Source organism: Glaciimonas sp. OK215 (genome assembly GCF_057787885.1).
Genome location: NZ_CM173544.1, coordinates 2303139 through 3225884 on the forward strand (window position 1 = coordinate 2303139; position 922746 = coordinate 3225884).

Annotated in this window: 829 protein-coding genes, 4 tRNA genes and 26 pseudogenes (2 of these 859 running past the window's edge); 352 read left to right on the forward strand and 507 right to left on the reverse strand. The window is 57.2% G+C overall.

The window, feature by feature from the left end; all coding sequences use genetic code 11:
- On the forward strand, positions 1 to 76 hold the 3' end of the coding sequence (locus tag AC3CHX_RS10330) for a family 1 encapsulin nanocompartment shell protein (RefSeq protein ID WP_488643924.1). Its footprint begins 743 nt before the window's first position; only the last 76 of its 819 coding nucleotides appear in the window; the start codon falls outside the window, past its left edge; its stop codon occupies positions 74 to 76.
- Here AC3CHX_RS10330 and gndA read toward each other — a convergent pair.
- Positions 73 to 1482, reverse strand: coding sequence for an NADP-dependent phosphogluconate dehydrogenase (gene gndA / locus AC3CHX_RS10335; RefSeq protein WP_488643925.1), 1410 nt, complete (start codon positions 1480 to 1482; stop codon positions 73 to 75). The two genes, AC3CHX_RS10330 and gndA, sit on opposite strands and share 4 nt — an antisense overlap.
- 76 nt (positions 1483 to 1558) lie before the next feature.
- Complete coding sequence (locus AC3CHX_RS10340) at positions 1559 to 2359, reverse strand: MipA/OmpV family protein (protein WP_488643926.1); 801 nt, start codon at positions 2357 to 2359, stop codon at positions 1559 to 1561.
- A 211-nt stretch (positions 2360 to 2570) separates the two neighbouring features.
- On the opposite strand from AC3CHX_RS10340, the gene AC3CHX_RS10345 reads away from it, so the two are divergent.
- The 3 genes from AC3CHX_RS10345 (at position 2571) to AC3CHX_RS10355 (ending at position 4008) form a co-directional block, all read left to right on the forward strand.
- Entirely contained in the window at positions 2571 to 3278 is a 708-nt protein-coding gene (locus AC3CHX_RS10345) for a hypothetical protein (protein WP_488643927.1), read from the forward strand.
- A 178-nt stretch (positions 3279 to 3456) separates the two neighbouring features.
- Entirely contained in the window at positions 3457 to 3687 is a 231-nt protein-coding gene (locus AC3CHX_RS10350; RefSeq protein ID WP_488643928.1) for a hypothetical protein, read from the forward strand.
- Between the two features lie 78 nt (positions 3688 to 3765).
- The gene (locus tag AC3CHX_RS10355; RefSeq protein WP_488643929.1) at positions 3766 to 4008 is read left to right on the forward strand and encodes a hypothetical protein; all 243 of its coding nucleotides are present in this window, start codon (positions 3766 to 3768) and stop codon (positions 4006 to 4008) included.
- Between the two features lie 83 nt (positions 4009 to 4091).
- Here AC3CHX_RS10355 and AC3CHX_RS10360 read toward each other — a convergent pair whose 3' ends face one another.
- From AC3CHX_RS10360 to xylB, 7 genes are all read right to left on the reverse strand, one after another.
- A complete protein-coding gene (locus tag AC3CHX_RS10360; protein WP_488643930.1) occupies positions 4092 to 4523 on the reverse strand; it encodes a universal stress protein in 432 nt (143 codons plus the stop codon).
- Positions 4524 to 4637: 114 nt separating this feature from the next.
- Positions 4638 to 5354 (reverse strand): ABC transporter ATP-binding protein, encoded by a 717-nt coding sequence (locus tag AC3CHX_RS10365; RefSeq protein WP_488643931.1) that lies wholly within the window; start codon positions 5352 to 5354, stop codon positions 4638 to 4640.
- The gene (locus AC3CHX_RS10370; RefSeq protein WP_488643932.1) at positions 5351 to 6133 is read right to left on the reverse strand and encodes an ABC transporter ATP-binding protein; all 783 of its coding nucleotides are present in this window, start codon (positions 6131 to 6133) and stop codon (positions 5351 to 5353) included. The genes AC3CHX_RS10365 and AC3CHX_RS10370 overlap by 4 nt, the downstream gene beginning before the upstream one ends.
- A complete protein-coding gene (locus AC3CHX_RS10375) occupies positions 6130 to 7080 on the reverse strand; it encodes a branched-chain amino acid ABC transporter permease (protein WP_488643933.1) in 951 nt (316 codons plus the stop codon). The genes AC3CHX_RS10370 and AC3CHX_RS10375 overlap by 4 nt, the downstream gene beginning before the upstream one ends.
- Positions 7077 to 7940: a branched-chain amino acid ABC transporter permease gene (locus tag AC3CHX_RS10380; RefSeq protein WP_488643934.1), complete on the reverse strand. Its 864-nt coding sequence runs from the start codon at positions 7938 to 7940 to the stop codon at positions 7077 to 7079. The genes AC3CHX_RS10375 and AC3CHX_RS10380 overlap by 4 nt, the downstream gene beginning before the upstream one ends.
- Positions 7941 to 8025: 85 nt before the next feature.
- On the reverse strand, positions 8026 to 9225 hold the full coding sequence (locus AC3CHX_RS10385) for an amino acid ABC transporter substrate-binding protein (RefSeq protein ID WP_488643935.1): 1200 nt from the start codon (positions 9223 to 9225) through the stop codon (positions 8026 to 8028).
- Positions 9226 to 9314: 89 nt separating this feature from the next.
- Positions 9315 to 10781: a xylulokinase gene (gene xylB / locus AC3CHX_RS10390; RefSeq protein ID WP_488643936.1), complete on the reverse strand. Its 1467-nt coding sequence runs from the start codon at positions 10779 to 10781 to the stop codon at positions 9315 to 9317.
- A gap of 489 nt (positions 10782 to 11270) precedes the next feature.
- Between xylB and AC3CHX_RS10395 the strand changes: the two genes are divergently transcribed.
- The 17 genes from AC3CHX_RS10395 to AC3CHX_RS10475 all read left to right on the forward strand — a co-directional run bounded on the left by AC3CHX_RS10395 (position 11271) and on the right by AC3CHX_RS10475 (position 30555).
- Positions 11271 to 12215 carry a cytochrome-c peroxidase gene (locus tag AC3CHX_RS10395; RefSeq protein WP_488643937.1) on the forward strand — a complete coding sequence of 315 codons (945 nt, stop codon included), beginning with the start codon at positions 11271 to 11273 and terminating at the stop codon, positions 12213 to 12215.
- Positions 12212 to 14041, forward strand: coding sequence for a DAHL domain-containing protein (locus AC3CHX_RS10400; RefSeq protein ID WP_488643938.1), 1830 nt, complete (start codon positions 12212 to 12214; stop codon positions 14039 to 14041). The genes AC3CHX_RS10395 and AC3CHX_RS10400 overlap by 4 nt, the downstream gene beginning before the upstream one ends.
- Positions 14038 to 16335 (forward strand): two-component system response regulator, encoded by a 2298-nt coding sequence (locus tag AC3CHX_RS10405; protein ID WP_488643939.1) that lies wholly within the window; start codon positions 14038 to 14040, stop codon positions 16333 to 16335. Before AC3CHX_RS10400 ends, AC3CHX_RS10405 begins: the two co-directional genes overlap by 4 nt.
- A 277-nt stretch (positions 16336 to 16612) precedes the next feature.
- Positions 16613 to 17485, forward strand: coding sequence for an intradiol ring-cleavage dioxygenase (locus AC3CHX_RS10410; RefSeq protein ID WP_488643940.1), 873 nt, complete (start codon positions 16613 to 16615; stop codon positions 17483 to 17485).
- A 12-nt stretch (positions 17486 to 17497) separates the two neighbouring features.
- Positions 17498 to 18442: a LysR family transcriptional regulator gene (locus tag AC3CHX_RS10415; protein WP_488643941.1), complete on the forward strand. Its 945-nt coding sequence runs from the start codon at positions 17498 to 17500 to the stop codon at positions 18440 to 18442.
- A gap of 145 nt (positions 18443 to 18587) precedes the next feature.
- Positions 18588 to 19091, forward strand: coding sequence for a cupin domain-containing protein (locus AC3CHX_RS10420; protein ID WP_488643942.1), 504 nt, complete (start codon positions 18588 to 18590; stop codon positions 19089 to 19091).
- 26 nt (positions 19092 to 19117) lie between these two features.
- A complete protein-coding gene (locus AC3CHX_RS10425) occupies positions 19118 to 20122 on the forward strand; it encodes a hydroxyquinol 1,2-dioxygenase (RefSeq protein WP_488643943.1) in 1005 nt (334 codons plus the stop codon).
- Positions 20123 to 20217: 95 nt separating this feature from the next.
- Positions 20218 to 21681, forward strand: a complete 1464-nt coding sequence (locus AC3CHX_RS10430) for an aldehyde dehydrogenase family protein (protein WP_488643944.1) — start codon at positions 20218 to 20220, stop codon at positions 21679 to 21681.
- Positions 21682 to 21707: 26 nt separating this feature from the next.
- Positions 21708 to 22781: a maleylacetate reductase gene (locus AC3CHX_RS10435; protein WP_488643945.1), complete on the forward strand. Its 1074-nt coding sequence runs from the start codon at positions 21708 to 21710 to the stop codon at positions 22779 to 22781.
- A gap of 73 nt (positions 22782 to 22854) precedes the next feature.
- The gene (locus tag AC3CHX_RS10440; RefSeq protein ID WP_488643946.1) at positions 22855 to 24132 is read left to right on the forward strand and encodes an ABC transporter substrate-binding protein; all 1278 of its coding nucleotides are present in this window, start codon (positions 22855 to 22857) and stop codon (positions 24130 to 24132) included.
- Between the two features lie 225 nt (positions 24133 to 24357).
- On the forward strand, positions 24358 to 25080 hold the full coding sequence (locus AC3CHX_RS10445; RefSeq protein WP_488643947.1) for an ABC transporter ATP-binding protein: 723 nt from the start codon (positions 24358 to 24360) through the stop codon (positions 25078 to 25080).
- Positions 25077 to 25778: an ABC transporter ATP-binding protein gene (locus tag AC3CHX_RS10450; protein WP_488643948.1), complete on the forward strand. Its 702-nt coding sequence runs from the start codon at positions 25077 to 25079 to the stop codon at positions 25776 to 25778. The genes AC3CHX_RS10445 and AC3CHX_RS10450 overlap by 4 nt, the downstream gene beginning before the upstream one ends.
- An 18-nt stretch (positions 25779 to 25796) precedes the next feature.
- Positions 25797 to 26675, forward strand: coding sequence for a branched-chain amino acid ABC transporter permease (locus AC3CHX_RS10455; protein ID WP_488643949.1), 879 nt, complete (start codon positions 25797 to 25799; stop codon positions 26673 to 26675).
- Between the two features lie 43 nt (positions 26676 to 26718).
- Positions 26719 to 27720 carry a branched-chain amino acid ABC transporter permease gene (locus AC3CHX_RS10460; RefSeq protein ID WP_488643950.1) on the forward strand — a complete coding sequence of 334 codons (1002 nt, stop codon included), beginning with the start codon at positions 26719 to 26721 and terminating at the stop codon, positions 27718 to 27720.
- Positions 27721 to 27908: 188 nt separating this feature from the next.
- Positions 27909 to 28802, forward strand: coding sequence for a SphA family protein (locus tag AC3CHX_RS10465; protein ID WP_488643951.1), 894 nt, complete (start codon positions 27909 to 27911; stop codon positions 28800 to 28802).
- A 295-nt stretch (positions 28803 to 29097) separates the two neighbouring features.
- Entirely contained in the window at positions 29098 to 29940 is an 843-nt protein-coding gene (locus AC3CHX_RS10470) for a DMT family transporter (protein ID WP_488643952.1), read from the forward strand.
- Positions 29941 to 30096: 156 nt separating this feature from the next.
- On the forward strand, positions 30097 to 30555 hold the full coding sequence (locus AC3CHX_RS10475; RefSeq protein ID WP_488643953.1) for an Imm51 family immunity protein: 459 nt from the start codon (positions 30097 to 30099) through the stop codon (positions 30553 to 30555).
- Between the two features lie 109 nt (positions 30556 to 30664).
- Here the strand turns inward: AC3CHX_RS10475 and AC3CHX_RS10480 are convergent, their stop codons facing one another.
- Positions 30665 to 30955: a PXPV repeat protein gene (locus AC3CHX_RS10480; protein WP_488643954.1), complete on the reverse strand. Its 291-nt coding sequence runs from the start codon at positions 30953 to 30955 to the stop codon at positions 30665 to 30667.
- A gap of 159 nt (positions 30956 to 31114) precedes the next feature.
- Entirely contained in the window at positions 31115 to 33835 is a 2721-nt protein-coding gene (locus AC3CHX_RS10485) for a bifunctional diguanylate cyclase/phosphodiesterase (RefSeq protein WP_488643955.1), read from the reverse strand.
- 660 nt (positions 33836 to 34495) lie between these two features.
- On the opposite strand from AC3CHX_RS10485, the gene AC3CHX_RS10490 reads away from it, so the two are divergent.
- Entirely contained in the window at positions 34496 to 35182 is a 687-nt protein-coding gene (locus AC3CHX_RS10490; RefSeq protein WP_488643956.1) for an HAD family hydrolase, read from the forward strand.
- Between the two features lie 31 nt (positions 35183 to 35213).
- On the opposite strand, the gene AC3CHX_RS10495 is transcribed toward AC3CHX_RS10490, so the two are convergent.
- The 9 genes from AC3CHX_RS10495 to AC3CHX_RS10535 form a co-directional block, all read right to left on the reverse strand.
- Positions 35214 to 36098, reverse strand: coding sequence for an AraC family transcriptional regulator (locus AC3CHX_RS10495; RefSeq protein WP_488643957.1), 885 nt, complete (start codon positions 36096 to 36098; stop codon positions 35214 to 35216).
- Between the two features lie 16 nt (positions 36099 to 36114).
- Positions 36115 to 36906: an L-iditol 2-dehydrogenase gene (locus tag AC3CHX_RS10500; RefSeq protein WP_488643958.1), complete on the reverse strand. Its 792-nt coding sequence runs from the start codon at positions 36904 to 36906 to the stop codon at positions 36115 to 36117.
- Positions 36903 to 38300 (reverse strand): D-arabinitol 4-dehydrogenase, encoded by a 1398-nt coding sequence (gene dalD / locus AC3CHX_RS10505; RefSeq protein WP_488643959.1) that lies wholly within the window; start codon positions 38298 to 38300, stop codon positions 36903 to 36905. The genes AC3CHX_RS10500 and dalD overlap by 4 nt, the downstream gene beginning before the upstream one ends.
- A 10-nt stretch (positions 38301 to 38310) precedes the next feature.
- Positions 38311 to 39348: an ABC transporter ATP-binding protein gene (locus AC3CHX_RS10510; protein ID WP_488643960.1), complete on the reverse strand. Its 1038-nt coding sequence runs from the start codon at positions 39346 to 39348 to the stop codon at positions 38311 to 38313.
- 36 nt (positions 39349 to 39384) lie between these two features.
- Complete coding sequence (locus tag AC3CHX_RS10515; protein ID WP_488643961.1) at positions 39385 to 40260, reverse strand: carbohydrate ABC transporter permease; 876 nt, start codon at positions 40258 to 40260, stop codon at positions 39385 to 39387.
- A 9-nt stretch (positions 40261 to 40269) separates the two neighbouring features.
- Positions 40270 to 41130, reverse strand: coding sequence for a carbohydrate ABC transporter permease (locus AC3CHX_RS10520; protein ID WP_488643962.1), 861 nt, complete (start codon positions 41128 to 41130; stop codon positions 40270 to 40272).
- Between the two features lie 84 nt (positions 41131 to 41214).
- Positions 41215 to 42522, reverse strand: coding sequence for an ABC transporter substrate-binding protein (locus AC3CHX_RS10525; protein WP_488643963.1), 1308 nt, complete (start codon positions 42520 to 42522; stop codon positions 41215 to 41217).
- Positions 42523 to 42792: 270 nt separating this feature from the next.
- On the reverse strand, positions 42793 to 44016 hold the full coding sequence (locus tag AC3CHX_RS10530) for a CaiB/BaiF CoA transferase family protein (RefSeq protein ID WP_488643964.1): 1224 nt from the start codon (positions 44014 to 44016) through the stop codon (positions 42793 to 42795).
- A gap of 18 nt (positions 44017 to 44034) precedes the next feature.
- Positions 44035 to 45222 carry an acyl-CoA dehydrogenase gene (locus tag AC3CHX_RS10535; protein ID WP_488643965.1) on the reverse strand — a complete coding sequence of 396 codons (1188 nt, stop codon included), beginning with the start codon at positions 45220 to 45222 and terminating at the stop codon, positions 44035 to 44037.
- Positions 45223 to 45453: 231 nt separating this feature from the next.
- On the opposite strand from AC3CHX_RS10535, the gene AC3CHX_RS10540 reads away from it, so the two are divergent.
- From AC3CHX_RS10540 to AC3CHX_RS10555, 4 genes are all read left to right on the forward strand, one after another.
- Positions 45454 to 46362: a LysR family transcriptional regulator gene (locus AC3CHX_RS10540; protein WP_488643966.1), complete on the forward strand. Its 909-nt coding sequence runs from the start codon at positions 45454 to 45456 to the stop codon at positions 46360 to 46362.
- Positions 46363 to 46465: 103 nt separating this feature from the next.
- On the forward strand, positions 46466 to 47263 hold the full coding sequence (locus tag AC3CHX_RS10545) for an aspartyl/asparaginyl beta-hydroxylase domain-containing protein (RefSeq protein ID WP_488643967.1): 798 nt from the start codon (positions 46466 to 46468) through the stop codon (positions 47261 to 47263).
- Positions 47251 to 48249, forward strand: a complete 999-nt coding sequence (locus tag AC3CHX_RS10550) for a hypothetical protein (protein ID WP_488643968.1) — start codon at positions 47251 to 47253, stop codon at positions 48247 to 48249. Before AC3CHX_RS10545 ends, AC3CHX_RS10550 begins: the two co-directional genes overlap by 13 nt.
- A 196-nt stretch (positions 48250 to 48445) precedes the next feature.
- Positions 48446 to 49741, forward strand: coding sequence for an NRAMP family divalent metal transporter (locus AC3CHX_RS10555; protein ID WP_488643969.1), 1296 nt, complete (start codon positions 48446 to 48448; stop codon positions 49739 to 49741).
- A gap of 14 nt (positions 49742 to 49755) precedes the next feature.
- Here AC3CHX_RS10555 and AC3CHX_RS10560 read toward each other — a convergent pair whose 3' ends face one another.
- Genes AC3CHX_RS10560 through AC3CHX_RS10580 form a run of 5 tightly spaced genes read right to left on the reverse strand, consistent with a single transcriptional unit; the run spans position 49756 to position 58037 of the window.
- Complete coding sequence (locus tag AC3CHX_RS10560) at positions 49756 to 52497, reverse strand: molybdopterin-dependent oxidoreductase (protein WP_488643970.1); 2742 nt, start codon at positions 52495 to 52497, stop codon at positions 49756 to 49758.
- Between the two features lie 13 nt (positions 52498 to 52510).
- Positions 52511 to 53740 carry an NAD(P)/FAD-dependent oxidoreductase gene (locus AC3CHX_RS10565; RefSeq protein ID WP_488643971.1) on the reverse strand — a complete coding sequence of 410 codons (1230 nt, stop codon included), beginning with the start codon at positions 53738 to 53740 and terminating at the stop codon, positions 52511 to 52513.
- On the reverse strand, positions 53740 to 54087 hold the full coding sequence (gene nirD / locus AC3CHX_RS10570; protein WP_488643972.1) for a nitrite reductase small subunit NirD: 348 nt from the start codon (positions 54085 to 54087) through the stop codon (positions 53740 to 53742). The genes AC3CHX_RS10565 and nirD overlap by 1 nt, the downstream gene beginning before the upstream one ends.
- Before the next feature lie 52 nt (positions 54088 to 54139).
- A complete protein-coding gene (nirB, locus tag AC3CHX_RS10575; protein WP_488643973.1) occupies positions 54140 to 56713 on the reverse strand; it encodes a nitrite reductase large subunit NirB in 2574 nt (857 codons plus the stop codon).
- Between the two features lie 13 nt (positions 56714 to 56726).
- Positions 56727 to 58037, reverse strand: coding sequence for an MFS transporter (locus tag AC3CHX_RS10580; protein WP_488643974.1), 1311 nt, complete (start codon positions 58035 to 58037; stop codon positions 56727 to 56729).
- 489 nt (positions 58038 to 58526) lie between these two features.
- On the opposite strand from AC3CHX_RS10580, the gene AC3CHX_RS10585 reads away from it, so the two are divergent.
- From AC3CHX_RS10585 to AC3CHX_RS10605, 5 genes are all read left to right on the forward strand, one after another.
- Positions 58527 to 59282 (forward strand): COG4705 family protein, encoded by a 756-nt coding sequence (locus AC3CHX_RS10585; protein ID WP_488644791.1) that lies wholly within the window; start codon positions 58527 to 58529, stop codon positions 59280 to 59282.
- Between the two features lie 126 nt (positions 59283 to 59408).
- On the forward strand, positions 59409 to 60803 hold the full coding sequence (zwf, locus tag AC3CHX_RS10590; protein WP_488643975.1) for a glucose-6-phosphate dehydrogenase: 1395 nt from the start codon (positions 59409 to 59411) through the stop codon (positions 60801 to 60803).
- On the forward strand, positions 60800 to 61507 hold the full coding sequence (locus tag AC3CHX_RS10595) for an HAD family hydrolase (protein ID WP_488643976.1): 708 nt from the start codon (positions 60800 to 60802) through the stop codon (positions 61505 to 61507). Before zwf ends, AC3CHX_RS10595 begins: the two co-directional genes overlap by 4 nt.
- Complete coding sequence (tal, locus tag AC3CHX_RS10600) at positions 61504 to 62607, forward strand: transaldolase (protein WP_488643977.1); 1104 nt, start codon at positions 61504 to 61506, stop codon at positions 62605 to 62607. Before AC3CHX_RS10595 ends, tal begins: the two co-directional genes overlap by 4 nt.
- A 19-nt stretch (positions 62608 to 62626) precedes the next feature.
- Positions 62627 to 63925: a glucoamylase family protein gene (locus AC3CHX_RS10605; protein ID WP_488643978.1), complete on the forward strand. Its 1299-nt coding sequence runs from the start codon at positions 62627 to 62629 to the stop codon at positions 63923 to 63925.
- On the opposite strand, the gene tkt (AC3CHX_RS10610) is transcribed toward AC3CHX_RS10605, so the two are convergent.
- On the reverse strand, positions 63848 to 65986 hold the full coding sequence (gene tkt / locus AC3CHX_RS10610) for a transketolase (RefSeq protein ID WP_488644792.1): 2139 nt from the start codon (positions 65984 to 65986) through the stop codon (positions 63848 to 63850). The genes AC3CHX_RS10605 and tkt (AC3CHX_RS10610) overlap by 78 nt on opposite strands.
- Positions 65987 to 66419: 433 nt before the next feature.
- Here tkt (AC3CHX_RS10610) and AC3CHX_RS10615 point away from each other — a divergent pair, with 433 nt between their 5' ends.
- The gene (locus tag AC3CHX_RS10615) at positions 66420 to 67769 is read left to right on the forward strand and encodes an IS4 family transposase (RefSeq protein WP_488644793.1); all 1350 of its coding nucleotides are present in this window, start codon (positions 66420 to 66422) and stop codon (positions 67767 to 67769) included.
- Here AC3CHX_RS10615 and AC3CHX_RS10620 read toward each other — a convergent pair.
- The gene (locus AC3CHX_RS10620; RefSeq protein ID WP_488643979.1) at positions 67717 to 68643 is read right to left on the reverse strand and encodes a POTRA domain-containing protein; all 927 of its coding nucleotides are present in this window, start codon (positions 68641 to 68643) and stop codon (positions 67717 to 67719) included. The two genes, AC3CHX_RS10615 and AC3CHX_RS10620, sit on opposite strands and share 53 nt — an antisense overlap.
- Positions 68644 to 68887: 244 nt before the next feature.
- On the opposite strand from AC3CHX_RS10620, the gene fdnG reads away from it, so the two are divergent.
- The 8 genes from fdnG to AC3CHX_RS10660 all read left to right on the forward strand — a co-directional run bounded on the left by fdnG (position 68888) and on the right by AC3CHX_RS10660 (position 78858).
- Positions 68888 to 71959, forward strand: a complete 3072-nt coding sequence (fdnG, locus tag AC3CHX_RS10625; RefSeq protein ID WP_488643980.1) for a formate dehydrogenase-N subunit alpha — start codon at positions 68888 to 68890, stop codon at positions 71957 to 71959.
- Positions 71960 to 71988: 29 nt separating this feature from the next.
- Entirely contained in the window at positions 71989 to 72915 is a 927-nt protein-coding gene (gene fdxH / locus AC3CHX_RS10630) for a formate dehydrogenase subunit beta (protein WP_488643981.1), read from the forward strand.
- Positions 72912 to 73601: a formate dehydrogenase subunit gamma gene (locus tag AC3CHX_RS10635; RefSeq protein WP_488643982.1), complete on the forward strand. Its 690-nt coding sequence runs from the start codon at positions 72912 to 72914 to the stop codon at positions 73599 to 73601. The genes fdxH and AC3CHX_RS10635 overlap by 4 nt, the downstream gene beginning before the upstream one ends.
- 40 nt (positions 73602 to 73641) lie before the next feature.
- Positions 73642 to 74652 (forward strand): formate dehydrogenase accessory protein FdhE, encoded by a 1011-nt coding sequence (gene fdhE, locus AC3CHX_RS10640; RefSeq protein WP_488643983.1) that lies wholly within the window; start codon positions 73642 to 73644, stop codon positions 74650 to 74652.
- A complete protein-coding gene (selA, locus tag AC3CHX_RS10645; RefSeq protein ID WP_488643984.1) occupies positions 74649 to 76100 on the forward strand; it encodes an L-seryl-tRNA(Sec) selenium transferase in 1452 nt (483 codons plus the stop codon). The genes fdhE and selA overlap by 4 nt, the downstream gene beginning before the upstream one ends.
- The gene (selB, locus tag AC3CHX_RS10650; protein WP_488643985.1) at positions 76097 to 78031 is read left to right on the forward strand and encodes a selenocysteine-specific translation elongation factor; all 1935 of its coding nucleotides are present in this window, start codon (positions 76097 to 76099) and stop codon (positions 78029 to 78031) included. Before selA ends, selB begins: the two co-directional genes overlap by 4 nt.
- Before the next feature lie 13 nt (positions 78032 to 78044).
- Positions 78045 to 78137 (forward strand) — tRNA-Sec (locus AC3CHX_RS10655).
- A 91-nt stretch (positions 78138 to 78228) separates the two neighbouring features.
- The gene (locus AC3CHX_RS10660; RefSeq protein ID WP_488643986.1) at positions 78229 to 78858 is read left to right on the forward strand and encodes a GNAT family N-acetyltransferase; all 630 of its coding nucleotides are present in this window, start codon (positions 78229 to 78231) and stop codon (positions 78856 to 78858) included.
- A gap of 236 nt (positions 78859 to 79094) precedes the next feature.
- Here AC3CHX_RS10660 and AC3CHX_RS10665 read toward each other — a convergent pair whose 3' ends face one another.
- A complete protein-coding gene (locus AC3CHX_RS10665) occupies positions 79095 to 79895 on the reverse strand; it encodes a Fic family protein (RefSeq protein WP_488643987.1) in 801 nt (266 codons plus the stop codon).
- Between the two features lie 151 nt (positions 79896 to 80046).
- Here AC3CHX_RS10665 and galE point away from each other — a divergent pair, with 151 nt between their 5' ends.
- Entirely contained in the window at positions 80047 to 81078 is a 1032-nt protein-coding gene (galE, locus tag AC3CHX_RS10670; RefSeq protein ID WP_488643988.1) for a UDP-glucose 4-epimerase GalE, read from the forward strand.
- A 40-nt stretch (positions 81079 to 81118) separates the two neighbouring features.
- Here the strand turns inward: galE and AC3CHX_RS10675 are convergent, their stop codons facing one another.
- Complete coding sequence (locus AC3CHX_RS10675) at positions 81119 to 81706, reverse strand: acyl-homoserine-lactone synthase (protein WP_488643989.1); 588 nt, start codon at positions 81704 to 81706, stop codon at positions 81119 to 81121.
- Positions 81707 to 81882: 176 nt separating this feature from the next.
- Here AC3CHX_RS10675 and AC3CHX_RS10680 point away from each other — a divergent pair, with 176 nt between their 5' ends.
- Positions 81883 to 82170 (forward strand): helix-turn-helix domain-containing protein, encoded by a 288-nt coding sequence (locus AC3CHX_RS10680; protein WP_488643990.1) that lies wholly within the window; start codon positions 81883 to 81885, stop codon positions 82168 to 82170.
- On the opposite strand, the gene AC3CHX_RS10685 is transcribed toward AC3CHX_RS10680, so the two are convergent.
- Positions 82167 to 82889, reverse strand: a complete 723-nt coding sequence (locus tag AC3CHX_RS10685) for a helix-turn-helix transcriptional regulator (RefSeq protein WP_488643991.1) — start codon at positions 82887 to 82889, stop codon at positions 82167 to 82169. The two genes, AC3CHX_RS10680 and AC3CHX_RS10685, sit on opposite strands and share 4 nt — an antisense overlap.
- 372 nt (positions 82890 to 83261) lie before the next feature.
- Between AC3CHX_RS10685 and AC3CHX_RS10690 the strand changes: the two genes are divergently transcribed.
- The 24 genes from AC3CHX_RS10690 (at position 83262) to AC3CHX_RS10805 (ending at position 108103) form a co-directional block, all read left to right on the forward strand.
- Positions 83262 to 84242, forward strand: coding sequence for a GlxA family transcriptional regulator (locus tag AC3CHX_RS10690; protein ID WP_488643992.1), 981 nt, complete (start codon positions 83262 to 83264; stop codon positions 84240 to 84242).
- Positions 84243 to 84346: 104 nt separating this feature from the next.
- Positions 84347 to 85606 (forward strand): acetylornithine/succinyldiaminopimelate transaminase, encoded by a 1260-nt coding sequence (locus AC3CHX_RS10695; protein WP_488643993.1) that lies wholly within the window; start codon positions 84347 to 84349, stop codon positions 85604 to 85606.
- Between the two features lie 36 nt (positions 85607 to 85642).
- A complete protein-coding gene (locus tag AC3CHX_RS10700) occupies positions 85643 to 86674 on the forward strand; it encodes an arginine N-succinyltransferase (protein WP_488643994.1) in 1032 nt (343 codons plus the stop codon).
- 8 nt (positions 86675 to 86682) lie between these two features.
- Complete coding sequence (gene astA, locus AC3CHX_RS10705; RefSeq protein ID WP_488643995.1) at positions 86683 to 87729, forward strand: arginine N-succinyltransferase; 1047 nt, start codon at positions 86683 to 86685, stop codon at positions 87727 to 87729.
- On the forward strand, positions 87722 to 89185 hold the full coding sequence (gene astD, locus AC3CHX_RS10710) for a succinylglutamate-semialdehyde dehydrogenase (protein WP_488643996.1): 1464 nt from the start codon (positions 87722 to 87724) through the stop codon (positions 89183 to 89185). Before astA ends, astD begins: the two co-directional genes overlap by 8 nt.
- A gap of 14 nt (positions 89186 to 89199) precedes the next feature.
- Positions 89200 to 90540 carry an N-succinylarginine dihydrolase gene (gene astB / locus AC3CHX_RS10715; protein ID WP_488643997.1) on the forward strand — a complete coding sequence of 447 codons (1341 nt, stop codon included), beginning with the start codon at positions 89200 to 89202 and terminating at the stop codon, positions 90538 to 90540.
- A gap of 176 nt (positions 90541 to 90716) precedes the next feature.
- The gene (locus tag AC3CHX_RS10720; RefSeq protein ID WP_488643998.1) at positions 90717 to 91490 is read left to right on the forward strand and encodes an ABC transporter substrate-binding protein; all 774 of its coding nucleotides are present in this window, start codon (positions 90717 to 90719) and stop codon (positions 91488 to 91490) included.
- 7 nt (positions 91491 to 91497) lie between these two features.
- Positions 91498 to 91629 (forward strand): hypothetical protein, encoded by a 132-nt coding sequence (locus AC3CHX_RS10725; RefSeq protein WP_488643999.1) that lies wholly within the window; start codon positions 91498 to 91500, stop codon positions 91627 to 91629.
- Between the two features lie 28 nt (positions 91630 to 91657).
- Complete coding sequence (locus AC3CHX_RS10730; protein ID WP_488644000.1) at positions 91658 to 92350, forward strand: ABC transporter permease; 693 nt, start codon at positions 91658 to 91660, stop codon at positions 92348 to 92350.
- Entirely contained in the window at positions 92347 to 93048 is a 702-nt protein-coding gene (locus AC3CHX_RS10735; RefSeq protein WP_488644001.1) for an ABC transporter permease, read from the forward strand. Before AC3CHX_RS10730 ends, AC3CHX_RS10735 begins: the two co-directional genes overlap by 4 nt.
- Entirely contained in the window at positions 93048 to 94172 is a 1125-nt protein-coding gene (locus AC3CHX_RS10740) for a succinylglutamate desuccinylase/aspartoacylase family protein (RefSeq protein ID WP_488644002.1), read from the forward strand. Before AC3CHX_RS10735 ends, AC3CHX_RS10740 begins: the two co-directional genes overlap by 1 nt.
- Positions 94173 to 94240: 68 nt before the next feature.
- Positions 94241 to 94993 (forward strand): ABC transporter ATP-binding protein, encoded by a 753-nt coding sequence (locus AC3CHX_RS10745; protein ID WP_488644003.1) that lies wholly within the window; start codon positions 94241 to 94243, stop codon positions 94991 to 94993.
- Positions 94994 to 95336: 343 nt separating this feature from the next.
- Positions 95337 to 98600, forward strand: coding sequence for an NAD-glutamate dehydrogenase domain-containing protein (locus AC3CHX_RS10750; RefSeq protein WP_488644004.1), 3264 nt, complete (start codon positions 95337 to 95339; stop codon positions 98598 to 98600).
- Positions 98597 to 99607: a succinylglutamate desuccinylase gene (locus AC3CHX_RS10755; RefSeq protein WP_488644005.1), complete on the forward strand. Its 1011-nt coding sequence runs from the start codon at positions 98597 to 98599 to the stop codon at positions 99605 to 99607. The genes AC3CHX_RS10750 and AC3CHX_RS10755 overlap by 4 nt, the downstream gene beginning before the upstream one ends.
- Positions 99608 to 99713: 106 nt before the next feature.
- Positions 99714 to 99959: a type II toxin-antitoxin system Phd/YefM family antitoxin gene (locus AC3CHX_RS10760; RefSeq protein WP_488644006.1), complete on the forward strand. Its 246-nt coding sequence runs from the start codon at positions 99714 to 99716 to the stop codon at positions 99957 to 99959.
- Positions 99956 to 100342, forward strand: a complete 387-nt coding sequence (locus AC3CHX_RS10765; protein ID WP_488644007.1) for a type II toxin-antitoxin system VapC family toxin — start codon at positions 99956 to 99958, stop codon at positions 100340 to 100342. The genes AC3CHX_RS10760 and AC3CHX_RS10765 overlap by 4 nt, the downstream gene beginning before the upstream one ends.
- 43 nt (positions 100343 to 100385) lie before the next feature.
- Positions 100386 to 101078, forward strand: coding sequence for a hypothetical protein (locus tag AC3CHX_RS10770; protein ID WP_488644008.1), 693 nt, complete (start codon positions 100386 to 100388; stop codon positions 101076 to 101078).
- Between the two features lie 369 nt (positions 101079 to 101447).
- Positions 101448 to 102110, forward strand: a complete 663-nt coding sequence (locus tag AC3CHX_RS10775; RefSeq protein WP_488644794.1) for a dihydrofolate reductase family protein — start codon at positions 101448 to 101450, stop codon at positions 102108 to 102110.
- 156 nt (positions 102111 to 102266) lie between these two features.
- Positions 102267 to 103103: a hypothetical protein gene (locus tag AC3CHX_RS10780; protein ID WP_488644009.1), complete on the forward strand. Its 837-nt coding sequence runs from the start codon at positions 102267 to 102269 to the stop codon at positions 103101 to 103103.
- A gap of 83 nt (positions 103104 to 103186) precedes the next feature.
- Positions 103187 to 103729, forward strand: a complete 543-nt coding sequence (locus tag AC3CHX_RS10785; protein ID WP_488644010.1) for a GNAT family N-acetyltransferase — start codon at positions 103187 to 103189, stop codon at positions 103727 to 103729.
- A gap of 139 nt (positions 103730 to 103868) precedes the next feature.
- Positions 103869 to 104888, forward strand: a complete 1020-nt coding sequence (gene dctP / locus AC3CHX_RS10790) for a TRAP transporter substrate-binding protein DctP (RefSeq protein WP_488644011.1) — start codon at positions 103869 to 103871, stop codon at positions 104886 to 104888.
- Positions 104885 to 105454, forward strand: coding sequence for a TRAP transporter small permease (locus tag AC3CHX_RS10795; RefSeq protein WP_488644012.1), 570 nt, complete (start codon positions 104885 to 104887; stop codon positions 105452 to 105454). The genes dctP (AC3CHX_RS10790) and AC3CHX_RS10795 overlap by 4 nt, the downstream gene beginning before the upstream one ends.
- On the forward strand, positions 105454 to 106803 hold the full coding sequence (locus tag AC3CHX_RS10800) for a TRAP transporter large permease (RefSeq protein WP_488644013.1): 1350 nt from the start codon (positions 105454 to 105456) through the stop codon (positions 106801 to 106803). Before AC3CHX_RS10795 ends, AC3CHX_RS10800 begins: the two co-directional genes overlap by 1 nt.
- Before the next feature lie 148 nt (positions 106804 to 106951).
- On the forward strand, positions 106952 to 108103 hold the full coding sequence (locus tag AC3CHX_RS10805; protein ID WP_488644014.1) for an ABC transporter substrate-binding protein: 1152 nt from the start codon (positions 106952 to 106954) through the stop codon (positions 108101 to 108103).
- 44 nt (positions 108104 to 108147) lie between these two features.
- Here the strand turns inward: AC3CHX_RS10805 and AC3CHX_RS10810 are convergent, their stop codons facing one another.
- From AC3CHX_RS10810 to AC3CHX_RS10820, 3 genes are read right to left on the reverse strand one after another with little or no spacing between them, the layout of a single operon-like run.
- Positions 108148 to 109077 carry an MlaD family protein gene (locus AC3CHX_RS10810; protein ID WP_488644015.1) on the reverse strand — a complete coding sequence of 310 codons (930 nt, stop codon included), beginning with the start codon at positions 109075 to 109077 and terminating at the stop codon, positions 108148 to 108150.
- 18 nt (positions 109078 to 109095) lie between these two features.
- A complete protein-coding gene (locus tag AC3CHX_RS10815) occupies positions 109096 to 109893 on the reverse strand; it encodes an ABC transporter ATP-binding protein (protein WP_488644016.1) in 798 nt (265 codons plus the stop codon).
- Between the two features lies 1 nt (position 109894).
- A complete protein-coding gene (locus tag AC3CHX_RS10820; protein WP_488644017.1) occupies positions 109895 to 111031 on the reverse strand; it encodes an MlaE family ABC transporter permease in 1137 nt (378 codons plus the stop codon).
- Positions 111032 to 111346: 315 nt separating this feature from the next.
- Here AC3CHX_RS10820 and AC3CHX_RS10825 point away from each other — a divergent pair, with 315 nt between their 5' ends.
- Complete coding sequence (locus tag AC3CHX_RS10825) at positions 111347 to 112303, forward strand: DedA family protein/thiosulfate sulfurtransferase GlpE (protein ID WP_488644018.1); 957 nt, start codon at positions 111347 to 111349, stop codon at positions 112301 to 112303.
- A 40-nt stretch (positions 112304 to 112343) separates the two neighbouring features.
- Here the strand turns inward: AC3CHX_RS10825 and AC3CHX_RS10830 are convergent, their stop codons facing one another.
- The 4 genes from AC3CHX_RS10830 to AC3CHX_RS10845 all read right to left on the reverse strand — a co-directional run bounded on the left by AC3CHX_RS10830 (position 112344) and on the right by AC3CHX_RS10845 (position 115033).
- Positions 112344 to 113105, reverse strand: coding sequence for an alpha/beta hydrolase family protein (locus AC3CHX_RS10830; RefSeq protein WP_488644019.1), 762 nt, complete (start codon positions 113103 to 113105; stop codon positions 112344 to 112346).
- A 320-nt stretch (positions 113106 to 113425) separates the two neighbouring features.
- Complete coding sequence (locus AC3CHX_RS10835) at positions 113426 to 113755, reverse strand: type II toxin-antitoxin system RelE/ParE family toxin (RefSeq protein WP_488644020.1); 330 nt, start codon at positions 113753 to 113755, stop codon at positions 113426 to 113428.
- Positions 113755 to 114024 (reverse strand): type II toxin-antitoxin system Phd/YefM family antitoxin, encoded by a 270-nt coding sequence (locus tag AC3CHX_RS10840; RefSeq protein WP_488644021.1) that lies wholly within the window; start codon positions 114022 to 114024, stop codon positions 113755 to 113757. The genes AC3CHX_RS10835 and AC3CHX_RS10840 overlap by 1 nt, the downstream gene beginning before the upstream one ends.
- 97 nt (positions 114025 to 114121) lie before the next feature.
- Positions 114122 to 115033, reverse strand: a complete 912-nt coding sequence (locus tag AC3CHX_RS10845; protein WP_488644022.1) for a LysR family transcriptional regulator — start codon at positions 115031 to 115033, stop codon at positions 114122 to 114124.
- Positions 115034 to 115210: 177 nt separating this feature from the next.
- Between AC3CHX_RS10845 and AC3CHX_RS10850 the strand changes: the two genes are divergently transcribed.
- Positions 115211 to 115975 (forward strand): SDR family oxidoreductase, encoded by a 765-nt coding sequence (locus AC3CHX_RS10850; RefSeq protein WP_488644023.1) that lies wholly within the window; start codon positions 115211 to 115213, stop codon positions 115973 to 115975.
- A gap of 116 nt (positions 115976 to 116091) precedes the next feature.
- Positions 116092 to 116841 carry an SDR family oxidoreductase gene (locus AC3CHX_RS10855; RefSeq protein ID WP_488644024.1) on the forward strand — a complete coding sequence of 250 codons (750 nt, stop codon included), beginning with the start codon at positions 116092 to 116094 and terminating at the stop codon, positions 116839 to 116841.
- A gap of 69 nt (positions 116842 to 116910) precedes the next feature.
- On the opposite strand, the gene AC3CHX_RS10860 is transcribed toward AC3CHX_RS10855, so the two are convergent.
- On the reverse strand, positions 116911 to 117369 hold the full coding sequence (locus AC3CHX_RS10860; protein ID WP_488644025.1) for an SgcJ/EcaC family oxidoreductase: 459 nt from the start codon (positions 117367 to 117369) through the stop codon (positions 116911 to 116913).
- 186 nt (positions 117370 to 117555) lie between these two features.
- Between AC3CHX_RS10860 and AC3CHX_RS10865 the strand changes: the two genes are divergently transcribed.
- From AC3CHX_RS10865 to AC3CHX_RS10875, 3 genes are all read left to right on the forward strand, one after another.
- Positions 117556 to 117711, forward strand: coding sequence for a hypothetical protein (locus AC3CHX_RS10865; RefSeq protein ID WP_488644026.1), 156 nt, complete (start codon positions 117556 to 117558; stop codon positions 117709 to 117711).
- Between the two features lie 143 nt (positions 117712 to 117854).
- Positions 117855 to 118637, forward strand: a complete 783-nt coding sequence (locus AC3CHX_RS10870; protein ID WP_488644027.1) for a DeoR/GlpR family DNA-binding transcription regulator — start codon at positions 117855 to 117857, stop codon at positions 118635 to 118637.
- A gap of 28 nt (positions 118638 to 118665) precedes the next feature.
- Entirely contained in the window at positions 118666 to 119814 is a 1149-nt protein-coding gene (locus tag AC3CHX_RS10875; protein ID WP_488644028.1) for an MFS transporter, read from the forward strand.
- 6 nt (positions 119815 to 119820) lie between these two features.
- Here the strand turns inward: AC3CHX_RS10875 and AC3CHX_RS10880 are convergent, their stop codons facing one another.
- Complete coding sequence (locus AC3CHX_RS10880; RefSeq protein ID WP_488644029.1) at positions 119821 to 120756, reverse strand: LysR family transcriptional regulator; 936 nt, start codon at positions 120754 to 120756, stop codon at positions 119821 to 119823.
- 153 nt (positions 120757 to 120909) lie between these two features.
- Between AC3CHX_RS10880 and AC3CHX_RS10885 the strand changes: the two genes are divergently transcribed.
- The 3 genes from AC3CHX_RS10885 (at position 120910) to AC3CHX_RS10895 (ending at position 126726) form a co-directional block, all read left to right on the forward strand.
- Positions 120910 to 121683, forward strand: a complete 774-nt coding sequence (locus AC3CHX_RS10885; RefSeq protein ID WP_488644030.1) for a putative hydro-lyase — start codon at positions 120910 to 120912, stop codon at positions 121681 to 121683.
- Between the two features lie 103 nt (positions 121684 to 121786).
- Positions 121787 to 123073: an MFS transporter gene (locus tag AC3CHX_RS10890; protein ID WP_488644031.1), complete on the forward strand. Its 1287-nt coding sequence runs from the start codon at positions 121787 to 121789 to the stop codon at positions 123071 to 123073.
- A 23-nt stretch (positions 123074 to 123096) separates the two neighbouring features.
- Positions 123097 to 126726 carry a hydantoinase B/oxoprolinase family protein gene (locus tag AC3CHX_RS10895; protein WP_488644032.1) on the forward strand — a complete coding sequence of 1210 codons (3630 nt, stop codon included), beginning with the start codon at positions 123097 to 123099 and terminating at the stop codon, positions 126724 to 126726.
- 89 nt (positions 126727 to 126815) lie between these two features.
- Here AC3CHX_RS10895 and AC3CHX_RS10900 read toward each other — a convergent pair whose 3' ends face one another.
- Positions 126816 to 127610 (reverse strand): SDR family NAD(P)-dependent oxidoreductase, encoded by a 795-nt coding sequence (locus tag AC3CHX_RS10900; RefSeq protein WP_488644033.1) that lies wholly within the window; start codon positions 127608 to 127610, stop codon positions 126816 to 126818.
- A gap of 128 nt (positions 127611 to 127738) precedes the next feature.
- Between AC3CHX_RS10900 and AC3CHX_RS10905 the strand changes: the two genes are divergently transcribed.
- Positions 127739 to 128686 carry a GlxA family transcriptional regulator gene (locus AC3CHX_RS10905; RefSeq protein ID WP_488644034.1) on the forward strand — a complete coding sequence of 316 codons (948 nt, stop codon included), beginning with the start codon at positions 127739 to 127741 and terminating at the stop codon, positions 128684 to 128686.
- A gap of 9 nt (positions 128687 to 128695) precedes the next feature.
- Here the strand turns inward: AC3CHX_RS10905 and AC3CHX_RS10910 are convergent, their stop codons facing one another.
- Complete coding sequence (locus tag AC3CHX_RS10910; RefSeq protein WP_488644035.1) at positions 128696 to 129169, reverse strand: VOC family protein; 474 nt, start codon at positions 129167 to 129169, stop codon at positions 128696 to 128698.
- Positions 129170 to 129349: 180 nt separating this feature from the next.
- Between AC3CHX_RS10910 and AC3CHX_RS10915 the strand changes: the two genes are divergently transcribed.
- Positions 129350 to 130240, forward strand: coding sequence for a M90 family metallopeptidase (locus tag AC3CHX_RS10915; protein ID WP_488644036.1), 891 nt, complete (start codon positions 129350 to 129352; stop codon positions 130238 to 130240).
- 8 nt (positions 130241 to 130248) lie between these two features.
- Here the strand turns inward: AC3CHX_RS10915 and AC3CHX_RS10920 are convergent, their stop codons facing one another.
- Complete coding sequence (locus AC3CHX_RS10920; RefSeq protein WP_488644037.1) at positions 130249 to 130464, reverse strand: hypothetical protein; 216 nt, start codon at positions 130462 to 130464, stop codon at positions 130249 to 130251.
- A gap of 93 nt (positions 130465 to 130557) precedes the next feature.
- On the opposite strand from AC3CHX_RS10920, the gene AC3CHX_RS10925 reads away from it, so the two are divergent.
- Positions 130558 to 130884 carry a cupin domain-containing protein gene (locus AC3CHX_RS10925; RefSeq protein ID WP_488644038.1) on the forward strand — a complete coding sequence of 109 codons (327 nt, stop codon included), beginning with the start codon at positions 130558 to 130560 and terminating at the stop codon, positions 130882 to 130884.
- A 36-nt stretch (positions 130885 to 130920) separates the two neighbouring features.
- On the opposite strand, the pseudogene AC3CHX_RS10930 reads toward AC3CHX_RS10925, so the two are convergent.
- Positions 130921 to 131116, reverse strand: a pseudogene (locus AC3CHX_RS10930) (c-type cytochrome); the annotation flags it as partial.
- A gap of 526 nt (positions 131117 to 131642) precedes the next feature.
- Between AC3CHX_RS10930 and AC3CHX_RS10935 the strand changes: the two are divergent.
- The 10 genes from AC3CHX_RS10935 (at position 131643) to AC3CHX_RS10980 (ending at position 140755) form a co-directional block, all read left to right on the forward strand.
- On the forward strand, positions 131643 to 132122 hold the full coding sequence (locus tag AC3CHX_RS10935; RefSeq protein WP_488644039.1) for a hypothetical protein: 480 nt from the start codon (positions 131643 to 131645) through the stop codon (positions 132120 to 132122).
- Between the two features lie 19 nt (positions 132123 to 132141).
- Positions 132142 to 132738, forward strand: coding sequence for a hemerythrin domain-containing protein (locus AC3CHX_RS10940; RefSeq protein ID WP_488644040.1), 597 nt, complete (start codon positions 132142 to 132144; stop codon positions 132736 to 132738).
- A gap of 162 nt (positions 132739 to 132900) precedes the next feature.
- Complete coding sequence (locus AC3CHX_RS10945) at positions 132901 to 134235, forward strand: cytochrome C (RefSeq protein ID WP_488644041.1); 1335 nt, start codon at positions 132901 to 132903, stop codon at positions 134233 to 134235.
- Positions 134236 to 134949, forward strand: a complete 714-nt coding sequence (locus AC3CHX_RS10950; RefSeq protein ID WP_488644042.1) for a c-type cytochrome — start codon at positions 134236 to 134238, stop codon at positions 134947 to 134949.
- Positions 134950 to 135148: 199 nt separating this feature from the next.
- Positions 135149 to 136393: a GTP cyclohydrolase II gene (locus AC3CHX_RS10955; RefSeq protein WP_488644043.1), complete on the forward strand. Its 1245-nt coding sequence runs from the start codon at positions 135149 to 135151 to the stop codon at positions 136391 to 136393.
- Positions 136390 to 137640, forward strand: a complete 1251-nt coding sequence (locus AC3CHX_RS10960; protein WP_488644044.1) for a DUF1688 family protein — start codon at positions 136390 to 136392, stop codon at positions 137638 to 137640. The genes AC3CHX_RS10955 and AC3CHX_RS10960 overlap by 4 nt, the downstream gene beginning before the upstream one ends.
- A 28-nt stretch (positions 137641 to 137668) precedes the next feature.
- Complete coding sequence (gene upp / locus AC3CHX_RS10965) at positions 137669 to 138301, forward strand: uracil phosphoribosyltransferase (RefSeq protein ID WP_488644045.1); 633 nt, start codon at positions 137669 to 137671, stop codon at positions 138299 to 138301.
- 9 nt (positions 138302 to 138310) lie between these two features.
- Positions 138311 to 138952, forward strand: coding sequence for a TetR family transcriptional regulator C-terminal domain-containing protein (locus AC3CHX_RS10970; RefSeq protein WP_488644046.1), 642 nt, complete (start codon positions 138311 to 138313; stop codon positions 138950 to 138952).
- 204 nt (positions 138953 to 139156) lie between these two features.
- Complete coding sequence (locus tag AC3CHX_RS10975; protein ID WP_488644047.1) at positions 139157 to 139570, forward strand: CopG family transcriptional regulator; 414 nt, start codon at positions 139157 to 139159, stop codon at positions 139568 to 139570.
- A 21-nt stretch (positions 139571 to 139591) separates the two neighbouring features.
- Complete coding sequence (locus AC3CHX_RS10980) at positions 139592 to 140755, forward strand: extracellular catalytic domain type 1 short-chain-length polyhydroxyalkanoate depolymerase (RefSeq protein ID WP_488644048.1); 1164 nt, start codon at positions 139592 to 139594, stop codon at positions 140753 to 140755.
- A 36-nt stretch (positions 140756 to 140791) separates the two neighbouring features.
- Here AC3CHX_RS10980 and AC3CHX_RS10985 read toward each other — a convergent pair whose 3' ends face one another.
- Both AC3CHX_RS10985 and AC3CHX_RS10990 read right to left on the reverse strand, forming a co-directional pair.
- Positions 140792 to 141064 carry a DUF3460 family protein gene (locus AC3CHX_RS10985; RefSeq protein WP_488644049.1) on the reverse strand — a complete coding sequence of 91 codons (273 nt, stop codon included), beginning with the start codon at positions 141062 to 141064 and terminating at the stop codon, positions 140792 to 140794.
- Positions 141065 to 141076: 12 nt separating this feature from the next.
- Positions 141077 to 141718, reverse strand: a complete 642-nt coding sequence (locus AC3CHX_RS10990; protein ID WP_488644050.1) for a dienelactone hydrolase family protein — start codon at positions 141716 to 141718, stop codon at positions 141077 to 141079.
- A gap of 444 nt (positions 141719 to 142162) precedes the next feature.
- Here AC3CHX_RS10990 and AC3CHX_RS10995 point away from each other — a divergent pair, with 444 nt between their 5' ends.
- Together AC3CHX_RS10995 and AC3CHX_RS11000 are read left to right on the forward strand one after the other, a co-directional pair.
- Complete coding sequence (locus AC3CHX_RS10995; protein WP_488644795.1) at positions 142163 to 142426, forward strand: RcnB family protein; 264 nt, start codon at positions 142163 to 142165, stop codon at positions 142424 to 142426.
- Positions 142427 to 142620: 194 nt separating this feature from the next.
- On the forward strand, positions 142621 to 144495 hold the full coding sequence (locus AC3CHX_RS11000; RefSeq protein WP_488644051.1) for a potassium transporter Kup: 1875 nt from the start codon (positions 142621 to 142623) through the stop codon (positions 144493 to 144495).
- A 31-nt stretch (positions 144496 to 144526) separates the two neighbouring features.
- Here AC3CHX_RS11000 and AC3CHX_RS11005 read toward each other — a convergent pair whose 3' ends face one another.
- From AC3CHX_RS11005 to AC3CHX_RS11020, 4 genes are all read right to left on the reverse strand, one after another.
- Positions 144527 to 144886, reverse strand: a complete 360-nt coding sequence (locus AC3CHX_RS11005; RefSeq protein ID WP_488644052.1) for a VOC family protein — start codon at positions 144884 to 144886, stop codon at positions 144527 to 144529.
- A gap of 278 nt (positions 144887 to 145164) precedes the next feature.
- On the reverse strand, positions 145165 to 146151 hold the full coding sequence (locus tag AC3CHX_RS11010) for a serine hydrolase (protein WP_488644053.1): 987 nt from the start codon (positions 146149 to 146151) through the stop codon (positions 145165 to 145167).
- 407 nt (positions 146152 to 146558) lie between these two features.
- The gene (locus tag AC3CHX_RS11015) at positions 146559 to 147866 is read right to left on the reverse strand and encodes an MFS transporter (protein ID WP_488644054.1); all 1308 of its coding nucleotides are present in this window, start codon (positions 147864 to 147866) and stop codon (positions 146559 to 146561) included.
- A gap of 2 nt (positions 147867 to 147868) precedes the next feature.
- Positions 147869 to 148312 (reverse strand): MarR family winged helix-turn-helix transcriptional regulator, encoded by a 444-nt coding sequence (locus AC3CHX_RS11020; protein WP_488644055.1) that lies wholly within the window; start codon positions 148310 to 148312, stop codon positions 147869 to 147871.
- An 85-nt stretch (positions 148313 to 148397) separates the two neighbouring features.
- On the opposite strand from AC3CHX_RS11020, the pseudogene AC3CHX_RS11025 reads away from it, so the two are divergent.
- The 7 genes and pseudogenes from AC3CHX_RS11025 to AC3CHX_RS11055 form a co-directional block, all read left to right on the forward strand.
- Positions 148398 to 148493, forward strand: a pseudogene (locus tag AC3CHX_RS11025) (NAD(P)H-dependent oxidoreductase); the annotation flags it as partial.
- Positions 148494 to 148605: 112 nt separating this feature from the next.
- A complete protein-coding gene (locus AC3CHX_RS11030; protein ID WP_488644056.1) occupies positions 148606 to 149046 on the forward strand; it encodes a CBS domain-containing protein in 441 nt (146 codons plus the stop codon).
- 484 nt (positions 149047 to 149530) lie between these two features.
- A complete protein-coding gene (locus AC3CHX_RS11035) occupies positions 149531 to 150106 on the forward strand; it encodes a TetR/AcrR family transcriptional regulator (protein WP_488644057.1) in 576 nt (191 codons plus the stop codon).
- 76 nt (positions 150107 to 150182) lie between these two features.
- A complete protein-coding gene (locus tag AC3CHX_RS11040; protein ID WP_488644058.1) occupies positions 150183 to 151394 on the forward strand; it encodes an MFS transporter in 1212 nt (403 codons plus the stop codon).
- A 173-nt stretch (positions 151395 to 151567) separates the two neighbouring features.
- Positions 151568 to 152320: an SDR family oxidoreductase gene (locus AC3CHX_RS11045; protein WP_488644059.1), complete on the forward strand. Its 753-nt coding sequence runs from the start codon at positions 151568 to 151570 to the stop codon at positions 152318 to 152320.
- Positions 152321 to 152508: 188 nt separating this feature from the next.
- On the forward strand, positions 152509 to 152916 hold the full coding sequence (locus AC3CHX_RS11050) for a nuclear transport factor 2 family protein (protein WP_488644060.1): 408 nt from the start codon (positions 152509 to 152511) through the stop codon (positions 152914 to 152916).
- 54 nt (positions 152917 to 152970) lie between these two features.
- Positions 152971 to 154368: an MFS transporter gene (locus AC3CHX_RS11055; protein ID WP_488644061.1), complete on the forward strand. Its 1398-nt coding sequence runs from the start codon at positions 152971 to 152973 to the stop codon at positions 154366 to 154368.
- 166 nt (positions 154369 to 154534) lie between these two features.
- Here the strand turns inward: AC3CHX_RS11055 and AC3CHX_RS11060 are convergent, their stop codons facing one another.
- The 3 genes from AC3CHX_RS11060 to AC3CHX_RS11070 form a co-directional block, all read right to left on the reverse strand.
- Positions 154535 to 155977, reverse strand: coding sequence for an aldehyde dehydrogenase family protein (locus AC3CHX_RS11060; RefSeq protein WP_488644062.1), 1443 nt, complete (start codon positions 155975 to 155977; stop codon positions 154535 to 154537).
- Positions 155978 to 156084: 107 nt separating this feature from the next.
- A complete protein-coding gene (locus AC3CHX_RS11065; protein ID WP_488644796.1) occupies positions 156085 to 156816 on the reverse strand; it encodes an SDR family NAD(P)-dependent oxidoreductase in 732 nt (243 codons plus the stop codon).
- Between the two features lie 11 nt (positions 156817 to 156827).
- Positions 156828 to 157556, reverse strand: a complete 729-nt coding sequence (locus AC3CHX_RS11070; protein ID WP_488644063.1) for an SDR family NAD(P)-dependent oxidoreductase — start codon at positions 157554 to 157556, stop codon at positions 156828 to 156830.
- Positions 157557 to 157639: 83 nt separating this feature from the next.
- Here AC3CHX_RS11070 and AC3CHX_RS11075 point away from each other — a divergent pair, with 83 nt between their 5' ends.
- Positions 157640 to 158077 carry a VOC family protein gene (locus tag AC3CHX_RS11075; protein WP_488644064.1) on the forward strand — a complete coding sequence of 146 codons (438 nt, stop codon included), beginning with the start codon at positions 157640 to 157642 and terminating at the stop codon, positions 158075 to 158077.
- A gap of 175 nt (positions 158078 to 158252) precedes the next feature.
- Here the strand turns inward: AC3CHX_RS11075 and AC3CHX_RS11080 are convergent, their stop codons facing one another.
- Complete coding sequence (locus AC3CHX_RS11080; protein WP_488644065.1) at positions 158253 to 158852, reverse strand: TetR/AcrR family transcriptional regulator; 600 nt, start codon at positions 158850 to 158852, stop codon at positions 158253 to 158255.
- Between the two features lie 362 nt (positions 158853 to 159214).
- On the opposite strand from AC3CHX_RS11080, the gene AC3CHX_RS11085 reads away from it, so the two are divergent.
- Together AC3CHX_RS11085 and AC3CHX_RS11090 are read left to right on the forward strand one after the other, a co-directional pair.
- The gene (locus tag AC3CHX_RS11085; RefSeq protein ID WP_488644066.1) at positions 159215 to 160183 is read left to right on the forward strand and encodes an NAD-dependent epimerase/dehydratase family protein; all 969 of its coding nucleotides are present in this window, start codon (positions 159215 to 159217) and stop codon (positions 160181 to 160183) included.
- On the forward strand, positions 160173 to 161516 hold the full coding sequence (locus AC3CHX_RS11090) for an NADH:flavin oxidoreductase/NADH oxidase family protein (protein ID WP_488644067.1): 1344 nt from the start codon (positions 160173 to 160175) through the stop codon (positions 161514 to 161516). Before AC3CHX_RS11085 ends, AC3CHX_RS11090 begins: the two co-directional genes overlap by 11 nt.
- 85 nt (positions 161517 to 161601) lie before the next feature.
- Here AC3CHX_RS11090 and AC3CHX_RS11095 read toward each other — a convergent pair whose 3' ends face one another.
- On the reverse strand, positions 161602 to 162492 hold the full coding sequence (locus tag AC3CHX_RS11095; RefSeq protein WP_488644068.1) for a LysR family transcriptional regulator: 891 nt from the start codon (positions 162490 to 162492) through the stop codon (positions 161602 to 161604).
- Between the two features lie 311 nt (positions 162493 to 162803).
- Here AC3CHX_RS11095 and AC3CHX_RS11100 point away from each other — a divergent pair, with 311 nt between their 5' ends.
- Entirely contained in the window at positions 162804 to 163805 is a 1002-nt protein-coding gene (locus AC3CHX_RS11100; RefSeq protein WP_488644069.1) for a zinc-dependent alcohol dehydrogenase family protein, read from the forward strand.
- A 44-nt stretch (positions 163806 to 163849) separates the two neighbouring features.
- Here the strand turns inward: AC3CHX_RS11100 and AC3CHX_RS11105 are convergent, their stop codons facing one another.
- Positions 163850 to 164944 (reverse strand): alkene reductase, encoded by a 1095-nt coding sequence (locus AC3CHX_RS11105; protein ID WP_488644070.1) that lies wholly within the window; start codon positions 164942 to 164944, stop codon positions 163850 to 163852.
- Between the two features lie 201 nt (positions 164945 to 165145).
- Here AC3CHX_RS11105 and AC3CHX_RS11110 point away from each other — a divergent pair, with 201 nt between their 5' ends.
- From AC3CHX_RS11110 to AC3CHX_RS11130, 5 genes are all read left to right on the forward strand, one after another.
- On the forward strand, positions 165146 to 166033 hold the full coding sequence (locus AC3CHX_RS11110) for a LysR family transcriptional regulator (RefSeq protein WP_488644071.1): 888 nt from the start codon (positions 165146 to 165148) through the stop codon (positions 166031 to 166033).
- Positions 166034 to 166302: 269 nt separating this feature from the next.
- Positions 166303 to 166971, forward strand: a complete 669-nt coding sequence (locus tag AC3CHX_RS11115) for a TetR/AcrR family transcriptional regulator (RefSeq protein ID WP_488644072.1) — start codon at positions 166303 to 166305, stop codon at positions 166969 to 166971.
- Positions 166972 to 167350: 379 nt separating this feature from the next.
- On the forward strand, positions 167351 to 168142 hold the full coding sequence (locus tag AC3CHX_RS11120) for a glucose 1-dehydrogenase (RefSeq protein ID WP_488644073.1): 792 nt from the start codon (positions 167351 to 167353) through the stop codon (positions 168140 to 168142).
- A 151-nt stretch (positions 168143 to 168293) separates the two neighbouring features.
- Positions 168294 to 170330 (forward strand): efflux RND transporter permease subunit, encoded by a 2037-nt coding sequence (locus tag AC3CHX_RS11125; protein WP_488644074.1) that lies wholly within the window; start codon positions 168294 to 168296, stop codon positions 170328 to 170330.
- A gap of 61 nt (positions 170331 to 170391) precedes the next feature.
- Positions 170392 to 171066 carry a TetR family transcriptional regulator gene (locus AC3CHX_RS11130; RefSeq protein WP_488644075.1) on the forward strand — a complete coding sequence of 225 codons (675 nt, stop codon included), beginning with the start codon at positions 170392 to 170394 and terminating at the stop codon, positions 171064 to 171066.
- A gap of 64 nt (positions 171067 to 171130) precedes the next feature.
- On the opposite strand, the gene AC3CHX_RS11135 is transcribed toward AC3CHX_RS11130, so the two are convergent.
- From AC3CHX_RS11135 to AC3CHX_RS11145, 3 genes and pseudogenes are all read right to left on the reverse strand, one after another.
- Positions 171131 to 171922: an SDR family NAD(P)-dependent oxidoreductase gene (locus AC3CHX_RS11135; protein ID WP_488644076.1), complete on the reverse strand. Its 792-nt coding sequence runs from the start codon at positions 171920 to 171922 to the stop codon at positions 171131 to 171133.
- A gap of 49 nt (positions 171923 to 171971) precedes the next feature.
- Positions 171972 to 172178, reverse strand: a pseudogene (locus AC3CHX_RS11140) (MFS transporter); the annotation flags it as partial.
- Positions 172179 to 172271: 93 nt separating this feature from the next.
- Entirely contained in the window at positions 172272 to 172658 is a 387-nt protein-coding gene (locus AC3CHX_RS11145) for a VOC family protein (RefSeq protein WP_488644077.1), read from the reverse strand.
- A 165-nt stretch (positions 172659 to 172823) separates the two neighbouring features.
- Between AC3CHX_RS11145 and AC3CHX_RS11150 the strand changes: the two genes are divergently transcribed.
- Positions 172824 to 173747: a LysR family transcriptional regulator gene (locus tag AC3CHX_RS11150; RefSeq protein ID WP_488644078.1), complete on the forward strand. Its 924-nt coding sequence runs from the start codon at positions 172824 to 172826 to the stop codon at positions 173745 to 173747.
- Positions 173748 to 173821: 74 nt separating this feature from the next.
- Here AC3CHX_RS11150 and AC3CHX_RS11155 read toward each other — a convergent pair whose 3' ends face one another.
- Both AC3CHX_RS11155 and AC3CHX_RS11160 read right to left on the reverse strand, forming a co-directional pair.
- Positions 173822 to 174265 carry a DUF3293 domain-containing protein gene (locus AC3CHX_RS11155; RefSeq protein ID WP_488644079.1) on the reverse strand — a complete coding sequence of 148 codons (444 nt, stop codon included), beginning with the start codon at positions 174263 to 174265 and terminating at the stop codon, positions 173822 to 173824.
- 201 nt (positions 174266 to 174466) lie between these two features.
- Entirely contained in the window at positions 174467 to 174796 is a 330-nt protein-coding gene (locus AC3CHX_RS11160; RefSeq protein WP_488644080.1) for a nuclear transport factor 2 family protein, read from the reverse strand.
- Between the two features lie 106 nt (positions 174797 to 174902).
- Between AC3CHX_RS11160 and AC3CHX_RS11165 the strand changes: the two genes are divergently transcribed.
- Positions 174903 to 175832, forward strand: a complete 930-nt coding sequence (locus tag AC3CHX_RS11165; RefSeq protein ID WP_488644081.1) for a LysR family transcriptional regulator — start codon at positions 174903 to 174905, stop codon at positions 175830 to 175832.
- A 467-nt stretch (positions 175833 to 176299) separates the two neighbouring features.
- Here AC3CHX_RS11165 and AC3CHX_RS11170 read toward each other — a convergent pair whose 3' ends face one another.
- Entirely contained in the window at positions 176300 to 176944 is a 645-nt protein-coding gene (locus AC3CHX_RS11170) for a TetR/AcrR family transcriptional regulator (protein ID WP_488644082.1), read from the reverse strand.
- Between the two features lie 118 nt (positions 176945 to 177062).
- Between AC3CHX_RS11170 and AC3CHX_RS11175 the strand changes: the two genes are divergently transcribed.
- On the forward strand, positions 177063 to 177488 hold the full coding sequence (locus tag AC3CHX_RS11175) for a DUF6130 family protein (protein WP_488644083.1): 426 nt from the start codon (positions 177063 to 177065) through the stop codon (positions 177486 to 177488).
- A 433-nt stretch (positions 177489 to 177921) separates the two neighbouring features.
- On the opposite strand, the gene AC3CHX_RS11180 is transcribed toward AC3CHX_RS11175, so the two are convergent.
- Positions 177922 to 178839, reverse strand: coding sequence for a LysR family transcriptional regulator (locus AC3CHX_RS11180; RefSeq protein ID WP_488644084.1), 918 nt, complete (start codon positions 178837 to 178839; stop codon positions 177922 to 177924).
- A 211-nt stretch (positions 178840 to 179050) separates the two neighbouring features.
- Between AC3CHX_RS11180 and AC3CHX_RS11185 the strand changes: the two genes are divergently transcribed.
- Both AC3CHX_RS11185 and AC3CHX_RS11190 read left to right on the forward strand, forming a co-directional pair.
- On the forward strand, positions 179051 to 179695 hold the full coding sequence (locus tag AC3CHX_RS11185) for a glutathione S-transferase family protein (protein WP_488644085.1): 645 nt from the start codon (positions 179051 to 179053) through the stop codon (positions 179693 to 179695).
- 31 nt (positions 179696 to 179726) lie between these two features.
- Complete coding sequence (locus AC3CHX_RS11190; RefSeq protein ID WP_488644086.1) at positions 179727 to 181853, forward strand: 2Fe-2S iron-sulfur cluster-binding protein; 2127 nt, start codon at positions 179727 to 179729, stop codon at positions 181851 to 181853.
- 13 nt (positions 181854 to 181866) lie between these two features.
- Here the strand turns inward: AC3CHX_RS11190 and AC3CHX_RS11195 are convergent, their stop codons facing one another.
- Positions 181867 to 182346 carry a nuclear transport factor 2 family protein gene (locus tag AC3CHX_RS11195; protein ID WP_488644087.1) on the reverse strand — a complete coding sequence of 160 codons (480 nt, stop codon included), beginning with the start codon at positions 182344 to 182346 and terminating at the stop codon, positions 181867 to 181869.
- A 59-nt stretch (positions 182347 to 182405) separates the two neighbouring features.
- On the opposite strand from AC3CHX_RS11195, the gene AC3CHX_RS11200 reads away from it, so the two are divergent.
- The 12 genes and pseudogenes from AC3CHX_RS11200 to AC3CHX_RS11255 all read left to right on the forward strand — a co-directional run bounded on the left by AC3CHX_RS11200 (position 182406) and on the right by AC3CHX_RS11255 (position 192140).
- Entirely contained in the window at positions 182406 to 182777 is a 372-nt protein-coding gene (locus tag AC3CHX_RS11200) for a hypothetical protein (RefSeq protein WP_488644088.1), read from the forward strand.
- Positions 182778 to 182981: 204 nt separating this feature from the next.
- Positions 182982 to 184211, forward strand: a complete 1230-nt coding sequence (locus AC3CHX_RS11205) for an MFS transporter (protein ID WP_488644089.1) — start codon at positions 182982 to 182984, stop codon at positions 184209 to 184211.
- A 584-nt stretch (positions 184212 to 184795) separates the two neighbouring features.
- The gene (locus AC3CHX_RS11210; RefSeq protein WP_488644090.1) at positions 184796 to 185785 is read left to right on the forward strand and encodes an SLAC1 anion channel family protein; all 990 of its coding nucleotides are present in this window, start codon (positions 184796 to 184798) and stop codon (positions 185783 to 185785) included.
- Positions 185786 to 185802: 17 nt separating this feature from the next.
- Positions 185803 to 185982: an HIT family protein gene (locus AC3CHX_RS11215; RefSeq protein ID WP_488644091.1), complete on the forward strand. Its 180-nt coding sequence runs from the start codon at positions 185803 to 185805 to the stop codon at positions 185980 to 185982.
- A 100-nt stretch (positions 185983 to 186082) separates the two neighbouring features.
- A complete protein-coding gene (locus AC3CHX_RS11220) occupies positions 186083 to 186298 on the forward strand; it encodes a DUF3311 domain-containing protein (protein WP_488644092.1) in 216 nt (71 codons plus the stop codon).
- A gap of 203 nt (positions 186299 to 186501) precedes the next feature.
- Positions 186502 to 187239 (forward strand): SDR family NAD(P)-dependent oxidoreductase, encoded by a 738-nt coding sequence (locus AC3CHX_RS11225; protein WP_488644093.1) that lies wholly within the window; start codon positions 186502 to 186504, stop codon positions 187237 to 187239.
- 90 nt (positions 187240 to 187329) lie between these two features.
- A complete protein-coding gene (locus AC3CHX_RS11230; protein WP_488644094.1) occupies positions 187330 to 188196 on the forward strand; it encodes an ABC transporter substrate-binding protein in 867 nt (288 codons plus the stop codon).
- Positions 188197 to 188330: 134 nt separating this feature from the next.
- Positions 188331 to 188921: a malonic semialdehyde reductase gene (locus tag AC3CHX_RS11235; protein ID WP_488644095.1), complete on the forward strand. Its 591-nt coding sequence runs from the start codon at positions 188331 to 188333 to the stop codon at positions 188919 to 188921.
- 36 nt (positions 188922 to 188957) lie between these two features.
- Positions 188958 to 189845 carry an FAD synthetase family protein gene (locus AC3CHX_RS11240; protein WP_488644096.1) on the forward strand — a complete coding sequence of 296 codons (888 nt, stop codon included), beginning with the start codon at positions 188958 to 188960 and terminating at the stop codon, positions 189843 to 189845.
- Between the two features lie 22 nt (positions 189846 to 189867).
- The gene (locus AC3CHX_RS11245; protein WP_488644097.1) at positions 189868 to 190938 is read left to right on the forward strand and encodes a maleylacetate reductase; all 1071 of its coding nucleotides are present in this window, start codon (positions 189868 to 189870) and stop codon (positions 190936 to 190938) included.
- An 85-nt stretch (positions 190939 to 191023) separates the two neighbouring features.
- Positions 191024 to 191146, forward strand: a pseudogene (locus tag AC3CHX_RS11250) (TetR/AcrR family transcriptional regulator); the annotation flags it as partial.
- A 13-nt stretch (positions 191147 to 191159) separates the two neighbouring features.
- Positions 191160 to 192140, forward strand: a complete 981-nt coding sequence (locus tag AC3CHX_RS11255) for a GlxA family transcriptional regulator (protein WP_488644098.1) — start codon at positions 191160 to 191162, stop codon at positions 192138 to 192140.
- A 116-nt stretch (positions 192141 to 192256) separates the two neighbouring features.
- On the opposite strand, the gene AC3CHX_RS11260 is transcribed toward AC3CHX_RS11255, so the two are convergent.
- The 3 genes from AC3CHX_RS11260 to AC3CHX_RS11270 all read right to left on the reverse strand — a co-directional run bounded on the left by AC3CHX_RS11260 (position 192257) and on the right by AC3CHX_RS11270 (position 196785).
- Positions 192257 to 192577, reverse strand: coding sequence for a hypothetical protein (locus AC3CHX_RS11260; RefSeq protein WP_488644099.1), 321 nt, complete (start codon positions 192575 to 192577; stop codon positions 192257 to 192259).
- 95 nt (positions 192578 to 192672) lie between these two features.
- On the reverse strand, positions 192673 to 195483 hold the full coding sequence (locus AC3CHX_RS11265) for a 2-oxoglutarate dehydrogenase E1 component (protein ID WP_488644100.1): 2811 nt from the start codon (positions 195481 to 195483) through the stop codon (positions 192673 to 192675).
- A gap of 591 nt (positions 195484 to 196074) precedes the next feature.
- Positions 196075 to 196785, reverse strand: a complete 711-nt coding sequence (locus AC3CHX_RS11270; RefSeq protein WP_488644101.1) for an SDR family NAD(P)-dependent oxidoreductase — start codon at positions 196783 to 196785, stop codon at positions 196075 to 196077.
- Positions 196786 to 197273: 488 nt separating this feature from the next.
- On the opposite strand from AC3CHX_RS11270, the gene AC3CHX_RS11275 reads away from it, so the two are divergent.
- The 3 genes from AC3CHX_RS11275 to AC3CHX_RS11285 all read left to right on the forward strand — a co-directional run bounded on the left by AC3CHX_RS11275 (position 197274) and on the right by AC3CHX_RS11285 (position 199876).
- Positions 197274 to 198083, forward strand: a complete 810-nt coding sequence (locus tag AC3CHX_RS11275; protein ID WP_488644102.1) for an alpha/beta fold hydrolase — start codon at positions 197274 to 197276, stop codon at positions 198081 to 198083.
- Between the two features lie 398 nt (positions 198084 to 198481).
- Positions 198482 to 198703 carry a hypothetical protein gene (locus tag AC3CHX_RS11280; RefSeq protein ID WP_488644103.1) on the forward strand — a complete coding sequence of 74 codons (222 nt, stop codon included), beginning with the start codon at positions 198482 to 198484 and terminating at the stop codon, positions 198701 to 198703.
- A gap of 246 nt (positions 198704 to 198949) precedes the next feature.
- The gene (locus AC3CHX_RS11285) at positions 198950 to 199876 is read left to right on the forward strand and encodes a SphA family protein (RefSeq protein WP_488644104.1); all 927 of its coding nucleotides are present in this window, start codon (positions 198950 to 198952) and stop codon (positions 199874 to 199876) included.
- A gap of 99 nt (positions 199877 to 199975) precedes the next feature.
- Here AC3CHX_RS11285 and gmtX read toward each other — a convergent pair whose 3' ends face one another.
- Positions 199976 to 200260: a gamma-mobile-trio protein GmtX gene (gene gmtX / locus AC3CHX_RS11290; RefSeq protein WP_488644105.1), complete on the reverse strand. Its 285-nt coding sequence runs from the start codon at positions 200258 to 200260 to the stop codon at positions 199976 to 199978.
- Here gmtX and AC3CHX_RS11295 point away from each other — a divergent pair.
- The 10 genes and pseudogenes from AC3CHX_RS11295 (at position 200252) to AC3CHX_RS11340 (ending at position 209773) form a co-directional block, all read left to right on the forward strand.
- Complete coding sequence (locus tag AC3CHX_RS11295; protein ID WP_488644797.1) at positions 200252 to 200455, forward strand: hypothetical protein; 204 nt, start codon at positions 200252 to 200254, stop codon at positions 200453 to 200455. The two genes, gmtX and AC3CHX_RS11295, sit on opposite strands and share 9 nt — an antisense overlap.
- A 362-nt stretch (positions 200456 to 200817) precedes the next feature.
- Positions 200818 to 201399 (forward strand): flavin reductase, encoded by a 582-nt coding sequence (locus tag AC3CHX_RS11300; protein WP_488644106.1) that lies wholly within the window; start codon positions 200818 to 200820, stop codon positions 201397 to 201399.
- Positions 201400 to 201434: 35 nt separating this feature from the next.
- Positions 201435 to 202988 carry a 4-hydroxyphenylacetate 3-hydroxylase family protein gene (locus AC3CHX_RS11305; protein ID WP_488644107.1) on the forward strand — a complete coding sequence of 518 codons (1554 nt, stop codon included), beginning with the start codon at positions 201435 to 201437 and terminating at the stop codon, positions 202986 to 202988.
- Positions 202989 to 203117: 129 nt separating this feature from the next.
- Positions 203118 to 203303 (forward strand): annotated as a pseudogene (locus AC3CHX_RS11310) (malonic semialdehyde reductase); the annotation flags it as partial.
- A 207-nt stretch (positions 203304 to 203510) separates the two neighbouring features.
- Positions 203511 to 204608, forward strand: a complete 1098-nt coding sequence (locus AC3CHX_RS11315) for a maleylacetate reductase (RefSeq protein ID WP_488644108.1) — start codon at positions 203511 to 203513, stop codon at positions 204606 to 204608.
- Positions 204609 to 204671: 63 nt separating this feature from the next.
- On the forward strand, positions 204672 to 205370 hold the full coding sequence (locus tag AC3CHX_RS11320) for a pirin family protein (protein ID WP_488644109.1): 699 nt from the start codon (positions 204672 to 204674) through the stop codon (positions 205368 to 205370).
- A gap of 205 nt (positions 205371 to 205575) precedes the next feature.
- Positions 205576 to 206406: an intradiol ring-cleavage dioxygenase gene (locus tag AC3CHX_RS11325; RefSeq protein ID WP_488644110.1), complete on the forward strand. Its 831-nt coding sequence runs from the start codon at positions 205576 to 205578 to the stop codon at positions 206404 to 206406.
- Positions 206407 to 206567: 161 nt separating this feature from the next.
- Positions 206568 to 207551, forward strand: a complete 984-nt coding sequence (locus AC3CHX_RS11330; protein WP_488644111.1) for a SphA family protein — start codon at positions 206568 to 206570, stop codon at positions 207549 to 207551.
- Between the two features lie 17 nt (positions 207552 to 207568).
- The gene (locus AC3CHX_RS11335; protein WP_488644112.1) at positions 207569 to 208726 is read left to right on the forward strand and encodes an HPP family protein; all 1158 of its coding nucleotides are present in this window, start codon (positions 207569 to 207571) and stop codon (positions 208724 to 208726) included.
- A 93-nt stretch (positions 208727 to 208819) separates the two neighbouring features.
- Entirely contained in the window at positions 208820 to 209773 is a 954-nt protein-coding gene (locus tag AC3CHX_RS11340; protein WP_488644113.1) for a LysR family transcriptional regulator, read from the forward strand.
- 23 nt (positions 209774 to 209796) lie between these two features.
- Here AC3CHX_RS11340 and AC3CHX_RS11345 read toward each other — a convergent pair whose 3' ends face one another.
- From AC3CHX_RS11345 to AC3CHX_RS11365, 5 genes are all read right to left on the reverse strand, one after another.
- Positions 209797 to 211131 carry an MFS transporter gene (locus tag AC3CHX_RS11345; RefSeq protein ID WP_488644114.1) on the reverse strand — a complete coding sequence of 445 codons (1335 nt, stop codon included), beginning with the start codon at positions 211129 to 211131 and terminating at the stop codon, positions 209797 to 209799.
- A gap of 294 nt (positions 211132 to 211425) precedes the next feature.
- Positions 211426 to 212958: an MFS transporter gene (locus AC3CHX_RS11350; protein WP_488644115.1), complete on the reverse strand. Its 1533-nt coding sequence runs from the start codon at positions 212956 to 212958 to the stop codon at positions 211426 to 211428.
- Positions 212959 to 212993: 35 nt separating this feature from the next.
- Positions 212994 to 214196, reverse strand: coding sequence for an EmrA/EmrK family multidrug efflux transporter periplasmic adaptor subunit (locus AC3CHX_RS11355; RefSeq protein WP_488644116.1), 1203 nt, complete (start codon positions 214194 to 214196; stop codon positions 212994 to 212996).
- Between the two features lie 3 nt (positions 214197 to 214199).
- On the reverse strand, positions 214200 to 215636 hold the full coding sequence (locus tag AC3CHX_RS11360) for an efflux transporter outer membrane subunit (protein ID WP_488644117.1): 1437 nt from the start codon (positions 215634 to 215636) through the stop codon (positions 214200 to 214202).
- A 256-nt stretch (positions 215637 to 215892) separates the two neighbouring features.
- Positions 215893 to 216345: a MarR family winged helix-turn-helix transcriptional regulator gene (locus tag AC3CHX_RS11365; protein WP_488644118.1), complete on the reverse strand. Its 453-nt coding sequence runs from the start codon at positions 216343 to 216345 to the stop codon at positions 215893 to 215895.
- 150 nt (positions 216346 to 216495) lie between these two features.
- On the opposite strand from AC3CHX_RS11365, the gene AC3CHX_RS11370 reads away from it, so the two are divergent.
- From AC3CHX_RS11370 to AC3CHX_RS11390, 5 genes and pseudogenes are all read left to right on the forward strand, one after another.
- Positions 216496 to 217452, forward strand: a complete 957-nt coding sequence (locus AC3CHX_RS11370; protein WP_488644119.1) for a LysR family transcriptional regulator — start codon at positions 216496 to 216498, stop codon at positions 217450 to 217452.
- A 283-nt stretch (positions 217453 to 217735) separates the two neighbouring features.
- Positions 217736 to 218626, forward strand: a complete 891-nt coding sequence (locus tag AC3CHX_RS11375; RefSeq protein WP_488644120.1) for a pirin family protein — start codon at positions 217736 to 217738, stop codon at positions 218624 to 218626.
- A gap of 101 nt (positions 218627 to 218727) precedes the next feature.
- Positions 218728 to 219591 (forward strand): annotated as a pseudogene (locus AC3CHX_RS11380) (MFS transporter); the annotation flags it as partial.
- Between the two features lie 17 nt (positions 219592 to 219608).
- The gene (locus AC3CHX_RS11385; RefSeq protein ID WP_488644121.1) at positions 219609 to 220523 is read left to right on the forward strand and encodes a helix-turn-helix domain-containing protein; all 915 of its coding nucleotides are present in this window, start codon (positions 219609 to 219611) and stop codon (positions 220521 to 220523) included.
- 223 nt (positions 220524 to 220746) lie between these two features.
- On the forward strand, positions 220747 to 221163 hold the full coding sequence (locus tag AC3CHX_RS11390; RefSeq protein ID WP_488644122.1) for a hypothetical protein: 417 nt from the start codon (positions 220747 to 220749) through the stop codon (positions 221161 to 221163).
- A 268-nt stretch (positions 221164 to 221431) separates the two neighbouring features.
- Here AC3CHX_RS11390 and AC3CHX_RS11395 read toward each other — a convergent pair whose 3' ends face one another.
- The 10 genes from AC3CHX_RS11395 to AC3CHX_RS11440 all read right to left on the reverse strand — a co-directional run bounded on the left by AC3CHX_RS11395 (position 221432) and on the right by AC3CHX_RS11440 (position 228043).
- Entirely contained in the window at positions 221432 to 222316 is an 885-nt protein-coding gene (locus AC3CHX_RS11395) for a rolling circle replication-associated protein (protein WP_488644123.1), read from the reverse strand.
- A 76-nt stretch (positions 222317 to 222392) separates the two neighbouring features.
- Positions 222393 to 222596 carry a hypothetical protein gene (locus tag AC3CHX_RS11400; RefSeq protein ID WP_488644124.1) on the reverse strand — a complete coding sequence of 68 codons (204 nt, stop codon included), beginning with the start codon at positions 222594 to 222596 and terminating at the stop codon, positions 222393 to 222395.
- A 357-nt stretch (positions 222597 to 222953) separates the two neighbouring features.
- Positions 222954 to 223532, reverse strand: a complete 579-nt coding sequence (locus AC3CHX_RS11405) for a hypothetical protein (protein WP_488644125.1) — start codon at positions 223530 to 223532, stop codon at positions 222954 to 222956.
- Positions 223529 to 224677: a zonular occludens toxin domain-containing protein gene (locus tag AC3CHX_RS11410; protein ID WP_488644126.1), complete on the reverse strand. Its 1149-nt coding sequence runs from the start codon at positions 224675 to 224677 to the stop codon at positions 223529 to 223531. Before AC3CHX_RS11410 ends, AC3CHX_RS11405 begins: the two co-directional genes overlap by 4 nt.
- Positions 224674 to 224973 carry a DUF2523 family protein gene (locus tag AC3CHX_RS11415; RefSeq protein ID WP_488644127.1) on the reverse strand — a complete coding sequence of 100 codons (300 nt, stop codon included), beginning with the start codon at positions 224971 to 224973 and terminating at the stop codon, positions 224674 to 224676. The genes AC3CHX_RS11410 and AC3CHX_RS11415 overlap by 4 nt, the downstream gene beginning before the upstream one ends.
- A gap of 5 nt (positions 224974 to 224978) precedes the next feature.
- Entirely contained in the window at positions 224979 to 225434 is a 456-nt protein-coding gene (locus AC3CHX_RS11420; protein ID WP_488644128.1) for a virulence factor TspB C-terminal domain-related protein, read from the reverse strand.
- A gap of 1236 nt (positions 225435 to 226670) precedes the next feature.
- On the reverse strand, positions 226671 to 226889 hold the full coding sequence (locus tag AC3CHX_RS11425) for a hypothetical protein (protein ID WP_488629077.1): 219 nt from the start codon (positions 226887 to 226889) through the stop codon (positions 226671 to 226673).
- A 364-nt stretch (positions 226890 to 227253) separates the two neighbouring features.
- Positions 227254 to 227517 carry a hypothetical protein gene (locus AC3CHX_RS11430; RefSeq protein WP_488629078.1) on the reverse strand — a complete coding sequence of 88 codons (264 nt, stop codon included), beginning with the start codon at positions 227515 to 227517 and terminating at the stop codon, positions 227254 to 227256.
- A complete protein-coding gene (locus tag AC3CHX_RS11435) occupies positions 227517 to 227711 on the reverse strand; it encodes a hypothetical protein (RefSeq protein WP_488629079.1) in 195 nt (64 codons plus the stop codon). The genes AC3CHX_RS11430 and AC3CHX_RS11435 overlap by 1 nt, the downstream gene beginning before the upstream one ends.
- Positions 227712 to 227713: 2 nt before the next feature.
- Positions 227714 to 228043 carry a hypothetical protein gene (locus AC3CHX_RS11440; RefSeq protein ID WP_488629080.1) on the reverse strand — a complete coding sequence of 110 codons (330 nt, stop codon included), beginning with the start codon at positions 228041 to 228043 and terminating at the stop codon, positions 227714 to 227716.
- A gap of 133 nt (positions 228044 to 228176) precedes the next feature.
- On the opposite strand from AC3CHX_RS11440, the gene AC3CHX_RS11445 reads away from it, so the two are divergent.
- The gene (locus tag AC3CHX_RS11445; protein WP_488644129.1) at positions 228177 to 228491 is read left to right on the forward strand and encodes a hypothetical protein; all 315 of its coding nucleotides are present in this window, start codon (positions 228177 to 228179) and stop codon (positions 228489 to 228491) included.
- 165 nt (positions 228492 to 228656) lie between these two features.
- On the opposite strand, the gene AC3CHX_RS11450 is transcribed toward AC3CHX_RS11445, so the two are convergent.
- Entirely contained in the window at positions 228657 to 229127 is a 471-nt protein-coding gene (locus tag AC3CHX_RS11450) for a ferritin-like domain-containing protein (protein ID WP_488644130.1), read from the reverse strand.
- 95 nt (positions 229128 to 229222) lie between these two features.
- Positions 229223 to 229636: a hypothetical protein gene (locus AC3CHX_RS11455; protein ID WP_488644131.1), complete on the reverse strand. Its 414-nt coding sequence runs from the start codon at positions 229634 to 229636 to the stop codon at positions 229223 to 229225.
- A gap of 199 nt (positions 229637 to 229835) precedes the next feature.
- Here AC3CHX_RS11455 and AC3CHX_RS11460 point away from each other — a divergent pair, with 199 nt between their 5' ends.
- The gene (locus AC3CHX_RS11460; protein WP_488644798.1) at positions 229836 to 230312 is read left to right on the forward strand and encodes a YbhB/YbcL family Raf kinase inhibitor-like protein; all 477 of its coding nucleotides are present in this window, start codon (positions 229836 to 229838) and stop codon (positions 230310 to 230312) included.
- Between the two features lie 37 nt (positions 230313 to 230349).
- Here AC3CHX_RS11460 and AC3CHX_RS11465 read toward each other — a convergent pair whose 3' ends face one another.
- Complete coding sequence (locus tag AC3CHX_RS11465; protein ID WP_488644799.1) at positions 230350 to 230700, reverse strand: VOC family protein; 351 nt, start codon at positions 230698 to 230700, stop codon at positions 230350 to 230352.
- Between the two features lie 112 nt (positions 230701 to 230812).
- The gene (locus AC3CHX_RS11470; RefSeq protein WP_488644132.1) at positions 230813 to 231298 is read right to left on the reverse strand and encodes an adenosine-specific kinase; all 486 of its coding nucleotides are present in this window, start codon (positions 231296 to 231298) and stop codon (positions 230813 to 230815) included.
- A gap of 280 nt (positions 231299 to 231578) precedes the next feature.
- Here AC3CHX_RS11470 and AC3CHX_RS11475 point away from each other — a divergent pair, with 280 nt between their 5' ends.
- From AC3CHX_RS11475 to AC3CHX_RS11495, 5 genes are read left to right on the forward strand one after another with little or no spacing between them, the layout of a single operon-like run.
- Positions 231579 to 231788 carry a DUF3311 domain-containing protein gene (locus AC3CHX_RS11475; protein ID WP_488644133.1) on the forward strand — a complete coding sequence of 70 codons (210 nt, stop codon included), beginning with the start codon at positions 231579 to 231581 and terminating at the stop codon, positions 231786 to 231788.
- Between the two features lie 11 nt (positions 231789 to 231799).
- A complete protein-coding gene (locus AC3CHX_RS11480; protein WP_488644134.1) occupies positions 231800 to 233215 on the forward strand; it encodes a sodium:solute symporter family protein in 1416 nt (471 codons plus the stop codon).
- A complete protein-coding gene (locus AC3CHX_RS11485; RefSeq protein ID WP_488644135.1) occupies positions 233212 to 234873 on the forward strand; it encodes an amidohydrolase in 1662 nt (553 codons plus the stop codon). The genes AC3CHX_RS11480 and AC3CHX_RS11485 overlap by 4 nt, the downstream gene beginning before the upstream one ends.
- Positions 234870 to 235844, forward strand: coding sequence for a CobW family GTP-binding protein (locus tag AC3CHX_RS11490; protein WP_488644136.1), 975 nt, complete (start codon positions 234870 to 234872; stop codon positions 235842 to 235844). Before AC3CHX_RS11485 ends, AC3CHX_RS11490 begins: the two co-directional genes overlap by 4 nt.
- Positions 235845 to 235885: 41 nt before the next feature.
- Positions 235886 to 236785, forward strand: coding sequence for a LysR family transcriptional regulator (locus AC3CHX_RS11495; RefSeq protein WP_488644137.1), 900 nt, complete (start codon positions 235886 to 235888; stop codon positions 236783 to 236785).
- 73 nt (positions 236786 to 236858) lie between these two features.
- On the opposite strand, the gene cysC is transcribed toward AC3CHX_RS11495, so the two are convergent.
- The gene (gene cysC, locus AC3CHX_RS11500; RefSeq protein WP_488644138.1) at positions 236859 to 237458 is read right to left on the reverse strand and encodes an adenylyl-sulfate kinase; all 600 of its coding nucleotides are present in this window, start codon (positions 237456 to 237458) and stop codon (positions 236859 to 236861) included.
- Positions 237459 to 237503: 45 nt separating this feature from the next.
- Here cysC and AC3CHX_RS11505 point away from each other — a divergent pair, with 45 nt between their 5' ends.
- Both AC3CHX_RS11505 and AC3CHX_RS11510 read left to right on the forward strand, forming a co-directional pair.
- Positions 237504 to 237839, forward strand: coding sequence for a hypothetical protein (locus tag AC3CHX_RS11505; protein WP_488644978.1), 336 nt, complete (start codon positions 237504 to 237506; stop codon positions 237837 to 237839).
- Positions 237736 to 238557 carry a sulfotransferase family protein gene (locus tag AC3CHX_RS11510; protein WP_488644139.1) on the forward strand — a complete coding sequence of 274 codons (822 nt, stop codon included), beginning with the start codon at positions 237736 to 237738 and terminating at the stop codon, positions 238555 to 238557. The genes AC3CHX_RS11505 and AC3CHX_RS11510 overlap by 104 nt, the downstream gene beginning before the upstream one ends.
- A gap of 13 nt (positions 238558 to 238570) precedes the next feature.
- On the opposite strand, the gene AC3CHX_RS11515 is transcribed toward AC3CHX_RS11510, so the two are convergent.
- The 8 genes from AC3CHX_RS11515 to AC3CHX_RS11550 form a co-directional block, all read right to left on the reverse strand.
- Positions 238571 to 240241, reverse strand: a complete 1671-nt coding sequence (locus AC3CHX_RS11515) for a ShlB/FhaC/HecB family hemolysin secretion/activation protein (RefSeq protein WP_488644140.1) — start codon at positions 240239 to 240241, stop codon at positions 238571 to 238573.
- Positions 240242 to 240281: 40 nt separating this feature from the next.
- The gene (locus AC3CHX_RS11520) at positions 240282 to 249218 is read right to left on the reverse strand and encodes a YDG domain-containing protein (protein ID WP_488644141.1); all 8937 of its coding nucleotides are present in this window, start codon (positions 249216 to 249218) and stop codon (positions 240282 to 240284) included.
- 714 nt (positions 249219 to 249932) lie between these two features.
- Positions 249933 to 251543 (reverse strand): ABC transporter substrate-binding protein, encoded by a 1611-nt coding sequence (locus tag AC3CHX_RS11525; RefSeq protein ID WP_488644142.1) that lies wholly within the window; start codon positions 251541 to 251543, stop codon positions 249933 to 249935.
- Positions 251544 to 251701: 158 nt separating this feature from the next.
- Positions 251702 to 252316 carry a hypothetical protein gene (locus AC3CHX_RS11530; protein ID WP_488644143.1) on the reverse strand — a complete coding sequence of 205 codons (615 nt, stop codon included), beginning with the start codon at positions 252314 to 252316 and terminating at the stop codon, positions 251702 to 251704.
- 151 nt (positions 252317 to 252467) lie between these two features.
- On the reverse strand, positions 252468 to 253172 hold the full coding sequence (locus AC3CHX_RS11535) for a phosphonate utilization associated transcriptional regulator (RefSeq protein WP_488644144.1): 705 nt from the start codon (positions 253170 to 253172) through the stop codon (positions 252468 to 252470).
- Positions 253173 to 253274: 102 nt separating this feature from the next.
- Complete coding sequence (locus AC3CHX_RS11540) at positions 253275 to 254996, reverse strand: cobaltochelatase CobT-related protein (RefSeq protein ID WP_488644145.1); 1722 nt, start codon at positions 254994 to 254996, stop codon at positions 253275 to 253277.
- On the reverse strand, positions 254996 to 255976 hold the full coding sequence (locus AC3CHX_RS11545) for an AAA family ATPase (protein ID WP_488644146.1): 981 nt from the start codon (positions 255974 to 255976) through the stop codon (positions 254996 to 254998). Before AC3CHX_RS11545 ends, AC3CHX_RS11540 begins: the two co-directional genes overlap by 1 nt.
- 16 nt (positions 255977 to 255992) lie before the next feature.
- Positions 255993 to 256811: an IclR family transcriptional regulator gene (locus AC3CHX_RS11550; protein ID WP_488644147.1), complete on the reverse strand. Its 819-nt coding sequence runs from the start codon at positions 256809 to 256811 to the stop codon at positions 255993 to 255995.
- Between the two features lie 165 nt (positions 256812 to 256976).
- Between AC3CHX_RS11550 and xsc (AC3CHX_RS11555) the strand changes: the two genes are divergently transcribed.
- From xsc (AC3CHX_RS11555) to AC3CHX_RS11585, 7 genes are all read left to right on the forward strand, one after another.
- A complete protein-coding gene (gene xsc / locus AC3CHX_RS11555) occupies positions 256977 to 258785 on the forward strand; it encodes a sulfoacetaldehyde acetyltransferase (protein ID WP_488644148.1) in 1809 nt (602 codons plus the stop codon).
- Positions 258786 to 259086: 301 nt separating this feature from the next.
- Entirely contained in the window at positions 259087 to 260739 is a 1653-nt protein-coding gene (locus AC3CHX_RS11560) for a GMC family oxidoreductase (RefSeq protein WP_488644149.1), read from the forward strand.
- Between the two features lie 39 nt (positions 260740 to 260778).
- Entirely contained in the window at positions 260779 to 261708 is a 930-nt protein-coding gene (locus tag AC3CHX_RS11565) for a bifunctional enoyl-CoA hydratase/phosphate acetyltransferase (protein WP_488644150.1), read from the forward strand.
- Positions 261705 to 262712 carry a YeiH family protein gene (locus AC3CHX_RS11570; protein ID WP_488644151.1) on the forward strand — a complete coding sequence of 336 codons (1008 nt, stop codon included), beginning with the start codon at positions 261705 to 261707 and terminating at the stop codon, positions 262710 to 262712. Before AC3CHX_RS11565 ends, AC3CHX_RS11570 begins: the two co-directional genes overlap by 4 nt.
- Positions 262713 to 262814: 102 nt before the next feature.
- A complete protein-coding gene (gene sorA / locus AC3CHX_RS11575) occupies positions 262815 to 264035 on the forward strand; it encodes a SorA family sulfite dehydrogenase catalytic subunit (RefSeq protein ID WP_488644152.1) in 1221 nt (406 codons plus the stop codon).
- 10 nt (positions 264036 to 264045) lie between these two features.
- Entirely contained in the window at positions 264046 to 264690 is a 645-nt protein-coding gene (gene sorB, locus AC3CHX_RS11580) for a SorB family sulfite dehydrogenase c-type cytochrome subunit (protein WP_488644153.1), read from the forward strand.
- Positions 264691 to 264791: 101 nt separating this feature from the next.
- The gene (locus AC3CHX_RS11585) at positions 264792 to 265604 is read left to right on the forward strand and encodes a thiazole synthase (protein ID WP_488644154.1); all 813 of its coding nucleotides are present in this window, start codon (positions 264792 to 264794) and stop codon (positions 265602 to 265604) included.
- A 60-nt stretch (positions 265605 to 265664) separates the two neighbouring features.
- Here the strand turns inward: AC3CHX_RS11585 and AC3CHX_RS11590 are convergent, their stop codons facing one another.
- The gene (locus tag AC3CHX_RS11590) at positions 265665 to 266561 is read right to left on the reverse strand and encodes a LysR family transcriptional regulator (RefSeq protein WP_488644155.1); all 897 of its coding nucleotides are present in this window, start codon (positions 266559 to 266561) and stop codon (positions 265665 to 265667) included.
- A 151-nt stretch (positions 266562 to 266712) separates the two neighbouring features.
- Here AC3CHX_RS11590 and AC3CHX_RS11595 point away from each other — a divergent pair, with 151 nt between their 5' ends.
- Positions 266713 to 268200: an MFS transporter gene (locus AC3CHX_RS11595; RefSeq protein ID WP_488644800.1), complete on the forward strand. Its 1488-nt coding sequence runs from the start codon at positions 266713 to 266715 to the stop codon at positions 268198 to 268200.
- 29 nt (positions 268201 to 268229) lie between these two features.
- On the opposite strand, the gene AC3CHX_RS11600 is transcribed toward AC3CHX_RS11595, so the two are convergent.
- The 4 genes from AC3CHX_RS11600 to AC3CHX_RS11615 form a co-directional block, all read right to left on the reverse strand.
- The gene (locus AC3CHX_RS11600) at positions 268230 to 269816 is read right to left on the reverse strand and encodes an aldehyde dehydrogenase (NADP(+)) (protein ID WP_488644156.1); all 1587 of its coding nucleotides are present in this window, start codon (positions 269814 to 269816) and stop codon (positions 268230 to 268232) included.
- 69 nt (positions 269817 to 269885) lie between these two features.
- Positions 269886 to 271460 (reverse strand): UxaA family hydrolase, encoded by a 1575-nt coding sequence (locus AC3CHX_RS11605; protein ID WP_488644801.1) that lies wholly within the window; start codon positions 271458 to 271460, stop codon positions 269886 to 269888.
- A 25-nt stretch (positions 271461 to 271485) separates the two neighbouring features.
- On the reverse strand, positions 271486 to 272817 hold the full coding sequence (locus tag AC3CHX_RS11610; protein ID WP_488644157.1) for an MFS transporter: 1332 nt from the start codon (positions 272815 to 272817) through the stop codon (positions 271486 to 271488).
- A gap of 52 nt (positions 272818 to 272869) precedes the next feature.
- Positions 272870 to 274078 carry a fumarylacetoacetate hydrolase family protein gene (locus AC3CHX_RS11615; protein WP_488644158.1) on the reverse strand — a complete coding sequence of 403 codons (1209 nt, stop codon included), beginning with the start codon at positions 274076 to 274078 and terminating at the stop codon, positions 272870 to 272872.
- A gap of 154 nt (positions 274079 to 274232) precedes the next feature.
- Between AC3CHX_RS11615 and AC3CHX_RS11620 the strand changes: the two genes are divergently transcribed.
- Positions 274233 to 275183: a LysR family transcriptional regulator gene (locus AC3CHX_RS11620; RefSeq protein WP_488644159.1), complete on the forward strand. Its 951-nt coding sequence runs from the start codon at positions 274233 to 274235 to the stop codon at positions 275181 to 275183.
- 67 nt (positions 275184 to 275250) lie between these two features.
- Here AC3CHX_RS11620 and AC3CHX_RS11625 read toward each other — a convergent pair whose 3' ends face one another.
- The 6 genes from AC3CHX_RS11625 to xsc (AC3CHX_RS11650) form a co-directional block, all read right to left on the reverse strand.
- On the reverse strand, positions 275251 to 276117 hold the full coding sequence (locus AC3CHX_RS11625) for an ABC transporter permease subunit (RefSeq protein WP_488644160.1): 867 nt from the start codon (positions 276115 to 276117) through the stop codon (positions 275251 to 275253).
- A 64-nt stretch (positions 276118 to 276181) separates the two neighbouring features.
- On the reverse strand, positions 276182 to 276997 hold the full coding sequence (locus AC3CHX_RS11630; RefSeq protein WP_488644161.1) for a taurine ABC transporter ATP-binding protein: 816 nt from the start codon (positions 276995 to 276997) through the stop codon (positions 276182 to 276184).
- A 103-nt stretch (positions 276998 to 277100) separates the two neighbouring features.
- Entirely contained in the window at positions 277101 to 278120 is a 1020-nt protein-coding gene (tauA, locus tag AC3CHX_RS11635) for a taurine ABC transporter substrate-binding protein (protein ID WP_488644802.1), read from the reverse strand.
- A 179-nt stretch (positions 278121 to 278299) separates the two neighbouring features.
- Complete coding sequence (locus tag AC3CHX_RS11640; RefSeq protein ID WP_488644162.1) at positions 278300 to 279739, reverse strand: NAD(P)/FAD-dependent oxidoreductase; 1440 nt, start codon at positions 279737 to 279739, stop codon at positions 278300 to 278302.
- A 36-nt stretch (positions 279740 to 279775) separates the two neighbouring features.
- On the reverse strand, positions 279776 to 280195 hold the full coding sequence (locus tag AC3CHX_RS11645; protein WP_488644163.1) for a nuclear transport factor 2 family protein: 420 nt from the start codon (positions 280193 to 280195) through the stop codon (positions 279776 to 279778).
- A 186-nt stretch (positions 280196 to 280381) separates the two neighbouring features.
- Positions 280382 to 282190: a sulfoacetaldehyde acetyltransferase gene (gene xsc / locus AC3CHX_RS11650; RefSeq protein ID WP_488644164.1), complete on the reverse strand. Its 1809-nt coding sequence runs from the start codon at positions 282188 to 282190 to the stop codon at positions 280382 to 280384.
- A gap of 542 nt (positions 282191 to 282732) precedes the next feature.
- Here xsc (AC3CHX_RS11650) and AC3CHX_RS11655 point away from each other — a divergent pair.
- Entirely contained in the window at positions 282733 to 285024 is a 2292-nt protein-coding gene (locus AC3CHX_RS11655) for a penicillin-binding protein 1A (protein WP_488644803.1), read from the forward strand.
- Between the two features lie 42 nt (positions 285025 to 285066).
- Here AC3CHX_RS11655 and AC3CHX_RS11660 read toward each other — a convergent pair whose 3' ends face one another.
- The 8 genes from AC3CHX_RS11660 to AC3CHX_RS11695 all read right to left on the reverse strand — a co-directional run bounded on the left by AC3CHX_RS11660 (position 285067) and on the right by AC3CHX_RS11695 (position 292566).
- Positions 285067 to 285978: an NAD(P)-dependent oxidoreductase gene (locus AC3CHX_RS11660; RefSeq protein ID WP_488644804.1), complete on the reverse strand. Its 912-nt coding sequence runs from the start codon at positions 285976 to 285978 to the stop codon at positions 285067 to 285069.
- A gap of 79 nt (positions 285979 to 286057) precedes the next feature.
- A complete protein-coding gene (locus AC3CHX_RS11665) occupies positions 286058 to 286681 on the reverse strand; it encodes a nucleoside/nucleotide kinase family protein (RefSeq protein ID WP_488644805.1) in 624 nt (207 codons plus the stop codon).
- Positions 286682 to 286756: 75 nt separating this feature from the next.
- Complete coding sequence (locus AC3CHX_RS11670; protein ID WP_488644165.1) at positions 286757 to 287704, reverse strand: carbohydrate kinase family protein; 948 nt, start codon at positions 287702 to 287704, stop codon at positions 286757 to 286759.
- 113 nt (positions 287705 to 287817) lie between these two features.
- Positions 287818 to 289071 carry an ROK family transcriptional regulator gene (locus tag AC3CHX_RS11675; protein WP_488644166.1) on the reverse strand — a complete coding sequence of 418 codons (1254 nt, stop codon included), beginning with the start codon at positions 289069 to 289071 and terminating at the stop codon, positions 287818 to 287820.
- Positions 289072 to 289285: 214 nt separating this feature from the next.
- The gene (locus AC3CHX_RS11680) at positions 289286 to 289726 is read right to left on the reverse strand and encodes an RbsD/FucU family protein (RefSeq protein WP_488644167.1); all 441 of its coding nucleotides are present in this window, start codon (positions 289724 to 289726) and stop codon (positions 289286 to 289288) included.
- The gene (locus AC3CHX_RS11685; protein ID WP_488644168.1) at positions 289719 to 290513 is read right to left on the reverse strand and encodes an ATP-binding cassette domain-containing protein; all 795 of its coding nucleotides are present in this window, start codon (positions 290511 to 290513) and stop codon (positions 289719 to 289721) included. The genes AC3CHX_RS11680 and AC3CHX_RS11685 overlap by 8 nt, the downstream gene beginning before the upstream one ends.
- Before the next feature lie 3 nt (positions 290514 to 290516).
- Positions 290517 to 291473, reverse strand: coding sequence for an ABC transporter permease (locus AC3CHX_RS11690; protein WP_488644169.1), 957 nt, complete (start codon positions 291471 to 291473; stop codon positions 290517 to 290519).
- A 121-nt stretch (positions 291474 to 291594) separates the two neighbouring features.
- Positions 291595 to 292566, reverse strand: coding sequence for a substrate-binding domain-containing protein (locus AC3CHX_RS11695; RefSeq protein WP_488644170.1), 972 nt, complete (start codon positions 292564 to 292566; stop codon positions 291595 to 291597).
- Between the two features lie 333 nt (positions 292567 to 292899).
- On the opposite strand from AC3CHX_RS11695, the gene AC3CHX_RS11700 reads away from it, so the two are divergent.
- Entirely contained in the window at positions 292900 to 293997 is a 1098-nt protein-coding gene (locus tag AC3CHX_RS11700) for a porin (RefSeq protein WP_488644171.1), read from the forward strand.
- 108 nt (positions 293998 to 294105) lie between these two features.
- Here the strand turns inward: AC3CHX_RS11700 and AC3CHX_RS11705 are convergent, their stop codons facing one another.
- The 5 genes from AC3CHX_RS11705 to AC3CHX_RS11725 form a co-directional block, all read right to left on the reverse strand.
- Entirely contained in the window at positions 294106 to 294612 is a 507-nt protein-coding gene (locus AC3CHX_RS11705) for a MaoC family dehydratase (RefSeq protein WP_488644172.1), read from the reverse strand.
- Positions 294613 to 294653: 41 nt separating this feature from the next.
- The gene (gene ribA / locus AC3CHX_RS11710; protein ID WP_488644173.1) at positions 294654 to 295325 is read right to left on the reverse strand and encodes a GTP cyclohydrolase II; all 672 of its coding nucleotides are present in this window, start codon (positions 295323 to 295325) and stop codon (positions 294654 to 294656) included.
- A 75-nt stretch (positions 295326 to 295400) separates the two neighbouring features.
- Positions 295401 to 296015: an FMN-dependent NADH-azoreductase gene (locus tag AC3CHX_RS11715; protein WP_488644174.1), complete on the reverse strand. Its 615-nt coding sequence runs from the start codon at positions 296013 to 296015 to the stop codon at positions 295401 to 295403.
- A gap of 102 nt (positions 296016 to 296117) precedes the next feature.
- Positions 296118 to 296531: a DoxX family protein gene (locus tag AC3CHX_RS11720; RefSeq protein ID WP_488644175.1), complete on the reverse strand. Its 414-nt coding sequence runs from the start codon at positions 296529 to 296531 to the stop codon at positions 296118 to 296120.
- A gap of 20 nt (positions 296532 to 296551) precedes the next feature.
- A complete protein-coding gene (locus AC3CHX_RS11725) occupies positions 296552 to 297253 on the reverse strand; it encodes a pirin family protein (protein WP_488644176.1) in 702 nt (233 codons plus the stop codon).
- Positions 297254 to 297627: 374 nt separating this feature from the next.
- Between AC3CHX_RS11725 and dbpA the strand changes: the two genes are divergently transcribed.
- Positions 297628 to 299016, forward strand: coding sequence for an ATP-dependent RNA helicase DbpA (gene dbpA / locus AC3CHX_RS11730; protein WP_488644177.1), 1389 nt, complete (start codon positions 297628 to 297630; stop codon positions 299014 to 299016).
- Between the two features lie 23 nt (positions 299017 to 299039).
- On the opposite strand, the gene AC3CHX_RS11735 is transcribed toward dbpA, so the two are convergent.
- From AC3CHX_RS11735 to AC3CHX_RS11750, 4 genes are all read right to left on the reverse strand, one after another.
- A complete protein-coding gene (locus tag AC3CHX_RS11735; RefSeq protein WP_488644178.1) occupies positions 299040 to 299672 on the reverse strand; it encodes a 3'-5' exonuclease in 633 nt (210 codons plus the stop codon).
- Between the two features lie 43 nt (positions 299673 to 299715).
- A complete protein-coding gene (locus tag AC3CHX_RS11740) occupies positions 299716 to 300771 on the reverse strand; it encodes an NAD(P)-dependent alcohol dehydrogenase (protein WP_488644179.1) in 1056 nt (351 codons plus the stop codon).
- 134 nt (positions 300772 to 300905) lie between these two features.
- Positions 300906 to 301757, reverse strand: a complete 852-nt coding sequence (locus tag AC3CHX_RS11745; protein ID WP_488644180.1) for a universal stress protein — start codon at positions 301755 to 301757, stop codon at positions 300906 to 300908.
- 61 nt (positions 301758 to 301818) lie between these two features.
- Positions 301819 to 302262, reverse strand: coding sequence for a universal stress protein (locus AC3CHX_RS11750; RefSeq protein WP_488644181.1), 444 nt, complete (start codon positions 302260 to 302262; stop codon positions 301819 to 301821).
- Positions 302263 to 302455: 193 nt separating this feature from the next.
- Between AC3CHX_RS11750 and fnr the strand changes: the two genes are divergently transcribed.
- Positions 302456 to 303220 (forward strand): fumarate/nitrate reduction transcriptional regulator Fnr, encoded by a 765-nt coding sequence (gene fnr / locus AC3CHX_RS11755; RefSeq protein WP_488644182.1) that lies wholly within the window; start codon positions 302456 to 302458, stop codon positions 303218 to 303220.
- A gap of 10 nt (positions 303221 to 303230) precedes the next feature.
- Here fnr and AC3CHX_RS11760 read toward each other — a convergent pair whose 3' ends face one another.
- The 11 genes from AC3CHX_RS11760 to hemN (AC3CHX_RS11810) form a co-directional block, all read right to left on the reverse strand.
- Complete coding sequence (locus tag AC3CHX_RS11760; RefSeq protein WP_488644183.1) at positions 303231 to 303455, reverse strand: hypothetical protein; 225 nt, start codon at positions 303453 to 303455, stop codon at positions 303231 to 303233.
- Positions 303456 to 303483: 28 nt separating this feature from the next.
- Positions 303484 to 304023 carry a FixH family protein gene (locus AC3CHX_RS11765; protein ID WP_488644184.1) on the reverse strand — a complete coding sequence of 180 codons (540 nt, stop codon included), beginning with the start codon at positions 304021 to 304023 and terminating at the stop codon, positions 303484 to 303486.
- A 17-nt stretch (positions 304024 to 304040) separates the two neighbouring features.
- Positions 304041 to 305441, reverse strand: a complete 1401-nt coding sequence (gene ccoG, locus AC3CHX_RS11770) for a cytochrome c oxidase accessory protein CcoG (protein WP_488644185.1) — start codon at positions 305439 to 305441, stop codon at positions 304041 to 304043.
- A 32-nt stretch (positions 305442 to 305473) separates the two neighbouring features.
- The gene (gene ccoP, locus AC3CHX_RS11775) at positions 305474 to 306430 is read right to left on the reverse strand and encodes a cytochrome-c oxidase, cbb3-type subunit III (RefSeq protein WP_488644186.1); all 957 of its coding nucleotides are present in this window, start codon (positions 306428 to 306430) and stop codon (positions 305474 to 305476) included.
- The gene (locus AC3CHX_RS11780; protein ID WP_488644187.1) at positions 306423 to 306614 is read right to left on the reverse strand and encodes a cbb3-type cytochrome oxidase subunit 3; all 192 of its coding nucleotides are present in this window, start codon (positions 306612 to 306614) and stop codon (positions 306423 to 306425) included. Before AC3CHX_RS11780 ends, ccoP begins: the two co-directional genes overlap by 8 nt.
- A gap of 2 nt (positions 306615 to 306616) precedes the next feature.
- Positions 306617 to 307231, reverse strand: coding sequence for a cytochrome-c oxidase, cbb3-type subunit II (gene ccoO, locus AC3CHX_RS11785; RefSeq protein WP_488644188.1), 615 nt, complete (start codon positions 307229 to 307231; stop codon positions 306617 to 306619).
- Positions 307232 to 307246: 15 nt separating this feature from the next.
- A complete protein-coding gene (gene ccoN, locus AC3CHX_RS11790) occupies positions 307247 to 308674 on the reverse strand; it encodes a cytochrome-c oxidase, cbb3-type subunit I (RefSeq protein ID WP_488644189.1) in 1428 nt (475 codons plus the stop codon).
- Between the two features lie 93 nt (positions 308675 to 308767).
- Entirely contained in the window at positions 308768 to 308941 is a 174-nt protein-coding gene (ccoS, locus tag AC3CHX_RS11795; protein ID WP_488644190.1) for a cbb3-type cytochrome oxidase assembly protein CcoS, read from the reverse strand.
- An 11-nt stretch (positions 308942 to 308952) separates the two neighbouring features.
- On the reverse strand, positions 308953 to 311550 hold the full coding sequence (locus AC3CHX_RS11800; RefSeq protein WP_488644191.1) for a heavy metal translocating P-type ATPase: 2598 nt from the start codon (positions 311548 to 311550) through the stop codon (positions 308953 to 308955).
- On the reverse strand, positions 311514 to 312287 hold the full coding sequence (locus AC3CHX_RS11805) for a sulfite exporter TauE/SafE family protein (RefSeq protein WP_488644192.1): 774 nt from the start codon (positions 312285 to 312287) through the stop codon (positions 311514 to 311516). Before AC3CHX_RS11805 ends, AC3CHX_RS11800 begins: the two co-directional genes overlap by 37 nt.
- A gap of 12 nt (positions 312288 to 312299) precedes the next feature.
- Entirely contained in the window at positions 312300 to 313718 is a 1419-nt protein-coding gene (gene hemN / locus AC3CHX_RS11810; protein ID WP_488644193.1) for an oxygen-independent coproporphyrinogen III oxidase, read from the reverse strand.
- A 371-nt stretch (positions 313719 to 314089) separates the two neighbouring features.
- Here hemN (AC3CHX_RS11810) and AC3CHX_RS11815 point away from each other — a divergent pair, with 371 nt between their 5' ends.
- Positions 314090 to 314929 carry a universal stress protein gene (locus tag AC3CHX_RS11815; RefSeq protein ID WP_488644194.1) on the forward strand — a complete coding sequence of 280 codons (840 nt, stop codon included), beginning with the start codon at positions 314090 to 314092 and terminating at the stop codon, positions 314927 to 314929.
- A gap of 105 nt (positions 314930 to 315034) precedes the next feature.
- On the opposite strand, the gene AC3CHX_RS11820 is transcribed toward AC3CHX_RS11815, so the two are convergent.
- Positions 315035 to 315517 (reverse strand): hypothetical protein, encoded by a 483-nt coding sequence (locus AC3CHX_RS11820; protein ID WP_488644195.1) that lies wholly within the window; start codon positions 315515 to 315517, stop codon positions 315035 to 315037.
- A gap of 158 nt (positions 315518 to 315675) precedes the next feature.
- Here AC3CHX_RS11820 and AC3CHX_RS11825 point away from each other — a divergent pair, with 158 nt between their 5' ends.
- Positions 315676 to 316815, forward strand: coding sequence for an ABC transporter substrate-binding protein (locus AC3CHX_RS11825; RefSeq protein WP_488644196.1), 1140 nt, complete (start codon positions 315676 to 315678; stop codon positions 316813 to 316815).
- Between the two features lie 135 nt (positions 316816 to 316950).
- On the opposite strand, the gene AC3CHX_RS11830 is transcribed toward AC3CHX_RS11825, so the two are convergent.
- The 3 genes from AC3CHX_RS11830 to AC3CHX_RS11840 form a co-directional block, all read right to left on the reverse strand.
- A complete protein-coding gene (locus AC3CHX_RS11830) occupies positions 316951 to 318405 on the reverse strand; it encodes a Ppx/GppA phosphatase family protein (protein ID WP_488644197.1) in 1455 nt (484 codons plus the stop codon).
- A gap of 244 nt (positions 318406 to 318649) precedes the next feature.
- Complete coding sequence (gene yoaA / locus AC3CHX_RS11835; protein ID WP_488644198.1) at positions 318650 to 320692, reverse strand: DNA repair helicase YoaA; 2043 nt, start codon at positions 320690 to 320692, stop codon at positions 318650 to 318652.
- Positions 320693 to 320801: 109 nt separating this feature from the next.
- Positions 320802 to 321002, reverse strand: a complete 201-nt coding sequence (locus tag AC3CHX_RS11840) for a YdcH family protein (protein ID WP_488644199.1) — start codon at positions 321000 to 321002, stop codon at positions 320802 to 320804.
- A 207-nt stretch (positions 321003 to 321209) separates the two neighbouring features.
- Between AC3CHX_RS11840 and AC3CHX_RS11845 the strand changes: the two genes are divergently transcribed.
- Positions 321210 to 322016 carry a PP2C family protein-serine/threonine phosphatase gene (locus AC3CHX_RS11845; RefSeq protein ID WP_488644200.1) on the forward strand — a complete coding sequence of 269 codons (807 nt, stop codon included), beginning with the start codon at positions 321210 to 321212 and terminating at the stop codon, positions 322014 to 322016.
- 4 nt (positions 322017 to 322020) lie between these two features.
- Here the strand turns inward: AC3CHX_RS11845 and AC3CHX_RS11850 are convergent, their stop codons facing one another.
- From AC3CHX_RS11850 to AC3CHX_RS11910, 13 genes are all read right to left on the reverse strand, one after another.
- Complete coding sequence (locus AC3CHX_RS11850; protein WP_488644201.1) at positions 322021 to 322845, reverse strand: hypothetical protein; 825 nt, start codon at positions 322843 to 322845, stop codon at positions 322021 to 322023.
- Positions 322846 to 322948: 103 nt separating this feature from the next.
- A complete protein-coding gene (gene zapE / locus AC3CHX_RS11855) occupies positions 322949 to 324046 on the reverse strand; it encodes a cell division protein ZapE (RefSeq protein WP_488644202.1) in 1098 nt (365 codons plus the stop codon).
- A gap of 167 nt (positions 324047 to 324213) precedes the next feature.
- Entirely contained in the window at positions 324214 to 324615 is a 402-nt protein-coding gene (locus tag AC3CHX_RS11860; RefSeq protein ID WP_488644203.1) for a hypothetical protein, read from the reverse strand.
- An 11-nt stretch (positions 324616 to 324626) separates the two neighbouring features.
- On the reverse strand, positions 324627 to 326054 hold the full coding sequence (gene lpdA, locus AC3CHX_RS11865; protein ID WP_488644204.1) for a dihydrolipoyl dehydrogenase: 1428 nt from the start codon (positions 326052 to 326054) through the stop codon (positions 324627 to 324629).
- Between the two features lie 231 nt (positions 326055 to 326285).
- Positions 326286 to 327548 carry a 2-oxoglutarate dehydrogenase complex dihydrolipoyllysine-residue succinyltransferase gene (gene odhB, locus AC3CHX_RS11870; RefSeq protein ID WP_488644205.1) on the reverse strand — a complete coding sequence of 421 codons (1263 nt, stop codon included), beginning with the start codon at positions 327546 to 327548 and terminating at the stop codon, positions 326286 to 326288.
- 72 nt (positions 327549 to 327620) lie between these two features.
- The gene (locus AC3CHX_RS11875; protein ID WP_488644206.1) at positions 327621 to 330476 is read right to left on the reverse strand and encodes a 2-oxoglutarate dehydrogenase E1 component; all 2856 of its coding nucleotides are present in this window, start codon (positions 330474 to 330476) and stop codon (positions 327621 to 327623) included.
- Between the two features lie 330 nt (positions 330477 to 330806).
- Positions 330807 to 332123, reverse strand: coding sequence for a citrate synthase (gltA, locus tag AC3CHX_RS11880; RefSeq protein WP_488644207.1), 1317 nt, complete (start codon positions 332121 to 332123; stop codon positions 330807 to 330809).
- Positions 332124 to 332248: 125 nt separating this feature from the next.
- A complete protein-coding gene (locus tag AC3CHX_RS11885) occupies positions 332249 to 332518 on the reverse strand; it encodes an FAD assembly factor SdhE (RefSeq protein ID WP_488644208.1) in 270 nt (89 codons plus the stop codon).
- Positions 332519 to 332777: 259 nt separating this feature from the next.
- Entirely contained in the window at positions 332778 to 333488 is a 711-nt protein-coding gene (locus AC3CHX_RS11890) for a succinate dehydrogenase iron-sulfur subunit (protein ID WP_488644209.1), read from the reverse strand.
- A 12-nt stretch (positions 333489 to 333500) separates the two neighbouring features.
- Positions 333501 to 335279: a succinate dehydrogenase flavoprotein subunit gene (sdhA, locus tag AC3CHX_RS11895; protein WP_488644210.1), complete on the reverse strand. Its 1779-nt coding sequence runs from the start codon at positions 335277 to 335279 to the stop codon at positions 333501 to 333503.
- Between the two features lie 2 nt (positions 335280 to 335281).
- Entirely contained in the window at positions 335282 to 335647 is a 366-nt protein-coding gene (sdhD, locus tag AC3CHX_RS11900) for a succinate dehydrogenase, hydrophobic membrane anchor protein (protein ID WP_488644211.1), read from the reverse strand.
- A complete protein-coding gene (gene sdhC, locus AC3CHX_RS11905) occupies positions 335648 to 336064 on the reverse strand; it encodes a succinate dehydrogenase, cytochrome b556 subunit (protein ID WP_488644212.1) in 417 nt (138 codons plus the stop codon). It lies immediately after the preceding gene.
- Between the two features lie 204 nt (positions 336065 to 336268).
- Positions 336269 to 337057, reverse strand: a complete 789-nt coding sequence (locus AC3CHX_RS11910; RefSeq protein ID WP_488644213.1) for a GntR family transcriptional regulator — start codon at positions 337055 to 337057, stop codon at positions 336269 to 336271.
- Between the two features lie 355 nt (positions 337058 to 337412).
- On the opposite strand from AC3CHX_RS11910, the gene AC3CHX_RS11915 reads away from it, so the two are divergent.
- The 5 genes from AC3CHX_RS11915 (at position 337413) to AC3CHX_RS11935 (ending at position 344595) form a co-directional block, all read left to right on the forward strand.
- Positions 337413 to 338402, forward strand: a complete 990-nt coding sequence (locus tag AC3CHX_RS11915; protein WP_488644214.1) for a malate dehydrogenase — start codon at positions 337413 to 337415, stop codon at positions 338400 to 338402.
- 155 nt (positions 338403 to 338557) lie between these two features.
- Positions 338558 to 339535 (forward strand): HpcH/HpaI aldolase/citrate lyase family protein, encoded by a 978-nt coding sequence (locus AC3CHX_RS11920; RefSeq protein WP_488644215.1) that lies wholly within the window; start codon positions 338558 to 338560, stop codon positions 339533 to 339535.
- Between the two features lie 82 nt (positions 339536 to 339617).
- A complete protein-coding gene (locus AC3CHX_RS11925) occupies positions 339618 to 340145 on the forward strand; it encodes a hypothetical protein (RefSeq protein WP_488644216.1) in 528 nt (175 codons plus the stop codon).
- Positions 340146 to 340421: 276 nt separating this feature from the next.
- Entirely contained in the window at positions 340422 to 343145 is a 2724-nt protein-coding gene (gene acnA / locus AC3CHX_RS11930) for an aconitate hydratase AcnA (RefSeq protein ID WP_488644217.1), read from the forward strand.
- A 199-nt stretch (positions 343146 to 343344) separates the two neighbouring features.
- Positions 343345 to 344595 (forward strand): DUF2863 family protein, encoded by a 1251-nt coding sequence (locus AC3CHX_RS11935; protein ID WP_488644218.1) that lies wholly within the window; start codon positions 343345 to 343347, stop codon positions 344593 to 344595.
- A 129-nt stretch (positions 344596 to 344724) separates the two neighbouring features.
- Here the strand turns inward: AC3CHX_RS11935 and AC3CHX_RS11940 are convergent, their stop codons facing one another.
- Positions 344725 to 345846 (reverse strand): M14 family metallopeptidase, encoded by a 1122-nt coding sequence (locus AC3CHX_RS11940; protein WP_488644219.1) that lies wholly within the window; start codon positions 345844 to 345846, stop codon positions 344725 to 344727.
- 135 nt (positions 345847 to 345981) lie between these two features.
- Here AC3CHX_RS11940 and AC3CHX_RS11945 point away from each other — a divergent pair.
- A tRNA-Pro gene (locus tag AC3CHX_RS11945) sits at positions 345982 to 346058 on the forward strand.
- Between the two features lie 127 nt (positions 346059 to 346185).
- On the opposite strand, the gene AC3CHX_RS11950 is transcribed toward AC3CHX_RS11945, so the two are convergent.
- The 8 genes from AC3CHX_RS11950 to AC3CHX_RS11985 all read right to left on the reverse strand — a co-directional run bounded on the left by AC3CHX_RS11950 (position 346186) and on the right by AC3CHX_RS11985 (position 354805).
- Positions 346186 to 347436 (reverse strand): IS256 family transposase, encoded by a 1251-nt coding sequence (locus AC3CHX_RS11950; protein ID WP_488644220.1) that lies wholly within the window; start codon positions 347434 to 347436, stop codon positions 346186 to 346188.
- A gap of 168 nt (positions 347437 to 347604) precedes the next feature.
- Entirely contained in the window at positions 347605 to 348711 is a 1107-nt protein-coding gene (locus AC3CHX_RS11955) for an S-(hydroxymethyl)glutathione dehydrogenase/class III alcohol dehydrogenase (protein ID WP_488644221.1), read from the reverse strand.
- 296 nt (positions 348712 to 349007) lie between these two features.
- Positions 349008 to 350030: an IS110 family RNA-guided transposase gene (locus AC3CHX_RS11960; protein ID WP_488644222.1), complete on the reverse strand. Its 1023-nt coding sequence runs from the start codon at positions 350028 to 350030 to the stop codon at positions 349008 to 349010.
- 247 nt (positions 350031 to 350277) lie between these two features.
- Positions 350278 to 350907, reverse strand: a complete 630-nt coding sequence (locus tag AC3CHX_RS11965; protein ID WP_488644223.1) for a glutathione S-transferase family protein — start codon at positions 350905 to 350907, stop codon at positions 350278 to 350280.
- 71 nt (positions 350908 to 350978) lie between these two features.
- Positions 350979 to 351848: a Rieske 2Fe-2S domain-containing protein gene (locus tag AC3CHX_RS11970; RefSeq protein WP_488644224.1), complete on the reverse strand. Its 870-nt coding sequence runs from the start codon at positions 351846 to 351848 to the stop codon at positions 350979 to 350981.
- Between the two features lie 33 nt (positions 351849 to 351881).
- Positions 351882 to 352595 carry a Rieske 2Fe-2S domain-containing protein gene (locus AC3CHX_RS11975; protein WP_488644806.1) on the reverse strand — a complete coding sequence of 238 codons (714 nt, stop codon included), beginning with the start codon at positions 352593 to 352595 and terminating at the stop codon, positions 351882 to 351884.
- 72 nt (positions 352596 to 352667) lie between these two features.
- Positions 352668 to 353627: a PDR/VanB family oxidoreductase gene (locus AC3CHX_RS11980; RefSeq protein WP_488644807.1), complete on the reverse strand. Its 960-nt coding sequence runs from the start codon at positions 353625 to 353627 to the stop codon at positions 352668 to 352670.
- A gap of 77 nt (positions 353628 to 353704) precedes the next feature.
- The gene (locus AC3CHX_RS11985; RefSeq protein ID WP_488644225.1) at positions 353705 to 354805 is read right to left on the reverse strand and encodes a BMP family ABC transporter substrate-binding protein; all 1101 of its coding nucleotides are present in this window, start codon (positions 354803 to 354805) and stop codon (positions 353705 to 353707) included.
- Positions 354806 to 355631: 826 nt separating this feature from the next.
- Between AC3CHX_RS11985 and AC3CHX_RS11990 the strand changes: the two genes are divergently transcribed.
- The 5 genes and pseudogenes from AC3CHX_RS11990 (at position 355632) to AC3CHX_RS12010 (ending at position 359372) form a co-directional block, all read left to right on the forward strand.
- The gene (locus AC3CHX_RS11990; RefSeq protein ID WP_488644226.1) at positions 355632 to 356294 is read left to right on the forward strand and encodes a GntR family transcriptional regulator; all 663 of its coding nucleotides are present in this window, start codon (positions 355632 to 355634) and stop codon (positions 356292 to 356294) included.
- A gap of 116 nt (positions 356295 to 356410) precedes the next feature.
- Positions 356411 to 357101 (forward strand): annotated as a pseudogene (locus AC3CHX_RS11995) (IS6 family transposase).
- 190 nt (positions 357102 to 357291) lie between these two features.
- Positions 357292 to 357675: a hypothetical protein gene (locus AC3CHX_RS12000; protein ID WP_488644227.1), complete on the forward strand. Its 384-nt coding sequence runs from the start codon at positions 357292 to 357294 to the stop codon at positions 357673 to 357675.
- Positions 357668 to 358087, forward strand: coding sequence for a GIY-YIG nuclease family protein (locus AC3CHX_RS12005; RefSeq protein ID WP_488644228.1), 420 nt, complete (start codon positions 357668 to 357670; stop codon positions 358085 to 358087). The genes AC3CHX_RS12000 and AC3CHX_RS12005 overlap by 8 nt, the downstream gene beginning before the upstream one ends.
- A complete protein-coding gene (locus AC3CHX_RS12010) occupies positions 358047 to 359372 on the forward strand; it encodes a DEAD/DEAH box helicase family protein (RefSeq protein ID WP_488644229.1) in 1326 nt (441 codons plus the stop codon). The genes AC3CHX_RS12005 and AC3CHX_RS12010 overlap by 41 nt, the downstream gene beginning before the upstream one ends.
- On the opposite strand, the gene AC3CHX_RS12015 is transcribed toward AC3CHX_RS12010, so the two are convergent.
- From AC3CHX_RS12015 to AC3CHX_RS12070, 12 genes are all read right to left on the reverse strand, one after another.
- Positions 359369 to 360367: an XdhC family protein gene (locus AC3CHX_RS12015; protein ID WP_488644230.1), complete on the reverse strand. Its 999-nt coding sequence runs from the start codon at positions 360365 to 360367 to the stop codon at positions 359369 to 359371. The genes AC3CHX_RS12010 and AC3CHX_RS12015 overlap by 4 nt on opposite strands.
- Before the next feature lie 363 nt (positions 360368 to 360730).
- Positions 360731 to 361957, reverse strand: a complete 1227-nt coding sequence (locus AC3CHX_RS12020; protein WP_488644231.1) for an ABC transporter substrate-binding protein — start codon at positions 361955 to 361957, stop codon at positions 360731 to 360733.
- A gap of 133 nt (positions 361958 to 362090) precedes the next feature.
- Positions 362091 to 363128 carry a porin gene (locus tag AC3CHX_RS12025; protein WP_488644232.1) on the reverse strand — a complete coding sequence of 346 codons (1038 nt, stop codon included), beginning with the start codon at positions 363126 to 363128 and terminating at the stop codon, positions 362091 to 362093.
- Positions 363129 to 363387: 259 nt separating this feature from the next.
- A complete protein-coding gene (locus AC3CHX_RS12030) occupies positions 363388 to 365004 on the reverse strand; it encodes an MFS transporter (RefSeq protein ID WP_488644233.1) in 1617 nt (538 codons plus the stop codon).
- A 214-nt stretch (positions 365005 to 365218) separates the two neighbouring features.
- The gene (locus tag AC3CHX_RS12035; protein ID WP_488644234.1) at positions 365219 to 366424 is read right to left on the reverse strand and encodes an ABC transporter substrate-binding protein; all 1206 of its coding nucleotides are present in this window, start codon (positions 366422 to 366424) and stop codon (positions 365219 to 365221) included.
- A 79-nt stretch (positions 366425 to 366503) separates the two neighbouring features.
- Complete coding sequence (locus tag AC3CHX_RS12040) at positions 366504 to 367685, reverse strand: xanthine dehydrogenase family Fe-S subunit (protein ID WP_488644808.1); 1182 nt, start codon at positions 367683 to 367685, stop codon at positions 366504 to 366506.
- Positions 367686 to 367722: 37 nt separating this feature from the next.
- Entirely contained in the window at positions 367723 to 368574 is an 852-nt protein-coding gene (locus AC3CHX_RS12045) for an FAD binding domain-containing protein (protein WP_488644235.1), read from the reverse strand.
- Complete coding sequence (locus AC3CHX_RS12050) at positions 368571 to 370952, reverse strand: xanthine dehydrogenase family protein molybdopterin-binding subunit (RefSeq protein ID WP_488644236.1); 2382 nt, start codon at positions 370950 to 370952, stop codon at positions 368571 to 368573. Before AC3CHX_RS12050 ends, AC3CHX_RS12045 begins: the two co-directional genes overlap by 4 nt.
- Complete coding sequence (locus tag AC3CHX_RS12055) at positions 370949 to 371932, reverse strand: branched-chain amino acid ABC transporter permease (protein WP_488644237.1); 984 nt, start codon at positions 371930 to 371932, stop codon at positions 370949 to 370951. The genes AC3CHX_RS12050 and AC3CHX_RS12055 overlap by 4 nt, the downstream gene beginning before the upstream one ends.
- Positions 371929 to 372816 carry a branched-chain amino acid ABC transporter permease gene (locus AC3CHX_RS12060; protein ID WP_488644238.1) on the reverse strand — a complete coding sequence of 296 codons (888 nt, stop codon included), beginning with the start codon at positions 372814 to 372816 and terminating at the stop codon, positions 371929 to 371931. The genes AC3CHX_RS12055 and AC3CHX_RS12060 overlap by 4 nt, the downstream gene beginning before the upstream one ends.
- 24 nt (positions 372817 to 372840) lie before the next feature.
- On the reverse strand, positions 372841 to 373545 hold the full coding sequence (locus tag AC3CHX_RS12065) for an ABC transporter ATP-binding protein (RefSeq protein WP_488644239.1): 705 nt from the start codon (positions 373543 to 373545) through the stop codon (positions 372841 to 372843).
- Complete coding sequence (locus AC3CHX_RS12070) at positions 373538 to 374293, reverse strand: ABC transporter ATP-binding protein (RefSeq protein ID WP_488644240.1); 756 nt, start codon at positions 374291 to 374293, stop codon at positions 373538 to 373540. Before AC3CHX_RS12070 ends, AC3CHX_RS12065 begins: the two co-directional genes overlap by 8 nt.
- Before the next feature lie 72 nt (positions 374294 to 374365).
- Between AC3CHX_RS12070 and AC3CHX_RS12075 the strand changes: the two genes are divergently transcribed.
- A complete protein-coding gene (locus AC3CHX_RS12075) occupies positions 374366 to 375073 on the forward strand; it encodes a MarR family winged helix-turn-helix transcriptional regulator (RefSeq protein ID WP_488644241.1) in 708 nt (235 codons plus the stop codon).
- A gap of 11 nt (positions 375074 to 375084) precedes the next feature.
- Here the strand turns inward: AC3CHX_RS12075 and AC3CHX_RS12080 are convergent, their stop codons facing one another.
- The 9 genes from AC3CHX_RS12080 to AC3CHX_RS12120 all read right to left on the reverse strand — a co-directional run bounded on the left by AC3CHX_RS12080 (position 375085) and on the right by AC3CHX_RS12120 (position 382919).
- Positions 375085 to 375540, reverse strand: a complete 456-nt coding sequence (locus AC3CHX_RS12080; protein ID WP_488644809.1) for an aromatic-ring-hydroxylating dioxygenase subunit beta — start codon at positions 375538 to 375540, stop codon at positions 375085 to 375087.
- Positions 375541 to 375613: 73 nt separating this feature from the next.
- On the reverse strand, positions 375614 to 376906 hold the full coding sequence (locus AC3CHX_RS12085; protein WP_488644242.1) for a Rieske 2Fe-2S domain-containing protein: 1293 nt from the start codon (positions 376904 to 376906) through the stop codon (positions 375614 to 375616).
- A gap of 40 nt (positions 376907 to 376946) precedes the next feature.
- A complete protein-coding gene (locus tag AC3CHX_RS12090; RefSeq protein WP_488644243.1) occupies positions 376947 to 378182 on the reverse strand; it encodes an NAD(P)/FAD-dependent oxidoreductase in 1236 nt (411 codons plus the stop codon).
- 16 nt (positions 378183 to 378198) lie between these two features.
- Positions 378199 to 378504, reverse strand: a complete 306-nt coding sequence (locus AC3CHX_RS12095; protein WP_488644244.1) for a non-heme iron oxygenase ferredoxin subunit — start codon at positions 378502 to 378504, stop codon at positions 378199 to 378201.
- Positions 378505 to 378643: 139 nt separating this feature from the next.
- Positions 378644 to 379267, reverse strand: a complete 624-nt coding sequence (locus tag AC3CHX_RS12100; protein WP_488644245.1) for an isochorismatase family protein — start codon at positions 379265 to 379267, stop codon at positions 378644 to 378646.
- Positions 379264 to 380304: a 2,5-dihydroxypyridine 5,6-dioxygenase NicX family protein gene (locus AC3CHX_RS12105; protein WP_488644246.1), complete on the reverse strand. Its 1041-nt coding sequence runs from the start codon at positions 380302 to 380304 to the stop codon at positions 379264 to 379266. Before AC3CHX_RS12105 ends, AC3CHX_RS12100 begins: the two co-directional genes overlap by 4 nt.
- Positions 380305 to 380339: 35 nt before the next feature.
- Positions 380340 to 381167, reverse strand: a complete 828-nt coding sequence (locus AC3CHX_RS12110) for an alpha/beta fold hydrolase (protein ID WP_488644247.1) — start codon at positions 381165 to 381167, stop codon at positions 380340 to 380342.
- A 13-nt stretch (positions 381168 to 381180) separates the two neighbouring features.
- On the reverse strand, positions 381181 to 381933 hold the full coding sequence (locus tag AC3CHX_RS12115) for a maleate cis-trans isomerase family protein (protein ID WP_488644248.1): 753 nt from the start codon (positions 381931 to 381933) through the stop codon (positions 381181 to 381183).
- Between the two features lie 23 nt (positions 381934 to 381956).
- Positions 381957 to 382919, reverse strand: a complete 963-nt coding sequence (locus AC3CHX_RS12120) for an amidohydrolase family protein (protein ID WP_488644249.1) — start codon at positions 382917 to 382919, stop codon at positions 381957 to 381959.
- Positions 382920 to 383462: 543 nt separating this feature from the next.
- On the opposite strand from AC3CHX_RS12120, the gene parS reads away from it, so the two are divergent.
- Together parS and AC3CHX_RS12130 are read left to right on the forward strand one after the other, a co-directional pair.
- Positions 383463 to 383987, forward strand: coding sequence for a type II RES/Xre toxin-antitoxin system antitoxin (parS, locus tag AC3CHX_RS12125; protein WP_488644250.1), 525 nt, complete (start codon positions 383463 to 383465; stop codon positions 383985 to 383987).
- Complete coding sequence (locus tag AC3CHX_RS12130) at positions 383984 to 384460, forward strand: RES family NAD+ phosphorylase (RefSeq protein ID WP_488644251.1); 477 nt, start codon at positions 383984 to 383986, stop codon at positions 384458 to 384460. The genes parS and AC3CHX_RS12130 overlap by 4 nt, the downstream gene beginning before the upstream one ends.
- A gap of 96 nt (positions 384461 to 384556) precedes the next feature.
- Here AC3CHX_RS12130 and AC3CHX_RS12135 read toward each other — a convergent pair whose 3' ends face one another.
- A complete protein-coding gene (locus AC3CHX_RS12135) occupies positions 384557 to 385468 on the reverse strand; it encodes a LysR family transcriptional regulator (RefSeq protein WP_488644252.1) in 912 nt (303 codons plus the stop codon).
- A 127-nt stretch (positions 385469 to 385595) separates the two neighbouring features.
- Here AC3CHX_RS12135 and AC3CHX_RS12140 point away from each other — a divergent pair, with 127 nt between their 5' ends.
- From AC3CHX_RS12140 to fba, 12 genes are all read left to right on the forward strand, one after another.
- Complete coding sequence (locus AC3CHX_RS12140) at positions 385596 to 387059, forward strand: form I ribulose bisphosphate carboxylase large subunit (RefSeq protein ID WP_488644253.1); 1464 nt, start codon at positions 385596 to 385598, stop codon at positions 387057 to 387059.
- Positions 387060 to 387100: 41 nt separating this feature from the next.
- Positions 387101 to 387520, forward strand: a complete 420-nt coding sequence (locus tag AC3CHX_RS12145; protein ID WP_488644254.1) for a RuBisCO small subunit-like domain-containing protein — start codon at positions 387101 to 387103, stop codon at positions 387518 to 387520.
- A gap of 35 nt (positions 387521 to 387555) precedes the next feature.
- Positions 387556 to 388488 (forward strand): CbbX protein, encoded by a 933-nt coding sequence (gene cbbX / locus AC3CHX_RS12150; RefSeq protein WP_488644255.1) that lies wholly within the window; start codon positions 387556 to 387558, stop codon positions 388486 to 388488.
- A complete protein-coding gene (locus AC3CHX_RS12155; protein ID WP_488644256.1) occupies positions 388482 to 389249 on the forward strand; it encodes an HAD-IA family hydrolase in 768 nt (255 codons plus the stop codon). Before cbbX ends, AC3CHX_RS12155 begins: the two co-directional genes overlap by 7 nt.
- Position 389250: 1 nt before the next feature.
- A complete protein-coding gene (rpe, locus tag AC3CHX_RS12160; RefSeq protein ID WP_488644257.1) occupies positions 389251 to 389946 on the forward strand; it encodes a ribulose-phosphate 3-epimerase in 696 nt (231 codons plus the stop codon).
- A 19-nt stretch (positions 389947 to 389965) separates the two neighbouring features.
- Entirely contained in the window at positions 389966 to 391054 is a 1089-nt protein-coding gene (locus tag AC3CHX_RS12165; protein WP_488644258.1) for a class 1 fructose-bisphosphatase, read from the forward strand.
- Positions 391055 to 391072: 18 nt separating this feature from the next.
- Positions 391073 to 391957 carry a phosphoribulokinase gene (locus AC3CHX_RS12170; protein ID WP_488644259.1) on the forward strand — a complete coding sequence of 295 codons (885 nt, stop codon included), beginning with the start codon at positions 391073 to 391075 and terminating at the stop codon, positions 391955 to 391957.
- Between the two features lie 12 nt (positions 391958 to 391969).
- The gene (gene tkt / locus AC3CHX_RS12175; RefSeq protein ID WP_488644260.1) at positions 391970 to 393985 is read left to right on the forward strand and encodes a transketolase; all 2016 of its coding nucleotides are present in this window, start codon (positions 391970 to 391972) and stop codon (positions 393983 to 393985) included.
- Positions 393985 to 394692: a phosphoglycolate phosphatase gene (gph, locus tag AC3CHX_RS12180; RefSeq protein ID WP_488644261.1), complete on the forward strand. Its 708-nt coding sequence runs from the start codon at positions 393985 to 393987 to the stop codon at positions 394690 to 394692. The genes tkt (AC3CHX_RS12175) and gph overlap by 1 nt, the downstream gene beginning before the upstream one ends.
- Positions 394689 to 395702, forward strand: a complete 1014-nt coding sequence (gene gap, locus AC3CHX_RS12185; RefSeq protein WP_488644262.1) for a type I glyceraldehyde-3-phosphate dehydrogenase — start codon at positions 394689 to 394691, stop codon at positions 395700 to 395702. Before gph ends, gap begins: the two co-directional genes overlap by 4 nt.
- Before the next feature lie 5 nt (positions 395703 to 395707).
- Positions 395708 to 396910: a phosphoglycerate kinase gene (locus AC3CHX_RS12190; protein ID WP_488644263.1), complete on the forward strand. Its 1203-nt coding sequence runs from the start codon at positions 395708 to 395710 to the stop codon at positions 396908 to 396910.
- 67 nt (positions 396911 to 396977) lie between these two features.
- A complete protein-coding gene (fba, locus tag AC3CHX_RS12195; protein WP_488644264.1) occupies positions 396978 to 398042 on the forward strand; it encodes a class II fructose-bisphosphate aldolase in 1065 nt (354 codons plus the stop codon).
- 147 nt (positions 398043 to 398189) lie between these two features.
- On the opposite strand, the gene AC3CHX_RS12200 is transcribed toward fba, so the two are convergent.
- The 4 genes from AC3CHX_RS12200 to AC3CHX_RS12215 all read right to left on the reverse strand — a co-directional run bounded on the left by AC3CHX_RS12200 (position 398190) and on the right by AC3CHX_RS12215 (position 401906).
- The gene (locus tag AC3CHX_RS12200; RefSeq protein WP_488644265.1) at positions 398190 to 399587 is read right to left on the reverse strand and encodes an aminotransferase-like domain-containing protein; all 1398 of its coding nucleotides are present in this window, start codon (positions 399585 to 399587) and stop codon (positions 398190 to 398192) included.
- A gap of 61 nt (positions 399588 to 399648) precedes the next feature.
- On the reverse strand, positions 399649 to 400194 hold the full coding sequence (locus AC3CHX_RS12205; RefSeq protein ID WP_488644266.1) for a lecithin retinol acyltransferase family protein: 546 nt from the start codon (positions 400192 to 400194) through the stop codon (positions 399649 to 399651).
- A 144-nt stretch (positions 400195 to 400338) separates the two neighbouring features.
- Positions 400339 to 401379, reverse strand: a complete 1041-nt coding sequence (locus AC3CHX_RS12210) for a carbon-nitrogen hydrolase family protein (protein WP_488644267.1) — start codon at positions 401377 to 401379, stop codon at positions 400339 to 400341.
- A 362-nt stretch (positions 401380 to 401741) separates the two neighbouring features.
- A complete protein-coding gene (locus AC3CHX_RS12215) occupies positions 401742 to 401906 on the reverse strand; it encodes a hypothetical protein (RefSeq protein WP_488644268.1) in 165 nt (54 codons plus the stop codon).
- A gap of 181 nt (positions 401907 to 402087) precedes the next feature.
- Between AC3CHX_RS12215 and AC3CHX_RS12220 the strand changes: the two genes are divergently transcribed.
- Positions 402088 to 402294 (forward strand): DUF6494 family protein, encoded by a 207-nt coding sequence (locus AC3CHX_RS12220; RefSeq protein ID WP_488644269.1) that lies wholly within the window; start codon positions 402088 to 402090, stop codon positions 402292 to 402294.
- Positions 402295 to 402375: 81 nt separating this feature from the next.
- Here AC3CHX_RS12220 and AC3CHX_RS12225 read toward each other — a convergent pair whose 3' ends face one another.
- The 3 genes from AC3CHX_RS12225 to AC3CHX_RS12235 form a co-directional block, all read right to left on the reverse strand.
- The gene (locus tag AC3CHX_RS12225; RefSeq protein ID WP_488644270.1) at positions 402376 to 402882 is read right to left on the reverse strand and encodes a DUF934 domain-containing protein; all 507 of its coding nucleotides are present in this window, start codon (positions 402880 to 402882) and stop codon (positions 402376 to 402378) included.
- A gap of 11 nt (positions 402883 to 402893) precedes the next feature.
- Positions 402894 to 404564 (reverse strand): nitrite/sulfite reductase, encoded by a 1671-nt coding sequence (locus AC3CHX_RS12230; RefSeq protein ID WP_488644271.1) that lies wholly within the window; start codon positions 404562 to 404564, stop codon positions 402894 to 402896.
- 325 nt (positions 404565 to 404889) lie between these two features.
- Positions 404890 to 405144 carry an acylphosphatase gene (locus AC3CHX_RS12235; protein WP_488644272.1) on the reverse strand — a complete coding sequence of 85 codons (255 nt, stop codon included), beginning with the start codon at positions 405142 to 405144 and terminating at the stop codon, positions 404890 to 404892.
- 126 nt (positions 405145 to 405270) lie between these two features.
- Between AC3CHX_RS12235 and AC3CHX_RS12240 the strand changes: the two genes are divergently transcribed.
- Positions 405271 to 406122 (forward strand): tetratricopeptide repeat protein, encoded by an 852-nt coding sequence (locus tag AC3CHX_RS12240; RefSeq protein WP_488644273.1) that lies wholly within the window; start codon positions 405271 to 405273, stop codon positions 406120 to 406122.
- Between the two features lie 9 nt (positions 406123 to 406131).
- A complete protein-coding gene (locus AC3CHX_RS12245) occupies positions 406132 to 406350 on the forward strand; it encodes a hypothetical protein (RefSeq protein WP_488644274.1) in 219 nt (72 codons plus the stop codon).
- A gap of 73 nt (positions 406351 to 406423) precedes the next feature.
- On the opposite strand, the gene AC3CHX_RS12250 is transcribed toward AC3CHX_RS12245, so the two are convergent.
- Together AC3CHX_RS12250 and AC3CHX_RS12255 are read right to left on the reverse strand one after the other, a co-directional pair.
- Positions 406424 to 407227 carry a uroporphyrinogen-III synthase gene (locus AC3CHX_RS12250; protein WP_488644275.1) on the reverse strand — a complete coding sequence of 268 codons (804 nt, stop codon included), beginning with the start codon at positions 407225 to 407227 and terminating at the stop codon, positions 406424 to 406426.
- 112 nt (positions 407228 to 407339) lie between these two features.
- Complete coding sequence (locus AC3CHX_RS12255; protein ID WP_488644276.1) at positions 407340 to 407642, reverse strand: putative quinol monooxygenase; 303 nt, start codon at positions 407640 to 407642, stop codon at positions 407340 to 407342.
- Between the two features lie 321 nt (positions 407643 to 407963).
- Here AC3CHX_RS12255 and AC3CHX_RS12260 point away from each other — a divergent pair, with 321 nt between their 5' ends.
- Positions 407964 to 408143, forward strand: coding sequence for a DUF2970 domain-containing protein (locus tag AC3CHX_RS12260; RefSeq protein ID WP_488644277.1), 180 nt, complete (start codon positions 407964 to 407966; stop codon positions 408141 to 408143).
- A gap of 8 nt (positions 408144 to 408151) precedes the next feature.
- On the opposite strand, the gene AC3CHX_RS12265 is transcribed toward AC3CHX_RS12260, so the two are convergent.
- Complete coding sequence (locus AC3CHX_RS12265) at positions 408152 to 409591, reverse strand: aminotransferase-like domain-containing protein (RefSeq protein ID WP_488644278.1); 1440 nt, start codon at positions 409589 to 409591, stop codon at positions 408152 to 408154.
- Here AC3CHX_RS12265 and AC3CHX_RS12270 point away from each other — a divergent pair.
- From AC3CHX_RS12270 to AC3CHX_RS12290, 5 genes are all read left to right on the forward strand, one after another.
- Positions 409533 to 409811 (forward strand): hypothetical protein, encoded by a 279-nt coding sequence (locus AC3CHX_RS12270; RefSeq protein WP_488644979.1) that lies wholly within the window; start codon positions 409533 to 409535, stop codon positions 409809 to 409811. The genes AC3CHX_RS12265 and AC3CHX_RS12270 overlap by 59 nt on opposite strands.
- Before the next feature lie 389 nt (positions 409812 to 410200).
- The gene (locus tag AC3CHX_RS12275) at positions 410201 to 410839 is read left to right on the forward strand and encodes a c-type cytochrome (protein WP_488644810.1); all 639 of its coding nucleotides are present in this window, start codon (positions 410201 to 410203) and stop codon (positions 410837 to 410839) included.
- Between the two features lie 12 nt (positions 410840 to 410851).
- Entirely contained in the window at positions 410852 to 412138 is a 1287-nt protein-coding gene (locus tag AC3CHX_RS12280) for a c-type cytochrome (RefSeq protein WP_488644279.1), read from the forward strand.
- A 370-nt stretch (positions 412139 to 412508) separates the two neighbouring features.
- Positions 412509 to 413483, forward strand: a complete 975-nt coding sequence (locus AC3CHX_RS12285) for a cation diffusion facilitator family transporter (protein WP_488644280.1) — start codon at positions 412509 to 412511, stop codon at positions 413481 to 413483.
- A 2-nt stretch (positions 413484 to 413485) separates the two neighbouring features.
- Positions 413486 to 414679, forward strand: coding sequence for an MFS transporter (locus tag AC3CHX_RS12290; RefSeq protein ID WP_488644281.1), 1194 nt, complete (start codon positions 413486 to 413488; stop codon positions 414677 to 414679).
- Positions 414680 to 414795: 116 nt separating this feature from the next.
- On the opposite strand, the gene AC3CHX_RS12295 is transcribed toward AC3CHX_RS12290, so the two are convergent.
- The 19 genes and pseudogenes from AC3CHX_RS12295 to speB form a co-directional block, all read right to left on the reverse strand.
- The gene (locus tag AC3CHX_RS12295) at positions 414796 to 415335 is read right to left on the reverse strand and encodes an arsenate reductase/protein-tyrosine-phosphatase family protein (protein ID WP_488644282.1); all 540 of its coding nucleotides are present in this window, start codon (positions 415333 to 415335) and stop codon (positions 414796 to 414798) included.
- A 256-nt stretch (positions 415336 to 415591) separates the two neighbouring features.
- The gene (locus AC3CHX_RS12300) at positions 415592 to 416500 is read right to left on the reverse strand and encodes a polysaccharide deacetylase family protein (RefSeq protein ID WP_488644283.1); all 909 of its coding nucleotides are present in this window, start codon (positions 416498 to 416500) and stop codon (positions 415592 to 415594) included.
- The gene (locus AC3CHX_RS12305; protein ID WP_488644284.1) at positions 416481 to 417050 is read right to left on the reverse strand and encodes a hypothetical protein; all 570 of its coding nucleotides are present in this window, start codon (positions 417048 to 417050) and stop codon (positions 416481 to 416483) included. The genes AC3CHX_RS12300 and AC3CHX_RS12305 overlap by 20 nt, the downstream gene beginning before the upstream one ends.
- A 236-nt stretch (positions 417051 to 417286) precedes the next feature.
- Complete coding sequence (locus tag AC3CHX_RS12310; RefSeq protein WP_488644285.1) at positions 417287 to 418069, reverse strand: creatininase; 783 nt, start codon at positions 418067 to 418069, stop codon at positions 417287 to 417289.
- 25 nt (positions 418070 to 418094) lie between these two features.
- Positions 418095 to 419003: an NAD-dependent epimerase/dehydratase family protein gene (locus AC3CHX_RS12315; RefSeq protein ID WP_488644286.1), complete on the reverse strand. Its 909-nt coding sequence runs from the start codon at positions 419001 to 419003 to the stop codon at positions 418095 to 418097.
- Between the two features lie 92 nt (positions 419004 to 419095).
- Positions 419096 to 419887: an IclR family transcriptional regulator gene (locus tag AC3CHX_RS12320; RefSeq protein WP_488644287.1), complete on the reverse strand. Its 792-nt coding sequence runs from the start codon at positions 419885 to 419887 to the stop codon at positions 419096 to 419098.
- Positions 419888 to 419924: 37 nt separating this feature from the next.
- Positions 419925 to 420662 (reverse strand): SDR family NAD(P)-dependent oxidoreductase, encoded by a 738-nt coding sequence (locus AC3CHX_RS12325; RefSeq protein ID WP_488644288.1) that lies wholly within the window; start codon positions 420660 to 420662, stop codon positions 419925 to 419927.
- A gap of 9 nt (positions 420663 to 420671) precedes the next feature.
- Positions 420672 to 422111, reverse strand: coding sequence for an APC family permease (locus AC3CHX_RS12330; protein WP_488644289.1), 1440 nt, complete (start codon positions 422109 to 422111; stop codon positions 420672 to 420674).
- Between the two features lie 238 nt (positions 422112 to 422349).
- Positions 422350 to 423267, reverse strand: a pseudogene (gene lipA / locus AC3CHX_RS12335) (lipoyl synthase); the annotation flags it as partial.
- Between the two features lie 125 nt (positions 423268 to 423392).
- Positions 423393 to 424517 carry a glycine cleavage system aminomethyltransferase GcvT gene (gene gcvT, locus AC3CHX_RS12340; protein ID WP_488644290.1) on the reverse strand — a complete coding sequence of 375 codons (1125 nt, stop codon included), beginning with the start codon at positions 424515 to 424517 and terminating at the stop codon, positions 423393 to 423395.
- A gap of 51 nt (positions 424518 to 424568) precedes the next feature.
- Entirely contained in the window at positions 424569 to 425948 is a 1380-nt protein-coding gene (locus tag AC3CHX_RS12345) for an L-serine ammonia-lyase (protein ID WP_488644291.1), read from the reverse strand.
- Positions 425949 to 426007: 59 nt separating this feature from the next.
- Positions 426008 to 427261, reverse strand: a complete 1254-nt coding sequence (glyA, locus tag AC3CHX_RS12350) for a serine hydroxymethyltransferase (RefSeq protein WP_488644292.1) — start codon at positions 427259 to 427261, stop codon at positions 426008 to 426010.
- A gap of 99 nt (positions 427262 to 427360) precedes the next feature.
- Positions 427361 to 430228, reverse strand: coding sequence for an aminomethyl-transferring glycine dehydrogenase (gene gcvP / locus AC3CHX_RS12355; protein ID WP_488644293.1), 2868 nt, complete (start codon positions 430226 to 430228; stop codon positions 427361 to 427363).
- 49 nt (positions 430229 to 430277) lie between these two features.
- Entirely contained in the window at positions 430278 to 430658 is a 381-nt protein-coding gene (gene gcvH / locus AC3CHX_RS12360) for a glycine cleavage system protein GcvH (RefSeq protein WP_488644294.1), read from the reverse strand.
- 33 nt (positions 430659 to 430691) lie between these two features.
- Positions 430692 to 431597, reverse strand: a complete 906-nt coding sequence (locus AC3CHX_RS12365) for an amino acid ABC transporter ATP-binding protein (protein ID WP_488644295.1) — start codon at positions 431595 to 431597, stop codon at positions 430692 to 430694.
- A complete protein-coding gene (locus tag AC3CHX_RS12370; RefSeq protein ID WP_488644296.1) occupies positions 431594 to 432256 on the reverse strand; it encodes an amino acid ABC transporter permease in 663 nt (220 codons plus the stop codon). Before AC3CHX_RS12370 ends, AC3CHX_RS12365 begins: the two co-directional genes overlap by 4 nt.
- The gene (locus AC3CHX_RS12375; RefSeq protein ID WP_488644297.1) at positions 432253 to 432924 is read right to left on the reverse strand and encodes an amino acid ABC transporter permease; all 672 of its coding nucleotides are present in this window, start codon (positions 432922 to 432924) and stop codon (positions 432253 to 432255) included. The genes AC3CHX_RS12370 and AC3CHX_RS12375 overlap by 4 nt, the downstream gene beginning before the upstream one ends.
- A gap of 13 nt (positions 432925 to 432937) precedes the next feature.
- Positions 432938 to 433798, reverse strand: a complete 861-nt coding sequence (locus tag AC3CHX_RS12380) for a transporter substrate-binding domain-containing protein (protein ID WP_488644298.1) — start codon at positions 433796 to 433798, stop codon at positions 432938 to 432940.
- Positions 433799 to 433870: 72 nt separating this feature from the next.
- A complete protein-coding gene (gene speB, locus AC3CHX_RS12385; protein WP_488644299.1) occupies positions 433871 to 434854 on the reverse strand; it encodes an agmatinase in 984 nt (327 codons plus the stop codon).
- A gap of 225 nt (positions 434855 to 435079) precedes the next feature.
- Here speB and AC3CHX_RS12390 point away from each other — a divergent pair, with 225 nt between their 5' ends.
- Positions 435080 to 435988 (forward strand): LysR family transcriptional regulator, encoded by a 909-nt coding sequence (locus AC3CHX_RS12390; protein ID WP_488644300.1) that lies wholly within the window; start codon positions 435080 to 435082, stop codon positions 435986 to 435988.
- Between the two features lie 146 nt (positions 435989 to 436134).
- On the opposite strand, the gene AC3CHX_RS12395 is transcribed toward AC3CHX_RS12390, so the two are convergent.
- From AC3CHX_RS12395 to dsdA, 6 genes and pseudogenes are all read right to left on the reverse strand, one after another.
- Complete coding sequence (locus AC3CHX_RS12395; RefSeq protein WP_488644301.1) at positions 436135 to 437283, reverse strand: porin; 1149 nt, start codon at positions 437281 to 437283, stop codon at positions 436135 to 436137.
- Positions 437284 to 437389: 106 nt separating this feature from the next.
- Positions 437390 to 439078 carry a choline dehydrogenase gene (gene betA / locus AC3CHX_RS12400; protein WP_488644302.1) on the reverse strand — a complete coding sequence of 563 codons (1689 nt, stop codon included), beginning with the start codon at positions 439076 to 439078 and terminating at the stop codon, positions 437390 to 437392.
- A gap of 42 nt (positions 439079 to 439120) precedes the next feature.
- A complete protein-coding gene (locus AC3CHX_RS12405) occupies positions 439121 to 440638 on the reverse strand; it encodes a purine-cytosine permease family protein (RefSeq protein ID WP_488644303.1) in 1518 nt (505 codons plus the stop codon).
- A gap of 257 nt (positions 440639 to 440895) precedes the next feature.
- A complete protein-coding gene (locus tag AC3CHX_RS12410) occupies positions 440896 to 442404 on the reverse strand; it encodes an aldehyde dehydrogenase family protein (protein WP_488644304.1) in 1509 nt (502 codons plus the stop codon).
- 2 nt (positions 442405 to 442406) lie between these two features.
- Positions 442407 to 442544 (reverse strand): hypothetical protein, encoded by a 138-nt coding sequence (locus AC3CHX_RS12415; RefSeq protein WP_488644305.1) that lies wholly within the window; start codon positions 442542 to 442544, stop codon positions 442407 to 442409.
- 130 nt (positions 442545 to 442674) lie between these two features.
- Positions 442675 to 443797: pseudogene (dsdA, locus tag AC3CHX_RS12420) on the reverse strand (D-serine ammonia-lyase).
- On the opposite strand from dsdA, the gene AC3CHX_RS12425 reads away from it, so the two are divergent.
- Positions 443682 to 444005 carry a sensor histidine kinase gene (locus AC3CHX_RS12425; RefSeq protein ID WP_488644306.1) on the forward strand — a complete coding sequence of 108 codons (324 nt, stop codon included), beginning with the start codon at positions 443682 to 443684 and terminating at the stop codon, positions 444003 to 444005. The pseudogene dsdA and the gene AC3CHX_RS12425 sit on opposite strands and share 116 nt — an antisense overlap.
- Positions 444002 to 444475, forward strand: a complete 474-nt coding sequence (locus AC3CHX_RS12430) for a response regulator (RefSeq protein WP_488644307.1) — start codon at positions 444002 to 444004, stop codon at positions 444473 to 444475. The genes AC3CHX_RS12425 and AC3CHX_RS12430 overlap by 4 nt, the downstream gene beginning before the upstream one ends.
- A 73-nt stretch (positions 444476 to 444548) precedes the next feature.
- On the opposite strand, the gene AC3CHX_RS12435 is transcribed toward AC3CHX_RS12430, so the two are convergent.
- The 22 genes from AC3CHX_RS12435 to AC3CHX_RS12540 form a co-directional block, all read right to left on the reverse strand.
- Positions 444549 to 445664 carry an acyltransferase family protein gene (locus AC3CHX_RS12435; protein WP_488644308.1) on the reverse strand — a complete coding sequence of 372 codons (1116 nt, stop codon included), beginning with the start codon at positions 445662 to 445664 and terminating at the stop codon, positions 444549 to 444551.
- A gap of 6 nt (positions 445665 to 445670) precedes the next feature.
- Positions 445671 to 446732 carry an acyltransferase family protein gene (locus tag AC3CHX_RS12440; protein WP_488644309.1) on the reverse strand — a complete coding sequence of 354 codons (1062 nt, stop codon included), beginning with the start codon at positions 446730 to 446732 and terminating at the stop codon, positions 445671 to 445673.
- Complete coding sequence (locus tag AC3CHX_RS12445; RefSeq protein WP_488644310.1) at positions 446733 to 447659, reverse strand: DUF535 family protein; 927 nt, start codon at positions 447657 to 447659, stop codon at positions 446733 to 446735.
- Between the two features lie 287 nt (positions 447660 to 447946).
- On the reverse strand, positions 447947 to 448321 hold the full coding sequence (locus tag AC3CHX_RS12450; RefSeq protein ID WP_488644311.1) for a hypothetical protein: 375 nt from the start codon (positions 448319 to 448321) through the stop codon (positions 447947 to 447949).
- A gap of 203 nt (positions 448322 to 448524) precedes the next feature.
- A complete protein-coding gene (locus tag AC3CHX_RS12455) occupies positions 448525 to 449913 on the reverse strand; it encodes a phosphomannomutase/phosphoglucomutase (protein WP_488644312.1) in 1389 nt (462 codons plus the stop codon).
- A 4-nt stretch (positions 449914 to 449917) separates the two neighbouring features.
- Entirely contained in the window at positions 449918 to 451336 is a 1419-nt protein-coding gene (locus AC3CHX_RS12460; protein ID WP_488644313.1) for a mannose-1-phosphate guanylyltransferase/mannose-6-phosphate isomerase, read from the reverse strand.
- Positions 451333 to 452487, reverse strand: a complete 1155-nt coding sequence (locus tag AC3CHX_RS12465) for a nucleotidyltransferase family protein (RefSeq protein WP_488644314.1) — start codon at positions 452485 to 452487, stop codon at positions 451333 to 451335. Before AC3CHX_RS12465 ends, AC3CHX_RS12460 begins: the two co-directional genes overlap by 4 nt.
- A 94-nt stretch (positions 452488 to 452581) precedes the next feature.
- Positions 452582 to 453328, reverse strand: coding sequence for a WecB/TagA/CpsF family glycosyltransferase (locus tag AC3CHX_RS12470; protein ID WP_488644315.1), 747 nt, complete (start codon positions 453326 to 453328; stop codon positions 452582 to 452584).
- An 83-nt stretch (positions 453329 to 453411) separates the two neighbouring features.
- Positions 453412 to 454893 (reverse strand): lipopolysaccharide biosynthesis protein, encoded by a 1482-nt coding sequence (locus tag AC3CHX_RS12475; RefSeq protein WP_488644316.1) that lies wholly within the window; start codon positions 454891 to 454893, stop codon positions 453412 to 453414.
- A complete protein-coding gene (locus tag AC3CHX_RS12480) occupies positions 454890 to 455723 on the reverse strand; it encodes a glycosyltransferase family 2 protein (protein ID WP_488644317.1) in 834 nt (277 codons plus the stop codon). The genes AC3CHX_RS12475 and AC3CHX_RS12480 overlap by 4 nt, the downstream gene beginning before the upstream one ends.
- Before the next feature lie 19 nt (positions 455724 to 455742).
- Positions 455743 to 456810: a glycoside hydrolase family 5 protein gene (locus AC3CHX_RS12485; protein WP_488644318.1), complete on the reverse strand. Its 1068-nt coding sequence runs from the start codon at positions 456808 to 456810 to the stop codon at positions 455743 to 455745.
- A complete protein-coding gene (locus tag AC3CHX_RS12490) occupies positions 456807 to 457919 on the reverse strand; it encodes an acyltransferase family protein (RefSeq protein ID WP_488644811.1) in 1113 nt (370 codons plus the stop codon). Before AC3CHX_RS12490 ends, AC3CHX_RS12485 begins: the two co-directional genes overlap by 4 nt.
- A 36-nt stretch (positions 457920 to 457955) precedes the next feature.
- Positions 457956 to 459086, reverse strand: coding sequence for a glycosyltransferase family 4 protein (locus tag AC3CHX_RS12495; protein WP_488644319.1), 1131 nt, complete (start codon positions 459084 to 459086; stop codon positions 457956 to 457958).
- Entirely contained in the window at positions 459076 to 460317 is a 1242-nt protein-coding gene (locus AC3CHX_RS12500) for a polysaccharide polymerase (RefSeq protein WP_488644320.1), read from the reverse strand. The genes AC3CHX_RS12495 and AC3CHX_RS12500 overlap by 11 nt, the downstream gene beginning before the upstream one ends.
- Before the next feature lie 152 nt (positions 460318 to 460469).
- On the reverse strand, positions 460470 to 461345 hold the full coding sequence (gene epsG, locus AC3CHX_RS12505) for a chain length determinant protein tyrosine kinase EpsG (protein ID WP_488644812.1): 876 nt from the start codon (positions 461343 to 461345) through the stop codon (positions 460470 to 460472).
- The gene (epsF, locus tag AC3CHX_RS12510; protein ID WP_488644321.1) at positions 461345 to 462769 is read right to left on the reverse strand and encodes a chain length determinant protein EpsF; all 1425 of its coding nucleotides are present in this window, start codon (positions 462767 to 462769) and stop codon (positions 461345 to 461347) included. The genes epsG and epsF overlap by 1 nt, the downstream gene beginning before the upstream one ends.
- Before the next feature lie 61 nt (positions 462770 to 462830).
- The gene (epsE, locus tag AC3CHX_RS12515; RefSeq protein WP_488644813.1) at positions 462831 to 463619 is read right to left on the reverse strand and encodes a polysaccharide export protein EpsE; all 789 of its coding nucleotides are present in this window, start codon (positions 463617 to 463619) and stop codon (positions 462831 to 462833) included.
- A 44-nt stretch (positions 463620 to 463663) separates the two neighbouring features.
- Positions 463664 to 464626 carry an EpsD family peptidyl-prolyl cis-trans isomerase gene (locus tag AC3CHX_RS12520; protein WP_488644322.1) on the reverse strand — a complete coding sequence of 321 codons (963 nt, stop codon included), beginning with the start codon at positions 464624 to 464626 and terminating at the stop codon, positions 463664 to 463666.
- Between the two features lie 110 nt (positions 464627 to 464736).
- Positions 464737 to 465252: a hypothetical protein gene (locus AC3CHX_RS12525; protein ID WP_488644323.1), complete on the reverse strand. Its 516-nt coding sequence runs from the start codon at positions 465250 to 465252 to the stop codon at positions 464737 to 464739.
- Between the two features lie 128 nt (positions 465253 to 465380).
- Complete coding sequence (locus AC3CHX_RS12530) at positions 465381 to 466763, reverse strand: undecaprenyl-phosphate glucose phosphotransferase (protein ID WP_488644324.1); 1383 nt, start codon at positions 466761 to 466763, stop codon at positions 465381 to 465383.
- 11 nt (positions 466764 to 466774) lie between these two features.
- A complete protein-coding gene (gene epsL, locus AC3CHX_RS12535) occupies positions 466775 to 468058 on the reverse strand; it encodes an XrtB/PEP-CTERM-associated polysaccharide biosynthesis outer membrane protein EpsL (protein ID WP_488644325.1) in 1284 nt (427 codons plus the stop codon).
- A 1063-nt stretch (positions 468059 to 469121) separates the two neighbouring features.
- Positions 469122 to 469256 carry a hypothetical protein gene (locus AC3CHX_RS12540; RefSeq protein WP_488644326.1) on the reverse strand — a complete coding sequence of 45 codons (135 nt, stop codon included), beginning with the start codon at positions 469254 to 469256 and terminating at the stop codon, positions 469122 to 469124.
- Between the two features lie 217 nt (positions 469257 to 469473).
- On the opposite strand from AC3CHX_RS12540, the gene AC3CHX_RS12545 reads away from it, so the two are divergent.
- The 4 genes from AC3CHX_RS12545 to AC3CHX_RS12560 all read left to right on the forward strand — a co-directional run bounded on the left by AC3CHX_RS12545 (position 469474) and on the right by AC3CHX_RS12560 (position 473090).
- The gene (locus tag AC3CHX_RS12545) at positions 469474 to 470205 is read left to right on the forward strand and encodes a phosphatase PAP2 family protein (RefSeq protein WP_488644327.1); all 732 of its coding nucleotides are present in this window, start codon (positions 469474 to 469476) and stop codon (positions 470203 to 470205) included.
- 133 nt (positions 470206 to 470338) lie between these two features.
- Positions 470339 to 471274, forward strand: a complete 936-nt coding sequence (locus AC3CHX_RS12550; RefSeq protein WP_488644328.1) for a chromate resistance protein ChrB domain-containing protein — start codon at positions 470339 to 470341, stop codon at positions 471272 to 471274.
- Positions 471271 to 472455, forward strand: a complete 1185-nt coding sequence (locus AC3CHX_RS12555) for a chromate transporter (protein ID WP_488644329.1) — start codon at positions 471271 to 471273, stop codon at positions 472453 to 472455. The genes AC3CHX_RS12550 and AC3CHX_RS12555 overlap by 4 nt, the downstream gene beginning before the upstream one ends.
- Positions 472456 to 472532: 77 nt before the next feature.
- On the forward strand, positions 472533 to 473090 hold the full coding sequence (locus AC3CHX_RS12560; protein ID WP_488644330.1) for a hypothetical protein: 558 nt from the start codon (positions 472533 to 472535) through the stop codon (positions 473088 to 473090).
- A 51-nt stretch (positions 473091 to 473141) separates the two neighbouring features.
- Here the strand turns inward: AC3CHX_RS12560 and AC3CHX_RS12565 are convergent, their stop codons facing one another.
- From AC3CHX_RS12565 to AC3CHX_RS12590, 6 genes are all read right to left on the reverse strand, one after another.
- On the reverse strand, positions 473142 to 474488 hold the full coding sequence (locus AC3CHX_RS12565; protein ID WP_488644331.1) for an MFS transporter: 1347 nt from the start codon (positions 474486 to 474488) through the stop codon (positions 473142 to 473144).
- Between the two features lie 82 nt (positions 474489 to 474570).
- Positions 474571 to 475692, reverse strand: a complete 1122-nt coding sequence (locus tag AC3CHX_RS12570) for a porin (protein ID WP_488644332.1) — start codon at positions 475690 to 475692, stop codon at positions 474571 to 474573.
- Between the two features lie 117 nt (positions 475693 to 475809).
- On the reverse strand, positions 475810 to 476283 hold the full coding sequence (gene aroQ, locus AC3CHX_RS12575) for a type II 3-dehydroquinate dehydratase (protein ID WP_488644333.1): 474 nt from the start codon (positions 476281 to 476283) through the stop codon (positions 475810 to 475812).
- A 66-nt stretch (positions 476284 to 476349) separates the two neighbouring features.
- Complete coding sequence (locus AC3CHX_RS12580) at positions 476350 to 477237, reverse strand: sugar phosphate isomerase/epimerase family protein (protein ID WP_488644334.1); 888 nt, start codon at positions 477235 to 477237, stop codon at positions 476350 to 476352.
- Complete coding sequence (locus tag AC3CHX_RS12585) at positions 477234 to 478094, reverse strand: shikimate dehydrogenase family protein (RefSeq protein ID WP_488644335.1); 861 nt, start codon at positions 478092 to 478094, stop codon at positions 477234 to 477236. The genes AC3CHX_RS12580 and AC3CHX_RS12585 overlap by 4 nt, the downstream gene beginning before the upstream one ends.
- Positions 478087 to 478971, reverse strand: a complete 885-nt coding sequence (locus AC3CHX_RS12590) for a 4-hydroxyphenylpyruvate dioxygenase (RefSeq protein ID WP_488644336.1) — start codon at positions 478969 to 478971, stop codon at positions 478087 to 478089. Before AC3CHX_RS12590 ends, AC3CHX_RS12585 begins: the two co-directional genes overlap by 8 nt.
- A gap of 132 nt (positions 478972 to 479103) precedes the next feature.
- On the opposite strand from AC3CHX_RS12590, the gene AC3CHX_RS12595 reads away from it, so the two are divergent.
- From AC3CHX_RS12595 to msrA, 9 genes are all read left to right on the forward strand, one after another.
- Positions 479104 to 479886, forward strand: coding sequence for an IclR family transcriptional regulator domain-containing protein (locus AC3CHX_RS12595; RefSeq protein ID WP_488644337.1), 783 nt, complete (start codon positions 479104 to 479106; stop codon positions 479884 to 479886).
- 247 nt (positions 479887 to 480133) lie between these two features.
- On the forward strand, positions 480134 to 481366 hold the full coding sequence (locus AC3CHX_RS12600) for a thiamine pyrophosphate-dependent enzyme (protein ID WP_488644338.1): 1233 nt from the start codon (positions 480134 to 480136) through the stop codon (positions 481364 to 481366).
- Between the two features lie 20 nt (positions 481367 to 481386).
- Positions 481387 to 482412 carry an alpha-ketoacid dehydrogenase subunit beta gene (locus AC3CHX_RS12605; protein WP_488644339.1) on the forward strand — a complete coding sequence of 342 codons (1026 nt, stop codon included), beginning with the start codon at positions 481387 to 481389 and terminating at the stop codon, positions 482410 to 482412.
- 1 nt (position 482413) lies between these two features.
- A complete protein-coding gene (locus AC3CHX_RS12610) occupies positions 482414 to 483703 on the forward strand; it encodes a dihydrolipoamide acetyltransferase family protein (RefSeq protein ID WP_488644340.1) in 1290 nt (429 codons plus the stop codon).
- A 289-nt stretch (positions 483704 to 483992) separates the two neighbouring features.
- The gene (locus tag AC3CHX_RS12615; RefSeq protein WP_488644341.1) at positions 483993 to 484577 is read left to right on the forward strand and encodes a BPSL1445 family SYLF domain-containing lipoprotein; all 585 of its coding nucleotides are present in this window, start codon (positions 483993 to 483995) and stop codon (positions 484575 to 484577) included.
- A gap of 72 nt (positions 484578 to 484649) precedes the next feature.
- Complete coding sequence (locus AC3CHX_RS12620) at positions 484650 to 484871, forward strand: hypothetical protein (protein WP_488644342.1); 222 nt, start codon at positions 484650 to 484652, stop codon at positions 484869 to 484871.
- Between the two features lie 103 nt (positions 484872 to 484974).
- Positions 484975 to 485514 (forward strand): hypothetical protein, encoded by a 540-nt coding sequence (locus AC3CHX_RS12625; protein WP_488644343.1) that lies wholly within the window; start codon positions 484975 to 484977, stop codon positions 485512 to 485514.
- A gap of 311 nt (positions 485515 to 485825) precedes the next feature.
- Positions 485826 to 486320, forward strand: a complete 495-nt coding sequence (gene msrB / locus AC3CHX_RS12630; protein WP_488644344.1) for a peptide-methionine (R)-S-oxide reductase MsrB — start codon at positions 485826 to 485828, stop codon at positions 486318 to 486320.
- Positions 486321 to 486475: 155 nt separating this feature from the next.
- Positions 486476 to 487147, forward strand: coding sequence for a peptide-methionine (S)-S-oxide reductase MsrA (gene msrA / locus AC3CHX_RS12635; protein ID WP_488644814.1), 672 nt, complete (start codon positions 486476 to 486478; stop codon positions 487145 to 487147).
- 186 nt (positions 487148 to 487333) lie between these two features.
- Here the strand turns inward: msrA and AC3CHX_RS12640 are convergent, their stop codons facing one another.
- Positions 487334 to 487714, reverse strand: a complete 381-nt coding sequence (locus AC3CHX_RS12640) for an SPW repeat protein (RefSeq protein ID WP_488644345.1) — start codon at positions 487712 to 487714, stop codon at positions 487334 to 487336.
- 359 nt (positions 487715 to 488073) lie between these two features.
- On the opposite strand from AC3CHX_RS12640, the gene AC3CHX_RS12645 reads away from it, so the two are divergent.
- From AC3CHX_RS12645 to AC3CHX_RS12660, 4 genes are all read left to right on the forward strand, one after another.
- Positions 488074 to 488685 (forward strand): hypothetical protein, encoded by a 612-nt coding sequence (locus tag AC3CHX_RS12645; protein WP_488644346.1) that lies wholly within the window; start codon positions 488074 to 488076, stop codon positions 488683 to 488685.
- Positions 488686 to 488776: 91 nt separating this feature from the next.
- Positions 488777 to 489343, forward strand: a complete 567-nt coding sequence (locus AC3CHX_RS12650; protein WP_488644347.1) for a phasin family protein — start codon at positions 488777 to 488779, stop codon at positions 489341 to 489343.
- 224 nt (positions 489344 to 489567) lie between these two features.
- Positions 489568 to 490044: a helix-turn-helix domain-containing protein gene (locus AC3CHX_RS12655; protein ID WP_488644348.1), complete on the forward strand. Its 477-nt coding sequence runs from the start codon at positions 489568 to 489570 to the stop codon at positions 490042 to 490044.
- A 130-nt stretch (positions 490045 to 490174) separates the two neighbouring features.
- Positions 490175 to 490720, forward strand: a complete 546-nt coding sequence (locus AC3CHX_RS12660) for a nucleotidyl transferase AbiEii/AbiGii toxin family protein (protein WP_488644815.1) — start codon at positions 490175 to 490177, stop codon at positions 490718 to 490720.
- Positions 490721 to 490927: 207 nt separating this feature from the next.
- On the opposite strand, the gene AC3CHX_RS12665 is transcribed toward AC3CHX_RS12660, so the two are convergent.
- From AC3CHX_RS12665 to AC3CHX_RS12675, 3 genes are all read right to left on the reverse strand, one after another.
- Positions 490928 to 491539, reverse strand: a complete 612-nt coding sequence (locus AC3CHX_RS12665) for an RES family NAD+ phosphorylase (protein WP_488644349.1) — start codon at positions 491537 to 491539, stop codon at positions 490928 to 490930.
- 1 nt (position 491540) lies between these two features.
- On the reverse strand, positions 491541 to 492221 hold the full coding sequence (locus AC3CHX_RS12670; protein WP_488644350.1) for a hypothetical protein: 681 nt from the start codon (positions 492219 to 492221) through the stop codon (positions 491541 to 491543).
- 435 nt (positions 492222 to 492656) lie between these two features.
- The gene (locus AC3CHX_RS12675; RefSeq protein WP_488644351.1) at positions 492657 to 496454 is read right to left on the reverse strand and encodes an Ig-like domain-containing protein; all 3798 of its coding nucleotides are present in this window, start codon (positions 496452 to 496454) and stop codon (positions 492657 to 492659) included.
- 537 nt (positions 496455 to 496991) lie between these two features.
- Here AC3CHX_RS12675 and AC3CHX_RS12680 point away from each other — a divergent pair.
- The 3 genes from AC3CHX_RS12680 to AC3CHX_RS12690 all read left to right on the forward strand — a co-directional run bounded on the left by AC3CHX_RS12680 (position 496992) and on the right by AC3CHX_RS12690 (position 499228).
- Positions 496992 to 497192, forward strand: coding sequence for a hypothetical protein (locus AC3CHX_RS12680; protein WP_488644352.1), 201 nt, complete (start codon positions 496992 to 496994; stop codon positions 497190 to 497192).
- Positions 497193 to 497466: 274 nt separating this feature from the next.
- A complete protein-coding gene (locus AC3CHX_RS12685) occupies positions 497467 to 497904 on the forward strand; it encodes a universal stress protein (RefSeq protein WP_488644353.1) in 438 nt (145 codons plus the stop codon).
- Between the two features lie 325 nt (positions 497905 to 498229).
- Positions 498230 to 499228 carry a fused MFS/spermidine synthase gene (locus AC3CHX_RS12690; protein ID WP_488644354.1) on the forward strand — a complete coding sequence of 333 codons (999 nt, stop codon included), beginning with the start codon at positions 498230 to 498232 and terminating at the stop codon, positions 499226 to 499228.
- 31 nt (positions 499229 to 499259) lie between these two features.
- On the opposite strand, the gene AC3CHX_RS12695 is transcribed toward AC3CHX_RS12690, so the two are convergent.
- From AC3CHX_RS12695 to AC3CHX_RS12705, 3 genes are all read right to left on the reverse strand, one after another.
- Complete coding sequence (locus AC3CHX_RS12695; protein WP_488644355.1) at positions 499260 to 499910, reverse strand: HugZ family pyridoxamine 5'-phosphate oxidase; 651 nt, start codon at positions 499908 to 499910, stop codon at positions 499260 to 499262.
- A complete protein-coding gene (locus AC3CHX_RS12700; protein WP_488644356.1) occupies positions 499870 to 500121 on the reverse strand; it encodes a hypothetical protein in 252 nt (83 codons plus the stop codon). Before AC3CHX_RS12700 ends, AC3CHX_RS12695 begins: the two co-directional genes overlap by 41 nt.
- A gap of 64 nt (positions 500122 to 500185) precedes the next feature.
- A complete protein-coding gene (locus tag AC3CHX_RS12705) occupies positions 500186 to 502177 on the reverse strand; it encodes an autotransporter outer membrane beta-barrel domain-containing protein (protein ID WP_488644357.1) in 1992 nt (663 codons plus the stop codon).
- Positions 502178 to 502475: 298 nt separating this feature from the next.
- On the opposite strand from AC3CHX_RS12705, the gene AC3CHX_RS12710 reads away from it, so the two are divergent.
- On the forward strand, positions 502476 to 502943 hold the full coding sequence (locus AC3CHX_RS12710) for an Lrp/AsnC family transcriptional regulator (RefSeq protein WP_488644358.1): 468 nt from the start codon (positions 502476 to 502478) through the stop codon (positions 502941 to 502943).
- Positions 502944 to 502964: 21 nt separating this feature from the next.
- Here AC3CHX_RS12710 and metC read toward each other — a convergent pair whose 3' ends face one another.
- Complete coding sequence (gene metC / locus AC3CHX_RS12715) at positions 502965 to 504215, reverse strand: cystathionine beta-lyase (protein WP_488644359.1); 1251 nt, start codon at positions 504213 to 504215, stop codon at positions 502965 to 502967.
- A 325-nt stretch (positions 504216 to 504540) separates the two neighbouring features.
- Between metC and ilvD the strand changes: the two genes are divergently transcribed.
- A complete protein-coding gene (gene ilvD, locus AC3CHX_RS12720; protein ID WP_488644360.1) occupies positions 504541 to 506418 on the forward strand; it encodes a dihydroxy-acid dehydratase in 1878 nt (625 codons plus the stop codon).
- A 60-nt stretch (positions 506419 to 506478) separates the two neighbouring features.
- On the opposite strand, the gene hutH is transcribed toward ilvD, so the two are convergent.
- Both hutH and AC3CHX_RS12730 read right to left on the reverse strand, forming a co-directional pair.
- Positions 506479 to 508023: a histidine ammonia-lyase gene (gene hutH / locus AC3CHX_RS12725; protein WP_488644361.1), complete on the reverse strand. Its 1545-nt coding sequence runs from the start codon at positions 508021 to 508023 to the stop codon at positions 506479 to 506481.
- A 109-nt stretch (positions 508024 to 508132) separates the two neighbouring features.
- Positions 508133 to 508309 (reverse strand): hypothetical protein, encoded by a 177-nt coding sequence (locus AC3CHX_RS12730; RefSeq protein WP_488644362.1) that lies wholly within the window; start codon positions 508307 to 508309, stop codon positions 508133 to 508135.
- Between AC3CHX_RS12730 and AC3CHX_RS12735 the strand changes: the two genes are divergently transcribed.
- On the forward strand, positions 508299 to 509579 hold the full coding sequence (locus AC3CHX_RS12735) for a TIGR03862 family flavoprotein (protein WP_488644363.1): 1281 nt from the start codon (positions 508299 to 508301) through the stop codon (positions 509577 to 509579). The two genes, AC3CHX_RS12730 and AC3CHX_RS12735, sit on opposite strands and share 11 nt — an antisense overlap.
- A 39-nt stretch (positions 509580 to 509618) precedes the next feature.
- On the opposite strand, the gene AC3CHX_RS12740 is transcribed toward AC3CHX_RS12735, so the two are convergent.
- Both AC3CHX_RS12740 and AC3CHX_RS12745 read right to left on the reverse strand, forming a co-directional pair.
- Positions 509619 to 510836 (reverse strand): RNA-guided endonuclease InsQ/TnpB family protein, encoded by a 1218-nt coding sequence (locus AC3CHX_RS12740; RefSeq protein ID WP_488644816.1) that lies wholly within the window; start codon positions 510834 to 510836, stop codon positions 509619 to 509621.
- 201 nt (positions 510837 to 511037) lie between these two features.
- Positions 511038 to 511307: a hypothetical protein gene (locus tag AC3CHX_RS12745; protein WP_488644364.1), complete on the reverse strand. Its 270-nt coding sequence runs from the start codon at positions 511305 to 511307 to the stop codon at positions 511038 to 511040.
- Here AC3CHX_RS12745 and AC3CHX_RS12750 point away from each other — a divergent pair.
- The 5 genes from AC3CHX_RS12750 to AC3CHX_RS12770 all read left to right on the forward strand — a co-directional run bounded on the left by AC3CHX_RS12750 (position 511298) and on the right by AC3CHX_RS12770 (position 517347).
- Positions 511298 to 511705 (forward strand): LysR substrate-binding domain-containing protein, encoded by a 408-nt coding sequence (locus tag AC3CHX_RS12750; protein ID WP_488644365.1) that lies wholly within the window; start codon positions 511298 to 511300, stop codon positions 511703 to 511705. The two genes, AC3CHX_RS12745 and AC3CHX_RS12750, sit on opposite strands and share 10 nt — an antisense overlap.
- Before the next feature lie 110 nt (positions 511706 to 511815).
- On the forward strand, positions 511816 to 512400 hold the full coding sequence (locus AC3CHX_RS12755; protein WP_488644366.1) for a YbhB/YbcL family Raf kinase inhibitor-like protein: 585 nt from the start codon (positions 511816 to 511818) through the stop codon (positions 512398 to 512400).
- Between the two features lie 3 nt (positions 512401 to 512403).
- On the forward strand, positions 512404 to 513276 hold the full coding sequence (locus tag AC3CHX_RS12760; protein ID WP_488644367.1) for a helix-turn-helix transcriptional regulator: 873 nt from the start codon (positions 512404 to 512406) through the stop codon (positions 513274 to 513276).
- Positions 513277 to 513604: 328 nt separating this feature from the next.
- The gene (mutS, locus tag AC3CHX_RS12765) at positions 513605 to 516310 is read left to right on the forward strand and encodes a DNA mismatch repair protein MutS (RefSeq protein ID WP_488644368.1); all 2706 of its coding nucleotides are present in this window, start codon (positions 513605 to 513607) and stop codon (positions 516308 to 516310) included.
- Between the two features lie 65 nt (positions 516311 to 516375).
- Positions 516376 to 517347: a hypothetical protein gene (locus AC3CHX_RS12770; protein WP_488644369.1), complete on the forward strand. Its 972-nt coding sequence runs from the start codon at positions 516376 to 516378 to the stop codon at positions 517345 to 517347.
- Positions 517348 to 517462: 115 nt separating this feature from the next.
- On the opposite strand, the gene AC3CHX_RS12775 is transcribed toward AC3CHX_RS12770, so the two are convergent.
- The gene (locus AC3CHX_RS12775; protein WP_488644370.1) at positions 517463 to 518002 is read right to left on the reverse strand and encodes an FKBP-type peptidyl-prolyl cis-trans isomerase; all 540 of its coding nucleotides are present in this window, start codon (positions 518000 to 518002) and stop codon (positions 517463 to 517465) included.
- Between the two features lie 151 nt (positions 518003 to 518153).
- On the opposite strand from AC3CHX_RS12775, the gene AC3CHX_RS12780 reads away from it, so the two are divergent.
- Both AC3CHX_RS12780 and AC3CHX_RS12785 read left to right on the forward strand, forming a co-directional pair.
- Positions 518154 to 519275, forward strand: coding sequence for a JmjC domain-containing protein (locus tag AC3CHX_RS12780; RefSeq protein WP_488644371.1), 1122 nt, complete (start codon positions 518154 to 518156; stop codon positions 519273 to 519275).
- A gap of 352 nt (positions 519276 to 519627) precedes the next feature.
- Positions 519628 to 519876 (forward strand): hypothetical protein, encoded by a 249-nt coding sequence (locus AC3CHX_RS12785; RefSeq protein WP_488644372.1) that lies wholly within the window; start codon positions 519628 to 519630, stop codon positions 519874 to 519876.
- A gap of 175 nt (positions 519877 to 520051) precedes the next feature.
- Here the strand turns inward: AC3CHX_RS12785 and AC3CHX_RS12790 are convergent, their stop codons facing one another.
- From AC3CHX_RS12790 to AC3CHX_RS12840, 11 genes are all read right to left on the reverse strand, one after another.
- Entirely contained in the window at positions 520052 to 520852 is an 801-nt protein-coding gene (locus AC3CHX_RS12790) for an MBL fold metallo-hydrolase (RefSeq protein ID WP_488644373.1), read from the reverse strand.
- Positions 520853 to 520927: 75 nt separating this feature from the next.
- Positions 520928 to 522106: an NlpB/DapX family lipoprotein gene (gene bamC, locus AC3CHX_RS12795; RefSeq protein ID WP_488644374.1), complete on the reverse strand. Its 1179-nt coding sequence runs from the start codon at positions 522104 to 522106 to the stop codon at positions 520928 to 520930.
- 58 nt (positions 522107 to 522164) lie between these two features.
- On the reverse strand, positions 522165 to 523043 hold the full coding sequence (gene dapA / locus AC3CHX_RS12800; protein WP_488644375.1) for a 4-hydroxy-tetrahydrodipicolinate synthase: 879 nt from the start codon (positions 523041 to 523043) through the stop codon (positions 522165 to 522167).
- Positions 523044 to 523243: 200 nt separating this feature from the next.
- The gene (locus AC3CHX_RS12805) at positions 523244 to 523840 is read right to left on the reverse strand and encodes a class I SAM-dependent methyltransferase (RefSeq protein WP_488644376.1); all 597 of its coding nucleotides are present in this window, start codon (positions 523838 to 523840) and stop codon (positions 523244 to 523246) included.
- 20 nt (positions 523841 to 523860) lie between these two features.
- Positions 523861 to 525063 (reverse strand): tryptophan--tRNA ligase, encoded by a 1203-nt coding sequence (locus tag AC3CHX_RS12810; protein WP_488644377.1) that lies wholly within the window; start codon positions 525061 to 525063, stop codon positions 523861 to 523863.
- A 48-nt stretch (positions 525064 to 525111) separates the two neighbouring features.
- Complete coding sequence (locus AC3CHX_RS12815; RefSeq protein ID WP_488644378.1) at positions 525112 to 525801, reverse strand: site-2 protease family protein; 690 nt, start codon at positions 525799 to 525801, stop codon at positions 525112 to 525114.
- Between the two features lie 102 nt (positions 525802 to 525903).
- Complete coding sequence (locus tag AC3CHX_RS12820) at positions 525904 to 526527, reverse strand: L-threonylcarbamoyladenylate synthase (RefSeq protein WP_488644379.1); 624 nt, start codon at positions 526525 to 526527, stop codon at positions 525904 to 525906.
- Between the two features lie 217 nt (positions 526528 to 526744).
- Positions 526745 to 527629, reverse strand: a complete 885-nt coding sequence (htpX, locus tag AC3CHX_RS12825) for a protease HtpX (protein ID WP_488644380.1) — start codon at positions 527627 to 527629, stop codon at positions 526745 to 526747.
- Positions 527630 to 527742: 113 nt separating this feature from the next.
- On the reverse strand, positions 527743 to 528579 hold the full coding sequence (locus tag AC3CHX_RS12830) for a 3',5'-nucleoside bisphosphate phosphatase (RefSeq protein WP_488644381.1): 837 nt from the start codon (positions 528577 to 528579) through the stop codon (positions 527743 to 527745).
- 147 nt (positions 528580 to 528726) lie between these two features.
- Positions 528727 to 529605: an alpha/beta fold hydrolase gene (locus AC3CHX_RS12835; RefSeq protein ID WP_488644382.1), complete on the reverse strand. Its 879-nt coding sequence runs from the start codon at positions 529603 to 529605 to the stop codon at positions 528727 to 528729.
- A gap of 37 nt (positions 529606 to 529642) precedes the next feature.
- The gene (locus tag AC3CHX_RS12840) at positions 529643 to 530668 is read right to left on the reverse strand and encodes a patatin-like phospholipase family protein (protein WP_488644383.1); all 1026 of its coding nucleotides are present in this window, start codon (positions 530666 to 530668) and stop codon (positions 529643 to 529645) included.
- A 117-nt stretch (positions 530669 to 530785) separates the two neighbouring features.
- Here AC3CHX_RS12840 and AC3CHX_RS12845 point away from each other — a divergent pair, with 117 nt between their 5' ends.
- Positions 530786 to 531472 carry a TetR/AcrR family transcriptional regulator gene (locus AC3CHX_RS12845; RefSeq protein WP_488644384.1) on the forward strand — a complete coding sequence of 229 codons (687 nt, stop codon included), beginning with the start codon at positions 530786 to 530788 and terminating at the stop codon, positions 531470 to 531472.
- 35 nt (positions 531473 to 531507) lie between these two features.
- Positions 531508 to 532089, forward strand: coding sequence for an LOG family protein (locus tag AC3CHX_RS12850; RefSeq protein ID WP_488644385.1), 582 nt, complete (start codon positions 531508 to 531510; stop codon positions 532087 to 532089).
- Between the two features lie 84 nt (positions 532090 to 532173).
- Here AC3CHX_RS12850 and AC3CHX_RS12855 read toward each other — a convergent pair whose 3' ends face one another.
- The 18 genes from AC3CHX_RS12855 to AC3CHX_RS12940 form a co-directional block, all read right to left on the reverse strand.
- Positions 532174 to 533427, reverse strand: a complete 1254-nt coding sequence (locus tag AC3CHX_RS12855) for a cystathionine gamma-synthase family protein (RefSeq protein WP_488644386.1) — start codon at positions 533425 to 533427, stop codon at positions 532174 to 532176.
- 103 nt (positions 533428 to 533530) lie between these two features.
- Entirely contained in the window at positions 533531 to 535042 is a 1512-nt protein-coding gene (purF, locus tag AC3CHX_RS12860; protein WP_488644387.1) for an amidophosphoribosyltransferase, read from the reverse strand.
- A gap of 83 nt (positions 535043 to 535125) precedes the next feature.
- Positions 535126 to 535614, reverse strand: a complete 489-nt coding sequence (locus AC3CHX_RS12865; RefSeq protein WP_488644388.1) for a CvpA family protein — start codon at positions 535612 to 535614, stop codon at positions 535126 to 535128.
- Positions 535615 to 535714: 100 nt separating this feature from the next.
- On the reverse strand, positions 535715 to 536677 hold the full coding sequence (locus AC3CHX_RS12870; protein WP_488644389.1) for an SPOR domain-containing protein: 963 nt from the start codon (positions 536675 to 536677) through the stop codon (positions 535715 to 535717).
- Positions 536678 to 536750: 73 nt separating this feature from the next.
- Positions 536751 to 538073 carry a bifunctional tetrahydrofolate synthase/dihydrofolate synthase gene (folC, locus tag AC3CHX_RS12875; protein WP_488644390.1) on the reverse strand — a complete coding sequence of 441 codons (1323 nt, stop codon included), beginning with the start codon at positions 538071 to 538073 and terminating at the stop codon, positions 536751 to 536753.
- A gap of 68 nt (positions 538074 to 538141) precedes the next feature.
- A complete protein-coding gene (gene accD / locus AC3CHX_RS12880) occupies positions 538142 to 539014 on the reverse strand; it encodes an acetyl-CoA carboxylase, carboxyltransferase subunit beta (protein ID WP_488644391.1) in 873 nt (290 codons plus the stop codon).
- A 149-nt stretch (positions 539015 to 539163) separates the two neighbouring features.
- The gene (gene trpA / locus AC3CHX_RS12885) at positions 539164 to 539961 is read right to left on the reverse strand and encodes a tryptophan synthase subunit alpha (RefSeq protein WP_488644392.1); all 798 of its coding nucleotides are present in this window, start codon (positions 539959 to 539961) and stop codon (positions 539164 to 539166) included.
- 140 nt (positions 539962 to 540101) lie between these two features.
- Positions 540102 to 541358, reverse strand: coding sequence for a tryptophan synthase subunit beta (gene trpB / locus AC3CHX_RS12890; RefSeq protein ID WP_488644393.1), 1257 nt, complete (start codon positions 541356 to 541358; stop codon positions 540102 to 540104).
- Positions 541359 to 541429: 71 nt separating this feature from the next.
- Positions 541430 to 542098 carry a phosphoribosylanthranilate isomerase gene (locus AC3CHX_RS12895; protein WP_488644394.1) on the reverse strand — a complete coding sequence of 223 codons (669 nt, stop codon included), beginning with the start codon at positions 542096 to 542098 and terminating at the stop codon, positions 541430 to 541432.
- A 98-nt stretch (positions 542099 to 542196) separates the two neighbouring features.
- Positions 542197 to 543015 carry a tRNA pseudouridine(38-40) synthase TruA gene (truA, locus tag AC3CHX_RS12900; RefSeq protein ID WP_488644395.1) on the reverse strand — a complete coding sequence of 273 codons (819 nt, stop codon included), beginning with the start codon at positions 543013 to 543015 and terminating at the stop codon, positions 542197 to 542199.
- Positions 543016 to 543173: 158 nt separating this feature from the next.
- Entirely contained in the window at positions 543174 to 546071 is a 2898-nt protein-coding gene (locus tag AC3CHX_RS12905) for a motility hub landmark protein FimV (protein ID WP_488644396.1), read from the reverse strand.
- Positions 546072 to 546366: 295 nt separating this feature from the next.
- A complete protein-coding gene (asd, locus tag AC3CHX_RS12910; RefSeq protein WP_488644817.1) occupies positions 546367 to 547500 on the reverse strand; it encodes an aspartate-semialdehyde dehydrogenase in 1134 nt (377 codons plus the stop codon).
- Positions 547501 to 547600: 100 nt separating this feature from the next.
- Positions 547601 to 548671 (reverse strand): 3-isopropylmalate dehydrogenase, encoded by a 1071-nt coding sequence (leuB, locus tag AC3CHX_RS12915; RefSeq protein ID WP_488644397.1) that lies wholly within the window; start codon positions 548669 to 548671, stop codon positions 547601 to 547603.
- Between the two features lie 90 nt (positions 548672 to 548761).
- Positions 548762 to 549409: a 3-isopropylmalate dehydratase small subunit gene (leuD, locus tag AC3CHX_RS12920; RefSeq protein WP_488644398.1), complete on the reverse strand. Its 648-nt coding sequence runs from the start codon at positions 549407 to 549409 to the stop codon at positions 548762 to 548764.
- A gap of 52 nt (positions 549410 to 549461) precedes the next feature.
- Positions 549462 to 549584 carry an entericidin A/B family lipoprotein gene (locus tag AC3CHX_RS12925; protein WP_488644399.1) on the reverse strand — a complete coding sequence of 41 codons (123 nt, stop codon included), beginning with the start codon at positions 549582 to 549584 and terminating at the stop codon, positions 549462 to 549464.
- Between the two features lie 24 nt (positions 549585 to 549608).
- Positions 549609 to 551009, reverse strand: a complete 1401-nt coding sequence (gene leuC / locus AC3CHX_RS12930) for a 3-isopropylmalate dehydratase large subunit (RefSeq protein WP_488644400.1) — start codon at positions 551007 to 551009, stop codon at positions 549609 to 549611.
- Positions 551010 to 551214: 205 nt separating this feature from the next.
- The gene (locus AC3CHX_RS12935; RefSeq protein ID WP_488644401.1) at positions 551215 to 552087 is read right to left on the reverse strand and encodes a DMT family transporter; all 873 of its coding nucleotides are present in this window, start codon (positions 552085 to 552087) and stop codon (positions 551215 to 551217) included.
- 178 nt (positions 552088 to 552265) lie between these two features.
- Positions 552266 to 553339, reverse strand: a complete 1074-nt coding sequence (locus AC3CHX_RS12940; protein ID WP_488644402.1) for a site-specific integrase — start codon at positions 553337 to 553339, stop codon at positions 552266 to 552268.
- 186 nt (positions 553340 to 553525) lie between these two features.
- On the opposite strand from AC3CHX_RS12940, the gene AC3CHX_RS12945 reads away from it, so the two are divergent.
- A complete protein-coding gene (locus AC3CHX_RS12945; RefSeq protein WP_488644403.1) occupies positions 553526 to 554572 on the forward strand; it encodes a DNA-binding protein in 1047 nt (348 codons plus the stop codon).
- A 32-nt stretch (positions 554573 to 554604) separates the two neighbouring features.
- Here AC3CHX_RS12945 and AC3CHX_RS12950 read toward each other — a convergent pair whose 3' ends face one another.
- From AC3CHX_RS12950 to AC3CHX_RS13070, 25 genes are all read right to left on the reverse strand, one after another.
- On the reverse strand, positions 554605 to 560550 hold the full coding sequence (locus AC3CHX_RS12950; protein ID WP_488644404.1) for a hypothetical protein: 5946 nt from the start codon (positions 560548 to 560550) through the stop codon (positions 554605 to 554607).
- A 108-nt stretch (positions 560551 to 560658) separates the two neighbouring features.
- A complete protein-coding gene (locus AC3CHX_RS12955) occupies positions 560659 to 566424 on the reverse strand; it encodes an F-box protein (protein ID WP_488644405.1) in 5766 nt (1921 codons plus the stop codon).
- Positions 566425 to 566644: 220 nt separating this feature from the next.
- The gene (locus AC3CHX_RS12960) at positions 566645 to 572080 is read right to left on the reverse strand and encodes an F-box protein (protein ID WP_488644406.1); all 5436 of its coding nucleotides are present in this window, start codon (positions 572078 to 572080) and stop codon (positions 566645 to 566647) included.
- 43 nt (positions 572081 to 572123) lie between these two features.
- Entirely contained in the window at positions 572124 to 577085 is a 4962-nt protein-coding gene (locus tag AC3CHX_RS12965) for a hypothetical protein (RefSeq protein ID WP_488644407.1), read from the reverse strand.
- Between the two features lie 109 nt (positions 577086 to 577194).
- The gene (locus AC3CHX_RS12970; protein ID WP_488644408.1) at positions 577195 to 578415 is read right to left on the reverse strand and encodes an F-box protein; all 1221 of its coding nucleotides are present in this window, start codon (positions 578413 to 578415) and stop codon (positions 577195 to 577197) included.
- A gap of 114 nt (positions 578416 to 578529) precedes the next feature.
- Positions 578530 to 580407, reverse strand: a complete 1878-nt coding sequence (locus AC3CHX_RS12975; protein ID WP_488644409.1) for a hypothetical protein — start codon at positions 580405 to 580407, stop codon at positions 578530 to 578532.
- Between the two features lie 195 nt (positions 580408 to 580602).
- Positions 580603 to 581472: a hypothetical protein gene (locus AC3CHX_RS12980; protein WP_488644410.1), complete on the reverse strand. Its 870-nt coding sequence runs from the start codon at positions 581470 to 581472 to the stop codon at positions 580603 to 580605.
- A gap of 263 nt (positions 581473 to 581735) precedes the next feature.
- Positions 581736 to 586418, reverse strand: coding sequence for an F-box protein (locus tag AC3CHX_RS12985; protein ID WP_488644411.1), 4683 nt, complete (start codon positions 586416 to 586418; stop codon positions 581736 to 581738).
- Between the two features lie 300 nt (positions 586419 to 586718).
- Positions 586719 to 588218: a hypothetical protein gene (locus AC3CHX_RS12990; protein ID WP_488644412.1), complete on the reverse strand. Its 1500-nt coding sequence runs from the start codon at positions 588216 to 588218 to the stop codon at positions 586719 to 586721.
- Between the two features lie 122 nt (positions 588219 to 588340).
- Positions 588341 to 589849, reverse strand: coding sequence for an F-box protein (locus AC3CHX_RS12995; protein ID WP_488644413.1), 1509 nt, complete (start codon positions 589847 to 589849; stop codon positions 588341 to 588343).
- A gap of 13 nt (positions 589850 to 589862) precedes the next feature.
- Positions 589863 to 590120: a hypothetical protein gene (locus AC3CHX_RS13000; RefSeq protein WP_488644414.1), complete on the reverse strand. Its 258-nt coding sequence runs from the start codon at positions 590118 to 590120 to the stop codon at positions 589863 to 589865.
- Positions 590095 to 591057, reverse strand: coding sequence for a hypothetical protein (locus tag AC3CHX_RS13005; protein ID WP_488644415.1), 963 nt, complete (start codon positions 591055 to 591057; stop codon positions 590095 to 590097). Before AC3CHX_RS13005 ends, AC3CHX_RS13000 begins: the two co-directional genes overlap by 26 nt.
- 42 nt (positions 591058 to 591099) lie before the next feature.
- A complete protein-coding gene (locus AC3CHX_RS13010; protein WP_488644416.1) occupies positions 591100 to 592815 on the reverse strand; it encodes an F-box protein in 1716 nt (571 codons plus the stop codon).
- A gap of 37 nt (positions 592816 to 592852) precedes the next feature.
- The gene (locus AC3CHX_RS13015; RefSeq protein WP_488644417.1) at positions 592853 to 593974 is read right to left on the reverse strand and encodes a hypothetical protein; all 1122 of its coding nucleotides are present in this window, start codon (positions 593972 to 593974) and stop codon (positions 592853 to 592855) included.
- Between the two features lie 95 nt (positions 593975 to 594069).
- Complete coding sequence (locus AC3CHX_RS13020) at positions 594070 to 597012, reverse strand: hypothetical protein (protein WP_488644418.1); 2943 nt, start codon at positions 597010 to 597012, stop codon at positions 594070 to 594072.
- A gap of 106 nt (positions 597013 to 597118) precedes the next feature.
- Positions 597119 to 599050 carry a hypothetical protein gene (locus AC3CHX_RS13025; protein WP_488644419.1) on the reverse strand — a complete coding sequence of 644 codons (1932 nt, stop codon included), beginning with the start codon at positions 599048 to 599050 and terminating at the stop codon, positions 597119 to 597121.
- Positions 599051 to 599211: 161 nt separating this feature from the next.
- Complete coding sequence (locus tag AC3CHX_RS13030; protein WP_488644420.1) at positions 599212 to 602382, reverse strand: hypothetical protein; 3171 nt, start codon at positions 602380 to 602382, stop codon at positions 599212 to 599214.
- Between the two features lie 31 nt (positions 602383 to 602413).
- Positions 602414 to 602566: a hypothetical protein gene (locus AC3CHX_RS13035; protein ID WP_488644421.1), complete on the reverse strand. Its 153-nt coding sequence runs from the start codon at positions 602564 to 602566 to the stop codon at positions 602414 to 602416.
- Between the two features lie 60 nt (positions 602567 to 602626).
- The gene (locus AC3CHX_RS13040) at positions 602627 to 605041 is read right to left on the reverse strand and encodes a hypothetical protein (RefSeq protein ID WP_488644422.1); all 2415 of its coding nucleotides are present in this window, start codon (positions 605039 to 605041) and stop codon (positions 602627 to 602629) included.
- Between the two features lie 31 nt (positions 605042 to 605072).
- Positions 605073 to 605651, reverse strand: a complete 579-nt coding sequence (gene sseD, locus AC3CHX_RS13045; protein ID WP_488644423.1) for a type III secretion system translocon protein SseD — start codon at positions 605649 to 605651, stop codon at positions 605073 to 605075.
- Between the two features lie 55 nt (positions 605652 to 605706).
- A complete protein-coding gene (locus tag AC3CHX_RS13050; protein WP_488644424.1) occupies positions 605707 to 606477 on the reverse strand; it encodes a hypothetical protein in 771 nt (256 codons plus the stop codon).
- Between the two features lie 30 nt (positions 606478 to 606507).
- Positions 606508 to 608001, reverse strand: a complete 1494-nt coding sequence (sctE, locus tag AC3CHX_RS13055) for a type III secretion system translocon subunit SseC family protein (RefSeq protein ID WP_488644425.1) — start codon at positions 607999 to 608001, stop codon at positions 606508 to 606510.
- 2 nt (positions 608002 to 608003) lie between these two features.
- Complete coding sequence (sseB, locus tag AC3CHX_RS13060) at positions 608004 to 608555, reverse strand: type III secretion system translocon protein SseB (protein ID WP_488644426.1); 552 nt, start codon at positions 608553 to 608555, stop codon at positions 608004 to 608006.
- Between the two features lie 19 nt (positions 608556 to 608574).
- On the reverse strand, positions 608575 to 608934 hold the full coding sequence (locus tag AC3CHX_RS13065; RefSeq protein ID WP_488644427.1) for a hypothetical protein: 360 nt from the start codon (positions 608932 to 608934) through the stop codon (positions 608575 to 608577).
- Between the two features lie 112 nt (positions 608935 to 609046).
- Complete coding sequence (locus tag AC3CHX_RS13070; protein ID WP_488644428.1) at positions 609047 to 609841, reverse strand: secretion protein EspA; 795 nt, start codon at positions 609839 to 609841, stop codon at positions 609047 to 609049.
- Between the two features lie 263 nt (positions 609842 to 610104).
- Between AC3CHX_RS13070 and AC3CHX_RS13075 the strand changes: the two genes are divergently transcribed.
- From AC3CHX_RS13075 to AC3CHX_RS13120, 10 genes are all read left to right on the forward strand, one after another.
- The gene (locus AC3CHX_RS13075; RefSeq protein ID WP_488644429.1) at positions 610105 to 610827 is read left to right on the forward strand and encodes a helix-turn-helix transcriptional regulator; all 723 of its coding nucleotides are present in this window, start codon (positions 610105 to 610107) and stop codon (positions 610825 to 610827) included.
- A gap of 19 nt (positions 610828 to 610846) precedes the next feature.
- On the forward strand, positions 610847 to 611062 hold the full coding sequence (sctF, locus tag AC3CHX_RS13080; protein WP_488644430.1) for a type III secretion system needle filament subunit SctF: 216 nt from the start codon (positions 610847 to 610849) through the stop codon (positions 611060 to 611062).
- A complete protein-coding gene (locus tag AC3CHX_RS13085) occupies positions 611059 to 611460 on the forward strand; it encodes an EscG/YscG/SsaH family type III secretion system needle protein co-chaperone (protein WP_488644431.1) in 402 nt (133 codons plus the stop codon). The genes sctF and AC3CHX_RS13085 overlap by 4 nt, the downstream gene beginning before the upstream one ends.
- Entirely contained in the window at positions 611387 to 611722 is a 336-nt protein-coding gene (gene sctI, locus AC3CHX_RS13090; protein WP_488644432.1) for a type III secretion system inner rod subunit SctI, read from the forward strand. Before AC3CHX_RS13085 ends, sctI begins: the two co-directional genes overlap by 74 nt.
- A 235-nt stretch (positions 611723 to 611957) precedes the next feature.
- Positions 611958 to 612686, forward strand: a complete 729-nt coding sequence (gene sctJ / locus AC3CHX_RS13095; RefSeq protein WP_488644433.1) for a type III secretion system inner membrane ring lipoprotein SctJ — start codon at positions 611958 to 611960, stop codon at positions 612684 to 612686.
- On the forward strand, positions 612683 to 613273 hold the full coding sequence (locus AC3CHX_RS13100) for a type III secretion system domain-containing protein (RefSeq protein WP_488644434.1): 591 nt from the start codon (positions 612683 to 612685) through the stop codon (positions 613271 to 613273). The genes sctJ and AC3CHX_RS13100 overlap by 4 nt, the downstream gene beginning before the upstream one ends.
- The gene (locus AC3CHX_RS13105; RefSeq protein ID WP_488644435.1) at positions 613270 to 613938 is read left to right on the forward strand and encodes a FliH/SctL family protein; all 669 of its coding nucleotides are present in this window, start codon (positions 613270 to 613272) and stop codon (positions 613936 to 613938) included. Before AC3CHX_RS13100 ends, AC3CHX_RS13105 begins: the two co-directional genes overlap by 4 nt.
- Positions 613928 to 615037 carry a type III secretion system gatekeeper subunit SctW gene (gene sctW / locus AC3CHX_RS13110; protein WP_488644436.1) on the forward strand — a complete coding sequence of 370 codons (1110 nt, stop codon included), beginning with the start codon at positions 613928 to 613930 and terminating at the stop codon, positions 615035 to 615037. The genes AC3CHX_RS13105 and sctW overlap by 11 nt, the downstream gene beginning before the upstream one ends.
- Positions 615038 to 615304: 267 nt before the next feature.
- Complete coding sequence (locus tag AC3CHX_RS13115) at positions 615305 to 615559, forward strand: FitA-like ribbon-helix-helix domain-containing protein (RefSeq protein WP_488644437.1); 255 nt, start codon at positions 615305 to 615307, stop codon at positions 615557 to 615559.
- On the forward strand, positions 615556 to 615972 hold the full coding sequence (locus tag AC3CHX_RS13120) for a PIN domain-containing protein (protein WP_488644438.1): 417 nt from the start codon (positions 615556 to 615558) through the stop codon (positions 615970 to 615972). Before AC3CHX_RS13115 ends, AC3CHX_RS13120 begins: the two co-directional genes overlap by 4 nt.
- 239 nt (positions 615973 to 616211) lie before the next feature.
- Here the strand turns inward: AC3CHX_RS13120 and AC3CHX_RS13125 are convergent, their stop codons facing one another.
- The 4 genes from AC3CHX_RS13125 to AC3CHX_RS13140 are packed head-to-tail and all read right to left on the reverse strand — an operon-like array spanning position 616212 to position 619561.
- Positions 616212 to 616436, reverse strand: a complete 225-nt coding sequence (locus tag AC3CHX_RS13125) for an EscE/YscE/SsaE family type III secretion system needle protein co-chaperone (protein WP_488644439.1) — start codon at positions 616434 to 616436, stop codon at positions 616212 to 616214.
- 17 nt (positions 616437 to 616453) lie between these two features.
- On the reverse strand, positions 616454 to 617674 hold the full coding sequence (gene sctD, locus AC3CHX_RS13130; protein ID WP_488644440.1) for a type III secretion system inner membrane ring subunit SctD: 1221 nt from the start codon (positions 617672 to 617674) through the stop codon (positions 616454 to 616456).
- A gap of 10 nt (positions 617675 to 617684) precedes the next feature.
- The gene (locus AC3CHX_RS13135; RefSeq protein WP_488644441.1) at positions 617685 to 619169 is read right to left on the reverse strand and encodes an EscC/YscC/HrcC family type III secretion system outer membrane ring protein; all 1485 of its coding nucleotides are present in this window, start codon (positions 619167 to 619169) and stop codon (positions 617685 to 617687) included.
- Positions 619166 to 619561: a hypothetical protein gene (locus AC3CHX_RS13140; RefSeq protein WP_488644442.1), complete on the reverse strand. Its 396-nt coding sequence runs from the start codon at positions 619559 to 619561 to the stop codon at positions 619166 to 619168. Before AC3CHX_RS13140 ends, AC3CHX_RS13135 begins: the two co-directional genes overlap by 4 nt.
- A 136-nt stretch (positions 619562 to 619697) precedes the next feature.
- Between AC3CHX_RS13140 and AC3CHX_RS13145 the strand changes: the two genes are divergently transcribed.
- Positions 619698 to 620348 (forward strand): two component system response regulator, encoded by a 651-nt coding sequence (locus AC3CHX_RS13145; protein ID WP_488644443.1) that lies wholly within the window; start codon positions 619698 to 619700, stop codon positions 620346 to 620348.
- Between the two features lie 9 nt (positions 620349 to 620357).
- Here AC3CHX_RS13145 and AC3CHX_RS13150 read toward each other — a convergent pair whose 3' ends face one another.
- The gene (locus AC3CHX_RS13150; protein WP_488644444.1) at positions 620358 to 623111 is read right to left on the reverse strand and encodes a two component system sensor kinase; all 2754 of its coding nucleotides are present in this window, start codon (positions 623109 to 623111) and stop codon (positions 620358 to 620360) included.
- 188 nt (positions 623112 to 623299) lie between these two features.
- Here AC3CHX_RS13150 and AC3CHX_RS13155 point away from each other — a divergent pair, with 188 nt between their 5' ends.
- The 10 genes from AC3CHX_RS13155 (at position 623300) to AC3CHX_RS13200 (ending at position 631733) form a co-directional block, all read left to right on the forward strand.
- A complete protein-coding gene (locus tag AC3CHX_RS13155) occupies positions 623300 to 623668 on the forward strand; it encodes a secretion protein (protein WP_488644445.1) in 369 nt (122 codons plus the stop codon).
- Complete coding sequence (locus tag AC3CHX_RS13160) at positions 623665 to 625713, forward strand: EscV/YscV/HrcV family type III secretion system export apparatus protein (RefSeq protein ID WP_488644446.1); 2049 nt, start codon at positions 623665 to 623667, stop codon at positions 625711 to 625713. The genes AC3CHX_RS13155 and AC3CHX_RS13160 overlap by 4 nt, the downstream gene beginning before the upstream one ends.
- Before the next feature lies 1 nt (position 625714).
- Positions 625715 to 627064: an EscN/YscN/HrcN family type III secretion system ATPase gene (locus AC3CHX_RS13165; RefSeq protein ID WP_488644447.1), complete on the forward strand. Its 1350-nt coding sequence runs from the start codon at positions 625715 to 625717 to the stop codon at positions 627062 to 627064.
- Positions 627031 to 627420 carry a hypothetical protein gene (locus AC3CHX_RS13170; RefSeq protein WP_488644448.1) on the forward strand — a complete coding sequence of 130 codons (390 nt, stop codon included), beginning with the start codon at positions 627031 to 627033 and terminating at the stop codon, positions 627418 to 627420. The genes AC3CHX_RS13165 and AC3CHX_RS13170 overlap by 34 nt, the downstream gene beginning before the upstream one ends.
- A 3-nt stretch (positions 627421 to 627423) precedes the next feature.
- A complete protein-coding gene (locus AC3CHX_RS13175; protein WP_488644449.1) occupies positions 627424 to 627933 on the forward strand; it encodes a hypothetical protein in 510 nt (169 codons plus the stop codon).
- Entirely contained in the window at positions 627911 to 628879 is a 969-nt protein-coding gene (sctQ, locus tag AC3CHX_RS13180; protein WP_488644450.1) for a type III secretion system cytoplasmic ring protein SctQ, read from the forward strand. The genes AC3CHX_RS13175 and sctQ overlap by 23 nt, the downstream gene beginning before the upstream one ends.
- Positions 628880 to 628960: 81 nt before the next feature.
- Positions 628961 to 629611 carry a type III secretion system export apparatus subunit SctR gene (sctR, locus tag AC3CHX_RS13185; protein ID WP_488644451.1) on the forward strand — a complete coding sequence of 217 codons (651 nt, stop codon included), beginning with the start codon at positions 628961 to 628963 and terminating at the stop codon, positions 629609 to 629611.
- Positions 629612 to 629633: 22 nt separating this feature from the next.
- Complete coding sequence (locus AC3CHX_RS13190) at positions 629634 to 629903, forward strand: EscS/YscS/HrcS family type III secretion system export apparatus protein (protein ID WP_488644452.1); 270 nt, start codon at positions 629634 to 629636, stop codon at positions 629901 to 629903.
- 13 nt (positions 629904 to 629916) lie between these two features.
- The gene (gene sctT / locus AC3CHX_RS13195) at positions 629917 to 630684 is read left to right on the forward strand and encodes a type III secretion system export apparatus subunit SctT (RefSeq protein WP_488644453.1); all 768 of its coding nucleotides are present in this window, start codon (positions 629917 to 629919) and stop codon (positions 630682 to 630684) included.
- Positions 630681 to 631733 carry an EscU/YscU/HrcU family type III secretion system export apparatus switch protein gene (locus tag AC3CHX_RS13200; RefSeq protein WP_488644454.1) on the forward strand — a complete coding sequence of 351 codons (1053 nt, stop codon included), beginning with the start codon at positions 630681 to 630683 and terminating at the stop codon, positions 631731 to 631733. Before sctT ends, AC3CHX_RS13200 begins: the two co-directional genes overlap by 4 nt.
- Before the next feature lie 117 nt (positions 631734 to 631850).
- Here AC3CHX_RS13200 and AC3CHX_RS13205 read toward each other — a convergent pair whose 3' ends face one another.
- The 22 genes from AC3CHX_RS13205 to AC3CHX_RS13310 form a co-directional block, all read right to left on the reverse strand.
- Positions 631851 to 632510, reverse strand: a complete 660-nt coding sequence (locus AC3CHX_RS13205) for a c-type cytochrome (protein WP_488644455.1) — start codon at positions 632508 to 632510, stop codon at positions 631851 to 631853.
- A gap of 8 nt (positions 632511 to 632518) precedes the next feature.
- On the reverse strand, positions 632519 to 633799 hold the full coding sequence (gene sorA, locus AC3CHX_RS13210) for a SorA family sulfite dehydrogenase catalytic subunit (protein ID WP_488644456.1): 1281 nt from the start codon (positions 633797 to 633799) through the stop codon (positions 632519 to 632521).
- Positions 633800 to 633930: 131 nt separating this feature from the next.
- Positions 633931 to 634830: a LysR family transcriptional regulator gene (locus AC3CHX_RS13215; RefSeq protein ID WP_488644457.1), complete on the reverse strand. Its 900-nt coding sequence runs from the start codon at positions 634828 to 634830 to the stop codon at positions 633931 to 633933.
- Between the two features lie 177 nt (positions 634831 to 635007).
- Complete coding sequence (locus AC3CHX_RS13220; protein ID WP_488644458.1) at positions 635008 to 635997, reverse strand: beta-propeller fold lactonase family protein; 990 nt, start codon at positions 635995 to 635997, stop codon at positions 635008 to 635010.
- A gap of 77 nt (positions 635998 to 636074) precedes the next feature.
- A complete protein-coding gene (locus tag AC3CHX_RS13225) occupies positions 636075 to 637205 on the reverse strand; it encodes a YeiH family protein (RefSeq protein ID WP_488644459.1) in 1131 nt (376 codons plus the stop codon).
- 137 nt (positions 637206 to 637342) lie between these two features.
- The gene (locus AC3CHX_RS13230) at positions 637343 to 638134 is read right to left on the reverse strand and encodes a DeoR/GlpR family DNA-binding transcription regulator (protein WP_488644460.1); all 792 of its coding nucleotides are present in this window, start codon (positions 638132 to 638134) and stop codon (positions 637343 to 637345) included.
- 85 nt (positions 638135 to 638219) lie between these two features.
- On the reverse strand, positions 638220 to 638816 hold the full coding sequence (gene aroQ / locus AC3CHX_RS13235; RefSeq protein ID WP_488644461.1) for a gamma subclass chorismate mutase AroQ: 597 nt from the start codon (positions 638814 to 638816) through the stop codon (positions 638220 to 638222).
- Between the two features lie 131 nt (positions 638817 to 638947).
- Positions 638948 to 639475 (reverse strand): type II secretion system protein N, encoded by a 528-nt coding sequence (locus tag AC3CHX_RS13240; protein ID WP_488644462.1) that lies wholly within the window; start codon positions 639473 to 639475, stop codon positions 638948 to 638950.
- A 5-nt stretch (positions 639476 to 639480) separates the two neighbouring features.
- Entirely contained in the window at positions 639481 to 640701 is a 1221-nt protein-coding gene (gspF, locus tag AC3CHX_RS13245) for a type II secretion system inner membrane protein GspF (RefSeq protein WP_488644463.1), read from the reverse strand.
- An 11-nt stretch (positions 640702 to 640712) separates the two neighbouring features.
- Positions 640713 to 642149 carry a type II secretion system ATPase GspE gene (gene gspE, locus AC3CHX_RS13250; protein WP_488629164.1) on the reverse strand — a complete coding sequence of 479 codons (1437 nt, stop codon included), beginning with the start codon at positions 642147 to 642149 and terminating at the stop codon, positions 640713 to 640715.
- Positions 642146 to 644413, reverse strand: coding sequence for a type II secretion system secretin GspD (gspD, locus tag AC3CHX_RS13255; protein WP_488644464.1), 2268 nt, complete (start codon positions 644411 to 644413; stop codon positions 642146 to 642148). Before gspD ends, gspE begins: the two co-directional genes overlap by 4 nt.
- Before the next feature lie 11 nt (positions 644414 to 644424).
- Positions 644425 to 644952, reverse strand: coding sequence for a type II secretion system protein M (locus tag AC3CHX_RS13260; RefSeq protein ID WP_488644465.1), 528 nt, complete (start codon positions 644950 to 644952; stop codon positions 644425 to 644427).
- Positions 644949 to 646193 (reverse strand): type II secretion system protein GspL, encoded by a 1245-nt coding sequence (gspL, locus tag AC3CHX_RS13265; RefSeq protein WP_488644466.1) that lies wholly within the window; start codon positions 646191 to 646193, stop codon positions 644949 to 644951. Before gspL ends, AC3CHX_RS13260 begins: the two co-directional genes overlap by 4 nt.
- Positions 646194 to 646207: 14 nt before the next feature.
- Complete coding sequence (gene gspK, locus AC3CHX_RS13270; RefSeq protein ID WP_488644467.1) at positions 646208 to 647140, reverse strand: type II secretion system minor pseudopilin GspK; 933 nt, start codon at positions 647138 to 647140, stop codon at positions 646208 to 646210.
- The gene (locus AC3CHX_RS13275; RefSeq protein WP_488644468.1) at positions 647137 to 647784 is read right to left on the reverse strand and encodes a PulJ/GspJ family protein; all 648 of its coding nucleotides are present in this window, start codon (positions 647782 to 647784) and stop codon (positions 647137 to 647139) included. The genes gspK and AC3CHX_RS13275 overlap by 4 nt, the downstream gene beginning before the upstream one ends.
- Before the next feature lie 139 nt (positions 647785 to 647923).
- Positions 647924 to 648316, reverse strand: a complete 393-nt coding sequence (gspI, locus tag AC3CHX_RS13280) for a type II secretion system minor pseudopilin GspI (RefSeq protein ID WP_488644469.1) — start codon at positions 648314 to 648316, stop codon at positions 647924 to 647926.
- 1 nt (position 648317) lies between these two features.
- Complete coding sequence (locus AC3CHX_RS13285; protein ID WP_488644470.1) at positions 648318 to 648836, reverse strand: GspH/FimT family pseudopilin; 519 nt, start codon at positions 648834 to 648836, stop codon at positions 648318 to 648320.
- Complete coding sequence (gspG, locus tag AC3CHX_RS13290) at positions 648824 to 649288, reverse strand: type II secretion system major pseudopilin GspG (protein ID WP_488644471.1); 465 nt, start codon at positions 649286 to 649288, stop codon at positions 648824 to 648826. Before gspG ends, AC3CHX_RS13285 begins: the two co-directional genes overlap by 13 nt.
- Before the next feature lie 169 nt (positions 649289 to 649457).
- Positions 649458 to 650924 carry a glycoside hydrolase family 18 protein gene (locus AC3CHX_RS13295; RefSeq protein ID WP_488644472.1) on the reverse strand — a complete coding sequence of 489 codons (1467 nt, stop codon included), beginning with the start codon at positions 650922 to 650924 and terminating at the stop codon, positions 649458 to 649460.
- A 259-nt stretch (positions 650925 to 651183) separates the two neighbouring features.
- A complete protein-coding gene (locus tag AC3CHX_RS13300) occupies positions 651184 to 652530 on the reverse strand; it encodes a 3-oxoacyl-ACP reductase (RefSeq protein WP_488644473.1) in 1347 nt (448 codons plus the stop codon).
- A gap of 126 nt (positions 652531 to 652656) precedes the next feature.
- The gene (locus tag AC3CHX_RS13305) at positions 652657 to 653577 is read right to left on the reverse strand and encodes a lipase secretion chaperone (RefSeq protein ID WP_488644474.1); all 921 of its coding nucleotides are present in this window, start codon (positions 653575 to 653577) and stop codon (positions 652657 to 652659) included.
- Positions 653578 to 653580: 3 nt separating this feature from the next.
- Positions 653581 to 654510: a lipase family alpha/beta hydrolase gene (locus AC3CHX_RS13310; RefSeq protein WP_488644475.1), complete on the reverse strand. Its 930-nt coding sequence runs from the start codon at positions 654508 to 654510 to the stop codon at positions 653581 to 653583.
- 517 nt (positions 654511 to 655027) lie between these two features.
- Between AC3CHX_RS13310 and AC3CHX_RS13315 the strand changes: the two genes are divergently transcribed.
- The 5 genes from AC3CHX_RS13315 to cls all read left to right on the forward strand — a co-directional run bounded on the left by AC3CHX_RS13315 (position 655028) and on the right by cls (position 666157).
- Entirely contained in the window at positions 655028 to 657226 is a 2199-nt protein-coding gene (locus AC3CHX_RS13315) for a site-specific recombinase (RefSeq protein WP_488644476.1), read from the forward strand.
- 524 nt (positions 657227 to 657750) lie between these two features.
- Positions 657751 to 658134, forward strand: a complete 384-nt coding sequence (locus tag AC3CHX_RS13320) for a hypothetical protein (protein WP_488644477.1) — start codon at positions 657751 to 657753, stop codon at positions 658132 to 658134.
- Between the two features lie 36 nt (positions 658135 to 658170).
- Positions 658171 to 664572, forward strand: a complete 6402-nt coding sequence (locus tag AC3CHX_RS13325) for a two-partner secretion domain-containing protein (RefSeq protein ID WP_488644478.1) — start codon at positions 658171 to 658173, stop codon at positions 664570 to 664572.
- A 27-nt stretch (positions 664573 to 664599) separates the two neighbouring features.
- Complete coding sequence (locus AC3CHX_RS13330; RefSeq protein WP_488644479.1) at positions 664600 to 664734, forward strand: hypothetical protein; 135 nt, start codon at positions 664600 to 664602, stop codon at positions 664732 to 664734.
- A 49-nt stretch (positions 664735 to 664783) separates the two neighbouring features.
- Positions 664784 to 666157 carry a cardiolipin synthase gene (gene cls / locus AC3CHX_RS13335; RefSeq protein ID WP_488644480.1) on the forward strand — a complete coding sequence of 458 codons (1374 nt, stop codon included), beginning with the start codon at positions 664784 to 664786 and terminating at the stop codon, positions 666155 to 666157.
- Positions 666158 to 666189: 32 nt separating this feature from the next.
- On the opposite strand, the gene hutG is transcribed toward cls, so the two are convergent.
- From hutG to AC3CHX_RS13355, 4 genes are read right to left on the reverse strand one after another with little or no spacing between them, the layout of a single operon-like run.
- On the reverse strand, positions 666190 to 667014 hold the full coding sequence (gene hutG, locus AC3CHX_RS13340; protein WP_488644481.1) for an N-formylglutamate deformylase: 825 nt from the start codon (positions 667012 to 667014) through the stop codon (positions 666190 to 666192).
- 53 nt (positions 667015 to 667067) lie between these two features.
- Positions 667068 to 668459 (reverse strand): formimidoylglutamate deiminase, encoded by a 1392-nt coding sequence (locus tag AC3CHX_RS13345; RefSeq protein WP_488644482.1) that lies wholly within the window; start codon positions 668457 to 668459, stop codon positions 667068 to 667070.
- Positions 668460 to 668485: 26 nt separating this feature from the next.
- Positions 668486 to 669718: an imidazolonepropionase gene (gene hutI, locus AC3CHX_RS13350; protein WP_488644483.1), complete on the reverse strand. Its 1233-nt coding sequence runs from the start codon at positions 669716 to 669718 to the stop codon at positions 668486 to 668488.
- Between the two features lie 33 nt (positions 669719 to 669751).
- A complete protein-coding gene (locus tag AC3CHX_RS13355; RefSeq protein ID WP_488644484.1) occupies positions 669752 to 670348 on the reverse strand; it encodes a HutD/Ves family protein in 597 nt (198 codons plus the stop codon).
- Between the two features lie 213 nt (positions 670349 to 670561).
- Here AC3CHX_RS13355 and AC3CHX_RS13360 point away from each other — a divergent pair, with 213 nt between their 5' ends.
- Positions 670562 to 671356, forward strand: coding sequence for a ferredoxin--NADP reductase (locus AC3CHX_RS13360; protein ID WP_488644485.1), 795 nt, complete (start codon positions 670562 to 670564; stop codon positions 671354 to 671356).
- Positions 671357 to 671384: 28 nt separating this feature from the next.
- On the opposite strand, the gene AC3CHX_RS13365 is transcribed toward AC3CHX_RS13360, so the two are convergent.
- The 4 genes from AC3CHX_RS13365 to AC3CHX_RS13380 are packed head-to-tail and all read right to left on the reverse strand — an operon-like array spanning position 671385 to position 675088.
- Complete coding sequence (locus tag AC3CHX_RS13365) at positions 671385 to 672113, reverse strand: ABC transporter ATP-binding protein (RefSeq protein ID WP_488644486.1); 729 nt, start codon at positions 672111 to 672113, stop codon at positions 671385 to 671387.
- The gene (locus AC3CHX_RS13370) at positions 672110 to 672901 is read right to left on the reverse strand and encodes an ABC transporter ATP-binding protein (RefSeq protein WP_488644487.1); all 792 of its coding nucleotides are present in this window, start codon (positions 672899 to 672901) and stop codon (positions 672110 to 672112) included. Before AC3CHX_RS13370 ends, AC3CHX_RS13365 begins: the two co-directional genes overlap by 4 nt.
- Entirely contained in the window at positions 672898 to 674136 is a 1239-nt protein-coding gene (locus tag AC3CHX_RS13375) for a branched-chain amino acid ABC transporter permease (RefSeq protein WP_488644488.1), read from the reverse strand. The genes AC3CHX_RS13370 and AC3CHX_RS13375 overlap by 4 nt, the downstream gene beginning before the upstream one ends.
- A 4-nt stretch (positions 674137 to 674140) precedes the next feature.
- Entirely contained in the window at positions 674141 to 675088 is a 948-nt protein-coding gene (locus AC3CHX_RS13380; protein ID WP_488644489.1) for a branched-chain amino acid ABC transporter permease, read from the reverse strand.
- 283 nt (positions 675089 to 675371) lie between these two features.
- On the opposite strand from AC3CHX_RS13380, the gene AC3CHX_RS13385 reads away from it, so the two are divergent.
- The 5 genes from AC3CHX_RS13385 (at position 675372) to AC3CHX_RS13405 (ending at position 679205) form a co-directional block, all read left to right on the forward strand.
- Positions 675372 to 676874, forward strand: coding sequence for a protein adenylyltransferase SelO (locus AC3CHX_RS13385; RefSeq protein ID WP_488644490.1), 1503 nt, complete (start codon positions 675372 to 675374; stop codon positions 676872 to 676874).
- 45 nt (positions 676875 to 676919) lie between these two features.
- Positions 676920 to 677318 (forward strand): peptide-methionine (R)-S-oxide reductase MsrB, encoded by a 399-nt coding sequence (msrB, locus tag AC3CHX_RS13390; protein WP_488644491.1) that lies wholly within the window; start codon positions 676920 to 676922, stop codon positions 677316 to 677318.
- Between the two features lie 90 nt (positions 677319 to 677408).
- Complete coding sequence (locus AC3CHX_RS13395) at positions 677409 to 678029, forward strand: septation protein A (protein WP_488644492.1); 621 nt, start codon at positions 677409 to 677411, stop codon at positions 678027 to 678029.
- Complete coding sequence (locus tag AC3CHX_RS13400) at positions 678026 to 678304, forward strand: BolA family protein (protein WP_488644493.1); 279 nt, start codon at positions 678026 to 678028, stop codon at positions 678302 to 678304. The genes AC3CHX_RS13395 and AC3CHX_RS13400 overlap by 4 nt, the downstream gene beginning before the upstream one ends.
- A gap of 121 nt (positions 678305 to 678425) precedes the next feature.
- Positions 678426 to 679205, forward strand: a complete 780-nt coding sequence (locus tag AC3CHX_RS13405) for a peptidylprolyl isomerase (protein ID WP_488644818.1) — start codon at positions 678426 to 678428, stop codon at positions 679203 to 679205.
- Between the two features lie 128 nt (positions 679206 to 679333).
- Here AC3CHX_RS13405 and AC3CHX_RS13410 read toward each other — a convergent pair whose 3' ends face one another.
- Positions 679334 to 680176 (reverse strand): hypothetical protein, encoded by an 843-nt coding sequence (locus tag AC3CHX_RS13410; RefSeq protein WP_488644494.1) that lies wholly within the window; start codon positions 680174 to 680176, stop codon positions 679334 to 679336.
- A gap of 107 nt (positions 680177 to 680283) precedes the next feature.
- Entirely contained in the window at positions 680284 to 681501 is a 1218-nt protein-coding gene (locus AC3CHX_RS13415) for a patatin-like phospholipase family protein (RefSeq protein WP_488644495.1), read from the reverse strand.
- A gap of 274 nt (positions 681502 to 681775) precedes the next feature.
- Between AC3CHX_RS13415 and AC3CHX_RS13420 the strand changes: the two genes are divergently transcribed.
- Complete coding sequence (locus AC3CHX_RS13420) at positions 681776 to 682468, forward strand: HAD family hydrolase (protein ID WP_488644496.1); 693 nt, start codon at positions 681776 to 681778, stop codon at positions 682466 to 682468.
- Positions 682469 to 682510: 42 nt separating this feature from the next.
- On the opposite strand, the gene AC3CHX_RS13425 is transcribed toward AC3CHX_RS13420, so the two are convergent.
- Together AC3CHX_RS13425 and AC3CHX_RS13430 are read right to left on the reverse strand one after the other, a co-directional pair.
- Positions 682511 to 683068, reverse strand: coding sequence for a hypothetical protein (locus AC3CHX_RS13425; protein ID WP_488644497.1), 558 nt, complete (start codon positions 683066 to 683068; stop codon positions 682511 to 682513).
- Positions 683069 to 683115: 47 nt separating this feature from the next.
- On the reverse strand, positions 683116 to 683760 hold the full coding sequence (locus tag AC3CHX_RS13430; protein WP_488644498.1) for a class I SAM-dependent rRNA methyltransferase: 645 nt from the start codon (positions 683758 to 683760) through the stop codon (positions 683116 to 683118).
- Between AC3CHX_RS13430 and AC3CHX_RS13435 the strand changes: the two genes are divergently transcribed.
- On the forward strand, positions 683759 to 684001 hold the full coding sequence (locus AC3CHX_RS13435; protein WP_488644499.1) for a hypothetical protein: 243 nt from the start codon (positions 683759 to 683761) through the stop codon (positions 683999 to 684001). The genes AC3CHX_RS13430 and AC3CHX_RS13435 overlap by 2 nt on opposite strands.
- A gap of 46 nt (positions 684002 to 684047) precedes the next feature.
- Here the strand turns inward: AC3CHX_RS13435 and AC3CHX_RS13440 are convergent, their stop codons facing one another.
- The 3 genes from AC3CHX_RS13440 to AC3CHX_RS13450 form a co-directional block, all read right to left on the reverse strand.
- Positions 684048 to 684608, reverse strand: coding sequence for a phasin family protein (locus AC3CHX_RS13440; RefSeq protein WP_488644500.1), 561 nt, complete (start codon positions 684606 to 684608; stop codon positions 684048 to 684050).
- 169 nt (positions 684609 to 684777) lie between these two features.
- Complete coding sequence (locus AC3CHX_RS13445) at positions 684778 to 685956, reverse strand: acetyl-CoA C-acetyltransferase (RefSeq protein WP_488644501.1); 1179 nt, start codon at positions 685954 to 685956, stop codon at positions 684778 to 684780.
- 328 nt (positions 685957 to 686284) lie between these two features.
- Entirely contained in the window at positions 686285 to 687874 is a 1590-nt protein-coding gene (locus AC3CHX_RS13450) for an MFS transporter (RefSeq protein ID WP_488644502.1), read from the reverse strand.
- 183 nt (positions 687875 to 688057) lie between these two features.
- Between AC3CHX_RS13450 and AC3CHX_RS13455 the strand changes: the two genes are divergently transcribed.
- A complete protein-coding gene (locus AC3CHX_RS13455) occupies positions 688058 to 688918 on the forward strand; it encodes a DHHA1 domain-containing protein (protein ID WP_488644503.1) in 861 nt (286 codons plus the stop codon).
- A gap of 3 nt (positions 688919 to 688921) precedes the next feature.
- On the opposite strand, the gene AC3CHX_RS13460 is transcribed toward AC3CHX_RS13455, so the two are convergent.
- Positions 688922 to 690994 (reverse strand): sensor domain-containing diguanylate cyclase, encoded by a 2073-nt coding sequence (locus tag AC3CHX_RS13460; protein WP_488644504.1) that lies wholly within the window; start codon positions 690992 to 690994, stop codon positions 688922 to 688924.
- A 485-nt stretch (positions 690995 to 691479) separates the two neighbouring features.
- Between AC3CHX_RS13460 and AC3CHX_RS13465 the strand changes: the two genes are divergently transcribed.
- Positions 691480 to 692046, forward strand: a complete 567-nt coding sequence (locus AC3CHX_RS13465; RefSeq protein ID WP_488644505.1) for a phasin family protein — start codon at positions 691480 to 691482, stop codon at positions 692044 to 692046.
- Between the two features lie 255 nt (positions 692047 to 692301).
- Here AC3CHX_RS13465 and AC3CHX_RS13470 read toward each other — a convergent pair whose 3' ends face one another.
- The 7 genes from AC3CHX_RS13470 to AC3CHX_RS13500 form a co-directional block, all read right to left on the reverse strand.
- The gene (locus AC3CHX_RS13470; protein ID WP_488644506.1) at positions 692302 to 692931 is read right to left on the reverse strand and encodes a malonic semialdehyde reductase; all 630 of its coding nucleotides are present in this window, start codon (positions 692929 to 692931) and stop codon (positions 692302 to 692304) included.
- Positions 692932 to 693168: 237 nt separating this feature from the next.
- Positions 693169 to 693765 (reverse strand): short chain dehydrogenase, encoded by a 597-nt coding sequence (locus AC3CHX_RS13475; RefSeq protein ID WP_488644507.1) that lies wholly within the window; start codon positions 693763 to 693765, stop codon positions 693169 to 693171.
- Positions 693766 to 694058: 293 nt separating this feature from the next.
- A complete protein-coding gene (locus tag AC3CHX_RS13480; RefSeq protein WP_488644508.1) occupies positions 694059 to 694271 on the reverse strand; it encodes a GDCCVxC domain-containing (seleno)protein in 213 nt (70 codons plus the stop codon).
- A 127-nt stretch (positions 694272 to 694398) separates the two neighbouring features.
- Positions 694399 to 694474 (reverse strand) — tRNA-Thr (locus AC3CHX_RS13485).
- Positions 694475 to 694774: 300 nt separating this feature from the next.
- Positions 694775 to 695683, reverse strand: coding sequence for an NAD-dependent epimerase/dehydratase family protein (locus AC3CHX_RS13490; protein ID WP_488644509.1), 909 nt, complete (start codon positions 695681 to 695683; stop codon positions 694775 to 694777).
- Between the two features lie 31 nt (positions 695684 to 695714).
- Complete coding sequence (locus tag AC3CHX_RS13495; protein WP_488644510.1) at positions 695715 to 695996, reverse strand: hypothetical protein; 282 nt, start codon at positions 695994 to 695996, stop codon at positions 695715 to 695717.
- Positions 695989 to 696885, reverse strand: coding sequence for a LysR substrate-binding domain-containing protein (locus AC3CHX_RS13500; protein ID WP_488644511.1), 897 nt, complete (start codon positions 696883 to 696885; stop codon positions 695989 to 695991). Before AC3CHX_RS13500 ends, AC3CHX_RS13495 begins: the two co-directional genes overlap by 8 nt.
- A 102-nt stretch (positions 696886 to 696987) precedes the next feature.
- On the opposite strand from AC3CHX_RS13500, the gene AC3CHX_RS13505 reads away from it, so the two are divergent.
- Entirely contained in the window at positions 696988 to 698193 is a 1206-nt protein-coding gene (locus AC3CHX_RS13505; protein WP_488644512.1) for an MFS transporter, read from the forward strand.
- A gap of 115 nt (positions 698194 to 698308) precedes the next feature.
- Here the strand turns inward: AC3CHX_RS13505 and AC3CHX_RS13510 are convergent, their stop codons facing one another.
- The 17 genes from AC3CHX_RS13510 to nosZ all read right to left on the reverse strand — a co-directional run bounded on the left by AC3CHX_RS13510 (position 698309) and on the right by nosZ (position 720236).
- Positions 698309 to 698992: a response regulator gene (locus AC3CHX_RS13510; RefSeq protein WP_488644513.1), complete on the reverse strand. Its 684-nt coding sequence runs from the start codon at positions 698990 to 698992 to the stop codon at positions 698309 to 698311.
- A gap of 26 nt (positions 698993 to 699018) precedes the next feature.
- A complete protein-coding gene (locus AC3CHX_RS13515) occupies positions 699019 to 700962 on the reverse strand; it encodes a type IV pili methyl-accepting chemotaxis transducer N-terminal domain-containing protein (RefSeq protein ID WP_488644514.1) in 1944 nt (647 codons plus the stop codon).
- A 219-nt stretch (positions 700963 to 701181) separates the two neighbouring features.
- Complete coding sequence (gene moaA / locus AC3CHX_RS13520) at positions 701182 to 702156, reverse strand: GTP 3',8-cyclase MoaA (protein WP_488644515.1); 975 nt, start codon at positions 702154 to 702156, stop codon at positions 701182 to 701184.
- Between the two features lie 40 nt (positions 702157 to 702196).
- Positions 702197 to 702943 carry a peptidylprolyl isomerase gene (locus AC3CHX_RS13525; RefSeq protein ID WP_488644516.1) on the reverse strand — a complete coding sequence of 249 codons (747 nt, stop codon included), beginning with the start codon at positions 702941 to 702943 and terminating at the stop codon, positions 702197 to 702199.
- Positions 702944 to 702969: 26 nt separating this feature from the next.
- Entirely contained in the window at positions 702970 to 703653 is a 684-nt protein-coding gene (narI, locus tag AC3CHX_RS13530) for a respiratory nitrate reductase subunit gamma (protein WP_488644517.1), read from the reverse strand.
- A 319-nt stretch (positions 703654 to 703972) separates the two neighbouring features.
- Positions 703973 to 704647, reverse strand: a complete 675-nt coding sequence (narJ, locus tag AC3CHX_RS13535; protein ID WP_488644518.1) for a nitrate reductase molybdenum cofactor assembly chaperone — start codon at positions 704645 to 704647, stop codon at positions 703973 to 703975.
- A 39-nt stretch (positions 704648 to 704686) separates the two neighbouring features.
- Entirely contained in the window at positions 704687 to 706243 is a 1557-nt protein-coding gene (narH, locus tag AC3CHX_RS13540; RefSeq protein WP_488644519.1) for a nitrate reductase subunit beta, read from the reverse strand.
- 26 nt (positions 706244 to 706269) lie between these two features.
- Positions 706270 to 709965, reverse strand: coding sequence for a nitrate reductase subunit alpha (locus AC3CHX_RS13545; RefSeq protein ID WP_488644520.1), 3696 nt, complete (start codon positions 709963 to 709965; stop codon positions 706270 to 706272).
- Positions 709966 to 710185: 220 nt separating this feature from the next.
- A complete protein-coding gene (locus tag AC3CHX_RS13550) occupies positions 710186 to 711223 on the reverse strand; it encodes an FAD:protein FMN transferase (protein ID WP_488644521.1) in 1038 nt (345 codons plus the stop codon).
- Positions 711224 to 711351: 128 nt separating this feature from the next.
- Positions 711352 to 711798, reverse strand: a complete 447-nt coding sequence (locus AC3CHX_RS13555; protein WP_488644522.1) for a c-type cytochrome — start codon at positions 711796 to 711798, stop codon at positions 711352 to 711354.
- An 83-nt stretch (positions 711799 to 711881) separates the two neighbouring features.
- The gene (locus tag AC3CHX_RS13560; protein ID WP_488644523.1) at positions 711882 to 712529 is read right to left on the reverse strand and encodes a toxin-antitoxin system TumE family protein; all 648 of its coding nucleotides are present in this window, start codon (positions 712527 to 712529) and stop codon (positions 711882 to 711884) included.
- A 10-nt stretch (positions 712530 to 712539) separates the two neighbouring features.
- The gene (locus tag AC3CHX_RS13565; RefSeq protein ID WP_488644524.1) at positions 712540 to 713058 is read right to left on the reverse strand and encodes a nitrous oxide reductase accessory protein NosL; all 519 of its coding nucleotides are present in this window, start codon (positions 713056 to 713058) and stop codon (positions 712540 to 712542) included.
- Positions 713055 to 713879 (reverse strand): ABC transporter permease, encoded by an 825-nt coding sequence (locus tag AC3CHX_RS13570; RefSeq protein ID WP_488644525.1) that lies wholly within the window; start codon positions 713877 to 713879, stop codon positions 713055 to 713057. Before AC3CHX_RS13570 ends, AC3CHX_RS13565 begins: the two co-directional genes overlap by 4 nt.
- Positions 713863 to 714783 carry an ABC transporter ATP-binding protein gene (locus AC3CHX_RS13575; protein WP_488644526.1) on the reverse strand — a complete coding sequence of 307 codons (921 nt, stop codon included), beginning with the start codon at positions 714781 to 714783 and terminating at the stop codon, positions 713863 to 713865. The genes AC3CHX_RS13570 and AC3CHX_RS13575 overlap by 17 nt, the downstream gene beginning before the upstream one ends.
- Positions 714764 to 716074: a nitrous oxide reductase family maturation protein NosD gene (locus AC3CHX_RS13580; protein WP_488644527.1), complete on the reverse strand. Its 1311-nt coding sequence runs from the start codon at positions 716072 to 716074 to the stop codon at positions 714764 to 714766. Before AC3CHX_RS13580 ends, AC3CHX_RS13575 begins: the two co-directional genes overlap by 20 nt.
- Complete coding sequence (locus tag AC3CHX_RS13585; RefSeq protein WP_488644528.1) at positions 716074 to 718245, reverse strand: 4Fe-4S binding protein; 2172 nt, start codon at positions 718243 to 718245, stop codon at positions 716074 to 716076. The genes AC3CHX_RS13580 and AC3CHX_RS13585 overlap by 1 nt, the downstream gene beginning before the upstream one ends.
- 59 nt (positions 718246 to 718304) lie before the next feature.
- Entirely contained in the window at positions 718305 to 720236 is a 1932-nt protein-coding gene (nosZ, locus tag AC3CHX_RS13590; protein ID WP_488644529.1) for a TAT-dependent nitrous-oxide reductase, read from the reverse strand.
- Positions 720237 to 720614: 378 nt separating this feature from the next.
- Here nosZ and AC3CHX_RS13595 point away from each other — a divergent pair, with 378 nt between their 5' ends.
- Positions 720615 to 721019, forward strand: coding sequence for a ribonucleotide reductase subunit alpha (locus AC3CHX_RS13595; RefSeq protein ID WP_488644530.1), 405 nt, complete (start codon positions 720615 to 720617; stop codon positions 721017 to 721019).
- Here AC3CHX_RS13595 and ubiT read toward each other — a convergent pair.
- From ubiT to AC3CHX_RS13625, 6 genes are all read right to left on the reverse strand, one after another.
- A complete protein-coding gene (ubiT, locus tag AC3CHX_RS13600; RefSeq protein ID WP_488644531.1) occupies positions 720985 to 721497 on the reverse strand; it encodes a ubiquinone anaerobic biosynthesis accessory factor UbiT in 513 nt (170 codons plus the stop codon). The genes AC3CHX_RS13595 and ubiT overlap by 35 nt on opposite strands.
- A 266-nt stretch (positions 721498 to 721763) precedes the next feature.
- Positions 721764 to 722444, reverse strand: a complete 681-nt coding sequence (locus tag AC3CHX_RS13605; protein WP_488644532.1) for a Crp/Fnr family transcriptional regulator — start codon at positions 722442 to 722444, stop codon at positions 721764 to 721766.
- Positions 722445 to 722452: 8 nt separating this feature from the next.
- Positions 722453 to 723874 carry an oxygen-independent coproporphyrinogen III oxidase gene (gene hemN / locus AC3CHX_RS13610; RefSeq protein ID WP_488644533.1) on the reverse strand — a complete coding sequence of 474 codons (1422 nt, stop codon included), beginning with the start codon at positions 723872 to 723874 and terminating at the stop codon, positions 722453 to 722455.
- A gap of 10 nt (positions 723875 to 723884) precedes the next feature.
- Complete coding sequence (locus tag AC3CHX_RS13615) at positions 723885 to 725270, reverse strand: NarK family nitrate/nitrite MFS transporter (RefSeq protein ID WP_488644534.1); 1386 nt, start codon at positions 725268 to 725270, stop codon at positions 723885 to 723887.
- Between the two features lie 15 nt (positions 725271 to 725285).
- Complete coding sequence (locus AC3CHX_RS13620) at positions 725286 to 726578, reverse strand: MFS transporter (protein ID WP_488644535.1); 1293 nt, start codon at positions 726576 to 726578, stop codon at positions 725286 to 725288.
- Between the two features lie 259 nt (positions 726579 to 726837).
- Positions 726838 to 727338, reverse strand: coding sequence for an RrF2 family transcriptional regulator (locus tag AC3CHX_RS13625; protein ID WP_488644536.1), 501 nt, complete (start codon positions 727336 to 727338; stop codon positions 726838 to 726840).
- A 231-nt stretch (positions 727339 to 727569) separates the two neighbouring features.
- Between AC3CHX_RS13625 and AC3CHX_RS13630 the strand changes: the two genes are divergently transcribed.
- From AC3CHX_RS13630 to AC3CHX_RS13670, 9 genes are all read left to right on the forward strand, one after another.
- A complete protein-coding gene (locus AC3CHX_RS13630; protein WP_488644537.1) occupies positions 727570 to 729843 on the forward strand; it encodes a nitric-oxide reductase large subunit in 2274 nt (757 codons plus the stop codon).
- A gap of 80 nt (positions 729844 to 729923) precedes the next feature.
- The gene (locus AC3CHX_RS13635; protein WP_488644538.1) at positions 729924 to 730187 is read left to right on the forward strand and encodes a DUF2249 domain-containing protein; all 264 of its coding nucleotides are present in this window, start codon (positions 729924 to 729926) and stop codon (positions 730185 to 730187) included.
- 15 nt (positions 730188 to 730202) lie between these two features.
- On the forward strand, positions 730203 to 730583 hold the full coding sequence (locus AC3CHX_RS13640) for a SirB2 family protein (RefSeq protein ID WP_488644539.1): 381 nt from the start codon (positions 730203 to 730205) through the stop codon (positions 730581 to 730583).
- 95 nt (positions 730584 to 730678) lie between these two features.
- Positions 730679 to 732094, forward strand: coding sequence for a copper-containing nitrite reductase (gene nirK, locus AC3CHX_RS13645; protein ID WP_488644540.1), 1416 nt, complete (start codon positions 730679 to 730681; stop codon positions 732092 to 732094).
- Complete coding sequence (locus tag AC3CHX_RS13650) at positions 732091 to 732900, forward strand: formylglycine-generating enzyme family protein (RefSeq protein WP_488644541.1); 810 nt, start codon at positions 732091 to 732093, stop codon at positions 732898 to 732900. The genes nirK and AC3CHX_RS13650 overlap by 4 nt, the downstream gene beginning before the upstream one ends.
- Before the next feature lie 11 nt (positions 732901 to 732911).
- Complete coding sequence (locus tag AC3CHX_RS13655) at positions 732912 to 733529, forward strand: SCO family protein (protein WP_488644542.1); 618 nt, start codon at positions 732912 to 732914, stop codon at positions 733527 to 733529.
- Between the two features lie 115 nt (positions 733530 to 733644).
- A complete protein-coding gene (locus AC3CHX_RS13660) occupies positions 733645 to 735660 on the forward strand; it encodes a ribonucleoside triphosphate reductase (RefSeq protein WP_488644543.1) in 2016 nt (671 codons plus the stop codon).
- Positions 735661 to 735683: 23 nt separating this feature from the next.
- Positions 735684 to 735875, forward strand: a complete 192-nt coding sequence (gene nrdD, locus AC3CHX_RS13665; RefSeq protein ID WP_488644544.1) for an anaerobic ribonucleoside-triphosphate reductase — start codon at positions 735684 to 735686, stop codon at positions 735873 to 735875.
- 25 nt (positions 735876 to 735900) lie between these two features.
- Entirely contained in the window at positions 735901 to 736584 is a 684-nt protein-coding gene (locus AC3CHX_RS13670; RefSeq protein ID WP_488644819.1) for an anaerobic ribonucleoside-triphosphate reductase activating protein, read from the forward strand.
- On the opposite strand, the gene AC3CHX_RS13675 is transcribed toward AC3CHX_RS13670, so the two are convergent.
- The 5 genes from AC3CHX_RS13675 to AC3CHX_RS13695 are packed head-to-tail and all read right to left on the reverse strand — an operon-like array spanning position 736570 to position 740809.
- Entirely contained in the window at positions 736570 to 736983 is a 414-nt protein-coding gene (locus tag AC3CHX_RS13675; protein ID WP_488644545.1) for a putative zinc-binding protein, read from the reverse strand. The two genes, AC3CHX_RS13670 and AC3CHX_RS13675, sit on opposite strands and share 15 nt — an antisense overlap.
- Positions 736984 to 737006: 23 nt before the next feature.
- Positions 737007 to 737624: a PAQR family membrane homeostasis protein TrhA gene (gene trhA, locus AC3CHX_RS13680; protein WP_488644546.1), complete on the reverse strand. Its 618-nt coding sequence runs from the start codon at positions 737622 to 737624 to the stop codon at positions 737007 to 737009.
- Between the two features lie 26 nt (positions 737625 to 737650).
- Complete coding sequence (locus tag AC3CHX_RS13685) at positions 737651 to 738544, reverse strand: U32 family peptidase (RefSeq protein ID WP_488644547.1); 894 nt, start codon at positions 738542 to 738544, stop codon at positions 737651 to 737653.
- A 37-nt stretch (positions 738545 to 738581) separates the two neighbouring features.
- Complete coding sequence (gene ubiU / locus AC3CHX_RS13690) at positions 738582 to 739619, reverse strand: ubiquinone anaerobic biosynthesis protein UbiU (protein ID WP_488644820.1); 1038 nt, start codon at positions 739617 to 739619, stop codon at positions 738582 to 738584.
- Positions 739620 to 739636: 17 nt separating this feature from the next.
- Complete coding sequence (locus AC3CHX_RS13695) at positions 739637 to 740809, reverse strand: NAD(P)H-dependent flavin oxidoreductase (RefSeq protein WP_488644548.1); 1173 nt, start codon at positions 740807 to 740809, stop codon at positions 739637 to 739639.
- Between the two features lie 166 nt (positions 740810 to 740975).
- Here AC3CHX_RS13695 and AC3CHX_RS13700 point away from each other — a divergent pair, with 166 nt between their 5' ends.
- Genes AC3CHX_RS13700 through AC3CHX_RS13710 form a run of 3 tightly spaced genes read left to right on the forward strand, consistent with a single transcriptional unit; the run spans position 740976 to position 742973 of the window.
- A complete protein-coding gene (locus tag AC3CHX_RS13700; RefSeq protein WP_488644549.1) occupies positions 740976 to 741440 on the forward strand; it encodes a hemerythrin domain-containing protein in 465 nt (154 codons plus the stop codon).
- Positions 741441 to 741444: 4 nt separating this feature from the next.
- The gene (locus tag AC3CHX_RS13705) at positions 741445 to 741669 is read left to right on the forward strand and encodes a DUF2249 domain-containing protein (RefSeq protein ID WP_488644550.1); all 225 of its coding nucleotides are present in this window, start codon (positions 741445 to 741447) and stop codon (positions 741667 to 741669) included.
- Complete coding sequence (locus AC3CHX_RS13710) at positions 741669 to 742973, forward strand: hypothetical protein (protein WP_488644551.1); 1305 nt, start codon at positions 741669 to 741671, stop codon at positions 742971 to 742973. Before AC3CHX_RS13705 ends, AC3CHX_RS13710 begins: the two co-directional genes overlap by 1 nt.
- Before the next feature lie 356 nt (positions 742974 to 743329).
- Here AC3CHX_RS13710 and AC3CHX_RS13715 read toward each other — a convergent pair whose 3' ends face one another.
- The gene (locus AC3CHX_RS13715) at positions 743330 to 744526 is read right to left on the reverse strand and encodes an NnrS family protein (protein ID WP_488644552.1); all 1197 of its coding nucleotides are present in this window, start codon (positions 744524 to 744526) and stop codon (positions 743330 to 743332) included.
- Positions 744527 to 744804: 278 nt separating this feature from the next.
- Here AC3CHX_RS13715 and AC3CHX_RS13720 point away from each other — a divergent pair, with 278 nt between their 5' ends.
- Together AC3CHX_RS13720 and fabI are read left to right on the forward strand one after the other, a co-directional pair.
- A complete protein-coding gene (locus AC3CHX_RS13720) occupies positions 744805 to 745065 on the forward strand; it encodes a heavy-metal-associated domain-containing protein (RefSeq protein WP_488644553.1) in 261 nt (86 codons plus the stop codon).
- A 35-nt stretch (positions 745066 to 745100) separates the two neighbouring features.
- Positions 745101 to 745886 carry an enoyl-ACP reductase FabI gene (gene fabI, locus AC3CHX_RS13725; protein WP_488644554.1) on the forward strand — a complete coding sequence of 262 codons (786 nt, stop codon included), beginning with the start codon at positions 745101 to 745103 and terminating at the stop codon, positions 745884 to 745886.
- Positions 745887 to 746073: 187 nt separating this feature from the next.
- Here the strand turns inward: fabI and gorA are convergent, their stop codons facing one another.
- The 13 genes from gorA to AC3CHX_RS13790 form a co-directional block, all read right to left on the reverse strand.
- Positions 746074 to 747420, reverse strand: coding sequence for a glutathione-disulfide reductase (gene gorA / locus AC3CHX_RS13730; protein ID WP_488644555.1), 1347 nt, complete (start codon positions 747418 to 747420; stop codon positions 746074 to 746076).
- A gap of 3 nt (positions 747421 to 747423) precedes the next feature.
- Positions 747424 to 748089, reverse strand: a complete 666-nt coding sequence (locus AC3CHX_RS13735) for an OmpW/AlkL family protein (RefSeq protein WP_488644556.1) — start codon at positions 748087 to 748089, stop codon at positions 747424 to 747426.
- A 54-nt stretch (positions 748090 to 748143) separates the two neighbouring features.
- Positions 748144 to 749178, reverse strand: a complete 1035-nt coding sequence (locus AC3CHX_RS13740) for a 2Fe-2S iron-sulfur cluster-binding protein (protein WP_488644557.1) — start codon at positions 749176 to 749178, stop codon at positions 748144 to 748146.
- Positions 749179 to 749197: 19 nt separating this feature from the next.
- Positions 749198 to 750229, reverse strand: coding sequence for a ferritin family protein (locus AC3CHX_RS13745; RefSeq protein WP_488644558.1), 1032 nt, complete (start codon positions 750227 to 750229; stop codon positions 749198 to 749200).
- A 47-nt stretch (positions 750230 to 750276) separates the two neighbouring features.
- Positions 750277 to 750591, reverse strand: coding sequence for an MmoB/DmpM family protein (locus AC3CHX_RS13750; RefSeq protein WP_488644559.1), 315 nt, complete (start codon positions 750589 to 750591; stop codon positions 750277 to 750279).
- Positions 750592 to 750613: 22 nt separating this feature from the next.
- Entirely contained in the window at positions 750614 to 750952 is a 339-nt protein-coding gene (locus AC3CHX_RS13755) for a Rieske 2Fe-2S domain-containing protein (RefSeq protein ID WP_488644560.1), read from the reverse strand.
- A gap of 8 nt (positions 750953 to 750960) precedes the next feature.
- Positions 750961 to 751227, reverse strand: a complete 267-nt coding sequence (locus AC3CHX_RS13760; RefSeq protein ID WP_488644821.1) for a toluene-4-monooxygenase system B family protein — start codon at positions 751225 to 751227, stop codon at positions 750961 to 750963.
- A gap of 27 nt (positions 751228 to 751254) precedes the next feature.
- Complete coding sequence (locus tag AC3CHX_RS13765) at positions 751255 to 752748, reverse strand: YHS domain-containing protein (RefSeq protein WP_488644561.1); 1494 nt, start codon at positions 752746 to 752748, stop codon at positions 751255 to 751257.
- Positions 752749 to 752924: 176 nt separating this feature from the next.
- Positions 752925 to 754349 (reverse strand): aldehyde dehydrogenase family protein, encoded by a 1425-nt coding sequence (locus AC3CHX_RS13770; protein WP_488644562.1) that lies wholly within the window; start codon positions 754347 to 754349, stop codon positions 752925 to 752927.
- A gap of 33 nt (positions 754350 to 754382) precedes the next feature.
- Complete coding sequence (locus tag AC3CHX_RS13775) at positions 754383 to 755105, reverse strand: glutathione S-transferase family protein (protein WP_488644563.1); 723 nt, start codon at positions 755103 to 755105, stop codon at positions 754383 to 754385.
- Between the two features lie 37 nt (positions 755106 to 755142).
- Positions 755143 to 755859, reverse strand: a complete 717-nt coding sequence (gene isoI, locus AC3CHX_RS13780) for an iIsoprene-epoxide--glutathione S-transferase (protein ID WP_488644564.1) — start codon at positions 755857 to 755859, stop codon at positions 755143 to 755145.
- 53 nt (positions 755860 to 755912) lie between these two features.
- A complete protein-coding gene (gene isoH / locus AC3CHX_RS13785; protein ID WP_488644565.1) occupies positions 755913 to 756593 on the reverse strand; it encodes a 1-hydroxy-2-glutathionyl-2-methyl-3-butene dehydrogenase in 681 nt (226 codons plus the stop codon).
- A gap of 22 nt (positions 756594 to 756615) precedes the next feature.
- Positions 756616 to 757824, reverse strand: a complete 1209-nt coding sequence (locus tag AC3CHX_RS13790; RefSeq protein ID WP_488644566.1) for a CaiB/BaiF CoA transferase family protein — start codon at positions 757822 to 757824, stop codon at positions 756616 to 756618.
- Positions 757825 to 757985: 161 nt separating this feature from the next.
- Here AC3CHX_RS13790 and AC3CHX_RS13795 point away from each other — a divergent pair, with 161 nt between their 5' ends.
- Positions 757986 to 758960 carry a LysR family transcriptional regulator gene (locus AC3CHX_RS13795; protein ID WP_488644567.1) on the forward strand — a complete coding sequence of 325 codons (975 nt, stop codon included), beginning with the start codon at positions 757986 to 757988 and terminating at the stop codon, positions 758958 to 758960.
- 39 nt (positions 758961 to 758999) lie between these two features.
- Here AC3CHX_RS13795 and AC3CHX_RS13800 read toward each other — a convergent pair whose 3' ends face one another.
- Positions 759000 to 759563 carry a lecithin retinol acyltransferase family protein gene (locus AC3CHX_RS13800; protein WP_488644568.1) on the reverse strand — a complete coding sequence of 188 codons (564 nt, stop codon included), beginning with the start codon at positions 759561 to 759563 and terminating at the stop codon, positions 759000 to 759002.
- 496 nt (positions 759564 to 760059) lie between these two features.
- Entirely contained in the window at positions 760060 to 760788 is a 729-nt protein-coding gene (dmpG, locus tag AC3CHX_RS13805) for a 4-hydroxy-2-oxovalerate aldolase (RefSeq protein WP_488644822.1), read from the reverse strand.
- Between the two features lie 87 nt (positions 760789 to 760875).
- On the opposite strand from dmpG, the gene AC3CHX_RS13810 reads away from it, so the two are divergent.
- On the forward strand, positions 760876 to 762264 hold the full coding sequence (locus AC3CHX_RS13810; protein ID WP_488644569.1) for an IS4 family transposase: 1389 nt from the start codon (positions 760876 to 760878) through the stop codon (positions 762262 to 762264).
- 271 nt (positions 762265 to 762535) lie between these two features.
- Here the strand turns inward: AC3CHX_RS13810 and AC3CHX_RS13815 are convergent, their stop codons facing one another.
- From AC3CHX_RS13815 to AC3CHX_RS13845, 7 genes are all read right to left on the reverse strand, one after another.
- Complete coding sequence (locus tag AC3CHX_RS13815) at positions 762536 to 763129, reverse strand: YdeI/OmpD-associated family protein (RefSeq protein WP_488644570.1); 594 nt, start codon at positions 763127 to 763129, stop codon at positions 762536 to 762538.
- Positions 763130 to 763754: 625 nt separating this feature from the next.
- Positions 763755 to 763844, reverse strand: a tRNA-Ser gene (locus AC3CHX_RS13820).
- Between the two features lie 102 nt (positions 763845 to 763946).
- A complete protein-coding gene (hemW, locus tag AC3CHX_RS13825) occupies positions 763947 to 765209 on the reverse strand; it encodes a radical SAM family heme chaperone HemW (RefSeq protein WP_488644571.1) in 1263 nt (420 codons plus the stop codon).
- Positions 765206 to 765790: an RdgB/HAM1 family non-canonical purine NTP pyrophosphatase gene (gene rdgB / locus AC3CHX_RS13830; protein WP_488644572.1), complete on the reverse strand. Its 585-nt coding sequence runs from the start codon at positions 765788 to 765790 to the stop codon at positions 765206 to 765208. The genes hemW and rdgB overlap by 4 nt, the downstream gene beginning before the upstream one ends.
- Positions 765791 to 766038: 248 nt before the next feature.
- Entirely contained in the window at positions 766039 to 766785 is a 747-nt protein-coding gene (rph, locus tag AC3CHX_RS13835; protein ID WP_488644573.1) for a ribonuclease PH, read from the reverse strand.
- Between the two features lie 2 nt (positions 766786 to 766787).
- A complete protein-coding gene (locus AC3CHX_RS13840) occupies positions 766788 to 767744 on the reverse strand; it encodes a PP2C family protein-serine/threonine phosphatase (protein WP_488644574.1) in 957 nt (318 codons plus the stop codon).
- Between the two features lie 120 nt (positions 767745 to 767864).
- Positions 767865 to 768887 carry a serine/threonine protein kinase gene (locus AC3CHX_RS13845; RefSeq protein ID WP_488644575.1) on the reverse strand — a complete coding sequence of 341 codons (1023 nt, stop codon included), beginning with the start codon at positions 768885 to 768887 and terminating at the stop codon, positions 767865 to 767867.
- A 106-nt stretch (positions 768888 to 768993) separates the two neighbouring features.
- On the opposite strand from AC3CHX_RS13845, the gene AC3CHX_RS13850 reads away from it, so the two are divergent.
- The 3 genes from AC3CHX_RS13850 (at position 768994) to AC3CHX_RS13860 (ending at position 771798) form a co-directional block, all read left to right on the forward strand.
- Positions 768994 to 769902 carry a YicC/YloC family endoribonuclease gene (locus tag AC3CHX_RS13850; protein WP_488644823.1) on the forward strand — a complete coding sequence of 303 codons (909 nt, stop codon included), beginning with the start codon at positions 768994 to 768996 and terminating at the stop codon, positions 769900 to 769902.
- 196 nt (positions 769903 to 770098) lie between these two features.
- Positions 770099 to 771373, forward strand: coding sequence for a tyrosine-type recombinase/integrase (locus tag AC3CHX_RS13855; RefSeq protein WP_488644576.1), 1275 nt, complete (start codon positions 770099 to 770101; stop codon positions 771371 to 771373).
- Positions 771374 to 771669: 296 nt separating this feature from the next.
- On the forward strand, positions 771670 to 771798 hold the full coding sequence (locus AC3CHX_RS13860; protein ID WP_488644577.1) for an AAA family ATPase: 129 nt from the start codon (positions 771670 to 771672) through the stop codon (positions 771796 to 771798).
- Here AC3CHX_RS13860 and AC3CHX_RS13865 read toward each other — a convergent pair.
- The 4 genes from AC3CHX_RS13865 to AC3CHX_RS13880 are packed head-to-tail and all read right to left on the reverse strand — an operon-like array spanning position 771795 to position 774338.
- Positions 771795 to 772346: a PD-(D/E)XK nuclease family protein gene (locus tag AC3CHX_RS13865; RefSeq protein WP_488644578.1), complete on the reverse strand. Its 552-nt coding sequence runs from the start codon at positions 772344 to 772346 to the stop codon at positions 771795 to 771797. The two genes, AC3CHX_RS13860 and AC3CHX_RS13865, sit on opposite strands and share 4 nt — an antisense overlap.
- Positions 772336 to 772863: a CFI-box-CTERM domain-containing protein gene (locus AC3CHX_RS13870; RefSeq protein WP_488644579.1), complete on the reverse strand. Its 528-nt coding sequence runs from the start codon at positions 772861 to 772863 to the stop codon at positions 772336 to 772338. The genes AC3CHX_RS13865 and AC3CHX_RS13870 overlap by 11 nt, the downstream gene beginning before the upstream one ends.
- A 3-nt stretch (positions 772864 to 772866) precedes the next feature.
- Positions 772867 to 773145 (reverse strand): hypothetical protein, encoded by a 279-nt coding sequence (locus tag AC3CHX_RS13875; RefSeq protein WP_488644580.1) that lies wholly within the window; start codon positions 773143 to 773145, stop codon positions 772867 to 772869.
- Positions 773142 to 774338 carry a PRTRC system protein D gene (locus tag AC3CHX_RS13880; protein ID WP_488644581.1) on the reverse strand — a complete coding sequence of 399 codons (1197 nt, stop codon included), beginning with the start codon at positions 774336 to 774338 and terminating at the stop codon, positions 773142 to 773144. Before AC3CHX_RS13880 ends, AC3CHX_RS13875 begins: the two co-directional genes overlap by 4 nt.
- 997 nt (positions 774339 to 775335) lie before the next feature.
- Between AC3CHX_RS13880 and AC3CHX_RS13885 the strand changes: the two genes are divergently transcribed.
- On the forward strand, positions 775336 to 776427 hold the full coding sequence (locus AC3CHX_RS13885; protein ID WP_488644582.1) for an integrase domain-containing protein: 1092 nt from the start codon (positions 775336 to 775338) through the stop codon (positions 776425 to 776427).
- A 122-nt stretch (positions 776428 to 776549) separates the two neighbouring features.
- Here the strand turns inward: AC3CHX_RS13885 and AC3CHX_RS13890 are convergent, their stop codons facing one another.
- From AC3CHX_RS13890 to AC3CHX_RS13930, 9 genes are all read right to left on the reverse strand, one after another.
- Entirely contained in the window at positions 776550 to 777557 is a 1008-nt protein-coding gene (locus tag AC3CHX_RS13890; protein WP_488644583.1) for a tyrosine-type recombinase/integrase, read from the reverse strand.
- Complete coding sequence (locus tag AC3CHX_RS13895) at positions 777554 to 778540, reverse strand: tyrosine-type recombinase/integrase (RefSeq protein ID WP_488644584.1); 987 nt, start codon at positions 778538 to 778540, stop codon at positions 777554 to 777556. The genes AC3CHX_RS13890 and AC3CHX_RS13895 overlap by 4 nt, the downstream gene beginning before the upstream one ends.
- On the reverse strand, positions 778530 to 779795 hold the full coding sequence (locus tag AC3CHX_RS13900; protein WP_488644585.1) for a site-specific integrase: 1266 nt from the start codon (positions 779793 to 779795) through the stop codon (positions 778530 to 778532). The genes AC3CHX_RS13895 and AC3CHX_RS13900 overlap by 11 nt, the downstream gene beginning before the upstream one ends.
- A 535-nt stretch (positions 779796 to 780330) precedes the next feature.
- Complete coding sequence (locus tag AC3CHX_RS13905; protein ID WP_488644824.1) at positions 780331 to 781776, reverse strand: NAD(P)(+) transhydrogenase (Re/Si-specific) subunit beta; 1446 nt, start codon at positions 781774 to 781776, stop codon at positions 780331 to 780333.
- 2 nt (positions 781777 to 781778) lie between these two features.
- On the reverse strand, positions 781779 to 782120 hold the full coding sequence (locus AC3CHX_RS13910) for an NAD(P) transhydrogenase subunit alpha part 2 (protein WP_488644586.1): 342 nt from the start codon (positions 782118 to 782120) through the stop codon (positions 781779 to 781781).
- A 12-nt stretch (positions 782121 to 782132) separates the two neighbouring features.
- On the reverse strand, positions 782133 to 783248 hold the full coding sequence (locus tag AC3CHX_RS13915; RefSeq protein WP_488644587.1) for a Re/Si-specific NAD(P)(+) transhydrogenase subunit alpha: 1116 nt from the start codon (positions 783246 to 783248) through the stop codon (positions 782133 to 782135).
- 147 nt (positions 783249 to 783395) lie between these two features.
- Positions 783396 to 784454 (reverse strand): Ldh family oxidoreductase, encoded by a 1059-nt coding sequence (locus AC3CHX_RS13920; RefSeq protein WP_488644588.1) that lies wholly within the window; start codon positions 784452 to 784454, stop codon positions 783396 to 783398.
- 139 nt (positions 784455 to 784593) lie between these two features.
- The gene (locus AC3CHX_RS13925) at positions 784594 to 785622 is read right to left on the reverse strand and encodes a Zn-dependent oxidoreductase (RefSeq protein ID WP_488644589.1); all 1029 of its coding nucleotides are present in this window, start codon (positions 785620 to 785622) and stop codon (positions 784594 to 784596) included.
- A 159-nt stretch (positions 785623 to 785781) separates the two neighbouring features.
- Positions 785782 to 786540 carry a GntR family transcriptional regulator gene (locus AC3CHX_RS13930; RefSeq protein ID WP_488644590.1) on the reverse strand — a complete coding sequence of 253 codons (759 nt, stop codon included), beginning with the start codon at positions 786538 to 786540 and terminating at the stop codon, positions 785782 to 785784.
- A 347-nt stretch (positions 786541 to 786887) separates the two neighbouring features.
- Between AC3CHX_RS13930 and AC3CHX_RS13935 the strand changes: the two genes are divergently transcribed.
- The gene (locus tag AC3CHX_RS13935; RefSeq protein ID WP_488644591.1) at positions 786888 to 787640 is read left to right on the forward strand and encodes a sugar phosphate isomerase/epimerase family protein; all 753 of its coding nucleotides are present in this window, start codon (positions 786888 to 786890) and stop codon (positions 787638 to 787640) included.
- 226 nt (positions 787641 to 787866) lie between these two features.
- Here the strand turns inward: AC3CHX_RS13935 and AC3CHX_RS13940 are convergent, their stop codons facing one another.
- From AC3CHX_RS13940 to manD, 6 genes are all read right to left on the reverse strand, one after another.
- Positions 787867 to 788877, reverse strand: a complete 1011-nt coding sequence (locus tag AC3CHX_RS13940) for a porin (protein WP_488644592.1) — start codon at positions 788875 to 788877, stop codon at positions 787867 to 787869.
- Positions 788878 to 789219: 342 nt separating this feature from the next.
- Complete coding sequence (locus AC3CHX_RS13945) at positions 789220 to 790011, reverse strand: transporter substrate-binding domain-containing protein (protein ID WP_488644593.1); 792 nt, start codon at positions 790009 to 790011, stop codon at positions 789220 to 789222.
- Between the two features lie 60 nt (positions 790012 to 790071).
- Positions 790072 to 790800, reverse strand: coding sequence for an amino acid ABC transporter ATP-binding protein (locus AC3CHX_RS13950; RefSeq protein WP_488644594.1), 729 nt, complete (start codon positions 790798 to 790800; stop codon positions 790072 to 790074).
- Positions 790784 to 791437: an amino acid ABC transporter permease gene (locus AC3CHX_RS13955; protein WP_488644595.1), complete on the reverse strand. Its 654-nt coding sequence runs from the start codon at positions 791435 to 791437 to the stop codon at positions 790784 to 790786. The genes AC3CHX_RS13950 and AC3CHX_RS13955 overlap by 17 nt, the downstream gene beginning before the upstream one ends.
- A gap of 13 nt (positions 791438 to 791450) precedes the next feature.
- Positions 791451 to 792134 carry an amino acid ABC transporter permease gene (locus AC3CHX_RS13960; protein ID WP_488644596.1) on the reverse strand — a complete coding sequence of 228 codons (684 nt, stop codon included), beginning with the start codon at positions 792132 to 792134 and terminating at the stop codon, positions 791451 to 791453.
- A gap of 192 nt (positions 792135 to 792326) precedes the next feature.
- Positions 792327 to 793538 carry a D-mannonate dehydratase ManD gene (manD, locus tag AC3CHX_RS13965; protein ID WP_488644597.1) on the reverse strand — a complete coding sequence of 404 codons (1212 nt, stop codon included), beginning with the start codon at positions 793536 to 793538 and terminating at the stop codon, positions 792327 to 792329.
- Positions 793539 to 793705: 167 nt separating this feature from the next.
- On the opposite strand from manD, the gene AC3CHX_RS13970 reads away from it, so the two are divergent.
- From AC3CHX_RS13970 to AC3CHX_RS14000, 7 genes and pseudogenes are all read left to right on the forward strand, one after another.
- Complete coding sequence (locus tag AC3CHX_RS13970; protein WP_488644825.1) at positions 793706 to 794461, forward strand: FadR/GntR family transcriptional regulator; 756 nt, start codon at positions 793706 to 793708, stop codon at positions 794459 to 794461.
- Between the two features lie 121 nt (positions 794462 to 794582).
- Positions 794583 to 796043 (forward strand): mannitol dehydrogenase family protein, encoded by a 1461-nt coding sequence (locus AC3CHX_RS13975; protein WP_488644598.1) that lies wholly within the window; start codon positions 794583 to 794585, stop codon positions 796041 to 796043.
- A gap of 154 nt (positions 796044 to 796197) precedes the next feature.
- Positions 796198 to 797145 (forward strand): sugar kinase, encoded by a 948-nt coding sequence (locus tag AC3CHX_RS13980; RefSeq protein ID WP_488644599.1) that lies wholly within the window; start codon positions 796198 to 796200, stop codon positions 797143 to 797145.
- A 127-nt stretch (positions 797146 to 797272) separates the two neighbouring features.
- Positions 797273 to 797782, forward strand: a pseudogene (locus AC3CHX_RS13985) (IS6 family transposase).
- Between the two features lie 59 nt (positions 797783 to 797841).
- Positions 797842 to 798027, forward strand: coding sequence for a hypothetical protein (locus AC3CHX_RS13990; RefSeq protein WP_488644600.1), 186 nt, complete (start codon positions 797842 to 797844; stop codon positions 798025 to 798027).
- Between the two features lie 30 nt (positions 798028 to 798057).
- Positions 798058 to 799108 (forward strand): annotated as a pseudogene (locus AC3CHX_RS13995) (IS110 family RNA-guided transposase).
- A 35-nt stretch (positions 799109 to 799143) separates the two neighbouring features.
- On the forward strand, positions 799144 to 800175 hold the full coding sequence (locus AC3CHX_RS14000; RefSeq protein ID WP_488644601.1) for an IS5 family transposase: 1032 nt from the start codon (positions 799144 to 799146) through the stop codon (positions 800173 to 800175).
- A 359-nt stretch (positions 800176 to 800534) separates the two neighbouring features.
- Here the strand turns inward: AC3CHX_RS14000 and AC3CHX_RS14005 are convergent, their stop codons facing one another.
- A complete protein-coding gene (locus tag AC3CHX_RS14005; protein WP_488644602.1) occupies positions 800535 to 802025 on the reverse strand; it encodes a hypothetical protein in 1491 nt (496 codons plus the stop codon).
- A 1336-nt stretch (positions 802026 to 803361) separates the two neighbouring features.
- On the opposite strand from AC3CHX_RS14005, the gene AC3CHX_RS14010 reads away from it, so the two are divergent.
- Positions 803362 to 803646 (forward strand): hypothetical protein, encoded by a 285-nt coding sequence (locus AC3CHX_RS14010; RefSeq protein WP_488644603.1) that lies wholly within the window; start codon positions 803362 to 803364, stop codon positions 803644 to 803646.
- A 148-nt stretch (positions 803647 to 803794) separates the two neighbouring features.
- Positions 803795 to 804280 carry a hypothetical protein gene (locus AC3CHX_RS14015; protein ID WP_488644604.1) on the forward strand — a complete coding sequence of 162 codons (486 nt, stop codon included), beginning with the start codon at positions 803795 to 803797 and terminating at the stop codon, positions 804278 to 804280.
- Positions 804281 to 804464: 184 nt separating this feature from the next.
- Here AC3CHX_RS14015 and AC3CHX_RS14020 read toward each other — a convergent pair whose 3' ends face one another.
- Together AC3CHX_RS14020 and AC3CHX_RS14025 are read right to left on the reverse strand one after the other, a co-directional pair.
- The gene (locus AC3CHX_RS14020; RefSeq protein WP_488644605.1) at positions 804465 to 804686 is read right to left on the reverse strand and encodes a hypothetical protein; all 222 of its coding nucleotides are present in this window, start codon (positions 804684 to 804686) and stop codon (positions 804465 to 804467) included.
- Positions 804687 to 805126: 440 nt separating this feature from the next.
- Positions 805127 to 806050, reverse strand: coding sequence for a LysR family transcriptional regulator (locus tag AC3CHX_RS14025; RefSeq protein ID WP_488644606.1), 924 nt, complete (start codon positions 806048 to 806050; stop codon positions 805127 to 805129).
- Positions 806051 to 806225: 175 nt separating this feature from the next.
- Here AC3CHX_RS14025 and AC3CHX_RS14030 point away from each other — a divergent pair, with 175 nt between their 5' ends.
- The 4 genes from AC3CHX_RS14030 to AC3CHX_RS14045 all read left to right on the forward strand — a co-directional run bounded on the left by AC3CHX_RS14030 (position 806226) and on the right by AC3CHX_RS14045 (position 809424).
- On the forward strand, positions 806226 to 806648 hold the full coding sequence (locus AC3CHX_RS14030) for a VOC family protein (protein WP_488644607.1): 423 nt from the start codon (positions 806226 to 806228) through the stop codon (positions 806646 to 806648).
- A 26-nt stretch (positions 806649 to 806674) separates the two neighbouring features.
- Positions 806675 to 807628: an amino acid ABC transporter substrate-binding protein gene (locus AC3CHX_RS14035; protein WP_488644608.1), complete on the forward strand. Its 954-nt coding sequence runs from the start codon at positions 806675 to 806677 to the stop codon at positions 807626 to 807628.
- A 320-nt stretch (positions 807629 to 807948) separates the two neighbouring features.
- On the forward strand, positions 807949 to 808086 hold the full coding sequence (locus tag AC3CHX_RS14040) for a hypothetical protein (RefSeq protein WP_488644609.1): 138 nt from the start codon (positions 807949 to 807951) through the stop codon (positions 808084 to 808086).
- Between the two features lie 9 nt (positions 808087 to 808095).
- Positions 808096 to 809424: a cation:dicarboxylate symporter family transporter gene (locus AC3CHX_RS14045; RefSeq protein ID WP_488644610.1), complete on the forward strand. Its 1329-nt coding sequence runs from the start codon at positions 808096 to 808098 to the stop codon at positions 809422 to 809424.
- Positions 809425 to 809478: 54 nt separating this feature from the next.
- Here the strand turns inward: AC3CHX_RS14045 and AC3CHX_RS14050 are convergent, their stop codons facing one another.
- From AC3CHX_RS14050 to AC3CHX_RS14100, 11 genes and pseudogenes are all read right to left on the reverse strand, one after another.
- Positions 809479 to 810231 (reverse strand): LrgB family protein, encoded by a 753-nt coding sequence (locus AC3CHX_RS14050; RefSeq protein ID WP_488644611.1) that lies wholly within the window; start codon positions 810229 to 810231, stop codon positions 809479 to 809481.
- Positions 810224 to 810595, reverse strand: a complete 372-nt coding sequence (locus AC3CHX_RS14055; protein ID WP_488644612.1) for a CidA/LrgA family protein — start codon at positions 810593 to 810595, stop codon at positions 810224 to 810226. The genes AC3CHX_RS14050 and AC3CHX_RS14055 overlap by 8 nt, the downstream gene beginning before the upstream one ends.
- A gap of 208 nt (positions 810596 to 810803) precedes the next feature.
- Entirely contained in the window at positions 810804 to 811799 is a 996-nt protein-coding gene (gene dctP / locus AC3CHX_RS14060; protein ID WP_488644613.1) for a TRAP transporter substrate-binding protein DctP, read from the reverse strand.
- Between the two features lie 60 nt (positions 811800 to 811859).
- Entirely contained in the window at positions 811860 to 813146 is a 1287-nt protein-coding gene (gene fahA, locus AC3CHX_RS14065; RefSeq protein ID WP_488644614.1) for a fumarylacetoacetase, read from the reverse strand.
- 15 nt (positions 813147 to 813161) lie between these two features.
- Positions 813162 to 813703, reverse strand: a pseudogene (locus AC3CHX_RS14070) (VOC family protein).
- Between the two features lie 103 nt (positions 813704 to 813806).
- Positions 813807 to 814883, reverse strand: coding sequence for a 4-hydroxyphenylpyruvate dioxygenase (hppD, locus tag AC3CHX_RS14075; protein ID WP_488644615.1), 1077 nt, complete (start codon positions 814881 to 814883; stop codon positions 813807 to 813809).
- A gap of 54 nt (positions 814884 to 814937) precedes the next feature.
- Positions 814938 to 816338, reverse strand: coding sequence for an MFS transporter (locus AC3CHX_RS14080; protein ID WP_488644616.1), 1401 nt, complete (start codon positions 816336 to 816338; stop codon positions 814938 to 814940).
- A gap of 207 nt (positions 816339 to 816545) precedes the next feature.
- Positions 816546 to 817709 (reverse strand): CaiB/BaiF CoA transferase family protein, encoded by a 1164-nt coding sequence (locus AC3CHX_RS14085; protein WP_488644617.1) that lies wholly within the window; start codon positions 817707 to 817709, stop codon positions 816546 to 816548.
- 17 nt (positions 817710 to 817726) lie between these two features.
- Positions 817727 to 818668 (reverse strand): hydroxymethylglutaryl-CoA lyase, encoded by a 942-nt coding sequence (locus AC3CHX_RS14090; protein WP_488644618.1) that lies wholly within the window; start codon positions 818666 to 818668, stop codon positions 817727 to 817729.
- Between the two features lie 2 nt (positions 818669 to 818670).
- Positions 818671 to 819195: a gamma carbonic anhydrase family protein gene (locus tag AC3CHX_RS14095; protein ID WP_488644619.1), complete on the reverse strand. Its 525-nt coding sequence runs from the start codon at positions 819193 to 819195 to the stop codon at positions 818671 to 818673.
- Between the two features lie 488 nt (positions 819196 to 819683).
- Positions 819684 to 820835 carry a porin gene (locus AC3CHX_RS14100; protein WP_488644620.1) on the reverse strand — a complete coding sequence of 384 codons (1152 nt, stop codon included), beginning with the start codon at positions 820833 to 820835 and terminating at the stop codon, positions 819684 to 819686.
- Between the two features lie 674 nt (positions 820836 to 821509).
- On the opposite strand from AC3CHX_RS14100, the gene AC3CHX_RS14105 reads away from it, so the two are divergent.
- The 4 genes from AC3CHX_RS14105 to AC3CHX_RS14120 all read left to right on the forward strand — a co-directional run bounded on the left by AC3CHX_RS14105 (position 821510) and on the right by AC3CHX_RS14120 (position 825449).
- Positions 821510 to 822427 carry a LysR family transcriptional regulator gene (locus tag AC3CHX_RS14105; RefSeq protein ID WP_488644621.1) on the forward strand — a complete coding sequence of 306 codons (918 nt, stop codon included), beginning with the start codon at positions 821510 to 821512 and terminating at the stop codon, positions 822425 to 822427.
- Between the two features lie 964 nt (positions 822428 to 823391).
- Positions 823392 to 823976 (forward strand): RadC family protein, encoded by a 585-nt coding sequence (gene radC, locus AC3CHX_RS14110; RefSeq protein ID WP_488644622.1) that lies wholly within the window; start codon positions 823392 to 823394, stop codon positions 823974 to 823976.
- Between the two features lie 229 nt (positions 823977 to 824205).
- Positions 824206 to 824916 (forward strand): hypothetical protein, encoded by a 711-nt coding sequence (locus AC3CHX_RS14115; protein ID WP_488644623.1) that lies wholly within the window; start codon positions 824206 to 824208, stop codon positions 824914 to 824916.
- Positions 824913 to 825449, forward strand: a complete 537-nt coding sequence (locus tag AC3CHX_RS14120) for a hypothetical protein (protein ID WP_488644624.1) — start codon at positions 824913 to 824915, stop codon at positions 825447 to 825449. The genes AC3CHX_RS14115 and AC3CHX_RS14120 overlap by 4 nt, the downstream gene beginning before the upstream one ends.
- A 52-nt stretch (positions 825450 to 825501) precedes the next feature.
- Here AC3CHX_RS14120 and AC3CHX_RS14125 read toward each other — a convergent pair whose 3' ends face one another.
- The 16 genes from AC3CHX_RS14125 to AC3CHX_RS14200 all read right to left on the reverse strand — a co-directional run bounded on the left by AC3CHX_RS14125 (position 825502) and on the right by AC3CHX_RS14200 (position 840595).
- A complete protein-coding gene (locus AC3CHX_RS14125) occupies positions 825502 to 825951 on the reverse strand; it encodes a hypothetical protein (RefSeq protein ID WP_488644625.1) in 450 nt (149 codons plus the stop codon).
- A gap of 24 nt (positions 825952 to 825975) precedes the next feature.
- Entirely contained in the window at positions 825976 to 826881 is a 906-nt protein-coding gene (locus AC3CHX_RS14130; protein WP_488644626.1) for a Fic family protein, read from the reverse strand.
- 236 nt (positions 826882 to 827117) lie between these two features.
- A complete protein-coding gene (locus tag AC3CHX_RS14135; RefSeq protein WP_488644627.1) occupies positions 827118 to 828062 on the reverse strand; it encodes a nucleotidyl transferase AbiEii/AbiGii toxin family protein in 945 nt (314 codons plus the stop codon).
- The gene (locus AC3CHX_RS14140; RefSeq protein WP_488644628.1) at positions 828055 to 828666 is read right to left on the reverse strand and encodes a hypothetical protein; all 612 of its coding nucleotides are present in this window, start codon (positions 828664 to 828666) and stop codon (positions 828055 to 828057) included. The genes AC3CHX_RS14135 and AC3CHX_RS14140 overlap by 8 nt, the downstream gene beginning before the upstream one ends.
- A gap of 155 nt (positions 828667 to 828821) precedes the next feature.
- A complete protein-coding gene (locus AC3CHX_RS14145) occupies positions 828822 to 831269 on the reverse strand; it encodes a sbcc family protein (RefSeq protein WP_488644629.1) in 2448 nt (815 codons plus the stop codon).
- A gap of 151 nt (positions 831270 to 831420) precedes the next feature.
- Positions 831421 to 832731: a metallophosphoesterase family protein gene (locus tag AC3CHX_RS14150; protein WP_488644630.1), complete on the reverse strand. Its 1311-nt coding sequence runs from the start codon at positions 832729 to 832731 to the stop codon at positions 831421 to 831423.
- Between the two features lie 139 nt (positions 832732 to 832870).
- Entirely contained in the window at positions 832871 to 834262 is a 1392-nt protein-coding gene (locus tag AC3CHX_RS14155; RefSeq protein ID WP_488644631.1) for a recombination directionality factor, read from the reverse strand.
- A gap of 100 nt (positions 834263 to 834362) precedes the next feature.
- Positions 834363 to 834635: a hypothetical protein gene (locus AC3CHX_RS14160; RefSeq protein ID WP_488644632.1), complete on the reverse strand. Its 273-nt coding sequence runs from the start codon at positions 834633 to 834635 to the stop codon at positions 834363 to 834365.
- A 148-nt stretch (positions 834636 to 834783) separates the two neighbouring features.
- Entirely contained in the window at positions 834784 to 835374 is a 591-nt protein-coding gene (locus tag AC3CHX_RS14165) for a VapC50 family PIN domain-containing toxin (RefSeq protein ID WP_488644633.1), read from the reverse strand.
- Entirely contained in the window at positions 835371 to 835688 is a 318-nt protein-coding gene (locus tag AC3CHX_RS14170) for an excisionase family DNA-binding protein (protein ID WP_488644634.1), read from the reverse strand. The genes AC3CHX_RS14165 and AC3CHX_RS14170 overlap by 4 nt, the downstream gene beginning before the upstream one ends.
- A 362-nt stretch (positions 835689 to 836050) precedes the next feature.
- Positions 836051 to 837247 carry a DUF1173 domain-containing protein gene (locus AC3CHX_RS14175; protein WP_488644635.1) on the reverse strand — a complete coding sequence of 399 codons (1197 nt, stop codon included), beginning with the start codon at positions 837245 to 837247 and terminating at the stop codon, positions 836051 to 836053.
- Positions 837248 to 837255: 8 nt separating this feature from the next.
- Positions 837256 to 838173 carry a site-specific integrase gene (locus AC3CHX_RS14180; protein ID WP_488644636.1) on the reverse strand — a complete coding sequence of 306 codons (918 nt, stop codon included), beginning with the start codon at positions 838171 to 838173 and terminating at the stop codon, positions 837256 to 837258.
- Between the two features lie 134 nt (positions 838174 to 838307).
- Positions 838308 to 838517, reverse strand: a complete 210-nt coding sequence (locus AC3CHX_RS14185; protein ID WP_488644637.1) for a helix-turn-helix transcriptional regulator — start codon at positions 838515 to 838517, stop codon at positions 838308 to 838310.
- A gap of 309 nt (positions 838518 to 838826) precedes the next feature.
- Positions 838827 to 839027, reverse strand: coding sequence for a hypothetical protein (locus tag AC3CHX_RS14190; protein ID WP_488644638.1), 201 nt, complete (start codon positions 839025 to 839027; stop codon positions 838827 to 838829).
- A 316-nt stretch (positions 839028 to 839343) separates the two neighbouring features.
- The gene (locus tag AC3CHX_RS14195) at positions 839344 to 839571 is read right to left on the reverse strand and encodes a hypothetical protein (RefSeq protein WP_488644639.1); all 228 of its coding nucleotides are present in this window, start codon (positions 839569 to 839571) and stop codon (positions 839344 to 839346) included.
- A gap of 292 nt (positions 839572 to 839863) precedes the next feature.
- Positions 839864 to 840595 (reverse strand): DUF1845 domain-containing protein, encoded by a 732-nt coding sequence (locus AC3CHX_RS14200; protein ID WP_488644640.1) that lies wholly within the window; start codon positions 840593 to 840595, stop codon positions 839864 to 839866.
- Positions 840596 to 841161: 566 nt separating this feature from the next.
- On the opposite strand from AC3CHX_RS14200, the gene AC3CHX_RS14205 reads away from it, so the two are divergent.
- The 3 genes from AC3CHX_RS14205 (at position 841162) to AC3CHX_RS14215 (ending at position 844120) form a co-directional block, all read left to right on the forward strand.
- Entirely contained in the window at positions 841162 to 841647 is a 486-nt protein-coding gene (locus AC3CHX_RS14205; protein WP_488644641.1) for a hypothetical protein, read from the forward strand.
- Between the two features lie 120 nt (positions 841648 to 841767).
- A complete protein-coding gene (locus tag AC3CHX_RS14210; protein WP_488644642.1) occupies positions 841768 to 842775 on the forward strand; it encodes a DUF7146 domain-containing protein in 1008 nt (335 codons plus the stop codon).
- A gap of 280 nt (positions 842776 to 843055) precedes the next feature.
- Positions 843056 to 844120, forward strand: a complete 1065-nt coding sequence (locus AC3CHX_RS14215; RefSeq protein WP_488644643.1) for a DUF932 domain-containing protein — start codon at positions 843056 to 843058, stop codon at positions 844118 to 844120.
- A 184-nt stretch (positions 844121 to 844304) separates the two neighbouring features.
- Here the strand turns inward: AC3CHX_RS14215 and AC3CHX_RS14220 are convergent, their stop codons facing one another.
- Complete coding sequence (locus tag AC3CHX_RS14220; RefSeq protein ID WP_488644644.1) at positions 844305 to 845063, reverse strand: S24 family peptidase; 759 nt, start codon at positions 845061 to 845063, stop codon at positions 844305 to 844307.
- A 297-nt stretch (positions 845064 to 845360) separates the two neighbouring features.
- Between AC3CHX_RS14220 and AC3CHX_RS14225 the strand changes: the two genes are divergently transcribed.
- From AC3CHX_RS14225 to AC3CHX_RS14250, 6 genes and pseudogenes are all read left to right on the forward strand, one after another.
- Positions 845361 to 845696, forward strand: a complete 336-nt coding sequence (locus tag AC3CHX_RS14225) for a hypothetical protein (protein WP_488644645.1) — start codon at positions 845361 to 845363, stop codon at positions 845694 to 845696.
- Positions 845697 to 845715: 19 nt separating this feature from the next.
- Positions 845716 to 846330 (forward strand): FlhC family transcriptional regulator, encoded by a 615-nt coding sequence (locus AC3CHX_RS14230; protein WP_488644646.1) that lies wholly within the window; start codon positions 845716 to 845718, stop codon positions 846328 to 846330.
- A 101-nt stretch (positions 846331 to 846431) separates the two neighbouring features.
- A complete protein-coding gene (gene mobH / locus AC3CHX_RS14235; protein ID WP_488644647.1) occupies positions 846432 to 848252 on the forward strand; it encodes a MobH family relaxase in 1821 nt (606 codons plus the stop codon).
- Complete coding sequence (gene traD, locus AC3CHX_RS14240; protein WP_488644648.1) at positions 848246 to 850147, forward strand: conjugative transfer system coupling protein TraD; 1902 nt, start codon at positions 848246 to 848248, stop codon at positions 850145 to 850147. Before mobH ends, traD begins: the two co-directional genes overlap by 7 nt.
- Positions 850144 to 850767 carry an IncC plasmid conjugative DNA transfer DtrJ family protein gene (locus AC3CHX_RS14245; RefSeq protein WP_488644649.1) on the forward strand — a complete coding sequence of 208 codons (624 nt, stop codon included), beginning with the start codon at positions 850144 to 850146 and terminating at the stop codon, positions 850765 to 850767. The genes traD and AC3CHX_RS14245 overlap by 4 nt, the downstream gene beginning before the upstream one ends.
- A 676-nt stretch (positions 850768 to 851443) precedes the next feature.
- Positions 851444 to 851947: pseudogene (locus AC3CHX_RS14250) on the forward strand (double zinc ribbon domain-containing protein); the annotation flags it as partial.
- Between the two features lie 333 nt (positions 851948 to 852280).
- On the opposite strand, the gene can reads toward AC3CHX_RS14250, so the two are convergent.
- The 7 genes and pseudogenes from can to AC3CHX_RS14285 form a co-directional block, all read right to left on the reverse strand.
- Positions 852281 to 852934, reverse strand: coding sequence for a carbonate dehydratase (gene can / locus AC3CHX_RS14255; protein WP_488644650.1), 654 nt, complete (start codon positions 852932 to 852934; stop codon positions 852281 to 852283).
- Between the two features lie 2 nt (positions 852935 to 852936).
- Positions 852937 to 853266 carry a hypothetical protein gene (locus AC3CHX_RS14260; RefSeq protein ID WP_488644651.1) on the reverse strand — a complete coding sequence of 110 codons (330 nt, stop codon included), beginning with the start codon at positions 853264 to 853266 and terminating at the stop codon, positions 852937 to 852939.
- A complete protein-coding gene (locus tag AC3CHX_RS14265) occupies positions 853259 to 854521 on the reverse strand; it encodes a cytochrome P450 (RefSeq protein WP_488644652.1) in 1263 nt (420 codons plus the stop codon). Before AC3CHX_RS14265 ends, AC3CHX_RS14260 begins: the two co-directional genes overlap by 8 nt.
- Positions 854522 to 854746: 225 nt before the next feature.
- A pseudogene (gene bioB, locus AC3CHX_RS14270) lies at positions 854747 to 855766 on the reverse strand (biotin synthase BioB).
- 168 nt (positions 855767 to 855934) lie between these two features.
- A complete protein-coding gene (locus tag AC3CHX_RS14275) occupies positions 855935 to 856609 on the reverse strand; it encodes a glutathione S-transferase family protein (RefSeq protein ID WP_488644653.1) in 675 nt (224 codons plus the stop codon).
- Positions 856610 to 856676: 67 nt separating this feature from the next.
- On the reverse strand, positions 856677 to 857453 hold the full coding sequence (locus AC3CHX_RS14280; protein WP_488644654.1) for an enoyl-CoA hydratase: 777 nt from the start codon (positions 857451 to 857453) through the stop codon (positions 856677 to 856679).
- 93 nt (positions 857454 to 857546) lie between these two features.
- Positions 857547 to 858767 (reverse strand): ABC transporter substrate-binding protein, encoded by a 1221-nt coding sequence (locus tag AC3CHX_RS14285; RefSeq protein WP_488644655.1) that lies wholly within the window; start codon positions 858765 to 858767, stop codon positions 857547 to 857549.
- Between the two features lie 268 nt (positions 858768 to 859035).
- Here AC3CHX_RS14285 and AC3CHX_RS14290 point away from each other — a divergent pair, with 268 nt between their 5' ends.
- Positions 859036 to 860667: an acyl-CoA synthetase gene (locus tag AC3CHX_RS14290; RefSeq protein WP_488644826.1), complete on the forward strand. Its 1632-nt coding sequence runs from the start codon at positions 859036 to 859038 to the stop codon at positions 860665 to 860667.
- A gap of 117 nt (positions 860668 to 860784) precedes the next feature.
- On the opposite strand, the gene AC3CHX_RS14295 is transcribed toward AC3CHX_RS14290, so the two are convergent.
- The 7 genes from AC3CHX_RS14295 to AC3CHX_RS14325 all read right to left on the reverse strand — a co-directional run bounded on the left by AC3CHX_RS14295 (position 860785) and on the right by AC3CHX_RS14325 (position 868116).
- Positions 860785 to 861834, reverse strand: a complete 1050-nt coding sequence (locus tag AC3CHX_RS14295; protein ID WP_488644656.1) for an XdhC family protein — start codon at positions 861832 to 861834, stop codon at positions 860785 to 860787.
- 20 nt (positions 861835 to 861854) lie between these two features.
- On the reverse strand, positions 861855 to 864101 hold the full coding sequence (locus tag AC3CHX_RS14300) for a xanthine dehydrogenase family protein molybdopterin-binding subunit (RefSeq protein WP_488644657.1): 2247 nt from the start codon (positions 864099 to 864101) through the stop codon (positions 861855 to 861857).
- A 10-nt stretch (positions 864102 to 864111) separates the two neighbouring features.
- Entirely contained in the window at positions 864112 to 864585 is a 474-nt protein-coding gene (locus AC3CHX_RS14305; RefSeq protein ID WP_488644658.1) for a (2Fe-2S)-binding protein, read from the reverse strand.
- Between the two features lie 115 nt (positions 864586 to 864700).
- Positions 864701 to 865690, reverse strand: a complete 990-nt coding sequence (locus tag AC3CHX_RS14310; protein ID WP_488644659.1) for an aldo/keto reductase — start codon at positions 865688 to 865690, stop codon at positions 864701 to 864703.
- 10 nt (positions 865691 to 865700) lie between these two features.
- Positions 865701 to 865859 carry a hypothetical protein gene (locus AC3CHX_RS14315; RefSeq protein ID WP_488644660.1) on the reverse strand — a complete coding sequence of 53 codons (159 nt, stop codon included), beginning with the start codon at positions 865857 to 865859 and terminating at the stop codon, positions 865701 to 865703.
- A 47-nt stretch (positions 865860 to 865906) separates the two neighbouring features.
- Positions 865907 to 866890 carry an aldo/keto reductase gene (locus AC3CHX_RS14320; protein WP_488644661.1) on the reverse strand — a complete coding sequence of 328 codons (984 nt, stop codon included), beginning with the start codon at positions 866888 to 866890 and terminating at the stop codon, positions 865907 to 865909.
- Positions 866891 to 867039: 149 nt separating this feature from the next.
- Positions 867040 to 868116, reverse strand: a complete 1077-nt coding sequence (locus AC3CHX_RS14325) for an SMP-30/gluconolactonase/LRE family protein (protein ID WP_488644662.1) — start codon at positions 868114 to 868116, stop codon at positions 867040 to 867042.
- 115 nt (positions 868117 to 868231) lie between these two features.
- On the opposite strand from AC3CHX_RS14325, the gene AC3CHX_RS14330 reads away from it, so the two are divergent.
- Positions 868232 to 869122 carry a LysR family transcriptional regulator gene (locus tag AC3CHX_RS14330; protein WP_488644663.1) on the forward strand — a complete coding sequence of 297 codons (891 nt, stop codon included), beginning with the start codon at positions 868232 to 868234 and terminating at the stop codon, positions 869120 to 869122.
- Positions 869123 to 869181: 59 nt separating this feature from the next.
- Here the strand turns inward: AC3CHX_RS14330 and AC3CHX_RS14335 are convergent.
- Positions 869182 to 869479 (reverse strand): annotated as a pseudogene (locus AC3CHX_RS14335) (DUF3363 domain-containing protein); the annotation flags it as partial.
- Positions 869480 to 869515: 36 nt separating this feature from the next.
- On the opposite strand from AC3CHX_RS14335, the gene AC3CHX_RS14340 reads away from it, so the two are divergent.
- Positions 869516 to 870196: a hypothetical protein gene (locus AC3CHX_RS14340; protein WP_488644664.1), complete on the forward strand. Its 681-nt coding sequence runs from the start codon at positions 869516 to 869518 to the stop codon at positions 870194 to 870196.
- Here the strand turns inward: AC3CHX_RS14340 and AC3CHX_RS14345 are convergent.
- Complete coding sequence (locus AC3CHX_RS14345; RefSeq protein ID WP_488644665.1) at positions 870193 to 870555, reverse strand: hypothetical protein; 363 nt, start codon at positions 870553 to 870555, stop codon at positions 870193 to 870195. The genes AC3CHX_RS14340 and AC3CHX_RS14345 overlap by 4 nt on opposite strands.
- 9 nt (positions 870556 to 870564) lie before the next feature.
- Between AC3CHX_RS14345 and AC3CHX_RS14350 the strand changes: the two genes are divergently transcribed.
- On the forward strand, positions 870565 to 870900 hold the full coding sequence (locus AC3CHX_RS14350; protein ID WP_488644666.1) for a hypothetical protein: 336 nt from the start codon (positions 870565 to 870567) through the stop codon (positions 870898 to 870900).
- Between the two features lie 630 nt (positions 870901 to 871530).
- Here the strand turns inward: AC3CHX_RS14350 and AC3CHX_RS14355 are convergent.
- From AC3CHX_RS14355 to AC3CHX_RS14365, 3 genes are all read right to left on the reverse strand, one after another.
- Positions 871531 to 871887, reverse strand: a complete 357-nt coding sequence (locus AC3CHX_RS14355) for a hypothetical protein (protein WP_488644667.1) — start codon at positions 871885 to 871887, stop codon at positions 871531 to 871533.
- A gap of 419 nt (positions 871888 to 872306) precedes the next feature.
- Positions 872307 to 872651, reverse strand: coding sequence for a CzcE family metal-binding protein (locus AC3CHX_RS14360; protein WP_488644668.1), 345 nt, complete (start codon positions 872649 to 872651; stop codon positions 872307 to 872309).
- A gap of 259 nt (positions 872652 to 872910) precedes the next feature.
- On the reverse strand, positions 872911 to 873192 hold the full coding sequence (locus AC3CHX_RS14365) for a tripartite tricarboxylate transporter substrate-binding protein (RefSeq protein ID WP_488644669.1): 282 nt from the start codon (positions 873190 to 873192) through the stop codon (positions 872911 to 872913).
- 399 nt (positions 873193 to 873591) lie between these two features.
- Here AC3CHX_RS14365 and AC3CHX_RS14370 point away from each other — a divergent pair, with 399 nt between their 5' ends.
- Positions 873592 to 875016 carry a DHA2 family efflux MFS transporter permease subunit gene (locus AC3CHX_RS14370; protein WP_488644670.1) on the forward strand — a complete coding sequence of 475 codons (1425 nt, stop codon included), beginning with the start codon at positions 873592 to 873594 and terminating at the stop codon, positions 875014 to 875016.
- Between the two features lie 1117 nt (positions 875017 to 876133).
- On the opposite strand, the pseudogene AC3CHX_RS14375 reads toward AC3CHX_RS14370, so the two are convergent.
- Both AC3CHX_RS14375 and AC3CHX_RS14380 read right to left on the reverse strand, forming a co-directional pair.
- Positions 876134 to 877383: pseudogene (locus AC3CHX_RS14375) on the reverse strand (IS256 family transposase).
- A gap of 83 nt (positions 877384 to 877466) precedes the next feature.
- Positions 877467 to 877865: pseudogene (locus AC3CHX_RS14380) on the reverse strand (DDE-type integrase/transposase/recombinase); the annotation flags it as partial.
- Positions 877866 to 878076: 211 nt separating this feature from the next.
- Here AC3CHX_RS14380 and AC3CHX_RS14385 point away from each other — a divergent pair.
- Positions 878077 to 878277: a hypothetical protein gene (locus AC3CHX_RS14385; RefSeq protein ID WP_488644671.1), complete on the forward strand. Its 201-nt coding sequence runs from the start codon at positions 878077 to 878079 to the stop codon at positions 878275 to 878277.
- 397 nt (positions 878278 to 878674) lie between these two features.
- Here AC3CHX_RS14385 and AC3CHX_RS14390 read toward each other — a convergent pair.
- From AC3CHX_RS14390 to AC3CHX_RS14410, 5 genes and pseudogenes are all read right to left on the reverse strand, one after another.
- Positions 878675 to 878938: pseudogene (locus AC3CHX_RS14390) on the reverse strand (IS110 family RNA-guided transposase); the annotation flags it as partial.
- Between the two features lie 15 nt (positions 878939 to 878953).
- Positions 878954 to 879802, reverse strand: coding sequence for a 3-hydroxybutyryl-CoA dehydrogenase (locus AC3CHX_RS14395; protein WP_488644672.1), 849 nt, complete (start codon positions 879800 to 879802; stop codon positions 878954 to 878956).
- A gap of 29 nt (positions 879803 to 879831) precedes the next feature.
- Positions 879832 to 881013: an acetyl-CoA C-acyltransferase family protein gene (locus AC3CHX_RS14400; RefSeq protein ID WP_488644673.1), complete on the reverse strand. Its 1182-nt coding sequence runs from the start codon at positions 881011 to 881013 to the stop codon at positions 879832 to 879834.
- Between the two features lie 38 nt (positions 881014 to 881051).
- A complete protein-coding gene (locus tag AC3CHX_RS14405; protein ID WP_488644674.1) occupies positions 881052 to 882842 on the reverse strand; it encodes an acyl-CoA dehydrogenase in 1791 nt (596 codons plus the stop codon).
- 122 nt (positions 882843 to 882964) lie between these two features.
- Positions 882965 to 883684 (reverse strand): annotated as a pseudogene (locus tag AC3CHX_RS14410) (methylmalonyl-CoA mutase family protein); the annotation flags it as partial.
- A 317-nt stretch (positions 883685 to 884001) separates the two neighbouring features.
- Here AC3CHX_RS14410 and AC3CHX_RS14415 point away from each other — a divergent pair.
- The 7 genes from AC3CHX_RS14415 (at position 884002) to AC3CHX_RS14445 (ending at position 886547) form a co-directional block, all read left to right on the forward strand.
- Positions 884002 to 884160: a transposase family protein gene (locus tag AC3CHX_RS14415; RefSeq protein WP_488644827.1), complete on the forward strand. Its 159-nt coding sequence runs from the start codon at positions 884002 to 884004 to the stop codon at positions 884158 to 884160.
- On the forward strand, positions 884153 to 884323 hold the full coding sequence (locus tag AC3CHX_RS14420; protein ID WP_488628763.1) for a hypothetical protein: 171 nt from the start codon (positions 884153 to 884155) through the stop codon (positions 884321 to 884323). Before AC3CHX_RS14415 ends, AC3CHX_RS14420 begins: the two co-directional genes overlap by 8 nt.
- Positions 884308 to 884676 (forward strand): LysR substrate-binding domain-containing protein, encoded by a 369-nt coding sequence (locus tag AC3CHX_RS14425; RefSeq protein ID WP_488628764.1) that lies wholly within the window; start codon positions 884308 to 884310, stop codon positions 884674 to 884676. Before AC3CHX_RS14420 ends, AC3CHX_RS14425 begins: the two co-directional genes overlap by 16 nt.
- A gap of 224 nt (positions 884677 to 884900) precedes the next feature.
- Complete coding sequence (locus tag AC3CHX_RS14430; protein ID WP_488628765.1) at positions 884901 to 885482, forward strand: hypothetical protein; 582 nt, start codon at positions 884901 to 884903, stop codon at positions 885480 to 885482.
- Positions 885479 to 885718 (forward strand): phage integrase N-terminal SAM-like domain-containing protein, encoded by a 240-nt coding sequence (locus tag AC3CHX_RS14435; protein WP_488628766.1) that lies wholly within the window; start codon positions 885479 to 885481, stop codon positions 885716 to 885718. The genes AC3CHX_RS14430 and AC3CHX_RS14435 overlap by 4 nt, the downstream gene beginning before the upstream one ends.
- A complete protein-coding gene (locus AC3CHX_RS14440) occupies positions 885711 to 886040 on the forward strand; it encodes a site-specific integrase (protein WP_488628767.1) in 330 nt (109 codons plus the stop codon). Before AC3CHX_RS14435 ends, AC3CHX_RS14440 begins: the two co-directional genes overlap by 8 nt.
- Positions 886041 to 886547 (forward strand): tyrosine-type recombinase/integrase, encoded by a 507-nt coding sequence (locus tag AC3CHX_RS14445; protein ID WP_488628768.1) that lies wholly within the window; start codon positions 886041 to 886043, stop codon positions 886545 to 886547.
- A gap of 599 nt (positions 886548 to 887146) precedes the next feature.
- Here AC3CHX_RS14445 and AC3CHX_RS14450 read toward each other — a convergent pair.
- Positions 887147 to 888217, reverse strand: coding sequence for an MBL fold metallo-hydrolase (locus AC3CHX_RS14450; protein ID WP_488628769.1), 1071 nt, complete (start codon positions 888215 to 888217; stop codon positions 887147 to 887149).
- A gap of 450 nt (positions 888218 to 888667) precedes the next feature.
- The gene (locus AC3CHX_RS14455) at positions 888668 to 889120 is read right to left on the reverse strand and encodes a hypothetical protein (protein ID WP_488628770.1); all 453 of its coding nucleotides are present in this window, start codon (positions 889118 to 889120) and stop codon (positions 888668 to 888670) included.
- Positions 889121 to 889539: 419 nt separating this feature from the next.
- Here AC3CHX_RS14455 and AC3CHX_RS14460 point away from each other — a divergent pair.
- Positions 889540 to 889806: pseudogene (locus AC3CHX_RS14460) on the forward strand (XdhC family protein); the annotation flags it as partial.
- A 96-nt stretch (positions 889807 to 889902) separates the two neighbouring features.
- On the opposite strand, the pseudogene AC3CHX_RS14465 reads toward AC3CHX_RS14460, so the two are convergent.
- Positions 889903 to 890690, reverse strand: a pseudogene (locus AC3CHX_RS14465) (LysR family transcriptional regulator).
- Between the two features lie 113 nt (positions 890691 to 890803).
- Between AC3CHX_RS14465 and AC3CHX_RS14470 the strand changes: the two are divergent.
- The 4 genes from AC3CHX_RS14470 (at position 890804) to AC3CHX_RS14485 (ending at position 895658) form a co-directional block, all read left to right on the forward strand.
- A complete protein-coding gene (locus tag AC3CHX_RS14470; RefSeq protein ID WP_488628771.1) occupies positions 890804 to 891787 on the forward strand; it encodes an aldo/keto reductase in 984 nt (327 codons plus the stop codon).
- Between the two features lie 121 nt (positions 891788 to 891908).
- Complete coding sequence (locus AC3CHX_RS14475; RefSeq protein WP_488628772.1) at positions 891909 to 892382, forward strand: (2Fe-2S)-binding protein; 474 nt, start codon at positions 891909 to 891911, stop codon at positions 892380 to 892382.
- A 10-nt stretch (positions 892383 to 892392) separates the two neighbouring features.
- On the forward strand, positions 892393 to 894651 hold the full coding sequence (locus AC3CHX_RS14480; RefSeq protein ID WP_488628773.1) for a xanthine dehydrogenase family protein molybdopterin-binding subunit: 2259 nt from the start codon (positions 892393 to 892395) through the stop codon (positions 894649 to 894651).
- Positions 894652 to 894653: 2 nt separating this feature from the next.
- On the forward strand, positions 894654 to 895658 hold the full coding sequence (locus tag AC3CHX_RS14485) for an XdhC family protein (protein ID WP_488628774.1): 1005 nt from the start codon (positions 894654 to 894656) through the stop codon (positions 895656 to 895658).
- A gap of 220 nt (positions 895659 to 895878) precedes the next feature.
- On the opposite strand, the pseudogene AC3CHX_RS14490 reads toward AC3CHX_RS14485, so the two are convergent.
- A pseudogene (locus AC3CHX_RS14490) lies at positions 895879 to 896029 on the reverse strand (mercuric transporter MerT family protein); the annotation flags it as partial.
- Between AC3CHX_RS14490 and AC3CHX_RS14495 the strand changes: the two are divergent.
- Positions 896027 to 896152: pseudogene (locus AC3CHX_RS14495) on the forward strand (Tn3 family transposase); the annotation flags it as partial. The pseudogenes AC3CHX_RS14490 and AC3CHX_RS14495 sit on opposite strands and share 3 nt — an antisense overlap.
- 278 nt (positions 896153 to 896430) lie before the next feature.
- Positions 896431 to 897195 (forward strand): IclR family transcriptional regulator, encoded by a 765-nt coding sequence (locus AC3CHX_RS14500; RefSeq protein WP_488628775.1) that lies wholly within the window; start codon positions 896431 to 896433, stop codon positions 897193 to 897195.
- A 1958-nt stretch (positions 897196 to 899153) separates the two neighbouring features.
- Here AC3CHX_RS14500 and AC3CHX_RS14505 read toward each other — a convergent pair.
- Positions 899154 to 902567 carry an adenylate/guanylate cyclase domain-containing protein gene (locus AC3CHX_RS14505; RefSeq protein WP_488628776.1) on the reverse strand — a complete coding sequence of 1138 codons (3414 nt, stop codon included), beginning with the start codon at positions 902565 to 902567 and terminating at the stop codon, positions 899154 to 899156.
- 441 nt (positions 902568 to 903008) lie between these two features.
- Between AC3CHX_RS14505 and AC3CHX_RS14510 the strand changes: the two genes are divergently transcribed.
- From AC3CHX_RS14510 to AC3CHX_RS14540, 7 genes and pseudogenes are all read left to right on the forward strand, one after another.
- Complete coding sequence (locus tag AC3CHX_RS14510) at positions 903009 to 903164, forward strand: hypothetical protein (protein ID WP_488628777.1); 156 nt, start codon at positions 903009 to 903011, stop codon at positions 903162 to 903164.
- A pseudogene (locus tag AC3CHX_RS14515) lies at positions 903149 to 903265 on the forward strand (enoyl-CoA hydratase); the annotation flags it as partial. The gene AC3CHX_RS14510 and the pseudogene AC3CHX_RS14515, both read left to right, overlap by 16 nt.
- A 17-nt stretch (positions 903266 to 903282) precedes the next feature.
- Positions 903283 to 904683: an MFS transporter gene (locus tag AC3CHX_RS14520; RefSeq protein WP_488628778.1), complete on the forward strand. Its 1401-nt coding sequence runs from the start codon at positions 903283 to 903285 to the stop codon at positions 904681 to 904683.
- A gap of 323 nt (positions 904684 to 905006) precedes the next feature.
- Positions 905007 to 905471 (forward strand): tripartite tricarboxylate transporter TctB family protein, encoded by a 465-nt coding sequence (locus AC3CHX_RS14525; RefSeq protein ID WP_488628779.1) that lies wholly within the window; start codon positions 905007 to 905009, stop codon positions 905469 to 905471.
- Between the two features lie 2 nt (positions 905472 to 905473).
- Positions 905474 to 907030 carry a tripartite tricarboxylate transporter permease gene (locus AC3CHX_RS14530; RefSeq protein WP_488628780.1) on the forward strand — a complete coding sequence of 519 codons (1557 nt, stop codon included), beginning with the start codon at positions 905474 to 905476 and terminating at the stop codon, positions 907028 to 907030.
- Between the two features lie 314 nt (positions 907031 to 907344).
- The gene (locus AC3CHX_RS14535) at positions 907345 to 907602 is read left to right on the forward strand and encodes an NYN domain-containing protein (protein WP_488644828.1); all 258 of its coding nucleotides are present in this window, start codon (positions 907345 to 907347) and stop codon (positions 907600 to 907602) included.
- A gap of 49 nt (positions 907603 to 907651) precedes the next feature.
- Entirely contained in the window at positions 907652 to 907789 is a 138-nt protein-coding gene (locus tag AC3CHX_RS14540) for a hypothetical protein (RefSeq protein WP_488628781.1), read from the forward strand.
- A 475-nt stretch (positions 907790 to 908264) separates the two neighbouring features.
- Here the strand turns inward: AC3CHX_RS14540 and AC3CHX_RS14545 are convergent, their stop codons facing one another.
- Positions 908265 to 909215, reverse strand: coding sequence for a LysR family transcriptional regulator (locus tag AC3CHX_RS14545; protein ID WP_488628782.1), 951 nt, complete (start codon positions 909213 to 909215; stop codon positions 908265 to 908267).
- A 40-nt stretch (positions 909216 to 909255) separates the two neighbouring features.
- A pseudogene (locus AC3CHX_RS14550) lies at positions 909256 to 910234 on the reverse strand (MFS transporter); the annotation flags it as partial.
- A 255-nt stretch (positions 910235 to 910489) separates the two neighbouring features.
- On the opposite strand from AC3CHX_RS14550, the pseudogene AC3CHX_RS14555 reads away from it, so the two are divergent.
- A pseudogene (locus AC3CHX_RS14555) lies at positions 910490 to 910746 on the forward strand (fumarylacetoacetate hydrolase family protein); the annotation flags it as partial.
- Between the two features lie 108 nt (positions 910747 to 910854).
- Here the strand turns inward: AC3CHX_RS14555 and AC3CHX_RS14560 are convergent.
- The 3 genes from AC3CHX_RS14560 to AC3CHX_RS14570 all read right to left on the reverse strand — a co-directional run bounded on the left by AC3CHX_RS14560 (position 910855) and on the right by AC3CHX_RS14570 (position 912499).
- Positions 910855 to 911136, reverse strand: a complete 282-nt coding sequence (locus AC3CHX_RS14560; RefSeq protein ID WP_488628783.1) for a hypothetical protein — start codon at positions 911134 to 911136, stop codon at positions 910855 to 910857.
- Between the two features lie 135 nt (positions 911137 to 911271).
- On the reverse strand, positions 911272 to 912036 hold the full coding sequence (locus AC3CHX_RS14565) for an IclR family transcriptional regulator (RefSeq protein ID WP_488628775.1): 765 nt from the start codon (positions 912034 to 912036) through the stop codon (positions 911272 to 911274).
- A 67-nt stretch (positions 912037 to 912103) separates the two neighbouring features.
- On the reverse strand, positions 912104 to 912499 hold the full coding sequence (locus tag AC3CHX_RS14570; RefSeq protein ID WP_488628784.1) for a hypothetical protein: 396 nt from the start codon (positions 912497 to 912499) through the stop codon (positions 912104 to 912106).
- Positions 912500 to 912583: 84 nt separating this feature from the next.
- On the opposite strand from AC3CHX_RS14570, the gene AC3CHX_RS14575 reads away from it, so the two are divergent.
- Complete coding sequence (locus AC3CHX_RS14575; RefSeq protein WP_488628785.1) at positions 912584 to 913672, forward strand: IS630 family transposase; 1089 nt, start codon at positions 912584 to 912586, stop codon at positions 913670 to 913672.
- Positions 913673 to 913684: 12 nt separating this feature from the next.
- Here the strand turns inward: AC3CHX_RS14575 and AC3CHX_RS14580 are convergent, their stop codons facing one another.
- The 3 genes from AC3CHX_RS14580 to AC3CHX_RS14590 form a co-directional block, all read right to left on the reverse strand.
- Positions 913685 to 914278, reverse strand: coding sequence for a DUF2889 domain-containing protein (locus tag AC3CHX_RS14580; RefSeq protein ID WP_488628786.1), 594 nt, complete (start codon positions 914276 to 914278; stop codon positions 913685 to 913687).
- A 195-nt stretch (positions 914279 to 914473) separates the two neighbouring features.
- Positions 914474 to 915265 carry a crotonase/enoyl-CoA hydratase family protein gene (locus tag AC3CHX_RS14585; protein ID WP_488628787.1) on the reverse strand — a complete coding sequence of 264 codons (792 nt, stop codon included), beginning with the start codon at positions 915263 to 915265 and terminating at the stop codon, positions 914474 to 914476.
- Positions 915266 to 915305: 40 nt separating this feature from the next.
- Entirely contained in the window at positions 915306 to 915806 is a 501-nt protein-coding gene (locus tag AC3CHX_RS14590) for an FAS1-like dehydratase domain-containing protein (RefSeq protein WP_488628788.1), read from the reverse strand.
- 1182 nt (positions 915807 to 916988) lie between these two features.
- Here AC3CHX_RS14590 and AC3CHX_RS14595 point away from each other — a divergent pair.
- A complete protein-coding gene (locus tag AC3CHX_RS14595; protein ID WP_488628789.1) occupies positions 916989 to 918248 on the forward strand; it encodes an IS256 family transposase in 1260 nt (419 codons plus the stop codon).
- A gap of 581 nt (positions 918249 to 918829) precedes the next feature.
- Here the strand turns inward: AC3CHX_RS14595 and AC3CHX_RS14600 are convergent.
- The 5 genes from AC3CHX_RS14600 to AC3CHX_RS14620 form a co-directional block, all read right to left on the reverse strand.
- Positions 918830 to 919969: an alcohol dehydrogenase catalytic domain-containing protein gene (locus AC3CHX_RS14600; protein WP_488628790.1), complete on the reverse strand. Its 1140-nt coding sequence runs from the start codon at positions 919967 to 919969 to the stop codon at positions 918830 to 918832.
- A gap of 52 nt (positions 919970 to 920021) precedes the next feature.
- Positions 920022 to 920873, reverse strand: a complete 852-nt coding sequence (locus AC3CHX_RS14605) for an SDR family NAD(P)-dependent oxidoreductase (RefSeq protein ID WP_488628791.1) — start codon at positions 920871 to 920873, stop codon at positions 920022 to 920024.
- Between the two features lie 180 nt (positions 920874 to 921053).
- A complete protein-coding gene (locus tag AC3CHX_RS14610) occupies positions 921054 to 921368 on the reverse strand; it encodes a putative quinol monooxygenase (RefSeq protein WP_488628792.1) in 315 nt (104 codons plus the stop codon).
- A gap of 125 nt (positions 921369 to 921493) precedes the next feature.
- On the reverse strand, positions 921494 to 922477 hold the full coding sequence (locus tag AC3CHX_RS14615; RefSeq protein WP_488628793.1) for an SMP-30/gluconolactonase/LRE family protein: 984 nt from the start codon (positions 922475 to 922477) through the stop codon (positions 921494 to 921496).
- A gap of 15 nt (positions 922478 to 922492) precedes the next feature.
- Positions 922493 to 922746 carry the final stretch of an aldehyde dehydrogenase family protein gene (locus AC3CHX_RS14620; RefSeq protein ID WP_488628794.1) on the reverse strand. It continues 1204 nt past the right edge of the window, so the window shows 254 of its 1458 coding nt (coding positions 1205-1458); its start codon lies off the right edge, out of view; the stop codon is at positions 922493 to 922495.

A 922746-nucleotide genomic window follows, 5' to 3' on the forward strand; every position in this document is an offset into this window, starting at 1 on the left:
AAGCTTCATCTTCCTGTTGCTCACCGCCGAAGCCGCGGTTGCGCTGGCGCAGGCAGAAATACTGCCGACGCCCTAGGGCCAGTTGGCATGGAAGCTGCCCGCTTTGTCGGTGCGCTCAAAAGTATGCGCACCAAAAAAGTCGCGTTGCGCCTGGATCAGATTCGCCGGTAGCTGCGCGCTGCGATACCCGTCAAAATAGGCGATTGCCGAGGAAAATGCCGGTACCGGAATGCCTGCATTGATCGCCGCGACCACGACCTGCCGCAGCGCCGCTTGATATTTCTCAGCGATCCCGGAAAAGTAATCGTCCAGCAACAGGTTGGCCAATTGCTTGTCGGCCGCATACGCTTCCATGATTTTTTGTAAAAAGCCCGCCCGGATGATGCAGCCCGCACGGAAAATTTTTGCGATGTTGCCGTAGTCGAGATCCCATTTGTATTCATCGGAAGCCGCACGTAACTGCGCAAAACCCTGCGCATACGAAATGATCTTGCTGAAATACAGGGCACGCTGCACCGCATCAATCAAGCCATTGCGATCAGCGTCGAATGCTTTGCGAGGCGGGCCGGACAACTTCTTGCTGGCCGCAATCCGCTGATCTTTCAGCGACGACAAGACCCGCGCAAACACGGCTTCGGTAATCAACGGCAGCGCAATTCCGAGATCCAGCGCATTCTGGCTGGTCCATTTTCCGGTGCCTTTTTGCGCAGCGCGGTCGAGGATGACGTCAACCAGATCCTGATCGGTTTCGGTATCTTTCTTGCAGAAAATCCGGGCCGTGATTTCGATCAGGTAACTGTTCAGTTCGCCGGCGTTCCAGTCGGCATATACCTTGCTCAATTCGCCGTTCGACAGGCCTGCCACATGCTTCAGCACGGCGTAGCTTTCCGCGATAAGCTGCATGTCGCCATACTCGATGCCGTTGTGCACCATCTTCACAAAATGTCCGGCGCCATTCGGGCCAATGTAGGCGACGCACGGTGCGCCATCGGCTGCCTTGGCCGCGATTTCGGTCAGGATAGGCGCCACCAGATCGTAGGCTGCGCGCGGCCCGCCGGGCATGATTGCCGGACCTTTCAGCGCACCTTCTTCGCCGCCGGAAATGCCGGTGCCGATAAAATGGATGCCTGATTTGGCCAGATCGTCATTGCGGCGCATGGTGTCGGTAAAATGGGTATTCCCGCCATCGATCAGGATGTCGCCCTGGTCCAGCAGCGGTTTGATGGCGGCAATCGTATCGTCGGTTGCCGCGCCGGCTTTTACCATCAGCAGTATCCGGCGCGGCTTCTCCAGCGAATCGATAAACTCTTCCAGAGAATATGCGGCGACCAGTTTGCGCTCGGGAAATGCGGCAATCAGTTCGTCGGTTTTGGCACGACTGCGGTTATATACCGAGACCGCGTGGCCTCGGCTTTCGATATTCAGGGCAAGATTGCGGCCCATGACGGCCAATCCAACCACGCCGATTAATTGCTTAGCCATATTCGATCTCCAGGAAATGCGACCTGTTGACAGGCCGGCAACTGACATTGTTTTTTTCGTGAGTCGGTTTAACAGCCTACTTAAAGCGATAGGCAAGCGCAACAAAGTAATTTGCCGCCGCCTTTCTATCAACAATAGGACTGTTTTTAATGCCATCTCCAAGCCACTTATAGCGTCCGTACAAATTCAGCGCCCATGATTCGCTCAAGGGGATTTCGATTTGCAGGGCGACCAGCGGATTGGTCGTGGCGCGGCCCTGGTAGGCCTTGTAGATGCCGCTGGCGGCAGATTCCGTGGGTGTGATGCCGTAGTAATAGTTGACATAATTCGCACTGCGGTACTCGGCGCCGGCTTGAGGATAGATGTTAACGGAACCGGCTTTTATTTCTCCCACGTAGATCGCTTCCAGCAATGTGCCGCGGGATTTATTGACGTCGTAAAAAGCGTTGACCGCAAAAGCGCCGATCGGTGTTTCCTGAAAAGTTCCGACGCCCAAAGGGATCGAGTTCTTTCTATCGTTCAGGCCGCGCAGCGTCGCGTTCGAGGTGGTGAAGCCATCAACATTGACTCTGCCAGCCAATTCGAAATAACCGTACCCCATCTTGAATGTCTTTATGCCCAGCGTATCGATACGCGAAAAAAACCTGCCGTAGTCGATATAGGCATAGGGCAAGGGGAGAGTTGAACTATTCTTGCCACGAATCACGCTGGGCGTCACATACACAGCGGCGCCTAAATCACCTGTCAGGCGATCTGGAAATTCTTCATTGGCGGGCGTATTGACCTGTTGCGCCAGGGCGCCGCTCACAAAAACCAGGCCCGTTGCACAGCGCAGGATTACGCTCAGGATTGTTTTAATCCGGCAGATCGCTTTCATACATTTCCATTAATGATTAGTTGGTCGTTTTGCGCGGTAGTTTAACCCAGGTTTGGCGCTACGGATTGCACATGTTTTCGGCATGTCCGCAGCCGGTAGTTGTCTTGTGGAAAGTTGCAGGGTGACGCCATCGGGTCTCCTTGATCTGTGCGAGAATATTCATGCCCGCCATCAGCATATCCGCAACGCCACTTGCAACAACGGAGGCATCATGCGTCATCAAATCTTCAGGCAGCTTGCGATGATTGCCCTGAGTACCGGCTTGCCGGCACCGGCCATGGCCGCGTCGGTGACCGCTGTGATTCCTATCGATCCCAATCGTAGCGCCGACGCATCGACCGGATTTCTGGTGACGATCAGCCAACCCGGCAGTTACCGCTTGACCGGGAATCTGAATGTGCCCGACGCCAACACGACTGCGATCGAGATCAACGCCGATAACGTCAGCATAGATCTCAACGGCTTTTCGATCCAGGGGCCGACACATTGCTCGGCGCGCCCAGTGGCCTGCGCCCCGACCGGGCCGGGCAATGGGGTGCATGCGGTGCTGCGGAAGAATATCGTGGTCAGAAATGGGAATATCCGCGGCATGGGCAATCTGGGAATCTATCTGGAGACGAATTCGGTTCGGATTGACAAGGTGAAGCTGGTCGGCAATGGAACCGGGGCTGCCGCTTTGTTCGGTGGGTCGATCAGCAACAGCGTCGCGCAATCCAACGGCGGCGCCGGCGTTTTTGGTCTCGACATCAAGCTGCGCGGGAACGTGATCCGCGACAATCGGCTCTTTGGTCTCGAAGCCTACGGCCATTCCGTGTATGCAAACAACAAATTCAGCGGCAACAATAACAACGCCGCTCAGGTCAACCGGCAGCCGACGCAGGCCGGGAGCAATGTGTGCAATGCGAGAAATTGCCCCTAGTCAAGCTACAGGAAGATCCCAATCAGGCCCCAGGCGGCGTATGAAAAAAGTAACGCGCTTTCCCATTTAAATTGAGCGTATTTCAGCGTATTCTGCAAGTGTGTAGAAAATGTTATTGAAACGCGCCCGAAGCTGCCATGCACAGGACGGACCAAGAATTTTTCTGGAGGAGATCAACATGAGCGCCGTCGTGACCACTATCTATGAAGGTTATGAAATTCATTCCCGTGCCGTGCCGATCGGCGATGTCTGGGCGGCAGAATATTCCGTCAGCAAAGATGGCGAAACCAAGATTCCCTGGACCAGGGCGAATATTGCCGAGGGACTCCCGACGCACGGTACGGCTAACCACGCGGCTCTCGATAACGCCCGGGCCGACATAGACGACAAGCTATTAAAGTTCAGCTAACGTACACGAGCGTTGGACTCAAGCAGCAAATCGGAATTCCTATGGCATAGTAAGAACTCCTCAAGATGCAGAGGCCATATGCAAGTCAACGAATTGAATACCAAAATTACGTTCGATCTCCCTTTTGACGGCGCCACGGTGACCTGCACGGTGCTAGCGGAAGCGCTGCGACACTTGACCAAAAATGTGGCATACAAACTCACGCGTGACGAGTTGGTCGGCGCATTTCTTGAAAACAAGCCGGTGATCAGAGCGGCTGCCATGAAACAACTGGAAATGGGCGTGGATGAAGTTATCCTGACGGCCTCATGTTTTAGCTGAGACGCCACACTGGCGGCATTTTGCCAAAGCAGGAAAGGCCGATGCATGCGCCGCGATTGGCGTGAAATCCATGTTCCCGCAGGTCAAGTATGGACGGCCACCAGGATGCTGCACTTGACCCTCTCGATCAGCATCGCATCCATGGATCCCCGCCACCAGCGCGCTGCGAATGTCTTGTGGCGAGAGTGTCCGACGATGACGAGCTCGATCCCTAGCCGGTCTGCCAGCGCACCGATGACATCGACCGGTTCACCGATTTTAAGATGGGTCGTCACCTTCAGCCCGGCAGCGGCCATCAGCGCCTGGCCCGCCGCCAGTTCCTGTTCCATGCTTTGTGTCTTGGCGCTGCACTCAACTTCCGGCGCATAGCCTCCCGCCATTCCGTATGGGGAAAGCTGAATCACAGCCAGCAGATGAATCTCTGTCGAGGAAGGCGGATCGAGGTGAATGCATTCGTGCAAGGCGGAACGACTCTCCGGAGTGCCGTTATAGGCAACCAAAATTTTCTGGTACATGCGCGCCTCCTGCCATTTCCTGTTAGTCGCACCCGACTCAGTCGCCGAATAGGGATATTGTGCTCTCTTTATAACCCGGTGGTGACAGTGTTCGGGGATGCGCGGTGGAATAGGTCACACGCCCAGATATGCCTTTTGCACATCCTGATTGTCCAGCAAGTCCCGGGCCGGGCCGCTCAAGACGATGTGCCCGGTTTCCATCACATAGCCGCGGTCGGCATGTTCCAGCGCCAGATGGATATCCTGCTCGACCAGTAGCACGGTGACGCCCATGGCGCGTATCTGCAGCAGGGTGTCCATCAGCTGTTGTACCACCACCGGCGCCAGGCCCAGGCTCATCTCGTCCACCATCAGCAACTTCGGGGCCGCCATCAGCGCGCGCGCCATTGCGCATATCTGCTGCTCGCCGCCGGACATGCTGCCGGCGATCTGGCGGCGCCGCTCGGCCATGCGGGGCAGCAGGGTATACATGCGTTCCAGATCGGCCCGCACGGCAGAGCGGTCGGAACGCTGCTGCGCCCCCATCAGCAGATTGTCTTCTACCGTCATGCGGTCGAACAGTTGGCGGCCCTCGGGCAGTTGTACCAGGCCGCGCCGAAAGATCGCGTCGGCACGGCCCCGGGTAATGTCCGCGCCGGCGAAGCTGACCTGCCCGGAACTGGCTGCGATCAGGCCCGACAGGGTGCGTAGCAGGGTCGTTTTGCCGGCGCCGTTACTGCCCACCAGCGCCACGATTTCGGCCGTGCGGACCTGCAGCGACACCGCGTGCAGCACCGGCGCCTCGCCATAGCCGGCGACCAGTTCCGAGACATCTAGCAGGATCTCATTCACGTTCTGCGCTTTCCGAGATACGCCTCGATCACCGCCGGGCTGGCGAGCACCTGGCCGGGGAGGCCGTCGGCGATTATTTCGCCCTGATGCAGCACTATCAGTCGGTCCGACAGTTGTTGAATGGCCTTGATTACATGCTCAATCACCAGAATGCTGATGCCGTCGGCGCGCAATTGCCGGATCACGCCGATCACTTCCTCGACTTCTACCAGATTCAACCCGGCCATGACCTCGTCCAGCAGCAATAGCCGTGGCTGCATTGCCAGTGCTTTTGCCAGTTCCAGCCGCTTCCGGTCCGCGCTGCTCAGGCTATCCGCCAGCGCCGTGGCCCGGTGCGCCAGGCCGACCCGCTCCAGGCAGTCGAATGCCTGCTTGCGCGCCAGCGGCAACTGGCGCTGGCGGCCGCTGCCGAATAGCGCGCCCAGCGCCACATTCTCCAACACCGTCAGACCCGGAAATGGCCGCATGACCTGAAAGGTACGGGCAATGCCGCTTTGCGCACGCCGAAACGCCGGGGTGCGCAGCACTGACAAACCGTCCAGGAATATGTCGCCGCCGCTCGGCTCCAGCGCGCCGGCGATCAGGCTGACCAAGGTGGTCTTACCCGCACCGTTGGGACCGATCAGTCCGAGGATTTCGCCGTGCCGCAGGGTGAAGCTGACGGCGTTGACCGCCAGCAGTCCGGCAAAGCGCTTGGTCAGCGCCTGCACCTGCAAAATCGGGGCGGCAGACGATGCGCCGGCAGCGGCGTGAAGGGTGGGGGAGGCGTTGCTGTTCACAGCCGGTTCCTGCGCATGTTTTCGCTAAAATGGCGCCAGCCGCGTTGCGGCCACTGGCGCAGAACGTCAGCCAGACCGCGCGGCATGAACATCACCGCCGCCACGATGACCACGCCGAAGAACAGCGCCGCAGCGCTGGTGACCTGCGCCGACAGCACTTCGGAGATGGCCGACAGCAGCAACGCACCGACCACCGGTCCGAGTACCGTCCCCGGCCCGCCAAACACGGCCATGATGATCATTTTCACGTTCAGGGTCAGGTCGAACGCACCGCTGGGGTCGAGGAACGTGATCCAGTACGCGTGGATGCCGCCCGCCAGCGCCGCGAACAGCGCCGACAGCGCATACGCCGTGACCTTGTAGCGTGTGGTGTCTACCCCCATAGCCGCGGCGCCCTCCTCATTTTCGCGGATCGCGATCAGTCCGTAGCCAAAGCGGCTATGGGCAATCCACCAGACCACCAGAGTGACGGCTAGCACCAGCCCGAACGACAGTTCATAGAACAGCAGGTTGTTGTTAATCAGAGGAAACACCAATCCGATGTTGCTGCCGGCCAGCGGCAGATTGGCCACCAGCGCGCCCATCACCTGCGAAATACCGAGCGTGGCGATGGCGAAGTAATGTCCCTTGAGCCGCAACACCGGCACCCCCAGCAGCAGCGCAAATAGCACCGCCAGCCCGCCACCCAGCAGCATGCCGGCTGCGAACGGCCAGTGAAACTGGACCATTGCCACGGCCACGCCGTAGGCGCCCAGACCGAAGAATACCGAGTTGCCGAACGAGGCGTAGCCGGTGTAGCCGCCGATGATGTTCCAGCTCTGCGCCAGCGCCGCAAGCAGCAGGGCGTTGATGCCGAATTGCATCAGCACGTCCGAGCCCCACCAGGGCAGCGCCGCCAGGCCCGCGCCTGCAGTCGCCAACATGCCGCATAGCAGCGCGCGCTTCATGTCGTGCGCCCGAGCAAGCCGGTGGGCCGCACAATCAGTACCAGCACCAGAATGCCGAAGCTCACCGCGTCCACAAAGGTCGGGCCGATATACAGCGCCGTCAATGCCTCCACCATGCCCAGAATCAAGCCGCCGAGAATGACTCCCAGCGGCGAGTCCAGCCCGCCGATGATGGAAATCGCGAAGCATTTTGCGGTCAGCGTTGCGCCGATATACGGATTGAGTTGGGACACCTGGCCGTACAGTCCGCCCGCGACCCCGGCCAGCGCCGTGCCCAGGCCGAAGGTCATCGCGTACAGGTGGCGCGGTTCCACGCCGTACAGCCGTGCGGCGGTCAGGTTCTGTGCCGTCGCGCGAATCGAGCGCCCCATCCGGCTGTGCAACAGAAACAGCCACATGCCTACGGTCAGGACCAGCGCCAGAGAGAACACCGCCAGATTCACCAGCGGCAAGGTCAGGCCGAAACGGCTGATGCTCGCGCCCGAATACGACGGATTGATGGTACGGAAATCGGCGCTGAACACCAGCTGCACCAGGTAAGTGAAGATCACCTCCAGCCCGAAAGTAAGCAACAGCGTGTTGAACATCGGTCCGCGCACGACGGCGTTAAGGATCAGGCGCTGCACGCCGTAACCCAGCACGAACAGTAACCCGGCAGCGGGAACCAGGGCGAGAAACGGATCAAGGTGCAGATAGTTGAACAGCGTCCAGCAGGCATAGCCGCCTAACATGATGAACGCGCCGTGCGCCAGGTTGACGATATTCAGGACGCCCCACACCAGCGCCAGGCCGAGCGCCATCAGCGCGTACAGTCCGCCGTGCAGTAAGCCGTTGAGCAGGACCTGGAGGAGAAGTTGCATGGGCGGCTGGCGTGTCTTGGGTTCGATCCGTGGTGGTAAGAACCTGTTAATGATCTTACTTTATGGCAGTCACCAACTCTCCGGTTTAACGCTTTTCCCAACCCGGCATTGGGTATTTAGATGCGGCCAGCCGCTTGTCGCTGAACACTGCCACAACGTTCCCATCCTGTATCTGAATCACGGTTTGCGGCAGGCTGATCTGACCGCTGGCGGCGAAACGGATCGGGCCATACAGGCTGTCGAAACCGGTCTTGCCGAGCGCGTCGCGTACCTGTTGCGGATTCAGCGAATTCGCGGCCTCGATCGCATGTACATAGGTCTCGACGTCGGCTGCGGCGCTGGCGACGTGATAGTCCGGGTCATAACCGAATTTGGCCTTGTAGGCCCGGGCAAACTCGGCGGCATCGCCGAACCACCGGTCCTTCAACGCGGGCGAAGGCAGCCAGGGCGTCATGCCGAAGGCGTAGTTGGCGTCCTTGTCGAGCGCGTGGCGGAAGTCGGCGCTGGGTACGCCGACGGTGAAGGAATACATCAGCGCATCGAAGTTCAGGCTCTTGGCCTGGCGAATGAAATTCAGGATTTCGGTTTCATGCCCGGCCACCAGCACCGCTTGCACGCCGCTCGACTTGAGCTCGGCGATGACAGAGCCGAAATCTGCGCTGTTGCTGGCGTATTTCTGATTCATCACCAGCTCCAGCGCGGCAGCCTTGATCTTCGGCATGGTGCCTTGCGCCACCGAGGTATCGAAGGCATCATCGGCGTACAGCAACGCCACTTTCGTGGGTTGCGGCTTGAGCTGCGCCATGAATTGCAGGGTGCTGCCGAAATAGTCGCTGGCCGCAGGCAAAGTGCCGAACACATACTTGAAGCCGCGGCTGAAAATCTGGTTGGACGCGCCGCCGCCCTGGACCATAGGCACCTGATACTTCTCGGCAATCGCCGAATCCGCCAGCACAAAGCTGCTGTCAAACGGACCGAGCAGGAAGTTGACCTTATCCTGGCTCAGCAATTGCACATACTGGCGTACCGACAAGTTGATGTCCGACTGGTTGTCGTAGAGCTTGAGTACCAGTTTTTCCTTCTTGCCGCCGACGCTGACGCCGCCTGCGGCATTGATCTTGTCCACTGCGAATTGATAAGCATCGCCGTAATAGCGGCCGGTGTTGGCCGACGGGCCGGTTTCCTGTATCGAGGCCCCGAGGGTGATGTCGGCGCAGGCCGACTGGCTAGTCGCGAAGGAGGCAAGCAAAGCCAGCAGCAGGGCGGGGCGGAAGAATGGTCGCATGGCATCTCCTGTGATGGGTTTGCTTTTTACCATTCTAGGCGCGTCGCAGGAATCCGTGGTTAATTTGTTCAGAATGCCGCAGAACACAACTACTGCATCGCAAATTCGGACTTGAGCGTCGTGTACAAACGCCGGTAACGCGCAAGCCGCTCCGGCAAGATTGCGCACAATGCGGGCGTCGGCGGGATTTCTTCGGCGACCGGCGGCATGCTGCAAACGCTTTCAACAGATTCCCCCGTGACGGCAAGCCTGGCCAGCCGTGCCGCACCGTAAGCAGCGCCGAAATCGCCATCCTTGTGGCGCAGCAAGGTGATGCCGGTGGCCGACGCAATCAATTCAGCCCAATAGCGGCTGCGCGAACCGCCGCCGACGAAGGAGGCCTGTGCAATGACGCTGCCGGTCGAACGCAATGCTTCATAGCCATCCGCCATTGCGAAAGCGACCGCTTCCATGACGCTATACGCCAGGGCGGCGCGATCGGTGCTGCCGCGCAAGCCGAAGAAAACGCCTGCCGCCTGCGCATTATTGTGCGGGGTGCGCTCGCCGCTCAGGTAGGGCAGGAAGATGGGGGCCTGGTCCGGGTCGACAGTCTCGGCGAGTTGCGCCAGCTCACCGGCTTCCTGCGTCTGGGTCACGCGCGCGGCCCATGCAAGGCTCGACGCTGCCGACAAAATCACGCTCATCTGGTGCCAGCGCTGCGGCAGGCAATGGCAAAACGCATGCACCGCCTGTTCCGGGTTCGGCATAAAGCGGTCGTTGCAGACAAACAATACGCCAGAGGTCCCCAGCGACAGGAACGCATTGCCGGCGGCAATTGCCCCGATCCCGATTGCGGTGGCGGCATTGTCGCCGGCGCCGCCGGCGACCATCACCGGCTGCTGCAGGCCCCACTCGCGGCACAAACTGCTGCGCAACTGTCCGCCAGCCTGATTGCCCTCTATCAGCCGCGGCATATGGCCGCGATTGAGGCCGGTGGCGGCCAGCATGCGATCGGACCAGTCGCGCTTTGCCACATCCAGCCATAACGTGCCAGCGGCATCCGACATGTCGGAGACGAACTCGCCGGTCAAACGGAACGCGAGGTAATCCTTCGGCAGCAGCACCTTGTCCAGCCGTTCGCAGAGAGCCGCTTCATGCTTCTGCAGCCATAGCAGCTTCGGCGCGGTAAAGCCCGGCATCGCCAGGTTGCCGGTAATGGCACGGCTGTCCGGCACCAGCGCTTCCAGTTCGGCACACTCGGCATGGGCGCGGGTGTCGTTCCATAAAATCGCCGGGCGCAGCACACGGTGCCGGGCATCCAGCAGCGTTGCGCCATGCATCTGGCCCGACAAGCCGATACCCCGCAAAGCGGAAAATGCACTGCCTGCGGACGCGCGCACCTGTTCGATGGCCTGCAGCGTCGCCTGCCACCAATCTTCCGGGTTTTGCTCAAACCAATGCTGCTGCGGATTCGACAGGCTTAGCTTGACGCTCCCCGTCGCCAGAATGCGCTGGTTCTGGTCGGCCAGCGTGACCTTCACCTCGGATGTGCCCAGATCAATTCCCAAATACGTCATTAGGTTCAACTCCTGCAGATCACGAAAGAGTCATTGCAATGCCGGCTACTCGGCGCATCAGGTTTTGCGCGCGGATGCGCAGTCTCATTCGGCAATCGCATTGACATTGTTAGCGCGACTCAGTCTAGATGCTCGTCCCATACCGCACAACTGCGAAACTGCACGATAACCGATACTTTTTTACTTGTTCAGGGGGAGGTGCTCATGCCCAAATTACCGGTAAATGCAAGCAGGTATACGCGCAACCAACCTTCCGCCTGGGTGCAGAGGAAAACGGTGACCTGTTCACGATGCTCTGGGTCAGAGTTGCGTCAGCGCCAACAAATCCTCAACACAATGTGCATTTACTGCCCATTCTCATGTAGTATATTTCCCCAATGCAATACTTGTTTTGCTAACATCCTGTTAGGACAACAGGGCATTGACCGTGTCGCGACGCAGCAAAGGTGCAACTCTCATGAGGCTGGCAATAAAGGTAAAGGAGGGTGGATGCCGTCCGCTCAACTGAAAGTTGCTCTGGTATTTATGCTGGGAGGCTCATCCCCGGCGTTTGCAGTCCCTCTCGATGAGCCGATCAAACCTATCCCCACCTCGCTGAATCAAGATCCGGCCCGGGCCGACATCGGCCGTCAGCTGTTTAGCGATGGTCGTCTCTCCGCCAATAATCGTATGTCCTGCGCAAGCTGTCATGACCTTGGGAAAGGCGGAGTCGATGGCCGGGCCCATGCGGTCGGCTTCAACGGCCAACTGACCGATGTCAACGCACCGACCGTATTTAATGCCGCGCTGAATTTCAAGCAATTCTGGAACGGTCGCGCCGATTCACTGGAAGCGCAAATCGACTTCGTGATCCAGAGTCCCGTCGAGATGGGATCGAAGTGGGCCGACGTCGTCGCCAAAGTCGCTCAGGACGTCAGGTACAAGCGTGCCTTTGCTGCCGCCTATCGGGATGGGGTCACGAAACCGAACATCCAGAACGCGATCGCGACCTTCGAGCGTACGCTGATCACGCCCAATTCACGCTTCGACAGGTATCTGCGCGGCGATCCGAATGCGATCTCCGACGCAGAAAAAGCGGGCTATGCGAAGTTCAAGCAGTATGGCTGCGTCGCCTGTCACCAAGGCGTGAACGTCGGTGGCAACATGTTCCAGAAGTTTGGCGTCATGGACGACTATTTCGCGAAACGCGGCAACCCGACGAACGCCGATCTGGGACGCTACCTCGTCACCGGGGATGAAAACGACAAGCACGTCTTCAAGGTGCCAAGTCTGCGCAACGTCGCACTTACCGCCCCCTACTTCCACGATGGTTCGGCCAAGACGCTCGAAAATGCCGTTGACATCATGTTCAGGTATCAACTCGGTCGTGTCGGATCCAGGGAGGACAAGGTGTCCATCGTCAAATTCCTCAACACGCTGACTGGCGCGCCGTGAGGAAAGCAGCGTTCATCCTGCCGAAGCGACTGGCCTGGCTCCCCATGACCGCGCTGGGCGTGCTGCTCGTCTCTGCCCTGGTGTTTCTGTACGACAAGACGCGGGACTACGATCCTTCCAATTACTTCGAGAACGTCGCGTTGTTGCGTCAGATCAAGCAACTGGATGCGCGCTGGGAATTGGATGCGATGAAGTCCAAAATCGGCATCAACAAGACTTACGACCCTTTGGTCGACCCCTTGCTCGACCTGAACAAGTTGCAGCAGCAACTGGATGCGGTCGGGTCCAGCCAGAAAGGCGGCAACGCCCGTGCCCTGGCAAACGGCATCAAGGCGTTCGAGAGCGCGCTCCGGAAAAAGGCCGGCCTGATCGAACATTTCAAGTCCCACAATGCGGTGCTGCGCAATTCCCTGGCGTTTCTTCCTACCGCTGCCGAAGACGTCCAGAATCTGGCGAACCAAGGCAAGCGACAAGATCAGAGCGCGCTGAAAAGCGTGGCGGCGGGCGTGAACAAGGTGCTACTGGCAAGTCTGGAGTACGACCAGGCAGCGTCGGACGACAAGGCCGTCGACATCGCGCTGGAACTGGGCCGTCTTGTCGCCCAGACGAGGAATCTGCCGACCGGCATTGGCGACACGGTGGGCATTTTCGTCGCGCATGTCCGTACCGTCTTGCGCGAGCACAACGTGGTTAACGGCCTCCTGAGCAGTATCTCGGTCGCGCCGACGGCAGCGCGCATCGACGCTATCAACAATATCCTCAACAGCGAACAGCGACGGACCGCCGAGCAGGCGCAGAAATATCGCCAGTACCTGTTGATTTTTGCGGCGGCACTGATCGGCCTGCTCTTGTATGCGGCTGCCCGCCTGATCCGCAGTCACGCTGTGATCAACCGGGTCAACGCGGAACTTCAGCATGCCAACGATCATCTGGAGCAAAGGGTGAAACAGCGCACGCACGAACTGAAAGAGGTGCAGGCCGAACTGGTCACAACGGCCCGTCAGGCCGGTATGGCCGAAATCGCCACCAACGTGCTGCATAACGTCGGCAATGTGCTCAACAGCGTGAACGTGTCGGCCGGACTGGTCAGCAGCCAGGTGCATGCCTCCAAAGCGCTGGGGCTGGGCAAGGTGGCCCAGTTGATGAACGAACACGCCGAGGACCTGGGCGATTTTTTCACCACAGACCAGAAAGGAAGGATGCTGCCGGACTACCTGAACAAGCTGGCAAAGGTAGTGGCCGCAGAGCAACAGAGCATCATCGAAGAGCTTGCGCATCTTACCAAGAGCGTTGACCACATCAAGGACATCGTTGCCACCCAGCAATCATATGCGGGAGGATCCTGCGTCTTCGAGCAGTTTCGGATAGGCGATCTGGTTGAGGATGCTGTGCGCATTAGCGCCGCTTCACTCGCGCGTCATCAGGTGACGGTGGTGAAGGAGTTTGCCGACGTGCCTCTGCTGCTGCTGGACAAGCATCGGGTGCTGCAGATACTGATCAACCTCATCAGTAACGCCAAGCATGCGATGAATGACGTGTCTGACCGGCAACGCCAGATCACATTGCGCCTGCACACGGCGCAAGGAAAAGCGATACAGATTCAGATCGCGGACAACGGCGAGGGTATTCCATCCGAAAACCTGACACGTATCTTTGCGCATGGATTCACGACGCGCAAAGATGGCCACGGTTTCGGCCTGCACAGCTGCGTGCTGGCGGCCCGTGAGATGGGCGGCAGCTTGACGGTGCATAGCGAGGGATCCGGCAAAGGCGCGACCTTCATGCTCGAACTCCCGATCAAAATAAAAGAAGAGGAACTCCAATGACCCGGCCGCAGAACCGACGCATCTTGCTGATAGACGATCTGCTCACCATCCATCAGGATTTCCGCAAGATCCTGGCCGGTACGACTTCCGGCTCCGAACTGAATGACGTCGAGGCGGCCCTTTTCGGTACGGCTGCACCGGCCTCCGCCGCCAATTTCGAACTGGATTCGGCCTATCAAGGGCAGGAGGGAGTGGCGAAGGTGAGCGCGTCGCTGCAAACCGGTCTGCCCTACGCCATGGCGTTTGTCGACATGCGCATGCCGCCCGGATGGGATGGCGTCGAGACCGTCAAACGTCTGTGGCAGGCAGACCCCCGGCTGCAGATTGTGATCTGCACGGCCTATTCCGATTACTCCTGGGAGGAGATATTGGCGCAACTTGAGGTGTGCGACCGGCTGCTGATCCTCAAGAAGCCATTCGATAATGTCGAGGTTTTTCAGCTGGCCAATACGCTGACGATGAAGTGGGAAATGACGCAGCAGGCCGAGTCGCAAATGGACCGGCTGGAGGATGAGGTGCGCGCGCGCACGCTGGAACTCAAAACGGCCAATGAAGCCTTGCTGGAACACATCATCGAGCGCAAATTGGTCGAGCAGGCGCTGCGCCTCAAACACCAGGCAATCGAAGCTTCAATCAACGCCATATTCCTCACTGACAACAGCCTGCCCGACAACCCGATCGAGTATGTCAATCCTGCCTTTCAACGCATGACCGGCTATACGGCGGCCGAAGTAGCGGGTAGAAATATTCGATTCCTGCTAGGTGAAGATCAGGATCAGCCAGGCATCCAGGTCATTCTGGACGTCATGCAGCACGATGGCGAAGGACATGCCGTACTGCGCAATTACCGCAAAGACGGGACGTTGTTCTGGACCGAGTGCTATGTCGCCGGTGTCCGCGATAATGCGGCGACCACCACCCACTTCGTCGTGGTCCTGAACGACATTACCGAGACCAAGCAACTGGAAGAGCAGTTGCATCATCGCGCGAACTACGACGTCCTGACAAAACTGCCGACGCGCGTGCTGTTTATGGACCGTATCGTGCAGGCCATCGCCGTTGCCGAGCGCCAGCAGCGACAGATGGTTGTGGCCTTCGTCGATCTCGATCGCTTCAAGTTCATCAATGACAGCCTGGGGCACGATGCGGGCGACACGTTGTTGCAGGAAATTGCCGAGCGCCTGCGCGCGTGCATGCGGACGTCTGATACCGTGGCACGCCTTGGCGGCGATGAATTCGTGATCCTCCTGTACCCTGATTCGGAGGACTGCGATCCACAGTCGGTCATGCAACGCATCGTCGAGCGCATCGCACAGCCCGTGACCCTGTTGGGCAAAGAGCACAGCGTGACGTGCAGTATTGGCGTCAGTATTTTCCCGCACGATGGACAGGATGCCGAAACCCTGCTGACGCATGCCGACATGGCCATGTACCGCGCCAAGGAACTGGGGCGCAATAGTTGCCAGTTCTATGCGAGCGAAATGAATACCAAGATTCAGGAAAGAAACTGGATGCAGGAAGGTTTGCTGCGTGCCATCGCCCGCAACGAATTCCTGTTGCTGTACCAGCCGCAAGTCGATCTGCGGTCGGGCCGCATCATCGGAGCAGAGGCACTGATCCGCTGGCAGCATCCGGAACTGGGAATGATTTCGCCTGCCAGGTTCATTCCGCAGGCGGAGGAAACCGGCTTGATTGTGCCAATCGGCGATTGGGTGTTGTGCACCGCCTGCAAGCAAAATAAGGCATGGCAGGATGCGGGCATGCCGTTCATCCGCATATCGGTCAACGTGTCCGCGCGCCAATTCAAGGAAAAGGACTTGATCAACCGTGTGGCGAAGGCGTTGCAGAACAGCGGGTTGGAAGCCCGCTATCTTGAACTGGAACTGACCGAAAGCGTGATCATGCAGGATGTCGGGCAAGCTATTCTGACAATGCAGCAATTGAAGGCGATGGGGGTCCAGATCTCGATTGACGATTTCGGCACCGGTTACTCCAGCCTGAGCGCGCTGAAGCACTTTCCGGTGGGGCGACTGAAGATTGACCAGTCCTTCATACGCGACATCCCGCAAGATCAAGATGACAAGGCCATCGCCATGGCCGTCATTTCATTGGGGCACAAACTGAATCTCAAAGTCATCGCCGAAGGGGTGGAAACCGAACAGCAGCTTGCATTTCTGCGCGACAACGAATGCGATGAAATGCAGGGCTTCCACTTCAGCAGGCCGATCCCGTCCCGGGAATTCGAACAATTGGCCCGCATCCACGCAGCGAAATCGACGGTTCCCTCACAGTAACCGATGCGAGGCGTCTAACGCCCGTCCACCTGCGTCCGGTGCAAGTCTTTGCCGGCTGGGGAGAAGCGCGCCGCGAAGGTCGATGGCATCAACGATCGGCAGGGCTTCCGAGCCGAATCTCAACATTCGAAAAAATCGATCACAGAATGGTAAATTTTCCGTTATCCCTTTTATTTTGGATGACGCATACTTTGTGACGATCTTCTTTCCTGTCATTTGGCAGATTTGGCAGCCCGGATGACATCAAGTTAAAAAAGCAAGAAAGGAGCAAGAGACGATGCGCAACTTAAACGAAGACAACATCACCGAAGCGGTCCTGGCGCGCCACGCCGCCATGCCGGATGTGCGGCTACGAGAAATCATGACCTCCCTGGTGCAGCACCTGCATTCCTTTGCGCGCGAAGTAAAACTGACCGAAGCGGAGTGGTTTGACGGCATCCGGTTCCTGACCGATACCGGACTTATGTGTTCGGACAAGCGCCAGGAATTCATCCTGCTGTCCGACACGCTGGGGCTGTCGATGCTGGTGACAGCCCTTAACAACCGGAAACCGGAAGGTTGCACCGAATCTACCGTCTTCGGCCCTTTCCATGTAGAAGGCTCGCCGCAATATGCGCTGGGTGACGATGTCGCCAATGGTGCCAAGGGTGAGCCGTGTTTCGTACGTGGCGTCGTGCGCGATATCGATGGAAAACCCGTGCAAAACGCTTCGATGGAAGTCTGGCAGGCGGATGCAGACGGCTTGTACGACGTGCAATATGCGGATCTGGATAGTCATCGCGGCAGGGGAACCCTCCACAGCGGTCCCCACGGTGAATTTCATTTTCGTACCATCGGTGCAGAAGCGTATCCGATTCCACACGATGGCCCGGTCGGACGCATGCTTGCAGCGCTCGGACGCCATCCGTGGCGGCCGGCGCATTTGCACTTCATGATCAAGGCGGAGGGCTATGAGACACTAATCACCCATGTATTCCGCAACGGTGACAAATATCTCGATTCCGACGCCGTCTTTGGGGTGCGCTCTTCTCTGATTGGCGACTGGATACGACACGAAGCTGGTACCTCCCCGGATGGCACGCGCCTCGATGTACCGTTCCTCACACTGGATTTTGATTTCGTACTGAATCCTGCAAAAAGCGCTGCCTGATATGGTAAATCCATGGACCGATTTCTTTCAATAGAGGCTTTTGTCGCTGTTGCAGAGACGCAAAGCTTTGCGGAAGCGGCGCGCCAGATGCGGGTCTCAAAGTCTGTGATTACCACGCGCATCCAGCAGTTGGAAGAATATGTCGGTGCACCCTTGTTTCACCGCAGTACCCGTAGTGTGCAACTCTCGGAAGTCGGCCAGGCCTACCTGCGCGATTGCGCCGACCTGGTGAACAGGACTGACGAACTGGTCGATCAGATGCGCGAACTGAAGGGGTCTCTTGTCGGCCGGTTGAAGGTACATGCGCTGCCGGGTTTTGTTCTCGGTCATCTGGCCTCACATCTGCGTGAGTTTCAGGAAAAATATCCGGGTATTGTTCTTGAACTGTTTGTGAACGACGCCGTGGTTGACCCTATCAAGGCTGGAGTGGATTGTGCGCTGCAGATCTTTAACCCCACATCCGAGGAGCTGATCGGGCGTCCGCTGTTCCCGGTGCGCCGCATATTTTGTGCATCACCCGGCTACCTGAAACACCATGGCACGCCGCAGCATCCGCGCGACCTGTATGAGCATCGCCTCGGGTTATATTCCGGCTATCCAACGCGCGACCGATGGGTGTTTCACGGCGCCAATGAGAAGGTGGTTCTCGACCTAAAACCCGTGTTGTTAAGCAACAGCGTGCATTTGCTGGAAGAATACGCCTGCGAGCACGCCGGCATCGTCTGCATACCGACGCTGGTAGCCGCAGCGCCGATACTGAGCGGCAGTCTCAAACTTATTCTCCCCGATTGGCAGCTATCTTCGTTCTGGCTCTCGGTCGTCTATCCTCGCACGCATCGCGGCGGGGCCAAACTCAAGTTGTTCATTGAAAGTCTGCTGGCTAAGTTTTCCAGCGAACAGCCATGGGATGCGGCATTGATAGAACAAGGTCTGATGCCGCGCTCTCTTGTGGAGTGACGCGCCTCTCATCCTTACGATTGTTCTGAAATCGCAAACAATCTGGTTGCGTTTCTCATGCTACCCAACCCACCTCAATTTGCCTAGACTGCAAGTTATCCAGTATGGATACCTAAAGGCTCTTAGAAGAAATAATGGAGGCATCATGACGCAGTACACGACTAAATTCGGCTCACTGGAGAGCTATGAGAAGGGTGGCGTGCAAGTCATCAATGACAACGCCAGGAATTACGCATTTTCGAATTGTTTCGAGATCGCGGGAAAATCCAAGCCCTACGAAAAAATTGTTTTCGGAATCAACCAGATCTATGTGCTTGAAACGCTTCGTGCCGAAGGAGTTTCGCCTTGGTATACCTGCGCACATGACGAGTTCGCTTTGTGCATGGATAAGGAAGTCGATATCTATCTGGTCAAGCTCGATCCGGTCCAGCAGGTACAGGACAAGGAAAAAAACGGGGCGGTGCAGGTTGCCGGCGCACCTTCAGGTCAGCCGATGGGATGGATGAAAATCAAACGCGGCCATCAGGCGCTATTGCCAGCCAATGTGGCGTACCAATTCCGTGCTGCAGAGCCTGCTGTGATTGTCCTGCAAACCTGCAAGGGCGATTTGTCGGTTGAGAAGTGGGCCGATATCTGCCAGGCAGCCTGATGTTGACTAATCCTTGAGGAACTGAAATGAATGCGCCGATTAAATTCAATACAGTGGCATCTGACGTGCACCCGGTATATGGCTATAAAGCCTTTACATTGGGAGACTTTACCTTCGAACGCGATGAATATTTTGCGCACATAAAATGGATCACCCTGGACGGTAAGCCTGCCTCCCATACCCTGGATGTCGGCAATTTTCTGCGTGCGCTGATGCGCGATGTGGGCTGGGGATTTTTTTATGGGTGGGTGAATTTCGACAACGTCTTTGGCACCACGAATCACTACAAGACGGTCGATGTATTCGCGGGAACCTACAATGCGAATTACAAAAAAGCGAACGTGGATCTGCTCCAGAACTTTCCAACGGAACAGGTGCGTGTGACTTTCGTCGACATGCTGGAAGACTGGACCAATGCCGGTTTTGATCCGTATGCCGCGCCCCAGGAAACCGGCATGCCATATGGTCGGAAGAATGGCAATAATAATGCCGCAGTACGACGTGTGCGGCAATTGGCGCAACGTTGCGTGGGTTTAAAAGACGACCTCGGGATGCGCACGGATAATACGGGCTATCCAATCAATCGTGCCTTTGCCGATGTGCCGCAAGATGCGCCAGAGCTGCATCCGGAACCCGGCTTCGAAAATGAAGTGCACGCGTTCAACCTGTTTGCGTATCTTTCGCGTTCCGACGTGGTCTGGAATCCCTCATTTACTTCAGTCGTCAAGCATAGCTACATGTGCCCGACCACCGAGGAGTACATCTTGCCCATCATTCATGGCAACGACCGGGTTGAATGGTTCTTCCAGATGTGCGATGAGATCACTTGGGATTGCGGCGACAAGATGACCGCCGAACCACGCGCCCGTGTGGTCATGAAGGCCGGCGACATGGCGGCGATGCCGGCGGATTGCCGGCACCAGGGCTTCTCGCCGAAACGCTCCATGCTGCTGGTTTGGGAAAACGGATCGCCGCAGGTGGTCCACGACATTCTGGAAGGCAAGTCGCCTGTCTATCCGGTGTCATTCTAAAGCCGGCGCAAGCTGATTCTTAAATATGACAAATGGATGGGTGGTTGCCCATCCGTAACTTCCGCATTCAAAGCGGGAACGTGTACGGAGTACAAATGCAGACCCAACTTTTCATCGATGGCAGGTTCGTTCCCGCCGAAGACGGCGCGACACTCGCCACTCTCAATCCGCATGACAATTCGGTCATCGCACAGGTCGCGATGGCAGGCAAGGCCGACATCGACAAGGCCGTGGCCGCTGCCAAAGCCGCTTTTCCGAAATGGTCGCGCATGGCGGCGATGGATCGCGGCCGTCTCCTGTTGAAGCTCGCAGACGCAATTGAAGCGAACGCGGACGAGTTCGCCAGCTTGGAGTCGCTCGATACCGGGCATCCATTGCGAGATACCAGAGGATTGGATGTGCCGCGCACCGCGATCACCTTCCGCTATTTCGGCGGCATGGCCGACAAGCTCGAAGGCAGCGTGATTCCGGTCGAGGAAGGCTTCTTGAACTATATGCTGCGCGAGCCGATCGGTGTTGTCGGCCAGGTGGTGCCATGGAATTTTCCACTGATGTTTACCAGCTGGAAAATGGCACCGGCACTGGCAGCCGGCAACTGCATCGTGATGAAGCCAGCGGAATTGACGCCATTGTCCACCTTGCGTATCGCGGAATTGATGGCCGAAGTCGGCTTCCCTGACGGCGTGGTGAATATCGTGCCGGGCTTGGGCCACATCGCAGGCCAATATATCGCCGAGCATGAGGATATTTCGAAAATTGCTTTCACCGGCTCCACCGCAACCGGTCGTCGCATCGTGCAGGCATCGGCTGGCAACTTGAAAAAAGTCCAACTTGAGCTCGGCGGCAAGGGCGCGAACATCGTGTTCGGCGATGCCAACCTCACCGCAGCTGTCAATGGTTCGGCCTTCGCGATTTTCCATAACCAGGGGCAAGCGTGCATTGCCGGTTCGCGGCTGGTTCTGCACAAATCCATTGAGGATGAATTCATTGAGAAATTTGCCAAGCTGGCTGCATCCATCAAGCTTGGCAATCCGCTCGATATCAATACCGAGATGGGGCCGCTGACCTCTTTGCAGCAGCGCGATCGCGTGCTGTCTTACTGCGATGTTGCACGTTCGGAAGGTGGCGAGATTCTGCTGGGGGGTAAGGCGCCTACCAATCAGGATCTCGCAAACGGCTGCTACATCGAACCGACCATTGTGCGCGCAAAGCCAACTGACCGTGTCAGTCAGGAAGAGGTGTTCGGCCCATTTGTCACCGTCTCGACGTTCGAGACCGACGAGGAAGCGCTGGCGATCGCAAATGGTACCGAATACGGTCTCGGTGGCGGTTTATGGACCAACAATTTACAGCGCGCGCACAAGATCGCCCGTGACATGAAATCCGGCATGGTCTGGGTCAACTGCTACAAACGGGTGCATCCCGGTTCTCCCTTCGGCGGGGTAGGGCAGTCCGGCTACGGACGCGAGATGGGTTTCGAGGTGATGCGCGAATACACGCAAGCGAAGTCGGTATGGGTCAATGTCGACGCCAACTTGGCGCCGTACTATCCACGATAAATAGGTAAGGGCAACCAGGAGCAGGTATGACATCGTTTCTACGGGAATTTGTTTTCAGCGGCCACATCCCGCGCGTCGTGTTTGGCGCCGGCAGTCTGCAACACTTGGTGCGCGAAATCGATCTGCTGGGGGCGCAGCGTGCCCTGATACTTTGCACACCGGGGCAGCGTGCCGATGCGGAGCGCGTGGCCAACATCATCGGCGCGCGTTGTGCCGGTATCTTCGACGGTGCAGTGATGCATGTGCCGATCGAAACCGCCAGGGCAGCACGGGAAGTCGCGCAGCAATTGCATGCGGATTGTGCGATTGCCATCGGCGGCGGTTCGACCACCGGCTTGGGCAAGGCGATTGCATTGGAGTCTTCCCTGCCGATTCTCGCGATTCCCACGACGTATGCTGGCAGCGAAATGACGCCGATTTACGGCATTACCGAAGCCGGCCTGAAAAAAACAGGCCGCGACTTCCGCGTGTTGCCCAAAACGGTGATTTACGATCCAGAGTTGACCATCAGCCTTCCCAAGAGCTTGTCGGTCGCCAGTGGCATCAACGCAATGGCACACGCTGCAGAAGGACTCTACGCGCAGGACGCCAATCCGATCATGTCGCTCTTTGCCGAAGAGGGTATTCGCGCGCTGGCGCAGGGATTGCCGAAGGTCATCGCGAATCCTGCGGATATCGATGCGCGCGGCGATTGCCTGTATGGGGCGTGGCTGTGCGGTGCGGTGCTGGGGAGCGTCGGCATGGCATTGCATCACAAGCTGTGCCATACGCTGGGCGGCAGCTACAACCTGCCGCACGCGGAAACCCACACCGTCGTGCTGCCGCATGTGCTTGCTTATAACACATCAGCGGCACCCGCTGCGATGCAGCGTATTGCAAAGGCCCTCGGCACATCCGACGCGGCGCAGGGCATGTATGACCTGGCGACCTTATTGGGAGTGCCAACGGCACTGAAGGACATCGGCATGGCGGCGGAAGAACTGGATCGCTGCGCCGATATCGCCACCCAGAACGCGTACTGGAATCCCCGACCGATTGAGAAGACGGCAATTCGGGCTTTGTTGGAGAACGCCTATTACGGGAGACGTCCGGCAGCATAGAACAGGCAGCAAGCAATTTGACCAAATAAAAAGGTGTAAAAAGCACCAAAACCAAAATCAATTGGAGCGAGACGTGAAAAATAAATTTAATCAACATCGCCGCACGGTGCTGAAAAGTGCAGGTGCAGCCGCAGCAATGACTGCGCTGGGCGCAATGCCGGCTTTCGCGCAATCAAAAGAAATCAGGATCGGCTTCGTATCGCCGCAAACCGGCCCGTTGGCAGCATTCGGCGAAGCCGATAAATGGGTGATCGCCAGTTTGCAGGAAAAATTCAAAGGCGGTATCGAGATCGCCGGCAAGAAATTACCCGTCAGAATAATCCTGAAAGATAGTCAATCCTCGCCGAATCGTGCGGGTGAAGTAGCCAATGACTTGATCCTGAAGGAAAAAATCGACTTGATGCTGGTGTCGTCGACACCGGAAACCGTGAATCCGGTATCGGATGCCTGCGAATTGAATGAAGTGCCTTGCATCTCGACCGTCGTGCCGTGGCAACCCTGGTTTTTTGGCCGGGGAGGCAAGCCGCAAACGGGATTCAAGTGGACCTATCATCTGTTCTGGGGTCTGGAAGATGTGATCGCGAATTTCTCCAGTGGCTGGAAATCGGTTCAGACCAACAAGAAGGTTGGCGGTCTGTTCCCGAACGACGGTGACGGCAATGCGTGGGGTGACAAGGAGCTGGGCTTTCCCAAACCGCTCGCCAGGATGGGGTTTTCGTTGACCGACACCGGCCGCTACCAGAATATGAACCAGGATTTCTCCGCCCAGATTGCAGCCTTCAAAAAGGAGGGCGTCGAGATTGTCACTGGCGTCATGATTCCGCCGGATGCCAAGACATTTCTGACGCAGGCGAAGCAGCAAGGATTCAAGCCGAAGGTCATCACGCTCGGCAAGGCGTTGCTATTTCCCGGCGCCATTGAAGCGCTGGGAGATTTGGGCGATGGCCTGACGACAGAAGTATGGTGGTCGCCATGGCATCCGTTCAAGTCGACATTCACCGGCATGTCCGCCAAGGAATTGTGCGGCGCATATGAAGAACAAACCAAGAAGCAGTGGACGCAGCCGATCGGCTTTTCCCACGCGCTGTTCGAAGTGGCGGTCGATGCATTGAAGCGCTCGAAAGACGCCGGCAAGCCGGCCATTCGTGACGCCATTGCCGCGACCAGCATCAATACCATCGTCGGCCCGGTTAAGTGGGGCGGCCAGGGTCCGTTCAAGAATGTTTCCAAGACGCCGTTGGTGCTGGGTCAATGGGTCAAAGGAACGAAGCATAAGTACGAATTGCATATTGTCAACAATGAAGCGGCATCGACGATTCCAACGAACGGGAAAATGAAGCTGATTGCGTAGGTATACGAAGTCGGCGCCGAGGCAGGTGCGCCTTCGATACGCTGCGCTACTCAGCAATCGGGCGTAATAGCGCAGCGTATTGCGCCGACTGCGGCGGTTGATCACATTCGGCGCAATGTTATTGCGCCCTTGTAGATGCGCAGCACCGTATCGAAGTCGGCGCTGTTGCAAGGGCGTCAGAATTTGCGGCATTTTTCCTGTTTGCATAAGTCCTATATTCACAACATGAAGACACTCCTTACACTCGATGGCGTCAGCAAGCGCTACGGCGCGCTGACTGTCACCGACAACATTACATTGTCCGTGGCGCAGGGCGAGACGCTCGGCATCCTGGGTCCGAATGGTGCCGGCAAGACGACCTTATTCAATCTCATCTCCGGCGACGTACGTGCAGATAGCGGACGCGTGACGTTTGGCGGCCAGGATATTTCCGTGCTGCCTGCGCATCAACGCTGCTGCCTGGGGATCGGCCGGTCGTATCAGATTCCGCAACCCTACGGCGCCATGACAGTCTTTGAAAATTGTTTGGTGGCGGCGGCATTCGGGGGCGGACTGGCTGAGAAAGACGCTTATCCGGTATGCGTTGAAGTCCTGGAAAAAACCGGACTATTGAAGAAAGCGAATCAATTGGCGGGCAGCCTGACTTTGCTGGACCGCAAACGGCTGGAGCTTGCACGCGCATTGTCGACCCAACCGAAACTCTTGCTGCTCGATGAGATTGCGGGAGGCTTGACGGAGCATGAAGCGAAACAGCTGGTCGACGAGATCAAGGCGATCAAGGCGCAAGGCATCACCATGATCTGGATTGAGCATGTAGTGCATGCATTGCTGGCCGTGGCCGATCGCCTGCTCGTCATCAATTTTGGGGCGACGCTGGCGCAAGGGCTGCCGGCTGCCGTGATGAACAATGCGGACGTCAAACGTGTGTATATGGGGCTGGAAGTATGAGTGCGCTTCTTGAAACGCATGATCTGACGGCATTCTATGGCGATTTTCAAGCGCTTTTCGGCGTCGATTTCGAGATACATGCCGGGGAAACGATCGCCGTCATCGGTGCGAACGGGGCGGGAAAATCGACGTTTTTGAAAACGCTCACCGGCTTGCTGAAGACGTCGAAAGACGCTGTGCAGTTCAATGGTGAATCGATCGGCGGAATGGCTCCGGGGAAAATTCTCAAAAAGGGCGTTGCAATGGTACCGGAGGGACGCCGTCTTTTCCCCAGCTTATCGGTGGAAGAAAACTTGCTGATCGGCGGCTATGCCAGGCGGCCGGGTCCCTGGAATCTGCAAGCGGTGTGCAAGCTGTTCCCGATCCTGAAAGAGCGTCGGAATAGCCCTGGCACCGCGCTATCCGGCGGACAGCAGCAAATGGTTGCCATCGGCCGGGCCTTGATGAGCAATCCGACCTTGCTCATCTGCGACGAGATTTCGCTGGGATTGGCCCCAATCGTGATCAAGGAAATCTACGATGCGATGCCTTCGATTACGGCCGGTGGGTTAAGCGTCGTTGTGGTGGAGCAGGATGTCGGCACGGCAAAGAAAGTGTCGAACCGCTTGTACTGCATGCAAAAAGGGAAAATAGCGCTGACCGGTAACTCGGATCGGCTCACCCACGATCAGCTGTCACAGGCGTATTTCGGGATTTAAGCACGAGAAGGATGCGACATGATTAGTTGGATAGACACTCTTTTGCAAGGCATCATGCTTGGCGGCCTCTACGCATTGTTCGCTATGGGCCAGTCGCTGATGTTCGGCGTGATGCGCATCACCAATACGGCGCATGGCGACTTCCTTATTTTGGGCGCATTTTCTGCTTTCGCGCTGCTGTCGATTGTTGGGGTCGGCAGCTCTGCGACACCCTGGCTTGCCATGTTGCTGCTATTGCCGTGTGCGTTCGCATTTGGTTACGGATTGCAACGCTTTGTTTTGAACGGAGCATTGGGAAAAGATCCGTTGCCCTCGCTGGTCGTGACGTTCGGCCTTTCTATCGTCATTCAAAACGTGCTCACAGAGATGTTCACCTCCGATCCTCGCGCCATTCAGACCGGTGGGCTCAGTACCGAAAGTATTCAGCTTGCCGGCGGTTTGGTAATTGGCGTATTGCCGCTCGTGATTTTTGTGATGGCGATCGCTATTGCATTCGGCATGCAATGGCTGTTTGACAAGACCGCCATCGGCCGTGCGTTTCGCGCTACTTCGGACGATAAGGACATTGCGCAACTGATGGGACTGGATTCGAAGCATGTGTATGCGCTGGCTACTGCTATCGCCTTTGTGTTGATTGCCATCGCGGGCACTTTGCAAGGCATGCGGACGACCTTTTCACCGACAGACGGTCCGGCATTATTGCTGTACGCGTTCGAGTCCGTGATTATCGGCGGCATGGGCTCGTTCTGGGGAACCTTTGCCGGAGGCCTTATCCTGGGCGCTACGCAGGGTATCGGCTTTCGCATCGATCCGGGATGGGGAATCTGGTTCGGCCATATCGTATTTTTGCTGATGCTGGTTTTTCGACCGCAAGGGCTATTTCCCAAGACACGCTGATGAAATCAAGCACGGTAACAATACATAACGACAAGGCAGTGCTATGAACACATTCGATTTCTTGGTTCAACGAAAGACGCGCGCCAGTCAGCTTGGCGCAGGCTTTGCTGTATTTCTGGTTGGGGTCGCATGCTCCATGCCGTGGTGGGCGGACCCAAGCTGGATGCGTGAATTCACGCAGATTGCGTGCTATTTCATTTTTGCGAGCATGTGGAACCTGCTCGCCGGTTACGGTGGCATGGTCTCGATTGGCCAACAGGCATTTCTTGGATTTGGCGGCTATATGCTGGTCATCCTGGGAAATAAGGCGGGCGTCAATCCGTTCGTTGCGGTGCCGCTTGCGGCCGCCCTGACTGCGCTCATTGCGGTCCCGGTATCCAGGCTTGCGTTTCGTTTGCAGGGCGGCTATTTCGCGATCGGTACCTGGGTGATTGCAGAAGTATTCCGGCTCTCGTTTGCAAATGTTTCCGCCATTGGCGGTGGTTCCGGCACGAGCCTGACGGGATTGCAGGACGTTGAAAAAGCAACGCGTGAATCGGTGACCTTCTGGATGACGCTGGCTGCCGTGGTGGCGACGATAGGGCTGACGTATTGGTTTTTGCGCAGCAAACAAGGGTTGGCCTTGCTGGCAATCCGCGATTCGGAAACGGCTTCCGAATCGCAAGGCATTGACGTCAAGTCGACCAAGCTCGCGGTATACATCGTCGCCGCGTTCGGCGCGGGTCTCGCTGGTGCTTTGTATTTCCTCGGCAATTTGCGGATTTCGCCGGATGCCGCTTTCTCCGTGAACTGGACCGCATTCTCGATTTTTATAGTAATGATCGGTGGACTGGGCACGATCGAAGGACCAATTCTCGGCGCTGTGATTTTCTGGGCGCTCAACAAATTCTTATCCGACTACGGCACCTGGTATCTGGTCGGACTTGGGCTGCTGGCGATCGTTATTACGTTGCTGTTCAAGGAAGGATTGTGGGGCTTCATACAAAGAAAGTTCGATGTCAGGTTTTTCCCGGTGCAACGCCGACTTCGCATCAAAGAGCCCTAACCGCACGCACGCGTCCTGAAAGCCTGGCAGCCGGACGCCCCGACTCAGGCGCAACTCGTCTCCTGGATATACGTGCAATAACCCTACCAGCATGGAATCAAGCCGATCGTCAGGAAGGCTTGGCTGCGCCTGCGCAAGAACATTGATTGTCAACGTGTTTCAACATGATAAAAAACAGGAGATGAAAGATGAAGAAGAGAGTACAGATCAGGCAGATGGTTTTGGTTGTCGGTGCGATAACGGTAACGCAGTTCGCCTTCGCCACAGAAGGCGGCGGCGGGGCGTATCCGAACGGGAATGAAAATTATATGCTCGGTGCTCTGCCGCCCCCGGGTGTGCATTTCCTTGGCTTCGGGTCGACTTATCACGCAGATCAATTGCGCGGCGCAGATGGCAACCGGCTGCCCGTGGACTTTAACTTGCAAGTGACGGCGCTTGCACCCCGCGTAGTGTGGGTCACCAATCAGCAGATCCTGGGCGGACAACTGGTGTTCCATGCGATTGCCCCGCTCCTGAACATCGACGCGACCGTCAACGGGCACAGCCAGAATAAGACTGGTTTGGGTGACATGTTCTTCGGCACCGGGCTGGGTTACCACGTGTCGGACAAATTGCATTACGTACTTGGGCTTGACGTCATTGCACCAACCGGTTCCTACGATAAGAATAATCTGGTCAACCTGGGTCGCAACTATTGGACCGTCGAACCGCTGGTCGCCATCACTTATGTACAGCCGTCCGGGATCAATGCGGATATGAAGCTGATGGTTGACGTCAATGCACGCAACAAGGACACCAATTATAAATCCGGCCATGAGATCCACGCCGACTATGCGATCGGCTGGGGCTTCGGCAATGGCTGGGTGGCGGGTGTGGGCGGGTATGTCTACAAACAGGTAAGCGACGATCAACTCAACGGCGTCGACATTGGCAACCGTGGCCGGGCTGTTGCATTCGGGCCATCAATCAAGTATGACAACGGCAAGGGCTGGTTCATCACTGCGAAGTGGCAAAAAGAATTTTCAGTGGTCAATCGTGCACAAGGCAATGAATTCAAGGTCAAGGCAGTGCTGCCCTTCTGATTGCCTGCTAGGCAAAGCGTATCGAACATCGGACAGCTCGATACGCTGTTTGTCCGTTTCCCGGTTCTGATAAGAATTGCACCAAAAGTAAGCGTACTTTCTTCCTCAGGTATGATGGCATGCATGACCTTTCCCCGAGTCGCGAGCCCATCTACCGATGCCGGATGCACGACGACAGAGCCGCTGTCGGACGCCTGCACCGCGACTGCCTGATCCGCGCGCCGCCGGGAGCGCCAAAAAAATAACAGGAGCTTTTCTGATACCTCAATCGCACCATTTGCGCAGCGTCTACGCCATGCTGAGCGCCGTCGCCATGTTTTCGCTGATGGACACGGCGATGAAGCTGCTGGCGGCCAATTATCCGGCGATGCAGGTGACGGCGCTGCGCGCGCTGACATCCTTGCCGCTGGTGTGCCTGTACCTGGGCTGGCGCGGCGGGTTTGGCAAAGTACTGAAGGTGCACTGGCCGCTGCAATGCCTGCGCGGTTTGCTGGGCATAGCGATGCTCACGCTGTTCGCCTATGCGCTCAATTTGTTGTCGCTGGCTGAAGCGTATTCGATTTTTTTCATCGCGCCGACCCTGATTACCGCCTTGTCGGTCTTCGTTCTCAAGGAAAAAGTGGATGCGGCGCGCTGGTGCGCGGTGGCGGTCGGCTTGGGCGGCGTGCTGGTGGTGCTGCGCCCGGACGGCAGCGAATTTTTCTCTTTGGGTGGGCTGGCCGTGCTGGGCGCGGCCGCCTGTTACGCCGTCTCCGCCATCACAGGCCGTGTGCTGAGCCGCACCGACAGCAGCGAGAGCATGGTGTTTTGGATGATGTTGATCATTGCGGCCGGCGCCAGCGTCCTGGCAGCACCGGACTGGGTGGCGATCCGCGCGCAGGACCGGTGGTTGCTGGCGGGCTTGGCGATCTCCGGCTTTCTGGGGCAGTTGGCGATTACCGAAGCGTTCCGTCTCGGCCGGGCGTCCAGCGTGGCGCCGCTTGAATATTCGGCGCTGGCCTGGGGCGTAGGGTTGGACTGGCTGTTGTGGCGCACGTTGCCCGATCACTATACTTTGCTAGGCGCCGCCATCATTATCGCCAGTGGCGTCTATTTGGTACGGCGCGAAGCGGTGCATGCCGAGTGCGAGCACCCGTGAATGGGCGGGCCGCCGCTTTGATTGTTATTTTTCTGTATGTGGGATAGCGAACCGACCGCACCTCGTATCGTGTAGATACTTGATTAGCTCAGGGTTAGAGACCGGGCAAAACGCGCTACTGCATTGGTCGTACTCTTTTCAGGAAAGAAGCAAATCATGGAATTCAACGCGGAAACCAGCGTGCGCCAGGACTACGAAATATCAATGAAGATTGATGCAAGGCAGGTAGCAGGTTTAACAACAGATAGCACGACATTTTTACCCTTCGTTCTTATTGATGGCGAGTGTAGGGCGCTTGTGATGTTCGATGACCATATGGCGTTCAAATGCCATGTTTTTGCAGAGCAATCGCGGGACGGATGGACGGGTAGCGGGGATGACTGGACGATTCTTGCTCAGGTCATTGTTGCTGAGCAACTGTCCCCAAGAGCAGAGCCGGTTACATATGATTCTGACGCCGGTATGTTTTCCGCCAGGGGAAGTCGATCCACTTTAGAAAAACTCGGCTTTGCGTTGCAGGCGGCATTTAGGAAGGACCAGGCGATCCGGGATTTGATGTCGCGCGTCACGTTACCGTTATTAAACTGGCGCGCCAGGAATCGCTACCTGTCGTAAGACAATTACGCATCTATGGATTGTAAACTCATGCGAGAGCATGAGCGTAATCGGCAGATATGCTCACTGACATGCTCAGTGAGCAGACATTGATGGACGGAACGAGGATTTAATCGCCATGGCCACGGTGTTCGCCATGGTTATCTTCACGGTCATGGCGTTCTTGCCACTGCCGCTGCTGCCATTGATGCGCTCTTCCATGACGGTCGCGCCAGTCTTGTTCGCGTTCCTCCCGGATATATACCGGACGTGGTTCAACATAGACTGGTGCCGGCGCAATATATACGCCTGGCAGACCAATATTGACACCCACATCTACGTGCGCCATCGCAGGGGTTGCTGCCATCATGAACGCGGTGCTTGCGATCAATCCGGCGCCAATGCTGATATATTTTTTCATGATTGTTTCTCCTCTGGTTTTAGGAAGTTCCATATTCGTTTTGTGCACTTTGTCGTTCACTATGGAATATAGGCTCATGAATCGATAGATTCTGTGCGCTAGCGCACGCAGAGGTGTGATATTTGACGATACAAATCGGTGGCGCGGAGCCGGCAGGCATCACATCTCGACCTCCAGATCGGACGGGAAAAGAAATCGCTTAAGCATCAAAGGCGGCAATTCAGCGGCGGGAAGCGGACGGGAAATGAAGTAACCTTGAATTTCATCGCATGAAAGCGATTGCAGCACCCGTACTTGTTGTATGGTTTCCACGCCTTCGGCGATGACAGTCATGCCGAGCGCATGGGCCATGGACACAATTGCCTTGAAGAAGACTTCACTTTTGTCCGATTTTCCTAGTTCGGCCGTAAAGGTCTGGTCTACCTTGAGTACATCCATATCGAGTCGCTGAAGCTGGGAGAGCGACGAATAACCGGTACCGAAGTCATCGACAAGCAGCTTGATTCGCAGCGCTCTTAGTGCACTCAGTTCGGCAATAATCTCCGTATTTTCTCCCATCATCATGGATTCGGTTATCTCGATTTCAACAAGTTCCGAGCTGATTTCATGACGGGAAAGGCATGCAGCAATCGTCTGTTGAACACCTCCTCGGTTGAACTGTCGCGCGGACACGTTAATGGACACGGGGACCAATGGCAGGTCGCGTTTCTTCCAGTTCGCCAATTGTGCGCAAGCCTTCTCCATCACCAGTTCGCCCAACTTAAGGATTAATCCCGTACTTTCCGCCAGCGGGATAAACTCTCCCGGCGGCACGAGTCCCCGCTCGGGATGCATCCACCGCACCAGCGCTTCCATCCCGCAAAGCCGGCCAGTCGCCGTCCAAACGCGTGGCTGGTAGAAAAGGACGAACTGGTCTTCGTCCACCGCACGCCGAAGCTCGTGTTCCATCTCGAGCTGATGCTTCCGGTCCCTGTAGAGCTGGGCGTCAAAGAAGCGATAATGCCCTCTGCCACCGTCTTTGGCGGAATACATTGCGATATCGGCATTCTTCATCAGTGTCTCTGCATCCTCTCCGTCGCCGGGGAACAGGCTGATGCCGATGGAGGCTCCCACCAGGTGTTTTCCACTCGAAAGTTCAAACGGTTGACTGAATGCCTCGACAATGCGCGAGGCCACCGCGATGGCTTTTGTTTTCCTTGCGACGTCTTCAAGAATGATAGTAAATTCGTCCCCGCCCAGCCGAACGACATTGTCGCCGGGTCTGAGAACCGAGCGCAAACGCACGCTCGCAGCCTGCAAGAACTGGTCTCCCGCCGAATGCCCCAACGTGTCGTTTATATTCTTGAAATGGTCGAGGTCGATAAAAAGAATGCACAGCATATTGCCTGCGGTTTTTGCACGCTCCAGCGCAGGCGGGAGAAAATTCACGACCCAGTTCCGGTTCCGCAGGCCGGTCAATTCGTCTTCGTTCGCCAACCGCAATAAATCGTGCTCGTGCGACTTCGTTTCGGTGATGTCCCGCAGCGTCAATGCCAGTCCATGAGGAGAGCGCACCATTTTCCTGTGCAACCAAGTCATTTGTAGCGGGCTTTCCGGCGGCACGCGATATTCGTCTTCGTAAAACCCCAGCGCGATGGCGTGCCGAAAGGTTGTCATCAGCTTGTCGAAAAGCGGTTTGTCGGCATACAGCGTAGAGAGCTTTGTACCCAATAGCTGCGCCTTGTTGAGCCCATGGAAAGCTGCGCCATGCTCGTTGCTATCCTCTATGTCGAAGTCAATCACATGGCCACTCTTGTCGCGTAGCGTGCGCCACATGTAAAACCCCTCATTGCCTGCCTCGGTGACTATCCCATACTGTTCCCGGATTTTTTCGATGTAGCGCTTCCTCCACGCCAGGCGAGAAGACAAAAACGTGCCGATCAGCGCAACAATAGCTAAAAAAATGCTGCCAACAATAGCGTATGTCTTGTAGGTGTCCGAGATCTGTCGATACGGAGCAAGCAAGTCCTGTTCGGACAGCCCGACCAGCGCGACAAAGGGGTAAGACGCCAATGTGTGCCAACCGACATAGCGTGCCTGGCGGTCCGCGAACCACGGCGTTCCCGCCATCAAACGGACACCAGCTCCTGAAGCGAACGCCGGAATCGCGCTTAAAGCGGGGGAGACTGACTCATCTGTGCCGCCACCTGTGCTCGACATGCGCAATAAATGGTCTTCTTTGCCTATCATCCCCAAAAATCCCGTCTTGCCGAGGTCCGGCCCCCCGTAGAACGAAGAAAACACGCTGGGCTGCGCCGTTACCACCACCACCCCATCAAACGCCCCATCACCGGTCTCCAGGCGCCGGGAAAAGTGAATGACCGCCTTTCCGGTGCGGCGACTGATAACCGGTTGTCCTACCAAAAGAATGTTTTCTGCATTGGCCCTGTGAAAAATAAAATAGTCGCGCTTTGCGAAGCTCTGCATCGTGCGTGCATTGTGGGACGACCGCGATATCGATTCGCCGTTGCGGTCTATGAGGTTGACGTCAAGACGGGCCGGAGCGGACAAAAGGTTGAATTGAAATGAATTTTCCAGCCTGAGCGCCCTGTTTGAATGTTCCCATTGATGCTTGACGAGCACCGTTATCTGGTCGATTTGCGTGAGGGCGTTGGCCAGGTGCAGCGCGTATGCCGTAGACAAAAACGTCGCGTCCGCCAGCGCCTCTTTTTCCAGCCGGCGTTTCTCCTCACCCACCTTCAAAAGCGTCGCGCCCCACAGAAGCAATCCCAGGACCAAGCACGTGATCGACGGTATCAGAACCGGGGAAAAGATTCGGCGATGGCCTAGAAGTCCGCCAATGAAGCGGATTGCGGAATTGACTCTATTGATGGTCGCCATCGCATGTTTTTTCTGTATGACGTCGTGCGACGTCCCAATGCAGCTCAAACAAAATCGGACTACGTCCGGGCGTGTGCGTTTTTCTTATGGCCATCTCTCAAAACCTACTGCGCGACCCAATCTCGGGGCTGCGATGCTCACCGCCCTTGCTGGGCGCGTTTGCGCTTGCAAGCGCAAACCGTTCCACAGGCGGACTGCATACAGTCCAAATTCCCTGCTACACCCTCCGTACGGCTGTGCTTCTCGCCCCGACCTTGGACAAGGTCAGCGACAGCTGAGGCTACGGTTTTTAGAGGCGGCCTTATGCGAGACCGGCGGTCATGAAAGATTTGCCGGATGTGCAACCAAGATGGTTGCCGTCTGGCAATAATATCATCGCCGTAACCGGATGCAGCAAGCTGAGCTGCCAATGCGATTGTCCCGCTTTGGTCGAATTCGCTCCGTGCGTTGGCGCACAATGCGCGATATATAGTTGCGAAACAACCATTGCGGCTGTGCCGCCAGGGCAAATGAAAGCTTTCAAAATAGTATCGATCTTTGTGCTTTATTGAGGTGGTGCGTTATGGGCATGCGCATGTAAACTGAGTCGCATCAACGACGACAACGTGCTCCGGCATTGACCCGGAACCAAATCAGGAGACATCAGAATGCGAGGCCCGTGTGCTTAACGACACTCTTACCCATTTGGTTAGCGACTGTGACGGCGTATTGATCGATAGCGAAGCCATTGCGCTGGAGGTGTTGCTGTCTGAACTGCAGCCCCGGGTGGCCGAAAATCATCAGCTTGCCGAGCTGCTTCGGCCACAGCTTGGTTTGCCGCTGGAATTATTGCTATCCGAGCTGTTCAGCGCGCTTGGCATTCCCCCTTTGGCCGAAGCGGAAATAGCCGCCATCCGCGACACGGTCGAAGCGGAATGCGACCGACGCCTGACGCTTGTTTCAGGGGTGGCGCAAGCATTGGCCGAGATTCGCCTGCCCAAGGCCGTGGCCAGCAATAGCAGTAGTAAACGCGTTCGCGCCGCATTAAGACGGACTGGTCTGTCAGCATTCTTTGGCGCGCGGATCTATACCGCCGATAGCGTCGGCCGCCCCAAACCGCATCCGGCTGTGTATTTGGCCGCCGCCGCCGGCTTTGGCGTAGCGCCGGGGGCCTGCATTGCGCTGGAAGACAGCGTCACCGGAGTGACCGCTGCCGCGTCCGCCGGCATGTATGTGCTCGGCTTTACCGGAGGCGGGCATGTTCATGCGGAGCAGGGGACGCAGCTAAAAGCCGCGGGTGCGCATGCGACTTTCGAGAGCATGGCGCAATTGCCGGCGCTGATCGAGGGATTGCGCAATCGCAACTGAAACGCTGTTCAATGCGCATCCTTTGTGCGCGTCATGCGCTGCCAAATCTGCCTTCCGACTGCGACCTGAACTCTTTCGGTGTGACGCCTTTCATCTCCAGAAAGCGGCGATTGAAATTCGCAACATTGTTGAACCCGACGTCATAGCAGATATTGGTCACATATTGGTCTGTATTCATTAACAATTGACAGGCTTTATTGATGCGAAGCTGATTCACGAAATCGGTGAAACTATTACCGGTTGCCTTACGAAAAAAACGTGAGAACTTGGCCTGCGACATGCCCAGTCGGGCCGCCAATATTTCGGCTGAAATCGGCGTGCGGTAGTTTTCGGTAATGTAGTTGAACACCGTATTGATTTTCGCCAGGGATGCATCGTCGTCAAACGATTGCATTTGCGCGCTGGACAAAAGACGATACGTAGTGCTTTTCGCCAACATGCCAAGCAACTTCAGGAATTCCGCAAATCGGCTCACGTCCCTGGCATTGCGTATCCGGTAAAAATCCTGCTCGACCTGTTCGCTCATGTTGAAGAATTCAATGCCATACTTTGCCCGTTCCAGCAGCGGCATGAGCTCACGCAATTCCGGGATATATTTAGCGGCGAATTCCAGCGGTGCATGGCCAAACTGGATCGCCATGTCGCGCATTGGAATCCCCTCTTTGGGGACGTCCGTGGAAACCCAGTTATGCGGCAGACGCGGTCCCGTCAATACCAGGTTGCCTGGTGAGAATTCCCCGATATAGTCGCCGACAAACAGCTTGCCGCTACTTTTGATAATGAAATGCAATTCGTAAGCATCATGGTAATGCCAGCGGATCAACGGGTCCGGCACCCCATGCTCCAGAAAACGCAGGAATTCACTGAATTCGTGGAGTTCAAGCTCAGGGGGGCGGGATGGGAGTTTCGTAGCCAATGTTCGCTCCTACAGTTCAACTCATGACATTACCACCATCCACATTCAATGTCTGGGCCGTGATGTAGGCGGACTCGGCACTGGCAAGGAAAATGGCGGCGCCGGCGATCTCGTCCGGATGCCCCATGCGGCCGAGCGGCACCGCATGGCCTACCGCTATTTTCTTTTCCCCCGGCTTGAGTCCCTCATAGCGCGCAAACAAGGCATCGACATGGCCCCACATCGGCGTGTCGACCACGCCGGGCGCAATCGCGTTGACACGGATGCCGGACGGCGCCATCGCCAGCGCTGCCGATTGGGTATAACTGATCACGGCGGCCTTGGTCGCGCAATAATGCGACACCAGCGCTTCACCCCGGCGTCCGGCCTGCGATGCCATGTTGATCACCGTGCCGCGCGTGCCTTGGCTGACCATCTGCGCGAGCACCTGTTGCATCGTGAAGAACATCCCTTTGACATTCACATCGAACAGGCGCTGATACATCGCCTCATCCGATTCCAGCAACGGCGCCATATCGAACACGGCGGCATTGTTGAACAAAACATCCACCGGACCGAATGCCTGGCTGGCGCGTTCGATCAGCCGTGCCACGGAAGCGGCGTCTGTCACGTCGGTGGCGACATACATCAGTGCAGCCGGATAGCGCTCCATCAGCGCCGCCAATTCCATCGATGGCTCGGCAGACAAATCCGCCACCGTACAGCGCGCCCCTTCATTCAGATAAGCCGCTACAACCGCTAATCCGATACCGCCGCCGGCGCCGGTCAGTATCGCGTGTTTGTCCTGAAGACGAGTGAGGCTTGTCATTGTGAATTACCTTTTAACCATTGTTGGATTGTTAGATACGCCTGGCGGATCCCCGCCTCAAGCGTCTGATTACCTGCCAGCGCGCCCCAAAGAATGGGGCTGCCGCAAAAAGCATGGACTACATCGGGTGCGCCGAGGATGTCTTGAACCGCCGTTACATCCATGGCCTGATCCTTGTAGGCGAACGGGATGTTCCCGGCTGCGCGCTGCTGCAGAAAAGTCAGGAACAGCGCCGGCAGCACGGCCGTGCGCGCGAACGGTTGTTGCTGCGCCAGCCGCTCGGCAATGGTGGGCGCAATAAAGCCCGGTATTTTGGCAAAGCCGTCGGCGGCCACACGTTCGATCGTGTCTTTGATATGCGGATTGCTGAAACGGTCCAGCACAGTATCGCGATAGCGCGCCAGATCGACCGGGCTGGGCGACAGGCAGGGAATCACATCCTCGGTGACGTATGCCCTTGCCATCTCCCGAATTGCCGGGTCGGCCAATGCCTCGTGAATAGTGTTGAAGCCGCGCATCGCCCCGGCCCAGGCGATGCAACTATGGCTGGCGTTCAGGATGCGGATCTTGGCCTCTTCATATGGCAAGACGGAAGGCACCATCTCCACGCCGACCTTCTCCCACGGCGGCCGGCCATTGCAGAAATGATCTTCAATCACCCATTGGCTGAAATCCTCGGCCATCACAGCACATGCATCGGTGAACCCTGTGGCCGCTTGCACCCGCTCTTTCGCCTCGGCCGGCGGCCTTGGCGTGATCCGGTCGACCATTCCGTTCGGGCAGGTGGTGTTGGCTTGGACCCAGGCGAGCAAGCCGATTTCGCCGCGCCGCACCAGAAAGTCGAGCAGGCCGATTCTGAAATGCTCGCCATTGCTGCGGATATTGTCGCAGCACAGCAAGGTCACCGGGCCCGCATCGTCGTCACGGCGGGCGCGCAGGATGCCGCACATCGCGCCGTAAATCGTCAGGTGGCTGCCTTGCTCCAGATCCGCACGCAAATCCGCATACGACAAATCCAGCTGCTGATGCTGATTCAGGTAATAGCCCGCTTCGGTCACCGTGAACGAAATGATCCTGGTATCCGGCCGCCGCCCGAATGCCACCACCGCTTCCAAATCGGGCGACCATGGCAGGATATCGGCGATCGAACGGATCCGTTCATAGCTGAAGACACCCGCGGGCGTGACGGTTTCCAGCGTGTATTGCCCGTCCTGGGCGCTCAGATCGTGCAACAACTGGGCCATGTCGGGCCGGATATTCCCGGCGGCCAGCGTCCATCTTGTATCGCCGCTGTCGATCAGGCGATTCAGGTACCACGCTTGATGCGCGCGATGGAAAGCGCCGACGCCAAGATGCAGTATCCGCTTGGTCGAGATTGGAGTGGTGTGTGACATAAGGCTCAGGTTAGTGCGCGGCTGCATAGACTTTGCCCGCCCGGTCGAAAATATGCATGTGCTGTTGGTTCAAAAGAAGACTGACGCGGTCGCCCGGATTCAGGGCGGTGCGTTCATTGCGTCTGGCGACGATCTGCACGCCGCTTTCCAGCGTCGAATAGATCAGCGTTTCGGCACCGAGCGCTTCCACCACGTCCACGGTGGCCGGATAGCCGTCGGCCGCTGCGCTGCCGAGTTCAACGTATTCGGGGCGGATACCGATGAAACCGCCCTCCGGCAAGGTCAGGCCGGCACGCGGCGCGCGCGGCAGATCGGACAGCGGCAAGATGTTCATGCTCGGGGTGCCGATGAATTGCGCCACGAACTGGTTGGCAGGCCGGTCATACAATTCCAGCGGCGTACCGACCTGTTCGATATTGCCGTCGCGCAGCACCACGACGCGATCGGCCAGCGTCATCGCCTCGACCTGGTCATGCGTGACGTAAATCGTGGTGGCGCCCAATTCCCGGTGCAGGCGGGCGATTTCGATCCGGGTTTGGCCACGCAAGGCCGCATCGAGATTCGACAGGGGTTCGTCGAACAGGAATACCTTCGGCGCGCGCACGATGGCGCGGCCGATCGCCACCCGCTGACGCTGGCCGCCGGACAGGGCCTTCGGCGTGCGCTCCAGGTAGTCGGTCAGGTTCAGGATGGCGGCGGCCTTGTTGACCTTGGTGCGGATCACTTCTTTATCGACGCCGGCCAGTTTCAAGGCAAACGACATGTTTTCGAACACGGTCATGTGCGGATACAAGGCATACGACTGGAATACCATCGCCAGGTCGCGTTTGGAGGACGGTAAATGGGTGATGTCCTTGCCGTCCAGCGTGAGGCTGCCGCCATTCACCGGTTCGAGACCGGCGATCAGGCGCAGCAAGGTCGATTTGCCGCAACCGGAAGGGCCGACGAAGACGATGAATTCCCCCTTCTTGATCTCCAGGTTGATGCCTTTGATGGCGCGGTGCGTTTCGAAATATTTCTCGATCTTGTTTAATGTCAGGAAAGCCATGATGGTGTGTCCTCTGAATTTTTTAAATAGAACCGCTTATTTGACTGCGCCGAAGGTCAGCCCTTGCACCAGTTGTTTCTGGCAGAACCAGCCGAACACGATGATCGGCGCAATCGCCATCAGCGAAGCGGCGGAGAGCTTGGACCAGAACAATCCTTCCGGACTGGAATAAGAGGCGATCAGCGAGGCCAGCGTGCCGGCATTCGCAGCGCCGAGATTGAGCGACCAGAATGACTCATTCCAGGACAGCACCAGGCACAACAAGGCGGTCGATGCCATGCCGCCCAGACCCAGCGGCAGGATGACGTAGCGGAACTCCTTGAGGATGGTGGCGCCATCCATCCGTGCCGCCTCCAGAATTTCACGCGGGATTTCCTTGAAATAGGAGTACAGCATCCAGACCATGATCGGCAGGTTCGACAGCGTGAAAATGACGGTCAGTCCCCAGCGGGTATCGAGCAGGCCGAATTTCTGGTACAGCACATACATCGGCACCAGCACGCCTACGGCCGGCAGCATCTTGGTCGACAGCATCCAGACCAGAATGTCCTTGGAACGCTTGGTCGGCGAGAACGCCATCGAATACGCGGCAGGTGCGGCGATCAGCAGGCCGATGATGGTGGACCCCACGCTGGTGATGATGGAATTCATCGCATACAGCAGGTAATTGCTGCGCGCCTGGACTTCGACAAAATTTTCCAGCGTCGGCGTGAAGAACAGGTGCGCCGGTACCGCGATGGCTTGCAGTTCGGTCTTGAAGGCGGTCAGACCCAGCCAGAAGATCGGGAAAAACAGCAGTAAAGCCAGCAGCCAGGCCAACCCTGAGCGGCACAGCAGGGCCAGCTTGAATGCGGTGGTGCTGGTGACGGTGGGTACTGCAAGCGGCGTTGTATTGTCCGTGATTGCGTTCATGTCCGGCTCCTATTTCTCTAAGTTCTTGCCGATCAGGCGGATGAAGAAAATCGCTGCGATATTCGCCAGCAATACCGCAAACAAACCACCGGCCGAAGCGACGCCGACGTCAAAACTGGACAAGGCCTGGCGGAAGATCAGGAAGGCGACATTGGTGGTCTCGAAACCCGGACCGCCCCCGGTCGTCGTGAATATTTCGGCAAACACCGACAGCAGGAAAATCATCTCGATCATGATCACCACGGCAATCGACCGTCCGAGATGCGGGATATACAGATACCGCAGCTGCTGCAGGTAATTCGCGCCATCCATGCGGGCCGCCTCAAGCTGCTCGCGGTCCATCGATTGCAAGGCCGTCATGAGAATCAGAAAGGCGAACGGCAGCCATTGCCAGGAAACGATCAGGATGATGGAAAACAGCGGGTATTCCGACAGCCAGTCGATCGGTGTAAAACCAAGGAAGTGACTGATTTGCGCGAATATCCCGTAGATCGGGTTCATCATCATGTTCTTCCACGTCAGCGCATTCACCGCAGGCATGACGAAGAACGGCGAAATCAACAGCACGCGCACCACAGAGCGCCCGGGGAACGGTTCGTTGACCAGCAGGGCCAGCGCAATGCCGACCACTACCGTGATGCCCATCACGGAAGACAGCAGCACCAGCGTATTCTTGACCGCAGGGGCAAAGGCATCGTCGGTAAAGAAGTAACGGTAATTGTCGAGCCCGGCGAACGCATGCGCGCCCGGCTCCAGCAGGTTGTAACGCAGCAGCGAAAAATAGATGGTCATCGCCAGCGGGACGATCATCCAGACGAACAATGTCGCCACCGCAGGCGTGAGCAGCAGCCGGGATGTGAGTCGTTTCATGGTGTATCTCGTAAAGAAGCCGGAAGCAGGCGGGGAATAGACGGCCTGCTTCCGGTGGTCAGTCGGAATAATCCCTGGTTGGGATTATTTGTAGTAACCGCCCTTGCGCATGTCGCGTTCGGCTGCCTGCTGCGACACTTCCAGCGCTTTTTCCACCGTTTGCTTGCCCAGCAATGCCGCACTTAGCTGTTGCCCGGTGGCCGCGCCGATGGACTGGAATTCGGGAATCGCGGCGTACTGCACACCGACATAGGGTGACTGCGGCAGCGTGCTGTGATTCGGATCGGCAGAGAAAATCGCCTTATGTTCGGCCGCTGCAAATGTCGCTACCTTCTGGAACTCCGGATTGGCATAGGTGGATTTGCGGGTGCCGGTCGGGACGTTTTTCCAGCTGGTTTCCTTTGCCACCAGAGCGACATATTCCTTCGAGGTGGCCCAGCGGATGAATTTCTGTGCCGCGTCTACGTGCTTCGAGCTTTTCGGGATCGCCAGAGACCATGCCCACAGCCAGTTGGCGCCGCGCTCGGTGGTCGCCACCGGGGATTGGGCAAAAGCGACTTTATCGGCGACTTTGCTCTGTTTCGGGTCGGTGACGAACGAGGCAGCGATGGTGGCATCAATCCAGATGCCGCACTTGCCCTGGTTGAACAAGGCCAGGATTTCGTTAAAGCTGTTGGAAGAAGAGCCGGGAGGGCCGTAATTTTTCAGCAGATCGACGTACATATTGACGGCGTTCTTCCAGGGTTGACTGGTCAGTTGCGGCTTCCATTTCATATCGAACCATTGCGCGCCGAACGAGTTGGCCATGGTGGTGATAAAGGCCATGTTATCGCCCCAGCCCGGCTTGCCGCGCAAGCAAATGCCATACACGCCATTGGCGGGGTCATTGATTTTCGCGGCAACTTCGCGGATATGGGTCCAGGTCGGACGGTCTTCGATCGTCATCCCGGCCTTCTTCACCAGGTCGGAACGGTACATGATCATCGAGCTTTCTCCATAAAACGGCGCCGCATACAGTTTGCCGTTGACCGATAAACCGGCACGGATGGACGGCAGCAGGTCGTCAACGTCGTAAGCGGCATCCGGCTTGATCTCAACCAGCCAGTCTTTCTTGCCCCAGATCGGTGTTTCATACATGCCGATCGTCATTACGTCGAACTGGCCGCTCCCGGTCGCGATATCGGTGGTCACGCGCTGACGCAATACCGCCTCTTCCAGGTTGACCCATTTCAGCTTGATATCGGGATTGTCTTTTTCGAAGAATTTGCCAAGTTTCTGCATCTCGATCATGTGCCCGTTATTCACGGTGGCAATGACCAGGTCGGTGGCCGCCAGTACATTGGTTGCGGCGAACATGCCAAGGCACAACGCGCTTGTAGCGATGAGTTTCATGCTGATTGTCTCCGTTTGGTTTTTTTTGGTACTAAGAAGATATTAGCAGCCGCTTTCGATACCCTCTAATACTTGGAAGTCAAACTCCGATACTATTTTGCGGCGATTAATATCGGAAGATGGCTAATGGCGGTTTAATCGGCGTCGCTGCCGGCGTCGAGACGGCAGGGGGAAGGGCAGGGACGGGAAGGGGCCTCGGGATGTTCCGAGGCCCCATGTTGAAACAGTCGTGCTTTTGCAGGGCTGGCGGATGCTCTTCGATACGGTGACTTAGATAATCCCTTTTTCCCGCAATTCCCGGATTGCCAGGTCGGACAAGCCGAGCACGCGGTTCAGCACGCTGGCGGTATGTTCGCCCAGGGTCGGTGGCGCCAGCCGGTATTCGACCGGCGTGGCCGAGAGGCGGATCGGACTGGCGACCAGCGGTAAGTTGCCCAATTCGGGGTGCTCCAGCGTGACCTGCATGCCGCGCGCCTGCACTTGGGGATCGGCGAACACGTCGGCCAGGGTATTGATCGGCCCGCAGGGCACTGCCAGCGCTTCCAGCGCGACTATCCATGCAGCGGTGCTGCGCTCGACGGTGATTCTGCGCAGTAGCGGGATCAGCAGCGCGCGATTCTCGACCCGGACCGTGTTGCTGACGAAGCGCGGATCGGTTGCCAGTTCGGGATGACCGGCTTCCTGGCAAAAACGGCCGAACTGGCCGTCATTCCCGACCGCCAGAATCATGTAGCCATCCGCCGTCGGAAACGCCTCGTAGGGAACGATGCTCGGATGGGCGTTGCCGAGACGGGTCGGCACCTTGCCGCTGGCCAGATAGCCCGCGGCCTGGTTCGCCAGACAAGCGACCTGTACGTCCAGCAGTGCCAGGTCAATGTACTGGCCGAGGCCCGAGGTCTGCCGATGCGCCAGCGCGGCGAGAATGCCGGTACTGGCATACAGCCCGGTGAGGATGTCGACGACGGCTACGCCCACCTTTATCGGGCCGCCACCTTCCTCGCTGTCGGGGCGGCCGGTGAGGCTCATCAGGCCGCCCAGGCCCTGAATCAGGAAGTCGTATCCTGCCCGCGGCGCATACGGGCCGGTCTGGCCAAAGCCGGTGATGGAGCAGTAGATCAGGCCCGGATTGATGGCCTTCAGAGAGGCGTAATCGAGGCCGTACTGCTGTAGTCCGCCGACCTTGAAGTTCTCGATCACGACGTCCGATTTCGCCGCCAGCTCGCGCAGCAGCCGCTGACCCTCGGTCGTCGCCATGTCGATGCTGACCGACTGCTTATTCCGGTTGGCGCTCAGGTAATAGGCTGCCAGCGATGTATCGTGCCCGGCCTGATCCTTGACGAAGGGCGGCCCCCAGCCACGGGTATCGTCCCCGGCGTCAGGACGCTCGACCTTGATGACTTCCGCCCCCAGATCCGCCAGGATCTGGCTGGCCCAGGGGCCGGCCAGAATGCGGGATAGGTCGAGTACGCGAATGTGAGATAGAGCACCGGCCATATTATTTGTCCTGCCTTTTTAGTTTGCGAAAGCTGGGATGCCGGTAATCGCGCGGCCCAGGATCAGGGCATGGATGTCGTGAGTCCCTTCGTAAGTATTCACAACCTCAAGATTCACCATGTGGCGGATGACAGGAAACTCGTCGGAAATGCCGTTGCCGCCGAGCATGTCGCGGGCGACACGGGCGATCTCCAGCGCCTTGCCGCAGGAGTTGCGTTTCATGAGCGAGGTGAGATCCACTGCGGCAGTACCGTCGTCCTTCATGCGGCCAAGTCGAAGGCAGCCCTGCAGGCCGAGACTGATTTCAGTGACCATGTCGGCCAGTTTTTTCTGAATCAGCTGGTTCGCGGCTAACGGGCGGCCGAACTGCCGGCGGTCGAGGACGTATTGGCGCGCTGTTTCGTAGCAGGATTCGGCCGCGCCCAAGGCACCCCAGGCGATCCCGAAGCGGGCCGAGTTCAGGCAGGTGAATGGTCCCTTGAGTCCGCTGACGCCGGGCAGCATGTTTTCTTTCGGCACGAACACCTGGTCCATGATGATCTCACCGGTGACCGAGGCACGCAGGCCGACCTTGCCGTGGATGGCCGGGGCGCTGAGGCCCTTCCAGCCCTTTTCAAGAATGAAACCGCGGATCACGTCGTCCTCCGTCTTGGCCCAGACGACGAATATATCAGCAATGGGGGAATTGGTGATCCAGGTCTTGCTACCCGAGAGCAGGAAGCCACCGTCCGCCTCGCGCGCCCGGGTGATCATGGAGCCGGGGTCGGAACCGTGGTTCGGCTCGGTCAGGCCGAAGCAGCCAACCCACTCGCCGCTGGCGAGCTTCGGCAGATACTTGCGCTTCTGTTCCTCGGAACCGAATTCGTTGATCGGCACCATCACCAGCGATGACTGGACACTCATCATCGACCGGTAGCCAGAGTCGGCGCGCTCAATTTCCCGCGCGATCAGGCCATAGGCGACGTAGCCCAGGCCGACGCCGCCATACTCTTCCGGAATGGTCGCGCCCAGCAGGCCCAGTTCACCCATTTCGTTGAAAATGGCGCGGTCGGTTTTTTCATGGCGGAAGGCATCCTGGACCCGCGGCAGCAATTTTTCTTGCGCATAAGCGCGGGCGGTGTCGCGCACCATGCGCTCTTCCGCGCTCAGTTGCGCGTCCAGCAGTAAAGGGTCTTCGTGATGGAAGCGAACTTTATTGGTACTCATGACAGCTTTCTCCTGTGTTTTTTCGGAATATGTCGGTTGGTACAAGACGCTTGCTGCGAACGCATCAAACAATAACGCCCTGTATGCAGCGCCATACTAATTCGGGCGGGCAAGAGCGACAACCGACAATAATGCACCACCATGTGCGTAAGACGCACTTGTTAAAGTCTGCAAGCAATCCGGGAAGCGTGCTATTTTTCAGGTTGCCACGTCTTTTACGAGAACCGCCGGATGCGCAGAAAAATCCCCAATACAACGACACTCGTCGCCTTTGAGTCGGCAGCCCGGCACGAAAGTTTTACCAAAGCGGCAAGTGAATTGTCGCTGACCCAGAGCGCCGTCTGCCGCCAAATCGCCAGCCTGGAAGAGTTCCTCGGCGTTCCGATGTTCCGCCGCACCAAACGCGGCGTGGTCCTGACCGAGGCAGGGCGCTCCTATAGCCGGCAGATTGCCACCCGGCTTGACGCCGTTGAGCGCGACACCCTGTCGATCATGGCGCAGCAGGGCATGGGCGTGACTATCGAGCTGGCGGTGGTGCCGACCTTCGCCACGCGCTGGCTGATGCCCCGCCTGGGGCGTTTCCACGCGGATCACGCCGGCGTGACCGTGAATCTGACGACCCAGACGCGCCCCTTCCTGTTTGACCAGACCGAATTCGATGCGGCGCTGTACTACGGCAATGCCGGCTGGCCCGGCACCGAGGCGCACTTTCTCATGCGCGAATACCCCGTCCCGGTCTGTAGCCCGGCGCTGATGAACGGCGCCGCGCAACTCACGCCGGACCAGATTGCCGGACTACCGCTGCTGCAGCAGAGCACCAGACCCTACGCCTGGCGCGACTGGTTTCATTCGCTCCAAAGAAAGTTCCCGCACGACATGACCGGAACCCGCCTCGAACTCTTCACCATGCTGGCCCAGGCGGCAATGCAGGACATGGGCGTGGCCCTGATCCCGCCCATGCTGATTGAAGAAGAGTTGCGCTCCGGCAAGCTGGTGGTGGCCTGCGATCATTCGTTCGAGGACGAAAAGGCCTATTTCCTGATTTTTCCCGAACAAAAGTCGGAAAAAGCGCTGCTGCAGGCATTCCGCGACTGGCTGGTGGCGGAAGCGCTGGCTTATCGGCAGACGCTGGGGACTTGACCACGGGTTCGGCTTCCATGTTCGGCGCGCTTTACCATATTGACGCCATGCCAACCGAATTTTCGGGCTAGAATCCCTGCAACCCGTTTGATCGCATCCAACCATGCCCAACCCCTTGCCGCTGTGTTCCCGCCTGCCGCTCGCCGTCGATGTCGCACCGCTGCTGGCGGCGTTGGCGCGCTTGCCGCCAGATGCCTGGCAGCCGCATTTCAATACCGCTTACTTCAGCGGCGATTGGAGCGGCGTGGCGCTGATCGCGCCGGCCGATGCGCCGACTGCGCTGGCGCCCGGCTGTGGCGCGCCAACGGCGACGCCCGCGTTTCGGTGTGACCCGGCCTGGCAGGCGCTGCTGGCGCTGATCGATGCCCCCATCCGTAGCGCACGCTTGCTGCGCCTGGGGCCGGGTGCGCGGATTCGCGAACATGCCGACCACGATCTGGCCGGCCCGGATAGCGATCTGCGTCTGCATCTGCCGTTGCGCAGTCACGCGGAGGTCGAGTTCTTGCTCGACGGCCGCCAGGTGCCGATGCTGCCGGGCGAGTGCTGGTTTCTCGATCTTTCCCGTCCGCATCGGGTCGACAATCCCAGCGGCCATGAGCGCATCCATCTGGTGCTCGATTGCCGGCCCGGCCCCTGGCTGCTGCAGGCGATCCAGGCCGGTGTGCCGGGCACGCCGGCGCTGGGCTGTAGCCGGGGCAGCCGCGCCTTTGCCGCTTTCCAGGATCGGGTCGCGTTTGATGCCGGCCTCGCCGATGTCTTGTTCGCGCTTGAGGACAGTGCCGATTTTGTCGACACCGTGGCGGCGCTCGGGCTGGAATACGGCCACGTTTTCAGCGGCGACGACGTGCAGGCGGCGATGCGGCAAAACCGCAAGCGCTGGCGGCAACAATGGCTGGCTTGAGCATGACGGGCGCTGCGCACATGCCGCTGGATTTCCACGACTGGCTGCCGATTCGCGCCTGGGACGATGGCGGCAACTGGCGCATCGACTGGGCGCGCTTCGGTGCGCAGGCGCTGACCGAGCCGTTTTTCCGCGATAGCGTCGAGGAGGCGCTCAAGCGGCCGTTCAATCTCGCTTTCCGGCGAGATACGGCACTGGGGGCTTTGCTCGACTGGCAGCAGCGCCGCCCCGGCATTGCCCCGACGGCATTTGTTTTCCACGCCTCGCGCTGCGGCTCAACGCTGATCGCCCGGATGCTGTCGCGCCTGCCCAGCCACACCGTGCTGTCCGAGCCGCCGCCGCTGGATGCCTTGCTGCGCGCGCATTACACTGTGCCGCAGATGGCCGCCGTCCAGCCGGACTTGTTGCGCGCCTTGCTGTCGGCCTACGGTCAACGCCGCCGCGGCAGCGAACGGGCGCTGGTGGTGAAGCTGGATGCCTGGAACATTTTCGAGCTGCCGCTGCTGCGCCGCTGTTTTCCGGGCACGCCGTGGATTTTTTTGTATCGCGATCCGCTGGAAATCGTGGTCTCGCACCTGCGCCAGCCGGGCAGCCACATGGTGCCGGGCCTGATCGGCGCGTCGCCGCTGGCATTCGCGCCGGAACAGGCCATGTCACGCGCTGAATTCGCCGCCCGCACGACCGGCCGCATCCTGGCGGCGGGTGCCGAGCATTGCCGCCGGCATGGCGGACTGGCGCTGAACTATGACGAACTGCCGGATGCCGTGACCGGCCGCCTGGCCGGTTTGTTCGGGCTGGAACAGGCGGATTTGCCAATCGCGCTGGCCGGCAGCCGCCATCACGCCAAGCAGCCGCTGCAAGTGTTCGCATCCGACCGGGACGGCAAACGGCGCGCGGCCGATGCCGAGATTGTTGCGGCGGTGGCGCAATGGGCCAGCGGCCCCTACGCCGAGCTGGAAGCGTTGCGCAGGGCTAGCTTGTTGTAGTCGCCGCGCGCACCGGGCCACGGATGGGCTTACAGCGCAAAACATTTATCTCCTCGGTATCGAACGCAGCTATGATGATGGCGCTTGATGCAGCGCATCATCATGCATTGATCCCTGCAGTATCATCACCCTAGCGCTGCTTTGTCGCGCAGAAAACCCGGCAAGCAACTAGGTTGCAGACTTCATCAGGAACAATATGTCATATGTGGCGGAAGCGGCAAAGGCTGAAGACGCAAGCCCGGAGTCATGGTTAAAGAAACTCGGCCCGGGCCTGATTACCGGCGCCGCCGATGATGATCCGAGCGGGATCGCGACTTATTCGCAGGCCGGGGCACAGTTTGGCTTCGGCATGCTGTGGACGGTGTTGCTGACTTATCCCCTGATGGTCGGCATCCAGGTGGTCAGCGCCAAAATCGGCCGGGTCAGCGGTCATGGCCTGGCCACGAATATTCGCCGGCACTATCCCGCATGGCTGCTGTATGCCATCGTCGGACTTCTGTTAGTTGCCAATACGATCAATATCGCAGCCGATGTCGCGGCCATGGCGGAAGCCTTGAAATTGATGGTAGGCGGCGGCCCCACCCACTGGTATGCCGTCGGCTTCGGCGTGGTGTCGCTGTTGCTGCAAATATTTATGCCGTATAACCGTTACGTGCGTATCCTGAAGTGGCTTACCCTCACGTTGCTCGCGTACGTTGCCACGGTATTCGTCGTGCGCATACCGTGGACGCAGGTGCTGACGAATACCTTGTTGCCGCATTTGTCATGGAAGCCGGCATACATCACCACCGTGGTCGCGGTCTTTGGCACCACGATCAGTCCTTATCTGTTCTTCTGGCAGGCCTCGCAAGAGGTCGAGGACCTGCACGCCGATCCGCAGGCAAGGGCGCTGAAGTATGCGCCCGAGCAGGCAAACGCCAACTTTCGCCGCATCAAGCTCGATACGTTTATCGGCATGGCATTTTCCAATCTGGTGGCATTTTTTATTATTTTGACGACAGCGCTTACCCTGAACCTGCACGGCATCACCGAGATTCAAACATCGGCGCAGGCAGCGTCGGCGCTGCGTCCGATTGCCGGCGAATTTGCTTTCTGGCTGTTCAGTGCCGGCATCATCGGTACCGGTTTGCTCGCCGTTCCGGTATTGGCCGGCTCTGCCGCGTTTGCGATGGCCGGTGCATTTCATTGGCGCAATGGACTGGAATTAAAGCTGATTGTGGCAAAACGCTTCTACGGGATTATCGCCATATCGACGGTGATCGGCGTCGGGCTCTGTTTTACGCCCATCGATCCAATCAAGGCGCTTTACTGGAGTGCGGTCATCAACGGCGTCATTTCCGTACCGATCATGGCGGTGATGATGCTGATGGCGGCGCGCCCGGATATCATGGGGCGCTTCGTCATCAGTGCCAGGCTGAAGCTGTTGGGCTGGGTCTGTACGGCAGTCATGGCCATTGCGGTGGCCGCGATGTTCTGGTCGCAGGGAAAGTAAAGGTGCCCTGTCGACTAGCTTGCCGTTTCCTCGGCAAGGGTCGCCACCAGCAGTTTCTTTAATTCAGGTACGCACGATCCGCAGTTGCCGCCCGCTTTGAGGCAAGTCGTCACCTGCGCCACGGTTGTCATCCCCTGTTGCCGGATCGCGTCGCAGATCGTATTGCGCCCGACACCGAAACACGAACAGACAGTCGGTCCGGCATCGACGCCTTTTTCGATAGGCTGCCCGATCAGCAGGCCGACCCGGTCGGCATCTTCCAGCTGGTCTTTTGCAAATAAACCGGCCAGCCAGGCGCGCGAGGGAAGGTCTGGCCGAGGCGAGAGGAATATGCAGGTATCGATGCGATCGTCGACCAGGTGTGCGGCACGGTAGACGCCGGCAGTCGTGTCCTCATATTCAATCCAGTCGGCATCCGGATCGTTGCATGCCAATAGCTGGCGGACCCATTTGCCATGATCGTCGATCAGATTCCGGCCCGCGAGTTCATAGCGCGCAAAGGCACGCCCTTGAATCCGGGTCCAATGGGTGACGCCATCGAGCGCCAGTTCATGGCGACTCAGGACGAAGCCATGCCAGGCCACAGGGAATTCCTCTACCCGTACCGGCGTATGCTTGAACTCCGGTTCGCCGGAAACAGGGTCGACGACCGGGTTGACTACTGCGCCGATGCGCGCGTCCGATGCCGATTGATTGTTCCAATGAATCGGCACAAAAATACTGCCGCGCGCGATCCCGCCGCCATGCTGCACTCTTGCCACCATCGCTCCCCATTGCGACGAAACGCGCGCCAGACTACCCTCGCGTACACCATATAGCAGCGCGTCTTGCGGATGCATGTCGACAAAGGATTCGGGAACGTGGTCGGCCAGTTTGGGCGATTTACCGGTGCGCGTCATGGTGTGCCACTGATCGCGCACGCGGCCGGTATTCAGTGTCAGCGGATAGTCTTCATCCGGCGCATGCACCGGTGCCCGTGGGGGCGTGGCAATGAAACGCGCCCGGCCGTCGGCATGCGCATAACGACGGTCGGTGAACAGGCGCTGCGTGCCGCTGCGTTCACCGGAGGCGTCGCGCACGACCGGCCACTGGATCGGCTGCAAGGCATCGAATTGGGTTTTGTCCATCCCGGTCAGGCCCGCCAGATTGAAGACGCGCGGCTGGACCTCGGCGCTCGCCGCGCCATTCCGAAATGCGCTCAATCGCGCGTGTTCATCAAAAATCTCGTGGACGCCGCTGTAGTCAAATCCCTGGAAACCCATGCGTTGCGCCACATCGCACAACATTTTCCAGTCGGCACGCGCTTCCCCGGGGGGCGTCAGAAAGGCACGCTGCCGCGAGATGCGCCGTTCGGAATTGGTGACCGTGCCGTCTTTTTCACCCCAGCCCAGGGCTGGCAGCAGCACATCGGCGAAAACGTTGGTATCGGTTTTTTCGATGATGTCGGAGGCAACCACCAGTTCGCATTTGGCCAGCGCGCGTTGCACCTGATCGGCATCCGGCATGCTGACCATCGGATTGGTGGCGATGATCCACACCGCCTTGACCCGGCCTTGTTCGATGGCCTGGAACAGGTCGACCGCCTTGAGTCCCGGCTTGTCGGCAATCCGCGGCGCGTCCCAGAATGTTTGCACGGTCTGGCGATGCGCCGCATTATCCAGTTCCATATGCGCGGCCAGCATGTTGGCCAGACCGCCGACTTCGCGGCCGCCCATCGCATTCGGCTGGCCGGTGATGGAAAACGGCCCCATGCCGGGCTGGCCGATGCGGCCGCCGATCAGGTGGCAGTTGATGATGCTATTGACCTTGTCGGTACCGGCAGACGACTGATTGACGCCTTGCGAAAAGGCGGTGATGACTTTTTCGGTCGCTGCGAACATCTGGTAAAACGCCAGCAAATCCTGCACATCGACCTTGCAGATTTTTGCCACCGTCAGCGGATCGGCACTGCTGGCGTCAGCCGCTGCAAGCGCATCGCCAACGCCATTCGTATGTGCGTCGACAAAGCTGGCATCGACGCCGCCGTTGCGCGACAAAAAGTGCAGCAGGCCGTTAAACAGCCAGACATCGGTCCCCGCCTTGACCGGCAAATGCAGATCGGCCAGCTCGCCGGTAGCGGTACGGCGCGGATCGATCACGACCAGCTTCATGTCGGGCCGGGTTTCCTTGATCCTGGCGATGCGCTGGAACAGGATCGGGTGGCACCATGCGGTATTCGAACCGACCAGTACCACCAGGTCTGCGAGTTCCAGGTCGTCGTAGCAAACCGGCACCAGATCTGCGCCGAACGCGCGCTTGTGCCCGGCGACGGCGGACGACATGCAAAGACGCGAGTTGGTATCGATGTTGGCGCTGCCGATGTAGCCTTTCATCAGCTTGTTGGCAATGTAGTAATCCTCGGTCAGTAGCTGGCCGGACACATAAAATGCCACGGCATCCGGGCCATGGCGAGCGATGATATCGCTGAAACCCAGCGCGACTTTATCCAGGGCCTGGTCCCAGCCGCTGCGCTGCATGGTATTGGTCGCGGGATCCCGTACCTGCGGGTACAGCAGGCGGCCATCGAGCGCGACCGTTTCGTCCAGCGCAGAACCTTTGACGCACAACCGTCCGGCGTTGGCGGGGTGTGCGGTGTCGCCGGCAATCCCGATTTTTCCGTCTGTCTGCACGGTGGCGCGTACCCCGCAACCTACGCCGCAGTATGGGCAGGTAGTGAGTACGCTGGTGGCTGATAGCGGAGGTTGGGAGAGGTTCACGTTAGATTCCTGATCAGGCGGCCTGGGCGCAGAGCGCTTGCCCAAACAGCAATTTGTTGCGTAGCGGGGAGATATCGGTGTGGTTCTGAATCAGGTCAAAATACCAGGGGCCGTCTTTGACATCGCCATACAGTACCGCGCCGACAACCAGATTGTCCTTGAGCACCAGTCGTTTATAAATGCCGCGGCGCGGATCGCGCATCACCAGGTCTTCGCTGCCGTCGCCGCCGATGAAATCGCCGGCCGAGTAGAGGTCGACGCCGGTGACTTTGAGCTTGGTCGCCGTGGCTTGCTGCACGTAGCGGCGATGACCGGCACCGGCCAGATGCGCGCCGCAGACCCGGGCCTGATCCCAGATCGGCGCCACCAGGCCAAACGTCGCCATTCTATGTTGTACGCATTCTCCCACTGCATAAATACGCGGGTCGTAAGTTTGCAGGGTATCGTCCACCACAATCGCGCGTTCGCAATGCAGCCTGGCTTGTTGCGCCAATGCAATGTTCGGTCGTACGCCCACGGCCATCACCACCAGGTCCGCTGGAATTTCGCTGCCGTCCTTAAAACGCACCGCCGTGACGCGTTCGGTGCCGACGATTTCACTGGTGTTGGCTTCGAGCAGGAAGCGCATGCCTTTCAGTTCCAGCGCTTTCTTGAGCAGGACGGAAGCGGATTTATCCAGTTGCCGCTCCATCAGGCTGTCGCAGACGTGCACCACGGTGACGTCCATGCCCTGACGCAACAATCCATTCGCCGCCTCCAGCCCGAGCAAGCCGCCGCCGATCACGACTGCATGACGGTGATTGCGCGCGGCATGCAACATGGTTTCCACATCCTGGATATCGCGGAAGGCAATCACGCCCGGCAACTGATGGCCCGGCACCGGAATGATGAATGGACTGGAACCGGTTGCCAGCAACAGGCGGTCATAGGCCACCTCGACGCCGGCGCGCGAACGCACAGTGCGGCGACGGCGATCGATCGCTTCGACCGGATCGCCGGCATGCAATGTGATGTTGTGTTGCCGATACCACTCGCGCGTATGCAACATGATGTCGTCCACATGTTTGTCGCCGGCCAGCAGCGGCGACAACAATATGCGGTTGTAGTTGCCATGCGGCTCGGCCCCGAACACGGTGATGTCGTATAGCTCGGGCGCCAGTTTTTGCAGCTCTTCGACCGTGCGCATGCCGGCCATGCCGTTGCCGATGACCACCAAGGATGGTTTAGCTTGCTTGGCTAACACTATGCACCTACCCAGACCTGGCCGCCGTCGATGCGCGCCGGATAGGCGCAAACGGAATGCTCCGGGGCTTCCAGGCACTCGCCGGTTTGCAGATCGAAATGATGCTTGTAAATCGGCGAGGCAACCACGATCCGTTCACCCAGATTGCCGACCAGCCCGCGCGACAGCACCGCGGCTTCGGAATTCGGGTCGTAGTTGTGAATCGCGAAGACGCGGTCTTCACCGTCATTGACGTGGAAGATGGCAACTTGTTCGCCATTGATCAGTGCGCACACGCCGGTATTCGGCACGATCTCGTCGAGCCTGCAGACCGGGATCCAGTTCTTCAGTTGGCGATCGCTATGCATAGTTTTTCTCCCGGTTTCAATTGATGACGTTTCTGTAACGAATCGGTAACACCTAAGCGGCTTCCACGACGACAGGAATATTGATCAGCTTTTTTTCCTGCGGGGTGGCAGGGCGGATCTGGCCGCGCTCTTCCATGAACACCACGGTCTGGTCGGCTTGATCGCTGTTGACGAAATGACGGAAACGCTTGCGTGTTTCCGGATCGGTCACGGCTTTTTTCCATTCGCATTCGTAAGTGTCTACTACTTGCTGCATTTCCGCTTCCAGTTCGACGGCAAGCGCCAGCTTGTCCTGCACGACCACCTGTTTCAGGTAATCCAGGCCGCCCTCCAGGTTGTCGCGCCAGACGCTGGTACGTTGCAGGCGGTCGGCGGTACGCACATAGAACATCAGGAAACGGTCGATGTAGCGAATCAGCGTCTCCTTGTCCAGATCGGACGCGAGCAGTTCGGCATGGCGCGGCTTCATGCCGCCATTCCCGCAGACATACAGGTTCCAGCCTTTTTCGGTGGCGATGACGCCCACGTCCTTGCTTTGCGCCTCCGCGCATTCGCGGGTGCAGCCGGATACGGCGAATTTGATCTTGTGCGGGGAGCGCAGCCCTTTGTAGCGATTCTCCAGTTCGATCGCGAGACCCATGCTGTCGTCAACCCCATAGCGGCACCAGGTCGAGCCCACGCATGACTTCACGGTGCGCAGCGACTTGCCGTAGGCATGGCCCGACTCAAAACCGGCAGCGATCAATTCTTCCCAGATCGGCGGCAATTGCTCGACCCGCGCGCCGAACAGATCGACCCGCTGACCGCCGGTGATCTTCGTGTACAGGCCGTACTTCTTTGCTACCTGGCCGACCGCGATCAAGCCATCGGCCGTGACTTCGCCGCCGGGCATGCGCGGTACCACGGAATAGGTGCCGTCCTTCTGAATATTGCCAAGGAAGTAATCGTTGGTGTCCTGCAGGCTGACGTGTTCTTTCTTCAATACGAAATCGTTCCAGCAAGAGGCCAGAATACTCGCCGTCAGCGGTTTGCAGATGTCGCAGCCCAGTCCTTTGCCATGCTGCGCCAGCAAGGCGTCAAACGTTTTGATCTTGCCGACCCGCACCAGATGGTAAAGCTCCTGACGCGAGTAGGGAAAATGTTCGCAGACATGGTTATTGACCGCCATGCCTTGCTTTTTCATCTCGGACTTCATGATCTGCGTCACCAGCGGCACGCAACCGCCGCAGGCGGTGCCGGCCTTGGTGCAGCTCTTCAACGCACCGATGCTGGTGGCGCCGTCGCAGACGGCAGCGCACAGATCGCCTTTGGAAACATTGTTGCAGGAGCAGATTTGCGCCGCGTCGGGCAGGGCATCGACGCCGAGACCCGGCTTTGCCTGGCCGTCGGATTGCGGCAGGATCAGGAATTCCGGCGCTTCCGGCAATTCGATGCGGTTCAGCATCATTTGGAGCAGCGTGCCATATTCGGTGGCGTCGCCGACCATCACGCCGCCGAGCAGGTATTTACCGCATGCGGACACCACGATTTTCTTGTATATCTGTTTGCGCTCGTCGGTAAACTGGTACGAGCGGCTGCCGGCTTCCTTGCCGTGCGGATCGCCGATGCTGGCGACATCGACCCCCATCAGCTTGAGCTTGGTGCTCATGTCGGCGCCGGTGAATTCCGGCACGGGGATGCTGGTGCCGGTATCGGCGTCACACTCTGCCAGCATATGCCCGGCAGCGATACGCGCCATGTCGTAACCCGGCGCCACCAGGCCGTATATCTTGCCGTTCCACAACGCGCATTCGCCGATCGCGTAGATATCCGGATCGGAACTGCGGCAGCTATTGTCGATCACGATGCCGCCGCGTTCGCCGACCTTGAGTCCGCTGTCGCGCGCCAATTCGTCGCGCGGCCGGATCCCGGCCGAGAACACGATCATGTCGGCATCGAGGTGGCTGCCGTCGTCGAAATTCATGCGGTGCGTGCCGGTCTTGCCATCGACAATTTCCAGCGTGTTTTTTTGGGTATGGGCAGTGACGCCCAGTTCTTCGATTTTCTGGCGCAGGATGCGGCCGCCGCTTTCATCCACCTGCACCGCCATCAGGCGCGGGGCGAACTCGACCACATGGGTTTCCAGTTGCATGTCGCGCAGGGCTTTGGCGCACTCCAGCCCGAGCAGGCCGCCGCCGATCACCACGCCGGTCCGGGACCGCTTGCCGCACTCCAGCATCGCTTCCAGGTCTTCGATCGTGCGATACACGAAGCAATCCTTGCGCTGGTTGCCGGCCAGGGTCGGTACGAAGGGATAGGAGCCGGTAGCGATCACCAGTTTGTCGTAAGGCAGTGTTTCAAGCGCGCCGTTGACATTGAAGGTAACGGTCTTGGCGGCGCTGTCGATCAACTGCGCCTTGGCATTCAGCTTCAGTGCGATATCGCTGCGCTCGAAAAAGCCGGGCGCCACCAGCGACAGGTCTTGTGCCGATTTGCCGGAAAAGAATTCCGACAGGTGCACGCGGTCATACGCCGGACGCGGTTCTTCACACAATACGGTGACTTCCAGATGCTGCGCGCCGCTGTCGGCTAAACTTTCGAGGAATTTATGGCCGACCATGCCGTGACCGATGACGATAATTTTCATGAGCTGGGTCTCCTTAAGCGGTGATGTTGTTGCTGACCAGCAGTTGCTCGTCGGCTGTGTGCGCCGCGCTGAAACGGACGGCAATCGCGCACAGCGCGGAGACGCTGACGAAAATACCCAGCAGGCTCAGCGTTTGCTGCACATCTCCCAGCCCTTTCATCAGAAATCCGGCCAGCACCGCGCCCACGTTCCCCCCCGCGCCGATGATGCCGGCGACACCGCCCAGCGCCTTGCGGTCGATGAACGGCACCAGTGCGTAAGTCGCGCCACATGCCATATGCGTGAATAAACCGAAGCCAAGCATGGCAACGACAGCCAATGTCACGCTATTTGCGTGGGCAAACCAGAGCAGGCCCAGACCTTCGCCAATCATCATGACGAACAGCAACGTTGTGCGGGAATTCAAATTCCCGCGCAAGGCCACCTTGTCGGATAGCCAGCCGCCCAAGGCGCGCGCAAACAGGGCCAGCAAACCAAAGCTGGCGGCCGCCAGGCCCGCGCTCTTCAACGAGAGACTGAAATGATCGACGTAATAAATTGCGGCGATGTTGTGAATGAAAATCTCGACACCGAAGCAGGCGCCATAAGTAACGAACAGGAGCCAGACGCGAAAGTTGCGGCTGGCGGCGCGGAAGCTCGCCCAGCCGCCTTTTTTGCCGCCTTCTACCGCGATGCCTTGTGCGCGCAACTCGGCGTAATTGCCTTGCGGACAGTCTTGCGTAAAGCGCCAGTAAACCACGCCCATGATCAGCATCAACACGCCCGGTACCAGCAGGGCAAGACGCCAACCCATGGTTTGACTGACGCCCATCATCAACAGCGCAGTCAACAACAGTGGCATCAAAGCCTGTGCAGCGCCGCCACCGGTATTGCCCCAGCCAGCCGCCGCCGCGTTGGCGGTGCCGACCACATTCGGCGCGAACATGACTGAGGTGTGATATTGGGTGATGACGAAACTGGCGCCGACAGCACCGATGCACAAACGAAAGAACAGGAAGCTTTCGTAGCTTTGCGACAGCGCCACACCGAGCACCGGGATCGCGCCCAGCAGCAACAAGCCGGTGTAGGTTTTGCGCGGGCCGAAGCGATCGCACATGGGACCGATGACCAGCCGCACCAGAATTGTGACGGCCACTGCGGCGATATTGATATTCGCAATTTGCCCGATGGATAAGCCAAATTCGCCTTTGATGACAGGCATCAGCGGGGCGCAGGCAAACCAGGCGAAAAAGCAGGCGAAGAAGGCCATCCAGGTCAAATGAAACGCGCGCATTTGCGGAGTGCCGAAGCTGAAGAGTTTGATGCTGGTTGCTTTGCTGGTCATGATCATTTTTATCCCATAAAAACAAAAAGGCGCCCGCTCAGCCTGGTGGTATACCTAGCTGGGCGGACGCCGTTGTCCTGGCAGATCCATCGTTAGATCTGCGTAAATAGTTACTGAATCATCGTTGACTCTGTCGATGGGATATAAGCAAATCCCATGCCAATGTGGATTCGCCTGGAAGGCGGGGATTTACGGGCGGTTTGGGTGGCAGCGCCCGAACAATGCGCATTTTTTATATTGGCACGCATTCAAATGGTGCGGTTTCCGCCAGTTTTTGGGGCGGATGATCTTTTGTCATGGCACGAATTAATCTTTCACAAAAAGCCATCATTTTTTTTCCCCTGCGCCGAGTCGTCGTGTTTCAGTGCGGCAACGCGCGTCTATGTTTCTCCTAAGTTTCAACGGTCATAGTGAGCCTTGCCATTTAGCCCATTGATCCTGTCAGGACAGACCACGATGAATAAACCTCTGAATGAAAGCACGGCGCGCATGCGCAACAAACTTCCTCAAATCACGCTTTTGTTCTGGATCATGAAGATATGCGCCACCACGCTGGGCGAAACCGGCGGCGACTTGCTGTCCATGACGCTCAACGTCGGCTACGCCGCCAGTTCGCTGATTTTGATCGCGGTATTCCTGGTCACGCTGGTAACCCAACTGGCTTCGAAGAAATTCCATCCCATTCTTTACTGGACCGTCATTCTATCGACCAGCACGGCCGGTACCACCATGTCGGATTATATGGACCGTACGCTGGGCCTCGGCTATGCCAGGGGCTCGCTGATTTTGACGACCATCTTGCTGGCAATTTTCGCCTTCTGGCGTTTCAGCGAAAAATCGTTGTCGGTTCAAAACATCAAGACCTTCAAGGTCGAGCTGCTGTACTGGACCGCGATCCTGTTTTCCAACACGCTGGGCACCGCTTTGGGGGACTTCCTGGCGGATAGCTCCGGCCTTGGTTTTGCCGGCGGCGCTTTCCTGGTCGGCAGTTTGATCGGGTTGGCGATATTCGCGGCGTTCTACACCAGAATCTCCAAAGTCTTCCTGTTCTGGGCGGCATTCGTGCTGACGCGTCCTTTCGGCGCAACCCTGGGTGACCTGCTCACCAAGCCCGTCGCGAAAGGCGGGTTGAATTTCGGCACCGTCGGATCGTCGATGATCCTCCTTTCGGTGCTGGCGGCATTCGTCGTATACACCACATGGGAACACCAGCGGACGATGCGGCTGGCTGAGTACCAAGCATGATGGGGGATAAGGCGGCTGGGCCGCCCGGGCGCACGAATTCATCGTAGAATCACTCTTGAGCTTGAGGTTGGGATCAGGATCTAAAGCAGGTCGCGTCCCAGGATCCTTAAGCAAGGAGGTTTGACGATGACGGCATGCCACTCCGACGCCTTGGTTTTCTTCGGTGCCACGGGCGATCTGGCCTACAAGCAGATATTCCCGGCACTGCAGGCAATGATCAGGCACGGCCATCTCGATCTACCGATTATCGGGGTGGCGAAATCCGGCTGGAATGTCGATCAACTCCGGGACCGCGCGCGCGCCAGCCTGGAGCAGCATGGCGGCCTGGATGCCGATGCGTTTGCGCAACTCGCGGGGCGGCTCCAATACATCAGTGGCGATTACCAGGATGACGCGACGTATCAGCAATTGCGCCGGGCATTGGGAGACGCAGTACGGCCGCTGCACTATCTTGCCATTCCACCCAGCATGTTCGAGTCCGTCACACAAGGGCTCGCCAAATCCGGCTGTGCGCGGGAGGCCCGGGTGATTGTCGAAAAGCCTTTTGGCCGCGATCTTGCTTCGGCGCAGGCGCTGAATCGCACCCTGCGCAAATTCTTTGCCGAAGATGCTATTTTCCGCATCGATCACTATCTCGGCAAGGAGGCGGTCGAAAACCTGCTTTATTTCCGGTTTGCCAACACCTTCCTTGAGTCGGTCTGGCAGCGCGACTATGTTGCGAGTGTGCAGATCACGATGGCCGAGCAATTCGGCGTGCAGGGGCGTGGCGCTTTCTATGAGGAAGTGGGAGCGATCCGCGACGTGATACAGAATCACATGCTGCAAGTGATGGCGCTGCTCACGATGGAAGCCCCGATGGATGGCGCTGCGGGTTCGGACGCAATACGTGACGAAAAGCTGCGCGTCTTGGGTGCGATGCGTCCGCTGGTCCCGGCGCAGGTTGTGCGTGGGCAGTTCCGCGGTTACCGCGACGAGGCCGGCGTGGCGCCCGACTCACAGGTCGAGACGTTCGCTGCGCTGCGCTTGCATATCGACAATGCGCGCTGGGCAGGGGTGCCTTTGTATATCCGCGCCGGCAAACAATTACCGGTGACGTGTACCGAAGTGATGGTCAAACTCAAACCGCCGTCACACGTGATATTCGATGCGGCTGACTCCGGCCAGTCGAACTATTTCCGTTTCCGGCTCAGTCCGGATCGCTTGATTGCGCTCGGCGCACGGACCAAAGTGCCTGGGGAGGCAATGGCGGGCACAGCAACGGAACTTGTCGCGCATCACCATCCTGGCGCCGAAATGACACCCTATGAACGCCTGCTCGGCGACGCCCTCCGTGGCGACGCCTCGTTGTTCGCACGCGGCGATTCGGTCGAAGCAGCCTGGCGCGTGGTGGCCCCTATCCTCGGCAATGCGGTGCCGGTTGCCGGGTACGAACTGGATACCTGGGGACCAGCCGCAGCCGGTCAGATCATGGCTGGCGACGATCGATGGCACAACCCGGCAGCGCAGGAAGCGTCCCCATGAAAACCCGGGATGAGATCGTTTTTCTGCTTGATTGCGATAACACGCTGCTCGACAACGATCGCGTGCAGGACGATCTACGGGCCCATCTGGCCCAGGAATTCGGCGTCGAGAACCGCGACCGCTACTGGAAAATTTTCGAGGAGTTGCGCGCCGAACTGGGATACGCCGACTACCTGGGTGCATTGCAACGCTATCGCCTCGGCGCAATGAACGACCCGCGGCTGCTGCAAATGTCCTCGTTTCTGGTGGACTATCCGTTTGCCGAGCGCTTGTACCCGGGCGCGCTCGAGGTGATCGAACATCTTGGCGCTTGGGGGCCGACGGTGGTTCTGTCGGATGGCGACGTGGTGTTCCAGCCGCGCAAAATCCAGCGCTCGGGCCTATGGCAGGCGGTCGAAGGCCGCGTGTTGATCTATATTCATAAAGAGGACATGCTCGATGACGTCGAGCAACGCTACCCGGCCCGTCATTACGTCATGGTCGATGACAAGCTGCGCGTCCTGGCGGCAATGAAGAACGTCATGGAAGCGCGGCTGACGACCGTCTTTCCGCGCCAGGGACACTACGCTCTCGACCCGCACAACAACGCCACTTATCCAGCCGCCGACCTGACGCTCGCGCGTATCGGCGATTTGATCAATCACGACTTGCCGGCCCTGCTGGATGCCGCTCGCGCGACGCCTATTGAAAAGAGGTCACCATGAATGCCACCGAACATCTGCACGAGCTTGGTCAAAGCCTGTGGCTCGACAACATTACGCGCGGACTACTGGTAGACGGCACGCTGCAGCGCTATCTGCGCGACTTCGCTGTCACCGGGCTCACCTCGAACCCGACGATCTTCGATCACGCTATTCGCAACACGGCATTCTACGACGAGGCGATTCGCGCCAAGGCCGCCGCAGGAAAATCAGGCCAGGCCCTGTTTCTCGAGCTGGCGCTGGAAGACCTGACGCAGGCCGCCGATCTGTTGCGCCCCATCCATGCGGCGACGGCCGGCGTCGACGGCTGGGTCTCGCTCGAAGTCTCGCCGTTGCTGGCGAACGACGCAGCAGGGACGGTGCGCGAAGCCGCGCAACTCCATGCGCGCGCACAACGGGCCAATCTATTTATCAAGATTCCGGGTACGCCGGCTGGCGTCATTGCGATTGAGGAGGCGATTTTCGCCGGCGTGCCAATCAACGTCACGCTGTTGTTCTCGCGCGAACAATACCTCGCTGCGGCTGCCGCCTACCTGCGCGGCATCGAGCGCCGCATCGCCGCCGGGCTGGATCCAAAAGTCGCTTCGGTCGCCTCGATTTTCGTCAGCCGCTGGGATGTGGCCGTCAAGGACAAGGTTCCCGCAGCACTGTCCAATCGTCTTGGGATCGCCGTCGCACAGCGCACCTACCGGGCCTATCGCGAACTATTGGTTTCGTCACGCTGGCGCGCACTGGCAGACGCCGGCGCTCAGCCGCAGCGCCTGCTATGGGCCAGCACCGGCACCAAAGACCCCGCCGCACCGGATACGCTGTATCTACAGGCACTCGCGGCACCCAACACCATCAGCACGATCCCCGAAAAGACCTTGCTTGCTTTCGCCGAGCATGGCACGGTGAACGGCAGCATGGCGGCGGACGGCGACGATGCGGAAGAAGTACTCGCTGCCTTTGCGCAGGCCGGCGTGAACAAGGCAGCGCTGGCCACCCAGTTGCAGCGTGAGGGCGCTGAAGCTTTCAGCAAGTCCTTGAGCGATTTGCTCGAGGTCATCGCCATCAAGAGTGCAACGCTTGCGAAAACCGCATCCGGCGCGAGTGCAGGATGATGACCATCCGGACAGCGCCATGAACCGAAAAATACTGACTACCGAAGCCGAGCTGGAAATGCTTCAGCGCGAGTCATTCAGTTATTTCATGCATGAGACCAATCCGGCCAACGGTCTGGTGATCGACAAGAGCGCACCCGGCTGGCCGGCCAGCATCGCTGCCACAGGTCTTGCGCTGGCGGCATATCCGGTTGCGGTCGAGCGTGGGTTCATCGCGCGTGCGGCGGCGGCCACGCGGGTCCTGACCACGCTGCGATTTTTCTGGAACAGTCCGCAGGGCCCCGAGGCCGGCGCCAGCGGGTACCGGGGTTTCTATTACCACTTTCTGGACATGCAGACCGGCCGCCGTGCCTGGGAATGCGAACTATCGACGATCGACACGGCCTTTTTGCTGGCCGGCGGCCTGACTGCGGGCCGATATTTCGACGCCGCGACGGCCGATGAGGGTGAAATCCGCACCCTGGCCGAGGCGCTCTATCAGCGCGCCGATTGGGACTGGGCGCAGGCTGAGGGCGGGGCGGTGTCGCTCGGATGGAAGCCGGAAAGCGGCTTCCTGCCATATCGCTGGAAGGGCTACGACGAGGCGCTGCTGCTGTACATTCTCGGACTCGGCTCGCTGACGCATCCGTTGCCCGTGTGCAGTTACGAGGATTGGGCATCCGCCTATCAGTGGGAACGCAGCTACGGCTACGATTATCTGTACGCCGGTTCGCTGTTCACGCACCAGCTTTCGCATATCTGGGTGGATTTTCGCGGCATACAGGACCCGTTCATGCGGGCCAAGGGCATTGACTACTTCGAGAACAGCCGCCGCGCGACGCTGGTTCAGCAGCAATATGCGATAGACAATCCGCACGGGTTCGCCGGCTATGGCGACTGTTGCTGGGGTATCACCGCAAGCGACGGCCCCGGCCCGGCGATCATCGAGGTGAACGGCATCCAGCGTGAATTCTTCGACTATGTGGCACGCGGCGTGCCGCATGGACCTGACGACGGCACCATCGCGCCCTGGGTGGTGGTGGCTTCGTTGCCGTTCGCGCCGGAGATCGTACTGCCGACCATCGACCATTTCGTGCATGAGATCGGTTTGAAAGCCGGTAATCCGTACGGTTTCAAGGCGACCTACAATCCGACCTATCCAGGTAAATCGCATAACCCGTATGGCTGGGTATCGCACTGGCATTTTGGCATCAACGAAGGGCCGATCATTCTGATGATCGAGAATTATCGCAGCGAATTGCTATGGCACCTGATGCGGGACTGCCCCTACATCGCCAACGGTTTGCGGCGGGCGGGTTTCACCGGCGGCTGGCTCTGAGCGCAGCAGGGCAAGCGCGCGCTGGCAAACGTTTTCGACGGTGAACCCGTATTCGCGCAGCAGCACCGCGCCGGCAGCCGACGCGCCGAAACGGTCCAGCGCGAGCACATCGCCGCGCTCGCCCACATAGCGATGCCAGCCTTGGGCCACACCGGCCTCGACCGCCAGCCTGGCGCCAATCGACGGCGGCAACACCGCGTCGCGATATTCCTGCGGCTGGGCGTCGAACAACTCCCAGCTCGGCATCGAGACAATCCGCACCTGGACCTTCTGCAGCAGCAGTTGCTGGCGCGCGGCCACGATCAGCGCGACTTCCGAGCCGCTGGCGATCAGGATCAGTTCAGCCTGGCCGTGCGGGGCGTCGGCCAGGATGTAAGCACCGCGCCGCAAGCCGTCGGCGGCGGCAAATTCTGTGCGGTCGAGGGTGGGGACATTCTGCCGCGTCAATACCAGCGCCAGCGGCCGCTCGCATGTTTCGACCGCAACGCGCCAGGCGCTGGCGGTTTCGTTGGCATCGGCGGGACGGATCACGATCAGGCCCGGCAGCGCGCGCAAGCTGGCAAGCTGCTCCACCGGTTGATGCGTGGAGCCGTCCTCGCCCAATGCAATGCTGTCGTGGGTAAACACGTAGACCACGTGCAGGCCCATCAGCGCGGCAAGGCGGATCGACGGCCGCATGTAATCGGAGAACACCAGGAATGTTGCGCCGAACGGCAACACGCCGCCATGCGCGGCGATGCCGTTCATGAGCGCGCCCATGGCATGCTCGCGCACGCCAAAGTGCAGATTGCGACCGGCATAACTCCAGCCACCGCCGTTGGAGCCCTGGCGGTCGCTGGCGCTGACGCCGGGCGGCGCGAAATCCCCCAGCCCTTTCAGCGCGGTATAGGTTGATGGGTCCAGATCCGCCGAGCCGCCGATCAGCGCAGGCATGAGCGCAGCGATGGCGTTCATCACCTGGCCCGACGCGACCCGTGTGGCCATGCCTTTGAGGTCCGCCGGAAACTGCGGGATATCGGCATCCCAGCCGGCGGGCACGGCGGACATTCCGGCACGCATACGTTGCCGCAATTCCAGCGCGAGTGCGGGGAATTGTTTTTCGTAGGCGGAAAATTTGTCGCGCCATGCCGCCTCGCTTTTCTCGCCGCGCTCAGCCGCTGCCAGAAAATGCGCGCGCGCCTGGGCGGGAATATAAAACGGCGGTTGCTCCGGCCACCCGAGGTTACGCTTGGTCAACCGCACTTCTTCCACGCCGAGCGGCGCACCATGCGCCTCGAAAGTGTCCTGTTTGTTGGGGGAGCCATAACCGAGATGCGTCCGCACCAGAATCAGCGAAGGCCGCCTGGTTTCTGCGCGGGCGGCACTCAGCGCCCGCTCGATCGCCGCCAGGTCATTGCCGTCCGCAACCGATTGAATGTGCCAGCCATACGCCTCGAAGCGGCGCGCCCGGTCCTCGGTAAAGGTCATCGCGGTGCCGGCGGAGAGCGTGACCGCATTGTCGTCATACAGGTAAATCAGCTTGCCCAGTTGCAGATGACCGGCCAGCGACGCCGCTTCCGAGGCGACGCCTTCCATCAGGTCGCCGTCGCTCACGATCCCGTACGTAAAATGATCGATCATGTCGAAGCCGTCGCGGTTGTAGCGGGCGGCCAGATGCGCTGCCGCCATCGCCATCCCGACGCCATTCCCGAAGCCCTGGCCAAGCGGCCCCGTGGTCACCTCGACGCCGGGCGTCAGGCCGCGCTCCGGGTGACCCGGCGTGAGGCTGCCCCATTGGCGAAATTGCCGGAGTTGCGCCAGCGGCAGGTCGTAGCCTGTCAGGTGGAGCAGGCTGTACAGCAGCGCCGAGCCATGCCCGGCGGAAAGCACGAAGCGATCGCGGTCGAACCAGTGCGGATTGGCCGGACGGTGTTTCAGGAAGCGCGTCCACAGTACATAGGCCATCGGCGCCGCACCCAGCGGCAAGCCGGGATGGCCGCTGTTGGCTTGCTGCACGGCATCGACTGACAGAAAGCGCAGCGTGTTGACACACACATCGTCCAGAGCAGAGGTGGAAAGCATTGAGTTCATGTGGCAACTCCTTGAGTTTGGCGATTGCATCGGCCGACGCAAGCTGGCAGGAAATTTGTTCAAAGACCGAAAAACATCCGTCGTCAGACGTTTTCTTGTCATCCTAACCTACCTGAGGGGAGTGCGCAGATGAGCGACAGCGCAGGGGTCGTGCGTGTTCAGTAGGCATTCAAGTGCATTGTGAAAGACGCAAGGCTTTTGACATGAACTCAATCCGAGTTACCTTTTTTTTTACAAAAAATATTCCATTGATTCCAAACCATATGAATCAATAATGCTGGAATACCTATTAACGCACCTCGTTATACACAAGTCTGACACTTCTCTGACCAGACACAAAAATCTCGTTAACTTTCAATGACTTGCCGCAGCCCTTGTAAACTGGCGCCGTTTCAGGGTTACTCTCGTCTTTTGCGTGAACGAATTGGCTATCGCACCGGCACCCTGGACAGAGACAGAATTTGAACAACTCGACCTGGGCGATGCGCGCCTGAACAAGCGAGCGAGGATATTGATGGAGCGACTGGCAGCCGAGCCGACGGCGAGCGTGCCCAAAGCCTGCAATGGCTGGGGCGAGACGATGGGGGCATATCGCTTTTTTGACAATGCAGCCGTTGACTGGCGCGAGATTCTGGAGCCGCACTGGCAGCGGACGCAGGAGCGGATGAGAGCGCAGCCGGTGGTGTTGTGCCTTCAGGATAGTACCGAACTTGACTTCAATGGCCAGTCGGCCCGTGGCCTTGGCCCGCTGAGCTATGAGGCGCAGCGCGGCATGTACCTGCACCCGACCTATGCCGTCACGACCGAGCGCGAGCCGCTGGGCATTCTCGACGCCTGGATGTGGGCGCGTGAAAAAAAAGATGCTTCTGGAAAGCGCGGCGGACCGAAGGAAAGCCTGCGCTGGGTCGAGGGTTACGAACGGCTGGCCGAACTGGCGCCGCAATTGCCCGCCACCCGCTTGGTGTACGTGGCCGACCGCGAAGCGGACATGATGCCTTTGATGGCACGTGCGCTGCAATTGGGGACGCCGGCCGATTGGCTGGTGCGCGCCAAGCACAACCGCTGCCTGCCGGACGGGGACACCTTGTGGGCACACACCTGCATCGGGGAAGCGCTGGGACAAATCGAGTTTGCGATGTCGGCGCGGCACGGCGTGAAGGCACGTACGGTCCGTCAGCAACTGTGGGCACGTCGCGTCGAACTGCCGGCCGGAAAAGGCAAGACGGTCAGCGCTACCTGCATCATTGCGCGCGAGATCGACGCGCCGGCCGACGTCAAACCGATCGAATGGCGTTTGCTCACTAACCGCGATGCAGAAACGGTCGAAGCTGTTGTTGAACTCATCAATTGGTATCGCTGCAGATGGGAAATTGAAATCCTGTTCGATGTGCTGAAGAATGCGTGCCGTGTCGAGGCACTCCAGCTTGGCGCGATCGAACGCATCGAGCGCGCGCTCGCGCTGTATCTGGTGGTGGCATGGCGAATCGCCCATCTGATGCGGCTGGGGCGAACGTGCCCTGACCTGGATGCGAAATTGTTCTTCGATCCGGACGAGATCCAGGCGGCTTACCTGCTGCGCAACAAGGTACCGCTGGAGAAGCCGCGGCTGAATGACGTCGTGCGCCAGATCGCATGCCTGGGTGGCTTCCTTGCCCGCAAAGGTGACGGCGAGCCCGGCGTCAAGACAATCTGGCTGGGTTTGAAGGATGTTCACGTGGCGGTCAAGACAATGCGTGCGCTACGCAGAAATGTCGCTCAGCAGACTTGTGTATAACGAGGTGCGTTGTAGGCTTTAAATCCGTCTTTGTCCTGCGGATCGTTGGTGTAGCCATGAGCGAGCAGGTACCCTTGGCGCCGCTGTCGTCCAGATTGGCGCTCAGCTTCCACGGCTTGCTGCGTTTCACGGCAATCACGACATCGCTTTCGCCGGGAACGTCACCGGGCACGATTTGCATATCGACGTCCCGGCTCGGGACGCGTTTCATCTGCTCCAGGCCTTGTTCCAGATCGCGCAGGCTGAGCAGTTGACCGGGACCGGTCGGGAATGCATTGCGCCAGGTGCCGTAGAGAGTGGGATCGGTAAAACGGATAGCGCGGATCACCCCCGGGACCAGAGTCAATCTCAGCACCCCTGTCGATAAATCCTGCGCGGGAATGCCGATGCGGGTGGTGCTGTAGCCCTGGCGCAGGATCAGGCCGGTCAGGCGTTGGACGATCAGGTTCAGGCCTTCTTTGCCGATGCAGGCAGCGGCGTATTGACGCAGATAATCCTGGGCGAAACGGAAAGGATCGTGCGGTAAATCGCTGGCACCGGCCAACCGGTTGGCGGGCGATAGCTGGCGCGGGACGTCGAGGACGAACTGCTGGATGGGGAAGCAGGGAGATTCGGCCGGCAGCGCCAGCGTGTCGGCAGACTCCACTGGCATTGCGCTGCGCAGATCGACATTCGGCGCCCGCAACTGCCGTTGGCGTTCCAGGGCTTCGGCCTGACTGCGGCGGCGCTGTTCCTGTTGGACGCCGGGCGCCGCTTGCAGAGACAGGGCGTGGCCATCGTGCAGCACGCTTGCCAATAGCAGCAAGCATCCGATTCCCTTTGCATAGCGCGACACTCCCTCGGCGCCATTAGTCGACAAGATGTACGTACCCATACGTTGCTTTCTTTGTTATTCCCCGAGGGAAAATTCTACAAAGCAACCTTTGAACTTGCTATTGGGAAACTCCCTAAAAAGGTGGGGTTTTGCAATCGTTGCAACATAACTGAAACGACTGCAACGCAAGACCCAAGACCCAAGACCGAACAAGATGATGGGCGCCGGCCATTCCCACGGTCGTTGCAAAACGTGCTATATTTTTTCCGTGTTCCCTTCCACACGTCATTTAGAGGCCATCATCATGGTTCAAATGTCTAGGCGCCAGTTTCTTCAAGTCACTGGCGCAACGCTGGCGGGTTCCAGCCTTGCTCTGCTTGGTTTTGCACCGACAGACGCGCTTGCTGAAGTCCGGCAATACAAACTCTCCCGCACTACCGAAACCCGGAATACCTGTCCCTACTGCTCGGTCGGTTGCGGCGTCCTGATGTACGGTCTTGGCGACGGCGCCAAAAACGCCACGACCAGCATCATTCACATCGAGGGCGATCCGGACCATCCGGTGAATCGCGGCACGCTGTGTCCGAAGGGCGCGAGCCTGATCGACTTCATCCACAGCCCGGGTCGTCTGCTGGCGCCGGAGTACCGCGCGCCGGGTGCCGACCAATGGCAGAAAATTTCGTGGAACGATGCGCTCGACAAGATCGCGCGGCTGATGAAGCAGGATCGCGATGCCAACTTCATCGAAAAAAATGCCGACGGCGCTACCGTCAACCGCTGGCTGACGACCGGTATGCTGGCCGCATCGGCGTCGAGTAACGAGGTCGGCTACCTGACCCACAAAACCGTGCGCAGCATGGGGATGCTGGCGTTCGACAACCAGGCGCGTGTTTGACACGGTCCGACGGTGGCAGGTCTTGCCCCGACGTTTGGCCGTGGAGCGATGACGAATCACTGGGTCGACATCAAGAATGCCGATGTGATCCTGGTCATGGGCGGGAATGCCGCTGAAGCGCACCCATGCGGTTTCAAATGGGTGACCGAAGCAAAGGCGCACAACAAGGCGCGCCTGATCGTCGTCGATCCGCGCTTTACCCGTACCGCGTCGGTGGCCGATCTGCATGTGCCGATCCGGACCGGTACCGATATCATGTTCCTGGGCGCGGTCATCAATTACCTGCTGGCGAACGACAAGATCCAGCACGAATACGTCCGCAACTACACCGACCTGCCGTTTATCGTGCGCGACGACTTTGCGTTCGCCGATGGCTTGTATTCGGGCTACAACGAAAAACCCGGCGGCTATCCGGACAAGAGCACGTGGAACTACGAGATGGACAGCGACGGCTACGCCAAGGTCGACCCGACCCTGCAGCATCCGCGTTGCGTCTATCAACTGATGAAGACACACTATTCGCGGTATACGCCCGAGATGGTGGAACGTATCTGCGGCGTGCCGGCGGATAAATTCCACAAGGTCGCAGAGGCGCTGGCCTCGACCGCAGCCCCGGATCGTGCCGGCACGATTCTTTACGCGCTGGGCTGGACCCAGCATTCGACCGGGTCGCAGATGGTGCGTGCCGGGGCGATGGTGCAACTCCTGCTCGGGAATATCGGTATCTCCGGCGGCGGCATGAACGCATTGCGCGGACACTCGAATATTCAGGGGCTGACCGATCTTGGGCTGCTGTCGAACCTGCTGCCCGGCTACATGACGTTGCCGGGCGAGAAGGAACAGGATTTCGACGCCTATATCGCCGCCCGCGCGAGCAAGCCCTTGCGCCCCAACCAACTCAGCTACTGGAAAAATTACCGCAGCTTTCATGTCAGTTTCATGAAAACCTGGTGGGGCGATGCGGCCAAGCCGGACAACAACTGGTGTTACGACTATCTGCCCAAGCTCGACAAGCCGTACGATTTGCTGCAGGCGGTGGAGCTGATGCATCAGGGCAAGATGAACGGTTACATCGCGCAGGGCTTCAACATGCTCGGTTCCACACCCAGCAAACAGAAGGTCAGCGACGCACTGTCGAAACTGAAATGGCTGGTGGTGATGGACCCGCTGGCGGTGGAGACGGCCGAGTTCTGGAAGCCGCATGGCGTCTTCAACGACGTCGATCCGAAGAAAATCCAGACCGAAGTATTCCGCCTGCCAACCGCGTGCTTCGCCGAGGAGCGCGGTTCGCTGGTCAGCTCCGGACGCGTGCTGCAATGGCACTGGAAGGGCGTCGAACCGCCGGGATTGGCGCGCAGCGATCTGGATATCATGGCGGGCATCTTCCTGCGCATGCGCAAGATGTATCAGGAGGAGGGCGGCAAGTTCCCCGACCCGATTGTCAATCTGACGTGGCCGTATGCCACACCCGATAGCCCGACACCCGAAGAACTGGCCAGGGAATACAACGGCCGGGCGCTGGCGGATTTGTACGACCTGAAAGATCCGACCAAGCTGCTGGCGAAGCAAGGCGAGCAGCTGCCGTCGTTTGCGCTGCTGCGCGACGATGGCACGACCGCCAGCGGTTGCTGGATATTTTGCGGCGCGTGGACCCAGGCCGGCAACCAGATGGCGCGGCGCGACAATGCCGACCCGAGCGGCATTGGCCAAACCCTCAACTGGGCCTGGGCGTGGCCGGCCAACCGGCGGGTGTTGTACAACCGCGCTTCGTGCGATCTCAGCGGCAAGCCGTTCGACCCGAAACGCAAGTTGATCGGATGGAATGGCACCGCCTGGAGCGGCGTCGACGTGCCCGATTTCAAGCTCGACGAGCCGCCGGAAAACGGCATGGGGCCGTTCATCATGCTGGCCGAAGGCGTGGCCCGCTTCTTTGCCCGCGCTTCCATGGCGGAAGGACCGTTCCCGGAGCATTATGAGCCGTTTGAAAATCCGATTGGTTACAACCCGCTGCATCCCAAAAACCCGCTGGCCACCAGTAACCCGGGAGCGCGCGTATTTGCGCAAGACCGTGCGCAATTCGGCAAGCATGCAGAGTTCCCGCATGTCGCAACCAGCTACCGGCTGACCGAACATTTCCACTTCTGGACCAAGCACGCACGGCTGAATGCCATTATTCAGCCGGAGCAGTTCGTCGAAATCGGCGAGGATCTGGCGCACGAAATTGGGGTGGCGGCAGGCGATCGCGTCAAAGTCAGTTCGAAGCGCGGCCACATCATTGCAAAAGCGGTGGTGACCAAGCGCATCAAACCATTGACGATCGAAGGCAAAAAAGTGCATACAGTCGGCCTGCCGATACATTGGGGTTTCACCGGTGTCGCGAAACCAGGCTATCTGATCAATACCCTGACACCGTCGGTAGGCGATGGGAATACCCAGACACCGGAATTCAAATCGTTCCTGGTGAAGGTGGAAAAAGCCTGATCTGGGTGTGCTGACCAAGGAGATGCGAGATGGCAATGCAATCACTGGATATCCGGCGGGTGTCGGCCACCACGGTGCAGCCGCCTGCGGTACGCGAGCCGGCGGCCGGCACCGTCGCCAAGCTGATCGACGTATCGAAATGCATCGGCTGCAAGGCGTGCCAGACCGCGTGCATGGAATGGAATGATTTGCGCGACGAGATCGGCGACACCAACGGCACTTACGACAATCCGCGCGACCTGACCGACAAGTCGTGGACCGTGATGCGGTTTTCCGAATACGAAAATCAGGACGGCAATCTCGAATGGCTGATTCGCAAGGACGGCTGCATGCATTGCGAGGACCCGGGTTGCCTGAAAGCCTGCCCGGCACCGGGCGCCATCGTTCAATACGCCAACGGGATCGTCGATTTTCATGAAGAAAACTGTATCGGCTGCGGTTATTGCGTGGCCGCTTGCCCGTTCGACGTGCCACGGATATCCAAGAAAGACCATCGTGCCTACAAGTGCACATTGTGCTCGGACCGGGTCGCCGTAGGGCAGGAGCCGGCCTGCGTCAAAACCTGTCCGACCGGCGCGATCGTGTTTGGCACCAAAGAGGATATGAAGCAGCACGCCGCAGAGCGCATCGAAGACCTGAAATCGCGCGGTTTCGACAAGGCCGGCCTGTACGACCCGGCCGGTGTCGGCGGCACGCATGTGATGTATGTCCTGCATCACGCCGACCGGCCATCGCTGTATCACGGCCTGCCCGACAATCCGCGCATCAGTCCGCTGGTGTCGCTCTGGAAGGGCGTGGCCAAACCGCTGGCAGTCGCGAGTATTGCGCTGGCTGCGTTGTCCGGGTTTTTCCACTACACGCGGGTCGGCCCGAACGAAGTCAGTGAAGAAGAGGAACGCGAGGCGCAGGAAGCCGCCCGCAAAATCCAGGAAAGCCAGCAAGGAGAACCGGGATGAAAGACGCTAAAACATCGCCGCGCCTGATCGTCCGCTATAAGGCAGCCGGGTCCAAAGACGATCCATCATCGGCGCCCCTGATCGTTCGCTATTCGCCCAACGAACGCAGCAATCACTGGCTCACCGCGATCCTGTTCGTGTTGCTGGCGCTGTCAGGCCTGGCGCTATTCCATCCCTCGATGTTCTGGCTGAGCGCATTGTTCGGCGGCGGTCAGTGGACCCGGATTCTGCATCCGTTTGCCGGCATCGTGATGTGTGTGTCATTCGCGTTTCTGGTGTTGCGGTTCTGGCATCACAACCGGTTTGAAGAGGGCGATGTGCAGTGGCTGAAACAGATCGACGACGTACTCGCGAACCGTGAAGACAAGTTGCCTGAAGTCGGCCGCTACAACGCCGGCCAGAAACTGCTGTTCTATGCAATGGTGGCATGCATGCTTGGCCTGCTGGTGTCGGGAATGGTGATCTGGCGAGCATATTTCTCCTGGTATTTTCCCGCGACCGTTATTCGTGCAGCGGCGTTATTGCACGCGGTTTGCGCGTTTGTCCTGATCATTGGTATCATCATTCACATCTATGCGGGGTTCTGGATCAAGGGTTCGATCGGCGCGATGGTGCGCGGTACCGTGACCCTCGGCTGGGCCAGGAAACATCACCCGCGCTGGTTCAGGGAGAGCGTTAAAAAATAGCTCCCTGGCCGCGACTTGTTCTTTAGACAGGGAGTTTTCGGTGCAACGAATTCTTGAACGCGGTCAGATTGAATCCCTCGATCACATTGCCATTTTGCGCCTGCGCCTGCCGGCGGATGACGTATTTGGCGCGCGCGCCGCGCGCCTGCGGCGACTGGCAGCCGGCGCGGTAGTCGGCACCCCGGTCAGTCCTGCGTTAAGCGGCTATTTATTGCTGATGGCCGATCTGGTCGACGCCCAGGATGCCGTGTTCCGATCGCTGACGCTTGCCGACGCCGCGCTGCCCGATCAGGACGCGCTTGACAACGCGCGCCGGCATGCGATGCCGCCGCTGCCTGCGCTTGGCGCACGACCGTCGCTATGGCACGCGATTTTTGAACGTTTGCTGATCCGGCTCGACGCAATTGCGGCATCCCGGCCGCAGCTGGTTGCTGTGCTGGCGGCCTTGCACGCGCTCGATCATGCAGCGCTGGAGGCGCTGGCGGATGCGGTGCTGGCGCAGCGCGCCGAAAAGCTCGATCCCGCACAGGCGCCGTTTGTGGCTGCCGCGCTCCAGGTCCTGTGGACGTATCGGGCCGGCAAGTTGACGGCGCAAGACGTTCCCGCGCTGGAAACCGGCACCGTATGCCCCGTCTGCGGCGCGCAGCCGGTGGCCAGCGTGATCCGGATAGGCGGCCAGTCGCAGGGTTATCGCTACCTCCAGTGCGGGTTGTGCGCGACCGAATGGCATATGGTGCGCGTCAAGTGTTCGCACTGCGGGCAAAACGCCAAAATCGCTTATCAGGGCCTGGATCATCGCGGCGATGCCGATTATGTCGAGGCGAGCGATGCGCCATTGGTCAACAAGGCCAACGATCCGCAGAAAGTCATACGGGCAGAAACCTGCGACGACTGCCACACCTACCGGAAAATCGTGAATCAGGAGCACGACTACGAAGTTGAGCCGCTGGCCGACGATCTGGCCAGTCTGGTGCTGGATGTGCTGGTCACCGAAGCGGGTTATGCCCGCGCCAGCATGAATCCCTTACTCTGGTTTAGTGGTGCGGTATGACAACCCTGCAACCGGTGCCGGATGGCGATTGCGCATTCGCAGCACGTTTGCCGTCGGTCGAACGGGTACTCGCCGATGCGTCGTGTGCACCGCTGATTGAAGAATACGGCCGTACCCAGACGCTGGCGGCATTGCGTGCGCTGCTTGCCGAGTTGCGGGCGGACATGCTGAGTGGCACTTCAGGTGATGCTGCTTCAACGGACGCAACGGCGGCGGATGGCATTGCCGGACTGACGGCGGTGCTGGCCGGGCACCTGGCACGCGCCGCCATTTCGCCGTTAAAACAGGTGTTCAACCTTACCGGCACGGTATTGCACACCAATCTCGGCCGGGCATTGTTGCCGGATGTGGCCATTCGCGCCGTGGTCGATGCGCTGAGTGCGCCGATGAATCTCGAATTCGACCTGGCGACCGGCAAGCGCGGCGACCGCGACGATTTGATTGAAGCGCTGCTCTGTGAGCTGACCGGCGCCGAGGCCGCCACCGTCGTCAACAACAATGCCGCCGCGGTACTGCTGATGTTGAGTGCGCTGGCGTCGCGCCGCGAAGTAATCGTCTCGCGCGGCGAGCTGGTCGAAATCGGCGGCGCGTTCCGCATCCCGGACATCATGACGCGTGCCGGCGCCAGGCTGCGCGAAGTCGGGACCACCAATCGTACGCATCTGTCCGACTATGCGGACGCCATTGGTCCGCGCAGCGCATTGTTGATGAAGGTCCATTGCAGCAACTATGCGATTCAGGGTTTTACCAAGAGTGTAGAGATCGACCAGCTGGCACGGCTCGGCCGCAGCCACGGCGTGCCGACGGTGGTCGATCTGGGGAGCGGTACGCTGGTCGACCTCGCCCAATACGGACTGCCGCGCGAGCCGACCGTGGGTGAGACCATTGCCGCCGGTGCCGATCTCGTTACTTTCAGCGGCGACAAACTTCTTGGCGGGCCGCAAGCCGGCCTGATCGTCGGCCGGGCCGACTTGATCAAAAAAATCAAGCGGCATCCGCTCAAGCGTGCGCTGCGGGTGGGCAAACTGACGCTGGCAGCGCTGGAGCCGGTGCTGGCCTTGTATCGCAGCCCCGAATTCCTGCCGCAGCGCCTGACCACATTGCGGCTGCTGACCCGGTCCCAGCCAGCACTGCGCGCTCAGGCGGAAATGCTGGCGCCGCTGCTCCAGCGGGCGCTGGGACCGGCCTGTCTGGTGGCCGCCGAACCGTTGTTCAGCCAGATCGGCAGCGGCGCTGTGCCGGTCGACCAGCTCCCAAGTTATGGCCTGGCGCTACGCCTGCATGGCAGCCAACGGCGCGGGCTTGGGCAGATTGAAAAGATGCTGCGCGGATTGCCGCGTCCGGTCCTCGGCCGTATCGCCAACGATACGCTGTGGCTTGATCTGCGTTGCCTGGAAAGCGCTGATGAAGCGCAGTTCATCGCACAACTGACTCTGCTATCGCCATGATCGTCGGCACCGCAGGCCATATCGATCACGGCAAGACAACCTTGACGCGCGCACTGACGGGCGTGGATACCGACCGCCTGAAAGAGGAAAAAGAGCGCGGCATCTCCATCGAGCTTGGCTATGCTTACACGCCTTTGCCGAACGGCGAGGTGCTCGGTCTGATCGACGTGCCCGGCCACGAGAAACTGATCCACACGATGGCCGCCGGCGCCAGCGGAATCGACTTTGCGCTGCTGGTGATTGCCGCCGACGACGGCATCATGCCGCAAACGCGCGAGCATCTGGCGATACTCGAGCTGCTGGGGGTCGGACACGGCGCGGTGGCGTTGACCAAGATTGATCGGGTGGATGCGGATCGCATTGCAGCCGTCGAAGCCGACATTACTGCGCTGCTGGCAAGCACGCCGTTTACCGCTGCGCCGATTTTTCGGACGCAGGCAAACGCTGCGGACGATCCCGGCGTGGCCGCGCTGCTTGGCTATCTTGCGGGCGCGGCGCAGGCGCTGCCCGTGCGTCACGATCAGCGCCTGTTCCGGCTGGCGGTAGATCGTGTGTTTACGTTGCCCGGACAAGGAACGATCGTTACCGGCACCGCGCTGGCAGGAAGAGTCGCCAGCGGCGATACCTTGTTGCTGGCCCCGGCCGGCGAAGCGCTGCGGGTACGCAGCATTCATGCGCAGAATCGCCCGGCCGACAGCGGTTATGCCGGTCAACGGCTGGCGTTGAACCTGGCCGGCATTGCGCGCGAGCGGATCAATCGCGGCGACTGGATTCTGGCGTCGGCGCTGGCCGAATGCTCGGCGCGCATCGATGTAGAACTGCGCCTGCTGGCCGATGCCGGTCTGCCACTCAAATCATGGTCTCCGGTACACATTCATCTTGGCGCCAGCCATCGGACCGCGCATGTTGTATTGCTCGATGCCGATACCTTACTGCCGGGTCGGCAGGGGCGGGTGCAACTGGTATTCGACGCGCCGCTGCATGCGGTGCCGGGCGACCGCTTCGTGGTCCGTAACGCGCAGGCCTCGCGCACCATTGGCGGCCGCCGGGTACTCGATCCGTTCGGACCTGCGCGCAAGCGGCGCAGCGTTGCACGGCATGCGTGGCTCGATGCGCTCGCTGCTTTTGTCACGTCAGGCGACAGTGCTGCGTTACTTGACTGCAGCCCGCTTGGTCTGCGCCGTTCGGCGCTGGTCCGCCTGTCGCAGCTGCCGCCAGAGCGGCTGGCGCTAGCGCACGATACGCTCGACATCCATCTGCGCGATGGGGACGCGCTGCTCATTTCCAAAGCGGCAGCGGATGGACTTGCCGCCCGTGCCGTCGAAGCATTGCGGGCTTTCCACGCGAGCATGCCGGATGAAATCGGGCCGCAGATCGGACGCCTCAAGCGCATCGTCGAACCCGATCTGGACGACACACTCTGGCGCGCGCTGGTCGCGTCCTTATGTGCGGCGAAAGCGCTGGTGCAGCAAGGCCCATGGCTGCATCTGCCGGAGCATACCGTCGAATTGCGTGCCGATGAGCAGGCGCTGGCGACCCGCTTGCTGGCGTCGCTTGACGCGGCAGGATTCGACCCGCCGTGGGTACGCGAGCTGGCGCGCGAGCACGGTGCGAGTGAAACCGAAGTCCGCGATCTGTTGTGCAAACTGGCGAAACGCGGACAACTCAGTCAAATCGTCAGGGACCTGTTTTATCATCCGTCGCGCATCGCCGAACTGACGCGCTTGATCGCCACGCTCGCCGCCACTGAAGAAAACGCCGCCGCCCCGACCCGCCCGGTGAGCGCCGCCGTCTTTCGCGATGCGACCGGACTGGGCCGCAAACGCGCGATCCAGCTATTGGAATTCTTTGACCGCGTCGGCTATACTCGGCGCCTGGCTGACGCGCATGTGGTGCGGACCGACAGCCAGTGGGGAAACGGCTTCGCGTAGTTTCACAGTCTTCGGAGGGCACACGCATCCGGTGGTGCGGCCGGGCTTCAAACCCGGTAGGGGGCGTCAGCCGCTTCCTCGTAAGTTCGACTCTTGCTGCCTTCCGCCCTTTATCTGAGCAGGCCCTGACGATGTCCGGAAAATCGCCGTCGGACTGGCTGGCTTTATTTTCTGTTTTCTGAGAGCCCCCCCCCTAAATGTCTAGAGAAAGTTTGAAATTGGAAGGCGTTCCGCTTGAGGGGAATTTTGTCCGGTTAGAACCGTATGAGGAAGCCTTAAAAGCGGAAGTTTGCGTTGCCTTGGATTGCGACGCGGAAGCCTGGGACTTATTCGCCATGAGCGGGCAAGGCGATCACTTTGAGAATTGGTGGTCAAACATCGTTCGGCAAGTGGGCGCCGGGCAATGGATCGCCTATGCCATCCGCGACCTTTCTGACAGCAAGATCGTCGGGACGACCAGTTTCCTGAACATCAAGCCCGAGCGCCAGTGCGTAGAGATTGGCGCAACGTTCCTGCACCCGAATGTGCGTTCGGGTTACGTGAATGCAGAATCGAAGTTGCTCATGCTTCAGCATGCCTTCCTCTGTGGTGCGCGACGAGTGGAACTTCTTACTGATCTTCGCAATGCCCGAAGCCAAGCTGCAATCGCAAAAGTGGGCGCGGTGCGGGAAGGCGTGCTGCGGCGAGATCGAATCACTTGGACCGGTCATGTCCGTGATAGCGTTTTGTTTGCGATCACCGATCTTGATTGGGCTGGTGTCCAGCACAAACTACAGGCACGGCTGTCCATTTCGGAGACGACTCGCGTCCTTGGCGAGTATGTTTAGAATCGCTGACGGACTTTGCGATCCGTTTTTTGAGACGATCCCTGGTTGAATACGCTGAGTGCGGTTTCGTGGCGGCGTTCCAGTTGATCCAACTATTGATGTGTCCGGGCAAATTAGACCACTACACTTCTCCGGGTGGCGTTCGCCCGCAAAAGTGGCCGAGGCCTCGAAATTTTCTAACTTTTCCCGAAAAATCTTCACTTTTTTGGAAAATCCACACCCTATATCGAAGAATCCTAACTTTCCGGAGTCGGCTGTTCGGCCTTTCGCGTTTCGAACGCCTGGCGAACTAATTCCTCGATGCGGTTGAGCGCATTTTCCGGAAGGTGGTAATACTGCTTCCTGCGGTTGGCCGAGAGCGTGCCCTTGTTGGACTGAATTATCCGGATGAGGGTAGAAAGGTCTTTCTGGGCTAGGTCCAGCTCGATGTTCAGTTTCGCAAAGGCCAGGTTGTAGCCCTGCAACCAAGCGAGTTCGCGCGGGATTTCCTCCTGAACGGCCTGCTTAATCACGGCATGGAGAAACGCCACCTCCCGGTCCGCTTCGAAGAAGCGGTAGGAACGACTGCCTGGCGCGCGCAGGATGATGGGGGCAATGTCGCCGCGGCGGTAGTTCCAAAGTGCCGTCACCGGCTGGGAAAAGGCGCTCAGAACGGAGTGGTAACCCGGGATGTTCTGCTCGATAACCGCGGATACCGGGATAACGGTCTCCGGCCCCATGAGCGAGGAGCGTGCCAGCACGTGCTGGATAAAGAAGCGGTGCAGGCGGCCGTTGCCGTCCAGGAAAGGGTGCAGATAGACGAAGCCGAAGGCGGCGCAGGCGGCCTTGACCAACACGTCGGTGCAACGCTCATCATCGTTAATGAAGGCCTCCCAGCCCTGCATCACGCGGGGCAGGTCCTCAATCGGTGTTGGAATGAAGGGGATGCGGCCGGAGCTGTCTTCCAGCCAGTTCTGCTTGGTACGGTAGGACGCTTCCTGGCTATAGACGTCGCGCACGATGACGTTCTGCAGTTTCACCAGCCATTCTTCGGTCACCTTGACAGGCTCTCCAGCACAAAGGACAAAACAATGTGAGGAGCAGAAATCGTTCAAGCGTGTAACATTCCGGCTATATACACATATATTGCCGCATTCAGCTCGTTATTCAGCGCAGGCATTCACTCCCTCTTTTCATTTTTAGGACAGTATGAATATTTCTGACAAGTCAACCATTCTCCTGACAGGAGCAACCGGCTATATAGGCTCCCATACGTGGGTCGAACTGCTTAACGCGGGGTATGAAGTTGTCGGCGTCGATAACCTCGTCAACAGCAGTCCGCTCGTTCTGGATCGTATCAAGCAGATCACCGGAAAAAAGCCACATTTTGTGGAAGCCGACCTGCGTGATCGCGGTACGACTGAACAGCTGTTCACCGACAACCCGATTACCGCTGCAATTCATTTCGCCGCATTAAAATCGGTAGGCGAATCGGTCGCCAAACCGGTCGAGTACTATGCCAACAACCTTGGCGGCTTGCTGACGTTGTGCGGCGCCATGCAAGGCGCCGGCGTGGATCAATTTGTGTTCAGCTCGTCCGCTACGGTTTACGGTAATCCCGCTACGGTTCCGATCCTGGAAGACTTTCCGCTGTCCGCTACCAATCCCTATGGCCAGACCAAGTTGATGGGAGAACAGATGCTGCGCGATCTGGAGCACTCCAGCAATCATTGGAAAGTTGCTTATCTGCGATATTTCAATCCCGTCGGTGCGCACGAAAGCGGTTTGATTGGCGAGGATCCGCGCGGTACGCCAAATAATCTGATGCCTTATATCGCCAGGGTTGCTGCCAAACGCAGCAAAGTGTTATCTGTATTTGGTAGCGATTATCCAACAGTCGACGGTACCGGCGTACGCGACTATATCCATGTAGTCGATCTCGCAAAAGCGCATCTTGCCGCGCTGGACTACCTGCAGCGAAAAGGCAAAAGTTTCACCGCGAACATAGGAACCGGATGCGGTTACAGCGTGCTTGAAGTCATCGCCGCCTATGAACAGGCCAGCGGCCAACCGGTGCCCTACGACATCGCCCCGCGCCGCCCGGGAGATATCGCGTCGTGCTATGCGGATCCCGGGCTGGCAGCGGAGCTGCTCGGCTGGCGTGCAGAGAAAGACCTGCGTGCAATGTGTGAGGATTCCTGGAGATGGCAGTCGCTGAATCCACAAGGTTTCGTTGCGTAGATGCCACGTAGATGTCGTTCCGCAGCTGCCGGCGCTGGCCTCACGACAGCGGCCGCTTGCCTTGCAATGCGCGAAACGACTCATCGATATTGACGTATAGGGCAACCGTGTTTTCGACACCGATCACCACTGGCGGCCCGAAGCGGCTGATCACCACGCCCGCTTTGCGCAGCATGCGTTCGATCGCGGTGGTAGTCACCGTCACATACTGCTCGATGCCGGCGCGATGGCCGTAAGCGATGATTTCGCCTATCGATTGCAGTGCGATGTAAGAAAACCCGAAAACCTGTTGGCCCTCGGTCTCGATCGCGAAGCGGCTCAGCTCCCACACCTTGGCATCTTGCGGCGGCGCGGCGCCGTGCAACAGTTGAGGAAAAGAGTCCTTCAGCATATACGGGCCGACGGTCGGCAGCAGCCGCCAGCACCCGCGCAACACACCGCCCGGTTCGCGCATCATCATGTAGTACGGCTCGATGGCGTCGTAGCCGTCGATCTCCATGCCGCTGATGATCGGCACTTCCCATCCCATGCGTTCGCTGAACACCTTGGCCCGCAGTTTATGCATGTCCCACAAGTCGGCGGCTTTAAAATCGCGGCGGGATGCAATTTCGATCATTAAGGAGGACATTTTGACCCAATCGTTTATTTGTTGGAGTCTTCATGTTTATGCATCCTGCATAAAAGGGTAACTATCAGGTCTGCTAGGTTTGGCGCACAAAGCGCCGCCGCCGCATTGACCGGAGCGTTAAAATCGTTACACTTCGGGACAGACCGGCGTCAAGCGAACTGAAAATGAAGAGAGAAATGTGTCAAGAAATTCCCGACCCGATTTGCGCCAAAAATCTGAAAGCGCTGCGCAAAGTGCTGAAGCAGAATCAGACCGAATTCTGGTATCGATTCGGCGTAGCCCAATCGCGCGGCAGCCGTTTTGAAAAAGGGGGCTGCATACCGCCATCGGTGGCGATCCTGATTGCGCTGTATCTGGAAAACAAGGTTAAGGATGCCGACCTGCTGGCGGCGATACGCAACAGCAACCGGGCAATGGCGCTGGAGTTACAAGTCGAGGCGGCTCTGGGAGCCTGTCGGGCTTAGGCCGGCACGATTAATCGGTCTTTGATCGCTTTCACCACGGCCTGTTGCCGGGTGTGCACATTGAATTTCTTTTTCAGATTCGACACATGAAAGTTGATGGTGGCTTCCGAGCAATGCAGGATCTGCGAAATTTCCCACGATGATTTGCCGGCCATGACCCACTTTATGCATTCCAGTTCGCGCGGCGTGAGCCGAGGCGTTTCATTCACCGGATCGGTCGCATGCAGAAATTTTATCGACGATTCCAATACATAGTCGCGTATCAGCGACAGCCCGGCCAGCGCTTCGTATGGTTGGCCATAGACATCATGTTCGGTCTCGTTGCCAACAAAGCTAAGCATGCCAAATTCCCCGAGCGCACCGCGCACCGGATAGGTGACTCCGGAGCGCAGCCCGTAGCCGCAGGCCTGTTCATAGAATTCCTGTTGCTTGCGGCCCTGAAAGGTATGCGCCGTCCACATGATCGGCAAGGTGCTGGCCAGGCAGTGCGACACGATGGGATCGACGTAATGGAGTTGCAACTTGTCGTAAGTTCCGCGCCACTCTTCGGGGTAATTGCTTTTTAAAAAAGCCGTTTCAAACGGCGCTGTTTTACTGGGAATGATGCCGTACAGCGTATGGCTGAAGCCATTGTTTTTGGCAATGTCGAACAAGGCAGCGCTCCATTTCTGAGGCGTGTCGCATTCAAACAGGTCAAGCAGTTTTTCGAGACGGATCATATGACTTTGCCATGAAGATCTTGCCTGTTACCCAAAGAGCTGGCCATTAAAATAATATTTGGCAATCAACTTTAAACCGGGTTTAACGAAATAGCCCTATAGAGCGCATTGGTTGATTTCGCCAAACGTTTCAACAATCCGTGTTGGCCTGTGGAAATATTACTATTAATTACAATCAATTACTATTAATCAATATTGTTTCGGTGCAACTAAAAAGGGTGCATCGCTCAGCTGGCCTTCCGCCAATTTTCAAAACGCGACGAGGTCTTTTGATTTTCGGACAAAGCCATTGGTCGATGTCGTATATTGAAAGATAATGCGGCGAATCCTACGGACTTTCCGCAGTGCCCTTGAAAGACGTTCCACATTGTCATGCCATTTTCCTCTTTATCCAGTCTTGGACGAGAAGCGCCATTACGCATCGCGCTGATCAATGCGTGCGGCGAGGTCTCCATCACTCTGGCCGGATTGCTGCAGCCGCTACGCCTGGCCGCCAAAATCCTGGGTCCCGGGCAGTTGCAGGTCGAGCTGATCAGCCTGGAGCAGGCGCTGGGACCGGTTGCGGAGGATGGTCAGAGCTGGCCGAATTGGCACATTGTGCTGCTGGTGGCGGATGACGACTATGCGCCTTTACCGGCCAAACATTCCCGTATCCTGATCGAGCGCTGCCAGCAGGCCAAAGTCTGGGGTGCAGTCGGCTCGGCAGTGTTGTGGCTGGCCCACGCCGGCGTGATGAATGGCTTGCGCACGGCGCTGCCATGGGCTTTGTATGCCGAAACCGAAGATGTGGCCGAGCGCGCGATTCTGACGCCCAATCTGTTTGAGCTCGATGGTGGCCGGCTTACCTGCTGCGGCGGCACGGCCAGCATCGATTTTTCGTTGACGCTGGTGCACGCCATGTTCGGCGCATCCGTGCAGGCGGAAATCAAGGAATCGCTCTGCGTTGATCGCATACGCGGTGCGGCCGAGCGGCAACGGATGGCGCTGCAGGCGCGTTTTGGCGTGTTGCAGCCGCGCTTGTCCGAAGCGGTCATGCTGATGGAGGCGAATATCGAAGAGCCGCTGGCGACCGACGATATCGCCAATCTGGTCGGTATTTCGCGCCGTCAGCTGGAGCGTCAGTTCAAGCAGTACCTCGGCAGCGTGCCATCGCGCTACTACCTCGAATTGCGCTTGCAGCGGGCCCGGCAATTGTTGCTGGACTCGCATCACTCGATCGTTCAGGTCGGGTTGATGTGCGGTTTTTCGTCCGGCTCGCACTTTTCTACCGCCTATGGCGCACTGTTCGGCATCACGCCGCGCGACGAGCGGCAACGCAAGTTGATTCCGGTGGATCTTGCGGCGCCGCGCTAGGTCCAAGTGTCCTTTTATGAAATCTGACGTCGCTGTTTCAAAAGAATTTGAGCGATGGGTTTCTTATAATCTACTAATCCAAGATGAATTCAATGGGAGAACGTATGAACGCGATTCATAAGCTTGATGTAAATTCAACAACGCAGGAACAGCCTGTCACCAGAAACACTTTTGACGAAGTCATGGTGCCGACCTATGCGCCCAGCGCACTGGTCCCGGTGCGTGCGCTCGGACTGGATCTGTGGGGTCAGGACGGCAAGCGCTATCTCGACTTTACCGCCGGCATCGGCGTCACCGGTCTCGGGCATGCCAATCCGGTTGTGGTCGCGGCCCTGTGCCGCCAGGCCGAAACGCTATGGCATGTCGGCAACGGCTACACCAATGAACCGGTATTGCGGCTGGCGCGCGCATTGACCGAGGCCACGTTTGCCGATCGTGCATTCTTCAGCAATTCCGGCGCGGAAGCGAACGAAGCCGCCTTCAAGCTGGCGCGCAAATATGCGCACGGCAAATTCGGCCCGGGCAAGGCCCGCATCGTCTCCTGCACCAACGCTTTCCACGGCCGCACGCTGTTTACCGTATCGGTCGGCGGCCAGCCGAAATATACCGAAGGCTTTGCGCCCTTGCCGGCCGCTATCAACCACATTCCATTCAACGACATCGACGCCGCACGGGCAGCGATCGGCGACGACGTCTGTGCGGTCGTGGTCGAGCCGATACAGGGCGAGGGCGGCGTCTTGCCGGCCACGCCCGAATATCTGCAAGCCTTGCGCGCGCTGTGCGATGCCACTGGCGCGCTGCTGATTTTTGATGAAGTGCAGTGCGGCATGGGGCGTACCGGTTCCTTGTTCGCCTACATGGACTATGCCGTGACGCCGGACATCCTGACTTCCGCCAAGGCGCTCGGCAACGGCTACCCGGTCGGCGCCATGCTGACCACCGACGCCATCGCCGGCGCCTTCTCGGTCGGCACCCACGGCACTACCTACGGCGGCAACCCGCTGGCGGCAACGGTGGCGCTGAGTGTGCTGCAAACCATCAATACGCCGGTCTTTCTGGCGCGCGTCAAACAGGCATCGGGCAAGCTGATTTCTGCGCTGGAAGCGATCCGGCAAGATTATCCCCAGCTGTTTTCGGAAGTGCGCGGCACTGGCCTGATGCTGGGCATGGTCCTGGCGGATGGCTATCGCGGCCGCGCCAAGGAAATCGCCAGATGCGCCGAAGCGCAAGGCTTGATGGTGCTCATCGCCGGCATGGATGTAGTCCGTTTGCTGCCTGCGCTGATCGTATCCGACGCGCAAATCGATGAGGCGAGCCAACTGTTGCGGCGCGCGCTGGATGTGTTTTTGCTGGCGCAGCAATAAGCCGGCGGATGCGAATCAATTAACCTGGAGAAGTCTATGTTTGTCGTCCGGCCGGTAGAAATTGCGGATATTCCTGCGCTGGAGTCATTGGGGGCGAGCGTCCGACCGGGCGTGCACACCTTGCCGAAAACGGCGCAGGCGATCGAGCGCGCGGTGCAGCGTTCGATTGCGTCGTTTGCCGCGCACGTCGATATTCCCAGCGAAGAGGCGTATTCCTTTGTGCTGGAATCGACCGACGATAGCGCGATTGTCGGCACCGCTGCGATTTCCGCCACGGCCGGGGCCAACGGGACTTTCTTTGCCTTTCGCAATGACGTGATCCAGCAGGTGTCGCGCGACCTCAACATCAGCCATAGCGTGCATGCGCTGACGCTGTGCTCGGACCTGACCAGCTATTCGCAATTGTCGGGATTTTACGTGCAGGACCGCTATCAGGCCGGGCAACAAGCCGCGTTGCTGTCGCGCGCACGCCTGCTGTTTGCGGTCATCGCGCCACAGCGTTTCGGGGATAAATTTTTCGCCTCGCTGAGCGGCATGATGGATGCGAATGCGCGTTCGCCTTTCTGGGAAGCGCTGGGACGGAAATTTTTCAAAATGGATTTCCTGGACGCGGAACGCGTCATCGAAGGGGCGCGCAACCGCACCCTGATCGTCGAATTGATGCCGCATTATCCGGTCTATGTGCCGCTATTGCCCGGCGAGGCGCAGGCCGCGATGGGGCAGGTGCATGCCGAAGGTGAGCTGCCGTTCCGGATTTTGTCGGAAGAAGGCTTCGAGCCGGATGAGTTTATCGACATCTTCGATGGCGGACCGATTTTGCAGGCGCATAAGCATGCCTTGCGCTCGTTCTCGGCATCGACGCTGCGCCAGGTCGCCGGCGCGTCGGTGGCGGCGCACGATGCCTCCCGATTGCGTTATCTGGTCAGCAATACCAGGGAAGAAAGATTTCGAGCGGTGGTGGTCGATCTGGCCCCGCTGGAGCTGTCAGACAAGCTATTGTTGCCGCCGGAGGCGCTGCGCGCGCTGGATGTCGTGGCGGGCGATTCTGTATTGTGCGTGAGATTGTGAGGCCGAAGATGTTAGTTGTACGCGCTATTCAAGAGCAGGATCTGGACGGCTTGATGGACCTTGCCACGCAGGTAGGAAGCGGCATGACGACCCTGAAAGCCGATCGCAAGATGCTCGGTCAGCGGGTGGAAGTCGCTTGCGCTTCGTTTGCCGAGAAAATTGCGCCACCGCAGCGCGACTATTTATTTGTGATGGAAGACCCGGCTGCCGGCCGGCTGGTCGGCGTGTGTGCGATCAAGAGTGCGGTGGGACTGGACGAGCCGTTTTATAACTACCGGATCGGGACCCTGGTGCATTCGAGCAATGAGCTGAAAGTGTTTTCCCGCATGGACACGCTCTATCTGTCGAACGACCTGACCGGCAGCGCCGAGTTGTGTTCGCTGTTTCTGCATCCGGAATATCGGAGCGGCAGCAACGGCAAGCTATTGTCGAAATGCCGCTTTCTTTTCATGGCGCAGTTTCCGCATCTGTTTGCCGAAAAACTGATTGCCGAAATGCGCGGGTTTCAGCGTGCCGACGGTACTTCGCCGTTCTGGGATAGCTTGGGCCAGCATTTCTTCAAGATGGATTTCAGCCGCGCCGACGATTTGAGCAGCCTGGGAAAAAAATCCTTTATTGCCGAATTGATGCCGCGTCATCCGCTGTACGTGGACTACCTGCCGCCGGAGGCGCAGGAAGTCATCGGCCGGGTGCATGCGGACACCGCGCCGGCGCGCCGCCTGCTGGAACAGGAAGGGCTGTATTACGAAGGGTATGTCGATATCTTCGACGCCGGGCCGGTGCTGCAGGCGCGTGTGAGCGAATTGCGGGCGTTGCGCGAGAGCGCATTGGCGATTGTCCAGCCGCCCTCACAGGCCTCGCAGTCCGTCGCCACCGATACCCCGATTCTGGTCGCCAATACGGTACTGCATGACTTCCGCATCATCGCGGCCCATGTGCATCCGGAACAGGGCCGCATCGCATTAACCTCCGAACATCAAAGCTTGCTGGCTTGCCGCCCCGGCGATCCGGTACGCACGATGCCACTGAATCCGAAAAAGAATACTTATGCATAGCCATTATTTAAACGGTCAATGGATCACGGGCGAAGGCCCGCAACTGGTCGTCTTCGACCCCGCCAGCGGACGCCGGATTTGGGCCGGAACGGCGGCGACGGCGGCCGATATCGACGTCGCTTGCCGCGCGGCGCGGGCCAGCTTCGGCGCCTGGGCGAAAACCACACTCGACGAGCGGATTGCGATTTGCACGCGCTTTCGCGATTTGTTGAAAGAACATAGCGAGGAACTGGCGCTGCTGATTTCGCAAGAGGTCGGAAAGCCCCTGTGGGAAGCCCGCACCGAAGTCGCCTCGATGGCCAACAAGATCGATATCTCGGTGCAAGCGTATCGCTCCCGCACCGGTGAAACGTCGAACAAAATCGCCGACGGCGACGCCGTCTTGCGGCATCGTCCGCATGGCGTGTTCGGCGTGTTCGGTCCCTACAATTTCCCCGGCCACTTGCCCAACGGGCACATCGTTCCGGCCCTGATCGCGGGCAATACGCTGATCTTCAAGCCGAGTGAATATGCACCGCAAACCGCGATCAAGACAGTCGAGCTCTGGGCCCGGGCCGGATTGCCGGACGGCGTCCTCAACCTGGTCAATGGCGCCCGCGACACCGGCGCCGCGCTGGCGCAGCATCCGGGGCTGGACGGCATTTTGTTTACCGGCAGCTACCAGACCGGTGCGATCCTGCACCGGCAATACGCCGGCCAGCCGGGCAAGATGCTGGCGCTCGAAATGGGCGGCAACAACGCGCTGGTGGTGTGGGATGTCAGCAACCTTGATGCCGCCGTGCATCACGCCATTTTTTCGGCCTTTGTCAGTGCCGGTCAGCGCTGCACCTGCGCCCGTCGCCTGATTGTCGAAGACTCGCCGCAGGGACAGGCTTTTCTCAAGCGTCTGGTCGAAGTCGCGGGGAATATCAGTGTCGGCGCGTTCGACCAGTCGCCGCCGCCTTTCATGGGGCCGGTGGTGTCCGCCAGCATTGCAGAACGGCTGCTGCAAGCCCAGGCCGACATGCTGGAAAAAGGCGGCAAAGCCTTGCTGGCCATGCGTCATCTGACTGCCGGGACCGGCTTTGTTTCAGCCGGTATCGTCGATGTCACCGAGGCCCGCGGTATTCCCGATGAAGAGTGGTTCGGGCCGTTGCTGCAAGTGGTGCGGGTCGCCAGTTTCGAGGCGGCAATCGATGCCGCCAACAACACGCAATACGGCCTGGCCTCCGGTTTGCTGAGCGACGATGAGGCGCTCTGGCAGCAGTTTTTGATCCATGCGCGCGCTGGCGTGGTCAACTGGAACCGGCCCACGACCGGCGCCGCCAGTACCGCACCGTTCGGCGGCGTGGGCAACTCCGGCAATCACCGTCCCAGCGCCTACTACGCAGCGGACTATTGCGCCTATCCGGTCGCATCGATTGAAAACAGCGTGCTGGACATGCCCAAACAACTCTCACCTGGCTTGGTGTTCTAGAAACGGTAACCACTATGAATACTGTACGTGAATTCAATTTCGATGGGCTGGTCGGTCCATCGCACAACTATGCCGGCCTGTCGTTCGGCAATGTGGCGTCATTCAATAACGTCAAGAGCGTCTCGAATCCAAGGCAGGCGGCGCTGCAAGGCCTGGCCAAGATGCGCGCACTGGCCGCGCGCGGCTTTGCCCAGGCGCTGTTGCCGCCGCAAGCCCGGCCGAATTTCAAATTGTTGCGCAGTATCGGTTTTAGCGGCAGCGATGCGGAAGTGATTGCACGGGCCTACCGCGACGCGCCGGCACTGCTGTCTTGCGCCTATTCGGCGTCGCCGATGTGGACGGCGAACGCGGCCACCGTCAGCCCGTCTGCCGACACGGCTGACGGCCGCACGCACTTTACCGTCGCCAACCTCAACAGCAAGCTGCACCGTTCGTATGAGCATACGCAGACGGAGCGCACCTTGCGCGCGCTGTTCAAGGACGAGCGGCACTTTTCGGTGCATGGCGCGCTCCCGGCGACGCCGGCGTTCGGTGATGAAGGTGCAGCCAATCACACCCGGCTATGCGCCGCGCACGGTTCGGCCGGCGTTGAAATGTTTGTCTACGGCCGGGTCGAGTTCGATCCACAGGCGCCGGCGCCGCAGCGTTTTCCGGCGCGCCAGACGCTGGAGGCCAGCCAGGCCGTGGCGCGGCTGCACGGTTTGGATGCGCGGCGCACCGTGTATGTGCAGCAAGATCCCGCGGTCATCGATCAGGGCGTATTTCATAACGACGTGATCGCAGTCGGTAACGGCAATGTGCTGTTTTATCACCAGCAGGCATTCCTCGACGAAGCGGCCAGCCTGCTGGCGTTGCGCCAGGCCATGGCGCAAACCGGTGCGGAGTTGCAGGCGCTGCGGGTGGATACTGCCGAAGTATCGGTGGCGGATACCGTTTCCAGCTACCTGTTCAATAGCCAGCTATTGTCCAAGCCGAACGGCAAGATGGCGCTGGTGGTGCCGCAGGAGTGCCAGGAAAACGACGCGGTGGCGCGCTATCTGTCGGGGCTGGTGGGCCGTGCAGGCGCGATTGACGAGTTGATCAATTTCGATTTGCGGCAAAGCATGCGCAATGGCGGCGGCCCGGCCTGCTTGCGGCTGCGGGTGGCGCTCACCGAGGCTGAGGCTGCGGCAATGCATCAGGGCGTGATCATGACGGAAACCTTGTATGCCGAATTGGTGGCCTGGGTGGAAAAATATTACCGTGATCGTTTAGCGCCGGAAGATTTGGCGGATCCAATGCTGGCGATTGAAGTGCAATCGGCATTGGAGGCGCTAAGCGCTATTCTGGGCTTGCCGGATTTATATCAATTCTGAGCCATGCCGACTAAATGTGATATTCCCTGTCGCTATTTCAAAAGATTGTCTGACGGGGCGTTCGTATAATCAAAAAAAACGTCGCGTAGCAAGGCTGTAGCCGGCATTGCTTTGAGTACCAAGTCGGTACCAAAAGACGGCGTGTAGGAAAACCCACATCACCTGGAGGAGCACCCATGAAATTGAAGCATCTAATCGTTGTCGTCGGCCTGGCATTTGCCGCATCAGCGCAAGCAGCAGATCTGAAAGAACTGCGGATTGGCCAGGACCCGACTTATGAACCGTTCGAGTACAAGACACCTGACGGCAAGCTGGTGGGATTCGAGATTGATATCGCCAATGCCTTGTGTGCCGAAATGAAAAGGAAGTGCGTATTCGTCGACCAGGCGTGGGAAGGCATCATTCCTTCGCTAATGGCAAAAAAATACGACGTGATTATCTCTTCCATGTCGCGCACCGAAGAGCGTAGAAAAACGGTGGCATTCTCCGACAAAATCTACAACACTCCGCAGACTATCGTCGCCAAGAAAGGCAGCAGCATCAGTGCGTTGCCAGCCTCGCTCAAAGGCAAGAAAGTAGGCGTATTGAAGGGCTCGGTTCAAGAGACTTACGCCGTTAAAGTGTTGGGGCCAGCCGGTGCGACCGTGGTCGGCTATCCGAATACTCAGGACTCTTATCTGGATATGGAATCCGGTCGGATCGATGCCGTGGTGGCAGATCTGGTGGAAGTCAAATCCGGTCTGCTGAACAAGCCGGAAGGGAAGCCTTTTGCTATTGTCGCGTCCGGCCTGGTTGATCCGATGTTCGTTGAAGGAACCGGCGCGGCGATGCGCAAACAGGACAGCAAACTGCTGGCGCAGGTCAACGAGGCCATCAAAACGATACGCGCAAACGGCAGCTACAAGAAAATCGCCGACAAATACTTCGATTTCGACGTGTACGGGAAATGATTCCTGAATGAGAACTTGCGTACAGCAAGTTCCATCCGGCCTTCCCGGGTTTTGCGCATACCCGCTACACATCACTACCGGCATCACCATCCACATCAATTCTGACGTCGATGGCGATGCCGATGTGTGCGGTTCCTGATTTTCCACCATCTTGAATTGACGACACTATGTTCAACGGATATGCAGCGCATATTTTGCAGGGTTTTGCCACGACCCTTGAAATTGCCTTAATTTCCCTGTTCCTTGCAACGGTGATCGGCCTGGCTTGCGCGTTGATGGCGATCTCCGATAATTTTCTATTGCAAAAAATCACGCGCATATACGCCGTGGTTATCCGCGGCATTCCCGATTTGCTGTTGATGTTGATGCTGTTTTACGGCGGGCAAATTGCACTGAATAATGTGCTGGAATGGCTGTCGCCGGACACGGAAATGCAACTCAGCCAGTTCACTGCCGGCGTGATTACACTCGGCTTTATCTACGGCGCTTATTTCATGGAAACGTTTCGCGGCGCCTTGCTCGCCGTGCCGCGCGGCCAGGTGGAGGCCGGACGTGCTTTCGGCATGTCCCCATTCAAGATCAATATGCGCATCCTGTTTCCGCAGATGGTGCGTTTCGCGCTGCCGGGGTTTACCAATAACTGGCTGGTATTGTCGAAAGCCACCGCATTGGTGTCGGTGATCGGCCTGCAGGATGTCATGTATCGCGCCAAAGAATCCGGCGCCGGTTCACGCCAGCCTTTTACCTGGCTGTTGTTTGCCGGTTTGCTGTATCTATTGATTACTTCCGTCTCTTTGTATCTGCTACGGCGCGTTGAACGCAAGTATTCGGTTGGCGTGCGCTATGGGAGTCATGTATGAATTTCAACGCGATATTTACCACCGAAACTTTCTTTCTCTACCTCGGCGGTTTATGGATGACGCTCAAATTGCTGGTTTACAGCGTCGGTATCGGTTTTTTTCTGTCCATACCGATGGCGGTGGCGCGTAACGCGAAGTCCAGGGCGATCAGCAAGCCGGTATGGATGTTCACCTATGTGATACGCGGTACGCCGTTGCTGTTGCAGATGTATTTGATTTATTTCGGCCTGGCGCAATTTGATGTGGTGCGTGACAGTTTTGCCTGGACCGCATTGTCGAATCCGATGTTTTGCGCCGTGGCCGCGTTGACCATCAATACGGTCGCCTACACCACTGAAATTTTTGCCGGTGCGATTCGCGGCCTTCCGTATGGAGAGATCGAGGCTGCCAATGCATACGGCATGAGCCGCTGGACCTGTTTGCGCCGCATCATCCTGCCTTCGGCACTGCGGACCAGTCTGCCGACGTATTCGAATGAAGTGATCATGATGTTGCAGAGTACATCGATCGTCAGCACGATTACGCTGTTTGATCTGACCGGTGCTGCGAATAACATTTATTCGACTTATTACCTGCCATTTGAAGCCTTCATGACGGCGGCGATCGTGTACATGGCGCTGACTTATCTCCTGGTGCGCGGTTTCCGTTTTGCAGAACGGCGTTACCTCGCGTATCAACGTCCGCAAGAGGTGAAGTGATGGAGATAACGCATCATCCGCTGCCGCTCGGCAGCAACAATTGCCAATACACCTTAAGCAGCTTTCATTACGGCCCGCCCGGCGCTAAAAAGGCGTATCTGCAAGCCAGTCTGCATGCCGATGAAATACCCGGCATGCTGCTGCTGCAACATTTGCGACCCATGCTGGAAAAGGCGGAAGCTCTGGGCTTGCTGCGCGGTGAAATCGTGCTGGTGCCGGTGGCGAACCCGATCGGACTTGGGCAAACCTTCATGGGTGACCAGATGGGGCGTTTCGATTTTGCGACCGGTGGCAACTTCAACCGCAATTTCCCGGCATTGTCGGAGCAATTGAGCGCGCTGCTGGCGGGTAGGCTCAACGACGATGTACAGCAGAACCGGCGGCTGATCCAGGCTGGCATGTTGCAGCTGCTGCAGACCCTGGCGTCGAACGAAAGGAACACGCCGTTCGAGGCCATGCGGATTCTCCTGACCAGCTTGGCACACGATGCCGATATCGTGCTCGACCTGCATTGCGATTGTGAAGCCGTGATGCACATCTATGTGCCGACTGAACGTCTGGATGACGCCGAATTGCTCGGGCGCTACCTTGGTGCGCACGCCATTCTGACCTCCGATGCTTCCGGCGGCGCCTGTTTCGATGAAATGCTGTATCGGCCATGGCTCGACTTGCAGCGGCAATTTGGCGCGGACTATCCGATGCCGCAGCCATGTTTTTCCGCAACGGTTGAACTGCGCGGCGAGCAGGATGTGTTTAATTCCCTGGCCGGCGCCGACGCCCAGGCTGTTTATCACTATCTGTGCCGCGCCGGCATGATTGCCGATGAAGCGGCGGCAACGCCGCCGGCACTCTGCGCGCCGACGCCGCTGGCAGGGTCCATGACGGTGTATGCGGCAGCGCCTGGCATCGTTTCGTATGTTGCCGGTCCGGGCGATGGTCTGAAAACAGGCGATGTCGTCTGCCACATCATTGATCCCCTCACGGGCCTGTCCTATGCGGTGACCAGTCCGGTTGACGGGGTGCTGTATGCACGCGAGATCTTTCGTTATGCCAGGCGAGGCATGGCGCTGGCGAAGATCGCCGGCAAGATCGCGCAGCGCACCGGCGATCTGCTTAGTCCATAAAAGGACGACTTGCGCCACGACTTATTCCAACTTAAGCAGCAATAAAGATAAGCACACAAGGAAATGCCATGACCCAGTTAGTTGTTGAGAATTTACACAAATGTTACGGCCAGAATGCCGTACTCAAGGGCGTCTCTGTCGAAGCGCATAAAGGTGATGTGATCAGCATCATAGGTGCGTCCGGCTCCGGTAAAAGCACCTTCTTACGCTGCATTAACCTGTTGGAAAAACCGACTGAAGGCAGCATCAGAGTCAATGGCAATCAACTCAAGCTGAGCCGCAACAGAAGCGGCGACCTGGATTGCGGCGATGCCAGACAGCTGCAGTTGGTGCGTGCCAAACTAGCGATGGTATTTCAGCATTTCAACCTGTGGTCGCACATGACCGCGCTGGAAAACATCATGGAAGCACCGGTCCATGTGCTTGGGGTTTCCAAGAAGGAAGCGATGGAACGCGCCCGCCATTATCTGGCCAAGGTAGGCGTCGAAGGGCGCGAAGATTATTACCCGTCCCATCTCTCCGGCGGCCAGCAGCAACGCATCGCGATTGCGCGCGCCTTGGCAATGGAGCCGGACGTGATGCTGTTTGACGAGCCGACTTCTGCCCTCGATCCTGAACTGGTCACAGAGGTGCTGCGGGTGATGCAGAATCTGGCCAAGGAAGGGCGCACCATGCTGGTCGTGACCCATGAGATGGGATTCGCCCGGAATGTCGCGAATAAAGTCATCTTCGTGCATCAGGGCGTGATTGAAGAGCAGGGCGATCCAAAGGCTGTCCTCACCAATCCACAAAGTCCGCGCTTGCAGAAATTTCTTTCGTGAGCGCTGAGCTAACCGGGTCAGGCTAGGCAGGCAGCAGCAGGAAAGAAAAATTTCAACTATCCGTTCGGACTGAGTAGCCGCGTAGCGGCGTATCGAAGGCGCGCCGACGTCGGTGCGCTTGCTTCGATACGCCCTGACGAGCTACTCAGCACGAACGGATTTTTTTATCAATTAACTGAATAGCATTACCGGAACCGGGGTTTTTTGGTGTTTTTGTTCACACCCTCGTTTTCCTGGCTTTAAGAATAAAAACCTGCCATGCCGCTCCCATGAAAATCGGTGTCGCACAGCTGGAAGAGCCGGTTCTGATGAAGGCGCACACTTTCTCCAACCTGGAGGAAACATGAAACAACAAGCAGTAGATTGGCGCACGCAAACTTTGGACAAAGTGGTTGCGATGGAGGAGTCCGGCAGCTGTACGCAAGTGACGCATCGGGATTTATCCGAACTGCTCACGAAGCGTCCGGCTGCGCGGGTGAAAGTCCATATTGAAATCGGCCCGAACGCCAGCGCGACCATCCGCCTGCTGTCGGTCAACGGCGCACCGTCCCTGTCGCAGATCCTGCCTGCCTTGCAGAATGCCGGCGTCGCGGTCGACCGCGAACAAACGCATGAGATAGCGGGACTGGACGACGCGCGCTTTTTCGTTACCTGCCTGAGTGTCGATGCGCACAGTGCCGCCAAGCTGGCCCAGCCGCAGATTCTCGATGCCGCGCAGGATTTATTCGAGGCGCTGCTCAACGACGAGATCGAAGACGGACGCATGAACGGTCTGGCCATCGAGGCCGGCTTGCGGCCGCGCGAAGTCCAGGTGCTGCGTGCCTATGCGAGTTACTGGCGTCAGTCCGGCAACCGTTTCAGCCTGCGTTACATGGCCGAATGCCTGCGCAAACAGCCGCTCCATGCACGCACGCTGATTAAAAATTTCCTGCTGCGCTTCGATCCTGCGGCAATGCCCGAACAGCGCGCTGCGGCAGCGCTGGCATTGGACACGCTCAAGCAAGGCCTGGCTGACATCAATCATGCCGATACCGAAGATATCCTGCGCAGCATCGCCGATCTGATGCTGGCGACGCTGCGTACTTCTTACTTCCAAAGCGCGCAGAGCGGCGACACGATTATTTTCAAATTCGACAGCAGCCAGCTTGCGTTGCTGCCGGAACCGCGTCCGTATCGTGAGATTTTTGTGTTCTCGCGCCGTTTTGAGGGCGTGCATTTACGCGGCGGTCCGGTGGCGCGCGGCGGCTTGCGCTGGTCGGACCGGATGGAAGACTACCGCACCGAAGTGCTGGGGCTGGTCAAGGCGCAGATGGTCAAGAATGCGGTCATCGTTCCGGCCGGCGCCAAGGGTGGATTTGTCTGCAAGATGATGCCCAACGACGCCACGCGCGAACAGATCGCCCGGGAAGGCGAAGCGGTGTACCGGCTGTTCATCGCGGGCCTGCTGGACATCACCGACGATCGGGTGCGCGGCGATCTGATCGCGCCGGCGCAAACCGTCTGTTACGACGAGCCCGATCCTTACCTGGTGGTGGCGGCCGATAAAGGCACGGCGACTTTTTCCGATATCGCCAACGGCATCGCGCTCCAGCGCGGTTTCTGGCTGGGCGATGCGTTCGCCTCGGGCGGCTCCAACGGCTATGACCATAAAAAACTCGGCATCACCGCCAAGGGCGCATGGGAAGCGGTCAAGCGCCATTTTTATGAGATCGGCCATGATCTGAATACCACCCCGATCAGCATGGTCGGCGTCGGCGACATGTCGGGCGACGTATTCGGCAACGGCGTGCTGCTGTCGCGCCAGCTCAAGCTGGTGGCGGCCTTCGATCATCGGCATATTTTCATCGATCCGACGCCGGACGTGGCGCGCTCGTTCCAGGAACGGCAACGCATGTTTGCGCTGGCGCGCTCGTCCTGGGACGACTACGACAAACAGCTGATTTCCGGCGGCGGCGGGGTATGGCCGCGCAGTGCGCGCAAAATAGAATTGTCGCCCGAAGCGCGCACGGCGCTGGGCACCGATGCCGTCAGCGTCACGCCGGAACAGTTGCTGCATATCATTCTGCTGGCGCCGGTCGACTTGTTTTACAACGGCGGTATAGGCACGTATATCAAGGCCGCGTCCGAATCGCACGAGCAAGTCAAGGACCGCGCCAACGACCTGATCCGCGCAGATGGCAGCCAGTTGCGCTGCAAAGTGGTGGCAGAAGGCGGCAACCTGGGGGCGACCCAGGCCGGGCGGATCGAGTTTGCGCTGAACGGTGGCCGTATCTTTACCGATGCGATCGATAATTCGGCCGGTGTGGATTGTTCCGATCATGAAGTCAACGTCAAAATCTGGCTGGACACCGAGGTCAATGCCGGCACCCTGAGCGAGGCCGAACGTAACCGGACGCTGAACGACATCACCTGCGATATCGAAGCATTGGTATTGCGCGACAACAGTCTGCAAACGCAACTGCTGGCGCGCGAAGAGCAGGCGCAGCAGGATGCGGCGGTGCAGGACGGCTATGCCGCCTTGCTGACGGCGCTGGAAGCAGAAGGCGTGCTGTCGCGCGAGCTGGAGCAATTGCCGAGCGATGCGGAATTGGCGCGCCGCAAGGCCCAGGGGCGCGGGCTGACCGCGCCCGAACTGGCGGTGGTGATCGCCAACGTCAAGAATCGCTATAAACGACTGCTGGCGGCACAAGCGCTGACCGAGCAGCGCTGGGCTCGGACCATACTGACGCCGTACTTCCCGGCCGCGCTGGTGCAGACGCGCGATGCGCTGGCCCATCCGCTGGCGAATGCGATCCTGGCGACCGTGCTGGCGAATGAAGTCATCAACCGTTGCGGTCCGCTGATGGTGATCGATCTGGCGCGCAGTCATATGGTCACCGAGTCGCAGGTGATCCGTGCCTGGGCGCAGGCCTGGACCACCTTGCATCTGGCGCCGCTGTTTGCGACGCTGGATGCCCATGCCTTGCTGGTGCCGTGCGCGGTTTCCAGGGCCGTCGACCAGCGTACCCGTGCCTTGCAGACAGCGGTGATCGAAGGTGTCTTGTCGGTGCCGGAACAGCAATTGCACGCATCCGCCGGCCTGGAGGAGTTGACGCGCTTGTTCAGTCAACCGGCTGCCGATCTGTGGATGGCGCCGCAGTCGGGATCGGCAGCGGTGGTTGCTGCGGATGCGCAATGCCCGGCAGCGTTTACCCAGGCATGCCAGACCATCGACACGTTGCAGGGGCTGGCCGGATTTTTATTTTCCGCATTGCTGGTGCCGCGTCCTGACGGCATGACTTTGCCCGCGTTCCTGCAGCTTGGCATGCAATTGCGCCGTCAGGCCGGGATCGACAGCCTGGGCCGGGTATTGACGCAGACCTTGATTAGCCAGCCGCAGCAAGCGCTGCGCGGCCATGCCCTGAAAACGTTGCGGCGCGTACAGCAACGCTTGCTGGTGCAACTATTGGAACAAACGCCGGGCAGCCAGCCGGGCCACGCCATCGACACGATACTCCGGAAGTTAGGTATCCAGCGCAGCGTGACCGAGCCGGCTAGCCTTGAGCAGGCCTTGCTCGACGTCTGGGCGCTTTCCGAAGCCGTACCTTTTGCTGCGAGCATCGCATGAGCGAGAACAATACGACCCCCGCCGTTGCGGCTGAGGTACGGGCTCTGGCCGAGGCAGACTTTACCGACATTGCGGATCGATTTTATCGCGCCGGGTTTAGCGTGCGCCTGCCGGCCAGAGGCATCCTGCAAATCAGCTCGCCGGCGCAACGCGGCAAGCGCCCCAGCGTGTTGCTGTCGGTCGGCATCCACGGCGATGAAACGGCGCCGATCGAAATGCTGGCGCATCTGCTGGCCGAGCTGGCGCGCACACCGCATGCTCTGGCGGTCGATTTGATGGTGGTGGTCGGTAATCTGGAGGCGATTGCGCAGGGGCGGCGGTTTGTGGATGTCGACATGAACCGGCTGTTTTCTGCCGATAGAAAGGCGCCGCAGCAAGCGGCCGAAGCGGCGCGCGCCGACCTTATCATGCGTGCCAGCGCAGCGTTTTTCAGCGCCCCGGCGACGGCCAGGTGGCATCTCGACCTGCATACGGCGATACGGCGCTCGCATTACCCGACATTCGCCATTATTCCGGAGGCGATCGCGGATGCCGGAAAACGGGACATGGCCGCCTGGCTGGGCGGTGCCGGCATCGCCGCGGTGATCCTGAACCCGAAACCGGCCACCACCTACAGCGCCTATACCGCGAGCGAGTTCGGCGCCATCAGTTGCACCGCGGAATTGGGGCAGGTGGGCGTGCTGGGGAAGAATGACATGGCGCAGTTTGCCGACACCCAGGCGGCGCTCGACAGCCTGATTCGCTCAGGAGCGACACAGCCGTTTCGTCTTCAGCCGCCGTATGTATTCCAGGTGGCGCAAGAGATCGTCAAGCATAGCGAGGCATTCCGGATGGCATTTGACGGCGCGACCCAAAACTTTACGGCGCTGGCGCCGGGAGCGGTTATCGCGCAGGATGGCGAGACAGTGTATCGGGTTGGTCCGGCCCAGGAATATGTCGTGTTCCCCAATCCGGATGTGCGCATTGGCCAGCGCGCGGGGCTGATGGTCGTGCTTTCTGAAAAATAATCTGTTGCGCGGGAGTGGCCTGACAAAAGCGTGACCACGCGCCCTTGCATTGACATACGCCAAGAAATGACTAAACTAACATGGTTTAGTCTAACTGGAGTGAGTCATGCACACAGTCAACATTCACGAGGCCAAAACTCACTTGTCGCGACTGGTTGAAGAGGCCGCCAAGGGGGAACCGTTCATTATCGCAAAAGCTGGCAGGCCGCTGGTAAAGGTCACAGCACTTGATGCGCCGACTGCCGGGCAGGTTCGCCGCGTGGGCTTCATGGTCGGTGAAATCGCCGTACCCGACGATTTTGATCGAATGGGCCGTACAGAGATTGAACAGCTTTTCGGCAGTGATGCATGAAGTTGCTATTGGATACACATCTGCTGTTGTGGGCTGCAGGGCAACCCGAGCGTCTATCGAGCGCAGCGCGCGCTTTGCTCGATGATCCACAGAATGAGCTGTTTTTCAGTTCGGCCAGTCTATGGGAAGTATCAATTAAGCGAGGACTTGGCCGCGATGACTTCCGCGTGGACCCACGGTTGCTACGTCGAGGCTTGCTTGACAATGGCTATAGCGAACTACCGATCACCAGCGAACATGCCGTTTCCATCGATGGCCTTCCACCGATCCACAAAGACCCATTCGACCGAATACTTGTTGCGCAATCAATCGTCGAAGGCATCACGCTCCTGACCGCCGACCCGTTGGTTGCGCAATATTCAGGCCCTATCAGGCAGGTTTAACACCAAAATAAACCAGGGGAGACGCTATGAGGTTAAGCATGGCATGTATGGTTTTAAGCGCGGCGCGACTCCCAACGAATATAAAGTTCTGATGAAGACTACCACCGAGCCATACAGCATTGCTGCAGGGAGAAAAAAAGTGATTTACTTGCTTATCAAGGCCTTTGTTCTCTATGGCTTCATTGGAATAATTCCGCTGTTCATGATCTGGACAAGAACTCCGACAATTGCGCTAACTCCCCATGACTGGTTTCGTAAGGTGTTTTTCCTCGCGCTTTCCCTCTTCGCCACCGCCTTAATATTCACCCTTCGACGAAACTCCATAGCACGCGCTAATTCATTGCTGGGTCTTGGCCCCAACAATGATCAGCCTCCACGCTATAAGGGATGGAAGCTGGTCGCACTAGGCATCGTTTGCTACAGCTTCATTGGATCGGCGATTGGATTTAGTGATGCGATGACAGCGGATCTAGTGCTACGCGTACTTCCGACTCCCTCGCCATTCGTCATCCCTGCCACGTTGGTTTACGCACGTAAAGGGTCAGAATCACGCAGCCATCCTTGTTTGATAGAAAACAAATTCAAAACAGGCTACGGGGAAATGACCGTGTGTATTAACAGTGTGAAGAAAAATATCGCAATGCCAGATCACCTCGAAATTGGCGAATCGGTTTTGTTGGAGGGCCAAGGCAACAAGTATATCTTTGTTCTAGACTCCGTCACTCGAGCAAATTGATGCAGCTAGACCAATAGAAATTGTGGTCTACATCAACCGTTGAGCGGATCGGCCATCCGTCCGTCGGCTTATTGGTTGACGGGCGCTTGTCGGCCATTTTGCGACATTCCCGCGTCGGACCTATTCGATGCAGTATCGCAACTTTTGATTGGCAGGCGGCATGTTTCATTGCAATACCACTGCCGGATTGCGCGTTATTGAGTGCGGGGTTTCACGGGCGTTTTATTTAGCTGAATTTTTTCAGTGAACGCTGAAGAACAAGCTGGTAAGCTATTTTTTAGGATTCTTATGGCACCGCAGTGACCGATATAAGCCGCAGGTCTTGCGGTTGACATTACGTTAGGCGTCAATCGAGAGGAAGGCATGAAAATGACACGCGTCCGAGTTGAGGGCTTTACCATCTCGCTTGACGGATACGGAGCTGGTCCGAATCAGGACATCAGGAATCCGCTCGGCGTGGGAGGGACAGATTTGCACCAGTGGTTAGTCCCGACACGCACGTTCCAACGGACCCTATTTGGCGCCGACGGTGGCACAACGGGGATCGATGACGACTTCGCTGCGCGGGGCTTCAAGAATGTTGGTGCCTGGATTCTCGGAAGAAACATGTTCGGACCGATTCGCGGTTCCTGGCCCGACATGAACTGGAAAGGCTGGTGGGGGGACAACCCACCCTATCACGTTCCAACTTTCATCTTGACTCATCACGCGCGCCCGCCCATCCAGATGGAAGGCGGAACGACATTCTACTTCGTCACGGGCGGTATTCACGAGGCGCTTGACCGGGCGCGCGACGCAGCCAACGGAATGGATGTGCGCATTGGCGGCGGACCTAACACTATCCAGCAATATCTTCGTACGGGCCTTATCGATGAGTTGCACGTCGCTATCTCGCCGGTCCTGCTGGGCGGGGGAGAGCGACTGTTCGAGGGGATTGACGTGCGCGCTCTGGGATACGAATGCGTTCAGTTCGTTGCGTCGGAGAAAGCCACCCATGTTGTACTCCAGCGGCAAGGGCACAATGACGCCTAACAACCGGTTGCAGCGGACGGCGCTGCCGCGCCGCCGCTGAATCGGAACGTTGAACGGGAGGTATCGGGAAACGGCTATGACCGCTGTGGGTCGAACTGAGACAGTCACATATCGGCCAAGAGTGTCCTCGGTGTGTCGTATTAATTTGGTATTGCATTGGCAACTATTGTTTGGGAACCTACGCCAAATCATTTTCCAGCATCGCCGCCCTTATTCGATTTACTCAATGGAGTTTTAATGTTTCGGAACGCTACAAAGATTATCTGTTTGTTTTTATCCATAATCACTATGCCAAATGTCTTTGGTCAGCAGATTGAAAATGATCTTGTGAATAAGGTCATCGTTCAACTATTTAGAGATCACAATACGAAGTTCTTATGCCTCAATGAAGATTCTTCACTGCCGGCGATTCGGGCTATCGTGGAAACGCAGTTGAAAACAATGGAGCCTGGCAGTGCCGAGTCACAAAATTCTATTGCTACGGTCGTGTACACACAATTTCCTTGCCCTTTTTCTCCATTCAGAAAGGGCATACGTCGGGCATCCGCGAAGGATATTGAGGGTGTCTGGTTGTTCCCCGAAAATTCGCAATACCTTCGCTTTGGGCCTAAGTCACCCCAGTGGCAGTCCCAAGTAAGCTTACCAATAAAATGTGAAGCAGTGGCCTATTACGCCGACGGACGAGCGAGCAATATTCAAGCTGTAGGAAGTAAAGTCACCTGTCCATTTACATCTGCGAAGGACATGGAAGCCGCTTCACTTGGGTCGCCAAAAGTTTTGACATGGACCCTCGTTAAAGACGGCAGGGTGAAAATACATAGAACCGACGTACAGGACCATATTGAAGAATGGGACGTCTTCGTCGTCGAAAGCGCCTTTCAAGCGGGAAAGACATTAATCAATTCAGGCGACTTATTAGCGTACCGTCGCAGAGACAAAGGCAATGAGCTAAACGTTTCTACGATGTTTTGGCACCTTCGGAAGCTGCCATGAAATGGTCGACCATCGAGACTGCGCGACACCGGAAATGGAACTGTGGCAGCGGGAAAATCCAAATGCCGGCAATGTCTTAATCTATGAGCATTCGCCGCCTTGCCCCCGCCGATGCCCCCGCATATCGCGCACTCATGCTTGAGGCATACGAACGTCACCCTGATGCTTTCACCTCCAGCGTGTCCGAGCGTTCAGCATTTCCACTCGCATGGTGGGAGTCTCGCCTCAAGGTTGATCCTCTGGCCTCGGATGTTGTTTTCGGCGCATACCGCGATGATCGCCTCGCCGGAGTCGCTGGCTTGTCGTTCGATTCACGCGACAAAGCACGGCATAAAGCTACGCTCTTCGGCATGTATGTGCCATCCGAGTTCAGACAAGGTGGTCTTGGCCATCAACTCGTCCTCGCATCGCTGGCGCACGCGAAAGATCGCAATGGCGTCAAGCTGGTGCAGCTCACAGTCACGCACGGAAACATGGCTGCGCAAGCACTATATGAGCGTTGTGGCTTCGCTCAGTTTGGGCTTGAGCCGTTTGCAGTTGCCGTTGGCTCGGAGTTCGTTTCGAAGGTGCACATGTGGTGTAACTTGGGATTTAGCGACGTCTACACAACACCTGACCCTATATAAAGACTTAAATGCTTTAAGAAATACTGCGTATTCAAAGTAAAGAAATATAATTCGCATACCAGACCGCTGTCGTCGTCAACAGCAGCATGAAAAATAGCTAAAACGACATCGTGTATTTCCCGGGCACAGGAGAAGTGAGATGTCTTTAATCGGTAGAAGAGCGGTACTTGGCGCGTTGGCGACCATCCCATTGTGGTCACTGCCGTCAGCCTGGGCGCAATCGGGCGCCTTGAAAATTTCACATCAATTCCCCGGCGGGACCATCAATGAGGGGGATTTCCGGGATCGTCTGACGCGCATGTTCGCCGCTGAAGTCGGCAAACGCACCAAGGGCAGCCTCAAATTCGAGATTTACCCCGGCTCGTCGTTAATGAAGACTAACGCGCAATTTTCGGCGTTGCGCAAAGGCGCTCTCGATTTTTCTTTGGTGCCGCTGAACTACGCCGGTGGCGAAGTGCCGGAAGTGAATATCGGCCTGATGCCGGGCCTGGTGACTTCCTACGAGGTGGGCGCGGCCTGGAAAAATGCCGAAGTCGGCAAGGAGCTGGCCAGAATCCTGCTGGAAAAAGGCATCATCGTGGTCAGCTGGATCTGGCAGGCCGGCGGTGTCGCCTCCCGCACCAAACCGATTATCGATCCGGCCGACGCCAGGGGATTGAAAGTTCGCGGCGGCTCGCGCGAGATGGATTTGATCCTGAAAGAAGCCGGCGCCGCAGTCGTCACGCTGCCGTCCAATGAAATTTATGCCGCGATGCAAACCGGCGCCATGGATGCCGCAATGACTTCGTCGACCTCGCTGATTTCGTTCCGGCTGGAGGAAGTCTCGAAGAGCCTGACCAGCGGTCGGGACAAGGCGTACTGGTACATGTTTGAGCCTTTACTGATCTCCAAAGCGACGTTCGACCGGCTGAGCAAGGACCAGCAGGCAACCGTCATGGCGGTCGGTGCCGAGATGGAGCAGTTCGCACTGAAAGCGGCGCAGGCGGACGATGCCAGTGTGGCCGCGGTGTATCAAAAAGCCGGTGCCAAAGTGGTGGACCTGAATGCCGCTTCAGTCAAGAAGTGGCAGGATATTGCGCGCGTCACCGCGTGGAAGGATTACGCGGCAAGAAATGAGAATTGCGCCAGATTGCTGAAGCTGGCGGAGAAGCTCCTATGAGTCCTGGCTTCGAAACGAAGCCGCCTGCCGGGCCTGCCATGCCGGACCACCCGCTAGTGGCTGTGTTGTCCGGCGTGCTGGATCGCCTCAACAAGCTGGCTTTGTATCTGTCGATGGTGGCGCTGATGCTGACGGCGATCATCATGACCTACTCGGTGGTGGTTCGGTATTTTTTCCATGTTCCGTCCGACTGGCAGGACGATGCAACGGTATTCATGCTGGTCGGCGTGATCTTCCTGTGCGCCGGCTATGCGCAGTCATATCGCAGTCATATCGGGATCGAAGCATTGGCCGCGGTCTTGCCCGCTTCGCTCAATGCGCTGCGTTTGTTGATCGTCGACCTCGCGTCATTCGCATTCTGTATATTTTTTTCCTGGAAATCGTGGACGCTGTTGTATGAGGCGTGGGCAGAGGGACAGACCACCGCCTCGACGGTCGCGCTGCCGCTGTGGATTCCGTATTCGATGATGGCGTTCGGCATGACTTTGTTGAGCTTGCAGTTGTTGGTGCAGGTGCTGGCGAGGCTACCCGATCTTCACCGTCGTAGCGACAGCAAGGCGGCGTAGTGGGGCCGCTTGCCCTGGGTGCCTTGTATGGCATCGTCACGATCGTCGTGATGTGTTCCGGCATGCCGATTGCTTTTGCCCTCGGTGCGGTCGCGACCGCTTTCATGTACTTCTTCATGCCGGCTTCTTCGCTCGATACCGTGACACAAAATGTGTATGAGGAAATCGCTTCGGTTACCTTGTTGTCGATTCCGCTGTTTATTCTGAAAGGTGCCGCGATCGGCAAGTCGCCGGCCGGCAGGGATCTGTATGCAGCGATTCATGCGTGGCTCAACCGGGTACCGGGCGGGCTGGGCATTGCCAATGTGTTTGCCTGCGCCTTGTTCGCGGCGATGGCGGGTTCCTCCCCGGCGACCTGTTCGGCAATCGGTTCGGCCGGCATCCCGGAAATGCGCAGGCGCGGTTATTCGCCGGGATTTGCGGCCGGCATCATCGCCGCCGGCGGCACGCTGGGCATCCTGTTGCCGCCGTCGATTACGATGATCCTGTATGCGGTGGCATCCGAACAGTCGCTCGGCCGGCTGTTCCTGGCGGGGATCGGCCCCGGCATCTTGCTGGTGTCCTTGTTCGCCGCGTATGCGGTGTATCGCGCCCGCAAGGAGTACCGCATGGCCTACCGGGCCTACCAGGAAGGCGGCGTCAAGTCGGCGTATCTGGACGACCAGCATTTCACCTTTGCGCAAAAAATCGAAATGCTGCCACGCGTGCTGCCGTTCCTGATATTGCTGATCGGCGTGATGGTGGCCTTGTACGGCGGCTTTGCCACGCCATCCGAAACGGCGGGCCTGGGCGCATTGCTGGCGATCGTGCTGATTGCGGTCGTGTACCGGATCTGGCGGCCGCGCGATCTTGCGCCATTCCTGAATTCGACCATCAAGGAATCCTGCATGCTGCTGCTGATTATCGGCATGTCCTTGCTGTATTCCTACGTGATGAGCTATCTTCACATCAGCCAGTCGGCCGCACAATGGGTCGTCGATCTGCATCTGTCGAAATGGCTGCTGCTGGCCATGATTCTGTTGATGGTGATCGTGCTCGGTTTCTTTTTGCCGCCGGTATCGATCATTCTGATGACTGCGCCGATCATTTTGCCGCCGCTGCGGGAAGCCGGCTTCAATCTGATCTGGTTCGGGGTGGTCATGACGGTGGTGATGGAAATGGGCCTGATTCACCCGCCGGTCGGCCTGAATCTGTATGTGATCAAAAACATCGCACCGGATATCCCCTTGTCGGACGTGATCCGCGGCACGCTGCCGTTTTTGCTGTTGATGTTCCTGGCGATCGTGTTGCTCTGCTTATTCCCGGGTATTGCGACGGGATTGCCCGACCTGCTGATGGGCGCCAGGTAAGAGAGAATCTACGTGTAACCCAATGACGACTCCAGAGGTGGACTACCAAACAAGCAAATCTCCGAAACCTTCCCAACACATGCCGCCGCCACTCGCGCGCGCAGAACAAACGCTTTGAACGTTGATGAATAACTATTTTGGAGAAACCATGAAAATGCAGCAAAAGTCGTCCTGGATTGCAGGCGTCAGCCTCAGCCTGTTTGCCTTGCTCAACATGACTGCCGCCGGCGCAGAGCCGGGCATCACCGCTAGCAGCATCGTGATCGGACAGTCGGCCGGTTTCAGCGGGTCCGTCGCAGAGGACGTCAAGCAGACTACCGCAGGCGCGCAGTTGTATTTCGACATGGTTAACAAACGCGGCGGCATTTTCGGCCGCAAGATCGTGCTGGAATCCCTGGATGACGGTTTTGACCCAAAACGCACGCTCGAAAACACCCGTACCTTGCTCAACGAAAAAAACGCCTTTGCGCTGTTTCTGTATCGCGGCACGCCGACCACCGAGTCGGTTATTCCATTGATCACCGATGCCAAGGTGCCGTTGATCGCACCGGTGACCGGCGCATCGTCGTTGCATGAACCGATGCACCGCTATGTGTTCAATGTCCGCTCCAAATATAGGGACGAAGTCGGGACGGCGGTCGAGCAATTGGCTGGAATGGGGCTGCAGCGCTATGCGGTGTTTGCATCCAACGACTCGTTTGGCATGGATGCGCTGGAAGGACTGAAGCTGGCCATCAAAAAGCAGAAACTGCCGGAACCGGTGATTGCCAATTACGAGCGCAATACGATCGCAGTGGAAGGCGCCGTCAAAAAGATCCTGGATGCCAAGCCGCAGGCTGTATTGATGTTTTGTACCGCCAAGGCGTGCAGCGCCTTTATTCAGGAATATCGCAAGGCCGGCGGGACGCAGCAATTGATCACGCTGTCGAACGTCAGTTCTCAGTTATTTCTGCAGGGCCTGGGGAAGGATGCCCGCGGTCTCGGCATGACGCAGGTATTCCCGAATCCCAGAAATTCGACCGTGCCTATTTCCAAAGAATTCATGACGGCCCTCAAGACCCGCAGTGAATTGTCCGACTCCTATCCGACCCTGGAGGGATTCGTTTCCGCCAAGGTGCTGGTGGAAGGACTGCGCCGCGCCGGTGCCAATCCGACCCGCGAAGGGCTGGTCGCTGCGCTGGAGGGAATGGGCGGCTTCGATTTGGGCGGCTTGTCGCTGAAATACGGTCCGGCCAACCGCGATGGCTCAAATTTCATTGAGCTGACCGTTATCGGCAGTGATGGCCACGTGCTGCGATAACCCGGGACCGAAGATGTTGCGCCTGCCGCTGCGCTTTGCGCAAATCAACGCGCAGCGGGCGGCGCCGTAAATCCCTGTTCACCTGGCCCTGGCGGGCCTGGTGTCGGTCCAAACAAGATACTTTGCGGTTGCTGCTGGACCTCCGACAGTACCCGGTCCAGGGTGTGCGAGCTACGCGAGAAATCGTTGAGCATGCCGTGCAATTGCGGCAGCGAATCCTTGAAATCCTGGCTGGTCTGTCCAAGCGTGTCTGCAGTGCGTCCGATGTGATCGAGCGTATCGACACGCGTGCGCACTTCCTGCGTAAGGTTGTTCAGATTGGCGAGTAGCGGGTCCACGCGCGACAAGGCCCGGTCGGTACGGACGGTGATTTCAGGCAGCGCCTTCAGGGTTGGCTGCAGATCGGCGGCAAGCTCGGCGATCCGGCCCGAGGCGGTCTGCAGATTGGATATGGTGAGCGATAGCTGCGCCAGATTTTCGTCGTTCAGAAGTTTATTCACACGCTTTGCAGCCAGCCCTGTATCTCGCAGCAGTTCCTGTCCGGAATTACCCACCTGGTCAAAAAATGACGGGCGCAACGCGATGCGCCCAAGTGTGTGGGTATTCGACGCCAGCTTTTCCGGTTTGCTGCCGTCATCATCCAGTTGTACGAACGAAAGCCCGGTGATGCCCAGGTAGCTGAGCTGGGCATAGGTTCCCTGGTTGATCGGGGTCTCCTTATCCACCGCGATCTTGATCAGGATGACATGCGGATCGTCGGGGGAGAACTGGATATCCGTGACCTTGCCGACATCCACGCCGCGCAGCCGTACCGGGGCATTCAGATTCAGGCCGGAGACAGAGGTTCTGGATACCAGCAGATATTCTTGCCGGTCCACAGTATCGCCGTTGAGTCTGATGGCGGTCAGCAATAGTCCGATGCAGAGCGCCACCAGGAACAGTCCCGCCGACAGGGCATGCGCACGGTTTTCCATTTGATTGCCTCCTTCTGCCTAGCTAATCGCCAGCTTGTCGCGGAAATCCTTGATGTTTTCCTGCTCACAGCGCTTTCCGTGGCCGAGGAAAAAATTCTGTATGAAGGGATCCTTGTGTTGCACGATCTCCCACAACGGTCCCACCGTCAACAGCCGTTGATTCGCCAGTACCGCAACCCGGTCGGAGAGCGCCATCAATGTATCCACATCATGCGTCACCATGACGACGGTCAGATTCAATGCGCGGCGCAGCGACTCGATCAGTTGTACGAAACCGTGGCTGCGTTCGGGATCGAGCCCCGCCGTGGGCTCGTCCAGGAACAAGAGTTCCGGATTGAGCGCCAATGCCCGTGCCAGAGCGACCCGCTTGACCATGCCGCCCGACAGTTCAGCCGGCATTTTGTTGACGCTCATCGTATCGATTTCCACCAAATCCAGCTTCAACATGACCAGCTCGCGGATCACGTCTTCCGGCAAGGCTTTCAGCTCGCGCAGCGGCAACGCCACGTTGTCATACACGCTGAGTGCTGAAAACAGCGCCCCCTCCTGAAACAGGACGCCCCAGCGATTGCGCGCCTGGCGCAGGTCGCCGACCGCACAACCCTGCAACGGTACGCCGAACACCTTGATCGTGCCGCGATACGGCGGCTCCAGACCTAGCATGAGGCGCAGCAAGGTGGTCTTGCCGCTGCCCGAGCCGCCGATAATTGCCATCACTTCGCCGCTATTCACGCGCAGGCTAAGGTCGCGGTGAATGACGGTGTCGCCGTACTGGGTACACACCCCGTCGATCTCGATAATGCTATCCGTAGCCACGTTAAAACCCCACGTTGGAGAAGACCACTGCGAAGATGGCGTCGACGATGATGACGACGGTGATTGCCGTTACCACCGAATCGGTGGTGCTGGCGCCCAGACTCTCGGTGTTCGGCTTGATGCGCAGTCCATAATGACAAGCAATTAATGCAACGAGAATGCCAAACACGGCTCCCTTGCCCACACCCAGCCATAGGTTGGCAATCGGCACCGCTGCGGGCAGGCCATGCAAAAATTGCTGATAACCGATGCCCAGCTGTAGATCTGCCGACAGCATGCCGCCGATCAGGGCTGCCACATCGCTCCAGAGTATCAATAGGGGAAGCGTGACCGCCAGCGCTACTATTTTCGGCAGCACCAGCCGTTGCGTATGCGAAATGCCCATCGCCGACAAAGCATCCAGTTCGCGCGTCACCCGCATCACCCCGAGCTGCGCCGTCATGGACGAACCGGAGCGCCCGGCCACCAGGATAGCCGCCAGTATCGGTCCCAGCTCCCGCACGATGCCGAGCCCGAGAATATTGATGATGAAAACGTCGGCGCCGTAGCTTTTCAATTGGATGGCCGATAAATAGCTCAACACCACCCCGACCAGAAATCCCACCAGTGCGGTAATGGCGAGCGCCTGACTGCCGGTGCGATGAACATTTGCCGAAATCTCGCGCCAGGGAATGTTGCCTGGGTGACGCAGCAGATACAGACTATCGAGCAGAAGGCTGCCGGCCAACAGAGTGATCGCATACACGTTCTCGCCAAACGAAAGCAATCCCTGCCCAAGGTTAAGCAGCGGTTTCAACGGATCTCGCGACTGAGGCGGCGGAACCGGAAACTGTTTGCTGGCCAGATCGGCGAACAAACCTTCATATTCGGGCTTGAGCAGCATGTTCGGCCGCCGCCGCCCCCACATGCGCCAAAGAAACAGCGCACCGGCGGTGTCGAGTTGCTGGACGCCGCGCAGATCCCATTGGGCCTTGCTGTCCTTGGCATAGGCGGCCAACTGCGGTCGCAATACCAGCACATGGGGCAGGACCGCGCGCAGGAGCCAGGCGCCGCTCACGTCAATCCGGCTACTGCCATCGGCAGCGATTGTTCGTTCCAGGCGCGGCGGTGTGGTGGCGGCATCCATGTCAGCCGGCATGGCTCAGATTATTTGTAGCGGGCCGGTCAACGGCCCGGCTGGGGCCTGAATACGCGTTTTAACGAATACTGACATTGCGCCATAAAAATAAGAAAACATGAAATTTTCCTTAAGATGGAGCGATTGGGCATGCATCGCGTGTGAATAATGTACCACTTTGCGCGGATCGCCAACGCGTCTTGTTCTCGTAGCGCGACGTCAGCGACGATAGCGCTGCAAGACCGCAACGAAGCGTCCCTGCAAACCGCTTGCAACTCCTCTATGATTAAGCCCATTACCCAAGCGGGGAACATTGATGCCGAGAGCGCGTAACCGATGATGCAAGAACTGGTGTTGCTAATTGCACAGTACGGACTGTTGCTGGTGTTTGCCAATGTGCTGCTGGAGCAGCTCGGCTTGCCATTGCCGGCGGTGCCCACGATGATCCTCGCCGGGGCCCTGGCAGCAGATGGCAAGCTGTCGGTCTCTGCTGTATTTGCCGTGTCGTTGCTGGCCTGCATGATCGGCGATGCCGTCTGGTTTTGGGCGGGGCGGCACTTCGGCAACCGGGTACTGAAACTGTTGTGCCGCGTCTCGCTCTCTCCCGACTCTTGCGTCATGCAGTCGGAACTCCGGTTCGGTCGCTGGGGAGGGCGTTTGCTGATGGCAGCGAAATTCGTTCCCGGCTTATCCACGATGGCGCCACCGATGGCTGGTGCGATGCAACTCGGATGGCCGTCGTTCTTGTTCTACGACGGTGTTGGCGCGATTGCCTGGATGGGGCTGGCAATCGGTGCCGGGCTGTTGTTTCATGCGCAGATCGATCGCATTTTTGCCAGTCTGGAAAGTATGGGCACGATTGCCGTCGTGCTGCTGGGAGGGCTGCTCGCTGTCTTCATCGCGCTCAAATGGTGGCAACGCCGGCGTTTATACAAGACGTTGCGCATGGCGCGCATCAGCGTCGATGAGCTGCAGGGTTTGATGGAGGCTGGCGGGAAACCGGTCATTGTAGACGTGCGGTCCGGTGTCGCGCGCCAGCTTGACCGGCGCATCATCCCCGGTGCGCTGCCGCTGGATATCGGTGAGGTGGGCGAACAGATTGGTCACCTGCCAACCGACAGCGAAATCATTCTGTATTGCACCTGCCCGAATGAAGAATCGGCAGCGCGCGTCGCAAAGCTGCTGATAGACCGCGGCTATACCCGGGTGCGTCCGCTGCGAGGGGGGCTTGAAGCGTGGATCGAAGCCGGTTATGTGCTGGAAGATTTGCTTCCCGCTGCGGCGGCAAACTAAATAGGCGAAATTACTCAGACTCCCGGTGCTGTTCTTCGATTCATTCCGAAATATAACGTTGACTCCATGCCGCGATCATGTTTGCCACATAGATCGCATCGCTCTTGCGCGTCAGCAGATGGTCGGCGTCGTCGAGCGATATAAAGCTTTTCGGATGTTTTGCAGCGGTAAAAATATGCATCGCATTCGTTATGTCAACCGTGTTGTCGAGCGGTGCATGCATTACCAGCAACGCCTTTCTGAGATGCGCGATCTTGTCCGTTAACCGCTGCTCTTGTGCATCGAGCAGAAACTGGTGTTTGATCCGAAAAGGCCGTCCAGCCAGTTGTACTTCAGCTTCGCCATTCGCCTGAATCTCTGTAAGTTGCTCTCGAAACAATCCGCTGACATGGGTCGGGTCACTCGGTGCGCCGATGGTGACTATCGCCTGCACTTCGGGTATTTCGGCTGCGGCGGCCAATACCGCGGCGCCGCCAAGACTATGGCCGATGAGGAGCGCAGGCGCGCGGTAAGCCTGACGCAGATAATTCGCGGCGGCAATCAGGTCGGATACATTCGAGGAAAAATTGGTATTCGCGAATTCGCCTTCGCTGGCCCCGAGACCGGTGAAGTCAAAGCGGAGTACGGCAATCTGATGACTGGTCAATGCCTGCGCGATTCTGCTGGCAGCGAAAACATCCTTGCCGCAAGTGAAGCAGTGCGCGAACAATGCAAATGCCTGGGCTCCCGCTTTCGGACTATCGAGGCGTGCTGCGAGCTTTTGTCCGTCAGCGCCTGAAAAATCTGTGCGTTCGCTTATCATTCGGCATTCTCCAGCACGGTTGGGTGGTCCGCTTGAACTAGAAGTAGACTCTATTTTGCCAATTATTCAAGCACACTCAGTAAATTATTTTTTCAATAGGCCAGCGTCGAAAAACGGTCGGCGATTCAATCGATGAACACCCGCAGCCGGTTGCTCAGATGCCGGTTCGGCGGGTACACCACAAAAAACGGATATGGCGCAGGCAGCCAGTCCTGCAGGATCGGCAGCAGCGCGCCCGCATCGATGTGCGGGTTGGCCGACGTAGGTAAAAGTCTGGATCACGCCCATTCACTCGAAAGAAAGCCTCCAATTTACTTTGCCTAAGAGACTCTCAAAAGCCGCCGTGTCAGCAATGCGTTCATATCCCGCCGTGAATCAACGATTACGTGAATATAAATAGTGTCCTGCCGCACTTCGTAAATGATGCGATTCGGTCCTGCAACAATCTGCCGGTACTGACTGAGGTTAAGTTTCTCAAGCTCTTCCGGGATAACACCTGCCAGCGGGAAGTCTTGCAAATTGCGGATTGATTCTTTCAATTTGGTGTAAGTATTTCGCCAAATTTTGGATGAGAAATTCTTGATGATATAGCTTCTTAACTCGTTGAGATCGTGTTCCGCCGATGCGAGGATGACGATTTTCAAAGTCATCAGTGGTCAGCCTTGTCCAGTTCGGCAAACACATCTTCCACTTCACGAAACTTGCCTTGCTCGATCTCGCGGTTGCCCAGCGCCAAAATTTTAAGTAGTGCGAGCGTTTCTTCCTGTTCTTCGTAGCTCTTCACATCCATCACGACAAGCTTGGCTTCGCCGTTTTGTGTAATCAACATAGGCTTACGATTTTCCGTGAGGTCTTTAACGATCTCGGCGGCATGGCTTTTGAGATAGCTGATAGGCTTTACCTGAGTGGAAAATTTCACGATCTCACCTCTGATAGAAACATGGGAAGACTAATTTTAGTCCGAATTGAGTTCTGCGCCCAGCCAATGTTCTGGCAACACGTTTCCACAGAGACATCTAGGTTTGTATTTCCCATGGCGGCGTCTCTTTGAAGGCGTCAGCGAGGAAATCGATCATCACGCGCACCTTCGCACTGAGATGACGCCGACTCGGATACACCGCCAGGACATCGATGTCCGGCAGTCGGTAGCCCGGTAACAGCGGCAGCAGCCGACCGGCACGCAAGTCGGCGCCGATCAGGAAGCTGGGCTGCCAGATGATGCCAAGTCCTGCCAGCGCCGCCGCGCGGGCGGTATCGCCATTGTTGGTGTGCATGACACAAGAGACCTTGACCGGGCTCGCCTGGCCATTTTCATCGGTGAAGTTCCACTCGTCGGCGCTGGCGGCGTAACTGTAGCCAATGCAAGCGTGGCCGCTCAGGTCGGATGGCATCGCCGGCGCACCGTTCTTCTGCAGATAGGCAGGAGAGGCGCAGACGATGTTGTGGGAGGTAGCGAGTTTGCGCGCCGCATACGAGGTCGAACCTGTGCGCGAGATGCGAATCGCCAGGTCATAACCTTCCTCAACGATATCCACCACACGGTCGACCAGTGCGATGTCCAGTTCCACCTCGGGATAGCGCTGCAGGAATTGCGGCCACAGCGGTGCCAGATGCAGAATGCCGAAACTCAGGGGGGCGTTGATACGCAGCAGTCCGCGCGGCTTCATGCTGGCCGATGAGGCGATCAACTCGACTTCCGCTACATCATCGAGGATGGCCTTGGCCCGCTCGAACAGCGCTTCTCCGCTTTCCGTCAGTGACATCTTCTGCGAACTGCGATTGAGTAGCCTGGTACCCAAATGGGCTTCCAGATCGCGCACATAACGCGTCACATTTGCGGGGGATGTCTGGAGCGCGTCGGCCGCGCGGGCAAAGCCGGTTTTTCGGACTACCTCCACAAATACCTCAAGCGCACGCAAGCGATCCATTGTTCTCTTTCCATTCGTTGATTCACAAATACTGAATGTGCCATGAGTTTTTATAGCATTGATGTATGTATTTGTAAATCCTATAGTGTGTCTACGGGCACTGCCCAATCAGTCAGTCAGTCAGTCAGTCAGTCAGTCATCATCATCATCAATGAATAACTTCTTAGGAGCAGCAGCATGAATCGATTAAAAGGAAAAGTCGCCATCATCACAGGCGCAAGTGCAGGTATTGGCCGTGCCACGGCAAAACTGTTTGCCAGCGAAGGCGCCAGACTGGTGGTCGCGGCACGTCGCCAGGCCGAACTCGATAGCCTGGTTGCCGAGATTGCCGCCGCTGGCGGCGTTGCCGTCGCCTTGGCTGGCAATGTGACCAGCGAAGCCTATGCGCAAGCCCTGGTTGAACTCGCATTGGCAAAGTTCGGGCGTCTCGATGTGGCGTTCAACAATGCCGGCACCCTGGGTGAAATGGGCCCCACAACCGGTGTTTCGGAGCAAGGCTGGACCGATGCGCTCAGCACCAACCTGACCAGCGCCTTTCTGGGCGCCAAACATCAAATTCCGGCGATGCTGAAAACCGGCGTCGGCTCGATCATTTTCACCTCGACCTTTGTTGGCCACAGCTTTTCGTTCCCGGGCGTCGCTGCGTATGCGGCTAGCAAATCCGGCCTGATCGGCCTGACCCAGGCGTTGGCTGCCGAGTTTGGTCCGCAAGGCATTCGCGTGAATGCGATTTTGCCGGGCGCGGTCGACACCCAAATGTATCGCGACATGAACAACACGGCCGAATCGCAAGCCTTCATCACCAATCTGCATGCATTGAAACGCACCGCGCAGCCGGAAGAGTTAGCGCGTTCGGTGCTGTATCTGGCCTCCGATGACTCGTCGTTCGTCACCGGCACTGCTTCACTGATCGATGGCGGCGCATCGATTACCCGCACGTAAGCTGTTTTCTTGTCATATCTGAAAGTATTTGGCAAAAATGGGTAGCCATGGTAGCCGCAATAGCGCGGCTTTACCCAACCTAATCCGCATCTGAATTTCAATCTCAGGAGTTAATCATGAAACGTTTCGACAACAAATCCGTACTCGTCACCGGCGGCAACAGCGGCATCGGTCTGGCCACCGCGCTGGAATTCTCCCGGCAGGGCGCGCGCGTCATTATTACCGGTCGCGACCAAGCGACGCTGGATCGGGCCAAAGCGCAACTCGGACCAAACGCGATGGCCTTGCGCATTGATGCCGGCGATAGCAAGTCAGGCAAAGAATTGGCAACGGCCTTGAGCGGCCAGGGAATCAGGCTGGATGCCTTGTTCATCAATGCCGGCGTGGCCAGGTTTGCGCCGCTCGAAGCGATCGATGAAGCGCTATGGGACGAGACTTTCAATGTCAATGTGAAAGGGGCGTATTTTGCGATACAAGCCCTGGCGCCTTTGCTCAACGACGGCGCCGCAATCATCCTGAACGGCTCGATCAATGCGCGTATCGGCATGCCGACTTCCAGTGTGTATGCCGCCAGCAAGGCAGCGTTGATTTCGCTCGCCAAAACCTTGTCGTCCGAATTGATCAGCCGCGGCATCCGCGTCAATGTGGTCAGTCCCGGCCCTGTGGCAACGCCTATCTATGGCCGCCTTGGCCTGCCTGCCGAGCAATTGGGTGAATTGGCCGCAGGCATTCAAGAGCAAATCCCCTTGAAGCGTTTTGGCACGCCGGATGAAATCGCCAGCGCGGTGGTGTATCTGTCGTCGCCGGAGGCTGCGTTCATCGTCGGCACGGAATTGATTGTCGATGGCGGCATGAGCCAACTGTAACGATTACGCGCCCCGCTTCCGCCAAGAACGGGGCGCGCTTATCTTGCTGTTATTTGCTGTTATTTGCTGTTATTTTTCCGGCATTGCTGATGAATGGTGGCTGGTGATCAGCCATTTCTTACCATTCCACTTGTACGTAAAGGTGTAACGGGCTTTTACAGAACTCCCGTCACCAAATGTAAAGGTATACAGGCCGGCATCGATCGCGCTGTTGCAATCAATTTCGATGGTACGCGAATCTATTTTGCCTACCGGCTTCTTTTCCAGGAAATGTTCGAAGTAATCGGCTTTGGTTTCCGGTGTCAAACGCGGGGTATTCGACACGGTTGCCAACAGCACCGATTTTGTGGCGTAGTTGGCGACTACCTTTTTCGGATCACCAGTCTTGAGGGAGCTATTCCATCGGTCAAACAGGGCCGCCACCTCTTTCTCGCTGACGTTCTTGCAAGTCTCTGTCCTGGCCAGGGCTTGAGATGAGGTTATAGCCAGCCCTAATGCAATGGTTGATACGACAAACGGGACTTTCATCGATTTTCCCCTCAGGGGTTGGTAATCCCCCCATTTTTAGAGGGCGCTGACAGTAGGGCTTAAGCCGCTTGTGCGAATGTTATCAGTTGTTAAGATAAATACTCATTTCATAGTAAGACAAATACTCTTTTTATCAACCATTGATTCAGAATTTGTCGAGACAAAATGCATTAGCTGGTGAAGCGCGTGCGTGCCTCGCATAACCGCTGCCTGCCAGACGGCGAGAAGCTGTGGCAGTGCACGGAAGTCGGGAAACCGGTGGGGAAAATCTCGTTTGCGATGGCGGTGCGGCACGGCGTCAAAGCGCGTACCGTGCGCCAGCAACTGGGTGTGCAATGTTGAACTGGCGGCAGTTTTTTATTCGGTGCTGTGCGGGTTTAGGGGGGGCCTGCGCCCGTCGTACTAGGGGTCGTCTCAGAAAATATTTTGCTTGTTTATGCGCGTTTATGTATATTTGCGCTTATTCATCCATGTTTATTTAAGATATGACTGCCGACAACCTGTTGCTTCGAGAACGTCATGCCCTGATCCTGCAACGCTTGCGAGCAGAAGGGCGCGTCTTGGCGCCCGACCTGGCGCAACAATTAAACGTATCAGAAGACACGATCCGGCGCGATCTGCGCGATCTAGCGGCAGTTGGTTTATGTCAGAAGGTCTATGGCGGCGCCTTGCGCTTGCCGTTGCCGCCGGACCACGGCACGCCGGCGCAACGCAGCACCCATCAAGTGACCAGCAAATCCCGGTTGGCGTTAGCGGCGGCAACACTGGTCGCCGCCGGCAACATCTTGTTTATCGATGCCGGTTCGACCAATCTCAACATTGCTACCGCGTTGCCGGAAGTGCCGTTGACTGTCATCACAAATGCGCCGGCGATCGCCGCGCTGCTGCTGGAGCGACCGCTGATCGAGTTGATCATGATCGGCGGTCGGATCGATGCGCGCAGCGGCGCCAGCCTGGGAGCCACTGCGTTGCGCGATATTGATTTGATCCGCCCGGACCTGTTCTTTTTGGGTGCTTGCGGCGTTGACGTGCAGGCTGGCGTAAGTGCATTTCATTTCGAAGAAGCCGAGTTCAAACGGCGCGTCGCTGCCATCAGTAAGGCGGTGCTGGTGGCCGCCACTTGCGACAAACTCGGCACCGCCGCGCCCTATCCTGTACTAGCAGCCGCGCAACTATCGCACCTCGTCATCGAGCACGATGCCGATGCCGGTCAAGCCAGTGCATTCTCCGCCCTTGGGGTGCACCTGCTGCGTGCTCAGGGAAAATAGTGATCTTTACCTCTGCTGAAAGAACGCCATGATGACAGTCGGCTCTCAACAACGCTTGTCCACTCGGCTCGCTTTCCTGGCTGCTGGCTTGGCCATGTCAGCCTGGGCGCCGCTGGTGCCATATGCCAAAACCCGGCTGGTGCTGGACGAGGCCGACCTTGGGCTTTTGCTGTTGTGCATGGGGGGCGGCTCACTGTTGGCCATGCCATTTGCCGGCATGCAGTCGGCGCGCTTTGGTTGCCGTCCTGTGATTCTGTTGTCCGGCGCTTTAGTCTGCTTGATGCTGCCCGGCCTCGCATTCGCCGCCACTCCGCTGCTGCTAGGCGTCATTTTGTTTGTTTTCGGCGCGGCAATGGGCACGCTGGATGTGTCCATGAATATTCAAGCGGTGATCGTCGAAAAAGATAGCGGCGGCTCGCTTATGTCTGGCTTCCACGGCCTGTTCAGCGTCGGCGGTTTTGCCGGCGCTGGCAGCATGGCACTGTTGCTGTGGAGCGGGCTGAGCCCGCTTTCGGCCTGTGCAGCGGTGGCTGTGCTGGTGGCTGGGGTGTTGTGCATCGCTGGCCCGCATTTGTTGCGTGAACCGGATGCGGCGGAGCGCAACGCCCCCCCGTTCGTGTTGCCGCATGGCGCGGTAATTTTTATCGGCGCACTGTGCTTTATTGTGTTCTTGGCCGAAGGCGCGATGCTGGATTGGAGTGCGCTGTTCCTGACCAGCCGCCGCGGACTCGATGCTGGCCAGGGCGGCCTCGGCTACGCCGCGTTCGCCGTCGCCATGACCGTTGGGCGTCTGACCGGTGACAGTGTGGTGCGCCGTTTTGGCGGAAAACGTGTGCTGCTACTGGGCGGCCTGTGCGCCGCTGGCGGGTTTTTTGCTGCGGTGCTGGCGCCGTCGGCCGGTGCTGCACTGGGCGGCTTTGTGCTGATCGGCATGGGCGCGTCGAATATTGTTCCGATCCTGTTCAGTGCGGCTGGTAGACAGCGCGCAATGCCGGCCAGCCTAGCGATCGGCGCGATCACCACGATTGGTTATGCGGGTATTCTGGCCGGACCGGCGACGATCGGCTTTGTGGCCAATGCGGTGAGCCTGAATGTGGCGTTCGCCGGACTTGGCTGCGCCATGCTGCTGGTCGCCGCAAGTGCCCGGCTGGGAGCGGCATCTCATGACAAGGCTTAAGCGGCATCAACACAAGGCTTCGATGAAGCGTTGGTCAAACTGGGCGCAATATTTGGCACAGGCCAGGCGTGCTGCGGTGGCCGCAGCATGGACCATCATTTCGGCATTGTAGTGCCGGCACATGGAAACCACGATCGAGGGCAAGGCCTGCACCATCGGTAATTCGACGAATTCGCCGCTCTCCAGATAGCTGGTAACGAACAGGCTGGGGATGGCGGCGACGCCGTAGCCGTCTTTCACAAGTTGCACGATGGCGGCCACGGAAGGAGAGCAGGTGATGCGGGTTTGCGTCGCCGGTATTCCTGCCTGGTTGGCAAGGTTGGCGATAATTTCCTCCAGCACTCGTTGGGGGGTGGTGCCGCGCCCAAAGGTCAATATCGGCAGCGCGAGTACACGTTGAATCAAACCATTTTTACGGCCCGACAATAAATCCTTTTTGGCGATCCATCTGACCGGATAAATGGCCAGTGCATCGGACACGATTTCGCTGCTGTTGATGCCCTCCACGCGGATCACGAGATCCAATTCCCTGGCAACCAGGCGCTGCTCCAGAACGCTGCTCTTGTCCACCGCCAGATCGATTTCAAGCTCGGGATAGTCGGCATTGAGCTGCTTTACATAGTGGGAGAGCCAACTATGTACCACCGATTCGATCACGCCTAGCCGCAGCCGTCCCCGAATCACACTCTCTTTGCGCGCCGCGGCCTGCATGTTCCGGGTCGCGTCAACCACCGACTTGGCGTAACTCAACAGGTACTCTCCTGCGGGAGTCAGCCGGAACTCTTTCGATGCCCGGTCGATCAGTTCGGTCTGTAGCTCATCTTCCAGGTTTTTGATGCGCAAGGATATGGCGGCGGGGGTCGCGTGTACCGCGCGCGCGGTTGCGCGGAAGCTGCGCAATTGGGCAAGGATCACAAAAGTTTCAACAAAGCGCGTGTTCAAGTTGGTCTCGCATGATTTGTGAGTTAAGTAAAACTATACACTGGTGCTCAAAATAACTAGTTTGCGTCAATTTTCGATCGTGCCTATTCTGTGCCTGTTCCATCTGCCTGTTTCTATCGTAATACCTTCCCTCACGACTCGCGAGAACAGTTCATGACACCATTTGAGTTTCGACGCCAGGTCCGTAACGGCCAATTCCGGGAACCCACGGCCGGCCATTGCGGTGATTTTGCACAAGCCAATCTGGCCATTCTTCCGAAAGCCTGCGCGGATGATTTTTTCCGCTTTTGCTTCCTCAATCCGAAGTCCTGCCCCTTGCTGGGCGTGGGTGAGCCGGGACAATGGGAGCTGGCGTCTATCGGCCTGGATATCGATATCCGAAGCGACCTGCCTAAATATTACGTCTATCGCGATGGCCGGATGGCAGAGGAGCGGACCTCGCTACAAGCAATATGGCAGCCGGATTTTGTGGTCTTTGCCATCGGCTGCTCCTTTTCGTTCGAGCATATGCTGATGAAGGAGGGGATTCCATTACGGCATATCGCGCAGCAACAAAATGTCGCCATGTATCGCACCAATATCAAGAACAAGACTGCCGGACCGTTCGGCGGCAACATGGTGGTGTCAATGCGCCCGATGACGGCGGCAAATGCCATCAAGGCGATTCAGATGACCAGCCGCTTCCCCGCCATCCACGGTGCGCCGATTCACATCGGCAATCCGGCCGAGATTGGCATAGAGGATATCGGCCGGCCCGATTTTGGCGACGCGGTAGCGATTCTTCCAAACGAACTTCCCGTGTTTTGGGCGTGCGGCGTGACGCCGCAAGAGGCGATACGCATGGCAGGTCTGCCGATTGCGATCACACACAAGCCAGGCTACATGCTGGTGACGGATATTCCGAATGCGACGCTGGCGGTGTTTTAGACGCTTGCAACCGGATGTTGTCGCCGGCGTACCAATTATAAAAAAGACCACGAGTTAATCGATGATCTGCAACACAAGCCATATCCGAACTTAGGAGACAACCATGAACAGCCAAGAGCAGATAATTCAAACCGATCAGGAAACCGATAGCCGCCATTTTTCCTGGTTTTATGCACTATCACCCAAAGAGCGCCGTACCTTCTGGAGTTGCAAGATCGGCTATGCGCTCGACGCAATGGATACGCAGTTTCTCAGTTTCGTGATACCGACCCTGATTGCGACCTGGGGTATCACCAAGGGCGATGCCGGCCTGATCGGCACCGTCACTTTGCTCACGTCGGCGCTGGGCGGCTGGCTTGCCGGCATTCTTTCCGACCGGATCGGCCGGGTAAAAACACTCCAGCTCACCATATTATGGTTTGCCTTCTTTACCGTCCTCTGCGGTTTAGCCCAGAACTACCATCAATTGCTGGTGGCGCGAGGACTGATGGGGTTTGGCATGGGCGGTGAATGGACCGCAGGTGCGATTTTGATCGGGGAAGTCATCCGGGCCAAGGATCGCGGCAAGGCGGTCGGTATGGTCCAGGCAGGATGGGCGGTCGGGTGGGGGATGTCGGCGATTTTATACGCGCTGATGTTTTCGTTGCTGCCACCGGCATTGGCGTGGCGCTCATTGTTTTTGATCGGCGTGTTACCCGCCGCATTCGTCATCTTCATTCGCCGTTTCGTGGACGAGCCCACGGTATTTGTCGAGCAGAAGCGGCAACAGGAGAAGGGGGCCGGGCAAGCTTCCTTTGCCGAGATTTTTTCTCCCGGCATGCTCAGCACCACGCTACGCGCCGTGCTGCTGACAACCGGCGCGCAGGGCGGTTATTACGCCATCACGACCTGGTTGCCGACCTTCCTGAAGACCGAGCGCAACCTGACGGTACTGGGTACCGGCGGTTATCTGGCGATGGTGATCGTCGGTTCCTATATCGGTTATATCGTGAGCGCCTTTCTCACCGATCGACTGGGGCGCAAAAATAACTTCATCCTGTTTGCGCTGGGTTCGATGTCCATCGCCTGGACGTATACCCATCTGCCGGTGACCGACTCGGCCATGCTGCTGCTCGGGTTTCCGCTGGGGTTTCTCACGGCCGGCGTTTTCAGTGGCATGGGCGCGTTTCTGACCGAGCTGTTTCCAACCCGGATACGTGGCTCCGGCCAGGGGTTTTGTTACAACATGGGCCGCGCCATCGGGTCATTGTTCCCGTTCCTGATTGGCTGGGTCAGCCAGGATATGGGACTCGGCCGTGCCATCGGCCTGTTTGCGGCGGTGGCGTACGGTCTCATGATCATTGCGGCACTGACACTCCCGGAAACGCGCGGCAAGCAACTTGAATCCTGATGAAGAATAGAAGAGACATGAACATGCATAACGAAAATAACATCACCGATCCACGCTGGCAATTCTGGGTCGATCGCGGCGGTACTTTTACCGACATCGTGGCGCGTCATCCCAGCGGCCGGTTGCTTACCCATAAATTGCTGTCGGAAAACCCCGAGCAATACAAGGATGCCGCAGTCGCCGGGATCAAACGGTTGCTCGGCATCAAGCCGGAGGACAACATTACGCCAGCGCTGGTCGACGCCGTGAAGATGGGCACCACCGTCGCGACCAATGTCTTGCTTGAGCGCAACGGCGACCCGACCGTATTATTGATTACCAAAGGTTTTCGCGATGCATTGCGGATTGCCTATCAAAACCGCCCGCGCCTGTTTGACCGCCATATCGTCCTGCCGGAGCTGTTGTACGAAAAAGTTGTGGAAGTCGATGAGCGGATCGGCGCCCAGGGCGCCATTCTTCAGCCGCTCGACGAGGCACAGGTCAGAAGCGCCTTAATCGCACTTTATGCTGAAGGCTATCGCGCCATCGCCGTGGTGCTGATGCACGGTTACCGCTTCACGCAGCATGAGGAAATCATAGGCCGGATTGCCGCTGAAACCGGTTTTACGCAAATCTCCGTGTCACACAAGGTCAGTCCGATGATGAAGCTGGTGTCGCGCGGCGATACCACGGTGGTCGACGCCTACCTGTCACCTATCCTGCGCCGCTACGTCGACCAGGTCGCCAGCCAGATGGACGGCGTGCGCCTGTTGTTCATGCAAAGCAACGGCGGACTGACCGATGCCCACCGTTTTCAGGGCAAGGACTCGATCCTGTCCGGCCCGGCGGGCGGTATCGTCGGCATGGCGCGCACCGCAAAAACTGCCGGCTTCGACCGGATCATCGGCTTCGACATGGGCGGCACCTCGACCGATGTATCGCACTATGCCGGTGAATTCGAACGTGAATTCGAAACCCAGGTCGCCGGTGTGCGCATGCGCGCGCCGATGATGAGCATCCATACCGTCGCCGCAGGGGGCGGCTCGATCCTGCATTTCGACGGCGCCCGCTATCGCGTCGGGCCGGATAGCGCAGGGGCCAATCCCGGACCGGCCAGCTACCGCCGCGGCGGCCAACTGGCCGTCACCGATTGCAATGTGATGCTCGGAAAAATTCAGCCGCGCTACTTCCCGCATGTGTTCGGCCCGCAGGCCGACCAGGCGCTGGACCACGCTGCCGTGCTGCAACAATTCAGCGCCATGGCAGAGGACATCTACCGTGCGACCGGCAACCGCCGCACGCCGGAGGAAGTAGCGGAAGGCTTCATCGAGATCGCCGTCGGGAATATGGCGAATGCGATCAAATTCATTTCCGTGCAACGCGGCCATGACGTCACCGAGTACACGCTCGCCACCTTCGGCGGCGCTGGCGGCCAGCATGCCTGTCTGGTGGCCGATGCGTTGGGCATGACGCGTGTTTTTGCGCACCCGTTTGCGGGCGTATTGTCGGCGTATGGCATGGGCCTGGCCGATCAGACCGCGATGCGCGAACAGTCACTCGAAATCAAACTGGCGCCGGCTGCCATGCCGACCTTGGAAGAGCGTTTACATGCGCTGGCCGATGCGGCGCGCCAGGACTTGCTGGCACAGGGCGTCGATCCGGGCCGGATCGACGTCGCCTTGCGGGTACATCTGCGCTATGACGGCAGCGATTCGGTGATCGTCGTGTCGTTCGATGCAATTTCCAACATGACAACGCAGTTTGAAACATCGTATAAAAAACGCTATTCGTTCTTGATGCAGGGCAAGGCGCTGATCATCGAAGCCATTTCGGTCGAAGCGATCGGCTTGTCAAGCGACAGCAGCGAAGCGCTCGAACAACTGCCTGAGCGCAACGGCCCCCTGCAGCCAGCCGACAGCGTGCGCTTGTTCTCGGGCGGTGAATGGCATGACAGCGCGCTGTATCTGCGTGAAGATACCCGGCCCGGCGATACCATCCGCGGTCCCGCCATCATTGCCGAGAAAAATGCCACCAACGTGATTGAACCCGGCTGGGAGGCGCAAGTGACCAGGCTGAATCACCTGGTGCTGCAACGGGTCGCAGCACGTCAGCAGCGCAAGGCCATCGGCACGACGGCCGATCCGGTGATGCTGGAAGTATTCAACAACCTGTTCATGAGCATCGCCGAGCAGATGGGTCTGCGCCTGCAAAACACCGCAGTCTCGGTCAACATCAAGGAGCGCCTCGACTTCTCGTGCGCATTGTTCGACGGCGGCGGTCACCTGATCGCCAATGCACCGCATATTCCGGTGCATCTTGGATCGATGGGCGACAGCATCCAGACCATCATTCGGGAGAATGCCGGCAAGATGCAACCCGGCGACGTCTTCATGCTCAACGATCCGTATCATGGCGGCACGCACTTGCCCGACATTACCGTCATCACGCCGGCGTTCGATAAGGATGGCAAGGAGATCCTGTTCTACGTCGGATCGCGCGGCCATCACGCCGATATCGGCGGCATCACGCCGGGTTCGATGCCGGCCGACAGTACCGTGGTCGAAGAAGAGGGCGTGCTGATCAACAACTTCCAGCTGGTGCGCGGCGGCTGTTTCCTTGAGCAGGCAACGGTTGCGCTGCTGTCGTCCGGTGCATATCCGGCCCGCAACATTGCGCAGAACATGGCCGATCTGCAGGCGCAGATTGCGGCAAATCAGAAAGGTGTCGAAGAACTGCTGAAGATGGTCGATCACTTCAGTCTCGCAGTCGTGCAGGCGTACATGCAGCATGTGCAAGACAATGCCGAGGAAGCCGTACGGCGCGTGATCACTGCCTTGAAAGACAGCAGCTACGAATACCGGCTCGACAATGGCGCCGTCATTAAGGTCGCGATCCGCGTCGATCATCAGGCGCGCACTGCCGACATCGATTTCACTGGTACCTCAGCCCAGTTGCGCAACAATTTCAACGCACCGAGCGCAATTTGCATGGCCGCCGTACTGTATGTCTTTCGCACCCTGATTGATGATGACATCCCACTCAATGCGGGTTGCCTGAAACCGCTGAACGTGATCATTCCGGCCGGCTCGATGCTGAACCCGCGTTATCCGGCGGCGGTGGTGTCGGGGAATGTCGAGACCTCCAGCTGCATTACCAACGCGTTGTACGGCGCGCTTGGCATTCTCGGTTCGGCACCGGGAACGATGAACAACTTCACCTTCGGCAACGAGCGCCACCAGTATTACGAAACCATCTCCGGCGGCTCCGGCGCGGGGCATGGTTTTCACGGCACGGACGTAGTGCAAACGCACATGACCAACTCGCGTCTGACCGATCCGGAAATACTCGAGTGGCGTTATCCGGTACAACTCGACAGCTATGAAATCAAGCCCGATTCCGGCGGTAAGGGCGCCTGGCATGGCGGCAATGGCGCCATCCGCAAAGTCAGGTTTCTCGAAGCGATGACGGCCTCGATCCTGTCGAATAACCGTATCGTCGCGCCGTTCGGCGCTGCTGGCGGCGAAGCCGGGCAATGCGGACGAAACTACGTAGTCCGCGCGGACGGTCGGCAGGAAGAGCTGAGTTTCGTCGCCACTACCGCCATGCAGCCCGGTGATGTCTTCGTGATTGAAACCCCGGGCGGCGGCGGTCATGGTATTCCTGGCGTTGTATAAGCACCGCCGCGCTCAACAACGACTAAAACAAACTAAGGCGATCCGGCATGTTCTGAACAAAACATGCCGATCCGTATGCGCCAGGAGTCTTATTTATAGCGCTGCGCCGCCGTCTGTAGCGACAGATGGGGCCCCATCGCCAGACGCGCTTCGGTAAAAGCATTCCATTCGGCGACATCGGGCAGCGACGGAATGGTCACCAATTCGTGTTGATCCAGGCCGGACAGCGCGGCATCGACCAGCTCGTCCGGCTGCATGACGATTTCCGTGGGCAGATGTTCAACCGGGACACCGGCATGGCCCCAGAACGGCGTGCTGATTGCGCCCGGCAAAACCGCCTGAACCTGGACGCCTTTGGCACTCAGCTCATGGTGCAGCGACTGGGTCAGGTTCAGCACGTAAGCCTTGGTGCCGCTATAGACGCCGTTGAGCAATTCCGGCGCCAGCGCAACAATCGACGAGATATTGATGATGATGCCGTTGCCGCGCGCGACGAAACCCGGTGCGGCGGCGCGCGCCAGGCGGGTCAGGGCGACGACGTTGAGCTGAATCATGTCTTCCAGTGCATCGGGATCGGAATCGATCAGTGTTGCCGTTGCGCCAAGACCGGCGTTGTTCACCAGCGCAGTAATGCTCTGGTCATCCAGCAGACGCTGTTCTACGCGGCGCACGTCTGCCTTGAGCGTCAAGTCGGCCTGGATGATGTCAATCTTGCGGCCGGTTGCGCTTGCCAGCCGCTGCGCGAGGGTTTGCAGGCGTTGCTGGTCCCGTGCCACCAGAATCAGGTCGTAGCCGCGCTGCGCCAGACGGTCGGCGTAAACGGCGCCGATGCCGGAAGAAGCGCCGGTGATCAAGGCGACGCCTTTGTTCGTTTGCGTATTCATTTGCATTCCTTTGGGTTGATTGGTAGTCGGTATCGCCTCGTTGGCATGCGCAGCCGAAGAGTTGATGACTTGAGTTTAAGGGTGTATGATTTGACCTGTATGACATATATACCTCGTTTTGGGACATCATGAAAAGAACGCTCGGCTTTGTCGTTTTCCCCGGATTCCAGATCCTCGATTTGGTTGCGATAACGGTTTTCGAATTGGCAAACGCCTTGCCCGGCGGGCCGTTTTACGACATTGCCATGCTTTCCGAGCATGGCGGTGCAGTCACGAGTTCGGCGGGTGTTCGGGTGGATACCAGCCCATTTGACCGGCGCGATTTCGATACGGTGATGGTCGCAGGCGCAATGCAGATGATTACTTCATCAACGCCATTCATTACGTTCATCCAGTCGGCCAGTGCAGCCTCGCGCCGAACCGCGAGCATTTGCACGGGAGCTTTTTTTCTGGCTGAGGCCGGCTTGCTGGATGGTCGTCGCGCCACCACGCATTGGGCCCAGGCCAGGGATTTGCAGCGCATGTTTCCGAAAATCCGGGTCGAGGAAGACCGCATTTTCATCCATGACGACAAGTACTGGACATCGGCCGGCATGACGGCATGCATCGACTTGTGTCTGGCATTGGTGGAACAGGATTTAGGCTTGGAGCCAGCGCGCGCCATTGCCAAAAAGATGGTGGTCTATCATCGACGCAGTGGCGGACAGTCGCAATTTTCAGCCTTGCTTGAGCTGGAGCCGAAGTCGGATCGGATTCAAAGCGCGCTCAGTTACGCCAAGCGCAATCTGCGCGGCGTGCTGTCGGTCGATGAGTTGGCAAATGCAGCCAATTTGAGCCGGCGTCAGTTCAGCCGCGCGTTCCGGATCGAAACCGGACAATCGCCAGCCAAGGCGGTAGAAACACTGCGGGTTGAGGCGGCCCGTTCCATGATAGAGCAGAGCAATCATCCGATCGATGTGGTCGCCAGGGAAAACGGATTTTCAGACCCGGAACGGATGCGGCGCGCATTTATTCGCGCTTTCGGGCAGCCGCCGCAGGCTTTCAAGCGTGCCGCACGGCTGGATGCGGCCTCTTAGATTGAGCGGTCAGGCATTATTGTAAGCGTGCTCCAGGAGCGCAATATTCAGCTTCTTCATTTGCAGCATCGCTGCAAAGGCTCTTTGCGACGCAACGGCATCCTGCCCACTCATCATCCTCATCAATACATTGGGAACGATCTGCCACGACACGCCGAATTTGTCCGTGAGCCATCCGCACTGCTGTTCTGCGCCGCCGACTAAAAGTTTCTCCCATAAATCATCGACCTCCTCTTGTGTCTCGCAGCGCGCGACAAAGGAAATGGCTGGGGAGAAGGTGAATTGCGGGCCGCCATTGAGCGCTAAAAATTCTTGCCCGTCGAGAATGAATTCGACTGTCATCACCTTTCCGGCTGGCAGCGGGGTACCTTCCGGGTAGCGGGTAGTGTTGACGATTCTTGAGTTCTTGAAAATGGAGACATAGAAGTTGGAAGCCTCTTCGGCTTTGCCATCGAACCAAAGGCACGGACCAATTTTCTGCATGTTGGTTGACTCCCGACGAAAGGTGGATTCAATCGACAACGACCGGGTGTACTCACCCTCTTACGGGGAGTGTAGGACAAATTCTCCGTTTGGCAATGCAGCGAGGGCGGTGTCCTGACAACTGAAGCGTAAACGGATTGTCTCAACGAGCCTCATAATCAGGGTAGTCCGATAACTGGTATGTTGACTGTCATCGATACAGAATTTACCGATCGTAAGGCGTCGCTCATCGACTGCCTCACACTGGCTAACCCGCTTATGAATGCCTTGTTGACTTTAATTATTATCATAGTCGCCATAGTGCTGGCGATCTGGATACCAAAGTTTCGCTTGAAACGCGCAATTCAATCCCGCTTTCCCGATCATTTTGTAGCAATTCTTGAAAAGAACATGCCAATTTATTCGAGAATTCCTATTGCGCTGCAACAACAATTGCAGCGATTGATTCAGCAGTTTCTGCATCAAAAGAGATTTTACGGTTGCGGCGGGCTGGAAATAACCGATGAAATCAGGGTCACGATAGCCGGTGAAGCGTGCTTGTTGTTGTTAAATCGCAGCTCACTTGTTTACCCTGAGTTAAGGTCGATTCTGGTTTATCCTTCTGCGTTCGTAGCGCCGAGGACGGAGCTAGCCCCGGGCGGGGTTGTGACGCACCGTGAGCAGGGCCTGCTGGGGGAGTCATGGGGTGATGGCCGGGTGATATTGGCATGGGACCATGTGCAGCGCGGTGCCAGAAATTTTACCGATGGGCACAATGTGGTCCTGCACGAGTTTGCGCATCAGTTGGATAGTGAGTCCGGCAGTACCAATGGCGCGCCGTTCCTGGGCAGCCTGTCGAGTTATCGAAGCTGGGCTGCAGTGCTCTCGCGAGAATTTGCAGCGTTGCAATCGGATGCCCTGCATCACCATGAAACGCTGCTCGACCACTATGGCGCTACAAATCCGGCAGAGTTCTTTGCCGTCGCAACCGAGACTTTTTTTGAAAAACCGGTGCAAATGGCCGAACAGCATCCTGAGTTGTTTGAAGAGCTGAATAAGTATTACCGGATTGATCCGCGACAGTGGCTGTAACTGACAAGCTATTCATCCATGCCATTCAGCGACTCGATATCCGCTATCGCCGTGCGCAACATCAGTTCGGACGTCGCCTCGTGCGGCAGTATGCCGACCACAATGGCGTCGGGGACAGATTTTTTCATCTGGCCATCGCGCTGGATGAAATATTCATCCTGATCATATTCGATCGTATACAACAGGCATTGCCCTTGGCTTCGCCTATATTCTTGTATGGACATATTGATCTCCATTTAGGTGATGCTGAACGTTCCTATTCTACTTCCAACTTGCTCTGCTAAACTTAACCGCACTGCACGTCAAGGAGAAACCGCATGGCAATATCACATCTTTCGTCTGGCGAGGTTGCGAGCCTGCTGCCACTCGGCGATAAACTTGAACAGACGCCGAGCACGGCATTTTTCAAGGCCGAGCGCCTCGAAGTCATGCGCATCGTTCTTCCGGCTGGGAAACGGATGCCCGAGCATGCGGTAGATGGACCGATAACGGTGCAATGTATCGAAGGGGAAGTCGATCTCGGCATGGGGGACACGCATACAGTCATTCGTACCGGCGACCTCCTTTACCTGGCGGCCGGGGTCCCGCATGAACTGGCAGCCATCCAGAACTCGTCGCTACTCGTGACCATCGTTCTCCTGTGACCGTCGGACGTGCCGGGTTAAATCGCTTTCATGTATCTAACGGCTCGCGTAGTAGCGCGCCGCGGCATCAATCTCTTCAGGTGTCATTTGCCGGGCCACGTTTCGCATTTGTTCGTTGATGTCATTACGTCTGGTGCCGCTGGCAAAGCCCAGCAACTCAGTGCGAATATAGGATTCGGGTTCGCCATCGAGCCGCGGTGTCGCTCGCGTGGTCGCCGTGGCAGGCAGCGCATGCTCCTTGTCCATGACAACCGACGCAAGCCTGGACGCGCGTCTCCATCGTATCGGGCACCTTTTCAGTGGGCGGCGCCACTGTCTGCGCCATACTCACGCCGTATAGCGATCCAGCCAGGCAGAATATCAATGGAGATACGTATCGGATCACGCTATTGTTCTCCCACGCATATCTGATTGGATGACTAATCCCGCAATCTGCATCCCAACCGGGATTGCAAGTGGCTACCATCTGACTACTTCGATGCAATGTACGCCAGACCGGTGAAAAATTCCAAAGAAATTTGGAATATGGATCAAATGCGACGTATCACTTTTCTTTGGCCTTAAGTCAACGCTATTCATGGTTTGATTTTTTGGGCAAATTTTTGATGTGCATCAAACGGGCCTGCTGACCGGGCTACTACTTCTAGCTACACTTAATCTAGTGGTGCTTAGCAGCCGATGCGTTACGACCGGTAGGTCAGAAGGTCAAAATACGTCCGGCCATCTGATCGTCGATTATAGACACACCGGAGAACGCAATGTTTGCATCCCTTCCGACCCAAGTGGCGGCCGCGATCAATTCGCAGTTGGCATCGCAACAGGAACTATGGGTTTCGCTGAACAATAAAATGCTTGAAAGCGTCGAGAAGTTTGTCAATCTGAACATGATTGCGTCTGCAGCGAGTCAGCAATTGCTGACCGCTGAAAATGCCCCAGGGTCCTGTTGGGTCAGCGCCAGCCATGTTGGACCGCTGTCGTATGGCTATCAAGTTGCGGACGTCGCTTGGTGTTTGTACGCCGAGCTTGCAAAATTGGCGCGAGCACGCGTCGACCAGACTAATCGAAAGATGGCGGAATTGTTTGAGGATAGGGCAAAAAATGCGCTCGGCGGCGCCGGCAGGATGGGTTCCATCGCCATGCCGATTCCTGGCAAGTCTTCGTCAGAGTCACCTGAGACAATTTCCCGGGAAAAAAATCCGATGCTGAATCCGCACAGGCAGTATCGACAGCCGAATTAAGAAATTAGAGGAGCTGATCATGCAATCGCCACGGCAGCGTAATGCGGTACGTATTATCCTGGACGAACACGAGCAGTTGTCGGCAGTGACTCGCGGCATGCTGCATTTCGTGCGTCTTATCGATAAAGGCGAGCAGGCGCCAGGGCTGATGGTGTTTCGCGCGATGCTCTACTACATACGGGAGTATCCAGAGCAGGTGCATCATCCAAAAGAAGACCAGTACCTGTTTGCGCGGTTGCGAGACCGGACCCACGAACTTGATGAGACGCTCGTCGAGCTGGAGTTCCAGCACGGGCAAGGTGAGGCGCTGGTGCGGGAATTGGAGCATGCACTGACCCGCTATGAGCTGCAGGGGAGTGCTGCATTTCCGGCATTTCGTGACCTGGTGGAGCGGTATGCCAAGTTTTATTTCAGACACATGCATTTGGAAGAGGAGGTGATTCTGCCTGCCGCCAAGCGTTTGTTGACGCCAGAGGACTGGGCCGTGGTTGACGCCGCGTTCGCTGGCAATCTCGACCCGTTTGTCGGGGCCGACCTGAAAGTGGACCTCGAAAAGCTGTTTTTGCTGATTGTTAATATTATTCCTGCACCGGACGGCGAGGAGGCTCCGATCTAAATTAAATATGCATGCACATGCTGTTCGTGTGCGATCGGAACGTTGTGACGGCGCAACGACGTTGACAAGCGTCGCACGCTTGCTTATTGTCAATTTATCCGAGCCCGATTCGGAACCTTTCAATAATAATTTCAATAATGATGAGAAGGGAACTACCTCGACATGGACTCGTTCATAACGCGATACCTGGGCACCAGATATTTCTATCTGTTAGCCGTCATCTTCCTAACGCAAATCTTGTTGAACTCACCGGTAGCCCATGCGCTGCCGGTGTTCGCGCGACAAACCGGACAAAATTGCATGGCCTGTCACGCCGGCGGGCAATTTCCGGAGCTGACTGCCTATGGGCGATTGTTCAAGCTGACCGGTTACACCATCGGTACGCGCACCGTTCCGCTGTCGGTAATGGGGGTCGCCAGTTTCACCAAGAGTTCGAATCCGGACAGCGACGTGGCGTTCGCCAAAGATGCGGTCGCCTTGTTCCAGACCGGCAGCGTCTTCGTCGCTGGCAAGATTACCGACAATGTCGGCGTGTTCGCACAAGCGACCTTCAATAACTACGACCATCAAAATCCGGACTCGGGTAAATGGCAAAGCAAGTGGGTGTCCGACAATTTCGATTTGCGCTACGCGGATCGATTCATCGATCTGAACCGGGACCTGATCGTCGGCCTGACCTTGACCAACAATCCTTCCATCTCCGACCCCTGGAATACCGCACCGGCGTGGATTCAATATGTCCCGACGGGCTTTGGAGTCACCGGACCCGACGCCACGCCGATCATCAGCCAGCTCGGCGCGCAGGTCGCCGGCGTGGGTGCCTATGCCTTCTGGAACCAGACCTTGTATGCCGAGCTGGCTGCGTATCAGACCGCCAACGGCGCCTGGTCGTTCTTGAGCCAGGGCACGTCGGATCAGGACCAGACCAAGCTCAGGGGCACCAATCCCTATTTACGGCTGGCGCTCAGTCACGACTGGGGGCCGCATAGTGCAATGGTGGGGATGTTCGCCATGAATGCCGACATCTACCCCGACAACCAGAATCCGACCGGTCCGACCACGCGCTTTCGCGACCGCGGGGTGGATGCGCAGTATCAATATCTGCTGGATCCGCATACCGTCACGGCACAGTTCAGCTATATCCGGGAAACCATCGCCAATGGCGACGTGACCGGCATTGCGGCCAATGGGTCGAATACCCTCAATCAGCTAAGGCTGAAAGCCAGCTATGTTTACCGGGCGAAATACGGCACCAGCCTGAGCTACTTCAGGACGACCGGAACGTCGGATGCGACCTTGTACCCGGATGTGGCCGCCAATCCCGGCACCCGCGGCTGGGTGCCCGAAGTGTTCTGGCTGCCGGTGCAATACGTCCGGGTTGGCGCGCAATACTTTGCCTACACCCAGTTCCACGGGGCCACCAGCAACTACGATGGGGCTGGCCGCAATGCGAAAGATAACAACACACTCTTTCTCTATGTGTGGGGAGCCTACTAAATGCATAGCTATGATGATCATCATCCCGTACCACGCATGGCCAAGACAACACGATTCGGGAAACTCAAGCGGAAAGGTGCTTATTTACCCCTTGGCGTGCTCGTCGTTGCCATGGTTGCCGGTTGTTCTTTGCCGGAACGGTCGCGTTCCCTGGACGATCCGAATGTCGCAGCCAAGACACTTGCGTTGCAAGTCTGTTCGAATTGCCATGGCGTTCAGGGCGTGTCCGTGTCTCCCAACTTTCCGCATCTGGCGGCGCAGTCGGAGCCGTATCTCGTAGCGCAACTGAAGTCGTTCAAGAGCCATGGCCGTTCGGACCCCGCAGGATTCGAGTATATGTGGGGCATCAGCGCCCGACTGAGCGACGAGCAGATCAACGGACTCGCCGCTTATTTTTCGTCCCAGAAGCCCGCTCCCGGAAAATCCGGAAATCCGGCGCTGCTCCACGCCGGCCAAACGATTTTTGAAAATGGCATAGCCGCCAGCAACACGCCGGCCTGTTCCGGATGTCATGGTGCCAAAGGCGAAGGCATTCAACAATTCCCGCGTCTGGCCGGCCAGCACGCCGACTATATCGTCAAGCAACTGATGGTTTTTCAAAGAACCGAGCAAAGGCCGGAAGGCGCCATGATGAAAGTTGTCACGCACGCCCTCACACCCGAGAATATGAAAAATGTCGCGGCCTATTTGGAGGCCATGCCACTTGCCCAATAACGTGTGCTGGCGAGTTGCCGCACCATGTCGTTTGGCGTATGGGTGCCACTAGTGCGGTCGGTGCGCTGTTCAGTGCGGTGACATAGACCGTCGCGTCCTGTGCTTAAAATCCAGATTCCCAATTGGCACAGGAAGTGCTAAATTAGTAAAAACCTGACTATTCAGTCAGGTTTTCCCGGGTTTCGAATCTGGAGCGATCATGTCTGACCATATCGTGCTTACGTCCCATTCCCAAGGCCGCAAGGAAAACGCCGCCACTGACATCCATTGGGGTGCCGCCAACGCAGAAGATCGCGGCCCGGTGGTTGCCAGCCTGACCAATTCGCAGCAACGCAATGCGATCGGCACGCACTCGGGCGCGTATGCGGTCTATCGCGCGCTGGCTATCGCAGCCGGGTCGCTCGCCCGCGAGCACCGGCCCGACCTGACCAATACGTCGCCGGCCGAGGACATCGGTCCGCATCCGCAATGGGCGTATCCCGACAAGATTGTGTCGCTCGACCCTTACGGCCACCTGGTCGGCAGCGTATTCGCGCAACAGATCGCCGCCGGCATGGACATCCGGCCGACGATTGCCATCACCAAAGCCCACATCAACATGCCGGAACTGAAGGATGCCATCGTCGCCGGCCGCCTCAAGCCCGATGGCCGTATCCTGTTTGCGAATGGCGACGTGCGCGTAACCAAAGCGGCGATCGACCCGGTCTGGTACCTGCCGGGCCTGGCCAAGCGTTTCGGCATCCAGGAAAGCGCGCTGCGGCGCAGCCTGTTCGAACAGACCGGCGGCATGTTCCCGGAACTGGTCACGCGCTTCGACCTCAAGGTATTCCTGCCGCCGATCGGCGGCATGACGCTGTATTGCTTTGGCGACATGAGCAAGCTCGGCCGGGAAGATACCCGGGTTGCCTGCCGCGTGCATGACGAATGCAATGGCTCCGACGTGTTCGGTTCCGACATCTGTACTTGCCGCCCTTATCTGGCGCACGGCGTCGAGGTCTGCATCGAGATGGCACAGCAGGATGGCGTGGGACTGGTGATCTACAACCGCAAGGAAGGGCGCGCATTGGGCGAAGTCACCAAGTTCCTGGTGTATAACGCGCGCAAGCGCCAGGTCGGCGGCGACCGCGCCGAGACCTACTTCGAACGTACTGAATGTGTTGCCGGTGTGCAAGATATGCGGTTCCAGGAACTGATGCCGGACGTGTTCCACTGGCTTGGCATCAAGCGCATCGACCGCTGGGCATCAATGAGCAACCTGAAGCATGGCGCATTGACCGCACAGGGCATTGAAGTGGTCGAGCGGGTGCCGATCCCGGACGAGCTGATCCCGGCCGACGCGCGGGTCGAGATGGATGCCAAGGTGGCGGCGGGTTATTTCTCGGCCGAGGCCGCAGTATCGAGCGAAGAGCTTACCGTTGCCAAGGGCCGGGGCTTGTCCGAATGAGCGCAATGATTTCGCCCGACAGCGGCTGGCATATGCCGGTGCCGGACAACCATCCGGCCGCACGGCTGCTGACTGCGCAGGCGGTGCGCCGCCAGTGTGCGCAGATCATGGCGCGGGCCGAGCGCGCCGCAGCCACCCATTTCACCTGGCATCCGGAGCGGCTGGAGCAGGTCGCTGCCTATGTGGCCGACACGATCAGGTTGCACTATCCGGACCTGGCGGTGCCGTATCACAGCCGCTGGAGGCATTTCGGGGCAGGCGGCATCGACCGCTGGCAGCAACTGGCGGCGCACGCCGGTTTGCACGGCAGCGAGCGCGCGCGCACCCGGATCGACCTGGTCATACCGAGCGTGCTGCTGGATGCGGGCGCCGGGCCGGACTGGCGCTACATCGACCAGTCCAATCAACTCCAGCTGACCCGCTCGGAAGGCTTGGGCGTGGCCAGCCTCGCGCTGTTTGCCGACGGCACACTGTCGGCTGACCGCAAGCAACCCTTGCGCACCGATGCGGCGGCGCTGGTCGCATTGTCCGAGCACACCGTGGCGGCTGCTTTCCAGGTCAGCGACAGCAATCCGATGGTGGGACTCGCGGGCCGGGTGCAGATGCTGCGCCGGCTCGGCGCAGTGGCCGGGGCCACGCCCGCGGTATTCGGCCCGACGCCGCGTCTGGGAAATCTGTTCGACTATCTGGCCGACCATGCACACGGCAAGGAGATAGAAGCTTCATTCATTCTCGAAACCCTGCTGCGCGCGCTGGGGGCGGTGTGGCCCGGCCGCATCCTGCTGGACGGCGTGTCGCTCGGCGATTGCTGGCGCCATCCGGACGTGGAGGGCGGCTTGCTGCCTTTCCACAAGCTCATGCAATGGCTGACTTACTCGATGCTGGAGCCGCTGGAAGAGGCGGGCTTTTGCGTCACCGGTCTCGACCAGTTGACCGGCCTGCCGGAATACCGCAACGGCGGCTTGCTGCTCGACCTCGGGCTGGTGCTGCCGCGCGATCCGGCTTTTTATAGCAGCAGCCTGACGGTAGATCAGCCGGCGGTGGTCGAATGGCGCGCGCTGACGGTGATCGCACTCGATCGCGTGGCCGACGCAGTGCGCCTGCAGCTGGGTGTGAGCGCCGAGGCGTTTCCGCTGGCGCGCGTGCTGGAAGGCGGCACTTGGGCCGCCGGACGCCGGATTGCGGCAGAACGACGGCCAGGCGGGATGCCGCCGGTCAACATCGTCAGCGATGGCACCGTATTTTGAGCAACACTGCACTAGTCCGGGAGATGCGATGACAACGAACCTGAACCTGATCAGCCACCCGCTGATCCAGCACAAGCTGACTTTGATGCGCAGCGAGGATACGACGACCGATAATTTCCGCCGCCTGCTGCGCGAGATCAGCCAGATGCTCGCCTATGAGGTCACGCGCGACCTGCCGACCGAGCTGGTCACGATCAAGACGCCGCTGGCGACGACGGAGTCGCCGGCCATCAGCGGCAAGAAGCTGTGCCTGGTGTCCATCATGCGCGCCGGCAACGGCATGCTGGATGGCATGCTGGACGTTCTGCCGGCCGCCCGTATCGGCCATATTGGTCTGTATCGGGATCCGGAAACGCTGGAACCGGTCGAATATTATTTCAAGGTACCCGAGGATATCAGCGAGCGCCTGGTGATCCTGGTCGACCCGATGCTGGCAACCGGGAATTCGGCCATCGCCGCGCTAAACCGGCTGAAGGAAACCGGCGCCGGCAGCATCAAATACGTGTGCCTGCTGGCAGCGCCCGAAGGCATCGCCGCCTTGAGCGCAGCGCATCCGGATGTGCCGATCACCACGACAGCGATCGACGAATACCTGACCGACCATGGCTATATCATCCCCGGCCTCGGCGATGCCGGCGACCGCCTGTTCGGCACCAAGTAAATCTGCGCGATGCAGCAGCCAGGCAAAGGACGCATTCGCCTTAGCAATGAAGCCGACATACTGCACGCGGCAGAATATGTGTTCGCCCGCGCCGGCTTTGTCGGCGCGACCGTGGACGAGATCGCACGGCGCGCGCAGATCCCTAAATCCAACTTGCATTACTACTTCCGGACCAAGAAGGATATCTATCGTGCGGTGCTGGCCAATACGCTGTCGCTCTGGCTGGCCGAGATCGACTGCATCCGCGAGGACAATGACCCCAGGCGCGCACTGTCGGACTACATCCGCGCCAAGATGAAGCTGTCCGCATCCCATCCCGATGCATCGCGGGTGTTCGCTAACGAGATCCTGCACGGTGCGGCCGAGATCGGCGATTATCTGCGCGCTGACCTGCGTGCGCTGGTCGACGCCAAAGCCCGTGTGATTGAACGCTGGATCGCCGATGGCAGAATGGCGCCGGTCGATCCGCGCCACCTTTTCTTCACGATCTGGGCTGCAACCCAGACCTATGCGGATTTCGAGCCGCAGGTGTGCGCGGTACTGGGGGTGAAGCGGTTGGGGAGCCGGCAAATGGCGTCTGCGACCACGCACCTGACCAACCTGTTGCTGCGCGGCTGCGGGCTGGACACTATAGAAGATGTTGCTTGCTGAACCTGTTTTCTCGTGGCATCTTTTTGCGTGCCAACCACTTCCGAAATCCGCAGCCCACATAGATTGGGTTTTCGATTGCAAAGATCATTTGACCTTTGCGAATCATGTGCATGAGTTCGATCCTCTTGACAATTAACGTTTCGACCGTACAATAACATCTATATGGATGGCATATGGATGTTATATGGATGGCAGGGGATAGGCATGAGCGTACACGAAATTCGTCCGAAGGTAAGCGAAACCGAGAAAATCACGATCAATCTGGGACTCGTCGATCTCGGACAAGTCGACCTGCTGGTGCAGGAAGGTTTTTATTCCAACCGTACGGACCTGATCCGCACGGCGATACGAAATCAGCTGACCGCGCATTCGGAAGTAGTGCGCCAGACGGTGCTCCGCAAGAACCTGGTGCTCGGACTGCAGCATTATTCGCGTGCCGATCTGGAAGCGGTGCAGAGGGCGGGTCAGAAGCTGCAGATCCAGGTTTTGGGCCTGGCCAGCATCGGCGCCGATGTGTCGCCGGAACTGGCTCTCGCCACAATCGAATCACTGGTTGTTCTCGGTGCGCTGCATGCCAGCCCAGCCGTCAAAAGCGCCCTGGCTGAGCGCATTCGCTAACTTCAACTCGGGGAAAACTCAATGAAGATGAATGAAAAAATGTTCGCAGTAATGCGCGAAGTGGCTTCCTTGCTGCAAAAAGACGGCGCCGGCGCCGCTACCGTCAAAATTCAGCAAATGCTGCAGCGCCTGATGCCGGCAGGCGGACGGACCGGCAAGGTTGCGACGCCGCGCCCGATGCGAGATATCAATCCGGCACCGAAAGCAAAAGTCGACAACGCAGGCGCGACGAGCGGCATCGTACCGGACTTGCTGGCCGGACTGGGCATTCAGGTGCCGGTGAATGACGGCCGATTCGAGATGCCGGGATTTGCGCGGCAATGCGAAATGCAAGATGACGTCGACACGCTCGCTCCCGGAAAATTCCTGGCCGGTTCCCTCACCAATCATGCCGGCACCCGCGCTTACAAGCTGTACATCCCGACTGCCTATCACGGTCAGGCGCTGCCGCTAGTGGTGATGTTACACGGCTGTACGCAGAATCCGGATGACTTCGCAGCCGGCACCCGGATGAATGCGATCGCGGAGGAAAAGTCCTGCCTGGTCCTGTATCCGGCGCAGGCACAGTCGGCCAACGGATCGAAGTGCTGGAACTGGTTCAACGCTGTCGATCAGCAACGCGGCCAGGGCGAGCCATCCATCATCGCAGCGATGACACAGGAGATCATTAAAACCTATCACGTGGACCCGGGGCAGGTCTACATCGCCGGCCTGTCGGCAGGCGGTGCGATGGCCGCCATCATGAGTGCGACCTATCCCGAGCTTTACGCCGCGGTCGGCATCCACTCCGGCTTGCCGTATGCAGCGGCGAATGACTTGCCGTCGGCCCTGGCTGCCATGCAAGGGGCCGGCACACCGGCCGCGCGCCTGAAAGCGATACCGATCATCGTATTCCACGGCGATCGCGACAAGACTGTCCATCCGCGCAACGGTGATCGCATCATGACGCAATCCTTGCCGCGGCAGGCTGCAGCGAAAGTGAAAAAAGGGCTGAAGCGGGGCGGCCATGCCTATACGCAAACGGTGCACGAAGACAGCGACGGCAAGGTGGTGGCTGAGCAGTGGCTGGTGCATGGTGCGGGTCACGCCTGGTTCGGCGGCAGCCGCCGCGGCAGTTATACCGATGGCAAGGGACCTGACGCTTCGCAGGAGATGATGCGCTTTTTTGCGACGCAGTCACTATAAATGTCATGCTGTTGAAGCAACCTGCTGCGTGCGGTCTCAAGCGTGGCCTTTCGTCGGCACGCTGTCCTCGCGGGCCTTCTCCAATTCCTCAAGATCGACCTCGCGGTCCCAAAAGATATACCAGCCCCTGCGCTGGTTCTCGACCACTTCCGGAGATTCGATCAGGAACTTATCCATGAATTGTTCGAAATCCGAAACGTATCCGGCTTTCCCGGTTCCATATCCTTGTCGCTTGGTAAACATACTTGCACCCGCACGTTCTCCGCTTAAGGCGGTGAGCAGAAAGAGAAAAAACTTTCTGAAAGGCATGCATCGTTCATCTTATGTCGGCAGAAAATGCGCGACGAACCACTCCGCCGCGAGTGAGGAAACCTGTTCGAGCTTGCCCGCCTCTTCAAACAAATGTGTCGCACCGGCCACGATCTTAAGCTGTTTCTCGCACGGCAATACCGCATAGGCGGCGCGGTTCAAGTCGATCACCACACCATCGAGGCCGCCGACGATGAGCAAGGTCGGCGCGCGGACCTGTGACAAGGCATCGGGGCCTGCCATGTCGGGACGCCCGCCGCGTGAAACCACGGCGGCGATGCCGTCTCCGAGTTCGGCGGCTACCTGCAATGCCGCCGCCGCGCCGGTGCTGGCCCCGAACAAACCGACTGCAAGGGCGGAGGTGCTGTCGTGTCGGCGCAGCCAGGCAACGGCGGAATCCAGCCGTTGCGTCAACAGGGAGATGTCGAAGCGCGTCTGGTAGCGTTCGTCTTCCTCCGGCGTCAGCAGGTCCATCAGCAAGGTGCCGATGTGCGCCGCGCGCAAGTTGCTTGCAACGTAATTGTTGCGCGGACTAAAGCGGCTGCTGCCGCTGCCGTGCGCGAACAGGACAATGCCGACCGGATCGGCGGGCAGTTCAAGCGTGCCTTCGACTTGAACCGGGCCGGATTCGATTCTGACCAATTGCGCTTGCATCGTGGATACCATCCAAAAAAACGGCGTGCTATAGATTTCATTTTAGTGAAACCAAATAGTGGATAACAGAAGATATTAGTGAAGAAACACAGTTTTATCGTTGCCGCAAACCAATGAATTGACAATCTATTAATTGCGATCTATATAAAAAATTGTTCGGAAAATCAAATAGCAGGCCGCCACTCCTACGCCAATTTCGGAAATTGTCCTACATAAAATAAAATCCTTTTGCCGGACAATCCTTATCGTCGAAGTCTCATCGATCGGTGGCATCAGACGCTTCGCAAAGTACGCGATGCCAATGTGGCACTTCCTAACCAAATGGAGTCCATCATGAACAGTAAAGTCATTTGCTCCGCCGTCATGGCGGTGTCGTTGGTCACCGGAGGATTTGCCTTCGGCCAGGATTATGGAAATCGTAACGATCGCGGTCGCAATGAACAGATGCAACGCGGCGATCAGCAGGATCGTCGCGACAACAACGATGCCCGCGGGAACGAACATGGTGCCGGCCCACACCGTGAATTCCATAGGGGCGACCGCCTTCCACCCGAATATCGGAATAGACAATATGTGGTCGATGACTGGCGCGGCCACCACCTGAGCCGGCCACCTCGTGGTTACCATTGGGTTCAAGCAGGCGGCGACTACGTTCTGGTAGCGATTGGCAGCGGCATCATCCTGCAGTTTATGCTGAATAATGACTGACATCCGGCGATCCTGGGAGCGCGACCCGTCCGGATCGCGACCATCCCCTCGGATATGGCCGGGAAATTTATTTTTGGAGCTTCGTCGTCGCGCTCCTGAGCTCCCGATAATACGAATTGACCCGTGCGGCATTTTGGCGAAAGATTCACTTATGCTTTAGTGCAAACTAACTATCTTTGGGTGCCATTTTGGTCATGCCGAACAAAAAAAGCAATGTGGGCGCGCTGACGCTGGCAGCTATCGGCATCGTCTACGGCGACATCGGGACCAGTCCACTCTATGCGATAAAGGCAGTGTTCGCTAAAGAACACGGACTGCTATTGACGCCGGCCAATATTTTCGGCGTGATTTCGCTCATTGTCTGGAGTCTGTTGATCGTGGTCTCGATCAAGTACGTGACATTGATTCTGCGTGCGGACAATCGTGGCGAGGGCGGAATCATGGCGCTAACGGCCCTGGCGCTGGCCTCGGTCGGCAGATCCTCGCGCTGGTACGCCTCTCTCATGGCGCTGGGCTTGGTCGGCGCCGCGCTGTTTTATGGCGATGGCGTGATCACCCCGGCAATCTCGGTATTGTCGGCAATGGAAGGGCTGAAAATCGCGACGCCTGTTTTTTCACCCTTTGTGGTGCCGTTGACATTGATCCTCCTGATCGGACTGTACTGGATGCAGGCCAGGGGCACAGCCCGGATCGGCAAATGGTTCGGGCCAATCATGCTGGTCTGGTTTTTCGCACTGGCTGCGATGGGCGTGATCAATATCATCAAGGCCCCACAAGTTCTGCGGGCACTCAATCCCTGGCATGCCGTCCTGTTCCTCAGCCATAATCACTGGATCGCATTCATTGCATTGGGCGCGGTGGTGCTGACGCTGACCGGGGCCGAAGCGCTGTATGCCGATATGGGCCACTTTGGTGTGAAGCCGATCCGCGTGGCATGGTTCTTCATCATATTTCCTGCGCTCGGACTCAATTACCTGGGGCAGGGCGGACTACTGCTGAGCATGCCGGAAGCGATCAGCAATCCGTTCTTCCAACAGCTTGGCGCCTGGAGCATCTATCCATTGGTTGGGCTGTCTTCAGTTGCCACCATCATTGCTTCGCAGGCGACTATTTCCGGTTCGTTCTCGATGACCAAGCAGGCCATCGCGCTTGGCTTTCTGCCACGGATGCAAATCATTCACACCTCCGAGGAAGAGATCGGCCAGATTTATATCCCAGCCGTCAACTGGCTGCAAATGTCGGCTGTGGTTTTGGCGGTGCTGGCATTCGGCTCATCGAACAATCTGGCCGCTGCTTATGGTATCGCTGTGACCGGCACCATGCTGGCGACCACGTTGTTGACCTTCTTCGTGATCCGTTATGGCTGGAAGTACAATCTGGTTCTGTGTTTTGCCGCAACGGGTTTCTTCGTGCTGATCGACGTCGCATTTTTCTCTGCCAATGCGCTGAAAATTTTCCACGGCGGCTGGTTCCCCCTGTTGCTGGGTGCCGGGATGTTTACGCTATTGATCACCTGGAAACGGGGACGGGAGTTGGTGGCCGAAAATCTGGAAAAACACGCCATTCCGCTGGAGGATTTTCTGGCATCGCTGTTTATCGACCCGCCGATCCGGGTGTCTGGTCTTGCGATCTTCATGCGCGGAACCGGCGATGGCGTGCCGCATGCGCTGCTGCATAATCTGTCTCACAACAAGGTGCTGCATGACCGCGTGGTGTTCCTGACGGTATACAACCGCGATATCCCGTGGGTACCGCTGACCGAACGCGTGCGGCTGCAAGAGCTCGGGTATCAGTGCTACCAAATCGATGTCCGCTATGGGTTCAAGGATGCGCCGGATATCCCGAAGGCGTTGGAGGAATTGTCCAGACAAGGCATGTTTGAATTCAACTTGATGGATACCTCCTTCTTCATCGCGCGCCAGACGCTGATCTCGACGGTGGGGTCGGGTATGGCACGCTGGCGTGAGCACATCTTTGTGACAATGTCGCGCAATGCACGCGATGCGGCGGATTTTTACCGGATTCCGGTCAATCGGGTGATTGAGCTGGGGACGCAGGTCGAGATTTAGGCGATTGGCCTGCAGAACCTGCCTGCTATCTTCATGTCTTGGACTGCCACAGGCCAAGCATGGCTCCAGTCGGATCGGTAATGATGCTGAACCAGCCCATATCCTTGACTTCCGTGACATCTTTCATCACGGTGGCGCCGAGCGACTTGGCCTTCTGCGTAGCAACTGCGAGATCGTCGACTGCAACATAAGGCAACCATGCAGAAGATGCGCCGGGTATCAGCTGTGTCATCATTCCACCGCCCGTTCCTTCGCCAACCTCAATCATCGTGTAAGTACCTTGCGGCATCGGCATGTCTTGCATCTTCCAGTCGAACAGCGCTCCGTAAAATGTCTGTGCTTTACCAAGATCGGTCGTGCTCAGCTCCACATGTACGAATGGATTTGCCATGGTGTTCTCCTGAGATGTCGAGATGGCTTGCACCTGATATGCGGTATGTATGGTCGAAAATAACCAGACCCGCAAAAACAACATTTCACGCTGTAGGCGACGCGTCTGTTCGACCAGCGAAGAAGATGCAAGTAGTACAGCATAGGAAGAGAAAGGGCATAAGTCTAGGTATTGGGTCACATCCCAGACATTCCTTGGGCGAGGTTTTTGCGCGTCTGCGCGACTGGGAAATGAGGCAGTCATCGATCTTCGAACGGTCCGCCCGGCGGGAATCTATCCTACCGTGAACTGCGGACGTGGTGGCGATGTCGCTTTCCGGATTTTCTCCTGCTGTTTGGCCCATGCGCCATCGATGCAGATCTTATTGTATAGGCGACCAGCAGCCTATTGCTGTTGCGCCGCACAGCCATCGCTTTATGGTGATGAGTGGGCATGCTCGCGGAATATGCGCGCAGTTCGGCAGCGCCTGCTTCATCACCCGCTAGCCAATTCCGAATTGACATCAAGTCGGCGGAGCGTGCGCCGGAAGACCCCGCGCCCATCAGGGCAATAATCACGGGACCATTCGGCATGCTGACTTTGACCACAATGCAGTGACCTGCTTCGTTGGTAAAACCAGTCTTGGAGAGCAGGATGTCCCATCCCGGTCTACCTACCAACCGGTTGCTGTTGCGATACTCCCGCAGTCTCGCACCGATTTCCTCCTCGTAATGCGACAGCGTAGTAAATTCGTGGATCAACGGATAGTATGAAGCTGCATCGGTCATTTTCACTAAGTCGCGCGCGGTGGAGACATTCTGCGATGACAGTCCCGTCGCGTCTTCAAAGTGCGTGTGAGACATACCCAGTGCTTTGGCTTTTTCGTTCATCCGCCAGGTAAATGCTGGCTGTCCGCCATCAATATTGCGCGACAACGCGGAGGCCGCGCGATTCTCCGAGGACATCAGCGCCAGACGCAACATCTCCTTGCGCGTGAGCGTTGCGCCTACCGGGATACGAGACCGGGAATGTTTCAGTTGGTCGACATCAGCACTGTCGATGGTCAACGTTTCTTCCAATACGGGACCTTGGCCCAACACAATCATGCCCGTCATCAACTTCGTGAGCGAAGCGAGTGGTGCGACCTCATCCGGATTCTTTTCCAGCAAGACTTTTTGCTGATCGACGTCATACACGATAGCGCTGCGGGAGTGGATTAGCGGCACCGTCGCGTAAGCGACGAGCGGCGCGACTGCCAAAAGCAATAAACCGGCGAGCGTTTTCATTTTGTTTTTGGACAGCAAACAGGTCGTCAATTGTTTTTGGTCGAAACATCCGCCAGATGCATGCCTGGTTATTGAGCCGCTCCGGGTACTGAATAAATTACAAACTGCTTCACGACAGCGTTAAGTTAAGCAGCGTACGCGCCACGCCTGCCTTTTATTTTATGGAAAATTTCGGGCAATACCAAGGTGATCCGGTGCGTTTTCGAAGCGATGGTCTGCACATTCTGAATGGCGGGTTCAAAGCATCATACCGATGGAATGGGCGGATATTGTGCGCCGCTGAGCGGCGTTCGACCGCGTGCTGACTTTTAGACCTGCATGGCTTAGGCGCAATGACGGGAAATTCCTGGAGGTTGAGCAGCCGGTCTGCTTCTTTCCCCTTCTGGGAGAAAGAAGCAGCAGTGCTATCAACCGTTAATTGCGGGCGCTGCAGCGATCAACTCGCCGCCAACGCGATGACCTTTGATACGCAGCACCATCACTGCGGCGACAATGCATGCTGCGCCCATCAACATCGACGATAAGGTATAGCTACCCAAGCTATTGCGCAGAGAGCCGGCTAGCATGGTGGCGCTGGCGGCACCTAATTGATGTCCGGCAACGATCCAGCCAAATACGACCGGCGCGGCCAGTCTGCCAAAGACATCGTTGGCCAAACGAACGGTTGGCGGTACGGTAGCAATCCAGTCCAGACCATAAAATATCGCGAAGATCGGCAAGCCAAAATAGCTGAGACTGAATGCATGCGGCAAAAAAATCAGCGCGAGGCCGCGCAAACCGTAATACCAAAATAACAGCACGCGTGCATTGAAGCGATCCGACAGCCAGCCGGACATGGTGGTACCGAACAGATCAAGCAGGCCCATGGTGGCGAGAATGCTGGCACCGCCGACCGCTGAAATGCCATAGTCGCCGCACATGGCAATGAAATGCGAACCGATATAACCGTTGGTACTCATGCCGCAAACGAAGAAGCTGAAAAATAGCAGCCAAAAATCGCGGATTTTTACAGCTTTGCCTAAGGCATCGAAAGCAATCGCCAGTGGATTTCTTGGCTTGGCACGCGCTTCTGGCGGCAGGTCTTCCAACTGGCCGTAACTTTTCAAACCGATATCTTGCGGACGTTCGGGTAAGAATATCGCAACCAGAGGTATCGCCAATGCCGCTACGGCGGCTACCAGTATCGCCACCGAGCGCCAGCCGAAATGCTCGACCATATAAGCCATCAACGGCAAAAATACCATCTGTCCGGTGGCGGAACTGGCCGTCAGCAATCCCATCGCCAGTCCCCGGCGGGTCTCGAACCAGCGACTGACAATGGTGGCAGCCAATGTGTTGGCGGCGACACCGCTACCGGCCCCCACCAGGATGCCCCAGGCCAGTACCATATGCCACGGCATCGTCATGAAGGTGCTGACAGACGTCCCGACGGCCAGCAAAACCAGGGCGCCCAGCACGATCGGCCGTATGCCGTAGCGTTGCATGGCTGCCGCCGAAAACGGCCCGATCAATCCATATAATGCAATGTTGACGGAAATGACGAACGAGATAGTGGTGCGGGTCCAGCCGAATTCATGCTCCAACGGCAGGATCATCACCGATGGCGTGGCGCGTATCCCTGCAGCGGCAAGCAGCACCAGGAAAGTGATGCCGACGACTATCCACACGTAACTGAAACGTGTGCGTGACATGATGGTTTGTATAGTCTTATTCATAATTAAGAATGTTGCGATTTTTCAAATTTAGTGTTGGCATCATCGACGAGGCCCATCAAATCCTGATGTGTTTTTTCTCCTAATATTGTATTGATTTCGATTTGCGCTTTGTGCCAATTGGGCATGGATGCTTTCCATTTGCGCATCCCATCGGCACTCAAACTGACACCAAATGAACGCTTATCGGTCATCATCTCCAGCGGTAGATCGACTGTTTGAATCCAGCCTGCGCTAATCAAAGGCTTGAGAGCACGGCTCATCGTGCTGCGATCCATCCCCATGTTCGTCGCCAATGGAATCACCCCGATAGGTCCATATTTGCCGATCCGGGCTAACAACGAATATTGGCCGATGGTAAGTTCGTCAGCTGCAAGATAGCGGTCGTAAATGCTGGTCATCTTGCGTGTGAGTTGCCGCAGTTTTGAGCAAGTGCATTGGCTCGGCATGTTGGTTCCTAAGTATGCATACACATCTATGCATATGCATGCTAGAGATAAAATGCAGGTATGTCAATGTAATTAGAGAACATGCTTTACGCTTTGGCTAGGCGACATGCCTGCGCTGCTCAAGGGTTTTCTCAAACAGGTGGCACGCCCCGGATTCGCGTTTTCAGGTGAAGGGGAAAATCCGCTGAAATGCACGCCCTGATTTTCAGCTTGCGTCAATAAAAACAATTGTCACGATGGGCCAAATCGCCGAATATATAAGCAGACATCGCTACCGTAACAGGAGTTCGACCATGCAAACTGTCACACATATTCTCCAATCCAAAAAGGCCCAGACGGTTTGCAGCATTGCGCCCACTGCAATGGTGATAGATGCCATCAAGCTATTGGCAGAGAAGGGTATCGGCGCGCTGTTGGTAATGGAGGGTGAGCGCATCGTCGGCATCGTTTCCGAACGCGACCTTGCCCGGAAAGTCGACCTTCTGGGGCGTTCATCGAGCGATACCGCGGTCCGTGACATCATGACGTCTTCCGTCATGTATGTCAGCCCAGATCAAACCAATGAGCAATGCATGGCGCTGATGACAGAAAATCGGCTGCGTCACCTGCCAGTCATGGAGAACGGCAAGTTGATCGGCCTGATCTCCATCGGCGACCTGGTAAAAGATATTATTTCCGAGCAGCAATTCATTATCCACCAACTCGAACACTACATCACGGGTGTGCGGGCTTAAGCGATATCATGCCGGGGACAAGTGCTTCTAGCGTGCCTGGACGGCAGTAATGCAATACGTTCGGGTTCTCAAGTCCGTTGATACAAAGTTCATTGTCACGTGGAATAAGATTCAAATAAATCAATCACTTCCGAGCTTTGCACCTCGCAATTGCTCGCGACGCACGTCAAGATAGGCTACTTTCGACGGAACGAAAGTTTCACTAGGGTTGTTTCATATGAATTTACCTCTTGAACAGTTACAGAAGCGACTTTGCGAGTCGCACGTTGCAGTCATTTCTGGTCGAAAAAGTCGCTCAATGCATGTCGGCACTCTTTGAAATCCAGGTCGATACATGTATTCGCACCAATGTTGTTGCGCTTGGATTCAGGAGAATGAATTTAGACGACCGCAGTCAAGCAAATAGCGGGACATATCATCGCACCATTAAAAATCTGACGAACCTCCTCTTGACAAGTAAGATGACCGGTCATATTATGCTTCCATGCTAAAGCCAAACGTACACGACCAAATAATCGAAGCAGCATTGAAACTTCTTCCGGAGAAGGGCTTCAATGGTTGCAGCGTGCAAGACATCACTGTTAAAGCCGGTGTGCCAAAGGGGTCGTTTTACAACCACTTCGAGAGCAAGGAAGCGCTCGGCGCGGAGATTGTTGATTATTATGCAGCACGCGGCAACTTGCGGGATGTATTAACAGACCAGTCAATCGCGCCAATGGAACGATTAAGAAGATATTTTGTGGGGCTCAATGAAATGATCGTTAGCCGCAATTTTGAGCAGGGTTGCCTACTTGGAAACTTTAGCGCAGAACTATCAGATCAAAGCCCGGTCATCAGAAACCAGTTAGCCGGGGTCTATGGGAAGTGGACCAGAGTTATTGAGGAGACCATCGCTGCCGGCCAAGCCGACCTCTCAATAGGGAGTGAACTAAACGCACGGTCACTCGCCGGATTTTTGCTCAACGCGTGGGAAGGGGCCACGTTGAGGGCACGCGTTGAACGGAGTCGTGATGCATTTGACGTGTTCATGGATGTGACGTTTCGTAAAATTCTGACCTGAATGCCCGTCGTAACCAAGTTGACGGGTTTTTTTTCTGACATTTTTAAGATGACCGGTCATATCAAAGGAGATTTACATGACTGCCAAAAATCCCGCCTTATTTACAAATGCGCCGCTTTATTGGTTGGCGCTGGGTACTTTCGCTGTCGGCGCCGAGGGGTTCATGATTGCGGGGATACTCCCTTCGATCGCCTCGGACTTGTCCGTAAGTGTCTCAGTCGCCGGGCAGCTTGTGGCAGCCTTTGCTTTTGCCTATGCAATTAGTTCGCCGGTCTTAACGGCGCTTTCAGGCAGCATCAATCGTCGCAGGCTGCTCATCATTTCCATGTGCGCGTTCACGCTTGCCAACCTCTTGGCGTGGAGCGCAACCGGTTATTGGTCTTTGATGGGCGCTCGCATTCTGCTTGCGTTTGCGGCCGGCGTGTACGTTCCAAGTGCCAATGCCCTCGCGGGAGCGCTGGTTGCTCCACAACAACGAGGAAGTGCTCTGGCTATCGTCAATGGCGGACTTACGGTTGCGATTGCTCTCGGTGTTCCATTGGGAACCTTCATCGCCACCAGGTTCGGATGGCGCATGACTTTCGCTGGCCTTGCCATGATCGCCGCTATCGCAACCGCAGGGCTGAGTCTGGGCTTGCCCGGGAACATCGGAGCGGGACTACCCACCGCCAGCCTGCGCGAGCGAATTAACGTCGCACGGCAACCGGCGGTACTGCTGGCGTTATTGGGCACGACGCTCTGGGCGATGGGTGGATACACTGTCTATACTTACCTTGCTCTGTTTGTTCAAACGGTGACCACTATTCAAGGCGCGCATGTTGGCTACGTATTGTTTATGTGGGGCGTGGCTGCTGCGATAGGCGTGGCACTTGGCGGGACTGCGAACGACAAGTTCGGCTTCCGTTCCGTCATTCTGCCTGCACTCTTCTTTATGGTTGTTTCCTTCTTGATGCTTTCAGCAACAGCTCATCTCCTTTCGCAAACAATGGCGATTGCTCCTGTGTTCGTTGCAGTAACCGTTTGGGGAATAGCTGCGTGGGCCTTTTACCCCGCTCAACAAGCTCGCTTGATGGGTATCGCAGGCGTGAAGGTTGCGCCGATTGTTCTTTCGCTGAATGCCTCGTTCATGTATCTCGGCTTTTCACTTGGGGCCGGGGTCGGTTCTCTCACTTTGGCTTACAGTCGCGTGTCGAACCTGGGCTTGGTCGCGGCCACATTCGTCGCCACATCTTTATTGCTGACGTTGGGTACGACCCGTCGGAATGTACTCAAGGTCGAGTTGGCCTGAGAGTGGAGCTTAAACACAACTGATGACTCCAACAGATCAAAGGAGGCAACAACATGACGAATTCGTGAAGTGGCAAGAAGACCGGCTGGGAACGTCCCGGTCGTTTAACGAAAGGGCAAGAGCACGCCCTGCACCAAATTGCAGTTAAACAAACCAAACAAGAGGAACAGAAAATGAAACTGAGTGGAAATACGATCTTTATTACTGGTGGTGGTTCAGGAATTGGGCGTGGCTTAGCTGAGGCTTTGCACAAACTGGGAAATCAGGTAATCATCTCCGGCCGGCGTAAGGGCCATCTGGATGAGGTAACCAAGGCGAATCCCGGTATGCAGTCGGTGGAACTCAATGTCGAAGATCCTGCGAGCATCGCAGCGGTCGCAAAGAAACTGATTGCAGAGCACCCAAAGTTCAATGTGCTGATCAACAATGCGGGCATCATGCAGATCGACGATGCCGCGAGCACAATCGATGAAGGTCTCCTGGTGTCGACCATTACGACCAATCTGATGGGCCCGATCCGGATGACTTCGGCGCTGATCGAGCATTTGAAGAAACAGGATACGGCTACTGTCATCAATGTATCGTCGGTGCTGGGGTTCGTGCCACTGGCGATGACGGCGGTGTATTCCTCCACCAAGGCGGCCATACACTCGTACACCCAATCGCTGCGCTACAAGCTGAAAGACAGTTCGGTGAAGGTGCTGGAGTTAGCTCCACCCTGGGTGCAGACGGACCTGCTAAATAGCAATGACGAACCGCGGGCGATGCCTCTGGCACAGTTCATCGACGAAACAATCAAGGTCCTTGGAACGGATGCGGAGGAGGTGTTGGTGGAGGGAGCAAAGATGCTGCGCAATAACCCAGGACCTGGTGAGGCTGCGTTTGTGATCCAGTTCAACGACATGATGGCGCAACCGCCACATTGATCGGAGTTGGTTCGGGCGGGCGACGATGGCGCGTTGTGGCGACCTCCCTTCGAGGTGAGTTCTTTCTGCGTGCCATCGCCGTCCCAACAAGGCTGTAGATCAAGCTGCGGTGTGATCAGCGAAGCTTTGTTGATAGTACCGTAGGTGTCTCTACGGCAGAGAGCATCACCGTGAATTTGGAGAACAATATGAATGAAGCGATTGAATCGAAAAATAAAGCACTTGTCCTTGAGGCCTTCGATAGCTTGTTCAACAAGCGTGATTACGTGGCATGCGAGCGCTATTGGTCGCCCAATTACATCCAGCATAGCGCGCATATTGAACCCGGCCGCGACGGCCTGTTTAATCTCATCAAAAGCGCTCCACCAACGTTGAAGTACGAACCGGGCGTAATAGTGGCCGATGGCGATTTCGTGATCGTCCACGGGAGATTTTCTGGCAATGGCCGGCCGAAGAACTGGATCGCGGCAGACATTTTGCGCGTCATCAATGGCATTTTGGTCGAGCACTGGGACGTCCTTCAAGACGAGGCTTCGCACGAGGAGTCAAAGAGCGGCCTTCCCATGTTCGGCAACAAGTTTCCTGAAGAACTCTGAATTATCAAGCCGGGTTGTCATCGCCCAAATGAACCAACAGTGGAGAAAATCTGTATGACTGCGCAAATAGGCACAGACTTCAGCCGAGCATCGACTACTTCACCGGCAAGCAACATGCTGATGTTGACGACCCTGGCGATCGGCTTTGTGATGGCGATGATCGATGTCACGGCAGTCAATGTCGCATTGCCCGATATAGCGTTGAGTCTTTCGATTCCGCTGACCGGTCTGGTGTGGGTAGTCGACGGCTACACGCTGACTTTCGCCGCCCTGCTGCTGGCAGGCGGCGCTCTGGCGGACCGCTTCGGCCCGAAAAACGTCTATCAGGGCGGATTGACAATCTTCATTCTCGGCTCGGTTTTATGCGGCGCGGCGCCCGGAGGCTATGCATTGATCGCCGCCCGTCTGCTGCAAGGAATCGGTGCGGCAATGTTCATGCCGAGTTCGCTGAGCTTGCTTACGCATGCGTACGAGGACGATAAAATTCGTGCGAAAATGCTGGGCCTCTGGTCGGCTCTGGTCGGTGCGTCGGCCGCAGCCGGGCCGCTGGTCGGCGGGATTCTTGTGCATCAGTTCGGCTGGCGCAGCGTATTTTTGATTAACGTACCAATCGGTTTGCTCGGCATCGTGCTGGCCCAGGTACTCATTGCGTCAACGCCAAAGCATGCACGCGCACTGTCGCTGTTGAGTCACGCATTAGGTGTGCTGATCCTGAGCGCATTAAGCTTCTTGTTGATTGAAGGGCCGAGTCTGGGGTGGCTTTCCGTGCAGGCACTAGCAGCTGCCGCCACCACAGTCCTGGCGACAGCGGCGCTCGTATGGCGAGAGCGTACCGGCGCACATCCGCTGCTGCCGCAGGCGCTATTAGAGACATCTGGTTTTGCGGCGGTTAACGTGGCAGGATTTTTGAACAACTTCGCCGCGTTTGGTCAGATATTCCTGCTTGGCCTATATTTGCAACAGGCACGCGCTGCCGACGCATTACAGGCCGGCTTGCAACTGTTACCCGCGATGGTAGCAATCACGATTGGTAATCTGTTGTCGGGCCGCATTTCGGCGCGGATCGGCACGCGGAAACCGATGTTGGGTGGCTGGTGCGTCGGAGCATTGATGGCGCTGTTGCTGATGACCGCCAGGCAGCACTCGTCTTATCCATTGCTGATGCTCGGTGTAGTGACGATGAATATGGCCATCGGCGTTGCGATACCGGCCATGACAGCGACGGTGATGCAAATCGCCGGTCGGGCTTATGCAAATAGTGCCGCCGCGGCTCTAAATGCAAATCGCCAGATCGGGGCTCTTGTCGGAGTGGCGATGATCGGGACAATTCTGCACACAGTGGCCGACTGGGATGAACGGCTGCCGCTCGCCTTTGGCGTCTTTGCACTGGCTTACGGTGTAGCCAGTCTTGTTATTTACCGGTTTGTCGGCGTGCCAAAAGTGGCGTTGTAGGACTTCCACGGCTATAGCTGGCGGCGTACTGAATTGTTCGAACTCCGAAACATATCATATCGCCACCAACACGCAAGCCTTTCTCGATGCGGTTTCCGCCAGGCTGAGTCGAATATCGAGCGTCCCACGAGAGTGAGAGCAATTACCGGGACTTCAATGCAGCCAATCAGACCGTCTTGATAAACAAGGCGATCAGTTTGCGCGTCAGTCCCGTGTAGGGCGGGAAGAACATTTTGGCCAGCATGACGCGGTTACGCACCACGGCTCTCTCATGCGAGAAGGCCAGGAAGCCATGATGGCCGTGGCCACTGCCAATGCCGGAGTTGTTGACGCCACCGAAGGGTAAATTGCCGTGCAGGAACTGCACAACACAGTGATTGATGCAGGCGCCTCCCGACGTCGTCTGCTGCATAAGCTGGTTAATATTCGTCTGCTTGCGACTCCAGATATACAGCGCCAGCGGCTTGGGCTCGGCATTGATGCGGGCAATCACCGAGTCCAGCTGTTCATAGCCGATGATGGGCAGCAAGGGGCCGAAGATTTCTTCGCTCATGATCTTGGCATCGTCCGGAATGCCATCAAGCAGTGTTGGCGCGATATAGCGTAGTTTTGCATCGATTTGGCCGCCGGCCACCACTCGGGCACCGCGGGCGGTGGCGTCATCCAGCAGGGCCTGGATGCGTGCAGTATGGCGTTCATTGACGATACGCGCGAGGCACGGGCTGTCGACTTGCTGTGCGCTCTTGCCATAGGCGGCTTCAAGGGTTTCGACGCAGCGTTGGAGAAAAGCCTCCTTGACGTTGACGTGAACATAGATATGATCGGGAGCAATACAGGTTTGGCCATTGTTGGTGAACTTCGCCCACAGGATGTTCTTCGCCGCAGCTTCCAGATCAGCCGTCTCGTCAACAATGGTAGGTGACTTGCCACCGAGTTCCAGCGTGACACTGGTGAGGTGCCTGGCCGCTGAGGTCATCACGATTTTGCCGACGGCAGGTGAGCCGGTAAAAAAAATGTGATCAAAAGGTAGGTCGAGCAGTGCCTGCGCGACTGACGTTTCACCCTCGAACAGCGCTACCTCATCCTCGGCAAAGGTTTCGCGGATGATCTTTGCGATGACGGCAGAAGTATGCGGCGTCATTTCGGAAGGCTTGATGATCACCGTATTGCCGGCTGCCAGTGCTGAAACCAGTGGCCCCAGGCTCAGGTTTACCGAATAGTTCCACGGTGCCACAATCAAAACACGACCTTTTGGCTCGTACTGCTTATAACCCAAAGTGCCGATCATCATACGTGAGGGCCAGACTTTTTTGGGCTTCATCCAGCCACCCAACTTGCGGATGGCATCGTTGGCTTCAGCGATCACCGGCAGAATTTCGGTCAGTTCGACTTCGGCAGCGGGCTTGCCAAAGTCCGCAAAGCCGGCAGCAATCACGGCCTCGCTATTTGCTAGCAATGCACTCTTTAATTTCTTGATCTTCGCCACGCGCTCGGCCTGGGTGGATTGCCGCAGACGCAGAGCCGTCGCGCCCTGAGCTTCAAACACCCGCTGGATATTTTTCCGGGTGAGATCGAACCCGGTGTCGGTTTGGATTGAAATAGTGTTCATGGCTTACCTTTGATGACAGCGCTTATGCTCGTTAACTCTCCGACTGAATCATGGCTGATGCCTGGCGGATTGCAACCTATAAAAGTGGGCATACCGCCAGGATCGGATTAAACCTGCGCCGCCCCTCCATCGACGAACAATTCGGTGCCATTCACAAAGCTTGCCTCGTCCGAGGCCAAAAAGAGTGCGGCGTTCGCAATCTCGACGGGATGTGCCAACCTGCCGGCCGGTGCCAGGTTGGCGAAGCCATTCCTGACCTCTTCAGGCATAGGGGCGATGATCGGCGTGTCCGTCGTGCCTGGGGTCAGCAGATTGACGCGGATCTTACGTTCCTTGAGGCCGGCAGCGCAAGTACGCGCGATCGATCTGAGTGCCGCCTTGGTTGCGCTGTAGACGACCAACTCAGGGAAACCCTTCACCCCCGCGATGGAGCCAGTGAGAATGATTGAGCCGCCGTCGTTGAAGAGCGGGAGCGCATCTTGAAGGGTGAACAGCGTTCCCTTGAGATTGACGCCGACGATATGATCGAACTGAGCCTCTGTGATCGAACCGATGGGCCCAAAGTCGCCGACTCCGGCATTGGCGAACAGCACGTCGATCCGACGCTTGTCCGCCCTTACCGTTTCGTACAACCGGTCGCGATCGGCTGCGCAGGCGATGTCGCCTTGAACACCTTGGACGGTGGGGCCGATTTCAGCCACCGCCTGGTCCAGCTCGGCCTGGCGCCGACCGGTAATATAGACGAAGGCGCCTTCCCGCACAAAGAGTTTGGCGGCCTCAAGGCCGATACCTGAGCTGCCCCCGGTGATGACCGCGACCTTGCCCTCAAGTTTTTTTATGGAGGTCGTTGTCACAGTCGTCCTCCGCCATCAACCGCGATCTCCGCGCCGTTGACATAACTTGCCGCGTCGGAGGCAAGGAAGGCCACGACTTCCGCCACTTCCTTCGCATCGGCCATGCGCCCCAACGGTATGACAGAGGCGTAGTATGCATTCGTTTCTGCCGAATTGCCTGCGAGCATCGGCGTGTCGATCAGACCTGGAAAGACTGTATTCACCCGGATTCCCAACCGGCCCAACTCCTGGCCTGCACATCCGCTCATCCCACGCACGGCCCACTTCGACGCTGAATAAGCAAACTGCCCGGGCAAGTTGCGCATGCCTGAGATGGAGGAGATGTTGACGATAGAACCCTTGGTGGCTTTCAATGGCTCGATCACTGCCTGCATACCCAGGAACACGCTCAACTGATTCACACGGAAATGCGCTTCCATATCGGCCGCTGAGGTCTCGATCAGCGGCTTTGGATTGAACATGCCGGCGTTGTTGACCAGCACGTCTAGCTTGCCGAACCGCTTGATGGTCTCGGCGACAAGTTTCGCCCAGGATGCTTCATTCGATACGTCGTGTTGCATGAAGAAAGCGGCATCGCCCAGCTCTGCCGCTACCTGGGCTCCCTTTTCTTGAATATCCGTGACTACGACCATCGCACCTTCGGCGACAAACAGCCTGGCTTCGGCTTCGCCCTGGCCGCTGGCTGCACCGGTAATGATCGCTACTTTTCCGTTAAGTCTGCCCATTTTCGTCTCCTGAATTGATATTGAAGGCACTATAATACCATTTGGTATTTGAAAATCAATCGGAATTTAAAAGAAGGGATCACATGGGCATTGCGAAACTTGCACACTATTCCATCCGCACGACAGATATGGCGGCGGCACGGCGTTTCTACACTGAAATAATGAAGTTCCGGGTCGGCTTTCGGCCGATGTTTCCTTTTCCCGGTATCTGGCTCTATATGGGCGACGACGAATCGGAATTCGGGGTCGTCCATATTATCGGCATCGATCCAGATGATCCGGAAGGATTGCGTGCTTATCTGGGGGATCGGGGTGTAGAGGATATCCAGGGAACCGGGGCTTTGGACCACATCGCCTTTTTGGCTACGGATTGGCCTTCGATGCGCGATCGCTGTAAGAAATGGGGGGTTCCCTATGTTCAGCGCTCGGTCCCATCCTTAGGTCTGCATCAGGTCTTCCTTATAGACCCATCGGGCGTAACGATAGAGCTGAACTATCCTGCGGCTGAGGCAAGCACCTAGCAGCCTGTCGGACTTAGGAAGAATCGGCTGCAAAAGCGCCTGAGCGGTCCATATTTCACTGATTTTTTGGTCAATAGTCCCGCTATTGACACAAAAAATCAGCAAAATCTGTCCGCGCTCAGCCACTTTTTCGCTTCGATTCCCCAAGTCCGACAGACTGCTAGGACTGCTGTAGTTAGCGGTTGGTCAGGCGATCCAGAAGATCATTGATGATGCGCCCGGCGTCACTCGGAGCGCCGGATTTTACCTCCGGACGTTGAAGGCTCAAGCCATGCGCCAGGGCTATCAGGGTACGGGCCAGGTCTAACAGGTCGATCGGCGCTTCTGTAGAAGACGCTTCGAAGTAGATGCGGAGGATGCGGGCCAGGGTTTGCGTTTGCCGATCCTGGAGCGCATAGAACGCCTCGGCAAATTCGGGGCTCCTTCGTGCATGAAGCTGAAGTTCCACTGCCAGAAGTGGACAATCGCTGTCGGAGTGAGTGGTCATGAGCCATTCATTAACTGCCTTGAATAACTCCTTTGGCTCCAATTGGACGATTCTCTCCAATTCGGCCATGTCGCGTTCCATGTACAGGCTTAAAAGCTCAAGGAACACGCTCTCCTTGTTTGGAAAGTTGGAATAAATGGCCCCCTTGGAGTAACCAGCTTCCGCCGCGATAACATCAACGGAAGTTCCGCCATATCCGAATCGGGAAAACACATTTTCGGCGGCTTTAAGCAGCTGCTCCCGGGTGAGAGCTTGCTGCTGGGTTCGTGAAAGGCGGGTAGGCCGCATTAATACCTCATGTTTATTTTGTGCTTGCTTGTCATTAGAGGCGAGCCTGCAAATCACGGAAATTCGTGTGCATTATATATCATAAAATTGTGCCCATTGCCTTGCAAAGCCCGCGCATCCTCGTGTTCTTCCTTGGACCATCGTCATTCGCCAGACGCTCGATCTGCACGTTAAACCAGGGCAACAGGTGAAAGACGTTCAGCGAGGATTGGCACACAAGCGCTTCATCGGCGTCGAAATATCATCAAAAACATCCCTTGACAAACACCATACGACAACTATAATTGTCCAACAAACGACAACGTATGGTGTCGTTAATTCGACAATGCAAATTGTCATTTTAAAATTCTCTTGGGGTAATTATGAAAATATTAGTAACTGGTGCGACAGGCTATATCGGAGGGGCAGCTGCAAAGGCGCTTCTGTCGGGCGGTCATGAGGTGCTGGGTCTGGCAAGATCGGAGGCGTCCGCAGCGAAGCTTCGCCAAATTGGAATCAGGCCAGTGACAGGCGATTTCACCGATCATGCAAGTCTCGGTAGCGCCGTGTCCAATGTCGACGTAGTCGTAAGCACCGCCAGCATCGGTTCACTTGAGGGTGACGCCAGCACCTTTGCCGCAGACCGCGACGCCATTCGCGCCATGCTGGCCGCCTTGCAAGGCTCGGGCAAGACGCTGATCTTCACCAGCGGTTCGGCCGTCGCCGGCATCTTTGCAGGTGGCGAGGCGATTGATACGGTCTTCGATGAAGACTGTGTTCTGCCATTGGCTGATACGGTGTTCGCGCCGGCGTCAGCCAATGTCCATCCCATGCTGGTCGCCGGCTTTGGCGCAGCCATGGCCGCGCGCGTGGAGACGGAGAAAGATGTGCTGGGCGCCTCGGGTATTCGCGGGATCGTCATTCGACCTGGTCTCATCTACGGCGAAGGAGGGAGCTACGATATTCCGAGGCTGATCAGCATGGCCCGGACGCGTGGCGTGGCGCCCCATCTGGGATCTGGCGCCACGATCCATGGCTTCGTCCATCTGGCCGACCTGGCCGAACTCTATCGGCTCACGGTCGAGCGTGCGTCCGCGGGTGCGGTTTTGCATGGCGTCGCAGGCGAGATTAGCCAACGCGATTTAGCGGCCGCCGTCAGTCGCATGATTGGTGCAGGAGACCGCACAGAAAGCCTCACTTTAGAGCAAATGTACGAAGTTGGAGGCGCCGGCGCCATCAGCCTGTCCCTCAGCAAGCGCTTGTCATCCGACAAAACCCGCAGCACCCTGGGCTGGTCCCCAAATAAAACGGAGATTCTCCACGATGTGGAGTTTGGTTCTTATGCGTCCTGATACTAAAGCCATGCCTGCTAATACCAACCGAGCCGCAATCTTAAACAGTCCTTTAACGCTGCCATGTGGGGTGACGCTTTCGAACCGCCTCGTCAAGGGTGCCATGTCCGAGTTGGTGGCCGACGCGCAGAATCGCGCCACTGACGCACACCAGACCCTCTATCGATCCTTCGCGGGAGGCGGTCTGGGCATGCTGCTGACCGGTAATGTTCAGATAGACCATCGGCATCTCGAACACGGCGGAAACGTCGTCATTCAAGGAGCGCAGGATGCCCATCAGTTGAGCAGGCTGAGGGCTTGGTCGTCCGCTGCGAAGGAGCAAGGCGCGCAAATCTGGATGCAGTTGTCGCATGCGGGACGCCAGACTCAGAAGTCGATTAACCCTGCGCCGAAGGCGCCGTCGGCTGTGCAGGTCTCGTTGCCGGGTAACAAGTTCGGCACGCCTGTGGCGTTGACCGAGGCGGAAATCCTGGATTTGATTCAGCGTTTCGCTCATGCTGCTGCCGTCGCCCGCGAGACTGGGTTCGATGGCGTTCAACTTCACGGTGCGCACGGTTATTTGCTATCACAGTTTCTCAGTCCGCTTTCCAACCTCCGCACCGACCAATGGGGCGGCTCGCTCAAGAACCGGTCAAGGTTTCTGCTTGAGGTCATCGCTGCCGTTCGCTCAGCTGTCGGGCCGGACTTCCCGATCGCCGTCAAGCTCAACTCCGCCGACTTCCAGCGCGGCGGCTTCAGCTTCGAAGACAGCCAGATCGTCGCAGGCTGGATGGACGAGGCTGGCGTGGACCTGATCGAGATTTCCGGCGGCACCTATGAACAGCCGAAGATGGCCAACATCGAAGGGATGGAGCCGGCGTTCGACCCTACGATCGCCAAATCGACGCGCGATCGCGAAGCGTTCTTCGCGCGCTTTGCGCCGGAAATGCGCCGTAACGTTAAGCGCGCCAAGCTGATGGTCACCGGCGGCTTCCGCAGTGTCGAGGGGATGGCTGACGCCATTGCCAACGACGGAATCGATCTGATCGGCGTGAGTCGGCCCCTGTGCCTTTATCCAGATGCGCCAGGTGCCTTGTTACGCGGTGAGCTTGATCAATTTGAGCCTTGGGAGCATCGGCTTCGCCTGGGGCCGGGTCTATTGGGTCCAGCTTCTCCTATTACGCTCATCAAGGCGATCAACGGGTTCGGTACGATCAACTGGTACAACGAGCAGCTCATCCGAATTGCCGGCGGGCAGGGGCCGGATCCCCGGATGAATTTCTTCCGTGCGTTTATACGAGGGGGCAGCCGCGAAAAAAGGGTCGCGCAAGCGCTCCAATCCGAGAAAGCATGAAGCCGTAATGCATTGACTCACCTGTTGCAACTTTTGCGTGCCCCGGCAGTTTGTCCGCCGGGGCGCTGAAAGCACTGGCAGAACATCAGAGCCGAAAAAGGTCCTCAACAAATTCGACGAATGCCTTGATCTTGGCGGGACGATGGTGCTTTTGCTGAAATAGAACGGAAACATCCGGTCCCGCCGGTGACCAATCTTCCAAGATCGGTACCAATAGTCCTGCGCGGATAGAAGGCATGAGCGAGACGGACATATGCTGCACGATGCCGCACCCAGCCTTGGCGGCTTCAATCAGCGACTCGACGTGATCCATTGCCACTGCCGCTTGCGGAATGTGTACATGTTTTTCATCCTGCTTTTCGAATGTCCATGGCCGCACCTGGCGCGACTTGGGATTTAAAAAGCTGAGACAGGCATACTCCGTCAATGTCTCAGGCGTCGATGGCCGGCCGTGCTGCTGGAGAAATGCAGGAGAAGCACAGCAGATGTAGCGGGTCTTGCAGACGCTCTTTGCGATCAGATTGGAACTTTGCAGTTGTCCGATACGGATCAACACATCGATGCCTTCGTCCACCATGTCAACCATGCGGTCTCCCACCGTCATCTTGAGCGAGATATCCGGGTAGGCGGCGACGAAGCGGGGCAGGGCGGGCGACACATACAAGCGACTGATCACACTCGGCATATCGACGCGCAGACTTCCGCTGGGCGTCTGCTTTGAATGCATCAGATTGCTTTCAAGATCGCTCATGTCGCTGAGCAGTTGCAATGCCTGCTCATAACATTGTCGCCCTTCCTCGGTCAACGACATGCTGCGCGTCGTGCGATTCAACAGTTTGATATGGAAGCGGGTTTCAAGCGAGGATATCTGATTGGTGACGGACGAAGTAGAAATGCCCAGCTTGTCAGCGGCTTTACTGAAACCGCCTGATTGGACGACGCTGCAGAAGACTTTCAATGCATCCAGTCGATCCATGATTACTTCCAATTTAATAATAAACAACGTGCGCCCGACATCGCGCCACATGTCTTGTACTGCATCTTCTTACCTCAATATCCGACGCATATTAGCACAGAGAAAACAGGTCAATTCTGTCAATTCACGCAAGTCGATTGTTCACGGTTTCTAAATACTGCATCCCGCATTGCCCTGTTTTTCTGTCGGAGCGAAGCGCCTAAACTTCATTCCATCGATGAGCAGTCCCCACAACAGAAACACCCGAGGGTAAGGCCCACGAAACCGGCGGTATTGCGCCGTCTTACATCATTAAATAAGGGAACTACATCATGTCTACCGACACTTCAATGCAAGCACTTGTCCTCAATCAGTTCGATACCCCTATGGTCTTGACCGAAATCGCACGTCCAGTGGCAGGTGCCGGGCAGGTCCTGGTGCGGATCGTTGCCAGTGGGGTCAATCCGCTTGATACCAAAGTCCGTCAAGGCAAAGCCGCACACGCCCAAAGACAGTTGCCGGGCGTATTGGGCATGGATCTGGCCGGCGTCATCGATGCTGTCGGGCCGGGCGTCAGCAATTTCAAACCGGGCGATGAAGTGTACGGAATGACCGGCGGTATAGGTGACCTGCAAGGTTCTCTCGCCGAGTTTGCCGCCGTGGACGCTGACCTGCTCGCGATCAAGCCCGCCAACATCACGATGCGTGAAGCAGCGGCGCTGCCTCTGGTGTTCATCACCGCCTGGGAAGGTCTGGTCGATCGCGCGCATGTCCGCGCCGGCCAGAGAGTTCTGGTGCATGGCGGGGCCGGTGGCGTAGGCCATATCGCGGTACAGATTGCCCGTGCGTTTGGCGCCGAAATCTTTGCAACCGGAAGTGCTGGACAAAAGGAAATCATCGAAGGCTATGGCGCCACCGCCATCGACTACCGCAGCGCTACAGTCGAGCAGTACGTCGCGGACCACACCGGCGGGGAAGGTTTCGATATCGTGTATGACACGGTAGGTGGCGAGACACTCGATGCCTCGTTCAGTGCGGCACGCCGTTACCACGGGCATGTGGTCAGCTGCCTCGGATGGGGGGCGCACAAATTGGCACCGTTATCGTTTCGCGCAGCAACGTATTCGGGCGTCTTTACGCTGCTGCCGATGCTGACCGGCAAAGAACGCGCACATCATGGCGACATCCTGCGTGAAGCAACGAAGCTGGTCGAGTCGGGAAAATTGAATATCTTGATGGATCCGCGCCGCTTTACGCTCCAAACCGTGCGTGACGCGTATGAAGTGGTCGCAAACGGGACAGCGAAAGGCAAGATCGTAGTTGATATTGCGTAGGCTGGGATTGCATCCCAGCCTACTTTTCAAATGTGCTCCACCGGTCACTCGGGATAATCAGTGTAGCCGCGCTCGTCGCCGCCAAACAGCGTGTCAGGGGCGAACGCAGCGAGCGGCAGATCTTCAGCCATGCGCTGCGGCAGGTCCGGGTTAGCTACGAAAGGCCGGCCAAAGGCGACCAGGTCGGCATAGCCGTTGCCAAGTACCCAGTTCGCCCGATCAAGATCGTACTTGCCGGCCACGATGATTGGCCGCTGGAAGCGGGCACGGATGTCGGCCCTGAAAGACTCGGTAAACTGCGGTGCGTCGTCCCAGTCTGCCTCCACCAGATGCAGATAGGCGATGCCCACCGTCTGCAGGAACGCGGTGGCTTCAAGGATCGTGGGCAGGATGTCGGGACAGGCCATGCCGCGCGCCGTCAGGAAGGGCGCAAGCCGGATAGCGGTGCGCTCGGCTCCGACCTCTTGTGCGACGGCGGCGACGACTTCCTTCAGGAAGCGCAGCCGGTTTTTGCGCGAGCCGCCGTATTCATCGGTACGCGTATTAGCGGTGCTGCGCAGAAACTGATCCACGAGATAGCCATTGGCGCCGTGTATTTCGACACCATCGAATCCTGCCGCGATGGCATGCCGCGCGCCGACGCGGAAATCGTTGACGATACTTTGGATTTCCGTCTTGCTCAGCGCGCGCGGCGTCGGGCAATCCACCATTTCACCCTGGCCGGTGGCGGGATTCACTTTCCAGATCTGCCCTTCGAACGGCACGGCTGAAGGCGCGACCGGCAACTCGCCGTTGTGGAAGTCCGGGTGCGACATCCGCCCAACGTGCCAGAGTTGCAGAAAGATGCGGCCGCCTTCGGCGTGCACGGCGTCCGTGACCAGGCGCCAGCCAGCGATCTGATCGTCACTATAGATGCCGGGCGTGAAGGAATATCCTTTGCCCTGCGGCGAGATCTGCGACGCTTCGGTGACGATCAGCGCGGCCGATGCGCGCTGCGCGTAATAGCGGGCGTTCGTCGCATTCGGCACGTCGCCGGGCTGGGTGCTGCGCGCGCGCGTCATCGGCGCCATCACGACGCGGTGAGGAACCTTGTGTCCGGCGACCAGGGTCGGCGTGAACAGCGGCGAGGGTCTGGTCATGGCAGATTCCAGACGGGAGTGCGTTGGTTTGGGGAGAAGTGAGCAATTAAGTAAATTCGTCGATGTCATCGTAGGCTCCATTGGCTCGGTGGGAACCAGCAAGAAGGGAGGGGCTGATTCGGAACCAATAGTGTTGCATACTCGCCTGTAACATGAGAATATGGCATTTTGTAGATGGATTATCTAATATAGGTTGATAATATGCTGGACGATCTCAACGAGCTGCATACCTTCCAACGCATACTCGTCTGCGGCAGCCTGTCGGCGGCAGCGCGCGATCTGGGCGTCGGCCTTGCGGTGGTCAGCAAGCGCCTGATGACTCTGGAAAGGCGTGTCGGACAGCGGCTGATCAATCGCACGACCCGCACGCTGTCGGCCACCGATGAGGGGCTTGCGCTGCTGGCCCATGTCGATCGCGTGCTCGAGGAACTGGCTGCCGCGGAATCACGCATGGCCATCGGCGGCGAAGAGCCCTACGGTCTGCTACGGGTCAGTTCCCCCATATCGTTCGGACGGATTCATCTGGTGCCGCTGGTGGCGGAATTGGTTGACCGCTATCCGAAGCTTGATGTCGAACTGAGGCTGGACGATCGCCTCGTAGATATGACGTATGAGCGGATCGATGTGGCAGTCCGCATCGGCCAGCCGCACGACAGTAGCGCGATCATGCGCAAGCTTGCGGATAATCACAGGATCCTGGTCGCGGCGCGCTCCTATCTTGATCGGCATGGCGAGCCGCAATCCATCAACGATCTTGCGCGCCACCTCTGCCTGCGCTATGACGATCGTGCTATCCCTTGGCGGCTCGAGAATGGCAGGGCCGAAGTCGTGCAGTTCGAGCCGCAATCCAGGCTGCTGGCCAATAGCGGCGATGCTGTGCAAGACTGGGCGATTGCCGGCCATGGTGTGATGCTGAAGTCCGAGGTCGACGTGGCGACGGACCTCGCCACCGGGCGCCTGGTACATATCCTGCGAGATTGGAAAAGTGCGGCCGCGCCTATTTATGCACTACTGCTTTCAAGACGCCATATCGCCACCAAGACGCAAGCTTTTCTCGATGCGGTTTCCATCAGGCTGAGTTTGGCCTGAGGCTGAGGAGGAGGGTGCTGCTACTGGTACGCCGCGACCATTGGGGCGTTACGTTCTAATCAATTTGATGGGATAAGGATGATTGTCGATTTTGCGTCGCTGCGTTAGCGCGGATGCCGATGGCAAATGCAGTTTATGTTGTAGCGTTGAAATGACCCAGGGTCCTGGTACGACAACTATCGTTATCACTTTACATTACAGTAGTCGTTGTCGTATTATCTGCCGAGAAGCGTGCAGCCTGTTGCTTGCGCAAAGATTCGGGTAATACGATGAAAAGTTGGTCTGCTGACAATCCCAAGGCTTCCCTGATGATGCGGAAGCGGACCGCAATCGTGGATGCTGCCAAGAATGCATTCCTCGAAGGCGGTTATGCCCAAACGTCGATGGACCGCATTGCCGCAGCGGCCGGTGTGTCGATCAAGACGGTTTATCGTCATTTCGAGAATAAGGATGATCTGTTCAGTGCGGTGATGCAGGTAGCATGCGGTCCGAACGGTTCGGAAGGACTGGAACTTGCGCCCCAAGAGAAGGTAACGCAGCCCGAGCGGCCCTGGTTCTCTGCGCCCCCGCGGACCGCACTTGCGCTGATCGGCGTCGAATATCTGCGACATGCGCTTTCAAAGGAACAGCTGGCGCTATATCAAGTCGTCACCCGGGATGCGCACCGTTTCCCCGAAATCGCTCGGCGCTACCACGACGAGGTGATCGAACAGCGTAATACCCTCTTTGCCAGGTATCTGGACCATTGGGCGCCTTTGGAAAAATGGACGGTCAAGAACAGCCGCAATGCAGCGTTCATCTTCTCGGCACTTCTACGGGCCGTACTCTTCGACGACGCCCTGCATGGTTTGCGTCAACCAGACGACTCGGAGATTGCAGATCACGCAAGCGCTGCTGCGGCTAGTATGTTGATTCTCCTTGCCTCCGGCACCTTGTAACTATCAGATCGATTTTGGCGTGCTGGGAGATGAGATAGCTCGTCCCGATGTAGCTAAATACTTCTAAGCACGCCAAGTACAGACCAGACGGATCTCGTGCAGCGATCAAATTCCGCTTCCCCCCCCCCATCTTATCGAACAGCACATAGCCTCAATCACACCGTCCACGGCAAGAAGTCCGGCTTTGTGTTCGCCTTTCCCCTAGCAGCTTGGCTGCAACAAACAGGATTGCTGCTTTCCGCTAAATCTGCGCTTTTTCGTCGCCCAAATTGAGATTAATGAGTTATGATACCTATAGGTATCTGAAAAACACTTAGAATTTAAACTCTTGCACTCAACGTCCCATCAGAGGAATCGAGTGCTAGCTTAGGAGGCAGGCATGAGTAGATTAAACGGGAAAGTGGTATTGGTGACGGGTGCGGCAAAGGGCATCGGAGCGGCAATTGCTGCGGCGATGGCATCGGCGGGAGCACGCGTCGTGCTCACAGACATTGATCTCGATGCTGCCGATTTGCTGGCTGGAAGCCTGCGTGCCGAGGGACGGAGCGTCATCGCCTTGCGCCACGACGTTTCAGATGACGCCCATTGGGCGACTGTCATGGCCGAGACGCAACGCGAGTTTGGTTCGCTCGACGTGCTGGTGAATAACGCAGGCATCCTGGTTGTCCAGTCTATCGCCGAGATGAGCGTCGAAGCGTTTCGCCGGGTGTCGGCGGTGAATACCGATGGGGTCTTCCTCGGTATCAAGTACGCCTTCGCGGCCATGGGCGAACGCGGCGGTTCAATCATCAATATGTCTTCCATCGGCGGCCTGATCGGCGCCGCCAATCAGATCGCCTATTGCGCATCGAAGGGTGCGGTCAGGCTGATGACCAAGTGCGCAACGATCGAAGCTGCGACGCTGGGGCTGCCAATTCGCTGCAACTCTATCCATCCGGGCGTGATCAACACGCCCATGACGCAGGCCCATTACGGTTTCGGCGCGGGAATGGGCACCGAGGATCTCTTCAGCGGCCTGATTCCCTCGGGCCGACTTGGGGCGCCTGTGGACGTGGCTGCCGCCGCCGTGTATCTCGCATCCGATGAGTCCTCCTATGTCAATGGCACCGAACTGGTCGTCGATGGCGGTGTCATGGCAGGACCGGTCCGCAAACCACAAACGCCACATTAATCGGCCCAACTAAGTTATTCAGCAAAGCCAACCGGCGCCGCGCAGGTCGTCGGAAGGCCTTCGCTCGATCTCAATTTGGCTGAATCATCTGGAGACGCTGAAAAAGGTCACTGACGAAGTATTCTTCATTCCCGGTGCCGATCGCGGCAACATGAAGTCGCTGTGGACGCCGAACGTGCTGTGGCAGGAAGTGACCGAAGACGGGTTTGCCGTCGGCCGCATCATTCCCGACGGCTTCGATGCATCGCCGGGGAAGCTGGCGCAGGTGCGGCTCAATGTACAGCGTTCGGGTCGCATCGGCAGCCTGGTGGCAGGCGATCAGAAGTCGGCTATCGTGCTGGTGCCGTTGCTCGAACATGATCCGCTCACCGGAAAAAAGCTTGATTACGGGGAGTTTTCCAGGCGCCTGGAAAAACTGGTTCGCGACAAATACCAAAATGACCATATCGCCATCCATATCACCGGCTTCGCCAAGATCGCCGGTGACCTGATCGAGGGGGCGTCTAACATCGCTATCTTTTTTGCGATCACCTTCGTATTGACGACCCTGCTGCTGCTGGCCTATTCGCGCTGCTGGCGCAGCACGGCGGTCACGATCCTGTGCTGCTCGCTGGCGGTGATCTGGCAGCTCGGGATCGTGAGTCTGCTGGGGTATGGCCTCAATCCGTATTCGATCCTGGTGCCGTTCCTGACGTTTGCCATCGGCGTGAGCCATGCGGTGCAGAATATCAATACGATGGGTGCCGATTGCGCCATCGGCTACAGCCGCGAGGAAGCGGCCCGGCGCACATTCCGGCTGCTATTCATTCCGGGTTCGATTGCGCTGCTGTGCGATGCGGTCGGCTTTTCGACGATGATGGTGATCGACATCGGCGTGATCCGGGAGCTTGCGATCAGTGCCAGCATTGGCGTGGCGGTTATCATCTTCACGAAAATGTTCCTGCTGCCGGTACTGATGTCCTATGTCGGCGTGTCCAGATGGTGCCTGCGTCATCAGCGCAGCAAGGCTGCCAGCAAACATCGGGTAGCGCGCCTGTTCTCGCACGTAGCCGAACCGAAGGTGGCGATCGTCGGCCTGCTGTTGTCAGCGCTGGTGTTTGGCGGCGCGTGGCACCTGCGACAGGACCTTAAGATCGGCGATCTCGATCGCGGCGCACCGGAACTGCGGGAAAACGCACGCTATAACCGGGACAATGACTTTATCGCGCACCACTACTCGACCAGTCCCGATGTGTTTGTTGTGATGGTCAAGACCAGGCCGGGAGAATGTGGATCGTATGTCGTCAGCAGCGCCATTGAGCGGCTCAAATGGGATCTTGAAAACACCATCGGCGTCGAGTCGACCTACTCGCTGGTCGATGAAATGAAGAAATTCACCGCCGGTTCGAACGGCGGCGACCTGCGCTGGTATGCGCTTTCACGCAACCGCTTCATTTCCAATTCGGCCTTCAAGGCTATCCCGAGCGAACTGTACAACAGCGATTGCTCGATGGTGCCTGTCATGGCCTATTTGACCGATCACAAAGCCGAAACATTAACGCGGGTCGTTGATGTAGCAGAAAAATTCGCAGCTAAGAACAATGATCAGAATGCGACGTTCATGCTGGCTGCGGGTAATGCCGGGATTGAAGCGGCGACCAATATCGTGATCAAGAAGGCGGAGCCGATGATGCTGGCTCTCGTCTACGGGATTGTCGCCGTGCTGGTGTGGTGGGAGTTCTCGTCGTGGCGGGTTGCGCTGTGCATCATGATCCCGCTGTACATCACGTCGGTACTTTGCGAGGCGATCATGGCCCGGCTCGGATTGGGGGTCAAGGTGGCGACCCTGCCGGTGATTGCGCTCGGCGTTGGAATAGGGGTGGATTACGGCATCTATATCTATAACCGCATCGAGAATTTCATGGCTGAAGGGCTGGCTTTCAAGGCAGCGTATTTCGAAACCCTGAAGACCACCGGCGCTGCCGTGACGCTCACTGGAATAACGCTGGCATTGGGCGTGGCTACCTGGACTTTTTCGGATATCAAGTTCCAGGCCGATATGGGCCTCCTGCTGGTGTTCATGTTCCTCTGGAACATGGTTGGCGCCCTCCTCATGATGCCCGCCCTGGCGCGGCTCGTCGTCGTGCCGGCGCATCGGCATACCGGCTGCGTCGCCAAAGAATGCGGTGCGAACTCAGCCGCATTCTGACAATGACGAATCAATGACGAAACAATGACGAAACAATGACGAATAAGAGGACTGATTCAAAATGGCAAGATGCAGCAATGGAAAAGCGCTCCAAACCCGCGACCGGATTATCGATGCGGCAGAGGATGTATTTCATGCCAAGGGCGTATCGAGCACCTCGCTGGCCGACGTGGCGGACGTTGCCAATGTGACGCGCGGCGCGATTTACTGGCATTTCAAAAATAAGGCCGACCTGTTCGATGCTATGTGCCAGCGTATACGCCTGCCGATGCCAACGCTGTGCGCGACGATGAGCGAGGAAGCGGCCAGCGACCCGCTGGGCGAGTTGCGAGCGACCTGCCGCTTCCTGTTTCGCGAAACGATGAATAACCCGCACTACAACAAGGTGCTGGATATCCTGATTCATAAATGCGAATTCGTCGATTCATTTGATTCAATTTTGATCAGGCAGGAGGAGCGGATGCGGCAATGGGATAGCAAAAACAAACTGTTGCTCTCGAATGCGATCACGACAGGGCAACTGCCGGCCACGCTCGACCTGCGTCTGGCCAGCATCATGCTGCATTCGATGACCCGCGGCCTGCTGACCAATTGGTTATTCGCGCCTGATAGTTTTGACCTGGTCCAGGAGGGCGAAAAAATCATTGAAGCGTATATAGAAACGCTGCTCGTCACATGCACCTTGCGGGTTGCAGCTGGGGAGTTGCATGTTCGTTCGACCCATACTTGCGCCTAACGGCAACCCATCTTAATAGTGAAGCAGAAAAGCAGAGCGGTCGCGCTGAGGGCGCGGATAGCAATTATTGAAGTCCCATATTCCTGGATGCCATTCCCGCGATTTTGGTGACCAGCGAGCGCGGCAGGAATCTGGGTAGTAACGTGCCCGCTCGCACGCTCAGCCGGGTAGGATAGGCGACGCTTTTTCCTTGATCGAATGCTGCAAGCGACTTTTGCACCACCGACTCTGAACTGTCCATGTCCTTCGAAGACAGCTTGGTTGTGGTTCCGGCAAAAAAATTGGTGGCTGTCGGTCCGGGACACACGGCCATCACATGCACACCGTCAGCGGCCAGTTCGTAGTTCAGCGCTTCGCTGAAATGGAGCACGAAGGCCTTGGTTGCCGCGTAGGTAGCCATCGCGGGGAGCGGCTGAAAACTGGCGTTGGAGGCAAGATTGATGATGCCTCCCTTGCCACGGCTTTTCATGGCTTGGCCTAGCAGATAACTGAGGGAGACGAGCGTCTGTACATTCACCTGGATGCTGCCTTGTTCCTTCTTCAATTCGTGCGACAGAAAATTGCCGCTCAAGCCTAAGCCTGCGTTATTGACGAGCAGGTCCACCTGGATGCCGCGGCGCTCAAGTTCGGCAGCAATCCAGTCCGCGGACTCTGGATCAGCGAGGTCGGCATTGAGTGCAGTGCATTGAATTCCGTATTTGGCAGACAAGCGTTGTGCCAGGCTATCCAAGGCATCCAGCGAACGTGCAACCAGCACAAGGTTCATGCCGCGCGCGGCAAGATGCTCAGCGAAGACTTCGCCGATTCCTTTGGAAGCCCCAGTGACCAATGCAGTCGACCCATGATAATTAAACATTTTCATTTCCTTTGTAAAGTAAATAGAGAGAACGGAGCAGCTACCGTCGCTAGCCGCGATGCGGCGCGGCTGATGGAATGTCCATGCGCGCGGCGAGCCAGGTGACCGCTAGTGCTACTGCGGTAACTGTTGCGGCGACCCACGGCAACAAATCGAGCGCATAACCGCGTTTGGTCACAAGGCCGCCTAGCCATGCTCCGGCCGCATTGCCGAGATTGAAGGCGCCGATGTTCAACGTCGATGCCAGTTGCCGAGCGGCGTCGGCGAGCTTGCCGCCCACGGTGTGACCGATGGAAAATGCGCTGATGGCTAGCGTCAATAAAGGAATAGGCATGCTTCTCTCCGACATTTATATATAGGGGGCAGGCAAGACCGTCACAAATTCAACGACAACACCCGGTTCCAACTCTACGAACAACTGCAATTCGTGCGCCAACGGCACTTCCGCCATCTGATATGGAACGCCATGCACTCGCAGCCGTTCCAGCAGTGCCTCCCATTCGACAGGACTTTCCACGCGGAACGCCGCGTGATCGATGCGTGGCGCTGTTCGCCCGTCCTGCCCCCAAACGGTAGACTTGACCAGATGTATCACCGCACGTCCCCGTGAATACAGCCAGTACCCACGAATGCTGAATGGCGGGCGCTTACCCTCTGTCAAGCCCGCAACATTGCAAAAGAAACTGCGAGCGGCTTCCAGATTGGTGGTGACGATGGTTGCGTGGTCAAGATTCATGGGCGACTGCTTTCGGCAAAAACAAACTGATGGACGCATTATCTGCGTACTGTGTCCATCCGATAATTGGCCTGGTATTTGAATCATTTTCAAATTAAATTGAATAATCAATGGACCGGTTAACCGGCGTATATTCGAATTACGTTAAATTAGCTTGCATAATCCATGGACAATCTGGGGGATATCCGGCTTTTTGTGGAGGCAGCGGACCTGGGGGGCTTGTCTGCCGCAGGGCGCAAGCTCGGCCTCACGCCTGCGGCTGCAAGCGCGCGGCTCGCCAAACTCGAAGACACGCTAAGGACTCGTCTGTTTGAGCGCACGACGCGCCAGTTGCGTCTTACCGACGAAGGCCGCTTGTATCTGGACCATTGCCGTCAAGCGCTTCAGGCGCTTGACGATGCGCATGCGGCGCTACAAACCGGCCGCAATATCGTACGCGGCAAGCTGCGGATTTCAGCAACATCGGACTTTGGCCGCAATCTGCTGAGCGCATGGCTCGACGAATTCAATACACAGTACCCGGACGTAAGCTTCGCCCTGGTATTGTCGGATCGACTATCGAATATGCTGCAGGAAGACATCGATTTGGCGATACGCTTCGGCGTGCTTCCCGACAGTTCCCTCGTCGCGCGGCGCCTCGCTTCCAATCGACGGGTACTGTGCGCATCGCCTGACTATGTCACTCGGCACGGTACACCAAAAGAGCCACGCGACCTGGAAAATTTCCGCTGCATCGTTCACGGGACGGTGGCGGGAGCCATCAACGAATGGCACTTTACACGTGGCGCAGACGTGCAGATCTATATCGTTCCAGCCGAGACCGCCCGCGAAACGAATGACGGTGCAGTTGCGCGCGAATGGGCGTTGCGCGGTCATGGCATTATAGTGAAATCGATATGGGACATCGCGGCGGACTTGCATGCCGGGCGGCTGACGATCCTGCTTCCCGAATGGCGCTGCCCGGAGGCGCCGCTGCACGCGCTGTATCACCGCAACCGCTATCTCACGCCACGTTTGCGTGCGCTCCTCGATTTCCTGATCGAGCGTTTTACGCGGGCGGCAGATGAGCTGCAACCGCTGTTGAACTGAAGGGTAGCCCGGTCGCGTGGATGTTTCGATCTCGGGAGGAGCGGTGCCGGAAGGAATCGCACAAACCGCATCCGTTATCGGTTCAAAATCAACATCGGCACAGCATCATCGGCCGCGAACAAAAACGCATTCTGGCCGTACCGGATCGCAATCGCCTTGGCGGATGCGAAATCGACCCCAAGCACAAGCACGCTCACTTCTTTCGGCCACGCACCGTCGCCATCGCACCCGTAACCAATCAGAGACGTAAATCCGAGCTCCGCCAGCTCGGCTTCGAGCGCATGTTGCGCGGCCGTGTTTTCAGCGTCCGTCACAATGTTGGAAAACGGGTTGTAGGCGGTTAAAAACGCCGACGAAAATCTGTCGTTGTCGAGATAGAGCGACATCAATTCCGGCGAGTATTCGCCGGGATGCATGGTGAAGTTCGCGCGCGGGTCGGCTACGCGGTAGTTGGCGTCGGCGTAAGCTTTGGCCAGATCCGGAGAGATTGCGGAAAGGTTGTTCGTGGTTTGTGTCATTGGGCTTGCGATTCCTTTTCGTGTGCCGAGGTTGATAGTAGATGGCTTCGACAATTGCGCCTTTCGCCTGGATGGCCAGAAAAAATTAACGTAGCCGCGCGACAGTGGCTTCGCCCATGCCCTTGGTGCCGCCCGTGACCAGCACGCGCTGGCCGCAAAATTCGGTTGGATCAATAGAGATCGTTTTGTTAATAGTAGTGTTCATGCCGTAATCTCCAATGCCGAAATACCCGATTCTCCGAGCGTAAAATGAAAGCGCAATAGCAGCGGGCTGCCCGGAAAAGTGCCGGCAACCTGCGCGGTGACGCTGAATTGGCTGGCCGAGCCTGTTGCCTCGCGCGGCGTGATGACGGTCGCGTACTTCTTTTGGGTTTCCTCGTTCCACGCCTGGATCGCGGCGCGGCCGCGCATAGCGCGTCCCTCGTCACGCACTACGGCGTCTTCCGCGAAGCATAGCGCAACGCTTTTGGGACTGCCGTCACTGGCAGCGTTAAAGTAAGCCGCGACAGCGGCCGGTAGGTTGAGCGACATGATGATTCCCCGATGATGAATGGAGATTTCATCATAGTGAAGCCGACTGTAGAGAAAAAGATGATTATGGTACATTCGGCTTGTCCTGCAAGTTCACAGTAAAACCATGGCCGATACCTCCTTCGATGGACTGAAAGCCTTCCTGACTGTCGCCGAGCTGAAAAGCTTCACGGCTGCGGCCGCGCGCCTCGACGTCACCACCACCGCCGTCAGCAAGGCGGTCAAGCTGCTGGAGCTGCGCCACGACGTGGTGCTGTTTCAACGGACCACCCGCCACGTGGCCTTGACCGAAGCCGGCGCAAGCTTGTTCGCCAGCCTGCGCACAGCTGTTGACCAGATCGAGGAGTCGTTCTCGGCCTTGCACGCCGCGCGCGGCCGGCCGAGCGGCACGCTGCGATTGACCATGCCGCGCGCTCTGGGAGCGCTGCTGATCAAGCCGCTTACTCTGCACTATCGACGCATCTGCCCGGATGTCGCGATCGAGATTTCGCTCAACGACAGCGCAGTGGATCTGGTAGCCAGCGGCTTCGATGCGGGTATCCGGCTGGGCGAGGCGGTGGCGCAGGATATGGTGGCCATCCGCCTGACGCCGGACCTGCCATGGTCGGTCGTGGGATCGCCCGACTATTTTGTGCAAGCGGGGCGGCCGGCCACGCCGGAAGATCTGACCGCGCACGAAACGATACGCTACCGTTTCCTCGCGTCCGGCGGATTGCACCGCTGGGCGTTCTACCGGAATGGACAAGCGTTTCAAGTGGAAACCAGCGGCAAGATTATCGTCAACGACACGACCCTGATCCGGGGCTTCGCACGCGCCGGCATGGGCCTGGCCTATCTTCCCGATATGGAAGCCGGCGCCGATATCGACAACGGCCGCCTGGAGCGCGTACTCCAAGGCTTTCTACGTGCCACCAGTGGCCTGTTCATCTACTTCCCCGTGCGCACGCAACATCAGCCAAAACTGCGCGCTTTCATCGACATGGCGGTCCAGGAAGCCAAAACGCTGGCGACCGCTTCCCTGCTCGCTCCCGAATAGCGCCATATAGGCAGCCCTTAACAGGCTCGGTCCTAAAAGCTGCAACCATGATTTGCTTTCGTATGAGTCCAAGTCTCGCGTAAAAGCATGCCCAAGGCGCTGTCCCCGCGCACTCTCCCTGCTGAGATCCGCACCATTCATTCGCGTGGAAGCTTTCTGTATCGGTGCCAGAGCTAACTATTGATCCTGAGCCTCCGTTCGGCCGATATTGTGTATTTCCTTTTGCATGTTCATTCAATCTATTTCAAGCTGACCGCGTGCTCTCGTGAATTGACGAGTCGTCTTAAAAGGAGTCTACGATCGTCCAGCATCGATTCTGAGCCTTCGCTGTGCGCCTCGCTGCAAAGGTCAGCTATGCAGCGTTATGGATAGCTATCCATAAGCAGCGATACCTGTCGTTCGATTTTTTCGGGTGGCCGGCAGCTAACGACTCGTCGCAGATATTCGGTTCTGCCGAGCGACGCATTTCAGACGGAGATGGACGTAATAAACTGGTCCAAGATTGCGATGCTTTCCTCCAGGGCGGTCTGTTCGCTGAGTTCCCAACTGGGAAACTGTCCATCTATATACATTCGCCCCAAGCCATAGACAAGTGCGCGTGCGGCGATTTGATGGCGCCCTACATCTCCCGGGCGTAACAGTCCCATGGCGGAAGCTTCTGCCATCAATGCCGTCATCTTGGTGCGGATCGAATCGTTACGCTCCCGCAGACTCGATCCTTCGAAATCAATAATGGCGCGCGTTGAAATTACCTGGAAATGCGTGGGATTGGCAAACGACCATCGTAGAAAACCAACGCCAATGGCACGAATTCGTAGTAATGGGTTTTCATCAGAGGCGGCCTGCAAAGACAGATCAATCGCATTGCCTAGTTTTTCGATTGCGTCCTCCGCAACTGCGGTCAGCAGCGCAGTCCTGGTAGCGAAATGGCGAAATGGAGCGCCGGCAGAAACACCAACCATCTTTGCGACCTCTCGGACACTCACGGCATCAAGGCCCCGTGTCTCAATCAACTGTACGGCTGCATCTACTAACGCTTTGCGCAAATCGCCGTGATGGTAGGTGTGGCGTGAGCCCAATTTCGCAGGAGCTTGTTCTGACCTGTTGTTCATGATTGTGAGGTATGGGCGACAGTTAAATGTAAATACTGCTTACATCTTAAAGGAGTGTGTTTATAATTACAAATGTAATCGGTGATTACATTGTCATTTCTATCCCTTGGGAAACCTTATGAAACTTCAATTACATACTCTCCATTGCCTTGTTGTCACATGCCTTCTCCTGGATTTCAGCGCTGCCCGCGCCGCCGATCATGATGTCCATTCTCTGCCTGTTATCTCAGGGGAGGCCACTGCAACGCTAATCGTCAATCCGCCATTGGCCACAGCTTTAGCCAGAGGACTGGTGGTGGTGCCATTCCGAACGGAACATCTGAAAATCGTCCCGGTTTATGGCGATGCAGCAATGGCCGTCGCGCCGCGTATCGGGCACCTGCATGTGTCAGTGGATCGCGCGTCCTGGCATTGGCTGCATGCCAGCGACGAGCCCATAGTCGTGCAGGGACTATCGCATGGGCCACATCAGCTTACCTTGGAGTTGGCGGATGCGAATCATCATCCGCTTGCAGCGCAGACTTTGGAATTTATTGTTCCCTAGTAAGGTTTCGGTGGATCGCTATCCTCGATTCAGGAGCATTGCGATCCTCCGCAGTATTGGTTTCAGCCGCATATCGAATAGATTCATAACCGTTCTCATTGGGCCGATTTGCGCCGATTGATGCGATCCGAATGGGATGTGGTGCCGTATCTGCGTTCCGGACGATTGCATCAGGTGCTGCAGTGTTGGCGCCGATGCGCTACTGACCCAAGTGCCGACGCTGGATTGCGCCATCTCAACACCTGGCAATCCCGCCTGCGACAAAGGTTTGCCAGGCTTGGGGCTGGGTCAACGAAATCCCAGCGGGTGGGTCAAAAATGGACCGGTATCAACAGGCGGGAATCGAACCCGTGTCTGCAGCCTAGATCAGGCGCAAAAGCCTATCTACGCGACATTCCCGATGCCGAGGTTCATTTCCTTGACTTCGATGTCGCTAGAGCGCAACTGCGCGGCTGGCCGTTGTTTTCAGCGCATCAATAAATACCTGAACTTTTGCTTGCCGGTGTCGCGTCGGTGGAAATAGTGCGTGAATATCGGCGGTTGGTGCCGCCCACTCCGGTAGCAGCCGCACTAGGCGGCCGGCCTCAATATCCTCGTTGACGGAGAAATCCGTCAGAAGCGCGACGCCGCCGCCTGCCAGTGCAGCCGCATGACAGGCGTATGCCGTGTTGGTGGAAAATCCTGGTGCCGTCATTTGTACCTCGGATTTCTTGCCGTTCGGACCTTCAAGCATAAATGAGAACGGCTGCGGCAACACGGTCAATGCGATGTAGGGTAACTCTGCAAGCGTCTCCAGGGTAGCCGGAATGCCATGTGCTGCGACAAACTGCGGACTCGCAACCAGCCATTTGACGAAGCTTCCGACTCTTGCCGCGCCAATGCTCGAATCGGCGAGTTTCCCCAGACGAACGGCCACATCAATGCCCTCGGCGATCAGGTCAACAAAGTGGTCGTGACATATGAGTTCTGCTTTGAGTGAGGGATGGCGCTCACGCAGTTCGACCAGGATCGGCGCGATCACCATTGCCCCGTAGTCTATCGGTGCGGCGACGCGTAACGTCCCGCGCGGCATTTCGAGGCCGGTTCGCGCCAGAAGTATCGCCTCTTCAGCATTCTTCAGAATTTCACTACTTGCCTCGTAAAAAGCCTGGCCCGCCTCAGTCAGGTTGTGCTTTCGCGTCGAGCGCACCAGCAGGTTGACACCTATCTCCGCCTCCAGCAGTTGCATATGCTTGCTCACCGCAGTTTTCGCAAGGCCGAGGCGTTGCGCTGCAGCCGTCAGCGAGCCGGCGTCCACTACAGCTTTGAAAATAACCAGGCGGTTGAGGTTGACCGCGTTGAGATTGACCATGTCGAGCTTTATCTGATGGGTGGAGACGGCATTGACTACGTATCATTTTTAGCAAGTGTCACGCACCGACACGGGGGATTGTCCATATAAAGTGAACTGTGATTGAGGCTAAGCCCATCTTATCATCGCACCGCGTTGTTACTACACTGGCCTGTATGTCGGGTACTGGCTCTTTAGGCCCGGCAGCCCTGATCACCTACAAGGACTATCGATGAATTCCTCCGCACCTAAAAGCCCAATGCAGTTGTACGGAACACTGCTATCGGGCCACGTACATCGCGTGCAATTATTTCTGAGTCTGCTTGATTTGCCGTATGAATTCATTGCCGTAAATCTCGCTGCAGGAGAACACCGTAGCGATGCGTTTCTGGCACTCAACGCGTTTGGCGAGGTGCCGGTTTTCAAGGATGGCGCGCTTACCCTGTCTGACTCGACTGCCATTCTGGTGTACCTCGCGTCGAAGTATGACAGCAGCGGGCAATGGTTGCCGCGCGACCCGGCGGCCATGGCCGAGGTGCAGCGTTGGTTGTCGATGGCTTCCGGGAAGATAGCCTACGGTCCTTGCGCTGCCCGCCTGGTTACGGTGTTTGATGCGCCGCTTGACCATGATCGCGCGAAGGCGATCAGCGTGACGCTATTCGCCGTACTCAATGTCGAGTTGCAGGACCGCCAGTTTGCGTTGGGTATGCAAGCGACGATTGCGGACATAGCTGCATTTAGCTACATTGAGCACGCACCGGAAGGCGGAGTGTCGCTCGCCCGGTATCCAAACATCCGCGCCTGGCTTGCCCGGATAAAATCCCTGCCCGGCTTTGTGGCGATGCCATCAACCGAGTCCAGGCTTGTCATCGAGTAGGAACGGCAACGACGCCGAAAAAGGAGCCTATATGACTGCCGCAAAAATCCCGCAAATTCTCGATAGCAGCGCATCGCCTTTCCACGCCGACGAACTGGCAGTCCAGGAGCAACTGGGTGTGCGGATGCAAATGCACGAGGTCGGACGCAGAAGTACCCGGGAGTATATGCCCGAACAGCACCGGCAGTTTTTTGGCGAGCAACCGTTCTTTTTTGTCGGTGCCCTTGATTCAGCAGGGCAGCCGTGGGCAACAATGCTGGTTGGCGCCCCCGGTTTCATGTCGACGCCGGATGAGCGAACCTTGCGCATCGCCGGATCAACGCTGCCTGGTGATCCGCTGAGCGGGCAACTGCATCCTGGTTCCTTCATTGGCGGACTGGGTATGGCGCCCGTCACGCGCCGGCGCAATCGGGTCAACGGCATTATCGAAACGGTGGACCAGGGCGGCATAACTGTTGCAGTCACACATAGCTTCGGCAACTGTCCTCAATACATCCAGCGCCGCCAGCATAACTTCGTCGATACTGTCATCCGCCCGCCCGAAGCGACGCAGGTTTCATACGATGATAAATTGCGTGAAGCCGACCTTCAATTGATCGGTCGAGCAGACACGTTTTTTATCGCAAGCGCCAATCTCGATGAGAGTGCCGGTTCGTCGCGCGGGGTCGACGTGTCTCATCGCGGCGGAAGGCCGGGTTTTGTCCGCATGGACGATGATCGGACGCTGACGGCGCCGGATTTCGTCGGTAATTTCTTTTTCAATACGTTAGGAAATTTGCTGCGCCATCCCCGCGCCGGCCTACTGTTCATTGATTACGACTCTGGTGATTTATTGCATTTGGCTGTCGAAGCGCAAATCATTTGGGATGGTCCGCAAGTACAGGCTTTCGCCGGCGCCGAGCGGCTGGTGCGTTTCCATATACGCGAAGTGCGCCGTAACGTTGGCGTGCTGCATTTGCGCTGGACGGAACCCGAGGCCGCACCGCAACTTGAACGCACTGGAACCTGGGCCGAAGCCGATAGTGCAATGGCTGCCGCCGAAATGCGAAATACCTGGCGCCATTTTATGGTCGTTGAGACGCAGCCGGAAAGTGATTCGATCCGGTCTTTTTATCTGCAACCCGCCGACGGCTTGGGTGTTTCGCATTACGTTCCCGGCCAATTTATTCCAATCCGTGTGAGTTTGCCTGGTCACAGCATGCCGCAGGTGCGCACATATAGCCTGTCAGACGCACCGGATGGCCGCCGCTACCGTATCAGCGTAAAACGTGACGGTGCAGTTTCCAGTTGGCTTCATGAGCACATGCAAGCTGGCAATACAATCGAGTTAATGGGGCCGCGCGGCGATTTTACATTTGACGCCGCTAGCCGAAGGTCAGCGGTACTGCTGTCAGCCGGAGTGGGACTCACGCCTATGATTGCGATGCTCAACAGCCTGCTGGTCAACGGCGGCCGTACGCGCCATGCCCATCCAATTTATTTTATCCATGCAGCGCGTAACCGGAGCGAGCATGCGTTTGCCGAACACGTACGTGATTTAGCGGCGCGACACTGGAATCTGACCGCGCATGTGCGATACAGCGCGCTCGGTGCAGTTGCCGATGATGATGGCGCGGTGCAGCGCTTCCGGAATAGCCTTGGGCGTGTCGATATCGACTTCTTAAAGGAAATTCTGCCATTTGACGACTACGATTTCTATCTGTGCGGCCCTGTGACTTTCATGCAGAATTTGTACGATGGTCTGCGCAGTTTGAACGTTGCGTCTGACCGTATCCGCTTTGAGGCTTTTAGCCCCGTGAGTGTACAGACCGGTATTTCGGCGGACAAGGCGACACCGCCAGCGCCGCAGCCGGAAGTGAGCAGTCAAGCAAGCATTCCGGTCCGATTCGCGAAATCAGGCAAATTCGCCACCTGGAATTCCAGCCACGGCAGCTTGCTCGATTTCGCCGAAGAGCATGGCATGTCGCCGCCATCCGGCTGCCGCTCAGGCCTGTGCGGCGCTTGTGCCACACCGCTGCTGGAGGGATCGGTTGACTATATTCGCCATTGCGCGGCCCAAGCGCCCGATGGTCAAGTGCTGATCTGTTCGGCCATTCCCAAATTGCGCCATGATACTGCGGTGGGTGATAGGGTAGGGGGCATTACACTTGATCTTTAGTGCCTTTATGCGCTCAGAGACCCAACTCGCTGAGCCCCGGATGATCATCGGGACGGCGGCCCAGGGGCCAGTGGAACTTACGCTCGGATTCCTTGATCGGCATATCGTTGATGCACGCATAGCGGCGTTGCATCAGTCCATCTTCGCCGAATTCCCAGTTCTCGTTACCATAAGAGCGAAACCAGTTGCCAGAATCATCGCGCCATTCATATGCGTAGCGCACCCCGATCCGGTTGCCACCAAAGGCCCACAGTTCTTTGATCAGACGGTAGTCCAGCTCCTTCTTCCACTTGCGATCGAGGAACGCACGCGCTTCTTCACGATTGTTCGCGAACTCCGTGCGGTTGCGCCACTTGGTGTCGAGCGAATAGGCCAGCGCTACCTTGGCCGCATCCCGGGTATTCCAGCCGTCTTCGGCAAGCCGCACTTTTTCAACGGCCGTTTCCTGCGTGAAGGGGGGCAACGGCGGACGCACTTCCTGGTTCGATGACATTTCATTCTCCTTGATGGGCCCTCGCGGCCCAGGTTGATATGGCAGGATACGCTTCCTACATGATCGGTCAATATCACCCATATGCGGGCTTGAGCGAGTCTATCAATGCCGTTTCATTCTCGATCGGCGCCTTCCGTATTTTTCGTCGTACCACTGGCTGGCCGGTCGAAGCTCCGCCCCGTACTATCGATGATGACCGTTACGTCTTCGCTATTCGCGAGCCGTCTGGCCAGCCGCTTGCAGCGTTGTTTGATAGCGATATCCAGCTCCGAAAACAGATCGCTCAAGTTTTTGTACGGCATCCGCTCGGATCCAATTCTTCTCTGAAGTCTTGGTTATACTGCAGCCCAAATGCACCGACAACACGTCTTCCGAACAAAGCCAATCGGCTGCTCGTCGATCGAGATCCGCTTCATTCCGCTGCGGAATAGTGTCTATGAGGCTGCATCCATAGAGTTAAAAGTTTGATCGGTATACTGTAGATCAAACAAAAGACGAGGGGCACCTTGCAATGGAGTGAATACAACGAGCACGCGCATCGTCCGAGATTGAGACTTATTTTGCCATGCACACGATTGACCTGACAGAGGAGTTATTTTGCTAATGCGTACAATTGATTCGACCTACCAGCGCCCATGACTGCCACGCTGACCCCCGGCTCCGCCATTCCCGCCATCGCCGTTCCGCTACTGTCGTTGGCCGCGTTCGGGAGCGGCATGTCGATGCGCGCGACCGATCCGCTGCTGCCCTTGCTGAGCCGTGAATTCGGTGTCGCGCTTGGCCAGGCCTCGCTGGTGGTGACCGTGTTTGCGATCACCTACGGCCTGGCGCAGTTGCTGTTCGGGCCGCTAGGCGACCGTTTCGGCAAATACTTCGTTGCCGGCGGCGCTGCCTGCGCGTGCGCGCTGACCGCCGCCCTGTGCGCGTTGGCGCCGGGCTTCAACTGGCTACTGGGCGCGCGCGTGCTGGCCGGCGCCACGGCGGCAGCGATCATGCCGCTGTCGATGGCGTGGATCGGCGACGTAGTCCCCTACGATCAGCGTCAGCCCGTGCTGGCGCGCTTTCTCATCGGCCAGGTGTTGGGACTGTCTGCCGGTGTGCTGGTAGGCGGCATGGCCGCCGATGCCGGCCAGTGGCGCCTGCCGTTCGTGTTGGTGGCGCTGATTTTCGGCGCCGTCGGCGCGGGCCTGCTGTGGCTCAACGCCCGCCTGCCCGCGCACGCGCGCCAGGTGCGCCCCGTACAGGGCTCGGCGCTGCGCCACATGGCGGCCGAGTTTGGCGCCATCGCCTCGGTGCCGTGGGCGCGGATGGTGCTCGTCTCCGTGTTCCTCGAAGGCGGATTCCTGTACGGGCCGTTCGCCTTCATCGCCACCCACCTGCACCATGCGTACGGTGTGTCGCTTACGCGTGCAGGTGCGCTGGTGATGCTGTTCGGCTTTGGCGGGGTGGCTTTCGCGCTCGTCTCGGGCAAGCTGGTGCGCGGCCTCGGCGAGACGGGGCTCACGCGCTGGGGCGGCATGCTGCTGGCCGTTTCGCTGCTGTCGATCGGCCTTGCGCCGACCTGGATCTGGGCGATACCGGCCTGCTTCCTGGCGGGGATGGGGTTCTACATGCTGCACAATACGCTGCAGATTAACGCGACCCAGATGGCGCCCGAGCGGCGCGGCGCGGCGGTAGCGTCGTTCTCGTGCTGTTTCTTCCTTGGCCAGTCGGCCGGGGTGGCGCTGTGCGGCCTGCTAGTCGCGCATGTAGGCACCGCCGCCATCCTGGCTGGCGGCGCGGGCGGCGTACTGGTAGTCGCGCTCAATTTCTCGCGCCGCCTGCGCGCTCGCCTGAGTCCCCTCCGTCCAATCCGCCAAACTTAAGCGAAGGGCTCATTTCGCCGGCGCCGACTTCAATTAATTCTTGGCCGCCATATCGTTACCGTCGTTGTTGGCTGCGTTTTCCGTATTTCTGCACTCCCCGCAATTTCGCGACCTATGCCTCCATGCCGACGCTGGCAACGCGTTCATCCGCAGACGAGCCCCGACAGGAAGCGCCAAGGTCAGCGCATTAAGGCTTCTCAATCAAGCGCAGTCCTCGCGTCAGGAGACTCTATGGCGAATTATGGGACAACTCGCATGCCTTTCCGGCCAAACCGGGGCAGACCCGCCCACGGGCTCACCTGCTCGGGCAGAATGCAGGTGTGCAATCCACAATCCTTCATCTGAATGTCATCTGTATCCGAGGTGATGGTCATATCGGGCCATGGCGGGCATATCATGCCATGAGCGCCCCCAGCGGTGTCAGTAGCCACCAGGCAGCTGGTAAAGGAGCCCATCCGCCTTCGCAATCGTAGGAATCCAAATCCCAGCTACGCTGGTACTTCTATGGTGCGTATGTTGCGCGCGGTCGATGGCAATGGCCAAGGACGGTGATCAAACTATTTAACTAAGCTAATGGAGCCTTTATGCATTCTTCCCAGTCGAGCCAAGCTGTTCCGGCGCGAGCGTTGCCGTCCGTTCGATCTCTTCCAATTGGCCTTTTCGGCTCAGTCATGAGCGTGGCCGGGCTCTCGCTGGCCTGGCGCATCGCCAACAAATCTTATGGCGCCAACATTGTGGTATCTAACAGCATCGGCATTGCGGCATTGTTGCTCTTCGCTGTTTTGGCGCTGTCGTACCTGAGCAAACTCTTTCTATATCCGGACTTGGTGAAACACGAATTTTCGCACCCAGTCCTGGGGAACTTCTTTGGTACCGTGGGCATCAGCATCCTGCTGCTCTCGAGCGTTATCAGTGTCTACAGTAACTCCGCTCGACTCGTGGTTTGGGCAATCGGAGCAGCTGTTACGTTGGTTCTAAGCGTCGTTATGATTTCTCGGCTCTTGAACGGCAACGGTTCGCCTACGAGTGTAGTTCCAGCTTGGCTGATTATGGGCGTGGGAAGCCTTGATATCGTAGTTACCGGCGGAGCTTTGAGCGCAGGCTGGGCTCACGAAGTTAATCTGCTTGCAGCGGCCATCGGCAGTGTCAGCGCAATCGTCTTCTTCGTGCTGATTTTCTCCAGGTTGGTTCACCACGAGCCGCTGGCAGCCGGAATGCGGCCGTCTAAGATGATATTGGTTGCGCCGTTTGCTGTGGGCTTCATTGCATATGTCAACCTGGTGCAAAAGGTCGACATGTTCGCGTCACTGCTGTTCTACTTCGGTCTGTTCCTGTTCACGATTATCTCCTATCGCCTCGTCATGAAGCCGGCGCCGTTTTCGCAAAACTGGTGGGCAATTGGCTTCCCAATGGCGGCGTTGTCGAATGCGGCGCTGATGTATTCGAGTGCGGTTGGTGGCATAGGCTTGGGAATTGTCGCCGTCCTTCTGCTGTTCTTACTCACAGTTTCTATAGCCGTACTATCAATTCGGACCGTTCATGCGCTGTTCACCAGTCGACTCTTGACTACGTAATCACATGATGGACGCAGGTGGCGTTTGCCCCTCCTCAACAATATTCTGAATCGGCCGGCGGCCAGATCATCTTCCACCTGCATGTCCATATTATGCCGTGCTACGCGGGCTTTGAACTGAAGCCCCATGCCGAAATCATGGCGGAACATCCTGTGCTTGCCGCGCAAGCTGAAAAAATCCGGATGGCGCTCGGCTGACCACAGGCCACAGAAAATTGCCCGAGTCGTGCCGGCCTCGGCTTTCGCACTGCCGGGATACTCAGGTCTCGGTGCAATATAAAAATATAGCTGGATTATCATGCGGCTATTGCTGGCGTTGCCCGATATCGGGCTTTTGTGGGTGCCTTTCTACAACCACGAACTTCCAAGTCTCCTCGGCTTCCCTTTCTTCTACTGGTACCAGTTCGCATGGGTGCCGCTGACTGCACTGCTCATCTGCTCGTCGAACGAGATCCGCTTCATTCCGCTGCGGAATAGTGTCAATGAGGCTGCATCCGTAGAGTTAAAAGTTTGATCGGTGTACTGTAGATCAAACGAAACACGTGGGGCACCTTGCAATGGAGTGAATACAAGGAGCACGCGCATCGTCCGAAATTGCGACTTATTTTTCCATGCACACGATTGACCTGACAGAGGAGTTATTTTGCTAATGCGTACAATTGATTTGACCTATGTGGGGCGGCGTATCCACGAAAAACTGAAAGTGGAGGTGACCTCATGGCAGTCGCGCTAATCACTGGAGCCAGCCGGGGCATTGGTGCGGCTATTGCGTTGGTTCTGGCCGAACACGGATACCGGGTGGTCGTCAACCATCGCGCCAGTGCACCCCAGGCCGAGGACGTGGTCGCGACTATCGTCGCGGCCGGTGGAGAAGCCATGGCGATTAAAGCCGACGTCACCGAGCCCAACGATGTCGCCAGCATGGTCGATGAAATCGATCGGCGATGGGGTGGGGTCGACGTTCTCGTGCACAACGCGTTGACGCCGTATGACGTTACCTCGTTCGCCAACCTGAGCTGGGAGCAACTCGGCGGCAAGCTGGACACTGAGCTGCGTGCCGCCTTCCTGACAACGAAGGCTGTGGTGCCAGGAATGATTTCTCGTGGCCACGGGCGGCTGATCTATCTGAGTACCCTGCTGTCGCGTCATCCGCGTGATGGGATGATTGCGCTGGGCACCGCCAAGGCGGCCCTGGACCAGTTCGTGCGGTACGTCGCTTTGGAGCTGGCGCCGCACGGGATCACCGCCAACCTCGTCGCACCGACCACGGTGGAGGGCGCTACGTCGACTGGGCTAGTCTCGGCCGAACGGCTGAGCGCGATCGCTGCGTCCATACCGATGCGACGGCTGGCCCGTCCCAACGAGGTGGCCAAAACGGTGGCGTTCCTGGCAAGCGACGATTCGGGTTTCACCACCGGCCACTACATTCCGGTGAGCGGGGGCTTTGGAATGTAGTGAACACAACGCGCACGCGAATCGTCCGAAACTGGGAGAGGAGTTGTTTTGCCAATGCGCTTGATTGACCTGACAGAGGAGTAATTGCTAATGCACAAGATTGACCTGACTTATGTGGGGAGTGGTATTCACGAAGAGCTGATCGCGCATGTGGCCGATCAAGAGGGATATTTCGAAGATGAAGGTGTCCACGTCGCCCTCCGCGACGGCGCCGTGTGGAAGACTGAACGCGTGCGCGGCGGCGCAACCATCGGTCTGGGCCGGGCGCTATTGTCGCGGCTGACCGACGGCATCCAATGGACGGTGCTCAGCGCCAACACGCATCGTCCGCTCTTTTGGTTCCTCGGGGGTAGCGAGGTGAAATCCATGGACGATCTTCGCGGGCGCCGACTGGCGGTCCACGGAGCCCGCACCGCCCCCGGGTGTTTCGCGCGGATCGTGCTGCGCAAGCACGGGCTGGATCCCGATCGCGACCTGGAATGTGTGGAGCGCATCCCGGGTGACTACCAGATGGACCTGCGAGGCCTTCGCGACGGCTCGATTGACGCGGCCTACGTGGGCAGCACGTTAGCGCCCGAACAGGTCGCCCGCGAGGAGGGTTTTTCGCTGCTGTGCTGGGTGGGCGACCACCTCCAGATCCCCACCGTGGGCATCGCCGTGGACCCTGCGCGCATCCCGCTCGACGATCCGGCCCTGCAGGCGCTGGTGCGGGCCAACAAGCGGGCCCTCCGGACGATCGCCGAACAACCCGGTTTGGCCGTCAAACACATCGCCTCGATGTTGGGTCGAGTGACCAGCGAGGAAGCGCAGCAACACTACGAGCGCTACGTCCGCCCGTATTTCACTTCCGACGGTCGGGTGGACTTCAACGCTGCCCAGCAGGGCGTCGCCGCGGTCGCCGCCGAACTTGGCATCCCCGCGGGAACCGTTGACCAGATGTACCTGCCGGCCCTGTGACCGAGCCGCTAGCTCCAGGACGACGAAGAAGAATTGACCCGTAGTGCGGCGTCATATCTCTTCTCTCTATGTCAGGCCTCGTGCTGTTGTACGGTACGGGGGTTTTTATTTTTTCACCAGAAGGATGATAAATCATGTCAAGCAACGAATTTTTCGATAAGGTATTTCGTAACGCCCGCAGCCAGAACGGCTGGCTTCCCGAGCCGGTATCGGATGGGCAATTGAAGCAGATTTACGAACTGATGAAGTGGGGGCCGACCTCGGTCAATTGTTCACCGGCTCGTATCGTCTTCGTGCGCAGCGACGAAGCCAAAGCCAAATTGAAAGACGCGCTCAGTCCCGGCAATATCGAAAAGACCATGACGGCTCCGGTGCTTGCGATCGTCGCTTACGAGACCCGCTTTTATGAGGTTCTGCCGAAGCTATTTCCGCACAACCCGGCAGTCAAGACCTGGTTCGAAGGCGAGGCCAAAACCGGATTTGCGGAAACGACCGCCTTCCGCAACAGCACGCTGCAAGGCGGATATCTGATCACGGCGGCGCGCGCTACCGGCCTCGACTGCGGCCCGATGTCCGGCTTCGACAACGCCAAGGTCGATGCCGCCTTTTTCGCCGGCACTTCCATCAAGTCGAACTTCATCTGCGGCCTGGGTTATGGCGACTCGTCTAAAGTGTTTGCGCGCAGCCCGCGTCTGTCGTTCGAAGAAGCCTGCAGCTTGATCTAAGCCGCCTGTTATCGCTTTGCCACGGAGGAGACACGCATGAAAATCATCACCAATCCAAGCGCCTTGAATTTGTCCGGGTCGGTCGTGTCGATCGGGATGTTCGATGGCGTTCACCGTGGGCACAGGCGCGTCCTGCGGAAGTTGCGAGATCAAGGATTGGCCTTGCAGCTTCCTACCGTCTTAGTCACATTTGATCCTCATCCGCTTGCCACGTTGCGTCCCGAATTCTGCCCAGCGCTCTTATCGACCCTTGAAGGGCGTATGAATTTGTTAGCGTCCACCGGTCATGTTGACTATTGTCTCGTTCTGAGATTTGATCGGGAGCGAAGTGCGGAATCGGCAGACGATTTTGTGCGGCGGACTTTGGTTAACATGCTGGGCATGCGCTCACTTATCGTTGGCGAGAATTTCGCCTGCGGCAGCGGGCGCCAAGGGAATATTGCGTATTTGGGCAATCTTGGTGATCGCCTGGGATTTGACTTACGTCCCGTGCCGTTGCGGCCGAATGCGACCATTGAGAACGGTGCGCATTGTTCGTCGAGCGAAACAAGGCGGCTAATCCAGCAAGGCGATATTGCCAGCGCAAATGCAATGCTGGATCGCCCCCACGAGTTGTCCGGGACGGTGTTCGGGCCGAGTGAATTTGCTTGCCGTGTGATCGACGTTGTAGTGCCCCGCGATATGTGTTCACCGCCGGTCGGAGATTACGCAGGAACCGTAAAAAAACAGGATGTTGCGGCGCCTTGGATCGGCGCTATCTTGCAAGTTCGAGAGCAACATCCACAGATTGGCGCGCGCACGGTGCGTTTGCTTGTTGAGAAGGACACGGAAATAGCCCTCGGTGACGCGATGACCGTCCGATTCCTTGATAGGGCGAGGTCGGCCACAAGCCGCGTCGCATTCGCTACGATGGCCTTGAGCTGACGTGACCCAGGAGAAAACCATCATGAACGAATTTATTTTTACAAGCCATCCGCAGCGGGTTGTATTTGGTGCCGGTGCGCTGAGCCGGCTCGAAGCGGAAGTCGATCTACTTGGCGCGCGTCGCGCACTTATACTCGCGACACCAGATCAGCGTCGGGATGCAGAACGGATAGCGGCAATTCTCGGGGTTCGTGTCGCCGGAGTGTTCGATAGGGCGGCCATGCATGTACCGATTGAAGTTGCGCGTGAAGCACGCGAGCTGGCACGCCGTCTTGACGCCGACTGTGCTATAGCTATCGGCGGTGGTTCGACGACAGGACTCGGAAAGGCCATAGCACTGGAGTCGGACTTGCCGATTCTTGCTATTCCGACTACCTATGCTGGTTCTGAAATGACGCCGATCTACGGCATCACCGAAGCGGGGTTGAAGAAGACCGGTCGCGATATTCGTGTCATGCCAAAGACAGTGATCTACGATCCCGAACTGACGTACTCGCTGCCAGTATCTTTGAGCGTTAGCAGCGGGATCAATGCGATCGCTCATGCGGCGGAGGGTCTATACGCCTTGGACGCCAATCCGATCACAGATCTGATGGCCGTCGAGGGCATCGCTGCCATCGGACGAGCGCTGCCCTTACTGACGCTCGACGCTGAAGATGCGCACGTTCGGCGTGCGCGAGCGGATGCGCTGTATGGCGCGTGGCTGTGTGGATCGGTGCTAGGGGCCGTGTCGATGTCTCTGCATCATAAGCTATGCCATACGTTAGGCGGTAGTTTCAACCTGCCGCATGCGGAAACCCACACTATCATCTTGCCGCATGCACTGGCCTACAACGCGACGGCCGCCCCGCGCGCGATGGAGCGCATCGCGCGCGCGCTCAACGGCACCAGCGCACCGCAAGCCATTTTCGATTTGGCGAAGATGAACGGTGCACCGTTGGCACTGAAAGATATCGGAATGAAAGCGTCAGACCTCGATAAGGCGTGCGCGATCGCGCTACAGAATCAATACCCCAATCCACGGCCACTAGAGAAAGCGGCTGTAAGACAGTTGCTACAAGACGCATACGAGGGTGTGCGACCGCAGATCTGATTGCACGATCCGCGGCAGGTGGCGTAATTACTGTATTTCTTTTCTTTTCCGTTTCGAGGGAGACAGACCGGAATACAATCGGTCCATGGATACCAAGCTGTCTCCCGGCGCCCCGCGAGGGACTGCCGGACGCATACTACTCGTTGCGCATGACCTTTTCTATCGACAGGGCATTCGCGCAACTGGTATTGACCAGGTGCAGGCAGAAAAGGAGCAATTCCATGAAGCTGACTTTGGTGGTTTTTGATGGGGTGCAGGCACTTGATGTGGCTGGGCCGCTTGATGTTTTCGCCGAGGCGAACCAGTTGCTTCCTAAAGAGGACCAGTACGAGATTTCTCTGGTTGGCGTACGACCAGGGAGCGTGGTCAGCTCAAGTGGGTTGGAGTTCAAGGTCCATTACGACTACAAGAATTTTCACTTGGAAAGCGACCTGCTTCTCGTCGCCGGTGGTCCGCGGGTGCCGGAGTTTCGTCCGGAACAGGGCTTTTTGAGCTGGTTGAACGAAACTGCGCAAGGCGCCAGCAGGTTCGGTGCCGTATGCACTGGCGTTTTCTTGCTTGGCCATGCAGGACTGCTGGCGAACAGGGAAATAACCACCCATTGGGACGACGCCGAGATGCTGTCGGAACAGTTCCCCGGAGCGAATGTACGGCCCGATAAAATCTTTGTTCGAGATGGCAATTTGTTCACCTGTGGCGGCGTTACCGCTGGAATCGACCTGTGCCTGTCGCTCATTGCTGAAGACTGGGGGCATGAGCTCGCCGTGAAGGTTGCCAAGCGCCTCATCGTCTACATCCGTCGCGACGGCGGCCAGTCACAGTACAGTCCCTATCTGGCAGTCGGCCCGGACGAGGATTCGATTGTTTCCAGGGTGATCAAGTACGTCACCGAGCATATCAGTGAGGCGTTGACAATCGAGGACATTGCCGATGCCGTGGGCATCAGCAGGCGCACATTTTCCCGCACGTTTGCGAAGCACGCAAACGTCACCCCGTCTGTATTTGTTGAACAGCTCCGCATTGATTTCGCGCGGAAGTTATTGGAGGAGACCGACGTTCCACTAAAGACTGTTGCCTTCCGCTGCGGGTTCCACAATGCGACCCACATGCGAATGATTTTCTCGAGGCAGCTAGACACTACCCCGAAACTGTACCGCGAGCGCTTCCGTGCCGACGATGTGCCACGCACCGCCCGCAGTTGAGGCCGCGTAGCAGCGAGGTGTAGTCGGCCAACTGGGGAGTGCTTCACGAGGATATTTTTCAGCAGGTCAAACCTCTATGACGAGACGAGGGTCGAAGCGCGCTTGCGTCCGGGCTTTTAGTCTACTTTCGAGTTCGGTAGCGAGTTAGCACAAGGCGTTTGATATCCACCCGCAACAGCCGCTCTCTCCGGATTGGCAACCGCAGCTGAAAGTTTTTCAAGCACGTCTGCCGGGATGGAGTCACCGCAGATTGCGATGGCCTGCTCCAAATCTTCTTTCGAATACGCGGTTCCTTCGAACGCCGAGTCGAATCGTGTGCGTGCCAGTTCGCGCAGAGCCTCCCAGTTTAACTTTTCCGGGACGTCTTCCCATTGTTCTTGAAGGTCCAAAAACAGTCCCATAAGTCGATTAATATCGTTGGGTTTTTGAATGTTCATTTGCATCTCCTGTGGTAGCCGTTTCGAATACGGTGGGTGACGGTCAGGGCGCCAAGTAGCGGCGAGGTTGACGCCTGACCATGTCGGGCACTGAGCTAGACTGCAAATGCGCGCTTGACCAAATTAGCCTGCTGCTCCACGTGCAAAGACGGATAGCCAGGCGCTGTCGACGGGGACGCGTTGCGGCAAGAGTCATACAATGCGGCCTTGCTGCGCACAACGCCCCAAAGATCTTCGTCAATGACCTTCCAGGCACCTTGGTTGCGGGGCTCTTCCTGGCACCAAACCACTTTCTCCAGGTTTGGATAACGCGACAGTTCCTGCGCCAACTGACTTGTGGGGAAGGGATAGAGTTGCTCGAGCCGTATGATTGCCACATTCCGCTGTTCGTGGACGCGACGGTATTCCACCAAGTCAAAGTAAACCTTGCCGGAGCAAACAATCGCTCGCTCAATGCTGGTCTGGTGGCCCCCGCCGACCGAGACGTCTCCCAGTACCTCGTCAAATTGGCCATTGGCCAGGTCTTCGAGGCTGCTAGCGGCATCAGGATGGCGCAACAGGGATTTAGGTGTCATCACTATCAGCGGCTTGCGGTCGGATGCCATCGCCTGGCGACGGAGCAGGTGAAAGAACTGCGCCGGAAGAGTCGGTTGGCAGACCTGGATATTCTCCTGCGCGCACAGCTGCAGGTATCGCTCCATCCTTGCCGATGCATGCTCCGGTCCTTGTCCCTCCTGGCCATGAGGAAGGAACATGGTCAAACCACTGCTCTGGCCCCATTTCGCCGCCGCTGAGGAAACGAAGTTGTCGATTACGACCTGCGCGCCATTTGCAAAATCGCCGAACTGCGCCTCCCAGATGACCAGGGAATCGTCGCGCACGGTCGAGTAGCCGTACTCGAAGGCCAGCACCGCAGCTTCGGAGAGAATTGAATTGTTGACGGTGAAACGTCCTTGTTCCGGACTGAGGTGATTTAGCGGGACGTATTTTCCTTCGCCACGAAGCTGCCGGCGTTGGTTGTTCAGAACCGCGTGACGATGACTGAAGGTCCCTCGCTCAGAGTCCTGGCCCGTCAGGCGCACGCTGGTGCCAGCTGCCAGCAGGGTTGCAAAGGCAAGGTGTTCGCCCATACCCCAATCGAGAGGTCGCGCACCATTCGCCATTTCACGTCGAGCGCTGACAACTTTAGTGACCAGCGGGTGCAGAGTGACATCGTCTGGCACTTCCGAAATCCGGTGGGCCAGTTCCCGGATTGCCTCCAAGGCGGGTGGCGAATAGCTGGATTCTGCGAGCGGTGTGGTTGCTTCGACGGCAGTTTGAACAGCGGATTTCTCGGCTTCAGCCTGGGCGTTCGCCAGCATATTTCGATACGTATTGGCATAGTCCTCGACCTGTTCGCCAGTTACTACGCCAGCTGCGACCAGTTTCTGCGCGTAGATAGTGCGCGCGCCAGGATGGCCGGCAATTGAGCGATACATCAGCGGCTGCGTGATGTTTGGAGTGTCTTGTTCCTGGTGCCCGTGGCGACGGAAGCAGACCAGGTCAAGGACCACGCTGCGCTTGAAAGTGGTGCGGTATTCGATGGCCAGTTGAACCGCAGCGACAACCGCTTCCGGGTCGTCTGCATTGACGTGCAGAACAGGCGCCTCGATAAGCTTGGCGATATCGGTGCAATAGAAGGTCGACCGGGTTTCGCTTGGGTCCGAGGTGGTGAATCCTATTTGGTTGTTGACGACAATGTGCACGGTGCCGCCAGTCCCATGGCCCTTCGTGTAGCTCAGGCTCATCGTCTCCATCACGATGCCCTGACCTGAAATCGCGACGTCGCCATGAATCTCGACAGGGAGCACCGCGCCTTCGGCCCACGCGTCCATCTGCTCGCCCCTGGCGCGCGCCATACCTTGAACGACGGGGTTGACGATTTCAAGGTGGGATGGATTAAATGCGAGGACGATTTCTACCTCGCCATCGTCAGTCTCCATCGTTCCGGTGAAGCCCTTGTGATACTTGACGTCGCCCGCCGGAAGCAGATTGGCGGTCTTTCCGTCGAATTCATCGAAGAGCATCCCGGCTGGTTTGCCGACAGTGTTCAATAAAACGTTCAGGCGCCCGCGGTGTGCCATTCCGAGGATCGCACACTTGATGCCATGGGCAGCGCCCGAGCGCAGCAGCTCGTCGAGCAACACGATGAGCGACTCACCACCTTCGAGCGAAAAGCGCTTCTGGCCGACGTAGCGTGTATGCAGGTATTTCTCAAGCCCTTCCGCTGCGGTGAGCCTTTCCAGGATGTGCCGGCGCTGGTCTGGAGAGAGTGTTGGCTTCGACCGCATGGTCTCCAGTCGCATCTGCCACCACTGCCGCTCGCCTGCATCAGCAAGGTACATGAACTCGGCGCCGAGAGTACCGCAGTAGGTCTCCTTAAGCGCCCCGACGATGTCCTTGAGCGACGCGCTTTCCGCATCGGAGAAGTAGGTGTCGGCTGTGCTGAATTCCGTCGCCAGGTCAGATTGCGATAGCCCGTAGTACTCGGGCGTCAGCTCCGGCAATGGCGGCACGGGATTCCACCGGAGCGGGTCGAGAAGCGCCTGGCGTGTGCCAACCATCCGATACGCCGCGATAAGCGACTGTACCGCCACCTGCTTTTTCGCGAGCGATAGTGAAGCACCGTCCACCATTGCGGGAAGCTTATGCTTTGCAATCGCAATAAATTTAGCGATGACCGCTGCGTGTGGAACGTCTGTCATCACGCTACCGTCGACCGCCGGCGCCGATTGCAACGCGTCAAAGTAAAGCAGCCACTCCTTGGATACCGAGTTCGCATCGTCCAGGTACGACTCGTAAAGTTCTTCGATATAAGGAGCGTTACCCCCGAACAGGAAAGAGGTTCTCCGGTTTTGCATCATCATGACGGATTGGTCCTTTGGCGGGCTTCGGCCCTGTGCTTGCGTTGAAGTCTCAAGTAGCGCCGAAATGGCACTGCCTGAATAGGTTCAGTATGAGATTCATCTGCGGCGAAGGGAATTCCTACATGCATCACTCAGGGGCCAATCACTGTCACTTTCGGGTCATCGTAGCAATCGTTCTCGCGATGGCCATAAAACGCTTCAAAGTGGCCCGAGACGCGAACTTGAATCGCTTGCTGCCCCGTCTGTTACGGAACATGCTGCGATTCCTCGACGGCACAATGTAACCTTGGCGTCGCCAGGTCGTACAGGTGCCGCTAACGCCATCAACCAGTAAATAAAGCTTCACCCCTCGCCGAGTGGGGCCGTCTTTTTTGTGTGGGGAGAGGGATCTTTTTCTGTTCGCACCGCACCCTGGAATGCGCCATTGCTTGGCCCGTTGCTACTTGGTCTCGGCAGGTTTGGGTGGCAGCGTGACTGAATCATTGCCGGGCTTGGTTCCTTCGCGGGTGACCTGGATCGTGACGATAGGTATAGCGCTATCCTGTTCCGTAGGGATAAGAAAGGGCACCGGCTTGCGGTGCCCGAGGAATCTTAGTGACCGGCGCTCTGGCCGCCGTCGACGTGCAGGATTTCGCCCGTGACGAACGGTGCCGAATCAAGGAACAGAATCGCGTTGGCGATATCGCTCATCTCGCCCATGTGGCCCATCGGATGCAGCGCGCCCAGCGCTGCGTGGGTTTCCGGCGCGTGCATCGGCGACTTGATGACCCCCGGCGAGACGGCATTCACGCGAATACCTTTCTTGGCGTACTCAATCGCCAGCGACTTCGTGGCGGAGTTCAGACCACCCTTCGTCAGGGCTGCCAGTACCGAAAACACGCCGCTGATCGCATGGTCAACGATGCTGCTGGTCACGTTAACCACGTGGCCGCTCGAATGCTTTTCCATTTCGGCGATTGCGAGTTGCGTGACGTAATAGAAACCCGTGATATTCACATTGATCACAGCGGCGTAGTCTGCGGCGGTGTATTGGGTGAAAGGCTTCCCGATGTAAATGCCGGCGTTGTTCACCAGCGTGTCGATCCGGCCAAATCGAGCGACACCTTCGGAAATGACACGTTGGGCGGTCGCCGGATCACCAATATCACCAGCTACCGTCAGGATGTTCGCGTCGTCCGACGGCTTGATCGAACGCGCGGTCGCAACAATGCGGTAGTCGAGCTTTCGAAATGCCTTCACGACTTCGGCGCCAATGCCTTGCGATGCGCCGGTAACGACGACAACCTTTTGTGACGTGCTCATGCTTTACCTCGAAATTTAGTTGTTCGGCTCCAACGCCGATCGGGCCGACGGCTCCGATAGAGACTGTACCGTCTACGGCTTTTCAACGAAGTCATCGGAGTAACCGTTTTGGGACGTTCTTTGTCTATTTCCGGCCATCACGTCGATACTTGCAAAACCTCGCGTGTTAGATGGGACGGTGCGCACAGCGAACTCTGGTCCTTCGCTATCGGACACGTCGGTCTGCGTGATCGGCAGCTCGTCGATCGGGATCCGCTTCATTCCGCTGCGGAATAGTGTCTATGAGGCTGCATCCGTAGAGTCAAAAGTTTGATCGGTGTACTGTTGATCAAACAAAAGACGTGGACGCCGGCGTTGATGAACGAACGATGTGGTGATGCGACCGGCGTCCGAAAAGCGCCAATGAACGAAGCCGCGGAAATGTGTGCAGTGTCGCCCGCTGGGACTATTTCCGGCCTGAACGCCTCCGCAGCTTCAAGGCGATGGCTTTGATTTTGCGCTACATAAACTCCACCATTTCAATTTCAACCTCAATTGCAACCTATATGAGCACTTTTAAAATTATTGGCATCGGGGACAAAAAAGTCTTGCTTCTCCCCGGCCTGATCGGAACGCAAAACGCTTTCGACGCAATGCTCGGCTTTGCTGATCACGATACCTTTCAATACGCCGCGATGGAATACCGTGGTTACGGGAAATCGAGAAACACCAAAGGTCTGTTCACGCTGCAGGAAATCGTGACCGATGCAGTCAAGATCATCGATCATCTGGGGTGGGCCGAGTTCAGTGTGGCAGGACATTCTGTCGGCGCGTTGGTTGCCCAAATGATCGCGCTCGCGTTGCCGCAGCGCGTGAAGGCAATCGTTTCGTTAGCCGGGATGAATGCGCGCGGGGGATCCAGGGATGAGAACCGGAGGCGCCTCATCGTCGAAGCGGCCCATGACTTCGAGAAACGTGCCGCCATTGTCAATGGCGGAACCGGAGGGCGTTACACAAAAGGATTTGCAACAGCAGTGGTCGATGCCACGTGGGATGAGATCGCTCCCTTCGCATTTGCCGGTTACGGAAAGAGTGCATCGCAAACCGATATCCAACTGGAGGTACAGGGTTCAAGCGTGTCGATGCTGGTCATTGTAGGGGAGGTCGATCCGGGCAATAGCGCAGATGTTGCGCGTGAGACCACTCTGCGCTGGTACAAGAACGCCGTGCTGGACGTATTTCCGCGGATTGGGCATTATCCGATGATCGAAGCTCCGGCGTTAACAGTATCAGCGGTCGAGAATTTCCTCTCTTCATAGCATCGTTGCCGCGTCGGGAGTTCCCGCTCAACTTGACAGCACACGCAAATACTCAAACCGATGCATGCATGAACAGGTCCGTCCGTGACCAATGTACGAAACCATTTTACCGTCGGGTCGTGACGTCCGCGACGTCATTTCGGGGCGGCCGTACTCCGCATCGGCGGTGCTCGCCAATTGCACTCAAAGGTCGGTCGAAACATCACCCATCTGTGGCATTGCCGGACCTGTTCCGGATCACTGCGCGGAATAGATTGCATGCCGGTTTGTCCGTAGATAAAAAAAGAAATCACGCCAATAATGCATCCAACGAACAAACAAACCCAGCCAAAGAAATTGGGAACAACCTTCAATAAGGAGACTTGTTATGTCGCAAGGACTACACGTGCCAGAGAGGTATGGGATACCCCGCCGACCATCCTGGTATACGTGAACCGCAACAGCTTTGCGAACGGCGTAATCAAGGCAATGGTGTGCTGTCCGTGAATTGGCTGAGTGCCGATCAAAGCGGCTTGTCGCAATTGTTTGCCGGAGTCGGTGCGCTGCCGATGGCAGAGCGCTTCGCGCACAGCGAGTTGGGACCCTCGCCGGCGGCGCAGCGTACTGCAAAGACGCACTGATGTCGCTGGAGCCGCTTCGGCGGCCCGGCCAACGTCCATGAGTTCGCTCAAATGGCTGAACATCATCGATAAACCGGTCATTTATCCATTCTAGTAACGGATGCAATACCCACATATCCAAATAACATCCAGGAGACAGTACCCATGTATCACTTAAAAAATCGCAAATCCTTTATTCCGGGCGCTGTCAAGGCGATCGCCATAGCCGGCTTCGCGGAGATCGCCTGGCATACGGCGCAGTAAAAAATGAGTATTCAAAACAAAAATGGGGCGACAGTGAAAAGCAAAATATGGGTTCGTAAGGCATTGATGGTTGCAGTTGTAGCGACGACTGGCGGCGCAGCTTTGGCCACGGAAGGTGGTGGTTCGATTTATCCGAACGGCGCTGAAAACTATCTCGTGGGCGCCATGCCGCCGCCAGGCGTGCATGTCCTTGAATATTTATTTGGTTATAGTGCAAACCGGTTACGAGATAACAATGGTAATCAGGTACCGATAAATTTCCATCTGAATGTGACAGCAGCAGCAACCCGCCTGATCTGGGTGACGGATCAGAAGATATTCGGAGGCCAACTCGGCTTCCACGTTATCGCTCCATTGGCCAATGTCGGAGCCAGCGTGAACGGCACAGGACAAACGAAAAGCGGCCTTGGCGACATCACTTTCGGCCCTGCATTGGGCTACCATGTTTCAGAAAATCTGCACTACGTCGTTGTTGTGGATATCAATGCTCCTACCGGGAAATATAACAAGAGCGACATGGTCAACCTGGGTCGCCATTACTGGAATGTCGAGCCACTCGTCGCTGTCACTTACACACAACCGAATGGCATCAATGCCGATCTGAAGGTGATGTACGATTTCAACGGTCGCAATAATGCGACGGACTACCGATCGGGGCAGGAGTTACACGCCGACTACGCGCTTGGCTGGGGCTTCGGCAAAAGTTTTGTGGCTGGTGTGGGCGGTTATGTCTATCAGCAGACGACTAATGACAATGTCGGCGGAAACACCGTTCAGAATAATCTTGGCAGAGCGCTGGCGATCGGACCTTCGGTCAAATACGACAACGGTAAGGGTTGGTTTATCACTGCAAAGTATGAAAAGGAATTTGATGTGAAAAATCGTCCAGAGGGAGGTGGATGGTGGGTCAAAATGATCATCCCGATGTAATAGTAAATGGGCAGCCCGCCTGACGGAAGCAGGTACTGGTTGCTTGCTAACGAAGGTACGGAGGGGGGCTGGAAGCGGCTACCCGGATCCCGCTGCCCTTCATTCTCGTAGACCTCGGCAGAACAAGGCGCGGCCCTTGAGAACCCCTTGCGTTTCGCATAGCCGCCCGATGGCTGGAAGCGCAAAGTCGCCTGAGCCGGCTTCGTGCTGCTTGCGGAGAATCTCGTGCAGCTTCGCCAAATTGCCTTGCCGAAGCGACCTCCCGCCCTTGGCTAACAACGACCCCGGAATGGCATCCGGATCGAGCACGGTTGTGGGTTCGGACTCAACGGCGGCATCCACGACGCGATCAACCTCGCCGAAAAACCAGCCTCTATATTGCATGAGACCGCGCCTGCAGAGCAACTTGACCGCTACTCCCGTCAACGCAGAACCGTCGCGGTAGAAGTCTTGCAGGCAAACAGCATTCGCAACAAAAAGGCGATGGGAGAGGGACCCAGAAACAAGAAGGAACACTCAAGCCGAGTTGCGTGCGGTGGCAAACGATCCTGCCAGGTCGAAGAAATTCTTGCTGGATAGTTCGATGATTTCATCAGTGCGTCGCGCAGCCGAGGCTCTTTAACGACAGAAATTCTCGCGCAGGCGGCGTAAGCAGGGATAGAGAATATTCCAGCAAGGAATGGAGCGGTCCGCGACGTCATTTCGGGGCGGCCGTATTCCGCATCGGCGCCGCATCAGCGGTGCTCGCCAATTGCACTCAAAGGTCGGTCGAAACATCACCCATCTGTGGCATTGCCGGACCTGCTCCGGATCACTGCGCGGAATAATCTCCATGCCGGTTTGTCCGTAGATAAAAAAGGAAATCACGCCAATAATGAGTCCAACGAACAAATAAACCCAGCCAAAGAAATTGGGAACAACCTTCAATAAGGAGACTTGTTATGTCGCAAGAACTGTACGTGCCGGAGCTCAAGCTCAATCCGCAGATTGCCGCACTGGTGACGGAATTACCGGCTTCGATGTTAGCAGGAGTCAGTGCCGCCGAGTTCAGGGAAGCGCTCGCGAAAGCGATTACGCCGGTGACTATCCTGGCCACGGACGGCCCGAGTGGCCAGGCCGGAGTGACTTGCTCCGCCGTCTGCTCGGTATGCGATACCCCGCCGACCATCCTCGTATGCGTGAACCGCAACAGCTTTGCGAACGGCGTAATCAAGGCCAATGGTGTGCTGTCCGTGAATTGGCTGAGTGCCGATCAAAGCGGCTTGTCGCAATTGTTTGCCGGAGTCGGTGCGCTGCCGATGGCAGAACGCTTCGCGCACAGCGAGTGGGGAACCCTCGCCAGCGGTGCACCGTACTGCAAAGACGCAGTGATGTCGCTCGACTGCCGCATCGCCAGTGCAATCGAAATCGGCACGCACAGCCTGTTTCTCGCCCACGTGATCGCAACCACCAAGGCGGATGGCCGCGGCCCCTTGGCTTACTGTCAGCGCGCCTATGCAACAACCCAACCCACAGCATCTTAACCAGTTATTTTTCTAACGAAACCGAAGGAGATATCATGATACGAACAGGCCGCCAATACCTCGACTCGCTGAACGACGGGCGCCAAGTCTGGGTCGGAAACGAGAAAATCGACAACATCGCCACGCATCCCAAGACACGCGATTATGCGCAGCGGCATGCCGATTTCTACGACCTGCATCATCGTCCTGACTTGCAGGACGTGATGACCTATGTCGACGAGGATGGTGAGCGACGTGCAATGCAATGGTTCGGTCATCACAATAAGGAAGAACTGCGGCGTAAGCGGAAGTACCACGAGACCGTCATGCGTGAAATGGCTGGCGCATCCTTTCCCCGCAGTCCCGATGTGAATAACTACGTATTGACGACTTACCTGGATGATCCGACGCCATGGGAAACGCAATCCATTGGTGCGGAAGGCCACGTCAAAGGGAAAAATATCGTTAACTTTATCAACTTTGCGAAGGACAACGATTTTAACTGCGCGCCGCAATTTGTCGATCCGCAAATGGACCGGTCCAGCCCCGACGCACAGCAGCGCTCGCCGAGTTTGCGTATAGTCGAAAAGAACGAGAAAGGAATCGTTGTCGATGGTATCAAAGCGATCGGCACTGGCGTCCCTTTTGCCGACTGGATCCATATCGGGGTATTTTTCCGGCCCGGCATTACCGGCGAGCAGGTTATTTTCGCGGCAACTCCGGTCAATACCAAAGGGGTGACGATCATTTGCCGTGAGAGCGTGGTGAAGCATGATCCAATCGAACACCCGCTGGCCTCCCAGGGCGATGAACTCGACGGTATGACTCTTTTCGAGAATGTCTTCATTCCGTGGTCGCATGTCTTCCATATTGGCAATCCTGAACATGCCAAGCTCTACCCGCAACGTGTGTTCGACTGGCTGCATTACCATGCGCTGGTTCGCCAGATGGTGCGCGCTGAGTTGATGGCCGGACTAGCCGTCCTGATCACTGAGCATATTGGAACCAACAAGATTCCCGCTGTCATGACCCGCGTAGCGAAGCTGATTGGTTTTCATCAGGCCATGCTGGCCCACGTTATCGCGAGTGAGGAATTGGGCTTTCACACGCCCGGCGGGCATTACAAGCCGAATATTCTGGTCTACGATTTTGGCCGCGCGCTGTATCTCGAGAACTTCTCGCAGATGATCTACGAGCTGATCGACCTCTCCGGGCGTAGTGCTCTGATCTTCGCCAGCGAGGATCAATGGAACGATGCGACGCTCAAGCCTTGGTTTGAACGCTTGAACAGCGGACCCGTCGGCAAGCCACATGACCGCGTTCAGATCGGCCGGGTGATCCGTGACTTGTTCCTGACGGACTGGGGTAACCGCCTGTTCGTTTTCGAAAATTTCAACGGCACGCCGCTGCAAGCAATTCGCACGCTAACCATGCAACGGGCGGAATTCTCTGGCTCGGGCCCGTACGCAAGACTCGCTCGCCGGGTGTGTGGAATCGAGTCTGAAGTCGACGACAACAGCGATTACAAAGCGACCGCCGACTACGCCAAAGCGCTTGATTCGGCACGGCATCAAGAATCGCTGGCGCTCAGCGGCACAATGTCCATCTAACGCACTACCAGCCTAAGTTCGTCAGTTGCCTGAGCTGTGTGCGATGTAGGTACCGTGCTTTCGCACGGTACCGTTTCTCTCCAGGAAGGTGACAAATTATGGTCGATGAAAATTTTTTAGACCGCGGTGGCACGCGCGGTCGGTCTGGACTGCGGCCCGATGTCGGGTTTCGACAATGCGAAGGTTGACGTCGCACTGTTCGCTGGCACGTCGGTTAAATCGAACTTCATTTGCGGGCTTGGTCGCGGTGATCCTTCCAAGTTGTTTTCTCGCAGCCCACGACTCTCTTGTGAAGAAGCCTGCAAGCTAATTTGATCCACTATTGACGGGGCTTACGGGAGTCTTCCATGATAGTCATCTCCGAACCAAGTGAATTCAATTTGTCCGGTTCTGTCGTGTCGATCGGGAGGCGCTGACGGCTGCGTCGATTATTGTTTGGTGCTGTCGTTCGATCGCCACCGCCATGCTTGACCGTCCGCACGAGATGACGGGCACCGTATTCCTTACAGCGGAGAAATGATCATGCAAGCATTCACCTATACTAGCCAGCCGCAACGCGTTGTGTTCGGTGCCGGCACGTTGCGTCAGCTCGGAGCGGAAATTGATCTGCTCGGCGCGCGCCGCGTGCTTGTCCTGTCCACGCCGGGACAGCGTGACGAAGCGGAACGGGTCGCCGCGATTCTCGGTGCACGCGTGGTCGGTATATTCGACCGGGCCGTGATGCATGTGCCGATCGAAGTGGCCCACGAAGCGCGCGACGTAGCGCGCCGTCTCGGCGCGGACTGCGCGATAGCCATCGGCGGCGGTTCCACCATCGGCCTTGGCAAGGCAATTGCGATGGCGTCGAGCCTGCCGATTCTTGCGATCCCGACCACCTATGCCGGTTCCGAGATGACGCCGATTTACGGTATCACCGAAGGGCGACTGAAGAAGACCGGCCGCGACATTCGGGTCTTGCCACGGACTGTGATCTACGACCCCGAGTTAAGTTATTCTCTGCCGCTGGCCATCAGCGTCACCACCGGCATCAACGCGATTGCGCACGCGGCTGAGGGGCTGTACGCCACGGACGGCAATCCTGTGATGGACCTGATGGCGGTTGAAGGCATCGCCGCCCTCGGCAGGGCGCTGCCGCTGCTGACGGTCGACGTGGGTGACGTTCAGAGCGGCTTCGGTGATGCCGTAAGGCGGGTTCGGGCCGCGCGCACCGATGCGTTGTATGGGGCGTGGCTGTGCGGAGCCGTGCTGGGCAGTGTGGGGGTAGCCTTGCACCACAAACTGTGTCATACGCTGGGCGGCAGTTTTAACCTGCCGCATGCCGAAACGCACACCATCGTCTTGCCGCATGCGCTGGCCTACAACGCTGTAGCTGCGCCGCGCGCCATGGAACGCATCGCGCTGGCGCTCAACGGTTCCAGCGCGCCGCAGGCGGTCTACGATCTGGCCAGAGCCAATGGTGCATCCGTGGCCCTGAAGGACATCGGGATGAAAGCTTCGGACCTCGACCGGGCTTGCGCAATCGCGCTGCAAAACCAGTACCCGAATCCGCGCCCGCTTGAGCATGTCGCGATCCGGCAGTTGCTGCAAAACGCATACGAGGGCGTACGGCCGGCGGCCTGACGGCGTCCGACAGACGCCTAAATAAAAATAGTCCCAAGAACCTGGTAAGAAGGAATCTCCCTCATGTTTGAATTGCACAACAGTGAGCGCCGCGGCCACTCGAATCACGGCTGGCTCGACTCGCGCCACAGTTTCACCTTCGCCGACTACTACGATGCTCAGAATATGGGCTTTGGGCCGTTACGTGTCATCAATGAAGACCGCATTGAGGGCGGAACCGGCTTCGACGCGCACGGCCACCGAGACATGGAGATCATCAGCTACGTTCTCGATGGCGAGCTGGAGCATAAGGACAGCATTGGCAACGGCAGTGTGATCCGGCCGGGTGACGTGCAGCGCATGAGCGCCGGGCAAGGTGTCATGCATTCGGAATACAACCACTCCAAAGAGCGGAGTACCCATTTCTTGCAGATCTGGATCGCGCCTAACGTACGAGGAATTCCGGCAGGGTACGAGCAGAAATATTTCACGGCATCGGAGAAGCGCGGACGTCTTCGGCTGATCCTCAGTCCGGACGGCAGGGATGGCTCGCTGACCCTGCATCAGGACGCATGCGTCTACGCAGGCTTATTCGATGGCGGCGAGTCTGCTGTAGTCGACATAGCGGCAGGGCGGATCGTGTATCTGCATGTCGCGCGCGGGGCGCTTGTGGTGAACGGGATGCGGCTCAAAGCTGGCGATGCATTCAAGGTGGTGAATGAAGCGACCCTCGCGTTGACGAATGGCACGCAGGCCGAAGTGCTGTTGTTCGATCTGGTCTGAGACGGCGCCATCCTTGCCATCTCAGCGTAGAGAGGTCGGGTTGAGATGACGCTTCAGGATCGCTTCATTCCGCGCAGGAATAATGTGTATGCCAGCGTCGCTACTAGTGAAAAAGCTTTAATACGCCTACTATTTTTTTTCAGTTCCGCTCACGGATAAGCATGCATCCGTGACAGTCAACCAACACCAAAATATCGAGACGAAAATGCGCAACCTTAACCAACAAACCGTTACGCAGGCAGTGATCGAACGCCTGGCCGATACCCCCGATCCTCGCCTCAAACGCGTCCTCACCAGCCTGACACGGCACCTGCACGACTTTGCCCGCGAGGTCAAACTCACCGAGGCAGAATGGCTCAAGGGCATCCAGTTCCTTACCGCGACCGGCCATAAGTGTGACGACAAGCGCCAGGAATTCATCTTGCTCAGCGACGTCCTCGGCCTGTCGATGCTCACCGTGGTCATGAACAATGACAAGCCTGAGGGTTGCACCGAGGCAACGGTGTTCGGGCCATTCCATGTCGAGGGTGCGCCGCTATACGAGAATGGCGCCGACATCGCCAACGGCGCCGTCGGCGAGCCTTGCCTGGTGCGCGGCACTGTCAGGGGCCTGGACGGCAAGCCGGTCGCCGGCGCGATGATGGAAGTCTGGCAGGCCGATGCGGAAGGGTACTACGACGTGCAATATCCAGGACTTGAGCAGCATCAGGCGCGCGGCGTGCTCAAGTCGCAAGGAGACGGCGGCTTCGCATTCCGGACCGTGGTTGCGGAGGCATATCCGATCCCGGTCGACGGCACCGTGGGCGAGCTGTTGCGCGCCACAGGGCGCCATCCGTGGCGTCCGGCCCACCTGCATTTCATGATCAAGGCGCCGGGTTACGAGACGCTGGTCACGCATGTATTCCGTAACGGCGACAAATATCTCGATTCCGATGCCGTGTTCGGCGTACGCCAAACGCTGGTCGGCGACTGGGTCAAGCAGCCCGACGGCAGTCACGCGCTGACCTACGATTTCGTTCTCAATCCTGTGAGCTGACACAAGCTCTCGCACCGCGTTTTTCCTTGCACCATCTTTTTTTCCGCCGACTACGGTCGGCGGGGGAGGCGCTTTGCTTAAGAAAAACAAAGCGTATGTTAAATCCTGCCCCTGCCTAAAGGCGGCCAGATCTAAGTAGTCTATAAAAATGGAGATAAATCATGAAGCAAAAAAGCGGTGCGCAGATTTGTTCAGCAGAGAGCGGCGGCAGGTCATATGCATTACATGGTTTGCAAGCAGTGGTGTTGGCGACGATGGCAATGGGAGCGGCTGATGCGTTGGCCACAGAGGGCGGCGGCAATTCTAATCCGGTCGGTGTCGAGACAAACAATAATGGCCTGATGCTTCCCGAGGGACTGCATTCATTTGTCTATTATTCGCACTATACGGCGACGCACTTCAAGGACAATAATGGTGACGATAACCGCCAATTCGCCCGCTTCAAGCTCGAGTCGAACGTGGTGGCCCTGCGCCTGTCTTATGTCTGGCCCGGTGTCCGCATCTTTGGTGCGAACGTCGAGACGCGTGTGGCGCAGCCGATTTGCGACGTGGATTTGGACCTGGCGATTGCAACGCCGCGCGGGCCGCTGGATCGCAGTGGCAGTAAGACCGGTCTGGCAGATACCTCATTTTCCCCGATTATCCTGGGTTGGCATGCGCCGACTTATCACCAGTCGCTTGGTCTTGACAGTCATTTGAAGGATGGCTCCTATAACGTGTCGGATCGTGTGAATACCGGACGCAATTACTACCAGGTGGCACCGTTTTATGCGCTGACGTGGTTCCCGGCAAAGAATGTCGACATCAATGCGAAGCTTCGCTATGCAGTCAATACCCGGAACAAGGATACCAACTACCAATCCGGCGACGAGGCGACGCTCGAGTTCAGCGCCGGTTATCACGCCACGCCGTCCCTGGCGCTTGGATTGAATGGTTATATTTACCGGCAAACGACCGACGACAAGCTCAATGGCCTGGCCGTCAACGGCGATGGCAATCGTGGTCGGGTCAATGCTCTGGGACCGTATATCTCGTACGGTTTTACGCCCAAGGTGACGCTGATCGTCAAGCTTCAGTCCGAGTTCGGTGCGCACAATCGGCCGGAAGGCACGCGCCTGTGGGCGCAGATGCGGATACCGTTCTAAGACCTCAAACTGCGGTGATGAAAACCTGGCTCGGCCAACTGACACGGTATATCCCGGAAGCGATCGAGATCTCATTCCGGGAGCAGGCGCGTTCGCTGGTCGGCGCTGCGCTCGGCATTTTCCTGACCGGACTATGCAGCCGCTTTGTCATCGGGACGGAAGCCGGTTATCCCTGGCTCGTGGCGCCGATCGGCGCCTCCGCGCTATTGTTGTTTACCCTGCCGTCAAGCCCGCTAGCCCAGCCGTGGTCCCTGATCGGCGGCAATATCATCTCGGCGCTGGTCGGTATAGGCTGCGCGAAAATGATCGCGGTTCCGGTGGCTGCCGCCAGCATTGCCGTGGCTGCGGCGATGGCGGCAATGTTCCTGCTGCGCTGCCTGCATCCACCGGGTGCCGCGCTGGCATTGAGCGCCGCACTTGGCGGGCCGGGTCTGGCGGAACGCGCTTGCCAACTTGTCCTTGCCCCGGTCATTGTCAACACCACAATCCTGCTGACGACCGCAATCGTGTACAACAAGATGTGCGGGCGCCACTATCCACATCTGGCCGGAGACTACGGCAAGCATCACCGGACCGCAGATATATCACGCACCACACGCGCTGGTTTCGTGCCGGCCGATATTGATTTTGCGCTTAAACAGCACAGGCGGGCGCTCGACATCAGCCGCAGCGATGTGGAAGAACTCCTTTTGCACACCGAGACGCACGCATTCCAGCGTCGATTCGGTGAGCTGCAGTGCGCCGACATCATGTCGCGCAACGTAACAACAGTGGAATTTGGCACCGGGCTACAGCCGGCGTGGCGGCTGCTGCGCGACCATCAAAGCAAGGCCTTGCCCGTCGTTAACCGGTTCCAGCAGGTGATCGGCATCGTGACCGCGCAGGACTTCATCCGTCGGCGCGAATTCGACCTGATCGACGGCTTTGCCGGGAAGTTGCACCGGCTTGTGCAGCGCAGCCACGGTTCAGATTCCGATAAAGAGGAGGTCGTGGGCCAGATCATGACGACGGTCAAGACCGCCGGATCGCACCAGCCGGTCGCCGGACTGGCCCCGCTTTTTCTCGAAACCGGCTTGCACTATCTGCCGGTCATTGACGCCAACCAGCGCCTGGTCGGCATGGTAAGCCAGTCGGACCTGATTGCCGCCCTGTACCGGTCGCATTATAAGCAGTAGACGTAGCGGCTGACGGGGGAAAGCCAGTTCTTTTTTGAACATGCTAATTGAAACGTATTAGACTTTATCCAGCCCTTTCTATGAAACGCCCTTATGGACACTAATCCGCAGCAAGATGGCCGTGAACTTGAATTGCGTCACCTGCAAATCTTCGAAGTTCTTTTGCATGAGCGAAGTCTGACCAAGGCTGCCCGGGTGCTTGACCTGACGCAGCCGGCGCTCAGCAAGACGCTGGCGCGGTTGCGGCTGTATTTCAACGATCCGCTGTTCGTGCGGGTATCGATGCGGATGGAGCCTACTCCCAAAGCCCTGGAACTGGCCGCGCCGGTGCGCGCCATTCTTGAGCGCATGCGGGCGCTGCGCACGGATCACGCCGCGTTCGATCCGAAAACCTCCGACCGCCAGTTCAGCTTCTTCATGATCGATGCTGCAGAGGTCCAGTTGCTTCCAGCCCTGCTCAATCTGTTGTGCACGGAAGCGCCCAGGATTCACGTCCAGGCGATCCACTGCGATCTGCAGCATCTCGACTTGTGGCTGGAATCCGGCTTGGTCGATCTTGCGGTGGGTTCCTTTCCCTCGCTGCTGCATGGCATACGTCGGCAGTCCTTATGGAGGGAGTCCTATGCCGCCGTGGCGCGCAAGGACCATCCCCGTTTGCGGGGCATGCCGAGCCTTGAGGCGTTTGTCAGTGAAAAACATGCGCTGGTTTCAGCTGTCGGAACCGGTCACCAGCATTTGGCCACCGAACGCATACTTGAAGCGCTCATTCCAGGAGAGAACATCATCTGCAGGGTTCCCACTTTCGTTTCTGCCGCGCATATCGCCAAACATTCAGATGTGATTGTGACCTTGCCGCGCACCTTGGCCGAATCCATGGTCAGAGACCTTGATCTTCAGCTCATTGTTCCACCGGTCGAATTACCGCAGATGGAAATCGCCCAGTATTGGCATGAACGTTTCCACCGCGATGCCGGTCATCAGTGGCTCAGATCGGTTTTCCGAAACTTGTTTTTGCGTGAACGACGCATTCCTGCCATCGATTCTTAGGTAAATCGGACAGGCCCGTGCTGTCAAGCCGCAAATCGATGCTTGGCCCGGGCGAGGTACACGGCGATGCCTGCGAGGAGGGCGGGAATCCCGGCGAGGACGTATTGCGTCTCAAGGCTCAGGCCGGCGCTGACGAAGGCCGTTCCTACCAGCGCACCGAGGATCGCGCCAATGCGGCCGACGCCGATGATCCAGCCCACTCCGGTGGAGCGGATCTTGGTCGGATAGACCGTCGAGGAGTAAGCACTGAGATTGACCTGGGCGCCGACGATGCTGATCCCTGACAGGCAGACAATGGTGAACAGCCATCCGGCGCTGGCAGTCGAAAAGCCGATCAGTCCGATCGCCAGCGCCGCCAGGACGTAAGCGTGCACCAGCGAGCGATAGGATTTCTGCTTGTCGATGATCCGGGCCAGCAGTAGCGAGCCGACGATCCCGCCCACAGAAAACATGGCTGAGGTGATGATGGCACGACTCAAGGGCAGCCCTGCCTCTTTGAGCAGGGTCGGCATCCACGTGATGACATACACGATGACCAACTGCGTGACGAAGGAGGCAAGCCAGAGCAGGGTCGTCGCGCGCGCATATTCCTTGGAGAAAATTTCCCTGATCGGTTGTTTGCCGGACGAGGGTAGCTCATTGACCGTGATTCTGCCGGCCACGCGGGTAGCCGGGGACACTCGCCGCAACAGCGTGGCCAGCTGCCCTTGCGGGGCATCGTGCGCCACGAGAAATCGAAGTGACTCCGGCAGGGCGATGATGAGCCCAACCAGCAATACCAGCGGCACCACCCCGCCTATCACAAAGACGGCTTGCCATCCATAGTTGGTGACCACATGCGCCGAGAGTGGGCCGCCCACCACGCCGCCCACGGGAAACGCCGCGTACATGATGCTCACCAGTGTCGCACGCACCCGCGATGGCGCATATTCGGCGACCAGCGAGATGACGTTCGCCAGAGCGCCTCCGAGTCCGATCCCTGTCAGGGCACGCACCACGAACAGCGAAGGGAAGTCATAGGTGAGCGGGGTCGATAGGGCGAAGATGCCGAAAATTGCCGTAGACACCATGATCACCGGACGACGGCCAAATCGGTCGGCCAGCACACCGAACATCGCTGCGCCAAACGCGGCGCCGGCATAGTGAGCGGCAAAGATGGGACCGAACGCTTGTTTGGGCAGCTTCCAGGCGTCGGCGATCACCGGGGCAACATAAGAAATGGCAAGGGTATCGAAACCGTCGAGCAGCGCCACCATAGCGCACAAAATCACAATCTTTATGATAAATGCGCCGATCGGGGCCGCATCGATTACCGACTCGATATCGATGCTTGTTCCTGCAGTGTTTTCTCCGTCCATCTGTCTCTCCTTGTTATTTGTGGTCATTGATTTTTATACTTGGCGTGCGCTCCTTTTTATTGGGAGCGGAGTGGAACTGAAATCTTTGAACAACGTTCTTCGAAGCGAGCCCATGGTTTATCGTTGGGCTTACGATAGATGCGGTTTTGTGCTGCGGGCTAGTCGTAAGGAAGGAAGAATGCGTTTTTGTGTTGAGCCGATTCCATTATTGGCGCAATCGGGCGACTTCACCAGTAGCACGCGGGCATGGACACTATTCCACAGCATGATGGGAACGGCGGCCGCAGACATCTTTTACTTCAAGGTCCGTTGAACGCCCAAGATTCCTGCAAATATGCACCCTACTATCATCAGTAACCAGAAATAATCTATCCCTGCCAGTAGCGTCGCCTGTTGAGCGAGTTGCTGAGAAAGCTGTGACGTAGCTAGTTGCGCCGCTTGTTGCGGCCCCTGAGTCAAGCTGAAATATTCAGACAATTGCTGGATGGAGCGAGTGAACTCAACCCCGCCGCCAACAAAGCGTTCATGAAGAACGCCATAATGTTCTGTGGTTCGCCATTGGAGACTCACTGTGGCAAATGAGACACCCAGACCAATGCCGAATTGCGACACCATGTTCTTGACTTGTTGTCCATGCGAGAATGCGACATCGTTGTGTTGCAAGTCCTTAAATCCCTGTAAGGCGTTGGTGGCCCCTGTCAATATGATGAAGAGTCCAAAGCACACTATGGCAGGAAGGATATCGCGCCACAGATTGGCGTTGCCGTTAATACCCGACAGTAGCCAGCCGCACACGAATAATGCGCCGAATCCCGCCACATAAAATTTCCTGGGACCTGGATGTTTCGGGATGATGTGCGCGATGATCCAGAAGCCGAACAACGCGCTGATGAGACCTAGGGACTCGATTCTGCCAATGGCCTCCCACGAAAATCCTAATGCGCGCTGCATCAATACCGGCAGCATGTAGTTGGTGGCGCCCAATATAAAGTAGTAAATGGTAAATAGCGCTAGCACTATCAGATAACGGGCTTGTATCAGTTCCTTCACAAGGAGTAGCGGGCGCTCATGCTGGATCTGGGAGCGTGCAAAGTACCCGATTGCCAGGATTGCGAGCACGGCGAAGATGAGCAGCATTGTGAGGTTCGTATAAAACTCGTAATAGGCGCGCTGCAATGCATACAGAATCAGGAAGCTGCCGCCAATCATCCAGACTAAAAAGAAGGGTTGGGATTGCGTGCGCAAATCTTCGGCTACCTTATCGGTCGGCAGGCATAGACTTCCCAGCGCACAAGCAGTCAACGCCAGCAGGATCAAGATGCCAAAGATCGCATTCCAGTGGTCATGCATGACTGCTACGGATGCCAGCCAGGGCGCTGCCGCATTAGCAAGGGCTAATGCGCTGGCAAATGTTTTGATGCCGGTAAATCTTCCCGGGCCTGGCTTGATCAGGTTGATCATCATCCGGCCGCCAGTCATGAACGATGCTCCGCCGAACGCCATCACTGCACGCCCAAGCAAGAACCGCTGCGGCGAGGTACTGGACCCGGCGATACAGGCTCCCACGACGAATATGGCGACTGAAAACTGCAGAAACTTGCGCCAGCCCAGGCGCTCTACCAGCCAGTAGTGTTTGGAAATGGTGGCAATCGCTATACAAGCATACACTGCGCTTATCAGACTGAACTCCTCAGGCGACGCGCCGATCTGCCCCATGATAGGGCCAGCTGCGAATGCGATCATTCCGGCCTGCAAGAATTCTATCGTGACCAAAATGAAGATGGTCACCAATAAGAGTCGCGGATATTGCGTTTTGTCAGTGCTCATTTCACACCTTCCTTGGTCGTTGTCGGTCTGGCGACTTAGTAAGCGGCAGAATTTTTGCCGCCGGTGTTGGCCTGGATGATGCCTTGTACCAACTGATCAGCCTGCTGGACTTCATTTGCAAACACGCTGGTTTGGTAGGATTGGGGGCCTGCGGGCTTTTCAGTAACAACGGCGCCATGGTGATCCTGGGTATCCACTTCTGCGCGCATGGACAAGCCCAATTTCAGCGGATGCTTCGCCAGGTCCTTTGGATCCAGCGCGATACGTACCGGTACGCGTTGTACCACCTTGATCCAGTTGCCCGTCGCGTTTTGGGCCGGCATCAAGGAAAATGCGCTGCCTGTTCCTGCGTCCTGCCCGATGATGTGGCCGGTATAGACGACGGAGTCGCCATACACATCGGCTTTTAGCTTCACGGTTTGCCCAACGTGTAGATTGCGCAACTGTGATTCCTTGAAGTTGGCATTAATCCAGATCTGATCTAATGGGACGATGGACATCAAGGGTGTGCCGGCGCTTACTCGCTGTCCCAGTTGCACGCTACGTTTACTAACAATTCCGCTCACAGGCGCTGGTAATGTAGTGCGGTTCTTAGCGATAAATGCATCGCGTACCTGGGATGCCGCACTGAGTACGTCGGGATTTGTTGCGATAGTGGTTTGATCGACCAGTGCCTGGCTACTGACGTATTGTTGTTCGGCGACAGTGAGTGTCGCCTTGGCGCTCTTGACGGCATCTTCGGCATGCCGGATCTCTTCGCCGGAAATCGCTCCGGTCTTGGCCAATTGAGCGCGGCGCTCAACATCGGCTTCCGCCTTGGATAAATCAGCACTGCGCAGCGTAATATTTGCTTTCATTTGGGTTGCCGTTGCAAACTGGACCCTCGCTTGACGAACTGCTTTTGCCAGTTGTGCTTCCGTGCGGGCCAAGGCGAGCTGAGCATCCACTTCGTTAAATTTTATTAACGGCTGGCCAGCCTTAACAAAATCGGTATTGTCCGCACCGATCAGGGTGACTATGCCGGCAATCTGTGGCGTGACTTGCACGACATTGCCATCGACATAAGCATCTTCAGTGACTTCGTCATTTTGGGACGGAAGCAACCAATATAGGCCACCCGCGATTATCGCCGCGGAGCCGATGATGGCAATCTGAGCTATCTTCCCACGACCTGTCTTTTTGCCGTCGGTCGACTTGGTATCTGGAGTGTTAGCATTAACATTGTTAGGCTGATTCATGATTCACCTGGAAGAAAGAGTGGGTGGATTTGGAGTCGCGTCGTTCTGTGTTGTTTGCTGGTAGCCGCCGCCCAGCGCTCGCACCAGATTGATGTCCAACTCCAGGGCGCGCGCATTCAGATCAATTTGGGATCGTTGCTGTGCCAACACCTGAATTTCTGTTGCTAGCACTTGCAGGTAATTGCCCAACCCTGAGCGATATCGCTGGACCGACAATTCATAGGCCTCCTGAACGGTCTTCAATGCCTGATCCTGTTGCGCCATATGCTCTGCGAGCCATTGGATGGAAACCAGTTGATTCACTACATCTCGCATTGATTCGACCAGCGTCTGGTTGTATTGCTCTACCGCGATATCGTATTCGGCATCCCGCACAGCCAGGTTGCTGCGCAGCCGTCCGCCGTCGAAGATGGGCAGGCTGATAGCGGGTGCGACGCCGGCAATCTGGCTTCCCGCATCGAGGAATTTCGCGAAGCCCAGGCTCTGGAAGCCGATGAAGGCAGTCAGGTTGATGTTCGGATAGAACTGCGCCTTGGCGACCTTGATGTCTTTGGCGAATGCTTCTACGCGTAGACGCTGCGCAATCACATCTGGACGGCGACCTATCAGCTCGGAGGGCAGATTGCTGGGAATGACAGCTCCGGCCACGGTGGCAAGATGCGGCCTGTCAATTTTTAAACCACGATCAGGTCCTGCACCGAGTAATGCTGCCAATTGATTACGGGTCAGTCCTATGCTTTCCTTGGCTTGCGCTATTTGATCTCTCGCCAGTGGAATGGCCAGTTCGGCCTGTTTCAAATCGACGGTGGAGTCGATTTGCGCTGCAACACGTTGTTGCGTCAGTCCAAGAACTTGCTGACGTTGTTTCAAGACGATTTCGGCGAGTTCCTGCAGTGCAAAGGCTTGTTCCAGGCGTAAGTAAGACTGCGTGATGGCCGTCAACAAGATCACGCGCGCTGCATAGGCGTCCACTTCACTGGCTTTAGCCCTGCCTAGTGCAGCCTCGACAGCTGAATGGTTTTTTCCCCAGAAATCAAATTCATAACTGAAGTTCAATGAGGCTTCGTTATACCAATTCCAACTCCCGGCTAACGGTTTGGGAACCACGCTATGTCCGCTAAATTGCTCACGCGTGCTCTTAAGATTCCCATTCACTTGCGGTGACAATGTCGACTCTGCCAAACCGGCAAAAGCCTGCGCCTGCCGGATCCGGGCTTCTGCAATCCGCAGCGATGGACTGTCGTTCAGCGCTTCTGCCATCATCTGATCGAGCTGGGGATCGCCGTAACGTTTCCACCAGTCTTGCGTCGGCCACGCACTGGCAGACACTGTTTGCCTGGCAAGACTTTCTGAAGATGCCAATTCCTGGGCGCTCTTTAACTTGGCGCTTGGCTCCAGGCCTCCGGTGCTTGCGCAACCGGACAGAAGAGCGGTCGCCAAAATCAAAGCACTTAACGCATATTTTCCTATGTGTTTAATGGGCAGAGTTCTATTTGTTTGATCTGCCATGCCATGCAACCATGTAGCTTCGGTTTTTTGGCTATATTCTGGAACATTCAACTGATGCATGATTAGTCACCATAAACAGAATCTGCCTAGGCAGATAAATTGTTAAAAAAATCCCCTGATTTACTGAAAACCAGGGCAGACCTTCCGGCTCCCACATAAGACTTGGTACAAATATTTCTAATTGCAATTACTTTGCGGTATTCGCCAGGACTCTTTGCAATAAAAGCTGAAATTGCGCGGTCTCAACCCCGGAAAATCCGTCAAGCAGTTTTTCGTGAACACGCGTCACGATCTCCATGATCTGCGGATACAACTCTTCGCCCTTCGATGTCAATTCTATGTTGATTGTTCTGCGATCCATCGTGCTCCGGACCCGCTTGATAATGTCTTTCTGCTCAATGCGATCAATCAAGCGAGTCATGGCACCAGTATCATAGCCCAGCAATCTGGAGAGTTCCGTCAAGGTTTTCGCCCGTTTATGCGCTATCCCTAGAACCACGATAAATTGCGAGGAAGTAATATTTAGAGGTAGCAATCCTTTCTCAATTTCTGAGAATATCGCGTTACGCGTTTCATTAATCAAGTAGCCCATGCCGCCTCCGTAGAAGTTAACCAATCCGATATCAGTAGCAGCGTCCACAGCAATCTCCTTTGATGTGACTTGATTATACTGCCTAGGCAGATAATGTCAAGGGCAGACATTGTAAAAGGCAGGCATTTGAATTAAGATTGTTTGGCGGAAACCGGATATGATCGATTTCTCCATCGACTACGACGATATTCATTCCCCATGCTTGACGGCGTATCGCTTGATCAATTGCGGACCTTTATCACCGCCGTCGATGAGGGCAGCTTCTCCGCTGCCTCGCGCAAACTGTATAGAGCGCAGTCGGTTATCAGCCAAACCATAAGCAATCTTGAAGAACAGATTGGCGTCGAGCCGTTTGACCGGTCCGGCCGCTATCCAAAACTTACGCCCGCCGGTGTTGTGCTGCTTGCCGACGCGCGAAATATCGTGACAAACGTCGATCTCCTGAAGGCCCGCGCGAAAGGCATAGCGAGCGGATTGGAGCCGGAGCTATCCGTCGTCGTGGACGTCATGTATCCGATTGCCGCGGTGACGCAAGTCGCAAAGGAGTTCAGGCAGCAATATCCCGGTGTTGCGCTGCGCGTCTATGTTGAAGCTTTGGGAGGGGCAATGCAGCCCGTTCTGGATGAACGCTGTAGCGTGGGGATCGTGGGTTCGCTGCCTCATATTCCGCCGAAGATGGCTTATGAGCGCCTTGCCGGCGTGATTTTTCTCATGGTCTGCGCCAGTGACCATCCCTTGGCTTCATACAGAGGGAAGATTCCCAAGGATGTCTTGGCGAGGCACACGCAAATTGTTTTGACGGACCGCTCGGATCTGTCAAAAGGCCGTGAGTTTGGCGTGATGTCGCCTTTGACCTGGCGGCTCGGCGATCTCTTCGCCAAGCATCATTTCCTCTTGAACGGCCTGGGATGGGGCGGTATGCCGCTGCATATCGTGCGCGACGATATCGAAAACGGCCGCTTGTCCGTATTGCGGATCGAAGATTTGCCTCCCGAGGGATTGATTTTGCCAATGTCCGCCATCTGGCAAACATCATCGCCTCCAGGCCCTGCCGGGCGCTGGTTCATCGAGCGCTTGAAGCAAATACCTTCCCCGGCAAGCGCAATTCCTGCAGGAAAAGCGCCAAGCAAAAGCCCTTCCAAGTCAAAGCGGTAGCTGTCCGCTCACGATCATTCGTCGGAATCAGGTCGACGATTTGCATGGTCAGCCTGAAGCGATTCCGGCTCGCCTGATCACCAGGGAACGGGCACGGTAAAACAGCAGCATCTAACCATCTGTTAAGTAGATGGATTACATCTAAATATTTTGTCTATTCAGATGGATTGCCCGGATATATTCTTTCATCAACGCTTCACCTTCAATTCGACACGCGGGTGCATCAAGGTGAGCTTGTCGAGTTGGTGAGAGGCGCGGCAAATCCGATCATGGAACTTATGGCATGGAGAAAAAGATGAACATTCACACACAGCTCGCGCGATCCGAGCGTGAGGATCAGCAACTGCGTCAACAACAGCGCAAGGTGGCATTGCGTACGCGCGGACATGCGCACGGCGCCATTACCCGGTTGGTAAGTCCGGGCGATGTCGGCGAACTGATCAAGCCGTTCGTATTTCTTGACCATTTCGAGGCCGATGCTGCAAACGCGCCCAAGTTTGGATTCCACCCCCATTCCGGCATCGCGACACTGACGCTGATCTTGTCCGGCCAGGCCTTCTACAAGGAAACGACCGGGCGCGAAGGCATTGTCGACACGGGCGGCGTCGAATGGATGCGCGCAAGCAGCGGCGTCTGGCATACCGGCGGGCTACACGGCAACGAGCGCGGCAAAGGATTTCAGCTTTGGGTCGCGATGCCGCCGGAACTCGAATTGGCCGAACCTCACAGCCAGTATCTCGACGCTTCCGTCTTTGAGACAGTTGGACCCGCCCGAATCATCATGGGCGAATATGAAGGACACAAAAGCATTGTCGCTGCGCCGACGGGTATGACGTACCTCGATGTGCGGCTGAAGGCCGGTGAGCGCTGGAGCTTCACTCCTCCCAAAGGCCACGACGTGGCATGGGTTGCCGTTCATGAAGGCGGCGTGTCGGCAACTGAACACATATCCTCAGGTGAACTCGCTGTTTTTGAGGAATCCGAAGACGAAATACATTTTGAAGCCGCTTCCGACACGGGCTTCGTTCTCGGCTCTGCCATTAAGCACCCTTACGATTTGGTCACCGGTCACTACTCCGTTCACACCAATGCTGCGGCACTTTGGCAAGGCGAACGCAACATCGCGCAGCTTGGCCGCCGGCTGCAAGGCCAGGGCGTCCTCAGACTGGCCTGATACCTGCCTACACCATATTTTTCAAAATCGTGAAGGGTGATCAATAGCCTAGAGTCCGGCATCCGCTTGCACCCGTTTGACCAACGCAAAGGAGTCCCTGCATGACCCATTCCATTCACGGCAACAAACGCTGGCTAGCGCTGATCGTTCTGTGCCTCGGCGTGCTCATGATCGTGCTCGATACGACGATCGTGAACGTTGCATTGCCGTCGATCGCCGCGGACCTCGGCTTTACCGAAACCTCGCTGGTGTGGGTGGTCAATGCGTACATGCTTACTTTCGGCGGCTGCCTGCTGCTTGGCGGGCGGCTGGGCGATCTTTACGGCCACCGCAGGCTGTTCCTCGGCGGTATTACGCTGTTCACGCTGGCGTCGCTCGCATGCGGCATGGCTAATTCGCAAATTCTGCTTGTAAGTGCGCGTGCCGTGCAGGGTTTGGGCGGCGCGGTCGTCTCCGCTGTTTCGCTGTCGCTGATCATGAATCTGTTTACCGAGACCGACGAACGGGCCAAAGCGATGGGCGTGTACGGCTTTGTATGCGCGGGGGGCGGCACCATCGGCGTATTGCTCGGCGGTCTGCTGACCAACCTGCTGAGCTGGCACTGGATCTTTCTCGTCAACTTGCCCATTGGCATCGTCGTCTATGCGCTATGCGTCGCGCTCTTGCCGTCCGCACGCGGGCATGCGCATGGCGAACGGCTCGACGTGGCCGGCGCGGTGACGGTGACGGCTTCGCTGATGCTCGCCGTGTACGCGGTCGTGAACGGCAATGAAGCGGGCTGGATCTCGGCGCAGACGCTGGGCCTGCTGTTCGCCGCGCTGGCGCTGTTGGCCGTGTTTCTCGTTATCGAAGCGCGCGTGCAGCATCCGTTGATGCCGCTCGGTCTGTTCCGCTCGCGCAATGTCGCGACTGCCAATGTGGTCGGCGTACTTTGGGCGGCGGCGATGTTCGCGTGGTTCTTCATCTATACGAGACTATTCGGATGATGCTTTTGAAGCCGCAACTTAGACCACGCCGCTTGTTGTCAGGATATGAATCCACGGAATGTCTTCCAATACATCCCGATTCGACCATACTTACGCGTAGCTGGGACGGCACCCATTTTAAGAGCGTTCGGTTTTGCGGTGAGGGGAAGCTGACGCTGCCGCCTTTCGACTGCCACTGTGTCTCCGTTTCTGTCGGGGAGAGTGTAACCATTTTTCAGGACCACGGAGGTATACAACATCAGGGTGAAATGCAGGAGGGACAAGGCTTTATTTTGCCTGCTGGCACAGCAAGTAAGTTTGAATGGCTTTCGGCGTGCAGTTTTCACAGTATCTGTATCGCGCCACAGCTGCTGATACAAGCAGCTGACGAGTCCGGATTCTATCGCCCGGACCTGCTCGAACTGCCCAGCTGTTTTCAGATGCGCGATACAACGATCTCGCACATCTGCTTTGTCATAGCGCAAGAAGCGAAGCTCGCCCCGCATCCAGCGCAAAAGGTGTTGATCAGCTCCTTGGTAGGAGCGCTTGCCTGTCGACTCATCAGTAGTTCCCGCACGCAGACTACGCAGGCGGTGACGTCCCTCGGAGGTTTGGACGCCAGGACACTTGGACGGTTACATGCATATATCGAAGCACATATTGGAGACCAGATCACACTGGATAGTCTTGCTAACGTGGCCGGCATCAGCAGATTCCATTTCTCTAGACTGTTTCGACAGAGCACTGGAGAAAGTGTGATGGGCTATTTACTGCGTTCGCGTATTGAGCATGCAAAAGGGATATTAAGGAACAGCAGCCTATCGGTCGGGCAGGTCGCCCACCAACTGGGATTTTCGGACCAGAGTCACTTTACACGGACGTTTCGGCGGATCACAGGGCTCCCTCCAAAAGAGTTCATGCGACGAAAATAGTATGATGGTTGCAACGGTCTCGGCCTCGAGAAGGCTGGTATGCGGAATTGCGCCTTCGTTTGACCCATCTTTGCGTCTAGCCTGTCACCGGCAGGGCCACAGCTCTGGCTTTACGTTAGAGCGCTCAAAAGCCGTGCACGTATTGCCAATAGGGCAATTAATCTCTTTCTACGATTTGACATAATACTAATTATGCGAAATTGCTATTCCAACCAGCACTAGAATGGAAATTGCCCGTAAGCAACTGTTTACGGGCTTTTTTTATAACCTAGAGGAAATGATGAAATACCCGAATTTGCGTTACGGCAGCCCAGACCAATTGCAATTTTACGCAATGGGCATCCCGCTAAAAACACTCTGCTACCGCTTAAGACGCAGTGAACGCATTGTCAGAGCTTGGCTGTCAGGCGAAAAAAAAATACCGTTTTGGGTACCAGAACTGTTGCGTTTGCAACACATGGAACACGAACACATCCTATGGCAGATGAATATCGCACCCATGCGCGCAAAACTCGGCCTAGTCAACCAGTCTGCACAGATACTGCCATTCACAACAAAATCCGCAACTACCGCCCAGCACATCGATCACGAAAAAGCTGAAGTGATTCAGCATAAATCTGCTCTCTCAAACGACGCGTAGTAACCGGCTCCAAACGAGCGCCGGGTTCGAGATAAACGGGCCTTAACTCAGAATGATTATCTAAGTCCCATTTCAACCCGGCCAGCCTAACTTTTTCCTTTGCGCACTCCAACTCTTTTTGACCAAGGACCAAATCAGAAGTCGGACGAATAACCTGCGAAGAAACTTGAGCATTCACGGAACCCGCAATAACGCATAGCGCCAACAACCAAAAACCACGCATAACTTTCCCATTCGCTGTAACGAAAAAGTTATTTTATAGCAATAATTAGAACGGACACAGGTTTACCACCGGACCAGTCCTAGGCGCTGTAGCGATCCAGACCACCCCCAAGGCGTTATTGCACCACGTCTGGACACCTTCCAGCCCGAACTCAGCAGCGACCGTAAACGCCGTTTGAACAGCCCCGAGCATGTCCGTTGATGCAATTCGCCAGGTGTTCACCTCAGGCAGAACGATGCCATGCGAACGGAAATAACGCTTTTGATTCAACTCACGGCAATCCATCTGCTTCGCCACGTACTTGGCGATATACGCCGCCAGCTTGTGAGCGCCATTCTTACCAAAGCCGAACTTGTGCGGATCACGAACATTCGCTTGACCCATCTGCTCACCCTTCGGACCAAGGCCGACTATCGATTGCCAGATCGAGCGCACCAACACATACGACTGGCGACCATGCACAGCGATATGGAAGTGAATAGCACCCCGCTCTTGCTGCTCGATCACGGCGACATAGTGAAAGTCTTTAACCTTGCCAACACGCCGTGCAAAGGCTTTTAGATGCTTTAGCGCCAAGGCCCGATCCGTCATATTTTCGCGGTAAGTCAACGTCACCAAGCGGTCAGCATTGATTTCCTTGCAGCACAGCCGGACATTCTTTTTTGCACGACGACCGGCCACCTCATCATTGCGCTCACGCTCTTTAGACTCACCACGCTTAGCACGCGGCAAGGCACGCATTTCCGAGCTTATGCAGTACTTTTCTTTGGAGATGGTGATCTCGGACTGTCCGTTCGGAAAAACGCGCTGACGAGCCGTATAGATGTCTTGCCAGCCATGACCGTCATCAGTCCACCAGTGTGGTTTTTCTTGCGAAGGTGTGACGAAAGAACTTGACGACTCATTAGAATCGAGGTGAAATTCAGGCATTCGGTACTCCAGCTGTAACTGGTTTATCGGAGAGCCCGAGGTGTTTCGATCACCTCGGGCTTTTTTTTTGATCTTTTTACTTTCTTACCGGCGCTACCAACACCTCAAGAATGTTGTGATACGAATTAGACTCAATCTCTGAAATAAACCCAGCCTTGAAAGCCATCCAAATAACACCACGCGCATAACCGTCATTGAATTGACCAGAGTCAGCAAGATCGCAAGAAAGAAGATCTTGAATTGCCATGCAAATCTGTTCGGTGACCAGCTCTTTTTCCATACCAAATCTCCATAAATTCAAAAACTGGACTTCAAAAAATCAACCCTGAAAACACCATCTGTCATAGACGTTTGCAGCGGTCATGTTCTTAAGTGTTCGTAATACAAGTTTAGCGGCGCTGGCGCGCCGCTCGTCGTCGTACCTCCGCCGGCGTCGCGCATCTCCACTATCCCGCGCACTCGACACACAGACCATCAGCAACAGGTCAAAAACGATTTTCAGGAGCGAGGGTGAAGAACGTGCAACGCATGCGCCCTATTCCTACCTGATGTGAACTGCACGTCTAAAAATCCCCCTACGACGCTGGAAGCGACTACCTCACCACTCCGCAAAACAGCAACCTGGAGAAACGGGCAATTAACACGCAGGGATATTTTGCCCTGCGGGCCGACTCTGCTCAGCACCACCAAGACGAATACGATCCAGCACCAGAAGAAGCCATTTCGCCAGGTCAACAGGGGTACGTTCGCGCTGCGCCTGACACATCTTCTCAATGCGACCGTGAGCAACCTCAAGGCACGGCGAAAATTCAGGCAAATCCGCCAGCTCAAGACCACAGACATACAACCACGTCGGCTTGGGCGCAGCATGACCAAACCACGACTGCTCAATAAAAAACGTAAAGCCACCAAAAGCATCGAATTCGCCAGGTAGAGGCAATCCCGCAGCGCCCCACAACTTGGAATACTGCGGATGCTCCAGTACACCACCGACCGACCGCACAACATCAACCGCAAAAAGCGCCAGGTCTAATTCGCCAGGTCTAACTTTCGCCAGGTGATGAAAACGCCCCCAGCCACGACACGGCGGATGAGCAATCACAGGTAACGAGCCAACATAGTTTCGCGCATCGCGAGAGACATCATAGACATCACAACCAAGATGCTTGTAGACGGAATTCCGGCGCGTAAATAAAACGGGAAATGAATGGATCATTTGCCTACCACCGATTTAGGCAAGTTACCGCCACGCCTTCCAAGCACACCGTAACCATCCTCCGTCTCAAAACTCACCACAGACGAGCCGGGCGACTTGACAGCCTCAGCCACCGGCTTAGAAGCATTCACCGGCACCGCGCCAGCATTGACGACACCGCCGACCTGGACTTGCTGGCCATGACCGCCCTTATCATCAAAATCCACGAAGTAACCCCGCGCCACGATATCCCGACACAGCAAATCCGGCACATTCATCGGCGTCGACTGTTGCGTAAAACAGCTACAACGATATTTATTGGCGACACAAGCAACCGGTACCGGCGCCGTCGTCGGCTTGGTAATTTCATCATAGCGAGGGGCAGTTTGCGGAAGACCGACAACCCGAGGCGTATGGTCGAACACAAACTGCTTCGCATCATCCATCGCGTTTTTATAAGACGCCTTGACAGCCGCGCCACCAGTGCCAGCGGCACCCACACCACCCGCCTCTGCAACACCGCCCACAACCGCCTCCTGATGCTTCTGTGCCTTGTCTTTGTAACGATGCAGAACGTACGCACCAAACGCGAATACCGACACCACAAACAGACACGCCAACACCAGCTTGACCGGGATCGAGCGCTTGACCGTATGCACCTCAGCGGATTTGTAATACTCATAGACCGCCTTCGGATACTTCCATTTGTGCAGAATCGCAGTCTTGTGACTAGCCGCAGTTTGCGGACTGACATTGGCCGCCGCCCATTCCCAAATATTCGCCCGCTGCATACCGAATTTGCGGATCACATGCAGATGTCGACCACACAACTGGCGCACGAAGTTATCGACCAGACTTGGATGTTGCGTGATGATGAAAATATCGAAGCCGCTATGACGATGCACCGCCAATTTTTCATACCACTCGGGCAGCTTGGAGCCGTTCGGCTTCTTCGGAAAAACGAATTGCGCCTCATCAATAACGATGATTGCGCCAGGTGGAAGACTAGGCCACTCTTCCGGCTTGAACTCAGTCCACGGTAGCTTAAGGTCCTTGATACCCGAGTAGTACACATCGCGGTTTTCTTTCTCTGCATACGCCTTGACATAAAACAGCGCATACAGCGTTTTTCCGTTCCCCGGCAACCCGGTAATGACGGTAATCATTGAAACACCATCTTCTTCAACGAACCACCAATGGCACGCATGGCCAGCGCCGCCGCAATCGCCGAAAACATGATGCTGATGCCCTTGTCAAGCCACAGATAGCCCACCATCCCCAACGCATCGCCCGGTAACGCATTCACACCGGCAATGGCAGACGACTTCATCGCATTGATCGCGACCGTAATCCCGGTATACGTCACGAAGCCTATCCCGAGCGCGAGAATAGCGCGCCCAATAAGCGAACGCATCACCAACGCCAACGCGCCCCACAACATCGGAATGAACACAGCGAACATTTTATTTACCCCTGCAGGACGGATTTGGAAACCAGCATGCACGCTGCAATCAGCGAACAAGCCAGCACGATGTACCGGATAGGCGTGATGTTGGAACACACAGACGAAAAACTGACAGGGATAGCGTGACCGGCCAACGTAATCGACCGATTCGACAGACAGGAGCCGCCACCGAGAAAGCCGGATTGATCCAGCGATTGACCACTCATATCTGTCGTCGTACCCGTCATCGCCGCATTAATTGCCGACTGTTGCGGATCAGTACCGGCCAGCAGATTATTTCCCAATGTCACGGACGCATTCGGTACCAGATTGGCGCAATCATCATCAGCAATCTTGCGCAGAATCGCACCTTGTATCGCATCGCCCTGGACAGCAACCGTCGAGCGCCCACCACTACAACCACCATTCGTAACCTGAGAATTCTGGCAAACATTCAGCATCGGATTCTTGTCACACATGGTCTTTGCCGTACAATCAGAACCCGAACAAGCGCCAGAACCAGACCCGCTCGACCCATCACCAGTACCACCCAAACCACCATCGCTCTTGCCAGGCGTGCCAGCAGTATTATTTCCGGTAGCCGTCCCCGTTTGACAAGTCGCACCGCCACCCCCTGCAGGCGTATTACACGTAGTTGTTTTCGTCGTGGTGGAACCATCTGAATTCGTCGCTGTTGACTTATCAGTCGTAGTCGTTGACCCATCCTGATTCGTCGCAGTTGCCGTTGGTGTCTTTGTCACCGGAGGCGTCTTATCGAGCAAAGGCGTATCAGGAGTAGCCCCTTGACACATAGCAGTACCATCAGACGCAGTACCAATATTAGAAGTTCCAGCAGGACATCCATTCGCAGGATTGGTCGGCTTCGGAGGCGTAGATTTCACGCACTGATTGTTTTCAATGTAATCACCAGCAGGACACACCAGCTTGCTACACGAGCTCAAAGACAGCGCAGCGCCACCATTCGGGCAAGGAACAAGATCAGGCACACAAGCACTCTTAGAATCATGATGCTGGCCAGCCGGACAAGCCGGGATCACACAGGAATCATCTAAATGGGTCTGACCATCGGCACAAGGCGAAGGCCCAGGCGAACAACCATCAATAGTGCCACCAATCACCGTCTGCAAATGCTCATGGGACCCAGCCGCACAAACAGGCACCACACATACACCACCCGTATCAACCTGTCCGCTCGGACAAGCAGCTTCTGTCTGCAAAGTCACCAAATACCCATTAAGACCATGACACGCACCCGAAGAAAACGACAACGACGTACCGTAATACCCACCGGAATTATCATGCCCCGCAGACGAAAAAATCGGATACCACGCATTGCACCAACCCTGACCGCTAGAATTCGGCGCGACAGATGCCATCGTGGGCGCATTCCCGGCAGTATTGGTCGAATAATAATAGGTAGTCGCATGGCCGAACATGCAGACCAGCATCAACAACACACCCCACAAAACGCGTTTCATCACCAACCCCCATGCCGCGTGAAATGATGCACCACCATCATCACCACGGCGATGCAGACGCCCACAAAAATCCGCTTGAGAAAGTAACTCATGCTCTTAGCAATATCCAGAAAGCGCCACACACAGCGGCAATCACAAACAGACCATTCATACATCCCCCGAAGAAAAAAAACGGGAGCCACAGCCCCCGTTATCTGGAACGACAAGCCGTGAAAATTAATGAACGACTTTGCGAATCCACGCAATCGCAGCAATCGCGACCACGACGCCGATGATCAGCGCACCAGCCGCTTGCACATCGGTTGTTGCTTGTGTAGTCGAAGCCGAGATATCGACACCACCAGTAGCCAACGCATTACCGGCAGCCACAGCACTCAATGCAACAGCGCCTGCAACTTGGCGACCATACTTACGCACTTGTTTAAACAGTTTCATTTGATCCACTCCCTTGTTTAACGACAGAAATTACTTGCTTAATACCCCAAGCAGTTGCCCACACCGAGACCAAGCCCGCTGAGATCAAACCGCCATCTTCGGCAGACATGGAGAACAACGAATTTCCAATATCCACCCCGCTTTGCACCACGTACGCACACGTGGATACATCTGTGATCGACGGATCGATTTTGAGCATGTACGACCCGTCAGACTGCAATACTGCTACCGCGCAGGTACTCATACGCCGACACCACAAAACCACCTGTTCAACCGATGCACAGCCACCACCGACAAAGGGAACAGCAGAGGCATCACCAGCAGCATCAGTTGCGCTTTATCGAGTGGCGACATGAATGATCCTTCAAAGAGTAAAGAGATAATTACCAAGACCCGCGTGATACAACTTGGACTTCCCATCCACCCAATCACAAGCACGCTCATACGCACGATGGCCATCGAAGAATTGCGCCACCGCAGGAAGACCGGGAACATTCGGAGCTTGTGAGCAGAAACCGACATAGCCGATGCAATGCTCGAACCCAATGTCATACGGCTCGAATTGCGGCACCACGCCGGACACCACTTGAGGCAAGATCATTTGAACGCCATCGATGCGAGATATCATCACCACTCCCCCGCCATGCCGCCGAGCTTCTTCAGCCAGTACCACGCATGCTCAGCAAAACGCGCATCAGAAGGCCAGCGATTAGCGAAATAAACGACTTCTAAAAATTCATCGCGCCGCTCAGCAACATCAGCACACTTAGTCCGGAGATTAATCAAACGGTCCAAATAGCCCGGCGACATGACGGCAGCCATGATCAAGCAGCCTTAGAAACGCCAGGTGCAACGGCAGCAGGAGTATTCGCAGCCTGCGCTTTTGGAGACATCGGCGTAATCATGTAGACGGCAGATTCAACGCGCTTTTGCTGCGAAATCGAGACCTCGAATTCAACCTCATACATGCCGGGCTGAGTGTCTTTGAAACGTTCCGGCAGAACCAATTCGCCAACCAGAGGCTCTATCACACCGGTATCGCGATTAGCCTTGTGAACGATGCATTGCGCCATGCGCATATCGTAGTCATTGCCGGTTTTTTTCGAGCGACCGGCGACGGTGACAACGTGCAGAATTTGAATAGTGTTTTTCATGGTTTTCTAGCCCCTAGACTGAGTAATTAAATGTGATAAGGTTTACCAAACTAGCCAGATGCTACTTAGCATAATCTTGCTAGCTGGAAATCATATTAGCAAGATAATGCTAACTAACCAATGAAAGATTCCTATGGAATACAAAGAGCTAATAGCTAAAGCGTTAAGAGGACAGTCCGTAAACGCAACCGCAAAAGAATGGGGACTACCGCAAAAAACACTGGAAAGTTACGTAAAAGAAAAGTGTTTACCTGATTACGACACCGCTTTAATGATGGCAAACGCAGCCGGAATCGGCATCGAAGAAGCATTCAAAATGCTGGCGAAGGAAGCAAAATTGCGAAAGAAAAACGCGAAACAGATCGCAAAATTGGAAAAAATTGCCAAGGATTTTAAAGACCTTGTATCACGCTACAACCCGCGCTGGGACTTGCTCTTAGCACGGTGATACAAGGTAAAGAGTTGGAATGGCATAGTACTAATTATGCGAAATTAGAATGCAGCAAAACCTAGAGTCAGAGCGTGGCTCAGCGGCCACGCCAAAATACCATCTGCCTGATGACTGTCCTGAGCAACGACGGACATATTCACGCCCCGCCGCTAATTGTTTTGATCAAGCTGTAAGCGGTTCCATTTCGAACGGTTCAATGTCGCCTGGGCGTCGCAGCATCTTGTTGACTTCATCGAGATGGAGTTCCTCCAGGACGATCATTTCCCGCGCAAATTCTTCAAGCAATATCGACTGGCCCTCGGCCATCTTCAACAGGTCGTAATATGCCGCAAGCGCCGTTTTTTCAAGCTCCAGGCTTTCACGCAGGATATCGCCGATATCGTGCTTTGCCGTCTCCAGCAAGGGGCCGATCTTTAGCGACGGATGACCGCCCAGCAGCGTCACCATTTCTCCGGCCTTGTGGGCGTGCCCGAGCCCTTCCAGCGCATTGTCCTTGAGCCACGACACGATCGGTATGCGGTTATATCCGTAGACCATCAATGAATAATGCGTGTAACGCACCACGCCAGCCAATTCGAGTTCCATGATGCGATTCAGCGCATCAATGGTCAGACGCTTCTCGGTATCGTTCATGTTTCCCTCCGTGTATGTTGAACTTGCTTTCTGGACGATCTCCAGAGCAAGAAGTCTGAATCAATATTGAAGCGGTGTCATGGCAGGCCTGCGCTTCATTTCGCGCCGAGCAGCTTGGCCGCTTTGGCGACGTTTTCCGGTTTTACCCATAGCAGCGCGCCGTAGCGTTCGTCTCCGCCTGTCACGGCATCCATCGCGGTCACTTTTATGCCGGCATCGGCGAGTTTCTGCAACCCATCGAGCAGTACCCCGGCGCGGTCTTCGCCCTGCAGCAGGAAGCCGGTCTTTTTAGGATTCATGGCCCAGCCGGCTTTCTTGGCGACTGCGGTGAATTTCTTTGTGTCCTCGGGAATGAAATCCAGCTGCGCCCGCTGGCCACGCGGAAAACCGGTAAACGCGAGCAGGTTCACGTCCCCATCGGCCAGCACCGAAAGCAGCTTCAATCCCTCGCCCGCCTTATTGGAAATCGTCATCGAGAAGTAATCCACCTTGCGTACGGAATCAGCCATTTTTTTCTCCTTGCTGCCATCGCAGTCATCAACAATTGATTGTTCAATTCAGGCTTAGCAAAGATTAAGATGAATAGCAAGGCCTTCTTTGAATCCATTGCAAGAGAGGCGCACGATGCAATCTGCCTGGCGAATTTTTGCGCTGTTGCTGGCGTTGTTGCTGGCCGGCACTGCCCTCACTTCTGCGGAGGTAAAACCCATGACCATGATGCTTAACTCTTCAGTGTTTTCACAAAACGGGGCGATCCCGAAGCGCTACACATGCGAAGGCGAGGACGTTTCTCCTGATCTGGCTTGGAGCGGACTGCCGGCGGCGACCCGCAGCCTAGTCTTGATCGTCGACGACCCGGATGCGCCCGACCCGGCTGCCCCACAAACTACCTGGGTGCACTGGGTGCTCTACAACATCCCGCCGCAAGCGGGTGGACTCAAGGCAGCCGTCTCTGCGGTGCAACTGCCGACCGGCACCAGGCAGGGCTTGAACGACTGGAACCGCACCGGCTATGGCGGGCCCTGCCCGCCGATCGGCCGCCATCGCTATTTCCATAAGCTGTACGCCCTCGACATCGACCTTCCAGACTTGGGAAAACCGACCAAGGCGATGCTGGAAAAGGCCATGGCGGGCCATGTCATTTCGAGTACCGCGCTGATCGGCACCTACCAGAAAGCGCACTAAGAACCTGCTTGCGATCTGTATGCAACGAAGCGCTAACTCACGGCACTAGCGGTTTCGCAAAGCTCAGCTCGTGGCCGTCGGGATCGCGGATGTGAAAGTAGCGCTCGCCCCAGGCTGCGTCGGCCGGGGGCGCTTCCGGGGACAGACCCTGAGCGACGGCGCGCGCGTAGAGCGCGTCCACGTCCGCGACATAAAAGATGATGCGCCCCCACCACGACCAGCTCTGCGATGGCGCTTGCGCGATCAGATTCAGATGACCGGGGCCGGCATGCAAACTGGTGAACGAGGCGTCTTCCATCGCGTAATGGATGGCAAATCCGAGCGCGCGATAAAAGCTGACTGCACCCGGCATGTCGTGGGTTGCGAGGGTGACGGCGTTGATCGACATGATGGCCTGCGCCGCTCCAATCTGCAATTCTGTGCCCGAGGGATCGGATTTCACGCGAGCTCTCCCACTTTCGTTACTGCAAGTATCGAATACTATCCAGCCGCGCCTTGAATCAAAGCTTGTAACCGATCTGCCGCAACAACGCCTTGCGCGATTGGATGTCGTCTTCGGCCTCGATATCTTTGGGCGGAAAGCCGTCCACCACTCCCAGGATTCCTCTGCCCTGCTCCGTCTCGGCAAGAATCACTTCGGTCGGGTTGGCCGTGGCGCAGAAAATGCGGCACACCTCCTGCACCATCTTGACGGTGTTCAACACATTCAGCGGGTAATACCCGTCTCCGAGGAACACGATGAAACAATGGCCGGCAGCAATGCTCATGGCATTCTTCCGGGCGAGTTCGATCAGCACCGGATCGGTGCCCGACCATCGCACCAGGCATTTGCCGGAGGCTTCGCAAAAGGCCAGCCCAAACCTGATGCCCGGCACGGTAGCCACCAACGCTTCGTGGATATCTTCAACGGACTTGATGAAATGTGTCTGGCCCAGAATGAAGTTGATCGCTTCCGGCTTGTCGATTTTCACGGTGATGAGTTGCATGGTGAACGCTTCCTTAAACTTATCCGACTGCTCTGAGTGAACTCCTAAAGCAGATCAAACGCAATGCTTAACCATTAATTTTTCTTGACTAACTCAAGCAAAAAATATCGTGAGTTGACCGCTGCTGCCGGCTCGTAGGCAACCAGGTTTTGCGTCGGAACCGCTGAAAGCGGCTGCTCTATAACCAGCGGTAATGGTAATCAAAATAAGTGATTTGCGGCTCACACAGAGTTGGATCATATTGGCGTCATAAATTATTAAAAACCGTTAGGAGACCGCCTTGAAAAAATTTCTTATTGGAATCGGCATTCCATACATTGCCATCATCGCCCTATTGCCGTTGGTTAACGCCATCGACATATTCATCTTCGGTGTCCCGTTTATTTACATGTGGATGTTCGTATGGTTCGTGTTGACATCGGTCTGCCTGCTTTCTTGCTGGCTGCTGTTCGATCGTCACATCATCGCTACCGACGCACAAGATATTTAAGGGGAACTTGCATGGCGACCATTGTTTTTTTGGGATTTATCATCTTTTCATTGTATTTGGCAATACGATCGAAAAAAGGACTTGGCGTACAAAGCGTGCATGACTTCTTTGTCGCGTCCAGGCAGTTTGGCGTATTTCTTGTCTTTTTCCTTGCAGCAGGTGAAATTTATAGCATCGGCACAATGGTAGGCTTTCCTGGCGGCATCTACGCCAAAGGTCCGACTTATGGCATATGGTTTCTTGGATACATCCTTTTAGCGTATCCAATCGGTTATTTCATTGGTCCGAAAATATGGCAAGCGGGCAAGAAATATAACGCAATCACAATGCCTGATTTATTTAAACATCATTTCAAAAGCCGCAGCCTGGAACTTGTGGTGACGATATCGGCGATGTTATTTCTTATTCCATGGGGACAGCTCCAGTTCACCGGATTGGTCGCGGCGTTAAAAGGTCTGGGCTGGAACTTTGACCCGTTCCATTTGATTTTAATCTCGGCAGCCCTGGCGTTCACGTACATCGCTATCTCCGGTGTGAGGGCATCGGCTTACATTGCCATTTTAAAAGATATATTGATGGTCGTCGCTATTGTGATCACCGGTACCGCAGTGTCCTGGAAATTTGGGGTATCGGAGGTTTTTCATGCCGCCAGCCTGCATGTCAGCAATGTCATGAATACCAAAGAATTGACTTTTTCGATGAGCACGATTTTCTTCCAGTCACTGGGCTTTTACATGCTCCCAATTTCGATACAGAACTTTTTCACGGCAAAAAGTGCGAACACCATTCGAAAAACGCAAATTGCCATGCCGCTTTACATGTTGATGTACCCATTCCTGGTCATCGCTTCGTACTATGCAATTAGCGAAAACTTTCACTTGGCATCACCGAATGAAGCCTTTTTCGCTGCCGCCGTAAATTTACTGCCTGGCTGGCTATTGGGCTTGGTAACGGCCGGCGCTGCGTTATCGGGTTTACTTGTTCTTGCAGGTATTTGCTTAGCCATCGGCCCGATCGTCACTCGCAATCTTTTGCCCCATATAACTGAGAGTAAGCAAAAAAATAGCGCAAAAATAGTCATTGTCATTTATTTGATGGCGTCGATAGTGTTGACACTGTTCACTCCCAAGCTGATGCTGACGCTCATTAACACTACTTACTACGGGATCACACAATTTTTCCCGGGAATGATGATTATTCTGTTTTTCAAAGAGGTCAAACCGGCTGCTATCGCATTGGGGATTGTCGTTGGGCAGGTACTCGCGGTTGTTTTTTATGTCCAGCATATAGATTTTGGCGGGTTTAATTTGGGACTGGTTTGCCTGGGAATTAATATTGCGGTGGTCGTCGTTGTGAATTATTTCTTGAAACTCGGGAAAAAAACTTACTCTGTCGCTGATGCTGAATTTGCCGAGAGAAAGTTATGAACGCGATCGTCAATGCAAGGAATGCCGTGAAAGTCTTTGTCGCAAAAAAAATCATCACAATGAATCCGGGTCAGCCAACGGCAACCCACGTAGCGATCAAGGACGGCAAGGTTCTCTCGGTAGGTAGCGGCGATGATGTGAAGCAATGGGGAGAAGCGGAAATCATCAGTACTTTCAAAGACAAAATATTGATGCCGGGATTGGTCGAAGGACATTGCCATCTGATGGAGGGGGCAATGTGGGAGGCTGTCTATGTCGGCTATTACGACCGACGCGGCCCGGACGGAAAATTGTGGGTGGGATTGAAAACGCTGGAGCAGGTTATCGACCGGCTCGCTGGAGCGGAAATTAATCTTGCGGATCCGACGGCAGCACTTTTAGGCTGGGGCTTCGATCCGATTTTTTTCGGAACAGAGCGCTTAACCACTAAAGAACTGGATATTGTTTCTTCCAGGCGCCCAATTGCTGTGCTGCACGCTAGCGTCCATTTGATGAACGTCAATACAGCCATGCTGTCCCTTGCGGGGATTGATGAAGATACCGACATTGACGGCATTCGGAAGGACGAACAAGGCAAACCTACCGGTGAGCTGCAGGAGTTCGCCGCAATGTTTCCCGTCTACAGGATCATTGGAGGAAAGCTATCCATCTCCTCCGGTGAGAACAAAGATGCCATATGGAATTTTGGCAAGGTGGCGCAACTTGCGGGCGTAACGACGGCAACTGATTTAGTCAATGACCTGTCTGCGGTGGGCAATGACAATCTCCGGGAGGTGACTGACGACCCACGCTTTCCTGTCAGGATAGTGCCGGCTTTTTCCCCTCAAAGGAACCCTGAAAATGGCTTGGAAAGACTATTATCATCAATCGCCAATAGCACTGAAAAGCTGAAATTCGGCCCCGTGAAAATCATCGTGGATGGTTCCATTCAGGGATTTACCGCCCGCCTGAAATGGCCGGGTTATTTCAACGGAAAGCCTAACGGACTGTGGCTTATTCCACCTAGTCAATTGGCGGATGTGTTAATGCCGTTTCACAAAAGTGGCATTCAGCTGCATATCCACACCAATGGCGATGAAGCTACGCAAGTTGTTTTGGACACGCTGGAAGACATCCTGGCTGAATATCCGCAGCCCGACCACCGTCATACGCTGCAACATTGCCAGATGGCGGACGCGGGCCAGTTGCGGCGAATCGCCGCGCTGGGACTATGTGTCAATTTCTTCTCCAACCATATCTACTATTGGGGGGATGCACATTACAGCCAGACCATGGGGCCGGATCGTGCCAATAGAATGAACCCCGCAGGGTCGGCACTACGCATGGGTATTCCTTTTTCTTTTCACTCCGATGCCCCGATTACGCAATTAAATCCATTGTTTACCGCCTGGTGTGCGGTCCAGAGAAAAACTTCATCCGGACGCGTGCTTGGTAACGGTGAGTGCATTCCGGTGGAGGATGCGCTACGTGCGATTACGCTTGGTGCTGCATACACTTTGAAAATGGACCATTTGGTTGGAAGCATCGAGGTCGGTAAATTCGCCGATTTCGCGGTGTTGGAAGAAGACCCCCTTCAGATTAATCCGGATAATTTAAAAGACCTGCCGGTATGGGGGACAGTGTTGGGTGGCCGCGTTTTTCAGTCGCCGGCAAGATGAATACTATAAACGACATCGAACGAAAACCAATTGATCTGGTCGTTATCGGCGGCTATTTGGGCGCAGGAAAAACCACTCTTCTCAATTATGTTTTATCGATTGAAAATGACAAAAAGGTGGCAGTACTTGTTAATGATTTTGGCGCTATCAATATTGATGCGATGCTCATTCGCTCCAGGACCGAGGACGTAATCAATTTGGAGAATGGCTGTATTTGCTGTTCAATAGGGGGAAATTTAGCGGACGCCCTGATAAAAATCAGTGCGAGAGATAACCGGCCGGACGTTCTCCTGATTGAGGCAAGCGGTGTTTCCGACCCGGTCAAGATCGCCCAAATCGGCATGCTGGATAAAGCTTTCAGGCTATCTGCCATTATTGTTCTGGCAGATGCGGAAAACATTGAAAGGACACTTCTTGATCCATACGTCGGCGATGTTGCTCGTCGCCAGATTGCAGGCGCAACCGCACTGGTCCTGACCAAGGTGGATTTAATTTCCGACAGCAAGAAAAAAACGACGAAAGAAAATATTCTGGCATTGGCGCAAACCAGGTTTTTATTCGAAGCCGCTAACGGAGAAATACCTTTGGAAATTGTTTTTGATCCGGTGGACATGCCTCGTCAACACTTTGGAATGTCAGGCATCCTTAAAAACAAAGGTATTGATGAACATTCCGACATAAGGTCATTTTCTTTTCAATCACGGTGTCGTTTTGACAGAAAAAAACTTAAGCACATCTTTGATGGTTCGGTTGTTGAGATATTGCGGGCTAAAGGCATTGTATGGCTGAGTAGCGAAGAATTGCCTTACGAACTGCACGTTGTGGGCTCCCGCATGATGCTTGTTCCATTTCGGGGCAAGACCACAGCAGAATCGTCCATCGTTTTTATTGGCCGCATAAGCCGCGAAGATGAAACGTCCATTATCAGCGTGCTTGAAGGTGCAACAATACAAACGCATCATCATGGTTGATCTGCAGACATGTGGCAAAAATTCACCGTAATGGAGCAATCTTGAAGCTACACCAACTCCGGGCCTTGGTCGCCATCGCTGAAAAAGGCAGTCTCCAGGATGCGGCGCATGCCTTGCACGTCACGCAACCTGCCGTCACAAAAGCCATCCAGGACCTTGAGCGCGACTTGGGAGTCACGCTCATCTTAAGGTCGCCTCAGGGAGCGCAGCTTTCTGTTTTTGGAAAAAGTCTGGTAAAACATGCGCGCGCAGTTGAGCAGGAAATCCGGCACGCGCATGAAGATATTGACAACCTGGCCGGGCTCAAAAAGGGCAGCGTCGTACTAGGCATTACCCCAGTCGTTGCCATGGGACCTATCTCTAAAGTGGTGATTGCCTTTCATCATCGATACCCGGATATCGATCTGCGTATTGCTGAAATGCGTCCGGCACAGATTCATGAGGGCTTACTGGACGGGACGCTGGACCTGGGGATCGTTTCTCGAATCGGCGTACCCGATACGTCTCAATATCATTGGGACACTCTTTATGATGTCGGTATTGTGATCGGCGTGCGGGCTGGGCATCCTTTAACGAACATCGATTCAATTCATGACCTGCAAGACTATACCTGGCTCGCCTGGGATCCGTTCGACATCCCCGGAGGCATGTTTACTGAAATTTATAAGCGACTGAACCTGGAATTGCCGAAGAAAATAATTCGCTGTTCTTCGACGGTGTTATACACGCAACTTGCGGCCGAAACCGACTGCGTATGCATGCTAACCACTCCTGCACTGGAATGGGCAGGGTTTAAAGATAGACTTAAACTGCTTTCGCTGAAAGAAAGCTTGCCGACCATGCAAATCGGCCTGGTCTACCGGAATGAGTCACTGGTTACCCAAATCGCGACTGAATTTCATGGATTTGTAAAAAATATTTGTAAAGAAAAGCAGTTGTAATTTCTGCTCAAATAAACGAAATCATTTCAATGAGCGGCAAGAAGCGAATCGCGTTCGGAGACGTGCTTTCGTATCATTTTATGTCAAGCGGCACATTGCGCTCCACGTACTCCACAAGTTTCTTCACGCTCGTCGCGATACCTTCATGGGCTGTATCGACAGTAAGTTGCGGATGCTCCGGTATCTCATATGGCGCACTGATACCGGTAAACTCCCGCAATTCGCCGGAACGCGCTTTCTTGTATAAGCCCTTTGGGTCTCGGGATTCACAGGTCGCTAGATCGGCAGAGATATGAATCTCGTGAAATGCCTCCCCGCAGGATTGCCGGGCACGTGCCCGATCGACACGATAGGGGGAAATGAAAGCCGTAATGCAGATCAGGCCGGCATCAGCAAACAGTGCGGCGACCTCGCCCACGCGCCGAATATTCTCGGTTCTATCCTCCGGGCTGAATCCGAGATTTGCATTCAGGCCATTACGTATATTATCGCCATCGAGCACGTAACAGGAATATCCCAGCCCCGCCAGCGCATGCTCGAGAGCCATCGATACCGATGATTTGCCGGACGCAGGCAATCCAGTCAACCACATGACCGCGCCACGGTGGCCATAATGCGCCATACGCTGCGATGCATTCAAGGCATGAGGTACGACAGTCAGATTTTTATCCATTGAAAACTCCACACAGTGTCCTTCGGCGGCTACGCAGCAGGATACATGATGCCTCAATTCGCACGGGCCGGAATGATACAGATTCGTCGTTCGAGCGCTAGTCATGCAATTCTCTTCAAGGAAAACGTGGGAACCATCCTCAAGATGAATGTGCCGCCTCGGCGCACTTCTTCTTCCGCACAGGATGCGGTAATATCTGCCGGACAATTTGCCGAAATCGTGACGTGCGGAAAGCATGTCGGGCAGCCATTCAATTTGAAAGCAAAGGCCATTTCTGATGATTCCAAACTTCGTCGGCGTAACGGGTTTGCCCAGGGCAGGCTCCACGCTGCTGTGTCAATTATTGGGTCAGCATCCGGAAATTCATTGCGAAGGACATAGTTCCCCTCTGTGTAATACCTTACTGGGGATCCGTCGCATGATCAGCGACGACACTTTTTTCCTGTCGCAGCTCGATAATCAATTCGAACAAAGTTATGCCCACTTGACGTCGGCGATGCAGGGTTTTCTGCGGGGCTGGCATCATGATTGCGACAAGAAGGCAGTGGTGGACAAGAACCGCGCATGGCTGCACGCGATAGAACTGCTGCTGCATATCGAGCCGAACGCCAAGCTGATTGTGTGCCTGCGCGAGCTAGGACAAATTTACGGATCGATAGAGTCGCAGCACCAGCGCACGATCTTGGTCGATTTCATCGATCACCTGGCCGATTTCGATCGCTTCGGGCGAGCGGACATGTTGTTCGCCAAAGACAAGGCCATCGGTGCTCCGCTAATATCCCTGCATGCAGTTCCCGATTTGCCGAAGCAGGTGCAGGAACGCCTGTATTTCATTCGTTTCGAAGACTTGATGGAGCGTCCGTCGGCCTGCATGACGCATATCTATTCCTGGCTGGGATTGTCCCCATTCGAAATCGATCCCGACCACCTGGCGACAGGCATCCAGGAAAGCGACAGCCATTACCGCATGAAATACAGCCACAAGCAGTCGCAGCAAATAAGCAAGCCGAAACGGCATGACATCCCGCCGCGCATACAGGCGCAAATCGAAACTGCCTATTCCTGGTTTTACCAGCTTTACTATCCGCGCAAAGTGTAAGACGCCGGGTTGCTTAAAACCACTTGCCGATCTCGGCCCAGGCGCGCACCGACTTATTGCTGCCGATCAGTTGCGGCGCCGACCCGAGCGGCGCCGCAACATAGAGCTTGGCGTGCCACTGATCGGTTCCGGCCCAATTCATGCCGACGCCGGCGCCGTTCAGCGTCGCGCCATTCTCGCCCGGCAGCCAGGGATTCTTGTTGACCGTCACGTGTTCGCTGTCGACGAAGGCAAGCACTTGCCAGCGTCCCCCCCCTAACTGACCGAGGTCGTGACGAAGTTCGACCGAACCGTATATACCCGTATCGCCGGACAGCACGCCGATGTCATAGGCGCGAACCGTATAGGGACCGCCTGCAACCATCTTCTCCGCTGGATCCAGGTTGCCGTTCGCCCATTGGCCGGATAGCGCGAGATATACCGAATTATTCTGGGTCAGATTTTGCATGTGTGCGAAATTCCCGTTCCATTTCGTGTACCAGCCATGTGTTTTGGCGGTTGCAGCATCGGCCAGTTCTGCCGCCCGGTCGTCGAATCCGACGCGCCCCCCGGTCAATCCGATATTCCAGGAGTCGATGCCGCCGGCGAGCACGGTGTTGCGCCAATCGCCGTTCAGACTCGCTGTCCAGTTATCCAGATGCCGATCGGTTTTGATATTGCTGGCGCCGATCCGGTCATTCAGTTGTTTACGATCGTACTGGATCTGGCCGTACAAATTGGCTCCGCGCGTACGTACGAACGGATGTTTGGCCCAAATGCTGGCTACTTGTGCGGTGCCATGAGCGTCAAGCGCGCTCAAGGTATCGCCGAGGATGTAATGCAGCGCCGAATAGGAAGCGCCCATCCGCGTGCCCAGGCCATTGAGCAGGGTTTCATAGGAAATGCTGCCGTAATTCATGTCTCTGCCGCTAGTGAGGCCCCCGATGCTCAGGACATCGCCATGCTGCAGCGGGTCGAAGATTTGCACGGCTGCGCCGAGGCGGGTTCGCCCGGTGTAGCGATTGCCGTTATTGTCCATTGTCACATTCGCCGCGACCCGCGCCGTTGCGTCGGCTTGCAGCTGCAGGTCGGAGGTTCCGGTTGCATCGCCCGGCTTCAGGATTGCGGTAACGGCGACGCCCGGAATATCGGAAACCAGCAGCAGCACGTTGTCAAGTTTCGCCTGGGTGACCGCCTGCCCGGCTTGCAACGGAGATAGCGTTTGCTGCAGCAACGCGTCGCTCACCCGGCTGCGATTTTCGAGCTTGATCTGGCCATAGCGGGCCTCGATCACCGCAACGCGCACCACGCCGCCGTGCATGGTCTGCGCCGGGATGATAGCGCGCGCCAGCGGGTAGCCGTGATTGTGGTAATAGTCGCTGATGCGGGAGACCACTTCGCCGAGTTGGGCGAGAGTGAGGTTCTTGCCTTCGGCATCCGCCACCAGCGCATGCAGGGTCGCCACATCGAATGCGGTATTGCCGGATAGTTGTATGCTGGTGACGCTGAAAGCCGCGCTCGGCGGCAACTGGGCGCCGCCTTCCCGTTCGATAGTCAAGCCGGTTCCCCCTGACGAAGGAACGGCCGGCTTGACCGGCTGGATTTGTTGCAGTATCGAACCGGCGCCGGGCGGGGTCACGGGGTCGGCGGCAAGTGCGGCGAAGGGTGGGTAGCTGAGCAGCATTGCTGCGATAATTGGCTTCATCGGGTGCATAAATCTACCGTTATTTTTCACTGAGGCTCGCTTATTCATCCGTATTCACAATATTGTCCGGCAGCCTGACCCCGCTGCCAATAATTTTCAATGCCACGCCACTCATGCCGTTATCGATCAGGTTGGCATTAATATTCCGCGTCTGAATATTGAACGGAACCAGGTCGAGCGATGCCAAGTTAATGCCGTCGCGGGAAGGCGCAAAAACCGCATCCAGCGCAGTGATCACATGCTGCACCGACAAAGGTGCTGCCCCCGGTTTCAAAATCAGCGCGGTGGCGTTTCCTGCCGCTTGCAGGAACACATAGTTCATCGCGCTCAATCCGCCGCCGTCAATCGCATACAGCCCCGGTTGGCTGGTCGGTTGAACGTTTGAAGTCCAGGTCAAAGCACCCGTCGTGGCATTGCCCAGCGTATCGTTCGCCACGAACCCACTCAGACTTCCCGTCAGACCGGACGGCGTTTGCCCGGCATTGCTGCTTGCGGGAGCGGCATTGTAGGTAAGCGTCGCGGGAGTAATATTTGCGGTCGTCGTGGCCAAGCTATTCACCGTATAGTTCCCGGCATCTGCGCCGCTTGCGGTGATACCCGATACCGAGACGGTCTTGCCGGCTCCGACATTCCTGTCCGCAAAGTTGGCAGAGGTATCGCTAAACGTCAGCGCATCGCCGACTAGCCCTCCGCTTAGCGTCACGACACTCGACGCATTGCCGTCGTACGTTTTGCTTGCACCGATTGCGACAACGGTGATGGCAAGCGGCGTGATATCGGCAGTGGTCAATACGCTGGAGTTACTGAGCAGGTAATTGCCGGCATCCGCACCGCTTGCGCTGATGCCTGAAACGGTAACCGTCTTGCCCGCCCCTGCATTTTTGTTGCCAAAGCTTGCCGAGGCATCAGTGAATGTCACCTGATCGCCGCCTACCAGGCCGCTGCCGGCCAATATCGCCGAAGCGGAAGTCGTTGCGTCATAGACCTTGTTGACACCGCTGGCAGTGACCGTGACCGACTGCCGGTTGACGGTATAGTCGCCCGTTGGGGCGGCAAACGTATAGTTGCCGGCATCTGCGCCGCTCAGCGCGCTGACCGATTCGATTCCGGTGTGGGTTCCTGCAGTCAAGTGCCCGCTGCTGCTGGTGAGACCGGCCGTGTTGACCGCGACCGTCGCCGTACCCAGCGCATCGCCCGACACGGCATTCGTGAAACTCGCCGCGCCCGGTGTCAATGCGGCTCCATAGATCGAACTGCCGGTGCCGATCGAACCGGTCAATGCCAGCTGGTTGACGGTATAGTCGCCGGTTGGCGCGGCAAATGTGTAATTGCCGGCATCCGCGCCGCTCAGCGCGCTGACCGATTCAATGCCGGTGTGGGTTCCGGCAATCAGGTGGCCGCTGCTGCTAGTGAGACCGGCCGTATTGACCGCGACCGTCGCCGTACCCAGCGCATCGCCCGACACGGCATTCGTGAAACTCGCCGCGCCCGGTGTCAATGCGGCGCCATAGATTGAACTGCCGATGCCGATCGAACCGGCCAACGCCAGCTGGCTGACGGTATAGTCGCCGGTTGGTCCGGCAAACGTGTAATTGCCTGCATCCGCCCCGCTCAGCGCGCTGACCGATTCAATGCCGGTGTGGGTTCCCGCAGTCAGGTGTCCGCTGCTGCTGGTGAGGCCGGTCGTGTTGACCGCGACCGTCGCCGTACCCAGCACATCGCCCGACACGGCATTCGTGAAGCTCGCTGCGCCCGGAACCAGGGACGAACCGTAGGTCGAGCTGCCCGTCCCTATCGTGCCGGTCAACGTCAGCGGACTCACCGTGTAGTTGCCAGTGGTGCCGGCAAAGGTGTAATTGCCCGCGTCCGCCCCGCCCAGGGCCGTGCCTACCGATTCGATGCCGTTATGCGTTCCAGCCGTCAAGTGTCCGCTGCTGCTGGTCAGGCCGGTCGTATTCACCGCGACTGCAGCAGGCGTGACAAGGTCGCCGGTCACGGCATTGGTGAAACTTGCTGCGCCTGGCGCCAGGACCGCACCGTAGACCGAACTGCCCGGCGCGACCGTGCCGGTCAAGGCCAGCTGGCTGACCGTATAGTCGCCGCTGACGCCGGCAAAGGTGTAGTTGCCCGCGTCCGCCCCGCCCAAGGCAGTGCCCACCGATTCGATGCCGGTGTGGGTTCCGGCAATCAGGTGTCCGCTGCTGCTGGTCAGGCCAGTCGTATTCACCGTGACTGCGCCAGGCGTGACAAGGTCACCTGTCACAGCGTTGGTGAAATTCGCCGCGCCGGGAACCAGGGCCGAGCCGTAAGCCGAACTGCCCGCCCCAACCGTAGCGTTCAAGGCCAGCGGACTGACAGTGTAGTTGCCCGTCGGGGCGGCAAACGTATAGTTGCCGGCATCTGCTCCGCTCAACGCGCTGACCGATTCGATTCCGGTGTGGGTTCCCGCAGTCAGGTGGCCGCTGCTGCTGGTCAGGCCGGTCGTATTGATCGCGACCGTCGCCGTGCCCAGCACGTCGCCCGACACGGCATTGGTGAAACTCGCCGCGCCCGGTGTCAATGCGGCGCCATAGATTGAACTGCCGGTGCCGATCGTACCGGTCAACGCCAGCTGGTTGACGGTATAGTCACCCGTAGCGCCGGCAAAGGTGTAGTTGCCCGCGTCCGCCCCGCCCAAGGCAGTGCCTACCGATTCGATTCCGGTGTGGGTTCCGGCAATCAGGTGGCCGCTGCTGCTGGTCAGGCCGGTCGTATTCACCGCGACTGCAGCAGGCGTGACAAGGTCGCCTGTCACGCCGTTTGTGAAACTCACCGCGCCCGGCGCCAGGGTAGAACCGTAGGTCGAGCTGCCTGCCGCAAGCGTTCCGGTCAACGCCAGTTGGTTGACCGTATAGTTGCCTGTGATCCCGGTAAATGTGTAGTTGCCGGCATCGGTGCCGCTCAGCGCGCTGACCGATTCAATCCCGTTATGCGTGCCGGCAATCAAGTGCCCGCTGGTGCTGGTCAGGCCGGCGGTATTCACCGCGACCGTGGCCGTGCCCAGCACATCGCCTGTAATTGCGCCGCTCAGGCTTGCGGCTCCCGGCGCCAAAGTCGATCCGTAGGTCGAGCTGCCGGCTCCGATCGCGCCGGTCAACGCCAACGGAGTGACAGTGTAGTCGCCCGTTGGGGCGGCAAACGTATAGTTGCCGGCATCCGCTCCGCTCAGCGCGCTGAGCGATTCGATTCCGGTGTGGGTTCCTGCAGTCAAGTGCCCGCTGCTGCTGGTGAGACCGGCCGTGTTGACCGCGACCGTCGCCGTACCCAGCGCATCGCCCGACACGGCATTCGTGAAACTCGCCGCGCCCGGTGTCAATGCGACTCCATAGATCGAACTGCCGGTGCCGATCGAACCGGTCAATGCCAGCTGGTTGACGGTATAGTCGCCGGTTGGGGCGGCAAATGTGTAATTGCCGGCATCGGCGCCGCTCAGCGCGCTGACCGATTCAATGCCGGTGTGGGTTCCGGCAATCAGGTGTCCGCTGCTGCTGGTGAGACCGGCCGTGTTGACCGCGACCGTCGCCGTACCCAGCGCATCGCCCGACACGGCATTCGTGAAACTCGCCGCGCCCGGTGTCAATGCGGCGCCATAGATCGAACTGCCGGCGCCGATCGAACCGGCCAACGCCAGCTGGTTGACCGTATAGTCGCCGGTTGGAGCGGCAAATGTGTAATTGCCGGCATCCGCCCCGCTCAGCGCGCTGACCGATTCAATGCCGGTGTGGGTTCCGGCGATCAGGTGTCCGCTGCTGCTGGTGAGGCCGGCCGTGTTGACCGCGACCGTCGCCGTACCCAGCGCATCGCCCGACACGGCATTCGTGAAACTCGCCGCGCCCGGTGTCAGCACCGCACCGTAGGTCGAGCTGCCCGTCCCTATCGTACCGGTCAACGCCAGCGGACTCACTGTGTAGTTGCCAGTGGCGCCGACAAAGGTGTAATTGCCCGCGTCCGCCCCGCCCAGGGTAGTACCTACCGATTCGATGCCGTTATGCGTTCCAGCCGTCAAGTGTCCGCTGCTGCTGGTCAGACCGGCCGTATTCACCGTGACGGCGCCAGGCGTGACAAGGTCGCCGGTCACGGCATTGGTGAAACTTGCTGCGCCTGGCGCCAGGACCGCACCGTAGACCGAACTGCCCGGCGCGACCGTGCCGGTCAAGGCCAGCTGGCTGACCGTATAGTCGCCGCTGACGCCGGCAAAGGTGTAGTTGCCCGCGTCCGCCCCGCCCAAGGCAGTGCCCACCGATTCGATGCCGGTGTGGGTTCCGGCAATCAGGTGGCCGCTGCTGCTGGTCAGGCCAGTCGTATTCACAGTGACTGCGCCAGGCGTGACAAGGTCACCTGTCACAGCGTTGGTGAAATTCGCCGCGCCGGGAACCAGGGCCGAGCCGTAAGCCGAACTGCCCGCCCCAACCGTAGCGTTCAAGGCCAGCGGACTGACAGTGTAGTTGCCCGTCGGGGCGGCAAACGTATAGTTGCCGGCATCTGCTCCGCTCAACGCGCTGACCGATTCGATTCCGGTGTGGGTTCCCGCAGTCAGGTGGCCGCTGCTGCTGGTCAGGCCGGTCGTGTTGATCGCGACCGTCGCCGTGCCCAGCACGTCGCCCGACACGGCATTGGTGAAACTCGCCGCGCCCGGTGTCAATGCGGCGCCATAGATTGAACTGCCGGTGCCGATCGTACCGGTCAACGCCAGCTGGTTGACGGTATAGTCACCCGTAGCGCCGGCAAAGGTGTAGTTGCCCGCGTCCGCCCCGCCCAAGGCAGTGCCTACCGATTCGATTCCGGTGTGGGTTCCGGCAATCAGGTGTCCGCTGCTGCTGGTCAGGCCGGTCGTATTCACCGCGACTGCAGCAGGCGTGACAAGGTCGCCTGTCACGCCGTTTGTGAAACTCACCGCGCCCGGCGCCAGGGTAGAACCGTAGGTCGAGCTGCCTGCCGCAAGCGTTCCGGTCAACGCCAGCTGGTTGACCGTATAGTTGCCTGTGATCCCGGTAAATGTGTAGTTGCCGGCATCGGTGCCGCTCAGCGCGCTGACCGATTCAATCCCGTTATGCGTGCCGGCAATCAAGTGCCCGCTGGTGCTGGTCAGGCCGGCGGTATTCACCGCGACCGTGGCCGTGCCCAGCACATCGCCTGTAATTGCGCCGCTCAGGCTTGCGGCTCCCGGCGCCAAAGTCGATCCGTAGGTCGAGCTGCCGGCTCCGATCGCGCCGGTCAACGCCAACGGAGTGACAGTGTAGTCGCCCGTTGGGGCGGCAAACGTATAGTTGCCGGCATCCGCTCCGCTCAGCGCGCTGAGCGATTCGATTCCGGTGTGGGTTCCGGCAATCAGGTGTCCGCTGCTGCTGGTGAGACCGGCCGTGTTGACCGCGACCGTCGCCGTACCCAGCACGTCGCCCGACACGGCATTCGTGAAACTCGCCGCGCCCGGTGTCAATGCGGCGCCATAGATTGAACTGCCGATGCCGATCGAACCGGCCAACGCCAGCTGGCTGACGGTATAGTCGCCGGTTGGTCCGGCAAACGTGTAATTGCCTGCATCCGCCCCGCTCAGCGCGCTGACCGATTCAATGCCGGTGTGGGTTCCCGCAGTCAGGTGTCCGCTGCTGCTGGTGAGGCCGGTCGTGTTGACCGCGACCGTCGCCGTACCCAGCGCATCGCCCGACACGGCATTCGTGAAGCTCGCTGCGCCCGGAACCAGGGACGAACCGTAGGTCGAGCTGCCCGTCCCTATCGTGCCGGTCAACGTCAGCGGACTCACCGTGTAGTCGCCAGTGGCGCCGGCAAAGGTGTAGTTGCCCTTGACCGCATCTGCCCCGCTCAACGTGCCGCTCACCGACTCGATGCCGGTGTGCGTGCCAGCCCTCAGGTTGCCGCTGCCGCTGGTAAGGCCCGCCGTATTGACTGTGACCGGCGCGGCCGTAACGACATGACCGGCAATCATATTGGTGAAAGTCACCGTACCCGGCACCAGGGCTGAACCATAGGCAGAGCTTCCGGCGCCGATCGTACCGATGAGCGCCAACGGATTGATCGTCAATGCGCCATTGACGAACGTAATGATGTAACCCTGCTGGCCCGTGGAGGAAACGCCCGATGCCGTAATCGTGTAAGTGCCGACGTCGACCGCGGCTTGCGACGTTCCGCCATAACTTATGCTGCCCAGCAGGCCGACCGGTGTCCCGGTATATCGGTAGCCGTTGAGGCCGGTGTAAGTGACGCCGTTGTTGCTGGCATACGCCGCACCATTGAAAATGCTGGTGGCGTTGTTGGCGCTGACGGTCAGCGCCGTCATGCCGCTGGCCAATAGCGGATAGCCGCCGCTGTACATTACCCAGGTGCCGGCGAAATTCCACGCAGGATTCAGATTCCCGTTGGCGGCGGTGCTGGATGTGAAATTGGCCTGAGTCTGCATATTTGCAGTGGTCATGCCAGTACCTGCTGCGGAAGTAGCCTGGCCGGAGCTTGTTTTATCCCAGAAGCTGCCGGTGACCGTGCCTGTGAAGCTGCTGAGAGAATTACTCCCGATCAAGCCGCCCACCGAGGTCGAGCCGCTTCCAGCGCTGACGCTCCCCGTCGAGAAGCTATTGGTGACTGTTCCACCGCCATAAGTGCCGGCGTTGTGGCCTACCAACCCACCGACAAAGGTCGCACCGGTAGCACCGGTTACACTGCCCGTTGCATAGCTGTTGTCAATCGCTGGCGAGCCACCGTAGCTCGCACCGCCGTAATTGTGACCAACCAGGCCACCTACAGCGCTCTTGCCGGAAACACTGCCCGTCGCATAACTTTTGCTTATCGAGCTTGATCCGGAATAACCATAGTTGGATCCGACCAATCCGCCTACGTAAGACGCGCCGCTCACAGAGCCGACAGCATAGCTATTGGTAATTACGCTGGTCATGCCGCTCCCACCGTAGCTGTACCCGACCAGGCCGCCGACATTGTTGCTCGTTCCGGTTACATTTCCGCTTGCGTAACTATTACTGACCGTACCGCCCTGCATGCCACCGAGCAAACCACCGACGCTAGTTGACGATGCTCCGCCATTGACGGTTCCGCCTGCGTGGCTTCTGGTGATGGAGCCGGTTCCACCGGTTTCTCCCACCAATCCACCGATGAAATTTGCATTGGCGCTTGCACTCACAGTGGCGGTCGAAAAACTATTGCTGACCTTGCCGAGATCCTGCCCTACCAGCGCACCGATGTAACTTGACCCGGTAACTGCCACGCTGCCACCCAGCAGGCCCACATTGCGAACCACGCCGGTCGAACTCAAGGCGCCAATCATGCCGACGCCGCCAACCGAACCGAGATTGATCGTCATGCCGCTCACGGTATGGCCCAAGCCGTCGAAGACGCCGGAAAATACGCTAGGTCCGTTGCCGCCTATCGGCGTGAAGCCCGCACCGCTGTTCCAGGCCGAAGTGGCGGCAGCGTTGATATCGCTGCCCAGCGCGTAGTAGCCCGCGAGGTTGCCTCTTGCCCCCTGCAAAGAGCCGTCACCGCTGCTGGTTTGCGTACCCAGACTGTTGATTACCGTATAAACATGATTGTTCATCGTCAGCACGCCGCTGCCGCTGAAATTGACGCGCCCGTTAAACCCGCTGCTGCCCAAGGCAACATTGACATTGCCGCTGCCAGGCTCCAGATCAAGGCTGGCCGTCCCGCTTGCCGTCATCGCGGCATTGATGTTCACATCGTTGCTGGCGTTCAGGGTCAGCTTGTGCCCGCTCCAATTTACCGTATCGTCGACGTTGACATTGCCGCTGGTGCCGCCGGCGCCGCTAGCCGAAGAAATCGTCACATTGCCCAGACCCAATGCAGTGCCAAGCGCCGCGCCGGTTTGGTCGCCGCCGCTAGCCGCGATCGTGAAATCGGTCGGATCGATGAGCCAGGTGCCGGCCAGGCCCAGCGCTGCAGCCGTGGTGATCCTGGCATCGTTGGCCACCTTGACGTTGGCCGCGCTGGTCTCAATGAAGCCGCCGTTGCCGCCGCTCGGCGCACTGGCGTCGAGCGTGCCGCCAACGTTGACGGTTCCCGCCGCCATGCCGCCCAACAAGGTAATCGTGCCGCCCTGGTTGTCCACGGTGCGCGCTTCAATCACGCCGGTGTTATTGACGACGCTAGCCAGCAACGCATCTTTTGCGCCGGCAGTCATGATCACCCGGCCACCGTCAGCCCGGATCAGTCCGCCGTTTTCGGCCAGGCTGTTCAACACGCTTTGGTCGACCTGGAGTTGCAGCAGGCTGTTGCCGCTGAATGTGAGGGTGACAGCGTTGCCGGCGCCGAGCGCCACCGCGCCCTGTTGCGCGCTGATCGTTCCCTGGTTGCTGACATGGTTGCCAAGCAACGCGACGTAACCGCCGCTAGCCGCCGTAATCGATCCCTGGTTGACCACGCTGCCTGTGCCGCCGCCGCTGAAAGCGCGGGCGTTGCCGTTCAGGCTGGCATCATGGAAATCCAGCGTGGAGGCAACCAGCCCGCCGACGTTGACTTGTGCGCCCGCGCCGAACAGGATGCCGTTCGGGTTGATCAGGTACACCTGGCCGTTGGCATTCAAATGCCCGAGGATCTGCGTGCCGTTGGTATCGAATATGCGATTGACGGCAATCGCACTCGCCGACGGCTGCACGAAATTCACGGTTTCTTGTGGGGCGATGTTGAAGCTGGCCCAATTCAACGAGAGATTCTGGCTGGCCTGGCTGATCGTGGTGGTCGAACCGGATTGCTTAATGCTTCCCGCTCCGGAAACAAGCTGTCCGCCGGTCGGCCCTGCCTGTGCGGCAATAGCAGTAAGCGACAATGTCGCCGCCACCAACTTGCGGCGCCCTCCCTTGCCACGTCCACGCGTCGTTTCCGCTACTGCGATCCAGCCGTTGGCCACTTTGCTCCAGACCAGACGGTAGATGTGGTTCATAGACCCGTGGCGTTTCATGAAATAAATTCCTAATTGAACTTACATTTCCCGACCAAACGAAGTGTGCGGCCTGCCATTGCCGTCTTCATCCGTCCATTTCACATATCCCGCTTTTCCTGCTCTTCGCATGAATAAACAGTGCGGCATCACTTACCGCCGGGAATTCGTCATGCAGAATCTGTGCTTAACCTGCCCGATTCGCTGGAAAACAGCGATATGGCCTGGCTGATTTTCACAATGTAAAAAATCATGCAACAACAACGGTTTCAAAAGGATGGGACCGGCGCAAAGCACGCCAAAATGAAAGGAGGCTCTCTTTCAAATAAAAATGTTTCTTTCGTGAAATATTACACGAAGTAACGATCAAGCAAGCCCTCAATACCAAGTATTTTTTGCAACAACACAATGTTTAACATTCAAAAACAAACATGCATAAATGTTGCATTCTGCAAATGAAAAAACAGCAACCGCGCTGATGTAAATGCAGAATTCTTATGGAAGCTTGAAAAGGAAGTGCTTCTGGGGAATGCTCTGGGCAGCTGGAAGAAGCCTTTGCCGACCACATGCAGATGGGGATTTAAATCGGCTGAGTGCCGGGGGACGAATTGACGCGCCATGATGAACAGCTGCGCCGGTGACGCCGAACTCGCCGTTTAACGAAAGTGGACCGGCGTCATTCGAAGCGGCGAGCCGGTATGTTGTCTGACCGGCTCACCCTGCTATCTTTGCACCCTACTTTGCCAAGTCGACGTTCTGAAACTCATATTCGCTGAATACCGACATCTTGAAGCCGATCACTTCCTTGCGTACCCCGGCATAGCGTAACGAGTGCGCAATGTTGATCCATGGCGTTTCTTCGTGCACGATCAGTTGCGCCTTTTCATAGAGCCTGGCGCGTTCGGCCTGGTTTGGCGTCAGCTTGGCGTTCTGGATCAGGCCCTCAAACTCCTTGTTGCACCAGCGCGCCTTATTCCCACCGCCCTTGACGCCATCGCAACCCAGCAGCGTCGCAAAAAAATTATCCGGGTCGCCGTTATCGCCATTCCAGCCATACATCATCAACTGCTGTTCACCTTGATTGCTGCGCTTGACGTATTCAGCCCAGTCATAAGTGGTCAGCTTGGCCCTGACGCCGATTTTTGCCCAGTCCGCCTGAATCAGCTCGGCCATGCGTTTACCATCCGGGTTATACGGACGGGTTGCCGGGAGGTACCATAGCTCGACCTCAACGCCGTTCGGATAACCGGCCTTGGTCAGCAGTTCCTTCGCCTTGAGCGGGTCATACAGGTAGTCTTTGACCTGGTCGTTGTAGGACCAGAGCGTCGGCGGAATCGGATTTTTTGCGGCCTGACCTGCACCTTGATAGACGATTTTGAGAATGCCCTGCTTGTCGGTCGCCATATTCAGCGCCTGCCGCACCAACTTGTTATCGAAGGGTTTTTTCTCGACGTTAAAGGCGATATAGCCGACGTTCAAGCCTTCCTTGCTCAGCAGCGTGATGGCTGGGTCGGCTTTGATCAACGGAATATCCGCCGGTTTTGGCAAGGTCATTACCTGGCATTCGTTGGCCTTGAGCTTGGCATACCGTACCGAAGCATCCGGCGTAATCGCGTAGACCAGATTATCCAGCTTTGGACGGCCGCCCCAGTAGGCGTCAAACGCCTTGTAACGGATGACGGCATCCTTCTGATAAGACACGAACTGAAATGGCCCGGTGCCGACCGGCTCGCGGTCGATCGCTTCCGGCGTGCCGAGCGCCTTCATTTTCGCGGCATATTCAGCCGACATGATCGAGGCGAAATCCATCCCCAGATTGGCGACAAACGGTGCTTCCGGGTGCTTCAATCTGAAGACGACGGTGTAGTCGTCAAGTTTCTCCACTCTGTCGATGATTTTATCCATCCCCATATCCAGGTAATAGGCAAAACTCTGACCTGCCGGCAACTGGTGGAACGGGTGATGCGGATCGCCCATGCGGTTGAACGAGAACAACACATCGTCGGCATTGAAATCACGCGTCGGCTTAAACCTGGCATTGCTCTGGAACTTGACGCCCTTGCGCAATCTGAAGGTGTACGTCAGCCCATCGTCAGACACCTTCCAGGATTCCGCCAGCGCAGGCCGAATCCTGGTGCTGCCGATTTCGAATTCGACCAGTCGGTTGAACACCGGCACCGATGAGGCCTGAAATGAAATGGCGGTGGTATACAGCTGCGGATCGAATCCTTCCGGGCTGCCTTCTGAACAAAACACCAGTGTCTTGGCGGCCATAGCGAAACCGGCATGGACGCACAGCAGCATCAGCAGGCCGGCCTTGATCATCGATTTCCCCTTATGTCGCATGCTTGGCTTCCTCTCTATTGATTGAATACGGTGAGAGTAAATATACCGTGCCTGCTATGGCTTGGACACTGTATTGAGGCGCGGCAACCAAAAATCGTTAGTGCATGCAAAAAAAATGGACGCCCATGGCGTCCGCTGATGTCAAACTCCGGTCTCGATCAAGGCTTATCGGTCGGCGCATTTGGCTCATTGAACGGACTGACAGTGTTCACGCCGCCTGATGTGCCCATGATGTCGTCGTAGGGAATCTGCGCCATACGAAACGGATACACACGGGGCGACGGAAAACTGTCCGGCTCCTGCGCGATATCCGGGTTATCGACCAGGGCAGGTCGAATCCTGGCACGATCGGCGCTCACTTCGTCTGCCGTATACGGTTTCGATGCGGCGTCGTAGCCGGTGTACCCTTCCTGCCGCCATTCCTCTGCCTGCTTTTCGATATCCAGGGCTCCTGCGCTGAACAAGGCAGAGCGGGCCACTGTCACGAGTGCATCGTCGGCAACCGTGATCGCTACCACCGCGAAGCCGCGCCGCACGGCTTCTGAATAGTGATCGATATCGTCATGGTCGCGACCAAACAGGCTGCTCAGGAAGTCGCGGATGCTGCCTGTCAAGCCCAGGCTTGCATGGCTCGCTATGTTCGCTGCCGAAGAATCCCCCTCGTGTATCCGAATGTGAACATCCGCGGAGTCGAAACCTGAGGAAATGAGGTCCTGCTGTGCGCGCTGTGCGGCCTGATTATTCTCGAAAACACCGACGACTGTTTGTGACATGGGGTCTCCTTATCTTGTCCTGACGCCACACCACATGGCGGGTGATCTGATGGCGCGATCATCGGCAAATACCGCTTTCCGACGTAAAACATATTCTACTCGTCATCGCCCGTCATAGTCGTTTTGCCTCCGTGCGCCCTTGCTCTTGCTGTCAGGCCGGCTTGCCGTCGCTTTCTTTATCGGCTTGGGCGCGATGCATGCGTGCTTTGCTGTCCATTACGTGCTGATACATCGCCTTTCCCGCTGCCTCGGGGTCACCTGACGCAATCTGGTCGACGATATGGCGATGTTCACGGGTGGAGACCGGCAGATTGCCTTCTTGCGCCAGCGTTTCCCGGCGATATAGATTCAATTCATTGACCAGCCGCTGGTAGATTGCCATCAGTTTTTTATTGTTAGTAAACTCAACCATCGAGTCATGAAAACGCAGGTTCAGCAGGTAATACGCGCTCAAATCCTTTTTTTCAGAGGCCTCATCCATTGCCAGGATTACCGCGCGCAACATATCAAGCTGTTCGGGCTTGATATGTTGGGCGAGACGGCGCCCAACCAGTTCGTCAAGTGCCGCACGTACATCATAAATTTCGGCGGCTTCTTCGACAGAAATACGCCGTACGAAAACGCCGCGGTTTTTTTCCAGGCGCACCAGGCCGGATTCTTCCAGCGCCCGAAATGCCTCGCGCACCGGGCCGCGGCTTACGCCAAGTTGTTCAGCGATGGCGACCTCGTTGAGCTTATCCCCCGCCGCAAGTTCTCTGGAGAGGATCATGCGCTCTATTTCCCTTTGCACCAGCATCGGCAAGGAATTGTTTTGAAGTTGAGCGATGGTTGTCAAATATTGGATATCAGCGGCCATGTTGCAATATAGTCCGTTCGAAAACGGCAGGAAAAGTGAGTAAATTGAGACGGTTTGAACGGCTCATCGGCGCTCATCGGCGGTACCGCATTGTAGAGTACATCAGCGCCGCTGGCGGCCGCCAATTAACTGTGCGATGTCAGAGAACAATTCATTGTTAAGGCGCTGCGGAAGATCGATTGCCAGGCTGCGCTGGTAATAGGTGCTGAGATCGAGGCCGACACCTAAGCCGCAGATGGTTACCTGGCCAAGGCCTTCCTGGCGGGCGACGACTTCTTTTAGATGATTGGCAAGATAGAAATCGTCATTTGCCAGGCTGGTGGCGCTATCCATCGGGCAGCCATCGGAAATCACGACCAGGATGCGCCTGTCCTCGTTGCGCAACTGCATGCGATTGCAGGCCCAGTCGACCGCCTCGCCGTCGATACCCTCGCGGTACAGGTCCGCTTTTAACAGTGCAGTGATATCGGGGCGGGCGCGGCGCCAGGTCGTACCCGCGTCCTTGCATACCATATACATGAGCTCATTCAGCCGTCCCGGGGATTTAGGGGACCTGGCCCGTATCCAGTCCCGCTGCGCCCTGCCGCCGTTCCAGGCGCCGGTGGTAAATCCCAGGACTTCGCTCGTCACGCCCGCTTGTTCCAGCGCACGCACCATGACATCGATCATGATGGTAACCGGCTCGGCATGCGCCTTCATCGAACCGGAGCAATCGACCAGGAAGCTGACCAGGCAACGCGCATCCGGCTTGAACTGTTCCTGCCGAAACAGCCGGCGTTCCGCCGGTGAACTGATTAACTGCGCCAGGCGACGGCCGTCGATATAGCCGTCCTCTTCGCCAAAGGACCAGCCGTCGCGTTGCGGCAAGGCAAGCAACATCGTCAACTGGCGCACCAGGCGCGGGAGGTTGATATTCAGCTCGGAAATACGCTGGTCTATCCTGTCGCGGAACTCCCTCAGCAGTTCCTTGCGAACCAGCGAGCTGGCCGCAACCTGACTATCGTATGCGGTGGTAAATATGGCGTAACCGTGCTCCGCTTCGTCCAGCACCTTGCTCTGACCGGTGGCGGCGACGGCAATCGCGTCGGTCTCGTCATTGTCGAAGTTCAGCAGCAGCCTGAACGCGCTCTTGCTGTCTTCGCTCTCCTCGCGTTTTTTATCATCGCTCTGCCCTTCGTTCACAGTACGAATCATCTCGCCGACCATGCCGGCGATGGAAAGTGCATGGTGCGCATACGCGGCCTGATCGCCGCAATGTCGGCGCAGGCCCAGCAGATCCCCGCCCAACAACGGCGCTATTGCTGCCCGCGTACTTTCGATGATGTCTTCGGTCTTTTCGAGAACCGGTTGGCCGGTGAGGCGCGACCAGCAGATTTGAAAGAGTGTATACAGCAGGATGCCGGGGGCATTCTCGGTCAGGCCGGACTCGTGGAAAGCGTGCGACCATGCTGCAAACCGATGGCGCAGGTTCTGCGTCATTCCCGGCATTGTGGCGGGCGCCAAGGTCTCGACCCGCAACTGTTCCAGCAATTCGAAAATCAGGCGTTCTACCGGCTGGGCGGGACAGAATTGGCGGTGCGTGACCGGGTTGGTATATTGCAGGCGCAACGCAATGCTATCCGCCGTCCCCCGGAACGAGGAAAAGTCGTCGCTCTCGTGATCCGGCTGCAGGTGGGCTGCGTGCACCGGCAGCGCGCGTTGCCCCTTACGCAGACGGCCGCCGCGGTAATGGACGTCTGGCTCCCCGCTGAGTGAGCGAATGATGGCCGCGCACAGCTCCTCGATTTTCTGCTGCTGGCGCGTCCTGTCACGGACTGTACTCACTATGCGCCTCTGATCTCGTGCAGGTGCGACTCTGCAAGTTCTTCGCCGAAACAGCGCTGAAAGTATTCGGCGACAATGCTGCGCTCGGCCTCCTCGCACTTGTTCAGAAAAGAGAACCGGAAAGCTAGCGCCGTATCGGGGAATATCTCGCAATTCTCGGCCCACGTAATCACGGTGCGCGGCGACATCAGGCAGGATAAATCGCCGGCGGCAAATCCTTTGCGCGTCAGTTCAGCGACTGCCACCATCGCCTCGACCAACTTACCGCCCTTTTCATTGGCGTACGCCGGCACCCGCGCCTGCACGATAGCCACCTCCTCGCTGCGCGGCAGATAATTCAGCGAGGCCACAATATTCCAGCGGTCGATCTGGGCGTGATTCAGCACCTGGGTACCGTGATACAGGCCGTTGAGGTTCCCGAGACCGATGGTATTCGAGGTCGCGAAGAGCCGGAAATAAGGGTGCGAATGAATCACCCGGTTCTGATCCAGGAGCGTGAACTTGCCGTCCCGTTCGAGGACGCGCTGAATCACGAACATGACGTCCGGCCGGCCGGCGTCGTATTCATCGAAAATCAGGGCCATCGGGCGCTGCAGGGCCCAGGGCACGATGCCTTCCTGAAATTCGGTGATCTGTTTATCGTCGCGGATGACGATGGTGTCTTTCCCTACCAGGTCAAGGCGGCTGATATGACCGTCCAGATTGACCCTGACGCAAGGCCAGTTAAGGCGCGCCGCCACCTGTTCGATGTGGGTCGATTTGCCGGTGCCGTGCAGGCCCTGCACCATGACCCGGCGATTCCGGGTAAAGCCGGCCAGGATTGCCAGTGTGACATCGGAATTGAAGCGATAAGCATCGTCGATATCCGGCACATGCGCATCGCGTTCGCCGAATGCCGGCACCTTGAGATCGGAGTCAATGCCGAACAGCGTCCGCACTGACACCATATGATCGGGCTTGACGTAGGTTGTAGCCGTCACAATTAGCTCCTGACGTTCATGGTTTGACATTCAATTCTGAGGATGTCTCGGATTCGATGGCTGCAAGCGCCCGTGCTGCGCGCTGTAATGCCGGCAGGAAATGCAACGCCTTGTCATGCGTCAGGCGCATGATTGGCGCCTGTATCGCCACCGCCAGATTGGAGCGGCCGGTCGCGCTGGGAACCAGTACTGCGACACACAGCAAACCGGGCAGGAATTCCTCGTTATCGATTGCATAGCCATTCCGCCGCACTATTTCCAGTTCTTGCTCCAGCTTGGCGGGATCGGTTTCGGTTTTGCTGGTGTACTTGGTCATCGGCATATGCGCCAGCAGGCGTCGCCGTTGCGCCGGCGTCATCTGGGCCAGGAACAGCTTGCCGGTCGATGAGCAATGCGCCGGGACCCGTGACCCCGGGTGTAAATAGAAGCGCAATGGCGCAGCTGTTTCCATCCGGTCCAGATACACCACTTCACTGCCCGTAAATGCGGTGAGATTGCAACTCTCGCCCACCTCTTCCACCAGTTGCCGCAGTACGCTATGGCGCGCGCCGTGGTAGGTGTTATTAATCAGCAGGTTCGACGCCAGGCGCCGCAGGCGAACCCCGGTACTGTAGTGACGGCCGTCGCCCTCCCTCTGGATCACCCCCACACCTTCAAGCTGTTGCAGCATCCGGTGCAAGGTCGGCTTGGGTAATCCGGTTTCTTCGACCAGCCCCTGCAGCGAAAAGGGTTGATCCTTTTCAGCAATCACTTCCAGCAGCGCGAACAGCCGCATGGTTGGTGTGTCGCCGTCGATTTTTTCAGGTTCGAGATTGTGCATAGGAATGATATTCATGGTGGCCTAATTATAGAGTTATTTGAATTTTAAACGCAAATTGTCTCGGAATTTGTAAAAATAGTTTGACGCATGGTTTTTTATGCCTTAGATTACTCTAAATATCAAATATCGGAACTTAATGTACTACTTTCAGTGTAATTACTCCAAAGGAGACAGAATATCATGACCGACCAAGTATCCCAAGCCAACCGCACGGTCACCGTTGGCCTGCAGAAGATGACCCCCTCCGAAGCCATGGTGGAAACCCTGGTGGCCAATGGCGTGACTGACATGTTCGGGATCATGGGGTCCGCTTTCATGGATGCCATGGACATTTTCGCCCCGGCCGGGATCCGCCTCATTCCGGTGGTCCATGAGCAGGGCGGCGGCCACATGGCGGACGGCTACGCCCGGGTCAGCGGCCGCCACGGCGTGGTGATCGGCCAGAACGGCCCCGGCATCAGCAACTGCGTCACCGCCATCGCGGCGGCCTACTGGGCGCACAGTCCGGTGGTCATCATTACGCCCGAGACCGGCACCATGGGCATGGGGCTGGGCGGCTTCCAGGAAGCCAATCAGTTGCCGATGTTCGAGGAATTCACCAAATACCAGGGCCACGTGACCCACCCGGCGCGCATGGCCGAGTTCACCGGCCGCTGTTTCGATCGCGCCATGTCCGAGATGGGGCCGACCCAGCTGAACATTCCGCGCGACTACTTCTACGGCGAAATCAAGGCGGAAATCCCGCAACCCAGCCGGCTCGACCGCGGTGCGGGCGGCGAGAAGAGCCTGGATGAGGCGGCCGAACTGCTGGCGCAGGCCAAATTTCCGGTCATCATCTCCGGCGGCGGCGTGGTCATGGCCGATGCGGTCGAGGAATGCAAGGCCTTGGCGGAGCGCCTGGGAGCACCGGTCGTCAACAGCTACCTGCACAACGATTCGTTCCCGGCCAGCCACCCGCTCTGGACCGGCCCGCTCGGCTATCAGGGGTCGAAAGCGGCCATGAAACTGATGGCGCAGGCCGACGTGGTGATCGCGCTGGGCTCGCGTCTCGGGCCGTTCGGGACCCTGCCGCAACACGGCATGGATTACTGGCCGAAGAACGCCAAGATCATCCAGATCGATGCCGACCACACGATGCTGGGGCTGGTCAAGAAGATTTCGGTCGGGATCTGCGGCGACGCCAAGGCGGCCGCAGTCGCCCTGACCCAGCGCCTGGCGGACAAGACGCTGGCCTGCGACGCGACCCGTGCCGCCCGGGCGGCGCAGATCCAGGCAGAGAAAGATGCCTGGGAGAAAGAGCTGGATGGCTGGATCCATGAGAAGGATCCCTACAGCCTCGACATGATCGCCGAACAGAGCAAGGAACCGGAGAAGTACCTGCATCCGCGCCAGGTGTTGCGCGAGCTGGAAAAGGCGATGCCGGCCGATGTCATGGTGTCGACCGATATCGGCAACATCAATTCGGTGGCGAACAGTTATCTGCGCTTTGAGAAGCCGCGCAGTTTCTTCGCCGCGATGAGCTTCGGCAACTGCGGCTATGCCTTCCCGACCATCATCGGCGCCAAGGTGGCGGCCCCGCACCGTCCGGCGATTGCGTATGCCGGCGACGGCGCGTGGGGCATGAGCCTGATGGAGACCATGACCTGCGTGCGCCACAACATTCCGGTCACGGCGGTGGTGTTCCACAATCGCCAGTGGGGCGCGGAGAAGAAGAATCAGGTGGACTTCTACAACCGGCGCTTTGTGGCCGGTGAGCTCGACAACCAGAGCTTTGCCGGGATTGCCCGGGCGATGGGGGCCGAAGGGATCGTCGTCGACCAGCTCGAAGACGTCGGCCCGGCTCTCAAGAAGGCCATCGACATGCAGATGAACGAGGGCAAGACCACCATCATCGAGATCATGTGCACCCGCGAACTCGGCGACCCGTTCCGGCGCGATGCGCTCAGCAAACCGGTACGGCTGCTCGAAAAATACAAGGATTACGTTTAACCGGGACGCAACACGCGCGCCGCTCGCAATCGGGAACGGCGCGCGCTGTCACAAAACACATTTCAGGAGCATGCCATAGCATAAAAAATGTAAAAGCCCGAGCGAGTCAGCAGGCCGGATTGCGGCGATCAGTGCATATCTGCGGCTTTAACAAGTGGTGGCAGAACTTCAGACCAGAAAAAATCAACCAATACCACTTACGTAGATAAGGCGGAGACATGAAAAGCATCTTCAGAGTAAGTCCAGCTCCGGCGCTTCCAGTGGCTGGCGCCGGCTTATCCGCCCGAGAGGCCGTTAAGCCATGAACGATACCTACGATTTCATCGTGGTCGGCGCCGGCTCCGCCGGTTGCGTGCTCGCCAACCGGCTGTCGGAAAACGGCAACTATTCGGTCAAGCTGCTGGAAGCCGGGCCCAAGGATAGCTATCCTTGGATCCATATTCCGATCGGCTACGGCAAGACGATGTTTCACAAGGTCTACAACTGGGGCTTCTATACCGAACCCGAGCCCGCGATGCACAATCGCAAAATGTACTGGCCACGGGGCCGTTGCCTGGGCGGCTCCAGTTCGATCAACGGGCTGATCTACATCCGCGGCCAGGCCGAAGACTACGATCACTGGGCGGCGTTGGGAAACAAGGGATGGGCCTGGAAAGACGTGCTGCCCTATTTCATCAAGTCGGAGCATAACTCGCGCGGCGCCAGCATGTACCACGGCGCCGACGGTCCGCTATGGTGTTCCGACATCGAGGAAAAGCACGAGTTGATGGATGCCATCATTCGTGCAGGGGAAGAGCTCGGCGTACCCCGCAGCAACGATTTCAATGGCGCCAGGCAAGAAGGTGTCGGCTATTACCAGCTATTCACGCGCCACGGCTGGCGCTGCAGCACCGCGGTCGGGTATCTGCGCCCGGCAAAGAAGCGCTCGAATCTGCAGGTTGAGACCGGTGCGCATGTGACAGGACTGATTTTCGAAGGAAGCCGTGTCGTGGGCGTGCAGTATGAGCAGCATGGCAACACGCTCAAAGCCCATGCAGCGCGCGAAGTCATCCTCGCCGCCGGCGCCCTGCAAAGCCCGCAACTCCTGCAGCTGTCCGGCATCGGTCCCGGCGCGCTGCTGCAATCGCTCGATATCCCGGTGGTCAAGGACTTGCCCGGGGTCGGCGCGAACCTGCAGGATCACTTGCAGTTGCGCATCATGTACAAAGTCAGCAAGGCGATCACCACCAACGACGAATTGCGTAACCTGTGGGGCCAGATGCACATGGGCCTCAAGTATGTTTTCCGGCGCCGCGGACCGCTCGCGATAGGCATCAATCAGGGCGGACTCTTCACGCGGGTGCTGCCGGAGTCCAAAACGCCGGATATCCAGTTTCACTTTGCCTCTCTCTCCGCCGAGATGGCCGGTGCCAAGCCGCATGCATGGTCCGGCTGCACCTTCTCGGTCTGTCAGCTGCGGCCTGAGTCGCGCGGAACGGTCATGATCAAATCGCGCAATCCAAGGCAGGCGCCGGCGATGCAGCCGAACTATCTGTCGACCGAGCGCGACCGCCGTTGTGCTGTCGAGGGCATCAAGTTTGCGCGCAAGCTGGCGGCCACCTCCGCACTGCGCCCCTACATTGCCGAAGAGTATCGACCGGGCGCCACAGCCAGTAGCGATGACGAGCTGATCGAATTCGCCCGTGAGTATGGCGCGACGATTTTTCACCCCTCGGGCACCTGCAAGATGGGGTCGGATCCGATGGCCGTCGTGGACGAACGGCTGCGCGTGCACGGCATACAAGGTCTGCGGGTCGTGGATTGCTCGGTGATGCCAACCCTGGTGTCGGGAAACACCAACTCGCCGGTGGTCATGATGGCGGAGAAGGCCTCCCACATGATCCTGGTGGATGCAAGACGCGCGCGCGCATCAAGGGCATCGGCAAACAATGCGTTTCCTGTCGGCGGCCAATAGCGCTATGGCGGGGACATTTTTATTCACACTGGAACAATCATGATAAAACATCACCATCTCGATCAAATTATTCAGCGCGCGAAGGCCTTGGGACCGGCATCCGTAGCGGTGGCGTATCCGTGCAGCGCGACTTCGATCGAGGCGGCTGTGACGGCACAGAGTATGGGCCTGATCGAACCGATCATGGTTGGACCGCGCAGCCGGATCGAAGCGATCGCCAGGGAAAACAACCTCGACCTCGGCACAATCGCATTCCTTGAAACCGGCGCAGATCCGGTCGCCGCCGCGCGCGCAGCGGTCGGGCTATGCAAGGACGGGCGCGCCAGCGTGATCATGAAGGGCAGTCTGCACACCGACGAGCTGCTGGCTGTCGTAGTCGGCAAGGACAGCGGCTTGCGCACCAGCCGCAGGATGAGCCACGTCTTTGTCTTCGACCTGCCGAACTACCCCAAGCCGTTGCTGATGACCGATTGTGTCGTGAATATCGCCCCGGCGCTGATGGAAAAGCGCGACATCCTGCAAAACGCGATCGATCTGGCCCACGTGCTGGAAATCGAACGTCCCTACGTTGCCATTTTGTCCGCCGTGGAGACCATTAACCCGGCGATACCCGGCACGCTGGAAGCGGCGGTGCTCAGCAAGATGGCCGAGCGCGGGCAGATTACCGGCGCGATTGTCGATGGGCCGCTGTCTTTCGACGTCGCCATATCGGCAGTGGCGGCCCACATCAAAGGGGTCGAACTGCACAGCACGGTCCGTCCCGACATTCTGCTGGTGCCTAATCTGGAAGCGGGAAACATGCTCTACAAGCAGCTCATCTACCTTGCCGATGCAGAGTGTGCCGGCGTGATTCTGGGCACGCAGGTGCCAATCGTATTAACCAGCCGTGCCGATTCACCTGCAAGCCGAATCGCCTCCTGTGCGCTGGCTGCGGTGGTTGCCCACAGCCATGGAATGGAGGCGCTATGAACACCGCAAGCGTTTGGCATCCTGCAGCGATGCGCCGTAGCTGGCCCGGGGTGGCGGTTGCCGTCGTGATTGCACTGGCGGCGACCTACGTATCGACAAGTTACGGCGGACCGCAGTTGTTGTATGCGCTGTTCTTCGGCCTGGCATTCCATTTTTTATCGCAAGATCCTACCTGCAGACCGGGTATCGAATTCTGCAGCAAGACCGTGCTGCGCACCGGTGTCGCGCTATTAGGCGCGAAGATCACGCTGGCGCAGATTGGGTCATTGGGCATCGCGCCGATTGTGACCGTCATCTGCGCCCTGGTGACAACCATGTTGTTTGGCTGGGGCTTGTCGAAATGGCTGGGACGTCCGGCCGCCGAAGGAGTGCTGTCGGGCGGCGCGGTCGCCATCTGCGGGGCTTCTGCAGCCATGGCGATCGCCGCTGTGTTGCCGCAGACTAAGGAAAACGAGAAATTTACGCTCTTGACCGTAGTCGGCATTACGGCCCTGTCAACGACGGCGATGATCGTGTATCCGCTGCTGGTGAAACTGATCGGGCTCGATCCGACGCAGGCCGGTGTTTTTCTGGGCGGCACCATTCATGATGTGGCGCAAGTGGTCGGCGCCGGCTATCTGATTTCGAATCATACCGGCGAGATCGCGACCTTCGTCAAATTAACGCGCGTGGCGTGCCTGGTCCCGGCGGTGCTGGCACTCTCGATCATCTTCAAGGGCCGGGGCGGAAAAGCCGATATTGGCGGCCAGCCGCTGGTGCCGGTGTTCCTGATCGGATTCATACTGCTGATGATCGTGAATAGTTTTGGCGTCATACCGTCTCAGGTCGGTACTGTGCTCAATACCGCCTCGCGTGCCTGCCTGGTCACGGCGATTGCCGCACTCGGCGTGAAAACCTCGTTTCAGGCATTGGCGTCGCTGGGTTGGCGGCCGGTCGTGATGCTGGTCGCTGAAACGCTGTGGATTGGCCTGTTCGTATTAATTTCCCTGCTCTTCGTGCACTGATATCCGGCCGATCAGATGGGAAATCGGGGTAAAGTCGATGCACATGCGCGACAGGAAGCGGCAGCGCGCTTGCATTTTTATGAAAATACAGGAGAGACAACGATGGATCACCCATTCAAACCATCCCGGCGTCAGATCATGCAGGCAGGCCTTTACGCAGCAGGTGCGGCGCTGGTCCCGGGGCTCGCCGCGGCTGCCGGAAGGGTCAAGCTGCCCTTCGCAAACGGCGAGCGGGAACTGGTCGCCTACCCCGAGAAGCGCCCGCTGATCGTGCTGACCTCGCGCCCGCCGCAACTGGAAACACCGTTTTCCGTATTCAATGAAGGCGCGATCACGCCCAACGACGCCTTTTTTGTGCGCTACCACATGGCCGGGATTCCGACCTCGATTGATCCCGACACCTACCGTATCCGTATCGGCGGCAAGGTGGACAAGCCATTGGAACTCTCCTTGCATGACCTGCGCACCAAATTCACAGCGATCGAGTACATCGCGGTGAATCAATGCTCCGGCAATAGCCGCGGTTTTTTCGCGCCGCGCGCCAACGGCGGGCAGTTGGCGAACGGTGCGATGGGCAATGCGAAGTGGGTCGGCGTGCCGCTCAAGGACATACTTACCATGGCCGGCGTGGCGGCCGGTGCGCGCCAGGTGACCTTCAACGGCCTGGATCATCCGGTGCTTGAAAGTAGCGCCGATTTTATCAAGGCGCTGGATATCGAGCATGCGAGCGACGGCGAAGTGATGCTCGCCTATCAGATGAATGGCAGCGATTTACCGATGCTCAACGGCTATCCGGTGCGCCTGATTGTGCCCGGTTACTATGGCACCTACTGGGTCAAACACATCAGTGACATCACGGTCATTGACGGCATTTACGATGGTTACTGGATGAAGTCTGCCTATCGGATACCCGACAACATCTGCCATTGCGTCGAACCGGGTGCCACGCCGACCAAGACCACACCGATCAACCGCTTCACTATTCGCTCCTTTATCACCAGCCATGCGCCCGGGACAACGGTGCGCGTCGGGCGCGAAACCGTGGTCAAGGGGATTGCCTTCGACTCGGGCCAGGGCATCCGGGAAATCGCTTTCTCCGAAGATGGCGGCCAGACCTGGCGTCAGGCGCATCTTGGCAAGGACTTGGGCCGCTACTCGTTCCGTGAATGGGCGGTCTCCATCAAGCCGACCAGAAAAGGCGTGCTGGACTTGCGGGTGCGGGCCTTTAACCGCCTTGGCGAAACCCAGCCGATGGAGGCACTGTGGCAACCGACCGGCTACATGCGCAACGTGGTCGAATCGGTCAAAGTCAACGCCGTCTAGGAGCTATTCCATGAAAAAACCATTCTCCGTCGTTGTCACCATGTCCGCGTTGTCCGCCCTGCTCATGGGAACTTCCGCCACCGTCCCGGCGAAAGACATCACCCTGCCGCCAGAGACTATCGCGTGGCGTGAGTCGACTTTGCCGGGCTATCAAAAAGTGTTGCAGCAATGCATGACATGTCACTCGGCCCTTTACGCAGAATATCAGCCAACCACCACGACGCGCGGCTATTGGGAGGCCCAGGTCAAGCGCATGAAAAACGTCTTCAACGCACCGCTGGCGGATGCCGACATCCCGCTCATTACCGACTACCTGGTCAACACCTATAGCGTCGAAAGAAGCAGTCCGCCACCCAAACTCGGCGCTGCCGTAACCCATTCAACGCCTGCAATCGCGAAAACAGCCGATGCAAGCGCCCTGCTGCAAAACAATGCATGCCTAAGCTGCCATGCCATCGACAGGAAGCTGGTGGGTCCGGCTTACAGGGAAGTGGCTGCCAAATACAGCAACGACAAAGACGCGCTCGGCAAGGTCATGGCGAGTATAAAAAATGGCGGCAGCGGTCGCTGGGGAGCGGTGCCGATGCCGCCGTATGCCGGACTATCGGCGGACGAGCTTGGCGCTTTGGCGAAATTCGTTTTAGAACAAAAATAAGCGCAAAAACAAGCGCAAAAATAGACGCGCTCGCGCATGAATTTCAGGTTGTATGGAAATTCGCAGCTAATGATGTTCTCTCTTCTGACAAGGAAAATTCAATGAATCAGCATGCTATCGATCAAGTGCAAACGCCAGATGATTGCCTGACCATCGCAGGCCAGACCTACCGCTCACGCCTGCTGGTGGGGACCGGAAAATACCGCGACTTTGCCGAGACCCGCGCCGCCGTCGATGCCAGCGGCACCGGCATCGTTACGGTGACGATCCGGCGCGTCAACATTGGCCAGGACGAGAATGCGCCCAGTCTGCTGGACGCGGTGCCGCCCTCCGAATTCACGATTTTGCCGAACACCGGCGGCTGCTACAACGCGCAGGATGCGGTGTACACCTTGCAACTGGCGCGGGAATTGCTGAACGGCCACAAACTGGTCAAGCTCGAAGTGCTGGGCGACGAGAAGAGCTTGTTCCCCAACATGCCCGAAACGCTGAAAGCCGCCGAAATATTGGTGCGAGATGGCTTCGATGTCATGGTGTACTGCAGCGACGATCCGATCCAGGCCAGGCTGCTGGAACAGATCGGCTGCGTCGCGGTGATGCCGCTGGCCTCGCTGATCGGTTCCGGCATGGGCATCCTGAATCCGTGGAACCTGTCTCTGATTATCGAGCAAGCCAGCGTTCCGGTGCTGGTCGATGCCGGGGTCGGCACCGCTTCCGATGCGGCGATTGCGATGGAGCTGGGTTGCGACGGCGTGCTGATGAACACAGCGATTGCCGGCGCCCGCGATCCGATCGGGATGGCGCGCGCCATGCGGCTGGCGGTAGCCGCCGGACGCGAGGCGTATCTGGCCGGACGTATCCCGAAACGCTTTGCGGCGTCGCCATCGTCGCCGATGGCAGGACGGATTAATTGATTCGGCCAAGTGTGCTGATGTTTACCGCGCGGTCACGCTGACTGCGGGAGACTTATCCCTTCAGCGGCTCGCCGTGCAGGTATCCAGAACGAGGCCGCGCAACCAGCGATGCGCTGGATCGGCATCTTGCCGCGGATGCCAGAGCAATGAAATCGTGACCTCCGGCGCGGGGACCGGAAGGGGAAAACTATACATTCCGGCGCGCAGGTTTCCGCTTTGCCATGCGGGAACACTGGCGATCAGGTCGGAGGCCCGAGCTAGCGCCAGTGCGGCCGAAAAGCCTTCGACGATGGTGGCGATCTCTCGTTCCAGCCCGAACGGCTGCAAGGCTTCATCAATCGCCCCCCGGTCGAGACCCCGCCGCGAGACGGAGATGTGCCTGCCGCTCGCATAACGGGCAGGCGTGATTTCGCCCTGGCTCAACGCGTGCCCCATTCGCACGACGCCAATGAAACGATCCCTGAACAACGCACGTGTACGAACTTCCGGACCAGTCGTCTTCCCCACCACGCCAGTCTCCAGATCGACGCTTCCGTCGCGAAGAGACGTGCTCTCTTTGTTTGTTTTCTGCACGAAGCAGAGCCGCACCCCGGGAGCCTGCTCGCCGACGCGAGCAATGAGATCCGCTCCGAAGTTCTCGACAAAGCCGTCGCGGGTACGCAGCGTGAACGTCCTGACGAGCTGTTTGAGATTGAGCTTGTCGGCAGGACGGAGAACCGCTTCTGCATCCTCAACGAGCTGACTGACCCGCTCGCGCAGTTCGAGCGCTCGGGGTGTGGGAACGAGGCCTCGTCCGGCTCTGACCAGAAGTGGATCGCCTGTCGTCTCTCGCAATCGCGCAAGCGCACGGCTCATCGCCGACGGGCTAAGCCGCAACCGTCGGGCTGCGCGCGCAACACTCCCTTCCGCGAGTACCGCATCGAGAGTGACAAGCAAGTTGAAATCCGGGGTCGACATGCATGGATTTTAGCGCGGTTTGTTCTTGATATGGCGTCAAACGCATGAATAAAGTGCAAATGCTGCGTCTTCCGCCATGCTAAACAAAGGGCTATGGTTCAGATAACTCCATGTCGAGAGTTGCCAAAAAACGGAGTGCATTTTGAAGACTATCATTGCAAAACGAGATGAAGTAGCAGTTGGAAGTGCCGGAAGTGTGGAAGGCACTCCTTCGGTGCGCTGGGCGCTGGCCAGCCTTGCGCTATCCATGCTGCTGTCCTCGCTCGGCACCAGCATTGCCAATGTCGGCTTGCCGACGTTGGCACAGGCGTTCAACGCCTCCTTCCAGCAAGTCCAGTGGGTCGTCCTCGCTTATCTCCTCGCCATCACCACCCTGATCGTCAGCGTCGGACGGCTCGGTGACATGACAGGCCGCCGACGGCTGCTACTGGCCGGAATCTTACTGTTCACGGTGGCCTCGGTCCTGTGCGGCGTCGCGCCCACGCTCTGGCTGCTGATTGCCGCCCGGGCGGCGCAGGGGCTAGGCGCGGCCATCATGATGGCCCTCACCATGGCGTTTATCGGTGAGACGGTTCCGAAGGCAAAGACCGGTAGCGCCATGGGGCTGCTCGGAACGATGTCCGCGCTTGGCACCGCTCTCGGTCCATCGCTCGGCGGCGTTCTGATCGCCGGACTCGGCTGGCGGGCAATCTTCTTCGTCAACGTAGCGCTGGGTATCCTGACTTTCCTTCTCGCCCAGCGCTACCTGCCCGTTGATCGCAGGGGGCCGAAGGCTGATCGGGCCGGCTTCGACCATGTGGGCACGCTACTGCTTGCCCTGACGCTCGCGGCTTATGCTCTTGCGGTGACGGTTGGGGGCGGTCATTTCGATCGGCGCAACATGGCCCTGCTGTTGGCCGCTGTCCTTGGAGGCAGCCTGTTTGTGCTTGCGGAGGCGAGAGTGGCATCGCCATTGATCCGATTGGCGCTGTTCCGCGATCCCGTGCTGAGTGCGAGCCTGGCCATGAACGCGCTGGTCTCGACGGTGATGATGGCGACGCTGGTGGTCGGGCCGTTCTACCTATCTCGTGCGCTCGGGCTCGCAGCCGCTCTTGTTGGACTCGTCTTATCGGTGGGCCCGATCATCTCCGCACTGAGCGGCGTCCCGGCTGGTCGTATTGTCGACCGTTTGGGCGCGCCATTCATGGCCATCGTTGCACTCATCGTCATGGCGGCTGGTGCATTTGCGCTATCCGTGCTGCCGGCGCTGTTCGGCATTGCGGGCTACATTGCTGCCATCGCCGTCTTGACCCCCGGTTATCAGCTGTTCCAGGCAGCCAACAACACTGCCGTCATGCTGGATGTCCACCCGGACCAGCGCGGCGTCATTTCCGGCATGCTCAGCCTGTCGCGCAATCTCGGGCTCATCACCGGTGCCTCTGTGATGGGCGCAGTATTCGCGCTCGCAGCGGCGACAACCGACATCACGATGGCGCGTCCCGATGCCATTGCCGCCGGCATGCGTAGCACGTTCGCCGTCGCGGCGCTGATGATCGTCGTCGCGCTCGCCATCGCGATTGGCGCTTACCGCCGCACATTACGCAATCGGGCAATTGCTCCACCAGCGAAGTGGCTGGCGGATAAGGGCGATTCAAGATGAACTCGCGGCCCTTTGACCCAGCGCGAAGGTCATGTCCTGTTTGCCAATTGCAGTTGCCCGTCCACTCTACGATTCAGACCAAGCGGATTGCCGGTCTTAAGCGCATCGGGCAATAGCGACTCCGGCATATCCTGGTAGCTGACCGGACGCAAGAAACGGAAAATGGCCAGGCTGCCTACCGAAGTCGACCTGCCGTCGGACGTAGAGGGATACGGCCCGCCGTGCACCATCGCGTGACCGACTTCAACACCGGTACCAAATCCATTCACCAGAATCCTGCCGACACGACGCTCCAGCGCCGGAAGCAATGCCTGCACGTCGTCGTGATCGGCTTCATCGATGTGAAGCGCCGCCGTTAGCTGACCTTCGAGCGCTTCGACAATGTCGCGCAGCGTTGCCAAATCCGGGCAGCGTACCAGCAGAGACGATGCGCCGAAGATTTCTTCCCGCAATTCCGCATGCTGTTGGAAGGCCTCGGCCGTGGTCGAAAACAGCGCAGCCTGCCCTTGATATTGCGCACCGCTTATTCCGCGTTCCTCAGTGATCACATCAGGATGCGCGAAAAGCGCTGCGGCGCAGGAATCGTAGGCTTTGTGAATACCCGGCGTCAGCATTGTCGCTGCCGGTGTTTTCCGCAATGCTGCCTTGGCCGCTGCGATGAAACGATTCAGATCGGGGCCGTCAATGGCGAGCACCAGGCCAGGATTCGTGCAGAACTGTCCCGCTCCCATCGTCAACGATGCGACGAATGCCGTGCCGATCGCTTCGGCGCGGTTGGATAGCGCATGCGGGAACAGCAATACCGGATTGATGCTGCTCATTTCCGCATATACCGGGATCGGTTCGCTTCTGGCTGCGGCGATCGTCATTAAAGCCGTGCCGCCAGCGCGCGATCCGGTAAAACCGACCGCCTTGATGCGACGATCGGCAACCAGGCCCTGTCCAATGCCGCGGCCGCTGTCGAAGAGCAGCGAAAATGTCCCTTCCGGCAAACCGCAATCCTTGACCGCCTTTTGAACCGCGCGCCCGACCATTTCGGAGGTACCTGGATGGGCGGAATGGGCCTTCACGACTACCGGGCATCCAGCCGCAAGGGCCGATGCAGTATCGCCACCCGCTACAGAGAAAGCGAGGGGAAAGTTACTGGCGCCAAAGACTGCGACGGGGCCGAGCGGAATGTTGCGCAGTCGCAAATCCACCCGCGGCAACGGCTTGCGTTCCGGTTGTGCCGGGTCGATGCGGGTTTCGAGGAAGTCGCCGTTTCTGACGACAGCCGCAAACATGCGAAGCTGGGTAACGGTGCGTCCGCGCTCGCCCCCAATGCGTGCGCGTGGCAAACCGCTTTCATTCACGCAACGCTCAATCAATGCATCGCCGATTTCCAGAATATTCTGCGCTATTGTCTCCAGAAATAACGCGCGCTGTTCGAGCGCGGTTTCCCGGTACTGGTCGAATGCCTGCCAGGCCAGTGCACAGGCCTGTTCAAGATGCTCGGGCGTGGCGCCGCCGAACGCGGGTTCCATTGACTCTCCCGACGCGGGATTGATGGCCTTGAAAAAGCCATTGTTGCCGCGTACAGCCCGGCTGCCGATCAGCAGTTCACCTGAAACATGCATGTTCAACTCCTCAAAAAATTAAAAATTCCTATCAATCCGGCAGAACCCGACGCCCGTGACAGGCGAGGGTCAGGTGACCGTGCCGAGCTGCCACGGCAAGAACTCGTTCTGTCCATAGCCGTGCAACTCGCTTTTCGTGGCACTGCCGGACGCAACATCGAGCATCATCCGGAACAGCTGCCGGCCAACCTCGTCAATGCTCTGGGTGCCGTCGAGGATGGTTCCGCAATTGAGGTCGATGTCCTCCTGTTGGCGGTTCCAGAGCGCAGTATTGGTCGACAGCTTGAGCGAAGGCGACGGCGCGCAGCCATAGGCGGAGCCGCGCCCGGTGGTGAAGCAGATCAGGTTGGCGCCGCCCGCCACCTGGCCGGTGGCCGACACCGGGTCATAGCCCGGCGTGTCCATGAACACCAGCCCATGGCGCTCGACCTGCTCCGCATATTCATAGACTTCGACCAGATTGCTGGTGCCGCCTTTTGCCACCGCGCCTAGCGATTTTTCAAGTATCGTCGTCAGCCCGCCCGCCTTGTTGCCGGCCGATGGATTGTTGTTCAGGTTGGCGCCGTTGCGCGCGCAATGGGCTTCCCACCAGCGGATGCGGGCAATCAGTTTTTCGCCGATTTCAGGATGGGCGACACGGCGTGTCAGCAAATGCTCGGCACCGTAGATTTCGGGCGTCTCCGACAGGATCGCGGTGCCGCCGTGCTGTACCAGGATATCCACGGCACGGCCCAGGGCGGGATTGGCGCTGATGCCGGAGTAACCGTCCGAACCGCCGCACTGCAATCCGACTTTCAGATGCATGGCGCTCACCGGCTCGCGCACTATCTGGTTCGCTTCGGGCAGCAGCGCGTTTACCTGCGCGATGCCGGCTGCCACCGTGCGTGCGGTACCGCCGCTGTCCTGGATGACCAGGGTGCGCAGCTTCGCGCCGGCGTTCAGGCCTTGCGATGCCAGCAGCCCGTCGATCTGATTGGTTTCGCAGCCGAGGCCGACCATCAGCACCGCTGCGAAATTCGGATGACGCGCATAGCCGCCCAGCGTACGGCGCAGCAGGGCCAATCCCTCGCCGCCGGAATCGACTGCGCAACCCAGGCCGTGCGTCAACGCGACCACGCCGTCCACATTCGGGAATGCTGCAAGGGCTGCGGGATGAATGTCGCGCCGGAAATAGTCGGCGATCGCCCTGGCCGCCGTCGCGGAGCAGTTGACCGAGGTCAGAATGCCGATGTAATTACGCGTGGCGATGCAGCCGTCGGGCCGGACAATGCCCAGAAACCGGGCAGACGCATCGGTGCCGGCGGAGGGCCTGGCATCCACGCCAAATGCATAATCGCGGTCGAAACTGCCCATCGCCAGGTTATGGGTATGCACATGCTCGCCGGCTTCGATCGGCTTCGCCGCAAAGCCGATAATCTGGCCGTAACGCCTTACCGCCGCGCCTGCGTCGATGGAGCGGAGCGCCAGCTTGTGGCCGGCGGGGATGAGTCCGCGCACGGTGAGTTCCCCTTCGGCGATGCGCATGCCCGTTACCAGTTGCTGGCGCGCAATGACGACATCGTCCTCTGGATGCAGGCGGATAACAGGCTCCGCCAAAGCGGGCTGGCGCGCCGGAGCGGCGATTGCTTCAGGTTTACTCTCAATATTCACAATAAATTTTCCTTCGGGATCAGTGAGAAACCGGTTCAGCCGGTTCGAGCCGCAGCGCGCGGCGCGATGCAGCGCCGATGCTCAGCAGCAGCAAAATGCCGACGAAGCCGGCGGCGGCGAGCGCGAACATGCCTGCGCGCTGGCTGTGGAAAGCGGTTTCCACCGCGGTCTTCAAGGTCGGGGCGATAAAGCCGCCGAGATTGCCGAGCGAGCCGATCAGCGCGATGCCGCTAGCGGCTGCCGGCCCCGACAGGTAAGCGGTCGGCAGCGTCCAGAACAGCGGCTGCACCACCACGAAGCCGACAGTCGCGACACAGAACGCGATCAGGACCGGTGCGATTGCATTGCCGAAGGTTGATACCAGAATTCCGCACGCCGCCATGGCCAGTAGGCAGGCAGCCAGCATGCGATGCTTGCCGGTCGCGTCCGCATACCTGGTGATGAAGCGCATGGCGACCAGGGCGCAGAACCAGGGGATGGCTGTCAGCAGCCCGACCTTAAAGCCGATTGCACTGCCGGTGAGTTCCGATACGCGGGTTGGGAGATAGAAAATAACACCGTAGACGCTGATCTGGATGGCGAAATAAATCAGCACAAAGCGCAGCACCTTTGCATCCTTCAATGCGGCCAGCGCGGTGCTCGGGCCGTGCGCCACCTTGTTCTTGTCTTCAAGTGCGATTTGGTTTTCCAGAGCTGCCCTTTCCTCTGCCGTCAGCCATTTCGCGTTGCGCGGCCGGCTGGTCAGGTAGAAAAAGGCGATGATGCCGACGACGGATGCGGCCACGCCTTCGATAATGAACATCCATTGCCAGTTGCGCAGTCCAAGCAAGCCACCGGTTGTCTCCAGGAGGAATCCCGACAGCGGGCCGCCGAGTACGAGGGCAATCGGCAATCCGAAGTAATACACCCCCAGAGCCTTGCCGCGGTCGCGAGCAGGAAACCAGTAGGTCGTAAACAAAATGACGCCGGGCGAAAAGCCAGCCTCGGTAACGCCAAGGATAAAGCGCAGGATGTAGAAGGAAGTCTCGTTATGTACGAACATCATCGCTGCCGATGCAAGGCCCCATGTGATCATGATCCGGCTCAGCCAGATCTTGGCGCCGACACGATGCAGCATCAGATTGCTCGGAATTTCGAATATGGCATAGCCAATGAAAAAAATGCCGGCGCCGAGCGCGTATGCAGAGTTGCTGATATGCGCATCGAACTGCAGCGCCTGTTTGACGAAACCCACGTTCGAACGGTCGAGCATCGCTAGCGCGAACATCAAGGCGAGGAAAGGCGCGAGTCGCAGCCGCGCCTTGCGCACGGCCGAGAATAATGGATCGTGGCTGTCGTTCTGTATCTTCATGCTATGCCTCCTGGGGCGAAGCCTGATCGGCCTCGCTGTTTTTTTAAGTTGCCTAAAGTGCCGGACGGTTAAGGAGTCCGCGCGCAGCAAGATTGACCATCAGGGCGCGCACTCCGAAGGTCCACGGTTGCACGCGGTCGCTGCGGTTGACCCGGTTGGTGAGCATTCCCAGCTTGGCGCTGGAGATATGGACCATGTCGCCGTACTTATGGGTAAAGCCGGCGCCTGCGGCATCGCGGTCGTCTGTCGGCGCGAACAGCGTGCCCAAAAACAGGACCAGACCGTCCGGGTATTGGTGCGATGGGCCGATTGCCTGCGCGACGAGGTCAAGTGGATCGCGGGTGATCTGGTCCATTGAACTGCACCCCCGCAGCACAAAGCCGTCGCTTCCATCCACGCGCAAATCGACGGTCGCGCTGCGCACATCATCGAGCGAGAATGTTTCGTCGAACAGCCTGAGGAACGGACCGATTGCGCAGGAGCCATTGTTGTCCTTCGCCTTGCCCAGCAATAGCGCGCTGCGTCCTTCGAAATCCCTCAGGTTGACGTCGTTGCCCAGCATGGCGCCGAGCACCCGGCCGCGGCTGTCGACAGAGAGCACGATTTCCGGTTCGGGATTGTTCCATGCCGATTCTGGATGAAGTCCGATTTCCACGCCGCTTCCTAGCGCGGAAAGCAGCGGTGCCTTGGTGAAAATTTCTGCATCGGGCCCAATGCCGACTTCCAGGTATTGCGACCACAGCCCTTGTTCCACCAGAATTGCTTTCAGTTCACGCGCCTGAATGGAGCCGGGCCGTATGCTGGTCAAACTGTCGCCCACCAGCGCTTGAACTTGCTCACGCACGCGCGCCGCGCCGCGTGGGTCTCCCTTGGCCCGCTCTTCAATGACCCGCTCGATCAGACTTGCCGCGAATGTGACGCCGGCCGCCTTGATGACTTGCAGGTCGCATGGGGCCAGGAAGCATGCGGACTCCGGACTTTGGGGTTCCGCGGCAGTGTTTGCGAGTAACTCGTCAAGGCTGCCGATCCGCACGCCAATGGCGGCGCGGACTGCAGCAACCGGGTCTTCCATCTCGAGCAAGCTGCTAATGGTGGGTGCTATGCCGGAAATGTCGAATACGCCGCCGGTGCGCAGCACGACCACTGCGGGACCTGCCGGTGCAGCAGCCGTAGCGGGCACCCATGCCCGGCCAATGAGTGTGCCTGCCAGGCCGTCACCAGGCAGGGTTTCGGTTGCATTTAGGGAAAAGTGTTGCGTCATGAATGTCTCCGGTTGGAATTGTGTCAGTTAGTCCTTGGCGGCTTGCCAAATAACGTCTGCTTCTTGGAGTGGTAATTTACGTCTACACCCGATAAACATCCAATCAATTATTTGTTAAAATCGATTCCATTTAGTTATGGCGCAAAGTTTTCTTATGGAAGAACCAGTACAGGCGTCGTTATCAAGCGTGTGTTCAAAGTTGCGTTTCAGGCATCTGCAGCTTCTCGACATTCTCGGGCGCACGCGCAACCTTCGCGTTGCCGCCGAACAGATGCACATGACGCAACCGGCGGCGACGAAAATTCTCGGCAATATCGAGTCGATGTTTGGCGTCGAGTTATTCGAACGGCTACCGCGTGAAATGCGTCCAACCGACCTCGGGCTGGTCGCCTTGCGTTATGCCAGCGTCTCGTTAAGTGATTTGGGCAAGTTTGTAGGCGAATTCAATATGTTGAGAAACGGCGGTCATGGCCATATCACTGTGGGCGCCATTTCTGCATCGGCTGCGCAACTATTAATTGCATGCATCAAGGAAATCCGGCAGCAGCGGCCGCTGCTCATCATAAAGATAGTCGAGCAAAGCAGTGACCAGTTAGCAGTCTGGCTCGAGGAAAAGAAAATCGACATCATGCTGGGTCGCTTGACGGAAGCGCGTTATCGCACGCTGTTTGACTTTGAGACGCTCTCCGGCGAAGCGGTCTGGGTCGTCGCCGGTCATCATCATCCGTTGCTTGAAATGCCGCACCTGAAACTGGCTGAACTTGACGCCTGGCCATGGATTCTTTATCCGCCTGCCACTGCGATCAGGCATTTGTTCGAAGAGTCGTTTGCGGATGAGCAACTCCATGCGCCGGTGGGCATGGTTGAAACCTCATCCATTTTTTCAACGCTTGAATTGCTGCAGGCCACCGACATGCTTTCGTTGCAGCCGCGCGCGGCCGTGGAAAAGTATGTCGAAAAAGGCATGCTCGGGCGTATCCCGGTATCAATCCACCGCACAATGTCAAGCTACGGCATCGTGACACGCAAAGGCGACGTCCCGTCTCAGCCCGCGCAGGAATTTATCTCCGTTCTGCGCGCTGTTGCAAAGCAACTGAGAGAATAAGAAAGGGGCTATTTGTCACCTCTGCAGGCGCCAGATAACCCCTCATCTCATTACTCAGCTTATTCAGCTATACCTTGCCCTTCCATGGCACAAAGATGCGCTCAAGATAACGCATTAACAGATCGAATATGAAGGCGAAGAACCCGATCACGATAATCCCCATGATGGCGACGTCACTGGCCAGAAATTCCGATGCACTCAGCACCATGAACCCCAAACCGCGTGTCGATGCCACCATTTCACCTGCGACCAGGGTGGTCCAGCCTACGCCGATACCGATCCGCATCCCTGTGAAAATTTCAGGAATGGCGGCTTTCAGAATCACCTGGGTAATCACCTGCAAGCGCGTGGCGCCCATCGAATAGGCCGCATGGATCTGCTCGATCGATACCGAGCGCACGCCGGATCGCGCAGCGATCGCCATCGGTGCAAAAATCGCCAGGAAGATCAGGTATACCTTGGAGAACTCGCCGATCCCGAACCAGATGATGACCAGCGGCAAATAGGCCAATGGCGGCAACGGCCGATAGAATTCGATCGGTGGATCGAACAAGCCGCGGATGATGCGGCTCACACCCATCATGATGCCGATCGGAATCGCAAAAATGCACGCCAGGGCAAAAGCGCCAAACACGCGTGCAAGACTGGTCAGCGTATGCTGCAGCAGCGTCGACCCGGCGAAGCCCACCGTGGAGACGAGAATGAACTTGTCCCACACCGCCTTGGGCGACGGCAGGAACAAAGGCTTCACCAGACCGGTTGCGGTGATCGCGAACCAGAGAATGAACAGCGAGAACACCGTCACTATGGCGATCGTGCGTGAGCTTCCCTGGCCCGGCACACCAAAAGACTCACCGGGTTTGGCCGGCTTATGAGGAAACAATCGGTCCAATAGTCCCTTTTGTTTTCCCCTGCTTTCTTCCTTGCTGTTCATGGCCGCACCCCCAACTCCTACGATGCTTTTGGAAAAGCCTGATAACCCTGGAATGATTTTTCGATTATGCATGTTCGGCCACCTCCGTACGCGGTGCTGCCCGCTCGTCACCGTAAATGATGTTTAGGACCGTTTCCCGCATTTTGATGAAATCGGGGCTCGATTTCACTGCCCGCGCATCGCGGCATTCGAGAAAGCGTTTATTGAAAGTAAGGTCATAGCTGTGCGTAATGCGCCCGGGACGCGGTGACATGACGATCAGGCGATTCGCCAGGAACAATGCTTCGTCAACGCTGTGGGTAATGAAAAAGAACATCGTTTCGGTTTTTTTCCAGATGTCGAGCAACAGTTCCTGGATCGTCTCGCGGGTCAGGGCATCCAGCGCGGCCATCGGCTCGTCCATTAACAACATCGCCGGCCCGCAGGTCAACGCACGCGCGATACCCACACGCTGCTGCATGCCGCCTGAAAGCTGGTAAATCATGCGGTCGTGAAAATCCTGCAAACCGACCAGCGCAAGGTTCCTGGCAGCGATTTCACGTCGTTTTTGTTTGGGGACACCTTGCAATTTAAGGCCGAACTCGGCGTTCTCCATCACGTTCAGCCATGGCAGAAGCGCGTGCTTTTGAAACACCACGCCGCGATCCGAGCCGGGGCCGTCAATCTTGCGATCGCCGAGAAGAATCTCGCCTTTCGAGGGAGAAATAAAGCCGGCCAGCAGGTTCAGCAGCGTCGTCTTGCCGCATCCCGAGGCGCCAAGTGCAACGACGAAATCGCCGCAATTGATATCTAAATTAATACTATCCAGTGCATGGGTTCTCTCACCGGCTGTTTTCCCGGGATAAATGACGCTGACGTCTTTGACGCGTAGATTTTCCATTATCTTTCCTTGTGCTGTTTGCATTCGTGGCCGATCGCGCCCGCCCTGCTTATCCGGACAGGTGCTGCGATCGGCAGCAGTGGCGTGTTTATCTCACTTCAGCTCACTTCATTTTCATCGCCGCATCCACATACCTGGTAGTAACAAATTGGCTATAGTCCTTGCCGAGGGTATCTATTTTCCCTTGCTCCTTCAAAAATACCGCGGTGGCGAGCAGCGCCTTGGCGACGCCGCCATTGGCACCACCGCCCAGCCAGGCAGGAGATGCCTGTTCCTGGATACTCGGATAAGCGTACAAGGCGACGGAAGGTCCTACATCCTTGGGCTCGGCGCCGGAAAGCTGGACATTGGCCTTGACCTCTTTCGAATCAAGGGTCCAGCTTTTTGGGTTGCTGCGGTAGGCGGCATCGGCGGCAGCGGCGATTTTCACAAACTTCGCCATGAAGTCCGCATTTGCCTCACCCCATTTCCGCTCCACTGCCATGCCGTCAAAGGTGGCCTTGCCCTTCTTGCTCAACTCGCCGGAAGTCACCAATACCTTGCCGTTTTGCTTGATCTTGCTGAGTGCGGGATCCCACACATAGGCGGCATCGATATCGCCCCGCTCCCAGGCCGCTGCAATCTGATTCGGCTGCATATTCAGCAACTCCACATCGGTCGGTTTGATGCCCCATAGTTCGAGCGCGAACATCGTATGGAAATGGGTGGTGGAAGCGAACGGCACGCCAATCTTCTTGCCCTTCAAATCCGCCGGCTTGTTGATGCCGGAGCCGTTCCGCGCAACCATCGCTTCGGCCTGGTTGATGTCGTCCTGGATCCAGAACACTTGCACGTCGACGCCACGGCTGATGGCGGCTGTCAGCGGACTGGAACCGATCACACCCAGCTGGATATCCCCGGATGCCATGGCCGTCGCCACCTTGGCACCGGAATCGAACTTGCGCCAATCAATCTTATAGCCGGTGGCTTTTTCAATCGCGCCGCTGGCAACTACTGCCAAAAACGGACCATTGATCTGCTGATAGGCAATCGTGACTGATTTCTGCTGCGCTAAAGCGCCGCCTGAAGCCGCCGCAATTCCCAGCACCACGATTGCGCACAGTACGCGCTTGATTTTGTTGATAGTGTTTTTCATTTCGTCTCCATCCAGTTGTTATACAAATGAACTCTTCGCGCTTGAATTGCGCTCAAACGCTGCGTTATTTACACGCTATTTTTTTCTTGATCGATACGGCTTTGATTTTCATCCTGGTCTCCTGATTGCATTAATTATTTGCTGGGTTGTGACTGCCTCGATCCGGCCTATAGCACCTCGTCTTTCAGATGGTACCAACGGTAGAGAACGCTCTGCCCCAGGCGCCGGAACGGCGCGAAAGCCTGCGACTCGACCATCTCCAGGACATTAGGAAACGGCAGCGACGATACGAAGATCGGCAAATCCGGCAGCGTGCTCTTGCCCGCGATCCGCTGCGCCATGCGGCGTCCGGCCTGGGCCGAGTACATCACGCCGTTTCCACCGTAGCCGAGGGCGTAATAGATGGTCTGCTCGGGGTCCGGCTGCACGATGCGCGGCATCATGTCGTGACTGACATCCACCCACCCCCACCAGGAGTAATCGATTTGAATGCCAGTCAGCGCGGGAAATTTGCGGTGCAGGTCGCCAATCAACAAGTTCTCGTATTTTTTTTGCGGGGCGTCGGTACCGGTGATCGCGCTGCGGCTACCTATCTGGACCCGTCCGTCCGGCATCAGCCGGTAGTAATGGCGGAGTACCCGGGTGTCAGTAAGCACCTGGGTGGTGCGGAAATTACACGCCTCGATCTCGGCCTTGGTCAGCGGACGCGTGACGATCGAGTTGGACAGGATCGGCATCAGGCGATTCTTCAATTGCGGGTGCAGACCTTGCGAGGTGTAACCACCTGTCGCGACCGCGACGGCGCGCGCACGTACGATGCCGCCGGGCGTCTTCAGGTAGTGCACCCCATTTCTGGTCTCCCAGCCGAGTACCGGACTGGAGGGATGCACCTTGGCACCGAGCGCACGCGCCTTCTTCAGATACCCGAATGCCAGTTTGCCCGCATGGATGCCGATACCTTCCGGTTCATGCATCGCGCCGGCCGCCTCCTTGTCGTCCACGTAGTCACGCTTGACAGTGTCGGCATCGAGAATTCTGGCGTCGTAGTTGAACACCTCTCGCAGCAGTTTGGCTTCTTTCTCCAGCGCCGGCATGACCTTCAGGTTGTGTGCGATATACAGGTGGCCGCCGGGTTGCGGCAGGCAATCGATATCCTTGATCAGCCCCTTGAAGGTTTCCATGGCGTCGCACATTTCTGCATGCAGCTTCAGCGCAGTGTCCAGGCCGTAGCGTTCGATCCACTGGGAACGCTTCAGGCGTCCCGAGTTGCACTGCGCTTGTCCGCCGTTGCGGGTGCTGCAGCCCCAGCTGACCCGGTTGGCTTCGAGTACGGTAGCCTTGATGCCGTGTTCCTGCGCCAGGAAGATTGCGCAGGTCAGCCCGGTGAACCCGGAGCCGATGATCGCTACGTCGACATCGATATCATGCATGATCGGACCATCGTCCGGTGGCGGTTCGCCGGCGGTTCCTATCCAGTAGCTCGGCGCATACTCCCTGCCCCGTCCCGGGCTAACGGACACCAGCGGGTCGTACGCCGGATCATATGGTTCGGACGGGCTGGTGCTGCTTTCGTACTCCGCTGCCTGGTTGTCGACAGTTGTATCCATATTGCGTCCTCGATTCGGTCGGGATGAAATACTGACTTAGGCGTAAGCGCCGACTTTGACGACTGGCGGGCGATCCTTGCGAAAAGCATTCTTCACGGCGATCTTGCCGTCTCGAAAAGTGAAGACGTCGACCATCCGCGCTTCGATCCGGGTGCCATCGGCCTTGGTGCCGCAGAATGTCGATTCGGATACGCCTTGGTCGCCGCAGACGAAGTGGGCCGCATCGAGCCAGGCCGCATCCGGGAAGGTCTGCCAGGCGAGCTGGAATCCTGCCCGAACCGCTTCGCGCCCTTCGAAAGTCTTGCCGTAGAGTTCGGTACCGGCCGCAGCGTGAAATACGCAGTCTTCGGCCATGAAGCTCATCAGGGCATCGATGTCGTGACGGTTCCACGCTTCGCTGAAAGCTTGCAGAAATTCTGCTGTTACGGGCTTGGCTGGTTGCGTTTGAACGTTCATGTTGTCTCTTTCTGTTTATCTAAATAATAGTACTTGTGGTTCCGTTATTTAATGTAATTAATCAGTTTTGGTTAAAAATATAGCAAGTTGATTTACTTTAAAATAACGGCGTGTAATGTATTTATGGCTGCGAGCGTGGCTCTCATTGCGCGCGCCGTTCCCGAGCGGGCCCGGCGCGCGTCCCGGTTAAACGTAATCCTTGTATTTTTCGAGCAGCCGTACCGGTTTGCTGAGCGCATCGCGCCGGAACGGGTCGCCGAGTTCGCGGGTGCACATGATCTCGATGATGGTGGTCTTGCCCTCGTTCATCTGCATGTCGATGGCCTTCTTGAGAGCCGGGCCGACGTCTTCGAGCTGGTCGACGACGATCCCTTCGGCCCCCATCGCCCGGGCAATCCCGGCAAAGCTCTGGTTGTCGAGCTCACCGGCCACAAAGCGCCGGTTGTAGAAGTCCACCTGATTCTTCTTCTCCGCGCCCCACTGGCGATTGTGGAACACCACCGCCGTGACCGGAATGTTGTGGCGCACGCAGGTCATGGTCTCCATCAGGCTCATGCCCCACGCGCCGTCGCCGGCATACGCAATCGCCGGACGGTGCGGGGCCGCCACCTTGGCGCCGATGATGGTCGGGAAGGCATAGCCGCAGTTGCCGAAGCTCATCGCGGCGAAGAAACTGCGCGGCTTCTCAAAGCGCAGATAACTGTTCGCCACCGAATTGATGTTGCCGATATCGGTCGACACCATGACATCGGCCGGCATCGCCTTTTCCAGCTCGCGCAACACCTGGCGCGGATGCAGGTACTTCTCCGGTTCCTTGCTCTGTTCGGCGATCATGTCGAGGCTGTAGGGATCCTTCTCATGGATCCAGCCATCCAGCTCTTTCTCCCAGGCATCTTTCTCTGCCTGGATCTGCGCCGCCCGGGCGGCACGGGTCGCGTCGCAGGCCAGCGTCTTGCCGGCCAGGCGCTGGGTCAGGGCGACTGCGGCCGCCTTGGCGTCGCCGCAGATCCCGACCGAAATCTTCTTGACCAGCCCCAGCATCGTGTGGTCGGCATCGATCTGGATGATCTTGGCGTTCTTCGGCCAGTAATCCATGCCGTGTTGCGGCAGGGTCCCGAACGGCCCGAGACGCGAGCCCAGCGCGATCACCACGTCGGCCTGCGCCATCAGTTTCATGGCCGCTTTCGACCCCTGATAGCCGAGCGGGCCGGTCCAGAGCGGGTGGCTGGCCGGGAACGAATCGTTGTGCAGGTAGCTGTTGACGACCGGTGCTCCCAGGCGCTCCGCCAAGGCCTTGCATTCCTCGACCGCATCGGCCATGACCACGCCGCCGCCGGAGATGATGACCGGAAATTTGGCCTGCGCCAGCAGTTCGGCCGCCTCATCCAGGCTCTTCTCGCCGCCCGCACCGCGGTCGAGCCGGCTGGGTTGCGGGATTTCCGCCTTGATTTCGCCGTAGAAGTAGTCGCGCGGAATGTTCAGCTGGGTCGGCCCCATCTCGGACATGGCGCGATCGAAACAGCGGCCGGTGAACTCGGCCATGCGCGCCGGGTGGGTCACGTGGCCCTGGTATTTGGTGAATTCCTCGAACATCGGCAACTGATTGGCTTCCTGGAAGCCGCCCAGCCCCATGCCCATGGTGCCGGTCTCGGGCGTAATGATGACCACCGGACTGTGCGCCCAGTAGGCCGCCGCGATGGCGGTGACGCAGTTGCTGATGCCGGGGCCGTTCTGGCCGATCACCACGCCGTGGCGGCCGCTGACCCGGGCGTAGCCGTCCGCCATGTGGCCGCCGCCCTGCTCATGGACCACCGGAATGAGGCGGATCCCGGCCGGGGCGAAAATGTCCATGGCATCCATGAAAGCGGACCCCATGATCCCGAACATGTCAGTCACGCCATTGGCCACCAGGGTTTCCACCATGGCTTCGGAGGGGGTCATCTTCTGCAGGCCAACGGTGACCGTGCGGTTGGCTTGGGATACTTGGTCGGTCATGATATTCTGTCTCCTTTGGAGTAATTACACTGAAAGTAGTACATTAAGTTCCGATATTTGATATTTAGAGTAATCTAAGGCATAAAAAACCATGCGTCAAACTATTTTTACAAATTCCGAGACAATTTGTGTTTGAAATTCAAATTTCACTCTAATGCTAGTGCGTTGAACACGCAGGAATGTTGCATTCATCATATGTTCACGGCATGCCCAACCGGCACTACGCTGGTATCCGGCATCGCCTTTCGACAGAACGCTATAAAATGGCGCGCAGCTATTTCGATTGAAACCACAGGCTGATGCACAGACGCTTCTGATTTTTCAGAAGGCCGATACAAACTCCGTGTTCTAATGCAAGCCGAAATCAGGCATCCCCGGATTTATCCAATTTTTCTGAACAGCCAGGCAAGGTATCGATAGTGGAAGAAAAGACGCAACCGAGAAATACGACATTGAGCAAACTGCAACAGCACTATCAGCATCTGTCAGCCGCCTTGTCCGGCAAAACCAAAACCGCTTACACGCGGCTGCGCGATTATTTGATGCGCCAGCCGCCGCGTCGGCGCGGTGTATTGGTACTGGGGATGGCTGCTGTCGTACTGCTTGGGCTGCTGTTGCTGTATGCGCTGGTGCTGATTCCGATCACGCCCAGCATCAAGGATTTGAAACAGGCGCGGGTGGCACAAGCGAGCATACTGATGTCGGCCGACGGCCAGCAACTGGCCAGCTTCGATCAAGGGGGGCTGCAGGAGCGCATCAAGCTCAATCAGGTGTCGCCATACGTGATCCAGGCGCTGATTTCAACTGAGGATCACCGCTTTTACCAGCATCACGGGATCGATTTCAGACGCACCGCGGCGAGTGCCTTGCACAGCCTGGGCGGCAATGCACAGGGCGGCTCGACCATTACCCAGCAACTGGCGCGCAATATGTTTCCGGAAGAAATCGGCCGTTCGCGCAATCTGAATCGCAAGCTCAAGGAGCTCATCACTGCGCTGAAGATCGAGAGCACCTACTCCAAGGATGAGATCCTGGAAGCCTATCTGAATACAGTGCCTTTTTTGTATAACACCTTCGGCATCGAGATGGCGGCGCGCACCTATTTCGATAAATCGGCCGCGCAACTGAATATTCTGGAAAGTGCGACGCTGGTCGGGATGTTGAAAGGGACCAATTATTACAACCCGGTCAACAATCCCGAGCGTGCGCTACAGCGGCGTAACGTGGTGCTGGAGCAAATGTTCAAGCACCAGCACCTGACCGAGGCCAGGTTTCAAGCGCTGCGCAAGCGGCCACTGAGGGTGCATTTCAATCGACTGCAAGAAGAGAAAGCCGCGACCGATACCCACTTCACCGCGCATGTGCGCAAATGGCTGATCGAATGGGCTGACGAGCATAATTACAATCTGCAGTTGGATGGCCTGGTGGTGCATACCACGCTCGATTTCGGTTTGCAGCAGTCGGCGCTGCGCGCAGTCGAGCGTCAGGCCGATGCACTGCAAAACATCGCCGATGTCGAGTGGGGCCAGAGCGGATCTGGCGTGGTGTCCACCTCGACCGGCGCGTATGCCGGCATGCGCAGGTATATTGCGCCGTTCCGCTATTTTTGGGAATCGCGCGGCGATCTGGTTAACACCTTCATTCGCGAGACGCCCGAGTACCGGGCGGCGCTTGAGGCAGGCGAACCGGCAGCCGGCGCCTTGCACCGGCTCAAGGCCGATGGCGAATTCATCGCGCAATTGCGGGCCGCCAAGACCCGGCTGGAAGCCGGATTTGTAGCGCTCGATCCGGCCACCGGCGAGGTCAAGGCCTGGGTCGGCAGCCGCGACTACCAGCGTGAACAATTCGACCATGTGGAGCAAGCCGCGCGCCAGCCCGGATCGACTTTCAAGCCCATCGTGTACGGTGCCGCGCTGGAAAAAGGCTTGCGCCCCGACCACCCGTATCGGGATAGCGTGATCGATATTCGCGCCGCCGACGGCAGCGTCTGGCGGCCGACCGACATGTCGGTTTCCAGTGGCAAGAGCATGACGCTGCGCGACGGCCTGGTGTATTCGAAAAACACCATCACCGCACAAGTGATGCAGGATGTCGGGCTGCCGAGCATCATCAAGCTGGCGCGCGCCCTCGGCATCAACCAAAGCAAGCTTGCATCGGTGCCGTCGCTGGCACTTGGCACCAGTCCGGTGACCTTGCTGGAAATGGTGTCGGCCTATTCGACCATCGCCGCGCAAGGCGAATATCGCAAGCCGGTCTTCATCAAAAGCATCACTGACCGTAACGGCAAAGTGATTGCCGAATTTGACAGCGTGGGGAAACGCGCGATGTCGGCTGAATCAGCCGTCGCGTTGATCGACATGATGCGCGGCGTGGTCAATCAAGGCACCGGCCAGGCGGTCAGGAGCCGCTTCGGCATCGGCGCCGATGTCGCTGGCAAGACCGGCACCACGCAAAACAATACCGACGGTTGGTTCATCCTGATGCACCCGAATCTGGTGGCGGGCGCGTGGGTCGGCTTCAACGATGCGCGCGTCACGATGCGCAGCAATTACTGGGGACAGGGCGGCCATAACGCGATCCTGCTGGTGGGCGATTTTTTCCGCGATGCATTACATACCGGAAAGATAGATACCGGTGCCCTGTTCCCCGGCGGTCGGCGCGCACCGGCGCCGGTCAGGGTCAGGGAGGAAGCGCCACCCGACGATGCGGCCGATCAGCCCGATGACACGCCGCAAGACGGAATGCCCGAAGCGGAGCCGACGATACGCCGCAGCACTGAGAATGGCGGCGAGAATGGCAGCGAAAGCGGCAATCAGCCGGATGCCGAACAATGATGCGACAGCTTCTCCGCAGTGCTCAATCAGGAACCGGCTGCATCACTGTTTGTCCGGGGAATTTACCAGCATCATGAGACTTGAGGTATCGAATTTACCGCCACCCTGTTTTTGCACTTCTGCATAAAATGCATCGACCAGGAGTGTGACCGGCAAGTGGGCACCGTTGCGTTTTGCCTCATCGAAACAGATCCCCAAATCCTTACGCATCAAGTCCACGGCGAAGCCAAAGTCGAATTTCGATGCGAGCATGGTTTTGCCGCGATTCTCCATCTGCCAGGATTGTGCCGCCCCTTTGGAAATTGCGGCGATAACGCGCTCGCCGTCCAGGCCGGCGCGCCCGGCGAACGCCAGTCCTTCGGCCAATGCCTGGATCATCCCCGCAATACAAATCTGGTTCACCATCTTGGTGAGTTGCCCCGCGCCTGCCGGGCCCATATGCACCACCGCGCGTGCATACGACGAAATGACCGGCTCGGCGCGCAAGAATGCATCGCCATCGCCACCAACCATCACTGTCAATGTGGCATTTTCAGCGCCAGCCTGGCCACCGGAAACCGGTGCGTCAAGAAAATGAAGGCCTAGATTGTTCGCCGCCTCGCTGATTTTCCGCGCGGCATCTGCAGAACATGTCGAATTGTCGATCAAAATACTCCCGGCGCGCATCTTGGCGAGTATGCCCTCCTCCCCCAATGCAATTTGATACAGATCATTGTCGTTACCGACACAGGTAAACACGAAGTCGGCACCAGCAACAGCCGCTGCCAGCGTAGCAGCGCTTTGTCCCTTATGCACTTTCAACCATGCATCGGCACGCGCCTGGGTCCGATTGAATACCGTCACGTCATGGCCGTGTGCCGCAAGATGCCCTGCCATCGGAGAACCCATGACGCCCAATCCGATAAATGTCACTTTTGCCATTTTTACGTCCTTCAATACTGGTAAGTTGGTGATGCCCGTTGAAATTGTTGCACAAGTTTGCGCTGCCGGGTGGTGGCTTTTTTTGCATTGGAAAAATACCGCAATGCAGCGCTCAGGCGGACGCCCACCTAAGCACCAGATCGGCGCGCTCCCGGGTGGATTCAATCAAGACCGCATTCGGCGCATCGGTTTGTCTCACCCATGCCTGTGCGGCTTGTTCATCACGACCGAAGCGCATATGACGCGCTACCAGCCGCTCTTGGCGCAAGCTGGGGGCAACATCCAGATACCAGGCTTCGTCGAGCAAGCCGCGGACCCGGCTCCAATGACCGCGGTCGAGCAGCAAGTAATTTCCTTCTGCGATCACCAGTTGCACTGCCGCCGGCACGGCGATGGCGCCGGCTATCGGTTCTTCGATTTCACGCCGAAACGCCGGCGCGTACACGACCTCATCAGTCGGCTGATCACGCAGGCGCTTGAGGAGCGCGACGTAACCGGCGCTGTCGAACGTATCTTCCGCACCCTTGCGATCGCGCCGATTCAGGCGGGCCAGCTCCGCATTCGCCAAATGATAGCCATCCATGGGCACCACCATCGCTTGTCCTGGCAAACCGTCCATCAGCGCCTGTGCAAATGTGGATTTGCCTGAACCCGGTGCCCCGACAATTCCCAGGATCAGACGGCGACCGTCGGATAAACGGGTTCGCAGTCTTGCCAGGCAAGCGTCAATGGTCATTTCTTGCACGTCGTTTTTCACTAGTCAGCCACCGTTGTTGAAATTCTCAAAGCTACCGAATAGATCAGAAATGCCTTACATCGCTAACGCGGCACTGACGGTTTCTTCCCACGTCGCAGGATCACAGCCGGCCCGCATGATGTTGAGGCTGGCGGCCGCAATCGCATGCTGCAACGCGCCGCGCAAGAAGTCCTGGTCCAGTTGTTCCAGACCTTGCGCCGTGACGAGTTTGCCCGAGCGTTCCAGATACGCGATCAATCCGGCATGGAAGCAGTCGCCAGCGCCGACTGTGTCGACCACCGCCAGATCGGCTGGCGCCGGCAGCGCGACCTGGCCAGCACGCGTCAGCAATGCAGCACCCTGCGCGCCGCGCGTCAAAGCGATCAGTTGCAGCGTCGAATCACGAAATAAAATGGCAGAAATCTCCGCCAGAGTCGCATCGCCGAAGCCGAGAACCTCCAGGTCCTCGTCGCTGACTTTGACGATATGCGCCTGTGCAATCGCACGTTTTACCCCTTCGATATAGTCGTTGCGCCGCGTCACCGCCATCGGCCGCAAATTGGCATCGATCGATACCAGCGCGCCCCGTTTGGTTGCGGCGCGTATCGCTGTCAGGATTTTTTCAAGATCATCCGGCACCAGGGCCAGGCCGCCGGTATGCACCAATTCCAGATGCTCAGGAAAACTTGCAATCAGCATCTCGGCGCTGATGTCGCGATCCGCCACCGCTTCACGGTGAAATGCGTACGTCGGCGAACCCTGCGCGTCGAGGCTGACCACCGCCAGCGCGGTCGGCCATGCACTGCTGACCCCGGCCCCCAGACTGATGCCATTGTCCGATAACAGGGAAAAGAACTTCTTCCCGAATTTATCCTGAGACAAGGGATTGAGGTAGGTCGTAGATATACCCTGGCGTGCCAAACCCAATGTGAAATTGCAGACCGAACCGCCCAGACAAGCCTGAAAACGCCCGTCCGGCTGCTCAATCAAATCAACCAATGCTTCCCCTATTGTTGCGATCATCTCGTCGATTCCGTTAATGTAAACCCGGTTAATGTATTAATGGCACGGCTCTGTGCGCCTTACGTATTTGAGCCCAGCCAAACGTCTTCAAGCATTTTTTCTGCACAGCGAAATCAGCTGTCCAATTTGAGAAACAAGTCGTGATCCGGCGCGAAGTTGGCGTACAGGGGCAGCAGGGCTCCGCCTATGGCCCGGGCGTCCGAGCCGATAGTGCCGGCAAGTATTTCCGGCCGGGTAACGCCCTCCCAATTGTAGTAAGCCAGCGCGGTTTCCACTTCGGCCAGCAGCTTTTCGAGCAATGTCCGATCGCAGGAGCCGTCGATAATGACCTGATCCAGATCAAGCAGGCAGGTTGCGCTATTGATCGCCAGCGCGATCGCGCGGGCGGCATCGTCCAGCCAGGCGCTGGTGTGCGTCAGCCACGGTGCTTGCAGCGCACGCTCGTCAAACGACGCGGCCTCTTCCAGACCCGCCGCGCCAAACAGTTGCTCCAGCTTGAACAGCGATGCATCGCTCAGCAGTTGCTCGGGCGCGCTGTTACTGCCGTTTTTTGCCAGTCCCAACGGGATCGAGGCAAGTGCGCCGGCATTGCCGTGAATACCGCCGCGCAAATGACTGTCGATGACCAGTCCGCCGCCGATAAAGGTGTCGACGAACACATACAAGAAACTTTTTATGCTGCGTCCCCTGCCCGCCACCAGTTCGGCAACACAGGCGGCGGCCGTGTCTTTGGCGAACTCCACCGGCAGCTCGGTCATGCCTTGCACGCGCGCCCGGATGTCGATCCGGCTCCACTTGTCGGCTTGTTCGGGGGCGAAGCCAAGCAGTTTCTGCCATCCGCCCAGCGCCAACGGGGCGGCGATCCCGACGCCGCTGAGCCGCTGCGCCCGCTTCGGACCGAGCAGCGTGCGCATATTTTTGAGTTGAAGTTCGATTTCGTTGAACAAGGCGTCGGGATCGGGGAATGCGTACGACAATGAGGACCGTTCACGCGCCTGCCCGACAAAGTCCACCAGCAACACGTCCAGGCTGCGCCGGCCGATCTTGATGCCAATCGAAAATGCACCGTCCGGATTGAGCGCAATCGGCACGGAAGGTTGACCAACCTTGCCCCGCAGCGGGGCGAGTTTGATCACCAATCCTTCATCAAGCAGACGGTTAATGATGAGCGATACCGTTTGCGTACTGAGGTTGGTCAGCCTGGCGAGATCGGCTTTCGGCATGCTGCCGTGAAATCGTATCGCCTGCAACACCACACGCTCGTTGAACTGGCTCATCCCAACCTGATTCGAGCCGCGCGGCCTGAGCCATTTGCTGTCGTCTTCGCCTGGTTCGCTGACCGATCGTTCCATGTGTTCGTTTTTCATGTTCCTGGAAGCGGCGGATGGCCGCTTGATTGCTTTGATAAGAGGTTGAATTCATTGTGAATTGTCGTGCTTTCCGTTCACCTTACGGGAGAACGCCACGACAATTGCACACTTTTTCGGTTCCGTGCCATTGCTGCCCGGCAGTGAAGGATGCCGTCTTCAACATCGTCGCCCTTGTAGGGCGCATCTTACCGTCTTTAGACCTAATTTTTTGCTAATTAATGACGCCCTTCTTGAAAATGAAGTTTGCATAAGCTTGCATCTCACCGGTTTGCACGATCGCGTAGGCTTGCTTGACGCGTTCATAAAAGCTGAACCGCTCCATCGATTCGCATTGCTCGGGTTCGGCCAAACCGCCCGCCTCCAGCAGCACAATCACCGACAACTGCAGCGCCGATGCGTATCCGGCGGGCGTGTCGGATACTTTCATGTAGGCGACCGGTCGCGCGACGGCAGCGTCCAGCGGAAAGACCGACAGCACGGCTTCGCAGGCCCGCTGCAAATCGCTGCCTGGCAGCCGGATGATGGATTTTCCACGCCCCAGCGACTCGGCGGTGAAGTTGGCGTCGACCACCGCGACTTCATCGCCATGCCCCATTTCGCACAGGATCTTCAGCAACTCCGGCGTCAGCAGAGGATCGATACCTTTAAGCATGGGCATCCTCAGGCAGGTCTGCGGGATTCTTGGCGCCCGTCATCACCGCAACCGTATCCGACATGCTGATCTTCTTTGGATTGACCACGGCCACGCGTTTGCCAAGCCGCTGGATGTGGATCCGATCTGCGATCTCGAACACATGCGGCATATTGTGGCTGATCAGTATGACCGGCAGGCCGCGATCGCGCACCCGTCGAATCAATTCGAGCACCATATTGCCTTCCTTGACGCCGAGCGCTGCAGTAGGCTCATCCAGGATCACGACATGTTTGGCAAACGCGGTGCTGCGCGCGACCGCCACGCCCTGGCGCTGGCCGCCGGATAAGGTTTCGACCGCCTGATTCATCGAGCGGATGCCGATTTTCAGATCCTGCATATGCCTGATCGCTTCCGCCAGCATTTTCTTCTTGTCGATAACCTTGAGAAATCTACCGAGAAAACCCGGTTTCAAGATTTCGCGCCCGAGAAACAGATTTTCAGCAATCGTCATCGCCGGCGCCACAGCCAAATCCTGATAGACCGTCTCGATCCCATGCCGACGCGCATCGATCGGGGAATGGAAATGCACCTGTTTGCCATCCAGAAACATCTCGCCTGAGTCTGGAATAACCGCGCCTGAGAGCGCCTTGATCAGGGATGATTTGCCGGCGCCATTGTCACCGATCACCGCCAGGATTTCTCCGGCACGCAACTCGAAATCGGTGCCGTCCAGTGCCGTGACGTGGCCATAGCGTTTCACCAGGCCATGTGCCTGAAAAATGGTGGCTGAAGTATTCGTAGTCATTTTTCAACCTTTCTTGTGCGTAAATTGGTCGGTAGCGACAGCCAGAATCACCAGAATGCCGGTCACCAGAACCTGGAACACGGATGGCACGCCCATCAGGGTCAAGCCATTGCGGAACACGCCCACAATCAGCACGCCGATCAGCGTGCCGGCAATCATGCCGCGCCCGCCGAACAGGCTGGTGCCGCCGAGAACCACGGCCGTAATGCTGTCGAGGTTATCGGTCTGGCCAGCTTGCGGATCGCCCACGCCCATACGGGCGACGGATAACAGTGCGGCAACACCGTATAAAAATCCCGCCAGCATGTAGACATTCAATAGCACGCGATCGGTTGCAATGCCCGTCAGACGTGCCGCTTCCCGGTTATTCCCGACTGCATAAATGTGGCGTCCGGGCGCGGTATCGCGCAGGAAAAACCAGGTCAGCAGGTACAACGCCAGCATGAGCACCGTGCCATACGTGATGTTGGTCTGGCCGACCTGGAAGGTATTGCCGAAAAACAGCAATGCATCCGGCAGGTTGGTGACGGTTTGCGCACCGGAATACAGCTGGGTGATGGCAAACACGATGTTCATCGTGCCGAGTGTCACGATGAATGCCGGCAGTCTGACCTTGGTCACCAGTGCGCCATTCACGAAGCCGATCAAAGTGCAGACCGCCAGGCCGCAAGCAACGGCGAGATACGGATGCAGGCCGTGCTCGGTCGCGAACTTGGTGATCACCACGGAGCCTAGCGCCATCGCCATGCCACAGGACAGGTCGATACCGGCCGTCAGAATGATCAGGGTCTGGCCGATCGCGATCACGCCAACTACCATGACCTGTTGCAAAATCAGAGAGAAATTTTGTCCGCTGAGAAAGTGGTCGGATTGCGTTGAGAAAAACAGGCATGCCGCCAGCAGTGCAATACACGGCCCGAGCGACGACAGCGGGGGTAAGTGATCTAAACGGAGTTTCATAAATTTGTATCCTTTTTGGTCCAGGACAGGGACTGGCGCTTGTTTCATAAATATGTCTCCTTGCTATCTAAGGAAAGGACCGGCAATCAATTGATCCTTGATGTGCCAGCCCGGTTTCACCTTACTTCGTGCCCCAACAGGCATCCAGACCGAACCTGGTATCTTTGCTGTCGATGTTTTTTTGTTTTTTATCGGTGATCAGCGTGACGCCGGTATCGACGTAGCCGCTGACCTTCTTGCCGGTCTTGGCATAGTCGACACCCGCTTCAACGCCGAGTGCTGCCATCTTCAGCGGATACTGCTGCGAGGTCGCGGCAATCATCCCGGCCTTCACATTGCGCACGCCTTCACAGCCGCCGTCGACCGATACGATCATCACATTTTTCTCTTTGCCTGCGGCCTTGAGCGCCTTGTAAGCACCAGCGGCGGCAGGTTCATTGATGGTGTAGACAAGATTGATGTCGGGATTCTTTTGCAGGCAGTTTTCCATGGCGGTCTGCCCCTTGGCCTGATCGCCATAGCTATCCTGCATGCAGACGATGCTGGCATCGCCTTGTTTGACGCCTAAGCCTTGCAGGAAACCATTATGGCGCTGGATGCCCACCGGGTGACCGGGAAACAGATCGAGCGTGGCGATCTTCACCGGTTTGCCGCCAAAGGCTGCTTTGGCATATTCGCCGATCAGGATGCCGGCCTTGGTATTGTCAGTGGCAAATAGCGCATCGACAGCCTGCTGCGGGTCAGTCGGGCTATCGAGCGTAATCACCATCACGCCTTGTGCACGGGCCTTTTTGATGGCCGGAACAATGGCTTTGGAGTCGCTCGGTGTGATGAGTATGGTTTTTGCACCGGCCGCGATCATGTTCTCGATCGCTGTGACCTGGCCGCCATTATCGCCGTCGGACTTGCCGGCGGCTGTCAGGAGTTTGGCGCCCTTGGCCTTGGCGGCTTGTTGTGCGCCTTCCTTCATTTTTACGAAGAACGGGTTGGTGTCCGTTTTGGTGATCAGTCCGATGACGGGCTGGTCTGCCGCGGCGGCCATTCCCGTAACCGTTGTCAAAATAGTTAACGCAATGCAAGTTCTCAGCTTCATTTGGTGTCTCCTCCAGTTATCAATTGTGAGATAGCGAACAACGGTACTTACAACAACACTTAAAAATACCGATCAGGTTGTATCGATAAACACTTTACCGCGATCCCGATTCGGAATATATTCTGATTGCATTAATAAATCAACTGTATTTATTAATTAATGAGCGACCGGTTTCTTGCCATATGGCTATGCCATAAGTCCGGAAAACCGGTTTACCTCATGAATAAGAAAGAGTCGGCATTGCACCAATGCGCGTGCCCGACGCAAGAATTTCGAGCTGTTCAAGACTCGAAAAACAGTGGTCAACGCCACATTTTTTACTTAGGAGACGAAATGAAAAAAACTGTTTTTAAAACCTTGCCGCTGGCAAAACCCCTCGCCGCTGCGGCAATACTCGCTTGCGCCTGCATCGGTCATGCCCAAGCCCAAACCAATGTGACCATCTATGGCCGCGTAGTGGATGGCATCAATTACCAAAGCAATCAGCCGACGGGCAGCGTCGATAACAACGGCAAAGCCATCGTCGGCGGCAAATGGGGCGTCGACGGCAACGTCTGGGGCACCAGCATGTTCGGCTTCAAGGGCACTGAAGATCTGGGCGGCGGGCTCAGCGCATTGTTCCTTCTGGAAAACGGCTTTGACGGCAGCACCGGCACCGTGAATGGCGGCTCCGGCCTGTGGACCCGCCGCTCTTTGGTCGGCCTGAGCGGCGGTTTCGGTACTTTGAAAATTGGTCGGGATTTGACCCTGCCCAGCGATGTGGTCTGGAATCTGGATTCAGGCGGACAGCAAGGAATGGGCACCGCCACGCTGGTCAAGGGGCGCAACTGGCCAACCTACAATAACGAAATCGACTACACGACGCCAAACCTGGGCGGCTTCACCGCACAAGGCGTGTATGGCATGGGTGAAGTGGCCGGCTCGACCAAAAAAGGCAGCACGGGCGGACTCTCCCTGGCTTTCGTACAACCGAGCTACGAATTGCGGGCAATGTACGACTTTGCGAATGATGCCAACGGGCAATACTCTTCCCTGTTTCAATATTCAAAAGAGTTGACTCTCGGCGGCACCGTTACCATCGACAAGCTGAAGCTGTTTGCCGGCTACGAAAATCTGTCGGCGCCAGCCGTGATCGCCAGCCAAGGCAATCCCGACAAGGCTAACCAGTTCTGGCTCGGCGCCAACTATCAACTCAGTCCGGCGCTGACACTGATCGGCGGCGCGTATCACGTCAAGCTGAATCAGAATAGCGGCACTGCCAACCTGTTCATGCTGGGCACCAATTACAGCCTGTCCAAGCGCACCCTGCTGTACGCGAGCATCGGTACCGTACGGAATAGCGCGCTCACCAGTTTTGCCGTTGAAACCGGGAATGGTGCGGCTGGCGTCAACCAGAACGCGTTCTATTCAGGCATCAGCCACACGTTCTAAGCGGTATCCGGGTAACGCAGGTTGTCGCGTCGGGCGTGCCAACCTGCAATATCTTGTCATTTTGCCCATTCGTAGCTGAGTGGGCATTTTTTTGGGGATAAATAAGCTTTAGCCGGCTACACCTACTTGCGCCCTGCTCCATATGACAAGTTTTGCCAGCAGCACCTGAACCGCCTCGCCGTTCTGGTTAAACGTCTGGCAGCGCACTTGTATCATGCCGCGATCAGGTCGTGATCGCGATGGCGTGACGGCAACCACTTCACTGGCAACGTGCAGCACATCGCCGGGGCGGGTAGGCTTGGGCCAGGTAATTTCCCCGCCGGCACCGATGATGCCACCAGCCAACGGCATGCCACTCTCCACGAGCAACCGCATCGTAATAGCCGCGGTATGCCAGCCACTGGCGGCGAGCCCGCCGAAAAAAGTGTTTTGCGCAGCAACCTCATCCAGATGAAACGGCTGCGGATCGAACTGCCGGGCAAAACGTTTGATGTCGTCGGCATTTACCTGCAATTCTGACGATGTAAACTGTTGGCCCACGACGATATCTTCCAGATAAAGAGGCAGCGCTTCAGCAGCAGTTTCCTGAACGCCGTCAGGACTCACATTTTTCATCGATATCTCCCTGGTCATTACGCCGCAATCGCACCTGACATTTAGCGATCAGTGTCGTCTTGATGATCGGCCCCCTCATTCGGCAACATGTGTCCGAGTTTGGCGGCCTTGGTATCCAGATAGCGCGTATTAAAAGGATTTCTATTCAGGATCAAAGGGATCCGCTCTATCACCGGCACGCCCATTTTTTTCAGTGCGGCCATCTTGCGCGGATTGTTGGTCATCAGGCGCAGCGCCTTGATGCCCAGATGGGCTAGCATGGGCTGGCACATGCCGTAGTGGCGCAAATCGTCGGCAAAGCCGAGTTGTTGATTGGCCTCGACGGTATCGGCACCGGAATCCTGAATCCGGTAAGCCCGTATCTTGTTGAGCAGGCCGATTCCGCGGCCCTCCTGGCGCAAATACAGCACGGCGCCGCGTCCTTCGGCCGCAATTTGCTGGAGCGCGCCTTCCAGTTGCGCGCCGCAATCGCAACGCTGGCTAAATAGCGCATCGCCGGTCAGGCATTCCGAATGGATGCGTGCCAATACCGGCGAACCATCGGTCACATCACCCAGTACCAGCGCCAAATGTTCTTTACCGGACGGATGATCGATAAAGGCATGGAGCTGGAATGTTGCCCAGGGAGTCGGCAGTTCGCAGGATGTCACGTACTCCAGCTTTTCGTGGATTTGGGCAGCTGCGGCGTTACTTGGTGTGATGTAGGTGCTCATGAGATAGATGCGTTACTTCAATATAAAAGGCACGCCATCGGGAAAATGGCGTGCCTTGCCAACAAATTAAATAATTCAGGCTGGAATTAATTCAGTCATCGTACTACGAGAATGAGAAATCGCGCTGGCTACCGCCTCTTCGCCCATTGCCATTCCTTCAGTATGAATGAAGTCGATATCGCTTAGGCCGATAAAGCCCAATACTGCACGCAGATAGGTCTCATGGAAATCCATGGCCTTGGCTGCACCGTGGCTGTAAACACCGCCGCGGGAAGTAAATACAACGACTTTTTTACCCTGAACCAGCCCGACCGGACCGGTTTCGGTGTACTTGAAAGTCAGACCGGCACGCGCAACGTGGTCGATCCAGGCCTTCAAAGTCGAGCTAATTGAGAAATTGTACATCGGCGCGCCGATCACGACGACATCGGCGCTCAGCAATTCTTCCACCAACTGATCCGACAATTTTACCGTTTCCGCCTGTTCAGGGGAACGCTGGGCTTCCGGCGTGAAAAATGCACCCATCATTTGTTCGGTCAAATGCGGTACAGGATTTGCCGCCAGATCGCGCTCGACAATGACGTCGCCAGGTTGCGCGAGTTTCCATTTCGCAAGGAATTCCGAGGTCAGCTGACGGGAAATCGAGCCGCTGTTACGGATGCTGCTGTTCAGGTGAAGAATCGTGGTCATGATGAAAGTGCTTTCTAAAAGTGGGGTAAATCCCTGGCGCCGACCTTGATTGCAGCGTCGGCGCCGGGCGGGGAAGATCCAAATATGCAGATAAGTGCTGGGTTATTTGTCGCTGCCGGCTGCTTCTCGGCTTAACTCCCGACTGAACTCGTGGCCGAACACCAGCAACATGCCACCCAGGATCGCCAGGTTTTTCAGAAACTGGGTCAGCTGGTTTTGATACGACGCAGCATCGGCGCTCCAGAAAGCATGGAATACCAAGGTCACCGGAATCAGAAACAAACCGACGACGAGCGCTGCGTACTTGGCCTTCCAGCCAGTAATCAGCATCAGGCCGCCGCCGATTTCAATCACGATGGTGATGGCCAGCAATGCGCTGGCCATCGGCACGCCGGTGCTTGCCATCCAGCCGGCGACGTAGCTGAAACCGATGATTTTGTAGATCCCGGAAATAAAAAACAAAGCGCCTAGAAAGGCCCGGGCGATTGGATAAGATAATTTGGAAAAGTTGTTCATGCTGATTCCTGATGGATTGATTAGTAGGGCAAATCAAATAGCAATACTTCCGCGTTGTCAGCATTGCCGAGGGTGACTAAAGGTTCATCGCGCAGTTTCAGCGCGTCGCCGGTCGATAACACCGTACCATTGACCGTAATCGTCCCGCGTATCACGTGCAGGTAACCGCTGCGGCCGGCAGTCCATGTGTGCGCAACCTGATCGTCACCGTTCAGAAGCGCGGCATAAATGCTGGCATCCTGATGGATCAATACCGAACCGTCGCGACCATCCGACGAGGCGATCAGCCGCAGCTGGCCTTGCTTGGACGCTGGCGTGAAGTGTTTCTCTTCATAGCCTGGCGGAATGCCTTTGACGTTCGGTTCGATCCAGATTTGCAGGAAATGCAGAGGCTCCGTCGGCGAGCTGTTGAATTCGCTATGACGCACGCCGGTGCCGGCACTCATGCGCTGTACATCGCCGTAGTGCAATACCGAGCCGGTACCCATGCTGTCCTTATGCTCCAGAGCGCCGTCGAGGACGTAGGAAATAATTTCCATGTCACGATGGCCATGCGTGCCGAAACCCTGACCAGGGGTAACCCGGTCTTCATTGATCACCAACAGCGGACCGAAGCCGGTGTGCTCCGGATCGTGATAGTGACCAAATGAAAAGGTGTGATTGGATTGCAGCCAGCCATGGTTGGCGACGCCGCGATCAGTACTTTTGCGAATTTGCAGCATGATGTTTTCCGTTTCCAGTCAGGTTATATACGATAATTTCGATAGGTAATGGATGCTGGCATAACGACTGATTGCCTGAAACTCATCCTTGAAACATAGTATGGACGCCAATAGGGCAAAAGAAAAACGGAAAATTTTCACATATACTATCGAAAATATCGAACATAAAAATACAGGCTGAAACAGGCCCGCTCAGGAACACGGCGGGGGCCAGCCACGGCTCCCGCTTTCCGCCAATTTCCCCGCCAACGCATCGACAAACATCACTTAGATGTCAGATGAATATCGGAACACCATCAAATCCACATCAAATCTGGCCCTAACCCGGCGCGCCTGTTAGACTTCGCTCCCCCTTTCTGCCGGCTAACATCATTGTGACTACCTCCTCCTTCTCCAATCTCCCCTTGTCGCCAGCGCTATTGAGTAATCTCGACAGCCTTGGCTATCACAAGATGACGACCATACAGGCGCAGAGCCTGCCGGTGATTCTGGAGCGGCGTGATTTGATCGCCCAGGCTAAAACCGGCAGCGGCAAAACCGCCGCTTTCGGCATCGGCATCCTGCATAAACTGAACCCGACCTACTTCGCGATTCAGGCGCTGGTGTTGTGCCCGACGCGTGAACTGGCCGACCAGGTGGCGAAAGAATTGCGCCGGCTGGCGCGTTTTGCGGATAACGTCAAAATCCTGACGCTATGCGGCGGTTCACCGATGGGGCCGCAGATTGGCTCACTGGAGCACGGCGCGCATATTATTGTCGGCACGCCGGGACGGATACGCGATCACATCGGCCGTGGCAGCATCAACCTGGGAACGGTGCAAACGCTGGTGCTGGACGAAGCCGACCGCATGGTCGACATGGGGTTTTACGAAGAAATCTCAGGCATCGTCAGCGCTTGCCCGACGCGCCGTCAGACGCTGCTGTTTTCGGCAACCTATCCGGACGACATACGTAAGGCCAGTGCCGAATTTTTACGCCAGCCGGTCGAAGTAAAAGTCGAGGCGCAGCACGATGCCGGCCAGATCGAACAACGTTTTTACGAAGTCAGCTACGACGGCCGGAATGCCGCCGTGGCACAACTGCTGAACCACTACAGACCGGTCTCGACCATCGCCTTCTGCAACACCAAAATCCATTGCCGCGAATTGGCGGCTGAATTGCGCGACCAGGGGTTTAGCGCACTCGCGTTATACGGTGAACTGGAACAACGCGAGCGGGATGAAATCCTGGTGCAATTCGCCAACCAGAGTTGCTCGGTGCTGGTCGCCACTGACGTCGCCGCACGCGGCCTGGATATCCAGACCCTGGGCGCGGTCATTAACGTCGATGTGTCGAAAGACACCGAAGTCCATATCCACCGCATCGGCCGTACCGGGCGCGGTCACGACAAGGGGCTGGCGCTGAGCCTGTGTGCGCCGAATGAAAAAAAATGGGTGAAGCTGATCGAGGACTACCAGAACGGACCGGTTAGCTGGTTCGATCTGGCCGAGCTGGAACCGGCTGAAGGCGGTCCGCTGCAAGCGCCTATGGTGACGCTATGCATCATGGGCGGCAAGAAAGACAAGCTGCGTCCGGGTGATCTGTTGGGCGCGCTGACCGGCGATGCGGAGCTGACCAAAGAGCAGGTCGGCAAAATCAGCGTATTCGAATTCATGACCTATGTCGCGCTGGAAAGACGCATGGCCAAGCACGCCTTTTCTCGCCTGAGCAATGGCAATATCAAAGGCCGCAGCTTCAAGATGCGCTTTATCTCCGAGCTGTAAACGCAAGAAAGCCGCTACGCCAACTAGACCTGCTTGCCCAGCTGCCGCGCCAGGAAGTCGGGGACTTTGGCGGCGCTCAGCTGATTCAGCGATACCAGCAAATCCGGGTGGATAGATGGCACGCGGTAGGTATGCGCCAGGCTACGGGCGACGTGTAACAGTAAGTTCGCCGATACTTCGGCATCCGCTTCCGCTCTATGCGCCGTGCCGTGAAATGGTATCCGCAATGCGGTGGCCAGCGATCCAAGCTTGTAGCTCGGCATGCCCGGGAACACACGACGCGATAATTTCAACGAGCAAATCAGTGCGCTATAGCGCGGCTGCACATCCAGACGCGCACTTTCCGCCAATAAAAACTTGGCGTCAAAACTGGCGTTGTGGGCGGCCAACGCGTCGCCGCCGATAAATCGCAGCAATTCCGGGACAACCTCAGCGACTGGCGGCGCGCTATCGACCATCGCTTGCGAAATACCGGTCAGATGGGTAATGAAAGAAGGTATCCGCACCCCGCAATTCACCAGCGAAACGAAGCGCTCGACGATTTCGCCTTCAACGATCCTGAGGGCTGCGACTTCCGTGATGCGATCACCCATTGCAGGACTCAGCCCGGTGGTCTCGAAATCCAGCATGACTATCGGTTTTTGAAATACGCCCATGGATCCTCGAAATGCATTTTTTTGATGGGCGCATATTACAGCATCACGGTGTAATCGCGACCTTCAACACGCCATCGCGCTGGTTGGCAAATAATTCATATGCCTGTTCGATCTGATCCAGTTTAAAGCGATGCGTGACCATTGCCTGCAAATCCGCCCGGCCCGACGCCACCACATTCAGCAGCCGGCGCATGCGTTCTTTCCCGCCGGGGCACAGGGTGGTGACGATCTTGTGATCGCCCAGACCAGCGGCAAAGGCATCCAGCGGCAAGGAAATCTTGCCGGAATACACGCCAAGGCTGGAGAGCGTGCCACCTGGCTTGAGAGCGCGCAGACAACTTTCAAACGTCTGTTGCGTACCCAACGCTTCGATTGCAACATCGACGCCGCGCCCGTTGGTCAGACGCATGATCTCGGTCAGCGGATCGGTCTTCGTATAGTCGATCGTGACATCGGCACCCAGCTTTTTCGCCACTTCAAGGCGCGCACTCACGCCGTCAACCGCGATGATCAGGCTTGCGCCTTTTAATTTTGCCCCCGCTGTTGCACACAAACCGATCGGCCCCTGTGCAAAAATCACGACCGTGTCACCGATCTTTATCTCCCCGCTTTCCGCCCCGCCGAAACCGGTACTCATGATGTCAGGGCACATCAACACCTGCTCATCCGTGAGTCCGTCCGGAATCGGTTCGAGATTCGACATCGCGTGCGGCACCAGCAGGTATTCCGCCTGAGAGCCGTCTATCGTGTTGCCGAAGCGCCAGCCGCCGGCCGCCTTGCCGCCGCATTGGGACTGATGACCGTCGAGACAAGGATGGCATTGTCCGCACGGGGTAATCGCACCGACGATCACCCGTTGTCCGACCGAATATCCACTCACGCCCGCGCCCAATTCTTCGATCACTCCCACCGGCTCATGACCGATAGTGCGCCCCGCCTCAACCGGATATTCCCCCTTGAGGATATGCACATCGGTGCCGCAGATCGTGGTGGTGGTTATTTTGATTACCGCCTCGCCGGGACCGGCAACCGGTACGGGCTTTTCCTCGAGCGCGATCTTGCCCGGACGGAGGAACACTGCTGCTTTCATGGTACGCATCGCAATTCTCCTGAAAACCTGCATGATGATGTCTGTGCGCACTGCCTCTGTTGCCGCGCCGACACGGGCGATGCCGATCCGCACGGGATTGCCAACTGCAGTATCGACACCTCATTGACGTGGCCGCCACGGCCTTAATGCGACATCAACACCGCTACGGCGGCCTCTTCCAGCACCACACGGGTGGCGCCGCCGAGCAACATCCCCCGCCAGCGCTGATGCGCAACGCAGCCCATCACGATCACGTCGGCAGACAGGTCGGCCGCGAGCGCCAGCAGCGTGTGCCCGGCATCGTCTGCGACCGTGCGCCGAACCAGTTCAACCGTGATGTGGTGGCGAGCCAGATAAGCGGCCATCTCGGCGCCCGACTCTTCACATTGCGGATCCGGACCAGAGGCAGGATTGACGATGGCGAGTTGAACCTGGTTCGCCTGTTTTAGCAATGGCATGGCACTCCTGACTGCGCGCGAAGCCGCCATGCTCCCATTCCATGCAATCAGCACCCGCCCGCCAATGCAGGAGACCGGCCCGGCAGAAGGGACAATCAAGACCGGGCATTCGGCGTTAAGTGTCACGTATTCCGGAAAATCGACCTTCGCAGTCAGGGATTGATCGTCGGTGTCGCTCTGGCCGAGAACGATCAGATCGACATACAGGCCCAGCATGCTGATGGCAGCCGCGGCCTCGTCATCGATCAGCCGCTTTTCATAAGAAGTCACGCCGATTGCGCGCACCAGCGTGTCAAATTTCTCGAGCGCGGCGTGCGCACGCTGCCGCAGCGTGTCCAGATAGTCGGCTTTATAGGACGCCAGATTGCTGCCGTCCCGGCCGGAAAGTAGCGGCCGGTGCAGTGATCGGGATAGCCCTGTGACAGCAACGCCGATGAGGTGGGCATTTTCATGTAACGCCATTTTTGCGGCGACTTCAATCCGCAAGTCAAGATGCGCCGACTTGTCGACATGCACCAGAATGATTTTGTAGGACATCTGAACGCTCCTGCTTTGGTCGAGCCTAATGATCGCGCTTGAATCGATGCATCACCAGCGGTCAGGCCGATGCCTTGTACACGATCACAGGAATGCGGGAATAAGCCAGGACCTTCTGTGTCTCGCTGCCCAACAGCAATTTACTCACGCCCTTTCTGCCATGCGACGCCATGAAAATCACATCGCAGTGGTGCTGCTCGGCGGTCTTGACGATTTCCTGAGCGCACCAGCCCTTTGGACAATAGACTTCGCACGCCACGTCGGCTTGCTTCGCCAGATCCGCGATTTTTTGCACATTTTCTTCCGCTTGCTGCTCGACCGCATCTGTCAGCAAACGCAGATCTTCAGCGCCGCCCATCGTCGAGACCGGGAAATAGGAATAGATTTCGGCAACCGACAAGCCGATGATCTTGCTGCCGTTGCTCTTGGCAAATTCGACTGCCGCCTGAACAGTCTTGTCCGACAGATCGGAGCCGTCGGTCGCCAACAATATGGTCTTGAACATGATGTCCTCAGGTGCGGGAAAAGAATCCGATGAGAAGATCCTATGCCTGTTCTCCTCAGGACTTTTTGACATGGATCAAATGGCACGCAATGCGTGGGCAGCGGCGTTGCGCTGCGTTTGTATGTATTCCGCATTTAGAGTACATTCGCCTTAGCCATCACTACAATGTTGAATAATCACAACAATTACCACTATGAGCCAGCCGCTTTCCTATACCGCGTCGCCAGCCTTGAATGTCGGTGCATTAAAGGCAAGTTGCGCCAATTGCAGCTTGCACCACTTATGCCTTCCCATGGGGCTGGACGATGCGGACATCAACCGGCTCGACCAGGTTGTCGGACGCCGCCGTCGCATCTTGCGAGACGAGGGCCTGTACCGAATGGATGACCCGTTCACAAATCTGTATGCCATCCGGTTTGGGCATTTCAAGACTTATCAGATCAATCCTAGCGGCGAGCAACAGGTCACCGGTTTCCAGATGGCTGGCGAATTGCTGGGCATGGATGCGATCAGCGGCGACCGGCACCAATGCGACGCGGTTGCGCTGGAGGATAGCGAGGTCTGTGAGATTCCGTTCTCGCGCCTGGAAGAGCTGTTCGGCCACATCCCGATGCTGCTGCGTCATTTTCACAGAATCATGAGCCAGGAAATCACGCGCGAGCAGAATGTGATGCTACTACTGGGAAATATGCGCGCGGAACAGCGCTTTGCGGCTTTTCTGGTGAATCTGTCATCGCGCTATGCGGCGCGCGGTTATTCGTCCACCAGTTTCCAGTTGCGGATGTCGCGCGAGGACATCGGCAATTATCTGGGACTGACCATCGAGAGCATTAGCCGGTTGCTGTCCCGGTTCAAGAAGCAGGGCTGGCTCAAAGTCGATAAGCGTGAGCTGCAACTGCTCGATCCGGCGATGTTAAGAGCGCTGGCGGCCGGCACGGAAAACTGCAGCCCGATGTAACGCTTCCACTTCAGAACGGCGGGCCGCGCTCGTCCGGCACGCTGAACAGGTAATGCGTCAGCATGCTCGCCAGCGAACAAAAACTCCAGAAGAAGAAAAAGCCGATCGTGTAGCCGGCTATCGGCGGCAGAGCATGTTGGCCGCCGAGACGTAACAAATCCGCCGGATCGAAGAGCGAAAAAAAACAGCCTTCTGCGACCATCGCCACCAGAAAAGACGGCCAAAGTATATTCATCACGTATCGCAACATGGTCTCCCCTCTTTCATTCGGCGGGCGGTAAATCGGCCTTGAGGGCGATCATCTGCTGCTGCGGCCAGTTCCAGGAGCCGCTCAAACGCCAGTCGCGCCGTTCCCCCTCAACCAAGATCTCCCAGCGGGCCCTTTCCAGCATCGGTAATCCGACGCTGAAATCGCCGTGCGGATTGGGTTGTGCTGCGAGCTGGAGGTCCTTTTCCGGCTGGGTCGGATGCGCCAGATGGAGCAGGATTTTCCTGGCAATGGGCGTACCGAAGCTCCGCAGCGTGCCGTTCAGCTTCCCGCTGGCAGCGTCGTAACGAGCATTCAACGACAATCCCATACCGGTCGCCACACGATCGCGCTGCAAATCCTGATTGATGGCCAGTCCCTGCTTGTAATAGTCGCCCACTACCAGCGCGTCCTGTCGCGAAAATGCCAGCCAGCCGGTATACGTGGCCGCCACGACGACCACGGCCGGGCCCAGCATCAGAAGCCATGGCCACGCCTGGGTGTACCAAGGCCGCGCAGTGTGTAGTCGATCGATTAACGGGGAAGCGGTATGCATGATTTTCTCCTTGGGACCTATTTCGGCACGAAAAATACGGCATTCTCTTGCACCTGCAGGCGCGCATCATCCAGCGCCTTCAGTTCGAACACGATTTTGTTTGAGCCGGGTTTGCCGTTGCTGTGATCGACCCGCACACGCACCGGCACCGCGCGCGAGCTGGCGCCCTCCAGTTCCACTTCATCCGGCGTGGCCAGCGCAATCGACTTGAGCCCCGAGACGGCAATCTTGTAACGGTGCGAGGTTTCCGCCGTGTTCATGATCTGCAGCCGGTACACGTTCTCGATCATGCCGTCTTCCACTTCCCGCCCCATTGCACCGCGGTCGCGAATGACATCGAGCTTGAGCGGGGTACGCATGATCAGCGTGCCAAAGAAGGCCGTTACGATCAGCAGCAGTATGCCGCTATAGATCATCACCCGCGGACGCAGCACGCGCTGCCGCATCTCTTGCAGCGACAGGTGCCCGCTGATCGCATGCTCGGTCGAATAGCGAATCAACCCTGGCGGTGCAGCGATCTTCGTCATGACCAGATTGCAGGCATCGACGCAAGCGGCGCAACCGATGCACTCATACTGCAAGCCTTGCCGGATATCGATGCCGGTGGGGCAAACCTGCACGCACATCGAGCAGTCGATGCAATCGCCCTGCGACCTGGCTGCGGCATCCTGTTTCTTCCCACGCGCGCCACGCGGCTCGCCGCGTTCCTGATCGTAGGTGATGATCAGCGTGTCCTTGTCGAACATCGAACTCTGGAAGCGCGCATACGGACACATGTATTTGCAGACCTGCTCGCGCATCCACCCCGCGTTGCCGTAGGTTGCCAACGCGTAGAACAGAATCCAGAACCATTCCCACGGCCCCAGCGCGACGTTGTGCGCCTCGCGCAACAAGGTTTGCAGCGGTGTGAAGTAGCCGACGAAGGTGCATCCGGTCCAGAGTGCAAGCGCTCCCCACAGCACATGCTTGGCGGTTTTCTTTGAGAGCCGTTCAACCGACCACGGCTGCTGGTCGAGCCGCATGCGTGCGCTGCGCGGCCCCTCGATCTTGCGCTCGATCCACATGAATACTTCTGTATACACCGTTTGCGGACAGGCGAATCCGCACCAGACCCGCCCAGCCAGGGCGGTCACCAGAAACAGGGCATACGCACAGATGATCAGCAGCACCGCAAGATAGATGAAATCCTGCGGCCACAAGACGACCCCGAAAATGTAAAACTTGCGCGCGCCCAGGTCGAACAGCACGGCCTGGCGGCCGTTCCAGTTCAGCCATGGCAAGCCATAGAACACCAGTTGCGTCAGCCACACGCATACCCAGCGCCAGATCGCATAGCGGCCCTTCGCCTCGCGCGGGTAAATCTGCGTGCGCGCGGCGTACATCTTGATGACAGACTCCTGAGGAGCGACGTTATGCATTGGAACTCACAATAAAGCCGGATGAGGGCGAATCATTTCTGGTCGAAATCCGATGTTTCATTCGATAGACTCCATACATAGGCTGCCAGCACATGGACTTTCGCCTCGCCCAGAAAGTCCTTGAATGCAGGCATCGTGTTATCGCGGCCTTTGCGGATGGTTTCCATGATGGTTTCCGCGCTACCGCCATATAACCATATCTTGTCGCTCAGATTCGGAGCGCCCATTGCCTGATTGCCGTGCCCATCCGCGCCGTGGCATCCGGCGCAGCTGCCGAATTTGGCTTTGCCAAATGCTGCCCTGATAGGATCGGAAGCCGGCGACTCCGACAAACTCAATACATAGTGCGCGACATTTTCGACATCCTTGTCCGAGCCGAGCGCCGCCGCCATGGACGGCATCTGGCCGTGGCGCCCGTACAGGATCGTGGTCTGGATCACGTTCGGGTCACCGCCATACAGCCAGTCCTTGTCAGTCAGGTTCGGGAAACCTTTGCCGCCGCGCGCATCCGAACCGTGGCATTGCGCGCAATAAGTCAGGAACAGACGCTCACCGATCGCATGCGCCTGCGGGTCGGCCGCCACTACCTTCAGATCCTGCTGCAAATACCTGGCGAACAGCGGGCCGTATTGGCTATCCGCCTTTTTCAACTCTTCCTGGTAGGCGCCGCTCGACTTCCAGCCCAGCTTGCCGGCGTAGGTGCCGAGCCCCGGGTACAGCACCAGATACCCTAGGGCGAACACGATGGTGATGTAAAACAGCCACATCCACCAGCGCGGCATCGGCGTGTTCAACTCGGTCAGATCGTCATCCCAGACATGGCCGGTCGTTTCGGTTTGAGCGCGTATTGCACCGGGAGCGCCTGATTCTGCCGGCAACCTGACCTTGTGGTGCGACTGCGACCACAGCAGTACGCCGCATCCGAAAATGCTGAGTAGCGTCAATACGGTGATATAGATGCTCCAGAAACCACTTGTGAAATCAGCCATGATGATCCTCCGTGCCCTGCGCTACGACAGCATCATCGTCATCGTCGAACGGTAACCGTGCGGCGGCATCGAAATCGCCGCTGCGCTTGATGCCATACGTCCACCAGAGAATGCCAAGAAATGTCGCCAGGCTGATCACCGTCATGACGATGCTGGCCTGGGTAAAGGTATTGTCGATTGCCATGATCAGTTCCTTGTCTTGATCAAAGTACCGAGTCCTTGCAGGAAGGCGATCAATGCATCCTGCTCGGTTTTGCCAGCCAGGGTACCTGGCGCCTGCCTGATTTCTTCTTCCGAATACGGCACACCCAGCCGCTTCAGCGCGCGCATTTTTGGCAGCACATCCTCCGCAACCAGTGGCGTGGCGGCGAGCCACGGATAGCCCGGCATATTCGATTCCGGCACCACATCGCGCGGGTTATTCAGGTGGGTGCGATGCCACTCGTCGCTATAGCGTCCGCCAACCCGGGCCAGATCCGGGCCAGTCCGCTTCGACCCCCACTGGAACGGGCGGTCATAGACAAATTCGCCTGCCACTGAATAATGTCCGTAGCGCTCGGTCTCGGCACGGAACGGACGAATCATTTGCGAATGACAGCCATAGCAGCCTTCGCGAATGTAAATGTCGCGTCCGACCAGCCGCAATGGAGAGTATGGCTTGAGCCCTGTGATCGGCTCGGTTGTCGATTTCTGAAAGAACAGCGGCACGATTTCAACCAGGCCGCCGACGCTCACGACCAGCAGCACCAGCGCAATCAGGAGCCAGGGATTCTTTTCGATCCACTCATGGGAAAATTTCATGGTTGACTCCTGGTATCAAGCGGGTGTGGGTAACAGCGAGGGAATACGTGCCTCGACTGCGACCCCGTCACGCATTGTCATGAACGTGTTGTAGGCCATCAGCAGCATGCCGGAGAGGTACAGCAAGCCGCCGCTGAAGCGGATCACGTAGTAGGGAAAGGTCGCCTTGACGCCTTCGACGAAGGTGTATGTCAGCGTCCCGTCCGGGTTGACTGCCCGCCACATCAAGCCCTGCATCACCCCGGCGATCCACATCGAGGTGATGTACAGCACGATACCGATCGTCGCCACCCAAAAATGGGTCTCGATCAAACTCGTACTCCACATCTCTTTTTTGCCCGACAAACGGGGAATCAGGTAATACATCGAGCCCATCGTGATGAAGCCGACCCAGCCCAGCGTGCCGGAATGAACATGGGCAATACCCCAGTCGGTGTAATGCGACAGCGAATTGACGGTCTTGATCGCCATCATCGGACCTTCAAAGGTCGCCATGCCGTAGAACGACAAGGACACGATCATGAATTTCAGTATCGGGTCGGAGCGCAGTTTGTGCCATGCGCCGGACAACGTCATCATGCCGTTGATCATGCCGCCCCAGGATGGCGCCAGCAGGATCAGCGAGAACACCATCCCGATCGATTGCGTCCAGTCCGGCAACGCCGTGTAGTGCAGATGATGCGGACCGGCCCACATGTAGGTAAAAATCAGCGCCCAGAAGTGGACGATCGACAAGCGATAGGAATATACCGGACGTTCCGCCTGCTTCGGAATGAAGTAATACACCATGCCGAGATAGCCCGCCGTCAGGATAAATCCGACCGCGTTGTGGCCATACCACCACTGGATCATCGCGTCCTGCACACCGGCATAGGCGGAATACGATTTCCACATCGATGCCGGCATGCTGGCGCCGTTGACGACGTGCAGCAAGGTAACCGCGATGATGTAGGCGCCGAAAAACCAGTTCGCCACATAGATATGCTTGACCTTGCGCTTGACCAGCGTACCGAAAAACACCACGGCATACGCCACCCACACAATGGCGATCAGGATCGTGATCGGCCATTCAAGTTCCGCATACTCTTTGCCGCGCGTGAAACCCATCGGCAGCGTGATCACCGCTGCGACCAGCACCAGTTGCCAACCCCAGAACGTGAAAGCGGCCAATTTATCCGAGAACAGCCGTACCTGGCAGGTGCGCTGCACGACGTAATACGAAGTCGCGAACAGGCCGCATACGCCGAATGCAAAAATGACGGCATTCGTATGCAAGGGCCGCAGGCGTCCGTAGGTCAGCCAGGGAATATCGAAATTGAGTGCCGGCCACGCCAGTTGTGCGGCAATGAAGACGCCAACCAGCATGCCGATCACACCCCAGACGATCGTTGCGATGGTGAACTGCTTGACGACCTTGTAGTTGTAGTTCAGTTCTGTGCCCACAGATAAGCTCCCGGAAAATGCAACGATGACGCTGGGAGAGTAAAAGGATGGCCGCTTAAATTCCTTGATATGAATCAAATTCGCCGGCATCAATCAATCTTCAGACGGAGTTTCCGTATTTTCGGCTTGATCGTCGTCCTGCAAAATGCGCCAGGCCGGGCCGACCATATCGTCAAATTGACCGCCGTCCGACATCTTGAAAAACACCCAGATCGCAAGGAATACGATGCCGATGCTAAGCGGAATGAGCAAGAATAATGCTTCCATATTGGACCGCTCTACCCTCTCTGCAGCGCTTTCGCGGAAGCGGGAAATACGGCTGGCGGCAGGCCGGCGTCTGCGTGCGCACGCGCGATGCGGCGCAAGCGCAATGCATTGACGACCACGACTGCGGAGCTGACAGACATGCCGATTCCGGAGAGCCATGGATTGAGCAATCCCAGCGCGGCGGCAGGTATCGCCAGCAGGTTATACAGCATGGCCCACGCCAGATTCTGGCGCATCACGGAAATCGTCTGCGACGCCGTTTCTTCCACCTCGCATAGAGAAGACAGGCGGCCGGACAGCAACACGCAGTCGGCATGCGTTTGCGCCAGGGCCGTCCCGCCGCCCATGGCAAACGACACATCCGCAGCGCGCAATACTGCCGCATCGTTGATGCCGTCACCGACCATCGCGACGATGGCGCCATCGCGTTGCAAGGCTTGCACGAACGCGAGCTTCTGATCGGGCAGATATTCACCTAGCGCAGTCCCAATCCCGAGTTCGTCGGCAACCCGCCGTGTGACGGCTTGCTGATCTCCGCTTAACAGGATGACGGTTTTTCCTCGCTCCTGGAAATTCCTGATGACCTGGCGTGCGTCGTTGCGCAAGCCGTCGGCCAGGTCGAAACGCGCAAGCCAGGCGGCGCTGGTGCCAAGATAGATGGAAGTCACATCCGGCGCTGCTGTCTGGGGAAGGGGGCAGTTGGCCAAGGTCTGGACGAATGCGGCGCAACCCAGGCGGTAAGGTACGCCATCTAATGTGCCTTCCAGTCCCTGGCCGACAACATGCTGCAGGTCGCAGACCGACCCGGCTGCAAACTTCCACAAATCGTTCTCATGCGCCACCACGATCGCTCCCCCCAGAGGATGCGCGCTGGACGCCTCCAGCGCCGCAGCGACATGCAGGCACCACGCCGGTAACGCTGCACCCAGCGCTTCTATGTGCAGCAGCAGCGGCTTGCCGACAGTCAGCGTGCCGGTCTTGTCAAAGATGATGTGCGTGGCGCGCTGCAGCGTCTCCAGGACATGCGGCTGCACGATCAGGATGCCGCTCCGCAGCAACCGGTCTGTCGCGGCCGCCAATGCGGTGGGGGTCGCCAGCGACAATGCACAGGGACAGGACACCACCAATACCGCAATGGCAATCGGCCATGCACGCGCCGGATCGATCCATTCCCACACGATGAAGACCGTCAGCGCGAACAGCAGCAGTAGCGTGACGAACCATGCCGCCACCTGGTCCGCCCACAGCGCCAGTTGCGGCTTGCCCTGCCCTGCCCGCTCGATCAATTTCATCAGCACCGACAAGGTACTGTCGCCCGCCGGCCGTGTGATGCGCAGCACGATCGGCTGGGTCGCATTCACTGCGCCGCCGGGCAGGTCGGCGCCAACCGTCTTGCGCTGCGCCTGGCTTTCTCCCGTCAGCAATGAAACGTCGACAGCGGTATCGCCTTCAAGAATGATGCCGTCGGCGGCAATCGCTTCTCCCGGCTTGACCAGGATGACGTCGCCCTCGCACAATTGGGCAGCCGCTATCAGCTCGGTATCGCGACGGGCGGGATAGCCCGGCATGCTCCACGCCGAGGCCGGCAATGCATGCTGCAAATTATCCAGCGCCGAAGCCGCCTTGCGCCGCGCGACGAGTTCCAGATAGCGACTGCATAACAACAAGAAAATAAACATCGTGATCGAGTCGAAATACACATCGCCATAGCCGCGCCAGGTAGCGGCCACGCTGGCGCCGAAAGCAGCCGCGATGCCGAGCGCAACCGGCACATCCATGCCCAGCATGCGATGCTTCAGATTAAGCCATGCCCCCCTGAAGAAGGGTTGCGCCGAATAAGCTACTGCAGGCAAGGTCAGCAACAGCCCCGCCCAGCGCATCAGGCTGGTCATATTGCCGTCCATCGTGCCATCGGTCGCCAGATACACCGGGAACGCATACATCATCACCTGCATCATCGACAATCCGGCAATGAACAGCTGGCGAAACAGTATTTTCCTGGCCCGGCCCAATTGCTCGCCATGCCTGAGCGGATCGAACGGATAGGCGGTATAGCCGATTTCGCGCAGCGATTTCAGTATGTCGCTCGGCTTGCACGCCTCTCGGGCCCAACCCACGTGGAGTCGTTCGGTGGAGACATTCACAGCGGCGCTTTGCACGCCTGGCAAGCGCGCCAGGCGCCGCTCGATCAGCCACACGCAAGCCGCGCAACGGATGCCCTCTATCGAAAACGTCGCCTCGCATGTTCCGGCATCGGCATCGCCGACAAATTGGCCCGCGATTTCTTGCCTGTCGTACAACTGGAGTTCCGGTGGAATCAGCGCCTCTTGCCCGGTCGTCGCGGAAAATCCGGTGCGGGTGTTGTAATAATCGCTGAAGCCGTAATCGACGATGCTTTGCGCCACTGCCTGGCATCCGGGGCAGCACATCGGACGCATGACGCGCTCAATCGGAACTTGCCAGCTGGCGTTGGCCGGGATCGGCAAGCCGCAATGAAAACAGACCGGCTCCGCTGCGCGTACTTTGCCCGGCTGAACCAGCTCAACAGCAGGGACCGCGCTCAGCACCGCATTCATGGTTGTACTCCCGCTGCGATCGGGCTCATGCATACCGCATCCAGCCAGTTCATCGGTAGACCGTGCGCGGCGCGCATCAGCCCCAGCAAGCCGAAGCCCAGTACGATCAAACCGCTTATCAGGCGTACCGGACGGCGCTGCATCCAGGTTCTGAGTTGCGCGCCGAGCATGCCCATCGCCAGTAAAGTCGGCAAAGTTCCCAGGCCGAATACCAACATCACGGTCGCCCCCGACAGCGCGGATCCGGTCAACATCGCTGTCAGCAGCACGCTGTACACCATGCCGCATGGCAGCCATCCCCACAGTCCGCCTACGGCCAGCATCTTCAGCGGGCTATCGAGCGGGAGCAGGTACTTCATCAAAGGCTGTACCCGCCGCCATAACATCTGACCGGCCGCTTCCAATTGCGCCAACCCGCGCCACACATCCATCAAGTACAACCCTAGCGCCACCAGCATCAGGTTCGCGAGCCAATAGCCGCCGATCTGGAAAACCGACACTCCCGACAACGCACGCGCGCCGCGCGCGATGCCGCCGACCATCGCACCGGCCAGCGCGTAGCTGCCAATCCGTCCAGCGTTGTAAGCGACTACCCGGACTGCGCCCGCCCCGGTTCTTGTCGCTTTTGCGGCGACAACCGCCACTGGAAACTTCCGTGCCGGCACCGACGCAACCGAGAATGCCCCTACAATCCCGCCGCACATGCCGACACAATGCACGCTGCCAAGCAGGCCGATCATGAAAATCGGCAACAGGCCCAGAGCAGTCATGTGCGCCCCACGTCAGATCGTCCTGGAATAGCGCAGCGGATCCGGTTTAGCGTACAGATACCGGTCGAACACCATGCAAATATTCCGAATCAGCAGCCGCCCCTTCAAGGTCACGGTTAACCATTCGGCATCGATTGTCAGCAAGCCGTCTTGCGCCAGCGTTTGCAACTTCTCAAGCTCCGCTGCGAAATATGCCGTGAACGTAATCGGATAGGCCTGCTCGATCGATGCGATCGACAATTCAAAATTACACATCAGCATCTGGATAATGGCGCGTCGCAACACGTCATCCATGTGCAGCTTGATGCCGCGCACAATCGGCAATTCATTATTGTCGATGTCATCGTAATACGCGGCGAGCGTCTTGACGTTCTGGCTGTAGGTGCCCGCGACGGCGCTGATTGCCGATACCCCGCACGACACCAGGTCCGAATCCGCATGGGTCGAATATCCCTGGAAGTTACGATGCAAACGCCCCTGTCGCTGTGCCACCGCCAAATCGTCGCTCGGCAGCGCAAAATGGTCCATGCCTATGTAGACATAGCCTGCTGCGGTCAGCCGTCTGATGCACAGCGCCAGCATGTCGAGCTTGGTTTCGCCACTGGGCAAGTCTTGCTCGAGAATGCGTCGTTGCGCTTTGAACAAATACGGCAGATGCGCATAATTGTAGATCGCGATGCGGTCCGGGGCGGCCTTGATGACCTTCGCCAGCGTCTGTGCCATGGTAATGACGTTTTGTTTGGGCAGCCCGTATATCAGGTCTATGCTCACGGAGCGGAAATGCGCAGCGCGCGCCGCCTGGATGATGGCAAGCGTCTGACTCTCCGGTTGCATGCGGTTGACCGCCTTTTGCACGTCCGGATCGAAGTCCTGCACACCCAGACTGATGCGGTTAAAGCCCTGTTCGCGCAAACTCCGGACACGCTCACGGGACACCGTGCGCGGATCGACTTCAATCGCATATTCGCCGACATCGTCGGGCGCAAACTGGAACCAGCGCCGCAGGTGCGCCATCAGGTCGGCCATTTGCCGATCCGACAGGTAGGTGGGCGTGCCGCCCCCAAGGTGCAACTGCGCAACCTGGTTCATCCCGGCAAGCAGTTTGCCCTGCATCTCGATTTCGCGTTTCAGGTAGCTCAGGTAGATGACCGCCTTATCACGGTTTTTGGTGATGATTTTGTTGCAGGCGCAGTAGTAGCAAACCGTATCGCAGAACGGGATATGCAGGTATAGCGATAACGGATTCCTGCTGCCGCGTGTGCGCAAACCGGCAATGGCTTGCAGATAGTCGCGATAGCCGAACGCCTCGGTGAACCGATCCGCGGTCGGATAGGACGTATACCGCGGAGCCGATTGACTCAGCTTGCGAACCAGCTCGGCATCGAATGCGACCGACGGAACCACCGGTACGGGTATTGCGGATAGCACCATTATTTTCACTCCTGCTGCCGGCCACACCGAGGGTTGGAACGTGGCCTTATCGCGTGCAGTGTATGGACCTCGACCGGCAAATACCTTGACTTGCATCAAAAGCTGCCAACACCTTGCGTGCATATATATTGTGCAGCGCCCACACGGCGCAATGAAACGCGGCATTATCCGGTCGGGATCAATGCTGGAAACAGCGCTGATTTACCCACTTGATGTGCATCAAATTTCCGCCAACGATACCTTGGTGCAGTCGTTTGTTTCTGGACTCTGTTCGCCTGACCGCCTACATTAAAGGCGTGATTAAAGCATCTTGTTTTCATGAACGAATGGCTTCTGAACATTCAACTTTGCCATCAAAGAAAGGCGATTCCATGTCTTACAAAACGATTCTCGTGCATGTAGATCAATCCCGGCACGCAGCGGCACGCATCAAGATAGCCGCAGAAATAGCGATCGCCGAAAATGCGCATTTAATCGGCACTGCGATGATCGGTATCTCGCGCATCATGTACCAGGGCGGTGCGGCCGACCTCACCGGGACCATCGTGGCAGCCGAAATCGATGCCATAAAAGAACGCGCCACCAAGGCACTTGCGGAGTTTGATGCCATTGCCAGGCATATGGGGGTGCTCTCGTATGAGAAGAGACTGGTCAATGACGAACCGGAAGGCGGCCTGTCCCTGCAAGCCCGTTACAGCGATCTGGTGGTGATCGGCCAAACCGACCTGGATGAAACCTGTTCCCGCGTGATAGCCGGCCTGCCGGAATATGTCATGCTCAATTGCGCGCGCCCGGTTTTGCTGGTTCCTTATGCCGGCCGGTTTGACCGCGTCGGGAGCAACGTACTGGTTGCGTGGGACGGCAGCATGGAAGCCACCCGCGCCGTAACGAATGCGATCCCATTGCTGAAACGCGCGAAGAATGTCAGCGTCGCGCTGTTCAATCCGTCCGCACAATCCGATGTGCATGGCGAACAGCCGGGAGCAGATATCGCCCTGTACCTGACCCGGCACAACATCAAAGTTGAGGTCGTACAACAGCATACCGAACTCGATGTCGGCAATACCTTGCTCTCGCTGGCAGCGGATTTACGCTCCGATCTGATTGTGATGGGAGGCTACGGCCATACACGTTTTCGTGAAGTATTGTTAGGCGGCGTCACCAAGACCGTGCTGAAAACGATGACGGTTCCAGTGCTGATGTCGCACTAATATTTGATCGGGCGCGTATAAAAAAATCCCGGTAGCTATGCCGGGATTTTTATTGTGGTTCGTATGGCCTTCCATCTGCACTGAACATAGTGTCCTGAGTCAGATTTACTTATCTTTCTTTGGCCGCCCCGCCTTCACCAACGGCAAGCTGGCAATCGCAGCTTTCAATTTGGAATTCTCCAGATCCCTGATCAACGCGACGCCGACCCGTAGCAACTCACTTTTCTTCACTGCCAGGCCCGCCTTCAGGCAAGCCTTCTTGACGTCGCTCAGCACCTGGTATTCGTCTTCCGGCATGGTGAAGCTGTCACGTACCAGCTTGGCTTTCTTTACTTTTACTTTTGGTTCGGCGGCCGGTTTGACACTGATCACCGGCTTGGCGATCACCTTCGGCGCGGGGACTGCCGGTGCCATTGGTGTGGTTTTTGGGGCTGCGGCCATCGGCTTTGCCGGAATTGCCTTCTTTACCGCTGCCGGCTTTTTCGCCGCAGCTGGGGCAGCTTTGACCGCTGGCATTGCCTTGCGGACGCCGGCTGCCGGCTTTCTTGTCGCAGCGACGGCTGGCTTTCGGGGTGCTCTGGTAACCATAAAAACTCCTTGAATTAAATAGTATAAATAATATATGCAATTTATTCGGGATTGGCAACATATCTTTATCAATAAGCAAGCGTCATTTCATCAGCTTGTAACATTTGCCGCCGAGAATCGCACTTGCCAATTTTCCACATCCTATTCTCAACCAAGCCATGACATCGTCGCCAAAACACTTTCTTAGTAGTTTGCTGCTAGCCATATTCGCCTGTACGACGCTCACGTTTTCTTCTGCTGCAAATGCCGCCGCCGACAATATCGTCATCGGCCAGGCGATTGACCTGTCCGGCCCGAATGCCGATCTGGGGCGCGACTATGTGGCCGGCATCAAGACTTATTTCGACGTTCTCAACGCCAACGGCGGCGTGAATGGTCGCCACATTCAGTATCTGACGCTTGATGACCAGGGCAAGCCGGAACTGGCCGTCAAGGCCGTGACCGAACTGATCGAGCAGAAACACGTCGAGTATCTGTTTGGCGGGGTCGGGGACGAGGTCACGCAGGCGACGCTGACGGCACCGGCTTTCAAGCGCAGCGGACTGGTGCTATACGCGCCTTTGGCGGGTGCCGATTATCAGAAAGACCCGCGTATCTTGTTATGGCGTCCCAGTTATCTGCAAGAGATCCGCTACATTTTTTCGCACTTCGGCAAGCTCGGCATCAAGGATGTCGGGGTGGTCTATCGGGAGTCGTCAACTACCGTCGACGCCTATCGCAGCCTGACTGCAGAAATCAAGGCGACCGGGATCAAGCTAAGCGGTTCCGTCAATCTGTCCGGCGACAATACCAGGGTCGCCAGCGACGCGGCGCGCCTGGCGCATGCCAATCCGGGTTTTGTGATTGTGATTGCCGACACCGTCAGTACCGGCCTGTTTCTGAAGGAATTCCGGAAATATGCGCCACACACGTTTGTCGCCGGCTCATCGCTCACCAACTTGACGATGCTGCGTCAGTTGGCCGGACCGAAGGCGGTCGATTGGACCGTGTTCTCGCAGGTGGTGCCGAATCCGAACGGCGGTAGTTCGTCGATCCAGCTTGAGCACATGGACATGATGAAAAAATACCGCGATGAACCGGTTTCATCATTCACGCTGGAAGGCTTTTCCGCCGCGAAGTCCTGGACGCGGCTGATACAGGGCCACAAACGCGGCACAGCGGCCGAACAAGCGTTTAATGTACCGAATGGCGGCGTCGACATCGGCGGCTACATTGTCGGCGCCACGCCTGCCAGCAACCATTTATCCGGGTATGTCGATATTGCGTTGTTCAGCAAGGCAAACGGACTGACTTTTTAGAACCTGTTGACGCTCTTTTGTGCGATGTCAGATCGCGCTGAACCAAGCTGTTAAACGGTTCCGGAGCAGTTTGGTTCGCATGCGATTGTCGTTATCCGACACGGTCAGTAGTCCGTGTAGATAACGACCGAAAACTCAAGTCCGCTTGATCGCAAACTCGATCCCGATTTCACGCCACCACTCCCGCTCCCTCTCCATCCAGTAAGTCGCGGTCGGATGATCGGCAATCCATTCGCGTTTGATGTCGAGCTCGATTCTGCTCTTCATCTTGACGCGCAACTCATTCAGATTTACGTCTATGCGCGAGTGCAAAAACATGACGGAGAGGCGTAATGCCAGTACCGCCTTGGAAAAATCCGCATCAAGCAAACTTTCATTGATCTTGCGCAAGTTACCTTTTTGCCCAAGGATCAACTGACTCATGGTCTTTTGCTCCCGCGTCGTGAAGCCGGACAGGTCCGCATTCGCGATCAGATAGGCGGCATGCTTGTGATAACCGCTTTGCGACACCACCAGGCCGACTTCATGCAGCAGGCCGCTCCAGTGCAAATACTTCTCCAGCAGGTCATTGTTCGGCTTGAGCAAGCCGTACAACACGCTGGCAGTCTCGGCAACCCGGTTGGCGCGCAACTGATCGACATGAAAACGCTGGGAAAAATCACGCACCGATTGCTCGCGCCGGTCCAGTCGGGTGCCACGCAATTGCAAATCCCACATCACGCCCATGCGCAAGCCGGCTTCAATCGGCGTCAGCACTTCGATGCCGAGTTCCTGCATCAAGCCGCTCAATACCGCAACGCCACCGACAATCACCGGAGCCCGCTCCGAGCGCATGCCAGCCATGTCGATACGGCTGACGTGGGCCAGCGCGATGAAACGCTGCTTGAGTGCCTCCAGGCTTTTGTAGGACAGACGTCGATCACCGAGGCCATTTTTTTCTATGGTCTCGGCGATGGCCCTGATCGTGCCCGATGAGCCGTAGGCATTGGTCCAGTTTTGGGGGCGATATGGCGGTGCGGCATCTTCGAAATGGCTGCGCGCCGAAAGAATGGCGGCGTCGTAGGCGGCAGTGGTAATGCAGCCGTCGGCAAAAAATGCCAGGCTTTGATTGACGGTGCCGATGCCAAACGATTCAACCCGCTCGATTTGCTGCCCACGCCCCAGGATCAACTCGGTAGACCCGCCACCGATATCCAGCACCAGCCGCTTTTCATTCGGCAGACGCAGCATGCTGGCGACGCCCATGTAGATCAGGCGGCCCTCTTCTTCACCGGAAATGATTTCGATCGGATAGCCGATGGCGGCTTCCGCAGCGGGCAAAAACGCTGCCGCGTTCCTGGCGACACGCAGCGTATTGGTGGCAACTATGCGCACTGCGTCGAGTTGGTAGTCGGCCAGGATAGCGCGAAACCGGCTGAGCGAATCCAGCGCGGTCTGCATCGCGACTTCGGTCAGATTCCCTTTGCCATCAAGACCGGCGGCTAATCGAATCGGGTCTCGTGCGCTCTTGATGACGCGAATTGCATCGCCATTGTACTTGCCGATATGCAAACGAAAGCTGTTTGAACCCAAATCGACCGCTGCAAACATTACACCCTCTCAATCTACTGAACATTAAACAATAACGAACATGATTAGTTGACGTGTTCGCTGGGCACTAAACAATTTCATGGCGCGCAGACAGCGTCGCCACGGACAATAAATCCTGATTGTTACAGCCTGATGACAAAGCGACAATCCATTCCGGAGACGTGCCTGGAACACAATTCATAGATCTCATGACAAGTTAAATAACTTGCAATTTCTTGTGACGTCGATAGCGTGACAATACACGTCAGATAGTTGGCGGTCCAGCGTTCCAGAATTCAGTTGCCACGCTCAGTTCGCGGGTCCGTTTAAATGGCGGCAAGCTCTGCCAGATGCGTTTGCCGTAGCCCTTTGAAATAAGCCGTGGATCGCAAATCATCAACACCCCGCGATCGCTCTGGTCGCGAATCAGGCGGCCCGCGCCCTGCTTCAGATTGATGATCGCGGCGGGCAACTGATGGTGCATGAAGCCGTTCATCCCTTTCTTTTCCAGCGCCTCGATGCGTGCCGCCAATACCGGGTCGTCCGGCGGGGAAAACGGTAGCTTGTCGATAATGACCAGCGACAACGCTTCGCCACGCACGTCAACACCTTCCCAGAAACTCTGGCTGCCAATCAATACCGCGTTGCCGGCTGCGCGAAAACGGTCAAGCAACTCGGTGCGGCCGGCTTCACCCTGGACCATAAGTGGAAATGGCAACTTGCGTTCTTCGAACTCTGCGCGCAGTCGCTCCGCCGCACGATTGACGGCGCGAATGGTGGTGCACAGCAGGAAAGTACGGCCGCCGGCCGCCTCAATCACCGGCAACGCGGCATCGATAACGGCATCGGTGTACTCCGGCGAGTTTGGCTGCGGCAGGTTCTGCGGCACATACAGCAAACCTTGTTCGCCGTACTCGAACGGGCTAGGCCAGGATTGCGCCGGTTCGTCGGCCAGCCCCATTTGAGCGGCGTAATGCTGGAAGTCGTTTTTTACCGCCAGCGTCGCCGACGTGAAAATCCAGGTGCGCGGCACCCCTTCGCGCTGGCGGTTGAAAATGGGCGCAATCGATAGCGGCGTCTGATGCAATTGCAACGAAGTGGAAAATGCCTCGACCCACAGTACCCGGCCTTCGGCATCCCCATGTACCGCATCCTTGATGCTATTGGTCTTGGCCTTGGCTGACACGGGCTTGTTCCAGGCATCGATCCGCATGCCGATTTCAATCGCGCGCGTACGGCATTGCTCAATGGTTTCAGCACGTTCAGCCTGTTTTTCCAGCGTCGCGATCATGCCGTCGAATTCTTGCCGTAGCGTTTCCAGTGCCGGGAAGAAGGCGCTGGAAGGCGCGATCTGATTGACTGCAAGGCGCACCACGTCTTGCGGAAATGCCAGGCGCAAATCACGGGCAGCCTTCTCGACCGGCATGACTACCTTGGCCCAGTCGGCGCCATCGCGTGCATGCGACAGGCCTTCTGCCAAAACGTCCCGGCACAGTTCAAGGATTTGCGAGGTCGAGACAGTATCGCCAAAAAATAACGTGGCAACTTCCGGCAATTGATGGGCTTCGTCAAAAATGATGGTGTTGGCAGACGGCAGCAGCTCGGCCACGCCGGTATCCTTCAAGGCCACGTCGGCAAAGAACAGATGATGATTGACCACCACAACGTCAGCTTGCTGCGCTTCTTTGCGCGCCTTCATGACGAAGCAATCCTGGTAATACTGGCACTCCGCGCCCAGACAGGTATCCCGCGTCGAGGTCACCAGATTCCAGATCAATGCGGTTTCGGGTACTTTCGACAATTCCGCCTTGTCGCCCGAACTGGTGGTCTTCATGAAGCGCGAAATCTCGCGTAAATGGCCGACGTCCTCGCGTGAGGTCATGCGGCCGTTTTGCAGCGTCCGTTCCAGGTGGAAATGGCAAACATAGTTCGCCCGCCCCTTCAGCAGCGCGATCGACACCGGCGCGCTGAGCGCCTTGCGCACCGTCGGAATATCCCGCAAAAACAATTGATCCTGCAAATTCTTGGTGCCGGTCGAGATGATGACCTTGCCGCCCCATAACAGTGCCGGCACGAGATAAGCGAAGGTCTTGCCGGTGCCGGTACCGGCTTCGGCGATCAACGTCGTCTGTTGCGCGATGGCTTCGGCGATCGCCTTGGCCATTTCGGTTTGTGCCAGGCGCGGGCGAAAGCCGCCGACAATCTGGCCCAGCGGACCGCCGGGGCCAAACAACTGGTCAATATCGGCGTCGTGCGTGCCGGCAGGGATTGCGCTTTCGGCAACGGAGGAGGATGTATCTTCGGTCAAGGTAACTTACGGTAATCGGGCTGGGGACAAAATGGAAAACACTGGCTGGGATAAAAACTGCCCGGCGTTGATCCGGGACGGGCAGCTAAAGGCAACATCCGCATCATGCTTATGCAGGTATATCGGGGACTAATTGCATCCTTAACAGCGTAATGTGGTCCTTCAGTTGAAGTTTACGCTTCTTCAAGCGTCGCAATTGTAACTCTTCGCCCCGCAGGTCGTTGACCAGTACATCGATCACGGCATCGAGATCGCGATGTTCAACTTCAAGCTCAATGATGCGGCGGCGGATATCTTCCCGATCTAGCATAGTCACATTCCGGCGTTGAAATTCAATAAAATCTGGAGAACAATCTCACCCTCTAAGTAAGATAATTCGTGCGTATAATGATTTGCGGAAAAGTTACCAAAGTTGTCAACCCGGCCTGCCAGCGGTTCTTTGTGGAACCACCACCGTTGGATCAACAGGTATTTGAAATAACTTACAACAAGAGCACAGTTTAATCTACCCAGACGAATGAGCCAATATAAGATCGAAGCAGGTACCGGCCAACACATCGGCGACCGCACAGAACAACAGGACCGGACTGCACTATTTGCGGCACCCAAGGCTCCCGGCTACATGATGGCAGTACTGGCCGATGGCATGGGCGGACGTAGCGGCGGCGCACTGGCAGCCGAACAGCTGATCGCTACGGCGAAACAGCTATTCGACGTCTTTTCGCCGAACAGCGATACGGTCGAGCAGCTGCTGCGCGACATTGCCCATGAGACCCATACCATTATCAAGCTCTCCGGCTTTTCCAGCGACAAGGACCCGCACACCACGATGGTTGCTCTGGTGCTGTCGCCCGATGGCGTCGCGACCTGGGGTCATGTCGGCGATTCGCGCTTATACCATTTTGATGGACCGAATTTTATCGAACACACAATTGACCATTCTTATGTGGAAAAATTGATCAGTGAAGGAAAACTATCGCGCGACGAAGCCAGGTCGCATAGCTTGTCGAATGTACTGGTGAACGCGATTGGGTCCAGCCTGGAAAACCCCCAGGTATCAATAGCGCGTCATACCGGCTTAAAGGCTGGCGACACGTTTTTGTTGTGCTCGGATGGTTTCTGGCCCTACTTCACCACTGGCGAAATGGGCGCCGCGATTGCGATGCACAAGCCGCGCGATGCTGCCGAGATGTTCATCGCCAGAGCGCGTAAGCGCGCTGCCGGAATCGCCGCGGACAATTGCACCTTTGCGATCGTCAAGCTGGTCAAGCCGCCGAAGGAAGTGCCAAACTACACCATCAAAAAAATGCGCCGCGCGGTCTGATGCATTATGGTTGGGCCGGAACCGGACCTGGCGCGGGCGTCCCCGCAGGGGCCGCCTTCTTTTCGGCTAACTGGCGTTCTTTCGCGGCCTTCTTTTCGGCAACTTGACGCTGACGTGCCGCCGCATCCTGACCTTTTTTGATAAATGCAGCCCTGTTCGCAGCACGTTCAGAGGCTTTCGCGGCCCCGGCTTGCTGGCTACGCTGCAATTTTGCCGCATTCTCGGTAACCCGTTTTTCGGCCTCCCCTGCATGCTGTTGGGTGTTGGTTTCGACGGCAGCCGCTTTTTCGCTTCCTTCTTTTACCTTGCGTGCGTTTGAGCTGTCTTTTTCTTTTTGATCCTGCTCCCGCTTGGGCGACTCGATTTCCTCTTTGGTGCGCTGGTCTGCCAGCGCTTTGTCGCGCTCATCCGCAGTGGCGCGCCGCTTGAACGCATTGGCCTCAACGTCAAGCGGACGGATTTGCTTTAACGCCAGGCGCCGCTGTTCCTTGGCGGCATCCAGACAGTGGTTCGTAAAAAACTTTTTATAGCAAATCCGCTGCTCATTGAGCGTACGTAGTTCGACGTCGGCGCGCGCCTTGGCAACGTCGGCCAGCACTTCATCGGCGCCTGCCACAGAACTGACCGAACCAATTGGATGACGTGCCACGAAATCCGCGGCGGGAACGGAGGCATCAAGCGCCGTACCTGTCTGCGCGCCGACAGGCCCGGCATCGCTTGGTTTGGCGGCGTCCTGTGCCCATGCAGAACCCGTCATTAGCGCGCCACCCAAGACCAGTGCACTGGCAAATGCCAGCATCGATGTCACACGCTGACATTTGCCAGTCATGGCCGTCGCCGGGTAGCGCGGGTGAAAAACTAAAGAGGCTGATTTCACGTGTTCCAATCCATTTCTTTACGATTATTCGGTTATTCAATTTCACAGCGCATTATCACGCAATCGCATCTGCCGTCGCACGCTGTTCGGCCTCCATGTATTCCTTCGATTGCATCTCAATGATACGAGATACCGTCCGATGAAATTCATTCGCCAGCATGCCTTGGGTATAAAGCTCTTCAGGCGCGACGGCGGCCGACATGATTAATTTGACCTTGTGATCATAAAACACATCAATCAGCCAGGTAAACCGGCGTGCTTCAGACGACATTGCCGCTGACATTTGCGGAATACCGGACAATATCACCGTATGGAAGCGGCTGGCAATTTCCAGGTAATCATTCTGCGAACGCGGACCGCCGCACAAGGTGGCGAAATCAAACCAGATGACGCCGCCAGCGCGTCGCAGAGACCTGATTTTACGGGCTTCAATATCGACCAAAGGATCTTCATCCGTGGTTTCCGCAATCCCGGCAAAGGCGTGGCGCAAGGCGCGATCGCTGTCGCCATCGAGCGGCGTGTAATAGGTGTCTACCTGGTCCAATGCGCGTTTACGGTAATCGATACCGGCATCGATGTTCATCACATCGAGCTTATCCCGCAACAGTTTGATGGTCGGCAGCATACGGTCACGATGCAAGCCGTCCGGATACAGGGTGCCAGGTTCGTAATTGGATGTCATCACGAACGACACGCCATTCTCAAACAAGGCCCTTAACAAGTTATACAGAATCATCGCATCAGCGATATCCGACACATGAAACTCATCGAAACAGATCAACCGATATTTCTTCGCAATCCGCTTGGCGACCTCATCGAGCGGGTCTTCGACCCCTTTCAGCTCATCCAGTTGGCGATGTACCGCACGCATGAATTCGTGAAAATGCAGGCGTACCTTGCGTACCACCGGCACCACCGAGTAAAAGCTATCCATCAGGAAGGATTTGCCGCGACCGACACCGCCCCACATATACAAGCCACGCGGCACATCGGGCCGATTCACGAGGCGCTTGAAAGAGCTCGAGCGCCGGGCCTTGTATGCCACCCATTCATCGTAGGCCCGTTGCAGCCGGTCAACCGCCTGCAACTGTGCCGCATCCGATGTAAAGCCGCGCTGGGCCAACGTCTGTTCGTAGAATTCTTGGACGTTCATGGTTTTCGCTTCTCAAATTCTTAATCCGCCAGCAGATCGTGCGCATTCTCAGAACGTCTGGGCAAAAACAAAAATGGGCGAGCTTTTGCTCACCCACGCTTAACAATGGAAACACCGGACTACCCAGGAGCCTGTCGCACCCCATTCTCCCTAAGTCCGACAGGTTCCTAGAGTCGTTCCAGTTCGACCATTACGCGACTTGGGTAGGCGGCGCTTTTCTCTCCAACGCTAATCGGAAAACTCAAGCCCAGGCCCAAGCCAATACCGCCACCACCAGCACCGCCCCCCATACTTGGCAAGCCGACCCCGGCCGGAGCTTTGTATACCACTTCGGCAGTACGGTAGCCAATCTTGCTGCAGAGCACATGCAAATCACCGTCGGCAACGGCAATCACGACTTCAGCAGGGGTCGTCAGGTTCCAGGTGCCGCCATCCGTTTTGACAACGCAACGCGCGGCGATTAGCGGCTCTCCCTGGGAACTGGTTTCGATAAGAATACGTCCGTCACCCGACCGGGTTGTCGCACAACCGGCCAGCAATACAAGCGACAACAGGGTCAGGTGACGCATTCCGGTTTCCCCTAGAAATTCAGCGCACGCTTATCGACTGCCAGCGCCGCTTCCTTAGTCGCCTCCGACAACGACGGATGCGCATGGCAGATACGTGCGATATCTTCCGCAGAGGCCCGGAATTCCATTGCCACCACGGCCTCGGAAATCAGTTCAGAGGCCATCGGGCCAACGATGTGCACGCCGAGGATTTCGTCGCTCTTGGCATCCGCCAAAAACTTCACCATGCCGGAAGTATCGCCCAGCGCGCGCGCGCGACCGTTCGCCAGGAAGGGGAACGTACCCGCCTTGTAAGCAACGCCTTCAGCTTTCAATTGTTGCTCGGTTTTACCGACCCATGCAATTTCCGGCGACGTGTAGATGACCCAGGGAATCGTATTGAAATTGACATGACCATGTTGACCGGCGATACGCTCAGCCACGGCAACGCCCTCTTCTTCGGCCTTGTGTGCCAGCATCGGGCCACGCACCACATCGCCCACCGCCCAGACATTCGCCAGATTGGTTTTGCAATCGCCGTCAACGTTGATGAAGCCGCGTTCGTCGAGTTGCAGGCCAACGCCTTCAGCGTTCAGGCCGATGGTGTTCGGTATACGGCCGATCGAGACGATCAACTTGTCGAACACTGCTTTTTTGGCTTCGCCCTTGGCGTCGGTATATTCCACCGTCACGTCTTTTTTACCTACGGTGATCGCGCCGATATTCACGCCCAGCGTGATGCTCAAACCTTGTTTGGCGAACAGTTTGGCCGCTTCTTTGGCGATTTGTTCATCCACCGCGCCGAGGAAAGCCGGCAGCGCTTCGAGTACCGTCACGTCGGCACCCAGACGACGCCAGACGCTACCCATTTCGAGGCCGATGACGCCGGCACCGATGACGCCCAGTTTCTTTGGCACGGCATCAATTGCCAGCGCGCCGGCATTCGACAAGATCAGCTTTTCGTCGAAAGCCGCGCCCGGCAATTCACGTGCATTGGACCCGGTCGCCAGTATGATGTGCTTGCCGGTGATGGTCTCTTCGGTCTTGCCGGCAACCTTGATTTCATAACCGGCGGTGTCGCCCTTGACGAACGAACCGCGCCCATGGAAAAACGTTATTTTGTTCTTTTTGAACAGATACAGGATGCCGTCGTTGTTCTGCTTGACGACGGTGTCTTTGCGCGCCAGCATCTGCGGCAGATTCAGGCTCAGTCCCTTGATATCGATACCGTGATCGGCAAAAGCATGACCTGCATGTTCGAAATGCTCGGACGATTGCAGCAGCGCCTTCGATGGGATGCAGCCAACGTTGGTGCAAGTGCCGCCTGGTGCCGGGCCATCATTCGCATTTTTCCACTCGTCGATACAGGCGGTGCTGAAACCGAGTTGCGCAGCGCGAATTGCTGCGACATAACCGCCAGGACCGCCACCGATCACGACGACGTCAAATTGCTTACTCATAGTTTTCCTTGGTTTTTTTACGGCGCTCTTTGGCGCGAGCGGCACGCATTACTTCAGGTATTAAATCCGGTATTTATCTTGATTGCGTCACCGGCCTCAGTCATTCATCACTGGAAGGCCGGCGCAAACAATCAGGTATTACATCAAAGCAATGCGCGCCAAGCCACCGTGCCTGTTCTCGAAATAAGAGATGAGCCTGATGTGCCTCGGAGCGCATTTGCTTTTTATAAATTACAGGTCCAGCAACAAACGGGCCGGATCTTCCAGCGCATCCTTCATGGCGACCAGCGCCAGCACTGCTTCACGGCCGTCGATGATGCGGTGATCGTAAGACATCGCCAGATAGTTCATCGGACGAATCACGATTTGACCATTTTCGACCACTGCACGGTCCTTGGTTGCATGCACGCCCAGAATCGCCGACTGTGGCGGGTTGATAATCGGTGTCGACAGCATCGAACCAAACGTACCACCGTTAGAGATCGAGAAAGTACCGCCGCTCAGATCGTCCATCGTTAACTTGCCGTCACGTGCCTTGCTGCCGAATTCGCCGATTTTCTTTTCGATCTCAGCAATCGACATCTGATCTACGTCACGCAACACGGGCACTACCAGGCCGCGCGGCGAACCAACTGCGATACCGATGTCGAAGTACCCGTGATACACGATATCGTTGCCGTCGACAGAAGCATTGACGATAGGATATTTCTTCAGCGCAGCGACAGCGGCCTTGACGAAGAACGACATGAAACCCAGCTTGACGCCGTGCTCTTTTTCAAATCTGTCTTTGTACTTGGTACGCAGATCGATCACGGGCTGCATGTTGACTTCATTGAACGTCGTCAAGATGGCATTCGTCGATTGCGATTGCACCAGACGCTCGGCGATACGAGCGCGCAAACGGCTCATAGGCACGCGTTCCTCCGGACGATCTTCCCGGATCGCCTTGGTAGGCGCTGCGACTTGTTGCAATGCCGGCTTGACGGCTGCCACAGGTGCAGCAGCAGGTGCTGCCGGCTTGGCTGCCAACGTGCTCAGCACGTCGCCTTTGGTCACACGGCCATCTTTGCCAGTGCCGGCGACCTGCATCACGGTCATGTTGTTGTCTGCCAAAAGCTTGGCCGCTGCCGGCATGGCGACACCGGCAGCGGTGTTGCCGGCCACCAGTTCCGGTGCGGCGACCGGTGTCGGTGCGTGACCGGCTTGCGGCACTGGGACTGCGGACACTTCCATCGGGCTGACCTTGGCCGACGCGTCGGTATCGATTACGGCGATGACCTGACCGGCAACCACGGTTGCGCCATCCGCTTCGATGATTTGTGCAATCACGCCTTCGTTTGGTGCAGGTAATTCGAGAACGACCTTGTCCGTTTCAATATCGATCAGGTTCTCGTCGCGCGCAACCGGATCTCCAACTTTTTTGTGCCATTGCAGCAGTGTCGCTTCAGCGACGGATTCCGACAGTTGCGGGACTTTAACTTCTATAAGTGCCATGAGATTCTCCGTATTGGGGTAGGCATCAGGCGTGCCAGCCATGGGGCGGCACGCCGGAGCGTCAGTTTTCAGTTATTTGGTGAGAACAAAGCCTTTGAGCTTCGAAAATGCGGTATCCAGCAGTGTTTTTTGTTGCGCATAGTGCTTGTCGTAGTAACCCACGGCAGGCGATGCGCTGGCTGGACGGCCTGCATAGGCAAGCTTTTGACCGTCATCCAGGTTTTCAAAAATGTTGTGCTGAATCTGCAGCCACGCTCCCTGATTTTGCGGCTCGTCCTGAGCCCAGACCAGTTCATTGAAGTGTGGGAACTGTTTCAGTTCGGCGGCGAATGCCTTGTGCGGGAACGGATACAGCTGCTCCAGACGAATAATCGCCACATCGGTCTGACCGCGCTCTTTGCGAGCATTCACCAGATCGTAGTAAACCTTGCCCGAGCAAGCGACAATACGCTTGACCTTCTTAGGATCGATCTTGTCGTCGGTTTCACCGATGACCGTCTGGAAAGAGCCCTTGGCGAATTCCGACAACGGCGAACCGGCATCCTTGTTACGCAGCAGCGACTTCGGCGTCATGATCACCAGCGGCTTGCGGAACAAACGAATCATCTGACGGCGCAGCAGATGGAAAATCTGCGCTGAAGTGGTCGGTTGCACCACTTGCATGTTGTTGTCTGCACATAGTTGCAAGAAGCGTTCGAGACGTGCCGACGAGTGTTCCGGGCCCTGGCCTTCATAACCGTGCGGCAGCATCAGGACCAGACCCGAAGCGCGACCCCACTTCACTTCGCCGGAGCTGATGAATTGGTCGATCACGACTTGCGCGCCGTTGGCGAAGTCGCCGAATTGGGCTTCCCAGATGGTCAACGTGTTTGGTTCGGCGGTAGAGTATCCGTATTCAAAACCAAGTACCGCTTCTTCCGACAGCACCGAGTCGATCACGTTGAACGGCGCTTGTTGTTCAGAGATGTTTTGCAGCGGAATGTAGCTGCCGGCATCCCAGCGTTCACGATTTTGATCATGCAATACTGCGTGACGATGCACGAAGGTACCGCGACCGGCGTCTTGACCAGTCAAGCGAATCGCGTAGCCGGAAGATACCAGCGACGCATACGCCAGATGTTCGCCCATACCCCAATCGAGATTGAGTTCGCCACGGCCCATGGTGGCGCGATCGTTGAGTACTTTCTCGACCAGCGCGTGCACCTTGAAGTTTTCCGGAACGCTCGTAATGCGTGTTGCCAGACGCTTCAGTTCGGTCAGCGGCACCGCGGTGTCGGCCGCGTCGGTCCACTTGCGATTCAGGAACGGCAGCCAGTCGACTGCATACTTGCTCTTGAAGTTGGTGATGACCGGATCGATGGTGTGCTTGCCGGCATCCATCGCATCGCGATAGGCCTTGACCATGGCATCGCCTTCATCCGCAGCGATAGTGCCCTGTGCAGTCAGTTTGTCGGCGTATACCTTGCGTGTGCCGGGATGCTGGCCGATCTTTTTGTACATCAGCGGCTGTGTCAGCGCTGGCGTATCTTGTTCGTTGTGACCGAGTTTGCGGAAGCAAATGATGTCAACCACGATGTCTTTCTTGAACTCGACCCGATAGTCGAGCGCGATCTGGGTCGCGTACACGACCGCTTCCGGATCATCCGCATTGACATGCAATACGGGCGCTTCGATCATCTTGACGACGTCCGAACAATACAGTGTCGAGCGTGAGTCGCGTGGATCTGAAGTGGTAAAACCGATCTGGTTGTTGATCACGATATGCACGGTACCGCCAGTGCCGTAACCACGCGTTTGCGCCAGATTCAGCGTTTCCATCACAACGCCCTGGCCGGCGAACGCCGCATCGCCATGCACCAGAATTGGCAAGACCTGGGCGCCGTCCTTGTCGCCGCGACGTTCCATACGCGCCTTGACCGAACCTTCCACCACCGGGTTGACGATTTCCAGATGCGACGGATTGAACGCCAGCGACAGATGGACCGGGCCGCCGCGAGTGGTGATGTCGGAGGAGAAACCTTGGTGATACTTGACATCGCCGGCCGGCAAATCGTCGCCATGCTTGCCTTCGAATTCGGCAAACAGTTCTTGCGGCATCTTGCCCAGCGTGTTGACCAGAACGTTCAGACGACCGCGATGGGCCATGCCGATAACGATTTCCTGGACGCCTTTTTCACCACCGCGCTGAATCGTTTCGTCGAGCGAGACGATGAAGCTTTCGCCGCCTTCCAGCGAGAAACGCTTTTGACCGACATACCTGGTGTGCAGATAGCGCTCCAGACCTTCAGCTGCGGTCAGGCGCTCAAGAATGTGCTTTTTCTTTTCGGCCGTGAAGGTCGGCGCCGAGCGAGTCGACTCCAGACGCTCCTGCATCCAGCGCTTTTCAGTCGGATCACTGACGTACATGAACTCAGCGCCGATCGAGCGGCAGTAAGTATCACGCAGGGAATTGAGCAGATCGCGCAGCGTGGAGGTCTCCGTGCCGAAATAGGTATTGCTGATGTTGAACACGATGTCCATGTCGGCATCGGTGAAACCGTAGAAACTTGGATCCAGTTCCGGCAGCGCCGAACGCTCCTGGCGTTGCAGCGGGTCCAGATTCGCCCAGCGCGAACCGAGGTAGCGGTAAGCTGCGATCAGTTGGGTTGCGGCGACGCGCTTACGTCCCATTTCTGCATCAGCCGACGCCGAGATAGTACGAATCGGACCATATTTGGCGCGCTCGGCAAACGAGGCGATCACCGACGCGTGCGCCACGTCTGGCTTGTCCGAGCCATCAACTGCAGGCACGTGTTGCATGGCGTCGAAATACGCGCGCCAGTTATCGGAGACAGATCCGGGATTGTCGAGGTAAGACTCGTACTGTTCTTCAATGTACGGTGCATTACCTCCGAAGAGATATGAATTGGAGCGATATTGCTGCATCATCTTGCTCACCTTTCTTCGCGTTTCGCGAGATTAGCGGGTTAACATAACCTTCCGCGACACGGCCTGACCGGTTAGCGGATTGCACATCAAGTTGTGGGGAAGGGCTTAAATTACAAACTACCTGTTACCGTATTCTTTTCAACCAACGCAATTCGTATCAAGCGTACGCTCACACTTTTCGGTTTCGTCATCTTTGCCACATTTCCATTATGGAAACAATGCAAAACTTCAAGCTATCCGTTGCAAATACGGCCAATACGAATTGGTACAGCAGGATATCACCATCTGCCAAAACAAAAAAGCGAATCATCAGATTCGCTTTTTTATTATTTACTTCACTTGCTCTGTGCGTTCTGCCAATGGCACTACATCACGATTAGGCGAGCCGATAAACAATTGACGTGGACGACCGATTTTTTGTTCGGGATCGGAAATCATTTCGTTCCATTGTGCGATCCAGCCTACTGTGCGCGCCATCGCAAAGATACCGGTGAACAGCGATACCGGGATGCCCAGCGCCGACTGCACGATACCTGAGTAGAAATCGACGTTCGGATACAGTTTGCGGGAAACGAAGTATTCGTCTTCCAGCGCGACTTTTTCCAATGCCATCGCCAGCTTGAACAACGGATCGTCATGCAGACCGAGTTCGTTCAGCACTTCGTAGCAGGTTTCACGCATCAGCTTGGCGCGCGGGTCGAAGTTCTTGTAGACGCGATGACCGAAGCCCATCAGCTTGATGCCGGAGTTCTTGTCTTTCACTTTCTCGATGAACTCAGGAATCTTGTCAACAGTGCCGATTTCCTTCAGCATGTTCAGCGCGGCTTCATTGGCGCCGCCGTGTGCAGGCCCCCACAGGCAAGCGATACCGGCAGCGATACAGGCAAATGGATTCGCACCGCTCGAACCGGCCAGACGTACGGTCGAAGTCGAGGCATTTTGCTCGTGATCTGCGTGCAGGATCAGGATACGATCCAGAGCGCGTACCAGCACGTCATTGACCTTGTACTCTTCGCACGGGGTCGAGAACATCATGTGCATGAAGTTCGCGCTGTACGACAAATTGTTACGCGGATAGACGAATGGCTGGCCGACGTTATATTTGTATGCCATTGCGACCAACGTCGGCAGCTTTGCGATCAAACGAATCGCCGAAACGTCGCGGTGATGTGCGTTGGTAATATCCAGCGAGTCGTGATAGAACGATGACAGCGCGCCAACCGTACCCACCAGTACGGCCATCGGATGCGCATCGCGACGGAAGCCGCGGAAGAAGAATTGCATTTGCTCGTGGACCATGGTGTGCGCCGTCACGGTCGCATCGAAGGTTTCTTTTTCTTTTTCCGTCGGCAGCTCGCCGTTCAGCAACAGGTAGCAGGTTTCCAGGAAGTCGCAATTGACAGCCAGTTGCTCGATCGGGTAGCCGCGATACAGCAATTCACCCTTGTCGCCATCGATATAGGTAATCGACGAATTACATGAGGCGGTCGACATGAAGCCTGGATCATAAGTAAACTTGCCAGTCGCACCGTACAACTTGCGAATATCGATAACGTCCGGGCCGATGGTCCCTTTGTAAATCGGAAACTCGACAGATGGGCTACCGTCGGAAAACGATAGCGTGGCTTTTGTATCAGTGTTAGTCATGGCTGTTCCCTCATTTAACAGGTGATGCTTGAATCAAAAAAAATAAAAGACGTGCGTGCGCCCTGCTTCTCCGCTTGCAAGTTATTGCATTTCACCGATGAACTTCCAGTGGCGGATGAATTCGCTCAGGCTACGCGCAATCGCGCTAGCAGAGCATGAACCTGGGGCAAATCCACCTCACCCTCAGGCTCGTTACGTACCATCAACAAATTCATTAAGTCACTGTCCGTCAACTCCATCAGACGCGTGAAAGCATCGACATCGTCGTCGGTCATGGTCGACTCGTTTGCATCCAGAAATCTGGTCAGAATCAAATCATTTTCCAATAGGCCGCGCCGTGCGCGCCAGCGCAATCTTGCGCGCCTTGCAGGATCAGCTTGATGGGTAATTGTCATGATTTACTTTTATTTCATTAAGGCAAGCTCTAAAAACCCTATTGCCCGAACCAATCTCGCATTTGCGATACCCTGGCCGGTCAGCTTTAGCTGAAACTACGGTTTTTAGAGCTGCCATTCAGTACGGCGAATAGCTGTAGACTGAATACAAATTCAACAGTTTTCCAGCAAACCGGAAGGGAGCCGATAAATAGCCCCCGCCCTCTTCGACAGAACATTGCTTTACCCGCGAACGCCCTGATATTTTGCCTTACATTGCTTAAACCGCGCGCCGCACCATCAGTTCCTTGATTTTGCCGATCGCTGCATTCGGGTTCAATCCCTTAGGGCAAACATCGACGCAATTCATGATCGAACGGCAACGGAACAAGCGATACGGATCTTCCAGGTTATCCAGGCGCGCGCCAGTTGCTTCATCGCGGCTATCGGCGATGAAGCGGTAGGCTTGCAGCAAGCCGGCCGGACCGACGAACTTGTCCGGATTCCACCAGAACGACGGGCACGAAGTCGAACAGCAAGCACACAGAATACACTCGTACAGACCGTCCAACTCTTCACGCTGCTCGGGTGTTTGCAGGCGTTCTTTTTCCGGCGGAATGCTGTCGTTGATCAGGTACGGCTTGACCGAATCATATTGCTTGAAGAACTGCGTCATATCGACGATCAGATCCCGAATCACCGGCAAGCCCGGCAATGGCTTCAAGACGATCGGCTCGGACAATTCATTCAGGTTGGTGGTGCACGCCAGACCGTTTTTGCCGTTGATGTTCATGGCGTCGGAGCCGCATACGCCTTCACGGCAGGAACGGCGCAACGCCAACGAATCATCCACATCGGCTTTGATGCGTTGCAGCGCATCCAGCAACATCTTGTCGGTCGGCAACAACTCAACCGTCAGGTCTTGCATGTAAGGCTTCGCATCCTTGTCCGGATCGTAGCGATAGATTTTAAATTTAACTGTACGTGACATGGCTGGACCTTATTAGAAAGTACGTGGTTTTGGCTTGAACGTATCAACCGTCAGCGGCTTGGTAATCACCGGCTTGTAATCGAGACGATTACCTTCGGAGTACCACAAGGTGTGCTTCATCCAGTTTTCATCATCGCGCTGTTCGTAGTCGCGATGCGCATGGGCGCCGCGTGATTCCTTACGGGCGGCAGCCGATGTGATGGTGGCCTTGGCGGTTTCGATCAGGTTATCGAGCTCCAGCGCTTCCACCCGTGCGGTGTTGAAGACCTTCGATTTATCCTTGAACGAAACATGCTTGCGACGCTCGTCCAGCACCATGATTTCCTTGTAACCCTGTTGCAGCAATTCGTCGGTCCGGAACACGCCGCAATAATGCTGCATGGTCTTGCGAATATCGCCGGCGACATCCTGGACCCGCTCGGAACCGGTACTGGCTTCCAGTTTCGCGATCCGCGCCAGAGCAGCATCGGTCGCACCGGCCGGCAATGGTTTGTTGCTGCGTTCTTTGAGTTTGCTGTCGACGATATGATTGCCGGCAGCGCGACCGAACACCACCAGATCCAGCAGCGAGTTGGTACCCAGGCGATTCGCGCCATGGACCGAGACGCAGGCACATTCGCCAATCGCATACAGACCATTCACCACAGCGTTCGGGATGCCGTTCTTGGGTACCACGACCTGGCCGTAAACGTTGGTCGGGATACCGCCCATTTGATAATGGATGGTCGGCACGACTGGAATAGGCTCTTTGAGCGCATCGACGTTGGCAAACTTGTGGCCGATTTCCAGGATCGATGGCAGGCGCTTTTTGATGGTCTCGGCACCGATATGGCGCAGATCCAGCATCACGTGATCCTTGTTTGGACCGCAACCGCGACCTTCCTTGATTTCCTGGTCCATCGAACGCGACACGAAGTCGCGCGGCGCCAGGTCCTTCAGCGTCGGCGCGTAGCGCTCCATGAAACGCTCGCCGTTGGCATTGATCAGGATACCGCCCTCACCGCGCACGCCTTCGGTAATCAGCACGCCGGCACCGGCAACACCGGTCGGGTGGAACTGCCAGAATTCCATATCTTCCAGCGGAATGCCGGCACGCGCCGCCATACCCATACCGTCACCGGTATTGATGAAGGCATTGGTTGAGGCAGCCCAGATCCGGCCGGCACCACCGGTTGCCATGACGGTCGTCTTGGCTTCCAGCATCATGACTTCGCCGGTTTCCATTTCGAGTGCCAGCACGCCGAGCACGTCGCCGTCGGCATCGCGCACCAGATCGATCGCCATCCACTCGACAAAGAAGTGGGTCTTGGCGCGCACGTTGCGTTGATACAGCGTGTGCAGCAGTGCATGACCGGTACGGTCGGCCGCTGCGCAGGCACGGGCCACCGGCTTTTCGCCGAAATTCGCCGAGTGACCGCCGAACGGACGCTGATAAATCGTGCCATCGGCGTTCCGGTCGAATGGCATACCCAGATGCTCTAATTCGTACACCGCTTTCGCCGCTTCGCGGCACATGAACTCGATCGCATCCTGGTCGCCCAGGTAGTCCGAACCCTTGACGGTGTCAAACATGTGCCAGTACCAATTGTCCTCGGACATGTTACCCAGCGAAGCACCGATACCGCCTTGCGCCGCAACGGTATGCGAGCGGGTAGGAAATACTTTGGACAATACGGCGACATTTAAACCAGCTTCCGCCAACTGCAGCGAAGCACGCATGCCGGAACCACCGGCACCAACGATTACCGCATCAAAGCGGCGTGTAGGAATTGTGGATTTGATTGCTGCCACGATTACACTCTCCACAAAATCTGCGCCGCCCATCCGGCACAACCGACCAGCCACAAAATTGTGGCAACTTGCAATACCAGTCGCACGGCGACCGGCTTGACATAATCCATCCAGATATCACGCACACCAATCCAGGCGTGAAAAAACAGCGCCATCAAGGCGACGAAGGTCGCCAGCTTGAACCACTGGTGCGCAAACATGCCGGCCCAACCTTGATAGCTGAAATCGCTCGCGCTCAAGAAAGAAATCAGCAGGATGACGGTATACACAGCCATCACCACTGCGGTAACCCGCTGCGCCAGCCAATCGCGCAGACCGTAATGTGCGCCAACGACCAGGCGCTTGGATCCGATATTATTATTTGCCATTTAGAATGCTCCGAACAGTTTCAATGCAACCACTAACGCCAGCGGCAGGCTGACGGCAAACACACCCACTGCCGATTTGCGTGCGCTGTCTTTGTCGAGGCCGATATGGTTATCCATGATCAGGTGGCGTATGCCGGCGCAGAAGTGATGCAGATAGGCCCATGACAGCGCCAGGATGATCAGCTTGACGAACCAGTTGGACGTAATGCCCTGAAAGTATTCGAATGAGCTTTCGGACACCAGACTGGTGTCCAGCAGGAACAGAATGAATGGCAGCAGCAAAAACATCAACAAGCCGCTAATCCGGTGCAAAATCGAGATAAAACCTGCCAGTGGCAAGCGGTATCCGACGATTTGACTAATATTTATGTTACGAAATTGTGGCCGTTGATTTTTTTCGGCTTCGGCTTCAGACATAACAGGGTTCTCCTCAGTTTTAAAACAATCCCGCAATTTTCGCCTATTTTTGTGCAGCACACCAATAGTTATTGGGCATTCAGACGAATTACCGTCTTTGGCTGCAATTTTGCGTAACCCAAGCGTCGAACTACGCACACAAATCAGCTTCTCGGGGCGGCTTGCCACTTGCCGGCCTCGATTTAAATCGCTTAACTTTTTTACTTAACTCAATTCGTTCTGGTAATGATGGCGCTCAGTCACATACAGACCGCGCCGCACTTCCACCGGCTTGTCACCATACGTGAACGAGACCCGCTCGACGCTCAATAGCGGCGACAATGGCTTCACACCCAATAACTGCGCCACCTCCTGGTCGGCACTGGCGGCGCGTATCTGCTCGGTAGCGCGTATCATGCGCGTGCCGAATTCGGTCTCGAACAGGCCGTACATCGGCCCCCTGTATTCGGCCAGGCGCTCCAGTGTCAACCCTTTAAATATGATGCCCGGCAACCATAGTTCCTCAAGAATTGTGGGTGCGCCCTCGAACGACATGACGCGCCTGACGAATACTACCGAATCGCCGGATTTCATACCCAGCAGACGCGCAATCTCGGCCGGAGCGCGCAGGCGCTTTAGCTCAATCACTTTTTTATCGGCAGGTTTTGGCTGGCCATCGTCGGGCATCAGGCGTAGAAATCGGAACTGCGTCCGGTCTTCGTGGTGCGTCGCAACAAAAGTACCCTTACCCTGGCGTCGCATGACCAGATTTTCCGCAGCCAGCTCATCAATTGCCTTGCGCACAGTGCCCTGACTAACCTTAAAGCGGTTGCCCAGCTCAACTTCGCTGGGAATCAGTTCACCCGGCTTCCACTCGCCAGATTGCAGGCGCTGCATGATGAGCGCTTTAATTTGTTGATAGAGGGGGCTAAACGTTGGAGATGTTCCGGGGGCAGCAGCGCTGCCGGCATTGGCTGGATCACTGCTAGTCATATTGGGCGGGATGGAACTCATAACATGAGATTTCAACACAAAACACCCATCCTAGTCCAGTACAAAATGCGCAATTAATATGTCTTATATAAGATATAAGATAGTGATTGACAACATTGCTCTACGCGCCTACACTCGCGGGCAACTGCTATTCGGCACTGACGTTGGCCGCATTATTCAACGTGCATGCAAGACCTGACTAGCAGAACTGCGTAACCCCTTATATGGCAACCGCCCCATGTCAGCATTGCCGGTTTGCAACCAGGATTCCGGCCAAAACAAACTGACGCACGCTGTTTTCGACGGTATCATAAGAGGTTTCAGCGGTTCAGTCAGTACAGATATCGCTTTTCTATCACCACTCTGGAGATTCAACATGGCTAAAACCCCAATGCGTGTTGCCGTAACCGGCGCCGCTGGTCAAATCGGTTACTCCCTATTATTCCGCATCGCCAATGGCGATTTGCTCGGCAAAGACCAGCCGGTCATTCTGCAATTGCTGGAAATTCCCGACGAAAAAGCCCAGAAAGCGCTAAAAGGCGTGATCATGGAAATCGACGATTGCGCATTCCCGTTGCTGGCCGGCGTTACCGCTCACAGCGACCCAATGACAGCATTCAAGGATGTTGACGTTGCCCTGCTGGTTGGCGCACGTCCACGCGGCCCAGGCATGGAGCGTAAAGACCTGCTTGAAGCCAACGCGCAAATCTTTACAGTGCAAGGTAAAGCACTGGACGCAGTTGCCTCACGCAATGTCAAAGTACTGGTGGTCGGCAATCCAGCCAACACCAACGCTTACATCGCGATGAAATCGGCACCTAACCTGCCCGCGAAAAACTTCACCGCCATGCTGCGTCTGGATCACAACCGTGCGTTGTCGCAAGTTGCGGCCAAAGCAGGCAAGCCGGTAGCATCCATCGAAAAAATGTTCGTATGGGGCAATCATTCGCCAACCATGTACGCTGACTATCGCTACGCGACAGTTGACGGCCAATCGGTTAAAGATCTGATCAACGATCACGAGTGGAACAAGGACGTGTTCCTGCCAACAGTTGGCAAGCGCGGCGCGGCCATCATCGAAGCACGCGGTTTGTCGTCGGCAGCATCGGCAGCTAACGCAGCCATCGACCACGTGCGCGACTGGGTACTGGGCACCAACGGCAAGTGGACCACCATGGGCGTTCCATCGGATGGCTCGTATGGCATTCCCGAAGGCACTATCTTCGGCTTCCCGGTTACGACCGAAAACGGCGAATACAAAATCGTTCAAGGCCTGGAAATCGACGCTTTCTCGCAAGAGCGTATCAACGTGACGCTGAACGAACTGCTGGAAGAACGCGAAGGCGTGAAACACCTGGTTGGCTAATCCCGCCAGAGGGCCTGCGACCTGATGCCGGGTCGCAGGCTCAGCAACAAAACCGGCGCAGCAGCATCTTTCGGACTGTACCTGCGCCAGTTGTTCCGTACGGATACCTATCGCAACACCCAGAATTCAAGCCCATTCAAGTCAAGCTAAGTCGTATGCATCCTACCGAGGTTTTATTCCTAGGCAAGCAACCACCGGTCTCGTTACCGGTTTGCGACCATTATGCCGGCGCCGAAAAGCTGATGCGCAAATCGCTCGCGCTGCAGCAGGAACTAGGCCCGGTATTTGACATTACATTTGACTGCGAAGATGGGGCCAGCGCTGGCAACGAAGCCGCACATGCCCGATTGGTGGCAACCGTTATCTCCGGCGACGAGAATCGTTTTGGCCGCATCGGTGCCCGCGTACATGATTTGACCAGCAGCTTTTTCGAGCAGGATGTCGAGATCATCTGTCAGACAGCGGCAACTCGCCTCGCCTATCTGATGCTGCCCAAGGCCGAGAGCCTGAGCGATGTCAGCGCCGCCATCGACCTGATCAATCACCACAGCAACCGCGCCGGACGTCAGGCGCTGCCGGTGCATGTTCTCATCGAAACGCACGGCGCCCTGGCCGAAGTCGCGGCAATCGCGGCCCTGCCGCAGGTACAGTCGCTGTCATTCGGCATCATGGATTTTGTCTCCGCACACTATGGCGCGATTCCCAGCAACGCGATGCGCTCGCCCGGGCAATTCACCCATCCGTTAGTCACCCGCGCCAAGCTCGAAATCGCCGCCGCCTGTCATGCACATGGCAAAACGCCTTCGCATAACGTCACCACGGAGATTCACGACAGTGCCGTGGTTGCGGAAGATGCCCGTCGTGCGAAGATGGAATTCGGCTATACGCGGATGTGGAGCATACATCCGCAACAGATACGGCAAATTCTGAACGCATTTTCTCCAACACAGTCAGAAGTGAGCGAAGCGGCTCAAATTCTACTCGCCGCTCAAAAGGCGGCGTGGGGACCGATACAACACAACGGCAGTTTGCATGATCGTGCCAGCTACCGTTATTACTGGACCGTTTTGCAGCGGGCAAAACTCAATGGCGTTGCGTTACCCGCGCTCGCCGCTACGTTATTTTCCAACTAATCGTTGCGCCCTACTCACGTAAATCAATATCGTAGCGCGCCCACAGACTTAATTAACAGACCAATCAACCAGACCAGTCAAAATGAAAAAAACCTTATCCATTCTCAGCTTGCTGTGCGCCAGCTTGCTGATAACAGCACCACTGACATCCACTGCACAAACCACAACAAGCCAACCGGCGGCGAAGAAAGTCGTCAAGAAAAAAGCCACCAGCAAGAAAACCGCCAAGAAAGCGGCCCCGGCCGCAGAAACCGCAGATGACGGCGAAGATGAAGGCACACCCGATGTCAAAACCTCGGTGGCGATTGAATACAACTGCGAACTGGGCAACAAGCTAACGATTTACCATAATGCCGAAGACCCAAAGCACATCGCACTGCGTTGGGGCAAGACGCTGCATCGTCTGACCCATGTCGCCACCACAACCGGCGCCGACCGCTTTGAAAACCACAAATATGGCCTGGTATGGATCGGCATCCCGGCCAAAGGCATGTTGCTGGATTCGAAAAACGGTCATCAGCTCGCAAATGAATGCAAATCGCCAGAGCAAGCTGGGGTACCTACAGCAGCACCTGCAGCCAGCACTTTAGGAGTACCGGCGCACAGTTAAGTGCTACGGCAATGCTGAGTTTTCGCTGATCCGAAAGGATCGGCGATAAAGCCGGTCGGATTGCGCGCAATTGACAGATTTTTAGTAAGCAGCACCGGCACATTCAAAATATCCTCTGGATATTTGAAGGTCCACAAAAAAGTGGGTAAGACAGCGATGTTTTTAAAGCGCATCTGAACAAGATGCGATTCAAAAACCGCCGCCGATTACACACCGAAGACGCATAAAAAACGCACCAAAGTATCGTTTAACCGGATTGTAATTTAAGGAGAAATCATGTCCCGCAACACGTTGAACACGCTCAAGGAATTCAAGATTTCCGACGCAAAAAAAGGCAAGTTCTATTCCCTGCCTGCGCTGGAGAAAAAACTCGGCATCAATATTTCACGCCTCCCGGTTTCCATCCGCATCGTACTGGAATCAGTGCTGCGTAACTGTGACGGCAAGAAAGTCACTGAAGAACACGTCAAGCAACTAGCCGCATGGAGCGCAACCGGCGCGCGCACCGAAGAGATTCCGTTTGTGGTCTCACGCGTTGTGCTGCAGGACTTCACCGGCGTGCCGCTGCTGGCCGACCTGGCTGCGATGCGTAACGTCGCCGCACAACTCGGCAAGAACCCAAAGAACATTGAGCCGCTGGTGCCAGTCGATCTGGTGGTCGACCACTCGGTGCAAATCGATCATTTCCGTGAAAAGAAAGCGCTCGACCTCAACATGAAACTGGAATTCCAGCGCAACAACGAGCGCTATCAGTTCATGAAATGGGGCATGCAAGCGTTTGACACCTTCGGCGTGGTACCTCCAGGCTTCGGCATTGTTCACCAGGTCAACCTGGAATACCTGGCGCGCGGCGTTCACAAGAAGGGCGACATTTACTACCCTGACACACTGGTCGGCACCGACTCCCACACCACCATGATTAACGGTATCGGCGTAGTCGGCTGGGGCGTTGGCGGTATTGAAGCGGAAGCCGGCATGCTGGGTCAACCGGTTTACTTCCTGACGCCGGATGTAGTCGGTGTCAACCTGACCGGTCAACTGCGTGAAGGCGTCACCGCAACCGACCTGGTCCTGACCATCACTGAACTGCTGCGTAAAGCAAAAGTCGTCGGCAAGTTTGTTGAGTTCTTCGGCGAAGGCACAGCCTCCCTGAGCCTGACCGACCGTGCAACCATCGCCAACATGGCACCGGAATACGGCGCAACCATGGGCTTCTTCCCGGTCGACGAAGCAACGATCGACTACTTCAAGGGCACCGGCCGCAGCAAAGCGGAAATCGACGCTTTCGAAGGCTATTTCCGCGCGCAAAAACTGTTCGGCATTCCAGCCGCCGGCGACATCGACTACACCACTGTCGTCGTGCTGGATCTGGGTACCGTTGCCCCATCGCTGGCAGGTCCGAAGCGTCCTCAAGACCGTATCGAAATCGGCAATGTCAAAAACAACTTCGCTGAACTGTTCAGCAAGTCGGCGGCAGAAAGCGGCTTCAACAAGAAAGCAGAAGACCTCGACGCCAAATACGTCAACGCTGACGGTGTCGGCGTGATGAACGGCGATGTGCTGATCGCCGCGATCACTTCATGCACCAACACATCGAACCCAAGCGTCATGCTGGCAGCCGGCTTGCTTGCCAAAAAAGCGGTCGAAGCCGGTCTCAAAGTATCGTCACACATCAAGACTTCGCTGGCCCCTGGCTCGCGGGTCGTGACTGAATACCTGGAAGCGGCCGGCCTGCTCCCGTACCTGGAAAAGCTCGGCTTCGGCGTAACTGCCTACGGTTGCACCACCTGTATCGGTAATGCTGGCGATTTGACACCGGCAATGAACGAAGCGATCGTCAAGAACGACATCGTCGCCTCGGCCATCCTGTCCGGCAACCGCAACTTTGAAGCGCGGATTCATCCGAACATTCGCTCCAACTTCCTGGCATCGCCGCCATTGGTCGTGGCATACGCCATCGCCGGCAACATGACGCGCGACCTGATGACTGAGCCGGTCGGCAAAGGCAAGGGCAAAGACGGTAAAGCCAAGGATATCTATCTGGGCGACATCTGGCCAACTTCGCAAGAAGTCGCCAAGCTGATGAAGTTCGCGATGAATGCCAAGACCTTCAAGGCAAACTACGCTGACGTCAAAGGCGCACCCGGCAAACTGTGGGAAGGCATCAAAGGCGTGGCGCAAGGTCAGGTTTACAACTGGCCAACCTCGACCTACATTGCTGAACCGCCGTTCTTCCAAGACTTCACTATGGAGCCAAAAGCCGCCGCCACCGGCATCACCGGCGCCCGCGCGTTGGGCGTATTCGGCGACTCGATCACCACCGACCATATCTCGCCAGCCGGCGCGATCAAGGAATCCAGCCCGGCTGGCAAGTGGCTGGCGGAAAACGGCGTGCTGAAGGCTGACTTCAACTCGTACGGTTCACGTCGCGGTAACCATGAAATCATGATGCGGGGCACTTTCGCCAACGTGCGTATCAAGAACCTGATGATCCCGGCAACCCCGGACGGCTCGCGCGTTGAAGGCGGCATCACGCTGCACCAGCCAGCCGGCACCGAAACGTCAATTTACGAAGCAGCGATGCAATACGTAAAAGATGGCGTGCCAACCATGGTCTTCGCCGGTGAAGAGTACGGTACCGGTTCGTCGCGTGACTGGGCGGCTAAAGGTACGCAATTGCTGGGCGTGAAAGCGGTTTTCGCGCGTTCGTTTGAGCGTATCCACCGTTCGAATCTGGTCGGCATGGGCGTATTGCCGCTGCAGTTCCTCGGCACTGACAGCGTTGACACACTGGGCATTACCGGCAATGAAACCTTTGACCTCAAAGGTATCGAAGGCGAAATCAAGCCACAACAAGACGCAATACTGGTGATCCATCGTGCCAACGGCGAAACCAATGAAGTCAAGGTTCTGCTGCGCATCGACACACCAATCGAAGTCGACTACTACAAGCACGGCGGTATTCTGCCATTCGTGCTGCGTCAGTTGCTGGCGGCTTAAGAAGCAACCCGCGATGCCGACGATCTCGCTGCAGGCGGTCTTCAAGCTGTAGCGCGTCGGTACCAAGCAAAACGCCGGACTATGCAAATAGTCCGGCGTTTTTTATTTCCTCTCTGCATCCGCTACTCCACTACAATACGAGTATCCAAGTCGGCAGTCTTTCTGCCCCACTTCAACATGCCAAGCTCCAAACACCATCATGCGCCGTCCGTCTAAATCGCCTCGCAAGTTCTCCTCCGACAGCCACCGACTGACTGAACTGGCACACTCACTTGTTCTGTCCTCCAGTCGCCTGGAACAACGCGCATGGGAACACGAACTCGACACGCAGCTCAACAAGCTGCTCAAAAGCAATCATCAAGAACCTATCGATAGTGCACTGGAACAATTATTTGCCGACCAGGCCGACGCTTACGACGCCTTGATGGATGCGGTCGAAGCCTGCAGCGAATCATCGACGATCGAACATCATGGCGTCACTTACGACACCTTGCTGGTGGCGATGCCGATACTGGCATGGACGCGGTTTTCGATTGCTTCCGGTGCAGTTCCGGCGGATATGCTGACGACGCTGGGCGCCCATCTGCACGCCCACATTCTGGCAGCCGATGTCCGCGTCGCGCTGATACCCACCTTGTATGCAATCGATCAGCTGCCGCGTACCCACGCCGACACCTATACATTGATGCAGCGCATGGCGCATGCGGCGCTCACCGGAAGCGCCGTGCCAAATGCCATCAACCCACCAGAAACCGCCCCATTTCTGGCCGACACGCGTTATCTGTTAGCCACGCTGGTGGTGCCAAGTGGGCGACCGTTGTTTTGCTGGCAACCAGGTGCCGCCACCAGCGGCAGCAACACCGGCAGCACCAAGAAAAAAGCCATTGCGCTCGAACATTGGCAGGCACAGGTAACGCCTAACGTCAGTCGATTGCTACCGGGTTGCGGTATCGACCTGTTGTTGCCGGAAGCCTATTTCGTCGCCTGTCGCGAAGGCGACAAACAGATTCGCCCCGTCTCCTTGCGTGCCGCCAGCTATTACCTGGCAACCACCCTGGAAATCGAAAGCAAGGATCTGCATGCAACTATCGGTCGTTTCAGCGAACAGCCTGAAAGCAATCGGGTCGATGAATATCGGATCGGCTTTTCCATCGGGCAAACCACCGAGATCATTTATGGCGTGGTCTGGCCGCTGTACGGAGAAGAAGAGGCTATCGAAGAAGTCACAAGTCTTGCTGCCGGCGACACTGAAGCACAAGCACCATTGGAACAGATCCTCGCGCTGCTACGCGAATGCGGCATCAGCGACATACAGCGTCATGATGAACTGTTTGCGATGGAATTCTGCGATGACTGCGGCGCTCCGCTCTACGCGGATCCCGAAGGCGAACTGGTCCATCCAGATATGCCGGAAGACGCACCGCCGAGCGGATCGGCGCATTTTCATTAATATGGGCATACCTGGTTGAATATCGCTCCTGCATGGCCCGGACACGGCGGATTACGCCGTTCCGGCGCTAGTTTTGTAGGCCGACAATGCCCCACTCGGTGAAGACATTACCGCCCTCACCTTTCGAATTTACTCGAATGCCTTCAAAATCGGCTGCAAACTCGCCGCGCCAAGCCGGGCGCTACGAGCGCCATCCCAACCAGTTTTTACGTCCGGCAAATTCGCATTGTCCTTAAACGGCAATTCCAGCGTCAGCGACAAGCATTGGAAAGTGTGACCAACGTATTTCGAAGCCAGCGTCAACACGTCGGCATTGTACTTGCTGGCCTCATAGCCATATTTGCTCTGAAAGTCAGGACTGGCGCTCTCAAAATTCGCGATGAATTTATTCTGCTCGAGCGCCTGCTCAGCGGTAAACCCTTCCAGCATTTCGGAACCGGCGACAAAAACATACGGCAACGCCTCATCACCGTGCACGTCCAGAAACAGATCGCAGCCAATTGCATGAATCTTGTTTTTTACCAGGAAAACTTCCGGGCTCTTTTCCAGCGACGGCGTCATCCATTCACGATTCAGATTCGCGCCAGCCGCATTGGTCCGCAGATTGCCGCGCACTGCACCGTCAGGATTCATATTCGGCACCACATAAAACACCGCCTCCTGCAATACCCGCGTTGCCAATGGATTGGCCCGATCCAGCAACGCATCCACCATCCCTTCGACAAACCATTCAGCCATCGTCTCGCCCGGATGCTGACGCGCAATCACCCATACCTTTTTTGCAGCAGACGGATTGCCAATCACCATCAAACTCAGATCGCGCCCATCAACCGTGTTGCCCAGATCCTGAACCTGCACCAACGGTGACTGCCCGACTCGGCCGAGCAGCCCCAAATGACGCTCCCAGGTATACGGCTCAAAATAAGCGTAATACACGCTGTCACTCTCAGGCGTATGCGATATCTTCAGCGCCCGGCCATCAAAGGTAGTCGGCACCCGGAACCAGCTCTCACGGTCGTAACTGGCAACCGCCTGATAATCTTTCCAGCCGTTCGGATATGTCGCTTTACCCGCATTCATCAGGCTGATATTGCAAGCCTCACCACGCGCGCCTTGCAAGCGAAAATAAAACCACTGCGTGAAATCCGCATGCGAGTCGCTGCGAATATTCAATTCAATTTGTTGCGGCTGTTCGGCACGCAATACTTCGATGGCGCCACCATCAAAATGCTGGCTGATTTTTATCGACATAGGATGATCAAGTGAAAATGGCGATCACAACTTCAACTCGTGATTGAAGCGTAAACCGCACAAAAATTTAATTGAGATTTTTCGCAATGCAAGTGGTTTAAAAGCGTTTTTGCCCTGCTATAATAACAGGCTTGTCGGGGCGTAGCGCAGCCTGGTAGCGTACTTGCATGGGGTGCAAGGGGTCGAGTGTTCGAATCACTCCGTCCCGACCAATAAAATCAAAGACTTACTGAAAGCCGGAGAAATCCGGCTTTTGCTTTTTCTGGTTTTGGTAAGAAATTTGGTAAGAAAAAATCTGCCGAAGAGGGTGTGCGGGATTTTGTGTAAACGGAATTTCGTTTAATTCGGCGTCATCCGTTCTTCAAACTGAATTGTGAAGCGGTTGAGTGCTCCTTTCCAGTCCCGCAAGGGCATCGTCCACTTCTTGCTGATGTTGTTGAGTGCCAGATAAAACAGCTTGCTGACAGCCTCATCAGTTGGGAATGAACTGCGGGTTTTGATGACTTTCCGCAGGCTCATATTAATGGATTCAATGGCGTTGGTGGTGTAAATGACCTTGCGGATTTCCGGCGGGTAGTCGAAGAACGGCGTGATCCGAGCCCAATTTCGCCGCCAGGACAGGCTGATCGACTGGTAGTCCTTGTCCCACTTTGACTCAAATTCGGTGAGCATGAGTTCGGCTTCATCGACGGTCGCCGCGCTGTAGATTCGCTTCAGATCGGTAGCCACTTCCTTCTGTACTTTCCAGGGAACGAAGTTCAGGCTGTTTCGCACCATGTGAACGATGCATAGCTGAACAGCGGCTTTCGGATAGACCGCCTCGATGGCGTCAGGGAAGCCTTTCAAGCCGTCGACGCAGGCAATGAAGATGTCCTGCACGCCACGATTCTTCAACTCGGTCACCACTTGCAGCCAGAACTTGGCGCCCTCGGTCTGAGCGATCCACAGGCCCAGCACTTCCTTGTGGCCCTCCATGTTCACGCCGATGGCCAGGTAGACAGCCTTGTTTCGGACGGCGCCTGTGTCGCGCACTTTGACATGAATGCAGTCGAGATACAGAATCGGATACAGGGCGTCGAGCGGCCTGGCTTGCCAGATCTTCACATCCTCGCTCACAGCGTCTGTGACGGACGATATCAGGCTTGGCGATACCTCGGCACCATAAATCTCTTCCAAATGGCTCTGGATCTCCCTGACCGTCAGGCCACGTGCATACAGCGAGATGATCTTGTCGTCGAAGCCGGTCCAGCGGGTTTGATGCTTGCCGACGATTTGCGGTTCAAACGCGCCTTGGCGATCGCGGGGAATATCGAGCGGGAGTGCGCCGAAATCGCCTTTGAGCGTCTTGGCGCTGTGACCGTTGCGGGTGTTGGACGTGTCGTTGATGACCGCGTTGCTCTTGCCGTGACCGAGATGGTCCGTCATCTCCACTTCCAGCGCGCGCTCGACCAGCATCTTGGTCAGTTGCTTGAGCAAGCCATTTTCGCCAATCAGGTCTTCAGGTTTTTTGTAGTTGGCAAGCAGGCTGTCCGCCAGCTTGACCAAATCGGGATCGGGCTTGGCCCGTTTGCTGCGTTTTACGTAGGTCATTTTTTCCTCTATGGTGGCAGTGTCCTGCCAAATGACCGTTTACACAAAACTAAATACACCCTCACTTGGCCGGCGACTATGTCCCGCGCAGCAACGAGCGCTACCGATGACTTAACAGGCTTTGTATTCCGTGTTCTGAGATACCCCTTCTTATCCATGCACCAACGCCTAGTAAATGACGACCGAGCGAATCGACTCGCCGCTCTTCATCAGATCGAAGCCCTCGTTGATCCGATCCAGCGGCAAATGATGGGTAATCAGATCGTCGATATTGAGCTTGCCATCCATGTACCAGTCGACGATTTTAGGCACATCGGTACGTCCCCGTGCACCGCCGAAAGCAGAGCCTTTCCAGACCCGGCCAGTTACCAGTTGGAACGGACGGGTACTGATTTCCTGGCCGCCGGCAGCGACGCCGATCACGATCGATTGGCCCCATCCCTTGTGGCAGCATTCCAGCGCTTGGCGCATGGTATTGACGTTACCGATGCATTCGAAGCTGTAATCGGCGCCGCCATCGGTTAGTTGCACGATGGCGTCGACCACGTTCTCGACTTCCTTCGGATTGACGAAATGCGTCATCCCGAATTTGCGCGCCATTTCCTGGCGGGCCGGGTTGATATCAACCCCGATGATCTTGTTGGCACCAACCATGCGCGCCGCCTGGATCACGTTCAGGCCGATACCGCCCAGCCCGAACACCACCACATTGGCACCCGCCTCCACCTTGGCGGTAAACAGCACCGCGCCGACACCGGTAGTAACGCCGCAACCGATATAACAAACCTTGTCGAATGGCGCATCTTCGCGAATCTTGGCCAAGGCGATTTCCGGCACCACGATGTAGTTGGAAAAAGTCGAGGTCCCCATGTAATGGAAAATCGGCTTGCCATCGATCGAGAAGCGGCTGGTCGCATCCGGCATCAAGCCACGTCCCTGGGTCGAGCGTATCGACTGGCACAGATTGGTTTTTTGCGACAAACAGAATTTGCATTCGCGGCACTCGGGGGTGTAGAGCGGAATGACGTGATCATCCTTCTTCAGGCTTTTGACGCCCGGGCCGACATCCACCACGATACCGGCACCTTCATGACCCAGGATCGCGGGGAAGATCCCTTCCGGATCGGCGCCGGACAAGGTGTAGTAATCGGTGTGGCAGATCCCGGTGGCCTTGATTTCGACCAGCACTTCTCCCTGTCTCGGGCCGCCTAGCTCGACCTCTTCGATGGTCAGTGGTTGGCCTGCTTTCCATGCGACGGCTGCTTTGGTTTTCATGTGTTTTATATGGACGCCTCCCGTTTGCGAAGAAATTTTGTGTGTTGTTGGACAGGCTAGGCTGCAGTTTTATATCCGGCCTTGTTGCAGTGGATATCTCCCTGCTGGCCTTGATGGAATCCGCTGACCCACGCCTCATTTCCTTAGCGGGCTGTTAGCCCTAAAACACATTCAGGCTTGGTGAGTCCCGGTCTAACCTGTTTGCCATCACACTCAATTACCTTGCGCAACCTTTCGACGTGCCAATCCTTTCGTTAAAAAAGCAAATAACTGATTTGCGCCCCCAGCATCGCCGGTCAAGCCGACTTGATGCTGACGTAGCCCTTTTCGTACTGTCGACCGTGCGCCAGCAGCGCCCAGATCGTTCTTGCCATCTTGTTGGCCAGCGCTACCGTCACCACATTTGGTGGATGGCGCTTGCCAAGTTGCTCTACCCACATGCTCGGCTGTTTCACATGTGTTAGTACCGCTCGGGCACCATGGATCAGCAGCGTGCGCAGGTAGGTGTCACCCCGTTTGCTTATTCCCAACAACCTGACCTTGCCGCCGGTGCCGGATTGTCCTGGCACCAGCCCCAGCCAAGCCGCGAACTCGCGCCCCGATTTGAAGGTCCTGGCGTCGCCCATCGTCGCCACTGCCGCTGTTGCCGTCAGCAAGCCGACGCCGGGAATCTCGGCGATGGTCTTGCATCCCTTATCCTGCTTCATCCATGCCGACAGTCTCCGTTCAATCTCCGCGATCTGCGCGTCGAGCTTGGTCAGCATGTCCCACTGCTCGCGCAGCGTATCGATCAGCACTGCCGGCAACCGTTCATGCAGCCGGGTTAGGACATCGCCCATGGCCCGATCCAGTGCAGCTCTGCCGACCGCCATCACTTCACCATACTCCGTCAACAAGCCGCGCAACCCGTTGCTTTGCATCGTCCGGAACTTGACCAGTTGCTGTCGCATCCGGTGCAGCGCCAGCACCGCCTGTTGCGCCTCCGTCTTGACGGCCACCGACTTGATACCCGGTTGTTGCACTGCCATCCAGATTGCCCGTGCATCGGCCACGTCGTTCTTGTTGCCGCTGACGAACGCCTTGACTGCCTTGCCTGGCATCAGCTTCACCTGGTGCCCCATCTCTGTCAGCCGCCGCGCCCAATGCTGCGCACCGCCACAAGCCTCCATGCCGATCAGGTACGGCGCACGGTTCGCAAAATGCTCCAGAAAACCGGCACGCTTGATCTGCTTGCTGACGATCTCGCCGGTTTCTGGATCGACCGAGTGCAGTTGAAAAACACGTTTTGCAATATCGACGCCAAATACGCTATGCTTCATTTCGGGTTCTCCTGTCTCAAGTGGTTTGCTTCAGAACTTCCACTTTGGCACATTCGATGCCGTCAGGCAGTGAGAACCCCTTCATCTCTATTCACCCCAACTTGCTGCATCGCTACCCTTGCGGGGGGGAGGCGTCCATTCCATTTCCTTATTGCGTGTTCGCCATTGATGTAGAGTTCGTCCGTAAATAAGGCGGACTGGATGACGCGTCAGTCATCCCACGTTCGAATTATTTGCCGATGAGCTCTTAAAGCACCGGCTCAAAAATTCCCGACATGCCAATGAATCCCGGCAATCGTCTGACTCGCTCGATCCACCGGCGAATCGCCGGATAATCGTCACGCATGACATCCCCCTCGTGCGACATCGCGATGTACGGAAAACAGGCAATGTCGGCAATGGTGGGCTGAGCAATCGCCAGCCACTGTTGCCCGATTATTTCCATGTCGGCGAGATGCTCGTCAATGACTCTGAACAAAGCATGCGCACCGGCCCGTGCTTTTTCGACATCCAGCTCGTAACCGAGTGCATCGTGCAGTCGTGCGGCGGAAGCGGTGCGGGTGATATCGTCTGCCACGGAAAGCCACATGGCGATCTTGCCCATCGTTGCCGGATCATTCGGATACCATCTGCGTTCAGTATCGTATTGGGCAGCGAGATACACCAAAATCGCCTGCGCGTCTCGCAATCGAAGATTACCGTCGTCCAGTACCGGCAGTTGACCGAACGGGTTAATTTCAAGGAACTTCTCGGACTTGTGCTCCTTGCCTGGATAAAAATCCACGGCAATACTCTCGTAGGGCACGTTGAGTACATTCATCAACAATCGCAGCTTGTAGCAATTGCCGGATAGTTCGTAGTTGTAGAGCTTGATCATGCAAATTCCTTCCGTCGATGTATTCACCGCCACGCATTCGAAAATTCAATTCAAGGACGGCGTCCCAAACCTCAGCCTGGCTTTTGGACGCCATATTGCAATCCGATCTGGCGCAGCCAGCGACGATAAGCGATGGATGACGCATCCGCTCGGGTCGGTATCTCCGATTTGGGATCAAGCGGGATCAGTTTCGGCAACTGGTTCTCCAAAATCGGCCGGTCCTGGCCGAAGATGGTTTGCTGAAACCCTATCACGTCACTATCTGTGTGCTCGTCGTCAAAAATAAGCAACCACAGCGTGGCCCTGCATTCATCCTCGTTGACCGGCTGCACATAGACGCCGATCACATCCCGCTCCCCCGGCCGCGACGGGCAGGTCTTGTAGAGCGCTGCCGAATAGGGCTGCATCACGCGATACGTATAGTCGACATGGAGCCCATCTGTCGCTGAAGCCGCGGCCCTGGGCTGCCAAAAACTGCACTCTGTCGCCCATATTTCTCCGGTATCGGGATCCGTTTCGACCTTGTATTCCCTGACCTCGGTATGCGGCTCCTGGCCAAGGATATCGGTGTGGACAAAAGGAAAATGCCCCATATCCAGGAAATTCTCGATAACTCTCAAGCCTGAGGTCTTTACCCCAAAGGTTCCGCAGTCGAGGAAGCGACGTCCCGGCTGGGTGAATTCAGGCAATGCGTACAGGTCTTTTTGCGGGTTGCCGAGCGAGACCCATACAAAGCCATAACGTTCAACTATTTTGTACTCGTAGCCATCTTGCTGGCAGGCTGATTTGTCAGAAGCATGCAGGCTGCCATCCTCATCCCGCCAAAACGCGATATCCACACCCAACAATTGGGTGAACAGGCGCTCGCCATTCTTTACTTTGCTGACGGCCGACACCACAAACCAGTCATTCAATACAATAGGGTCTATTAAGGTAGACATGGGTATCTCCGATGTTGTCGAATTTTGTTGCACTTATTCCGAGTCTCTGCACGATGCGCCAGCTTCCAACCGCTGCCTTTGGCGTTTGAACAACGTGCTGTGATGTTGGCGTATCCCGACATCGTCGGCCGCCGCGTGTTCACAACTGACCCATAAATGCATGATGGACTTGTCTTGCGTCATTGGCTGAACCAGTAATATCGGCATGGCATTGCCATCATCTTCACCGATCAACGCATTCGGGCCGATCACTTGGTAGCGATGCCCTGATGCGCGCTGCAGTTGCGCCACCACTTTGTCGGCAGACTGATGGGTGACAAAGCTGCGGCAAAACAATCGGCGGCGTGCGTTGTCGGCCAATGCCGGCACAGCCGGAATTTCCGACTGAGGTTCGCCAAGACAGGCCCAGATCATTCCGTAGCGTTCAACCGCTTGGTATGTCTTGGCACACACTGTTTTCGGCGGTGGTAGCTTGGGGTGCGCGGGAATGTACGTGCACTGACCGCCTGTAGCAAAGCGCCAGCCATGGTAGCCGCAGGATAGTTGGTCATCAACGATCCGTCCCATCGTGAAACGTGTACCGCGATGCGGGCAACGATTGGCCCATGCCTGAATTACTCCCTCCGTATTACGCCACAAGGCTAATTCTTGCCCATGCAAAAACGCTTGAACGATTTGCCCCGGTTGCACCTCGTCAGAAATGGCCACTACCGACCAATTATTGGATGAATTTGCATCAAGAGTCATACTCACAGTTCGGTTTCCTTCTATCTGATGTTTTGGAACGTCGATTCATTTCCAGGCGATCTGCAGCCCGGTCTACAAATCTAGTACGAGCAGCGGACTTTTCGCCCGTGAAACACAAGGCATCATCTTGTCGCAGGATTTTTTCTCTGCGTCCGTCAGGAACACATCCCGATGATCGGGTATCCCGTCCAGCACGCCGGTTAGGCAAGTGCCACACACGCCCTGCTCACACGATGTCTCGATGTGAACGCCGTGTTCTGCCAATACCTCGATGATGGGTTTTCCGGCCGGGATCGAGTACGTTCCTCCGGAACGTGCCAGCTTGACCTGAAAGGATTCTTGCGGTCCTGCTAATGACAATGGGTCAGCCGCAAAATATTCGAGATGCACCGCCTCCGGTGGCCACGTGGCTGCCGCAGTGGCTTCCACCAGATCCATGAATGGACGCGGCCCGCACAGATAAAGGGCCGCATCGTCGGGACGGTGCCACAGCAGCTTGCGCAAGTAGGCGCGCAGCCCCTCCGGCTCAAGCGCATAATGGAATGTCACCCGTCCCCTGAATTCCGGGCCAGACAATTGTTCGTGAAACGCGGTGTGCTGAATCGAACGCGTAAAGTATTGCAGCTCGAACGAGGTGCCCGCCGCAAGCAGGTGGCGCGCCATGGAAATAATGGGCGTCACACCGATACCACCCGCAAGCAGGAGACTGTGTCCGGCCGACTGCTCAAGAATAAAATTGTTGCGTGGTGCACCGATGGTGATGACATCACCTTCCTTGATACGCGCATGCATGGCCTGCGAGCCACCGCGGGAAACCGCCTCTTTTTTCACTGCAATCAGATATCGTTCCGTATCATCCGGGCCATTGCACAACGAATATTGACGGATTAGCCCGGAGTCGAGATGCACATCGATGTGGGAACCGGGCGTAAAGGGCGGCAACGATTCGCTTGTCGCACTAATTAACTCGAAGGACTTGATATCGCAAGCCTCCTGCGAGATCCGGCTTACCCTGACAAATAAAGTAGTCATATACTGCTTTCTGGGTTGCTCGCCGCCGAAACCTCCGGCGACATTGGATTGGTACATTGGCGCCAGGTAAAACCGCACTAGCCTTTCGGCAGATTGCCCTGCATGCCTTCGACGAACCAGTTGATGCCCCTGATTTGGTCGTCAGGCAACGCCGCCCCCGCCGCAACCCGTTGCTTACCGTCCTGATCTCTAATCGGCCCGGCAAATGGATGCAGTTGGCCGCCAATGATTGCCCGCTGCTGTTGAGCCACATAACTCAGGGCCTCTTTCGGAATCGCCGAGTTATACGGGCTCATCTTCACCACACCCGCTTTCAGCCCATCCCAACGATGTTTCGAAACCCAAGTACCTGCCATCACATCTCTCGCTGCGCTGATGTAGTCACTGCTCCAGTCCACCATGAACGATGTCAGGTGTTTCTTCGGGCCATACTTCGACATATCGCTCGCGTAGCCGATCGTCCACACACCCTTTTCTTCGCCGACCTGCACCGTAGTCGCCGTATCGGTCATAGACATCACCACGTCCGCCCCCTGTGAAATCAATGTGCTGGCAGCATCCCTCTCCTTGCCGGGGTCATACCAGGAATCCAGCCAGATGGTTTTGCAGATTATTTTTGGATTGACGCTGCGCGCGCCCAGCAGGAAGGCATTGGCAGGCCCCAACACGTCCGGAACCGGAAAGCCACCAACAAAGCCCAGAACGTTGCTTTTACTCATCATTCCGGCAATAATGCCGGCCAAATAGGTACCCTCGTAATAGCGCGCCTCGAAAGCACCCATGTTTTTCAGCGTCTTGATACCAGAACAGAGCTCAAATTTGGTTTGAGGCATTGTCTGCGCGACTTTTAGCATCGGACTCATATGCGAGAAACTGGTGCCGATAATCAGCCTATTCCCTTGCGCCGCCAGATCGCGAAATATGCGCTCGGCGTCTTGTGCCTGTATGACACCCTCGACCGCCGTGGTCTTGATCTTACCGGGGAAGGCGGCTTCCATGGCTCTGCGAGCCAGGTCATGCTGCTTGGTCCAACCGACATCTCCAATCGGCGAGACATACGCGATGGCAACCTTCAGAACATCATCAGCAAACGCATCGAGCGCTCGCCCACCGGCGGCCACCGCGATACCTACTGCGGAAAGCTGCTTGAAAAAATTACGTCTAGCGAGGATCAACATAAAAAGTTCCCTAAGATAAGTTTATGAGCGACCTCAAATTCCCTGTACATAGAGAACCCTTGATCGACAGCTTTATTTTGATCAAACCACGAGAATCAATATAAATGGTATTCCAAATGAGTGCAATGGTATACCAAATATATTTTCAACCGAGGAGTATCACACCGCAGAACGTGGTGAGCAGCCAGAAATCTGGGCGTTGGTACATGGATAAGAACGGCGTTCTTCTAGATGCGCTAACGCTCTTCTTCGCTTGTCATACGGTGCCAACTAAAAACAAAAATATGAGTGCGTTTTGACATCATGTGATTGACCTATGAGGGCGGACGGTTCGCTACCGTAGTCGTAAAGTCCGCACGAGATGGGATCGAATGGCGCGTATTGCCTGCGTCTCATATTCTTCGCCCATCACCTGGCGTTTGCTCCGCCGTCAACTATCAAAAGTGGGAGTCCGGTGCGTGAATTACCGACGCCTGGATTTGCGTGAGCCGATCAGTAACGGGTGTTCCTACACAATCGGGAGAATCGTCAGGTTAAAGCCTGAGAGTTCCGGCTTTAGGCGTCAGGCAACACGGAAACAGACCCGAATCTGACGCGATTTGGTGAACGTTGGAGAAGAAAGCGCATTAATCGCGGGTATTTTAAATATGATTCGCTGAAAAATTTGATTAATGCCAAGGTCACCGTCGAATACCTGAAACGTCCTGACGAGACCTGTGTTTCACGGTTATGCCATTAGCGACCAACGCGAAATCAAAGCTTATTGTGAGATACTGTTGCTGCAAAACTTATAGCATCGAATAGCAAGCCAAAACACATAGCCCATATGCACACCGAGGTAATCGTCAACCGCATCACTAACGCGATCTTCCAACACCGGCTGCTGCCCGGAGCGAAGCTCAACGAGCGCGACCTGGCGGCAATTTTCGGTGTCAGCCGCACGCTGATCCGCCAGGCCCTGATCCGGCTCGCGAAGGATAAGCTGGTCACCATCGAACCCAACCGGGGGGCATTTGTGGCGCGGCCGACTCTAGAGGAGGCGCACCATCTGTTTGACGCATTGATTGTGCTGGAAAAAGGTTTGATCGAGGTGATTGGACAAACAATCACCACTAACGATATCGCCGCTTTGCGTGCCCATATCGCACTTCAGCAGCAGGCCCAGTCAAGTGGAGACCATCGCCTGGCAGACGAATTGGGAATAGAGTTTCATCTTTTGCTTGCCAAGCTGATCCGCAATCCTGTGCTTGAAGAAATACACCGGGAATTGATGTCACGCGAACGAGTCATTACGGCGCTCTACAAAGCCGACTTCGATTACCCTTGCTTGCTGGATGAGCATCATGCGATCATCAATCACTTGGAAAAAGGATCGATCAAGCGAGCGCAAAAAGTGTTGGAATCTCACTACCGCGTCGTGATCAAAGGCTATCTGTTGCACCATGTGGATACCGGTGAGATCGATCTCGCTGAAGCGCTGGCGGTATAGCCCCGCTGTGTCCATAAAAGAGTGTGGTCAGGCCGTCCAAAGGGTTCTGTTGCATTAATTATCGCGCTGCGGGTTGGGTTATTCTGAGCACCTTTCAAAAACTGGCGTGAATTGACATGCTCGATATCAAAAGGATGCGATTTCCGATCGACGTGGTTCTGGTGTGCATTCGCTGGTACGCGGCGTATCCGTTGAGCTGCCGGCATCTTGAAGAGATGATGGAAGAGCGCGGCGTGTCAGTTGACCGTTCCACGATCAGCCGGTGGACAATCCGGTTTTTGCCGATTCTCGAGAAGGTCTTCCGCATGCAAAAGCGCCGGTTGGTGGAAGCTGGAGAATGGATGAAACGTACATTAAGGTCAAAGGCATCTGGAAATATCTCTATCGCGCCGTGGACAAGGAAGGTAAAACGGTCGACTTCCGTTGACGGCAAAGCGCGACAAGGCAGCAGCCAAGCGCTTTTTTGATAAGGCCATGCAAGCCAACGCGGTCCCTGAAAAAGTCACAATGGATAAAAGCGGCGCCAACAAGGCGGCGATCGATGAGATCAATGCCGACGGAGAAATCCCGATCGTGGTTTGTCAGGTCAAATACCTCAACAACATCGTCGAACAGGACCATCGCTCAGTCAAACGCGTGACACGACCGATGCTCGGCTTTCAATCTTTTCAGGCGGCCAAAAACGTCCTGGCCGGCATCGAACTCATGCACATGATCCGTAAAGGCGAGCTCATGATGGAAGGCTGCGACACGATGTCTTTTGCCGACCAATTTTATGCATTGGCAGGACAAATCCATCCAGTTTGAGGAACGCTGACATGGTTCGCTCAGATATCACCTCTTTCGCGTTAATGCAACAGAACCTTGTTGCGATAACCCCTTAAAAAAACGGGCTACTGCGAGAAACACACCCTGATTCTGGTGAACCCTGTGGATGCAGCGTAAATCCGAATTGCGCGGCACGACGATGAAGTTGTTTGATGACGCGGACCCGGTATTGTTGTTCATAATGGTCTGCGCCCGGATCCCGGACGACGTAACCATTCTCGGCGAGCCCGTAGTGGCGGCACCGGGGACGGCGTGTACAGAGACTTGCCTGGTAATCGGTGTCTGCACCTCCGAAGCCGAAGCTCGACATCTTGCCGCGTACATGCGCACACGGTTCGTGAGGTTTCTCGTGTCGTTACGGAAGATCACGCAGAACATTACGCGTGATTCCTACCGGTTTGTGCCGCAGCTTCCGATGAATCGCTCCTGGACCGACAAAGACTTGTACGAGCGATACGGTATCACCTTGGATCAGATCGCGTTCATCGAGTCCCTGATCGCGGAGCGCCCCAGCAATGAGTCGGGCGAGCGTAGCGAAGACGGCGATGAGTAAGCCCACCATCGAGGAAATCCTTGCTCCCAAGCCCGACGTCCGCCCGCGAATCTATGCTTACACAATTGCAGATGCAGCGCACAACGGCTTGCTGAAGGTGGGCCAAACCACACGCAATGTGAAGCAGCGTGTGGCCGAGCAACTCAAGACAGCAGCCATCAAGAACCACACCATCGAGTTGGATGAGCTGGCCGAATGCGACGACGGCGCTATCTTTACCGACCACGAAGTGCGTGCGGCACTCAAAAAAAAAGGCTTTGAAAACCCCGTATTGGAGTGGGTCCACTGCACGGTCGCGGATGTAAAAAAACGTGCTCGCCGAGCTGCGCACAGGCCAACGCTTCAGCGGCACACACCACGAATCCTTTGGCATGCGCGACGAGCAGGCCGATGCTGTGAACAAAACGTTTGACTACTACCACTCGATCTGGGACGAGGACGTCAACGCCGCCCCGCGCTTTCTGTGGAACGCCAAGATGCGGTTTGGTAAGACCTTCACCGCATACCAGTTGGCGAAGAAGCTCAAAGCCAAGCGCGTGCTGGTGCTCACTTTCAAGCCCGCAGTCGAGGATGCATGGCAGACGGACTTGGAAATCCATATGGACTTCGATGGGTGGCAATACCTCTCGCGCTCCTCGGGCAGCGATCCGGCGCAGATCGACCGCGCCAAGCCGGTGGTGTATTTCGGTTCGTTTCAGGACCTTTTGGGCAGCGATGCAGCGGGCAACATCAAGCCCAGGAATTCGTGGCTGCACACGGTGAATTGGGATTTGGTGGTGTTCGACGAATACCACTTTGGCGCCTGGCGCGAGACAGCGAAGGAATTGTTCGAGGGTGAAGACGACGCGGACGCCGAGAAAGAGGTCAGGTTGGAATACTCCGGTGAACTGGAGGGCATCAACGAAGACCTGACCGTTCTCTCGGAAAGGGAACCCGAGTTCCTGCCCATCACGACTCGGGCTTATTTGTACCTATCCGGCACGCCATTCAAGGCATTGGCTACAGGTGAGTTCATCGAGGAGCAAATCTTCAACTGGACTTATACCGACGAGCAGCGTGCCAAGGAAGCATTTGCCACCAAGCATCCCGGCAAACGCAACCCCTATGGCGCCTTGCCGCAGATGCGTCTGCTGACCTACCAGATGCCCGACGAGTTGCTGGCAGTTGCCAGCGGAGGAGAGTTTGATGAGTTCGACCTTAACGCGTTCTTCGAGGCATCGGGCACAGGGTCAGGGGCGCAGTTCAAGCACAATAGCGAGCTGGACATCATTCGCGGCGGCTATGCTGCCCAATCCGCCGAATTGCTGAAAGCGGGCACGCGGCCGCCGTTTCCCTATTCGGATGCGCGTCTGTTGCCTTACCTTCAGCATTCGTTTTGGTTTCTGCCCAATGTAGCCGCCTGCCATGCGATGGCGAAGTTACTGAACGAGCGGCACAACACTTTCTGGAAAGACTATCGGGTCATCGTGGCCGCCGGGGCTTCGGCGGGGATTGGGCTGGATGCGCTACCACCAGTGCGCAAGGCAATTGGCAGCGGGTTCGAGAGCAAGACCATCACACTATCCTGCGGCAAACGAGCCCATTGGGGAATCGAGAACATCATTAAACGTCAGGACCTGCCCGTCAACAGTTATCTTTATTTTTCAGTGGCGTCATACGTGCAGCATCTGATTGTCGTTAGGTCGTCAAGGCACTAGCGACAAGCATCCGTCTGGAGATCCCGATAACTTGCCCTTACCGTATCCGGCAAGCTTACCCCATTCCTGACCGCGGCCATTTCGGCAACAATTGAAATCGCGATCTCTGCTGGCGTTTTGCTACCAATATACAGACCGGCCGGCCCATGCAGCCGGTCTATCTGAGATTCGCTTAAGTCAAATTCTTTCAGGCGCTCACGGCGGCGGGCACTATTTATCCGTGAACCTATCGCGCCTACATAGAAAGCAGATGAGCGCAACGCCTCCATCAATGCAAGATCATCTAATTTAGGATCGTGCGTGAGTGCTACTACCGCACTGTGCGAATCAAGCTGCATCTCGATCACTACATCATCCGGCATCTCATGAAGTACTTCCACATCCGGCATATCCCAGCCGCTACGATGTTCCTGACGCGGATCGCATACCGAAACCTTGTAATCCATACTCAGCGCAATGCGAGCGACCAGACGCGACAATTGGCCAGCACCTATCAATAGCAAGCGCCATTGAGGGCCATGCGAAGTGACGAGCTCAGTTTCAGACATCCGCAACGCCTGGCCGGCGACGCCATCGGTGAGCACTACTTTTCCGGTACGAAGGTCCAGGCAGCGCGATACCAACTCCTGACGCGACACCCGCTCCAGCAATGCGCTGATTTCACTGTGCCCAGACAAGGGCTCCAGTGCTAACTGGATAGTTCCGCCACATGGCAAACCAAAACGATGCGCTTCATCAGCACTGATCCCATAGGTCAGAATTTCTGGTCGAGTACGAGTCATACCCTCACGTCGTACGCGCTCGATAAGATCATCTTCAATACATCCGCCGGACACAGAGCCAACTATCGACCCGTCATCGCATAGCGCTAGCATTGCGCCTTCCGGCCTAGGGCTGGAACCCCAGGTCTTGACAACAGTCACCAGCAGGCACCTGCATCGCTCAGACAGCCATTGTTCACAGACTTTCAGTACTTCCAGATCGGTGCTGTCCATGCTGCAATTGATCCTTACAAAAAAATAACGGGGTCCGGACTCGCAGTCGCGACAGGCCCTGCTCTTATTGCTACGCTACGACGGGTCCGTTGCGAATCCGTCTGGCCATTTTCAATCTGACAAGATATCGGCATGAAACTGGGTGATCGTACTTCGCTTCAGACTGATGCCGACGGAACGGAAATGCACTGAGTAATCAACAACTTGTGCGATGATGAATGTTTGGCCGAAACGGGCGTCGCAAGTCGTTGTCACCCAAGGACTTCTTCGACTTAAGCGCACCAATCTGCACCGAAAATCCGATTCTCCGTGTAAGTTCTATTCATTGTTCAACGGCGTCAGAATTCCAGAAATCAGAACAGACTATTGAGCCCCATTTTTTTGCTTCACACGAATCTGCGCGCCCCGCTTCGCGTCGTCTGCATATGCATAGTCCACCTTGCCAGAGCTAATCTTGGCCATCAACAACATATTTTGTGTAATCGCGTCGTGATCTGTCGCGGAGAACGGCTTGTTATAGTTCGTAATCACCCCTTGATAGCAGCATTTCAAGTTTTCAAATGCTTCCTTGATCTTTTTCCCTTCGGTGGACTTGGCTTGGCGTAGCGCCGAATACAGCAGCTGCATGCCGTCGTAGCCTTGTGCGGCACTCATTGGTGATGGGATGGAGGCGGTATTGAACGTGCGTATATAGGACAGCAGAAAAGCATTCTTGCTGACCGAGCCAACTTCCTGAATAAAGGTTTGTGGCATCAGCGCACCGTCGGCCGCCTTGCCTGCGCCCTCCACGAAATTTTCCATCGAAAACGTCTCACTTCCGAGCATCGGCACCTTCCAGCCCATCGCCGTCTTGTTCTTGGCGATAACTACCATCTCCGGTCCGATGCCCCAAATTACCAGTGCTTGCGCGCTGCTGGATTTTGCACGACCAACCTGGGCGCTCATGTTCTGATCACCGAGATTGAATCGCTCTTCCGCGACCAACTCCAGCCCTGTAAACTTGCTTTGTTCCTGGATAGCTTTCAAGCCAGCCTCGCCATACGCCGTTGCATCGGCAAGAACCGCCACTTTGCTCAAGCCTCGGCGCTTGAGATCGGCAACCAGGGTCTTTGCTTCCAGATCCAACGTCGGTGCGACACGGAAAATGTAGTTCTCGGAAGCGGCCGGAGGCGCATATTTTTTCGTCAGTGCAGTACCGGTCGACACCGCTACCACCAGCGGAATTTTCGCTTTTTGATAGATATCGATCGATGCCAGCCCGACACCGGTATTGACGATGCCGATCGCCGCGACAACTCTCTGATGCGTAAATTCTTCCGCGATTTTCGCACCGACATCCGGCGTGGCACGATCGTCGCGCTCAATCAATTCAATTTTCTTGCCGTTGACACCCCCAATGCCATTGATCTCTTCAACCGCGAGGCGGATACCGTTGCGCATGCTTTCGCCCAGCGGGGCGGAACCTCCCGTGAACGGCCCGGACACGCCTATCTTGATCGTGTCCGCCGGCTTGTTTTGAGCATTGCCCGATGCCACGCTTAACGTCAGAACACAGAATAGAACAGCTAATTCAATACGATGGTTCCACATTTTTATGTCCTCGGTTTCTTATAGTTAGAACTTACGAATATAACGAAAATGCAGGGTGCGCTATGCGCACCAAAGCCAACCGAGGACGCATCGGTTGGCTCGGTACCGTTGCATGATGCATGTCCGCCTGCATTCAGAAAGTGTGGCGCACGCCAACGTTAAATGCTTTATCTCCCGAGCCGGTTTCGGAGGCGTTACCCACGGTATAAAATCCAGCGGCACCGGCAACAGCACGGTTGCTTATGCGTGCATAAGACGTGTAGATATCGGTGCGCTTAGACAGCGCATACATGTATCCGACACCCCATTGATGAGCGCCTAGGTTCGCCGCAGTCTTATCACTTTTATGAATGTAGGAGGCTAAGAAGTTACTGGCGCCGTATGGAACTGTCACACCAATAAGTGCATCCCGAGTATTTGCATTGGGATTTCCCTCGATGGCGACAGTACCTTTATTCACCGCGTAACCGAGAGCCAACTTCGCGACACTGAAGTCGTATGTCCCACCCAGAAGTGTCGTGTTGCCACGTTGCGAGGCGACCGTCGTGGTTGCAACAGTATCGATGCTATCGCGGCTAAGTTTAATATTCAGGGGGCCATACTGATAACCGATTGTCGCGCCAATGTGACGGCCGGAGTCGATGTTACCAGCCACTTCACCGAAACCATAAGCCACTTCTCCACTGAATCCCATTACTTTCGGCGATGTATATTTGATGGTGTTATTCATGCGAATCCCGCCAATTGACATCAGGTTATCTGATGCCCCCGCCAAGCTAAAAGCGCTGAACGGATCAACAGCGCTCAGGGCGTTAAATAACGGTGTGTATTGCCGGCCTAAGGTAACGGAACCGAAACCGCCGTCCAAGCCGACGTAAGACTGACGACCAAGAAACGTACCACCTTGGGCAGAAGCGCCGGTGTCCATTAAAATGCCGGCCTCCATGACGAACTTAGCGGACAAACCACCGCCGAGATCTTCCGTACCCTTAAATCCCAAACGAGAGCCAGAAGCTACGCCGCTGGTCAATTTTGCTACAGAGCCGAATGGCCCGCCCATTTCCTTCACAAAGCCCATATCGGCGACGCCGTATATGGTGACGTTGGTTTGGGCAAATGCAGAGCCTGCACAAACGGTCAAAGTAGCTAATGCGCACAGATTTTTCTTCATTAAATTGTCTCCAAAAATTATCGTTCTAATATTTACTTCACCAAGTAAATTCTGTTCATTACTGAATATAAGAAGCGTCAACGGGTAGCTATCTCCCAATAGATCGCAGTTGGAAGCTGACGGATTCCCCCCTTCGGAAACTACTTTTTGCAATAATTGTAATCAGTACACTGATTACAATTATCAAAAAAAACCAAAAAATTCCCGAAATGACCGCAATCCGGACTGCAATTCGCCTGTCCGGACATTTATAGCCGCCTTAAAAATCAAGCGATCGGCCTCTGGTTTCCGGCATGAAAAGTAGCCCTACCAGTAAAGCGCCACCGGCAACCAGGACCGGATACCACAACCCATAGTAAATATCCCCATGAGCCACGTTCATCGCGGTGACGACAAAGGAAAGCATGCCGCCAATCCAGCCTGCCCCAAGATGGAAAGGTAGCGATAGCGACGTATAACGAACCCTCATAGGAAAAAGCTCCACCATGAAGGCGGCCATGGGTCCATAAATCATTGCGAGATAGAGCACCAGAATGAGCAACAGGACGAAGATCATGGGCTTGTTGACTTGCGTCTGATCAATGCTTTCCGGCCAGCCGGCACCTTTGAGAGCCGCCTTAATTTTCTCCGGCGTAATGCCTTGTACGTCCTGCCCACCGACAGTCAGCAGCACATCACCGCTCACTTTGGCCGGGAACAGTTGATAGGAAACACCGGACTCAGTCAGGAAACCGCGAACTTGATCGCAAGATGTATCAGGCTTTGAGAACAGATTGAAATGACAGTCGTTCGCAAATACATCCACCGTTTTGTGTTCAAGAAACTGTTCCAGTGCAGGATTGGCATAGTGGGTCAGTGCCCTGAAAATCGGTTGCACCGTAAGCGCGGCCAACAAACAGGCAGACAGCATGATCCACTTGCGCCCGATACGATCAGAGAGCCAGCCAAAAAACAGATACAGTGGCGCAACAACAATTAAAGCCATTCCGATTAAAAAATGCACTTGCTCAAGGGGCATCTTGAGTGTCTTGTTGAGAAAGAACATCGAATAGAAATGACCGGTGCCAAAAATCGCGCCGAGTCCAGAGGAAATACAGAACAACAGCAACACATACTTTAAGTTGTCCCATTTCAGGAAGCTTTCACTAATCGGCGCCTTGGAAGTCGCCCCTCGGGCTTTCATTCGCAGAAAAGTCGGGGACTCGTGCAGCTTAGTGCGGATGTAAACCGAGACTATCAGCATCAATAGCGAGACAACGAACGGAATACGCCATCCCCAAGAGCGAAAATCCGCCTCGCTGATAGTGCTTTTCAAGATATAAACAACCAGCAACGAGAGCAGCAATCCCAATGTCGCCGTGGTCTGCAACGAACTGGTATACAGCCCGCGTTTATGGATTGGAGAGTGCTCGGCGACATAAGTTACTGCACCGCCCACCTCTCCTCCCAACGCGAATCCTTGCAACAGCCGAAGGCCGACTAGCAAGATGGTGGCGGCGATACCGATTTGCGAGTAGGTGGGCAGCAAGCCCACACCTATGGTAGCCACGCCCATCAGTACAATCGTAATGAGAAAAGTGTACTTGCGCCCGACAATGTCGCCTAAACGGCCAAATACCAGAGCCCCTACGGGGCGAATCAAAAAACCAGCGCCGAAAGTCGCCAAGCTGGCGAGAAATGCGGCTGTTTCGTTTCCTTTTGGGAAAAACAACGCTCCGAAATACACTGCCAGTGCAGCATAAATATAAAAGTCATACCACTCCATGAGCGCTCCGAAAGATGAGGCCAGAATCACCTTCCTTTCTTCCTTGGTCATTCCATCCTTAACCACTGCACGCCCATTAATTTCAGTTTTCTGAATATATGATCTAGGCATTTTTTGTCTCCTTCGTTTTACATTGCACATCCGTGGAACCAAGCGCACGTCAGCCATACTGAATCGCTCTTCACAAAAAACAGACCGTGCTTGCCATGGGCAGTTGGGAAGGCTTTCAGACTTGGCAAACCTTCCTGCAGTGCTTCTTCCACCACTTTTTCTTCAATGAGCTTTGATCCTGTACCCGAATAACCAAGGATGCAAGATCAGGCAATCACTTCTTGACCAATGGGCATTCACTCTCGGAGAGCGGTTTGAATGCCTTGTCCGCAGGGATGACGCGTTCATACTTCACCAGGTCCCACGGCCCCTTGGATTCCGCCGGGGTTTTCACTTGCGCCAGATACATGTCGTGCACCATGCGGCCATCTGCACGAATCTGACCACCGTGCACGAATGCATCGTTCACGGGCATGCTGCGCATCTTGTCGGCTACCGCCTTGCCATCGACTGTATTGGCAGCCTGCACGCCCTTCAGGTAGTGTAATACGCCCGAATACACGCCTATCTGGCCCATGGTCGGCGCTTCTTTTTTGCGTTCGATGAAGCGTTTCACGAAGTCCCTGGATTTCTGATCCAGATCGAGGTTATAAGCATCGACAAACTGCAGACCCTGCGCAGTTTGAAGACCGAGACTCTTGATGTCGGTAATAAAGGTAACTGGAATGATTACGGTCTGGCCGCCTTTGATCAAGCCGAACTCGGCAGCGGCTTTCACGCCATTTATCATGTCATTACCAGCATTAGCCAACACCACCACTTTCGCGTTGGACGACTTCGCCGACACCATTTGTGAACTAAAATCTGAAGCGTTCAGCGGATGCTTGGTCCCGCCCACATTGGTGCCGCCAAATGATTCGACGCCACGCCGGAAATCGGCTTCCAGGGCATTCCCGAACGCATAATCCACAGTGACGTAGTACCAGCTTTTCTTGCGTTGCTGGATGAGTTCCTTCGCCAACGGATAGGCGTTGGAGTAAGTGTCATAGGACCAATGGAACCCAGTCGGTGAGCAAGACTTGTTGGTCAATCCGATCGCGGCGCCTGTCGAGACGATGCTCACCTTGTTCTTTTGCCTGGCCAGGTCCTGCACCGCCAGAGCCGTCGATGAATTCGGGAAATCGATGACCATGTCGACGCCTTCTGTGTCGAACCATTTGCGAGCGATACCCGACGCAATGTCAGCTTTGTTCTGGTGGTCGGCTGACAATACGGTAATTGGCTTGCCCAGAACCTTGCCACCGAATTCCTCAACCGCCATTTGCGCAGCCAGCACTGAGCCCTTCCCTGATAAATCGGAATAGGTGCCTGACATGTCGGTGATGACACCGACTTTGACACCATCTTGAGATGCCGCTGCGATTTGGCACGTACCTGCCAACGCTGCCATCACAGCAGATATAAGTAGCTTCTTGCTCATTACCGTCTCCTCGTATTACTCAGCATGCTGAGTATATAATTTTAAAAAAGAGCACTATGCCGTGCCATCTTTTACTACGTCACTGCTTGAAAACACCCTTCATACGCGCAAATAAGACACTCCAGAACAGTTTGAAGACACTGATTTTTTGCGACGGCAATTCACTGGCATCTGCCCCGCCCATGCGTGCCGCCAGGTTACGACCAAAATCGGCGATCATGCGTGAGACGAAATCCTTAACCAGCCCAGACCGGGAAAATTGCGCCAGCGGGCCCTGCAGCATATGATCAAGGCTGATTTCCACGCGGGTGCGCTGGCCGCCTTCGAGACCCACCACGCGATAACCGATATCTCCCTTGGCGCGTGAATGACTGATGGTGTCGGCGCCCGCGCCGCGCAACATGCCGACTCTTTCTGTATCGTTACGCTCCAACGTCGCCGCGCCATTGAAGGCAGCCGCAATCGGACCGAACTTGATGGCGATCTTGCCTTTGACCGTACTGCCGTCGTTTTCCAGCACCTCTGCACCGGGTAGGCAGGAGGCCAGCGCCGTCACGTCGCCCATGAATTCCCATACCTGTTCCGGCGGGAAATCGACGCTGAAACTGTCGTCCATATGCGTCCAGCCCTTGCGTTCCTCAGCGCCGACGCTTGTAGTGCCGGCCTCAGCCGGAGCTGACGCTACTGGAGAAACCGAACCATCATCACGGGCCGTAAAGGTACGAAATATCGTAGAGGCCTGCGAGCTTGCGGACTGAGGCAGTGGGTGCGCGGCTGCCGCAGCCGATTGCGGTTCTGACTTGAGATTCGCCAGCACCGACTGGATCGCCCGCACAATGCCGACATAACCGGTACATCGGCACAGATTCCCCGACAACTCGACACGTATGCGATGCTCATCCGCATCCGGCAGTCGACGCACAATATCGTAGGCAGTCGCCAACATCCCCGGTGTGCAGTACCCGCATTGCAATGCATGCTCTTGTGAGAAAGCCGTGCGCAAGCTGGCCATGATGGGGTCGCTTTCGTAGCCTTCGATGGTCTGCACCGTCTTTCCTTCACAAGCGACAGCGAACGTGATGCATGAGCGAACCGGCTGATCATTCACCAAAACGGTACATGCGCCGCAGACACCATGTTCACATCCAAGATGAGTGCCGGTGAGGCTGCAATGCTCCCGAACGAAGTCGCCCAGATGCGTGCGCGGTGCTACGGCATGCTGCTGCTCACGGCCATTGACATGCAAGCGGATGGCTTGCATGCCCGCTTGCGGATTGATTTGCGCACTTGCTTGCATATTATTTCACCTCCAAAACTTGCTTGACACAACGCTTCACAGCTGCAGCCAATAATTGACGTTGCATCGCGTCCTTTCCCGGCGCTACCTGGGCCACAGAGCGCGACACCGCCTCATCCGACAGCGCCGCAACACCATGCTGCGCTACTGCTGCGGCCAATGATTGCAAGGCCATCGGCGCCCCGTCGAGGGCACCCAGCATGATGCGCGCGATGCGTAGCTCCGGATCGAATACGGCGGCACAACTGGCTTCGGCAAACTCCCCAGTCTTGCGGCAGAACTTGTAATAACCCCAGCGCATCGCGGTCGAATAGCGTGCAAGACGCAGGCCAGACAGCAACTCGCCCTCCTGCAGCGCAGTTGTGAACGCACCGGACATAAACTGTGCCATGGCAACCCAGCGCTTTCCTTTTGGTCCCGTACATTGCAACTGAGCATCCAGTGCCGCCATAGTCAGTACCCAGTCGGCCGCCGGGTCGGCGTGCGCCAGACTTCCCGCCAGCGTGCCGCGATTGCGGATCGCCCGATAGGCAATGTCGCCGGCGATTCGGCGCAACATCTGCGCCAGACTGGGAGAGTCGCTCAGCAATGCATCAAGCCGGCCATCCTCGATCTCCGCATGTGTGATCGCACCGCCGATCCAGTACCCCTCCGAAACAGACGCTACCTGGCGCATTTCAGCAAGATCGGAAACATCCACCAACAGGCTCGGACGGACCAGACGCAAGTTGAGCATCGGCCCCATGGACTGGCCACCGCCTATCGGTTTGACTGTGCCACCGCCCTGCAGCAGCAGTTGCGTAGCGTGTTCCAGTGTCTGAGCGAGCTGATATTCAAAAGCGGCGGCTTTCATGCAGCCTCCCGTGCTGTCGTGCCTTGTGTTCTGGCATGCGCCAGCGCTTGCAGCAGACGATGCGGCGTCAATGGGGTTTCAGTGACTTCCGCCCCGAGCGAACGGATAGCATCGTTGACGGCATTGAAAATCGCTGCCGGCGGCCCGATAGCACCGCCCTCGCCCACACCTTTCATGCCGAATTCAGTGTTCGGGGAAAGCGTTTCCATGTGCTCGATGCGAAAATTAGGTAACTCGGTCGGACCCGGCAAAATATAATCTGCCAAGGTCGACGTCAAGGGCTGGGCATTGTCGTCGTACAGCACTTCTTCATAGAGGGCTGTGCCGATACCTTGCGCCGCACCGCCATAAGTTTGGCCTTCGACCACCATCGGGTTGATCATGCGACCACAGTCTTCGACGATCGCATAGTCGAGAATCTCGACATGGCCGATTTCAGGGTCAACCAATACCAGGCAAGCATGTGTCGCATAACTGAAGGCGCCGGTATCGACCTTGGGCTTGTAAGCCATGGTGGCTTCCAGACCGCCCAGATCCACATCCTGCGGCAGGCGCTCCGGGTGTAAATACCAAGCGTTGGCGATTTCCTGCAAGGTTACGCTCTGCGTTCCGGCGACCACTGCACCACGCTCTACGGTGACCGCATCCTCGGACAGCTGCAACAAATGTGCACCGATTTTTTTCAACTTCGGCAACAACGCCTTGCAAGTGACCGAAACCGCGCCGCCAGCCATGACAATCGCACGCGAAGCATAGGTACCGGTGGAGAAAGGGGTATTGCCGGTATCGCCGTGGATTACCTTGGTTTTTGCCACCGGTACGCCGAGAATTTCATTGGCGATCTGCGCCAGCGTGGTTTCCATTCCTTGTCCGTGCGAATGCACTCCCACCCGCACTTCAAGTCCGCCATCCGGCGTCAAGCGCACAGTTGCCTGGTCGTAGCCTGGCACCAATGGCAGGCCCCATGACGCAAACACGGCGGTGCCGTGGGCCGACTGCTCGGTATACGTCGCAAAACCAACACCGACTAAACGGCCATCGGCTTCGCCTTTAAGCTGGCGCGCCCGAATCTCATCGAAGCCTATCATTTCAACGGCTCTCTTCAGGCTGGCCTGATAGTCACCGCTGTCATAAAACTTGTTAGCCACGTTCCGGTAAGGCATTGCTCTGGCTGGGACCAGATTATCGCAACGCACTTGCCACGGCTCGCGCCCGACCTTGCGCGCAATCGCATCCATCAGCAATTCCATGGCAAAGCACACACCAGTCCGCGCCACGCCGCGATACGGCAGAAATCCCGGTTTGTTGGTCGCAACGCAATCGGTGCGGCAACGATAACCGTTAAATTCATATGGTCCAGGCAGATTTCCGGTCGCCTGCCCCGGCTCCAAACCGATGGTGAAAGGCCACGCAGAATAAGCGCCGCCGTCGATGATAATATGTGCATCAAGCGCCAGCAGACGGCCATTCTTGTCAGCGTAGGCCGTCATATCATAGTGATGTTGACGTGAATTGGCGCCGGCGATCAAATGCTCGCGTCTGTCCTCAATGTAACGAAACGGCTTCTTGTAGGTCAATGCCAGCCAGGCGACACACAACTCTTCTTGCTGCAGCACACACTTGTATCCAAAGGCGCCGCCAACATCGGGGGCCACCACCCGCACCAACGCATGCTCGATGCCAAGACACTGCGCCAGCACCGTACGAATCATATGGGGTACTTGTGTCGCCGTATATACCACCAACTGACCGAACTGATGATCCCAATAGGCCATTACGGCCTTGCCTTCCATCGGCACCATGCACTGACGTGCCAGATTCACTTTCTTCTTGACGATCACCGGCGCATTTTTTGAATGCTGGTCAAAACCATTGTCCACGTTCATGGTCAGAAATACGTTGTCGTCCCAATGATCATGCACGCGCACGTCCTTGCGCGCCAGTGCGGCAAAGGCGTTGGCCAGCGGTGGCAACTCTTCCAGATCCAACCCTATCTGCTCGGCGATATCTTCCGCCTCCGCCCGTGACGGTGCAAAAGCAAGCGCCACAGGTTCGCCAACAAAGCGCACTTTTTCATGTGCCAGCGGCGGATGCCTGGAAGGTTTATAGGTTGGCAAAGCTGAATCGGCGACGATATCGCTAGCGCCGACCATGTCGGCCCGCGTCACCACCTGCATCACATTGCCTGTCGTTTTCTGAATGCCGAGTATCTTCGCATGCGCCAAAGGGCTGCGCAAAAATGCGACTTCCTGCATTCCCGGCATAACCAAATCGGCCACAAACCGGCCACGTCCGTGCAAATGACGTTCGTCTTCCTTGCGCAGTACGCGCGCGCCCACTCCGCCATCACTACTGGTTGCGCCATGAATCCTACTCATGAATTGAACTCCTGCCTGGTCAACATCGATAGTCGGATAGCTTTGCGACGGCTTAACCAGTCGTAAAACTCACCCACTACACCTTTGCGAAAGGCCATGACGCACACCACGAAAATCACGCCCATGATGACCGTGACCCAATCACCCACCTTGTCGGCGAAAAAATTTTGGAGAGAAACGATGGTCATTCCGCCAAAAAACGGGCCCGCGAACGTCGCGGTTCCACCGAACAGGCTCATCAGTATCACCTCTCCCGAAAGGTGCCAGTGCACATCGGTCAGCGTGGCGATTTGCATCGCCACCGCTTTGGTAGCGCCCGCCAGCCCGGTCAGTGCCGCCGACAGGACGAAGGCGATCAGTTTGTAACGGTTGACATCGTAACCAAGCGAAATGGCGCGCGCTTCGTTTTCGCGGATCGCTTGCAACACGGCGCCGAACGGCGAATGAATGATGCGGTACAAGGCCATCACCCCAAGCAGAAACACGCCCAGGACAAAATAGTACATGGCGGTATCGGACTCCAGGCTGAACAGGCCGATGAAATTGCCGCGCGGAATACTTTGGATACCGTCTTCGCCCCCTGTAAACGGCGCCTGCAGGCAAAAGAAATAAACCATTTGCGCCAACGCCAGCGTAATCATCGCGAAATAAATCCCTTGCCGCCGAATCGCAAGCCAGCCGATGCCCAGGCCCAGCACGGCTGCCACGACGGTACCGAACAGGATAGCGACCTCAGTCGGTAAGCCCCAGGTTGTGGCTGCATACCCGCAGACGTAAGCTGACAAACCAAAAAAAGACGCATGCCCGAACGACAGTAGTCCAACCTGGCCGAGCAAAAGATTGAATGCGGCGGCAAACAGCGCAAAACACAGCGCCTTGATAGCAAACAACGTATATATGCCGCTAAACGGCACTCCCAGAAGCGCGATCAGGAGCAGCACGCATGCCAGCGTTTTGCCGTCGAAATTAAGCTTATTCAAGATTTTTCCTTGCCGAAAAGACCTGACGGACGCACAAGCAATACGAGTGCCATCACCAGGAAAACTATGTTGGATGAAAATTCGGGATAGACCACCTTGGTCAAACCCTCAATGAGTCCAAGCCCAAGGCCGGTCACAATTGCGCCGAGTATTGATCCCATGCCGCCGATCACGACTACAGCAAACACCACGATAATCATGTTGGCCCCCATCAGCGGTGTGTTCTGGATAACCGGGGCCGCCAGTACGCCGGCAAAGGCTGCCAGCGCGACACCAAAACCATAAGTCAGGGTCACCAGCAGCGGCACGTTGATGCCGAACGCCTGGGTCTGCTCGGGCTTTTCGGTGGCTGCACGCAGATATCCTCCCAGGCGGGTCTTTTCAATCGCAAACCAGCTCAGCAAGCACACGGTCACCGAACAGACTACCACCCAGGCCCGATAGACTGGCAAGGTAAGGAAACCGAGTTCGATCACACCGCGCAGCGATTCCGGCACCGGATATTGCTGACCCGACACACCGAACCATTCCACGAACAAACCTTCTACGATCAAACACAGACCAAACGTCAGCAACAAACCGTACAAATGATCCAGCTTATACAAGTGGCGCAATAGCAGACGCTCGACCACCATACCTGCGGCACCGACCAGGATCGGGCACAACAGCAGAGCGACCCAATAGTTGATGCCAAGATAGGTCATGCCGAGCCAGGTAAAATACGCCCCCAGCATATATTGCGCACCGTGGGTGAAATTGATGATGTTGAGCATGCCGAAAATGACGGCCAGCCCAAGACTGAGAATCGCGTAGAACGATCCGTTCACCAGTCCCAGCGCCATCTGGCCAAGCAACGCTTGCAACGAGATATGAAATATTTCCATTGTTATGGTCTCCTCGGGCCTTCTCTAAACACCCAGATAATTTTCGATTAAGGTCCGATTTTTTTCCAATTCGTCGTACGCCACCGTCGCGACGATATTGCCATGCTCAACCACATAATTGCGATCGGCCAGAGGTGCAGAGAAACGGAAATTTTGCTCAACGAGAACGATGGTATAGCCACGCGTCTTAAGCTCTTTCAGCACCTTTCCAAGCGTTTCAACCACCACCGGCGCCAGGCCTTCGGTAATCTCGTCAAGCAGCAGGAGTTTGGCTCCGGTCCGCAAGATGCGCGCCATCGCCAGCATTTGCTGCTCACCGCCCGACAATTTGGTCCCCTGGCTTTTACGCCGCTCGTACAAGTTGGGAAACATCTGATAAATCTCAGTCAGCGTCATGCCGTCGGCGCCGACTTGAGGTAGCAGCAACAGATTTTCCTCGACGTTGAGCGAAGCATAGATACCACGTTCCTCCGGGCAGTAACCGATGCCCAGCCTGGCGATGTGGTGCGGCTTTAAACCGGTCGTTTCCTGCCCCTGCACCCGGATTGATCCCTTGCGGGTACAGCCGATGCCCATGATGGCGCGTAGCGTGCTGGAGCGACCGGCACCATTGCGCCCCAGCAGGGTCACCAGTTCGCCTTCGTTAACATGGAAGCCGATGCCGTGCAGGATATGAGACTCGCCATACCAGGCATTCAGACTTTCGACGCGCAGCATTTCTTTACGCATGACCGCCTCCCAGATAGGCTTCAATCACCTGCGGATTGGTCGAGACATCCTTATAATTGCCATGCGCCAGCACCTGTCCGCGCTGCAAAACCGTGATGGTGTCGGATATATCGGACACCACTTTCATGTTGTGTTCCACCATCAAAATGGTTCGACTGGCGCCGACGCGTTTGATGAGTTCTTTAACGCGATCCACGTCTTCTTGCCCCATCCCCTGAGTCGGCTCATCCAGCAACATCAGTTCGGGATCCATAGCCAAAGTAGTGGCGATCTCCAGCGCACGCTTGCGACCGTACGGCATGTCGGCAGCTTTAGTATCCGCATACGCCTCCAGATCGACGGTTTTCAACATCTCCATTGCCTGTCCATTGAATCTATCCAGCACCTTGGACGATTGCCAGAAACGCGACGCGATGCCAGCCCTTCCCTGCAATCCAATGCGCACATTCTCCAGCACCGTCAAATGTGGGAACACCGCTGAAATCTGAAATGACCGAATCACTCCCGCACGCGCAATCCGCGCCGGATTCACCTGGGTAATGTCGTTGCCCTTGTAAATAATCTGTCCCGAAGTTGGAATCAGAAACTTGGTCAGCAAATTGAAAAACGTCGTCTTGCCTGCACCGTTGGGGCCGATCAATGCATGGATCTTGCCCGCTTCAAAACGTAGATTCACGTCTTTCACGGCGACAAATCCTTTGAATTGCTTGGTCAGACCTCGTGTTTCAAGTATGGTCTGTTGCGCCATTTTGTCTCCTTCTTGCCTTTTCTTGTATTAAATTATTTGCAGAAAAATCTTTGCATTGGGATCGCAGCATCTATGGTCGATAATCAGCTGTCGCGAAATTTGTCGGCGAATAACAATATGCCTTCTGGAATCGCCGCATGTTGCCGCACCGAAATGGCCCAGGCCGTTTCTCTGCATTTTTTTATTATTGATCTGTATGCTAAAATAAAATTACTCAGTACACAAACAATTAAATGTAATTTCGCCGAAATTTATTATTCATCACACCTCAACAACATCGCTTATGGAAACAACATGCCAAAAACATCGAAAGCAAACGAACCAGTCAAAGAACCACTGGCTGCCCGTCCTGGTTATTTGTTGCGTCGCCTCAACCAGATCCATGGTTCTCTTTTTTTCGAAGAGTGCAAAAACTTCAATATCACTCCGGTCCAGTACGGCATGCTGACCGCTCTCTCCGCCTCGCCCGGTTTGGATCAAACCGCACTAGGCCATGAACTTGGGTTAGACCGCACCAATACCGCCGATGTTTTGCGGCGCCTGGAAGAGCGCGGCCTGGTCACCCGCCATCAAAGCGAAACGGACCGGCGGGTGAAGCATGCATTCAATACCGCTGAAGGTGACAACATCACCAGCACCATGTACCCAGCCATGCAATTTGCTCAAGAACGATTGCTGGCTCCGCTGAATCCGCAAGACAAGAAAAAGTTCATGCAACTTCTTCATATACTGGTTGAAGGTAATAACGAGCACGGCCGCGCCAGCATGCGCGCGCTTTGAAGTCTGCGCATTCATACGGGGTAAACCAAGTCATTAGCGATGATGGTTGTGTCATAGACGACCTGGCGCTCCTTTAGCAAGCGCCCGCCTGCTTCAAATCGGTCGTAGTATCGCCCCGCCATATGCAATGTGGTGGGACCTTCCACGAGCGTTTGCAGCAAGATGAAATTGGATTGCGCCAATATGTCTCCGCTATCCAGCACTTTGAGCACACGCACATTGCCGACCACATGCAGGTTGTAGCGCGGCGCGAACATTTGGGTACGCGCGATAGCCGCTGCACGGTCGTGCAGCATATTTTTTCCTTGCGCATACACCAGTCCAACCAGCAAGCCTTCATCGGCATTTTCCTTTGCTGTGATGCGGTAGACGGCATCCTCGGTAAAAAAATCCGGCCATTGTTCGACTTCGCCCGCATCCAGGACGGCGCAATAGTCTGCATTGAACTCCTCAATCGCAAAACGCATCTCGCGCGCCGCAATCCGGTCGACCTCAGTCGCCTGATAACCCTTTAAAATCAACATCTTTCAGCCCCTGTGCTTAAAGTCCCATGACTTCACGATAATGTTTGTACATTGCGCGGATCGCTGCCTCAGAAATCAAGGAGCCTGCCGTACCGACATTGCCGGAGTCCAGCTTGACTACGTTCATGTCTGACTTTGATCTTCTTACGCCCTCTTGCACGAATTTGATTGCCTCGTTGTCTTCCAACCCGAGAAACCCAGACGGCCCCATCAAATTTCCCTGGCGCAAACGATGACTGGTCATTTCATCAGTATCGTCTTCGTACCCAAACATGGTCCACATCATCACGAAACTGTTTGGTCCGTTCGGAACGAGTTGCCGTACCCCGAGCGTATTCATTTCGCGCTGAACGATAAGGTTGGGCCATATCGTCTGCATCGTGACCGACCAGGGAGAATCGAATTCCTTGATGAATTCGAGAAAGCGATCGTCCAGCAAACTCATCCCGTCATGGAACGAACGCATCTCTTTTTTTGTCTCTTCGCTGACCTGTGCGTACTTGTCTTCCTTTTTTGCCGATGCCATCGTGCCGTGGATGCCGTATTTGCTATCGGCGATCATCGCCGACTCGTTGCCCGCCACCATCAGGCCGAACACGACCAGAAACGAATGCAGCAAGGTCGCGTGGTAAGGATCCTTCAGATTTTCCAGATACATCTTCCAATTGGCAGGAAGTTCATTCTTGTAATAGCCATGGATACGCAAACGCTTACCGCTGAAAACGACGTCAAAGTCCTTCAGTATTTCCGGTGTCAGGTAGTCTTCCAAAGGTTCCATGTCTTGGCAAAATGAGGCGAAGATAACGCCATTCCGCATCGCAACCGCCAATTTCTTCAAGCCATGATCTTCATTGCGAAAATCTTTGGGCATGCCGCCGGTTTTATTTACGCCACGCTTGAATGGGATGCCCTGCAGGTTCCCCTTTAAATCGTATGACCACTGGTGATAGGGGCATACGAACTCCTTGTTATTACCCTTAGGATTTCTGCAAAATTCGGCGCCACGGTGCGCACAGCGGTTTTCAAATACACTGACAGAGCCATCCTCAGCGCGTGCAACCACCACCGGTGTGGGTCCGACATATGAGCGTTTATAGTCGCCGGAGTTGGGAATTTCCGCCTCGAGAGCAACAAAATTCCAAGTTCTTCCGTGAAAAATCCGCTCCACTTCGCGTTCGTATATCGCATCGCTGGTGTACACCCAATCCGGGATGAAGTGCAGTGCATCCTCGGGCCATTGATACCCATCCAGATCCTTCCGGTTCTTGTAACCTGCGGTGCGATCCAATATTGCTTGTGATTGATACATTTCTTGCTCCTATATTTCTGCACCTTGTTGGCGCGGTATTTTATTTAACCGTAGCTGCCTTGATGATTTCCCGGATTGACCTTGAGGTATCCAGCAGCTGCGCAGCGGCCACATTCACGCCAGACTCCAGAAGCGTACGCAACGGGCGGATATCGCCGCCGTTGTTAACCGCCAGTACGTATCGCAAATACTCGCCATCAAAGCCAAAGACATCGAATTTTTCGGCGGCCATGTCGCCTCGAACGACGTAGCGAAGGTCTGACTCCGGAGAACCCAGCATTTGGATATTGAATCCCAGCTGATCGGACCAGAACCAGGGAACCACGTCGTAGGCAGCAGAGGCGCCAAGGATCGCCTTGGCGGCCACAATGGCTTGCTCTTGTGCGTTATGCCAAGACTCAAGTCGCACTCGCTTACCGAGAAAGTCATTGAAATGCGATGCGCAGTCTCCTGCCGCAAAAATACCGGGAACAGAGGTCTCGCCGCAGGCATCGACGGCTATCCCGTTATCCAGATGGAATCCAGCCATTTCCGCCAATTCAATATTGGGGACTTGGCCGATGGCCACCAGACAAAAATCAGATTCGAGAATGGCGCCGTTGCCGAGTACGACCTTGCCTCCGGCTTGGTCATACTCGATCGCCTTAATCTCTGCATTTCTAATAATTTCTACGCCAGCCCTGAGATAGCGCTCGTGTAGCCATTCGGCGAACATATGCGGAGCAGCGCGCCCCATAATCTGCACGCCGGCTTCGACTACCGTCACTTGCACCCCCTGTGCGCGCACGGTGCTGGCAAATTCCAGCCCGAGAAAGCCGCCGCCGATCACGACTACGCGCGCACCCGGCTTGATTTTTTTCTTGATCCCGATCACATCTGCCAGGCCGCGCAGGTAATGCACGTTGGGCATCTCTTCGTGCAACCCTGGAAATCGCCGCGGACGACCGCCGGTTGCAACCAGGCACTTGTCAAACGAGATGACGTTGCCATCGGATGTATGTGCGGTGCGATTCTTGGCCTGAATGCTGGTGACATGCACATCAGGGATCCACTCGATCTTGCACTCTGCGTAAAATTCCGGCTTCTGCAGAAAAATACTGGATTCCGCCTGGCTGCCATCAAGTACTCCCTTGGACAAGGGCGGCCGCTCGTACGGCGCATATGATTCCGCCCCCAGCAAAACGATGCGTCCCTGATAGCCTTCTTTACGCAATGTCGCTGCAGCACATCCACCGGCCTGGCCCGCGCCGACGATAAGTATTGTTGGTTGTTCCATGGTAAATATCGGCAACTTAAATATCTGCGTAAATCGAATTGCCATCCACCTTGACAGGGAAACTGGCAATGTTTTCCGTCAGAGGTGCGCACATGGCCTGGCCGGTACGAACGTCAAATCGCCCCTGATGCAAAGGACACTCTATGCATCCGTCCTCAAAGTAGCCCTCGGAAAGTAAGGCGAATTGATGCGTGCAGACGTTGCTGGTGGCGAAATATTGACCGTCAAAAAAATACAGGGCGACCTGTTTTTCTGCTGCATTGACCCCTAATACCTCTCCCTCGGCCAGTTCATCCTTTGTTGCCAATTTAGTCCATGTCATTGCTGTCTCCTGCCATTTGTTTATATTTATCAGCACACTGATTAAATAAATCTAAAATTTAAGCGTTTGTCCTTGAACAACCATTCCAAATATTGCAGTTTCACTTCTATACAGTAGTGCTTCAAAAAAAATCATTACTTCACCTTAGTTCATCCAGCAACTGATCTCGGTTCATGACCGCGGCGTATTTTTGTTCCATGTCGAACAAGCTGGCATCATGCGGTGCAATCGCACGGTCACCGACGCAATCCGCGGCGACTACCGGACGAAATCCCCAGGACATAGCATCCACCACGCTCGCTCTGACGCAGCCGCTGGTGACGCAGCCCGCCACCACCAGTGTCTGCACGCCACGTTGCGTGAGCCACGCAGCAAGTGAGGTAGCAAAGAATGCCGACGGCACTGTTTTTCTAACCACCAATTCGCCATCTACCGGCGTCAACTCCGCGACAATTGCGCTGTTCGGATCATGCTCTTTGAGCGTTAGCATACCCGGCACCTTGATGGTGAAAATATTGTGATCGGCGTCATTGTCGGCAAACACGATGCGGCTGTGCACAATGGCCCATTTGCGCTCGCGTGCAGCCTGCAGCAAGGGCACCGTATTACTGATCGCCTCCGTGATATTGCCGCCGCCAAATACATTCGGATTGGCGAAGCCGTTGACGAAATCGACGATGAGCAATCCTACTGGTCCATGCAGGGGCAACGCGGTGCCAAAACCTTGGCGCTGATATGTTTGCACTTCGGCGTGTTGCTTCATGATGCTGCCTCCAATACTTTGCCTTGATGAACAACGTCCTGGCCGTCAAGGCGCACAGTGCAGTGACGCAGGGGAATGTCGATGTGACAGGCGGTAGTTCGCTTGCCGCCGACTTCATTGTTTGGTCCCAGCGAAAACAGAAAATTTCCTTCGTAAGCCCTGGCATCCATGCCTATCGTGGCTTCGCGGTCATACAAACCCAGCGTCGCGCGGCGCGCACGCGGTTGCAGACCCCAGCCAATGTGCGATATCGCATAGCCTTCCGGATCGTCAAACGACTCCATGTATTCATTCAGGAGCTCGGCGTCAACGCCACCTTCAATCTCGATTGCATAGCCGTTTTTGACAGTCAATACAATAGGCGCCGTCACGTAACATTTTTGCGGCAAAAGAATATCGCCCTGATCGATGACAATTTGGCCGTTGGCCCCACCCTCGTCGGGCCAGGTCAGGACAAAGCCACTGGGCCAGTGGTCCCAACGTCCCGGTTCATCGACGAAACCATACTCGCTAACTGCCGGAAATTCGCCCAGCGGGCAGCGCAAATCGGTACCCGCTGCCGACACCACGTGCATTTCCCTTGCCGCGCTCAAGCGTCGATTCGCCGCGACCACGCGTATCCGGTCGGCTTCGGTAGGCACCATCCGCAACAACACTTCCGGCGGTTCTACCGCCAACAGAATTTTGGTACCCGCTTTCAGAATCTCGTGCTGCTCTGGAGAAAACAGCAGCGTCATCAGATCCAGTACCAGATCACTTTCCTTCAGCGCTGCAATGGCCGGGCGATTGCCTGTCAACGGCGTTGTTCCAAGGTAGGCAAGAGAGTCTCGGCTAAGTGCTTTTTCTCCGTTCACCGGCGGCAAATCCAGTCGATTTACCACCGCCCCCATAGACTGGCAGGCGATCAAGGCGGCAGACAAGGTTTGCGGATGCGTAGCGCTGCTGGTCAGCACCGTCACCATTTGCCCCGCGTCTAGCTTGGACAGCTTCAAGACCTGCTGCCATGCCTTGATCAAATCGTAGTCGCTTACTGACATCACATTTCCTTTCACTATAGCCAAGCTACCGTTGATCAGGCGTGCAGCGGTGTACCGAGAAACTCCCCGAACGCAGAATAGAAGCCCGCCTCGTCGTCCCATGGAATCATATGACCGGCGCCGGGTACATGCGCAACGTCAAGCTGAGGCATCAACTGCCTGATTTCTGATATGTCCTCGGCGCGAATAACATCCCCTCGTCCTGCTACCATCAACAAAGATGGCACCTGGACCTGCGGCATATCGGCATGCACATCATCGGTGTGAAAACTCTCGAAACTGGCGATGATGGCGCGCTCGTCACAGGTATGCAGCCATTCCGCACGCAACTGCAGCTGCTCCGTGGTCCAGGTCGGACAGAAGGTACGCATGACGTCCGCGTCCGCCCCTTCGCGCGCGAGCTTCATGGAATCGAGATACCAAGGCAACTGCGAGGGATAAGCACGCCGGCCGGGCCCGGAAACCGGCGGATCGATCATCACCAGGCGTACCAGCTCTGCGGGTGCCTGACGCGCCATTCTTAGCCCGATTCGAGCACCCATCGAATGACCGATCAAACTGTAGCGCTTGATGCCGAGCGCCTTGGTAAAGGCGATCGCATCTACCGCCTGCGCAGCGAGGCTATAGTCAAGCGTGTCTGAAGACTCCGACAATCCCCTGCCGCGCACATCAAGAATGTAAGTATCGAAGTGTTGCCCCAGGCGTTCGCCGACAAATGCCCACGTGATGGCAGGACTGGTGATACCGGGAATGATCACGACCGCGTCGCGTTCGGCATTCTTGCCGGAAGCCCCGCCGAAACGCAGGTAATGCTGGCGGATGCCGTTGGCGCGTACATGGGCGCCGTATAGTAATGTCGTCATCGCGTGCCGCCTGTCAATAAGCGCCGGAGAGCAACGCACCCGCGCCCGGTACGATTGCCTCAAGCTTCAATTGTTTGAGCATCGCGTAGGTGGTGGCGATAGCTGCGGTAATGACTGGTTTGCCCGTCATCGCTTCCACCTTGGCTACTGCCGGCAGCGAGGGCATCTGTACGCAGGCCGACAATACGATGGCGTCGACATCCTTGATGTTCATTTCCGCAACAATGCCCGGCAACAGCGCAGGATCATGTCGACCGACATCGAGGTTATCTGCAATTTCCAGCGCGCGATAATCGACCACTTCAAATCCTTCGTGACGGATGTAATCGACAACAAGTTCAGTCAGCGGCTTCATATAAGGCGTCACCACAGCGATACGCTTGGCCCCAATCACCTTCAAAGCGTCGATCAAGGCACCGGCGCTGGTGAGCACCGGCGCGTCGGCACCGTTTGCCGTCGTGTGCGCCGTCAACCTGCGCTCCGACTCACGATGATAGCCATGGCCCATCGCCATGATGGCTACCAGGCATGCATAACCCAACACATCTACACGCGCGTCGCTCAGCTCCAGCGCGCAACGGTCAGATTCGGCATCCATGGCCACCAATTCTTCCTTGACCACCTTCTTCATGCGCATGCGGCTGGAATGGAACGTGAAACGTTCCGGCCGCACCAACTGCCTGGCGGCCAGCATCGCTGGGATCTCGGTTTCCATGGTGGTGTTTGAACTCGGAACGATCTGGCCGATTCGATATGGTTTTTGCATTCTTGTTCTCCGTTAAATTTGGTTTAGAGCTTAAAGATGCGCTCTGCATTTTTGTAGGCAACCATCTGTCGCGTTGTTTCATCCAACGGCGCTTGTTCGATGAAATTGGCCGCAACTTCGCTAGATTCGTAGGGGTAATCGACGGAGAACAACACAGCCTCCACGCCCATTTCGCCAATTGCGCCGCACAACGCATGCGGCGAACAGACCCCGGAGGTCGTAATCAAAATGTTGGAACCGAAATATTCTGAAGGCGCACGCGCCAGCGCAATGCCATGCGGATAGACAGGGAAGCGGCTATCAAAGCGCCAGCGCTGGAACGGCAGTCCCTCCCCCATGTGACCAACAATCAGCTTAAGCCGCGGAAAGCGATCAAACACGCCACCAAACAATATTCTCAAGGCATGCGTGGCAGTTTCGACGCCCCACCCCCAAGTAGCGCCGGTCAATTCCGGATGACCGCTCAACGAATACGGCTGGATGTGCGCATCGATCGGATGTAGGTACATAGGCACATCCAGTTCCTGCATCTTTTCCCAGAACGGATCGTAAGAACGATCGTCGTAATACTTGCCGTTGGTATGTCCGTTAACCAGCGAACCTTTGAAATGCAGTTTCTTGACCGCCCGCTCGAGTTCAATTGCGGCCGCATTCGGGTCCTGCATGGGCAAGGTGGCAAAACCAGCGTATCGCGTCGGATGGCGGGCAATCTGCTCGGCTAGAAAATCGTTATTTTGTTGCGCTCGCGAAATTGCTACCGAGGTAAGCGGTTCGGCCTGAACACCCGGCCCTGATTGAGAAAGAATGACAAGGTCAATGCCTGCCCTATCCATTTCTCCCAGTCGGATTTCATCAAAATCAGTCAGCTTTTTCGTCAAGAGAGTACGTCCGGCCTCATCTATATTTTTAAGAAAACCCTTCGAATACTCTTGAAATCCTGGAGCCATAAAATGCTCTTCAAGAGCAATTTTTCGGAGACGTTTCATTTGTTATTCCTCATTTTCAATTAACCGTAACTCTCATAGAGCACCTGCTTCGAACTGCTCGAGAATTTTACTCAGTGCACTGAGTATTTGCATGCATGCGTCCGTATTAAAAAATCAAATACGGGTTTCCACTCCTTGTTGTCAATGCAGTGATGCCTTTGCCGACAAGTGACACTTGACCGATATACTCAGCATACTGATTAAAAGCGAGTATAGATGAAAATTCTGTGGAGTCAACACTCCATCGATAATTAAATTTAGCTAGCCCTTGCCGAGCTCCATGTGTCAATCAGCATCCAAGCTGAATTCACCAATGCTGCTGAAGCGCAAATTGCTGATGCCCACCGCAAGGTAACAGCGTTGGTTGACGCAATCACCATACGCACCGGCCGGTTCCGAAAGTGGGTACTCTCAGCATGAAGTTTTACAGCCTGATGAAATTGGTTCGCCCTAATTCAGTAATTTGCAGAATCAATCCAGCGGAATCGATATCTTGGCTTTCCAGCTCATTTGATCTAATATTACTACTCAAAGGAGCACATCATGACAGTTTCAACCGAGAAACGCCCTCAAGCCAAAAAAGCACTTCTGGCAACAGCGTTTGGACCAAAGCAACCCGCTGAGCCCAGTTTGATGTCGCTGACTGACTTTCGTAACGTGTACGGCTCTACCCCGGCTCTTCGGGTGAGATTGATCCGGCAAGGTGTGCGTGCCGTTGAGGTGAAAGACATGGTGCGCATGATGGATACTCCTCAGGACAGGATTTTCAAATTCCTGCGGCTGTCAACGGCCACCATCAATCGCAAAGCGAGCAGAGATGAGGAGCTTTCCGCGCAAGACAGCGAACGTGTGCTCGGCATGTCCAATTTAATTGGCCAGGTACAGGCAATGGTGGAGCAATCCGGCAACCTGGAAGGATTTGATGCCGCAAAATGGGTTGCGCACTGGCTGGAAGAACCAATTCCCGCCTTAGGCGGTGAATGCCCGGCGAGTTACATGGACACCATGGAAGGTCAAAAACTGGTTTCCAATCTTCTGTCCATGATGCAAAGCGGAGCCTACGCTTGAGCCGGGTGGTGTGGCGCATTGCTGCCGACACGCCTGACTATACTGCTGACGACCTGACTGGCGCCGGTGCGAAGGTCACCGGCGGGCGCTGGAATCGCCCCGGAACTGGTTTACTTTACTGTGCAGAAAACATTGCCCTGGCTTGTCTGGAAACATTTGTTCATGTGAAGTCAGCCGGGCTGCCTTTAAATCGTTACCTGGTGCGAATCGAGATCCCTGACGCCGCATGGAAAGCGGCCGTACGGGTAACTGCGACAACCTTGCCAGTCGGATGGGATGCCCTTCCAACAGGCAAGGTAAGTCTTGACGCTGGCGACGCATGGACTGCCGACGGCGCTTCTGCCTTGCTACTGGTGCCGTCTGTCATTGTTCCAGAGGAACAAAACGTCTTGATTAATCCGTTGCATGCAGATGCAAAAGACATCACGGCAACCAAGCTCAGGAAATGGCTCTATGACCCAAGAATGGGCTAGGCTCGGCGCGGAACGCGTTGGAGCCATCTCGCCGCGACCATTCTTCTGGGGTGACTGGCAATGCGAACGGCCGCTCGATAAATTTATCTACACAATTTATGCCCACAGATTGACCAGTGGTCCTGCCTCTTCAATCAGAAAGGACTTCAACACGCTGGCCGCCGGCGACAGCCGTTTGGAGGGTAAATGCGTAACATACCAGTGGCGCACAATCGGCAAACCCTGAATATCCAACAGCACCAGATGGCCAGACGCCAGTTCGTGCCGGACAGTGCGCAGTGACAGGAAACTCAGTCCCATGCCAGCCATGACGGCCTGTTTGATCGTTTCATTGCTCGGCATCTCCATCACGATATGCAGACTGATGCCGTGTTCGGCAAACAGCCGCTCCATTGATTGGCGGGTACCGGACCCCACTTCCCGCACCACAAACTCCTGATCGTTCAGTATCGACAATGGCGCATTGCGTCTGCGCGACAACGCATGCTCCGGCGCACTGATTATCCCCAGCGGATTGGTTGCAAATGCGGTAGCAGTGCATTCGATCGTGTCGGGAGGGCTTCCCATGATCACCAGGTCAATCTCATTACGCATCAGGAGCTTCATGATGCTCTCCCGGTTGTGGATTTGTAATACCACTTCAACGTCCGGGAACTTCCTGCGAAATAGCACCAGCAGCATCGGGACGAAATACTTCGCCGTACTGACAATTGCCAGTTCAACACGTCCCCTCTTGATACCGCGCCGTTCCGCCATCGCATCTTCCAGTTGCTTCAGTTGGGCAATCGCTGCAATCGCGTACTGCTGGAAATCCTGCCCGGCATCAGTGAGCCGAATCTTACGGCCCGTCTGCTCGTATAACGGCATGCCGATCGCTTCTTCGAGTTGTCGCATCTGCATCGATACCGCCGGCTGGGTGACGTGCAGCTTTTCAGCAGCGCGCGAAATCGACAGGTCGCGTGCGACTTCGAGAAAGGTATCGAGTTGGCGGAGGGTATAGCGGCGCATGACAATTTATCCATAAGTATTTACTGATGTGATTTGTATTTTTATTTATTAGACCTGATGCTAGTCGTTTTATATAGTCAAGTCCATAGATAGTCAAACGGGCATCGGCCCAACTGAGGAGAGCACGATGGGAAGCAACGAAACAACATTAATTACCGACTATAAGAAACGCTACACCGCTGGAGTGCTTAAGTACGCGCAGATGGGTTATTGGGATGCCGACTATGTGCCGAAGGAAACCGATGTGTTGGCCGTCTACCGGATCACGCCGCAGGATGGCGTCGATCCGATCGAAGCCGCAGCAGCGGTTGCCGGTGAATCATCGACGGCCACCTGGACCGTCGTATGGACTGACCGCCTGACTGCATGCGACATGTATCGCGCTAAAGCGTATCGGATTGATCCGGTACCGAATAATCCGGAACAATATTTCTGTTGGGTTGCTTACGACATGTCGCTGTTTGAAGAAGGCTCGATTGCCAACGTGACCGCTTCCATCATTGGTAACGTGTTTAGCTTTAAACCATTGAAAGCAGCACGCCTGGAAGACATGAAGTTCCCGGTTGCGTATGTCAAGACCTTCCCTGGCCCGCCGACCGGGATCATCGTCGAACGTGAACGCCTGGATAAATTCGGACGCCCGCTGCTCGGCGCAACCACCAAGCCGAAACTGGGTTTGTCAGGCCGTAACTACGGTCGCGTGGTGTATGAGGGCTTGAAGGGCGGCCTGGATTTCATGAAGGATGACGAGAACATCAACTCGCAGGCTTTCATGCACTGGCGTGACCGTTTCCTGTTCGTGATGGAGGCAGTTAATCGGGCCTCGGCTGCGACGGGTGAAGTGAAAGGCCATTACTTGAACATTACCGCCGGCACCATGGAAGAAATGTATCGTCGGGCCGAGTTCGCCAAAGACCTGGGGTCGGTTGTCGTCATGATTGACCTTGTGGTCGGCTGGACGGCGATCCAGTCCATGTCCAACTGGTGCCGGCAGAATGACATGGTGCTGCATATGCACCGCGCCGGACACGGTACCTACACACGGCAAAAAAATCACGGCATATCGTTCCGCGTGATCGCCAAATGGTTACGTATGTGCGGTGTCGATCATCTGCACACAGGCACTGCAGTCGGCAAGCTCGAAGGCGACCCAATGACGGTGCAGGGCTATTACAACATTTGCCGCGATACGCAAACCAAGGTCGACCTGCAACGCGGCATCTTCTTCGATCAGGACTGGGGCGCATTGCGCAAGGTCATGCCAGTCGCCTCCGGCGGGATTCATGCGGGGCAAATGCATCAGTTGCTGGATCTGTTTGGCGACGACGTGGTGCTGCAGTTCGGCGGCGGCACGATTGGTCATCCGCAAGGCATCCAGGCGGGTGCAGTCGCCAACCGGGTAGCGTTGGAAACCATGGTGCTGGCACGTAACGAAGGCCGTGACATCAAGAATGAAGGGCCCGTCATTCTGCGAGATGCTGCCAAATGGTGCTCCCCATTGAAAGCGGCGCTCGATACCTGGGGTGAAATTTCATTCAACTACGCCTCGACCGATACGTCTGATTTCACCCCGACGGCTTCCGTTTCCTAACGGGAACCACCACGTTCATCGAAGAATTAAAGAGGATTACCATGCGCATCACACAAGGCACATTTTCATTTTTACCCGATCTGACCGATCTGCAAATCACCAAACAGATAGATTATTGCCTCGGTAAAGGCTGGGCACTGGCAATCGAATATACCGACGACCCACATCCACGCAATACCTACTGGGAAATGTACGGACCGCCAATGTTCGATCTGCGCGACCCGGCCGGGATCATGCTGGAACTGGCTAACTGCCGTAAAACATTTGCCAACTATTACATTCGCATGACGGCGTTCGATTCCAGCCAAGGCGTGGAATCTCTGGTGATGGCGTTCATTGTCAACCGCCCTGAAGTCGAGCCGGGCTTTCGCTTGGTCCGTCATGAAGAGGCCGGCCGCACGATTCGTTACAGCATCGAGAGCTATGCGGTGCAGGCCAAGCCGGAGGGTGCGCGCTACTAATCGTCTTTTACTGCCTTCTTCATATCGAGTTCATTATGCAAACACCGAACATCGCACCAGCCGCTTCCGCAAATCCGTTTGCGCTGGCGCTTGCCAGCTCGGGCATCACGGAGTTGCTGGCACAGCTTGAACGCGAGCTGATCGGCCTGGCGCCGGTCAAACAACGCATCCGTGACATCGCCGCATTGCTATTAATAGATAAACTACGTGCGGAACGCGGCTTTTCGGCGGGAGCACCGAGCCTGCATATGTGTTTTTCCGGTAATCCTGGGACGGGAAAAACGACCGTTGCATTGCGTATGGCAGCCATATTGCATCGCCTGGGTTATGTCCGTAAAGGGCATTTGGTCGCGGTAACACGCGACGATCTGGTGGGCCAATATATCGGCCATACAGCGCCCAAGACCAAAGAAGTGCTCAAGAAAGCAATGGGCGGCGTGTTGTTCATCGACGAAGCGTATTACCTGTATCGCCCGGAAAACGAGCGCGACTACGGCCAGGAAGCCATCGAAATCCTGCTGCAGGTAATGGAAAACAACCGGGACGATCTTGTGGTCATTCTGGCTGGTTACAAAGACCGGATGGATAAGTTTTTTGAATCCAATCCCGGCATGTCGTCACGTATTGCGCATCATATTGACTTTCCGGACTACGGTGTCGGCGAATTGGCGCAGATCGCCGACCTGATGCTGGAAACAATGCAATACCGGTTTGACGACGATGCGACGCGTGTATTTACCGACTATCTGGAACGTCGTATGGCGCAACCGCACTTTGCCAACGCCCGCAGCGTGCGCAATGCACTGGACCGGGCGCGGCTACGGCATGCATCACGACTGATGCAAGACCCAGCCTCGGTCGCTGATGATTTATCACTGACGACCATCACCGCACCTGACTTGTTGTCCAGTCGCGTATTTACAAAGCCAAACCCGCAGACCGATGCGATGGAGAAAGCAGCATGTTAAAGGCACTGATCTTTGATGTGGACGGCACGCTGGCCGACACCGAAACCACGCATCGCGACGCGTTTAACGCGGCATTTATCGACGTCGGACTCGATTGGTACTGGAGCGAGTCTGTCTACGCCGGCCTGCTCGACGTGGCGGGCGGCAAGGAACGGCTCCTGTATTACTGGAACATCGTCGATCCGGGCGAGGCAAGCGGGAGCAAGGTCAAGGAAACGATAGCCGCGGTGCATGCCATCAAGACGCGGCACTATGAAGCCATGGTCAGTGGCGGCAAGCTCTCCTTGCGCCCGGGCGTGCTGCGCATCATCCGGGAAGCCCATGCAGCCCGGATGCCGATGGCAATCGCGACCACCACCACGCCCGCCAATATCGATGCGTTGTTGCGCACTTGGCTAGGCCGCGATTGGCGCAAGCTGTTTGTCGCCGTATGCGATGCGTCCACAGTCAAGAACAAAAAACCTGCACCGGATGTGTATCTGGCCGCACTCGAAGCACTCGCACTGCCGGCCACAGATTGCCTCGCTTTCGAAGATTCGGAGAATGGTCTGCGCGCTGCCCGTGCGGCGGGAATACCGACATTAGTCACGCCAGGCGCCTATACCGGCGGGCAGCAGTTCAACGAGGCGCTTCTAGTGCTGCCGCATCTGGGCGATCCGGACCAACCGATGCTCCGCGGCATCCCAGGCGCCGACCAGCGCTGGGTCGATCTGGCGGCGCTGCGTCGCTGGCATCGCGGCACTCTGTACGAGGCGGCATAACATGAAAATTTCAGACATTCGCATCGCGCCATCGATTCTTTCGGCCGACTTTTCCCGGCTGGGCGAGGAAGTGCGGGCCATCGAAGCCGCCGGAGCCGACCTGGTCCATTTCGACGTGATGGACAATCACTATGTCCCCAACCTCACCATCGGCCCGCTGGTGTGCGAAGCGATCCGCCCGCATGTAACGATCCCGATCGACGTGCATCTGATGGTCGAACCGGTGGACGCGCTGATTCCACTGTTCGCGAAGGCGGGCGCCAATTTCATCACCTTTCACCCCGAAGCAAGCCGCCACGTCGACCGCACGCTCAACCTGATCCGCGAGCATGGTTGCAAGGCCGGCCTGGTGTTCAATCCCGCTACGCCGCTGGATCTGCTGGATCATGTGATGGACAAACTCGACATGGTGCTGCTAATGAGCGTCAATCCAGGTTTTGGCGGCCAAAGATTTATCACCGGCACCCTCGCAAAACTAAAGGCAGTTCGCGCTCGTATTGATGCCCATCAAGCCGCCGGCGGTCAAGACATCTGGCTTGAGGTGGATGGCGGGGTCAAGGCAGACAACATCGGTGTTATTCAACGCGCTGGAGCCGATACCTTTGTTGCCGGCAGTGCGGTTTTTAGCGCAGCGGACGCAGATAAAGGTTACCGCACCATCATGCAGCAACTACGCGCGCAAGCCTTCACATTATAAAAACAGATCGGAGATCATCATGCCTTTGACCCAGCATCGCACTACCCTGACCCAGTTCTTGATTGAAGAACGGCGCCGTTATCCAGAAGCCAGCGGCGATTTCAATAGCTTGATTTTGAATGTTGCGCTGGCATGCAAGAGCATTGCGCGTACTGTGGCCTTTGGTGCATTAGGTGGTGTACTCGGCGATGCGGGCGGCGCAGGCGGCTCCGTCAATGTCCAGGGGGAGACGCAAAAAAAACTCGATGTCATGAGTAACGATGCTTTCCTGCATGTCACGGAATGGGGTGGCCAACTGGCAGGAATGGCATCCGAAGAAATGGAGGATCCGTATCAGATTCCACCCAAGTTTCCCAAGGGGAAATACCTGCTGGTGTTCGACCCTCTCGACGGCTCGTCCAACATCGACGTGAATGTGTCGGTGGGTAGTATTTTCTCGGTACTGCGCGCGGCAGATGGTATCCAAAACGTCAGCGAAAAGGATTTCCTGCAACCGGGTTCGCAACAACTTGCCGCCGGCTATGCCATTTACGGACCATCAACCATGTTGGTGCTGACCGTGGGAACCGGCGTCAACGGCTTCACCCTCGACCCTAATCTAGGCGAATTCATGCTGACCCATCCCGGTTTGCAAATCCCGCCCGATACGCATGAATTTGCCATCAATGCATCCAACAGCCGCTTCTGGGAAGAACCGATCAAGCGCTATGTCGATGAATGCATGGCCGGTAAAACCGGGGCGCGAGACAAGGACTTCAATATGCGCTGGATCGCTTCCATGGTGGCCGAAGCGCACCGCATCCTGATGCGCGGCGGTGTATTCATGTACCCACGCGACTCCAAGGATCCCAACAAGTCAGGTCGCCTGCGGCTGCTGTACGAAGCCAATCCGATCGGCTTCCTCATGGAACAGGCTGGCGGCAGAGCCAGTACCGGTCGTCAATCGATCACTGCCGTGCAACCGACCTCGCTGCATCAACGCATCGGCCTGATCTTCGGTTCGCGCAATGAAGTCGAGCGTATCGAGAATTATCACAACACACCGCAGAAGGATGACTTGCCGAATCCCTTATTCAATGAGCGCAGCCTGTTTCGGGTACCTGTTTAATTTTTTCGAGAGCACATCATGTCTGAGCGCTATCCCATCATTGCCATTACCGGCTCGTCCGGCGCGGGTACCACCTCCGTTACCCGTACCTTTGAAAACATTTTTCGGCGCGAAAAAATCCAGTCGGTCATCGTTGAAGGAGACAGTTTTCATCGCTACGACCGCAAGGAAATGAAGGTCAGGCTTGCCGCGGCTGAAGAGACCGGCGATATGAATTTCAGTCATTTCGGTCCGGATACCAATCTGTTTGCTGAGCTTGAAACCTTGTTCCGCACTTATGGAGAGACTGGCATCGCCAAGCGTCGCAAATATCTCCATGACCCTGAAGAAGCCGCACCGTACAAACAAGAACCAGGGACCTTTACCCCCTGGGAGAATTTGCCGGCGGACACCGATCTGCTGTTTTATGAAGGATTGCACGGCGGCGTGGTCAACGATACGGTCAATATCGCCCAGCATCCGGATCTGCTGATCGGGGTGGTGCCGGTCATCAATCTGGAGTGGATTCAAAAGCTGTGGCGCGACAAGTCCAAACGCGGCTATTCGACCGAGGCGGTCACCGATACCATCCTGCGCCGCATGCCGGATTATGTGAATTACATCTGTCCGCAGTTCTCGCACACCCATGTGAATTTTCAGCGCGTGCCCTGCGTGGATACCTCCAACCCGTTCATTGCCCGTGAGATACCGGCGCCGGACGAGAGTTTTGTGGTGATTCGGTTCGCCAATCCGAAAGGCATTGATTTTCAGTATCTGCTCAATATGGTGCATGACTCCTTCATGTCGCGCGCCAACACCATCGTCGTTCCCGGCGGGAAGATGGAATTGGCGATGCAGCTGATCTTCACACCCTTCATCCTGCGCATGATGGAACGTAAAAAACGTGCCCGCAGCGTTCTTTGACAAAGGCGAATCATGAATGCTCCAGAAAAATTGACGGCAATAGCCGCCACGCCGGCCGACGCATTGCGCTTTTTGGCCGCTGATGCAGTGGAAAAAGCCAAGTCCGGTCATCCCGGCGCGCCCATGGGGATGGCTGAAATTGCAGACGTCCTTTGGCGCGGCCATCTGCGTCACAACCCGGCTGACCCAAAATGGCTTAACCGCGACCGCTTCGTCTTGTCCAACGGACACGGCTCGATGCTGCTCTACGCACTGTTGCACCTGACCGGCTACGATTTGCCGATTGAGGAACTGCAGCAGTTCCGTCAGATGCATTCCAAAACACCGGGGCATCCGGAGGTTGATGTCACGCCTGGTGTAGAAACGACGACCGGCCCGCTGGGTCAGGGTCTGTCGAATGCGGTCGGCATGGCGCTGGCAGAAAAAATGCTGGCCGCCAGCTTCAATCGCCCCGGGCACAATATCATCGACCACCACACTTACGTATTCGTCGGAGATGGCTGCCTGATGGAAGGTATCAGCCACGAAGTCAGTTCACTGGCCGGCACGCTGGGTCTGGGTAAATTGATCTGCTTCTATGACGATAACGGCATTTCCATCGATGGCAACGTCAAAGGCTGGTTTGCCGACGATACACCCAAGCGCTTCGCCGCTTATGGCTGGAATGTCATTGCATCCGTTGACGGTCATGATGTCGACGCGCTCGACCTGGCGATTCGTCAAGCCAAATCGCAGAACAGTCAACCAAGCCTGATCTGCTGCAAAACGGTCATAGGCCAGGGCGCCCCGACCAAGGCAGGCGGCCATGGCGTCCACGGCGCGCCATTGGGTGCTGTGGAAGTTGCCGCCATGCGTGCGCAAAAAGGCTGGACCGCTGCACCGTTCGAGGTGCCGCCTGAAATGGCGGCAGTGTGGGATGCGCGTGACATCGGTCAAGCGCGGCAGGCAGAATGGGAAGCCCGATTTGCGGCTTATCAAGCGGCAAATCCCGAGCTCGCCGCTGAACTGGTACGGCGCATGGCAGGCACGCTGCCTGCCGCATTGACCGATACGTTTTCTCAGCTCGTCCATACGCAGGGAGAGCTGCACAAGAAAGTGGCCACCCGCAAAGCCTCGCAAATCGTGCTGGAACATATCACGGCCATGCTGCCCGAGTTCTTTGGCGGATCGGCGGATTTATCCGGCTCCAACCTGACCAATGTCAAGGCATCGGTGTGGGTCAATCATCATGGCAGCGGCAATTACCTGAGCTATGGCGTGCGCGAGTTCGGCATGGCCGCGATCATGAATGGCATGGCACTGTATGGCGGCTTTATTCCCTACGGCGGCACCTTCATGACGTTCTCGGATTATTCGCGCAATGCGATCCGCATGGCGGCGCTGATGAGGCAGCGCGTGATTCATGTCCTCACGCATGACTCTATCGGCCTGGGTGAAGACGGACCGACACATCAACCGGTTGAACACGCGGCCAGCCTGCGCCTGATTCCGAATAACCGCCTCTGGCGCCCGTGCGATGGAGTCGAAACCGCGATCGCCTGGCAAGCGGCGATCACGCGTGCGGATGGACCGACTTGCCTGGTGCTTTCGCGCCAGGCGTTGACGCCTTTTTCACGTAATCCCGAGCAAACCGGCGATATCGCTCGTGGCGGCTATGTATTGATCGATTGCCCGCAGCCGCAGGTGGTGCTGATTGCGACAGGTTCCGAAGTCGAAATCGCTGCCGCGGCAGCCGAGCAATTAGCCCAACAAGGTGTAGCCGTGCGCGTGGTGTCGATGCCATGCGTTGAGATTTTTTATGCGCAGGATGCCAACTACCGCAAACGCGTTTTGCCGGACGGTGTTCCACGCGTCAGCATCGAAGCCGGGGTGACCTGGTTCTGGCGCGCAGTCGTGGGAGAAAACGGGATTGCCATCGGTATCGATACGTTTGGCGAATCCGCTCCCGCGGAACAACTGTATGCGCACTTCAAGCTGACGCCTTCGCATGTAGCCGAATCTGCGCTTACCGTAATAAAGGGGCGGTAATGGGACACATTGATACTTCACAACGTGCGGTCCTGATCGACCTCGATGGCACGCTGGTGGATACTGCGCCCGACATTGTTGCAGCGGTCAACCGAATGTTGGACGAGCTGGAGGCACCGCCTTTGCCATTCAGGACGGTGAGCGGTTTCATCGGTAAAGGCGTGCCCAATCTGCTGCGTTGCGTACTCGATGTCAGCGGCATTTCCGACACATTTAACCAGCAGCATGCACAAGACCTGTTCTATCAACATTATCGGGAGACGAATGGGCGCTTCGGCCAGGTATTTCCGGGCGTGCGGGATGGGCTGATGGCATTGAAAGAGGCCGGTTTTCGGCTCGCCTGTGTCACCAACAAGCCGTTTGAATTTGCCGAAGCGCTGTTGCAAATCGCCAGTCTGGATGGGTATTTTGACATCCTGGTGGGTGGCGACTCGATAGCGCAGATGAAACCCGCAGCGGAGCCGTTGTTATATGCCTGCCGCGTGCTGGAGGTAAGTCCGGAAAGGTCGTCGATGGTGGGGGATTCAGCCGTCGACGTGGCCGCCGCGCACGCCGCCCGGATGCCGGTGTATATCGTTCGCTACGGCTACCCCGGGCCGGATGGGCACGCCGGCATGCAATGCGACGCCTTGATCGAATCGTTTGAAGAATTACCGGCTCTGCTTGCAGCGCCATCCCTACAACCGGAAAGAGAAACGACACCATGACCATCAAAGTCGCCATCAATGGCTACGGCCGCATCGGCCGCAACGTACTTCGTGCCCACTACGAAGGGAATAAAAATCATGATATCCAGATCGTTGCGATCAACGACCTGGGCGACCCGAAAACCAATGCGCACCTGACCAAATACGATACCGCGCACGGGACCTTCCCCGGCAGCGTGACGGTGGATGGCGACTGCATGATAGTCAACGGCGACCGCATACGCGTGCTGGCCATCCGCAATCCCGCCGAACTGCCTTGGGGCGAACTGGGGGTGGATGTTGTCCTCGAGTGCACCGGCTTTTTCACAACCAAAGAGAAAGCGTCGGCACACATCAAAGGTGGTGCGAAAAAGGTCATCATCTCGGCACCCGGCGGAAAGGATGTGGATGCGACGATCGTGTATGGCGTGAATCATCAGGTGCTCAAGGCAACTGACACCGTGATTTCCAACGCATCCTGTACCACCAACTGTTTGGCGCCGCTGGTCAAGCCGCTGAACGACAAAATCGGTGTCGTGAATGGCCTGATGACCACGATACATTCTTACACCAACGACCAGGTATTGACGGACGTCTATCACGAAGATTTGCGTCGCGCCCGTTCGGCCACCATGAGCATGATCCCGACCAAAACCGGTGCAGCTGCGGCAGTCGGCCTGGTATTGCCGGAACTCAACGGCAAGCTCGACGGCTTCGCGATCCGCGTGCCTACCATCAACGTTTCGCTGGTCGATCTGTCGTTCGTCGCGGCGCGTGAAACCACTGTTGACGAAGTCAATGCGATCCTGAAAGAAGCGTCGGAAGGTGCACTCAAGGGCGTCCTGACGTACAACGTCGAACCGCTGGTGTCGGTCGATTTCAACCACAATCCGGCATCGTCGAATTTCGATGCGACCTTGACTAAAGTGTCCGGCAACCTGGTCAAAGTGTCGAGCTGGTACGACAACGAGTGGGGTTTCTCGAACCGGATGCTCGACACCACAGTCGCCTTGATGACGGCCAAGCGATGACCGTCATGCAATTCAACAAACTGACTGACTTCACTGCCGAACAGTTGGCCGGAAAACGGGTCTTCATTCGGGCCGACTTTAATGTGCCGCAAGATGATGCCGGCAACATTACCGACGATACGCGTATTCGTGCGGCATTGGCGGGGGTGCGTTTCGCGCTTGATGCCGGCGCCCGGGTCATGGCGACTTCGCATCTGGGGCGTCCGGTCGAGGGTGCGCTGTTACCGCGCGATTCACTCGCGCCGGTTGCGCAATGCTTAAACCGGCACTTAGGTCAGCCTGTGCGATTGGTGTCGAACTGGCTTGATGGCAGCTTTGACGTAGCGCCGGGCGAGGTGGTCGTACTCGAAAATTGCCGTGGCAATGTCGGTGAAAAAAGCAACGACACCACACTGGCAAAAGCGATGGCGTCGCTATGCGACATCTATGTCAACGATGCGTTCGGCACCGCGCACCGTGCCGAAGCCACCACCGAAGGCATCGCCCGTCATGCCAAGATTGCCTGCGCGGGACCACTGATGGCGGCAGAGCTGGAGGCACTGACAATAGCGCTGGCCAGCCCCAAAAAACCTCTCGTTGTGATCGTTGCGGGATCCAAGGTATCCACCAAACTCACGATATTGAATGCATTGGCAGACAAGGTCGACCAACTGATTGTCGGCGGCGGTATTGCCAATACGTTTCTGCTGGCGCAAGGAGCATCAATCGGAAAGTCGCTGGCAGAACCTGGCCTGATAGCTGAAGCGCGCAAAATCCTCGACAAGATGCAGGCGCGCGGCGCGGCGGTACAGTTGCCAATCGATGTAGTGTGCGCCAAAAATTTCGCAGCCGATGCGGCGCATGCCATCAAGCTACTGGCGGACGTTGAAGCAGATGACCAGATTCTGGATATCGGACCTGACAGCGCGGCGGTGCTTGCAGGCATCCTTCGCACGGCCGGCACCATCGTATGGAACGGCCCGGTGGGTGTGTTTGAGTTCGCGGCATTTTCGGAAGGCACCCGTGTGCTAGCCTGCGCTATTGCCGAGTCTCCCGCTTACTCGATTGCCGGTGGTGGTGACACCGTGGCCGCGATCAATGCATTCGGTATCGCCGACCGGATTGACTACATTTCGACGGCTGGCGGTGCGTTTCTGGAGTTCCTTGAAGGTAAGACACTTCCTGCCATAGAAGCGCTCAATCAGCGTGCAATACGCCATTACCCCTGATCCGGCAACTTACACGCGACCGGCGTTACGCCGTTTTCCACTACACATACCCCTACAGGAGATTTACATGTCCCTCGTATCGCTACGCCAATTGTTAGACCATGCTGCCGACCGTCAATATGCTCTGCCTGCTTTTAACGTCAACAATCTGGAACAGATTCTCGCCATCATGCAGGCAGCAGATGCTTGCGACAGCCCGGTAATCCTGCAGGCCTCGGCCGGTGCGCGTAAATATGCCGGTGAAGCATTTTTGCGCAAGATGGTGGAAGCAGCGGTGGAAGCCTATCCGCACATCCCGATCTGCATGCATCAGGACCATGGCGGCAGCCCGGCGGTATGTCAGGCTTCGATCCGTTCCGGGTTTTCCAGCGTGATGATGGACGGTTCGCTGATGGAAGATATGAAAACCCCTTCCTCCTACGATTACAACGTGGAAGTAACCCGTAAGGTGGTGGACTTCGCACATTACATCGGCGTGTCGGTCGAAGGCGAATTGGGGTGTCTGGGTTCGCTCGAATCCGGTCAGGCGGGAGAGGAAGACGGCTCCGGCGCCGACGGAATACTGTCGCACGACCAGTTGCTAACCGATCCCGCCCAAGCAGCGGACTTCGTCAAGCGAACCGGTGTGGATGCACTGGCGATTGCGATCGGCACCAGCCATGGCGCGTACAAGTTCAGCCGCAAGCCGACCGGCGACATTCTGGCGATTAGCCGTATCAAGGAAATCCATGCGCGTATTCCCAATACCCACCTGGTGATGCACGGCTCCTCTTCCGTGCCGCAGGAGTGGCTGGACATCATCCGCCAGTATGGCGGCGACATGAAGGAAACCTATGGTGTGCCGGTCGAAGAAATTCTGGAAGGTATCCGGCACGGTGTGCGCAAGGTCAATATCGACACCGATATCCGTCTGGCAATGAGCGGCGCAATGCGCCGCAGCATGGCCCAGCATCCGTCCGAATTCGATCCGCGCAAGTTTTTCAAGGATGCCACGGCAGCAGCCAGGGAAATATGCCAGGTGCGCTTTGAAGCGTTCGGCTCGGCTGGACAGGCGTCGAAGATCAAGGTCACATCGCTGGAACGGATGGCGCAGCGCTATACCCAAGGTGAACTGGACGCTATTGTGCATTAATTAACATCAATTCTGACCACTGCAAACAGCCTCGCAATGCCGCTCCGCCCGCCGCTTACCATCGGAACGGAACGCATTGTATGGATGATGTCGCTAAAATCTTGCCTGGCAGCGGATTTGATCGCTGGCAGGCCGTCGCCAACAGGCTCACACGACCATTGACGACATTGCCGGCTGCTCGGCCAGGAGATCCGCGACGATTTGAAGGCTCCTGCGAAGTTCAGATTGCGTCGCGGGCGCGCCCAGACCGAGACGCACTGCCTCGGGCGCCGCGCCCAACGCAAAGGCATCGCTGCCGACGACGCCGATGCCGACCAAGCGCAGGCGAACGGCAAACTCTGCGCGCGTCCAGGGCGGAACGAGCGGTAGCCACATATGAAAACCCTCTGGGTTCGCGAGGAATGCGCCGGGCGGAAGGATCGCCCGTGCAATCTCCTGTCGTTTGGCCGTTTCGTTACGAATCGCCGCAATGACCGCGTCCGCCGTGCCATTCTGAATCCAGCGGGTGGCGGTCGCTACCGTCAAAGGAGAGGCCATGGACGTGAGCGCGCGTATCGCGCCGGCCAGGCGCGTCGCGGAGCGAACGTCCGGCGCAACAACATAGGCCACACGCAGCGCGGGCGAGAGGCATTTCGCCAGTCCGGCGATGTAGTAAACGAGTTCCGGCGCCAGGGCGGCGAGCGGAGGCAGCGGCTCCCGCGGCAGCATGCCATAGGCGTCGTCCTCAATGATGGGCACCCCATGTTTCCGAGCGATAGCCACGATCGCCTCCCGTCGTTTCAGGGACATTGTTGCGGTCGTCGGATTGTGAAGCGTCGGCGTGCAATAGAGGGCTTTCGGCTTGTCTGTCTGACAAATAGCGTCGAATGCATCAGGAATCACGCCCTGCTCGTCGATCTCCACAGCAACGAGACGAATCCTCAAATGCGCAGCGAGCGATCGAAAACCCGGATAGGTGAGCGCCTCGGTGCAGATCGCATCACCCGGCGCGGCCAGCAGGCTGACGACCGCAAGAAGCGCGCCTTGTGTTCCGGGACAAACCATGACGCGATCGGGCGTAAGCGACGCAAGCCGCGCCGCGAGCCACAGAGCGCCAGCCGATCTGTCGGCTGCTGCACCGCCTGCCTCTTGATATCGAAGAAGCAAGTCAATTCCTCCACTCGATTCGAGGCCAACGATCCCGCTCCACATTCGCGCCGCGAGCCCTGCGTCGTCGAAACGCGGCGGCAAGTTCATGCTCATGTCGATAATGCCTCCGGAAGTGGGCTGGGCAAACTTCGGCGGCTTTGCGCGCACATAAGTGCCCTGTCCCACACGCCCATCGACGAGGCCGCGGCGGCGGGCTTCCGCATAGGCGCGGGTCACTGTAGTGAAGTCGATGCCGAGCGCATCCGCCAGGCTCCGCTGGGCGGGCAGGCGCGTCCCCTCAGGCAGGATGCCGGAGAGAATATCGGTGGAAAGCGAGTCGGCAATCGCCAGATAGACTGGCCCATCCGACTTCCTGATCACGGGCACCCAGGCGCCTGTCTCGTCGTTTCTAGCCATTGTTTTCGTCCTCAACCCTAATATAGGTATATTGTACGCTACGGCGTCGCAAAACGAGCAATTACGCTAGCCCTTGAAGCGGGGCGGAGTTATCCAGCCAAGAGCGCATGGCTTTCGATCCTGCTTTGAAAAATGCCTTGAACAAACCAATCGCTGCAAACAGCGCCACGCGCGGGAATGCAAGGCATTCCTGGACCTGTTCGCTGCAACTTTCCCCATATATGCACCAAGTGCAGAAGTGCTCGCAGTTGTTGGTCAGGAGCCGATACCGATTCTCTCCCAAGCGCGAGCGGGCTCGCCGGACCGCTTCCTGGCCCACGTACTTCGGGGACGCGCCTGGTTTGATCCAAACCTCATGGCCCGCGGCAAATCGGGCGATGCTGACTTCTTCCACCGGGCCCCTATGCAGAGACCGGCAAAGTCCGGCGTAATGCAGTACCCTCCCATCACCCACGTAAATGCCATGGTGGAGGTAGCCATGGCGGGGCGTGACAAGATGCGTGCCCGGTTGTGATTCGGCATCCTCAGCGACGTGCCACGAAGTCGGCGCGGCTTCGGTATTCGCATTCGGTCCGTCCCACTGCAGGTGTTGGAGAAAGTGCTTCATGGTGTTGGTACCACGACCCTAATATTTCTCAGAGTCGGTCCGCACCGCCGACTGCCGACGGCTCGGACCTCCATTTATTTCAGAGGACGACCCCGAAAACGCGACGACTTTTCGGGATCGTTTTACTGAAAGCTGCAGAGAAATTTACTTCCGGACCTTCAATTGTTGAACCGGCGCACTCTTCGCCTGAGTCAAATCCTCATTGCGTATGGACAGATTGAGTTCGTCATAGCCGATAGACCGATCCGGGCGCTCCCCGAATTTTCTGAGAACACCAGCCGGATTTTGATTGAAATTCATACTCAGGCTCTGATTGGAATAATGCCCGGCCGGATCGATATAGTATTTAAAATCAATTATCCGTTCTACATCAATGTCCGCATAGGCGATTCCTTCCACTTCTGCCGGGACCATCTCACTGATTGGCTCTCCGTCTGGCCCGTAAATACATGTATGGCCAGGCTTGCTGGCAAAAAACGAATCGAAATATTCTCGCTGCTCTTTGGTTTGGCAAATCATGTCTTTCATTTCTTCGGAATACGTTGACGACGTCATGATCACAAACGTCCCCGTCGAAATTGCGTAATACCTACTCGAAATTACGTCGTCAAAGAATCCAGGCCAGGCTGCAACGTGGATTTGTTCGTTTTGGGAATTCATTGCCTGAAGATCCAGCGGCACCTGATGCTCCCAACACATGCATCCACCCAGATTACCGATCTCTGTTTCGAACACCGGCATCATGCTTCCGTCTCCATCGCCCCAGACAAGCCGTTCAGCGACAGACACCCGCATTTTCCTGTGTTTTCCCATGAAATCGCCATTGGGATTGAACCAAAGTTGCGCGAGATATAGCGATCCTCGGTCTTTCTCACTGCAAGAAATGCAGACATAAATATTATTCCGTCTTGCCGCCTCACTTACCCGTTGCACCGCAAGGCTGGGGATTTCCACCGCATTCTGGTACAGCTCGTGGTAGAACTTCCTGGTGTTTTCCGGATGACTGACAAATGCGAACCAGGGATACCCAGGCAGGAATCCCTCAGGAAATGCAATGAGACGCGCGCCATTTGCTGCCGCCTCATCAATTAATTTGCAAGCCTTCTCAACCGTTGCGTCCAGGTTCAGATAGATGGGCGAAGCCTGAACTGCAGCAGCTTTGAATTTCGGATAGTGCTGTGACATTGTTATCTCCTGTTTATTTTATGCGGCAAGTATTCCGCGGGTGCCAGCATTTGAACGAATGACTGATTTTGTGACCGGCCATCTTCTCCTGCTGCACTTTGAGTATATATGCACATTGTATGAATACAAGAAATAGTTAACTTTATATTTCCTGCTGCCGCGCCGCACTGTGAAGCGAGGCCCCTTGCTGCGGGATACGCCCTGCCCCAGCTTCTGGCGGACCACCGTCGCCAGAGACGTTCGCCGAGTAGAAAACAAGTTACAACTTTAGCTGTGCATTGTATGGATTGAATGGATGGTTAAAATTTGTATTTCCGTCGTGGCATCAACGTCAGGCCGGCCCGGTCTATAAATTGGGCGCATCAAATCACTTCCCAGGAGACGAGGTCGTACAAAGAATCGAGGCTGCGGTCATCAGCATGGGTGAATACGCGTGATTTCCAGATGCCGGTCAGGGAAGCGCGCCATCCAATCGCAAACAAAGCGGGCAGCTCGATCGCCATGTGACCGGCCATCGAAATTTCCATTTGGCTATTGCATAACGTGCCGTATCCGAGGCATTGACAACGACAACGGGGTCGGAAAGATGCGTAATATAGCGAGTAACGGAGAGGCAGACTGGGGAGCACTATTTATAAATACGCAACCCCGTTTAATCTCATGATGTTAAATAAAGAAATATTTACCAAGAAGAAATTGGAGGCCGTAATGAACGAAGAAGCGTTTAATCTCAGCATGCGGAAATTCTTGAAAATGGTTGGCATCAGCTCGCAGAATGAAATTGAAAAGGCCGTCGGGAAAGCCATTGCAGATAAGTCAATCACAGGCAGTGAAACGCTTCCGGCAACAATGACGTTGGAAATCGCCGGATTAAAATTGAACGTTAAATTTGATGGGAATATCAGTTTGGAATAAGGTCTCATCCAAAAAATGGCGCCAGAGCTTTCGACCCTAAACGGGCAAAAATCTCTGGCGTTTCGTAAAGCTACAGCTGTGTTACGCCTGCCTGCGCCGAAACAGCGGTAGCGGTTGGTCGACCGCGCCTTGATACTGGACACTGTATCGGCTAAAGCTTTTGAGCGCATCGTGAACGTTCTTGTCGGCCCGTAGCGCGAACGCATCGAATCCGCAGCGGCGCAAGTAATTCAGTTGATCGCGCAGGACGTCTCCGATCGCGCGCAGCTCCCCCTTCCATCCATAGCGCGAGCGCAGCAGGTAACCGACACTGTAGCCGCGCCCGTCACGGAACGATGGAAAGTCGACTGCAATCAGCTCCAGTTCGCCCAGTTGCTCGGCACACGACTCAAAATCGTCGTCCGGCGCAATCCAGATCGCCCTCGGCTGCGCCGCGGCGTCGAGTGGAGCCCTGCCCTGCCAATGGGAGAACGGCAGAATTTCCTGGATTGCCGGCCGGCTGCTTGCCGTCTCCCCTTCCCGCACAACGACCCACGGGTCTTCGATCACTTGGGGAGTGCCTGCGATAATCTTGATAATATTTGCCATATGCAGTCTCGTCAGGCGATAGCGTTGGGCTGATCGTAGACGGCAACCTTGAATGGATCCAGGCCCACGCGCGTCACCGTGTCGATAAACGGCTCATCCTGCCCCCGTAAATTGCAATAGGTGGTGACGATCTGCTCGATGACAGCGGGCATTTCTTCCGCGCGAAATGAGGGGCCGATGACTTTTCCCAGCGCGGAGCGGTTGCCTTGCGCGCCGCCTATGGTCACCTGGTACCATTCGTCACCGTCCTTGTCCACCCCGAGAATGCCGATATTTCCCATGTGGTGATGCCCACAGGCATTAATGCAGCCAGAAATATTCAAGGATAGGTCGCCCAGGTCGGAGAGGAAATCGAGGTTGTCGAACTGCTCGGCAATGGCGCGTGCAATCGGCAGCGACCGCGCATTTGCCAGCGAACAATAGTCGCCGCCGGGGCAGGCGATGATGTCGGTGAGCAATCCCAGATTAGGCGTGCCCAACCCGGCTTCGCACGCCAGCTGCCACAGCGCGTACAGATCCGCTTGCCGGGTGTCCGGGAGGATCAGATTTTGTTCGTGGGCAACGCGGATTTCGCCAAAACCGAAGCGCTCCGCCCAATCTGCGACGCGTTCCATCTGCTCGGCAGTCACGTCGCCTGGTGGGATGGCTGCGCCTGGCTTGGTCGACAGCGTCACGGACATATAACCTGCCACTTTGTGTGCCCTGGTATTCCGTTTTACCCATTGTGCGAAGCGGGGATGCGTTTTCAACTGTTCCTGGAATGACGCATCGTCGACACTGGTTCGGTCATACCTGGATTCTTCAAAGAAGTGCGCGACGCGCCGATATTCGGCCTCGGTCAACGTCGACGGGCCATCTTTAAGGTGGGCCCATTCCTCTTCGACTTCCTTGGCAAACACGTCGGCACCCAAAGCCTTGACCAGAATCTTGATCCTTGCCTTGTACTTGTTGTCGCGCCGGCCGTAACGGTTGTATACCCTCAGCACGGCCTCGACGTACGACAGCATATGCTGCCACGGCAATTCCTCTCGGATCAGCGAGCTCAATATCGGGGTTCGGCCGAGTCCGCCACCCGCAAACACGCGCAGCAACTTGTCGCCCGCTGCATTCCGGTGGAGATAAATGCCGACGTCGTGCATCCGCACGGCGGCACGGTCTTGTAGCGACGAGGACAGCGCGATTTTGAATTTACGCGGCAGGAAGGCGAATTCAGGATTCAGGGTCGACCATTGGCGCAAAATCTCCGCCAATGGCCGCGGATCGATCACTTCATCATTCGCGACCCCGGCAAACTGCTCTGTCGTGATATTCCGTACACAGTTGCCCGACGTCTGAATGGCATGCATCTGCACCGTAGCCAGTTCGGCCAGGATATCCGGCGTATCTTCAAGCTTGATCCAGTTGTACTGGATGTTCTGGCGCGTCGTGAAATGGCCGTAGCCGCGATCATAGGTGCGCGCGATGTGTGCGAGCATCCGTAGCTGACTGGATGACAGCACGCCGTACGGAACGGCGACCCGCAGCATATATGCATGCTTTTGCAGATACAGGCCGTTCTGCAGCCGCAGCGGCAGAAATTCCTCTTCACTCAGCTCGCCTGAAATCCTTCGGGCGACCTGATCCCGAAATTCTTCTACCCGTTCGCTCACCAGCGAGGCATCGTAATCGTCGTATTGGTACATGCGGTTTCCTATCGACCAGGGTTGGAAACGATGAGGACCGGCGCTTCCGTTGTCCCGTTTCCGTATTGAGGTCTTCATTTTCACAGGAACACGGCAAAAAAAACAGATGCAGGAGTAACAGGAAAAACCAGATCAGATTGCCGTCAAAAGCGCACTAGGCCCGCCAGCGGCACTTCGATGGCAACGGAGGATTTCGTCAAATCGGAAATGACTTCCTTAAGTGTTACGCCATCTTCATAGCGTAAGTAAATCTGCGCAACCTGGGCTAATGACTCAGCCTGCCTGATCTTGCGGCCCGGTTCCTGATTTTGAATGATTCACTGCGTCAGCAAATCTTAAATGTCCCATCCGAAGGTGCCGGCTCTGCGGCATCCTCGATGGTCACATTACGTACCCGGGCGGCGGGTGGGCCTCGCCTTGCCCAAAGGATGATGGCCTCGATCGCCGCCACTTCGCCATGAACGCAGGCTTCCACAGAGCCATCTCGGCGATTGCGCACCCAGCCGGAAAGGCCCAGCGCAACCGCCTTGCCAGCAAAGGAAGCGCGATAACCGACACCCTGCACTCGTCCTTCTATCATCAGCCGTTTAACCATCGTCAGTCTCGCTTTGTCGAATTGAAGTATGTTCTGAGAGCACCCATCTTGATTTAAGCTGATACAACCCCAAGATACATCACCAATATTTTTGTTAGAGAGGCACCGAACATGTATATCAACACCGTCATTCGGGGAATTGTCTTGGCCACGACCATGCTCTGTGTCGCGCCGGTCTTTGCCGCAGAAGACGCCACCATGCACGAGGTCTATACGGCTGCGCAGGCGGGCAAATTCGACGAAGCGCAAGCAATGATGGACAAAATTCTGCGCGACCATCCGAAAAGTGCGAAGGCGCATTTTGTGGAGTCCGAATTACTGGCAAAACAAGGCCGCTTTACCAATGCGGAAGCCGAGTTCAAAACCGCCGAGCGCCTTGCGCCAGGGCTACCATTCGCCAAGCCTGCATCTGTTGAGCAACTCCAGGCCCGCCTGGCGGCGGCCCACACAGTCGCCCATTCGCGCCTTGCACCGCAAGCAATTGCTGCAGAGGCGCCTGGTGCCGGTATACCATGGGGCTTATTACTTGGTGGGGCGGGCCTGATCGCTTTCATTTTGTTTGCAATGCGGTTCATGAACATGCGCACTGGCGCCACGATGGGTGGAGGTGGAGGCGCGGGCAGCATGCCCGGTTATCGGCCGAGCCAGCCTATGTCGCCGTACAGCCCAACGGCACCGGCGCCAATGATGGGTCCTTCAGCGGGCGGCGGGATGGGTTCTGGCATTCTGGCTGGACTTGCCACCGGTGCTGCTGTGGGCGCCGGAATGGTGGCGGGCGAAGCGCTGATGCACCATTTCACCGATGGAAATCGGGCAAGCGGTGCGAGCACCAATACGTTCGACACCCAGTATGCGCGCGACGATCAGACGACGCCCAACGACATGGGCGGGATTGACTTTGGCGTTTCCGACTCAGACTCCTGGGACGATAGTTCAGGTAACGGCGGTGATGATTGGAGTTAAGTTTATCTCATGAGTGTCGAATTTTACGCTGGTCGAACACGGCGCCCCCAAAGCGTTCTTCTGCCAGGAGGAAATTTTGGGCCGTTCGTCACGCTCCAAACATTCTCACCGAAAGCCGAGGCGCTCGAAAAGGCAAATGACGCATTCGCCGACTTTACTGAACTGAAGCATATCTGCATGAATGCGGGGCTGGTCGAAGGGGTTCGCGAGCTTCGGCATTGCCTGTGACACAATTGCCGAGTCCTATCGCCATCTCGACCAGTCGCAGTTTGGCAATAGACTGTCCCATGAGTACTTGCGACTACGATTCGGACAACATGCCGTTGATCGCAGTGATAAACGGTCCAAGCTTGGGCGGATGCGGCTCGATATTGACCCTGATGCCTAACTTGTTGAGCGCCGCAGTACAAACCGGGCCGATGGATGCGATCAGTGTCCGGTTCAGGCTGTTTTTCAGCGTGTCCTGCCTCCCCACCTGCTGCGCAACGCTGAACAGGTTGTTTGCTTGCGATGCGCTGGTGAAGGCGACTGCGTCGATTTCATTGCGATCGAGCGCATCCATCAGTTTGATCAGCGGCGCGATGTTTTCAGGCAGGCTCCAGCGATAGGTTGCAATCTCGATCACCTGTGCGCCCCTGGCTTCGAGGGCCGTCTGCAGTTCCCAGTTGGTTTCGCCATAACGTTGCACCACCACGCACTTTCCCTGCAGCATCACTGAATCGAGCTCAAACAGCACCTCGGCGGTGGTGTAAGGCTCCTTGGCGCTGAAGTCGATGCGCACATTGCGCGAGCGCAACACCGCGCTTGGTTTAGGGCCACGCACCGCGACCTTTGCTGCTGCGATCCGACCCAGCAACTGGTCCGTGAGATTCAGTGAATCGGTCGCCGCAAACAATGCCTTAACGCCTACGCCGGTCTGGAAAATGAAAATATCCGGCGGCTTCGTGTCCCATTCCTGCAACAAGTCGGCGATATGTGCGGGGTCGATGTCGGGGACCTCTGCCAATGCGGGTGCGGAGAACGGTGTCCCGCCATATTTCCTGACGAGGTCGGCCATCTGATCCCCGACGCGGTTTTCCAGAAGGGCGATGGCTTTGTCTCTCATGGTCAACTCCAGAGATTGATGAGGCATGCGGACTTACAACGTTATTTGCGTGCAAAAAGTGTAATCGCTATGTTTCTGGCGAATAAGAAACCGGGAAAGGAAGTCGGCTCGCCTACCGTGGCAGCTTCGCCGCGAGGACGTCGACCTTCTCGATAACCGGCGGTTGCGCGAAAAGCTCGGGCGCTTGCGCCATCAGCGCCGCGGCAACACGCCCCGACAGATGGGCTTGCCGCCCTGCTTCATCGGGGAAGGTGTCGAAGATGCCGTACGTCGAGGGCCCCAGCTTGATGCCGTACCAGGTGATCGTCCCCGGCTCTTCTTGCACGACCGGCAGGCCGCCGCGAAGGAAGCTCTCCACTTCCGCCTCTTTTCCTGGTTTCGCTTCCAGTCGAACGAATAGCGCTACATGAACCATGATCGCTCTCCTTTTTGATATATAGATCCCGCTAAAAATACCGCTAACAAGCGCGATCGTTGTCGCGGTCCGATAGATTCGTTCCTTGCTTCATATTAGCCAATTGAGAGCACAAAGCAACGCGGGCATGGCGGGAATATTCGGCCCCGGTGCACGCCTGGACGAAATTACTGACGAAATCTGCAATGCCCTTTCCCACGGCAACTGATTCTGTACATCGTGCACATAAGAGAGCACTGTACGACACAGCAGGCATCATTGCCCGCCGCATTCCCACATCATCGCTTTCCTATCATCGCTTTCCTATCATCGCGTTCTAAAATGAAATTTCTTCAACTTATCCGGATGGTCCTGTGGAGTTTCCTGGGCATTCGCAAGCGGTCCGGACTGGAATCAGACATCAAGTCCGTACATCCGGTCCAACTCATACTCGTAGCAGTCGTTCTGGTTGCAATCTTCGTTCGCATACTGCTCTTCTTCGTCAACATGGCAGTGCACTGATTCGTGACCTATTCGGGCGTCCTCTTGCCAGTGCCTTGCGCGGCTGAAACCAACTTTCCCAGCGTTTCGACGGCTGCCGCAATACGCATGTCCCAAGGATGTCCGTAATTGAGGCGAATGCAGTTGGCAAACGCCCGTTGCGCGGAGAACATCGGTCCCGGGGCAATGCTGATGCCCAACGATAGCGCTTGCCGGTGGATATCCAGCGCGTTGACGGTACCGGGTAACTCCAGCCACAGAAAATAGCCGCCATTCGGCCGTGTCGCCCGCGTACCTGCCGGAAAATGCCGTATGACTGCCTGCATGAATGCGTTTTGCTGGACCGACAGCGCATGACGCAACTGCCGCAGGTGCCGGTCATATCCCCCTTTCGTCAGATATTCGGCCAAGGCCAACTGCGCCGGCGCAGAGGCGGACAAGGTAGTGGTCAGCTGGTGGCGCGCGACTGCTTGCATATATCTGCCGGGAACCGCCCAACCTACGCGGTATCCGGGCGCCAGGCACTTCGAAAAGGAAGAACAATGCATGACCAGCCCCTTGGTGTCGAATGCCTTTGCCGGAACTGGTCGCTTGCTGCCGAAATACAGCTCGCCGTACACGTCGTCCTCGATCAGCGGCACATCGTGCCGCGTCAGCAGTTGCACCAGGTCGCGCTTCTTTTCGTCCGGCATCAGGCTGCCCAGAGGATTCTGGAAATTCGTCATCAGCCAGCATGCCTTCGGCTGATGCCTGATCAAGGCCGCCTCCAATGCGGCCAGATCGATTCCATCGCGCGGATGGGTCGGCACCTCTACTGCGCGCAGTCCGACGCGCTCGAGCGCTTGTAATGCTCCGTAGAAGGTTGGCGATTCAATGATCACGGCGTCCCCCGGCCGCGTCGCTGCCATCAGGCACAAATTCAATGCTTCCAGCGCGCCGTTGGTGATGACGATTTCGTCGGGATGGACCTGGAGCCCGTCCACCAGGTAGCGCAAGGCAATCTGGCGGCGAAGACCAGCATTCCCCGGCGTCATATCGTCTACCGTGCTCCATGGATCCATGCGCTGCACGCTCGATGCCATGGCCCGCGCCAACCTCGGCAGAGGGAAAAGCAGCGGGCTCGGGAAGGCCGATCCGAGCGGCACCATATCGCGGGCTCTGGTTGACGCCAACACATCGAACACCAACTCGCTGACATCGACCGGCTTCGACTGCACATCCGCAGGGTGCGACATGCCTGGTTCCGGCGGCAATGCTGCGGATCCGGCGGTCACGTAATAACCTGAGCGTTCGCGCGCCCGGATCAAACCTCTTGCCTCAAGCAAATAATAGGCCTCGAAGACGGTCGACGGACTTATCCCCCTGCTCGTGCTCGCCTGCCGTACCGATGGCAAGCGGTCGCCAAATTTCATGACCCCTGTCCTGATCGATTGGGCCATATCGTCTGCCAACGCTTCGTACAGTTTCATGTTGCTCTTTCTGCTTTCAAAATTGCCTTGCCTGGCTTCCTCGGGATGCAACAGCACTCTCCTGCTTCTCCCGTACGACAGTCAGTACCAATTTGCAGGACCGGCGCTTCCGCTGTCCCGTTTCCGTATTGAAGTCTTCATTTTGACCGTAACCCGGCAAAAAGAACAGATTCAGCAGCAACAGGAAAAACCAGATCAGATTGCCGTCAAAAGCGCATAAGACCTGCACGCGGCACTGCTATGGCAACGGATTTCGTCAAATTGCATCTAGTTAGCAGCGTTTATAGTTATAGAAACATTAATTAATTGAATTCTCTGATATGGCATATTTTTGAAAAACTGAGACTGTTTTGTTGCGCTGATTCAGAACATACTCGCCCACCAATATTGGATTTACCTGACCAGATTTACGTTTGAAAACTCAGGCATTGCCCGTTTACGGCACAACGCCGAAATAGCTGTCCTTGGCTGACTCGAATACATCCTATGAACAAGAAAACTGTCGATTCACGCAAGTTGAAGTCCCGTGCGGCTGGCCTTAACGCCGCCTTTTGCCTATTGATGACTTGTGTTTTGTTGCTTTGGGTTAGTTTTATGAGTGCCGACGTGATGGCCCAAAATGCCCTGCCGGACACGATCGCCGAGCGCGCCATTGCCTGCATGGCGTGCCATGGCAAGGGAGGACGCGCCGCCAGCGACGGATTTTATCCGCGCATAGCCGGCAAGCCAGCCGGCTATTTGTACAACCAGCTCGTGAATTTCCGCGAAGGCCGCCGCAAGTACCCGCTGATGATTTACATGGTCGAGCATCTCTCGGACGCGTATCTGCGTGAAATGGCCGAGTATTTTTCCCGCTTGCATCCCCCCTATCCGGCTCCGCAACCGGCCAATGTGTCCCAGACCGTGCTGGAGCGGGGTCGGATCCTGGTGCAATCCGGTGACGCGTCCAGGCATGTTCCAGCCTGCATCGCCTGCCACGGCAAGACATTGACGGGCGTTGTACCATCGATTCCCGGTCTGGTCGGTTTGCCGCGCGATTACCTGAGTGCGCAGTTCGGTGCCTGGAAAAATGGCACCCGTCGCGCCGCAGCACCCGACTGCATGGCCCAAATTTCGACACGCCTTACCGTTGAAGAGATCAGTGCGGCATTGGCCTGGCTAGCAGCACAACCCATCCCGGCTCAGAGCGCACCCGCCGCAGCCGCTACTGAAAAGCTGCCGATGCCTTGCGGCAGTCTGCCCCAGTAAACGGACCCAACCATGAAACGCCTTTTTTTGATGATCATTGCGGCCATTGTGCTGGTTCCAGTTACCGTGCTCGGCATTCAGTACCTGCATGATCCGGGAAGCAACGCGCCCGGCATACCGGCTGCGAATGCGGCGCAACAAGTCGCGTGGGGCAATTATCTGGCGCACGCGGGGGACTGCATGGCATGCCATACCGCACGCGGCGGCATGCCCTACGCTGGCGGCCGCGTCATTCCCACACCGTTTGGCAACCTTTACACACCAAATATCACACCGGATGTCGCAACCGGGATCGGCAGCTGGAGCGCAGATGATTTTTGGCGAGCGTTGCACAATGGGAAATCCAAGGACGGCCGCTTCCTGTATCCAGCCTTTCCGTATACCGACTACACGAAGATCACGCGCGCGGATGCGGATGCGATGTTCGCCTACTTCAAAACGCTGCCCGCAACGAATCAGCCGAACCAAGAGCATGACCTTCGTTTCCCGTACAACCAGCGGATCTTGCTCGCCGGCTGGCGCGCTCTTTATTTTCGCCCCGGCGTCTATCAGGCGGACGCACGCCAGACAGCCGAATGGAATCGCGGCGCTTATTTCGTGCAAGGACTGGGGCATTGCACTGCGTGCCATACGAACCGCAATGCCTTCGGTGCGGCCGAACAAGGCGCAAATTTGGCTGGCGGCTTGATCCCCATCCTTGGCTGGTACGCACCTTCGCTGACTTCGGACGCCGAGGCCGGCCTCGGCAACTGGGATAAGCAGCACATCGCTGATCTGCTTAAAACCGGCGTTTCGCCACGCGGCGCGGTGTTCGGCCCCATGGCGGAAGTCGTACGGCATAGCTTGCAGCTTCTGTCGGACCAAGATGTCGCCGCAATGGCTGGCTACCTGAAATCATTGCCGCAAACCTCAGCACCGGCCGTGGACAAGGAGATGCAGGTCGAAGATGGCCAGGCTGATGCCATGCTCAAGCTCGGAGCGAAGTTATATGGCGATCATTGCGTCGAATGTCACAAGGCCGCTGGCAGCGGGATACCTCCCGCTTATCCCCCGCTCGCCGGCAATCGCGCCATTACCATGGCTTCATCGATCAACCCGATTCGGATGGTCTTGAATGGCGGATACCCGCCAAGTACCCAAGGCAATCCACGACCGTATGGTATGCCGCCGTTTGGACCGGTACTCAGCGATGCCGAGGTTGCTGCTGTGGTGTCGTATGTACGCAATTCCTGGGGAAACCATGCGCCATTGGTATCGCCCCTTGAGGTGAGCCGGTATCGGACCGTTCCTGGCGAGTGAGATCGTTGAGATCGTTGTCCACTGCGAACTTCACAATGCATCCAGGAGGCATGTGCCAACTTTCCATCGCACTTTTCTTTCACTCGAGATCGACGCGGTATAGGGCTTTCTCGCATCTTCAGCGCGCCATACAACGCGGCCACGCGCACCTGCACGAGTAAGTGCGCGCCTTTTGCCCTGCCAAGCGGCAAAGTGTCCGCAGTCCACCCGTTTCGAGAGTCAACGGTGACTGATTGACTTTTCGTCTAGCGACCCGCGTAATGTGAAATGCCCTCGGGATGACACAAAGCCGCATATGATCGAGCCAATTGGCTAGTAATAGTTCAGACATGCTGAACCACATTGCCGAAACTCACCGGGAAGCAGATTGATGGCAAATCACCAAGGACACAACCATTCTCACGATCACGGCGGGCACTCGCATCGTGGCGGCCACCATCACGGCGATCCGAACAATCATGGTCGCGCCTTCGTCATCGCCATTGCCCTGAACACGGTCTTTGTCGGGGTCGAATTCGTATTTGGATTCATTGCCAATTCGACGGCGCTGATGGCTGATGCCGGGCACAACTTGTCCGATGTATTGGGTCTGCTGCTGGCGTGGGGCGCGGCCATCCTCGCCCGCAAGGCACCAAGCGAACGCTACACCTATGGTCTGCGCAGCAGCTCGATTCTGGCGGCACTGGTCAACGCCATGTTCCTGCTGATGGCTTGTGGAGCGATCGCCTGGGAAGCCGTTCAGCGCTTCTCACACCCCCCCGCCGTGGCCGGGCTCACGGTAACACTGGTGGCTGCAGTCGGCATTTTCATCAACGGCCTCTCGGCATGGCTGTTCATGCAAGGCAGCAAAAGGGACTTGAACATTCGCGCAGCCTATCTGCACATGGCCGCCGATGCTGCCGTGTCGCTGGGCGTCGTGTTGGCCGGTATAGCAATAATCTTCACCGGCTGGTACTGGCTCGATCCGGTTATCAGTCTGGTCATTGTGATAGTGGTCGTCATCGGCACTTGGGGCTTGTTGCGTGAATCGGTACAACTTGCGTTGAGCGCCGTCCCCGCCAACATCGAAGTGCCTGCGATTGATGCCTACCTGCGCCAATGCCCGGGTGTCACTGACATCCATGACCTGCACATCTGGGGCATGAGCACCACCGAGAGTGCCTTGACGGTTCATCTGGTGATGCCCGATGGCTACCCCGGCGACGCTTTCATGGACGACATCATGCAAACACTGAAAGAGCGTTTCTCCATCCAGCACAGCACGCTGCAAGTCGAGCAAGGAACGACCGACCATGCCTGCGCGCTGCACGCAGGTACAGCGGCTGCCGACGGTCACAAAGGTTGACGATGCCGACCATCACCAAAAGCACCTTGCGCCAGATTCCCTCAGGTATATGGGTACTCGGCTTCGTCAGTATGTTGATGGACATCTCCTCCGAGATGATCCACAGCCTGCTGCCTTTGTTCATGGTCACCACGCTGGGTGCCAGCGCCTTCGCGGTTGGCCTGGTTGAAGGGCTGGCCGAATCCACGGCCCTGATCGTCAAGGTGTTCTCGGGCGCCTTGAGCGACTATCTGGGTAAGCGCAAGGGACTCGCCGTGTTCGGGTATGCCTTGGGCGCGTTGACCAAACCGCTGTTTGCGATCGCGCCCACCATCGGGATCGTGCTCACGGCCCGCCTGCTGGATCGCGTTGGCAAAGGTATACGCGGCGCGCCGCGCGATGCCTTGGTGGCCGACATTGCACCGGCACACCTGCGCGGCGCGGCATTCGGGCTGCGCCAGTCGCTCGACACCGTCGGCGCTTTTCTCGGACCGTTGCTGGCGGTTGGCTTGATGCTGCTGTGGGCCAACGACTTCCGGGCCGTGTTCTGGGTGGCAGTGATTCCCGGCTTGATGGCCGCCATGCTGCTGTTGTTCGGTCTGCCCGAGCCGGCCCATCCTCAGGGGGAGCAACGTGCCAATCCGATCCGGCGAGAGAACCTGAAGCGTCTTGGTGGCCCGTACTGGTGGGTGGTTGGTATCGGCGCGGTGTTCACGCTGGCACGGTTCAGCGAGGCGTTTCTCGTTCTGCGCGCACAACAGGGCGGCATCCCCGTTGCCCTGGTGCCACTGGTGATGGTGGCGATGAACCTGATCTATGCCCTGTCGGCGTATCCATTCGGCAAACTCTCCGACCGCATGAGTCACACCAGGCTGTTGGCGCTTGGTCTGGTCGTCCTGATTGCGGCTGACCTGGTGCTCGCCAGCAATGACCATTGGGGCGTCGTAGTGACCGGCGTCGCCCTATGGGGAATTCACATGGGCATCACGCAGGGCTTGCTGGCAACGATGGTCGCCGACGCCGCGCCCGCTGACCTGCGCGGCACTGCCTACGGTTTCTTCAATCTGATGAGCGGACTCTCCATGCTGGTCGCCAGCGGCATCGCCGGGCTGCTGTGGGATCGGCTGGGGGCATCGTTCACGTTTTATGCTGGCGTGGCGTTTTGCGTCGTCGCGCTTGCTGTCTTGGCTTGGCAGACAAGTAGTGCCGACGCATGACTGTTCGATGCCACGACGGACCGGTGCGCAGCGCGCGCGCATGCCGGCACCATGGGGGTAGCTGAGCAACATGACGACGCCATCAGTGCCCAGCTTTGTCTTTACAAAACCGCGCCTTATTTGGGCGCGACGACCTTTTCCAGGGCAACCGGGATGAAAGTGTCCAGCTGCTTCACGACCTCGACATAAGCCTCCATCGGCTTGCCCCAGGCATCCGGCACATCGACATGCTTGCCCGTCGCATATTCGGCCAGGGTGAAGGTTTTGCCTTTTGCTTCGGGGAACTGCTCGATCAATTTGTCCTTGTGTTTTTCGGTCATCGTCAACAGTACGTCGGAGTGTTTGATGTCGTTCGAGGTCAACTGCGCCGATCGATGCGCAGCGACATCAATGCCGCGTTCCAGCATCAAGCTGACGGCGTGCGCTTCCGGTCCGATGTCGTAAGGGTCCTGGTCGACCGCGCGCGAAATCACGGCAATCTTTGCAGCGCCTTTGCTGATGGCCGCGCTGGCGATTGCTTCCGCCATCATGCTGCGGCCGGTATTTCCGGTATCGACGAAGGCGAGCTTTTTTGGTTCATCGGCCAGCGCGTGGCCAGACAGACCAATCAGGCACAGTACGCCGGTCACCGCAGCAAAACGAAGCTTCTTGAACATTTGTCTCTCCCTATTATTGTTGGATTGATGGACTCGACAACCGCCACATGCAGTGCGATCATCGAACCGGCTTGTCAACGCAAATCATGTTTGCAGCGACAAAGTAGCACCGTGTATTTACCTGAACAACAGCAATGTCGCAAGAAAGAAATTAGATGTCGCTTTGCTCTCCGCTCCATGGGCTATGAAGAATGGCCACCGACCGGCAGCAGTCGATCGGCAGACATTGCTCAAGGAATTATCCGGCACCAAGACCCTAATACTGCGACCTTGGAATGTTCACAGGAGCAACATACTGCGGCACCACCTCAATCCGTGCCTCATAGCGTTTCCCCGCATGCGCCGCAGCCACATAGGCAGCAATCTCCTCCATCGGCGCAAACCAGACATCGCCACGTTCAAGCACCCCGGCGATGAAACTCTCAAAAACATCCCAACGTGCAAGCCGCCCAACTACAAAGGGATGCAGCACCGGCGTCCACAGTCCGCCATATTTGTACGCCGCCTCAAACTCCTGCGCAAACGTCTCGAACCCTTGCTTGGGCGCCCTGACCGGCATGAGATAATTCAGATCAAACGACTGCACATACTGTGGCCAGTCGTCCAGCCCCCAGTGCACCGGCAGCTCCACCAGACGCTTTCCCGACTGCCTGCTTTCAAGCAGATACGGGATATCGTCACCCATCAACGAGGTGTCGTAAGTAAAGCCGCGCGACAGCAACAAATCCAGCGAGTGATCTGAAAAATTGTACAGCGGGGCGCGCCATCCGCGTGGCGCTTTACCCGATGCCTTCTTGATGATGTCGATGCCGAGGTCAAGCCAGTGCGCTTCCTCTTCAAGCGTCTGCGCCAATGGATTTTCATGAATGTAGCCGTGATGGCCAAGCTCATGACCACCCGCAAGGATCGTTTCCACCGCTTGCGGATACCGTTCGATGCACCAGGCTGGGATATAGAAGGTTTGGCGGATGCCCAGCTTTTTATACGAAGCAATAATGCGCGGTACGGCGACATGCGGGCCATACTGCAGCATCGATATGGCGGAAACGCGTTTGTAGCCATCTTCAGGATGTTCCAGATGGATGAGGCTGTCGGCGTCCATATCGAACGTCAGGCAACAAGCGCACTTGGCGCCGTTTGGCCATTTAATCGGATTCTTGATCATCTGTAATATCCTCCATCAGTGGATTTTCGTACGTTGGTAAAACTTTCCACTCTCGCCGCCATGCACCCGGGTGGAGGGTTGGATCCGCCAAACGCCGAGGCGAAAATTCCTGCAGTTCGAACGCGACTTGTCCTTCACGCCAAGGCAGAGTAGACATCGTGACCCTGCCAACACCGCCTTCAATTTTTCCAAATGACGACTCAAAATCCAGGAATGCCTCGATCTCGCCGCGCGAAGCATTGCCCAGTTCAATCTGTTTGCGCGCTCGGACCGCAGGTGAAGCCCACATTTTCCGGTTGCGCGTGTAGATGAAGTAATCGCCGGCGATACAAAGAAACGCCTTGCCCGCATCGCCATCGCCAGCGTTTACCTGTTCGAGCACGTAGCTGAGGCCGTCGCTATTCGGCAGCCGCTGCCAGAGTTCGTAATAGTCCGTTTCGACGCCGATTTCCTCCAGCGCATTGCCGTCAAAAGCCATCCTTCCAAAATCGTTGGTTTCGCGTAGCCGAAAATCGAGTTGTCGAACCCAGCGGCAAATATCGTCCTGCACGATGGTGATGCCGCAAAATGCCTCTTGTGAGAGCAAGGCTTTGAGTTGTTCGTCGCTGCAGGCAGCAAGGCAGTCCACCCCGGAAAAATCAGGACGCTCCGCAGGTACCCGGATATCTGCGTGCCACGATGGCGTTTGCAGCCAGTAAACGCGCGTTGTGAGGTCCCAGGGCGCGCTACCCCGCCGCAGTTTCTTACGCTCCCACACGCCAATATAATTGAGCGGTATATGGACCGTCATTGGCTAACCTCGGCGAACTCTTTCCTTAGTGCAGCCGAAATGCGTTCAACGTACTCATTGAACAATGCGGCGCCTTTTTCGATTGAAGCACCCTTGGCAGGCGAGAGCACGCCGGATGGCGGGATCCACTCGCGTTTTGTCGGGTGTACGTCATACGGCGGAAATACTGCGGGCGGGTCGTCTACCAGGCGCGCGATCTGTACCAGCTCGGGAAAAATGTGCATGCCCATCGAGGTTTCCAGGACTGCCGCATGTTCCAGTGCAAAGCCGGGGAAACCATCCGGAAAGCATTTTTTCAGCGTTTCCTCAGTCGTGAAGTCCCAGTAATCGAGACGTACGACTTTCAGGTCGGTAATGCCCTCATAGCGCAGTTCGCGCAACGCCAGGTCGACGCCTTCGATAATGAAGAACAAGTTCTCGCAATGCCCGTTCATCACCGCCAATTGCTTGACGCCGTGCCGCGCCAGTTCCTTGATGACGTCCCGCACGATGGCAGTGAGCGTGCCGCCGTCCAGGCTGGTGGTGCCGCAGAAATGGTTGCCGCCTCCCATGCGCGGTTGCGACTTGTAGCCGTAGGCGATCGGTACGGCGACCACTGCAGGAATCCGGTTCGCGATTTCCTTGCAGATCGCGGTCGGGATCAAATGGTCCGTTCCCATCGGCAGGTGGTGACCATGCTGCTCCACCGCACCCACCGGTAGCAGCACCGTCAGGTTTTCCGTGTTCAGGCGCTGCTGGTATTCGACCCAGGTCAGTTCAGCCATCATGTTCGTTTTCATTCGGATTCTTTCATGTTGGTGACGATTAGTAGGCGTTGGCGCGCAACCAGTTGACGTAGTCGCCGATGCCCTCTTCCAATGACCAGTTTGCGCGGTAGCCGAGTTCGCGTTCGGCTGCGTCGAGGTTCCATGGGCCTTGCCGGTCCAGATGCCAGAAACCGTCGCCGAGTTCGATATCTGCTTGCGGCAGGTGTCGCCTGACAATAGCAGCCATCTCGCGCAAGGTGCAGCGCGTGCCGCCGGTAATGTTGAAAACGAAACCGTCGATATCTTTCGCCTGCGACGCGAGAATCGCGGCTCGGGCCACGTCGTCAATGTGGATTAGCTGGAATTGGTGGTCGCCACCGGTTTCCATCTTGAACGGCTGCCCGGCCAGGGCCGCCTTGATCATGTCGCGAGTGACTTGCGGCATTTTGTTTCCAGGGCCGTAGACTTCCGAGACGCGAATGGACGCCACCTTCATGCCGAACAGTTCGTTGTAGACTTTTCCGAACAGTTCGGTGGCGACCTTTGTCACCCCGTAGGGCGTGGTCGGCGCCAGCTTCGATTCTTCGCTGACCTCGCCGTCGATATGGCCGTACACCGTTTCTGACGAGAAATTCACCAGGCGAGTGATGCCGGCCAGGCGCATCGCCTCCAAAAGATGCACCGTGCCGTCAATATTCGCGGCGACGGTGGTCAACGGCAACTCGATCGAAAGGTCCGGGTGTGACATCGCTGCGGTGTGAATGATCGACGTGACGCCGTATTTCCGGATCGTTTTGACGATGCGAGGGATGTCGTACAGCTCCCCCTGCACGGCAATCAGCAGATCTGAATCGATCTCCGCATAGTCACGATTGAAAGTGACGACCTTGTTGCCCGCTTCGCTTAGTTGGGCGACGATCTTGCGTCCGACATAGCCCAGGCCGCCGGTTACCATTGTTACGTTCATGTGATCTCCTTCGATTGGTTGATTTGGACGTGGGAAGCCCCGGCTTCCGTCACGCCATGAGAAATTTCTTTGTGTGTGGTGCGTGCTTTGCGTTATCCGGATGCGGCCTTGGACCACTGCTTGAAGCCAAGCGCTACCGATACCTGCAGCGCGTGTTTCCGGACCAGATTGCCGAGCCGGTCCGGTGATGGCGCCAGCACGCGCGCCGTCGGCCCCGGCACGCTGATGGCAGCAATCGCCACCCCATCCTGAGCGCGAATCGGTGCGGCGATGCAACTGGCGCCCTCTTCCAGCTCCTCCTCTTCAATCGCATACCCTCGCTTCATCACGTCGTCCAGCGCAAGCAAGAACGCCTCCTTCTCGGTAAGGGTATGGGATGCCCTTTTGACCAACGGCACCTTGGTGAAGATTGCGCCGAGCAGCGCGTCATCGATCTGGTAAGCGAGAATCGCCTTGGCCGATGCCGAGGTATAGGCCGGGAAGATGGCGCCGATTCCAGGCACCATCCGCAACGCGCGCGACCCTTCGACCTGGTCCACGTACACCGCATTCTTCTGGTCCAGCACCACCAGATTGCTGGTTTCCCCGGTCTCCGCCGTGATCGCATCGAGATGCGGGCGGACCATCGAGCGCAGGCCCGCTGTGCGCCGCATCACCGTGGACGAAAAATGGATCACCCGGTGCCCGATGACGTAGCCCCTGGAGTCGTGGTCGCGGCCGACATAACTGCATTCGACCAGCGTCGTCAGAAGGCGATGCACGGTACTCGGTGAAAGCCCGGTGCTTTTTGCGATCTCGGCCACGCCGGCGACGCCATCCGGTGCATCTGCCAGGACGTCGAGAATGGCCAGGCCACGTAACAAGGACTGAACGCTGATAGTCACTTTGAGCTCCTGTCTGGGCGCAGATGGGTAGGCACGGTCAGATCGCCGTACCGCCGTTAGGGCTGATCACCTGGCCGACCATGAAACTTCCTCCAGGGCCGGCCAGGAATTCGATCGCTGCGGCAATCTCGTCAGGTTGACCGAAGCGCTTGAGCGGAACCTGCTCGCGGGTCTCGTCATTGAATTCCACCGTATCGTGGACCAGCATATGGGTTTCAACCGGGCCGGGCGCGACACAGTTCACCAATACATTGGACGCCGCTACTTCTTTCGCCACTGCCTTGGTCAACGCGATGACTGCCCCCTTGGATGCGCAGTACGACGCGTACGATGCAAAGCCAATCAGCCCCAGCTCCGATGCGACATTGACGATCCTCCCGCTGCGGCGTTTCAGCATACCGGGCAGCGCCGCGCGAATCGAGGCAAAGGTGCCGCCAAGATTGACCGCTATCGTGCGCTCGAATCGCTCCCATGATTCGTCCACGGTGGCCACTGAATGCAGGATCCCTGCATTGTTGATCAATACGTCGAGCCGTCCGAAGTGCGATTCGGTTGTGCGGATGAATTCCTCGACCCGAACATGATCGGCGACGTCGCCCTGGAACAGGAGGGTGTCGCCGCCATTCGCCCTGGCCAGCGACGTGACCTGTTCAAGCGCCTCTTTTGTACTCTCGTAATTCAGTGCCAGCAGTCCGCCCTGGCTGGCAAATCGCATGGCGGTAGCAAACCCTATCCCGCGTGCCGCACCTGTTATTGCTATAACGTTCCTGGTCATCTCTATCTCCTATTTCACGGTCACGGCATTGCGCGTCCAAGTCTTCGACAACAGCCAGCACACCAATCCAACCGCGATGAGCATGAATTCACCATACAGATACTGCATTTCCTGCGAGTACAAAGCGAAGCCGGTGAAAGCGATGACAACAAGAGGCGGCATAGGCCACAACGGCATACGGAAAGGCCGTTCTACGTCTTTCTTGCTGATCCGTGCCCAGAACGCTGCGAGGCCTATGCAAAAATACACAGCGGCGATCATGGTTCCTGCAAAGTTCACAAGCCAATCGAGATAACTGAAAAACACCAGGATGCATGCCGGCACCACCAATGCGACCACTGCCCATCCCGGTACGGAAAACCTGTTCAGCGTCCCGATCCGCTTGTTGATCGCTTCAGGCCAGACCCGATCTCTGCCGGTTGCATATACGCCACGACCGAAATACATCATCAATGACAGCAGCACATTGAACAGAGCGACAATCACGCCAAGGTCGACTACGTATTTTGCCCACGGTCCCAACGCATGCTCAACCGAGTACAGCACCGGTGAAGGCGCCTTCAGAAACGCCACCAGGTCGGGAGCTGCCACCATCGCGGCGAGCAGCGGGACGATGATCGTAACGGACGCAATGATGGCTGACCAGACGACGGCTTTACCAATGTTTTTGCGACCACCCTTGAGTTCTTCGACGAAACCCAGCGAGGCGTCGTAGCCGTTGATGATGTTGAACGCCGGCGCCAAAGAGGCAAACATCGCCACCATACCGACTGACATGTTCGAAGCACTGGCACCTGCGCCGCCGAGCATCACCGGATGGAAAACCAGCTGATACAGGTCCTGATGCGGATGGGTGAAACCAGCCACCGTAACGATCCCGAGAACAGTCAATTCCACCGCCACCATGATCAGGGTCAGCCATGCGCCAATCTCAACTTTGGTCATGGCAATGCCGGCTGCCAGCCCAATTGACGCGCATGCAATGATGGCATCCGGAATTGGAAAGCCTGGATACAAATCCCTGGCGAATTGCGCGATCCCGAGACCGACCGTGGCGGGAATGATGACGCCCTGCAGTAGATAGTTGAACATGGTTATCCAGCTAATGGGCGCAGGTAACGTTTCCTTTACCATCGAGTACATGCCGCCGGCCGAGGGATACATCGACGCGAGTTCACCGAGACACAATGCGATGAGTATCACTATACCCATCATGATGATATTGACCCCTGCGGCGAAGGTACCGCCGGCGGCAAAGACGCCTGCCGTCAGCAGAAAGACCGCCATGGTAGGTGAGACGTCGGCCATCGCGAGACCGACCACTTCGGCGGTGTTCAAGCGCTCCCTGAGGGAATGTGGCGGTGGCCTGTGCGGCACTGCGGACAACGTTGGGGAAGCGCCTAAATTGGCGGCGCGGGCATCAGTGGGCAGTGCCGTATTCTGGTTCATGCGTGTCTCCTGTATTTTTCTGGGGGTCATCGGTTATCCGATTTAGCTGAAGTTTGGCTTGCCCTCTCCCGCCTGACAAGATTGAAATTCCGCTGCGCGGAATCTTCAAAAACTATTTTTTCGCTGCTGGAGCGCGGTTTGGTTTGAATCTGGTTTGAACCCGGAGGGAATGGGTCTACAACGCCGCATGGCGTCGTTCCAGCCCCATTCGCACACCCGATTTATATGTCAACAGGCCCTAGAAAGACCCGTTAGCTTGCAAGTCGGCATGGTAAGAGGAACGCACCATGGGACCGGAGGCCACATGGGTGAAACCCATCTTCACGCCGAGCTCACGCAAGGCATTGAACTCCTGGGGCGTGACATAGCGCTCCACCCGCAAATGGTGGTCGCTCGGCTGCAGATACTGGCCGAGCGTCAGCATTTCCACGCCATGGGAACGCAGATCCCGCAGCACTGCTTCAACTTCCTCAATGGTTTCACCCAGGCCCAGCATCAATCCGGATTTGGTAGGCACCTTCGTGTGGAGCGCCTTGAAGCGTTGTAATAGTTTGAGTGAGTTGTCATAATCCGCACCGGGACGGGCTTGACGGTAAAGACGAGGAATGGTTTCCAGGTTATGGTTGAATACGTCGGGCGGCGTCTGCGCAAGTATCTCAAGCGCGACGTCCACACGCCCCCGAAAATCGGGAGTAAGTATCTCAATCGAAATTCCCGGACTGAGCTCGCGCGTCTGTTGAATACATGTGGCAAAGTGGGCCGCACCGCCGTCGCGCAGATCATCGCGATCGACCGAGGTAATCACCACATACTTCAAGCCCATGGCTTTAATCGTCTTCGCCAGGTTCCCCGGCTCTTCGACATCAAGCGGATTGGGACGACCATGGCCGACATCGCAAAATGGGCAGCGCCGGGTGCATATGTCGCCCATGATCATGAAAGTAGCAGTCCCGCTTTTGAAGCATTCGCCGATATTCGGGCAGTTCGCTTCCTCGCACACCGTATGCAAGTGATTCTCGCGCAGGATCGCTTTCAGGCGCAGCACTTCACGTGTGCCGGTAAACTCGGCCCGAATCCACTCAGGCTTGCGCAGGCGCTGAGCGGACGCGATGGGGATAATCTTCACCGGTATGCGCGCCATCTTCTCTGCACCACGCAACTTCTGCCCTGCTTGAACCGGATGGCGTGTTACCGGCTTTTCCATATTCAACTTATCTTCGCTCATAGGGATCTCTATCATGCTGTTTTACGCAAAATGCGATGCTTGAACCGATGCGAGATTCAGCCGCGGTAATAGCGCTGGGGCGTGAACGGTGTCTTGGCAACTTCGATCAATACGGGCTTTCCGCGTACGATGGCTTGCAACACCGTCCCCAATTTAGCGTGGGCAGACGCTACATAACCCATCGCCACCGGTCCGTCCAAGGTCGGGCCGAAGCTGCCGCTGCTGACCTGGCCGACCACGCGGCCTTCGGCATCCAGCAGTTGCACCCCTTCGCGCACCGGCATGCGCTCCCTCGCCAGCAAGCCGACCCGTTTGCGTGCAACGCCTTCGGCCAACTGGCGCAAGATGATATCCGCGCCCGGATAGCCGCCGGCCCGCGCACCCTCGACGCGACGCACTTTGGAGAGCGCCCACGCCAGACTTGCTTCTACCGGTGTCGTGTTGGCATCCATATCGTGGCCGTACAGGCAGAGTCCCGCCTCCAGCCGCAACGAGTCGCGTGCGCCCAGGCCGATAGGCGCGACCTCGGGCTGCGCCAGCAGCAGTCGCGCCAGCGCTTCCGCCCGATCGTTCGGCACGGATATCTCGAAACCGTCTTCGCCGGTGTAACCGGAGCGGCTGATGAAACATTCGGCGCCGGCCAGCGTGGCGACGGCCGTGTGCATGAATATCATCTGTGCGGTGTGAGGCGCCAGGCGCGCCATGACAGTCGCCGCCTCCGGCCCCTGCAACGCCAGCAATGCGCGCTCGCTCAGTTCTTCGACTACGCAACGGTCCGACAGATGCTTTTGCATATGCGCCAGGTCTTGTTGTTTGCAGGCGGCGTTGACCACCACGAACAGGTGGTCGCCGCCATTCGCCACCATCAGATCGTCGAGTATCCCGCCGTTCTCATCGGTAAATACCGCATACCGCTGTGCATTCACTGGAAGGTCGAGGATATCGACCGGCACCAGGCTTTCCAGCGCAGCCGCGGCATGTTTTCCGGTCAGGCGCACCTGCCCCATATGCGAGACGTCGAACAGGCCCGCACGCGTGCGCGTGTGGCTGTGCTCCTTGAGTACGCCGGTCGGGTACTGCACCGGCATCTGATAGCCGGCAAAGGGCACCATCTTCGCGCCCAGCTCCAGATGCAGGTCATACAACGGGGTGCGGGCAAGCGCTTGTGTGGTGGTATCCATAAAAGTGTCCTTGTTTATTTAATCGGAACAGGCCAACGTCTCAGCAGCATGTCAGCACTCGATCACGTTGACGGCGAGCCCGCCCCGTGACGTTTCCTTGTATTTTGTTTTCATGTCGGCGCCGGTGTCGCGCATGGTCTTGATCACATTGTCGAGCGAAACAAAGTGCCTGCCATCGCCGCGCAACGCCATCCGCGCCGCGTTGATCGCCTTCACCGAGCCCATCGCATTGCGCTCGATGCAAGGCACCTGCACCAGTCCGCCGATCGGATCGCAAGTCAGTCCCAGGTTGTGCTCCATGCCGATTTCGGCTGCATTTTCGACCTGCGCCGGTGTGCCGCCCATCACCTCGGCCAGCGCACCGGCGGCCATCGAACAGGCGACGCCGACTTCCCCCTGGCAACCGACTTCCGCACCGGAGATCGATGCGTTCTCCTTGTACAGAATCCCGATCGCCGCTGCGGTCAGCAGGAAACGTACAACGCCGTCGTCGTTCGCACCTGGAACAAAGCGGTGGTAGTAATGCAGCACCGCCGGAACAATCCCGGCCGCGCCGTTGGTCGGTGCCGTCACCACGCGTCCGCCCGCCGCATTTTCTTCATTCACGGCCAAGGCATACAGGTTGACCCAGTCGAGCGTCGTCAACGGGTCGCGCAGACTGATTTCCGGCTGGGTCGATAGCTTGCGATACAGCTCGGCTGCGCGTCGGCGCACCTTGAGTCCCCCGGGCAAGATGCCTTCGTTTTCACAGCCATTCCGGACGCACTGCTGCATTACTTGCCAGATGTTTAGCAAGCCACTGCCAATTTCATCTTCTGTGCGCCAGACTTTTTCATTTTCCAGCATGATCTGACTGATCGGCAGGCCATGCTGGCGGCACAGATCGAGTAGCTGGCGACCACTTTTAAAGGGATACGGCAGCACGCTTGTATCCGGCACGATACGGTCAGTTCCGGCCGCCTCTTCGTTGACCACGAAGCCACCGCCAACCGAGTAGTAGACCTTGCTCCTGATTTCCATGCCAGCACAATCATGGGCGGTGAAGCGCATGCCATTCGGGTGGTAAGGAAGCGATTGCCTCTTGTAGAGCAGCAGGTGTTCGCTCTCAATGAACGGGATCAGGTGTTGCCCCAGCAGCTTGATGCGCCCGGCGCTACGGATCAGTGCAAGCTTGTCCGCGACGGTATCGGTATCCAGCAGATCCGGCGCCTCGCCTTGCAGACCTAGCAGCACTGCCTTGTCGCTGCCATGTCCCTTGCCGGTAGCACCTAGCGACCCATACAGCTCGGCCTTGACGGTCGCGGTGTGGGCCAGCTGACCAGACTCCCTGAGTCCGCTCACGAACAGCAGCGCTGCGCGCATGGGTCCAACCGTATGGGAACTTGATGGGCCGATGCCAATCTTGAGCAATTCAAATACGCTAATGGCCATATTATCTGTCCTCCGTTTTCTCTTCACTTGAACAGGAAGGAATATAGGATTTAAGGGGATTACTTGCCGTATACCGGAAAATTGGCACAGAGTTGCTGGACCTGCGCACGAACGCGATCGATGACAGCCAGGTTGTTGACATCATCCAGAATGTCGCACATCCACCCGGTCAATTCACGCGCCTGCACTTGCTTGATGCCACGGGTGGTAATGGCTGGCGAGCCGATGCGAATGCCGCTGGTCACGAACGGCGATTGCGGATCGTTCGGCACGGCATTCTTGTTGACCGTGATGTGGGCGCTGCCCAACGCAGCGTCGGCTGCCTTGCCGGTAATGCCCTTGTCGATCAGGTCCACCAGGAACAGGTGATCGTCAGTGCCGCCGGAAACGATACGGTAGCCGCGCGCGATGAACGTCTCGGCCATGGCCCTGGCGTTCGCCACTACCTGCTCCTGATATTCTTTGAAGGCGGGCTGCAGCGCTTCCTTGAATGCGACCGCTTTGGCGGCAATCACGTGCATTAAAGGCCCGCCCTGCGTGCCGGGAAAAACCATCGATCTGATCTTTTTCTCGATTTCTTCGCCGGGACGGCCAAGGATCAGTCCGCCACGAGGACCGCGTAATGTCTTGTGCGTCGTGGTTGTCACTACGTCGGCAAAGGGTACCGGATTGGGATAATGCCCCGTCGCCACCAGACCGGCCACGTGGGCCATATCGACAAACAGGTAAGCCCCGACCTTGTCGGCAATTGCACGAAAACGCGGGAAATCAAGGATGCGCGAATAGGCGGAAAAACCTGCGACGATCATGCGCGGCTTATGTTCCAGAGCGAGTCGTTCGACTTCGTCATAGTCAATCACATCTTGATCGGTAAGGCCGTACTGTACGGCCTTATAGATCTTGCCGGAAAAGCTGACCTTGGCGCCGTGTGTCAGATGACCGCCGTGCGCCAGGCTCATACCGAGAATGGTGTCGCCTGGATTGAGGAGTGCCATATACACCGCCGCATTGGCCTGCGAGCCGGAGTGCGGCTGGACGTTGGCCCAATCGGCGCCAAACAATTGTTTGGCGCGATCGATAGCGAGCTGTTCCACGACATCCACATTTTCGCAGCCGCCGTAATAGCGCTTACCCGGATAGCCCTCGGCGTACTTGTTGGTCAGCACGCTACCCTGTGCCTGCATAACGCGCGGGCTGGTGTAGTTTTCCGAGGCGATCAGCTCGATGTGCTGCTCCTGGCGTACAGTCTCACGTTGAATCGCCGCCCACAGTTCTTCGTCAAAATTCTCAATCTGCATATCTTTGGAAAACATCGCTTCCTCCAGTTAATTTGGGTGACAGGTCAACCCCAAGCGCTCGGACTTCCATTCGCTCAGGGTCGGAAAATATCTTTGCTGTTACTTAAAGACGCTTTATTCGTAATCCGACATTGGCGGGCATGAGCAGACCAGATTGCGGTCGCCGTACACGTTGTCAACCCGCCCGACCGGAGGCCAATACTTGCTTTGGCGCAGCGCCCGCACCGGAAATGCCGCCTGCTCGCGGGAGTAGGCGTGTTCCCAGCCACCGGCCAGCTCCAGTGCCGTGTGCGGCGCGTGACGCAACGGACTGTCTGCGGCATTGATGCGGCCGTTTTCGACGGCCCGGATCTCTTCCCGGATGGCGATCATTGCATCGCAGAAGCGGTCGAGTTCTTGCTTCGATTCACTCTCGGTTGGCTCGATCATCAGGGTGCCCGCCACCGGGAAGGACATGGTCGGTGCATGGAACCCGAAATCGATCAGGCGTTTCGCCACGTCCTCAACCGTGATGCCGGTCTTGTCCTTGAGCGGCCGCAGGTCGATGATGCCTTCGTGAGCGACGATGCCGTTGCTGCCCGCATACAGGATTGGATAATGCGGCGCCAGCCGATGCACAATATAGTTGGCGTTGAGGATCGCCACCTGGCTCGCCTGCTTCAGTCCCTGAGCCCCCATCAGGGTAATGTAGGCCCAGGTGATCGGCAGGATGCTGGCGCTGCCCCAAGGCGCCGCGGCAACCGGAGCGATGCCGCTTTCCATCATCCGATGCCCGGGCAGGAACGGCGCCAGATGCGCTTTGACGCCGATCGGACCGACACCGGGACCGCCACCACCGTGTGGAATGCAGAACGTCTTGTGCAAATTGAGGTGCGAGACGTCGCCGCCGAATTTTCCAGGTGCGCACAGGCCCACCATCGCGTTCATGTTGGCCCCGTCGATATACACCTGGCCGCCATGACCGTGGATGATGTCTGCAATCTCGATAATCGCCTGTTCGAACACGCCATGCGTCGAGGGGTAAGTGATCATCAGTGCAGCCAGATCCAGCGCATGCAGGTCGGCCTTGGCCCGCAGGTCCGCGACGTCGACGTTGCCCTGATCGTCGCACCGCACCACCACCACCTGCATGCCGGCCATGTGCGCGGTGGCCGGATTGGTGCCATGTGCGGAACTGGGGATCAGGCAGATATTGCGTTGTCCCTCGCCCCGGCTTTGGTGGTAGGCGCGGATCGCCAGCAGGCCGGCATATTCCCCCTGCGAGCCGGCGTTCGGCTGTAGCGAGACGGCGTCATAGCCCGTGCAGACGCACAGCATCTGTTCCAGCTCGGCTACCAACTGTTGATAGCCCAGGGCCTGGTCGAGCGGCGCGAACGGGTGCATCGCGCCGAATTTCTGCCATGTGACCGGAATCATCTCGGTGGTGGCGTTCAGTTTCATCGTGCACGAGCCAAGCGGAATCATCGTGCGGTCGAGCGCCAGGTCTTTGTCGGCCAGTGCCCGCAGATAGCGCAGCATCTGGGTTTCGGAGTGATGGCTGTTGAATACGGGATGCGTGAGGAATGCACTGACGCGCACCAGCGCCGTCGGAATGCAATCGGCGACTGCAGCCTCGATCGCCGCGAACGACGGCAGGGCCTTGCCATTGCCGGCGAAGATCCGCCATAGCGCTTCCACCTCTTCACAGGTGGTCGTTTCATCGAGTGCAATACCGACGCTGCCATCGTCGATCGCCCGCAGGTTGACCGACTGACTGCGTGCGGCCGCGTGAATTGCCTGTGTGTGGCTGCCGGTGTGCACGGTAATGGTGTCGAAGAAGGCCTGCGTCGGCACCACATATTGCAGCTGGCGCAAGCCCTGGGCCAGGGTCGTGCTCAGGCGGTGTACCCGCCGGGCGATGGTCTTCAGACCTTGCGGCCCATGATAGACCGCATACATGCCGGCGATATTGGCGAGCAGCACCTGCGCGGTGCAGACATTGCTGGTGGCCTTTTCACGGCGGATATGCTGCTCGCGGGTCTGCATCGCCAGCCGGTAGGCCGGGTCGCCGTGTTGGTCGATCGACACCCCGACCAGGCGTCCGGGCATCAGCCGCTTATGGACATCCAGCGTAGCGAAGTAGGCGGCATGCGGGCCGCCATAACCGAGCTGCACGCCGAAACGCTGGGCGCTGCCGATCACTACATCGGCGCCAAATTCGCCTGGCGGCTTGAGCAGGGTCAACGCCAGCAGGTCCGCTGCAACGACTACCAGCGCCTGCTTCCCGTGCGCCTGTTTGACCGTATCTGCATAATCGTGAATCTCTCCGCTCAGCGTCGGGTATTGCAACAGCACGCCAAAACATTCCAGCCGGTCGAGATCTTTGCGATGGTCGCCGACCACGACCTCGACGCCGATCGGCGCTGCCCGCGTGCGTACCACATCGATGGTTTGCGGGTAACAGTCTTGCGAGACAAAAAACGTCCTGCTCCGGCTTTTTGACAGCCGCTGGCAAAAGGTCATGGCTTCGGCCGCTGCGGTGGCTTCATCCAGCAGCGAAGCGTTGGCGATTTGCATGCCGGTCAGGTCCGTCACCATGGTCTGGAAGTTGAGCAGCGCTTCCAGCCGGCCTTGCGAAATCTCTGGCTGATACGGCGTGTAAGCGGTGTACCAGGCAGGATTCTCCAGCAGGTTGCGCAGGATCACGGTCGGCGTATGGCAGTCGTAGTAACCCATGCCGATATACGACTTGAAGACCTGGTTCCTGTCCGCGATCTGACGCAACAACGCCAGCGTTTCGGCTTCGCTGCGGGCGCTGTCGAGTGCAAGCGGCTGCGTCGACAGAATCGCGGTCGGGATCACCTTGCGCATCAGCGCATCCATCGAATCGAAGCCGAGCGCGGCCAGCATCGCCTGTTGTTCGCTCTCATCCGGTCCGATATGACGGCCGATGAAATCGGTGTGCTGCTGCAGATCCTCAAATACCGGTCTTAACTGAGTCATGGTGACATCCATCGTAATTAGTCAATGTTGTGATCAAACGGCTTGGGCTTTAACCCAGACCGTTGACGAATGCGGCGTATGCAGCCTCGTTCATGAGGCTATCGAGCTCACCGGGTTCATTCATCTTCATCTTGATGAACCATCCGCCCCCCATCGGGTCCTCGTTGACCTTGCCCGGCTCGTCAGTGAGCGTCGTATTCACTTCAACCACAATCCCGGCGACCGGCATCGTGATTTCACCGGCTGTTTTAACCGACTCAATCGTCGCTGCCTCTTCACCCTTGGCAAGCGCCTTGTCTATTGCCGGCAGTTGTATGTACACCAGATCACCCAGATGTCCCTGGGCGAAATCGGTAATGCCAACCGTCACGAGACCATCGTCTTCGATCCGCAGCCATTCGTGGTCTTCGGTATATCTGATCTTGCTCATTTATTCATTTCCTTTAAATGAAGTTACTGATTCTTAAAATCCGGGTGCTAACCCGTTAATCGCGGTCACGTGGCCATCTGAATACCTTACGGCGTCGTGACTGTCATGCATGCCCGTTTCAGCTGAAGTTGCTTCAGCTGCCCCCAGGCCGGCACCGAGACTGCGGCGGTACCATGGCGCAAGAAACCGCTTAAGGCGGTCCGATGAAGGGTTACCAAAAATGGCTTTTGGCGTGCCGATTTCTACGACCTTCCCTGCCTCCATGAATACGACGCGTGAAGAAACTTCCGCCGCAAAACTCATCTCGTGTGTGACCATTACCATCGTCATGCCATCCGCCGCCAAGCCTTTAATCACCTCAAGGACTTCCCCAACCAATTCCGGATCCAGGGCCGAGGTCGGTTCATCCAGCAGCATCACTTCCGGATCGACGGCCAAGGCGCGCGCGATGCCGACCCGTTGCTGTTGCCCTCCGCTAAGCTGGCACGGATAATTACCCGCTTTGACCCGCAACCCCACGCGCTCCAAGGCCTGTTCCGCCCGTGCTCGCGCATCGATTCGATTTAACCGGCGAGCCAGAATGAGTGGCGCCATCACGTTCTCAAGTGCGGTCATATGCGGCCACAGATTGAATTGTTGAAAGACCATTGCGAGCGGACTTCGAACAGAAGCCAACGTTCTGCGGCTCTGCAAGACCTTCTTTCCATTGTTGCCAACTTCGAAGCCAAGAATCCGTCCCTTGACGCTTACCTCGCCTTCGTCGTAATGCTCCAGAAAATTTATGCAGCGTAATGCCGTTGTTTTTCCAGAACCCGAGGGGCCGATCAAGGAGACGATTTCAGAGTGCTGCACCGCCAAATTGAAATCCTGCAAAACACGATGTGACCCATACAATTTCCCGACGCCACGCATTTCAATCATTGGTCCTGAGCTAGTCATATTCCCCCCCTTTGGCGAAGATTGATCCGTTGTTCGAATTGGCGCCCGATTTCGGAAACCACGTGGGTTAAAAACCAATAGGTAAGTGCGAGCAAGAGATATGGCTCCACATAAAGAAAGTTTTCGGCAACCAGGATTCCTGCCGTCATCGTCAGTTCGGGCACGGTGATAATCGACGCCACCGAAGACTCTTTGAGGATCAGAATGGCTTGATTGACGATCAGAGGAATGGCAAATCTCAAGGCTTGAGGCGCTTCGATATGCACGAAAATGGCGAGTGGCGAAACCCCCAGGCTGCACGCTGCTTCCGCCTGGCCACGGGGTATGGCACTCCAGGCCGAACGAAAGATCTCTGCGAAATAGGCACTGGCGTAAAGGGCGAGCCCGCCAATCGTCGCCTGTACCGCAGTCGGCGTGAACCCGACAGAGGGAAGCCCATAATAAATGACGAACAGTTGGGCCAAAAACGGCGTTCCTCGTATCACCCAGACGTACGACCCATAAGCCTTTTTCAAAAATCGTGGAAAAGCCCGATAAAGACCGTGAGCAAGGAATCCGAGTACCACGCCGCCAGCAATCGAACCAATGCTGATGCCGAGGGTGATCAGCGCAGCCGCGCCGAATTGCGGCACCATCGAAATGATGAAGTCAATATTCATGATTGCTGGCCTGTAGAAGAAAGCCGGGATTCAAGTACGCGACCTGCGACCTGAATCACCGATGTAAGCACCAGATAGACGACTGCCATCATTAAATACACCTCCAGCGGACGATAAGTCGTTCCGACCAGCTGACGTCCAACCCGCAACAGGTCAATCACAGCAATCACCGAAATCACCGCTGACCCTTTGATAACGTCGACGGTCTCCGAGACCAGCGAAGGCAACGTCATTCGGATAACTTGCGGGACCTGGATGCGCCCAAGAATCTGCAAGGGCGACAACCCCATGATTTGCGCAGCCTCGATTTGCCCACGTGGGATGGCCTGGAAACCACTCCGCAAGATCTCGGATTGGTACGCTGAAGTATTCAGCGCAAGAGCAATGATCCCGGCCAAGTAAGGATTGAGCTCGATGCCTGCGGCAGACGGCAGGTAGAACAGCATCAGCAACTGGACAAGCATCGGCGTTCCTCTAAAAAAGCTGACAAATACGGCCGCCAGCTTGTTTAGCATCATGAATCCGGAAAAACGCGCGACATAGATGGCAATCCCGCCAAAGAACCCGAGGACAATGGCAATCCCAGACACCAGCATCGTGGTGAAGGCACCTGAAGCGAGACTTGGCAGATAACCGGCAATGCGTTCAATAGTGAGCAGCGAAAGCATTTCTGTCTCCCGCTTACATCGTTGGCTCAGGTACGCGGTCTGATGGAACCGGCATCTCGAATCCAAACCACTTGAGCTGCAGTTCTTTCATCTTGCCGGTAGCATTTGCTTTGGCGATGCCATCGCTAAAGAATTTGACAAGTGACGCGCTGTCAGCGTCTTTTCTTCCTGCCCATGCATAATAGGATTTCGGTCCAATGGCTGGCAGCACGATGGCAAAGGTGTCTGGTCGCGATTTGATAATGCCGCCAAGATTCGACAGTGCCTGCGCTACGGCGTCAAGCCGACCGGCAGCGAGATCGGCGTATGCTTCATCCATGCTCACGTACTGTTTGATTTCCTTGACGCCCGGCTTACCGGATTCCTTCAGCTTATTGTCGTAGGCTTGCAAAGTTTTAAGCATTCCCGAGCCTGCCTGGGAACCCACAATGCGACCGCCGATATCTTCCGGTTTGCTTAGCGCGCCATCGTTTTTTCTGCGCAGGAGCGCGACGGTTGCGTCGGCGATGGGTAGCGTAAACGCGAATTTGTCGGCACGCTCTTTCGTAATGAACAGCGAAGTGATCGCCATGTCATATTTTTTCGCAGCCAGGCCGGGAAGTATGCCCTGGAACGGCAGGTCCATTTGGTGCAGCTTGACCGCAGGAAGGCCCGCCAGAATGTATCGCATCAGGTCTGGGCCATACCCCACGATTTTCCCGTCTTCTACGTACTCGAACGGCACATATGCTGCTTCTGTGGCGACAACGAGTTCCTTTTTCTGCTGCACGCCATCAAGCAGACCGGCGGCATGCACTGAAGGCAAATGCGCTGCGGCGGCGATTAATAAAACGCGAGCGATGCCAATGACGAAACACTTCGACTGAGTTTTCATATTTGTCTCCTTGATGGATGATTAAAATGGATGTTCAAAAAATCATTGGCATCGCTTGCGCAAATGGCCTGTTCAGCGTGCCAGGGATTTCTTCTCCTTACGGGCGTGGAAAATGAAACCGATACTATTTAGCAGAAGCTGAGCAGCAAGGATGGAAGTGACACCGCTCAAATCATAAGCAGGCGCAACTTCGACCAGATCCATCCCAACGATGTTTCCCCCGCCGCGCGTCACCAGCGCCTGGATAATTTCCAGCACTTCGTAGTACAGGAACCCGCCATGGCTGGGTGTACCGGTGCCCGGTGCGATCGATGGGTCGAAGCCGTCTATATCGATCGTTATGTAGTAGTTCTTCTCAACCGGGATCGCGTCCAGAATTGCCGCCACTCCCATTTTTCGAATTTGACGCACTGAAAAGATTTTTGACCCGGCGCAACGGGCGTCTTCATAGTCTTGATTGTTGGAGGAGGAAACATTGCGAATTCCGAGCTGCGTCATGCCGGTGATATGCGTCATTTCCGAAGCCCGGCGCAGCGGATTCCCATGGCCGTAACGTACGCCGTGACGTTCATCGACAAAGTCCAGATGCGCATCGAAATGAATGATGTGGATCGGGCCGACCGCATCGAATGCCTTGATTACCGGAGCGTGGATCGAGTGATCGCCGCCGAGCACTAATGGCATCGCTCCTGCCGCCAGAATCTTGCGGATCGCAAACTCAGTGTTGGCATGGCTTTTCACCATGTCGGTATGGACAATGTCCGCATCGCCGACATCGACCATCCGCACCTGATCCCGGGTCAGATAGAGCTTGTCGTCTTCGTGATCGTAAGCGCCGGCATGGCCAAACGAAAACAAGGTCGACGCTTCGCGAATGCCGCGCGGTCCGAAACGTGCGCCGGATCGCCATTGCGTCCCCATGTCATTGGGTACCCCGATCACTGCCACATCCGCATCAATCGCATTCCAGTCGATACAGGCCGGCGCCTTGGCAAACGTACAGTGTCCGACAAAAGGCAAGTCGAGACGGCCGCTTTGATAAGCATTATCAGTCATATATGCATCCTTTCTTTTGTAACTTGCTAGAGAGAGATTGCATATTAGGACGGCCCTAATACATTGTAAACGTAGAATCTTATGATGATTAAATCAGGATTATTGATGTATTATCGCGCTGTAAGTTCCTTGATCCGTGTAGCGAAAAAATGGGCGCGACACTCCTATGGCCTGTAGGAAATGATGCCTTCAATCACTTAACATTACGCATTGGAATAGCGACATATGAAAGTCAGCGACATCGATATCAAAAGTCTGAGAGTGTTTTGCGCGGTCGTCGAGAATAGCGGTTTTGTCGGCGCACAATCCGCGCTTTACGCCAGCCAGGCGTCGATCAGCACCCACATTAAACTCATCGAAGACCGACTCGGATTCCGCTTGTGCGAACGGGGTCGCAAAGGTTTTTTCCTGACGGACAAGGGACAGACGGCCTATGAGAAAGCCAAAGGTGTGTTACAGGAACTGGATAGCTTTGCGCGCGACATGGGCGAGCTTCTGGACCGCCTGACGGGAACGATTCGCATCGGCGTGGTGGACAGCACGATTACCAATCCGGATTTCGTGCTGGTCCGGGCATTGCGACGCTTTGGTGAACGTGTCAACGATGTGCAAATTCATCTGATTGTCGCCAGTCCCATCGAGTTGCAGCGTGAGCTGCTTTGCGGAAATCTTGACGTTGTGATCGGCCCCTTGCAACAGCGGGTGGAGGGCTTTTCCTACGACTCTGTCTATCGAGAGCGTCATGCGCTTTATTGCGGGCGGCAACATCCCCTGTATGGGCGTGCGAACGGAAAATTGCACCTTGCCGATGTGACCGGCCTGCCCTCGGTCTCCCGTTCCTATCTCGGACCGGACAATACAGTGCTGCACGAACTGCTGCGCCCTACCGCATTCGTTTCCAACATGGAGGCCCAGGCCATGCTGATCATGGCCGGCCATCATCTTGGCTATCTTCCAGAGCACTATGCCCGTGCGTGGGTAGAGCGCGACGATTTGCGCCTGCTGGCGATTCCCAGGACGGCACTGGAGTCCACATTCTTCCTGGTCGCACGAGAAAAACCGCATCGCCCGAAAGTGGTCGATGTCATGCTCGATGATTTTTACGCTGAACTGTCTGCACAGCGTGCTGTATAGCTGACCGGAGGCCTTTGTCGCGTTAATCGGTATGCGGTGGATATTAGGCGACCCAAAAAAACCCACTCAAATTCGAATGGGTAATCTGGGAGGCTCCCAGGGACGTCTCGCTACTGCCACTCATCGGCAAACCGACAAGGTAGTGCTTAGAACTGGTGAGTGATTGCTGCACGGATGGCAACTTGCCTGTCATTCTCCGAAGAACCGGCGGAACCGGGGATGGTGGCCTGATCGAGTGACGATCCAGTCGTATCGCCGCCGACCTTTTGGTAAACGCCTTGCAGATGAACGCCAGTCCGCTTGGAGAAGCTGTAATTCGCCATCAGACCAAAGGTCGACCATTTTGGTTTGGCATTGCCAACCGTTGTGTCGTACTTGGCTTGCGTGTAGGTATACATCGCGCCGGCGTAAAACGCTGGTGTGAAGTCATACTTGGCATTGATTTCGAAGTTCTGGAACCTGAGCGAATGCAATGTGCCGACGGCTGGTGCAAACGAGTTAATGTAAGCATTACCGCCCGTTGGATTGGTCAGATTAGTGTTGGTATATACGACCCCAAGCGTCGCCGCAGCGATCGCGTAGTTAATGCCTGCGCCGAAGATCTTTTGCTGGTCGGCCAGGAAGTTGGCATCAGTTGGCGTGATGGAACCGCTGGCAGTAGTACCGGTACGGCTCAGATTCATGTACGCCAGGCCAGCCGTCAATGGGCCGTTAGCATAGCTCGCACCCAGACTGTAGGTACGGTTCTTGGCGTTATCGCCGGCTGTTTCGCCGAAGCCATACAGGCCGCCGAACGTGAAGCCACCAAGCGTTGGGCTGGTGTACTTGACCGAGTTATTGATGCGGAACGAGTTATCGGTGTTGTCGTTATCCAGCGGATGCGAGAACAGCAAGCCAGACCAGTTGCCGTTCGCTGTCATTGGTGCGAGAAAATCGACCACGGAGTCATATTGACGACCCAGTGTGACAGTACCGGCAGTCGTGCTCGACAAACCGACCAGGGCCTGGCGTCCGAACATCAAGCCGCCTTGACCGAGCACGCCGGTATCGGCGTTAAAGCCGTTTTCAATCTGGAATAAAGCACTCAGGCCACCACCCAGGTCTTCGTTGCCTTTGAAGCCGAGACGGCTGCCTTGTGCGTAGCCGCTTTCCATTTGAACCGAACTTTTACCACCGACATTGTTGGTGTAGTTCATGCCCAAATCGATCACGCCATAAATGGTGACGTTGGTTTGTGCCTGCGCCATGCCGGCAATACCACTCAACAAACCTGCAACCAGAACCACTTTCTTCATGTATCACTCCCAAGGATTAGAAAAATCTATTTTTTATAAATACCGACTGCAACCGCACACTCCCCTTCAATTCCAGGTTTTTCTGACAGCGAACAGCTTCGCTGGACTACACACTGACATCGCGCGCCGGCGCATTCGTTCGCTGGCGCGTTTCCCAATTTTTGGCAAGACCGACTGCCGCAGCGGACGCGGGCAGGAGCTGACACCCCAGAACCAGATCGGCGGCTCGCTCGGCGAGCATGATGGTCGGCGCATTCAGGTTGCCATTCGGCTCGGTCGGAAACACCGAGGAGTCGATCACCCGCAAACCCTCGATGCCCCGCACGCGCAGGTCGGAATCGACCACTGCCATGTCGTCTTCGCCCATGCGGCAGGAACCGCAAGGATGCATGGTGCTTTCCATATTCTCGCGCACGAAGGCATCGATCTCCTCGTCAGTGCGCACCTGCGGCCCCGGCGAGATCTCATAGTCGCGGTAGGCATCCATTGCCGGCTGGCCGATGATTTCACGTGTCAAACGCACGCAGCGACGGAAGCCTTCGCGGTCTTCTTCGCGCTCCAGGTAGTTGAAAAGGAGCTCCGGATGCTCGTACGGGTCCGTGGAACGGACGCGTACATGACCGCGGCTCTTGGGCTTGTTGGGCCCGGTCAGGACCATGAAACCATGGCCCTTGATCGGTTTGTTGCCGTCGTAGCGCATCGCCGCGGGCAGGAAGTGGAACTGGATATCGGGCCAGCGCAGGCCGACCTCGGAGCGGATGAAACCGCCCGCTTCGAAGTGGTTGCTGGCGCCAAGGCCATCCTTGAACAGCAGCCAGCGCAGGCCGATCAGGAACTTGCCCAACAGATTCATCTTGCTGTTGAGCGTGATCGGCTGCTTGCACTTGAACTGGATGTAGATCTCAGAGTGATCCTGCAGGTTTTCGCCAACGCCGGGCAGCTCATGCTTGACCGCAATGCCGGCTTTGCGCAGCACTTCGGACGGCCCGATGCCGGACAACTGCAACAGGTGCGGCGAGCCGATCGGCCCGGTCGAGACCAGAACCTCGCGCTTACAGCGCACGGTGTGCGTCTGGCCGTCGCAATCGTAGACGATGCCGACGGCGCGCTTGCCCTCGAGCAGGATCTGACGCGTCATCGCGTGGGTGACGACGGTCAGATTCGGGCGGCTCATCGCCGGGCGCAGGTAGGCGTTGGCGGTGGACCAGCGCACGCCGTTCTTGACAGTCATGTGCATCGCGCCGAAGCCTTCCTGCATGTGGCCATTGCAGTCGTCGGTCTTGATGTAGCCGGCCTGCGCCCCTGCTTCCACCCAGGCGCCGTACAGCGGATTCTGCATATTGTTGCCGTTGTTGGTGCAGAGGGGCCCGTCTGTGCCGCGGTAATCGTCGCCGCCGAATTTGTAGTTTTCAGCACGTTTAAAGTACGGCAGGCAGTTGCGATAGCCCCAACCCTTGGCGCCAAGTTCCTCCCATTGGTCAAAGTCGGAGGCGTGACCGCGGATGTAGACCAGGCCGTTGATCGAAGAAGACCCTCCCAGCACCTTGCCGCGCGGACAGTTCAAACGGCGGCCGCCGAGATAGGGTTCCGGTTCGGTCTCGAAGCGCCAGTTATATTTCTTGGTATTCATCGGCATCGAGAACGCGCTCGGCATCTGAATGATCACGCTGCGGTCGCTGCCGCCGTATTCGAGCAGCAGCACCGAGATACTCGGGTCCTTGCTCAGGCGGTTGGCCAGCACGCAGCCGGCCGACCCGGCCCCGACGATGATGTAGTCGAATTGTTTGGTTGTCATGCTTATCTCCAGAAAATCGTTTCGCAGCGCAGGACACCCGGCCTACTTGTCCCCGGTGGTGTATTGCGGGGATGTCTTCTCGATGTGCCGGATCACGGCCTCTTCGCGTTGCAGGTCGATCGAGCGGCTGAACCAGTAGTACACGAGCCCCGATACGATCAGTCCGACGAGCCAGGCAACGTCGATGTTGCCGAGCGACTTGGCGAGCGGGCCGACGTAGACCTCGCGGTTTTCGCTGTCGAAGACGCAGAAGAACGGGACCATGGCGAAGAAGCCGATGGCATACGAGGCGATGCCGCGCAGGCCCCAGTTGCCGTAGATGTTGTCGTGCTGCATGAAGAAGTGCGGGATGGCGTAGCGGCCCTTGCGCACGAAGAAGTAGTCGGTCAGGTTGACTGCGGTCCATGGCACCAGGAAGTACAGCATGACAACCAGGTAGATGCCCAGCACCGACAGCCCCTTGCCCGAGCCCTGGATGCTCAGCGCCACGACCAGCTGCAGCAGGATCACGAAAGCGATCGCAAGGATGCGCGCCTTGCGCGTCGGCACGATGTGCTTGATGGAGTCGACGCTGGTCAGCGTGGTCAGCTGCGCGCTGTAGATGTTCATGGCGATGACAGGCAGGAAGGCCAGGATGGTCACGACGACGACGACCGTGCCGAAAAAGGGAGACACGGTGTTGCCGACCTGCTGCAGGGCGACCAGCACGTCGGTGGCGTGCAGATGATCGGCCAGCCAACCGCCCACGGCGATCATCCATGCACCGGACAGCGAGGCGCCCAGGAAGACGGCCGCGATCAGCTTCCCGCTTGAGGTGTTCTTGGGCAGGTAGCGTGAATAGTCGGAAACGTAGGGAGCGTAGGCGATGTTGTAGCTCGCCGCTGCGGCGAATTGTGCGATGAAGCCGATCCAGTTGAAGCCGAGAGGAGCCGGGGCGACTGCGCCGGGTGCGACCGGCGGCAACGGCGCATCGGGCACCCAGTGCAACAGGACCGCCAACGTCACGAAGCCGTAGAGCGGAATCGACAGGCACAGCGCCCATTTGAAGCTGCGGTGCATCCAGTCGTGGCCGAGGACCGCCAGAATGGTCGCCGGCACCGTCACGGCCAGTGCGACGACCGTGGGATTGAAGCCGAACAGCGTATGCAGGCCCTGCATCATCAAGACCAGGTTGACGATGTTGAAGCCGGCGAATACAAACAGCGTCGCCATCAGCACCAGAATCACGCCGCGATAGCCGAACTGCGCGCGCGACTGGATCATCTGCGGCAGCCCCAGGTGCGGCCCCTGCGAACCGTGGAAAGCCATGAACAGCGTGCCGAACATGATGCCAAGCGTACCTGCCAGTGTGGTCCAGAAGGAGGTCAGGCCAACGCTGGGACCGACGAAACCGATGGTCATCGTGAAGAAGGTGAAGTTGCCGAGGAACCAGAATGGGGCCTGGCTCGAGAGTTTGTCGGTGCGTTCGTGATGTGGAATGAAGTCAATCGAACGCGCTTCGACTGCAGACTTGTCGTCGCACAGCGATGCGCCGGGTGCGGCCGTGGTATTGGTTTGCATGATGTCTCCTGATTTTCATTGTTGATACTGATCGCATTGACGCAACACCAATTGACCTGGTGTTCGTCCGAATCTCTCTCTACCGGAGAGTCTTCGTTGCGCCGACGAGACCGCCCGCCGTGCACAGATAAACCGCCTATACCCCGCCGTGGCCGCTCGGCGCCTCTCTTATGGGCAGGCGCTGCCCTGGGACGGCTTTGCCGTTCCAATTTCAAAGACGCCGCTGGGGTCGTGGGGGGATATCTGAAAGTTCGCGATCAGGGCAAGGTGATCCAGACAGCCTTGGTTTCCATCAGGTAGTCGAGCTGTTCCGGGCCGAGATCCTTGCCAAAGCCTGACTCCTTGAAGCCTCCGAACGGCATCGAGGGGTCAATCGTGCTATGGGCGTTCACATACACCGAGCCCGCTCGCAGCCGTGGAATCATCCCGTGTACGCGGTTGAGGTCATTGGAATAGAGCGCCGCGGCGAGTCCGTAGGGCGAGTCGTTGGCCAGGGCCAGCGCCTCTTCGTCATCGTCGAAGGGCGCAGTCACAAGCACCGGGCCGAAAATTTCTTCCCGGACGATCCGCATATCGTTGCGGCAATAGGCGAAGATGGTCGGCTCGACGAAGTAGCCGGGCCCCTCGACGGGCCGGCCGCCGTAGACCAGTTCGGCACCCTCGCGCTTGCCGGTTTCGATGTATTCAGTCACCCGCTCCTTTTGCTGCGCCGAGACGAGCGGACTAATGAAACAGTCTGGATCGAGGCCTGGCGCAATCTTCAACGTCTGCGTGTAGGCAATCAGTTCGCGCAGGAACGCGTTATAGATGCTGCGATGGATGTAGGCCCGGGTGCCGGCATCACAGACCTGACCGGAGTTGAAGAACACCCCGTTGGCGACCGCCTTGGCGGCGGCCGGCAGGTCGGCATCGGCGAGCACTATCACCGGGGATTTTCCACCGAGCTCGAGAGTGAGCCGCTTCATCTGGTCTAGTGCAGCCCGCCCGACGGTGCGGCCGACCGGCGTCGAACCCGTGAAGGTGAGCTTGTCGATGCCAGGGTGCGTCGCCATCGCTGCTCCGACCACGCTGCCGCGCCCGGTCACGATATTAACCACGCCGTCCGGAATGCCCGCTTCCTGAACCAGTTCGGCGAAACGCAGGGCGGACAGAGAGGTCAGCTCGGCCGGCTTGACCACCACGGTGCAACCGGTTGCGAGTGCGGCACCGAGCTTCCACGCCATGGTCTGCAGCGGAAAATTCCAGGGCACGATGGCGCCGACCACACCCACCGGCTCCTTGCGCGTATACGCGAGGTAGTTGCCGGGCAACGATGGCTCGACGGTGCGCCCGTGGATCTTGGTGGGCCAGCCGGCGAAATAACGGAAGGTATCGACCGTGCCCTGGATATCGACGTCCCGCGCATTGGCGACCGACTTGCCCATGTCGATTGACTCGATCTCCGCCAACTCTACGGCGTGCGTTTCAATCAGGTCGGCCAGACGATGCAGCATTCGTTCGCGTTCGAGCGGCTTCACCAGGCGCCAGGCGCCACCGTCAAACTGTGCGCGGGCGGCTTGCACGGCGCGATCGAGATCGGCCGTGGTCGCCATCGGAATGCGAGTAATGAAACCCTCGGTCGACGGCTCGATCACATCGGAAGTTTGACCGTCACTGGCCTCGACCCAAGCGCCACCGATGAACATCTTTTGGGGCTTGGAGAGGAAGGCTTGGGTGGCCGCGGATACCCCGAATGTCTGCAAATAATGCTTAACGATTGTGTCCACTGTCATTCCTTCTGGCCGGCGGTTGCTGTCACATCTGCATCGATCGCATTCCAGTCGATACAGGCAGGCGCCTTGGCAAAGGTACAGAGTCCGACAATAAGCAAGTCGAGATGACCTTTTTCATAGACGTTAGCAGTCATATATGCATCCTTTTATTTGGTAACTTGCTAGAGGGAGATTGGATATTAGGATGCCCCTAATTTATTGTAAACGTAGAATCTTATGATGATTAAATCAGAAATATTGATGTATTAATGTCTCTGATATGACCTACTCCTGGTCGCATATCCGCCTGCCATGGGCTTGGAAGCGGCGGTGCTCGTCCTGCGGCACCAGCGAACCTCCGGTAGTCCAGATGATGTGCGTCGCGCATACGATTCTCCAGCGCGTGGCGACGCAGGTATTCATGACCGCAATCACTGCCGGTAAGCCAGACCGGCCCGCCTACGCCAGCCGCAGCCGAAGGCTCGAGCTCGATACACTCGGCCTGAGCCACTTGGAGCAGTTGGGCGTACAGCTGCCGGTCACTCACGGTAAACACGCCGGACAGTTGGGCCGCCATCAGCGGGCTCACCAGAGGGGAAGCCTGCCCCACAGCCAATCCATCGGCCTCGGTGCGATTGTCCAGGCCGATGTCATAGACCGATACCAAGGCGTTCTGCTGTGACGCCAGTTGCACCAGCATGCAGGGAGAAGCGACCGGCTCGGCGAAGAAGCAGTAAACGTGCTCGCCAAAGAGCGCCTTGAGGCCGAAGGTAATACCGCCGGGTGCGCCGCCGACGCCGCAGGGCAAATAGACGAAGAGCGGATGGCCGGCATCGACAGTGCGCCCCGCTGCTGCCAGTTGCATAGCGAGGTGCCGGGCTGCTGCGGCATAGCCGAGAAACAGCATGGGCGAACGTTCGTCGTCGACAAAATGGCTGTACGGAGCGGCCTGAGTCTGTGCTCGCCCGGCCGCCACCGCCGCCGCGTAATCGCCGTCGTGCTCGACCACCGGCACGCCGCGCCTGCGCAGGCGATCCTTTTTCCAGGTCTTGGCATCGGTTGACATGTGCACGACAGCCTTGAAGCCCAGTGCTGCAGCCAACACGCCGATGCTCAGGCCAAGGTTGCCGGTGCTGCCGACCGTTACCGTATGGCGTGCGAGCAGCGCGCGCGCCGGTTCGGACGCGAGCTGCCTCCGATCGCCATCGGGGTTAAGTACGCCATGGGCCACAGCTATGGACTCAGCCAGCGCCAGCACTTCATGAAAGCCGCCACGGGCACTGGTCCAGCTCATGCTGAGCCTCATTGCCAATGCCCTTAAATACCGCGGCAAGGAACCGCCACGCGTTTGGGTCTCCGCGGAGCGAAAGGGCGATGAGTGGATATTTGCGGTACGCGACAACGGCATCGGCATAGCCCAGAAGCATCACGAGAAGATTTTCGAGATATTTCAGCGATTACATGACCAGAAGGAATATCCGGGCACTGGAATCGGGCTCGCGGTCTGTCGCCGTGTGGTTCACCGCCATGGTGGGCGAATCTGGGTGGAGTCCGAACCCGGCCGCGGAAGCGTTTTCTATTTTACGATTGTGGAAGGAGTGGTGAAATCATTATGAACAAGAACCTGCTTACCAGTTGCCGGCCCGCAGAAGTCCTCCTCGTCGAAGACAACGACAACGACGCGGAGCTTACGAAAATCGGATTCCGGCGGGCGAAGCTCGCCGTTAATTTGCAGCATGTCGGTAACGGCGAGGAATGCATGGCGTTTCTGCGCAAGGAAGGCAAATATGCCGATGCACCGACACCCGACCTGATTCTGCTCGACTTGAACATGCCTCGCATGGGCGGCCTCGAAGTGCTGGAGGAGGTCGCGCGCGACGACCGCCTCAAGCACCTGCCGATCGTGGTGTTGACCTCGTCCGAAGCGGATAAGGATGTGCTCATGGCGTACCAACTGCGGTGCAACTCCTATATCGTCAAGCCGATCGACTTCGAAAATTTCGCAAAGGTGATTCAGTCGCTCACCGACTACTGGTTTACGGTCGTTGTTTTGCCCACGACGGCCAGTTCGCAGAGCAGCAGCTAACTAGCCGCAGCCCCCAACCTCCGCTCGCCCAAAAAGAATTTGGCGGGCATGGCCGATGGTCTCCTTGGTTTGATTATGTGGATGATGCAATTCCGGTAAGAAATCGCACTTTGTAATACACAGGCCGTAGTTTTTTGCGTACCCACGGCTCAACATATTTGGCAACTAAGCTACCAACTCCGATAACAATGATTATTGGTACAACCGGAATCAGAATTGATGGCATCCAAGGTGTTGCGTGGCCCATTTTAATGATCATGGAAATCATCATGTTTTCGTGTAGCAAATATAGCGGATAGCTGATAAAACCCAGAAAAATCAAAGATGGCCTGCTCAATGCCGACTGGATAAATGAAGTTGAAATCGCAGACGTAAAAATGATTACGACAGTGATGGCTGCTATAGTTTGTTGCCACTTCAATCCGCCAGTAACTATCGCAGAGACTAACGCTACCAGGATCGCAGCATTCAATAATGATATTTTTCGCTCATGGAAATATCGGTAATACAACGCACCGGCAGCAAACCATCCAAATTGACTCGCGCTGCTAATCCGCATTAGCAAATCAGGAAAGCGAAGATCGATAGCAGGGAAAGCGTGTTGAAATTTGCTTATTATTGCTGCGATTAGAAATAGACCGACAAGCATGATTATCATCTTTTTTCCACCCATAAAAAAATATAGGAGTCCCGCTATAAAGTAAAATTTCACTTCAACAAATAACGACCAGAATGCGCCTTCAATGACGCCTTGGGGAGAGCCCAAAAAAAATCCCCACCATGCAGGTTCTATGAATGTCAACCCTGGCAGCATGTCACGAACTACCAGTCCGCCCATCGGCCTCTCGGGAAATAAAGTAGCCGAAGCGAATATCACTATCGAACATATCAACATTGCAGGAAAGAGTCGGAGCCATCTACGAGAGATAAAATCTCGAAAATTCTGAGACTTTTCTAAAGTCATAAAAATGACAAAGCCAGAAATCAAAAAAAACAACTGAACCCCAAGCCAACCATAAGAAAATATTGGTACCTGAGTGAATCTATCCCCAAACGGCACCAGGCCGGGCCATCGAGCATAAGAGTGAAACAAAATAACTGCGAAAATGGCGACACCGCGCAGGCCATCTAAAAATTTCAGCCTGTGGCGATCTGCTTCGATTGCTAAGTTTGCATTGTTTGTTGTCATACCGGACTAATTAAGGGTGTTTCTATATATTGGAATAGGCAAGCGGTGCAAGAAATAAACGCAGGGAACACAAAGCAAGATAGCTAAAGCGCTGCTGACGACACTCCATCCGATCGTGTAATTATAATCGCTCGGAATCATGTGCAGAGAAGTCGCGACGCCACGCACCAGGCTCAAGAAAATGAAATGCGCTGGGAAAATGGTCAGCGTATTTTCTGAAAGCCAGTTACCTACTCTCGACGACGGCAATAACTGGGAAACAGAAAATATGGCAACAATTCCTAGTAATGCGGTCGGCAGATAGAGAGCCGGCCGCATGCCGAAATGCATGTTGGCGAGATCGACCTGGTCGTTTAATAATTCTGTGTAAATAAGCAGCGCCGATGCAATGAAAAGCATCAATACGAGATAGCCTGGCCGTATATTGTTAAAGAAATTTTTCTCCCGGACATACTGCCCGACCGCATAAAACGAAAGCGCTATCCACATGCTATCGAATCCTAAGGGAAGCCTGTAGGGCGAATATTTCCACAAAACCGAGAGGAAAAATGCCAGCAGTGCAAACAGACATGTCGAAGCCGTCAATGTCAGAAACTTGCGCGCAGCCTGATAGGCTATCGCTGTCAGGATAAGGCAAGGAAAGAACCAGAGCGGAGGATCGATATACAGATCGGATTCCAGGCCGGTAAACAATCCGACGATCGGCTCATACCATGTCTTGCCGGAATACTGCAAAGCCTTAGCGCCCATATTCCGCGTGGCAAGCCAATAAAGAAAAGCGAACAAGAAAAACAAAAGATAAGGCAGGCCTAAGGTTTGCAATACTTTTTTCGTGTTGCTGCAAATAGTCGCTTCTAATTTGTTTGATTTGATCAGAAATCCGGAAATGAAAAAAAACAGCGGAACGTGAAAGCTGAATATCAATCGCAACAAATCATGCGGCAATCCTCTGCTGTGACCGAGAACGACAAGAACAATCCCGATGGCCTTGGCATTATCAACAAATCCGTAGTGACCGGATGAGGTTTGATTGCGTGGTGAGCGATAGTTCGATAAGGGAAGAGTCATTTAATTGCCGGATTTCCTGACGATATAGCGCTCAATGGCTAACGCTACCAGGTCTCTGATTTCATGTTTGAAATCGCGTTTTTTCTGCGTTCTTTTGCGATGGCGAATATGTATTGAGTCCAGCGGTTTTTCTATGTATGGCAGCTGAATTGTATAAAAGTTTTTTCCCGGAATAAGAAAACCATATTTTTCAAAGAATTTGTCATACGAAAAATGGAGTTTGTCACCCTGCGAAATCTGGTTTTTACTACCGATACCCACGATCGTACGGAAACCGAGGGCCATTCCAACCCCATTCATGGCGGCCATCAACAGCTGGGCCGGCTGAATATCGTGACAAACCTTGGTCGCCTGCCTGACCTCCTCGAAATCGTTCATTCCTTGAACGCTGGATATGAAAATCACATTATCGTCCGGCCGCTCAAATGCGCGGCCATTGGCGATGACAAAAATAATGCGATAAATACACACCTGATTTTTCTTGAAAATCAGACACAAATCCCCCTCAAAATCTATGGTGTGCGGAAACTCCAACGTTATTTCAAAACAAATATCATCGATACTCTGCTGCCAGAGTGGAATGGGAGAATGATAAACGACATCCAAAAAGTCACTTCCGAAATTATTCTGCAGATAGGAATAATGTTCAATCAATATCGACAGGCAATTCCTTGTGGAGAGATCAAATGATATGTAGTCTCTCAGATATTTGTATGTCAACTCCGGATGTTTAATAATCAATCGCTTCGTTTGCGGATGGCTAAGAATACGTATGAGTCGCAAGTGCTCTTTAATATTAATTAAAAGCAGCATGCCTCTATGCCACGTCTTGAATTTGAGGATCGATCTCCTCTGCACTACATTGCGGGTGATTCTGGATGTTGTAGCAAAGAAAAATCTGAATGGGAGCTTTGAAATAAGTGTCATTATGGAATCCTTATCGGAAGACCACCTCGTCGAGTGTGAACGATAAGGGATGTTCAAGCTGCTGCTGGGATGCAATCCCAGCGAAGTAATCGGCTGGCTGCCGCAAATTGCGCCGAAGAAACATAATTGCCTGTATGTAATCAAGAGCGGTTCGGTCGTCGTTAATTGAAACGGTAACTACTCCGTGGAAGCAAGCCGGGGGCGGCCCGGCAGCCGCTCACTTTCTTTGCTTCGCCAAAGAAAGTAAGCAAAGAAAGGCGACCGCAAAGCCGTTGCCTTCCCTTCGGTCAGGTTCCCAAATGGGGCGTCTGCCGGTCGGGTGGGGAAACAAACTCGCTGCGCTCAAACAAGTTTCCCCACAATTCCCGACTGACAGCCGCCCCATTTGGCAACGTCTCAATGCGGAATTCAAAAGCAACGTCAAAACCCACAGCCTCTGGAGTGAATCGGGGGACTGTATTTGCAAGCAGCGCAACGTGCCGCATTATTGCGCCCCACTTAATCCACCACGAAGCGCCGAGGGGTTGCTGTTGCCGTTGCTGTTGTTTTTGATCTTCCGCATTGAGACGCTGCCAAATGAGACGACTGGCATTCGGATAAAGAGGGAAAACTTGTCTGAGCGCAGCGAGTTTGTTTTCCCTCCCGAATGCCAGTCGGCTCATTTGGGGACCCGCCCAACGGGAGGGCAGTGGCTTTGCGGTCGCCTTCTTTTGGTTACTTTTCTTGGCGAAGCAAGAAAAGTGACTGGCTGCCGGGCCACCCCCGGCTTGCTTCCACGGAGTAATGACCGTTTCAATTAACGACGACCGAACTGAATGCCCCAAACCCCACCGAAAAAACATAAGTTCCCTATATCTCCTGTCGCTTAGAAAGGCAAGCTTGCATCCGGCTTCACCGCCAGAATCACGCGCTTGAATGCTGCCTGTATGCGCAGCAACGCCGCTTCCGATTCCGCCTCAAAGCGCATCACCACCACCGGCGTGGTATTCGATGCGCGCGCCAATCCGAATCCATCCGGATATTCGACGCGCAGGCCATCGATCTTGATCATCTCATCGGCGCCGGGAAATTCCGCTTCCTGCTGCAATTTCGCTATCAGCGTGAAGTTCTCGCCTTCGGCCAGTTGCAGTTGCAACTCCGGCGTGCTGATCGACTGCGGCAACGCATTCAGCAGCGCCGACGGATCGCTTGCACGGCTCAATAACTCCAGCAAACGGACGCCTGCATACAAGCCATCGTCAAAGCCGTACCAGCGATCCTTGAAGAACACATGTCCGCTCATCTCGCCACCGAGCGGCGCCCCGGTCTCACGCATCTTGGCCTTGACCAGCGAATGCCCGGTCTTCCACATCAGCGGCTTGCCGCCGTGCCGGGTGATCCACGATGCCAGATGGCGCGTGCATTTCACGTCGTACAAGATTTCCTGGCCCGGATGGCGGGTCAGCACATCGGCGGCGAACAGCATCAGCTGACGGTCCGGATAAATGATCTGGCCGTCTTTGGTGACCACGCCCAGACGGTCGCCATCGCCATCGAACGCCAGGCCGAGTTCGGCATCGGATGTCCGCAGGGCGCGAATCACGTCCTGCAGGTTTTCCGGATGGGCGGGGTCGGGATGGTGGTTCGGGAACGTCCCATCCACCTCGCAAAACAACTCTTGCACCTCGCATCCAAGCGCGCGATACAGTTCACCGGCAAACGCCCCGGCGACGCCATTGCCGCAATCGACCACGATCTTCATCGGTTTCGCCAATGTGACGTCGCTGAGGATGCGTTGCAAATAAGCGTCCTTGATGTCGTGGGTGCGGTAACTGCCCGCGGCCGCTAGGAGCGCCTGTTCGGCAGTACCGCTGACGATCGCCTGATACAGCGCCTGGATCGTCTCGCCATGAATCGCTTCGCCAGCCAGCACCATTTTGAAGCCGTTGTAATCGGGTGGATTGTGACTGCCGGTGACCATCACCCCGGATTGCGTACCCAGGACATGGGTGGCGAAATACACCATCGGGGTGACGACCATTCCCAAATCAATCACATCCACGCCGGCTTCCTGCAATCCGGCTGCCAGCGCCGCTGTCAATTCGGGACCGGACAAGCGGCCGTCGCGACCAATGACAACGGCTTTTTCACCTTTGGCGCGGGCGGCAGCACCGAAAGCCTGGCCGATTTGACGCGCAATACCGGCATCCAGCGTTTTGCCGACGATGCCGCGGATGTCATACGCTTTGAATATCGAATTTTGAAGTGGGAGCATAGATTTAATTCCGTTTGTAAATATCATCGAAACGAACAATGTCGTCCTCGCCCAGGTAGCCGCCTGACTGTACTTCGATCAGATGCAGCGGCATTTTCCCCGGATTTTCCAGGCGGTGCTTGACGCCGATCGGTATATAGGTGGACTCGTTCTCAGTAAGGAACTTTTCCTCATCCCCACAAGTAATGCGCGCCGTTCCGCTGACTACCACCCAATGCTCGGCGCGGTGATGATGCATTTGAAGGGACAGTTTTCCACCGGGATTAACGGTGATCCGTTTGACCTGGAAGCGCTCGCCGACATCGATGCCCTCATAACTTCCCCACGGCCGATATACGCTCGTATGCGTCAGGTGCTCGGTGCGGTCGGTTTTTTTAAGAGCGTCGACGATTTTTTTGACACCCTGCACCTGGTCTTTGTGTACCACCATCACCGCATCCTTGGTTTCCACCACTACCAGGTCCTTGACGCCGATCACCGCGACGAAGCGATTTTCCGCGCGAATCATCGAATTCTGAACGCCGTCCGTATACACGTCGCCGCGCAATACATTACCGTCGGCATCGCCCTCCAGTATTTGCCATAGCGCAGACCAGGAACCGACGTCATTCCATCCGATTTCCGCCGGTACCACCACCGCTTGCCGCGTATGTTCCATCACCGCGTAATCGATCGACTCCGACGGGCAAACGGCGAAGGAAGCTTCATCCAGGCGGCAGAAATCGAGATCGTGGTAAGCGCCGTCGAAGGCTTTTTGACAGCTGTCCGCAATCGCCGGGCGAAACGCGCGCAACTCATCGAGATAACGTGCGGCCTGGAATAAAAACATGCCGCTATTCCAGCTGTAAGCCTTATCCGCGACAAAACCCTCCGCAGTCGCGCGATCGGGTTTTTCAACAAATCGTTCGACCGCATAGCAGCCATCGGCGCCGCCCAGGGCTTCACTCCGACGGATATAGCCGTAGCCGGTTTCCGGACCCGACGGCACGATGCCGAAAGTCGCGAGCGCGCCTTGTCCGGCCGCCAGCATGGCGCGCTTCACTGCCGCATGGAAAGCCGGCACGTCGCCGATCACATGGTCGGCCGGCAGCACCAGCATCACAGCGTCTTTATCCTGCTTCAACAGAAAATGCGCCGCCACCGCGACCGATGGCGCGGTATTCTTGCCTTCCGGTTCCAGCAAGATCCCGAGCGGGGCTATCCCGATTGCGCGCAATTGTTCCGCCACCAGGAAACGATGTTCGTCACCGCAGGTCACTAGCGGCGGCATCAATTCCGCCCAATCCGACAGGCGCAGCAAGGTTTCCTGCAGCATCGAGTGGTTCGAACACAGCGGCAACAGTTGCTTTGGCAAGGCCTCGCGCGATAAGGGCCATAAGCGTGTGCCGGAACCTCCGGCGAGGATGACAGGATAGATCTTCATAGGCCGCTCATGGCGAAGGCAGCGGCATTTGCCGCGGGACTCTCAAACTGCTGATCGCGCGCATCGCCCCAATCGTGCTTGCCTGTTTCCGGCAAGCGCCGCATCTTGCCTGCGCGGTTGACACTGTATTCCTTGACCACAATGACTTCATCCAGACGCGCGTCGGGAAGTATCCGCGTGTATTCAAACAAGACGCTGCGCACCACTTGCGCGCCGGCGCATAGATGGCTGCCATGTCCGATCCAGGTCGGGCCGACGATTGTGCAGCCGGCTTCGATCCGGCATCCGGCACCGATATACACCGGGCCTTCGATCGTCGTTCCTTCCCAGTCTATGCTGGTATTGATACCTGCCCACACACCGTCGGCGATCTGCGTGCCGGGGACATCCATCTGCGCTACTTCACCCTGCAATACGCTTTGCAGAACGCTCCAGTAATCGGGCACGGTACCGATGTCGATCCAGTTGAAAAAGCGTTGCTGCGCATAAAACGGCAAGCCTTTTTCGGCCATCAGCGGAAACAGCTCGGAGCCGATGTCGAACACGGTGTCGGCGGGAATCAGGTCGATGACTTCCGGCTCAAAGATATAAATGCCGGTGCTGGCGAAATTCGACAGCGCATCCTTCTCCTTCGGTTTCTCCTGGAACGACTGCACCCGACCGTCCTCATCCGTGACCACCACGCCATAATTTTGGACCTTGTCCCACGGCACTTCCTTCGTGACGACGCTGGCCAGCGCACCTTTTTTCTTGTGCTCGAACAGCGCGGAAGCGAGATCCAGGTCGATCAAGGCATCGCCGCATATGACGATGGTGGTCTCATCGAAAAAATTCGCAAACTCCTGGATCTTCTTGATGCCGCCGGCCGAGCCCAGGGGCTCCGGCACCACTTCGCCGTTGGCATCGATGCGGCCTTCGAAGGAATAGCCGATCTGGACGCCGAACTGGTTCCCGTCGCCGAAATACTCTTCTATCTTGTGATGCAAATAACTGACATTCACCATGATGTCGCGCACGCCATAGCTGGCAAGGTACTCGACCAGGTAGGCCATGACAGGTTTGCCCAGAATCGGAATCATCGGTTTTGGAAGATCGTAGGTCAGAGGACGAACGCGGGTGCCCTTGCCTGCGGCTAAAATCATTGCTTTCATTTTTTCTTACCTCATAAATGTGATCAAAAACATGTCGATCGTTTCAGGCTGGTGGCATTCGGACAGCAAGCGCCCGGCCACCCACTTCAAGTTGTCAGGTTTGTCGATTGCCGCCACGATACCTGCGGCACAAAATCAGGAAGCGCACGATATCGACGGTGTAACGGCGCAATAATCGTCGCGGCTCCAGGCACAAGCGGTACAACCATTCGAGCCGGGTGCGCTGTACCAGGCGCGGCGCACGCGGTTTGTCGCCGGCCCAGAAATCGAACAAGGCGCCGACGCCGATGAGAACATTTGCATTCAGCGCCGCACGGTTGGCCAGAATCCATTCCTCCTGAATCGGGTTGCCTAGCGCCACCAGCACAACTTCCGCTTGTGCACGATTGATCGACTCAACCAGGCTGGCGCGATTTTTCCCCATGCCGGCATAGCCGTCGCAAGTGCCGACCACCGTCTGGCCCAGCGCGTTGCGGACATGCTCCGCAGCTTTGCTCAAGACCTCGGGCTTTCCTCCCACCATAAACACGCGCAGGGGCCTGCCCGCGCCGGAAAACAGATAAGGCGTGAAATCGGTGCCATTCAAATTTTCCTTAAACGTTTCGCGGCGAATCAGAAATGCCGCGATATCCATGCCGATACCGTCATTCACAATCGTCACGGAGTCGCTTTTCATCTGGTCCAGAAGATAGCGGCACTGAACAATGAAATTCGTATTGGCAAAGAACAGCACCACCTTTTTATTGCCTCGTACTGTTCGGTGAAGATACCTGGCCAACACGCGTGAGGTCGTTTTAACGACCGGGAAACCGGCGACCGGAATAATTCTTTCTGCACTCATGGACAGCTCCCTTGAATAGCATTACCTAAAACCGAAGATGCCAGAACCTGATCCGGCATAGCGTCGAACAATCACCCTTGCGCTCATCGCATAAAAAAACGCCGCAACCGAACAGTCGACAGCAGCAACTCGTGCCAGGACCCGTTAACCGCCCTGATGTACCAACCCGTGACAGCCACCATCAACGGATACAACAGGCAAGCAAGCAGCACGCCTCCGCTGACCAGCGTCACATTGGTGAAGTGCTGCGGCAGCAGCAGCCGATAAACGGCTAAAGCCAGCGACAAAACAATGCTGCCCACCAGCGGCGGCGCCAGCGCATACCACACCATGCGCGCGCTCAGGCCGAGCGCGCGGTTCAGCAATACTTGCGACACCGGAAACACCAGCAGGTAGGCAGCACAAAACGACAGGCTCATGCCGAGCAGGCCGAATCGATAAAAACCCGCAGCCAGCGCCGTCGCGAGCGTCAATTGCGCGATGCCAAGCAGCACCGGCACGCGGTTTTTCCCCATCGCGAAATACAGATAATCATTCAGTTGCATGATCGACGACACCAGATACAGCAGTGCCAGCGCGCCGATTGTCGGTGCTGCGGGCAACCACTTCGCCCCGAAAACCGCCGCCACCAAAGGCTGCGCCAGGACCGCCTGGAAACACAGCAAGGGCGCCACGCAAAACAGCGTAATGCCGAAAATTTTCAAATAGCCCTGACGCAGCGCGGCCAGATCCGTCCCTGCGTTGGAGAACACCGGCAGCGCCACTTTATGCATTGAACTGGCAATCACCAGATACACCGCCGAGGTCACCCGCTTTGCCAGGTTGTACAAGCCGGTGGCATATGGCCCCAGAAAGATGCTCACCAGAAGCGAGTCGCCATTGTTGTTGGCAAATCCCAGAATTCCGGTCATCCCCACCTGCCGGATATCGTCCCAATATTTGCGCGTCAGCGTGCGGTCAAAAACGATGCGCGGCAGCCAGCGGCTTTGCGCCACGACCAGCACCAGGGCCAGGCCGGACGCCGTGACCTGCTGCACCACCAGGGACATCGCGCCCCAGCCGGTGCCGGCCAGCGCGATGCCGACGATGCCGCCAATCATGACCGAACCAATCGAGCGGATCGCCAGCTGCCGGAACATCATGTTGCGCACCAGTCGCGCTTCATAGGCGCGCACCAGGCCGAAGAAGAGAACCGAGACGCTCATGCCCTGCAACACCGTTCTCAGCTGCGGCGCCCGAAACAGAGAAGAAACCATGCCGGCCGAAAAAAACATCAGCGCAGCCAGCAGCAGGCCGGCCACCGTGCAACAGGTAAACACCCAGGAATACAGCCTGTCGTTTGGCTCGCTGCTACGTACGATAGGCATCGCAATCGCGTCGAATACCACCAGCCGGGTAAACAAAATGAACAGATGCGCGACCGTCAGCAAGCCGAATGCATCCGGCGCCAGAAAGCGCGCCAGCACCGCAAAGACCGCGAATGACAGCACTTGCTGCGCGAGGTTATCCACGATCGACCACATCGATCCGGACGCCAGGCTGCCGCCGTTCTTCTTACTCATCATCCGCGCCATCCGCGCATGCGCGCCAATACGCTGACGTACTTGAAGCGCGCCTTCGGGAAATTGCCACTGCCCAGAGCCAGCAAAATGCCGGCGCAGGTGCGCAGGCATGCGCTCGGGAAATACCAGAACGGATAACCATGCATCCGCATCACGCGACCGATGCCGGCCTCATATTTTTGCTGGCGGGTGCGCGCGCTTGCGTCGAAACCGGCGGTCTTCACCGGGTGATGCAGGATCAAATCGCGCATGAATTTCAGCCTGAAGCCATGTTCCAGACTGCGCAGCAGAAAATCGGTTTCCTCCGAGGCGCCCCAGGCGGTACCGGCGCCGACGCCGAGCGCTTCATTGAACTGTCCGACGGCGTCAACCACGCGCCGGCGCAGGAAAATGCTGAATGAAATCGCGCCACGCCAGACGTTGTAGCGGTTCAGCAACATGCTGCGATCGAGCCAGCGCCCCTCGCTGCGACCGTCGCCGTCGGTGAAGCGCCCGGTAATCCCGTCAAGTCCGGGATCGGCCTTCAATAGCGCCGCCACCCTTTCCAACAAGCCCGCCGGATACCAGCAATCGTCATCGGGAAAGGCAATCACATCTCCGCCCGCCAGTTTCAGGCCGACATTGCGCGCCCGCGACAAGCCGCGGGCGGAACGCACATGCTGCAGCGCAAACTTGTCGCGATACTTCCCCAGCAGCGGACCCAACCTGTCATCGTCGTTCTGATCGACCACGATCAATTCGAAATTCCGATAGCCCTGGGCGTCCAGCGACGCTAAAAACCGGGCGACCTCGTCATGCCGTCCTACCGTGGCTAACACTAGCGAAAATTTCATTTAATCTCCTTTCATGATGTTAGATGCCGGTTTTCAAAATGGCCATCTGCGGCTTATCGCCGTTGCTATCGGGCTGGATACTGTATGGATAAGTCCCCAGCCACTTGCCGGCGGCCCAATACGTCAAGCCGCCCCAGGCGGAACTGCCCTTCGTCCCGCCCACAAGTGCCGACAATGCCTTCAGGCACTGGTCGTTGACCGGCACGCCGAATTCGCCGAGAAACAGGCGCTGTCTGGTCGAGACCGCCCATTGCGTGATGCTTGCCATGACTGCACTCAAGCGTGCGGGGTCGACGCAACTGTCGCCGGTTCCGGAAAAATTCGCGTCCGCGTATTGATGGACTTCGATCATGTAGTTATGTGCAGGATCGTGAAACGACCGGAACGCATCGGCATTCGAGCCCCCCCCGGCATCTTTCGCAGACCAGGAATGTGCACCGCTCCAGCCTCCTCCGGGAACCAGGATCAGGTTCTTCGCACCGGTTTTTCGCAAGGCGAAAACCGTCTCCTGCGCCGTTGCCGCCCAATCCGCAACCGACATCTTGGCGGGTTCATTCATCAGACCGAACGCCACGTGGTCGCGATCCCTGAACGTGGCCGACAGGCGCACCCACAAATCGATCAATGCCGCACGCGGCACCCCGGACGAACCGATAGGCTGGCCGCGATATTGGCCGTAATTGTGCACATCGAGAATCAGGCAAGCACCCTGCGAGCGCGCGGCCGCAACGGTATCCGTTATCTTTTGCAACTCGGCCGGATCAAGTGCGCCGAATAATTGCGGTTGTATCCGCTCCCAAAGGAACGGCAGCCGAAAGGTATTCATGCCCTGCGCCTGAAAATAGCGCATGTCGGCCGGATCGGGATAGACGTAGTCCTTAAACACCGTCCCGGGCAATTTCTCAGGAGCGAACTCGGCGCCGCTCAGATTGACGCCGACCAGTCGTTTGCCATCCAGGCAATTGGCCGCCGCCGGTTGCCACAACAAGACGCATCCGACCGCCGCCGCAATGGCGATTGCGCGGCGCCAGATTCGCGCGAGCGGTAAGGAGTGGTCACGCGCCGCAATGGGTAGGAGTTGTATCATCTGATATCACTTTCAACGGTGAGGGCTTGCACGCTGGTCGCCAGCGGAACGAACGGAAGGAATTTCCGCTTGAATAAGTTGCCCATGGATTTAATGAGCCGCGCTCCGGGTCTTTCAACAAGTTGATAGTTGAGCCACGACAGGCCGAGAACCAGCACCATGAAAGGAAGGAGGAAAACGATCTGAAACGGTGCCCGGAGCAGTTTCTGACAAAAATAAATGACCGGCATATGCAGCAAATAAATCGAGAAACTGCATTCGCCGCACAAAACGAGGGCCTTGTTGCCAAAAAAAAGCTTCCCAAGCGCGGAGGGAAACGAAAAACTGAATACCAGGAAGGCGCCGAAAACGGCCGTCAAAATGCTGCTATAGAATTCCTTGGCGCTCGAAAAAAGAAGGACTGTCGATCCATGTCCCATCAATACCATCGAGACGACCAATAACATCGATGCAAGCAATAAACCATGCAGGATATTCAACGATTTTCGATCCACGCTCTCCGCGTCAATTCTCGAACGGCATATTCCGGCAATGGCCCCAAACATAAAATAGTGCAGTTTGGCGCCGACAAAGGTGCCCGGAAAAACATCCCGGTAGGCTACAAGAATCAAGCAGCCAAAGGCCAGCAACGCCAGACCTGCGATATCCAGGCGTGTCAGGTAACGACTGGCCGCGGCCCATACGAGGGCGAACAGGAAATAGAATTCGACTTCGGGCGTGATGCTCCAGAACACCGACACATTGCCCGAGAACAAAATATGGCGCAGGATGTTTTTGCTCGATATGTCATAGACGAAATTCGGGTCGATGTTTGTGTAAATGAAAAAAGAAAGCAAGAGAATGAAAAGATAAGCCGGCGCAATTCTTGACAATCTGGATATCGCGTACCCGGTCACGCTCAGGGCCGAAAACCTGGTGCCGAGATAGAGATAAGCCATCAGAAATCCGCTTAATGAAAAAAATATCATCACACCGATTTCGCCGGAAAAATCGTTTTTCCAGGAAAGCGAATACCAGTCCACCGAATGTCCATACACCACCAACAGCGCCGCCAGTCCGCGCAAGCCAGTGATCGCATCGATTCTTGTTTTGTTGATGGCCGGTACCATATTTTTTTTCAAATGATTTCCAATGTGCGCATCCAATCAATCAGTTCGGCTGACTAAATTCTTGTATATGTCGACATATTTGTCCGCGATACGCCGCCAGTTATAGCGATCCGCGAACTGCTGCACTTGTTCCCGCCTGTGCGCATATGCCGCTTGCGCCTCTTCGTGCAATTGCAGCAGGCGCGTGATGCTGTCTTCGATCTTTCCTGCCGACAGCAGAAGCCCGATCCTGGATTGCTCGATCAAATTGCGAAACGGCGGGATGTCGCTTAGCAGTGGCGTCAGTCCGGCGCTCATCGCTTCAATTGGCGCGATGCCAAAACCTTCGTGCCGCGACAGGCAAATGAAATAGCTGGATTGTCCGATCAGCGCCGCCAATTCCTGGTCGGACGGATTCGGCACTATTTGCACCGCATCGGCAAATTGCGGTTCATCCAGCACGGCACGCAACTCTTCTGCGGTGTGATCGTATTCCCGGCCGGCGATGATCAATTTCCAGCCTGGCTGGCGGGCGACCAATTGCTTGAATAAGGCCAGCGTTTCGAGCAAGCCTTTGTTGACAGACCAACGGCCGAAATAGATCAGCGTCCGCGTGGGCGAGCTAGCCGCTTGGCCACTGTATTTTTCCACATTGACGCCGTTTTCAATCACGGCCAATTTGGACGGACTGACAACTTTCGTAAAAATATCGCCATCGTTGTCGCTGGTGGCAATGATCTTGTCGTAAGCCATGGACGACGCCCGCGTTACCGTATTGAAGTAGATCTTTTTGAGCGTCGACGCGAATTTCGTATGAAAAAACCCGCCGTGGGTCGACGCCACCAGCGGGCGTCGATGCAAGGGCCTGGTCAGCGCGAGGTAGTCGAAAAAGAAATCGATGCCATGCACATGAATCACATCGGCGTCCTCGACATGCTGCAGCACCTGCGGACACAACGGGTATCTGCTGGTGCCGTGAAACGGCAGGCGCACCACGCCGACGCCGTCGATCAGCGCTTCAGGCGCGAGAATGCCGCTGGCGTTTCTGAACAACCGGTTGAGCGTGATGATCCTGGGAACCTGGTCGTGATGCTCGCGCTGCTGCCGGGCGATATTCTGGACCACGTCTTCCATGCCGCCGATGGAGGGAGAATACTGACGCACGATGTGCACGACTTTAATTGACATTTGGGGTTTCCTTTTTCGTGCCGGGCGATGTTGAAGCGGTTCCGGGCAGCGCCGGCGCTGCATCCTGTTGACGATCTGCGAAGCAGCCGACCAGGAACCACAGAACGCCGGCGGTTTTCAGTGCGAACAGCGACGATCCGCTGACGCACAGGATCAGAGACATGTACAGCGTGATATAGGCGCGGAACCGATTTCCTCTCTCATCGGCCATTTTGAGCATCCAGAATGCAGCCCACAAAAAAATGCATAGCAGCAGACCAAGCCGCGTGAGCAAAGAGGGATAGCCCATGTCGCCGTAACCGATGTTGAATCCGTCCAGGCCGAATATCATTCCCAGATCCAGACTCAATAATGTCTTTCCGCTCACGTAAAGGCGGCCCAGGATGTTGTCGCTATAGGGACCGTTAAAGAATACCGCGATACCCAGCAGCAGCAGCGCGCTAAGTAATGGAAGAACGATCATCCAGGCATAGGTCCTGCCCAGCGGCAAGCAGCGCATCAGCACCAGCGCCGCGACCGTGATCATGCCGTAGCGCGAGTCGCTCAGTGCAATCATCGTGACGGCGGCCAGCACGAAAAAAATCATTTCCTTGAATTCGTCGCGCCGCTTCGACAGACCCCAGGCCGCGACGATGACCGCAAAATTGCCGAGCGAAACGGGCTCCAGAAAGATCGACGATATCCGGTGATTGCCGAGCAGCGACGGCAAGATCGTGCGCCCGATCCCTTCCGGCCGCATCCCGTTCAACCCCAGTACGCTGTCTTTTGCCCAGTTGGAACCGGCGGCCAGTCCGCCTTGACTGACGTAATAGGAAAAGATATTGAACACCCGGGAGAAGGCATCCAGAAAAAACAATTCGAAAAATCCGAAGGCCAGCACCAGCAGCACCATCAGTTTGAGCAAACGATCGGCATATTTGACATCGCCGATTTGCCGTCCGATTCCATAGAACAGGATAGGAATCATCACGTCCCTGAATCCTTTCGGGTCCAGTTGATTGCGAAAAATCGCCATCAGGAACAGGTACGCGGCCACCAAGGTGGCGACGGCAATGAATTCAAGCCGGATGCGCTTGATCAACACCACCAGGCATGCGAGGTAGATGACAGCTTCGGCGAGTCCCACGCCGGCCATGGAAATGGCATGCACATTCGTGTGAATCGCGCATAGGACCGCCTGATACACCAGCGCGACCAGCAGAATCCAAAATACCGTCCGTTTGGCTGGCACTGGCACACTGACCTGGCGAGGAGAAATAGAATTCGCGATGTTCGCAAAAGAATGCATACGACTTATGGCCCATAGTGGTGCAAACGGGGCAGTCGCGCTGATGCTGCGCGCTCTGCCCGACTGCAGGAATTGGCAATTGGCTTACTCGTTGATCAGAAACTGACCAGCACCGATCCGACGACTTCGGTGCCGCTGTAACGGAGTTGTTCGCTGAAGGCGGCGAGATCGGCCACCCGGGTATGATCCTTGCGAACCACCAGCAGCACGCCGCCGGCGCGTGCGGCAATCGTCAAGGCATCGGCGGCGGTCGAGAACGCCGGCGTGTCATACAAAATGACGTCAAAACGGTCGCACAGCTTGTCATTCATCACGCCGAAGCTGGGGCGGTTAATCAGTTCTTGAGGATTCGGCACCAGCGATCCTGCGGGCAATAGCGACAGATCGATGAACGATTCCGCCATCGCGAGCATGTCCAGACCGGCACGTCCGGCCAGGACATCGGCCAGCCCGTGCCCGGTGGCCAGATTGAATATCTTGTGCTGACAAGGACTGCGCAAGTTGGCATCGACCAGCAACGTCTGCTGGCCAAGCTGCGAGAACACGACCGCCAGATTCGCCGCCAGCACACTGGTGCCGTCGCCCGGGTTGACGCTGGCAATCGCCAGCGTCTTGCGCCCGGCGCCGAACCAGCGCAGCATCAATTGGCTGCGCACGCTGCGCAGCGCTTCGACTTCCGCGCTGAACGGCTGGTAAGCGGCCTTCAGCGTCAACGGATAATTGCCCTGGCCCGCCTGCAGGTAGGGATATTCGAATTGACGCGACAGCACGTGTTGAATATCGGACTCGGTGACCAGGCCCAGGCGCTGCGCCGCCTCGCCGAAGCGAAGCCCTTCTTTCTCTTGCAGACGGCGCACGCTTTCCACCTGCTCCAGCGTGAGCTTGCCCTGTTCAAGCAGCATGCGGCCCATGTTTGCCTCCGTCCCGGCAGCGGCAGCAGGACGGACGATAGAAAATACCGGATTGTTCATCATGGTTGACCTTTCCAGCCGGTGATTGCGCGCCGCGATAAAAACAGATTGGCGAATGCGGATCTGCGTGGTGCAGGCCGGCCCCAGGCGATCGTGCCAAGCATTGGCGCTTTCAGCACGCTGGCCAGATCGTCGCTGGATCTGACGCGGCGATTTGCCATTTCCGTCAATACCGCCAACGCCAGCCCAAGCATGCAGCCAAGCAGTATCGACAGCACCACGTTCAGCGCTACATTCGGACTGGCGGGAAACATCGGCGCCGCTGCCGGATTGAGTACCGAAACATCCGATTGATTCGACTGTCCTTCGAGCTCGGTCTGGGTCAGGCGCAGAGCGGCGGCGTCGTATGCACGCTGCGCACTTTCGACCTCCTTGCCGAGCACCGACAGTTCGTCGCGCGCACGGTTGAGTTGCAGCACCTTGGCGGTCTGTGCCGCTACCGCAGCGCGCACCTCCGCTTCGCGCTGACGCAAGATGCGGCCGTTATTCGCCACGCCGTTGTTGGTCGCGCCGATATTGCTGTTGAGCTCGGCGCGCAGTCTGTCGACCTCGGCTTTCGCAGCCTGGTATTGCGGATGATTGGTGTCCAGATTCTGAGACAGCAGTGCAAATTTTCCTTCCGCTTGCGCCAGTGACGATTTCAAATTCTGGATCAACGTATTCGATATCACATCCGGCGAGTCCCTGCCGCCGCTGCCCATCGCCTGGTTGCCGCGCGACGATGCTTCCATCGCCTGGCCCTGGGCCTGCACCAGTTGACTGGACAAATCGTTCAAGCGCGCCGATTCGACGTCGAGATGGTTGTCGGTACTGACCAATCCATGCGCTTGCTGGTAGGCGGACAGCTTGCTCTGGGCCGCTTCCAGATCGTCGCGCAAGCTCTTGACTTGCCCGGTAAAGTACTTCGCAGCCTGTTGCAAGGGCTCGACCTTGATTTGCAGATTGAGTTGCTGGTAGGCAACCGCAAAGCCGTTCGCGACCGCTGCCGCGAATTTCGGGTCGTTGCCCTTGGCGACGATTTCGATCATGCTGCTTTCTCGCGAAGGCGCCACTTCTACCATTTTCAGCAAGGAATCGGCCAGCCACTCGCGGATCGATCCATTGCCGTTCGCGAGCCTGGCGAAGCGCTGCTTGAAGACCGGGTTGTCAGCCAGTCCAAGGTTGTCGACCGCTTTCAATGCGACGCGCCTGCTGGTGACGATATCGACCTGGGTAGCCATATAGCCGGCGACCAGTTGGGCCGGCAAGATACGGCCGGACACCGGGTCGGTGCCTTTGTAATTGAGCAGCAACGTGGTCGATGCCCGGTAAGTCTTGGGCAAAGCAAGACTGAATGCCGCAGTGGCAGCTACCGTGACAATCAGTGTCAATAGAATGATCCTGTAGCGCGCACGCAGGATAGTCAGAAGCTGAGAAAAAGTCATAAACGCTCCTCTCGAACGCTGCCATGAAAAAATGGCATGGCAGCGGTATAAGTAGTGGATATCAAAACAGGCTTTCCTTCACATACACGACGTCGTCGGCCTTCAGCATTTCATCGTTTTTCACGTCTATCATCTGTAAGTTGCCCTTGGCGTCGCGCCGCTTGATGCGCAAGCCACGCTCGGTTCCGCGCGGGGTGAGGCCGCCACCGATTGATAAAGCCTGGATCACGGTCATATTCCGCTCCAGCCGATAGCCGCCGGGATGCTGTACTTCCCCGTAGATATAAAACTTCGGAGCGCGATCCACGTAAACCATATCGCCGTTGACCAGATCAAGATTCGCCGTCATGTCGGCCGACTGAATCATGTCGACCAGATTGACGACTTGCTTGGTGGTTTTTCCATTGCGCGTACGAACGACGGTGGCGGTATCGCCGCCTTCGGGGCCGACGCCGCCCGCCACTGCCAGCATGTCGGTCACGCTGCGTTTTCCATTCACCGAAAAGCGGCCCGGATGCAGGACCTGGCCAAGTACCGACACCTGCTGGCTCTGCAAATCGGTGACCAGGATGTTGACTTCCGCCTTGCGCAGAAAGCCGCCGCCGGTCAGCAGGCCGGAGATTTTCTTTTCGGCATCCGAGGTCGATAGTCCAGCGACACTCACGTTGCCGATGAGCGGGAAGGTAATGCTTCCTGCTTCGCTGACTTTTGTTTCCAGGCTCAAATCGGGATTCCCGAATACGGAAATTTTCAATGCGTCGCCCGCCCCAAGCGGCGTATCGGACGCCATCGCGGAAATGGCGGAAACCGCCAGCAGCAGCGCCAGCAAGCATGCGTAGACTCGTTTCATCATTGTCTTCATCCTGTTAAGTTATTTTTTAATATGCAAGATATTCATCTTGCTCGTTTGGGCTCTGCAACGTCGCGCCCGCCATTCTCGTTGCGTGCGGTCGGCGCTTGCCTGTCGGGCGACGTAGCGGATGCCGGCGCTTGTTCTTCAACAATCAAGGCAGCGGGCTTGTCGACGTAGTCGAGCTTCGCCAAAGAACGCAAGCGCGCGATTTCTGCAGCCGCCGCTTGTTGCATCTTTTTGTTGAACAGAAAGCGTTCGATCTGCGCGGCCGCAGCTTCTGCCGTGACCGGGCTATCCCTCAGTTCAGTCAGCGCGCAGAGCAGATCGCGCTTGCCGTCCTTCATGACAAATAAATGGTTTCTGCCCAGACTCTGGAGTTTTCCGGCGATCTCTGGCGGCAGGTCGGCGCTGGCGTACGAAACCTGGGTTTTCACGTACCCGATTTTGTGCGCCCCCAGCCAGGCCGCCACCTGATCCAGTGATCTGGCCGAGTCCATCACAGACTTGAGCTGCCCGTCGAAATTTTCCGCGGCGATAGTCAATTGCTTGATATCCAGCACCTTCCGATGCGCGAACAATTCCGGATGCGCCTGAAAATAGGCGTCGACTTCCGCTTTGGCAGGCGTGGCCAGATTCGCTGCCTTGGATTCAAGATAGGCCTGCACGATCGCCTGCGTCTTGAATCGATCGACAATCTGCATCACCTTAGGGTCGCGATCGATTTTGTTGCGCAACGCTTCATCCAGCAAAACCTGCCGGTCGATCAGCGCTTCCAGGGCCTGCTTGCGTATGGCTTGCCGCTGCGCTGCGCTTTCTTCCTGGGTGCCGCCGACATGCAACAACTCAGCCTCAAGCTGACGCGCCGTGATCTCGTCGCCATTGACCTTGACCAGTATCTTGCTCGCAATTTTTTTCTGATCGCCACAGGCGGACAGACTCATTGCTGTGAGCAACACCAGCATTCCCACGCCTTTTACGCGCAACACGGGACTGATGAAACGCATATAGTCGAATCGTTCAGAGCAATTCAAAATCCGACTCCCATAAATAAATCAGATTGCTTGGATGCGGCGGGCATTTTTCGGGCAGAGAAAAACGGCCGCCCGGCAAGGCTTCAGGCAGCATGTGGTCCGATCAGCCTGGTTGAAGGATAGAATCCGATAGACGTGCGCATCGGACGACGACGGACCTGGTACAGCAAGAAGCAGAGCCCGACCAGGAGCATGGTCCAGCGTTCAGGTTTTTGTAGTGGCCGCGCCCTGAAATTCTTGAGAAAACGAAACAGCGAGTCGTCCGGAACAGTGACACTGGACACCGTTATTTTAGGTCCGCGAGCAGCATCGTCATTCCGTGAAAAACTCACCGGGACAGCATGGGCATCGGACCAGGCGGCATGCGATTCTTCCATTCCACCAACGGCAGCAGCGGATGCCGCAAGTGCCGAATCGGCTGCGACGGTCGTTTGAATTGCCGTATATGGGCGCTCGCGCCCGATGTTCGACGGATAGGCATCGATCGGACGCTGTGCGCCGGCCTGATGCGCATTCAGTTGAAAGACGGGCGTCGCTGCCATGGCGGCGCCCCAGTGAACTGCTAATACGAGACTCATCAACAACATGGCTCTTTTCATGATCTTTCCCTTATAAAAAAAAGTACTCATCACATTCAGCAATGGCTGGTGCTGTCTGACACCCGAGGTGACAGCGGGTTCGCTTCTGAAACATTTGTTACAAACTGCCGTGCGTGGTTTTTCACGCCTTAATACGCGTTGTCTTTCTTTAAAACTTCCTTGACGGTGCGAACGATGATCAACAGATCCAGAGCCAGCGACCAGTTGCGCAGATATTCCAAGTCGTATTCAATCCGTGAACGCATCTTGTCCAGGGTATCGGTCTCGCCGCGGTAGCCGTTGACCTGCGCCCATCCGGTAATGCCCGGCTTGACCTTATGCCGCAACATGTAGCCTTTGATGAGCTTGCGATACATTTCGTTGTGGGCGACAGCGTGCGGACGCGGGCCGACGATACTCATGCGGCCCTGCAACACATTGAAAAACTGCGGCAACTCGTCGAGCGAGGTGCGCCGCAGAAAACCGCCGAAACGCGTAACGCGCACATCGTTTTTGGTAGCCTGATCGACCACAGCTCCGTCCTCGCACACCCCCATTGAACGAAACTTGTAGACGACGATCTCCTCTCCGTTCAATCCGTAGCGGCGCTGCGCAAAAATGATCGGGCCCGGCGAAGAACGTTTTACGCCTATCGCAATGACCAGCATGATCGGCAGCAGCATGATCTGGATCAGCAGCGCCAGAACGATATCGCTGCCGCGTTTCACCACGCTGCGCAGGCCGGTGAATGGCGTCTCGCAGATGCCGATCACCGGGATCCCGCCGACATGATCAAGGCGCGCCTGTATCAGGTCGAAGGTATAGATGTCGGGTACGAAGTAAACCGAAGCGGTCGTATCCCGCAGCTCTTCCATCAAGGCCAGCAAACTCGGGTGCGCCGACATCGGCAAGCAGATAAAGATCGTCTTGATTTTGTGTTCACGGACATACGGTCCAACGCTTGCGATCGGACCGAGATACGTACTGTTCAGTTCAGACTGGCGGCCGGCTTCGTCGCGGTCGTCGAAAAAACCGCGCACGTCGATGCCTGCATTGCTGCGCGACGTGAGGCGTCTGAGAATATCCACCCCCGGATCGTTGGAGCCGACGATCACCGCCGTCCGTACTTCACGGTCTTTGCCAAATTTGAATGCCAGCATATAAGCAGTCAGACGACTCAGCAGAAGCGCAAAAGGCGCAAGCGCAAACCAGGTCCAGATGACACGATCCGAGAACTCATAGCGCAGCCCCGTACCCTGCCCTATCAACGTCAGGATCGCGACGATGATCGCCCACCCCAGGAAAATATCCACGGCGTACGCAAGCTGTCTTCCGACGTGCAAGGTACGGTACAGATCAATCTGTTCGTAGATAAAAGAGGAAACAAAGAAAGCGATAATCATCAGAACCAGATATTCGCCGGTGAATACTTCGTTCTGCGCCACGATGATCAGATACAGCAAGCCAAGAATAATCGCAGGATCAAGCAAACGCTTGAAGAACGAAACCAGGGGAATGTCATTCTCGGTCATTTTGTTCCACCTTAAAATGCATAACGCGTGTTGAGCATCACGCCGTTACTCACAAATCCGCCGGGCGAACTGGTTAAGGCCTGCGTGGTGCGCGTACCCGCCAATTGGAACTCCCACTTTTGGGTCGGGTTGTAAAACATCGTCAGCGCCGTCTGGCGCAACACATCGCTAGGATCGGCACCGAGGGCGCCATGCGCCGTCGATTGACTGAAATCTCTTTTTTCATATTTGAGTTGCCCTACCAGGCGGATTTTTTCGGAGTATTTCCAACTCGACGCAAGGCTGGCGCCGTGATTCAGGGAGTAGACGTTGGAAAGATCGTCCACAGCGCCGATCTCGCGCCAGATAGCGGCCGTGAGGTCGATTTTTCCGGTAGGCGACCAGTCCGCGGACACGCGTGAATTCATGCCGCTAAAATTTCGCGCGGAAAAATCATCCTGAGTCCGGCTGACCCATCCGCCTAAAAAATGCAGTCGCGTCTTGCCGGTCAGAAGCCAGTCGATTTTGGCCTTGAGTTCGTCCTGCCCATAGCCGTTAAATACCGACACGCCGCCCGCCTGTTCCGGGTTCGGATAATCGGCACGCGTATGGCGCAACTGCAGGCCGACGGTGCTGCCGCTGGCGGCAATATAGTCGAGCCCCGCTTCAGTTTGATACTGTGAGTTATTACCTGCTGTCTGCGACGCCAGGTCGTACCACAGGCGGCTGTGCACCAGGCCGGCGTGTACGCGCCAGCTCGGGTGGAACAACCAGGAAGCGTCGGCATACTCGCTCTCCTGCGAGCGTATATTCGGTGCCAGCAAATGGAAATCGATGAAGGGAGTCAGCCCTTGCGAATAGGTGAGGCCGACATTGCCCTCAACGTGATTGCCGGCATGCCAGTTCCAATTGGCGGCTAAATTCTTATCCAGATGATCGAGTTGTGTGAATCTGTCGTAATCGACGTTGGCGACATTCAGATTCGCCGTCAGATGCTGTTGGCTGATGGTTTTGTCCAGGGCGAGACCGAATTGCTCCCGGCGTGTCGTATCCGATAAGCCGCCCACCCCCATGGCCTGCGCAGCGGCGGTATTCGGCAATCTCAGCACATTGTCGTCGTAGCCGATGCCAACCCCTGCATACGGCGTTATCGCATCGGGCGTGGGCACGATGACATCGGAAGGCGGTATGACGTCGGTGGGCACCAGGTCGCTGGTGGCGGCCAGCGCCGGGACGCAGGAGCAAATCGGGATCAGGAAAATGGCTTTCCACGGTAACCGGCGCAATGCGGCGCGGCGTTTCAAACGTCTGTTCATTATTTACCTTTCTAGCGTATCAAGTTGCGTCCGAAAGTTATCGATCCAACTTTTCTTGCCAACAAGACGTGGCGGAAATAGTTGTTTAAGGATCGATGCGTTTTTGTCGGAATACTGCCGACGGGCGAAGCGTTGCATCGTTCGAAAGATTCAAGCCAGCAGCAATTGTTGTAGACAAATTGCCGCCATCGGTATTGGTCGGGGCAGGGTTGGGATCAAGCAACAGTCGGGTATCGGCTGTTGCGGCAAATCCGCTCAAGACAAAGCAGAAGCGAATGGGAAAAATAGTGAATGGGATGCAGGGAATGTTTGCACTTTATGTAAGCCCCTTGCGCGCGATGTTCCACACACGCCCCGCGCTCTCTCATGTACACCAACCGCATGCGTTGCGGCAGTGACGACACTGCAACGGACATCTGATGCCGGACGCATCAACGCCATGGTTTTTTTGCATGATCTTTCCTTTGACAAAGTACTCATCACACCGGGTATTGGTTCACAACATGAAACTAAGTACATCCGGTGCAGACTTCTCCTGCCCATGCGCTTTCTAATGCAAGAGAAGGGAAATGGTCCCAGTTTTTTGATACGCAAACTGCCACATGACTCATGCTGCAGCACAACATAAAGATCTAGGAAAATTCTGATAGTTCATTAATGAAATAATTTGTTACATGTTTCCTTGCATCACTATTCAAGTTAACAACCAGAGCGCCGACCCTTTGTGAAGCGATTGAAAATATAAAAACACAAGATATTTTTTATCCTGTTGCAAATGAAGAATCGGCGCCGCCGAAGTAACAGCAAACATGGATGGAAATCTATTGAGCGCGGCTATCAGCCACGTTCCATGTCATAAATATGCGCAATGCTGCCTCCATCACAAGTAAAAAAAAGAATGTGAAGCTTGGTCGAAATGTGTGATACGTTGCGACTCTTTTCAAAGTCCGAATGCGGAGCAGTATTGAAACTTGCGACAAACATAGGCCACCATTGTGTTTAATACACATTCTGCTAAAAATGCCGTTTGTGCAACGCAGCAAATCATGCGCGCCGAAGGCATTCAACGAACGCATGCAAGTTTCGGCCGGATCGAGAAATGCGGATGGGTGCGGTCTGCATCTGAATCGGCATGGGCCATAACGGGCGCCAGCACGGTGCAGATGACGAAACAGCTTGGCGCGAGTTTGACTTTCATGGTCTGTCCTTTCGTTGGAGTGGAGTACGCATAATCCCACCGTCTTTAAAGCATATCTGTTCGCTGACGCACACAGAGGGCACTGGGTCAACGAAATCTGCGCTGCGGCTGCAAGCTTTGCAGTAGTTTGTTGCGCCAAGGCGGTTTACTATTTGAAGAACCGAAATGTTCAGGACCGGCAAATTAACCAGATTGTTCAAAGGAAGGACGGAGCAGGATGTGGAATAACTCTTTGAATCTCGCGGTGATGAATTGGCTGGGCCAATTCACATCGGTCTCAGCACCACTCAATCAAATCGTTCACTACATTGCAGGCTCAAATCTGTTCAAAGGGCTCCCGATCATGGGACTGCTTTGGTTCTTTTGGTTCAGGGATACGGATCCAAAATCGGACACCCGGCGGATTATCATCGCAACGCTGATCGGATGCATGGTCGCCGTACTCATCGCCAGAATAGCGAATAATATCGGCCCCTTTCAGCCGCGTCCCTTTGCCAACACGGCATTGCCCTACCATGCGTACATTGGCTTGCCGCCGCGAGAGACGCAGGCTTTATATCTATGGAGCTCTTTTCCAAGCGATCATGCCGCCCTGTTTTTCAGTCTCGCCACCGGCTTTTTTCTGATTTCAAGAACAGTTGGCTTCTTCGCCTTTCTCTACGTCCTGATCTTTATTGGCCTGCCAAGGGTTTATCTCGGGTTGCATTACCCTACGGATATTTTCGCTGGAGGAATTCTGGGCATAGCATGTGTCCTGCTCTGTACTCGAAAAAGCATCATGAATCTATATGACAGGCCGTGCACGATGTTATTGAACAGGTATCCTGCTGCTTTCCAGACCGCCCTATTCCTGATCAGCGTTGAAATAAGCATGTTGTTCAGTGATGTCAGACTGCTTGTTCACGGAATAATAAAATACCTTCCTGGAACCTTGAGAACTTGGTTTTGACAGGTCCGAGTAGCGCGCACGAGAAGTTTATAAGGCCTCAACCCGCTGGGCTTTAGCGAGAAAACGTCCTTCTTGCGAAGCCGCAAGATAAATATACTTGTAGATAATCCTACTTATGCGTAGGATTATCTACATGAATAAATACTTGTCACTCATTACCAGCCTGCCAACAGAGAACGCAACGGCGCGCATGCGTGCATGGCGCGCACTCAAGGCATCCGGTGCCGCCGTGTTGCGCGACGGCGTCTATCTGATGCCGGAACGCGAACCTTGTCGCATCACACTGGAAGCGGTCGCCGCAGACGTGCTTTCAGGTGGCGGGACCGCCTTGGTGCTGCGCGTTGAAGAACCCGATGGCGCAAATTTCGTTGGACTGTTCGACCGTAGCGAAGACTACGCAGCACTGCTGGTGGACGTCGCCAAGATACGTGAAACGCTGACAATCGACACGGTGATGGATGCGCTCAAACAGACGCGCAAGCTACGCAAAACCTTTGCCAACCTTGGCGACATAGACTTCTTCCCCGGCGAAGCCCAGCGCCAAGCCGATGCGGCCCTGCAAGAACTGGAACTGGCTGCGGCCCGCGTACTGGCCCCGGACGAACCTCACCCGGTCAATGCAACGATCTCCCTCCTGACAGTGAGTCAATACCAAGGCCGCACATGGGCAACCCGGCGCCGTCCCTGGGTGGATCGGCTGGCCTGCGCCTGGTTGATCCGGCGCTTCATTGACCCGCAAGCCCGCCTGCTGTGGCTGGAGTCGCCCAGTGATTGCCCGACCGATGCGCTGGGCTTTGATTTCGACGGCGCGACCTTCAGCCATGTAGGAAGCCGCGTCAGCTTCGAGGTGTTGCTGGCCAGTTTCGGCCTTGAGCAAGTCGCGCTCAAGCGCCTTGGCGCATTGGTGCATTACCTCGATGTCGGCGGCGTGCAGCCACCCGAGTCTGCCGGAATTGAAAGCGTACTCGCCGGACTGCGTGAAGCCATTACCGATGACGATCAACTTTTGGCGACAGCCAGCGGCGTGTTTGACGGGCTGCTGAGCGCCTTCCAGCGAGAAACCAAATGACAACAGGAATCGCGAACGTGAACGATGCAGCCAAACCACCTTACACCTTGTGGCAACTCATCCTGTACTTCCTGCGCCTGGGCGCGTTTGGCTTTGGCGGGCCGGTCGCATTGATTGGCTATATGCACCGCGACTTGGTGGAGCGGCGCGGCTGGATCAGCGAAGCAGACTACAAGGAGGGGCTTGCGCTGGCGCAGATCGCACCCGGCCCGCTGGCCGCACAACTGGGAATCTACCTGGGCTATGTGCACTTCCGCATCCTCGGCGCGACGGTGGCAGGACTTGCCTTCGTGCTGCCGTCGTTCCTGATGGTGCTTGCCCTCGGGTGGGCCTACGTCGCGTTCGGCGGGTTGACCTGGATGCAGTCGGTTTTCTACGGCGTGGGCGCTGCGGTGATCGGCATCATGGCCATCAGCGCGCACAAGCTCGCCAGCAAGAACCTTGGCCGCGACAAACTGCTGTGGGGCATCTTCTTGCTGCTGGCGGCCGTGACCATCATCACGCAGTCGGAAGTCGCCTGGCTGTTCATTGCAGCGGGCGTGCTGGTCTGGCTGATCCGCTGCAAGCCAAAGCTCGGTTCGTCGAATCTGGCCGCGGCGCTTTCTACGCAATTGCCGAATCTTGCGCTTGCCTCCGCCACCGATGCCAATACGCTGATCCAGATCGCGCTGTTCTTCACCAAGGCGGGGGCCTTTGTGTTCGGCTCCGGCTTGGCCATCGTGCCCTTCCTCTACGCAGGCGTCGTCACCGAGCATCACTGGCTCACCGAAAAGCAGTTCGTCGATGCCGTGGCCGTGGCCATGATTACCCCTGGCCCGGTGGTCATCACCACCGGTTTCATCGGCTACCTGATCGGCGGCTTGCCGGGTGCATGCGTGGCAGCCGTGGCGACCTTCGTGCCGTGCTACCTGGTCACCGTGATCGCGGCCCCGTACTTCAATAAATACGGCAAGCTGCCGGCGCTGATCGCGTTCGTGGACGGCATCACTGCGGCTGCCATCGGTGCCATCGCCGGTTCGGTAGTGGTGCTGGCGCAGCGTTCGATTACCGATATGCCGACCGCGCTGCTGGCGCTGGTGACCGCAGCGCTGCTTTGGAAGATCAAGAAACTGCCTGAACCCATCATCGTGATTGGCGCGGCGCTGATCGGGCTGGCGCTCTACCCCTTATTGCACCGCTGATATCTTCAAATTCCGCAGCGAGTAAAATCGACATACATAAATTATTTATCCGTAGTCAATCCACCCTCCGAAACGCCATGCGCCCCGACGATGCCAGGCTCCTTGCTGCGATCAACCGCAGCTTTGCCGAAGCCAACCATGCCATCCTGAAGCTGACCGCATACAACCGTCTGAACGAAGCGGGTTTCAGCTATACAGGCACGAGCTTCTTTGCGATCGCGAAGCAAGCCTTGTACAACGACATGATCGCCAGTGCCATACGCATTTTTGACGACCATAAGGAAGCGGGTTCACTCTGGTACATCATCAGGTGCAATCAACCGGCAGCAAGCAAGGCAGCAACGGCATGCGGCATCAACATGGATGACCTGAAGGCGATTGTTCCCAAGTTGCGCCACATCCGCGACAAGACCCACTTCCACATCGACAAAAGAACCGTGGAGAACCCTGCGCTGGTATGGCGCGATGCCGATATTTCCGGCCAGGAGTTCACTACCGTACTTCACAATGCCGCGCGCCTTCTGGCCAAGATAAAGCAGGACGTCTTCGGGGCGGAAATAGACCTACTGACGCCATATGACGGCTCGGATGTGCAGCATATTATCGATGCCTGGGCGGCAGCAAAACGCAAGTAACATCCGCCATGCCGTCAGTCGTGCGTTGCCTTTTCTATTTCCCCCCTTTTCTCAGTGCCTGCCCAGTTCGTGCATCGGCGTGCGGTAGGTCTCGCGCGCCGTGGCCACCGAGATGGCGGCAATCACCGCAGTGACGCTCACGAATACCGCAACCGGCATCCAGCCGTCCGCGCCCGGCTTCAGAATCGCGGCGCTGATGGTGGGCGCGAAGCCGCCTAAGGCGAAGCCGATCTGGGTGCCGATCGCCAGGCCCGACAGCCGCACGCGGGTATCGAACATTTCGCCGTACAAGGAGGGCCAGACGCCGTTGGCCGCGCTATACACAACGCCGGACAAGAGTAGGCCGAACACGAAGATAAGCGGGATATTCGCCTGACTAATGACCCAGAGATAAGGCCAGATCAGCATGGCCGAGCCAAGTGCGCCAAAGATAAACACGGGTTTGCGGCCGATGCGGTCCGATAACGCGGCGAAGGCGGGAATCGCACCCAGCGCCACCAGATTCGCCAGAATCAGCACGGTCAGCATCGTCGCGCGCGGGATGTGCACCGTGTTGACGGCGTACGACAGCGTAAACACGCTAAAGATGGTGCTGACCACCGACACCAGCGCTGCAAAGATCACCCGCCCCAGATTCCCCTTATAGTTGCGCAACAGCTCTGCGACCGGCAGCCTGGCCTGCTTATGCGCCTTTTCCTCCTCGTTGAAGGCCGGGGTCTCGGGCAAGGTCCGGCGTACCCACATGCCCACCGCCACCACGATCGCACTCAGGAAGAAAGGAATGCGCCAGCCCCAGGACAATAGCTGCTCCTCCGACAGCGCCGAAATCGGCAGGTAGACCAGGGTCGCAAGGATCAGGCCGGCCTGGGTTCCGCTCAAGGTGAAGCTGGTAAAAAAGGCGCGCCGGTGCGCCGGTGCATGCTCGAGCGTCATCGAATTGGCGCCCGCCTGCTCGCCCGCCGCCGACAGCCCCTGCAGCATGCGCAGTACCACCAGCATGATGGGGGCGGAAATGCCGACCTGGCCATAGGTCGGCAACAAACCGACCAGGAAAGTCGACATGCCCATTAACAGCAAGGTAAAGGTGAGCACTTTTTTTCGCCCGTATTTGTCGCCGATGTGACCCAGCAGCACGGCACCGATCGGCCGCGTCACATAACCGACGCCGAACGTGGCAAAGGCCGCAACGGTGGCCGCGACGGGGTCGAACGAGGGAAAGAAAATCTTGCCGAACACCAGCGCTGCCGCAGTGCCGTAGATAAAAAAATCGTAATATTCGACCGCGCTGCCAATCCAGCTGGCCAGGGCCGCTTTGCGCGGTGAGCGGATGGCCGGTTTCTGGCCCGCGTCGGCCGTGCCTTGAACCGGGGTCTGTTGCGATACTGTAGATATAGACATACCGTCCTCGATGATCTATGAGTGTATTTTTTCTGAAATTAAAAAAACGGATTCTTTTAATAGTAGCGTTGAAACGACGCGCTTAAAACCGATGCAAGATACCCGCTTGCAGGCCGACCAGGCTCTTGCCGTTGATATCGGCCCCGGCCAGATTGGCCGAAGGACCGGCGGAACCGCTGAAACGGAAGCCGGCGTTGCTATCGTTCTTCATATAGTTGGCGAAACCGTACAGCGTGGTCCGTTTGGACATGTCGTAATACGCACCGACGTTGCCGCCCTGCGCCCCTGCATTGCCGCTGGAGGTGTCCTTGATCACGCCATACAGGGCGCCGACGCGCAGTTGCTGCGTGACGCGATAGTCAGCCGACACCTGGTAGATGTTGAAGTAGCGGCGTGCATTCGCATCCGTGCCCGGGAACAGGTTATTCGGGCTGGAAACGTTATTCAGGATGGCCGCTGCGGTCAATCCGTTGGCATTGGCAGTGATGTTATTGCTGCGCACATAGGCGAGATAGACTTTACCCTGGCCGTAATCGTAGTCGGCGTACAGGTTATGGTATTGCACCTTTTCCTTAACGCTTCCGGTCGGCGCGGGCCTGGCAGCGATGCCTGCATAGCCGGCACGGTACGGTCCGTTCGCATAGTCGAGAGCGAGTTGATAGACGGCGCTCTGAGCAAGGCCGCCACCCGCCTGTTCCGCCAGCGCATAGTGGACTGCCCCCTGGAAGCCGGCGATGCGCGGCGTCTTGTACGACATATCATTGTCATAGCGCGACGGCACGCCAAACGTATTCACGATCGAGCCGAAGGTGGTGCGCTCGGTGTAATCGATGGCGCCGCCGATCTGTTGAATTTCGGTGTTTTGACGGCCCAGGCGGAATTCGCCAAGCGGCGTACTCATGCCGACCCAGGCCTGACGATCGAACAAGCGGCTATTGTCCGCCGCCGAACCGGAATCGGCGTTCAACCCCTGCTCGAGCGTGAACGTGGCCTTGTAGCCGCCGCCCAGATCTTCCACCCCGCGAAACCCCAGGCGGCTGCGCAGGATGGCGCCGTCGTTCAGGCCCGTGATGCTCTTCCCGCTACTGCTGTGGATGTAACCCAGATACTGATCCAGCGTTCCATAGATGGTGACGTTGGACTGCGCCTGCGCGAAGGTCGAACAGGCGGCCAGGCCGCAAACAGCGGCAAGTTTTTTCTTCATGAAATCTCCATAAGTGTTTGTTTTTATGATGTGTGCGCCGGCGCGCCGCAAGGACAGTGCGCCGGTTTTCCCCTCAAGGACTGGCCGAAGTGAGGGGCCTCCGTAACGCAAATAGCTTCACTGGCCGAGCGCTGCCGGCTGCAGTGCGAGCGCGGCGATCGCCAGCGCATAGCCGTGGATGCCGAAACCGGCCATCACCCCCTGCGCCACCGGCGACAAGCATGAGTGATGGCGAAACGCTTCGCGGGCGTGCACGTTCGAGATATGCAATTCGATCAGGTGCACGGCGGCCCCCTTGATGGCATCGTGCAGGGCCAGCGAGGTATGCGTGTAAGCGCCGGCGTTCAACACCACGCCGGCCAGCATGCCGGCCGCCTGCGCTGCACCGGCTTCGTGGATCCAGTCGATCAGCACGCCTTCATGGTTGGACTGGCGGAAATCAAGCGTGAAGCCGTGCGCCTGGCAGGCGTCGCGGCACATGGTTTCAACGTCGGCCAGGGTCTGGCCGCCATACACCGCCGGTTCGCGGCTGCCGAGCAGGTTGAGGTTCGGGCCGTTCAGGACCAGGACGGATTTTGGGTGGGTGCTCATACTGTCTCCTTTGTTGGGGCTGCATTATTGTTGTTGTGTGCAGCTATTTCTGTGAACGCCGGGGGCCTACGCCATCGTCGGGTGTCCCGCAGTGGGCTGGCGTACCTGCAGGCTGCGCCGCAATACCTGGTCGGTGACCCACTTGGCGGCGCGATGGGCGCGAGCGGCCACGATCTCCGGCGACAATTGCAGGTAATCGTCATTGAATACTTCGAAGCTGTAGTCGCCGCGGTAACCGCCGCGGTCCAGCCGGCGCAGCAGATCGGACAGCTCTTTCGAATGCGCGCCCTCGCCCGGGAACACGCGCAGATGGCGCGCCGTTTCCAGCCGCTCTTCTGCGCTGCGGATGTCGCGCCACATAAAATCGGACAGCTGCACCAGCGCGATCTTGTGGCTGGGAATGTCCTCCAGGCCATCGAAGTCGGCCCGATTGGCCAGCATGTGGAAGGAATCGATCACCACGCCCAGATTCGAATGGTCGGCCAGCTCGACCGCTTCCCACGACTGCGTGTACTGATTCACGTGGCGGCCCCAGGACAACGCTTCATAACCGACGCGCACGCCCAGCGGCACCGCCAGGGTCGCCAGTTTGGCCAGATGGCCGGCAATCACCGGCAGTTCGCCGCTGGCGTGGCTGGAGGTGCTCGAGCACACCATCAGCAACGGTGCGCCGACCGCCTTGCAGACTTGCAGCAGGTTCTTGGCGATGTCGAGTTTGTATTCGTGCAGCGCACCGGACAGCCCTTCGAAATCGCGCATGACCTGGATGCCGGTGACGCGCATCCCGCTCGCCCGCACCAGGCGCACCGCCTGTTCCAGGCCGCCGGGATGGCCGGCCAGGTCCTTGGCCCACAACATGATCTGGGAAAAGCCGGCCGCCTTCGACGCGCTCAGTTTCGACTCCAGCGGACCGGCCAGCGTGATGCTGTCCATCCCGAAATTGCTCAGGTTCATATGGCCTCCAGTGCACGGAAGGCGTCCGAAGACACGCCCGGCCAGCCGAACAGCGCGAGGTACAGGGGCGCCTGTTCGATCATCATCTCCCGGCCCTTCTGGATGCGGCAGCCGCGTTGCTGCGCTTCCGCCAGCAGCCGGGTCATTTCGGTTTTCATGCCGCAATCGGCCACGATGCACGCCGGTGAGATACCGCTCAGGTCGAGCGGCAGCGGATCGTCCGGGTGCATGCCTAACGGGGTCGAATTGACCACCAGGTCGTAGCCCGCGGCGCGTGGCGCGCCGATCGCCACCTCGGTGGCTGGAAACGCGTTCTGCAAACGCTGCCGCAGCGCCTCGGCCTGCGCCATACGCGTATCGTAAATCGCCACATGGCCGATGCCGCGTGCCGCCAGCGCGGCCGCCACCGCACAGCCGACGCCGCCGCTGCCGACCACCAGCGCCCGCGCCTGTGGCCAGTCGAATGGCGTGCCGAGTGGCGTGATAGTGCAAGTACGATCGAAAGCGCGCACGAAGCCTTCGCCGTCAATCAGGTCGCCGATCAGGGTCTGGCCATCCGCGCCTTTGTAAATCGCGTTGCAGGCGCCGGCCAGCACGGCGCGCGCGGTCGGCTGGTCTACCGCGTCCACGCTCATCGGCTTATGCGGAATCGACACCAGGATGCCGCCCACGTTCTCCACCGACATCAACATGCGGACGGCGGCAATATAGGATGCCGGCGCGATCTTGAGCGGGATCACGCGGGCATCGATGCCATGGCGCGTGAAGTAGGCATTAAACAGTGCCGGCGCCTTGACTTGCTCGACCGGCCAGCCTATGACCGGAAAAATGCGGGTGCTGCCGGAAATATCAAGCATGCTCGCTCTCCAGTTGGCTGACGACCAGTTCGAAGCTGATCCCACTCTTGTAAAGTTGCGTCAATGCGCCCTTTTCACTCGATTGCGCCGGCTCGCGGTCGATGAAAACGATGCCCCGTTGTTTCAGTTCCCGCACCGCGGCCAGCACATCCGGCGCGCCCAGGCCGACCCGGATCAATTGTTCATCCCATTGCAGGCCGGCGGCGCCGTCGGGCGGTTCCACCAACTGCAGGTAAAAGCGGTGGCACGGGCTTTCCAGCAAGGTGCCCTTGGGCAGCACGCCAAAATAGCGTCCTTGCGGCAGCGCGCGGAAATCCATCAGTTGCTGGTAAAAATCGATCCATTCGGGCGAGCGGTCGCGGCCGATGGCCTGCACCACACCAAAAAAATGCAGCCCCGCCAGCGCGGGCGGATTGACCGGGGCGTTCAGGATCGGCTTGAAGTCGACGTCGTAGATGGAAAAATCGCGGAAGCGGTCGACAAAATACAGGATCGAATCGCCGACCCCGTGCACACCCGGGATATTCAGCTCCATCGCGCCGGCGCGGGTCTGGATGGCCCAAGCGCCCATCGCGATCGCATGACGGTAAGCGGCATCGGCATCGCGAACGCGCAGCGCAATGGCGCTGATCACGGTCGATTGCGGGTCGGAGTCCGACTGCGGCAAGGCGCGCGGATCGGCATTCACGATCACATTCATCGTGCCCTGACGGTACAGCGTCACTTCGCGCGAGCGGTGCCGGGCCGTCGGCACAAACCCCATTTGCTCGAGCAGCGCCCCGAGCGCCAACGGCTGGGCGGTCGCATATTCAACAAATTCAATACCATCGATGCCGAGCGGATTACTCGGTTCGGGATTGTGTTCTTGCGCAGTCATGCTGATCCTTGGCTGAAGTGATGAGGCCAAGTATAGGAATGGCGTGCGGAGAAAAATAGTGCCGAAAATCGGGAATACTGCGACAATCGCTCATTCTGCGCGATTAGCGCACAAAATCGGCATTATCTGCATATGAAAAAACCGGAATTGCTGGAAGTCGACGTCGCCAAACGCGATCTGATCGACGGCTTGATCAAGGGCATCGACGTCATCACGGCCTTCAACGACGATACGGCGCGCCTGACCGCGAGCGAGCTGGCCGAAAAAGTGGCGCTCAGCCGCAGCGCGGCGCGCCGTTATTTGCTGACGCTGGTGCATATCGGCCTGGCGGCCACCGACGGCCGCAGCTTCTGGCTGACGCCCAAAGTGCTCAATCTCGGGCGTTCGTATCTGGATTCGGCGCGTCTGCCACGTGCGATCGTGCCGTTCCTGCAGCGCCTGACCTTGCAGTTGCAGGAATCGACCAATTATTCCGTGCTGGACGGCGACGACGTGGTGTATGTCAGCCGCGTCAATGCGCCGCGGTTGCTGACCACCGGCTTCGAGCCCGGCACGCGCTTGCCGGCCTACACCTCGACCGCCGGCCGGGTGCTGCTGGCGGCGCTGCAGGACGCCGACTTGCGCGCCTATCTGGAGCGAGTTGAGCTGATCGCCTATACCCACTCGACGCTGCTGGACAAAGAACAGTTGTTCCGCGAACTGCTCGCGATCCGGGAGGATGGCTTCGGCGTGACCGAAAACCAGTATGAAATCGGCCTGCGCGGCATTTCCGTCCCGATCAAGAGCCGGCGCGGCGCGCTAGTCGGCGCCCTGAGCGTGTCGATGATGATTTCGAGTTGCTCAAGAGCCGAAGCGACGGCCCGCTGCGTCCCCGCGCTACAGGCCACGGCCAATACTTTGATGCTGTGGGTGTGATCCGGGCCGGAGCGTTTTTGTGCAGCGCGAACGCCGCCATGTCGATCCTTGATTCCTGAACTCTTTTCCCCGCGCAATGGGCCGTTGCAGATCACATCGGATTGATCGAAGAGTAGTCGACAAACCCACCGCGTTCCCGCATTATTCTTCCAGGTGCCTGTAACTATTACCCGAAGGGGGCGACACATAGCTGAATCGTACTCACACCACTTAACGCGTCAGAACCATCGAGCGAGGAGTAATGCGAATGAGCCAGAACGAACCCCTTCGTCTGCATGTGCCGGAGCCCAGCGGGCGTCCGGGTCATCCGACTGACTTCTCTTATTTGCGGCTATCGGGCGCCGGCGAGGTGCGCAAACCTCCGGTGCAGGTGTTACCGATTGATACCCGCGATCTTGCCTACTCGCTTGTACGGGTCCTGGATGAAGAAGGTCGCGCCGTAGGGCCGTGGGTACCGGAGATCGCACCGCAAACCGTGCGCGCCGGGCTGCGCGCCATGATGAAAACGCGCATCTTCGATGCCCGCATGCTGATCGCGCAGCGCCAAAAAAAGATTTCTTTTTACATGCAGAGCCTGGGCGAAGAGGCGATCGGGACTGCCCAGGCGCTTGCGCTCAATATCGACGACATGTGTTTTCCAACCTATCGCCAGCAAAGCATCCTGATGGCGCGCGAGGTGCCGCTGGTGAATTTGATCTGCCAGCTAATGTCGAACGAGCGCGACCCGCTTAAAGGACGGCAGTTGCCGGTGATGTATTCGATGCGCGAGGCAGGCTTCTTCTCGATCTCCGGCAATCTGGCGACCCAGTACATTCAGGCGGTAGGCTGGGGAATGGCTTGTGCCATCAAGGGCGACACCAAGATTGCCTCGGCCTGGATTGGCGATGGCGCTACCGCCGAGGCCGATTTCGATACGGCGCTGACGTTTGCCCATGTGTATCGGGCGCCGGTCATTCTGAATGTGGTCAACAACCAGTGGGCTATCTCGACCTTCCAGACCATCGCCGGCGGCGAGAACACCACCTTTGCAGCGCGCGGGGTGGGCTGCGGCATCGCCTCGCTGCGGGTTGACGGCAACGACTTCCTGGCCGCCTACGCCGCGTCGAAATGGGCCAGCGAACGCGCGCGCAGCAACCTGGGGCCGACCCTGATCGAATGGATCACCTATCGCGCCGGTCCGCACTCGACCTCGGACGATCCGTCCAAGTATCGTCCCGCCGACGACTGGGCGCACTTTCCGCTCGGCGACCCGATCGCACGACTCAAGCAGTATCTGATCGGTATCGGCGCGTGGTCCGAACAGGAGCATGACGACACCCAAAAGGAACTGGAGACACAAGTGATTGCCGCACAGAAGGAGGCCGAGCAATACGGCACCATGACCAACGGTCATGTTTTCAGTCCTGCCGAGATGTTCGAGGATGTCTACAAAGACATGCCCGAACATTTGCGCATACAACGCCGGCAGCTTGGGATCTGACCATGAGCGCGGATAAAAACATGAATGAAAAAAAGAGGCCCATGACCATGATCCAGGCCTTGCAGTCAGCGATGGATGTGATGCTGGAGCGCAATGACAATGTGGTCGTGTTCGGCCAGGATGTGGGTTATTTCGGCGGAGTGTTCCGCTGCACCGAAGGCTTGCAGAAAAAATACGGTACCTCACGCGTGTTCGATACACCGATCTCCGAAGGCGGTATTGTCGGGGTCGCGGTCGGCATGGGGGCGTATGGCTTGCGGCCGGTAATCGAAATCCAGTTCGCCGACTACATCTATCCCGGCTACGACCAGATTGTTTCCGAAGCGGCACGGCTGCGCTTTCGCTCGGTCGGAGATTTCACCGCGCCGATCACGATTCGCATGCCCTGCGGTGGCGGTATTTACGGCGGCCAGACCCACAGCCAAAGTCCGGAAGCGTTGTTTACGCACGTCTGCGGACTGCGCACAGTGATGCCGTCCAACCCATACGACGCCAAGGGCCTGTTGATCGCCTCGATCGAAAACGACGACCCGGTCATCTTTCTCGAGCCCAAGCGCCTGTATAACGGGCCGTTTGATGGCCACCCCGACAAACCGGTGGTGCCGTGGTCCGGCCATCCGCTGGGCGAGGTCCCCGAGGGCTATTACACGGTGCCGCTGGAGACTGCGTCGGTATTTCGTGCCGGCGCCGATCTGACCGTACTCACCTACGGCACCATGGTTTTCGTGTCGGAGGCCGCGGCACAGGAGAGCGGGATCGATGCTGAAATCATTGATTTACGCAGCTTGTGGCCGCTGGATCTGGCGACCATCGTTGCCTCGGTCAAAAAGACCGGCCGCTGCGTGGTGGTGCATGAAGCAACCCGCAGCAGCGGCTTCGGGGCCGAGCTGACGGCGCTGGTGCAAGAGCATTGCTTCTATCATCTCGAGGCGCCGATCGAGCGCGTGACCGGCTGGGACACGCCTTATCCGCACGCACAGGAGTGGGCCTACTTCCCCGGACCGGCACGGGTGGCGGCGGCATTCAAACGTTCGATGGAGGCATGACATGGGTATTCATGTAATCAAGATGCCGGATATCGGCGAAGGCATTGCAGAAGTCGAACTGGTGTTGTGGCGTGTGCAGCCGGGCGACGTCGTGAGCGAGGATCAGGTGCTGGCCGATGTGATGACCGACAAAGCCACCCTCGAGATCCCGTCACCGGTAGAAGGCAAGGTGCTGGCGCTTGGCGGCAAGGCCGGCCAGATGATGGCGGTAGGGGCTGAGCTGATACGCATTGAAGTCGCCGGCAAAGGCAATGCAGACGCCAGCGACGCGACGGTTTCCTCCTTCACGCCAGCCGCGCCGCCGACGGCTGCATCTACGCCTGTCACAGCGGCTGCGCCCACACCCGGGAATATTCCCGCGCCAAACAATACGCCGGCGGCGCACGCCGCATCTCCAGCGCAGCCGCCCGGCGAAAAACCCATCGCGTCGCCGGCGCTGCGCCGCCGTGCCTGGGAACTGGGTGTTGCACTGCAGGACGTGCAAGGCAGCGGTGCGGGGGGCCGCATCATGCAACAAGACCTGGATGCCTATGTCGCCCGCGGCGCAAGTCAGCCCGGCGCAACCGAGGGCGGGAGGCGCTATCAGGAGCGGCATGACGAAGAAACGCTGCCAATCACCGGACTGCGCCGCAAGATAGCGCAGAAGATGCAGGAGTCCAAGCGCCGCATTCCGCACTTTACCTATGTCGAAGAAGTCGACATGACAGAATTGGAAGCGTTGCGCATGCGCCTGAACCACAAATGGGGAACGGAGCGTGTCCACCTGACCTTGCTTCCCTTGCTGTTGCGGGCGATGGTGCTTGCGGTACGCGAATTTCCGCAGATCAATGCCCGTTTCGACGACGATGCCGGCATCGTTACGCGCCACGGCGCGGTCCATATCGGCATTGCCACCCAGACGGATGCCGGCTTGATGGTGCCGGTGCTGCGGCATGCGGAGGCGCGCGACCTGTGGTCGAGCGCGACTGAGGTGATGCGTCTGGCCGAAGCCGCGCGCAGCGGCAAAGCGGTCCGCGATGAGCTCTCGGGCTCGACCATTACCATTACCAGTCTGGGAGCGTTGGGCGGGATTGCCTCCACGCCAGTGATCAACCATCCTGAAGTAGCGATTGTCGGTGTCAACCGCATGGTCTTGCGGCCGATGATCCGCGCCGGTGCGGTAGTGCCGCGACAGATGATGAATTTGTCGTCGTCGTTCGATCACCGGGTAGTTGACGGCATGCACGCGGCCGAGTTCATACAGGCGCTGCGCGGCTACCTGGAATGCCCGGCAACATTGTTCATGGAGTGAGTGATGCCTGCGATACGCCCGGCATGCCCAAGCCAGCTCTTTCATAGGCCCAGGCATTACGCCAGCACGTTCGTGTACTTGCGGCAATATGTCTTGTAAATCAATTTATATAATCTACACTTTTAAAAGACAATGCAAACTACCTTTGCCGCAGCAAAAACCAAAGCGCGTACCGATACTCGATAAATGCAGCGTATTCGCTGACATAGCGTGTTTGGAGCAGGCGACGATACTCAGTACAGCACACGTTCGAAACCTGCTTTTTCCGGCTAACCCGATGGAGGTCATTATGTACAGACGTGATTTCATGCTGAAGACGGCCGCATCGCTTGCGGCCACCGGTTTGACAGTCATAGGCTGTACGACCACCACGACATCCGACGCGAATGCAGACCGGGGCAAGCGTCGCCATGATATCGATACCGGCATTGACACTACCCTGGCGCGCCTGTACACGGCCGCACCGGGGTCGCGTGAACTGGTAGCAAAGGCGCGCGGCGTGCTGGTGTTTCCATCTGTCATCGCAGCCGGCCTCTGGATCGGCGGCCAATATGGCGAAGGAGCGTTGCGCACTGATAATGCGACGGCAGGCTACTACAGCACTGCGTCCGCGTCGATTGGATTGCAGATCGGCGCCCAGTCAAAGGCGCTCATCTTCCTGTTCATGACGCAAGACTCGCTCGACAAGTTCCGCAAGCGCGAAGGCTGGGCGGTCGGCGGCGATGCATCGGTCGCGGTACTGAAGATCGGCGCTAACGGCAACATCGACACCAACTCGGCAACCGCGGCGGTGCTGGCATTCGTATTGACCAACAGCGGCCTGATGGCGAACCTGACGCTGGAAGGCACGAAGGTATCGCGTCTGAATATCTGATCTGCGCTGCGAAATCGATTGCGTGGCTAGGTTTGTCCAGTACCACCGTGCCGCCATCGCTATGGAGCTTATATGTTAATCAAACATCTGCTTATCTCAGCAGCTATGGCTGGTACGATCCTGGCCGGATGCAAGAAAGCGGATCAGACGCCGCCTCCAGCGGCACCGATGCAAGCCCCGGCAACCCAAGCCGCACCGACTCTGCCTCCCGCTACGCCGCCGGCAAGTACGACAACCGAAACCGCTCCCGCCACCAGCGCAGACACTGCCAAGCCACCTGGTGCAGCGTATTAATGCGATTACCGCTATGCAGAAGAGTCCGGATGAACAACCGGAACGCCGTTTTTGATGATTGGGTAGTGCTACGACAGACAAGAATTTTCAGGAGGCTTTACCAATGAAAGCGACCAATATCCTGCTGATGATTTTCAGCCTGTCTTCTTCTGCATTCGCGCAATCTCCGACCCAGGCTCCTCTGGCCCCGGCTCCGCCTGAATTACCGGCTGAAATACAACCACAGTTGCAACCGCCAATTCAGCCTCAAACGCCACCTGAATCGCCACCCAAGACACAGCCGCCCTCCTCTGCGATCCGCGCACACCCCAAATCCGAAAATGGCTTTACCTATTTGTGCGGCGGCGTCGGTTCGGATGAATCCGCCTACATGAAACGCGCAGCCAAAAAATATGACCTGATGTCGACCTTTGCCACACGGGATGGCAGCTATTTAGCGGATGTCAAACTGGATATTTCGGACAAGAGCGGCAAAGCGACATTGCAAACGACATGTTCCGGCCCGATACTGCTGGTCAAATTTCCGCGTGCGGGCACCTATAGCATTCGTGCGGAAGTCGGTGGCAGTGCGCAGACAAAAACCGCGCAAGTGCCGGCCAAAGGCAGCGCTCGTTCAATGGTCTTTGTTTGGCCGGCCAGCTAGTGTCCTGCCGGGCTCAGGAGGAAAGCGGCCGCTGGGCTGAACGCCAATCCGCCAACCTCATCCTCCTGGGTTTACGCCTGACTTGAACAGACTCTTGGACGCCCGCCATGCGAATGTCCTGACATGGTGGCGGATCACCCTCCCTCGAAATCAGCGCTAGAATAAACTTCTAGGGCTGGCTCGCGACTATTGGCGCAGCGCTTGTGCAAATACTGACGCGTTTGGCGCGACGCGCTGGCCTGTAAGGATTCCCTCGCGACGGCGACTAAACATCAACAATCCAGCCTGGTCAACAGCAAAAGGTACCTGCCATGTGCAATCGGAGACAACTTTTACGCGGTTTTACGGCTTTTGCCGGCGGCATGTTCGCGCTGCGCGGAGGGCTTTTCAGTCCCGACGTGCGTGCAGCTGAATCCTATGAAGTCATGCATACCGATGCCGAATGGCGAAAACTGCTGACTTCGCAACAATACGATGTATTGCGGCAAGCAGGAACCGAGCGGCCGTTTTCCAATCCGCTCGATCATGAAAAGAGAACCGGCGTGTACCTTTGCGCAGGTTGCAGGCTGCCGCTCTTTTCCTCTCAGACCAAGTTCGACAGCGGCACTGGGTGGCCGAGCTTCTGGAAGCCTCTGGACAAGGCAGTAGAGAAGTCGACCGACACCACATTAGGCATGACGCGCGACGAAGTGCGTTGCCGCCGATGCGGTGGTCATCTCGGCCACGTGTTCGACGATGGACCGCCACCCACCGGCCTGCGCTATTGCATGAACGGTACTGCAATGATCTTTGTTCCCAAAACCTAATCCGTAAACATCTGCAAACGCATCTGAAACGACGCTATGCGACCTGGAGCGACAACATGACATTCGAAAGCAATGGTTTTTCAAAAAAATGGCACTCTCTGACAAGCGGCAAGCTGTTCCTGCTTGGCGGGACATTGCTGTTGGCTGCTGCCAGCATGCAGTTCACCAATAGCGTAGCCGCCGAGCGCGCCGTCAAAATCCCGCCACCGGCAGTTGACATAAGCGCCGGCACCCAGGGTGCCCAAGAGAAAGTGGTTCTTGCGGGCGGGTGCTTTTGGGGCATGCAAGCCGTGTTCCAGCACACTAAAGGCGTGTTGCAGGCGGTATCAGGGTATACCGGAGGCAAACGGGAGACCGCCGACTACGAGCGCGTGAGTTCCGGCAATACAGGACATGCAGAGTCAGTGGAAATCACCTTCGACCCCAAGCAGATTTCTTACGGAAAACTGCTGCAAATTTATTTTTCCGTGGCGCACGACCCGACGCAACTCAATCAACAATACCCTGACTCGGGAACACAGTACCGGTCGGCCGTTTTCTACCGGGACGCCAACCAGAAACAGGTGGCCGAACGCTACATTGCGCAGTTGGACGCGGCGCATGTGTTTCCAGGAAAAATCGTGACGCAGTTGAGTCCGTTGAATGGCTTCTATCCGGCGGAAGCCTATCATCAGGATTACGCCACCTTGCATCCGGAGTCGGGCTACATCGCGCGATACGATCTACCGAAAATCGCCAATCTGAAAAGCACACTTCCGGAACTGTATCGGGAAGTCCCTGTGCTGGTAGCAGCACAGGCTTCAGCAAAGGTCACTATTCGAAAATGACGCTGGCGGAGCGTGTCTTCGATGGCACAGGATCTGCCAGTTCAAAAGCCTAATCACGAAAATCTTGCACGCGACCGACCCGCCTCAGTGAATCTCTCGATTCATCCGGCTCCGCTTACTTGAATGTACACAAGCCAGGCGCGTTAAATAGTCACGCCATCGACACTCATCGTTAAATGCATGCCATCAGTGCACCACATGATGGTCATGCAGCCATTTTTCGACAGTTTTATCGTGCACCATCGCCCAAACAGCAAAGGCAGCAACCAAGAGGCCAACAATGATCGCGTTCGTGGTCACGCTTCTAACGGAGGCAAACTGCAACACCCATGGCGAGATAATCATCCAGATCCCGAATAGCGTGTTGAGTCCCTCTTCCCATACTCTCGGCATATACACGGCAAATGCCGCAAAGATCACAATCGCCGCCCCTAACACATGGGCATTCCAAGCCGCACTCGGCATTTCAGACTGATACTGCATGGCCCAGGGAGAAATAAACAGCCAGGCACCGAGCAGCAAGTTCCCCCAGTCTTGCCAGCGCTTAAAGCTTATTTTCGTGTCCATATTCATTCCCTCTTATTCAATCAGATTGAATAGCTTTAGATTGGCCGGGAATGAAAATGTTCCATGGTGGGAGCTTCGGAATTACTCTGGAACAATTTACGGTTTGTCAGAGCAATTCAGGATGGCTTCGCCCTTTCGGCAGGCTGGACTACGATTATTCCGGTGCCGTCAGGATGGCCGCCTACACAACATTTTTTCACCATCAAGTACATCGGCCAGCTTGCGATTTGATTTTTCCCGCCCTATAATTTTTATCTCACTTCAAATTTCAACCGATCCTACCCACGGATACGTTGACATTCTCTGAACCTGTTACATCCCGCTATTGCTCGGGGGTGGCGTGCAACCTAGGAGACGATATGCTTACAACCACTTATGCTTTTCTCAGCCTTTCAATGGAACAAAAGAGGCTGCATAACCTCTTGTCCGCAGCACAACAATTACTTCAACTCAGTTCCACGAACAAACAGCATCTTGACTCGGCGACTCTGGCATCTGTCGGAGAGCAGTTTGCAAAACTGGATGCGTCTTGTCGCACACGTAAAGTCGAGTTGTACGTCATCCCTGCCGTTAAGAAAGCAACCAAGGAAGCGGATCCGCTACTGGCCGAACTGGAATCGTCAAATGCCATGGGGCGGCGGATACTTGCGTCAGTGAAAGAGTGGGTACGACTGGCCTTGGCGCAAAAACCGATGGAAATGGGCGAGTTATATTCGTCAATTGAACTCTATTGCAACAATCTGCTTGAGCGGCTCGCTAAGGAAGAAAAAGAGTTATTGCCGTTAGCGCAACGCGTTATAGCGAGCGACGAGTGGTTTGCCATGGGAGCCAAGTTTCTGTCAATGGATACCGAACATAAAGCGCGCCGACAAACCAGTCGCGCCGATGCAAGCAAGACAGGCGCAGGCATCCTCGCGCTGTCCGATCCCCTCATGTCGCTGGTTGTAGGTGGCGACGCTTATGCGAGCTGATTAGCGCCCATGCAAAATTACGTGACAGGTGGTTGCATAGCCTGAGCGCCTTGAATTTTTATATCGTCTTTTACCCTTTAAGGAGAAGTCCATGCCCACCATCTCAGAACAACTTACGTCCGCCGTAAAAGCCAATGCGGAAACCCAACATGCTATCACCGCTGCCCTGGGCGACAAGGTATTCGAACGCCTGGAAGAGCTGACCAGGCTAAACATGGATGCCGTCAAGGCTGCTCTGGCAGAGTCCACGGCTACCGCCAAAGAACTCTTGCACGCACAAAATCCACAGGAATTTTTCCTGGCGAGTGCCGCACACCTGAAACGGGACAGTCAAAACACCATCTTTTACGGTAGCGAGGCGACCCGCATTGCGTCCGCCATACAGACCGAATGCAGTAAGGCAGCGGCGGAAAAAATCGCTGAGGCGAACCGCAATGGAACGGCACTGCTGACCGAGTTAACTAAAAATGTGCCGGCCGCTGCCGAACAGATCGTGAATATCCTGAAATCCGTGATGGGGATGGTTAACGCAGGAGATGAATTCGTGAAGAAGACGCGTGACGAGGCCGCCACTGTTGTGGACGATCAATTGGCTGCCGCTGCACATCAGGCGTCGCGCAAAAAGCACAACAATCAAACTGGCAGCACTACGCATTGATTCGTCCCTCAGCACATGTTCACTAAACAACCGCCGGTAAAAGCCGGTGGGGTTTGGGTTACAGACTCAAAACCCGGATACGCGTCGGCGGAACGACGTGTCGATTCGGGTTCTAAATAGAAATGACAACAAATCAAGCCCGTGAACAATGCGGGTTTAGGACGAACTCATGCGTAATACCGGCACCCGTTGCAAGCGACCTTGGAATTGAGCATGCTTGCACTATGGACCTGACCAAAATCGGTCGCGAAGTTCACGCCAAGCGACTCCAGGCAGGATTGCTGCAGGAGCATGTGGCCAAGTTCGCCGGATTGTCTCGTGTCACCATAAACCAGCTGGAGAATGGGGCACTAAAGGATCTTGGTTACTCAAAATTGAAAGTTGTTCTGGATGTTCTCGGCATCGATATGGCGGTACTGCCCTCGCATGGCGTAGAGAGCGCACTGGCGGTCGCAGCGCGTAGCATCAGCACCAGCTACAAGGATGTGCTTACGCCAGACATGCTGTCCGAAATGCTGCGCTCCGGCGTCGCCCCCGAGCGCTTTCATCCGCATTTGATGGCGCTTCTGGACGAGACGCCATTGCCCGTGGTTGTCAAGGCAGTTACCGAAGCGTCTACGCCTGAAACACCTCCTAAGAAAATTATGAAGCACCTCAGCCATTGGGCTATGGAATGGAAAGTATGTCGGACGGTCTGGTAATGAAAAATACCAAGGTTAGCCTCCCGAAAACTTGGAAGAAATTGTTCTCCCAAGCTTGGAGAATAATGGATGAAATTGCCAAATATGGTCGCGACGATCCGTTCTGGATATTCGGGGTGGCACAGTTTTGATGTTGCGGTACGGACATCGACTCAGTAAAGATATCGATATCTTCGTCCCTGATCCTCAGTCGCTAGGCTTTGTCACACCTCGATTGAACGAGGTTGCTGAATCGATCACCAGCGATTATGTGGAAGCGGCCGGCTACGTAAAATTGTATTTGCCCGAAGGCGAAATCGATTTTGTTGCGGCGCCTAATTTGACCACGCCCGGCTTTGAATTTCAGACAATCATGGGGCACCAGATACGTGTGGAAACCTCTGTGGAAATTATTGCAAAAAAAATGTGGCACCGAGGCGACCGTATTACCGGGCGCGATATCTTCGACTTCGCGCTGATAGCAGCCAATGAGCTGGATGCATTGATGTCTGACGCCGGCTTCATGACCCGTCATGCCGACGCGATTTTTCAGCAACTGGACGACAGATATGTGCCACTGAGAAAGCAGTTCGGAGCCGTCGATGCACTGAATTTCCACCCCACGTTCGACGAAGCCTGCGCAACGTTACGTGATGTCCTTCGCACGATGCTTGATACGGAAACGGACAAAAAATAACGGAAAGTGACTGTACATACTGATTTTATTCAGGATTTATTTTCTATCTTTCCTTGTCGGCGAGTTCCCGCTGTATCAGCGTCGATTTCGGCGTGCTGTGAGATGGATGCACCCATGATTTTTCTCTTAGACTGTTTCAATCGTTTTCGTTGTAAAGGCTTCTAAAGCCAATAGATGGGCGGCGTATCGGTGGAGTCGAGGTCTGACTCAGATCCCAACGATGCCAAGCATTCTGGCGGCTGCAGCAAATCCTGGATATGCCACCAGATTCGTGGCAGAAGTCATTTGAATTTTTGAGTTTGCCCGATCAAACAGTGTGACTGCCTTTTCCGTATTTAGATGACGAGACATGTAGACGAACCCATCGTAATTGTGAGTGTTCCGATAGACCGCAAGAGACCATCGCTGAGTCGTCAGGTAGTCGCAGGTGCCTGACAAATCCGCATGTCCTCCGAGGCGCTTCAAATTAGCGCCGGTCAGGTCGGCGAGATGCAAATCAGAACCTTCAAACCGTAGGACATATTTACTGTCAAGAACGGTCTGCGCAATACTAAACTTACCACCAGATGGCACCTCGTCGTGCAAAACAGATTCCGCAATCGCTACTACCAACTTAAAACCCAGATAACATGCGGAAAATTCGGCAGAACCAGCAGCAGAACCAGGTGCGTCAAATCGATTCGCACCAGTGTTACCAAAGTATGGTTCTCCTGTGTTATGGCTCGATACTCTGAACAGTTTCGCAGGATCACAACGCTTAGAAGGCAATTTATCGGTAGCAAGATTAGATGGCGGCAGTCCAAGTGCCTCGGCCGCCAAGTCACCGCTCGCGGAAGCCGGCCGCGGCCACAAGTACACTATCGATGTCGCCTTTGGCGAGCGCAACCAGCGGTGTCCTGCCACCCAACGAACCTTTGCCGGTTGTGAAAAATTGCCATTTGCTGGGGCCCGGTAGATCACCGAGCGCCTGCGACACTTTCTCAACGTCTCGTCGAACATACTTTGGGTCGGTAAAAAATGCCGGATACAAATGCTTTCCAGCAGGACCGTCAACCCAAAACATACGCTTGTCCCGGACCGCTTTGCTCACCGCTTGTCTTGTGATATCAAGACGATGCAAAACCTCATCCGGCGTCAATAACGTGCCATCACGTACGTGTTTCGCTCGCGCAGCCACTGCTTGATCGGCGAGACCGGTCAAGAATTCCTGATTTTCGGCAACCCCACTTTTAGTCGACTGAGCACGCTTCGCAGGCAAGCGCTTGTGCTCGGGTCCTTCCGCGAATTTCGCGAGTAATCGCCGCACAACGGCCAAAGGTATCTCAGGTACCGAAGTATCGAGCAACGCTTTCGCCGTCCATTTCGCGCCTTTGCCTTCGCCCGGTACCATATTTGGATCCATCTTGATGATTAAATACCCTTGCCCCAAACTGGCGCGTCCTTGAATGCCGACAATGTGTACAGACTTCACATCTGCCTTTTTCTTGCCAACAACCTGCATTGCGGAATGCTGCGCACGTGGCGAACGCCGCCCTTGCGGGGGCATAGCTGGTGTTTTCTTTGTGTTAGAGGTAGACATAATGACTCCTATCCAATTTCTGACAAGTGTACATCAAGACGGCATTTCGTCAACCATGTCAACCATGTCAACCATGTCAACCATGTCAACCATGTCAACCATGTCAACTATGTCAACCAAATTGTGGCCTCGAATTATCTGTGATTGCATTTATCTCACCAATTCACACTAATTTATCGCGAGCCGCTTCATGATGTCCTTCGCACGATGCTTGGTACGGAAACGGACAAAAAAATAACGGAAAGTGACTTAACGGGTTGCGGCATCGGCACACGCCGATGCCGCATGTGTTAATGCGGGGAATACTTCAATTCCACCTTACAGACAAACCACTTCAATCGTCACAATACCATCCAACTACCTTACGCAGACATACCCATTACCTTCAAGAATGGTAGTCCACCCGACAGGAAGTCCTTCAGAATGGAAATCACCAAAGAGCCATCCCCATTGTCCCGCAAGCCTCCACCAGTGATCCACATACTCACCGGTAACCGACATTCTTGCGAAGTCTGCACCCACAGATGCAAATGCCCACAGATCGTCCTTATTGGCGGCATTACCTCCACCATAGTTACTGCAATTCGTATTTGCCGTCGCTTCATTATTGGTGTCGTGATCGCTCTGCATGGTCCAGTAATACTTGCGGCCAGCCTGAATCACCGCGCGCACTTGAATCGCACTGGTTCTGTTGCTGCCATTGATTGCCGCCGTTACATACGCAGTTCGGTTCGATGTTGCTACCAAAACGGCAGTGAAGTGGACCGTTGCCTTGCCGGCAGCATCGGTAACAGACGTTGCGCTACTCAAGCTACCCAGATCCGTTGCCCAGTTGACCGTAGTCCCAGCAACCGGACGACCTTGCGCATCAGCTACGGTAGCAGTCACAGTACTGTATTCCGCTCCGGTTCCGGTGATCTTGCCTTTTGCCGAAGCAATCGCTGTGACGGTCGCAGCGGGGACGAAATTCACCACGGGGGCTTTCACTGCAGTGCCCATATTGACCACCTTTGTATTGACCTGGGCCATCACCTGGGCGGTGCCGGTGTCAGTGCCAGTTAAGCTGATCGTGGTGCGGCCGTTGGCGTCGGTGTTGCTGGCGGCGGCGGACAGCTTGCCGCGGTCAGTGGTCCAGCTGACGCTGATGTCCTGCACCGGATTGCCGTTTGCGTCCTTGACGATTGCGGTAAAAGTTGCGGCATCAGTGTTGTTGGCAATGACAGTGGTCTTATCCACGGTCAGGTCGCCGCTGCGGATACCGGCGCTGCCGCTATCCGGCGTGAAATTCACGACCGGTGCCTTCACTGCTGCGCTCGTGCTGACCTGAGCCAGCACTTGCGCGGCACCGGCGATGCTGCCGGTCAAGCTGATCGTGGCGCGTCCTTTAGTGTCGGTGTTGCTGCTTGCGGCGGACAGGCTACCGCGGTCGGTGGTCCAGGTGACGCTGAGGTTCGGCACAAGATTACCGTTGGCGTCCTTGACGATTGCCGTGAAAATTGCCGCATCGGTGTTATTCGCAATGACCGTAGTTTTATTCACCGTCAGGTCGCTGTCGTCGATACCGGCGCTGCCGCTATCCGAGGTGAAGTTCACGACCGGTGCCTTCACTGCTTTTCTACCGACCTTAGCCTTCACTTGGGCGGCACCGACCACAGTGCCGGTCAAGCTGATCGTGGCAAGGCCGCTGGCGTCGGTAGTGCTGCTGGCGGCGGACAGATTGCCGCGGTTGGTGGTCCAGCTGACGCTGAGGTTCTGTACCGGATTACCCTTGGCATCCTTGACGATCGCGGTGAAGGTCGCGGCATCGGTGTTATTGGCAATGACCGTGGTTTTATCCACGCTCAGGTCGCCGCTGCCGATGCCGGCGCTGCCGCTATCCGACGTGAAAGTCACGACCGGGGCCTCCACTGCTGCGCCCGTACCGATCTGGGCCTTCACCTGGGCGACACCGACCACAGTGCCGGTTAAGCTGATCGTGGCGCGGCCGTTGGCGTCGGTGCCGCTGCTGGCGGCGGACAGGTTGCCGCGGTCGGAGGTCCAGTTGACGCTGATATTCGGCACCGGATTGCCGTTGGCGTCCTTGACGATCGCGGTAAACGTTGCGGCATCGGTGTTGTTGGCAATGACCGTGGTTTTATCTACGGTCAGGTCGCCGCTGCCGATGTGCCCAGAACCCGCATCGGTCACAAATTGCATCGCGACGCTGGCATTGTTCCCATTGGCTAAAGTAGCTGTCACTGTCACGCTTTCTGCCGCGATATCGGTGACGCCAATGGCGACCATGCCTTTGGCGTCGGTGCTTGGCGTCAATGACGAACCGGCGGCTATCTTGGCTGAACCGCTGAGGGTAAAGGTGACGGGCACGCCTGCCAATGGATTGCCCCCTGCGTCGGTGACGGTGGCGCTGGCCTGGTTGGCGGCAAGCCCGTTGGCAATGCTGTTATCCAGCGTGACTTGCAGCGCAGCATCGGCGATATGGGCGGTGCCGATGTCGGCGCCTTCTGCGATAGTGACCGCTGTCAGGGCGACGTCTCTGAAGACGGGGGCGACCTGGATACTGCCGGCACGGGTACCTGCGGTGACGATGGCTTCATAGATGCCGGCAGAGGTTTCCTGTAGCGCAGAAATCGTTGCGGGCTGGACCGGCAGGCTGCTCAGGGCGGCTGGCTGGCTGACTTGCAGGGTTTCGGTCAGGGGCGCCTTCAGATCGGCCGCCATGCCGGAGATCGCGTTGTTGTCTTCGTCGCGTAGTTCTATCTTGACGATGGATGTGCTCTTGCCATCGGCCGGGACGGTCGCCGGGGTGGCCGTGACTGCGCTGTTGCCGGCGCTGGCGCCAGGCGCATTGACACGGATGCTGCTGGATGCCGTGCCGGTGTTCCCCTTGTTGCCGATTGCCACACCGCTCAATGGATAAACGTTGCTACCGGTCGCCTGATAAGCCGGCAGCGTGAGCTGGAACTGGTGATTGCCCAACTCGGTGACGACGCCGCCGGCGGCGGCCAGTTCGGCATATTGCCAGTCTATGCGTCGCAAGCCATTCCTGGCTTCAACGGTGTAAGCGAGCGCAATGGTTGCATTGCTCTTGCCGACGATTTCCTTCGGCAGTTGCAGTTTCACCGGCTGCCGTTTACGGTATTCGAGGACGATATTGTTGTTGCGTTCGACCAGGTCGTAACGGCTGCCGGAGATGCTGCGGCGCCGGGCGACCTTGGACCTGTCCGTCTGGCTGGCCCAGGACTGGCCGAGGGCGTAATTGAGTTGCAGGCCGACGCTTGTGTCATTGCTGCCACCCCCGCGTTTGTGATCGAGGCCGACGGTCAGCATCGGAATCGGCGTGTAGTTCACCCCGAGCGTCACCGCCCTGGGGTTGCTCCGACGGTTGGCGATCCCGGCCAGACCGACATCGTTGCCGAAATACTGTTCAACCATCAGCTTGCCGCCCAGGCTGGGCATGGCGGGCAGCCAGGCTTCTGCGCGCAGGTCGAAGCCGTCGGCGGGACGTTCATTGAAATCGATGACATCGGGCGAGGCTTTCCAGTCGGACAGCCGCAGATAGGCGTTGGCGGACAACTTGAGATAGTCGCGCCAGGCTTCGCCGCCGATGCCGACGCGCTGGTGGCCGCGGCTGAGATTCTGATCGTAGAAGGCGTTGTAGCCGAACATCCAGTCGCCGCTGAAGTGCCGTTGGCCGAGGCCGACGTTGCCGGTGATCTGCGCATCTTTCTTGCGTATGCCGATCTGGGTAAACAGCAGACGGGTGTCACTGTCTGCGACCGGCACGAGCAGATCGATCGCGCCGCTGTCGATAGTGAATTTGTCGGTGGCGTTCAGATCGACACGGGCGGTACCGAAACGTTTTAACCATTCTTCGGCGGCTCGCGTGACGCCGCCGGTGACTTGTTGACCGACGGCGCCGGCGAGGTTGCCGGAGGCAGCGCCGCTGCCGAGGGTAGAGAACTGCTCGGCGATGTTTTGCCGGAGTTTCTGATTTTGTGCGTCGGCAGTGCTGGTGGTTTTAACTTCTGCAACTTCTGCTTTAGTGTCAACCGCATGCGCGCCGCTGGTGTAAAACGGCAACAGCGCCGCGGCGATCTGCGCGGCAATCTGGATATTGATGACGGGCCTTAGCCAGTGATATTGCTTGATTTTCATGGGGCTTTCTTTTTCCTGACAAGATGAATGTGGGGATATTTCTATGAGGTGGTGCTATTTGCGCGACAGGCCATGCCGGAATCTTTTAAACGAGCCGCCGCGATAGCCTTTCTCCCGTAGGCGAGAATGTCGAGCGCCGTTGGAAGCCACCCCCGCCAGATAAGGCGACTCGGGTGACGACTGAAAATATTCTAGAGACAGCGAATTCGAGAACATGTAGGAAAAATCTGTAACCACGCGATGTTTTTTCCGAATAAGGATATTTATCCTTGCCAATGCGGATGATTGCGTAGTAGTCCTATGTGTTGAACTCCCGTATTCTTATTGCGTCGCGCAAATCGCCAACCGCGGTAACCGTCGCGTGAAACCGGATGACCCGCTGGCGAGATTGACCAAGCATGTTGACTAGCGAGTCGTGGGGTATGGAAAGGGAAAGCGGCATCTTGCGACCATCCGGCAGCGCGCGTAACATTCTTATGTGGAACCGGATCGAGCGCCTTTCATGGCGCGGTCCTTCAAGATACAACGGAGGTCGTCATGCTGGCGCAATGGGAAATAACCTATGAGGCCCACCTCATGTTTCGCGAATTAGACACTTTGTACGAGGAAGCGATTCAAGATGTTCTCCATGGCGTCCCTGGTGCACAAGAGAGAGCCATCGCACTGAGCCCGCAACTAGTCGATATCTGGTGTCGTTTTCGCGAAGTGATGCCGGTCGAGGCAACACCTGACACATAAGCAATGTGCACAGTTTGATCGGCCGCGGCTCTCCAGCACCCCGAAGCAGTTGGCGGGCAGGCGGCAATGAAAATCAATATCCTTGAGGTATTCACCATGTTTGCGGCAAAGCCAGTACCGGCTTGTGGCAAACCCGGGCGCCGTACAATCTTGATTCGACCCGCATGCAGTCCCGTAAACCAACATCATGGCGCCGCTGAGAAATCACTAGTTATTTCTCAAAAACACAATACTCTTTAGTAAGGGGACCATTCGACAATCTGAGGAGTAAAAAATGTATACGCATATTTTGCTACCAACGGATGGCATGCCATCATCCGTACAGGCCATTCAAAACTGCATGCAGCTAGCGAAAAGTCTCAACGCCAAAGTGACAGGTCTGCATGTCATTCCGACATATCATTTATTTAATTATTCAGCTGGATTGTTGGCGGAGTCCAAAGAGCAATTCGCAAAAGAAAGCTTGCAATGCACGGAAAGATATCTTGCGGCAATTGAAATCGCCGCTGAAAAGATGGGTGTTACCTGTGAGACAACGCATGTGACCAGCGATCATCCTTATGAGGAAATTATCAGAATCGCCGAAGAAAAGGGCTGTGACCTGATCACGATGGCATCTCATGGCAAGAAAGGTGTGAAAGGCCTGTGGATCAGTAGCGAAACCCAAAAAGTATTAGCCCATAGCAAGATAGCAGTGCTGGTGTATCGCTAGTTATTGCCGGGCAATACACGGGAACAGCCCGGCGCGTCTGCATCGCACGCGCCGCTCGCATTTGCATTTTCCGATTCGCTTTTTTGCCGGATCTGTAGCCGGGTGATGCCCATGCGCTGCACCCACCGCAAGCACAGCGCCACAGCGGTAAGGCCACGATGCCGGCAATCACGTTGTGCACTCTGTTCGGAACCAGCCCAGGGTGGTAAGGTGCCGAATATCTTGGTCAAGCAGCGCAAGAACTGCCTATCTACCGCTATTCTGCCGATGTGACAGACGACCAAAGTACTGCTGGCAACAAAAATGATGATTGGATAATACCCACATGCTCTACCGCAAGATACGCGTCTCACGTCCACCGATCCTGTTCGACCTTCAGATTACCGTTGGCTTGGCACGTCTTGTCGCGGCTCAGCGTATCGCGCTTCCGCCGCCGCATCTCATGCCGCGCATGCGCGACTACATCGAGTCTTTGCTGGTTGCTGAAAACCTGCCGCCGAAAGTGCGATACATCACCAGGTATGTGGAAGGTTTCCACGATTTGGCCGCGCTGGCTGCGGCCGGCAAGCCATTCCTTTTCAAAAAGAAGCATTCTGTGTCGCTACTCTTTGATATTTGCGCGGTGCAAAGTGAAATGTCTTTGGACGCCCCCGACCGGCTCTTGTTGGGGTACACGCTCAGCATGATGGGATTCTTATTGTTCAATCCCGATCCTGGAAAAATCGCCATGATCGGTTTGGGCGGCGGATCGATGCCAAAGTATTGCTATCATCACCTGCCACTGTCGTCGATTGTCGTTGTGGAGAACGACCCGGAGGTGATCGCTTTAAGGGATCAGTTCTGCATTCCACCAGACGATGCGCGCCTGCAGGTGCATTGCGACGACGGCGCCGCCTTTGTCCAGCGCGCGACAGATAGGTTTGACGTGCTGGTGGTGGATGGCTTTGACAGGGACGGCCAGCCGCCGCAGTTATGCAGCAAAGCGTTCTATGACGGCTGCTATAGCGCCTTGGCACAGGACGGCATCCTGGTAGTCAACTTACTTGGGGATGTAGCGGAAACAACAATCTATCTCGACCGGATACGGCATAGTTTTGATGGCGCGGTGATTGTCGTCGACGCCTTGGATTCACTCAACAAGATTGTCTTTGCGTGCAAAGGACATCTATTGGATGCCCCGGATCGGGTCCTGGTTGAGCGGCTCAGGAGTCTTGAAGCACGGCATTCCTTAGCGTTACACTTCACGGCACACAGCATTCTGCAGCAGCGCCAACCAAATAGTGCCGCTGCATACACGGCCCGGCCCTCTGCGGAGCCAGGATAGCCCGGCCCGTACCTGGAGCAAGCATTCGCCGTCACATGGCAGCAAGAAACCGTCTTACCACTTCGCCGATTTGCTCAACTGCAATGGGCACCTTAGGAAACCTCTGGCGCTCGCGTATGCCGTTTTTCTCGACATCGAAACCGTAGCAATCGATCCCGAGCATCCTGACAGCACCCGGATACACTTCGGTGAGTTCCTGAATCAGCAGCCCTTCATCGACCGGCGACAATACTCCCGCCCCAGCCCACTCCCCTTTTTCAACCCAGCCCATCTGGCCGAATCCGGCCACATAGCGCGCCCGCTCGGGTAGCATTCGATAAAAAGAAAAGTCCCCGAGCGCCAGATATTCCTCGGCATCCGGATGGTAGCGAAGATAGCGCGCTATCAGGTCCAGCGACGGGATAACGGGTTGCACATCGCCAACTATCGAAATCCGTTCGGCCATCAACACGTTTTGCCCACCTGGACGATGCACCAGAAAGCTTGCACGGCAATCCGCCACGAGATTTTGCGTATGCTCGGCAAGGCTGCTGATGAGAAACAGCGGGCAATGCTGCTCATCGGGCGCAAATGGCAAGATAGATGCAAAAGGATATCCAGGCACCTGCATCGAGTACGTTGCCAAGCTGCCCCAGGCGGCTTCATGCATTAAATGAAGCGCCGAATCGAAGTTGATTTTCATATGCGCTCGGATTGCCTCGGGTGACTGGTACAAGATGGAATATTGCGCCTTTAACAAGGCCGTTTGCAACAACTATCTGCAGGTCGTCGCGTGCAGCGATGTCTTGTTTCAAGTGGTTCGCTTTCAGGCCGCCCTGGTATTTCAACGGCCGCGTTGCCTCAATCATAATATCGACGATGCGATCGCAGGCAAAAAAAAACCGGTAATGCATATATTCATTACCGGTTTTTTTACATTATGTCGGTTCCGCACCATCCGCCAGGTCCGCTAGCCCACTAAAAGGCCTTCTTCAACCCAAGCTGAAAAGAATGCGCTTTGCCGCCACTGGCGAACTGCCCGCTATACCCGGCGAATACGTTGAAATCCGCCCCCAGCACCATGCTCGCGCCAAGATCCAGCCGAGTTGTGCTGTCCGGTCCTTGATCAGCCGGCAACCCAAAACTTCCGCCCATGCCGAGCACGTGCGCACGGACGTCGCGAGAATTGTCCTTGTACTCTTTCTCCCAGGCCAGTTTGGCGAACGGTTGCAGCGTGTATTGGCCGACTGCCAGCACCGACGTCAGTTGTACGCCCAGACTGGAAATCAGCGAGTTGCGGGTCTGGTTTTCGAAACGCATGGCGGTGCTGTCATTCCCGGTTTCGTCGTAGCCGTCGACTTTGATCTGCTGCCAGGTCAGGCTGGCGACCGGACTGGCGGTAAGCATACCTAGTGTGAAGTCGTACTGACCACCGGCGCGCAACAACAACTGACGGCCTTGGGTGCTACCATGTTCGCTGCGCAGCGCCTGTCCCAGCGTGATGTTGCGGCTGACGTCGCTGTAGTCGAGCGAACCTGCCATACCTAACGCGTTGACGGCCCATGCGCCGTCACGATATTGGGTGTAGGCCGAGAGCATTCCCTGGTTGAGTTTGAAGCCGCCGCTGTTACTGCCAAAATCCGCTTTGTTTTCCCCATAACCAAAGGCGGCGCCAACCAGCCAGTTTTGATTGATGGCGAAATCGACGCCGACCGTGGCGCTGTTGGTCGAATCGTCCAGCCCTTGGCTACCGCCGTTCCGATCCAGGTTGCGCCGGGTATTGTCATATACCGCATAGGCCTCGGCTTGTCCAACTCTTGGCGTCAGGCGCAAGCGATTGTCGATCGCACGTAACTGGGTCTGTGCGGTCGCCAGCGGCGCTTCGGCCAGCATGCCGATTTGGGAAGGTGCCTGCAATACCGACATGGCGTATTCGGCGATGATCGCATGTCCGGCGCCGGTTGGATGGATGCCGTCGGCAAACAGATAGGTTTGATTGGCGTTCGGTTCAACCAAGGTGGCCCGTGTACACAAAGACGACGTCAGATTACCGCTGCCATCTAGCGAGGTACACGCAGGTGTCGTGACATTCTTGAAGCCGTAAGGAGTTGGATTGGCGATGATTTCGCTGAGTAAGCCAAAGGCATTCAATGCCACTACATTGCCACCGAGTTGGGTCAAACCGACGTTCAGCGTAGCGTTAAACGCGCCCGCCGAAGCGCTCCACAAGGTGCCTACGCCAGCCGGCTCCGAAGCCGCCAGCGGGGTGCGCCCGACATCGGGCAAATTCAGCACCAACACGGTGCCGGCTCCGGCGCGTTGCAATTGACCGATCAGTCCGACCACATTCACCGCTTCGCTCGCGACCAAACCGGCCACCTTCTGCCCGGTAGCAACTTGCGTCGCCGGGTTCAACAGGCCAGCGATATTCTGCTGCGTGTACGCCAAAATGTCGTTGGCGCCGGCCCATATGCCATACAGGCCTTTGCTATCCAGTCGTGCATTCGCTGCCAGATAGCCGTTGACCTGGGCCGACACTGTCGGTACAAAGGGAGCGATTGCGGGGCTGGGGTAACCATTTTGGGTACTGACGCGTGCGCCACCCACCGCATAATTCGTGCCGCCGGCATTCTGCACACCGGTCGGCGTCAATACCGCTGCGGGATTCGCATTCAAGCCATAGTCGTGCGCCAGGATTTGCGCCCAGACCGGATCGGGGTTGGTGGTGAACGACGGCTGCTGCCCTATGCCTTTGAAGTAACCGCTGTCGGTTAACGAATCGCCAAAAAACACCATGCTGGAAAAATCCGCGGCGCTGGCGTTGCCGGCCAAACCCATGCTCAGACTTGCGCTGATGGCAGATACTGTCAGCCAGCAGGTACGGCGCGTCATGGGTGACGGCAACGACGGGCGAAACAGCGTGTCGAGGAATATAGCGGTACGTGTACGTACAAATGAAGGTCGCGACAAAGGGTGTCTCCTCAAAATTATTATGTGTGTTGCGCACACATAATGTCTGCGATCGAAATCACCATGTCAATCCAGAGTCAGGCGATAGCATAGAGCCCGACATCTAATTTTAAAATTGACGCGAGTTCGCAAACGCCCCACATCTTTCACTAAATATCAGCAAAAAATGCAGGCCCGACATCATCAGATGATGTAAATTGTGCCTGATTGCGGCCACAATGCAGCTTGTGTCTTCCCATCGGAAATTGGCCGGAGAGCCCTTTTCAAATAATCGCAAGATCAGCTAAAGATAAGCGACATGGACAAAATAGATAAACAGATCCTGGCAATCCTGCAAGAAGATGCCACCGTAGCGGTGGCCGAAATTGCCGAGAAGGTGAACCTGTCATCGACCCCGTGCTGGCGGCGGATTCAGAAACTGGAAGAGGAGGGTTATCTGCTGCGCCGCGTCGCGCTGCTGGATGCCAACAAGTTGAATGTCGGCGTGACCGTCTTCGTATCGATCAAAACCAATCAGCATAATGCGGCCTGGTATGAACAATTCAGCGCCACGGTGAAGCTGATTCCCGAAGTGGTCGAGTTTTACCGCATGAGCGGCAATATCGATTACCTGCTGCGCGTGGTGGTGCCGAATATCGCCGCCTATGACAAGGTGTATCAGAAGCTGACGCAATCGGATGCGCTGTTCGATGTCAACGCCAGCTTCGCCATGGAGCAGATCAAACACACCACTGCGCTGCCGCTGGACTATACCGACGTTGATTGAGGCAAGCTCGAAAAGCGCCGATTAACGTGCCAGTTCCATACATTTAAATGCACGGGCCATGTCCCGCTTCAGATCGTCGATATTTTCCAGGCCGACGTGAATGCGCACCAGTGGATTTTGATAAGTCTTGCGCGATGCCACCCGGGTTGGCGGTTTGTCGATCGGCAGTGCCAGACTTTCATAGCCGCCCCAGGACAAGCCGATACCGAACAACTCCAGGCTATCGAAAAAGCTGGCCAGGGCCGGACGGCCTACTGGCTTCAACTCAATCGTGAACAAGCCGCTGGCACCGAGAAAATCCCTCTTCCAGAGTTGATGCCCGGGATCGGATGGCAACGCTGGATGCAATACGCGCTCAACCAGCGGCTGAGTGCCCAGATATTCAGCCAGCTGCATGCCGCTATCCCAGTGCTGACGCAAGCGCACCGCCATGCTGCGCATGCCGCGTAAAGCCAGATAGATATCGTCAGGCCCGGCGGTCTGGCCGAAGTCATGCGCGCCCTGCTTCAAAATCGGCCAGGAACGCTGATTGGCGCTGGCAACACCCAATAATGCGTCGGAGTGGCCGACAATGTATTTGGTCGCCGCGTGGATCGAGACATCGACGCCGTGTTCGAACGGCTTGAAATACAGCGGCGTAGCCCAGGTATTATCCATCAGCACGTAAGCACCGACCTTGTGCGCCTCTTCGGCAATCGCCGGAATATCCTGTACTTCGAAGGTCCATGAGCCGGGCGATTCAACAAATACGACCCGCGTATTCTGTCGCATCAGATGGCGGATCTCGCCACCTATCAGCGGATCGAAAAACTCCACCTCTACACCCATACGGCGCAACACGCGCTCGGCAAAGGTGCGGGTCGGGCCATAGGCGCTATCGGTAATCAACACATGGTCGCCAACCTGAACGAAGGCCATGATGCTATGGGTACAGGCCGACAATCCGGACGGAAACACCAAAGCGTGATCGCCCCCTTCCAGCGTGGTGATGGCTTGCTCGAACGAGCGCGTGGTCGGGGTGCCAAAACGGCCGTACTTGGCCATCGGATTGTCGGTCTGGCGCCCGGCTTCCCAATCATCCAGATTATTCGCCATGATGGTCGAACCACGGAAAACCGGGGTATTCACCATGCCGCCAAACAGCGAAGGCTCGCGACCGGCATGGATGAGTTGTGTGTCTGCGTGTTGCCTGGCAGGCAGATCAACCGTCAAATCAGCGGGCACATCGCTGACGACGTTTGAAAATGTACTTGAAGAGATAATTGAAGACATGACTTTTTTCCGTAACTGACCTGCGGGGCGACATTGCCAGTATCAATTTTAAGGTGCTTGGCCAGCAAAATAGTTGCAAAACATCCTTGTTATTGCCACAAAATTAGAATTTTTTACCAATGGTATAAATAAATAGAGTATTTATTTCCATCAACTTAAAAGTTCGGCTAAAACCGCTTGAGTCAGACCTTATCCAGACCAACTAATATGCAAAACATCTTAATCACTAACAAATCATATATTTGACAGCGCGATAGGGGCAAGGCACTCTAGCAGCCTGTAGCAGTTTGTAGCCGTACTTATTGGATCACTGGAGACTGAAGTCATGCCCGAATATCGCTCACGCACCACCACCCACGGCCGCAATATGGCCGGCGCCCGCGCTCTTTGGCGCGCCACCGGCATGAAAGACGGCGATTTCGACAAGCCTATCGTCGCCGTGGTCAACTCCTTCACCCAATTCGTGCCGGGCCACGTCCATCTGAAAGACCTGGGCCAGATGGTCGCGCGCGAGATCGAAGCAGCGGGCGGCGTCGCCAAGGAATTCAACACCATTGCGGTCGATGATGGCATTGCGATGGGTCACGGCGGCATGCTGTACTCGTTGCCTTCGCGCGAACTGATTGCCGACTCGGTCGAATACATGGTCAACGCCCACTGCGCCGATGCGATGGTGTGCATTTCCAACTGCGACAAGATCACCCCCGGCATGTTGATGGCAGCGATGCGCCTGAACATTCCCGTCGTCTTCGTCTCCGGTGGTCCGATGGAAGCCGGTAAAGTGCTGGAAGCGGTGATCCCGGGTCAAGCACCCGGCACCCGGAAAATCGTCAAGATCGATCTGGTCGATGCGATGATCAAGGCCGGCGACAGTTCCGTCAGCGATGCCGACATCGCTGAAATCGAACGCTCCGCCTGTCCAACCTGCGGCTCCTGCTCCGGCATGTTCACTGCCAACTCGATGAATTGCCTGACCGAAGCGCTGGGCCTGGCATTGCCCGGCAACGGCACGATCCTGGCCACCCATGCGGATCGCAAGGAGTTATTCTTGCGCGCCGGCCGCCTGATCGTGGAACTGGCGAAACGTCATTACGAGCAGGACGACTACTCTGTCCTGCCACGCAGCATCGCCAACAAGGCCGCGTTTGAAAACGCCATGACGCTCGACGTGTCAATGGGCGGCTCGACCAATACCGTGCTGCATCTGCTGGCGGCGGCGCAAGAAGCCGAAGTCGAATTCAAGATGGCGGACATCGACCGTATCTCGCGCCACGTACCGTGCTTATGCAAAGTCGCGCCGATGACCGACAAATATCATATCGAAGACGTCCATCGTGCCGGCGGCATCATCAGCATCCTTGGTGAATTGGCACGCGCAGGCTTGCTCGACACCACCCGTCCGACCATCCACAGCAAGACCCTGGCGGAGGCAATCGCCAACAACGACATCACACAAACACAGGACCCGGCAGTCCACAAACTGTTTAGCGCCGCACCTGGCGGCGTCCCGACACAAACCGCGTTCTCGCAAGAGAAGCGCTTTGCCAGCCTGGACAAGGACCGCAGCAACGGTTGCATCCGCGACAAAGCCCACGCCTATTCGCAAGACGGCGGACTCGCGGTGTTATACGGTAATCTGGCAGAAAACGGCTGTATCGTTAAAACCGCCGGCGTCGATGAAAGCATCCTCAAATTCACCGGCAAGGCACGCGTATTCGAAAGCCAGGATGCGGCGGTCGAAGCGATTCTGGGCGACGTGGTACAAGCTGGCGACACCATCATCATTCGCTACGAAGGACCGAAAGGCGGCCCCGGCATGCAAGAAATGTTGTACCCAACCTCGTACATCAAATCCAAAGGCCTGGGCAAATCGTGCGCCCTGTTTACTGACGGTCGTTTCTCCGGCGGTTCGTCCGGGCTGGTCATCGGCCATGCTTCGCCGGAAGCAGCCGAAGGCGGCGCAATTGGCCTGGTCGAAGACGGCGACACCATCGAAATCGACATCCCGAATCGGCGCATTCACCTGGCCATCAGCGACGATGCACTAGCACAGCGCCGTGCCGCAATGGACGCCAGGGGCAAAGATGCATGGAAGCCAGTTAACCGCCAACGTTATGTCTCGCAGGCATTGCAAGCGTATGCCGCGATGGCAACTTCGGCGGATCGCGGTGCGGTGCGTGACATCAGCCAGTTGAAGCGTTAAACCCAGCGGCGATTCACGCCGTATCGCAAAAAGCGCGCCAATCAATGGCGCGCTTTTTTTCTAAGCCGCGTACAAGTGCGCAAACAGCGCCTTGCAGGAAGCACTGACGCTGCCGTTCAGCACCAACTGCCTGGCCTTCTCGATATCCGGAGCAAACAGGCGATCGCGTGCATAGAACGTCACCTGCCTGCGCAAGCCTCGATGTACCTGCGCCAACAGCGGCGAGGTGGTCAGCGGCGCATGAAAGTCGACGCCTTGGGCGGCCGCCAGCAATTCGATGCCGACGATCGTCGCGGTGTTGTGCGCCATCTCATCCAGACGGCGTCCGGCAAACGTCGCCATGCTGACGTGGTCCTCCTGGTTGGCAGAGGTCGGCAGGCTGTCCACGCTGGCCGGATGCGCCAGGGATTTATTCTCTGATGCCAGCGCGGCTGCGGTGACGTGTGCAATCATGTAGCCGGAATTCAGGCCCGGTTCATTCACCAGGAATGGCGGCAAACCGGAGAGCGAGGCATCGATCAGCAAGGCGATACGCCGTTCCGACAGCGCACCGATTTCGGCAAGCGCCAGCGCCAGCGTGTCGGCGGCAAACGCGACCGGTTCCGCATGGAAGTTGCCGCCCGAAATCACGTCGCCTTCCGCGGTGTATACCAGCGGGTTGTCGGTTACCGCGTTGGCCTCGATCAGCAAGGTACGCGTCGCGTTGACCATTAAATCGTAGCAAGCGCCCATCACCTGTGGCTGGCAACGCAGGCTGTAAGGGTCTTGCACGCGTTCGTCATTGGCCAGGTGCGATTGCCGGATCAGGCTGCCGCTCAGCAACTCGCGATAGATTTTTGCAGTGGCGATCTGGCCCGGCTGGCCGCGCACGGCATGCACGCGCGCATCGAATGGCGCGTCGCTGCCCTTGGCAGCATCCACCGACAAGGCACCGGCGACGATGCCGGCTTCCAGCAGGCGCTCGGCCATGAACAGCCCGTGCAACGCCAGTGCGGTCGACACCTGCGTGCCGTTGATCAGTGCCAGCCCTTCCTTGGAAGCCAGCACCACCGGCCCGATGCCGGCCTGCTCGAGCGCAGCGCGCGCCGGCATCAGCTTGCCGGCGACCCGCACATCGCCTTCGCCAATCAGCGCCAGCGTCATGTGCGCCAGCGGCGCCAGATCGCCGGAAGCGCCGACCGAACCCTTGAGCGGGATGCAAGGCATGATGCCGGCGTTGTACAGGGCCTGCAACGTATCGATCACCAGCGCGCGGATGCCGGAAAAGCCGCGTCCCAGGCTCCCGATTTTCATCGCCATCACTAGCCGCACCACGGCGTCATCCATCAGGGCGCCGGTGCCGACCGAATGGGACAGGATCAGGTTACGTTGCAGCAGTTCCAGTTGTTCATCCGGGATGCGGGTCTTGGCCAGTTTGCCGAATCCGGTGTTGATGCCGTAGGCGGCATCGCCTTTGGCGACGATGCGCTGGACGACAACGGCCGAGGCATCGATCGCCGGATAAGCGGATGCTGCCAGTTGCAGCGGCACGGCAGCGGTCCAGATGGCGCGCAAATCCGCGAGGGAGAATTGGCCCGGTTGCAGGGTTAATGATGGCGTTATCATGGCAGTCCTTAAGTAAATTGCTTGATCCAGAACTTGGTTCAAAGCAAAGATGCGCCGTGTTAGACGGCCAGTCAAGCGGCCAAAAACAATGATTTTTGGCAATGCACATTCACTGAAGCAGCGCTTCCTTGCCGCCACAACTTCTTGCCGATTGCTCAATCACCGCACGACGTCTGACCCGGCCACTGTCAATATCGCTGAAATCGCCTGAACCGATTGGCAGCAGGCTGGCCTGCGCGTAGACTACGGCCTCTGTCAGCAGTTCTGACAATTTTATGACCCGCATCCGAACGCTCACTCCCAAACCCATGGTTTCTTCGCCTATTCCCCGCACAGTCGCCGTTATCGGCGGCGGTCCCGCCGGCCTGATGGCGGCCGAAGTATTGATTGCCGGCGGCGTGCAGGTGGCTGTTTATGACGCCATGCCGTCCGTCGGCCGCAAGTTTCTGCTGGCCGGTAAAGGCGGCATGAATATCACGCATTCGGAGCCGTACCAGGATTTTTTATCGCGCTATGCCGCACGCGAGCAGAATATTGCGCCGCTGTTGCAAGCGTTCGGCCCGGATGCCTTGCGCAGCTGGGTTCAAACCCTGGGCATCGACACCTTCATTGGTTCGTCGGGACGGGTGTTTCCTACCGACATGAAAGCCGCGCCTCTGTTGCGCGCCTGGCTGCATCGCTTGCGCCTGGCCGGCGTGCTGTTTCACATGCGGCATCGCTGGAACGGCTGGGACGCTGACGGCAGTCTGTCATTCAGCACGCCGGACGGGGAACAAGCGGTCGTCGCCGATGCGGTCGTATTGGCGCTCGGTGGCGGCAGCTGGGCGCGACTGGGTTCCGATGGTGCCTGGGTGGCACTGCTGGAACAACGCCACATTCCAGTGGCGCCGCTATTGCCATCGAATTGCGGCTTCAACGCTGGATGGAGTGCGTATTTCCAGGAACGCTTCGCCGGTCATCACTTGAAATCGGTCGCCATCGCCCTGCCTGATCTGGATGCCAGCCCGGACAAAACAAACACCTTCCGCAAGCAAGGCGAATGCGTGATCAGTGCCGATGGCATTGAAGGCAGTCTGATCTACGCCATCTCCGCCAGCCTGCGCGACCGCGTCGCCAGCCACGGCAGCGCGCGACTCCATCTCGACCTGCTGCCCGACTGGCCGCTGCAACGGGTGCTGGACGCGGTCTCGCACCCACGCGGCGCGCGTTCATGGTCCAGTCATTTGCAAAGCCGGCTTGGCCTGAAAGGGGTCAAGGTCGGATTGCTGCGAGAGTGCGCTGCCGACGATTTCGCAGTTCCAGCCAGACTCGCGCATGCCATCAAGGCGCTGCCCATCACGCTGACGTCGGCACGCCCCATAGACGAAGCCATCAGCAGCGCCGGAGGAGTGATGTTTGATGCACTTGACCGGAACTTGATGCTGAACGCGATGCCCGGCGTGTTTTGCGCTGGTGAAATGCTGGATTGGGAAGCCCCGACTGGTGGATATTTGTTGACTGCGTGTTTTGCTTCCGGTTGGACAGCTGCGACAGGCGCACTTGACTGGCTGCGTTGACATCCTCCTCTCCCAGAAGGAAGAGGATTCCTACGGCGCTCAGGCAAAATCTGCTTGAGTCGCTTCGGTGGGTTCCTGCTTCGCAGAACGGCCTGACTGCGCTGGTTCTCCACAGGCTAACAAGCGGTATCCCCGCTCTAAAACGTTGATCGCGCCGACGACATCGGCGTTATTTTCATATCCACAATCGATGCACAAGAACTTGGCTTGTGTTTGCCGATTGTCTTTCGCTACGTGACCACAGCAAGGGCAGGTGCGGCTGGTGTTGTGGGGTGGTACGGCAAGCAGCGTGCCACCGTTCCACGACACCTTATAGTCCAGTTGCCGCCTGAACTCACCCCAGCCTTGGTCGAGAATCGACCGGTTCAGGCCGGACTTTTGTTTCACCCTCTTGCCATGTTGTTCGCTATTGCCCCTGGATGACCTGGACATGTTCCGTACCTGCAAATCCTCAATACATACGAGCGCGTGGTTTTGGCTGATCGTTGCTGTGGCTTTGTGCAGGAAGTCTTTTCGGGCGTTCGCGATACGGGTGTGAATCTGCTGGACTTTGGCTTTTTCCTTGTGCCAGTTGTTGCTGAATTTGACCTTGCGGCGCATGCGGCGCTGGTAACGCGCCAGCCGCTGCTGATGCTGCTTGAAGCTGTTGAGCGGCGCAATGTAACTTTCATCGCTCAGCGTCGCGAAACGGACAATGCCGACATCGATACCAATCGCGGTAGTCGCTGTTGGCAGTGGCCGCTCGATTTCACGCTGCGTTTGAATCGACGCAAACCACTTGCTGCCGGATTGGCTTACCGTGACGTTGCGCAACTCGCCCAACACGTCCCGGCTGTTGCGATAACGCAACCAGCCGAGTTTCGGGAGGAAGATGCGGCTATTAGCCTGGTCGAGCTTGATCTGTTTGGGATCGGGATAGCGAAAACTGTCCCCGCCGCCCTTGCGCTTAAAGCGCGGGAAGTCGGTACGCTTGGCGAAAAAGTTTTTGTAGGCTTTTTCCAGGTCCTTTAGCGCATGCTGCAACGACTGCGAAGGCGCATTTTTTAACCATTCTTGACCAGCTTCACGTTTCCAAACGGGCAGATTGGCTGCCATCGCCACATAGCCGATGAACTTGTTTCCCGCATCGTGATTCTCTTTTTGCATTGCAAGTGCCTTATTAAACACGAAGCGACACGAGCCAGCAAAGCGACGCATCGCGCGTAACTGTTCGCCGTCTGGCATGAGTTCGTATTTGAAGGCTTGGAGACGTTGCATGGAGAAATTATAGTTTGCGTATGAGCAATGACAACGCTCGTCGCCATGGAAGGCAAGTGTTTTCCTTATGCATGTGCCTTTGGTCTTTGTGACGAAATACCGCCCTGAATGCCGCCGAACCCGGCGCGGCGCGCGCGCCAGTTGCTCCGCATTCTGCAGGTCCAGCGTGTCCCCGTCCATCGGCACCTGCAACCTGGCGATTTATGCTTGGACCTGAGCTGGATTCGGGTGCGCAAGCGAGAGCGCTGGCGAGACCTTGCTTTTCCTGCCGAGGAAAAAGGCGGCACAAGTGCTGATCAAGGACAGGAACGTCAGGAAAATGGCGACCGCATACGCGGAATGATAGGTCTGATACAGCCAAAGCGACATCAGCGGCGCTGGACCGCCGGCGATGATCGATGCCCCCTGATAGCCGAGCGAGGCGCCGGAATACCGAATGTGGGCCGGGAAGGATTCGGCGATTGCTAACACCCTTGCACAGCGAGCTTGCGCAACACGGCGCGGTCAGTTTCGCCACCTGCATGAGCGCACCGTTCATCAGCCTGCAGCATGGCGCGGCCCTGCACACCTTCCTGATGAACCATGCCGCCTCGCTGGGCGGAAGACTGGATGTGCGGGTGCAGGTTTCGGGCTATCGCGCCATCGCCCGGCTGGTGTCCTCGGGGGCGGGCATCTGCATCGTGCCGCGCTCTGCGCTGGAAATCTCCGACAGCGATCGACTGAGCATTGTCGAACTGTCGGAATCATGGGCCAGACGCGACTTGCACGTGTGCGTTCGGCGTCGGCCGAGGCAGAAGAATTACTTTCAGAACAAGCTGGTCGAGCTCCTGTGCAATCAAACCGAGTCGGCCGGCGCAGAAGGTAATTAATACTCAGGGCATCACTTGATCGAATCAGCACCAAACTCAATCGTTCGTGCACTATAGTTAACACTATTCGATGCAATAATTCTTCCTCTGTTCAATCAAAGGAGCACCCCATGCGCAAGCAATTACTCCACACAGTGCAACCGCTCGCACTGCTCGCCACGCTCACCTTAGTCGCCGCCTTCGCAGCCCCGGTCGCGTCCGCCGCTGAATTCCAGGTCAAAAGCGACGACATCAGGAACGGCCGCCTGGTCGAAGAACAGGTGTACAACGGCTTTGGTTGCAGCGGCGGCAACGTATCGCCACACATCGTCTGGCAAGGCGCACCCAAAGGCAGCAAGAGCTTCCTCGTTACGATTCACGATCCCGACGCCCCCACCGGCGGCCTCGGCTGGACCCATTGGGTGGTCGCCAACATCCCCGCCAGTGTGACCGAGCTGCCTAAGGGCATTTCAGTCGACAGTACCAAGCTGCCGGCAGGCGCGGTGCAGACCAATACCGACTTCGGCAAAGCCGGTTACGGCGGCCCATGCCCGCCAGTCGGCCCGGCACACCGCTATGTCGTCACGGTCAATGCGCTCAAGGTGGAAAAGCTGGAGGTGGATGCAAACTCCACCCCGGCGCTGGTCGCATTCATGGCCAACGGCAACAGCCTGGGCAAGGCCAGCTTCACAGCCCGTTACGGACGCGCCAAGTAAGGCATGACGGCCGCCTCGACGCCCGCCATGGCTGAACGCACCATCGTCATCCGTGCAGGCGTCGGGACGACGGCACACATTATTCAGCATCGGGAGTTGAAATTCGTCCATCTGGTCATCGACCAGCCCATGCTGATCGTCGTGCTACATGGCGCCAAGACCCTGCGCTCGCCCGAAATCGAGTGCGTCGTGCGCGCTGGCGAAGCGATTGTCATCGCCGGCGGGCGCACCTTCGATGTCATCAATCACCTGTCGCCGCAAGGTAGTTATGAGGCCTGCTGGCTGAGTTGGGATCCCGCGCTCATCGCCGGCTATGGATCCACTACCGGATCGGCGGCAGACACATCCGGCCGAGCAGCGCCAACGATCACACAGGCCATGCCGCTGCGGGATATCCACCCCTCGTTCATGCGCGCGATCAACGCTGCCATGGAAGCGATTCGCGACCGGGATGGCATCCCCGATGCCATCGCCAGACACCGCTTGCGCGAGGTACTGGTCTGGGTGAGTCTGCACGGCGGCCAGTTGGCACAAGCCGAAGCAAGGTCTCTGTCAGGAAAGTTGCGACAGTTGCTAAGCTCCTCTCCCGACACGCCGTGGACTGCGCCGAAGGTTGCACGGCAACTGGCAATGAGCGAGGCCACGCTGCGCCGCCGCCTCGCGGCAGAAGGCGCTTCACTAACCGGGTTGCTGGTGGATGTCCGTATGTCATTCGCGCTAACCCTCCTGCAATCAACAGATAAACCGATCGTGCAGATTGCACTGGCGAGCGGATACGAATCGGCATCCCGCTTCGCCATTCGATTCCGGCGGCGATTTGGTTTTTCGCCGACGGAAATTCGCGGCCATCGACGAGGACAGGTCGTCAGAAGTTAGCTCATAGCCATGCAACATGGCCAAACACCTGACGCCCAACGCCAAAGCGCCACATGCCTATATGGCATATACCTGCCTGAGCATGAGCCCGGGCTCTGCTTTTCCTGCCTGCGTCGTCTTCGATATACGACCATCCGTTGCGCGACACAGTACCTTTGCCACGTTAAAACGTTTAAAATTCAACAGCTTGCACTCGCATGGTCGAGTGCGAATGAAATCGCAAATAGCCACATGCCGGGAATCCGGCAATGGCGGGACAAAAAGCTGGTTGTATGTTGAAAGAGAAAAAAATGTTTAATGTAATCAATGACGTGCGAGTGGTAACCGGATGACCGTAGACAAACCGAAAATCTCCCCTGGCATGGCTCAATATCTGGGCATCAAGGCTGATCATCCAACTACCCTCGTTTTCTTTCGGATGGGAGATTTTTACGAACTGTTTTTTGAAGATGCAGAAAAAGCCTCGCGCCTGCTTGGCATCACGCTGACTTCTCGCGGCACTTACAATGGCGTACCGATCAAAATGTGCGGCGTGCCGTTTCATGCAGCCGATCAATATCTGGCCAAGCTGGTCAAGATCGGTGAATCGGTGGCACTCTGCGAACAAATCGGCGACCCGGCGACCAGCAAAGGCATCGTGGAACGCAAGGTAGTACGCGTGGTAACGCCGGGGACCTTGACTGACTCCAACCTGTTGCCGGAAAAATCCGAGCAGCCGCTGCTGGCGCTATCCATTACCCAGCACAAGCAACGCAAGACCGCCAGCGCCGGTCTGGCCTGGCTATCGATGGCTAGCGGTGCCTTGAAGATGATGGAGTTCAGCGGCGAGATTCAAGCCTTGGACGCTCGCCTCAAACAAGAACTGGAACGCATCGCACCTGCTGAAATTCTGATGGCGGAACTTGCCAGCCCGATGCTCAGCTCCATCAACGGACAGACGCTGGTCAATAAGGCTGCGACCGTGCCCGACTGGCATTTCGACATCCCGAATGGCGAGAAAGCCCTGCTGGAACAGCTGGCCGTCAGCACCTTGAGCGGCTTTGGCGCAGAAGGCCTGAGCACCGCTATCGGTGCCGCCGGCGCGCTGCTGCGGTATGCGCAATCGACGCAGGGCAAGGGCTTGCAACATGTCCGGGCACTGACCGTCGAAACAGAAAATGAATTCATCGGACTGGATGCCGCCACCCGGCGCAATCTGGAGTTGACCGAAACCATACGCGGCGAAGATTCCGCATCCGGCGCGCCGACGTTATTTTCGTTATTGGATCACTGCCGCACCGCGATGGGCTCACGCCTGTTACGCCATTGGCTGCACCACGCCAGGCGTGAGCAAACGGTGGCGCAAGGACGGCATGCTGCAATCGGCGCCCTGCTCGCCGCCGATGCCGGGGCGGGCCTGTCAGCCACACTCGCAGCGGTACCGGATATTGAACGTATCACCACACGCATCGCCCTGCTGTCAGCACGCCCGCGTGACCTGGCCGGATTGCGCGATGGTCTGCAGCAGCTGGACGCGGTACGTGCCGATATCGCCCTGTGCAACGGGGATAATGCCAGCAGCGAAAGCGTGGATGGAAATGCAGCGCCGTTATTACGCGCGCTCCAGCAGGCGTTGGCAACGCCGGTCGCGTGCCTGACATTGCTGCAGCGCGCGATCGCCGGCGAACCGGCGGCCATGGTGCGCGACGGCGGCGTCATTGCGGCCGGATTCGATGCAGAGCTGGATGAACTGCGCGGATTATCGGAGAACGCAGGCCAGTTTTTGATCGATCTGGAAACCCGCGAACGCGCGCGTACCGGGATTGCCAATCTGCGGGTTGAATACAACAAGGTCCATGGCTTTTATATCGAAGTGACGCACGGCCAGACCGATAAAGTACCGGACGACTATCGGCGTCGCCAGACCCTGAAAAACGCTGAACGCTACATCACACCGGAACTCAAAGCCTTTGAAGACAAAGCATTGTCGGCGCAGGAACGCTCGCTGATACGGGAAAAAGTTCTGTACGAACAGTTGTTGCAAGATCTCGCGCCGCACATCGGCACGCTGCAAACCATCGCTCAAGCGCTGGCGCAAATCGACACGCTGGTGGCATTGGCGGATCACGCCTCGCGCCACGACTGGTGCGCACCGCAACTGGTGGCCAGTCCCGCAATCCGGATTGAACAGGGCCGGCATCCGGTGGTTGAAAAGCAGATTGAACGCTTCATCGCCAACGATTGCATGCTGTCGGCGGAACATAAATTGCTGTTGATCACCGGCCCCAACATGGGCGGTAAATCGACCTTCATGCGCCAGGTTGCGCTGATTACGCTGCTAGCCTACGTCGGCAGTTACGTACCGGCCGGCAGCGCGGTCATTGGACCGATAGATCGGATCTTTACCCGCATCGGCGCGGCCGATGACCTGGCCGGAGGCCGTTCTACCTTCATGGTGGAAATGACTGAATCCGCGGCCATCCTGAACGGCGCCACAGAAAATTCCCTGGTGCTGATGGATGAGGTCGGACGCGGCACCTCGACTTTCGATGGCCTGGCGCTGGCCTGGGCTATCGCCAAGCAATTGATTGAGGTAACCCGTAGTTTCACGCTGTTTGCCACGCATTATTTCGAGCTGACACAATTACCGGAGATCCACCCTTCTGCTGCGAACGTTCACCTGTCCGCAGTTGAGCACAAAGACAGCATTGTGTTTCTGCATGCGGTCCAGCCCGGACCCGCATCTCAGAGTTACGGTTTGCAGGTCGCGCAATTGGCGGGCGTACCGGCACCCGTGATTCGCGCGGCACGCAGGCATCTGGCATTACTGGAATCGCAGTCGGTACAGGCGACGCCGCAATTTGACTTGTTTTCGCACGGGCAGGCCGAAAATGACGAGATTGAAGATGTACAAGACAATCACTTCGAGAGCGAACTGGTCGATGCGTTGGCGCTGATAGATCCTGATGCCTTATCGCCGCGTGAAGCATTGGAACAGTTGTATCGTCTGAAGCGCCTGAGCGGTACACAGACACATTCTCAAAAAACCGCATGAACCACGCCTCCTTATCCAGCGCAGACATTGAACGATGCGCGCGATCGCCCCGCAGCAGGATCAGCGTGGGTGCGATCGCGGTGTTGGCGCTGATAACGTATTCTCTGAGCGCACCCGCCATGGCGAATGAGCCGTCCGAAACAGACACCTTCAGTTTCGGTGTCATCGGACACCCATTCCGCACCACGTCAGGCGAACCAGCGCTGCGTACCGCCATCCGCCAGACGGATGACGAGAACCTGGCTTTCGTCGTCGCCAACGGCATCAAGTCAACTCAGGAGCCTTGCTCTGACAGGATGTACGAGCAGCGTAAAACGCTGCTCAACAGCGCAAAAAATGGCTTGATCGTTTCACTCTCAGGAAGCGATTGGGTTGCCTGCAAAAACGAGGGTGGGCGCTCTACCGCATTTGAACGCCTGAATCGTCTTCGCGAACTATTCTTCGCCGATGATTTTTCGTTTGGCGAAAGCAGAATCCCTTTAAACCGCCAGTCAACCTCACCGAAGTTCCACAGCTATGTCGAAAATGCACGCTGGGAAATCGGCAATGTAATGTTTGCCACGATCAATTTGCCTTCTCGGAATAATCACTATATGCCCGAAGGCGGTCGTAACAGCGAGTTTGAAGACCGGCTGATCGCTAACCGGGAATGGTTGCAAAGGATTTTCGTGATTGCTGCGCAAAAGAAGGCGGATGGCATCGTTTTATTTTGCGATGGCGATCCGCTGGCGACGCAACGTCGCCGGGTATTCGATTTCAACGTCAAACGTGACGGCTTTGTCGAAATACGTCGCACCATCAATACGCTGGCGTCCAAATTTACCGGCAAGGTATTGCTGATACACGGTGCACCTCCCGATAGTTTGCCAGCGACGCCCGGCTTGATCTGGAAAAAGAATCTGGGAGATCTGGAGGTCGCTACGTCTTGGATCAAGGTTACCGTGGATGCGCACAATCCCGATTTTTTCGTACTCGACAAAAGGCGCATCGATCAGGGCAAATCAGAGCAGCAAACTGCGCAATTAAAGACGCATTAGCAGCTAAACGCCGACTATAGATGCGGAAAAGCCGTGAGCAACTTGGCTATTGCTCACGGCTTTTTTTCGTCAGTGTCTGCCAAAAGCCGACAGGCGTAATCCTGACTCCTGCAACTTAGTGGATAGGATGGCTGCGGAACTCATCCCCGGAGTCATCATCCAGATCGTCATGATGATGGCCGTGCGCGCCGTGGACGTGTTGATGAACGATTTCCTCATCCGTCGCAACGCGTACTTCGCCGACCGTCAAGTCAAAACGCAAGGCGATACCAGCCAGTGGATGGTTGCCATCCAGCACGACTTTGTCATCAGCGATATCGGTGACAGTGAAAATCAATGCTTGCTCGTCGTCGTCTTCGCCGTCTGGCGTGCCCTCAAACTGCATGCCGACTTCCAGCGGTGTCGGTAACCGGTTGCGTGCCTCGACCTTCACCAGATTCGAGTCATATTCGCCAAAGGCATCATCCGGCTCCACCTGCAGCTCGGTTGTATAACCAACTTCCTTGCCATCCAGCGCTTCTTCAATTTTCGGCAATGTGCCTTCGTAACCACCGTGCAAATACACCATCGGCTCGCTACTCTCTTCGATCAAGTTGCCTTGAGCATCTGACAGTTTGTAGTGCACAGTCACTACGGTATTTTTGGCAATCTTCATGATCATTCCTTTCATTTAATATGCGGTCAGATTATACCCGCCGAATTCGCCAGGTCTGCGCGACAAGAAAAATTTATCCCGCCGCATAACGTAAATGCTTACCAGGGTGTCAATACGGCATTCAGGTACGCCAACCCGATATAATGCCGCTATGAAAAATTTCACCTTATTAGGCGGCCTGTCGCCTGCGCAGTTTTTGCGCGATTACTGGCATAAGAAACCTTTGCTGATTCGTCAGGCCCTGCCGGGATTCAAACCGCTGCTGTCCGCCGAAGCCTTATTTGAGATGGCATCGCGAGATGACGTCGAGGCGCGTCTGATTACGCATTTCAAGCAGCAATGGAAAGTTGAAAATGGACCGGTCGCGACCTTGCCGGCGCTCACTCAAAAGGATTGGACACTATTGGTGCAAGGCGTCAATTTGCATGACGATGCGGCAGATGCATTGCTCAGGCAGTTTCGCTTTATTCCGGATGCGCGGCTGGATGATCTGATGATCAGCTACGCAACCGACACCGGCGGCGTCGGACCGCATTTTGATTCTTACGATGTGTTTTTATTGCAGGCACATGGCCAGCGCCGCTGGAAAATCGGTGCCGGACAAGACCTGACACTGGTTGAAGGCAGCGCGCTAAAAATACTGAAAAACTTCACGCCGGAACAAGAGTTTGTGCTTGAACCGGGCGACATGCTATACCTGCCGCCGCAATATGCCCACGATGGCACTGCAATCGGCGAATGCATGACCTATTCAATCGGCTTCCGCGCACCAGCCTTTCAAGAACTGGGCGAAGCCTTTTTACAGTTCATGGCCGACTCGATCGACCTGCCCGGTCGCTACGCCGATGTCGATTTGACGCCCGCCAGGCACCCGGCGGAAATCAGCCGCAACATGCTGTCGCAGATCTCGGATCAGCTCAATAAGGTGCGCTTTACCGAGGATGATGTCGCCATCTTTGTTGGCGAGTATTTATCCGATCCCAAAGCGAATGTATTTTTTGAGTCGCCGGCCCGGCCACTGACGCTGCCACGCTTCACAGCTGCCATCGCCAAGCGCGGCGTCAGCCTGTCGCGCAAGACACAAATGCTGTATCGCGGAAAGCATGTGTTTATCAATGGCGAGTCGTTCGCCGCTGGACGGGAGGACAAAGCCTCATTATGTGCTTTGGCGGATCAGCGCAGACTAGACGGCAATGCTGCCAGCGCGGTGTCTACCGACGTGCTGGAGGCGCTGTACACCTGGTACGAGGATGGCTGGATCAAGCTTGGCTAATTTGATGACGCTTGACGGGCTAAGGAAGATTGTTCATCCGTTCGACGGGGCTGGCATGAGTGAAGAAAAAAGCGGCGACATATATCACGTCTTTGCCCCCGTCCTATGCCGCCAACTTTGGTGGCCTTGCCGGATGGAAATTTGACCGCTGTTGCTTCAATACAAATCCTTACTAAAAAACAAACCTACCATGCTATATTTGACAAAATCCGCTATAATTCGCAGCTGGAAAGTTTTTGTTGTATCGCAATGCACAATTTTTTGTGCAAAGCACTGCGAAAACATCCTGTAGAGCGATAATTACCGGTAATTATTCATCGCAAAAATTTTGATTACTACTGAAGGAATATCCATGAAAAAAACACTGTTGATCGCATCCCTGTTGGCTCTGGCTTTGGCTGCTTGCGGTAAAAAAGACGAAGCGCCTGCTGCTGACACAGCGGCTTCGATGACAGCACCTGCTGCTTCGGCACCTGAAGCGTCTGCTTCGGCACCTGCTGCTTCGGCACCTGAAGCTGCTGCTCCTGCTGCTTCGGCACCTGAAGCTCCTGCTGCTTCGGCACCTGAAGCTGCTGCTCCTGCTGCTTCGGCATCCAAGTAATTTTTGGTTGCTTAAAAAAAGCCGACCTTCTGGTCGGCTTTTTTGTTGTCAATATAAAGTCAAACAAATACCTTTTCTCTATTCAAGGTCGCTCGGCCTTTTCAACAGTCGGCTGTCTTCCCACCATACCCAGCCTCGCCTGACGACGCTCGACTACCATGTCGACACATCGCCATCAAATTTCGACCCAGTCGAATCCATCCTCCTGACAGGCAATCATCAACTCAGTGTGCATATTTTTTCGACCACGGCACAGCGCGGCAAGTGCAAGTTCACGCGTATTATTCCGCAAGCTCAAATGCGCACCAACCACTTTACGTAAAACCGATTGATCCAGCGCCGCCAGAATCTCGGACGCGACTTCATTCGACAGATGGCCGTACTCCCCGCCTATGCGCCGCTTAAGTGATGGCGGGTAAGCGGAATCACGCAGCATTTGACGATCATGATTGCACTCCAGGATCAGCGCATCGCAACCGGTCAGGGCACTAATCAGGTGATTGGTAGACTTGCCGGCATCCGTCAGCACGCCGAGCCGGAGCTTACCATCGCTAGCAACATACTGCACCGGCTCCCTCGCATCGTGCGGGACCGTGTATGGCGTCAGCTGTAAATCCCCGATAGCAAGCGGCTCGCCATCGCGACAAAAATGCATCTGCACATCGCTACAATTCTTGGGGACTTTCGAGACAGCCTGATAAGTGCCATGGGTGAGCCATACAGGCAAACCATGACGCCGGGCAAATTTGAATACACCGCCGACATGATCCTGGTGCTCGTGCGTCACCACAATCGCCGCTAAGTCGGTTGCACTGACGCCAAGCCTAACCAGGCGACGTTCGGTCTCTTTAATACCAAAGCCACAATCCAGCATGACGGTGGTTGTGGCTTTGGTTGCGGCGGAAGTGGTACTGGAAGCCGTGGAAATCAATAAGGCATTGCCTTCACTACCGCTCCCGAGACTGGCAAATTTCAACGACTTGATCCTCTGCTGCTTTGCCTTACCTTGCCGAACGATCATGACAGCAAAGCAAGGTGAATATACGAACGCTTACTTAAGTTGCTCGTTTATCAAAGCAAGGATCTTGTCAGCCGCTTGCGAAGTTTCCGGCTGACCCTGGTTGTTCTGCACAGACACCTGGCTAGCTGAACCGGAGCCCTTGACCGCTACACGATAGCGCGCCGCAGTTTTGTCGTCTTTCTTCGAACTGGAGAACATCTTGGAGAAGAAGCCATCTGATTTCTTGTCTTTCGCATCCTGACTTTGATCGACGTAACGCACAAAATATACGCCCTGGCTACGATCACGGTCTTCCACGGTGAAGCCGACACGATCCAGGGCCAGGCCGACACGACGCCAGGCACGGTCAAAACTCTCGTCAACTTCGACATAGCTGCCGCTCGCACCAGCAGCGCCCTTGATCAGCTTGGAACGCGCTTGCAACGACGGCGCACTGGCGACCGCTGCTTTGGCCTTGACCTGGTCCGCGCCAAGACGTGCCATCAACCGCGATAAAAATTCGGCCTCCAGCTGCGGATCTTCCGGACGCGCAGTCCAGATACTGGTTTCTTTTGACGCACCGGTCAGCACTTCTTCTGCACCACGGTGACTGATGTAGACTTCAGTCCTCCCGTCAGGTCCGCGCTCCAGGCGCGTTCGGAACTTGTCACGCTCACCGGTTGAGTATAGTGAATCGAATACTTTCCCAAGTGTGTTACGCACGAAATCTTGCGGAATTTTCGCACGATTTTCAGCCCAGTCGGTTTCCATGACGCCGGTATCGGCATTTTCGACATTGATCAGGAACCCTGAATCCTGCCAGAAATCCTTGATCTGCGGCCACAGCTTTTCAGGTGTCGCTTGAATCACCAGCCAGCGCTGCGAACCATCACGTTCGATATGCATGTCCGGGGCGCCGTTAGGCGCCACAACCGCAGCATCTGCAGCCGGCTTTATCCCCTGCTGCAGGTTATATCCGGAGGCGGTGGCGGTTCCTTGATTTGCGTCAGGAATAGCGTAGCGATTTTCGCGCTGCAATTGGGTTAGATCAGGTGGAATATCCAGCTTTGGTGTCTTGACCTTTTCGGCGCTCTTGTAATCGATACGATCCGGCTCCAGCATCGAATTGAGCGAGCTGCACCCTGCCAGGCTGGTCAGCGCCAGTGTGATAACAAGACTACGTTGGGTAAGGCTGCGTGAGGTCGAAGGAATGTTCTTGCGAATAGTCATGTGAATACAGGATGAGTGGAACGAGAAAAATTCTAGAGAAAACGCCTGTCAGCGCAGCTTATTTTAAGACACCCGATTCGCGTAATGCTGCTCGGATCGGTGCATGACATTCCGGCGACAGGGGTATTAGCGGCAAACGCATACCCGACGGAATCATGCCCATTTCAAACAATGCCCATTTGACCGGTATCGGATTCGGCTCGATAAACAATTTATTGTGCAACGGCAGCAGCTTGTTATTGATTTTCACAGCCTCGGCGACATCGCCTTTAATTGCAGCCACACATAGCAAATGCATATCACGTGGTGCGACGTTGGCAGTCACTGAAATATTCCCTTTACCGCCACAGAACATCAGTGCCATGGCAGTGGCATCGTCGCCGGAATAGACCGCAAAATCTGCCGGGGCCAAACGAATCAGATCGGAACCGCGTGCAATATTGCCGGTCGCATCCTTGACACCGATAATGCCGGGCACTTGCGCCAGACGTAAAATTGTCTCGTTACTCATATCAGCGACCGTGCGACCCGGTACGTTGTACAGAATCACTGGCAGGTCGACCGACTCCGCAATCTTCTTGAAGTGCTGATACATGCCTTCTTGTGTTGGCTTATTGTAGTAAGGCACGACTTGCAACGAGGCATCCGCACCGACTTCTTTAGCATAGCGCGTCAGATTGATGGCCTCGGCGGTCGAGTTGCCGCCGGTACCTGCGATGATCGGAATCCGCTTGGCCGCATGTTCAACCGCAACTTTGATCAGTTCACAATGTTCTGCTACCGACACTGTCGGCGACTCGCCTGAAGTGCCGACGATGACGATCGCGTCGGTACCTTCGGCAATATGCCAATCAATCAGCTGACGTAGACTCGGCAAATCAAGGCTGCCGTCCGAATGCATAGGAGTAACGATTGCAACAATGCTACCTTGGATCATGATAGTAAGTACGTAAGAGATAAAAACCTGATTGTAGCGGATCGCCGTGACTATGGGGAAATTCCACTCGCAATTCGAATTAAAACAATGCAAATTACTAAGGAAAATACCCTAAGTAATCCAACAACAAGTCACCGATATATTTAGAATTAGTAAAGCGCGACTTCTAACCCAGGCCCGACTTTTGACTTAAATAATATTCAGTCAAGCTGTAGACCGGCTGGCGAACTGGCAGTTCCTTTGACCGCGCAAAGCCGTTGCACCATTGCCGGTTTCGGCCGCGCCACATAACCTTCCTCAAATGCCAGCACGCGCCAGACATTCTCGACGTCGGCCGTCAGCCAGCGTAATAACTCACCTGGCGTCAGTAGAAAATCCGGATTGGAAGGCTTGCCAAATTGTTGATTCCCGGCAGAAAAAGTCTCATACAGCAGCACGCCTTGATCGGCGATGCTACTGAGCATCCGCGGAACCAATGGCCGATGCAAATAATTCGTCACCACCATACCGGCAAAGCGTTGTGGCTGAAATAATCCTGCCAATGCGACCGCATCACCTGCCTCCAAATCGATCTGACAGGTCGAAATGCCCCTTGCCGCTATGCCGGCCAGCACTTCCGCATTGCGGTCGGCTGCCAGTACGTCCTTGCCCAACGCAGCCAGCAGTGCGCTGTGTCGCCCGCCACCGCAAGCCAGATCAAGTACCTGCCCGGCCGGGATCAATCCGGCAAAACGGCTGATCCAGCTGGAAACAGGGGTGTCGATCATGGTTGGATTGGCAATGGATATAACGGACATGTATGGCAGCGTCAGGTAACTCAGTTGTAACCCAGGCCCATTGCCTCACGCACGTCACGCATTGTGTCCTGCGCCAGCTTGCGCGCATGATCGGCGCCATCCGCTACAATTGCACGCACCAGCGATGGATCGTCAAGATACTGTTGAGCACGCTCGTGCATAGGCTCCTGTTCCTTGATGATGGCGTCAATTACCGGCTGTTTGCATTCCAGGCAACCAATGCCGGCAGAACGACAGCCTTTCGCGGCCCATTCCTGAGTACCGGTATCGGAATACACCAGATGAAATTGCCATACCGGGCATTTTGTCGGCTCGCCCGGATCAGTACGGCGCACGCGTGCCGGATCAGTCGGCATGGTTCTGACTTTTTTGGTTACGACGTCTTTGTCGTCACGTAAAGCGATCGCATTGCCATAGCTCTTCGACATTTTTTGGCCATCGAGACCCGGCAAGCGTGACGCTTCTGTCAACAGCGCCTGTGGCTCGGACAGAATCAACTTGCGACTTCCTTCGAGGAAGCCAAACAGGCGCTCGCGATCGATCATTGACAGATTCTGGGCATCGTCGAGCATCGCCTTGGCTTGCGCAAGAGCCTCTTCACTGCCTTTTTGCTGAAAATCGACGCGTAACTCGTTATACAACTTGGCACGTTTGCTACCGAGCTTTTTGACGGCGTCCTGAGCCTTTTCTTCAAAGCCCTTTTCCTTGCCGTAAAGATGATTAAAGCGACGGGCAATCTCACGCATCATTTCGATATGCGGAATTTGATCGTCGCCGACCGGCACTTGCGTAGCGCGATAAATCAAAACATCAGCAGCCTGCAGCAATGGGTAACCGAGAAAGCCGTAGGTCGCCAGATCGCGATCGGCGAGTTTTTCTTGCTGGTCCTTGTAAGTCGGGACCCGCTCCAGCCAACCCAGCGGCGTTGCCATCGATAGCAGCAAATGTAACTCCGCGTGCTCTGGCACCTTCGACTGAATAAACAGTGTCGATTGCGATGGATCGACACCGGCAGCAAGCCAGTCAATCAACATATCCCAGGCGCTGCTTTCGATCTGGCTAGGATCGTCGTAATGGGTGGTTAGCGCGTGCCAGTCGGCGACAAAGAACAGGCAAGGCAATTCGGATTGCAACCGAACCCAGTTTTTCAAGGCGCCGTGATAGTGGCCAAGATGCAGGGCGCCGGTAGGACGCATGCCAGAAACAACGCGATCAGGATACATAGTAAATGTGAGAAGTCAGAGTGGCAAAATGAAAAGGCGGCAAGGGCGTCAACGCAACAGCATCAGCAGCGGCGTGACGATCCATTGTAAAACAGTAGAGGCAATATCCATCAACGGCGTCATCCATACTGCATATAGTGCAGGTTGATCGCCGAATTGCGGCAGCTTTATCAGAAGCAGCGCCAGCACAATAAAGAAACCGTAGGGTTCAATCCTGGCAAGTTTGTAGGCGTATTTATGCGGCAACAGACTGAATAGAATCCGACCTCCGTCCAATGGCGGCAACGGAAACAGATTCAGTGCAAACAGCACCAGATTCACACGAATACCGGCGTGCGCCATCATGACGAAGAAATCTTGCTGTTCTGCGCCAAAGCTCGCCAGTCCGATCAATAGCAGCATCCAGCCCAAGGCCATGACCAGATTCGCGGCAGGCCCAGCCAGCGCCACCCATGCCATATCGCGCTTGGGTTTGCGCAGCTGACCAAAATTGACGGGTACTGGTTTCGCATAGCCGAACAGGAAAGCGCCTCCGGTGGAGAAAAACATCAACAACGGAATCAGCACCGTACCGAACGGATCGATATGCTTGATCGGATTCAGACTCATGCGGCCCAGCATGTAAGCGGTAGGATCGCCGAAGTACTTGGCAGCGTAGGCATGTGCCGCCTCGTGCAGGGTAATTGCGAAAAGCAGGGGAAGTGCCAATACTGCGATAGTTTGAATAAGATCGTTCATTAGCGGAATTTTAACAGAGGGGCATTAGTGCAAAGCAGATTGGCAGAGAAAGATGGATTTAAATCACGTACTTAAGATTGGACTACTTGTAATTTGGCGCGGCTACAAGCCGAACAATCCAGTGTCGCCGCGTCCCTGCCGAATCAACATTGGCGCATCTGCGGTCAGATCGATCACCGTCGTTGGCTCCAGACCGCAAGCGCCACTGTCGATCACCAGTTCCAGCTGCTTTTCCAGCTGATCGCGTATCTCTTCCGGATCGGTAAGCGGCAACTCGGCGCCCGGCAAAATCAAAGTGGTACCGATCAGGGGCTGCCCCAACTCGTCTAACAAGGCCTGCACCACACTGTTCTCCGGCACCCGCAGTCCGATAGTTTTGCGGGATGGATGACTGAGGCGGCGCGGTACTTCTTTGGTTGCTTCCAGGATAAACGTGTAAGCCCCGGGAGTCGCACTTTTCAGCAGCCGGAACTGACGATTGTCAACCTTAGCATATTCCGAAATCTCGCTCAGGTCACTGCACATCAAGGTCAGGTGATGTTTGTCGTCGACACCGCGAATGCGGCGCACGCGCTCGACTGCATCCTTGTTATCGAGCTGGCATACCAGTGCGTAACAGCAATCAGTCGGCAAGGCGACGATGCCGCCAGCTCGAATAATTTGTACCGCTTGCTTGATCAACCGCAATTGCGGATTATCAGGATGAATCTGGAAAAACTGGCTCATGGCTCGCTAACTCTTTTCGATATTGGACCTACGCAAAATTGTCCCGGCAACGAGTTTGTCAAAACCTGCCGACGAAGACAGTACGAATAGTACGTCTAGGAGGCGTAACGCTGCTGGGGCGGTTTTGCGTAAGTCCACGATATAAAAACGGCGATAGCCACCAGACTACCGCCGCCCTGCCTTATTTCGCTAACAGTGTTCGACTATCGTCGAATGATTACAAGGCAGTCGCTTGGGGATCACGCAAAGCTGCAATACGTTGTTCAATCGGCGGGTGACTGGAGAATAACGCCATAAATCCGGGCCTGTCATTGATACCCATGGCTGCCATCGATTCCGGCAGCGACGCTGCCTCCCTCCCCCCCAGACGCGCCAATGCACGCTGCATCGGCAAGCTGCTGCCCAACAGTTTGGCGGATCCGGCGTCGGCGCGGAATTCGCGGTGACGCGAGAACCAGGCAACGATCAGCGAGGCGCCAATACCCAACACGATCTGACAGACAATCACGGTTACCGTGTAACCGATGCCAGGGCCGTCATTATTACCGCGCGACATGGCGCGATCGACCACATAACCGATCACGCGCGACAAAAACACGACGAAGGTATTCACAACCCCCTGGATCAGAGTCATTGTCACCATATCACCATTCGCAATGTGGGCGATTTCGTGGCCCAGTACCGCTTCAACCTCTTCCTTCGTCATGCTTTCCAGCAGACCGGTCGAGACCGCGACCAATGCCGAATTCCTGAAGGCACCAGTCGCAAATGCGTTTGGCTCGCCTTGAAACACCGCAACTTCAGGCATGCCGATACCGGCCCGTTGCGCCAGCTTGCCGACTGTGTCGACCAGCCACAATTCAGTGGAATTCGACGGCGACGCGATCACGCGCGCACCGGTGGAGTGTTTCGCCATCCACTTGCTGATCAATAGCGAAAAGATTGAGCCGGCGAAGCCAACCACCAGCGAAAACACCATCAATTTAGGTATATCCAGCCCGCTACGCGTTAGAAAACGATCCACGCCCAGCACCGACAGGACGACGCTCAACACCAGCATTACTGCAATATTTGTGGCGAGGAACAGGAAAATACGTTTCATGCAAAAAACTCCTAATTGGGAAGTATCTTTTAAATAAGTCCGTTGCTGCAGATTTCAAGAGGAGCAACGGATACCCTGCAACGACGCGCTCTAGTGTAGCGGCCATGCCTGGATTACAGAGACCAATTGTGCCAGACCGGCACTACCCCATCAGGTAACGGCGGCAACGCGCCCAGATCAACCCGTGATTCATCCGGGCTGTGAAAGTCGGATCCGCGCGACGCCAGAAAACCATAAGCGGCGGCGATTTTGGCATATTCCGCATATTGATCAGGCGAGTGGCTGCCAGTATTGACCTCGATCGCGGCGCCGCCTAATTGTTTGAACTCATCAAAGAACGCACCGAACGCAACGTCGCTCAGGTTGTAGCGCCCGGGATGTGCGACCACGGCAATCCCGCCTGCACCGCGTATCCACTTCAGCGCCTGTGCCAAGCTGGCCCAGCGATGCGGCACGTAGCCCGGCTTGCCTTCAGTCAGATAATTCCGAAATACTTCATGGGTATCGGCACAGCGGCCGATATCGACCAAATGACGCGCAAAGTGGGTACGTGAAATCAGGTCGGGATTGCCGACATGCCTGAGCGCCCCTTCGAACGCATCGGGAATCCCGGCAGCGGCCAGTTGCACAGCCATTTCACGCGCGCGCCGCTCGCGGCCGCCTCGGGTCGCGGCCAACCCTTGTATCAGCTCCTGATTGGTTTCATCAATCTGCAGACCGACTATGTGGATCGTGTGGCCAGCCCAGGTAATCGAAATTTCTACGCCGGGGACATATTGCAGATCGAGCGCGCTAGCGGCGGCCCGCGCTTCGGCGATGCCGCTGATTTCATCGTGATCCGTCAATGCCCAGACATCGACACCGTTGGCCTTGGCACGTGCAGCCACCGCCGCAGGCGTTAAGGTACCGTCGGAAACATTCGAGTGGCAATGGAGATCAACATTCAACATCAAGGAAACTATAGAAAATCATATTCAAGGTAAAGATTGTACGCTCGTTGCACTCTTTTTGTTGCGAACGCACATAACCGATGAGCAGCGTTTAAGCTATCGGTTACTTCAGGATGATTGGTCAGCGCTCAAATGCGGGTTGGCACTTTACTCCGCCAAAAACTGCTCAATCATCAGCGCCAACAACTGCGGCTGATCATGATGCAGCATATGACCTGCATCGGCGACCAGCTCGAGCCGGGCATCGGCAAGGCAGCCGACGCGCCTGTCGATCTCGGCGCGCATTACGTCCTTGCCGCCCATCCATAGCCACATATTTGTATCGGCTGCTTCGACGCATAACACCGGCGCACTGATCCGTCGCCAGCAAGCCAGCATCTCCTCTACTTTGGGCAATACCGGATTGATTATCTTGTGCGCCGGATCGCCGAGAATTTCCCATCTGCCTGAACTGCTTTCGCTGGCCCAGTGCTGCGCCAAAAACCCGGCGCGCTCACTTGTCAGTCGAGGATTGTTCTTTTTCAGGCGGCTGGCAACGGCTTCCTGCGTCGGGTAAGACTGCATTGTCGGCACGGCCCGCAACTCGTCCAGCCATTTGGCGTAACGTTCAGGTGCCTGGTCCGGTTGCGTGATCGCCGGGCCGAATCCCTCCAGATTAATCAACTTGCCGACGCGTTGCGGTCGCACCCCGGCGTATAAACCGACGACGTAACCACCCATGCTATGGCCAAGCAAATTGACTGGGTCTGCGCCAGCGTAATGCCGCAAAATTGCGTCCAGGTCTGCCAAATAATCCGGGAACCAATAAACATCTGCGGGCACTCTCTGCGTCAGACCAAAGCCACGCCAGTCCGGTGCGATGACCTGCCAATCCTGCGCCAGTTTATCCACCACAAATTGAAAAGAGGCCGACACATCCATCCAGCCGTGCAACATGAATAGCAGCGGCGCACCTGGCCGCCCCCAGCGCCGGATATGGTAACGAAGCCCGCGTATCTGGATAAAATCGGATTGAGATGCTTTCATAGGCAATTTAAATGAGATGGTTAGTGGGTGGCAAAGGCTAAGGCAAAAATTGATTCAGATCAAAAGACGAACGCTGTCCCAGATCATCAAATTTTTGCGCCAGCCAGTTATCCGCCTGTTGGCGTCCGGCATCGCGCAAGGCATTGATGAAAGACGCTTTGGTATTGAGCTTACTGGACACACTCAAGTGGCTCATCAATTCGTCGGCATCGATCACATGCATGTTCAGATTCTTTAAGCGCTGCTCGAGCTTGCCGCCGGCATCCGGATCGCCTTCGGTGTTGCGCCGGGCTAGCGCGATGCCGCCCAACTCGGTAAAAAATGTCGAACTAAAACTGATTTCCGTCAGTCGCTGACCGATTTCGTCAGTCGTCGTGGGCGTCTTTGGCCGCCGGAACGGGTGTAATAGCACCACCATGATGTCGGGTGAAGTACACAGATGCAACAATGGAAAAATCGGCGGATTGGCGGTCAGGCCGCCGTCCCAATATGCCTCGCCATTAATCTCTACCGCATGGTGCATGGATGGCAAGCATGCCGATGCCAACAAGGCTTCGAGCGACAATTCGTGGTTGCGAAATATTTTCAGGGTGCCGGTACTGACCTGCGTTGCGGCGATGAACAGCTTGATGTTTCCATGCGTACGCAAACGGTCAAAATCAATTTGATTTACCAGAATGTCACGCAGCGGGTTGAGATCAAAGGGATTGAACTGGTAGGGGGAAAATAGTCGCATCATCGAAAAAACGCCTTTCATCAACGCGGTCGACGACGCTTGTCTGGCAATTGCGGCATCGCTCAGGGCATGATGTTGCATGAAGCTGAACAGATCTTTGGTACTGACACTCCCCCAAAAGTCGGATAAAGCCTGGCGCGCGCCATCGCGGCCGCCAACCGCAAAACCATGGCTCATCACCACTGCATTCATCGCGCCGGCACTAGCACCGCTGACCCCCTCAATCTCAACCCTGGTGTCCTCCAGCAGCCGATCTAGGACTCCCCAGGTGAAGGCGCCATGCGACCCGCCACCCTGCAATGCCAATGTCACGGTTTTGTTTTGCATGATTTCCCCTAATGGTTGTAGGTCAGGCTATCAGAAGCAATATACAATCTTTAAAAAATAAATTTGCCGAATTGACAAAACCCGGCGCTGTGTATCGATTTTCGGAAAGAAAAAGTCATGGAACAAAAGGTGCCACGCCGTACGCGTGAAAAAATTCTGGAATTATCGTTGCGACTCTTCAATGAATTCGGCGAACCGAATATCACTACGACGATCATTGCCGATGAGATGAAAATCTCACCGGGAAATCTGTACTATCACTTCCGCAACAAGGATGACATCGTGAATTCGATTTTCGTCACTTTCGAGGAAGAAATCAGTCGCATGCTGACCATTCCACAGGAAGCGCGACCGACCATGCAGGAAGTCTGGAATTACCTGCATCTGATGTTTGAATTGATCTGGCGCTACCGTTTTTTTTACCGCGACCTGAGCGATCTATTATCGCGCAATCGTACTCTGGAGCTCCATTTCAAAGAAATTTTCGGCCATAAAATCAAAGTAGTAAAACGATTGTGCCAGAGATTGCAGGCAGACAATGCGCTAGCCGTCAACCCAACTGAAATCGACGCATTGTCGACCAATATGGTGGTCACCACCAGTTACTGGCTGTCGTATCAATATGTGTTGAATCCGCGCCAATACACCGAGCAAGCTGTCGTAGAAAACGCGCTGGCGAGCGGTTGTTATCAGGTACTGTCCCTGATGCATCCCTATTTGCGCGGCGAAACCTTGCAACACTTTGAAGAACTGACTGCCAAATATTTAAAGAAAAGCAGCGAGTCGGTACAGCCCCCTCAATAAACAGCAATGCATCCTTTTTTAAATACTCTTAAGCCATGAAATCACTTTGTATCTATTGCGGTTCATCACCAGGATCGTCTCCCAACTACGCGCAGGCAGCCCGCTCCCTGGCACAGCACATGGTCAACGACAACATCGCATTGGTGTACGGCGGCGGGAATGTCGGCCTGATGGGCATCATTGCCGACGAAGTCATGCGACTGGGCGGCATTGCCACTGGGGTCATCCCGACCGCGCTGCTGGAAAAGGAACTCGCCCATAAAGGCCTGACCAAGCTGCATATCGTCAAGGACATGCATGAACGCAAGGCGATGATGGCGGAGCTGTCAGACGGCTTTATCGCGATGCCTGGCGGCATCGGCACGCTGGAAGAGTTATTTGAAGTGTTTACATGGGCGCAATTGGGTTTTCATCAAAAACCAATCGGCCTGTTGAACGTGGATGGCTTTTACGACGGGCTAATCCAGTTTATTCAACATATGGTGTCGCAGCGTTTTCTCAAAGCGGAGCAGGCTGATTTGCTGATCAATGCGCCGGATGGTGCCGCCTTGCTGCAACGTTTTAAGTCGTTTGTACCGCTCCACGTCACAAAGTGGCTGGATCGCACGACGATTTAAGTTGCAACGATATAAACATCAAAAAACCACGAAACCGGTTCGGTTGTCGTGGCTCTTTGATGAACTGCGGCTAATTTTAAAGGCTTAATTCTTGTCTAAAGCCTGCTTAAAGTCGGCCACCAGATCCGCCGTGTCTTCGATCCCGATCGACACCCGGATCAACGACTCGGAAATCCCCATGCGCGCGCGCGCTTCGGCGCCCATTTCATAAAAAATGGTATGGGCGACTGGCAACACCAGAGTGCGATTGTCACCCAAATGGGTTGCCGAAATACCTAATTTCATACGATTCAGATAATCGAAGCAATCCATCTCGGGCTGCAATTCAAAACTCAGCAAATAGCCAAACGAATGGAACAGTTGGCTCGCCAGCACATGCTGTGGATGGGATTTCAGGCCAGGATAATGAACCGCGGCGACACGTGGATCGGCTTCCAGCATCTGCGCCACGGCCAGCGCGCTGGCGCAGCTACGCTCCATGCGCAGTGCCATGGTTTCCGCACCGACAGCAATGTGATGCGCGGCTTCGGGCCCAAGCGCCGCGCCAAAGTCACGCAAGCTTTTAGCGCGCATCTGCGCCATGCCCCATTGCGCCGCAGGGAGTTTTTTGTAGTTATCCAGGATATGCGGATATTGGCCCCAGTCGAACAAGCCGGTATCAGTCAACGCACCACCGAGTGCATTGCCATGACCGCCTATCGATTTGGTCAGTGAATTGACGACCAGGCTGGCCTCAACCACCTTCGGCTGGAACAAATACGGCGACGTCATGGTGTTATCAACCACAAACAGAATACCGCGCGCACGGCACAAATCGCCTATGCGTTTCAAGTCCGCAATCTGAGTGCGGGGATTGGCGATGGTTTCGACGAACACCATGCGCGTGTTTGCCGTCAACGCTGCTTCGACCTGTGCGACCTCGGTAACATCGACCATCGAAACGTCGATGCCCTGGCCCCGGATGGTTTGCCATACGCTTGCGGTATTGCCGAACAAAAACGCCGTCGATACAACGTGGTCACCAGCCCGCAGCAAGCCCTGCACCACCGCACCGATTGCCGCCATGCCGGTAGCGAAGCACATGGTGGCGCAGCCGCCTTCCATCAGGTTGACTTTATCTTCCAGCGCCGACACCGTCGGATTGCCTTGACGGCCATAGCGATAACCTTGCGCACGGCCTTGAAACACTTCAGCCAGCTGGCGTGCGTCTTTATAACCGTAGGTCACAGAGGTATGCACCGGCTTATGCAAGGAACCATGTTCTATGGCTTTTTGCCGATCGCCGTGCACGACCGTGGTGGTAAAGCCATATTTCTTTTTGTCTTCTGTATTAGTCATGATCTAAAACCATTTCCAGTTTGTTGCCATGCACGAACAGAATCTGTCCAGAACTACCGGGCAGATTCCCTCCAGGTCCGACAGGCGACCAGCCTACCCTACATCACTCCAGATTCGCCAGATTCAGTTGCGAACGCACCGCATCTTCAACTTCCACTTTCGGATTGTTGCGAACAAACTCGATGCGATCCAGATAATCGCGCGAGATATCGCCAGTGATGTAGTTACCGTCGAAACAAGATGCTTCGAAGTTTTTCAAGGCTGGATTGACATCGGAAATAGAACGTTTCAGCGCGTCGATATCCTGATACACCAATGCGTCAGCGGTAATTTCCCGGCAGACTTCTTCATCGGTACGACCATAAGCGATCAACTCGCCCCGGGTCGGCATGTCGATACCGTAGACGTTCGGAAATTTCACCGGTGGCGCCGCTGACGCAAAAATCACCCGTTTAGCGCCGGAATCACGCGCCATCTGCACGATCTCACGACTAGTGGTGCCACGTACGATCGAGTCATCCACCAGCAATACCGTCTTGCCTTTGAATTCGGAACCGATGGCGTTCAGCTTCTGGCGTACCGACTTCTTGCGTATCGCTTGTCCTGGCATCAGGAAGGTGCGGCCGATATAACGATTCTTGATGAAGCCTTCGCGGTATTCGATATTCAGTTTGAGTGCCAACTGAATGGCAGCAGGACGCGATGAATCAGGAATCGGCATCACCACATCAATGTCGCCGCTGGAAAACTCGCGCTTGATCTTGTCGGCCAGGTATTCGCCCATTTTCAGGCGGGTAGCGTAGACCGAGGCGCCATCGATGATCGAATCCGGACGTGCCAGATAAACGAATTCGAAAGCACATGGATTCAAGGTTGGGTTGTCGGCGCATTGCTGGTTGTACAAATTGCCTTCGATATCGATAAAAATCGCTTCGCCCGGCATGACATCGCGCAAGAAACGGAAGCCCAAACCTTCAAGCGCTACCGATTCGCTGGCGAGCACGTATTCGGTGCCCTTGTCGGTCTCGTTGACGCCGATACACAGTGGACGGATGCCAAACGGATCGCGGAATGCCAGCAGGCCATGACCGGCGATCTGTGCCACCACCGCATACGAACCGCGAACCCGCTGGTGAACCATGGCGACGGCTTTGAACAGTGCCTCAGGATCAAGCGAATAGCCGATAGTCGCCTGCTGAATTTCGTGCGCCAGCACGTTCAGCAAGACTTCCGTATCAGAATCGGTATTGATATGCCGGCGATCATTTTTGAACATCTCGATTTTGAGTTGTTCGGCGTTGGTCAGGTTACCGTTGTGCGCCAAAATGATGCCGAACGGCGCGTTGACGTAAAACGGCTGTGCTTCTTCCGCGCTGGCGCTGCCGGCGGTTGGGTAGCGGACCTGGCCGATGCCAAAATTACCTGGCAAAGAACGCATGTTGCGGGTCCGGAAAACATCGCGCACCAGGCCATTCGCCTTGTGCATGAAAAATCCGTTACCGTGGTTGGTTGCGATCCCCGCTGCGTCCTGGCCACGATGTTGCAATAGCAACAAAGCGTCGTAGATCAATTGATTGGCGGGGTTGTGAGAGGCGATGCCGACTATGCCACACATGGTGGACTCCTAATTTAAAACAATTCGAGAAAGCGATGCAAACAAGATCAAACGGTACAAATTCCGGGAGCAAAATCGGGGATTTAAAACTTCACGTGTTGCGCAAATGCACCCGGCAAAAATGGCAAAGCCGTCTTCGCAGCCGTTTCTGCCAGCGGGCTGAATACAGCTTTGCGCCAAAACGGTTGGCGCGGGATCGCCGTGGTGCCACAAACCAATACCACCGCCAATACGATCACGAGCCCACGTGCGAGGCCAAACAAACCGCCCAGGCCACGATCAGCGATGCTCAGACCACTCGCCTTGATCAGGCCATCCAGCGCCATGCTTAACAGCATCATTAACAATCTGACGCCAATAAATAAGGCTAAAAAGGCCACAATCAGGCGTGTCACAGCTCCCGGAATCAGGCCGGGGAGCAATTCTGCCAGATTTTCACCGTAAGCGTTGGCAACGAACAGGGCAACGAGCCAGCTTGCCAGAGACAGGATTTCCTTGACCAACCCGCGCAAGCTGCTGATCAACACTGAGCAAATCAGCACAAACAGAACTAGATAATCAAAAATCGTCACGCGGCCTCAAAACCTATCAAAAACCTGTTGACTCAGAACCCGTCGGGCATCTTGCTGCCGCCCTCTCAGGCCAGTCATATGATGCTGGTCCGCATTAAAATCAAGCCGGTACCAGGCTGCCGTTTAAACCCAATGCCGCCAGCCGGGCGCGCGCCTTCTCAGCCTCTTCTTTGCTGGCAAAAGGCCCAACCCGGATGCGGATACGCTCGCCCGAGGACGTCTTGATTTTTTGCGTATAGGAACGAATTCCTGCATCGCTTAACTTTCCCCGCAATTCATCGACTTTTTCCTGCGACGCCAATGCCGCCACCTGGATCACAAATTTTCCCGGGGCTGCCCGGGCGACATCGCTGCGGCCGTTCAAAATGGCTGCCGCACGCGCCGCATCATCCTGTGGCTCGCTGACGTCAGGCGTTTCTTCTGCCTTAGCCTCGGATTTAAGTTCGGACTTAGGCTCGGGCTTAGGTTTTCGCTCTTGCTTAACCTCAGCTTTAGGCTTGTTCTCTGGCTTAGGTTTTGCTGCAGGCTTGGGTTCGGGCTTAATTTCCGGCTCTGTCGGTACGACAACATTGGCGTTATTGGTCAATGGCGGGGCTGGCGATGCGCCCGCAGTCGCGAGCTTAGCCGCGCCTGGCTTTGCATTTGTGGAAGGTGCGGGCGTGCTGGCCGGATCGATGATCTCCTCCTGCTGATCCAGGCCGCTGAGGTCGCTGGCCGCACCAGACGCTGCGGCGGAAGCAGAAGCAGATGCCGATGCAGGCTTGTCATGCGAAGGAATCTGGATCGCAATGTCATCCGCCAGAGGTTTCGGTTCCGAATCCAGCACCATCGGCAACACAATCACCACTGCCAGCACTAATGCCACAGCGCCGACCAAACGGCGTCGGGCACGTTTTTTTTCGGGGAGTACCGGATCAGCCGCATCGTTGGCCTGATTGTTGGCAGTTTTCCGTTTTCTGCTGGCACGGATGGTGCTCGAATCCTCTTCGGAACGCGAATGATATGCGCTCTGCTCAGAGTTGGGCTGCTGCTTATTTTTACGGAAGAAAGAGAACAAACCCATGCGATATCGATTTAGTTTGAAAGTACGATGCTTGAAATATTGACTGATTGGCGCCGCATCGCAGCGCAAAATGTCAGTGAAATCCGGATTTCCTAGCTTCCATCACGCCAGCAACTGTCAGGAAGGATCCGAAAACCACAATTCTATCATTCTCACCCGCCCTGCTCAGCGCATTTGCGTAGGCTTCTGCAGGTGTTTTGAAACCTTGAATGGTAGATTCTGCGGCGGCACCCGCCTTGACACCGGCCTGTTGCAAGCGCTGCTGCAATTGCTCGGCGCTGGCGGCACGTGGCAACGGCAAGTCAGTCACACACCAGTGATCGATCCGGCCCTTCAGTTGCGCCACGATGCCTTCGATATCCTTGTCCAGCATGGCGCCGAATATCCCGTAGGTATACGGGTGAAAACCCATATTGTCCAGATTTTGCGCCAGCGTTGCAGCCGCATGCGGGTTGTGCGCCACATCCAGCACCACCAGCGGTTGTCCCGGCATCACTTGAAAACGGGCTGGCAACTCGACCGTCACCAGGCCGGTGCGCACCTCTTGGGCGCTCACCGGCAATTGATTGCGCAAGGCCTCCAATGCCGCCAATGCCGCGGATGCGTTCAGCAGTTGATTGGCGCCACGAAGGCTGGGGTAACCCAGGGAATTGCGACGTTGAGTGCGGCCACCATAGTTCCACTGTTGCTTGTCGCCGGTATAGTTAAAATCGCGGCCCAACAACCATAGATCGGCACCAATTGCATTGGCATGATCGATCAATGACTGCGGTGGCACCGGATCGCTGCAAATCGCGGTCTTGCCGGCACGGAAAATACCCGCCTTCTCAAAGCCGATTTTTTCCCGGGTATCGCCCAAATAATCGGTGTGGTCGATATCGATGCTGGTCACAATCGCGATGTCCGCATCGACCACATTGACGGCATCCAGGCGTCCGCCGAGACCGACTTCCAGAATCGCGACGTCAAGATCGGCAGTCGCCAGCAAATGCATGATAGCCAGCGTAGTGAATTCAAAATACGTCAGGGAAACGTCGCCGCGTTGCGCTTCAACTGCCTCAAAACTGGCAATCAGCGCTGCATCCGACGCTGACTCGCCATTTAGCTGTGCGCGTTCATTGAATTTCAGAAAATGCGGCTTGATGTACAAACCGACCTTATAGCCGGCACGCAGCAGCATCGATTCCAGCATGGCGCAGGTCGAGCCCTTGCCGTTGGTACCGGCCACCATGATGACCGGACAGTGGAACTGCAGATTCAGCCGCTGTTTGACCAACTTGACCCGGTCCAGACCCATATCGATGGTTTTGAAGTGGCGCGACTCAAGTAGTGCCAGCCATTCGTCGAGGTTGGCAGGCTTGCTTGGAACGAGTGGCGTGGTCAGCGTAGTAGGCATTTGGTCATTCAACAAAAAACAATAGCCCGAACAGCAAGCGATTCGGGCTATTTAGGTGTTACGCAATATTATGCAAGCGTTTCGGCTGGTTGATTTTGCAGCAAGGCCAGCAGACGAGCGATTTCTTCACGCATCTTGCGCCGATCGACAATCATGTCGACCGCACCCTTGGTTACCAGGAATTCAGCGCGCTGGAAGCCTTCCGGCAGTTTTTCACGCACGGTATTTTCGATCACGCGTGGACCGGCGAAGCCAATCAGCGCTTTTGGTTCAGCGATCACCACATCGCCCATGAAGGCAAACGAAGCGGAAACGCCACCCATGGTCGGATCGGTCAGCACGCTGATGAATGGCAATTTCTTTTCCGACAATTTGGTCAGCATCGCCGTAGTTTTTGCCATTTGCATCAATGACAGCAAACCTTCCTGCATACGCGCACCGCCGGTCGCCGTAATGCAGATGAAAGGGACTTTTTGCTCCAGCGCGACTTGCGCACCACGGACAAAACGCTCACCGACTACGGAGCCCATCGAACCGCCCATGAATTCGAATTCAAAACAGGCGACCACCACCGGCAAAGTCATGATGGCACCGCCAAGCACAATCAGAGCATCGGTTTCGCCGGTGGCTTCCATCGCCGCCTTCAGACGATCCGGATATTTTTTGCTGTCTTTGAATTTAAGTGTATCAATCGGCAATGTTTCCTGACCGATTTCATAACGACCACCGGCATCCAGCAGCGCGTCGAGACGATCGCGGGCACGGATACGCATGTGATGGCTGCATTTTGGACAGACGTGAATATTCGATTCCAGATCGGTCCGGTACAGCACGGCTTCGCAGGATGGGCATTTAACCCACAGTCCTTCGGGGATGGACTTGCGTGTCGCCGAATCACTGCGCTGGATACGTGGGGGGAGTAATTTTTCAAGCCAACTCATAGAGCGACCTCCTTCATTTTTTTTACTTGCCGAATTGTACCTTCAACCAAAAAACAGCGATAGCAAATCGCTGCTTGTTGGCAAACCGGCATGAATAGCGGTTTTACAGGTTTTCAATCTTTTTCCGGGACAGCGGATTGTAACAGCGGCTACTCGTCCAGTGCTTTACGGATACCGCTGATGAATGTTTGCACCGCAGCAACAGCATGCTCGCGCGGCGTATTCTCCAGTTCCTGAATGATGCGGCTACCGATTACAACCGCATCCGCTACCTGCGCAACGGCCTTGGCGGTGGCGGCGTCGCGAATCCCGAAACCGACGCCGATTGGCAATTTGACATATTTGCGGATCGCTGCAATACGCTCTGCGACTTCAACGATGTCGATATTCGCGGCGCCGGTCACGCCCTTAAGCGAAACGTAATAGGTGAAGCCGCCGCCAACGCTGGCAACCTGTTTGATCCGCTCTTCGGTCGAGGTCGGTGCCAGCAGGAAGATCGGATCCATGCCATTGGCCCGCATCTTCTGCGCGAATTCTTCGCATTCCTCCGGCGGATAATCGACCACGATAGTGCCATCAACGCCGGCATCGACGGCCGCGCGGATAAAAACATCCACGCCCATCCGTTCGAGCGGATTGGCATAACCCATCAGGACCACTGGCGTAGTGGTGTTGGTCTGGCGGAACTCGCGCACGTAGCCGAAGACGTCGTGCAAGCTGACGTTGAATTTGAGCGCGCGCTCACAAGCGCGCTGAATCACCGGACCTTCGGCCATCGGATCGGAAAACGGCACGCCCAGTTCGAGAATGTCGGCGCCGCCAGCAACCAGTGCATGCAGCAGCGGCACCGTCAGTTCGGGAGCAGGATCACCTGCAGTGATAAAAGGGATCAGGCCCTTTTTATTATTTGCGGCCAGTGCGGCCAGCGTAGTCTGGATTCGTGACATGGTTTGTCTTAGTTGAATATTCGTTGGGTATTCGTTGAATTCGGCGCAGCAGCTACGATGAGAGTTTGTCAGCGACACACCGCAAGCGGATGTGTCGCTAACTGGCAAAGTCCGTTTCACGCCATTGTATTGACGCTACTTCAGACTTTCAAACGCTCAGCGACGGTATGCATATCTTTGTCGCCGCGACCGGACAAGTTGGCGAGGATGATTTTATCCTTCGGCAACGTCGCAGCCAGTTTGGCCGCATAAGCCAGCGCATGACTCGACTCCAGCGCCGGGATGATCCCTTCGATGCGGCAGCAGGTGTGAAACGCCGCCAACGCCTCGTCGTCAGTGATGGTCTCGTAGGTGGCGCGGCCAGAGTCTTTCAACCATGCGTGCTCGGGACCGACACCGGGATAATCAAGACCTGCAGAAACCGAGTGGGTCTCGATGATCTGACCGTTCTCATCCTGTAGCAAATAAGTGCGATTGCCATGCAAAACACCTGGCGAACCGGCTGTCAGCGAAGCCGAATGCTTGCCGCTGGCCAGCCCTTCGCCGGCAGCTTCGACACCCACCAGACGCACGTCGCGATGGTCGATATACGGATAGAAAATCCCCATTGCATTCGAACCGCCGCCGACACATGCGACCACGTAATCAGGCTGGCGCCCAGTCATCTCCGGCATCTGCGTCAGGCACTCTTCCCCAATCACGGACTGGAAGTCACGCACCATCATCGGATAAGGATGCGGGCCGGCGACGGTACCGATGATGTAGAAAGTATCTTCCACATTCGTGACCCAGTCGCGCATCGCTTCATTCAACGCATCTTTGAGTGTCTTCGAACCGGATTCCACCGGCACCACTTTGGCGCCCAGCAGGTTCATCCGATAGACGTTTTGCTTTTGGCGCTTGACGTCTTCGCTACCCATGTAGACCACGCACTCCAAGCCGAAACGCGCACAAATCGTGGCGGTTGCAACACCATGTTGACCGGCACCGGTTTCCGCGATGACACGCGGTTTTCCCATGCGCTTGGCGAGCAATGCCTGGCCGATGACGTTGTTGATCTTGTGGGCGCCGGTGTGATTCAAGTCTTCGCGCTTGAAGTAAATTTGCGCACCGCCCATTTGTTCGGACCAGCGTTTAGCGTGGTAAATCGGGCTTGGGCGGCCAACGAAATGTTTCAGTTCGCTTTCAAATTCAGCTAAAAATTGCGGCTCATGCTGATAGTGCGCGTAGGCCTCTTTCAACTCATCGAGCGCCAGCGTCAGCGTTTCCGATACAAAACTGCCACCGTACATGCCAAAGTGGCCTTTAGCGTCCGGCAGATTGTAATGTGCGGCCTGCTGCAAGCTCGCAGCGGCCGGCGGTTCGGCATAATGCACAAGCGGGTTCAATTCTTTCATTTTGGTTCTCTCTTAAATGGCTGACCGATGGAGTTTTCCACTCCAATGTGCGCAGAAAATTCGTCGCGCTATCAATCGAAACTGGCATCCGCCTGACGTACCGCAGCAATGAAGGCAAGTATCTTGGCGGGATCTTTGATGCCCTTGTCCTGTTCGACACCGCTACTGATGTCGACAGCATAAGGGCGAACGCGGGCCACCGCGTCAGTCGCGTTTTGTACGCTCAAGCCACCACTTAAAACGACCTGAGGCGCGAGTTCTTTTGGAATGAGAGACCAATCAAACACCTTTCCGCTGCCGCCATAACCCTCTACCAGGGTATCCAGCAGCAAACCTGCAAATAACCGGCTACCGGATCGATAGCCCAGGTCGCATTCTATCAAATCGGCAGCGACAGTTGCAGTCCCCACCCGCATTGCACGAATAAAAGGCCGATTTACCCGACTGGCGGCGGCATGGCATTGGGCTACGCTTTCATCGCCGTGAAATTGCAACAACGACAATGGAGCCTCGGCCACCGTGGCGGCAACTTCATCTGCACTGGCGTTGACGAACAATCCTACCGCTGTAACGAACGGAGGCAGCACGCCGATCAACTGCGCCGCCCGTTGCGGCGTGACATAGCGCGGACTCTTGGCATAGAAAACAAAGCCAACGGCGTCGGCGCCCGCGGCAACAGCCGCTTCCACATCCTGCTCGCGGGTCAGGCCACAGATTTTGATTCGGGTACGCTGGATCATATATTTCGTCGGAATAACATCAGTGAATAATTGGGCGAGTCATGTATTTTGACAGATACTCAGCAGGTATCGTTCTTTAACCGCCACCTGATTCAGCTTTACAGCCAGGGCAATATTTTGCTCAGTTGTTGCGGCAAGTTCCATTTTTGATCGTATTCAACTTTAGCCAGATACAGGCCATCCGGCATAAAAGTCGGTGCAGCACGGCTACGATCTTGTTGTTGCAGCAGATCGATTATCCATTCAGGCGGCTGCTTACCATTGCCGACAAAAATTAATGAACCAACCATATTCCGCACCATATGATGCAGGAACGCATTTGCACGCAGAGTAAACACGATCAGATCGCCGCTGCGCTCGATGCTGACTTCATGCATGTTGCGCACAGGCGAGCGCGCCTGACATTCGACCGCGCGAAACGCCGAAAAATCATGCGTACCGACAAAATGCTCTGCGGCCTCACGCATCGCCCCCAGATTTAGGGGCCGGAATGCCCATCCCACCTTATTCACCAGCAGCGGCGATCGCACCGGATGGTTATACAGCAGGTAATGATAGGTACGCGCCGTGGCGCTGAAGCGCGCATGAAATTGCTGGTCGCCGTCAACGTGTGAGCTTGCCTCTGCATACGGCACTTCACAAGCCCAACGCACCGCAATTGATGGTGGCAAAAAGGCATTCAAACCGCGCATCCAGGACGACGACTCACGCGACAACTCGGTATCAAAATGCACTACCTGTTCAAGCGCGTGAACCCCGGCATCGGTGCGGCCCGCACAAATGGTCGCAACCTTACCCTGGGTGAATTTTTGCAAGGCCAGCTCTAACCGATCCTGCACGGTCTTGCCGCTAGGCTGGGTTTGCCATCCTTGCCAGGGAGTACCGTCATATTGCACCCCGAGAACGATCCGCTTCAAACCGACTCCACTTCAAAAATATCGCAAAAATAGTGCCACACACGATCTGATACAGATCAAACCGCAAACATTGCGCCAAAACACAAACGGGCGCAAGCATAACGCCGCGCCCGTCAATTGCCAAATATTACCGGCAATTAAAACTTCAAAATCGATTCTTACGCCAATTTTGCCAATAACGCCTTCGCGCTCGCTACCTGCTCAACGTCGCCGCCCTTCAGCACTTCTTCCAGCAATTCACGCGCACCTTCGGTGTCACCAATTTCCTGATAAGCGACCGCCAGATCCAGCTTGGTCGCCATTTCGGCATTGGCCACGACCTCGTGCTTGTCAGTATTTTCTGCCGGTGAGGACGCTTGCTTATCTGCGACACCGCCCAGATCAAAATTCATCCCTGACATATCAAACTCTAAAGGAGTAGCCATTGCCAACGCCGGCTCAGCAGATGCCGCCGGAGTCGGCGTTTTGAGTGGAGGAACAGGTTCAACAGGCGTATCGTCCGTCAAATCCAAAGGCGCATATTTATACGGAAGACCGGCATCATTTGGAAATGCTGTCGTACTAACATCAGGGATTACCGGCACGGCTGCTGGCGTTGCATCTGTAGTCAAGGCGGTTGTCGGCACCTTGTTGCTGAGTTCGAAGTCAAGCGAATCCAGCATCGACCTGGCGGATTCCGGCGTTGGCATGACCATTACCGTGTCCAGATTTTCCAGCGCGTGATTGCCCTCACCTTCGAAATCGAAGTCGAAATCCAGATCCTGAACCGGCTTGCCAGCCGTCGGCGCCACTTCTTTGTGCGATTGTTCGTCGACATTCAACGGTGCGAATAACTGCATCGCCTCAACCTCAGCGGCTTCTGAGGCCTTGCCCAGCACCGTTTGAGGTTCGGTAACCGCATGCAACGCATTAAAATCAAGACCATCCAGCGGTTGGGTAGGCGCTGTAATCGAAGCTGCTTTGGCTACTACCTGTTCTGTCAGCTGACCGCCGCCATACAGCGGATTGGTAGGATCTACAACTAACCCGTGCGCCGCTGCTTGCTGCCAGTCTTCGCCTTCGCCATTGGTGAGGCTATACAGTTCGCTGGCAAGAATTTCAAATGCACGCACATCTTTACGCGTCGCATAAATTTCCAGCAGCTTGACACGAATTGCGTTACGACCCGGTTGGCTGCGTAACGCTTCTTTCAGAATTTCCTCTGCCTGTGCATCACGGCCATAAGCGATATATACGTCAGCTTCCGCGACTGGATCGACATTCGTATCAAGGTTATTGACCGACGGCACAAAGCTGGAATCGAATATGCTGTTTCTGGTGTCGACACTTTGGCCACCGGTCGTACCGAACAGTGAGTTCGTCCTTAATCCCGAATTCGTCGTCGGGGCTCCGGCGCTATCCAGAAACGTCAGCTGTCTATTGCGGCGCACCCGGGCGATTCCCAGGCCGGCGAGCAACAGCGCCAACACGCCGGCTACCGGCAATAACAAACGAATATCGGTGAGGCTATCAAAGAAGCCCGGCTCGGATGCAGCCGCCGCTGCGGCGGGTTTCGGTGCAGCCGCAAGCTGAATAACTGGCTTGACTTTAGCAACCGCTGGCGGCGTAGCGTCGGCACCCGCTACAGCAGTTGCCGCAACAGGTGGCGTCGAAGCTGCGGCTGCGGGCTGATCTGCGACTGCCTTGGCGCCGGCAGCGGATGCCGCCACAGTCGGCGCAGGCGGCGTTGCTGCGACTGCCGCAACAATCGCGCTTGCCGGGGGGGCACTTGCCGCCGAAGCCGGCACTGCCGGCGCTGTCGAAGCCTTCCCTAGGCTACTGGCCTGCTTTTGTAGCTCGTCTAAATGCTTGCTTTTCACGTCAAGGACTTTTTGCAAGTCATTGACATTTTTTTCCAATTCCTTGACTCGCGCCTCGGCATCGGCGGTCGCTTTTTCGCGGGCAATCTGCTCTTCGGTGGCTGCAACTGATTTCACACCAGCTTTGGCTGCATCACCTGCCCGAGATAACTTCAGCTTATCCTTGGCGTCATTCGCAGGGTTAGCTTGCTCTTCAACTTTAGTGGTGATCTTTCCGCCGCCGCTTTGTTTCGCATCGGCGGCCTCACGCGGGGCAGCTGTTGCTACCTGGCTCGCCAGCGTATTGCGATAGCCCTTGAAATCTTTCGATTGCGCCAAAATCACATTTTTCGCTTCAGCGCGAGTGACGCTGCGCGCAGAATCTGCGTCGGGAATAGACAGAATCTGGCCGCTACGCAAGCGGTTAATATTCTTGTCGATAAATGCATTTTCATTGCTACGATATATCGCCACCAGCATTTGATCGAGCGATATTCCGCTCGGCAAATTGTCTCCTGCTATATGAGAAAGCGTATCGCCTTTCTTCACGCGATATTCAGCATCACCCTTTGCGGCAGCAGCTTCCGGGGCTTTCGTTGCACGACGCGCAGCACGTCCGGCGCGTGCCGGCCTTTCTGTTGCGACAGACGCAGCCGAACGATCATTGCGCGCGTCAGGCAAGGATGCCATAGCACCGTTCATGGGTGCAGCGGAAGATGTTGCCGGGCCGGTTGACGGTGCGCGCACCGGCGCCGTAATCTGCGCACTCTGGGTCGAATGCAAATCGGCCGGATCGAGCAATACGGTGAATTCCCTTACGACACGCGTCTTGGTACCGCCCAACTCCATTAACACATCGACAAACGGTTCATTCATCGGTTGCGTGGAAGTCACGCGCACAAATTTGCGCGCCCCCCGCTGGTCGATCGCAAACTGCAGCGACAACAAAGCCGGATTGAAGTCGATATTGGCGTCTTTATAGGTCTCAACGGAAGCCAGTTTTGCAACCAGTTGCGCTTCTTCCTCCTGGGCTACGGCAGTCAGTTCAATTTCCGCCCGTAGCGGCTGTCCTAACGAAGACAGCACGGTTAACTTGCCGAACCCCGCTGCATGCGCACTGGACATCAGGACCAGCGCAGAAATTACTGCGGAACTAAGCGTTTTTAAGCCAGTGGAAATCAACTTGTTCGAGGAATTTGAAGGCTTGTTTTGTGGCATGGAAGACATTCCGTTGGCGTATGTTGAAAGGCGAATCTTGCGTTTTGTCAATGCTATTCCAGAAGTTTTAAAATATCAACATCGACTCAACATTCAAGCGAAACCGGTTCTGCAGATATGTAAAACCCGCTAAGACTCATACTTGAGCAAATCTTAGCGGGCTATGTCGCAAAACGGCAACGGTATAACATCATTAATACTATGTCAGTTGTGACCAGCTTACCAACCAAACATCGAAGCATCTGTTGTGATTCGACCACTGTCCACTACATGGTTAGTATTGCAGCAATACTATTTATACATCCAGAACAATCCGCAGCATGCGCCGCAGCGGCTCCGCAGCCCCCCACAGCAACTGATCGCCAACAGTGAACGCCGACAGGTAATCACCGCCCATTTCCAGCTTGCGCAAGCGACCAACCGGAATAGTCAGGCTACCGGTGACGGCGGCGGGCGTCAGATCACGCATCGATGCTTCACGGTTGTTCGGCACCACCTTCACCCATTGGTTGTTGCTGGCGATGATGTCATTAATTTCATCAAGCGGCACGTCTTTCTTTAACTTGATGGTCAGAGCCTGCGAGTGGCAGCGCATGGCGCCGACGCGGATGCACAAGCCATCCACTGGAATCGCTTTGCCGCCGTTGCTGAACCCTTCGCCGCGTCCCAGAATCTTGTTGGTTTCGGCGCCGGCTTTCCACTCTTCTTTCGACTGGCCGTTACCCAAATCCTTGTCGATCCAGGGAATCAGATTGCCCGCCAGGGGCACGCCGAATTGCTTGGTTTCATCAGCAGAGAAGCTGTGCTGCCTGCCCAATACCTTGCGATCGATTTCGAGGATGGCTGCCGACGGATTGTCGAGCAACGATTTGACTTCGGCATTGATAGCACCGAACTGCGTCAGCAATTCACGCATGTGTTGCGCACCGCCGCCGGATGCGGCCTGATACGTCATTGACGTCATCCACTCGATTAAGTCGTGCTGAAACAAACCACCCAGCCCCATCATCATGCATGAGACCGTACAGTTGCCGCCGACGTAGTTTTTGATGCCACGGGTCAGGCCGTCTTTAATGACATCCAGATTGACCGGATCCAGCACGATGATTGCATCGTCCTTCATGCGCAAGGTCGACGCCGCATCAATCCAGTAGCCATTCCAGCCAGCTGCACGCAGTTTCGGGAAAATCTCGCCGGTGTAGTCGCCGCCCTGGCAGGTAATAATGATGTCGCATTTTTTCAACGCTTCAATATCATTGGCATCTTTTAATGTTGTTTCATTTTTTGCCAATGCCGGTGCTTTACCGCCGGCATTTGAAGTTGAGAAAAATACCGGTTCGATATGGGCGAAGTCGCCCTCTTCCTGCATCCGCTGCATCAGGACCGAACCAACCATGCCACGCCAACCGACTAAACCAACCAGTTTCATCATCACTCCCTAAAACATGAACGGGAACACTCCCGCAACTTCAATACCTGACAAGACAACCCAAAACAAGCGGTCATTCACACCACTGCTCCGGCAAACCTTAGGCCAACGCCTTGACCACTGCCTGGCCCATTTCGCCGGTACTGACTTTGGTGGTGCCTGCTTCATAAATATCGCTGGTCCGTAAACCTTGTGCGAGAACTTTCTTGACCGCCGCTTCGACGCGATCAGCCTGTTCAGCCTTATTCAGAGAGAAACGCAACATCATCGCCGCTGACAAAATGGTCGCCAGTGGATTGGCAATGCCTTTGCCGGCGATATCCGGCGCCGAACCATGCGATGGTTCGTACAAACCTTTGTTGTTGGCGTCCAATGAGGCCGATGGCAGCATGCCAATTGAGCCGGTCAGCATCGCCGCGGCATCCGACAGGATGTCGCCAAACATGTTGCCGGTAACGATCACATCGAACTTCTTCGGCGCGCGCACCAGCTGCATCGCCGCGTTGTCGACATACATGTGCTCCAGCGCGACGTCCGGATACTCCTTGTGGACGTCAGTGACGATGTCGCGCCAGAACTGGAAAGTTTCCAGCACGTTGGCTTTGTCAACACTGGTCAAACGCTTGTCGCGCTTTTGCGCAGTCTGGAAAGCCACATGCGCAATGCGCCGGATTTCCGTCTCGGCATAACGCATGGTATCAAAACCTTCGCGCTCGCCTTTGAATGCGCCATCGGGTGCAGTACGTACACCGCGCGGCTGTCCAAAATAAATATCGCCGGTCAATTCGCGAATAATCAGGATATCCAGACCGGAAACCACTTCCGGCTTGAGTGTCGAGGCGCCAGCCAGTTCCGGATACAGAATCGCCGGGCGCAAATTGGCAAACAGACCCAAATTCTTACGCAAGCCGAGAATCGCCTGCTCAGGACGCAATGACCGTTCCAGCGAGTCGTACTGATAATCGCCCACCGCGCCAAACAAAATCGCATCGGCTTCTTTTGCCAGCTTCAGTGTGCCATCTGGCAGCGGATGACCGTGCGCTGCATAACCAGCCCCGCCGACAACAGCCGTTTCCAGCTCGAATTTTTCATCGAGCGCATTCAGAACGTTTACCGCTTGCTCAATGATTTCGGGGCCGATGCCATCGCCAGGCAAAATTGCAATTTTCATGTTGTTGTAAATAGATGGGTTCAAAAAAGCATTGAAATGCAGAGTGGCACAATTGTGCCGGGCAGCCTTGCAGCACCGTCCTGCAAATCATCAAATGGTATTTGCCAACCAGGGTTGATCAAACAGGTGGCGATCTTCGAATTCGTGAATCTTGTCGGCCTGACGCAGCGTCAAACCAATGTCATCAAGGCCGTTCAGCAAGCAATATTTACGGAATTCGCCCACTTCAAACGGATAGCTGACGCCGCCATTCGAAGTCATCACCACTTGTTTTTCCAGATCGATGATCAGACGGAAGCCAGGGAAAGCTTTGACTTCATCAAACAAATGGTCAATCTGCGTCTCCGGCAAGACGATTGGCAGCAAACCGTTCTTGTAACAGTTATTGAAGAAAATATCGGCAAAGCTAGGCGCGATCACAGCACGGAAACCGTATTGGTCAAGCGCCCACGGCGCATGTTCACGCGAGGAGCCGCAACCGAAGTTCTTGCGCGTCAATAAAATCGAGGCACCTTGATAGCGCGCCTGATTCAGGACGAAATCCGGGTTTAGCGGCCGCTTCGAGTTGTCCTTGCCTGGCTCGCCATGATCCAGGTAACGCCATTCGTCGAACAGGTTCGGGCCGAATCCGGTGCGTTGAATCGATTTCAAGAATTGCTTCGGGATGATGGCGTCGGTATCGACATTGGCGCGATCCAGCGGCGCCACCAAACCATCCAGCACAGTAAATTTGTTCATGACATTTATTCCAATATAGGGTGCATTTACACACTTGCACTAATCAGCGCGCTTACTTTCCCTGAATTTTTTCGCCCACATGTTCGACATCCTTGCCGAAACCATGAAACGTATTACATCCGGCCATCAACGAAGCGGCCGCAACAAGAATGCATAAAGCAATGATTTTTTTCATAATTTCTAAAATTGAAAGTTCAGACTACAGGGAACGTACATCAACAAAATGACCTGCGATACCCGCCGCAGCGGCCATTGCCGGACTCACCAGATGGGTACGGCCACCGGCACCCTGACGGCCTTCAAAATTACGGTTCGAAGTTGACGCACAACGTTCGCCCGGCTCCAGACGGTCGGCATTCATCGCAAGACACATCGAACAACCAGGCTCTCGCCATTCAAAGCCGGCATCCTTGAAAATCTTGTCCAGACCTTCGCGCTCAGCCTGCTCCTTGACCAGACCGGATCCTGGCACCACCATCGCCAACTTGACATTCGAAGCGCGGAATTTGCCGCGTACCACCACCGCAGCAGCACGCAAGTCTTCGATCCGCGAATTGGTGCAAGAACCGATAAATACCTTGTCGATGCGTATATCTTCAATCGCGGTATTCGGTTTCAGCGCCATATAAGCCAGCGCCTTTTCCATACCGTCGCGTTTGGTCGGGTCTTTTTCCTTGTCCGGATCCGGTACGCGGCCGTCAATCGCCACCACCATTTCGGGCGAGGTACCCCAAGTGACTTGCGGCTTGATCTCAGCGGCATTCAGTGTGACCACCATGTCGAACCTGGCACCGACGTCGGTGTGCAGCGTGCGCCAGTAACTGACGGCCCGCTCCCAGTGTGGTCCGACCGGGGAAAACGGCCGGCCCTTGACGTAATTGATCGTGGTGTCGTCGACCGCGATCATGCCGGCACGCGCGCCCGCTTCGATCGCCATGTTGCAGACCGTCATCCTGCCCTCCATCGACAACGAACGTATCGCCGCACCAGCGAACTCGATCGCGTACCCGGTGCCGCCGGCGGTGCCGATTTGACCGATGATAGCCAGCACGATGTCTTTCGCCGTGACGCCGTTTGGAATCGCGCCGTCAACCTGGACCAGCATGGATTTGGATTTTTTTGTCAGCAACGTCTGGGTCGCCAGCACGTGCTCGACTTCGGAAGTGCCGATGCCGTGGGCCAGACAACCGAACGCGCCATGCGTTGATGTGTGCGAATCACCGCAGACCACCGTCATGCCGGGCAACGTAGCGCCCTGCTCAGGCCCGATCACATGCACGATCCCTTGACGCAAATCGTTCATGCCGAAATAGGTAAGGCCATATTTCTTGGCATTCGCATCCAGGGTTTCAACTTGCAGGCGTGACACCGGATCGGCGATGCCATGCGCGCGATCAGTGGTCGGGACGTTATGGTCGGCCACGACAAGATTGGCCGGAACTCGCCATGGAGTGCGCCCAGCCAGCTTCAGACCTTCGAAAGCCTGGGGACTAGTCACTTCGTGCAACAAATGACGATCGATGTAAAGAATCGCAGTGCCATCCTCTTCGGCGTGGACAACATGAGATTCCCAGAGTTTGTCGTAGAGCGTTTTTAACATAATCAATCGCGTACAAGGTCGCGCCAAACAGTGATATTAGCCCTTGATTATGCCATAGTTGTACGCGTCAAATTTCGCTGAAAGCGGTCAAAGTGACATAAAAACATCGAGCGCCGTATCAACTATGCAATAACGGCCGGTATTCGAAGTATTTACGACAACACTGACCGGCATCTTGAAGTGCAAATTGGCAGGCCAGATAGCGTCAGGAACCCGCAATGCGCGGTAATTTGACTTTGCCGGTCGCCAGCGCGGTGCCAAGCAGAACGACCAGGCAACCCATTATCATGGTCTGACTCACCTCTTCCCGGAGGAAAACGGCACCCCATATCACGCCAAAGATCGGGATCAAAAAAGTCACCGATGCCGCATACGCGGAGCCGACATTTTCAATCAGCCTGAAATACAGAATGTAGGCGAGGCCGGTGCACACCACCCCCAAACCCAGCACGGCGTACCAGGCCGATGTCGAAACCGGCCCCGACGGCCAGTAGAACAACGCGAACGGCAGCAGCACGACCGTTGCAAAAAATTGACTGCCGAAAGCCACCACAAACGGCGGCACACCAGCCAGGCGCTGCTTGGAATAATTAACGGCAAACCCATACAGCAATGTTGCCAGCAACGCCGCACCGATCGCCAGCCACACGCTTGGCAATCCAGCGCCGATTTTGTCCCATACCAGGATCACGACACCGGCCAACCCGATCAGCATGCCCAGCACTTGCAATTTCGCCAATGGGGTTTTTAACCACAGCAGCGCTACCAAAGCGGCCCAGAGCGGTGTCGTGGCATTCAAGATCGAATCGAAACCGGCATTGACGTACAAAGTTGAATAAGCAAACAAGCAAAACGGCAACGCCGAGTTAGCAATCCCAACCACCAGCAATGGCCACGCCTTATGGCGTAAATGCTGACGTGCGACGGCTGACCGCAGGACCGGCAGCAGTACCAGCGCGGCAATCCCGACCCGCAAGGCAATCAACGCCACCGGCCCGAATTCCGGCGCCCCCATCCGCATAAACAGAAATGAAGCACCCCAAATTGCAGCCAGCAGTAAAAGCTCGACGATATTCATGTATATTTTTTGTTTGATTGGAAGCGACTAAAAAAGTATGTTCGGAAGCTTCAGAAAGCTCTTACGGATATCGGAGATTGTAGTGAAACCGAGGTCGCTCGTCTCGCCGAATTCGGACATCGCAGTAAATGCCCGCATTCCGCGAGACGACCGGGATGTTCCGGGCTTCGGCTAGCTCCTATTTCTGTCGCCGCAGCAAATGACCAGCGGCGTTTTCCTCAAAGCGCCCCGCTTCTTCGATGTAGCCCTGCACCGTTCCATCATGACGCCAGCCACCTTGCCGCTTGATATCTTGAAAGCGCGCGCCGGCACGATAGGCACTCGTCGCCAGTCCGCGCCGCAAACTATGACTACTGAGCTGAGGCACATACGGCAATCCGGCCAACGCTGCCGCAGTGCTCAGAATCCCATTCAAACTGGCCTCATGCAGCGCCTCGGCGCCGACCTTGCCCCATTTGGAAATACCCCTGAATACCGGCCCAGAGGTAATTTCCGCCGCTGTTAACCATCCACGCAAAGCGCTCGGCGGGCAGCAAGCCTGATCACCGAACGGAATTGCCTTGGTAATTCCCTCACCCTTTTGATCCGTCTTGGAGCGCGGCAAGGTAATCAGCAATCCCTCCGGCTCCCATGCAATATGCGCAACTTGAAGGCGCACCACCTCGCTACGCCGGAACGCGCCGAAATAGGCAATCTGCAGCAACGCATTGTCACGCCTGGCTTTCAGCGTCTCCAGCCGCTGCAATGCAGCCACGATCAGCGTCATATCCTCCACCGGCAAGGCCTTTGCCTTGCGCGTCGGCTGCCCATGCATGCGCTGTATACCGAGCAAGGTTTTACGCACAGTCGGCGTCGCCGCCGGATCGGGAAAGCTTTGCTGGCTATGCCATTGCGACAGCGCCGTCAGGCGTAGCGCCAGGGTGCGTGCATTCAGCGACTGCGAAAAAGTCAGCAAATAACGCAGGATCATTGCCTCATCCGCAGGCAAAACACCACCCCATTCCAGGTAGTGGCGGATCGCCGAGCGATAAGTGCGGCGCGTGTTATCGGAAGTAGCGGCCGCCAGAAATTCACGCTGCTGCTGTTGCCACAGCTCGACCTGCATCGCGCCGGCGACACCCTGAACAAGCAACGACTGAGTTTGACCAGCACGGTCGTTAAGGCCGCCATCGCCCCCCGCAAACCCGACGGCGGCATCAGCCCTACCAATCTGATCCGCATCAGCACCTTTAAACGACTTGTTTTGCGACATGGATTTTGTTGAATTTTGACTGCGTGGCTGTGTAACGGGCGTTACACAGGAAGACGTCATCATAGCAAACATAACGCGCGATAACATACATTATCGCGTGTCATAAACCTCAATAGCAAAACACACGAATACAGATAATATAAGATAATATTACGTAACACGTAATACGTTACTTAAGGATGAAAAATGGGCCGCACTGGAATTCTGTATACCGATGTCACGCAAGCTGCCGCCAAATTACTCGCGCTTGGTAAAAATCCTACTGTGGATAGCGTTCGCGAAGAGTTGGGCAGCACTGGCAGTAAAAGCACGATCGCCCCGCTGCTCAAGCGATGGAGGGCGGAACAGCAGGAAAACGCGACAAGCGTCGATACCGGCATTCCGGCGACGCTTATCGATGCCATGAAAATCGTGTACGAAAACCTGCAAGCGGATGTCGAACAAAGAATCGAGCAGGCGCAACAGGCCCATCAAAAAGAACTGGATGCCATGGCCGAAACGCTGCAACGGCAGCACGAAGAAAACACGGCAGCCGCCGAAGCGAATGCGCAGCTAAGCGAAGATGTCGCTCGCGCGCAGCAGGTATTCGAGCAATTGCGCGCCGAACAGCGCGCACTAAATCTGACGCTAGCCAGTGCCCAGGCCGAAAATGCCGGCTTGCAAAACCGCCTCACAGATCGCGCGGCGGAAATTGTGACGATGAATCAGCAACTCGCTTACGCCCGCGCACAGTTCGAGCATTACCAGGAAGCCAGCGCCGCACAGCGCGCCGAGGAGCGCCGGGCATTTGAGCAAAAACTGATGCGGATGGAGCAAGAGTTGGCCGGCAGCCGGCAACAATGCGCCTCGCAACAGTCGGTATTAGCCCAGCAAGAAGCACAACTCGCCCAGCTTCCCGCACTGCGCCAGGAAGTCCAACAGCTACAAGAAAGCGGACGCATCGAACGCCGGCAAGCCGAGTTGGTCAGCAGCGAACGTAGTCAGTTGGCATACCAGGTACAGCAGTTGAGCAGCGATCGCAGTGAACTGAAACAAACGTTGGAAACGACCCAACAAGCGCTGTATGCAGCGCGCTTGCGGGTCGCAGTGGAAGAAAAGGAAAAAACGCTACTGGCGGAGCGGATGGCCGAAGCCGAGGAAAAGGTAGATCGACTGAGTGATGAAAAATCAGGCTTGCTGCAAGAGCGCGCTATATTACAAGCGCAGATGACGGCGAAAGTGACGCCCGCTTGACCGCCCTCGCGACTTGATCCTACTGGCACGACTTACTCGACATGAGCAGCGGCGCGGTTGTCCCGAATTCGATCGAATGCGGCCTGTTGCCCGGGTCCCGGCAACAAGCGGATATTGTCTGCGGCTGCAATCAGAGGGACGGTGCGGTGCTGCGGAGGAAGCGTCCTGATCGCGGCAAGGAGATCGTTAAATGCAGTTATCCGATCCTGGTCCCATTGTATTGCTTCGATTTGGCTTGCCAGGGCCGCGTGTGCCATGGCACGCGGTTGCGGGGCAAGCGTCTCGGTCTCGCGCAGAACGCTGCGCCATGCGCGTCCCCGATCTGCCGGCGGATCGACGAAGCGGATTTGATCTGTCAGCATCCGCAGCAGCGCTGCGCGGTTTTCCGGGCTGGTCAAGGCCGATGCGCGGGTCAGAGCCGCAAACATTTCCAGGCGCCGCTCCGGCAGCGATTCGAATTGTTGCACAAGTGCCGTGAGCGCCGTGTTCCAGGTCTGCGGGGAAAGCGCGTTCATCTCGCTGCCGACACGCCTGATCGCATCCAGTCGCCAGCTTCCCGGCAACAGGTAAATTCCGGCGGTCAGTGCCTCAAGCGGTACGACACGGTATTGGGTGGGAAGCGCGAGCGCCGCTGCAAAAACAGCGTCGAATAGAGCCGGCCGCTGGTGTTCCGGCAGTTGACCGATGAGCCACGAAAATTGTACGTAATGCTCGCCACGGCGCTCCGCATCAAGCGTCTCAACCGCGCGCAGGAGGCTGCGGAATGCCGCCAGCCGGTCAAACGGCAAGCGTTCACCGAGTCTGGCAAGACGCATCAGTTGCTCGCCGCGCACGCCGGCATCAAGCGGCGCAGTCGCGTCGATGAGGCGGTCGAACGCAGCTGCTTGCCGCTCTTCCGGCAACTGTCCGACGATTCTTGCCAGGCGCAGGAGTGGCTCGCCCTGCACGCCGGCACCACCCAAAGCAGCCGCGACAACGAGTCGCTCGAATGCCTCCGGCCAATCTTCGGGGGGGAGCTCGCGGACTTGGTTTGTCAGTGCCTTGAGCAACTGGTCGCGGTGTTCCGCCGGCAGCGCGTCGATCTGTCCCAGGATGCGGTTAAATTCATCCGGTTGCCGAATTTTCGGCATCCAGGAAAAGTTAGCTGTCAGTTCCGCCAGCGGTATGGCGCGGCGTTCCGCGGGAAGCCGGATCGTCGCGCTGAACACAGCGTCGAATCCATCCAGGCGCTGGGGTGCCGGCAATTGGAAAATGCGCCGCGCAAGTTGCGTGTATTGCTCGCCACGCCGCTCCGGATCGAGCGTCTCGACCGCATGCAGGAGACTGCGGACTGCAGCCAGTCTGCGCTCAGGCGGCAACTCAACAATCAGTTCCATAACGCGCGCGAGTGGCGCGCCATGCCCGCCGGCATCAAGCCAGAGCGCCGCGCGAATGATGCCGTCGAATGGCTGCAGCCAGCCGTCCGCGGGTAGCATCGGAACCTGGTCTGTCAGCGCCGCAAGCGGTACGGCACGATATTCTGCGGGCAGCGCGTCGATCCGTTCCAGAATACGGTTGAATGCGCGCTGCCCGTCGAGTAACGATCCGATTTGCCCTGATAGCAACGCCAACGGCCCCGCGCCGTATTGCGCGGGAAGCACGCCAATCTGCTCCAGGATGCGCTCGAATGCAGACTGCCGATCGATTCTTGGCAACGCTTCGATTTGCGCTGATAGCGACGTAAGCGGTCCGGCCGCATGTCGCGCCGGAAGCACGCCAATCTGTTCCAGGATGCGCTCGAATGCCGGCTGTCGATCGATTCTGTGCAACGATCCGACCTGCCCTGATAGCGACGCCAGCGGCCCTGCACGTTGTCCCATCGGAAGCGGGCCAACCTCGTCGAAGACCAGGTCGAATCTATTCAGCCGTGCGGATTCCGGAAGATGCGGGATTGCCGTAGCAAGTGCCGCAAGCGGTGCCGCACGGTGTCGCGCATCCAGCACTAAAGTCTCGCGGATTAGCTCGTTAAACGCATTCCACCGTACCGGATGAACCTTCTCAAGTTGCCCGACCTGGCCGGCAAGAACGGCAAGCGGCCCGGCACGGTGCCGCGGCTCCAGCCTTAACGTCTCGTCGAAGATACGCCGATACTCAGTCTGCCGATACGCTGCCGCCAGATCCCCGAGCCGGTTGGCGAGTACCGCGAGCGGCATCCCACGGTCTCGCAAAGGAAGCGCGTTGATGGCCTCGTAGAGATAGTGAAATGCCGCCAGCCGTTCGAGCTCCGGCAGTGCGCCAATCCGCTGCGTCAGTGCCACCAGCGGACGGTCGCGCAAAGACATTCTCAAGTCCTGGATACCCGCCATGCCCTCAGCGCCGAGCAACCCTCGCATCTGCGCCAGGCTTCCGACGCTGCGTGCTTCTTCGGCGAGTTGGCTGGCCCGGCGTTCCTGCGTGAGCAATTCGTCCCAGTGGCGGTTCACCTGGCTCATGCTTCCGGTGCCGCCATCCGAAAAATGGCTGGCGATCCCGCTTTGCATTTCGTTGGGAAGATCGCCCAGCGACGGCCGCCGCGCCGCAACAGCGCCGCTTGCGCCGTCGTCGCCCTGCACTGTCCAGCGCCCGCTGCTGGCATCGTAGCGTACCGGGATCGGCGCGCCATCCGGTTCGTTTTCCCTATAGATACGCCAGCTCTGCCGGTCCGCGTCATGGCGCACCGGGTAATACTCGGCGTCCACCTGAATGTAGTCGCGCTGCCCGACGTGGACGATGCCACCTGCATCCGGATCCGGCACCGGGTCTGCGAGGCGAACCCGATAGTCGCCCAGCGCCGCAAAGCCGTCCGCGGTCGGCACCCATTGCGGCCCATACGGCCGGCCCTGGAGCGGCTCGACCAGGACGAAGCGAGCATCGGCGCGCTCTGCGACCCGGACCACCGGCACCCGCGGGACGTCTCCCAGATCGATCACTTCCATCTCTCGCTCGCCGACTTGTGCGACCCGGCGGCTCTCCCGCCGAGTAACAGCGTCAGCGTGCATCTGCCAGACGCCGGCCCGCGCGTCGAAATGAAACGGGCTGCGCGTCAGCAACCCAGTGACGCGATCGGCCAGCGTTTGCAGCGCAGGCTCCTGGCGCAAAGTCGAAAGGAGTGCCTGGAGACCCTTGCCGCTGCTGCGGAGGCCTTTACCAACGCTACGGAGCCCCTTGCCGGCGAGGTGAAAAAGCTGGAATCCCGGATCGAATGCCTGGACCGCCTCCCATGCCAGCGCCTTGCCGCCGCTACCCACCAACTTTGCCTGGTTGCCAGCAACCTTGCTCAGTGCTCGACGAAAAGACCCTGTGGCTGCGGCGTTAGCCAGTTGCCTGAGCGCTGAAATATTGAAGCGAACGACCAGCTTACCGATGCCCACGCCCGTCTTAAACGCCGGGCCGACCCCTGGAGCAAGGTTCCCGATATCGAGCCCGCACGAGAATATCACCCCTCCTGCAGTACCGTCCTGGACCTCGCTCGCGCAGTCGTAGAGCGGGATCATCGACATCAGCCCATCCCGGACGGCCTGTTCGAAACGCTGTTTTTTCGTGGGCTGATAGGCCTGATCACGCAGCTTCTCGGTGGCCTCGACGAAATATTCCGCCAATACCGGGATGGCGCGGCCCGGTGCGCCGCCGGGAACGAGCTTCCAGCGCCGCTGCTCGGCCGCTTTTACGGCGCTTCCCTGCGTAACAAGGTCATCGATGTAAGGGAACAAGGCGTCGTCGAGGATTTTGGCGTTGCCCGGGCTAGCGCCGGCGTCGCGCGGGAGAGCGCCGGCAATCAATCGGATCAGCCGTCCTTCTGCGCTTGCAATGGCAGCGAGATAGTGGCGTGTTTGCCCGTCATGCGTGATCGCGACGATGGCCGTGAACGGTTTCGCCCGAGGAAGCGAATCCGCTAAAACAGGACGCGTAGCCAATGAACCCTGCTCAAGGGAACGCTGGTCCCGGACTTCCGGCACCAGGATTTGCGCATCGCCTCTTTGCCAGAAAGTGCGATCCTGCTTCGGCAGGGCCTGGACAGCGTAGTCGAAGAGGACCGTGAAGGCACGTTGATGGCTCGACTTATATTGCGTAAAAGTTTTGTTGAACAGCGGGTCCAGGTCCGGCAGGACGCGCTCTTCTCCGTTGCCGCCCAACGAGTACGAGCGGTCTCCTCCCATATACCGGCTCAGCATCGTCTGGTCGGGATGCTCGACATGCTCGCCCCGTACTCCAAATCTCTTGCGCTGGACGACAATTTTCTGCACAGGGTCAATGCCATGCTCGCGCAAGATCTGTGCACCAATTTCGCTCCGCATCGGCATCGGCGCCTGCAGCATTTCCAACGCTTCGAGCTTGTGCTGCGCCGCCTCCCAGCGCGCGCTACGCGCTTCGTTCAGCAAGGTCAGCGCCTGTTCGATGCGCTTGCCGCTATCCGGATCGTCCGGTTCTATCGCTATGTCGGCGAAGGTCAGCGCCGCCCGGACCTGGGGCGCCAGCAACTCGGCAGCGGCATCCGGGTGCTGCCGCACTGCCATGTCGCTGGTCTGGGCCAACGAGACCAGTTCGGTGTAGGTCATCGACCAGTGATCCAGTCCCACTGCACCGGCCAGGTCGATGCCGGTTTGCAGATCGGCCCATTCCAGACTGCCGTAATGCAAATCGCCGGGGGTGTCGGCGCGTGCCACCGTGGGTTCGACATCGGCCCAGAGCAGGCCCGCTACCCACTCCGCGGCATCGGCTGTCAAACCGGAGGCTTGCAGACGGCCGATTCCCCCCTCTTTGATCCGGGCCATCGTTTCATGTGCCTTCTGCAACCCTGGAGCGGCCGTACTCGTGCCACTTGCCGGCGCACAGTCCATCACCCACGGGTAAACCAGCCTGATCAGCAACTGGCGCTGGAATTCAGGCGCGCTCTGCTCGCCGTCGCGCGCGCCGTAAAACCCGCGTTCCCGCGCCACATGCCGCATCAGGTTCGCGCACGCATCCGAGTCCAGCCGATCAAGCGAGGCCGGGTCGCCGACGAATCCGCGGGCCGGGGCCAGATGCTTGTGCAGTGCCATCAGCACTGCCGTATCCTGCGCGCACCCTGACTGCTGCCCCACCTCCGCATAGCCCTGCGTTGTCAAATAGTCCGGCAACAACGACGGATCCAGCTGGTCCAGCTGACTCCGGATCATTCCGCCATCGGCCGCGTGCTGCGCGGGCCGGACCGGTAAGCCCCCTGCGTTATCCGCGCTGCTGGCCGAGGCTGATTGGTTCACGCTCGGAGCGGCGGGCTGCGCCGGTTCCGCGTTGTCACTGGTGCCGACCGCGGCTTGACGGCTGGCCTGCCAATGTTCGCCGTGGCGGCTGATCTGCCAATGTTCGCCGTGGCGGCTGATCTGCCAAGATTCGGTGTGGCGGCTGATCTGCCAAGATTCGGTGTGGCGGCTGATATACCGGTGTCGGGCGTGACGGATATGCCGGTGTGGGGTTGGCGTTTGCCGGACTTGCCGGGTAGCCTCAGCGACATCCTCCGGGAAGTGGAACGCCGTGCCGGCCAGGAGCGTATGTTCCAGCTTGTCCAACTCGCTCGCGAGGTGCTGGCCCCCTGCGTTAGCCGCGCCGCTGGCCGGGGCGAAATGGTGCGCGCCCGGAGCGGCGGGCTGCGCCCCTGCCGCGTTGGCGCTGTCCTCCGGGGCGGAGCGAACATGCCGGGTTGGGGCTGGCGCTTGCCGGACCTGCCGGGCAGTCTGGGTGAGATGCGCCCAGAGCTGCAACGCCGTGGCTTGCCACGGCATCGGCAACGCGTCGGGGTGGGGCCCGCGTCGCTGGGCGGCCTGTTCTTGCTCGAATGCCTGCACCTCTGCTACCGTGACAGGCGCAAAAGCACGCCAGGGTTCATCCGGCGGGCGAGCGCGCTGCTCCTCGTTCGCATCAGTGTTGCGGGCGTCGCGCCATGCGTTGCGCCACGTTCCTAAAGTCGAGGGTCCTGCACCCATCGTGTTCTCCTATTGAATATTGGACGTTCGTGATGCGGCAGAAAAATGACGGCATCCGGCGCGCAGCTTCAGCCGCCTTGCCGGACGCCGCACAGACCGACCCGCAACTTACTCGGCCGGAGCGGCGGCGCGAATGTCCTGAATCCTGTCAAATGCAGCCGGTTGCTCGACTCCCGGCAACAGTTGGATATTGTCGGCGGCTGCAATCAGAGGTACGTCACGCTGTTCTAGAGGAAGTCTCCTGATCTCGGCAAGGAGGTCGTTAAATGCGTCCAGCCGATCCTGGTCAGATGGTATCGCGTCGATGCGGTTTGCCAGCGTCCTGTATGCCAGGGCGCGCGCTTCCGGGGCAAGCGTCTCGGTTTCGCGTAGAACGCTGCGCCATGCGCGTCCCCGATCTGCCGCCGGCTCGACGGAGCCGATGCGGTTCGTCAGCCGCCAGAGCAGCCCTGCGCGGTTTTCCGGCGTAGTCAAGGCCGATGCGCGGGTCAGAGCCGCAAACATATCCAGTCGCCGTTCCGGCAGGAATTCGAATTGCCATACAAGTGTCGACAGCGCCGCGTCCCAGGTCGGCTGGGAAAGCGCACTCATCTCGGGGGCGACGCGCCTGATGGCATCCAGTCGCCGGCTTCCCGGCAGCACGTGGACCTGGGCGATCAGCGCCTCAAGCGGTGCGATACGGTGTTCCTCGGGAAGCGCGACCGCCGCTGTGAAAACAGCGTCGAATAAAGCCATCCGCTGGTGTTCCGGCAGTTGATCGAGGAGCCGCGCAAGTTGTACGTATTGCTCACCACGCCGTTCCACATCAAGTTCATCAACCGCGCGCATGAGGCTGCGGAATGCCGCCAGCCGGTCTTCCGGCAAGCGTTGACCGAGCCTTGCAAGTCGCATCAGTTGCTTGCCACGCACGCCGGCATCAAGCACAGCAGTCGCGTCGATGAGCCGGTCGAATGCTGCCGTTTGGCGGTTTCTAGGGAACTGTCTGATGATTCTTGCAAGCCGCATGAGTGGCTCGCCTCCATCAAGCGCAACAGCCGCGCTAAGCAGGCCCTCGAATACATCCGGCCGGCGCTCGCGGGGTAGGCTGCGGACTTGTTTTATCAGGGCCTTCAGCAGCAGGTCGCGCTGTTCAGCAGGGAGCGCGTCGACCTGACCCAGGATACGGTTGAATTCATCCGGTTGGCGCTGGTCCGGCATCCAGAAAATGTGGTCCGTCAGTTCCGCCAGCGGTACGGCGCGGCGTTCCGCGGGAAGCCGGAGCGTCGCGCCGAACACGGCGTCGTATCCCTCCAGCCGCTGATGTTCCGGCAATTCGATAATGCGCCACGCAAGTTGCGTGTATTGCCCGGCACGCCGCTCCGGATCAAGCGTCTCGACCGCGTCCAGGAGGCCGTGGACTGCCGCTAGTCTGCGCTCGGGCGGCAGCCGTTCAACGAGCTCCGCAACCCGCGTGAGTGGCTCGCCATGCACGCCGGCATCGAGCCGGACCGCCGCGCGCAGGATGCCGTCGAATGGCGCCAGCCACCCGTCCCCGGGTAGCGTCGGAACCTGGCTTGTCAGCGCCCCGAGCGGTACCGCACGATATTCTGCGGGCAGCCCTTCAATTCGTTCCAGCATACGGTTGAATGCAGACTGCCGATCGATTTCGTTCAACGCTTCGATCTGCCCTGAGAGCGACGTCAGCGGTTCCGCTCTGTGCTGCGTGGGAAGCGCGTCAATCCGTTCCAGCATGTGGTTGAATGCAGACTGCCGACCGATTTCGTTCAACGCTTCGATTTGCCCTGAGACCGACACCAGCGGTTCTGCTCTGCGCTCCGTGGGAAGCGCGTCAATCCGTTCCAGAATGCGCTTGAATGCAGACTGCCTACCGATTTCGTCGAACAACCCGATTTGCTCGGCGAGTACGGCAAGCGGCCCGGCACCTTGTCCCATCGGAAGCGTGCCGACCTCGGCGAAGACAAGATCGAATCTATCCGGCCGTACGCGCTCCGGAAGATGCGGGATTGCCATGGCAAGCGCCGCAAGCGGTACCGCACGGTGTCGCGCATCCAGCAGTAACGTCTCGCGGATGAGATCGTCAAATGTATCCGACCGCGCCTGCATATCCAACTGCCCGACCTGGCCGGCAAGCGCGGCAAGCGGCCCCGCACGGTGCCGCGCATCCAGCCTTAAAGTATCGTCGAAGATGCGCCGATGCCTGGTCTGCCGATAAACTGCCACGAGATCCCCGAGCCGGTTGGCGAGCGCCGCGAGCGGCATCCCGCGCTGTTGCGAAGGAAGCGCGCTGATGGCGTCAAAGAGAAAATGAAATGCCGCCGGCCGTTCGAGGTCCGGCAGTGCGCCAATCCGCTGCGTCAGTGCCAGCAGCGGACGGTCGCGCAGAGACATTCTCAAGTCCTGGATACCCACCATGCCCTCGCCGCCAAGCAACTTTTGCATCTGCGCCAGCCGCCCGACGCTGCGTGCTTCTTCGGCGAGTTGGCCGGCCTGGCGTTCCTGCGTGAGCAATTCGTCCCAGTGGTGGCTCACCTGGCTCATCCGTCCGGTGTCCGCGTCCGGCAAATGGCTGGCGATCCCGCTTTGCATTTCGTTGGGAAGATCGCCCAGCGAGGGCCGCCGCGCAGCAACAGCGCCGCTTGCGCCGTCGTCGCCCTGCACTTCCCATTGCCCGCTGCCGGCAGCGTAGCGGACCGGGATCGGCGCACCGTCGTTTTCCCGATGGATGCGCCAGCTCTGCGACGCCTCGTCATGGCGCACCGGGTAATACTCGGCGTCCACCTGGATGTAGTCGCGCTGCCCGACGCGGACGATGCCGCGTGCATCCGGGTCCGGCAGCGGGCCTTCGAGGCGGACCCGATAGTCGCCCAGCGCCGCGAAGCCGTCGGCTGTCGGCACCCATTGCGGCCCATACGGCCGGCCCTGGAGCGGTTCGACCAGGACGAAGCGGGCATCGGCGCGATCGGCGACCCGGACCACCGGAACCCGTGGGACGTCGCCCAGATCGATCACTTCCACCTCGCGCCCGCCGACGTGCGCGACCCGGCGACCGCCCTGCCGGGTGACAGCGTCAGCGGGAATCTGCCAGACGCCGGCTTGCGCGTCGAAGTGGAACGGTTGCTGTTTCAGCGCCGCACCGATGCGATCGGCCAGCACTTGCAACCCGGGCTCCTGGCGCAAAGTCGAAAGGAGTGCCCGGAGGCCCTTGCCAACGCTGCGGAGCCCCTTGCCGGCGCTATGAAAAAGCTGGATTCCCGGATCGAACAGTTGTACCGTCTCCCACGCCAGGACCTTGCCGCTGCTGCGCGCAAACGACGTTACCAGTGGCACCGCGCGCGCTATTTCCGCGACGGCCGTGCGCAGCGCCTGTTGGGAAAGTCGCCCCTTGACCGAGGTTTGCGCCAGCTGTTTGAGCACTGAGGTGCCGACCTGCAAGGTCAGCTTGCCGGCGCCGACGCCGACCTTCACCGCCGTGCCGACCACCGGAACCAGACCCACGGCATCGAACGCGCACGACGGCACTGCGCTTCCCACGGTACCCGCCTGCACCTCGGTCACGCAGTTATACAAGGGGATCAGGGACAGCATCCCGTCCCGGACGGCCTGTTCGAACTGCTGTTTCTGGGTGGGCTGATAGGCCTGATCCCGCAGCTTTTCGATGGCCTCGACGAAGTATTCCGCCAACACCGAGACGGCCCAGTCTGATGCGCCGCCGGGAACGAGCCTCCAGCGCCGCTGCTCGGCCGCTCTTGCGGCGTCTCCCTGCGTAACCAGATCGTCGATGTAAGGGAACAAGGTGTCGTCGAGAATGCTGGCGTTGCCCGGGCTATGCGCAGCGTCATGCGGGAGATCGCGGGCGAGGAGTCGGATCAGCCGTCCTTCCGCGCTTGCCATGGCAGCGAGATAGTGGCGTGTTTGTCCGTCATGCGTGAGCGCGACGATGGCCGTGAACGGCTTAGTCTGGGGAGAAGAATTCTCTAAAAAAGGACGCTCAGCCAAAATGTCCCGCGGCGAAGATGGCTTCACCGGCAGATAGCGCCCGGCCCGGACTTCCGCCACCAGGATTTGCGCCTTGCCTCTTTGCCAGAAAGTGCGGTCTTCTTCGTGCAGAGCTGCGATCGCTTCGCCGTAGAGCAACTCGATAGCCTGCTGAGCCTTCACCTTATATTGGGTGAAGGCCTGGTCGAACAGCGGGTCCAAGTCCGGCAGGATGCGCGCGTCCCGGCCCCCGTCGACGACTAACGCGCCCGAGCGGTCTCCCCCCAAATACTGACTCAGTCTCGTCCGGGTCGGATGCGCGTAATACTTCCCCCCTACTTCGAGCCCGCTGCGCCGAACCGTAATGTGCTGCTCAGGATCGATGCCATGCTCCCGCAAGATCCGTGCGCCAATCAGGCTGCGCATCGGCAGCGGCGCATGCAGCGTCTCGAGCGCCTGCTGCCTTTGTTGCAACAGCTCCCAGCGCGCGCTACGCAACTCGTTCAGGTACATCATCGCCCGTTCGATGTCCTCACGGTCATGCGGGACTTTCTGCTTGAGCGCCATGCCGGCGAAGACCAGCGCCGTCCTGACCTGAAGCGCCAGCAACCCGGCGGCGGCATCCGGATGTAGTCGCGCCGTCATATCGCCGGCATGGGCCAACGCGACCAGCTCGCTGTAGCCAATCGACCAGTGATCCAGTCCCGCCGCGCCGGCCAGGTCGATGCCGGTTTGCAGGTCCGCCCATTCCAGTCTGCCGTAACGCAGAGCACCCGGGGTATCGGCGCGTACCACCGTGGGTTCGACATCGGCCCAGAGCAGGCCCGCCACCCACTCCGCGGCGTCGGTGCTCAAACCGGAGGCTTGCAGACGGCTGAATTCCCGCGCTTTGATCCAGGCCGTCGTTTCCTGTCCCGTCACCGCAGCAAACCCCGGAGCGGCCGTACTCGTGCCGCTGGCCGGCGCACAGCCCATCGCCCACGGGGAAACCAGCCTGATCAGCAACTGGCGCTGGAATTCAGGCGCGCTCTGCTCGCCGGCGCGCGCGCCGTAAAAGCCACGTTCCCGTGCTACATACCGCATCAGGTTTGCGCGCGCATCCGGGTTCAGCCGATCAAGCGAAGCCGGATCGCCGACGAATTCGCGGGCCGGCGCCAGATGCTGGTGCAGTGCCATCAGCACTGCCGCATCCTGTGCGCAACCTGACTGCTGCCCCACCTCCGCATAGCCCTGCGTTGTCAAATAGTCCGGCAACAACGACGGATCCAGCTGGTCCACCTGACGCCGGATCATTCCGCCGACGGCGGCGTGCTGCGCGGGCCGGATCGGCAACACCCCTGCATTATCCGCGCTGCCGGCCGCAACGGTTTGGTTTGCGCTCGGAGCGGTGGGCCGGGCGCGTTCCGCGTTGTCGCTGGTGCCGACCGCGGCTTGACGGCTGGCCTGCCAATGTTCGGCGTGGCGGCTGATCTGCCAAGATTCGGCTTGGCGGCTGGTATACCGCTGTCGGGCGTGACGAATATACCGGTGTGGGGCTGGCGCTTGCCTGACATGCCGGGTAGTTTGAGCGACATTCTCCGAAAAAGGGGACGCCGTGCCGGCCAGGAGCGTATGTTCCAGCTTGGCCAACTCGCTCGCGACGTGCTGGCCCCCTGCGTTCGCCGCGCCGCTGGCCGGGGCGGATTGGTGCGACGCCGGAGCTGTGGGCTGCGCCCGTTCCGCGTTATTGTCGTTGTCCTCCGGGACGCAGCGGATATGCAGGGGGGCCGGCGCTTGCCGGACACGCTCAACCTGCTGGGTAATATTCGCCCACAGCTGCAACGCCGTGGCCTGCCAGCGCGTCGGCAACCCGGCGGGATCGGGCTCGCGCGGGGCCCGCTCTTCCAGGAATTCGTGCATCTGCGCTACCGTGACGGGCGGAACGGGCTCCTCCGGCTCAGGTTCCATCCCCTCGAAGTCGTCTACAGGACGTGCGCGCTGCCCGCTTTCGGACGTGGTCTGAGGCCACGCGTCCCACCATGCTTTTGACGGCCTGCCATTTAAGGTTGAATCTCCTATTCCCATCAGTTCTCCTGTGCAAGTTGTCGCTGCCGGTTCATGTGTAAACCGGCAGGCTTTGTCAGCCAGCCGCGTTCGCGGGCGGCGTAGAATCCGGCGTCAGCCTGCCCCCATAGCGCCGGTCAAGGGACTGACTCAGGCGTTCGCCGTTTCGACCGACCAGATACCAGCGCCTCGTGCCACCCGCGTCGACCGGCTCCAGCAGTACATTGCGGTTGCCGGCCTCGCCGAACTGCACCGAGCCGGTCCAATATTCGCGCGACTCTACAGCTCCGTCCGGCAACACGCGTCTGAAGACGACGGGCGTTTCCTCAGGGTCGGGGGCGATTGCCAATTGGTCGATCCAGCCGGTATCCGCGTAATGCTGGCGGACATCGGGCGCCATATAGGCAACCTGAACGCCCCGGCGCGCAATTGCCTGCTGGTTTTGCGGCAAGGCGGGAATCTGGCGCTGCAGATGCCCGAGCAGGTCGCCGGCCAGCATGCGCTGGTCCGCCCCGAGCCCGCCGATCGCCGCCAAGGCCCGGGTAAACGCGAGGTAACGGTCATCATGCGGCAGCGTATCGATGGCCCTGATGAACAGTTCGAGCAGCAGGTCGCCGTAGGTCCCGGCAAGGTCGGCGCGTGCCGTGACGAGCTGGCCGAGCATCTGCGCTCGCCGGTTGTCCGGCAACAGCTGGATTTGCGGGAGGAACTGCCGGAACGCCGGTAACCGGTCGGCTGTCGGCAAGCCCCAGATTTCGCGCAGGAGCGTATGCAGCAGCAAGCGGCGGTGATTCTCGGCAATATCCGCGATCTGCCAGCAGATCCGCTCAAACGCACCCGGCCGTTCAGCCGCCGGCAGACGGGGGAGCTGATTTACCAGTCTTTCGAGCAGCCCGCCGCGGTCCTGTACAGCAAGCCCGGCGAGCGCCGCCACGATGCGGTCGAACGCGCTCCGCCGTGCAGTCTCCGGCAGACGGCGAATGTTGCGCGTAAGCGCTTCGAGCAAGAGCCCGCGGTCTTGCTCGGCAAGCGCCACGATTGCCGACAGGGTGGCATCGAATGCGCGCCGCCGGGCCGTCTCCGGTAGAAAGGCGATATCGCGCGCAAGCGCTCCGAGCGCGCTGCTACGGTCATGCACGGCAAGCCCCACGACCGCCGCCAGGATGCGGCCGAACGCGGCCGGCCGTACCGGCTCCGGCAGGCTGGAGAGATGATGTGCCGCGGCGAGGAGCGGCGCGTTACGATCCTCTACAGCAAGCCGGCCGATCGCCGCCAGAGTTGCGTCGAACGCGCGGTTGCGGGCGTGTACCGGCAGAAAGTGGATTTCACCCGGCAGCGTGGCGAGCACAGTGCTACGGTCGTGCATGGCAAGCCGGTCGATCGCCCCCAAGATTTCGTCCAATGCGGTTCGCCGGGCGGGCGCCGCCAGAGTACGGATTTCCTGCGCCAGCGTGGCAAGCGTAGCGCTACGATCTAGCACGGCAAGTCCGGCGAGCACCACCAGGACGCGGTCGAATGCGCTGTGTCGGTCAGGTCTTGCCAGATCGGGAATGCGCTGCGCAAGCTGGTGGAGCGGCGCGACACGGAACCGGGCATCTGTCAGTCTGCCTGTATCAATCAACACCCGGTCGAACATATTCCGTCTCTGGGCATCGCTCAGTTCGGTGAACTCTGCGGAGAGTTGTTCGGCGATTGCCGTCAGCGGCGCAACCCGATGCTCTTCCGCCAGCGGGGCAAGCGCCACATGCACGCGGTTGAGCATGTGCCACTGTCCGGCTGTCGGCACGAAACCGATTGCGTCCGCCGCTGGCGTAAGCGGTCCGCTACGGTACTGCTCAGGAAGTGCTGCGGTCGCATCGAGGACCCTGCCGAGCGCATTCAATTGGACCTCCTCCGGCAGATCGCTGATTTGCGCTGCGAGTACGGCCAGCGGCGCGGCGCGGCGCGGTAGCGGAAACGCCGCGCTGGTCAGGTCGTCATGAATGCGGTTGAATGCCGCCAATCGCTCGCCTTCATGCAGATGCACGATTTGACTGGCGAGCGCGGCGAGCGGTACCGCACGGTGCTGCAGCGGAAATGTCGCGGCAGTCACGACCTCATGGATGAGATTGAATGCGGCGAGGCGGTCGATATCCGGCAACACGCGAATCCGGCTGCTCAGCACTGCAAGCGGACGCTCCTGCAGAGACATTCTCAAGCCCCGGATCACCTGCGGGCTCTCCGCAGACGCGCGCAGCAACGCTTGAAACTCCTCCAGCGACCTGAGCTGCTGTGCTTGTAAAATCAGTCGGCGTACGGTGCGTTCCTGGGCGAGCGCGTCGCGCAAGCGCCGGCTTACCAGGCTTAAGCGGTCGATGTCCGCGTCCGATAAACGGTGCGCGATCTCGCTAATCGTCTCGACGGGAAGATCGGCCAGCGATGGCGGCTCGGGCGGACTGCCTCCCCGCAAGCCGACCTCGTCGTGAATCTGCCATTCGGCGCGGCGGGCGTCGTAGCGGACGGGTATCGGATAGCCGTTCGGATTGTCTTCCTTGTGGATGCGCCAGGTTTGCCATTGGACATCATGGCGCACCGGATAATACAGGCCGTCGACCTGAATGTAGTCACGCTGCCTGAATTGGACGATTCCTCGTTCATCCGCTGCCGGCAGCTTGCCTTTCAGGCGGACGCGATAATCGCCCAGCGTCTCGAAGCCGGCACCTGTCGGCACCCATTGCGGCCCATAAGCCAGGCCGCTGCGCGGGTCGACCAGCGCGAAGCGGGCGTCGTCGCCGCCTTCGACACGCAGTACCGGAACATGCCGGGTATCTCCCAGATCGATCAGTTCGAACTCGCGTCCCTCGATGTGCGCGAACCGGCGGCCGCCGTCGTGGATGACGGCGCGATTGCGCATCTGCCAGACGCCGGCCTGCGCATCGAAGCGATACGGCTGGCGCTTCAGAGACGCCTGGATGCGTGCGGCCAGCGGCTTCAGATCGGGCCAGCGGCGCAAGGTCGACATGAACGCGTGGCGAGCCGCTGCCGGCATTTTTCCCATCAACTCGAACCCCGGGTCGAGCCACTGCGCCGTGGCCCGCGCGAGCCCCTTGCCGCCGCTCGCCCCATACCTTGCCAGCGGGGCCGCCTGCGCTGCCACCATGTGCAGCGTCTGGCGCGACAGCCCGCTCCTGGCCAGTTGCAGCAGCGCGGCGCTGCCCAGCCGGATACTCAGCTTGGCAGCGCCGACGCCGAGCTTGATGCCCGTGCCGATCACCGGAATCAGGCATACGACATCGAGTCCGCACGCCAGCGCCGTCCCTCCCGCATTGCCGGCCCTGGCTTCGGTCACGCAGTCGTAGAGGGGAATCAGCGACAGCAGCGTCTGCCGGATTGCCTGCCCGATCTGCTGGTTTGCAGTGGCTGTGTACGCCTGTTCACGCAGCGCTTCGACCGGTTGGATGAAGCGCTGCGCGAGCACCGAGGTGGCCGGGCCGGGTTCTCCATCGGAGCGGAAACTCCACACCCGGCGTCGGGCTTTCTGCATATCTCCCGCGTTCGTAAACAGGTCATCGGCGTAAGGCAGCAAGGCTTGGTCGAGCGCCGCGGGATCGACGTTGTCGAGCGCGCGCGGGAGATCGGCGGCGATCAGCCGAATCGGCGGGCTGTCGCCGCCCGCAGCCGAGACCAGATAGTGGCGCGCTTTGCCGTTGTGGCTGACGGCGACGATTGCGGTCAGCTCGCGCATCCGCAGAGGCCATTGCGACAGGCTGGACATGCCCTTCAGATCGAGGGCCACGTCCGGCACCAGAAGTTGCGCCTGACCTTGCTGCCAGAAGCTGCGGTCTGGCTCGGGCAGGGCCAGGACCACAGCGTCGAAGAGGGTATTGACGGCCCGTTGGTAGTTCGACGTGTATTGCATGAAGGCCTGGTCGAACTCCTTGTCCACGTCCGGCAATCCGCGGTCGACCAGCCAGCCTTTTCCGTCCAGATACAGAGTCAGCGCCTCGTCTTCGGTAACCGGTTGCCCGCCTACAGGGTGCCTCGCCCCGACCGGTACCGGAAAACGTTGCTGAGGATCGATGTTGCGACCGGCCAGATTCTGCAGGGCCATCTGGCGCCGCATCGGTAGCGGAGCCTGCAGCGCGTCCAGCGCTTCGAGCCGAAGTTGCGCCGCTTCCCAGCGCACAGTACGCGCATCACCCAGCGCCGTCAGCGCCTGTTCGATGTGTTCGCCGGCCTGTGGGTCGTCCGGTTCGAGCGACACGCCGGCGAACACCAGCGCTGTCCGGACCTGCGGCGCCAGCAATGCGGCGGCGGCGTCCGGGTGCTGGCGCGTCGCGATGTCGCTGGCCCGGGCCAACGCGACCAGTTCAGCGTAGGTCATCGACTCCTGGTCCTGCTCCAGCGCGGTGGCCGTATCTATGCCGGTTTGCAGGTCGGCCCATTCCAGGCTGCCGTAACGCAGCTCGCCTGGGGTGTCGGCACGCGCAAGCGCGGGCTCGGCGCCCGCCAGCAGCATTGCGCCGGCCCATGTTGCGACGTCCTGCGGCAAGCCGAACGCTTGCAGGCGGCTTGCCACCTCTTCCCTGATTTGCGTCAGCGTGCGCTGCTGGCGCGCGGCCGTCGTCCAGGAGTAGCCCGCGATCCGGGCCGGCGTTTGCAGGCAGCCGTTGGCCCACCGGGAGACCAGTTTGGTCAGCACCTGGCGCTGAAAGTCCGGCGCGATCGCCTGTCCGTCGCGCGCGCCGTAAAAGCCGAGTTCGCGCATCACATGCCGCATCAACCGCTCAAGCGACTGCGCGTCCAACCGCTCAACCGCGGCCGGGTCGCCCCCAAGATGCCGGTACAGTGCGGCCAGCACCTGCGGAGCGGGCGCGCAACCGGCGTAGTCCCCCAGCCCCGCATAACCGGCCTGTTTCAAATAGTCCGCCAGGAACGCGTGATCCAGTTGGTCCAACCGCTGTGCGAGGTATTGGTGCGAGAATTTCTCGGCGAAGCCATCGGCGGCGGGGTGCTTGGGGATCGCTGTTGCCGTAGCGGCGGCCTGGACCGGGAATGTATGGTTCGACTGCAGACGGTCCGGCTCGGCCCGCAGCGGCGAGACTGCGGCGCTGTTGCCGCCTCCGGCCGGGACGGATTGGTGCGAGGCTGGAGCGGCGGGCTGCGCCGGTTCTGCGTTGTTGTTGCTACTCTCCGGGGCCGAACGGATATGCCGGTTTGGGGCTGCCACTTGCCGGACACGCTCAACTTCCTGGGTGAGATTCGCCCACAGCAGGAACGCCGTGGCTGGCCACGGCGTCGGCAAGGTGTCGGGATGGAGCACGCGCCTCCTGGCGGCCTGTTGTTCCTCGAATGCATGCACCTGCGCTACCGTGACCGGCGGAACGGGTTCTTCCGGCTCGGGTTCCACTCCCTCGAACTCGTCTGCCCGACGCGCGCGCTGCTCCTCGTTTGCGGAAGTGGGCTGCGGCCATGCATCCCACCAGGCTTTTGACGGCCTGCCATTTAAGGTTGAATTTCCTATTCCCATCATGTTTTCCTATTCAAGTGACGACATCCGAAGACGGCCTCCCGTATTACCGAACCTGGGTACGAGGCTGGCCGCTCTCATCGAGATACTCTGCCACGGCGACCCGCTGACCATGGGTCTGGGTCGGCGCGGAATCACTGGGCACAGGCAAAGTCGAAGTACCGGGAGCATGCGACAGAATTTTCCGCGTATCAAAATAATGCCGCTCCGCAGCCGCATCAGCCGCTTCCTGTGCTGCCCGGCGTCCGATGGCGCGTTGGGCTTCACGCAGTTGTTCTTCACGTTGCCCGGCTCGCTGGCTTTCTTGTGACAGCGCATGCTCTGTCTCCTTGCCTGCGTCTGTGCTTGGGCGGGCGGGCCCGGCCGCCTGACCCGCGTGCATTAGCGCAGTGAGATCACCCGGCAGCGCCCAATCCCGCTTCTGCTGATATTGCAGCCCTTCCAATCGGCGTCGGACCGCTCGCGCTTGCACCGCCAAGCGGCGTTGGTCCACTTGAACTTGTTCCTGATGCTCAATGTGCTGCCGCTTCTGAGCACGCAAGACGGCTCCCTGGGTATGCAATTGGCTGGAAAACCCCGCAACCACCGCGGCCACGGGCGAAGATTTACCGGCTGCCTGCGCGCGTTCCGCCGCCTGCCGATGGCTTTGATGCATGACGCGCGCCTCCTCCAGTTCTGCATCCTGTTTTTGTTTTTCAGCTTCTTGCTGAAGCACCTTAGGCATCACGTTGTCGATATTCGTCACAATTTCGCTTAGCGTGCGCACAGGACTCGCAGCCGTGGGCACAGCAGCCGGCAGTTTTTTTACCATCCTGCCCAGTTCCCGCTGCGGCGGGATCAACCCATGCTCAGCCAATAGACGTAGCGCCGGCGTATCCTGTTGACCGGCAGACAGATTTTCCATGCCGCGCTTGATCTGCTTATAGAAATTCGCTGAATGTCGCATCTTCATCTGCGGGTGATGCTGATCCGATTGCGCCAGACTCAAGCGGGATGTGACTTGCTCCTCACCGTTCTCCGGCATGCTGTTCGCAAGCGTGCTCACGAAGGGCCGCGCCACCCCCGATTGCCAGTGCGACGCCACTGCCGCGCTGATCGGCAAGTGGCGTTCTCTCTTACTTTCAGGCAACAACAGCGACTGCGTTTCCTCAGACGTCAAGTGACCGCTGGCGTGCAGCGCATTGACCAGTTCGAGATACGCTTTAAGCGGTGCCGCAGCGGCGCGTGGATAGGGATTCATCAGCGCGGCAAGCCATACACCGATATGCGCGCCGTCGCGCTGCCGGTCCGTCACTGCGGCGGCGGCTTCAGCGGGGTTCGTGGAGCCATACACCGCCAGACCTTGTATGGCTTGCAAGGCAGTGCCGGGCAGAGCGAATTGTTCCGGCCGGAATGTTTCCCGCTGCAATTGAAGCGATGCCGGTTGCGCGCTGTTCGAACGTCGAAACCGCTCCGCTTCCGGCTGATCCCGTAGCATCTCGTACTCCATCAACGATTGTTTGAGGATCTTGTCTTGCCATTCCTTGAGCAAAGCGATGCTCGATTCACCGCCAGGACCAAGCTTGTCAGCCGCACTGTAAGTGCGCCTATATACACGACGCCGTACAGATCCCGGCAAATTCTCGATTTGCTGTATCAGCGCCTTGAGAGGCCTGACACGCTGTTCCTCATTGGGAAGCCAGGTAATTTTTCGGAAGATGGCGGCGAATCTATCCAGGATTTCCTTTTTATGCAACCAGCGGAGTTGCCCTGCAAGTGTTTCGAGATGCGCGCCACGGTATTGTGGATCAAGCGCGCCCGCAGCGCCGAGGAGACGATCAAATGCATGCCATCGCTGCTCTGGTGTCAGGTGTTCGATTTGCTCGGTGAGTGCAGCGGGGTGTCCCGCAGGAAGATTCCCGGTCAGCTCGAACAGGACGTTGAATTGAATCAACCGCTCATCTGTTGTCAGATGCCGGATTTGCTCGGCGAGTGCTGTGAGCCGCGCCTCATTGCGCATGCCGGGTGCGCCGGAGAGGAGCTCAAATGCCACGCACCGCTGGTTTTGCGGCAGGTGCTTGATTTGGCGGGTGAGTGCAATGAGACGCACGTCACGCTGTTCCGGAGCAAGCGCACCAGCCGCGTCGACGACACGTTTGAATTCAGGCAAGCGCTGGTGTTCCGGAAAATGCCAGAGTTCTGCCATATCGTCATCGACGGGACTGCCGCCTTGCAATTTGAGGGAAAAGCTTTCCCATTCCCCCTGCGCGTTTTGACGCACGGGGACGCGCCACCCCTGCGGCCAATCAGGTTTATAGATGCGCAAGGTCGGATCGTGCGGCGCACGGTCGACCAGGTAATACTCTCCGTCCATCTGGATGTAATCTGCTCCATCTGAGGAGCGAATCCCAGCGCTGTCCGGTTCGGACAACGGCTGCTCAGGCCTGACCGCATAGTCCTTCAGAATCGTTTGTCGTTCCTGGAAGTCATGGGGCGGCACATAGCGGAACGCATCCGGATCGGCTGCCTCTTCCGGCTGGTCCAACTCCAGCACCCCCTCGTCTTTACGCCCGGCGGAAAACAAGACGTGCTCGGGCAAGTTGTTGCCGTCGCGGCCGACGACTTGCCAGCGGAGTGTCCCGTCCGGCATCGCAACCGGTTGCGTCAGTACATCGAGTTTGATCGTGCCTGCATCGGCTGTCTCGCATTGCACGCGCACCTTCCGGTAGTTCTGACGCAAATGGGGTACGTAGGCATAGGGTACGCCGTCCTCGGATGTGAACTCGTGCGTTCTGGCCGCCCATTCAGGGTTCCGGTAGTGCAGCTGAAATTCCGGCTCCGCCGCCGGCGTATCCGGTTTCGGCGACCAGGCTGTCCACTGATCGGCTGCCGGCACTGGCCTGTCAGACTCCAGTACACCATCGTTCTTGCGGCCCTGGAAAAGCGAGACGTACCCGGATAATTGCTTGCCATCTTTGCCGATGACCTGGAATCGGCTTGTCCCATCCGGCCTGGCAACTGCATCTGTCAGTACCGGGAACTCGACCGTGTGCGCATCGGCCGTCGCGAACCGCACGGTCACCTTTCGGTAGTAGCGGCCAGGATCCCTTAGGTAGGCATAGGGTATGCCCTCATGGCTGAATTCAGGCAAGCCCTTCACCCATGCCGCGTTCTGGTAGTGGAACTGAAATTCAGGGTCCGCTGACGGCGTATCCGGTTGCGGCGACCAGCTTGCCCAGCGGCTGACTTCTGACGCTGGCTGGTCCAATTTCAGCACACCCTCTGCTTTGCTGTCTTCGGAAAACGAGATGTGCTCGGGCAATTGCTTTCCATCCTTACCGACGACTTGCCAGCGGGTCGTTCCGTCCGGCATTGAAACCGGTTCCGTCAATACCTCGAGTGTGAGCGTGCCCGCATCGGCTGTCTCGGCGTTCACGCGCACCTTCCGGTAGTAGCGGCCAAGACGCTGTTCGTGGGCGTAGGGTACGCCGCCAAGCGTGAATTCGCGCGCGCCCGTCACCCAGGCAGCGTCCCGGTAGTGGAATTGAAATTCCGGAGCCGCTGCCGGCGTATCCGGTTTCGGCGACCATCCTGCCTCCTGGTGCACGGATGTTTCCGCGGGATCCTGAGACGGGACATGCTCTTGCCACTCGCCGATTCTACGGTTGTAGTGAACCAATATGCCGGTTTGCTTTGGATCGCCCTCCGGCTGGTAGATTTTCCACTGGTGCCGTTGCCCGGTGCGCTGAATCGGATACTGTGCGCCCTCCATCTCGACATAGCGGATTCCATCGATAGTGCGCATACCTCTGCGGTCCGGTTGCGGCAAGGGTCCGCGCAGTTCCACCTGATAGGAACCAAGCGGAGGTCGCTCGGCCGCAAGCGGCGGCCTGCCGGGATTCACCACCACCGGCTTGTCCAGACCGCGCTCCAGGCCGCGCAGATTGAGGTTCTGGATCATGCCCATCATGCTCTCGGGTGTTATCGGATCGCCATCAATTGCCATTCCAGCTGCCTGCAAACCTGTTCCAGCAAGATTCCCTGCCATGGCTGGAGGGTATAGGATATCCAAAGCGGTATCCGGCACTGAACCCGCGACACGGATTATATTTTCCTCTTTGGACGATAGCGGCCGCCCGTGTAGGACTTGTGTGATCAGATTGCCTATGACTAGCCAATATTCGGTAACCGGATTCTGCAATGCCTGGCCGGTTCTTTTGAATAGCTTGCCGCCAGGCGGCTCGGACAAATGATCCACAATGCGCTGGCCATAGCGCTCCAAAGGCCTGTCAAACGCATCAGTGACGATGTATCGGGTCCCCTTGTTGTCCGGTCCTCGTTCCGCCTTGCCGTGATCCAGTACTGCGGCCACGGCATGACGGATTTTCCGCTCCTCGTCGGGCGACATAGGCCGTCCATGTTGGGCCTGGCTCACTTGATTGCCGACGGCCAGAAAAAAATCGATGTCCTGATTCTGTAATCCGGGATTGTCCGCGCGCTTGGTCACCCCTTGAGCGGGAATCAACGCCGCCGTGCCGTTGAGCGAGAGCGAGGACGCGTCGTTCGGCAGAAGACTGTTCGGATCGGGCTGGATCGGCAAGACCCTTGCGTTATCCTCGCTGCCGGCCGGAGCGGATGGGGGCGAAGTCGGGGCGGTGGGCTGCGCCCGTTCCTCGTCGGCGCTGGTGCCGTCCGGGGCCGAGCGGATTTGCCTGGTTGGGGTTGACGCTTGCCGGACATGCTGGACAGTCCGCGTCATGTCCGCCCACAGCTGGAACGCTGTGGCGGGCAACCGCATCGGCAACGCTGCGGGGTCGGGCGCGCGCCATTGGCGCTCCCGTTCCTCCTCGAACGCATGCACCTGCGCCACCGTGACCGGTGGGACCGGCTCTTCCTGCTCGGGTTCCACCTCCTCGAACTCGTCCGCCCGACGTGCGCGCTGCTCCTCGTTTGCGGAAGTGGGCTGCGGCCATGCATCCCACCAGGCTTTTGACGGCCGGCTATTTAAGGTTGAATTGCCTATTCCCATCCTGTTCTCCTGTGAAAATTGTCGATGCCGGTCCAGGCGTAAACCGGCGAGGGCTTCGTCAGCTGGCCGCCTCCGCGCTGGCGCGAGGGTCCTGCTAGCTGCGCGCCGGTCAAGTCGGCGGCGCAGAGTCCGGCGTCAGCCTGCCTCCATAGCGCCGGTCAAGGTACTGACTCAGGCGTTCACCGTTTTGCCCGGCCAGATACCATCGCGTCGTGCCGCCCGCGTCAACCGGCTCCAGCAGTACATTGCGATTGCCGGCCTGGCCGAACTGCACCGTGCCTGTCCAATATTGCGGCTGCGCGTCAACTACAATTCCGCAGGACACCACGCGTCCGAAGGTGACGGACGTTCCCTCGGGATCCGGGACGATTGCCAATTGGTCGATCCAGCCGGAATCCGTGTAATGCTGGCGCACATCCGGCGCCATTCTCAGTAGTGTTTCAGTGTTTCGAACGAGCTGGCGTGCAACTTCCCGACCGCGTATCGGCAGGGCGGGAATCCGACCGGTCAGTACCACCAGCAGACGCTCCTGCAGCGACACTCTCAAGTCCCGGATAACCTCCATGCCCGCGCGCGGCGCGCCAAGCAACGCTTGAAACTCCGTCAACCGCTTGGCGCGCTGTGCTTGTGCGAGAAGTCGGCTTGCCTGACGCTCCTTAGCGAGCGCTCCGTGCAAGTGGCGGTTTACCTGGCTTAAGCAGCCGATGTCCTGGTTCGGCAAATGGTTGGCGATCATGCTGACCAGCTCGCGGGGAAGTTTGCCCAACGACGGCGGCTCAATCGGACTGCAGCCCCTTGAGCCGACGGCGTCGTGAATCTTCCATTTTCCGTGGCTGGCGTCGTAGCGGACGGGGATGGCGCCGGCGGCCGGATTGCGTTCCTTATAGACCCGCCAGGTCTGCGCGTCCTTGTCATGACGTACCGGGTAATACCGGCCGTCGACCTGAATGTAGTCGCGCCGCTTGCGGCGGATGATGCCGCTTTCATCCGGGGCCGGCACCCGGCCTTTGACGCGGACGCGATAGTCACCCAGCGTCTCGAAGCCGTCGGGCGGCCGCACCCATTGCGGCCCGTCAACATGTCGCTCCGGGACTGGCGCATGCCGGACAGCAGCCTGGCCGACATGCGTTAACTGGTGGAACGCTGCGGGGTCGGGTGTGCGCCGCTCTTCAATCAACTCATGGATCTCGGCCACGATGGCGGAAAGGGCAAGGTCATTCTGCCCTGCTTCATTCGCCGCAGAAGCGCAAGGCTCCGCTGCCGCAGACCTGTGATGAGCGTTCAGCCAAGTACCTGACGGCGCACCCAAAGTCGAATATCCCACTCTCATGCAACTCTCCTGTGCAAGTTGTCGATGCCGGTTCGGACCTGCGCCGGCGGGGCTTCGTCAGCCGGCAGCGTGCGCGCCGGCGCGATGCCTGGCCCGGTCCTGCCGGCTGTGCGCTCACCGATTGCGCCGCAGATTGTCCGGTGTCAGCGTGCCCGAATAGCGCCGGTCGAGGTACTGACTCAGGCGTTCACCGTTTTGCCCAACCAGATACCATCTCGTCGCGCCGCCCATGTCAATCCGCTCCAGCAGTACATTGCGCTTGCCAACGTCACACTGCACCGAGCCTGTCCAATATTGCCGCGCCTCTTTCATTCCGTTGGGCCATGTTTGTTTTATGTATTGCCGCAGCTCTTTTTCTAGCGTTTCGTCGAGCAATCCGTCTTTTAAGTGTTCCCGCAGCGCTGGAGTTATTTTGGGCCGCAGGTTCCCGATGTCGACTGGCAGGCTGTAGCAACAGGCTCGTGCCAGCCGGTTTATCCAGCCGGAATCCCTGTAATGTTCGCGGACATCCGGCGCCATTTCCAGCAGTGTTTCAGCCCTCCAAACACCCTGGCGTGCAGCCTTCCTGTGGCGCTTCGGCATGGCTGGTATCAGATCCCACAGGCCTGCGAGCAGTTCACCGGCCAGCATGGAGTCGTCTCCCGGAAGCTCGTTGATCGTCGTCAGGGCTTGCTGGAACATAGCGTGCTGTGGCGTATCTGTTTTGAACCGGTCGATTCGCTCGACAAGCTGCCAAAGCACCTGTCGCCGTTCAGACGCCGCCAGATAGGGGATTGCATACGTCAGCGTGTTGAGTAGCGTGCAACGGTTTTGCAGAGCAAGCTGGTAGGCTGCCGACAGGATGCTGTTGTATGCGCTTAGCCGGTCAGATACCGATAGAGCGGGAATTTGTCGTACCAGCATCTTAAACGGTGCAACACGGATCTGTCTGTCCGTCAATCCGGTCGTCTCCGTCAACACCAGATTGAACATAGCGCGCCTCTGGATACCGGTCAGTTCTGCGGAGAGCTGTCGTCCGATTGCCACCAGCAGCGCGACCCGGTATTGCTCCTCCAGTGCGGCAGTCGCCGCAAGGACCCGATTCAGCATATCCCACTGCTGCTCGGCTCGCAGATAGCAGATTGCGTTGGCCACTGCGATCAGCGGCTCTGTACGGTATTGCGTGGGCAAGATATTGGTCGCAGCAAGAATCCTGTCGAGATCAGTCCATGCCTCATCTCCTTGTCGCATACTGCCGATTACCCCTGCGAGCGTGGCGAGCGGCGCGGCCCGGAACGCCATCGGAAACTCCGCAGTGCTTACGGCGTCATAAATGCGGTTGAATGACCTCAAGCTGGACTTTGCACGCAGATGCCCGATTTGCCATGCGAGCGCGGCTAGCGGTTCGGACCGAAGCTCCATCGGAAACGCCGCAACGGTCACGACGTCATGGATGCGATCGAATAATCTCAAGCGGTCGCCTGCATCCACCTCCCCGATTTGCCTTGCGAGTTCGGCGAACAGTTCGGCCCGGCGCGCCATCGGAAACCCCCAGTCAGTCACGACGCGACGGATGTGCTCAAATGCAACGGGTCGGTCGATGGCCGGCAACTCGCCAATCTGCCTGATCAGAGCCATCAGCGGAGCGATCCGCAGAGGCATCGTTAATTCCCGGATAACGCCCGCCTTCGGTTCGCCCGGCAACATTTCCCGGATAACCTGGGTAATCCCTCTGCCCTGCCTGGGTTCGCCTAGCAACGCTTGAAACTCCTTCAACTCCGTGACGAATTCTGCTTCTGCGACAATCCCGTCTGCTAGATGCTTCTGCGTGCGCTCTTCGTGCAAGCCGCGGTTTACCTGACTTAATAAACGTACGATGTCCGGCTCCAGGCGGGCGCGCTGCTGTTCACTCCCTGAAGTGTATAGAGGAGCGCGCTGCTGCTCGCTCTCTGAAGTGCGTCGAGAAGCGTACGACTGTTCGGCCCGCCATGCTCGTGGCCACAAACCACCCAAGGTTGAAAATCCTACTCCCATCGCGCTCTCCTGGTAAATTGCCAACGTCGTAAAAAAAATCCACCCGTGAGCCGCATCGCTTTAAGCGATAAGCGCCGGGCCGGGAACACGAAGCGCCGCCGTAGACCGGTTCCATGCGCAATGCCCTCCCTGCCTCGAACTGAGCACTGCTCCCGACTGGAACGTCACTGCGGTTCACGGGCCGCTCCGCAGGTTCAAGTTCTTGACCGCCCGACTAATTTGCAACTCCGCAATCAACTGGTCACTGTGCGCCCCTGCCGAGGATAGCCAGCAGACCTGGTTTGCCAGTTCGTTGAGCAGCGCGACGCATGATTCCCCGGCAAGCTGCCGGTCCCTGCCGAGCTGTTCAATCCCAGCGAGAATGCGCATGAATACGTCCGACCGCAGCCACTTCGGCAAACTCCCGATTTGCCGTGTCAGCGCCTTGAGCTGCACGACACGCTGCGCCTCATCGGCAAGCCCGGTAATTTTGCCGAGAATGCTGCCAAATCTCTTCAACTGCTTTTCTGGCAGGTGCGCGATGTGCGTTGCGAGCGTCACGCACTGCGCGGCACGCTGTTCCTCAGCAGGAAGCAGACCGATTTCGCGCAAAATGCCGTCGAATCTGTCCAGGCGTTCCTTTTCATGCAGCCAGCGGATTTGTCCTGCAAGCGTCTCAAGATGCGCGCCCCGGCGTTGCGGATCAAGCCCGGCCGCAGCGCCGAGGAGGCGGTCGAAAGCATCCCAGCGCTGGTCTGGCGTCAGGTGCCGGATTTGCTGCGCGAGTGCGACCGGGTGTCCCGCGGGAAGCTTCCTGCTCATCTCGAACAGAACATTGAATTTAACCAACCGGTCGTCTGTTTTCAGATGCTGGATTTGTTCGACTAGTGCCGTGAACCGCGCCTCATCCAGCGCGCCGGGCGCGCCGGCAAGAAGCTCGAATGCCATCGCCCGCTGATTTTCCCGCAGATATTCGATGTGGTAGGCGAGTCCAATGAGCTGCGCATGACGCTGTTCCGGAGCGAGCACGTCGGCTGCGTCGATGAGGCGTTTGAACTCAGGCAAATGCCGGATTCCCTGTATATCGTGGCTGACGGGACTGCCGCCTTGCAAAGCGACTGTGTCCGGAGACGCAGTGGAAGGAATATGACGCATTGCGCTAGTGCTTGGGGGTAAATACATATTGGCCTCTCTTGTCAAAAATACGTATAAATCAGAACGTCGCCGCGAACAGGATGCGGTCCTGCAATCCAGTCAGGTCTCTGTTTACCTCATGCATCCGGCGCGAAACTTCAGCCGCCTTGTCAGCCGCCGTACAGACCCGCAACTTACCCGGCAGGATCGGCGGCGAGACTGGTCTGAATCCTGTCGAATGCATCTCGTCGCTCTAGTGGCGGCAACGACGGGATATTGCCTGCCAGTACATTCAGAGATGCGGCGCGGTGTTGCGGAGGAAGCCTCATGATCGCGTTAAAAAGACCGTTAAACGCGTCCAGGCGATCTGTCATTGAGGGTATCGATTCGATATGCCTCGCAAGTGCCGCGTGTGCTGTGGCACGAGCTTGCACGGGAAGCGTCTCAGCCTGGCTGAAAACGCTGCGCCATGCGCGTCCACGATCTGCCGGCGGCTCGATGCAACGGATGCGCGTTGCCAACATCCGCAGCAGCTCGGCGCGGTTTTGCGGGACAGCCATAACCGATGAGCGGGTGAGGCTGACAAACAAATCCAATCGGCGGACCGGCAGTAATTCGAAATGCCCTACGAGTGCTGTGAGCGGCGCGGCACGGTAGCACAGGGGAAGCACGACAATCTCGCGGCGGATGCGATTGAACTCAGCCAGTCGCTGGTTTTCCGGTAAATCGTGGATTTGCGCCGTCAGTACCGCAAGCGGTGCGGCACGGTGTTCCGCGGGAAGCCCGATCGTCGCACGGAAAACCTGGTCGAATGCACTCGGCTGCCGCTCTTCCGGCAGTCGGTCAATGCGCCCTGCAAGTTGTTCGAGTTGTCCGGCATGCCGCTCCGCATCGAGCGTGGCAGCCGCACGCATGAGGCCGCGGAATACAGCCGGCAGCAACTCTTCCGGCAACTCGTCAATGAGCCCTGCAAGCTGCGTGAGTTGGCCGGCATGCCGCTCCGCATCAAGCGTGGCAGCCACGCGAACGATGCCGTCGAATGCTGCCAGTTGCCGCTCCATCGGCAGGTTGAAAATTTGGTCTGTCAGCGCCGCAAGCGGTGCATCAAGGTGTTCCACAGGAAGCGCGCCGGTCTGCTCCAGGACACGGTCGAATGCGGACGGCCGGTCGATTTCGTCCAAAGCGTCGATTTGCCCTGCGAGTGCCGCATACGGTGCTGCACCGGGTTCCATCGGAAGTGTGCCAATCTCGTCGAAGATACGGTCAAATGCGCTGAGCCGCCGGGGTCGCGGCAAATGCCGGACTTGCGCGGTGAGTGCCGTGAGCGGTCCGGCACGGTGGCGGCTGTCCAGCACTAAAGTCGCGCGGATGAGAACGTCGAATGCAGCCGACCGCGCCTGAATATCCCCCAACTGCCCGATCTGACCGGCAAGGGCGGCAAGCGGCACCCCGCGGTGTGGCGGATCAAGTCTTGTGGTTGCGTTGAAGATGCGCTCATATTCAAGCTGCCGCCGGTCTGCCGGCAGGTGCCGGATCTGGTCTGCGAGTGCTGCGAGCGGCAACTCGCGATATTGCAGAGGAAGCGCGGCGATCGCGTCGTGAATCAGGTCAAAGGCCGCCAATCGCTCCACTTCCGGCAGTACGGTCATCCCACCCGGCAGTCCGCCAATCCGGCCGATCAGCGCCGTCAGCGGACCGTCCTGCAGCGACGCTCTCAAGCCCCGGATAACCGCTATGCCTTCGCCGGGCCTGCCGAGCAACGCCTGAAACTCCGTCAGCCGCCTGACGCCCAGTGCTGCTGCGACAAGCCGAATTCTTTGATTTTCCTGCGTGAGCACATCGTGCCAGCGGGGGTGCGCTTGTCGTATGCGTGCGATATCCACGTCCGGCAAATAGCCGGCGATCCTGGCGATCATTTCATCGGGGAGGTCTTCGAACGACACCTGCTCAACCGGACTACCGCCTCGCAAGCCGCCATCGCTATGCATCTTCCATTCGCCCTGACTTGCATCGTAGCGGACCGGGATCGAATGGCCGATCACGTTGCTTGTCCTATGGATGCGCCAAGTCTGCCAGTCCTCGTTATAGCGCACTGCGTAATACGCACCGTCCACATGAATGAAGTGAACGTCGTGAACGTAGTCGCTCTGCGCGAAGTGGATGATGCCTTGCGCATCCGGTGGCGGCAGCGCGCCTTTGAAGCGGACGCGGTAGCCGCCCAACTCTTCGACGCCACTCAATGTTGGCACCCACTGCGGCCCGTAAGGCAGGCCGCTGCGCGGATCGACCAGCGCGAAACGGACATCATCGCCGCTGTCGTCGAGGCGCGCCACCGGGATGTGTTTGGCTGTTCCGATATCGATGACTTCAAGCTCCCGTCCGCCGATCTGCGCGAATTGGCGGCCATCGCGGTGAGTCAGCGCACGACTGTGCATCTGCCAGACGCCTGCCTGGGCGTCGAAATGGAACGGTTGCCGTTTCAGCGACGTGTGGATGCGTTCGGCCAGCGCCTTCATATCGGGCCAGCCGCGCAATGTCGACATGAAGGCGCGGCGGGACGCCGCCGGCAGTTTCACAAGCAACTCAAACCCCGGGTCGAGCCACTGCACCGTGGCCCGCGCCAATGCCTTGCCGCCGCGCGTCCCATACCTTGCCAGCGGGGCCGCCATCTGCGCTGACACCGCGTGCAGCGTCTGGCGCGACGCCCCGTTCGCGGCCAGCTGCCTGAGCCCGGCAGCACCCAGATTGATGCTCAGCTTGCCGACGCCGGCGCCGACACTGATTCCCGCTCTGAGCAATGGAATCAGAGCTACGACATCGAATGCGCACGATACTAGCCTCACCGATGTATGGCTTTTCCTGGTCTCGGTCACACAGTTGTAGAAGGGGATCAGCGATAGCAGCATGCCCTTAATTGCATCTCTGCTCAGCTGCTTTTCGGTGGACTTGTATGCTTGTTCGCGCAACGCTTCGACGGGTTGGACGAAGTGTTGCGCCACTACCGAGGTGGCCGGGCCTGGCTCTCCGGCGGAGCGGAAATTCCATATCCGGTGCCGGACGTTCTTCATATCTCCTGCGTTCGTAAACAGGTCATCGGCGTAAGGCAGCAAGGCTTGGTCGAGAGCACGGAGACCGGCATCGTCGAGATCGCGCGGGAGGTCATCGGCGATCAGCCGAATCGGCTGGGTGTCGTTGCGCGCTGCCGAGACCAAATAGTGGCGCATCTCATTGTCGTAGCTGACGGCGACGATCGCCGTCAGTTCCCGCATCCGGAGCGGCCATTGCGACAGGCTTTCCATACCCTTCAGATCGAGACTCACGTCCGGCACCAGAATCTGCGCCTGGCCTTGCTGCCAGCGGATGCGGTCTTGCTCGGGCAAGGCCTGGACCAGATCGTCGAAGAGCGTCTTGAGGGCCCGTTGGTAGTGCGACGTGTATTGCGTAAAGGCTCGGTCGAACTCCTGGTCCAGGTCCTCCGGCACTTCGTATCCGTCGAACCGGCGTCTTCCGTCCAGATAGAGGTTCAGTGCCGTGCCGGGGATAAACCTTTCATTCTTCCTGTTTCTCGCATAGGAGGAAGTGGGATAGGTAGCGTCCGGATCAATGTGATGAAAGCGCAATATCTTTCTGGCCAGCGTGCTCCGTGTCGGCATCGGCGCCTCTAGCGTTTCCAGCATGTCGAGCTTATGTTGCACCGCTGTCCAGCGCGCGCTACGGGCGTCGTTCAGTGCCGTCAGCGCCTGTTCGACACGCTCGCCGGCCTTCGGGTCGTCCGGTGCGAGCGACACGCCGGCGAAGACCAACGCTGTCCTGACCTGCAGCGCCAGCAACCCGGCAGCGGCATCAGGGTGCTCCCGCGCTGTCATGTCGCTGGTCTGGGCCAATGCAACCAGCTCGGTGTAGGTCATCGACCAATGATCGAGCTCCAGCGCAGAGGCCGTCTCGATGCCGATTTGCAGATCGGCCCATTCCAGGCTGCCGTAACGCAGGTCGCCGGGGGTGTCGGCACGCGCGAGCGCGGGTTCGGCGCCGGCCAGCAGCATTGCGCCTGCCCACACCGCAACGTCCTGCGGCAGACCGAACGCTTGCAGGCGCCCTTCCACTTCCTGTTTGATTTGGGTCACTGTGCGTTGCTGCCGCGCGGCCGCCGACCAGGAGTAGCCCGCGATCCGGCCGGGCGTTTGCATGCAGCCGTTGGCCCACTGTGAAACCAGCCTGATCAGCACCTGACGCTGAAAAGCCGGGGCGATCGTTTGGCCGTAGCGATCGCCGTAAAAGCCGAGTTCCCGCATCACATACCGCATCAGTTGCTGCAACGCGCGCGCGTTGAGCCGGTCGGGGCTGGCCGGATCGCCACCAACGAAGCGAGCGGGCGCCAGATTATCGTACAGCGCAATCAGTTCCTGCGGCCCCGGCGCGCATCCGGCGCGCGTTCCTGCCTCCGCATACCCTGCCGCTCTTAAATAATCGGACAAGAGCGAAGGTTCCAGCTGGTCCAGTTGCTGCGCGAGGTACTGCTGTGGGTGGGTCTCGACGGGGTCCTTGGCGGCGCGGTACGCGGGGATCACCGTTGCCGTGCCGTTGAGCGAGAGGGAAGCCGCGTCGTTCTGCTGGAGACTGTTCTGATCGGGCTGGCCCCCGGCGCTGGCGCTGGTGCCGGCCGGGGCCGAGCGGATATGCCGGTTTGGAGCCGGCGCTTGCCGGACCTGCTGAACAGTCTGGGTGAGATGCACCAAGAGCTGGAACGCCGTGGCTTGCCACGGCGTCGGCAAGGTGTCGGGATGAGGCCCGCGCCGCTGCGCGGCCCGTTCTTCCTCGAATGCCATCACCTCCGCTACCGTAACCGGCGGAACCGGTTCTTCCGGCTCAGGCTCCATTCCATCGAAGTCGTCTACCAGACCCGCGCGCTGCCGCCCGCTTCCAGAAGTGTACTGAGACCATACGTCCCACCACGCTCCTGACGACCCGCCATTTAAGGTTGGATTTCCTATTCCCACCGTGCCTCCCTATATAAATAGTCAGATAGATTGCCGCACGCGCTGTCCAGTGCGGTGTCCGCAAACGTGATCACGAAGGGCTGCGCTAGCCCTTGCCTGCCAATGCGACGCCGCTGCCGCGCTGACCGGTAGTGGTTTCTTCCTTTTCAGCCAACAACAGCGACTGCACTTCCTCAGCCGTCAACTATTTTCTAACGCGGCCAGCCTGGCGATCTCCAGATGAACCTGACTGGTTACGCCCGGCCGCTGATTCTCCGGCAACTGAAAGATCTGGTCCGCTAGTGCCGCTAGCGGCGCAGCGCGGTCCGGCGCGGCAAGAATCACGCGGATCCCCGTCAACATGTCGTCGCAGACCGCGCGCCGTTCAGCCTCGGGCAGACGGGAGATCAGAGGTGCAAGCGCGGTGAGCAGCAAGCTCCGTTGCGGCGAGTCGAGCGGGCGCAGCGCCGTCAGGATATGGTCAAACGCGTGCCGCGGCCCAATCTGCGACAGATCAAGGATTCCGGATGTCAGCGCTATGAGCAGCGCATCGCGCTGCGCCGGATCGAGCCGGACGATCGGCGGTAGCAGCTGGCTGAGCATGCTCCGCCACACACTCTCCGGCAGGCGGAACAGGCAAGCTGCCAGCGCACTGAGCAGCAGCGTGCGGTCCGGCGCGGCAAGCACGGCAAGCGGCGCCAGTAACAGCTTGCATGCGTTGTGCGTTGCCGTCTGCGGCAATTGCCAGAAATGAAAGGAAAGCGCTCTGAGCGGCGCGCAACGGTATGGCGCGGCAAGCGTGGCGAGCATCGTCAAAAATTGACCCAGCGCGCTTTCCCGTTCCACCTCCGCCAGACGGAACAGATGCGGCGCAAGCGTTCCGAGCAATACGTCGCGGTCTGGCACGTCCGGCTGCGCGAGCATCGCCAGGGTCAGGTCGAACAGTTGCCGACGTCCGGCCTCGGGCATAACGTAGAGCCGATGCGCAAGATTCGTGAGCAGTACCCGATCGTCCGGTGTATCGAGCCGGTCGATCGCCGCTTGGATTTGCTGGAACGCGTTTTTGCGTGCCGTCTCCGGCAAATAGCTGACCGAATAGACGAGTGCTGTGAGCACTGCAGGACGATCTGACGCATCAAGCTCGGCGCTCGCCGCGAGGAATTGGCCGAGTGCTCTGTGGCGTGCGCTCTCCGGCAAATGACTGATTGGAATGGCAAGGCATCGCAGCGGCGTGCGACGCAATGCCGGATCAAATGCGCGGATCGCCGTCAGGACCCGTTCGAACGCAGGCCGCCGTTGTTCGCCCGGCAGGAAGCGGACGGCGAGCGCCTGTTCCGCTAGCGGCCCCGCACCGTATCGTCGCGGGAGCGCAGCGATGGCGGCGTAGCCAAGGTCGAACGCCGCCTGCCGATCGAGTTCCGGAATGTCGCAAATCCGGCTGATCAGCGTCTCGAGCGGGCGGTCCCGCAGGTTTTCGTTCAATCCCCGGATGCCCGTTATGCGCTCGCGCAACGCCTGCAATTGCTTGACATGCGACGCTGCCCGCATTTGATTTTCTTGCGCCAGCGCATTGCCAAGGTGGCGACTCGCTTGCCGCAGGTGGACGAAGTCCTTATCTTCCAGCCGGCTGGCGATGATCCCTAGCACTTCGGGCGGGATATCCTGAATCGATCGCGCACCGGCCAGCGCACCTCCCCTCACCTCGCCCACCGGAACGGGAGAGACAAGATATTCCTGTCCGGGCTCATCCGCCGGGGAAGCAGGGTACTGCGCCGCCGCAGACGTATGCTGAACGTTCCTGCAGCGGCAGGTTGCCGGCGTCATCACCGAATCGCACCGAGCATCTGCGCCCGCCTGTCGTCCGGCAACCACGCGATTTGCGCGACGAAGCGCCTGAGCGCCTCCGACGGGTCAGACGTCAGCAGAAAGGAAAGCGAAAGTGCAACCGCGTCGAGCGGCGCGCCACGGTCCAGCAGATCAAGCTCGGAGATCGCCGCCAGGGCGGCGTCGAGCGCGCTCCGACGGGCATGCTGCGGCAGTTGAATGATGGCCGTGGCCAGCGTTTCGAGCACAGTGCCACGGTTTTGCCTGGCAAGCCCGGCGACTGCCGACAGGATGCGGTCGTATGCGCTGTGTCGGTCAGGCGCCGACAGATCCGGAATGCGCCAGGCGAGCCTGGCGAGCGGTGCGGCACGGTGCTCCGTCGGAAACGTGGCGGAAGTCACGGCGTCATGGATCAGGTTAAACGCCGTCAATCGGTCGCCTGCATTCAAATCCCTGATTTGCCGTGCGAGCTCGGCGAGCGGTACGGCGCGGCGCTCCATCGGAAACGTGGCGGCAGTCACGGCGTCATGGATCAGGTTGAATGCCGTCAGGCGGTCGCCTGCATTCAGATACTCGATTTGCCGTGCGAGCTCAGCGAGCGGCGCGGCGCGGCGCTCCAGCGGAAACCTGGCGGCAGTAACGGCGTCACGGATCAGGTTGAATGCAGTCAATCGGTCGCCTGCATTCAAATACTCGATTTGCCGTGCGAGTTCGGCGAGCGGTGCGGCGCGGCGCTCCAGCGGAAACGTGGCGGCAGTCACGGCGTCACGGATGAGCTTGAAGGCGGCGAGCCGGTCGCTGTCCGGCAACACCCGAATCCGGTTGCTCAGCGCTACCAGCGGACGGCCCTGCAGAGACATTCTCAAGCCCCGGATAAACGCTATGCCTTCATCAGGCTCGCCAAGCAACGCTTGAAACTCCGTCAGCCACGTGGCGCGCTGCGCTTGTCTGACGAGCCGGCCGGCCTGATCTTCCTGAGTGACCGCTGCGTGCAAGCGGCGGTTTGCCTGTCTTAAGCGTCCGATGTCCTCGCCCGGCAAGTGTTCCGCGATCATGCTGATCAACTCGGGGGGAAGATCGTTCAACGACGGCAGGTTGGCTGCGCCGTTGGCCGGAACCGTGGCCGTGCCGTTCGGCCAGGGACCGGTCAGACCGAGCCCGCCACCTGCGTAATCCGCGCTGCTGGCCTGGACGGAGCGAATCTGCTGGCTTAGGGCTGGCGCTTGCTGGACATGCCGGGCAGTCTGGCTGAGATTCGCCCAGAACTGGAATGCCGTGGCTTGCCATCGCGTCGGCAACGTGTCGGGATGGAGCCTGTGCCTCCTGGCGGCCTGTTGTTCCTCGAATGCGTGCACCTGCGCGACCGGTTCTTCCGGCTCAGATTCCACTCCCTCGAAGTCATCTACCAGACGCGCGCGCTGCTGCTCGATTGCGGAAGTGGACTGAGGCCATGCGTACCACCACGCTCTTGACGACCCGCCATGTAAAGTTGAATTTCCTATTCCCATCGTGTTCTCCTGTTCAATAGTTGACATCCGTGATGCAAGTGACGGCATCCGAAGACGCCCTCATCGATATGCGCGACGGATCGCCTGAGCGCCTCCGACGGGCATGCTCCCGCAGATGAATGTTGGCCGGCGCCAGCGTTTCGAGCACGGTGCCCCGGTTTTGCCTGGCAAGCTCGGCAGGTGCCGCCAGGCAAGCTTGGCGAGCGGCGCGGTGCTCCAGCGGAAACGTGGCGGCAGTCACGGCGTCATGGATCAGGTTGAATGCCCTCAATCAATTCCAGATAGGCGAGTTGCCGCATCAGTTCGGCGAGCAGCGGGGCACTGCACTCGATTGGAAACGTGGCCCCATTCACGGCGTCAAGGATCAGGTTGAGTGCCCACTGTTCGCCGCCTGCATTCCGATACTCGATTTGCCGTATCAGCTCGGCGAGCGGCGCGACGCGGCACGTCAATGGAAGCTCGACCGCAGTCACAACGTCACGGATCAGATTGAATATCGTCAATCGGTCGGCTGTAAGCTCGATGTGCTCTCCGGTGCGTTGCGCTTGTCTGACGAACTGGCTTGTTTGATCTTCCAGGGTGAACGCTGCATCCAAGCGGCGGTTTGCTTGTCTTAAGCGTACGCTGTCCTCGTCCGGCAAATGTTCTGCGATCATGCTGATCGACTCGGAGGGATGATCGTCCAGCGATGGCGGCTCAGTCGGACTACCGTCCCTTAAGCCGGCGTCGTCGTGAATATGCCAGTTTCCGTGGCCGGAACTGCTGGCTGCGCCGTTGGCCGGGAGCGCGGCCATGCCGTTCGACCAGGGCCCGGTCGGAGCGAGTGGATTCGCGCCTGGACCGGCCGGCAGCGCCCGTACCGCGTTGTCGCCGGTTAGGGCCTGCGCTTGCCGAACATGCTCGACAGTCTGGGTGAGAGTTCCCCACAGCTCGATCGCCGTGGCTGTCCAGCGCGCCGGTAACGCGTCGGGGTGGGGCCCGCGTCGCTGGGCGGCCCGCTCTTCCAGGAATTCGTGCACCTCCGCTACAGTGACCGGCGGGACCGGTTCTTCCTGCCCGGGTTCCATGCCCTCGAACTCGTCTAGCGCGCACTGCTGCTCGCTGCCGGGAGTGGACTGAGACCATGCGTCCCACCACGCTCTTGACGACCCGCCATGTAAAGTTGAACTTCCTATTCCCATCATGTCCTCCTGTTCAATAGTTGACATCCGTGATGCAAGTGACGGCATCCAAAGACGCCCGTCCCGGTCTTACCAAGGCTGGGTACGGGGTTGGCCGCCCTCATCGATATTCGTCACAATTTCGTTCATCGTACGCATGGAACTTGCCGTCGTGGGCGCAGCAGTCGGCAGTTTTCTTACCATCTTGCCCAGTTCCCGCCCCGGCGGAATCAGCCCATGCTCAGCCAATAGACACAGCGCCGGGGTATCCCGTTGATCGGCAGGCAGATCTTTAATGCCGCGTTTGAGCTGCTTATAGAAATCCGCCGAATATTGCGGGTGATGCCGGTTCGATTGCACCAGGCACAATCGGGATATGACTTGCTCGGCAGCACTCTCCGGCGTGGCGTTCACAAGTGCGGTCACGAAGGCCTCCGCCGCCAGCGGCATTGATGACCAATGCGACGCCACTACCGTGCTGATCGGCAAGTGCCGTTCCCTGTCAATTTCAGGCAACAACAGCGACCGCGCTTGCTCAGACGTCAAGGCACCGCCGTCGTGCAGCGCATTGACCAGTTCGAGATACAGCTTGAGCGGCGCTGCAGCGCTGCCAGGCGCTTTATTCGCCAGGTCGGCAGTCCATAGGCCAATATGCCCACTGCCCCATTGCCGCATCAATTCGGCCGCTACTGCAGCGGGGTCGTGCGTGGCCGCCTGTGCCAAATGTTTCACAGCTTGCAAGGCAGAATCAGGCGAACCGTATGCGCTCGGCCGGGGAAATGCTTGCCGCTGCAACTGCGTCAGTTCCTCCACGGCGCTGGCGCGGGCTGACTCACGCTCGACCGCAGGCCGATCTTCCGTCGCAGCGGCAACTTCCTGCCTTGTATTTGTGGTTTGAGATGGTTGTCCCGGCATCCCCGCGCGGCTTGTTTCTTGCATCGACAGTTGCGCTATTCTCTGTTCGATTCCTTCCGGCAAACGGGGTATTTGCCGTACCGGAGCGGCTGGCCGCACCCGTTCTGCACACGCGTCCAGCGCGAATCTCGCGACAGTATCCAATACCCTGGCAAATGCAAGAGACCCCTGGACGTCCAGCATCCGCTGGATGGCAGCCGATACCCTCTCCTGCGCGGCTTCCGGCAACTGCATCGCGACGCAATTGATAAGGTGGATTGCGCTGGGCCAGTCGCGGTCCGGCAACACGGGAATCCGACTGCTTAGCGCCATCAGCGGACGGTCCTGTAGCGACATTTTCAAGTCCTGGACAACCGCCATGTCCTCTCGCGGGGCGCTCAGCAACGCTTGAAACTCTGTCAGTTGCGTAGCACGCTGCGCCTGTATGAGGAGCCGGCTTGCCTTAGCTTCCTGAGCAAACGTTTCTTGCAAGCGATGGTTTACCTGGCTTAAGCGTCCGATGTCTGCGTCCGGTAAATGGCTTGCGATCGTTTGTATTATTTCTTCGGGAAGATCGTCCAGCGACGGCTCCCCACACGACTCGGGCGGACTGCCGCCCCGCAAGCCGACGTCGTCGTGAATCTGCCATTTGCCGAGGCTGGCATCGTAGCGGACGGGGACAGCAGCGCCGGCCGGGTTGTGCTCCTTATAGACGCGCCAAGTCTGCGCGTCCTGGTCATAGCGCACCGGGTAATACTGATCGTCAAGCTGAATGTAACCGTGCTGCCCGCAGCGGATGACGCCGCATTCATCCGCCAGGCGAGCCTGCGGCTCGTCGCTCGCAGAGGTGTTGCGGGCGTCGTCCCATGCATTGCGCGCCGCACCTAAAGTCAAGAATCCCACGCCCATCATGTTCTCCTATTCAATGGTTTACTTCTTTTCCCCCTTTTTATTTTCCGGGGCCGACAGGAGCCTTTGGCGGTGAAACGGTGATGCGTTTTTCTCCGCTCTGGTCATTGAAGTGAAGCTCTCGATTGACTACGTTCTCCCAAAGTGCGCCTATGCCCAATTGCTGTTGACCTTGTTGTAACGATACGGCGATGGTTTGGGAAGTATTGTCAATGCCGACTATCTGCGTATTGGGTGTGTGACCTTGGCCCTGCCGGGTTACCTCACGGGTTGTTCTTTGAAGCGGGCGCTGCTCTGTCTGCGTATTTATATCCACCGGAGTGCCGGTATACAGGTTCTTTGCTCTCGTATCAACGGGAACCTGCTCCAGGAGAATGCCAACTCTTGCCGTTGGGCGGCCTTCTATTTCTATCGTTCGTTGTGCCGTAGAAATTCCTTTCACAATAAAACAGGACTCTCTCGGAAATAAAAACTCCAACTCATCCGCAAGGGATGCGGTCCCACGCCAAAGTGGAATGGCTGTCGTTGTCGTCGTGCTTTCGATTTTATAGGTCGCAAGGACATCACAGTCTTTGATGAAGTTTCCATTTGCTGTTTGTGCCGCATATGTTGCGTCAGCCGAGGCACTCATAAAACAAGGAAAATTTGTCACCGTGTCGCCAACATGAATAGCACTTCCCCAAGGCATGGCGTCTTGCCTGGTATATTCAGCAACTCTCAGATACTCGCCATGTAGCGGCGGGAGTTGCCGCAGTGCAGACGAGAGCTTCTCGCACATGTCCTGTTGCTCCGCATCGAGGCAACTTCCAGCGGCAAGCGCTTGATTCAGATCGTAATTCATCTCGTCTATGCCCTGCCTATGTAAGGGCAACTCATAATCACTGAATTTCTCCGCCTCCTCGCCGGCCGCCGTCCACTTTCGAATTGCCAATTGTTCTTCAGGGTGCATATCGTAAAACTGCCGTTCGTATTGCGTAGCATCGGCTGGTAGTTGTGTGATCTCAATACCGTTTTCCGGAAACAATAAAAGTTCACAACTTCGATTTCCGGATGTCTTGACATTAAATAATTCACTTCCCTGATGCCGCACGGAAGCGACGGCATCCAGAGACGAGGTGGCAGGAATATCACGCATTGCGCTGGTGCTTGGGGATAAGTGCATATCGGTCTCTTTTATCAAAAACACGTACAAAAGCTTGGACTTCCTGTGCCTGGCGGCTGCTCCCGGCGCGATGGAGTCGGCAATCCTCCCCCGTCTTACCAAGCCTGGGTACGGGGTCGACCGCTCTCATCGATATATTCGGCAACCCGCTGACCGCGTGCTCGCGCCGGCGCAGGATCACGAAGGTTCGAAGTACTGGGAGCACGCGACAATATTTCCAGCGTACGCAATTCTTCTTCACGTGCCTGCGACGATGCTATTTCTTCCGCTTCAATACGCTGTAGATTCGTTGCCGCATCGGCCGCATCTTGTTCCACCTGGCTTCCGATGGCGCGTTGGGCGTCACGCTGCTGTTCTTCATGTTGCCCGGCTCGCTGGCGCGCTTTTGACAGCGCATATTCTGTTTCCTTGCCTGCGCTTGCGCGAGCGGGCACGGCTACCAGATCCGCGCGCATCAGGGTAGCCAACCCGCCCGGCAACGCCCGATCCCGCTTCTGCTGATATTGCCCGTCCTCCAGGTGGCGTCGGGTTGCCTGGGCTTGCTCCCACTGTGCAATGTGTTGTTGCTTCTGAGCACGCAAGACGGCTCCCTGCGCATGCAACTGGATGGATAATCCCGCAACCATTGCGGCCACGGGCGACGATTTACTGGCCTTCTGCGCATGTTCAGCCGCCTGCCGATTTGCTTGATAAGTGACGCGCGCCTTCTCCAACTCTGCATCCTGTTTTTGTTTTTGGGCCACTTGCCTCAGCACCGCAGGCATCACGTCATTGATATGCGTCAGAATTTCGCTCGGCGTGGGTATAGGGCTTGCAGCCGTGGGCGCGGCAGCCGGCAGTTTTTTTACCATCCTGCCCAGTTCCCGCTGCGGCGGGATCAACCCATGCTCAGCCAATAGACGTAGCGCCGGCGTATCCTGTTGACCGGCAGACAGATTTTCCATGCCGCGCTTGATCTGCTTATAGAAATTCGCTGAATGTCGCATCTTCAGCTGCGGGTGATGCTGATCCGATTGCGCCAGACTCAAGCGGGATGTGACTTGCTCCTCACCGTTCTCCGGCATGCTGTTCGCAAGCGTGCTCACGAAGGGCCGCGCTACCCCCGATTGCCAGTGCGACGCCACTGCCGCGCTGATCGGCAAGTGGCGTTCTCTCTTACTTTCAGGCAACAACAGCGACTGCGTTTGCTCAGACGTCAAGTGACCGCTGGCATGCAGCGCATTGACCAGTTCGAGATACGCTTTGAGCGGTGCCGCAGCGGCGCGCGGATAGGGATTCATCAGCCCGGCAAGCCATACACCGATATGCCCACTGTCCCAGCGTCTCATCAATTCAGTCGCTACTGCAGCGGAGTCGCGACTGCTCGCCTGCGCCAAATGTTGTAGCGCCTGCAAGGCGGAACCAGGCAAACCGTATGCTACAGGCAAGGGAAATGGCTGCAACGGCATCGGATCCCCCACCGCGCCGGCCTGAGCCTGGCCACGCTCAACTGCAGGCTGATCCGCTTCACTCTCCGTCGCATTGGCAACTGTCTGCAGTGTGTCTGTGGTTTGATCTTCTGGACTTTGGATTGCCACGCGGCTTGTTTCCTGGATGGGCAACTGCGCTGTCGCCGTGCCCAGCTTCAGCGTGGTGAGCAACACGCCGCCGTTGCTGTTGACATAAGCAACACGTATTTCATCAAAGCTGTTCGAGAAGCTGATTACGGGCCACGCATAATCGGATCCATCCGGCCGCACAGTATGAATTAAAAGCTTTGCGTTATCGCCCACCGTGTTGGTCAGGTCGAATATCCCCACTGCGCCATCCGCGTATCCTGCTGCGACTATAGTGTTCAAAGGTGAAAACGCGATGCAGGTCAGATAATCGCTATCAGGGCTCCCGCTGGGAACGATCCGCCTCACATTGATTTCCTGGTGATTGCCGCCAAGATTTCGCAAACAAAAGTTGCTCACCATTTCACCAGGGATCGGACGCACCAGGTAGCCCCCATCCGGGGTAACGCCGAATGGTTGGCGAAGGCCTCTCATATCGGCCCGGCCGTCACCGTAGCTGACGTAAACGGTGTCTTTCCGATCGTCGATTGGGACAATGTGTCCCCTGGTCTGACCGCCAATGTACGCTGTCCCGTCATTTGAGACCGACACTTTCACGCTGACGGCAGGACCGCGCTGAACAAGTCCGGTCGGAGCAAAATTGAAATCAGCGCGATTTAACCCGTCAAGGTACTTGGTTTCATTTAAATCACGGTCATGCACCAGTATGTCGTCGACGAAAGTCATTACCACGAAACGACCGTTCCCGGAAATCCCTGACGCACTTGGGCAGTATCGATTGCTATTTTTTCCGTCTCTGCCCCTTATAACGACAGGCTCAAACGTACCATCCGGATTTTTTACCCACAGCCTGTCCCGGCCCGGATTCGTGAGCAACTCACTCTGCCCGCGCAGAGTAAGAGGAGCCTGCGTGATCAGGTTATTTGAGCGGCTGGGTAGCAGCCTGATTGGCTCCTGCGTTGGGTACTCCGACACATGGGGACCTGGCGCCGGTGGTTGGCCCGCCTCCAGCCGGACAATTCCGCAATGCGAATTTATGGGACGCAGATAGATACCGCCGCGGCTGTCGACACCGCAGATTATGCTTGGCGCAAAAACTTCCCGTTCTTCACGCGGGTTCACCTTCCCGATTTCTGTCAGCGCTCGCTCCATACTTAGGTAGCAAGCTACTGCACACTGCCCTTTCTCAGCCAGTTGTCTGGCAGATGGATGGAAAAGAAATCCCTCCCAATCCCCGACCTTCTCGAGTTCCTGCCTGATAGCGGCCGGAAGCCGGTTCAGAAGCGCAAGCTTGCGGGAGGAGTTGAACAGGCTCGATGGCATCACGCCTTCAGCGGGAATCGGCAGCCTGGAGTCATTCCGGGTATTCGGACGGACCTGGTTCCTGGGGGCATTGAGTTCGGCAAGCGCTATCGTATCCTCAACTCGCGCATAGAGGGATTGCGCGGACATGCTTTGTAGCGACGGGACAATGTTAAACATGGCATGCTCTCTTCGTGCAGGTACAGTTTATTCGGGCGCCTGGCTGGACTTCCTGTGGCTGACAGCTTCTCCCCGGCGCAATGCTGCGGCAATTTCCTCCCCCGTCTTACCTAGCCTGGGTACGGGGCTGGCCGCTCTCATCGAGATACTCTGCCACGGCAACCCGCTGACCATGAGTCCGCGCCCGCGCAAGATCGCCGAGCACAGGCAGGGTCGAAGTACTGGGAGCACGCGACAGCATTTCGCGCGTTTCAAGATAATGCCGATTTGCTGCCGCAGCGGCCGCATTCTGTGCTACCCGGCGTCCGATGGCGCGTTGAATTTCACGTTCACGCTGTTCGGCTCGCTGACTTTGTGTCAGGACGGGCTCTACCCCCTTGCCGGCGGCTGTGCTTGAGCGGGCGGGCTCTATAAGCTGACCCGCGCGCATCAGGACAGTGAACTCGCTCGCCAGCGCCCGACACCGCTTCTGCTGATCTTGCTCCTCTTCCAAGCGGCGTTGGGCCGCCCGGACCTGTTCCTGCTGTTCAATGCGCAGTTGCCTCTGAACACGAACGTCTCCCTGAGCATGCAAGAGGCTTAAGCATCCCGCGACAACTGCTGCCGCGGGCGAAGATTTTTGGGCTTCCCGCCGGCGTTGAGCCACCTGCCAATTTGCCTGATACGTGGCGCACGCCCTCTCCAGCTCTGCATCCTGTTTTTGCTTTTTGGCTTCTTGCCTAAGCACCTCAGGTATCACGTTATCAATACTCGTCACAATCTGGTCAATTGTGCGTATAGAAGCGCTTGCAGCCGTGGGTGCGGCACCCTGCAAATTTTTTACCATCTTGCTCAGCTCCCGGCCCGGCGGGATCAGATTCCTTTCGGCCAACAGGCGCAGCGCCGGTGTATCCCGTTTATCGGCGGGCAGATTTTGAATGGCGCGTTTGATCTGCTTATAGAAATCAATCCCCGATTGCTTCAGGCTCAAGAATTCAACAACTTTCACAACGCTTTCCGGCGCGGCGTTCGCAAGCGTTATCACGAAGAACCCGGCTACCGACGATTGCCAATGCGACGCTATGACCGCGCTGATCGGCAGGTGGCGTTCTTCTTTGATTTCAGGCAACAACAGCGACTGCACTTGCTCAGGCGTCAGGTGACCGGCGCCGCGTAGCGCATTGACTAGTTCGAGATACGCTTTGAGCGGTGCTCTGCCTAAGCAAGGAGATTGATGCATAAACCTGGCAATCCATAAGCCAATATGTGCACCGTCGCCATGTCGTTTCATCACTTCGGCGGCAGCGGCAGCGGGCTCCTCAAGGCTAAATTCCGCGAGATCTTTTAGCGCCCGCAAAGCCTTGCTAGGCTGAGCGTATTGTTCCTCGCTGGTTGTTCTTTGAAAGGGGCGGCGCTTTAGCGGGCTCAACTTCCTGGCCCCTTTCCTTGCCAACACCTGGCTCTTGTGGTCCCTCCGTTCGAACGGTAACGAACTGATCTGGTCTGTCAGTTCGTCGAGCAGTGCATCCTTGGCAAGCTGCTGTTCCTGACCAAGCCGTCGAACCTCTTCATCAATGCGCCTCAATGCACCCAACCGTATTTCCGGCAAACCCGCGATTTGATCTGCCAGCGCCCGGAGCTGCGCGCCACGCTGTTCCTCATCGGGAAGCTTGGAAATTTTGTCGAGAATGCGCTCCAGGCCATCCTGCCGGCGATCTTCTGACAGGTGCGGAATTTGCTCTACTAGTGGCCTTACGAGTTTCATGAACTCTGTGGCGCTTTGCTCCTCGCGAGGTGCCTGATCAATTTCGCCGATGACGTCGTCGAACCTGCCCAGTCGATCCTGTTCATCCAACCAACGGATTTGCCCTGCAAGGGTCCCTAGATGCGCGACACGGCGTTGCAGATCAAACTCGGGCGTATCGTCGAGAAGGCACCCAAATGCATTGTGTCGCTGCTCTGGTGCCAAGTGCCGGATTTGCGCTATTTCGTCGTCTAAGGAACTGCCGCCTTGCAAGGCGGCTATATCCGGAGACGAAACGGTAGGAATATGACGCATTGTGCTAGTGCCTGGGGACAAATGCATATCGGCCTCTTTTATCAAAAATAACTTACAAACCGGAACTTCAGCGCGAACGGAATGCCGTCCAATCGGGTCTCCGGTTGCTTCAGGCATCAGAAACGAAGCTTCAGCCGCCAAGTCGCGTGCCGACCTCGTTGCTACCGTGCAAAAGACTGGGTACCGGGTTGGCCGCCCTTATCGAGATACTCTGCCACGGCAACCCGCAGACCACGGGTGCGCGCCAGCGCAGGATCACGAAGGTTCGAGGTACTGGGAGCACGCGACAATATTTCCAGAGTACGCAATTCTTCTTCACGCGCCTGCGACGATGCTATTTCCTCCGCTTCAATACGCTTTAGATTCGCTGCCGCATCTTGTGCCACCTGGCGTCCGATGGCGCGTTGAGCTTCATGCAGTTGTTCTTCACGTTGTCCGGCTCGCAGGCTTTCTTGCAACAGGACATACCCTGTCGCCTTACCTGCGTCTGTGCTTACGTGTGAGGGTCCTGCCACCTGAGCCGCGGGATTTCGCCTCTGCTGATCTTGCTCCTCTTCCAATCGACGTTGAACCATTCGCGCATGCTCCGATCGGCGTTGGACCACGCGCCCTTGCTCTTGCTGTGCAATGCTCCTTTGCTTCTGCACATGTAAGACGACTCCCTGGGCATGCAATTGGCCGGCGAATCCCGCGACCAATGCTGCCATGGGCGAAGATTTTTTGGTTTCCTGCTGGTGTTCCGCCGCCTGCCGATTTGCTTGATGCATGACACGCGCCTTCTCCAGCTCTGCATCCTCTTGTCGTTTGTGGACTTCTTGCTTCGCCACCGCCGACATCACGTCACCGCTATGCGTCGCAATTTCGCGCAGCGTGCGCATAGGATTTACCGTCGTGGGCGCAGCCGCCGGCAGTTTTTTTACAATCTTGCCCAGTTTCTCCTCCGGAGGAATCAACCCATGCTCAGCCAATCGTCGCAGCGCCGGCGTATCCTGCCCGGCGGCAGGCAGGCTTTCAATGCCGCGCTTGATCTGCTTATAGAAATCCACTGAACCTTGCATCCTGATTTGCGGATGATGCTGATCCGATTGCGCCAGGAGCAATCGGGATTGGACAACTTGCTGCGCGACACTCTCCGGCGCGCTGTTCGCAAGCGTGATCACGAACGACTGCGCTATCCGCGATTGCCAATGCGACGCCACTGCCGCGCTGATCGGCAAATGCCGTTCTCCTTCACTTTCAGGCAACAACAGCGACTGCACCTGCTCAGGCGTCAAGTGACCGCCGGCGTGCAGCGCATTGACCAGATCGAGATAGGCTGTGAGCGGCACTTCAGCGGAACGCGGAAATGTATTCATCAGCCCGGCAATCCATACGCCAATATGTGCGCCACCCCCCTGTTTCATCACTGCGGCGGCAGCAGCAGCGGGGCTCTCAAGGCCTAACTCCGCCAGACGTTGTATGGCTTGCAAGGCATGGCTGGGAAGAACGAATTGTTCCGGCTGAAATTCTTCCCCTTGAAATTGAGGCGATCCCGGTTGCGCGCTGGGCAGAGGTCGAAACCGCTTAGCTTCCGGCAGAGAATATGCCATCTCCGTCACATCGTTCACGGTCTGTGTATTGGATGGACAGCCTTGGCGCTGCAGAACGGGCGGCGTATATTCCGGTGTCAGCGTGCCAGCATAGCGACGCTGGAGGGATTGACTCAGGCGTTCACCGTTTTGACCGATCAGATGCCATCGCCGCGTGCCGTCCGCATCGACCGGCTCCAGCAGTACATTGCGGTTGCCGGCGGCTCCGAATTGCACCGAGCCGGTCCGATAGTGCCGCAGCGCTTCAGATACCGTTCCGCCGGGCGACACACTTCTGGATGTGGAGATGACGGACGTTCTTTCCGGGTTCGTGACGATTGCCAAGCGGTCTATCCAGCCGGAGTCCGTGTAATGCTGGCGGACATCCGGCGCCATTCTCAGTGATGGCGGATAAGCGTCCCGAACGAGCTGGCATGCAGCTTCCCGATAATCTGCCCGCAAAGCCGGAATCCGCTGCTGCAGATGCGCGAGCAGGGTGCCGGCCCCCATGAACTCGCTCGCTGGAAGCCGCTTGATCGCCGTCAGGGTTTCTACGAACGCGTGCCGCCGGACGCGCATCGGAAGACTGGGGATGACACACGCCAACATGTCCAACACCTTGATACGATCTTGCACAGCAAGCCTGGCGACCAACGACAGGATGCGGCAGTGCGCACTTGCCCGCTCAGGCTCCCCCAGATTGGGAATCCGCTCTGCGAGTGCGGTAAGCGGTGCGCCACGTTCGTTCGCAGGGAGCTTGACAATCTCCGACAGGGTTCCGTCCAGCACATGCCCCCGGACGAACTTCGGTAGATAGAAAATTGCACGCGTCAGCGTTTCGAGCACAGTACTACGGTTTGGCGCGGCAAGTAGCGCGACTGCCGACAGGATGCCGCCGTATGCGCCTTCCCGGTCAGGTGCCGCCAGATCGGGAATGTAGCGCGCAAGCATCTCAAGCGGCGCAACACGGCCCTGTGCGTCCGTCAGTCTGCTTGCCTCCATCAAAACCAGGTTGAAGATGTGGCGTCCCTGAGCAGCAGACTGCTGGATCAACACTTCCGAAAGTTGTCGTGCGGCTGCCACCAGCGGTGCGACCCGATGTTCCTCCGCCAGCGGAGCAGTCGTCACCAGAACCCGGTTCAGCATGTTCCACTGCTGTCCGGCTGTCGGCAAGAGGCCGATTTCGTTCGCCACCGCCGTGAGCGGCCCGGCGCGGTATTGCCCAGGCAGTACATCGATCGCATCGTGGAGCCTGCCGAGTTCAGCCTCCCGGGCGTCCCGCCGCAGATGACCGGTTTGCCCTGCGAGTGCGGCGAGCGGAGCGGCACGGTGCATCATCGGAAACCGCGCGGCAGTCACGCTGTCATGGATGAGGTTGAACGCGGCAAGCCGGTCTCTGTTCGGCAACGCGGAAATCCGACTGATCAGTGCCGCAAGCGGAGACGCCTGCAGAGACATTCTCAAGTCCCGGATAACCTCCATGTCGTCGCAAGGCTCACCAAGTAACGCTTGAAACTGCGTCAACTGCGTGACGCTCTGTGCTTGTATGAGGAGTCGGCTTGCCCGACGCTCCTGAGCGAGCGTTCCGCCGCCAGGATTCTCCCGGTACAACGACCTGGCCTGCTGGCATTCATTAGCCTCCGCTACCGTGACGGGAGGGGAAAGATCCGCCTGTTGGAGTTCGTCCGCCGGGCTTGCATGCTCCTGCTCGCCCATAGAAATGGCGGGAACATGACGTATTGCGCTGGTGCTGGGTAAATACATACTGGCCTCTTTTATCAACAACACGTACGCATCAGAACTTCACCGTGGACAGGATGCGGTCCGGCAATCCAGTCAGGTTTCTGCCTGCTTCATGGGTCGGGTGCGAAGCTCCTGCCGTCTTGTCGCTGGCCGCCACCACGGGCTTCAAAAAGTCGCTGGAAATGCTTACGTGTAACTCACTCAACAGCTGGGCTTCCTGTGCCTGGCGGCTTATCCCGGCGCAATGGCGCCGGTAATTCCCCCGTTACCGAGCCTGGGTACGGGGCTGGCCGCTCTCATCGAGATACTCTGCCACGGCAACCCGCTGACCATGAGTCCGCGCCCGCGCAGGATCGCTGAGCACAGGCAGGGTCGAAGTACTGGGAGCACGCGACAGCAGTTCCCGCGTTTCAAGATAATGCCGATCCGCTGCCGCATCAGCCACATCCTGTGCCACCCGGCGTCTGATGGCGTGTTGTTTTTCTTCACCCAGTTGTTCTTCACGTTGCCCGGCTCGCTGACTCTCTTGCGACAGCGCATACTCTGTTTCCTTGCCTGCGTTTGCGGTTGAACGGCTGGGCTCCGCCACCAGACCCGCGCGCATTAGCGCAGTGACATCACTCGGCAGTGCCCAATCCCGCTTCTGCTGATATTGCAGATCATCCAATCGGCGTCGGGTTGCTTGAGCTTGTTCCTGCTGTGCAATGCCTAGTCGCTTCTGAGCATGCAAGGCGACTCCCTGAGCATGCAATTGGTTGGAAAGTCCCGCGACAAGCACTGCCAAGGGTGAAGATTTATTGGCTTCCCGCTCGCGTTCCGCCGCCTGCCAATTTGTTTGATAATTGGCGAACGCCTTCTCCAGTTCCGCATCCTGCTTTTGTTTTTGGGCTTCTTGCTTCAGCACCACAGGCATCACGTCATCGCTATGCGACGCAATTTCGCGCAACGTGCGCATGGGGCTTGCAGCCGTGGGCGCGGCAGACGGCAATTTTTCTACCATCCCGGCCAGTTCACGCTCCGGCGGGATCAACCTATGCTCAGCCAATAGACGCAGCGCCGGCGTATTCTTTTCATCGGGAGACAGACCTTTCATGCCGCGCTTGATCTGCTTATAGAAATCCGCTGATTCTCGCAGCTGCCCCTGCGGGTGATACGAATCCAATTGCTCCAGGCGCAATCGGGACCGAATAACTTTCTTCGCAGCGCTCTCCGGCGCGGTGTTCGCAAGCGTGACCACGAACGGTTCCGCTACCGGCGATTGCCAATGCGACGCCACTGCCGCGCTGATCGGCAAGTGTCGTTCTTCTTTGATTTCAGGCAACAACAGCGACTGCACTTCCTCATGCGTCAAGTGACCGCTGGCGCGCAGCGCATTGACCAGTTCGAGATAAGCCTTGAGCGGCGTTTCAGCGGCGCGCGGATAAGAATTCATCAGCCGGGCAATCCTCAGCCCGATATGCTCGCCATCGCGATGCTGTGCCATCACTGCGGCGGCGGCGGCAGTGGGGCTCTTGTCGGCTAACGCCGCCAGACGTTGTATAGCTTGCAAGGCGTTGCTGGGAGCGAATTGTTCCGGCGGAAATTGAGGCGATGCCGGTAACGCGATGTTCAGAGGTTGAAGCTGTTCAGGTTCCGCCAAAGCGTATTTAGCCATGTCCTGGTTTGTGTCCGGTGCTTGAGAGGCCCGCTCCCGTAAGTTCAAGTCCTTGGTTACATGAATAATGCATGCCCTCGCTATTACCTGATCGTTGTAACCATCCGTCGATATCCAGCGGAGCTGACCTTCAAGTTCGTTGAGCAGCGCGATGCACGATTCCCTGGCAAGCTGCTGTTCCTTGCCAAGTGTTCTAATCCCAACGGCAATGCGCCGAAATACATCCAACTGCAATCCTTCCGGCAAACTCTCGATTTGCTGTATCAGCGCCTTGAGATGCGCGACACGCTGTTCCTCATTGTGAAGCCCGGTAATTTTTCCGAGGATGCAGTCAAATCTCTTCAACAAGTGTTTTGGCAGATGCGGGATTTGCTTTACGAGTGTCACGAACTGCGCGGCACTCTGCTCCACGGCAACAGTCCGCTCAATTATTCGAACGATGCCGTCAAATCCATTCAATCGATCTTTTTTATCTAGCCAACGGATTTGTCCGCCAAGGGTCTCGAGATGCGCGCCACGGTGTTGGGGATCAAGCTCGACCGCAGCGCCAAGGAGGCGATCAAATGCATCCCGTCGCTGCTCTGGCGTCAGGTGTTCGATTTGCTCGGTGAGTGCGGCCGGATGTCCCGCAGGAAGTTTCCTGCTCATCTCGAACAGGTCGTTGAATCTGATCAGCCGTTCGTTTATGTTCAGATGCTGGATTTGCCCGGCGAGTGCCGTGAGTTGCGCCTCATCAAACGTGTCGGTTGCGCAGAAGATGCGGCCAAACGCCTCCCACCGCTGGTCTTCATGCAGGTGCTTGATTTGGCCGGTGAGTGCGATGAGCTGCACGTTACGCTGTTCTGGAGCAAGCGCGTCAGCCGCATCGATGATGCCCGTGAATTCAGACCAGCGCTGCTGTTCCGGACGATGCCGGATTTGCGCCATATCGTCGTCCAAGGAACTGCCGCCTTGCAAATCGACTACATCCGGAGACGCAGTGGAAGGAATATGACGCGTTGCACTAGTGCTTGGGGATAAATGCATATCGGCCTCTTCTATCAAAAACACGCACTGATCAGAACTTCACCGCGGACATGATGCGGTCTTGCAATCCTGTCAGGTCTCGCCTTGCCTCATGCATCCGGCGCGAAGCTTCAGTCGCCTTGTCGGCCGCCGCCGCCACGGTTTTCAAAAAGTCGCTGGAAGTGCCGGCTTGAAACTCGCCCAACAGCTGGGCTTCCTGGGCCTGACGGGTAATCCCCGGCGTAATGGTGCCGCCGATTCCCTCGCCGGTCTTGCCCAGGCTGGTGGTCGCGGCAGAAACAAGATGATTGCCGGTGAGTGCACCGCCAAAACCCAGGACCCCGGATCCAATCTGGGTTCCGCCCTGCGCCATGGCGGCCTGGTAGTTCAGTTGAATAGCTGCCTTCTTCGTCTCTAGCGCCAGCACCTGCTTGTCGAAAGCCGTGCGCTGTAACGATGTATGAAACGCGCGCTGCGCGTCGCGTATCTTGACGTTCATTTCCTGCAGTTTCTCGATCAGGTCGTCCATGGTGGCGTAGACGCCCTTGCGCGCGCCGTCCATGTTGCGGGAAGCCGGAGCGCCCCTCTGAACCTGGCTCGCCGTACTAGCTTGTATTGCATTCGTCATCATTACTCTCCTTGTATTAGGCCAGCGCGGCAACCCGGCCGGTGTCGAAACGGCCTGATTAATCGCTCCATTTTTTCTGATAGAGCTTGACCGCGGACGACATGCGGTCTTGCGATCTGGTCAGGCTCGTTAATGCGCCATCCATCTGACGCGAATCGTCAATCGCCTTGTCGGCGGCTTCCTCCACGATCGTCGAAAATTTTGCGGCCGCGCCTGTTTCAACGTCGCCCAACAACCCGGCGTCCTCCTTTTGACGGGTTAGCGCTGTCGCCGTTACGCCGCCGATATCGTTGACGGTCTGATCCAGGCTGGCGCCGGCTTTGGCGGCAATCTCGCGACCGCCAAGCCCGGCCCCAAAACCCAGGAAGCCGGATGCAATCCGGGCAGCGCCCCGGACGGTATTTGCCTGACACTCAAAGCCAATAGCCGTATTCTTCGTCGCCACCGCGTCCACCTGTTTGTCAAAAGCCATTTGCTGCAACGATGTATAAAACGACCACTCCATGTCACGCTTTTTGCTATACATTTCCCGTAGCTTTGCGATCAGCCTGTCGATGCTCACGGGTCCGCTCTCGCGCGCGTCGACACTTCCGCCGTCTTGACTGGTTTGCCTCTTCATCAACGCGGGGATCTGTTTATCGAAAGGCGGTAACGATGTCTCGTGCACCGTGCCGCCTATCGCGGCATTCACTTCTCCCTGTGTTGCGGCGGTGGGAACGTATCCCCTCGCGCCAGCCTCACACTCGACTTGCGCGCTGCCGATGTGCAGAGCAGCGGGCTCAGCCATTCGGACCTGACCAGCCATATTGGCTTTAATTGCTTCCGTCATGATTACTCTCCTTGTATTGCTCGCCATGGGTCAGACCAGCGAGGCAGCCAGTCGGGCCTGCGTCGCGGCGGTCCGGTTCATCACTTTGCTGCCGTCTTCCATTGCCTCGGCCTGACTGTCCAGCAGGTCGCGCACCTTCTTGACGGTTTCCTTTTTCTGCAGCTCGTAGAATTCGAAGCAGGTTTGCAGCCATTGCCGGTCCAAAGCCAATGTGTCGATTTCTTTTTGCAGCCTGGCCCGTTCCACTGCGAGGACGCCGGACGTGATCTTGCCAGCCCCTGCAATCGCGCCGCGCGTGATATTCACCGCCGCATAGGTCGAGGCTTTGAGCGCCGCCTTCAGTACCCGCCGGTTAATTTCCCTGGTGACGGCCCGGGTCACTTCGCTGGCCGTCATTTCCGCACCTTTGTCGATCGCGTTGCAGGCAATTTTTTCCACCGACCTGGTCACCATCCGTTCGATTGATTCTCGCGAGAAGCTTTCCAGCATACGGTTGACGCCGAATTGGCGCGTCACCTTCTCGACTGCTTCCCTGCCGGCCTTCTTCGACGCTTCCAGCGCGGCCTTGCCGAGATTCTGCAAAAGCTGCTCGGCAACCTGGTCGGCGACTTCCTTGCCGATCGATGCGGCCAGTCCTTTGGCGGCATCCTTGCTGCCCTCCTTGATGGCGGCGCTCATGACCTGCTCGGCACCCTCCTGCATGATCTTGCCGGCGACTTTCGGAATGACCTTGGCCAGCAGCATGTTGCGCGCGGCACTGGTGACGTCCACCACCGCACCTGCGATCTCGAGGGACAACTGGACTTTTCCGGCAGCGTCGGCGATTTCCCGGTACTTCCCGGCATTCTCGGAATCGATCAGCGCCAGGGTGTTGGCAGTGGCCTTGACCATGCCTGCCAGCCCGGCCATCAGGTCCATCGCGCCGCCGGCGGCAATCAGGACGTTGCCGCTCATGACCCCGCCGACGATTTTGGCGATCCCGACGATTACTTCAACCGCCGCGATGATCCAGTCGAAGACAACACCCAACAGGGCCGCCTTCTTCGCGTTTTGCTGCTGCGCAATCGCACGGTCCATCTGTTCCCGATAGTCCTTGACCTCCTGGTTGCGGATTTGCTGCTGCTTGCGGCTCATGATGTCGAGTGCCTTGGACTTCGCGTTCGCGGTATCGCCCATGATCCTGGTGGCCAGCAAGGTGGTCGCCAACATCATGGAATCCATAGGGACCTGTTCGATACTCTGCAAGGTCACAACCATCCCCTCGGACGGCAGCGCATCGATACACCCGAAAATCCGGTTCAGGGCCGCTTGCGCTTCGTGCAGCGAGACGCTTTCCTTGCCCGCGGTGGGCGCGTCCGGGCGGGGGCGGGGCTGGCGTTGCGCTACGGCGGCATCGACCGACACCGCTGTGATGCGCAACGTGCTGCTCGCAACATCGGCACGGCCTGTTTTGTCGTCGAAGGAATGGAACAGGCCGGCCAGCAGCCCGTCTCCCGGGAAGCGACGATCGAATGTAATCGCCATCGTTAACGGATGGCTTGAGCGATCGACTTGGTCGATTCCGCGTTCATGCTCTGGACACTGTTCGCCATGCTGACGGCGGTATTGAAGTTCTGCATGATTTGCTGCAGCTTCAACTGGTTCTGTTGCACGAAATCGGAAGCCCGGTTCGAGACCGACTCAAGCGATGCCTTCACCGCCATCAGGTCGCCTTTGTCGAGATCAGGGCCGTTCGCCGCAATAAAATCGTCGATAGTCTTGGCGTTGACCAGAATATTGTTTGCGCGCATATACGCAATCACATCCGGCGCCAGCGCCACCTTGCTTTCCGGTTTTACCAGCTTGGCCAGGATCGCCTCTACCTGATTGGCTTTGCCCTGGGCGTCGCGCGAAATCTCTGTCTTGCTGGACATCTGCCCGAATCTGGCATTCGCGAGTTCGGTGAACAGCGCCATGATGTCCGACATGGTCGTGATTGCCTGACCCATCATCGAATGGTTTTGCATGGCGCTCGAATAAGCCGTCTGGCTGCTGAGCGGGGTATCAAGGTATTGGGTTGGAGCGATTGCCGTGGTCATGATGAATCCTCTATTGATATTAAAAAAATACGCGACTATATTTTTTCTTCGCACCCGGTGTTGACAATGCAACGCTGTTTTTCAACGGCGCATTGTCGACGGGAGAGAGCTGCCGGACCTGCTCCCCAAGCCGGTCAAAGCTGCGCTCGACTTTGGCGACTTTTTCAATAATCTGCTGGTGCAATTGATAGCCGCCGCCTTGCATGACTTCATCGAGTTTTTGCAACTTCTTTCTTGCCATCGGATCGCAATGCGCTTTCTCCTGGAGACCGGCAATTTCGCTCTGCAACGACTGAAAATCGACTACCTGTTGCTTGAATGCGACTCTGCGTTTTTGCAGATCGTCAATCAGCACTCTCAGTTGAGTCAGCTCTTTCATACACATCCTTTCTCGATACGATGAGGCGATATTAAGACGGGGAATGGCAGAGGTTTTCCTGAAAACACCCGAATCTTCTTGTTTTCACCATTGGATGAAGGGATGCCCACGATTAACGGATAGCCTGAGCGATCGATTTGGTCGATTCCGCATTCATGCTCTGCACGCTGTTTGCCATGCTGACGGCGGTATTGAAGTTCTGCATGATTTGCTGCAGCTTCAACTGGTTCTGTTGCACGAAATCGGAGGCCCGGCCCGAGAGCGACTCAAGCGCCGCCTTCACCGCCATCAGGTCGCCTTTGTCGAACTGTGCCGAACCTTTCAGCGCATTGAGAATTTCCTGCATGTGTTCAAGAGATATCTTCTGCTTCGGTTGCTTGCCGACTTCCGGCGACCCCCAGATAAAGTCGGACGCCTTCTGCCCATTCACTTTGATGCCTTGCGCATCCATATAGCTGACAACGCTTTGCCATGACGCGCTTGGCATGCCGTCCGGTCCGGCGCTGGCAATCATCGCGGCCAATAATTTAATATGCGGTGCTGCATCGGATTGGGTGTCGATGAATTCATCGATCGTCTTATCGTTGACTGGAATATTGTTTGCGCGCATATAGGCAACGACATCCGGCGGTAGCGGCGCTTTGCTATCCGGTTTTGCCAACTTGGCCAGGACGGCCTCTACCTGATTGGCTTTATCCTGGGCGTCGCGCGAAATCTCCGTCTTCGTAGACATCTGCCCGAATTTGGCATTCGCGAGTTCGGTGAACAAAGCCATGATGTCTTCCATGGTCGTAATCGCCTGGCCCATCATCGAATCGTTTTTCATGGCGCTCGAATAAGCCGCCTGACCGCTGCCGCTCTGCGGGATTTCGTTAGGAAGGCGTGTTGAAATAGTGTTGTCAGGCATGATTAATCCTCGGTTGATTGTTTGGTATCTGCCTTATCTGGAGCATCGGATCACAATGCTTTCTCTTGATTCGGCGATGTCATGGTATGGCTGATATCAGGAGCTGACTTCTGAAATTCGCCCAAATATTATTTATTTGAACAACGGCGCAACCCGTATCGGAACGATTGATGCAGGCGCTATCTTCAGGTGATCACCCGATGCCGGATGCTGCGTATTTTCGCGATCATGTCTCCTGTCGAAACAATGACCTACGGAATCCGATGCAAGCAGTGAGACTCATCATCAGCAAGTGCGGCGGCCTGGTGCGCGCGCAGGGCCAGGTCCATCGCTATCCGCCGAATTGCCTGGCGGTGACCGGCAACGACACAACGGTCTGCGATGACAGCTTGGGTGGCGATGGCGTGTATTTCGATTTTTATGCGGCGGATTTCCAGAGCCTTCATCCGGAGATCGTGGATCTGCTGGACCCGCAGGTGCCGACGGTATTCTTGCAAGACCCGATCCGTCTCGTCAGAGCGGAAAGCGACGTGATCCGCGTGATCGCGCTGCTTGCGAAATCAGCGCCCGCAACATTCCTGCATTTCGCGTATGTGTATTGCCTGGGTCTCGACCGCCGTTATTTTTCCGCGCTGATGCATCACTGCATGTCCGGCGACAAGCTGTTTTGCGACTTCATCGAAGCCAATTTCCTGAACCAGTGGCCGGTCGCGCGGCTGGCGGAGGAGTTCGGCATGCCGCTGCGCAAGTTCAATATCCTGTTCCAGGAAATGTACGGCAGGCCCGCGAAACAGTGGCTGCTCGAACGCAGACTGGCCCATGCACGCGGGCTGTTGTTGTCGACGCCGATGCGGGTGCTGGATGTCGCACTCGAATGCGGGTTTTCGAACCATGGGCACTTTACCGGCAGTTTTCGCAAACGCTTTCTTTGCAGCCCCAGGCAATTCAGGTTGACGGCGGCAGGAAAATTCTCTGCTGCATTTTAAAAATGGAGAAAACCAAGCCATGGATATCGGCAGCATTAACAATCAGCTCGCGCAATTGGTGGAACAAGCCGGCAATGATGTGCAATCGAGAATCGGCGCTGCCGACCTCAACGACCCGGCACGCATGCTGCAAGCCCAATTCGCCATCCAGCAATATTCGGTGTTCGTCAGTTATGAGAGCGCGATCATGAAAGCGGTCAAGGACATGTTGGCGGGCATCATCCAGAAAATATGAACCTGCTCGACCAAGACATTTGCCGCCTGATTACCGAAGCAGGCCTGGCCGCAGTCAATCACGGTTTCCGGCAGGAGGCGGAGACGATCCGGGCGGCGCTGCCGTACCTGATCGCGGATACCCGGATACGGCGGATTATCGACGCCACCTTGCTAATCGGTCTGGGCCGCACGGACGCTGCCACGACGCTGCTCGAAGGCGATGCCTCGGAGCAGGCCGCAGTGTTGCGCCGCTTGATCAACAGCAAGCGTACTGTGCAGCCGGGGCTGGCTGCGCCCCCTCTTTGCTCACCAGTCGTATCACCCGTCTACCAGGAGAATTCAAATGGAAATCGAAGCAATCAAACCGACTGCAACCCAACCTGCACCGTATGCGCTGCCCACCGCCGGTCAGGCTGAGATCGACGCATTCACCCGCATCCTGTTCGGTCACCCGGTGCAATCGCCCGAAGCGACCGCGGCCGGCAGCCTGCAGAGCAAGTCGCAAGAGGTAGGAAATGCGATTGCCAATGCACGCGCAAGCGGGACGGTGCTGACCAACCCCACCGACATGCTCGCAGCACAGTCGACGATGCTGCACGCCATCGTCGAAGTCGATTTGATGGCCAAGGTCGCAGGCTCCCTGGCGCAAGGCATCAACAAGCTGGTGAGCATGCAGTAACCCTAGAAACGGCAGTTGACCGCTTCAAGCTATCTATAAGGTATTGATCGCATTGAATATTTTCTCGATAAATACAGTCCCCTGTTGGGTGACCACGCTACCGGCACGATTGCACATTTTTCCGGCTCCCTGGCGTCGTTGCTCCTCCTTGCAGGGAAAGCCCTGCCGCGTCGTCGCGCCTAGCCAGAAAGCCGGAAAAACGCACACTCCTGCCGGTCCAACTACCGTTTCTAGGATGATCCGGAAAGTGAGGCGGTGCGGGCCGCCGCTGCTGATTCTGCTCTGCCTGGCGGGCTGCAAAGTGGATCTGTACAGCGGGCTGCCCGAAGAAGAGGCAAACCACATGCTCGCCTTGCTGATGCTGCGCAAGGTCGATGCGGAAAAGCGCGTGGTCAAAGACGGCAATATCACCATCAGGGTCGAGCAGGCACAATTCATCGATGCCGTCGAAGTACTGCGTCAAAATGGGCTGCCCCGCAAGAAGACCGAAACGATGGCCGACCTGTTCCCATCCGGCCAGTTAGTGACCTCGCCGGCTCAGGAGCAGGCGAAAATTACCTATCTGAAGGAGCAGTTGCTCGAAAAGATGTTGCGCGGCATGGACGGCGTAGTCAGCGCCCAGGTCTCGATCGCCGAAGGCATCAGCCAGAATCGACGCGAGCCGCCGACGCCTTCCGCTTCCGTCTTCATCAAATATAGCCCCGGCGTAAATATGCTCAACCGCGAGACTGACATCAAGCGCCTGGTGTATACCGGCATCCCGAATCTGCGCGCCGAAAACATCAGTGTCGTTCTGCAAGCCGCCGATTATCGCTACCTGGCCCAGACACCGGCAGCGCCGGCGGCAGCGCGTCGACACGACTGGCGCACCTGGCTGCTTGCCATCCTGGCTGGTCTCGCCGTTATCTCGGCAGCGGCGCTTGCGCTGCGTCAGCGGCGCCAGAAGATGCCCTCGCCCCAATGATGCCTGGCGAGATTCCAAACGGCATTCAGCGCATGCATCAACTTGCCTGGCAACCTGGCGCCTGGATGCATGAAGGCTGGTGGACGGCGCTTGAATTGGCGCAATGGCAAGACAGTTATCGGCGTTACCCGGCATGCCGGTCCAGCATCGACCGGCTGATTGTCGCGCGGCGCGGCTTTCCGCGCGCAGCGCTGCCAGGCGCGGTGGCTCCGCAGCAGGCAGCGCTGCTGGCGCTCGAACCGCGACTGCCGCAATTGATCACGGCGCTCGGCCTGCTGCTGCTGAATTGCCCGGATTATCTTTTGATGGGGCCATACCGGCGTGCCCTCAAGCCGTGCCTGGGTGAGCGCGGCGGCGATCAGTTGCTGGCTCTCCAGCACGATTGGCAGGCCGGGCCCGCCACACTCCGACCTGATGCGCTGGCGGCGGCGGCTTGCGACGCAGGTACGGGCTGGTGGCGGCGCGATGCCGGCAGCTGCATGGCGCATGCCGCATTGTCGATACTGCTGCCGCCCACCGACCATCCGCCCGGCACGGTTCCCGGGCCGGCGGCAGACTGGCTCATCAAGATTGGACGTTTCCTGTGACCGGACTGAGAATACAGATCACCTGCCTGCCGGGCCCGGTGCCGCCCGGCCCGCTGATTCCTGCCGGCGAACTGGTGCGCTACTTCGATGCATCGACGGTTCTCATGAAGGCAAACGATGAGGCGGATTGCCTGTTCAAGCAAGCCCGGGAGACACTGGCAGCAGCCGAACAGGACGGTGTGCGAATTCGTGACAGCGCTCGCCGGCAGGGAATTGCCGAAGCGGAAAGCGAAATCGCAGCAATCCGCGCCACAACGGTAGACCAGACAGTCGAGTGGCTCATCGCCGAACGAGAACTCGAAGTCGCGATTGCCGAACATCTCGACACCCGCGTCCGCGCACTGGTAGCACAAGTTCTTGAGGAGTTTATCGGCGAGCAGGACAGTGCCGATCTCATTCTGCGCCGCTTGCGAAAACGGATTCCCCAGCTGATCGCGGACGAGCCATTCACCATTCGCGTTGCGCCGCAGCAAATACAAGCCATTGAGCAGGAATTTTCCGACCAGCCACACCTGCGCGTTACGGCCGATGAGGCATTGAGACCTAGGCAGGCCGTGCTGGAAACACGCCTCGTGACACTCAACATTGACCTTGATGTCCATCTTCAATCGATCGTGTCTCGCCTCAGGCGCGGACCATCGGAAATCCAATGTCATGATCAATAAAATTGAGCCGTCCGCGGTTAAACCGCAGGCCGTCATCCAGGACACGCCAGCGCTAGCTAAAACTCCCGCCACTCAGGTATTCCCGGCGCAGTCCGTGCTGGAACTGGCCCAGAGCGAACTCGGACTGGACGCGTCCGGGATTGACGTGATGCCCTTCCCCATCGCAAGGGAGTCTAGCGCTGCATTTGCCGAAACCGTAGAAAACATGGGATTCACGCTCAGTTCCCAGGTGCGGGGAAGAAGCCGGAACGTTAAAGAAAATGCGGATCGCGCACGACCGCGCGCGCTGCTGCATAGGCTGATCAGGCAGATCAGGCAGATTGCCGTACCAGCCTCCCGGCTAGAGGACTTGTATCGACGCGGTGCCGGCTTCGAAGAGATGGGCGACCTTGGCGCAGCACTGCGAGAGCGCGGTCTGGATGCGGGTGAAATGGCGCTGCTGCTCGCCTCGCTGCTCGCCCAGGAAGGCTTGACGCGCGCGCGCCGCCAGCGCCTGGAAGACGCCCTGGACGCGGTGATGGACGATGAGGAATGGACCTTGCAGCTATTCAGCCGTCTTGAGTTCGGCGTGACCGCCAAGAGTGGCCTGGCCGACCTCAGACGGCTGTATCAACGCGCGGCGACACGGCAGCCCGGCCTGATGCATTGGTTTACGCAATTCCGCACATTGCGGGACCGCAAACGCAAGCTCAAGACACTGATCCGGGCGCTGGCTTTTGAACTTTCCGCCAATGGCGGCGCGGTTGATCTGCACCTTGCCGCGCTGATCTCCGACCTGAAACGCGTTCTCCAGTTTCTCGGCATGGAGGATCACTGCAACCGTGTAGCCCGGTCGCTCCCCATTCCGGATCTGGACGGCGACAAGGTTTTGGAGGAATTGCTGGAAATCACTCAGCAGCCGTGGGTCTACCCGGATTGGCTGTCCGGCCGGACCGACCGCCTGGTACAGGATCAAGATATGCGACACGGTTTCGCTCGGCGCATGGCAGACCTTGTCAAGTTGCTTCCCGACGATTGCTTCGACGATACCGATCAGCGCACAACGATTTTGTCGGCTTTTTCCGAATACCTGGAAAACCTGGCTGACCAGGTTCCGTGAGATGTCAGCTGACCGTCCACAGTGGGCCGCCATTAATTATTAAGCCAGGCCTTCCAAGCTTTCCGCGATAGATGCCAGCTACTAAGGTCCGTATCTGCATTGGTAGTGCAGACCAGTTTTGACAGTCCGTGCATTCGTCTTCTGAAAATGACATGCTTGTTGAGGCATGTAGTAAAACACTGTTTTGCGACATGACGGTGCTCCTTGCGGAAATGCATTCAAATTATTACAATGAATGCGAAGAAGGCATTTTTATGAGGTGATGCTATGGCAATGCTAACAGTACGCAATCTGCCCGACGACGTGCATCGCGCTTTACGGGTGCGGGCTGCTCTGCATGGGCACAGTACCGAGGCCGAGGTCCGCGAGATTCTGGCGAACGCGGTCAAACCAGAGACGCGTGTTCGCGTGGGTGACGCCCTCGCTGCATTGGGTCGTAAGATCGGTTTGACAAACGAGGATTTCGAGGTCTTCGACCAGTTGAGTGACCAGACGCCGGCCGAACCGCTGAGGTTTGAATGATCGTCCTCGATACCAATGTCGTTTCCGAAGCGATGAAGCCAGAGCCGCACCTGTCTGTGCGAGCCTGGCTGAACGATCAAGCCGCCGAAACACTGTACTTGTCCAGCGTGACGCTGGCCGAACTGTTATTTGGTATCGCAGCGCTCCCTGTCGGTAAGCGCAAAGACATGCTGGCACAAGCCCTTGACGGTCTGATGGGGTTGTTCAGGGATCGGGTGTTGCCATTCGACATTGATGCAGCTCGGCGCTATGCCGATCTGGCCGTGACGGCAAAGACCCGCGGCCGAGGATTCCCAACACCTGACGGCTACATCGCCGCGATTGCGGCCTCGCGGGGTTTCATCGTGGCGTCACGTGATACTGCCCCCTATGAGGCGGCCGGTGTATCCGTCATCAATCCGTGGGAAGTGTAATAGATACATGACGATTGAGAACCCGGACGGCACCGGAAATCGGTCGTCGTCCTGCTTTGCGTTGGCGACAATCCACCCATTTTTAGAACGCGCTAAAAGTAGAGGCTCCAAGTGGCAATCGCCAATCGCTGTTTAGCCGTGATGCCACCAATGGCCGTGTTGGGCCGGTCGTGATTGTAAACCCAGAGCCAACTGGTGGCAAAGTCATGCACCTTCCCAATCGAATCGAACAGGTCTATTCATTCCCCGTGATAGCGCCGCCAAAGCGTCGCAATCACGTGCGCAGCCTGGATGCAGGCGTCAAGCTGCAGCGTTATCATCTGACGGCTTTCCAAGGTATTGGGAAGCTGCATTTGCCGGCGCAGCTGTTGCTGTCCAGTTTGCAAACTTGCCAGCAGGGCATGCCGCAACACACCTTGCTTATCCCGATACAAGGCATCTTCTAAATGAGTAATGCGGGCCATTCAATTATCTCTATCAGTTATAAGTTGAGCCGGATTGAAATCAGACGCTGTCCCTTGACCAGCGCCATCGAAGAGGTGCTCAGCGCATCGATCACGTAGCCGCTCGGCAGCATGCTGCCCTGCTGCAGGCGCATGCCATTGGCAAGCTCGACATAGATGGAGTCGGCATTTCCGCCGAGACTGACAATTGCTCCCGGCAAGATGTCTGCTGTCGGCGCAGCAGGCGGAATGTTTTGAAAGCGGGCCTTCAAGCGTGGCGGACCGTCTTCGTTGAACGCGGCAATGACCGCTGCAAGCGCTTGCGCGCGCCGCGCATCCAGTTGCCCGCTGACCAGCAGTTCCTTGCCGGAAACCGAAATACCGAGCCCTTCCAGCAGGGATCGCCGCCTCAGCATGCCGACCAGTTTGTCAAATAGCCCGGCCCGGTCATTCATGACCTGCCAACTGTGCAGGGCCTTGATCGCACGCAGCTGTTCAGTTGTATGCAGCCAGCTGGCATCGGCCAGGATGGCGCCGCGGATCTCGACCGTATCGAGGGTAGCGCCGCCGATCACTTCGACATCGCGATAGCCGTTCAACTCCAGTACGTTATGCACCTGCTTGCGCAAGGTATCGGCACCTACGCTTTCATCGCGAAAAAGCAACCCCTGGTCGCGCAGATGGGTTCGGAATGTCTCTATCGCCTGCGATGACACGCAGAGCCCCTTGAGTATCACACCCCCTTGCCCGTCGCGTTCGGCCCGCAACCCGGCGAAGGCCGGGTCGCTCAGTTGCGCGGAAAGCCATGCCGCTACGTCAAAAGGTCTAACCACGGTCGGTGCTTGCCCGATCAGCAGTACCACTGCCAATACGCCGCCGCACGCCAGCCCGCCGCAGCCAAGCGCAAGCGGCCAGTAGCGTATGCGTGTGCCAGGCGCTGCGCTGCGGGAAGGAACGGCAAGCGCAGGCAGTGCGGCGTCAGGCTCTCCCAGCACGAATGCCTGACCGGCCAGGTCAAGCACGACTCCCAAAGGAAACGGTTGCGCCGGGTCCCATGGATGACCGTCGGCCCAGGCCGGCACCGGCGGCGCGGCTGTCACCCCTGCGGGGGTGATGGAGAGCACCGTCGAGGCCCCTTGTTCGAGCGCCACGGCAATATCGGGATCGACGCCGCCCAGGCGAATTTCACCGGGCGGCAGAGCGAGTTCACGGCCTGCCAGCGGACCGCTTAGCCATTTCAGTTTGAACAGAAAATCCATCAGCACCGCGTCACAATTGGGCCGAAGGTTCGGCCTTGATCAGAAACAGCCGGACGATACGCCTGCTGTTTTTCCGGGTCGAACTAAACAGCTTGCCTAACACCGGGATATCGCCCAACAGCGGAATTTTCCGCTCCGCCTCGCTTTGCTCATCCTGCACAAAACCGCCCAACAGCAAACTTTGCCCGGCCTTCAACAAAGCCTGGGTCGAGATTTCAGAGTTCAGCGTTTGGGGCAATGGCTCCTGCGGGCTGATCGCATTCGCTTGCCGCCCATCCTGGATGGTCAGTGTCAACATGATTTCCGCCTGTTCGCCCGCGCCGATCAGACGCGGTGTAATGCGCAATAGCGAGCCGGTCGAAATCGTTTCGAGTTTCGCCACTTTCTCGGCCAGCAGCTTGGTATAGAACGTGATGTTGCGGTCCAGCACCGCTTGCGTGTTATTCAGGGTGACCACCGACGGACGAGAAAGAATTTGCGCCTTGGCATTTTGCTCAAGGGCATTCAGACGCAGCATGAAATAGCCGGTGTTCGCAATCACCGTCGAAAAATTGTCGGGGGCTTGCGCGCCGCTGTTGAAACTCACCGCGCCGCCGCCAATGCGCGCCGACGCTGACCAGTCAACCCCGAGCGCGCCGAGATCTTCCGAATTGACGTCAATGATGGTCACCGACACTTCGACCAGTGTCGGCCTAAGGTCGAACTGCGCAATCAGGTCGGCATACAGCGGCATGTTGATCTTGCGGTCGCGCACGATCACCGCGTTTTGGCGCGGATCGGCAGAGAACATGGGCAAGCTGCGGTCAGCCGCCGGCTGCTGCGGCTCTTTCAACGGCAAGGTGCGCCCCTGCGCCATTTCCTTGAGCACCGAAACCACGCCCGGTATCGGCACCTGTTGCTTGCGGTAGCTATAACTGCTGTCGACCGCAGTCGCGTATTTCAGTGGAAAAAACCGGATGATTTCCTGATTCTGTTCATGTTTGAGCGTCTGTTCGTCAATGCGCCTGGCCAGCTCAGCAACCCGTTCGATGCAGGCCGGTACGCCATGCACTTCCATCGCATTCGATACCGCTACCGCACGCACCCGGCAGTAGCGCCGATCCAGCAAACCGGTGTCGCGCAATTGACCCATCAAAGTCGCCACCGGCAAGTAGGCCGGTGTAATCAGTTGGTGGCCGACTTCCTGTGCCTTGTAGATATAAATCGCTTGTCCATCGTAGTACCAGGCCAGCTTGTACAGTCGCGCCAGATGGTCGAGCGCCTGCTCCGGCGCCATCCGGCGCACCGTACCGATGAACGCTTCATCCACATGTTTGCTGACAATCACGGGGATGTTGTAGTTCGCTCCCAGGTCGCGCAGCACGTCGGCCAGCTTGCTGCCGCGCGTGGACAGGAAAAAAGGGGCGCTCTGCTTCCATCCGATCGCCGCGAGCGCAGTTGTTGTCAGCGTGAGCGCAACCAGACCCGCCGCCAAATGAAAGGGCTTCCCTTTCATACCCATTTCCCCAAATTGTTTGGTGCAATAGTGTCTTTGGCAGGGCTGCCATGCGTGGCGAGCCAACCTGCGACAGCTAACTGCTGACCCAGGGATGCCTCTAATTCGACCGATGAAATCTGATGCGCATGGCGCCGCACCAGCCATAGCGCGCCGTTCTCCAGCAACAGGCTGTCATCCAGACTGCTGCGCAGCGACGCCAGCCAGAGGCAGGTGCGCAGCAGCCACGCATCGTTGATCGACGCCAGGCCGAGCGCCACGGCGACGCAGATACCCTGCGCGTATTCCCGGCACCAGCCGGGTGTGCCGGCCAGCGCCAACATCCAGCGTCCGCCATTGAATTGCCCGACAGTGACCCAGTCCAGGGCGGCAAGAGAAGCAGGCAATTTCATCAGCCATCAATCGTTTTATGAAGCCTTGTATTTTGAAAAGAAATCCCGATAATGTGAATCAGGTGATGACCTGAACTCTCCTCCGCCACAATCAAGGGCCGTAATTCGCCCCCTCTAGAAAGCGCTATCGACTCCCATGATTTCAATCAACCGCGAAGTACCTGCCATGCACCGGATACTTCTCGTCGAGGACCATTTGCTGCTGAGCGATGGCATCAAGAGCCTGCTGTCCTCGGTGCCGTCGTATCACATTGTGGGAGAGGTCTGCGACGGTTTGCAGGCCTACCAGGCATGTCAGCAACTGATGCCTGACCTGGTTCTGCTGGACCTGGGCTTGCCGGGCATGGACGGCATCGACATCATTCGTCAGTTGAAACAGCGTTGGCAGGAATTGATTATCGTCGTGATCACCGCAGATGCCGCAGAACACAGGGCACGCGATGCGCTGGCGGCCGGTGCGCTGGGCTACGTGCTCAAGAAAAGCTCGCAGCAGACACTGCTGGCCGCATTGCAGATCGCGCTCATGGGTAAAACTTTCCTTGACCCTGCGCTCAATGCGGAGCAGATCACGCAGCGATCAGGCATCGAAGGCCCGACGCGCCTGACGATGCGAGAGGGTCAGGTACTCAAGCTTATCGCAGAAGGCCAGCGCAACCGGGACATCGCCGAAAGCCTGAAGATTTCGATCAAGACGGTAGAAACGCATCGCCTGAACCTGATGCGCAAACTGGATGCACATAACGCAGCGGGATTGGCCAATTGGGCGGTTCGGCTAGGAATACACTGACCACGACCGCTAAGCCCCGCCCTCGGTCGTCAGCAGCTTGCCCAGCTTGTCAATATCCTCCGGGCCGGGCCAACCTCCTTGTTGCAGCAGGACTTCCAGCTGCTCGGTTGCATCCCCCACCCGTTCCACTCCTCCTTGCCCGGCACAGCCTTTCAAGACGTGCAGGAGATCCGTCAGCGCAGCGCGCTCGTGCGACCGCCAGGCCGCGGCTATGCTTTCAAACAGCGACATGAAGGTTGCGTGTAATTGGTCGCGAATATCAGTGTCGGCGAGGTTGAGCAAGGGTTTCTGCAAGGCCTGATTCGGCGCCAGGTCGACGCCGCGCACCAGTTGCAGTGAAGCGGCCGACGCAATCGCCTTCATCAATTGCTCCAGGCCGACCGGCTTGGTCACGATACCGTTCATGCCGGCCGCCTTCACCCGCTCGGATTCCGCCGGCATCGCATTCGCTGTCAGCGCAATAATCGGCGTGTCCTGATCGAGCATGCCGCAGCCCGGATCACGCCAGCGCTGCGTGGTTTCCATGCCATCCATCCCGGGCATCCGGACATCCATCAGGACCAGATCGAATACATGTTGACGGCCAAGCTGCAACGCCTCCTGACCGGACCCCGCAGTCTCCACCTGCTGGCCAAGCTCACGCAACATTTTGCCGACGATAGCGCGGTTAACTGCGACGTCGTCGACCAGCAGGATTTTGAGCATCCATGGGCAAGTCGCCACTGGCATGATCTGGTCTTCGACTGGTTCGTCGTGGAGCAGTGCCGCTACCCGTTGCCACAATCTGCCGGGCAGGTAAACCAGCTCTGCTGCGTCAAGACGCGGATTGGCGCCGGCGTCGGGGGCAATCCCCCAGATGCGCAACTGCCTGTGCAGCGCAGGCGGAGCAAGCAGTGCGCCGGCAAATTTCTGCACGGCGCAAGATGGGCTGCGCACTGGCAATAACAACGTGAAACGCGAGCCCACGCCAACCTGGCTGTCCAGCAGAATCCCGCCCCCCATCAGCTTGGCCAGCCGGGATGCAATCGCGAGGCCAAGACCATTGCCACTCTCATGGGAACGCACCTGCGTGAATGGCCTGAAAATGTCGCGTTGCGCGTCTTCAGGGATGCCTGTACCGGAATCCTCGACCGTGATGGCCAGCATGCCGCCGCGCAGTTCCGCCAGCAGATGGATGTGGCCGTGCCGGGTAAACTTGACCGCATTGCCGAGTAAATTGATCAGAATCTGCTGTACCCGCATCCGATCCAGCAGTATCTTGCTCGGGACATCGGCCATCACCAGCGTGCGTAGCGCCAGCTGCTTCTCTTGCGCCTTGAGGTGGATGGTGAGCATCGCCTGGTCGAGCAGCGGCAGCAGCGCGGTTTGCTCGGATGACAATTCCAGCTGCCCCGCTTCGATATGGGAGAAATCCAGCAAGTCGTTAATGATGGCAAGCAGATAGTCCGATGACAGGCGCGCTGTACTGACGAGTTCCTGTTGCTCCGCCGGGAGCCGGCTGCGCTGAAGCAAACTGAGTGCGCCGACAATACCGCCCAGCGGCGTACGGAGTTCGTGACTGATGCTCGCAATATGCTCACGCTTGCGATGACGCATCAACTCGGCGATGCACCTGGCTTCATCCAGCTCGCGCGTGCGCTCGCATACGCTGCTTTCAAGTGTTCGGTACTGGGTCTTGACGGTGATAAGGAAGCGGTTATATGCCCTGGCAATCCTGCCCAATTCATCTTTGCGCTTTTCAGGCAGATGGTGATTCAAATCGGGTAGCCGTGACTTGTCAATGATCTCGATCATGTGTTGCAATGGCCTCCCCACCTGGAACCTGAGGACCAGAAACATCATCAAGAGCAGCAGCAGCAGCAGCATCAATGTCCAGGGTAGCGTGCCAAGCAACAATACCAGGGCCTTACTCACCACCGCAGAGACAGGGTAACGCGCAACAATCCGCCACGGCGGTCCCGCTAACGGCTTGCAAACAATATAAAAATCCTTGACACGCGTTGCCACTGTCGGGTCGCAATGCGCTAAATCGCTGAATGCAAAACCGGCTTCTTCAGTTCCTTTATTAAAAGCAGGCAGTCCACCGGCATCGCTTTGTATCGCAAACTCGATGGAGTCCTGCAGTGCATGATTGGGTGCCACAATCTCTTTCACCTCAACATTTTTCCCCACCATGATGCCTGTATCGGGCTGTATCACTGCAACGGAAACGTAGCGGTGTTTAGAAGCGCCCGGAAATGGCTCTCCCCAATGATATCCATGCCGGGCAGGCACCTTGGTTAACGCGAGGACTGCCTGCATCCTGCGCCCCAGGTAATCCGGCGCCAGCGAATCCGGCTTGTGAAAAACAATTCCCTGACCGGGCAACAAAAGAAACGCCTCCTCGTGACTGCAGTCGTCAGGATCGCCGGAAATTTCGATGATCTCGAGCGCCTTCCGAACTTGCGCCTGGTTTGGCGCCACCTTGTCAAAAGGCAGGAATACGGCATGCTTTACCGCAACCGACAGAACGGCCCCGCTTTTCAATGAACTCCACAAATTCATCACCGTCTGTATCTGCTTTTCGGCTTGACGATACCGATCGTCTTCCAGATCGACAACATGGCTCAATTTCCATGCCAATTCATTGTGAATGATCTCCATGCTGCGCAAGTAGCGCGAATAAAACATGATGGATTCCGATAAAAACCAGAAAGCGGTGATTCCACAACCGAGAGTAATGATGACGCGCCCTGTCAGTGTGCTTTCCCAAAATTTTCGCATATGCCATTAACTCAAAATGACAGGTTAAAGCCTCGCCAGCCCGACTTCCGGTCGCATCGTGCCAGATCCGTGCACTTTCAGGTCTTTACCTTATAGGCCGGAGCAGCGTCGTTTTAGATCATAGCTACTCCCTGGACTGCATGCGGCTCCGGCCAGCCCGCTTACGGCAACCCACTGCAAGGAATCGGATGGACTTACAAACGGAGCGACGGCTTGAGCAGTTCCTGCGCTTATCGGATTTACCCGTTACCCGGATCGCGCCGCGCATGGAGTTCAGCGTGCCGCCCTTGCGCCTATATATCGAATACGCAGAGGGCCGGATACTGCTGTCGGTGAGCCGGCCGATTGCGCCGGCGCACCGTATCGAGGTGCTGAAAAGACTGCTCGCCGAATGCCAGCCGGCCCGCACATCGGGCGTGCCGGTGCGCGCTTATACACTGCGCGAGCATCAGGTCTTGAGCTGCGCGCCCGCCCCCGGCAGCGAAACCGGCGATTGGATCGCTTGCCACCAGGCGATGCGGCGACTGCTCGAAACATGCGCCGGAGAAATACGATGAAACGCATCAGGGAATGGCTGGCGATCATGGCCGGCCGGCAGGATATTGTACTTGCCGTCATGCTGCTGGTCGCCGTCTTCATGATGATCGTCCCGCTGCCAACCGGGCTGGCCGACTGCATGATTGCCATCAATCTGACGATTTCCATCATCTTGCTGATGATGGCGCTGTATGTCAAAGAGCCACTGGAATTTTCCGCCTTCCCGGCAGTACTGCTGATCACCACACTGTATCGCCTGGCGCTAACCATCAGCACTACCCGTTTGATCCTGCTGCAAGCCGACGCCGGCGCCATCGTGTATACGTTCGGCAACTTCGCGGCGGGTGGCAACCTTGGCGTCGGCATTATCGTCTTCACGATCATCACGATTGTGCAGTTCATTGTCATCACCAAGGGCTCCGAACGGGTGGCCGAGGTTGGCGCACGCTTCTCCCTGGATGCGATGCCCGGCAAGCAGATGAGCATCGACGGCGACATGCGTGCCGGCGTCATCGACGCCAACGAAGCGCGGCGCCTGCGCGGCCTGGTGCAGAAAGAAAGCCAGTTGTATGGCGCCATGGACGGCGCGATGAAGTTCGTCAAGGGCGATGCCATCGCCGGCATCGTCATCATCCTCGTGAATATCTTCGGCGGCACCGCCGTCGGTGTCTTCATGCATGGGATGAGCGCCAGCGTAGCCATCTCGACCTACGCTATCCTGTCGATCGGCGACGGCCTGGTCAGCCAGATTCCCGCGCTGCTGATTTCGATCACCGCCGGCATTATCGTGACCCGCGTACCCGGCGAGCAGCGCAAGAATCTCGCCAGCGACCTGACCGAACAAATTGGCAGGCAGCCTCAGGCATTGATGCTGGCAGCCGGTGTCCTACTCGTGTTTGCGCTAATTCCAGGCTTTCCGGCGATCTATTTCATTCTGCTTGCAGCGCTGGTATTCGGCGCAGCGTGGCGGGTCAAGAAACGCCGCCTCGCGTCCGCGCAAATGGGGAGTGATCCGCATGGCGCGGAAACCGGCAGCGATGCCGGCCAGGCCTTGTCGATGACGCCGGGCGCTGTGCCATTGATGATCCGGCTGTCCGACGATCTCGCACGCTGCGCTGGGCTGCCGGCACAATTCGACGCGTTACGCCGGCAGAAATTCGAACAGCTCGGCATTCCATTACCGGAAATACATTTACAAAAAGATAGTACGCTCGCTAGCGGTTCGCTCCAGATACTGCTCTATCAAGAGCCTGTGCTGGCTATCTCGATACCGGACCGGATGGCGCTTGCGGATGTCGTATCGGCGCCGCTGCCGCAAGCCGCGCAAACGGTCGAGCTGCCGTTCGGCGGCCTGCGCCTGCAATGGCTGGATGCCGCCATGCACGACACCCACGCGGCGCCCGGCGTGACGCTGTATCACGACGAGTCCAGGATCGTCCATTGCCTGTCGATTGTCATCGACCGCTATGCCGCCGAATTCATCGGCGTGCAGGAAACCCGCTTCCTGATGAATGCGATGGAAAGCAAATATGCCGAACTGGTCAAGGAAGTGCAGCGTCAGCTGCCGATCGGACGTATCGCCGACGTCTTGCAGCGCCTGGCCGGGGAAGGCGTTTCCATCCGCGATCTGCGCAGTGTGTTTGAAGCCTTGATCGAATGGGCGCCGCGCGAGAAAGATCCGGTGATGCTGGTCGAGTATGTCCGCATGGGCCTGCGCCGTCATATCGTCACGCGCTATCGGGCCGGTCAGCCCTGGATCAGCGGATGGATGGTCGGGGACAGCATCGAAGGCTTGATTCGCGAAGCCATCCGCCAGACGTCGGCCGGATCGTATTCGGCGCTGGAAGCGGAGCACAACCAGGCAATCGTCGAGTGCATCCGCGCCACGGTCGGCAATAGCGAACTGCGCAAGACCGTACTGATCACCGCGATCGACGTCCGCCGTTTCCTGCGCAAGATCATCGAACGCGAGTTCTTCTGCCTGAATGTGTTGTCTTTTCAGGAAATCGGAGACGAGTCCGAGTTGCGCGTGATGGGCAATGTCGATTTGATCGGCGCAAGCTAGCATGCGCGCCCCCGATAGCGCCACCATCGCGACCCTGCTCAGGCAGCGGCTGGCCCCGGCCCAGGCTGTGGCCAACGGCGGCATGGCACCGGGTGAATCCGTGTGTGGCCGTGTCACCGAAATAGGCCCCACCTTGTTGCGGGCCTCGCTACCCGGCGTCGGCCTGTCGGAGTCATGCCGTCTCGAACCTTCCGGGATTGAAGCCGAGGTGGTTTCCGTACAGGGCGACTTTGCGCTCCTGTCACCCTTCTCCGAGCCAATTGGCGTAACGGTCGGCAGCCGGGTGTGCGCACTCGGCCGGCCGCACCGGATTGCGCTGGGCTCCTTTTTGCTCGGTCGCGTCGTCGATGGCATGGGACGGCCGCTCGACGACCTTGCCCTGCCCACGCAATGCGAATACCGGAGTCTGGAACGCAACGCCCCGAATCCGCTCACGCGCCAATTGATCGATACCCCTCTCCCGCTTGGGGTGCGGGCGATCGATGGGATATTGACGTGTGGACGCGGCCAGCGTATCGGCATCTTCGCGGCGACAGGCGGCGGCAAAAGTACGCTGCTCGGCATGATGTGCGACGGCAGTCTGGCCGACGTCATCGTGCTCGCATTCATCGGCGAGCGTGGACGCGAAGTGCGCGAGTTTCTGGATCACACGCTTTCCAAAGAGGCGCGTGCGCGCACGGTCGTGGTTGTCTCCACATCCGACCGCCCTGCGCTGGAACGGCTCAAGGCAGCGTATGCCGCCACCACGATCAGCGAGTATTTCCGGGATCAGGGCAAGCACGTGCTGCTGATGATGGATTCCCTGACCCGCTTTGCCCGCGCCTCGCGGGAAATCGGCCTGGCCGCCGGAGAACCGGCGGCGGCGGGCGGTTATCCGCCCAGTTTCTTTGCCCGCCTGCCGCGCCTGCTGGAACGGGCCGGGCAGGCACAAAGCGGCAGCATCACCGGCATCTATACCGTGCTGGTCGAAGGCGACAATCCAAACGAACCGGTAGCGGATGAAGTCCGTTCGATTCTGGACGGTCATATCGTGTTATCGCGCAAGCTGGCCGAGGCCAATCACTATCCGGCGATCGACATCGGGGCCAGCGTGAGTCGCGTCATGGGGCGGATCGTCGATGAGAATCATCGCCGTCAGGCAGGCCGCTTGCGCCGCTTGCTGGCGGTCTACCAGGAAATCGAACTATTGGTTCGCATCGGTGAATACCAGGAAGGCCAGGATGACGAAGCCGACGAGGCGCTCTTCCGGAAAGAAGCAATCCGTCAGTTCTTGTGCCAATCGGTAACGGAGAAAAATGATTTTGAAGAAACCACCCAATGGCTATGGAAAACAGTCGAACAACAACCCTGACGACGCTACTCTCCATCAAGGTACGGCACGTGCGCAGCATCCGCGCGGCGCTAGCCAGGCTGGGCCGGCAGGAATCGGCGTTGCTGGACAAAAAAAACAAACTGATGCTGCAACGCCAGCAGCTGTTAGACAGATGGCGCCATTGCGGGGTAGCGCAACAAGTACTCGATCATTCCGCATGGCAGGTACTCAAAGCCGAATTGGCCGGCTACTACCAGCTGGATCAGCACATTCTCAGCCTGGTCGATGCATTACAAGCCGAGTGGGTTCAGCTGCAAACCGACAGAGCCGAGCAACAACGATTGTTGCGCCAGGCATTGGTGGAACAGGAAAAATTCAAAACCCTTATGGAGTAAGGCATGCATATTCTGAATACCGGCCAGCGCCATGCCGCAAGCCGTGCCGACAGCGGTACCAAGCAGCGCGAATCCGATCAAGATGCCTATCGGCGCTTCGCGGCCCTGTTAAGCGAACCGACCCCGCCATGTGGAGTTGCCATGCCTGCGCAATCCGCGCCGCCCCGATCGGTTCCACGCGCCTCGGTGCAGAAGAATCCTCATGCGGTCGGCAGCGCAGGCCGTCATGGCACGTGCCAGGCTGCAGCGGCGCACGGTGTCGCGATCCGGACCCGCTCAGGCCGGGCCACGCTGGAGGTACTCCATTTTCGTTTAATCAACGGCCCTCTCGCGGATTTGGAAATCGAAGCCCGGACCCACGGTGAAGCGCTGTCGCTGCGCGTGACAGTACGCGACCTGCAGCACTTCGAGCGCATCGTAGGAGATCGCAAACAGCTGGCGTCCGCGTTAGCGCAGCAATTCGATCGTCCGGTGTCATTGGAGCTGTTGCATGCAGATTCCACGGCTGAGTGAGGCGGCCGGCCGGCTGTTGCGCAAGGTCGGCAACGGTCGCTGCATGACGGCAGAGCATGGCGGCTTGACGCTGAGCTACCGCCGGGCCGGCGGCGACGGACTCATCCTGTCTGCAACGTTGGAAGATAAACCGCTGCGTTTGTGGCTGGACGAAACCCAGTGGTGCGGCTGGATCGCACCCATGCTGGCAGCACCCGGCTGGGCCATGATTCCCGCCGAGCTCCAAGAGATTCTGGCGGCCTGGACGCTCGCCAGCGCAGGTGCGTGTCTTGACGCCTGCGACTTGACATGGCCGTCAGGCAAACAGATCGAGCGTGACTACCTCGCGCCGGCTGCGGATTGGTGCCTCCGTTTCGAGCAAGCAGGACGCCGGCTCGATGCACGCCTGCTCGACGCCCCGCTGGCGTGGCTTGATACGCTGACGGACTATCTGCTGCCCATCGAGACGGAAAATACCCAGGAGATACGGATCCCGGTTGCACTGATTGCCGGTTGGAGCCTGCTCGGTGCAGCGCTGGTGCAGCGCCTGAAGACGGGCGATGCGCTATTACTGCACCATGCCTATCCAGTCGCCAACGGAGAATTCGGTCTTTTCATGCATCAGCCGCTCGCTCACCTGTATTCCGACGCGGACGGCACTTATCGAATCGAGAATGTAATGGATGAGTTCAAGGATGACTTCAATGACTGGCTCGACCTGAGCCCTGCCCCCCCGGGAATAACGACGCCAGCCACCCAGGACGCGCTGCTCGCCATCGTCGTCGAAGTGGCAACGCTCGAGGTCGCACTGAGCGAACTGGCAAATATCAAAGCCGGCGACGTGCTGTCCGGTGCCACTCACACAGATGGCCTCGTCACACTCAAAGTCGGCGGCCGCCGTATCGCACGCGGCACGCTGCTTGACATCGACGGCCGGCTGGCGGTCAGGATCGAAAGCCTCAGCTGACAGCTCAGGTATTGGCCCGATGGGCAGTTCCCGCAAAAATCCGAATACTGCCGAGGTTGACGCACTTTCCGGAATTCGCCCATGGCCCTGCTAGACCAGCCGCTGCAACTGATTGTTTTGCTGTTTGCCCTCTCGATCCTGCCGCTGTTTGTGGTGCTGGGCACGTCGTTTCTGAAACTTGTCGTGGTCTTTTCCCTGTTACGCAATGCGCTGGGCATCCAACAGATCCCGCCCAACATCGCGCTGTATGGCCTGGCCTTGATCCTCACACTGTTCATCATGGCGCCGGTTGGATTGGCGATTCAGGACAATCTTGCGGCCAACCCGGTGAAAATAGAATCGACGGCGTTCTTTCAGCAGGTCGAAGCGGGCATTCTGACGCCGTATCGCGCGTTTCTGGAGCGCAACACCACACCCGAGCAAGTGCAATTTTTTGCCGACATCGGCCATACCACCTGGCCGGAAAAATACCGAAGCCGGATTCCGGACAATTCGCTGCTGGTTCTGATGCCCGCTTTCACCGTCAGTCAGCTCATCGAGGCTTTCAAGATCGGCCTGTTGCTGCACCTGCCATTCGTCGCGATTGATCTGATCGTTTCCAACGTGCTGCTGGCGATGGGGATGATGATGGTGTCCCCGATGACGATCTCGATGCCGCTCAAGCTGCTTGTCTTCGTCCTGTTGAACGGTTGGGAAAAACTGCTGGGACAACTCGTCCTGTCGTTTGCCTGATCCAGCCGGGACTGTCGCAACCATGAGCGAAGCCATGATCACCCAGCTCGCCACGCAAATGATGTGGCTCGTGCTGCTATTGTCGTTACCCGTGGTGGTCGTCGCTTCCATCGTCGGCATTCTGGTCAGCCTGCTGCAAGCGTTGACACAGATGCAAGACCAGACTGTCCAGTTTCTTATCAAGCTATTGGCCGTGGCCGTCACCCTGGCCGGTACTTATCACTGGATGGGCGATGTCTTGCTCAACTATGCGGGCCTGACGTTCGACCAGATCAGTCAGATGCGGCACTGACGTGGAACAGTGGATGCAATGGCTGCCGGTACTTGGCATGTGTATGCTGCGCCCGCTCGGCGTCATGCTGCTCATGCCGCTCTTCAACGCGGCGCACCTTGGCGGTTCCCTGATACGCAATGCGCTCGTATTGATGATCGCCTTGCCGGTATTGCCTCTGTACGGGGAATGGTCCGCCCTTGCCGGCGCCGACACTGCGTGGCGCTGCATCATGATTGCGGCGGGCGAGCTCGGCATCGGTCTGATGATAGGTTTCTGCGCCGCCATTCCGTTCTGGGCGCTGGACATGGCAGGCTTTCTGATCGACACGCTACGCGGCGCATCGATGGCGAGTGTCCTCAATCCTCTGCTCGGACAACAGTCATCGCTGTTCGGCATCCTGTTTGCCCAGGTTTTCAGCGTTCTGTTTCTGGTCACGGGCGGATTCAACGAACTTATTGCTGCAATCTATCACTCGTATGCCACGCTGCCGCCCGGCACAGCGCTCCGCTTCGGCCCGGGATTTCTCGCGTTTCTATCACGGCAATGGCAGCTCATGTACGACCTGTGTCTGCGTTTTTCGATGCCTGCCATCGTCGTGATTCTGCTGGTCGATATGGCACTTGGTCTGATTAACCGGTCGGCACAGCAGTTGAATGTGTTCTTCCTGGCTATGCCGATCAAGAGCGCGTTTGCCTTGCTGATGCTGATCATGTGCCTGAATTTCGCTTTTGGCGGCCTGCTTGAGCGGACCGCGCAGTTTACGCGGCATGCCCAGGCACTACTGGAACTGCTGCGATGAGCGAAAAGAGCGAAAAACCGACCGCGAAGAAATTGCGCGATGCCCGCAACAAAGGACAGGTCGCAAAGAGCGTTGAAATCACGAGCGGAGTGCAACTGGCGGTTTTGCTTGGCTATTTCATGTTCGAAGGCCCCCATTTGTTCCAGAGCCTGCAGGCGATGATCGATGTCTCCATCAATGTCATCAACCAGGACCTGGCAAGCGCGCTCAATCAATTGATCGGAACCTTCTGCGGCATCGTCCTGCGCTTCGTCGGCGGCATGGCCGCGCTGGTGATAGTGATGACTGTGGTCGCCGTCCTCTCCCAGATCGGACCGCTGCTGGCGACGGAAGCCATGCAGCCGTCGCTGGACAAACTCAATCCGCTGGCGAATCTCAAGCAGATGTTTTCGATGCGCAGCCTGTTTGAGTTGTCGAAATCGGTTTTCAAGGTAGTGATATTGTCCTTGATTTTTTTCTACCTGATCCGGCAATACAGCCCGTCGCTCCAGTTTTTGCCCCTGTGCGACGTCGCCTGCGGCATGCGCGTCAGTACCCAGCTTCTATTCTGGATGTGGGCGGCATTGATCGGGTTCTATATCGTCTTCGGCATCGCCGATTTTTCCTTCCAGCGCCACCACACAACGCAGCAATTGATGATGTCGATCGATGACATCAAACAAGAGTACAAAAACGCCGAGGGCAACCCGGACATCAAGCAAAAGCGCAAGGAAGTCCACCGCGAGATTCAAAGCGGCAGTCTCGCCGCCAATGTCGCCAGGTCTACCGCTGTAGTCCGCAATCCCACCCACCTGGCGGTTTGCCTGTACTACCAGCCCGGCGCCACGCCGCTGCCGCAGGTCATTGAAGTCGGCCGCGCTGAAGTCGCGCTGCATATCGTCCGTCTCGCAGAGGAAGCGCAGATTCCGGTGGTAGAAAACATCGGCGTCGCGCGCGCGCTGGCTGCGCAAACCGAGGTGGGAAGTTATATCTCGCCCGAACTGTTCGAACCGGTGGCGCACATTCTGCGTCTTGCGATGAACCTGAGGTATGACGATGAAGAAACTTGATGTCGATAGCGTGAAGTTCGGCATGCCCGTACCGGTTTTTACCTACTATATGGCGTCCGGCATCCTGGTACTGCTATGCACCGGTTCAGCCCAGGCGCATGCGGACAGCGGCGCATTTCACTGCTTCAAAACAAATTCAGCCAGAGCGCGCACCTCTGCCGGTTGCAGCTGGGCATACGGCGGCATCGGGACTGCCCCCCATTTCCCCGAGCTGCCGTTGCGGATGGTGGCTTCCAGCTTGCTGACGGCCTGCGGATCGGCGCGATACTTGCGTGCCACATCACGATACGCCGGCCCCACGATTTTCTTGTCGATGGCATGGCAACTCAGGCAGTTGTTCGCCGTCAGAAGTGCTTTGGTATCGACGCTGTTAGCCGCCGCCAAAGCCGTGGCCGGTGCGCTGGCACGGGACCCCGGTTTGGGCAGCGCAGCGATCTTGAGGTCTGCCGGCAACTCGCCTTGCCTGGCGCTGCCGTAAGCAACTGCCAGATAGGCGCCTACTTTTTTGACATCGTCAGCGCTAAGGGATGCGCCATACAGATGCTGCATCTTGCCGACCTCACCCGTCCATTGGCTCAGCGTCATGCCGGGCGCTTGATATCGTATGTAGTCGGCAGAATGACATATCGCACATTTTTGCATGGCGATCATATAACCGGGCAACGCAGAAATTTTCAATTTCGCGGTTTCCGGGGGCAGCTTACCGACGTCTGGCGCAGCCTGCGCCAGCATCGCCATGGCGGCCAGCAAGAAGCCGGCGCAGGTATGAGTTATCAATATTTTCCTCAGGCAATGGTCACGTGATACGACTCGATGGCGTGGCGCCGGTAGCCGCCTGGATTCCAGTCGGCGATGGCTGGCTGTACTTCGTCCCGATTGTTGCTGGCACGGACCTGGAGCACAGCGCTGCCTGTGCGTCCGAAACTGACCGCCAGGCGCCACTCGCGGAACGAGTAGCGGCCCAGATCCGGGCCGAGCCTGGCTGGACGCCAGCTGCGTCCGCCGTCGATCGACACATCTACGCTCTTCAGGCCGGCGCCGCTATCGAACGCGATGCCCTTCAGCTCAACCATGCCGCCGGCCCGCATGACGCTACCGTTCGCTACGCTGGTGATGAAACTGCGCACCGGCAAGGTCGAGATCGCCCTTGTCTTGTCCGGCGCGGTGCCGGGGGCGACGCACAGGCAGTCGTTTTCCGGCACCCGATAGGCGCTGGTCATGAACAGGGCATCGCGGCCGTCGAAAATGTGATCGATCACCGCGATTTCCGACAGATGCTTGAGCCAGTAGGTACCGAAATAACCGGGAACGATGAGCTTGAGCGGATACCCATTCAAAAACGGGATGTCTTGTCCGTTCATGCTCCAGGCCAGCAGCACTTCAGGGCTTAAGGCGTGCGCGACATCCAGCGCTTTTCTGAAATCCGACGTGGCGGGCAGCAGCGGCCGGTCGAGGCCATTGAAGATGACCTGCTTCGCACCGGCGGCGATGCCTGCCTTTTCCAATACGGCCTTCAGCGGCACGCCAACCCAGCGCGCATTGCCCATCGCGCCATGCGCCAGCTGCGCACCGAACACACGCGGCGACGAAAAACCGCGGCTATTTCCCGCGCACTGATTCACCGCCACGATTTCAACCGGCTCGGCCAGCGTTTTGAGTTCCGCCAGCGACAGGTTAAGCGGCTTGCTGACCAGTCCCTGAACAGTCAATCGATAGGTCTTCGGGTCGATCGACGTGGGGATATTGGCCAGATGGTAGCGCACGAAAAACGCATCGTTGGGAGTGATGACAGCCTGATTAAATACCTCGAACGGGGTTTCGAGATGCGGCGGGCGCGTAGTGACGCGGATCAGCGGGCGCTTTTGCGGATACGCCACCAATTCGCGCGGACCATCCGCAAACGTCACACCTTCAGCCGGCGCTTTGGCAGAAGCGGCGAGGCTCGCCAGCGGCGTCGCGGCCAGCCCTGCCGCGACCAGGCCCGCTCCCTGCATGAAGCGACGTCGCGACAACCTGGAGGTTTCGGGCGCGCCGGGCAAGGCGAGGTTATGCAGGTCAGGGTTCATAGGCACGGTCTTCTGGATTAGGTTGGGTAAGACTCGCAGCAAGGTCCGCCATGACGGAAGTGCGAGCCGGTTGATCCCGAGCAGTCTGGAAGCCTGTCGGACTTAGCGGGAATCGGCTGCAAAAGCGGCCTTTAACGGGTCCATTCCCGACAAAACTGGCGGAAATGAATCAGCCGCGGCGACAGGATTTTATATTTGCTATAGACCAGATAGAATCCTCTGCTCAATGCGGGCAGCATCGTCTTTAGCTCGACCAATCGCCCCATTTCGATGATGTCGCTAACCACACAGCGCGACAGGCAGGCCAGCCCCAAGCCTTCCGCCGCCGCATACTTGATCGCTTCCGAATTCCCGAATTCACAAACGGTGTGGAGTGAATGCAGATGCGGCAACAGGGCCTGCTCGACGGTTTCGCGCGTGCCCGACCCCGGTTCCCGCATTAGCCAACCCGCCTCACGGAGTGATTTTAAGGAAATCCTGCCCGCCGGATTGCCGGCGACAAGCGGATGCGTCGGCGCCGCTACCAGAATCAGCTCATCGCGTATCCACGGCTCTACTTCCAGGTCCGGCGCATGACTGGGGCCTTCAATCAGTCCGATATCTACCTCGAAATTGCTGACTGCCGCCGCAATATTCTCCGTGTTGGCGATCGTCACGCGGGGATAGTGATTTGCGCTCCTGTAAATGGAACCGGCCAGCATTTTCGGTAACAGGTAGCTGCCAATCGTAGTACTCGCACCTATCCGCATGCCGTTGCCTGTCGTTCCCGTCGAGGGTGCGAACTGTTGCTCCAGGCTCATGGCCGAATCGAGTATCTGCCGCACTTGCGGCAACATCAGGCGCCCGTTATCGTTGAGCAAAAGCCGCTTGCCGACGCGATCGAATAATTGAATATTCAACAGCCCCTCCAGTTCGTTCAAGGCGGCACTGGTCGCGGACTGCGACAAGGCAACCATATTGGCGGCGGCGCTGGTGCTGCCTTCTTGCGCGACTGCGAGAAATATTTGTAATTGCCTGAGAGTGAGTCGCATTGGCGCGCTTGATTTCCTCTGAAATTTTTCCTTCAACTGGGACAAGGCATGCCCAGGCCCTTAGGGAATATATAGCGGGAACCGCGATTTGTGTACTTTTCAAGTCAATAACACCGTCTGCCTGCTCAAGCACGTCAGCGTACCTGAGCCGGTGAATATTACGGTGATGCGCTTGCGCTATTCCGGGCTGATCGCTGCAACAATTTTCTTCGTCTCCAGATCGACTCTGGACAGGCTTAAATCCTCATTCAAAACGAATGCCGTTTTACCGTCATGGGTGAAGACGATCGCCTGGCGCGGCTGTTTGAATCCGCTGACGGTTGCGCTGACTTTCATCGATGGCAGGGAAATCACGGAAAGCGTGTTGTCGGCCAGATTGCCTGAATACACCTCGCCTTCATTCGGTGTGAGCGCTGCGCCATACGGATCTTTGCCCACAGGAATGGTCTTCAGAATTTCCTTTTTATCGATATCCACGACGGCGATGCTATTGCTCCCGCTGTTGGCGGCGAACAGGGTTTTACCATCCGCCGTTACGGAGATCGCGCGAATTTTATTGAAGCCCCCGATCTCACCTTCGATCTTGTTGGTTTGATTGTTGACGATGCTGATTTTATCGCCCAGGAAATTCGTCACGTACAGCTTTTGACCGTCAGGACTGAGCTTCACGCCCTGGCGCGGTTGCGCAAAACCGGTAATCACCGCCTGCGTTTTTTCTGTATCGAGGTCGACCACCGTCACGGTGCTTGCCGCCTGATTATTGATGTACAAGGTTTTTCCATCTTTGCTGATGGCAGTACCAAAGGCACCCGCACCAGCTGGGATCCTGGACAAGGTTTTGAGAGTGGCGGTATCGATTTTTTCGACCACGCCGAGGCTGCTGTCGGACACGTAAAAGACCTTTCCCGACGGCGCGAATACGATATTGCGCGGCGTGACATAGCCTGGCAAAACAGCGCGCACCTTGTTGCTCTTGAGGTCGTACACCAGAACCTCCGGGCGTTCGCTATACGACACCACCGCGGTCGTTTCATTGGGACTGACGGCAAGAGAGTTGTTATGGATGCCGCCATCGAATGTCCAGCGTGCAGCAGCATGAACCGGACCAAGAGCAGCGCATGCTGCGGCAGCAAACAGCGCTGTTACGACATTATTTCTTGACAGCATGGTTATTTTCCCTATTTCGTGAATGTATGCAAAGCCCCGAACGTCTGCAGACCTTGCAGTGATGAATACGCTGTCGCTCAGCCCAACCAAGTCATTACTGCGGCATTGATACCCATACCGCCAACGATAAGCCATGTGAATAACACCGCAGCAAGGAGCAATGGCTTGACGCCGGCCTTGCGGATTGCGGACACATGGGTTGTCAAGCCTAATGCGGCCATTGCCATGGCCAGTATCACGGTATCGACATCAATTGCGCGGGAGACCAGCGCCGGCGGCAGAAAGGCGAGCGAATTGAGTCCGGCGACAGCAACGAAAATCAGCGCGAACCAGGGAATAACGATCTTTCCCGGCTTGTTGTCTGCATGGTGTAAATCGCCGGCGTTTTTCTTCGATGCGTCGCTACGGTTGAGATAGGCCGATAAAATAATCAGAAACGGGGCCAGCATCATTACCCGCACCATCTTGGTAATCACCGCTGTGTTGGCGGCATCGGCGCTGATTGCACGACCGGCGGCAACCACCTGAGCGACTTCATGCACTGTCGACCCGGTAAAAATACCGAAGGCATTGGGCGTCACATTCAACCAATGCAATTGTGCATTCAGATGGTAAAGCGCAGGATACAAAAAGATCGCGAGGGTCCCGAAAACCACCACCGTCGATACCGCAACGGTGACTTGCTCTGCACGGCCTTTGATCACAGGTTCTGCGGCCATGACGGCAGCCGCGCCGCAGATAGAGCTGCCGGCGCCGATCAGCATGGCGGTTTTTTGATCGAGCTTGAAGACCTTGGTGCCGAGAAACCAGGACAGGCAGAAAGTGCTGCTGAGTACGGCCGCATCAATGGCAACACCGCTCATGCCAACGTGGGCGATATCCTGGAACGTCAAGCGCAAGCCGTAAAGAATGATGCCGAGCCGCAGCAGATTTTGCTTGGAGAAAAGCACGCCGGGCGCACTGGCCGCAGCGATGCGGGGATAGAGGGTATTGCCTATCAACATCCCCAGTACGATCGCAATGGTCAACGCGCTAATGCCATTCGACTGCAGAAACGCTATTTTTCCCAACAGGATGGAAAGGCCGGCAACCGCTACGGAAAGCGCCAGCCCTGGAAGATAACGATAGAAGGTTGTTGCCGCAGACGGATTTTGCTGTTGTGGAATATCTGCCTGAGCGCGTGGCGGTAAGACTATAGCTGAAGTCATTTTCGAGCTCCTGATTGTATGAGCTCAACTGTAGTCGTTTGGAAAATACCTGTAAAACGCGTATTATTTGTAATATCTACCTAAATAACAGGTTAATTTACTGGATCGCATCGGTTGTAGTATCGGAACCGCGACAACTAATCGGTAATTTTGGCGGCAACAAACACATTCGTATTCGCCTCTTTGAACACATCGACCAGCGATTCCGGTATCGGCTGATCGGTGAACAAGGCGTCGATCCTGGATAACTCACTCATCTTTACCAATGCCGGACGCATGAATTTGGAATGGTCCGCGACCAGGAATACGGTGCGTGAATGGGCAATAATGGCCTCGGCCACACGTATTTCGCGATAATCGAAATCGCGCAAAACGCCGTCCGGATCGATACTCGAAATCCCGATAATCCCGAAATCCACTTTAAAGCGTTGAATAAAGTCGATGGTTTCTTCGCCGGTGACACCCAGGTCGCGTGCTCGCACCACGCCGCCGGTGATGATGACTTCGCAACCGGGATAGCCGCTCATGATCGCGGCGACGTTGAGATTATTGGTGATGACGCGCAAGTTGCGGCGACGGCTCAGGGCCTTGGCGACTTCTTCCGTGGTGGTGCCGATATTGATGAACAAGGTCGCCTGATCGGGAATGTGCTCCGCGACCAACGCCGCGATCCTGCGCTTTTCCTCGGATTGCAATCCTTTCCGTGCGCCGTAGGCAATATTCTCTGCACTGGATGGCAGGCCGACACCGCCGTGATAGCGCTGCAGCAGATTCAGTTCCGCCAGCATATTAATGTCGCGCCGGATGGTTTGCTGCGTGATCTGGAAACGATTCGCCAGATTTTCTACGGTGACAAAACTCTCGCGCTGGACGTAACTTAATATTTCCTGCTGGCGGGCATTCAGTGCGAACGTCGGTGTCTGGGCCATATAACGAATTCCGTCTCGGGGTCTTTAGTCAAAAATAAAAGGAATTGCGCATTATCTTTGATTTTTCTGTTGATCTGAATATTGATTATTCTGCTTGTAGTGCCGCTAATGCCTGACGACGAACCTCGCCACCGACATCGCCACGTATCAAAGTAGCCGCCTGCAGCGCCAGATAAGCACGCACACCGGACTGCCGCAACAATGGCTCAACAGCGCGCAGCGCGGCGATCAATTGGGGCGTCAGCCGGTCCAGTATCGGCCGTACGTCACGACCGAGGTCGGGCGCATCGCCAAACTTATAGCCGGGCGCAGCCGTCTGACGCCAAGCGGCCAGCAAATTCTTTTGCAGAATTTTGCCGGCGTCAAACTGGTTTTGAAAAAATTGACGAACAAATAGCGGGTCAAGACCGCCTGTTGCAGCGGCTTGCATTGTCACCTCATCGAGAATCTGCAGCTCGCGCCGGGGATCATCGACTGCGGCGCCGGAATTCCATTTGGCTTTGGCGACTTGCGACCCGACGCTCAGGCGCTGATCCATCAATTCAAGCAAATGGTCGATTTTTTGCGCATCGCGAGGAGAAATAACGACGCTCTGTCGCCCCTGCGCATCAGCAGTCGATAGCGGCAGATGTTGGCAGGCACTCAACAATCCGACTAGCAGCAGGCAAGACAAACGCCACATGCATGACTGCGCACGACAGGCAAAACGCGTTTTGGCAAACAACATAAAATCCTTTTTACTTTGGGCGGCGCCGGAATGTCGCTATTCTGAACGATTCACACATTCGTGCAACAACGCCATCTTGGTTCCCGTCACTTGTCCGCTGCGCCCGATGTTGGCGGGTATGCCGGTACATCCTGTCCGCTAGCTGCCTGCGCGGATACGGGCGACGCCGTTGACAGCCCGGATTTCGGCACCGCATCTTCAGGCAGCATCACCCGCTTCAAAATGCCCCCTTCAGACAGCAAGACATACGTGGCATGCACCTCTTTGACGCTGGTTCCAGAGAGCAATTCCTTCCCCACCTTGAGCGCCCGTGCCGGCTTGCCGTCGGCACTCAGTATGGCAACGCTTTCCTCGTCTTTTTTCGCCGCGACCACACCCAGTAGCCGGTAATTGCTGGCGACCGCTACCGTCCCGCGCCCGCCAAACAAGCCGGCCGCCAACCTGACGTCGATCTGTGCGTGCTGCGCCTGCGGCGGCGCTGCGAGCGCACGAATCGGGGGCTTGACCAGTTGCATCGTCCAGTAAGCGCTGCAAGCGCACAGCAGCATGAACAGCAGCAGGCTGAGGAGTTCCGGCAGACGCCTGGCGAATTGTTTACTTATTTGTCCGTTCATTTGCATTAGTGCACCAACTGGTTGATTTCAATAATCGGCATCAGCACCGCCAGCACGATCAACAATACCACCACCCCCATCGCCAGGATCAGCGCCGGCTCGAGCAAACCGGCAATGGTCATTGCGCGCCGCTCCAGATCCTGCTCCTGCGCACTGGCGGCCCGCTCCAGCATGGCTGGCAATTCGCCGGTTGCTTCGCCGGCACGGATCATGTGGATCAGCATCGGCGGAAAATGCCGGTGCGCCGCCAGCGCCCGCGCCAGGCCGACACCCTCGCGCACGCTGGCGGCGGCGCTGTCGACCTGCTGCCGCAGCGCGACGTTGGAAAGCGTATCGCGACTGGTTTGCAATGCCTTCAGAATCGGTACGCCGGAGCCGGTGGTAATCGCCAGCGTACGGGCGAAGCGGGCGGTATTCAGGCTGCGCTCGAATTTGCCGTACAGCGGTGCGCTCAGCAGCCAGATATGCCAGCGCATCCGGGTCGAGGGATTCTTGAGCGCAGTACGCCAGCCGTAGCACAACGCGATCGCCGCCATCAGTACCAGCCAGCCGTAGTTGCGCACAAAGTCGGAAACGGCCAGCATCAGCACGGTCAACAGCGGCAATTTCTGCTTGGTATTGGCAAACACCGAGACAATCTGCGGCACCACATACGTCAGCAGGAAGATTACGATAACGAACGCCACCACCGTCACGATGGCCGGATAAGTGAATGCCAGTTTCACCTTTTGTACCAGCGCATTGCGGCCTTCTATGTAATCCGCCAGCCGCGACAGCACGCGCGACAGCTGACCGATCTGCTCGCCGGAGGCCACCAGCGCCCGATAAATTTCGGCAAAATCGCGCGGATGCGCTGCGAGCGCGCCGGACAACGACGCCCCGCCCATCACATCCGAGCGAATCGATCCGATCAGATCGCGCAAATAGCTGCGCTCGGCCTGTTCCAGCAACGCCGTCAAGGCTTGCTCCAGCGGCAGGCTGGCTTCCAGCAAACTGGCCAACTGGCGTGTAAACAAGGCGATCTCAATCGTCGACAGATGCTCGCCAAAGCCACGCCGGCGCAGGTTGCCGGCGCCATCTACCTGCTGCGCAACCAGCTCTACCGTCAGCGGCAGCAAACCCTGGGCGCGCAGATCGGCACGCGCCGTTTTGGCACTGTCGGCATTCATCACGCCGTTGCTGGTGCTGCCGGCGGCATTCACCGCTTCGTATCGAAATGCTGGCACGCTGTCCTCTCTTATTCTTTGGTAACGCGCAGCAACTCGGCTTGCGTCGTGACGCCCTCGGTCAGCCAGCGCAGACCATCCTGGCGCATGGTCTGCATGCCGTCGCGTTGCGCCGCCTGCCCGATCTCGGCTTCGGCAGCGCGATTGTGAATCAGCGACCCGATCTCATCGGTGCATTGCAACAACTCGTAGACGCCGACCCGGCCGTGATAGCCGGTGTGACCGCATGCTTCGCAACCGACCGCATGCCACAGCTGGCCATCGTGACGGCGGCAATCGGTGCACAGTTTTCTGACCAGACGCTGCGCCACCACGCCCAGCAAGGACGACGACAACAGAAACGGTTCGATCCCCATATCCAGCAAGCGGGTCACGGCAGCAGCAGAGTCGTTGGTATGCAGGGTCGCCAGCACCAGATGCCCGGTCAGCGACGCCTGCACCGCAATCTGGGCGGTTTCCAGATCGCGGATTTCACCGATCATGATGACGTCCGGATCTTGCCGCAAGATCGCCCGCAGGGCTTTGGCGAAGCTCATGTCGATGCGTGCGTTGACCTGGGTCTGGCCCACCCCGGCCAGCTCGTATTCGATCGGATCTTCGACCGTCAGAATATTGGTTTGGCTGGTATTCAGGCGCGCCAATGCGGCGTATAAAGTGGTGGTCTTGCCGGAGCCGGTGGGTCCGGTGACCAGCACGATGCCATGCGGCTGCGCGATCAGGCGGTCAAACTGCGGCAGCACTGCGGCACTCATGCCGAGATGCTGCAGATCGAGCCGGCCGGCTTCCTTATCCAGCAAACGCAGCACTGCGCGTTCGCCATGCCCGGTCGGCAAGGTCGACACCCGCACATCCACCGGCTTGCCGCCGACCCGCAACGTGATGCGGCCATCCTGCGGCAAACGCTTTTCGGCGATATCCAGCTGCGCCATGATCTTGATGCGGGAAATCAGCGATGCATGGACCGCCTTCTTGGGCCGCACGACATCGCGCAAACGGCCATCGACACGAAACCGCACCACCGAAATCTGCTCGAATGGCTCGATATGAATATCCGACGCGCCCTCGCGCAAGGCCTGCGTCAGCAACACATTGATCATGCGGATCACCGGCGCATCGTCGGACGACGCCAGCAAATCCTCGATCGCCGGCATATCGTGCAACAGTTTGGCGAGGTCCAGATCGGATTCGAACTCATCCACCACTTGCGCCGCATCGCCACCGGAACCGGCATAGGCCTCGGCAATCGCCGCATCCAGCGCAGCGCACGCCATCGACCGCAATTTGACGCGACCGAAGCGACGGCTGACTTCGGCAATCGCGGTCGGCCGTGTGGCGTCGGAAATCCACAATTCCACGGCGTGGTCAGCGTCGTCGGCCTCCCCGCTACGCTGCGCCAGCAATGAGAAATTGCGGGCGAACGCGTAAGGTAACAGGCGAGCGTCGCTCATGGCGCTTTGTCATGCAGGAAACCCGGTGCCGGCACGGGTTCAGGTATCAGCATCGCAGGTAGCGCCGGTTGCAGGTCCGGTCCGGCTTGCTGCCTGGACCGCAGATCAAGGAACGGACCGCCATCTTCCAGTTTTGGCGATACCGACGAGCCGAAATCGGTCAGAATGCTGTTGCCCGGTTGCACGCTGCGTTGTGCTTTGCGCATGTAATCGTAACGGTCTGCCACCACCGTTGCGCTCTGCTCCCTGTTGCGAATAATGGTAGGACGCAGGAATATCATCAGGTTGGTTTTGTTGCGGGAACCGGACTGATATTTGAACAAGTTGCCGATCACCGGCAGATCGCCCAACAAGGGCACTTTTTGGATAGCGCTCTCGTTGTCGTCGCCGATCAGGCCGCCCAATGCGATGATGTCGCCATCGTCGATCACGACATTGGTATCCAGGGAACGCTTGGTGGTGGTCGGCCCGTTTTGATTGGATGCGGTACTGGGCACCACTGCCGACACCTCTTGCGAAATTTCCAGGCGCACGGTACCGCCTTCCGAGATATGCGGCTTGATCTTCAAGGCGGTGCCCACGTCCTTCCGGTCGACGGTGGTAAACGGATTGGTGGTGGTCCCTCCGGTCGTGGCGTACGAGCCGGTAACAAAGGGCACGTTCTGGCCGACTACGATCTTCGCTTCTTCGTTATCCAGGGTCAGTAAATTCGGCATGGACAGGACGTTGCTGCCAGTCGTCGCATTCAAGGCACTGGCGAGTGCGCCCAGGCCGATTTTTCCGGCAATCTGGCGCAACACGCCAAGCTGCAAACCGCTGCCGAGAGTCGGCACACTTGCCGTGGCGCTTCCTGAATTCAGCGCCTGGCCAAGCGCCGTGTTGAACAGGTTGCCGCTGGTGATGCCTGCATTGCTACCTTGAAATCCGGTACCGCCGCCGACCCGGTAAGCACTGTTTTTGTCCCCGCTCAGCGCCAGCCACTGCACGCCGATCTCGCTCGCCGCCGTGTCCGTCACCTCGACGATCAAGGCTTCGACATAGACCTGGGCACGCCGGGTATCGAGCTGATCGATGACGCCGCGAAGGTTGCGGTAGACCGGCTCGCTGGCGGTAATGATCAGCGTATTGGTGGTGTCGTCGGCCTGGATAAAGCCCGCCGCACCGGCCGCTGGCGCAGAGCCGCCGGAAGATGCCGCTGGTGAAGGTGGCGCTGGTGCCGGCGTGGCGGACGCTGCGCTGCCGGCACTTTGCAACATGCCGCCTGCGCTGCCGCCAGCACTCGGGCCGGCGGAAGAATGGCCGGTCGGCGGCGGCGAGGTATCGAGTGAAACGATGGCGCGCAGCGTTTTCGCCAGCTTGACGGCGTCGGCATTTTTCAAATAAACCACATGCACATTGCCGACCTGCGTCGTCGGCTGATCGAGCTTGGCGATAAGCGACTTGGCCAGGTTGGCGCGCGCCGTCGATGGCGCGCGAATCACCACCGAATTGGTTCTCGAATCGGCCAGCATAACGATGCGGGCGCTGTCGCCGCCAGCCGCTGCAGCGCTACCGGACTCCAGCAATTTGCCGGCCATAACGGCAATATCGCTGGCCACTGCGTAGCGGATCGGGACGACATCCAGATCGCTGATGGCCGGCACGTCAAGTGCCGCGATCATTTTCCCGAGACGCTGCAGATTTTCGGCGTAGTCGGTGACCACCAGCGTATTGTTGCCCGGGTTGACGTTGATCGTATTGTTGGGCGAAATCAGCGGCCGCAGCACCGGCATGATATTGCTTGCCGATTCGTAATTCAGGGAAAAAATCCGGGTTGCAATCTGGTCGCCCCTGACGCCCGCCGCCCGGGTCGGCCCCAGTTGCAACTTGGCGTCGGCTTCCGGCACCACTTTGACAAAGCCGTCGCCGCGCACCACCGCATAGCCTTGCAGACGCAAGGTCGACGCCAGCAAATCGAAGGCCTGGGATTTGCTCAGCGGTTTTTCCGATACCAGATTAATGCTGCCCTTGACGCGCGGATCGACGATGAACGTCGTATTGGTGTATTGGCCGACGGCCTTGATCACGGACTCGATGTCGGCGCCGACAAAATTCATCATGGCCTGGCCGCTGACAGTGGCGGGTGCGTTGGCGCCAGCGGTTGCCGCCATGGCTGAGCGGGCCGTCGCGGCGGCAACGCAGGACAGCAGCACGATGGCTGCGGCGGCGCGCCAGCTGCGGGCTTCCAATGTCGGGAGTATTGCGGGATGCATTTTATCTTTCATGATTTGAATTCTCATTTTTGCTGCCATAGCGTGACGGTGGCATTGACAATACCGGGCTGTGCAGCAAGCGGACTGACATTCGCATCCACCACTTGCCAATGCGCTGTCTTGTGCGCATCGGCAAGCCAGTCAAGCAAGCCGGCCAAAGCCACCGCAGACAACTGCACCTTGGCCATGTCACCGCTCAGCACCACGCTTTGCGGAGTCAACCCCCTGCTCTTGAGTGCCGCTTCAAGCGCCTGTTTACTCAGCGGCGCGGCTGGCCGCTGCGCCAGTTGAGCGGATAAAGACAGCGCCTTGGCGGTCAAGGATTGCAATTCGGCGGCTTGCCGGCGCAGCGCCGGCAACTCTTTTTGCAAGCGCGCCCTTCTGTTCAACGCCGGATCGATCAAGGCCAGATAAATCAATGCCGGCAGAATCAGTGCCGCGGCAGTACCCAGCAAGCGGCGTTCACGCTGATTCCGGTGCGACCAGCAGGCCGTTGCCGCTGCGCGCATTATTTCCCGGGCCTGATGGAATGCATTGCGTGCTGGCATCATTGGCGACTCCCGATTTGCCATACGCCGCTGGCTGGCTTGGTCAGCGTTAAATGATGAAGCGCCAAGGCATTCTTGACCGGCGCATCGGCGGCATCCGCATCGGCCGCATTTTTAAAACGCACCAGTAATCGGTGGTCGCGATATTCCAGCGCCGCAATCGCGCCGTTGTCCGCGGGTTGTGCGGCCCAGGCCGCGCCAAACCCGGCCGCAAGCGACATAAAATCGTCCGCCGCAAACTGGCCGTTGTCGCGTTCGGCCAGCGTAATCTTTTGTTTCATCTGGGCGACCGGATCGACGATCACGGTCTCGTTGGGATAGGCGGCGCGATAGCGTTGCAGCATGCCGGCACGTATACCGCCGGCTTCACGGCGCATGCGCCACCAGTCGAGGTTCAAGCTGAGAATATTCACCAGCAACAGCGCCGCCGCCAATCCCAGCGGCCAGCGCCAGCGACGCCAGCTGAATTCGGTGCCGGCGGCATGCGCTGTCAGTCCACGCATCAAATCAAGGCTGCCGGCGCGCACCAGCTCCTGCGCACCCACGATCCAGTGCGACCAGTCTTCATCCAGCACCGTGACCTGCGCAACGCCCGGTTCCTGATAGGCTTCCCGACAGGATGCAGGTACATACAAGGTGACCGGCTGCTGCGGCAAAATGGCAGTCAGCCCATCCAGCACTTCCCGCGCCGCCGACTGGCCGGAAAGCGCGGCCAGCGACCAGCCTATGCCCTGCTCCGCCGACATCCGCAAGGCGACATCGATAGCGCCGCCGTGCTCGCCAATCGCTGCGACCGCCGTATCCGGCGCGCGCAACGGCAGGCACAGCTGGGCCGGCAAGGCTTGCAGATTGCGCGCGCCGAGTGTCAGCAGCGTCTGGACCAGCCACTCCAGCCAGTCCCGCTGCACCACGGCGATCAGGCGCATATTCTCAGCGGCGCGGCCGGCAACCAAAACGCAGTCGAGCGGGTCGGCCAGCAAGTGCTCTTCCACCAGATGCGGCAAAGCCATCTTCAGCTTGGCATCCGACAACGGCGGCACCTGCAGCCGCAGCAGATTGACGTCGGCGGCGGCCAGGATCAGCACCACCCTTGCGGCAGCGCCGATATGCTCTGCCAGACCGGACAGTTGTTGCATGCCCTGGCGTTCGATGCGGTCCGGCTCGGATACCAGCGCGAACCGGCAGTCCGGCAGCGCGCTACCCTGCGTGGTCCTGGCGGGCAGGCGGATAAATAAGGTAGTCAAAGCATTTCGTCCATTTATTGTTCTCTGATCCACACGATGTTGTTGCCGCTACGGTTATTGGTGCGCTGTACCAGGGATTCGGTATTCAGTGCGGCACGGCCCATGCGAATCTTGCCGGTCACCAAAAAATAATTGCTGGAAAGAGCCACCTTCGCAATTTCCGGGAACTGCTTGCCAAACAGTTGCGTCATTTGCGTCGATAAATATGTCGTATCGAGAAATGGCGCGGTCCGGCGGCTGGCAACCAGCGTGCCGGCCTCCGCCAATGACAACGCTGCGAAACGTGCGGCGAGCACCTCCGCCGGTGCGGTATTCACATTGATCGGCGTAGCCGCCGGCAGCAGTACGACAAAATCCTTCAGCCGACGCAGCAGGTCCGGCGTGAAGCCGGGCAAGGACAACAGATCGTCGACCTGCACCATGGGCAGCGCGCCATTCCCGGAGTTGGCAGGGGTTGGCTGCCCGGCGGCGATAGCTTGTGCCGCCACTGCGGCCAGACTGACAGGCAGGCGCAGGTGAGCCAGCAGGCGCTGGAAAACCGCCAGTTCATCGGGATTCACGGCGCCATTCACGCTCAGGTTATTCAGGTTGTAGCGTGACTGGGCATCGATGATCTGACTGGAAAAGACGGCATCAGCGCGGGACTGACCGTCTTCCAGGTATTGGTCAAGCCGCATATCCGCCTGTGGCATAGCCCATGGCTGTCCCAGGTGATCGACATTCGTCTGCCGGCCGCCCGCACGCAAAATCATGCAGGCCCAATCCAGCGCGCCGAGCATTATCCAGTTCGTCTGTAACTGCAGGCGCTGGTTCTCGATCGAACGTACCTGCACCTGCTGTTGCCAAAACAGGCTGGCGACAATGGTGACTGCCAGCGTGGTCAGCAACAGGGCAGTGACCACCGCGACGCCGCGCTGGACGGCTTGCTGCGCGCGCGGCGCTCTCATGTCGCCCCCAGCAAGAAAGTCTTGACCATGTCGGCGTCACGGCCGCGCGCCCGCAAGGCGACTTGCAGTCCGGTCCAGCGGTTGGCGTTGGGACTGCTGTCCCGGCTGCCGGACGCAGAAGCGGCGGGCGGGCGCCAGCCCCGGCCATCGCTGCCCCACAATTGCATCTGCAGTGTCGCGATATCGGATTGCAACGCCACCGCCTGCGTATCCTGCTGATTCGCCGCGCCGCCGGCATCGTTGAGCGCGGCCTGCCACAGCGCATCGAGCGCGTTCAGATCGCGGGTCGCGACGGATTCCCGGCGCGTCAGTACGCCATTGCGCAGCCGGTAATCGACTAATTGCACGCGGGTTGGCTGTTCGGTAAATACCAGTCGCACCATTAGCAGCCGGTCTGGCCCCGCCAGCAGCGTGGGACGCGTCGGCAGCAGGCTGGCCGGCGCAAGCTGGGCGCAATCGGTTTGCAGTTGCGCAAAGGTCAGTTGCATACCGCGCGTTTGTTCCATTTCCGAAGTCAGCGCAACCCGCGCGCGCACGATACCGTCGAGCCCGCGCCAACCGAGTACGGCAACCATTGCCAGTATGCTGATCGCAACGATCATTTCGACCAGTGTGAAGCCGCGTGCGGCAGATCTGCGGCGCAACAAAGCCGGCTTATTTTCGCCACAGTCTTCAGCAGGCTGTTGAAAAACGTAGCGAGCGGGTCGAGTTTTGGTCGAGGAGCGCAGTCGTACGGATGATCGATGCGCACCGCAGACCAAAAATCGGCTCGCGCAGTAGTTTTTAGCGTACATTCGGGACCACCTGCGTAAGATTGACGATACGACGCTGCCGATTGGCGGCGTCGGATACCGCGACCTCGACCCGCCGGAAATCCGGGTTCGGCGTAGCGGACACATGCTCTTCGCACAGCAGCTGCAAGTCGCCCTGCGCGCAACTGAAGGAACGATTGCCGATGGGCGGCCATTCGTGCCCGAGGCGAATCTGTGTCAGCCGGTTTTCAGCCGACCAGCTTGCCATCATGGAAGCCCGCAGGCCGCTGCTGTTTTGCGTCAGGCTGCCGACCGCCCGCAGGCTGGCGCCCAGTGCGGTACCGACGATGACCAACGCCACCAGCACTTCCAGCAAGGTAAAGCCGGCTGTATACAGGCAGGGAAACGCGCGCGGAATAGCCATCTTATTCAACCGAAAAATGACCGATACCGTCAGCGCGAATAATGACGCTGGTGTCGCTGCCGGCCAAGGTCAGCGCGAACGGCTTGTCGACCGGCTCGCGGCCGAAGGTAATGCGCAATGAATCCGGTGCCCCGGCGTCCATTGGCGGCGGATTCAGCGATAACTGCATCGGCGTGTGTTTGAATGCGCGCTGCCGCAGCATGTCATCCTGCGGCAACGGCTGCCAGCCGCTTTCTTCGCGCACCAGAAAACGGTAGCTATCGGCGTCGGCCTCGAACGCGGTGGGCCGATTCCGCAAGATGGCCTCCTCACGCGTCAATTGCAGCAGCAAGGCGATCCGTTGCGCATCGTTTTGCACTACCTGGCGCTCGCTATGGAAGGCATTCAGCGCCACGGCTCCCAGCGTGATGCCGGCAATCACCACCACCACCAGCAACTCAAGCAGCGTAAAACCGCTGCGCGCGCCCACCTTGATCCGGCGCACATTGCGCTGCGCGGCAGTCAAGCTTACAGATCCCATGAGCCGATATCCGCATCGTTGCCTTCGCCGCCCGGCTGTCCGTCCGCACCGTACGAGAACACATCCAGCTCGCCTTTGATGCCGGGCGACAGGAATTGATAGGGATTGCCCCACGGGTCTTTCGGAAGCTTGTCGATATAGCCGCCGGTTTTCCAGCCGTTTGCGGCGGGATCGACGCTTGGTTTAGCGATCAGGGCCTGCAAGCCCTGTTCGGTGGTCGGATAGCGCTGGTTGTCGAGTTTGTACAACTTGAGTGCCTGCATCAACGTGCCGATGTCCTGGCGTGCCGCCTGAATCCGCGCATCGTCGGTACGGCCCATCAGCTTGGGAACCACCAGTGCCGCCAGAATTCCCATGATCACGACGACCACCATGATTTCAATCAGCGTAAACCCGCGTTGCATGGCAGCGGCAGAGCGGCGTCGAAGCGACGGGAACATTGTGTTGTACATTTATTTCCTTATCAAAAAACACGATCAACCATATTTGGATATCGCCCCAAATAAAACTCCCCGCCGCAAGCGACGGGGAGTAAGACCCGAAGAAACAGGACCCAACCTAACATCACCTAACAATCGCCGGCGTGAAATCCCGCAACTGTCAGGGCATGCCAACCACCTCTTATTGCTTCTTTCCTTGCCGCAACCCATCAACGACGGAAGCTTCCGTGTAGACCAGGTCAGTCACGCCATCCGGCTTTTTATCGCCTTCTCGTACATCGCCGTCCAGCGACCATACCATCACGCCGGCAAGCGACTTCTCTGCAGCGTATTGCATCTTCGCCTTGGCTGTGGCGGCGTCATCGTAAGTGATGAACACTTCGGTGTCGTATTCCTTGTTGCCCCATGACCAGGAGAAGTTCTGACCGCCCTTGGCATCTGCTGTGCTGTTGGTCTCGAAATTAAAATAAATCGAGTCCCCATTGACTTTACGCGCCGTACGAATCAGCCGATTCGTCAGAACCGCCTCGCCACCGTCCAGCTGATAGGCTTGCTTGAACGGCACATAGGGATTTGCCGTTGTCGGCTGCGAAGTTCCACCGTTAATGTCGTAGGTACGACCATACATCGGCACACCGACCACAATTTTTTTGGACGCGACGTTAAGTTCCATCAGGCGTTCGACAGCACCTTGCATACTAAACTTTGGGGCTAGTCCAGCGTCTTCGGCGCGCGGGTCGTTTTTCAACCCGGCGTTAAAACCAGTGATCTTGGGATCTTCCCACGGACCGTGAAAATCGTACGTCATCAGATTAATGGTATCTACCGTTTCTGCCAGCTGCTGCCAATACCCACCACTCTGATGATAAGTAGTGTCGACATGCTTGAGTACGGCCGGGCTGGCCGGCGCGGCAATCCGCAGCAGGTCATTGGCAATCTTTCCAGCTGCCTTGGCTTCGCGCAGAACCTGTTTCAGCTGCACCAGGAAGGCCTTGAAATTGTCGAGATCTTCCTTGGTCACCGTCTTGTAAATCGCCGGATCGGGCGCGGCCATCGTCCATTGATTGCCGTTCGGCTCCCAGTCGATGTCGACGCCGGAAAACTTGTTACCTGTCGTCGACTCCTTTTGTGCGCTCGTCATGAAATCCAGAATCGATTGCGCAAAGGCTGCGCGGTTATCCGGCTTGACGGCCTCGCGCAGTGCTGCGGACAAGGACCATCCGCCCACGGAAAGCGTGACCGCACGGCCGCGGTCCAATACCTTGGCGATATTGTTGAGCCCGCTTGCGCCATTAGCCTGCTTATTGAAATCAGACCAGGGGTCGGTCGAATTCAGCGTCTTGAAAGTTTGGGTACCGGTAAAGGGAGCCCTAATGGCGCAAAACTCAGGCTTCACCTCAGTCGCATACCCATTCGGGTGCTCGGCGTCCGGATCGACTCTGGCACAATCGCCTGCTTGCGCAAAGGCATATACAATCTCGTCAACCGCCGGGGGGATCAATGTCGGGTCATACTTTGAAGTTGTGTCATACACACTCCAGTTGGTGAAATAACCGGATATAAACGGCGCCTCCGCTGCGGCGGCATTTTGGCCTGCGATTGCCAGCAAACAGGTAACGCCGGGTAGTAACAAAGTATGTAACTTCACTAAATTTCCTTATTGAATAAAATAAAACTGCATGGAATATTTCTACCTTAAAAATCTAAATTAATAGAATTTTTTATTGCAGACAAACAGATTAATAGAAATATTTTCCAAAGACGATGAGACTGAGCCTTTAATGCATGCAGATTTATCTTAATTTTTACTTCCGCCGGACTGGGTAGGAATGCGCTACCCCGAAATAACCGTCCGAGATTCCGAGTCGCAAGCCCCATCCCGGAAAAGGCCTGAGACTTACGTTCTTTCAAGCACCAATCAACCCCTGACCGCACACCCGAATGGTGTCGCCACTGATACCGTACACACCCGGCGTGCACAGGAATGCAATGAGCTCCGCCACATCGCGCGGCTTGCCGCCCTGCTTCATCGCGTTCAGGCGTCTGCCAACCTCGCGTAGCATGAATGGCATTTCCTCAGTCATTGCCGTCTCGATAAAACCAGGTGCGACCGCATTGATGCAGATGCCGCGGCCGGCAAGTTGCGTTGCCTGCGCTGCGACATAGCCGATCAGGGCCGCCTTGGTTGCCGCATAGTTTGTCTGCCCGCAATTGCCAGCCACCCCGCTGATGGACGACAGGCAGACGATGCGCGCGCCGTCGCGCAGGATGTTCTCCGACAACAGCAGTTTGTCGACGGCAACGATGGCGGCAAAATTGATGTTGACCACCTGATCCCAGAATTGCTCCTTCATGTTTGCAAGGGTTTTGTCGCGCGTAATGCTGGCGTTGTGCACCAGGATGTCCAATCCCCCAAATCTTTCCTTGAAAAAGTCGGCCAGCCGGCGCGGCGCCTCCGGGCTCGCGATGTCCATCGTCAATGGGATGGCCTTGATCGCCGTGCAGGTCTCATGCAACGCGATGGATGCACCCGGGACATCCAGGCAGATCACTTGGGCGCCTTCTTGCACGAGCCTCTCGGCAGTCGCTTTGCCGATGCCGCCGGCACTTCCCGTCACCAGCGCAACCTTACCTTTCAGCGCATCGCAATACGGCAGCGCTGCCGGTGCGGCAACCTGAGACGTCACGTGCACGACTTGACCGGATACATAGGTTGTCTGCACCCCGCAAAAGAAGCGCACGACACCCGCGAGACGGTCGATCGCATCGGTTGCGACATAGGCGAGATTGACAGTGGCGCAGCGCTTGCCCAGCTCCTTGCTTAAGGAACGACTGAAACCTTCGACGCCGCGCGCGGCAGCTGCCGCGACCGGATCCCCGGTTGCGCCTGGCAGCGCAGCGGTGATCAACACTCTGGCATTGGGCGCAATCCGGCGCATGACGGGATGGAAAAAGTCATACAACGCGCGATAGTCCGACGGCTTGGTGCAACCGGTGGCATCCATGATGAGAATGTCCAGGCCCGCGTCCGTGTCTCCCTGCAGCATTGCGCCGCCATCGCTGACGATGGCACGCAGCCGGTCTATCGCATAACCGTTGCCCGAGCGGCCGAGCAAGACATTTTTCCCGGAGAACGGTTGCGCCACATAAGCGCCATCGGCGCGGTCGGGTGCGACGGGTGTTGCCAATCCAAGCATCTTGACTATGCCGGCGGTGGCCAGGTTGTTGGCCAGTTTGATCAGCAGGTCGGACATGAATGCTACTTCCCTTATTTTTCTAATATTGTCGGTAACGTCTTGCGCAGCGGCAGCGCAAATCGGGATCGGAGCGCGGCCATCGGCCGCCTGCTCAAACATCTTCGCTGGCGGCGCATGTAACGCTCACTTTTCATAGGCTGTCAGCCGCTTTTGTTCATTGGCGTCAAACATTTTGTTTCTTAATGCGGCAACCGCCTCTTGATTGTCCAGGTTGCTGCGCACCGCGAGATAAGCGCTGATCCGGCTTTTCCAGGCCGCTTCGTCCCGATCCACATCCGCCATGCGCGCGGCGGCTTCCGGCGACAGAGCGGCGGCGCGCATGCGGTAGATATCGTCGTCGCTAGCGCCCTGCTTGCGCATTTTGGTCGCCGATTCTTCCAGTTTGACGATCTTCAGAGGCGCGGCCCGCGCTTCCCGTAAATCGGCCGGCATGGCAGCGTCCAGTGCCGCCAGCTTTGCGTTTTTTTGCGCTTCGCTCAGTGACTTGTCCTGACCGATTTCCATGCGTGCCACCGTGTCCGAATCGTAGGCATCGCTGTCACCGAACATGCTCTTGTTTTCTGCCGCACTGAAATACCGGGAGCGCACCTGTTGCATCTTTTCCATCCGGTGACGGATCGCGCTAACGCCGGTCCCGGCCAATTGCGGGTTTTTATCCAGGTCGACCAGGGCGGTTTTATAGCCGATATACTGCATCAGCAGACGCTTGGCCTCGGCGGCGGCGGCTGGCTTCAGGTGCCGGTCGAGATCCTTTTCGATTTCCTGGTGGACCGTATCCAAAGGCTTTTCGCCGATGGCGGTCAGATAATAATCAAACATCCTGACCAGTCGTGCATCGACAACCAGACCATCGTCGCCGGTGACTTGAATGTCGTCGTCCGGGCGGGTTCCTTCCAGCGACCGCACAAAGGGAAAATAGTCGGGTGCGGCGGCGGCGGACGGCGGCGGCGGCTTCTGTTGCGCATGCCGCATCAGCAGCGGGATACAAATGGCGGCGGCCAAAGCCGCCGCCCCTATCCAGAGAATCGGACGTCGGATTGCCATGTTTTACAGTCCCAGACCCTGCAAGCGGTTAGCCTGCTGACGATAGACCGTGGTCGGATTGGTTTCGAAAATATTCACGAGACCGACCATTTGATTGACTTCATCCAGGTGGTTCATGGCATAGTCGTCGCGAATAACCCGGCCGAGATGGCTGCCGCAACTGCTGGCCATGCCATCGTTTTTGGCGCTCCCATAGGCGAGCGATGCGAGCCACAGACCTGGGTCACTCGGATCGAGAAAATTGGTCGCAGGCTGCGCGCCATTCCACGAGAAGTAAGACACACCATTCACCTGATAAGCGCCCTCGCCGCAAGCGGTCGTCGGCAGGCCTTCAGGATGCGCCAGGTTGAACGTGGCCATGCCGGCCGTGGTGAGCGAATCCAGCGCGGCGACTGCGTTCTCCGGATCCGAACCGCCGGAAAGCGCGTTGATCATCGTCGTAAAGCCGGTGGCAACCGATCCCAGCACATACTCGCTGAACGTTCCGGGAGGTACGACACCGCGCACAATGTCAGCGACCGCCGCACCCTTGTTCGGACCGCCGATGCTGGTCACCGAGGCTATCAGTGCAGGCGCAACCGAGGCGACGTAGCGGGCGGTCGGGCCGCCATGACTGTGGCCGATAAGGTTGACCTTGGTCGCGCCGGTGGCGGCCAGAACCTGCTTGACGTACGTCAGCAGCTCTTCGCCACGCACTTCAGTACTGTTGCCGGAGGCTACCTCCGCTACAAAGACCTGGGCGCCGTCCGCGCGCAATGCCTGGGGAATGCCATAAAAATAATCAAGCCCGGCGATGCTGTCGAAACCGAACAAGCCGTGCACCAGTATGATCGGATATTGGGTCTGGGTATAACCGGTAGCCCAGGATGAAGCGGGAAGGACGGATATGGCAAACAGGGCGATGCCAAGCCATTTCAAGAGTTGTTTTTTCATTTTTGTTTTCTCAGTTAAAGAATTTTTAGTTGCTCGTTAAGACGGAACCTCGGCAAGTTGCTGCCTCGCAATAAAGAGCAAAACACATGCCAGAGGCGAGCCCCATTAAACACTCTGTCTAAGTGCTTGTTTTTCCGGGTAATTCCTGGGAGGCGGCGAAAGTCGACAGCACTTTTCCGTACCAAAACTTGGTCCAGCGCACGAATTCCTGTAGGATTTTTCATACGCCATTTGAGGCAAACCATTTGATCGCTGCACCTATCCCACGCCGTTGATCAAAACGCGGTACCGGTTTTGGCGACGCTTTCGCAAGCCAGGGCCGGTTGATCGAAAGCAACCGGATGCCCTCTGTCTGCATGTGCCGAATGGCGTTAACTTGGTTCCTGTTACGTTACATGTAACGTAACAGCCGGGAACAATCTTCCTCGCGACTGAAATACAGATCTATCTAAATTGATAACGCAATTTAATCGCACAAAACGTACACTGTCGGCTTTCCGAATCGAGAACGTTTTTCATGCTGCCCACACTCAAACTGATTGCAGCCGACCCGCATTCCGACAACATTGAATACCTGACCGCACTGGTGAAGTCGTTGCGCCCACGCAAGCCGGAACATGGCGACCAGGCCGCAGAGAACATTCGCATGCTGGTGCAATTGCTACAGCGCGATCCAGTCCAGGCCGGCGCGCTGCGCCACTATTTACTGCGCATCTACGCCACCCGGCGCCAGACCAGCTTGTACACGGACATCGGGATCCTCCCGAACGCCGGCTTTTTCACTGAACTGTTTCAGCGCATGTCTTACCGGGTATTGCCACCCGCACTGGATGAAACCTATCTGCGCGATTGCCTTGACCGCATCTTGCCGGCCGAAACCGATTACCTCTGGGTCAACGCTGTCCCAACGGAGGAATGGCTAAGCCTGATCGCAGTATTAAGTACCGCCGCGCCGCATGTGGTCGATCAATTCACGGCAGTCGAAGATCCGGAGAATGCCGCGATCAATGTTGCAACCAAGGCGGCAAAGGCTGCCGCCAACGACGCTCGTGACCGCCGCAAAACCATCGTCGAGCTACTGGAGGCGACGCAAACCCTGTCGTATCGCATCAGCGCAATGGGACTGGAGCCATCGCTGATCCGCCTGTATCCGGAAATGGAGGATTTCGAATCGCCATTCTTAATGCAAAACGTCGAATTGCATCAATATCTGGCAGGTTACCGTCGTCGCCTTGATGGCGAAACTACGGCGAATAACGGTATCGGCACCGACGCGACGACAGGCATGGCTTCGGGCGGCGAGCAAGTCGCACCGGCATTGACTGAAGACACTAAACATTTGCAGGTGATGCTGGATCAATGCGACGCCGTGGTCATCAAGATCCGCAAGAATGCGCTGAAACTGGGAACCAGCGTCGCTCTCACCTATTTATTGGTGCGGCTGGACCAGAGCATCGCCCGCCTGCGCAAGCTGTTAACGCTGGTCGACGTCGACAACAACCTCGACACCGCCCGGCCAGCGGTCACGCCGCCGCAACTGGCAAAACACAACGCGGCGCTGGCGCTGGGACGAGAACTGGTGGAAGCGCATAACCGTAAATACGCGGTGCGCGAATTGTTTGCCGACAACATCAACTTGCTGGCGCGGAATATTACCGAGAATGCCAGTCGCACCGGTGAACATTACATCGCCGAAGATCGTAGTGAGTTCGGTGCGATGTTCCGCTCGGCATCCGGCGCCGGTTTCATCATTGGCTTCATGGCGATGCTAAAGATCTTGTTCTCGTATTTACGGGCAGCGCCACTGGTTGAAGCCTTTTTGTTCAGCCTGAATTACTCGACCGGCTTCATGCTGATCCATATATTGCACTTTACCGTCGCCACCAAACAACCGGCAATGACCGCCTCGCGCATCGCCGCCGGACTGCACAGCAAAGACGGCCGCACTATCGATATCGACAGCCTGGTCGACCTGATCGTCAAGGTATTCCGCACCCAGTTCATTGCCATTGCCGGCAATCTGCTGCTGGTATTCCCGGTCGCCTATTTGATTAGCGCAGGATGGCTGCATTTGTTCGGTCACCACCTGGTGACGCCCGACAAGGCCGAACACCTGCTGCACGATATAGACCCGCTGCATAGCCTGGCCCTGTTCCATGCCGCCATCGCCGGTGTCTGCCTGTTCGTCGCCGGTTTGATTTCCGGATATTACGATAACCGGGCGTTGTACACACATATGGCAAAACGCATAGAACGTGCGCGCTGGCTGCGCACGATTCTGGGCCAGCAGCGCCTGAGCAAAGTTGCGCGTTACCTGGAGGGCAATCTCGGTGGCCTGATGGGTAACTTTTACTTCGGGATATTGCTCGGCACGCTTGGCACCATAGGTTTCATGGTCGGCTTGCCGATCGATATTCGCCACATCACGTTTTCGGCGGCGAACTTCGCCATCGCGCTGGTCGGCCTCGACAATCAAATGGACTGGCACACGGCGCTGCGTTCGGTAGCTGGCGTACTCGCCATCGGGACGATCAACCTGTGGGTCAGCTTTTCGCTGGCATTATTCGTCGCGCTACGTTCCCGCCAGGTCCGTTTTCGGCAAGGCTTGCCGCTGACAAAAGCGATTTTTTCGCGCTTCCTGAAGCGTCCGACCGAGTTTTTAATACCGCCCAAAAAGGCTGCGCCGACGCCTGGTGAAAACGACCTGGCGGGGTAATCGCACAACGGCTGCCGTCCGTCCGCCTCACCGGCCTTACCTCATATGTCTACATTTCGCGCTTGAACGGCAGCGTCACGTCTGCCGGCAGGGATTGGCGCCGCCGCCGCGCAAACTGTTTCTCCTGTACCGCGACAGCATGGTGCTGACCGCTCCCGCCGAATACTTCGTGCGCTGCATCGAAGAGGCCGTCAAACAGGTAATGCCGTTCAGTTAAGCAAAATTTCTACTATCCGTTCGGACTGAGATACCGTCTTCCCGGTCAAGCCTGAATTTGCCAAAATTGGTCATAAGACTTGCCGGCTTTGACGACGCCAAAGCCACAAATGTGCGAACGATTGCAAAATGCCACCCGCCATATTTAAGGAGTTTCCCAATAGCAAGTTCAAAGCTTGCTTTGTAAAATTTCGCTTCGGGGAATAACGAAGAGAGCAACACATGAGCAAGTACGTCTTGCCGACCAAGGGCGCCGCGGGAGTGTCGCGCTATGTAAAGGGAATCGGACCACGCTGCTATTGGCAAGCATGCTGCACGATAGCCATGCCCTGTCTTTGCAAACACCGCCCGGCGAACAAAAGGAACAACACCACCGCAGTCAAGCCGAAGCCCTGGAGCGCCAACGGCAGTTGCAGGCGCCGAAGAAGGTCGATCTACACAGCGCAATGCCAGTGGCTGCCGACACGCTGGCGCTGCCGGCCGAATCTCCCTGCTTTCCGATTCAACAGTTCGTCCTCGACGTCCCGCGCCAGCTGTCGCCTGCCGGCAAGTTGGCCGGCGCCACTGTCGGCATGCGTGGCGGCTATCGGGGTTTTACCTATGACCTGTGCTCCAGCTGGTCACTCTACAAGCCGCAGGGCTTCCGCACCGCTACACCTGCCGTCGGCTTCAGCCTGACCTATCAATACTAATTGCCAGAGAGGCCATTTACCTGAACTGGAACACTGATGAACAAGCAAGCCTACCGCGTCATCTTCAATAAAAAACGCGGCATGTTGATGGCCGTCGCGGAGAACGTTTCCAGCCAGGCTACAGGTAAGGGATCGGGCAGTGAATCCGGCACGACCAGTTTGCCGCTGCTGCGCCTGGTACATCTGGGTGTCGCGATTGCCGCGCTGTTCGGTACCGTCACGGTGGTGCAGGCGCAAATCGTCGCCGACCCGAACGCAGGCGCCCAGCGTCCCACCATCGATCAAAGCGCCAACGGGCGGCCACTGGTGCAGATTGCCGCGCCGAACGCAGCGGGACTGAGCCACAACCAGTACAACCAGTTCAATGTCGACCGAAACGGCGCGATCCTCAACAACGCCAGGGCGATTGCCCAGACCCGGTTGGGCGGCTACGTAGACGGCAATGCCAATTTGACCAACGGCAGCGCTCGCCTGATCCTGAACGAAGTGACCGGCACAGGACGGAGTCAATTGAATGGCTATATCGAAGTCGCCAGCCAGCGCGCTCAGGTCATCGTCGCCAACCCGAACGGGATTTCCTGCAGCGGTTGCGGCTTCATCAATACCAGTCGCGGCGTGTTGACCACCGGCACGCCGGTATTCGGCGGCGACGGCAGCCTGAACGCGTTTCGCGTTGGCCGTGGCGATATTCAGATCGGCGGCCTGAATGGGGCGAACACCGGCCAACTGGATTTAATCGCCCGCAGCGTGCGTGTCAACCGCGAACTGTGGGCGAATAATCTGCATGTCGTCAGCGGTGCGAATCAGGTCAATTACGCCGACCTCGGTGTACAAGTCATACAAGGTGAAGGCGACAAACCCACCGTCGGCATCGACGTCGCGCAACTGGGCGGGATGTATGCCAACAAGATCAGACTCATCGGCACCGCAGCCGGTGTCGGCGTTGCCAGCCTCGGCAATATCGCCGCGCAAGCGGGTGATGTCTCGATCGACAGTCACGGCAAAGTCACACTCAATGGCGACACCAGCGCCAGCGGCCGGATCGCCATTCGCAGCGACGATGCGGTCAGCAACAGCGGCACCCTGTACGGTAAACAAGCGGTGCAAATTAACAGCGCCGGACAAATCGGCAACAGTGGCATGATGGCCGCGCAAAACGATCTCACCCTGACCGCCGCAGGCATCCAGTCGAGCGGCACCTTGGCAGCCGGTAGCGATGCCAATGGCCAAGTCACTCAGGCAGGCAATCTGAATCTGAGCACCAGCGGCGCGATTACCGCCACCGGACAAAACACCGCCGGCGGCAATCTCGCCATGAATGGTGCCAGCCTCAATCTCACCCATGCGCACACCAACGCTGCCGGCAGCACAGCGCTGATCGCAAGCGCCGGTGACATCGACCACACCGGCGGCACGCTGCAAGCGGCAGGCAGCACGACCATCAACGCCAGCGGTGCGCTCACCAACAACCAAGGCACGCTCAGCGCGTCCCAGTTAACCAGCCATTCGGCCAGTCTGTCGAACAGCGGCGGCATGATTAACCAGTCCGGCAGCGGCGCCACCACCATCGCGACTACTGGCGCACTCGACAACCACAATGGTGCGATCACCGCCAATGCCCAACATCTCACCCTCCAGGCCGGCAGCCTGAGCAACGATGCCGGCAACATCCAGCACGCTGGAGCCGGCGCGCTGACGCTGAATAGCGGCGCGCTGAGCAACCTCGGCGGCAGCATCGCCACCAACGGCAGCGCCGCATTCAACGTCATCGGCAACCTGGACAACGCGCAAGGCACTGTACAAGCGGCAAAAGCTTTACAGATCAGCGCCGCCAACATCGACAACAGCGCCGGTCGCCTCACCGCACTGCATACCGACGGGCTCAGCCTGAACGCCAGCGGTCAACTGAGCAACACCGGCGGCAACATCGGCAGCGCTGCCGACCTGGATATCAACGCCGGCACCCTTGCGGGCGACGGCAACATCAGCGCCGGCCAGGATGCGAGCATTCAGCTGCAAGGCAATTACACCAACAGCGCCGGCAACCGGATCAGCGCCAATCGCGATCTGCGTGTGCGTACCAGCGGCGACCTGATCAACGCCGGCACTCTTGCGTCCGTCCGCAATCTGAGCCTGGCGGCGAATAACATCACCAACCAATACGGCGCACTCATCCATGCCGGCGGCGGCACCGCCCTGATCAACGCCAACAACGCGCTCTACAACATCGGCCGGATTTACGGCGACGACATCGCCATCGGTGCGCGCAGCGTGGTCAACGATGGCGTGTTGCATCCCGATGGCAGCACGCATCAGGCCGGCGTCATCGCCGCGCGCAATACGCTGCAGATTGGCGCCCGACACATCACCAACCGCGAACATGCGTTACTCCAAAGCCTCGGCGACATGACCTTGGGCGGTGCGCTGGATGGCAACCATCAGGTCAGCGGCAGCGCCGCCGACATCCTCAATGCCTCCGCCACCATCGACGCCGGCGGCGCGTTGCGGCTGCACACCGCAGCATTGATGAATCAAAATAACCACTTTACGACCGAACTGCAGGTCGACCCCGGTAAAACCAGGCGCGTCACCGAATACCGCTCCTGGATCGACGGCAGCTGGTACCGCCCGGACCAGGTCGCATGGGATGACAGCGGCGACGGCGGGATCGTGCTGGTGCTGCCGGGAAATGCGCGCTTCGAAAAATTCTACAAGCGCGACTACACCCAGACCGTTGCGCGCACCGTGGTCAAGACCAGCGATCCCGGAAAAATCACCGCGGGCGGCCACATGCTGCTGTCCGGCAGCGTCACCAACGACAAGAGCACAATGATTGCCGGCGGCACGATCAGCGGCAGCGCCGGCCCCGTCGACAACCTCGGCGCCAGCGGCGAAATCGTCACCACCAACAGCATGACCGCCGGAGAGAACTACTATCACTGGGTCGACGGCCACCCGCACCAAAACCACTATAAATACGACCACAACGGCGCCTCCTACGATGTCGCCCTGCCCGCGACCCTGCTGGCGTTACAGGTCTGGACCAAACAAGAGAACACCCGGCCGATCACCGGCCCCAATCAGGCCGTCGGCAACCACGTCGACAAGCACAACGACATCAGCGGCAACCATCAAACGATCGGCCATGCGGCATCCCCGCTACCCAATCTGACGCTGCCGAACAGTCAGCTATTCCAGTTGCGCCCCCGGCCCGGCCAGTCGTATCTGATCGAAACCGATCCGACCTTCACCAACTATCAACACTTTATTTCCAGCGACTACCTGCTAAGCCGTCTCGCACTCGATCCGCAGAAAGTCCACAAGCGCCTGGGCGACGGCTTCTATGAACAAAAGCTGATCAACGACCAGATCACGCAACTGACCGGCAAGCGTTTCCTCGGGAACTACGCCAGCAACGAAGAACAGTACAAGGCACTGATGGAGGCCGGCAGCGCCAGCGCCGCGCAATTCCAGCTCACCCCCGGCATTGCCCTGAGCGCCGCCCAAATGGCTGCGCTGACCTCGGACATTGTCTGGTTGGTCAACCAGGATGTGACCCTGCCGGACGGCAGCACCAGCAGCGTGCTGGTGCCGGTGGTGTATCTGACCCGTGCCAGCGCCGGCGATATCGCCCCGAGCGGCGCCCTGATCTCGGGCAAGGACATTGACCTGACGATTAACGGCAGCCTCGACAATGGCGGTACGCTGCAAGCGTCCAACAACCTGATCGTCCACGCCAGCGACATCGCCAACACGGGCGAACTCCACAGCACCGGCACCGACGGTCATACCATCCTGGCCGCGCAGAATGACGTGCTGAACAACGGCGGCAACGTCGCCGGGCACCGGGTCGGGATACTGGCCGGACGCGACGTGAAGATGGACACCGAGGCAATAGCGGCCGCCAGCGTGAATGGCACCAACACGGTATTGGGTCGGGTCGCCAGCGTGACCGCCGATCAATTGTCGGTCCAAGCGGGCCGTGACCTCAACCTGACGGCGGTGAACACCCACACCACCAACAACGTCGCCTACGACAGCCGGAATCACCTGAACGAAAGCCAGACGCAAGTTACTGGCAGCAGCATCCATACCGGCGGCAAGCTGGCCCTGATCGCCGCGCGGGATATCAACGCCACGGCCGCCTACGCCAATGCCGGCGGTCAACTGGCAGCAGTTGCCGGGCGCGACGTCAAGCTTGGCAGCGCCGAACAAAGCAGCAGCCTCGACCAGGCCATCCATACCACCTCGAAAGGCCTGCTGTCGTCATCGACCAGCAGCTCGCAGGCCAACGCCCACAGCACGGATGCAATTGGCAGCACCTTGTCGGGCGATGCGGTAATCGTCCAGGCTGGACGAGATATTGGCGTCATCGGCAGCAATGTCGTGGCGACGCATGATGTCGCATTGGCTGCGGGTAATAACGTCAGCATCACTACCTCGCAAAATACAGTGAGCCAAAGCTCGTCCAGCGAAGAAAAGACCTCTGGCATGTTTAGCAGCGGCATGAGCGTCACCATGGGCAACAAGGAACAGAGCGATCAGGATCAATACCAGACCGTCAGCAACAACGGCAGCATGGTAGGGTCGACCAACGGCAATCTCGCCATCAGCACAGGGAATCAATACACCCAAACCGGCAGTCAGGTCATGGCGCTGGATGGCGACATCGGCATCGCCGCCAAGACTGTCGACATCAACGCCGCGTATGACACTGCAGCACAAACCAGCAAGCATCACACACAACAAAGCGGCTTGTCCCTGGGTGTCAGTGCGCCGATCATCACTGCCGTGCAAACCGTCCGGCAAATGGGACAGGCAACCGATAAAACGGACGACCCGCGCATGCAACTGATGGCTGCCGCCACCGCAGCATCGGCAGCTGGAAATGCCGCCAGCGCCGCACAAAATCCGACCGAAGGCGTCACCGTCAGCCTCACGGTCGGTGCCAGCAGCAGCGACAATGAAAGCAAGCAAACCGGCAGCACGGTGGTCGGCTCCAACGTCAAGGCCGGCGGCAATGTCATCATCGCCGCCACCAGTGCCGGCCAGGACCGCCACCTCAACATCATCGGCAGCAATGTCAGCGCCGCGCAAAACGCCCTCCTCAAAGCCGACGGCGACATCAACCTCCAGGCCGCGCAGGGCAGCAGCGATCAACACAGCAGCAGTGCATCAAGCAGCGCCGCGGTCGGCATCGCCGCCACCTACGGGTCCAACGGCAGCGATGTCACCCACGCCAACAGCCACGTCAGCGCCGGCAAGACGCTGATCCTGGAATCGGGTCACGACACCAACCTGATCGGTGGAGTTGCCAGCGCCAATCAAGTGCTCGCCAATGTCGGCACCAGCGGCCAGGGCAACCTCAACATCCACAGCCTGCAAGACACCAGCACCTACAACAGCAAAGACCAAAGCATCGGCGGCAGCGTCACCATCGGCTTCGGCGCATCGGGCAGCATCAGCGCCAGTCAAAGCAAAGTCAACGGCGACTACGCCAGCGTCGGCGAACAATCCGGCATCAAGGCCGGTGACGGCGGTTTTATTGTGAATGTCAACGGCAACACCGATCTCAAAGGCGGCGTGATTGCCAGCAGCGACCAAGCCGCGCAAGACAACAAGAACCTGCTCATCACACAAACACTGACGCACAGCGACATCGAAAATCACAGCAGCTACGACGCCAGCAGTGTTAGTGTCGGTGGCGGCTATGGCAATCAGGATAGCAAGGCTAGCGGTAACGTCCAGACCTTTAAAGGCGGCGCAACCGGCACCTCGGCAGGCTTTAGCAGCACCAGCGGGAATGCCAGCGGCACCAGCCACAGCGGCGTCAGCGCCGCCACCATCGTCATCGGCGACGACCAAAAACAACAGCAACTCACAGGACAAACGGCAGCGCAAACCATCGCCAGCATCCAGCGCGATGTCGGCACCGATAAGGAAACTACAGGCTCCCTCAGCAAAGACTGGGATCGGCAGCAGTTAAAAGACAAGGTCACAGCGGAAGCGCAAATCACGGCCGCGTTCGGACAACAAGCGGCCCGCGAGATTGGCGACTATGCCGGCAGAAAACAAGCGGAAGCCCTGGTCCGGGGCGATAAGGAAGAAGCAGCGAAATGGGCCGAAGGCGGCAGCTATCGGGTTGCGCTGCACACCGGCGTCGGCGCCCTGACCGGTGGCGTATCGGGCGCTGCCGGGGCATTCGCCTCGGCAAAATCCATGACCGCGATTGCCGCTGCGATTGACAAGATGGACGTGCCGGAGGCAGTCAGGCAAGGATTGTCGCAAGTAGCGGCAACGGCGATAGGAGCCACCGTCGGCGGTGGCGCGGGGGCGGCGGCCGGGTTGAATGTCGAGGCGAATAATCGGCAGTTGCATCAGAGCGAAAAAGACCTAATTGAGCTTCCCCTGAAATTTAGTCTTCCACAGGTGACTTAAAATAACGTTACTTTGGAAGAAGCAGAAATGAAGAAAATACCAAAACAGGCATACACGACTGAGTTCAAAAAGCTTGCCGTCAAACAGGAGGGCTATCGCGCAACAGCAGCCGGCAAGCCGGATTCAAGCTCGCCAGAGATTGCTTGCGACACAAGAATTTGACTATATACTTGCTCTCAGCCATGTACTTAGAGCGATGCCAATATCCACGATGTCAAACTTCCAGTTGCTGCGTCCCCTTCCCCGACTATTTTTCAGCGCCTTACTAGGCCTTATCATCGCGGCCTGCGCAACACTGCCGGATGTCAGTCATCTCAGCGAAGCGCTGCCGGCCAATGCGCAAGGGAGTAGCCTTTCGGCAAAGAAAACAGCCTCGATTCTGTCCACCAGATTGCAGCATTCCCGGGTCGATTTGCAGAAACTGGCAGCGCTTGAGCAAGCCGCCGCCGCCAACCCGCTGATTGCGGGCAACCGGATAACGCTATTGTTCGACGGCCCGCAGACGCTCAACGCTATGATCGCCGCGATTGCCGCCGCCAAGAACAACATTAATTTTGAAACCTATATTTTTGATCAGGATGCACTCGGCATGCGCTTCGCCAATCTATTGATTGAAAAGCAGCGCGCCGGGGTTCAGGTCAATATTATTTACGACAGCGTCGGCACCCTGGGTACGCCCGCTGAATTTTTCGAGCGGATGCGCAGCGCCGGGATTAATCTGGTCGAATTCAACCCGGTCAATCCACTCAAACGTTTTGGCCACTGGCGCCTGAACAACCGCGACCATCGCAAAATCCTGGTGGTGGATGGAAAAATTGCGTTTACCGGCGGCGTCAATATCAGCGCGGCTTACGCCAACAGTTCATTGTTCAGGTCGAAAAAAGCCGCCAGCGGATCGATCGGCTGGCGCGATACCCACGTCCAGATTGAAGGGCCGGCGGTAGCATCGCTACAGCTGGCATTCCTGCACACGTGGGCGAAGCAACGTACCGAAGACTTGCCCGACCTGGATTATTTTCCAGCGTTAAGCAATGCCGGCGACAAGGCGATGCGCGTGCTGATCAGTCGGCCCCGTGGCGATTACGCCCTTTACAAGGCTTATATTCTGGCCTTTCGGAACGCCAGACAATCCATCCATATCACCACGCCGTATTTCGCCCCCGATCGGCAAATGGTGAAGGCGTTGACCGATGCGGCACAACGCGGGGTCGAAGTCGCGATGATTTTTCCCAGCGTATCCGACAACGGCCTGGCGTTTCAGGCCGGACAATCGTATTACCACCAGTTGCTGGCCGCCGGCATCAAAATTTATCGGCTGCAGGTCGCGGTCCTGCACGCCAAGACCGCAGTCATCGACGGCAACTGGTCAACCGTCGGCTCCGCCAATCTCGACCTGCGCAGCTTTCTGCACAATTACGAAGCCAACGTAGTCGTCATCGGCGACGACTTCGGCGCTGAAATGGAAAATGCGTTTCAGGAAGACCTCAGCAGTTCGGATGAAATCACCAAAGAGGCGTGGGATCAACGCTCCTTGGCCGACCGGATAAAGGAATGGGCGGCAAGATCGTTGCAGTATTGGCTGTAAATGACCCGTTACCGCAGCCGGCAAAAAGCGGCTTAATCAACCCGATGGCTCTCCGCCCAATCCAGCATTACCCCTATAAACTCGCGCAAAGTCGGCCGCACCAGCGCTGCCAGCTTCTCATCGAAAGCAAAAGGCTTCTGCTCCGCCATGTAAGTACGCTGCGCCAACTCCAGCTGCACCGCATGAATATGCTGTTCCGGCTGGCCATAATGACGCGTGATATGACCGCCTTTGAAGCGCCCGTTCAATGCATGGCTATACCCGGATGCCGCAGCAGCAATGGCAACGCTGCGCAATCGCTCTGCCAGCTCGGGTGCACAAGATGCGCCGGCGGCGGTGCCCAGATTCAAGTCGGGCAAGCGCCCTTCAAAAAAGCGCGGCACCACAGAAGCAATGGAATGCGCATCCCATAACATGGCAATCCCATGCTCGGCCCGCATCCGCTCCAGTTCCTCGGCCAGCTGAGCATGATAAGGCTGCCAGTAAAGCCCTACCCGCCGCTGTATCTCCGCTGCATCCGGCGTCGCGCCCGGCTGATACAAGGTCTCCTTGTGAAAGGTATCGACCGGACACAAGCCGGTGGTGTCCTGGCCTGGATACAGATTGACGTTGTCCTGGGGCCGGTTCAGGTCAATCACATAGCGCGAATGGGTCGCCGCCAGAATCGACACGCCCATTTCTTTCAGGAAGTTATATAACATCGGCATGTGCCAGTCGGTGTCCGCCAGCTCCAGCGCCTCCGGCATCATGGCGGCGGCGATCTCGTCTGGAATATGTTCTCCGGCATGCGGCATCGACACCAGCAGCGGCAACCTGCCGCGATGAAATATGAACTTGGGTACGGATGTATTCGTCATTTTATTTCTTTCGGAATGAGGACTTGGGCAACAGGTTTTACGCAATATTGCGCTCAACCTTCCAATAATGCCTGCAACGTCGCGCCATAAGCACGGCTGCTTTGTTCCTGAAATTTATGCCGACCGTTCTGAATGACCCAACGCCCGCCTGCCATCACGTCGCGTATCGGTGTTTGAGCATGATTGCAGAACACCAGGCTGTCGAGCAACTGATCGCCCTGCTTGCCGCACAAATCCGCATGCTGGTCGTCCAGCACCAGCAAATCGGCGCGCTGTCCGACCGCCAGACCGGCAACCGGGCGGGCACTGGCTGCTGCACCGCCGCGCAGTGCTTCGCGGTAGAGATAGTCGCCCACCGAGCGGCCGCCATTGGCGACCAGCAGATTGCGCTGACGATGCTGCAAACGCTGACTGTATTCATACAATCGCAATTCTTCGCGCATGCTGGTACTGACATGGCTGTCAGAGCCGATACCCCAGAGCCCGCCTGCCGCGGCATAAGTCACGCCGTTGAAAATCCCGTCGCCCAAATTGGCTTCGGTGGTCGGGCAAATACCGGCCACCGCGCCACTCCGCGCCAGGCGCCGTGTTTCATCCTCGGTCATATGGGTCGCATGGACCAGACACCAGCGGCTATCGACCTCGACGTTATCCATTAGCCATTCAACCGGCCGCGCGCCGAGTTGCGCGATACAGTCTTCGACTTCCTTGGTTTGCTCGGCAATATGGATATGGACAGGTGCCTGCGCGTCCCATTGCTTGAGTTGCGCCAGCAATTGTTTCAGCGAATCGGGTGAAACCGCACGTAGCGAATGAGGCGCAACGCCGTAGCGCAAACCAGCATGCTGCGGATGCTCTGCCTGGAGCCGCTGCAACACCGCGATCATCCATTCCGGCGAGTTAATGAAGCGCGCTTGCCCGGCATGCGGCTGTTGGGCGCCGAAGCCGCTGTACTGGTACATCACCGGCAGCAGCGTCAAACCGATGCCGACTTCTTGCGCCGCCTCGATCAGGCAGGTCAGATTTTCAGCCGGATTGGCGTACGGTTTGCCACCGATATCGTGATGCAGGTAGTGGAACTCGCAGACCGAGGTGTAGCCGGCTTTCAGCATCTCGATATACAGCTGTACCGCAATCGCCTTCAGCGCCGGCGGAGACAACTTCTGAGCAAAGCCATACATCAGCGTGCGCCAGCTCCAGAAACTGTCGGTCGGATCCGAGCGGTATTCGGTCAGCCCGGCCATGGCCCGCTGGAACGCATGCGAGTGCAAATTCGCGATCCCCGGCAACACCGTGCCGGCGATGCGCGGCGCGACCGCAATTTCTGCGGCGTCGGCGGTAACGCCGGTCAACATGCCGTCCGCATCCCATTCCAGCAAGACGTTCTTGTGCCAGCCGTTCGGCAACAATGCCCGGTCAGCGATGAGTTGATGTATTTGAGTCATTGTTCTGTCCTTTGTCTGTTCTTTGTTTAGCGGGCGATGATGCCGGCGCGCACGACGCCGCTGCAGGGATTGAGTCCCGACCAATAAGCCAGTTCCGCCAGCGAGTCGATCGACCAGATCGCAAAATCGGCACTCCGCCCGGAGGCCAGCAAGCCATGCGTATCAGCCCGGCCGATCGCCTGCGCGGCGTGAGCGGTAACGCCCATCAGCGCTTCGGCGACGGTGAGCCGGAACAGTGTGCAGGACATATTCAGCATCAGCAGCAGCGAGGTGGTCGGTGAGGTGCCGGGATTGCTATCGGTGGAAATCGCGATCGGTATGCCGTACTGGCGTAACAACGCAATTGGCGGCAGTTTTGTTTCGCGGATAAAGTAATACGCGCCTGGCAACAATACGGCCACCGTGCCGCTTTGCTTGATGGCGACGATATCGGCTTCGCTCAGATATTCTAGATGATCGACTGACAGTGCGCGATGACGTGCTGCCAACTGCGTCCCGCCTATATTCGACAGCTGGTCCGCATGCATTTTCACGGGCAAACCGAGCTTGCCGGCGGCAGCGAACACACGTTCGCTTTGCGCTACCGAGAAGCCGATATTCTCGCAAAACACATCCACCGCATCGACCAGTCCTTCCGCATGCAAAGTCGGCAGCATGGTCTCGCAGACCAGCGTTATGTAGTCGTCTGCGCGGTCCTTGTATTCCGGCGGCAAGGCGTGCGCGCCGAGGAAGGTGGTGTATACGCTCACCGGATAGCTGTCTCCCAGACGGCGCGCGACGCGCAGCATTTTGCGTTCAGTCTCCAGATCCAGTCCGTAACCGGATTTGATTTCAAGCGCCGTCACCCCTTCTGCCAGCAACGCCTCCAGCCGCCGCGCCGCCTGCCGGAACAGACTGTCTTCATCGGCTGCGCGGGTGGCGCGTACAGTAGAGACGATGCCGCCGCCTTGGCGCGCGATTTCTTCGTAACCGGCGCCAGCCAGCCGCAACGCGAACTCGTCGGCACGGGTGCCGCCATAGACCAGATGCGTATGACAGTCGATCAGACCGGGCGTGATCCATTGGCGGCCGACGTCGTGCCGTGGCAGTGCCGAGCCGGCAAATTCGGTCGGCATCGCCGTACTGTTACCGATCCAGCAAATCTTGCCATCGCGCACCACAATCGCGCCGTCTTCGATGATGTCATCCGGATTGCCGGCAGGCGCAATCCGGGCGTTGTGCCAGATCCCGTTGCCTTGCTTCTTATCTATCTGCCGCATATAGTTCCTTGGTTCTTGAATTCAGATTGATGTTCAGCTTGCTTGTTCTAACGTCTGCAGCTTTATCCTGACACCGATGAGGGCACTGTCTGCGCTCAGCGGACGCACGCTCACCACGCCTGCATCGGCGTCGGCGCTGAGTGTCTGTTGTGCTCCCAGAATGATGACTCTTCCATCCGCTGCGGTCACCTCCCATTGCCCTCGTGCACTGAACAGCAGCAGGAAATCACTGGTGCCGGCCAGCGTGCCGGCTTCATGCCAGACCACGACTTCGCCGCTGACGGCTGCGCGCCGGAACATGAGGTTGAAATCCTGGCAGCCGGTACCGACCAGTCGCGCATCCAACCGGTCCTCGCCGGCAAAGCGATAGGGGACTAAAGCTGCGGTCAGTGAGTGCGTTGTACCGTCGGCGAAGTTGAGTTGCATGCCTGCACCGGTAAGCAATGTGATGATGCGGTCGATGCCGTCGAAAGGGGAGAATGGGCCGGACCGGCTGACGTCGGCGATGCTGACGCGCCAGAGGAAATCATCGAAAGTGGCGCCGGCCGGATAACAGGCCAATTCGCGCGTGATGCCGCCGCCGTTTTTCCAGGGCGTAGCGGTGAGGTCTTCGTAGGAGATCAATTTCATTGTTGTTCTATATTTCTTTCGTTAGCCTGAAATAAAGTTGTATAGTCAATTCAAGTATAATGTCTATACAACACGTGTCAACAATATTTTCAAGAAATTCTTCTTTCACGCCGAAAATGTGAGGAAAATCTTGCCGGCGACGAACCCGCATCCGACAAAGCCCCATCGAAACGTGTATTGTTATAAACACCTACATGGACCCGACCCGAGAATATGACCAACGCCACCGCCAGCAGCGCCAAAGCCACTCGCGAAACCGTCACCAGCGTGCATCACTGGACCGACAAATTGTTGTCGTTCAGATGCACCCGCCCCGCCGCCTATCAATTTACGCCGGGCCAGTTTGCGCGCCTTGGATTGGTGTCCGAGAGTGGAGAGACCGTCTCGCGCGCCTATTCGGTGACGTCGGCGGTCGAAGAAGATGAACTGGAATTTTATCTGGTGCTGGTGCCCGACGGCCAGTTTTCCGACCTGCTGGCAAAGCTGCAACCGGGCGACCCTGTCCTGGTGGAAAAAACCAGCTATGGCTTCATGACCGCGGATCGTTTTGTGGACGGCGAAGATCTATGGATGCTGGCTACCGGCACCGGCCTCGGCCCGTTTATCTCGATTCTGCAAGATCCATCCGTTTGGAAAAAATTCCGCAATCTGGTGCTAGTGCATTGCGTGCGCAATACTGAAGATCTGGCTTATCAGGCGCTGCTGAGCAGCCTGCCGCAGCGCGCCCGGCTCGCCGATGGCGGTGCGCGCCTGCTGTTGATTCAAGCCACCACACGTGACACGCAAACCATCAGCCCCAGGCACCTGCATGGGCGCATCACTACTTTGCTGGAAAGCGGCAAACTGGAAAACGCCGTCGGCCTGCCCATCACTGCCGCAACCTCGCGCCTGATGATCTGCGGAAATCCGGAAATGATCACGGCCGCCAGAGAAATGCTGCACCAGCGCGGCATGCGGCCATGTCGCCGCGCCGTGCCCGGGCAGTTTGTGACCGAAGATTATTGGTGAGTAACTATTTGCAGGACGGAAGATGGCATCAGACTTCCAGCCATTCACGGCGGATCGCTGCATCATTTCGGAATTCCTGCGGCGTGCCGGAAAACACAATTGTCCCGTGCCCCATCACCAGCACGCGCTGTGAAATCTCCAGTGCAATCGCCAGCTTTTGTTCGACCAGCAGCACCGACACGCCCTGCTGTTTCAAGCCCAGCAAGAAATCGGCAACCAGCCTCACCATCCGCGGCGCCAATCCTTCGGTCGGCTCGTCGACCATGATCAACTCCGGATTGCCCATCAGTGTGCGGCACAGGCTCAACATTTGCTGTTCGCCACCGGATAATTGCTCAGCCCGGGTCCGCAGGCGCGCACCGAGTTGCGGGAACAGCTGCAACACATCGTCGATAGTCCGGCCCGAGGCGCCGCCCTTCATCCCGCTTTTCATTCCGAGCATCAGATTCTGTGCAACCGACAGCGACGGAAAAACTGCGCGCTCCTCCGGTACGTAGCCAAGTCCGCTCCTGGCAACCTGAAAGGTTTTCAAGCCAAGCAATTCCTGTCCCTTGAAGCGCACCGAGCCAGTCGCCCGTAATTTGCCGGGGGGAGCAGAGATGCCCATCAGCGCTTTCAGCACGGTTGAACGTCCGGCACCGTTTCGCCCTAGCAGACTGACAATTTCGCCTTTCCCGACTGACAGGTCGACGCCGTGCAGCACATGGCTTTGATCGTAAAAGGCATGCAGGTTCCGGACTTCCAATAGCGCTGTCATCCGGTATCCCTTTCGATCTGAAGCTCATCTTGCCCGGTACCTGATTCGACGCCCAGAAACGCTGCCTGCACCGCTGGATTTGCGCGGATTTTATCCGGGGTGTCACAGGCGATAATCTGTCCTGCCACCAGCACCGCGATACGATCGGCCAGGTCAAACACCACGCCCATGTCATGTTCGACCATCAGCAAGGTTTTGCCGTTGGTGACATGACGGATCAGCGCGACCGCTGCGGCAGATTCGTGTCGGCTCATCCCTGCAGTGGGCTCGTCCAGCAAAATCAGCCCGGCATCGCCGGCAATGGTGATGCCGATTTCCAGCGCACGTTGCCCGGCATAACTCAGGCTACCGGCAACGCTGGCGCGCTGGGGCGCTAAACCGATCTGCTCCAATACACTTTCGGTCTTGCGCAGGGCCTCGCCCGATCCGCGCAAACGGCGCCAGAATGCATACCGATAGCCGAGCGACCACAGCACGGCTGCGCGCACATTTTCCTCGACGCTCAACTGCGGGAAAATGTGGGTAATCTGAAAACTGCGCGCCAGGCCCAGCCGATTAATCTGAAACGGCCTCAGACCAGCGATGTTTTTGCCATTTAGCAGAATGTCGCCGGCAGTGGGTGCAGAGCGGCCTGAAATCAGGTTGAACAGCGTTGATTTTCCGGCACCATTCGGACCAATCAAGGCCAGGCGTTCACCCGGATGCACTTGAAAATTTGCCGAGCGAATGATGTCGGCTTGACCAAATTTCTTGCTGACGTTGCGCAACTCGAGCGTCATGCCGATCATGACTGCGCCTCTTCCGGCGAAGTCATCGGCAGTTGCTGCAGACGCGCTTTGGCATAGCCCAGCATCAGCCCGCCAGGCACAATCAAAGCGATGCGCATCACGACCGCCAGCCAGCCGATCTGCGCAGCATGACTGTCGCCAACGCCTGCTGTCGCTTGATACAGCATCTCGATCAATGCGACACCGCCAAACAGGCACAACAGCAGTCCGACAATCAATGCGGCGACGGGACGGAACAAGCGCGCGCATTGACGCCACGTCAGCGCCCGCCAGGCACGCACAACGGCCGGCACCAACGCTGCAATACCACCCGGCGCAAAGAGCACGACCAACATGAACAGCAGCCCCAGATACAACTGCCAGGCCTTGGTATAACCCGACAGCACAACGGAAAACAATACGCCCACCACCGCGCCTATGATCGGGCCGATGAAAAAGCCGACACCCCCGATATAGGTGAACAGCAACACTTGCGCCGAACGCTGTAATCCAAGGTTTTCGGCGCTGACAATCTCAACATTGATGGCGGCCAGGGTACCGGCGATACCGGCAAAAAAAGCGGATAGCATGAACATCCGATAGCGCACCTGGCGCGGGTCATAACCGATAAAGGCGGCGCGCTCCGGATTGTCGCGTACCGCGTTGGCGATCCGGCCAAGTGGCGTTTGCGTCAGCAGATACATGCCGGCAACAGAAACCAGGACCCAGAACGCAATCAGGTAATACACCTGTATTTGCGGACCGAAATCGATACCAAGGATGGCTGGCCCCAGTACCCGATCGGTGCCGACCCCACTCTCGCCGCCAAAAAACCCCGGGAACATCAAGGCACTGGCGGCCACCAGTTCCACCAGTCCGAGCGAAATCATGGACAGCGCGACGCCGGATTTCCGGGTGGCGATAAAACCGAAGACTGCGCCAAACAGCATACCGGCAACACCGCCGGCCAACGGCACCAATAGCAGCCACGCCGGACTACTTCCCGATAGTGCGTTCATCAGGTGTAACGCGACAAACGCAGCGAGCCCGGCAAACAGCGCATGGCCAAACGACAGCATGCCGGTCTGTCCCAGCAACATGTTGAACGACAGCCCGAAAATCATCATGCTGCCAATTTGCGATAACACCGAGAGCGCTGCGCTCTGCGTAAATATCAACGGTGCGACGATCAGCAACGAGGAAAAACCGCCCCAGATCAGCAACGGTCGCAAGCGCGCAGAAGTAAGCGGCGTCACCGGGTCATCCTTCGCGGGTCCCGAGCAAGCCGCGCGGCCGCAGCAGCAGGACCAGCACAAGTATCAGGTAAGGCAAAACGGGCGCAACTTGCGCAATGCGCAGACTCAGCAACGGGTAAGCTGCGCTGCCGGCATCAATTTGCAGTCCCATTCCGGTCAGCCCGCTCAATAGCGACACGTCCAGCGCCACCGCATAGGTCTGAACGATGCCAATCAGCAGCGCGGCGACGAAGGCGCCACTCAGCGAACCCAGCCCGCCGACCACAATCACTACAAAAATGATGCTGCCGACAGCGCCCGCCATGCCCGGTTCTGTCACGAACGCATTGCCGCCAACCACGCCAGCCAAACCCGCCAGCGCACAGCCCGCGCCGAACACCAGGGTAAAGATACGCGGCACGTTGTGCCCCAGCGCTTCGGCCATCTGCGGATGGGTCAATGCTGCCTGAATGATCAAGCCGACACGGAAAGTTTTCAGCAACAGGTAACTCAGCAGAAAAATCAATAACGCCAGCAGCATCATGAAACCGCGATACAGCGGAAAGGTGGATGAGTACAGCGTGAACAGGCTGCCGTCAAGCTGCGCCGGAATCGCATACGGCACCGGGCCGCGTCCCCACGCCAGTTGCACCAGCTCGACAATCACGTATGACAAACCAAAGGTGAAGAGCAGTTCCGAAACCTGGCCGAAGCGATGAACATGGCGCAAACCATAATGCTCGATCAACATACCCAGGCCTCCGACCAGCAGCGGCGCCAGTATCAGTGCCGGCCAAAACCCGAGTTTAAGACTGATGGCGTAAGCGAAATAAGCACCCAGCATGTAAAAACTCGCATGGGCAAAATTCAGCACGCCCATTGTGCTGAAAATCAGCGTCAGGCCGGACGACAGCAAAAACAGCAGAAGGCCGTAGCTCAAGCCATTCAGTAAGGTGATCAGCGTAAATTCCATCGATTGCGGCCAGTGATTGATTTAAAAACCAGGAGGGGATTGCCCGGTTCAAAGATTGCGGAATAGTTAAGATGACGGCCAGGCGCGCCGCGTATTTTACCGGACTGGCTGCGTTTGATATGCGCAGCTAAGGTCTGCCGGACTTAGACAGGGCATCGAAGCGATGGCCGGCAGCCCTTGATATCGAACAAAGTCCCCCCCCACAGCCTGGTATTGGCGACGTCATTTGCCATCTCTGTCAAAATGTCGACTGACACCGAACTCCGTCCAACAAGGAAACCGCATGCATGCCCCTGCAGCACAGAACGCCCAACAAGAATTTACGCAACTTTCACTAGCCAATTCGTTCGCAACATTGCCGCCGGCGTTTTATACACGCCTGATGCCAACGCCTTTGCCAGCGCCGTATCTGGTCGATGCGAGCGCTTCGGCTGCCGCCTTGATCGGACTTGATCCAGCGCTATTTTCGTCAAAGCAATTCGTCGAAACCTTCGCCGGCAATCAACTGTTAAACGCGTCACAACCAATCGCGGCGGTGTATTCGGGCCATCAATTCGGGCAATGGGCCGGTCAACTGGGCGACGGCCGGGCGATATTGCTGGGCGATGTCGCCGCCCGGGATGGCACTGGCGGCCGCATCGAACTACAACTCAAAGGCGCCGGTTCGACGCCCTATTCGCGCATGGGCGACGGCCGTGCGGTGTTACGCTCTTCGATACGCGAATTTCTGTGCTCGGAAGCGATGGCTGCGCTCGGCATTCCCACTTCACGCGCGCTCGACGTCATCGGCTCGGACCAGTTGGCAATGCGCGAAACGCCGGAAACCACCGCGGTGGTAACCCGCATGGCGCCGAGCTTCGTCCGCTTCGGCTCGTTCGAGCACTGGTTTTATAACAATCAACACGCGTCGCTGAAAATCCTGGCCGATTATGTTATCGATCAGTCTTATCCAGAGTTAGCCGATGCCGAAAACCGCTATCACGCCTTGTTGGCAGAAGTTACCCGCCGTACTGCACATCTGATGGCGCAATGGCAGGCGGTTGGCTTCATGCACGGCGTCATGAACACCGACAACATGTCGATTCTGGGACTGACGCTGGATTACGGGCCGTTTGGTTTCATGGAAGCCTACGACCCACGCCATATCTGCAATCATACTGATCAGCAGGGCCGCTATGCATACAATATGCAGCCGCAAATCGGTCACTGGAACTGTTATGCACTAGGGCAGACATTGCTGCCATTGGTAGGCAGCGTTGAGGCGACCGAGGATGCGCTGAAAGATTACCAGGCCGAATACGCAGCGAAACTCGATACGCTATTACACGCCAAGCTCGGCTTGCAAACCTATCAGGCCGACGACGACAAGTTGTTCGATGCCATGTTTGCGGTAATGCAAGGCAGCCATGCCGACTTCACGCTGTTCTTCCGTCGACTGGGTGATTTGCAGTGCGACAATCCTGACGCCGATACGCCGCTGCGCGATTTGTTTATAGACAGAAGCGGTTTTGACGCCTGGACGCTACAATACCGGGCGCGACTGCGTTCCGAAAACAGTCTCGATGAACGCCGTCGCCTTGCAATGCACGCGACCAACCCCAAATACGTGCTGCGCAACTATTTGGCGCAAGTCGCCATCGGAAAAGCACAGAATAAAGACTACTCTGAAGTCAGTAAATTGCGACAGATTCTGGAGAGACCGTTCGACGAACAACCCGAGCATGCCGAATATGCCGCGTTGCCGCCAGACTGGGCCAGCGAACTGGAAGTAAGCTGCTCGTCATAAATAGCGAAACTGCAGAAAAAATTGCCGAACGAACAGGAATACATCATGAGTAACTTGAAAGTCACGAAAACCGAAGCGGAATGGCGCGCCGCGCTGGAACCAATGGAATATGAGGTCACGCGGCATGCGGCAACCGAACGTCCGTTTACCGGCAAATTCTGGGATCACCACGAACACGGCATTTATACTTGCGTCTGCTGTAATACACCGCTGTTTGAATCGGACGCCAAATTTGACTCCGGTTGCGGTTGGCCGAGCTATTTCAAAGCCATCAATCCGGAAAATGTCAGCGAGCGCATTGATCGCACCCATGGCATGACCCGCACTGAAATTGTATGCAATGTGTGCGATGCCCATTTAGGTCACGTTTTTCCTGATGGCCCGCCGCCAACCGGATTGCGGTACTGTATCAACTCCGCATCGCTGCGGTTTGATCCTGCATAATCCGGCTTATTGATATAAACCCATGTTTGCAACGGCGAGCGACAACCGTCACCGACATAGTTCTCACTATTCTGAAAGAAAGCCCAGTCCATGAAGTTTCTGTTCGACCTGTTCCCCGTCATACTTTTTTTCGGCATTTTCAAATGGGGCGAAGGCCACGCTGACGCCGCGCAATCGCTGGTGTCGCAATATCTGTCAGGCTTCGTGTCCGGCGGTGTGATCAGCGCGACCCAGGCGCCGATTATATTGGCGACTGCGATGGCGATTGTCGCCACCCTGTTGCAGATCGGCTATCTACTCACACGCCGTAAAAAAGTCGATGCCATGCTGTGGGTCTCGCTGGTGATCATTGCGGTATTTGGTGGCGCGACGATTTATTTCCATAACGAAACATTTATCAAATGGAAGCCAACCGTCCTGTACTGGTGTTTTGCCGCAGCGCTGCTGGTAAGTCAGCTGGCCATGGGTAAAAACCTGATCCGCAACATGATGGAAAAACAGATGGCGCTGCCCGAAGCTATCTGGGCCAAAGTGGGTTTGGCATGGGGCGCTTTTTTTGTATTTATGGGCTTGCTGAATCTGTACGTGGCATTCAACTTCCCGACCAACACCTGGGTCAACTTCAAGTTGTTTGGCGGCATGGGATTGATGTTCGCCTTCGTCATTGGACAAAGCCTTTTACTCTCCAAATACATCAAGGATCCGGAATGACTACCCGAATAGATGCCATTCGCACAAAACTAACTGCAACTTTCGCGCCGACTGAATGTCTGTTGGAAGATGAGTCGGCAATGCATGCGGGACATGCCGGCGCCGCCTCTGGCGGTGGTCATTATCGGTTAACACTGATTTCCGCAGTTTTTGAAGGGAAAAATCGTTTAAATCGACATCGCCTGGTGTATGATTGTCTGGATGACATGATGAAGCATGAGATTCATGCCTTGGCGATCACCGCTCTGGCGCCATCCGAGATAAACAACTCTTGAGAACGCGTAAATTAGCAATATATCGGTAAAATTTAGTTACACATTAATTAGACACTTCATTCTTTCTAGCTATATTCTGTTTTATTCTTCTACATCTCCCCATTCTATTTAGGATTTGAACATGACTTTTAAACCTGCTCGCTTGCTGGTGGTACTTTTTGCAGTTGCTGCTTTACCTGCTCTGGCTCAAAATATTGCTGTTGTAAATGGCAAGGCAATTCCTTCTTCACGTGCCGACATGATGGTTTCGCAACTGTCAGCTCAAGGTGGCCAACCTGATTCGCCGCAACTGCGCGCAATGGTTAAAGACGAACTGATCAACCGCGAAGTACTGATCCAACAAGCTGAAAAACAAGGCCTGGGTAACAACCCGGAAGTGAAAGCGCAAGCTGACATCGCGCGTCAATCGATCCTGATCCGCGCACTGGTTGCCGACTACGTCAAGAAAAACCCGGTTAGCGAAGCTGACATCAAAGCTGAGTACGACAAATTCAAGGCAAGTGCCGGCGACAAGGAATATCATGCCCGTCACATCCTGGTTGAAAAAGAAGACGATGCAAAAGCCATCATCGCCAAGCTGAAAGGCGGCGCCAAGTTTGAAGATCTGGCCAAGCAATCGAAAGATCCAGGTTCGGCAGCTAACGGCGGCGACCTCGGCTGGGCAACTCCAGTTTCATTCGTCAAGCCATTCTCCGATGCGCTGATCGCCCTGAAACCGGGCCAAGTCACTGATACGCCAGTCAAGACCCAATTCGGCTACCACGTCATCAAGCTGGAAGAGTCCCGTGCTGCGAAGATCCCTACACTGGCAGAAGTAAAGCCGCAAATCACTGAAGCGCTGCAACAGAAAAAACTGCAAGCGTACCAACAGGAACTGCGCGCAAAAGCCAAGATACAATAAGCCCTGCTCACGGTTGCAACCAGAAAAAGCGCTCTTCGGAGCGCTTTTTTATTGCCCAAAGACACGCATGATCTCCACCGGCTGGTCAGAATTCCGCCACGCTTATGTATAGAGTCCTGGCACCGACCTTACTGTGGCGCCCGAGAATTCAGCGCCGGCCTGTATGTGATGCGCAACCGAAAGTTGTTGTACCAGCTTATTTTTGCGTCGTTATCCCGGGGCGGGCTTTTCGCAGGGAATGGCAGCCTTGGGCCACCCAGGACGAAGCCGAAGTTGTTTCGGCTCTTGCTGACCCACTCGCACACTTGTCCGGACACCCTGACACTAATGGTCTCGCCAACTGGCAACAACGCTTCATTGTCGCAAAGCATATTGGAAGAAAACACTTCGGTGGCGACACAGAGCTTGTTGGCATAGGAAATGGGCGTCGGGCTGTCGATTAGCTTACCGTCGCTGCGAGATACCGACTTCACCGTGTCGAACAAGAGCTCCGCATTGACAATGGAATCAAACTGACTCAGGTCAAACTGGACCCCACCTCTAAATACCGAAACCCGTATATCGTCACAAGCAAAGGGCGGCGTACCAGCCTTGAAGAAGTCATCGTACCCGACCATCATCTGTGCCGGAGCCGGAGAAAAAGTGGTAGCTGGTGTTTTCCGTTGAGAAGCGCAAAAGCCAAAAGAGCCGGCTTCTCCTGAAGTGCCCGAGGTGGTGGCAACTGGCTGCAACTCCACCGTTTTAAGCATGACCGACGCGCACCCCGACAGTAGCAATACCAGCAAGCTGTGAGCAACGGCGATTTTCAGCCACGAGATGAATAGCTTGTTCATTTTTCCGAACCCCTCGGTTAAATTGTCGACCAAAGCCGCGGCAGCACCGAAGCTCCCTTCCTTTAATTTGGGTCGCGCCAAGCAATTCAACCATTGTTTCGGAAAACCTTGCTGCACGGCTATTCTTGCCGTTTTCAATCTATGTTCATTCCAATACAGTACTCAAAAATTACCAAAAATACCACCTAAAACCATCGCCAATTCATTTTTAGCAACACATGTGCCGCGAGGTGTCGGGCTTTATTTCACTTTGTCACAGACTTTCCATCAAACTGCATTTTTTCAGCCGGCGTAAGTACCGGCAACGGCCGCGCATAAGGCGTGGTAATGACATCCCACGGCTTGCGGCTCTGCGCACGCTCAAATCCAAATTTCTCAATGCGTGTCATCCACTCCCCATTAAACAAATCTGCTGCACCGGGCTCACTTGAAAACTCCGATGGAATCGCGGTGTAACGCATCTCGAGTTGCAGTCCGGGCACCTCGGCGTTGACCGCGCGCGTCATATCTTTCAAACCGGCAAGATATTGGAGCTGATGGTTCCAGAACATCAGTACGTTGCTACGCTGCACGATAGCTGCACGGCTGGATGGATCAATTGCGACTGGCCGGGGATACGTCCACATATTTACCAACACCCAGATGCGCACCGTCACCGGCTGTGTCAGTCCTGACGCTACGAGACGCGTGGCCAATTTACGGTAGCCGTCAAAATCCAGCACTGCAAGCGCATTCGACACGATACCGCCATCCGCATGAACGTGGCCATCAATCACCACCGGCGGAAATATGCCTGGAATCGCAGTGGTTGCCAGCAATATCTTTCGGACCCGATCCGCGCCGTCCGACGTCGCCGTCAACTCGTGACCTATATCCCAGATCCGCCCAATACCGAGATCGAAATCGGTGGTCCCAATCACCAGCTGTCGGCCTTCAGCAAAACTGGCCTGCAGCTGATCGGCCATGCGGGCATCCATCTCGCGTTCGATCATGCCCCGATAGCGCTTGATGTTGACTACTCCACCCGTTCGTCGCAACCAGAATAGCCGATCGAACGTTGGCGCGAAATCACTGGTGGCGCTGCGATACAGCGTTGACGCCTGATCGAGTGCCGCCTCGGTGCCGAGTAACGCAAACGGCGCCTGCAAGCCACCGGTACTAATCCCGGTGACCAGATCGAAGCGCGGCATCGGTGCATCGGTACGACTGCGCCATCCGCGTAAAAAGCCTATGCCGTAAGCACCGTGCTGACCGCCACCGGACAACAACAATATATCCAGCGTGCGGTCGCCACGGCTGATGCTGCGCTGGGCCAGGCCGTGGACGATGGCGTCTATCCTCGCTTCGTACTGCCCCCGGGTCGTATTACCGTCCGCCTCTAGCCGCGCAGACGTGGTTGCAGGGCGCTGCAGCGTGGCACGTAGTCCGGCAGCGGTCAGTAAAGCGAGGAAGTAACGCATCATGTTGAAGCCCTTGACCAGGATTAGTGACTATTCGCTGTCAGAAGCGAGCGTTTCGTACCCTGCCGCGCCGATCGCAGTGACAAGACAATTTTTGGGAAATGATTTATCCAATTCGATGATGCGCCTGTTTCACGAAAAAATGACAAGCCCTAATGACGAAAATCGCTTTCAAACATCAACGTCATGCTCCTGTCACATCATTTCGCTATGTTGCTGACAGAATCGCAGTGTTTGCCAGAGGCGCATTGCCGGCAACAGTTTTCACGGATAACGCATGTACAACAATAACAAACGACTTATCATCCTGGACGCGGACGGCACCACGATTGATGCGTTTAGCGCCATCGACAAAACATTTTCGCGTCATAGCATGGCGCTAGGCGATGAGGAAAGCTTTCAGAAGCGACGCCATATTTTCAAATATCTGGGTGGACTGAAAGATTTTCCGGCGAATATCAAAAAGCAGATCGGCAAGCAAAGCCGCAAACAGATCATCGCAACCCTGACCGAAGTGTATAGGGATGAGGCGCTGCTGTATCCGCAGATTGCGGCACTGATTCAAACGCTGATTGCTGCTCCCGACGTTGTGGTCGGCCTGGTCACGCGTAACGTCACCAACCAGCCGGAAGCAACGCTCCGCCAGCTCTTCCGCCGCCACGACATCGATCTCGATGCGCTCGATTTTTTCATTCATATTCCCGTTAGTCAGGAAAAGACCGATCATTTCCGCGCCGCCAGAGAACGTTTTGATATCAACCCGGCGCGCAGCTATATCTGCGGCGATGAACACAAGGATTTCCTTGCGGGGATAAATTCCGGCATGCATCCGTTCATGGTCTCATATGGATTTGAAAGCCATAAACGGCTGACCAAGAAATTTAAGGTGCCGGAAGAACTCATCTCACGGACTTCAGAAGAACTCTGCAACAGAGTCCGGCATGGACTGGGGCTGGTGGATTTTGCCTAGTAGTTGCCCAGCTGCAGTTTACGCGCTTCTCTTACTTGCCGATCAGCCTTTTTGCAAAAACTCACTCACCAGAATTTCATCCTGAAATGCGGTGGCCATGACGACAGCCCCGAAGAAGTTTTTGTTCAGACCAAGTGTGTCCGTTATCCGTTGATGGCCCGCCTTGTCAACCGGCATTCGTAATACGACGGTCATGTACTTTGGCGTGCTGTGCGAGTTTGCCTGCGGCGTTAACTCAGGAACCGATAACGCGGATTGCGCAGCACCGAGCGCTGCCGCAGCTTCAGGCTCAGCATCTTTGCCGTGCGACGTTTCCGCTACCGAATCCGCCGCCAATTCCTGTGCAATTTCTTCTTCAGAAACGATGACAGTGGTATGCGGCTCCGGCCATTTTTTGGCGCCGCCTATCAGCGTGGGGATGCCGCCGGTGACTTCAAATTCGGTAGCGGAAATTTTTTCATAATGAAATGGCTCCCAGCCTTCGATACCGTGTTTACGCTTCGCAACGTTCTCCATCGCTTGCGCCGGACCGCAGCCATTCGCAAGCATGCCGACCGGGAGGATTTCTGCATTGCTCGCCGGTGTTGTTGTATCGTTCATTTCAGACTTTCTTCACTCATTCACACTGCAAGCAGGCGGACATAAAATCACCGGTATTTGCTCTTTTTCCCGGTCTTGATATCCAGCGCAAAGCGCACGCCATTTTCCGTGAACTGCGTTTCATCCGGAGGTTCTTCTCCAGCCAACACACCGGAAACATTCAGCAAGCCCTCACCTTTACGGATCAGTTCATCCGACCGTTCGTACACGTTCGGACAGCCGGTTTCGGCCATCAGGGCCTTGACGATAGGAACCTTCCAGGCCTCAACGCCGGCGGCCTGAAATTCGCATATCAAATAACCTTTACGGCCGCCATACCAATCCACCAGCAATCCCGGCAGACCGTCTTTCTCGGCCAAAACCAGATGAACTACATCAGTAGCCGCGGCATTCTTGCCAGCGCCGGCGAGGCTGCGTGTCTCTACGGCGGTCTTGACGCGGCGCTTCATGAACGCGTGGTCGACCGCCTCGTTCTGGTCAAAGGTCCAGACCCGCGCACGGATTTCGGATTTCGGGCTATGCGCCGCACGTGCCAGAAATTTACCGGAAGACGAATGCACCAGCGCGGTAGCGCCAAACTGCATCTTTTCCCCTGGCTTACCATCGACCCGCTCAATTGCAGATGCGTAAATCCATGGCTGGCGAACCAGCAGGCTTTTTTCTTTGCCTTGTTTGATGGTAATGATGAGCATGGTGCCGATTCCAGAAGCTTTCAGGGGCGCCAATGATAAACCTGCGGCAAAGCCAGCGGCAACTTTATTTGCCTTTTCAGGTTTCATCCGCAGTCATAGGGAAATCGAGCAACAGGCTGAGAAACAGCAACGGGAGCATCAGCATGAAAAATGGCGATTCAGGGACAGCCCTGCTTTTCTGCACGGGCACTGGAACCGTTGCTGCATTATTGCTGCGCGGGTATTCCTCTTGCACATATGAAAACAGGCCGCAATGCGGCCTGTCAAAGTACTACGATGCAAATCGTTTATTTCTTGGCACTAACAGTCTTTTCTACAGATTGCGTAAGCTGGTTCGTGACCGTGGTCAAATTGGTTTCCAGCGCGTCAACAGCTTGTTTAGTGGTCTTGGTCAACTGATCATAGCCAGCGTTTACATTGCCAAAAGCCGATTTCAGCAGCGCAACCGCATTTTCTGAGCCAGCCGGTGCATTTTTTGTGACTTCGCTCACCAACGTGTTGACCGAGTTGCGTACTTCAGTAATCCGCTCTTCAGCGACTTTGGTGAACTCGGCTTGCGTGCTGGACGCAATCCCGGCCAAATGACGGCCATAGGAAAGCACCTTTTCAGCATTCGGTTGCACTTGGTTAGCGGTCAGCGTGAAAAATTCTTGCGCGTCTTTGGCGGAGAGTAATTGCTTGGTTGCAACAGCAGACTCTTCCAGAGAAGCTTTCGCGGCATTGACGTTTAATTCGACCACTTTTGCGACACCTTCAAACGTTCTGCTAGTCAGCGCGTTGATCATGGCAAGCTGGGCTTCGAAATGCGTTTTGGTGGCAGTTGAAATTTGTTCTGAGAACGAAAACATGGCTTTTTCCTTGAGGTTCAATAATTAATTCATTAGATCAATCAACGTATGCTGCGCCGCAGCAAATTTTATTTTAACCTACCAACCAATCCTGTCAAGATAAATATTTGTGCGACGCAGCATAAACAACCATCAATCGGGCGCACTAACCGCCGCTGATCCAATACCCTTAATCACGCTCCACTGCCAACGCCACGCCCATGCCGCCGCCAATGCACAGGCTGGCCAAGCCGCGCTTGGCATCGCGGCGGACCATCTCATGCAACAAGGTCACCAGAATGCGGCAGCCTGACGCGCCAATCGGATGGCCGAGGGCGATGGCGCCGCCATTCACGTTGATTTTGGCGGTGTCCCAGCCCATCTCTTGATTGACGGCGATGGCCTGCGCCGCGAAGGCTTCGTTGATTTCCATCAAATCGACATCCTGATGGGTCCATCCGGCTTTTTTTAGACACAGTTGGGAGGCCGGAACCGGCCCCATGCCCATGATGCTCGGATCGACGCCGGCCGACGAATACGCCTTGATCCTGGCCAGCGGCGTCAGGCCCAGTTGCTGCGCCAGGGCGGCCGACATCATCAGCACCGCTGCGGCCCCGTCGTTGAGGCCGGACGCATTGCCGGCGGTGACCGAACCGTCCTTGCTAAAGGCCGGACGCAGGCCGGACAAGGATTCCAGCGTGGTACCGTGTTTGATGTATTCGTCGCTGTCGAAGACTATCGTGCCCTTCTTCTGCTGAATCTCCAGCGGCAGGATTTCATCCTTGAACTTGCCCGCTTTCTGGGCCGCTTCGGCCTTGTTTTGCGAAGCCAAAGCGAATTCATCTTGTTGCAAACGCGAAATATCGTATTTCTTCGCTACATTTTCCGCCGTCGTTCCCATGTGATATTGGTTATAGACGTCCCACAGGCCATCGACGATCATGGTATCGACCAACTTGGCGTCACCCATGCGGAAGCCGTCGCGCGAGTTGTTCAGCACATGCGGTGAGGCGCTCATGTTTTCCTGACCGCCGGCGATGACGATTTGGGCATCGCCGCACTTGATGGCTTGCGCGGCAAGATGGACCGCTTTCAGGCCGCTGCCGCAGACTTTACCGACCGTGAATGCCGGCACCATATCGGGCAGCCCGGCGTGAATACCGGCCTGGCGCGCCGGATTCTGGCCGCAACCGGCAGTCAGTACCTGCCCCAGAATGACTTCACTGATCTGCTCCGGCTTGATCCCGGTCCTGGCCAGCAGTCCCTTGATCACATGCGCGCCCAGATCGGCCGCCGGGACCTTGGCCAACGCCCCGCCAAATTTACCTACCGCAGTACGGCCTGCGGCAACAATAACGACGTCATCCATTTCAAATCTCCTCTTAAAAATAGCCCGCAGTGCGGGCTATTTAGTTTGGTAAAACCCGGCGCTGTCCAGCTACCAGTTTACTGCTTGTTGCCCGGAAGATTCAAGGCGCCCACGCAACGCTCACTTCCTGGCAGCACTGCTGGTTTCCGCTGCTTGCGACGCCTGGTTTGCGGCAGCCGTCTTACGAATCGGACAAAAGCGCCGATTTGACGGACGAAATCCAGTGACGAATGGAGTATGCGTAAATTAAGCAGGCGCTGCTATCGTTGTTAGCGCGACTCTTTTGTAGGGGTTCACCTACAAGAACGTTGCCTGTAGCTGTAGTGGATCAGGTTTTTTGTTTTTTTTGAGGGCAGACGCCAATCAACAACCAGGCGCTCAAGGCACTCCCCAATGCCAGCAACGCAGAGAGCAACATCACCCAACGGAAGCCCGATACGTACGACTGGTTAATGGCGCTTTTCAGGGCTACCCGCTCCGGTTCGCTCGCTTCCGCCGGCAACGCGATTGCAGCAAGTCTGGCACGTTGCGCCGCTACTGTGTGCAACTTGCCCGGGGCCATACTCAAGGTCTTGAGATGCCGGTCCAGGCTGGCATTGAACGCCAGGTTCATCACAATTCCGAAGATCGCAATGGCCAGCAAGGCGGCGCTACGCGAGACGGCGTTGTTGACGCCGGATGCCGCGCCGGCAAGACTCTGATCGACCGCATTCATCACCGTCGTGGTCAGCGGCGCGACACTGATCGACATGCCGACTCCCAGCATCAGCACCGCCGGGAAATAATTCGCCCAGTAACTGCCGCCCACGCCGGGAACGGCGAACCAGGCAAATCCGATTGCCGCAATCGTCGGGCCAATCACGAGCGGCCTCTTGGCGCCGTATCGGTCAACCAGTCCCCCGCTCCACCTGGACAGGGAAAACATCAGTAGCACGAACGGCAGCAACGAAGCGCCAGCAGCGACCGCGGAATAGCCTTGCACTTGAATCAGGTTCAGCGGAAAAAAATACAGGCCGCCGCCAAGCGCCGCATATAGCAGGAGCGTCAGCAAGTTCGCTCCGCTGAAATTGCGGGAATGGAATAAGCCTAGCGGCAGCATAGGAGCCGGATGCCGTAACTCGACGCGAATAAAAATCGCAATCATCAGCGCAGCCAGAACCAGCGTTGCAATCACCGTCACGTCGCTCCATCCGTGGTTCGACGATTCAATCAAGCCGTAGACCAGGCATCCCAGCCCGCTGCTGGCCAGCGCAGCGCCGGTCCAGTCCAGGCTGCCTGAGGCACGCGGGTCGCGGCTTTCTGGCACGTATCTGAACGTCAGGATCATGACCAGCAAGGCGAGCGGAACGTTGATCAGAAATGCCAGGCGCCATGAAACATGCTCAATCAGAAAACCGCCGATCACCGGCCCAATCGCGGCGGTGATAGCGGTGTAGCCGGACCAGGTGCCGATCGCCTTGCCGCGTTCGCTTACGGGAAACGAAGCGCTGATGAGGGCGAGGCTGCCCGGAACCAGCAAGGCGCCGCCGATGCCCTGTACCGCTCGGGCGAAAATCAATTGCAGGACGCTACCAGTCGCCCCGCACCAGATGGACGCGACGGCAAATAGCGCGACGCCAAGGACAAACACGCGCCGCCGCCCGAAGCGGTCGCCTGCGGTGCCCCCGACCAGCAGCAGCGCCGCCAGGAAAAGCGTGTAGGATTCAACCACCCACTGCACATCGGAAGCGCTGGCGCCGAATGCGCGTTGCAAGGCAGGAAGCGCTACGTTGACCACGGTGCCATCGATAAACACCATGCTGGAGGCGAGTATCGTGGCCGCCAGCACCCATGGGCGCGCGCTGCGCCTGCACAGTGCATCCGCCGCCGCGTGGGCAATGGCGCCCTCGTCACGAGGGGGGACAGGCGGTACAGTCATTGACATCACTCCCGCATGAGCTGGCGTTTGCCAAGCATAGCGTAAATTGTCATTTGTACCGGGTGCAATATCGGCAATTGCAGGACTTCAACCGACAAGTCTTGCGATTGCGTCAAAAAAATGTCAGTAGTGGCGCAAAATGGCATCGGCGTCAAAAACCGTATCAACCAAAAGGATTTTTGCATGGCCCCCCTGAAAAATATCGTGGTCATTTACCACGCCCCCTGTCCGGATGGATTTGCCGCGGCATATGCGGCCTGGCGCAAATTTGGCGACAACGCGAGTTATCTGCCAGCAGGGCACGGCCTGAATTTCGATGTGAACCTGACCGGCAAAGAGGTGTATATGCTGGATTTCAGCTTGAAACGCCCTCAGGTCGCAGCGATTTTCGCGCAAGCCAGATCGTTCGTCATCCTGGACCACCATAAGACAGCGCAGGAAGACCTGGCGGGCCTGTCGTATGCCACATTCGACCTGCACCGCTCCGGCGCCGGCTTGGCCTGGGATTACTTCCACCCGCGCGTAGCGCGACCTTCACTGATTAATTTCGTCGAGGACCGTGACCTGTTCGTCTGGAAGTACGCGGAGAAAACGGAGTATTTCACATCGAACCTGGACACAATGCCGTACGACTTTCAGGCGTGGCACCGCGTTGCCGAGTTGGACCGGCACCCTGACGACCTCGCACGCTTCATTGAAAGCGGCCGGCAGATGAGCGAAAAGTTTCAATGGGCAGCGCGCAGGCTGGCTGAGTTGGCGGAGCCCGTCGAATTTCACGGCTATGCCGCTGGCCGGGTTAACCTGCCGTCACTCTTTACGACCGATGTCGGCAGGTACATCTACGAGAAAAACGGAACGCTCGCGCTCTTGTGGCGTATCGAGGGCAGGCAACTGTATGTCAGCATGCGCTCGGCCAACGACGTAGACGTGGGGGCCATCGCGAAACAGTATGGCGGCGGCGGGCATAAAAACGCCGCAGCGTTCCAGATGGACATCAAGCAACCTGAGGCGCGGGAGTTCATGCAGCGGTACTTGTTGAGCTAAACGTTATTCGACTGGCGCTTTTTTAGCGGCTGCTTTTCTTTGACGGGCTCCCCTTCGGAGCGCCATCTCGAATCTGGAAAATTTTCCACGTTGTTTGACAACCAATGGGCGACTATGGTGGCGGACCGGGAGCTCCTTGAACCCTGCCGGCAACTGTTCCGGTCCGATATCCAGATGTGTTTTTACACAAAGCTGGTCATAGAACCGGAATTGTCCCCGCCCTGCGGCTTTTGCAGAATACATCGCCATATCCGCATTCCTGAGGAGTGTTTCCGCATCGTTTCCATCGCGTGGGAACAGGCTGATACCGACGGATGCACCGACCACATGTCTGCGCCCCAGGATTTCAAACGGTGCGCGAAATTCCTGGTTGATGCGAAAGGCCACCTGCGCGACTGCCTCCTGGTTAGCGGCAGCTTCCAACAATACCGTGAATTCATCGCCACCAAGCCGCACCACCCTGTCTGCCGGACGCAATACTGACTTCAAGCGCAGCGCCGCGGCCTGCAACAGTGCGTCTCCGGCATGATGACCTGACGTGTCATTTATCGTCTTGAACTCATCCAGGTCAATAAATAGCAGGGCAAATAGCGTATCGCTGTTTCTTGCCTGGTTCAGCGCGGCAGGCAGAAAATGCATCAACCAGTGGCGATTCGGAAGCGACGTCAGGGCATCCATATTGGCCATGCTCAACAGCGCCTGTTCGTACGCCTTCGTCTCGGAAATATCCCGCACCGTCACCGCCAACCCCGGTCCCGAGCGCACCAGCTTGCGCGACATCCAGGTAACATGCGCCGGATTGCGACGCGATGCCCTGAATTCGTCTTCGTAATAGCCGGTTTCCATCGCACTCCGAAAAATAGTCAAAACGGGGTGCCCATGCTCGTCTGAATACAGGTCGGATAATTTTTTGCCGACGAGTTCCTGTTTTGTATAACCGGCAAGGACAGCGCCGCGTTCATTGCAATCTTCCACCATAAAATCGACCACGCTATTCTGTTGGTCGTAGACCGCCCGGACCATGTAAAAGCCTTCACGCGCACCGTCGATGGCCAACTGATAGGTATTTTTCACTTCATCCGCCTGGTGCTTTCTCCATGCCAGTCGTGCAGAAAAGAAGATACCAACCGTCGCCAGCACAAGCAGGAACGCACTTCCCGCAATGGCAATGTTGCGATAATTGTCTGCGGTTGCCTGATATGCAGCAAACACTTCGGCGTCAGATAACCCAACGAAGGAAACCAGGGGATAGTTGGCAAGTCTCTGCCAGGCAATGATACGTGGCTGGCCGTCGACAAACTTCTCCTTTGGCATACGCTCGACACCACTGTCTGATGCGAATACGGGGGGTGAACGGAAAATTGACGGTAGCGACCGGATGCGTTCGCCCATTTTTGCTGCCAATACGACACCATCCGTATCCATTACTGCCAGACAATCGCTCAGGCGTAGACTGGACTCGTCGTAAAACGATGCAAGATAGGCCGGTTCGACGCCCACTACGACTATCCCGTCAAATGCGCCGTCGACTGCATCCAGCCTTCGCGTAAAGCGGATGACTATTTTCGTGGAACGACGCCCCATGCCCGGCTTGCTGATTAGCAGGCCCTTGGCCGGGTTCAATTTCTGGGCCTTGAAATAATCCCTGTCAGCGATATTCCGGGCGTTAGTGCTACCCAATGTGCTCGTGACGACCGTTCCGTTGCGGTCGACGATGCTGACGAAAAGTTGCGCAGACCGTGGATACAGTCCTTGTTGCAATTCGTCTTCCAGCTTGAGCGCACCATGCGTTGTCTGCCAGTCGTATTTGACAGTGCGCGTTATCTGGTCGATTTGGTCAACGGAACGGGACAACTGTTCGGTGTAGGCTTTGGAAAGATGGTCGGCCTCCCTGAGCGCTTTTCTTTCGACCTCCGCTTTATCGCTTCCGATTTTCACCAGCGTTATCCCCCAGGTTAAAGCGCCCAGGAGAATGCAGACCAGGGGCCACAAAAGGATGACGCGAATGCTGCCGCGCAGAAACGCAAGGCGTTGCATCTGTCGGGTGAGGCGCTTACCTAGACTGATGTCGGTCATAGCGCGATATGCAATTTATAGGACAGCTTTAGAAAAAGCAGCGGCAGACGATATTTGGTGCGGCCGACTGCTTGACATTGGGCGCCAACCATTTTCTACACCGGGCGGGCGATTTAGTGTGAATGGAATGGCGCAAAAAAAGATTACCATAGTGCATCCAATGAGAGTGAATTTTACCGCAAGCGCCTTGTTGAAGAACTCGCTGCCGGGGCACGTTCCTGAGAGTGAATGGAAATCGACAGTTTGGCGCAGCTGTTTCCCGCAGTTGTGCCCTCCTCTTGCTGCAGTTGGCCCAACTGATCCGATGCCGTCGCACGAGCCCCATGTCATCAAGACGTAATCATCGAATGGTATCTTTCCATCTGTCCGATTTCTTTTCCACGATGAAATCGTATCTGCTAGTAGCTTAGCAAGCACTATTTGATGCGACGCACGCCTTTACGGCGACCGGCATTCACCATTCATTAAATCCCGAGGAGCAGTTCATGTTTTCTAATTCAGAACAATTTACATCCGCGACGAAAGCCCTGTTCGAATCCCACATCGCCGCCGTCCATGCGCTGAGTCGTACAACAATTGAAGGTGTAGAAAAGGCAATGGCGCTGAATATCGCTGCTACGAAAGCCTCCGTGGAAAAGTCTATTGCGGACGCGAAGCAATTGTCTTCTGCTAAAGACCCGCAGGAATTTTTCTCGCTGACAGCGGCACAAGCGAAGCCGACTGCGGAAAACCTGGTTTCGTATAGCCGTCACTTGACCGATATCGCCGCTGGCATCCGGGCTGAGTTCACGCAAGCCGCCGAAGCCCAATTCGCCGATACCAAAAGCAAGATAACTGCGCTGGTGGAGAACGTCACCAAAAACGCACCGGCCGGCTCCGAACAAGCGGTTGCGTTTCTGAAATCGACCATCGACAACGCTAGCGCCGGTTACGAGCAGCTGACTAAGACCAGCAAGCAAGCCGTCGCTTCTGTCGAAGCTCGGGTTGTCGAGGCAACGGAGCAGTTTTCGGAAGCCGTAGAGACGGTTACCCCTAAAGCTGCCAAAAAGTAAGCGATAGCCGGGCAGGATGTTGACGGGTCGCGTTTGCGGCCCGTTTTCAATTACGCGACAAAAAACAGAAACAAAAAAGCCCGCTGATAAAAGCGGGCTCAATCCAACTCTTGGATGAGTTGGAGGAGACAACTGAACTATGCGCCATTACCGCAAAAATTTGGACTTTATTTTCAGCGTCCGGACTGTTTCATTCGTCAATAGCATTCTGTATTGATACAGCCTGAACGCCAACATAGTACAACGTTTTATTCATCAAAGCAGTTTGCATGCTTCATCGAAATCGAGCCGCGGGCTACGTGGAAACAGCTTATCCGGGTCACCATACCCAAGGTTGCACAAGAAGTTGGTTTTGATGTGGCTGTCGGGAAAATTCTCGCACTCAAAATTCAGCCGCTTTTCAGCAGGGAAGAACTCATGGTCGACTTTTGCCTGATCAAAGCCGGACATCGGCCCACAGTCCAGTCCCAAGGCGCGCGCGGCAATGATGAAATAGGCGCCCTGCAGCGAACTGTTGCGCCGCGCTGTGACTTCCGCCAACTCAGGTGTATCGACGAACCAGGAGCGTGCGTCCGCGTGGGGGAACAACTTCGGTAATTGTTCATAAAACTTGCCGTCGTAGCCGATGATGGCCGTAACCGGTGCCGCCATGGTCTTGTCGACGTTACCCGGTGCCAATGCCGGCAGCAGCCTCTGTTTCGCTTCCGGCGTGCGCAGAAACAGGATGCGTGCAGGTGAACAGTTGGCGCTGGTCGGTCCCCATTTCATCACTTCGTAGAGCTGGCGCAACAGGTCATCGCTGACAGGTTTGTCTAACCACACGTTATGGGTACGGGCGGTACGAAACAGTAGGTCGAATCCTTCGTCGTTGAGTTGCTTGCTCATGATGATTTCCTTGATGTCTGTGAGGTGGGCAGAAATTCTTTGGCGACAAACCTGGTTCAGGCGGAGAAAGGAAAGAGGCTTGCCGTATTCCAGGATTCAGCATAGTACGCGAAGGTCTTTTTGTCGATGCGTACGGCCTTGACGGGAGCCTACGCCAGCCTGTGTCTGGAACGGCGCAAGCGTCGGCTGCTCGAGAGCCATGACGCGCCGATATCGACTAAGCGTTGAAAGTTAAATTCAGTGGGTGACCGACACCACCTGACCTGAAATGTCTTCCAAAATACATTTCAGGTAGGCTTGGGCGACCACTGCCGCCCGAACGCCCTTGCTGGGGTCGCGCCCCAGAGCGTCAAGCGTCTCCCACACCCATCCCGGGCTAACGACATTCACACGAATCTTTCCTTGCAGTTCAAGTGCCGCTGCCCGCCCAAACCCCTCAATGCCAGCGTTCACGGTGCTCACTGCAGCACTGCCGGGCATCGGGTGTTGCGCGAGCAGGCCACTGGTGAGCGTAACCGAACCCCCTTCGACAATGTACGGAACCCCATACCGGACAAGATTGGCCTGCCCCATCAACTTATTGGCAAGGCTGAACGCAAAATCATCGTCGGTGATGGCGTCCATCGGAGCGAATTTCGCTGTGCCCGCCACACAAACCACCGCGTCAACCGTACCCACCTGTTTGTACATCGCCAGAATCGACTGCTTCTCGGAAATATCTACAGCGATCTCCGCGCTTTGACGGCTGGCGCCTACCACCTCATGCTCTGCGGACAACAGAGCGACAATTTCTTTTCCAAGGAGCCCTGTGGCCCCAACGACCAGTATGCGCATACATCCTCCTGATGATAGATGATGGGCCGCGGCGTACAGCCCCACAGTCCTAGCTCAGTTTGAAGACGAAACAGCTTGCCTGCCTTAGATAGCATAGGCGCACTCCAAAGCCATTGCCAGCAAGGGAAACCAGGCATGCCTGTTTAATGGTCAAACCACCATTTCCCACCTTGTATTTGCCAATCTTCAGTGTTCATATATCCAGTACTTTGCATATCAAAATCATACGTGCGACATCATTTGAAGTGAAGAAAACCCATGTTGCCCCCACCCGTATGCCTACATTGGCATACCTACCCGCAGCAACCCTTTTGCTCTTGCATGGGCGGGCACTTCACCGAACCGTAGGAACAAAACACGCAGCAGTCGCCGGCCTTTGGCCTGAGCAAGGCTTTACAGTTTTCGCACTCGTAAAAGAACTGGCATGCGTCGGTCGGCATGGTTTCTGGCTTAGCGAAGCCACATTGCGGACAAGTCAGAACGGTGTCGAGAATAACTGTACTCATATAATCAGTAAATCCAGGGAATCAGTTTTTTCACACGCGATTTGTAAGCTGTATATGCGGGGTATTGCTCTTGCAGCCAGCGCTCTTCCCGGCGCGCCTTCATTCATAGTATCTAGTCTCTTCAAATTGGTGCCGACTACCTGACTCGAACAGGTCACCTTCTGCTTACGAAGCAGTTGCTCTACCAGATGAGCTAAGCCGGCGTAATACGTTTACCAATGACCAAATCGCCAGGTCAGCGCCGTCAACCGGGCTCCGTAGTCAATCGGGTCAAGTGCTAAGTTGCAAGACAGTGTTCCTCGCAGGATAAAGAGTCACGGTATTGCCGATTCCCTGGAGCGGTCCGAGATGCCAGGTTGTCCAGCACCTTCGCCAGGTCTCGCCGATGTTTCTCGATGTATTCTTGCACAGTCCGGCGCAATAGCTCGTGAAAATTGTAGCGTGGTTTGCAGCCTTTGCTGTAGGGCCGGCCTAGTTGGTCCGGCACTGCCGAAATATTCTGGTTATTCATCGCTGACCCTCATGTCACGCTTGATCCAAGCGATGACAGAGACGTGCTTCGGCGTCCAGCCGAGATCATTGCGCGCGCGTTTGGCCGAGACCCGGCTGTTGGAACCAAACGAATACACCGCATGGCCGAAGCCCCATTCCTTGATTGCCTCTTCGACCGGCCACGCTTGCGGCGCATCCAGCCCCAGTCGTTCGGCAATCGCTGCCGTAATGTCGGCATACGAAGCCTGACCGTTTTCAACGTAATAGAACGATCCGGCCGGCGCCTTCCGGAGTGCCAGCAAATACAGCTCGACCACATCTTCGATATGTACGTTGGACCAGATATTCACTCCCTTGCCGACAAAGCGTGCGATGCCGCTCTTGCGCGCCTGCGCCACCAATGGCGGAATCTGGACGCTATACGGATTCAGTCCGAGGCCGTTGCCGTAAATCATGCTGTTACACAGGATGACCGAGCGCACACCACGTCCGGCTGCAGCGATGATCAACTGGTCCAGGGCCGCGCGCCGGGCTTTTTCCGGGGCCGGTTCAAACGGCGTATCTTCATCGAAAATCTGCTCGGAGGCCCATTCGCCACGGGCGTCGTCGCCGATCACGCTGGAGCCGCTGGTGTGAATAAATACCTTGCCCGAGCCGGCCAGCGCGTTGAGCAGGGTTTCGACCGCGGGCGCGTTGTCCGAGCTGGCGGCATTCACCACCGCATCCGCACGCTGCGCCTCGCGCGTCAGGATCTCAGCATCGGAGAGGGTGCCGAGGACTGGTTGAATACCAAGCTCGCTGAGACGCGCAGCCTGCGCTTCAGTACGCACCAAACCTCGCACTGTGTATCCTTCCGCAATAAAACGCGCTGCAACGGAGCCGCCGATAAAGCCGGTTGCACCTGTGATAAATACGTTCATCTTGTTTCCAGTTCGGTAATTAGCGCTACGGTCAGGCGTTTGGTAATGGCGCATTCGCTGCGACTTGGCCCTCTTCGCGCAGTGCGAGCCAGAAATAACATATTGCCCAGGGGGCGGTGCCAAATCCGACTTTACCCGGTAAGTTGATACGCATAACAATTCCTAAAAAATGATTAAGTGGACGTACTATGCGCGCATTGATTGTTGTGAAAAATACCGCATTGATCAAATGATCTTTGACTGAATCGCAATAATTGACGACTTGACTTGGCGGTGGGAGGCACAGACACCCCAGACCGCCGCCATCATTCATCCAGTACGCCCGTTAGTTTCTGCGCCAGGAAACTGACCAGCGCACCAATGCGTGGTGCCAGCGCTCCCTGTTTGTAGAATACGGTCCACACTGGTTGATTCCATGGCAGTGTCACTGACTCCAGAACCGGCGCCAAACGGCCGCTTGATACATCGCTACGCGTTAGAAAGTCGGCCAGGCAAACGATACCGGCGCCGGCCAATGCCAGGTGACGTAGCGTCTCACCACTTGAGGCAGCAATGGCAGGTTGCACCGGCAATCCATCACCTCCCTGTTGCGGCAAGGGCCAGATATTCAGCGAAGCCGGCACCGTAAAGCCAAGCAGACGATGGCCGGCAAGCTGGTCTATGTTTTCCGGCGTACCGTGGCGTGCCAGATACGCCGGAGATGCCAACAATCGAAGACGACTTGTTCCCAGACGTCTGGCGTTAAGAGTGGAATCGGCCAAGGGGCCGATGCGTATGGCCAGATCGACGCGCTCCTCAATCAGATCGATCACGGTTTCGCCACTGATCAGCTCTAACCGCAGCAACGGATAAGCATCCATGAATTCCGCCGCCAAGGGGGCGACCAGGTGGTCCAGCACCGGCGTCGCAGCGCTGACACGTACCAGGCCTGAAGGCTGGGAAAGGCGGGCGGTCATTTGCTCTTCCGTGTCTTGCAAGTCGGACAGGATTTTCCTTGCGCGCGCCAATAACCACTCGCCCTCTTCGGTCAGGTCCAGCCGGCGGGTGGTGCGTGTGATCAAGGCCATGTGCAACTGCGACTCCAGGCGCGAGACGGCGCGGCTTATTCCGGACGGAGTCTGGCCCAGCCGCTCGGCCGCGGCAGAGAAGGAGCCGGTATCTATCACGGCAACGAAGGCAATGAGCGCCTCAATATTCAGCATTGGTGACTCCAAGTCAAAAATGTATTGTAGCCGCAGTGGTTTTTCTTTGACAGCGCCAGGCCCACACTGCGAGGCATCTTTTACCCACACAGAAGGAAAATCATGCCTCTCGCACTCTGGGCGCTGACACTCAGTGCTTTCGCTATCGGGACGACGGAATTCGTGATTGTCGGCCTCATCCCAACCATTGCTGCCAGCCTTGGTGTCTCCGTTCCTTCGGCCGGACTGCTGGTCAGCCTGTATGCCTTGGGTGTCGCAGTAGGTGCGCCGGTACTGACGGCATTGACTGGTCGCGTGCACCGCAAGCATCTGTTGTTGGGCTTGATGGCGCTGTTCACCATTGGTAATCTGGTCGCGTGGATGGCACCCGGATACGAAGCGCTCATGGCGGCGCGTGTGCTGACCGGTTTGGCGCATGGCGTGTTTTTCTCCATTGGCTCAACCATTGCCACCAGTCTCGTGCCCAAGGAGAAGGCGGCTAGCGCGATTGCCCTGATGTTCACCGGACTGACCGTCGCGTTGGTCACCGGTGTCCCGCTCGGTACTTTCATCGGCCAGACCTTTGGCTGGCAGACAACCTTCCTGGCCGTATCCCTACTGGGGGTAATTGCCTTTGTCGGCAGCCTGATTCTGGTGCCAAACAATATCGCCGGCAGCAAACCCGCATCCCTGCTGACGCAGTTGGCTGTACTGAAGAAGCCGCGCCTGTTGCTGGTGTATGCAATGACCGCGCTGGGTTATGGCGGATCGTTCATTGCCTTCACTTACCTTGCGCCAATTTTGCAGGAGGTGTCCGGATTCTCGGCTTCCAGCGTCAGTCTGGTCATGCTGGTGTATGGCGTGTCGGTCGCATTCGGCAATATCTGGGGCGGCAAACTGGCGGACAGGAAAGGCCCGATTCGGGCGTTGCAAGTTGTCTTTGCTTTATTGGCGATCGTGTTATTTGTGTTGACCTTTACTGCGACCAACACGTGGCTGGCTCTGGCGACAGTATTGGTATGGGGCGCGGTCGCATTCGGTAACGTACCCGGGTTGCAAGTGTATGTGGTGCAGCGCGCCGAACGTGATGCGCCGCAGGCCGTCGACGTGGCCTCAGGCCTGAATATCGCAGCGTTCAACGTCGGAATTGCCGGCGGTGCCTGGGGTGGTGGATTGATCGTCGCCCATCTTGGACTAATGGCTACACCCTGGATCGGTGCCATTGTGGTTGTCGGCGCTCTCGGCCTGACGACGCTGGCAGGCCGGCTCGACCGCATGAGCGGCATTGACCCGCTGGTCAAACCCGGTCGCATCGTCGCGACTCACTAATCCGGATTGAGGAGCATGCTGATGCACTCACCGGTCGACAAGCGCAACAGGACATTCCGTCCGGTGAAGTAGCCCGCTTGGGCACTGCATGGCGTTGTTGCACGGATTTTCAAATTCAGGGCTGTTTATCAGTGCCCCCGCTCAAAAAACGCTGTTCGACCGCATACACGGCAGCCTGCACCCGGCTCGTCAGTTTGAGTTTTTTTAGCACATTCTGCACATGAATCTTGACGGTACTCTCGGCCAGATCCAGTGTCCGGGCAATGCTTTTATTGCTTTCCCCGCGCGCCAGACAAGCGATAATTTCCCTTTCGCGCGGGGTGAGTTTATCGAGTTCGGACGCCGCTTCCGGGGGCTGGGTGCCGCCCTGTAGCTGCGCGACGAGCTTACTGGTCATCGCCTCGGCCACTACCGTTTCACCGGCTGCCGCACGGCGGATGGCACGAATCAAATAATCGGCGTCGATGTTCTTGATCAGGTAGCCGCAGGCACCGGCCTTCAACGCAGTCGTAAGATCTGCCGAGTCCTCGGACACGGTAAGCATGACGATCGCCGTTTTCGGACAATCCTGCAACATCAGTTGCAGCGTTTCCACGCCGGATATGCCGGGCATATGCAGGTCGAGCAGTACCACATCGGGCTGCAGTTGCTGCGCGCGCTTGATGCCTTCGACGCCGTCGGCGGCCTCGCCCACCACGGCAAACTCGGCATGGCGTTGCAGCAACGATCGAATACCGCTTCGAAACAGGGAATGGTCGTCAACCAGCAGCACGCTGATCGGTTTGGTAAGTGTTTCCATCGGAATACCGTTATCTCCAGTATGAATCAGGCCGCACGACGTTGTTCGTGCGGTAGTTGCAGCACAACGGTGGTGCCGGTCCCCGGTATCGAGGCGACATTCAGCGATGCGGCGATGCGTTGCGCCCGCTCACGCATGATATGAATGCCGACGTGGCTCTCGCTTTTCTGCAACAGGGTATCGTCGTCAAAACCAATCCCGTTGTCACGTATCGTCAAGACAAAATCCTGATGGTCTTCCAGCCGGATCTCAACCCGGCTGGCGATCGCATGCTTACGGATATTCGATAATGCTTCCTGCACGATAAACAGCAGTTGCAATTGCTGCTCACGCGGAAACGGTGCACCATCGACGTCGGCCACCAGTTCGGCAGCGATGCCGGTCTGGCGCCGGAATTTGTCGATCGTCGATTCAAGCGAACCAAGCAAGTCGCCTTCCACCAGGTGGCTGCGGAAATTGAGCAGCAGTTCACGCACATCTTCGTAGCTTTCCTGAACACCCGCGCGCAATGCCGGCACGATTTCGGTGACTTCCTCCAGTTTGCCGTCCTGCAGCGAATCGTCCAGCATCTGGACCTGGAGATTGAGGTAGTTCAAACCCTGCGCAATGCTGTCATGCAGTCCTTGCGCGACCAGATTGCGCTCTTCCGAGATCGCCATTTCGCGCTCGCGCGCCGCCAGCCGCAGGTTTTCGATGGCGATGCCAAGCAACTGGCCCAAGGTTTCCAGCAATGCCTCTTCGCGCTGATTGAAGCTTTTCGGTGAGCGAAAATGCAAGTTAAAGAAACCCAGATGCTGCTGGAGCGCATGAATATGAAATATCGATACAGTCACAAATCCCTCGCGGTGACATTGCATCTGGTGGGCGCGATCCATGCGCCGCAAGTCATGCACTATCGTCACTTTTTGCTCAACCGCAGCGCCACACAGGCACTCGCCGACTTTCAGGCAATGCTCGGTCTCGACCAACTCTTCGGAGAGTCCCTGATGCACCACCATGTGCAGGTTGCCGCGACTGGCATCGAGTACCCGCACCGAACCGCCATCGGCTTGAAAATACTCGCTAATGCGCTGCAGGAAACCTTCGCATACCGCTTCCACCGGTTGCGGGCGTTGCAGGAATGCAGCGCTGTCGTATAGCAATGCCAATTCGCGGTTCTGCTCTTCAAGCGCCGTGGTTTTGGTCTTGACCTGCGCTTCGAGATTGCCATACGACTCTTGCAGGCGATCTGCCATCTGGTTGAAACCTTGCGCCAGCTGGCCGAATTCATCGCCGCTCTCGACTGCCAGTCGCACTTCGAAATCCTTTTCTTTCATCCTGTGCATGCCTTCATGCAGGCGGGTAACCGGCTCGATGATCAGCATGAACATCAAGTAGATGATGCTGACCGTACCGAAGAATGCCAGGGCCAGCAGTGCCAGTTGCGACGAGCGCAGCCAGAAGGTGCGCTGCTCGCTATCCTGTTCAATCAGTTGCACCAGTGCATTCACCTCACCGACAAAACGATCGGCCTGCAGTTGAAAATCCCGCCAGCTGGACTGCTGCGCCGTACCCTGTTGCAGCAAGATTGCACTGGCCAACGGTCGCAGGCTTTGTTGCCAGTGTTCCACGATCTGCTTGAAGTCGGCCTGGATAGCGCTGGCCGGAGGCAAAAACAAGGGCCGCTGCGGATCGCCCCGGCGCAATTGCAGAAGCGTGGTATCGATCGCCTGCAATTCCTGCTCGGTGGTTGAGCGGATACCGGTCAGTTGCGGTTCATGGACGCGGCGCGACAACAGCATGGTCAAGCGAAAACTATGCATGCGCAGGCTACCTGCATCGTTGATCGCAGCAGCACTCCCTTCCAGCTGCCATGACAAGAACAGGGTAATCCCGATCACCATCAGGGCGAGTGCCAGGAAGCCGACCAATGCACCAACAATTTTAGTCGACAGCTTATGCCGGGTCGGCAATAGCGCGTCAAGTGTCATCACTGCTCCCGGGCGGCTTGCCAATGGTGGCCGGACCTGGCGATCCCGGTGTTGTCGACGGCAGCGTGCAGCGCATATAGGCATACAGCTCGCTACAGCACCACATCGTTATCTTGTTCATCGCCGTCATCTCCATGCAAAACGTTGGCTGTACATCCAACACCTGACAGTGTACGCGCCAAATGCCTGATAAACAGACTGTTAAACCGAACTGTTACCTCATCCACCCGTCTGGGCCATGAAGCGGATGATCTTGTCGGGCTGCTCGCGGAAGTCATGCTTTTGCGGTTTCAATTCAATTGCGCTGCGGATCGCCGCTTCCAGCTCGGCATCGCTTGCGCCGCCGCGCAACAGGGGCCGAAACTCAAATTTTTCTTCTTGTCCAAGACATAAGTACAAGGTGCCGTCGACTGCCAGCCGCACCCGATTGCAGCTTGCGCAAAAATGCTGCGACATCGGCGTGATGAAGCCGATACTCGCGCTGCCGTCGGCCGTCGCCAGATAACGTGCCGGGCCGCCGCCGAGCTCAGTTGCCTGGGGCCGCAAGCCAAACTTGTCTTGCAGCCGCCGTTGAATCGGCCCCAGATCGAGATACGCGGCGTCGCGTCCGGTCGCCCCCATCGGCATCGCTTCGATCAGGCGCAACATAAAGTGTTGTTCGATACAGAACGCCACCATGTCGTCGATTTCATCGTCATTGATGCCGCGCATGGCAACCATGTTGATTTTTATCGGTGAAAAACCGGCCGCCTTGCCTGCCTTCAGTCCATCGAGGATTTGCGCCAAGCTGTCGCGGCCGGTGATTTTTTCCATGCAGGCGCGATCGAGGGAATCGAGACTCACATTGATACGCGAGACACCGGCCTGCCTGAGTGCAGTCGCATGGCGGCCCAGTTGCGTTGCATTGGTCGACAAGGACAGATCACGCATGCCAGGCAGTACGGCCAGCCGTGCCGCCAGTTGCGGGAGGTTGCGCCGCAGCAGCGGTTCGCCACCGGTCAGGCGTACGCGCGACGTACCCAGGCGCGCGAAGGCCGCTACCAAACGCACGATCTCGTCAAATGTCAGCCAATGCCTGGGTTCTTCAAAGCCCCTGAAGCCCTTGGGAATGCAATAGCTGCAGCGCAAATCGCAACGGTCGGTCACCGACAAGCGCAAATAGTCGATGGATCGGCCAAACCGGTCGCTTAACATCCAAACCTCCTGTTGATAGCGGATAGATCGATCAATCCGATTACTGCACCAGCGGGCTGTCTGTGCCTTCCAGGGTCACGCCCTGGATATCCGCACGCCCCACCAGGATTTGCAGGTATTGATGCAGCGCACGTTGCCATGCCTGCCGACTCAAATTGTCGGCAATCTGCGACTTGACCGCGTCAAACGGTAGCAGGACGCCATCGACCCGGCGCAGCACTTGTACAATATGCAAGCCAAACCGCGTTTCCAGCAAACGTGCGGCCAACTCGCCGGGCGCAAGGCGGAACACCAGGCTGTCAAATTCCGCGACGGTCTGGCAGCGCGTCAACTGGCCCAGGTTGCCGCCGAGCGCACCGGATGCACAGTTCGAATACTCCTGTGCCAATTCGGCAAACCGTTCCGGATGGGTGTGCAATTCCGCCAGCACCGCGTTGCCGGTTTCGCGCAGCAGTTCCAGCGGCACGGCCGGCGTTACCTGGAACAGGATGTGGCGCGCCTCCACCATTTCACCGTTGGTAAAGCGTTGCGCTTGCTTGCGATACAAGGTGACGCAGGCGGCTTCATCGGCTTCCGGCACACGCACTTCCTGCGCAAACAATGCTTCAACCCGGGCATCGCCATCGTCGCCGGCAATGCCCAGGCGGTCCGCTTCCTGCAGCAGTACAGTGCGCAGCACCAGCTCGTGCACGGCTTCCTTGAGCGGATTGCCCGCCGTTTGATGATGCGGCAATTCCTGCGCGATCGCACGATCGGTAATCTCGACACCGTTGACTGAAATACCCATGCTGCCTCTCCTCGTTGAAACTGCGATCAGCGTGTGCGCACCAGTTGGTAAGCGCGGCCTAGATAAGCGACGGCACCGAAGCCGCTCCACACATGCACCAGGCGCGTGAACGGGAAAATCGCAAACAGCGACATGCCCATCAACAGGTGCAGCTTGAAGACCAGCGGCGCGTCAAGAATGAATTGTGCAGCGTCGCCACGGAAGGTGACGATGTGCTGTGCCCAATGCATTAGTTGCACCATCATGTGGCCGTCGGTATGCGACGCCGACGCGACGATAGACGACAGACCGAGCAGCAAGGTGGCCAGAATCCACAGCATCACCAGCTTGTCCTTGAAGGTCGTGACCGCCAGCAGACGATCATTGGTAAAACGCCGCACCAGCAGGATCAGGATGCCGGCCAGGCACACACCGCCCATGATGCCGCCCGCGACCATTGCCACCATCTGCTTGGCGCCATGGGATACGCCGAGCGTATCCCACACCCAGACCGGCGTCAGCAAACCGGCCACATGGCCGAAGAACAGGCCGATGATGCCGATATGGAACAGGATATTGCCGGCGCGCAGGCTGCCGCGGTGCAGCAGTTGGCTGGAATCCGATTTCCACGTGTATTGCTCGCGGTCGAAGCGGATCAGACTGCCGAGCAGAAAAATTCCCAGCGCGATGTAGGGGTAAATCCCGAAGACGAATTGATGTAAATAGTTCATGCTGTACTCCTTTAAACCTAGATTCCTCAGTTGGACATGTGCGAGTGTGCGTTTTTCCGGTCATCTGGCAAGGCGCGACGCCCGTAACCCTGCAGGGTAGGAGTTTGCCCTTGCAAGGGCAAACCGTTGCGCAGGCAGACGACATGTCGTCTGAATTCCCTACTCCACCGCGGCAGGGCTTTCCCTGCAAGGAGGAGCAACGCGGCCAGAGGGCCGGAAAAATGTGCAATCGCGCCTGTAGCGCTTTCACCCAATCGGTGCAGCTTATCGAACGATAGAAAGTGTGTGTTCATGCGGATTTCCAGACAAAAGTAAGCGGTCAACTGAGGAATCTAGGTTCAACGGCCTTCTCGACGGCACGCGCTGCCTTCGGATAAAAGTTGATCGGTTGCGGGCCGCCGCTCAGGTGCTTCAGCAGCGGCTCCACGCCATCCGCGCCCGGTCCGAAGGTTTCCAGCGCTTCATCCATATCCCGCACCGGCGGCTCCGTCAATTCTTCGGCGGCCACCGGACTAAGCTGTTGCAGTACGTCGAATACCACGGCGTACGGGCTGCCGTTGGCGGCCAGCTTGTGCCCGATATGGGCCAGCACGTGCACCGCGTCCGACAGCAGGCGCGCCGCTTCGGCCGCATCCTGCTGCGACAGGAATTCCAGAAACAGCGGCACAAAATCGGGCAAATCGTCCCCCGTCATTTCCAGTCCGTGTTGCTTGTATTCCTCCATCAGGTCCACCATCGCCTGTCCACGATCGCGCGACTCTCCGTGTATATGCTCGAACAGGTGCAGCGAATGCGACGGATTGCGATCGAAAGTCATGACGTAATTTTGCTGCAGCGTGATCAAGTCCTGAGTTGCCAGGTAATCGAGCAATGGCCGCAGCGGCGCGTGCAGTGTCGGCGTTGCGGCAAGCAACAGCGCGATCTCGGGCAAATTTTCGATCAGCACCGGCTCGGGATAGAGCAGCAGAGCGGATAAAACCTGGAAATGCTTCATGGTGTTCCTCATTATGGTGGGCTGACACGATTACAGACTTCAAGCCTGCTGCACATCCTTCTTCTTGCGCGACTTCGGCATCTCGACAAAGATCGTGGATCCATGCTTTTTCTTGCCGAACAAGCTAGTGTCGGTGACACCATCCGAACAGCCATTGCCGAAGCTGAAACCGCATGCGCCTTTTTCATTGAAACTGTCCTCAGCCATTTCCTTATGGCTGCTTGGAATCACAAACCGGTCTTCATAATTGGCGATCGCCATGATGTGATACATGTCTTCGACTTCGGCCTTGCTGAGTCCGACCTGTTTCAACACGGTCAGGTTTTCAACTTTATCGACCGACTTGCTGCGCATGTAGGCGCGCATCGCCAGCATGCGGTCGAGTGCAGACACGATCGGCGGTTCATGGCCGGCAGTCAGCAGGTTGGCCAGATATTTGACCGGAATGCGCAAGCTCCTGGTATCGGGAAGAATCCCGTTCAAACCCATCTTGCCGGATTCGGCCGCGGCCTGGATCGGCGACAGCGGCGGGATATACCACACCATTGGCAGCGTGCGATATTCCGGGTGCAGCGGAAAGGCCACTTTCCATTCCATGACCATTTTGTACACCGGCGATTTCTTGGCGGATGCGAGCCATGCTTCAGGGATCCCCTGACGGCGCGCTTCCTCGATGATGGCGGGATCATGCGGATTCAGGAAGACGCCAAGCTGTGCGTCGTACAAATCCTGCTCGGCGGGCACTGAGGCCGCAGCTTCGATCTTGTCGGCGTCATACAGCAGCACGCCGAGATAGCGGATACGGCCGACGCAGGTTTCCGAACAGACGGTTGGCTGGCCGGCTTCGATACGCGGATAGCAGAAGGTGCACTTCTCCGCCTTGCCGGATGACCAGTTGTAGTAAATCTTCTTGTAAGGGCAGCCGGAGATGCACATGCGCCAGCCGCGGCATTTGTCCTGATCGATGAGGACGATGCCGTCTTCCTCGCGCTTGTAGACCGATCCGGACGGACAGGATGCGACGCAAGTGGGGTTCAGGCAGTGTTCGCACAGACGCGGCAGGTACATCATGAAGGTGTTTTCGAACGTGCCGTACATTTCCTTTTGCATGTTGTCGAACAGCTTGTCCTTGCTGCGCTTGGCAAATTCGCCGCCGAGGTCGTCTTCCCAGTTCGGACCCCATTCGATCTTATCCATCTTCTTGCCGGTAATCACCGAAATCGGGCGCGCGGTCGGCGGAGTTTCCGACAGCGGTGCGTTTTGCAGGCGCTCGTAATCGTAGGTGAACGGCTCGTAGTACTCGTCGATCGCCGGCAGGTTCGGATTGGCGAAAATGTTGGCCAGGATTTTCAGACGGCTGCCCTGACGCGGTTCGATCTTGCCGGACGCCGTGCGCTTCCATCCGCCATTCCACTTGTCCTGGTTTTCCCATTCTTTCGGATAGCCGATGCCGGGCTTGGTTTCGACGTTGTTGAACCATGCGTACTCGACACCGTCACGGCTGGTCCACACGTTTTTGCAAGTGACCGAACAAGTGTGGCAGCCGATGCACTTGTCCAGGTTCAGCACCATGCCGATTTGCGCTCTGATTTTCATATTCCGCTCCAGATCTTTGACTCGTTTTAGGCGTCGGCTTGCAACGGGCCTTCCAGCCATTCCACATTGTTCATCTTGCGCACCAGCACAAACTCATCGCGGTTCGAGCCCACGGTGCCGTAGTAATTGAAGCCGTACGACAGTTGCGCATAGCCGCCTATCATGTGGGTCGGCTTGGTCACCACGCGCGTGACCGAGTTATGGATGCCGCCGCGCTTGCCGGACATTTCCGCGCCCGGCACATTGATGATTTTTTCCTGGGCGTGGTACATCATCGTCATGCCTTCCGGCACCCGCTGGCTGACCACCGCACGCGCCGTCAGCGTGCCATTCACGTTAAACACTTCGATCCAGTCGTTATCGACGATCCCGGCATTTTTCGCGTCGCGTTCCGACAGCCACACGTGCGGACCGCCACGCGACAAGGTCAACATCCGCAGGTTGTCCGAATACGTCGAGTGGATCCCCCACTTTTGATGCGGCGTGATGAAGTTCAGCGCAATTTCCTTGTTGCCGTTCGGTTGCGCACCCAGCATTTCCGCCGTGGTTTTGGTATTGATGGCCGGCTTGTAGACGCACAGGCCTTCGCCAAAATCGCGCATCCACAGGTGGTCCTGGTAGAACTGCTGGCGGCCGGTCAGGGTGCGCCATGGGATCAGTTCATGCACGTTGGTGTAACCGGCGCTGTAGCTCACTTCTTCGCTTTCCAGACCCGACCAGGTCGGCGACGAGATGATCTTGCGCGGCTGCGCCTGGACGTCGCGGAAACGGATGCTGTCATGTTCCCGCGGCAGCGCCAGGTGGGTGTGATCGCGGCCGGTCATCTTGGACAATGCGGCCCAGGCCTTCACCGCCACGTGACCGTTGGTTTCCGGCGCCAGCGAGAGGATCATTTCCGCCGCATCGATCGCGGTATTCAACTGCGGCTGCCCCTGCGAAACGCCCTCCTCCGTCACCACGCGGTTAATGCCGCGCAGCACGTCGACTTCATCCCCGGTTTTCCAGCCTATGCCCTTGCCGCCGTTGCCGGCGTTTTCCAGCAAAGGGCCGATCGAGGTGAACTTCTTGTAGACGTCGCGGTAATTGCGCTCGACCACTTGCATGTTCGGCATGGTTTTACCGGGGACCGGCTCGCATTCGCCGGCGCGCCAGTCTTTCGGATCGAACGGCTGGCCGAGTTCGCCCGGGGTGTCGTGCATCAGGGGCGTGAGCACCAGATCCTTTTGCGTGCCCAGCAATTCGCCGCCGATTTCCGAGAATTTCTCGGCGATGCCCTTGTAGATGTCCCAATCAGACTTCGACTGCCAGAGCGGTTGCACGGCTTCCGATAAGGGATGGATGAACGGGTGCATGTCGGAGGTATTCAGATCATCCTTCTCGTACCAGGTCGCGGTTGGCAACACGACATCCCCGTACAGGCAGGTGGTCGACATGCGGAAGTCGAGCACCACCAGCAAATCGAGCTTGCCTTCGGCGGCCGGGCGGATCTTGACATGCTTCGGTTTGACGCAGCTTTCCTCATCGCTCATCAAGGCGTTTTGTGTGCCGAGCAGGTATTTCAGGAAATATTCATGGCCCTTGCCGGAGCTGCCCAGGATATTCGAGCGCCAGACGAACATGTTGCGCGGGAAGTTGGCGGGATTATCCGGATCGTCGCACGAAAAATTCAGTTTGCCGGCCTTGAGTTGTTCCACCGTGTACTCGGCCACATCCTGATCGGCAGCCTCGGCAGCGCGGGCGATGTCCAGCGGGTTGACGTCAAACTGGGGCGCTGATGGCAGCCAGCCCATCCGTTCGGCCTTGGCGTTGTAATCGATCAGCGCCATTTCCGCCAGCTTGCCATCGGCCGATGGCGACAGAATTTCTTCCGCATGCAGCTTTTCATGACGCCACTGGCTGGTGTGCGCGTAAAAGAACGAGGTGCCGTTCATCTGGCGCGCCGGGCGGTTCCAGTCGAGTGCGAAGGCGAGCGGGGTCCAGCCGGTCTGCGGCCGCAATTTTTCCTGGCCGACGTAATGGGCCCAGCCGCCACCGGATTGACCCACGCAACCGCACATCATCAGCATGTTGATGATGCCGCGATACGTCATGTCCATGTGATACCAGTGATTCAGCGCGGCACCGACGATCACCATGCTCTTGCCGCGGGTCTGGTCGGCATTCTCGGCAAATTCGCGCGCCACGGTGATCACATCGGCGGCCTTGACGCCGGTATGCTTTTCTTGCCATGCCGGGGTGTACGGCACATCGTCATTGAAGTCCCTGGCCACATTCCCGCCGCCCAGACCGCGATCGATACCGTAGTTGGCCAATGACAGGTCGAATACGGTCGTCACCAGCGCGACGGAGCCATCCGCCAGTTGCACCTTTTTCACCGGCACGTTGCGCAGCAGCATATCGTTGGCATCCTTGCCGCCGAAATAGGGGAATCCCACTGCCATGACCTGGTCGCTGCTATCGATCAGGGACAAACGCGGATCGATGGCAGCACGGCTGCTGCCGTCTTTCTGTTCCAGATTCCATTTTCCGGATTCGCCCCAGCGAAAGCCGATCGAACCGGACGCTGCGCTGATGTCGCCGCTGATATCGTCGATGACCAGGGTCTTCCATTCGGGATTATTGGTTTCGTCGAGATTGTCGGCCAGATGCGAAGCGCGCAGAAAATAGTCCGGCACCAGCGTGCCGTTCTTTTCCTTCAGCAGCACCAGCATCGGGAAGTCGGTGTATTGCTTGGCATAGTCGCGGAAATACGCCGACTGGCCGTTGGCGTGGAATTCCTTCAGGATCACGTGTCCCATCGCCATCGCCAATGCGGCATCGGTGCCCTGCTTCGGCGCCAGCCAGATATCGCCGAACTTGACCATCTCGCCATAGTCGGACGATACGGCGACCGTCTTGGTGCCCTTGTAGCGGACCTCGGTGTAAAAGTGGGCATCCGGCGTGCGCGTCATCGGCACGTTGGAACCCCACACCATCAGGTAGGTCGAGTTGTACCAGTCAGCCGATTCCGGCACGTCGGTCTGTTCGCCCCAGACCTGGGGGCTGGCTGGCGGCAAGTCGCAATACCAGTCGTAAAAACTCATCGCGACGCCGCCGATCAGGCTCAGATAACGTGTGCCGGCGGCATAGCTGACCATCGACATGGCCGGGATCGGCGAAAAGCCGATGATGCGGTCCGGGCCGAATTTCTTGATCGTGAACGCATTCGCGGCGGCGATGATTTCATTCGCGTCATTCCACGTGGCGCGCACGAAACCGCCGAGCCCGCGCACCGACTTGTATTGTTTGGCGCGCTCAGGATCCTGGCTGATGTATTCCCAGGCCTCCGCCGGCGACATGCTAAGGCGCGCTTCGCGCCACATCTCCATCAGGCGGCCACGTACCATCGGATATTTGACGCGCTGCGCCGAGTAGACGTACCACGAATAACTGGCGCCGCGCGGACAACCGCGCGGCTCGTGATTCGGCAGATCCGGACGGGTGCGCGGGTAATCGGTCTGCTGCGTTTCCCAGGTGATCAAGCCGTTCTTGACATACACTTTCCAGCTGCACGAGCCGGTGCAATTCACACCGTGGGTCGAACGCACGATCTTGTCATGCTGCCAGCGCTGGCGGTAGGCTTTTTCCCAGGTGCGGTCTTCATTGACGACCGCGCCGTGACCATTGGAAAAGGTCTCCTTGGGCTTGTTGAAAAATTTCAGACGATCCAGAAAATGACTCATGCTGCCTCCACGCGTGCACCGGTGCCGATGCTGGGAAATAAAAACGTCGCAAAAACATAGGCATTGCCTACGTCGATGCAATCAGTCTACGCAGCGAGGCAGGCAATGGGTATTGGCAAGAAGTCGGTGGTGCGATTCGATAAGGACTAGCTGGTCTAGCTCTTTGTGACTATAGGGAGGCGGCCGTGCGGGGAGGCTTGGGCGAAGACGGGATGGCGTTTTAATCACCTATTGCCGGCGGGGTCCCCATCCGGGCGCGCATGGATGGGGTCATTTCGACATGTTTGTCGGTATCGATCAGCATCACCTCGTTCAATCCCAGCCGTTGCGCCATCGCTTTCCAGTGCGCGGGCCCGCTGATGAACAAGGGCTTGGAGTTCCCATCAGAGCGCAAGCCCGCATCGGTGCCCCCGGAGGTGATGATGGTGACCGAAGCCACCAGGTCGATGGTGTCGCCGGTCCGGGGATCGATGATGTGTGGATGGCGTTTTCCATCCGTCATGAAATAACGCATATAGTCTCCGCTGGTGCCGATCGCTTCATTGTCATGCAGCGCCAGCGCTGCAATCGCGCCGTCGCCGCGCGGATCGCGGATCCCGACTTGCCACGGGCGCCGGCCCGGCTGGCCGATCGCGAGGATATTCCCGCCGACGTTGATGAGCGCCGCCTTGACATGCGCAGCGCGTAAAATCTGGGCCGCGCGGTCAAGCGCATAACCTTTCGCGTAGCCGCCCAGATCGATCATGACCGCCTTGTTCACGCTTGAAATCGTATTGCCGTCATAACGCAGGTCGGCCAGGCGCGGATTGGCAGCGACCCAGCGCTTGATCTCATCAGGCGGCGGTGCGTGCGGGGTGATGTCGCTGCTCTGGAAGCCCCACAGCCGAATCAAATGGCCGATCGCCGGGTTGAACAGGTTGTCGGAGCGCTCGGCCAGCTCGGTCGCCGATTTGAGCAGGTCGACCATTTCGGAATCCGCCTGGAACGGCTCGCCGCGCGCAATGCTGTCGTTTAGCGCGGTCAGCATGCTTGGTTGCCAGGCGTGAAATTTGCGATGCAGGCGATCGAATTCGTTCAATACCCTGGCACTGAGGGCATTGGCCCGTTCCTCCGACTCGCCGTAAATGCTGACTTCGACGACGGTACCGAACACATGGCCTTGCGTCCGGTAGGTGCTTTCACTGCGGGCACAGCCCGACAACAAAGGCAGCAGCAACAATAGCGCTGCGAAAAAGCTGCTTGCTCGACGTAGTAGCATGATGCTGCCGCCTTGATTCTGTCTTGCCGATCTGATGCTGCGCACGCTCACTATGGAGAAAACACTCTCGCCGACAGTGCGTAACAACAGATACGGATGTTTCAACGTTTCCGGTCGGCGCGCGCCGATCAGGTCGCTTTGCTGACCATATAATCCACCGCGGCCTTGAGCTCTTCATCCTTGAGCAGCGCGTTGCCACCCTTGGGCGGCATCATCTTGAAGCCGTTCAGCGCATCGGTATACAGCGCATCTTTTCCTTTGGCGATCCGCGGCTGCCATGCAGCCTTGTCGCCGAATTTCGGTGCGCCCAATACACCGGCGGCATGACAAGCCTGACAGGTCGCAGTGTAAATCTGTTCGCCCTTGACCAGGTCGCCGGCGCTTGCCACTGCCACTACGGGAGCGGCCGGCGCTGGCGCGGAGGCGACTATGCTGGCCGCCGGTGCGGCTGCCGCAACACTGGCGGAAGCCGACGCGCTTGTTTTCGCAGCAGCAGTGTCGGTTGCCGGACTTTTCTGCCCGCATGCCGCCAGCGCCACAACGATAACGAGTGGCAAAAATTTGCTTGGGTTCATGATTTTACTTTCCAAAAGTGAATAAAATTTCTTGCTCTTGCGTGTTGCTTGTTTGGCGGCGCCAACCGGTTTCCGCCATGCGTTCAGATCTCGACTTTCCTGCTCTCCAGCAAGGGATCGACCAGGAGTACCTCGATCAGGCGGCTGAAATTCAACCAGCACGCCGCGCCCGGCTCTGTCATTGTGTCGGCGCGCAAGCCCGCTACGTCGTCATGCAGATGATGTGGAAAAGTGGCGCAATCGGCGTGTACCGGCGCGGTGTCGACGCGCAATTCCGCCTCGCCCCAGCTCCAGCAGATCGAATATTCGTCGCGACTGAAATAACGCACCTCCATGATCAATCCGCTGTTGAAAGACAGCAGCAGCGCATCCTGGGCGAAGCGCACAGGTCGGCGGAGCCGGTCCGCGTAATGTTCCTCGATTTTCTCCTTCAACATCAGATGCACTCTGATTTCGGCGCTGGCGTTCGTACCGGCTCCGCCCAATAGCTCCGCCGCCTGCGCCCTGACGTACCTGCGCGTCTGAGCAATGATCAAGGCGCTGAGATAATGCTCGTACGCCGGGTGGCACTCGAGCTTGCCGCTGCCGATTTTTTCCAGCAAGTCGGCTTCACTGGCGACCGCATATTGCTTCAGCATTGCCTTGTGCGACTCGCGCAAGGTATACAACGTTCTTGCGTAGAGATCCTGAAGCGCATCCGCTTCGAAGGTAGTGTCCGGTTGGTAATCCATCTGCTTCTCCTTAGTTCACCATTTCCAGGCTGATCTGATCGAAGGCGAATATCTTGCCGCCCTCCCGTTTCACGAAAGCTGCCGCGTCCCGCGGATTGGAAAAAGAGCCGAACGTCGGCCCCATCGAGCCGGGTTTCTTGCTACCGACGACATACAGCGCCGTCTTCGCGGCTATCCAGTGGCCACTCGGATGATCCCAATCCGTTTTGCCCATATCCTGCACGAACAGCCCGGCGATGGGGCGCTTCTGTTGCGGTATCAGCACCACGGTAAACATTTCCATCAGGTTGGAATAGAAGTCCGGCTTGCCTTCGGCATATTGAATCTGCGCTTTCGGCCCCGGATATTCCCGGAGCACCATGCCGTCCAGCGCACTCGCTGTATCAGCGCTCGGTTCCTGCGCCACGATCTTGTGCGACGCCGGGTTGCATGCTGCCAGCAGCAACATGGTTGCAATGCAGGCCAGCAGTGCCAGCCGGAACTCCGGATAGCGGCGCTTGGTTTTTGTTTGCGGGGTGTTCGGTTTCATTTGAACCTCCAGTTCGCTAAAAAGAATGGCACGATGATCCAGCCCAGCATGATGGTGAGCAGCACCATCGGGTTAGTCAGGCTATCCGGCATGACCGTCGCCAGTCCGTACATGTTCTGCACCTGTTGCGAGCTGAAAATATTCAGCAAGCGGAACACATCGGCCGGATTGAGCATCAACACACCGGCAAAAACCGCACTCCCAAGATTGCCCTGGCTCACCACCAATGCCCCCATCAGCAGCAGATCGAAAATCAGCACGAAGAAAAACCACAGTCCGATCGCGACGCCGCTGGCGCGCACGCGGTCCAGTGCCAGCACCGATACCAGCATGGAGATGCTGAGAAACGCCAAGCCCATCAGAATCGCGCTCAGTACAAAACCGGCGTAGTGATACAAATCATGGCGGCTCAAATCGGCTGCGAGGGGCAACAATCCCGTGCCGAATCCGATCACGGTCGAACTGCCCAGCGCGGCGGCGAGACCGAGATATTTCCCCAACAGGATTTCAAAACGGGTAATCGGCATCGACAGCAGCAACTCAAGAGAACCGCGCTCTTTCTCGCCGACGATGGCGTCGTAGCCGAGTATCAATGCAATCAGCGGCAGCAGGTAAATCACCAGGCTCACCAGGCTGGCAACGGTCACATCGATGCTGCGGAATCCGATCTCGCCCTGCTGTGCCGCGCCGAAATACGCGATTGCCAGCGCGAACAGGGAAAAAATCAGCGCCACCGCCAATACCCAGCGGTTGCGGATGCGATCGCGGAACTCCTTGGCGGCGATCACGCGCACTTGTGCCCATTCAATGCGCGCTGACATGCAAACCTCCATAACCGAGAAAAAGATCTTCCAGCGACGGTTCATGAATCAAGATGTCCCGTACCGAATCCGTCAGCGCGGCCAGCACCGCAATTTTCTGCGCGGCCGGGCAGGTGATCCGCGCGCAGTCACCGTCGACCCGTAGTCCCAGGCCGGCCAGATGCGCCAGCGCAGCGGCGATCCCGGCGCCTCGACCCGCAAGCAATGTGGCCTGGATGACCGAAGGCAGCACCATCTGCGCGCGCAGTTCGGTCAACGTTCCCTGTGCGGATATCTTCCCGGATTGCAGGATCACCAGACGGTCAACACGATCTTGTATCTCGGCCAGAATGTGCGAGGTGATGACGATGGTCGCGCCGCGCGCCTGCACCTCGCGCAGGATCGCGTAAAAATCGTGGATGCCCTCCGGATCGAGACCGTTGGTCGGTTCGTCCAGAAAGATCAGGTCGGGATTTCCCAACAGGACCTGGGCGAAGCCGAGGCGCTGACGCATGCCCTTCGAGTAAGTGCGCACGCGCCGCGCCGCCGCATCCGTCAAACCGACCCGGGACAGCAGTTCGGCGCAGCTGCTGCGCGGAACTTTTTTCAAATCGGCGAACAGGCGCAGCACTTCGATCCCGCTCAGGTTGTCGTAGGTCACGAAACTCTCCGGCAAATAGCCGATGCGTCGCCGCACTTGACGAAAGTCACGGCCGCCGCAGGGCGTGCCGTGAACCAGAATCTCGCCGGAGCAAGTCGGAATTAGTCCTAGCATCAGCTTGAACAGCGTGCTCTTGCCCGCGCCATTGTGGCCGATCAGACCGAACATTTCGCCTTTGGCGACCGTCAGGGTGATGCCTCTGATTGCCGGCACAGCGCCAAACGATTTGGTGACGTCGGTCATTTCAATTGGGTTGTTTGTCATTCCACCGTCTCCAATCCTGAGTCAAGGGGTGCATGCGCGGATGCATGTCGACGATGCTTGGGGCGCGCAACACCGGGAACTGCCGGGCCACGAAACGCAGTGTCTGTAGCGCGGGGCTGGAGAGCAGCGTCTTGACCAGCGGATATTCCCAATTCAGGCGATCCACCAGGTCATTGGCTTCGTAGGCGACATCGCCGACACCGTCGCCGTTTTGATCCCATCCTGTGTAGTTGCTCCAGTAATTTCCCTGCGCGCGGCCCCACTCGACATCGCGCGCTGCGACGAATTTGACCTGTTCCTGGTTGCCGATGAAATCATTTCCATCGACCTGGTTGTTGGCCGATCCGGCCGCCAGGTGGATGCCGATCCGGTTGTTGATGACGAGATTCTTGCGCACCACGTTGTACTCGGCGTCGTATATGAAGAAACCGCGCCCATTGGCGGCCACGATATTGTTTTCGATGACCGAATCCTGGATCGTGCGCAACATGATGCCGTGATCCGTATTGCCCCAGGCAATGTTATTGCGCACCACCAGGTTCCGTACTTCCATCAGCGCCAGTCCGCCGCGATTCAGATACGAGACATTGTTTTCCCAGGTGCTATTGTTGGTGTTCATGTAATGCGTGCCGTAGCGCACATGGTGAATCCTGTTGCCGCGAAACAGCGCGCGGGTAGAGATGTCGACGTAGATGCCATCGCGCGTATAGCTGATGTCGTTATCGATAATCCGGGCGCCGCTGGTGTTATAGACTTGTATCCCGTTGCCGCGATTGACCGACATCAGGTCGCGCTTGCCGGTAATCACGTTGCGGAGCAGCTGCGAATCGTTGGATGTTTCGAGCCAGACGCCGAACAGGTTATACACCAGCTCGCAATCCTGAACCGTGGTCCGGTCGGCGCCCGGTTCGACGTAAACCCCAGCGTTTTGCGCCCCCAGATCGGCACCGCTGTCGCGTATGACGAGGCCTGCGATGGTGACGCCGCTGGCACGCACCCGGATCACGTCGCCGCTATTTTTCCCGCTGATGGTGGGCCGATTGTGTCCTTGCAAGGTCAGCGCCTTGTCGATCACAAGATGCTCGGTGTAGTCGCCGCGCTCCACCTGCACGGTGTCGCCGGGCTGCGCGCGGCGCACTGCGTCCGCAATCGACTGGCCGCTCTGCACCTGCAGCACTGCGCACGCCGCGCCATGGGCCAGCGCGCCACTTAGCAGCGCAACTGCAAGCCTCCGCAGCAGCGTGGGTCCGGCAACAGGCACGGCAAGGCGGCGGCGCGTTGCGGCAATCATCACGGCCCCTTCTCGCCCAGTTCCGCCACTTTTTCAGACAACGTGCGGCGCACGCTGTCGAGCGGAATGAAATAGCCATGCGTGTCGATCCGTGTCAACGCCACACCTTGCCGTGCGCGCGACTTGCGCTCCTTGACCAGCGGCGGACAAGCGTGATCGTCGTAGTACATCACCATGCAGTCCAGGCACAGCATGCATTCCATCTGGTCGATCTTGCCGGCGCTGTCGATCGCATGCGAGCCGCAGCCGGCAGCGCAGGCGTGGCAGGTCTGGCACTCGGCCTTGCGCTTGAGGCCGAACAGGCGGAACTTGCCGGGAAGCGCGAGGCCCGCACCGAGCGGGCAAATATATTTGCAATATGGCCGTTCACTGAAAAACGACCAGCCGAGGATACCCCCGATGAATAGCCAGAATGGCCAGCTGCGGTTCCATACGCCAACCAGGAACGTCGTCTTGAACGGCTCGATTTCAGCCAGCTTTTCGGCGAATTCCATCGAATACAACGAGACCGCGATCAGGCCAAAGAATACGCCGTACTTGATCCATTTGAGCTTGTCATGCAAGGGCTTGGGCAGCAGGTGCTGGAAGCGCTTGAGACCGATCACCTTGCCGATGCTGTGCGCCAGCTGCTGCAGCGAACCGAACGGACACAGCCAGCCGCAGAATACGCCCCGGCCCCAGACCAGCACGGTGATGATGATGAACCACCAGAAAATGAAGATGAACGGATCGGACAGGAACAGTTCCCACTTCCATTGATGCAGCAACGAATGGAACCAGGTCATGACTTGCGTGATGCTGGGCTGCGCCTTCAAATAGAAGCCGAGGAAGGCGACGCTGGCAAGCCATAGCAGATGGCGCGGGCGCGCAATCCATGGCTTATGCTTGCGGGTCGACGCCCGTACCAGCTTGTCGCGTTGCGAATACATCAGCGCGGTAAATCCGAGTATCAGCGCGAATAACGCGATCTCCAGCTTTTCGCCCTTCCACAAAGACTTCCACGCGGCTTCCGGGCGATAGACCTTGGGACGGCCGCCCTCGAGATAACGGGCCGCCAGCCAGTATTCCTGGTCGAAATGCACAAATGTCTTGGTGCCGGTCTGCGCATCGACCTTGTTGGCAAGGAAGGCCAGTTGCCACGGCCAGGCCGGATTGAAATTGGCGGAGCGCACGATAAACACCGCGGACTCCTTGAACCCGGGCACATCGGCCGGCTGCAAATGATAGAGGTTCTGGTAATCAGTATCGCGGAAAGTAAACGTCAGCGGGTCTTGTCTGACCTGAATCCGGTCGTAGATCCCGCCGCGTACAAAGCCGGATCCCTTGAATGACACCTGGCCATTGGCGATGATGAAAATGGCGTGCTCGTCCGGTTTCAAATCCTGCATCAAGCGTCGATAGGCAGGTTCGCCCAGCAAACTGATGCCGATGCCGGGTACATTCAGATACCCGAAATACAAATCCATATACGGCTGGCTGGTGTCGCTCGCGCCCACTTCCGCAGCGGGAACCAGCAGATGTCCGACGCTGCCTTCCGCGGCCAGCTGGGCCCAGTTCAGCCGGTCGTTTACGGCAGTCAGGCGTGCGGCCGGCCGGGCTACGCTCTTGAAGATGCCGACTTGCCGCCCGATCTCATACGCGCTGCGTGAAATCACCTGATTCTCGGCGATCGTGGTCACCGTGGCGCCGCTGATGGCATCCAGGCCGACGGCACCATCGCCGCTATTGCTGTGGCCGATCTCCAGCTTCGCATCGCCCGCCTTGCCGACATATTGGTGGATGAATTTCAATAGCTCGGATTCCGGAATCCCGGCCAGCAGAATCGGTTCCGAGTGTTTCAGGACGCGTACGCCGGTAATCATGCCGTGTGTATCCATGCCGATCAGCGTGATGACCGGTTTGCCCGAATAGGCGGGAATATCGACCACATCGGTTGACAGGAACACGTATCCGACCAGGCGTTCCACCTTGTCATTGCCTGTCCCGATGGCCTCGACATAGCTGGGCGCGCCCTTGCGCAATGAAAATTTGCTTGCCAGCGGCATGACGTCGCGGCAAGGTGCAAGCGCGCACAGGTCGGGGCCGTGCAGAAGCTGCTCCGGCAATTCGGCGTCGTACATCGCCGCATGGGCCGGAGATGCGAGCAGCAGCGCAAACAAAAAGGAGAGCATTGGCAGAATGCGTAGCAACGCCCACCGATGGGTGAAAATGTGCTTCATCAGACGCAGACTTAGGCTTCCACCAAGAACCTGCTACGCATTTCCAGATGCAGCGCATGGCAGAAGTGGGTGCAGTAAATCCAGTACGCACCGGCATGGTCGGCCTTGAAGGTGACCGATTTGGTTTCCTGCGGATTGACGATAAAGTTGATGTTGTAGGTCGGAATGGCGCAACCATGCGTCAAATCCTCCACCTTGTCCTGGTTGGTCAGGGTGATGGTGACTTCATCGCCTTTCTTGACCTTGATGACAGGCATGCTGAAATTCGGCGCCTGCGACATCAAACGCACATGCACCTTGTTGCCCTTGCGTTCAATGCCCGCGTTCTCCGGCTTGACCGCATTCGGAAAGTCGTCGATGCTGTAGATCTGGCGCGTCTTGACCAGGTCGCGTCGCACAATGATGCCGTCATGCGGTTCCGAATACGCCGCATGATCGGCAATCAACACCATTTTCTCGCGGCTGATGTCGACCAGTTGCTCGGTATCGGCATGCAGAGGGCCGACCGGCAAGAAACGATCCTTGGAAAATTTATTCCCTGAATTCAGGTATTTTCCATCGGCTTCCCGGGTTTCACCCATCGATGAATAGTTATGGCCGGGCTGGTAATGTACGTCCATCTTGTCGATGATGACCTTGGCCGTTTTGTCGCCCTTGAACTGGGCAATCGCCTTGTCGACATTCCACTTTACGCACTGGCTATCCAGGAACAGCGAGGTGTACGCATTGCCTTTGCCATCGAAGGCGGTATGCAATGGACCCAGGCCGATCTCAGGTTCTGCTACCACGGAATCGCGTTCTGTTTTCAGTTGGCCGGCAAACCATTTGCTGACCAGCGAGAGATCGATCACGGTGGCTGTCGGTGACAGCTTGCCGGCACAAACGAAGTACTTGCCGTCCGGGGTGGCATTCACGCCATGCGGGTTTTTCCCTACCGGGACATAACAGGTCAGCGAGGTCTTCGGGTCCGGGTTGGCTGCCTTGCGGCCATCGACCACCGGCACCTTGGAACTGCCTATCGTGGTGAACTTGCCCTCCTTGACCAGCTTTTCAATGCGTTCGACATTGAAGAATACGCAGGCATCGCGCTCGGCCGACATCATGCCGTTCAAATCGACGCCGTTTTCGGTGTTGTACTGATTTGATGCGGCCAGCTTGCCGTCGTAGGAAGTGGCAACCAGATCCATATTGCCATTGACACGGCATTGCCAACGCACTTCCATGGTCGCCGCATCTACACAAGTGAACAGGCAACCCCATTTGGCCGGATCTTCCAGATCACGGCCGTCGTTCGGCAACGGAATATGGAATTCGGAGCCGCAGAATACACGCGTGGTGTAGTTGATCTTTTCATCAACCGGGTCGCGCTTGTCCGTGAACAGGCCATGCATGCCCATGACATTCGGCAATTGGGTAATCTTGTCGCATTCCATCGTATCCATGCGGATGCGCGCCAGGCGCGAATGAATCTTGTCGTTCACAAACAGCCAGCGGCCATCGTAGGTGCCGTCCTTGTAACTGCCGTGCACGTGATGGGTATCCCCGGTCGTGTATTTCAGGCTGCCATCGGCCTTGGTTCCCATGATCGCCTTGGATTCGTTGGTAATACCCCAGCCCAGCATGCAATCGATATTGAATACAGGAATCCGCTTCAAGGTGCGGCCGGAGGGAATGCCCACTATTCTTGCTTCTCCGCCGTGTCCTGCACTCATGAAGGCATAGTATTCGTCAAGTTGACCAGGCGCTATTTCATGACCTCCGCTAGTAGCTGCCTTGGCCGCAGAGCCGGCTGCCTTGGCTGCTGCGTCTTCCTTGCATCCCGCCAGGCCGAGCGACACGCCTGCCGTCGCCAACCCCAGCAATGCACTTTTACCCAGGAAATTGCGGCGCCCTCCCAGCTTCGGCAGGTCCTCATCCATTGTTATTTGCTTGATATTGTCCATCAGTTTTCTTCCGTTTAAGCTATCGTGAATTCGGGCGGAATCTTGGCGTCACGCGCAATTTTTCGCAAATATCGCCAGTACATATTGTGATGTTGGGCCTCCGAAATGCATATGATCTGCATCATGATTTCCCGGTGTCGATGCCTGGAATTAAAAACATAGGCATTGCCTGCGTCGATGGATGCAGTCTACGCAGTGAGGCAAGCAATGGGTATTGGCAAGAAGTCGGTACAGCGCTTCGATAAGGACTAGCCGGCCTAGCTCTTTGTGCCTATAGGGAGCGGGAAGCGGTTTGCGGTATACATGCTGCATCGCCGATCGCGTTCAGGGCGAACGCAGGTTCAAACAATCTCTGGCTTTATTCTCAAAAGGCACCCTATGAACATCTCCAGCTACAGCGATCTATTAAGCGCAGCCAAATTAGAAGCACAGCCACAGCGCCTGCTGTTTGCTTTCGCCAGGGCAGAACTGCCAGTCGACGCAGGATCTGCCGAACAGCAACGCTTTGCAGCAAAACAAGGCGGCGCTTTGGCGCCTGTCATGTGCGTGGACAAGCTGGCCGGTGAGTTGAGCAGTTTCGAAAAATTGGTAGAAGAGTCGTGTCAGACCGGAGAGCACTGGGACGTCGTTTTTGTAACGACCATGTCCGGGCGCAATGGCCAGGAACCCCGGCACAGCGAAGCGGAGGCCCCCTTGAAAATGATGATCGAGTCGATTCGAAATGGACAAATCGAACACTTTCTGGCTTTCAATCGAGAGGGGGAGTTGCTGCAATTCCACTGACGCTGCGCTTCATCAAACCTGCGGGCCGCAAGCGTGCGAGCAGGCGATGCGGCGCCATCCGGCCCGGATCGAAAGCCGACACGTCGATCGCATCGAGCGTGTTCTTGAACAGGAGTCCAAGCTCGGTATCGCCTTCGATCGCCAGCCGACGACTGAAGAACAGGGTGTCGGGGTCTTCCTGGCGCCGGGCCAGCAACAGGAAGTCGTGCGCGGCTGCGGAGATCGTCAGGTCCGCCTCGGCGTGGGTGCGGCAAGCCGCGAACGCGCCGCGCTGCCATTCGAAATCGAACGCCAGCTGCGCGTCATCGACCCGCAGCCGCAGCTTTTTCCCTTCCAGCGATTGCTGCACGTCGGCCGGCAGGTGCTTCGCCAGCACCAGGTTCAGGCCTTGGACGAAGAGCCACGAACCGGGGTAAGCCGGCAATGTTGAGAATAGTTTTGCCAGCGCTGCGGGCAGGGCGTAGCGTGTTTTCTGCATGGGGACGGTCCTCGCGTAGTGTCGGAGCAGACTATAGCGGCCATCGGACTTGAAGGCCTTGACATGGATCAAGGGAAAAGACCCTGCTCTAGGAGCCTGTCGGACTTGGGAGTAATCGGCTGCAAAAATATCTGGACGGTCCATATTTCACCGCCTTCTCGGTCAATAGCTCGCTATTGACACTTCGAATCCGGCAAAATCTGTCCTCGCCCAGCTATTTTTTCGCTTCGATTCCCCAAGTCCGACAGGCTCCTAGGGCGCTACCTTCATCCGGCGTACTGACGCAATTTTTCCGTATCGAGAATCGTGACGTCGCGGCCATGGACCGCAATCAGCTGATGCGCGCTCAAGTCCGACAAGATGCGCGAGAAGTGTTCGGGCGTCAGGTTCAGGCGCGACGCGACGACGGCTTTGCCGACGGACAGCGTGACCTGCTCGCCGTCTTCATGCGACTCCCCTTTCAACAGGTAGCCGATCACGCGCTGGGTCCCTGAACGGATGGAAAACGATTCCAGGTCGCAGATCAGGCCATGCATGCGCTGGCTAAGGCCGGCCAGCATCTTGCGCGCGAAGGCCGGGGTGCGCTCGAGCTCCGTGAACACGGTCGCCTTCGCCACGTGCAGCAAGAGCGAATCCGCCAGGGCCTGGGCCGTGACGATATACGGTTTTTCCATGAACATCAGTGCCTCGCCGAAGCTATGGCCGGGACCGATCAGTTCGATCACCTTTTCCGTCCCTTGCGCGGATGCAAACGCAAGCTTCACCTGGCCGTAGATCACACAATGAAAGCCGGCGCACGGGTCGCCGCGCCGGAAGATCGTGTCGCCGCGCGCGACATGGGACTCGGTCGTGCCAAGCGCGATCCGGTCCAGTTCATCGGGCGCCATCGCATTGAATAGCGGCAGGCGCGCAAGGAAGGCCTGGGCCTGGATTTTATTCCTGTCCATCGCGCACCTCAGATTGTCTTCGAATAGCGCAGCGGCATCGGCCTGACATCCTCCACCGCGCTCAGATAGCGATCGAACACCATGCAGACATTGCGGATCAGGAGCCGCCCTTTCAAGGTCACGCGCAAACCTTGCTGGTCGATCTTGAGCAGTCCATCCAGTTCCATCTGGCGCATTGTATCCAGCTCCGGCCCGAAGTAGCCTGCAAAGCTGATATCGGGCGGCAGCGGCACCGATGCGAACGGCAACGCAAAGTCGCACATCAGTTGGCCGATGATGGCGCGCCGCAGCAGATCATCGGCACTCAAGCCGATGCCGCGCGCGATCGGCAATTTTCCCTGGTCGAGCTGCGCGTAATAGCCTGCCAGCGTCTTGTCGTTCTGGCTGTAGGTGGCGCCGACCGCGCTGATCGCCGACACCCCGACGGCCACCATGTCCGCCTCTGCATGCGTTGAATAACCCTGGAAATTGCGATGCAGACGCCCTTCCCGCTGCGACACCGCGAGATCGTCATCGGGCTTGGCGAAATGGTCCATGCCGATATACACGTAGCCCGCAGCGCTGAGGCGGTCGATACACAGATGCAGCATATCGAGCTTGACGTCCGGGCTAGGCAAATCGTCGGCGACGATCAGGCGCTGCGCCTTGAACAAATGCGGCATGTGCGCGTAGTTGTAAATGGCGATGCGATCGGGATTGGCGGCGATCACCTTGCCCAGGGTCTGCGTCATCGTCGCCGTGCTTTGCTTGGGCAGCCCATAAATGAGGTCGATGCTGATGGAGCGAAAACCGGCCGCGCGCGCGGCCTCGATGACGTCCACCGTCTGCGCTTCGGGCTGGATGCGGTTCACTGCTTTCTGCACCTCGGCGTCAAAATCCTGTACCCCCAGGCTGATCCGGTTGAAGCCCTGCGCGCGCAAGGTGCGGACCCGTTCGGGCGTGACCGTGCGCGGGTCGACTTCCACCGAATATTCGCCTTGCGCGTCCGGTGCAAAGTCAAACCATTGGCGCAGGCAGGCCATCAAATCACCCATCTGGGCGTCGCTCAAATAGGTCGGCGTGCCACCGCCGAAATGCAATTGCTCGATCCGGTTCATGCCGGCAAACAGCTGCCCCTGCAGTGCGATCTCGCGTTTCAGGTAATCGAGGTAGAGCACGGCCTTCTCACGGTCTTGCGTGATGATCTTGTTGCAGGCGCAGAAATAGCACAGCGACTCGCAGAACGGGATATGCACATACAGCGACAGGGGATGCCGCGCGCCCCGGGCGCGCAGGCGCTCAACGGCCTGCCGATAGTCGTCGGCCGTAAACAGCCGGGAGAACCGGTCGGCCGTCGGGTACGACGTATAGCGCGGCCCCATCTGATTGAGCTTGCGTATCAACGCCGCGTCGAACTCGACCGACGGGACTACTGTCGTGGAAACGTTCATTTTTCACTCCTTAGCACGGCATTTCGGCATGCCTGCGCGCATAGAACCACCAGGTGATCGCAATGCAGGTGGCGTAAAACGCTATGAAGCACAATAGCGCGGCGTCCGGGCCACCGGTCAACGCAATCGACGTGCCGTAGCTTTTCGGAATAAAGAAAGCGCCATACGCCGCCACAGCCGAGGTAAAGCCCAGCACCGCTGCGCCCTCCTTGTTCGCATCGATAATTGCCTGGTCCTGGGCCAGCTGGCCTCTGCCGGCAGCCGCACGCTGCCGCTCGGTCAGGAAAATCACTGGAATCATGCGGAAGGTAGATGCATTGCCAACCCCGGTTCCGGCAAACAGCAGCATGAACATCCAGAAGAAGCCGCCAAAATTACCCGCCCCCCCTGCATGCGGCAGAAAGTTCAGTACACCGAACACGGCAGCGATCATTGCCGCGAAGGTCCATAGCGTGACTTTGGCGCCGCCGAGCTTGTCCGCGATCAAGCCGCCCAGCACGCGTGCCAGCGCACCGACCAGCGGCCCGAGGAAGGCATATTCCAGCGGATTGATCTCGGGGAACTGGGTCTTGATCAGCAAGGGGAATCCGGCCGAATACCCGATAAAGGAGCCGAACGTGCCGGTATACAACCAGCACATCAGCCAGTTGTGCTTGCGCCTGAAAATCACGGCCTGCTCCGCAAAAGAGGCTTTGGCCGACGAAATGTCATTCATGCCGAACCATGCCAGCAGGGTCATGAGCGCGATAAACGGCACCCAGATAAAGCCCGCATTTTGCAGCCACAGTTGCTTGGCTTGCCCGGCTTTCATCCAGGTTTGCGGGTCGCCGCCCAGCGTGCCGAATACGCCCGCGGTGATCACCAGCGGTACCAGGAATTGCACTACCGATACCCCAAGATTGCCGAGTCCGGCATTCATCCCGAGGGCATAGCCTTTCTGTGCCTTGGGGTAGAAAAAACTGATATTCGCCATCGACGATGCAAAATTACCGCCGCCAAATCCACACAACAGCGCCAATACCAGCATGGTCGGAAAACTGGTACTGACATCCTGTACCGCGAAGCCGATGCCAATGGCGGGAATCAGCAGCGAGCCGGTAGAAATGGCGGTCCATTTTCTGCCACCGAAGATCGGCACCATGAATGAATAAAAAATACGTAAGGTCGCACCGGACAGTCCCGGCAATGCCGTCAGCCAGAACAGTTGATTGGTGCTGTACTTGAAGCCGATGTTCGGCAGGTTCACCACCACCACGCTCCATACCATCCATACTGCGAAAGCCAGCAGCAACGCAGGAATGGAAATCCACAAATTTCGATTAGCGGTCGACCTGCCGGTTTTTTTCCAGAAGCTGATTGTTTCCGGCTCCCAGGTATTGATGACATATTTGCTCACTACACTCTCCTAGATTCACACGTATAACACCACCTGGGCGCACAAGACCGGCCCGGGTTGATCCGATATCCCTTCGACCAACGGGGCTGCTATGCGTTGTCCCGGCTTGAATGCGTAATGCATCCACACCAGCGAAACGCAGGCCGCGCCATACAGCAGCATGAAGGCGCTGGAGCGCACGCCGGTCAGATCGACCAATGCACCGAACATGATCGGCAGCGCGAACCCGCCCAAGCCGCCGGCAAGGCCGACGACGCCGGACACCGCGCCGATGTTGTCTGTGAAATCGTCGGCAATGAATCTGAACACAGATGCCTTGCCGATCGCCATGGCGATGCCGACCACAAACAGCAAGGCAGTAAACATCCACGGCCGCAGGCCGATATGCAAGGTCAGCTCGCCAGTCACGGTTTTGACCACCATGCTGGTCTGTGGATAAGACAACAGGAAGAAGCAGATCCAGCACACCCACATCACCCACCAGGTCACTTTGTAAGCGCCATATTTGTCGGATATCCAGCCGCCCAAGGCGCGCAAGACACCGCCGGGCAGCGAGAAGCACGCCGCCAGCAATGCCGCCGGCCGCATGTCGAAGCCGTATTCGGCTATGTAGTACTTGGTCATCCACAGCGCCAATCCGACATAGCCGCCGAATACCACCGAGTAATACTGGCAATAGCGCCACACGCGCGGATCCTTCAGCACTTTCATTTGCTCGGAAAACGACACGCCGGCCGGTGCCTGGTGCGATCTATCGGTATACGAAAAAAACCAGAACAATAGTGCCGTGACCAGCATTCCGGCGGCGTAGACTTTCGGCAGCATTTGCCAGCCAAAGCCGGTGATGATCGCCGGCGCGACGAATTTTGTCAGTGCAGAACCTGAATTGCCGGCGCCGAAGATCCCCATTGCCAGGCCGCGCCGTTCTTTCTGGAACCAGCGCGCCACATACGGCGTTCCCACGGAGAACGAACCGCCGGCCAACCCGACGAATAAGCCCAGGACCAGAAAATGCCAGTATTGCCTGGCATAGCTAATCAGATAAATCGGCAGCACAGTGGACAGCATCAGCAAGAAAAATACAATCCGTCCGCCGTATCTGTCGGTCCAGATGCCCAGCGGCACCCGCACCAGCGAACCCGTCAGAACCGGCATCGCCGCCAATAGACCGAACTGTGTTTCATTGAGTCCGAGATGCGTCTTGATGGGTATGCCAAGTACCGCAAACATCATCCAGACCGCAAAGCAGATGGTGAACGCAAAGGTGCTGCTAACCAGCACCGAAACCTGTTTATTGTTAGTTGCCACGATACCCCCATCGACGTACGACCTGATAACGCAAGGGTACGTCGCACAGCGCCGCAGCACTATTGGCCGGAGGGCTATGTTACGAAAGCAATCTGGCTAGCGTTCTCCACCAAAATGACTACTTTGGCTTTTTTCCGCATAGTTCGAGAGGTATATGGCGATCGGCGCGCGCACGATGTATTTTGAATGCATGCATTGCGCAGTTAGCGGGAATTTGGCCGGCGCGAAGTCGGCCGGCAGGAGTCGCGAGGCGTCTCCCTTAATCCGTACTGCCAGCGCTTTTCTTATTCGCGCCTGGATGGATGCGTATTGGGCTGACGACGGTACCAACAACCGCTTTCCGGTTACCGCGCCTGCCGCCTTTTCCGATTAGATCGTCGAGGGTGACGCCATCGAGCACCTCCAGATATGCCGCCGTGGCGGATCCCAATACTTTTTTTAAGGCGCAGGATGGTGCATATATACAAGTGTTGGATTCCCGGTCAAAGCACTCGGCCATGAAAAAATCGGTCTCGGTGTTGCGTACTACTTCGCCGATATTGATATCTGTCGGTTCCTTGTTCAGCTTAAGGCCGCCATTCCGGCCGCGCACCGTTTCCACCATGCCGGACAGACCCAGCCGATGCACCACTTTCATCAAATTGTTCTTGGAGATGCCGTGCGACTCGGCGATGTCCTGGATCGTCACCAGTCGATCCCGGTTCAGCCCCAGATACATCAAGGTGCGCAGCGTGTAGTCGGTGTAGGCAGTTAGTCTCATTGCTTTATCCAGATTGCGTTGGTGAAAATTTGTGAATACGGATGCGGTGTTGAATAGCCGACCAATGAAGTATATAGCATATATGTTTATGAAGAATTCCGTAGCGGATGCGTTTATTAAGATGTCTTTTACTTGCATCTTATTATTCATGTCTATAGAATGCATCTTTAACGGCATTGGATTCAACTCTTCGCCGGGCCGTATTTAAACTCCACCAATAAGGAATCTGCCATGCACGCCACGCGCAAACTCTGGACCTGGCTCGCTGTCATCTGTGTACTGTCCTTCGCCGTTTTAGGCTGGGTCGGAACAGAGATTTATCAGACCGCGCCACCCATCCCAAACCGAGTCATCAGTACCAAGGGCAATGTGTTGTTTTCAGAAGGACAGGTTCAACGCGGTCAGGAGGCATGGCTTTCCGCCGGCGGTCAGCAGCTGGGATCGGTATGGGGCCATGGCAGTTATGTCGCGCCGGACTGGTCGGCCGACTGGCTGCATCGTGAAGCGTTGGCATTGCGCGGGGTGTGGGCGCAGCATGATTTCGGCAAGCCATTCGAGCAACTCAGCGTCGGCCAGCAAAGCGAATTGAACGGCCGCCTGAAGATCGAGATGCGCCGCAACACTTACGATGCAAAGACCGGCACCATTACGCTATCGCCTGATCGTGCCGAGGCTGTTGCACAGGTCGCGCGGCACTACACCAGCCTGTTCGGCACTGACCCGGCATTCGACAAGCTGCGTGAACAATATGCGATGAATGCCGGATTGCTGCCCAATCCGCTTGATCTGCAAGCGTTGCCTGCATTCGTATTCTGGTCCGCATGGTCGGCCGCAACCGATCGTCCAGGTCAGTCCGATCTGAGCTACACCAGCAACTGGCCGCATGAACCGCTGGTCGACAATACGCCGACCGCCAGTGCCGGCATATGGTCGTTCGCCAGTATCATTTTCATGATCGCCGGCATTGCGGGCATGATTTTCTATCACTCGGTGAGCAAGGAAGAAGGCGATCCAACTCCGCCCAAAGCCGATCCCTTGTTCAATTTGAAGCCGACGCCGTCGATGAAGGCGACCAGGAAATATTTCTATGTAGTGATCGGCCTGATCGTGGCGCAAGTCGCGATGGGCGTGATTACCGCCCACTATTCGGTCGAGGGCCAGAGCTTCTTCGGCTTCCCGCTGGCGAAGATCCTGCCGTATAGCGTGAGCCGTACCATCCATACCCAGTTCGCGGTATTGTGGATTGCGACCGCGTGGCTGGCTACCGGTTTGTATATTGCGCCTGCGATTTCGGGAGTTGAACCGAAATTCCAGAAACTCGGTGTCGACGTGCTGTTCTATGCCTTGCTCTTCATCGTGGTCGGGTCCACCGCATTCGGCTGGGTCGGTAGCTTGCAGCATTTGGGCAATACTTTCAGCTTCTGGATCGGCAATCAAGGCCTGGCATACACCACCATGGGCCGCGTCTGGCAAATCCTGTTGTTTATCGGTTTGATGTTCTGGGTCCTGCTGCTGGGACGCGGACTGCTGCCCGCATTGAAAAAGCCATCCGAAAGCCGCGCTCTGATTGCGATGGTATTCCTGTCGGCATTGTGCATCGGCGGCTTCTATTCGACATCGCTGGCCTGGGGTCCGCATACGCATTACTCGATGATCGAGTACTGGCGCTGGTGGTTGGTGCATCTGTGGGTGGAAGGTTTCTTTGAAGTATTCGCCACTGCGGTCATTGCACTATTGTTCACCCGTCTGGGCTTGATCCGCGCCGCCACCGCCAACAGCGCAATCGTGCTGGAAACCATCGTGTTCCTGTTCGGCGGCATTCTGGGTACATTGCATCATCTGTACTTTACCGGCACGCCGACCTTCGTGATTGCGATCGGCGCCATGTTCTCGGCGCTGGAAGTGGTTCCGCTGGCGATGATAGGCGTCGAAGCCTATCGCAACTATCAACGCTCCAAGGCTGCGCCCTGGGTGCAAGCCTACAAGTGGTCGATTCTGTGTTTCATCGCGGTCGGCTTCTGGAACGTCGTGGGTGCAGGTTTGATGGGCTTCTCGCTGAATACGCCGATCGCGCTGTATTACATGCAGGGACTCAACATGACGGCAGCCCACGGCCATGCGGCTCTGTTCGGCGTGTATGGCATGCTGGGCATCGGCTTGCTGCTGTTTTGCCTGCGCGGCCTGTCCGATCGTGCCGCATGGTCTGACAAGCTGCTCAAACCGATGTTTTGGGGACTCAATATCGGGCTTGCGATGATGGTCTTTATATCGCTGGCGCCGGCAGGTATCTACCAGACCTGGGCCAGCATCACCAAAGGCATGTGGTATGCACGCTCACCGGAAGTAGTCCATTCGCATCTGATGGAAACCCTGGTGTGGATGCGGGTCCCGGGCGATATGGTGTTCGCATTCGGTATGCTGTGCCTGGTCTTGTTCGCGTTGCGTTTGCTGACAGGCGGCAAACGCGGACAGCCCGTCCCGGTGGCACTTGCCGAAACAGCTTGATCGGCATCTGATCAGCCGTCATCCGAAGTGGCCGGCCTGTGCCGGTCTCTTCGATTCATTGCACAACAAGGAGTTTTACCATGGCACACGATTGTTCCCTTCCCACTATGGCCGAAGGCATTTACCCATTCGACGCACGCGGCGTCGCCAAACGCTTCCGGCATGCCGCGATTTTTGGCGCGTTGGCTGCACTACACCCGGGCGAGATCATGCGTTTTTGCAACGATCACGATCCATTGCCATTGCTGTCGCAGATTGAAGGCCACTTTGGTGCACGCATCAAGATCGCGTATGTTTCGCGCGCACCGGGCGAAATCGTCATCGATTTTCTGGTGACAGCCTGATTGGCCCCTTGCGTCATGGACTACATCGCGATCAAGCATCTGCATATTGCCTGTGCCAGTTTAAGCGTCAGCCTGTTTTTTCTGCGCGGGATCTGGATGCTGCGCGACTCGGCAATGCTGCAGCGGCGCTGGGTGAAAACCGTGCCGCACATCGTCGATGTCTTGCTGCTCACCAGCGCGCTCATCATGGTGAGCTGGAGCGGGCAGTATCCATTTGTGCAAAACTGGCTTACCGCCAAGGTCGTCGCCTTGATAGTCTATATCGCACTCGGCAGCATCGCATTGAAACGCAGCCGGAACAAGACCGTGCGGGTTTGCGCATTCGTCGCGGCATTGATGGTATTTGCCTATATCGGCTCGGTGGCAGTCACGAAACATGCGCTTGTGTTTGCCTAGACCTGGATCAAGGCAATATTTCATTTCCCCATTTAGGATCTGTTGGGTGTCTTGTTTAACGGACGCCATGACATAACTCAAGGGGTGAGAATATTATGAAGGTCAATCACAAGCTGGCGTCGACATGGCTTGCAGCGGTTTCTACCGTGCTGGCACTATCTGTTAGCGCTGCCTATGCAACTCCCGAGCCCGCATTACCGGTGATCGTGCAGGACCTGGTGGCACCGCCCGCAATGCCGCCGCAAATTACCCGCAAGACGCCGGCCCGGGTCGTGGTGACGCTCACGGTAGAAGAAGTCGAGCAAGAAATAGCGCCTGGCACCCACTACACGTTCTGGACCTTCGGCGGCACCGTACCTGGGAAGATGATACGGGTACGTGAAGGCGATACGGTTGAATTGCATCTGAAAAATCTCGCCGGCAATAAACTCCCCCACAATATCGATTTGCATGCGGTCACCGGCCCCGGCGGCGGTGCGGCGCAAACCTTGATTGCGCCGGGCAATGAAGCGACGTTTACTTTCAAAGCCCTGGCATCGGGTCTGTATGTGTACCACTGCGCGACCACGCCGGTTGCCGTGCACGTTGCGAATGGCATGTACGGCATGATCCTGGTGGAGCCTAAAGAGGGCTTGTCCAAGGTCGACCATGAATACTATGTGATGGAGGGGGATTTTTATACCACCGGCGCGTACCGTGCAGGCGGGCTGCAAACCTTCGACCTGCAGAAGGCGATCGATGAAAGGCCCACCTATGTCTTGTTCAACGGTGCCGATGGCGCGCTGACCGGCAAGAATTCGCTGAGCGCCAGGACCGGTGACAAGGTCAGGATGTTTTTCGGCGTTGGCGGCCCGAACATCATCTCCAGTTTTCATGTGATCGGTGCGATTTTCGATCGCGTGTATACCGAGGGCGGCACGCATTATCAGGAAAATGTCCAAACCACGATGGTGCCGGCCGGCGGCTCAACCATGGTTGAATTTGTGCCCAAGGTGCCTGGCAACCTGACGATTGTCGATCATTCCCTGACGCGTGCGTTCAACAAGGGCGCGATCGGCTTAATGGCAGTCAGCGGTCCCGCACGATTTGATATCTACGGCGAAGGTGAAAAGAAGCCATTGCTCGCAGCGGCCAATGCAGCGGCTCCCGCCAAGGCGCCGGTTGCAACAGCAGCCGATGCCAGACTGGCGGCAGGCAAAGCGGTATACGAGCGTACCTGTGCCGCCTGCCACCTGCCCGATGGCAAGGGCGTGCCCGGGGTATTCCCTCCTTTGGCAGACTCCGATTTCTTCCAGCAACGCCCGCATGAAAAAGCCCATATTGTCTTGAACGGCCATAGCGGTGAGTTGGTGGTCAACGGACAGCATTACAACTCGGTGATGCCGCCGCAAGATCTCAACGATGAGGATGTCGCTGCGGTGATCAATTACGTCAACGTCGCGCTGAACCAGGGAACGCCGGTTCTGACTCCGGCACAGGTCAAGCAAATGCGCACGATTAAATCGCAGTGAAATGGAGATCAAACGCGGCGATCAGACGCATGGCCGGGCTGGTCGCGGTCCTGCTGATGCTGGGTGGACTGACGGCCCGCGCCATCGCGGGTGATTACCTGTTGCTACCGGGAGGCGAATTCCGCAGCGCATTGCCGGCGGACGGAAAAACGGCGCCGGCCATCATCGCGCCGTTTTTTTTGCGAACCAGACCGGTGAGCAATGCCGAATATAGCGATTTTATCTTGAAGCATCCGCAGTGGCGGCGCGGCGCGGTTCCGGCCGTGCTTGCTGGTGCGGATTATCTGTCCGGCTGGAACGGCCCCCTGGATCACGGCCGGCTCGCTTCCTCCGCGCCTGTGACGCAAGTGAGCTGGTACGCAGCGGCGGCATTTTGCGAATCTGAGCAGGCCCGTCTTCCACGCTGGTACGAATGGGAATTTGCCGCAGCCGCAGACGAAAGCCGAACCGATGCGCGCGCTGATCCGGCCTGGCTCGAGCGCATACTCGCCTGGTATTCCCGCCCTGCCAACAAGCCGCCTCAGTCGATCGGATTAGCGCGGCCGAATCGTTACGGCATGCTCGATATGCACGGTTTGGTGTGGGAGTGGGTGGAGGACTTCAGCGCCTTATTTATGAGTGCAGACAGCCGTGTCCAGGGCGAGCAAAAGCAGCTTGATTTCTGCGGCGGCGCTGCCGTGTCGCTCGCCGACCGTCAAAATTATGCCGTATTGATGCGCCTGGCCCTGCTGGCCGCAATGGAGGGCAATCAAGAGGGCGCATATCTGGGATTTCGCTGTGCGCGCGATCCCGCTCACAACAAATGAGGAACATCAGCATGACCATACCCGACATCCTGAATTCATCGTCGCGCTGCGCGGCCTTATGCCTTGCCTTGATCGGTGCGCTGCCAGCGGCGGTATTGGCGCAACCGGCAGTGACGTCAACCGGCAAGCCGTTGCCCGCCGAGTCGCTCTACTGGCTCTCGGTTCCCCTGACCGACGCGCAGGGCAAGCGCTTTGATTGGCGCGATCTGGCCGGACATCCTGTGCTGGTAACGATGTTCTATGGCGACTGCAATACCGCTTGCCCGATCGTTCTGGAAAATCTGCAGCAGACGATTGCGGCGCTCAAGCCGGCGCCGGGCAAACTCAGCGTGTTGATGGTCAGCCTTGATCCGCTGCGCGATACGCCGGCTTCGCTCGCACGATTAGGAAAGTCTCATCATCTGGACAATACAATTTTCCGGCTTGCCGTGAGCACGGACGAAACCCATACACGCACCATGGCAGCCGCACTCAACATCAAATATCGCGTGCTTGGCGGCGGTGAAATCAACCATGGCACGCGCATTTGCCTGATCGATGCCGATGGCAAGGTGGTCGCCAGCAGTACCCAACTCAGCGCCGCACCCGACCGGAAATTCCTGCAGCAAATCCGGCAGGCATTGAAATGATCCGGCTTGACGCAAATCAAGGAATTCAAATACAGGCCCGCTTTCGGTTGACCATACTACATATAGTTATTAACCTTCATCAAAGCACCATATGTTGTGCTTACTTGGAGATGTAATGACAGCAAAAGCAGTTTCTTTCCTGACCCAGGTTATCAAGCGCGACGGCAGCATCAAGCCGTTCGATGCCGGCAAAATCGCATCCGCCCTGCAACGTGCGGGCCGCGCCAGCGGCGAATTCGACGCACTGGCAGCGAGTCGCCTGACCGCACAAGCGGTACTCCAGAGAGTCGGATTGCAGGGTCAAGCGGCTCCCAATATCGAGCAAATCCAGGATGTGGTCGAGTCGGTGTTGTTTGACGCCGGCTATCGAAAAACCCTGCGCGCCTATATCGTCTACCGGGAGCAGCACCAGAAATTGCGCGGCGATCGCAAGACCCAGGTCGACGTCGAATCGTCGATGAACGAATATCTGAATCAACTCGACTGGCGCGTCAATGCGAATGCCAATCAGGGCTATTCGCTGGGTGGTTTGATCCTCAACGTGTCGGGCAAAGTGATCGCCAATTACTGGCTCGATCACGTCTATCCACCGGCAGTGGGCGAGGTCCATCGCAACGCCGAGCTGCATATCCACGACCTGGACATGCTGGCCGGTTATTGCGCCGGCTGGTCGCTGCGCATGCTGCTCTCCGAAGGTTTGAACGGGGTGCCGGGCAAGGTTGAATCGGGTCCGCCGAAACACATGTCGAGCGCGATCGGACAAATCGTCAACTTTCTCGGCACGCTGCAAAACGAATGGGCCGGCGCACAAGCATTCAGCTCCTTCGATACCTACATGGCGCCGTATATTCGCAAGGACAAGCTGGATTACGACAGCGTCAAGCAAACCATCCAGGAACTGATCTACAACCTCAACGTCCCATCGCGCTGGGGCACGCAAACCCCATTCACCAATCTGACCTTCGACTGGGTGTGCCCGGAGGATTTGCGCGCGCAAGTGCCCCTGATCGGCGGCATCGAGATGCCGTTCGCCTACGGCGACCTGCAGCCGGAGATGGACATGATCAACCGCGCCTATATCGAAATCATGATGGCAGGCGACGCCAAGGGCCGCGTATTTACCTTTCCTATTCCGACCTACAACATCACCGAGGATTTCGAATGGCACAGCCCGAACGCCGAGTTGCTGTTCGAGATGACGGCACGCTATGGGCTGCCCTACTTCCAGAATTTCATCAATTCGGAATTGAAGCCGAACATGATCCGTTCCATGTGCTGCCGTTTGCAGCTCGACTTGCGCGAACTGCTCAAGCGCGGCAACGGCTTGTTCGGTTCGGCCGAGCAAACCGGCTCGCTGGGGGTGGTGACGATCAACTGCGCGCGGCTCGGCTACCTGCATGCCGGCGATGAGGCGGCATTGCTGGATCGCCTCGATCAATTGCTCGAGCTCGGCAAAACCAGCCTGGAAATCAAGCGCAAGGTGATCCAGCGGCACATGGACAATGGCCTGTTCCCCTACACCAAGCGCTATCTCGGCACCCTGCGCAATCATTTCTCGACCCTGGGCGTGAACGGCATCAATGAAATGATCCGCAATTTCACCAATGACGAACACGACATCACGAGCGAATGGGGCCACGCCTTTGCGCTACGGCTACTCGACCATGTGCGCGCACGGATGCTGGCGTTTCAGGATGAAACCGGTCACATGTACAACCTGGAAGCGACACCGGCCGAAGGCACCACCTACCGTTTTGCCAAGGAAGACCGCAAGCGCTTTGCCGACATCCTGCAAGCAGGCACCGCCGACATGCCGTACTACACCAATTCGTCGCAACTGCCGGTGGGGTTTACCGACGATCCGTTCGAAGCGCTGGAACGGCAGGACGATTTGCAACGCAAGTACACCGGCGGCACCGTCCTGCATCTCTACATGACGGAACCGTTATCCAGTCCCGATGCGTGCCGCACCTTGATCAAGCGAGCGCTAAGCCGCTTCAAGTTGCCGTACATCACGATCACGCCGACTTTTTCGATTTGCCCGAAGCATGGCTACCTCGGCGGCAGTCACCGTTTTTGTCCGAAATGCGATGAAGAACTGATCGCACGCAAGCAGCGCGCAGCTGCATGATTTTTAATTCACCTGGAGCAAGCATGAACCACTTAAGCCAAACAATTTCTCTGGCCCAGAAAGCGATCACACTCAGCGATGGCGAGCGTCAGCCGTGCGAAATATGGACACGCGTGATGGGATATCACCGCCCGGTCTCATCCTTCAACACCGGCAAAAAAGGAGAGTTCCATGAGCGTAAATATTTCAGCGAGCAATGCGCCAATCTTGTCTGAGCCAGCCACTTCGCGTTACCTGAAGGTGGGCGGCGTCACGCCGTTCACCGCAACCGATTATCCAGGCAAGCTGGCTGCGGTCGTCTTTGTCCAGGGCTGCCCGTGGCGCTGCGGCTATTGTCACAATCCGCATCTGCAACTGCGTACGATAACCAGTCCCCTGGATTGGCCAAACGTGCTGGCATTGCTCGAACGACGTGTCGGCCTGATCGATGCAGTCGTTTTCAGCGGTGGTGAAGCGACTACCGATCCCGCCCTCCGCGCTGCCATTCTGAATGTCCGCGCGCTGGGTTTTTCCATCGGCTTGCACACTGCCGGCACGTATCCCAGGCGCCTTGCAGATCTCCTGCCGCTGGTGGATTGGGTCGGTCTCGATGTCAAGGCACCGTTTGCCAGCTACGAGCGCATCACGGCCGTTTCGGATAGCGGCCGCCATGCCCTGGAAAGTGCAGAAGTCGTACTCGCAAGTGGCGTGAAGCATGAATTTCGCACCACCATTCATCCAAGCCTGTTGGATGAAGATGAAATACTCAGTCTTGCCATCATGCTGTCGCGCATGGGGGTGCAAAACTATGCTTTACAGATGTTTCGAGCGCAAGGATGCCGTGACGCTCTGCTCAATGCAGTGGCCACCGTCGGGTACCCGACGGCGGATCTGGTGCGCCGCGTTTCTTCCTTGTTCCCGCGATTTACGCTACGCCAGGCTTAGGAGCATGTCGCCGCGGTCGGGTCCGGCCGTTTGGTGACGCTCCAGTCCTTCGATGACGAGACTGACAATCCGGTCCGCCTGGTCCGGATCGAAATCCGCATGAAGACGCTTCTTCACTCCGTAATTGTGCAGTTGCATATGGGTGTCCGGCCTGATCTGGTGCCGCTCGAGACATCTTGCGGCGCACGCCAGCGGGCAGCCGTCGATCGCAATGATCGGCCGCCCGGAGTGTACGACTTTCAACAGCGAGGGAACGTCTCCGCCGATCCCCGCAATGCAAGACATCTCGGCCACGCCACGCCGGTCGAGCCGCAGCGCGACATAGTTCGCCATCTGCGCGGCGCTGGAACATCCGGAGCAGGAATAGACAAGCGGTAGATCCTTTTTATCGGCAACCATCTATGAAACCTCCATCACTCAAGTCATGCAACATAGAACAGCACGGAAAAATAATGACAAACACTGCCGCCCAGCACAAACAGATGCCACACGCCATGGCCATGCCGCAGCTTGTCGTCGGTCGCATAGAAAAAAATCCCGACGGTGTATAAAACGCCACCCGCTGCGAGCCAGATAAAGCCGCCCCAGGTGAGCGCGGCAATCAATGGAACGATCGCCGTCACGGCCAACCATCCCATCAGGACGTAAATCACCAATGACATGACGCGCGCACCCTTGGCCAGCCAGATTTCCTGCACGATCCCCAGCAACGCCAGCCCCCACACGGCGCCGAACAGCGACCAGCCCCATGCACCGCGCAGACTGACCAGCGTAAACGGCGTGTAGGTGCCGGCAATCAAGAGATAAATCGCGCAATGATCGAACTTGCGCAGTACATCCTTGGCCGGTCCGCGAACGCTGTGGTAGAGCGTCGATGTCAGGTACAGCGTCTGCAACATGGCGCCGTAGACGCTGAAGCTCACAATCTTCCACGGATCGCCCAGGCGCGCAGCGAGTGCGATCAGCACTACTGCGCCGGCCGCGGCCAGTACGGACCCTACCAGATGGCTGATGCTATTAAATTTTTCGCTGTAGTACATCGTGTGTTGCTAGCCTGAAATGTTATTCAATCCAGTTGCTCGAGCCCCGGTTTGCCGTTCCAGTAACCGTTGCATGGCTGGTCCGGCATCCACTCCTGCATGCGCGCAAACCCGTCCTCCGGTCCGAGTGCCTGCGTTCGCACACGGTCGAACAATGCGATGATGTGTTCGGTGTTCTGGGCCTGTGGACTGATGCGCGCGACGTCCACTCCCATGGCTTGCATCTGCGTCAGCTCATTGACCAGGTTGTATACCCGCGACGATTGCGTCTGAATGCCGTTCAGGATCAGGAAAGCATGGCGCTCGCGCGTCTGCAGCAACAAGCCATCCGGATAGTCGATACAACTGAACTGGCAATTGTCTTTGGGCAAATTCCGATGGCGTGCGGTAAAGCAGCGCGCTGAAAAGGCCAGCGGCATGCGGCCATAAGCGAATACCTCGGTGTCGATACCTGCTGGCCTATCCTTGAGTATCTGCGCCAGCCCTTCGCGATCCATCTCGAGCGGCATCACCCAGCGCCTGGCGCCGAGCCCGGCCACCAGTTCCAGCGTCGGCGTGTTGTATACATTCAGATGCGGCCCTGCGATGAACGAGGCGCCTGCGCCTGCCAGACAGTGGACTGCACCCATATCGTTCGCTTCAACCGCAAACCTGCCGTTGTCCGCGATCTTGCGCAGCGTCGTCAGGTCCGCACCGGATTCGATCAACACCAGGGTCGACAGCACCACTTGCTTGCCGGCCGCAGCGAGCCGCTCCGCAATCTCCAGCCAATCGGCCAGACGCAACTGATTACGGCGCGAGCACACGGTCTCGCCCAGGTATACGATATCGACCGGGCTGCCTTCGAGCGCCTCGTAAAACTTGAATACCGTAGCGCGCGGCCAGTAATACTGTAGCGGCCCCAATGCGAGTTTCAACATGCTGCCTCCGGGAAATATGGTGGATCGATTACGATGTTCATTTCCATGAACGGTGATAGGCCCCGAGCGTGTGTTGCTGCCCTTCCGCCACCTTGTTGAGTTCCGTCATCCAGCCCGGCTTGACGGAATAGCGTTGCAGGCTGTCGTGGCAATGGTCGATCGCAGCGCGCCACACCCGCGTCACCTGTGCCACATACGCCGGACTGCGCTGCCTTCCTTCGATCTTGATTGCGCGCACGCCCATCGTCAGCAATTGCGGCAGCAGCTCAAGCGTGTTCAGGCTGGTCGGCTCTTCGATCGCATAATAATTCTCGTCGCCCACATCGAAACGGCCCTTGCACAGTGTTGGATAACTGGCGTTTTCACCATCGCCGTAACGGTCGATCAACACGCCGTTCAAGCGCGACTCCAGGCCCTGCGGCGTTTGCTGCCAACGTACCGCCTTGGCCGGAGAGCACACGCCGTGCGTATTCGGTGCTTCGCCGGTGACGTAGGATGACAGGGCGCAACGGCCTTCCACCATCACACACAGGCTGCCGAAGCCGAAGACTTCAATTTCAACCGCCGTCTTTTTCGTGACCTGCTCCACCTGCGCCAGCGATAGTACGCGCGGCAGCACCGCACGCGCCACCCCGAAGTGCTCGTGATAGAAATTGATCGCTTCATAGTTGGTGGCGGAACCCTGCACCGACAGATGCAGGCGCAGCGCGGGATAGTTGTCCGCCGCGTAGCGCATCAACCCGGGATCGGCCAGGATCACCGCATCAATACCGGCGCGCGCGGCGCGGTCGATTGCCGTACGCCACAGCCCCCAGGTCGCCGGTTGCGGGTAAGTATTCAGCGCCAGCAACACCTTGCGCTGCCTGTCATGCGCGTAGCGGATGCCCTCGTCGATTGCCGCGTCGCCAAAGTTGAGTCCGGCGAAATTGCGTGCGTTAGTCGCATCGCGGAAGCCCAGGTACACGCAATCGGCACCGTTATCGATGGCAGCCTTCAACGCCGGCAGGCTGCCCGCCGGGCAGACCAGTTCGATCTGCGCCGCTAAAGGCGTGGCGCTTTCTTGTGGGGGAATCATTGAAATCAGTGGGTTGGTCATGGCTGGCCTATCTGCTGCGACGCTGGCCGAACACCGGTCAGCATATACGCGATGAGTTCTCTTACCGGGCGAATTTCGCTACCGAAGGGCAGGCTTTCCGAACCGCGAAAAAAAAGTCCGCGCTTGATATCGCCGTTCAGCGCGAAAGCAAGCTGAGTGTCGATACAAAACTGGCCCGCCTTGCTGTTCCCGTCACGCAAGCCGCACTGGTACAGGCAATCGAAGCCGACCGTGCATTTCCTGGGCTTTGCCAGGCGCTGCAACTTGGCTTCCTTGTCCAGATAGTTGTCCAGCCACGGTGTACGCACCGCACGCGCCGGCAGGCCGGCGACGCTCATGAAAGTCACGATGTCTTCCGGCCTGGCTTCGGTCAGGACTTTCTTGAAGTTGGCATGCGCGTCGCCCTCCACCGTCACGGCAAACGGCGTGCCGAGCTGGACCGCAGTCGCGCCCAACGCGAGCAGATCGCGCATTTGCGCATGACTATGAATACCGCCGGCGGTAATCAACGGAATGTTCTCGCGCTCGATGCCCAGCTCCTTGAACAATTCCAAGGCACCTTCCAGCACGACCGGAAAAGCGAAGTGAGGATCGTTGACATTCTCAGGGGACGATGCCCCGAGATGACCAGCCGCGTAGTGCGGATTCTCAATCACGATCGCATCCGGCAGCCGATTCTTGCGCATCCATTTTTTCAGCACCAGCGCAATCCCACGCACATCCGACAGAATCGGAATCAGCGCCAGATTCGGATAGTCGGCGGTCAACTCGGGCAAATCGAGCGGCAAGCCGGCGCCGACCACCACCGCATCCGCCCCGCTTTCGCAGGCCTGGCGAACATAGGCGGCGTACGCCGACACGGCGCGCATGATATTCACCGCCACCATGCCATTCCCGATGGCTATGTCCCTGGCGGCTTTGATCTCGCGATCCAGCGCAATCAGATTAACTGCATTGAGCAGGTCCTTGTCGCGCGACCGATCGGTTTGGGTCATCAAGTCTTTGTGGTGGCGGCGCAGATCGACGCTGGAGATGGTACCGATGGCGCCGCACCTGGCCACAGCGCCCGCCAACCGGTGTGCCGAAACGCCAACTCCCATCCCGCCCTGAACGATGGGCAGCAACGACTTTCCTTTCAGCTTGAGTAGTGCAAAGGCAGTCTGCAACACAGTGTTTTTTCCTATTCAGATATGCGCCGGGCGAATGAAAAAGACAGTCCACCGTTCGCTGCCATCACTATAGCCGCCAAGCAGCTAGAGATTCCTTAATGTAGATCAAGGATATGAGGCACACCTCGATGTCAGAATGCATCATTGTCAGTCGAGGGGTACTAATATGGATACGATCAGCCGTTACCTGAGCGCCGACCACGCGCGCTGTGATGCTATGTTTGCGCAATTGGAAGCCAGTGTCGGCGCAGGACAATGGAAACCGGCTGAAACCGGCTTCCAGTGCTTTCACCAGGCACTCGAACGGCATTTCCGTATGGAAGAAAGCGTCTTGTTCCCGACTTTTGAAGAAGCGACCAACAGCAGCAGCGGACCGACTGGCGTTATGCGCACGGAGCATCAGCATATTCGCATTATCCTGAGCCGTCTGTCCGATGCTATCGGGCAGCGCGATACGAATGATTTCTTCGGCTACGCCGATACCTTGCGTATCATGCTGCACCAGCACAATCTGAAAGAAGAAAGTATTCTGTACGCCATGACCGACCGCGTTTTGTCCGGCCGGCACGATCAGATCATCAATGCAATGGGTGTAGTCGGCAAGGTCTGCGTGCTCGATACCAGCGAGTGAGCATATGGAAAACGACATCAGCCTGGACGTCTGCGGACTTGAGCCACCCGAACCGATGGAACGCGTGCTGGAAGCACTGTCGCATCTGAACAAGAATCAGCGGCTGTGTATGTTGATCGACCGCGAGCCGCATCCTCTTTACCGCATTCTCGATAGCAACGGCTTTCTGCACAGCACGCATGCGCGGCCGGATTATCTGTACGAAATACTTATCTGGCTCAAAGCGTAATGCAGCGCGTTTTATCGTTCGATCAAACGCCGCCGTTGTCGGTTCCGCTACGATTTTTCCTCAGCGCGCCGCTTTTTTCCGTTGCCGCTGCAGTGTTATTGTTCTGGCAGGGGCCGGAGGCGCTGATATCGCGCTGGTCGCCGTCCACCCTGGCGCTGACCCATCTGGTGACACTCGGCTTCCTGGCCACATCGATGATCGGCGCCCTGATTCAGATCTTGCCGGTGGTCGGCGGCATCCTGATTCCCCGGCAGCAACTTAGCGCCGCTGCCGTGCATGCGCTGCTGACAGCCGGAACTGCGCTTCTGGCAAGCGCGTTCTGCTTGTCGCAGCCGGTTTTGTTCAAACTGGCGCTGCTGTTTCTGGTGCCGGCGTTTGCCTGGTTCCTGACTGCCTGTGCAGTTGGGCTCTGGCATGCGCACACGCCGAAAACGACTGCGACCGTTGTCGCCATCCGCCTGGCCGTCGCGGCATTGCTGGTGACCGTCATACTGGGCGCCGCGCTCGGCAGCGCATTTGCGTGGCCGCTAGCGCTGCCACTGACGCTCCTGACGGATTTGCACGTGCGCTGGGGCTTGCTGGGCTGGGTTGGTTTGCTGGTGATGGGTGTGGCTTTTCAGGTGGTGCCGATGTTTCAGGTGACCCCGCTTTATCCACGCCAGGTAACGCGCTGGCTGACATGGCCGCTGTTCCTGCTACTGGCGCTGTGGTCGCTTGCCGAAATAATTTTACCGCCGCAGTTGCAGTGGACCGCAACAGCGATAGCCGCAATGATCCTGGCCGGCTTCGCCGTGTTTGCGGTGACGACGCTTTACCTGTTGTGGCGCAGAAAGCGCCCCAAAGCCGACGCCACCACCCTATTCTGGCGCACAGCGATGGCCAGCCTGCTCGGCTGCGCCGCGCTCTGGATCATGCGGCCCTTCGTCCACCACGCGCCCGATTCGCTCACGCTGGGCGCGCTGTTCATGATGGGCTTTGCCACCTCGAGCATTAATGGCATGCTCTACAAAATCGTCCCCTTTTTACTGTGGTACCACTTGCAAAGCAAGATGGCGGCAGGTTGCAAGACCGTGCCAAACATTAAGCAGATCCTGCCTGACAGCGTCGCCGTAAAACAATTCTGGGCTCACCTCGCCGCGTTGCTGCTACTGGTTGCAGCCACAATTTGGCCCATGACGCTGGCACGCCCGGCCGCGCTCGCACTGTGTGTATCGGCGGGCTGGCTGGAGATCAATCTGTTGAATGCCATGCGGGTTTACCTGCGCGTCAAACGGTGTGCAGCGTTACCTCTGGTGGCTACGTAAGGTGAGATGCAATGTAGGGCGCAATAACATTGCGCCGAACGTGACCAACCGCCGCAGCCGGCGCAATACGCTACGCTATTGCGCCCTACGATTGCATCCCAGCGAAGTAATCGGCTGGACGCCGCAAATCGGGCCGAAGAGACATAAATTGCCTGTATCTGATATTGCGTAAAAGAGTCGTTAAAGATCAGTAGCTTGTCTTGTGTGCCTTAAGAGCATTTCGGTCGTCGTTATTTGAAACGGTGACTACTCCGTGGATGCTGGTCGGGCCACCCCCGGCTAGTATCCACGGAGCAGTAACCGTTTCAATTAACGACGACCGAACTGAATGGCGCAAATCGCTGTCTCTTAAGAGCCTACCCCTCGCGCCCATCGAGTCGTGGCCGAAACAAATAAGGCCCATACACGATCACATACAGCAGAAATGCAAGCGACCAACATACAGTGGCCACAATCAACCCGGCGTCGCGCATCCCGACCGTATCGAGCGCGGCCGCCACGCGCGCAACGGCGCCCACTTGAATCAAACCATACATCGCCAACTCAGCGTGTCCCGCTTTCAGCGGCCGTCCGGTGTGGCCTAGCGCGGTGCGCGTCATCATGCCAAGAATCAGCCCCGCCATCGAACCGACGGTCAACGCATGGAATGCGGCACTGGCCGATACCAGCTTCAGCGCAGCCAACGCAAGCAGGAAAAAGCCGATCGGTATCCAGCCATAAGACAAATGCAAAATCCACAGCAAAGGCACACGGAATGTGCGCTGCGGCTTCCAGCCCATCAGGCGCAGCAATGTCGCACATGCCGCTGCAGTCGCTAAAGCGGCGACAGCCGGTGCCGGCAACCCGAAGATCCACGCCAGGCTGGCACTCGCCATCAAGGCCAACGTTATCCGGTCGCGTTTGGGGTGCACGATAGGCTTGGTGCCGGGTGCCCCGTTACTGGTAAACATCGGAATGACGCGCGCGCCGATGACCGATTCGATCACAACGATAATCAGGATCGCGGCCTGTATCGGCAAGATCGGCGACAGCTTGATCCAGCCCAGGACAGCGCCATGGAACAGAGCATTCGCGATTGTCAGCAGCCCAAGCAGTCCAACCAGAAACAGGTTGCGCTTATTGCCTGCCTGTTGCAGCACGCGATACAAAGGCCACGCAGCAAACGGCAAGAATAGCAAGTCGATTACTGCTGCCAGCGCCGGCGGCGCGGTCAGCATGGCGACGCGGCCGGCGAGCCACAGCGCCGCCAACGCCGCCAGATGCGCTTTCCTTGGCGTCCATAGACCGGTCCAGGCGCGTACTGCGGTAAGCAGGAAACCGACCACGACGGCAACGGCCATGCCGAACACCATTTCATGCATATGCCAGCTCAGTCCGACCCGCGGCCATCCGGATATCCAACCGAAGTATTGCGCGATCCATAACGGCACGCTGAGCGCGGCGAACCCTGCGGCCAGCAGGTAAAACGGACGAAATCCGAGACGCCACAGCGGATGACCGGTAAAGGCGTGATGCTCAGACGCTTCGGGTTCTTCGACAGTTAGCAGGCTCATCGCTTTCTCGATATTTAAAAGATATATAGCACATACTACTTTTAAAAAACACTTTCTACATGTGCTGCACCCGGCGACTTGATGTGGATCAAGCTTCACCGGATTATTCTTTGAAATAGCCACTCGTCGCTAGACTGACGACACGTCGTAGCTTACGCTAACAACACGTGATCGAAAAAACAGAGCGATGCCAATAGCCGCGATTGTGCGCTGTCCGGCACGCTTGCTCCACTGCGGCGAGCGCCGTCGCAAACTATTTACTCAACCACAAGGATGATATGCAAACCGAAGTAATGAAGGTGCAAGGGATCAACGGTGAGGGTTGTGCCGACAATATAACGCGCGCACTGGAAGCGGTCGAGGGGGTCCGTGACATACAAGTATCATTGGCGGCCAATCGGGCAAAGGTACAGTTCGATGAACGCCTGACGTCGCCCCAACAGCTGCATGAGGCACTCCTGCATGCAGGCTACCGCGTCGAGACAACGCCGCCCGCCGCTGACAAGCGCAGCGGCTGCTGCGGTGGTTGCGGCGGCTAACAGCCATTTCAGTAGCGCGTATATTTGGAGCATTCATGGCATTTTTGCAAGGCAAAAAAATCCTGGTCACAGGCTTGTTGTCCAATCGTTCCATAGCCTATGGCATTGCACAAGCCTGCAAGCGAGAAGGCGCCGAGTTGGCCTTCACCTATGTCGGCGCGCGCTTCAGGGAGCGCATTGCCGATTTCGCCAAGGAATTCGGCAGCGACCTGATTTTTGATTGCGATGTCGGCAGCGACGACCAAATCAATGCGCTATTCACTGACCTCGGCAAATCCTGGGATCACCTTGATGGTCTGGTGCATGCGATTGGATTTGCGCCACGCGACGCAATTAACGGGGATTTTCTGGAAGGATTGTCACGCGAAGGATTCAAGATCGCGCACGATATATCGGCATACAGCTTCCCAGCGATGGCGAAAGCCGCATTGCCGATGCTGCGCCCGAATTCCGCGCTGCTGACACTGACCTATATGGGTTCTATCCGCGCCGCCCCTCACTACAATACGATGGGACTGGCCAAGGCCTCGCTTGAAGCGAGCATTCTTTATCTGGCGGAGTCGCTCGGCCCCAAAGGTATTCGCGTCAACGGCATTTCGGCCGGTCCGATCAAAACCCTCGCGGCCAGCGGCATCAAGGATTTCGGCAAGTTGCTCGGCCTGGCCGCCGCCAACGCACCGCTGCGCCGCAATGTGACCATTGAAGAGGTCGGCAATACTGCAGCATTCCTGCTGTCAGACCTCGCAGCCGGCATTACCAGCGAGATCACCTATGTGGACGGTGGTTTTTCACAGGTGATGGCATGTCATGGCGCTGAGTAAAAAATAGAGCGCGGACGCCGCTATGTCTTGCTGCAATTGCGCGACCAATTCCTCGGGCACATCCAAACCAACATATTTGCTAAACTCTTTCATGGCCTGCCCCCTCAATTTTGGCTCTGAGCCTAAGGTTGAAAAACCCCAAGCTTAATCCACGTCGCTTGAGGTGCGGCAGGTCAATACATTCTGTCTAGCGGATAGTCACCAGTTCTTCGGCATTAGTCGGATGGATAGCCACGGTATCCTGAAAATCCTTCAGTGTCGCCCCCATGCGAATCGCCACGGCAAAACCTTGCAGCATCTCATCCGCGCCGTCGCCAATAATGTGGCAGCCGACTACGCGCTGATCCTCACCGGCGAGAACAAGCTTCATTTCACTATGGACGCGCCGTTCGGTCAACGCGTAATAGATCGGGACAAACGTCGTTGTCTTTACCTCGATAATCGGGTGTTGCGCACGTGCCTGCGCTTCCGTGAGGCCAACTGTGCCGATTGGCGGATGCGAAAAAACGACCGTAGGGATATTCTCATAGTTCAAATGCCTCTCTGGCTGGGCGCCGAAGAGACGGTCGGCCAAGCGCCGCCCAGCGGCAATTGCCACCGGCGTGAGTGCCTGGCGACCGGTAACGTCGCCGATGGCATGTATCGTTGCCACTGCAGTGCGCTGATAGCCATCGGTGCGCAGGAACCCCTCTGCATCGGTGACTAGTCCGGCGCGCTCCAGCTGCAATCCGGCGGTGGCAGGTTCACGTCCGATGGTCCAGAACACGGCGTCGTACGGTCCAAAACAGCGGCCGTCGTCAGCCATCAGCGTTATCCCGTTGCTGCAGCGTTCCAGGCTCTTGGGAACGACCCCTGTATGAAAACAGACACCGGATGACGTCATTTCGCGCATCAGCGCGGTCTGAATCATCGGGTCGAAATCGCGCAGCACCGCGTCGCGTCGCAGCAATTGATCGACACGCGATCCAAACGCACGCAATACGCCAGCCAGCTCAACCGCCACGTAACCGCTGCCGATGACCGCCACCCGCTCCGGCCTGACATCCAGTGCGAAGAAATCGTCGGAGGTCAGACCAAGATGCTGACCCGGGATTGGCGGCCGCGTGGGCTGCCCACCTGTCGCAACGACGATCTGATCCGCCGTGTAAAGGCGGTCACCCACGCGCACCGTGCGTGCATCCTCGAAAACCGCGTAGCCTTCGATGTGGGCGACGCCTTTCCGGTCAATATTGCGTGCGTAGATACCGTTCAGCCGCGTGATATAGGCATCGCGTCGCCGCCGCATTTCAGCCCAATCGACGCGAGCCGACGGAAGTTCGATGCCATAGCCAGTCGCATCCCGCGCACCTTCGACGAGGTGCGCGGCGTGCCACAACACCTTTTTGGGAACGCATCCGACATTGACGCAAGTACCGCCCAGTGGCCCCGGCTCGATGAGCGCAGCGCGCGCGCCATATTCGGCGGCACGCTGTGCGACCGCCAAACCGCCGCTGCCACCGCCGATGGCGATGAGATCGTAGTGATTCGTGGTCATTGCTTAAAACCGGTATACAACGCCGGCCTGAATCAGCACCGGGTTAAGGCGTACTGAGGCGGTTGCGGGAGTCGCTCCGATCATCCCGCTGGCAGAGGTCTTGAGAAATATCTTCTTGACGTCTATGAACACGCCCCAGCGTTCGTTGATCGCTACATCGAAACCCGTTTGCAGCACCGAACCAAACGCACTCTTCACGTTAAACGAGGTCAACGCGCCATCTTTTCGGGAGAGTACCATCGTGTAATTGATACCGGCGCCAACGTAGGGCCGAAACCGGCCCAACCCGTCGAAAGCCCATGTCGCCGAAAGTACCGCCGGAGCGTATGTCAGCTTTCCGAGCGTGCCGGCAGCGGCCAGCGTGCCGGTGCCGGTTACCGTGGTCGTCGGCGGCACACCCATGGTAAATCGCGCAGCAAGATTGGGCGTCAGGTCGTAGCCGACCTCAACGCCTAGCGTCGTATTATTACTGGTCTGGACGCTCCCGCCGGGAACGGTTTGACCGCCGATTTTTACCTCCGCCCCCGTGTTGAACAAGACCCCGACCGGACCGACGTGGGCCCACCACGGACTTGGCAGTGTTTGAGAAATCGTTTGGGCGATCGCCCCGCCCGATGCGGCGGTTAGCAGCGCCGCGACAACAACTGTGATTTTTTTTATATGATTCATATCTGTCTCCTATTAAGTACGACAAGTAGCGTTTGGATACCAAGCTTGCAAGCGTCAACCGAAGCGATCAAAAAACACCCGCTCGGCACGGGCTCTCCCCGTGCCAACAAAGTCACGCAATACGCTATCGATGAGTCCGGGTGGCCCCGCCATGTAGAGATCGCCCGTCAGAACGGCGCCGATATCCTGGGCCATCACCGCACCCAGCATGCCGATGCGGGCACTGGCCGGATCGGCATCCGACGCGCGCATCAGGACCAGATTCACGTTCAGATTCGGAAAGGTGCGGCGTGCCTCTTCGATCTCATCCAGCCAGAACAGGTCCTTGGCGCTATTGACACCAAAGTACAGATGTGTGCGGCGATCGGGCCAGCGCTGCAAGGCTGCCTGTCCGATTGACCATACTGGTGCAAGCCCAGATCCCCCCGCGAGCAGTACGATGTCGCCTTCGCCGTCATCGCGTAACCAGGCACGACCATAGGGGCCATCGACGCCCAGCACCTGTCCCGCGGAGACTGTTTCAAACAGATACGTACTGGCCGCGCCTGTCGGCTTGCGTTTTATGATGAATGCGAGACGCCCATCATCGGTTGGCAGGTTAGCCATCGAATACGCGCGCCGAAAGACGCCGCCACCCAGATCGAAAAGCATGAACTGACCCGGACGGAAGTCCACCGCATGTTCCATTTCAAGCACCAGATGCGCCACATCGTGGTTCAGCATGCGTATGCTGTGCACCCGTCCCAACTGCTTGCGTGGCCGTGTCGGCAAAGACTCACCACCTGGCTTTATCTGAATTACGCAATCCCCACTGACGATACTTTGGCAGCAAAGAATGCGGTCACCCTTGCGCCGGTCACGCTCGCTCAGGCCCGTGGCGTCCGGCCAGAGCGAGATGACTTTGCCATCCACAAGACGCGCCCGGCAACTACCGCAACTACCGCTCGCGCATTCATACGGCAAGTCAATCCCAGCAGCCAGCGCGGCTGAAAGTATGGTCTGGCCAGGTGCGCAGCCAAAGCGCACGCCGTCAGATTCCAGGCGAACAGAGGCCAGCGCGGCCTCAAACACCGTGTTTGTATGTTCCATAGTTACTCCGGGCGATAGGTCAGCCGTGCAGCTCCAGCCCGGCATCCGACAAGAATGCGGTCCATTCGGCGGTAACCCGATGTTCAACATCCGTTACCTTCGAAACAGGAGCATGGCGTGCCAGCAGACGGCTCGCGGCGTGGATTATCTCTAGGCCGCAAGGACGCCACTTTGAAAAGTGCATGCGCAGCACCTCCGCGTTGGCAACGTCAGCTTTGATGATTGCCTGACAGGCATCGACGGTCCAGCGGCGGCTGCGCTGGGCGTCCAGAAACAGATTTTCTGCAATCAGCGCGTCGAGTTCATCGCCGTGTTCGCGCGATATGGCCGCAAAGACTCTCAAGAACAGTTCATCGACCAGCGGTTTGACGACGAGATTCAAGGCGACAAAAGCCTCGTCCCAATCGTACGTCACCATGAGCGTCTCTACTGCCTTGCGCAAAGGTTGCCAGTCGCCATCGTCCTGCCACGTCGTACGCTCCCGCGCGCCGAAGCCGTCCTCTGGATGCGCATTAGCGAGCTGCCGCGTACGATACGCTACGCGCTGCACACGACGTAGCTGATCGGCGGTCTGGAACGCTGCACAGTTGGCGACATAGCTGGAGCGCGCAAGCTGCTGGAGATACGCCGAAATCATTTGCAGGCCGTGCCCGAGATAGCGTGCCGGGCTCAACGCCGATGCGAGGAATGCTACGCAGTCCGGGCTCAGCGTCCGGTCGCTCTCGACCACATCGCTATATTGCTGCAGCAGGCCGTCGATATAGGTCTCCTGCTGATCCATCGCCTGCGTGTATTTCCGATAGGTCATTTGGTCAGGATCGCGAAAGGCGTCCAACGCATCAAGGCGCAGTGCAACGCTGTCGCGGTGTCGCAGCAGCCACTGATTTCCGTGCACCTGCGGCCCCATTTCAAGAGGCACTGCTCCGACGGTGTGATTCATGTTGTGAGTGACTACCTCGTAGTCGCTCGGTTTGCGTCCGAGATTGCCAAAGCTCGACCACGTTTTCGATTTGCGCGTGCGAAGTACGGCGGGCGCGGCTGGGTTCGTCATGGTTTGTCTCCAATCATTATTTTATTTGTAGTACGTTATGACCATGCTCAGGATTTGAAGAACCACCGGTATTCGCGGTCGCTCGTCTGCATACGACCGGCAAACGATGGCATTTCAATTTCCAGCATGGCAAGATCGAAATTGCGGCCGAGGCAGAGTTCGAGACTGGCGCGGGTCAACCGACAGTCCATGAGCGTATGGATGTGCATGTAGTCACCGCGATCGGTGACGAATACATCACGACCGGGGTTGTCCTGTTCGACTGCGTCGATCACTGCCTCGGCAATATCCCCGCTCCGCATAATGGGACCGACCGAGTCGTAATGGACAACATCAGTCATGAAAACGCGCGTTGTTGACATCTGGTTCTCCTCAATTGAAACTTCATTCGCCGTCAGCGATGTCGGCAATCCACACCTTGCCATCGACGATCCGCAGCGGAAACCGGCGCAAGCATTCGCCAGCCGGATTGATACTCTTGCCGCTGCAAGCATCGAAACTCCATTGGTGTGCACGGCAGGTCAGCACGTTGCCGGTCAGGTCGCCCTCAACCAACGCCACACTCTGATGGGGGCAGATACCTTCGAACGCATGCAGTTGTCCATCGACGTTGACCACGACGACTTCATTCGCGCCTACGTCGAAACACTCCATCTCCCCTATCCACAGATCTTCCGCCGCGCACACTTCAACGAAAGTACGATTGTCAATTTCCGGCATCATCTTCTCCTTTAGGCCAGCCACTGGACCGTGACCCATTCGAGCGGCTTGAGCCCTGTCTCGGCAATTACCTGGGATAACGGTTTGTTGGCAGATACCAGTTGCTCGCCGATCTGAATGCGGTAACCTTTGTCGCCGGGGCGATCCGGCACGCGTCGCCCAACGGTGTGGACTGCAATTTTTTCCGCTACCTGTTGCATCAGGTCGTCGGTATCGACAGCCACCAGATGCGGCACGAAGTCACCTCTAAATAGGCCGTATATCGGGAATAGCGCCATCATTCATCTCCTTTTTTTAGCCGCACTTCAGGCCACTTTGTGGTTCGGTGACATGTATTCCTGCGCCCAACTGTAGGCGTAAGCATCGTCACCCATGACGCCAGGCGTGATGCCCATCCATTCCAGGCCCCCGGCAAGATTCATCGGTTGAATTTCTCCGAGGAGGAAACGATCGATCACGTTGGTGTGACCCGCATAGCGTTCCGGCTCGCTGTCAAAGATCCATTTCGACACGTCTGAGTCGAAGTTATAGAGGCGCCCCTTGTATTCGCTCGTGTACATCTTCAGGTGGTGCCGATCCCAAGCGGAGCCGAGCGGCAACTGCGTGATGTTGCACAGGGCGGGCAATGTCTCGGGAAAGGTCTTCGCCATGTCGCCGCGGTTGACATTGGCAATGACCTCGTCCCACAAGCCGCCCCAGCTATCCTCCCAGCTGGGGTACTTTTCATTGAGCCATTTGCGCTCTGCTTTCGAGACCCCGGCATTCGGCTTCCAGAACAGCGTCGGCCGCCAGAACCAGGTGCCTATATGCATTGCGTGATGTCCGTGATCAAGGCATTGCAGGAAAGTCTCCCAGTACCACGGCTTCTGCAACCCGTAATCCTTCATCGTGCGTTCGTGATGGTGCACGACCCATTCGAGCATGAACTCCTTAAAGGACATCTTGCGCTGGGACACCGGCGTGTAATAGTCCATCGCCGTGCCGGTCAAGGTCTGGAACAGCCGGAACGAGCGCCAGAAGGAGACGTCGAAGACATACTGCGCACGCTTTGGATCGTGCTTCATCAGTACCTCAAGCGTCGGGAATCCTAATTGCGCATGGCGTGCTTCGTCGGTCTGAATGCTCGACAACAGATTGGAAAAATCGACGTCGCCCGCCTCCATCGCGTCAGCGGCCAGCGCAACGAACTGGATGTTCGTGAAACCGTGTTCGACAACCAGGCTGGTCGCCATTGCCGCCTCGACGCAGTTCGCGTTCAGCATCCAGTCGTCGAAGAAATTCTTTACCGCCAGCACACCCCACTCGTTGGTGTGGAACGCCTTGTTGCACCAGTCGAAACGTTCATCGTGCTTGAGCAAGTCGTGCGAAAAGGCGAGATCGAGCTGCGCGTGGCGAACCTCGTCGAGCATGCCGTACACACCCAGATTGCGCCAACGCGGGGTGGGGGCGAAGCGACAAAAACGGCTCTGCATCGTTACCGCCATCTGCTCGACCATGCAGGTGGTTCCCATGTGTAACTGCGACGATGCGGTGTGACCGGGATCGAGTTTTTCGTAGATGTTTGCGCGCTTGAGCGCCTCCCGCACCGCATGCGCACCCGACTCCTTTTCCCGCTGGACGCGAACATAGTCGCGGTAAGTTACCCGATACGGTTCGTCCCATTCGTTCCAAGCCTCTGCGGGCACCGAACCAACACCGGTCCACGCATCGGGAAAAGCCTCCTTTTGGTCAACATAGGAAAGCGTCCAATCGACATCTCGCGCAATGTCGTACCAATCGTCACGTTCTAGCAAAGCCATTTTTGTCTCCTCGTTTTAGGCAACCTCTAAAAACCTACTGCACGAACCAATCTCGAATTTGCGATGCTCACCGTACTCTCGTACGGCTGCGCTTCTCAATCCGACCTTGGCCCGTTCGCTACGGTTTTTAGAGGTGCCCTTTAGTAACAACATTCACACTTGACGCTTAGCGGTCATTAGGAGCGCTTTACGTTCAACACCTGTATCGAGGTATATTCCTCAAGTCCGAGACGACCGATTTCGACACCGATCCCCGAGCCCTTGATCCCGCCAAAGGGAATGTCAAGTCCCATCGCCGGGTGCTGGTTAACCCAGGCGCCTCCCGCATCCAGACGGGCAGCAAGGTCCGCCGCCCGCTCTACATCTGCACCCCAGACCGAACCGCCCAGTCCATACTCGCCATCATTGGCAAGGCGCAGCGCATCCTCTTCATCATCGAACGGCGTGATGCTGAGCACAGGGCCGAAGACCTCTTCCCGGACCACGCGCATCTCTGGTGTAACGTCAGTCAGGATGACGATGGGCAGAAACAGCCCCGGACCGGATGGCACCGGGCCCTGATACAAGACCTTCGCACCTGCGGTGATTGCCTCGTCGACCATTGCCCGGACCAGATCGTATTGCGCTTTGTTCTGGATGGGACCAATGTCCACGCCATCTTGCGTGCCTGGTCCGACTTTGACCGTGGCGGCGAACTTGACCAACGCGTCGCACACCGCCTGATAGACACTGCGGTGCACGTACATGCGTTTCAGCGCCGCGCACACCTGACCGCAGTTAGAGAATTTCGCCCAGAACAAGTCCGCCGCGATCTTCAAAGGATCAACGTCATCTAGCACGATACCGGCATCGTTTCCACCAAGCTCCAGCGTCAAGCGCTTGAGATTGCTCGCTGCACTGGCCATGATCCGTTTACCGGTTGGTCCGGATCCGGTAAACGAAATCTTGCGGATAGCAGGATGCTCCGTCATCCAGGCACCCAGTTCGTTGCCGCCCGACACCACGTTGACCACGCCGGGAGGAAAAATGTCTTGCGCCAGCATGCCAAGTTTCAAAGTGCCGACTGGCGTATAAGGCGATGGTTTAAGCACCACAGTGTTGCCGGTCAATACCGCGGGGACGATCTTCCACATCGCCAGCAGCACGGGGTAGTTCCACGCGGTAATCGCGCCAACCACGCCCAGTGGCCGGCGCCGCACTTCGACGTGCTGTTCCGGCGTGTCGCGCAAGACCTCGTGCTGCATGTCCACCGCCGCATAACCACGGGAAAAGAACACCGCCGAATTGATTTCACTGCGCGACTTGGCTAAGGGTTTCCCCTGCTCGCGGGTGATCAGATCTGCGAGTTCGTCGGCATGCTTGACAACGTGTTCGATAAAGGCGGTCACCAAGGCCCGTCGTTGGTCGCCCGGCGTTGCGCTCCAGGAGGTAAACGCACGTTGCGCTGCGGCGATTGCTTCTTCGAGTTGTGCACGCGTGCAATCAGGTACGGTCGTAAATGACGCGTTGGTGGCAGGATCGATGACGTCAAGGCGACGCGGACTGTCGACTTGCTTGCCGTCAATCGTCATCTGCAGGTGGAGGGTAGCTGGCTGGTTCATGATGTTTCGTCCTATAGGTATGCGTAGATCATTTCATTGGGCAGCGGGTGGCCGGCTACCGCCATGACCGCCGAAAAGGAGCGCCCACGTATCGTCGGTGTAGTAGCCGGTCTTCGCAGCCTGCTTGGTTGCTTCGTCCCGCGCCAGTTTTTTGCGTGCGGACGGGCGCATGGCAATGGCGTCGCACCAGCGCTGCACGTTTGGGAAGTCGTCCAGGTTGATACCTTGTCCTTTGGCGACACGCACCCAGGGAAACGCAGCGATGTCCGCGATTGAAAATTCGCCATCGATGTACTCGCGATCGCTCAGTTGCGATTCAAGGACAGCATAGAGGCGCTTGGCTTCGCCGCTGTAACGCTCGGTTGCGTATTGCGCATTGATGCCGCGATTGGACGCGTGGCTCACGAAATGGGCGGCCTGTCCGAGCAACGGTCCCTGGCTGGATGTTTGCCAGAACAGCCACTTGATCACGTTCCAGCGTCTTGCCGCGTCGCTCGGAATCAACCGACCGGTCTTTTCTGCCAGATAGAGCAGAATCGCGCCGGACTCAAACAAGGCCAGCGGCCGCCCGCCCGGACCGTCGTGGTCGATCAGCGCAGGAATCTTTCGGTTTGGGCTGATGCGCGCATAGGCATCACTATGCTGGTCACCCGCGCTGATATCCACCCACTGAATCTGGTAAGGGAGCTGCACCTCTTCGAGCATCATCAGCGCTTTGCGGGCGTTGGGCGAGGTGTAGTAATAAAGATCAATCATCGAGACGCCTCCATGTTGGTTTGGCCGCAAAACCGGCTCAGATGCCGAAACGATCCTTCATGCGCGCCATGTACGCCACAAGGTTCTTCTTCGACGCAGCGTAGTCCCTGGTGTCGAATTCGAACGGTGCGTCGATGACATGCCGCAGGATCGACATGACAGGCGCATCGATCCAGCGGGGCTGGTTCCCCATGAAGAACGGCTTGTCGCCGAGAAAATCGGAGAGCGTGTCCATATCGGCGCGCGCACGTCGGTAGATGACGTCAGCGGACATGCGTCCCCAGCCTCCGGTCATGAACTCGTTGAGGATACGAAAGCGGAAGTCATCAAGAAACGCGCGTACCTCCGGAGCCACCGCGCCACCGCCAGTCATGACAGTAACGTACCTCTCCCAGTTCGCCGACTCGCGCCAGCGCGGCTGGATGACCGACACCCAGTAGGTGTGCTCGTCGATCATCCGGTTAAACGCCATCATCTGTGCCTGCTCGAGCGGCGTTACGCCATCGTCCAGCGCAACGCCGTACTTACTCCGCAGATATTCGATGATATGGGTCGAATCGTTGACGGTCGTGCCGTCTGTATCGACGATACAGGGTAGCTTGCCGGCTGGCGTGTCTGCGTCCAGCCGGGTCAAATCCTGCACCTTCATGTCGAAATCCAGACCGGCCATTTTGAGATAGTAGGCCACTTTTGTGACGTAAGGACTGATGCAGGGAACAGTCCACCCCGGAAGGAATTGATATAGCGTAATCATGATGTTTGTCTCCATCTTTATCGATTTTTTATGTCAAAACTACTGCGGGTGCCTTACCAGGCAAGCCTCTCGCCGTTGGCATGACGGAACTGGCCCGAACTGCTCAGTTCCAGTTCATCCATACGCGCAATCAACCCGCGCGCAGCGTCTTCCGGTTGAACATAGTTGTACGTGCCGGGATAGTCCTTGGTCAGATCCGTGGCGACCATACCCGGGTGCAATGCCACCACCGCAATGCCGCGTTTGCTAAGGTCGTAATGCAAGTTCAGCGCAACCATATTGGCCCCGGCCTTAGACACGCGATAGGCGTACATCTCACCCGAACCGTTGTCGGCGAGCGAACCAACGCGACTCGTCACGATGCCCAGCTTGGAACCCGCGCGCAGGAAGGGTACACACGCCTCAGCGACGCGCAGCGGCCCCAAAGTGTTGATTTCAAATTGTCGACGCATATCGTCATAGTCAATCTGGCCGAGCTGGTCGAGTCCGAGAACCCCGGCGACATGCAACACCCAATCAAGCGCAACCTTGCGACTTTTCAGCGCGTCGGCGAGTTTGGCGACTGCTGCCCCGGAAGTAACGTCAATGTTGCCGATCGTATCGATCCCGCCTTCGGTAAAGCCCTCAGCCGACCCGAGGCATGCTGCGATGACGTGATCGCCCCGTGCGTGAAGTTGCAGGCAAATCGCGTTGGCGATACCGCGGTCAGCACCGACCACCAGAATGTTTTTCATCAAATTTCTCCTTTATTAAAATCTATGCAATATCGCGAACTGTCTCACTTCCGATTATCTTTTGAGCGCGCAGCAGATCGAGCGCGTCGTCTGAATAACCGAGTTCCTTCAATACCTCATCATTGTGCTCCCCAAGCAGCGGAGCTCCGCACCGGATTGAGGTCGGTGTAGCGTCAAACTGCGCAGGTGACCGCGCCTGCCGCAGTCGGCCGGCCGCGTGATGATTGCTCTCAACGATGCTGCCCGCCGCAAGCACTTGCGGATGCGTCAATACCTCGTGTCGTTTCAGCGCCGGTGCACACGGCACATCGTGCGCCTCGAAGCGTGTCATCCACTCTTCGGTGGTGCGCAGGCACAGGACCTCTTGTGTCAGTATCAACCGCTCGTTGACGTGTTTGTCACGCGCGCCCGGCGTCGCGAACCGTTCGTCGTTGAGCCATTCAGGCTTGTCCAGCGCCTTCGTCAAACCGACCCACTCTTTGTTACTCATCACGGCGACGGTCATGTAGCCATTCTTGGTCTCGTAGATCAGGTCAATGAAACTCGCCGCGTCCTGATTACTGACGACCTTATCGGGGTATGTGTGCGCGCCCATGTCGGACGCCCAAAGGAAGTAGAGTACCGAGTCCAGCATCGACACGCGTACATGCTGACCTTTGCCTGTTTTCAGTCTCGACACCAACGCTGCGGAGATTGACTGGGCGACCGTAACAGCCGCCAGCTTGTCGGGGAGAACGGTTCTAATGAGCCGCGGACGCTCCAGATCGGATCCGGCCTGAACGGTAGTAAGTCCGGAAATGGCCTGGATGATCGGGTCATACACCGGTTTGCCGACCCAGGGACCGACGTCGCCAAACCCGCTAATCGATGTATAGATAACGTTCGGCGCTACCGCGCGGATATCCGCCTCACCCACCCCAAGCCGATCGACAACGCCCGGACGGAAATTCTGCATCACGACATCGGCGGTTTTGGCCAGGTCTCGGACAATGTCGCGGCCTTGTTGCGTCTTGATGTCTACGCTGATCGAGCGTTTGTTGCGGTTGATGTTCAGAAACATGGCCGACATGCCCGCGCGCTGGTTGCCAAGAGAACGCACATGGTCCCCGCTGTTCGGGATTTCGACCTTGATCACGTCAGCACCCTGGTCCGCCAATATCATTGCCGCCCATGGCCCCGACAGCATCGTCGTCATGTCTATAATGCGGATTCCTGCAAGAGGTCCACTCATTTCTCGTCTCCTAATATGTGCCGTTGATACAGGTATCCGGCGCTTGTTGTCTTAACCTTTGAAGCAAGAATATCGCTTCCGCCAAAACAACACTAGACGGTATCGGACGGAAATATAATCCGCTAAAATCGGACAATCAGATTCACAGGGGGGGACGTTTCATGATCAAGGAACTCTATCGGATGGCGGTTTTCGTGCAGGTAGTGGAAAGCGGTTCGTTTTCCGGCGCAGCAAGGACACTGGGCCTCGGTAAATCGGTTGTCAGCGCCCATGTGGCCGCACTTGAAAGCCGGCTCGGCACGCAACTCATCAACCGCAGCACGCGTGCGTTGGCACTGACTCAGGAAGGAAGGGTGTTCTACGATGGCTGCCGGCAAATGGTGGCTGCCGGGGAAGGCGCGTTCGCTACTGTCGAGTCACAGCGCAAGGGCGCGAGCGGCTTGATCCGACTTACGTCGTCCTACAACCTGGGGGTGAACTTCCTGATTCGCCAGTTAACCGCATTCGGCACAGTTCATCCGGACGTGTCGTTTGACCTTGTGCTCGAGGACTCCGTGTCCAACATTATCGAAGAGCGTTTCGACCTGGCGTTGCGCGTGGGGCGGCTCCCCGACACCGGCTTGTTCTCCACCGAGCTCGGCACCTGCCGCATGCTGGTGTGTGCGTCCCAAGAGTTCACCAAAGCACACGCTAAAATCCGTGAACCCGACGATCTGCTCAAGCTTCCGTGGATCAGCATCACACAACTCCCGCATCCGGAGAAGCTCAATCTCCAGCACAAGTCAAGCGCACAGCGATTGAGCCTGACGTTACATGCGGCGCTGAAGACCCATTCGGGAATCGCCGCGCGTGAATTCATTCGGTGTGGCGCAGGCGTCGGACTACTGCCGGACTATGCAGTCGAGGACGACTTGCGGCGCGGTGAGCTCGTGCACTTGCTGCCTGCCTGGCAAGAAGCCTACGAGCGGCCCATCTCTGCACTCTTCCCAAGCCGTGACCGCCTACCTACCCGAGTGCGCCTCCTGATAGACTTTCTGCGGCAGTCCTTTGCCAGCCGAGCAGTCATTGGAACAGGCGTATATCAGCAACCCCTATCGCCTGAGAAAGTCGAAAGCTCTCCCAGAGCGCGCAAGTAAAGCCGTTCTGGAAAATCAAAAGCCGGACGGTGGCGGGCTCTAGGAGCCAATAATCGGGAACGGGCAGTGGCTAGCGCGAACGCAGGAATATAGGGCTTCCGACCCTGCTTTGAGCAATGCCTTGATCAAACTTATCGTTACATGCAGAGCCACAAGTGGGTATGCCAGACACTCTTCAACCTGTTCACTGTAACTTTTCCCGTAGACACACCATGTACAAAAGTGCTCGCAGTTGTTGGTCAGGAGCCGGTAATGATTTTCGCCCAATCGGGAGCGCGCCCGCTGAACCGTTTCCTGGCCGGCATATTTCGGGAACGGAGTTGGCTTGATCCAGATTACATGGCCTGCAGCGAAACGTGCGATGCTAACTTCCTCCACCGGAGCGCTGTGCAGAGACCCGCAAAGTCCGGCGTAGTGCATCACCTTCCCATCACCCAGGTAAATGCCATGGTGATTGTAGCCATGGCGGGGCGTGACGAGATGGGTGCCTGGCGATGGCACCGGGTCCGCCGCCGGATTCCACGACGCTTGTGCCGCATCGGTATGGACTCGTGGCCGTTTCCAACGTATATGCTGGAGAAAATGTGTCATGGATCGCTCCATTTTCCTTCGCTCTCACTAACATCGTTCGTGCGATTTGTTGCCGCTAATATGACGGACACTCACTTGTGTGAATGATTGCTTGCCCCACAAATGAGGAGTGGCAACCAGATCGCCTAAAATGCGCCGTTGATGCATGGATCTGGCGCTTATTGTCTTAACCTGTGGCGCCAGAATATCGCTTCCGCCAAAACGAAACTAGACGGTATCGGACGGAAATATAATCCGCTGAAATCACACAATCCCATGCACGGGGGCTGTTGCTGAAAATGACGACCTGGCAGGGGTATTTCCCATCACCCACAACCACACGCTGCGGAAACGCCGTCTCAGGCTTCCGGGTGGATATCTAAAAATCCACTCAAACCCATCGAATTTCTCCTTCCAAACCCAACAAAGCGACGCATTACCAACGGCCGTACGCCTCTCAAATACCGCGTCCATCTGTTGAGAGACCCGCGCGCTCGTTGGAGCACGCGGGTCGCCCATTAGCCAAATGTCACACCGCACGCGGGGTCGCTACGGCTGGCGCCAGATTTCGCGCCTTGGCCAAGGTGAGCGCAGTGTCTTCGATCATGTCTTCCTGACCGCCGACCATCCCGCGTCGACCCATTTCGACTAGGATGTCACGCGCCGGCACGCCGTACCGCTGCTCGGCCCGCCTGGCAAACAGCAGGAACGAGCCATATACCCCGGCGTAACCCAGCGTGAGCGAGTCGCGGTCGATGCGGATCGGGAAATCCATCATCGGCACCACCAGGTCTTCGGCCACGTCCTGGATCTTGTACACATCCACCCCGGTTTCGATCCCCATGCGTGCACAAACCGCGATCAAGACTTCCATCGGCGTATTGCCGGCCCCGGCACCCAGCCCGGCCGCTGCCGCATCGATCCGGTTGGCGCCGTATTCCACCGCGATCAGCGAGTTGGCCACACCCATCGCCAGATTGTGGTGTGCGTGAAAGCCGAGTTCGGTGTCCGGTTTCAGTTTGTCGCGCAGCAGCCCGATGCGGGACTTTACGTCTTCCGGCAGCATGTAACCGGCCGAATCCGTGCAGTAGATGCAGTTGGCGCCGTAACTTTCCATCAAGAGCGCCTGTTCGAGAATCTTCTCGGGCGACGCCATGTGCGCCATCATCAGAAACCCGACGGTGTCTATGCCCTTTCGATTACCCACAATTTTCTTGTTTACTTTCGAAAGTTCTGTTAACTTTTCCGCATGAGGAATTTGATCGCGATCAGATGACAAAAAAGGGGGACGCCAAGCGATTCCCTACCTCGTCATCCGATGTCCTCGGAGGACGAGCAAACGTGGATGGACAAAGAGAATGCCGCCTGCAATTTTCGAGACGAGCGGCTCAAGAAACGCTTTCGGCTGTTGCTCAAACAGTTCTGGACTAGCATGGGTCAGAGCATTCCATTTGCCTGTCAGGATTGGGCTAGTACGAAAGCAGCTTATCGGTTTTTCGCCAACGATCACGTCAGCGAACAGGACATATTGGGCGGACATTTTCAGGCAACAAGTGAGCGTTTCGCCAGTACGGAAGGCCCGATACTTATTCTTCAAGATACGACGACGTTTTCATATCAGCGCGAGCAGCCAGAACGCATCGGATTCATCGGGAAGAGCGGCACTCGCAAGATCGATGGACGCAACAAACCGCTGACCCAATGCGGCATTCTGATGCATTCGAGCTTGGCCGTGACGACAGAGGGAGTACCGCTTGGCTTGGCTGCGATTAAATTTTGGACGCGCAGCAAATTCAAAGGCTGCAACGCACTTAAGAAGACGATCAACCCCACGCGAGTCCCCATCGAAGAAAAAGAAAGCTACCGTTGGTTGGAAAACTTGAGACAGTCAACAGCGCTTTTCGGGGACCCGCAGCGTTGCGTCCATATTGGCGACCGTGAGAGCGACATCTACGAGCTGTTTTGTACGGCCCAAGTCGTTGGAACGCACTTCCTTGTCCGTACCTGCGTCGATCGATTAGCTGGCGATGGCGACCATACCATTGCCCAGGAGATGGACGACGTGCGGTTGAAAGGATTGCATCGTGTCCAGACTGCAGACCAAAAGGGGAACGTCATCGACACGGTGCTGGAAATTCGGTATCGCCGTATCAGGGTGTTGCCGCCCATCGGAAAACAAAGCCGATATCCGGCACTCTCCTTGACAGTGATACACGCGCGCGAACGCACGGAGCCAGCGGATCGCAAGCGCATCGAGTGGAAGCTGATCACCGACTTGCCAGTAGCGTCCCGACGCGAGGCGATCGAAAAACTTGATTGGTATGCCATGCGATGGAAGATTGAGACCTTCCATAAAATTCTGAAATCCGGATGCAACGCGGAGGAGTCACGACTGCGCACTGCGGACCGACTGGACAATCTGGTCTCTGTCTTCTGCATCATCAGTTGGCGCATTTTTTGGCTGACGATGCTCAACCGCTCATGCCCGGATGCCGATCCAGAACTGGCATTGACTCATACGGAAATTGACCTCATCAACCGCTTGGTGAAGGACAGTAAGAGATGCCGCGAGGCTCTTCCTCTTTCGCGTTACCTTGAAAAAATTGCGCAACTCGGCGGCTATCTCGCGCGCACTAACGACCCGCCGCCTGGGAACACGGTCATGTGGAGGGGCATGCGCCGGTTGGCCGATATGCAGTTGGGTTTTAATCTCGCATCCGAAAGATATGGGTAATCGAAAGCTCGGACACACCGAGCAGGAGATCACTAAAAAGGTCTATCGCCGTGTTGGCGAAAATGTAAAACCAACTAGATAATCAACCGTACTAGCTCAGCTTTGACCAGACATTCGCTGTACAACGTCTCGTCCGGAAACGACCCTATGCGGCCAATCAGCTATCCGGAAAGCGGACGTTGGCTGATCCAACTTGGGCAGGGGGTAAGGATTTTCACCCTGGTCCGGAACAATGATGGGTTGGGCGGCTTTCTGGCACTGCTCGAATTGGTCACGGATGTACCTTTTCGTGTCGTTCCAGCATTTGCACGAACTGTGAAATTCGCTTGGCGCGCGTTTCAGCCTTCTTGGCGGTTTGTATTCTGAACAGAACGGCGTATCGATTCCGACTGTCGAGCGTTCCAAAGAAGTCCTTCGCTCGCGCATTGCTATCTAGCGCGGACTGAAAATCACTTGGTACAGTTGCCTTGCTGGCCGAGTCATACGCAGCGTCCCAGCGCCCGTCGATCTTCGCGCGCTCAATTTCTTTGAGTCCGGCTGGTTTCATGGTTCCTGCTTTGATCAGGGTAAGTGCCTTCTCTTTATTGATCTTGGACCAAATGCTTTTGTCTGAGCGTCGAGTAAATTTCTGGAGCCAGAATTGCTCGCTGTGGGCTTGCTTTTGTCCATCTATCCATCCAAAGCAAAGGGCAATTTCAACGGCTTCGTCGTATGAAACTGACTGTGTATTGGCTCCCTTTTTTGCAAGTTTCAACCACACGCCAGACGATGTGTTGTGGCTTTCTATTAGCCAGGTAGTCCAGTCTTGCTGCTGCTCAAAGTGATGAATAGGCAGAGCTGTAGAGGACTTGGTTTGAGATTTCATTCTCGATTCATCCTGAAGTAGGTGGACGCCCAACTTGTTACATACAAGAAAATTGAAAAAATATCAGCCATGGCGTCCGAAGGTAGTGCGCCGGCGACAAGCCATGGCCCGCATGCATGCTCGGTTCAGGCACTATGCATTGTATATGTGTACACGAATAACAAATCCGATGAAAACGTCAATCCCCCGCTTCAGGCAGCGCGCCTTCTCGATCAAGTTCGCGGGAGCGTCAGCGCGAATGGCTGCTTCGAGGCTAAAGCACTACCGGCCGGTTCTGGCCGACAGTTCCCATTGGCATTCTAAGCCCGAATGGCCGTTGCCAATACACAGCTGCCGTTCAGGTAAGAGATTCGGGTACCTTTGGCGCAATGGCCGCTTCGGAGCAGCGCACGGAATCAATGACCGCAATGGAGAAGAAAAGCCCGTGGCTGGTCATGGCCGTGTTGACCCGGTCGTGACAATCGCCTGTTTTTTTTACATCCGGCGAATGCAATACCCAATCAGCTTGTAGCTAGTTGCGGAAACGATGCGTTAGTTGCGGAAACGATTGCCCTGTAACCCGCATGAAATAAGTCCACCAAAAAACAAAAAAGCCCTGAATAATCAGGGCTTTACGTTCAATACTTGGCGGAAGCGGTGAGATTCGAACTCACGAACGGGATAAACCGTCGCTAGTTTTCAAGACTAGTGCCTTCAACCACTCGGCCACACTTCCAGAGCTGCGAATTATACCTAAGTCATGCTGAATTGACGATACCTGTATGCCAAATTATCGAAATTTACTGCGTTTTTAGCTTGCCAGTCGCCGCTAACCTCTTCAATCCAGCAAGAACATTTGCTGTAAATCATTCAGAAAGCGCTCTCCCAGCGCAGTCGGTTTGATCAGTTTGTGGTCGCGATATAACAAGCCTTTCACCTCCGCATCGTTCAGCGATTTTTCGATCACGTTGAGGGACATGCCGGTGCGTTCGGCGAACAGGTTGACTTCGAAGCCGCCGTTCAGACGCAACGCGTTGAGCATGAATTCAAAACCGAGCTCACCGCGTTCGATTTCGGTTTCTTCCTGTACCACATTGCCGAGGCGGGTCTGTTCCAGGTACGCTTTCGGCTGCTTGTAACGCATTTGCCGGATCACGCGGTGCGGGAAAGATATCTTGGAATGCGCGCCCGCGCCGATGCCGAGGTAATCGCCGAATTGCCAGTAATTCAGATTGTGGCGGGCCTGGCGACCGGGCTGGGCGTACGCCGATACTTCGTAATGGCCATAGCCCGCCGCGCCGGTCAGCGCGGCGATCATGTCCTGCATCTCGGCGCTGGCATCGTCGTCCGGCACCGTTGGCGGATACTTGGCGAAATAGGTATTTGGTTCCAGCGTCAGATGGTACAGCGACAGGTGCGGCGGCGCATAACCGATGGCGGTGGCGACGTCCTGACGTGCTTCTTCCAGCGTCTGTCCCGGCAGCGCATACATCAGATCGAGATTGAAGTTGTCGAATGTCTTTTGTGCGATCTCGACAGCGCGGCGGGCCTCGCCGTCGTCGTGGATACGGCCTAGCGCTTGCAGATGACGGCCGTTGAAACTCTGAATTCCAATCGACAGGCGATTGATGCCGCTGGCGCGATAGGACTTGAATTTTTCGACTTCGAAGGTGCCAGGATTGGCTTCCATCGTGATTTCAGCGGCGCCGTCGAGCGGCAGCAACGCGCGGATATCCGACATCAGTCGATCCAGTCCGGCTGCCGACATCAGGCTGGGCGTACCGCCACCGATGAAGATCGAGTAGACCTTGCGGCCCCAGATGAGCGGCAGAGCGTTTTCCAGATCAGCCCGCAATGCATCGAGATATTCGTCCTCTGGAAAACCGCCCTTCGCTTCATGTGAATTGAAGTCGCAGTAAGGGCATTTCTTGACGCACCACGGGAAATGCACATACAACGACAACGGCGGCAAGGCGCTCAGATGCAAAGCGCCCGGCTGCAGATAGGCCAGCGCCGCTTGCGCTGCACCGTCCAGCGTCTCAGCCGCTGCGACTTTTGCTTTGTTGTCCGGTTTGCTGCCAACCAGTTTGATAGGAATCATCGTAATTTCTCAACCAGCGCACGTAGCGCCTGCCCGCGATGCGATATGGCATTTTTCTCAGCGGCGCTCAGTTCAGCGGCAGTTTTGCCCAACTCGGGCAACAGAAAATGGGCATCGTAACCAAAGCCACCGGCACCACGCGGTTCCGCTATGATTTTGCCATGCCAGCTGCCGTCTGCGATGACTGGCTGCGGATCGTCCGCGTGACGGACGAATACCAGCACGCAGTAATAGTAAGCCGATTTATCTTGATGTGCAGCCAGGTCCGCAACCAGTTTGCGATTGTTTTCCGCATCGGATTTGGGTTCGCCGGCATAGCGTGCCGACAATACACCGGGCGCGCCTTGCAAGGCATTGACACAGACACCGGAGTCGTCGGCCAACGCGGGCCTTCCCGTCAGGCGAGCCGCGTGGCGCGCCTTGGTCAGCGCGTTTTCGACAAAGGTCAGATACGGCTCGTCGGCTTCAGCGACGTTGAATTCGCCTTGCGGATGGACGTCGAAACCGACCGGGGCCAGCATTTGACCGAATTCTTTTAGTTTGCCGGCGTTATTGGATGCCAAAACCAGGGTGCGTAACATAAGTAACTCAAAACAGAATGGAGGAAAGGCGGTACTTTAGCACCGCTTGCAGTTGCAGGTTAATTCCGGGGAATTATGTCGCGCGCAGGGTTAAGCGTAGCCCTTGCAGGCTAATGGCATGACATCGGAAAGGGCTGCCACCCTCCCGTCGAAGGCATCGGATAGGGTGAAAACACAATCGGACCATTGACTGCCGCCATTTTGCGTTAGCGGCGGACAACGCTACGCGCATCTGCATTACCAAGCTTTTATACAGGCAAACCCAGAGTCTGCCGCTGCAACTCGATCAGTTGGCCTATTCCAGTCTGCGCCAGATCCAGCAAACTATTCAGCGTCGGCCGATCAAACGCCACGCCCTCGGCAGTGCCCTGCACTTCGACAAAATGACCCGCATCGGTCATCACCACATTCATGTCGGTATCGCAGTCGGAATCTTCCACATAGTCCAGATCCAGTACCGGCGAGCCCTGATACACGCCAACTGAAATCGCGGCGACAAAATGTTTCAATGGCATCGCGGCAATCGCCTTACTGTCCTGCAGCGTCGAAAACGCATCGTAAGCAGCGACCATCGCGCCGGTAATCGCGGCGGTACGGGTACCGCCATCGGCCTGAATCACGTCGCAATCGAGGTGCAACGTCCGTTCACCGAATGCTTCCAGGTCAAATGCTGCACGCAAGGAACGGCCGATCAGGCGTTGTATCTCCTGCGTGCGGCCGGATTGTTTGCCGCGTGCGGCTTCACGATCCATGCGGGTGTTGGTGGAGCGTGGCAGCATGCCGTATTCGGCGGTAAGCCAGCCCTGCCCTTTGCCCTTTAAGAAGCCAGGGACTTTATCTGACAGGCTGGCGGTACAAATCACTTTGGTATCGCCAAATTCAATCAGCACCGAGCCTTCGGCATGCTTGGTGTAATTGCGGGTCAGGCGCACCGCGCGCAAAGCGTCGGCAGAACGGCCACTCGGACGGGCAAATGAACTTGAAGCAGACAACATTGTTATTCCTTGACATGGGGGTTGGCTGTGAGATTGGTCGTCACAGTTGTTGATTTTTCTATCGCGCAGCGGATTTCGTCTATCGCTTTTTCGATATCGGCATCGTTAATCACTTCTCTCGCTTCAGGGGCGGGACTTTGCGCGGCCTGAATTGTGGTCGTCAAGCTGCCAATTGGCAAGGTATGCGTGACTATCGAGGTCGACGGGTCGTCGATATTGCCGCTGCTCGCCCACGCCATCGCCAGCGCGGTGACATTATCGCTGGTTTTGCCGCCGATGCTGACCGCACTGCGGATCAACTCCGGCACCGCACGGACGATAGTATTGTTTTGCAAACTTTGTGCTAGTACATGGTCAGGCAGCATCGACCACAAGCCATCCGAGCACAGCAACATGACGTCACCCACCTGCAGGCTGACCCGGCGCGATAGTTCTACCATCGGCATAGTGTTGGCGCCCAGACAATTGAACAACTTGTTGCGATCGGGATGCGTGGCGCGTTCCGACGGATCGGCCCTGCCTTGGGCAATCAGGGTTTCGATGCGTGAGTGATCGCGCGTCCGCGCCAGAATCTGGCCCTGGCGCATCCAGTAGAGCCGTGAATCCCCGCAATGGGCCCAGAACGCGCTGTTGTGCTGAATCAGGCAAGCGACAACGGTGGTACGCGGGGTCTCCGGCAATTTGTGGACCTCACGATAGCGATGGATTTCCATGTGCGCCGCAACGAAGCTGTCTTCCAAAAAACGTTCCGGTTTTTTGATATACGGCTGGGCATTTTTCTGAAACAGCGAACCAATGGTCTGCAGCGCGATGCTGGCTGCAATTTCACCATGCAAATGGCCGCCCATGCCATCGGTTAACAGCAGCAGCAAGGCATCGCGCGTGAAGCTATAGCCCATTCGGTCCTGATTGACCTTGCGGCCGCCGATATGGCTTTCTTGATAAACGGAAAATCGCATGCTTGCTCGTGAGGTTGGTGACCAAAGCGCTGGCGCGCCGGGATACTGAATGAAAATTAACTAAATAATATTGGGAAGATACACCAATCATGCAAATCAAAGTACAACACAAGCCCGAAGTTATTGGGTATTTTCCTGAATGGTATTCTCCTCAGGATCCGGCGATTTGCGGCGAAACTGAAACTGTATTTGCGTGAAAAATATACTGCGCAGTTTGCGCAATATCTTGTCCACCATTCGCACTTCTTCTTGCTGCACCGGCATCATCAGCGCCCGCTGTAACGCGAACACGCTTTGCGGTCGTTCCATCGGATCAATCATCAGGCTCCAGCGCACTACCTGGATCAACTCAGGAGAATACAAACCTTCCAGTTTGCGGAAATGGCCTTCCATTTTGTCATTCACCTTGCGCTGATCGACCGGCTGCGGCGGCGCACCGACCATACAGGCGAAGATTGAGGCCCCGATACTGTAAATATCGGTCCAGGGGCCCAGGTTGCCATCTTTTTCATACATCTCGGCAGGCGCGAAACCCGGCGTGTACATCGGATACAGCTTGGGCGAATCGGTGCGCAGGGTTTGCCGGGCCGCGCCGAAATCCAGCAGAATCGGCGTACCATCCGCGCGCAAATAGATATTCGCCGGTTTAAGATCCAGATGCAGCAACTTATGGGTATGTACTTCGCGCAAGCCGTTCATCACCTGACGGAACATCTTGCGTATGAATTTTTCGGAAACCAACGGCTTTTCGCCTTTGTCGCGACGCCGCAGGATATGCTCCTGCAATGAGCGGCCCGACTCGTACGCCATCACCATGTACACGGTTTCGTTGGCGCGAAAGAAATTCAGCACCCTGACCACGTTCGGATGCGAAATGTGGGCCAGCGCCCGCCCTTCCTCGAAAAAGCATTTGAGGCCGATCCGGAAAGTCGGAAGATTTTCCGGCGGGATCGCAGGCGCCAGCTCGCCCCATTGGCGCAACGCCAGCGAACTGGGCAAATATTCCTTGATGGCAACGGCATTGCCGTCTTCGTCATAGGCCAGATAAACGATACTGAACCCGCCCGAGGCAATCTTCTTTACAATGCGATATCCAGCGAGCTTGAGCCCGTCAGGCAGTGGAGCATTGTTTTGTGCGGCCATAAGATCCTAGTCTTGTCAGTGGTTTGCAACGTGACTGAGATTGTCTTGATAAATCGCAAAATTGTAAAGAAGAAACAAAAAGGACCGTATTTTGACTATTTGCAGCATGACCGGCTACGCCGTCAACACCCGTGAAAGCGCCGCAGGCACCATCACCATCGAACTGAAAAGCGTCAATTCGCGCTTTCTGGATTTGCAGTTTCGCATCAATGACGATCTGCGCGCGCTGGAGCCGGTTTTGCGCGAAGCCATCATGGGCCGAATCAGCCGCGGCAAAGTCGAATGCCGACTCAGCTTTGGCCGTAAAGTCGCCGGCGGCAGCAGCCAGGCGCTAAATACGACATTGCTGGCGTCGCTGGCTGATTTGCAAAATGCGGTGCAGAAACAATTTGGCGAGGCAAGGCCACTCTCGGTTGGCGAATTGCTGCGCTGGCCCGGCGTTATCGAAGAAGCCGTGATCAGTCAGGACACGCTCCAGGCCGAAGTCCAGGCCACCATGGCGACCACCCTCGCCGCCTTCGTTGAATCGCGCGCGCGCGAAGGCGCCGCGCTGGCAGAGACTATCATCGCGCGCATCGATGCGATGGAGATCATCGTTCAGCGCATCACGCCATTGGTGCCGCAAGTGATTGCCCAGTTCCAGCAAAGAGCCATCGCCCGCATGCAGGAAGCATTAGGTCTGGCACAACAGGATGGCGGCAGCAATGCAACCCAGACAACGGCGTTATCGCGCGACGAAGCGATGGATAGAATTCGTCAGGAAGTGACGCTGTATGGCATCCGTATCGATATCGCGGAAGAACTGTCGCGACTGGGTGCGCACTTGACAGAAACCCGTCACATCCTGAAAAAAGGCGGCCAGGTCGGCAAGCGCCTCGATTTCATGATGCAAGAACTGAATCGTGAAGCCAACACGGTCGGCTCCAAAGCGGCGATCAAGGAACTGGCCGATGCATCGATGGAATTGAAACTGCTGATCGATCAGATGCGTGAACAGGTGCAGAATTTGGAGTAGGGTTTCAGGGGGGGTCATACCACCCCAAAAACTCCACTAAGCCGTTGATTTTGAATGGAAGTTGTCTTCATGGAGTTGCATAGCGTCCCAACATAGCGCATGTTTTTTGTGGGGTAAATCGTGGGGCAAATTCGACATTTCATAATGTGGAATTTACCCCACGATTTACCCCACAGATTCCTTGGAGAGGCGCGCCATGACTGGGTTTGCGGGAATTGCTACAGATAGAACGCTGAGGACTTGGCTGAGTGCCGGGCCGGTTGACCGGAGTGTCGGCGACGGGTTGACATTCGTTGCAACAGAGGCAAGTGCCCGCAAGGGCAAGGCTTCATGGATACTGCGATATCGGTTTGCCGGCCGCAACAAAGAAAAGGTGATCGGGCGCTACCCGGACATTTCACTTAAGGACGCCCGCGAACTTGCCCGCAATGACCGGGCCAAGATTCAGCAGGGTATCGATGTTGCTGCGACGAAACGTCGGGAGAAACTTAAAACAACTGACATGCACAACGTTCAGGGACTTGGCAAGCTCTGGATGGAACGCCACATTCTGCCCAACTACAAACATCCACAGGTTGTCGAACGCGTGCTTCGGCGGCATATCAATCCGGTCATCGGCAGATTACCCGTCGAAGAAGTCCAGCCGATTCACATTGACGATGTTCTGAGCCGTATCGTTGCGGCAGGGGCACCCACGGTTGCCAACGACGCGTTGCGTTATATGTTCCGTATGTTCCACTTCGCAGTGAAGCGCAAGTGGATTAACAGCAACCCGGTCTACGGCTTTGAGATCTCGGATGCTGGCGGCACGGAAGAACCGCGCGAGCGCTGGCTCAATCGGGAAGAGCTAGTCGCGTTGGCAGATGCGATGCGAACCACGCCTAACTTCGGGCGTCTCAACGAGCTCGCCACCTGGCTGCTGCTTGCCTTGTGCGTACGGAAGATGGAACTGCTATCGGCCAAATGGGCCGAGTTCGATCTCGCGAACGGAATTTGGAAACTGCAACCCAGCCGAACCAAAAAAAACCTCCCGATTGAGATACCGCTCGCGCCTCAGGTAGTCATCTGGCTTACCGAGGTCAAGGTGTGCGCGTACGATAGCGAATACCTATTCCCTGCACGCCGACTAGTGAGAAAAAAAGAAGGTAAGGAACACCGGAATCGGTTTGAGCACATCAGCCCGGATACATTAAATGTAGCCCTTAAAAGGCTTAACCTTGCGGATATTCCACATTTCACGGTACATGACATGAGACGCACGGCGCGTACGCTCCTTGCCGAATTGGGAGTTGATCGCTTTGTTGCCGAACGAGCACTCAATCATAAAGTGCGTGGCGTAGAAGGTATCTACAACCGTCATGATTATTTTGACGAACGTAAGGATGCCTTGGACCGCTGGGCTCTTTTGCTTGATTCCGTTCGTAGCGGAAAACCCTTCAACGCTATTGGACTGAACCGCAAAACTGCCTGAATTCTATAGATCAGGACCTGACCTGACCGCAACAACTGTATGTAGTAATCCAAACTTGACCTGACATCAATTGTCAGATGGGCTTACGTTGCAGCTTTTTGGAACGGCCGCTGTCGACCCAGGCCGTGTAAAAACGCGAATACGATCGCAGACCATTACTGATTCTTCGACCTTTCATCTCTGATCCTATGTGTGCAACCCTCCCCTGCACGAGAACTGGCAGGAAAATCAGCGGATTGTGATTTTGTTCGGCATAAGGCACTATCCTTACGACAACATTTAATGGAATCGGGACCATGAAGGTAATAACAAAAATCAAGCTCTCCAATTTCAAGAAATTCGAGAATTTCGCGGTCAACTTCGACCAGAAAATGAACATCTTGGTTGGCGACAATGAGGCCGGCAAGAGCTCTACGACCAGTTAGGTCATCGGGTCAGCGCCAGACTTACATTCCGGCATAAAGATGCACTGAGCACACAAGCCTGGCGAGCAAGCGTACCGGGCTACTGCTTCGCCGCTCAAAATCGCCGCCCTCCTCCTTGCCACAGCGATCACTTCCTCAGTCGATAGCAAATTGACCCGATGGGGAAACTTAAACTTGCTGCCGGGTCGCTGGATCAAGACATAAGCGTATTCAGCGACGCGCTCTCCTGTTTGCATTTGCACTGCAAGTCGCTGTGCCGATAACTCGATCACATCGGACAGATAAGGCCGATTCGCGTGTCGCGTCTTCAGCTCGACTAAGATGATCACACCTGTCGTGGTGCGATAGGCTCGATCTAATTTTGCGACGATTGGAATTGCCCCGTCTGCCCTGAATACCTGCTCCGCATAAGCCAGTTCAGCATCGCGCAACTCTCTCGGTCGCCAAGCATGCTCGGAAGCTGCGAGCCAAACATGCCGCCTCCAATAAATAAAAGTCAACAAGACGGATACAGCGAGTACAAACAAGATCCATTCGTTAGGTGACATGATCACCTCCCTTGCCACGTAACGCACGACCCACCAGCCATACAACCGGTTTCAGCATCATTCGAATAACAGGTTGTAACGACCAATAGCGCTCCAACACAATGTACAGTGCGGGCGCTGTCCGGTAGTACACGCCGATCAACCAGCGCCCCGTTGCATAGGGTCGCAATACCCGGCCACGAAACATTCTGAGCGTGGCAGTCTCACGTCCAGTGCCGAAGATGAGCGTCGCGATGTAGCAGCGCCCCTTCCTCGCAGACGTCGCGTTCGCGTCGGATAGCAGAACGCCTTCGCGGTAGAACTGATCGTGTGCGCGTAATCCGCGCTTGATCGCTTTGCGCCGGTGTTCGGTGCTTCGCTTGCCCAAGCTATGCTCAAACACCACCAGACGTTCGCACACGCCCATCTGCGCCAACTCCGAGGCACGCACGGCACGCGGTCTTTTTTTTCGATTCTGGTTATTCGCAGTAGTCGCTTCCTTCAGCAATTTCCGCTCGCCACGATGATCGATACCCATACGCTACTCCACGAGCGGTTCGTCGAACACTTGATTTGTAATCGAAGCCGCACCTACATTAGAAGGAATCGCTTCACTTTTTATTGCGACCATGTGCTCCGCTGCTATCGGTGACCAATGCTGGGCAAGCAAACCTTCCTGCGCCAGAGTCCGAAGCCGGTTCACGCGCTTCGAGCCCTTCTTGAACTGAATCAGGTCATCGTAGAGCCGCGGATTGTCGGCGCGCTCCAACTCAAAGACGAGCCGTATGTGCGCTGGCGGAATTAGTGTGCCTTCGCTCATGCTGCTCCTCCGTCCGCCTTCGATTCCGCATCGATACGCACATCCATTTCGAGCGCGCTACGGGCATAGTTCATTCCGGCGATCTGGAAACCTTTCACATTGGCATAGATCGGTTCCTTGATCTCGTGAATCTTGTGCTTCGGGAACGCATCCTTGACCGCCTTCTTGAACAGAAAGGCACCGCCGCCGACCAGAATGATGTTCTGAAAACTGTAGGACGCCTCGATCCACTGCAGCATCGACGAAACCGCCTGCTGCGCGATCGTCCAGGCGATCGGCATCAGGCGCGACATGTCGTAGGGCTTCTGATAGATCACTGGGCTCTTGCCGGTGCGCAGTGCAGTATCAATCGCGTCGAAATCCCGATAGGGGGTGCCGATGTCATCGCTGATTTCGGTCGCGATGGCTTGCAGGATGTCAAACATCCCGCGATTGATCGAGTGGCTCTTTTTTTGTACCAGGCGCATCCCTCTTGTGACCAGCCAGTCAAAGGTGCGGGCGCCGGGATCAATGACCAGGCTCTGTTCGTTCTCAATTGAATTCAGTTTCTGATGCAGCGAGGCGTAGTAGACCAGCGCTCCCTGCGGCTGAGCGACAGCAAGCGCCTTGCGTACCGTCACGCTCCGGCCACCGCCGACCTCGTGCTTGCCGGTCATCGCTTTTTCCAGCGCTGCTTTTTTCGCGGTGAATGCCGCAACCGGCAACCCGACGACCAGCAAATCGATGGTACCGACCTTCATCTGGTTGAGCGCGCCGCGCAACAGCGCCGCATACTCAGGCGTCTCGGTATAGCGGTCATGCATCTGGGTCGCCCGGAAAGTGTCGGCGGCCAGGTTCACCTCCGGCCCCACTTCATAGAACAACCCGTCAATCGGCACCGCAACGGTTTTACGCCGCTCCGCCGCCGGCACGGCGGATAAATCCCGTGCGCTCGGATAAGCGACCGAAGGAAAGGTGGCGCAACGGATTTCGTTGCTTGCACAACTGGTCACGTACTTCGTGTTGCCGAATCCAACATCTACTGCTCTGACGATCGTTTCCATGGGATCTCCGACAAAGTCGATTGATGCGTTCAGCATCGGATATTCGATGCTGCCGCTCCATACGAAACACGCACGATCCAAACCGGATTTCGCCATCAGACCCAAGCTGAATAGTTCTACGGTGTCATTCGAATCAAACCAGAATGACATTTGCGGATGCCGATGGCGGGTGGCGTGCTTTCGCGTATCACCACAGTCACATCCGAAAACCACTCGTCAAGGGCTAAAAAACCCGATGAACATGGAACAATTTTGAATCGGGAACCAGAGGCCACTTTTGCTCCCGTCAACCCCGCATGCCATCTCGCTTTCGTCCCCTATCGGAAGAAAAACACACATCAAGGGCATCATCCGACGCCACACGAAAGCGCCGGAAAGCGCTTGACGCACACCCCGCGATGTTGTCAACTGATAGCGCTCGAAAGGCTCCTTGCCCTGTTCCCATCGCGGGAACCAAAAGGCGTCGCGGTCGTTACCCGCCATTGAAGTGTCAATCCCGATCTTTGAATCGGTTTGCATGCCCCTTGAGGTCGTGCTGTGTAGTGATATTCCCCGTAGCGCAATTCGTCCTGACCTGTCAGCAACAGTCGCTGGCTTTCTTCGAGAAAGCGTCAAGGCGTAGCGGATGATTTTTCCGGCACCCGATGCCGGACCACGTTTCCTCGTCACCCACTTTGAGCACGCGTTTCACGCAGCGCACGGCTGTGCTTGCCTGTTTAGGCTCCCCATGCGTTTTCGCTCGAACACCTGACACCACCCCGGACTTTCGGTGAGGGGCGGACCCATGCAGGTGGGGTGACGACTACCAAGAACTGATCCACAAAGAGCGCGAGACCCGATCTCGACGCTGATGTCTTGTCCTGACCCGTTAGGTCGGACGGCATCCCCAACCCCGCGCGGCGCAGAAATGCACAAACGGGACGGATCAATTGAACCATTTTTAAGGCTAACCGAGCCTGCCCTGTTTCATGGGCAGGCAAATCTCTGGGTAAACGCAGCAAGGAGCGTGGTCGCGTGCTGCGCATGGCAATGACCACTGGGCGGAGATGGCGATGGAATCCGCCGTCCGGGTTCACATCTCTTCGATTCCACAATGACTGGACCCACCCACTTTTCGAGCAGTGGGCGTTCGACAACGGAGGGCAGTATGTCCAAGGGAACAATGCACATCCGCACTCCGCGTGCGGCGGCTTCGCTCGTCCATCAACCGCGCCGCCGCCAGGAATGGAACGGACTCAGCGCTGAGGAAATCCTTACGCGCCACCGGATCGGCGAAACCCCACCGCTCAAGGTGCTCGAACTCTTGATCGATCTGTTCAACAAGCAGCACACGGCCAGACACAAGGAAGTGTCTTTCAAGACGCGCCAGGAACGGGCAGAGTTCCTGCGGCGCTTCTTTCGCGACCTGAAACACAAGGCAGGATTCAAGACGCTGCCCGATCCACGCAACCTGGGTGAGCGTCACATCAAGGCAATGGTGGCGGTCTGGCAAAAAGAAAAGCTGGCACCGGCGACGATACAGACTTACCTGAGTTTCTTGCGGGGGCTTGCCCAGTGGCTCGGCAAACATGGACTGGTGCGCCAGCCGCAGCACTACGAATTGGAACCGGATGAGTATCAACGCCATGAGGCATCCGAACGCGACAAGAGCTGGACTGCACAACGGATCGATATCGATGGCTTGATTGGTGAAATATGCCTGTTCGACCCACATGTGGGGGCGGCGATGCGGCTGGTGCGGACCATGGGCATGCGCAGGAAGGAGGCGATCATGTTCCGGCCCCACGTCTGCGTGGTGCCGTTCGAGGCTACCGGATTGCCGCTCCACAAACGGAAGGCCGACCGGTATGCACGCATCAAAGCGGGTAGCAAAGGCGGACGCGAACGCTTCGTCGCGCTGGACACCCCAGAACGCATTGCGGCGATTGAGCATGCGCAAGCGGTCGTCGCTACCGCCGATGGTCACATCGGACATCTGTCGCACAGCCTGGAACAGGCACTACGTCGATTCAACTATGTACTGGAGAAATTCGGCGTCACCCAGAAGGCATTGGGCGTCACTGCGCATGGGCTACGGCACGAGGTGCTGATCGCGCAATTCGAAGCGCTCACTGGACATCCGGCGCCGGTGCGGGGCGGCAGAAGATTGCCGGCGGAAATCAGCGATCCAGCACGTCAGGAGGTTGCCGAGTTGGCCGGACATGCACGTAAGCGGGCATCGAACGCCTATTGTGGGTAGTTGATTGTTATGTGCAGCAAGTCGAATCAGTGCACATGGAGCCTTAATGCTAATGATTCGGTCTCACCATAATATTCGCGCAGGACACCTAGGGCCGCCGCGAAAGCGGCGGCCCTATCGGCTTACAGGGAGTGCAGCCATTCAAGCAGTGTCTTGTTCTGCTGCCATGACGGCATCGTCGGAAGCGGAGCATCCGCAACCTTTTCGAGCGCGCGTCGCTTCATCTCCAGGTTCGCTCGTGCGTAGATATGTGTCGTCTTCACGTCTACGTGGCCGAGGAAGTCGCGGATGATTTCGAGCGAGACGCCGCTCTGCAACAGATGCATGCCCTTTGTATGCCGAAGGCTGTGCGGACTCACTGGCTGCGTGAAGCCCGGCAGGCTGGACCGGACAGGTTGAACATGGTTTTGCAAGAGATAGCGTACGCCCCAGCGCGACAGCCGTCCGCCTTGCCGGTTCTGGAATAGCGGCTCATGTCCGCGTTCAGGGCGGTCCAGACCCTGCTCGCGCAGATAATCGCGAATAAGCTGCGCCGTGGCATCCATCAAGGGAACCACACGCACCTTGCGCCCTTTGCCGAAGAGCCGGACCTGCGCTGGTGACGTCAGGCGAACATCATCGGCATTGAGATCGATCAGTTCCTGCACGCGAGCGCCGCTGTCGTATAAGAGGCTCAACATCACGGCATCTCTGCGCCCGCCGCACGTCGTCAAATCGGGATGAGCGAGTATCCTGGCGAGTTGGTCCTTTGATAGATATTCGACCGTCGATTGCGCAATACGCCGAAGAGGGATGGCCAGAATCTTCTGGCACTGCAGCAAACGATCTGGCACCTCCGACTGTACGTACCGGAAGAAGGCGTGCAACACGGCCAAGCGCTGATTTTGTGTGCGCGCTGAACAGTGCCTGTCCTTGCCGAGGTGCTCAAGGAATGCATCTACGAACGCCACATCGACATGCGCAAGCGATAGCCGTTCCACGGGGATGCCACGGTTATCGCGCGCGAACCGCAGGAGCAGCGTGAACACGTCCCGATAGGCCTTGATGGTGTTGGGGCTCAGGTTGCGCTGCGCCGCCAAGTAGCGAGTCAGGAAGTTTGTGACTTGAATAGAGAAGTCTGTGGGCTTCATGACGCACTCCTTCCACGCGGAATGACGTCGCCGAATGCGCTGTTGGCTCGAACAACGACTTCAGGGAACAGTTCTGCCGTCATGTGGAGATACTCCTGGGTGCCGTCGAGCGAAGCGTGGCCCAGATAGGTTGCCAGCACCGGGAGCTTGGCATCAAGATCCGCACCTTCACGATACCAACGAAGCAGGGTGTGAACGGCAAACGTGTGTCGCAGATCGTGGATTCGTGGTCCTCGCCCGCGCCCGCCATGGGAGATTTGGCAGCGAAGCAGCAATTCCCGAAACAGCCAGTAGACCGAACTGACACACCAAGCTCCGCCGTGCGGTGACGTGAAGAAGAACGCGTCATCAGGCCGTGGACCGAATTCGGCGGCGTACCTCTGCAGGCGCTGTATGAGCGGCAAAGCTGGAGGCACGAGGCGGTCCTTGGCGAACTTGGCTGCGCGCACCGTCAGCTCGCCATGCCCGAGATCGACGTCGCCGACACGCAATCGCAGCACTTCGTTGACGCGAAAGCCACAACCGTAGAGCAGGCGTAGGACTTCGGGCATGATGATGTGGCGCAACGGTGCTCTTGCCGTTGGTTTTACATTGTCGACGGCATCGAACAACTGCCGGATCTCTGCGTGTGTGAAGATGTGCGGCGTAAACATGGTCGTACGCTTCGTGCCAAGCGCTCGGTCTGGGACATCGGCGCGCAGCCCCAGACGGCACATGTACATTGCCAACTGGCGAATCACCGAGATGCGACACAGTTGTGTGGCCGCGGCTTCGTGGGACTGCTTGGCGAGCCATTGCCAACTGAGTGCCCGAGGCAGTTCGCATTTATCCAGTCCTTGTGCACACAAGAAGGCGTCAAACCGACGCAGAATCATGATGCCTTCTTTGTAGTGGTAGCCACATGCCTGCTTTTCCAGAACAAACTGCTCCATGAGGGCTGCCACCGGGCTGTGCCCCGCAACTTGCCGAGTCTCATTGACCATGATGCATCTCCTCGGTATTGATTGCGGCGCTGCGCAGCGCTTCCACATCAGCCTTGGCATAAATAAACGTCGATGTTGACGACGCGTGCCCTAAGATGGCGGAAATGACATGGAATGGCGTATCCTCTTGCAACAATCTGGTCGCCAGCGTGTGACGCAGCGAATGCAGCCCCTTGCTCTGCTTGGACTTGAATTCGATGCCGGCGAGTTCTCGCCAGTTCGAGACGATATAGTGCAGGTGGTTCCCCGATGAGAAGGGAGAGAACGGCGGCGTCAGAGTGAGGAATACCTCGCGATGCAGGCTGCAAGGCCGGCCCGACTGTAGATAGTCGATCAACGCTGCACCAACTTCTTCGCTCATCGGAAGTACCAGCGGTTCACCGGTTTTGGCCTGTGTGATCTTGATCGTCGCAGACGCCCAATGGAGGTCATCAAGCTTCAGCGATCGAATGTCCCCCGAACGTATCCCAAGACGGGCCGCGATCAGGAGAATCGCGTAGTCACGTTTTCCCTTCGGCGAACTGCGGTCGACGGCCTGGAGCATCTGGTCTACGAGCCCACGCTCCCAGACCGCAGGAATCTTGGCCTGTTGGGCTACCCGGATGGTAGGAACCACCGTACTGAGGTCACTCGACAATAAGCCCCTCGAGAACAAGAACTGCAAGAACAGCCGTACCCCGGATGATACGTGAGATACCGTCTTGGCTTTCCAACTCGACCTCGACGCGATGAAAGCGCTGACGTCAGCCGCTTGCATCTGATCGAAGGAATCTACACCTCTTGTCCCCAGGAAGTCGAGGAATACGGCAATGCTGTGTATCCGATCCCGAAGACTTGACTCGCGAAGGTGCAAGCGCTCTCTGGAAAACTGCTCGTAAGTACGCATCGGCTTGTGCATAGCGAGCGGCACGTGAAGTCCGCGCGTTTCCGCGATAAATCGGACGACGCTGCCAGTGCGGGCATAGTCGTCGAGAATTCTAAGAGCAAATACGAGGTGCCGACGCCAACGTTCGCCTTGCTTGAGGCATTTACGATCGCCAAGGCCGTACTCTTCCTCGAAACGAAGCGCCATATCTCGAGAGTAGTTTTCGCCAAGCTTCTGTTCGCGAGCAAAATCCGCAAGGTGCTTCCAAACCATGCAGTAGCGCTCCACCGTCCTCCTACTATATGTGCGCAGCAGAAGTTCGTGCTGTGCTCCGCAACTGAGCTGCTCAATCGACAAGTCACCCATTGCCTCGGATGTGAACTGATCCATGATCGCCTCCTTATTGACGGCGGCCACTATGACCACCGGGGATGACTATCATGAACTTTTATGTTGAGTTGGCGCTCCTTGATTCCCTAGCTCAAATCTGGTTGGCAGACACGTTGTGACGTTTACTGCACATAACAGCCAACTACCCACAATGATCAAATGTGTTGCTGCACATATTGCCTATTGCGGTGTACTGACGCGTACGCGCAAACAAGATAGCGCTCTCTCAAGCGAGGAATGAGGTTGTGTCAACCTGACTGTTAATCCGCAGGTCCCTGGTTCGAGTCCAGGTCGGGGAGCCAGAATACATAAGGGGTTACGTGAAAACGTAACCCCTTTTCGTTTTGCAAAATCACGTTATATCAGACAGTTGTCTGAAACTCCTCTCCTAAAACTACGCCACGCTTCCGTTCTGACGAACGATTGATTGATCCGTCTGACCACCGCAGTCACTGCCATGTATGGTATTGGCGGATGTTCCAATCGCAACACAAACTTGCCCGACAGCGCGTGCCGTGATGCCCCCTACGTGGTTTTACTCTATCGCCTTAACCATATCCTCTATCACCTTCTTGGCATCCCCGAACACCATCATGGTTTTATCCATGTAGAACAACTCGTTGTCCAGACCGGCATAACCGGAGGCCATCGAGCGCTTGTTGACGATCACGGTCTTGGCCTTGTAGGCTTCCAGGATCGGCATGCCGGCAATCGACGACTTCGGATCCTTGGCGGCCGGGTTGACCACATCATTGGCGCCCAGCACCAGCACTACATCGGCCTGGCCGAATTCGCTGTTGATGTCTTCCATCTCGAACACCTGGTCGTACGGCACTTCGGCCTCGGCCAGCAAGACGTTCATGTGGCCCGGCATGCGTCCCGCCACCGGGTGGATCGCGAACTTGACAGTGACGCCCTTATGCGACAGTTTTTCGGCCAGTTCCATCAACGCATGCTGGGCCCGCGCTACCGCCAGGCCGTAGCCTGGCACGATGATGACCGTTTCGGCATTGCCCATCAGGAACGCCGCATCGTCGGCCGAGCCGGATTTCACCGGGCGTTGTCCTTGTGCCGCGCCCTGCGTCGCGTCAGCGGGAGCGCCGCCAAAGCCGCCCAGCAACACATTGAAGAACGACCGATTCATCGCTTTACACATGATGTAGGACAGGATCGCACCGGAAGAACCGACCAGCGAACCGGCGATGATCAGCATCGCATTGTTCAGCGAGAAGCCGATCCCGGCCGCGGCCCAGCCCGAATAACTGTTCAGCATCGAGACCACCACCGGCATGTCGGCGCCACCGATCGGGATGATGATCAGCACGCCCAGCACGAAGGCGATGATGGTCATCAGAATGAACGGCAACCAGGATTGGGTCAGTACAAAAATAATGCCCAGACCGAGCATCGCCACCGCCAGCAGCAGGTTGATGAAATGCTGGCCCTTGAAGCTGACCGGCGCGCCCTGGAACAGGCGGAATTTGTATTTGCCCGACAGCTTGCCGAACGCAATCACCGAACCGGAGAAGGTGATCGCGCCGACGAAGGTGCCGATGAACAACTCGATCCGGTTGCCGACCGGCAACGCGTCGCCATGCGCTGCGATGCCGAAGGCCCACGGCTCGGACACTGCCGCCACCGCGATACAGACCGCCGCCAGACCGATCAGCGAGTGCATCGCCGCCACCAGTTCCGGCATCTTGGTCATCTCGACCCGCTTGGCCAGCGTCGCGCCAATGCCGCCACCGACCACCACTCCGCCGGCGACCAGCCAGAAGCCGATACCTGCGCCTTGCGCTTCCGTTTTGAGTTTGATCATCAGGGCCATCGTCGTGACGATCGCCAGCGCCATGCCAGCCATGCCGAAGGCGTTGCCGCGCCGTGCCGAGGACGGATGCGACAAGCCCTTCAAGGCCTGGATGAAACAGACTGAGGCGATCAGATAGAACATCGTCACCAGGTTCATGCTAACGAATTCCATACTCATGATTTGGCTCCCGCGATATCGGTTTTAGGGAGCGCCTTCGGCACTGCTTTAGGTTCTTTCTTCTTGAACATCTCCAGCATCCGCTGCGTGACCAGGAAACCGCCGAACACATTGACGGCGGCCAGCGCCACCGCGAATGTCCCGGCGACCTGCCCGACGATGCCTTCGGTCAGCCCGGCGGCCAGCATTGCGCCGATGATGATGATGGCGGAAATCGCGTTGGTGACCGCCATCAGCGGCGTATGCAAGGCCGGTGTGACGGTCCAGACTACGTGGTAGCCGACGTAGATCGCCAGTACAAAGATGATCAGGTTGGTGATGGTGTGCGTGACTTCCATGATTTTCCTATTCTATTTGCGCAGTACTTCACCGGCGCTGCATAACAAGGTGGCAGCAACGATATCGTCTTCGCGGTTGATGACCAGACCACCTTCCGGATTGACGATCAGCTTCAAAAAATCCAGCACGTTGCGGGCATACAGCGCTGAGGCGTCGGCGGCCAGCAGCGCTGCCAGATTGCCTTCGCCGATGATGTGCACGCCATGCTTGATCACGGTCTTGCCCGCTTCGGACAAGGAGCAATTGCCGCCCTGATCAGCGGCCATGTCGAGGACCACCGAACCCGGCTTCATGGCCTTGACGGTCGCTTCGCTGATCAGCACCGGCGCCCTGCGGCCCGGAATCAGCGCGGTGGTGATGATGATATCGGCCTGTTTGGCACGCTCATGCACCAGTTCCGCCTGACGCCGCATCCAGTCGGCCGGCATCTGCCGCGCGTAGCCGCCCACGCCTTGCGCGATTTCGCGTTCTTCATCGGTAATGAACGGCACGTCGAGGAATTTGGCGCCCAGCGATTCGATCTGCTCCTTGACCGCCGGCCGCACATCCGAGGCTTCAATCACCGCCCCCAGCCGTTTGGCCGTAGCGATCGCCTGCAGACCGGCCACGCCCGCGCCCATGATCAGCATGCGTGCCGCCTTGACGGTCCCGGCGGCGGTCATCAGCATCGGCATGAAGCGCTGATAGGTGTTGGCCGCCATCAGCACCGCCTTGTAACCGGCGATATTCGCTTGCGACGACAGCACGTCCATCGATTGTGCGCGCGAGGTCCGCGGCGCGGCTTCGAGGGCAAACGCGGTCAGGCCATGACTTGCCATCAGCGCGATGTTCTCGGCATCGAAAGGGTTCAGCATGCCGATCACCACAGTGCCCGATTTCATCAGCGCCCGTTCGTCGGCACTGGGTGCACGCACTTTCAGTACAGCGTCGCAGTTGAATGCCTCTGCTGCCGTGCCCATTTGCGCACCTGCCGCCATATACGCCTCATCGGGGATGCTGGATTGCGTTCCCGCACCCGACTGCACGATGATCTGATGTTTGTTCGCTACCAGTTTTTTTATCGTCTCCGGTGTGGCGGCGACGCGTGTCTCTCCCAGCCGTCTTTCGGCGGGAATGCCGATTTTCATTCTTTCTCCATTAGTTTTTAGATATTGCGACTTCGAAACGGACAGTTTGAGCCAGCCATAAAGATCACGGATGGACGACGGATTTGCCTCATATCGCCGCCGGCTCAGCCCCGTGCGTTTCCTTTGGTTAGTGCATCCGCTGGTTGGTTAAAGCGCCGATGGCATTTCAGCACCGAGGCGCGCAGCTAATTCACTTAGTTGCTGCGTCGTTTTTTGTAGAACTGGCACGCCCAGTTTTTGGGCAGTAAGTATGCTGCGCTCGGCTTGTTCGCCTGGCATGCGTACGGGAACACCTTCGCGCACCGGCGCATTGTTGTGACAAGACTCGGTGAGATAGTCCATTTGATTCAGGAAAGCGTCGCGTCCGGCAAACGCTTCCGGATCGAGCACCTGCAGAAAGACGTTGCCACCCCAGCGCTTCTCGGTATCTTTACGACCGTGGCCCGACAACCCTTGCGTAAGCGCTTCGACCATGAGTGCGAGGCCGAATCCCTTGTGACCATATTCCTGCCCTCCGAGGAGCAGCAGGCTACCCCGAGGATCGGTTTGTTCCAAGACGCGCGCATCGGTGGTAGGGCGACCCTCAGCATCCATCAACCAAGGTTGTTCAAAGGGTTCTCCATCGGCTGCCTTCTTGCGTGCCATGGAAACGGTTGTGATCGACGAACAAATGTCAACCAGTACCGGCGTTTTACTTCCAGGATATCCAATAGCAAAGGGATTTGGCGTAAGCAACGGCTCACGTCCGCCATAAGGCGCAACGAAGCCGAAAGCTGGGTCGGATGTAGCCAGGATGGCAATATACCCACGGTCAGTAGCCTGCTTTACAAGTGCGGCCAGGCAGGCAATATGGTGGCTCCGTCGTATCGCAAAGCTGATCACGCCGTGCTTGGCGACGCGCTCGAACGCGATGTTGAGCGCGCGCTCGACCAGCCAAAGGCCCGGCATATAGTTGCCATCCCACACCACGACCGACCCTGTGTCCTTTACACACTCAGGTCCGCCGCTTGGCGTCATCAACCCCTTTTCAAGCTGATCGATATACAGTGGACACAACGCTACGCCATGGGTGTGACGGCCCATCATATCGGTCAGCACTAATAGTCGGGCAACACTGTGCGCTTTATCGGCTTCCATACCTGCCGCTACAAACAGGTCAACAATAAAGTGGGTCAGGGGTTCAGCGGCATAATGAAGTTGTGACATTTTGAGGTTCTCCTAATTATTTTTTCGTTCATTAAAAGAGCGCCCTAAACGCGATGGGACGGAATCCATCCGTTTTTGGGTATCGCCAAATTTTGGGACGTTTCGATGTGGTATCTGCGCTTGCACTAATACGTGGATTTCAGGTACCTGGAGCGAAATCGAGCAGCACCTTGCAGCTACTTTGCGGGTCACGCTGGATGAGATCAAACGCCTTTGAGACATCGTGGAAATCAATTTGATGCGTGATGATCCGCTCGGGGTGGATAAGTCCCTTGCTGACCCAATCGATCACACGCGGGAACATCGCGCAATTCAGGCGTGAAGCATGCAAGGAGAGTTCCTTCTTGGTGAGTTCCTGCTGTGGGATTGCCGAAGGCTCGGCGGCGAAGCCGAGCAAACCGATGCGCGCGGCTGGCGCGGCGATACGCACCGCTTCTTCCAAAATACTCGGGTGGCAGACGGCGTCAATGATGAGCGTCGGACCGTGATCGATGCCAAGCCTGGCAAGTGCCTCGGTCAATGGTTCACGCCCGGTATTAATGACTTCATCGGCGCCGCAGGTAAGGGCCAGCTCCAGGCGTTCGTCGAGGCGGTCGGTAACGATCGTACGCACGCCGTAGACTCCCTTGAGCACTTCAACTACGGTCAGTCCGATCGGCCCTGCCCCGTAGACAAGCGCGATGTCGTTTGGAAATATGCCGGTGCGGCTGAGCACGTTGGCAGCCACTGCGTAGGGTTCAATGATCGCGGCACACGTTTCTGTTATGTTATTCGGAATATCATAGGCATTCGCGGCAGGTACGCAAACCGACTCGCTAAACCCGCCGTCACGGTGCACACCGTAGACTTCCAGGTTGTGGCAGACGTTGGGGCGCCCCACGGAGCAGGGATAGCATTGACCGCAGCTCACCACGGGATCGACGGCGACGAGTGCGCCGATGCGATCAGCGTCCACGCCGCTGCCGACCGCATCGATGCGGCCCACGAATTCGTGCCCGATCACGCGCGGATATATGGCAAATGGGTTCATGCCGTGGTAGATGTGCAAATCCGAGCCGCAGATGCCGGCATAGCGCACGCGCACCCGCACCTGTCCAGCACTGGGTTCTGGCAGCGGTCGCTCCATAACCGCGATCTGATGAGGTTGTTCGACGACGATGCTAAGCATTACATGATCCCCTTTTGCAAATGACACATTAAACCGTCGCTCGGGTGCGATGGCGAGATATAGAGCCTTTGTAGAGCGATGAGGCAGCGAACCTTCTTTCAGATGCCGCGCACATGGCCATGAAGCCGCCCACTAAGAAACCAAGTAGGTCGAGTCAGCTTAATCGACAAAATAATTTGCCGGCGCACACTTGCGCAGATCGAGCAGGTGTTCAGCGACCGTATCGATGTGGTAATGAATGGCAGCGGAGAGACCTGCGCCATCTCGTGCAGCAAGCCGCTCAACAAGGACTTCGTGTTCGCTTAGCGCGCGCCCTGCGTGTTGTTCGATGCGGTCGAGCAGCAACCAGCGCACACGGTCAAGATGGACCTTAGTCGTCTCAATCAGGGTCCATACCCGTTCGCGGCCAGTTAGCTCGAACATACTGCGGTGCATCGCTTCATCCAGCCGGAAAAATTCGTCTATGTGTCCACCTTCAAGTGCTGCACGTTGCATCGCGAGAGCCGCTTTGATTCCAGCGATTTGCATGGGCGTAATGGTTTTCACCAATTCGACCAGGTTCGCGCTTTCGAGCGCGCTTCGCACAAAATGACCTTCGCGAATCAAGGCAACTCGAATCGGCGCCACCACGGTGCCAACCTGCGGGTAGACAATTACCAAGCCTTCCTGCGAAAGCAGGCGCACCGCCTCGCGCACTGGCTGACGACTGATACCTATGGCCGCGGCGAGGGCCGCCTCTGACAAACTGGTGCCAGGCAACAATCGCCCCTCCACAATCGCTCGACGCAGCTGGGCGTGGACTTGATCTGCATAGGACAACTTCGGATCGAGCAAGGATGCGTCAAGGGCGTGGCCAATCTGCTCATGGGCCGCGTCGGCATCACGACGAATCGCGGTCGGTAAGGGAAACTTGCTCACAATAAGCCCTCTCTCTTTTTTTGTTTGTGCATTTGACCGCATACAAACTCGGTCAAAAAAATTATTGCTACTTGCGCTATGCCAAGTGCAATTTCAGTTATTATACCTCCATACTAGTATGGTAATCAATCGATTTAATTCACCTGCTTGAATCCGTCGAACTAACGTCCGGTTCAGGTGATTCCCTCGGCTTACTGTGCCATAAGGCCGAAATAATACTTAGGTAGTGTAATACGCAAACAAAATCGGTTTGTCAGCAGCAGGATAGGAATTTGAATCAGAAGTTGAAATAGTGCTATCGGTCTTGTGCCAAGGCAAACACTCATGCAGTTACAAGGAGAGTCATTGTGGATATACCTTCAGTCGTAGTCGTTACTTCAGCGTTCGGGGCCGATTTGGTCCGTGCGCGCGGACAGGCGCATTTCTTGCCGCTCGTCGCGCGTGCAGGTGCGAATGGCGTTGAGATACGACGCGAATTGTTTACCGGACCAGCACGGGATTTGAAGGCTTTGCGGGAGTTGCTCACGGAGCATAATTTGTACGCTATCTATTCAGCACCGCTGAGCCTGTGGCGGGATGACGGCACTCTTGCTGTAGAGGAATTAGGCGAATTACTAGGTGAAGCTGCGCTTCTTGATGCGCAGTTTTTGAAAATAACGCTCGGTCATTATGGTGAAAGCTGCAATGTCTTAGCGCTTGCTGCGCTTCTCAGCGCCAGTAATGTGCGTGTGTTAATTGAGAACGATCAAACTTCCGCTGGCGGTCGGATTGCGCCGCTTGCGATGTTCTTTGCAAGTTGCCGGGATGCAGGTGTGCCCATCGGCATGGTTTTCGACACTGGGAATTGGTGTTGGACCGGTACCGATCCCGCACAAGCCGCAATGGTCCTCGGTTCGCATGTGGAGTATGTGCATTGTAAGGCGGTGACGACTGATGGCGGGCGTTTGAGAGTCGTGCCATTGAACGGCGCGGACCCCAATTGGAGGGAGCTGTTTCGAAACTTTCCGGAGAATGTGCCACGCGCTATTGAATTCCCACTGCTCGGTGAGTCTCTGGAACTGGTCACGCGCGACTATATTGAACGTTTGCGTATTCTGTAACCATTGCTTCGCGCATCGTTCAATGTTTCATGTCAGGATGAGAAGTAGTTCCGCCAAATAAGAGCATGCGATATCGGAATTGGTGGGAGTAGTTCGACGTTTACTTGAACTACCCCCTCCCGAAAATTTCCGATTGAAGGATAATGAATTCCGGCAAGTACCATAAGAATTTCAGTAGCTTGCCCGATATAGTTTCACCGCGCCATCGACTTCCGCCCAGTAACGATCAAAAGAAATGACGCATGCCGAGATTAAATCCGCGATTACCGGAACCGGCTTCGCTTGCGTTGCCCACGGTATAAGTGGCGCCATTTGAATTTTTGATTACTGAGTACGCGGTGTACAAAACGGTACGCTTGGACAAGTCATACATATAACCGATTGCCATCTGGTTAGCATTTTTTTTAGCCGCCATATTGTCATGTTCACGTATGTAAGACGCCATGACCTTGTTTGCGCCGAACGGGATCGAAATACCGGCCATTACGTCCTTGTTATCGAGTGTTGTCGCGCCAGCAGCGTCAGACTTGTTGACTGCGTAGGAGAAGTGAGCTTTGACTACGCCGAAATCGTAAGTCCCAGCCAAAAGGGTGATTTTGGCGGAACCGGTACCTGTCGCGTCGTTTAAATTCTGGTACGCCAGACGCGCATACAGCGGGCCGCTTGTGTACCAAAGAGAGCCGCCGATATACCGCTTGGCGGACGTATTGCCCGCGACTTCACCGAGGCCATAAATGACGTCGGCAGCCAAGCCGTTCACGGTTGGTGTTTTGTAGTAAACGCTATTGTCAACGCGGCTGATATAGGTTGAGGCGACGACATTGTTTTGTCTACCCGCCGTTCCTAGTATGAACGGATCAGTTGAGCCCAAAGTTGAATCAACTGCCGAGTATTGACGCCCCAACGAAACACTGCCGAAGTTCCCTGTCAGACCGACATAAGCCTGACGCCCGAACAGCAAACCGCCTTGGCCCATTACCCCAGTGTCAAGCAGAAACCCGCTTTCCAGCAAGAAGATTGCTGCCAGGCCGCTACCCAAATCTTCGGTACCTTTGAATCCAAGGCGGGACCCATTGAGTACGCCACTGCTTAATTTTAGTGTCGAGCCGGGCGCTGTGCCACCACTCTCACGTACGAGGGCTGCATCCGCAACGCCGTAAACGGTAACGTTGGTTTGCGCAGATACCGTACCAGCAAAAGTGGCGAGCGCGGCGAGTGCGAAAAATGATTTATTCATTAAAGAGTCTCCTGAAATGTTGAAGTGTTTTTAGTATGTTTTCGGCAAATGCATGAAGGAGGTTCTTGTTGAACCTGGTCCTTTTGCGCAAGAACTTCGCAGGCGCGCGCACGCTTGATCAAGCGCCAAATGAATTTGGCCTTTATAGCGAAGCATTGCCATGATTTTCAGAGCACCTCGCGTGCTCTGTGCCGTGTCAGCAGGGCTTTTGGCGCATGCCGCAGACGGTTGGGACGTCTACATCAAACTAATTTCGCAGCTAATTTTTCGAGCGAGCGTAGAAATTTCATTGTGCGACGCATTGCATCGCAACTACCGTTTATGGCGGCAACACAAACTCATTTAGTTGAGCATTTCAGCAGGCAATGACGTGCCGTGATATCTCTTATGGATTTCGTTGAGCTTGCCATTTTTCAGGTTTGCTTGCACCCAACCGTCTATCCAATTACGTAACTTTTCATCGTTTTTGCGAACACCTATACCTAGATCGAAATTCTGCATAACGAATTTCGCTTCGATCTGGCGATCCGGTTTTTTCTGATTAATTGAAACTACCAATGCAGGCGTCGTGGCAAAAATATCGGCCTGCCCACTGATCATTGCGCTCATGGACGTCGCGTCGTCATCGTAGCGGACGATATCTGCGCCGACTGCTTTTTCGGTCGCAACATGATCGCTCGCGGTACCGCGTGTCGTTATCACACGTTTGTTGACGAGATCTGCATAGCTTTTGATGTTCATGTTTTTGGGTGCTGCCATGACTGCTTGAATGACCGAATACCGCTTGGAGAAATCGATCACTTTCTGCCGCTCTGGCGTGATGCTCAGCTGCGATACGACAATGTCGGCCTTATTAGTAAGCAGGTATGGAACACGGTTTGCACCGTTGACGCGCACGACCTCAAGTTGCGCACCGAGGTCTTTGGCGAGAAGCTGAGCGGTTTCGACATCCGAACCTATTGGCTGAAGCTTGTCATCCATCATCGCGTACGGCGGAACTGCCAGGTCGATAGCGATGCGAACCTTCTTTGTTTGTTTGATATTGTCCAGGGTATCGGCCTGCGCGAACGGGCTGACAACTGAGACCATGCCGACAATGGCCAAGGATAGGCCGATCATTTTAATAAATTTCATTTTGTCTCCGTGAATTTTTTAAGTGTGGCGCAGTAAAAATCGCGATTATTTATTGCTGTATTACAAGCCGTTGCCGACAAACTCCTGCAGCTCAATCGTTTGCGGATTGGCGAGCATTTCCCCGCGTCCAGTCTCACAGACTTTTCCTTGATCCATAAAGATCACCGTGTCTGCAACCTGGCGGGCAAATTCCATTTCGTGCGTGACAAGGATCATCGTCATGCCTTGTGAGGCTAACACCTCAATGACCTTGAGCACCTCACCTGTGAGTTGCGGATCCAGCGCCGCTGTCACTTCGTCAAACAACATCACTTTTGGCGACATCGCCAGCGACCGCGCAATTGCAACACGTTGCTGCTGACCACCCGAGAGTTGTTCGGGATAACAATCTGCCTTTTCCTCCAAGCCCACTTGGCGTAGTACCTTATGTGCGACGTCGCGCGCTTCAGCTTTCGATAACTTTTTGACCGCGTGCGGGGCCAACGTGATATTTTGCTCGACTGTCAGGTGCGGAAACAAGTTGTAACTCTGAAACACAATGCCCACATCGCGGCGCAAGGCATTTAAGTCAATATTACTGTCGGTCACGCGATGGCCGCAGACTTCGATTTTCCCGCTGTCGACTGTTTCCAACCGGTGGATGCAGCGCAGTGCAGTGCTTTTTCCCGATCCGCTACGACCAATAATGGCGACGACTTCACCCTTGTTAACTTGAAAGGACACGCCGTTGAGCACCTTCAGGTTGCCAAAGCTTTTGTGAATATTTTCGATATTAACTACGACCGACATTGAGTTTCCTTTCGAGAGAGCGGCTCCATAACGATAGCGGATAGCAGAGTGAAAAATACAGCGCCCCCACCAGCCCGAAGACAAGAAATGGTTTGAAAAGCGAGTTATTAACGATCTGTCCGGCACGAGTCAGTTCGACGAAGCCGATTACTGATGCGAGAGATGTGTTCTTGATCACCTGCACCATAAAGCCCACAGTGGGCGGTGTTGCAATGCGCAACGCTTGCGGCAAAATTACCAGGCGCATGCGCTGGCTCCAAGATAGTGCCAGGCACTCGGCAGCCTCCCACTGAGTACGGGGTACTGCCCGGATACTTCCTCTCCAAATCTCGCCTATGTAAGCGCCGACATACACTGCCATGGAAAACGCGGCGGCGACTATCGCCGGCAAATCGAGTCCCATGACACTAAATCCGAAATAGGACAGAAACATAACAACCAGCAATGGCGTACCCTGGATTATCTGCACATAGCCGATGGCAAGCCAGTTCAATACCCGACTGTTTGAAACACGGGCAAGCGCAGTGGCTAGACCGGCGATACTTCCGCCGGCGAAAGCAAGCAGTGAAAGGCCTACTGTCCACACACAACCCTGTAGCAAGTAATAAAAGTGCTCCACAGTGAAGATATTGTTCATCAAAATTCCTTAGTCACAGCGGTGTGCCGAGCCGGCGACGGCGCGGAAAGATGATCTGACCAAGCGCCCACAGACCAAAACGCATCATCAGAGATAACACGAGGTAGATCAGCGCTACGACGATGTAAGTTTCAAACGAACGGAAGGTGTCAGACTGTATCCGGTTTGCCACTGCCATCAGTTCTTCAGCGGAAATCTGTGACACGATCGAGGTGGCAAGCATCAATAGCACAAACTGACTAGTAAGCGCCGGGTAGACACGTTCCGTAGCCGGACGCAGAATCACATGCCAATACACTTGGATCTTCGACAAGCCGAGACACTCCGCAGCCTCGATCTGGCCCTTATGTAGAGACTCCATGCCTGCACGCATGATTTCACTGGAGTATGCCGCGACGTTGATAACCAACGCCAGAACCGCGACAACAAACACGGACAGCTTTAAGCCCAATGTTGCCAAGCCAAAATACACGAAAAATATTTGGACCAGTAACGGTGTGTTCCGAATAGTCTCGACATACACGGTACATAACTTGGCGATCCACGTCTGGCCGCTACGCCGCCCGATCGCGCAAAACGTGCCCAGAATAAATCCAAACACCGTTGCAAGAAACGAGAGTGCGATCGTGAGCCATGCGCCTCGCAATAGCTGCGGCAACGCGTCGATAACGGGTCCAAACTCGAATTGAATATTCATGCCTCCTCCTATTGAATACATGCCACCAAAGTGCTGAAGACCGGACCTCAGCAATGTGCAGAGGTTGATGGACTTCAAGTTTGAATAAAGCACGATTTGACGCGGTCTAATGCCGCTAGATCAGTATGTATAACATACTAGTATGGTGTCAAATGGTTTTTATTAAAATTGGGGTAAATCAAAAATAATTCATCACCAGTTGCAAAGAGTGCCGTCATGCGCCAAGCGATTCACCGGCAAGTAGGCGCGTTGGTAGGGGTATTTTTCAGCCAGTTTTTCATCGATTTCGACGCCATGCCCAGGTTTTTCGCTAGGATGTAAAAAACCGTCCTTAAACCAGTAATCATGTGGGAAGACCGCATCAGTTTCATCCGTGTGTTGCATGTATTCCTGAATGCCAAAGTTCGGCACCCATGTGTCAAAATGCAATGCGGCCCCCATGCATACGGGCGATAAATCAGTCGCGCCGTGGCAACCGGTGCGGACCTGGTACATGGCTGCGAGGTCGGCGATGCGGCGCAGATGGGTAATGCCGCCAGCATGAACGATGGTTGCGCGGATATAGTCGATATACTGATTTTCAATCAAATCCTTGCAATCCCAGATGGTATTGAATATTTCTCCGACTGCAATGGGCGTAACGGTATGTTGACGGATCAGGCGAAATGCGTCCTGGTTTTCCGCAGGCGTCGGGTCTTCCATCCAGAACAAACGGAAGGGCTCGAGCGACTTGCCCAATCGGGCTGCTTCGATTGGCGTCAGTCGGTGATGAACGTCATGCAGTAAATGATGTTCCCAGCCAAGTTTGTTGCGCAGGCGATCGAACAGCTTTGGCGCATAATCGAGATAGCGCTCCGTCGACCAATCATGCTCGGACGGCAACGAACCATCTGCTGGCTCATAAAATTTGCTGCCATTCGATACCCCATACACCTTCTGTAGACCCGGCACCCCTGTTTGCGCGCGAATCGCTTTATACCCCAGCGACGCATAGCGCAAAACTTCGTCCACAGTTTCTTCAATATCTTTACCATTCGCATGACCGTACACCATGACGCCGCTTCGACTCCTGCCGCCGAGTAACTGATACAACGGCATATTGGCTGCCTTAGCTTTGATATCCCACAATGCCGTGTCGACACCAGCAATCGCGCTCATCGTTACAGGTCCACGCCGCCAGTAAGCCCCCTTGTACAAATATTGCCAAATATCTTCGATCTGCTGAGGATCGCGCCCAATTAAGCAGGGAATGACATGATCGGTCAGGTAAGAAGCAACGGCCAGTTCCCGTCCGTTAAGGGTGGCATCGCCAATGCCGGTTAATCCTTCGTCGGTATAAATTTTCAAAGTGACAAAGTTGCGTCCAGGAGAGCAAATGATGACTTTTGCATCGGTAATTTTCATGGATTCCTCTCTATTAAATGGATGGGAAGATTGAAATTGGTTCGACCAGTATCGCACTTAAAAATTAAATTGGCCAGACCCATTTCAATTAATTGGATAACCTGTCTATAATTGGTCAACCAATATATACTTCCATGTAATGATGTTACCTGCCACCGGAGGCCATGATGAATCGATTCGCTCTTACTCCTAAAGATAGCGCCACCCGAGATGATGCAAGCACGCAGGATACTCGCCCGTACCGCGTCGTCGCCAAGCGCATCCAGGAATTAATTCAGGATGAAAAGATAGCGCCGGGAGGGCGCCTGGCGTCTGAACGTGACTTGGCCAAACAGCTCAATGTGGGCCGCGCATTGGTGCGCGAAGCGATGATTGCACTGGAATTAAGCGGTGTCGTGGAAGTTCGCCTTGGATCGGGCATCTATGTTAGCCAGCAGGAGGACGCTCCATCAGGTATGCACGAAATCGGCTCCGGCCCCTTTGAAATCCTTTCTGCGCGTCGGCTAATCGAAAGTGAGATTGCCGCAATAGCAGCCCGAATGGCAACGGACAGTGCCATCGATGCCATCATGAACGCGGTCAATGACATGGAGCGTTTCTACAGCGACCGGAAGCGCAATGAAGAAGCTGACCGCACTTTCCATCTGGCGATTGCCAGAGCGACCGGCAATACTGCACTGGTTCAGGTAGTCGAAGGCCTGTGGAATCAACGCGGCAGGCTATGGAGCAAGATGGACGAACACTTCCATACTGACGAATTGCGTCATGCAACATTGGCCGACCATCGACGGATTTTGGAAGCGATTGCCACCCGAGACCCGGCAGGCGCAAAGCGTGCTATGCGCGCGCACCTCGAACGTGTAACGCGTGAATTCTCACGCGGGTGGGGGCCTAAAGATTCTGCAGTTCCCCCTCGCACGTGATTCAAATTCAACTTTACGTCGCTGACGTGCAGGCCAGGCAACGTTTGCCACTGCTAGATACAGTTCTACCAAACCATAAATCCAGGATGCCGTGCATCCGCTAACTGTTTAAGAAATGAATATGCGACTCAATAATGCGGCACTGTCGACGATATCAGCGAATGGCAAGGCATCAACGCCTGAGTACGATCGAGATGTCTTAGCCCCCGGAATTATCCACCTTGGACTGGGTGCATTTCACCGCGCCCATCAAGCCGTATACACCGATACGGTGCTTGCGGCAGGCGATGCCCGTTGGGGTATTGTCGGTGTATCGTTGCGTCAATCCGATACCCGCGATGCGCTCGCAGCGCAAGACAATCTTTATACCGTGGCAGTACGCGATGCGTCCGGCGAACGATTGCGGGTCGTCGGTGCCTTGGTCGGATCGCTGGTTGCTCCTGAGCAACCGCAAGCGGTGCTGGATGCGATGGCAGATCCCCGCTGCCACGTTGTCAGTCTGACCGTGACTGAAAAAGGGTATTGTCACGATCCTGCAAGCCAGGCATTGCGCTTGGACCACCCGGATATTGCGCACGATTTAGCGCACCCCGCCGCGCCGCGATCCGCAATTGGCTTCATCGTACGTGCCCTGGCGCTGCGCCGCGCCGCCGGCATCGCGCCGTTTACCGTTCTGTCTTGCGACAACTTGCCATCAAACGGGGCCACCACGCGGGCAATGGTACTGTCTTTCGCCACCGAGATCGACATTGATCTTGCAGACTGGATAGCGCGTTTCGGCGCATTCCCGAATTCAATGGTTGACCGCATCGTCCCGAAAACGACTGAGGAAGACCGTGCGCGTGTCGCTGCGCGGCTCGGCGTATACGATGCGTGGCCCGTCATGACGGAGGATTTCAGCCAGTGGATAATCGAAAACAAATTTGTTGGTTCCCGGCCGCAATGGGAAGATGCAGGCGCAACAATTGTGTCAGACGCGCAGCCGTACGAACACGCCAAGCTGCGGATGCTCAATGGCAGTCATTCAACCCTGGCCTACCTCGGCGTATTGGTCGGATACGAAACCGTTGACCAGGCAATGGCGGATACGAAATTGGCACACTTTGTAGAACGCATGTTGGCCGACGAAATAGAGCCAACCTTGTTGCGCCCTGGCTTGCCTGCCTATCGCGCCGAATTGCTGGCACGGTTTCGTAACCCGGCGCTCCAACACAAACTTCAACAGATCGCCATGGATGGTTCGCAAAAGCTTCCGCAGCGTCTGCTTGGCACTATCCGTACGCATCTGGCCAGTGGCGCTCATTGCGAGCGATCGTGTTTTGCGATCGCCGGGTGGTTTCATTATCTGGCGGGACGTGATGAAACGCAGCGTACCTATGCGATTGCCGATCCCTTGGCAGAGTCGCTGCATGCTGCGGCGACCAGCGCCTCAGAACCGGCGGTCCGAGTCAATGCACTGTTAAACATCCATGCAGTGTTTGGTGACGACTTGCCACAAAACACCCGATTTGTTATGGAGCTAACGCACCATCTAACGCAGATCAGTGCGCACGGCGTGCTCAACGCATTGCAAAGTCTTTAGCGTCGAAAAGCAATGTGACAGCCCATGCCAATCTTGGCGAAAACAGTGGACTTCGAGGCGCACCATTTCCTGCGAGGGCAGAGGCCATATGGCTTCACCCGCCCTTGAGCCTGGTTGATCAAGGTAAAAATACCCACGAAATCTTAAAGGACAAATGATGCATGTTGACAAGCGATTCGATATCGTCGCGCTAGGCGAACCAATGATCGAATTCAACGAAGCCATCCCGGGACAGTACAGCCAGAGCTTCGGTGGTGACACCTCTAATTTCGCGATTGCTGCGGCACGGCAAGGCGCACGCGTGGCCTATTGCACCCGTCTTGGCGATGATCGATTCGGCCATATGCTGCTTGATCTATGGCACAGCGAAGGGGTCGATGATGTGGGCGTGCAGATCGATCCTGAGGCGCATACTGGCATATATTTCGTTACCCACGACGCAAAAGGGCATCATTTTCAATATATGCGTGCCGGCTCGGCTGCCAGCCGCATGCAGCCAGCCAGTCTGCCGTTTGGTGTCATTGGAAGTTGCCAGTACCTGCACGTATCCGGTATTACCCAGGCTATTAGCGCCAGTGCTTGCGACGCCGTATTCGCCGCAATCGAGATCGCCCATCATTCTGGTGCGCGTGTTTGCTACGACCCTAATTTACGGTTGAGTCTGTGGCCACTAGAGCGGGCGAAAGCAATCATTGAAAAGACAATTGGATATTCCGATGTATTTTTGCCTGGCCTGGATGAAGCCTTGATCCTGGCCGGCGTGGACAGTCGTGATGCCGTGTTCAATTGGTGCGCGCGCCATGGTGCGCGACAAGTCGTCTTGAAGTGCGGTGCCGAGGGGGCATGGATCTGGCAGCACGATCAGCGCGTGGCACGTCATTTGCCACCGATGCTGGTACAACCGGTGGATGCTACCGGGGCAGGCGACTGTTTCGATGGTTCTCTGATAGCACGACTGGTTGCCGGAGATGATTTGGAAAATGCGGTGCGCTATGCCAACGTGGCGGCTGCTTTGTCGACCACCGGATATGGTGCAATTGCACCCATTCCGAACCAGGCCGAAGTCTTAACCCATTTAACTGAAACATCATTGCAAGATTGATTGCGATGAATTTGATGTCATGACCGTCGGAAGAAAATATGACATTGACACCGGACCTACTGCAAATGGCTTTGGTGCGAATTTTCCAGGCAGCTACACTTACCGCTTTTGAAGGCGGTGAATTGCGATGGCGAAGCTAAGAAGTATGGAGGAATTGTTCAAAGGCCGACATTTCGAACAAGAGATTATCATTCTGTGCGTTCGCTGGTATTTGCGATACAAGCTTTCTTTTCTCGACCTGGTCGAATTGATGGAATAGCGCGGATTGGCGATGAGCCTTACGACGATCATGCGTTGGGTGCAGCGGTCTGTACCCGAGTTCGAAAAACGCTGGAATCGCTACGCACGCAAGCCAGGACAATCGTGGCGAGTCGATGAAACGTATGTGAAGATTCGCGGCCGGTGGGTGTATCTATAACGTGCGGTTAATTGCGAGGGAAATACCGTCGATTTCCGTTTGAGCCCGAAGCGGGATGTGGCTGCAGCCAAGGCATTCTTGCGCAAGGCGGTCCGAACACAAGGCCGCGCACCGGAGAGCGTCACGTTCGATGGTTATGCGGCATCGCACCGTGCGGTGCGTGAAATGCGGTCAGAGAACGATGCATGGCACGATAAAATCACCACACTGAACAACTGAATTTGACCTGACAGTCGCCAACGTTAAATCGGGTAACTGTCAGGTCAAGTCTGAATGAAATGAACGCCTCCCTCCTGATGCAAGCGAGTCGTGCCGAGTTAATCCACCGCGCCGCCCGCTCTTGCACTGTAGAGGGTGCGGCGAGCGGCGCCATGGATAACTCTGCTGGCAAGGGAGTGAAGTTGGATGCGGGAGGCGGATCCTCACGGGCCGACGGCATCGAAGTGCCAAAAGGGGAAGAATGAAATCTTCACAGGCAAACCGGAGGATCCAACATGAATTCTACCAAAACCGTGGTCGGCGTGGATACGGCCAAACAGGTGTTTCAATTGCATTGGGTTGATACGGAGACAGGCGAAGTGTTCAGCAAGCAGCTCAAGCGAGCCAGGTTTCTGGAGCACTTTGCGAACATGGCGCCGTGCCTGGTTGGCATGGAAGCCTGCGGCGGGTCGCAGCATTGGGCGCGGCGCCTGCAGGAGATGGGACACGAGGTCAAGTTGATGCCGGGCAAGGCCGTCAAGGCCTTCGTGAGCGGCAACAAAAATGACGTCGCCGATGCGCGCGCCATCTGGCTGGCAGTGCAGCAGCCGGGCGTACGAGCGGTAGCGGTCAAGACCGAAGTGCAGCAGGCGGTACTGGCGTTACACCGGATGCGGCAGCAATTGGTGAAGTTCCGGACGATGCAGAGTAATGGCTTGCGCGGCTTGCTGGCCGAATACGGTGGTCGGACGGGCGGCACTAAACAGAGGCATGAAGGAGGCGCTGGCGCGGCTGGCGGAACGCTTGCCGGCGGTGTTGATCGATACGTTGCGCGAGCAGTGGGACATGCTGGCCAAGCTTGATGAGCAGATCGCAGAGATTGAGCGACGTTTGTCGGCGTGGATGAAGCAGGACAAGGGGTGCAAGAACATCGCCGAGATTCCCGATGTGGGCCTGCTGACGGCCACGGCCGCGGTGGCGACGATGGGCGATGCCAATACATTCAAGTCAGGGCGTGAGTTTGCCGCTTGGCTCGGGTTGGTACCCGGACAGGTCGGCACTGGCGGCAAGGTGAGATAGCTGGGTATCAGCAAGCGTGGCGACACGTATTTACGAATGCTACTAATCCAAGGCGCGCGCAGCGTGCTGTGTCATGCGAAGGAATCGGGAGCATGGGTTGAACAAATACAGAAACGGCGACCTTCGAACGTAGTCGCGGTGGCGATGGTCAATAAAACGGCCAGAACGATATGGGCCATGTTGGCACATGACAGGCAATACCAGAAGGACTACGTGAGCCTTAAGGCGACCTCTAAAAACCTCCCCGCCGCCCGCCCGAGTCAGTAAAATTCTGATTCCGAACCAAACGCCGAGTCCGACCGATGATGATGCCCAAGCCCAGCCTGTTTGCCGAAGAGGAACGCGGAAGCCGACGTTCCAGGTTGGGCGATCCGCTGGTCGGCTTATCTAAGCATGTCGACTTTGTGGCCTTGGCCGACGATATTGATAGCGCCTTGCCGCGCCCATCGCGGGCCAAAGGCGGCCGGCCACCCTATCCGACGGTGTTGATGGCTAAGATACTGATACTGCAGCAGCTCTACAACCTTGCGGACGACGCGCTTGAGTATCAACTTCTCGATCGCCGGAGCTTCCTGCAATTTCTCGGGCTCACCGAGAGCAGCACGATTCCCGATGCAAAGACAATCTGGCTATTCCGGGATCGCCTGGCGCAGGCGGGTTTGGGCACCAAGCTGTTTGAGCAGGTGCAGCAACAATTGCTGGCGCATGGTTACCTGGCGCGCTGCGGCCAGATCGTGGACGCATCGCTCGTGCAGGCTCCCGTGCAGCGTAACAAGCGCGACGAGGCCGACACCGTCAAGGAAGGCACAATGCCCATCACTTGGAAAGCGCACAAGCGCGCGCAGAAAGACGTCGATGCGAAGTGGACCAAGAAGCACGGCAAGAGCCACTTCGGCTACAAACTGCATGCGAGCATTGATAAGCGCCATAAGCTCATTCGCAAAGTCATCATCACGAATGCTGCCGTCGCAGACACCACTGTCTTTGAAGAACTGCTCGACCCCAACAACACCAGTCGCGATGTCTATGCCGACCGTGGCTACCCAAGCGCTGAACGCGAAGCGACCTTGAAACAGGCTGGATGGCGCGTTCAGATCCAGAGAAAAGGCAGCGCCACGAAGCCGATCTCGGATACGCAAAAGCAGCGCAACCGCCGCATTGCCACACCCCGCGCCCGCGTCGAACACGTCTTTGGCGCAATGAGGCAGATGGGTGGCAAGCTGGTGCGTTGCATGGGAATCGTGCGCACCACGTTTGCTTTGAACCTCAAGGCTGCCAGTTACAACCTGAAGCGACTCGTATTCTTGAAAGAGCGAGGTCTTCCGGCGTTCTAATTCGAAGGCCGAGCCGCCCAATTCGGCAGGCAATCGGTCCTGTTGACCCAGGCAATTGCGCCAGGAATCCCTGTTCTTGTATCACTCAAGCCAAACAAGCCGGTCTTAAATTCGTCGAGTTCCGCTTCCCCATCTCATCGCGTCAAAAGCTGGTTATTCGAGGTCCCCTTTAACGGCCGCTTTAGGGAAAATGGCCGGCCCATACCGACTATTGGCACCCAAGAACGATAACGCCTTCGCAGCACCCTGCTCCATTGCGAGGCTGTCGATGGCCTGACTAAGTAGAGGTTTGGGCCTTGTACCGGGGAACACCATGTAGGTGACGCCAGACTCGATGCCGACACCGCTGCCTCCGCCTTTTAGTTTCGTGCACGGATGCTCGCTCGTGTTGACACACTGAGGATTGCCAAGATCGGCATGGGCGCGCAATGAGGACTCACCGAGCCGGAACCAAGGCCCGGCATCGCCGACCACGCCGAAGGAGCATTTACCCCCCGCTTAACCACCACTGCCAGGTCACCCTTTCCAATACCGGTGTCTTTCAAAAAGGAAATTCCCACTGCAGGAACCGGCAGTGGAACGACGATGAATGGCACTTCTTCGGCATTGACAAAATGATCGGTAGAACCGGAATCGAAGGTGAGCCAAGTCTGAACGTCATTTGGCCAACCGCTTCCTCCAACGACCGGCGACCCGTCAGCATCGACCGACATCTTGGCGTTGAAAACGATGGTGCCATCCGGGTATTTTGAGACATGGGCAACCCTATTAGGGTCGATGGAACAACGTAACGGCTTGCCTTTATGTTTTGGCAGCGGCCGTCCGGCGAAAGTGTTGTCTGCATCGCAAACATCATACAGTTGCTTCCAGGTCTTGCCGCCGGTGTTACTGGCGACGAGCGCCTTGCCTGCATTGAGCTTTGGAAGCGCCGTTACTATCGCCGCGCAGGCAACATGCGCCGGCGTCGAGGCGGCCGGTACGCTGTCCGCTACTACCGCCTGATCTCGCAATCTGTTGCGCAAGACTGCTATCGCCTCCGCAAACAGGTTCAATTCGAAATTTTGCGGGTCGTCGTGAGCATCGGAAAGGCCTTGATCGATCGCCGCGTGAAACGCGGGTATCAGCCATACGCCACCACGCGCGCTGGCCGCAGCATAGAGCAAGGCCAACTTCTCATATTGGATAGCAGTAAAGCCGGGTATGGGCGCGATAGCATCGTTTTGCGCTCCACCCGATGAATCGCGGCGGCGCGGTTGCAGCAATTCAATATGCAGAAACAGTCCCTTGGCTGCCGTGCCGACTGCCAGTGTCTCAAGTTTGGTAGCGCGCCACGGCACTTTGAAGTCGTGCCCCACCAGCGTCTCGCCTATACGGTTGACGAAGACATGTGCAACCGAGTTTGGCACGTCAAAATTCGCCAATGCATTGAGCCTCGCAGCATCGTTGGGCGGGAAGCCGGCGACATTGCCAAGCGACGGCGAACTGGTGTCGTGTATAACAAAATAGCGCGCTGCTGGAGCCGAGACAGCGCCGCCCTGCGCATGTGACAGACTTGCATCCAGCGATCCGCCCATTTTGGCTTCTTCAATATTTTTGGTTGCAAGATATTTCTTCAGGTCGGCTCTCAACGACTCCACGGGCTCTCCGACAATTTGGGCCAGAGCCGGTGGCAGCAGCGCAGACACGACATCGACCTTGCCCCATTTGGCTACGTGCCGCAACAGACAGCCTGCCTGCTCCTGCGCCGTACCATGAAATTGGAGTGTGGCCTTGTCGAATCGGCATGCACCGACGTTTTCCGCCTGTGCGAGTGAGGCCATAAGAAGCAATAGGGTCAAGAGTGCGCGCATTATGATGTATCTCCCGTTCATCCGATTGTTTTACCCTGGAGCAACATTCTCGAACAGTATATCGTTACATATCTAGCCAGGAAGACAAAATTTTTTACATTGGGTATTGATCCGCAAGTTCGAAGCCGAGTGGGGCGTTCTAAACGGCAAGTGACTTCCTCTGGACAGGCCCCTTGTCCTGCATCCCGACAGACCCGTCCAAACCAGGGACTTATCCCGTCCACGTTCCTAAGTGAGGAATATTCCAAAGACAATTTCGAAGATGTGCGGGTTTGCGAGCAGAGAATTCAAGGAAATATTCCGCACTATCTTCCTTGAAACCCTTGCTGGAAGCCATTCTGCGGGCAGTATCCTACGGGACTGTACATGGCAGAACGATAGAACGACTTTACTCTCGTTGTTATCCACAGAATCTGTGGATAACAACGAGCTTCTTCGCAGCATGTCCGCACCAATAGGCGCTCTTACTGCTCCGCACATTTTTTAGGCACTTCGCTATACCCGCAGCAATCACTGACTGATAACAAAAGGAAGTTTGATCGCGGCAAATTCTTCATGAGGAGAATTTGGAACGACCGACTGGAATACCCAATTTTTCAAGGAATACCTATTGATGCGCGCTCCCTGCACTGTCCGCCAGTAGACCGCGATTTGCGAACGCCGCATCCGTGAACTTGAACACGACCTGCTGCATACCACGCATCTGCTCAATGAAGACCGTCGGACCGGGCTGCTCAATCGACGCAACTTCCAACATCTGTGTGAAATATTGTCAGTCAGCGCTAGCCATCCGAAAACCCTCGAATAAAAGTGAATTACGGATGGCGTACGGCCGCACCACACGTCCTCTTCTTGAACGCGCCTGCGCAAGGTGCAATACTTAAATCGCTATTTGTGAGCATCGTGCTTACACAGCCTTCACCCGGACCGCTGGTCGGGTCGCGTGAAGTCCGGCATCCGTTGCCGGCGTAGCGGTCGTTACCCGCCCTGAAGCGGTCGGACGTGTTCCGATCAAGTCACGAAAGTGATTCGTACTCCGGTCAGCCTCATCGGCTGAATATTCCGCACATCGAATGACCCGTTGGTCTGCTGGTGTCGCGTGCCGAGCGTTTGACCGTGCCGTGTGCCTGGTCGATGTGCGGTATTGAGAATGGTGTTTGAAGCAGGCCCCCAGTTCGCAAGGACCGAGGGCCTTTTGTTTTTTACACGCGCAGCGTCAACGATACGCGTGCGATCACCGAGCGCCTCTGGGCAGCACTGACAGAGGCATCCCAAGCGGGGAGCATCGTTCCCTGCCGGGGACTGGTGTTCCCCTTCTTCATTGAAGGAGAACGCCATGTTCGTAGCAAATCTCGATCGCGAAAGTCGCCTAGTCTGCGTGCTGTTAGGCGGTTCCGGTATCCGCCGGTTCGTTGCACAGAAACAACTGGATGTCTGCACGTTGTTGAAGCCGCGCACCGCCCGTATGGATGCAGGCCAGTGCCGATGGTTTTCATTACCCTACCGAGGATGGTTGATCGCCATGATTAACCTTTCCCGCAAACGTGTTTCGGCTCGCGCTGATGAGGCTGCGCAAGACGATCCGGAACGTGTTCTGGAGATGATCGGGCAGTTGGAGTAGTCAGGCGAGATCGCGCCGTGAACATAGCATCGTGATGACTTCCATATGGAGGCTGTCAGTTTGACAGCACTTTTCATCATCGCAACCCTGGGGAGACTTCGCCGCTTCCCCATCGGGAATGGCGTTCCCCTATTTTTCGGAGAACCCCATGTCCCAAGAGAAATTTCATCGTTCCCGTTCCCGGCGCTTCGGCGTCGATTTCGAAGAGGAGAAGGCCTGGATCAGCTTCTACCGCCGTGTCGGTAATCCTGCCATCGCTGTCGAAGTGATGAACCAGCTCGAATCCGATCCGGAGATGAAGCGGACCCACCTCGCTCTCTATCTGCGCTGCAAGGAAGGTTTGCGCACGCAGAAAATGCGACAGGCGCGTAACAAACGCATCGGCCAGTTCGTTCGCATGCTGTCCAACGCCGTGTTCGTGCTGCCTGTTATCGCAATCCAACGGTTGTTGCATCAAAGCGGCGAATTTGCCGTTGAGTGTCTGCCCGAGGTCCGCAAGGACCCGGCTGTGCGGCCAGTGGGCCGCCTGACGCGAGAACCCGAGTTCGCGCAAGCGCAATCGGAGTTCAACGATCAGGTTGCTGCACCATCCGCCCGACAGATAAATGTCGGGAAAGCGGCCAAAATAGCGTAATCGGCACAGACCGTTCTTCGGCAAGTTGTATCTCCGGAGGTCCGTCGTTCCTCCCATAGTGACGCTTGCAGCATTCGTTGTACGCGTCCAGAACGTCGAGCGCCCTCATCCTCACCGGCTTCGAGCCGGTGCCCTTCGTGAAGCGCTCGGCTTCTGTTCTATCTAGATTCGTTCGAACGCATTTTTATCCACTGCTGCCACTACCGCAGCGCAGGCGTTCCCGGTCCATCAGCCAATGCAAAAATTGCGTCTCTTCCGACACGCCCCAATAATGCCGTTTGCATTGTCCGATGTACGCGTCCAGGTCGTCGAGCGTTTTCACGTCCACCGGCGCGAAGCCGGTGATCTTCGTGAAACGCGCGACTTCCTTTCGGGTCAGTCGAATGTGATTACCAAGGCAGATCATCGTCAGGGCTCAACATGTCATTGCATGACGACGATTTTCGCGCGATTTTATTTGCTTGTCTCACCTCTTCGTTGGATTTCTCAAACATTTTTTCGCCTGCTGCTGTAGTGACACCACAGTGTGACTACACTGACACTTCACCCCTGCCTACCGTCCCACCCTGACGCGGTTTGCGGCAATTCTGCAACATCCTTGATGTCCGCATTAGTGGCTATATAACCAAATCAGCTCCATGCCGACGGATCAATCTCGATAGGACCACTGCGCTTGGAATCGAGATTGACAGCACGCCGTGTTGCCGAGTCCATCTAACTGGCTCCTTAGCAGCGATAGCGGGCCATGGAATCGGCAACGCGACCGGCGCGAACCGGCTAATAGCGGCCATTGAGGCCTAAGCTGGCAGCCACAAGGTCAAAACTAAAGTGCTAGTCATCTGTTGTTCACCGCTTTCCTTTAGAAATATCGGATCTTAAATGTATAGTGCTGCTAATCTCTTTAGCACGGGCCGCAATCGCAATACAATCGAGCAGAGTTGCAACAGCAACGTTAGGAGCGGAAGTTACGCGCTGCAACACGCCAATTTCCCTAAAAAAGCCTTTACCTCCCAACGGCAGAACACGTAACTTATTGCTTGATGCGCCTGCTGCGAGATCGTAAGGAATAATCGCCACGCCAAGCCCTTTCCTCACCATCTCCATGATAACCATAGGCTCGTCTAGCTCCATGGTGTCATTCACATGCAGGCGAGTTCGTTTCAGGTAGCGGTCCACTAACTGGCCGCCGTAGGATCTGCGGCTGTAGCGCAAAAATGGATGCACAGCCAATAAGTCCTTGACCGATGTCTCGCGTGCCGACAAAGGTGCGATCGCGACATAGGTCTCGTGCAGCATTGTTGTCCATTTCAATCCCTTGGTCATCTTCAGATTAGGGCGAATCATGATCGCGATTGACAAATCGTTGCTGTCAATCTGTGACATCAGTTGGACCGATGTTCCTGGAACCACGTTCACCTCGACCAAGGGCAATCTCTTCCTGAAATCAGCCAAGGCTGTCGGCAGCAATCTAAGTTGGACGGTTGAGATCGCGCCGATATCGATTTTTCCACGGGTGGCGACCACCTCGGTCTGCCCCTTCATCGATTCAAAAAGCCTGATGATTTCTTCAGAAGTGCGAAGCAGTTGCTTGCCGTGTTCGCTTACGGTGACGGATTTCCCCACACGAGTGAAGAGTTCACAATTCAATTCATCTTCCAAACGCTTAATCTGCATGCTTACCGCAGACTGTGTCAAGCCAAGCCTGGCGCCAGCGGTCGAGAACGACCCCAGTTGCGCTGCGGCGATAAACGTCTTCAGATAGCGAATCATGCTTATGAAAAATTAGAATTAGAATGATCAAAAACGATAATTTTACATCACAAATCTGTATATATAAACTGCGTTAAATCCCTAGCATGCAAAGGGATTTGCAATGGCAAGCGATTCGCCTTGTCCTTAGCCGACTTGCCCATCATCAATCGACAATTAGGAAAGAAAATTCAAGATGACATCGACGTCACTGTTCCATTTGGCATTCCCCGTGAACGACATTGCCGAGGCGCGTGCCTTTTATGGTGATCTGCTGGGCTGTCCTGAAGGTCGCAGCTCCGAAATATGGGTGGACTTCAATTTCTATGGGCATCAACTGGTGGCGCACCTGGCACCAGATGAAACCGGTTTTAGCGTGAGCAATTCAGTGGATGACCATGATGTGCCGTCACGGCATTTCGGAGCGATCTTGTCCTTGCCCGAATGGGAGGCACTGGCTGCGAAGCTGAAAGCCGCCAACATCAAATTCATCATCGAGCCGTATATTCGTTTCAAGGGAGAGGTCGGCGAGCAGGCCACGATGTTTTTCCTGGATCCGTCCGGCAATGCATTGGAGTTCAAATCGTTTGCGAACATGGATTACATCTTCGCAAAATAATCACTGAAATCATCAGAGGAATAGAAATGAAAAAGCTCATACTGGTGCTCTGCCTCATCGGCAGCCAAACCATGCAATCGAGTCAGGCGGCACAAGGCGAAGAACTGAACGGGACACTGAAGAAAATCAAGGAAAAAGGCCTGATTGTGCTGGGCGTTCGCGATTCGACCAAACCGTTTTCCTATCAGAACGACAAGCAGGATTACGAAGGCTATGCGATCGATTTGTGTCTTTCCATCGCCAAGAACATACAGCGCAAGCTCGGCATGTCGCAACTGGATATCACAATGTTGCCGGTGACATCATCAAGCCGCATTCCTTTAATTCAAAACGGCACGGTCGATATCGAATGCGGCAACACGACCAATACGGCAGAACGTCAGAATATCGTGGAATTCTCGCCTACATTTTACGTCAGCGGTTCCCGCCTCCTGAGCAAGCGCAGTAGCAACGTGCAGACGCTCGCCGATCTTCGTGGCAAGAAGCTCGCTATCAATAGCGGCACTACACATATCAAGATGATCACCATACTCAATAATGAGCAGAAGCTTGGTATCGACATTGTTACGTCACGCGATACTGCGGATGGAGTTCTGCTCGTGGAGAGCGGTCGGGTTGCCGCTTTCATGAACGACGATATTGTGCTCGCTTCGCTGGCTGGCAGCAGCAAAATCAAGAATGAGCTAGTCATCAGCAAAGATGCGCTTTCCGTCGAACCGTTCGGGCTAATCTATGGCAAGAACGATCCAGCGTTCAAACAGGTGGTCGATACCAGCATCACGAACATCTTCAAGTATGGGGACATCAACAAGCTCTATGCAAAATGGTTTCAATCGCCGGCGCTGCCGCATGGCCAGAATCTGAATTGGCCGATGAGCCCGGAAACTCAGGCCGCCATCGCGAAGGTCACCAACTCATCCAATCCAACTGACTACGCGCCGTTACCAAAGGAACAGTTGTCGGTGGCTAAGAAGAAGTAGCGTGTTGCCGCCGATAAATTCTGAATTTCTGGATCGCGGTGTAGAGGAGGTCAGTTTTGAAACGTTGAATAGCTATCTCATCAACGTTGAGACACGCAGATGACACGGTTTGTTCAAGGCGAAGAACGCACCCAAGGCGCTTTACTTCCAGAGCATTTGGATGACTACGTCACAGAAAATAATCCGGTCCGCATGATCAATGTCGTTGTCGATGAACTCAGCCGATATCGCCGCGTAAGCAGAACAAGCGCTTGCACGCGGTGTGCGGACTGCAATCGTAGTGCGGATGTCTATTTGAAAAAACCATTCGTGCAGATCGTATGAAACTGCCAAAACTCATCGCTGCCCTTGCCGGTGCCAGCAGCGGCGAAGAAAATGAAGAAGCTAGTATCGGCGCTCTGTTCATTGGCGGGCAAGCAGCGCAATCAAGTCAGGCATCCAAAAAGTACATACAGTAAGGAGACAATATGGAAACTCTCATCGAGAGCCGAAAGAATTTCGCAGTACCACGCAAGCCTCGAATGGGGCTTGCGTGGCAGATCGCCATAGGTCTTGTTGTCGGCATTATCATTGGCTTGGTATTGAACCAACATCCCCAGTATCGGACATCGTTCATCACCGAAATCCTTCAGCCTGCCGGGGACATATTCATCAAGCTCATCAGAATGATTGTCGTTCCGATCGTCTTCACAAGCATGATTGTCGGCATCGCCGGCGTAGGTGACGGTAAGTCGCTCGGGCGTATCGGCTTGAAGACCCTTATTTATTTCGAGGTTATTACCACGATCGCCATCGTGATTGGGCTGATCGTTGGTAACGTTCTGCAGCCGGGAGCGGGTACCGACATGTCCCTGTTGGGACACGTCGACTTGGCGAAGTTTCAGCAAACCGCCGCCCAGCAGGCCCAAGGACATCATGGGTTTATGTCACTGATTCTGGGTATCACTCCCGACAATATCTTCGCGGCGATGGCAAAAGGCGATCTACTTCCAGTGATTTTTTTCTCGGTTCTGTTCGGGCTTGCTCTCCAGTCGGTGCCGGAAGAGTTCCGGACGCCAGTGATCGCGACGTTGAAGGGAATCGCTGAGGCAATGTTCAAAGTGACCGGGATGGTCATGCACTACGCGCCCGTCGGCGTCTGTGCACTGATTGCCGTGACGGTTGCAAATTTCGGCTTCCAGTCCCTGTTCCCTTTACTGAAACTGGTTGGAGTGACTTACCTTACCATCATCGTGTTTACGCTGGTGGTACTCGGGACAACTGCCAGACTCTTCGGTTTTAGTATTTTCACACTGCTTCGCATCATCAAAAGTGAGCTCATCATTGCGTTCTCGACATGCAGTTCAGCGACCGTGTTGCCCCAGTTGATGAAGAAAATGGAGGACTACGGGGTACCGAAAAGCATCGCGACGTTTGTCGTTCCGACAGGGTACACCTTCAACCTTGATGGCGCGTCCCTCTATCTGGGAATCGGCACACTGTTCGTTGCTCAACTTTACGGCATCCATCTGGGGTTCCAGGAGCAGATCCTCCTGACTCTCACGATGGTCGTTACATCGAAAGGTGCGGCAGGCGTGCCAGGATTCATGCTGGTCATCTTGCTTACAACACTGGCAAGCGCGGGTTTGCCTCTCGAGGGACTCGCATTCATCGCGGGCGTCGACAGGCTAATGGACATGGGACGTACTGCATTAAATGTTATAGGCAATGCACTCGCGCCGCTCGTAATCGCGAAGTGGGAAGGACAATATGATCAGCAAAAGGGGGACGCTTATATTGCGGCGCTTGGTGACTGAGGTAAGGGAGGCGGAGCTGGGCGACCTTCGATTCGCAGCCTCTCAGCTACTTGTTTATCGATGCATCAATAGAGACAAATAATTCACGGCAATCGGTATTAACCAAGGCGCGAGAAATGCAGTTAGTACGCCATTCAATCCCATACCCAAACCGGCGAATGCTCCCATCTCCGGGCTGACTTGAAATGCACGCGCGGTGCCAATTCCATGTGAGGTTACGCCGAGTGCAAATCCGCGCACTTCATGCGAATCGATGCGCATCCAGTTAAATAGAAAACGGGCTATGACCGCACCGAAGATGCCGGTGCCAATGACGAGTACCGCCGTTAATGCAGGAAGACCCCCCAGCTTCTCAGAAACGCCCATGGCAATCGGTGTCGTTACAGATTTCGGTCCGATAGATATGCCGAGTTGATAGGAGCCTCCCATCAGACCGATAATGGCGACGGCAGAGATAATGGCTGTTGTCGCTCCGGAAAACAATCCGCAAATGAGCGGCAAGAATGAACGGCGCAGGCGCGGCAACTGACGTGCCAGCGGAATGGCCAAAGCGACCGTGGCAGGGCCGAGCAGGAAATGCACGAACTGCGCCCCTGAAAAATAATCGCGATATGACATGCCCGTACTCTCCAATATCAAGACAATCAATGCAATCGAAATAGCGACAGGATTGGCGAGAGGAGAAAATTTGAAGCGGCCATACAAGCAGAAAGCGCTGACGTATGCACATAAAGTCATTGTCAGACCAAGTAACGGTGATCCGGCAAGATATACCCAGATCGATCCAATCTCCGGGATGCTATGCATGGTCATTCCCTTCTGGCTGCTTGTCGCGCTGGAGCGCCATAACCAGCCGCATCGCGGCAGCGGTTACAGCAAGGGTGAGGATGGTACTGACAAGGACCGAAACAATAACCGCCAACCAGTGACCGCGAACCGTGGCTGCCGAGACGATAATGCCGACGCCTGCAGGGACAAACAGCAACGATAAGTGACGCAGCAGTTCACTACCGGTTGCCTCAATGCGTTCAAGCAGGCCGGGCGAAATCAGCAGGGCCACAAACAAGAACAACATGCCGACAACAGGACCGGGGATCGGCAAGCTTAAGGCAAATGTGATCCCCTCGCCAAGACACTGAAAAATGAGTAGGGTGGCGAACGTTGCAAGCATCAAGTTACTCCTCTGTGGGATAGGAACTGCTCGCTCGCACCTTGCCGCGCATACTCGAAAACTGAAGCGTTATCGTCATTCGCAATGCGAGCGCTACAAAGGTTAACTCTTTTTGAGTTCCCCGGCAAAGCCGCAGAGCTTGCCAAATTAGATAAGTCGATAGCACTGACGGAATCCAACATAAGGGGCTTGGGAACCCGGATGGGTCTTAAAACATACTCATTAAACCCAATATTTTCGTTCCACCTTCCGGTGCGGTTTTCAGAAATGCCTTCCATGTGGCGTGCGATACGGCCCGCTTCCACGTCGAGGCTTCATTCAAGGTTTGAATATGTACCACCATCCCTTTTTCCTTCAGTCCTTTTATCGCGTCTTCCGCAGCATGTTCGGTGATGGCAATCGCATCTTGCTCCGCTCTTGCGGCAGCTGCCTCAATCGCTATCCTGTTTTTTGGAGAAAGCTTTTCATACCATGAAGGATCAACATACATTACGTAATACACAACCATGTAATTGGGTGCGACAGTACCAAATTTTTGAAACGCGTAGTATTTCTTGCTGTAAGCGGCAGCCAAATCGGTCATGCCTACATCCAATGTTTCTGATATAAGAGCCTTGGGAATTTCAGGGGCCGGCATCACGGTCGGAATGGCGCCGATTTTGGACAATCCGGTATCGAGCAATGTGTTAACTCCTCGAATTTTCATCCCTTTCAGGTCTTCCAGAGTGACCATTGGCTTTTTATTCGAGGTATAAATTGTCTGACGGGAAACATAGAACCATGCCAAGCTTTTGACACCGCGGGTAGCAAGCTTGCCATCCAAATATTTACGTGCCTCCGACTCTGGAAATCTTCTGATGTCCTCCAGGTTCTCAAACACATACGGCAGATTGAGCACCAGCGTTTCAGGTAGCAAGCTTCCCCATTGAAAGTCAGTGCTCACGGCTGCTTCGATCTTTCCTTTCGTCACCGCGGATATATTTTCCGTGGCTTTGAAAAGCTGTTCCGAGCCTTGCAGGTGAACTTCGACCTCTCCATTGGTGCGCAGTTTTACATCCGACGCAAAGCCTTCCAGTATTTTTGTCAAGTGATAAGCATCCGGAGCCTGATGCGATACGCGCATCACAATCCTGTTGTTTACTTCCGCACCGGAAGCCAGTGTGGAAATGGATACAGCAATAAAAAAGATGTCGAACCTATTCATTCTCCGCCCCGAATTTTTATTTGAACATCTAAAGAGCGTGCATGTTCACGTTGACCGCCTTCATACGATGGACACTGCAGGCAACACCGTGCCGGAGCAGTCGCCAAAGCCGATGCGCCGCATGCCAGGTCGCTCGCAATAGCCACGGAGGATGACCGTATCACCATCTTCGAGATAGGTCCGAGTCTCGCCGTTGGATAAGCGCAGCGCCTGCTTGCCGCCCTGGCTCAATTCCAGCAACGAACCGCCCTGCTCTGGCGCCGAGCCTGACAGGGTTCCAGTACCGAGCAGGTCGCCGGTGCACAGGTTGCAGCCGTTTATCGTGTGGTGTGCGATTAACTGCGCGACGGTCCAGTAGGCGTCGCGGTAGTTCGAGCACGTCAGACGTTCGGCTGGTCGTCCTGCTTTCTGCATCGCTTCGGTTTGCAACCACACCTCCAGCTTGATATCGATCGCGCCGCTCAAACGATTTGCCGGCGAATCCAGATACGGCAAGGGTTCCGGATCAGCCTCTGGACGCTGAAACGGGACACGAAAGGGCTGCAACGCTTCGAGCGTGACGATCCACGGAGACACCGTGGTGGCAAAGTTCTTTGAGAGGAACGGTCCCAGGGGCTGATACTCCCAGGCCTGGATGTCGCGTGCGCTCCAGTCATTGAACAAAGTGAAGCCAAACACATGTTCCTCGGCATCCGCCATCGAAATCGCTGCGCCCAAGACGTTCGGGGTGGAGACAATCGCGCCAAGTTCCAGCTCGTAGTCGAGCCGCCGAGACGGCCCGAAAGTCGGCATGGAAGCGCCCGCATCCATGGTCTGACCGCGTGGCCGGCGAAAGCTGTGCCCACTGGCTCGGATGGACGACGCGCGACCGTGATAGCCAATCGGTACCCACTTGTAATTTGGTAGCAACGGGTTGTCCGGCCGGAATAGCTTGCCCACGGTCGTCGCGTGATGAATGCCGGTGTAGAAATCGGTGTAATCGCCGATCTGACAAGGCAAACTTAACTCCACGTCAGCCTGCGGCACCAAGGCTCCGCGTGCGCACCAATTATCCTGGCGTGCGCTGCCGACACTCAGGCCTTGAGACACGGCCACCCGCAATGCTTCGCGCACTTCGCGACCTGTCTTCATCAGGCGGTTCATGTCGTAGGAATCGATCAACTTTGCGCGTTTAAGGTCGAGCACCTGGTTGCCAATGGCGACGCCGATGCGCCAGTCCATATCGATGGCGCGACGGAATCGTCCGAACGGCAGATTCTGAATCGGAAAATCGGTCGCCGGATCGTTGGCCGATTCAACCCAACTCAATAGCGCCGGATCAAGGGTACGGTTCAGTGGTGTGTTCATGCTCGCGTCTGCCTTTCAGTGTTTCAACTCGTTGGCGTGCAGGAAAGCGGCATGTTTCGGTGCGCGCTTGGTGCGCGACCATTCTTCCAGCATGTCCCATTTCACCGCATCGAGCTTCGCGAGCATCGCCTGTTCTTCCGGATCGGGACAAGCCAGTTCGAGCCGGTGACCATTCGGGTCGAAGAAGTAGATCGAATGGAACACGCCGTGGTCGGTGACACCCAGCACTGCAACGCCATTCTTCTCCAGATGCTCCTTGAATTCGAGTAACTCTGCGCGGTCCTTGACCCTAAAGGCGATATGTTGGACCCAGCCCGACGTGTTGGGGTCGCGACCCATCTCGGGCTTGGTCGGTAGTTCGAAGAACGCCAGCACATTACCCATACCGGCATTCAGGAACAGGTGCATGTAGGGATCCGGCTCGTGGGTCGACGGTACCTCATCCTCGGCAATGGCTAGCACGAAGTCCATGTTGAGAGCATTTGCTGATACCAAAGCACGGTCTCCTTGGCGTCTTTGCAACGGTAGGCGACGTGGTGAATTTTTTCGATCTTCATCGTGTAAATCCTTGATTGGTTGTAGCGCATGGGCTGCAGATGTGTCGGCGGCGCCGATTCGCCACGTCGTGCGCACTGCGCGCGCGGTGGCCGCACACCTGTTTCACGCGGCCTGAATCACTCCGCGCCTTACCTGATCGCGTTCGATCGACTCAAACAAAGCCTTGAAGTTGCCTTCACCGAATCCGTCATCGCCTTTGCGCTGGATGAACTCGAAGAAAACCGGGCCCAACAGCGTTTCGGAAAAAATCTGTAGCAGCAGGCGTTTGTCGCCTTGATCGCTGACGCCATCGAGCAGAATGCCGCGTGCCTGCAACTCGCCGGCCGGCTCGCCATGGCCCGGCAGACGGCCTTCGAGCATTTCGTAATAGGTTGCCGGCGGCGCACTCATGAGCGGCACGCCGGCCTTGCGCAGACTGTCCACGCTGGCGAGCAGGTCATCGGAGAGCAGCGCAATGTGCTGGATGCCTTCGCCGTTGAACTTCATCAGGAACTCTTCGATTTGGCCGCCGCTGCCGGACGCTTCCTCGTTCAATGGAATGCGGATTTTTCCATCCGGCGCTGTCATGGCGCGTGAGGTCAGACCGGTGTACTCGCCCTTGATGTCGAAGTAGCGGATCTCCCTGAAGTTAAAGATGCGCTCGTAGAAGCTGGCCCAGTAGCTCATGCGTCCGCGGTACACGTTGTGCGTGAGGTGGTCGATCAGCTTGAGGCCGTGTCCGACCGGATGACGCTCGACGCCGTCAATGAATTCGAAATCGATGTCGTAGATCGCCCGGCCGTCGGTGTAACGATCGATCAGATACAGCGGTGCGCCGCCGATGCCTTTGATGGCGGGCAGGCGCAGCTCCATCGGTCCGGTCGGCAGTTCTAGCGCCTGCGCGCCGAGTTCCAGTGCGCGGACGTAGGCTTTGGGCGCGTCCTTGACCCGGAAGGCCATGCCGCAGGCGGATGGGCCATGCTCGGCAGCGAAGAACGATGCAACGCTGTTCGGCTCGTTATTGAGAATGAAGTTGATGTCGCCCTGGCGGTACAGCGCCACGTCCTTGGAGCGATGGACGGCCACCTTGGTGAAACCCAGCAGCGCAAAGACAGGTTCCAGCACGTTGGGGATCGGGGATGCAAACTCGACGAACTCAAAACCCATGAGTCCCATCGGATTTTCGAAAAGATCAGCCATTTCAGTGTTCCTTGTTAGATGTAAATCCGTTTCTACATGAACGTAGACTTCCGTTTATTCCGAAATTTCTTCGAGTCGCCTGCCGTTGGTCTTTGAACCAAATACCCCGATCGCGACCATGCATATAAGCATCGCAGCGGAAATGGCCGCGAACACGCCAACCACGCCAAAGTCGCGCAGGAAAAACGCAATAATGAAACCGGACATGCTGGCGCCGATGCGACTAAACGAATACACCAGCCCGCTGGCACGCGCTCTCACTCGAGTCGGGAACAGCTCGGTTTGGTATGCGTGATAAGCAACCGACAGAGCAGAACCGGACAAACTGATCAGGAGACCAAGAACAATCAGCGGACCGACATCCCTTGCCTGCGAGAACAGCATGCCAAAGACGATGACGGCAAATGCGGCGTAGACGATCAGCCACTTGCGTTCCAGCTTGTCCGCGATCATCATCGCCAGCAATGGACCAATCGGGCTTGCCGTGGCGATGACGAAGGCGTACAGCAGGCTCTTGGTGACGGTAATGCCCTGTCCGATCAAAAGTGTCGGCACCCAGTTGTTAAAGCCATAAAAAGCGAACGCCTGGAAAAAATTGAACACTAGCAGCATGATGACCCGCGAGCGGTAAGGTGCTTTCCAGATTTCGGAAAAGGCAGCCACTTCCCGTTTCTTTTCTGCGATCGGTGGCAGCGGCGGCGGCAGCGCAGCGCCGCATTGGGCAGCTACCTTGCCTTCTATCTTCTCCAGTACGCTTTCCGCGTCAGCAATCCGGCCTTTGTGCGCAAGCCAGCGCGGACTCTCGGGAACGGCAAGGCGGATAAACCAGACGACCACTGCGCCGGCCGAACCGATCAGCACGACCCAGCGCCAGCCGTCAAAGCCCAGCGGCGCCAGTGGCACCAGCCAAAAGGAGAGGATGGCGGCAATCGGGGCCGCGCAAAACATCACGGTCTGGTTGAATGCCATGGCCCGTCCGCGCATGTGATGGGGCACCAGTTCGGTGATATACACATCAATCGTCACGATTTCGATGCCCACGCCAATCCCCGTGATAAAGCGCCACAGCAACACGCCCTCGCTGGTGGTCTGAAGCGCCATGATGGCCGAACCGATCGAATACCAGAGCAGGGAGATGGTGAAGACGGAACGCCTGCCGTAGCGGTCAGACAGGAAGCCCAGGCCAAAGGTACCGACGAACAAGCCGGCAAAGGTGACGGCGATAAAGGCACCGATGCCCTTGAAACCAAAAAAAGTCGCAGTCGTGGTGGCAAACAGGCCGCTCTTGGCCATTCCGGGAGCGATATATCCAGTGAAAACCAGATCGTAGATCTCGAAGAACCCGCCCAGCGAGATCAAAAAAACCAGGATCCACAGATAAGGTGTGGCGGGCAGGCGATCCATCCTTGAGGTGATGGCAGGGGCGGAACCGACGGCAATGGATTCGTGTTTCATATGACCTCCGGGGCCGCGGCAGGTCGCAATGTATTCGGTAAGCCGGTCACGTCCGGCTTGCATGTTTTGTTCATGATGACTCCTTTGGGGTGGATGCCCGTTATTCAGTTCGGACTATTATTTTTTGTTTTGCGAGTGAGTTGTTTGGAATACGGGCAACAATGCACGGGACAACATCGCCATTCATTTTTGCCCGGCTCCTTATGGCTAGGTTGTGCGCGATTCGGCGAGCCGGGCCAGCACTTCCTCGGTATGCTCGCCGATACCCGGCAGCGGCCGCTGCACCCCCAGACGGCGCCCACCCATCAACATCGGCAGCAACACGACGTCGGTGCTATCGCCGTCATCGGTCTGCATCGGCACCAGTCCGCCGCTGGCCTTGAGGTGCGGGTCGTGCAGCAACTGATCGGGGCGCGCGATCGGGGCGTAAGGCAGGCCTGCCGCCTCCAGCTTCGCGGAAAGCTCTTCAATCTTGTGCTCCAGCAGGATCTGGCCCAGACGCGCCAGCACGGCCGGCCGGATTGCCACCCGCTGATCGTTAGTTTGCAGCGTGGGGTCATCCAGCAGATCCTGACGCTCCAGCACCTTGCACAGCAGGTTCCATTGCTTGTCGCTGACGGCGGCGATGAACAGCTGCTGCTCATCGGCCAGCGTGAAGACGTCATACACCGACCACGGCGACGCACGCGCCGGCATTGGCGGCGGTACCTCGCCTGACATCGCGGCTTGCTGCATGTGCGAAGCCACCAGAAAAGCGCAGTTCTCGAACAAGGCGCTCTGCACTTCCTGGCCACGGCCTGTTGTGCGCCGCTCCCACAGAGCCGCCAGCACGCCAATGGCACCGAACATGCCACCCATGATGTCGTTGACCGACGCCCCTGCGCGCAACGGCCGGCCCGGAGGACCGGTCATGTATGACAGCCCTCCCATCATTTGCACCACTTCGTCCAGTGCCAGTCGGTTTTCGTACGGGCCGGGCAGGAAGCCCTTGTGCGACACGTAGATCAGCCCGGGAAACGTCTTCGACAAGGTCTCATAGTCCAACCCTAGTTTATGCATGAATCCAGGGCGAAAGTTCTCCAGCATCACATCGCATTGGCCGATCAGCTCCTTGGTGGTACCCAGACCCTGGGGCGTGTTGATGTCCAGCACGACGCTCTTTTTGTTGCGGTTGAAGGTGCGGAAGAAACCCATGCCGACACCCGACATTTTACGGGTCTTGTCGCCGCTGGGCGGCTCGATCTTGATCACCTCGGCGCCCAGGTCGGCCAGAATCATGCCGCAGGTCGGTCCCATGACCATGTGGCTGAATTCGATGACGCGCACGCCTTGCAACGGCAAGGCCCTATCTGTGTTCTGGTTGGTATTCATGGCTATGGCTGATTCCATCAGGAAACGGTAGAGGTTAAGAAAATTTTCGGGAGGCCGGCAAGCCACAGCGTGCCGTGCAGCGTTTCGCCTTGCAGCCAGGAGGCCACCTTGGCCCGCAATGCCAGCAGACGCGGAAGATCGATGCCGGTCGACAAGCCCATGCTTTCCAGCATGAAGGACAGATCCTCGGTCGCTGCGTTGCCGCTGGCGCCGGGCGCATGCGGGCAGCCGCCGATGCCGGCCAGCGATGCATCGAAGCGTGTCACGCCGACCTCAAACGCCGCGTAGACGTTGGCCATCGCAAGCCCGCGCGTGTCGTGGAAGTGGCCGCAGCAGAAGCGATCGCCGGCGATTCGTAGCGCCTGCTCACACAAATCTCGCACCATGCGCGGATTTGCGTAGCCTACGGTGTCGGCCAAACTCACGCGATCCGCGCCGGCATCGAGCAAGGCCTGCATCAGGCGCAACACTTCGGCCGGTTCGACCCGGCCTTGCAGGGTACAGCCGAAAGCAGTGCCGACGCCGCCCTCGATAATCGTCCTGGAGCCGGCCGCATCGCGTGCGGCACGAATGCGCGCCAATTCTGCAACCACTTCGTCGGGCGTCTTGCGCAGGTTAGCCAGGCTATGCGCGTGGCTGGCCGAAAGCGGCAGAATCATCAGATCGGCGCCGCCTTCGATGGCCCGCTCGGCGCCTTTCAGGTTGGGCACCAGCACCGAAGCGCACAAGCCGGGCAAGGTTTTGGCGTAGGCCAACAGTTCCGCGGTGTCGGCCAACTGCGGCAGCAGCCGCGCCGGCACGAAAGAGCCAACCTCGATCTCACGCTGGCCAGCCGCATGCGCATCCCGGATCCATTCCAGTTTCTGTTCGGTGGGGAGAACGGTAGCGATGCTTTGCAGGCCATCGCGCAGGCCCACTTCGCGAATCACTACATTGTCAGGCAATTCGGTCATGCTCATGATTATCCGATCCGTTTCAAATTCGCTTGGTAGAACTGGCCGCGCTTGACGTACTCGGCAGCATTCCTGTGCATATCCGCGATCTGCTCTTCGTTCAGGGTGCGCACGGCCTTGGCCGGGGAGCCGATGATGAGGGAATTGTCGGGAAATTCCTTGCCTTCGGTGACCAGCGCGCCAGCGCCTACCAGACAGTTTTTTCCGATTTTGGCGCCATTCAGAATCACCGCCTGAATGCCGATCAATGCACCCTCGGCGATGCTGCAGCCATGCAGCATCGCCTGATGGCCGATCGAAACGTTACTGCCGATGGTGAGCGGATAACCCGGGTCGGTATGCAGGATGCAGCCTTCCTGCACATTGCTGTTTTCGCCGATGCTGATGCGTTCATTGTCGCCGCGAATCGTCACGTCGAACCAGATGCTGACGCCGGCTGCGAGGTTGACGTTGCCGATGATATTCGCAGAGTCGGCGATGTAAACTGATGGGTCAATATTGGGCGACGCTTCGTCTAATTGGTAGATAGCCATGGATTGAATATGCTTAATGAAAAGTGGCGTTGATCAACGCCTGATTGTTCGCGGGAATGGGGGATTTGAAGTGCATCAAATGTCTCCTTGGTTTTATTGTTTCAGCCAGTATGAGTGAGTATAAAACTTCCATATCCATTGTAAAGATTCAATTTGGAACGACTATAGTTCCAAAACGGAATTTCACAGTGGGGATATTTTCTAATCACTGCCGAGAACACCCATGAGACGGCTCGCTTCATGTCCCTGCGATTGTTTGCCGCGGTATATGTCACGGTAATATGGTGCGCTCGTCTGGTATTTCTATCGAGCGAAATACCAGCCTCTCAACCACAGGTCCAATAAAATTTGGGCTTTTTAGATTTTCTTTGGGCAAGAATGCGCTGTCAGGAAAAACGCATAAAAGGTGGCGTATTGACCCCTCTTCCGCAACCAGGAGAGTGATCTCAGCCATAGGTCAACCCACAATGAGCACGGCTGAATCTACATTAGAACTTGTGACGGATACCAACAGCAACTGCTGCCTGGTTGCCTGTGGCACCAGTTGTGTCACCCAAAACACCCGGGTTGCTAGTGTTTGTGGCACGCAGGTCCGACAAAAATGCATACACGTCAGTACGCTTCGACAGAAAGTAGTCGGTACCGACGTTGAACTGGTTCAATGTACCCTTCTTAGCGTCAATGAAATCCAGTTTGGTATGTTGAACGCTGGCCACCAGATGCAGAGGAGCCGTAAGAGCGTAGTTCACGCCCAATTCGAAAATGTCAGCCTTGTCGTTGCTTAGGCCACCGATGATGTTGTTGGCTGAAGCAGTCGCCAGTGGTTGCTTGGCGCGAGACCAGCTACCGTACAGACGTGCTGGGCCAGCTTGGTAGCTACCACCGAGACTGAATGTTTTCAGTGCTGTATCGCCCGGGTGGCCGGTGAATACCGGGGCGCTGTTAACCAGAGAAGTGTCGCTTGGTCCAGCGGTAGGAGTGCCCAGTTTCGATTGATAGTAAGCAGCGAACAAACCGAGAGGGCCGTTTGCGTATTGACCACCGAAGCCGAACGATTGACCAGCTGAAGTTTGGCCAGCAGCTTCACCGATTCCATAAATCGCGCTAGCAGTGAAACCAGCCAGGTTTGGTGAGTTGTAACGGATCGAGTTATTGGTACGAATACCTTCCAAGCGGTCCAAACCGTGGCCAACTCCGGCAACAATCTGACCGAAATCTATCACTGAAGTCCATGCGCCGCCGATGTCGTCCAGAACGTCAGTTTGACGACCCAACAGAACAGTACCGAAATTGTCGCCGCTCAGACCAACTACCGATTTACGGCGGAACAGATTGGTCGAACCTTTGTCGCCTTGCAATGCGCCGGTGTCATTGGCGAAGCCTCCTTCCAGTTGGAACAGCGCCCTCAGACCTCCGCCCAGATCTTCAACACCTTTGAAACCGAAACGCGAACCTTGGACAATGCCGGAGTTTAAGCTGAGTTTGCTGCCAGTCTTGCCGCCCAATACCGGAGTAGTGTCCACTTTGTTTGTGTAAACGACGGCAGTATCAACGATACCGTAGATGGTTACGGAACTTTGAGCTTGCGCTGCGCCTGAGATGGCGCCGAGTACGGCCAGTGCGATGAGTGTCTTTTTCATTTGAAATGTCTATCTATAAATTTATTTTTTGATGATCTGTATATCGAGCAATAGAAAAAGCCGGCAAGTGAGTTACTTTGATTGTTTGTCCCCTTCAATGTTGTGAGTTGTCATTCAAGATAAAACGGCGATGGACCACTTGAGTGGTGTCGCATTCGCTGTAAAGGCACCTGCTTCGGACGAGGAAATATGCCCGCCATCAAAGCACGGCGGATTTATTCTATAAGTGCATAAAACTGAGCAACAAAAGACACCTGTTTTTCCGCTGCAACGACCATTCGACTTTTGCACATCAAGTGCATCAGCTTGATACCCGTTAATAGATTTCCGGCCGAGCGAAAGGACATAAGTAAATTATTCGTCTGCGCAAGCGGTTGAAGGGGGGCAGTCCGGCTCCAGGATGTTATCGAGGTCCTTTCCATGGCGAACCACAATTGCATTTTCGCGATTGTTATCCACAGCGATAAATGCAGCAGGTGGCGTTAATGAACGCCTGATTGGTTGCGTGAATGTGGAATTGGACGTGCATAAAATGTCTCCTTGGTTTTATTTTTGTAACCAATGTGGGTTAGTATAGAATTGTCCGATTCATTGAGAATATCAATTTTGGAACGAATGGGATTCCGAACTGGAATTTCATAATGCAGCTTTTTGAATCACAGCCGAAGACACTCATGAGAGACCTCGACCTCACCACCTTGCGATTGTTTGTCACGGTATGCGCTACCGGAAATATGGCTCGCGCGGGCGAGCAGGAAAATATTGTGGCTTCGGCGATTAGCAAGCGACTTGCGGTGCTGGAGGACACAGTCGGCATCAAGCTGCTGGAACGTCGTCGCCGCGGTGTGGCGCCTACTCCTGCGGGGGAAACCCTGCTTGAGCACGCGCGCGGCATGCTGGCTGGCGCTGATCGCATAACGCGAGACATGACGAGCTATAGGTCGGGTGTAAAAGGCCAGGTCAGGGTTCTTGCGACCGTATCGTCCGTGGCCGAATCACTGCCGGATGACGTGGCGGCATTCTTGCAACAACCGTCCAATCGTGGCATTCGTGTCGATATCGAGGAGCGCTTCAGCAAGGATGTTGTGGGAGGCCTGAAGGAAGGGAGTGCCTCGGTCGGTATCTGCTGGGATGCTGCGGACATAGAATGGCTACAATCGCGTCCTTATCGCACCGATCATCTCGCTATAGTGGTCTATCCCTCGCATCCGCTGGCCGGGCGCAAGCGGTTGTCGTTCGAAGAGACGCTTGAATATGACCATGTCGGGTTGCCCGCTTCGAGTGCGGTGCAGATTATGCTGATGCAGGCGGCGGCAATCGCCGGACGGGTACTGACTTACCGCGCCGTAGTGTCGACCTTTGACGCCGCGCTAAAGGTGGTTCACGCTCAACTTGGAATCAGCGTAGTGCCGCGCGAAATTGCGCAGGCCTATGCAGCAAGCATGGATCTACGCGTGATTCCGCTGAACGATCCTTGGGCTCGGCGCCGTTTCGCCGTGTGCTTTCGGGACATGGCGGCACTTTCGCCCGCAGCCCGTCTGCTCGTGGAATATCTCGCCGCACGGGCAATAAATACTACGCCAAACGAATAAATCAGGGTTGTCAAACACCGTGTAACACTTTCCCGGTTAGGTTGGCGCGGCGCCAACGTTTCGAAGAGTCGCAATATGAACAAAATCGATCAGCACATTCATGCCGCCACGCGCGAAAATACTCGGCGCAGCTACCATAGATGCGCGATTTCTCGCCATACGGAAAAAACTGACTGCGGAATTCATATTCCGAATAACAGCTCTCAGCTAGCTTCCAGATGTTCAAGATATTTATGCAACTGGTTGATCTGGGTCCGGCCTCCCAAAGTTTAGAAAGCGGCCATTCAAAAAAGTAACGCCAAAGTATTTGTTGTTTAAATCGGCGAACGGCAGCTATGTGAAGTAGAGCCGCCGCTCGGAATTACATCTGAGAAAGGCCAATACCGTCGACATCAATAACCGCGTCAGAGAAAATAAAACTGCAGCCTAGCCTGTCCAACAGCGCACATAATTTCTTGGCAAACTGGAGGTGTCCATATAAAGCCAATGGCCGCAACCGCTGCTACAGCTGAGGAGCCAATCGGGATGCAGATGCTGACCGTCTGGCTCGAGTCGATGCTGCCCTATCGCGCCCGCAGCGTTCGGCCTGACCCACGCATTTCGATTGACCAATTGGTGCGCGATGCGAATGTGTGGCTGATTTGACTCTAATAGGTATTCCTCGTTTCTCCCCAGACACTCGTCATTTATCTGTGAGCACTTGCGATCGCCACCGCAACGCATCGCCATGGCGGGATATTGACATGGCAAATACCATAACTGGCTTGCCCTTGGCTGCAGCAGATGCAAAACTGGGCTTGCAATCTCGATCCGTCGATCGACACCCTCCTCGTGGAGGTCCTGATCCAATCAGGCGTAGCAGTCGTTACCTGCCCACCTAACAGCGCACGCGCCTTGCGTGCGTCCCGAGCGGGACCTCGTTCCCCTCGGAGCGGCGTTCCCGCTTTTCATTTTGGAGAACGCCATGAAGAATACTTCGTTCATGTCGCGTGCCGAACTCGTCTGCGAACTGATCGCCACGCCGCCATCGCCGACCGTTTCAGATGCCTCGGACGCCTATGTCGCTGCCTGCGACACACCTACATCGTCTGCCTGCGATGCGCTCGTATCACGCAAGCTGTCCATTGCCAGGGAAATTCTGCTGCGCGATTTGACCGCCAAGTTGAAAGCGGGACCCGTTATGAGTTCGTCCAACGCGGTGCGCGACTGGCTCATATTGCACTGCGCCGAGGTCGAGCATGAGGTGTTCCTCCTCCTGCACCTCGATGTGCGCAACCGCCTGATCGAGGCCGAGGAGATTTTTCGGGGGACGTTGACGCACACCTCGGTCTATCCGCGTGAGGTAGTGAAATCCGTGCTTGCACGCAATTCGGCCTCACTGGTCCTGGCGCACAACCACCCGAGTGGCGATACGGAACCTAGTCAGGCCGACCGTCTGTTGACCAAACAGCTCGCCTCCACGCTATCTCTGGTCGATGTGCGGGTCGTCGATCATTTCGTCGTTGCCGGAGACCGCATCCTGTCCTTCGCCGAATGTGGACTTCTTTGATATGTGGATACCGGGCGACGCTCTGTCCCGAACCGCTGGTGCCTTACCCGCTCGTAACGGCACATTTTTTTATCCCGAGGGAACTGCCCTTGGGGACAGTGTCCCTCTTTTTATCTGAAAGGAGATGAGATGGACCTGACTGCCCGTCTTCACCCCAATTAATGAGCGGTCCGATTTTTTTGTGGACATACCGCCATCCAGGCGAACGTCCTTTTTTATGGAGCCTGCCATGCAATACCATGACATGTCGAGGCCCGAGGCACAACACCCGCAACCGATCAACGAGGTTGCCCGCGTTTCCATCGTGCTTCCCGAAGACACATCCTTCTATAACGACCGGCGATTCATTGCGGTCGCATTCGATGCAAGCGCCGACGGCGTGACGCACCAGATTCTCGGCGCATCTCGCACCACCCTGCCCTTCTTCGCCGGTTACGAGATTTTCTCAACGCTGTGCACTGACCGTGCCATACGGGTCGTCGACGGTTCGCTGCGCGCGAACGGTGAAACCATCACTCCCGAGCGCTATCTGAGGTTATGGCGAACCGCCATCGGTCAACCCCTGACACCATCTCAGTTCACCGGGCACTTTGGGTATGCCGCTTACGCGGTTCTAGGTGGGGAATTTGATGTACTGCGCCACAAACGCAAATCCTGGAACAGTTCGCCGTTCGAGACCTTCGATGACTTCGAGGACAAATACCGTGAACAGATCGACTATCTGAATAACGGCCAATCCTTTCGCATCGAACTCGATCTGAGGCTGAAGCATGCCGCACGTGATGCGTTCTATCTGGCGTCCTTCCTGTCGTCCACAGGCCAGTCCGGGGGAGCGCGCATATCCATCGTGCTCACGTCGATCGATCCATCACGGGCACCCACTGGCGAAACGCCATTGGCCCAGTCAGACCTGTTCACACCGATCGCGGAGGCAGTATGAGTTATCGTCTGGAGTACCAATGGGGTGCGTTCCACATTCCGGCGGAGGTGCTTGGACTTACCGCAGACCGCTTCGTCGTCGCCATCGAAGGTGGTGACAATAACGTGCGCTACGCCAAGACCGGAAAGCGTGCGCGCGCATGGAATGTCTGCATGATCGGGACCACGGAACAGGTCTTGCAGCAAGCCGTGTATTGCGCCGGCGCCTGCGAAGGCGGCGGTCTCCAACCGTACGGCCGCTGCTGCACCCCGGAAGCCTACATCCGCCGCATCCGGCGCCTGATCGATGGGCCGGCTTATCTGCAGAACGGCTGGTGGTCTGCGAAGTTGCACGTAAACATCACCCACGCCATCGTCGCCGAGGTGCGCCAACTCGGACTGGAGCCGGGAAGCGAGCTGTGGTACGGACAGCAGCAGGCGGTCGTCCCGTTCCCTCAGGAACAGTACCCGGAGTTTTTCCGGCTGGTCGATAAGTACAGCTGCGATCTACCTGCCTGGTGCTTTGCCGAAGTAAATGGCTTGCCAGCATCTTAACGACACTGGCGGTTTGGATGAATGCCCCATCGCTCTGCGGTGGGGCTTTTCGTTACTCTTCGCAGGATGTGTTCAATTTCGACGACCGAAAAATCTCTTCCGAGGAAGGATGCGCGACAAAATACGTCGGCAGATCCTCTGTGGCACAAGGCACGAAGACGACATCGGTTACACCATAACAAGAGATGATCTTGCCAAGCTTTTCCGGATCGACAAAAGCAGCAACGACCGGCCCTTCGAGCTTACGTAGCTGAATTTTCTCGGTCAACAAATGCAAGATGATACCTTTCATCTCCAATTTATTGTCGCGCTCCAGCACACGGATCACATCGCCGCCAAATACCGTCCTCACCACGCCATCCAGATTGTCTTTCGAGTGAACCGCCAGGCCCATTGCAGTGCAGTCGCGCAACTGGAGCAAGGCGCAGCATTTTTGAAACGCGCTACGCAGCGCCTCTTCGTCGGGGCCGACGGATACGGTATGCAATCGATTCGGTGACATCTGGTTTAAGGGCTCCATATTGATTCAGTGCTGGGCGAATGCTGCATTGATTGCTGCCGCGACTGCATCGCCGATGTGCGGATCGGCAAGCTGAGGATAGGTCTTCTTCAGCTTGTTCGATAGTTGCCCGGCGTTTTCGCGTACGGAACGGATGATGCGGTCGATGTCACTGTCCGGTCCTTCGAGCACATCCTTGACCCGTTCACGGGCGGCGTGCAGGCTGCGCAGGTAGCCGGCCTCCTCGCGCATCTCCTGCTCAACCGTCACTTCGATCACATGCGCGAGATATTCCACATGCTCCGTCAGATCGGGGTAACGCCACGCAGCCAAAGCGTCCTCATCGGCTTCAAACTCAAGATTATAGGGAATACCATCCTCGGCAGTCCGCTCCGCCACGAACCGGTACGCGGCCGCATAGCGCCGCTTGAACGGCCTGGAGAACAGTTCAAGCACCTGGTCATGACCGCGCCGGTTAACGCTCGTGCTGTTGATGGTGGCGGACACCGGCAAAATAAAAGGTTCGGGGATCGCCCTGTCCCGACGCAACACATCGTTGATCAGGAAGCGGGAGATGCGTCCGTTGCCATCAGCCATCGGCTGGACGTAGACGAAACCGAACGCCAGTACCGCAGCCCGAACCAGCGATGAGCGGCGCGCCGTACGGGCAGCAAATTCACGCAGCCCGGCCAGCATGCCCGCTGCATCGTTCCAGTGTGGCGCGATGTAATGCACGACCTGCATGAAGCCGTCGACTTCGCCGACGAACACCGGGGACTGGCGGATGCCGTAGCGGGTCGCCCTGGGTCCGAGAATCTCGCGCTGGAGTTCCGTGAGTGCGCGAGTTGGCCGTCGATACGTAAAGGCTGTGCCGGTTCGATGCCATACTGTCCCGCCAGCCACCGGTACCCAATCCAATCGGTCATTTAACATTCCATGTTCCATGAATTGATCAAATTCGATTAATTTCAAGATATTTTGATTAAAAAAACATGATTCATCAATAAAACGATTAATTCTTGACGCACACGGAGTCATGACTCTTTCGTGCCCGCAACGCCACTGTGAGTGTGTTTTTATAGAATCCGCGTTCAGCGAATCCCGGTTTTGTGTCCCATCGCATTGCAGCGTGGCAGTTTTTCAATGTAAATCTTCGTGCATTTCGGTAACTACATCACACCAATGTGCTGGCGTATGCGAGCCAATATCGCGTTGAATTCTGGCTGACCCTCGTAATACAAGGCTGCGGTCTTCCGGTACTCAGATTCAAAGCGCGCACACTCTGCCGGACTTTCCAACAGAAAGGCCGGATTACGGGCAATCACCTGCTCATCACCGGTCCGAAAACGTTGCTGCTTGCGTGCTGCATAGGCCGGTGTGCCGATGAAAGCGAGAATTTCCGGCAGTGCGAGCAGGCAGTAGACATCGTAGTAATGGCGCAGGAAATTGGACGGAAATGCGTCCGATTCGGCCATTCGCCGGTACTTGGTTGAAATGGTTTGCAGCTTCTCGACGAACGTGTAAGTCGGCGCATAGCAAGGTACGTCAAGCGCCCTGTTGTCAGTCATCGCGACTTTGCGTTCGGCAGCGACATCGTAGGCCCACGACGACATCGTGACGGGTCGATTCGGCGCGGTATCATCAAAACCCAGTTCCAACAAAATACCCTGCTTGATTCCGGCCAGCGCTGGATTGCTACTCGGGTAAAACAAGCGGATTCCCGCACTGCGCATCTTGTCGTCGTCGAAGAAGGTGTCGCGTTCCACCCGCTCAATGCCGGGAATGCGAATCTGGCCGCACAACCAATCGTAGAAGTTGCGTCGCGAGGCGATGTGTGCCGGCTTGTCCTGATTGCGCCCGACCTTGACTTGTAAATCATTCGGCGGCTCGATCCGGATATCGATATCCTCGGAAAAACGATGGATGACGCCAAAGCCTTTCGAGAGCGACGTTCCACCCTTCAATTCGAAACGAAATCCCTGTGCCTGCAGACCCCACAGGCAATGCATGATCCAATAGTCCTTCTCGACCAGCACCGGATCGATGCCACGCTGCTCGGCGACGATAGCGATCAACTGACCGAAGTCGCGACGCTTGTGCAAAAACTCAGTCATGCAGCCATCCCGCCACCCGTTTTTTGGTCGCCATCGAACCGTAGCTGGCCAAGGCCCGCAGCAAATGCTGACGCTGGAATTCCATCGCCTTTCTCTCCGCCTCTGCAAGCACCAGCAGCTTGTCCTCGGCCAGTTCGTCGAGGTTGTTGAGCATGTCCACGAACAGGAACTCCGGCGTGAGTTTCTTGGGGAAGCGCGGTTTGACCCGGCAGTCGAACTGGCGATTACCCAGCGTAAACACGCCGTGCCGTTTGTGGTTATAGACCAGGGTACGGTTATAGAGCTGGGTGGTTCCCAGTCCGAGCGTGTTATAGGAGGATGGCGAAAAGATCAAGAAATCCTTGTCACGCAGGAAAGCCGCCACCAGCTCGTGATCGTCAGGCGGTACGGCGCCGAAGGTCGATTGGCGCGGTACGTAGTACAAGCCTGGCGCCAGCTTCTTCAATTGGCCGCCCGCGACCAGTTCGCGCAGATGGCGATCCACTGCGTTGGAGACCTGAATCAGATCTTCGCGCCGGTATACCCGGCCCGCGCGCAAAGCGCTGGCGAGGTCGGCAGAACCGCCCTTCACGGTGGCTGGAGGATGACGCAAGCTGGCTAACAAGATGATTCCTCATTGAAATTTCATGCAAATGATAGCATAAACCCGATTTCCACGCCAAGGCAGCGGCGATTGGCAACCGATGAGAAAAGTTGCTTCTCAGACTGTACTCAAAGGACCGCCTGCACTCCAAGCGGCTCCCTCAACGATCCCAAGGGTTACAAAATGGATCGCGCCGCCACCATCGCCTCCAAATCGATCACCGCATCCGCCGTCGCCGTCAAATCCGGCGTCTGCGACACGAAAAATTCCTGGTCGTAACCGCCCAGGCGCAACACTTCCCGCTTCATCGCCATGAACATCCGCTTGCGCTCCGGGTCGAGCGGGCCGTCGGCTTCGTCGGAGAACAAGGTCGCATAGCGCCGCCCGGCGTTTTGCGCCAGATACAAGGCCACCGCGCGCACCAGGCACTCGTTGATCCAGACCCGCTCACCGCCGCTCATGAGGCCCACGCTCTTGCTCTCGGTCGATTCGGCGTCATGCACCACGATGTCGAAACCCTCGCGCCGCTCTCCCTTTCCCGTTTCCACCAGCGTCTTGATCGACACCGTGAAGCGTGCACCGTAGCAGGCCAGCAGCAGTTCGTTCGCCAGCCCGGACAGCACCGGCCCGGCATCATCGATCGCCAGCGCGATCACACCGTCGTTGCTCAAGCATTTGGCAAACAGCATCCAACCACCCAACTCCATCTCCACGGTGGCAGTTCGCGCGGCGACTCGCTCCTTGCGCGCGGCCAGTTCGGCTGCCTGCCGATCCGCGATGTCCAGCGCCTGCGCCTCCCGTAGTGCAGCGGCATGCGCCTGCTCCGCCGCTGTCACGGCGCTGGCAGCCCGTTCTACGGTACGCCCGGCTGCAAGAAATTGCTGTTCATCGTAGGGTTCGGGCAGCGCGGCAATGGCGGTCTCGATGCGTTGCCAAGCGTTCCTCACCCGGATAACTTGACGTTCCCGTTGTGCTGCGATGGACTGGCATGCCGTCGTGATTTGCTGCCGCTCGACAATCTCTTCCGCCGTTTCGCCATTGTTGCCAGTTTGGGCGATCGCCGCCAACTCCTGATTGAGACTGGACAAGGCTGCACGGGCCTGCTCGATCTGGCCGGCCTGCGCTGCCAGCACGGCGAGGTGCGATGCCCGTGCCCTTGCCGCTTCAAGTTGGCGCTCCGCCGCGTTGAGGCTGGTGGGAGCATCGACGAGCAGCGCCCGTTGCGTACGGAGCGCGGCCAGTTCATCGTTGATGCTGCTTTGCTGCTGCGCCAGCGTGGCGATGTGCAGATCGGCGTTTGGTATCAGCATCTTTGCTTCGCGGGCGTCGCCGAGCAGTTTGCACCGCCCCTGCAAGTCCGTGCCAAAGCATGGCACTTCGTTCGTCAGACCGAAGCGCCGCGCCAGCTCTGCGGCCTTCAGCGACGCTTGGCCGGCCTCGCGTTCGACCGCCGCCAGTTTTTGGAGTGCCGCCCTCTCGTTGCCCTGGAGCTCCGCCAGCCGCTGCACGCTGTGACGAAGTTGCGCCACTTGGGCTGTGCGGGCCGCGACCATGTGTTCGGCCAAAGGCTGACGCCGACCGGCTCGCAGTACGGCAACGGCGCGGGCCAACATGTTTTCGAGATTTCCGCGTTTTTCCTCCAGCGCTAACCGTCGCCTTCGTGCTTGCTCGCTCCGTACTGAGATGCGCTGTTGGAGTTGCGTCAGCCGTTGCCGCTCTCGCGCCTGCTGCGCATCCAACGATTGCTCAGCATCTCGGCCGGACTGGATCAATGCTTGCCGCTCCGCATGCAACTCCGAACGCCGGACTTCGGTGCGCTGCGCCAGATTCTTTTCCGCCGCCAGTTGGGTCTGCGTCACGCGGGCCGCGTCGAGCGCCTGCTGTGCGGCTTGTCTTGCCGCGACAGCGGCTTCCACGCGCGTCCTTGCGCCGGCCAAGCGACCGCGCTCGGCCTCTATCCGACGCGACGCGTCATCGAGATTGGCCTGCTCACAGCGCATGGCAGTGAGCCCAGCTTTCAGGAGTTTGGCTGTCTCCGTCGCCTTCTGGCCCAGGACACGAATCTGGTCCAGTCCGAGCAGATCCGCCAGCAGGGTCTTGATCTCGGCGTTCTTGTACGCGGTGAGCTGCCGTTTCCCCTGCGCCGAAAAAACCGACGTAAAAAATGTCTCGGCGCTCCCCAGGATCGCTTCCAGACACCGTTCGTAGGTCTCGACCTTGCCATCGGACACCGTGCCGTCTTCCAACCGCAGCGGCTCCCACCCCGTCACGCCATGCACGAACAGGAAGGCCTCGGTCTTGCGCTTGCCGTTGAGGCGGAATATGGTCTGCGACCGATAGCGTCGGCCATCGTGTGCCCAGATCAGATCCTTTTCGTTTTCAGGCAAATACACATGGTCGTAATAGGAGAAGCCGCCCGGACCGGCGACGGTCGCCCGCGACGGCATGGTCAGATACGGGTGCATGTTGTCCATCAGGGTGGTCTTGCCCCGGCCGTTCGGTCCCGTGATGGCAATCAGTTGCGCATTACCGGCAAGTTGTTCGATATCGAGCACAAGTTCGTCGCGTCCCAGGCCATCGCGAACGCCGCGAAATCCTTTGAGCGTTAGTGAGAGCGGTTTCATATTAAGTTCCTCCTATAACATACAGAAGTGGCGACGCGGCACCAATCCGCTAGTGGTTCGTGTTTGCATGTCGGTATGTCGATCTCCATCGTAGATCTCGTTCCAGTGTCGCGCACGCATGGTGTGCGTCAAGCTAAGCGCGTCAAGCCGCCTAAAACAGATCCGGTGTGGCTTCATTGACGACTTGGTCGCACGAGGTTGGCGTTGCAACAGCCATCGTGCTCACCGAAACATGCTCCACCGTCCCTATCTGCCGTCCCAGAATGTCTGAAGCGATCGCTTCCGGCGTGCGCACCTGCAAGTCTTCCAGACAGGCCAGCAACGGACGCGCCTGCGCTTCGGTCGCTTTTGCCCACGCCCGCACTTTGTCGGCGATCGTCGCGGCCTGCGACATACCAGCGGCGCGCGTTCGCACGACCGGCACAATGCGTCCCTCGAGCTTCACCTCTGCCGCTGAGCTCAGCGTGCGTTGGATCGCATCGCGGTCGACTTCATGCCGGTCTTCATCGGGGACATTCCAACGCACCCGCACGAAGGCCCCTGCGATGTTCTGTGTCTGCGTGGCGGCCTGGATCGCATCGAGGTCCGGCTTGCCGTCGAAACAGAGGTCGATGGTGCGCCGCGCCGGGGTCGTTTCAAGCGTGAGCCGTGTCGTTGCTGTGCCGATCTCCCACAATAAAAAACCCTTGTCGCCTTCCTCACCGTAATGAAAGCGCCCGATTGATCCGGCATACGCGATCCGCTGTCCGTTCGCCTCCCATTGCTGGTGGCGATGGATGTGACCGAGCATGAACGCCTGTGCCTGCGCACCGAACAAGGATCCGGTCGTGAATTCGTGGTCAAACCCGGCCATCGGCACGCCGTGCTCGGTCAGGCAGCCATAGACGGTGCCGTGCGAGACGCCGATGGTCGGCACATGCATTTCCCGCGCGGCCTGATTCACGGGTGCAAACCCGCGCAACAGCATCCCGAGCTGCTCGCCGACGGCTTCGGCAGCCGCGCCGGCACCCACCGTTGCCGCGACAGTCGCCTTGTTCAGGGTCGGCACGCAGGAAAACAGCGCCCGCATGTCGTTCGGCGCCTGCTCGAAGCGCCAGCCATCGGCGGCGATCCAACGTCCGTCCGGCATCAGCGCGACTTGGCCGATCCGGTCTGCGACATGCACCGAATAGCGTCCGCCCAGCAAGCGGAAGATCGCCAGCGTGCCGGGCGGCTCATGCGAATACGTTCCCTGCAGCATCAGGATCGGGCAATGGTCCGCCAGCCGCCTGACGTTACGCGCCAGGCGTTCCACCGCCGGCGCATGCACATCGAGCGCATGGTCGGTTGCATCACCCGAGATGACCGCCGCATCGACCTGCATGGCGATGGCGCGATCGACGGCGTAAGTAAAGCAGCGATCGGCTTCCGCCAGATGCTTGTCGCTATAGTGCAGGTCGGAAAACTGCGCGATGCGGATCATGACCAGTCCTCCCCCGTCGTTTCATCGGAAAACAGGTCTTTCACATTTGATTCATGCATCATCTTTCTCCTTGTACGCTTGAAGGGAGCACATGACTATCGTCGCGCTGCACGCTCCTGCGTCAACCCCGTGCTGTTCCTCAAAAGAGCATCTTCAATTCGGACTCGATCTTGTCGCGGTAGCCGTGCGGATCGTTGCGATAGCGCTCGAGTTCTTCCAGTGCCCTCCGGCGTCCGCCCGCATTGATCTTCCAACCGCTACCCCAGCGCCGGTCCGCGTATTCCCCATACCGCGCCGCATCGATGCCATAGGAGCATGCGGTCTCGATCACCTGTTCCAGGCTGGGACCGGTATTTGTCCCCGCAGGTGTGCGGACAGTAGTTTTCGACGCATTGGGCGACTTGCTGTCGGCCGGTGCCGTGGCCTGCCTCGCTGGCGTGTCGTTGCCGCCACTGCCGTCGTTAACATCGGGCCGGGTCTGCGTCGTCGGCAGATCGGCAGGGGGCGACGTATGGGGTATCTCACTCGCACCGACTGGACCTTCGAGGATCTGGCTTGCGATCTGCGCATTGACGATCGCCGTTTCCTCATCGTCGTTAGCGCGCAGCAGCGCCGTCACATCGATCGGTGCCTCGAGCTCGATGATCCATTGCTGGACTCGAACCGCTCGCCCGGTTTCATCGATGTGCGGCACATCCATCAGCTTCTTGGTGATATAGAACGGCGTCTGCTTGGCATCGAGAAAACCCGATATTCGCCCGCCCCGCATAAAAGCGATGGTTTCGAATTTCTGGATCGCCGCGTTCATCGCGTAAAAGCTGTTGGTGTGCAGTTCGAACGCACTGATCGACTTGATGCCGGGGATGAAGAAGATGAAACGCCCCGACAGATTGCACTGTCGCTGCTGATACTCATCGCAGCTTTCCGGGTCGCACAACCCGCCGTTCTCGCTGCGTAACGTGGTCTTGCGACCGCCGAACACGCGGATCACCCGCTTACCGGAATCATTGAGCGGCACCGGCGCGTAGCACTTGCAGTATCGCACCCGACCATCGGGCGCATATTCCGACCAGAATTTCTTTTCGCTGGCGCCCCAGGCGACCAGCTCGTGCGGCATCACTGCCTGCCACATGTCGGACGGGAATACGACCGGAAACCGGTACAGGCGCTTGACGCCGTCACCCCGTTCCTCGCCATAGGCGTCAAGAATCTGTTTGGCAATTTCCGGATTCGGGAAGTCCTGCCCGCGCACCGTGAACCAAGCCACGTTCTTGGGTACCAGCGGCGTCTTCAGGTTGGGTAGCGCTTCGCTAAGAAACTTCTCGATCTGCTCGAAAGACTGCCCGGCGGCAACGCCCTGATCGTAGAGTTCCTTCGCTTTCGGGTTTTCCGCCGCCTTCTTGGTGAGAACTTTGATGCCGGCGCGGATCTTGCCGCCGGTTGGAATGCGTGCCGAGCCCGGTCCGTTATTCCCCAGCAGCGTGGGCAGCGCCGCGCCGCTGCCGTTGATGGCCACTATTGCGTTCTTCATGGATGCGCTCCTTCATGAAATGCGAGACATCTCGCCAATTCATGATCTCGTGCATCCTCGCCGCTTCAAGGGCGTGTGTTGGCGACGCGGATCGTGTCGATCACTCTTCAGAAAACCCTGTGTCGATACGCGGAGGTGTCAACGGCGCGCTGTGCTCATCCGCAAGCACCATGTATTCCCAATATCCGTGCTGATGTAACCAAATTGGGTCCGCGTTTGTTCGAATGAATTCATCTGCGGACATGCCATTAATGGCAGGAGGCCGTTTGACCCGTTTCTGTTTCCCATTGATAAAGATGGTCATGAATTCCAATTGCCTTCTTTTCCGGGCGGCCTTTTCGCGGGCGGTGAGTTTTGGTTTGGGCTTTGCCATGATGGGTTGGATCGCAGATTTTTAATTCGGTCTTGCACAGGTTTCCTAAATTAGGACATAAGTATCTTTCCCAGCTATCCGCGACGACGAACGGTGGCAGATATCGCACTCTGTCGCCATTGGTCGGCAATCATCCATACCGCAAAAGTCAACTGATTCTCACCGATATCAACCTTGCGAATTTCTTCAATCCTTGTGCGTCAAGTGTGTCGGCGCACTCCTGCGCGGTCTTTGATGGATTTCGCAGGTTGTCGCACATTCGCATGAACGCCGCAATAACATTTTCCGGTGAATCGTTTAGCAGGCGGCACAGGAAAACGTCGGGCGTTTCGGCCACCGCGCCGACCACTTCCAGTTCCTGGCGATCGAAATCCTTCACATTCCATGTGAGAATCGTGACGGTATTGGCGCCAGACCGTTTGCGCGCCGCAACCGCAGCCGCAGCTACATGACGATCCTTCGCATCGGTTTTCGGAAACAATCGTTCGTGCTGACGGTACCTGTCGATCAAAGCATCGCCAGCCGCGCGATCCATCAGCTGGCGCACGCGCTCCAGAACGCTGCGTGCAACGTCAAAGTCTCGCCCCACGTTGCGCATCCACTCATCGTGGATTTCATTGGTCCAGTGGGCACGGATTGCACCTCCCGCAGCAAGCCACATGAAGAGGTCGCGCTGGGCTGCAGGATAGAGTACAGAGGCATCCAGCACAACCACCGGCAACATGGCTGGTACGCTCAATTGCCAAGATGGTGACGTTGCGAGATGGCTGCAAGTTCCTTGAGCGCCGATTTGCGCTGGGTATCCAATGTACGCTTGTACTTCAGCACGACCGCCCGCGCAACGCGACGATGGCGCCCAACTTTGGGCAGTTGAGGGATTTGTCCCGTCTCAAGCAACTTGATCAGATGCGGGCGCGAGACATTCAGGAGGTCTGCCGCTTCCTGGGTGGTCATGGCTTCGTCGTCCTCGATAACGCGGACGTTTTTGCCGGCAAGAAGCAATTCCGTTGTCCGCTCGATAACAGATGTCAAAGAATCGACCAGGTCAGTCATCGCTTCGCTCGATGCTTTTCCCGGCGCTGCACGACGGACAACAGAGATAATAGAACGTGCGGATGTCTCGCAAACGCCGTGTAGAGCGGGCGAACGCTTGGTACGCGGTGGTGGCGGAGGGGTTGTGCGCAAGGTGAATCTCCTTCCGATGTTACTTATATGTTTCGATTATATACATTTATTCGAAACACTTCAGAATGCTTCGCCTTCTACGACAGCAATACCCATTGTGCAAACGGGCCACCCCTGTCCCAGTTTCCCGCCAAGCCAAGTACGGGGCCTTACACTCCTCATGACGGCCCTTGAATGCTTTCATGCACACCGGCAGGATTGGAATGCGAATATGTAATTAATAAAGGAGGTTAATGCGGAAGTGGCGGCATGTCGGCCACACCTGCCCGCCATATCCAGGAAGCCAATTTACTCACTTTGACCAACTCGTCTAACGCGACGTTGTATTCATCGCTGGCGCCAGGTGGCACGATATACATGGCGATCGGGTCAGGATTTGTGTCGGACGCGACTACGCAAGCGAGCGGTCGTGTCGACGGCAGGTTATAGCGCATGCCTTTCATGAATCGCCGGTTCTCACGCACCATCGCTTCGATTAACGCCTTGTCAAAAGCATGTTCCATCGGCAGCCATTGCTCCGTTACCGTCATTAATGCTACTTCTTCGAAAGAAGCAATTCCGGCAACGCTGACACCAAACGTTCCGATGATCATCAGATGCACATCATCCATCGCGTCCCATAATCCCAGCTCGGCATCAAAGCGCTTGTTCAGACGCTTGTGCAAGTCTTCGTTGATCATGAACGGGAAGTCAGACGAATGTTTCAGCACGATTTTATAGCCATAACGCGATACTGCAATTTCCTTCACTTCACCGATCGCCAACATCAGACGGCGCGCGCCCTTTGGCTGAGTAGCTACCTTTATCATTTGCGTAGCACGACGCAAAGCGATTTCGCCTTTTTTATCGGTCCCGAATGCCTCTGGCACATATAAAATATCTGCCAATGACGATCCTTTCGCAATCTTGTTTTCCGTTGCGCTGATGAGATATTTACGGATGACGAACCAGCTTCTCTTGCCCTGCATTGCAGGACTCCAACGATTAAAACCAGCTTGCTCCCACAAAAAATCTAGCGTGCCGCGCAACGTTAACTTGTTGCCATCTGTTTTGACGCTGTCGGCTTCTATTCCATTGGGAATTGGCGCAGTCCGACTTCCACTTTTGGTCAGCGGAAAATCCAGCATCAGCGTGGTAATTCCGTTTTTCGGATTCTCCTGAATGGCCGCACCCATGACTTGGCCTAGCCCTGACAACTCTAGTGGCGGCTCATACGAGGGGCAAGCAGGATGGTGTTGGGAGCCCGTATCGGGCATGCGCTTGACCACGAACAGCCGATGCTTGGCAACATACATCTCGATCCCGCCCTGGACACACATGCAGCGGGGTCGTTCAGGCGTCGCGTAGATTCGCGCCAGCGCATCCTGCAACTGCGCATCCGTCGTCGCGTAGGTGCCTCCCTTGATGAAGAAGCGCTGTTCGTCCATGGACGTATTCACACCAGATCGCGCACGACCGTCTGTAGGGGCAGGCGAAGGTTCGGCAATAGCTCCCGCACCGCCTTCAGTTCGCTGATTCCCAAAACCTCGCCGATCTGATCCTCGGCGGCACCGCGCTCGAGCAATCGTGCGGCTACCGTACGCCGCACGGTGAGTGCCGACACGCCCTCCAGGCCGATGCGCCGGAAGATCTTGCGGTAGGTGTCGAGAATACCCCGGCACAGAAAACGCTGCTGCCCCTGCTCACCGTAGCTCACGATCTCGAACGGCAAGCCGGTCTCTGTCAGGAACAATCGCCTGTGCGGGCTCAACCCACGATAGCGGGAAGGATTTTCGGTACCGAAATCCTGACCCAATCTCTCAATTAGATAGCCGTCGATCGACTCCCTGGCTTTTCGGCTGGTAAAGAACAATGGTCTGACCTTGTGGTTGACCGCGACTTCCGCGCGCACCACCGATTCTTCCCTCACGTTGCCGTCAGCATGCAGGTAATCGCGCACCTCTAGCCGCGCGATCTCGAGCGGCCGTGCGCCGGTAGTCAATAACAAATAGAGAAGCGCCACATCCCGCTGCGGGCAGGTGCTGCGCGTGCGCGTCCGTTGTACGGCGAGTCCGATCTCTTCGTCGGTCAGTATTCGGCCAGCACGTTTTTCAGGCGATAGGTTCGGCGTATACCGTTCGAGCGCCGCCATGATAGCGCCGCTGCATCTCCTAAGCCGCTGCACGAAAGCAAGTCCTTCTTCATTGAGTCCATCGATGCCGACTTCCCGGCTCAGCTTCAAGGCCAGGGCCTTGATACGACGCTCGACGGCAGTACGAGTCACGCCGTGCGCCGCCGCGACGGCTTCGTAGGTTTTTCCGGCGATGACTTCCTTGAGCATTTCGATCGATATCAGAATTGAGTCCGGTTCCATATTGCCCTACACCTTTCAGTCGGTGCACCCAATATTCGCGTCTCGACGTTTTACGTGCCAGGCGAAATCAGCCCCTAAATCGGGGGATTTCGGCATTAGTTACTGCATCCGCATAGTGAGCGACATTCCTGGCGTTATGTACCTTGCTGTTCAATCCAGTGCCGTACGTCTTCAACACGCCATACCGTGACCCGCGCGGAAAGCTTGACTGGCGCCGGGAATGTCCCGGCCACTACGCGTCGCCACAGCGTCGACTTCGAAATCGGAATGAAGAGCAATACCTGCGGTTGCCGTAGGAACCCTGTTTCAGGAAGAGCTGCATTGGCTGGAATCGTTGCTGACATGATCGGACCTTTCACCGGCGTTTGCGCCGGATAAAGAAGGTGACCCACTCTGTCGCGACCATGCGAGGCCAGGGAGACATGGTCGGTAGGGAACCAGAAACTCGGAGACACACCGCGGCGGTCCCAGCCGTTCGGTGTGGATTGAAAACGCGTCAGCACTTGCGCACCTGCGGAGGCATGTGAGCGACGTAATCTATGATGGATATAGTCAGGGAACAAGGCCGCAATTCCCAACCGGCACCTGCTTAGGCACGGACTGGACCGGACGCGAACGGAAGAGGCAGGTATCGACTGCGACGCCGGCGCACTTTATGCGACGGATTTAGCGCTATCGAGCGCTGCGGCCGCAATGTTGTGCGACCTGATGAAACGGTAAATCAGCGGCAGATCAATTTCAAGCACCAAAGCACGCGTCGCCACATGCGATGGCGAAAGCGCTTCCGACCCGAAAGAGTTCCGATTGGCACAGTACGAGACATGCCTGGCGTCCCAGCCTCCTGCCTGATGCATGTCGCAGAGATCACCATCTATGCAACAAGACAACTGAAAAGAATTCAGTTGCATTAATTGTGACTTGTCCTGACAAGCTGTATCCGATCGAGAAATTTGCGAGACTGACAATTCGCTTCCTTCTTATTTTCGTTCGAGGCTACTCCTTACAGGGAAAGGCTTCCTGTAGCGATAGTGTCCATGTAACGACTCCGGCAGCGGGGGTTACACGTTCCGGAATACAAAACAGACTTGGCCTTTAAAAACCGTTGCTGAGATTTGAAGTGTGTCCCCGACGCCCACCAAATGATCAGCGCACCTCATACGCTGGGCCGTCTTAGATGCATTTTAGTCGTTGACCGTGAATGCCCCAAATGCAATCAATACCATCCACAGAGCAGCACAGCGCCCAGCCGTTTCCGATTTTCTGCACGGTCACTTGACTGCCAATTTCAACAGCTAGCCGTTCAGCCCAATGCACTGCCGAACCCTTCCCTTTAAACAGCTCGTTTCCTTCGACGATTATTGTGGCATCGAAAACTGGAACGGCAAATAAGGTCATCATATGGTTTCTCGATTATTCTTACTAAAGATAGCGATTGTTATAACTGTCCGCGTCCGGGGTCGGGCCGGTGCTTTTGCAGGCGATGTTCTTACAAACGTACTCGGCCGCCAGACTGTCGACACTGCATCGTTACCCGATGCGCCGTTCCTTGCCACACAAGCATCATACTGAGCCGGATGATTCAGCGCCCTTGGATATTGTGAGTAATTGGCTGGACAGCCCGTTCTGCCAAAGCAAATGGTTGAATTTAGCATACCCTCAGTTTCAAAGCCATGCATGATGAACACCTCCGTCATGCTTCAACTCTGACGTCCGGCGGGGCCACGAACGCTTGCGCACTACCACCTCCGTCTGGCCTTACTTGGCCTTCGTCCGTACCTGTTGTGCCAGGATTCCGTGTGCTGTTCGGCTGTTCGCGCCCGGCTTCCTTCACCGAAAATTCATTCATTCGTCGCCGCAGACCAGTCGCCAGGTTACGTGCGCTGCCGGCTACACTGCGGACCGCACGCTTGAAGCCGGCGCGCTGGATATCGGCATCTCGCGGCGTAATGACTTCATGGATCTCAAGCGTCTGCAGCAGCGGCATCAGTTGATCGAATTTATTCAGTACCTCGAAATAGCGTCGGCCGCTCGATGAGATGATGCCTACTTCGAGTTCGAGCGGTTTGGTGTCATAGGTCGCGAAACTGGTAATGCCGTTGCTCTTGAATAGTGCTTCAGCTCCGTCGATCGCCTTGTTCAAATCGTCGGCCACCGATTCCAGTCGCTCGCGCAACGTGGCTTCGACGCGCTCGACATCTTCATGTTTAAGTTTCGTTCGCGCAATGACCGACACGAAATGCGTATTCAATTGCAGCGTGCTAAAGAATCGTACGAACAGTCGCTTCGCCTCGGCGCTCGTGAAATGCGTCATCATCTTCACGCTCGCCGCTTCAACACGACGAAAATCCGTCTTGACCTCCTTCGCCAGGATACGATCGTTTACTGCGCCCTGATCGACCTTCACGATTTGCGTGTCTGTCATGTCCGAACTCCGCTGAGCATCCATGATGGAACCCAATCTTCCCGGGCGGTGCCTGCACTCGCCATAAGAAAAGGCGCACCGCCAAGGGGCTTTTCGGCATCAGCCTGGGATTTGAACGGAAACCGTATTGACTTCACCGCGCCGGCGAATTAACTTCACATCATGCAGCAGCTAGCCCTGCAAGCAATCGGCAAGCCTCGAAGCCCACCGCGTATCACGCACGCGTTATTCGCACGCCGTCTGCAGTGCCTACTTTGCGCCGCCATCGAAGATTGCTTTCGAGGCGGGAGTCCCATCTCGCGCCGAAAGTTTTCTCGGATCGGTAGCTGGCATACCGATCAAGCGGTTCGCACCGCTTCGCAGTCAAGCCAGTCCCATTAGCGCCGGTTTCCACACCGGTCGTTCGTCACCCCAAGGGGGCAATTGCCCCCGCCCATGGTGAGCATTGCCTCCTTTTTTTTCTGGAGGCAATGATGCTGAACCATAGTTCACCCGCGAGTCAGTCAATCGCCGCATTCCCCGACGACTTTTGTAGGAAAGCGATTTCCAGTAATAGCCAATCGGCCATGTTGAGGACGATCGGACGCGCTCCCGAGCCTGCCGTCGCTCTCGATGCGCTCGACGACGACACAGCCACCGAATGGAGCGAAGAAGACGTCGTATTTCTTCATTGGCGTCTGCTCAAGGAAGTAGGTGATCTCCGAGATCCGGCAACGCCGTTCGAAGAAAAGCTGGATATCTTGCGCTGGATATTTACCGAACGCGACAAGGAAGATCGGCCCTTCTCATTCGTCAATTGCCTGAGAGTCGTCGGATGCAGTCCTTTGTCACCAGCACCCTACTTCGGGCTGGTGGACGCAGAGGAGATTCGCGACACGATCAGATATCAAGTCAAGACGTGGCTGAATGCCACGCTCGCACGCTATCCGTCCTGGGTGCGAGAAGCTGTCCTGACGAATCCGGGGTGGATCGAAAGCCGTCTGGCAAAAAACCCGCAATGGATCAACGAGCAGATCAAAAAAAACACGGTGGAAGGCGATTTGTTCGCCTGACTTATTTGAATAGGAATACAGGAACAGGATGCTGATCGGCAAGGATGTTTACGCATTCTGCACCGCATGCGGCCACGTCGGCACATGCCACTAGTCACGACAATCGAAAGGAAAAATCGGATGGAAAGCTACGAATTCGAAGCGCATGTCGAGGAAATCAAACGGCGCGCGCATGGTCGTTGGACGGAAATACTGCGCACGCTCGGTGTCGATCCGAACATACTGAACAAGCGCAATCAACCTTGCCCGTTGTGCGGCGGAACCGACCGGTTCCAGTACACCGACAAGTATGGAGAAGGTAACTACCATTGCCGCGGCTGCGGTCCCGGCGGCGGCCTCAAGTTGCTGCAGGGGGTGTGCGGCTGGGAATTCGGCACCGTCCTCAAGCGACTCGAGGAATGCGTCGGCAGCGTGCCCGCCCCCTTGCGTCATCGATCCACCGAACCGGCTTCGGATCAGATGAAGAAGCTGGCCAAGCGCATTTGGGACGAGGCAACACCCGTTACTGCAGGCGACGACGTCGATCGCTACCTGCGCAACCGTGGACTGTCGTTGTCCGAGTATCCCAAAGTATTGCGCTTCCATCCCGCGCTCGGCTACTACGAGAAGGACGATGCCGGTAAATCGAAGAAAATCGCCGAATACCCGGCGATGCTGGCCTGCATCCAGGGCGTCGATGGGCAGGCGGTCACGCTGCATCGCACCTATCTCCAGGACGGTAGGAAAGTCTTGAACCGCGACGCCAAGAAGGTACTGTCGGGCGGGATCAACGGCGCTTCGGTGCGGTTATTCGACCCGGCCGAGGAATTGGCGATCACCGAAGGGATCGAGACAGCGCTTGCCGTCCATTTAAGTACAGGCAAACCGGTATGGGCCGCGATCAATGCGGGCAATATGGAGAAGTTGTGGATACCGGAGACGGTGCACCGCATCTGCATCTATAGCGACAACGACGCCCATGCAGAGTATGACGGGCAGGCTTGCGCGTTCGTGCTCGCCCGACGTCTCATGAAGGAAAGCAAAAAAATCGGTCCCCGGCAGGTCGATGTCTTTGTGCCCAAGCACGCAGGAACCGATTGGGCCGACGTCTGGCGTTCGCATCTGGAAGGCGTGAAACAGGCGGCATAGTTCTTGGGGTGTGATGGCGACATCGTCACAATCACACCCACTTTTTCAGCGGTGCTTCATCCGAGACACCGGCGAAAAGGTTCAAATGTTTTCCCCGCTGGTAGCTGCCATACCAGGCTGCGTGACTTTCGCGCAGCAAAGGCAGTCCTCAAAATTCGCGCAACACCTGTTGCGCTCCTAGTTCCGACTCGGACGTTTTCGAGCCGTGTCATCGACCCCAGCGGGGATGTGCATCCCCGTTACGGGGTCTGCCGTCTCCGCTTTTCTTTTGGAGTTCATTATGAAAAGCGGACGTTCTCTCATCAATCTCGCGCAAGAACTCGAACGGCAACTGGCGACCAAGCAAGACATGGTGGTCCCTGCATCGTTGATGCGTTGCCACACCGACGACTTGGGCAGTTGCAAAATATTCATCGAAGAAAATAGCACCGTAGGCAAATATGGCGTCACCAACCTGGCGCGCCGCCAACTCGCCGAGAAGCTGAAGATCCCGTTTGCATACTTCGAGCGCATGCGGGCGGAACAACCGGCGCTGCTCGACCGCAACGTCAATACGTGGCTGCAGACCGACAACGAACGGCGCATGCTCCGCACCCTGGACGGCAATGTGCGTGCGGTGCTGTCGGACCGCTACCGTCGCCTGGACAACTACGATCTGGCAGAAAACGTGCTGCCGATCCTGCAAACGTTACCGGACGCGCGCTTCGAGTCGGTCGAACTGACGGAAACGAAGATGTACATCAAGGTCGTTACGCCGCGTATACAGTATGAGATGGTGCCGGGCGACGTGGTGCAGGCCGGTGTCGTGATCACCAACTCCGAAGTGGGGCACGGTACGCTGGCGGTGCAGCCATTGGTGTTCCGTCTGGTGTGCAGCAACGGACTGATCGTCTCGGACCGTGCCTTGCGCAAGACGCACGTCGGGCGCACGCTGCAGTCGGAAGAAGAGGCGATCACCATCTTCCGGGACGACACGCTGGCCGCCGACGACAAGGCCTTCTTCCTGAAGGTGCGGGACGTCGTCGAAGCCGCGGTATCGGAAGCGACTTTCCGGCAAGTGGCTCAGAAGATGCAGAAGATACTCGACATCAAACTCACCGGCGATCCAGTGAAAAGCGTCGAGGTGCTCGCCAATCGTTATACCTTGAACGAAGTCGAGCGTGCCGGCGTACTTCGTCACCTGATCACCGAAGGTGAACTTTCCGCCTACGGTCTAATGAATGCCGTCACGCATTACTCGCAGGATGTCGAGGATTATGATCGTGCGACCGAGTTCGAAGCACTGGGCGGCAAGCTGATCGAATTGGCCGCCAGCGAATGGAAAGGACTTGCGGAAGCGGCCTAGCCATTTCGGCAATGTGCATTCATGGGGCGTCAGCCCCTCTTACCGTTCGCGGTGACAGTCTTTTCAGGTGCGGCCTGATGTTCGCGGTAACAGTCTTTTCTGGTGCGGCCTAATGTTGGCCGCATCAGAAATCTTTCTTGTCACTATCATCATTCGATCCATTTGCACCATACTGATGCAGTGATCATTTCCAGAACCGAGTGATGCCGATGGATGCCAGCACCTTGCCGATCACTTTCAGTCCCATGCGTTTTGCCGCAGCAGCATCCTTCACCACACACTCCTGATACTTACGGTTCTCGCAACCCAGGATCAGCCCCTCCCCGATACGGCTTTCGACGTTGCGCACCATGACGCGCTGGTCATACTCCACCATGTAGATCCCGTTCCCACCGATAGTCGGATTCCTGCAATCGACAAACAGCATGTCGCCATCGTGGATGACCGGGACCATATCGTCTCCCGTCATTTTCATCGTTTCGCAGCCCGTCACCTCGTCCGCGAGCTTGCGGACGATGGCCTCGATGTTTGCTGTCGTATCGACAATATCGTATGCCTGTCCCCGATCCGGTGAAGAGGCGTTGTCGAAACGCGTGGCGTATCGGGGCTGTTGCAAGCCAATCAACGAATCTGCATTGCTATCGAACCCCATGCACAGCAGCGCAAACGATTCCAGGTCTGGGAGACCGGCCTTGACCGGGTCGATCCAACGTCTCGCCGTCTGAGGCGCACGCCGGGTCAGCGCCGACAAGTGGGCCAACCGAGCCTCCTCGGGGACGTTGGCGGCGTCCAATTTCTCGATCAAACGTTCCCGAAATCCCGGAATCAAATCCAGCCGGCCTGTCTTCATCTCCAATTTCTCTCTTCGCGTTCCTGTCTCAACCCGCTGCGCTCCCTGCGCCTGGGCGCGTCGCTCGGCTGAGGAATCGTTACGTTTCTTCAATTTCGCTTTCTCCTAAATATCTTTATTACCGGACAACAACGTTTCGGCGGCATTTCATCTGCATGCGAAAATCCTCCTGGATTGGAGCATTTGCTCGTGGCAATCGGTACAAGACGAATATTTGCTCTTGACCGAAGCGTCGATAAAAATTAACCTACGGAAACATGAATACAAGCAACATCGCGTCGCAGCTCTCACCCTGAGGCCCCGTCTGCATCGACCTTGTTGAGCCTGCGGCCTATCGGCTAGCACCTGCGAGCCACCATGCCTCACGAGGGTTTACCGCAAGGAAAGATCATGGGCAATATTCAATTTTCCGACGTTCAGGTCAGCAACCTGTCAATGCTAATAACGATCAGGGATGGCATCAAGCGCGATCCGGTATCCACTTGCTGCCAGTTTGGACTGCGCGCGGATCAGGCAAGTTTCTTTGGCGATCTATCAATCGACCAGATTTTCGTCATCGTCGCCAATATCGGTCAAGAATGCCTTTTTCCGCCAAGACAGGATTTGTTGTCTCTGCTCGGCTTGCCGTTACCGCTCGCGGGTCCTATTACCTCGGTCCATCCGCCGCATAAGGCTGCGTTCCTACCACCACAGCAATCGCAGCCCCAGCGTCCTTGTCCGCTCTGAACGCAGCGATGCGACGGCGGTGGAATCCAACCGCGTCGAGCGCCATATCCGGGCGCTCCGACTGGCCCAGGCGTGTGCCGCGCTCGGTGCGCGCGTCCGTACCATCGGCTATGTTACCGGTTTGCCGCGGGGCGAACTCGCACGCTTGTTCTTCGCCGATCGCAAGACCGCGCCCCGCGGGCGCCCACCCGATTCCCCGGACTGGTATCACAGTGCGAATCTACTCAACCGTGCCGAAGCGTCCATCTTTGTGTCGATTTACCGACGTATCCGGGACCTCGGATTCGGCCCCGCTGAAGCGCTGGTCGCGGGCTACAAGCATTATCGGGTGGTCTGCCCTGACCAGCCGCGGATCAGTTTCGATCGTGCCTTTGATCTGGCGGCTCACATGGACGGCCTCTGGCTGGCGAGAACGTCGAATTTCTCTCTGCTTGAATGCCCGGTCTGTACCAGCCAGTATGTCACTGCCGTCAGTGCGCAGCCGGTATCGAACCACGAGTGCCCGTTTTGCAAACTCGTCACCCGCTATCCGCGCGACCCGCGCATCCAGGCGTGTTTTCAGGTGCGTGACTTGCCCGACATGACGTCTGTGCAGCTTGGCGTGATCGCCTTGTCGCGTCAATCGAACGACTGAAACGCAGATGTCGAAATCCCCCTTCGAAACCCATCTGTTTCGCATGGACGGGCAGCGCGCCAGCGGTAAGAATTGAACGTCATCTTCATGTGCGATTTTTCATGCCCAGCTTCAGCCACATCTTGGGCGGCTTCGTCCGGACGGGCGCGGTGGTGCAAGCCGCGAACGCCGACCCGCCGCCACGCTCGGACGGCACAGCCGATATGCTCGCCTACCCGCCGGTCGATCCCGGCATTCCCGTCCACTCGATCGAAAAGGTGCTTGCCGCACAGAAGGACCTGATCAACCGCATCAAGCTGTGCTACGGGGTGGATCGAGCGACCTTCGAGCAAGAGATATTCGCGCTGATTCGCCGCTATGCCGAGTTCGTGCACTTGCTTCCGGCCACGCCAGACAGTTACTTCAACGTGCCAGGCGGACTGCTGCGCATGGGTCTGGAGGTCGCCTTCTTCAGTCTTCAGGGGACGGACGGCCATATTTTTTCCGGTCGATCGACGATCTCCGTCCGCCGTCATCTCGAGCCGCGCTGGCGGCAGGCGACGTTCATTGCCGGATTGTGCTGCGAGATCCATCGCACCCTCTGCCACGTGATCGTCACCGATGAGAAAGGCGAGGAATGGCAACCTTATTTGCTGCCCCTGTCGCGCTGGCTTGCCCAACAAAAAGCCTCTCGCTTTTTTCTCAAATGGCGTCCAAACGTGCACGAAAGTCGCAGTCTCGGCGTGTTCGTGCTGCCGCATGTCGTTCCGAAAGTGGTCCTGCAGCACCTCGCCGCCGGCAATGACGTGATCGTGCCGCACATGATGGCCAGCATTTCCGGCATGCCGCTCTACCGGGAACATAACATCCTGGACGATCTGGTGCGTCGCTCGGTCGCGCTCGTCATCGATCGTTACCTGCAAGCAAGCGCGGACCGCTACGGCACACCGCAATTGGGATCGCATCTGGAACGCTACCTGGTCGACGCGCTACGTCGGTTGGTTGGTGCCAACGCGGCCTGGAGTCCCAACGGCGAGAAATCAAGGGTCTGGTTCGGCAGCGACGGATTGTTCATCGTCTGGCCCAATGCGGCTGCCGACATGCGCCAACTCCTCGATTTGGACCAGTTGCCCGGGGTTCCCAAAGCGCCGGAAGCGATGCTGGAGATTCTGGTTGCAGCCGGCGTGTTCGAACCGCAAGATTCTTGCCAGGTTACCTGGCAGATCGTCCCACCCGACAGCAAGACCGCCATCGAGGCCGTGAAGCTATCGTCGCCGATGATCTTGTTCGCCGGCCTCGACTCGGCCCCCAAACCACTTTCCATCGCATTGGTTCGTGCCGCCGTACCAAGTTCACCCGCGCCTTCTGCGCCCGCCCCAGCCGCCAGCGATCAAAAGCCTCGACCGGCACACCAGCTCCCATTGCTGATTGAGACAGAACCGATCATGACGGAGCGAGCCACTGCCAGGCCATCGCCAGACATTGCCGAGAAGACCGCTGTACCGGCAGTCCCCATCCCCCACGCTCCCGTTGCGTCTCCTCCCGCAGCCTCGTCCGCAGCCAAACCTGTGTTGGCTCTACCGGAATTCAAGCTCGAAGCGCCCATGCGTCTGAATCCCGCCGTGCGAGAGGCGCTCGCGCAGATCGTCGATACATTGAATCGCGATGCTGCCGATGTGGCTGCCTGCACGATCTCGTCGGGACTCTTCATCCCGCTTGCCGAATTCGAAAAGCGGAAAATCGAACCGTCGCTGGCGGTGCGCGCATTGGACGAAGTCAAGATGCTGGTGCGACCCAAGGGTTCCCCATCGCAAACGCAGGTGCGCGACTTCGGCGTCGAACAAAGGGTCGGCTTGCTGCTCCATCCCCGTTTCATTGCAGGTCTCGATCCTGGCAATTTCGACGTCCCGGATATCAATGGGCAGTGGGAATTGACATGCTGATCCGTAAATATGAGATGCCATGGCGCCGCGCGTACGAGTCCTACGCCGGCATTGCATGGTTAGTCGCCTTGATCGCGTTCGTCACCATCGCGGTCCGTGAAGAATTGCCATGGCGATTCATTGGTCCGCTGGCGGTAGTGTGCTTCTGGATGGCAGTGCTACGCATTCATCAAGCGCTGCGGATTTTGATCGTGCGCGCATCGCTGTCCGGTCGGGCAATGCAAGTCGTCACCACCAAGGATTTAAAAAGGCTGTGCCAGCAACCCGAGCAGGTCTTCCTGGGATTCGGCTTCGAGTGGCTGCCGGTCCACTCGCAGCGTTTGTACGAGCTGGCCAAAGTGAATTTCCGCGACTATGCGGTGTCGCCGGCCTTGCTCCGCTGGCTGGGTTACGCAGTCAACCCGCAACCCGATAGCGAGATCGGCCTGCCCTACATCCACGGGGTCGAGCCGAAGGAGCAAGCGCTCTACCGGCCATTGCAGAACTTCGAGGGCGGCACGCTGCTGGTCGGCACCACCCAGTCCGGCAAGGGGGTCGCGCTCGCCAATCTGATCACGCAGGCGGTCCAGCGCGGCGACGTCGTTGTCGTCATCGACCCGAAGAACAGCCGTCGCCTGAAACGCGCCGTCGTCCGGGCCTGCGCGGACTACCGTGAGCCCGACACCTTCATCGAGTTTCATCCTGCGTTTCCCGAGACCGGGGTACGCCTGGACTTCACCTTCAACTGGCAAAAGCCAACCGAGATCGCGTCGCGGATTCAATCGATCATGCCGCCGGACACCGCCGGCGCCTTTAGCGCATTCGGCTGGGACGCCGTCAATGTCGTGGTCCAGGGCCTGGTCGATCTGGAAGAGCGTCCAAACTTGATGAAGCTGACCAAGTACATCGAAGGCGGCATCGAACCGGTGCTGGATACCTCATTGCAGCGCTTCTTCGATGCCACTCTCGGTCCAGCCTGGCGCGATCAATCGGACATGAAGAAATTGCTGAACGATGCGCAACGCGGCAATCTCAAGCGCCCGTCGGAAGCTGCCAGCACCGACCTGCTCGCCTTCGTCGCCTTCTATGAACACCATGTGCCGCACACCCAACGCAACAAGGTTATCGATGCGCAAGTGCGCACCTTCCGGCACAACCGCGAGCACTACCAGAAAATCACCGCCAACCTGCTGCCGATCCTGTCGATGCTGACTTCCGGCGATCTGGGACTGAGCCTTTCTCCCGATCCGTTCGATGCCGACGATGTGCGGGCGATCATGAACTTCGAGAAAATCGAGCGCAGCGGCCATGTCTTGTACTTGTGCCTCGATTCCTTGCCCGACCCATCGGTGGCCTCCGCGATTGGCGCGCTGTCGCTGGCCGACTTGGCCGCACGCGCGGGCATGCGTTACAACCTGGGAGGCTACCGGCGCATTTCGCTGTTTGTCGATGAAGTCTCGAACGTCATCAATCAGCCGCTGATCGAAATTCTCAACAAGGGTGCCGAAGGCGGCATCTTCACCACCTGCGCGATGCAGACGCTGGCCGATCTTGCCAAGCGGCTCGGCAGTGAAGACGCTGCGCGCATGGCCCTGGGCAACCTCAACAACCTGATCGCTCTGCGCTCCAAGGATCGCCCCACCCAAGACTTTATCGTCGAGACCTTTGGCAAAACAGCGATCCATACGGTGCGCGTCGGCTTGAACAATGCCTCGGATGCCCACTTGGGCGACTTCACCTCGGTGTACTCGTCGCAACTCACCGAAAGCATGGAAGAGCTAATTCCGGCGGACATTCTCGGAAAACTGCCGAACCTGCAATATTTCGCCTCGGTATCCGGCGGCCGTATCATCAAAGGGCGCTTCCCGATCCTGAACCCCGATTACGACCGCCCGGCTGCGGGAGCGCCGCCATGATCCGTTTCGTATCGACGGCTTCACTACTGGCCCTGTTCGCCTTGGTGCTGTATCTGCCATCCGCCTACCCGCCGGAACACTTCATCAATCAATTGCGGATCGAGCACGGGTTGACCACCAACTTTTGGGGCGAAAACCATGCGACGCGCATCCTGGCGCGTATGCTGGACTTTCAAACTACGACAAAACAAGTGAGCTCCATTCCGTCGATGAACGATGCGCCTGCGGCGAATGCCGTGGATGCTGCGGTTGCCAATCAGATGTCCCAGGTCAATGGACGCTTGTTCAACAACCCGTACTTCCGCTCAATCAACACCTTGCTCGCGTTAGCAACTTACCGCTTCTCCGCATTAATGGAATGGTTGCCGGTCCTGTTGGTGTTCATGCTGGCCGTCCTGTTCGATGGTTTTCTGTTGCGCATCGTAAAGTCCAAGGAATTTCTGCAGCACGACCCGGAGATGTATGCGTTGCATGCCTGTGCGGCGATCATGACCACCTGCGCGACGGTGATTGCGTTCGTACTGCCGATCACGCTCCATCCGCTGGCGCTTGCCATCGTGCCGGTAGCTATCAGCGTCTTTGTGAGCCGCGCAGTGGCGAATTTTCATCGGCGTGGTTGACCATCCAATCACCGTCGAGCGTTAGAAGCCGATCTCCTTGGGGAACACCGGAATAGAATATCGTCCTAAAGCCTGCATAAATACGACGTTTTAATATAGTTGATTTTAAAAATGCCATCAAAAGTACCGACAAAAAGAAAAGTGCCTAACTTGTCGCCCTCCTGCAACAGAAAAACGTCAAATGGAATTCTAAACTGTGTAGATTGTCTCTGTTGGCGCAAATGCATTTTTGACCCACCTTCCGGAATTTCGTTGTCCCGGCGTCATGCCTTGCAACCCCAGTTGTCACAAACGGGACATGGCAGCAAAAAAACCTACCGTAGTGTCCGAATTTACTTGACTGCCACCGTCGCTAATCGTGCCGACCAAAGACATGTTGCAGCGCATTAACGCCGAAGTCTTGTCGAGTACGGTATTCGATACGGCGTTGACCACGCGCAAGTTTCGAACTTGAAATACTTTCCCACCAGCACAGCATAGAGCAGCTCAGCGTAGGGTGACAGTTCGTACTTTGATGCTGTTGGGCATCTATATTCAACACTGAACGCTGGGCCTGCGCCGCACCACTTCGCCAGCTAACCTGTTCCAGCTACCCGACAGAACCCGACGAGTTGCCTGCCGTGCTAAGATTTAAGCACTGTTGCACCTTGACCCCCTCGGAGGCGGGGTAAGCCCTATGCGCTGCGCAAGCTGCAGGTTCGAGAATCCGACAGGTTCCAAGTTCTGCGAAGAATGCGGCGCCAAGATGGCGCGCGCCTTCCCGTCGTGTGAGCACGAGGCGAGCGCGAGCGCCAAGTTCTGCAGCGAATGCGGTGCGCCATTGATCGGGCCGCCCCCGGGCGCGGCGCTTGCGGCCAGCGCCCCCATTGAATACACCCCTCCCTATCTGGCCGAACGCATCCGGGCGGCACAGGCGGGCATGGAAGCCCGCGGCGCGGCGGACGGTGAGCGCAAGACGGTCACCGCGCTGTTCGCCGACATGGCCGGCTCGACCGCGCTGATCCACGACCTCGATCCCGAAGACGCACGCCGCCTGATCGACCCGGTACTGGCGCTGATGATGGAGGCCGTGCATCACTACGAAGGCTATGTGGCCAAGTCGATGGGCGACGGTATTCTGGCGCTGTTCGGCGCGCCGATCGCGCACGAAGACCATCCGCAACGGGCTCTTGTACATGCAGCCGAGCAGGGTTTGGGCAGTGCATTAACTTGTGGATAATCCGGGTTAGAACTCGTCGTCGATCAGGCCTGAAGGAAGCTGCCACAGATAAGCCGGAACGGTCCAGTAGTCTTCGTCGAAACAGAACATGAAAAAATTAAACATGGGTTGTTCTCCTTTTTGAAATATCAATCATTTGTTAGTCGTTCACGGAATGAACGCTGACGCCGACAAGCCTTATCTTGATCAGAATGAGCCGGTGTAGCGCCTCATAAATAAGCCAACGTATCAAGACCGCTCGGTTGCTGGGCTTAACAGACTAGTTGCAAGATATCTTGCAACTAGTCATGCCAGTTATGGCTCGTTCATCAATCGGGCTAATGCCTGTTCGTAACCTGCCTGCCAGTTTTCTGACCCATTCAACCCAAGTCCAATTGGTCGCAACAGTCCGTCATGCAAGTCATAGACCAAACCGTGGACTTCAATGCGATTGCCGCGATACCATGCACGCCGCACAATGGTGGTACGGCAGACGTTGGCCATTTGCTCTGCTACGCTGAGTTCACACAGATGACGTGCGCGTTCATCATCTGCGGTAAACCTATTCAGAAACGAGGCGTATTTGTTCGCGACGTCTTCAACATGTCGTAGCCAATTGTCAGACAGTCCTGCAGAACGATGTTCAGCAACTGCCTGAACACCGCCGCAACCATAGTGGCCAACAACCATCACGTGCTCTATCTTGAGTATCTCAATCGCATACTGAAGTACCGAAAGAAAGTTGAGATCGGTATGAACCACAAGATTGGCGATGTTTCGATGTACAAAAACCTCGCCCGGTTTTAATCCGAGAATCTCGTTGGCTGAAACGCGGCTATCCGAGCACCCAATCCAGAGATATCGCGGCGCTTGCTGTTTGGATAGTCGTAAAAAAAATTCTGGATCTTGCGCAACCATGCGCTCAGACCAGGACCGGTTATTGGCGAAAAGATCATCTAGGCTTGGCATACTTACCTACTCTCTGCAAAGAGGGACTGCGAGCTTTCCGGCTTGCCCGCCGCCAGTTCGTGTAGCGTCAAAGCCGCCTCCAGCATCTCATGCCCGCGGGTATACCCTGAGATTAAGGCCGAAGCGCTGGCGCCATACTCGTCAAGCGCGTGATGCGCCGCCGCTATCAAACGGGGATGTTTAGCAAGCCTCAGATAGTCGTTGCTGCAAAATGCGAGGTAACGCTTGCCGTCAGCTTGCAAGTGGACGGCCTGCGGACCTTCCGCAATACGTCGCTTGCGTAACAGGCCCTCTTGTTGCAACTGCTCAAGTTGTCGACGGAAGTTAAGCATGAACGAGTCTCTCAGCCAACGGCGTAAATCGCTCGCCTATTGCTGACCGTCGCTGGCTGGCCAAGCGTACGAGTAGTTTGGTCAGGCCGCGATAGGCGGCGTTTGATCCCCATGCCGGCGCGCTGTCGATGAGGTGAAGATCCGGGAACATTCGCAGCAGGCTGGCAAAAGCAATCTCCGCCTCGAGATATGTCAGTGAAGCGCCAATGCAGACATGCGGACCGTAGCCAAACGACAGATGATTTCCTTCACCGCGCGTTATGTCCAGTCGATCTGGGTCGGTGAATTTGGCGGGGTCACGGTTGGCTGCACCGATCAGGGGAATGACAAGCTGGCCCTTCCTGAGTTGTCGCCCGTGCATCTCGATATCGGTCATCAGGATGCGGCCGGTAAATTGCACAGGGCTGTCAAAACGCAGCAGTTCCTTGAGCGCGGATTGTATCAACTCTGGCCTGTCTTTCAGCGCTTGTAGTTGATCTGGGTATTTCAATAGGTAAAACAGACCGTTGCCCAACAGATTGCGTGTGGTTTCATGACCGGCAAACAGCAAGGTGCAGCACTGGGCCAGCAATTCATTCGTCGTGATCACGCTGCCGCTCGCCTCGGCCTGAATCAGCTGACTCACAAGATCGTCGCCGGGATGCAATCGCCGCTGCGGCAACAGCGCACGAAAGTAATCGTTGAGCGCCACCAGGCTGGTTTGGGCGCGGCGCGCAATGTCCAGTGATGGCGTCGGACTGCCGATGAAGTGCGCGATGTCGTCCGACCATGCGACGAAATCGTCGCGATCCGCCGCATCGATCGCAAGCATATCGGCGATCACAAAAGCCGGCAGCACACGCGCGAAGTCACGCATGAAGTCGATTTCCGCCAGCGTATCGAAACCATCGAGCAAGCGATCGACGAGCCGCTGGATGCGTGGCGCCAGATCTTGCAGTGCGGCCGGCTTGAATCCGGCATGCATGACCTTGCGCAGGCGCGCATGGTGGGTCCCGTTCAGGAATAGCAAGGACCTTGAAAAGATGCGCTTGAATTCGCGCAGTTCCGCGCGCGCGGCAGGCCCGCTGCCATTGATCCAGCGGCCCGCGCGCTGGGTGGAGAAACGCGGATCGCGCAGCACGCTCGCGACATCCGCATAATTCGGCATCAGCCACGCGCCGCCGCAGAATTGTTCGCTCCACTGCAGCGGCCCACCAGCACGCAGTGCGCGGTACGCCGGGTAGGGATCATCGAGGAAACCGGAATCTATCATCATGCCCATGCCTGCTGTTTAATCACTGCGGCTTCAAGGTCAGCAACCGGGTACCATCCGTCACTTGGTCGCCGGCCTCGAACAGCAGTTCTTCGATCACACCCGCGCTTGGCGATCAGGATTTTAGTGAGCATGGCTCCTCCATTTGTATTTCTGTTCTGCTTAAAAACAATTAAAACTGCTGCATCCGTCAGCTTGTGGAAACGAACAAGCGCCGCCTGACCTGATTTATCCCTGCGTCACTTCGCAACGCGCATCGATTGCGGTGGCGCGCGTGTGCATGCCCAGCTTGGCAAGCAAGGCACGATCTTCTTCGACTTCCGGATTGCCGGTTGTCAGTAACTTATCGCCATAGAAAATCGAGTTGGCGCCGGCCAGAAAACACAGCGCCTGGATCGACTCGCCCATTTGCCGGCGGCCGGCGGACAAGCGCACCCGCGCCTTCGGCATGGTGATCCGTGCCACCGCGATGGTACGCACGAACTCCAGCAGATCGAGTGCTTCGATCCCATACAGCGGCGTGCCTTCGACCTGCACCAGATTGTTCACCGGCACCGATTCCGGATACGGCGTCATGTTGGCCAGTTGCGCCACCAGACCGGCACGTTGCAGGCGCGATTCACCCATGCCGACGATGCCGCCACAACATACCTTGATGCCGACGCTACGCACGCTGTCGATGGTGTCCAGACGGTTTTGATAATCGCGGGTGGTGATGATGTCGCCGTACAGCTCCGGCGCGGTATCGAGGTTGTGATTGTAGTAATCGAGACCGGCCTGCTTCAGACGCTCGGCCTGGCCTTCGCCCAGCATGCCCAGCGTGGCGCAGGTTTCGAGGCCGAGGGCCTTGACTTCACGCACCATTTCTTCAACGTGTTCCAGATCCCGGTCTTTCGGCTCGCGCCATGCCGCGCCCATGCAGAACCGGGTAGCGCCATGTGCCTTGGCTTGACGCGCCGCGTCCAGCACGGTGTCCAGCGGCAGAATTTTTTGCGCGACAACGCCGGTGTCATAGCGCGCGGCCTGCGGGCAATAGCCGCAATCTTCCGGGCAGCCGCCGGTCTTGATCGACAACAGCGTGGCCAGCTCCACTTCGGTTGGATCGAAATGCGCGCGATGCACCTGTTGCGCACGAAATAAAAGGTCGTTGAACGGCAGGTCAAACAGTGCCTGCACGGCCTCGACCGACTAGGCGGTGGCAACGGTGGCGCCGGCGGCGGGATGAAAAATGAGGGGTTGGGCAGGCATCAAAGAATTCCTTCTGTCAGGTGAAACAAAGTTGGCGCCAGGGTGAATGCGAACGGCTGCATTACGGTGTCCGCGCTCACGCCAGCCACGACGGTTTGCGCTTTTTCAGAAACGCCTGCGGCTGTGCTCGCCAGCCCAATTTGCGCAACAAAGCCATATTTCATTGAGTTAGGTGGTGAGGCGAACGTCGGGCGCCGGCACGGTCGAAATGCCCTGAGCCAAGGCCGCTTTTTCCTGGGAAACCATTGCGCGTCGGAAGCCATCGCGCACACGTAGGCGCTCCCAGTAGGCCAATACGGCGGGTGTGAATCGAGGCTTCAGACCTAAGTGTTCGGCTAGTAGTAGCGCATAACCGACCGAGACATCGGCAGCCGTAAAGCGGTCCGCTGCCAAGTAATCGTGCTGCGTCAGAACAGGTTCTAGGCTACGGAGGCGCGCTAGAAACCACTTGGCGTAATCATCGGCTACTTGCGGCAGCCGACGTTCCTCGGTTTCAAAATAAGCATAGCGCAGCACCAAGGTTTGCGGAAACGTCAAGGTCGCTTCGCCGAAGTGCAAATAATTCAGGTAGGCAGCGTAGCCCGCTTCATTGGGGGCCACATTGACCGGCGTATTACCAACGCGCGCGGCCAGATATTGGCAAATGGCTGCCGATTCTGTCATGCGCACGTCGCCGTCAAAAAGCGTTGGCACAGTGCCCAGCGGGTTGACTTCCAGATAGCTCTTATCAGTCACGCGTGGCGGAAAAGGCAACATCTTCAGTTCATACGGTAGACCCAGTTCTTCCAACATCCACAATGGGCGGAGCGAACGGGCACTCATGCAATGGTAGAGGGTAATCATGTGGGGGAATGTCTTTATGAGTTCTGTTTGGCCAGCATGGCACGCTTGTATCAAGCGGGTCGTATTCTCACCGGTCAACAAACGAAGGAGCGCGCTTTTCGAGAAATGCCCGCATGCCTTCCTTCTGGTCCTCGGTGGCAAAAGTCGGCTGGAACAGGCGCCGCTCAAAGCGAATGCCTTCCGAAAGTGTCGTCTCATAGGCTGCGTTGATCGACTCCTTAATCATCATGATGACGGGCTGGGAATATTCAGCAATCTTCTGCGCAGTCGCCATTGCTTCGTCCTGCAGTTGTGCAGCTGGAACAACGCGCGAAACCAGACCGGCGCCCTCTGCCTCCTGCGCATCCATCATGCGACCGGTCAGGCACAGGTCCATTGCCTTGGACTTCGACACCGCGCGTGGCAGGCGCTGGGTGCCGCCTGCACCAGGAATGATGCCGAGCTTGATTTCGGGCTGACCGAACTTCGCGTTGTCGGCAGCAATCACGATATCGCAGGTCATAGCAATCTCGCAGCCGCCACCCAAGGCATAGCCGCCCACCGCGGCAATGATTGGCTTGCGGATGCTGCGCAACTTGTCCCAATTTCGGGTGAGAAAATTTCCCTTATAAACATCCATGTAGGAAAAATTCGCCATCTTGGCAATATCTGCACCGGCGGCAAATGCTATTTCGCTGCCGGTGAGGACCATGCACTGAATATTTTCGTTCCGGTCAAATTGCTCAACGGCATGGACAAGCTCATCTATAAGCGCGTCGCTCAACGCATTCAATGCATTGGGTCGGTTTAGGGTGACCAACCCGACCCTGCCTCGTGTTTCGACGATGATGTTTTCGTAGTCCATGCTGTGTTCTTTCTTAAGTCTTCGTTTCGTTACGGCGATGAGCTGCTGCCGCAGTCCAGCCTTTCATATACAAGACCGGATCTTAGGCCTTCCTTACTTCCACAGTGCGCACTTCGATTCCGCCTTTGTCGTGAAGGCCTGATCAGCCGGCACGCGCTCAACGATCTTCACGTAATCCCACGGATACTTCGACTCGGATGGAGCCTTCACCTGCATCAGGAACATGTCGTACATAACGCGGCCGTCCCCGCGGATCGTGGCGTTCTTCAGGTACATGTCATTAATAGTGGTTTTCTTCATTTGTGCGATGACCTTGCCTCCGTCGTCCGAATCCACCGCTTTAACTGCCTTCAGGTAATTCATCGTGGCGGAATACCCAGCCGCCTGATTTCCCGTGGGCATTTTTTTCATGGTCTCGAAATAGCGACGCGACCAATTGCGTGATTCCTCATCCTGATCCCAGTACCAGTTGTCGCTTAGATACATACCTTGGGTAAGGCTTAGGCCAAGCGCATGGATATCGGTGACGAACATGACCAATCCAGCAAGCTTCATGGTCTTGGTCAGACCAAAGTCATTGGCTGCCTTGATGGCGTTGATCGTGTCGGAGGTGGCATTGGCCAGACCAAGAATCTGCGCCTTGGAGGCCTGCGCCTGCATGATGAATGACGAAAAATCCGAAGCGTTGAGGGGATGCTTCACAGAGCCCAGCGAGGTGCCACCAGCCTGCTTGACTACCTTGGTAGTATCGGCCTCCAAAGAATGGCCGAAGGCATAGTCGGCTGTCAGAAAGTACCATGACTTGCCGCCACGCTTGACCACGGCCGAACCGGTTGCCTTGGCCATGGCGACTGTATCGTAGCCGTAGTGAATGGTATAAGGATTGCAATCTTCATTGGTTAGCCGTGCCGTGCCGGTCGCGATAACGAAGAACGGCTTTTTCTTTTCGTTGGCGACCTTAGCGATGGCCAGGTCGGCGGCGGAGCTGGCACCAGACATGAGCACGTCGACACCTTCGCGGTCAAGCCATTCTCGCGCCTTGGCGGCCGCGATGTCGGCCTTATTTTGATGGTCGCTGACCATCAATTCGATTTTCTTGCCGTTCATCTTCCCGCCGAAATCGGCGATGGCCATCTTGATGGCTTCCACATGCCCTTTACCAGAGATATCTGAATACACACCGGACATGTCGGTAATTAACCCGATGCGGATCACATTGTCGGAAACCTGTGCCAATGCTGGCACCCCCAGGCCTATGGCCAGCGTAGTGGAAGCAAAAACCGCGGCTTTCTTTGCTTTTACAGTTAACGTCATTTTGTCTCCTTAATTTCCAAGGTTCTTAACCGAAAATTGGCACATCGCGAGCTATATTGAGTATTACTCAACACAAAAATAACTTTCTGATTCGCCTGTTATTATGCCGTGATATTATCAGCATTAACAGATTAAGCAAGTTTAAATTGAGTATTACTCAATTCATAATAAACGGAGGTTGCGGATGCTCTACGCCGCTTTGAGAGCGCGCAAGCCGGCACGGAAAAGAACAGCCGATCAACGAATACACAATAGTGAGGAGACAATCATGCTCAAGAGAGAAGCTACATTCGCCGTACAGCAGGCCAACTTTAAATGGGAAGTTCCGGAGCGCTTCAATATCGGTGTCGCCGCATGCGACCGATGGGCGGACGGCTCCGGGCGGCGTGCAGTTATTGTCGAAGACCGGAACGGCGAAGTCACGACGTACAGCTTCGACCAACTAAAGGCACTCTCGAATCAGCTCGCCAATCATTGGCGCAAGAGCGGCGTCAAGCGCGGCGACCGGATTGGCATCTTCGTGCCGCAATGCGCGGAAACCGTGATTGCCCATTTGGCCGCCTACAAGCTTGGCGCCGTTGCCTTACCTCTGTTTTACCTGTTCGGACCGGATGCGCTGCAATTTCGCCTGAGCGACAGTGGGGCAACCGTACTCGTGACGGATATAGAGGGCGCACGGAAAATCGAAGGCATTCGCGCCGATTTACCGACATTACAATCCGTCTATTGCGTCGAGCAGCAAACCGGTAGCTATCCAAGAGAATGTGTATCCTTCTGGGCTAGCCTTGAGGGCGAGTTGGAATCATTCTCGCCAGTCGACACGCTGGCAGAGGATCCGGCAGTCATCATCTACACCTCAGGCACCACCGGCAAGCCGAAAGGCGCGTTGCATGCGCACCGTGTGTTGCTGGGACACCTCCCGGGCGTTGAAATTTCGCATGAGTTCTTCCCTCAGGAAGGAGATCTTATGTGGACACCCGCGGACTGGGCTTGGATCGGCGGCCTGCTCGACGTGCTCCTACCCTCGCTCTACCATGGCGTGCCGGTCCTGGCTCGCCGCTTCGAAAAATTTGACCCGCCCGCCGTGTTTGCACTGCTTGCCAGGCACAAAGTGCGCAATATCTTCTTTCCTCCTACAGCTCTGAAGATGCTGCGCGCAGTCGCCGATCCGAAACAACAGTGGAATTTCTCTCTGCGCTCGGTGGCAAGTGGAGGAGAATCACTCGGTGACGAGCTCATCGCATGGGGGCAAAAAGCGCTGGGCGTGACCATCAACGAATTCTACGGTCAGACCGAATGCAACATCGTCGTCTCCGGCTGCGCGGTTCTTTACCCACGTAAATCTGGCACGATCGGCCGTGCCGTTCCCGGCCATACCGTAGCGGTGGTGGACGAGCGCGGCGTGCCAGTGGCTGCTGGCGTCACGGGTAACATCGCTATCGAGTCGCCCGATCCGGTAATGTTCCTCGGTTACTGGAATAACCCAAAGGCGACCGCAGAAAAATTCGCCGGCAACTATCTGCTAACTGGCGACCTCGGCGAAATTGACACCGAAGGATACATTCGCTATGTCGGCCGCGATGACGACGTTATCACCAGCGCTGGCTACCGCATCGGCCCCGGCCCGATCGAGGAATGCCTGTTGAAGCACCCGTCGGTCAGAATGGCAGCCGTGATCGGCAAAAAGGACCCGCAGCGCACTGAAATCGTCAAAGCTTTCATCGTACTGGCGGACGGCTTCCAGCCTTCCGAGCAGCTAGTGGCCGAAATCCAGGATTTCGTGCGCCAGCGCTTGGCCGCGCATGAATATCCGCGTGAAATCAGCTTTATGGATGCACTACCATCCACGGTGACCGGCAAGCTCATGCGCCGAAGCTTGCGGGAGGCCGACGAAAGCTGAACATTTTGTGCGGATGCTGTTGACGCCGACTGAATTGGTGCTCAAAGGAACGGGCATTTCGTTGCAGAACCTTCTGTTGGAATGTGTCGATGTTTATGTCGTCTTCTTGGCGTATTCCTAGACCGTACAATTGGAAGTGGCTTGAGCCTGCTGATGCCCGATGCTTTCGTACGATGACTTACCAGCCATCACCGGCGTGGGTGCATGCAAGCGGATCCCGTTCTTCACGGCCACCACCTCGGCCATGATGGACAACGCTATCTCGGCGGGTGTCTTGCTGCCGATGTACAGACCTGCCGGCCCGCGCAGGGCCTGCAGCGCGTGTTCCGAAAGGTCAAAGTGCGTGCGCAGCCGTTCGCGCCGTTGCGCGCTGTTGCGACGCGAGCCGATGGCGCCCACAAAGAAGGCCTCGGACTGCAGCGCGTCGATCAGGGCGAGGTCGTCCAGCTTTGGATCGTGCGTCAGAGCTACCACTGCGGTGCGCGCATCAGGCCGCAGCCGCAGGATCAGGTCGTCGGGCATTTCGTGGCTGACCACCACCCCGTCCAGGCTCCAGCCTGCGCGGTGCTCCACGCGCGGATCGCAGACGATCACCTCGAAGCCCAGACTCAGCGCCATCTGGCACATAAAGCGCGACAGGTCCCCGGCACCGATCAGGATGAGCCGGGCCTGCGGCCCCAGGTAGGTGCTGAGGTACGAGTCCGAGAGCTGCGGCACGCCGTCGCGCCGGCCTTCGCGCAGCTCCACCCGGCCGGTGCGCAGGTCCAGCCGCCGTTCGGTGCTGCGCCGCTGCTGGCAGGCGTGCAGCAATGCGTCCAGCCGGCTGTGGGCGGACACGGGCTCCAGCACCAGTTCCACCGTGCCGCCGCAGGGCAGGCCGAAGCGGTGCGCTTCGTCGGCCGAGATGCCGTAGCGGAGCACAGCGGGCGTTTCGGTGGCACAGGCCGCCTGCACGCCACCCTCGCGGATACGGTGGATCAGGTCGTCTTCGATGCAGCCGCCTGACACCGAACCGACCGTCTCGCCCCGCCCGTTGATGGCCATGAGCGAGCCGGGTGGCCGGGGCGAGGAGCCCCAGGTCCGCGCGACAGTGACAAGCACCACGGGCAAGCCCGCCGCCTGCCAGCTCAGCGCGGTGCGCAAGACCAGAGTGTCGAGATCTTCCATGGTGCCGTGTCCTTCAGTACTCAAGCCAGGTTGAACGGCAACTGGCGCAGCGGCTTGCCGGTCAGCTGCGCGATGGCGTTGGCGAAAGCCGGTGCCAGTGGTGGCAGGCCAGGTTCGCCAACTCCTTTGGGCGGCTCGGCGCTGGGCACAATATGGACATCGAACGCCGGTATGTCGGTGATACGCGCCACGGTGTAGTCGCCGAAGTTGCTCTGCTGCACCTCGCCGTCCTTCAATGTGATGGCGGCACCCGGCAGACACATCGACAGGCCCATCACCGCCGCGCCCTGAACTTGCGCCTCCACACTGCGTGGGTTGACTGCCAGGTTGCAGTGCACGCCGGCCGTGACCCGGTGCAGCACTGGGCGGCCTTCCTGGATCGAGGCCTCGACGACGTAGGCGACGACAGTTTCGAAGGACTCGTGCACCGCCACGCCCCAGGCCCGGCCGGCAGGTAGCCGATTCTTGCCGTAGCCACTCTGGTCCACCGCCAGTTGCAGCGCGGCGCGGTGGCGCGGTTGCTTGTCGCCCCACAGCTGCATACGGTAAGCCACTGGATCCTGCTTCGTGGCGCGCGCGATCTCGTCGAGTAAGGTCTCCATCACGAAAGCAGTGTGGGTGGAGCCCACGCTGCGCCACCACAGCACCGGCACGTTTAGCTTGGGGTGATGCATGGTGAGGCGCATCGGCAGCGGATAAGGATCACGCATGCCCTCAGCCGCAGTGGGGTCGATGCCGTTCTTCACTCGGCCTCCGAACACGGTGCCCGTGACGATGGACTGACCGACGATGACGTGGTCCCAGGCCAGCACCTGGCCGTGTTCGTCGAAGCCGATGCGTGCGCGGTGCAGGTGCATGGGGCGGTAGTAGCCGCCCTTGATGTCGTCTTCTCGGCTCCACAGCGTGCGCACAGGTGCATTCAGGCCGGCGGCACGCGTAGCCTTGGCAACCTCGCAGGCCAGGACGACGAAGTCGCTGCTGCTCACGCCGCGCCGGCCAAAGCCGCCTCCCGCCATCTGCACGTTCACCTGCACCTGCTCAGGCTTGAGACCCAGCACGCGCGCGGCTGCGGCGTTGTCGATACCCGGGAACTGGGTGCCGGTCCACAGCTCGGCGCGCCCCTCCGAAAGTTGCACGGTGCAATTCAGCGGCTCCATCGGCGCGTGGGCTAGGTAGGGGAACACGAACTCGGCTTCCAGTTGCCGAGGCGCGATCGCCAGAGGCGCCATGTCGGCATCGAAATGGCGCGGGCCAGGCTGGCCAGCCAGCTCGCGGTACTGCGCCAGTTGCCGTTCGCTGTCCACTTTCTCGACGGCAGCCGTGTCCCACTGCAGCTTGAGTGCGTCGCGCCCTTGCTTGGCCGGCCAGTAACCGTCGGCGACCACAGCCACGCCTTCACCTCCGCGTTCCAGCGGCACGCGCAGCACGGCCTTCACGCCCCTGACAGCGCGCGCCGCGCTGTCGTCCACAGCGGAGAACTTGGCGCCGAACACCGGCGGACGGGCCACCACGGCAGTAAGTTGCCCCGGTCGGTGCACGTCGATGCCAAAGTCCTGCCGACCACTGCTCTTGGCCCGTGCATCGATGCGCGTGGTGGGGCGGCCGATGATCCGAAAGTCCTTGGGGTCCTTGAGCGTGACGCTCTCGGGCACGGGCAGAACCATGGCAGCCTCGGCAAGCTCCCCGTAGCCGAGCTTGCGCCCTCCCGGGCCGATCACGCTGCCAGCCTGCGTGCGCAGGCTCGCGACATCCACGTTCCAGCGGGCTGCCGCTGCGTCCAGCAGCATGGCCCGGGCGCGGGCGCCGAGCTCGCGGTACTGTGTGAAGCTGTTCTTGATCGAGTTGGAGCCGCCGGTGATGTGTATACCGAAGCGTGGGTCTTGGTAGGCGGCGTCGCTGGAGCCATTGCGGCTGCGCACCAAGCTCCAGTCGGCGTCGAGTTCCTCAGCCAGAATCATCGGCAAGCCGGTCTGCACACCTTGGCCGAATTCCAACCGGTTGATGGTGACCGTAACCTCACCATTGGGCGTGATCTGCACAAAGGCCGAAGGCTGTTGCGTCGGCTTGAGGGCGCTGGCCGCCTGGCCGGCACCGGTGGCCTGTGCTGTAGCTAGGAGCGGAAAGACACCGAGCGCCAGGCCGCCGATACCAGCCAGTTTCAGGAAGCTACGGCGCGGTAGCGTGGCAGCAGCTTCGTCGGGTTGATCACGGTTCAGCAGTTGCCGCAGGGCGCGGGGCATTTCGCTGTGGTCTAAATTGGGAAACATAGCGACTCCTTCAGGCTAAGGCTTTGGCGGCATCGGCCACCGCAGCTCGGATGCGGGCATAGGTGCCACAGCGGCAGATGTTGCCAACCATGGCCGAGTCGATTTCGGCAGCGCTGGGCTGCTTGCCGCGCGGCAGTGACTTCAGGAACGCGGTCGCACTCATGATCTGGCCGCTCTGGCAGTAGCCGCACTGCGCCACGTCGTGCTTGACCCAGGCGGTGTGCACGGCGGCACCGACCCGGTCGCTGCCATCGGTTGCTGATTCGATGGTGATGATTTTCTTGCCTTCGGCCGCCGAGATCGGCGTGATGCAGGAGCGGATGGCCTGCCCGTCCAGGTGTACGGTGCAGGCGCCGCATAGTGCTGCGCCGCAGCCGAACTTCGTGCCGGTCATGCCAAGAGTGTCGCGCAGAGCCCAGAGGATGGGGGTGCCGGGGTCAGCGTCGACTGTGTGGTCACGGCCGTTGATGGTGAGCGTGCTCATGTTCAGTTCTCCGCAGGTTGGTTGGATCGAGGATGGGCGAAGGATGCCGTGGAAGGAGAACGACGCTCAACAGCGTCCGCTTCTCCGGCGGCCTGCCTTGAGAGATCAATGCCGCTCAGCGATACGAGAGCCGCAACATCGCCTCCGCCAGTCGGGCACCCTGCACCTTGATCGTGGAACCGATCACCTCGATTTCAGATAGATCGTCGGCGGTCAGCACAATACCAGCCGCGCCAAGGTTTTCCTCGACCCGATCCATCCGGCGCGTGCCGAAGATCGGGACGATCCACGGCTTTTGCGCCAGCAGCCAGGCCAGAGCGACTTGAGCAGGCGTCGCACCTTTTTCGGCTGCGACACGCCGCAACAGGTCCACGATGGCGCTGTTGGCTTCACGGGCTTCGGTTGTAAAGCGCGGCGAGTTGGCGCGAAAGTCCTTGGGGTCGATGGGCGTGCAGGTGTCGATCTTGCCCGTCAGAAAGCCGGCGCCCAGAGGACTCCAAGGCACAAATCCGATTCCGAGTTCCTCACACAGCGGCAGGATTTCGGGCTCAGGATCGCGAGTCCACAGCGAATACTCGCTCTGAATGGCTGCAACCGGCTGTACTGCATGGGCGCGGCGGATCGTGTCGGCTCCGGCCTCGGACAGACCAAAGTGCTTGACCTTGCCTTGGGCGATCAGGTCCTTTACCGCGCCGGCGACGTCTTCGATCGGCACGTCGGGATCGACCCGGTGCTGATACAGCAGGTCGATGCAATCGATATTCAGTCGCTTCAGCATACCCTCGGTGGCGAGCTTGATATGGTCCGGACGACTGTTCAGTCCACCCCGTCGCTCGCCTGTCTCCAGATCGACATCCCAGCCGAATTTGGTAGCGATCACGACCTGGTCGCGGAAGGGGGCCACGGCTTCTCCGACGAGCCGCTCGTTGGTGAAAGGGCCGTAGACTTCAGCCGTATCGAAGAATGTCACGCCCAAGTCGTGGGCCCCGCGAATGACCCGAATGACTTCATCGCGGTCCGGCGACGGGCCATAGGTCGAAGCGAAGCTCATCGTGCCGAAGCCGATCTCCGAGACTTCGAGTTTGCCAAGTTTTCGTGTCTTCATAGTTAACTCCTTAAAATTGAAACGGGATCTGGATCTTTTCCGGCGCAGCTTTCGCGGCCAGAGCTCTCCAGGTTTTCTGCATGTGTAGATAGTCCATGCCCAGCGTGTCGCGCAGGGCCAACGGGACGGGGCGCGGCGAAGATTTCTGTTGCTGGTGGATGGTGGTCACGAGCGATCGCTTTCTTGGTGGCCGACCGCAGGAGATCCGCCCAATGCTCAGCGATTGACGAGCCGCTGCCAGTCGGCCGAGTACCGCGCACCCTCGACGGCGATGTTCGAGACGGCATCGTTTATTTCGCTGAGTTCCTCCGGGGATAGTTCCACACCAGTGGCTCCGATGTTCTCCTTCAAGCGATGCAGCTTGGTCGTCCCGGGAATCGGAACGATCCAGGGCTTCTGACCCAAAAGCCAGGCGAGTGCGATTTGCGCAGGCGTTGCATGTTTCTGCGACGAAATCCTGCCGATCAGATCCACCAAGACCTGGTTCGCCTTCCGAGCCTCCGGCGTGAACCGCGGAGCGGTGTTGCGAATGTCGGTACTGTCGAAGGTGGTGCTCTCATCAATGGCACCGGTGAGAAAGCCTCTGCCGAGCGGACTGAACGGGACAAAACCGATCCCCAGTTCTTCGAGTGTCGGCAGGATTTCAACCTCGGGCTCGCGCCACCATAGCGAGTATTCGCTTTGAAGCGCGGTGACGGGCTGGGTCGCGTGCGCGCGGCGTATGGTCTGCACGCCCGCTTCGGATAACCCGAAGTGCTTGACCTTTCCCTGCTGGATCAAATCCTTCACGGCGCCGGCCACGTCCTCGATCGGCACCTCCGGATCAGCGCGGTGCTGGTAGAAGAGATCGATGCGGTCTGTTTTCAGCCGTTTCAGTGCCGCTTCGGCGACTGCCCTGATGCGCTCCGGCCGGCTGTCCAGCCCCGCGGTTGAGTCGCCGGCCCGGAAGCCGAACTTGGTGGCGATCACGACCTCATCACGGACCGGGGCCAGGGCCTCACCGAGGAGTTGCTCGTTCGTAAACGGGCCATAAGCCTCAGCCGTGTCGAAGAAAGTCACGCCAAGCTCGACGGCCGACCGTATCAACTTGATTGCCTCTTGTTTGTCGGTCGCGGGACCGTAGGCGAAACTCAGCCCCATGCAGCCGAGTCCGATGGCAGAGACTTCCAGGCCGCTTGCTCCCAATGTGCGTTTGATCATGCTCAGATTCCTTGTTTGACTAACTTGCAGTTGTTCATAATAGGAACTTTACGCATATCTCTGTTAATTGACTAGACTGCTGGATTGACATAGACTTATAAGAAGCACTAATCAATGACGCGATTCAACGACCTGCCAGCCTTTGTCCGCTACCGATGCGAGAATAGCGTGGCGCCCTTGGCGAATCCCTGCGCCTTGAAGATCATCGCGCCGCGTCCGCCCATTTCATCCCAGGCGACGATGAGCATCTCCCGGCTGTCGGGCAGGAATGCCATGCTTGAGACGGTGAGGAAGTGGTTCTGCTCGCGCCCAGGCAGAAGTATCTGTCCGATCGGCACGCCATTGGGGCTGAAGGCGAGGATGCGGGCCTGATTGAACATCGCAACGTAGACGTTGCCGTCGGCATCGGTGCGCATCGAATCGGGCGCGCGGCCGGTGAAATGGTACGGCACGGTCGAGCCGAACGGGGCGATCCCGCCTTGCTCGTTCAGGTCCACGCGGTGCAGCCGTCCGGCCGCGAATTCGGTGGCCCACAGCACTTTGCCATCCGGGCTCAGGGTTACGCCGTTAGCCATCGCCATATTCGGCAGCAAAGGTGTGATTATCTTCGCGTCCGGCGCGATGTAGTACACGCCACCGGTCGGGCTGGTCGAGGTGCCTTTGACGTCGGTGAAGTAGATCCCGCCCTTAGGGTCGAAGACCAGATCGTCCGGCACGTAGCCGGCGCTGTCCGAAACGATGGTCCGTTGGTTGCTGCCATCCGGGTCGAGCGCAATCATCCGACCCGCCGCGAGGTTGCCGACGCCGACCACGAAGATACGGCCATCCTGATGGATGGCGATGCCTACTGGGGTCAGGGTCTTGTCGGTGAAAATCGTCGTGAGCTTCAGGGCCGGCGTCAGGCGCAGCACGCGGCCTCCGAAGATGTCAACGAACAACAGATTCCCTTGGCGGTCGAACGCGAGCCCCTCCAGCGGCAATGGCTTGTCAGAGACCTTGAAGTAGGGCTCCGCCAGTGCGGTCGCTAGGTACCGCTCGCTGGTGGGAATCGGCGACATCCCACGCGTGTCGTCTGTGTAATCCAGCGAGTGGCTGGCGCCCATCCCTGCAAACTGGCTGCCCGCGCAGGCCGACAACAGAACGGCGCAAGCGCAGGCTGCGAAGTGTTGAAACCGGTGAAGCCGGCGCTGTGCGGGGTGATTGGCCCGCGATGGGAGACGTGTCATCTTGTTTCCTTATACTCAGGTCAATTGGTGGTTATACGTGACAAGAACTCTAAGCACATTTCTGGTAGATGACTAGATTATTAAATCGACATAGACTCATAAGGAGCGATAATCAATGACACGATTCGACGACTTGGCGGCCTTTGCGGCTGTCGTCCGGGAGGGCAGCTTCACTCGTGCAGCTGCGCGAATGGGCGTAACGCAGTCCGCGCTCAGCCAGACGGTCCGGGCGCTGGAACGCAGGCTGGACCTGAAGCTGCTGAACCGGACCACGCGCAGCGTGTCGCCCACCGAAGCGGGTGAGCGGCTGTACCTGACCGTGGGTCCGCGCTTAGCGGACATTGAGGCCGAACTGGCCGTGCTGGGCGAGCTGCGCGGCAAGCCGGCAGGGACGGTGCGCATCACGGCGACGGAACATGCGGTGCAGACACTGATCTGGCCGAGGCTGCGGCCATGGCTATCGAAGTACCCGGACATCAAGATTGAGATCAGCAGCGACAACCGCTTCATCGACATCGTTGCCGAACGATTCGACATTGGCGTGCGCCTCGGTGTCGATGTCGCCAAGGACATGATTGCGGTGCGTATGGCGTTGGACCTGCGCATGGCGGTTGTCGGCAGCCCCGACTATTTCGCGCGCCACCCTCGGCCTCGTACACCGCAGGATCTCACCGAACACGACTGCATTTGCCTGCGCCTGCCGACCCACGGCGGGCTGTTGAGCTGGGACTTCAAGCGCCGAGGGAAGAGTATGAATGCCCATGTGACGGGGCGGCTCGTGTTCAACACGACAGAGTTGACTGTCGCTGCGGCGCTGGCTGGGCACGGTCTGGCCTGGGTTCCTGCGGACATCGTCAACGAAAATATTGCTCTGGGGCGCCTGACGGCGGTCCTGGATGACTGGGCGATAACTTATCCCGGCCACCACCTGTATTACGCCAGCCGCAGTGCCTCGCCCGCTTTGGCACTGGTCGTAGAGGCATTGCGCGCGCCAGGAAACCAGTGATTGATGCGCCTGCCGAAGTCCCAGACAGACGCGTCTCATAATGCGCCGTTTTATGGTGTTCAGGTCATTGAAGGTCCGCGCTGCCGTCCAAACTCCCAGGATGCGCCACCACCTCGCACTGTAGCGGTCATCGCTTGGCCAAGCCGCCGCTCAATTATCGGCTTCCACGGCACCAGGGCGAATTTCAGTCCGTCGTCCAGCATTGTGTAGCGCCCGGAGGCAAGCGTCACTCAAGAAACGATGCCCTAGCCCCGTTTCTGCCATGATGCCTTGACCAACTGCCGCCAGCTCTCGACCGCGCAGCGTAGCCAGCAGGTTACGCGCCAGGATCACGCGCTGCTCGCACCGTTCGGCTACGGCTGGACGGCCCGGATGCCTTAACACGACAGCCCCATGTCCACTTGGCAAATCGATACCAGCCATCCGGCTCGACGAACCGAGACGATTGACGCCGCGGTGGTGCCGTTGAAGTGGGCGCACGATGCGCAGACTGGCGAACCGCGATATATCCACGATCCCGAGGTGGCGAAAGGCGAGTGCGCATGCACTTGTCCAGCTTGCAACCTCTCGCTGATTTCCATGATGGCAGTCCAGCCCTTGCGAACACTGCCCACGACGCATTTTCGGCATCTCGCTGGCGCACAAAAAGATGACTGCTCTCTGGTCGCGGCACGCCTTGCCGCCACGCGACACCTGCTAGAGATGGGCATGATCGATCTTCCACGCCGGAGAATGTCGCGCACCGCCACCGGCTTCAGCGGCGAGGGCTATGAAGTCTGGGTTGAGGCGCCCGACGAACGCATTACCGTTGTCGGTGCGGCGTTGCATGAGTATGCGACGCCGCTGCTCACGCTCGACGATGGACGGGAGCTGCTGGTCGACCTGACCTACGCGAACCCGGCAGCGACGGTCGCGGGCGCGCAATCGTCACGCCATCGCTTTCAGATCCAACCATCGCGCTGCTTGGACCGGAGGAAATTCGCGCCCTACTGCGTATCCTTCCGGACATCCGATGGTGCGTCCACTGGAACGTTCAGGCGTTGGCTGCAAAGGGCGATGCGGCGGCCAAGCTAGCCTCGCAGGATGCTCTGGATGGTTGGCAGGACACCGACGAAGCGGACTTCCGTTCGCATCTGCCACCCGACGTCGACGCCACGACCATGCAACGCTAGCGGCGCGAGACGCTGCTCCACCGTGAAGTCAAAGCCATCCTTGAGCAAGCCTCGTCGATTGCGACGCCCGGCCTGGAAGGCGAGGTCAATCGCGACCCACCCGAAGAGTTCGGCGGCGACTGGGATAAAAACACGATTCGCAAGTCCTGGATGCCCCCCTCCCGCCTCTTGGACCTGGATGAGATACGGCTGGAACGACGCCTGGGCACCATCGTGCCCGACGTGATCGGCAACCTTGGTGGACGCCAGATCTACGCCCACGGCGGTACCATGACGATGGTCAACGGAGATTTTGAAGAGGATGTTGAAGATAACTACAGTCAAGCCTGGCCGTTAACCTTGTTGATCGAAGTCATTGTGACCCATGGCATTGATGAAGAAAAGCTACGTCGTATTCGCGAACTCGATCTGCCGACACTGGAGATCGACATAGGCTCGCTCGGTGGACAGGTGACCTTGGACGGGCTCTGCAATCTGGTCGTCAATCGGACGATAGGCAAACGCTGGGTGCACCACCCAGTCTGGCGAATCAAACGGAAAATCGTCGAAGTAGAGATAGATAGGCACCTGTCTCCATTCGCTACCAAGAGCGCCTGGCCGAATTGAGGCGCCCTCGCCTGCTCGCCACGCCAGCAACTGAATGGGCTAGCACCTACGTCGCGGCAGAAACTGCCTTCTACGATGCCAATACGCGCATCAAGAAAGCCCGACGCGCACGTAGTGGCAGCAACGCCGAAGCACTCACTTCTGGGGCCAGACAGTGAACTATGGGTGCAAATCATGGAGGCCGCCGAGGCCCTGGCCGTGCACGACTTGCCGGGGGCTGCCGATGCGACGATGGTGGACGAAGCTGGCGTCATTCCACGCCTCCTGTCGATTCAGCAGAACCGCGGAGTCGGCTACGCCGTCATACCGGGTTTCAGGTTCTCAATGCCATCATGCAAAGCGGAACGGACATCCAACAGTGGAATACGCTCTACCCCATGGCGGTGAAGGCCTATGGTCTGGAAAAACAGTTCACGCAGAAGCACCGATCTCTATGCTGCGTGGCGCCAAACCATCATCGACAAAGTGGTGGCCGGCGACGAGGCGTGTTTTCGACCAGCGCGGTATGACGCTGTGCTGAGCATGCTGTTCCCCGAACTGGCACCCCGTATCGCAACCGGTTATGGGAGAGCCAGAGAAAAGCATTAGGTCTGGGTCAACGGGATTACAAGCCGGGCAATGCGCCCAAAATTAGATACGCCCTTCCATGAACAGGGCCGAGAGTTGCCAACAGAATCTGTGCGCAGGTTTGCGGATAACCCGTCCCACACCGCTGGAGTCGGCCCCTATCTTGGCACTGAACGTGTTGCCCACAAATTGGGCTGGGCGTACTGTACGTGATTTCGGCCGCGAATACCTGGGTTGGGTCGATTTTCCGAGCTTGTGGCACCAGCCCGGCTTCTCGTCCCGATCAATGCCATGTACCTGGAGAACTTTCTTTGCCAAATGCAGAGTGAGTTCAGTCAGCGCCTTGTCGCCCTTCAGCGCACCCAATGCCACTTTGGCGTTGAATCCACTTGTATGGTTCGATCTCGTTCTCTTCGTCATGCTCTTGTTCCCGTATCCGAACTTCTGGGCGAAATTGTGAAGCAAAGCGTCCGCTTATTTTACTGCCTGAATTTTCGAAGCGACTTCTACAAAATCGAGTATGTATGCAGGGTTTGCGGGACCCCGCAATAATCCACGATTTGCCAGAAAATTCACGCCCGTTCATTCGCCTTGAAAATTCTCAATGGAAAATCTCGGAAAAAGAGGATAAAGGAGTGTTGGTCAGAACTTGAAATTGCCGAAACGTCAACCACTTTGGTAGGAACTAGTCAAGGCGGCGCAACTTCCCGCCTTGACACTCATGCAGTCACACGCACCCGCATTAAAACCGTAGAGGTCAGTGCCTCCTTCAAATGGATCCTCTGCGCAGAATAAACCCAGTTAAGCTGTTCTTCACTTGATATTAGGCAAATTAAGAATCAAACTGGCCCAATGTACAGCGGATTCGGTGCGACATACACTTTGATATCGCGATCAAGGGTGGTGCCGTCTGGAATAATTCTATTCAACGAAAAGCTAAGACCGTCTGGTGGGGTATCAAAATTCCAGGTAATCGACTTGCCACCGACAACAAACGTGACGGTCTCGCCAGCCGTCACGTTCACGTACTTGGTATTGGCGTCAATTGGGATCATACGTTTGGCTGCTGTTGGCGATGCTGGCTCGCCCAGAAGATCGGTTCGCCAAGGTGCCGCGATTGCGGAAGATGCTGCAGTAGTCAGGATCAGTGTTAAGGCAGTAGGAAGAAATAATTTCAGTTTCATGGCGACCTCCATAGATAGATAACATAACCAAGTAGATGGCGTGGGGTAACCTAGCCGCACAACCATAAGACACACAATAGTCCTTTTGGTTCGTTTGACATTAATGTGATTTGCGTAACTGCTCGTTCGCCATGATCGCGTAGTCTTGGTCGAACCTGGGCAGAGAAATATAAGGGGAACACGGTTGCCATGTGCTTCCCTTTACGCTGATACAGCGTCTAAGGACATGCCAGAAAAAAGACTGTTTTTGTATCAGAAATTACTTGAATAATGTGATTTCCGTGGCTAGCACGAGTGGCGATTCGGGGGTCATGGCTACGCCGGCGAAGTCGCGCCGCGCGTCGTACGGGAGATTCTTCATGAGCGCAGGCACCGTCCTGTGACCCGAAGCATTCATCCGCAACGTATAGCCGTCGGGCGGCGCGGAGGCCACGGTTGCGCCGGTGATCGTGCCAGCCGCCCCGGCTCGGTTCCCACGACGAACGGATGGCCGAAGGATTTCGCGACCGTTCGGCGAGAAGGCGCTCCGCAAGATCGACACCCGTTCTGGGACCGTACGGCACCAGGATTCTCACAGCCTTCAGCGGATAGTCATGCGCGAGTGCGGCCGTCGCCAGCGCGAAAAACAAAAAAACCATGGCGATCCGGTGGCCTCCATCGAAACGATGAAAATGTAAACCATGATTCGTGCCGAGCGAGATGGGACGGTCGCCCGCACCCATGTCAAACCGGGCAGCGTGATCAGTGCCAAGGACTTGCTGATGGAGTTTGTCGATTAATGCCGATAGTCCCGAACTAGCGATGCCCTTCAAATAATGGGTTTAACGACCAATAGACAGCCGTCCGTGCAACAATGCCGGACATCCCCCTCGGGCAGCGTTGGCGAATTTTCCGCGACGATCTCGACACTCTCAGACTTTGACAATAGGTACCGCGCTCGATGACTAGTTCCGCCACCAAAAACTACCTTCCATGGGTCGTCGCCACCGCCCTGTTCATGGAGCAACTCGACTCCACCATTCTCAATACAGCCGTTCCCAGCATGGCCGCCAGCCTGCACGTGACGCCGCTTAGTCTGAGAGCGGTGGTCACCAGTTACATTCTCAGTCTGGCGGTCTGTATCCCGGTAAGCGGTTGGATGGCCGACCGCTTCGGCACCCGGCGCGTGTTTGCTGGCGCGGTGGCAATTTTCACATTCTCCTCGATGATGTGCGGCTTGTCCCTCAATTCGCCGATGCTGGTGGCAGCGCGCATGCTGCAAGGCATCGGCGGCGCGATGATGATGCCGGTTGGCCGCCTCAGCATTATCCGCGCCTTCCCCAAGAATGAATTGCTGGCCGCGATGAATTTCGTCATCATCCCAGCCCTGATCGGGCCGCTGCTGGGGCCGACCGTGGGCGGATTGATCGTGCACTGGCTGTCCTGGCGCGAAATTTTCTTTATCAACGTGCCGGTCGGACTGGCCGCCCTGTTTCTGGCCCACCGCTACATGCCGGACTATTACGGCGACCAGCCCCGGCCGCTGGATCTGATCGGACTGGTCTTGTTTGGCACAGGAATCGCGCTGCTCTCATGGCTGCTCGAAATATTCGGCGAGCATACCCTCGATCCGACCTCGGCCGCGGTGCTGCTCCTGCTCGCCATCAGCCTGCTGGCCGCCTATGTGTGGCACGCCGGCCAGGAGCGCCATCCGCTGCTGCGCCTGACCCTGTTTCAGATACGCACATTCCGCGTCTCCGTTGCGGGCGGCTTCGTCACCCGCCTCGGGGTGGGCGGCATGCCGTTTCTGTTGCCACTGCTGTATCAGCTCGGATTGGGACTGCCCGCCTGGCAATCGGGGCTGTTAATGATGCCGTCGGCCGCGGCCGCGATGGGGATGAAAGTCATTTCCGCGCGCGTGCTGGCACATTTCGGCTACCGCCAGGTGCTCGTCGTCAACACCGTGCTGATTGGCGTGACAATTGCCCTGTTTTCGCTGGTTGGAGTGGGAACGCCGCTGGTTGCTATCGTCATGCTCAGCCTGTCGCTGGGATTTTTCAATTCGCTGCAGTTTTCCAGCATGAACAGCATCGCCTACGCTGACGTCGACAGCGCCGATTCCAGCATGGCCAGCACGATTGCCAGCTCGCTGCAGCAGTTATCGATGAGTTTCGGCCTGGCCTGCGGCTCGCTGATCACAGGCTGGTATCTGGCCGGCCGGCCTCAAACCGATCATCTTGTCGTGAGCAGTGCCTTGCACCATACGTTCCTGACGGTGGCCGGCTTGACGATCTTGTCGTCGCTGACGTTCTGGACCTTGCGCAAGGAAGATGGGGAAAGTATCAGCAAGGGCGTAGCGGCAAGAGCAGAGATCGAAAAAATCTAAGGTTGCTTGGAGTCGGCTTGCAGGAGCGAAGGGGAGGGACCTCTGTGGCGGGATCGTTCACCAGCGGATGTGCTCCAATATCTAGGCAAATTGCCTTAATTTATCATGAGCAAACGGCCCCTCACAGTGACGCGCCAACACCCGAGGATAGTGAAAGAGTGAATCAAACATGATCGGATCTCCTGTTTGGCTTGGGAGATCCAACATTACTCTTCAAAAATTTATGTGGCGTTTAACTCCCGCACGCCAGACGGGAGGCGCGCTGGACGCCACATTTCATCCAACGCCACATTTCGCACACGGCTCAAGCACAGTAAAAGCCTCGATACCGAAGCCGATTTCACGGACAAGTTTCCCTATCCACTCGTCTTCGCCGGCGTCACTGCCTGATTCTCATTGCGGGGACGCAGAACCATCCGTTTAGCCGATGGTTACTCTCTTGCTGAACCCGAGTAGCGCTCATGGAGCACTAGCAGAATCTAAGTAGCCGTCGGACGACTGCTGCACCCGGTGGAAGTGGGCATCCTTTCAGATCGCGACAAATCCTGAATCGCTATCCAGACCGTTACAGTCCGGCGATCGCTTTTTCCACCATCCTCTGCCCGCTCCACCAGCAGCGCCCCTTGCGGATCGCCTGCCGCCTTACGATATTCCGAAAGGTTGGGCGGTGAATCGGGTTTCCCATGTTCCGCATAAGTGACACGCGCGGGTTAGGTCCTGCCTCTTTGCCGACGATCGTTGTGTCCGTGTATTCCCACCCGTAACAGGAATAACCAATCGTGTGCCTGTTTGGCTCTAGCCTGTCAGCGCCTTTGGCTTGTCACAAATCACGACAATTCATTCAGCAGTTCGCATACGCTGACCATACCGCACAGCCTGGCACCTCATCCGCCTTGACGCTGGCAGAAAGCATCTTTCCTTCACAGGATCAATGCAGCTCTTGCGAGCAGGTTACGTTGTCCCGGAGGCTTCACACCAAGTCGTTACCAACTTCGCATGCCCCGATAAGCTACGGTTGACGGAACAACCGGTTTCTCTTCCTTTCTACAAACAGGTGAAACAATCACTTACGCGACCTCATGTCGCACTGCGGAATTTTGTGTAACCGGAATCTCGTTTAATTCGGCGTCATCCGTTCTTCAAACTGGATTGTGAAGCGGTTGAGTGCTCCTTTCCAGTCCCGCAAGGGCATCGTCCACTTCTTGCTGATATTGTTTAATGCCAGATAAAACAGCTTGCTGACGGCCTCATCAGTTGGGAATGAACTGCGAGTTTTGACGACTTTCCGCAGGCTCATCTTAATGGATTCAATGGCGTTGGTGGTGTAAATGACCTTGCGGATTTCCGGCGGGTAGTCGAAGAACGGCGCGATCCGAGCCCAATTTCGCCGCCAAGACAGGCTGATCGACTGGTAGTCCTTGTCCCACTTTGACTCAAATTCGGTGAGCATGAGTTCGGCTTCATCGACGGTCGCCGCACTGTAGATTCGCTTCAGATCGGTAGCCACTTCCTTCTGCACTTTCCAGGGAACGAAGTTCAGGCTGTTTCGCACCATGTGAACGATGCATAGTTGAAAGGCGGCTTTCGGATAGACCGCCTCGATGGCATCAGGGAAGCCTTTCAAGCCGTCGACACAGGCAATGAAGATGTCCTGCACGCCACGATTCTTCAGCTCGGTCACTACTTGCAGCCAGAACTTGGCGCCCTCGGTCTGAGCGATCCACAGGCCCAACACCTCCTTGTGGCCCTCCATGTTCACGCCGATGGCCAGGTAGACAGCCTTGTTTCGGACGGCGCCTGTGCCGCGCACTTTGACGTGAATGCAGTCGAGATACAGAATCGGGTAAAGGGCGTCGAGCGGTCTGGCCTGCCTGATCCTCCCATCTTCGCTCACAGCGTCTGTGACGGACGATATCAGGCTTGGTGACACCTCGGCACCATATATCTCTTCCAGGTGGCTCTGCATCTCCCTGACCGTCAGGCCACGTGCATACAGCGAGATGATCTTGTCGTCGAAACCGGTCCAGCGGATTTGATGCTTGCTGACGATTTGCGGTTCAAACGCGCCTTGGCGATCGCGGGAAATATCGAGCGGGAGCGCGCCAAAATCGCCTTTGAGAGTCTTGCTGCTATGGCCGTTGCGGGTGTTGGCCGTGTCGTTGATAACCGCGTTGCTCTTGCCGTGACCGAGATGGTCCTTCATCTCCACTTCCAGCGCGCGCTCGACCAACATCTTGGTCAGTTGCTTGAGCAAGCCATTTTCGCCAATCAGGTCTTCAGGGTTTTGTAGTTGGCGAGCAGGCTGTCAGCCAGCTTGACCAAATCGGGATCGGGCTTGGCCCGCTTAGTGCGTTTTACGTAGGTCATTTTTTCCTCTATGGTGGCAGTGTCCTGCCAAATGACCGTTGACACGAAACCAAATACACCCTCCTGCCAAACGCATAAAATTTGTTAAGATATTTGACCTGACGAACCACCATCGGCGCGTTCATGTCGGCATTGATTTCATCGATCTCCGCCTTGTTGGCTCCGCTCTTATCCATCGTGACTTTTTCAGGGACATCGTTTGCTTGCATTGCTTTGTCAAAGAAGCGCCTTGCAGTTGTCTTGTCGCGCTTTGCCGTCAACAAAAAGTCGACTGTCTTGCGCGCTTGTGATCGGGGAACACTTTTTCAAGTAGCAGCAGAAAACGTATCGTCCATTGATTGATCGATGAATGGTCAACAACCACACCACGTTCTTCCATTTCATTCTTCCATGTGCCGATAGCTCAATGGGTATGCTGCGTACCACCGGATGCGGACCAAAATCACCTCGATCGGAAATCGCATTCCTTTGGTATTCAGCATGTCAGTTCATTTACTTTTCAAACGCAGCAATCGACTCGAATGCGATGATGATCTCTACTAATGCGACACCAACAACCGTCGGAACAACCGGTAGCACTTCGCCCCCAAAAAAATTCGTATAACTGATATTGCCATTTGAAATTGGCGCATTAGATTAGCGGCAGGTATATTGTGCGCAGCAGCGTTAATTTAATAACCCTTTAGGAAGATCATGGCTACCTTTGAAATTTCTGCTTCACCTTCTGCTCTAGCCTGTTCTTTTCTAGGCAAGGCTAACGCAGTGTTGGATACCTTGGGCATTGCCATGGCGATGGCCCGTGTCGTTGACCAGTCTTCTCCTATCACCCGGCACCAAATCAACGAACTGCGGGCGATGGTAAGGTGCAACTTCCGAACCAACGAGTTAGGGTAGTCGAGATCCGCCCAGGTTCAAGTTCTCTAGCATATTTTTCTAGAGCGCCTTTAGGATTGAGCGCCTTGCCGTTGGCGCAGCTTGTTTGGGTAGCGACGCAATTATGACGCAGATAGACGAAGCCGCGCTTCATCGAGAGTAGAGTAAGAGCCAGGGCGTAGTCGGACTATTTCCCTGCCTCTCCTCTCTGAACCGGACTTGCACCTCTCGATGCACGACATGTGGCCGGCCACATCTTGTGGAGTGAAAGTCGCAAGCACGGTTCTGAGGAGGCGGTGGCGCAGGAATACGCTGCTGCTACCCGCCCACCCTCGTTGACAGGGAAAATCCGCCGGCTTAAGGGCGATCAAGAATCCCCGCAGAATTCCATCTCGCCGTCGCTAACGCGATACTACTCCAATATAAATATCAACTGGTTGATTGCTTGCGTCTTGGATTTGACTGCACTACACCTGGCAACGGAAATAATGCGCATGGCCTCGGCAGCGCCGGACTGGGACTTTGGAACAGCAGTCGCTTCGCCAGAAAGAACTGAAAGTACAGCATTCTCTGCATCTGTTGGGTCAGACTTGCTCTGTAGCCTACGTTTTTCGCGATCCGGGCGATTCACTTCCAGAACGTCAATTCCTTGCTCGCGTAGAACGCGAGCAAGGCCTGTGCCTTAGTACCAGTAAGCTCAGTAAGTGTAGAACCCGTGTCCGCTTTTTCGTCCTAGATAACCGGCAGCGACCATCTCTTTCAAGAGTTGGGCCGGGCGATATTTCGGATCGTTGAATCCATCGTAGAACGACTCCATCACGGCCAGCATGGTGTCGAGGCCGATCATGTCCGCGAGTGCAAGTGGTCCGATCGGCTGATTACACCCAAGCTTCATACCATCGTCGATGTCTTCGGCGCTCGCGAGTCCCTCCTGCAGCGCGAAGATCGCCTCGTTTATCATTGGACAAAGAATACGATTGACGACGAATCCGGGGCTGTTCTTCGCCGTGATCGGCGTTTTCCCGATACGTTTCGTAAAGTCTTCGACCTCGGCGTGCGTCTCATCCGAAGTCTGCAGCCCGCGGATCAATTCAACCAGCGCCATGAGCGGAACCGGATTGAAGAAGTGCATACCAATGAATCGATCCGTTCGCGCGGTAGATGCGGCAAGCCGGGTGATGGACAGCGATGAGGTGTTGGTGGCGATAATCGCCCCCGGCTGCATCAGGCTATCGACCTGTTTGAGGATCCGTAGTTTCAGTTCCTCGTTTTCTGTCGCCGCCTCGATCACCAGGTCCATCGGTTGCAGCACGTCGTACTGCGTACTTGTCTTGATGCGAGCCAGCGCCGAGTTTCTATCCGCCGTTAGCAACTTATCCTTCGTTACCAGGCGATCCAGGCTCGCGGCAATGGATGCAACACCTTTCTCCAGCGCGGCCTCGGTGATATCGACCATGACAACCTGCATTCCAGAGAGTGCGCAAACCTGGGCGATGCCATTGCCCATGGTGCCGGCACCGATGACGCCTACCTGTTGAATACCCATATCAGATTCCTTCTTTTTGGTGCTACTCGTTAAACACGCTCGAAAATTGCTGCAATCCCCTGTCCGCCACCGATGCACATCGTCACGAGCGCGTAGCGTCCGCCAATGCGGTGCAACTCGGCTAGCGCCTTCACGGTGATCATTGCGCCGGTGGCCCCGACCGGATGACCCAGCGAAATACCGGAGCCGTTTGGATTCACCTTTTCCGGGTCGAACCCGAGTTCCTGAGCGACTGCACAGGCCTGTGCAGCAAAAGCCTCGTTGGATTCAATCACGTCCAGGTCTGCTACCTGCAGCCCGGTGCGCTGCAGTACCAGGCGGGTTGCCGGGACAGGTCCGATGCCCATGTATCCTGGCTCCACCCCTGCATGCGCGTAACCAACGAGACGCCCTAACGGCTTCAACCCAAGCGAATTGACGCGCTCGCCCGAGGCCAGCACCACTGCGGCGGCGCCATCATTGATGCCGGAGGCATTGCCGGCAGTGACCAGTCCACCTTTTTTGAAAACGGGTTTCATCTGCGCCAAGGCTTCGAGCGTCGTAGCGGATCGGACATTCTCGTCGGTGTCGAACAATATCGTTCCCTTGCGTGTTGCAATCTCAACCGGCACGATTTGTTCTTTAAAGCGCCCCTCGACGATGGCGCGAGCCGCCCGCTGTTGGCTCACCAACGCCAACGCGTCTTGCATCTCGCGCGTGATGCCGTAGCGTGCTGCGACGTTCTCGGCGGTGACACCCATATGAAACCCTTCCCAAGGGTCATGCAAGATGGCGGTCATATAGTCGATCACCTGGACATCACCCATGCGCGCCCCCCAGCGCGCTGCAGGCAGCAGGTATGCACCGCGACTCATGCATTCGGCGCCACCGCCTATCGCGATGCCGGTATCGCCCAGCAAGATAGCTTGCGCTGCCGAGATGATCGCCTGCAAACCGGAACCACACAAGCGGTTGACGTTGAAGGCAGGGACCTCTTTCGGGATACCGGCATCCATGGCTGCCACCCGCGACAGGTAGGCATCTTTCGGCTCGGTTATCACCACATTGCCCATCACCACGTGGCCCACCGCATCCGGGGCTACATTCGACCGTTCAAGCGCTGCGCGCACCGCCGTCGTGCCCAGATGCGTCGGCGCAACATCCTTGAGCGAGCCGCCAAATGCACCGATAGCGGTTCGCGCTGCACCAACAACAAATACTTCACGTTGCATGTCGTATATCTCCGTTAATCAATTTAAGAGCATCCATGTCACTCCTGCCAGGCAGTTTCAGGAAAGTTGAGCAGACTCTCAGCCCCAAGACTGATGGTGGCGGCGAGCATCGGTGCGCGCACCAGCACATGCTGCGCGAAAAAATGCGCTGAAAGTTCCGTCGCCGTGAGTCGATCGTTCGACGACGGATTCTGTAGCACGGCTTGCAGGCGAAGCGCGTGCATCCAACCGCCGCAAACCGTACCCCATAGTTCGAGAAATGGCACGGCGCCGGCATACACTTCGCGTGGCTTGGCTTCCTTCTTTTCCAGAAACCATTGAACGACACCGCGCAAGGCCACGCAGCCGTCGACCAGACGATCAGACAACAAACGTGCGATCACGTGGTCCTGCGCCGCTAGCACCTGCGTGTCGGCGAGAATGCTGTCGATCAGCGAAAAAGCAGCTTCGCCCTCGTCACGCAGTGTCTTGCGTCCAACGAGGTCATTAGCCTGGATCGCCGTGGTGCCTTCGTAAATAGTGATGATGCGGGCGTCGCGATAATATTGCGCCGCACCGGTTTCCTCGATGAACCCCATACCGCCGAACACCTGTAACGCGTCAGTGGTAACCACCTGTGCTGTCTCGGTGAACCACCCTTTCAGTATGGGAATCAGCAATTCCATCCGGCTCGCTGCCGTCTTGCGGGCTTCCAGGGTGGACGCAGAGGAATGTGCGACATCCTTCTGCATTGCGACGTAGAACGCCATTGCACGCATTGCATCTATCTTACTTCTCATAGATAACAGCAGCCGTCGCATGTCTGGATGACGGATGATCGTCTTACCGAGGCTGCCATCTTCTCCGACAGCCTTTCCCTGCACCCGCTCTTGCGCATACGCCAATGCATGCTGGTAGGCGCGTTCGGAGATTGACAGTCCCTGCAGGCCGACCGCAAAGCGCGCCTCGTTCATCATGATGAACATGTATTCCAGGCCGCGGCTTTCTTCGCCGACAAGATAGCCGACCGCACCACTTTTCTCGCCAAACAGCATGACTGCGGTCGGGCTGCCATGAATACCCAGCTTGTGCTCGATCGATGCACAGCGCACGTCATTTTGCAGTCCCAGCGTGCCATCCGGATTGACCAGAAATTTGGGCACCAGAAACAGTGAAATGCCCTTGACCCCTTTCGGCGCATCCGGTGTGCGTGCCAGCACCAGGTGAATGATGTTGTCGGTAAGGTCATGTTCACCGTACGTGATGAAAATCTTCTGCCCGCTGACACGATAGCTGCCGTCAGTCTGACGGACCGCCCGGGTCTGGATAGCCGCCAGATCCGATCCTGCGCCCGGTTCGGTGAGATTCATCGTACCGGTCCATTCGCCGCTGACCAGCTTCGACAAATATACCGTTTTCAATTCATCGCTTCCTGCCGTCAACAATGCCTCCATCGCGCCGTTGGTCAGCATCGGGCAAAGCGCAAAACTGAAACTGGCTGCATGCCACATTTCATCAACAATGGTTGCCATCACCGAACACAATCCCTGGCCGCCATATTGCGTCGGAAAGCGCAAGCCATTCCAGCCGGCCTCACAAAAAGCGCGATAGGTATCCTTGAAACCTGGTGCGGTAACTACGCTGGAGTTCTCCCAACGCGCCCCCTGCGTATCGCCGCCCCGGTTGATCGGGTCGATCATTTCCTTAGCAAATTTACCTGCCTCGTCGGCAATGGCGAGTGCGGTATCAGTATCCAGATCGAACCCACACTGTTGCGCATGCTGGTCGAACCTGAATACGTCCTTGAGCAGAAAGCCGATATCGTTCAGCGGCGCCTTGTATTGACTCATGTTGATTCCGTGTTGTTAGATTAAAAAATTCAAGATTCCGTTACATATCCCGCCGATACTGTCCGTCGACCTCGGACAGCGCGGTGGTGATCTGCCCCAGCCAGCAGAACCGTACTGCGTCCGTCAGTTTTGATGATTAGCTGGATCGCCAGTGCGCGCCGCTCCGATTCATCGGTCGGGGTGGTGATCGCTTCGTCGTACGCGATGGGGTGCCGGCTATTGCAGTTGTCGTAGATCGCGATCAGCGCCTGCAGCGTGGTGCGGATGTCGTTGAAGTCGATTTCCTGCGCATGCAGCGAGCGGCCTAAGCTCTCGATGCAGTATTTCAGCTTCAGGCTGAATTCGGTCGAGAAGATGCAGGTGTTCTGGCTCTGGTCTTCCTTCAGGATGCCGGTCTGCACCGTGCCGCACACGTTCTGCAAGACCCAGGCACGGATCTTGGCGGCCTCGTCGGCAGTCGGCACGCGGCCGTTGTCGCCGCGGAATTTCTCCATTTGCTGGTCGAGCACGGCGTTTATGCACATCGCGAGTATCCTCGGGGCCGGGCCGCTGGTGGTCATCGAAACCGAGGTGGACGGGCTGAACAGGTCGAAACCACCATACTGCACCTTCATATCGTCCAGCGCCGCGATCGAGACGCCGGCGGTAAACCTGGCGACCTCCGCTCCGACGGCCGAGACGACCCCGGTGATCTGATGCCCGGACACTAGGGGGTAACTCGCGTTGCCGCGCGTGCTGCGCGCGTGGTCGATGTCCGAGTGGCAGATACCGGCGCAACCGCATGCACTGCGGTTGACGCCAGCAGGGTTACGGCAACTGCTCGTACGGCGATTCTCAGGAATTGGTGCATGGAAGTTTTCTCGGGATGCTTGCTATATTAATATTCGCAATTACGAACGCAAAATCTTATATGCGATCTTTTAATTTAATCGATAAAGCGCGCAGTGTCAATGGGGCGTCGCATTCACCGGTATTCAGCAAATTCTGAACGAACGATTCCGCTGGCCCCCAGGGCCATCGCATCAAAAGTAGTTTACGATCAGTGACTTAAAAATGTTGTTTTAAACGAATGAGAATTGAGATTTACTGTTGCTCTTGATTATTGAGGACGTAAATGGAAGAATCGATTCTGGCGAAGCTACTCGAGAGCTGTGCTGACATGCCTGATCCAAGGGTTGTTGGAAGAACTGACCACCATTTACTTGATATTTTGGTGTTGAGCGTGTGTGCGGTGGTATGCGGTGCGGATGACTGGGAAGCGATTGAAATGTGGGGAGAAGCCAATTCGGCCACCCGACGTAGAACGCCAGGTGGGTGATAAGCTCGATCAGCTCATCCTGCCAAAGTTAGCGGAGTTCCTGCCGCACTATCCGGACATTAAGGTCGCGATCACCGGTAACTATGGTCTCATCGACCTCGTCGCCGAACCGAGCGCCACGACGTTGGCGTGCGCCTCGGCGATCAGGTGGCAAAAGAAATGATCGCAGTGCGTATCGCGCCGGACTTGCGCATGGCCATCGTCGCGTCTCCGAGCTACGTCTTAAAGCGGCCGTCGCTCCAGGTGCCGCAGGACTTGGCGGTACACGACTGCATTAATCTGCGCCTGTCGATCCATGGCGGCATTTATGCTTGGGAGTTCGGGAAGGATGGACAGGCGCTGAACGCACACGTCGAAGGCCAGTTGGTCTTCAACAGCAGCCTGCCGCTGATCAGGGCGGCACTGGCCGGATTCGGCATGGCCTGGGTCCCCGAAGATAGCTTTGACCCAGCTTACCGCCCAACAGACCTGAACCTGGAATACCAACTCGCACAGTATTTCTCCCGGGCACCTTAAACCCTGTCATTTTCAGCACACTTTCAGGTAGCCGGGCTCCGTGCAGCGAGATCTTTGAAGCCGTCGCGCCGATCTCTTGAAGGTCGCCAGCGGTGAGTTCGACTCTAACCGCCCCAAGGTTTTCTTGAAGACGATGCAGCTTCGTGGTGCCTGAAATGGGTAAACCGGAAACATCCAACTTTCTCGGCTTCACGCACTGCTGTGGTCGGAAGAAAGGAGGTTTCATGATCACCAGGTTGACGATCAAGAAACGGATGCGTGCAACGCTTGCAGCTATTCAGGAAATGCTGATGCGACGCAGGTACGAACCAGTGCCAGTTGTAGGTAGATGGCTGGGCCGAGTGATCAAAGGGCATTTTAATTACCACGCGGTGCCAGGGAACATGTTCCGACTGTCGGGGTTTTTCAGCGAAGGGTGCCGCTCTTGGCTCCACACCCTGTTGCTCAGAAGCCAGAGACATCGACTGCCATGGATCCGATTCAATCGCCTGGTCAAGAAATACTTGCCCCCGTTCCGTGTAGTACATCCATTTCCGTCAGAGCGGTTTCACGTCAAGACCTCTGTCAGGAGCCTTGTGCGATATGTGGTGTCCGGAATTATGTTGTGTCGGCGGCAAATTATTCGTTCTGTACTAACCCGCTGTCGCGGGAGTCGCGGCGCAACCATCGGCAACATGGCGAACGGATCTGACGTATTCGAGTTTTTTCTTGCTGATGCCGATTTCACACGACAACTCTTTTTGCGCAAGGATATGGATGCTGTTCACCGCATTTATTTCCACCTTGCAAAAGGAGTATTGCCATGACACCGCTACGCCAACGCATGTCAGAGGACATGGAAATCCGCAATCTTGCGCTCAACACTCGGCGCTCCTATCTCCAACAGGTTTCGAGCTTTGCCAAGTATTTCCAGCGCTCCCCGGAACTGCTCGGGCCCGACGAAATCCGCGCCTACCAAGTGTACGTCACCAATGAACGCAGGCTCAATCCGGCCAGTCTTCGCTTCGAAAGCTATGCAATGGGAGGTGAACATCATGCGTGACACGACATTTCTGGGACCTTGGGTCCGACGCTTTATGCTGGAACATTTGGTCGGAGAGCGCAATCTCGCCCGTAATACACAGCAAAGCTACCGAGATACGCTGTGCTGGCTTATTCCCTTCGTCTCTGGCCGGCTTCACAAATCCGTGGACCACCTGCAGATGACTGATGTGTCTGCCGACATCGTCAGGAGTTTCCTCGCTGACCTGGAGTCCTTTCGTGGTAGCAGTATTGCTACGCGCAACCAGCGCCTGGCTACCATTCACGCATTGGCCCGTTCCGTCGGAGAACATAGTCCGGAACACTTTGACTGGTGCACGTAATTGCGCTGCATCCCCTACAAGAAGACCACTCAAGCTGTGGTGCAGTACCTTGACAAGGCCGAAATCGATGCGCTGTTGGTTTGCCCCGACCGACGCACCGCGCAAGGACGCCGCGACTATGCTTTGCTGCTGTTTCTCTACAATTCTGGTGCGCGGGCCGATGAGGTTGCCCAGTTGACGATCGGCGATGTCGATATCGCGTCCGCCAGTGTCCGTATCATTGGCAAGGGACGCAAGCAGCGCCAATGCCCGTTGTGGCCGGCGACGGTTTGCGAGTTGTCCGCTTTGATCGCTCAAAGTGCGCCACTGGAGCGGGTCTTCCTTAATCGCTGCACACAGCCAATGAGACGCTTCGGCATCTATGCGCTGGTAGAACGTATTGCCCTCAAGGCCCAAGCCCAAGCGCGGTCGCTGGCGACGAAACGAGTCAGCCCTCACAGGATCCGTCATTCGACTGCTTCACATCTGCTGCGAGCGGGTGTCGACATTAACACCGTGCGCGCATGACTCGGCCACGCTGCCCTCGACACAACCAACATCTACGCCGAGATCGATTTGGAGAGCAAGGCCAACGCGTTGGCCAAATGCGATATCACCGAACAACAAAAAACCAAGAAACGATGGGCAGAGGATCCCAAGTTGATGGCCTTTTTGCACTCAATTTAGCCGAAATTTATGTGGCGTTCCGGCATACGTCTCCTTTATTTTATGGAGAGAACCTCGCGGCGGACGCCACATAATTCTGGAGACCACATATCGCGACATGTACTAACCCGCTATCGCGGTAGTGCCGCCCGCAGGGATCTGTGCGGGCGGCGGGAGGCAACTCCTGTCCCTACCGCGACCCTTAAAATTCTGTGCAAACAGTAAGTGGTTGATTCGCCGATTGATTTTCTATCCCGATTGCCGCACACCTCGTTTTTTTCGCCTCATCACTTCACGAACAGCGCTACACGGCTGACATGTTTATGGCGCCCATGCTTTCGGACGCTGGTTGGCGACAGGACAGCCAACATCCGTTCGCAGTGAACGAAAAGTAGCACAGCGGAAAAAATATTATGCCCAACTCGTCCATCGGTTATCCATGCACCAACACCATGCGAACGTCAACAAACAATGCGATACCACGCGACATCATCGTCATCGAGTTGCTTCATGGCTTCGCCACGATGGATCAAGTAGTTGAAGTGGGCGATGCTTTCTCCAGTTGCCAGGCCGAGCAGGCTGTGATCACCAGGGGTGATCTGCCGCGAAAATAAGGTACTAAAGACGTCTACAGCGCGCTTTGGCTGTTGCAGTACAGTTCGTAGTCGCTCAAGTGCGTTCGCCTGGCTGGATGCGAGGTAATCCAGTCGCTCATGCAAACCGCGAAACGGCTCGTTGTGCGCCGGCAGCACGAGCACATCGTTTGGCACTTCCCGCTTGAGTTTTTCAAGCGAAGCCATCCAGTCCGCCAGCGGATCAGCGTCGGGCTCGGTCGGGAACACTGACACATTCGATGAGATCCGTGGCAGCACTTGATCACCGGAAATCAGGAGCTTCAGATCCGGGCAATACAAGCAGGCATGTTCGGGTGAATGGCCGTTGCCCACGACAACCGTCCATTGGTGATCCCCAATGGTGATCAATTCCTTATCTTGCAAACGCCGATAGCTGTCCGGCAAGGCATGCATCATTTTCCCGAAATTGCCGAATCGCGTACGGTAGTGCTCAATGGCGCCGTCGTCCCAGCCGGCCTTCCGGTAAAAGCGAATGCCATCCTCTGGCGCTTCGCGACCGGTGTCGCCAACGAGCGTTCGGCATGTCAAATATTCCATACGTGTCATCCAAAGCCGACAATCAAATTTGCGTGTCAACCAGCCTGCCATCCCGACGTGATCCGGATGCATATGAGTGACTAGAACGCGCGTCGCTCCGCTACCGAGCGGGCCGGAAAATAGCTTGCGCCACGCCGCGGTGGTATCGCTCGTCTGCAGGCCCGTATCGACTATGGCCCAGCCGTTGCAATCTTCAATTGCCCAGAGATTTATATGCGACAGTGCAAGCGGCATCGGCATCCGTATCCATAGCACTCCAGGTGCCACTTGGTGCGTGGAGCCGGCTTCGGGGGCATCCCCGAACGGATAAACCAGGATGGGTCTATCTTTTCTATTGTGTCCATTTCTTTGGTCAGTCATCGGGATTGCGCCTTGATTTTGAAATTCTGCAGGTTCCAGTGTAAGGTAATTACAGAATAGCGACATTGGGAGTCTGTTGCATTACCTGCCGAGAGTGCGAATCGGTTACATGCGGCCTTACGCTCATCGTGGCGTAATCGTGTTTTCGGGAAAAATTGATACGTAACGCGATCAAAAATCGTTGTGAAACGTGTGTTACCGATCACCGCAATTTGAAATTCCACACAAACGACAAGTGCTTGATTTGTCGACTAATTTTCTTACTAACGCATCGCCAGGTTTTTTTTCACTGGGATCCTTGTCAAATGTCGTGATGCAATTGATAAGGATGTCTTGAATAATAGGGCAAGGCTATACAAAGCGCACAGCGCATATAGTGTTATTTCGATATCGACGTAACGGTAATGCTTAAGAATTTCTGCGATTGCATTGATGATATCGGCAAATGTTTTAGCGAGAAGTTCGCCATAAGGCTTTCTTTATGCCCTCAAACGCCTTGCTACCAAAGGCATCCAATGCAGGGACCTTGTAAATGGTATCGTGCGGCATTTCCGCCCATGTGTGATTGAGAATGGTCTGAATCTGAATTTCGCAACGCATTCCGGCGAACTTTGCATATTCAGGCAATGCCGTCCGCTCCGAACGAAGCGTTATCAGATAGTGATTTGAGATATAAAATTTCGACGCCTCGGCACCGTTTCGCCGGGGATGGTGTCGCTTAACCTCAGTAACCTCAAAGTTGTCATGGAAAATACCTGATAGATTCAGGCGGGTGACATCGCTGTTCGTATAGAAAACGATGCGGCAACCGGCTAAATCCTTGATCTCCGTTCCAAGTTCCTGCGTTGTCGCAATTCCACGCCTTTCAAGCTTTTTGCGCATTTCGAACTTAGGCGGGAACATTTCCAATCGTAGCCACCCCTGGAATGTCCGCACGTGCGGACGCATCGACCAAACGCTGGGAGTTACTTACTATGGTGCCGCCCATCGACGCAATCTTGCTTGCCGCGCCCCAGCGCCTGGATTGAGTCAGCTAATCCGATAAGCAGTCGTACATTGTGAATTGATATATTTCAATCCTGCTTTCGGTCCTTACCATGTTTGGAAATGTCATATGGCGCTCGCACAATTAGTTGTAAAGGGATCCGTACGTGTTGTGGATCTCGGTCATGTTCGTCAGGGTCAGCCTATTTTGATATTTGGGCTGAAATTGCGGGCCGCTCGCGAAAAGCGTATCGATTCGCTAAAGCATCGTATATTGCATGATGCACTGGCAGGTTATGTTCCCTATGGAATTTGCGTGGCGTTGATCCAGCCCATGCGACTTGGCGCTGATCGACGCGCTGCAGTCCGAGGACTTCTATGTTGGGGCCATCGGATCGCGCCGCAACTCCGATCAGCGTCGGCAGCGGCTGCGCGAGCACTTTGCAGGGCCGGCCGGGCTGTACATCGGCAGCAAGACGTCCGCCGAGATCGCGTTGTCGATCTTGACCAACGTGCTGGCGGTGAAGAACAGTGCCCGAATGAGCGCGCCGGTGCCGGTCGCGGCGGGCAAGTCCCGGCCGGTGCGGTCTGACGGCCTGACATGAACACCCGACACCGTCAGCCCGTCCGGGCACGGCCAGCGAGCGCCACTGGCCGCCACCATCCTGGTGGCAGGGCTGGGGCAACGGCAGGCGCACCAATTACTGGTTCCCTGGGGCGCACAATGCCTCCACGACCAGTGCCAAAGCGGGCGAGGCACTGCGGCTGGCGTAATACAGGTGGTGGCCGGGATAAGTTACCGCCCAGTCATCCAGGACCGCCGTCAGACGCCCCAGAGCAATACTTTCGTTGACGATGTCCGCAGGAACCCAGGCCAAACCGTGCCCAGCCAGCGCCGCAGCGACAGTCAACTCTGTCGTGTTGAACACGAGCCGCCCCGTCACATGGGCATTCATACTCTTCCCTCGGCGCTTGAACTCCCAGCTCAACAGCCCGCCGTGGGTCGGCAGGCGCAGGCAAATGCAGTCGTGTTCGGTGAGATCCTGTGGTGTGCGAGGCCGAGGGTGGCGCGCGAAATAGTCGGGGCTGCCGACAACCGCCATGCGCACCGCGATCATGTCCTTGGGCACGTCGGCACCGGGGCGCACGCAATGTCGAATCGGTCGGCAACCATGTCGATGAAGCGGTTGTCGCTGTTGATCTCGATCTTGATGTCCGGGTACTTCGATAGTCACGGCCGCAGCCTCGGCCAGATCAGTGTCTGCACCGCATGTTCCGTCGCCGTGATGCGCACCGTCCCTGCCGGCTTGCCGCGCAGCTCGCCCAGCACGACCAGTTCGGCCTCGATGTCCGCTAAGCGTGGACCCACGGTCAGGTACAGCCGCTCACCCGCTTCGGTGGGCGACACGCCCATTTGCGCGGCTGCGCGGGTAAAGCTGCACTCGCGGCCGACGGCCGCAAAGGCCACCAGGTCGTCGAATCGCGACATTGATTAGCACTTCTTATAAGTCTATGTCAATCCAGCAGTCTAGTCAATTAACAGGGATATGCGTAAAGTTCCTATCACGGACAACCGCAAGTTATCAAACAAGGAATCTGAGGATGATCAAACGCACATTGGGAGCAAGCGGCCTGGAAGTCTCTGCCATCGGACTCGGCTGCATGGGGCTGAGTTTCGCCTACGGTCCCGCGACCGACAAGCAAGAGGCAATCAAGTTGATACGGTCGGCCGTCGAGCTTGGCGTGACTTTCTTCGACACGGCCGAGGCTTATGGCCCGTTCACGAACGAGGAACTCCTCGGTGAGGCCCTGGCCCCGGTCCGTGATGAGGTCGTGATCGCCACCAAGTTCGGCTTCCGGGCCGGCGATTCAACCGCGGGGCTGGACAGCCGGCCGGAGCGCATCAGGGCAGTCGCCGAAGCGGCACTGAAACGGCTGAAAACGGACCGCATCGATCTCTTCTACCAGCACCGCGTCGATCCCCAGGTGCCGATCGAGGACGTGGCCGGCACCGTGAAGGATTTGATCCAGCAGGGGAAGGTCAAGCACTTCGGGTTGTCCGAAGCGGGCGCGCAGACCATACGCCGCGCGCACGCGGTCCAGCCCGTCACCGCGCTTCAAAGCGAATACTCGCTGTGGTGGCGCGAGCCCGAGACGGAGATCCTGCCGACACTTGAGAAACTGGGGATCGGCTTTGTCCCGTTCAGCCCGCTCGGCAAAGGCTTTCTCACCGGTGCCATTGATGAGAGCACCACCTTCGACAATACCGACTATCGCAACACCGTTCCGCGGTTCGCACCGGAGGCCCGCAAGGCGAACCAAGCGCTGGTGGATCTGATCGGCAAGATTTCGTCGCAGAAACATGCAACGCCTGCGCAGGTCGCGCTTGCCTGGCTTCTGGCGCAGAAGCCCTGGATCGTTCCTATTCCCGGGACGACGAAGCTGCATCGCTTGAAAGAAAACGTCGGGGCCACTGCCGTGGAACTTTCCCCGGAGGAGCTTCGCGAAATCAACGATGCCGTATCGAACATCACCGTCGAGGGTGCGCGGTACTCGGCCGACCGGCAGCGGCTCGTCAATCGCTGAGCGTTGGCCTGATCTCTAGCGGTAGGCCGCCGGTAAAGCGGCCGCTCGTGACCACCGTTTTCGTTCAACGAAAGTCGTTGCCAAACCCTGACCTACACAACCTACGGAGATCTGCCCCACCATGAGCACCCTCAACGTCAACGGCCGCGCACACACGCTCGACGCCGACCCCGGCACCCCCATCCTCTGGGCCCTGCGCGACACTCTGGGCCTGACCGGCACCAAGTTCGGTTGCGGCGCTGCGCTGTGCGGCGCCTGTACCGTACATCTGGACGGCCAGGCCATCCGCTCGTGCATTACGCCCATCTCGGCGGCCGAGGGCAAGAAAATCATCACCATCGAATCAGCGACCGATGGCAGTGACCGGGTCGGTGCCGCCGTGCATGCCGCATGGATCAAGCACGACGTGGCGCAATGCGGCTATTGCCAGAGCGGCCAGATCATGAGCGCCACGGGCTTTCTCAAGTCACTGCCCCGCGGCAAGCAGCCGACCGCCGCCGAGATCGACTCGGCCATGGCCGGCAACATCTGCCGCTGCGGCACCTACGCCCGCATCCGCGCGGCGGTGGCCGATGCCGCCAAAACCCTCGCCTGAAAGAACTGCCATGTTGCCCAAATTAGATTACAGCGAAATGCCGCGCGCTTTGCAGCACCTGCTGACCCGAGGACAAACCGACGAAGCCGTCGCGCTTCCGCGCCGCAAGTTCCTCAAGCTGGCCGGTTCTGTCGGCTTGGCAATCGGCGCCTTTCCCCATCTGGCCATGGGACAAGCCACCAATAACGGCCAGGCTGGCAAGCCCCTCAAGCCGACCGAACAACCGTCGGCCTTCGTGCAAATCGCGCCCAACGGAGAGGTCACGGTGACCATCAACCGGCTGGAGTTTGGCCAGGGCGTGCAGACGGCGTTGCCGATGATCCTGGCCGAGGAACTGGACGCAGACTGGAGCCTGGTGCGCAGCCGGAACGGCTCGAACGACGCTGCCTATATCGACCCGAGTTTCGGCATGCACATCACCGGCGGTTCCCATTCGGTCAAGAACAGCTTCACGCAGTACCGCGAGCTCGGCGCGCGCGCCCGGGCCATGCTGCTCGGTGCCGCTGCGGTGCGCTGGAACGTAGACGTGACCACCCTGCGCACGCAGGCTGGCTCGGTGCTGGGTCCGGGGGGCCTCAAGCTGGGTTATGGAGAACTGGCCGAAACCGCCATGGCCCAGCCTGTGCCAGAGAAAGTCATACTGAAGGATCCCAAGGATTTCCGCATCATCGGACGTCCCACCACGCGCATGGATGCCCGGGCCAAGAGCAGCGGACGGCAGGACTTCGGGATTGACGTCCGCCTGCCCGGTCAGCTGACGGCCGTGGTGGCACGTCCGCCGATGTTCGGCGCCAAGCTCGCCTCGGTGGACGACAACGCGGCGCGCGCCGTCAAGGGCGTGAAGGCCGTGCTGCGCGTGGCGCTGGACCGCGGTGCAGAGGGCGTGGCCGTGATCGCCGATGGCTACTGGCCGGCCAAGCAGGGCCGCGACGCGCTGAAGCTGCAGTGGGACACGGCCGCCGTCGAGAAAGTAGACAGCGAACGGCAGTTGGCCCAGTACCGCGCGCTTGCCGGTCAGCCCGGCCCGCGCGCGTTCGACGCTGACATGGCGCCTCTGGCCACCGCACCCCGGCAACTGGAAGCCGAGTTCGTGTTCCCCTACCTGGCCCACGCGGCCATGGAGCCGCTCAACTGCACCGTTGCGCTCACTGAGGGGCGCGCCGAGCTGTGGACCGGCTCCCAGTGCCCTGGTCTGGACGGTGCCGCGGCCGCGCGCGTGCTAGGCATCAAGCCAGAGCAGGTGGTGGTGCATGTGCAGATGGCGGGCGGCGGCTTCGGCCGGCGCTTCTCGAGCGGCAGCGACTTCGTGGTCGAGGCCTGCGAGATCGCCAAGGCCGCCCGAGCCGCCGGCTTGAACGTACCAGTGCGCACGCTCTGGAGCCGCGAGGACGACATGCGGGGCGGCTACTACCGTCCAATGCACTTGCACCGCGCACGCATAGGCTTCGACGAGCGCGGCCAGGTGCTGGCCTGGGACCATGTCATCGTCGCTCAGTCCATCACCACCGGCTCTGTCTTCGAGCAGTTCCAGGTGAAGAACGGCATCGACGCCACGGCAACGGAGGGCATGCGTGGGTCCTACGCGCTGCCGATGCGCCTGACAGTTCATCACCCCAAGCTCAACGTGCCGGTGCTGTGGTGGCGCAGCGTGGGCTCCACCCACACTGCTTTTGTGATGGAGACCTTGCTCGACGAGATCGCGCGCGCCACGAAGCAGGATCCAGTGGCTTACCGTATGCAGCTGTGGGGCGACAAGCAACCGCGCCACCGGGCTGCCCTGCAATTGGCGGTGGACAAGAGCGGATATGGCAAGCAGCGGTTACCCGCCGGACGCGCCTGGGGCGTGGCGGTGCACGAATCCTTCGAATCCGTGGTGGCCTACGTGGTGGAAGCCTCGGTGCGGGACGGTCAGCCGGTGCTGCACCGCGTGACCGCCGGCGTGCACTGCAACCTCGCGGTCAACCCGCGCAGCGTGGAAGCGCAAGTGCAGGGCGCGGCGGTCATGGGGCTGTCGATGTGCCTGCCCGGTTCGGCTATCACGCTCAAGGACGGCGTGGTCGAGCAGAGCAACTTCGGCGACTTCACGGTGGCGCGCATCACCGACATACCGGCGTTCGGTGTCCACATCGTGCCCAGTGCCGAGCCGCCGACCGGCATCGGCGAACCGGGCCTGCCGCCGCTGGCGCCGGCGTTTGCCAACGCGATCGCGCGGCTGACCGACAAGCCGATGCGCCAGTTGCCGTTCAGTGCCGACTTGCTGAGGGTTTAGTCATGCACAGCACCGACCGGCAAGTACTCGATGCCGTACGCCGCTGGGCAAAGGCGGGACACCGCTTCGCCCTAGTCACGGTGGCCCGTACCTGGGGCTCGGCGCCGCGCCCGCCGGGCTCCTTGATGGCTTTGCGCGAAGACGGCCAGGTGCAGGGTTCCGTTTCCGGTGGCTGCATCGAAACCGACCTGATCGAGCGCATGCTCAATGAGGGATTCAATTCGACGTCGCCCTTCCTCCTGAAATATGGCGTGACCAAGGACGAAGCCCACCGCTTCGGCCTGCCCTGCGGCGGCAAGATGGAACTGCTGATCGAACCTGAGCCCGATCTCGCAGCGCTGGAGGAACTCACCGAGCGAATTGCCTGCGGCCAGCTGGTCCGGCGTAATGTCGCCATTGGTCGGGCGGGCACCGAGATCACTGCGGGTTCGGCGGGAGACGTCCTAAACTGGAACGGTTGTACGCTGAGCACCGTGCATGGTCCGGCCTGGCGCCTGCTGATCGTCGGTGCCGGGCAAATCTCCACCTACCTGGCGCAGATGGCGCAGGCGCTGGACTATCAGGTTTTCATCTGCGATCCACGCAGCGAATACGCCGTCGAGTGGGACGTGCCGGGCACGACGCTGCTGTCCTGCATGCCGGACGATGCGACCATCGAGCTGCATCTCGATCCGCACAGCGCCGTGGTCGCGCTGACCCACGATCCGAAGCTGGACGATATGGTACTGCTCGAAGCGCTGAAGTCGCCGGCTTTCTATGTCGGTGCGCTGGGATCGACGGTCAACAGCCAGCGGCGGCGGGAGCGGCTGCTGCAGTATTTCGACCTGACGCAAGCCGAAGTCGGGCGTCTCCACGGACCGGTTGGCCTTGCCATCGGCAGCCGCACGCCGCCGGAGATTGCGGTCGCCGTGCTGGCCGAGATGACCGCGGTCAGAAACGGGATGTGGGCGAAGGAAGGGCTGCGACCAAAGCTGGCATCCGTCGAGGCAGGCTGCAGTGTCGCCTGAGGGCAGGCCGTGTCGCGTGGGATAGTCGGTATCCTCGTTGCCGCCGGTGTCGCCCGTCGGTTCGGCGGCTACAAGCTGATGCATCGCTTGTCCGACGTAGACTTAATCGAAACGTGGAACGGTCAGCGTGACGGTCTGGGTAGCTGCCTATACGGGTGTAATGGCGGCAACAAGGGCAACAGAGGCAAATAACTTTTTCGTGGAGAACTCCTGTTAATAAAAAAAACGGCATTACATAGGGAAATCCGAGTGCGACCAAGACCAGCGCGGCCACGACCCAAAAATGGCTTGTAGGTAGCTCGCACTTGGGGAATCGCGCAGATTTCACCCGGTTTGCAGGCTTGCGCCGGGCGGAAGATGCGCCGCCCAGCGCGTCGGCCGACGGCAACAAGTGGAACATCTATGAGCAAAACCTGATTTCCGAATACCACATTCGTTATGGCAGCAATGGCGGAATCGGGTATTGCCATGTATCCGACAAATACATTGCGCTGATTTGATGCGATTGCCCTGCCGTATCGCCGTCGGATCATGGATAGTTTTCCGTTATACTACACTTTTGTTGAAGCACTAACGTATATTCGCGGGACTCAGTGGCGTCTTGAGCTCGAAATGAAGCAGCAAGACAAACTTTCACATGAACATTCATTGGATGTACATGCCGATAGGCAGACTGTATTCACGCGACCCGCATCGATCACATAATCGGGGAATTGTTCCGCTGAAATAATTCACTCTGATGTTCACGGCAGCATAAAGGAAGATGGGAAATATGGATCAGCACACGTCGGATGTCCGTCCTCAACGCATCCCGGAGAACCATCGTACGGTTGATAGGGTCACACGCATCCTCGAAGAGGTGGTCTATAACCCTGGTATGACGTTCGCCGAACTCGTTCGAGCCCTGGAAGCTCCAAAGAGTTCGATTCACGGATTTATCAGCGGGCTGCTGGCGAAGGGCTGGCTTTACGAGGTGAACCATCGTTTTTATCTTGGCCCCGCAGTTTATAGTCTCACACTCGCGAGTGGTCACATCCGAGCCGGGCTGGTAACGCATTCGGACTTGGTCAAACTGCACGAGGAGTCGGGTTTGGCAGTATTCCTCGGGGTGCCGGCCGGCGATCAGCTCATCTACATCGCGGAAGCAGGGAGCGATGCCTTGGCGGGATTCGAGGCGCGCTCGAACATCCGCCGCAAGCTGTTGGCCACGGCGGGTGGGAAGGCGCTTCTAGCAGCGTGGCCGATGGCCGAGCGGGAGTCGTATCTGCGCCGTCAAAGCGCGGAGGAAGCAGAATTGGTGCGCAAGTTTCTCCAGGAATATGACGAAATTATAAAGACTGGGGTCGCAACGAATACGGGTCTGAGATTCGCAATCGCAGCAACCGTCCGCAATCAGACCGGCGAGGCTGTGGCGTCGATCACACTCGTGGGACTTCCCTCTGATATGAAGCCCCGAGCGGAGAAGTTGCGCGAAATGCTGATGCGGTACGTCGACTCGTGGTCGCAACGCACAATGGTGCCGAGAGAGGCGATCTGACGTCTATCCTCGGCGGCCTGCGAAGCAAGATATACAACTCGTTGTTCGTGCGGCTTGATTTTGCAGCTCGCTGCAGCGACGAAGGCTTCAGTAATAAACTTAACTCCGCTCACATGCCGCTGCCATCCTAAGTGTTGTTGGTGCAATGATTGCTGCATCATCTGCTGGCGACAACTCAAACGGCCTCAGACATTTTGTTAGCGCTTTTTCTTAGTCATGAGAGCTACACTATCCGGGCGTCGACACTCTCTGGGTGTTTGTCTCAGCGATCGGGCTCGCCAACTACGTGATGGTCGTGCTCGACATTTCGGTCGTCATTGCAGCCCTCATGAAACTCGAGCAGAGTCCCAATTTTAGCCAACTGGGCTCAACTGGATGCAGATCTGCCCTCGACACCCCTTAAATACTCGCATAGGTCGCGTCCGTCCCGTTATTGCACGCACTGCAATGTTGGTACGCGCCCGCGCGCTTGTCTATTGACTGGTCGTCCGATTCCCCATGGAAGATATTGCTGCGAGCCGCGCTTCTGAACTGCCAGGATGAGCAGCTTGAGTGGTACATCGAGCACTACGTTGGCTCGGCGCTGACGTTGGAGACCTTCACAGGCGTTCAGATTGCGGATGTCGATCAAACTGGTCTACGTGGGGCCATGAGATTACAACGCCGTCGGAATGGACCTCGATTAGCAGCGACTACTTTGTGCTACCGAAGGTGAAAAGCACCTGATGGTGCTGGACGTTGCCTCGGACTTTAAGGCCAATGGCGGCGACACAGCCCACATGTCGCGCTGGCCATCTTGGCCATCGTCGATGGTGAGATGCAAGGACCTCCCCCTTGTCTGATCACGTGGTCATGCTCCTCAGTGGAACGGGGGCCAGACATCGCTGTGCAACATACATCAGAATTCCAAGTTGACATATGCCCACTTACGGCATATAGTAGTTCGTTAATGCGATCAAGAGTTCGCCATTGCGATTTACTAGGGCGACTCATGAACGACTCCCCAGTCATTATGACCGAGTTTTGTCGCGGCAACTTCACTGACGTGATGCTCAATGAAATGCGGTTGCTGATTCGCACTGAACCGCGTTGCGCCTCTTCCCTCGGCGACTAGTACGCCGCCCGACTGGCAAAGTTCTTGTTCGGTTGGAGGTTTTTTGCGGCTTACCCGTTGATAGACCTACTGTGTCATAAATTTAGCGTAAGCGTCCCCTCCTTCCTGGCAGGAGGAAGAAGCTCTGATTTTTTAACGAAGTAGGACTACCCAGCTGTCTTTGAATCAAAAGAGCGTTGGCCAGGGAGTTTTTTCGCAAAACATGGATGGTGTGATGGCAGCGATCAGTCAACCAAGTAAAGAGCAAGTCAGAGATTGGCTAAAGCATCGTCGACTCAAAACTGAGCCTCCGCCTGGCATTGAAAAGATCCGGCGCGAGTTGGGATGGGACTCGGCTGAAAAGATTAATCCCGCTCCTAGTGCACAAAGCTGTTGCCAACATTCGAGCTACCTGATCGGGCATGACTAATTGTAAGATATTTTGCAACTAGCCTGTTAAACCCAGTTACCGAGCGGCCTTGATAAGTTGGCTTATTTATTACGCACTACACCGGCGTTTACTGACCAAGATAGGGCTTGTCAGTGTCAGCGTTCATTCTCTGAATGATTAACAAATAATTGATATTTTAAAAAAGGAGAACAATCTATGTCTAATTTTTTCGTATTCTGTTTCGACGAAGACTGCTGGGCCGTGCCAGCTTATTTGGAACTACTGCCTTCAGGCCTGATCGAAGACGAGTTCTAACCCGGATTATCCACGGCTCCCTCGCTATTGCAGTACCTCAAGCTGCTGCCAACATTTGAGCTGCTTGATCGGGAACGACTTTCGTCAAAATATGTGGCAACGAGTCTGTTGAGCCCAGTAAAACAATGGGCCTTGAACAGTTGATGGAACCCTAAATTTTTAACACAGTAGGCGGAACTTGGCGAGCAGCGCCTCGGCCTCCTGCAGGTCCGCAGCGTCGAAGCCTTCGGTGAACCAGCCGTAGGTCTCGGCCAACATCTGGCGGGCATCTCCTGGCTTGCCCTGCTGCTGCCACAGCCGGCTCAGGTCCATCACCGCGCGCAGCTCCAGCGATCGGGCGCCCTGCTGGCGGGCGATCGCGATCGCCTGCAGGAAGCAGGCTTCGGCTTGGCCGCCGGGCTCCTCCTCGCGGATCGACTGCAGCAGCGTCAGCCCCCCCTTGAGCCGATACAGCTCCGCCTCGTACACACGCTCTTGCGTTCGCTCCACAATGGCCAGCGCCTCGGCCAGCGTCTTCAGCCCTGCCTCGGCTTGCCCCGCTCTTCCGTAGGCGTCGGCCAGCAGCGCCAGAAAATGCGTCCGCCAAAGTTCCGCCCCGGTAGCGCGGTAGGCGGCCAAGCCCTGTTGCATCCTTTCGATGCCTTCTGCTGCGCGTCCCTGCTCGGCCACCGCCCAGCCCGAAAGAATCGTTCCCCAAGCCAACCAAAACGGGAAGCCGTGCTCGGTCGCGAGGGCGAGGACTGCCTCCGCCAACTCGCGCGTCGGCTGCCCCTCGCGGCGCTCCAGATGAAGCTCGGCGGCGAAGATCAAGGCAACGGCCGAGGCAGGAGGGTGGGACAGGGTCTGCGCCAGAGCGAGCGCCGCCTGGCTGCGTGCGAGGGCTTGATCCGGATAGCCGAGAAGCCACAGGTCTACGGCTAAGACGGCCAGCCCCGCCACGCCGGGCTCCGATCCATAGAAGAAGGCAGGCGAGTGCTGCTGCCCAGGGTCATAGAGGGCCAAGCCCTGCTCCAGCTGCGCGCGCGCAGGCTCCAGCTCGCCGAGGCTGAACAAGCTGGTCCCCAACGCCCGATGGGCTTTTACGAGCAACGCAGGGTCTTGCGCCTTCACGGCCAGCGTCAGGAGCTGCTCCCCCAGTTCGCGTGCGGTCGGCAGCTCCCCGCGGGCCTGATAAAACGTGCGCAGCCCCAGCATGGCAGGGAAGAGCTGGATCGTTTCCCCGAGCGGCCGACACAGCGTCAACGCCCGGGTATAGGTCGCCTCCACTTCCGGGGCCGCGAGTCCCTTGGTGGCCATCCAGGCCGGACCGAGCGTGATCAGGAGAGCGAGTTCCTGTCGTGCGCGCTCGGGAGTGTCGGGCAGGGTCCCGAGCAGAGTCAGGGCAGCGCTGAGGTGCGCGACCGCCTCGGCATCGGCAGAGCGCTGCACCGCCTGGCGCCCGGCGCAATGGAGGTACTCCACTGCCTTTAGTACGTTGCCGCTGCGGCTGTAATGATGCGCCAGCTCGCTGCAGTGCTGATCGAGCTGGGCACCGAACAGGGCTTCGATCGCCTGGGCCGTGCGCTCATGCAGCGCACAGCGCCGCTCGCTCAGCAGCGCCCCGTAGGTCACCTCCTGGGTCAGCGCATGCTTGAAGCTGTACTCCACTTCCGGAAACGCTGGCTGCTCATAGATGAACTCCCGGGCCTGCAGCCGCGCCAGCAGGCTCTTCAGCGTGTCTTCGGGCTGCAGGGCGACGCGCGCGAGCAGGCTCCAGGGAAAGGTCTTGCCGATCACCGCCAGGGTCTGCAGCAGCGCCTTCTCGGCCGTCCCCAGGCGGTCGATGCGGGCGGCGAGCACCCCCTGCACGGTGGCCGGGATGTGCAGGGCGGTCGGGACCCGCTCGATACGGTAATGCCCGCACTCGCCGCGCAGCACCTGCTCCTCGATCAGCGCCTGCACCACTTCTTCGATGAAGAACGGGTTGCCTTCGGCCTGCGCCAGGATCAGGTGCTCGAGCGGGGCGAGCCCGGCGGCGTCGCCCAGCAGGGCTTGCAGCAATTCCCGTGCTTCGGCTTGGCCCAGGGGATCCAGTCGCAACTGGGTGTAATAGCTCTTGTGGCCCCAGTCGTGCCGGTACTCGGGCCGGTAATTGACCAGCAGCAGGATGCGGGCGTTGGCCACGCTCTCGCCGAGAAAGCCGAGGAAGGCCTCGGTCTCGCTGTCGAGCCACTGCAAATCCTCGACGATCAGCTCAAGCGGCTGGGCCAGGCTCTCGCGCACCAGGAGCCGCTTGATTGCCGCGAAGCTGCGCTGCCGGCGAATCTGGGGGTCCATCTGCGCCAGCGCCGCGCCCGGATCGGCGACCCCCAGCAGATAGAACAAATAGGGCAGGCTGTCTTCCAGCGCGCGGTCGAGGGTCAGCAACTTGCCGGTGAGCTTCTCGCGCCGCCGGCGTTCGTCGTCCTGCGGGGTGATCTCGCAGTAGTTCTTCAGCAGCTCGATCAGCGGCAGATACGGATAGGCCTTGCCATGCGAGACCGAGTAGGTCTCCAGCACCAGGCAATCGCGCGGCGCGCGCAGTTTGAACTCATGGCACAACCGCGACTTGCCGACTCCCGGCTCGCCGACCACGCCGACGATCTGCCCGTGCCCGGCCTGTGCCTGCGCGCGCGCTGCACGCAACTGCTCAAGCTCGCGGGCACGGCCGACGAAGCGCGCCAGCCCGCGGCTGGCCGCCACCTGCAGCCGGGTGCGTAGCGGGCCGACACCGAGCACTTCGAAGACGGCGATCGGCTCGGGCAGTCCCTTGATCGGCATCGCGCCGAGCGCCTTGAACGCGAAATAGCCCTCGCTCAGCTTGTAGGTGTATTCGCTCGCGACGATCGAGCCGGGCACCGCGATGCTCTCCATGCGCGAAGCAATATGGATTGAATGCCCCACCGGGTCGTAGTCGGTGTGCAAGTCGTCGGTGCTGATCGCGCGCACCACCACTTCGCCGGAGTTGATGCCGACGCGGATCTGCAGCGCCACCCCCTCCGCAAGACGCACGCGGTCGGCATAGCAGCGCATGGCGTCTTGCATGCGCAGCGCGGCATACAGGGCCCGCTGCGCATGGTCTTCGTGCGCGATCGGCGCGCCGAACAGCGCCAGGATGCCATCGCCCATTGACTTGGCCACATAGCCTTCGTAGTGATGCACGGCCTCCATCATCAGCGCCAGTACCGGGTCGATCAGGCGGCGGGCGTCTTCGGGATCGAGGTCGTGGATTAGCGCGGTCGAGCCGGCCATGTCGGCGAACAGCGCGGTGACCGTCTTGCGCTCGCCATCCGCCGCCCCGCGGGCGTCCATGGCCGCCTGTGCCGCCCGGATGCGCTCGGCCAGGTAGGGGGGCGTGTATTCGATGGGGGCGCTGGCCGCAAGCGCAGCGCTCGTGGGCTGCCCGCTCAACGGCGCGCCGCATTCGCTGCAGAACTTGGCGCTTGCGCTCGCCTCCTGCCCGCAGGCCGGGCAGGCGCGCGCCATCCTGGCGCCGCATTCCTCGCAGAACTTTGCGCCTGTCGGATTCTCGAACCTGCAGCTTGCGCAGCGCATAGGAATTACCCCTACCTCCGCGGGGGTCAAGGTTTAACAGTTACTAAATCGTATCACTTAGACTTACGCAAAAAGCCTCAAAGTGTAACAAGATGTAAATACATCAACCTAAGGAAACGCGGATTTATTCACTTGGGTTTGCCAACCTGTGTGGTCGCGATGCGCGAAAGAAACGTACGCAAAACCCCGCTTGACACCCGTCTTTGACCGGCCTAATATAATCATATACACGAACAACAGTTCATAGTTACGAACAAAACATGAGCGAGACAAAACACAGCCGACTAATCATCCTCGGTTCGGGGCCAGGCGGGTACACCGCCTGAGAGTTGATACCAAAATTACACCGCAGTATGAGGACACTATCTCGACTATCACCGTTTCACCCGCAAACAGGTGGCGCTGTCGGGCGAGCGGCAGCAATTGCAGGAAGCCCGGCGCATGCTGAGCTCTGCCAGCAAAAGCTCGGAGTTCGAGGTGATTGACGCGGATCGCATCGACGAGGCTTATCGTCGTCTGCTCGCGGGCAAGGTCCAGTTTCAGTTCATTATCGACAACAATACACTGACGAAAGTAAAAACATGTCCAACTTCCTGAGCTACGAACAAGACGGCCCTGTCGTCACGCTGACGATGAACCAACCGGAACAGCGCCCCCCCCTGACCGGCAACACCGCGGTGGCGGAGTTTCTCGCCGCGCGGGGGAAATAGGTACCATGGACCATCGCGAGAAGCTTGTCCCGATGGTGGTGGCGCTGCCGTTGTTCCTGCAGAATGTCGACTCCTCGATCATGGGGACCGCGCTGCCAACCATCGCGGACGCGCTGCACGTCAATCCGCTGCGCCTGAACCTTGCGATCACCTCCTACCTGATCAGCTTAGCCATCTTCCTGCCGGCGAGCGGCTGGATCGCTGATCGCTTCGGTCCGCGGCGTGTGTTCTGCGGCGCGATCGCGCTGTTCTCCGTCGCCTCCGGCCTCTGCGGGTTGGCGACTTCGCTCGAGATGCTAGTCGCATGCCGTGTGCTTCAGGGCATGGGAGGAGCCATGATGGTGCCGGTGGGGCGACTCATCCTGCTCCGCAGTGTCACGCCCCGTTCCATGGTTGCGGCCATGGTGTGGTTCACCGTGCCCCCGACGTTCGGCCGCATGATCGGCCCTCTCGTCGGCGGCATCACCGTTACGTGGGTCTCCTGGCGCTGGATCTTCCTGATCAATGTCCCCCTGGGCATCCTCGGCATCGTGCTCGCGCTCGCCCTCCTTGATGCGGACGAGGCCGCGCAGGATCCGCCGTCGTTTGACGCCATCGGCTTCGTTCTTCTCGGGATCGGGCTGGCAAGCTTCCTCGCGGCGCTCGAGGGTGCCAGCTCGCAACTTCTGCAGCGCTCGGCTTCGACGGCATTCGCGGCGTTCGGCATCGCGTGCCTGATTGGTTACTGGCTGCACAGCCGACGGGTCGCCGAACCCTTAATTGAGCTGCGGATCATCCGGCACCCGACCTTCTTCGCGTCGATCGTTGGCGGCAGCCCCCTGCGCCTGGCGATCGGCGCAGTTCCCTTTCTCCTGCCGCTACTGCTCCAGCTTGGCTTCGCCTTGTCGCCGCTCGATTCCGGACTGCTCACGATGGGAACGGCGATTGGAGCGATGGCGACCCGCGCCGTTCTCGCCCGAGCCATACGCAAGGTCGGATTCCGGCCGTTGCTTATTGGAGCGACCGTATGCTCGAGCCTGTGCTACTTGCTCTATGCCAGCTTCAGTAAAAGCACCTCTCACGGACTGCTCTTTGCCGCGTTTGCCGCAGGCGGGCTGGTGATGTCGCTCGTGATGACGTCGCTGCAGACCCTTACATTTTCGGAAATCCCCAAGCCCCTGATGGGCCAGGCCACCGCCCTCTCGACGATGGCCCAGCAGCTATCCTTCAGCCTGGGCGTCATGCTCGCCGTTGAATTGCTGAGCGTCTCTGTCTGGTGGCGCAAGGGGAACCCGTCCGAGTTGCTGGCCAGCGACTTTCCGCTGGCGTTCCTTTTCATGGCGGCGGCCGTGCTGGTCGCGCTGTTCTTCTTTCTGCGTCTGCCTGTGAACGTCGGGGTCGAGTTCCGCGACGCCCAGAGCGAGTGATGAGTCTTATGGTTTATTTCTTAACAATCAACGACTTACCAATTTAACTCAGAGCGTATTTTTCTTTAAAATCAATCGCTTAGCATAGGTTCACAACACTCTTCCAGACAAAAAATGACATGTCAATGAAAAGAATTTCGGCTATGCCGAGTCTCACATCAGGGTATGAAGCACTGCGTTCGATTTCAAAAGAAGCGGCCTCGCCAACATTACGTTCTAACTAGTAACTTTTTGTCAAAATTTGGAAAGGCGCAGGTCCGGAAGTCCAGCTCTTTTGTACTTTTTTATGAAGTAATATTCAACGTAGCAATAGGAGGATGACAATGCACAATTTTATCAACAAATACAACAAGGATTACTACGGCGGCGGTCTGATGGTCTTGCTTGGCCTTGGTGCCATGTTACAAGGAAGGACTTACAGCGTCGGTACATTGAGCAAGATGGGTCCCGGCTTTTTTCCCGTCGCGCTCGGGGCGCTTCTGGCTCTGGTGGGTGCAACAATCGTTCTCACCGCTAAACGTGCCGTACCGCACGGCGATGAAAAACCACTTGCTCCGGAATGGCGCGGTTGGGCCTGCATCACCCTCTCCATCGTCGCTTTCGTGGTTTTAGGGAAATATGGTGGCTTATTGCCAGCGAGCTTTGCCATCGTCTTTATTTCCGCGATGGGCGACCGCCAGAACACCGTCAAGAGGGCATTGATCCTGTCGTTGGCCATGGTTGCTGTTGCCACGGGCGTATTCTGGTGGGCGCTCCAGTTGCAGTTTCCTTTATTCCGCTGGGGTTGATCATGATCGGACAATCTTTGATGGACTTGTGGCAGGGTTTCGGCGTTGCGCTTCAGCCGGGAAATCTGATGTGGTCGTTTTTCGGTGTACTGATCGGTAATCTCATCGGCGTTCTGCCAGGCATGGGTGCATTGTCGGCCATTTCGATGTTGCTCCCATTAACTTATACGCTGCACCCTATCCCGGCCATACTGATGTTGGCAGGGATTTTTTACGGGTCCCAATATGGCGGTGCCATCGGCGCCATTTTACTGAACCTGCCTTGCCACCCACCTCATGCCGTGACCTGCTTGGATGGCTATCCATTGACCAAACAGGGCAAGGGCGGAACGGCGCTCGGCATTACCATGATTTCGTCGTTCTTCGCGGCATCCTTCGGAATTCTCGTCATGATTTTCGCCTCCCCGCTGTTGGTCAGTATTGCCTTCAAGTTCGGCCCGGCGGAAATATTCTCGATCATGCTGCTGGGGCTGCTGTGTGGCGGAACAATGTCCAGGGGCTCCCCGCTGAAAGGCGTGGCGATGACCATCATTGGTCTGATGCTTGGCATTGTCGGCACCGACGTCAATTCCGGGACCCCACGCTTTACCATGGGCCTGATCGAGCTATCCGACAAGGTGGAATTGGTGGCATTGGCACTGGGCCTGTTCGGTGTCACCGAATTTCTGCGCAGCGTGAACCGCATGGAAGCGGTCGGCAGTGGCGTTAAAGTGCGCTTGCGCGATATGCGCCCCAGCAAGGCCGAGCTGAAGCAATCGTTCTTTCCCATGCTGCGCGGTACGCTGATTGGCACCCTGTTTGGCGCCATGCCCGGCACCGGGCCCACCATCACCACGTTTATTGCTTATGCATTCGAGCGGAAGATTTCCAAAACGCCGGAGCGATTCGGCCATGGCGCGATCGAAGGCGTCGCCAGTCCCGAGGCGGCATCGCACTCCAAGACCCAGGTCGATTTCATTCCGACCATGAGCCTGGGCATCCCCGGCGACGCGGTGATGGCACTGATCCTGGGCGCCTTGCTGATCCAGGGCATACAGCCCGGACCGCAATTGATCACTGAGCATGCCGACCTGTTCTGGGGACTGATCGCCAGCTTCTGGATTGGCAATGTGCTGCTGGTGATATTGAACATTCCGCTGATCGGGGTGTGGGTAAAAATGTTGCAGGTTCCTTATCGCTACCTGTATCCAGCCGCCTTGTTTTTCATCGCGGTGGGCGTCTATAGCACCAATAACAGCCTGTTCGAGATCGGCGAAGTACTCGCGTTTGGCTTGATCGGCGCCGTCTTTGTTGCCCTGGATTTTCCGGTGGCGCCGATCCTACTGGGTTATGTTCTGGGACCGATGGTCGAGGAAAATTTCCGCCGTGCGCTGCTACTCTCGCGCGGCGACATGATGGTGTTTGTGGAGAGACCGATCAGTGCGGGATTCATTTCACTATGTGCATTGCTGGTCCTGGCGCAATTATTTTTTGCATTGCGCGCTGCCCTCCATAAAAGAAAATCGGCAGCACTACGGCAAGTTATTCACGCCACCATGCCTGTCCTTGACGAAGATTGAAAACGTCGATCAAGTCCAGACGCGAACAGGCCTGTCAGGAAAGATAAGCAGACTGCGGAGGATATGCCTGACGGATGGGTATTTCGGTAATTAATCTAATAAATCATTTGACCTTTGGAACCACAGGAGAAGTGAGGTGAACGTGATGGACGAGTAACAGATTATCCGGAATAAGGTCGGGCTGCCGAAGTTGGCGGAAGCATAAGGCAGTGTCTCGCAGGTATACACTGTAATGGGAATCTCGCGAGCCAGCTTTTACCTGCTCGTGCTTCACGCTTGCCAACTTCAGAGGCTTCGCGTATGCGACTAAACCGATTCAGCAGTTTGCATACACGACCGGGAAGAATGCGACAGGCAGTTCGCTAATCATCGACGCGGTGGATTTGTTGTATACGCGAAAATTCGATGGATTTTGTCTGATCGCCAGCGGCAGCGATTTCACCCGGTTCGCGATGCGGTTGCGCGAGGACGGATTGATCCATTCCTGCGCAAGCACCTACCGAAACGGCATCGCCAGCAAAACTGGAGTGTCCAAAGAAATTTGTTTTGGAGGCGCTCGATTAATCGGTTGACGATTTAGGGTGGGTTGGTCTTGGTGCCTTTGGAAGTTACTTAACGAAATTGCAACCAGACTTCGATTCACAGCTGCACGGTTTCAAGGAACTGTCGAATTTGGTAAAAGAGCGAAGCCGGACATTTTCGCGACAGAGGAGCGCACATTATCCGAGTCAAATCACTCCATCGCAAAAGGGGCGATAGATACGTGAAATCGGCATACTTCTCGTCGTCAAAAAACGACAGCAACATTTAATTCCCCATAACAGCATCACCTCGCAGCATCACATCACGTTGGTCGAACTGAAAACAGGACACCATATGTCGGCGAACGACCCGCATTCCTTCATCCGAATTCTCAGAGCCAGTAAAGTCCCTCGTGTACTCACGCGCGCTAGTAGTGCCCGCATAGGCCAACGCCATACGCGTGTTATCACTTACAAAAATCTTTCGAATACCATTGATTTTTATTTTCGGGAAGTTAATTGGTATCATCTAACCGTTCGAAGCAGTCATTGTCACGTGTCCGCTTGTCCTGCCAAGCCGATCGGCGGCCAGAAGTGAGTAGTCTTTATGAAGCAGGTTTAGAACAAGAGTTATCTGAATTTTCCTTTCAAACGCTTTCTGTCCCTATCGCTAAATTGCGCCACCTTGACCTAGACCATCGCTTGAATACCGACTACGACTCGATGCCCCCAATATCGGAATCAGTGAGTTCAATCAAGCGATCGCGCAACCATGCGTGCGCCCGATTATGTGTTTCTCGTTCATGCCATAGCATATCCACATGTACGGCGGGCAAGGAAAACGGTAATTTCTTTGAAACTAGCAGGTGCTCCATTCCGGTCGAAGCGATCAAATGCCGTGGTATCACCGTGAGCAAATCAGATTTTGCGACGACACGGCCAACGGTAAAAAATTGATTCACAGTAAGCACGAGTCGGCGCTTGCGCCCGAGGTTCTCGAGCACCTCCTCGGCCAGCCCATGCGCGCGTCCCGAAAAACTTACCAACGCATGCTCGGCCGCACAATAGCCGTCTAGCGTCAGTTCGCCGTCGGCCAACGGGTGATCCTTGCGCATTACGCATACATATTCCCCGGTATATAAGCGTCTGTGTCGTATCGATGATCCAACGCCTTGCTCACCCTTTACTTGGGCGACGACTCCCGGGAAAAAGCCGATTGCCAGATCGATATTGCTTTGCAACAGTATGGGGCGCGGATCACGTGTCGTCAGTGGTGACATCCGGATGTTCAGTCCCGGCGCATTTTGTTTAATCAACATCATCAGCGGCGGCAGCAGGAGTGACGCGGTCGCATCCGCCATGGCCAATCGAAACGTAGCTTGCGATTCCGATATTTCGGACGTGTGTGGTGCAATTGCCGTCTCCAAAGCGGTCAGCGCGCCCCGGACAATGGGCCACAATTCTTCAGCGCGCGCGGTCGGCTTCACGCCATGTACGGTGCGAATCAACAGTTCGTCTTGCAGCGCAACACGCAGGCGCCTTAGCGCATTGGATACTGCTGGCTGTGTCATCGCAAGGCGGTCGGCTGCGCGCGTTAAGTTCAGTTCGATCATCACAGCATCAAACACCCGTAGCAGATTGAGATCGAGATTAAGAAAACTCATTTCATTACCTTATTTCTATTTCAAATGCGACACAACCGCATCAACTCGCTTCGACCAAGTAGCTGCGTACAGTCGGTGGCGAGTCGCCAATATGGAACGTAAGCTTGCCCTCACGCCGGGCGACTTCAGAGGCTGTGAGCCTATCGAAGCGACGCAGGTACTCGGTCCACGACTCATCGGCGATTTGCTCCACGTAGCGACCGGGATCCGAAACGTCATGGAGCAAGTCCCAACGCAACACGCCTTGCCGCAACCTGCTTCTGCGACTCTCAAACATGAGTTCCTGGAATTCGGCGACATAGCGCGGATCAATCACATATTCAATCGTGATCACTACATTGGTTCGCCGCGAAGGGACGTCAAAAACTGGCGCCTTCAGTTCACGAGACAGTGTCAAATCCTCGTCCATCACCCGGTCGGACACTGGGTGCCCTGCTGCGATCATGGCTGTTGCCCCCGTTAACGCCGCGAGGGCGAGACTGAACTGCACGTTCTGAAGCGTCGCGACCTGCCCCCCCAGACGGCTGCCCCAATCGCACTTGAGCTCATGACCGCCATCTGAAACATCGACATACCTCGGGCACGAACCCAGTCAGGAAGGCCAAGCTGGGCGAAAATACTCAAAGAATTGGCGGTCGTGATCCAAGCCATTCCCGCAATAAACATGGCAGCGTCCGCTGCGGTAGAGTGAAAAAAGAACAAGGATATCCGCAAGAGCACGGATTTGAACCGCGCCGACTGGCAGACAAACTGTACTCCAATGCGCATCGCACTGACGAGCCGCTCTGGTCCCAGCGCGCTGGGAAAAGCCTCATAAGGCCAGCGCATGATCAGGAATGCGCAGATCACTGAGAGAAAGGCGTTGAGCGTGAATACGTAAGCACTTCCCGCGGCAGCAATGAGAGCTCCGGCGACGAGGGGTCGATACGTGAGGCGTTCATGGCGATACCATTGAGCGCCAATGCCAACGGGAGTTCGGTGCGCGGCACGAGCTCAGGCACGATCATGGCGCAGTCCGGCGCTTCGCGCGCTCCAGCATTGGCCAAATTACTTCGAACTGCTCAGCTGACGCCACTCGGGTGAACGGCATCGTGGGTTGTACCAGCCCTCGATCCAAGTGGACACCGCCAAACGCGCCTCGGCTTTGGTTTTGAATGACCCCACGAAACCAAACTCTCAACATTAGGTTAAGTTCGCAATAGAGAACAATTGATCGTATAAACGTCACTAATTTAAACTCTTAGGTTCTGCGTGTCAAGTCCCCGAGACGTGGTCCGCAAAATCTCGATATATGGCTTGAGGTCAACGGCCGCCGCGTCCAAAGCGGCAATACGCGCACCATGACCACTTTAGCGTCTCACAGCTAATCGCCCACATCAGCGGTTTCATGACCCTGGATCCCGGCGACATTATCAGCACAGGGACGCCAGCCAGCGTTGGCTTGGGACAAAAGCCGGCACCAATCTATCGGACCGCGGGCGATCAGATGCGGCTTGCCATCAGCGGCTTGCCACTTAACCTCTACTTTTAGCACGCTCTAAAAATGGGAGGATTACCGAGTGATCTGAACTTCACGGACTACGTCTACGTGATTCATACCGCATACGAACTCGATGCGCGGCACCATGTCCTGCCATGGTTAGGCCAGACCGGATTGCCATTTACCAGTCGGATGCCGCCGGGCCAGGCAACCGCCGACGGCACCAATTACCGCATGGTGTCCGACACCGGCGCAGCTGTCGATGCTGCTGGAAGGGGTCAATTGGAAGCAGCCAGAACAGTCCTGGACACCGCTGTCGGTGTTGTAAACATCACTGCATGCGCGCATGCTTTGCGGCCTGATCCAACGCTGGCGGAGCTCCCGTCGAACATATTCATCGGGCGACGTCGTCTGGATCGCAACGGTGAAAAACATTGGCATGGTTCTACTCCCAACATGGCGATGTTGGGTGTCGCGGCGCTTAATAACGGGCCGTACATATTTAGCGAGCTGCAAAATCAAGCCGCACGAACAACGAGTTGTATATCTTGCTTCGCAGGCCGCCGAGGATAGACGTCAGATCGCCTCTCTCGGCACCATTGTGCGTTGCGACCACGAGTCGACGTACCGCATCAGCATTTCGCGCAACTTCTCCGCTCGGGGCTTCATATCAGAGGGAAGTCCCACGAGTGTGATCGACGCCACAGCCTCGCCGGTCTGATTGCGGACGGTTGCTGCGATTGCGAATCTCAGACCCGTATTCGTTGCGACCCCAGTCTTTATAATTTCGTCATATTCCTGGAGAAACTTGCGCACCAATTCTGCTTCCTCCGCGCTTTGACGGCGCAGATACGACTCCCGCTCGGCCATCGGCCACGCTGCTAGAAGCGCCTTCCCACCCGCCGTGGCCAACAGCTTGCGGCGGATGTTCGAGCGCGCCTCGAATCCCGCCAAGGCATCGCTCCCTGCTTCCGCGATGTAGATGAGCTGATCGCCGGCCGGCACCCCGAGGAATACTGCCAAACCCGACTCCTCGTGCAGTTTGACCAAGTCCGAATGCGTTACCAGCCCGGCTCGGATGTGACCACTCGCGAGTGTGAGACTATAAACTGCGGGGCCAAGATAAAAACGATGGTTCACCTCGTAAAGCCAGCCCTTCGCCAGCAGCCCGCTGATAAATCCGTGAATCGAACTCTTTGGAGCTTCCAGGGCTCGAACGAGTTCGGCGAACGTCATACCAGGGTTATAGACCACCTCTTCGAGGATGCGTGTGACCCTATCAACCGTACGATGGTTCTCCGGGATGCGTTGAGGACGGACATCCGACGTGTGCTGATCCATATTTCCCATCTTCCTTTATGCTGCCGTGAACATCAGAGTGAATTATTTCAGCGGAACAATTCCCCGATTATGTGATCGATGCGGGTCGCGTGAATACAGTCTGCCTATCGGCATGTACATCCAATGAATGTTCATGTGAAAGTTTGTCTTGCTGCTTCATTTCGAGCTCAAGACGCCACTGAGTCCCGCGAATATACGTTAGTGCTTCAACAAAAGTGTAGTATAACGGAAAACTATCCATGATCCGACGGCGATACGGTATGTCGCCGATGTGTGCGAGCAGTAACATATTGCCCGGTTCAACGAGCTTGCCGAAGTGTTCGATCTCATCGCCGGCGGCAAGAATTGCCATCGGAACGACATCGTCGCAGTCTTTGGTCGCCGAAGCCCACGAGCAAAAGGTCGCAACCGGCGGCCTGAGCTTCAGTCGGGGCAATCCGGAACCTGGAGATATCGTGCTCACAACCTAGTGTCCTGAGTCATTAATTCGTGGAACAATTAACTGCCGTATTTGTCTCATTCTCGAACTGACACAGGAGAGATCGAGATGGGACGAGGAAGACGGCTGCTGGAGCTGACGTTGACGGACGAAGAGAACAACCGCTTGGTCGAATGGACGCGACGCCGCAAGAGCGCGCAGGCGCTGGCGTTGCGTGCGCGCATTGTGCTGGCATGCGCTGACGGCGCGTTGAACAGGGACGTCGCCAACCGCTTGCATGTGACGCCGCAAACCGTGGGCAAATGGCGGCAGCGCTTCGTCGACCTGCGGCTTGATGGTTTGCTGGACGCACCCCGTCCCGGGCAGCCTCGCAAGATCAGCGATGCGAAGGTTGAAGAGATCATTGCCTTGACCCTCGAGAGCAGGCCGGCCGATGCAACGCATTGGAGCACGCGGCAAATGGCGAAGGCGGCGCGCCTCAATCAGACTGCGGTGACGCGTATCTGGCGCGCATTCGGCTTGCAGCCGCATCGCCAAGAAACATTCAAGCTGTCCACCGATCCGCTGTTTATCGACAAGGTGCGTGACATCGTCGGTCTGTATCTGGCGCCACCCGCACGCGCGGTCGTGCTGTGCGTCGATGAGAAATCGCAGATCCAGACGCTGGACCGCACGCAGCCGCTTCTGCCGTTGTCGTTTGGCGTGGCCGAGCGGCGCAGCCATGACTATGTGCTGCATGGTACGACCACGCTGTTCGCCGCATTGGATCTGGCCACCGGCCAAGTCATGGGCCAATTGCATCGGCGCCATCGTGCTACGGAGTTCCTGAAATTCTTGCGTACCATCGAGCAAAATGTGCCGGCCGACTTGGCCGTTCATCTGGTCATGGACAATTACGGTACGCACAAAACCTCGTCGGTGCGCGCGTGGTTTGCGCGCCATCCTCGTTTCCACTTGCATTTCACTCCGACTTCCGGATCCTGGCTCAACCTCGTGGAACGCTGGTTTGCATTGCTCACCGAGCGTCAGATCAAGCGTGGGTCGCACCGTAGCACGATCGAACTTGAACGTGCCATCCGTGATTACCTTGCTGTTTATAACCAAAACCCGACTCCTTTCGTTTGGCATAAGACCGCTGATCAAATCATCGAATCGGTCGGTCGTTTTTGTACACGAATTAATGACTCAGGACACTAGCGTTAATGCTACTTATTCTGTCAGCGGCGCGAGCCGATAGAACTGCGGCCAGTATCGCCGCACCAACTCCCGTTCAGCGCCATACGCGTAGCACATGTCGACTCTCAGCGGCCGATTGCCGGTACCCAAGCGCTCCGGGCGGCTTCTGCGCAGCACACTTAGCGACTGGAATGCAACCGTAGCTAGCGGCGTCAGGAGTTCCATTAGGTGATTACAGCTCCGCGCCCCGCTAAGCCTAGCGCGCACCTCCTTGTTCCAGCCGCTGGTCATCCGTAACCCTATGAGGGATTGCAGCGCACGGCCGCCCTCAGGGCATTCGGTGTAGGGCGCGGCGTCAGTGAAAGTCTGTACGCCATGCACCTGCATCTGATCATCGAACACGAGTCGCACCCCCATGTCGTGAATCGGCTCTTGAGCAGCCACCGGCCGGCCGCCACAGGCTGGCGTAAAGTCGTATGGTTTGCGGTCGGTTAGGCGGCTCTCAACCTCGAAAAGTCCGTCGCTACGCCGGAAACCTCGCATGTCGATGCGACGGAAGTGTACTTCCTCCCTCGTGACATCAGGTGCGATCGGAAAAATGGAGAGATTTTCGTCTTTCTGTCGCATTTTGCATGTACCTCCTAAGCACGTCGTTCTCAATATCGCTTCGTACGAGCGATGAAAGCCAAGCGCCAAGCCGTTACGAAATCAGCAGCCGGCGACCACATGCCCCAGTTGCACTGAAAGTCAGGCAAACTGAATTAGTTTTACATTCCACCACAAAGGTGCCAGTGGCGGGCACACAGCGTTCGCCACAACCGGTCAGTTGAAACGAGGAACGCGCTTCTCGAGGAAGGCGTTCACCGCCTCGCTGTGATCCGGCGTCTTGTGCGAGATGGCCTGAAACACAGCAGAGAGCTCTAGGACCGTATCCAAACGTGAGTGAATAGACTCGCGCATCAGGCGCTTGGTCAGGCGCACGCCGTGGGAGGCGTGCTGCGTAATGCGGCCCGCCAACTCCCGGGCCGACGTGATCAGTTGGTCGTGTACCACAACGCGCGAGACCAAGTCCCAAGCTAACGCCTGCTGAGCGTCGATCATGTCACCAGTGAAAGCAAGTTCGGCTGCGCGAGACATGCCTACGATACGCGGCAGGAGCCAGGCGCCGCCGTCGCCAGGAACGATGCCCAACTTGATAAAGCTCTCTGCAAACTTGGCCTTCTCGGAAGCGATGCGGATATCGCACATGCAAGCAAGGTCAAGCCCCGCGCCAATGGCATGGCCGTTGACGGCAGCAATCACTGGCACCTCGAGATTAAACAGACTCAACGTCAACCGCTGGATACCGCGCCGGTACTCGTGGCGGATCTCCATCTCACTCACATCGGGAGTGGCCTGCCGCTTCATTTCGCGGATGTCGCCGCCGGCACAGAACGAGGGACCGTTACCGGTGAGAATTACACACCTAACCTGCCGGTCGTCATGGATGCGGTCGATGGCATCAAGAAACTCAGGTATCGCACTGTTGCCGGTCAGCGGGTTGCGTTGCTCCGGCTGATTCATCGTTAAGGTGACTAGGGGGCCGTCTTGCTCGTAGATCAGAAAATCCGACATGTTATTGCTTCTCCGGGAAAAATTTGGCAGTGATATTGGATTAACTTAAACAAAATAATCTTGTGCGAACCCGATCGGCATCGCCGGTTAGCCCTCCGCACACCCGTCCGCAGTTTCGTAGCGCGTCCTGAACGCCATCCACAACAGCGCGCTCGAAGTCGACATCATCGGAGATGAGGCTCGCCTTGATCTTGTCGCCGGCGCAGATGGGCCGGTTGAAAGTCAGCTTGGTTTCGCAATGGAAGCCCGCGTGGCCCTTCCAGCCTACTTGGACAAAGCCCAGGCAGACGAAGATGAAGATCGGCGGCGCGATCACGGTTCGGTGCGGGGACTGTTCAGCATACGCTGCGTCCATCCACAGAGGGTTGTAGTCACCGATGCCTTCGGCGAACCGGAGAATCGCCAACCGGGTTGCGTACTCGTTGTTTACGCATGTATCGGTGCGCAGCTCGGTGCCGAACAGGGCGCGCATCTCCGCGAGCATCTTGTCGGTGAACTTCCCCCGGGCGAGCTCATTGTTTATGACTGCAGGCTCGTTCATAAATTAAATTTTGTCCGTATATACGTATAAATATTCATATAAACGACCTAACAGTAACCCGGCAGTTGGCGTGTGTCAAGCCCCCCCCCGCGGGAACGATAGTTATTAGCTAGCTCCAGAATGGCAAACTGATTCATGGCCATTTCCCAGTCGTGCCCGGCACGACTCCATTTGGATGTGATATTACGCAGCGCCAGCAGGAGCAACAATGCGGCTTCGAACTTGATAGCGACACAGCACGCGCTATCGCTAAAAAAGCTAGGAAATTCGATAAAAGAGAGAATCGACCTGATCAATCGTGCCGGCGGCACTCAAGGAGCAAAATAGGAACACTCCATAGGTGTAACAGCGGAAGGTTTTAAAGAGATTTATCGAGCGTTTTCTGATAGTGGATGGAACGGACTACGTTTTCCAGAGCAATATGGCGGTCAGGGGCCATGCGCGGTTAATGGAACAGATAGCTGATTCGACAACGGCATTTTCATTCAGGACGTAACAGCGACAGCAGCTATATACGAATTGGCAACCTGCCGGAACGGCTCCATCAATCAATATCGCTCTATACACTCCACATTGATGGACGTTTTCACGTGGCCGTACAACGAGATGCTGGTATGCGCGACGTCGATGGACTATGTAGACCGACAGTCAAAAGAGCGAGTCTGTTGATTACTAAACGCGCATCTGTGGATAAATTTGCACTTTTTTCAATTGATTTTTAGAAAAGAGATAGCTATGGACAAGATAAGTAGCCCAAATAAGCAGCAAGTACGGAACTGGTTGAGGAATCGATACCTCACTCGTAGCCCATTGCCGGATCAGAAACAGATAGAGCGTGAATTGTGGTAATCGAAAAATGAGCTCATAGCGCCAACTGGAAGCATTGGCAATAGGAATAAATGTGCATTAGAGCAGGCGTAGAGTAAATGTGGCGAGGGCTTTGCCTGTATTAACCTTCTTGGAGAGCAAAATGTTGGATTACGCCGAATATGAGTTCCCTACCCTGCTGGCCGCATGGCCAAATCCGGATAACCACGTCATCCATCCAGGGGGATGTTGGCCTTGATGGCTTTGATGATAGCGGGGTCGAGCCGCGCGACATCGATGGTCGCCCGCAAACCGCGAGACTGTCAGAAATTTTGTGTGTAGGGCATATCATGTCAGCAATTAAAAGGACCATGAATGCCACGCAAGAAAAAGAACGACGGCGCAGTTGACGCCACATTGCCCGAGATCCCATCGGAATTGCTTGACCAGTTTGTGACCGGCCCGATGACGGCCGAGTCGGTCGACGCGGCGATGAGGAAATTCAAGAAAGCGATCCTTGAACGGGTGCTGGGTGCCGAAATGACACATCACCTGGGCTATGCGCCGGGTGCCGACAAACCGGCCGGATCGGCGAACCACCGCAATGGCAGCAGCGGCAAGACAGTCTTGACCGACGAAGGACCGTTGCGCATTGAGGTGCCGCGCGACCGGCACGGCGCTTTCGAGCCGCAGATTGTGGGCAAGCATGAGCGGCGCTTCACCGGCTTCGACGACAAGATCATCGCCTTGTATGCGCGCGGCCTGACGGTGCGTGAAGTGCAGGCGCATTTACAGGAAATGTACGCGGTCGATGTCAGTCCAGACCTGATCAGCAAAGTCACCGATGCGGTCATGGCCGAGGTCACGGCATGGCAGACGCGGCCGCTCGAACCGATGTATCCGGTGGTGTTCTTTGACGCGCTGCGCGTCAAGATTCGCGAGGAAGGCGTGGTGCGCAACAAGGCGATCTACCTGGCGCTGGGCGTGCTGCCGGACGGCACGCGCGACATCCTGGGGCTATGGATCGAGAACACGGAGGGGGCGAAGTTCTGGATGAAGGTCTTCACCGACCTCAAGACGCGTGGCCTGGGCGACATTCTGATTGCCGTCACCGACGGCCTGAAGGGTATGCCCGAGGCGCTGGGCGCGGTGTACCCGGCTACCACGCTGCAGACCTGCATCGTGCACCTGATCCGCAACAGTCTGGACTATGCCAGCTGGAAGGACCGCAAAGCGCTGGCGGCGGCCATTAAGCCCATCTACACGGCGCCGGGGGCAGAGGCCGCGGCGGCCGAGTTGGACGCCTTCGAGGCGGGGCCATGGGGGCAGCGGTTCCCGACCGTTGTCGCCAGTTGGCGGCGCGCCTGGACCCATGTGATTCCGTTCTTCGCCTTTCCGCCTGAGGTGCGGCGCGTGATCTACACTACCAACGCAATCGAGAGCGTGAATGCGAGGCTACGAAAAATCCTCAAGACGCGCGGCCATTTCCCCACTGACGAGGCGGCAACCAAATTGATCTGGCTGGCGCTTCGGAACATTACGGACGATTGGGGCCGCGCAGCGAATCACTGGAAAACCGCGATGAACCAATTCGCGATCTTATTTGACGATCGATTCACGCGAATGATCGGATAGAATAAGCACCGACTTTACCACCGCGCCGCACGCTCTTGCCCTGCGCATTGGGCGGCGAGCGGCGCCATGGAAAAGTCTCCGAGGCCCCGCACACAAAAAAACTGACACTCCCCAAACCGCGCCAGATCGTTCACGAGATCGGGCGATCCGGGTGGTACTTTACTGGGGGGGCACAGTGCCTAACGTCATGTTTTCTCCTTTAGATATTTATATATACGAACCTTGCGTCCGGCCCCGCGTGAAGGAGGCCGGGAGGGTGTAAATAATTTTGTGAAATTCTGATTCGGCATGGCCTCCGAAAGCACGGTTCTGAGGGGGCGGTCGCGCAGGAATGCGCTGCTGCTACCCGCCCACCCTCGGGTTCCGAGCACTTTAGGTGGCCAGCAGCAGCCTGTGCGCCACCGTCAGTCCCTTCGACCAGTTGCCCGATGTGCTGCCCAAGATCGAACCCGCTCCCGATCCGAAACTTCCGGCACACTTCTGATGCGTCGCCGTGCGCCCCACCGGGCTGGAACTGGCGGAGGTCTTCCGCCAAGTCGGCCCTGACACCGCCGCGACCATGCCGACACACTAGTGAACACTCAAACAGTTCCGTGGGGCAGGAGAATCTGGCGAACGACACCACCGCTGCGAAGCAGGTCGAATCCTTCGTTCAGCTGATTGAAACTGATGTGCGCGCTACGCAACTTGTCTACGGGGAGTTGCCCGCGCAGGTACATGTCGATGTAGCGAGGGACATCGTCCTGTGGCACGCCATCACCCATGAAAGAACCACGCAGAACGCGCTCCTCGCAGACCCAAGGCAAGTGTGCGACCGTGAACGTCGCCGTTGACTTGCCGACGCCGACGCCGACCACTTCGCCCCCGCGTACCGTAATCTTCTGTGCCATCTCGAGCGCCCCCAGATTCCCGGAGATCTCGAACGCATGGTCGACGCCGCCGTTGGTCAAGTCGAGTACCTTCTGCAAAGTCTCCGGATCGTGCGCATCAAAGCAATCTGTGGCACCGCACGCACGCGCCAGGTCGAACTTGCTGGGCAGCACGTCGAGGCCGACGATCCGCGAGGCACCCGCCTCGCGGGCCGCCATCACTGCCGCGAGGCCGACGCCACCAAGGCCGAAAATTCCCACCGACGCGCCCGGCTTGACCTTGGCGCTGTTGAATACCGCGCCAGCACCCGTGACGACCGCGCAACCGAACAAGGCCGCGATGTCCAGCGGAACGGCAGGGTCGATCTTGATCAACGACTGCGGCGTCACGACTGCATACTGGGCATAGACAGAGATACCGCTATAGTGGTTGAGTCGGCCGCCGCCGGCAAGGCTAAGCCGCCGCGCGCCATTGCTTAACAAACCTTCCGCCTTCGCTCCGCTCGCGGCTTGACAAAGCCCGGGGCGAGAGGCAAGGCAGAACCTGCACTGGCCGCAACCGGCAACCGCAGCCATAGTCACATGGTCGCCAGGCTTATAGCCGGTGACGCCGCGTCCGACCTCCCGCACTATGCCGGCACCCTCGTGCCCACCGACGATCGGCAGCGGCCGCTTTCTCATTCCTTCGATCACGGACAAGTCGGAGTGACACAGGCCAGCGCCTCTGACCTCGACCAGCACTTCACACTCGCCGGGGCCGTCGAGTTCGACTTCTTCGATCCTGAACGGCTGGCTTTGGGCGTAGGGTGCAGGCAGCCCCTGCTCATACATCACCGCTGCGAGTATCTTCATTGTGTGGACTTTCTATAAAAATTTTGTTGTCGGAATTAGCCCTGCAACCGCTTCAGGATGCCTTCATAGGCTTCGAGGGCTTAGGAACGTGGATCATGAGTGTCTGGCTGAGCGCGCCATCGACGAGGATGTCCTGACCATTGATGTAGCCGGCCCGATCGCTTGCCAGGAAAGTGATGACATTTGCCAAATCCAGCGAGTCGGCCACGCGGCCGGCAGGGATCATTCGCCCCCGTGCCTGACCGACTTCGGGGTCGCTATAAGCCAACTCCGTCAACGGTGTGCGCACCAGACCAGGGGACACGGAGTTGCAGCGGATTCGGTGCTCGGCAAGTTCCAGAGCAAGCATGCGGGTGAGCATCATCAGACCAGCTTTGCCTACGCTGTAGGCGCCACCTTGGGGCAGCGGAAGGTGACCGCAGATTGAAGCGACGTTGATGATGCTGCCACCACGACTCGCCTCCATCATCTGGCGCCCAAACGTGCGCGTGCAGATCAGCGCCCCCGTCACGTTGACCGCCAACATCCGATTCCACTGCCCCAGATCGGCCTCCATCAACGGACCGGCGGAGACCACAAGGGCTGCGTTATTGACCAGAACCTGGCATGGACCAAGCTCCTCCCGTACCCGCTCAGCCGCATCGGCAATCGCATCCGCACGCGTCACGTCCGCCGCCAGGCTGATTGCACGGCCTCCGGCACACTTGATTTCCTCGGCCACCGCCGTTGCAGCATCTCCGTTAAGGTCCAGCACTGCGACAGCTGCGCCGCTTGCGGCTAACTCGCGCGCAGTTTCAGCACCGATGCCGCTGCCGGCTCCAGTGACCACGCAGACACGGTCCGACATGTCCAACCATGGGCCTCTTGAAGCTTGCGCCGCGTCAGTCAAACGAAATTCTTCCATTTAAGGGATCCTCCTCGAAAGTGTCAAAAATCCTCCTATTGCAGATCGCGTGTTGAGCTCATCGCGATTCGGGGCCAAGAAAAGCTGGGAGCCGAGGTGGGCGTTAAAGCGCCGGGAGGAGCAGGCCCAAGACGAACCACATCCTCGAGGTTTCCGGGAGGGGTGGCCCCAGGAACACGTTCAAAGGGACCGCGTACTTGCAATTTCACAAACCGTGAATTTTTTCTCCAGCAAGCCGCACTTCTGCACGGCAGCAAGCCAGGGGGCGCAATGAGGTGCGTGGATATGCTTGTCGAACGTACCTTGATCGGGCCACAACTCGGAAAAGCGCAAGACACCGGCATCAAACGGATCGACCGTAACCTCGTACATGATACAACCGTCCTTTTGGTTAGCAGTCTCAACCAAGGTACGGGCATGAGGGAGAATTTCTGGCATCAGCTCCGGGGGAAACCGAAGAAAGCCGAAGACGGCAACTTTTGCTGTTGAGTTCATGATCTTTAGGTTTAGGTTTAGGTTTAGGTTTAGGTTTAGGTTTAGGTTTAGGTTTAGGTTTAGGTTTAGGTTTAGGTTTAGGTTTAGGTTTAGGTTTAGGATTTAGCAATAACCCGTTACGGGGCTCATTGATGCGAGAACATGGTGATGCCTTGAGTGAGTCCCTCGGCCCAGAAGATCATGGAACCGCGCCCCCCCAACTCATCACGTGCGACGATGAGCACCTCTCGCGAGCCGGGCACGAAAGCCAAACTCGTACACTTCAAGAAGTGGTTTTCCTCGCGACCAGGAAGCAATATTTGGCCTATGGGTATGCCAAAGGGACTGAAGGCAAGAATCCGCCCCTGCTGGAACATTGCGACGTAGACGTTACCGTCCGCATCGGCACGCATCGAATCGGGTGCACGCCCGACGAACTGGTAGGGCGTCGACGAGCCATACGGAGCGACGACGCCTGGTTGCTCCAGGTCGGCGCGGTGCAGGCGGCCCACACAAAACTCGGTGGCCCACAGAACCTTGGCGTCCTGACTGAGCGCCACACCATTGGCAGCGCACATGTCCGGCAAAACCGGGGTGATCGTCTTGTAGTCAGGCGACACGTAGTAGACGCCGCCACTATGCCTGGTCGACGTGCCCTTGAAGTCCGTGAAGTAGAAGCCTCCGTTGTTATCGAAAACCAGGTCGTCGATTACGTAGCCGGCTTCGGGCGCCACTATGGTCTGAAGGTTGCGGCCGTCGGGGTCCAGTGCAATGACGCTGCCGTTCGTGAAATTTCTTCCGACACCTGCCACGAAGATACGCCCGTCCTTGTGGATGGCAATGCCTGCTGGACCCAGCGTGCTGTCGGTATAGACCGTCGAGAGCTTGTGGTCTGTCGACAGGCGAAGGATCCTTCCGCCATAGACGTCTACAAACAGAAGATTGCCCTTTCGGTCGAAAGCCGGCCCCTCCAGGGCAACCAGACCGTCCGAGACCTTGAAGAACGGCTCCGCCGTTGCAGTGGGAAGTCCCTGTTCGGTGACCGGAATGGGGACCAGTCCGCGCGTTGCGCGGGTGTAAGACAGCGTTGCGCCAGAGCTTTCTGGTTTTATTAGATTGTTGGGTGCCACGGCATTGTTTCCTTGTCAGTTCACTGCGCAGTCGACATGCTGGGGTTGCATGAACTCCCGCAAGCCATCCTCACCCCATTCAGAGCCGACGCCGCTGTGCTTGTAACCGGTCATCGGCGCATCCGGTCGGATCGGACTGCCGCCGTTGATCTGGACAGTGCCGACCCGCAACTCCGGCACGAGCTTGAGACACTGGTCCATGCCACCGAACAGATAGGCCTTGAGACCCAACTCCGAATCGTTGGTGATCTGGACCGCCTCCTCCACGG

Coding starts and splice junctions, on each gene's coding strand:
- ubiU (WP_488644820.1), bottom strand. CDS start 739,619: ATGATTCCCCCACAAGAAAGCGCCACGCCTTTAGCGGCGCAGATCGAA.
- AC3CHX_RS11885 (WP_488644208.1), bottom strand. CDS start 332,518: ATGACAATTACCCATCAAGCTGATCCTGCAAGGCGCGCAAGATTGCGC.
- AC3CHX_RS12740 (WP_488644816.1), bottom strand. CDS start 510,836: ATGCAACGTCTCCAAGCCTTCAAATACGAACTCATGCCAGACGGCGAA.
- AC3CHX_RS13125 (WP_488644439.1), bottom strand. CDS start 616,436: ATGGCCCGCATTACTCATTTAGAAGATGCCTTGTATCGGGATAAGCAA.
- AC3CHX_RS11130 (WP_488644075.1), top strand. CDS start 170,392: ATGGCAAGATGCAGCAATGGAAAAGCGCTCCAAACCCGCGACCGGATT.
- sctD (WP_488644440.1), bottom strand. CDS start 617,674: ATGGATTTTCTGTTCAAACTGAAATGGCTAAGCGGTCCGCTGGCAGGC.
- AC3CHX_RS12580 (WP_488644334.1), bottom strand. CDS start 477,237: ATGAACCTGAGCAATTTCGGGATGGACAGCATCACGCTGGCCGGTCCG.
- AC3CHX_RS13155 (WP_488644445.1), top strand. CDS start 623,300: ATGGACTTACAAACGGAGCGACGGCTTGAGCAGTTCCTGCGCTTATCG.
- AC3CHX_RS12560 (WP_488644330.1), top strand. CDS start 472,533: ATGCGCCCCGACGATGCCAGGCTCCTTGCTGCGATCAACCGCAGCTTT.
- trpB (WP_488644393.1), bottom strand. CDS start 541,358: ATGAAAGAATTGAACCCGCTTGTGCATTATGCCGAACCGCCGGCCGCT.
- AC3CHX_RS10375 (WP_488643933.1), bottom strand. CDS start 7,080: ATGAAGCGCGCGCTGCTATGCGGCATGTTGGCGACTGCAGGCGCGGGC.
- AC3CHX_RS13435 (WP_488644499.1), top strand. CDS start 683,759: ATGGTGCCGATTCCAGAAGCTTTCAGGGGCGCCAATGATAAACCTGCG.
- AC3CHX_RS11845 (WP_488644200.1), top strand. CDS start 321,210: ATGAGCCAATATAAGATCGAAGCAGGTACCGGCCAACACATCGGCGAC.
- AC3CHX_RS11805 (WP_488644192.1), bottom strand. CDS start 312,287: ATGACTGCTCTGGGCCTGTTGCCGATTTTCATGATCGGCCTGCTTGGC.
- AC3CHX_RS13415 (WP_488644495.1), bottom strand. CDS start 681,501: ATGATGCGTTACTTCCTCGCTTTACTGACCGCTGCCGGACTACGTGCC.
- AC3CHX_RS13010 (WP_488644416.1), bottom strand. CDS start 592,815: ATGATGGGCGTGGGATTCTTGACTTTAGGTGCGGCGCGCAATGCATGG.
- AC3CHX_RS10990 (WP_488644050.1), bottom strand. CDS start 141,718: ATGCAAGCGCAATTGGTCAGAATCGAATCCGGCCCGGTTCAAGTCGAA.
- AC3CHX_RS11695 (WP_488644170.1), bottom strand. CDS start 292,566: ATGAAGCTGAGAACTTGCATTGCGTTAACTATTTTGACAACGGTTACG.
- AC3CHX_RS11910 (WP_488644213.1), bottom strand. CDS start 337,057: ATGAGTTCCATCCCGCCCAATATGACTAGCAGTGATCCAGCCAATGCC.
- AC3CHX_RS13500 (WP_488644511.1), bottom strand. CDS start 696,885: ATGCTGAATATTGAGGCGCTCATTGCCTTCGTTGCCGTGATAGATACC.
- ccoS (WP_488644190.1), bottom strand. CDS start 308,941: ATGGAAGCATTATTCTTGCTCATTCCGCTTAGCATCGGCATCGTATTC.
- AC3CHX_RS12445 (WP_488644310.1), bottom strand. CDS start 447,659: ATGACACTTATTTCAAAGCTCCCATTCAGATTTTTCTTTGCTACAACA.
- AC3CHX_RS11530 (WP_488644143.1), bottom strand. CDS start 252,316: ATGTCACAAACAGTCGTCGGTGTTTTCGAGAATAATCAGGCCGCACAG.
- AC3CHX_RS13905 (WP_488644824.1), bottom strand. CDS start 781,776: ATGGAATTCGTTAGCATGAACCTGGTGACGATGTTCTATCTGATCGCC.
- AC3CHX_RS11445 (WP_488644129.1), top strand. CDS start 228,177: ATGGAATACAAAGAGCTAATAGCTAAAGCGTTAAGAGGACAGTCCGTA.
- AC3CHX_RS11175 (WP_488644083.1), top strand. CDS start 177,063: ATGAAACTTCAATTACATACTCTCCATTGCCTTGTTGTCACATGCCTT.
- AC3CHX_RS11230 (WP_488644094.1), top strand. CDS start 187,330: ATGCACAAGATTGACCTGACTTATGTGGGGAGTGGTATTCACGAAGAG.
- AC3CHX_RS12370 (WP_488644296.1), bottom strand. CDS start 432,256: ATGAATATTGACTTCATCATTTCGATGGTGCCGCAATTCGGCGCGGCT.
- AC3CHX_RS11195 (WP_488644087.1), bottom strand. CDS start 182,346: ATGTCATCGAACCAGGAAGTGCGTCCGCCGTTGCCCCCCTTCACGCAG.
- AC3CHX_RS12600 (WP_488644338.1), top strand. CDS start 480,134: ATGAGCCAGAACGAACCCCTTCGTCTGCATGTGCCGGAGCCCAGCGGG.
- AC3CHX_RS11565 (WP_488644150.1), top strand. CDS start 260,779: ATGATAAAACATCACCATCTCGATCAAATTATTCAGCGCGCGAAGGCC.
- AC3CHX_RS13910 (WP_488644586.1), bottom strand. CDS start 782,120: ATGGAAGTCACGCACACCATCACCAACCTGATCATCTTTGTACTGGCG.
- AC3CHX_RS13885 (WP_488644582.1), top strand. CDS start 775,336: ATGTCCAAGGGAACAATGCACATCCGCACTCCGCGTGCGGCGGCTTCG.
- AC3CHX_RS14010 (WP_488644603.1), top strand. CDS start 803,362: ATGTTCGTAGCAAATCTCGATCGCGAAAGTCGCCTAGTCTGCGTGCTG.
- AC3CHX_RS12330 (WP_488644289.1), bottom strand. CDS start 422,111: ATGAACCAGAATACGGCACTGCCCACTGATGCCCGCGCCGCCAATTTA.
- AC3CHX_RS12285 (WP_488644280.1), top strand. CDS start 412,509: ATGGCAAATCACCAAGGACACAACCATTCTCACGATCACGGCGGGCAC.
- AC3CHX_RS13510 (WP_488644513.1), bottom strand. CDS start 698,992: ATGGAAACACTTACCAAACCGATCAGCGTGCTGCTGGTTGACGACCAT.
- AC3CHX_RS12695 (WP_488644355.1), bottom strand. CDS start 499,910: ATGAAAATCAACTTCGATTCGGCGCTTCATTTAATGCATGAAGCCGCC.
- AC3CHX_RS11590 (WP_488644155.1), bottom strand. CDS start 266,561: ATGTCGACCCCGGATTTCAACTTGCTTGTCACTCTCGATGCGGTACTC.
- AC3CHX_RS14300 (WP_488644657.1), bottom strand. CDS start 864,101: ATGTTTCCCAATTTAGACCACAGCGAAATGCCCCGCGCCCTGCGGCAA.
- manD (WP_488644597.1), bottom strand. CDS start 793,538: ATGAAAATTACCGATGCAAAAGTCATCATTTGCTCTCCTGGACGCAAC.
- AC3CHX_RS10905 (WP_488644034.1), top strand. CDS start 127,739: ATGAAAAGAACGCTCGGCTTTGTCGTTTTCCCCGGATTCCAGATCCTC.
- AC3CHX_RS13845 (WP_488644575.1), bottom strand. CDS start 768,887: ATGGCCGCACAAAACAATGCTCCACTGCCTGACGGGCTCAAGCTCGCT.
- AC3CHX_RS11020 (WP_488644055.1), bottom strand. CDS start 148,312: ATGCCGAGCCAATGCACTTGCTCAAAACTGCGGCAACTCACACGCAAG.
- sorA (WP_488644152.1), top strand. CDS start 262,815: ATGGATCACCCATTCAAACCATCCCGGCGTCAGATCATGCAGGCAGGC.
- AC3CHX_RS13925 (WP_488644589.1), bottom strand. CDS start 785,622: ATGCTTAGCATCGTCGTCGAACAACCTCATCAGATCGCGGTTATGGAG.
- AC3CHX_RS12050 (WP_488644236.1), bottom strand. CDS start 370,952: ATGAGTAGGATTCATGGCGCAACCAGTAGTGATGGCGGAGTGGGCGCG.
- speB (WP_488644299.1), bottom strand. CDS start 434,854: ATGACTGATAATGCTTATCAAAGCGGCCGTCTCGACTTGCCTTTTGTC.
- gltA (WP_488644207.1), bottom strand. CDS start 332,123: ATGACTAACACTGATACAAAAGCCACGCTATCGTTTTCCGACGGTAGC.
- nosZ (WP_488644529.1), bottom strand. CDS start 720,236: ATGGACAATATCAAGCAAATAACAATGGATGAGGACCTGCCGAAGCTG.
- AC3CHX_RS10940 (WP_488644040.1), top strand. CDS start 132,142: ATGCAATCGCCACGGCAGCGTAATGCGGTACGTATTATCCTGGACGAA.
- AC3CHX_RS12080 (WP_488644809.1), bottom strand. CDS start 375,540: ATGCGTTTTGCGATTGAGGAGTTCAATGCAGACTATTGCGCCGTCCTG.
- AC3CHX_RS13165 (WP_488644447.1), top strand. CDS start 625,715: ATGCGCGCCCCCGATAGCGCCACCATCGCGACCCTGCTCAGGCAGCGG.
- AC3CHX_RS13085 (WP_488644431.1), top strand. CDS start 611,059: ATGAACCTGCTCGACCAAGACATTTGCCGCCTGATTACCGAAGCAGGC.
- AC3CHX_RS13880 (WP_488644581.1), bottom strand. CDS start 774,338: ATGTCATTCTGGTTTGATTCGAATGACACCGTAGAACTATTCAGCTTG.
- msrA (WP_488644814.1), top strand. CDS start 486,476: ATGCAGTTCACCAATAGCGTAGCCGCCGAGCGCGCCGTCAAAATCCCG.
- AC3CHX_RS13120 (WP_488644438.1), top strand. CDS start 615,556: ATGATCGTCCTCGATACCAATGTCGTTTCCGAAGCGATGAAGCCAGAG.
- hutG (WP_488644481.1), bottom strand. CDS start 667,014: ATGACGAATACATCCGTACCCAAGTTCATATTTCATCGCGGCAGGTTG.
- AC3CHX_RS11330 (WP_488644111.1), top strand. CDS start 206,568: ATGAAGCAAAAAAGCGGTGCGCAGATTTGTTCAGCAGAGAGCGGCGGC.
- AC3CHX_RS11055 (WP_488644061.1), top strand. CDS start 152,971: ATGACTGCGCAAATAGGCACAGACTTCAGCCGAGCATCGACTACTTCA.
- AC3CHX_RS13405 (WP_488644818.1), top strand. CDS start 678,426: ATGACTTTTAAACCTGCTCGCTTGCTGGTGGTACTTTTTGCAGTTGCT.
- AC3CHX_RS11705 (WP_488644172.1), bottom strand. CDS start 294,612: ATGAAAAATGTGAGTCCTGACGGCGTTCAGGAAACTGCTGCTGAAGCG.
- AC3CHX_RS14195 (WP_488644639.1), bottom strand. CDS start 839,571: ATGATGACCTTATTTGCCGTTCCAGTTTTCGATGCCACAATAATCGTC.
- AC3CHX_RS11465 (WP_488644799.1), bottom strand. CDS start 230,700: ATGTCGATCAACGCCGTCACCCTCGCAACCCACGACATGCCGGGTGCA.
- AC3CHX_RS10470 (WP_488643952.1), top strand. CDS start 29,098: ATGCTGAGCGCCGTCGCCATGTTTTCGCTGATGGACACGGCGATGAAG.
- AC3CHX_RS10445 (WP_488643947.1), top strand. CDS start 24,358: ATGAAGACACTCCTTACACTCGATGGCGTCAGCAAGCGCTACGGCGCG.
- AC3CHX_RS12010 (WP_488644229.1), top strand. CDS start 358,047: ATGCGCGACGAGCAGGCCGATGCTGTGAACAAAACGTTTGACTACTAC.
- gorA (WP_488644555.1), bottom strand. CDS start 747,420: ATGACCACGAATCACTACGATCTCATCGCCATCGGCGGTGGCAGCGGC.
- AC3CHX_RS11005 (WP_488644052.1), bottom strand. CDS start 144,886: ATGGCAAATCCATTCGTACATGTGGAGCTGAGCACGACCGATCTTGGT.
- AC3CHX_RS11080 (WP_488644065.1), bottom strand. CDS start 158,852: ATGCGGCCTACCCGCCTTTCACGAACCCAGCAGCAAGCTCTCACCCGG.
- AC3CHX_RS12785 (WP_488644372.1), top strand. CDS start 519,628: ATGAAAAAAACACTGTTGATCGCATCCCTGTTGGCTCTGGCTTTGGCT.
- AC3CHX_RS13150 (WP_488644444.1), bottom strand. CDS start 623,111: ATGCGAAAATTTTGGGAAAGCACACTGACAGGGCGCGTCATCATTACT.
- AC3CHX_RS10675 (WP_488643989.1), bottom strand. CDS start 81,706: ATGTCCTCCTTAATGATCGAAATTGCATCCCGCCGCGATTTTAAAGCC.
- AC3CHX_RS13525 (WP_488644516.1), bottom strand. CDS start 702,943: ATGGGTATTTCAGTCAACGGTGTCGAGATTACCGATCGTGCGATCGCG.
- AC3CHX_RS13470 (WP_488644506.1), bottom strand. CDS start 692,931: ATGAGCAAGCAACTCAACGACGAAGGATTCGACCTACTGTTTCGTACC.
- AC3CHX_RS13455 (WP_488644503.1), top strand. CDS start 688,058: ATGGCCCCCCTGAAAAATATCGTGGTCATTTACCACGCCCCCTGTCCG.
- AC3CHX_RS11485 (WP_488644135.1), top strand. CDS start 233,212: ATGAACGCGATCGTCAATGCAAGGAATGCCGTGAAAGTCTTTGTCGCA.
- gspG (WP_488644471.1), bottom strand. CDS start 649,288: ATGTACAACACAATGTTCCCGTCGCTTCGACGCCGCTCTGCCGCTGCC.
- AC3CHX_RS10420 (WP_488643942.1), top strand. CDS start 18,588: ATGACGCAGTACACGACTAAATTCGGCTCACTGGAGAGCTATGAGAAG.
- AC3CHX_RS13015 (WP_488644417.1), bottom strand. CDS start 593,974: ATGCACTTATCCCCAAGCACCAGCGCAATGCGTGATATTCCTGCCACC.
- AC3CHX_RS11035 (WP_488644057.1), top strand. CDS start 149,531: ATGCTAAAGCCAAACGTACACGACCAAATAATCGAAGCAGCATTGAAA.
- AC3CHX_RS14305 (WP_488644658.1), bottom strand. CDS start 864,585: ATGAGCACGCTCACCATCAACGGCCGTGACCACACAGTCGACGCTGAC.
- AC3CHX_RS13760 (WP_488644821.1), bottom strand. CDS start 751,227: ATGGCGCTATTCCCGATATACGGCCTATTTAGAGGTGACTTCGTGCCG.
- AC3CHX_RS12855 (WP_488644386.1), bottom strand. CDS start 533,427: ATGACTAATACAGAAGACAAAAAGAAATATGGCTTTACCACCACGGTC.
- hppD (WP_488644615.1), bottom strand. CDS start 814,883: ATGGCTGATCTTTTCGAAAATCCGATGGGACTCATGGGTTTTGAGTTC.
- AC3CHX_RS13640 (WP_488644539.1), top strand. CDS start 730,203: ATGGACTACATCGCGATCAAGCATCTGCATATTGCCTGTGCCAGTTTA.
- AC3CHX_RS13975 (WP_488644598.1), top strand. CDS start 794,583: ATGCGACTCAATAATGCGGCACTGTCGACGATATCAGCGAATGGCAAG.
- AC3CHX_RS10735 (WP_488644001.1), top strand. CDS start 92,347: ATGAATTTCAACGCGATATTTACCACCGAAACTTTCTTTCTCTACCTC.
- gspD (WP_488644464.1), bottom strand. CDS start 644,413: ATGAAAGATAAAATGCATCCCGCAATACTCCCGACATTGGAAGCCCGC.
- AC3CHX_RS12300 (WP_488644283.1), bottom strand. CDS start 416,500: ATGATCAAGAATCCGATTAAATGGCCAAACGGCGCCAAGTGCGCTTGT.
- AC3CHX_RS12660 (WP_488644815.1), top strand. CDS start 490,175: ATGTTGCGGTACGGACATCGACTCAGTAAAGATATCGATATCTTCGTC.
- AC3CHX_RS12610 (WP_488644340.1), top strand. CDS start 482,414: ATGGGTATTCATGTAATCAAGATGCCGGATATCGGCGAAGGCATTGCA.
- AC3CHX_RS11070 (WP_488644063.1), bottom strand. CDS start 157,556: ATGGGCAGACTTAACGGAAAAGTAGCGATCATTACCGGTGCAGCCAGC.
- leuD (WP_488644398.1), bottom strand. CDS start 549,409: ATGAACAAATTTACTGTGCTGGATGGTTTGGTGGCGCCGCTGGATCGC.
- AC3CHX_RS10725 (WP_488643999.1), top strand. CDS start 91,498: ATGAGAACTTGCGTACAGCAAGTTCCATCCGGCCTTCCCGGGTTTTGC.
- AC3CHX_RS12525 (WP_488644323.1), bottom strand. CDS start 465,252: ATGAAAAGAGCCATGTTGTTGATGAGTCTCGTATTAGCAGTTCACTGG.
- AC3CHX_RS13365 (WP_488644486.1), bottom strand. CDS start 672,113: ATGACAGCGCTATTGGAAGTCCGGAACCTGCATGCCTTTTACGATCAA.
- AC3CHX_RS14150 (WP_488644630.1), bottom strand. CDS start 832,731: ATGATCCGCATCGCGCAGTTTTCCGACCTGCACTATAGCGACAAGCAT.
- hemW (WP_488644571.1), bottom strand. CDS start 765,209: ATGATTCCTATCAAACTGGTTGGCAGCAAACCGGACAACAAAGCAAAA.
- sdhD (WP_488644211.1), bottom strand. CDS start 335,647: ATGGCAAATAATAATATCGGATCCAAGCGCCTGGTCGTTGGCGCACAT.
- AC3CHX_RS11095 (WP_488644068.1), bottom strand. CDS start 162,492: ATGGATCGACTGGATGCATTGAAAGTCTTCTGCAGCGTCGTCCAATCA.
- AC3CHX_RS13700 (WP_488644549.1), top strand. CDS start 740,976: ATGGATACGATCAGCCGTTACCTGAGCGCCGACCACGCGCGCTGTGAT.
- selA (WP_488643984.1), top strand. CDS start 74,649: ATGACAACCCTGCAACCGGTGCCGGATGGCGATTGCGCATTCGCAGCA.
- AC3CHX_RS11045 (WP_488644059.1), top strand. CDS start 151,568: ATGAAACTGAGTGGAAATACGATCTTTATTACTGGTGGTGGTTCAGGA.
- AC3CHX_RS11315 (WP_488644108.1), top strand. CDS start 203,511: ATGCAAGCATTCACCTATACTAGCCAGCCGCAACGCGTTGTGTTCGGT.
- odhB (WP_488644205.1), bottom strand. CDS start 327,548: ATGGCACTTATAGAAGTTAAAGTCCCGCAACTGTCGGAATCCGTCGCT.
- AC3CHX_RS11060 (WP_488644062.1), bottom strand. CDS start 155,977: ATGAACACTATTTCAATCCAAACCGACACCGGGTTCGATCTCACCCGG.
- AC3CHX_RS11390 (WP_488644122.1), top strand. CDS start 220,747: ATGGAAATTGCCCGTAAGCAACTGTTTACGGGCTTTTTTTATAACCTA.
- traD (WP_488644648.1), top strand. CDS start 848,246: ATGCTGATCCGTAAATATGAGATGCCATGGCGCCGCGCGTACGAGTCC.
- AC3CHX_RS11815 (WP_488644194.1), top strand. CDS start 314,090: ATGTCTTACAAAACGATTCTCGTGCATGTAGATCAATCCCGGCACGCA.
- gap (WP_488644262.1), top strand. CDS start 394,689: ATGACCATCAAAGTCGCCATCAATGGCTACGGCCGCATCGGCCGCAAC.
- AC3CHX_RS13505 (WP_488644512.1), top strand. CDS start 696,988: ATGCCTCTCGCACTCTGGGCGCTGACACTCAGTGCTTTCGCTATCGGG.
- nirD (WP_488643972.1), bottom strand. CDS start 54,087: ATGCATAGCGATCGCCAACTGAAGAACTGGATCCCGGTCTGCAGGCTC.
- AC3CHX_RS13070 (WP_488644428.1), bottom strand. CDS start 609,841: ATGCCTGACAACACTATTTCAACACGCCTTCCTAACGAAATCCCGCAG.
- AC3CHX_RS14260 (WP_488644651.1), bottom strand. CDS start 853,266: ATGCTTAACTTCCGTCGACAACTTGAGCAGTTGCAACAAGAGGGCCTG.
- AC3CHX_RS12200 (WP_488644265.1), bottom strand. CDS start 399,587: ATGGCTAGAAACGACGAGACAGGCGCCTGGGTGCCCGTGATCAGGAAG.
- AC3CHX_RS13400 (WP_488644493.1), top strand. CDS start 678,026: ATGACTACCCGAATAGATGCCATTCGCACAAAACTAACTGCAACTTTC.
- AC3CHX_RS14355 (WP_488644667.1), bottom strand. CDS start 871,887: ATGACGAAGAGAACGAGATCGAACCATACAAGTGGATTCAACGCCAAA.
- AC3CHX_RS11630 (WP_488644161.1), bottom strand. CDS start 276,997: ATGGAAAATCTACGCGTCAAAGACGTCAGCGTCATTTATCCCGGGAAA.
- AC3CHX_RS14545 (WP_488628782.1), bottom strand. CDS start 909,215: ATGAGTTTTCTTAATCTCGATCTCAATCTGCTACGGGTGTTTGATGCT.
- AC3CHX_RS12250 (WP_488644275.1), bottom strand. CDS start 407,227: ATGAGAGACAAAGCCATCGCCCTTCTGGAAAACCGCGTCGGGGATCAG.
- AC3CHX_RS13685 (WP_488644547.1), bottom strand. CDS start 738,544: ATGTTGAAACTCGCATTGGGGCCGCTACAGTATTACTGGCCGCGCGCT.
- gcvT (WP_488644290.1), bottom strand. CDS start 424,517: ATGGATACCACCACACAAGCGCTTGCCCGCACCCCGTTGTATGACCTG.
- AC3CHX_RS11345 (WP_488644114.1), bottom strand. CDS start 211,131: ATGGACGGAGAAAACACTGCAGGAACAAGCATCGATATCGAGTCGGTA.
- AC3CHX_RS14520 (WP_488628778.1), top strand. CDS start 903,283: ATGGACCATCGCGAGAAGCTTGTCCCGATGGTGGTGGCGCTGCCGTTG.
- AC3CHX_RS13225 (WP_488644459.1), bottom strand. CDS start 637,205: ATGACTTCAGCTATAGTCTTACCGCCACGCGCTCAGGCAGATATTCCA.
- AC3CHX_RS12690 (WP_488644354.1), top strand. CDS start 498,230: ATGCTCTACCGCAAGATACGCGTCTCACGTCCACCGATCCTGTTCGAC.
- AC3CHX_RS13860 (WP_488644577.1), top strand. CDS start 771,670: ATGAAGGTAATAACAAAAATCAAGCTCTCCAATTTCAAGAAATTCGAG.
- AC3CHX_RS11415 (WP_488644127.1), bottom strand. CDS start 224,973: ATGTTCGCTGTGTTCATTCCGATGTTGTGGGGCGCGTTGGCGTTGGTG.
- AC3CHX_RS10760 (WP_488644006.1), top strand. CDS start 99,714: ATGCACACAGTCAACATTCACGAGGCCAAAACTCACTTGTCGCGACTG.
- AC3CHX_RS12020 (WP_488644231.1), bottom strand. CDS start 361,957: ATGTGGAACCATCGTATTGAATTAGCTGTTCTATTCTGTGTTCTGACG.
- AC3CHX_RS12245 (WP_488644274.1), top strand. CDS start 406,132: ATGAGTGTCGAATTTTACGCTGGTCGAACACGGCGCCCCCAAAGCGTT.
- AC3CHX_RS13815 (WP_488644570.1), bottom strand. CDS start 763,129: ATGAAATCTCAAACCAAGTCCTCTACAGCTCTGCCTATTCATCACTTT.
- AC3CHX_RS10345 (WP_488643927.1), top strand. CDS start 2,571: ATGCGTCATCAAATCTTCAGGCAGCTTGCGATGATTGCCCTGAGTACC.
- AC3CHX_RS12650 (WP_488644347.1), top strand. CDS start 488,777: ATGCCCACCATCTCAGAACAACTTACGTCCGCCGTAAAAGCCAATGCG.
- AC3CHX_RS11120 (WP_488644073.1), top strand. CDS start 167,351: ATGAGTAGATTAAACGGGAAAGTGGTATTGGTGACGGGTGCGGCAAAG.
- AC3CHX_RS11840 (WP_488644199.1), bottom strand. CDS start 321,002: ATGCTAGATCGGGAAGATATCCGCCGCCGCATCATTGAGCTTGAAGTT.
- AC3CHX_RS12520 (WP_488644322.1), bottom strand. CDS start 464,626: ATGCGTTTCATCAGTCCCGTGTTGCGCGTAAAAGGCGTGGGAATGCTG.
- AC3CHX_RS10920 (WP_488644037.1), bottom strand. CDS start 130,464: ATGTCCATACAAGAATATAGGCGAAGCCAAGGGCAATGCCTGTTGTAT.
- AC3CHX_RS13865 (WP_488644578.1), bottom strand. CDS start 772,346: ATGTCACCTAACGAATGGATCTTGTTTGTACTCGCTGTATCCGTCTTG.
- AC3CHX_RS13305 (WP_488644474.1), bottom strand. CDS start 653,577: ATGGCAATCCGACGTCCGATTCTCTGGATAGGGGCGGCGGCTTTGGCC.
- AC3CHX_RS13920 (WP_488644588.1), bottom strand. CDS start 784,454: ATGTCACAACTTCATTATGCCGCTGAACCCCTGACCCACTTTATTGTT.
- AC3CHX_RS12840 (WP_488644383.1), bottom strand. CDS start 530,668: ATGCAAAACAAAACCGTGACATTGGCATTGCAGGGTGGCGGGTCGCAT.
- AC3CHX_RS13100 (WP_488644434.1), top strand. CDS start 612,683: ATGATGCCTGGCGAGATTCCAAACGGCATTCAGCGCATGCATCAACTT.
- AC3CHX_RS14290 (WP_488644826.1), top strand. CDS start 859,036: ATGCTCAAGAGAGAAGCTACATTCGCCGTACAGCAGGCCAACTTTAAA.
- AC3CHX_RS11975 (WP_488644806.1), bottom strand. CDS start 352,595: ATGACTCTTGATGCAAATTCATCCAATAATTGGTCGGTAGTGGCCATT.
- AC3CHX_RS13005 (WP_488644415.1), bottom strand. CDS start 591,057: ATGTCAACTATTGAACAGGAGGACATGATGGGAATAGGAAGTTCAACT.
- AC3CHX_RS14565 (WP_488628775.1), bottom strand. CDS start 912,036: ATGGATCAGCACACGTCGGATGTCCGTCCTCAACGCATCCCGGAGAAC.
- AC3CHX_RS12415 (WP_488644305.1), bottom strand. CDS start 442,544: ATGACTGCTAACGTCTATGAAAAAGGTCATCTCGACTTGCTTATTGTC.
- sorA (WP_488644456.1), bottom strand. CDS start 633,799: ATGAACCCTGACCTGCATAACCTCGCCTTGCCCGGCGCGCCCGAAACC.
- AC3CHX_RS14040 (WP_488644609.1), top strand. CDS start 807,949: ATGAAACTGCCAAAACTCATCGCTGCCCTTGCCGGTGCCAGCAGCGGC.
- AC3CHX_RS10620 (WP_488643979.1), bottom strand. CDS start 68,643: ATGGGTACGTACATCTTGTCGACTAATGGCGCCGAGGGAGTGTCGCGC.
- AC3CHX_RS13630 (WP_488644537.1), top strand. CDS start 727,570: ATGCACGCCACGCGCAAACTCTGGACCTGGCTCGCTGTCATCTGTGTA.
- AC3CHX_RS11305 (WP_488644107.1), top strand. CDS start 201,435: ATGATACGAACAGGCCGCCAATACCTCGACTCGCTGAACGACGGGCGC.
- AC3CHX_RS14595 (WP_488628789.1), top strand. CDS start 916,989: ATGCCACGCAAGAAAAAGAACGACGGCGCAGTTGACGCCACATTGCCC.
- AC3CHX_RS12550 (WP_488644328.1), top strand. CDS start 470,339: ATGAATAAATACTTGTCACTCATTACCAGCCTGCCAACAGAGAACGCA.
- galE (WP_488643988.1), top strand. CDS start 80,047: ATGAATATTTCTGACAAGTCAACCATTCTCCTGACAGGAGCAACCGGC.
- AC3CHX_RS13140 (WP_488644442.1), bottom strand. CDS start 619,561: ATGAAATTGCCTGCTTCTCTTGCCGCCCTGGACTGGGTCACTGTCGGG.
- AC3CHX_RS14025 (WP_488644606.1), bottom strand. CDS start 806,050: ATGATTCGCTATCTGAAGACGTTTATCGCCGCAGCGCAACTGGGGTCG.
- AC3CHX_RS11970 (WP_488644224.1), bottom strand. CDS start 351,848: ATGTCTACCTTAATAGACCCTATTGTATTGAATGACTGGTTTGTGGTG.
- AC3CHX_RS14130 (WP_488644626.1), bottom strand. CDS start 826,881: ATGTTAAATGACCGATTGGATTGGGTACCGGTGGCTGGCGGGACAGTA.
- AC3CHX_RS13395 (WP_488644492.1), top strand. CDS start 677,409: ATGAAGTTTCTGTTCGACCTGTTCCCCGTCATACTTTTTTTCGGCATT.
- AC3CHX_RS12450 (WP_488644311.1), bottom strand. CDS start 448,321: ATGAGCCGACTGGCATTCGGGAGGGAAAACAAACTCGCTGCGCTCAGA.
- AC3CHX_RS13660 (WP_488644543.1), top strand. CDS start 733,645: ATGACAGCAAAAGCAGTTTCTTTCCTGACCCAGGTTATCAAGCGCGAC.
- gspE (WP_488629164.1), bottom strand. CDS start 642,149: ATGAGCGACGCTCGCCTGTTACCTTACGCGTTCGCCCGCAATTTCTCA.
- AC3CHX_RS10475 (WP_488643953.1), top strand. CDS start 30,097: ATGGAATTCAACGCGGAAACCAGCGTGCGCCAGGACTACGAAATATCA.
- AC3CHX_RS13855 (WP_488644576.1), top strand. CDS start 770,099: ATGACTGGGTTTGCGGGAATTGCTACAGATAGAACGCTGAGGACTTGG.
- AC3CHX_RS11725 (WP_488644176.1), bottom strand. CDS start 297,253: ATGCTGCAAATTCGCAAAAGTACTGATCGCGGCGTCGCCAACCATGGC.
- AC3CHX_RS11560 (WP_488644149.1), top strand. CDS start 259,087: ATGAACGATACCTACGATTTCATCGTGGTCGGCGCCGGCTCCGCCGGT.
- AC3CHX_RS12140 (WP_488644253.1), top strand. CDS start 385,596: ATGGGAAGCAACGAAACAACATTAATTACCGACTATAAGAAACGCTAC.
- AC3CHX_RS11585 (WP_488644154.1), top strand. CDS start 264,792: ATGAATCAGCATGCTATCGATCAAGTGCAAACGCCAGATGATTGCCTG.
- AC3CHX_RS11395 (WP_488644123.1), bottom strand. CDS start 222,316: ATGCCTGAATTTCACCTCGATTCTAATGAGTCGTCAAGTTCTTTCGTC.
- ribA (WP_488644173.1), bottom strand. CDS start 295,325: ATGAGCACCTACATCACACCAAGTAACGCCGCAGCTGCCCAAATCCAC.
- AC3CHX_RS14440 (WP_488628767.1), top strand. CDS start 885,711: ATGCGTGACACGACATTTCTGGGACCTTGGGTCCGACGCTTTATGCTG.
- AC3CHX_RS13940 (WP_488644592.1), bottom strand. CDS start 788,877: ATGAATAAATCATTTTTCGCACTCGCCGCGCTCGCCACTTTTGCTGGT.
- AC3CHX_RS14105 (WP_488644621.1), top strand. CDS start 821,510: ATGAGAGACCTCGACCTCACCACCTTGCGATTGTTTGTCACGGTATGC.
- AC3CHX_RS11075 (WP_488644064.1), top strand. CDS start 157,640: ATGGGCATTGCGAAACTTGCACACTATTCCATCCGCACGACAGATATG.
- AC3CHX_RS12585 (WP_488644335.1), bottom strand. CDS start 478,094: ATGCTTGATATTTCCGGCAGCACCCGCATTTTTCCGGTCATAGGCTGG.
- AC3CHX_RS12170 (WP_488644259.1), top strand. CDS start 391,073: ATGTCTGAGCGCTATCCCATCATTGCCATTACCGGCTCGTCCGGCGCG.
- AC3CHX_RS13675 (WP_488644545.1), bottom strand. CDS start 736,983: ATGGTTGCCGATAAAAAGGATCTACCGCTTGTCTATTCCTGCTCCGGA.
- AC3CHX_RS11890 (WP_488644209.1), bottom strand. CDS start 333,488: ATGTCACGTACAGTTAAATTTAAAATCTATCGCTACGATCCGGACAAG.
- AC3CHX_RS10695 (WP_488643993.1), top strand. CDS start 84,347: ATGAACGCGATTCATAAGCTTGATGTAAATTCAACAACGCAGGAACAG.
- zwf (WP_488643975.1), top strand. CDS start 59,409: ATGACGGCATGCCACTCCGACGCCTTGGTTTTCTTCGGTGCCACGGGC.
- AC3CHX_RS12805 (WP_488644376.1), bottom strand. CDS start 523,840: ATGTCCGTTATATCCATTGCCAATCCAACCATGATCGACACCCCTGTT.
- AC3CHX_RS13430 (WP_488644498.1), bottom strand. CDS start 683,760: ATGCTCATCATTACCATCAAACAAGGCAAAGAAAAAAGCCTGCTGGTT.
- AC3CHX_RS11740 (WP_488644179.1), bottom strand. CDS start 300,771: ATGCGTACCATGAAAGCAGCAGTGTTCCTCCGTCCGGGCAAGATCGCG.
- AC3CHX_RS14020 (WP_488644605.1), bottom strand. CDS start 804,686: ATGATCTGCCTTGGTAATCACATTCGACTGACCCGAAAGGAAGTCGCG.
- AC3CHX_RS13160 (WP_488644446.1), top strand. CDS start 623,665: ATGAAACGCATCAGGGAATGGCTGGCGATCATGGCCGGCCGGCAGGAT.
- AC3CHX_RS10395 (WP_488643937.1), top strand. CDS start 11,271: ATGCCGTCCGCTCAACTGAAAGTTGCTCTGGTATTTATGCTGGGAGGC.
- aroQ (WP_488644333.1), bottom strand. CDS start 476,283: ATGAGCACCCACCCAAAATCCGTCCTGGTCCTGAACGGCCCGAACCTC.
- AC3CHX_RS10885 (WP_488644030.1), top strand. CDS start 120,910: ATGACACCATTTGAGTTTCGACGCCAGGTCCGTAACGGCCAATTCCGG.
- msrB (WP_488644344.1), top strand. CDS start 485,826: ATGTGCAATCGGAGACAACTTTTACGCGGTTTTACGGCTTTTGCCGGC.
- AC3CHX_RS13800 (WP_488644568.1), bottom strand. CDS start 759,563: ATGGAGCGATCCATGACACATTTTCTCCAGCATATACGTTGGAAACGG.
- AC3CHX_RS14095 (WP_488644619.1), bottom strand. CDS start 819,195: ATGGCTATCTACCAATTAGACGAAGCGTCGCCCAATATTGACCCATCA.
- AC3CHX_RS13380 (WP_488644489.1), bottom strand. CDS start 675,088: ATGGAATTTACGCTGATCACCTTACTGAATGGCTTGAGCTACGGCCTT.
- AC3CHX_RS12595 (WP_488644337.1), top strand. CDS start 479,104: ATGAAAAAACCGGAATTGCTGGAAGTCGACGTCGCCAAACGCGATCTG.
- isoH (WP_488644565.1), bottom strand. CDS start 756,593: ATGAAAAACATTCTGGTGGTCGGTGCTGACCGCGGTATCGCCAACGCG.
- AC3CHX_RS12465 (WP_488644314.1), bottom strand. CDS start 452,487: ATGAAAGCAATGATTTTAGCCGCAGGCAAGGGCACCCGCGTTCGTCCT.
- AC3CHX_RS13370 (WP_488644487.1), bottom strand. CDS start 672,901: ATGATCGGCATGACGCTCGAGTTGCGCAACGTCAGCAAGAAATTTGGT.
- AC3CHX_RS13565 (WP_488644524.1), bottom strand. CDS start 713,058: ATGAAACCGAACACCCCGCAAACAAAAACCAAGCGCCGCTATCCGGAG.
- AC3CHX_RS12110 (WP_488644247.1), bottom strand. CDS start 381,167: ATGACGACATTACTATACGGCGCCCATGTACGCGCCAACGGCATCCGC.
- nrdD (WP_488644544.1), top strand. CDS start 735,684: ATGAACCACTTAAGCCAAACAATTTCTCTGGCCCAGAAAGCGATCACA.
- AC3CHX_RS12835 (WP_488644382.1), bottom strand. CDS start 529,605: ATGAAAGCATCTCAATCCGATTTTATCCAGATACGCGGGCTTCGTTAC.
- AC3CHX_RS11440 (WP_488629080.1), bottom strand. CDS start 228,043: ATGAAAAACACTATTCAAATTCTGCACGTTGTCACCGTCGCCGGTCGC.
- AC3CHX_RS10745 (WP_488644003.1), top strand. CDS start 94,241: ATGACCCAGTTAGTTGTTGAGAATTTACACAAATGTTACGGCCAGAAT.
- AC3CHX_RS12495 (WP_488644319.1), bottom strand. CDS start 459,086: ATGTCAATTAAAGTCGTGCACATCGTGCGTCAGTATTCTCCCTCCATC.
- AC3CHX_RS13555 (WP_488644522.1), bottom strand. CDS start 711,798: ATGAACCCAAGCAAATTTTTGCCACTCGTTATCGTTGTGGCGCTGGCG.
- AC3CHX_RS12935 (WP_488644401.1), bottom strand. CDS start 552,087: ATGAATATCGTCGAGCTTTTACTGCTGGCTGCAATTTGGGGTGCTTCA.
- ccoO (WP_488644188.1), bottom strand. CDS start 307,231: ATGAAATTTTCCCATGAGTGGATCGAAAAGAATCCCTGGCTCCTGATT.
- AC3CHX_RS14395 (WP_488644672.1), bottom strand. CDS start 879,802: ATGGGTATTCAACAGGTAGGCGTCATCGGTGCCGGCACCATGGGCAAT.
- AC3CHX_RS12430 (WP_488644307.1), top strand. CDS start 444,002: ATGAACAAGAACCTGCTTACCAGTTGCCGGCCCGCAGAAGTCCTCCTC.
- AC3CHX_RS13215 (WP_488644457.1), bottom strand. CDS start 634,830: ATGCGACTCACTCTCAGGCAATTACAAATATTTCTCGCAGTCGCGCAA.
- AC3CHX_RS14320 (WP_488644661.1), bottom strand. CDS start 866,890: ATGATCAAACGCACATTGGGAGCAAGCGGCCTGGAAGTCTCTGCCATC.
- AC3CHX_RS12060 (WP_488644238.1), bottom strand. CDS start 372,816: ATGGAAATATTTCATATCTCGTTGCAAGCGTTGCTTGGCCAGATGGCG.
- AC3CHX_RS10950 (WP_488644042.1), top strand. CDS start 134,236: ATGCATAGCTATGATGATCATCATCCCGTACCACGCATGGCCAAGACA.
- AC3CHX_RS11205 (WP_488644089.1), top strand. CDS start 182,982: ATGACTGCCACGCTGACCCCCGGCTCCGCCATTCCCGCCATCGCCGTT.
- AC3CHX_RS12700 (WP_488644356.1), bottom strand. CDS start 500,121: ATGCATTACCGGTTTTTTTTTGCCTGCGATCGCATCGTCGATATTATG.
- gcvP (WP_488644293.1), bottom strand. CDS start 430,228: ATGACTCAGTTAAGACCGGTATTTGAGGATCTGCAGCAGCACACCGAT.
- AC3CHX_RS12045 (WP_488644235.1), bottom strand. CDS start 368,574: ATGAAAGCCGCCGCTTTTGAATATCAGCTCGCTCAGACACTGGAACAC.
- AC3CHX_RS11715 (WP_488644174.1), bottom strand. CDS start 296,015: ATGACCACGATTCTTCACCTGAACAGCAGCATCCGTAACAGCGGCTCG.
- AC3CHX_RS11145 (WP_488644077.1), bottom strand. CDS start 172,658: ATGAATCTTGACCACGCAACCATCGTCACCACCAATCTGGAAGCCGCT.
- AC3CHX_RS12955 (WP_488644405.1), bottom strand. CDS start 566,424: ATGCACGAATTCCTGGAAGAGCGGGCCCCGCGCGAGCCCGATCCCGCC.
- nirB (WP_488643973.1), bottom strand. CDS start 56,713: ATGAAAATTATCGTCATCGGTCACGGCATGGTCGGCCATAAATTCCTC.
- AC3CHX_RS13655 (WP_488644542.1), top strand. CDS start 732,912: ATGACCATACCCGACATCCTGAATTCATCGTCGCGCTGCGCGGCCTTA.
- upp (WP_488644045.1), top strand. CDS start 137,669: ATGACAACGAACCTGAACCTGATCAGCCACCCGCTGATCCAGCACAAG.
- AC3CHX_RS11765 (WP_488644184.1), bottom strand. CDS start 304,023: ATGCATACCGCTTCCCCGTTAATCGATCGACTACACACTGCGCGGCCT.
- AC3CHX_RS12090 (WP_488644243.1), bottom strand. CDS start 378,182: ATGGAACAACCAACAATACTTATCGTCGGCGCGGGCCAGGCCGGTGGA.
- AC3CHX_RS12970 (WP_488644408.1), bottom strand. CDS start 578,415: ATGAGAGTGGGATATTCGACTTTGGGTGCGCCGTCAGGTACTTGGCTG.
- AC3CHX_RS10770 (WP_488644008.1), top strand. CDS start 100,386: ATGTATGGTTTTAAGCGCGGCGCGACTCCCAACGAATATAAAGTTCTG.
- AC3CHX_RS14530 (WP_488628780.1), top strand. CDS start 905,474: ATGATCGGACAATCTTTGATGGACTTGTGGCAGGGTTTCGGCGTTGCG.
- AC3CHX_RS14085 (WP_488644617.1), bottom strand. CDS start 817,709: ATGAATACCAACCAGAACACAGATAGGGCCTTGCCGTTGCAAGGCGTG.
- AC3CHX_RS10500 (WP_488643958.1), bottom strand. CDS start 36,906: ATGACAAGCCTCACTCGTCTTCAGGACAAACACGCGATACTGACCGGC.
- AC3CHX_RS13625 (WP_488644536.1), bottom strand. CDS start 727,338: ATGAGACTAACTGCCTACACCGACTACACGCTGCGCACCTTGATGTAT.
- rph (WP_488644573.1), bottom strand. CDS start 766,785: ATGTTGTCTGCTTCAAGTTCATTTGCCCGTCCGAGTGGCCGTTCTGCC.
- AC3CHX_RS10845 (WP_488644022.1), bottom strand. CDS start 115,033: ATGGATCGCTTGCGTGCGCTTGAGGTATTTGTGGAGGTAGTCCGAAAA.
- AC3CHX_RS12685 (WP_488644353.1), top strand. CDS start 497,467: ATGTATACGCATATTTTGCTACCAACGGATGGCATGCCATCATCCGTA.
- AC3CHX_RS14160 (WP_488644632.1), bottom strand. CDS start 834,635: ATGGCAAAGCCCAAACCAAAACTCACCGCCCGCGAAAAGGCCGCCCGG.
- AC3CHX_RS13310 (WP_488644475.1), bottom strand. CDS start 654,510: ATGAAAAAACAACTCTTGAAATGGCTTGGCATCGCCCTGTTTGCCATA.
- AC3CHX_RS12775 (WP_488644370.1), bottom strand. CDS start 518,002: ATGAAGATTGCCAAAAATACCGTAGTGACTGTGCACTACAAACTGTCA.
- AC3CHX_RS10480 (WP_488643954.1), bottom strand. CDS start 30,955: ATGAAAAAATATATCAGCATTGGCGCCGGATTGATCGCAAGCACCGCG.
- AC3CHX_RS11325 (WP_488644110.1), top strand. CDS start 205,576: ATGCGCAACCTTAACCAACAAACCGTTACGCAGGCAGTGATCGAACGC.
- AC3CHX_RS11520 (WP_488644141.1), bottom strand. CDS start 249,218: ATGAAACGCCACGGGTCTATGAACCACATCTACCGTCTGGTCTGGAGC.
- xsc (WP_488644148.1), top strand. CDS start 256,977: ATGACCGACCAAGTATCCCAAGCCAACCGCACGGTCACCGTTGGCCTG.
- AC3CHX_RS14225 (WP_488644645.1), top strand. CDS start 845,361: ATGGGCAATATTCAATTTTCCGACGTTCAGGTCAGCAACCTGTCAATG.
- AC3CHX_RS14185 (WP_488644637.1), bottom strand. CDS start 838,517: ATGTCAGCAACGATTCCAGCCAATGCAGCTCTTCCTGAAACAGGGTTC.
- AC3CHX_RS11300 (WP_488644106.1), top strand. CDS start 200,818: ATGTCGCAAGAACTGTACGTGCCGGAGCTCAAGCTCAATCCGCAGATT.
- AC3CHX_RS11490 (WP_488644136.1), top strand. CDS start 234,870: ATGAATACTATAAACGACATCGAACGAAAACCAATTGATCTGGTCGTT.
- AC3CHX_RS10900 (WP_488644033.1), bottom strand. CDS start 127,610: ATGAATACGCAAACGAACAAAGGCGTCGCCTTGATCACCGGCGCTTCT.
- sctT (WP_488644453.1), top strand. CDS start 629,917: ATGCAATGGCTGCCGGTACTTGGCATGTGTATGCTGCGCCCGCTCGGC.
- epsG (WP_488644812.1), bottom strand. CDS start 461,345: ATGAACAATCCGGTATTTTCTATCGTCCGTCCTGCTGCCGCTGCCGGG.
- AC3CHX_RS14135 (WP_488644627.1), bottom strand. CDS start 828,062: ATGACTGAGTTTTTGCACAAGCGTCGCGACTTCGGTCAGTTGATCGCT.
- AC3CHX_RS11450 (WP_488644130.1), bottom strand. CDS start 229,127: ATGAACGATACCGAGAAGCGTCTGACCATTGATGCGCTGAATCGCATC.
- AC3CHX_RS14050 (WP_488644611.1), bottom strand. CDS start 810,231: ATGCATAGCATCCCGGAGATTGGATCGATCTGGGTATATCTTGCCGGA.
- AC3CHX_RS11150 (WP_488644078.1), top strand. CDS start 172,824: ATGGACAATCTGGGGGATATCCGGCTTTTTGTGGAGGCAGCGGACCTG.
- AC3CHX_RS14035 (WP_488644608.1), top strand. CDS start 806,675: ATGAAAAAGCTCATACTGGTGCTCTGCCTCATCGGCAGCCAAACCATG.
- AC3CHX_RS10405 (WP_488643939.1), top strand. CDS start 14,038: ATGACCCGGCCGCAGAACCGACGCATCTTGCTGATAGACGATCTGCTC.
- AC3CHX_RS13260 (WP_488644465.1), bottom strand. CDS start 644,952: ATGATGCCAGCACGCAATGCATTCCATCAGGCCCGGGAAATAATGCGC.
- AC3CHX_RS14045 (WP_488644610.1), top strand. CDS start 808,096: ATGGAAACTCTCATCGAGAGCCGAAAGAATTTCGCAGTACCACGCAAG.
- AC3CHX_RS11505 (WP_488644978.1), top strand. CDS start 237,504: ATGATGCCTCAATTCGCACGGGCCGGAATGATACAGATTCGTCGTTCG.
- narJ (WP_488644518.1), bottom strand. CDS start 704,647: ATGAAGCATTTCCAGGTTTTATCCGCTCTGCTGCTCTATCCCGAGCCG.
- can (WP_488644650.1), bottom strand. CDS start 852,934: ATGCCAAGCCTAGATGATCTTTTCGCCAATAACCGGTCCTGGTCTGAG.
- AC3CHX_RS14090 (WP_488644618.1), bottom strand. CDS start 818,668: ATGAGCATGACCGAATTGCCTGACAATGTAGTGATTCGCGAAGTGGGC.
- AC3CHX_RS12230 (WP_488644271.1), bottom strand. CDS start 404,564: ATGTACCAATACGACGATTACGATGCCTCGCTGGTGAGCGAACGGGTA.
- AC3CHX_RS13715 (WP_488644552.1), bottom strand. CDS start 744,526: ATGAGCCTGCTAACTGTCGAAGAACCCGAAGCGTCTGAGCATCACGCC.
- ilvD (WP_488644360.1), top strand. CDS start 504,541: ATGCCCGAATATCGCTCACGCACCACCACCCACGGCCGCAATATGGCC.
- AC3CHX_RS11385 (WP_488644121.1), top strand. CDS start 219,609: ATGATGCTTTTGAAGCCGCAACTTAGACCACGCCGCTTGTTGTCAGGA.
- AC3CHX_RS10855 (WP_488644024.1), top strand. CDS start 116,092: ATGAAACGTTTCGACAACAAATCCGTACTCGTCACCGGCGGCAACAGC.
- zapE (WP_488644202.1), bottom strand. CDS start 324,046: ATGAACGTCCAAGAATTCTACGAACAGACGTTGGCCCAGCGCGGCTTT.
- AC3CHX_RS14175 (WP_488644635.1), bottom strand. CDS start 837,247: ATGGACGAACAGCGCTTCTTCATCAAGGGAGGCACCTACGCGACGACG.
- AC3CHX_RS10550 (WP_488643968.1), top strand. CDS start 47,251: ATGGCTGGCTTGAGCATGACGGGCGCTGCGCACATGCCGCTGGATTTC.
- AC3CHX_RS11050 (WP_488644060.1), top strand. CDS start 152,509: ATGAATGAAGCGATTGAATCGAAAAATAAAGCACTTGTCCTTGAGGCC.
- AC3CHX_RS11955 (WP_488644221.1), bottom strand. CDS start 348,711: ATGAAAACCAAAGCAGCCGTCGCATGGAAAGCAGGCCAACCACTGACC.
- AC3CHX_RS13990 (WP_488644600.1), top strand. CDS start 797,842: ATGAACGCCTCCCTCCTGATGCAAGCGAGTCGTGCCGAGTTAATCCAC.
- AC3CHX_RS10540 (WP_488643966.1), top strand. CDS start 45,454: ATGCGCAGAAAAATCCCCAATACAACGACACTCGTCGCCTTTGAGTCG.
- AC3CHX_RS10350 (WP_488643928.1), top strand. CDS start 3,457: ATGAGCGCCGTCGTGACCACTATCTATGAAGGTTATGAAATTCATTCC.
- AC3CHX_RS13480 (WP_488644508.1), bottom strand. CDS start 694,271: ATGAGTACAGTTATTCTCGACACCGTTCTGACTTGTCCGCAATGTGGC.
- ccoP (WP_488644186.1), bottom strand. CDS start 306,430: ATGGCTGATTTCACAAGTGGTTTCTGGAGCATCTATATCACCGTATTG.
- AC3CHX_RS13300 (WP_488644473.1), bottom strand. CDS start 652,530: ATGTCCGACCTGCTGATCAAACTGGCCAACAACCTGGCCACCGCCGGC.
- AC3CHX_RS13705 (WP_488644550.1), top strand. CDS start 741,445: ATGGAAAACGACATCAGCCTGGACGTCTGCGGACTTGAGCCACCCGAA.
- AC3CHX_RS14005 (WP_488644602.1), bottom strand. CDS start 802,025: ATGCGCGCACTCTTGACCCTATTGCTTCTTATGGCCTCACTCGCACAG.
- AC3CHX_RS12405 (WP_488644303.1), bottom strand. CDS start 440,638: ATGCAAACCAATACCACGGCCGCACCCGGCGCATCGCTGTGCGACGAC.
- AC3CHX_RS12075 (WP_488644241.1), top strand. CDS start 374,366: ATGGTCGATAATCAGCTGTCGCGAAATTTGTCGGCGAATAACAATATG.
- AC3CHX_RS14205 (WP_488644641.1), top strand. CDS start 841,162: ATGTTGAGGACGATCGGACGCGCTCCCGAGCCTGCCGTCGCTCTCGAT.
- astB (WP_488643997.1), top strand. CDS start 89,200: ATGAATACTGTACGTGAATTCAATTTCGATGGGCTGGTCGGTCCATCG.
- selB (WP_488643985.1), top strand. CDS start 76,097: ATGATCGTCGGCACCGCAGGCCATATCGATCACGGCAAGACAACCTTG.
- AC3CHX_RS13385 (WP_488644490.1), top strand. CDS start 675,372: ATGCATGCCCCTGCAGCACAGAACGCCCAACAAGAATTTACGCAACTT.
- AC3CHX_RS14500 (WP_488628775.1), top strand. CDS start 896,431: ATGGATCAGCACACGTCGGATGTCCGTCCTCAACGCATCCCGGAGAAC.
- AC3CHX_RS11355 (WP_488644116.1), bottom strand. CDS start 214,196: ATGAATCAGCCTAACAATGTTAATGCTAACACTCCAGATACCAAGTCG.
- AC3CHX_RS10720 (WP_488643998.1), top strand. CDS start 90,717: ATGAAATTGAAGCATCTAATCGTTGTCGTCGGCCTGGCATTTGCCGCA.
- AC3CHX_RS13750 (WP_488644559.1), bottom strand. CDS start 750,591: ATGTCAACAACGCGCGTTTTCATGACTGATGTTGTCCATTACGACTCG.
- AC3CHX_RS13330 (WP_488644479.1), top strand. CDS start 664,600: ATGAAGAAAATACCAAAACAGGCATACACGACTGAGTTCAAAAAGCTT.
- AC3CHX_RS14430 (WP_488628765.1), top strand. CDS start 884,901: ATGATCACCAGGTTGACGATCAAGAAACGGATGCGTGCAACGCTTGCA.
- AC3CHX_RS14000 (WP_488644601.1), top strand. CDS start 799,144: ATGATGATGCCCAAGCCCAGCCTGTTTGCCGAAGAGGAACGCGGAAGC.
- AC3CHX_RS12480 (WP_488644317.1), bottom strand. CDS start 455,723: ATGAAATTTTCGCTAGTGTTAGCCACGGTAGGACGGCATGACGAGGTC.
- AC3CHX_RS12210 (WP_488644267.1), bottom strand. CDS start 401,379: ATGTCACAGCACTATCCGAAATTCAAAGCTGCTGCAGTTCAGGCTTCG.
- AC3CHX_RS12120 (WP_488644249.1), bottom strand. CDS start 382,919: ATGAAACGTCTCCGAAAAATTGCTCTTGAAGAGCATTTTATGGCTCCA.
- AC3CHX_RS11745 (WP_488644180.1), bottom strand. CDS start 301,757: ATGTCCTACAAAATCATTCTGGTGCATGTCGACAAGTCGGCGCATCTT.
- sseD (WP_488644423.1), bottom strand. CDS start 605,651: ATGATGACGAATGCAATACAAGCTAGTACGGCGAGCCAGGTTCAGAGG.
- AC3CHX_RS11405 (WP_488644125.1), bottom strand. CDS start 223,532: ATGATCCATTCATTTCCCGTTTTATTTACGCGCCGGAATTCCGTCTAC.
- AC3CHX_RS10460 (WP_488643950.1), top strand. CDS start 26,719: ATGAACACATTCGATTTCTTGGTTCAACGAAAGACGCGCGCCAGTCAG.
- AC3CHX_RS10510 (WP_488643960.1), bottom strand. CDS start 39,348: ATGGCTTTCCTGACATTAAACAAGATCGAGAAATATTTCGAAACGCAC.
- AC3CHX_RS13240 (WP_488644462.1), bottom strand. CDS start 639,475: ATGAACGGACAAATAAGTAAACAATTCGCCAGGCGTCTGCCGGAACTC.
- AC3CHX_RS11760 (WP_488644183.1), bottom strand. CDS start 303,455: ATGAATATACTTTGGCCGTCTTTTCTGGTGGCGATGGTCGCAGAAGGC.
- AC3CHX_RS11480 (WP_488644134.1), top strand. CDS start 231,800: ATGGCGACCATTGTTTTTTTGGGATTTATCATCTTTTCATTGTATTTG.
- AC3CHX_RS12295 (WP_488644282.1), bottom strand. CDS start 415,335: ATGTTCAAGAAGCTTCGTTTTGCTGCGGTGACCGGCGTACTGTGCCTG.
- tkt (WP_488644260.1), top strand. CDS start 391,970: ATGAATGCTCCAGAAAAATTGACGGCAATAGCCGCCACGCCGGCCGAC.
- AC3CHX_RS11135 (WP_488644076.1), bottom strand. CDS start 171,922: ATGTTTAATTATCATGGGTCGACTGCATTGGTCACTGGGGCTTCCAAA.
- fdxH (WP_488643981.1), top strand. CDS start 71,989: ATGGCAATGCAATCACTGGATATCCGGCGGGTGTCGGCCACCACGGTG.
- AC3CHX_RS11105 (WP_488644070.1), bottom strand. CDS start 164,944: ATGACCAGACCCTCGCCGCTGTTCACGCCGACCCTGGTCGCCGGACAC.
- AC3CHX_RS13355 (WP_488644484.1), bottom strand. CDS start 670,348: ATGAAATTGATCTCCTACGAAGACCTCACCGCTACGCCCTGGAAAAAC.
- AC3CHX_RS13450 (WP_488644502.1), bottom strand. CDS start 687,874: ATGACTGTACCGCCTGTCCCCCCTCGTGACGAGGGCGCCATTGCCCAC.
- AC3CHX_RS13945 (WP_488644593.1), bottom strand. CDS start 790,011: ATGAAATTTATTAAAATGATCGGCCTATCCTTGGCCATTGTCGGCATG.
- cls (WP_488644480.1), top strand. CDS start 664,784: ATGTCAAACTTCCAGTTGCTGCGTCCCCTTCCCCGACTATTTTTCAGC.
- AC3CHX_RS10960 (WP_488644044.1), top strand. CDS start 136,390: ATGAGCGCAATGATTTCGCCCGACAGCGGCTGGCATATGCCGGTGCCG.
- AC3CHX_RS10750 (WP_488644004.1), top strand. CDS start 95,337: ATGAAACAACAAGCAGTAGATTGGCGCACGCAAACTTTGGACAAAGTG.
- AC3CHX_RS10805 (WP_488644014.1), top strand. CDS start 106,952: ATGAAAATGCAGCAAAAGTCGTCCTGGATTGCAGGCGTCAGCCTCAGC.
- AC3CHX_RS13955 (WP_488644595.1), bottom strand. CDS start 791,437: ATGAACAATATCTTCACTGTGGAGCACTTTTATTACTTGCTACAGGGT.
- dalD (WP_488643959.1), bottom strand. CDS start 38,300: ATGTCACACACCACTCCAATCTCGACCAAGCGGATACTGCATCTTGGC.
- AC3CHX_RS13870 (WP_488644579.1), bottom strand. CDS start 772,863: ATGGGTATCGATCATCGTGGCGAGCGGAAATTGCTGAAGGAAGCGACT.
- AC3CHX_RS12485 (WP_488644318.1), bottom strand. CDS start 456,810: ATGATACAACTCCTACCCATTGCGGCGCGTGACCACTCCTTACCGCTC.
- AC3CHX_RS13545 (WP_488644520.1), bottom strand. CDS start 709,965: ATGAGTCATTTTCTGGATCGTCTGAAATTTTTCAACAAGCCCAAGGAG.
- folC (WP_488644390.1), bottom strand. CDS start 538,073: ATGCCTACTACGCTGACCACGCCACTCGTTCCAAGCAAGCCTGCCAAC.
- AC3CHX_RS12965 (WP_488644407.1), bottom strand. CDS start 577,085: ATGGGAATAGGCAATTCAACCTTAAATAGCCGGCCGTCAAAAGCCTGG.
- AC3CHX_RS12095 (WP_488644244.1), bottom strand. CDS start 378,504: ATGACATGGACTAAATTGGCAACAAAGGATGAACTGGCCGAGGGAGAG.
- AC3CHX_RS11460 (WP_488644798.1), top strand. CDS start 229,836: ATGACCATGATGCTTAACTCTTCAGTGTTTTCACAAAACGGGGCGATC.
- AC3CHX_RS10360 (WP_488643930.1), bottom strand. CDS start 4,523: ATGTACCAGAAAATTTTGGTTGCCTATAACGGCACTCCGGAGAGTCGT.
- AC3CHX_RS12755 (WP_488644366.1), top strand. CDS start 511,816: ATGCGCAAGCAATTACTCCACACAGTGCAACCGCTCGCACTGCTCGCC.
- AC3CHX_RS11340 (WP_488644113.1), top strand. CDS start 208,820: ATGGACACTAATCCGCAGCAAGATGGCCGTGAACTTGAATTGCGTCAC.
- AC3CHX_RS13585 (WP_488644528.1), bottom strand. CDS start 718,245: ATGCTCTCCTTTTTGTTTGCGCTGCTGCTCGCATCTCCGGCCCATGCG.
- AC3CHX_RS10410 (WP_488643940.1), top strand. CDS start 16,613: ATGCGCAACTTAAACGAAGACAACATCACCGAAGCGGTCCTGGCGCGC.
- AC3CHX_RS12460 (WP_488644313.1), bottom strand. CDS start 451,336: ATGAAGATCTATCCTGTCATCCTCGCCGGAGGTTCCGGCACACGCTTA.
- tkt (WP_488644792.1), bottom strand. CDS start 65,986: ATGCTTTCCACCTCTGCTCTGGACGATGTGTGTGTCAACACGCTGCGC.
- AC3CHX_RS14245 (WP_488644649.1), top strand. CDS start 850,144: ATGATCCGTTTCGTATCGACGGCTTCACTACTGGCCCTGTTCGCCTTG.
- AC3CHX_RS14145 (WP_488644629.1), bottom strand. CDS start 831,269: ATGAAACCGCTCTCACTAACGCTCAAAGGATTTCGCGGCGTTCGCGAT.
- AC3CHX_RS12620 (WP_488644342.1), top strand. CDS start 484,650: ATGTTAATCAAACATCTGCTTATCTCAGCAGCTATGGCTGGTACGATC.
- AC3CHX_RS10910 (WP_488644035.1), bottom strand. CDS start 129,169: ATGCAGAAAATTGGTCCGTGCCTTTGGTTCGATGGCAAAGCCGAAGAG.
- AC3CHX_RS14200 (WP_488644640.1), bottom strand. CDS start 840,595: ATGACAGACACGCAAATCGTGAAGGTCGATCAGGGCGCAGTAAACGAT.
- AC3CHX_RS13890 (WP_488644583.1), bottom strand. CDS start 777,557: ATGAAGCCCACAGACTTCTCTATTCAAGTCACAAACTTCCTGACTCGC.
- AC3CHX_RS11920 (WP_488644215.1), top strand. CDS start 338,558: ATGCATCCTACCGAGGTTTTATTCCTAGGCAAGCAACCACCGGTCTCG.
- AC3CHX_RS12850 (WP_488644385.1), top strand. CDS start 531,508: ATGAAATCACTTTGTATCTATTGCGGTTCATCACCAGGATCGTCTCCC.
- AC3CHX_RS12070 (WP_488644240.1), bottom strand. CDS start 374,293: ATGGCGCAACAGACCATACTTGAAACACGAGGTCTGACCAAGCAATTC.
- AC3CHX_RS12815 (WP_488644378.1), bottom strand. CDS start 525,801: ATGAACGATCTTATTCAAACTATCGCAGTATTGGCACTTCCCCTGCTT.
- AC3CHX_RS13325 (WP_488644478.1), top strand. CDS start 658,171: ATGAACAAGCAAGCCTACCGCGTCATCTTCAATAAAAAACGCGGCATG.
- AC3CHX_RS11255 (WP_488644098.1), top strand. CDS start 191,160: ATGAAGCTGACTTTGGTGGTTTTTGATGGGGTGCAGGCACTTGATGTG.
- AC3CHX_RS12730 (WP_488644362.1), bottom strand. CDS start 508,309: ATGCGGGTCATAAAATTGTCAGAACTGCTGACAGAGGCCGTAGTCTAC.
- AC3CHX_RS13135 (WP_488644441.1), bottom strand. CDS start 619,169: ATGAAAGGGAAGCCCTTTCATTTGGCGGCGGGTCTGGTTGCGCTCACG.
- AC3CHX_RS14590 (WP_488628788.1), bottom strand. CDS start 915,806: ATGAACGAGCCTGCAGTCATAAACAATGAGCTCGCCCGGGGGAAGTTC.
- AC3CHX_RS12240 (WP_488644273.1), top strand. CDS start 405,271: ATGTATATCAACACCGTCATTCGGGGAATTGTCTTGGCCACGACCATG.
- AC3CHX_RS12870 (WP_488644389.1), bottom strand. CDS start 536,677: ATGGGTTTGTTCTCTTTCTTCCGTAAAAATAAGCAGCAGCCCAACTCT.
- AC3CHX_RS11990 (WP_488644226.1), top strand. CDS start 355,632: ATGCACACCGAGGTAATCGTCAACCGCATCACTAACGCGATCTTCCAA.
- AC3CHX_RS14310 (WP_488644659.1), bottom strand. CDS start 865,690: ATGAAGACACGAAAACTTGGCAAACTCGAAGTCTCGGAGATCGGCTTC.
- AC3CHX_RS12950 (WP_488644404.1), bottom strand. CDS start 560,550: ATGGGTGCAGGACCCTCGACTTTAGGAACGTGGCGCAACGCATGGCGC.
- AC3CHX_RS14450 (WP_488628769.1), bottom strand. CDS start 888,217: ATGACTGACCAAAGAAATGGACACAATAGAAAAGATAGACCCATCCTG.
- radC (WP_488644622.1), top strand. CDS start 823,392: ATGAAGAATACTTCGTTCATGTCGCGTGCCGAACTCGTCTGCGAACTG.
- AC3CHX_RS12005 (WP_488644228.1), top strand. CDS start 357,668: ATGAGTAAGCCCACCATCGAGGAAATCCTTGCTCCCAAGCCCGACGTC.
- AC3CHX_RS12260 (WP_488644277.1), top strand. CDS start 407,964: ATGAAATTTCTTCAACTTATCCGGATGGTCCTGTGGAGTTTCCTGGGC.
- AC3CHX_RS13850 (WP_488644823.1), top strand. CDS start 768,994: ATGACCGGCTACGCCGTCAACACCCGTGAAAGCGCCGCAGGCACCATC.
- AC3CHX_RS11260 (WP_488644099.1), bottom strand. CDS start 192,577: ATGAACATTCAAAAACCCAACGATATTAATCGACTTATGGGACTGTTT.
- AC3CHX_RS12135 (WP_488644252.1), bottom strand. CDS start 385,468: ATGCGCCGCTATACCCTCCGCCAACTCGATACCTTTCTCGAAGTCGCA.
- AC3CHX_RS12290 (WP_488644281.1), top strand. CDS start 413,486: ATGCCGACCATCACCAAAAGCACCTTGCGCCAGATTCCCTCAGGTATA.
- AC3CHX_RS10915 (WP_488644036.1), top strand. CDS start 129,350: ATGTTGACTGTCATCGATACAGAATTTACCGATCGTAAGGCGTCGCTC.
- msrB (WP_488644491.1), top strand. CDS start 676,920: ATGAGTAACTTGAAAGTCACGAAAACCGAAGCGGAATGGCGCGCCGCG.
- astD (WP_488643996.1), top strand. CDS start 87,722: ATGCATAGCCATTATTTAAACGGTCAATGGATCACGGGCGAAGGCCCG.
- AC3CHX_RS11190 (WP_488644086.1), top strand. CDS start 179,727: ATGACTGCCGCAAAAATCCCGCAAATTCTCGATAGCAGCGCATCGCCT.
- AC3CHX_RS11550 (WP_488644147.1), bottom strand. CDS start 256,811: ATGAATATCATTCCTATGCACAATCTCGAACCTGAAAAAATCGACGGC.
- AC3CHX_RS11515 (WP_488644140.1), bottom strand. CDS start 240,241: ATGAAGCCAATTATCGCAGCAATGCTGCTCAGCTACCCACCCTTCGCC.
- AC3CHX_RS12025 (WP_488644232.1), bottom strand. CDS start 363,128: ATGAAGAAAAATCTGTGCGCATTAGCTACTTTGACCGTTTGTGCAGGC.
- AC3CHX_RS11320 (WP_488644109.1), top strand. CDS start 204,672: ATGTTTGAATTGCACAACAGTGAGCGCCGCGGCCACTCGAATCACGGC.
- AC3CHX_RS12375 (WP_488644297.1), bottom strand. CDS start 432,924: ATGCTTTCGCTGCTCACTATTGAACGCATTGCCGGTTATCTGCCAAGT.
- AC3CHX_RS14265 (WP_488644652.1), bottom strand. CDS start 854,521: ATGATGATAGATTCCGGTTTCCTCGATGATCCCTACCCGGCGTACCGC.
- AC3CHX_RS14510 (WP_488628777.1), top strand. CDS start 903,009: ATGCTGAGCTCTGCCAGCAAAAGCTCGGAGTTCGAGGTGATTGACGCG.
- AC3CHX_RS14480 (WP_488628773.1), top strand. CDS start 892,393: ATGTTGCCCAAATTAGATTACAGCGAAATGCCGCGCGCTTTGCAGCAC.
- AC3CHX_RS14470 (WP_488628771.1), top strand. CDS start 890,804: ATGATCAAACGCACATTGGGAGCAAGCGGCCTGGAAGTCTCTGCCATC.
- tal (WP_488643977.1), top strand. CDS start 61,504: ATGAATGCCACCGAACATCTGCACGAGCTTGGTCAAAGCCTGTGGCTC.
- AC3CHX_RS10525 (WP_488643963.1), bottom strand. CDS start 42,522: ATGAAACTCATCGCTACAAGCGCGTTGTGCCTTGGCATGTTCGCCGCA.
- AC3CHX_RS13230 (WP_488644460.1), bottom strand. CDS start 638,134: ATGGCCCAGACACCGACGTTCGCACTGAATGCCCGCCAGCAGGAAATA.
- AC3CHX_RS13960 (WP_488644596.1), bottom strand. CDS start 792,134: ATGAATATTCAATTCGAGTTTGGACCCGTTATCGACGCGTTGCCGCAG.
- AC3CHX_RS13950 (WP_488644594.1), bottom strand. CDS start 790,800: ATGTCGGTCGTAGTTAATATCGAAAATATTCACAAAAGCTTTGGCAAC.
- AC3CHX_RS12105 (WP_488644246.1), bottom strand. CDS start 380,304: ATGTCAGTAAGCGACTACGATTTGATCAAGGCATGGCAGCAGGTCTTG.
- epsF (WP_488644321.1), bottom strand. CDS start 462,769: ATGACTTTTTCTCAGCTTCTGACTATCCTGCGTGCGCGCTACAGGATC.
- AC3CHX_RS10985 (WP_488644049.1), bottom strand. CDS start 141,064: ATGCCTTTCAGAAAGTTTTTTCTCTTTCTGCTCACCGCCTTAAGCGGA.
- sctW (WP_488644436.1), top strand. CDS start 613,928: ATGATCAATAAAATTGAGCCGTCCGCGGTTAAACCGCAGGCCGTCATC.
- betA (WP_488644302.1), bottom strand. CDS start 439,078: ATGACAACCAAACAATTCGACTACATCATCGTCGGGGCCGGGTCGGCC.
- AC3CHX_RS11985 (WP_488644225.1), bottom strand. CDS start 354,805: ATGTTGATCCTCGCTAGACGTAATTTTTTCAAGCAGCTTTCCGCAGTA.
- AC3CHX_RS13810 (WP_488644569.1), top strand. CDS start 760,876: ATGGACAAAGAGAATGCCGCCTGCAATTTTCGAGACGAGCGGCTCAAG.
- hutI (WP_488644483.1), bottom strand. CDS start 669,718: ATGCGGCAGATAGATAAGAAGCAAGGCAACGGGATCTGGCACAACGCC.
- AC3CHX_RS10455 (WP_488643949.1), top strand. CDS start 25,797: ATGATTAGTTGGATAGACACTCTTTTGCAAGGCATCATGCTTGGCGGC.
- AC3CHX_RS12710 (WP_488644358.1), top strand. CDS start 502,476: ATGGACAAAATAGATAAACAGATCCTGGCAATCCTGCAAGAAGATGCC.
- AC3CHX_RS14170 (WP_488644634.1), bottom strand. CDS start 835,688: ATGACTGACCTGGTCGATTCTTTGACATCTGTTATCGAGCGGACAACG.
- AC3CHX_RS12780 (WP_488644371.1), top strand. CDS start 518,154: ATGAAAAATTTCACCTTATTAGGCGGCCTGTCGCCTGCGCAGTTTTTG.
- AC3CHX_RS14080 (WP_488644616.1), bottom strand. CDS start 816,338: ATGAAACACGAATCCATTGCCGTCGGTTCCGCCCCTGCCATCACCTCA.
- AC3CHX_RS13065 (WP_488644427.1), bottom strand. CDS start 608,934: ATGAAAGAGCTGACTCAACTGAGAGTGCTGATTGACGATCTGCAAAAA.
- AC3CHX_RS12395 (WP_488644301.1), bottom strand. CDS start 437,283: ATGAAGAAAGTGGTTCTGGTTGCAGGTTTGTTGAGTGGTATTGCCGGC.
- AC3CHX_RS10485 (WP_488643955.1), bottom strand. CDS start 33,835: ATGGCGACCATCAATAGAGTCAATTCCGCAATCCGCTTCATTGGCGGA.
- AC3CHX_RS14580 (WP_488628786.1), bottom strand. CDS start 914,278: ATGCGACAGAAAGACGAAAATCTCTCCATTTTTCCGATCGCACCTGAT.
- AC3CHX_RS12325 (WP_488644288.1), bottom strand. CDS start 420,662: ATGACCAGGAACGTTATAGCAATAACAGGTGCGGCACGCGGGATAGGG.
- AC3CHX_RS12280 (WP_488644279.1), top strand. CDS start 410,852: ATGAAACGCCTTTTTTTGATGATCATTGCGGCCATTGTGCTGGTTCCA.
- AC3CHX_RS14475 (WP_488628772.1), top strand. CDS start 891,909: ATGAGCACCCTCAACGTCAACGGCCGCGCACACACGCTCGACGCCGAC.
- AC3CHX_RS10820 (WP_488644017.1), bottom strand. CDS start 111,031: ATGCCGGCTGACATGGATGCCGCCACCACACCGCCGCGCCTGGAACGA.
- AC3CHX_RS10980 (WP_488644048.1), top strand. CDS start 139,592: ATGAAGATGAATGAAAAAATGTTCGCAGTAATGCGCGAAGTGGCTTCC.
- AC3CHX_RS14605 (WP_488628791.1), bottom strand. CDS start 920,873: ATGGAAGAATTTCGTTTGACTGACGCGGCGCAAGCTTCAAGAGGCCCA.
- asd (WP_488644817.1), bottom strand. CDS start 547,500: ATGAAACTGGTTGGTTTAGTCGGTTGGCGTGGCATGGTTGGTTCGGTC.
- AC3CHX_RS13190 (WP_488644452.1), top strand. CDS start 629,634: ATGAGCGAAGCCATGATCACCCAGCTCGCCACGCAAATGATGTGGCTC.
- AC3CHX_RS12530 (WP_488644324.1), bottom strand. CDS start 466,763: ATGACCGAGAATGACATTCCCCTGGTTTCGTTCTTCAAGCGTTTGCTT.
- nirK (WP_488644540.1), top strand. CDS start 730,679: ATGAAGGTCAATCACAAGCTGGCGTCGACATGGCTTGCAGCGGTTTCT.
- sctI (WP_488644432.1), top strand. CDS start 611,387: ATGGAAATCGAAGCAATCAAACCGACTGCAACCCAACCTGCACCGTAT.
- AC3CHX_RS13115 (WP_488644437.1), top strand. CDS start 615,305: ATGGCAATGCTAACAGTACGCAATCTGCCCGACGACGTGCATCGCGCT.
- AC3CHX_RS14385 (WP_488644671.1), top strand. CDS start 878,077: ATGGCTACCTTTGAAATTTCTGCTTCACCTTCTGCTCTAGCCTGTTCT.
- fnr (WP_488644182.1), top strand. CDS start 302,456: ATGAGCCAGCCGCTTTCCTATACCGCGTCGCCAGCCTTGAATGTCGGT.
- AC3CHX_RS13175 (WP_488644449.1), top strand. CDS start 627,424: ATGCATATTCTGAATACCGGCCAGCGCCATGCCGCAAGCCGTGCCGAC.
- AC3CHX_RS14055 (WP_488644612.1), bottom strand. CDS start 810,595: ATGCTTGCAACGTTCGCCACCCTACTCATTTTTCAGTGTCTTGGCGAG.
- AC3CHX_RS12345 (WP_488644291.1), bottom strand. CDS start 425,948: ATGGCCATTAGCGTATTTGAATTGCTCAAGATTGGCATCGGCCCATCA.
- AC3CHX_RS11245 (WP_488644097.1), top strand. CDS start 189,868: ATGAACGAATTTATTTTTACAAGCCATCCGCAGCGGGTTGTATTTGGT.
- AC3CHX_RS11225 (WP_488644093.1), top strand. CDS start 186,502: ATGGCAGTCGCGCTAATCACTGGAGCCAGCCGGGGCATTGGTGCGGCT.
- AC3CHX_RS11750 (WP_488644181.1), bottom strand. CDS start 302,262: ATGTTCAAGACCATATTGTTGGCGACCGACGGCTCCGATCTGTCGGAC.
- gmtX (WP_488644105.1), bottom strand. CDS start 200,260: ATGCAATATAGAGGCTGGTTTTTCGGCGAGGTTGATCGCGTCGTGGAT.
- AC3CHX_RS11570 (WP_488644151.1), top strand. CDS start 261,705: ATGAACACCGCAAGCGTTTGGCATCCTGCAGCGATGCGCCGTAGCTGG.
- AC3CHX_RS12215 (WP_488644268.1), bottom strand. CDS start 401,906: ATGGAAATTTCGATGGCCGGTCACATGGCGATCGAGCTGCCCGCTTTG.
- AC3CHX_RS10995 (WP_488644795.1), top strand. CDS start 142,163: ATGCAACGCGGCGATCAGCAGGATCGTCGCGACAACAACGATGCCCGC.
- AC3CHX_RS10810 (WP_488644015.1), bottom strand. CDS start 109,077: ATGGAAAACCGTGCGCATGCCCTGTCGGCGGGACTGTTCCTGGTGGCG.
- AC3CHX_RS14275 (WP_488644653.1), bottom strand. CDS start 856,609: ATGATTACCCTCTACCATTGCATGAGTGCCCGTTCGCTCCGCCCATTG.
- AC3CHX_RS12670 (WP_488644350.1), bottom strand. CDS start 492,221: ATGCAGGTTGTTGGCAAGAAAAAGGCAGATGTGAAGTCTGTACACATT.
- AC3CHX_RS12425 (WP_488644306.1), top strand. CDS start 443,682: ATGCTGAGCCTCATTGCCAATGCCCTTAAATACCGCGGCAAGGAACCG.
- AC3CHX_RS12565 (WP_488644331.1), bottom strand. CDS start 474,488: ATGTCTATATCTACAGTATCGCAACAGACCCCGGTTCAAGGCACGGCC.
- AC3CHX_RS11015 (WP_488644054.1), bottom strand. CDS start 147,866: ATGAATAAGACTATACAAACCATCATGTCACGCACACGTTTCAGTTAC.
- AC3CHX_RS10520 (WP_488643962.1), bottom strand. CDS start 41,130: ATGAAACGACTCACATCCCGGCTGCTGCTCACGCCTGCGGTGGCGACA.
- AC3CHX_RS13755 (WP_488644560.1), bottom strand. CDS start 750,952: ATGATGCCGGAAATTGACAATCGTACTTTCGTTGAAGTGTGCGCGGCG.
- AC3CHX_RS10850 (WP_488644023.1), top strand. CDS start 115,211: ATGAATCGATTAAAAGGAAAAGTCGCCATCATCACAGGCGCAAGTGCA.
- AC3CHX_RS13550 (WP_488644521.1), bottom strand. CDS start 711,223: ATGCTACTACGTCGAGCAAGCAGCTTTTTCGCAGCGCTATTGTTGCTG.
- AC3CHX_RS12165 (WP_488644258.1), top strand. CDS start 389,966: ATGCCTTTGACCCAGCATCGCACTACCCTGACCCAGTTCTTGATTGAA.
- AC3CHX_RS12145 (WP_488644254.1), top strand. CDS start 387,101: ATGCGCATCACACAAGGCACATTTTCATTTTTACCCGATCTGACCGAT.
- aroQ (WP_488644461.1), bottom strand. CDS start 638,816: ATGTGGCGTTTGTCTTGCCTGCTGCTAGTCGGATTGTTGAGTGCCTGC.
- AC3CHX_RS12590 (WP_488644336.1), bottom strand. CDS start 478,971: ATGACTGCGCAAGAACACAATCCCGAACCGAGTAATCCGCTCGGCATC.
- AC3CHX_RS12540 (WP_488644326.1), bottom strand. CDS start 469,256: ATGAAAGTCAAACTCGCGCCAAGCTGTTTCGTCATCTGCACCGTGCTG.
- AC3CHX_RS13315 (WP_488644476.1), top strand. CDS start 655,028: ATGCTGCCCACACTCAAACTGATTGCAGCCGACCCGCATTCCGACAAC.
- AC3CHX_RS11210 (WP_488644090.1), top strand. CDS start 184,796: ATGCATTCTTCCCAGTCGAGCCAAGCTGTTCCGGCGCGAGCGTTGCCG.
- AC3CHX_RS14400 (WP_488644673.1), bottom strand. CDS start 881,013: ATGCAACGTGAAGTATTTGTTGTTGGTGCAGCGCGAACCGCTATCGGT.
- AC3CHX_RS13475 (WP_488644507.1), bottom strand. CDS start 693,765: ATGCGCATACTGGTCGTTGGGGCCACAGGGCTCCTTGGAAAAGAAATT.
- AC3CHX_RS10425 (WP_488643943.1), top strand. CDS start 19,118: ATGAATGCGCCGATTAAATTCAATACAGTGGCATCTGACGTGCACCCG.
- narI (WP_488644517.1), bottom strand. CDS start 703,653: ATGAACTATTTACATCAATTCGTCTTCGGGATTTACCCCTACATCGCG.
- AC3CHX_RS13795 (WP_488644567.1), top strand. CDS start 757,986: ATGATCAAGGAACTCTATCGGATGGCGGTTTTCGTGCAGGTAGTGGAA.
- AC3CHX_RS13745 (WP_488644558.1), bottom strand. CDS start 750,229: ATGACGAACCCAGCCGCGCCCGCCGTACTTCGCACGCGCAAATCGAAA.
- AC3CHX_RS13570 (WP_488644525.1), bottom strand. CDS start 713,879: ATGTCAGCGCGCATTGAATGGGCACAAGTGCGCGTGATCGCCGCCAAG.
- AC3CHX_RS13970 (WP_488644825.1), top strand. CDS start 793,706: ATGAATCGATTCGCTCTTACTCCTAAAGATAGCGCCACCCGAGATGAT.
- AC3CHX_RS11940 (WP_488644219.1), bottom strand. CDS start 345,846: ATGTCGATAAAAATCAGCCAGCATTTTGATGGTGGCGCCATCGAAGTA.
- AC3CHX_RS11265 (WP_488644100.1), bottom strand. CDS start 195,483: ATGATGATGCAAAACCGGAGAACCTCTTTCCTGTTCGGGGGTAACGCT.
- AC3CHX_RS11410 (WP_488644126.1), bottom strand. CDS start 224,677: ATGATTACCGTCATTACCGGGTTGCCGGGGAACGGAAAAACGCTGTAT.
- epsE (WP_488644813.1), bottom strand. CDS start 463,619: ATGAAACGAGTCTACGCATGCTTGCTGGCGCTGCTGCTGGCGGTTTCC.
- AC3CHX_RS12235 (WP_488644272.1), bottom strand. CDS start 405,144: ATGATAGAAGGACGAGTGCAGGGTGTCGGTTATCGCGCTTCCTTTGCT.
- AC3CHX_RS13200 (WP_488644454.1), top strand. CDS start 630,681: ATGAGCGAAAAGAGCGAAAAACCGACCGCGAAGAAATTGCGCGATGCC.
- AC3CHX_RS13445 (WP_488644501.1), bottom strand. CDS start 685,956: ATGGATGACGTCGTTATTGTTGCCGCAGGCCGTACTGCGGTAGGTAAA.
- AC3CHX_RS10895 (WP_488644032.1), top strand. CDS start 123,097: ATGCATAACGAAAATAACATCACCGATCCACGCTGGCAATTCTGGGTC.
- AC3CHX_RS10870 (WP_488644027.1), top strand. CDS start 117,855: ATGACTGCCGACAACCTGTTGCTTCGAGAACGTCATGCCCTGATCCTG.
- ccoG (WP_488644185.1), bottom strand. CDS start 305,441: ATGCATAACGTCGCTCCTCAGGAGTCTGTCATCAAGATGTACGCCGCG.
- AC3CHX_RS11040 (WP_488644058.1), top strand. CDS start 150,183: ATGACTGCCAAAAATCCCGCCTTATTTACAAATGCGCCGCTTTATTGG.
- AC3CHX_RS11780 (WP_488644187.1), bottom strand. CDS start 306,614: ATGGCAATCGACAATACCTTTACCCAGGCCAGCATCGTCATGACGGTG.
- AC3CHX_RS11090 (WP_488644067.1), top strand. CDS start 160,173: ATGCGTCCTGATACTAAAGCCATGCCTGCTAATACCAACCGAGCCGCA.
- AC3CHX_RS11100 (WP_488644069.1), top strand. CDS start 162,804: ATGTCTACCGACACTTCAATGCAAGCACTTGTCCTCAATCAGTTCGAT.
- AC3CHX_RS12115 (WP_488644248.1), bottom strand. CDS start 381,933: ATGCAAAAACCATATCGAATCGGCCAGATCGTTCCGAGTTCAAACACC.
- AC3CHX_RS11370 (WP_488644119.1), top strand. CDS start 216,496: ATGCTTGACGGCGTATCGCTTGATCAATTGCGGACCTTTATCACCGCC.
- AC3CHX_RS14280 (WP_488644654.1), bottom strand. CDS start 857,453: ATGGACTACGAAAACATCATCGTCGAAACACGAGGCAGGGTCGGGTTG.
- narH (WP_488644519.1), bottom strand. CDS start 706,243: ATGAAAATCAGAGCGCAAATCGGCATGGTGCTGAACCTGGACAAGTGC.
- sctR (WP_488644451.1), top strand. CDS start 628,961: ATGGCCCTGCTAGACCAGCCGCTGCAACTGATTGTTTTGCTGTTTGCC.
- accD (WP_488644391.1), bottom strand. CDS start 539,014: ATGAGTTGGCTTGAAAAATTACTCCCCCCACGTATCCAGCGCAGTGAT.
- AC3CHX_RS10945 (WP_488644041.1), top strand. CDS start 132,901: ATGGACTCGTTCATAACGCGATACCTGGGCACCAGATATTTCTATCTG.
- AC3CHX_RS12845 (WP_488644384.1), top strand. CDS start 530,786: ATGGAACAAAAGGTGCCACGCCGTACGCGTGAAAAAATTCTGGAATTA.
- AC3CHX_RS13420 (WP_488644496.1), top strand. CDS start 681,776: ATGTACAACAATAACAAACGACTTATCATCCTGGACGCGGACGGCACC.
- sctJ (WP_488644433.1), top strand. CDS start 611,958: ATGATCCGGAAAGTGAGGCGGTGCGGGCCGCCGCTGCTGATTCTGCTC.
- AC3CHX_RS14600 (WP_488628790.1), bottom strand. CDS start 919,969: ATGAAGATACTCGCAGCGGTGATGTATGAGCAGGGGCTGCCTGCACCC.
- AC3CHX_RS10340 (WP_488643926.1), bottom strand. CDS start 2,359: ATGAAAGCGATCTGCCGGATTAAAACAATCCTGAGCGTAATCCTGCGC.
- isoI (WP_488644564.1), bottom strand. CDS start 755,859: ATGATTACGCTATATCAATTCCTTCCGGGGTGGACTGTTCCCTGCATC.
- sctE (WP_488644425.1), bottom strand. CDS start 608,001: ATGGCGATTACATTCGATCGTCGCTTCCCGGGAGACGGGCTGCTGGCC.
- AC3CHX_RS12065 (WP_488644239.1), bottom strand. CDS start 373,545: ATGCGTAAAGAAATGCTGCGCGTCGAAAGTCTGAATGCCTGGTATGGC.
- AC3CHX_RS12470 (WP_488644315.1), bottom strand. CDS start 453,328: ATGAGTGCAGAAAGAATTATTCCGGTCGCCGGTTTCCCGGTCGTTAAA.
- AC3CHX_RS12655 (WP_488644348.1), top strand. CDS start 489,568: ATGGACCTGACCAAAATCGGTCGCGAAGTTCACGCCAAGCGACTCCAG.
- AC3CHX_RS14435 (WP_488628766.1), top strand. CDS start 885,479: ATGACACCGCTACGCCAACGCATGTCAGAGGACATGGAAATCCGCAAT.
- AC3CHX_RS11435 (WP_488629079.1), bottom strand. CDS start 227,711: ATGGCTGCCGTCATGTCGCCGGGCTATTTGGACCGTTTGATTAATCTC.
- AC3CHX_RS13285 (WP_488644470.1), bottom strand. CDS start 648,836: ATGGGATCTGTAAGCTTGACTGCCGCGCAGCGCAATGTGCGCCGGATC.
- fahA (WP_488644614.1), bottom strand. CDS start 813,146: ATGAACACACCACTGAACCGTACCCTTGATCCGGCGCTATTGAGTTGG.
- AC3CHX_RS12960 (WP_488644406.1), bottom strand. CDS start 572,080: ATGATGGGAATAGGAAATTCAACCTTAAATGGCAGGCCGTCAAAAGCC.
- AC3CHX_RS11455 (WP_488644131.1), bottom strand. CDS start 229,636: ATGGCTGATTCCGTACGCAAGGTGGATTACTTCTCGATGACGATTTCC.
- AC3CHX_RS13635 (WP_488644538.1), top strand. CDS start 729,924: ATGGCACACGATTGTTCCCTTCCCACTATGGCCGAAGGCATTTACCCA.
- AC3CHX_RS14285 (WP_488644655.1), bottom strand. CDS start 858,767: ATGACGTTAACTGTAAAAGCAAAGAAAGCCGCGGTTTTTGCTTCCACT.
- AC3CHX_RS11165 (WP_488644081.1), top strand. CDS start 174,903: ATGGCCGATACCTCCTTCGATGGACTGAAAGCCTTCCTGACTGTCGCC.
- AC3CHX_RS13595 (WP_488644530.1), top strand. CDS start 720,615: ATGAACATCTCCAGCTACAGCGATCTATTAAGCGCAGCCAAATTAGAA.
- AC3CHX_RS11240 (WP_488644096.1), top strand. CDS start 188,958: ATGAAAATCATCACCAATCCAAGCGCCTTGAATTTGTCCGGGTCGGTC.
- dapA (WP_488644375.1), bottom strand. CDS start 523,043: ATGATCCAAGGTAGCATTGTTGCAATCGTTACTCCTATGCATTCGGAC.
- AC3CHX_RS10515 (WP_488643961.1), bottom strand. CDS start 40,260: ATGAACGCAATCACGGACAATACAACGCCGCTTGCAGTACCCACCGTC.
- AC3CHX_RS13440 (WP_488644500.1), bottom strand. CDS start 684,608: ATGTTTTCGTTCTCAGAACAAATTTCAACTGCCACCAAAACGCATTTC.
- AC3CHX_RS12310 (WP_488644285.1), bottom strand. CDS start 418,069: ATGAAAACGAACATGATGGCTGAACTGACCTGGGTCGAATACCAGCAG.
- AC3CHX_RS12475 (WP_488644316.1), bottom strand. CDS start 454,893: ATGATGAGTAAGAAGAACGGCGGCAGCCTGGCGTCCGGATCGATGTGG.
- AC3CHX_RS13575 (WP_488644526.1), bottom strand. CDS start 714,783: ATGACAAACAACCCAATTGAAATGACCGACGTCACCAAATCGTTTGGC.
- AC3CHX_RS12895 (WP_488644394.1), bottom strand. CDS start 542,098: ATGATCCAGCGTACCCGAATCAAAATCTGTGGCCTGACCCGCGAGCAG.
- AC3CHX_RS12390 (WP_488644300.1), top strand. CDS start 435,080: ATGAAAGTCAGCGACATCGATATCAAAAGTCTGAGAGTGTTTTGCGCG.
- AC3CHX_RS11420 (WP_488644128.1), bottom strand. CDS start 225,434: ATGTGTGACAAGAATCCGATGCTGAATGTTTGCCAGAATTCTCAGGTT.
- AC3CHX_RS12675 (WP_488644351.1), bottom strand. CDS start 496,454: ATGAAAATCAAGCAATATCACTGGCTAAGGCCCGTCATCAATATCCAG.
- sdhC (WP_488644212.1), bottom strand. CDS start 336,064: ATGTCTGAAGCCGAAGCCGAAAAAAATCAACGGCCACAATTTCGTAAC.
- AC3CHX_RS11875 (WP_488644206.1), bottom strand. CDS start 330,476: ATGATGCAGCAATATCGCTCCAATTCATATCTCTTCGGAGGTAATGCA.
- AC3CHX_RS11830 (WP_488644197.1), bottom strand. CDS start 318,405: ATGTTTGCAGCGGTCGATTTGGGTTCAAACAGCTTTCGTTTGCATATC.
- AC3CHX_RS11350 (WP_488644115.1), bottom strand. CDS start 212,958: ATGAGCACTGACAAAACGCAATATCCGCGACTCTTATTGGTGACCATC.
- AC3CHX_RS11735 (WP_488644178.1), bottom strand. CDS start 299,672: ATGGGCGTATTTCAAAAACCGATAGTCATGCTGGATTTCGAGACCACC.
- AC3CHX_RS13360 (WP_488644485.1), top strand. CDS start 670,562: ATGACCAACGCCACCGCCAGCAGCGCCAAAGCCACTCGCGAAACCGTC.
- trhA (WP_488644546.1), bottom strand. CDS start 737,624: ATGTACTACAGCGAAAAATTTAATAGCATCAGCCATCTGGTAGGGTCC.
- AC3CHX_RS14330 (WP_488644663.1), top strand. CDS start 868,232: ATGACACGATTCGACGACTTGGCGGCCTTTGCGGCTGTCGTCCGGGAG.
- AC3CHX_RS13050 (WP_488644424.1), bottom strand. CDS start 606,477: ATGACGGAAGCAATTAAAGCCAATATGGCTGGTCAGGTCCGAATGGCT.
- AC3CHX_RS10970 (WP_488644046.1), top strand. CDS start 138,311: ATGCAGCAGCCAGGCAAAGGACGCATTCGCCTTAGCAATGAAGCCGAC.
- AC3CHX_RS12555 (WP_488644329.1), top strand. CDS start 471,271: ATGACAACAGGAATCGCGAACGTGAACGATGCAGCCAAACCACCTTAC.
- AC3CHX_RS13770 (WP_488644562.1), bottom strand. CDS start 754,349: ATGAACCAGCCAGCTACCCTCCACCTGCAGATGACGATTGACGGCAAG.
- AC3CHX_RS14485 (WP_488628774.1), top strand. CDS start 894,654: ATGCACAGCACCGACCGGCAAGTACTCGATGCCGTACGCCGCTGGGCA.
- AC3CHX_RS13490 (WP_488644509.1), bottom strand. CDS start 695,683: ATGAACGTATTTATCACAGGTGCAACCGGCTTTATCGGCGGCTCCGTT.
- AC3CHX_RS12570 (WP_488644332.1), bottom strand. CDS start 475,692: ATGAAGAAAAAACTTGCCGCTGTTTGCGGCCTGGCCGCCTGTTCGACC.
- AC3CHX_RS10450 (WP_488643948.1), top strand. CDS start 25,077: ATGAGTGCGCTTCTTGAAACGCATGATCTGACGGCATTCTATGGCGAT.
- AC3CHX_RS10775 (WP_488644794.1), top strand. CDS start 101,448: ATGACACGCGTCCGAGTTGAGGGCTTTACCATCTCGCTTGACGGATAC.
- AC3CHX_RS11430 (WP_488629078.1), bottom strand. CDS start 227,517: ATGATATCTCGCATCGATGGCGTTCAAATGATCTTGCCTCAAGTGGTG.
- AC3CHX_RS14210 (WP_488644642.1), top strand. CDS start 841,768: ATGGAAAGCTACGAATTCGAAGCGCATGTCGAGGAAATCAAACGGCGC.
- AC3CHX_RS10975 (WP_488644047.1), top strand. CDS start 139,157: ATGAGCGTACACGAAATTCGTCCGAAGGTAAGCGAAACCGAGAAAATC.
- AC3CHX_RS12905 (WP_488644396.1), bottom strand. CDS start 546,071: ATGCCACAAAACAAGCCTTCAAATTCCTCGAACAAGTTGATTTCCACT.
- AC3CHX_RS12155 (WP_488644256.1), top strand. CDS start 388,482: ATGTTAAAGGCACTGATCTTTGATGTGGACGGCACGCTGGCCGACACC.
- AC3CHX_RS11110 (WP_488644071.1), top strand. CDS start 165,146: ATGCTGGACGATCTCAACGAGCTGCATACCTTCCAACGCATACTCGTC.
- AC3CHX_RS11950 (WP_488644220.1), bottom strand. CDS start 347,436: ATGACCTACGTAAAACGCAGCAAACGGGCCAAGCCCGATCCCGATTTG.
- AC3CHX_RS12265 (WP_488644278.1), bottom strand. CDS start 409,591: ATGAAACTGTACGAAGCGTTGGCAGACGATATGGCCCAATCGATCAGG.
- astA (WP_488643995.1), top strand. CDS start 86,683: ATGTTAGTTGTACGCGCTATTCAAGAGCAGGATCTGGACGGCTTGATG.
- AC3CHX_RS13560 (WP_488644523.1), bottom strand. CDS start 712,529: ATGGATTACCAACCGGACACTACCTTCGAAGCGGATGCGCTTCAGGAT.
- AC3CHX_RS12365 (WP_488644295.1), bottom strand. CDS start 431,597: ATGACTAGCTCAGGACCAATGATTGAAATGCGTGGCGTCGGGAAATTG.
- AC3CHX_RS11960 (WP_488644222.1), bottom strand. CDS start 350,030: ATGAAGCATAGCGTATTTGGCGTCGATATTGCAAAACGTGTTTTTCAA.
- AC3CHX_RS14030 (WP_488644607.1), top strand. CDS start 806,226: ATGACATCGACGTCACTGTTCCATTTGGCATTCCCCGTGAACGACATT.
- AC3CHX_RS12545 (WP_488644327.1), top strand. CDS start 469,474: ATGTGGAATAACTCTTTGAATCTCGCGGTGATGAATTGGCTGGGCCAA.
- AC3CHX_RS12925 (WP_488644399.1), bottom strand. CDS start 549,584: ATGAAAAAAATCATTGCTTTATGCATTCTTGTTGCGGCCGCTTCGTTG.
- AC3CHX_RS14295 (WP_488644656.1), bottom strand. CDS start 861,834: ATGGAAGATCTCGACACTCTGGTCTTGCGCACCGCGCTGAGCTGGCAG.
- rpe (WP_488644257.1), top strand. CDS start 389,251: ATGAAAATTTCAGACATTCGCATCGCGCCATCGATTCTTTCGGCCGAC.
- AC3CHX_RS14350 (WP_488644666.1), top strand. CDS start 870,565: ATGACGATGGTCAACGGAGATTTTGAAGAGGATGTTGAAGATAACTAC.
- AC3CHX_RS11610 (WP_488644157.1), bottom strand. CDS start 272,817: ATGAAGATACAGAACGACAGCCACGATCCATTATTCTCGGCCGTGCGC.
- AC3CHX_RS12435 (WP_488644308.1), bottom strand. CDS start 445,664: ATGACAACAAACAATGCAAACTTAGCAATCGAAGCAGATCGCCACAGG.
- AC3CHX_RS11155 (WP_488644079.1), bottom strand. CDS start 174,265: ATGACACAAACCACGAACAACCTTTCCGCAATCTCTCCGGATCTGGCC.
- AC3CHX_RS11170 (WP_488644082.1), bottom strand. CDS start 176,944: ATGAACAACAGGTCAGAACAAGCTCCTGCGAAATTGGGCTCACGCCAC.
- sctQ (WP_488644450.1), top strand. CDS start 627,911: ATGCAGATTCCACGGCTGAGTGAGGCGGCCGGCCGGCTGTTGCGCAAG.
- AC3CHX_RS11980 (WP_488644807.1), bottom strand. CDS start 353,627: ATGACTACTTTATTTGTCAGGGTAAGCCGGATCTCGCAGGAGGCTTGC.
- AC3CHX_RS11925 (WP_488644216.1), top strand. CDS start 339,618: ATGAAAAAAACCTTATCCATTCTCAGCTTGCTGTGCGCCAGCTTGCTG.
- AC3CHX_RS12640 (WP_488644345.1), bottom strand. CDS start 487,714: ATGGACACGAAAATAAGCTTTAAGCGCTGGCAAGACTGGGGGAACTTG.
- AC3CHX_RS12760 (WP_488644367.1), top strand. CDS start 512,404: ATGACGGCCGCCTCGACGCCCGCCATGGCTGAACGCACCATCGTCATC.
- AC3CHX_RS13145 (WP_488644443.1), top strand. CDS start 619,698: ATGATTTCAATCAACCGCGAAGTACCTGCCATGCACCGGATACTTCTC.
- lpdA (WP_488644204.1), bottom strand. CDS start 326,054: ATGAGTAAGCAATTTGACGTCGTCGTGATCGGTGGCGGTCCTGGCGGT.
- AC3CHX_RS11400 (WP_488644124.1), bottom strand. CDS start 222,596: ATGGAAAAAGAGCTGGTCACCGAACAGATTTGCATGGCAATTCAAGAT.
- AC3CHX_RS14120 (WP_488644624.1), top strand. CDS start 824,913: ATGAGTTATCGTCTGGAGTACCAATGGGGTGCGTTCCACATTCCGGCG.
- AC3CHX_RS10955 (WP_488644043.1), top strand. CDS start 135,149: ATGTCTGACCATATCGTGCTTACGTCCCATTCCCAAGGCCGCAAGGAA.
- sseB (WP_488644426.1), bottom strand. CDS start 608,555: ATGACCACGGCAATCGCTCCAACCCAATACCTTGATACCCCGCTCAGC.
- AC3CHX_RS10740 (WP_488644002.1), top strand. CDS start 93,048: ATGGAGATAACGCATCATCCGCTGCCGCTCGGCAGCAACAATTGCCAA.
- gndA (WP_488643925.1), bottom strand. CDS start 1,482: ATGGCTAAGCAATTAATCGGCGTGGTTGGATTGGCCGTCATGGGCCGC.
- htpX (WP_488644380.1), bottom strand. CDS start 527,629: ATGAAACGTATTTTCCTGTTCCTCGCCACAAATATTGCAGTAATGCTG.
- dctP (WP_488644011.1), top strand. CDS start 103,869: ATGTCTTTAATCGGTAGAAGAGCGGTACTTGGCGCGTTGGCGACCATC.
- AC3CHX_RS13775 (WP_488644563.1), bottom strand. CDS start 755,105: ATGATTGATCTTTATTACTACACCTCGCCCAACGCCCGCAAAGCGCTG.
- AC3CHX_RS12940 (WP_488644402.1), bottom strand. CDS start 553,339: ATGTCGCAAAACAAGTCGTTTAAAGGTGCTGATGCGGATCAGATTGGT.
- AC3CHX_RS14340 (WP_488644664.1), top strand. CDS start 869,516: ATGTCCACTTGGCAAATCGATACCAGCCATCCGGCTCGACGAACCGAG.
- AC3CHX_RS10835 (WP_488644020.1), bottom strand. CDS start 113,755: ATGACTTTGAAAATCGTCATCCTCGCATCGGCGGAACACGATCTCAAC.
- leuC (WP_488644400.1), bottom strand. CDS start 551,009: ATGTTAAAAACGCTCTACGACAAACTCTGGGAATCTCATGTTGTCCAC.
- AC3CHX_RS10380 (WP_488643934.1), bottom strand. CDS start 7,940: ATGCAACTTCTCCTCCAGGTCCTGCTCAACGGCTTACTGCACGGCGGA.
- AC3CHX_RS10860 (WP_488644025.1), bottom strand. CDS start 117,369: ATGAAAGTCCCGTTTGTCGTATCAACCATTGCATTAGGGCTGGCTATA.
- AC3CHX_RS12680 (WP_488644352.1), top strand. CDS start 496,992: ATGCTGGCGCAATGGGAAATAACCTATGAGGCCCACCTCATGTTTCGC.
- AC3CHX_RS13465 (WP_488644505.1), top strand. CDS start 691,480: ATGTTTTCTAATTCAGAACAATTTACATCCGCGACGAAAGCCCTGTTC.
- AC3CHX_RS10385 (WP_488643935.1), bottom strand. CDS start 9,225: ATGCGACCATTCTTCCGCCCCGCCCTGCTGCTGGCTTTGCTTGCCTCC.
- AC3CHX_RS12735 (WP_488644363.1), top strand. CDS start 508,299: ATGACCCGCATCCGAACGCTCACTCCCAAACCCATGGTTTCTTCGCCT.
- AC3CHX_RS13790 (WP_488644566.1), bottom strand. CDS start 757,824: ATGAGTGGACCTCTTGCAGGAATCCGCATTATAGACATGACGACGATG.
- AC3CHX_RS10605 (WP_488643978.1), top strand. CDS start 62,627: ATGAACCGAAAAATACTGACTACCGAAGCCGAGCTGGAAATGCTTCAG.
- rdgB (WP_488644572.1), bottom strand. CDS start 765,790: ATGTTACGCACCCTGGTTTTGGCATCCAATAACGCCGGCAAACTAAAA.
- AC3CHX_RS10580 (WP_488643974.1), bottom strand. CDS start 58,037: ATGACCAGCAAAGCAACCAGCATCAAACTCTTCAGCTTCGGCACTCCG.
- AC3CHX_RS13515 (WP_488644514.1), bottom strand. CDS start 700,962: ATGACACTTGACGCGCTATTGCCGACCCGGCATAAGCTGTCGACTAAA.
- AC3CHX_RS11115 (WP_488644072.1), top strand. CDS start 166,303: ATGAAAAGTTGGTCTGCTGACAATCCCAAGGCTTCCCTGATGATGCGG.
- AC3CHX_RS10435 (WP_488643945.1), top strand. CDS start 21,708: ATGACATCGTTTCTACGGGAATTTGTTTTCAGCGGCCACATCCCGCGC.
- AC3CHX_RS11625 (WP_488644160.1), bottom strand. CDS start 276,117: ATGAACAGCAAGGAAGAAAGCAGGGGAAAACAAAAGGGACTATTGGAC.
- AC3CHX_RS12440 (WP_488644309.1), bottom strand. CDS start 446,732: ATGACTCTTCCCTTATCGAACTATCGCTCACCACGCAATCAAACCTCA.
- AC3CHX_RS11375 (WP_488644120.1), top strand. CDS start 217,736: ATGGAGAAAAAGATGAACATTCACACACAGCTCGCGCGATCCGAGCGT.
- AC3CHX_RS11620 (WP_488644159.1), top strand. CDS start 274,233: ATGGAAGAACCAGTACAGGCGTCGTTATCAAGCGTGTGTTCAAAGTTG.
- AC3CHX_RS14325 (WP_488644662.1), bottom strand. CDS start 868,116: ATGACACGTCTCCCATCGCGGGCCAATCACCCCGCACAGCGCCGGCTT.
- AC3CHX_RS13895 (WP_488644584.1), bottom strand. CDS start 778,540: ATGGTCAATGAGACTCGGCAAGTTGCGGGGCACAGCCCGGTGGCAGCC.
- AC3CHX_RS13495 (WP_488644510.1), bottom strand. CDS start 695,996: ATGAATGATGGCGGCGGTCTGGGGTGTCTGTGCCTCCCACCGCCAAGT.
- AC3CHX_RS11700 (WP_488644171.1), top strand. CDS start 292,900: ATGAAAAAAACTGTTTTTAAAACCTTGCCGCTGGCAAAACCCCTCGCC.
- AC3CHX_RS10355 (WP_488643929.1), top strand. CDS start 3,766: ATGCAAGTCAACGAATTGAATACCAAAATTACGTTCGATCTCCCTTTT.
- AC3CHX_RS12380 (WP_488644298.1), bottom strand. CDS start 433,798: ATGAAAACTCAGTCGAAGTGTTTCGTCATTGGCATCGCTCGCGTTTTA.
- AC3CHX_RS14585 (WP_488628787.1), bottom strand. CDS start 915,265: ATGTCGGATTTTCTGATCTACGAGCAAGACGGCCCCCTAGTCACCTTA.
- AC3CHX_RS13025 (WP_488644419.1), bottom strand. CDS start 599,050: ATGCGTCATATTCCTACCGTTTCGTCTCCGGATATAGCCGCCTTGCAA.
- AC3CHX_RS14100 (WP_488644620.1), bottom strand. CDS start 820,835: ATGAAAAAGACACTCATCGCACTGGCCGTACTCGGCGCCATCTCAGGC.
- AC3CHX_RS12625 (WP_488644343.1), top strand. CDS start 484,975: ATGAAAGCGACCAATATCCTGCTGATGATTTTCAGCCTGTCTTCTTCT.
- AC3CHX_RS11200 (WP_488644088.1), top strand. CDS start 182,406: ATGATCGGTCAATATCACCCATATGCGGGCTTGAGCGAGTCTATCAAT.
- AC3CHX_RS12040 (WP_488644808.1), bottom strand. CDS start 367,685: ATGCAAGCCATCCGCTTGCATGTCAATGGCCGTGAGCAGCAGCATGCC.
- parS (WP_488644250.1), top strand. CDS start 383,463: ATGACAGTTTCAACCGAGAAACGCCCTCAAGCCAAAAAAGCACTTCTG.
- AC3CHX_RS10465 (WP_488643951.1), top strand. CDS start 27,909: ATGAAGAAGAGAGTACAGATCAGGCAGATGGTTTTGGTTGTCGGTGCG.
- AC3CHX_RS11160 (WP_488644080.1), bottom strand. CDS start 174,796: ATGTCGCTCAACCTACCGGCCGCTGTCGCGGCTTACTTTAACGCTGCC.
- AC3CHX_RS12190 (WP_488644263.1), top strand. CDS start 395,708: ATGCAATTCAACAAACTGACTGACTTCACTGCCGAACAGTTGGCCGGA.
- glyA (WP_488644292.1), bottom strand. CDS start 427,261: ATGTTTTCCAAAGATATGCAGATTGAGAATTTTGACGAAGAACTGTGG.
- AC3CHX_RS11525 (WP_488644142.1), bottom strand. CDS start 251,543: ATGCGACATAAGGGGAAATCGATGATCAAGGCCGGCCTGCTGATGCTG.
- purF (WP_488644387.1), bottom strand. CDS start 535,042: ATGTGTGGCATAGTCGGCATCGCCTCTCACAACCCCGCCAATCAATTG.
- AC3CHX_RS10690 (WP_488643992.1), top strand. CDS start 83,262: ATGCCATTTTCCTCTTTATCCAGTCTTGGACGAGAAGCGCCATTACGC.
- bamC (WP_488644374.1), bottom strand. CDS start 522,106: ATGACTATTCGCAAGAACATTCCTTCGACCTCACGCAGCCTTACCCAA.
- AC3CHX_RS11915 (WP_488644214.1), top strand. CDS start 337,413: ATGGCTAAAACCCCAATGCGTGTTGCCGTAACCGGCGCCGCTGGTCAA.
- AC3CHX_RS12085 (WP_488644242.1), bottom strand. CDS start 376,906: ATGTATCAATCACAAGCAATATTGGATCGCACCGCAGGTTACAAGAAC.
- AC3CHX_RS11010 (WP_488644053.1), bottom strand. CDS start 146,151: ATGAAAACGCTCGCCGGTTTATTGCTTTTGGCAGTCGCGCCGCTCGTC.
- AC3CHX_RS13075 (WP_488644429.1), top strand. CDS start 610,105: ATGCAAGCAGTGAGACTCATCATCAGCAAGTGCGGCGGCCTGGTGCGC.
- AC3CHX_RS14125 (WP_488644625.1), bottom strand. CDS start 825,951: ATGTCACCGAATCGATTGCATACCGTATCCGTCGGCCCCGACGAAGAG.
- ubiT (WP_488644531.1), bottom strand. CDS start 721,497: ATGCAGAAAACACGCTACGCCCTGCCCGCAGCGCTGGCAAAACTATTC.
- AC3CHX_RS11535 (WP_488644144.1), bottom strand. CDS start 253,172: ATGGCCGCTGATATCCAATATTTGACAACCATCGCTCAACTTCAAAAC.
- fabI (WP_488644554.1), top strand. CDS start 745,101: ATGGCATTTTTGCAAGGCAAAAAAATCCTGGTCACAGGCTTGTTGTCC.
- AC3CHX_RS12275 (WP_488644810.1), top strand. CDS start 410,201: ATGGCCCAAAATGCCCTGCCGGACACGATCGCCGAGCGCGCCATTGCC.
- AC3CHX_RS10935 (WP_488644039.1), top strand. CDS start 131,643: ATGTTTGCATCCCTTCCGACCCAAGTGGCGGCCGCGATCAATTCGCAG.
- AC3CHX_RS14525 (WP_488628779.1), top strand. CDS start 905,007: ATGCACAATTTTATCAACAAATACAACAAGGATTACTACGGCGGCGGT.
- AC3CHX_RS13840 (WP_488644574.1), bottom strand. CDS start 767,744: ATGCGATTTTCCGTTTATCAAGAAAGCCATATCGGCGGCCGCAAGGTC.
- AC3CHX_RS12455 (WP_488644312.1), bottom strand. CDS start 449,913: ATGCTCCCACTTCAAAATTCGATATTCAAAGCGTATGACATCCGCGGC.
- AC3CHX_RS12315 (WP_488644286.1), bottom strand. CDS start 419,003: ATGAACGTAACAATGGTAACCGGCGGCCTGGGCTATGTCGGACGCAAG.
- AC3CHX_RS12490 (WP_488644811.1), bottom strand. CDS start 457,919: ATGGTACCGGCCATCAACAAAACAAGAATCGATGCGATCACTGGCTTG.
- AC3CHX_RS11600 (WP_488644156.1), bottom strand. CDS start 269,816: ATGCATGTTTCAGGTGAACTGCTGATCGGCAGCCGGGCTGTACGCGGC.
- AC3CHX_RS11645 (WP_488644163.1), bottom strand. CDS start 280,195: ATGAACGTTCAAACGCAACCAGCCAAGCCCGTAACAGCAGAATTTCTG.
- AC3CHX_RS13605 (WP_488644532.1), bottom strand. CDS start 722,444: ATGGACAGGAATAAAATCCAGGCCCAGGCCTTCCTTGCGCGCCTGCCG.
- xylB (WP_488643936.1), bottom strand. CDS start 10,781: ATGACGTATTTGGGAATTGATCTGGGCACATCCGAGGTGAAGGTCACG.
- AC3CHX_RS11675 (WP_488644166.1), bottom strand. CDS start 289,071: ATGAAAAACGAACACATGGAACGATCGGTCAGCGAACCAGGCGAAGAC.
- AC3CHX_RS13980 (WP_488644599.1), top strand. CDS start 796,198: ATGATGCATGTTGACAAGCGATTCGATATCGTCGCGCTAGGCGAACCA.
- AC3CHX_RS10925 (WP_488644038.1), top strand. CDS start 130,558: ATGGCAATATCACATCTTTCGTCTGGCGAGGTTGCGAGCCTGCTGCCA.
- dctP (WP_488644613.1), bottom strand. CDS start 811,799: ATGAATAGGTTCGACATCTTTTTTATTGCTGTATCCATTTCCACACTG.
- AC3CHX_RS14575 (WP_488628785.1), top strand. CDS start 912,584: ATGGGACGAGGAAGACGGCTGCTGGAGCTGACGTTGACGGACGAAGAG.
- hemN (WP_488644533.1), bottom strand. CDS start 723,874: ATGAACGTTTCCACGACAGTAGTCCCGTCGGTCGAGTTCGACGCGGCG.
- AC3CHX_RS14415 (WP_488644827.1), top strand. CDS start 884,002: ATGCCTGATCCAAGGGTTGTTGGAAGAACTGACCACCATTTACTTGAT.
- AC3CHX_RS14015 (WP_488644604.1), top strand. CDS start 803,795: ATGTCCCAAGAGAAATTTCATCGTTCCCGTTCCCGGCGCTTCGGCGTC.
- acnA (WP_488644217.1), top strand. CDS start 340,422: ATGTCCCGCAACACGTTGAACACGCTCAAGGAATTCAAGATTTCCGAC.
- gspK (WP_488644467.1), bottom strand. CDS start 647,140: ATGAGAGCGCCGCGCGCGCAGCAAGCCGTCCAGCGCGGCGTCGCGGTG.
- AC3CHX_RS13580 (WP_488644527.1), bottom strand. CDS start 716,074: ATGATTGCCGCAACGCGCCGCCGCCTTGCCGTGCCTGTTGCCGGACCC.
- AC3CHX_RS11280 (WP_488644103.1), top strand. CDS start 198,482: ATGGGATACCCCGCCGACCATCCTGGTATACGTGAACCGCAACAGCTT.
- moaA (WP_488644515.1), bottom strand. CDS start 702,156: ATGTTAAGCGACCGGTTTGGCCGATCCATCGACTATTTGCGCTTGTCG.
- AC3CHX_RS13425 (WP_488644497.1), bottom strand. CDS start 683,068: ATGAACGATACAACAACACCGGCGAGCAATGCAGAAATCCTCCCGGTC.
- AC3CHX_RS13320 (WP_488644477.1), top strand. CDS start 657,751: ATGCTGCACGATAGCCATGCCCTGTCTTTGCAAACACCGCCCGGCGAA.
- AC3CHX_RS14455 (WP_488628770.1), bottom strand. CDS start 889,120: ATGTTCCCGCCTAAGTTCGAAATGCGCAAAAAGCTTGAAAGGCGTGGA.
- AC3CHX_RS12255 (WP_488644276.1), bottom strand. CDS start 407,642: ATGGTTCATGTAGCGCTATTCGTTCGACTGGAAGCGAAACCAGGAAAA.
- AC3CHX_RS14115 (WP_488644623.1), top strand. CDS start 824,206: ATGCAATACCATGACATGTCGAGGCCCGAGGCACAACACCCGCAACCG.
- gcvH (WP_488644294.1), bottom strand. CDS start 430,658: ATGAGCAAGATCAGATATACCGAAGACCACGAATGGCTGCGGATCGAA.
- AC3CHX_RS11335 (WP_488644112.1), top strand. CDS start 207,569: ATGAAAACCTGGCTCGGCCAACTGACACGGTATATCCCGGAAGCGATC.
- AC3CHX_RS12030 (WP_488644233.1), bottom strand. CDS start 365,004: ATGCCTAGATCATATATTCAGAAAACTGAAATTAATGGGCGTGCAGTG.
- AC3CHX_RS12205 (WP_488644266.1), bottom strand. CDS start 400,194: ATGAAGCACTTTCTCCAACACCTGCAGTGGGACGGACCGAATGCGAAT.
- AC3CHX_RS10555 (WP_488643969.1), top strand. CDS start 48,446: ATGTCATATGTGGCGGAAGCGGCAAAGGCTGAAGACGCAAGCCCGGAG.
- AC3CHX_RS11425 (WP_488629077.1), bottom strand. CDS start 226,889: ATGAAACTGTTTAAACAAGTGCGTAAGTATGGTCGCCAAGTTGCAGGC.
- mobH (WP_488644647.1), top strand. CDS start 846,432: ATGCCCAGCTTCAGCCACATCTTGGGCGGCTTCGTCCGGACGGGCGCG.
- AC3CHX_RS13765 (WP_488644561.1), bottom strand. CDS start 752,748: ATGGCTTTGCTAGAACGTGACGATTGGTACGACATTGCGCGAGATGTC.
- AC3CHX_RS10825 (WP_488644018.1), top strand. CDS start 111,347: ATGATGCAAGAACTGGTGTTGCTAATTGCACAGTACGGACTGTTGCTG.
- AC3CHX_RS12995 (WP_488644413.1), bottom strand. CDS start 589,849: ATGGGAATAGGAAATTCAACTTTACATGGCGGGTCGTCAAGAGCGTGG.
- AC3CHX_RS14505 (WP_488628776.1), bottom strand. CDS start 902,567: ATGCGCTGCGCAAGCTGCAGGTTCGAGAATCCGACAGGCGCAAAGTTC.
- AC3CHX_RS12945 (WP_488644403.1), top strand. CDS start 553,526: ATGGGCCGCACTGGAATTCTGTATACCGATGTCACGCAAGCTGCCGCC.
- AC3CHX_RS10890 (WP_488644031.1), top strand. CDS start 121,787: ATGAACAGCCAAGAGCAGATAATTCAAACCGATCAGGAAACCGATAGC.
- AC3CHX_RS11800 (WP_488644191.1), bottom strand. CDS start 311,550: ATGCATGAGCCCGATCGCAGCGGGAGTACAACCATGAATGCGGTGCTG.
- AC3CHX_RS11235 (WP_488644095.1), top strand. CDS start 188,331: ATGTCAAGCAACGAATTTTTCGATAAGGTATTTCGTAACGCCCGCAGC.
- AC3CHX_RS11000 (WP_488644051.1), top strand. CDS start 142,621: ATGCCGAACAAAAAAAGCAATGTGGGCGCGCTGACGCTGGCAGCTATC.
- AC3CHX_RS11030 (WP_488644056.1), top strand. CDS start 148,606: ATGCAAACTGTCACACATATTCTCCAATCCAAAAAGGCCCAGACGGTT.
- AC3CHX_RS10830 (WP_488644019.1), bottom strand. CDS start 113,105: ATGATAAGCGAACGCACAGATTTTTCAGGCGCTGACGGACAAAAGCTC.
- fba (WP_488644264.1), top strand. CDS start 396,978: ATGTCCCTCGTATCGCTACGCCAATTGTTAGACCATGCTGCCGACCGT.
- gph (WP_488644261.1), top strand. CDS start 393,985: ATGGGACACATTGATACTTCACAACGTGCGGTCCTGATCGACCTCGAT.
- AC3CHX_RS11125 (WP_488644074.1), top strand. CDS start 168,294: ATGAAGTCGCTGTGGACGCCGAACGTGCTGTGGCAGGAAGTGACCGAA.
- AC3CHX_RS10635 (WP_488643982.1), top strand. CDS start 72,912: ATGAAAGACGCTAAAACATCGCCGCGCCTGATCGTCCGCTATAAGGCA.
- AC3CHX_RS11285 (WP_488644104.1), top strand. CDS start 198,950: ATGAGTATTCAAAACAAAAATGGGGCGACAGTGAAAAGCAAAATATGG.
- AC3CHX_RS14370 (WP_488644670.1), top strand. CDS start 873,592: ATGACTAGTTCCGCCACCAAAAACTACCTTCCATGGGTCGTCGCCACC.
- mutS (WP_488644368.1), top strand. CDS start 513,605: ATGACCGTAGACAAACCGAAAATCTCCCCTGGCATGGCTCAATATCTG.
- AC3CHX_RS12645 (WP_488644346.1), top strand. CDS start 488,074: ATGCTTACAACCACTTATGCTTTTCTCAGCCTTTCAATGGAACAAAAG.
- AC3CHX_RS14155 (WP_488644631.1), bottom strand. CDS start 834,262: ATGAAGAACGCAATAGTGGCCATCAACGGCAGCGGCGCGGCGCTGCCC.
- AC3CHX_RS11860 (WP_488644203.1), bottom strand. CDS start 324,615: ATGCGTCACCTGACCCTGTTGTCGCTTGTATTGCTGGCCGGTTGTGCG.
- epsL (WP_488644325.1), bottom strand. CDS start 468,058: ATGAACAGACGTTTGAAACGCCGCGCCGCATTGCGCCGGTTACCGTGG.
- AC3CHX_RS10530 (WP_488643964.1), bottom strand. CDS start 44,016: ATGGCCGGTGCTCTATCTCACATTCGCGTACTCGACCTATCCCGCATT.
- gspI (WP_488644469.1), bottom strand. CDS start 648,316: ATGGCTATTCCGCGCGCGTTTCCCTGCCTGTATACAGCCGGCTTTACC.
- AC3CHX_RS11220 (WP_488644092.1), top strand. CDS start 186,083: ATGCGGCTATTGCTGGCGTTGCCCGATATCGGGCTTTTGTGGGTGCCT.
- AC3CHX_RS12270 (WP_488644979.1), top strand. CDS start 409,533: ATGACCCCTGTCCTGATCGATTGGGCCATATCGTCTGCCAACGCTTCG.
- AC3CHX_RS12605 (WP_488644339.1), top strand. CDS start 481,387: ATGAATGAAAAAAAGAGGCCCATGACCATGATCCAGGCCTTGCAGTCA.
- trpA (WP_488644392.1), bottom strand. CDS start 539,961: ATGTCACGAATCCAGACTACGCTGGCCGCACTGGCCGCAAATAATAAA.
- AC3CHX_RS13915 (WP_488644587.1), bottom strand. CDS start 783,248: ATGAAAATCGGCATTCCCGCCGAAAGACGGCTGGGAGAGACACGCGTC.
- AC3CHX_RS14360 (WP_488644668.1), bottom strand. CDS start 872,651: ATGAAACTGAAATTATTTCTTCCTACTGCCTTAACACTGATCCTGACT.
- AC3CHX_RS13345 (WP_488644482.1), bottom strand. CDS start 668,459: ATGACTCAAATACATCAACTCATCGCTGACCGGGCATTGTTGCCGAAC.
- hemN (WP_488644193.1), bottom strand. CDS start 313,718: ATGGTGCTATCCGCAATACCCGTACCGGTGGTTCCGTCGGTCGCATTC.
- AC3CHX_RS10685 (WP_488643991.1), bottom strand. CDS start 82,889: ATGATCCGTCTCGAAAAACTGCTTGACCTGTTTGAATGCGACACGCCT.
- AC3CHX_RS14180 (WP_488644636.1), bottom strand. CDS start 838,173: ATGGAACCGGACTCAATTCTGATATCGATCGAAATGCTCAAGGAAGTC.
- AC3CHX_RS14560 (WP_488628783.1), bottom strand. CDS start 911,136: ATGCCAATGTTTTTCACCGTTGCGATCCAGACGACGTCGCCCGATGAA.
- metC (WP_488644359.1), bottom strand. CDS start 504,215: ATGTCTTCAATTATCTCTTCAAGTACATTTTCAAACGTCGTCAGCGAT.
- xsc (WP_488644164.1), bottom strand. CDS start 282,190: ATGACCGACCAAGTATCCCAAGCCAACCGCACGGTCACCGTTGGCCTG.
- AC3CHX_RS11470 (WP_488644132.1), bottom strand. CDS start 231,298: ATGCAACTCATCACCGTGAAAATCGACAAGCCGGAAGCGATCAACTTC.
- cbbX (WP_488644255.1), top strand. CDS start 387,556: ATGCAAACACCGAACATCGCACCAGCCGCTTCCGCAAATCCGTTTGCG.
- AC3CHX_RS11680 (WP_488644167.1), bottom strand. CDS start 289,726: ATGCTTAAAGGTATCGATCCTCTGCTGACGCCGGAGTTGCTGAAGATC.
- leuB (WP_488644397.1), bottom strand. CDS start 548,671: ATGAAAATTGCAATTTTGCCTGGCGATGGCATCGGCCCCGAAATCATT.
- AC3CHX_RS11655 (WP_488644803.1), top strand. CDS start 282,733: ATGCGCCAGCCGCCGCGTCGGCGCGGTGTATTGGTACTGGGGATGGCT.
- hutH (WP_488644361.1), bottom strand. CDS start 508,023: ATGATAACGCCATCATTAACCCTGCAACCGGGCCAATTCTCCCTCGCG.
- AC3CHX_RS11720 (WP_488644175.1), bottom strand. CDS start 296,531: ATGAACAACTTTTCCAAATTATCTTATCCAATCGCCCGGGCCTTTCTA.
- AC3CHX_RS10545 (WP_488643967.1), top strand. CDS start 46,466: ATGCCCAACCCCTTGCCGCTGTGTTCCCGCCTGCCGCTCGCCGTCGAT.
- AC3CHX_RS10595 (WP_488643976.1), top strand. CDS start 60,800: ATGAAAACCCGGGATGAGATCGTTTTTCTGCTTGATTGCGATAACACG.
- AC3CHX_RS14190 (WP_488644638.1), bottom strand. CDS start 839,027: ATGCATCAGGCAGGAGGCTGGGACGCCAGGCATGTCTCGTACTGTGCC.
- AC3CHX_RS12985 (WP_488644411.1), bottom strand. CDS start 586,418: ATGGAGCCTGAGCCGGAAGAACCGGTTCCGCCGGTTACGGTAGCGGAG.
- AC3CHX_RS10730 (WP_488644000.1), top strand. CDS start 91,658: ATGTTCAACGGATATGCAGCGCATATTTTGCAGGGTTTTGCCACGACC.
- AC3CHX_RS11965 (WP_488644223.1), bottom strand. CDS start 350,907: ATGATCAAGCTCTACAACTACGAACTATCCGGCAATTGCTACAAGCTG.
- AC3CHX_RS10660 (WP_488643986.1), top strand. CDS start 78,229: ATGTCTAGAGAAAGTTTGAAATTGGAAGGCGTTCCGCTTGAGGGGAAT.
- AC3CHX_RS13740 (WP_488644557.1), bottom strand. CDS start 749,178: ATGGAACATACAAACACGGTGTTTGAGGCCGCGCTGGCCTCTGTTCGC.
- AC3CHX_RS13900 (WP_488644585.1), bottom strand. CDS start 779,795: ATGGATCAGTTCACATCCGAGGCAATGGGTGACTTGTCGATTGAGCAG.
- AC3CHX_RS11180 (WP_488644084.1), bottom strand. CDS start 178,839: ATGGTCAATCTCAACGCGGTCAACCTCAACCGCCTGGTTATTTTCAAA.
- AC3CHX_RS12830 (WP_488644381.1), bottom strand. CDS start 528,579: ATGTTGAATGTTGATCTCCATTGCCACTCGAATGTTTCCGACGGTACC.
- AC3CHX_RS11670 (WP_488644165.1), bottom strand. CDS start 287,704: ATGATCGCAACAATAGGGGAAGCATTGGTTGATTTGATTGAGCAGCCG.
- AC3CHX_RS10785 (WP_488644010.1), top strand. CDS start 103,187: ATGAGCATTCGCCGCCTTGCCCCCGCCGATGCCCCCGCATATCGCGCA.
- AC3CHX_RS10765 (WP_488644007.1), top strand. CDS start 99,956: ATGAAGTTGCTATTGGATACACATCTGCTGTTGTGGGCTGCAGGGCAA.
- AC3CHX_RS13020 (WP_488644418.1), bottom strand. CDS start 597,012: ATGTTTAACATTGTCCCGTCGCTACAAAGCATGTCCGCGCAATCCCTC.
- AC3CHX_RS13030 (WP_488644420.1), bottom strand. CDS start 602,382: ATGTATTTACCCAGCACCAGCGCAATACGTCATGTTCCCGCCATTTCT.
- AC3CHX_RS13220 (WP_488644458.1), bottom strand. CDS start 635,997: ATGCTGTCAAGAAATAATGTCGTAACAGCGCTGTTTGCTGCCGCAGCA.
- AC3CHX_RS14610 (WP_488628792.1), bottom strand. CDS start 921,368: ATGAACTCAACAGCAAAAGTTGCCGTCTTCGGCTTTCTTCGGTTTCCC.
- AC3CHX_RS12810 (WP_488644377.1), bottom strand. CDS start 525,063: ATGTATCCTGATCGCGTTGTTTCTGGCATGCGTCCTACCGGCGCCCTG.
- AC3CHX_RS11085 (WP_488644066.1), top strand. CDS start 159,215: ATGAAAATATTAGTAACTGGTGCGACAGGCTATATCGGAGGGGCAGCT.
- cysC (WP_488644138.1), bottom strand. CDS start 237,458: ATGGATAAAAATCTGACTGTCGTACCTCATGCCTTGAATGCATCGCAG.
- AC3CHX_RS13460 (WP_488644504.1), bottom strand. CDS start 690,994: ATGACCGACATCAGTCTAGGTAAGCGCCTCACCCGACAGATGCAACGC.
- AC3CHX_RS10430 (WP_488643944.1), top strand. CDS start 20,218: ATGCAGACCCAACTTTTCATCGATGGCAGGTTCGTTCCCGCCGAAGAC.
- AC3CHX_RS11665 (WP_488644805.1), bottom strand. CDS start 286,681: ATGACCATTGACGCTTGCCTGGCAAGACTGCGAACCCGTTTATCCGAC.
- AC3CHX_RS13875 (WP_488644580.1), bottom strand. CDS start 773,145: ATGAGCGAAGGCACACTAATTCCGCCAGCGCACATACGGCTCGTCTTT.
- AC3CHX_RS10795 (WP_488644012.1), top strand. CDS start 104,885: ATGAGTCCTGGCTTCGAAACGAAGCCGCCTGCCGGGCCTGCCATGCCG.
- AC3CHX_RS12820 (WP_488644379.1), bottom strand. CDS start 526,527: ATGAGCCAGTTTTTCCAGATTCATCCTGATAATCCGCAATTGCGGTTG.
- AC3CHX_RS10755 (WP_488644005.1), top strand. CDS start 98,597: ATGAGCGAGAACAATACGACCCCCGCCGTTGCGGCTGAGGTACGGGCT.
- AC3CHX_RS11510 (WP_488644139.1), top strand. CDS start 237,736: ATGATTCCAAACTTCGTCGGCGTAACGGGTTTGCCCAGGGCAGGCTCC.
- AC3CHX_RS10535 (WP_488643965.1), bottom strand. CDS start 45,222: ATGAGTACCAATAAAGTTCGCTTCCATCACGAAGACCCTTTACTGCTG.
- AC3CHX_RS12035 (WP_488644234.1), bottom strand. CDS start 366,424: ATGAGCAAGAAGCTACTTATATCTGCTGTGATGGCAGCGTTGGCAGGT.
- AC3CHX_RS13720 (WP_488644553.1), top strand. CDS start 744,805: ATGCAAACCGAAGTAATGAAGGTGCAAGGGATCAACGGTGAGGGTTGT.
- AC3CHX_RS11690 (WP_488644169.1), bottom strand. CDS start 291,473: ATGAAACTCCGTTTAGATCACTTACCCCCGCTGTCGTCGCTCGGGCCG.
- AC3CHX_RS12615 (WP_488644341.1), top strand. CDS start 483,993: ATGTACAGACGTGATTTCATGCTGAAGACGGCCGCATCGCTTGCGGCC.
- AC3CHX_RS13040 (WP_488644422.1), bottom strand. CDS start 605,041: ATGCATTTATCCCCAAGCACTAGTGCAACGCGTCATATTCCTTCCACT.
- AC3CHX_RS10585 (WP_488644791.1), top strand. CDS start 58,527: ATGCGCAACAAACTTCCTCAAATCACGCTTTTGTTCTGGATCATGAAG.
- AC3CHX_RS13710 (WP_488644551.1), top strand. CDS start 741,669: ATGCAGCGCGTTTTATCGTTCGATCAAACGCCGCCGTTGTCGGTTCCG.
- AC3CHX_RS14405 (WP_488644674.1), bottom strand. CDS start 882,842: ATGAGTCAATACAAGGCGCCGCTGAACGATATCGGCTTTCTGCTCAAG.
- AC3CHX_RS13735 (WP_488644556.1), bottom strand. CDS start 748,089: ATGAATCATATAAAAAAAATCACAGTTGTTGTCGCGGCGCTGCTAACC.
- AC3CHX_RS10700 (WP_488643994.1), top strand. CDS start 85,643: ATGTTTGTCGTCCGGCCGGTAGAAATTGCGGATATTCCTGCGCTGGAG.
- AC3CHX_RS11685 (WP_488644168.1), bottom strand. CDS start 290,513: ATGACTACGAATACTTCAGCCACCATTTTTCAGGCACATGGCCTGGTG.
- AC3CHX_RS10415 (WP_488643941.1), top strand. CDS start 17,498: ATGGACCGATTTCTTTCAATAGAGGCTTTTGTCGCTGTTGCAGAGACG.
- AC3CHX_RS12225 (WP_488644270.1), bottom strand. CDS start 402,882: ATGGCAAATATTATCAAGATTATCGCAGGCACTCCCCAAGTGATCGAA.
- sctF (WP_488644430.1), top strand. CDS start 610,847: ATGGATATCGGCAGCATTAACAATCAGCTCGCGCAATTGGTGGAACAA.
- AC3CHX_RS11270 (WP_488644101.1), bottom strand. CDS start 196,785: ATGAGCACGTCACAAAAGGTTGTCGTCGTTACCGGCGCATCGCAAGGC.
- AC3CHX_RS14215 (WP_488644643.1), top strand. CDS start 843,056: ATGAAAAGCGGACGTTCTCTCATCAATCTCGCGCAAGAACTCGAACGG.
- AC3CHX_RS12220 (WP_488644269.1), top strand. CDS start 402,088: ATGAACGAAGAAGCGTTTAATCTCAGCATGCGGAAATTCTTGAAAATG.
- AC3CHX_RS13170 (WP_488644448.1), top strand. CDS start 627,031: ATGGCTATGGAAAACAGTCGAACAACAACCCTGACGACGCTACTCTCC.
- AC3CHX_RS11185 (WP_488644085.1), top strand. CDS start 179,051: ATGAATTCCTCCGCACCTAAAAGCCCAATGCAGTTGTACGGAACACTG.
- AC3CHX_RS10680 (WP_488643990.1), top strand. CDS start 81,883: ATGTGTCAAGAAATTCCCGACCCGATTTGCGCCAAAAATCTGAAAGCG.
- sorB (WP_488644153.1), top strand. CDS start 264,046: ATGAAAAAACCATTCTCCGTCGTTGTCACCATGTCCGCGTTGTCCGCC.
- AC3CHX_RS12015 (WP_488644230.1), bottom strand. CDS start 360,367: ATGGACAGCACCGATCTGGAAGTACTGAAAGTCTGTGAACAATGGCTG.
- AC3CHX_RS11850 (WP_488644201.1), bottom strand. CDS start 322,845: ATGACTGGCAAATGTCAGCGTGTGACATCGATGCTGGCATTTGCCAGT.
- AC3CHX_RS11615 (WP_488644158.1), bottom strand. CDS start 274,078: ATGACGCAACACTTTTCCCTAAATGCAACCGAAACCCTGCCTGGTGAC.
- AC3CHX_RS11820 (WP_488644195.1), bottom strand. CDS start 315,517: ATGGTTACCAGAGCACCCCGAAAGCCAGCCGTCGCTGCGACAAGAAAG.
- AC3CHX_RS11640 (WP_488644162.1), bottom strand. CDS start 279,739: ATGGATACAACTGTCGACAACCAGGCAGCGGAGTACGAAAGCAGCACC.
- AC3CHX_RS12100 (WP_488644245.1), bottom strand. CDS start 379,267: ATGAAGCAACACGCCGAAGTGCAAACATATCAGCGCCAAGGTTTTGGC.
- AC3CHX_RS11825 (WP_488644196.1), top strand. CDS start 315,676: ATGACATCGTCGCCAAAACACTTTCTTAGTAGTTTGCTGCTAGCCATA.
- AC3CHX_RS10875 (WP_488644028.1), top strand. CDS start 118,666: ATGATGACAGTCGGCTCTCAACAACGCTTGTCCACTCGGCTCGCTTTC.
- AC3CHX_RS11935 (WP_488644218.1), top strand. CDS start 343,345: ATGCGCCGTCCGTCTAAATCGCCTCGCAAGTTCTCCTCCGACAGCCAC.